The organism is Aliiglaciecola sp. LCG003, from assembly GCF_030316135.1.
Taxonomy (GTDB): Bacteria; Pseudomonadota; Gammaproteobacteria; order Enterobacterales; family Alteromonadaceae; genus Aliiglaciecola.
In genome coordinates this window covers 57672-980417 of sequence record NZ_CP128185.1, presented here as the reverse complement: position 1 = coordinate 980417, position 922746 = coordinate 57672, and the positions used below count along the sequence as shown (strand labels likewise).

Genomic DNA, 922746 nt, shown 5'->3' with positions numbered 1-922746 from the left:
CAATGCTAATGATGCAAGTTGGGCATCCAGTACCAATTGATAGAGCTGCTTCTGAGCCGTACTAAAGTGTCCATTTACTGGAAACGTTCGGGTAATATCTGCTGCGTAACCAAGTAACTCTGCCCCTGCATCAATCAATACCAAATCGCCGTCTTGTAGGAGACAATCATTATTGGTGTAATGCAAAATACAGGCATTGTCGCCGCCGCCAACTATGGTGCTGTAAGCCGGATTTTTCGCTCCGTGCAGGGCAAAACTATAGTGAAGTTGCGCTTCTAAATGAAATTCGTTTTTACCCGGCTCAGACATCAACATAGCTTGCTTATGTGCTTCACAGGAGATACTAGCAACTTGACGCATAAGCGCAATTTCGTCGTCATCTTTGAACAGGCGCATCTCATGTAACAATGCCCTTAGATCAATTTCACATTCTGGAGCCTGCTTACTTTGCTTAGGGGCATCGCGCAATATAGCCAACACGTCGTCGATTAGCGTATCGGTTTGGGCTTGATGACCTCGGGCATAATATAAATGTTGATGGCCGTCGATATAGCTGGTTAACCCTACTTCAATATCATCCAAATTATGGCATTGGCTAAATCCGAATTGATCCACAGCATGCTCAGTGCCTATGCGTCTGCCATGCCATATCTCGGCCAAAGGATCTTTGGCTAAACAAAATAGCGCACTAAATGGGCTACCCCATACCTCACTGTTGCTCATCACCAGCACGGCATCGGGTTCTGGAAATCCAGTCAAATAGTGAAAATCACTGTCTTGACGAAAGGTATATTCGGTATCATTACTTCGGGTAACTAAAGTTGAGGCGGGCACGATACACACGCTGTTAGGTAGCATAGCGGCCAGTAATGCTTGTCGCCGCTGCTCGCAGCGCTCAATATATGCGTTTATCATTAATGCACCGTTTTAGGTGTTTGCTGCGTTTCATCTGCTGATTGTCCCAATTCGTTGAAACATAGCATGCACGAAACCCGCACATATTCGATGACTTCAAATAAGGCTCTTTCAGATTCCTCATCTTCTGGCATAGTTTCATCCATCCGCGCAATATCGGCAAAATCTTCTAAGGCTTCTTTCACATCAGGGGAGCAAGCAGTGAGATCTGCTTGATGAAAGCCAAATCCAAGCATAAATCCATGCACCCAGTTGATCAGCGCTTGGCCGCGTTCATTGATGGGTGCAGATTCATCAGGAAGGCATAGTACCAGGGTAAAATCAGTTTCTAGTAGTTGTTGACAGGTTGCGTTATAGAGTAGCCTAAACTGCTCTTTCACTTCATCTGGCAAGGGATCTCCCTGATTGATTGAGTCAGCGATTGGCTCTGCCCAATCTTGACTTTCCAGCGCCATACCGCCTGATAACATGCCACAAAAAATGCCATGGACCTCGGCTGCATCAGTGAGAATATTGTGCTGTCCTAATAAGGTCGACAACTCGTCATAATTTAACTGTGATGGTTTCAATGTACTATCCCTTAAAACGTTACGCTAATGCTACCATTCTCTGCAGCTGATTTACATCTTAGTAAATAGTGCTTATTAATCCTTTTTCAAGCGCTGACATCGCCACCCCAGTGTGCAATTTCAAGGCAATTAGTGGCGGTTGCGAATAAAAGTCTTGGGGAATTGGTTTTATTTCCTAGCTGCTATGGTAAAATGCAGTTCTCCTGGGGTGTTCGCCAGTTTAGTCATGTCCCTGGCCGATGCTATTTTACCTGGAAATTGATTCCACTACTATTGTGCAAGCTTGGCTCGTATCAAGAAGCCTACGGTAATGATGATATTTCCGCCCTGAACTTTCGGTTCACGGGCGCGCACTGAACAGCGGCATTCTGGGAGACTCTGCATTCAATTACCCTCGGTTATTTTCATTGCTCAAATAGTGTGCGACAAAAACTACTCATCAGCTGTTTAAAAAAAGACTGTTATCGCTTAGGATATGAATAGAAAAGCATCAGAACAGGCTTTTATTACTCAGTTGGTACCGCCTGAAATACATCACGGTACTATCTTTATCTAAAATAATAACTATAAAAAACATAAACGATGAAAGATAGCAGCAGTTTTCAATACCACATAGAACAGGCTTGTGAGCCTTTATTAAATGAATTAGACGACTTAATTACATGGCAATGGGATGAGCACTTGTCCTGCTTGCTTGCTGAGTTTTCAGTCGATCATGCACAATTCGTTTACCTCCATGTGCAAAAACATTTTCCCCATGTGTGGGACAAAAAAAGTATTAAATCAGCGGATCCGCTTCTTAAGCACCGGGCTGGATTTTTTAATGCTTTAAAGAAAAACCAACAGCTATTGACTCAAGACACTACAGGCCAACATGATATTATGGCCTCCTGGTGGCCTTGGGGTCATGGTGCAACGGTATCGGTGCGTTTATTTCAGGTCTCCAATTTACCCTATCAAGCTCCCTCTGGGCTATTCCGGCGTTTAACCGGTTGGGCGAGAACTTAGTACGCCCAAGATAAAGTAGACCAAAAGGTCAACTTTATCTTGGAGGCGGTTCTTTTTGCAGGCAAGTTATGATACAACTCCTGTTGATTTTTCACCGAACCATCTTTTTTACTTTTTTAAGTTAGGTCTTTTATGGCAGTCATTAATTTCGGGTCAATTAACATTGATCACGTATATCAAGTCGATCACTTTGTGCAGCCTGGCGAAACACTATCGTCAAGTCATTATCAGCAACTTTTGGGCGGTAAGGGAGCTAACCAGTCTATTGCTTTGGCAAAAGCCGGGACCGAAGTAAAACATGTGGGTAAAATTCACCAACATGATTCACACTTTAAGCAAGCTATGATCAAACACGAGGTAGATTGCAAATATGTAGAATGTACTGAGACCCCGACGGGCCATGCCATCATCCAAGTTGCCAAGTCAGGAGAAAATGCCATTGTTTTGTTTGGCGGCGCCAACCAAGAAATTGGACCGAAAGATATTTTGCGTGCGCTAGACGATGCTAAACCAACAGATTGGGTATTGACCCAAAACGAAACCAGCGCAATTGATGTTGTACTGCAAGAAGCACGAAACATGGGGCTAAAGGTAGCATTCAATCCAGCCCCAATGACGGATTCTGTCAAACAGTTACCTCATGACTGCATCGACTTACTGATTGTTAACGAAGTTGAAGCGTCAGAAATTGCTGGTGTCACTGAGATTGATAAAATTGAACAGTATTTCCGTCAGGACTGGGCGCATGCCGAAGTATTGATTACATTAGGCAAAGACGGCGTTCGAATGTTGCAAAAAGATCAAACTATCGATGTACCTGCTTTTGTGGTTGATGCAGTTGATACCACAGCCGCAGGGGATACCTTCATCGGTTATTTTTTGTCGGCCTATAGCAACCGCAAACCTGCCAAAGAAGCATTGACACGGGCTTGCGCAGCCTCAGCTATAGCTGTGACTCGACCCGGCGCAGCCCAATCTATACCAAACTCAGAAGAAGTTGATTTATTCGTTAGTCAGCACCAAGCTTAATCAGAACTAATTATTAGCATAGAGAACATAATATGACCCACAAAATTATACTTGATACGGATCCAGGCATCGACGATGCGATGGCAATATTTTTTGCTTTTCAGTCGCCTGATATTGAAGTCTTGGGTTTAACTACAGTATTTGGCAATGTGCCCGTTACCATGTCGGCGCAAAATGCCCTAACACTGTGTGAATTAGCCGGTCAGGATATTCCGGTGACCAAAGGCGTCGGCATGCCTTGGGTGGGTCCTGAATCAAGTTATGCTCATTTTGTGCATGGTGATGATGGTTTTGGCAATATTAATTTTCCCAAGTCAGATAGGACACTTGACCCCCGCAGCTCTGCACAGTTCATTGTCGATATGGCCCGCCAGCACCCCGGTGAGATTACCCTAGTGGCGATTGGCCCTCTTGGCAATCTAGCACTAGCTTTGCGCCTAGAACCTGAGCTTCCGAAACTGGTTAAGGGTGTAGTTATTATGGGCGGCGCCGCCTTTGTGAGAGGCAATGTAACTCCTGTTGCTGAAGCCAATATATGGAATGATGCCTATGCTGCCGAAATTGTATTCGCCGCAGACTGGGATCTGAAAATGTTCGGTTTAGATGTCACCAATGCCGCACCTTTCACTCCAGACTTTCTAGATGGCTTAGAAAGCCGCAATGCTAAATTAGGAAGTTTTGTAAATCAATCAGCGCAATTTTATGTTGAGTTTTACTCACAAAATCGTGATGACCGTGTATGTTTCTTCCATGATGCTATGCCACTTGCATATTTAATTGATCCGAGTCTATTTGAAATGACGACAGGCCATGCGAGAGTATCAACTGACCCGCTAAACATAGGTCAAACTACCATAGCGCCAGTTGGCACTACTACTAGCCCAGACTGGTTAAAAGCCAAACAGATCGATGTGGCAACTAAGGTTGACCATGACAGACTTCGTCAACTGTATTTGGACACTTACGCATTGTAGTGCTAACGTTACCAGATTAGGCCGCAGTCAATAATACCAGCGACACATGTCGCTGGTATTATTTTAAGAGGTAAATCGATGATTTCAGCACCACCACCAGAAAACGAAAAAGAGCGTTTAAAAGCCCTGCTTGAATATGACATTCTGGATACTGAGGCGGAAAGGGTTTTTGATGACTTAACAGCTTTAGCCTCCGAAATCTGTGACACCCCTATTGCCTTGATCAGTTTAGTGGACGTCGAGCGCCAGTGGTTTAAGTCAAAAGTAGGCTTGGATGCACAGGAAACCAGCCGAGACCTAGCATTTTGCGCCCACGCAATCCATCAGCAAGAAATTTTTGAAGTCAAAGATACCTTTAAAGATGAACGCTTCTACGACAACCCTCTAGTGGCATCTGATCCTAATATTCGATTCTACGCAGGTGCACCCTTGATATCTCCCGACGGGTTGGCGCTAGGCACCCTTTGCGTCATTAGCGACAAACCTAAAGCGCTAGACGAACACCAGCGCAAGGCACTTTCAATCTTAAGCCGAGAAGTGATTTCCCAACTTGAGCTTCGGATCAAGATTAAGCAAGTTGAACAAATCAATCAGCGTAAAACTGATTTTTTATCTAATTTAAGTCACGAACTTCGCACTCCACTTAATGCTATCATCAGTTTCAGCCAGTTGATGATAAACGATCAAACGTCTAGCCTACCTGATACATTCAAAACCTATTTAAATCACATTGATTTCAGCGGGAAACGTCTATTAGACTTAGTTGATTCGGTACTTGATTTAAATAAGATTGAGGCAGGAAAATTAGAGCTACAGAATCAGATCATCAGCATCTCCGATTTTTTCACCTCTATTCAAGGCGTTATCCAATCTTTAGCCACCGCAAAAGGTGTTGAGCTAAAATTTTCAGTGAATAAAGATCAACATGAAACCTTTGTGATAGACGAGCCAAGATTGAGCCAAGTGGTATTGAATTTAGCCTCAAACGCGATCAAATTTTCCGAACCTCAATCCATTGTCTCAATCAACGTGTTATTCACTGCCAGCAGCTTAGTGATTGCCATTCAAGATCACGGTGTGGGCATTGCCGAAGAAGATCTGCCACGTTTGTTCGGTAAATTTAATCAGGTGGGGGACACAACGAAAAATAAAGGCTTTGGTTTAGGCCTAATGATCACCAAAAGCTTGGTTGAGTTGATGGGCGGCTCTATCAAATTACGCAGTAAATTGGGTGAAGGAACCTTAGTAAAAGTCGATATTCCGTTACTGAGCCTTGATCAATATGATAAGGCGAGTGTAATAAAACAAACAACTGCAAAATTCGACACCTCAATACGTATCCTGTTGGTGGAAGATAATGAAATTAACCAACAAGTGGCCACCGCGGTGTTTAACACTTTAGGCTTATCCATCGATATTGCCGTCAGTGGAGAACAAGGTGTTGAGATGGCGTTAAAACAGCCCTATCAGATCATATTCATGGATTTGCATTTACCCGGTATTGATGGTTTTGAGGCGAGTAAACAAATCAAACTTAGGTTACCTGAGCAGCTTATCGTCGCCCTATCAGCCGATATTTTTGTTGGACAAGAAAAAGATCTCAAACCAGCCGGGATCGCCAATATTCTGAGTAAACCTATAGATATTAATTTACTCCGTGGATTATTAAATCAGCATTTTCTGGCAGCATGTTAAACAACGCGAATCAGGATGAATTATCGCCTGTGGATGGCAACAAACAAAACTTACGCCAACACTTTCGACAGGCACGACGGGCGTTGTCAGCACAACAGCAAATACTCGCTAGCCAAGCCTTGGCTAAAAATATTGCTGATAATAATCTGCTCAAGGGCAACAAACACATCGCTTTATATTTGTCTAATGATGGTGAATTGAGCTGTCAGGCATTAATTGAATTTTGTTGGACCTATAACCTGAAGGTATATCTCCCTGTTCTCCATCCTTTTTCGAAACAACAACTTTTGTTTGTTTTGTATAATCCGGATACTGTATTAATTCACAACAAGTATGGGATACCAGAGCCAAAATTAGATGTCACCCAAGTCATTCCCGTTAGCCAGATGGATTGTATCTGCTTACCCTTAGTGGCATTTGACAAACAAGGACATCGGTTAGGTATGGGTGGTGGCTATTATGATCGTACACTAGCATGTTTATCAGTAGACGACTCGCGCAAGCAGCTAACCGTAGGCCCGCGTTTATGGGGATTGGCCCATGACTGTCAACAGACACAGCTTTTAGAGCTGGAGCCTTGGGATATCCCGATGGATAAAATCATTACGCCAAGTCGGGTTATTTCAATCCTAGATTGAGTTATAATTAAGCAATGAATTTCTAAATGTATTCCCCCTACTCGCTTCAAAGGAAAATATCATGACGCAAGATGACAAGAAAAAAGCGGCAGCACTAGCTGCTTTAAGATTTGTAGAGCCTGACAGTATTGTGGGTGTAGGAACGGGCTCCACCGTCAATTACTTTATTGAAGCCTTGGCTGGAATTAAACAGCAGATCGAAGGGGCGGTTTCTAGCTCACAAGCATCGACAGAAAAGCTTGAAGCTCTAGGCATTGAAGTATTTGATCTTAACTCTGTGGGCTCCTTTGATATCTATGTAGATGGCGCAGATGAAATCACCGAACATAAGCATATGATTAAAGGCGGTGGCGCAGCGTTGACCCGTGAAAAAATTGTGGCCGCTGTTGCCAAGCAGTTTATCTGTATTATTGATGACAGCAAACAAGTCCCAATATTAGGCAGTTTTCCTCTTCCGATAGAAGTGATTCCGATGGCTCGCTCCTACGTGGCTCGTGAATTGGTCAAACTCGGTGGTGATCCCGAATACCGTCAAGGTGTGATCACAGATAATGGCAATGTAATCCTTGATGTCCACAACTTGAAAATCCTCAACCCTGTAGAGCTGGAGCAAAAAATTAATCAAATAGTTGGAGTGGTCACCAATGGCCTATTTGCTCATCGCGGCGCTGATATCGTGCTGATTGGAACAGACTCGGGTGTGACCGAAATAAAATGATATAAATAATTAGAATTGTAGCTTTCCTAATCAACTCACTTCTGGTATTTTCCACTTTCAAATAGACGTCCAGATGTCTCAATTACAATTAGTTTTTAGTAGGAAAGATAATGAGCAAAGTGTCACTGCCAAAAGATCGTATCAAAATTTTATTGCTAGAAGGTCTACATCAAAGTGCAGTTGAAACTTTAGAAGGCAATGGCTATTGCAATATTGAGTACATCAAAACATCTCTTTCCGAAGAGCAACTGATTGAGAAGATTGCTGATGTACACTTTATAGGTATACGTTCACGGACCCACTTGTCTGCCAATGTAATAGAAGCGGCGCAAAAGCTTGTTGCGGTCGGCTGTTTCTGCATTGGCACTAATCAGGTCGATCTGCAAGCCACTCAAAAGCGTGGCATTCCGGTATTCAATGCCCCCTTTTCTAATACACGCTCAGTGGCGGAGTTGGCATTGGGTCAAATCATATTACTACTTCGGGGGGTTCCTAGTAAGAATGCTAAAGCCCACCGTGGAGTATGGGAAAAAAGTGCACTAGGTTCTTATGAAGCTAGGGGCAAAACCCTGGGTATTATCGGCTATGGTCATATCGGCACACAATTGAGTATTCTAGCCGAGCATTTAGGTATGCGAGTTCAATTTTTCGATATTGAAGATAAGCTAGTTTTAGGCAATTCAACCCAGACAAAAACCTTAAATCAATTGCTAAAAACCTCTGACGTGATCAGTTTGCACGTACCAGAAACCCCACAAACTCAGAACATGATTGGCGAAAAACAACTAGCAATGATGAAAGATGGTGCCATCATTATGAACGCTGCCAGAGGCACTGTTATTGATATTGATGCACTTGCTGCGGCTCTGGAATCAGGCAAATTAAATGGTGCGGCGATCGATGTATTCCCCGTCGAGCCAAAATCTAACGATGAAGAATTTATCTCACCTTTGCGAAAGTTCGACAACGTTATTTTGACGCCTCATGTGGGGGGAAGCACCCAAGAAGCCCAACAAAACATTGGGATTGAAGTAGCCGGAAAATTAGCTAAATACAGTGATAATGGCTCAACCCTATCGGCAGTTAACTTCCCTGAGGTATCACTTCCGGAGCATACTGATCGCTCTCGCTTGTTGCATATCCATGTGAATGCACCAGGAGTACTGACCCAAATCAACCAAGCCTTCGCCGCTCACAACATTAATATTGCTGCACAATATTTACAGACCAATGAAAATATCGGCTATGTGGTTATTGACGTGGAAACAGATGATGCAGAGGCAGCATTTGTGCAATTAGCTAAAATTGAAGGTACTATCAAAACTCGTATATTACATTAATTGCTGCTATTCCTTTTTTCACCAGTGTTCTCAGACATGGACACTGGTGAGATTCTGATTCAGCCAGTCTGATTACTGAAAATAAGAAATTTATTCTGCCAAAAACCGTTCTATTAAGGCTAGTCGTCAACAGCGAATAGGATCTGACCACAGTGTCGTCAGAGTAAGTGAGATTATGTTTAAATGGCTTGGATTAGTGTTCTGTTGTACTGATGTGTTAGCAGCATCGGTGACGATAGACATTATTAGCAAGCAACACAATCCTGTCTTCCAAGCAGTGGTTTATTTAGAGCCAGAAGCTCCCTCAAAAACAGATGTCTCATCTGCCCCCATATCCGTAATGGATCAAATTGATCGACAATTTGTGCCTCATATACTTGCGATTCAAAAAGGTACTAAAGTGGTATTTCCTAATTCTGACTCCATTAAACATCATGTCTATTCTTTCTCTCCGGCTAAAAGCTTTGAATTACAACTATATAAAGATTCACCAGCACAAACGATCGCTTTTGCCGTAAATGGTGAAGTGGAACTAGGCTGTAATGTACATGACTGGATGCTGGCTTATATATGGGTAGTCGACACGCCTTATTTTGCAAAAACTGATCAATTAGGAAGGGTCACTTTGGATGTACCAGTAGGAAAATATACATTGAAAGTTTGGCACCCACGCATTAAAGCCGAACAAGATACGCTAAACCAATATATTGAAGTATTGGACAGCACATCAATCAGTATCCAGTTACAACATGATTTGTTCTCTGATTTAAGTTTGTATGAACAAACTAATGAAGGATTCACGGACTATCAATAAGACAAGGTTGCTTGCCGTCTTTTAGCTAGATAAAACAGTGGATGTCCTTATTAAAAGTGGATGTCCTTATTAAAAGTTCATTAAAGCCGAACAAGATACGCTAAACCAATATATTGAAGTATTGGACAGCACATCAATCAGTATCCAGTTACAACATGATTTGTTCTCTGATTTAAGTTTGTATGAACAAACTAATGAAGGATTCACGGACTATCAATAAGACAAGGTTGCTTGCCGTCTTTTAGCTAGATAAAACAGTGGATGATGAGATGGACGCTCCCCAATACGGCGTCAATGCGCCAAAATAGTAGTTCTTAAACAAGACTATTTACATAGGGAACGTCCAATATGAAGCTTAAAACAATTACCATCGATTTGGCAAAGACTGTATTTCAAGTGTGCGGAGTAAATGAACATATTAAACCGCAATTTAATAAGAAATTAAAACGGACTGAGCTACTTGATTTTATGCGCCAACAACCACCTACGTTGGTGGTGATGGAAGCCTGTTATTCATCGCATTACTGGGGGCGTGAAATTGCTAAATTAGGTCATGATACCAAGCTTATACCAGCCCAACATGTCACGCCTTTTGTGCGAGGCAACAAGAATGACCATAACGATGCTTTTGCCATAGCAGAAGCCAGCCAGCGCTCACATATCCGCTTTGTCCCCGTAAAATCTGAGCAACAGCAAGAAATTAATTGCTTGCATCGAATTCGAGAGCGCTTAATTAGAAACAAAACGGCCCTGAGTAACCAGATACGCGGGTTGTTAAGTGAATTTGGGGTAATATTTCCTTGTGGCCACGTGGCCTTGTGTGCAGGATTAGCCCAAGTAATTGATAGCGAACAACGCAGTAACCAGTTGAGAACCATGATGCGCGCGTTAAAGGCAGAATATGAAGACACACGCTCTCGCATCAAGGCCATTGAGCAGCAATTGCATCACTTTGTTAATAACAGTGAAAGTGGCAAAATATTGCTCAGCATCCCAGGGATTGGTTTCATTAATGCCTCAGCGTTTTTAGCCGCCATTGATAAAGGCCAGGCGTTTAATAATCCCAAAGAATTTGCCGTGTGGTTAGGGCTGACGCCTAAACAACACGCCTCAGGCAATATCAGTAAGATGGGCGGCATTACCAAACGCGGAGACCGTTATTTACGTAAACAACTGGTACATGGTGCGCGGTCTGTCGTGAGTCGTGCCGCGCAAAGAACTGATCCGTTATCACTGTGGGCCACTAAACTTCGCGTTACCAAGCCGTTTAATAAAGTGGCAGTCGCCGTCGCCCATCGTTTAGCACGTTTAATCTGGATATTGCTCACACGTCAGGAGCACTATCGCGTTACGTCCTCACAAGTGAGCGCATAACATGAATCACTTTACGTTATCCCTGTCGAGCTCAATTCCGTGTAGGACAAAGGCACCAAGCCTGTGTGGGTGTTGTGGAAGGCAAGACACGGGATAACACTTACTTTACCTACCCCGCTTAGTCATAAAATGATGAAGAAAACGGTCTACCTACCTCATCAAAGCCAGACTTAGACACGGATAACAATCCGACTGGGTGTTTTTAGGCGATAAGGTTCGGAGTTCATCAGAGGCCAGCGTTGATTAAACCAACGCTAATAAAGAGCCTGAATATATGTCAGAACTAAGCCATTTTAGACTGCCTTCAAGACAACAGACTAGCGGTAATAGAATAGTAAAAACGTAATTCGTGCAGAAAATCAGCACGAAGGGGCAATTAGTACGTTGACATCAGGGGAGCGTCCATATATGTCCTTATTAAAAGTGGATGTCCTTATTAAAAGTTGTTTATCTGGCTGGAATTGGCTGTACTAGTGAACAATGTGTTTATTTCGATATAGCCTTGATAGAGATAAATTAAATCGATGCCAGACATTTTTAAACTTAACATGCAGCCAATAAAAATGAATTTAAACTCTGTTTTCGCTGTTTTTTGTATAGTGGCAATGAATTGTTCTGCCAGTCAGGCCGTTGAGGTAAGTGGACTTATTCAAACTAGTCTATCCCACAATGACAATTGGCAGTCTTACCAGAACCAAGGAACGGGTATTGTTCGCTTTGAGGACAACCAGATAAACCTACAACAGGCAATGCTGCGGGCTCAATGGGATGTCTCTAGCGCATTTTCAGTGGATGTGGTTGCCAACTATTATGAGGACGGCGAACAAAACCTTGGCTTCACTCAAGCCCAAATATTGTATAAACCTATCAGCCAAGCAAAAATTCGCTATAAAGCCAGAGCCGGTTTTTTTTACCCGCGTATTTTCCTAGAAAATATCGATACCGGCTGGCTATCACCATACACTTACACTCAATCAGCCATCAATAGTTGGATTGGCGAAGAATTACGTATCGCTGGAATGGAGTTGTCACTTTTTAGCCCCGGCAGAGTGCGGCGCAGCCCTTGGAGTTGGGAAGTGACCGCAGCCGTATTTAAAGGCAATGACCCCTTGGGTACACTTTTGTCTTGGCGTGGTTTCGCTATGCATGACAGGCAGTCTCTACACAATGACAGAGTAGCATTTGCCCCCTATCCGAGTGTGATTGATGAACAACTCATTTGGCACCCTAATTTCGTAGAGCCGTTTCACGAGCTAGATGGGAAATTAGGCACCTATGTTGGTGTGCATGTAAATTACTTCAATCAAAGTACCCTGCGATACTACTACTATGATAACCGTGCCGATCCCCTGGAAGTCAACGATCTACGTTTGTACGCCTGTCGTACCAAGTTTCACGCTCTGTCATGGCAACATAACCTGTCGAAGCAAACTCGTTTTATTAGCCAGTGGCTCAGTGGTAGCTCTGTGATGGGCAACAGGTTCGTGTTTATCAATTTTGATGCATGGTATCTAATGGTGAGTCATAGCATAGGAGAACATCGCTTAAGTCTGCGCTACGACCGCTTCATCGTTCAAGAAGACGATGATATCCCTGCCGATATGAATAGCAGTGATGGCTTGGGAGTTACCTTAGCGTGGCGCTACGATATTAATGCCAACTGGCAAATAGGCTTGGAGCAACACTTCAATCAAAATAGCGCACAAAATCGAATCCCCCTTGACTTGCCCATAGAGGCCAATCAGCATCAGTCTTTGTTGGTAATGCAGTTTCGTTGGTAGTCCTATGGAGCATTGTTGAAAAACGAAAAAGCCGACAAAAATGTCGGCTTTGAGTAACGTCGACTTACGCTCTAGAAAAAAGTATAAACGATAGTGACACCAGTTTGGGTATCAAGGTTTTCACGGTCATCCGCAACGTCACTGTTGTGCGTCATGGTTACGGCAAATTTCATTGATAAAGAATCGTTCAGCTTAGCTGAAAGGGCAGTCACAGATTTTGACTTAGTATTGTCCGCGCCCACTTCGGTGCTAAGTAACTGCTCGAATTTGGCATTATCAGAAATAGTCCATTTGTAATCTAATGCACCGCGAACAATCATACCTTTAACGGTTTCGCTAGGATCCGTATTGGTTTTAGAATAGGAGTAACCCGGACCGATACTGTATTCAAAAGAACTAGTATCATCAGCCCATAGTTTTTGGTTCCAACCAACCGCTACTGTCGATTGATAATCGTAGCTGCTAAAACGGTTGTCTTCGTATGAACCGAAGATAAACAAACGATGGTCGGGATTTTCCAGCTTGTAGTTGCCCTGACCTGAAACAAACAATTTTTGCTCAGTCGTCTGGCTTTGCTTGGAGCCATCAGTTTGTTCAACTTCATCTTTCTTATACAAAGCTTCGAAAATGAAATCGTTGCTCCATTGCTCAAGCTCATGGTGTGCAGAGAGTTTGCCAACAACAGAAGTCGTCTCTGTATTACCGGTAGTCATAATAAAACCGAACTCGCCATCCATTGTAAACGGCTTAGTCTCTGCGGCAATTGCCCCAGCACTAAGCGAGCACATAATTAGCGAACATAAAGCTGATTTTTTCATTGGGTATCCCATTTCTTTAAAATTAATAGTGTTACAGCTTGTTATTATTATTATGCCGCTGATTATAATATGTTTAGCTACTGCGAACCATCAGGTTTTATGCCAAATAGGCTTAACGTCAGTGTTGCTTAAAAAAACTGATAAACCAAGGTTACCGAAGTTTGCGTATCTAATGGTTCGTCAATCTCTTGTGGAGTGCGATTATGGGTTAGGTTAATTGACAATTTCATTGCCAGTGACCCATTAATCTTAGCGGCAAATGAAGTCTCAGAGACAGAACGAGAAAACTCTTCGTCAGTTTCAGTGCTGATATACTGCCGGAACGTTGCCTTGTCGTTCAACTTCTTTTCATATTCCATTGCCGCGCGCACTATCAATCCCGTTTGATTGAGAGCATCACTCGTTTCTTTCGCGATAGATCGTGCGTAACCTGGTCCAACACTGTAAGTGAGCTCACTGTCACTATCAGACCAAAGCTGTTCAGTCCAGCCAAATGCTAATGCCGCTTGGTATTCATAAGAATTGAATCTATCGTCTTCGTACTCGCCATACATAAAGAGGCGATTGCTGGGCTGGCTTAATTTGTAGTCCGATTGTGCAGAGAAAAATATATTCTGCGCACTTGTCACCAATTGCTGTTGATCATCAACAGTACTTTCATTTTGCTTGTACAGCAGTTTGGCAGCATAACGATTGTGCCATTGGAGAAGATCCTGTTTAGCATTGATTTTGGTGGTGACCGTGGTTCCAGTGGTATTGCCACTAGAATAAATTACACCCATTTCACCATTCATCTCGAAACTGTCTTCGTGCTGCCGACCACTTTCAGCGTGAAAAGGAGCTTCAGACAGGAATAGTGTCCGCATAACATTCGTTCGTCCATGACTGGAAAAGGCAACTAAACATGATAATGTGACGCAAAATAGCTTCATGACAAACAACTAAAACCGATATTTTCTCTAATGCCGCTATTGTATAGAAAGTTCTACTCATTGTGCAGGGGGGAAACGCCTAAAAATCAATCAAATACGTTTTTTTAGCTAACATTTTAGATTTTTAGGCAAAGTGTAGGCTTTAGCAGACTATAATCTGCATACTGCACTATTTCGGCGCGCCACTATTAAAAATAGTCATCATCTTACCTATCTCTTGTTGACTAAATTTGACCGCATCTTGGAGAATTTCGTCGCTTATGGCCGCTGATTTCAAAATATCCGTACTCAAGGATGCCATCAGCTCATTGCCCAAATCGAAAGCTAGACCATAACCTAAGCGTGCCGCACAATATAAGATGGCTATTTCTTTGTTCTTTAGTGCTTTGTCTTCGTGATGAATATCCGCTAGAGGCAGAGAAATTTGTACCGGTAACTGCCACATTTGCAGAATTTGAGAGCTACATTGAGCATACGTAAAACCCAATACTTTTTGTTGTAGCGCCCAAGGGGCTATTCCCGTCTCGGACGGTAAGCATAATAACGCTTTTTCTGGTGATTCTTTGGTGACAACCAATTCAGCTAAATTATGCAACAGCCCAAGCAGGAAAAAACGTTCACTACCTCGCACCCGCAATAACTTGGCAATATGTTTAGCGATCAAGCCGGTGTACAAACTCTGTTTCCAGAATCGATTTAAATCCATATTATCATTACTGAAATGCTGAAAGGCATCTTTTGCTGTTTCTGCCATAACTAAATTATACAGTGCTTCACCACCCAATATATTGACCGCTTTGGCAATATTATCGACCTGAGATCTGAATCGAAATAACGGACTATTGGCCAATTTTAATAATTTAGCAGCTAAGGATGGATCCAAGCTGACCAAGTCAGCTATATCTTCTGCATCTGAATTATGATCGTCAAGCATTTCGCGGATGCGTAAACAAATATCAGGCAAAACAAAAGAAGTGGAGGCCTTAGTAGCATAATCATTAGCTTGCATTGGGGTATGACGTCTCTCAGTGATATAAGCAATGCTGCTAGTATAACCATGCAGCGACTTTTTTGTGGTATTTATTTCGATGCTTAGCCGCAGAAAAGCATATCTGATATGGTTGGAATCGCGGCCTAGCCTAAGTCCAATGGCACAGGTGAAAAATATTGATTGATATTTATCCGTTTATCAGTAACGTAAGTAAACAACATTTTGTTATCAGGTGAGTCATGGAAGCGTTATCCGGTTTAGATGCGTCATTTTTGTTTTTAGAAACAGAAAAAATTCCGATGCATATCGGTGGCGTAGCTATTTTAGAAGGGTCGATGAAATTTCAGGATTTCTTTGACTATATTCAGCAGCGTGTGCACTTGGTCCCAAAACTCCGTCAGAAATTGGTTTACGCGCCCTTAAATTTGGATCAGCCATCATGGGTTGAAGATCCTGAGTTTGATTTACATCACCATATTCGCCATACAAAACTTCCTGCCCCTGGCGGTTGGAAAGAGCTTCGTTATTTAGCCTCGCAACTCTTTTCCAATACGCTCAATAGAGAGCAACCCCTATGGGAATTTATTTTTGTTGAGGGCTTGGATACGGTATCTCAAGTACCCAAGGGTTCTGTTGCACTTATTAGTAAAGTGCATCACGCCGGTTTTGATGGCAAATCCGGTACAGATTTAATGGCTATGCTGTATGACGTTTCCCCCATACCACGGCCCATTCCAGCGCCGCAGCTGAAACATCGAGAAGAAATACCCGGCAAGGTCAATATGATGGTGCGCAGTGCATTTCACCTCGCCAGCAAACCCGGCAAGCTCCCGGGGTTAATCTGGGAGACTGGCAAGGCAACATTCAAAGCAGGATACCTTGCCCAGGTGCACGGTATCAAAATGCCTACTCTGCCCTTTAGTGCGCCTAAAACCCCGTTCAATGACACTGTAGAACAAGAGCGAAAATGGAATTCGGCCATGCTCGACTTAAACAGGGTGAAATCTTTGCGACACATTGTCGCCGGCGCTACCTTAAATGATGTCATTTTAACGATCTGCGCAGGTGCCTTGCGACGTTACTTGTTAGAAAAAGATAAATTGCCAGACAAGCCCTTAGTGGCTATGGTGCCGGTATCCACCCGCACTAAACATGAAAAGAATGCCATGGGCAATCAAGTGTCGGCGATGTATATTCAGTTAGCCACCGATATTGAGAACCCAATAAAGCGCCTAGAAAAAATTCACATAAACACGCTGGTCGGCAAGTTATATCAGGATGCCATTGACGCTAAAAGCCTAATGGGATTTGCTGAAATGATCCCTTTCGGGTTAGCAGGGGTCGCAACTCGATTTTATTCACGAGCGGCTTTAGCCAAACATCACAATCCGTTCTTCAACTTAGTGATCACCAATGTGCCAGGACCGAACGTGCCCTTGTATCTAGGTGGACATAAATTATTGGCAAATATGGGAGCCGCCCCCATATTTGATGGAATGGGACTCATCATACCAGTATTTAGTTATAACGGGACTATTACCATTAGTCCTACAAGTGCGATGAACCTTATGCCAGATTTAGATGTCTTTACTAAGTATCTACTCGAGTCAGCTAATGAAATGGAGAGCGCAGTGCTGGAAAAGCAAACGGCTATGGCCGCATTCAATGCCCTATTGAATGATGATAAACTCCAATGATGTAAACTAAGTGAGCAGTTATGAAAAATCAACTTAGCCAAGTTACTAGTCAACAACCTAAAGTTAGGCACCTGCTCGCCGAGAGCCGTGCAATATTAGAGATGGGTGCCACCAGCATGATGATGCCACTGTTACTGCAAGCTCCGAAAGGAGACAAACATCCGGTAATGGTTATCCCTGGTTTTTTAGCCAGTGACTTTAGCACTAAACCCCTTCGTAGCTTTCTAAAACTCAAGGGTTACAAGTCCTATGGATGGGGGCTGGGTCGTAATCTGGGCACACACATTGTCGGCGGAGAACACATTGTCAGTGATGCATTACTCAATAAAGTTATTGAACTTTGTGTCAGACATGAGCAACAAATTAGCATAGTAGGCTGGAGCCTCGGCGGTATATTAGCCCGTGAAATTGCCAAAGCCATCCCCGACTGTGTTCGACAAGTCATTTCCCTCGGCAGCCCCTTCAATGGACCCCGCGGCTCAGCGCCAGTGGCCTCAAAGATGTTTGAGCTAATTAACGGCGACCTATCCAAACAGCAACCTGATGCGATTAATCGAATTATTCCACCGCCAGCGGTGCCCAGTACCGCTATATTTTCACGTAGCGATGGTATTGCCCATTGGCAAGCGTGTATAAATAGCGAAGAACACAGCCATTCATTATCGGAAAATATTGAAGTAAAAGGCAGCCACTTAGGCCTTGGACATAATGCACAAGTACTATGGATTGTAGCCGACAGATTGGCCCAAAATCAGGCAAACTGGTCGCCTTTTCGCGAAAAGACCTTACACAAACTAATTTACCCTGACCCTAACCGAGCATAGAAAATATGACAGCAGACTTAACTGGCCAAGAACAAATTGCCGAAATTAACGGTATTTCGATATGTTATGAAACCTTTGGTGAGCCCCATCAGCCTGCACTGTTGCTGATAATGGGACTTGCTACCCAAATGATTCATTGGGATGACAATTTCTGTCAATTACTGGCTGAGCAAGGCTTTAGAGTAATTCGATTTGATAATCGAGATATCGGTAAAAGTAGCCATTTAAAAGGCGCTCAAGCACCTAGTCTCACGTCGGTTTTAGCCAATCAGTGGTTCGGTAAAAAACTCAAAGCCCCTTATACCTTAGATACCATGGCTGAAGATGCCATCGCTTTGATGGATCATCTGAAGATTGAAAAATTTCACGTTGTGGGCGTCTCCATGGGCGGGATGATTGCGCAGTGTATAGCGATCAAACAACCGAATCGAACCATGAGTTTAACCTCGATCATGTCCACTACCGGTAATCAATCCCTGCCTAAACCGAAAAAATCAGTGATGCTCAAGGTGATGCAACCACCGCCAAAAGAGCATGATGCTTACATAAAATATGCCCTAGGTTTGTGGAAGTTATTACATGGCCAGCGTTTCCCATTTTACCAAGAACGGATGACCAAACTACTGGAAAGAGCCAAAGAGCGCAGCTTTTATCCCGCAGGTGTGTGGCGTCAAACCTGCGCGATTTTAGCGTCTGAGGACCGCACCAAAGCGTTGCAGAAGTTGCATCTTCCGACCTTAGTTATGCATGGTGATGCCGATCCCTTGGTCCCAGTTGAGTGTGGTAAAGCCACCGCTGAGGCAATAAACAACGCCCATCTACGTGTATTCCCAGGTATGGGCCACACACTGCCCGAAGAACTATGGCAGCAAATGATTAAAGAGATCTTGGACGTAGTAGCTAGAGCAGATGCTATAGCGAGCTAATTACGGGCTAATCTAAATCCGGGAACAGGCTATCTTGCTTGGCTAGTGGAGCTGGATCTTTAATAGTTTTAGCTTTTCTTTGGGCTAGTTTCTTGCGCCTTTGACAGGCTTTAATTATCACTCGCTTAGCATAAGGGGTGGTTTGCAACCAATATAAGCGTTCTTCCCGGCTTCTATAGCAACCAAGGCAATATCCGCTATCTCCTGTTTTGCATACCGCAATACAGGGACTGGGAATGTCGAAGAGTTCTATCTGGTCCATATCAGGGTGCACTCAACCACTAACGAACAGAAACCTGATTCATTTTGTCGGCGGACATTGTCATTTAGATCTCAATTACAGTAAAAGAGCTAAGATTATGGCGATTTATTCGTCAGTCGTACAGCCCAATGGCTATTTTAAGCAATAAAAAAGCCGAGATACAATCCCGGCTTTTACCTACTTAAGCTGAGCTTAATTATTTTTTCTTGGCTTTTGGATTAGGTAAATCAGTAATGCTACCTTCGTACATTTCTGATGCCATACCAATAGATTCATTCAGCGTTGGATGAGCATGGATAGTCAATGCAACATCTTCTGCGTCTGCTCCCATTTCAATGGCCAAACCAATTTCGCCAAGCATTTCACCTGCGTTGATACCGATAATGGCACCACCAATCACGCGGTTGCTATCTTTTTCAAAGATCATTTTAGTCATACCTTCAGTACGACCAGACGCGATAGCTCGACCTGACGCCGCCCAAGGGAAAGAGGCTGTTTCGTATTGAATGCCCTGCTCTTTGGCTTCTTTTTCTGTTACACCAACCCAAGCAACTTCAGGATCTGTATAGGCTACTGAAGGAATGCATTTAGGATCAAAGTAATGCTTCTTACCGGCAATGACTTCAGCTGCAACATGGCCTTCATGTGCCGCTTTGTGGGCCAACATAGGTTGACCAACTAAGTCACCAATTGCATAAATGTTACTTACATTAGTACGCATTTGTTTGTCAACATTGATGAAACCACGTTCATCCACATTTACGCCGGCTTTATCAGCAGCAACCAAGCCACCGTTAGGACGACGGCCTACAGCAACCAAAACCTTGTCATATCTGACGGGTTCTGCAGGGGCTTGTTTACCTTCAAAGGTCACGTACAAACCATCTTTTTTGGCTTCAACTGCGGTGACTTTAGTTTCAAGCATAACGTTGAACTTGTCTTTAACGTACTTTTGATAAATCTTGATTACGTCTTTATCAGCAGCAGGAATAAGCTGGTCCAAAAATTCAACTACATCAATCTTCGAACCAAGAGAACGGTACACGGTGCCCATCTCAAGACCAATAATTCCGCCACCCAAGACTAGCATTTTTTCTGGAATATCTTTCATTTCCAAAGCGCCTGTCGAGTCGATAACACGCTCATCATCTTGAGGGATAAACGGCAAAGAAACTGGCTCAGAGCCTGCTGCTATAATCGCGTTGTCGAAGGTAATAACGGTTTTACCGTCTGCGCCTTCAACTTCCAAAGTATTAGCACCGGTAAATTTACCGTAACCTTGGACGTGTTTCACTTTGCGCATTTTAGACATACCAGACAAACCTTTAGTAAGTTGACTTACTACGCTGTCTTTCCAATCACGGACTTTATCCAGGTCGATTTTTGGCTCGCCAAAAACCACACCATGATGCGCCATATCTTTTGCATCATCGATAACTTTCGCTACGTGAAGTAGTGCTTTAGATGGGATACAACCCACATTCAAACACACGCCGCCTAATGTATCACGGGCATCTACTATCACAGTTTCTATACCTAAATCAGCGGCTCTAAACGCTGCTGAATAACCACCAGGACCTGCACCAAGCACGACCAGTTGAGTTTTAATTTCGCTCATTATGACCTCAAATTTCGATTCTATTCTGCCAGACCGGTAAAATTCTACCTATGCCCGCGTCTGTTAGCAAAGGAAAGCGCGGTTAAACGCCTAAAAACATTAAAATAGTATAAATTGACCTGCTTAGAAAGTGCAGAGCAAAGAACCCTGCACTTTCAACTCAATATTACAGCAACATCTGGCGTAAATCCGCCAGCACACTGCTTAAATGTACCGCAAAACGAGCTGCCACAGCGCCATCAATTACCCTATGGTCATAGGACAATGACAAGGGTAATATCAAACGGGGCTCAAACTCTTTACCATTCCATTTGGGCTTCATTTCACTTTTAGATACTCCTAAGATAGCAACATCAGGAGCATTTACAATAGGAGTGAATGCCGTTCCGCCAATCCCGCCTAAACTAGAAATGGTAAAACAACTACCTTGCATATCCGGTGCTTTAAGCTTGCCATCTCTGGCCTTGACACTGATTTCTGTCAATTCCCGCGACAGTTCTATAATACCTTTCTTGTCAACGTCCCTGACCACAGGAACGACTAAGCCGCCCGGTGTTTCCACCGCAATACCAATATGGTAATACTTTTTCTGGATTAAGCTTTCACCGGATTCAGACAACGAAGTATTAAACACTGGATAGGCTTTAAGTGCATCGGCTACCGCTTTCATCATGAACACCAGCGGCGTAATTTTCACCCCTAGTTTGCGCTTCTCAGCAATGGCATTTTGCTCTTTGCGGAAAGCTTCCAAGTCGGTAATGTCAGCATCTTCAAACTGGGTCACATGGGGAATGGTAACCCAATTGCGATGTAAGTTAGGCCCAGAAAGCTTCTGAATACGAGTTAATGGAACTTCTTCCACTTCACCGAATTTAGCGAAATCCACTTTAGGCGGCGCTAAGACTTGTAAGCCGCCAGAGCCACTGCTTACTGATGAACCAGGAGTCATCTTGGGACGAGACAGCTCATACTTCACAAAAGACTGAACATCTTCTTTTAAAATACGTTGCTTAGGTCCAGACCCTGTTACTTGAGTCAAATCGACCCCAAATTCACGAGCTAACCGACGAACAGATGGCGAAGCATGCACTTTGCCACCTGGCTTTTTATCTCCCGCTGAAGGGTGATGTGGCACAGGAGGCGGCTTAGGTGTGTTTGACACTGCAGCTTGAGCTGGCGCTGGTGCATCAGCTTTCGGGGCCGATGCAGCCGGTGCAGAAACGGTTTCCGTGGTTTCCAAGGTGATCACTAATGAACCTTCCGAAACTTTATCGCCGGTTTTGACTGCGACACTCTTTACCGTACCTGCCTTCGGCGAAGGCACATCCATAGTCGCCTTATCCGTTTCCAAAGTGATCAAGCCTGCTTCGGCTTCGATCTCATCACCCACAGCAACTAATACATCGATAACATCTACGTCAGCATCTCCACCAATATCAGGTACATTTACATCAATAACGGACGTGGTGGTTTGCGCACTGATTGTCTCTTGGCCTGCTTGAGCCTGAGGTTCAGCATCAGTTGGCGCTGCACTGGCCGGTTCCTCAGTCTTTGTGCTAGTTTCAGCAACAGTGCCAGTATCATCTCCTTGCGTCTCAAGTAACAAAATAAGCGTGCCTTCGGACACTTTGTCGCCTGTGCTGATTTTTAACGACTTCACCACACCCGCAGCAGGAGATGGAACATCCATGGTCGCTTTGTCTGTTTCTAGGGTGATCAAACCGGTCTCAGCTTCAACGGTATCGCCTTCAGCCACCAGCACTTCAATCACATCAACATCGGCATCACCACCGATGTCCGGCACTTTAACCTCTATGACTTGAACGGAACTAGACGCTGCCTGGTTACTTGCAGGGGCTTGCTCAACCGCAGGGGCTGCAGGCTTAGACTCAGGTTTAGCGTCAGGCTTATTTTCAGCTTGCGGTTGCGCTGCTGGTGCACCACCTGCTAGTTTCATAATCAAGGTGTTGTGACTGACTTTGTCACCAACTTTGACCAATATATCTTTTACCGTACCTGCAAAAGGAGCTGGAATATCCATGCTTGCCTTATCGCTTTCAACTGTGATGAGTGACGTTTCAGCTTCAACCTCTTCACCCACCGCGACACAGATTTCGATAACTTCAACTTCGTCGCCACCAACATCGGGTACCAATACATCTTGTAAATCTGACATTCTGATTGCTCCCTAATTATGCGTAAAGCGGGTTGAGTTTATCGCCATCAATACCGAAATCTTTGATAGCGTTCACTAGAACGGATTTTTCCACATCACCACTTTTGACCAATTCATATAAAGTAGCAACGGCAATGAACTTGGCATCAACTTCAAAATGATTTCGCAAGTTTGCACGGCTATCAGAACGACCAAATCCATCGGTTCCCAACACTTTATATTGTCCGGGTACAAAGGCTCGCACCTGATCTGCGTAACTTTTCACATAATCAGTTGCAGCAATAGTCGGTCCTGCAAAGCCTTCTTCCAAAATAGTAGTGATATATGGCACTTTTGGCTTCTTGTCTGGATTGAGCATATTGTAACGCTCGCAATCTAAACCATCTCGCGCCAATTCGTTAAACGAAGGCACACTGAATACTTCACTGGCAATTGAGAACTTATCTTTGAGCAACTGCGCCGCTTCTCTGACTTGAAGTAAAATCGTGCCAGAACCAAGCAACTTAACTTTCTTCTTGCTTTTCGCTGTGCCGACTTTTTCAAGTGAGTAAATACCTTTGATAATGCCCTCTTCAGCACCTTTTGGCATTTCTGGTTGAACGTAGTTCTCGTTCATCACTGTAAGATAGTAGAAGACATTTTCATGATTCTCACCCATACGGCGTAAACCATCCTGAACCACAACGGCGACTTCATAGCCATAAGTTGGGTCATAGGTAACACAATTTGGGATCAAAGCTGCCTGAACATGACTGTGACCATCTTGATGCTGCAAGCCTTCACCGTTTAATGTTGTTCTACCGGCTGTACCGCCCACTAGGAAACCACGGGCTTGGCTATCGCCAGCGGCCCAAGCCATATCACCTACACGTTGGAAACCAAACATGGAGTAATAGATATAAACTGGGATCATTGGCAAATTGTTGGTCGAGTAAGACGTGCCTGCGGCTAACCAAGACGCCATGGCACCCAACTCATTGATGCCTTCTTGTAGCACTTGGCCTTTTTCGTCTTCTCGGTAGTAAGCCACTTGGTCAGCATCTTGCGGAACGTATTTTTGTCCCTGACTCGAATAAATACCTACCTGTCTGAACAAACCTTCCATACCAAAGGTACGCGCTTCATCCGGAATAATGGGTACGATACGACTGCCGATTTGCTTATCTTTAAGCATGACGGTTAATACGCGCACAAACGCCATTGTGGTTGAAATTTCGCGCTCACCAGAGCCTTTAGTAATGGCTTCGAATGATTTAAGCGGAATCGCCGGTAAATCTTCGTCACTTTGAGCCAAACGAACAGGCATGTAGCCGAATAGTTTTTCACGGCGTTCACGCAAGTACTTAAGTTCAATACTGTCTTCGTCAAACTTGAAATAGGGTAAATTTTCCAACTCGCCATCGGCAATAGGAATATTGAAACGATCACGGTATTGACGCACTGCGTCAGTATCCATTTTCTTGACGTTGTGGGCGATGTTTTTACCTTCACCCGCAGCCCCCATTCCGTAACCTTTAACAGTTTTTGCCAGAATGACCTGTGGACGGCCTTTAGTTTCAGTCGCGCGCTTATACGCTGCGTAGACTTTAACCGGATCGTGACCGCCACGATTCAAGCGCCAAATGTCTTCGTCAGACATATTTGACACCATTTCTTTTAATTCAGGGTATTTACCAAAGAAATGCTCACGAGTATAAGCGCCGCCTTTGGCTTTGAAATTCTGGTATTCACCATCGACAGTTTCGTTCATTACATCTAGCAACTTGCCTGAGGTATCTCGGGCAAGTAGTGGATCCCAATAACGACCCCAGATAACCTTGAATACTTCCCAGCCAGCGCCACGGAAGGTGCCTTCTAATTCCTGGATGATTTTGCCATTACCACGAACAGGTCCATCTAAGCGCTGCAAGTTACAGTTGATCACGAAAGTCAAATTATCCAAGCCTTCACGAGAAGCTAGCCCTATGGCACCTAAGCTTTCTGGCTCATCAACTTCACCATCACCCATAAAGCACCATACACGCTGCTCAGAGCAATCTTTCAGGCCACGATTAGTCAGGTATTTTAGGAAACGGGCTAGATAAATCGCCTGCATTGGGCCTAAGCCCATAGAAACGGTTGGGAACTGCCAAAAATCAGGCATCAATTTAGGATGAGGATAAGAAGAAAGGCCTTTGCCGTCCGCTTCTTGTCTAAAGCCATCTAGCTGCTCTTCAGATAAACGACCTTCAATGTAGGCACGGGAGTAGATCCCCGGAGAGACATGTCCTTGTACAAACAAGAAGTCGCCACCGTCTTTATCATTCGGTGCGCGGAAAAAATGGTTGAAGCCTACATCGTACAACATAGCTGATGATGCAAAGCTAGAAATATGGCCGCCCAGCTCCAAATCTTTTTTGGAACCTCGCAATACCATCATCATAGCATTCCATCGAATGGCATTACGAATCGTCGCCTCGATGGTTTGGTCACCCGGCATTGTGGGTTCCTGGCCTGCAGGAATGGTATTCAAATATGCAGTAGTCGCGGTGTAGGGCAAATGTGCCCCACTGCGGCGAGCTTTTTCGATCAAACTTTCCAGTAGAAAGTGAGCACGTTCAATGCCCTCTTCTGCTAGAACTGCTTCAAGGGCGTCTATCCATTCCTGAGTTTCTTGTGGATCCACATCCGGATGCATCATATCAGCCATGGTGCTTTCCTTTAGTTAGTTTATTAATGAGTTTACTGAGCAAGTCATTAAGAATAGTGCAGGTACCGCACATTTCCTGATTTTCCAGTAAGTTATTTTTAAATTGATGGTTTTTAATCAGCAATTTGATCACTTTTTCACTTCTATGCTTCTTAGCGCTCGTTGAATACGCGAGTCTTGCCGGTTAATTTCCAGCAAGGTGTCTTCAATAAACGCCAAGTGTTCGTTACTCGCTTGTCGCGCCTTTTCCGGATCTCTGTCCATGATGGCCGCGACAATACCTTCGCGCTGCGAGTGAATCACTTCGGACACTCCCGCAACACTGGCTAACATTTCAAGGTTAGCCCGAATATTTTCCTGCAACATGCCCTGCAAGCTACGCATAACATGAACCAATACCATGTTGTGGGATGCCATCGACATGGTTAAATAGAATTCCACCAAGGCTTTAGCTTCATCGGTTTTGTCACCTTCGCTGGGTAATTGTGAAATACTGGCCAAAGCAGATTCCAATGCCGTGTAATCTTCACGCTGACCACGCAACGCCGCGTAATACGCGGCCATGCCCTCTAGGGCGTGACGAAACTCCAATAAGTCAAATTGGGTTTCAGGACGTTTAGCGATGAGCTCCAATAATGGATCAGTGACTGAGGCGGTTAATTTCTGTTCGATAAAGGTGCCACCACCCTGCTTGCGGTACAACAACCCACGGGCCTCCAAATTTTGAATGGCTTCACGTAATGATGGCCGCGATACCGCAAACTTTTCAGCTAATTCACGCTCTGGTGGGAGTTTTTGTCCTGCAAGTAAACGACCATCAATTATCATCGACTCTAATTGCTCTGTGATAACATCCGATAATTTGCGTGACTGAATTCGTTGCATGTTTACTCTAGCACCCCAAATGATAGCGTTCAGTGCCACCATATTTTGTCAGATTGCCCCGCTCAATTGGGCCGCAATCAAAATTGGTAAGACCATTTAACCCAATAGGTTAGACTAGTTGCCTTTCCGGGTAAACAGCAATCCGTCGCTGCGTCAACCCGTCAAGCTTGAAATAAGGACCAAACGCCTATTCTACAAGGGCAAACGCTAAGCCAGCAATGTGGTCTGACCATTTTGATTTTTGCCAAAATATTTAACGAATCCAGCCTGACAAGGATAAAACTGAGATGAAAACAACCAAAAACAGTACGTTGCGCTTTGCCAAGCGAACCAGAGTACATGGCTCTTCGGTACAGTCATTTTCATCCGGCTCGACGTCTTCCGCCGCTTTAGCAACTTCACACAATACTGTTTTAGCCGGGGTCTGCAATCCAGCAAAGTGATGCAGCCAAATAGGTAGGGCACGAGAGAAATGTCCTACCAGTAAAAAGCCTAAAGCGGTGATCCGGACCGGCAACCAATCCAGCACTGCCATAAGTTTATCCGCAATAGGTAACTGCATATCCTGTTGCTCACTTAACCATTGCTGGGTACTTCTGGCTAATACGTATAGTAATGATCCCGCTGGACCAAGTGCCGCAAACCAGATTATCACAGCGGCATAATGTTGATAATTTAACCATACCAGCATTTGACCAAATGAGCTTGGACTGTCACCACTGTGACCGAGTTGGTCGGCATACATGCTACAGGCTTGAAAATCACCGCGATTAGCTGCTTGTAAGTAACATTTATAGGTCGCACGCAATGATGGGCAGCCAATACACACCATCAAGATGGCTGAATCTATAATCAATCTTAGGAAGTTACTATCAATGGCCTGCAACAAAACAAAAAGTAGCAGAGCCGGAATTAATATAATCGCTAAATACACCAAATCAGATGTATTAGCATCTAATAGGCTACGCTTGTGTATAAATCGATGAAATTTAGTCAAGTAAAAATCCGCCTGCCAATACTGAGATTGGGTTGCGACACGCTCGGCAAACAAAACCACAATCAAACTAATCAGGGTCATACAACTTCCTCTTTATTGGCTATAAATTTAACGTTTGTTAGCAAATGCTTTGACGAAAGCGGCACCAGTCAAAGGCGACACCTGGATCAGTTTTACGCTGTGGTGCAATATCGTTATGACCCACAATTCGGCCTAAAGTGATATCTGGATAATGATGCATAATAGTTTGGCTAACCTTCGCCAGCGCAATATATTGCTCATTGCTATAGGGGCTATTATCAGTCCCTTCGAGTTCAATGCCAATGGAAAAATCGTTACATCTGGTACGACCTTGAAAACTTGACAGGCCAGCATGCCAAGCTCGGTCTAAAAATGAAACAAACTGCACCACTTTTCCATCTCGACGAATTAATAAATGGGACGAAACGCGCATCTGGTAGATATGTTTAAAAAAATCATGCTGCTGTGGATTCAGTTTGCCGGCAAAAAAGTCTAGGATATGGTCAGAGCCGAATTGACCGGGCGGCAGAGAAATATTGTGGATCACGAGTAGATTGATATCATAACTGCCGTTTGTTTTCGGCCGCTGATCAAAATGCTCACAGTCAGAGCGATTGCCATGTTCTAGCCAGCCATGGAGTATTTGCATATAAGTTCCCACAATAACAGATCAATAGTCGCGGCAAGGTTTTCATTAGCATAACAGGGTAGCAAAGCACAATGGAACAAAATCAACACAATCAAGATGACACCGGTAAAATGGGCAAATGGATGTTACTTGCCTTCTGGTTAGTAGGCCTAGTGCTGTTGACTAGTTTATTTAGCGGCATATTAGAAAAACAATATAATCCAAATCAACAGCCACAAAGCAGTGCCGATGGCGGAACCATCGAAGTCAGTCTAAAGCGTAATAAGATGGGCCACTATGTGGCTGGCGGTTATATTAACGATGAGCCCGTTACTTTTCTACTCGACACTGGGGCCACTAATGTATCCGTACCAGCCCACCTTGCCAAGCAATTAGGATTAATCGGTGGTGCTAAATATACTGCGTCAACCGCAAATGGTAATATCACCGTTGCCCAAACTCGAATAAACAAGCTAGATTTAGGTGGTATCCAATTGTTTGATGTCAATGCCAGCATTAATCCGGGTATGCAAGAAGACGAAATACTGTTGGGCATGAGCGTGCTAAAGCAACTAGAGTTTACCCAACGGGGTGACTGGCTAATATTGCGTTACCTGTAACTTGGTTAGTTAGAATTTTATTTAAAGAAGATATCAACATGCAAACCACGATAAAACACAATGTATTAAGTGCCCTTGAGGAAGACCTTAACGGTCTTTCTGCCGATGTTGGCGACATAACCGCCAGCCTGATACAACAAGACACCGACGTCAAAGCCGCTATCATCACCCGTGAAGATTGCATTTTGTGCGGCAGCCAGTGGGCACAAGAAGCGTTTTACCAAGTGAATCCGAGTTTACAGATAAGTTGGCTGAAAAAAGACGGTGAAGCCTGCCAAGCTAACGATGTATTATGTGAAATCAGCGGCTCAGCCAAAGCCATATTGACGGCTGAGCGCACCGCTCTCAATTTTTTACAAACCCTATCCGCTACGGCAACGGTTACTCGTAAATATGTTGACGCACTGCAAGGCTCAGGCATCACCTTGTTAGATACCCGCAAAACTATTCCAGGGTTGCGCATAGCGCAAAAATACGCAGTGACTTGTGGCGGCGGGCAGAATCACCGTATAGGTTTGTTCGACGCCTATTTGATTAAAGAAAATCATATATCGGCCTGTGGCACGATAGCTGCGGCGGTGAGCCAGGCTAAACAAATGCATCCAGGAAAGCCTGTTGAAGTAGAAGCTGAGAACCTGGATGAATTACAACAAGCAATAGATGCCGGCGCTGATATTGTGATGTTGGACAATTTTGACAAAGAACAACTCCGTCAAGGGGTTGAACTGAACAAAAAGCGAGTCAAATTGGAGGTATCAGGTAATATAACCGCCTATAGACTGGAAGAATTATACGCTTCAGGTATAGATTTTATCTCTTCAGGCGCATTAACAAAACATATTCAAGCGATAGATTTATCATTACGAATCATATAGTTAAATGTCTTTTGATTAAAATTTGTGTAACTTCAGAGACTCGGGTATATTTCTACATACTTGTCAGCAGAGAATCTCGTTCTATACTGATTATGAATTCAACGAGGACGCCATATTAAACGCACAGCAAGTTTTGGCTTAAACAACTTAACTTTTAATTTACAGTAACTTAATCGCACCCACAAGTGCAGGAGATAGACACCATGAACATGACTCAAATGAAGAACAACAAAGGTTTCACCCTAATCGAACTAATGATCGTAGTTGCCATTATCGGTATTCTTGCCGCTATCGCATTACCTGCTTATCAGGGCTATACCAACAAAGCTAAATTTACTGAAGTAACTAATGCAACTGCTGCAGCGAAATCTGCTGTAGAAGTCTGTGCTCAAGTAAATGGCGCACTTGCTAGCTGTGACGGTGGTTCTAGCGGTATCCCAGCAAACATAGTTGCAGATGCTGATAACGTTGGCCTAACAACAACAGACGGTACTATTGTTGCAACAGGTAAAACTGGTGGTGACTTAGCTGGTAAGACGTATACCCTTACTGCAGCATTTGCCGGTGGTAAAGTGACTTGGACAGCAACATGTAGTGATACCACTCTTTGTTAATAGCTAGAAATTTGAAAAGCCCAGCTTAGTCTGGGCTTTTTTGTCTGTAACCGGTACACGACTAGGTGAATAAAATTCATGGCAAAGACAGCAGAGCTTTATGTTTGGATTGGCAAAGACAAAAAGGGCCACAGCCGTAAAGGTGAAATCAGCGCCGCATCGATTTCTGAAGCCAAGAATTTACTCCGTCGCCAAGGTGTATCGGCCACCAAAGTTAAGAAGCTAGCAAAACCATTATTCGGTAAAAAAGACAAAGTCACCGCCAATGATATCAGCGTTTTGTCTCGCCAAATCGCCACTATGTTGAGCGCAGGCGTCAGTCTTATCCAAACCATCGACATGATTGCCCAAGGCCATGCCAAAACCAGTATGCGCAAGATGCTCTCAGAAATTTCCGATGAAGTTAAAGCCGGTAATCCGCTGTCAAATTCGCTGCGCAAACATCCCAATCAATTTGAAGATTTATATTGTGATTTGGTTGAAACCGGTGAGCAATCCGGTGCGCTAGAAACTATTTACGATCGTATCGCTACCTATAAAGAAAAAGCCGAAGCGCTTAAATCGAAAATTAAGAAAGCCATGTTTTACCCTATTGCGGTTATTGTGGTGGCGTTTATCGTAACCACCATTTTGTTGGTTTTCGTGGTTCCTCAGTTTGAAGAAATATTTAGTAGTTTTGGCGCAGAATTACCCGCCTTTACCCAATTCGTATTAGGCATTTCTAATTTTGTCCAAGATTATGGCATCTTTATCGGCGCGGGCATGGTAGCTGCTGGTATTGCCTTTGCTAAAGCCCATAGTCGCTCTAAAAACTTACGGGATAAAGTTGATCAGATAACCTTAAAAGTACCGGTGATTGGTGAGATTTTGAAAAAAGCCTCAATCGCTCGCTTTACCCGCACCCTAGCCACCACATTTGCCGCCGGAGTTCCCCTGATTGGCGCCCTCGACTCCGCTGCAGGTGCCTCCGGTAACGCGGTGTTTCGCGATGCCATATTGTTTATCAAACGTGAAGTAGCTGGTGGTCTGCAAATGAATGTCGCTATGCGTGCAACTGGCGTATTTCCGGATATGGTCACCCAGATGATTGCTATTGGTGAAGAATCAGGCGCGGTGGATGACATGCTAAGTAAAATAGCGACCATTTATGAAGCAGAAGTAGATGACATGGTAGATGGCTTAACTAGTTTGTTAGAACCGATGATCATGGCCGTATTGGGCGTTGTCATTGGTGGCTTGATTGTGGCCATGTACCTGCCCATCTTCGAAATGGGTAATGTTGTCTAGGCTTGTTGTTAAACACTAACCACTAGCGTCCGCAAATATTGATTAGATTGACCAGAAAGGTTTCTCCTTAGCCACTTTTCTGGCAATCTATCCGCGTTGCCAGCCTACTTAATAAGATTATCGATTATGCCAGAGATTTTTCAACTACTTGCCGACTCACCACCGTTCTTTCTAGCCTTTGTATTTTTCATTAGTTTACTGGTTGGCAGTTTTTTAAATGTAGTTATTTATCGTCTGCCAGTGATGATGGAAAATGAGTGGAGGGATGAATATCAATCATATTTTCATCCACAACAATTCGAGCAGCAACCTAAAGCTGCTCCCTTTAATCTAATTAAGCCAGATTCAACTTGCCCTAAATGCCAGCACAAAATTCGCGCCTGGGAAAATATTCCAGTAATCAGTTGGTTGTGGTTAAAAGGTAAGTGCAGTGCTTGCCAAAATCCCATTTCGTTTCGTTACCCAGCCATCGAAGCCATTACGGCATTAGCATCTGTTTTCGTTGCTTTTCATTTTGGCTATGGGCTACAAGGCGCAGCGGCAGTGCTGTTAACTTGGTGTTTGATTACACTTATCTTTATTGATATCGATAAAATGCTGCTTCCAGACCAAATTACCCTACCGCTACTGTGGATTGGTTTGCTACTAAGTTTAAACAACGTGTTTATCAATACCGAAGACGCCATTATCGGTGCGCTAGCCGGTTATCTGAGTTTGTGGAGCGTGTATTGGTTGTTCAAGTTATTAACCGGCAAGGAAGGCATGGGCTACGGCGATTTCAAGTTGCTCGCCGCTCTAGGTGCTTGGGTTGGATGGCAGCACTTGCCAATTGTCATTTTGTTATCATCTTTCGTTGGTGCCATCATCGGCATTAGCTATTTGGCAATTAAAGGTAAAGATAAAGGCAGCCATATTCCATTTGGACCATACCTAGCTATCGCCGGGTGGTTAACCCTAATGTATGGCTCTGATATCGCTGATATGTATATTCAATGGGCACTGGCATGAGTAACTTTGTGGTTGGCCTTACCGGCGGGATTGGTAGCGGTAAAACCGCCGTATCAGATTTATTTGCGCAAAAAGGAATATCCGTTGTAGACGCAGACATTATTGCCAGAGAAGTAGTTCAGGCTGGCAGCCCTGCTCTAGGCCAAATTGCACAACGCTTTGGACGACAAGCTATTTTAGCCAGTGGTGAGCTTAATCGCGGGTATCTTCGCGAAGTGGTTTTTGCCCAGCCAGAACACAAACAATGGCTCGACAATCTGCTACATCCGCTAATTCGTGTTGCTATTGTGCAGCAAGTTGCAGCGGCAACCTCGCCTTATTGTATTCTTGCTGTGCCGCTGCTGGTAGAAAATAAAATGGCGGCAATGGTCAATCGAGTTTTAGTCGTAGATGTGGATGAAATCGTGCAACTTAGCCGTGCATCAGCAAGAGATGGTCAGAGTACGGAACAAATTAAAAATATTATGGCAAACCAAGCTACCCGAGCTCAAAGATTGGCACTGGCCGATGATGTCGTTGACAACAATGGTCTGGTAGGATTACTAAATGAACAAGTTGACCATCTTGATGCACTTTATCAGCACCTAGCAGCAGAAAATAACGCCTGCAAAGACAATTAAATTCTCTATCAAAATAATTCGGGGTTGAAATCGAGCTTGAATTGCGTTGTAGTTCACACCTTTGTTGCACCAGAACTTTTTATACGTAAAATTGTCTACTCTGGAATAAGATAAACCTGTTTTGCGAGCCAATGGTGTTAGAGCACCCACTTTGGCATGTCGCCCTTGATATTTTCAACTCTGCTCAGGAAACCCAATGTCACACGCTGTTTACGAATTTCCATTAAACGAAAAAGTCAGGACCTATTTGCGTCTCGAACAGCTGTTCATTCAACTCAGACAAAGTGCAGAAGCCACAGTAGATTGGCAGTTCATGAGTTTTTTTGAAGCGCTATTTACTCTGCTAGATTTGTTAGAACGGTTAGATTTGCGCAATGACATTTTAAAAGACATTGAAGTACATGAAAAAAATTTAGTCTATTGGTCACAGCACCCGAAAATTGATTCCGAAGCGTTACAGGCGGCTCTGCAAAAGATTTTACGTTTGCGTGACCAACTGAAGCACTCTAAGAAAATTGGCGTGGCTTTAAAGGAAGACAAGTTCTTGAGCTCTATACGACAACGTTTTTCAATACCAGGTGGAACTTGCAGTTTTGATTTGCCCAATCTTCACTATTGGATTAAACAGCCTTTGGAATTAGTCAAAAAAGATATTACCTCATGGCTGCAGGAGTTTGATTTAGTCGATGAAGCCATCAATATCACCCTATCTTTTTTAAGAGAACGGGGGCGCTTTGTGGCCATCCAAACCGAGAGTGGTTTTTATCAAGGTGTTGCGGACGACAAGAATGAGCTTATCCGTATTCAAAGTTCCACAGACAAAGGTTATTATCCAATGTTAAGCGGTAACAAATACCGCTATGCAATTCGTTTTATGCTGTTTTCGGCCGACGAAAATGGCAGCACCCAAGTCAATCAACCCATCGAGTTTGATCTGGCAAGTTGTTAATCTAGTTAAATGTTAGAAGAGAATAATGGAAGTTAATTGCCCTACCTGTAAAGAGAAAGTGGTTTGGAATGAACAGAGTAAATTCAGACCCTTTTGTTCTAAACGCTGCCAATTGATTGATCTTGGTGAATGGTCAGACGAAAAAATGTCGATACCAGCTGGTCCTAGCAAAGAATCTGAACAACAGGCCATGCCTGACATTGAAGATATAGAAGCAATGTTGGCGCAGCAAGAACAGGACTTTTTTAAATCCTAATGAAAAATACATTTATATTATTAAGTGGCTTGTTGGTGGCTCCAAATGCTCTATCGCAAACTGATCCAGACAGAACGTTCACTTTTGCTGGTAAAAGCATAGAAGTAACTGCAGAGCATCTACAAATAATTCGCCAGAGAATCGATGCGAAAGATGTGCAGATTATGATCCAGAAACCGATGACAGGCAAAGATGCACGCTGGATTTTGGATTATATTAGTTTTAGCGAAGGCATGTACTCCCCTTCATGCAAAAAGCTAAAACTCATGGAAACTCGCCATTTTGATGTAGAACAAGATACAGATGAGACAAAAAATATCACTGAAGCGGGTCAGTTTGACTTTATTTGGAAAGTACAAGCCTGTGAAAACGTGCATAAATATAGGGTAGTCAATGGCAAGGATATGCCCTCATTTTTGGTCTATCCCATCGAGCTCTAGTCACTTGTCAGTATAAACATGCAGGCTTTACTCAACGTTTTCTAGTTGTGAAGAGCTAACACACAAGAGCGCTATTCATTTAGCGCTTCAAGTTCATCGACCATTAATTGTAAGCTCGTTTTACCACGGAATTCATTAATGTCTAATTTATAGGCCAAGCGGATATGCTTAATTTTCCGATTGGGCCAGAGCTGATTATCAATGTTGAATGCGATAGCATCAATTAATACACCAGAAGGATGTTTAACCATCATTTTCAAGTGTTTATTACCTAATAAACGTTGTTCCAGCACCTCAAACTCACCATCAAAAAGCGGCTCAGTAAAGCCTTGCCCCCAAGGACCCGCATCTTTGAGCTGTTGAGCAAATGCCAAGGAAAAATCTTCTGCAGCCAATTCGCCATCCGTTACCACTTGACCATTTACATCCATATCTTTTAGGGTTTCAGCACAGACTTGTTCAAAAACTTGTTCAAAAGCACTGAGCTTTTCTGCTTGAAGGGATAAACCCGCCGCCATTGCATGCCCACCGAACTTATCAATCATGCCTGGATAACGACTATTAATTTCTTCCAGTACATCTCGAATGTGTACCCCTTGAATGGAACGGGCAGAGCCCTTAAGGAGCGCATCATCTTGGTGGGCGAAAGCGATGGTCGGACGATTGTACTTTTCTTTAATTTTACCAGCTACAATCCCAATTACGCCTTGGTGATAGTCGGCCTGATAGAGCACTATGCCATTTGCCCCTTCTGAGTTGTTAAAAGTCGAACCTTCCAACGACGCCAATGCTTCTTGCTGCATAGACTCTTGAATATTGCGTCTTTCCTGATTCATTGAATCTAATTCGACGGCCATGCGGCGGGCTAAATTAGGATCCTCAGCCAACAAGCATTCAATACCAAGGGACATATCATCGAGTCTACCCGCGGCATTTAATCTAGGCCCTAATACGAACCCTAAGTCTGTTGCGACTAATCGTTTGGCGGATTTACCGGCTACATCAATCAATGCACTAATACCGACACGACATTTTCCACTACGAATCCGTTGCAGCCCTTGGTGCACCAGTACTCGATTATTACGATCCAGTGGTACCACATCCGCAATAGTGCCCAGCGCAACAATATCTAAATAGGCAGCCAAATTCGGTTCTGGCAACCCTTTTTGGGCAAACCAATCCAAGCTTTTTAAATGACTACGCAGTGCTAACATTAAATAAAAGGCGACCCCCACACCCGCTAGATTCTTAGATAAAAAGCCGCAACCTGGTTGATTGGGATTAACAATCGCCTCTGCCGGGGGCAGGGTTTCCGCGGCTAAGTGATGGTCAGTGATAACCACTTGTATACCCAATTTTTGTGCTTTTAACACCCCGGCAAAACAGGCTATGCCATTATCAACAGTAACGATCACCTCGGCACCTTGTTGGTGCGCCACTTCAACAATTTCAGGACTGAGTCCGTAGCCGAAATCGAATCGATTGGGTACCAAATAGCTATGTCCCGATGCGCCCATTTGGCTAAGACATAACATAGTTAACGCGGTACTAGTGGCACCATCCGCATCGAAATCACCAATAATAATAATTTTCTTCTGGTTGTGAAGGGCTTCGGTTAGCACAGCGGTGGCAGCATCGATGCCTACCAATTGGTCATAGTGTAATAGTGACTTTGCCCTGTTATCTAATTCTGCATCTGAGCGAACCCCTCTGGATGCAAAGATTTGTCTGAGCGTGGGATGAGCCACACCGCTAAGGTGATTATCGGGTACAAGGGGGCGACGGACGATCATTGATGACATGGAGAAACCATAGTTGGAATTGAAAACAGCGGAAGGGTCACCTTCCGCTTAGAATGTGTAAGTTATTAAATATTCAACAAGGTCTGCAATAATGCTTCTGGTGGCTGATATCCCGGTACCATCTCGCCGTTGGGCAAAATGATATTCGGTGTACCCGACACGCCGATACTTTGTCCAAACTCGTATTGCTGGGCAACATCATTGGTGCAATTAAGCGAATCCACGTTTTCACCCTGCTTGGCGCTATTCAGCGCTTCTTGGGGATTGGCCGAACACCACACTGACACCATGTCACGATAAGCAGGACTCATTACACCGTTGCGCGGAAAAGCCAAGTAGCGCACTGTGATCCCTTTCGCGTTATAACTATCCATTTCACGGTGAAGCTTACGGCAATATCCACAGGTAATATCGGTAAAAACATTCACTACGTACTTTTCATCTGCCGCTTTATATTCAATCACAGAGTCATTGAATTTAGGCAAACCCTGACGCCGAATAGCAATCAAAGATTCTTCAGTTTCATCTTTCATCCGCTTTTCTACATTGTAGATTTTGCCGCTGACCAAATAAGAGCCTTCGGGATCCGTATAAAATAGTCCTCTATTGGTCGCCACTTGTATCAGGCCAGCAATAGGAGAATCACCAACTGATATCACTTTAAACCCCAATTTTTTTTCTAAATTTTGCTTGGCTGTAGTGAAGTCATTTGCACCTTCAGTGACTTGACCAACTGCCACTACGCTCACGAGACCTACACCCAGTGCAAGTAGTTTAATCCAGACTTTCATATAGTTTCCTATTTACTGATGTGACTACTAAGACCCATAAAAGCACTATTTGATTGCGTCTTTTATCAGCTTATTTATATCCCTAGTGTATAACGATTGCCTGCTCAGTCCAACGTCTTATCTTTGTACTAAGCACGTCTGTGACAATTCCATGCAAGCAATTCTAACCTTAGCCACCGCGAGGATGATGTCGATCGACTAAGCGTTGTAGCCTTTCAGTAGCTACATGGGTATAAATTTGAGTGGTAGACAAATCACTATGGCCCAATAACATCTGCACAACTCTTAAGTCAGCACCATGGTTAAGTAAGTGAGTAGCAAAGGCATGACGCAATGTATGGGGTGACAAGGGAGAGGTTATGCCCGCCACAATCGCATAATACTTAACTCTGTGCCAGAAGGTTTGACGAGTCATCATCACTCCTCGCAAACTTGGGAAAACAATATCTGACTCTGACTTGAGCAATAGACGACGACCTTGGCGGATAAAGCGAGTCAACCAGTCAATAGCGTCTTCGCCTATCGGTACTAAACGTTCTTTGTTTCCCTTGCCTGTCACACGGATCACTCCCTGTTGCAAACCGATCTGGTCCATCCTTAACGACACTAATTCCGTTACTCGCAAGCCAGTTGCGTACAGCAGTTCTAGCATTGCTTTATCCCGTAACTCAATGGGAATGTCAGGATTGGGAGCATTTAGCAAATCATCAACTTGATCTTCGGATAATGTTTTCGGCAGCGGTTGGGCCAGTTTTGGATTACGCATATGACTGATAGGATCATCTTTGCGTTGACCGGTTTGCAGTAAAAATCCGCAAAACATTCTTAAGCTACTTAAAAAGCGCGCCACACTTCGTTCAGAAAAACCGCTGTCATATTTACTTGCGATATATTCCTCAACTTGTTGCTTTTGAAAATTCAACAAAGAAAACCTGGGATTCTCGCTAACATGGAAGAGCACGAATTTGTCAAGATCGGTGCGGTAGGCGCTGAGGGTATTCTCACTTAAGCCCTTTTCTATCCATAAAGAATCGATGAAGGCTTCAAGTATGTTGTGATTAGTTGGGCTAGAAGTCATTTTCAGCTACGCATTTACTTAAGTTCTAGCAGTAATTTTTGCGCTTCTTCTGCCCCATTATCTAACGCTTTTTGTAACCATAGTTTGGCCAACTTAATATCTTTCTTGGTTCCAAAGCCATTGAGATAGGCTCTAGCAGTGGCTAACATCCCCTCGGTTGAACCCCAATGAGCACTTTGCTCATAATAGGTTTTGGCTCGCTGGGGATCATCAAACTCATCACTCCCCAGCGCATAAATTTGGCCCAGTCCATAGGCCGCCTTAGCCGATTGTAATTGAAAGGCCTGTAAATAATAGTGAGATGATTTCTGGTAACTCATAGGTACCACTTCGCCCATGAAGTAAATGCGGCCGAGCTCTAACAAGGCATTAATACTATTGTGTTCGGCGCTTTGATCGAGCAGTTCTAGGCCTCGAGGAATATCTTGTTCTCGACCTTCGCCATAAAGGTAACAAAAACTGACGTCAAATATGGCTGCGGTTGAGCCTAACTTCATCGCTTGCTCATAATAATCGCAAGCTTGTTTAAAATCAGCTTCCCCTAGCTCACCAGAGTAGTACAAATCCCCTAAATTCTTTGCGGCATAGTAATTTCCGCCTTGATAAGCTTGCAAATAGAGTGCTTTGGCAGCCTCAATGTCCTGGTTAACTTCGGTGCCGTAGCGCAAAAATGTCGCGTAGTTATTACGCCCCGTTGCTGAGCCACCGTCAGCGGCAATGCGATAGTATGCAAGGGCACGTTTATTAGATTTGGTCACACCATTACCAATTTCATACAAATAGCCCAAATTAGCCGCAGCTCTGGCGTTGCCTAATTCAATTGCTCGCTGATAATAGTCAATTGCTGCGGGGATATTTTTGTCAATACCATCCCCTTCATTATGAATTAGGCCCAGTTCAAACCAAGCTTCAGCCTCGCCTAAATCCCCGGCTTTAGTCATCAGTTCAATACCCTGAACTGGCTGATGTAATAGATGATAAGTTAAATAACCCAGTCCATAGGTACAGTTGGATATTTCTTTAGGGGAGCTGCTAGTATGGCTAATAACCTGCTCATAAGCTTTGGCTGCTAAACCAAGATCCAAAATAGATGCTTCTTCGCTATACAAATCGCCAATCCGGCAGCCTGCTAGATTGAAACCTTGCTCCCAAGCCTGTTGCATATATTCTGCAGATAAACTCAAATCCTTTTTTACTCCCCTGGCATACCGATAAGCCAGACCTACATTGTACATTGCACTTGAGTTAGATTGGTCCGCTGCCAATTGGTACCACTTAAATGCTGCTTCGGGATCGGCTTTGATACCGTAACGCCCAGCAGAATAAAACAAGCCGTAATCTAATTGAGCAGCGTCATATCCAGATTGGGCTAGCTGTTGAATAAGATTAATACCGCTGATATTGTCTTGCTGGTTATTCCAACGTCCCTCTAACAATAAGTAAGCATAATCCAATTGTGCTCTGGGGTAGTGTTTTCCCAATGCCACTAACAATTGGGTTAACTTACCGTTAATGATCGGAGTTACCAAGCCATATATTTGATTGTAACGATAGATTTTCTCTCGCCAGATGGGGTAAAACTGCTGATCCAATTGAGACATAAAAGGCAAAAAAGTCTGGTCCGGATTAGCTTGACGAAGAAAAGTTTCAAGCCATATTTGCGTGGCCTCACTCTGGCCCAGGTTTTGCGCGTTTACTTTAAATAAATTAGCCGCATCTTGCAGCTCTAGCGGGTCGGCGCTAGAAATTAGATATTGGCCATGAATCGCACTAGCCTCAACAAATCCCAGTTCGGACAGGGTCAGTAAACTATCAATTTGTTGCTCAAAGCCCAGTTGATTACCTTGATGAAAATATCCTTGGGCCAGAATTACGGTGGCAAGCGCCCCTAATTCTTCAGGTTCAGATAATTGCTCAACGACGAGATCTGGCAGATCATTGCGCAATCGAGTGGCAAATTGCCATAGGAACCCTGGCGCCCCCGCAGTTTTGACTAATTTAGTATTGAGGGACGTATTTGCCAACCTAAACTTTTCAACGTAATTAGAGTCTTTGCTGGTGATTTTATCCGTGAAGTAATCGATGTTTTGCGCATACACAACGCGATATTCTCCAGTTTCACCGTCCAATGTGTGCAATTTGTACACAGCCCGATCAATCAAACGGACGAGCTCCACATCCAGAATATTTAAGCCCAGCCATTGAAAGACTAATTGTGCTTCATAGACATTTCGCGTTTTAATTGCCGTCAGAGGGGTTTGACCGTCACCGGATCGTAACAAGAGCTCAGAAATAGTCTCCATTCGTTGCTGTATTTGCAACAGTAACTCGGTGTTTTGCTGTAATTGGGCACAATGAGCTTGGAAAGTGTAAGCTTCGATACTGCTGTTATTAAGTGTCAGTGCGTGCTCTATGAGCTGCATATGCTGAGTATTACAAAACTGTTCTTTGGGCCATTGATGTAATTGTTCGGCTAATTTGGCATAAGGCGCTATGACGCGATCTACATCGGCCAAATAATAATCATTGATTTGTTTCATCCAGTAAACTTGCTCCTTGCTTAGTTCACTGACATTCAAATCCAAAATTTTATCAAAGCGCCGAGGTTGTTCAGGTTCAGTCTGTTGTGTAGTGCTAACACAAGCACTCAAGGTAACGATAGTTAACAGCGCGAACGTTGATGTTCTGATCCCTTGCCACATTTTACTATTTAAATCCTTTTTTTTGCTTTACCAATTCATAGGCAGATTGGATATCCTGTGTTTTGGCTTTGGCGATCTCAATCGCTTGTTTGGGTAATCCCTTAGAAACCAGTTTATCTGGATGATGCTCTGACATCAGCTTACGGTAGGCCTTCTTTATCAGTTTGGGGTCATCGCTTTCCTTCACGCCTAAAATTTTACAGGCATCCGCTAACGATTGCTGATCGGTATAGCCTGTCTGATGGGAGCGCTGACGTCCGTTGCGTTGAGAATGATGTTGCCCTTGTCTAAAGCGTATTTCAGCTTCATACATCGAGAGTAAATAAAGAAATTCATGCTGTTTAAAGCCCAATTGGCGGGCTACATTTTCCAATAGGTTTTGCTCTTGCTGGTCAAGACGCCCATCGGCAAACGCCGCCTGGATAAGGATTTCAAGGAAAACTTGCAATACATCGCGACGACCATGGCATGACAATTTAAATTCACTCAAAATTGCCGTCACCGGAAAATCAGACGCTTTACCTTCGCGAAATGCTTGCTGGGCTTCTTTGCGAGTGTCCCCTTTTAGACCCATCTGATCCATCAGTGCCGATGCTATTTTAATTTCTGCATCAGTGACTTGGCCATCTGCTTTGGCAACATGTCCCATGACCGAAAATAGTGCATGGAAAAATATTGCTTGAGATTTCAACTCGTCTTGGCTAGTAAAAAAGCGGCTGAACCCGCCCATTTGATTAAAATCTTGACTATAACCTTTGTCAAAAAAGTGCCCGACAATGAAACCTATAATGGCGCCAATTGGACCTTTAAACATGAAGCCAAAAATCGTACCTAGTATTTTACCCCAAATCGGCATTATATCTGTTCCATCGCGTTAAGTTGTTGCAATCGTTGTGCGGTACCGACGTCATGCCAATAGCCCTGGTGCCGTTGGCCTGATACACGATTATTAGCAATCTGTTCAAACAAAAGTGCCCGCAGTGGTAATTTCCCAGCAGTAAGGTTTTTAAACATATCCGTATGGTAAATCGCCACTCCACTAAAGGTGTATTGATTTTGCGCTTGTCGATAGATCTGCTGACCACGCAGACAAAAGTCACCGTCTAAGTTATGTGGGGGATTATTCACCATGATCAAGTGGGCCAAGTTTGATGCTGTCAATTCGGGTAATGTAGCGAAATCGATATCCGTAAAAACATCCGCACTGATGACTAAAAATTGCTTTGACCCGGCTAAAGCTTGTTCTATCAGCGGCAGGGCATGCACTATGCCCCCGGCAGTTTCCAATGCTTGCTGTTCTTTCGAATAAACAATCTGCAAGCCAAACTGACTGCCATCCTTGAGGTAATCTACAATTTGCTCGCCAAGCCAAGCATGATTAATTATCACTTGCTCAAATCCTGCCTGGGCTAGACGCTCTAGGTGGTAATCAATCAGCGCTTTATGGTTGATTTTCAGTAAAGGTTTGGGCGTGACGTCAGTCAAGGGGCGCATCCGCTCTCCTCGCCCAGCCGCCAGTAACATAGCAACTTTCACGAAATGCTACTCTCAACTTTAGGTTTAACCACATCGGCTACAAAGTTGCCAAACTCAGTCAATTCTGGATAGCGTCGGCTGACTTCAATGATATACTCCAAGGTACGAGGAATATCTTTCAGATAGCCTTGCTTTCCATCCCTATGATACAAACGGCAAAATATGCCGCTGGCCTTAATATGCCGTTGCACACCGGTAAGATCAAACCAACGGCTAAATTCATTCCACTCATAATGACTGCAATACTCTTGGTGATACCATTGTAATAGCTGTTCAATAGCTTGTTGTGGCCACTTCACGTAACAATCCCGTAATAGCGACACTAAATCATAGGTAAGAGGGCCGCGCACCGCATCTTGAAAATCAATAACACCGATTTGGTTATCAGCATCAATCATCAAATTACGCGAATGATAATCACGATGGACACCCACTTGAGGTTGATGTTCAAAGGTTTTAATTAAACTAGCATAGCTGCTATCGAGCATCTGTTTGGTTTCATCCGTGAGTGCCATCCCCAGATGGATTTCGAGTAACCAATGGGTAAACAAGTAAAACTCTGCGGCCAGCAGATCAGTACCGTAGTGAGGTAAAGACTCGCAATTAATTTCAACACACTGTTGCACCGCTGGCAGTTGTATCAAAGCCTGTTGATACAATTGCTGCATATTGCTGGCGCTCAGCGTATTGGCAAACTGTTGATCACCAAAATCTTGCTGGCAATAGAAGCCTAAATGAGCGCTGTGTGCATAGATAGTCGGCACATTAACCCCACATTGTTGATATGCAAGGGCTACATCTATAAATTTTTGACTGTTTTCAAATTCAGGGGGCGCATCCACACAAATAATGTGTTTTTGCTGTTGTTCATCAAAGAATCGAAAATAGCGTCGAAAACTGGCATCTCCTGAAACCATTTCGAGTGTTTGGCATCTAAACGGGGTATCGGAATTAATCCATTCAACCAATGCCTGCTCTCTTTGCAGTTTTTGTGTCACGTTTTACCTCTTTTTTATGGTATAAATATAACCAATACGGACGCATAATAGAAGAAAGGAAAAGCATAGTGTTGTATTATTTGGGAAGTTTGTTGGTAAAATACCCTCGAACCTTTGAAATCCTCACTTTTAACGTCGATTAACGACCCCTGTAAGGCAACTAAACTTAGACTCTGTATGCAAATTAACCAACTCAGTTTATTGCTGTTCACTTTATCATCAGGGACAGTTTTAGCCCAATCAAGCACTTCATGCCCGACGCCCGTTGCAGGCTACATTGCCGACGAAAAAATTCTTGAAGATCAGATAAGAGTTCGGGCTAACCGAGCTGAAATTCAACAAAATAATCTGGCTACCTTTGACGGTAAAGTAAACATTGTCAGTGATAAAGCACAAATTACCGCCAACAAGGCCGTGATTGATAAAGCCAATACCCAACTGAATGCCACCGGTAACGTCAGCTACCATGATAGCCAGATGCGAGTGCAAAGCACTGATGTACTGCTTAATACCGACTCAGGTAAGCTTGCAATGTCTGATACCGAGTACCAATTGACCCAATTTGGCGGCCGCGGAGCCGCAGATCTAATTGAGATAGACCAAAACAAAGGTGTGGCACTGACAGGAGTGAGTTATACCACTTGTCCAATTGGAGCGGAAGATTGGAAAATCAATGCCAGTAGTATTTCGATTGAACAGGGAAAGCTTTGGGGTGAGGCCATCAATACCGTATTTTATGTTAAAGATGTGCCGGTATTTTACCTGCCCTATTTCATTTTCCCTGTATCAAACCAGCGACAATCTGGCTTTCTATTTCCCGAAATCAATACCTCTAGTGCAACAGGCTTGTCATACGAGCAACCCTTTTATTGGAATATTGCACCTAATTATGACGCGACTTTCACCCCTAGAGTTATGTCGAAAAGAGGCGTTCAACTCAAAACTAACTTTCGCTATTTAAACGAACAAAGTTTGGGGCAAGTCAATATTGAATATCTGCCCAACGATCAAGAAACCATAGATGATCGAGATCGCTATTTTTATCGTTACACACACAACGGTAAGTTAAACGACAACTGGTTGCTGAATATTGACTTCAATGGCCTGAGTGATGATAACTATATCGCTGATTTTGGTTCCGACTTTTATAATCGAGCAGATACCCATCTGTATAAAACCCTATCCCTTAACTATTATAGCGACAATATTGATTTCTCGGTCAACTTCCGAGATTTTGAAGTCATAGGTGATCATCAGGATAACTATCGCGCACTGCCTGAAATGAAGTTTAATTATTTAACTGAGCAATTTGGTAGTTTTGAATTTAGCCTGGCATCAGAGTTAGCTTATTTTGACAATAAATTAGCCGAACAACCTACCGCGACTCGATTCCACTTGGCGCCGACTATTGCATTGCCTTTGCGGTCTCAATGGGGAGAATTCCTAGCGGAAGCGACCTGGTTGAATACCTATTATAATCAAGACAATATTGATGGTACGGGTTTGGCAGAAGAAACCACTCGTTCTTTGGGCCAAAGCCGAGTATTTGGCGCTTTATATTTCGATCGAGACACCAGTTGGCTAGGCAGTCATTTGCGCCAAACCTTAGAGCCCAAAATTCAATATTTATATACCAGTTACAAAGACCAAAATAATATTGGTTTATATGACACTACGCGCCTGTTAAACGACTTCAACGGCTTGTTTCGTGGTCAGGAATTTACCGGCTTAGATCGAATTAGCGACAACAATCAGATCACTGTGGGTTTAACGACCAGAATATTAGATGAAAATAGTCGGGAACAATTCAAGCTAAGCTTGGGTCAAATTTTCTATCTTGAAGATAATAAAGTGCTAGCAGCAAGTAAAGATGATGACCGTTCTGCATTAGCCTCTGAGTTAGATTGGCAAATTGGCAGCAAATGGTTTGCTCATACGGAATTGCAACTTTCAACCAAGACTGACAAGGTAGAACGCAGCAGTATTTCATTGGAATATCAGCTTAGTGAAGATAAGATTGTACAGATCAACCATCGATTTGTGCGCAATCTATCCGGGGAACAAATTGATCAATTTGGTGTCACAGCCAGTTGGCCGATAACAGAAAATTGGCACTGGGTAGGCAGATGGTACAAAGATTTGTCCTCACAAAGAACAATTGAATCATACGCAGGGGTACAATATGAATCCTGTTGCTGGTCAATAAGTTTAGTGTCGCAAAGACACCTTAGTAATCGTTTTGATGTATTTGGACAGCAAAATAGCCAAGAATTTGAATCAAGTATCAACCTGAAATTCAGCTTCAAGTTCTCCGGAACAGAGGCCCGTTCAGGACGAAGAAATATGTTGGAAGACGGTTTGTTCGGTTACAAACAGGCCTATTTAATTAATTAAGTCAGATTGAACAATGACTGCCGGGAACCGTCAGTCATTGTCAGTCGTTAACAAAAAGTAAGGTAACATGAAATCATTAGTAGTCTCAATTGCGTTAGTTGCTACCCTATCCTTTCATAGCATGGCCCAGCAGGTCATGCTAGACAAGGTTGCGGTTATAGTGGATCAAGGTGTCATTTTAGAAAGTGAAATCGAAGCTTTGGTTGCGCAAGTTAAACGTAACGCTTTGGCCAATAACCAAACACTGCCATCTGACCGCGCACTTCGCACCCAGTCAATTGAACGCTTAGTCACTGGTAATCTGCAAATGCAGATGGCCCAGAAGATGGGTATCCAAATAAGCGATCCCCAACTCGATCAAACCATTGCTGGCATAGCAGCCAACAATAAAATTCCTATGGAAGAATTCCGAAGAACCATTGCACAGGACGGCATCCCCTACGAAGTTTATCGTGAAGATATTCGTAAAGAGTTGATCACTCAGGAAGTAAGACGAGCCAATGTTCGTCGCCGTGTTTATATCACCGCTCAAGAAATCGAAAACTTGGTTAAAATGATTGACGAACAAGGTGCCCAGCAGGCCGAATATAATATGGGTCATATTTTAATCGGCTTCCCACCTCAGCCAACCGATGACGATATCAATAACGCTAAGGCAACCGCTGAAAAAGTGCTTTCGATGTTAAAAGAAGGGTCAGACTTCACTCGTATAGCCATTGCTTCATCCTCTGGTGCAAAAGCACTCGATGGTGGCGACTTAGGCTGGATGAACATTAACTCTATGCCGACCCTGTTTGCCGAAGCCGTCCAAGATAAAGAGAAAGACGCTTTAATCGGTCCTATCCGCAGTGGCGCAGGTTTTCACATATTAAAAGTTAAAGACTTACGCGGTATAGAAGTTGTTAAGGTCAACGAAGTTAATGCTAGGCATATATTGATTAAACCTTCAGTGATCCTAAGCGAAGAAAAAGCCAAACAGAAACTAGAACAATTCCGTGAACAGATTTTAGCTGGCGACGCTGAATTTTCTGCCTTAGCAAAAGAGCACTCAGCTGATACAGGGTCAGCCCTGCGCGGTGGTGAACTAGGTTGGAATGACCCAGGAATTTATGTTCCGGCTTTCAAAGATGCGTTAGCAGCCTTGAATGAAGAGAACGAGATGAGCCAACCATTCCGTTCTTCCCATGGCTGGCATTTGGTCCAATTGATTGGAAAACGAGTAGACGATGCCACTGACAAACGTAAAGAAGACAAGGCCTATCAGTTAATTTTCAATCGAAAGTTTGCCGAAGAAACAGAGGCTTGGCTTCGAGAAATGCGTGACACCGCATATATTGAAGTACTAGAAACAGACTCAGATAGTACAGGAAACTAACCTTGCCACTTAAACTTGCGGTTACACCCGGTGAACCAGCGGGCATAGGTCCTGACTTGATCCTGCAGTTGGCCCAGCATCAGTGGGAGGCACAAATAGTGGTATTCGCCAACAGTAATATGTTGGCGCAGCGCGCTAAGATGCTAGATTTGCCCATTGAACTTCTCCCGTACCTAAAGAGCAACAACGAGATTCAGCGCCCTGGGCAGCTTTTTATCGTGGATATCCCAGTTGATGATATAGTGGTGCCTGGCGTATTAAACGCCAAAAACGGACACTATGTAGTTGAAACACTACGCCAAGCCTGCGCTAAAAATATGGCTGGTGAATTTGATGCCGTTGTCACAGGACCGGTGAACAAAGGGATCATCAACGAGGCGGGAATCTCCTTCAGCGGCCATACCGAATATTTCGCTAGTCAATCGAATACCTCTGATGTGGTGATGATGCTGGCAACTGAAGGTTTAAGAGTTGTATTAGCAACCACTCACATACCCCTGGCCTATGTTTCTAAAGCCATTACCCGTGAACGTTTACACAAAGTTTTGCATATAGTAAACACAGATTTAAGATTGAAATTTGGCTTAGTACAGCCGAAAATTTTCGTATGTGGTTTGAATCCCCATGCTGGCGAAGATGGTCATTTAGGCAGAGAAGAGTTAGATATTATCATTCCGGCTCTGGATGAATTGCGAGCAGAAGGCTTAAATCTTACCGGCCCGCTTCCTGCAGATACTATTTTTCAACCTAAGTACATGGAACAAGCCGATGCAATCTTGGCTATGTATCATGACCAAGGCTTACCCGTCTTAAAATATAAAGGATTTGGTGACGCGGTAAATATTACCCTAGGACTGCCCTTTATTCGCACCTCCGTGGATCATGGAACCGCATTAGACCTGGCCGGCACAGGCCAAGCGAATCCCGGCAGTTTCATACATGCGATAAACCAAGCAATAAAATTGGCGAACAAAAAGCAATGACAAAACAACATCTAGGCCATACCGCTCGAAAGCGATTCGGGCAAAACTTTTTACATGACCCCTATATCATTGACCAAATTGTGTCAGCTATCAACCCGGTAAATGGTGAGAATCTAGTGGAGATAGGACCCGGCCTAGCTGCTTTGACTCAGCCTGTTTGTGACATAGTCGACAAGCTAACTGTGGTGGAGCTGGACCGAGATTTGGCAGAGCGGTTACGAACCCACCCATTTTTATCCAGTAAGCTAAATGTTGTTGAAGCCGATGCATTGAAATTCGACTTTACCGAACTATTTAATCCTGAACATCCTCTGCGGGTGTTTGGTAACTTACCCTATAATATTTCAACGCCATTGATGTTCCACCTTTTTTCTTTCGCTCACAAAGTGCAAGACATGCATTTCATGTTGCAAAAGGAAGTGGTAAATCGACTGGCTGCCAAAGCGGGTGAAAAAAATTATGGGCGTTTGTCAGTGATGGCACAATATCATTGCCGCATCATGCCAGTATTGCATGTGCCGCCGGAGGCCTTTAAGCCTGCCCCTAAAGTTGACTCTGCGGTAGTCAGATTGATACCTCATCAACAAAAGCCGGTAACTGTCAGCAGTGAAAAAATGTTGAATCAAGTCTGTGCGCAAGCATTTAACCAACGTCGCAAAACGATTCGCAACAGCTTGGGTAAGCTAATCGATGAAGACAGCCTCCGCCAGTTGGGTATTGAGCCTGAACTCAGAGCAGAAAACCTAACCCTTGCCGACTATGCCCTTATTGCCAATTATTTGGATGGGTTGGACAAGCAATCGTGAACAGCGAAACGAGTATCGCTATCAGCGTACAAACCCAATACATCCAAAATGAAATGCTACCTGAGGGTGAGCAATATGCGTTTGCTTACAAGATCACAATCACCAACAATGGCGATATCAGTGCGCAACTGCTGAATCGATATTGGTTAATAACTGATGGCGACGGCAAACAAACTGAAGTTGCAGGAGAAGGTGTGGTGGGTCAACAGCCACATATCGCTCCTGCCGATACTTTTGAATATACCAGTGGTGCGGTTTTGAAAACGCCAGTGGGCAGCATGCAGGGCTACTATGAGTTTATCGACGTCAACGGACGCCTATTTAAAGCACCGATTGAGGTGTTTAGCCTATCCGTTCCCAATAAATTAAATTAATTTCAGCTATGGCAAATTATATTGTTGGTGATATTCAAGGATGTTTGCACGGTTTGCAGCAATTGCTGCAACAGGTCAGTTTCGACCCGCTAAAAGACAAATTGTGGGGAGTCGGTGATTTGATTGCCAGGGGCCCAGATTCCTTAGATACGTTATTATACTTGCGTTCGCTGGGCGAAGCATTTGATACTGTGTTGGGTAACCACGATCTACATTTCCTCGCTATACAAGCCGGATTAAAAACGCCTAAGAAAAGTGATTTTCTAGATGCTTTATTGCAATCCGACCAAGTCGAAGAAATTGTCTATTGGTTACGCAGTAAACCCTTAGCCAGAAAAATTAATAAACAGACGCTGATATGCCATGCAGGATTGTATCCCTCTTGGTCGTTTAAAAAAGCGCTTAAGTTAAGTGACGAGTTTTCAGCTCAAATTCAAGGTCCGAACTGGGTAAAGGTTCTTCAACAAATGTACGGCAACGAACCCTCTGTTTGGCGCAAAGACTTACAAGGGCCCGATCGCGCGCGCTTTATTGCCAACGCCTTCACGAGAATGCGTTATTTGACGAAGGGGGGAAAGTTGGAGTTTTCCAGTAAAGGCGCGCCATCGAAGGCTGCTTCGTCAATTCAACCTTGGTTTAGCATCCAAAACCATAAATTAAAGACCCAGCAGCGAGTGTTTTTTGGACATTGGGCAACTCTGATGGGGCAAACTCACTCTGAACAATTTATTGGTTTAGATACGGGTTTCATCTGGGGAAATCATATGACCCTTTATTGCCTAGAAACCGACACAAGACACATAGTTAGTAATAAAGAATCCGATAAAACGGTCGATACTAAGATCAAATTGTCTTAACAGCAGACAAAACATTGCGCAAATTTACTGATGTCGGCTTATACTTTTGCACTGACATCTAATACCTGTCTTTTTTTAGTGACCTTTGGGTCGGAATTTGACACACTAGTAATTGGTCTGCCTTGGCGGTTCAACGATTAACAATTCAGATAGTAAGTAGCAATAGGAGTATCTAAATGAAAATAACTGTGGCTGCACGAGTCATTGGTGGCTTTACCTTAATTTCTCTTTTACTACTTATTATTGGCATATCATCGCTAATAAATTTTAGTGCTATCGATAGTGCGACTGAAGAAGTAAATACCTTAGCAATCCCCACTCTAAATGGCAGTAATCAGCTCAAAGTATCTTTCCTCAATATGGGGAGATTGACTGTTGAGGGTTACCATGAGAAAGACCTCGCTCAGTTAGAAAATAAACTAAATAATTTTCAAACTAGCCAAAGTAACTTTACTAGTGAATTCAGCACCATTCGCAGTATCGTCAAAAAAGACCCCGCATTTAGTGGAGCAATGAACAACGTTGACGGTATTTATCAACAATATATTACTAATGTCACTACTATGTTCAACAGCCGCAAGGCTGACTTAGAATATGAAGTCATCCTTGGAAATATCGTCAGCAATGTAGAAGACAATGCAGATGACTCTTCCACATTAATCCTCGACTTCGCTGATATGGGTTCAGTACAAAGAGACAGCAAACTTCGCCAGGCTTCAGAAATGGGTGGTAAATTAGAAACTTCACTGCTTACTCTGCTGACTGTCAGCGCAGATTATATCAAAACGACTAATTTGATACGCGCCAAAACAATTGGTAATGAAGTCGAGTTGGTGATTAACCAAGTATCAGAACAGTTGGCTGAAATGCAATCCTTAGCTGGGGGCCGTGACGATAGTGGCACCCTTGACGAGATATCAGATCTAGTTGGTTCGGTGATAAGCTCGGTAACCGCCTCCGATGGTTTATTACAAACTCAGGTTAATCGTTTAAATAAACATATAGAAGCTAGCAAGGCGCTAGAAGCATCAGAAAACAATATTCGGGAAGCCATAGCAGAGCTGAATGAATTGCTGAAGTTAGCAGAAGCTAAAACCAATATGATGAAAGAACAAGTTGCCGATAAAGTCTCCAGTGGCACTACTATTATTATCATATTTATACTTTTCTCGGCGGTCATTGCCTTTTGGATTGGTTATAAGAGTGTCAGGGCCATTACGGTACCCTTACGTAAAGTTAATGAAGTATTGCACATAGTTTCCTCAGGTGATTTAACTCGTAAGTTAGATGATTCATCAGATGACGAGTTTGGTGAGCTTGCTAAGAGTGTGAATAATTTGATCGAAAGTCTGAAGAGTCTTATTACCGGTATTAGCTCGCGTGCGGCTCAATTAGCAGCAGCCTCTGAAGAGACATCGGCCGTTACCGCCCAGACTACCCATTCAATTAACAATCAAAAATCTCAAGTGGCGCAAGTTGCTGCTGCTACTACTGAAATGCATAGTACGTCTCAGATGGTCACGCAAAGTGCTGAAGATACTTTGAATCAGATCAGACATGCAGATAAAGAAGCTGAGAAAGTGAAATCTATTTCATTAGAGAATAAGCGCACCATCGAAAAGCTTGCTGTAGACGTTGACGATGCCGCTTCGGTAATCAATAAATTACATCAAGATAGTGCCAGTATTGGTGGCATCCTAGATGTTATTCGCGGCGTGGCAGATCAAACAAACTTGCTGGCCCTAAATGCTGCCATTGAGGCTGCACGTGCCGGTGAGCAAGGTCGTGGATTCGCTGTTGTTGCCGATGAAGTTCGTACCCTAGCAAGTCGCACACAACAATCCACTCAAGAAATAAATGCCATGATTGAAGTATTACAAGCCGGCGCGGAGAAAGCCGTGACTGTGATGAATCAAGGTAAAGAACAAACTACTTTATGTGTTGAACAAACTGAGAAAGCAACTCAAGCCTTAGATTTGATTACTGCAGCAGTCCACAAGGCACACGATGTAAGTAGTCAGATAGAACAATCGGCTCGTGAACAGAACTTAGTGTCACAAGAGATCAGTGAGAAACTAGAGAACATTGTTGGCATAGCAGAAGAAACCTCTGTTGGCGCACAGCAAACTGCTGACTCAAGCGAAGAAGTTGCAAAACTAGCAGAAGAGCTACAAGCTTCTATCCAACAGTTTAGAGTGTGATTACTAGCACTATAAAAATGCCGCTGATTAGCGGCATTTTTTTTGGTTTAAGTATAAATGGGCATCACTTTACCCTGCCACATATTTATCCTACGTCTTAGTCTCTATTCAAAAAGACTTCTATGTAGCTCTTTGACTATTTCGGTACTATCATCCTGATGAACTAAGAAAGACATGTTGTGAGGGTTGGCACCATAGCAAATCATGCGTAAATTATAGTCCCTAACCGACCAGAATATCTTACTGGAGACCCCTGCTGCACTATGCATATTATTGCCAACAACGGTGACCAAATCATAATTATTCTCAATCACCACTTCACAAAAATCCCGCAATTCATCGAGAGTTTCACGGTTAAGTTTTTCTGCCACTGAGTTGGCTGGATTATCTAAAGTAAAAGAGACCGCTATTTCAGATGTGGTAACCAAATCAACACTTAAATTATGTTTGGCAATTATAGTGAATACCTGCTGCAAAAAGCCTGGCGCGTGCATCATCTTCGGGGTTTTAACGGTGACCATTACCTGCTCTTTCCTGCGCGTAATAGCACGATAAGGCGGTTCATGCTTGCAATTTCGAACGATCCAGGTGCCGCCCTTTTCAGGCTCTTTACTTGAGCCTACAAATACTTTTATGTCTTGGCGTAAGGCTGGTTCCATAGTAGCGGGATGCAGCACTTTGGCGCCGAAGTTTGCCATCTCAGCTGCTTCTTCAAAACTAAGCTCAGGTAAAGGGCGAGCAGTATCAGTGATCCTAGGGTCGGTTGTATATACGCCCACGACATCAGTCCATATTTCACAACTTTGCGCACCTAACGCTTCTGCCAACAAGGCTGCGGTGAAATCACTACCGCCTCTGCCTAGAGTAGTTGTGCGCCCTATTTCATCTGCTCCTACAAACCCTTGAGTCACTAGCACTTTATCAATTATCTCAGGTTGCATAAGTTGTGATGCCAAACGCTCAATCTCGGCAAGCTGAGGAACCGCTTCACCGAAAGTCGTGTCAGTGCGTAATACTTTTCGAACGTCGAAGTTTTCTGCATTGACGCCTTCTCGCTTGAGTACTTCAGTAAACAATAGCGATGACATTCTTTCACCAAAAGATAGCAAGGTGTCCTTTAAGTCGTCACGGTGTAGCAGTTCTTCGTGCTGTGCGGCGTCGATAAGTGCTTCGAGTAAAGATTCGAGTTTTTCAGATAACTCTGGTGGCTTACCTAAATCTTGCAAAATTGAATATTGAATAGCTTTTATCTTTTCAATGATATCGATAATTTGAGCTTGGGTTAACGGGGTATTAGCCAAACTCACCAGATGGTTAGTCACGCCTGCCGAAGCACTCACAACCACCACTCGTGTAGCAGGTTCAGCCGCTACGATTTTGGCACAGTTACGCATGGCCGACATGGTCGCCACACTAGTACCACCAAATTTTGCAATATTAAGAGAAGAAACAGTCACGCTTTGTCCTTAGGGTTATTAGTGGTTATAGACTAGCAGAATTAACTCAAATCTATACAAAAATCAGTCATCTGACCCCATCAATTGGCATTATTTATGCGAATTTGATGAATTAAAATTCAATGGCTTGACCCGTTATTCTTTACTTTTGTGGGCTAGGCTCGCAGCATTAGCTTCCCAGTTTTGCCCATCAAACGGCACGATATTGATCACTGGAGGTTTTATATCCAAACATCGTACATTGATGTCTACACCGTCGGGATTTGAGCGGGGGTAATAAAATGGTTTGGCACCGCAGGTTGCGCAAAACAAATGCCTGGCCACACCAGTATTAAATCTATATTCAGTAAGATTAGCTAATTCGGTCAACAATCTAAACCGGCTGGCAGGCACTATCAGATGCAAAAATCCAAATTTACTGCAGACCGAACAGTTGCAATCTTCTACTTCAACTTCGGTAAAGCTATCAACTTCAAATTTGACCGCGCCACAATGGCAACTGCCACTAAAGGTGGTTAATTCAGCCTTATCAGTCATGTCTATCCTTTTTTGGCAAATAAACGTTATTCAGCGGCAGTAATAGTAACCTTATCGCCTATTTTGATATCATTGTTGGCAAACCATGTCTGATTCATTTCTAACGCATACTTCACATCATGAGTGGAAGAAATCGAGGTTAAATCATTAGGTTGCATTGGGAAAATATCGACAATAATTCCTTTATCATCAATAAAAGCCACATCAAGTGGTATTAGCGTATTTTTCATCCACATGCTGACACGTCGTGAACGTGAATATTCAAATAGCATCCCGCAAGCATTGCATAACTCTGTACGATGCATCAGTCCTTGCATGCGTTGTTCAAATGTTTGAGCTAACTCTACTTTGAGTGTCATGTCTTTAACGCTAATTTCCGCGCTATCAAAATCAATTGCCCATACTGAAGCACCAGCTATAAGGCTGAAAGCGGCAAAAAAACGTATTAAAACTTTATTTATATTCATAGTGATCATTATAGTTGTTTGCAAGAGCAACCCTCAACACCATCACTGGTGTGCCAGGCTTCATATTGTCCTTGTACACATTGACTTTTCACGGCAAAGCATTGCTTACCATAGCCAATTTTCGTGTTTGCTAGATCTGCAGCGGCATTTCCCAGAAGTTGTTTTCCGGCCATACTAGAACAGGCTGACAGCATGTAGCAAATACTCAAAATGGTAACTCTTTTCATTTTCAGACCCGTTTGTTGAGTACATGACTCAATTAAGATTATCGGCCCAACCTATAGTTCATTTAGTTTGTTTGCTATTTAGCTTAACCCGCCATAAAAGTGGCTATAGCAATCCCTAGCGGTGTACCAACGATATATCCCGCCACACCTACTAACACACCAGGGGTCACTAAACCGGGCCAGCCTCTGGCCATAGCCAAAGCCGGTGCCGTAGTGGCTCCTAATATCGCCGCATTAGAAGCTATAATAAGCTCTGGCAATGACAATGCCAATCCAGAATCTTTATTACCAGTGATTTTGATTGCGCAATAACTGATTAATGCGCCACCTACAAACACTACAAAAGCATGCACCAATAACAAGATGACGACAAAAGCCAGTAGAATCGGAGCCGTACCAATCAACTTACTCACATCGGCACCAGCAGCAATAGCTGCAAAGAATACAAAGGCTAAAACTAAACCTACACTTTGACCGCCATGCATTTTTTGCATTTTTTGAGGCATCAAGGTCGCTGGAATAACGGCAAAAATAGTGATAAATACATAACGTAAACCAGAGAAGCTATCCTGCCCGTTGGCAAACTGATTGAGCAGTGCCACTGCGCCATCAGATAAGGCCACTACAACTAAGGCAAAGGTTATTGATGCTGCAAGACTAAAACCACTGACGTTCTGTTCTTGTTGCGTCAACAAGGCTTCATCGCCTTCGGCATGGTCACGCTTTGCATATTTGGACATTAACCAGGCTGAAGCGGGCATTAATGCCAATGCAGCCAAGAAAATAGCACTCATTAAATTGTCAACGGCAGTAGCGGCGGAAATGATGTTAGCATCATCAAAACCAGTGGATTGTATGACCGCAGCATAATTAACTGAACCACCGGTATAGGTTGCAGTGAAAATGCCGGCTAAATCCCCTTCCTGCGCGCCTAAATCCAATAAGTTGGCGGCCAAAACTGCCCCCAATGCGGTGCCTATACAAGCTAAAATGAAACCAATACCCACCCGGCCGCTTTCACCGACGATACGCCGAACATCTGCGTGCATAAGAAACAGAGGAATGAGTGCTGGCACCAAATATTGAAATACGAAACCATATGCTGGCGCGTCTTTAGGTATTAAGCCTAAATTCGAGGCTAGAATGGCCCCTAATATTGCCCAAACTGCGCCAGTAACCAATTTACCCCAAGATTTTTGTTCGGCCCAAAAGCCAAATAGCGCTATAGCGAACAAAGCCCCTAATACAGCAAAGTGCTGATCTGCGGAAATTAACGACCCGTCAGTTGAAAACATTGAATGGCTTCCTTGATTGTTTTTAATTTACTATGAGATATGCCCTTTTAGGGCGATCAAATTCGGCCATTAGTTTGCATAAAAAAACCGGACTAAGCAAAAGCTAAGTCCGGTTTGTTTGGCATATAATTAAATTAAGTGATATTCAATGTTGGAATAATCTTTTCTTTAGCTTCAGCGGCTGCTTTTTTGAACACATCCATGCGATCGAAGTTCAAGTAACGGAAGACATCACCGCTCATTGATTCGATCTTATTAGCGTATTCCATGTACTCAGCAGTTGTTGGTATTTTACCTACAATCGCACCAACTGCTGCAAGCTCTGCAGAGCAAAGATAAACGTTTGCTCCATCACCTAAGCGGTTAGGGAAGTTACGGGTAGAAGTAGAAAGTACCGTCGCTCCAGCTAATACACGTGCTTGGTTACCCATACACAGCGAACAACCTGGCATTTCAGTTCTTACCCCTGCACGACCATAAATATTGTAATAGCCCTCTTCCATTAACTGGGCTTGATCCATTTTAGTCGGAGGCGAAATCCATAATCGTGTTGGTAAAGTACCGTTAAATTGCTCTAGCAATTTACCCGCTGCACGGAAGTGACCGATATTAGTCATACATGAACCGATAAACACTTCATCAACTTTATCACCAGCCACATCAGATAATGTTTTTGCATCATCAGGGTCGTTCGGGCAACATAAAATCGGTTCTTTGATTTCGTCTAAGTCAATTTCAAGCACTTCTTTGTACTCTGCATCGCTATCGGCTTCCATCAACTCTGGATTTGCAATCCACTCTTCCATCTTACGTGCACGACGTTCAAGAGTACGAACATCACCGTAACCTTCGTTAATCATCCAGCGCAACATGGTAATATTAGAGTTCAAATACTCTGTAATTGATTCTTTCGAAAGCTTGATAGTACAGCCAGCAGCAGAGCGCTCAGCAGACGCATCAGACAATTCAAATGCTTGCTCAACAGTAAGATGCTCTAAACCCTCAATTTCTAGTACACGACCAGAGAATTCGTTGATTTTGCCTTTTTTGGCAACAGTCAACAGACCGTTTTTAATTGCGTAAAGTGGAATAGCATGGACGAGGTCACGAAGGGTAATTCCTGGTTGCATCTTACCTTTAAAGCGCACCAAGACTGACTCAGGCATATCCAATGGCATAACACCAGTAGCAGCGGCGAAGGCCACCAACCCAGAACCGGCAGGGAACGAAATACCCAGCGGGAAACGGGTGTGAGAATCACCACCAGTACCAACAGTATCAGGCAACAACATACGGTTTAACCAGGAGTGAATAATACCGTCACCTGGACGCAAAGACACACCGCCACGATTCATAATGAAGTCAGGTAGAGTATGCTGAGTGTCAATATCTACTGGCTTAGGATAAGCCGCAGTATGACAGAATGATTGCATGGTAAGATCAGCGGTAAAGCCAAGACAAGCCAAGTCTTTGAGCTCATCACGAGTCATAGGACCTGTAGTATCTTGCGAACCAACAGTGGTCATTTTAGGTTCACAGTATGTGCCTGGACGCACACCATCAACACCACAAGCTTTACCTACCATTTTCTGCGCTAAGGTATATCCCTTGTCAGAATCAGCAGGTTGCTCTGGTTTGCGGAACAAATCAGACACACCCAAACCTAAAGATTCGCGTGCCTTGTCAGTTAAACCACGGCCGATTATTAGGTTGATACGTCCACCAGCGCGGACTTCATCTAATAAAACTTTCGACTTATACGAGTACTCAGACAACACTTCACCAGTTTCATGGTTTAGAATTTTGCCTTCCAATGGATAGATATCGATGACATCACCCATTTCCAATTTATCTACATCAGCTTCAAATACTAATGCACCTGCATCTTCCATGGTGTTGAAGAATATAGGTGCAACTTTTCCGCCAATACAGATTCCGCCACCACGTTTATTCGGCACCCCTGGTAAATCTTCACCAAAGAACCATAATACTGAGTTAGTTGCAGATTTTCTCGAAGAGCCTGTTCCAACCACATCACCGACGAAAGCAACGGGATAACCCTTAGCTTTAATCTCATCAATTTGTCCCATCGGGCCAACTTCACCGTGTTTTTCAGGTGTCAGACCGTCACGGGTCATTTTATACATGGCGCGAGCGTGCAATGGAATATCAGGACGAGACCACGCATCTGGTGCAGGTGATAAATCATCTGTATTGGTTTCGCTGGTGACTTTGAATACGCTAACAGTGATTTTCTCAGCCAAGTCAGGACGTGAAGTAAACCACTCTGCATCAGCCCAAGATTGTAATACGTCTTTAGCGTACTCATTACCGGCTTTAGCTTTTTCTTCCACATCATGGAAAGCATCAAACATCAGCAAAGTGTGCTTTAACTCTTCAGCAGCAAGCTCGGCCAAATCGTCATTATCTAAAGCTTCGACCAAAGTAATGATGTTGTAACCACCGTGCATGTTACCCAACAACTGGATAGCAGCATCTTTTGAAATGAGAGGAGAAGTGGCTTCACCATTTACAATGGCTGCCAAAAAGCCCGCTTTAACATAAGCGGCTTCATCAACACCTGGAGGAACTCGTTCAGAAAGTAGCTCCAACAAGTACTCTTCTTCACCAGCAGGGGGATTTTTCAACAACTCAACCAATCCTGCAACTTGTTCTGCATTTAGTGGCTTAGGTGGGATCCCTTCTGCGGCGCGTTCTTCAACGTGTGTACGATAAGCTTCTAACACTATTTAGCCCTCTTAATATATGAATATAGAATTTTGCGTGGCATAAGTATAAAGGTAAACGCAATAAATATAAATTTTTCAATGCTTTTGTTTACTTATAGCCAGCATACAGTGCACTTATAACGTGCTGAATAAGTGAATATTTAGTTTTGTACATCGGCGCTAAATGGCCTCAATCCAATTTGGCGGTTAAACGCAAAATTTTACCGCCGTCTGTTAGCAGATAGATAGAACCATCTGGGTGTACTTTGATGTCTCGCAATCGATAACCTAAATCGGTCAACAATGACTGTTGCTCTACCGCTTTATTACCGCTCATTTTCACCCAGCGCAATTCTTTAGCTTTTAACGTAGTGACCAATAAGTCACCGCGCATTTGTGGAAACTCCTGTCCATTGTAAACTACCATTGCTGATGGTGCGATGGAAGGTGTCCAGTCAACCAGAGGTTGTTCCATTCCCGGATAGGTTGTAAAGGGCGATATGCTCGCCCCAGAATAATCTCGTCCATAGGTGATAACTGGCCAACCATAGTTTTTACCCGGTTTAATCACATTAATTTCATCTCCGCCTGCAGGGCCATGTTCATGAGAATACACTAGCCCCCTGTTCGCATCATAAACTAGTCCTTGTGGATTTCGATGACCTACACTAAAGACACTGTTAGCAAGAGGTTGTTTCGGATCGCCAGCGAAGGGATTGTCTACTGGGATGCTGCCATCATCGTTAATCCTTAATATTTTACCCATTTGATTATTTAGCCGCTGTGCATCTTCACGATAATCAAAGCCGTCGCCGGATGTTATCAACAAGGTATTGTCGCCGAGAAAAGCCATTTTGGCCCCATAGTGTACCGGTGTATCGCGGCTAGGGTTGACCACCAATATCGTTTGCAAATCGACTAATTGATTGTCCTGCAGTTTGGCTCGAATGACCTTTAACGTATTGCTTTTATCATTGCCTGCGGAGTAGGAAAGATAAATCCAACCATTTTCTAGGTAGTCTGGGTGCAATACTATATCCAGTAAACCACCTTGACCGTTAAAATAAATATCATCAGGTAAGCCCTTGACTGGAGCTCCGACTGTTTTATTGACGACGTGACGCAAAAATCCGCTGCGTTGAGTCACTAAGAATTGATTGTCTGAGATGAACGTCATTGACCACGGATAGGCAATTTCAGCAACAACTTCTTCCACCTCAAATGGATCGGTTTGATTACTCAGCCCATCGAATGAAATTCCACCAGCAACGCAAAAAACACATAATAATGAGCTAATTTTTCGCAGCAACATACAAGGCTCCTTTATCTGTATAAGTTTAGAATAATCACTTTATTTACCAATACCAATAGTTGTTTTGCTTTTGTTCAGATCATGGCAGACTAATCAAACACGATAAATTAGCTAGGAGAACCGTCTTGCAGCAAAGTTTTAAACTCGTTATTGATTTTTTACTCGCCGTTATGTGCAGTTACATTCTAGCCAGCTTATTTCATACCCAAATAATACTGTACGAATTGAGCAAAATAGGCGTTGTAATCAATTTTCAAACCCGCTTATCGACTAGCGTAGACGATATGCTTGGCTTATTACCCGCATATGGTAGTGCTATTGCTGTCGCTTTACTGCTGGGCTTTTTGGTAGTTAAGTTAATTTCAGTACTGAGCAAAAGACAAGTTAATTATTTATATCCGATTGCCGGAGCGGTGGCGATTTTAAGTGCTTTGATGATCATGCATCCAATTTTAGATATTACGCTAATCGCCGGCGCAAGAGAGCCCCTAGGTATAGCCTTGCAAGGCCTCGCTGGCTTATTTGGTGGCTGGGCATTTATGCACCAGCGCAACCCTAAGGTTCACAAACACTAAAGGCGTATTGCACTATTGTTGTGGCAGAACCTAGTGTTTTAGTCACTATAGTGGCGCTGGATAGCCCTAAACATAGCGTAATGTTTCGCGCTCCAATTTTTACTTTTATCGTTGTATTGGTGATTGGCAGAGTTTTTAACGATGACGAGCTGCTGATCGGGATCTATATAAATATACTGGTGATAAATCCCTTGTGCGGCAAATTCATCGTCAGCATCCAATGGGATCCACCATTGATAGCCATAGCCGAAAGCTGAACTAGACGCAGGGTTGTTTTCGCCCACCTGAACATGGGCACCATCGGGTGTAACAGAATCAATAATCCACTGTTTAGGTACGATTTGTTTTCCCTGCCATTGTCCGGCGTTGGCGTACAGCCAACCAAATTTAGCATAATCTCGCAACGCGACGTTCAATCCACCTAGCGCTAACTCCATATTGTAGTCGTCTTTGAGCCAATATAGCGGATACTCCATACCCAAAGGTTGCCAAATCTTGGTATCAAGAAATTCCGTCAAACTTACGTCAAGAGCACGAGTTAACACCATGCCTAACACTTGGGTATCAATACTGACATAATGATTATAGGTTCCGGGCTCGCGTTCTCGCTCCAAGGATGCAGCAAACTCATCCAAAGATGTGCCAAACGCCACCGCTCGGGAAAATCGATTAATATCAGAAAAGAAGTCACCATAATCTTCGTTAAATCTTACCCCTGAGGACATTTGCAACACGTCTTTAATTCGCACACCGTCATACCCGCTGCCGATCAACTCGGGGACATATTCGGTTACCTGTTGCTCAATGTTAGCAATGTAGCCTTCCTCAATTGCGATACCAAACAAGGCTGATAAAAAGGACTTTCCCATCGACCAAGAAATATGCAGTTTGTCTTGAGCATGTCCTTGAAAGTAATTTTCATAACGGATTTGACCGTCTTTTATTACCATAAACCCAGTGGTACCGCTTTGTTGCAAAAATTCAGAAACTGAAAAAGTGTTACCCTGCCATTGAAAAGATTCAGGCAAGGGCGATAAAGCTTGCGGAAAGTGAAAAGGTTCAGTGCTAGCTTCAATCTTGTTGGCATTAAAGTTTTTATACAAGGACAAAAAATTAGTCACTATTTTGTCTTCTTCGTACAAGGTAACGGCAGTATAAAGACGCACTAAATTACTACTGAAAATTAAAGAAAGTAATACAGCCAGCACGCAAACAAAAAGTGCTACTAATTTGATATTTTGTCGTGTGTTCATCGTTGAAATCTATCTGAAAAGTCCATTAAACAAACCTTAACCTAGGCATAACTAAATTGATACCAGTTTGCTTGTTTCTGCCCCTCAACAATACGCATGATACAGAACATAACCCGCAATATAGCGAACGGCTTTATGAAACTTTTCAACGCACTAAATACAACTTAAAAATAACCCCAACCCGTTGAAGTTAATGGATACAAAGGATTTAAATGCTATGCTCAAAGCACCAGCATAAATTATTTAAAAATGGAGTGCAGAATATGGCTGTCATTGGGATTAAGGACATCGCTATGCGGGCCAAAGTTTCCCCCGCTACCGTCTCCAGAGTATTTAGTAATCCAGAGTTGGTGTCTAAAAAAACCTTGGCCAGAGTCAAAAAAGTAATTGATGAAACCGGATATCGGCCGAATCGCATTGGTGCTAGTCTGCGCACCCGAAAAACCGGTAACATTGTTGCGATTATTCCTGACATTACCAAACCTGTTAACGCGGGAATTATCCGCGCTATAGAAAACCGAGCGCAAAGTCGCGGCTACTCTGTATTACTTGGCGATACTCAAGGACTGACTGACCGGGAACACCATTACGCTGAACTAGTCTCCATGGGGCAAGCAGATGGGATCTTGCTTTTTAGCGGTAACCTGCCTTTTAACATAGATGAGTCTCGACCGCTTTATGAACAGATACCGCCTTTGGTGAATGGCAATGAAAGGGCTAAACACTCACAGCTTGTGCAAGTTACTGTTGATAATATTCGCGCATCTGCTGATGCTGTTGATCACCTTGCAGCTTTGGGCCACCATCGTATTGCCGCCGTCACTGGACCTAGCTCAACCCCTAGTTCCCAAGAACGATTACAAGGCTATGTAAATGCATTGAAAAATATCGGAATTGGCTATGAACCTCAATGGGTGATTGAGGGTGACTATGATGTACTATGTGGCGAAACTGCCGTTAATCAATTGATGGCTCTGAAAGAGCGACCCACTGCAATATTTTGTTTCAATGATGACATGGCCATTGGCGTTATGGGGGCTTTGCAGAAACGAGGATTTACCATTCCCGAGGATATTTCTGTGATGGGTTTTGATGACATCCGTTATGCTGAATATGTCACCCCTGCACTCACCACCATACATCAACCTTTAGAAGAAATTGGCAATGCTTGTATTGATGCGCTTTTGGATCAATTGAAAAACGGCATACCTAAACCTTCCTGTGAGTTTTTGCCTCATACCTTAATAATCAGGCAAAGCACCGGCCCGGTGAAAAGTTAAACTATTTTCTTTATGGACTGAGTGTTTTTTTAAGAACAAGCTTTACTCTGAATTGGTTTAATTTTCTCAGGAATACACCGGGAAGCCCTGAGAATAAAGACGTGTTGATTAGATGATAATGAGCCCATTTAATAAGCTTTCGAAAAGATAAAACTAAATTTATTAATTGCCTAGATTGAACTAGTCTTGCAGTCTAGGGTCACAGATAGGTATATCGCTAGAGTTTTTTTTGTGTGTGTGGCACCGTAAATGGTGCTTTAGATGGTGGTCGTCAAATTGGCGATCACCATCTCCCTTTTGCATTTTAGATGCAGGAGGTTAATCCAATATCCTAAACAAAAAGTTAATTTCCCTATCCAAGTTGCACAACCTAATTTCCCCCCAAACAAGCTCTGCATGTTAAAATTCAAAACGGTGGAGTTTTACCTTTAAAACATTAATGGCTGTGCGGAATATCAGAATGTGCATTGCGATTAAGGTGCAAGTCTGTTTCCACCAAATGCTTGTCCATGCCCCATTCACGCATTTTATCCACTGCCCATTGAGCCGTTTGTTTAGAATGGCACTCATTGCAAGCGTTGGGCGAATTATTCAGTCCAAGTTTAACCGACAACAAAGGATTTGGAATGGTCCCCATATTGTGACTACGCACAAAATAATCTATTCCAGACACCTGATTAAGTAAATTCTTGGGCATATGACAGTCATAGCAATAGGAGCCTTGGCTGCCGGTTTTGTGTCTTGTATGCGCGGGCAAATTCTGCACTATAGGTTGATGACAACCGACACAAAACTCATTACTGACTTCACTTGCTTCAAGAATGCCTACCTCAGTTGGCCGCTTATTATTGTGAGGATCATGGCAATCATAACAACGCATGTCTGTGTCTTCATAATGCTTAGAATCAGCAAAAGAACGGAACAAGGTACCCAAGCCTTTAGGGCGACCATCTGGCCATATTTGCAAGGTCGGAAAAGTGCGCCCTGGTACAGATTCGGCTTCGGTAAAATACTCCGATAAGTCGTTTAGCTCACCAGCAAGGTTATAACCTGGGAAGAAAGTCCGATACGCATCCATTCGCTTACGCAGGATGTCTGCTCCATGGCAACGTGCGCACACGCTCAATGCCACGCCTTGCGAGTGGTCCGCCGCATTCATAATATATGGAACAGGCTGCTCGAATAATTTGAGATTGACTAATGACATTACCCGATTGACAGGTTTGTCCTGCATGTAATCAACATGAGCACTGCCTGGTCCATGACACACCTCGCACCCTACACCATCTTCAGTCCATTTCACATTTGCAAAAGTATGCGCTCTATTTTTACTGATCTGCTGTAAATTCGTAGTGTGACAACGAGCACAGTACAAATTCCAAGCGGAGTTGAGTGGTTTCATTTGCTCCCATAGATCTTGCACCGTTTCTGGACTTTGCTCTTGTTCATTCCAGTAAGCAAAAAACTCTCCTCGGGCAACTGACCACTGTACTGGCAGTCTGCGCAGCACGCCTCCTTCCTCTTGGGTAAGGTAGGTCTGACGATATTGATAACCAATAACTTTTTCTATCTTGAAAGGCGTGTAATCTTGCGACCGTATATTTTTAAGCGCTAGGTAAAACTCACCGTTTTGTTTAAAGGATTTAACCGCTGGCTGAGATTTTTCTGGATCGGTATTAAGGTAGAACACACCGTCATTAAAGTTACCTACCACAGTGTTGTCACTCGGCTCATTGGTTATATTATGGTGAGGGGACATTTTCCACCCGTCATAATTAATTATATGACAGTCACCGCACACTTCACTGCCAACATATTCAGCGTGAAAAACCTGAGCGTAGTCCTCTTGACCAAACCAAATAAAGGCGATAATAGCTATGCATAAAACGGGGAAAAAAACTAAGAAAATTCGCATTAGAATAGGGCCGACAACTTGGGCAAAGTAATAATAAATGCAATTGTATAGTAAACTTTTAATATTATTTACTTTTGATCACCTACTCTTTTCGACCATTCACAATGTTGCCTGCTGCCATTGAAATAAATTTAAACTGCACGGACAATCAGAACACTAAGATAATAATTAATGGTGAAATAACAGGTTAAATTCGACAGGGTATTTATACTACCCTTTCGACGGCTTGTAGCGGGAACAACATTGTTGTTAATATTGCCCGCGCTTAGTTACAACTCATTAGGTCATAGGAAGTATTATGGAACGCCGCCCTCAACTCGACTGGTTAAGAGTAATACTTGTCTTTGCGGTATTTTTACACCATGGTTTGATGCCATTTAATGGTGATGATTGGCACATAATGAATACCGAGTCGAGCAAACTGCTTGACGATATTATGGTTTTTTTCGAGCAATTACGATTACCTAGTTTGTTTCTAATTGCGGGCGCCGGAAGTACTCTATTATTAGCAAAAAAATCACCATTAAATTTTACAAAAGATAAATTTTTGCGTCTAGCCTTGCCCCTTTTTGTCGGTATCTTGTTTATTGTGCCGCCACAAACTTATATTGAAAACAAGCCAGATTACGAATCTTTTTTTAGTGCTTTCCCGCTACTAATGCTTGAGTTTAAGACTAATCATCTGTGGTTTATTGAATATTTAGTCGTATTTTCATTGCTTGTTATTCCAATGCATTCAATTTTAAATTCCCGCTATGGCAATAGGCTAAATGCTTTGTTAGAAAGATATACGAGCAAGCCCAATGCCTTGTTTAGCTTGGTCTTAGTGCTTATAGCAATTCGTGTACCTCTGAACAACATATTCCATGGTGATGGCCAGTCTTTGGGAAATCCCGCCTCCGTTATTTACTATTGGTTCTTTTTTGTAGCAGGGATGATATTCATTCAATCCAGTGTCTCGTGGAATAATATAAGGCTACACAGAGCCACTAACGCAAAATGGTTTTCACTTAGCTCTTTAGCTTTCTACCTATATTATTTTTCTCCAGATTTAAGTCCTTATTTATCGGAATTCGTTAGGTGGTCGATTTGGTGGTTGATGTGTTGCCTAGTAGCTTGGTCTGGATTACTTACGATATTTGGTTTCGCTCAAGAATACTTAACAAAGCGTCCTGACTGGCTGAAAATGAGTAATCAATTGATCTACCCTTTTTATATATTCCATCAGACAATAATTGTCGTGTTTGGCGCCTATATCATTGACACTGAACTTAGCTTAGCCGCCAAAGCAATTACATTGATAATCGCGTCTTTTTGTCTTACCACAGGCATATGTGTGCTTTTTATCCGTCCCTTTGCCCCGCTACGCTTTTTGTTCGGATTAAAAACGGGTGCGTAGATGAACTTAACATTCAGGATTTTGCCTGAAAAGGGCATTTCCAGCTTTTTCCCACCGTTCTTCCACTGTATTGATAAATTTCAGAGCCATCTCCGTGGGTCGCTAACATCGGATTTTGTGATCCGCTAAACTTTTTATCTCGCCTGCGGATATGGTCTTTGACACTATTGAATTTTCCCTTACGACGAAGTTCCTCAAATTGTGAATGGAGATTGAACACAACCGCAGGATAGTCGAATTGACGGCTTTTCCGGCAACTATTGGGGTTCAAGCCAATGATAAAAAAGGCTGCACCTCCTAAGCTAAAACTGAAGTCGTCTGATAATGGATCTTTGCTCACACTGGGATCCCAGTTGTGGGAACAGGAGTCAACGTCATGTAAATGTTGTAGTTTACGCCATAGTGCCCTCTCAAATTGCCTTTCACTAAGGTTGTCTGACCCTTCGAAAATACATACGAACGATGAGTACATATCACGAGCGATATCAAATGAGTCGATGAAGTTGTAAATATCAAATAGGATGTCGCCTGGGATACCTCAGGGTCAGAGTAACTTGAAGCTATGCTAATATTATCTGGACAGGCATAAAACACTGCAGGGAAGTAACACTAAACAAGCCTCACGACCACGCGGTAAATACATCCCTGTACGCTTAGCGTTTTCATCCGAGAAAACGATATGTCGTGGCACTTATTCAGCATTCCTTCTTGTGAACATCTAAGCATTCGGTTGATATAAGCTTTTCGCTATTTTCGTAAGGCTCTCACATGGGGGTAAGCGAGGATGTTTTAGGAACGAAGTTCCGCCTGAGCGCACGACCGACATGGATGTCGGGCTGGAGATACCACCATGGAAGGTTGACACCTAGCCGTTTGATACGTGGACAGGCATTGCATGACATTTGAGGGGTTAGGTTTGGTGGTGCAAAATTAACGAAACAAAATGCTGAGCGTAGCGAATTCTAATTATTGAGTTATGTTTGCGCAAGGTGAGGCTGGCTATCTGACGGCGCAAAGCGTGATTACTTTACTAGAGAATCGAGAATACTCCACCCCATAAAGGCACTTCGTTAGCTAAATCGCAGGCATAAAAAAAGGCTACCTAAATAGGTAGCCTTTCTTCTAAATGGGAGCCTGGCAGTGTGCTACTCTCACATGGGGAAACCCCACACTACCATCGCCGCTAATACGTTTCACTTCTGAGTTCGGAATGGGATCAGGTGGTACCGTATCGCTATGGCTGCCAGGCATAAACTGGTTGTCTCGTTTAACGTTGTAGTTAAACCAAACATTAACAAATCTGGAAAAGCGATATCGTAATCAAATCGAGTTGCGTACTCTTGCTTGTTTTACCAAGCCTGTTTTGTGTTGTCTTGTCACTCATTCAACACCAATGTCAAAGACATTTGGGCGTTGTATGGTTAAGCCTCACGGGCAATTAGTACAGGTTAGCTTAACGCCTTGCAACGCTTCCACACCCTGCCTATCTACGTCGTAGTCTTCAACAACCCTTTAGGACAGTTAAACTGTCAGGGATGACTCATCTTGGGGCTCGCTTCCCGCTTAGATGCTTTCAGCGGTTATCGATTCCGAACGTAGCTACCGGGCAATGCCTTTGGCAAAACAACCCGAACACCAGCGGTTCGTCCACTCCGGTCCTCTCGTACTAGGAGCAGCTCCCCTCAATCATCCAACGCCCACACCAGATAGGGACCGAACTGTCTCACGACGTTCTAAACCCAGCTCGCGTACCACTTTAAATGGCGAACAGCCATACCCTTGGGACCGACTTCAGCCCCAGGATGTGATGAGCCGACATCGAGGTGCCAAACACCGCCGTCGATATGAACTCTTGGGCGGTATCAGCCTGTTATCCCCGGAGTACCTTTTATCCGTTGAGCGATGGCCCTTCCATACAGAACCACCGGATCACTATGACCTACTTTCGTACCTGCTCGACGTGTCTGTCTCGCAGTTAAGCTAGCTTATGCCATTGCACTAACCTCACGATGTCCGACCGTGATTAGCTAACCTTCGTGCTCCTCCGTTACTCTTTGGGAGGAGACCGCCCCAGTCAAACTACCCACCAGACACTGTCCACAATCCCGATTAGGGACCTATGTTAGAACATCAAATATACAAGGGTGGTATTTCAAAGGTGGCTCCACACAATCTAGCGACTGTGCTTCAAAGCCTCCCACCTATTCTACACATGTAGATTCAATGTTCAGTGCCAAGCTGTAGTAAAGGTTCACGGGGTCTTTCCGTCTAGGTGCGGGTACACAGCATCTTCACTGCGATTTCAATTTCACTGAGTCTCGGGTGGAGACAGCGTGGCCATGGTTACACCATTCGTGCAGGTCGGAACTTACCCGACAAGGAATTTCGCTACCTTAGGACCGTTATAGTTACGGCCGCCGTTTACCGGGGCTTCGATCAAGAGCTTCGCTTACGCTAACCCCATCAATTAACCTTCCGGCACCGGGCAGGTGTCACACCGTATACGTCATCTTGCGATTTAGCACAGTGCTGTGTTTTTAATAAACAGTCCCAGCCACCTGGTCACTGCGACCCCCATTCGCTTACGGAGCAAGTCCTTCACAAACAGGGGCGTACCTTCTCCCGAAGTTACGGTACTATTTTGCCGAGTTCCTTCACCCGAGTTCTCTCAAGCGCCTTAGTATTCTCTACCTGACCACCTGTGTCGGTTTGGGGTACGGTTCGATATATCATAAGTTTAGAGGCTTTTCCTGGAAGCATGGCATCAACAACTTCAACACCGTGGTGTCTCGTCTCGTGTCTCAGGCTAATAGAATTCCGGATTTACCTAAAATTCTACCCTACGCACTTTCACTTGGATAACCAACACCAAGCTTGCCTAGCCTTCTCCGTCCCCCCTTCACTGATATACCAAGTACGGAAATATTAATCCGTTTCCCATCGACTACGCATTTCTGCCTCGCCTTAGGGGCCGACTTACCCTGCCCTGATTAGCATGGGACAGGAAACCTTGGTCTTCCGGCGTGGGGGTTTTTCACCCCCATTATCGTTACTCATGTCAGCATTCGCACTTGTGATATGTCCAGCTCGCCTCACAGCTCACCTTCAACCACTTACACAACGCTCCCCTACCATGTCTACAAAGTAGACATCCGCAGCTTCGGTATATTGCTTAGCCCCGTTACATCTTCCGCGCAGGCCGACTCGACTAGTGAGCTATTACGCTTTCTTTAAAGGGTGGCTGCTTCTAAGCCAACCTCCTAGCTGTCTTAGCCTTCCCACATCGTTTCCCACTTAGCAATATTTTGGGACCTTAGCTGGCGGTCTGGGTTGTTTCCCTCTTCACGACGGACGTTAGCACCCGCCGTGTGTCTCCCGGATATCACTCATTGGTATTCGGAGTTTGCAAAGGGTTGGTAAGTCGGGATGACCCCCTAGCCTTAACAGTGCTCTACCCCCAATGGTGTTCGTCCGAGGCGCTACCTAAATAGCTTTCGGGGAGAACCAGCTATCTCCCGGTTTGATTGGCCTTTCACCCCCAGCCACAGGTCATCCCCTAACTTTTCAACGTTAGTGGGTTCGGTCCTCCAGTTGATGTTACTCAACCTTCAACCTGCCCATGGCTAGATCACCGGGTTTCGGGTCTATACCTTGCAACTAAACGCGCAGTTAACGCTCGCTTTCACTACGGCTCCCCTAATCGGTTAACCTCGCTACAAAATATAAGTCGCTGACCCATTATACAAAAGGTACGCAGTCACAGAACAAGTCTGCTCCCACTGCTTGTACGTATACGGTTTCAGGTTCTATTTCACTCCCCTCACAGGGGTTCTTTTCGCCTTTCCCTCACGGTACTGGTTCACTATCGGTCAGTTAGGAGTATTTAGCCTTGGAGGATGGTCCCCCCATTTTCAGTCAAGATAACACGTGTCCCGACCTACTCGATTTCACTTAAAGTTCGCCTTTGTGTACAGGGCTATCACCTTGTATCGCTGTGCTTTCCAACACATTCCACTGGCTTACAATTAGCTTAAGGGCTAATCCCCGTTCGCTCGCCGCTACTAGGGGAATCTCGGTTGATTTCTTTTCCTAAGGGTACTTAGATGTTTCAGTTCCCCTCGTTTGCCTCATTAACCTATGTATTCAGTTAATGATACCGCCGAAGCGGTGGGTTTCCCCATTCGGATATCTGTGGTTCAAATGCGTTTTGTCAACTCACCACAGCTTTTCGCAGACTTACACGTCCTTCATCGCCTCTAACTGCCTAGGCATCCACCGTATACGCTTAGTCACTTAACCATACAACCCCAAATATCCTACCGCTTTGCTTCCTATGCTGCGTGGCTCTTCAATCTCACTCGGTTACATACAAATACGTATGCGCCCTCATTCGATTTTCGTATCCACTTGCCTAGAAACCAAATCGTTGAATATTCCGTTAAAGACATGAATGATTAACGGTATATTCTTTGGCTTGATTTGCGCCTTTTTATTCACAAATCATAGGTGCTCATTTAAGAGCTTGTGTATGCATGACAAGTACTAATCACAAAATCAGATAGAGTACGCTTGAAGATTACTCTTCAATTATTACTCTTAGTTTTGATTACTTTTATCAGCTTTCCAAATTGTTAAAGAACGTTCGTGCAAAATTATCGAAACAAGAAACGTGAACGTGTGAACACTGATTCTTGAGATAACATTTGCGCAAGGTGACTATCATTACATGACGTCGCTTACACAATGCACTTTTAAGGTTTAAAAAACCCTAATCAATTTATGCTATTACTACACATATTGATTAAGGTGCTTACTTCCTTTTGAGCAAATCATCGCCACTTAAATAAGTGGTGGAGCTAAGCAGGATCGAACTGCTGACCTCCTGCGTGCAAGGCAGGCGCTCTCCCAGCTGAGCTATAGCCCCTTTGTACGCTGCATATCTTATTCAAATATCAGGTAAAAAGGTTGAAGATGATGAATCTTCGGCCAATTCGTATCTAGGCAAGGCGGATATCGAGGACGTTTAGCCTGCTAAACGACGAGGTATCCAACGCAGCATAGGTGCGAAGTGGTAGGCTTGGGCAGACTTGAACTGCCGACCTCACCCTTATCAGGGGTGCGCTCTAACCAGCTGAGCTACAAGCCTTTCTTGCTTCTGCTTTTCGCCCTACTCTTCGCTTTTAGTTTTCGCTCGCTCGGTTATGTACCACTTGTACATGCCCTCGCTCACTCAAACGTCAGCTCGACTAGAACAAAAATCATCGCAATAAACGATGATTACAGCGCTAAGAGTTTGCTTGAATTACCCAAGCACATCTTTTGCTCTTTCTTTATTAACAACAAAACAATCTGTGTGAACACTGCATCACAAAAGTGATACCTATAGTGTAAGGAGGTGATCCAACCCCAGGTTCCCCTAGGGTTACCTTGTTACGACTTCACCCCAGTCATGAAACACAAAGTGGTAATCGTCCTCCCGAAGGTTAGACTAACTACTTCTTTTGCATCCCACTCCCATGGTGTGACGGGCGGTGTGTACAAGGCCCGGGAACGTATTCACCGCAACATTCTGATTTGCGATTACTAGCGATTCCGACTTCATGGAGTCGAGTTGCAGACTCCAATCCGGACTACGACGAGCTTTAAGGGGTCCGCTCCACATCACTGTCTCGCTTCCCTCTGTACTCGCCATTGTAGCACGTGTGTAGCCCTACTCGTAAGGGCCATGATGACTTGACGTCGTCCCCACCTTCCTCCGGTTTGTCACCGGCAGTCTCCTTAGAGTGCCCAACTAAATGCTGGCAACTAAGGACAAGGGTTGCGCTCGTTGCGGGACTTAACCCAACATCTCACGACACGAGCTGACGACAGCCATGCAGCACCTGTCTCAGAATTCCCGAAGGCACTGAGGCATCTCTGCCAAATTTTCTGGATGTCAAGAGTAGGTAAGGTTCTTCGCGTTGCATCGAATTAAACCACATGCTCCACCGCTTGTGCGGGCCCCCGTCAATTCATTTGAGTTTTAACCTTGCGGCCGTACTCCCCAGGCGGTCTACTTATCGCGTTAGCTTCGCTACTCACGGATAAAATCCACAAACAGCTAGTAGACAGCGTTTACGGTGTGGACTACCAGGGTATCTAATCCTGTTCGCTACCCACACTTTCGCACATGAGCGTCAGTCTTTGGCCAGGGAGTCGCCTTCGCCACTGATGTTCCTCCAGATATCTACGCATTTCACCGCTACACCTGGAATTCCACTCCCCTCTCCAAGACTCTAGTCGTACAGTTCTAAATGACCGTCCCAGGTTGAGCCCGGGGCTTTCACATCTAGCTTATACAACCGCCTGCGTGCGCTTTACGCCCAGTAATTCCGATTAACGCTCGCACCCTCCGTATTACCGCGGCTGCTGGCACGGAGTTAGCCGGTGCTTCTTCTGTTGCTAACGTCACAGCTGATGGGTATTAACCATCAACCTTTCCTCACAACTGAAAGTGCTTTACAACCCGAAGGCCTTCTTCACACACGCGGCATGGCTGCATCAGGGTTTCCCCCATTGTGCAATATTCCCCACTGCTGCCTCCCGTAGGAGTCTGGGCCGTGTCTCAGTCCCAGTGTGGCTGATCTTCCTCTCAGAACAGCTAGAGATCGTCGCCTTGGTGGGCTCTTACCCCGCCAACTAGCTAATCTCACCTGGGCTTCTCTTTGCGCGAGAGCTAAAAGCCCCCTTTGGTCCGTAGACGTTATGCGGTATTAGCTATCGTTTCCAATAGTTATCCCCCACACAAAGGCAAATTCCCAGGCATTACTCACCCGTCCGCCACTCGTCAGCAACTAGCAAGCTAGTTCTGCTACCGTTCGACTTGCATGTGTTAGGCCTGCCGCCAGCGTTCAATCTGAGCCATGATCAAACTCTTCAATTAAAGTTTCGAAATATGAATTTTTTTGGTAAACACTCTTATAATGAGTGTCCACACAGATTGTCTTGTTATCAATTGTTAAAGAACGTTTTGAGCTAATCTTGCCAGCAAATATGTAAACATTATCACTTGGCTTTCTTGCTCAAGGTAAGCGTCGCATTTGACGTCACCCGATAAATCTTTTTCCTTGCTGAAGCTTGACCCTAAGGTCTCTCTCAAGCGGGAGGCGTATTCTACACTCTCCGGATTCGGTGTCAACTTAATAATTTAATTTATTTAGTTGCCATCTAACTTTAATTTCTATTCCCCCTCTTGGTGTTCCAAGGTGGTTTGTATGTCCCTCAAAGCTGGGCGGCATTGTAGAGAAATTTGATTTAAGGTCAAGAGAGTTTTTGAAAAAAAGTGAAATTAAATGATATCTTTAAAGTTATTGATTATTTAACCATCAACCAGTAAAAAGGGTGTTATATATGTTAAATAACTGTTACGTTTGAACTCTTTTAAGATAAGGATATCTAAGAATTGTTGTATTGACCTAATTAGGTGTCATAAATTATGAAGTTAGTCCCAGTCGCGATAATTACTTGTGCCATTTTAAGTGCTCAAGCTTATGCCATAAATGTTAATGGTGAAGAGAAAGAGCAAGACTCCCAGTTAACCACAGCATTTGTTCAAAAACAGGTTGAGCAATCGATGTCGATTGGCCGTGCTATAAAAAGCATTATTAGTCATTATCCTCGAGATGCCATTACTGTAGTAAGTACAGCTTTGGATCTTTACCCAGAAAACTATAAAGAAATTATTCATGCAGCTATTTCTGCTGAGCCAGCATTAACTGGTGAAGTAGTTACCTTGGCAATCGAAAAAGGTATTAGTAGCTGTTCAAGCATAGTTGAAACAGCGATAAATGCAGAACCCAGTTATGTAGACTTCATAGTTAGAGCTGCTGCCTACGCTACCCCAGACGAGTTGGGTGAGATCGTAAGAATAGCGGTAGAAACAGAACCAGATTCTGCTGATAACATTGTCCATACTCTGACCAAAGCTCATCCGAATGAGATGGTAGAGATTATAAAGACAGCAATCAGTACAGTGCCCTTTGTCGGAGAGTATGTTGTTGATGCCTTATTAGCAGCCTATCCAGATGAAGCTGAACAAGTTGTTACCACCGCATTAATTGAATCAGCAAGGGAACAAGAGAGCGTCAGACGAATATTAGTGACTGCGATGAATGCGGGAGTAAGTCCAGAAGACCTAATGATATATGCTAAAAATGCTGGTGCGAATGAAGAGCAACTAGCTTTTATCGCAAGCCAATAGTTCAATGTAGAAATAAAGATATAAAAAAGCCGAGCTATTGCTCGGCTTTTTAGTAGGTGCAGTATTACTCCGCTGTTACTTCTTCAGCTTCTTCAACTTCTTCAGTAACTGGGCGATCTACTAATTCAACATAAGCCATAGGTGCGTTATCACCAGAACGGAAACCACATTTTAAAATGCGAATATAACCGCCTGGGCGAGCTTCATAGCGCGGACCAAGTTCATTGAACAACTTACCTACAACCTCTTTATCACCAGTGCGTGCCATAGCCAAACGGCGATTAGCAACACTGTCTTGCTTAGCAAGTGTGATTAGAGGCTCGATTACGCGACGCAATTCTTTAGCCTTAGGCAACGTAGTCTTAATAACTTCGTGCTTAACCAAAGAGCCAGCCATATTTTTGAACATAGCTTGACGATGACTGCTGTTGCGATTTAACTGACGACCACTGTTACGATGGCGCATAGCTCTATCCTTCTTTACAAATCAGTTTATCTTGCGACCTGATTAATCTTTTTCTGCGATACTCTCTGGGGGCCAGTTTTCAAGGCGCATCCCCAAAGATAGACCACGAGATGCCAACACGTCTTTAATCTCAGTAAGAGATTTCTTACCCAAGTTAGGTGTTTTTAACAACTCAACTTCGGTGCGTTGCACCAGGTCACCAATGTACTGGATAGCTTCTGCTTTCAAGCAGTTAGCTGAACGTACCGTAAGCTCTAAATCATCAACTGGACGAAGAAGAATCGGATCAAATTCCGGTTTCTCTTCTTTTTCAACTGGCTCAGAGATATCACGGAGTTCTACGAATGCGTCTAATTGTTCTGCAAGAATAGTAGCAGAACGACGAATCGCTTCTTCCGGATCCAAAGTACCATTTGTTTCCATATCAATAATCAATTTGTCTAAATCTGTGCGTTGTTCAACACGGGCAGATTCGACATTGTAAGCAATACGTTCAACCGGACTATATGAAGCATCCACTAACAAACGACCAATAGGTCGATCATCTTCTTCAGAGGAACGGCGTGTTGATGCAGGAACATAGCCACGACCCATTTCCACTTTCACACGCATGCTAATTTCGGCTTCACCGGTTAGCGTACAGATTAAGTGTTCAGGATTAACTATTTCTACATCACCATCATGCTGAATATCACCAGCAGTAACAGGGCCCGCACCAGACTTAACTAAAGTAAGGGTAGCTTCGGTTTTGCCTTCAAGAATTACCGCCAATCCTTTCAGATTAAGCAAAATCTCGATGACATCTTCTTGTACACCTTCTTTGGTGCTGTACTCATGTAATACACCATCGATTTCAACTTCAGTCACCGCGCAACCAGGCATGGATGACAAAAGAATGCGTCGTAGCGCATTGCCAAGAGTGTGACCAAAACCACGCTCTAATGGTTCAAGTGTGACCTTAGCGCGTGTTGGTGATAAGTTTTCTATTTCCACTAACCTAGGTTTTAGGAATTCAGTTACAGAACCCGGCATTGTTTCCTCTCTTGATTATGCTTTACTTAGAGTAAAGTTCGACGATCAACTGTTCGTTAATTTCAGCAGACAAATCAGTTCTTTCTGGAACACGTTTAAAAACGCCTTCCATTTTCTTACTGTCTACTTCAATCCAAGTTGGTTTCTCACGTTGGTCCGCCAATTCTAAAGCAGCAACGATACGCGCTTGCTTTTTAGACTTCTCACGAACGGAAACAACGTCTTCAGCAGAAACGTTAAAAGAAGGTATATTAACAACCTTACCGTTAACCATTATAGCTTTATGGCTTACTAGCTGACGAGCTTCAGCACGTGTACTAGCAAAACCCATACGGTAAACAACATTGTCAAGACGCTGTTCTAAAAGCTGTAACAAGTTTTCACCTGTGTTGCCTTTAAGACGCGCTGCTTCTTTATAATAATTACGGAACTGCTTTTCCAATACGCCATACATACGACGTACTTTTTGCTTTTCACGTAGCTGAACACCATAGTCAGACAAACGGCCACGACGGGCACCATGCTGACCAGGAGCTGTATCTATCTTACATTTCGATTCAATTGCTCGAACGCCACTTTTAAGGAACAAATCTGTTCCTTCGCGACGACTCAGTTTGAGTTTAGGACCCAAATATCTAGCCATGATCTTTCTCCAACTGTCCGTCGATTAAACGCGACGTTTTTTCGGTGGACGACAACCGTTGTGAGGAATAGGCGTCACATCGGTAATATTAGTGATTTTATAACCCGTTGCGTTCAAGGCACGGATCGCAGATTCACGACCTGGACCTGGACCTTTAACGAAAACTTCAAGGTTTTTCAAACCGTAATCCTGAGCAGCAACACCTGCGCGCTCAGCAGCAACCTGTGCAGCAAATGGGGTTGATTTACGTGAACCACGGAAACCAGAACCACCAGACGTTGCCCAAGCCAAGGCGTTGCCTTGACGGTCAGTGATAGTCACTATTGTGTTGTTGAAAGACGCATGGATATGAGCCATACCGTCTGCAACTTGACGTTTTGCGCGCTTACGCGTGCTCTTAGTAGGTGCTTTAGCCATAACTAACCTCGCTTACTTTTTAATTGGCTTACGAGGACCTTTACGGGTACGCGCATTTGTTTTAGTGCGCTGACCACGTAGAGGTAAGCTACGACGGTGGCGTATACCACGGAAGCAACCTAGGTCCATCAAACGTTTGATGTTCATTGATACTTCACGGCGAAGGTCACCCTCTACCATGAATTTCGCGACTTCGTCACGAAGCTTATCAATCGTTGTTTCATCAAGATCTTTAATCTTGGTTGACTCTGCAACACCAGCAGCTTCACAAATGCTTTTCGCACGTGTAGCGCCTACACCGTAGATTGATTGGATCGCAATCACAGTGTGCTTGTGTTCAGGGATGTTAATGCCAGCGATACGGGCCATTAACAGCACTCCTCTTAAATTATTGTCATCAGCCTAAAAAGCCCGATAGGATACTTACCCGATGACCAAATTGCAAATTAAGCTTGAGTGAACCGGTAGTATGACCGAATTCACCCAAAAACCACTTTGATTAGCCTTGCCTTTGCTTATGCTTAGGGTCAGAACTACAAATGATACGTACTACGCCATTGCGTCTTACGACTTTGCAGTTACGGCAAATCTTTTTAACGGATGCACGAACTTTCATATCACCACTCCGTAACGCTTATCTTAGCGGCCGTAGCCTTTAAGATTCGCTTTCTTAAGAACAGATTCATATTGATGTGACATCAAATGAGTCTGCACCTGTGCCATAAAATCCATGATAACCACTACAATAATAAGTAGCGATGTACCGCCAAAATAGAACTGAACGTTCCAGGCGATCAACATGAACTCGGGCACCAAACAAATAAAGGTTATGTAAAGTGCGCCTGCCAAAGTAAGGCGTGTCATTACTTTATCAATGTAGCGAGAGGTTTGCTCACCAGGACGAATACCAGGTACAAAAGCACCAGACTTCTTCAAGTTATCAGCCGTCTCACGCGGGTTAAAAACCAACGCAGTATAGAAGAAACAGAAGAATATAATCGCCGCGGCGTATAACATCACATACAAAGGCTGTCCTGGGGACAACATCAAAGCCACATCCTGTAACCAGGAGAATGACTCATTTTGACCAAACCAACTTGCGATGGTTCCAGGGAACAAAATAATACTTGAAGCAAAGATTGGCGGTATAACACCTGCCATATTTACCTTTAAAGGTAAATGTGTACTTTGAGCTGCAAAAACCTTACGGCCTTGCTGTTTCTTCGCGTAGTTAACTACGATTCGACGCTGACCACGTTCCACAAACACAACAAAGTATGTAATAGCAACAATGATAACACCAATCAGTAGCAACAACAGTACATTTAAATCACCTTGACGAGCCTGTTCCGCAGTCTGACCTATCGCAGTAGGCAAACCGGCAACAATACCAGTGAAGATCAAAATGGAGATACCGTTACCGATACCTCTTTCGGTAATCTGCTCACCCAACCACATTAAAAACATGGTACCGGTGACCAAACTGACTACCGCGGTAAAGTAAAAACCGAAGCCAGGTGCTATGACCAAACCTGAAATCAAGTTTGGCAAGTTAGTCGCGATTCCAATTGCTTGGAAAGTGGCTAATACCAACGTGAAATAACGTGTGTATTGGCTAATTTTGCGACGTCCCGCTTCGCCTTCTTTTTTCAGTTCAATCATTGGCGGATGCACAACTGTGAGCAACTGCATAATAATCGACGCTGAAATATATGGCATAATACCTAGGGCAAGAACCGATGCGCGCTCAAGCGCACCACCTGAAAACATGTTAAACATTTCCACGATGGTACCCTTTTGCTGCTCAAATAACTGAGCAAGCACATTGGCATCAATACCAGGAATAGGTACGTATGAACCGAGTCTAAATACAATGATCGCACCTAGTACAAATAACAATCTTGATTTAAGCTCGCTCAAGCCGCCTTTAGCGCTTGAATCCTGTCCTGGTTTTGCCATCTAGCTTATTCCTCTACTTTACCGCCAGCGGCTTGAATTGCTTCAAGTGCGCCTTTAGTTACCTTTAAACCTTTTACAGTAACTGCACGTGTAATTTCACCACTTTTCATTACTTTGATATTCAACATTTCTTTTTTGACAAGACCTGCTGCTTTCAAAGTTTCAAGTGAAACTACATCACCTTCTACTTTAGCGATTTCTGCTAATGTAACTTGGTCAGTAACCAAAGAAACACGAGACGTAAAACCGAACTTAGGTAGACGGCGTTGGATCGGCATTTGTCCGCCTTCAAAACCAGGCTTAACAGAACCGCCTGAGCGACTCTTTTGACCTTTGTGGCCACGGCCAGCAGTTTTACCAAGACCAGAACCAATACCGCGACCTACGCGCTTACCCGAATTTTTAGCTCCAGGTGCAGGAGCAAGAGTATTTAAACGCATCTGTTACTCCTCCACTATTTCGACCATGTAAAATACACGGTTGATCATGCCACGAACTGACGGGGTGTCTTCCAACTCACGAACATGCCCGATGCGACGTAAACCTAAACCAGTCAATGTAGCTCTGTGCTTAGGTAGACGACCAATAGAGCTTTTTGTTTGCTTTACTTTAATCATCTTAGCCATGTTCAATTACCCCAAAATCTTATCAACAGGCAATCCACGTTTTGCAGCAATACTTTCTGGAGAGTTCATCTCTACCAGAGCATTAATTGTTGCACGAACAACGTTGATTGGGTTTGTTGAGCCGTAGCATTTTGAAAGTACGTTTTGTACACCCGCAACTTCAAGAACTGCACGCATTGCACCACCGGCAATAATACCAGTACCTTCTGATGCTGGTTGCATGTAAACCTTGGAGCCTGAGTGACGTCCTTTAATTGGATGCTGTAGCGTGTTGCCATTAAGATCAACAGTCACAAGATTGCGACGTGCTTTTTCCATAGCCTTTTGGATAGCGGCAGGAACTTCACGTGCCTTACCATAACCAAAACCTACACGACCATTTCCGTCACCAACTACTGTCAAAGCAGTAAAGCTAAAGATACGACCACCTTTAACTACTTTTGATACACGGTTTACAGCGATTAGCTTTTCTAACAGGTCACCCTGTTGTTGAACTTCTACTTTAGCCATAACTAACTCCTAGAACTGAAGGCCTGCTTCACGAGCAGCGTCAGCTAATGCTTTAACTCGACCGTGATATTTGAAACCGCTGCGATCGAATGCAATCGTATTGATGCCTTTTTCGATAGCTCGTTCTGCAATCGCTTTTCCAACTGCCGCTGCAGCTTCAGCATTTCCCGTAGCTTTAAGGGATTTGCGAAGATCTGCTTCAACAGTAGAAGCCGCCGCTAACACTTCAGACCCATTTGGCGCGATTAATTGCGCGTAAATGTGACGTGGTGTGCGGTTAATAACCAAGCGATGCGCGGCCAGTTCACTAATTTTTTTGCGGGCGCGGGTAGCGCGGCGCAAGCGAGCTGATTTCTTATCCATCGTATCACCTACCTACTTTTTCTTAGCTTCTTTACGACGCACAACTTCATCAGAGTAACGAACACCTTTACCTTTATAAGGCTCTGGCGGACGATATCCACGGATGTTAGCTGCAACCTGACCTACCTGCTGCTTATCGGCGCCTTTAACGACGATTTCAGTTTGGGTAGGAGTCTCAACAGAAATACCAGCAGGCATTTCATATACAACAGGGTGAGAGAAACCTAGCGTCAGGTTAAGTTTGCTACCTTGTGCTTGCGCACGGTAACCAACACCTAGAAGCTGTAGTTTTCTTTCGAACCCTTCAGTTACACCCTTAACCATTGAACTCAATAGTGAGCGAGCAGTACCAGCTTGCGCCCAACCGTTAGCTACACCTTCACGAGGTACGGCTTTAAGTTGGTTGTCTTCTTGTACTACTTCAACTGCATCATTGAATACACGGCTAAGTGAACCATTTTTACCTTTAACTGTGACTTCCTGACCAGCGATAGAAATTTCTACGCCAGATAGGATTTCGACAGGAGCTTTTGCTACACGTGACATAATATTCCCCTTGTTACGCTACATAACCGATGATCTCACCGCCCATGCCAGCTTTACGAGCTGCACGGTCAGTCATCACACCTTTTGAGGTAGACACGATAGCTATGCCCAAACCACCCATCACTTTAGGAAGCTCATCTTTTTTCTTATAGATGCGCAAACCAGGACGGCTGACTCGTTCAATGCTCTCAATTACTTTTTTGCCTTCGAAGTACTTAAGCGCAACTTCGATTACAGGCTTAACGTCACCAGTGACAGCAAAATCGCCAATGTAACCTTCTTCTTTCAAAACTTTAGCGATTGAAACGCGAAGCTTTGAAGAAGGCATAGTTACACTAACTTTGCTAGCCATTTGGCCGTTACGAATGCGGGTAAACATATCCGCGATAGGATCTTGCATGCTCATATTAGGCTACTCCTTACCAGCTGGCTTTTTTAAGGCCAGGCACTTCACCGCGCATAGCTGCTTCACGCAACTTGATACGGCTTAGGCCAAATTTGCGTAGGAAACCATGTGGACGACCAGTTACACGGCAACGATTTTGTTTGCGTGATAAACTAGAGTCACGTGGAAGTTGTTGTAGCTTTAGAACAGCATCCCAACGTTCTTCTTCAGAAACGTTAACATCGCTGATAATAGCTTTAAGCTCGGCACGCTTAGTTGCGTACTTTGCTACAAGCTTGGCGCGTTTTACTTCGCGCGCTTTCATTGATTCTTTTGCCATAACCCTACACCTTATTTTCTAAACGGGAAGTTGAACGCTGTTAACAGCGCGCGAGCTTCCTCATCTGAGTTAGCGCTGGTAGTGATAGTAATATCCATACCGCGAATTTTATCAACTTTATCAAAGTCGATCTCAGGGAAGATAATTTGTTCACGTACACCCATGCTATAGTTACCACGGCCATCGAATGATTTACCATTCAAACCACGGAAGTCACGGATACGAGGAATTGCGATTGAAATCAAACGCTCTAAAAATTCCCACATACGTTCGCCACGTAGGGTTACCTTACAGCCAATCGGATAACCTTCACGGATTTTAAAACCCGCGACGGATTTACGAGCAACAGTAACAATAGGTTTTTGTCCAGCAATCGCAGCCATATCAGCCTGCGCGTTTTCCAAAACTTTCTTGTCCGCTACCGCTTCACCTAAACCCATGTTTAAGGTGATTTTTTCGATCCGAGGGACTTGCATGACGCTTTTGTAGTCGAACTGCTTCGCAAGTTCGCCCACTACTGTTTCTTTATAGAAATCATGCAGTTTCGCCATCGTACACTCCAATTAATTAAACAAGTTCGCCGTTAGATTTAAAGAAACGAACTTTCTTTTCATCTTCAACACGGAAACCAATGCGATCTGCTTTACCCGTCGCCGGGTTAACAACCGCTACATTAGATACGTGAATTGCTGCTTCCTTCTCAATAATGCCACCAGGGACATTAAGTTGAGGATTAGGCTTTTGGTGTTTCTTCACCAAATTCACACCTTCAATTATTAGCTTTTCATCTGACACTAGTACTTTCAGGACTTTGCCTTGTTTACCTTTGTCTTTACCAGCTAATACGACTACTTCATCATCACGACGAATTTTTCTAGCCATTATCGTGACTCCTTATAGTACCTCTGGGGCCAAAGAAATGATCTTCATGAAGCTATCTCCACGAAGTTCACGCGTGACCGGGCCAAAGATACGCGTACCAATAGGTTGCTTGTTTGCATTAAGCAAAACAGCTGCGTTATTATCAAAACGGATGGTAGAACCATCTGCACGACGAACGCCTTTCCTAGTACGCACCACCACTGCATTCAGTACGTCACCTTTTTTTACTTTGCCACGAGGAATTGCTTCCTTGACAGTAACTTTGATGATGTCACCGATATGTGCATAACGGCGATGCGAGCCACCAAGAACCTTAATACACTGAACCCTGCGAGCGCCGGAGTTGTCGGCAACATCCAGGTTAGTTTGCATTTGGATCATGTTAGTGCTCCGCTGTTAAAATTTAAGACCCTTGTGGGCCGTTTAAGCTGCAAAAAGGCAATTTCGTTTGGCTTTTAAATTCCAGAAACTTGCTGCCTTTTTATACATACCCCCTATAAAAAGGGCGCGAAATGATAACAGAAAAGAATCACAGAAGGTAGGGGAATATTAAAAAAACTTACATTCAGAGAAAAACTGCTTTCACCCTGACAATATGGGGGAAGAGTCTGACTTATAAAGGGTTATTGGTAAATAAATAAGCTATTTAGGCTAAAAATACGAAAAAGAAAAAAATAAATAAATGATTCATTCAGTGTTTTTCACGCTCAAATGAGATTTATTAGCTAAAAAAATGCCTATTCAAAAAATAATCAAAAAAAATCGGCTCATGGTGAGCCGATTATTATACTACTAATATTCGCTGAACTATTTAAGCAGCGATATTTTGTAACCAGTTGGTGAATCCAGAGATTCTTCAATAGTAATAATATAGTTTATTTCTTCGTTCAAACCAAGCAACACGGTCCGGTCAAGCAATACCTGAGTATCTTCATTATCATCAAATACAGCCACCAATTCATAAAAGTCACTTGGCAGGGTAACGGTTTTGCTTTCGCCGAAATCGATACTTGAAATAAGATACTGAGCAGATTCTATGGTTTCGTCCTTACGTACGAAATACAAATCCACATCGGTAAAATCAGATACTAAATTAGCTGCAACTACTTGCTTGTCATAAACCTGAGGCTGCGTACTTTCATTAAATGATAACGATGTTAGTGCGTCATTTTCATTTTGGTAAATCAGTATCGCTTTGCTTGCCCCCTGGCTAAGGGTAACTAGTCTATTGTTAAAGTTAAGCGTAGCGTCACTGTTAGATGTGGCCGTCAAACGATAATCACCAAATTGTACTTCGGTGAAGTCAGTTTTACTATTAGCCGCTAAATCAACGCTAGGATTAGTATCGCCATTACCGTTCAAGCTAACCGTAATCCCGTCGTTGTCTAGACTGTTGTAAATTCTGTATTGAGCACTGGCATCAACATCATCATAGTTAGATACCGTTGATGAATTTAGCACCAAGTCAACTTCAACACCGCTTTGCAGCGCACCGCTACTACCACGGATAATCAGCACATATTCTGTGGCGAATTGAAATGTAATGGTGTTACTTTCAAATATCACATCGGTAGAACCCGGTTCAGTAAGATAAATGGTATAGCTACCTTCATTGAAATCATCAACTTCATCAGGCGCCCAATATTCCATTTCTTCGAAGCCTTCGTAATTTACCGTAGCTAACAAGTTAGCCTGTTCGAAAGGTGCACCAGATTCACTCATGTACAAATCGTAGCTGCTTTGATCCGCGACTACAGACATTGCAAACAAACGGAAGTGATCACTTAGCTCTTCACGAGTAAAACGATACTCATTAAACGTTGGGCTGGCGAAGTCACCAGTCATTACTACTAAGGTTTTTTGACCATTTGGAATATCAACGTCACGGGTCTCAAGAATGACTTCCTGATCGTCAGAATCGGTTCTGAAAAACTCTATTTCCGTGAATCCGCCATCAACACCAATCAAACTGGTAGAGTCACCATATGAAGATGAGCCTCTGATTGTAGATTTTTCAGTGCCGCGCATGGTGGTTAATGCGCTGTTGGCTGAACCGTTATAAAACTGAATATAGGCAGACGAGAACTCTTGGTTACCATCGTCTGAGCTACTGCAGGCGGTTAACCCTGTGGCCAACACTATACCCATCAGGGCAAAACTCACTTTACTTCGCATTAAAACACTATCCTTTAATTAACAAGCGCAATAACAAATTGCGGGAATTTTATAACGAAGTTGAGATTCATACACTAAATAAAAGTTCAAACCTTTATAAAATCTTTTCAAAAAACCGCAAACATCGTTTTTTAGGCGCTTATGATAACCAAACCACCTTGTCTTTGTAAGGTGCATTGATCACTTCATGGTACTTTTTCTCTAAAACATGACGTTTTATTTTCAAAGTGGGGGTCAATAGATCATTCTCGATGGTCCATTCTTCTTGCACAACGACCAATCTATCGAGCACTTGGTGGCTTTCTAGCTTGCTGTTAATTTTTTCCAAGGTTATCTCTAGTGAGGATATCACTTGTTGGTTATCCGTTTTTTTAGCATGTTCAGAGATGACCAAAAGCGCTATGGGTTGTTTAAGATCACAACCAGTCACACAGACTTGCTCAACTGCAGGGTTTTCCATTAATTTAGATTCTATCGGCACCGGCGTAACATACTTCCCTTTGGCGGTCTTGAAAATATCTTTCAACCTACCCGTAATTATAACGTAGCCATCACTATCAATCTCACCTTTGTCTCCGGTCCGGAGATAACCATCGGCGGTGAAAACTTCTGCGGTTTTCTCAGGCTCAAGGTAATATTCACGCATGTTACAGGGACCTTTAACTTGAATCTCGCCCTCATCTGATATGCGAATATCTACCCCTTTATACGCCTTGCCGATACAGCCCACTTTATCCATTCTAAAAGGTACACTACTGGTTCCATATGCGCAGTTCTCGGTCATTCCCCATCCTTCTGAGATGTTGATACCTATGCGGCTAAACCATTGTATCACTGCCGGCGAAATGGGAGCAGAACCACTCGCCCATAAACGAGCGTGATCCAGACCAAGGCCCTGTCTGATTTTTTTCGCCACTATTCCTTTAATAATTGGAATGTTGAGCAAAAAGTTGAGCTTTTTTTGCGGCATCTGGGCCAAAATTCCCATCTGGAATCGTGTCCACAACCTTGGAACAGAGATGAAAAGCGTCGGCTGACAACGCTGTATATCGGTTTTAAATGTGTCTAATGACTCAATGAAAAATATTTGCATACCCGCATACAAACTCGCCATCTCAACTAAAATTCTTTCCGTAATGTGTGACAGGGGCAAGTAACTAAGGATGCGGTCTTCTCCCCCTACAGATAATTCTTTCAGTGAATTCATCGCTGTCCAGCTAATCGACGAATACTGATGCAAGACACCTTTAGGAGCCCCCGTACTTCCTGATGTATAGATGATGGTCATGGTATCATCCAAGGATGGAACTGGACTTTCTGTGTAGGGCGCAATATCTGTAAAACTTGACCAATCAATATCGCAATCCGCCCCAGGATAGGGGAACCCGACGCTTTTTACTGCTGCCGGTATTGCTTTAATTTGTTCAGTTGCATGCTCTAACTTGCCGACAAATACCAGTTGGCATTTAGCATGCTCTAATACGTATTTGATGGTCTCCTCCCCCGCTGTCGGGAAAATCGGCACAGAAACATGTCCAGACAGCATAATAGCAAGGTCGGCAATAAACCACTCTGCACAATTTTTTGAAATGAGACCGATATGACTTCCTTTGGGTAACCCTAAAGCCAACAGCCCAGCAGCAGCTTTTCTAACCATTTGATCGCACTCTAGCCATGTATAGGTAGTCACGTCTCCATTCAAAGGTTGAGTTAGAAAAACTTTGTCTGGATGTGATTTGACCTGGCTATAAAATGCTTCTAAAGGCGTATTAATTGTCATCGAATTACCTTACATTGTTATTCGTTTGCTTAAGGTGAATTTACCACCCCAAGAACACAAATGTTTCTAAATTGTGTTCAGATTAATAGTGAAATTCACACAAAGCTAACAAAATTCGCAAATTAGATACATAGTTTCTGCTGATAGATGGATATAAAGAAAAAGCAATGCCCTTTAAGAATGGGACCTGAGAAGTGGATTGTAGATTTAAATTAGTTAAATACAGGGAGCTTGTTTTGGACGTAAAATGCCTTCGTATCTTAGCGAGCTAAAATCAAAGGCATGTTTAAGGCGCTTAACCACGCTGGCGAACGATTTCGAACATACATACGCCAGTGGCCACAGAAACATTCAAACTGGTGACGGTGCCAGCCATGGGCAACTTAATTAGTTCGTCACAGTGTTCTCTGGTTAGTCTGCGCATTCCTTTTCCTTCGGCGCCCATAACTAACGCGATGGGCCCGCTAAGTTTGCAATCATATAAACTTTGTTGGGCTTCTCCAGCGGTACCGATAATCCACACACCCGACTGTTGAAGATCTCTTAAGGTACGGGCTAAATTGGTAACCTGTACTAACGGAATAACATCCGCAGCACCACTTGCAACCTTGCGTACTGTGGGCGTCAAAGTGGCAGAGTTGTCTTTAGGGACAACCACGGCATGAGCTCCAGCAGCCTCAGCAGTTCGTAAACAGGCCCCTAAATTGTGGGGGTCGGTGACGCCGTCTAAGATCAGTAAAAACGGGCTTTCAGCCTGATCCACAATTTGCGCCAAGTCATTTTCATTATATTGTTTGCCTGGTTTAGCTCTGGCGACAACACCTTGATGTTGCTCACCTTGTACCTTGTCATCCAAGGTTTTACGTAAACAAAATTGTACTGCGATACCAAACTTACGGGCTTGATTAATGATAGTAGTCAGTCGTTCATCTTCTCGCCCCTTGAGCACATATAGTTCAATCAAGCGCTCTGGTTCACGCTCTAAAACTGATTCTAGAGCATGAATTCCATATAACCATTCTTGCGGCTGAGCCATCGCTATTTCTTCCTCTTAGTGGCACGTTTGCTAGGCTTCTTAGCAACTGCCTTGCCATTTTCTACCGGCTTTTTGCCTTTTCCCGATGTTGAACCGGCTTTGTCGGTACGGCTGTGGCTGCTGTCTTTTTTAGCTGATTTTTTCTGTCCTGCCACCTTGCGCGCGCCTCGGCCTGCAGGTTCATCCAATAGAAAATCAATTTTGCGATCGTCTAAATTAACTGCAGCGACTTTCACTTTTAACGGATCACCTAGGCGGTATCGCTTACCCATGGCCTCGCCGACTAAACACTGCTTCACTTCATCGAAATGATAGTAATCATTCTCTAATGAAGAGATATGTACCAAGCCATCAATGTGAAACTCCGTCAAGCGCACAAAGAAACCAAAACCCGTTACTGACGCAATAACACCATCAAAAGTATCGCCCACATGATCTAACATGAACTCACATTTCAACCAATCTGCTACATCGCGGGTAGCGTCATCCGCTCGGCGTTCGGTCATAGAGCACTGTTCGCCCAAAGCTTCTACTTCTTCCGTTGTATATGCCTTGCCACCTGAACGGCTTTTGTGCCCAGCTTGTTTATCTAATATCGCCTTTATGGCTCTATGCACCACTAGATCTGGATAACGGCGAATCGGTGATGTGAAATGTGCATAGGCTTCTAAGGCAAGTCCAAAATGGCCAATATTATTACAATCATATACGGCCTGCTTCATCGAGCGCAGTAGCATAGTCTGAATCAATTCTTGGTCAGGTCGACCATTAATCTTGGCCACTAAATCGGTAAAATCTTGGGGCTTAGCTTCGGCACCAATACGATGTTCAATACCGACTTCTTTCAAATAAGACGTGAAACTGGTTAGCCTATCGGGATCAGGCTCGTCGTGAATGCGATATAGTGCCGGCGCCTTATTTTGTTCCAAAAATTGGGCGGCAGATACATTCGCTAAGATCATACACTCTTCGATTAATTTGTGCGCGTCATTGCGCACTACTGGCACTATATGATCAATTTTTCGCTGAGCATTAAACACGAATTTACTTTCTTGAGTTTCAAACTCGATAGCACCACGTTTATTACGACTGCGTTTAAGCGCCTTATACATATCGTGCAAATCACGTAGGTGTGGCACATGCTCTGCGTAGCGTTTGTTTAACTCTGGATCGCCATCTAAAATTGCACCGACTTTAGTGTAAGTTAGGCGAGCCTTAGAATTCATGACCCCTTCATAGAACTGGTATTCGCGCAATTTCCCATCAGCACCAACTATCATGTCACAGACCATACATAGCCTATCGACATCAGGATTTAACGAGCATAAGCCGTTGCTCAGCACTTCAGGCAACATCGGTATCACCTGTTCTGGAAAATACACTGAGTTTCCACGTACCTGAGCTTCATCATCAAGAGCGGTGCCCGTCTTAACATAAGAGCTAACATCGGCAATAGCTACCCACAATTGCCATCCACCTTCATCAAGAGGTTGACAAAATACTGCATCATCAAAATCTCTGGCATCTTCCCCATCAATAGTGACAAGCGGCAAATCGCGCAATTCAACACGGTCTTGTTTGGACGCTTCAGGGACCTGTTCATCCAAGCCGCTAACCTGCTTGATGACGGCTTTGGGCCACTCATTAGGGATATCAAATGTGCGTAATGCCATTTCGATTTCCATCCCAGGCGCCATGTGCTCGCCTAATACTTCGAGTACTTTCCCGATGGGATTGACACGTTTACGAGGACGGTGGGTGATCTCAACCACAACCACGTTACCTTGCCGAGCACCATTGACATGCTCTGCTGGTATCATTATCTCGTGGCTAATTCGACCGTCATCGGGGATCACCAAACTCACCCCTTGCTCGACGTAATAACGACCAACAATTGGCTCACTTCTGGGCTCTATGATCCGCGCGATACGAGCTTCGCGGCGCCCACGGTTATCCGTTCCGCTTTCTTTCACCAGCACTATGTCATCATGCAATAACGCCTGCATTTGTGCCTGGTGGATAAATAAATCTTTTTCACCGTCTTCACGTCTCAGGAATCCGAATCCATCACGATGGCCAATTACTCGACCCTTGATCAGTTCCATTTTCTCAGCAACGCCATATTTTTTCTGGCGATTAAAAACGATTTGTCCTTCTCGTTCCATCGCCCTTAGACGGCGCTGGATACCGATTCGGCTATCTTCATCTGCAGCATTAACTAGATGACAGATGTCAAGAAAGGTAAGAGGTGTTTTTTGTTGTTCCATCACCTGCAACAAATACTCGCGGCTGGCTACGGGATTTTCGTATTTGTCTTGTTCGCGTTGGAAGTGAGGGTCTTGTTTGTTTAAGCTTTGTTTATTTTTTATATTCATGTCGGCATTATAGCCATTGATTGTGACAAAAAATGGCTTATTTAATCAAAAAACTGATAAAAAGGCATTTTAATTACTAAAATGCCGCAAATAACGCATACATATTAGTTTAAATGAACTGGTATGCGTCGCCATAAAGGTTTTCTAACAACAAACCTTTATTGTGAAAATCTTCTCGCGCCACGCCTGCCATCTCAAATCTACCAGCCACATACACCTGGTAAGACTCCAGACTAACAAAATCTTGCATTACCGCCTTGTGAACCCATCCATACTTACCTTTCCAGGTTTCATCTGGTGCATCCACCACTGGATGAAATTTAAAATGGCTATGTTGTTTTTGCAGTTGTTGTAATGCTTCATAAGCATACATATCTTGCAATGTACGGCATCCCCAATATAGAAAAACAGGATCTTTGTTTGGCAACAACAAACGACGTTGGAGGATAGAATAAGCGTAGGAAAAACCGGTACCACCGGCCAGTAATATAGTTGGCTTTATATTATTTTCACGCAAGAAGGCTTGGCCGTGTCCGCCATCAATCTCAATAGTGCCTTGTTGCTGCATCCGCTCAAGCACTTCACTGGCGTAAGCATTATTGACATCCGCGCCAATATGCAACTCTAGTCGATTGTCATCATTGGGAATGTTAGCAATCGAAAAAGGCCGTAAATCTTTAGCCCCCATAACGACTCGCAGGTATTGCCCTGCTTTGAACGCCATTGGCTGTTCACTGGTCAATACGACCTTACTCACCACTGAAGTCAATGGTTCTATTGACTCAACTTTACTACTAATCGGGGTCATGGGTTATTTGGTATCCACTTTCAATTATTTATCAGGGGTTAAATCTAAGCTGTCCCAGATTTCATCAATACGTTGTTTTACGTCTTTATCCATTTCAATGGGTATCCCCCATTCACGATCTGTTTCGCCAGGCATTTTATTGGTTGCATCCAAGCCCATTTTCGAACCCAGTCCTGAGACCGGCGAGGCAAAATCCAAATAATCTATTGGCGTATTTTCAATCAGAGTGGTGTCTCGGGCCGGATCCATTCTAGTGGTAATCGCCCAAATTACATCGTTCCAATCTCTGGCATTGACATCATCGTCACATACTATAACAAATTTGGTATACATAAACTGGCGCAAAAATGACCAGACCCCCATCATTACCCGCTTTGCATGTCCAGGATACTGCTTCTTCATGGTCACTACCGCTAAGCGATAACTGCACCCTTCAGGGGGTAAATAGAAATCAACAATCTCTGGAAACTGCTTTTGTAGTATTGGAACGAAAACTTCATTTAATGCTACCCCTAAGATTGCAGGCTCATCCGGTGGCCGGCCCGTATAGGTAGAGTGGTAAATAGGGTCTTTTCTATGGGTAATGTGAGTGATGGTAAACACCGGGAAATCATCAACTTCGTTATAATAACCGGTGTGATCACCGTAAGGACCTTCCGGCGCCATTTCGCCTGGTGCAATATAGCCTTCTAAGACTATTTCCGCATTGGCTGGTACTTGTAGATCATTACTAATAGATTTAACCACTTCGGTTTTTTCACCTCGCAGTAATCCGGCAAATGCATATTCTGACAAAGTATCTGGCACTGGCGTAACTGCGCCAAGTATGGTCGCCGGGTCTGCACCAAGTGCCACCGAAACCGGATAGTTTTCTCCGGGATTAGTTTGACAAAATTCTTTAAAATCCAGCGCTCCACCGCGGTGCGACAACCAACGCATAATAACTTTATTTTTAGCTATCACCTGCTGGCGATAAATCCCTAAGTTTTGACGCTTCTTGTGTGGTCCGCGGGTTACCGTTAACCCCCAAGTGATTAGTGGTGCAACATCCCCTGGCCAACAGCGCTGAATAGGTAGTTTGGCTAAATCAACTTCGTCACCAGTCAGCACAACCTGCTGACAGACTCCTTTACGGACCTCTTTGGCTGGCATATTTAGCACTTGCTTGAGAACAGGAAGTTTATCCCATAAATCTTTAATCCCTTTGGGCGGCTCTGGTTCTTTTAAATACGCCAACAATTTACCCACTTCACGCAGAGACTCTACTGACTCTTGGCCCATACCCAAGGCAACCCGTTCTGGTGTGCCAAATAAATTAGCTAAAACAGGAATACTATGACCTTTTGGATTCTCAAATAGTATCGCAGGACCGCCTGCACGAAGGGTACGGTCGGCAATTTCAGTCATTTCTAGATCAGTATCTATTTCAAGATTTATTCTTTTCAACTGGCCTATTTTTTCCAGTTGTTCGATAAAATCCCTTAAGTCTTTGTATTTCATATTAAACCGCTATAGCTATTGAGCTGATTAGTATAAACCTGTAAGCGTGCATATACGAGTGCAGGTCAACTTAGGTTTAAAATTTAATTTGTTAATTTTTTGTAATTAAACGAATTCAAGGATAGTCTAGAGCTAGGTGTATTCAACAATAGGACAACTAATGCAACGGAGTTACGACTATATACCAGCGAGCAGCTGTACGTCCTGTGCGTGCAGCTCAACGAGTATGTCAAAGAGCACTCGCGCCATAGAGCATGCCACTGTGACTACAGATCAGGCTAGATTAAAAGCGTCGAGCCAACAATATGTCAAACGAAAATAGACTAATACAACTTGCAAAGAGGAATCTATGCCATTTAATCAACAATTGACAGATGAGCTAAACTTGATTTTAAAATTCCCGAATAAAAGCTTATTGCAGGGACTAAAAATCCATCATGATGCAGATCCCGCTGTAATTGACGCCGCCCAAAGGTTATACGATAAGGGTATTGTCAGCCAACCAGACGGCGGTTACTTAACAGACCTAGGCCACGACTTAGCTGAACATGCACAAGTTATTCAATCCGCACTGACAATAACCTGAAAAATCTAAGTATCTATCTGTGATAGCATCACCTGACAGGTTATAGATTTTTTAATCATTATTTAATGGCGGTTCACAAATAACCTTAAACCGCTGTTTAATTTTCTATTTTGTTGGTTCCTTCAATTTGCCAGTAGGGCTCAATTCATAGATCGCCTTTTTAATCTTGAGTATTTCTAGCGAATGTCGATACACTTAATATCAACCGATTAATTAATATAGTGATGGGATCTTCAACATGAGACTGCTCAAACCTTTTTTTAGCACCCTGTGTATTATCATGTTTACCTCGTTAGCTCAAAGTGCCGAGCAAATTAAAGCTGTTGAGCTATATACCCAAGACCAATTGCTAAGCTTGATTGAACGAAACGAACATCTGACTCAAGTGGTATTGGACCGTTGTCAACTGATCCAAGACATAGAGGCACGTGCCGATACCTTAAAAATTCCAGCCTTTCAGTTTCTATGGGGTGATATGCTGGCTTGGGGAGTGTGCGTAGACGCAGAACCTGTTCGCGGTATCAATTATATGAAAGAAGCAGCAGACCAAGGATTAGCTCCAGCCTTAGAACAGCTTGGCCGCTACTACTCCCAAGGCAAATTGGTCCAGCAAGACCAACAAAGAGCGGTAATATATTTGCGTGAAGCAGCCGCCTTAGGTAATTTGTCGGCGCAAATTCAGTTGGCTGAGTTATTTATTCAGGGATTCGGCAGCCCCTACGATTATGAAGAAGCTTATCACTGGCTATACAACGCTATAACTGCTGACAAAGATACCCATAAGAAAATTGCCCGTCAGATGCAAGGGCTAGAAAAGTTAATGCACCCAAAAGCGGTAAGAAAAGCTAAACGCCCACTAGACAGCTAAGTGCCATATCGTAATGTGAGTGCTTACTCACCACCTTTATTTTGTTGAAAGATTTCAAATTGGTCAGGTAAATATTTGGCTAGCTCACCGGAAAGATTAATATAAGTTTTAAGCGCATCAGGCAAAGAAGCGAAAATGGCCGGTAAATGGTTTAGAAGTTTATGATTATTGACTTTTTTTGCTTGTTTGATTGCAAGAGGTACGTTGCCAAACGTACTAAACATCATTAGACAATGTTTCAAATCACGCTTGAAGATGAATAACTTCTCTGGCATTTCATTAGATACATGCTCCCAACATCCTTGCCAGATTGACTCCAACTGTGCGTGTCCGGCCAGTAAACCAGTCAACCACTGACTTACTTCGATGTTTTCATCGGCATCGACCGGCAATAACTGACCTTTCATCGGAAATTCAATTTGATCCATTCGCATTTGTTGCAGTTGCTCTTGCAATAAGCCCATCAAGATTTGGGCTATTTTCTCCATGTCATCTTCATTGGCGATTTGTCCATGCTTGCGAAATGCCCAAGCTAACCAATCTTCTGGCAGGGGAATTTCGGGAGCCGCGCACACTGCAAAGATTAAGCCGTGGATATGCAATTCAGAATGCAAAATTTGCTTATAATCTTGGGTATAAAGTCCTTTTAATTGTTGTTGGTAATTTGGACTGGCAAATGGCAATTCAGGCTCCTTACTGTTCAATTGAGAGAGTCAATCGTCTATCTTATCTGAGAATTTAGGCCCTTTGGCGCTTTTTTAAGTGGATTAAACTTAAAATGACCTAAATCCATTGACATGCACCGCAAATGAAATGTTATAGTGTATCAACTGTTACAACATAACATTAACTCAACTTTGGACGGAATTAATCGTGTTGACCCTCAAGCACTCAACTATCTTTTCGGCAATTGCCTTGTCTTTTTCTATCCCAATCAATGCCCAAGAGCTAGCCAAGCCTACGCAAAAAGATGAGCACGAAATCGAAAAGCTAATTATCACATCCAACCCATTAAATCGTACCGTATTGCAATCAGCAACGCCGGTATCGATTATCGCCGGGGATGATTTAGAATCGCGCATAGCCCCAACCCTTGGGGAGACCCTTAAAAATGTACCTGGGGTTAATAGCACTTATTTTGGGCCAGTTTCAAGCAGTCCAATCATTAGAGGCTTAGATGGTCCTAGAGTAAAAGTACTACAAAATGGTTTAGATGTATCTGATGCATCAAGAATTGGTCCCGATCATGTAGTATCCAGTGAAGCCGCCAACGCTAGCCAAATTGAAGTACTCAGAGGGCCCGCAACACTTTTGTATGGAAGTGGCGCAATTGGCGGGGTCGTCAATGTGGTAGATAACAGATTACCCACCGAGCAGCGGGATGAAGTTGAAGGTAAAGTCAGCTATTTACACGACAGCGTATCCAGTGAAGATTTACTCAATATCAATATAGATGGTGGTGCAGATCAATGGTTGTGGCACCTTGATGCTTTCGATCGTAAAACAGAAGACTATTCCATACCAGGCTCGGCAGAAATAGGCGAGGATCATGAGGATGGCAAGTTAGATAACACCTTCATTGATGCTCGGGGTTATTCTGCTGGTTTAGGGTGGACGTCAGATGATCTCAATCTCGCCGTGTCAGTTGGCAACCTGCAAAGTGATTATGGTATTCCGGGTCACTCACATGATGAAGAGCTCGCGGATGAAGCGTCCCACGAGGAACAAGCACCTCCATTTGGCCGCTTAAATCAAGATCGTTATCAACTACTTATCGATTGGCAAAATTTGCAAGGCTTGCTGTCAGAAATTCATTTTAGAAGTGCTTACACTGATTATTCTCACAGTGAAATAGAAGGCGGTGAGGTAGGTACGACCTTCACCAACGAGTCGAACGAATACAGATTATGGGGAAATCATCAGGTTTTCCATGGATGGGAAGGCGTAATTGGCTTAAATTACACCAAAGGAGACTTTTCAGCCTTAGGTGACGAGGCCTTCACTCCACCTTCCAAAAGTCACTCGTATGCACTATTTATACTCGAAGAAAAACCCCTAGGTGATGTTCTTTTGCAATTAGGTAGCCGCTATGAAAAGACCGACATTGCCATTGACAATGACTTCTTCAATTTTCAGTCCGAAGACGCTCAACAAGCTGACGACAAAATATATTTCGATAAGCAAAATTTTTCCGCCCTTAGTCTATCGGCGGGCGCCGTTTGGACAATAAGTCCGCAACACACCCTTTCAACTAATTTCGCACACTCTCAGCGCGCTCCAACCGCCTCTGAATTATTTGCCAACGGTTTACATATCGCAACAGGGACTTACGAACTGGGTATGGCATTTGATATAGATGAGCAACATATTGATGATCACGAATCCTTGCATATCGTTCAAACTCAACGTTCGATACAAAAAGAGAAGTCGAATAATGTTGATCTTACTTATCACCTAACCACTGAAGAAATCGAAGCAACAATCAGTCTATTTTACAATCAAATCGATAACTATGTTTTTCAACAAAATAGTGGTTTATATATTGAAGAGCATGTGGAAGAGGAGGCAGAAGAAGGTCATGATGAACATCAATCCCCGATCTATGTTTTTCGCCAGCAAGATGCTGACATTTATGGCTTTGAGGCCGAATTGGACTGGCATTTCAGCAACAACATGCGCCTAGAAACCTACCTCGACAAAACCCTTGCACAGCTCAAAAATGGCCAAAATGTGCCTCGTATTCCGCCGTTTAGATTAGGTGCCGAGCTGCACTGGGAAGATACCAAATGGCATGCAGAGGTCGGCGCCACCTACTACGCCCAACAGGACAATATAGCCGAATTCGAAACTAGCACACAAGGCTACACGTTAGTGAATGCGGCTTTTAATTATTATCTAGACTTAGGCGATAACGAACTGGTTTTGTTTGCCCGTGCAAACAACCTGACTAATCGAGAAGCAAGAGTACATGCCTCTTTTATAAAGGATGTTGCCCCGCTACCAGGACGTTCGGTGGTGCTGGGCGCTAGAATGATGTTTTAGACTAAGTCACGGAAATATCGCTACACTGATTGTGATATCGGTGTGGCGAATGCTACTCCGCTTAAAACTATGCTATGAATTTCCCCGTAAGCTTGCTACCGTTTTAGCCACTTTCTCAAACCAATTGATAAATATGAAAAAATTTGGGCCTGCCTTACTCATCACCGCCGCATTTATCGGTCCTGGCACCGTCACCACGGCGTCTATGGCGGGTGCTAACTTTGGCTATGCACTGGTTTGGGCCTTACTATTTTCAGTTATTGCCACATTCGTATTACAAGAAATGGCTGCACGTCTGGGTCTGGTTACAGGCAGAGGCTTGGCTGAGGCGATTAGGAATCAATTTAGTGGAGTCGGTAAATGGATTGTAATAACCTTAGTGGTAAGTGCTATTGGGGCAGGTAATGCAGCGTATCAGGCAGGCAATTTAACCGGCGCTGCCTTAGGTCTCTCCTCGGTAATGGGGGGCTCGATTGTACAATGGGTTTGCTTGCTAGCGACTATTGCTATAGCGCTGCTTATCAGTGGTAAATTCGTGCTAATAGAAAAGGTGCTTATCGCCTTAGTCTTATTGATGTCGTTGGTATTTTTAATCACAATGCTCATGGCTGGCCCTGATTTCGCAGCAATGTTCACAGGTTTAATGTCTTTTTCTGCGCCAACGGGCAGCGAGTTAATGATTATCGCGTTAATTGGCACCACAGTAGTACCCTACAACCTATTCCTACATGCCAGCATAGTAGCCAGGAAGCCACCCGTCAGGTCCCAACTCAACCAAGCTATCAGTGATAGCAGGATGGATTCCGCCCTATCCATTGGGATAGGCGGCGTTGTCACCTTTGCCGTCTTATCTTGCGCAGCTACCGCTTTTTTTGCGACCCAAACCCAGTTGCAAGCTACCAATATAGCCCTGCAGTTGGAACCTTTACTCGGTACTTACGCCAACTTGTTTTTTGCCACTGGGCTGTTTGCTGCAGGGCTGACCAGTTCCATTACGGCGCCGCTAGCAGCGGCTTATGCGGTGTGTGGAGCGCTTGGTTGGCGTACTGAGCTGACGAATATACGCTTCAAAATAGTTTGGCTGGCCGTCATTGTAATTGGTGTATTGTTCGCAAGCTTAGGCATCAAACCGTTAGCCGCTATTTTGTTTGCCCAAGCGACCAATGGGTTACTGTTACCTATTATTGCGCTGTTTTTAATTTACACAATGAACAACAAAACCCTGCTTGGCGAACACAAAAATGGTGTGCTGGCCAACTTGCTAGGAGGCGTTATAGTATTATTTGTGTCCGCTCTAGGCTTATATAAATTGAGTCAATTGTTTTTATAAGGCCTTCAGTAAGAGCAAAGCGCTTAAGCTTTAAAACGTTTAAAGGCTTCTTCTAGCATACTCTTGGGACAGGCAAAGTTAATTCTGACAAAATTTTTGTCGCCAAAGTCAATTCCCGGAGATGGTCCAACTCCTTTACTCTCAAAATATTGTTGCGGGTCATCCACGCCCAAACCACTAGCATCTATCCAAGCTAAGAAGGTTGCCTCCACATTGAGTAATCTCAAGCCATCAATAGTATCAACCTGCTGTTGAATAAAGGCCAAATTTTCACGCAAATAGTCGAGTAACTGCTGATGCCATTCATCGCATTGGGTGAATGCAACTTCGGTCGCGACTAAACCCATAATATTTGCCCAGGGCACCATGCCCTGCATTCCTGCTTGGAATTTAGTGCGTAAGGCCTTATTCGGGATAATCGCAAATGAGGTGCCTAAACCGGCAATATTGAAGGTTTTACTTGCAGCCATTAAGGTAATAGAGTTTTGCTCCAAACCTGCAATATTACCCGCGGGTAGATGTTTTTTAGTTACATCTAGGATCAAGTCACAATGAATCTCATCAGAACACAATTTTACATCATGCTGAGCGCAAATTTGCGCCACTTTTTGCATTTCTTGTTCATTGAGGACAGAACCAACTGGATTCATCGGATTGCACAATATAAGCAGTTTACATTTAGGGTCTTTAGCTGCGGATTCCAACTGCGCATAATTTAGCGTCCAGCGGCCTTCAACTTCTAAAGTGTCAATCTCCACTCGGTTGAGATTGTGCAGCGCAGGTGCGGCACGCAGTGGTGGATAATTAGGAGTTTGAATTAAGACCGTATCACCTGGGCTACAATATGCTTTACAAGCAACATTGAATGCAGGTACTACACCGGGTGTCCAAACTATCCATTCTTCTTTGATATCCCAATCATGTTTGACCGACAACCAGCGTTTGACTGCTTGATTAGCAGGTGCATAATGCGCTGGTAAGGTATAGCCAAATAGACCATGTTCAACACGTTGACTTAACGCTTGGATAATAGGTTCTGGAGAGGCAAATTCACTATCAGCAACCCACATGGGAAGAATATCCCGCTGCTTATATTTTTCCCATTTAAAAGCATAAGTAGAGGAGCGATCGATGATGTCATCAAACTGCATGAATTGACCCTTAATTAGTGGTTCAGACAAAGCACGTATTACCCAATTCAGTTGAGCAAATTACTTACTTTTTCGGTTAAATCATAGTTTTTGAACGGTATGGCGATGAAATCGGTGGCACCAGCTTTGCGAGCAGAGATAACTAGTTGGCGTGTTGGGTTACCAGTAACCATTAAAAATGGTAGTTGTCTATTTTTTTTACGCAATGCTTTCAATACTTCTAAACCATCATTTTCCGGCATATTCCAATCACAAATTATCAAGCTTAAATGATTTAGGTCATTAGCATTAACGAAGTCTATGGCTTCTGTACCAGAGCTAGCTGCTATAATATGGCCCTCAACACACTCCTCAAGGATCAATTGTAATAACTCTAACGTGATGCGGTCATCATCTACAATTAATACGTTGTGCACAGCAAATTCACCTTTCTTTCATCGTTCAAAAAGCCAATTAAATATACCCTTTGAAATTCAATTTGAACAACCTATTTTCTTCTAATATATGTTTAATCTCCTTCACTAAGCGGTTCATTGATGCAGATCAATACGCCAAAGTTAGGGGATAGCTAGCATACCAACATCACTTCAGGAGATTATTATGAAACAAAATGTTGGTATTTTAGACACAGCAATACGCTCAGTTATCGCTTTAGCGTTACTGGCAGTAGCGGTTGAAGGTATTTACGGATTAACCATAAGTTTAATACTTGGTGCCCTTGGTGCTATTCTCTTTGTAACTAGCAGTTTTGGTGTGTGCTTGCTGTACAAGGCATTAGGAATCGATACTTATGCTGATTTTCGAGACGATTCTTATCACCCCAACTAAGTGAAAATCTCTCAAAACAAGCCTAATTGTGAACTGGTAATTTGTTCGAAAGATTGACCAACAAAGGGCAATATGCCTTCTGCGATGGGCCGTATTTGCTTTTCTATGTAGTGCTCATAATCCAGACGCGAGCTTACATACTCAATAGGTTGAGGGCCATCTAGGGTTATCACATAGCTGATCCAACCTTTGTGTTGATATTGTAGTGGCTTACCAAGTTTTTGATTTTGTTGATCAGCAAGTCTGGCGGCTTTGACATGGGGCGGCACATTCTTGGTATATTTATCAAGTCGCTGTCGAAGACGCTTGCGATAGACTAAGTCTGAATCTCTGTTGGCTTGGCGAATATCATCTATTACGCCTAGCATATATGACGTGATATCTTGACCATCGAATACTCTCTGATACAGCGTCTGCTGAAATATCTTTGCAATGGCTGTCCAATCGGAACGTACCGTTTCCAAGCCTTTAAAAATAAGTTCAGTGTCACCATTACGGGTTCGTTTAACCCCAGCATAGCGCTTCTTACTGCCCAGCTCCGAACCTCGTATAGTTGGCATCAAAAAGGTTTCGAATAAGGTTTCAAACTCTATTTCCAGATGGCAATCTAACTGGTATTCAAGCTTTAATTTCTGCTGCCACTGCTGGTTAATGCTAGTCTCAAGCTGTTGGCCGATACGCTGCGCTTCCTCAGGGCTAGATACGTGCTCCAACCAAACGAATGTAGAATCTGTGTCTCCATATATCACTTTATAGCCGCATTGTTCTATCCAACTTGCGGTGGTTTGCATGATCTCATGCCCTCGCAAGGTGATAGAACTGGCTAAGCGAGTATCATAAAACGGACAACCTCCTGAGCCCAGCACACCGTAAAATGAATTCATCAATATTTTGATTGCTTGGGAACGAGCAGAGTTCTGCTGACGCTTGGCTTCATCTCTTTGCTTCCACAGACTATCTATGATGTCCGGTAAAAAATGTTTGTCTCTTGAAAATAATGCACCCCGAAAACCAGGGATCGCGTCATCGGGTTGTGCCAAACCTTCCACCAGCCCTAAGGGGTCAATTTTGAATGTGCGGATAATAGATGGATATAGACTTTTGAAATCTAGCACCAGAACATTTTTATACAGTCCTGGCTGGGATGTCATTACGTAGCCGCCGGGGCTTGCTAATCCACCGTCAATTGGACGATTTGGCGAAATGAAACCTGCGCGATGTAATTTAGGTAAGTACAAATTGATGAAAGCCGCAACGGAGCCGCCCATCCGGTCTAATTCCAAACCGGTGATTTGACTTCTGAGGATCAAATAGTCGATTAACTTGGTGTGCTGAAAAATCTCCTCGACCAAGATACAGTCTTGCAGGTTGTATCTAGCAAGTTTAATTTTGTCATGCTGGAAATCATGGGTGATTGCCGCCACACGATTATCTACATCTTCTATTTGTTTGCTTTTACCCAGTAACTGTTCAGAGACATGTTGCAATGAGAAACTATCGAAGTGATAAGTTGCCGTTTTGAGGCTATCAATACCATCAATCACCACTCTACCAGCAATGCTGACAAAACCCTGCTGACTATCGCCCTTGGGTTCGCGCCAAAATACCTCACTGTTGTCACGGCCTAATTTGAGCTTAATGTTATTTAATTTTGCACGCTCGACCAACAGCCTAAAATCAAAATTAACCACATTCCAACCAATGATAATATCAGGGTCCTGATGGCCAATAACCAGCATCAATTGTTGTAATAAGTCGGACTCATCCGCTGCCCATGTAATCCAATCATCTTCACCTTGAGGGTTGCCGATCATGATGACTCGTTTGAAATTTAGAGCGCTTAAGCCAACGGAATAGAGCTCACCATTTAGGCTACATTCAATATCTAGTGACAATAGGGTAAATTGCGGAACATATTCAGCCGGTTTTAATTTAGCATTTTCATATTGTGTGTAAGTATTGGGGGCACTGGGGGAGGTAGCGACTTGTCGTCCGACAAAATTTGCACTTGCGCAAATAAAGCGCTCCATCAAATAGCGATCAGTTAACCGAATATCGTTTTCATAGCTTGTAATAGCCGCTACATTCAGCACTTCTCTGGCACGATAAAATTGACTATTGGATTGAAAGTACAACCCCTCCACGCGTTGGTGGGTAAAGGTTTTAAGCGACAACTCCTTAGCTAACACCTTTAATCCAGCTGCGAGCAGTACTTGCTTTGCTCGACTAGCTTCTGATTTAGCGACAAACATAACAGCTTGTTGTGCTTGCGTAATTAATTTAACGGGGCCAGAATCCGTGCTTAACCAGAATTCTAAGTAGGTTTGACCGCTTCGTTCAATTTGATTGCGGGTTAAAACAAAACCTCGATGGGTAGACGCTGCAGACAGGAGTTAACTTCCAATATAAAAACAGTACAGTTTGGAGTATAGCAATTTCAGACTTCCAATTGCAGCAATGTAGAATGATTTTCTCGGTAGGTAACGACTTGGTCTCTCCCCCCACGCTTAGCTTGATAAAGCGCTTTATCACATCTTAACAATAAACTTTCGATTGACTCACCGGCTTGATATAAGGATAGGCCAATTGATATTGATAAGCTCAGACCCGATAAATCGAAGGAATCGGAAAGTTGTTTCACATTCAGTGACAGGCTCTGTAATGTCCTATCTGCATCACCTAATGCCGTATGAGGCAACCCAATCAAAAACTCCTCTCCGCCAATACGACCAATCACATCACTTTGCCTGAAAGTTTGTTCAAACAGACTCCCGATGGCTTTTAGCACTTTATCGCCGCCAGCATGACCGTAGTTGTCATTAATTTTTTTGAAGAAATCTATATCAACAATGGCGACAGACAAGGGAAACTCGTGGCGTCTTGCCAGTTCAATTTGAGTTTGCAATTTTTCCATGACATTACGCCGATTCGCCAATCCAGTTAAGCTGTCGATATTGGCTAGATGTTCAAATCTGGCACGGTTTTGTACTGTTCGATAAACCAAGATAACTAACAATAAGCAGATTAGTAGGGTAGCGCCGAACAGCAATAACAGTTGCAAGTTTCGGGTTTCTACTGACTCTAAATCTGATTGCTGAAGTTGATTCTTTTGTTCTAACAATTTGTTTTCACGGTCTTTCATATCAATTTCGTATTGGGAGCGCAAACTATGTAATTGTTGTGTACTTGTTTGACTCTGCAATCGTTGCTTACGATTCATCGTGGCAAGCAGTAATTCAAATGCTTGCTGATGATGACCACTTAGCGCTAAATACTGTGCTGTTAACTCGTCAAAGGCAATTGCTTGCACCGGCATATTGACTATATCTACATAGCTTTGGGCAGAATGCAGGAATTTTTTGACCGCTAGCAAGTCATTTTCGGCTAGGGCGATCTTTGCCATAGTGAGATATGCATCCAACAACATGTATTGGTTTTGGCTAACTTCAAATATCTCGAAAGCCTGCTGGATGAATTGTTGCGCGACTTGGTAGTTATTTTCCGCCAAAGCAAGCCCTGCAAGCTCTTTTAACGCATAAGCAACACCCTGTTGATCACCTACTTGGGTTGCAATCTGTTTTGATTCAACTAATAACTGGCGACCCAACTCTATATTGCCAATATTTTTGTTGGCGCGGCCCAAGCCATACAAAGCAATACTCAACTCGAGTAAGTTTTGATTTGCTCGGTGGTAACTAGCCGCTTCTTGGAAAAATGGAATGGCCAGTGAGTCTTCCCGGCGATACTCGTACACTAGAGCCAACATACCGGCTATATCACCTCGATTGAGATTTGACGCCTGTGGTGCAATTTCATAAGCCCGTTGAAGATCCCGCAAGGCGCCGCGATAATCCAGCATACTGTTTAATAAGCTACCTCTTACATATAGAGCTAAGACAATTAAATCGGTGTCTTGTTGTAACTCGGCCCACACTAAGGCCGCATTGGCCCCGATAACGCCACTATTTGGTTTACCGGTTAAATCCCAAGCCTGAGCTTCATTGAGTTTTGACATGTGATATAGCCAAGGCTGGGTATCTGGGTCAATATATTCAAGAGCAGTTTGGGCATTCGCGAAGGCTGATTCTGGAAAGCTTAGGGCGTAGTAAACCATACTTAGCGAAGAATAGTGTTGAGCCAGGTTATTGTTATCACTCACTTGACTCAAGTCAGTTTCTAACAACTGCTTTAAAACCTCGTCTGGAGATTTAGGGATTGAACCAATGAGTTCTTTATAGGGAGACCGCCATTCAAGGATTTTTTCAACAGACGCACAGGTGTCCCTGCTCCATCCACAGCACAGAACGACAAGTATAAGACACCATCGCAAAGACCCGTCTCCAATCATCACCAATGTCAAATAAGTGTACAACATTTGTACAATATTTAATTATATCAATTCATACCTTTACAATAGATTTAGATTCTATCGACCTGCGCTATTCAATATGAAAACTATCGGTGTCTACGTGCTGCTCGGAGACGTGGAGAATGAAAACCTCACCATATTGGCTTTCATCAATAGGCTTACTTTGGCCGCCAAGTAAAGATATGAGTTCAGGGGTAGTATTGCTGTGGCCGACTATCAGCGAATTTTGCTGTTTGTGTAAAATCTGCTGAGCAAATTCAGCTAAATTTTTGGGGTCATATGAGGTTACTTGGAGCTCCAGCAGTTTGGCACTTTGGGCCGCACTCTGTTGGGTGCGGCGATAATCTGTGCTGTAAATATACACCACTCCCTTATCCGTCAAAAACTGGGCTAATTTGGCCGCTTGAGCTTGTCCATGCTCGGTTAACGCCGGGTTTGGCTGATCAGGCTGTTTTTCGAAATGCCGAATCAAATACAAATCATAAGCCTTGCAGTGGCTGGACCATAGGCAAATCAAACTACTAATCACAACTGCAAAAATTTTCATATTCATGGCGCTTTTTGTACCGATTAGAATAAACCTCAGTATATGCATAATGAGATTAATAAAACATAGCCTTATAAAATTATGATTTTTTGCAGTTCAGATTTCACAAAGATGCTAGGCGGGTTAACATATAATGCGAAATAGCAATAAAGCGATAATGACAAAAATGACAGTTTACTCCGGTAATATAAGAAAGATGCGCGCCAGTGCTGAGCAAAATGGTGAAGTAGAATATGCCCTGCCTATCGGCGATCAACTCATCAACATGAATCCATTGATTGGTAGCCAAGTCGGTGTTGAATTTAACCAAATGATCAATTGTGTTCATTGCCACAGCAAAACTAAAAAAAGCTTCAATCAAGGATACTGTTACCGCTGCCTGATGACACTTGCTCAATGTGATACCTGCATCATCAAGCCAGAAAAGTGTCATTACGATCAAGGCACGTGCCGCGAGCCTAGTTGGGGTGAAGAAAATTGCTTGAACGATCACTTTGTATATTTGGCAAATACCGGAACAGTTAAAGTAGGGATCACCCGACATGTAACTGAAGGCGTATCCAGTCGCTGGATTGACCAAGGCGCTACTCAGGCTATCGCCATTTTGCGGGTCAAAAACCGTCTGCTTAGTGGTCTGGCTGAAACCGCTTTTAAACAACATATTGCCGACAAGACTAACTGGCGTGCGATGTTAAAAGGTCAGCCTGAGCAAATCGATTTAGTCGCTCTAAGAGAGCAGTTGTTTGGTGCGGTTGAAATGGAGTTAGATAACATCTCATCCCAATATGGTTTACAAGCGATCAATTTAATCGACGTGCCCGCGGTGAATATTCAATACCCGGTAATGCACTACCCGGAAAAAATTAAATCGATTAATTTAGATAAAGAATTACAATTTGAGGGCACTCTCACGGGTATTAAAGGCCAGTACTGGATGCTAGACCAAGACCGGGTGATTAATATGCGAAAGTACAGTGGCTATGACATGAAGATTACCACCAGCGTATAACCAATAGTCTAAATATAGGTGCAGCCAGTATAAGCAATCAAGTGCTGATGCACCTCACCCTGTATAGGGGAACCGATAGTTTGGAGTAACAATCTGATGAGTGATAAAGCCTACGCAGGAGTCGTATTATTAATAAGTGTTGCTGTTGCAAGTTTACTGGTTTTAGCAACTCAGGTTGCGCCATCCTCCCCCGCATTCTCAATTATGGCACAATGCACCTTGCTGGCGTTCACATTTCAATGGCTAGCATTTATACCAGCCTATATTATGCAAACCGAGCGCTATTATGACCTAACGGGCGGCATGAGCTTTATCGTTATTACCTTTTACGGCCTTTACAGCCAAACCCAATTATCCATCACGTCAATTTTGCTGGCGGCCATGGTGCTTGCATGGTCAGCTCGTTTGGGCACCTTTTTATTTAAACGCATTGTTAAGGATGGCAGCGATAATCGCTTTGCTGAAATCAAACCTAATAAGTACCGTTTTTTTTCTGCTTGGACCTTGCAAGGATTATGGGTAGTAGTCACATCTGGCGCGGCGTTAACAGTGATAACCTCCCAGCAACAATCGCACCTTAGTGTTCTAACCCTTGTGGGAGCCCTGCTGTGGCTTATCGGCTTTAGTCTCGAATCAGTGGCCGATTGGCAAAAATTTCAATTCAAACACGACCCAAAAAATAAACAAAAATTTATCCAGCATGGTTTGTGGGCGTATTCGCGCCACCCCAATTATTTTGGCGAAATCATCTTATGGTTTGGTGTCGCATTGGCGGCTTATCCAGCCCTACAAGGGTGGCAGCACGTCACACTGATTTCACCGTTTTTTGTCACTTTATTATTGACTAAAATCAGCGGAATACCCCTATTGGAAGACAAGGCGGACCAGCGCTGGGGAACACAGCAAGACTACCAAGCTTATAAGACTAAGACACCGGTGCTAGTACCAAGGTTTAGGTCTGGCTCTAGTGGAGCCTAACTGCGTACAATCTGCTGACATACACTTAGCTTAGGGTATTTAGCCTGCAACATTTGAAAGGATATCAATGCGCTATTTATATTTCACTACTGCACTATTACTAACAGCCTGCGTTACTCCAGTTGATACTAGTGACAAGCCGGGACAAGTAAGTCTGTTAGATGAACATACTATTCGCTTCATGGGCGATACCTCTGAGGCCAATGTGACAGCGTTTAAAAACCTATTGGCAAAGTCTACGGGGATAAAGAAGCTCATCATTTCCAGTCCTGGTGGTGACGTCAATGCAGGAATCGAACTAGGCAAGATGGTTTACCAGCATCGGCTCAATGTTATTGTGCGCAAAGTCTGTGCATCTTCTTGTGCAAATTACGTAGTGACAGCCAGCAAAGATGCATTTGTTGAAAAAGAGGCCATTCTCGGCTGGCATGGCGGAGCATTCCAGTCCCTTTACACGCCGTTGTCACTGGCTTGGTTTAATCGTATTAAATGGCTTCTATCGGCTAAAAAGCAAACACAACAGCATCAATGGTTGCGTCTTTGGCAAGAGCAAGAAACACAGTTTTTCAAATTTATAGGAGTAGAACAAGCTGTCACCATTTTGGCTATGATGCCAAATCAGGCAACCCAACGGGATGCTGCCCTGTTTAGTTATGATCCAGCAACACTGAAAAGGCTCGGACTAAAAATTAAATTCGAACACCTCCCCCAAGCTGTACATACCCAAACAGGGGAAAAAATGGTCCAGATTTACCACTATTCAGAAGATGAATTGGGGAGGTTATTGGCTAGCCATACCCATAACCTAGCAAACCAAGATTTGATAAGGCAATTTTGATAACTTGCTATGCTCAGACGCTCTCTTCACACAGCTTATTTTTAATATTAATCTAAATGTTTGGCCAAAAATGCATCCAGTGCATCAAATAAAGCACTGCGATTTTTTTGCACTGACAAATTATGATCTCCATGCTCAAGCTCTATGTATTCAAATTCTTTATCTTCGTCCTCTAGTTCGTCAGCCATTTCGCGGCTTTGTGCGACATTCACGACCCGATCATCTTGACCATGGATAAGTAAAATAGGGGTTTTAATTTTTTCAACATTGTAATAGGGAGAACGGTTCTCTAAATCATCATAATCGTCACCGATTTGGTTTTTTACAAATTTAGCGTTAGTGTATTTACGGGCAGAAATAACCAGCTTTTTAAGATTCGAGACGCCAGCAAAACTCACGGCACATTTATATAGGTCAGGGGTTTTTACTATACCCATCATAGCGGCATACCCACCATAACTGCCCCCTACTATGCATACTTTTTCAGGAGTGGCAATTTTCTGGTTAACAAGAAAAGTAACCGCATCGGCCAAATCATCCTGCATTTCCAGCCCCCACCCCTTCATTTGACTTTGTGAAAATTCGTAGCCATAACCGCTAGAGCCTCTGAAATTGGGTCGAAATACCGCATAGCCCTGGTTAGTTAGAAAAGCGGTCCAAGTATCAAAACCATCATACTCCCTTGCCCCAGGCCCTCCATGAGGCATTAGAATCGTTGAAACCGGGCCGTCAAAACCTAAAGGTAAAGTTAGATACCCCTGAATTTCTACACCGTCTCGGGCTTTGTAGGTAATTAGCTTATGTTGAGGAATTTGAATGCCGTTGAGTTCAGGGTATTGTTCAAATAATAGATGTAAGGTTTTTTTGTCACGATTGCCGTAATAATAAGCGCCGGGTATAGAATCACTTTCGGTATATAGAATATAAATATTCTCGTCAGCGCTAAAATCCACAAGATAATTGCTTGTGTCGGGTAAAGCTTTATCAAAGGCTTTCTGTAAGTTGGCCCGGTCTTTATCCCAATATAGTCTTCCACCGGTTACGTGAGCATCCCGTAGACCAATGACTTCTTTAGTCTTTTTAGAATAGATTAGGCTCCCGTCTACATCATGCTGTGGGTCGGCAAAAACCAATTCTTCTTGCTTTGTACGGATATTCATTTTGTACAAGGCTTTTTTATCCCCATTGTATCTTTTGTAATAAAGTACATCTGGGTCTTTAGCAAAACCAATTGGAAAAATCGGCTGCTCAGAAAATCCATCATATTCAAATAGGCTATCCCAACTATCAGGGGTTTCTGGCATGGAAATGATACTACCTTTTTCACCGGTCTTATAATTGGTAAAATAACCAATTCGAAGTCTGCCTTGCTGATCGGTTAACCAATCTCGAACCTGCCTTTTTCCCCTTTCAATCCGAGTTTTTTCGCCTGAATAAATATTTACCTTGTAAACGGAGGGTAAATTGACTGTATCTTGATCTAGCGCGATGAGTATGTGCTCTGGATCATCGGGTAAAAAATCAATCACATTATCTTGAAACTGGGAGATATGCTCTCTGCGACCGATTAGTGGGCGAGCCTCCTCACGCTCATCAGTGGCGTCAATGACAACTAGCCGCGTCTCCATTGTAGCCGTTCTTTTTCTTTTTGAAGCAAATTTTGCACTGACGATTAAGGTCTTGTCATTCGCCCACTCGAACCATTTAATTTTAATTTTCTCATTATCTGTTTTGAGCAAATATAAGGTTTCACCCGTTACCATATCTAAAGTGGTTAACACAGCAAGTTGCTCTTTTTCGAAGTTGCGAATAAAGGCTACTTTGTTTCCAGAAGGGGATAAACCAGGCTTGGCATAAGCAGGTAAACGACTGAAGTAATCAGTGGGAACACTTTGCGCACTGTAGGCTGTAGAATTTGCAGTAGGCACTAGAAGAAGCACACTCAGTGCTAATAGCATCCTTGTTAACATCGGTTCGTCCTAGGTGAGTAAATACGACGTCGGAATGGTAAGTGATTAATCGCTAGATTTCAAAGGCACACGCCATATAGCGACTAATCTAAGCAAATAAACCAATAAGCACCTGCATACAGGAATTCCCTGTCCTGCTGTTATAACGGGCTTTATTAAATCTAAGAAAAATAAAAGCTATGGCTGCTATTACAAAGTGCAGTTGGTATCTAGATCGAGTTCAATTGGACATTAGCGCTCAGTCAGATATGCCTTAATTGCCTCTTTGTAATTGCGACTAACTTTTATTCTGTCGTACTCCCCCAGCTGTAAAAAAAACTCACCTTTGGTATGGGGTATGACTTTCTCGATAAAATTTAGATTGACGATGGTAGAGCGATGCACCCGTTTAAAAATCGTGTCATCGAGCTCTTCCAATAACTCTTTTAGGGTGCTGCGTTTGATATGGGTTTCACCATCGGCATGCAGACAAACGTAATCGCCAGCCGCATCAATCCATTGGATATCAGCTTGTTTTAGCAGAGTAATTTCGTCCCGTTCGCGAATGACAACTTTTCGCTCAATGCTATTGGCAGCAAATTGAGACTGGGCGAAATTTTCGGAGAGATTGTCACCGCTACTTTCTCGCATATTAATAGCATTTATTGCACCAATTATCCGCGGTTTGTTATCTGGTAGGTCACTAACAGCCATGCGTTCAAAGGCTCTTTCGATAGCCCGCTCGATACGTTCTTTATCAATAGGTTTCAATATGTAATCAACGGCGTGGACATCAAAGGCGTCTAACGCATACTGTTCGTATGCGGTGGTAAATACGATTAAGGGTAGTAAATCACTTTGTAAATTTTTCACCACATCGAAGCCATTTAGGCCTGGCATTTGAATATCTAGAAAGACTAAATCTGGAGTGAGGTCCATGATCATATCGATGGCTTGACGACCATTTTTGCACTCTCCCACCACCTTAACGTTTGCAAAAGAATCAAGCTTCGAACGCAGTAATTTTAGTGCGAGGGGTTCGTCATCAACAATAATAGCGGTTAAAGTATTCATGCTAAATGCTCAGTGGCCAAAAAGGTTACGGGATGCTGATCAGTATGATATTCACAGGGTAACGTGATCGTGGTTTTCAATCCACCAGAGGGCAATATATTTATGCCAACGTGGTAATTGTGTTGATATAACGCTTTAAGTCGCTCGTCAGTATTGCGCAAGCCGACGCCTCTGCCATTAGAACTTTGCACCTTACTTTTACCAATTTTATTGCCCGAGCCAGTATCACTTAACTGCAATATCAATTGCCCTTCAAAGACCTTTGCATGCAGGCTAATTGTGCCGCCGGTTTCGCTTTTGGCAATGGCATGTTTCATCGAATTTTCAATGATGGGTTGTAATAACAAACTGGGCACCAGCGCCAATCTGGCTTCAGTTTCAATATTAAAGTCCAGTTTCAGACGATCTTCAAATCGTGTTTTTTCGATCTCTAGATACAGGTTTAGCGCTTTTACCTCGTTTTCCAAGGAAATCTTGGTATCCGGATTATTATCCAAAGAGTGGCGCAAAAACTTACTTAACTGCACCGTCATACTTTGTGCTTTATCAGACTCACGCGCCTCTACCAATGAATTAATGGCATTCAAGGTATTACACAAAAAATGTGGGTTCAATTGATAGCGAAGCATTTTAAGCTGTGCATCTCTGGCAACGCTTTGTGCTTTCATCCGTTTGATTTGTTCTTCTCGGGCGTCGGATTCAGCCTGCAACATAATGATGTGTTCGGTTTGCAGTAAATCATAATAGCGAATGCCGTGAAACAAACCTGTCCAACAAAGAAAAATGAAAATACTGGCGAAATGCCAGCCACCTAATTGCTCCCAGCCGTTGGGGTCTGCGGTTAGCCATAGAAAGATTTGTAGTCGTGACAAAGTCCAAACGAAGGACACTAACATCACGCTAGCTAGTCCAACGAGACTCCGATACAGAATAGACTTGTCCCACATCCCCATAAAAGTGACATAGAGTACTAAAGACAGTACTAGTCCGAAGGTAGCTTGCAGCACAATATGTAAAATATGAGGCCAAGAATAAGGGCCATACCAAAGTGTTAAAGTGAAAAAGCTAGTCATGCTTACAAACAACCAAAAACCAGTCTGCCATAACCAGAACTTGCGGTTCGGGCGCTGCTCGATAAATCGTTTGGTGGCATTGGAAATTCGTTGTTCCATGGCATTCCTTATTATTATCATGCCAGTCTACACCTTGGCGTGACGGCTAACCAGTTGTGATATCCGTTACACCGCACGAGAGAACCGTTCTATCGTAAATTCAATGCGTTACAAGACAAATCAGATAGCGTTAAGACTTACTAATCACTGTATAGAACTCGCCCCATTATGCAAGATACCTTAGCAACATCACAAAACGAGCCCAGTGCTTATTCCAACTCAATATTCTATGTCTGCTATGTATCTTTAATTGTAGCATTAGGCGGATTATTAATGGGCTTTGATGCCTCGGTTATCTCTGGGGTAGTTGGATTCATTGAGAGTGAATTTAATTTAACTAAATTACAGCTCGGTTGGGCGGTGGCGTCTTTGTCTCTCACTGCAACTTTCGCAATGTTAGTGAGTGGACCTCTTTCTGACAAATTTGGCCGCAAAACGGTACTAAAGATTGCAGCTCTGTTGTTTTTATTGTCCGCTGTATTGTCGGCATTAGCACCGAGCTTTACTATTTTAGTCATAGCTAGAATGTTAGGCGGCTTAGGTGTCGGCGCGGCGCTAATCATCGCGCCTATGTATATTGCTGAAATCGCTCCAGCCAAATATCGTGGGCGCTTAGTGTCACTCAATCAACTCAATATCGTTATTGGTATTTCAGTGGCTTTTTTCACTAACTATATGATTTTAACCCTTGGCGAGTCAGCCCAACCTTGGACTCAGCAGCTCAATCTGCAACACTGGAATTGGCGCTGGATGCTAGGACTAGAAGCTTTGCCTGCCCTGCTGTATTTCGTTGCGTTATTTTGGGTCCCTGAAAGTCCACGTTGGTTGGTATTGAAAGGCAAAGTGGCGCAAGCCAAACAGATAATGCTAAAAGTTAGCCATGAACAGCAAGTTGATGAAACCATCAAGCAGATAGTTATCGCATCAACATCAACAGACAAGCAGGCCCGCTTGCCTATCAAAGAATTATTCAAACCGGCAATGCGCTTGGTCATGATAGTCGGAGTGTCGATTGCGATATTGCAGCAGATCACCGGCATCAACGCGGTGTTTTTCTATGCACCGATGATATTCGAACAAAGTGGGTTTGGTACAGACGCTGCTTTTATGCAGGCCATTTTAGTAGGTCTGATCAATATAGTATTCACCGTTATAGCCATAGCACTAATCGACCGTATCGGACGCAAAGTGCTGTTGTTAGCGGGCGTGAGCGGCATTGTATTAAGTATGTTTATGTTGGCCTATCAGTTTAATCTGGCCTCTTATGAGTTGACGACTCAAGTACTTTCTTCGTTACCCAGTCAAATCAATGCGGATAGCATTGGCCCAATGATAGGGGTGAGTTACTCGAATGATCTTGAGTTCAAACACGCTCTAGTGACTAGCCTTGGCAGTCAACTGGCGGTCAATCATGAGTCCTTCTTCATTGCATCGGCAATACAGCTCAACCAAACCGCTGTATTAATTGGATTGTTAGCTTTTGTCGCTTGCTTCGCAGTTTCGTTAGGGCCGGTTATGTGGGTACTGTTCTCAGAACTCTTTCCAAACCGAATTCGAGCGCTGGCAATATCCTTTGTGGGATTGATTAATTCAGCCACCAGCTTTACGGTACAACTAGTGTTTCCGTGGGAACTGGCCAACTTGGGTGCAACATTAACCTTCGCCCTGTATGGCATTTTTGCACTGGTTGGATTGATTATTGTCTTGATCTACTTGCCTAAGACGAAAGGAAAAACACTTGAAGAATTGGAAGCCAGCCTAGCTAAATAAGCTGAGCTGGGGATAAATAAACTAAACTGCTCTAGGCAACATCCATTGCCTAGAGCATATAACGAGATACTGATAGCTACACGAGTCTCATTAAGACTCGTTTTTTTCCTGATATAAAACTGCAGCACTCAACTGACATTCAATACGCACCACCCTGCCATTTCGTTTGAAAATATCTTCACTGAGTTGATGATTTAGCGCTAGGGTTTGTGATCCATTAATTTGGATTTTTTCCATCGTACCATCATTAAGATAAACGCTCACTGAGCTTTGAGTGGAGCCTGCCAACTGATAAACAATTGGCACTTGGCACCAAGTAAAGGCTAAGCCTTGGCTAGGCACCTCAATTGTTTGCCATTGCTCGGCGACATCCAAATAGGTCATCTCACCGGCGCTTTGACAAAACTCTTGGGCACGCAGTAAGGCCGGATTGATTTGCAATTGTCCATTGGCAACATGAATACCCAACTCGGCAAAGCGACTCATGACTTCTTCTTTTACCTGTCCTGTCATGCCGGGTTGTTGAGCACCAGCATGCTTGGGCGTATGAGAATAGGGATCAGTTGGAAAGGCACCATATTGTTGCGGTGTTTTGTTAAAGCCAATCCCTTCTCGAACCTGATAATATAACTCTCCTAAGCGTTGAATGATGGGCTGCTCTAACTTAGTGTCAATGGCATAGAAGTATTGCTCTTTAACCGCTAATAATAATTTGGCCACCATGTGCCAGTAAACACTTCCTAGGCCTTCAAATCCGAACATTCCACCGGATCGACCAGTGAAAGATTTATGCTCAAACACCTGTTCGTATAAGTCCAATATAGCTTGTTGGCTAACATCATTGAGTTGCGCATAATCTGGGCCAATACAATGTAGTTGAGTGGTTAAATCGCCACTGTTTGTTAGCTCTGAATTGAATCGATAGCGACCAGTGCAATCTTGGCTGACAATGCGGTTATCATCCCGATCAAGCATCAATTGCAACAGCGGAATAGCGTTGAATCCATCGGCTGGAATAACGTTCTTGTCTAAAAAACGGGTTTGCTTGCGGTCAGGATACAACATAAAGGTATTGATATCGGCTCTGAAAACATCACTGTTAAACAGTGCCTCAAGTACATTTACCGCATCTTTGCCGGTAATGGCACCGCTACTCAAGGCTGCTACTTGCCCTTCCAGCATCGGATACAAATGACTTACATGGGCGGAGTGTTGCGATAGCTGCAACAAGTTATACGCCTGATATAGGCCATCATCAGCTCGATTAATATTGATAGAATGGTTGATCACATCATTTGCATGCAAAAGACAGCGATTAACCAACTGCACCGACACCTCAACCTGACCCGAGAAACCTTGCTGCTGATAAATGGCCTGACGATAACGACATCCCGCCCGTCCGAGACGCTCAAGTATCTCGAAGCGTTTCGAATCTGTTACCGGGGCATTATCTAACTGCTGCGCAACGTCAGCTAATATCATGCTGATATCGACCAACCACTGATTGACTTCATTTGATAAAGTGAATAATTGATCGGTGTCTTGCAATAAATGCTGCAGAAAAGTCACATAGCGACGCATGTAATACAGGGTTACCATTGATAAACCCTGGCCAACCAAGGCGTTGTTTGCATCATTCCACTCTGGGCGCTGGGTGTTGAGCCAAATACCGCCATCAACCACCAAGTTACTCAACTTACTCAGTAAGGGTACTAAGAGTTTTTCAAGCAGATTAACTTGATAAACCTGCCCACTCCCATCTAACACCAATTTCCCGTCAGCGCCTATGGCAGATACACGTTTTTCAATCACCTCTGCCAGCGCGTCATCGTAGCTGACGGTGCTTTTTGCATTTAGTACAATGTCGTCAAAATCTTTGATTTTGTAGGGTACATTTGCATAACTAAATAGCGGCTGCGAGAGCAACTGTGATAGTTTTTGCGGGTGAAATTGGTTAGATAATTCCAACATCTTAAGCAAGTAGATAATTTGATGGTCGCCCCAATAACCAATATAACTCCAGGGGTCATCCGGCTCTTCTACTTCCCAATCGATACCTTGCTTGGTGATCCGGTATGGATTATACCCATCCATAGTGGAGGCGTTGACAAACTTAGCAATTACGCTCTCGATAAAATCCGGATAGCTAAAGGTAAGGGCTTCCCAATTCTGGAAAATATCCCGCCAGTTCCCTTGATACGATAGTAATGGGTTTCCTTGTTTGTCTTTTAAATTTATAGCGAATTGGTTCCAAGGGCGACTAGGATCACCGTGTCTGCGACCAAAGGTAATGGGTAGATATTCCATGACTAAGCGTTCTAGCTGCCCATCACCATGTTGTGAAACCTTCTGCAATAGCGCCTGGATCTCCATGGTGGCAGGCAGGGCTTGCAAAAACTGGCGATTTTGTGCAAATACCGGCTGATTGAACATCGACACTGTGGAACATAAGTCTTTGGCTGTAATTTGATATTGCTGGTCAAAAATGCCGCCGCGCAACACATTAAACAAGGTGTTTGCATAATGATGTACAGTCACGTTTTCTTCGTTGGTATACTGAAAACCGTCACTGCTGGCCATAATGCGCGCGAGATCATCGCTGCCTTGCTGAACAGATTGTAATAAGGCTTTTTGCAGCACATCCGGTTGACTCAATTGCACAATGCGTTTACTCACCTGAGATTGAGTTTGTTCAAGGTCTGCCACGATGAACCATTGTTTATGGTCTTTTGGCCTCAACTTAAATCTTGTTTGAATTAAATAAGCGCCACGAACGCCACGACAACTGCTTTCAGTGTTAACACTCTGCTGATGAATGAATTGAGCGATCTGCTGCTCAGACAACAAAATGGCTTCAGGCTCTAGCCCTAAGGTAAACACACTGGTTGCATGCAATGACTCAGCGGGTTCAGCCCGGTCGGTGATCCCAGAGTATAAGGTGAACATTGCCAAACCAGTAGCTTCATCTAATTCGTTGAACTTATAAGCATCCACCAAGTTACTAGATTGGGTTTGGGTGAATCGCGGCGTGCCGGCTGGCAAAAGATTGATTAAACCATCAAGTATGTCAATTTCGCAGTGCTGATCGGACAAATTACATAATTCCGCTTGACGACAAAAGCCGAACTCTTCACTTGTGGTCCAGGTGTAGCGAAACATAAGCTGCAATGAGTGATTAATCTCTTCAAAGCAGAGTTTATTACCTAAGGTATTTTTAAATAAATTACGCAGTAATTGGAAGTCATGCTGACGTTGGTAATTAAAAGGTTCCCAGGTGACTGTTTGTTTGCCACGGCTGACATGCAATACCGTTTTACAGCCAGTGTGGGGAGTACTTTCATAGATTTTATCCACGGTGACATAAGGGAACAATGCCGTTTCTGGAGATACTCTACCGGCAGTCAAACCACCATTAGATGATGCAAATAGCCAGTGATCGCTGTTAGACACAACGCTAATGAAGAACGCTGGCATCTGGTCGACGTTAACGATTTTGTAAAATCGTTCGCCATTTAGGGTGACAAACTCACCGCTAATATTCTGTGTTGTATTCATGTGATTTGCCGGTTTTTGTCAAAATAAAAAATATCTGTTTCGGGTTGGTTAGTAGCCAACTGAAATAGCTGAGGATCTTTATTGTTGTTGGTAGATGCGGACATAATCCACTTCCATCTGCAACGGGAATAACGAATCATCTATCGGGCCGCCCGCTCTACCCCAAGCACCACCTATGGCCAAATTCAAAATCAAGTGGTAAGGATGGTCATAGGGCCAAGACTGCCAGCCTTGATGCTCATTGGCGTAATAGAAATAGGGTGTGCCATTGTAAGAGATAAAAATGTAGTCTGGCCCCCACTCCATTGAGTAGGTTTGAAATTCAGTATTAACGCTGGCATCTACTTGCATGCTGCCTTTACGCTGTTGCCAGTTTACCCAATAGTAGGCTTTGTTATGCACTGTGCCGTGGATGGTAGTAGGATCATAGCCGACATACTCCATAATATCGATTTCGCCAGAATTGGGCCAAGCATCACAATTAGCCATGCCTTGCCATTCATCATTGCCCTTACAATTGGTGGCATATTTGAAAGGATCACTGGGAAGCATCCAAATCGCCGACCAACCCCCTTGCCCAGCAGGAATGCGCGCACGAACCTCGGCTTTGCCATACAAAAAATCGCCTTTGCCTTTGCTATGGATCCGGCCTGAGGTGTATTGGGCATTATCGTACTGCTCTTTATGGGCTTGGATAATGAGATGCTGTCCGTCGACCCTGACATTTTTCGAACGCTCAGTATAAGCCTGATCTTCATCATTCACTTTGCGCGCAGGCCATACATCAAAATTCCATTTAGTTGGGTCTGGCGGACCGACGTAATTGAATTCGTCACTCCAAACTAATTGCCAATCTGTCTGTTTAGTATCGACTTTACGTACAACCAAAGCATGCAAAACAGGCTCACCTTTTACACCAGTTAAAACTATATCCAGTTGCCCATCGAGTACTTCCACATCTATCACAGTGCGTTCTAACGCCGACAGCGTTTTACCATCCCGTTCACCGCGTACATCTAAGCTGGGTATATGTAATTCATCTTCTAATCTGACATCAAAAAGGCGCTTGCCAACCGCAGTGTTTTTTGGCTCCGCAAACATAAACTTGACTGCATACTGGCCGTTTTGCATAGGCAATGAAAGGTGCATATCACCTTGGCGATACGTCTGATAAAGCGGGATGTCTTGCGTTCCTTTACTATCCACAGAGCTTGCTTTAACAGCCGAAATCGATAAGTTATCAGCTCGGTAATGGATATTGTCACTGGACACATAATCTTCGCCTCCAACATTTAAGGCATAAACAATAGAAGCAGTATAACTTTCTGGAGTGGATTTAGATGCCACTACTGGTGGCTTCATCCCCCTAAAAATGGATGTAGATTTGTCGGCATAAGTACAGGCATTGCTGAGGAAAATGCAGAACAGGATAACCAATACCCGCAGGTTGCATGTTGCATGGACTATTTTCATTCAAATACTCTTTTGCGATTCAATTAAACGCTGTGACTCACAAACATAATCCATTTGCCTGGTCTAGCAATGCAAACAAGTTAAAACGGACTGCGACTGCGGCAGGAAGTCCTTAATGTTTACCGGCTTCATTTGCAACAAACCATTTACAAGTCATCTTGCTTTGTTCAGTCAAAAAGATAAGCTTTCAGCCTTTTCAGCATGATTTTTAACCTCAGTCCATTCCACCTCTTGAAAGTCCCGCCTTGCCGTATTTGACCTTCTCACTGTTAACCTTTGTGTTACACATTAGAACAGGCAATTAACATCTGGCTAAGAATTTAGTGATTCACTGTGCAGTAATAACACAGAAGCACTGGGACGAACGTCAGGCAAAATCACCTAGATTTTGATTTTTCGGAGAACACAATGAGAATCAAGAGCGTTAAACATATGACGCATAACCTGTCACTATCAGTAGGGGCGGCTTTAGCATTAGGCCTTGCTGGCTGTGGCGGTTCTAACACGGACACAGATTTAAAGGCGATCGACACGTCAGCCCCGGTTTCAGATTGGGTTATGGTGTGGAATGATGAATTTGACGGCAGCGAAATTGACGCTACAAAGTGGTCCCATGAAGTAAACTGCAGCGGCGGCGGGAACCAGGAAAAGCAATGCTATACCGACTCCCCAGAGAATTCTTTTTTAGCCGACGGTAACCTCAATATTGTTGCCAAGCCTGCCGAAGACGGCGCTGAGTTACCTTATACTTCAGCGCGGTTGAGAACCAAATACAAAGGTGACTGGACTTATGGTCGCTTCGAAATGCGAGCTAAATTGCCATCAGGGCAAGGCAGTTGGCCCGCGTTCTGGATGTTACCTACAGATGAAGTCTATGGAGGTTGGCCCAAATCAGGGGAAATCGACATTCTTGAAGCTGTAAACCTGAAAGTTGCAGATGAAGACGGTGTTGTTGAAGCAAATATTCATGGCACCTTACATTACGGTCGTGATTACCCAGGGAACGATTCGTCAGGTAAGGCTCATAAATTGCCTGATGGGGCAAATCCAGCGGATGATTTCCATACTTATGCTATTGAATGGCAAGAAGGCGAGATCCGCTGGTACATGGATGGATATTTGTATGCGACTCAGATGGCATCAGAAGTGCGCTATAACAGTAAAGATGAAGCTGTTGGTTTAAAACACCGAGGTTGGTTTTCTGAATACTTTGACATAGTAAGCGGTGAAAAAGAGTTGCATTGGGATAGCTCGCCCTTTGACCAAGATTTTCACATCCTGCTTAATCTAGCAGTTGGTGGCAATTGGCCTGAAAATGTCAACAACGGTGGCATCGATGCCAGCGCGTTTGAGAATGGTCAAGCCTATCAAATTGATTATGTGCGGGTGTACGAATGTTCAACCAACCCTATGACTGGTAAAGGCTGCGAAACCGTTCGCGCTGGTTATAAAGATGAAGAAGATGCACTGGTTATTGGTAAAGCCCCCGCACCCACTCCTCCTACACCACCGGTAGCAGTGCCTATTACCATTTTTGCCGATGGTGAGAATCCAGGCTGGAAATTATGGGATTGCTGTGGTGGAACAACCCCTGCAATTGTCACCGATGATGCCGAACATGGCGCTGTGGCAGAGTTTCAAATCTTGGATAACAATGGCACGGTATTAGGCTTCAACAGCCGAACAGATGTTTCCGAAGGCGGGGTACCTTTTAACGCATCTGCCATGCTAACCACAGGTAGTGTGTCATTTGATATGAAAGTGGTTACGCCCACTTCTGGTGCCACTACTTGGTTATTGAAGCTCGAAGCTGACAATAATAGTTCTTCTGCGCAGGTAGAATTGGTTGCTAGCAACGAAGGGGTTGAACCTGTAGTTGGGCAATGGCAAACATACACGTTCTCTTTGCAATCTTTGTCTGATGCTGGTTTAGATATCAGCGCTATTGACGTAGTTATGATATTTCCTGCTTGGCAAACAGGTGAAGGCGCGGTTTATCGGGTCGATAATCTGAAAATTGCAGAGCCTGGTAATATCACCTATCCAGAGCTTGTATTGTTTGAAGACCAAGCGAATATGGAATGGGCACTATGGGATTGCTGCGCTGGCACTACCCCTACCGAAGAAATGGATGATGCTGATCACGGCGTAGTAGCTGAATTCAGTATCAATGATAACAACGGTACAGTATTAGGTTTTAAACCTGCAGATGATTCAGGGATTAGCTTTGACGCTTCCGCGCTTTTGACCGAAGGTGTCGTGCAGTTTGATATGAAAGTCACCACTGCACCAACGGATGCAAATGCAGTTTGGACCTTTAAAATTGAGGGTGGCGATGGACCAACTGCCGTTGAATTACCACTCGCTGATGGCAATGGTGGAAATGCACCTGTCACTGGCGAATGGGCAACTTATACTTTCACCATGTCAGACCTATCCGACGCAGGCTTAGACATTAGTGCAATTAACGTTGTAATGATTTTTCCTTCCTGGGGAGCCGGTGCTGGAGCAGTTTATCGCGTCGACAACGCCAAGATTTTCAACCCTAACGCAACCAATGTTCCTAGCGGTCCAAGATTGGCGGTATTTGAAGATGCTAGCAACACAGCTTGGCCTCTATGGGATTGCTGTGGCGGCACCACGCCGACCGTGGAGACAGATGATGCAGATCACGGCGCGGTGGTTGAGTTTAAGATCTTAGATAACGTAGGTACTGTATTAGGATTTAACAGTCGCTTACCTGATGACGGCGCTCCTTTTGACGCATCTGAATTGTTATCTAGTGGCACCATAAGCTTTGATATGAAGCTAGTGACCCCTACGGCCGCGGCAACCACCTGGTTGTTGAAAATTGAAGCTGACGGCAATACCTCTGCAGCAGAAGTTGCGCTATCTGATAGCAATGAGGGCCTTGCACCAGTTGTGGGCCAATGGCAGACATACACCTTTAATCTATCCGATCTATCAGATGCAGGCTTGGATATCAGCGCCATTGACGTGATCATGATATTTCCTACATGGCAAACAGGTGAAGGTGCAACCTACAGAGTCGACAACGTGGTGATCGGCAACCCAAGCGTCGCTGCTCCTGTACCTAACGCCGTTTTAACTTTTTTTGGCGAAGAACAAAATAGCCAGTGGATTTTGTGGGATTGCTGTGGAGGCACCACACCAGCGGTAGTTGCTGATGATGCTGAACATGGCAATGTAGCGGAGTTCACGCTAGGATCAACGCCCTCCGTACTAGGTTTCAATAGCCGTTTACCGGATGATGGTGCCCCCTTTGATGCATCCGCCTATTTAACCACTGGTAAAATCAGCTTTAGTATGAAAATCACTAGCGCACCAAGTGGTGGTGCCACAGATTGGTTATTAAAAGTTGAAGCTGATGGCAATACTTCGGCTGCCGAAGTGAATCTGAATACTAGCATTGAAGGCCAAGATCCTGTGGTAGGTCAATGGCAAACTTACACCTTCGATTTACTAACCCTATCTGACGCCGGACTCGACATCAGCGCCATTGATGTGGTGATGATATTCCCAGCATGGGGTACCGGTGAAGGAGCTATTTATCGCATTGACAATGCGGTGATTACGGCTCAGTAGGAATAGGCGCTCGGTGATACGCATAACGCTTCAAGCGTTAGCCTAGACATATTGATGATGATTCTGGGCTTGCGTATACCGACCAAATTGAAGAACAAAGAAAATAAAAGTAGGGCTACTATGAAACACATGACCTTCAATAAAAAATATATTGCGGCATCCATTTCGCTACTATTGGGCAGCTCCATACTCTCCCCTGCGTTTGCGCAAGAAGAGGCGGAAGCGGCAACAGCAACGGATGACATAGAAACGATTCAAGTAAAAGGCATTAGGGGCTCCCTCGCCCGTGCCATGGATATAAAACGCAATGCCAAAGGCATTGTAGATGCGATTTCAGCCGAAGAGATGGGTAAATTTCCTGACACCAACTTGGCTGAATCATTGCAGCGTATTACCGGGGTTACCATTAGCCGTAAAAACGGCGAAGGTAGCCAAATTACCATACGCGGTTTCGGCCCGGATAAAAACTTAGTGACCCTCAATGGCCGCCAAATGCCGGGAACCGGTAATACCCGTTCTTATGATTTGGAAAACTTGTCATCTGATGGTGTCAGTGCCCTGGAAGTATATAAAACCGGCGTATCACATGTTCCTACTGGTGGTTTGGGCGGAACGGTAAATATTGTTACAGCCAAGCCGCTAGCCTCTCCTGGATTGAAATATGTTATTTCCGGCAAAGGTATTTATGACCAATCGAATGTTGAGGGTGATGATGTTACGCCCGAATTGTCAGCATTGTACAGCGACACTTTTGCTGATAACACCTTTGGTGTAGCAGTATCGGTGTCCTTACAAGAGCGGGATTTCCAGCAACAAAGTGCCAATGTGCCTGGTTGGCAAGCTGATCAAGGCCCGTTTGGTTCAGCCACGAGCTTCGTTGATTTAAGACCCGATGCAGCTAGCGAAGATGATGATATAAAAGACGGCGCCACTGCCGATGGAAAAACCGGTCACACTTATTTTCCTCGTCAAATTTCATACAACATTAACAATGTTGAACGTTCTCGCTTAAACAGCCAACTTACCTTGCAATACGCGCCTAAAGACAACATGACCTTCACTTTGGATTATGTTTATTCTGAGGCGGAAACCGCCACTTCGGGTTTAGGTTTTGGTGTCTGGTTTAACTTTGGTGGTAACGTTAATTCCTATGAATTGGACGAGCGCGGCACCGCCATTCGCTTTACCGAATCAAATAACGATTTTGCTCACTCGGCTAATGTTGAAACCCTATTGGTTGAAAGTGATTCTATCGGCTTCAATTTCGAATGGCAGGCAACCGATGAAATTCATGTAGAGCTGGATTATCACGATTCTAAAACCACCACCGACAACGGTGCTGATGATGGCTTAGGTCATTCAGGCAACGTTATCCTCGCCCCAAATAATATCGTAACTAAAACCTACGATTTCTCGCAAGGCGGGGTCCCACAGTTTGATATGGTGTGGCCAAATGGTGCAAGTGAAGCGTCACCTGCGGATTTCGACCCACTATTTGCCCAATTTAATCGTTCTGAAGGTGAATCCAGCATCGAGCAAATCCAATTGGATGCCGAATGGATAAACCCCAATGATAGTTTCCTAACGAGTGTGCGTTTTGGCCTTGCTAATACCGAGCAAACCTTTGGTGGTTATTCTGCTGATAACGGTAATGTTGGACCCAATGGCTATAATGGGAATGAGGCTATCTTCCCTGATAGCATGTTCACCCGTAACAACACTGGCGATTTTCTGGATGAGTTTTCCAATGGTGGCGGCAACCTAGTCACCGACTATTACTATTCCTTCGATTACGCCGAAGCCATCGCGCGGATGGAATCGTACTTTGGCTTTTCAACTGATCCGTTAGATCCCAACTTCGGTACCTTAAGTGAAGGTTACGTGACAGAAAAAACCCAGAGCGTTTACCTCTCTGGTGATATGTTTTTTGAAATCGCCGATATGCCACTGGATATCAATTTGGGTATCCGCTATGAAAAAACTGATGTCAACAGTGATGTACGGCAAAATGTGGAAGACTTCTTAGTATGGTCCAACCCCACTGAGTGGCAATTACGTTATAAAGAGGGCGGTGATGGATTTCTCAACACCACAGGTGAACATGATGTGACCCTGCCCAATTTGAATATCAAACTTGAAGTAACCGAAGATATAGTGGCGCGCTTTTCGGTGGGTAAAACCATTGCACGGGCACCACTAGGAAACCTATTAGGCGGTCGTTCTTTATCAGGCAGTCCTAAACCTGGTAATCGCACCGGTGGTTCAGGTAATACCAATTTACTGCCCTTTGAATCTTTCAATGTTGATTTGAGTGCTGAGTATTATTACGACGACGCAAGTTACATATCTATCGGTTACTTCCGCAAAGACGTGAAAAACTTTATCTCAACATCTTTTAATACCATTACTGTGGATGGTCTGCGTGACCCCTTCATTGGGCCTCGCGCTATTCAAGCTGAAGCCGATGTAGTGGCACGTGGTGATCAACCTACCGTCACAGCAATCTGGGAGCAGATTATTGCTAACGGCGGCGGCGTAGACGATTCTTGCTGTGAGACCCAGATAGTCAAACAAAACGATAGTGACCCACTGGTAGAATGGTTGGTCAGCCAGCCAGCCAATGGCGAAGATAAAACCGTGGATGGAATCGAGTTTGCCGTGCAGCATATGTTTGGCGACAGTGGTTTTGGCGCAGGCTTCAACGTGACCTTGGTAGATGGCGACGTCAAATACGATACTGAGAATTTCTCGGTGCAGTCTCCTTTAACCGGATTAGGCGATTCGGCTAACTTACAAGTTTTTTACGAAAAAGATGGTTTATCGGCTAAATTGTCTTATGCATGGCGTGATGATTACTTGCTAGGTGTGGGTCAAGCTCAGGGTTCGGCAGAAGCACCGCCGCAATTCTTTAAAGAATTTGCACAAACCGATTTGAGCATCAACTATGACGTGAATGATAATTTGACAGTGTTTTTTGAGGGCTTAAACCTATTCAATGAAACTGAAGAAATTTATGGCCGTTATGAAGAGCAGTTCCTTGCTGCTCGCCAGTACGGTACACGTTATAATTTAGGCGCTCGATACTCGTTTTAAGCGGGGTAAAGTGTGAAAAAAGCCGCTTTGTCAGCGGCTTTTTGTTATGCTTTTTATGGGATATTAATTTGGAGTTTAGCTGATTGACTAATCCAATCCGAAAAATCATTATTGTCGGTGGCGGTACCGCAGGCTGGCTAACCGCTGGGGTGATTGCTGCCGAGCATATGGCTAATTCAGCTCAAGGTATTTCAGTTACGTTAATTGAATCACCTGATGTTAAACCGGTAGGTGTGGGTGAGGGCACCTGGCCGACCATGCGCGGCACCTTGCGTAAGATGGGTATCAGCGAAACGGACTTTATTCGCCAATGTGATGCAACCTTCAAACAAGGGGCTAAATTCGCAAAATGGGTGACCGGCGCAGATGACGATGCTTATTACCATCCTTTAGTCTTGCCCCAAGGGTTCGAGAAAATCAATCTAGCTCCCTTTTGGCAAGCTAACACCGAACATATGCCGTTTGCCGATGCCGTGTCTTTTCAAGGACGTTTATGCGAACAGCATCTGGCGCCGAAACAAAACACTACCCCAGAATATGCTCATGTTGCGAATTATGCTTACCATCTGGATGCAGGCAAATTTTCACAATTTCTCACCCAGCACTGTACGCAAAAGCTGGGGGTTAAGCATGTGTTGGATACTGTGGTGGCAATTAACAGTCACGACAATGGCGATATAAAATCCCTCACTACTAAACAGAACGGTGAAATAGCCGGTGATTTGTTTATCGACTGCAGCGGATTCAGATCGCTACTACTGGGCCAACATTACCAAATACCCTTTGTCGATAAAGAACATATTTTGTTTAATAACAGTGCATTAGCCTGTCATGTTCCCTATTTAGATGAGCAAAGTCCGATTGCGTCCCATACTATTTCGACCGCACAACAAGCGGGCTGGATTTGGGATATTGGTTTACCAAGTCGACGGGGCGTAGGACATGTATATTCCAGCCAGCACAGCAGCGATGAGCAGGCGGAAATAGATTTACGCCACTATATTCGTCAAAGCATTGGTGATAAAGCCGATGATTTAAGCGTGCGTAAAATCCCCATAGTACCGGGACATCGCCAGCTATTTTGGCACAAAAACTGTGTAGCTGTGGGTCTTGCTGCAGGGTTCTTAGAGCCGCTAGAAGCCTCTGCTTTAGTACTGGTAGAATTATCAGCCGCCATGATCAGTGAACAACTTCCGGCCACGCGAAGTGTGATGGATATTGTGGCGAAACGTTTCAATGATAAGTTTTTGTATCGTTGGGACCGTATTATTGATTTTTTGAAACTCCATTACGTACTAACCAAACGCACCGATAGCCAATACTGGATAGATAATTGTGAAGCGCAAAGTATTCCACAAGGCTTGCAAGAATTATTAGAGTTATGGCGATATCATTCGCCATGGCACAACGACTTTAGCCAAATAGATGAAGTGTTTCCATCGGCCAGTTATCAATACGTGCTTTATGGGATGGGCTTTGTAACCCAGCCATCGGCTACCCTCAAGCGATCAGCCGATCCGGCAGTGGCTCAGGCAAGTTTCAATCAAAACCAACAGTTAACAGCAAAGTTATTGAAAGGCCTACCCACCAATCGAGAACTGATCAATAAAATCCATCAATATGGATTGCAACGTATATAAGCGGCCGGTGATAGCAATATTATCCCTGCACCACAAACAATAATAAGTTAGGAATTTGCATGGCAAATCATCAATTACTGGACAATATTACTCATAAAGATCTTCAGGTTAACCCTGAGTTTAAACCCAATTTAGGTGACGATATCAGCTACACCAATGTGTTTGTGTCTGAGTTTCGTCAAGCACAGGCACATTACCCGATATTTTTACGCAAACACACAGAGACAGGTCAGTTTGAAGCTATCGCCATGTTCGGATTTGCTCAGCAGGAAAATCTGTATCTAACGGATAGCGGCTGGCATGCCGACTATATTCCCATGAGCATTCGCAGACGGCCCTTTTTGATTGGTTTCCAAAACGTACAAAGCGAAGGTGTACTAAAGCAGGAGCCGGTTGTATTTATCGATATGGACAGTCCCAGAATTGTCAGCAGTGATGGTCAACCTGTATTTTTAGAAATGGGTGGCCAGAGTGAGTACTTACAAGAAATTAATTCGCTACTGCAGGCCATTCATTTAGGACATGAGCAAACTAATGCATTCATCGCCTTTTTACTTGAGAAGGATTTAATCGAATCGGTCAATATCAAAGTCACACTAAAGGATAATTCTCAGCACGAGTTAGCCAGCCTGTATACGGTCAACGAAGAAAAGGTGGCGGCATTACAAGGGGATGTTTTACAAGAATTGCATCAAAAGGGCTACTTACAAATGATCCATATGATGGAAGCCTCGATGTCGAATCTTTCTAGCTTAATTGATAAGAAAAACGCAACCCTATAGCAAGAAATCCAGAGGCCGGTATGAAAGTGAAAGCTGTTTCAGCCATTCGTGAAATTCATCAGGCCACGCCTGATGATTTGACTCAAGAGTTACTCGCGGCTAATCAACCTGTGGTATTCAGAGGCTTAGTCAAGCACTGGCCTTTGGTGCAAAAGAGCTTGCAATCAGACCAGTCAATCGTGGATTATTTACGTGGTTTCAGCAACCAACAACCGGTGCAATCCTTCAGCAGTGATGCGATTAATAACGGCCGCTACTTCTACAATGCTCAGTTGGATGGCTTTAACTTTGCGCCAAAAACCAGCACCTTAGAGGGTGTCATTGAAGATGTGTTATTGCATTGTACAGATAACTCTGCACCCACAACTTACTTGGGTTCAACGGCTTTAGAGCACATTCTACCCGGTGTTCGTCAACAAAACCCGCTAGCGCCTTTAGAGCATGCACCTTTAGTCAGCCTATGGCTTGGTAATCAATCGCGCATTGCTGCCCACTATGATATCCCCGATAATCTTGCCTGTACGGTGGCTGGCAGGCGCAGGTTTACTCTATTCCCGCCCGATCAAATAGATAATTTGTATGTAGGTCCGATTGATTTTACCCCGGCTGGGCAAAGTGCCAGTTTGGTAGATTTTCAACAACCGGATTTTCAGCGTTTCCCTAAATTTAAGCTGGCGTTGGAGCAGGCCCAAGTTGCAGAGCTTGAGCCTGGCGACGCTATCTTTATTCCAAGTATGTGGTGGCACCATGTCGAGAGCTTAGCGAAGTTTAATTTGTTGGTGAATTACTGGTGGCGCCAAGTGCCTAATTATTTAGGCTCTCCTATGGATGCACTCAATCACGCTTTACTCAGCATTCGAGACCTACCGGAGAGTCAGCGTCATATTTGGCGGGATATTTTCGAGCATTATGTCTTTTCTGCCCGCGAACAGGCACATATTCCTGAGCTACAACAAGGTGTACTTAAACCTTTAGATGAAGCTGCTGCCCGCAGATTACGGGCAACCCTAATCAATAAACTTAACCGTTAGCGATAACCTATCGCCAGGCAAGACTATGCGGCTGTCACTTTGCCTCGTTTGGCTTCGAGCTGTGCCCGAATATCATTGGCTTTTTGCTCGGTGACGGGGTAAAGGTAAATTAGCCAAATGGCGATCACCGAACAGATGATAGGCACAAGCGCATCGAATATACGCAGCAAAAAGATAGTCGACTCAGCCTGATTGCCGTTTAACGCCACATCAAATCCTGTCGCGTTCAATAGAAATCCTCCGGTTGCCAAGGCCGCAGCCATACCAAGTTTCACCACCCACCAATAGATAGAGCCGAACATGCCTTCTCGACGTTTTTCAGTCTTCAGCTCATCAAAGTCACACACATCAGCGATCATGGAGCCCATCAGAGTAAACAAGCCGCCCAATCCGAATGCGATAAAGGGTACTGGTACTAGTAGCATCAGTGGATAGTCAGGATCATAGCAAATCCATTTCAATGCATAGCCTAAGATTGACATGCCAATCGCAAAAAAGAATGCTCGTCGCTTGCCGTACAAAGAGGATAATTTGGATACTATAAATATCACACAAAAGGTAGCAAATGCCGATAAGGTTCCTGCGTAGCCCGCGTATTCAGAACCCAAACTGGTATCGCCACCAAACACATAATAAATAATCACATAGAACTGGAATGACGACACCATCATAAAGCCATTGAAGACTAAAAATGTGGCACCGCATAAATACAAAAAGGGTTTAAATTTAATAGTGGTTGCGAAACCTTGAAAGAAACCTTTGATCCCAGCAGGGAAAGTATCAGTGTCAGTAGGCGCAGCCTGCGTCACGATACGCTGATTCGGTTCTTTCAAAAAGATAGCAGGCAATATACCGACACAAATGGTGAAGGCGCCTATGATAATAGCTAACCAACCAGCGCCTTCGAGCATGTTATCGAACAGCATGTCATTTTGCATAAACCACAGAAACCAGGGCGCAATTAAATAAGCCATTTGGCCCATAAAATTTTGCGTTGCCATCAAGCGTGTCCGCTCATGATAATCCGGTGTCAGCTCATAGCCGAGCGCTACCCAAGGTGTGGCAAAAATCGTGTAGGCTAAATAGAACACCAAGGAGCCCGCCAGAAACAACCAAAAGTAGAAGTTTTCCGACTGACCCACTGGAAGTTGCCATAGCAGCGCGAAGACAATACCCGCTGCGATGGCTCCGACAAAAATATAAGGACGACGTCTGCCCCATTTCGATTTCGTGTTATCCGAGATATAACCCATTAACGGGTCAGTAATCGCATCGGTTAATCTTGGCAACGCACTGACCAATCCGACCAAAGCCGGGTTCATACCCAAACCCAAATTAAGCACGATGACCATGCCACCTATCGCAGCGCCCAACAGATTGTTAACCAAGGCACCTAGTCCATAAATGAATTTCTGGATACCAGAAATTTTATCTTCTGCCGCGGTTTCATGATGTGCACTGGATGACATATTGATAACTTCCGTAGGTAGACAAGGTCAAAATCTAAGTTAGAAATAGACGGTTAACAAAGCGTTAACATAGGACCATACAATGAAAAATCTCCTTCACAATGACAACGCGACCAACGGTCCCATGCCACGGGGTGAAGCGGCTACTGTCGAAGCCTATTGCAACACTTAGAGCGTGGAATAATACTGCCCTTCCTCACTATCTCTTCGCTGGTCCATTTCAGCTTGTTTAATTTGAATCGCTATTCACAGCAGTTAAAGTTATTGCAGCAGAGTTTTTTGTAACTGTGATATGTAACCCCACTGTTTGCCTAGCTGTCAGTAAATTTGGAACTCCACATGCATAGCGAGACATCTTCCGTTACATCGGTTCTTGGAAGGCCTTACTCACCTAGAGTGATGAATTTATTGGCCAAGATGACCATCCAACAGAAAATAGGACAATTGAGTCAGCTTAGTGGCAATGAGGGCAAAATCAGTCAATCACTGGAACAGCGGGTCAAGCAAGGATTAGTGGGTTCAGTTATCAATGAAGTCGACCCCGAAATCGTAAAAGCTTTACAACAATTAGCCATCCAGCACAGTCCCCTTGGGATACCACTACTGATTGGCCGCGATGTGATCCACGGATTTAAAACTATTTTCCCAATACCATTGGGCCAAGCAGCCAGTTGGTCCCCAGAGTGGGTCGAAAAGGCGGCTAAGATTGCCGCCCAAGAAGCGTCAATGGTAGGAATAAATTGGACTTTTGCCCCTATGATAGATATCAGCCGCGATCCACGCTGGGGCAGAATTGCAGAAAGTTTGGGTGAAGATCCCTATCTATGTTCGGTGCTGGGAAACGCTATGGTAAAGGGGTTTCAAGGTGACGATATGTCTGGCGCTGGCGCTATCGCGGCTTGCGCGAAACACTTTGCCGGCTATGGAGCAGTAGAAAGCGGACGAGATTACGCCACCACAAATATTCCAGAGCATGAGCTGAGAAATGTGTATCTACCACCATTTCATGCCGCGGCCAAGACCGGCGTAGCAACGTTTATGGCGTCGTTTTCAGATCTAAATGGTGTTCCTGCTAGCGGCAATGCTTGGCTGATGAAAACGATTTTGCGCGATGAATGGCAGTTTTCTGGTTTTGTCGTCAGTGACTGGGAATCAATTTCACAACTTCAGATCCACGGTATAAGTGCCAATGATCGCGATTCTGCTTGCCAGGCGTTCAACGCAGGAATTGATATGGAGATGGTCAGCAGCACTTATCATGATCATCTACACAATTTACTCGACATCCAACAGGTTTCCCCTGAAGAGCTAGATGCAAGTGTGGCAAAGATCCTCAGTTTAAAAGAACAGTTAGGTTTATTTGACCAACCCTTGCAGCAAATCCAAAAGATCCCCCAATATTACCAGCCAGATCACTTAGCCGTGGCCAAAACGCTGGTGCAAAAAAGTTGTGTGCTATTACAAAACCATCAGCAGCGACTGCCTTTAGCGGCCAAAGAACTGTCGCGAATAGCAGTTATTGGTCCACTCGCAGACGATGGTTACGAACAAATGGGGACTTGGGTGTTTGATGGTGAGGCGCAACAAAGTGTCACATGCTTAGACGCATTACGGGACTATCTGCCAAACGACATACATATTGATTATGCTAGCGCCTTGGAAACCACACGAAGCACATCGACCGCTGGTTTTGCTGAGGCCATCAAGCTTACTCAGCAAGCAGATGTAGCCTTGCTATTTTTAGGTGAAGAATCAATCTTGTCTGGGGAAGCCCATTGTCGAGCGGACATTGGCCTGCCCGGTGCACAACAGCAGTTAATCGAACAGCTCGCATTAACAGGTACCGCACTTGTGCTAATTATAATGGCTGGACGGCCCCTAACCCTTGAGCCTATTATCGACAAGGTCGACAGCATTTTGTACGCCTGGCATCCGGGCACCATGGCAGGCCCGGCGATTACCGAATTGTTATTTGGCGAGCTCAGTCCTAGCGGCAAGCTGCCAGTGACATTTCCTCGTAAAGTGGGCCAAATTCCGATTTTCTATAACCATAAGCACTCGGGCAAGCCTGTCAGCGAAGCACAGTTTGTATACATTGATGACATTGCAATTCGCTCTCCCCAGACCTCATTAGGCATGGCTTCTAATCACTTAGATACCCACTTTACGCCGTTATACGAATTCGGTTTTGGTTTATCCTATTCACTGATCCACTATGACAACTTAAGCTTGAATCGGTCGCAAATAAAGTCAACTGAAGTGCTAATTGTAAGTGTAGAAATACACAACACAGGACGCTACGCAGTGGACGAAATCGCCCAGTTGTATGTGCGAGATTTAGTCGCAAATGTCACTCGCCCCGTGAAAGAATTAAAACAGTTTACTACTATTAGGTTACTTCCAGGTCAAAGCAAGCAAGTGCAGTTTCACTTAACGGCTGATGAATTGGGGTTTTATGGCCGCGATATGCAGTTTATTGTCGAGGCGGGGCAATTTCACCTTTGGGTAGGCGGTAGTTCAGCCACTCAACTACGTACAGAATTCGAGTTGCTCAATGGCTAAAAAGCACTTTAACCATTCCATTTCCAATGCGGTTCAGACGCTTCTGGATAAAATGACTTTGGCGCAAAAAGTAGGCCAAATGACCCAAGCTGAACGCACAACATGTACGCCAGATGATGTTTATCGCTTTCACCTAGGTTCAGTGCTAAGTGCAGCCGGCTCATGCCCGGGCGATAACCTATTGCAAGACTGGATACAAATGGCTGATGCTTATTGGCAGGCTTCAACCACTAAAGATGATCACCACCAAGGTATTCCAATTCTCTATGGTGTAGACGCTATTCATGGCAATAATAATGTTCAAAACGCAGTGATCTTTCCGCACAATATTGGACTAGGAGCGAGCAGAGATTTCAACTTAATTGAGCGTATTGCCCGCACTACTGCGCAAGAGGTGCTCGCTGCGGGTGTAGATTGGGTGTTTGCGCCTAATTTAGCCTTGGCCCAGGATTATCATTGGGGCCGGACGTACGAAAGTTTTTCTCAAGATCCTGAAACCGTTAGTCAATTTGCTCATCATATGGTAACCGGCTTACAAGGCGATCTAAGTGAAACAGGGGTATTGGCGTGTGTTAAACACTGGATTGGCGATGGCGGAACTACCCACGGCATCGATCAGGGTAATACTGAACTCAGTTGGCAACAGCTTAAAAAAACTCATATTCAGCCATACCATGCCGCTATAGAAGCGGGCGCGATGACCATTATGGTTTCTTTTAGTAGTTGGAATGGCGATAAATGTCATGCCCACAGGTATTTGCTGACCGAAGTATTGAAAAACGATATGCAATTTCACGGCTTAGTCATCTCAGATATGCAGGGCATCGACTACTTAGCAGATGATTTTTATATCGCTGTAGCGCAGGGGGTAAACGCCGGTATCGATATGTTTATGGTACCGGATAATTGGCAGCAGTTCATTGAACATTTAGTTAGTCATGTTGAATTAGGTACGGTTCCTATGGCCCGAATAGACGATGCCGTTAGGCGTATCCTATCGGTCAAAATGGCATTTGGCTTGTTTGAAAAACCTTGTCCTTCAAAACGACTATTGTCTGGCTCGCCAAGCTTTGGCTCGAATACCCATCGTCAGCTTGCCCGAGAAGCGGTTAGAAAGTCTTTAGTTTTATTGAAAAATGAAAACGATTTACTTCCTATCAATAAAGGGGCTAGGTTGTTGGTATGCGGTAAAAATGCCGACAACAAAGGCCATCAATGTGGTGGATTTACCGTGACCTGGCAAGGCTTGTCTGGCAACGATGAATTGCCTTCGGCCACATCCATTTGGCAAGGGATAGCATCCTGCGCGACCCAGTCACAACTCGTCGAACAAGCTGATATTCCAGCAATCAATCCTGAGATGTTTGACGCTGCAATTGTCGTAATAGGTGAGACTCCCTATGCAGAAGGCAGGGGCGATATCCGCTATGATGATGATGTAGTGTTCAAGTCAGGCTTTGCAGTGAATGGACAAATACAATTAATTGAATCGGCTAGGAATTCCTTGGAATTACAGTATCTGCATCCCGAAGACCTAGCCTTGATAGCTGCGATTCACGGGAAAAGTATTCCGATGATTGTCATTCTGCTTAGTGGCCGTCCATTGATTGTTGATGAGGAGCTTGCATTGGCGGATAGTTTTATTGCTGCTTGGCTGCCCGGCTCAGAAGGACAAGGGATTGCCGATCTACTTTTCGGTGATCATGCATTTAGTGGAACCTTGGGCTTTGCTTGGCCTCAACACCCGCCACTTAAACAGGCACAAGATGCACCACTGTATGCGACACGATTTCCGGTTGGTTACGGCCTAGGCTACAAAACCACACATTCAAAAAATTAATTAACCTAGAAACTTGATTTAAATCAGGCTACCTCACTTTGCGGTGTACATTGAATGACAACTTCCCCAAGTGAGTCTGTCGCCCCTACTCTGGAAACTAGCCCTGACATTTTTATCAATTATCCTAAATCAGGATCAGATACCCCCCCTGTACAGGTCTATAAAGTTGCATATACTGGTTGCTCTACTTACCCGGGAGAAACAAGTGAAAAAACAGTTTTGGACATCCATTTTGGGGTTGGCGCTCGCCACGCTATCTTTATCATCAAACGCGGTATCTCAAGAGGTGCCAGAGCTTACACTGCAACAAGCAGAGCAACTGCGCGAACAAGCACTTGAAAGTACGCTGGCCTTGGACATTACGGCATCTCTAACAACCGAAGTTGGTGCCAGATTGCCCGGCACCGACGCTGATAAAAAAGCCGTCGAGTGGGGTATGGCCAAGTTACAATCCCTTGGCTTTGATAAAGTATGGAAAGAACCCGTTAGTATTCCCGTTTGGTTAAGATTGCATGAAAGTGCCGAGGTGATTGCTCCCTTCCCACAAAATTTAATTATAAGCGCATTGGGCGGCTCGGTAAGCACACCTAAAAATGGTTTAGAGGCAGAAATTATCCACTTTGATAGCATTGAAGCGCTAGAGTCTTCTGCTGATGGTTCTGCCAACAATAAAATTGTGTATATCTCTAAACGCATGGAAAAACACAGTTCGGGACGTGGTTACGGTGATGCAGGTCCTGCTCGATTTCGCGGCGCAGCTTCCGCAGCAAAAAAGGGCGCTATTGGGTTAGTTATCCGCTCCATCGGCACAGACTCTCAGCGTTCCCCCCACACTGGCGTGACTTCGTATGAAGACGGCGTTACTAAAATTCCTGCTGCGGCCTTATCCAACCCAGATGCAGATCAACTCGATCGAATTTTGGCTCACAATAAAACTACGACTATGCGGCTAAATATTCAAACTGAAGTTTTACCCGATGCCACCACTTACAATGTGATCGGTGAGATAACCGGTAGCGAACGTCCCGATGAGATTGTTGCAATAGGCGGTCACTTAGACAGCTGGGACCAAGGTACGGGAGCAGTAGATGATGCTTCAGGAATAGGTATTACGGTAGCAGCTGCAAAATTAATTGCCCAACAGCAACGTCCTAAACGGACCATCAGGGTGGTAATGTTTGGAGCTGAGGAAATTGGCGTTTTCGGCGGCAAACAGTACGCACTAGATCATGCTGATGAACTAGCCAAGCATATCATCGGAGCAGAATCAGATGGTGGTGCAGGAAAGGTATTGGCTCTGTCCAGTTCGGTCAGCCACGAGTCTTTGCATGTGGTTGACGAAATGCTAAAACTTATGGCGCCTCTTGGTGTTGTGCGCAGTAGCGCCAAGGCCACGGGTTCGGCTGATTTTGGCCCTATGGTGAGAGCCGGAATGCCAGCAGTTGGCTTAGTGCAAGATTTTACGCCCTACTTCGACATTCATCACACCCCAGATGATACCTTTGATAAAATCGTCCCTGAGGAACTAGCCCAAAATGTAGCAGCTTGGGTAATTTTTGTTAAATTAGCAGCCGACTGGCCGGGACGCTTTAACTAAAGCGCAGGAATAACGGGTAAATCTAATAAAACTGTTTTCGCTTCTGTGGATAAAAAATGTAACATCTGTTGCTTATCCACAAAGCAACTAACGTTTGAAAGGAATCAATTAAATGCCTAGCCGAATCATTTTATTATCTTGTTTATGTCTATCGCTGATGCCCTGGCATTTTGCCTTTGGTCAGTTAAACACCGGAGATAGCCCGCCTAATTACCTCGGCAACAATAGTCAAGACCAACAGATCACTTTGGAAAATAATAAAGGGAAAGTGGTCATTATTTCTTTTTGGGCCTCCTGGTGCGCGCCTTGTATAGAGGAACTTCCAGTCTTAGAAGCTATCCAGTCAAAAATTGGCAAGGATAAAATTCATGTGGTTGCGATTAATTATAAAGAAAGCCGCAAGAAATATAGACGGATAAGAAAGCAGCTATCCACTTTATCACTAACCATGACCCATGATGTACGCGGCCAAATTGGTGATGAATTCGGTGTCGAAGGCATTCCCCACCTGTTTATTGTGGGCAAAGACGGTAAATTGATTTTTCAAAATGTCGGCTACGGCGAGTCATCGATTGATAAGATAATCAACGTATTGAATAGTGAACTTTCTAGCTAAACATACTTTCTAAATCAATGAATTGAGTTTATTTACAAAATATCAGCATAGTTTTTAACACTGCTTATCCGTGAATCATTGGTAAGCAGTGCGCATTTGGGTTTTAACCCCACCGGTCAAAAAAAATGACAAAATGTTTCCTGCGACATAAATGCTTACTTAATTTACATATAATAAATTGATTTTACTCCCATTTCACTAGAATCTATTCATCCTATATAAGGCATCCGAAAGCACAGGAAGGCAGTTAATCAGCCGAACCAATCTATCGAGATGGATTCTAAACAGGATTTTTTATGCATATTATTGCAACTATTGGTGCCGTAATCATACTGATATTATCTCATGCCATGCCCCAAGGCACATTCTGGTTCGGCACTTCAGCACAGATGAAAAACGACATTTTTTCTAGTCCAAAATTATCCCCCGACACCAGCGCCAGCGTTAAGGCGGATTCGCCTAGCAACAAAACGGCTTTGCCACATGGTGATAAAACAGTCACCATCGAGGATTGTAATATTACTGCTTGTTCCGCAAACAGAGCGCCAAAACAAATGCAAACTAATGAAGGAGACAGCATTCACCAGACAGCTGAACACCTTGATGATAAGCAACATACAACTGAACTGCGGCTGACGTCCGACCATTAACAACTCTGGATTTACCAGTAGGTAGCCTAGTACGGCAAGTGAATTAGTAGCAATTTGTCAATTCAACCTTCCTCCATCAGTCTTTCCGTTGGGCGAGATTAGCGTTCAAATATTTTGCAATATTCAACAGCCAGCATGGTTCCATGAATGGAAGCAAAAAAAACCCACCCACTTGATAATCATTATCATTTGCATTAAGATTTAAACCAATCGATTTATATCCTGACATTTGAAGGCACTTTGTCCCTTGATAATCCAACTGCGGCGCTAACCAATATCGAATATCTATAAATCAGATTACTTACCCAAAGACCTTTGCAGGTCTATTTAATTACAACCTATTACCCAGAGCTAGCAGTTATGAGAAAACAATTATTTAAAATCCACAGCTATTTAGGCTTGTTTTCGCTGCTACCTTTTTTGGTGATATGCCTAACCGGTAGTTTGTTGGTTTTTAAGCAAGAAATTGATGTTTGGTTAATGCCCGAAAAAGCATCAATAATTGACGCCAGTGGCTCTCGGCAGGACATGGATACTCTACTGGCAGTGATTAATCAAACCCTACCAGATTACGAGTTGGGAAGTTGGGAGTTATTTGATGATCACCACGAAGCTGACCGAATATTCGTCATCAAGCGCGGCACAGATAAATGGTATAAAGCCCACCTAGATCCCTATGCCGGAAAAGTTCTCAGCCAACCGGTTGAAACCACCCACTATATTACTGACTGGCTTTTATCATTGCATTACACCCTACTACTCAATGACATTGATGGTTTAAATGAACATTTGGGTTTGTTGTTCACCAGCCTTTTTGCGATCTTTTTAACTCTATTAGGCATAAGTGGCTTGATAATATACCGTAAATTCTGGCAACGATTTTTGACCCTGCGTTGGGATAAAAAGATGATGGTATTTTTTAGTGACCTACACAAAATGGTGGGTGTAACAGCATCGCCAGTATTGCTTATACTTGGTATCACCGGCGGGTATTTCAATATCAGTATGTTTGTCATGGAAGAGCTGGAACACGCTGAAGGTGCAGAGCACCATATCATGCAGCAACGACTTTACAACGACAACTTGTCTCTTCAAGCATTGTTAGAGGATAGTAGTAAACGTCTTGAGGGGTTTCGAGCCACTTACTTATTAATGCCCTACGAACCCGGTTTGCCCTTTACATTCTTTGGGCGAGTACCGACTAATCCACTTTTAAGTAACTATGCCAGTACTGTTAGCTATGATGCTCAACAAGGTAGCCATACTGTTTCTTATGATATTCGCGAACAAGGATTAGGTACTCAAACTATCGACTCATTCCGCAGGCTACATTTTGGCAATTTTGGTGGGCTGCTGATTAAAACCCTTTGGTGTCTAATGGGATTAATGCCAATAGTATTAGGTGGCACAGGCTTCTATTTGTGGTTTCACCGCCACAGCAAACGAAAAAGTGCCCGACGCAACCGCAGGAAGCAAATCTATCAGACCCAAAATTGTATTCAGAAGTTAAGTTAATAACTATGCGCCAGAATTGAATTATCCATTGCGCTAATCAAAAGGTTGCTAGCTAAAACGTTCAGAGGTCTAACGCCCATATTTGGACCCTTAATCTGCAATTGTGCGGCTATTTTTATAGCTTTAATGGATATTAACTACATTTAAACTTAAACCGCTAAGACCCTCCTGTTTAACAACACATCAAAACCTGAATTGTTCAAAAATTAGTCTACACTTAGTGAGCTATACCCAACCCTGACTACATTGAACATCAAAGGAAAACACCATGTTTCAATTCAATTTTCACAAGGTCATCTCTTGGCGCATGCTGCTCATAATCAGCATGTTTCTGGGGGGCTTTTCACATCAAGCACTGGCAGTAAAGGGCGTGGTTTTTATTCACGGTACAGGTTATCAAACAAATGCAGAAGATGATTATTGGACAAGTGACTTTATCAATTCAATCATGTCTGGTAACAACAATCCTCATTTGGTAATAAACTGTGATTTTGAACAATATATCTGGACAGAGCGGGCTTCGGTGTGTGTTGCCGATCAAATTTATCGCTGGGGATTGGCAAATCAAATCACTGAGCTTTACCTGATCACCCATTCAAATGGCGCCAATGTTGTCAGGTGGATACTGTCAAATCCAACTTGGGACAGTCGTTATCCTATTATTATCACTGCAACACAAAATGTCACCGCCATCGCACCATCCAGCGGCGGTACACCTCTAGCAAATGCCGTTGTTAACGGCAATATATTCGAGCAAAGCCTAGGTTGGTTATTAGGTTACGCAAGCGATGCTGTTCAAATGCAACAAGTAGAATGGATGGAGTACTTCAATGAATTTTGGCTTCTAGGCACCGACGGTAGAAGTTTACCTGTACCTTTTAAAGTGGTTACAGGTACCGATGTAGATTCATCACCTTTTGATGGTGATAGTTATTGTGGTGGCTATTCTAATCAGGTTGCTTTGGAGTTTACCCAAAATTGGCTGGATTCCTGCTCCGATGGATTTCTTGAATGTCGTTCTCAAGAAGCTGCAGGCTCAGTTTGGTTTAGAGACAAGCAAGTGTTAAATGGCTCAGAACCCCTTAGTCATCAGCAATCTCGTCGTGCATGCTTTGGGTTAGACCAAATCATTCGTAACAATATATAGGTGGCTATCATGAAAAATATATTAACGATAAAACTTATTCTAGCCATTACTCTAGTTTTTATTTCTTTGAGTATTCAAGCCTCTGATTTAAATCAATTTAGTCTTCCAATAAAAGATACAGGTAAAGTCTTAGATTTTGACCGAAGTGCGGCGGTTGCAAGTAAAGAATACTGGTTTAAAGTCAGCGGAGCTCAACTTAATAAAGGTGTAGCGCTGAATAACACCAGCCCTAGAATATTAATGTTAGTGTCCCAATCCCGAGACTCAAATTCACAGGACCAAGCTTCTTCAGCTCAGCCTGTCACACAACTTGATGTCAGTCAGATGAAACTATTATCTGAACAAGGTGCAGTGGTGCTAAGCAAGGGGGTATCAGAAGCGCAGTTGGCTCAAACTGGCTTTTTCTCGCGCTCGGCTGCCGTATTTACTGATAAAAATGCACCTGACCAAGGTCCATTAAAGTTACAGACTGACCAACCTTTAAGCCCTCAAGAAAACTTTCTTATTATGGTGAGGGAACCAGATAGTGAATACATATTAAATCTTGAAACCGACAGTCAAAGTGTTAATGCCCAACGTGATATTTTAGCCCGCGTGTCAGTAACACTTCCCAACACACTTAAAAGTGGACCAAGAGCGTTAAGACCGGTGAATTTCACAGGCATATTGATTGGTGTGGATGGCTCCAGAGTTAAACTAAAATCAGAATACAAAAACGGCAACTTGGTCTTCATGCGCCCTAACCTATCAACTATTATCTCCCCTATTGAGGGATTATATGAATTATTGGTCGAAGCCAATGGGAGCCATAAAGGCAAAGTATTTCAGCGCAAAGCGAAATTTGCATTTGCGTTAAGTAAAGCCACTGCGAGAATCGAAAGTAACATACTGCCCGAGACCGAAATAAATGGAGCCCATGTTAGTATTATGGTCAATGAATACAGTCGGTTTGAAGTGAGAGCTGTGCTGTATGGTACTGATGCAAGTGGCGCTCTGGTACCCGTAATGGAAACCCATGTGGCCCAATCACTAAACCCAGGCTTAGCGACCTTGCCTTTGATGTTCAATCCGGACATTATAGCCAATGCCGGTGTCAAAAAGCCCTTTAAAATAGCTAATATTCGACTTTATGATCAGCAACAAATGGCCATGTTAGAGGAACAAAATCCGCTGGCAGTGAACCCACCTAAAATAGTACCGAAATTCAGGCCGTAAATTTAGGTCTGATATAAAAGGGTGTCGGACACACCCTTTTGACCTTCCCACTATCTACCTTAAAACTACGCTTTTCTCTATAAGATATTTTCACCTTTTTCAGGATCACGAGCCTCTTTGGCTTGTTGACGAATATCTTCTGCGTCACTGCTTAAATCCTCACCCTCCCCGTCATCTTCATCGTAATCATCTAGATTTTGTCGAGTGTCATCAAGGATGGCCTCGTCAATTAGCGAACGTCTGATTTGGGCTGGATTGTCTTTGCCTTGCGTTTCAGTCGCTGGAGCAGCTTGATGAACCGTAATACCTTGAGGGAAAATTATCTCTCTAGCGTCATCAGGCATGCTGATACCATTTTTCTCAAGTTCGCGCATAATGGCTCGCATTAAAAATGAAGACACTTTAAGCAAACTGTGTTCATGACTATTGATCCAAAAATACACTTTAAGATTGATGGTTGATGATGCTAATACATCCACCAGCACTTGAGGCTCAGGGTCTGCCAATACAGCTTCGGTACTATTTAGCACTGTTAGGGCAATTTTTTGTGACTCGATAATGCTTGAGTCGTACCCTATTCCAATTACAAACTTCCCTCTGGACTTGGGATTTGCGGTCAAATTACGAATGATATTTTTATACACAGTCGCATTAGGAATTTGAATATGATCGCCGTCGAAATCGACTAAAGTAGTTGCCCGTGCGGTAACTTGCTTAACGACACCTAATCGACCATCCACTTCGATAACATCATCAATTTTAAAAGGTTTTTGGATACTCAGTAGTAAGCTTGAAATAAAATTTTCGGCTATATCTTTAAATGCAAAACCGATGATTAGTCCCATCACTCCGGTGCCTGATAGGATTGCTACGGCAAATTCACTCAAGCCGGCAAAGCGTAAAAATAAATATAGACCGAAGAGTATAATCAAGATGCTAACCAAGCGCCTGACTACAACTTGGATCAATTGACTGCTGCTAACAAAGCGAAGTGGCTTAACCAGCAACTCTGACAAAGGCCTAGCAGCAAGAAATATAATTACGAATAGAACAAAACCTATAACTATCATAGGCAGAGAAGCCAAAAAGGCTTGCCAATATTGCTCTGCTTCGCGCCATATTATACTGGTTTCTTGCTCTAAGGAATGTGGCTCAACAACTGACATTGGCTCAAGATCGTCGTCTTGCGCAGCATTGGGTTGATCAGTTTGAGCAATAGCCATTATTTCAGCTGAATTTGCTTGGCTAACCAGAAGACTTGATTGAACAACTATTGAAGCACCAACAGGACTGGCCATCAAACAACAAATAAATAGAAAACCGCTAATTTTTTTAAACATATTAATGTACTAGCAAATAGAGTGTGCTGAAAGTTTAGCAAAATTAGGGCCAATGGAAGAGCTTATCGAAAATAAGCTAATCTAATGGCTTCAACCTTTAGTTTTTTAAGGGGCTCTAGCGTCTGTCACAATAAAAACTAATCTGACGAGCATAAATAGCACTCCATCAGATATCGGTAAATGAGAAATCTTGTCTGGCAGTTGGTAAAAGTTACATGAGTGTCGGCGGTTGTCTTAACACCCTGTTAGTCGAAACATTATTTTGTGCATAGGCGCAGGCAAGACATGTGCAAAATTCCTTGTATAATTAACCGATGACTTACCCTATTCCTGCAAAATCAGCTGAATCGCTGTATGAAATCAAAAAAAGCAAATTTATTGCAATGGCAACCTATGTAACCAATAGAGAGCAGGCATTACAAGCCCTTTCAGCTATAAAAGCCGCGTTCCCAGATGCCCGCCACCATTGCTGGGCTTATTTATTAGGCAACCCAGACTCCCCCATAAGTGCAGCTATGTCTGATGATGGGGAGCCCAGCGGTACAGCAGGTAAACCTATACTGAACGTACTGCAACATAAAGGCGTAGGCGACATAATATTGGTGGTTACCCGTTATTTTGGTGGTATTAAGCTCGGCGCAGGCGGATTGGTCCGAGCATACTCAACATCTTCGCAACTCGTCATGGAGAAGCTCGTAACTACGACTATGCGGTTATTGATACCTGTCACCGTTGTTGCTCAGTTCAAAGATGAGCAATTTCTTAGGCATTGGACCGAACAACATCAAGGAGTTGTCGAGGACTGCAGCTATACCAATGATGTAATGCTGACCCTGTCGATTGAACCAGCCGACTATGACTCACTTAAATCATTGTGCGCCAGCATGGGAGCGGTATGTAAAAAGGTGGCCTAAAGCCGCAGTCTTATGTACGAACTAAAACACCGTGGGGAAGGCGTCCAGTTTATCTTGGTTAGATGACACAAAACTAGTTTATGCCAAGGCAGTTAACAGAATACATACACACGGTGAATACATCCGTGTACCCTTAGCGGTTTCGTCCCTGAAAAGCATATTTGGTAACAGTTACGCTATCGTCACTTTGAATTAATTAGAATAGATATTGTTTGGCTCAGCCCCTTGCATTTGGCCTATCTCCCCCAATAATTTAAGCATACCCAGAGTAACCAAACTGAATAAAGATACTGAATATGACACCTTTTTCGATTCTTGATCTTGCTCCCATTACCGAAGGTTCGTCCATTTCCCAAGCATTGGAAAACAGCAAGCACTTGGCCATTACTGCCGAAAATTGCGGCTATAGGCGAGTTTGGCTGGCTGAACATCATGGCATGCAAGGCGTCGCCAGCTCCGCAACAGCGGTGGTACTAGCGCATATCGGTGCTGCGACCTCTACTATTCGCATTGGTTCGGGTGGCATAATGCTGCCGAATCATTCGCCTTTAATTGTAGCGGAGCAATTCGGAACCTTAGCAGCGCTATTTCCTGAACGTGTGGATTTGGGATTAGGCCGCGCGCCTGGCACTGATATGGCGACAGCAAGGGCATTGAATCGTGACTTAAATGCTGCGGTAGAAGACTACCCTGCAGCAATACAGCAACTTCAACGCTACTTGGGTACCCGACAAGCCGGGCAAAGTATCATTGCGATTCCGGGCATAGACACCCATATACCACTGTGGTTGTTGGGTTCAAGTCTATACAGTGCGCAGCTAGCCGCTCAGTTAGGCTTACCTTACAGCTTTGCCTCCCATTTCGCGCCAGATCAGTTAATTACGGCGATAAATTTGTATAGAGAACATTTTCGCCCATCGGAACAGTTGCAGACACCTTATGTCATGGCAGGTGTAATGGCGGTAGTAGCTGACACTGATGAAGAAGCTAAATTTCTGTTTACCTCTGTGCAGCAGCAGTTTGTTAACATGCGTCGAGGTTTGAACAAGCCGTTTGCCCGACCGGTAGATGATATGTCCCCATACTGGAGCGCATCTGAGCAAGCTATGGTAGAACACACTCTGCAATATGCTCTAGTAGGCAGCAAACCGACTGTTGAAGCAAAGCTACAGCGCTTTATCGAAGCAACTCAGATTGATGAGCTAATCGTGTCTGTCCCAGTTCACAATATGGCTGCACGGCTAAACACTGTGGAACAAATGGCTGACATAGGATCGTTGCAATCAAACTAATTCGAAGTTGAGATGCGAAGCACAGCATTATCGGTTTTTAAACATGAAGACTATTGAGCAGTTAATACCTGAAGAAGTAGGGTATCGCTATTAATACCAGCCCAACTAAAAGTAACACAGTGACACTGGGCACGAAATAAGGAAATACGCACAAAGCAATTCCGGTTAGTAGAGGCACCGCGGCTTTTTGCTTTTTGCCGTAAAGGAAAAAGCCGATCCCAATGCCGCTAAACAGCACACTCCATACCATAAGGGACGAATCATCCATACAGAACAGCCTCAAATATGCAATTACTCATAAGTAATATCCTAGACTAAATCAGTGTTGTTCACGTCCCTGCGGTTATAAGTCCAGACTATAGGGCCGCTAGATAGTACAAATACGATTACGGCCATTCGCTTTGGCCCGATATAATGCGGTGTCTGCCGCACTCAATAGTCCTTCAGTGTTACTATAAAGTCCCCTTTGCTGGGTTGCAATGCCTAAACTTACGGTTACGCTAGCCTCATCTTTCAAACCAAGATCTAGGAAACATAACTCTTGGATTTGACGCTTTATCCGTATTCCTACCAATTGCGCCACCTGACTTTGACAACGAGGCAACACCACTGCAAATTCTTCACCACCGTAGCGAGCTGCTAGGCATTCTCGTGACGGTAGGCAAGCCTCAATCACCTGAGCGATTTTTTGCAGACACTTGTCACCAATAATGTGCCCGTGCTCATCGTTGAACTGTTTAAAGAAATCTACGTCGATGATCATTAAACTCAAGGGCAAGTCTTCTTGTATTGAGTTCTGCCAATCTGTATTCAAAGACTCTTCAAAACCGTGGCGATTGGCTAGCCCAGTCAGATAATCGACCCGAGCTAGTCGTTTCAATTTGCCAAATTCTGCTTTGTGACTAGTTAAGTCATGAATAATACCGATAATTAAACGCTGTGTATCACAAAACATATCTGGAAGACTGGATAACGATAAGTCAGTGTCCACCATACTGTTGTCTTTTCTGCATAAGGTTAGCTCTTTGGGACCATGATTGAATGCAATATCTTCTTCCCGTTTGGCTGAATCAAGTAAAGACATATATTCACGTACTTGACGGTCAGGCATAAAACTTAATATCGATTGGCCAATCAATGCCTCACGACTTTCACCGAATAGTTTTGCCGCTGCCGGATTAATCATGACTACCACTCCATTGAAGTCCGTAATGAAGATACCTTCCCCAATGCAATTTATCATGGTGGATAGCGCTTGATTGCTTTCATTCTCGACCGATGAATTTGAGCAAGATGAAACAGATGCTCCAATCATATCTAAATTAACCGCACCAGAATTATCTGCCATATTATAACGGTCAAAGTTAGAGTTAGTCTGAAAACTCTGTGTTGTTACCCAGTCATTATCTGAATTTATTTTTGCGTTAAACATATTTTAGACCTGCTACCTATACAAAATTGTGTAGTTGATTTGCTCTGATGGTAGAAAGTCTAAATAAATATTACGGGTTTAACCTTCCGGTAACCTTCTAATTATAAGTTATTGTATTAATTGAATTTAATGCAATATTTATTTACAGGAGGGGCTGAAAAATTCTCGTGCGGGTAACGCTTGGGAAGTGAAAAGTGGAGATGAATGCGGATAACGATTACTTGCCTGAACAAATAAACTGGAATCTCGAACACATCCCCTTTGAAATGTAGACTCAACGAGGATGAATTACTTAGAACCAAGTTAGTGGCGAATGAATTTATTAAATTATTCTGTAGGACGATTCTTTATTTGTGGATCAGGACTAGTGTAATGCTTAGTTGGATCACTTGAAGTCGCGACTACCAAGTACAGATCTATGTCTCCTGAATCTGCATCAGAATCTACCACTGTCAGGACTTGGTTGTTAGGGGATATTCCATAACTCAGGTCGTTGGTTGGACCATGTTTGATGCTAGGATCAACAAATATCAAAGACTCAGTATTAGGTCGTAAAGTATAAATGATTTGTGTGTTGTCGACTGTTACCGTGACTGGCTTAGTCGTGGGCGTGTCATTTTCGTCATAAATCACCCAAGTATTTGTGGAGATATCAACGGAAACACCAAAATTAAACTGTGGAACTCTGCTGTCTGTGGTCATTTTATCAACTCTTATAGGTTAAGGAAAAAAGTTAGCTGGTATATAAAGGTTCATGTTTTGTAGATTTTGTATCAATTTGGAAATTTTAAATTCTTCCTGTCTACATTGATGCGCTTGCAAATAAAGTAGATTAAATTGCGCCTCGAGACTCTTATCAACAATTGGTTGGAGCTGCTTAATCGCCGCCATGCAATGTTGATGCATAGTACTAAGGTCTTGGGCTGCCCATCTTTGCCGAGCAAATAACATCTCTAATTTGGGCAAAACCTGTGGGTTTTGTGCGCCAGCAGGACCATTGGCTAGCTGCAATTTTATGCCTTGCAAAATGTTTTCACTTTTCTGCCAATGCTGTCGGCTCTGATAAAATTCAGCTAAGTCTAATCGTAATGTGGGTAACTCGGTAACTTGCGATTCGATATAGGCAGCAAGTGCTGCCGTATCAACTGTTGAATTCAACTCACCCTCGCTTTGCATCTTTTCAGCCAAGAGTAACTGTGACAACTGAACCAATAACTTATCTTGCTGCCAGAATTTATTTTCTGGGTCTTGTTGCAATAAATTATTGACCAAGCCAAGGGAAGATAAATTATGTTCATAAGCTAGCGTATTTTTACCTAAATATTGCAAAATTTTGGTTTGGTGGGAATGAATATAAATAAGACTTTCAATAGCGTAGGCATCATTTTCACTCGATTGCAGCGCCCTCTCAAGTTCTCTTTGTCCTTGATAATAATATTCCAAGGCCTCATTGAGCTTACCTAAATGTTCAGATGTTTTAGCTAGCCAAGATAGGGCTTCCGCTTTATCTGCTATCAGGGTCAAGTCATCGGGGTTTTGGCCTAGTACTTTGGTTTTCAACTCAAGAGATAGGGAAAATGCTTGTTTAGCCTCATTATATTGTCGTTGTGATATAGCCAGTGAGCCTAGACTATTATGTGCAAAAGAAAGCTCTTGAAGGCTGTCCAAATCCCCTGGGGCAAGTTCCACCATTTGTTGGCTATACGTCAAATATTGCTGAAACGATGTTTGGGCTGAGATAAACTTATCGTCATCATAATCAATTTGACCCAACCAAAATGCATTGGCTCCAAGCATTTTAAGTAATTCTAAATCCTCAGGTTTTTGCAGCAGTAATTGTTCCAAACGCTGCTTAGCGGCCTGAAATCCCTGTTTGGCTTCATCATATTTATGTCTGGAATATGCCACCTCCGCCATGGCATGCAGGGTTTGAGCATGTTGAAAATGGCTGTTAAGGTTGGTGGTTTGAGAACCCAAAAGAGCCTGAAATCCTTTACCCTCAATAGGTTCATCGAGGCTAAAGTATTCAATCGCTTTATTACTAATTCCATCCAGTAAGTCCATCCGCTTTACACTGCGGAGTTTGTCGGCAAATTCACCAACCATAAAACCCAAGAGACTTTCAGCCTCTGCGCGTTTTTGTTGAGCGAGCTGCTCGGCTTGCTGACTGCGGAAACTCATAAAAATAGAGACTAGAGTTAGGATGCAAAGCAACAGGACCACGCTACGTTTAAACCAGCGCTTGTGCTTAACTACAGACTGTGACGCGTCAATTAGCGCGAGTTCATCAGCTTGCAACATCAATTCGCTACTTTGCTTTAGTAACAATGCTTCTTGGAGCGGTTTACCGTCACTGAGCAAGTAAGCGGGGCTATTGTTTTCAGCTAACCAGCGTTGGGCTTGCTCGGTTAAGCGACTTTTTACCGCTAAACTTTCTTTGTGTTTGCCAATCCAATCTTTCACTCTAGACCAGCGCCGCAATAGTGCCTCATGCGCAACACTGAAACAGGGCTCTGCATTACGTAAATGAGAGACAAATAATCGATGATCTACCATGGCTTGTACGAAATTTGTCTGCTGCTCATTCTCAAGTTGTGACCAGCGAGCGGCTCGGCTTGTAAGGTTTTCGCCATCTTGGCTAAGGGTAACTAACAAAGACAAAACATATTCCAATTCGGCTTGATTATCTTGCTGGAAACTGGCGAATACCTCTTCCGCTTTTTTACCTATCGCGCCTTCGATCCCTCCCAAGTCTTGATAGACTTCAACCAGCAACTCTTCATCGCCGCTGCGTTGCAGATACAACTCTTGTAAAGTGTATTGTAATAAAGGTAGTGAATCAGGATGATTAGCCGCTTCAATAACAAGCAATTCATCCAATTGCATGCCACTTTGTGGATCTTTTGACCACTGCAGATTTGCTGCAATGGCCGGCAAACGGATCATTTGGCTTAACTCAGCCGTAGATGGCGCAGTTAAATCAAAATGGGCACCCTGCTCTTTACCTGCCATCAAAGCGGGATAAGTTACCACTAATGGGTAGAAATCATTTCGACAGGCACTGAAAACAATCACCGCACCGCTCACTGCTAAGTGTTCAATGGCATTCAATAACGATTGACGTTCGCCAGGCTCAAACAATGGTGAAGATATCAACACTTCCAAGCGGTCGATGAATAAAAACAAACGTGGGTAAACATATCTATTTGCCAAGACTGAATTTTCTATGGCATTGAGACATTGAGTTGCTATCGATTGAGGATCACTTTGTAATGTTTGTGCGATGTTATCGGCACTCATTCCATCAAAAACAGGCACGTCACCCACGTCCCAATCCAATAATGAGCTGGCTATATCTATCCAGAGTCGACCTTTATTGATGTTTGCGAAATCAATACTGGCATAGCTAAGCACCCCAATACCATTGACGCCTTTGTCACTGAACAGACGCGGCAGAACGCCGGCGTTAACTAGTGAAGACTTACCCGAACCACTAGGACCAAGAATAAGACTAAAAGTACGATTGCGCGCTAGCTGTTCTGTTAAACGAGTGAGTAAATGATTGATTTGTACTTGGCGGCCAAAAAATATTGCAGAGTCGCCAGGCTCATAAGCGTTCAAGCCCATAAAAGGAGAGCTACCCTGCCAGCTACTTTTTTCGGCTCGACTTTGGTCATCATGGGGAAACACAACCTCAGCAATGACCCGATAACCGCGTTTACGAATTGTTTCTATATAAATGGAGTTTGCCGCGCTATCGCCTAGCGCTTTGCGTAGTTGGTTAATAGCTTTGTGAATCGGGTTGTCACCCATTTCACTACTCCCCCAACATTGATTCACAATTTGATCAGCGCTTAGCACTTGGCCAGAATTCTGACAAAGCAGTAACAATACATCCATCGCTTTAGGCTCAACCACATTAACGGTTTTGCCTAAACGCAGACTGTTACTTGCAGGAGAGACTTGCCAGTCACCCAAAAAAAATTGATTGATATCCACTAACTGCTCATCTCAGCCTATGTCTAGTTTGCTCACCAACTCTATGCATCAAAAGACGCGACTCAAAACACTATACTGAATATTCAGCTAGTTATCATTAAATGAGCGTTATCAAACAGATAAAAATCTAAATTGGATAATTTTACACACCAAAAATCAATTTCTTCAAAAATACGGCCGGCTAAAGGGGCCAAGTTAACCTTTTAACTATACTTAAAAGCTGATAATGACCAAATTGCTCAAACTTTGCCACTAGCTGATAAATGAATATCACCTTAGCCATCATCCACTACTGATTTGAGCGAAAAACCAGAATATGTGGTATACCTTAAAGGTCAGTAAATTCACCACAACTGCTCTGTTGTGAGTGAGCAGTGCGGAGAAATGGTTAGGTGTCGTTGAATTCACTATTAAACTTTAAAAAATATTTAGGCAATGGCCGCCATCTATTTAGCACTGCTCTGCTGATAATTGCTTTAATTTTTTCAGTCACCGTCTTCCTATTTGAAACCCAATTAAACCAGTCTGTTATGTCCTCAGTCGAGGCTGATTTAAGTGGCAGTGCGGAACAAATTAATAATCAAATTCAACAGAAGTTGGCTAAATATAGGGACAATTTGCGCTTTCTCCATGCGACCCCACCGATTTCGGGCTTACCCAGAGCTGAAGCCAACGAGGGCATAGATCCACAAGACAAGACGACATACGAACAATGGAAGCACAGACTTGAAACTATTTTTATCGCCTTCATTCAAAATAATTCTGAAGTTGAACAATTGCGTGTTGTTAGTGCTGATGAGCGAGGCATGGAGCTCATCAGAGTAGAGCGCTCTGGTGGGGGAGTTAAAGTAACACACCAAGCCCAGCTTCAGAGTAAAAGCGATCGAGATTATTACTTCGCTAGCACCGCGCTTTCTGATGGTGAAATCTATATGTCGTCGATTTCGCTTAATAGAGAATTTGGTAAAATCGATTTTCCATACCGACCAATGTTACGATTATCCCTACCTATTTTTGATCAGCAAATGAGCCGTTTTGGCTTCATTATTGTTAATGTAAATGTCAATGAGTTACTTCTGTCATTGAATAAAACTGCCGCTTCTCCCTCCTTTTTGATCTTGACTGATAGTGAAGGATTTTTCTTGATCCATCCCAATAGTGAAGTGCTGTTCAGTCGTGACCTTTCGCCAGATAAAACGTGGAACAACTACTACCAAGTCAAAAAACTCCCGAAAAGTTTACTTTCCAGCGTCGCATTGCAAAGCAATGCAGGTCACAAAGCCTACTCTTATAATAAAAAAATCATGCTCAGTGGAGACATTGAAAATGGTTTTTTACTGGCCAACTTATTGACCCCAGAGAGCCATGTACGGCAATTAGCAATGGAAAGACGGAAAAATGTCTATGCTTTTTTGTCGATTGTTTCCATTATATTACTGATCGTGCTGAAAGTATTTGACCGTAGTATGCGCAAAAGCCAGGAATTAGCAGAAGCCCGTGCTCAATCCGACGCCATCGTTGATGGGTCTAATGATGCCATAATTGGACTGACAAAAGATGGTCATATAACTAGCTGGAATAGGGCTGCGCGCAATTTGTTTTGCTATGAAGCAGACTTTGTTCACGGTCAATCCATTGAGCATTTGTCACTTTTCCCAAATGTTGATATCCGAAATCGTATAGATAAGCTGTCCAAAGGCGAGCCTCAGTCTGCAGAAACCACCATTTCAGATGCAAGCCACAGTATTAAATACCTAGCCCTGTCTATGTCCCCAATTCTTGAGGATAACCGTCAATTTAAAGGTGCTGCTATTATTATTAGAGACGTCACTAATGAAAGACTTGCGGATGAAAAAATACGCCAAGCAAATACAGAATTAGAGACTAAAGTCGCGGCTAGGACCGCCGAGTTACAGAAATCAAGCCACGTTAAAAGTGCCTTTATCTCAAATATTAGCCATGAAATGCGCACCCCATTGAACGGTATTATTGGTACCTTAAATTTAATCAAAAAGGAGCCCCTCTCCAAACGCCAATTGAAATATTTAGACATGACCGAAGTTAGCGTCAACTCTTTAGCCGTGTTAATCAATGATGTATTAGACTTATCAAAAATAGAGGCAGGAAAGTTGGACCTCGACATTCAATCCTTCAATCCCTCTGTGCTTATCGAACGATTGTGTGAAAGTATGGCGGTCAAGGCCAATGAAAAAGATTTGGAATTCATATTAGATTTAGTAGATGTTCACTGCACACGGATTACTAGTGATCCCCATCGCTATTCGCAGATCCTGACGAATTTAATTAATAATGCTATTAAGTTCACATCCAAAGGATATGTCAAGGTTACCGCCTGCACTCAAGTCGATGCAGACCAAAAGCTAGTATTGCATTGCTCTGTCAGCGATACGGGAATAGGCATTGCAGAGGAAAATCAGCGCAAATTATTTCAAGCATTTTCTCAGGAAGATAGCAGCGTAGCGGCAAAATATGGCGGCACTGGTTTAGGATTATCGATCTGCAAACAATTAGTCGAGTTGCTTAATGGCAATATCGTTTTCCAATCTGAAAAAGAGCACGGAAGTACTTTCACCTTCAGTATAGCGTTGCCTGTCACTGAAACGACGACTTTCACACCTGTCCCAAAACTGATAGATCAAACCGCAGTTATTTTAACGCCTTTTAGCCAAGTCAGAGAAAATCTGGGTAAAATATTACAAGCCAATGGATGTCTAGTAGTAGATGAAACATCTACTCAAGACTGGCTTTCCAGCGGTAAAGACGCGCCCAGTAATATGCCGGACTTGATTTTTATTGACGCTCAATACCGACACATCAATCAAATAGACAATCTATGCTTGTCCCTTCTAAAAGCTAAGTATAAAATAGCTAAGATAGTTGTTTTACAGCGTAGCGCTGAGCCTAGACGAGTATTTAGAAACATCTCTCCGGTGTTTATTTCCAAGCCAATCATGCTCAATCATCTTCTACAGAAGGTCTCAGAGCAAAATTGGCAAGAGCAAAACGACTTACCCGGCAGTTTGACCCAAACCGAACAACTTGAAACCATCTCAGCTGAAGATATTGCTAAGGTTGCCGGTGCCAGAGTATTAATTGTTGATGACAATGAAATCAATATTGAAGTTGCAATAGGTGTATTGTCAGACCTACCTTTGACCTTTGAGCGAGCGGAAAATGGAAAAGTTGCCATCCATAAACTGATCCAATCATTGCAAGATAATCAACCAATTCAATGTGTGATTATGGACTGCCAAATGCCGATACTAGATGGTTATCAAGCCAGCAATCTTATTCGAGAAGGCAAAGCCGGTGAGCCCTATAAGCTGATTCCCATAATCGCAGTTACTGCCAGCGCAATGAAAGGTGAAAAGGACAAGTGTCTGCAAGCAGGTATGAGTGATTACGTAACTAAACCCATCTCAGTTACCAGCTTAGTCGCAAAAGTTGTTAAGTGGACCTTATCCTTCGATATTGAACTCTAGCCCGCTCAATTTTAAGACTCACAATAATCTAAGAAAAGAAACCGGTTACTAAATTCTTCAACCGATAAAATCTGATTTTTACTACTATATATGACCTATAATATTCGGATTAACTATTTATCAAAAATAAATTGAAACCGGTTACATTAAAAGTTATGGTGAAGATGTTAATAAATTTGTTAATTTGCATCCAAAATTGATCCACTTTACCCCCTAATTTGCATCTAAAACTGATCCACATATTTAATACCTCCTGCCGCCTCTAAGCAGGAGAATGTGGAGTGATAGATGTGTCATTATTAAGTGTTATGCGTCGATGGTATTTTCGTGATGGGCTGTCCCAACGAGAAATTACTAAACGCACTGGATTGTCTCGCAATACAGTACGTCGTTATCTCAAAAAGGACATTGCTGAGCCTGTTTACACTAAGCGGCAGACCTTGGGCAAAGTCGACGAGTTCGAAGAACTGCTTATTAGCTGGCTTAAACGTGAAGCCAGGCGGCGCAGGAAAGAGCGCAAAACCGTTAAAAACCTTTATGAGGACTTATTGCCGCTTGGCTATTCAGGCTCATATGACAGGGTTGCTGCGTTTGCACGCAAGTGGCGTGAAGAGCAGCGACTAGCTGCATCTAATCAGGTTTACGTGCCATTAGAGTTTGCCGCAGGTGAAGCCTTTCAATTCGATTGGGGTGAAAACTATGCCTTCATCGATGGCCGTAAAACCAAGCTGCAAGTCGCTCATTTCAAACTCAGTCACAGCCGAGCCTTTATCCTGCGAGCCTATCTTACCCAAAGCCATGAAATGCTGTTTGATGCCCATAATCATGCGTTTAGGGTGTTCAATGGCGTGCCCGAGCGTGGTATTTACGACAACATGAAAACAGCGGTTGATAAGGTGCAAAGGGGGAAAGAGCGCATTGTTAATCGCCGCTTCCTGACTATGGTCAGTCATTATCTGTTTGAAGCTGACTTCTGCAATCCGGCGGCGGGTTGGGAAAAAGGCCAGGTAGAGAAAAATGTACGTGATGCCCGCTCGGTTATCTGGCAACGCCTGCCGCGTGTTAGCTCACTCACCGAACTCAATGATTGGCTGGAGAATGCGTGTATAAAAGACTGGCAAACACGCAAGCACCCGCAGTTTAGAGATAGCACCATTGAGGATGTGTGGTATCAGGAGCAGCGGCAGCTGATGAAGGTGAATGCCCCCTTTGATGGCTTCATTGAGCACACGAAAAAGGTATCTTCCACCTGCTTAGTCAACTTCGACCGCAATAAATACTCTGTGCCCGCTAGCTTCGCTAACCGGCGTATCAGCCTGCAAGTTTATCCAGGCCGACTTGCCTTCATTGCGCAGGGCCAGAAAATAGCGGAGCACAACCGCGTGTTCATGAGCAGCCATGATATACCGGGGAAAGTCGTGTATGACTGGCAACACTACTTGCTTGTCGCGCAGCGTAAACCGGGCGCACTTCGCAATGGCGCACCGTTCAACACCATGCCCGATAGCTTTAAACACCTGCAATCCATTCTATTGCAACGTGAGCGTGGAGATAAGGAGATGGTTGAGGTGTTATCGCTGATATTACATCACGATGAAGCCGATGTCGTGAAGGCGGTTGAAATGGCCTTAGATGTGGGATGTCCTTCCAAACAACATGTTATGAATTGCCTGAGTCGGCTACTTGCCCCTTCAGCCCCTGCGCCAGTCCCCATTATTAACGGCCTGCAATTAGTCACCGAACCGACCAGCGACACATCACGCTACGACACATTAAGAGGAAAACGTCATGCACACTGAAGCCTTATTACACACTCTTAAAATACTTAAACTACACGGCATGGCAAGCAGTGTTGCCGAGTTAACCTCGCAAGATTCACCCGCCTATAAACAAGCCTTACCCATACTCGATACCCTCGTAAAAGCCGAGGTGGCCGATAGAGAAGTGCGTAGCATCGCCTACCAAATGAAGACGGCCAGATTCCCTGTTTACCGAGATATTTATGGCTTCGACTTCAGCGAAAGTGAAGTCGATGAATACCTCATCAGAGGTTTACATCGTTGCGAGTTCATTGAAGATTGTCAAAATGCGGTGTTCGTTGGTGGCCCTGGCACAGGAAAAACCCATTTGGCGACAGCACTTGGAGTGCAAGCCATTCAGCACCATCAATATCGCGTACGCTTTTTATCCACAATTGAACTGGTCAATACGCTTGAGTTAGAGAAACAAGCGGGCCATGTTGGCCGCATGGCAAATCGTTTAGCGAATTGTGATCTAGTCGTGTTGGATGAATTAGGCTACGTGCCCTTTAGTCAAGCAGGCGGCACCTTACTGTTTCACTTATTAAGTAAACTCTACGAAACAACCAGCGTACTTATCACCACCAATCTGAACTTCACTGAATGGTCAAACGTGTTTGGTGATGCAAAACTGACAACAGCCTTGCTAGACAGGTTAACCCATCATTGCCACATCATCGAAACGGGGAATGACAGCTACAGATTTAAAGAATCGACTAAAAAATCAAAGGAGAAAAAGCGCTAGAAACTAAAACATGATTATGGTCATATAAGACTACTTGGGTGGATCAGTTTTAGATGCAAATCGTGGATCAGTTTTAAGTACAAATTAACAGTCTATCCTTGACTATCAGTTAAAAACGCTATTAAACAATAACTTCAGCCAATTCCAGACAAATCAAATTCGGCCGATAACATTGTAGATACCACTCTAAGGGTACAAAAAATATATGCTAAATAAACTATCTATCCGTCATAGACTCTTCTTGGGTACTATCGTACCTATTTTAATCACTGCTATTGCGCTGTTGTCAGTCACCTTCATAGAAATTGGTAATCTGGTGGAGTCCGAAGTTAAATCTGCTACTACCTTGCTCAAAGATGCAAAAAAAGGGGAACTTAAAAACGTGGTTGATATGGCCTATAAAACTATCAGGCCCATATATGAATCAGGAGGCAGCCGTGAAGATGCAGTCAAACTGATGCAGAGAATGGAATTTGGTTCAGATGGCTATATTTTTGGTTATGATGGTGACTCAGTTCGTGTATTTAGCGGTAGTGGCGATGCCGGGATCGGTAAAAGTTACAAAGAATTTAAAGACGTAAACAATGTATTTTTAATTAATGACCTAGTCAGCGCCGGTCGAAAAAATGGCTTCGGTAGTGGCAATGAGTTCGTTACCTATCACCTTCCGCGTCAAGATGAAAAGATTGCCTCCCCCAAGTTATCCTATGCGATTTATTTGCCCAACTGGGACTTGATGATAGGTGCAGGAATATACATTGATAGTATCGATAAAGAAGTACAGGTTTTTGAGCATAAGATCAAAGAAGTGCGCACTAGCATTATGACCACTACGATTATTATCTCGTTAATCGTAATAGCTCTGATGATAGTGGCCAGTATATATATCGTTGCTTCAATTTTGACGCCGTTAAATACCGTGTCTGAATCAATACAGAAACTAGGCGTAGGTAACGGCGATCTAACCCAAAGAGTCCCTGTTCAAGATAAATTTGAAACCGGTATGTTGGCTGAAAATTTAAACCGGTTTTTAACGTCACTTCAACAAGATATGCTGCGCGTTACCTCGGTGGCGAAGGATGTAAACCAAGCTACTGATTTGCTAGTCACCCAAGCCGATAGTATTAATCAGGTGAGTGAACAGCAACGCGATGCCATTGAATTGGTTGCATCGGCGTCAACCCAAATGTCTTCATCTGCGCAAGAAGTGTCTCATAATGCTGAAAATGCCGCTGAAGCTGCCCGTAAAGCCAATAGTTATGGCGATGTGGCCTTAGAGAAAGTCAACAAAAGTAGCACCGAAATGGGTGTGTTAATGAATGAAATAGGCAAGGCTAGCAAGGTCGTAGAAGACGTCGGCACCGACGTTGAAAATATCAGCGCTATATTGCAAGTGATTGAAAGTATTGCTGGGCAAACTAACCTACTGGCTCTTAACGCAGCCATCGAAGCAGCAAGAGCCGGTGAACAAGGCAGAGGATTTGCGGTAGTTGCGGATGAAGTACGCAACTTGGCTAGCAAAACCCAAGGGAGCACCGAAGAAATACAGCAAATGATCCACAAACTACAAACCGGCTCGCGCTCTGCGGTTGATGCCATGGAGCGGAGTATGAAAAGCAGTGATGCCGCTGAAAAAAGTGTAGTTGAAACATCAAATTCATTAAGCGATATAGCTAATTCCGTAGGCATCATCACCGATATGAACGCTCAGATTGCAACCGCATCCGAAGAGCAGTGTTTAGTAGGCAGCGACATTGGTCGACGGATAGTTGAAATATCCGAGCAAACTTCAGGACTAAGTGAAATTGCACGGCAGAATAATCAAACTTCTGAAACCCTACGCAGCAAAGCAAGTGAACTAGGTGCAATCGTGGCTAAATTTAAGCTATAGGCTGATGAACGCGCCTGGATTGGCTGTTGTAGAAAGACAAGTAGGAGATAACCCTAATTTGTGAAAAATGAACAGTTTTGAAAAGACTACTTGCTACAAATTTGAAGCTCAAAAAAAAACTGACGGAAAATTTTCGTCAGCTTTCACACTAAATATGTCTATGGGAGACTTCAGCCGCATACCTTGTGTTCAAATCAGCACACGGCAGTATATTGAGTCTAGTTAGTTACAAAAATCCCCTAGCTTATCTAACTCTGCAACACTATTTACGAAGCTGTGCTCGTTGTTGTCACTGACAAAATAATACAGCATATTATTCGGCAGTAATACTACACCTATACCACCAAATCCGGACATATAAGGGATGTATAAATCGCCGCTACATCCCAGCGCTGCGTCGGCTTTCCAAATCCAGAAGCCGTTGTCATAGGAATCGACGTTAGTGCCAGCATTCAAGCCGTGATAGCTAGTATTTTGCAGTACTTCATCCACCATGGACACTTTAAGCTTCTGAGTACCACCGATGTTGCCATTGTCGTTATTCAGCAGTTCACCTAATTTAACCAGGTCATCCACGTGATAGGTCAATCCAAACCCTGCCATGGCCTGACTGGCTGCATCAAAGGTTCTAACCGTAGTATAAGTTGATGGACTCAATCCCAAAGGTTTATACAAATAGTCGACCAACCAGTTGTAGGTGTCTTGTCCCAAGTATTGGTCCATCGCTTTGCCAAGCAAATAGGTATCGCTACTGTGATATACCCAACTGGTGCCGGGCGTAGCTTGTCGTGTGTAACTACAACTGAAAGATGTCTTGCCACTGTCGGTGTAATCCAGAAAAAAGCCGTTGGCCATAGCGCTAGAAGCTTCATCTACTTCAAAACCAGCAGAAGTATAATTGCCCGTTGCCATATCCAGCGCATTTTCCAAACTAACATCTGTCCACTGCGAACTGGAGCAGCCTGTCGCATAGCTGGCAACACTGGCGTTTTTCGCTCCGCTATATAGCTGTTCCAGCGCCATCAGGCCATAAGCGCCAAAGGTCGACTTAGCCACTGAATAGGAAGGCAAACTCATCACTTCGCAATAGGGATAGACACCTTGTCTGGTGTCACAATCAGCCACATAGTTCACTCCATTATAGGCAACACCAAAAGCCGATCGATTGGCCGCAGTTTGTTCACTACCAAGGGTCGCTATGCTAAGGCCTGCGCTAGGGTAATCGGTTGCCAAAGCGGAAAGAGGTTTAATCAACATCCGATTAGACACTTCCTGTTCATAGTCGCTTTTGATTTGCCCTGCGTTTGTCACCGCTGCGGGTGTATAACTAGCATCTAACCTACCCCACGAATTGAACTGATAATATTCACAGGTTTCAGAGGCGATTTCGTAGGCTACTTTGGACATAGAGCCGTCTGATTTAAACAGGAAAGTTAATACCCCATTGTGGGTGCAATTAGCACCATACTCTTGCAGGGCAAAAGGAATACTGGCTCGGCTGTAACCATTGTCAGCACTTTCGTCCCAAACGCGACCGGGTTCAAGAATAAGCTGCCACAAGTAATGACTGGTGATCTGCAAACCTCGATCGACTGGAATTAGATGGCTGCCGTGCTGAACAAACTCATAACTAAAATCAGGTAGCTTCTTGATATCAGTAATAGCCGCATAATTGTAACTATCCTTAACACTCCCCCAGCCTCGCACAACCGCTGTAAAATTCAGGTTTCCCTGGAAGTTATTAGTCGGATTAGCTGCGTTACTCGGTAAGGTAAAAGCCGACATGTCAACTAACGTCCCCGTTGCGGCGCTTTGCAAAGTGCTATAACTCAGTTCAGAGCGCGACACCGTGCCTGAACCTGACAAACAATCGTAATCACACGAAGGCGGTGTGGCGCTCGAGGTGCCGCTAACTTCAATGTCATCGAAATAACAGTAATCAGAATTATTATTGCCTTGGGCTTTTAAACGAACAGCCACTTGACTGTTGTTATCTATGCCCGTTGGCGACGCGGAGTTAGTGTACAAAGTGACTCCGTCGTCTTGGCCGTTTACCACAGTATTGATGGCTGTCCAGTTACTACCACCGTCAACTGAAACTTGTGCAACGCATTGTTCCACAGACTCAAGGGATGCTGCAGCAATACTGGTAGTGATTGAAACTGCAGTAAAATTGGCAGTGGAAAAGGTATGTGTGGCGGCTTTATTATTGCGCAGTCTTAAAGAGTAATTGCCGGCATAATTATTTGCATAGGCGGCACTCCCTGAGCCACTGATGACCCATCCGCTGAAGTTACCGTCTTGAAAGTCATCATTGAAGATTATATCGGCGCTACTTTGGCAACTGAGGAGTATCCCCAGAAGTAGTATGAACTGTTTTGTGCTAATCATAAGTATGTACCTGTGCGATTATCGTTGCTGACAGGATTTACAGATTCATCAGCCCAACACATCCTATGATTTAAGCGCTAAATCTTGCTACAAATCCACTCAATCCAGCATAGGTAATTTAACCATCAGAACATAGAACCAGTTGTTTGACCTGCTTTGGTCCAGCCATAAAAGCCCTGCATTACTTGGACTTATCTAACAGCCTAGCAGGCATATATACCATTGCAGCGGCGACAATCAGCACACCAGCAGCGGCGTAGATGACTAGTTGATAATCATCCTCGGTTAACATAAATGCAGCCACCATGGGGCCAGAGGCTAAGCCCATTTTTGAAGCAAACCCGCCTAACGCAGCCAATTGCCCAGCTTTATCAAGCTCAGAACAGATACCAAACATATAGGGCAAGACGAAAGCCCAGGTAATGCCGATAATCACATTCGCTAGCAAGTATACGCTGGCAATTTCACTATATATCAGCGCCCAACTACACAACGCGGTTAATAGAATAGCTACTATCAGTGGAATCGCGCGACCGTACTTTGTGCCTATGAGGATCACCAGTAAAGAACCAAATAACGCTACCCAACTAGCACTTGCCAATGCGGGACTCATAAATTCCATCGTCAATCCTTGCGCTCTGCCCAAACCAATTACATAGGCAAACAAGCCCATATTGGCAGCCTGAAACAAGAATATTGCGGTTAAATTGAGTATCAAAGGTTTGCGCCTAACCGAGGTTTTTACCAATGCCAAAGGGTCCACCGCCGCCACGGGATACTCAGGTAAAAAGGGTAACATCAATAGCGAAACAAAGGTGAAGCTCATCAGCGCCACAAACAGTGCAGAGGTGCCGAACTCAGGCACCATTGCCGGTAGATACATGATGCCTAAACCACCGAGTCCCCATTGAATCAGTAACAAATACCCGAAGGTTTTATCCGCATCTTGGGTACGGGAAATCACCGCGAAGCCAATGCCAACCAGCAGTCCGCCAACCAATCCATGCACACATCTGACTGAGATCATCAGATTCGACGAGCTGATAAAAATACTGGCAAAATCAAGGGCCAGAATCGCTATGAGTAATACATAAGCCCATTTTTTCCAGTTAATGTGTTTAACGAGAAAAACCGCTAGAAGTGCCCCAGCGGCAGCGCCATACAAATTTGCTGAACTGACAAATCCGGCTTGCTGATTGGTAAAGTTCAAACCTTGTTTTAAGCCACTGACCAAAGCAGGCATAATATTGATGTAAAAAATCCCTGCGGTAGTTAAGAAGGCCAAAAAAATACGGGCGAATACTCCATTGGCAGAGACTTTCCATTTGGTTAATTGAGCATGGTGGCCGCTTTTTTCGCTAGTCATTTACTTCTCCATAGCAGTTGGCGACACAGGTGCAGACACCTAATTATCACAAATTAAGTTTAGTTTATTAAGCTCAGGCACGGCTTCAGACCAATCATATTGATGGCTGTCACTTACATAGTAATAACTATTGCCATGGGCCAATAGTGCCAAGGTGATACCTCCAAAGCCCGACATGAACGGCACCCAAGATGGTATTTTGCACCCCGACCTTTTATCGAATTTTTTAGCCCAAAAACTGTGTTGATATCGAATATGGGCATAGTCAGTCGTCAGGCCTCTATTCTCAGGGTTTTGTTGTAACCCTGCTTGCAGATGAACTGAGGATAATAAGCTAGATTGCTGGGACGCATTGGCTTGTAGCCCAATGAAACGAATGAGTCTTACCAAGTCATCGCGGCTGAAAAACAATCCATAACCACTGTAGGGTTGCTGAGTGCTGTCCTGGGTTCTGCGGGTGACGGCGGTTATCTGGCTTAGGCCCAAGGGTTGAAAAATTTGTTTATGTAATACGTCATTAAATATATCCGCATCTTTACCGAGCTTTTCCTTTATATAAGCATTCAAGCCTGCACCCAATAAGTAGGTTTCCGAGGTGTGATACACAAAGGTACTACCGGGCGGTTTTTTACGTGAATAGTGATTGCAGGCAAAATCCAATCTTTGCTGGTTGCTCTTGGCGGTGAAAAATGCCAATTTCTGTTTCGATGCCTCATCCACTGCATAACCTGCAGAGTCGAAATTACCAGAACTCATATCAAGCAAATGAGCAAAGGTTACCCCTTCCCAGTTACTTCCTTGGCACTGTGCTACCCATTTATTAATCGGCTGTTCGAATAGATCACCATATTGCTTTTCTAGGTATAGCATGGCCACTCCGGCGAACAGTGTCTTTGCCGTGGAATAAGACGGTAATACCATTTGCTCGCAAAAAGGGTAAAGACCCGCTCGTGTCTGACAATCTGAAACATAATGGACATCGTCGATTACCAAGCCGAATACGCTCATATCTGTAGCAGCGACGGCCTTAGGCAAACCGAAGTTTTCCACATCCAACTTCGGGTTTTTGTCGGTCAATGCGCGAAGTGGACGGGTGAATAAACGTTGCTGCTTAGCATGATGATATGACGCTATGATCTGCTTACTATCGAGCTCTACCTCAGGGGTTTGAATAGTCGCGCCTATTCCCCAAAAATCGGCTTTAAAATAGGCGCAGGTTTCACTGCTTATTTGATAATAAAAGTGCTGCGCTTTGTTAGCTGCATCGATGTCAAACACCACAACACCATTGTGTACACAATTCTCGTTTTTTTCGACAAGAGCAAAGGGCATGGAAACTCTGCGAACACCATTTTTTTGCTGTGCAGGCCACAACATACCGACACCGACGAAATAGTCCCAATAAGGGTTGTCAGACAAGATAAGGTGCCGTTTATCAGGGATAATTTCGCCCAATTCACTTTGTGCCCAGTTGATAACCATATCAGGCAGAACTTCACGTCCACTGGAGTCTAACTTTCTCGAATTTATTGGGCGTAATCTAGCGGTATGCTTTTGCATCACCAGTGTTACTTTTCCCTGTCTTACCGCAAGTAAATCAGAGTTAGCATGGTCAGGCACCAATTCGGCCATTTGTAGAGGCTGTTTTGGTAGAGATGATTCCCCACCCATTAGCTCATCAAGGGGGGTACTAAATGCCGGGAGCACGCAAAGCAGTAAGACTAAAAGGGCTATTATTTGCACTTTATACCCGCCTGCTCAAATCGTTTTTGCACTGAAGCCAATTGTTCCGTGTAATGTTTCCACTTACCCACTGAGCTGGTGTAAACCGGTTGCCGTACCTGTGCGGCACTGGCGGTAGTGGCCGCTGCCGAGCTCTGTTCAAATGCACAACATTGCGCTTGAAAAGGAAGATCGCAATACGCCAATAAGGCTTTGGTTTGTCCTTCTAAATCTACAACTAATTCTTCATAGCTTAGGGTGTGAATTTTCCCGGGCATGACCTGTTGCCAATGGTCCATAAGCTTGTAGTGAGCGATTTGATAGCGACTTAACTCATCCAAATCATAAGAAAATGGATAACCCTGGGTGAAAATTTGCTTGAAAATGGCCAAACAGGTATCCATTGGATTACGCTGTACATAGACAATTTTAGCATTCGGTAAAGCCAGATGGATCAGCCCAATGTACAACGAATTTAGCGGCAGTTTATCAATAAACCTAGGGCAAACGTCGGTATCTGGGCGGGTACTTTCAATATAGCTCTTGCCCAAAGCCTTGAAATCCAGATGCCGAGTTGCTTCAATCAATTGCAGTTTATTCGAGGGTGGTTTAGACAGAGTCTTTCGAACCTGCTGCATCATCTCGATTGCAAAGTTATTCAGCTCCCCTGCACTGTGCACATCAGTGTGACTGCCAATAATACGTTCGACCAAGGTACTACCTGTACGAGGCAAACCAACAATGAAAATGGGCTCGCGGCTCTGGCACCCTGCGATGGATTGTTCAAAAACACTGGCATCGAATACCTGTGCTATTTTTTCCAGTGATTGCACATCATTGTCGAGTGAATATTGCATATTCCCTCGTCTAACCGACGCACCTTGCTGTAATGCTGTAAAGCTTTCATCAAAACGCTGTAAGTCTTCGAGCTCTTTAGCCTGTGCATAGTAAAGCTGAGCCCGTTCGATAGGTCCCTGTTGTTGTTTTTGCAATGCCTGATTTAATTCACTCAGGTGATTATGCTCTGGCGTTTGCTTGATCAAACTAGACCGTAATAGCCAAGCTTCGCTGTCTCTAGGATTCAGTTTGATTAGCCGGTCTAAACTGCATTGAGCATCAGTTAGTTTTCCCATCACCCGCTGCAATGACGCCAAATTAAATAATAACTGGGCATTTTCTGGTTGAAGAGACACCGCCTGTGCATAGCAATCGAGGGATAATTGGTGCAAACCAAGTTTATTCAGCAATAAGGCCAGCTCTGCACAAAAGGCTGCCGAGGTGTGCGAATTGTTGGATAGAGTAATTGCCAGGTCGCGAGCTTGAGCACGCTGACGATTGATAAATAACAAGCGAGCTTTGTGTAACTGCCAATGTTGATTGTCAGGTAACAAGGTTAGCGCATGGTGGATATGTTGCAAGGCAAGAGCGGGCTTGTCTTGCAGCATCGCAATTACACTCGCAACATGCCAAGCAGGTGCGAAATCTGGCTGTTCTGAACATAGATGAAGACTCAATGAACGGGCACTATCGAGCTGTTTTAGCTGGATAAATCGCTGAATATCTTCAAGTATATCCTCAGCTGTTTGCGCGCTTGTATTTGTCATTAAATGTGCATTGTCACTGGTTGGGTTGTTGCTGTTAAGCATATCAAGCTCCCCCCTTGAAAACGAAGTATTTTGCAGGCCCTATCGAGCCTGCAAAATTGTCTCGCCAATGGCTAGAAACGATAATTAAACGCTACGCCAACCGTTCTGGGTAAGCTGATGTAATCTTTTGAAGAGTTGCCCAAGAAGTTCTCTGCAGGGTCGGTTCCCATATAGGCTTCTGGCAACTGGCCGGTAACACCATCTTCATTAAAGATATTTTTAACGTAAAAGGTCACATCCCACACTTCGCTACTGACTCTGGAGGTCATATTCCACAATGAAAAACCGCCAATTTCAGTTTGCAACGAAGCACTATCACCCAAGTAATTGAGTGAGTCAGACTGATAGTAAGTATTTACTTGGGTTACCCAATATAAATCATTGCTCATCTCATAAGTGTAATCAAGGGCCAAACTCAAAGTATGCTTAGGAGAGGCCGGTAATCTATCACCGTCTAGCGCCTGAACTCGGGTAGGTGCTTCGGCCGTAGCTGATGACGGCACAATGAAATCAGCCGTTAATTCAGCGTTAACATTGGCATAACCCAACACATAATGAATGTTGTCACTCAAATAGCCTTGCAACTCAAGCTCGATACCTTGGGTGCGGGCCGAATCTCCGTTAGCGACAGTAAAAAAGCCCCACGTAGATGCGGTGTTCAATTGTGGATCGCTCCAGTCTAATCTGAAGGCTGATAGGCTATAACTGTGTTTATTGCCATCCAAGTAACCTTTCACCCCGACTTCATAGTTGACCGCACTATCAGAGTCATATTGTTGCCACTCTGGTCGTTCTGCAAGGCTGCCGTTGAGGGGTACTGCATTTGCCCCACCTCGTCGGTAACCCTCTGAAACCGTACCGTAAACCATAGTGTCTTTATCTATATGATAAGACATATTGAATTTAAACAAGGTGTCACTTTCTGAAGTTTCAAAACTTGGCTCTGCCCCTAAAAATGGCCAGATAGGTAATAGTAATTCGGTATTGTTGACAAAGGTATTATCAAATCGGCGCACGCCAATTTTAGTGCGCAGATCATCACTGAAATGATAGGTTAACTCACCAAAAATAGCCTTGTCTTTGAAATTTTCGGTGCGCACATAATGAAAGTCATTGTCAGTATAAACCATGCCGAAATCGGCCATAGTCGGCCACCACGGGAATGCTGCACCAGCCCATTCCTGATAACCCGGCATATAGCTGTCCTGAGTAGCAACAGTATCTTGATCCATGTAGTAAGCACCGATAACCCAATCAATGTTGTTTTGGGTTTCATTCGATACTAGGCGAAGTTCTTGTACAAAAGCTTCTTCATCGTAGCCACGTTCGGCCAGTGCCATTGGTCGAGGAGAGCCATAATAAAGGTCCGCAAACCAATTCTGTTTGGCGTAAAAGCCGGTATTATCACTGACAGAATCGCCACTATGATTGTACTTTGAAGTGCTAGAGGTAAGAGTTGCAAAGCCCAAATCCCACTCAGCTTCTAGCGCAGTTAAGTCAACATCGCGCTCGGATGGTTCCAGCAGCACAGCACCATTTTGGTACTCGCCATATTGCTGTTCAGTACCCTTTACCCAATTGGTTCCGCGAGTAACTTGACGACGGCCGCCGATTTCATCACTTTGTTTTTGATAAGAAAGGTTGAGTCGCAGGTCCTCAGTTGCCTCCCAGAATAACGACACACGTCCGTAATCAATATCAACGGTATCGGCGTCTTCAACACTGCGAAAACTTACACCTCCTGCGGCCAGATCGTTATCTTGCGCGGCGGGTGCATAATTGGCACTGTCGAGTTGATACACATTGGTGTAATCAACAATGCCGTCGTTGTCGATGCGGCCTATATTCGCTCTAAAGGCTAAATTATCGCTAATAGGAACGTTAACCATAACATCCATATTCAGGCTGTTGCCTTCGGAGCCTTTGGTTTGTCCAAAGGACATGCCTGCACTGCCGTAAAACTCATCGGTTTCGGCTTTATTCATACGATATTTGACCGTACCTGCCAATGAACCAGAGCCATACAAGGTGCCTTGTGGTCCTCGTAAAACCTCAACCATTTCAACGTCTTTTAGAATAAAATTAGCATGCAGAGGCGTGTCATCAACATAAGACGCGACTGTTGCAACAGCTGACAAGGCTACATCGCCTTGTGCGCCGCTATCTACGTTAATGCCGCGAATTACGACGCCGCTGATCACACCAGAATTACGATAACCTCGGTCCACCACTGTTGCGCCGGGAATACTGCGCAGCAACTCTGTAGAGTCGAGAATTTTACCATTCTTCAGCTCTTCACCCGACATCGCCGATATGTTGTAGGGTACGTCTTGGATGCTTTGAGTACGTCTATTGGCCGTTACTTCAATGCGCTCGACTATTTTATCATCTTGCGCGCCGGCTTCCTGCGCCGAAGCCTGATATACAGGTGCACCTAGCACCAGAGCACTGGCGATAGCTTTGGCAATGGAATGGTGTTTGAACTTCACAGAATGCATAGTGTTACTCCAGTTATCGTATTATTATTATGTTGTTCCAGATTAGAGCACAGCAAGCCTGACTCGTAGTACCAGATTGGAACCAGTTATTGGTCCAGAACTATTTTGAGTTGTCATCTTTGTCAGGAACGCTCAAAGGGCCCAGTGTGTCTAAAAATTCGCTTGGTGAGTTACTGTCTAGACCTGCAATTATGTGCTGGTTGTCACGGAAACTCTTAAGTGGCTGGCCCAGATTATGTAAACCCCGCTCGCGGTCGCGACGCACCTGGGCAAAATCAATCTCAATCGGTATGACTTCTTGCTGATCCCCTGCAATATAGATTGCATTACCCTGCGGACCTACAAAAATAGATTGGCCATTTCCAAGCTCACCTGCGGTATTAATAGCAATGACATAACATTGGTTTATGGCCGCAGTAGCTTTGGCTAAGTTGAGTTCAATGGCGCGATCAATAGTGCCTGTCATGGTGGGATAGATAAGGACTTCGGCTCCTTCACAGGCCATCTTGCGGGCCAGCTCGGGGAACCATAAATCGTAACAGATAGCCACACCTATGCGGCCTTGAGGTACATCGAAAACCACAATATCGGTGCCGCTATCTACGCCCTTTTCATAGGGACAAAACGGAAATATTTTACGGTAACGACGCACTACTTGCCCTTGGTTATTGATCACAGAGGTAGTATTAAAAATCTGCTCACCATCTTGTTCATAGTGGCTACCCGGTATCAACCAAATGTCTAGCCGCTTGGCCAGATCGCAGTAAAAGGTTTCGGTGGGACCGGGCATGGGCTCTGCGTATTTTTTCTCTGGTCCAAAGCTATTTAGCTCGCCCAACACCAACATATCTAACCAGGGAAAGCGCTTTTTACAGTTTTCAATTTCTTCAGCGATAGACTGCAGATTATTTCCGTATGAAGAGGCCAGTTGTAAACCAGCAATGGCAAAATGACTCATTACATTCCTCGCATTCGGGCAACACTGATTGTTTGCCTTTGATAATAAGAAACTCTAATGGGTCCAGAACAGAAGATATAGGGCCAGTTTTAGTAAAGCTATTGGTCCAGTGTCGCAGGATAACCTTTTAAATCCAATTGACGCACGAAGCTGTAATTTTGATCAAACCATTTCATCTGATCGCCATCCATGATCACATAAAATCCTTTCACCTCGCCGTAGCTCCATAATTTCCATTGTCGCCAGTACATACCGTTCTCAATCCACCAGTGGCCGGTATCTATTTCACTACCGATACCACCCGTATGACCTGACATACTGCCGTCAGGGAGTAAGTCTATGGTACAAGGCACGCCATAAACCATTTGGCATTCTAGCCGTGCGCCTGGTAAGCACTTACGTAGCGCTTCATCATTCAAAAGCTTACCACTGGCATTTCCCAGTTTTTCTTCATGCTCTTCTGTCAACTGATGGATAAGATCAGCTAATTTGCTGACCCCGTCTCGAATTCGATGATTGGGAATACTGGTGATCCCCATTCGAAAACAGTTCTCTGGGTGTTTGCTTTGGGCGAAGTAGCGTTTTACCGGCTCAATTAAAATGCCTAACTCGGCGGCTTTTTCACGCAAGTTTTCACCATCAAGTTGCGGCGGGCCAGTTATCCAATAGGCCGTTCCGCCTTGAATAGGACCCGTATCGATACAGTTGGGTAAATAGGTATTTAGCGCCTCGCGCAGCGTCAACCAGCGTTCAAAAAACACTTTATGCAAATGCAACATAAAGGCATCGTAGTAGCCCAAAGATAGAAAGTAGGCCACTGCCCGTTGATTATTTAACGGCGGATTACGCATGGTCATTTTACGCAGTTTTTTCAGCTCGCTTATCACCCCTGAGTCGGCCACGATAAAACCAATTTGAATGCCTGATGCCAGCACTTTCGATAAGCACGATATGTAAACGACCCGATTCCCTGAATCAAGACTACGCAGTGCAGGATGGGGCTGGCGTAAGAAATTACTTTCAAATTCAAAGTCATCTTCGATTATCAACAAGTCTTGGGCTTTGGCTTTATCCAACAACTCGTGACGTCGCGTCATCGACATGGTGACACTCGTGGGGGTCTGGTGACTGGGCGTAGTGTAAACGATATCGCATCGGTCTAATTGTTCATTGACCTGCATACCGTTGTCATCGACCGGTTGATAAAGCAAATTTGCACCGCTGTATTGCAATAAATCTCGTACTTCTGGGTAGCCGGGCTCTTCCACCGCCACCGTCACCGTATCATCGACAAATAACTGACTGATGAGATGCAAAGCCTGTTGGGTGCCAACGGTGATCAGTATCTCATCACTGCTGGCTTGAATTCCTCGACGGGGGATCACCTTAGTACGAATTTGCTCAATCAGCATGGGGTCATCACCCAGCCCCTGCAATTGCGACCACTGGTTTATTTCCCGGGTTACGTTTGCCTGTTGATTGGCATCACGCCATTCTTTTACCGGATATAAAGAGACATCGAATTTGCCATCAATAAAAGGATAACTATATTTCTGCCAGTCAGCCGGACAGGCAGTGTCATTAGTGACTTGCAATGTACCCTTGAAGCGATGTTGATTGTCACTGGCCTTGGGTTGGTAAGCCATGTGCAATTCATTATCATTCACCCATCCTTGATGAATCTTTTCATTCACATAGATGCCGCTGCGCTCCTTGCTAATGATGTAGCCTTCGTCTTGCAACGTCTGATATACCAACACCACTGTGTTACGTGCCACTCCTAATTGTTCAGCTAATTTACGCGACGAAGGTAAACGACTGCCCAAGGCAAAAGAACCAACCAAAATGCCTTCCACCAGCTTATTACGGATCTGGCTTTGCAGACTTTCATCTAAGGAAGTATCTATGTGGATCAGTCGTTTGAGCATAATTTTATAATTCAGTTACTCTGTTTTTACCTGTTGCAGTTGTATTACATCCTGAAAGAGTTGTTCAAATTTAGCAATACCCTCAGCCAGGATATCTTGCTGTATGGTCAGCGGGGGTAAAAAACGGATCACATTACCGTAAAAACCACAGGCCAGCAAAATAAGGCCGTAATCGGCAGCTTTAGCAATTATCCCCTGAGTTAACAGCGCATTGGGTTTGTTGATATCACCATCACTTATCAACTCAATCGCTATCATTGCGCCAACCTGACGCACATCAGCGATAAAACCGGGATAGTTGCGTTGAAGCTCACCCAATCGCTGGGCAAATTCAGCGCCTATTTGATTAGAGTGTTGCAGCAGATTTTCATTTTCAATTACGTCTAACACCGCTAATGCCGCGGCACACGCCACTGGAGATCCGCCGTAAGTACCACCAAGGCCTCCGGGTAATGGCGCATCCATAATATGGGTTTTGCCAACGACTGCAGCCAAAGGCAGGCCACCGGCTATACCCTTGGCCATGGTGATTAAATCCGGCTCAACGTCTGCATACTCACAACAGAACATCTTGCCGGTACGGGCAAATCCAGTTTGAATTTCGTCGGCAATCAGCACTATGCCATGTTCGTCACACAACGCTCTAAGGGCACGCATAAACTCCGCTGGAGCTTGGTAAAACCCGCCCTCACCTTGAACAGGCTCGATAATAATCGCGGCAATATCTTGTGGGGCTATATCCACCTTAAACAGGATATTTAGTGCTTCTAGCGAATCGGCAACTGAGATACCCCGCAGCGCATTAGGAAAAGGCACATGAAAGATGTCCGCCGGGAAAGGCCCAAAATCTTTCTTGTAAGGCGCGATTTTACCGGTCAACCCCATGGTCATATTAGTGCGGCCATGAAAGCCACCGTTAAAGGCAATGACGCCGCGACGCTTAGTATAAGCTCGTGCGATTTTAATACAGTTTTCCACCGCTTCTGCACCTGTGCTGACAAAAAGCGCTTTTTTATGTGACTCACCCGGCGCTAACATGACGAGTTTTTCGGCTAAGGAAACAGCAACCTCGTAGGGATTAACCATTACGCAAGAATGGCTGAATTTATCCATTTGCTGCTTAACCGCCTCAACCACCGTGGGATGACTATGACCGGTATTGCACACCGCAATACCTGAAGCAAAATCTATGTAGCGATTATTTTCTACATCCCACACTTCGGCATTTTTTGCATGGCTGACAAACACAGGATATACATTGCCCTGACCTCTTGCCATAACGGCGGATTTACGTTGCTGCAAGACCTGATTAGTTTGCCCCTGCTGGTTGATTTGTTTATCTAAGTTCATGATTATTGCTCCATTCCACCCAAGCACAGGTATTTAATTTCCAAGTAATCGTCAAGGCCATAGTGTGAACCTTCACGACCATTACCAGATTGTTTCATCCCACCAAAGGGCGCCGTTGCGTTGGAAATCAGCCCCTCATTTATGCCGATCATGCCGTAGTCCAATGCTTCGGCAACACGAAAGATTCTGCCTATATCCCGACTGTAAAAGTAAGCTGCAAGTCCGTACTGAGTGTCATTGGCCAATTTGATGGCGTGCTGCTCATCAGAAAAACGAATGATAGGTGACACTGGACCAAATATTTCATTGCACGCTATGGGCATATCATTGGTCACATCAGTCATCACTGTGGGTAAATAAAAGTTATCACCTTGCTTGGCGTATGAGCCGCCCAGTACAAGCTTTGCACCTTGTGCAATAGATTGCTGCACCAGAGCATCAACGTCTTGGGCAGCTTTCGCGCTAATCATAGGGCCAATCTGGGTATCTTGATCCAGACCACTACCTAATTTCAGCTCTGCGACTGCTTGAGTATATTTTTCACAAAATTGTGGATAGATGTCCTGATGTACTAAAATTCGATTGGTACACACGCAGGTCTGGCCAGCATTGCGGTATTTTGATACCAGCGCGCCCTGCACCGCTGCATTTAAATCCGCATCCTCAAATACAATAAAAGGCGCATTCCCACCGAGCTCCATCGAGACCTTTTTTACCGTACTGGCACATTGTGCTATGAGTTTTTTACCTACCGCCGTCGACCCAGTAAAGGTGAATTTTGCTACCGCTGGATGCTCGGTTAACACTTTGCCAAGTCCATTGGCATCACTCCCCACCACTACGTTAAATACACCTGCGGGAATACCCGCACGAGCGGCTAGCTCTGCCATTGCCAATGCTGAAAGTGGGGTTTGGGTAGCGGGGCGTACAACGAAGGTACACCCCGCAGCCAGCGCAGCTGCCGCTTTACGAGCAATCATTGCGTTGGGAAAATTCCACGGCGTAATGGCACTCACGACCCCAACGGGCTGCTTGATAACCAGAATACGTTTGTCGATGCCAGGTGCAGGAATAACGTCTCCATAAATACGCTTACCTTCCTCAGCAAACCATTCAATGAAGGACGCCCCATAAGCAATTTCACCTTTGGCCTCCGCTAACGGCTTGCCTTGTTCAAGAGTGAGAATTCGGGCTAAATCATCTTGATGTTTTATCATCAAGTCGTACCATGCTCTGAGCAAGACCGAGCGTTGCTGGGCAGTTTTCCCTGACCACGCAGCCAACGCTTTGCTGGCTGCCAGCACTGCCTCTTCAGCCTGCGCTGGACTGGCGTCACTGATATCAACCAGTACATCGCCCCCAGCAGGATTACACACTGAAAGCTGAGCATCACTTTCGACCCAGCATCCATCAATATAAGAGGCTGTTTTTAATAACTTAGCGTCATTGAGATTTTGCATTTTGTACTCCCACTACATTTTTTAGCTATTGAAGCGCAAATGTATTAGGCTTTAAATATAAAACTTTAAACTATTACGCTTAGGTATATAAAACTTTATGAGTCGTACAAACTTGCTACCAAAACCGGTGACTGAATATGATTTACGTTTATTGCGTATCTATAAGGCGGTGGTTGAAAATGGTGGATTCTCTGCGGCAGAAGCCGAACTAGGTATCACGCGCTCAACTATCAGTGTGCACATGGGCAGTCTTGAGAGTCGCATGAAGCTAAAATTGTGCGTGCGAGGCAGAGGCGGATTTACCCTTACCGAGGCAGGACAAACGGTCTATCACGCCTGTAGCGAATTGTTTGAATCATTAAACGATTTTTCTTTGTTAGTGCGGTCATTGAACAGTGAGCTCAGCGGTGAATTAGTCATCCTGTGTGCCGACCAACTGGATTTAGCCAAGCAAAAAAGGCTCGCTAATGTAATACGACAAATCCACCAGCATGCCCCCAAACTAAATTTGGTATTGGATGGTGATTCTATCCAAAATATCGAAAAATCCTTACTTAAAGACAAAGCCCATGTGGGACTATTTCCCAATTACAAGCAAGTTGATGGTTTAGAGTACAGCGGAGTTTTCAGTGAGCCGATGTATCTTTGCTGTGCCAAAGAACACCCATTGTTCGAAATCGAAGATAAGCAGATTGATGAACAACGCCTTGCTACTTACAGTGCCATTCACCCCGGTTTAGATGTTGACCAAGCCGGCCGAACCCAGTTACATAAATTGAAACTAGAGGCCAGAGCCTATCAGTTCGACACACGTAAAGCGCTCATCTTATCGGGTGTATACATTGGGTATTTGCCATTGAGTCACGTTGAACAAGAAGTAGCGCAAGGCGAGATCCGACTCATTTGCGCACAAAGCTGCCACTATGATTTCACACTTTCCATGGCAAATAAAAAAACGCCCCGTGAGCAGGCAAAAATAGCCTTGATTAAAGATGCCTTTACACATTTTTGAAGGGTACATGACAAATGAGCAATAGAACTAACCCAATAGGTCACTGTTTGTATCTTAGATGTTATTTGATTATATCTTGTTGATTTTAGATAGAGGCTCGCAACCATTAGTTAAACGGCAACGGCCTGTTATCAAAGGGCCAATATCAATCCCTGGAAATATCCCTTACTGAGTCCCGTTCGACTAGCTCTGGAATGAAAAGATGTGTCTGACTACTAGGTGTTTGCTTGGGATCACTGAGTTTAATCGCCAAATCTGCTGCGTAAGCTGACATTTCCTCAATGGGATAGCGCATTGTTGTCAGGCGCGGGCGACACGCACGAGCAACGGGTAAATCATCAAAGCCAAATACCGAAACATCTTCAGGTACCCGCAACCCAGCGGCGAATAAAGCGTGGATTGCGCCAATCGCCATTAAATCATTGTAGGCCATCAGTGCGGTAAACTTGCTGCCACTGGCTAGCAATTCTTTTACCGCCTGCTCGCCACCTTCAATGTTTGCCGTTGACTCTGCAACAGCTTGTTTATCCAGTTTTAGATCATGTTGCTCTAAGGTTTGTTTTATAGTTTGCAGACGAATGTCCGGATCCCGATTTTGGTAAATACTGGTTACCACTGCAAATTCTCTATGCCCATGGGCCAACAAATATTCTGTTGCCCGCTTTGCTCCACTTTGATTATCTAGCCACACACAACGATTGGCAATGGCAGGAATATAGCGATTGACTACGACTAACCCAGGAATGTCTTTTGCCAGTTGTACTAGGGTGTCTTCATCGGAATATTCACTATGCAGAATAATGGCCTGACAGTTGTGGTTACGCAGCGAATTGATGGCATCCAGCTCAGATTGAGTTTCATACAGTGAGTTGGCCATTAGCAACTTGTAGCCCTTTTCTCTGGCGGTATGCTCAACGCCACTGGCCAAAGTACCAAAGAATGACATGGATAATTTTGGTGTTACGACGCCAATGGTGTTGTTAGTTTTACTTACTAATGCTTGAGCATTGGTATTCGGGCTATATTTAAGCTCTTGAATGACTTTTTTAACCCGGGCACGACAAGCATCACCCACCTGTCCACCATTGTGTATAACACGGGAAACCGTAGCTGTAGAAACCCCGGCTACTCGGGCGACGTCTTTTATGGTGACCATAAACCTATTTTTGCTCCTTATCGGCCGGTAAATTCTTGGCAGATAATTTTTTATTATTTAAATCAATACGATAATAGTGTAAACACAGCAAGGACAATACACAAAACAACGCGGTACCGACAGATAAGATTAATCTCATCGATATAATTGTTTGCCCAGACTGCTCTGCGCCTAACCCAGCATCAAAGCCAATGGCATTCAATGCCAGTCCGGAAGCCAACAGTGCGGCAATACTAGCCAATGCGCAAACTCCCTTAAAAACCGCTGCGTACATTCCAGCTTTTGGCTGTTTAGCGGATCGACTATGCTCGTCACTTAAATCAGCATTTAATACCGGAATCAAGGTGGTCATGGCGGTCCAAACACTGGTACATAATAGAGCGTCCAATGCAATCCACCAACCAATACCGGGTACAAACAAAAACCATTTAGCAACCGCCCCAACTACTGATAATACAAGTATCCAAGTCAGTGCATTTAGCTTACCTTTGCGCTTGGCTAACCAACCGACTAGTGGAACACTGGCCAAGCCTGCAGCCGCGTAGGCACTTGATAGTAAGCCTTTCCAAAATGCACCTTCGGCAACATCTCCGGCACTAACATAGTAAACCAACAGGTAGTAATCCATGCTGGCAGCAAACACGCAACCACCTAATAACAACATGCTTATCATCATTAATAAGACAAGTGAGCGATTACCAACTAACTCTCGCGCACTTTGCCAAAAGCTGTCTGTTTTAATGGGGTGATTAACATGGACCTGCTCATTACAATAAATTGCTGGCAGCAATCCCATTAACCCTATAAATAATAATCCAACGGCCCAACCAACCCATTGAATACCAGTTACAATAGATCCAAAAAGGGCTAGACCGGCAATTGGAAATAACCACTGGCACAGCAAGGATGCGGCCTGCATAAAATAGGTGGTTACTGCCATTATCCCCCTTCGCTGGGCCGGTTCACTGCTAAGTTCATAGCTTAAACTAGTGGTTGGGACTGCTACTATAATTGAAGCCAGATGGAACATAAGATAAGTCAGACTAAAATAAAATAGTTGCCAACCTAGCCCCCAATCTTGGGGTACCATCCATATAGCCCCAAACAGTACTGCACTCAATCCAGCACCCAACACGATAAGAGGTCGGCGACGTCCAAATCGGCTTTGCCAGTGGTCACTCAAATAGCCTATCCAAGGTGTAATCACAGCACCAGCAACAATAGGTATTGCTATGGCTAGGCTAAGTAAAAATGGATCCACCCCTAAAGTCATTTGATAAAAGGGAATGGCTAATGTCAAAACCGCCTGACTGGCAAATAACATGGCAAAAAAGCCAGAGCCAAGAGCCAGCTTTTGTACCATCAACCTGTCTTGGTTTGACCGCCTCAATACCGACTCCAATTAACGTTGAGCGAAAGTGCATGGGATTATACCCATGCAAGCTTGTTTCGTAAGCCTCTTTTGGACCTAATATTGGATAAGTGCCATCTCGGCAATCTCCACGCCACGATGCTGTAATTTTCGGTTGCTCGGTAGCGCCGGCATTATCAACTGAAACCCTGTAATTGCCTCTAGTGCCAGTTTCGTTTGACTGTCGTGTGGCCCGACACTAATCGGCATAAAACTCGGGTAAGCATTTGCCATAAGCGTGCCGATAGGACGCAACTCTTTCAATGGAATAACAAGGGTTTTCCATTCATTTGGTACTGGAAAATCAGTGCCGTAGGCCAGACCATCTTGGCCAATCAACCCCAGCTGTACTTTGTCGGCTTTACCTAAAGAACGCACTCGAATGGCTAAACCATTGTAGTCAGATAGATTACGACCACTAAGTTGATTGTCATTGGCCAGCGTCGCACGCAACAAACTTCCTGCAGCGTTTAGGTTGTCACTGAAATAAGCCAATTTAAGCGTTGCCCCCTCTTCTGTTGCAGAAGTAGCAGGCCAGGCAACAGCACTTTTTGGGTTGAACACAGCGGCTCTGTCTGTGGCCGGATCGAATAAACGAATCGGTGTGGCCGCAGGCGTCAATAAAGTATGAAAGAATCCTGAATCTACATAATCCCAATCCGCTGGACTGCCGCTTTGCTTTCCTGGCCAGCTTAACTGTTGTTCCTCATCCTTGATCACAAAGGCATATTCCAATACTCCCGGCTGATCCCACGGGTTACTATTGGGCAAGCTTAATTTGTAGTTGTCAGTTCCGGCCGCTTGCATCGGTATTATTGTGAAATCTCTGTGTCCCTGATAGCGAATAAACAATTGCACATCATAGTGGTTGTTAGGCCCTGCGACCTGCACCTCAAATGTCAGCTTGTCGCCCACATTACGTTGGCGTTGGGGCTGATGTATTAACTCGAGTTCAGGAGAAACGGTGTGGGGCAGGTAGTACTGCTTATCAAGGGAATCAATATCAGTACTGGTGATTACTGCTTGGCTTGCCCCGATAAGATAAACCCCAGGTGACACACTTACCTGACCTTCTTTTGCCTGCGTATGCAAATCGTTCCCATTGTTAATACCTTGCACCACAAACCCTTGGCCCAAATCAGTCAAGTTTAGCTTTAGCTTGCGAGCATGCAGGTAAAGCCGCGAAACTTCCCGCTTTAAACTTGAAGACTGGTGAGGATCCTGCAGGCTCAACACGTCCGGATAGACTTCTAAACGCCATACGCCATCTTGCAGTTTATCCAGAAAATAAGCACCATTTCCTGAATACTCCACTAAAGGTGAGCTCCCTACGCCAGCGATCTGAGTAAGCTGTTGCGGACTCTTCGGGGCTATATCTGTATGATTAGAATAATAATATTGGCTACCATCATCAAAATGACTCAGGTCTTTATCATAGTTTAAGTAAGTGTTACTAAATGTATTACTGGCTGGGTAGTCAGCAGCCTGATAGTCCGAAGGTAATTGGCGAAATTCTTCTCCGGCAATCATCAAGCTTATAGCCTTGGATGGTGTGTACAACAAATTCAAGTAGTGAGTATTGTATTCAGAATTTGTTTGGGCAAGCTCTGCTGGGTCGTAAGCAAATTGTGTTGCCCACTGGAACCCAGCCTCACGGAAGCTTCGAGCCATAGCAGGATACATTACACTGTTATTGATATCTGCAGCGTCAAATTCGTAGACCATTTTGGCCTTATTTTGACAGGCTTCGATAGGCGCAAATGGATTGGTATAATGCGCTACCGAGGGCAACATATTGCTATTCAAGGCGCTATTTTTTACTAATCCTGTGGGATACCATTGATACGCCACACCATCTACTGAGGAATTGCACAAAGCAGTAGCAAAGGCCTGATCATTGCCTTGCTCACTGATATTGTAAAAGAGTGGTTTGGAAACCCCTAAATCACGCACTGTTGCCAGCAAACTTTCTACATAAGCAGCACTTTCTTCTGCTGCCTGCCGATGATTAGGCTCATTAAACAATTCAATGGCAATGACCTCTGGATCTTCTGCTACAGATTTGCCCGTATAACGGTTTTTATAGGCCAATAACTGGCGTAGATAATTATGCGTCGCTGCAATGGCCGCAGGCTCAAGGTTCATCTCTTGCTTGGAATAACCCACAGCAAATCCAGGTTCAACTGGGTCTGGCTCTGGATATCCTGAGCCCCACCATGCAATAGGGGTCACTATGGCTTTGATGTTTTTCTGCTGCAATTTCATCAGTAAATAGTCAAACAGCTCAAGATGTTCGTTATCTAACAGATCGCCCTGTTTATTACTTAGCAAACGATCCCACATATGTACCCGCCAAGCATCCAGCTTAAGACGGTCAATGTGATCTACATCCATATCTATCGAGGCCTTATGATCTAAGCCCAATTTATTGATAGCACGATAGCCGTAGGCAAAGGGCAAACCGTAATTTACCCCAAAGAGTTTCACTGCTGAGCCGTCATTCCATTGCAGCTCTCCGGCGACCACTTTGGTAGGCGTAGGCAATGCAGCCTGTTGCTCGGCACCACTTCTTGCTGAGGCGACTAACAAACCGCCAGCGATCAACAACGTTAAGGTTTTCAACTTTGACATATTTACCACCATGCTGAATATAAACAAATAAGGATCACAATCACTATCACCGCGCTAAGTCGATAACTTCCATCTGTGCTGAAATCTATGTCATCCAAAGAGATAGCATTGGCGTGATCTTTCCCTTTACTTTCCAATAGGGACACCACAACTGCCAATGCCAGACAAGATAGAAATACGTAGCCTACGCGGTCCATGAAGGGTACTTCGGGTAACCACATTTTTGCCGCCAAAGACAAAACTGCAGAGCCAACTGCAGCGATAAGTGCGCCATTAGCGGTAGCTTTTTTCCAGAACATGCCCAATAAAAATAACACTACGATCCCGGGTGTGAAGAAGCCAGTAAATTCCTGAATAAACTGGAAGGCTTGTTCAGAATCTCCCAGCAATGGCTGCGCCGTAACAAGCGCTATTACCAATGCAGAGACGCTAGTGATCCGACCCACTTTTACGTAATGATGTTGAGACTTGTTAGGCCGGGCATGAGCGTATAAGTCCATAGTGAATATAGTAGAAATACTATTAGTCATCGAAGCTAAACTCGACAAGATAGCGGCAACCAAGGCGGCGAAAATCAAACCTTTTAAGCCGACAGGCATCAGGCCCATCAATTGCGGGTAAGCTTGATCGGGTCGATCCAGAGGGGGAAGCAGTAATACAGCAGCAATCCCTGGCAACACCACAAGAACCGGCATCAACAGTTTAAGAAATGCGGCAAAAGCAATACCTTTACGTGCCTCTTTTAAATCTTTGGCCGCGAGGGCCCGCTGAATAATATATTGATTAAAGCCCCAGTAAGATAGGTTAATTACCCACAGACCACCGAGCAATACCGATATTCCTGGTAAGCTCATATAATGCTCATTTTCTGGGGTAAGGATCATATTGAATTTTTCCGGCAACTCAGACGTCAATCGGTCCAAACCGGCAAACATACCGTTGCCATTTCCGAGCAAATCTAGCGAGGCATAAGATAAGAATAATCCCCCCGCTACTAACAGTACCACCTGAATAATATCGGTAAGAGCAACGGCCTTTAGACCACCATAAAGAGAGTAAGCCAACGAAAGTGTGGCAAGCACTACCAAAGAAGCAGTTAAATCTAACCCTGTTAGCGTGTTGATGGCCAGTGCACCTAGCCAAAGTACTGCGGTTAAGTTGACAAAAACATACACAGACAACCAGAACAGCGCCATAGTCAGGCGAACTCTACTATCATAACGTTGCTGCAAGAACTGCGGCATAGTATAAATTTTGCGCTTTAAAAAGATTGGTAGTAACCAGGCACCCACAATAATAAGGGTTATAGCCGCCATCCACTCATAGGACGCAATGGCCAGTCCAATCGCATAGCCGGAACCTGACATGCCTATTATCTGCTCGGCAGAGATATTAGAAGCCACCAGCGAGGCTCCAATTGCCCACCAAGGTAGGCTACTACCCGCTAGGAAATAGTCATTGGTATCTTTTTCGTGACCTGCTTTTTCCCGTGAAACCCACCATGCAATGCTCATCAAAGCGATGACATAAATGGCTAATACAGCTAAATCTAATGGGGCTAACAACATACTTTACTCCTTTGGCCAGGCGCTTATGGCTGAACCACAATTTCAGCACCGGCGGAAGGCCGGCATACAAATACATCGGCTATCAAACCGGTTTTTGCTGGGTAGTGAGTCGCAATAGACGCCTTCACTTCCGCAACTTTTTTATGGGGTACTAGGGCAACGACACAGCCGCCAAAACCGCCGCCGGTCATACGAACTCCACCGCTATCAGTAATAATTGCAGCGACTAATTCAACCAAATAATCTATCTGCGGGACCGTGATCTCAAAATCATCCCGCATTGACACGTGAGACGCTGCCATCAATGCACTGAGGGTCTGCACATCAGCGTTCTGCAAAGCAATAGCGGCGGCTTGGGTACGGGCATTTTCAGTCACCACATGTCGCACGCGCTTGGCCGTAACAGGGTCAAGTTGATCCTCAAAAGTGGCGAACTGCGCTTCGCTTAAATCCCGCAATGACGAAACGTTACATAAATCTGCGCCGGTTTCACACTGCATGCGACGCATATTGTATTCACTATCTACCAGGCCTCGTTTGACATTGGAGTTGATGATCACTACTGATAGCGACTCAGGCATTTCCACTGGTTTACAGGACAGTGAACGGCAATCAATCAACAACGCGTTACCTTGTTGTCCTTGGGCTGAAATCAACTGATCCATAATGCCGCTATTACAGCCGACAAACTCGTTTTCTGCTTGTTGGCCATTCAGAGCGATTTCGGATTTAGATAAGTAGTGCTTACTTAAGGTACTAAATGCCAACCCCAGCGCCACTTCAAGGGCGGCTGAGGAGCTTAGTCCTGCGCCACGAGGTACATTACCGCTGATGGCTAAATCACACCCCAGCAATTCAACTTCCCGCGATTGCAGGCTTTTAGCCACGCCGCGCACATAATTAGCCCACTGAAATTCCTGGTGGTGAGCAATTTCCTGCTCAAGGTCAATACAATCAAGCTGGTACGTGTAATCCGCAGCCAACACCCGTATTTTATTACTGCCGTTGGGCTGTGCAACCACATGGGTTTCAAAATCGATAGCGCAAGGCAATACAAAACCATCATTGTAGTCGGTATGTTCTCCAATCAGGTTGACTCGTCCAGGGGCACGAAAATGATACTCCGGGGCCTGACCAAATTGCTGTTCAAAAGCATGTTTTAATTGTTCGATTGTTAAGCTCATGACAACCCTTGCTTAGTTGTTAGTGTTAGCGGTTTTATAATGAATCGACGCTTGCTGACGCAAACGTTCAGCAGCTTGTTCCGGCGTCATGTCGCGCTGAGTTTCAGCCATCATTTCATAGCCCACCATAAATTTTTTGATCGTGGCTGAACGCAATAACGGCGGATAAAAGTGACAATGTAACTGCCAGTGTTGACGCCCTTCTAGCGCTTCATATTGGCTTGTATAGGGTGCACTGTGCCAGCCCATTGAATAGGGAAAAGCGCATTGGAATAAATTGTCATAGCGAATGGTGATTTGCTGCATGATATCTGCCAACGAAAGCTGTTGGCTGTCACTAAGTTCCTCCATCCGTGTAACCGCAAACTTTGGCAGCACTAGGGTTTCAAAAGGCCAAGAAGCCCAGTAAGGAACCACTACAATCCAATCCGCGTTTTCCACTACAGTACGCTCACCATCAGCCATCTCGCGCTGAGCATAGGTTAATAGCAAATTTTTGTCGTGATGCTGTAAGTACTCCGCTTGCGCTTTATCAGCTCGTGCTGGCAAAGTAGGCACACTAGAACTGGCCCAAATTTGTCCATGGGGGTGAGGGTTCGAGCAACCATTAATCGCCCCTTTATTCTCAAAAACTTGAACCCACTGGTAGGTTGTTGAAAGATCCTGGTATTGGGCAATCCAAGTTTGGATTATTCCTTGGATCTGCGGCTGGCTCAGCTCCGGCATAGTTAAACTATGATTAGGTGAATAGCAGATCACGCGGCTAGTGCCTTCCACTGACGATAGCACAAATAGACCTTCATCATCTCGCTGAGCATCGGGTGTTTGTTGATGCAAAGCGGCAAAGTCATTGGTGAACACAAATGGAGAATCATAGTCCGGATTCACATCTCCACTGATACGAGTATTTGTCGGGCACAAAAAACAGCTCGGATCATAACTCGGTGTATTATCTTCGCCAGCATCTTCTACCTGTCCTTGCCATGGGCGTTTGGCGCGGTGTGGAGACACTAACACCCATTCCCCTGTCAGGAGATTAAAGCGACGATGAGGATGTTCTGTAACATCGAATTCAGACATAGAAAACCTTTAAAAATTAAGAATTTGATTGATTACGCTAACCATTAGGATTACCCGACTGCCAATGCCAGCTATCCGCTACCATTTCTGGCAACCCGCGAGTAGCCTGCCAACCCAATATTTGCTTAGCCTGACTGGCATCCGCGTAACATTGGGCCACATCGCCTGGCCGACGCTCAGCAAAAACATAAGGGATGGGCTGATGGCTGGCATCGGCGTAGGCCGCGACCATTTCCAACACTGAGACACCATTACCCGTACCTAGATTTAATACGTGACAACCTTGTTGATCATGCAATTTTTCCAGTGCCTGAACATGGCCCTCGGCCAGATCACAAACATGGATGTAATCTCGCACACCGGTTCCGTCTCGGGTTGGGTAGTCATTGCCAAAAATAGTCAATTGAGCCCGTTTACCGACTGCCACCTGAGAGATAAATGGCATCAGATTATTTGGAATACCGTTGGGGTCTTCGCCAATTAAGCCACTTTCGTGGGCTCCTACTGGGTTGAAATAGCGCAAAATAATACCATTGAAGCGTTTATCAGCCTGCGCCTGATCCTGCATGATCTGCTCAACCATCAGCTTACTGCGCCCATAAGGGTTGGTAGGTGCCAACGGAAAGTCTTCCAAGATAGGGACTGCGTGAGGGTCGCCATATACAGTAGCAGAAGAGCTAAATACCAACGAACTAACATCAAAGGTAGCCATAACTTCGAGCAACGTCTGACTGGCAGTCACATTATTACGGTAGTAGTAAAGCGGTTTGGCTACAGACTCACCAACGGCTTTCGCCCCAGCAAAGTGGATTACGCCATCAAAATGATTTTCACTGAAGATTTTTTCTAACAACGCTTTGTCGCCCACATCCCCTTGGTAGAACGGAATGCTTTGCTGGCAAATGGTTTCCACTCGCTGCATTGCTTCCGGACAACTGTTACTAAAGTCATCAACTACTACCACCTGATGGCCGGCTTTTAGCAGGGCAACACAGGTGTGAGTACCAATGTAACCGGCACCGCCGGTAACCAAAATATTCACCAGATTTCTCCCTATTGCGCCAGGTTTAAGCTAGCAGAAGTCAATCCAATGCCAGACACTGTGATGCTGGCCCCCGCCAAACTGTCGCCTATACGGATCAGCAAAGCGCCCTGTCCTTGAGATGTCAGTATGGCTTCTTGATTAAGTAACTGGATATCACCGCTTAGCGCGACCTCAAGGGCCACATCGTTGGCTGGTACTTTATTTCCGTTGCTATCAAGCAGATCGGCATATACAAACACCAGATCTTTACTGCCAGCTACCGGTTTGACACCACTGACGTCCAAGCGTAATGCTAGTTGAGTCGCCTCTCCTGGCGTTGCTACTGTATGGCTGGCAACCACTTTGCCATCTATAATTGCATCCGCGCGGAGTGTACCAGGACGAAATTCAGCGACATCAAAATGAATTGGCGGATGGGCAAGATGCTGAGAATATTTATCCCGACTAGCTGACTTTTGTTCAACTAACTCATCGTTTAAATATAACGCCACCTGTTGTGCGTTACTAAAAACACGTATTTTAGTCGCCGAATTTTTAGTCCATTCACTGGCGATGTGTACCATAGGACCACTGGCATAAGCATCGCTGACTTCATCTGCATCACGTTGACTGGCAAAAAAGTAGTAGCTGTATTTAGGTTGACGATACAAGCTGGCAATGCCCGAAGATTCGATGTCATCAGCATAGCCACGGTTGTAATCAAACATCACCCAATACCCATCGGCGAAGGCAGGTACGGTGTGATTGTCATCGTGGGCTTCTTGCAGGTTCATTGACTGTTGCAACAAACGTTTTTCACCGCTGTTAAGCAATTGACGGCTAGTGCGTTCTTCGTCTTTTAAATCGCCCCAATTGTCCTGATTCAAACCGGCATTTTGCGCATAGTATTCCCAATCACCATATTCAGACACAACATAAGGTTGATTCGGAGTTTCGTAGTGTTGCAGTCTATGCTGGCGGGCCTGCAAATATATGTCATAGCCTTTTTCCCAGCCCGCAGAATAGGCTCCTGGGAACTCTTTATGCACGGTGTCATCCAGACGAGCGATAAAGTCATCAGGCATATCTGATTCGTTCAGGGAGCATTCCCAACCCAATACGCTGGCATGATTACGGTCACGCCGAATCAAGTCGGCACAGGATTGAATTATATGTGCCTCAAATGCCGGATCAGGGTTGTAATATTGCCAGCCTAAAACGGCATCAATTAACACCAAGCCAAGCTCATCAGCTGCCTGCATAAAGGCTGTAGAATGTGGATAATGGGACAGTCGTACATAATCAAATCCAGCAGCCTTTATTTTAACCGCATCACGATAATCCGCCTGAGCTGAGGTTGCGTAACCAACATGAGGATAATCCTGATGGCGATTGACACCGCGCAGAAAGGTTTTCTCGCCATTAATCAGCAATTCATGTTGCTGATTAAAGGTAAATTCACGAAAACCAATTTTGCGCGACTGCTGTTCTACCAATCGCTCACCGTCAAATACTTTAGTCTGCAAACTATAAAGATTTGGTGTTTTGGGACTCCATAGTTTTACCTGTTTAGCTTCGATTCGCTGCTCCACGTGCAAAGACTGGTTCTCAAGCAGTTGTGTGCGCTGAACATTGTTGGCTACTGGCGTGGATTGCCACAATAAGGTCTGTTCGACACGCACCGACTTTGCTGCGGCGTAGCGATTTTGTAACTGAGTTTTTACAACTAATACTGAGCTGGACTCACTGACTTTGGGGAAGGTCACAAATATTCCGCCGCCAGCAACTTCGTTGGCTAACATCTCATCGGTGATCATTAGTTTATCTTTGATCAACAAATTGACGTCGCGATACAACCCACCGTAGGTGTTAAAATCGAGCAAATGTAAAGGCTTCGGACCGGTGATTTCGTTGTCACGGTTATCCAAACGAACTTGGATCTGGTTGTCACCGCTTTTCAAGTAAGGGCTAAGATCTAAGGTGAACGGTAAATAGCCGCCAATATGCCCACCAACCTTTTCACCATTTAACCAAATATCAGCCACATTCATCGCCCCTTCAAAACGTATCAGCACCGCTTTGTCTAACCAAGATTCAGGGACTTGAAAAGTTTTTTGATACCAAGCAAATCCTTGCCATTGGTGGTTGACTATTTGCGGCTCTAATCGGGGAGTATGGGGTAAATCTACCGTCTGCCAAGCAGCAGATATTTTGCCTGCAGATTGCTCTGTTTGAGACTTTTTAAATAACCAGTCTTTGTTGAAATTTAACGTCTGACTTACCGGAGTTTCACTGGTAATCGACGCTTGCACACCTGTGTCGTGGTGCGCACTCGGGTTGTCATTCTGACAGGCAGTTAAAACCAGCAGACACAACAAATGAGCAGATAATATTATGGCTTTACGCACGGAATACTGTCCTCTAAAGATAACTAGCGGGGTCCAAGAGACCGAGATATGAGATTGACTAAGCAATAAAATTCCGGCTAAAAAAACTGGCCGGAGCTTTTATTTTATTACTAGATGATGGCCATCACGCATTACATCGAATATTGAAATCCAACCAAGAAACGACGTCCCCATTCCACATAATCTGCTGGACGAGTACGATCATTATCCCAATAGCTAACTGAGGCTTCATCAGTCAGGTTTTGGCCTTGTAAGGTTAGTTTTAGATGCTCATTTACTTCATATGAAATACTGGCATCGACTGTGGCTTGTTCATCTTGCAGGGCTATACGGCTGGGGTTCCAGCTGTTAATAGACGTATATTCGCTGCGATAGTCATAGGACACCCGCGCTTCAAACCCTTGCTTGTAATACCACAAGGTAAAGTTGGCCACATCTTGCGACAAGCCGCCTAAGGTATAAGGATTATTTTGTGGGATGAATTCTTGCACATCAGAATCTGTGTAAGAGTAGTTGGCGTACACTCCTAAACCATCAAATGGTGCAGGTAAATCGGTAAAGGCTTGCTGAAATAACACTTCGAAACCTTTGATTTTGCCACCGTCACCGTTAACAGGCCCGGTAAATTCGTAATCCACGCCATTAAAGTTTAGGTTTTCCTGAGCATTCCCTATGTGATTTTTTAAATCCTTATAGAACAACGAAACCGTCACGGCACCGTCATCGCCAAAGTAATATTCATAGCCTAAATCAGCTTGATTGGCCACGAAAGGATTCAGCGTAGGGTTACCACCAGAAGCGGTATTAGGTTCAACTGTTTCATTAATCGCGAAGCCAGTACGCATTTCAATTAACGGCGGACGGGACATGGTTCTCGCTAATCCAAAGCGTAATTGTGAATCTTCATTTAAGGTCACGATTACATTTAATGAAGGTAAGATTTCACTGTAATCATGGTCAACAGTGACGGGGCTTAATACGCCAGCAATTTGTTGTGTACCACTAGACTGAGATTCAGTTTTTACGTATCTGACCCCAATATTACCAGTATAATCCAGACCACCAATGGTGCCTCTGAGGTTAGCTTGAGCATATAGGTTATAGGTAGTTTCACTCAGCTCCCATGAAGCTAATTTGTCGTCCGCAGATTGGTTGTCATAATCCGCAGTCCCTAAGCCACCAAATACTTTATCTGCGACCAGGTCCCAATCTTTGAAGGTATACAGCATTGGGGCGGTCACATCGCCACCGATTTCATATTGCATGCCGTAGTCGGTTAAACCATTGTCAGCAATAACTGATTTTTGCCAATCATATACTCGGTTTTGCTTGTCACGATCACTGTAACGGGCACCAAATTCAATACTCTGAATATCGTTGATGTCAATATCACGAGAAAAATCTAGCTGCGCGCTCACCATTTCGTCGGTCAAGTCGCGATCATCATCAGCAAACATACCGTAATAGAAGGCTTCCCACACACCAGGAGAGGTTTCAACCCAGGTTTCGACACCGTCGATACTATAGTTCTCAGGGTTGCCAATATCCGTGTAGGTTAAACCTTGGTCTGGATTTGGTTGAATCTCAATGGCCATACGATCATTCTCGGCTGCACTCCAGCCTAAGTCATACGCCGGGCCATTGTAGTTAGAACGAATGTCTACCCATACGGAGTCGATACTCGCTTCTGAATATCCTACGTCAGCTTTAATGGTCCAATCATCAGTAATGTACTCGGCGTTTAACCCTGTGCTGATCAATTCATTTTCTTGAAACCAAGTGGCGTTGTGCACTTCGTGTGAACCGAAAGCCAAACCGCCACCGATTACCTGTTCAGTACCATCCGCTTTAGTAATGATATTGGCTGAGCTGGCTGAATTTTGGTAATTCCAATCTTGTCCACCCTGCCAATTACCCCAGTTAGTGAAGTAATATTGGTCTTCACGTTCTTTAATTTTGAATTTAGAGTAAAACAGATCATATTTAAGGGTGAGGGCATCAGTTGCCTGCCACTCTAGGATAGTCATTGCGCCTAGGCGTTCATTGTTACCAATTTTGGTATCCGCTTGACCACCCCATGGAGCGGCTTCGGTAATGCCATTTTGGTTAATGTCGCCCTGATTTTCTGGTGCGTTATTGTAATCCCATGATTCTATGCCCCGTTGCAACGAAGGCTGATCTTGGTAAGCAATACCAAATGCATAACCAAAGTTAGCTCCAATTTTATCAACATAACTTACACTGAATTTTTTACCGGTTGATTGGCCATCCGGTAAATCATCACCCAATTCATAACGCATAAGGTTGCCACTTACGGTAAAAACGGGCTCATCTTTGCTCAGTGGGTCAACGAAGTCCAAATTCACTAAGCCGGAAATACCGCCTTCAATGTTACTGGCCATAGGACTTTTATAAACTTGCACGCTGCTAACCAATTCTGCTGGAAATTGCTCGTAACGCACATCACGGCTAGGCTCACCAGATACAATTTCGCGCCCATTCATAGTCGCCATATTTAGACGTGGGCCCATGCCGCGAATCGAGATACGACTGGCGTTACCTCTATCTCTGTCAGCCGTGATACCAGGTAATCTGGCTAATGCATCGGTTATGGTCACATCAGGTAAGCTGCCTAAATCGTCGGTAGAAATAATTTCTACAACCTGTGGCGCGTTACGTTTTTCAAATAAAGATTGCTTCAGGGTCGAACCAAATCCGCGTACTTCAATCACCTCAGTGGCAGGCTCTGCTGTATCACTATCAGCGGTACTATTTGTCTCTTGTGCCTGAGCAACAGAAAAATTTAAGCACTGAGCAATGGCCAATGCAGTCAGACTCAGTTTGAAATGTGTTTTCATTATTTACCCCTTTTAGGTAAGCATCTAGTGTTAATTTTATTATGATTTAGGTGAAACTTCGCTGCGAGGTGAAAACCTTGAATAACAGGCAATCAACCTTGAATAACAACTTTATAACATACCAAGGTAAACGTTTACCATAAATAATTAACATTAAATGCATGTAAAACCATACGAGTTTGTTTTTAATAGGTTTTATATAGGCAAACGATTTCTCTACTTGGTTATCAATGAAGCTAAATAGCAAATATCGATGAAGACAGGATTTAACAATACTGCACAATTAGTCTAGTACACCCTAAGTGAATTAGTTAGTGGGGATAGTGGTTCACACAGACCATTAAAATTCACAAATTTCATTCTGTATTTGGTTTATCGAGCTAACGGTTTTCACTAGCGACACTGTACTCTGCTAGTGCCGAAATGTTTCCCTGCTGCGTTGCTAACGGGGTAAAACCTGGCTTCCCAGTGCACCTATCCAGCCGATAGGACCGCAGCACATGGGTGAATGAGGTCTCTGTAGGAACGAAGTTCCACCCGATTGAACGACACGCCATGGATGGCGTGGCTGGGTGAGTCACCATGGATGGGTTCAATCTGAGTTTTGTGATCGGCTCTTGCGAAGAAACTAATTCAACAATAGTCCGGCATGTCAAATTTACTAAGGTCCAGATACAACAAAACCCGCTAAAAAGCAAGTTAAGTTTGGTACCAGAGGGTAAGGCTGGATTCGTTAGCTGCGCAGCAGCGCCCAACCGAACGACCGAACAGGGAGGTTAGGGCTGGGTGAGCCACCATGGATGGGTTCAACCTGAGTTTTGTGATCGGCTCTTGCGAAGAAACGAATTCAACAATAGTCCGGCATGTCAAATTTACTAAGGTCCAGATACAACAAAACCCGCTAAAAAGCAGGTTAAGTTTGGTACCAGAGGCCGGACTTGAACCGGCACACCATTACTGGCGGCGGATTTTGAATCCGCTGCGTCTACCAATTCCGCCACTCTGGCATAGTGTGATTTAATCTTTCGATTAAATCAGTTTGGTAACTCGCTGTGCTAACGAGTGGCTGGCATTATAGCGATGCCGTTAAAGCTTGCAAGCCTTTTGTTTAGAATATTCGTCTGAATGGTTATTTTTTAGGCCTTTTAGGTCAATTAAATTCAACGGCCATTGTTACCATCCTGTTATAGGTTTACTCAACACGGGGCCAGAGGTTTTGAATGCCTTTATTTGTGAAAAAATCATGGGGTTCCCACATTGATGGCACCGGCCGGTCCGCTTTATCTACATCATACTCATGGGCTAGGCTTCCCATTATCTCGGTTAACCTTTCTTGTGTAATCGGAGCTAACTTCTTACGGGTTTCACCAAAGTGCAAATTTTGATGCTTAGCTGCTTGGACATTACTGCCGCCAGAAATAAAAATTTGATTCTTAGAAACGATACGACAATTCGGTTCATACTTGTTGATGGGTTTTAATTGATTGACCACTGCATATTCATAACTTTTATTACCGACTAATCCAGTGGGTAAATAGCACACGCCATAACCTTGCGGGAAATAGCCTACCAAGCCCACAAAGGCGTCAGCTAACTTTTGATTTATATTATTTTTGTGCGCTAGTTGCTCAACTAATACGGCAGCTTTTGGCAAATCATGGCGCTTATATCCAGGTTTAGTAGAAAGCACTATAGAGGTATAAATTTGTGGTACTTTGATAATATCGCCAATGTCTTTTTTAGCTGTATTAGCATCATTTAACAGTGACTTTTGAAATCTCAACCTTTCCTTCTCAACGGCCACAAAGTCGTCGCGATCAGCCTTAGAATTACCTTTGTAATTTTGCCCGCCTAGTCCTTCGGTAAGATACAACAAGGTATAACGATAATTCAGCCGTAACATTTCACTACGTTCATCTATATCCAAAATACGAAATGGATCCTTGTTACCATCACGCATCAACAACGAAACCACTTCTGGGTGTTGCATGCCTATATCTTGAAAAAGTGTAGTGAGCAGAATCGGTAGTACCACCGCTTGATTAAAATCAGCAGACACAAAGTCTTCCAATAAAAAGCGCTGTTCGGCATCCCAATAGGTTAAGATGAACTTGTGACGGATATTTCCTTTGTACATTAACTCTTCAAGAAAGCGCAGACTCAATACCGCTTTATAAGCGTGTTTGAGCTGTTGATGATGCTCGGCTAATTGTTTGCCTTCCCCTGATGAAAGCAGCAACAATGTACCGAGAAATTTGGCACTTCTTAATAAGGTTTCACTGTGGTTTTTGCCCTCGCTTAAACTAAGCAACTGAAGGCAAACCGTGGACACACGATCCATTCTCTTGTGTCGGGCAGCGTCTTGTTGATCGATTAAACGATCACGTTTCTTAGTCAGTGCAAACAATCGATTTTGAGCTTCTTTGCTCGGTTTTCCTGAAGCTATCTCTTGCTCCAATAAATCGATTTGTGTTTTCAGTCTAACAAATTCTTTTTTTTCTTGTTCATAAGTAGAGAAAAACGCTTTTGCATCTGAGTAAAGTGAACCAGAATTAACCTTTTTATCATCTATAGAATTAACTAACGCGATTACAGACTCTGTATATGCGCTATTTAATGTTTCCGGCATAGAACTTCCTAGTGCAAATCAATGTAGGCATAGTATGTATAAAGTGAAAAAAAATCTACCCAGATATTTGAAAATGGGCAAAGGTTTCAGGGCAGTGTTTTCTTCAGAATGTTAAGCTAACATAATGGCTTTAAAACAGTATTAATTCGTAAAAATATTACAGAAAATATAATTAGTTGGAATACGGTGATTTTCAGTCTTTGAAATCATAGACCTTGGGAAGAAAAAAGTCTTCACCAGCTTTGTGCTTTTTCTCCATGACTGCAAAAAAACCTTTGATAGAAATACCATGCACCTTCTGCACGTTGAGTTTTTTGCTTAAGTCATCAATGAAATCTTCCGAGATATTATGAGCATACTTTATTAGCTCAAGATCTGCCTCATCACCCACGTCGAAATAAGATTGAATAAAAGTGTGTAATTGAGCTACGCGAAACAATACTTTCATACTCGCGGGGATCCAGCGTTTAAATTCCATATCAGGATGATTGAGCATGTCACGGTCGATCTCTCGATTTTTCAACCATGGAATACAGTGAATCTCAAAACCTCGATGAGTGAACACCTTATAAATCGACAACCTCGGAGTCTGTTCTAATTTAACCGCACCAAAGGCTTCTTCTTTCCCGCCAAGGGCGACAGGGTTCCAATTATTTTGGTCAATCACTAAATCAAGTGAGTTTTCAAAACCGTAACGAAACATACCTTCGGTTAATCCTAAGGAAGTAGAGACCGCATGGTAAAACGGTGGTACGTTGCCAAAGGTTATTTTTTGCTTCAGTCGATTGATTTCACGTAGTTTGATATCAGCGTTATATGCTTGGCTTTGGTGTTTATTATCATTCATGCTGTTTAGGGTGCGCTCGGTTCGTGTCAATCTGCCAACAGATACTAAAGATTAAATCATTTTACGCCAATACAAAACGATTTGGCGAATTTACTCGAAAGTAGTAGTTTGTTTATACCGTGCTCAAGGGTTAAAACCGATTAATGCTAGAATGGTTTTAACTAATTGCCTTTTCATTCGTCATAGTATGTTTAAGCCTTGCTGGTTTGTTGCTAATATTCCCCAAAAAAAGAGAACACTATGGTTAAAGCGTCAAACACCTTTCCTCGTGCTGGATTTTTCCGGCGGTTAGCAGCCATGATCTATGACCTATTAGTAGCTGTGGCCGTTGGTATGTGTGCAGGTCTTATATTTATGGTAGTACTTCTTATCACCTTTCAAACTGGCGTGATAGACAATCAAGGCTTCACCCATTTCATGGACTTCTTTCAGCACTCATTGCTATTTAATTTGTTGGCACAAATTTGGGTAGGCCTTTGGGTGTTAGCCTTTTTCTTATGGTTCTGGAAAAATGGCGGGCAAACCATTGGCATGCGAGCATGGCGATTGCGATTATTTAGTCTTAATAGTAATCAAATGGGTTATGGTCGCGCCCTGCTCAGGATTATCTTTTCTTTCGGCGGCTTAGGCACTTTACTGGTACTGATTGATTACAAACATAAGCAGTCTCTGCAAGACCGAATAGCAGATACCGAAATGTTGGTCCTTAGCAAAGACGCAAATCATCACAAAGCCTGGGAAAACCTGTAAAGGTTGAAGCAGAACACAGTTAAAGCCACTCAAAATTCACAAAAAAATAAGAGACAGCCTATGACATCGTCCCTGTTAGAACGTTTTTTTAAGCTGTCCGAGAAAGGCACCAATTTTAAAACAGAATGCGTGGCCGGGCTCACTACATTCGCTGCTATGTCATATGTATTGGTGGTGAATCCTAGCATACTCTCCGCGGGCGGCATGCCGATTGAAGGCTTGATAACAGTGACGGCATTGGCTGCATGCATAGGTACCTTACTAATGGCGGTAATGACAAATTATCCTATTGCCATGGCACCGGGTATGGGACTGAATGCCTTTTTTGCTTTCACCATCTGCTTAACCCGCGAGATCCCTTGGGACGCAGCATTAGGTATCGTCTTTTGGAACGGAGTTTTATTTTTACTGTTATCTCTCTTTGGAGTAAGAAAAAAAATAGCTGAGGCGATCCCCGATGCCCTCAAAATTGGTGTGCAATGTGGCATTGGCCTTTTTATCGCATTTATTGGCTTGAAGAATGCCGGCTTGGTAGTAGACAATCCGGCGACCTTTGTGTCACTAGGTGATCTATCACAACCCACTACTTTATTGGCATTGTTTGGCATCATAGTGACCATTGTATTGGTGACAAAAAAGGTGACCGGGGCCATCCTAATTTCTGTCATATTGCTTACTGTACTGGGCGCGTTCATTCCTCATGGTGATGGAACCTTAACTGCCATGCCAAACGGTGTGATTGGCTGGCCAGATTCCATCAGCAAAACCTTTTTCGCCATGGATATTATGTATCCTTTAGAGCATTTCGCGCAGACTTGGGATCTTGTTTTTGCGCTATTGTTCGTCAATATGTTCGATACTATTGGTACGTTAATCGGCGTTTCCCGCAAGGCAAGATTACTGGATAAACAAGGGGATTTGCCTAGAATAGGCAATGCTATGACGGCTGATGCTGCCGCCAGTGTAATAGGTTCTGCCCTTGGAACCTCGCCGGTTACGTCTTACGTAGAATCCGCCGCAGGGGTATCTGCCGGCGGCCGGACAGGCTTAACCGCTGTGGTTGTTGCAATGTGCTTTCTCTTAGCACTATTCTTCACTCCCATCATGAAAATCATTCCATTGATGGCCACCACGCCAGCCCTTATTATGGTTGGTATTTTCATGATGGAGTCGTTTAGACAGCTCGACTTTGATGATATGCCATCCCTGGCCACAGCTACTGTTGCCCTGCTGGCGATGCCACTAACCTTCAGTATCAGTGAAGGTATCGCCTTAGGATTTATCACTTACGTGGGAATTATGTTGGGAACTGGAAAGTTTCGAAAGGTGTCCTTCATCACTTATGCGCTAGGGGTAATATTTTTGCTGCGATACGTATTTGATTTGACTTAACTGGTTGAATATTCTGAAAGGGGTGAGAAATGTAGCCCACCCCATATGTATAAGCGTCAGCGCCGCAGTAATATACCGGCAATACCAGCGAATATCACACTAGGGACTAAGGCGCCTAACACTGGTGGTAACTGAAAGACCAAACTAAAGGTGCCAAAGGTTTCATTACTTATGAAAAATGCAAAACCGGCCAATACGCCCATGATGACGCGCGCCCCCATAGTCACACTGCGCAATGGCCCGAACACGAATGACAAGGCCATCAACAACATCACTCCAATAGATACAGGCTGTAGTATTTTTCTCCACAGGGCTAAATTATAGCGCCCAGAATCTTGACTGTTATTTTCAAGGTACTGAACATAATCGTATAGGCCCCGAATAGATAAGGCTTCCGGCTTCACCGTAACTACACCTAGCTTGTCAGGCGTTAAAGTGGACTGCCAACTGCCTGTTTCTACTTGCTGGCCGCGGATCCGTTGATCACCGATGAAAGTATAATTCACACTTATTAGTGACCACTTACCATCAACAAAGTCTGCGCTATCCGCAGAGGTGATTTGTCTTAAATTCAGGTTTTCATCAAACTCGTAAATATTGATATTAAGCAAACTAGTTTTATCTATCACTTCACCAATGCTGACAAAGTTATCACCGTCTTTGGCCCAAACCAGTCGGTCAGATGAAAACAAACTGCCTCCGGATATAGCTTGAGTGCGAATTTCTTTGGCTTTGGTTTCACTCAAAGGAGCCACCCACTCTCCCACTGCCATGACGAAAATCATCATGACTACAGCAGATTTCATTGCTGAAACGGTAATATTCCAGCGCGATAATCCTGCCGACTGCATGATAACCAATTCGGAATTGCTGGCCAAAATTCCCATTCCAATAAGGCCGCCTAATAAGGTCGCCATTGGGAAGAATTGCTCAAGCTCTCGAGGCAGGCTCAACAACACATAAACCCCAACGGCAGTCATATCGTAACTTCCGGTCCCTACACTTTTCATTTGCTCAATGAATTTAATCAGCGCACTAAGGCCAAGTAATACAGACAAACTAATAGCCGTGGTAGTTAGTAAAGTGCGTGCAATATAGATATCGAGAATTTTAAACATGTTTGCTACCGCCCCATATCGCCCTTAAGCGCACACCAAGAGGTCGGTCTTTCATCACCAGTCCAATACCGATCACAAATATCAAAGCATGCACCCACCACAATCCCAGCTGCGGAGGAATTTTGCCATCCTCTAACACCTTGCGACCAGCCATCAGCAACATAAAATAACCTAGGTAGAGCAATAAGGCGGGGAACATTTTACCGAAGCGTCCCTGTCGAGGGTCAACAGAACTTAGTGGCACCGCAATCAGCACGAGGAAAGGTAAAGACAATGGAATCGCCAATCGCCATTGCAACTCAGCTATGGATTCAATGGTGTCATCCGCTAGTAAATCTACTGTGGGTATGGCGGTCATTTTGCGACGTTTTTGCTCGACTTGTTGTTCTGATATTTGAATCTGATACTCATCAAATTCAACTACCTGATAATCAATTTTACCGCGCTCCCCTTCGTATTGAAGCCCTTTTTGCAAAACTAGCTGCTGAGAGCCGTCCGCGGCCATAGTGACAGTCCCAGATTTGGAATATACGATCTGAACTTCCTGCTCATTTTGCTTGTCATGTTGAGACAGAAAGACTTTGTTGAGTTTGGAATTATCAGAATCAATCTCATGTACGAAAATAACCGCCTTACGGTTAGCGGTTTCCTGAAAACGTCCGGCAAGTAATGCGGTTAATCCGCCCTGGGCGCCGGCTTTTTCTTGAAGCTGATATTCACTTTCTACCGATAGGGGGGCGAGCCATAAGGTCAACACCGCGGTAATAACAGCCATAAAAGCGGATAAAACCAACATCACGCGGGTGATGTACCACTCACTGATCCCGCAGGCTCGCATGACCGTCATTTCACTGTCAACGTAGAGCCTTCCATGGGCTAGCATGATGCCTAAAAATAAACTCAAGGGTAAGATTAATGACGCTAAGTATGGGGTACTTAGGGCCAAAAAACCAAGTACTAAACTTGCAGGTATTTCACCATCGGAGGCGTCAGCAAGCACTCGAACAAAACTGCGAGTGAGGAAAATAGCCATAATTACCAGAAAAACGGCTAGTTGAGATTTAATGGTTTCTTTAAGTAAATAGCGAAATATCAGCACTTTTTGTCCAAAGGAAAAGTCGCTTTTTTAGTGGCATGATGCGAAATTTTAAGTAAACTTAACGTTTTAGCAAGTTTAATGTATGAGCGGCGTTAAATAAAGCCACTCTAGACTTGAATTAGATAGATTATGTCTGGCTTAAGCAGTAGTTGCAACGTTAGATAAAGCCGACAGTTAAAAATCGTCATGATGAGCGCGAGTGAATTTGCCTTGCGACATCACCAAAATCGAGCACAGTAAGGAATTAGCATGGAATTTAGCGTAAAAAGCGGCAGCCCAGAAAAACAGCGTAGCGCGTGTATCGTCGTAGGTGTCTTTGAGCCTCGCAGACTAACAGCAGTGGCTGAGCAACTAGATGAAATAAGTGAAGGCTATATCAGTAACCTTTTACGCCGCGGCGATTTGGAAGGCAAAGCGGGTCAAATGTTATTGCTGCACCATGTTCCAAATATTCTTAGCGAGCGAGTATTGCTGGTCGGTTGTGGTAAAGAGCGTGAACTAGACGAGCGTCAATACAAGCAAATAATCGATAAAACCATTAAAACCCTAAACGAAACGGGCTCTATGGAAGCCGTGTGTTTCCTATCTGAGCTACACGTTAAAGGCCGTGATGTTTATTGGAAAGTTCGCCAAGCGGTGGAAACTACGCAAGACTCTTTGTATACCTTTTTGCAGTTGAAGACCAAAAAAGGCGAACCTAGAAGGCCATTACGTAAAATTGTTTTCAACGTACCCACTCGTCGTGAATTACCTATAGGTGAACGTGCGGTCGAGCATGGTTTAGCTATTTCAACTGGTATGAAAACCACACGTGATGTAGCCAATATGCCACCGAACATTTGTAATCCACGCTATTTGTATGATCAAGCTAAAGGCTTGGCTGCAGAATTTAGCAGCCTGACCATTGACTCAGTCAATGAAAGCCAAATGGCTGATTTAGGAATGAATTCATACCTTGCAGTTGGACGTGGTTCAGTCAATGAATCGCTAATGACTATCATTCACCACAACGGTGGCAAATCAGGTCAGGCACCGATTGTCTTGGTCGGTAAAGGATTAACTTTTGATTCCGGTGGTATCTCAATTAAGGCCGGTGAAGGCATGGATGAGATGAAGTATGACATGGGAGGTGCCGCTGGTGTGCTAGGTACCATGCATGCTATTGCCGCGTTAAATTTACCCTTAAATGTTATTGGCATCTTAGCTGGTTGTGAAAATATGCCAGACGCAAATGCTTATCGCCCAGGTGATATTCTGACCACAATGTCTGGACAAACTGTTGAAGTATTAAACACTGATGCCGAAGGCCGTTTAGTGTTGTGTGATGCTCTAACGTATGTGGAGCGCTATGAGCCAGAGTTGGTAATCGATGTAGCTACCCTAACAGGGGCATGTGTAGTTGCTCTTGGGGCCCATGCTACAGGCGTAATGAGCAACCATAACCCTCTTGCTCACGAGCTATTGAATGCATCTGAGCAAAGTGGTGATAAGGCCTGGCGTTTACCTTTGTGGGATGAATATCAATCTCAGTTAGAAAGCCCCTTCGCTGATATGACCAACTTAGGTGGCCGTGCAGCAGGTACTATTACCGCAGCTTGCTTCTTATCCCGCTTTACCAAGAAATATAACTGGGCACATATGGATATTGCAGGTACGGCTTGGCGCAGTGGCAAGGATAAAGGCGCTACTGGACGGCCGGTTCCCATGTTGTCGCAATTTCTAATGAATCGCGCTGGCTTGGAAACTGAAGATTAATGACAGATGTAACCTTTTACATGCTTGAAGAGCCGGATGCCCAGCATCCGGCTCATTGGTTAATTGCATGTGAGATCGCGGCCCAATGTTTTAGAACCAAGCGTCGCTGTTTGGTATTGTGTGATGACCAAGCTGGGGCGGAAGCTTTTGATGAATTGTTATGGCAACAACCTCTTGATGGCTTTGTACCGCACAATTTAACTGGAGAAGGCCCAAAAGGCGGCGCTCCGGTAGAAATTTGCTGGCAACAACCGCTTCCAGCAGGCCGCCCGGTCCTAATAAACCTGAGTAAGTCATTACCGCAAAATGCCAATCGATTTAAACAAATATTAGATTTCGTGCCTGCCGAAGATACAGCGAAACAACAGGCGCGAGATAGATACAAACATTACCGAGCAGCTGGGTTGACTATGCATACCCAGCCCGCCAGTAACATTTATGAGAAGCAAGATGGATAAAACATTTAGTCCGCAAAATATCGAACAACAACGTTACCAACATTGGGAACAAAAAGGCTACTTCAAAGCGAGCGGTAATGGCGAGCCTTACTGCATTTTGCTTCCTCCGCCGAATGTCACAGGTAATTTGCACATGGGTCATGCATTTCAGCATACCATTATGGACTCATTGATCCGCTACCATCGAATGAAAGGAGACAATACCCTTTGGCAATGCGGTACAGACCATGCTGGCATCGCCACCCAAATGGTGGTTGAGCGACAACTAAATGCGCAAGGCAAAACACGTCATGATTTAGGCCGTGAAGACTTTGTTGAGAAGATCTGGCAATGGAAAGAAGAATCTGGCGGAAACATTACCCAGCAAATGCGGCGCATGGGCACCTCACCCGACTGGGAACGTGAAGCCTTCACCATGGATCCTGCTTTATCCGAAGCCGTACAGGAAGTGTTTGTAAAGCTGCATGAAGAAGGCCTGATTTATCGTGGTAAACGCCTAGTAAACTGGGATCCGGTATTACATACTGCGGTTTCAGATCTTGAAGTCTTGAACGAAGAAGAAGATGGTTTTATGTGGCACATGCGCTATCCTCTCGCCGATGGCAGTGGTGAGCTGACGGTTGCCACCACACGCCCAGAAACCATGTTGGGCGATACGGCTGTTGCAGTGCATCCTGATGATGAGCGCTATCAGGGCTTTATTGGTAAGCAAATTAAATTACCTATTACCGGACGTTTGATCCCGATCATTGCCGATGACTACGTCGATCCTGAATTCGGTACCGGATGTGTGAAAATCACCCCTGCCCACGACTTCAACGACTACGACATGGGTAAACGTCATAAGCTAGAGATGATCAACATCTTAAGCAAAGACGCAGCCCTAAATGAAAATACCCCAGCAGCCTATCAAGGTTTGGACCGATTCGAAGCCCGTAAACAGATTGTGGCTGAATTGGAACGTACCGGCTTGTTGGTTAAGATAGAAAATCACAAATTGAAAGTACCTCGCGGTGATCGCACCGGTGCGGTAATTGAACCCTATCTAACCGACCAGTGGTACGTTGCCGTTGAGTCTTTAGCCAAACCGGCCATCGAAGCGGTGGAAAGTGGTGAAATCAAATTTGTACCTGAAAATTGGAATAAAACGTATTACCAGTGGATGTACAACATTCAAGATTGGTGTATTTCACGCCAACTGTGGTGGGGACACCGCATTCCAGCGTGGTATGACGACAACGATAAGATTTATGTGGGTCGCAGCGAAGCTGAAGTACGTGAAAAGCATTCATTGGCTGACGATGTAAATTTACGTCAAGATGAAGATGTATTGGATACTTGGTTTTCTTCCGCATTATGGCCTTTCGCGACTATGGGTTGGCCTCATGAAACCCCCGAGCTTGAGACCTTTGTACCTAGCTCAGTCATGGTTACTGGCTTCGATATAATTTTCTTTTGGGTAGCCAGAATGATAATGATGACCAAGAAGTTCACCGGCAAAATTCCATTTAAAGAAATCTATATCACCGGCCTTATTCGTGATGAGCAAGGCAACAAGATGTCGAAATCGAAAGGAAATGTGCTTGACCCGATTGATTTGATCGACGGTATCTCGCTGGACGACTTAGTGGCAAAACGGACTGCCGGTATGATGCAGCCTCAACAAGCCGCCGCAATTACAAAGCGCACAACCAAACAGTTCCCAGAAGGCATTAATGCTTATGGTACTGATGCCTTGCGCTTCACATTTGCAGCCATGGCATCCACCAGCCGCGATATCAATTTTGATATGGGACGGGTAGAAGGATATCGCAACTTCTGCAACAAATTGTGGAATGCATCCCGGTTTGTGTTGATGAATACTGAAGAGCAAGACAACGGTGCTAACGGTGGTGAGTTAGAGCTTAGTCTGGCAGACAAGTGGATATGGGCGCGTTTTCAACAAACCCTTAGCGAATTTAACAATGCAATAAAAGATTATAGGTTTGATATTGCCGCACAAAGTGTTTACGAATTCACTTGGAACCAGTTCTGTGATTGGTACTTGGAGCTTAGCAAGCCTGTACTTAACTCTGAGCTTAGCACTGAAGCGCAAAAACGCGGTACTCGTCATACATTGATTAATGTGCTGGAGAGTTTGCTGCGCCTGATGCATCCGATCATGCCTTTCATAACTGATGAGATTTGGTTGCGCGTTGCGCCGCTGTGCAACATCGAAGGCGACAGTATTATGCTGCAACCGTTCCCTGAAGTAGAAGCTGAACGACAAGATGCCACCGTAATTGCAGATCTAGAATGGGTCAAAAGCTTTATCGTTGGTATCCGAAATATTCGTGGCGAGATGGATATCTCTCCAAATAAACCCCTTGGTGTATTACTCAAGAATATTAGCCAGGAAGACCAGCGTCGTCTCACCTTAAGTGAAAGCTTTTTAGCCAAAATGGCCAAGTTGGACAGTGTTACCCAACTTCAAGCTGGCGAGAATGGCCCAGCTTCAGCCACTGCTATGGTAGGCGAAATGGAAATATTAATTCCAATGGCAGGCTTAATAGATAAAGATGCCGAACTGTCCCGTATCGCTAAATCCTTGGATAAGATCGAAAAAGATTTCGCTAGGACCCAAGGCAAGTTAGGCAACGAAAAATTTGTCAGTAATGCTCCAGCAGCAGTGATTGACAAAGAAAAAGCTAAGCTTGAAGAATTCCAAATGCAAATGGAAAAGCTTAAACAGCAGCGCCTAACCATCGAAGCTTTGTAGCAAAGAATACCGTTTTCATGTCGACCATAAAACCCCAACTGATGTTGGGGTTTTTAATTTGGACGAACAATATAATGCCTTGCCCAGAATATATTTGTTAATTGAGTCAGCTTTTTGCTGATATCTAATTTTTCCTTTGTATAATGAATATATTACCTCTCTTTCAACTGGTCATATCTTGCTTAGAATATTGTCCGCTATAGCAATTTTCATATCGTTAAATGGGTTTAGCCAAACTGATAAAAATCGGGTAACCATAATTTTTGCTTCCGATATGCCCCTTATTGGACAGTACAATCAAGGAGGGTATGCTCGACTTGCCACTGCGGTGAAGCACTATCGTGATTTACGTCCCGGCGTTTTCTTTTTGTTTGGCGGTAACAGTTTGGGTCCGAGTCCTCTATCAACCTTTGATAGCGGTTCACACATTATTGATTTGCTGAATAGTATTGAGCCTGATGCTATGGGTGTGACAAAAAGAGAGTACAGTTATTTTGAGGAACAGCTTTCTCTACAGGCATACGAAGCTGCTTTTCCGCTAATCGCTACCAATGTATTCGATCCTATTCAAAATACCCTGCAGGATGGCTTAGCTAAGTCTAAGTTGATTATAAAAAACGGAGTCAAACTGGGTCTTATCGCCGTAGTCGATCCGAATGCAAAAATGCAATATCTGTTACAGCGGGTTGAATTGCAAGATGTGACCTCAAGTATTGTGACCGAAGCGGCGGCATTGCGCCAGCGAGGTGCTGATATCATAGTGGTCATGCACGGTGCTCTTTTTAATGAATTAGATGCGCTACTAGCAGATGGGACAATCGATATAAGCTTGGTCAAAGATCCATTCGCACCTGAATCCTATAGATTGTCCACAGAAGTCATTAAAGGTAAGGTACTAATTAACCAAGAGAATGACATTGCTATAATTGATATCCTCAAACAACCAACTGGTTGGTCTATACAGTGGCAAACTGAATCTTTAAGCCAGTATGCCGAAGATCACAAAATCGCCATTCTGAGAAACGATTATGTGCGCAGGCTGGATCGTCTAATGAAACTTGCCATAGGTAGCGTAGAGTATCCGTTTGACACCCATCGTCAACAGCTTAGATCGGAAGAAAATGCCTTTGCAAATTTGATTGTTGATGCCATGCTTGACTATACCAAAGCTGATATGGGCATCATCAATGGTGGTATGATTCGAGGCGATAAATCATATTTGTCAGGCGATGATTTTACTCGGGAAGATTTAGCCCAAGAACTCCCATACGGTACAAATTTGGTGGTTCTCGCGATGCAAGGAAAAGATATCCGGCAATCCTTAGAGTTGAGCTTAGATGAGTTTGATTTGTTTAAAGGAAAGTTTCCGCAGCTTGGCAAGCTTAAGATGACTTTCGATAGCTCACTTCCCGTAGGTCAGCGGGTTGTGGATATTCAGGTGGATGGGGCTAAATTAGAAGCACTTAAAATATATACCCTTGTCACCACCGAATACTTATTTCAAGGAGGCGACGGTTATACCCTGTTTAAAGATGCAACTCGGGTAACAGATTCAAATAAACCGCCAATCACTATTAAGGATGTGGTGCTCAATTCCATCATTAGAAAAAGAAACTTATCCACCCAAATTCAAAAACGTATTATCAACTTAGCAAATCCCAAAGATAGTCTACAAACCAGTTCTAAAGGTGAGCATCAAGTTGCAAATTGATCAAGATAAAAAGCGCAGATCATTAAGCAGAGTCTTTAGTTCTGCCTTGACAGGCTTATTTGCCGTTTTCATCACACTGGTAGGGATGACCTATTATCAACTTTTAGTTGTCAGCAGCGCATTAGGCACGGTTGCCGAAAAGTCTATTCCGATAATTTTGCAATATGAGCAAGTGGCAAATCACGCGACCTCACTTATTTTTCAAACAGAAAGACTGTCTAATTCTGTCACACCGCCGGCATTGCGAATTGCAGAAAAAGAGATCAACAAAGAAATCGAAATCATCGCTTCCCTATTACTAGAAACTCAGCTTGATGAAGTGTTGATAAAAGAATATCAAGCTATTACTGAAGAATTGGAAGAGTTGCGCGAACTGGTAACACAGCAGTTAATATCCATCAAAGTCGTCAAAGAAAAAGAACAGCAACTCTATCAAATCTATGATAACGCGCGCTTATTTACTGATAATCCGTTTCAAGCAGATCGCTTGGTGATATCAGACTGGATCCTAGGCTATTCCCGTTTATTTATGATCGCGAGTGAGATCTCCAATGCCACCACGCTAAATGATATTCGCCAGAAAAGTCGCTCCATTGATATCGAACAAGCACAACTCAATAATGCTATCGTCGATTTACCTAAAGACTTTCAATCGGAAGCAAAGTCCCTTGCCAGGGACTTTTCCGCTGTTGTACTGGGTGAGCAAGGCTTAGTAGCACTGAGTGTAAATAAACTCACCATGAAAGCACGCACTAACGGGCGGGGTAATTTCACAGAAAAACTGGTCTCCGATTTCACCCGCTCACTGCGTTTTCAAGGGACTTTACTGGGCGAAGAGATCTTGGCTGATGCCAACCGGGCTAAAGAAGATAGTGCCCAGCAAATTCAGATTTTGACTGTGCTATTTGCTATCGCAGTTGCCCTTTTATTGTTGATTACTTGGGTACTTCATCGCCGCGTGATCCGTAGACTCATCATGTTAAAACAAATCGTATCTGGAGAGGCTTCCCTTCGCCCACAAGATATTAAACGCATTGGCAATGACGAAATTTCAGATATTGCGATAACATTCCAGAAATTTTCTGACACCATTGAAGCACAAAAACATGAGTTGACTAACTTAGCTATGCTCGATGGCTTGACTGGCATTGCGAATAGACGTGCATTTGATCTGGCTTTACTGAGTGAATTTAATCAGGCGAAACGATATTCCCACCCTCTATCCATTCTGCTAATTGACGTGGATTACTTCAAGCCGTTTAACGATCTCTACGGCCATAGTGTCGGAGATGACGCGTTAAAACAGATTGCGGCGACGCTGCGCTCAACACTTAAACGTGATATAGATTTTGTTGCTCGATACGGTGGTGAAGAGTTTGTCTGCATTCTCACCAACACAGATTGCCAAGGAGCCTTAATATGCGCGCAAAATCTTCGTGAAGCCGTAGAAAAATTACAGATTGAGCATGCTGAGAGCAAGGCCCTTGGCTATGTTACCGTAAGCATCGGCGGTGCAACGCAAAGCTCCTATGAGTCCGAATCCGATAACCCAGAACGACTGCTAAAATTAGCTGATGATGCGTTATATGATGCGAAAGAGTTTGGCAGGAATCAAGTACGCTTTCCTAACAACCTGATTGACTAAATAAACTAGTCATGGCTTGCACACCAAAGCAAGAATGAATCTGACTGACTCAAAGCAACCAATGTATAAGGTGACAGGTAACCAAACCTAGGTTTTCAAGTTAGATGACAGCCAACTCCATTAGATTTTTGATACTTGACTTTTCTATGTTACAGGCTAAAGTGACATCTAAATGATATCATTAATATATAAAAGGAAATGTAATGGTTAGTGAAAAACAGGGTTTTTCGGTCAATGGTTATATTGCGGCATTGGGGTTAATTGGGGCATTAATAATCGGACTATGGATGTTTGGCAGCATTTCTGCACCACTGAATATCGTAGAATGTTTGATTATCCTTTATATGCTAATCGTAATTGCCGGTTGCGCGGGCTTCTTTATGGTGCAACCTAATCAAGGTAAGGTTTTCACTTTATTTGGAAGTTATGTGGGTACCGAGAAGCGCACAGGTTTGCGCTGGACCATCCCCTTTTTCATGCGTCGTTCTATTTCGTTGCGGATCAGAAATTTTGAAAGCGGCAAGATTAAAGTTAACGACAATCTGGGTAATCCTATCGAAATTGCGACTATTGTGGTCTGGTCTGTTACCGATACCGCAGAAGCGGTATTTGAAGTCGATGACTATGAAAGCTATGTGACGATTCAAAGTGAATCTGCGCTACGCAATTTGGCCAGTAGTTATGCCTATGATCCCCGTGACGAAGAAGACCCAAGCCATTTATCTTTGCGTAGCCATCCGCTAGAAATATCTGAGAATCTCAAGATAGAGATCCAAGAACGCTTAGGAAGCGCCGGTGTTACTGTGCATGAAGCCCGAATAAGTCATCTTGCTTATGCCCAAGAGATTGCTAGTGCGATGTTGCAACGACAACAAGCCACAGCCATCATTGCGGCCCGCAGCAAGATCGTGGAAGGTGCAGTAGGTATGGTGGAAATGGCACTGGATCGGCTAAAAGAAAAAAATGTAGTCGAGCTCGATGAAGAACGTAAAGCCGCCATGGTAAGCAATTTACTGGTAGTCTTATGTGCGGACAAAAGCACTCAGCCTGTAGTGAATACCGGAAGTATCTACTAATAAACATGAACTAATACCGGTCGTTTATCTGAATTATGTGAGAATTACGGTTGGGCTAAATAAGCCACTGATAATATGGCGTTACGAAAACTAAATTGAGGAAATTGTGGCAAAAAAAGCCTACCCATTGCGCATTAACGAAGACGTACTGGCTGCTATGCAACGTTGGTCTGATGACGAATTGCGCAGTCTCAACGCTCAAATTGAATATGTGCTTCGCGATGCGCTAGTTAGATCAGGCAGGGTGAAGCTGACCCAGAAGGTAGTAACCGAAGTGGTCAGTGAGCCTCTCGGCAAACATGACAATAAATAGAGTCAGTTAGCCCTCAGCAAAAAAAGGGAGGCGTGATGCCTCCCCGAAAATCTCACTTTGGCCTTTTAATGTTTGGTGCAGAACATTCTGCGCATTAATAAAGGCACTAACAACAAAGTGAGAAATCCAAAACTACCACCACTTTCGGTCACAACAACCACCGTATCTACTTGTTCGTAACCTGAACTTTCTAAAGGCAACAAGGTCAAGTCCACATCGTTATAGCCATCAAACGTAACCAGGAGTTCATCGCTATAACCGTCATAAAGTTCGATTAGCACTTCATAATCATCGGTGGGAAAACCACTGATTAATTCACTTTCAACCACAAAACTATCTGTACTAGAGTCACCATTTATCAGGAATAACGAGGTGGTGTGGTATTCTTCAAATACTTCACCTCTGGCTAAATATAAACGAGCGTACACTTCAGCTTGCGTATAAATAGTATCGGCATCAAATTCCACCGTGAATCTAGAGTAATAGCCATCATAATCACGATCATAATCTAAGCTGACGAAGGCGTCATAAATCCAAAAGTCGCTGTTGTCTTCAGCTATGCGTAAATCTCTCGCAAAGGGTTTACTCAAAGGTGAAGCAAGTTGCTTGGCTTGATGATTTTCAGATTTACCGGCTTGCTTTGCAAGAGCCTGTTTTTTCAGTACTGTTCTAGCTTGAACAGGCGATCCCTTTTTGTGTATCACCGCCAACTGTTTACCGTGCTGGGATTCTGTGGAGGCCACACTTATTGAAGTATTATCAGCGACGTCAGTTGCTAAAGCAGAAAATGAAAGTTGTGCTGACAACACAAAAAACAAACCGAAAAAAGTAATACGAGGCATAAGCCCTCCAATTCAACCTACCTGTTTAGTATGATTGCATTGTGGACTTATGAAGATGAATAAAAGCTGAAGGAATGCTTAATTGAAGTCGAAATCTAGTTATTGCACTCAAAAGCGTATATAGGTGTAAAGGTAAAACCCCTGTTTCCCCCTTTACCTCAAACACTATCAATCCTTGAAAAACAGGGCGTTTAACGCTAGTTATTCGATGAAATATGTGCCCCACCCGTCATAATGTATTTTATGTTTATCTGCAATGGCAATCAGTGCATCAGTATCTTTGTTAATTAAGTCGACATCCAACATGCGCTCAACCACAGCATCAAAACAAAAGACTGTTCCGCCGTCATCCAACATCAATTCTTCTGCATCCCCAACTTCAAAGCCCGCTTTGAATGCATCTACTGCCGCTTTCTCTAGAATATCAAAATCAGCATGAGCAAAATGATACTCAATGGTATGGGGCACCTCTGCATTACTGCCATCTTCAATTAATGCTTCTATTGTTTCTTGATTAAACTCATACCATTCTTGCTTTTCTTGCTCATTACTCATTGTCATTCCTTAAAAACCATCATTAGCGCTAATCTATTTAACTTTATCCACTAGTGCAACCTGTGCATCAAGTTGTCTTATTTTTTCGCTCATTTTTTGATGAAAAAAGTCCGCCCACTGCTTAGCGTCGCGACTATCGTCTATTTTCACAGGCTCGCATAATTCAATCAATAAGCTACCATTGTTCCAGCGGTTGAGCTTAACCTTTTGGTGTAAGTTACTGGTACATACCATTACAACAGGTTCATTGACTGCTTTTGCAATGCGAAACGCGCCGGTTTTAAATGGTAGCAGGCCACGGCCATAACTTCGCGTTCCCTCGGGGAAAAAAAATACCGACAAACGGCGATGAAGTATAATATCTGCGGTTTGCTTGAGCGTATCATGGGCCTTACCTTTATTTTTTCGATCTATTAAGATATTGCCCGACAACCAATATAACCAGCCAAAAACAGGTATCCAAACCAGACTCTTTTTGCCTACTGTCACCATGCCTTTTTGAGCCGAGGCGCATACCGTAATCAAATCATAGCTGTTCTGGTGGTTAGCGATGAACACATGTGGCCCCTGGTTTTTAACCGACATAGGTACAGTTATTTTTACTTTTATACCAACCAACCCCGCCATTTTACCGTACACGTGACCAATGACATAGACATTGTCTCGATGAAAAGGACGCACAATGCATAGTAAGATCAAGCCTACACTAGCGAGTATGAAGTAAATAAACACAATGATTATTCGAATTACAGCTAACACGTGTACCCTCAAACAAAAAATGGCCGCAGAGTATACAATAGTCGTTCGAAATGCAAAATGTAAACATTGCCAATGTCATAGCAGTGAATGCATTTTTAATCGAATAGCATGATAATATGTAAAGATGGTCTAAAGTTAATTGACTGTAGCCGATACAGATGTGCTAACACATGCCTAGAGTTCTTAAGTTTGAGGTAAACCAGCCAGATGCAAATTTTTACCCCCGAAGATTTAGATGACGATATCCTAACAGATTTATTAGAAGAAATTAACGAGCTGTACGAAGCCAGTGAACAGACTCTAATTGAGCTTGAACTCCGTCCTGAAGACAATGAATTACAACGTTCATTGTTCCGCTCAGTGCACACGATTAAAGGCGATTTGGGATTAGTTAACTTCACCCCCATGATCCCTTTGCTTCAGCATGTAGAAGACTTACTTGACTACCTGCGCAAAGGACAAATCAAATACACCAGCACCATGAGCGACCTGGTGTTATTGACTATGGACAGGGTTAAAGTCTTTGTTGAAGGTTGCTTCAAAACGGGGTCTGCAGAATATGATCCTGAACTATACGAACAGCTCGTAAACCACGTTTCTAAAATTACACCCGAAAATAGTAATCTGCACGAGCAACTTCTATCCGACGCAGTGTTACTGCTTGATCCGAGTCTTGACTTAGGACAAGGAGAAAACGACAACCAATCTTCAAGCGATGTGGGATCATCACGTTCGGTCACCTTAGCGAATACTGGTATTCCTAAGGGTTTAAGCACGGAAAAACAAATGGATATTTTATTTTTCCGTGAGTTGATGAAGCCGATTGAAAGGCGATCAATGTATTGGGAAGGCCGGGGGGATCGGATCGCAAAACTCGCATTTTATATTAATAATGTCGCTGAAAATCCGATCGAAGCAGACCAACTAGCCGTTGCGTGTTATGTGCATGATTTTGGTATGGCTTTCATGCCTTTGAAAATCCTGCATAAACAGTCCAAACTAGACGAAAATGAGTTTAATTTAATGCGCTCTCACGTGTATAAGAGTTCTCGACTATTAGAGCATTTAGATCAGTGGAATGGAGCACGTAAAATCGTTATGCAACATCATGAGCGTGTGGATGGAAGTGGTTATCCATTGGGCATAAAAGATGAGGAGATTTGTGCCGGCGCGAAGTTACTAGCGATCTTAGACACCTTCGATGCATTGACTCACTCCCGAGCCCATACTGGACATGTCAAACATCCTAAGAAAAAAGCTGTCATCGAGATCAACCGTGTGGCTGAAGGGCAATTTTGCAAAACTTGGATGAATCATTTCAACCGGGGAATGGCTTCATTATTGACAAAATAATGGCTTGATCGAGGCGCAACAGAACAGGTTTACGAGCTGGCTTCTTTTCTTACGCCAGCTCGTCGACCAAAAGACATACTTACGCTTTGCTGCTGATAAAGGTATCAATCTGTGTCGCGTTACGTTCTTGGGTAAATTCAACCAAGTTCTTGCCTGAACAAGTGATGGTATCAGCTTCAAGTACACGGTCTAAAACACGTTTTCTAGAAGATCCCAACTCGCCGATAAAACGATTTAAAGACACTTTGAACAATTGGATGTCATTGTTTACTACGGCTTTGCAAAATGATGCGAATTCCATGTCACCAGTATATTTTACGTTTTCTGTTGAAACAGTTGCAGCAGAAGCAGCGAAAGAAAGGGTAGAAGCAAACAAAGTGGCAATAGCTAATTTTTTCATATTAATACCTTTAAATAGTTAATCTACGTTGCGCTGTTTTTTGGTAACCAGCGAGATATATAGTAATAAAATTACAAAATAATGTTGTTTTTTTACTGTTCTAAACAGTTCAAAGATGTGTTAACAACATAAAAAAAGTTGCAACATATGACGCAACAAATTGATTTTAATGGCATTATTCAAATAGACATATAACCAAACAAAAGATAGATATAGCAAGATAGATTAAAAAATACTGTAATTTTATTACTAAAATAGCTCAGCTCTTCGCGGATATCTGAGTTTGTTAATGGATTTAACTAAATAACGGACAAAAAAAGAGGCAACACTTAGGTTACCTCTTTTTTTTTAGATGGTCTGAAATTATAATCGCAGCGCTTTGTCGCCCCTTGCTAAGCCACAAACTCCGCTTCGAGATGACTCTATTACTTCTGTTTGTTGTGCCATAGCTTGCGCAAACGCATCTAATTTGTCACTGGTACCGGTTACCTGAATGGTATAGTTCTTTGCATCAACATCTACGATTTGAGCTCTAAATATATCCACTGTACGATTTACTTCAGAGCGAATAAGATCAGTTTTCGCATTGACCTTTATCAGCATGAGTTCTCGCTCAACATGAGTACCTTCAGTTAAGTCTGTCACTTTAAGAACATCGATTAACTTATTCACTTGCTTGGTGATCTGTTCAATGACTTTATCATCACCATGGGTAACTATGGTTAATCGGGATAAACTTGGATCAGTTGTAGGCGCCACGCACAAAGAATCTACATTGTAACCACGTTGAGAGAACACCCCTACAATACGAGAAAGAGAGCCCGGTTCATTTTCCATCAGGACTGAAATAATTCTTCTCATTATGTACGCTCCGTCTTACTCAATCTCATATCATCCATAGCTCCATATTTGATTTGCATCGGGTATACATGTTCATTCTGATCTATTGCGATATCCATGAATACCAAGCGCGATTTCTCAGCGAAACAACGGGCCATGGCATCATCCAATTCACTGGGGTGGTCTACTTTGATACCCACATGCCCATAAGCTTCAGCTAACTTCACAAAATCAGGCATAGAATCCATGTAAGAATGGGAGTGTCGGCCTTTGTAGATCATATCCTGCCACTGGCGCACCATGCCAAGCGCACGGTTATTCAAGGTAATAATTTTTATTGGCAGGTTATATTGCAAACAGGTTGATAACTCCTGAATATTCATTTGAATACTACCGTCACCAGTCACAACTACAGATACTGCATCTGGATTAGCCATTTGAACGCCCATGGCTGCCGGTAGACCGAAACCCATAGTACCTAGCCCACCTGAGTTAATCCAACGTCTAGGTTTGGCAAACGGATAGTACAAGGCTGCAAACATTTGATGCTGTCCTACGTCGGAGCTCACAAACGCATCGCCATTGGTATGCTTGTACAGGGATTCAATAACCTGTTGAGGTTTTATCAGATTTTCATCTTTTTTATAGGCAAGGCAGTCTCGGGACCGCCACAATGCGATTTGTTGCCACCAGTCGGCTAACTTTTCTTTTTGACCAGAGAGATCTTTATTACTCATTTGTGCCAAAACCTGGCCAACCACTGTATCGACCGAACCCACTACCGGAATATGCACTGCCACGGTTTTAGAGATTGAAGCGGGGTCAATGTCAACGTGAATGATAGTGGCGTGGGGGCAGAATTTTTCGACATTATTAGTGACACGATCATCGAAGCGGGCACCCAATGCAAAAATACAGTCAGCATTATGCATGGTTTTGTTGGCTTCGAGGGTGCCATGCATACCCAACATACCGACAAATTGCTCATGTACACCGGAAAATGCGCCCAACCCCATTAATGTTGATGTGACCGGAGCGTTTAACTTTTCAGCTAATTCGGTCACTATTTTACTTGCTTCAGCCGAAATTGCTCCGCCGCCCACATACAAAACCGGACGTTTGGCTGCCAGCAATGTCTCCACAGTTTTTCGAATTTGTTTACTGTGACCTTTGAGGGTTGGATTATAGGAGCGCATAGTAACATCGTCAGGATACACGTAAGGGTGTTCCTCAAGTACACTCACTATGTCTTTGGGAAGATCCACGACTACCGGCCCGGGTCGACCCGTATTAGCGATATAATAGGCTTTAGCAATTGCCATAGGGATATCAACGGCGCGCTTAACCAAAAAGCTATGTTTCACTATCGGCCGTGAACATCCGACCATATCGGTTTCCTGAAAGGCATCCTCACCGATATGCATAGAAGGAACTTGCCCTGACAACACAACCATAGGAATCGAATCCATGTAGGCTGTAGCAATACCTGTAATCGTATTCGTGGCACCGGGTCCTGATGTCACTAACACCGTCCCTGTCTTGCCTGTCGAGCGCGCATAACCGTCCGCCATATGAGCTGCAGCTTGCTCGTGACGCACTAGAATATGTTGGACGTCATCTTGTGCATATAGTGCATCATAGATATCCAGAACCGCTCCACCTGGGTAGCCGAATACATGGGTTACGCCTGAATCTTTCAGCGCACGCACTACCATGGCCGCACCTGACATCATTTCCACCAAAAATCCTCCTACCTTTGAACAAATTTAACCCTTTAAGGGACTATACGTGACAGATTAGGAAGATTAAACAGTAAAATGGGATAAAGTGAGATGCATATCCCAATATATGACATTTTTAGGATGAACATCCTAAATAGACTGAAATTAGCTAACAAAATAGGATGCAGTTTACATCCTATTTACATTTAATCCACGTCGACATCAACTTCGACTTCCACATCGTCATCTATGCTGTCGTCTTGGCTGTCGTCGTCTTGTATCAGTGTCGGTTTATTTCCGTAAATACTGGCCATTTTAGGTCTGTTAATACGTTTTTGGTATTTCATCCACGCTTTTTCAGAAACCGTTTCGGCTTCTGCTTTGCCAAAGGCAGAGGCAAGAAAATGCTGATCTTCATCAGTTTCCGCTGTGATCACACCATCGACCAAAGCAGCATATAAACAGCCATATTGCGCTAACGCTTTGCTTTCATTAATCGAAAAATCTCCAGAACGAGAAAAACCATAAGGATAATTTTTCACGTCACTGAAGACACGCTTTGTCAAAGAATCTCGTGTAACTTTTGCCATAAAGGACATCCCAAAACAAAAACCAAAAAGTTAAATTTAAAAATTGTGTACAAACGGATAAATAGAACCAAAATTACGCTGTGTCAATTAAAAAATTATGACTTTTTTGTGTGTTGGGAAATTTATTGAATAAAATCGGTAAGTAACCTGTGTCAGCGCCCTGAAATTATTTCTTCGGTACCCAGGCCCAAATCATTTCAGCGACTAAAGGTGTCACTTCCATACCATCGGTAATTTCCACTTTAACGCTAACTTCACCTTTAGCAGCAGTCTGCATTAAAGCAATTTGCTCATCGGTCAAACTCGCTACGGCCGTGATGTCTCCCGTGCAACGTTTAACATAATTTAAATTCATCGTTTTTATCAGTGGCAACTTATCTCCAGGTAAGTTAATACCTACAATAAATCCTGTTGCTGATTCGGCTAGCAGTGCCATAGTCGCTGCGTGAACGGTACCAATGTGGTTACGTACTTTACGACGATTCTTCTGCTTAAACACCACTGTGTGGCCGTCAGTTCTAATAATATCAACTTTCACTGTACCAGCCAGTTTGACCGTATGCCGAAAGACCTGAGTCATTAAAAAAGAGCTCAACCAACTAGGGTAATGATTTACTTTGTCGACAAACTTACGAAGGGGGTTGCTGATGGCTTTAGTCATGTGAATCAATCTCATCTGGTTGGACCACATGAGTGTGCCTTGGTTTAACCCATGACACAAGGATAATTTACCTATTCTAACTGCTTACACGCTGATTGTAGGCTCAGTATACATAGATAATTCTAATGGGGTTTTGTGACGCAGTAGTGGTGTTAATTTAACCATACTATCTAGCGCCCAACGTAGAAGCACTGCTGTGTCAGGTAAAATATAATACTGAACTAATCTTAGACAAGATTTGGAGCGGGAAACGAGACTCGAACTCGCGACCCCGACCTTGGCAAGGTCGTGCTCTACCAACTGAGCTATTCCCGCATATGGTGGTGACTGCGCTCTTTTCCTTTGAGCTTTTTGGTGCGGTTCATCCTAAACCGGGTGCGCATTTTACAAAAATATTGGAGTGAAGCAAGTGTTATTTTAAATTATTTTACTAAGTGCTTAAATTGCGAACACATGTTGTCGATAAAATATCAATTCATCGATGGACTCTCTAATATCATCCAATGCCTGATGGGTTCCTTTTTTGGTAAATCCATCGAGGACTTCTGGTTTCCAGCGTTTTACCAGCTCTTTTATGGTACTCACATCAATACTGCGATAATGAAAGTAGTTTTCCAATTCAGGCATATACTTGACTAAAAATCGACGGTCTTGGCCTATTGTATTTCCACACAATGGCGATTTACCTGCCGCCACATAGTCCGCTAGGAAGGCTATAGTTTGTTTCACCGCCTCGGCTTCACTAATCTCACTGCTGAGACACCTTTGGGTTAAGCCTGACTTACCGTGCACATCTACACACCAAGCATCCATATTATCCAACACTTGTTTAGATTGATGAATAGCTAATACAGGCCCCTCAGCAAGTACTTTCAGATTTTTGTCCGTGACAATAGTGGCAATTTCTAAAATAACGTCTGTTTCTGGCTCTAGTCCGGTCATTTCTAAATCGATCCAAACTAAATTTTCGTTGTCTATATTCATTGTCTGCCCTATCAATGCACCGAGTTATGAAAGATGAAGTGATAAAATGTTATCAAATTTTCTGTAGGGAAGTTAACATGTAAGGGACTTTCGAGCCAACAAAGTAACCAGAAACGTGGCAAAAAAACCAAAACTTACACATCGACAGCGTCGTCAGGTTTCGACCAACAGACAAAAACGTCTAGATACAACTGACACCGTTCAGAATGATGAACAACTAGAAGATAGCCGCACCGGCAAGGTTATCGGCCGTTTCGGCAAACACGCAGATGTCGAAGATGCTGATGGCGTGGTAACTAAGTGTCATATCCGCAGAACAATAGTTAGTGTCGTTTGCGGTGATAATGTCCAATTCAGACCAGGCAAAGATAAATCAGTGACGGTCAACGGCATTATCGAATTAGTCCATGATCGTGAATCTGTGCTGACCCGTCCCGATTTCTACGATGGGGTTAAACCTATTGCTGCCAATATCGACCAAATCATTATTGTTAGCAGTGTGCTCCCTGCTCTATCATTAAATATTATTGACCGCTATTTGGTTGCCTCTGAAGATGTCGCCATCATGCCTATTTTACTGCTCAACAAGATTGAAATGCTGAATGATAACGAACGTAAAAAAGTCATTGACGATCTTAAAATTTATCAAGATATAGGCTATCAGGTTTTGCTTACCAGTTGCGTTACCGGTGAAGGAATTGAGCAGCTCAAAACCGTACTAAAAGATAAAACCAGCGTATTTGTCGGCCAATCCGGAGTGGGTAAATCGAGCATCGTCAACCAATTACTGCCCGACGCCGATGAAGCTATTGGCGATATTTCTGATAATTCAGGCTTAGGTCAACATACAACAACTGCTGCTAAATTGTTGCACTTCCCACAAGGAGGAAACTTAATCGATTCCCCTGGGGTCAGAGAATTCGGTTTATGGCATTTGCCGGTTGAGAAAGTGACCAGTGGCTTTATCGAATTTCGAGACTACTTGGGTGGCTGTAAATTCCGCGATTGTAAACATCAAGATGATCCAGGATGCCTGATCCGAGAGGCTGCTGAGGAGGGCGAAATCAGTCCGCAACGTTACGAAAGCTACCATAAAATATTAGCGGGTTTGACTGATAATAAGCCAACCCGAGCTATCCCCACCTAGGTTAATCTGAGGGAGGTAGAAAACCTCCCGCAGAATTTTAGGCGATACCATCAAAAAGGTATGAGTTAGACCGACTGATTCTCACATAGTGATTAATTTTGCGATATAATTGCCGCGGATTAAATTTGGAGTTCTACCTTTGATTAATTGGTTAAAAATTAAGTTTCAGTATCTTTTGCCTAAACATTTACTTTCTCGTGCCCTTGGAAAATTAGCCGCGGCCGAGGCAGGTTCCGTGACTACTGCTTTGATCAAAATGTTTATTAAGCAATACAATGTTGATATGAGCGAAGCAAAAGAATCGGATCCCAGTTACTACCGAACTTTCAATCATTTTTTTACCCGTGAGCTAAAAGATGGTGCTAGGCCAATCTGCCAAGACCCCCAACATCTTGCCATGTCAGTTGATGGCACAGTAAGTCAACTGGGCGACATCAAGTATGACACCATTTTTCAAGCCAAAGGTCACGACTACAGTTTGACGACTTTACTCGGTGGTAATCCTGATTTAGCTGAACCTTTTAAAGGCGGAAAGTTCGCTACAATTTATTTATCGCCAAAAGACTATCATCGCATTCACATGCCGATGGATGCCATTTTAACCGATATGGTCTACGTACCTGGAGATTTATTTTCGGTTAATCCGTTAACTACAGAAAACGTACCTGGCTTATTTGCTCGCAATGAACGTGTAGCCTGTATGTTCGAGTCAGTGCACGGCAAATTCGCGATAGTATTGGTCGGGGCCACCATAGTAGCAAGTATTGAAACAATTTGGGCTGGAACGGTTACCCCACCAGCAGGTAAAAATGTCCAGCATTGGCGCTATCCTAAGGATAGTGAAGGCACTATCAGCCTGAAAAAAGGCGAAGAAATGGGCTTGTTCAAGCTTGGCTCCACAATTGTAGCCTGCTTCGAACCTGATATGATTGAGTTTAACGGGCAATCCAGTGGTGATGTCACCCGCCTAGGTGAAATTTTTGCGACCCTAAAAGACTGAGTTCCGTGAACCCCGTCAAGAAAAGTCTTTGGTCCTTGCACCTCACAGTCATACTGTTAGGTGCAACGGCGTTAATGTCAAAAGTCATCCCTTTATCGGCAACAGATATCACTTTTGGTCGCTCAATAATAGCCTGCATTGTGCTAGCACTTATTGTCAAGCTCAGTGGCGAGTCGTTGCGTCTTAAGAGACCCAGAGACTATCTAATTGCTTTAGCCCTTGGCCTGTTAATGTCTGCCCATTGGGTAACCTATTTCGCAGCTATGCAATACTCCTCAGTGTCAGTAGGCATGATTGCCCTTTTCACCTTCCCGGTGATTGCTGTGCTGCTAGAGCCTTTGTTTGAGGGCATACGATTAGTATGGCAGGACATTGTTAGCGCAGTTGTGGTATTTATCGGGATTATTTTAATCGTCCCTGAGGTATCTTTAGAAAACGACGTAACATTAGGTATTCTGGTCGGCGTACTTTCAGCGATTTTGTATGCCTTTAGAAACCTATTCCATCGAAAGTTCTTTTCTCATTATGGCGGAGCACACGCCATGACCTACCAAACCTTGGTAATTTTTGTCAGCTTGTTGTTTTTTGTCTCAGAAGACTTGTTTACTGCTAGTTCAGAAACCTACTTATGGCTTGCCGTATTAGGCACCTTTCTGACCGCATTACCCCACGCGATGATTGCCACTAGCCTTAAATATTTACGGGTAAAAACTTTCGCCTTAGTGGCTTGTATGCAACCTTTCTATGGTGTTATCTTGGCCATAGTCATTCTGGATGAACAACCGAATTGGCAAACATTTGTCGGTGGTATACTGGTAATTTCTGCTGCAATCTACGAAACTATCAATGCCCAAAAACTACATCGCAAATAGTCGTTTGCTCGATGTGCGATTAATGGATTGATACGTGTTTATATATGCTCACCGCGGCGCCAGTGCATTGGCGCCAGAAAACACTTTACTCGCGATTCAAACTGCCATAGAACATAAAGTCGACGGCATAGAGTTTGATGTTTATCAGCACCAACAAGAATTTATTCTGATCCACGACCGATGGTTACATCGCACCACCAATGGCATAGGCTCTATTGAATCAATGCTACTGGAACAAATCAGATTACTTGATGCAGGCAAAGGTCAGCATGTACCAACCCTAAGAGAAGCATTGGAGTGTATAGGTGATCACTGTCAGGTTAATATTGAATTGAAGGGCGTGAGCAACATTCCGAACCTACTCAAATATGTAGACGATGCCTGCCTGCAATATGGCATACCCGAAGCGGCCATTTTATTCTCTTCGTTCGATCATCATCTGTTACGCACGTTAAAAAGCTGCAAACCCTCGGCACGAATCGGTGCCCTTACCGCGAGTAAACCCCTTGATTATGCGGCATTCGCCCAAGCCCTAGAGGCTGAATTTATCAATGCTGATGTGACCTTTGTAGACAAAAACTTTGTGTTTGATGCCAAACAACGCGGCTTAAAAATGGGCGTATATACTGTCGATCAACCAGAAGATTTGGTCAAACTAAAAAGTTGGGGGGTGGACGCCGTATTTTGCAATAATCCGATGAATGCGAGATTGGCGCTAAAATAAGTTGATCTTAATAGAGGAGTTAGGCTGTTGAGTTTCGCACAACAGCCTGCTGACAAATGTTTAGCAGCTATGACAACTGTGGCAACTGCGACACAAGCGAATGTTGAGTACATGAGCTGCAACTATTAGTAATGCGCCAAAACCAATTGTGTAAGGTTCATAAGCTTCTCCAAACATATCTTTATTCCAATATATTAAGCCGCCTAACAACAGACTATAAATGGGATACAGTTGACGATGATAGCGATAGAAGCCTGACAGCAGCGCCCAAAATCCCACGATCATAGACAAGGATAAGATAGTTTTTTCAAACCAATCTTGGGCAAAAAAGCTAGCACTGACAAAGGGCAACACAGGGATCAGTATAGGCAATAATAAACAATGCAAAGCACAGAGGCTGGATGCCCATATACCCACTCGATCCATTGCTGATTTTGGTTGTGCCGCAGACATGATACTAAGCCCTTAATTGAATCTAAAATGAAAATATCGCCGTTGCAGTGCAAACGGTACGTTATAGTATAACATCTCTGTTTAAATGCAAGAATTTAATTGCCCTGCTTAATCAAAGTCACTACTTGCTTAGCCAGCGTATTAGGAATTGGAATGGTTAAGTGATACTGAGTTATCTTCCAGCCTGTTGGGGTCAGCACTAGTACACCTGTTCCGCGGCATTCGCCATAACTTTTACTGTCCAATAATTCATCGAACCAAGCCACTTTGTTATCACTGGAAAAGCTAATATGTCTATCTCTAGGCTGATAAGTCCAGCCTTTACCGGCGTCAAAATATGGCTTAGCAAAGCGTTCAAACGCGGCTTTATCCCAACGTTCAGTTGCATCAGTACCGATAAAAACCGCATTATCTGCCAGTAACGAAAAGTACCTCACGGCATCAGCTTCACTGGCTGCCTGATGGAACTGATTTAAAGTAGAGTCCACACCATGCTCCTGAGCCTTTAACAAAGCACTATTCACCAGCAAGCTCAGCACAAGCAATAATTGTAATTTAACGGTCATTTAGGCGATTCCAGGTTAATCTATAAAATCAGTATAATGGAAGCTTATAAATTCCAATGAAGAAAGTAAACTAGACCTAACGAGAAGGGCTTTTGATTGACTTTCAGGTTAAAATTTTGTAATTTCGATAAGTTAGTTTGGTTTCAAAATGTAGTTTGCCAGACCTTAGGAGTACGTAGAAATGGATGTTTTTCTGTCAGAAATTTTTAGTTTCCCTACCCTTATTTTCACTATTCCACTGATTGTACTAATGCTATTTTGGTTATTAGCATTTGCCGGCCTTGTAGATATAGAAATATTCGATATGAGTCCTGATGTTGATGCTGATGCCAGTTCAAACGTCAAAGCCGATGCGACAGGTTCATCTTTTTTGGAATCTTTAGGGTTGGACGGTGTACCGCTGACTGTAGCCTTAACCATCATCGATATCTATGCTTTTGCGTTGGTTTATTTATTGCGAAAATACTTAGCGCCTCTGTTTGATGGCGTTTTATCCGCCACCGCTATTGGCGGAATTTTGGCTCTGGTTTCGCTAGTTATCGCGCTCCCCTTAGCCGCATTAAGTATTAAACCTCTACGTCGATTTTTTGTAACCTATGAAGGGGCCAATAAAGATGAAATGATTGGTTTGATATGCATTCTTACGACTCAAAAGGTTACTAGTAGCTTTGGTCAGGCTGTTACCCCAGACGGGCAAACCTTGAGTGTACGCGCCCAAGAACCAAACGACATGCTGAAAGGCTCGCGTATTGCGCTAATTGATTTTGACAAGATCACTGACACCTACATAGTAGTCAGTGAAACTGAATTGATGGCAATGTCATCATCATCACTACCACTGAATAATTAACTACCTATATCAACCCGTCACAGTTGTATTTTAACCGTGTCAAAACCAGAATTTGTATTAACGGAGTAATCTTATGAGTCCCAACACTGTTTTTTGGATCTCACTCGCGGTAGGCATTTTTGTGCTGTTCATCGGCGTTGTGTTAATGCTTGCCCGCCTATATAAAAAGGTCGAGCAAGGTAAAGCAATGATAGTCAACACCATGAATGCGGAGCCTAAAGTCACATTCACCGGTGGCGTAGTCGTGCCGGTTTTCCATAAAATGGAAATTATGGATATCTCCCTCAAAACGATTGAAGTCGATCGTAGCGGCTCAGACGGTTTGATTTGCAAAGACAATATCCGAGCTGATATCAAAGTTGGTTTCTTTGTTCGAGTCAATAAGAACCGGGATGATGTGCTCAAAGTTGCACAAGCCATAGGGTGTGAACGCGCGTCCAATCCAGCCACACTGGAAGACTTGTTCAATGCTAAATTCTCCGAAGCCCTGAAGACCGTCGGTAAGTCTTTAGAGTTTGAAGAGTTGTACGCCAAACGCGATAACTTTCGCGACATGATTATTGACAATATTGGCACCGATTTGAATGGTTATGTACTTGAAGATGTAGCCATTGATTATCTAGAACAAACCCCGCTAAGCAAACTAGACCCGAATAATATTCTAGATTCTCAAGGTATCCGTAAAATTACTCAACTGACTGCGGAACAACATATACAGACCAACGTGTTTCGTCGTGATGAAGAAATGAAAATAAAGCGCAAAGATGTTGAGACCCGTGAAGCGATCCTTGAGCTTGAGCGTCAACAGGCAGATGCCGAAGCCAAACAAGCCCGAGAAGTGCAGACTGTTGTAGCCCGTGAAAAGGCTGAGACTGAGCGGGTACAGCATGAAGAACACTTAAAAGCTGAGCAAGCGAGAGTGCAAGCCGAACAGGAAATTCAGGTACAGGAACAAAATAAACAACGTGAAATTGAAGTGGCTGAGAACAATCGCTTGCGAGCAGTAGCCATTGAAGAGGAACGAGTAATTCGAGCCAGAGAGCTGGAACAAATTGATCGCCAAAAAGAAGCATCCTTACAACGGATTGCCAACGAAAAACTACTTGAGCATGAAAAGCGAGAAATCGCAGAAGTAATACGCACACGAATTGAAGTAGATAAAACCGTGGCGCAACGTGAAGAAGAAATCAAAGAACTACGAGTCGTTTCTGAAGCTGACCGCAGCAAGAAGTCGCAGGTGATTGCAGCGGAAGCCCAAGCTGAAGAAGCCCTCGTGAAAGATATCAAAGCAGCCGAAGCCGCTGAGAAATCGGCCACGCATTTAGCCAAAGAAAAATCTATCACCGCACAAGCCGATCTAGAGGTTGCCGAGAAGCGCGCCTTAGCCAGCCGCAAAGACGCAGAAGGTAAAGAAGCACTTGAGGCGGCTGCAGGTCTTGCGGAAGCAAGAGTTATGGAAGCAAAAGCGGCCGCTAAAGAGCAAGAAGGTATGGCTGATGTTCGCGTGCAAGAGTCATTGGCCGATGCATTAGAAAAAACCGGTGTGGCAGAAGCAGAAGTACTCGCCAAGAAAGCCGCTGCTGAAGCCGATGGTATGACCAAGAAGTTTGCAGCAATGAGCACCATGTCTGAGCAACAACGTGATCATGAAGAGTTCCGTATGCGTCTTGATAAGCATCATGAAGAAGCCATGGAATCAATTACCACTAATGTAGAGATTGCCAAGCAACAAGCCTTGGTGCTATCTGAAGCCCTCAAAGAAGCCAACATTGATATTGTCGGTGGTGATACTAGCTATTTAGACAGTTTCATCAAGTCATTATCAGTGGGTAAATCCATTGATGGAGCCATTGGTAAGAGTGAAACCTTACGCACGGCATTCAAAGATCATTTCAATGGTGACGCCAGCTTTGTCGAAGATGCCAAACAACTTGTGGCTGGATTTGGTAGCGCCTCAGGCAGTGCTAAAGATACTGCGATTACCGCGCTAGTGGCAAAATTTCTTAAGGAAGGTGGTGACAATCCTCAGTTGATGGAGTTACTTGGACAAGCGATGAGTCAAAAAGGCAATATTGCTAACAAAAGCAATCCTGCCGACTAGTTGATTTTTGCTCTGAATAACTCTAACGGTGCTCACCCGAGCACCGATTGAGAAGGATATAAATATGGCTGATGGAAGCAATCAAGTCGACAAAGCAGTGGCCGAAGGCGGCGCCTATGAAGTAATTCAAGGGCGGCTGCTGTCACAAGCTAAAGACCTGAAGACCCATGTAGACAAGTTAAACTCCAACCGAGTAGAAGAGTTCGGTCAAACACAAATGAATGTGCTTGACCGCGTTAGAGTGCGCACCGAAAACAATTGTATCGCCCGCGACATCGTACCCGTAGGTCGCTCATTGTTATTTGGTTATAACGTCTTTATTGGTTTGAAAAAGGAAACCAAGGTTGAGGATGTATTTAGTCTTTATACACTCGAGCAATCTGATCAGGCCCACGACTGTGGGTTTGAACTAGCGCCCCAATCGATCCAGGGTAGCTTTCTGGACGATAATCAATTCGTAAAGGAGTTTCAAGAGCTCTACGTTTATTACAAGGAAGCTAGACTTAGCCAACTAAAGATTCAGAATCAAACCCTATTCGCGGTGTTTCAAATAGGCCGCAAGCTGGAAGATGTACGGGTATTTCAATGGCGTCTGGAAAAAAACGGACAAGCAAAATATATCGACAACCGTGGTGAACGGGCGGTAAAACATGCTCCTTCCCACGACTTTCAGTGGTTGGCAACATCGCGAGAACAACACGTATCTGGCAGTCATCCACATATTAATATATTGGATGAGGTTTTTGTCGAAACTATCAGTGGCAACCTGACGGTTAAAATTGAAAACAATACGGAAGATGGATTAGGGGTTTTTAGCGAGCCCGTTGAAGATTCCACCCAAAGCTTAGCCGATGCAGATGTGCAATATGCCAAAGTTGGCAGCTTAATCTTATTGAAAATTCAGCCCTACCGAGAAAAGCAGTATCGTTACTTGGTGTTTAATACGCGTAGCAAGACTGTCGAACGTATCGACACCATAGGTTTGGCCTGCGTTTCATTGCCAGAAGACCATGGGATTATTTTCCCAGGCGGCTATTACCTGCAAAATGGCGAGAGTAAATCCTTCCCGGATCAAATCGATGGATTAACCTATAAACGCACCATCCGCTCCCCCAATGGCGAAGATGTAATGTTTGTATTTTATGAACCCGAATCCGGACTATCGGGGTTGTACTCCTATAATTTGATCAACAAATCTTTGCAAAATCCAATTTATGCCCATGGTTATAGTCTGTTTGAAGATGGCACCGCGGTTATATTTAATGCCGAAGATGAAGCCACTCGAATACATCCGATGCAAATTTGGCAAACTCCTTTTTTCAGCGAAGAGCATGCAGCCAAACAACCCTCTTCGGATAATTTTTATAGTCGTATAGGCAATAAAGAGTTAGTCAGGGGTATATCTGAGCTCACCGCAATATATCGCGCGGCCAGCAATAGCAACCCCAACCGAAATCTGTATGAAGATTTAATTAAAAGCTGTCACAGGCTATTTGATAGTTACTTTTGGATGAGTGAAGCCGATTTACAGCAGCTTGCTGACAGCGTCAAACAAATCACTAGCACCGCTGAGCTGGTAATTGATGAATTTGAGAAAGTGGAGCAAATTCGTCAACAGGCGCAGAAAGCCTTATCGCAAGCTCAAATCAAGCAACAAGAAGTATTAAGTAGTGTGAAAATAAGTGATTGGCAGTCGCCCGAACAATACGTTGCCTGCTTAACGGCACTGCGCCAACAACGAGGCCATTTAATCAGCCTCAAAGACCAACGCTATATTAACCTTGACGCCATTGAGCTAATGGACAAACAAGTAGGCGAGCAATTCGATACAGTCAGTACGGCTACGGTAACCTTCCTATCTAGTGACAAAGCGTTACAACCCTATCATGATAAGATTTCGGCTTTAGAGCAGCAGATTGCCGATGTGACTCTGGTAGTGGAAATCACGCCTTTGATAGAAACACTGGAACGCCTCTCTTTGGGACTGGATTTGTTGACCGAGATATTGAATGGTTTGAAGGTTGATGATGCCACCATACGTACCCAAATACTCGACGATATCTCTGAAATTTATGCCAAGCTGAATCAAGTTAAAGCCCAAGGCCGACAAAGATATAAGCAGCTAGGTTCCGGTGAAGCGGTGGCGGAGTTTGCCGCTCAGTTTCGATTATTTACCCAAAGTATCAACAGTGCGCTGGCTATGGCTGATACGCCAGACAAAGCTGATGAACAACTGTCCCGATTGATGATCCAATTACAGGAGCTTGAGTCTAAGTTCAGCGAGTATGACGAGTTCCTTGACGATATTATGGCCAAGCGAGAGGAATTGCACAGTGCGTTTGAAAGTCGTAAGCAAAGCTTATTAGAAGATCAGCAGCGACGGGCGCAGAATATGTTCAGCGCCGCACAGCGCATCATTAAAGGTATCGCTCGAAGGGCAAACTCCTTTAACCAAACAGACGAGCTGAACACCTATTTTGCATCCGACCCTATGGTCCAAAAAGTGGCCGAGCTTGCAGGGCAACTACGTAAAATTAATGATCCTTTGCGTGCCGACGATTTAGAGGCACAATTAAAGTCTGCCAAAGAGCAAGGTATTCGCAGCTTACGGGACAAGCAGGATATCTTTGAAGATGGCGGCGCTGTCATCAAGTTGGGAAAACATAAATTTAGTGTCAATCGACAAGCACTAGATTTAACCTTGCTTCCCAAAGAGGATGGCTTGTATCGCCACCTCGTGGGCACCGACTTTTTCGAACACGTAGAAGATGAGCAACTCAATCAATTAAAGTCCTACTGGCAGCAGAATTTAGTCTCAGAAAATAGTCTGGTTTGCCGTACCGAGTTTTTAACCTCAATTATCATCAACGATGCGCAACAACAACATAATGGGCTGTCATTGAGGTCTTTATACAACGCAGCAGATGATCCGAAAGCGCTAACAGATATCGTTCGTCAATATATGACCCAAGGTTACCAAGAGGGTTACGAAAAAGGTGTGCATGATCACGACGCAGTTAAACTGCTGCAAGCACTGTTACCCATTCATCAACAAGCTGGACTGTTAAGATTTGCGCCCAAGCATCGTGCCTTAGCCATGTTGTTTTGGGCGTTTGATCAACAAGCTACAGACACACACCAGCAAAAAATTTGGAAGAGCCACGCATTTAGTGCACAACTGTTATCCAACGCCATGGGAAGTCGTCAGGGATTTGAGCAATTACTGGAAAATCTACATCTGCGTTTAAGCCAGTTTGTGAAACTGGCCGGTCTAGATTTTAGTGCGAATGATATACAACAAAGTGCCGACTACCTTTCCCTTGAATTGGCCCAAGTTAAATTTGCTTTTGTTTGTAGCAGTGCCGCCAATGATTTGTGCCAGTCGTTGCAACGTCAATTGGATGAATTGGGTCACGACAGAGATTTCCAAACCACCATGGGCCAGTTTGCCGCCCTGCTTGATCAGTCAAAGTCCCAACAGGATTTATCCTTATCGGGGATTAAAGAACAATGGCAATTGGCCACGGCGTGGCTACAAGCAATAACTCATCAACAGCTCCCTGATTCTCAATCAACTGCACAAGCCCATTATATTGCAGAAGCGGCCGCACTGACTATTTGTGCTGATATCATTCCGCTGCTACAAAGCACCGTGGTCCTAGAAGCCAAAGTTGAAGGTTTACTCAGTGAGCACAAACGTATTCATAATGGTGAATTACAGGTATCGCTGGACGAGTTCAACCAACGCTTAAGTCACTATCACTACCATGATGTCGCTAATTTCAAACGCTACCAGACACTGCGTCAACAGTTTATGCAAGCCAGCAAAAAAGAGCTGCAACTTGATGCCTATGCGGCCAAACCGCTGAGCTCTTTCGTGCGAAATAAACTTATTGATGATGTGTATTTACCGCTTATCGGTGACAATCTGGCCAAACAAATGGGCACGGTTGGCGATTCAAAACGCACCGATTTAATGGGTTTGCTTTTACTGATCTCACCGCCGGGCTACGGTAAAACCACCTTAATGGAATATGTGGCTGATCGACTAGGCTTAATTTTCATGAAGATAAATTGCCCTTCACTAGGTCATGATGTGAGCTCACTGGATCCGCAAAATGCGCCCAACGCCACAGCCAAACAAGAATTAGAAAAGCTCAATCTAGGCTTGGAGATGGGCAATAACGTCATGCTGTATCTTGACGATATCCAACATACCCACCCAGAGTTTCTGCAAAAATTCATCTCATTATGTGATGGCACCCGTCGCATAGAGGGCGTTTACAAGGGTCAGAGTAAAACCTATGACATGCGCGGTAAAAAGTTTTGCGTAGTTATGGCGGGGAACCCTTACACCGAATCAGGCGATGTCTTTAAAGTACCTGATATGCTCGCCAACCGAGCAGATATCTATAATTTAGGTGATGTGCTTGGCGGCAAAGAATATCAGTTTGCACTGAGTTATATCGAGAATAGCTTAACCTCTAACGCCGTGCTTGCTCCCCTTGCCTTACGAGATATGCAAGACACCTACAAGTTGATCCAAATGGCGCAGGGCGAGGACGTGGCCGCAACCGACTTGTCTCACCAATATAGTGGCGCTGAAATTAATGAAATTACTAGCGTACTTAAACATCTGTTTGCCATTCAGCAGGTAATTCTTGATGTAAACCTTCAATACATTGAATCAGCCGCGACTGCTGAAGACTATCGCGTTGAGCCCCCGTTCAAATTGCAGGGAAGTTACCGCAATATGAACAAGATGGCAGAAAAGGTCTCTGCGGTGATGAATCATGCTGAATTGATGCAATTGATTGGTGACCATTATACAGGCGAGGCACAAACCCTTACTTCTGGCGCTGAAGAAAATTTACTTAAACTGGCTCAGCTCCGAGGCACGATGAGTGCTGATCAGCAAGCAAGATGGGAGCAAATTTGCAGTACCTTTAGTGGCAAAAAATCGCTAAATATTGAAGGCGATCCTACTCATCAGGCAGTCAAGCAACTCGCACATATGGCCAATTCATTAGAGGCGATTAAACTGGATGTTCAACAGTCTGACACCAGTGATTTGATCAGACCGATAAATAGAGTTGCTGCAGCCATGCATCTCTTGAGTAAAACCTGGGCTGGCGGAGATAACAAGGATAACTCAGATAGCGAATGAGCACCGATGCCAAGTGTTAACTGGGGTTATTACCATAAGGCACTTGGCGGACCTCAAGGTGAATTGGGGCACATTCCAATCCGCAGTTTCAAGTTACTCTGACCCTGAGGTATCCCCACGAAATAAACAGAGAAGTAATTTAAAATAATTTGGAACATTCACGGTACTTGGTGATCAGATCAATCGCCAAACATCACTAAAGACTAATACCATGAATGAAGTTGTTATTTTGAAGAAGTTCCTTAGAGCTGTCACGCCCAAAATGCATAAAGTTAGACGAGCGTCATTAACGAGTTGTGTGAGCAGTTTGCTAAATGGAGCTAAAGCCAGTGTTACCAGCATGGGACGCGGTATTTCATCTTCAGCATATGAAAAACATCGCATTAAACAAGCGGACCGCTTGTTGTCTAATAAACACATTATTAATGAACAATTACCTATCTATCAAGCCATCTATACGCAATATACGAATGCTTCATCACGCCCTATTATTCTGATTGACTGGTCTGACTTAGATACGCATAAAGGCTGTTTTTTGCTAAGGGCTTCGGTAGCTTTTAATGGCCGAGGAGTGGCTATTTATCAAGAAGTTCATGATATGAGCACGAAAGAAAAACGGTGCACGCACAAGGCGTTTTTAGCAAAATTAAAGACGATTATCGATGACGATGCTAAACCGATAATTGTGACAGATGCTGGCTATAAAACCCCTTGGTTTAAAGAGGTCATTGCTCTGGGGTGGGACTTTGCAGGAAGAGTCCGCAAGCCTATGATGTATGTTAATCAAAAAGAAGACTGGGAGCATACCTCTGAGTTATATAAGCGAGCTACCAGTCAACCTATAGGGTTTACTAGCCATATTTGCCGCAGCCAACCTTTAGCATGTACCTTGGTGTTATTTAAAGGAAAAAGCAAAGGCCGACATAGCTTAACGCAACATAACATTGCCCGCCAATCTAAGTGTTCCAAGGTCCATGCAAGAGGTGCTACAGACCCTTGGTTAATTGCCACATCACTTCCTCGCACCAAAAGTTTAGGTAAAAAAATAGTCGCTATTTATCGACTGCGTATGCAAATTGAAGAAGAGTTTAGAGATATCAAAAGCAGTTTATTTGGATTGGGTTTTGAACACCATAAAAGCCGATGTATACACCGCATTGCAGTACTCATCCTTATCGCTACACTTGCCAGTATTCTGGCCAACATTATAGGTCTAGCAATGTTCACGGCTGGTTTACACCGTCGCTATCAAGCGAACACAGTTAAGGTTAGACGAGTATTATCGTTTCACTATTTAGGATTGAGAGGCTTCGTAGATAAGCATTTAAAATTGCTCAGCGAGCAATTTGAAACTGCGGTATTAAATATCAGAACTATGATAGCAGACAATTTTAATGATTGAATATTCGTGGGGATCCCTCAGACTCTGACCCTCTTGATCGCTCTTGATCGATCTGCTTGTTCTATCAGCCACCGAGCATCTCTCGTAGTTTTTTCTCGGCAAGTTCTGTCGGTGTCAGACTTTCGGCATTGTCAGTTAGTTTGGGGGCTAGCTCTTCACCAAATAATGCAGCAAGTTGTGCTTTGGCATCTAACGCTTTTTGATTGGTGACGACATTGAAGTGTTTGCCTGATGGTGAAAAGTAATCACAGAAATTGGCTTTCTCGGTGTCACTGACCTGCTCTGCTCTTGGTTCATTGCAGCCACCCTTGCCATCATACTCTTCACACATCTTGCAGACGTGCTGGTCGGCAGCGCATTGTGGGCACTCTTCACGGCGTGACATGGGTAAAATCACATTGCCTAAACCCGCACCACACTTCCAACAGGTTAAACTATCATTCAAAATCGATTGCTCCTAAAACCACTTTCAAATCCTAGAATTGATCAAACATAATTCGGTTGCCATCAGGATCTTCAAGTACAAAATGTGTAGGCCCCGAGTCACCATTAGTTTCGTTGATAATGGGAAATCCATTTTGCTTAATTTGCGCCTCAATTGCACGCACATCAGTTGGATTGAAAGTCAAAATATTACTGTCGAACATGCCTTCAAATAAACCGATAACTGTGGTGCCTTTTTGCATAATCAACCACTTGTCTTCAATGCCACCACATTCTTTGTGTGCCTCAAAACCGAGTACTTCATAAAATGCTTTTGATTTGGCGATATCTTTTACTGCTAAACTTACTGAAAATTGTCCTAATTCCATTATATAAATCCTTAAGAGCGGTATTAGACTGACTATTAAAAATTGAAAATGTGCGATTTCAGCATTAACCATAGACATTAAATCAACTTTATAAAAGTAAAATACTCATGCAAAAATCAACTCCCTAAATGAGCAGAAATTATAAAAGAACAAAACTGCCGACAAAACAAAAAGGGGACTCTTATGAATCATATCCGTAGCGCTTATCCTAGTGAAGCGCAGTGTTTAACCGAGTTAGCATTTCGCTCTAAAGCGCTTTGGGGCTATACGTCAGATTTTATGGATACTTGTAGGGATGAGCTATCACACACTCCAGCACAAATAGAGGATAAAGAGTCTGTCTATAACGTTGTAGAGATAGGTGGAAAACTTGCAGGCTTTTATAAACTAGAACAGTTTCAACAGCCAAAAATATTGTTAGAAGCGCTATTCGTAGAGCCCTGTTATATTGGTCAGGGAATTGGCCGAGCGTTATTTGAACACGCAAAACACTCGGCTTCCCGTCTGGGAGGATTAGCTCTGGAGGTGCAAAGTGACCCAAATGCGCAAGAGTTTTATCAACATGTGGGTATGACCGTCATCGGTCAACAACAATCTGCAAGCATAGCCGGGAGGTTCTTGCCAACCCTAGCAATGCCGCTGACTAATCAACTATAGCCTTTCATTCTTGTAATGCGACTATGCCGCATAAGTCACTTTCTGAAGTACTATAAACCGTTATGGTATTGGACGTTAGTGGACTCAGGGACCATAGTATTGAGCTTCTCATTCACCATTGAACTCAATTCATTGCCTTTGCTTGCGTCGCTATGCAGTATCTGTTCAAACTGAGCAATGAGTAGTGCCTTGTCGGGACGGTGTTTATCTCCGGCTCCAATATTGGTTAAATCAATCATAAAGTCGTCAAACAAATCCGCTAGATCATCAATGATCTCGGTATTCAAAAACTGATCTTGATTATAGATACTTGGATAACCGGCTTTTTGTTTATCAATGGCAAAAGAATCGCCTTTTAGGTTGGTAATGCTTGTGGATTTGTCACACGAGAGCATGCAGCCATTATCTATCCGCGGCTTTTCACAGCCAACACTTTGTTGAAAGAAGCATTGTCTGCTGGCCATCAATAAAATGGGATGGTAAATGCTGTACAGCATTTTGAAATTATTCGGCCGAGCAATACTTCTGATTTGCTGTCGGTTAATTTCATTTGATATAAAAGCGCCGCTGCAATTAAATTCTTCTTGCATGGCTAGCAATGCATAGGTGTTAGTTGTATTTAAGAACGGACCTGCAATCCACTTTATGCCAAGTTCATAGGCACGGTGAGCAATACCGGTATTGTTAGTGACTATGAGCTCAGGTTTAACCTGTTCTAAAATATTCAACGCAACATCAAAATCTTTGCCAATTAATACCGGTGGAAACCAAGGGATTAAGCGCGGATTGTCGAGTAAGAAACCTACGTATTTAGTGCAGCCACGCTTGTATGCATCAGGCAATTTGAAGTATATATCTGCATCGGTAATATCAGCCAGATGCAGATCCGCTTCATCGCAAATTAATAACGATAAATTGGCCCGAGTATTGGCTTTTTTGGGGGGCAGCTTTACGTATTGCTCTAATTTGGGAAGCAACACTTCTGGCACCGCTTTGTGACCATGGTTTAACACCAAGGCCACTTCATTTTTCATTATCGTCAGTGCTTTAAATGAAATACTGACGTTGTCGGCGAGCTGATCTGTATCTAGCATGGTTAAGTTAAACGCTACGTTATTCAAACTTTTAAAGCGTTTTTCAATATCCGCTAAGCTTAATGGAGCTTTGTCAGTTTTAGTTAGCAAGTCTGTTGATTGCACCACAAAGGTATTCTCAGCTGCTTCAGCTCCCAAAGCTAAGGTGTTTTCGGTTATAACAGTTAACGTGAGAGGTAATCCGTCATCCCCTGAGAAGACCAGTTTCAGACTGGGTTTATCAATACGTAAGTGCTTGATTTTGTCAAACACCGACGCCGCTATCTGGCCTTTTTGTTGATTTAAGTCTTTTTCAACCTGATGAATTTGTACAACCGAAATAGCGTTGCTGGCCTCAATTGCATGCTTCTTAGAATTATCACGGGGATTTTCTATAAACATTGATTGATTTAAATCGCCACGTAAAAACGCGTTGGAGAAATCACGATTAAACACTTTATATAAGCGTTCACCGTCTTGGGTAAGCTCACCTGTTTCTAGGAAGCCATCGATCTGTTTTCTAAAGCTATCGACCACGGTGTGAACATAACTAGCCCCTTTAATCCGACCTTCAATTTTAAACGAATGCACACCGGCATCAATCAACGCAGGTAAATCAAAAAAGGCCGAGTTGTCTTTGATATTCAGTGGAAAGTTATTGCCTGAAGGCGTGGTTTCGTACTCTTCACGACACGCTTGGCTGCATCGACCACGATTACCTGAATTACCGGCACTGGCAGAGGTCGAATAGCACAAGCCTGAAAAAGCTACGCACAATGAGCCGTGCACAAATACTTCAGTTAACACATCATGCTGATGACCCGCCGTGGCCATAGTGGTGATTTCTTTTAGGCTCAATTCACGAGATAGGTTAACCCGTGAAACCCCAAGTTGTTTAAGGAAAGGGATCTGCCCTACATTATGGGTGGTTAACTGGGTTGATGCGTGAATGTCGAGTGTCGGAAAGTACTTCTTTAGAACGTAGAGCATACCGATATCTTGCACAATCACGCCATCCAAGGTGGTATTGGCAAGTTTATTGAGTAGCTTGGTAAGGGATTTAAATTCCCGCTCTAAAATAACGATATTCAGGGTTAAGAATATTTGGCATTGATAATGATGAGCTAAACGAATCACACCAACAAGTTCGTCAAAGGAGATATTTGACGCGCGGTTACGGGCATTAAAGCTATCTAAACCACAATATACCGCATCAGCGCCTGCTATAATTGCCGCTTTAATTGCGTCAACATCACCACCAGGTGCTAACAATTCAATTTTAGGATTCATTTATTCAACTTATTGCTAATGACTTAATCTGTTATCGTTTGAGCGGGCGATTTTACCTGTATATTCAGCGACTGAATACCAATAAACTACCGAAATACGGCTAGATTGCTTATTTTATACTGTTTACTTTAATGACCAAGGCGAATGCAAGCCCATGACGTTACCTGTTTTATACTCTTTAAGGAATTGTCCTTATGCAATGAGAGCACGCTTAGCCATATTCAAATCAAAGCAATCGGTTGAGCTGCGGGATGTTGTACTTAAAGACAAACCAGCCGAAATGCTAGCCGCCTCGCCAAAAGGCACTGTCCCTATATTGGTATTAGCATCATCAAAAGTGATTGATGAAAGTTTGGATATCATGTTGTGGGCACTGACACAAAGTGATCCTAATAACCTGCTTCGCACGGAGGTGAGGAACAGCCCAGAAAGTGTAAGCGGCTTGAAGTCGTCGGCGCAACTAGCTGAAATTCTAAGCCTGATTAATCGATTCGACCACGAATTTAAGACCTGCCTAGAAGCCTACAAATGCGCCAAACGTTATCATGAGAGTAACCTGTTAGATTGCAGACAGGCCTGTGAGGTGTATATTCAAGACTTAGAGCAGCGCCTTAACGGTCATAATTATTTAATTGATGATAAAGAAAGTTTAGCGGATATCGCTCTTTTACCCTTTATTCGACAGTTTGCCAAAGTGGAACGTCAGTGGTACTTGCAGTCTCCTTATCCGCAACTAAAGGCTTGGCTTAATCAATATTTACACAGTCGAATGTTTACCAAAGTAATGGCCAAATATCCTTTATGGTCGTCAGGTCAATCCATCGTAGAGTTTGGTGATATTTAGCTAAGGTGCTTAGCAGGAAATTTTAAATGTCTAATACAAGTCTGCCAACTCAACCTATAGTTGATAACTTTGTCGCGCCAGTGTGCAAGGATTTCGTGACGATTTTATATCAAGACGACGATATATTACTGATCAACAAACCCAGCGGTTTACTCAGTTTGTCGGGCAAAAATCCACTCAATTGGGATTCAGTACACTACCGCTTAGTGCATGGTCAAGATGGAATGAGTCCTGCTTTCCCACAGGCAAAATTACCTCACAGATTAGATTTTGGCACGTCGGGAATTATGCTGGTAAGCCTAAATGCACAGTCATCGAAACATCTCAACAAACAGTTTCAAGCCCGCACGATTCAAAAGCGTTATGTGGCCATGTTGGATGGCTGGGCTACCGACGAGCAAGGTCAGATTAACGCTGCCATAGCCAAAGATGAACAGTATTTTCCACGAGTCAATATTTGCCACGTCATGGGCAAGAGCGCTATCAGTGAATATCGGGTTATAAAGCGTCTAGAGGATCCTCGTCGCACCTTGGTGCAATATACGCCTCTAACAGGACGTACCCACCAGCTGCGCATTCACAGCTTATTTATAGGTCACCCTATTCTTGGCTGCGATCTGTATAACAATGCGCATAGCCAACAAATGGCCGATCGGCTACAACTCCATGCAAGTGACTTGGTTTTTGAACATCCGACCAATGGTGAGTCGACTCATGGCAAGTGTCCTTGCCCATTTTAGTCAATAAGATTTTTGTTGATGGATTTAAAAATTGGCCAGCAAGGATTGCTGGCCAATATGCGAGTAGATTACAGTCCTCAATTGCTTGCAGCCAATGCCATGCATTCAATTTCAATTCTGGCACCTAAGCCTAAACCGCTTCCTGCCACAGCGCTGCGGGCAGGTAACGCGTTTTTAAAATAGTCAATATAGACTTTGTTTACATCGCCCCACTCTTTAATATCAGCCAGAAACAAGGTGCATTTGATTACCTTATCCATCCCTGAACCGAAGCGTTCGAGAGTAGCTTTGATATTGTCTAAAGCCTGACGAGTCTCGGGAACAACGCCACCTTTTACCAGCTCCAACTTACCCGGTATCACACCTAGCTCGCCAGACAGATATAAGATCCCACTAACCTCTACGGCCTGTGAAAAAGGCAGGTTAAGCTGTTTAAATTGTTCCGAGTTGAGTCGCTTTATCGTGCTATCTGTCTGCCCATCAGCGTGACTGGCCATTGACAACAACATTGTTAGCAATGCAATAGAAAACCTTTTCATATTAACTCCTTATGAGTCGAGACTAGTTAAGTAAATAGGTCGTTGTATATTGCAAAAGTAGCCGCTGTGACAACTCATGGGTATTTTTATCCTGGCCCATAATATAACCGTTGGACATACAGGATTGTTTCATTTGACCCAATAACCCTAGGCGAAACTGGTATTTCTGCTCCCGACTGTTCAAAGAAGGAACCGCTATGGTTTGTCCATCAAGCTGCCAATCACCGTTATCCATTAATACCTGCTTACATGGCGCAGGATTCAAGGTTTCGACAAATTGTCTAGGGGTTGCCATCTCCCAGCCGTGACCGGCAGTAGGGAAAATAGTACTGCCCACAGCAGAACCGGCTTCCCGTAAACTATTTTCTAACCTAGCGCAGGTTTCCAGATCATTAGATTTATCTTGTGCTCCGCGCAAACTGAATAGCGCTGCACCTGTGGTTTCCGCCGTTTTCAGATCAAAATGGCAAGGGCCGTAATAATCTAAATGCAGTGCAAAAGGCGCTACATCAGCAGCCAGATTCTGATGAATACGCTCATCCAATGCGGCGCGAGTCGCCATTCCGCCATAGGAAAAGCCCATCACACCGATTTTATTTGGATTAATTGCTGGATGTTGGTTAAGAAATTTCAGCGCGCCGTAGGCATCAGTTGCTTCATCTGCGTCACTAACGATAGCAACTCGTAAACCATAAGGGGTTTGTTCCGTCACACCGCGCGCAGCGTAAGAATTAACCACCAAACCGGCAATACCCTGACTGGCCATCCACTTACCGTAAGCAATTTCACGACTAGGCAGAATACCGCCACTGCCATGGATTATGACCATAGCTGGAACGGGTTGAGTGGCACTTGCTCCGGCTGGTAAAAACAGCTGTGCTTTGACTGTGGTAGCCAAAAGGATCTGATCCGCTAGGATCAGCCACTTGCAATCCCCGGGGGTAACCGAGGAAAAATACACTTCACCACTGCTTGTAGCATTGAGTTCAGTCGGCGCCGGGTAATCCGGAAAATCTGGTAAAGGCGGTGGTGGCCTTCGCTCCTGAGCCAAACTGGTAAATACTGCAAAAAGTAAGCACAACAAAATCCCTCGCATTTACTTCTCCCTAAAAGCTATAAACCACTTCTACGCCATAGGTGCGTGGCTCTTGATAATTACTGGTGACAGTACCGAAAAAGTCTTTGCGATTATCAATAGGATCACGCACATCGGCCAAGTTACGTCCCCACAGGTAGGCTTCCCAACCGTTATTGGTGCCAAGTAATCCAATGCGAGCATTAACCAGAGTAATGCTATCTACGTGACCAAAGTCGACAACGGTGCCGTCGCCCAAAGTTTGACTATAAACATTATCCACAGTGGTGAAAAACCCACTGCTATGGGTAACATCCAATCGCCATGAAAGATCTGCATTTAGTGCGCTAATTTCAGTTATATACTGTACGCCGAGGGCAAAGTTTCTGTCTGGTGCATTGATAAGGTCTTTGCCTTGGGCGTTGCCGCCACCGGTTAAGCCACCTGGAAAACTATCAAATTCCGTATCCAGTAAGCCCATGCTAGCTTGAATTTCCAAGTTGCTGATGGGTCTATAAGTCATCTCAAGCTCTATTCCCTGAGTATTAGCCTTGGCCGCATTACGAATTGAAATAGATGAAGCGCCATTGCCTAAGTCGATAAACTGATTAACCTGATAATTTTTGAATTCAGAACTAAACGCGGCGAAATTCAACACTAAGCTGTTCCGGTAGAAGTTACCTTTTAAACCCAATTCGGCACTACCAACCGTTTCTTTATCAAATTGAATACCAGCGGCTAAATCCGCGTTGGTGATAAAGTCGAGGTTGTAACCACCGCTTTTAAAACCGGTTGAATATTTGGCGTAACCGTTAAGGTTGCTATTGAAGGCATGGTTAAAACTTAAAGCATAAGACAGGTAACTATCACTGCGCGAATCAGTTAAGCGACCTTCTGTGCTGCCGATGCCAAAAATGCCAGACGCGGAACCGTCTAGCAACCAATCTAGTTCTTTCTCTTCATCGGTAAAGCGCAATCCCAGTGCCAGTGAGCTGCTGTCGGTTAAATCGTAACCACTGTTAAAGTAGGCAGCGTAACTATCGGTAGTCACAAAACCACTGTTAGTCACCACTGAGCCAGGTACATTGCCAAACAAGAATGAATGGGCGCCATTGATCGCATCCCGTCGAGTATCAGCATCTTGGCGATATAAATAAATTCCCGCTACGTAATCGAACGCTGAGTCGTCTTGCGGAGAGATCAACTGAAACTCTTGAGACCATTGTTTATATTGATCTGAGTATTCAATCACCAATAAATCAGCCACAGCATAATCCGAATCATTCCGATAGAAGATATCCGTATCCCGATAAGCGGTAATCGATTTTACATCATAACCATTGTCCATATGGCAGGCCAAGTCCAATGAGCCCCCCCAAATGTCTCGTTTCTCAAAAGTATCCAAAGTGGTGGCGACTTCATCTTTTTCTGGCGCGGCAGGGTCTAATACATTGCTCAACGTATCAGATATGGCTTCACCTAAAAACGATAGACGTTCGGTGCTCAGCCCATCGACACTGAAATTCAGTTCTAGCTTGTCAGATAATTGCGAGCGAAACTGGCCTCGATACGCTAATGCGTCGCGCTCATTAAGATCATTGCCAGTGGTGAGATTCTTAATGTAACCGTCTCTATCCAGTTTCGTCACGGAGAATTTAGCGGCGCTGGTATCGGAAATAGGTAGGTTGATTTCGCCCTGAATCTCCCTCGCGCCCATATTACCGATCGATGCACTGATTTGACCTTCCAATACATCAGATGGTTTTTTTGATATTAGATTGATCGCCCCTGCTACCGTGTTTTTACCAAATAGAGTACCTTGGGGTCCGCGCAACACTTCAACCCGTTCTAAATCGAGTAGCTCCTGATTAAGTGCTGGAGATTGTCCCAGATAGACTCCATCCAGATAAACTCCCACTCGAGTATCAAAACCAATATTACGGCTATTGGCTCCCACCCCTCTTATGGTAATGGCCGAAGTGAAGTCGGTTGTGCGAGTGATGGATAAATTAGGTATAAAATCAGCTAGTTCAGTTAATTGAGTGATACCGGTTTGTTGAATACTGGTGGCACTGAAAGACGAAATAGCTATGGGTACTTCAGATAATTTCTGTTCGCGTTTTTGAGCGGTGACAATAACGACGTCATAATCTTCTTCCTCTGTACTTTGTGTTGCTGTTGTCTGCTGAGCGAGACAGGTGGACGAAAGGGTCAGTGCGACAGTGGTGATCAGCCCGTTTTTGTAAACGGTAGTTTTACTAGGTAAACTTGGAAATAATCTAAGCATTGGAGACTCCTTTTTCTCAATTTTATTTAAGCGGACTACTTTAAGTGAACCAAGTTGCTGGCCTAACCCATGTTGATTGTATTTTGCTCACTTAGCAAGACAGTTTGGGTAAAGACTTCTTTAGTTCAGTCTTTAAAATAGAATGTCATAGAATTATAGAGCACGGCATTGATTGCATGAATAACAAGCAATCTGTTTGAATAATTAGCCCCACTGACTGGCTAAATCTCACACAATTAGCTATCTATCGGCACCGAGTCCAATTTAGATTGTTATCAAGACACCCATCGTTAATAAGACAACCACCATACTTTTAATAAGTAGTGTTTTAATCAAATGCCTAAAGAAATCTGACGAGCCGCTGCGCTAAAGTGAATCTTTTCAGTGCCTTGGAGATATAGCTAAAGATGGGTGTCTTGTTAAGTTCTTTTGCTTGTTAAGTTCGTTGTTAAGTTCGTATTCAACGACCAGAAAGCCACAGCCTGCATCATGGCAGAGGTGTTCATCGTTATAACTATTCTGACTTGTCACTTTTCGATATTTTGTTTGGTACCTTTAAGAATCCTAAATATTTTGTCGAGCATACTGGATTTTATGATGGCGCATCGGCACGAATTTCGGAGATGTTGCGGTTTAAAGATGTATCCAAACCGAAATGAAGAAGCTGTGACGCTCATACCAAACAAAATAGAAAGCTAGTTTGAAATCAAGCCGCACGATTGTTTTGGCTATAACAATCGTTACCCAAAAGTTGGTTGTTTTAAAATTGCTTTAAAATAGCCTCGTCGTAATCATCGGCATTGAGAGTTAAATTATACTGGGCTGCTAGGCTATTAAGTTTCGCCTGCTCAATCGCTAAATCATCCATGATGATAGTGTTGTCGTCTAGTCGCCACAATAAACGTGAGCCTGCGTAACTATAATGAATGGCTAACAAGGCATCAGCATTGCCTTTAGCCCCTGCAGCTTTGAGTTTAAGCATTTTTCGATTTATTTTATTTAGCGCCTGTTTCAGTTGCCAAACATAAACAACTTCCGTCATGAAATCATGATTTCGATATTTACTAAGTAACCAACCAATGGTCAAACTGGTAATAATGACGCCCAGTAAATTCCAATAAAAATTATTGGCGCCTTGTTCAGAAAATACAGCGATGAGGATTTGCGCTATCGCTAAACTACCAATAGCCAATACTGCAATGCATACAGCAATTACACGGTTTAAGTGGCGGCGATAACGGTCTTTATCAATTTCAAGAAGTTGCATAGTAGCCTAAAGTAACATTTGTATTATTTGAGAGTGGCAATTATACCCTAACTTATCACGGTAGTTATTAAAGATCTCATTAGCTTGTTAAGCTTACAAAGTGCTAAGTCAATATTACATGTGTTAATACCGTTACTAAACATAAACGCCTCGCACACTCCAGTTTAAAAGGGATACGCACACTATTTACCCCTTGGTAGGGTATTTGCTTTATTAGTACAAAGATTCCTTTCACATTGAAACTATAACGGAGAGCTTTTATGCAACGCACATTAATTATTGGCGCTAGCGGTCAAATAGGAAAACAGGTAACTCAACTGATGCTGGACGGTGGACACTTTGCCACCGCGCTGGTTAGAGACAAAAGCAAGTTATCTGATGTACAGGGAAATACTCTGTCGATTGTCGAAGCCGATTTAACCGAGGACTTCGGCCATGCCTTTGAAGGTTGTACAGAAGTCATCTTTGTAGCGGGCTCTGGCGGCGACACTGGGGCTGATAAGACGCTATTAATCGATTTATGGGCTGCTTGCCGATCAGCAGATTATGCAAAAAAGCACGCCATCCAACACTTTATTATGGTTAGCTCCATCGGTGCTGACGCACCATCTAATGGACCCAACGAAATGCAGCCTTACCTTGTTGCAAAACACATGGCTGATGAACACTTAATCCGAAGTGGCTTACACTACACGATTCTGCGCCCTGGCTCTTTGACCAATGACGATGCCAAAGGCAGCTTTAGCGACGAGCGCCCAAAAGACAAATCTGAGGCTGTTATTACCCGAGCCGACGTTGCTCAAGCACTAGTCTATTTAGCAGGAGATAACCGGCAGGACAGTATGATTAAAGAGCTATTCAACGGAGGGAAAACTCTCACTGAAGTGCTGCGCTAGCCTGTATATACTGGCACTTGAGGTAAACCAAAATCAATAGACTTGGGTTTACGTTAACGACAACTAATCAAAAGGTTGCTTTGCATTGAAATCCAAAGCAACCTTGTCAGTTAGACGAATCAGTCCTTATTGAAAAGCCCCTTGAGCTTATCATTGGCTTTTTCTAGCAGCTTGTCTTTTTGCTTATCGAGTTCTTCATTCACTTTTTTCTTGGCTTCTTCAGCCAATCGTTTTTTAGCTTCAGCTTTTGCTGCTGCTATAACGTTATCGAGCATAGCATTGACCACGGCAACACCCACTTTATCTGCAGGCATACCATTAGGTTGGCCGATAGGGCCTGCATTAAATGTGGGCAAGCTGATCTCATAGGCCTTTTTCTCTATATTCAAATCACCTGTGGGGAGTTTTTCAAAATTGAATTTAAGCCGTACGTTACTCACAGTGACGTCTTCCACAATCACTAATGGATTTGCACCATCTTTAGCAGCAGGCTGATTTGCGGTCTTAGGTAAATTGGCCTCAAGTCTGTTTTTTAGGGTAATTAGATTTCCCTGACCGCTGGCATCAACCTCATACAAAATTTCGGCCGCATCGATGTTTATAGTCTGCACTACATAAGGCTGATTGATAACTTCACCTAAATCTAACGTTATCGAGTCAACACTAAAAGCATCTTCACCACTGAAGCCTTGCGGATTTTTCACGTCCAGATCGCTAATAGTCATTCGCCCGTCGGTCAATGCTAGATCGACTTTGGAAACCAAAACTGTGGTACCAAGATATTTGCTTCCCTGCTGCTCTATTTGCACGCGAATGAAGTCACCCGCCCCAGATAATAAATACCAAACGCCGCCTGCAATAAGCAGAACAATTAAACCGAAAATTACTAATCCTTTTTTCATCATTTTCTCTCTAGCTGTTTGATTAATACAATTATTGTAACAGATTGTCCTAAAAACCAGCTTAAATCTACACTAGAATTCAGCTCCCGTCCTTGTTCAGTGATTAAAACAAATTTGCTAAAGTCTTAAGAAGATTATTTTTTTAATCACCAAGACATAGCTAAGACCGTTTAAAGTGATAAGCTTGTTTTATCTAATCTCAATATGACAACACTTTGCAAACGATTCTAGATGAAATAGCACAGCAAATGGCGCAAACGCTAGATAAGGGTGAGGTGGCAACATATATCCCTCAACTCGCGCAAGTTGATCCCAATCAGTTTGCCATCAGCGTAGCTCTACCAAGCGGTGAAATGTTCAGCGCCGGTTGCGCCGACAAGCACTTTTCTATCCAAAGTATATCCAAAGTTTTCACCCTGACGGTAGCCTTAGGCCGATTGGGGGAATCCATTTGGTCTCGAGTTGGCAAGGAGCCTTCGGGTGACCCGTTTAATTCAATCGTGCAGCTTGAACATGAACAGGGTAAGCCCTGCAATCCCTTTATAAATGCTGGTGCAATTGCTATTGCGGATCTCCTTTTGCAAGGCCATCAGCCCAAAGAAACCTTAGCGGAAATAATCCAATTTATACGTTTTTTAGCCGATGATGATAGCATAGCAATCGATGAGAAAGTGGCACGCTCCGAAATTGAAACAGGCGCAAGAAATGCCTCACTAGCTTATTTCATGGCATCTTTTGGTCATTTTCAAAACCCAGTTGATGCCGTGCTGGGTACCTACTTTCATCATTGTTCCATTGCCATGAATACTCAGCAGTTATCTAGAGCGGGTCTATTTTTAGCGAATAATGGAATAAATCCAGCTTCAGGCTATCCCATTGTTTCCGCCGAACGAGCAAAGCGTATCAATTCACTAATGCTATTATGTGGCCACTACGATGGTTCGGGAGAGTTCGCTTTTCGGGTAGGACTGCCGGGCAAAAGTGGAGTCGGTGGAGGAATATTGGCTATAGCTCCAGGTAAAGCGTCAATTGCCGTTTGGTCGCCTGGTTTAGACGTGATTGGAAACAGTAAACTAGGCACTCAAGCGCTTGAGCTATTTGCGGCTAAAACGGGTTGGTCGGTTTTTGGCGAATAATACCAGTAATGGTAATTATCATTATTGGTATAAACATGTCATATGCTGTTTACAAAGCCCTACAACCAAAAAAGCCCCATTATTTTTGACAATAAGGCTTTGTTAAAAGTGAATTTATATCTAATCGTTCTTTATAGTGTGACGACGTCTAATCGCCATACCTAAGCCTGTGATCCCCGCAAACATAAGCAAGAAACTAGAAGGCTCTGAGCCAGCTGCCGGTACATCACCACAGATGATGTCGATGCTTGTAAACCATTTGCAGAAAAGGCACTCAAGTTGATGGTATACATACCTTCGGTTTGTGGATCTAAACCTGCGGGCTCAAAAAAGCCTAAATTCCACGAGTTTTGCGCTAGATTATTATTTGAAATCAGGTAGCCAACGCTATCACCAAATGCTGCCTCTACACCTGCTCCATTGGCAGTGGCATTGGTTCCTATAGAATGATCAGCATAAGGTACATTAATTGGACCAAATGCAAAAAAATCAGTACCTAACCCTGGATCGTAACCTATCTCTAACAAGTAGGTGAGATCACTAAGGTTATTTGAGGCACCAAATTGATCGACATTGATTGACCACTCAATATTAAAAACTGAGCGAGTCACTGGGGCTACGCCATCCGTCGTAGCAAAAGTGTAGGTTTTGACACCGTCATAATTAAAGGTGTTTTCTGGGCTACCAAGAGTGTTGTATCGAAGTTTCCCTCTTAAACCTAGCTCAATTTCATTTTGACTCTCTCCAGTGAAAGAGCTATTCGTGTTACCAGAGCCAAAAATAACATCTGAAGTTACATTACCCGTACCATCTAATAATGGTAGCAAAGGAAGGCGCACAAACCATCGTGCTCGCCAGTGCAATTGCAATATTTTTCATTCTAGTGTCCTTATGATGTTTATTAACCTAATGTTGAGACCTACGCAGGGTCAACACTGGAAATTTAAGTAATATTCAAACCACTTGAAATATCCTGAAATTTAATATAATTATCAATATTTTATGTATGAAAGTAGAATGATTCTCTATTCATATGTAAAGGATGCTGAAAATATTCAAATCCATAAAAATGTTTTCAAAAAAGAGATAACAATAAAGCAACCTTCTGCAGTATTTTATAATTTAACCATACCCTTACATATTCTTTAGGCCGAACCGTCAATCATTTACCTGCTACAAAGTTCGCTGATGTCAAACACAATGGACCGTCGCTTCTTTAGCCCCAGTATCAAAGATAATACTTTTGAGATATACCGTAATAACTCTGCACCTGCATTGCATTTTGCCAAACATAAAGTGGCTGTCTTAATAACAAACAAAAGGTTATTACTGTTTGAAGCTCAACGGCATTGAGGCCAACGTCTCTGATAGTTCACTAATCTTATCTGATTGTTGAGCCACATTTTCGGCCAACTTCAAATTGGCTTCTGCTTCATTATTAACATTAACAACGTTTCGGCTAATTTCTTGTGACACCAAACTTTGTTCTTCGGCTGCTGTTGATATTTGTGTAGCGAAATCAGCGATAATTGACACGTCCGCATAAACTTTGTTGATGATATCAAGGGTATCTTGAGTGGCAAGCAAGCTTGTCTGTGCCGTATCTTTACCTCGCTGCATTTTTTGCGACCATTTAAGTAAGGTGTCTTGTATTTCGCCCATTGAAGTTTGGATTTGCTCAGTGGCATTATGGGTTCTAGTAGACAACGCTCTAACCTCTTCAGCTACGACAGCAAATCCTCGTCCATGTTCTCCTGCTCTTGCCGCCTCAATGGCAGCATTAAGAGCCAATAAATTAGTTTGGTCTGCAATCCCTTGAATCTCTTGGGTTACTGCACCTATTTGCTCAGCTTCTTTTGCCAGCTCCTGTGAGGACATTGCGGACTCCGCCACCTCGTCGGATAAGGTGGCAACCGACCCCATAGTAGTTTTCATCGCCTCAGTTGCTTCTTTACAATCATTGTGAACTGCATCTACTTTGTCAGACGTTTGCACTGTATTCAAAGCAACATCTTTAATTGTCGACGACATCTCTTCCATGGCCGCAGCAAGCTGATGAAGTTCATGGGTTTGACGCTCAATCCCCGACCGAGTAGCAGTCGATGCCTTTTTCAAATGCACTGCACTTAGAAGCAGTGCATTGGCGCCATCTGTTGTTCTACCTAAAATAGTGCGGGCTCTGCCACTATGAATGGTTTCACGGAAATGAACAATTCCTAGGGGGGATGTTCCGCAAAAGATATATCTAGAAACGCTATCATATTCCGATCGCAATTTATTAAGCTCATTAGGAACTATGAACACTTCATAATAAAGGCAACCCAATGCTATAAATGGGATCAGAAAACTTAACCATGAAATGTACACACTCCCCCAAGCCAATAATAAGGATAAAACCCCAAAAGCAAATAACCGTACATTGAGCCTTGTCAGAATGGGTTCATTGATTGTTTTGCCACTATTGATTTGAGCATATAACTTTTCAGCCTGCTCCCGCACATTCTTTGCCAAGACAGTGCGCACAGACTGATACCCCGTTAGTTTTCCAGATTCGAAAACCGGTGTGACAAACGCGTCAACCCAATAATATCGACCGTCTTTACATCGATTCTTAACAGCACCTCTCCAAGGTAAACCCGATTTAAGTTTTGTCCACATATCGGCAAACGCTTCTTTAGGCATGTCAGGGTGACGCACGATATTATGGTTTTTACCTACCAGCTCCTCAAAACTAAACCCTGCTACGCGGCAAAAAGCATCATTAGCGTATCGAATAACACCACGAGTGTCAGTTAAAGACACCAGTTCTTCTGACTGAGACAATGATACTTCGTCATCTACGATAGTTTGGCTATTTTTGCCCATAGAGATGGCCTCTTATAAAAGTGATAGTCAGTAGCCTTTATCTTAGTATGTAAATCAAACCAACAGTAATGGCCATACAGATTTTTACTGCATAAAATTATAAAATTTTTCGGTGCAGTCTAAACGGGACAAAATCCTACACACTTTTGTAGGTCAAATTTATAGCAACTTCCCCCTTATTCCTGTTACGTAATTATAAGAAGAGAAATCTTTAAAAAGTCAGATTAATCATTATGTGTTACAAAATCACATAGTTAGAAACTTCGTTTAGCCTCGTTATTCTTGCTACTAATCCATACTCACTTTGGTGTCTGCTAAGTTGATAAAAATGAGTCTAATATTCTGAGTAAAATAACTAGCTGGCCAATTCATTGGCCTGGGTGATAGGACCTCACCGCGCGTTTTTCAACATCTTCACGGTAGTAGGCAACAGGTTTGAATTTGCCGTTAATATAAGACTGAATCTGATCATCAAAATGTTTTGATTTTGGATCGCCACTTTGTCCTCCGGCCAGCAAACTTTTGGCGATGACTTTGTCACCAAATTCCACCACTGCAACAAAACTATTACCGCGATACCCGTAAATCCGTTTGGTTTCGGTAGCTTTGGCCCCAAAAGCAGCTAATGCTCCCCAGCGCCCTGAAGCCATACCAACTGGGTAACTCAATTCGTTGTCACTAAATTTCGCATCAATGTCACCACTAACGCGCTGAAATCGATTGATCTGACCCCAAGGTGTTTTCCAACTACCAAAATCTTGTTCCAATTGATTAACTGCCAAATTGAATATAGCTAAACGCTCAGTGACTGGGGTATTTTGACCATACATAAACATTCTTTGCATACGGCTAAATCCATCAGGATTGTCCCCTTCCTTGAAATACGTTGTGGCATAAAAATGCGCCAATGACATGGCCACAGAATCTGAGCTGGTACGATAATCCCATGAGCGTAACACTTCGATAGGTTGCTTAAGCTCTGGCTGATTCTCGGGAGCAGCATCGAAGGCAGCTATTAAACCGGGTATCAATACGGCAAAAGCAGGTAAATAGGGGTCATAGGCCAATTCAATTAAGCCGTCCAAAGTTAGATTCTCGGCTTTTTCAAGCATTTGAACGGCATGAATCGCTCTGAAATTTTCAGGATCCGGTGCCATATACTTCGGATAGTCCTGCGCTTTAGGACTAAATTCCCCGGCAGCACTAAAAGGGGTTGAATTTGTATTTTGAAGCCAACCATTTTGCGGGTTTTCAATACTTATAATTTCTTCGATACTGTGCAGGCCCTGCCAGTCTGTTTTTGGATCAGTTCCATCTACCGGCTTAGAAAAATCAAAATCAGGGCTACGTTTTGGCACAAAGTTACCGTGAAAATAGGCGATATTCCCGTCAGCGTCGGCATAAACCGTATTATTGGAAGAATTACGTCTGATCCGCATCATGTCCTTAAACTCAGCCAAATTAGTCGTTTTCGTGCGAATAAAGGATTGTGATAGCGCATTAGCTGGATCCCAGTTAATCTTGGTGGCTACCCACTGACCATGTAATTTGTGCGTGATAGGCCCATGATGACTATGATACATCGGAAAGGTGCGCTGCTTGAGTAACCCATTTTCAATGTACTTTAAGGTAACCTCAGACTGCTTAAGTGGGCGCAGTTCATCGCCGTAGTGATAAAGCAGTTCGCCGTCTTTTTCAACCACCTCCTCGACAAACTCATCCATAAAATCAACATAAGTCGAGGTATGCATCCAACCATTTTTGTCATTGAAGCCCTGATAAACAAAGAACTGCCCCCAAGTTACTGCACCATAAGCATTAAGGCCTTCCTCGCTGACCACATGGACCTCGGGACGAAAATAAAATGAAGTATGCGGATTGATCAATAACATCGCATTACCGGATTGGGTATGCTTTCCTGCAATACTAAAACCGTTTGAACCTGAAGGTTCTGATTCATTGTCGATTAACATTTGCGGCGCGTCTTGCTGTTGGCCATAGAACGCTTCGATGCCTGCCAGCGGAATTTGCTCTATATCGCCACCAATTGAACCTTCGGAAAAATACATCGGCATCCAAGGTTCGAATTTTTCTAGCAGTGCAGGCTTGATCTCTGGGTGAGTTTGCAGATAAAAATTCAAACCATCCGCAAACGCCATACATAATTCTTTAAGCCACTGAGGCGCCGTTTCATATGCTTGCTTTGCTTCTGCATGAGTCATAAATAATCTGGCTCGTAAGTCGCTATATAGCGCTTTTTCGCCTTGTACTTCGGCCAACCTACCCATTGCCCAAATATAGTTGCGCTCAATGCGGGCAAAATCGTCTTCTGCTTGGGCATATAGAAGACCAAAAACAGCATCGGCATCGGTTTTGGCGTAGATGTGCGGCACACCATAATCATCACGGATAATTTCAACCCGTTGCGCGCGCTGGCTTAATTGTTGAAGCTCGCTGCTGTGCGACGAGCTATCCTTGCTGGCATGTTGATTGGAGCTACAAGAAAACAGCAAAAAGAAACTTGTGAACAAGACTAAAATTGAAATAGGATGGGTAGACATTGCTAGAAACTCAATTTGATAAACCTGTGATAAGTGATGCTAACAACACTAGAGGCTCGGGTCAAAGAGCGACTGAAAAGTCTGCTAGAAAAGGAGCCCTCTTGGCGTAGGATCGGCAAATCATGAAGGTATTTAGCGTTTAACTGAATAAGGATCTTGCGCTAATAAAAAAGCGCGCAAGTCGGATTTTTGAGGGTGAGATTGGAGCCATTCACGCAAGACCTTAACTTTGTCATAATCTTCATCGCCGAATTTAGTGCGGTACAACATATCGAAGGTGTCTTCCGTTCTCTGTTCACGAATCTTAAGCTGCCAATGCTCAGTGAGAATAGTATTTAACGAACCTGCTAAACCACTATTCTTGAGTAATTGCCACTCACCATTATCAAGCCATACACCACCCACTGACGCACTGTAATCAATACGATGAGAGGTTTCTTTAGCAATTTTAAGCTTGCGCATAATTAAACCAGATGAGGGGCACAATAATGCTTTCACTGCGTCATCAAGATCTTCTGTTACATCAACATCGATATAAGCATATTCTGGATGCTGATCTTTCCACTTCACATAATCCTCGATCAATACCCAATTGCCACCACAACCATTACAGGTTTGTACACAGAAAAATAGCTCCAAATAACTAAGCGTCAGGTTTCCTGTTTGGCATTTAGGGCATTCCATTGATCGTCCTTCGATTTATAATTGCGACTACTTGGTGAATAACTTTTTCACGCCATTAAAGATAAACAGCACCAACGCACCTGCAAGCACACCAGTTAACCCCTCAAGCAAAAACGGTGCGACACTATGAGCAACACTGCCCATAACCGATCCAAGCCACTGCACTATTTCATGTACTAGATGATGTAATGGAGGGATGCTATGGACTAAAATACCGCCCCCCACTAAGAACATCGCTATGGTTCCGACAATTGCTAATGTTTTCATTAGGAGCGGCGCGATAATCAAGATCCCCCGCCCCAATGAACGTTGGATACTGTTGAAACTTCCAGAAACTGACTTGCGCAGTAGATACAGGCCCAAATCGTCAAGCTTCACAATACCCGCCACAATACCGTAGACACCTACCGTAAAAAAAGCAGCAAGACTGGAAAGAACCGTCACCTGGGTGGCAAAGTCTTGATCTTGCACCGTACCCAATACAATCACTATAATCTCAGCGGATAGAATAAAATCTGTGCGAATAGCCCCTTTAATTTTATCTTTTTCCAATTCCACCAAATTAACAGTTGGGTCAGCCAAGGCTTTTATTTTTTGCTCATGCTCTGCTTCAAATTCTTCCTTTGAATGAGAGAACTTATGGTATATTTTTTCAAATCCTTCATAACACAAATAGAGCCCGCCAATCACCATTAGAATGGTAATTAAAACAGGCAAAAGGGCACTGATTGCCAGTGCGGCCGGCACTAAAATCAACTTATTAAGAAATGAGCCTTTGGCCACTGCCCACACCACCGGCAGTTCTCTGTCAGCTTTTACCCCCGAGACTTGTTGTGCATTTAGGGCTAAGTCGTCTCCTAATACTCCAGCTGTTTTTTTTGCGGCGACTTTCGACAACACCGCCACATCATCCAAGATGGTGGCTATATCGTCTATCAGGGCAAGTAGATTTGCAGCTGCCATTAGGTATCCTTATTATTCAAGTGCAGTAGTGGTGTCTGATTGCTCAGGATGATTATCAGTTTTCTGTAACGCAATATGTTGTAATTCTAGTAGTTGGCTGACTCGGCTGAGTTGCACGCCTTGCTGTTCAAGATTTTTCAGCGCTTGCTTGAGATACTCGACGGTTTGCGGATAGGGATGGGCAATACCAACTGCAAATCCATATTTTTTAGATAACCGCACTAGGCGTTTAAATTGTGCGTCAATTTGTTCTATTCGACGATCATGATCTAAAAAAACATTACGCTTGAGACTCTGTACCCCATTTTCGCGAGCGATTCGTTCAGCCTTGCTAAACCTGGTGGTGCGACTATCGACAAAAAACAAGTGATGTTCAGTTAAAAAACTCATTGTCACGTTCATCGGCTGGCTTAATTGAGTCAGCTTGCTGCCCATATGGTTATTTAGACCAATAGCGCCAGGCACAGATTGCAACGCCTCAGTTAATGTTTGCCTCATCAATTCTCCCGACATGTTGGCAGTTAATGCACCGGCGCCCAACGCCTTCCCCGCAAGGGACTCCATTGGCATATGCAGCATGACTTCACGTTGTTGAGAGCTGGCCCGACGAGAATACTTTTCGGAAAGATGGGTCATCGGCAATATAGAAAATGCCACTTCGATAGGTAACTCGAATGCTGCGCCATCCTTATGCGTGTTGCCCATATCATCGATGATCAATGCAATCTCAGCGCTAATCGCCGAAGAAGATATGAGTAGCAGTGCACTAAGGCATAATCGTTTGAAAAACACCATTTTGATAATTAGCACAAACCCTGTTTGATTATTGTTATTTTTATCGCAACATTCACATTGCTGCATTTTTGTGGAGTATATCGCCTTCATAAGGCCAGAGAAAGCACTAGAATTGACCCACGGTATAGGTTGGCATAACCAAGTTGATAAAAATCATCCGCTAAGCTAAGGCTTCAGCCATTTTGTTGGGTTGACGGGCGTGCCTTTATGGCGAATTTCAAAATACAGATTGGGTGCGGTTTGACCACCACTTTGCCCTACTAGCGCTATAGTATCTCCAGATTGTACATCGTCACCAACCTGTTTAAGTAAGGCCTGATTATGCCCATAAAGGCTCATATAGCCATCGCCATGATCAACCACGGTGACTAATCCTAACCCTCTCAGCCAATCAGCATATAATACCTTGCCGTCATACACTGCTCGCACTGGTGCACCCGTATTCCCATTGAATAATACGCCTTTCCATTTTATCTGGCCTTGCCTTATGCGGCCAAACATATTGCGCATTTTACCTTGTGTGGGATTAATCAGCTTGCCTTCTAAATTCGCCAATCCATTTAAGCTAACCGGTCTTTGCTGGGCGGCTCGCTCAGCTTCTTCAATAGCTTTGAGCAAGGCTTGCTCATTGATTTGCAATTGCTCAATTTTGACTGCTTCAGTATCAATTCTTTGGGTAATTTTTGCTAAGGTCTTCTTGCGCATGTGCTGTTGTTGGACCAATTGTTCACTTTGCTGCTGTTGAACCAATTGTAAAGATTCCAGTTGTTGCTGCTTGTCGGCCAATGATTCATTGACCTGACGCAGTTGTTCAACAAGTTGGCGAAATTGATCAATTTGCTGCTTTCGTGCTTCGGTCAAGTATTGGTAATAACTAAAGGTACGCTCAAATTTTGATGCATCCTCTAGATTAAATATCATCTTGGCAAAATCATAGTCGCCAGCCATGTACATGCTTTTCAATTGCTTTGCCAAAGCCTGCTGTTGTTGTTGTTGTTTTTTACGCAGCTCGGTTTGCTCTGCTTTAAGCGCAGTTTGCTGTGCAACATTAGCGGCTAAATCCCGTTTGGTTTCATCCAGTGATTTGGCCGTTCTGGCAATATTAAGCTCCGCGGCTTTGAGCTGTTGTTGAAGTTGTTTAGCTTCGGCCAATTGCTGGTCTATTTGTTGCTGCTTATGCTTAATCTCTTGTTGGATCTGTTTTAGTTCATCGGTTTGTTGGGCTACCACCGTCCCACACAAAACTAGCGCTGCGAAACACAACGCTAGTTTTATATATTTAACAAACTGATGCATTAGCACAGGCCCTTTGCCCAAGAGCCTCGACAACTATTTAAGGGTAACAATCGGCTTTCCTGTCATTTCAATTGGTTGTTCCATGCCCATTAAATGTAACATGGTTGGGGCCACATCACTTAAGGTTCCGCCGCTTCGCGTGTCAGCATCACGACCAAAATAGATAAAAGGCACCAATTCACTGGTATGTGCCGTATGGACCTGTCCGGTCTTAGGGTTTACCATTTGTTCGGCGTTGCCGTGATCAGCAGTAATAAGGCACTCTCCACCTACTTTTTGTAATGCATCTATTACTCGACCTAAGCAGGCATCAACCGCTTCTACTGCCTTAATCGCAGCTTCGTATACGCCTGTATGACCGACCATGTCGCCGTTAGGATAATTACAAATGATCGCATCAAATTCACCTGACTCAATTGCGCCAACCAGTTCATCAGTTAACTGTTTTGAGCTCATCTCTGGTTGTAAATCGTAAGTAGCGACCTTTGGTGAGGGGATCAATATACGTTTTTCGCCTTCATATTCATCTTCTCGTCCACCACTATAGAAAAAAGTTACATGAGCATATTTTTCTGTCTCAGAAATACGTAACTGGGTTTTGCCATGTTGGGCTAACCAATCACCCATCACATTTATCAGTGGTGTTGGGGGGTAAGCTGAGGGAGCAGAAATGGAATCAGCATACTGAGTTAGCATTACAAATTCGGCTAAATTGGCTCGATAACTCCGTTCAAAACCACTGAATTCATCTTCAACAAAGGCGCGGGTTATTTCGCGAGCTCGATCAGCCCTGAAATTCATAAATATCAATGAGTCGCCATCTTCAAGTTTGACCGGTTCACCAATTACGGTGGGCTTAACGAATTCGTCATTTTGCTCTCGAGCATAGGATTGCTCTAACCCTGCTAATGCAGAGTCGGCTTGAAAGTCACTTTTGCCCTGTGCGATCAAATCATAGGCTTGTTGAACTCGATCCCATCGCTCGTCACGGTCCATGGCGTAATATCTGCCAATCAAGGAGGCAATTTTACCCACTCCCAACTCAGCAAACAGCTCATCGGCTTTTTCCAAGGAAGCCTTTGCGCTTCTAGGTGGAGTATCCCGTCCGTCTAAAAAGCAGTGTAAATAAATTTTATTAGCACCTTTGTGCGCTGCCATTTTTATCATGGCTAAAATATGGTCTTCATGACTATGCACACCACCGGGCGACATTAATCCCATGATATGTACAGCTTTGTTAGCATCAACTGCCTTCTTAAGCGCAGCCACTAAAACATCATTCGATTCAAACTCATTATCGTCTATAGATTTGCTTATGCGGGTAAAATCTTGATAAACCACACGACCCGCACCTAAGTTGACATGACCGACTTCTGAATTACCCATTTGACCAGGCGGTAATCCTACATCAAGACCTGAACCGGAAATAAAGGTATTGGGGTAATCCCGCGTTAACTTGTCAAGAACCGGTGTATTGGCATTTGCAATTGCGTTGTTGTCAGTATCTTCTCTGTGACCCCAACCATCCAAAATAATCAATGCTAAGGTTTTCTTTGCCTCTGTCATACGTCTCTCCCCTTTGGTTTCTGACAACTTAAAATTGCACAACTTTGTCACAGTTTATCCTCTGCTTATCTTCACTTCTAGGAGATTAATGCAGTTAAACAGTTCAGCTTACAATAACTTATACCAATAATAATGGCTTGGTGTCCTACAGGACTGGTTTCTGTAAAGAATTTATATATACTTTGCACTCTTTTTTGTACGCCAAGGGGCTTTTTTATATGGATCAGATTATTGAGTTTGTCAGCAACAACCTATTTCTAGCTGGTATATGGGCAGCGTTGGTTGTGGTTTTGGTATATGGCACTATTGCAGGCCAGTTGTCACCAATTAAAGAACTCGGTACTCATGAAGCAACATTGCTTATGAATAAAGAGGATGCGTATGTACTGGACATCCGTCCTGCTGCAGAATATAAAAAGGGTCATATTTTAGGCGCTAAACAGCTAAAAGCAGAACAAATCAGCCAGCAAGACTTCAAAAGCCTTGAAAACCACAAAGATAAACCCATTATTGTGGTATGTGCGATGGGCATGACTGCTAAGAAGACTGCAGCAGCTATGCTCAAAGCGGGATTTGAAAAAGTGACCGTTCTTAAAGGTGGTATGAGTGCCTGGCAAGGTGCCAGCCTACCTGTGTCCAAGTAGTTTAATTAAGGTTCACCCATGAGCAAAGTCGAAATATATACCAAGGGCTACTGCCCTTATTGCCGTAGAGCAAAAGCGTTACTAGAAGAAAAAGGCGTTTCATTCGAAGAATACAAGATTGATGAACAGCCTGAACTTCGCGATACCATGATCGCAAGAGCGAACGGTGGTCATACGGTTCCTCAGATATTCATTGATGATAAACACATCGGTGGCTGCGACGATATGCTCGCACTGGAATCAAAAAACGAATTAGATAAATTACTCAGCGCTTAAGCGCAATAAAAGATAGGAAGTAAAAACACATGTCAGATGAAAATCAAGCAAACGAAGCGGCAACTCAAACTCCTCAACAAGCACCACAGTTTGCAATTCAACGTATTTACACTAAAGATCTTTCATTTGAAACAGCTAATTCTCCAGCTATTTTCAAAAAAGAATGGACGCCAGAAATTAAGCTAGACCTTGACACTCGCACTACAGAGCTTGAAACTAATGTTTATGAAGTGGTGTTATCTGTTACTGTTACAGCAAGTATTGGTGAAGAAACCGCATTTTTATGTGAAGTTCAGCAAGCCGGTATTTTCATGGTCGGTGATATGCCTGAAGCGAATAAAGCTCACACTCTAGGTTCATTTTGTCCAAATACATTATTTCCTTATGCCAGAGAAACTATTGCTAGCTTGGTTAACCGTGGTACTTTCCCTCCGTTAAATCTTGCTCCTGTTAATTTTGACGCGATCTTTAATGCCTACGTGCAAAAACGTGCTCAAGAACAGCAAGGCCAAGCGCAGAAACTTGACGCTTAGTAAGCCATAGATGACTCAAGATAACGTATCTAGTGTATCGGTTATAGGGGCGGGGTCATATGGCACCGCTCTGGCCTTTTGTCTGTCTCGCAATGGCGTGCCCACCTACTTGTGGGGGCGCGATGCTAAGCAAATGCAAGACATGGCACAGTCTCGCTGTAATCAACGCTATTTGCCTGACGCTATATTCCCAGAAGAGTTGGTCATCGAGGCAGATTTAGCCAAAGCAATTGCCCATAGCTTTGATATCTTGATAGTGGTTCCTAGTCATGCTTTTGCCCTAACCTTAGCCACAATCAAACCTATGCTAACCCCTCAGCACAGGTTAATTTGGGCAACCAAAGGCCTTGAGCCCCATACAGGCAGATTATTGCAAGAGGTGGCTGTTGAGCAGCTAGGCCCTGATATTCCTTTAGCCGTATTATCTGGACCCACCTTCGCCAAAGAAATGGTAGCCGGATTACCCACTGCGATTTCGTTGTCTTCAACGGATGAAACCCTAGCACAAGAATTCAGCCAAAAATTGCATTGCTCTAAAAGCTTTAGGGTATACAACAACCCAGACATCATCGGTGTTCAATTAGGTGGTGCAGTCAAGAACGTCATTGCCATTGGTGCCGGTTTGGCTGATGGCTTAGGCTTTGGTGCCAATGCTCGGACGGCGTTGATTACCCGAGGTTTAGCAGAGCTAACACGACTTGGCTTGCAGTTAGGTGCCAAGCCGGAAACGTTTATGGGCATGGCCGGTCTTGGCGATTTGGTACTGACCTGCACGGACAATCAATCACGTAATCGTCGTTTCGGTTTAGCACTGGGACAAGGATTAAGTGTTGATGATGCTATTGCCAGTATCGGTCAAGTTGTAGAGGGCTATCGCAATACTGAAGAAGTGAAAATTTTAGCTGAAAAGCTGGATGTCGAAATGCCGATATGTGAGCAAATCTATCAGGTGCTATATCAGCAAAAATCTCCAAAACAAGCGGCATTGACACTTTTAGGCCGAGAGCCTACGGTAGAAGGTTAAACACTAACTAGTTAGTGTTTAAACGACCGATTCAAGCTGAACCTGCGTAATCTAGTTGACGCCATGATTCGTAAACGAATACCGCGACAGCGTTAGAGAGGTTCATACTACGACTTTTTGCTAACATCGGAATTCTTAGCCGTTGGCTTTCTGGTAAGCTTTGAATAACGTCGTCAGGCAATCCTCGTGTTTCTGGCCCAAACAAAAGGGCATCACCAGCCTGATACTTTGCCTCAGAATAATTAGCCGCACCCTTGGTAGTACAAGCGAAAATCCGCTTAGGCTGCTGTGACGCTATGTAGCTGCTAAGATCTTTGTGGCGTTTGACCTCAGCGAATTCATGGTAATCCAAACCCGCTCGCCTGACTTTTTTATCATCCCAATCAAATCCCAGCGGCTCGATCAAATGCAGCTGATAGCCTGTGTTAGCACATAGTCGAATTATATTACCGGTATTCGGTGGGATCTCGGGCTGAAAAAGAACAATACTGAGCATAATTAATCTAAAAAGTAGGTAAGTGATATTATTGTAGCAAAATCCGCTCTCTCGATGAATGGCTTTATCCCTCAAAGGTGAGTAAAACCAAACAGGATAACGCTACAACCTATATAAAATCAGTGCGTATTCATAAACTAAATTTTCTTGAAAACTAATTAGCCCTTTACGGCTTCTTAATTGGAGCTAAAAAGTTGAGGGTTTCGCGTAAACACTTGTCTCGGATCAATTCTTGCTCCATAAACAGCTCATGCTTGCCGTTTTCGATAATTTGAACTTTGGCACTGCGCATACGAAGCAAGAACTTATTTTGCTGATTGTTATCCACAACCTTATCATTTCCTGCTTGGAGGACTAATATAGGGATTTTGATATCAGCCGCATGCTGATAAATGTATGCCATGCAGCGGTACGCTTCCAACAGCCATTTTGCCGTTACCCCCCCCAACTTACATTGACTTTGTTGCTCGTATTGGTCACGAAACACCTTATAGCGGGCTCTACTGCTGGTTAATACATTCTGTTCAAATGGAAGATTTTGGTAATCTGACTGCCCTATGAAATACCAAGGAGTAGGACTGAACCACTGATTAAATATCAAATGGGTATTCAGCAAAATATTCGCAAACCAAGCTGGTAACGCTGGTTTTATACCAAACATGGGGGCTGACAACACGCACTTTTGAAAATCATTTGGATAAGTCAAAATATATTGGGTAGCTATCGCCCCGCCCATTGAATGTCCAATCACCACAGGCTGATGGCTACTATTTTCGGAGATAATGGTATCAAAAAAAGTTTTAAAGTCTTCTACGTAATCTGAAAAACTATCCACATAGCCTTGTTGCGGATTGTCTGTCATTCTGCCTGAAAGCCCTTGCCCACGATGATCATGAATAAACACCGAAAAACCCGCATGGTATAAGTTAAACACCAACTCCTGATATTTCAGTAATGTTTCTATGCGCCCAGATGAGATAGCAATGCTGCCAATCCCGTGAGGGTTAATCACAAACGCATAGGCAATTTGAATGTTGCCCTTACCAGAAAAATAGCCATTGACTACTTTATCTCGCCAAAAGGGCGCAATAAATTGTGTATAACGAGCAGAAAACGCAGCGTCATCGGCGGACCATGGGGTCTCGGATTTTTCTTTTAGCTCGGTAGAATCAGTCATGCTAAGCGTCAAAATAGTCTATCCCATTGGTATTTCAACACGAATAGTCAAACCGTGTTGAAGATTGTTTTGAGCTGTGATTTGGCCGTTATGAGTTTCTATAGCTTGTTTCACTATGGCAAGACCCAAACCTACACCGCCAGTATTTCGGTTTCTTGAGGCAGACAATCGGTAAAATGGTTTAAACATGCTGGACAGTTCACTTTCAGGCACCCCATGACCATCGTCGATTACTGTTAAAATAAGCGTATTTCCATCGAGTAAAAAAGACACTTCAACTTTAGTAGTACAGTACTTAATTCCGTTGTTAATGATATTGCGTACCGCACTGGTTAGCAACTCAGGAAAACAAATCAAATTGATATCTGGAATAGTCTCAACGTAGACTTTTTTGCCAGCATTTTTAGCTTCAAATTTAGCATCATTAAAGGTTTTGCTTAATAAATTCAACAAGCTAACTTTTTGCTTCTGTTCTCCTGGAGCATTAGCTTCTAAACGGGACAATTTGAGCACCTGTTCAATCATATGGTCGATCTCAATCGCCTCTTTTTCTATTCGCAGTAATTGTTTCTGAATATTGTCCGTTAGCTCTTCTGGATGGTTTTGCGCAATACCAATAGCTAATTGCAATCGTGCCAATGGGGAGCGGAGCTCATGGGATATGTCGGCCACTAATCGTTTCTGACTGCCCATTAAGTCGCCTATTTGTTGCGACATAATATTAAAATCTTTCCCAAGCTGACCTAACTCATCACCGCGATGATTGGCAAAGGTCACTCGACTTTCTAGATTGCCCTTAGAAACATTTCGCGCAGTATTTTGTAATTCTCGAATAGGCCGTACCAACGACCAAGCGAACAATGCGCATAAAATACCACTAATGATTAACGCAGTAGCAACCAATATCGCAGGATTTTGCCGCCACAGCTGTCTAAATATGTCTTTTTTAAAGGGCTTACCGACAAATAAATGATAGCCATTACCGTTTATTTGAATAAACTCAGGTCCATGAAATACACCGCCGTTGGTGCGAATAACATATTTTTGTTGTTGATCAATGAGCTCCATAAAGGGTGCTTTGGTTGGACTCCATGCACGGGGAAAGCCATAAACGAACTCACGGTTTTGCTCGTTGATGAGCAATAAGGCTGATTTGTATTTCTGGCCTGCCCGGCTCAATAGCAATGACAGATTAGGCTCCTTATTTTTGTCTGCAATTAGCTCAAAGCGGTTTGCAATGCGCTGTAAACGCTTAGCCGATTCAGCATCAAGGGGACGAATAGAATAACTTGAATTATTATGCTGAACCAGCCATCCGCCCGCTGCCACCATCAACATCGTCACGCACCAAAATCCCAGGAATATTCTGCCAAAGAGGCTATTGACCGGATTCAGTCGTCGTAGAAAATTCAACTAGTTGCCACAAACAAATAGCCTGTGCCTCTTATGGTTCGGATCTTATCTTCATTACTTTGTGCCATTAGCTTACGGCGGATATTGCTGATATGCATATCAATACTGCGGTCAAACGCGGCTAATTTCCGCCCCATCACTTTTTCACTGATATCTTGTTTGCTAACAATTTGACCGCGATTAATCATCAATAGGTGTAAAATTAAAAATTCAGTCGCGGTCATATCTATTTTGTTATTTTGGCAACTAACTGTTTGCGCCGAGGGGCTTAATTCAATCCCATTGATATTAAGGTTTTGCTGTGAACTGGTCGCGGGTAAATAGTCCATTCGGCGAGTAATAGCCTTAATGCGAGCAGATAATTCCCGATGATTAAAGGGCTTAGCCAAATAGTCGTCAGCGCCTAGTTCAAGACCAAATATTCGGTCAAAATCATCCCCCTTGGCGGTTAGCATCAACACGGGAGTGAGATGACTGACTCGCAGTTTTTTAAGCACTTCGAAGCCGTCCATGCCAGGCAACATTACGTCTAACAGAATAAGATCGTAATGCCGTTGGCTAGTGGCTTTATCAAGGCCAATTAAACCATCACAAGCTACATCAATTTCATAGCCTTGGGGCCTAAGGTATTCCTCAAGTAGATCCGTAAGTTGGATATCATCATCAATGATAAGGAGTGATTTTGGCTGCATAAGACCTCTTAGTTTGCTGCGGAGAATTATAAACTGCTGGCGAGGCCAACGACAGCAAGATGATGCTATCTTTACACAAGCTTTACACAGGCCAGACACTTCTTTGCATTGACCATCCTATAATTACTGCATCGTCACAAACAAGATTTATACGAGGTCTTCTCACCTCACTCATCTAAACAAAGAAGGTATAGATTATGCTAACTACCAAATTATTGAAGCAAAACATTATCATATTGTCTGCCGCAGCAACATTAACTCTCAGCACAGGAATACAAGCTCACGAACGCGAATACAACCAAAGAGCCATTTACAAGCAGCTTGATTTAACCGAACAGCAACACCAAGATCTGCGCGAAGTTAAGAAACAAACTAAAGATGACACCCATGTTTATAAGCAAGATTTAAAACAGCTCGAACAGCAGCTTAAAACCCTGATTCAGTCTGAGCGTTGGGATGCCGAAAGCGCTAGAGCCCTGATTGAACGACGTCAGGAATTGAAATCCGAGTTAGCACTTACTCGCGCTTTGAATCATAACTATCTTTGGAATGTTCTCGATGATTCTCAGCAACACAAGTTCACTGAACTAACCGCAAGGAAATTCGATAGAAAAGATATACGACAGGATAAAGACTCGCGCCACCCTCTAAAACGTCTTAACCGTCTAGACCTAACTGAAGCCCAACAACAGCAAATAAGTGCATTGCTTGAGCAGCAAAAACATCAGCAAAGTGATATCAGACAAGCTGTTAAAGCCAAAAAACAAGATATGCTACGACTTGTGCGTAGCACAGAGTTTGATCAAGCACAGTGGCAGGTTATTCAGCAAGAAATGAAAGAAAGTCAGGTTGCCTTAGCCATGTCATTTTCTCAAACTCGTCATCAGATCTGGAATCTACTTGATGAGCAGCAACAAGGTAAAATGGCGAATATGAAGAAACGCCAAGGTCACGGCGATAAGAAACGCAAACATCGTGAGAGCGTTTAATCATCTTCGCATTGCTGTTGCTCGAAGTTTACCCCTTGACTAATAATCAGGTACATCACGTTTATACTCGTCGCTGGCAAACAGCGGCGAGGTAATGATCAAGTCTGCGGTGGAGCGATTACAGGCCACCGGCAAATTCCAAACGGAACAAAGTCGCAGCAACGCTTTCACATCGGGATCATGGGGAGCTGGATTGAGGGGATCCCAGAAAAAAATCAAACAATCTAATTTACGCTCTGCAATCATGGCTCCAATTTGCTGGTCACCTCCCATAGGCCCACTTTTAAAACAATGTACTTTTAAGCCAAGAGTATTAGCGATAAGCCCACCTGTTGTGCCAGTTGCAACTAGCTCATGCTTTTTCAACTGCTCTATATGGTCCTGGGACCACGCAATTAATGCTGACTTCATATGATCGTGAGCGACAAGCGCAATGGTTTGCTTTACAAAATTTGCCATGCAGATTATTCCAAAATAGTTTGTGTAACCGAATTTATTTCTCGTTGATGCTTGGTCATACCTCCGATAGTCAGCAAATGTTTAAAACTTGCAACAAATTGGGGCTTTCCTTTCTAGCGTTAAATAGCTTTTAAAAATAGCCGGCCACAGCCGGTTTAATAAAGCTTATTTTGAGTAACATACGTGTTTTATCATATTGCGCAATAAACTCACGGTCGGGTCGACGTAATCTAAAGATATAAATTCATCAGGTTGATGAGCTTGTTTAATGCTCCCAGGGCCAAGTACTAGAGTGTCGCAGCCCAATTGGTTAATAAACGGTGCTTCAGTAGCATAATTGGCGTTTTCAACTTTAAAACCAGTGAGCTTTTCGGCTAATTCAATAATTTGATGCTCATTTTTACACGCGAATGCCGGTGCAGTTGGATACATTAGTTGCATATCAATACGATCAGGGTAGCTTAATTTCAAGGGTGCTAATGCTTGATCTATTTGGGTAATCACCTCATCGTCCGTTAGACCCGGCACGCATCTAACATCAAAATTTAATTTACAATGACCACAAATTCGATTTTCGCCATCGCCCCCATGGATATGACCGAGATTCATTGTAGCTTGCGGCACAGAAAAGCTGTCGTCACGATAGTTTCTGGCAAGTGAATCACGCAAGGTTAGCAACTTTTCGATCGCCTGAACCATAATCTCTATCGCATTCACGCCTCTATCAGGATCACTCGAGTGACCGGCTTGACCGGTAATTTGCAAACTTTGCGCCATATGGCCCTTGTGTTTTCCAATGGGCTTGAGTTCAGTCGGCTCACCAATTATCGCCATATCAGGTTTGATTAATTGCTGCTCTGCAAAAAAACGGGCGCCCGCCATGGAGGTTTCTTCATCGGCAGTGGCAAGAATATAAAGAGGCTTATTGATTTTATCTAAAGGAATATCCTTTAAGCTTTCCAATATAAAGGCGAAAAACCCTTTCATATCGCAACTGCCTAAACCATACAATAAATTGTCTTTTACTTGTGCCTTGAACGGGTCGAAGTTCCAACGACCTTCGTCGAAGGGGACCGTATCAGAATGCCCCGCTAATAATAGCCCGCCTTGTCCCGAGCCGATTTGGGCCAACATATTGTATTTGTTCCGAGCATGGGGCACTTTTTGAATACTAATTCTAAAACCCATAGATGAGAAAACATTCCCCAACCAATCAATTAAGGCCTTGTTGGATAGGTCTAATGGTTCATCCATGGCACTGATTGTAGGGAAAGAAATGATTTTTTTGTATGCTTCTAAGAAAGTGTAATTTGGCATAAAAACCTTAAAATATATTTATTCACTTTTGTTGCATATTTATACCACCAATGGCACACTAGATCCATTGCATAAATAAGTAGTTACTAACGCGCTTGTTTATGGTTAAAAACTATTAACTTTATCAACACATTAGTCATCCAAAAATAGATGATTTGGAATTAGAAAGATACTCAAATGATGAATAAGATAACAACTGAATTTTCCCTGCCTTGCTATGCCTGTACGTCTAATCGACGAAAATAAATTTTTTGTTTGCGTAGCACGCTCTTTACCTTTGATATAAATTAGTAATTAAAGGTAAAGGGCGCTTTTTTATTTTCAAAATTATCTGTTATTTGTTGGATCAAAATCATGTACAAAGTAAGTGTCATAGGGGCCAGTGGTTATGCTGGCGCTGAGTTAATTAGATTGATCGCAGCACATCCGACGTTTTCCCTAGCTTCCCTGCATGTGTCACAGCAAAGCCAAGACGCGGGAAAGCGGATAAGCCAGATCCATCCCTACCTAACTGGTCTAACTGACCTTGAGTTGCAAGCCCTTGGTCCTGACACGCTGAGTCAGTTAGCTGAGTCTGTCGATGCCATATTTTTGGCCACGCCCCACGAAGCAAGTCACGACTGGATGCCAACCTTGGCGAATGGCAAGGCCAAAATATTTGATTTGTCTGGTGCGTTTAGACTTAAGGATAAGCAGGTATTTCAAAAGTACTATGGGTTTGAGCATTGTCATAGCGAATTGCTCGAACAAGCCGTATATGGTTTGGCTGAATGGAATGCCGATGCAATCGCCAATGCAAAGGTTGTTGCTGTGCCGGGTTGTTATCCTACATCTGCAATTTGTGCTTTGAAGCCATTGATAGATGCACACTTACTCGATTCTGCTCATTTACCCATTATTAACGCAGTCTCTGGCGTAAGTGGTGCAGGTAGAAAAGCGGCATTAGCCAACAGCTTTTGTGAAGTTAGCTTACAGGCATATGGGGTATTGAATCATCGGCATCAGCCAGAGATTTGCCAGATTTTAGCAAGTGAGGTGATTTTCACCCCTCATCTAGGTAATTTTAAGCGCGGTATTTTATCTACCATTACGGTCAAGACCAACGCTGGCGTCACCCAATCCCAACTCGACAGCGCGTATCACAATGCTTATCAAGACACCCATGTTATTCGTTTGTTGGATCACTTCCCTAAAGTTGCTGATGTGGTAAATACTCCCCATTGTGACTTGCATTGGAAACTAGACCCTAATAATGGCTACGCGGTCATTGGTAGCGCTATCGACAACCTGCTCAAAGGAGCTTCATCTCAGGCGATCCAGTGTGCTAATTTAGCATTTGGTTTGGCATCTGAAACAGGCTTACTCAACAGGTATAACGGATGAAGATTAAAGTGATTAAAGTAGGTGGGGCATTTTTGGACGATCCCGCTATCTCGCAACCTTTCTTTCAGACTATGTCCGGATTACTGCAGTCCTGCAAAGTTGTGTTAGTGCATGGTGGTGGGAGTTCGGTAGAGCGTTTGATGTCTGATCTTGGACTTGTCTCGGAGAAAATAGACGGTTTGCGCGTGACACCGGCAGCCCATATTGATTACGTAGTAGGCGCATTAGCCGGCAGCGTGAATAAAAAACTTTGCAGTCTAGCTGCAGCGGCTGGATTGAACCCAGTGGGCATCAGCTTAGCTGACGGAAAACTTGCCCAATGCAGCAAAGTTGACCCTAGATTAGGCTTTGTTGGAAAGGTAATCAGCGGTGATAGCAAATTAGTCCATAACCTGCTGCAAGGGGATTTCATGCCTATTATCAGCTCGATAGGTTTAGACGAAGATTATGCTTTACTCAATGTAAATGCCGACCAAGCGGCTGTAGCGGTTGCTAAGACGTTGAATGCAGAGTTATGTTTGTTGTCTGATGTTAGCGGTGTGTTGGATCAAGACAAACGCCTCATTGCAGATTTGAATGCCGCCCAGATTAATCAACATATCCAGCAAGGCATCATTACCGATGGTATGGCCGTTAAAGTACACGCTGCTCTAGATGCAGCCAATACGATTGGGAAACCTGTGACTATCGCAAGTTGGAAAAATGTACATTTACTAAACGCCGAGATTAATGACACTAATGAGTCTTTTGGCACAACCATATTACCGAATACAGTGGAAGGATCATGAAACAAGACTTACTTACGTTTAAAGATTGGACTAAGCAACAATTGGACGAATTGCTTTCGTTAGCGGCGACAATTAAATCTGCTCCTGATAAATACACAGAGGTATTAAAAGGTAAGTCAGTTGTGGCTCTGTTCGAGAAGCCTTCTTTACGAACACGTGTAAGCTTCGAGATCGGCATTAATAAATTAGGCGGGCACATGGTTTACCTAGATTGCCAAGCCGGCAAACTCGCTGGCCGTGAAGATGCCAAAGATACCGCTGCCAACTTAGCATGTTGGGCTGACGCAATAGTCGCGCGGGTATTTTCACATCAAACTTTGGTTGAATTCAGTCAAGCTTCGAAGGTTCCGGTGGTTAATGCCCTTTGTGATTTGTATCACCCTTGTCAAGCCGCGGCAGATTTTCTGACATTACAGGAAACCTTCGGCTCATTAGACAACCTGACCTTAGCCTACTTAGGTGATGGTAATAACGTGACCCATTCATTACTTCTTGTAGGTGCCATTTTAGGTGTAAATATTACCTCTATCACTCCAGAAGGCTATGAAGTTGATCCCACTATTTTCGAGCTCGCCAAACAACTTTCAGAAAAAAGCGGCGCGATCATCACTCAGAGCCACAAAGTCGAAGACGCAAAAGGCGCAAATGTAATTTATACCGACACTTGGATTTCAATGGGCGATGAAACCCCTCTCGCTGACATTCAACAAATCTTCAATCCATATAAAGTAGATGAGCAATTAATGGCGTTGACGGGAGCTGAATACGTTATGCATTGTCAGCCAGCGCACCGAGATTTGGAAATTAGTGGCAGCTTAATAGACGGTAATCAATCTTTGTTAATGCAGCAAGCCGAAAACCGTATGCATGGACAAAATGCCATACTCGTAACACTTTTAAGCTAACCCAAACAAACATCGCAAACAAACATGACACCCACGAAATAAACATGACACCCATGTTTATTTCGTGACTAAACTAACTATATCGTAACGTGACACCCATCATATGGGAATCAATTGATGTCACTAAGAACTAGGATCAAACATGTCAAAACATTCAGTAAAAAAAGTTGTTCTAGCATACTCAGGCGGTCTAGATACTTCTGCTATCATTCCTTGGTTAAAGGAAAACTATGACTGCGAAGTTATCGCTTTTGCAGCAGATGTTGGTCAAGGTGATGAGGAATTAGAAGGGCTTTACGAAAAAGCTATTAAGACCGGCGCTAGCGAGTGCTATATCGTTGATTTGAAAGAAGAGTTTGTCGAAGACTATATTTACCCCACAGTTAAAACCGGTGCGGTGTATGAAGGTGAATATCTTTTGGGCACCTCAATGGCACGACCGGTTATTGCCAAGGCGCAAGTAGAGATTGCTCGCAAAGTAGGCGCTGATGCACTTTGCCATGGTTGTACCGGAAAAGGAAACGATCAGGTTCGTTTCGAGAGTACTTTTGCCGCATTAGCACCGGATTTGACCGTTATCGCGCCATGGCGGGAATGGGATATGGTCTCAAGAGAAGACCTATTAGATTATTTGGCCGAAAGAGACATTAAAACAAGTGCTTCAGCGACCAAAATCTATAGTCGCGATGCGAATGCGTGGCACATCTCCCACGAAGGCGGTGAACTCGAAGATCCTTGGTGTGAGCCAACTAAAGAAGTTTGGACCATGACGGTCGACCCTGAAGATGCCCCTAATGTAGCAGAAAAAGTGCAGCTTAGTTTTGAGCAAGGTCGTTTAACAAAGGTTAATGGTGCGCAGTTGTCACCTTATCAAGCACTGGTCACTCTAAATAATATAGCAGCAAAGCATGGTGTTGGACGTATCGATATTGTGGAAAACCGTTTAGTCGGTATGAAATCCCGTGGCTGTTATGAAACCCCCGGTGGCACCGTACTTATGGCTGCTTATAAAGCGCTAGAGTGTATGGTTCTAGATAAAGCGGCCCTTAAGCATCGCGAATATCTTGGACTCGAATTCTCACATGTAATGTACGACGGCCGTTGGTTCACAGATTTGTCTGAATCTTTATTAGCTGGCGCAGAAGTTTTTGCCAAGAAAGTTACCGGTGAAATCGTTGTAAAGCTCTATAAAGGCAGAGCCACTGTAACTCAAAGACAATCTCCTAATAGTTTGTACTCAGAAGACTTCGCAACCTTTGGTGAAGATGATGTGTATGACCAAAAGCATGCCGAAGGCTTTATTCGCCTATTTAGTTTATCAAGCCGAATCGCTACGCTAAATGCCAACAAAGGGAAGAAATAACTATGGGGTTGTGGGGAGGCCGATTTCAACAAGGCAGCAGCAATATGTTTCGCCAGGTTAATGATTCATTACCTTTTGACCGGATCTTGGCGAGTCAAGATATTAGAGGGTCGATCATTTGGTCTAAAGCCATCGCCAAAGCTGGGGTAATGTCTGCTCAAGAACAAGAAAAAATCGAAGCGACATTAAATAAATTGCTGATTAAAGCCGAGAACGACGAACTCGACTTCGATGCTAGCAGCGAAGAAGACATTCATAGTTTTGTCGAAGCTGCACTGATTGAAGAGTTAGGTGATCTTGGCCGTAAATTGCACACCGGCCGCAGCCGCAATGACCAAGTTGCAACTGATTTTCGTTTATGGTGCAAAGAGCACTTAGAAAATTTGCTACAAGATTTAGTTAAGGTCAAACATGCATTAACTAAATCCGCTGACGTAAATCGAGAGGTGATCTTACCCGGCTACACTCACCTGCAACGAGCCCAACCAGTGCGCTATCCCCATTGGTGTCTAGCATATATAGAGATGTTTAAGCGTGATATCAGTCGAGTACAAGACTTATTGATTAGAATGGACCAATGTCCTTTGGGGTCCGGTGCCTTAGCTGGGACCGTTTACGCTATTGATCGGCAGGAAATAGCGGAGCAGTTGGGTTTCAAATCTCCGTGTTTGAATAGTTTAGATGCCGTTTCAGATCGTGATTATGTATTAGAGCTGCTGTTTTGTGCTAGCACTAGCATGATGCATTTGTCGCGCATGGCAGAAGATCTGATATTTTTTAATTCAGGGGAAGCGGGCTTTATCACCCTTGGCGATGCGGTTACTTCCGGCTCATCACTCATGCCTCAAAAGAAAAACCCTGATGCCTTGGAGCTAATACGAGGCAAATGCGGTCGAGTATTTGGCAGTTTGCAAGGCTTACTAGTGACCATGAAAGGCCTGCCTTTAGCCTACAATAAAGACATGCAAGAAGATAAAGAAGGAGCCTTTGATGCCGTAAATCAATGGCACATTTGTTTATGCATCGCGAGTGAAGTGATAGATAGCATTCAATTAGACAGCGAAAGATGTGCTCAAGCCGCTCGTCAAGGTTATGCCAACGCCACCGAAATGGCGGATTATTTAGTAGAAAAAGGCATTCCATTTAGAACTGCCCATGATATTTCAGGACAAATTGTATTAGCCGCGATTGAGCAAAACAAGCCTATAGAAGCCCTTAGCTTACCAGAGCTACAACAATATAGTGATAAAATACAAGACGATGTCTACGCGATTCTTGAACTCGATTACCTTGTGGACAAGCGCAGTATTTTAGGCGGTACAGGCGCCCAACCTGTTTTTACTGCACTACAAAATGAACTCGACCAGATGCAACAGGGAAGTTAAGTAATTATCATGGTGATGTCAGATATCGACAGTATTAAACTATTTCGCAACTCTGCTCCTTATATCAATGCGCACAGGGGTAAAACCTTTGTTTTGATGTTCGGGGGTGAAGCCATTGAAGATGGGAATTTCGCTAACATTATTAGCGATATTGCACTGCTCAATAGCTTAGGGGTCAGATTGGTACTTGTACATGGTGCACGCCCACAAATTGATCAGCGTATCGCCTTGCGTGGTGTAGAGAAACGCTTTTGCAATGACATCCGTATCACTGACAAACAAACCCTAGAATCAGTCAAAGATGCAGCGGGTTCGGTAAGGTCGCAGATCGAAGCATTGCTGACAATGGGTCTGGCAAACTCCCCTATGCACGGGGCGCAAATTCGGGTGTGTTCAGGCAACTTAGTGGTTGCAATGCCCATGGGCGTTCGAGACGGTATAGATTATGAACATACCGGATTGGTGCGACGCATTGATGTAAACGGTATCAATGATCACTTACAAGATGGTTCGATAGTTTTGCTCTCACCAATGGGATACTCCCCGACTGGTGAAGTTTTTAATCTCTCTCATGAAGATGTTGCAACCCAAGCGGCTATCGCTTTGTCAGCGGATAAACTAGTTATTTTCACTGAGCAGGAGGGAATTGTTGACCAGCAGAATAAACTTCGTCGCAATATCGATTCCGCTCAATTGACTGACATGCTTAATGAACCTTTGCAGCATAGTCAACACGCGATTTTAACCGGAATTCATCATGCTTTGGAGGCTGGGATCCCCAGATGCCACTGCGTTAGTTATAAAACTGATGGTGCTTTACTACAAGAGTTGTTTACTCGAGATGGTGCAGGCTCGTTAGTTTCAAAACGTCATTATGAGCAGCTACGACAAGCGAAAATAGAAGATGTGGGCGGTATCCTGCAATTAATTAACCCTCTTGAAGAAAAAGGTATTTTGGTAAAACGCTCGCGAGAGTTACTCGAAAGTGAAATTGAACAATTCACCCTTATCGAACGAGATGGAATGGTCGTCGCCTGTGCTGCACTATATCCCTACAGAGACGAGAGAATTGGCGAGCTCGCCTGCGTTGCCACCCATTCAGATTATCGCGGAAAAAATCGAGGTGAACGGATACTTGAAGCGATAAGAGAGCGCGCATTGCAGCAAGGTTTAGATAGCATATTCGTACTAACTACGGTAACCGCACATTGGTTTCAAGAGCAAGGCTTTGTGTTAGCAAACGTAGAGACCTTACCTGAATCTAAAAAACGCTTATACAACTACCAAAGAAACTCCAAAGTATTCAAACTAGATTTGCGCTAATCGCCACATTCACCTTAGCCTTTTGATGTGGATGCCACCTGATAAATGTGGGTGTCATGATATAAACATGGGTGTCATGATATAAACATGGGTGTCATGATATAAACATGGGTGTCATGATATAAACATGGGGATATAAACATGGGTGTCATGATATAAACATGGGTGTCACGATATAAACATGGGTGTCACGATATAAACATGGGTGTCACGATATAAACATGGGTGTCACGATATAAACATGGGTGTCATGATATAAACATGGGTGTCATGATATAAACATGGGTGTCATGATATAAACATGGGTGTCACGATATAAACATGGGTGTCATGATATAAACATGGGTGTCACGATATAAACATGGGTGTCATGATAAAAGGCTCCATGCCTCCTGCGCATAAAACGTTCATAAAAAATGGCCGATAAATCGACCATTTGTAATAAGTGAACTTGTCTTTGATGTATTTAAATACTGACTCGCTTGTATTCACGATATTCAGGTTGCCAAAAATTCGCATCTATACTAGCCAGCAATAGCTCATCACTTGTTTCCAGAGCTAAGCCTTGCCGTTGAGCTACTTTGGCAACTGCAAACGCAATACCTTTGCTCAAATTGGCGATCTCTGTCAATGGTGGCAACAATGCACCTTCACCATTATTCGCAAGAGGTGAAGCATCTGCTAGGGCCTCGCTGGTAGCCATTAACATCTCCTCGCTAATCAATCTTGATTTGCTGGCAATGACACCTAAACCGATACCTGGAAATATATAACTATTGTTACATTGTGCGATGGGATAACTTGTACCATTATATTCCACAGCACTAAATGGGCTACCGGTTGCAATGATAACTTTCCCACCCGTCCATTGTATGACTTGCTCAGGTGTCGCTTCAACTTGTCGTGAAGGGTTGCTCAACGGGAAAATAATTGGCAACTCACAATTTGCCTTCATGCTTCTGACTACTTCCTCAGTGAACAATCCTGGCTGTCCAGAAACACCAATTAAGATATCTGGTTTAGCGTTTTCAACCACTTCATGCAACGATGCCCAGCTTCCTTTCAAAGACCAGCCCTTTAGGTCGCTTTCTGACTGAACTAATTTTTGCTGAAAATCACGCAAACCTTCCATACCATTTGTTAGTAAACCAAAGCGATCTATCATAAAGACTTGTTTGCGCGCTTGGCTATCTTCAATGCCTTCTTGGCACATCCGACTAATGATCATTTCAGCAATCCCACAACCTGCGGAACCTGAACCCACAAATACAACTTTTTGCTCGCTGAGTTTTACATTTTTACTGCGACATGCGGCCAGAATTGAGCCTAACGTAACCGCAGCAGTACCCTGAATATCGTCGTTAAAACAGCAAACCTGATCTCGGTATCGCTCAAGCAGTGGCATCGCATTAGGTTGGGCAAAATCTTCAAATTGAATGATAACCCCTGGCCATCGTCTCTGGGCAGCCTGGACAAATATATCGACGAACTCATTGTATTCATCTTGTCCAATGCGTTTATGTCGGGCGCCCATATACATAGGATCATCTAATAATTTTTGGTTGTTGGTGCCCACATCTAACATAACCGGTAAGGTATACGCAGGACTGATCCCCCCACACGCGGTATACAATGAAAGTTTGCCAATTGGGATACCCATACCGCCGATCCCTTGATCCCCGAGCCCTAATATTCGTTCGCCGTCGGTCACCACTATCACTTTAACTTTGCGCTTAGTGGCATTGCGTAGAATGTCGTCTATTTGAGTGCGCTCTGAGTAGGAGACGAATAAACCTCTAGAACTTCGATAAATATCAGAAAATTGTTCGCAGGCATCTCCGACCGTAGGAGTATAAATAATCGGCATCATTTCTTTGATATGTGACTGTACTAATCGATAAAATAATGTTTCGTTATTATCTTGAATGGCCCGGAGGTAAATATGTTTATTGATTGGCGCCGTAAAACTAGAATATTGCAGGTAAGCTCGTTCAACTTGTTCTTCAATACTTTCGTAACGAGGTGGCAATAACCCCGTCAAGTTAAAGGTTTCTCTTTCGCGGGAAGTGAACGCACTACCTTTGTTAAGCAATGGAGTTTCAAGTAAGGCAGGTCCTGCGTGGGGGATGTACAAATGTTTAGACGAATTACTCATAGTATAAGGTACTTTTCCAACCCTCTGAGACAATAATTGCTCAGAGGTATGTGTAGGTGATCATTATTGTAGCCGCTCAGTTTAGCCGATGTGGCAGTAAACTCAGTATCATTTTATCTGGTCAGATGTCTAGAATATATCTTCAGGAACAACTTCATCATTTTCTTCCGTCTCAAAGGGGTCGATGATAGGCAGTTTTTGAACTGATGATTCAGGTTCAGTGCCGCGAATGAAATACTCAAATATCGATGTATAATCTGTTCTTGTAGTCAGTTTTCCGGTGGCGCGGTCAATCCGAACAGTAACAATACCTTCAGGTATAGGTTTTGCTTCCTCAGGGACGCCTTCAAGCACTATTTGCATAAATCGTATCCACGCTGGCTGACCAGCAGTTGCGCCACTTTCGGTACCAATCATCGCATTTCCTATCCAATTAAATTTTTCAGGATTGTCATTGATGAGATTCTGGTTGCGTGACATCTTACCCAAAGTTCGGCTCATATTATCGAAACCTACCCATGAGGTTGCTACGAGTCCAGGTGCGAAGCCACTAAACCAGGTATCTTTTGAATCATTGGTAGTACCCGTTTTACCCGCCAGATCGGTTCTACCTAGTATATTTCTAGCCCGCCACCCCGTTCCTAACCAGTAAGTATTTTTTGCAGGATCTTTGCTCCACCGACCATTCCCTCTTACCGCGGTTCGCATCATCTCTTTAACTAGAAAAGCGTTTTGAGCTGGTATAACGCGTTCTGCTAGCACCTGTTCGACAGCTTTAGCATCGGGATCGTTAGATAAACCTCCCAACTCTGCCGCCAGCAAAGCTTCTATTTCCCGTCCTGAAAGCTCACCATCTGCAGGGTTACTAATTTCATTTTCACCACTAACTGTAGTTGCAGCAGACTCCTGAAGTTCACACAATTCACAGGCTACAGACGGATTGGATTGCCACAAAACTTGACCGTATTCATCTTCTATTCGATCAATAAAGTGTGGTTGAACAAAATACCCTCCATTGGCGATAACCGCCATTCCAGTCACAACTTCAAGTGGGGTGTGTGAGCCTGAGCCTAGGGATAGTGTTTCATCTCTTGGGATCTCAGCACGGTCAAAACCAAACTTAGTGAGATGGTCGACTGCCGCATCTATACCGATGGCACGTAATAGTCGAACTGACACAACGTTTTTCGACTTTCCTAGTGCTACCCTCATTCTAATAGGGCCGTCGTATACGGCAGGGGAGTTTTGCGGGCGCCATGCCGTTCCGGTACTGGCATCCCATTGATTGATTGGCGCATCATTGATGATACTTGCCAATGTGTAGCCGTGTTCAATTGCCGCTGAATAAATGAAAGGTTTGATGTTTGAACCCACTTGACGCTTCGCTTGCGTCGCGCGATTGAATTGGCTTTGGTAGAAACTGTAGCCACCCACAACTGCCCGAACCGCACCATTATGGGGATCTAGCGCAACAAATGCGCCTGCCACCTGAGGCAGTTGGGACAGCTGCCAGCCACTTTGGTCCGCCTTTTTACGGATCCAGATAAGCTGACCTGACTTCACAATGTCACTTGCAACCTTAGGATCAGGGCCTTGTCTATTATCGTCAATATAAGGACGGGCCCAATGTAAGCCTTGCCAATCGATATTTATGGATTCATTATTCTCGGCTAATACATCGATAGTTTGCTCATTAACCTGCGTCACCACCGCTGGATGTAACTCACCAATTGAATTGTAAGTACCCAACACGTCAAGTAATTGTTCTTGTTGCCAAGGTGTATTATCAACCGTATCTAAGCCACCGGATAAATCTTGAGACTCCTGCTCAGTCCACAAGGTGCGAATAGGTCCACGATAGCCATGTCTCTCATCGTAATCATGAATATTAGCCACTACGGCTTGCTGAGCGGCGAGCTGAATTTTAGCGGGTGCGGTGGCAAACACTTGGTAACCACCGGTCTCCGCCTCTTCCTTTCCATACAATTCGACCATTTCGTTATAAATTAAGTCCGCTAAATAGGGAGCATCAAAAGAAATTTCTGCGCCGTGCAGTTCAGCCTCAACTGGCGCATCAGCGGCCTCGTGAAACTGCTCATTAGTGATGTAACCTTCATCTAACATTCTTAGTAGTACTATTCTTCGACGCTGTTTAGAGCGTTCAGGGGAGCTAATAGGATTTAGCGTAGATGGCGCTTTTGGTAGGCCTGCTATAGTGGCAATTTCATCCAAGGTTAACTCTTGCACAGATTTACCGTAGTAAACTTGTGCGGCTGCGCCAAAACCAAATGCACGATGTCCTAACTCTACTTTGTTGAGATAAAGCTCTAAAATTTCATCTTTAGATAACAATCCTTCCATATGCCATGCAATGTACATTTCTTTAATTTTTCGAATATAGGTTTTTTCCCTCGTGAGGAAAAAACCTCTGGCTAACTGCATGGTTAGGGTACTTCCGCCCTGTCCTCGCTCACCGGTGACAATCAAATTAACTAAAGCTCGCGCCATGCCGATAGGATCTATACCAGGGTGCTCGTAAAATCGACTATCCTCTGTAGCAAGTACGGCGTGGATCAATTGCTGCGGGACGTCTTTTAGCTCTAAGGGAATGCGTCGCTTGACACCAAATTGAGAAATAAGCTGGCCATCTTGCGTATAAATTTTCATCGGCGTCTGTAAACGGACGTCTTTTAAAACTTCTACGCTTGGAAGATCGGGTTTGATATAGTAATACATACCCACAATCGATGCTGTAGCAATGAGAATTCCAGCTATACTCAATATAATTAACAGTTTGATGTACTTCACAAAAATGATTCTACCAAGGTAAATTTAACGAAACGCCCTATATTTTATACCTATGTACCGTTATTAGAACCATATAATTCTAAAAAATAGGTAATAATGGTAAAACTAAGGTAACAAGAATGATTCGGAACTAATTGTGTTTAAAGAACTTTTTAAGAAAAAAGTGTCACAAATGATAGGTCTAGATATCGGAACACGCTTTGTAAAAGCCGTGTTGTTCGAATCAGACGGTGGCCAAATCAAGGTCCAGAGTTTCGCATGCGAGCAGATTATCGGCAATGCTTTTGCTGATCGAGAGATCAAAGACTTCGATGCAGTTGGTAATGCGCTTAAGAAAGTAAAAATGGCAATGAAAACCAAGAATAAGAATGTTGCTGTTGCCATATCTGGCTCTACTGTGTTGACAAAAATAGTTTATATGGACCCAGATCAACAAGATTTTGAACTTGAGGGCCAGATAGAAATTGAAGCCGACAGCTTGATTCCATACCCTTTAGAGGAAGTCTACATTGACTTTGAGCAAATCGGCGAAAGTAAGACCCACACTGGAAAGGTTGATGTTTTACTTAGCGCGGCGCACAAAGACATGGTTGACAGCAGAGTAACCCTGTTAAGAGAAATCCAATTTGAACCCAAAGTGATGGATATTGAAGGTTACGCATTAGGTAATGCTCTTTGCAGCTTTGCCAAGCAGCAAAACGACGAGCCTATTATTTGTTTAAACATCGGAGCATCATTGCTTCAATTATGCGTAGTCAAAGATAACCAAGTCATCTATAGCAAAGAACACTCTTTTGGCATGGACAGTCTGATTCAAGACTTAAGCATTATCCACACCTTAGAAAAGCAGGAAACCGAACGACAATTACTCAACGGTGAATTGCCGGCCACTTGGCGTCAAGATACCTTTCCCATTTTTCTTGCCAACCTGAATCAACACATAAGCAGAGCGATGCAAATGTATATCAGCTCTACTCACTCGGAACGTCCACAAGCCATAATGATATGTGGTGGAGGAGCCAACATCGAGGAAATAGCCACAGATTTAGAACACGAATTGGCAGTATCCGTTAGCGTATTTAATCCTTTTGCTGAGATGCAAATTTCCGAAAAAGCGCTTCAACAAGGAGTAGACAAAGTCGCTCCTCAATTGGCCATAGCGGCCGGTTTAGCGGCGAGGAGCTTTGCACCATGTCACATATAAACCTTTTACCTTGGCGTGAAGCGCTACGCCAACAGCAGAAAAAAGAATTCTTGACCTTGCTTTTCGCTGTAGCGTTGTTTGTGGTGATTGTTATTTGGCTTGTTGGCATGTTAATCGACAGCCAAATTGCCAACCAGAACCAACGAAATTCCTTTCTAGAAGGCCAAATTGCAGTTTTAGACGCTGAAATTACCAAAATAAAAGATATTAAAGAATCTAAAAAAGCCATTGAACAAAAAATGGCATTGATCGAACAATTGCAAACAAGTCGAAATGTCGCCCCTATTGTTTTCGATGAGCTAGCGAGAATCGTCCCTCCAGGGATTTCCTTTAGAACATTTTCTCGTCAAGGAAACATTGTTGAGGTGAGTGGCAAGAGCGAATCAAATAATCGCTTATCATCTTTTATGCGAAACATAGAGGAGTCGAAAATTTTCGGCAATGGCGAGTTATCCTCAATTGTTGCTGACACGTCGGCACTAGATGCAGTGAGTGAATTTAAATTAACCTTTTCTATAAACTCCTCTATCGCACCGAATTTTTCTGAAACCCCGGAGGTTCAGAGATGAAGTTTGATTTCAAAAAACTCAAAGAAATGAACGAGCTCGATTTCGAGCAAGTCGCTAATTGGCCGTTTGAAGTAAAAACCGTAGTAGCAATTTTCGTAGCAGTATTGGTCTCCGTTGGCGGCTATTATGCGCTAATCTCTTCGAAGTTACCGGTGTTAGATACAGTTCAAGCAAAAGAAGCTGAACTCAAATCAACCTTCGCAGCCAAGTATAGAATCGCTGTCAATCTGAAGGCTTATGAGGAGCAATTGCAGCGTATCGAGGACGATTTTTCATCTATGTTGAAATCGTTGCCAACGAGCAACGAAACTCCAGGGCTCATAGACGATATAACCTTTGTGGGCACTACGGCGGGCCTGACCTTCAGATTAATCAACTGGCAACAGGAAATACCAAAAGAATTTTATACTGAGCTGCCTATCCAAATGGAGGTTATTGGCACTTACCATGAATTTGGCCAGTTCGTATCCAATATCGCAGGCTTACCTAGAATTGTTACTTTGCATAATTTTGATATCTCGCAAGAAGCAGGAGAGTTAAGATTGCAACTGCAGGCGAAGACATATCGCACAGCAGTATCGGAGCAGGCACAATGAAGAAAATCTTGATAGTGATAACCACTCTTATAATATCAGCCTGTGACGCTCAAACAGATGACTTGGTTAGTTATGTCGTGCAAGTCAAGCAAAGTACACCCGTCAACATTGAACCCTATCCTGAGTTCAATACAATGCCTGCTTTTGAGTATAAAGCGGCTGATATGAGGAGTCCTTTCGTTAGGCCTCGAAGCGTGGCAATCCAATCCATGGAGACAAAAAAAGATAACTGTTTACAACCTAATTTTAGTCGACAAAAACAACCTCTTGAAGCTTTTGGCTTAGACGCATTATCCGTATCAGGAACCTTTACCAGCAGAGGTAAGCAATGGGCGTTGGTGAGCGCAAATGACGGCTCATTGCATAAAGTGACTTCAGGGGATTATATCGGTTTGTTTTTTGGAAAAATCACATCAATTTCTGAAGGCGAAATTTTCATTACTGAAATGTTGCCCGATGGAGCCGGTTGCTGGCAGGAAAACAAAGCTACACTGAGTATGTCTTCACAGGCAGGAGAAAATGACAATGTCTGAACGTTTTATATTTAACAAGAAGCTGAACAAGCGCAATTCAACTTGGTATTGGCTTACTTTTGGGATAATGGCAGTGTCATTTGTTTCATTGAAATCCTTCGGCCAGGAAACTTCCCAACCGGTATTGGTAGACACAGAAAAAGCCATAGCATCCACCTTACAGTCAGAATTAACCAATGTTGACTTCAAGCGAACATCATCCGGCGGAGCTCGCGTCACTTTGGATTTTTCGACTGCTGATTATCAAATGCAGATTTCGCAAAAGAAAAACCAAATTGTGCTGACGCTACCCTCAGTAAAGTTGGGTAACGAACAACTATTTAAACTAGATGTTGCCGATTTCGCTACCTTGGTAACAAATATAGAAACCTTCCAACAATCGAGTGGAAGCCGGGTGATTTTTGACCTTGTTCAAAAGGCTTCATATACACACAAAAAGACCGAAAAGACCTTGATTTTAGAAATTGAGCAAGCCATTGAATCAGCGGAAACCAAAAGTGAAAATGCTTTTTCTGGTGACCCTATCTCGCTAGACTTCCAGGACGTGCCTGTGCGCCAAGTGTTACAAATCATTGCTCAAGTTAATGGTTTCAATTTGGTTACTACTGATACAGTGACGGGCAACGTAACCATTAGTTTGTCGGGTGTGCCTTGGGACCAAGCACTAGAAATGATCCTGAAAATAAAAGGATTAGATAAGAGATTGGAAGGCAATATTTTGCTTATTGCTCCTGCAGAAGAATTGACCGCAAGAGAAACTCAAGAGCTTCAGTCTAAGCAACAGGTGGCCGATTTAGCACCGTTAAGTTCAGTTAACATACAAATTAACTATGCTAAAGCATCTGAAATGGCCAATATTTTAAAATCTGAAGATGCCAGCATACTTAGCCCCAGAGGCTCGGTCACTATAGACGAGCGAACCAATACTTTATTAGTGCGCGACACACAAACGTCTATTGAAGAAGCACGCACGATGATTACGGCTTTGGACATCCCAATCAAACAAGTTTTAATTGAATCCAGAATGGTCACTGTTCGAGACAATGTTGATGAGCAACTTGGCGTACGATGGGGTTTCAGTGACAGAACCAGTGATGGTGGCATCTCAGGCTCAATTGAAGGTGCGGATACCATTGCGGCGGGAGGATTTCCTTCCCTTACTAATCGTCTAAATGTTAATTTGCCGGCATCAAACCCAGCGGGAAGAATCGGCTTACAAATAGCTCGGTTGGTTGATGGCACCATTATTGATTTAGAGCTTTCAGCGTTGGAATCTGAAAACAAAGGCGAGATAATTGCCAGTCCTAGGATTACCGTTGCTAACCAAAGAGAGGCCTACATCGAACAGGGGACAGAAATACCTTACGTTCAAGCGACTTCTAGTGGCGCAACTTCTGTCGAATTTAAGAAAGCGGTACTAAGTTTAAAAGTAACACCACATATCACCCCAGATAACCGAATTATACTCGACTTGGTAGTCACCCAAGACACCCGAGGGGAAACAGTTTCAACCTCTACCGGACCCGCGGTGGCTATAGATACTCAAGAGATTAGTACGCAAGTATTGGTAGAAAATGGTGAAACAATTGTTTTAGGTGGTATTTTTCAACAAACCTCCGCCGATGATGTAACAAAAATTCCGTTGTTGGGAGACTTACCCTTTGTTGGTAACCTGTTTAAAAACACACAAAAGATCAACGAAAAACGCGAATTACTTATTTTCGTGACACCTAAAATTCTATCTGATTCTTTGTAACCTCAACCTTAAAAAATAAATCCCCAATATATGACACCCATGTTTATAAGATGGGTGTCATATGTTTTGACTGTCGTGTGAATAACCACATGCTCACCATTCAACAGTATGAAACTTAACTTTTAGCTTGGAAAATCATTAAATTATTTTTGGGAAATTGACGGTTTTATAAGATTTGATAAGAAAAATTTGAGAATAGCCTGATTTGCCAACAATATACGACTGGAAGCCCCTTCACATATTAAACAACCGTTTCGCTTGCCCCCTCCCCTTTACTCTTTGTAAGTTACAATTCTTTCGATAACGATCCAGACTCAACGCTGTACCAATGGCATAGCTAAAATGTGATTCTAAGTGCAAATTTAATTCAAGCCATTTCGAGCCGTTTATGGTCAGTTTATCTTGTATTAAAACATCATGAATATCTTTACTTTGCTCGATAATTACTTTGGCTGTGTCTTGGACAATTTTACAATAGTCTGCGTACCGAAAGGGTAATCGAAATTCCATCCCACATAGGCCGATCGTATCCTCAAAAGAAGCTAAGCTATTGTTAAAATGATTATTTGTATTCATTCGCATTTTTATACTTGTAAAATCAGAACGCTTAGGGTGATCTGACATATTAGCTCGTATTGGATTATTATCCACATATGCCATACATGTAAGTAAAGCGGCTTCATCAAGCAATGCTTGGGAATAATATCTTCCTTCCCAAAAGCGGCCGACTCTTTTCTCCTCTTTATTCGCTTTCCTCGCGATATATTCATTGAGTAGCCGCATGAACCAACTAATGTCGCATAAGCGTTTCCTGTAAATTTCAATAACATCTTCGACACTAGCTATCTCCATGCTTGTCATCTTATTCCTGGAGGCCTTACTCAGATACGCACTGGTTAACAGAGTGCCTTTATGTAGTGCATGCCACCTTGTTAACACTTCAAAATTGCTCCATGATGCAGCCTGCTCAGAATCAATATGAAGCACTAAGTGAGTGTGATTACTCATGACAGCATAAGCACACACATTTATACTCATTACTGAGCCGAGCTGCAGTATTCTGTTTTCTAGCCAGTCTCTTCTATGTTCATAGTCTATGCCCGAGCGACTATCGAATCCGCACAAGAAACATTGCCTTACGCATCGTGAAACACAATGATAGTAAGCAGTTGAACTTAGATTTATCTGTGACTTTCGACTTCTAGGCATTATTAAATCTGAAAAGTAAAATGAATTTAACTAGCAAGATATCATGTCGAAATTGGATTGCTACTGTACCCAAGGTCCAGATTTTTAAGGCATTTGAAAAAATGACACCCATGTTAAAAACGTGGATGTCATGCCACAGGGATGACCTAGAAGACGAATAAGTGCAACTAGGTGTTAACAAAACTTGCATATGCATACGCATAACTGAGATAATCCCGCTCTCGAAATTTCGACGAGGTCTGGTTTATTCAAAATTGGGCTACGAAAACCCAATCAACTTAAGTTGTGATAAAAGCAAAAATGGCTGAAAAACGTAATATTTTTCTTGTTGGCCCAATGGGAGCCGGCAAAAGCACTATAGGTAGGCATCTCGCCGACGAACTTCATTTAGAGTTTTTCGACTCAGATCAAGAAATTGAAAGACGTACAGGGGCTGATATAGCCTGGATATTTGATCTTGAAGGTGAAGATGGCTTTAGAGTGAGGGAAGAAGGTGTTATCAATGACCTTACCGACAAGCAAGGCATTGTATTAGCGACCGGTGGCGGCTCTGTAGTTAGCAAGATAGTAAGAAATCGTTTATCTGCTCGCGGAATTGTTGTCTATTTACAGACCACAATTGATAAGCAAGTGGCAAGAACTCAAAGAGATAAACGCAGACCTCTTTTGCAGAACGATGACCCTGAGGCTGTATTAAAGGAACTCGCTGGTTCCAGAAATCCGTTGTACGAAGAAGTGGCTGACTATATCGTCGATACCGATGATCAAAGTGCCCGGGCCGTCGCAAATCAAATTATCGCGAAGATCGGTCTATAGTTTTTAGAATTCAATCTGAGGGGTTGCATGCTCATGTCAACAATTACTGTAAAGTTGGGTGAGCGCAGCTACCCTATAAATGTCGATAGCGGCATACTCTCATCTTCTCAAAGCTTTGCTTCAAGCATTAGCTCCAACAAAGTAGTAGTAGTCACAAATGATGTAGTGAAACCACTCCTTTTGGATAAATTGTTATTGGCTTTATTGGATTATGAAGTTGATGTGGTTTGCATTCCAGACGGTGAACAACACAAAAATCTGCAGCAATTTGATTATGTCATTACTAAGTTACTCGAACTCAAATCCTCTAGAGATACAACTTTGTTAGCATTAGGCGGTGGAGTGGTCGGTGACCTGACTGGTTTTGTTGCGGCTAGTTATCAACGTGGAATGCCATTTATACAAGTTCCGACTACTTTATTATCTCAAGTCGATTCTTCCGTTGGCGGTAAGACAGCAGTGAACCACCCATTGGGTAAAAATATGATCGGCGCTTTCTACCAACCAAAATCGGTAGTAATAGATATAGAGTCACTATCAACACTGCCTGCACGTGAATTCGCAGCCGGTATGGCCGAAGTCATCAAATATGGGATCATTTACGACTACCAATTTTTTTCGTGGTTGGAAAAGCACGCAGATTTACTTAACAATCTTTCTGAAGAGCATCTAAAATATACCATCACTCGATGCTGTGAAATTAAAGCACAAATTGTAGCTGAAGATGAAACAGAGAAAGGTATACGTGCAATTCTAAATTTAGGCCATACCTTTGGACATGCGATAGAAGCAGAACAAGGATATGGAAAGTGGTTGCACGGAGAAGCTGTTGCAGTTGGAATGATCATTGCGTCTAAAGTGGCGGTTCACAAAGGTTGGTTAAGTGAATCTGATCTAATTAGAGTCGAAGCGTTGATAGCAAAATTCAAGCTGCCAATATCTCCCCCAGCTAATATGGACTACTCACATTTTGCTAAGCATATGCAACACGACAAAAAAGTGAAATCAGGTTCAATCAGATTTGTCATTCCTAACCGTCTAGGAGAAGCTTCGGTGACTAGCGATATTGACGTGAGCTTACTTAAAGAAATATTGGGTTAATCATAAGTCTGAGTGCATAAAGTGGCTGAAAACGAACTGCAAAGTCGATTAGAATATCTTGTTTCTTACTCAAGTCAGCTAATTTTTATTAGCAGTGATAGTATTTCAAAGCAAAAAGCGTCTCTTCAGCTCTTTATTTCCCAACAACATGAAAATACCGAGATCGCCTACTTAAATGCAGACAGTAGTTGGAACGATAGCGATTTTAAACGCGAAATATGTCGCCAATTAGGCCTCCAATACTCCGACAGCGCAACATCACTTGGTGAGCTATTACGTTCACAACTTTCCCCACAGTCAGGTCCAATTTTAATTTGTATTTTCCCTGCAGAACATATGTCAGTCAATTGTATCCAAGAACTGTGGGAGCTTGTTCAGAGCAATAAGGTGGAACAACAAAATAGACATATCAATGTATTGCTCTTTGGTGCATCTGACTGGGCGCTTGAGGCAAAATCAGTCCTTTCTAAAAATAACAGCGGTACACCTATTTTATTGAGTTCAGATTTAATCAAGGCAACCCAAACCGACTCTGAGCTAGACACGCTCATAGCAAAAAATAGATTGCTATTTTCTCAGAGGATTGTTGACCGTAAAGCCTTGCAGCCGAGCTACGGGGCACCATTAATAAAATCACGCTGGTTTAAATACTTAGCTGCAACGCTGTTTGTAATACTGTTTTTAAGCATTTTATTTTGGCAATACCCTCGAGAATTTTACGAATTCCTCGACCCAAATTTTAACTATACTGACAGCCAGTCAAGTAATGTCACCGCCAGTGCTAGTATTCCCAACCATAGTCTAAGCCAGGACGCCCCCCCTATTATTAGTAAAAGCCAAAATCAGAATGTACCCCCTATCATGACACCCATGATAAACGGTTTTGCTATCAAAAAGTCAAAAGAGCCCTCGAGTATTTCTCCCTTCCTATCTAAAGCCGAGGAAAAAGTCTCTGCCATTGAAAAAGATAACATGGGTGTCACGATAAATGATAAGCAACAAACGGTAACGGATTGGCAAACAGAGATTAGCAAAATAAGTGAAGCATCGAGAAAGAGGGAACAGCAGCAAGACAACGACAGTCCTGCGGCTCCAATTGAGCCAATCACTGTAAATATGAATGTTGAAGCCCAAATTGAAGTTGCCTCAGCTGTAACTCATCCTTTGATGGAACTGGACAACGAACGATTTGCGCTGCAACTTGCGGCAATGAGTGACTTAGAAGATGCGCAGCGATACATAAGCAATAATAATTTAGCCGACTTAGTCTGGTTGTATACTACAAAGCGCTTTGGTGGTGATTGGCATGTAATAGTTGATCGAAAAACATTTGAAACTTTGCAGCAAGCGCGAGATTATGCGCTTGATCTCCCAGCCGGCATGAATAGCGCTCAACCGTTTGCTAAGTCGATTAAACAGATAAAGGAAGAATTGGCTTTAATCAACGAATGATCGACGAGATTGGCATTCCAGACAAAACCAAATAATTAGAAACCATGAAAAAAAATAAAAACAGAGCGTTTCTCAAATGGGCAGGCGGAAAATATGGGCTGATTGAAGACATTTGTAAAAGATTGCCTGAAGGAAAAAAACTAATAGAGCCTTTCGTCGGCGCCGGTTCAGTGTTTCTTAATACTGATTATGAAAATTATCTTTTAAATGACATTAATCCTGATTTAATCAATTTATACAATGAGTTAAAGAACAATACTGAGTTTTACATAAAAGAGTCTGAAAAACTTTTTTGCGCCAAAAATAATCAGGAAGAACGATTCTATCAATTGAGAAAAGAATTCAACGCTTCTAATGATATTCAATTCAAGTCGTGTTTATTCTTATATCTCAATCGTCACGGCTATAATGGTCTGTGCCGCTACAATTTATCGGGCGGCTTCAATGTTCCTTTTGGCCGTTACAAATCCCCATATTACCCAAAAAAGGAACTCTATTATTTTGCTGAAAAGGCGCAAAAGGCTGTATTCACTTGTGAATCTTATGAAAATACGTTTAAGCGATCTAGAAAACTAGATACTGTATATTGTGATCCGCCTTACGCCCCGATTAGCATGACAGCTAAATTCACTCAATACTCTAAAACGGCATTTACGATAGAAGATCAAAAAAATTTAGCTAAATTAGCCAAAGAACACACCGACAAAAAACAGTGTCATGTTTTGATTAGTAATCACGACACTCCATTTACCCGGGAAATATATTCTCAGGCGGATGTAACTCAGTTAATGGTAAGCAGAACCATTAGCCAAAAAGGCGACAAGAGAGTAAAAGTGAGTGAACTGCTAGCGCTATATAAATAAGGATAGATGAGGAAATATAAGGCGGATAGACATAGCTACGGTAGCCTATATCACGAATTAATTTTATCTATGGTAGTAACATATTAACGAGTAATACCAGTCCCAGTACAAGCGCAGTAACAAAAACAATTCCTACCATTAGGTAAGGAAGGAATGATTTTTGTTCAAAATCATGTTTGTAGTTTTTATCAGACTGAACCCCAAAAACGCTCGCGGCAACGCTCTTGAAAATGTTCCAAAGGTATGCGGCCTTAGTTTGAGATTGATTCAATTAATTGACGTCCAAAGGCTAATTAGCTTTTTCTTCTGTGCTTCTGGAAAGGAGCTCTAGAAGGTCTAAATAATGAAATTGATAACTTGGTGAGCGGCCAGAAAACCAATTTGTCCAACTGACATTTTTAGATTGCCCAGCAGCACATCGGTTAAGCGGATGACTCATAGGTAAGCTCACTTCATATTGTCCACGCTCTATGTTGGCACAAAAATCAGCGGATTGTTCCAATGAGATGTGGGCTGCCACTAGACTAACCAGCAAACAACTTGATGCAATTGATAAACTACATTTTAACGTCCTGTTCATGTAAGTACCCTTTTTCCACGATATATGTGAATAGTATACCTTTGTTCAACAATTGAGCCATCTCTATTTACCGTATGGACTGCAATATTTACCGTAAATTTACAATTGCTAGGCGCTAAAACACAAAAAGCCAGCATTTAGCTGGCTTTTTAGGGTTCCGTAAATACCGATTAAAAAGATGTGCCCCAACTCACTACGAACTTAGTATCATCGCCCTTACCTGAGCCAGCGGCTTCTTCTTCAGCTTTTGAAATACTTAGCGTGAAATCACCTTTAGCTAAGTCAATTTGATAGTGGCTATAATCCGCATCACTGCCCGCATCAAAATCATAGTAACCAAGGGTCAATCCAAGAGTGAATTCTTCTGGTAAATCAAAACCGTAACTTAGGTTGTAGTACATATCCCCAGAATCGAACAATGACCCATCATCTACTTCGCTGTTCACCGTATAAGCGACGCCAAAACCGAATGCTTTATATGAACCATTGAAATATATTTCACCAAAATTTGAGTCTTCGAAACCATCAGCTGGATACGCATAATAAATATAACCAACGTCATAGCCGAACTCTCCTGACTCACCACCGTAACCTAAATAATAGTCATTTTCAGTTCCACTTCCATCACCGAAGTCTATGCTACCAATCCAAGTACCTGCATAAAAACCACTTTCGTGAGAATAATCTATACCACCAGAAACGGAAACATCGTCTGAACTCTGGCTTACACCGCGCCAAAGATAGTTGCTAGTAACACCTACATTTGCTTCCACATCAGCTAAAGCAACTGAGCTGACGCTTGATGCAGATAAGACAGCAATAGCTATGGCCGCTAATTTGATTGATTTCATATGTGTTCTCCAATTATTAAAGTATTTTATATTTTTTAATTATTATTCAGGAAGTTATGTCGTTACCTTTTAAAGGCAATTCTAGTGCCGCTAATATCACTAGCCATCAATTACATGCAACCGTTTGAAAATTAAGGAATTAAAGGTGATTAGTAAGATTGAAGAACTGAAGGAGAAATATCTTAACTAGACTCTTTCGCACCACAATAAATCTTTAGCACCAATATGGTGCGGCGGTTTTTCTTTAGTCATCCAGCCTTTTTCGGTAAAGTTAACCGAATAAACAAATGGAGAAACATATGCAGCCTTTTTTGATCGCCCCTTCAATTCTATCCGCGAATTTTGCTCGACTGGGAGATGAAGTAGATAAGGTAATTGATGCAGGAGCCGATTTAATCCATTTCGACGTTATGGACAATCACTATGTGCCAAACCTCACAATAGGTCCAATGATTTGCCAATCACTCGTCAAGCATGGCGTTTCAAAGCCCATAGACGTGCATTTAATGGTAGAACCGGTTGATACTATGATTGAAGGTTTTGCAGAAGCAGGGGCAAGTCGGATCAGCTTCCATCCCGAAGCAAGTAAACATGTCGATAGAAGTATCCAATTGATACTCGATCATAATTGCGAAGCAGGACTAGTTCTCAACCCTGCGACATCTCTCGATTGTGTAGAGTATGTTTTGGAAAAGTTGGACTTTGTGTTAATTATGTCTGTTAACCCTGGTTTTGGGGGGCAACAGTTTATACCCTCCACATTACATAAAATTAAAAGATTGCGACAATTAATACGGCAATCTGGGAAAGAAATTCGAATTGAAATTGACGGCGGCGTAAAAGTCGATAATATTCGCAGCATCGCGGAGGCCGGAGCCGATACTTTTGTAGCCGGATCAGCCATTTTTAATCAAACTGACTACAAGACTGTCATTGATAATATGCGTAGCGAATTGGCTAAAGTCCATTCAGTCTAATTTTCCAAACACTCAGTATTACAAGAAGATATTTATCATTATGAACAAACCAATCGTACTAAGCGGATGCCAACCTTCTGGCCAACTCACCATCGGTAATTATATGGGTGCGTTGAGACAATGGGTCAATATGCAACAGGATCACGATTGTTTGTATATGTTAGTGGATTTGCATGCGATCACTGTACGCCAAGACCCCAAAGCGCTATACGAAGCTTGTCTCGATGGCCTGTCACTTTACATAGCGTGCGGGATTGATCCTGAACAAAGTACCATCTTCATACAATCTCATGTCCCTGAACATGCACAGTTGGCTTGGATATTGAATTGTTATACACAAATGGGTGAATTGAATCGTATGACTCAGTTCAAAGATAAGTCAGCCAAAAACGTCACCAATATCAATGTCGGCCTTTATAGCTATCCGGTATTACAAGCGGCAGATATCTTGGCCTATCAGGCGAATCATGTTCCTGTAGGTGAAGATCAAAAGCAACATCTGGAATTGACTCGTGATATCGCAACGAGATTTAACAATTTGTATGGCGAAGTCCTCACCATTCCGGATCCGTTTATTCCAGAATTCGGCGCTCGAATAATGAGTCTGCAAGAACCGAATAAGAAAATGTCTAAATCCGATACTAATCCCAATAATTTTGTCGGTTTACTAGAAGATAGTAAAAAAATCAGTAAAAAAATTAAACGAGCGGTTACTGATTCCGATGAAAAAGCGCGCATCTACTATGATGTGGCGGAGAAACCAGGTGTGTCTAACTTACTGACGTTACTATCTTGTGCCACAGGTGAAAGTATAGAAACTCTTGTTCCAGCATATGAGGACAAGATGTACGGTCATTTGAAAGGTGATGTTGCAGATGCTGTTGTAGCGCTGTTGGAGCCTATCCAAACAAGATACCATCAACTTCGTTCGGACCGTGCGCATTTGGACCAAATCATGCGAAGCGGCGCGGAAAAAGCCAGCGAAAGAGCATCAAAGACACTTAAAAAAGTATATGAGGCGGTTGGTTTTATAGCTAAGCCTTAGCTAACACCCTTTTTATGTTGCTACTGATTGATAATTACGATTCATTTACGCACAATCTTGCCCGTTACTTTCGGGAACTCGGAGCGACGGTCAAGGTTGTAAGAAATGATAAGCTAAGCTGTACTGAAATTTCCCGCTTAGCGCCGCAGCAGCTTGTTTTTTCGCCTGGTCCATGTACCCCAAATGACGCAGGTATTACTTTGGAAGCAATCGATAAGTTCGCTGGCAAAATCCCCATGTTGGGAGTGTGTCTCGGACATCAGGCAATCGGCCAAGTGTTTGGTGCTAAAGTTGAAGTCGCGGAAAATATAATGCACGGTAAAACTTCAAATGTAAACCACTCAGGCTCGGCATTATTTGACAATGTGAATAACCCGTTTGAAGCGACCCGATATCATTCTCTAATCTTAGAAAAGAATAGTATTCCTAGCGAGTTTTCAATGACGGCTTGGTGCAATGGAAAGTTCGGAGTTGAACCAATGGCCATTGAACACAAAGAGATGCCCGTGATGGGAGTGCAATTTCACCCAGAATCATTATTAACAAGATCTGGGCATCAGATATTGTCAAACTTTTTGTATTTATCCAACACGTGGGTGATGAGATGGACGCTCCCCAATACGGCGTCAATGCGCCAAAATAGTAGTTCTTAAACAAGACTATTTACATAGGGAACGTCCAATATGAAGCTTAAAACAATTACCATCGATTTGGCAAAGACTGTATTTCAAGTGTGCGGAGTAAATGAACATATTAAACCGCAATTTAATAAGAAATTAAAACGGACTGAGCTACTTGATTTTATGCGCCAACAACCACCTACGTTGGTGGTGATGGAAGCCTGTTATTCATCGCATTACTGGGGGCGTGAAATTGCTAAATTAGGTCATGATACCAAGCTTATACCAGCCCAACATGTCACGCCTTTTGTGCGAGGCAACAAGAATGACCATAACGATGCTTTTGCCATAGCAGAAGCCAGCCAGCGCTCACATATCCGCTTTGTCCCCGTAAAATCTGAGCAACAGCAAGAAATTAATTGCTTGCATCGAATTCGAGAGCGCTTAATTAGAAACAAAACGGCCCTGAGTAACCAGATACGCGGGTTGTTAAGTGAATTTGGGGTAATATTTCCTTGTGGCCACGTGGCCTTGTGTGCAGGATTAGCCCAAGTAATTGATAGCGAACAACGCAGTAACCAGTTGAGAACCATGATGCGCGCGTTAAAGGCAGAATATGAAGACACACGCTCTCGCATCAAGGCCATTGAGCAGCAATTGCATCACTTTGTTAATAACAGTGAAAGTGGCAAAATATTGCTCAGCATCCCAGGGATTGGTTTCATTAATGCCTCAGCGTTTTTAGCCGCCATTGATAAAGGCCAGGCGTTTAATAATCCCAAAGAATTTGCCGTGTGGTTAGGGCTGACGCCTAAACAACACGCCTCAGGCAATATCAGTAAGATGGGCGGCATTACCAAACGCGGAGACCGTTATTTACGTAAACAACTGGTACATGGTGCGCGGTCTGTCGTGAGTCGTGCCGCGCAAAGAACTGATCCGTTATCACTGTGGGCCACTAAACTTCGCGTTACCAAGCCGTTTAATAAAGTGGCAGTCGCCGTCGCCCATCGTTTAGCACGTTTAATCTGGATATTGCTCACACGTCAGGAGCACTATCGCGTTACGTCCTCACAAGTGAGCGCATAACATGAATCACTTTACGTTATCCCTGTCGAGCTCAATTCCGTGTAGGACAAAGGCACCAAGCCTGTGTGGGTGTTGTGGAAGGCAAGACACGGGATAACACTTACTTTACCTACCCCGCTTAGTCATAAAATGATGAAGAAAACGGTCTACCTACCTCATCAAAGCCAGACTTAGACACGGATAACAATCCGACTGGGTGTTTTTAGGCGATAAGGTTCGGAGTTCATCAGAGGCCAGCGTTGATTAAACCAACGCTAATAAAGAGCCTGAATATATGTCAGAACTAAGCCATTTTAGACTGCCTTCAAGACAACAGACTAGCGGTAATAGAATAGTAAAAACGTAATTCGTGCAGAAAATCAGCACGAAGGGGCAATTAGTACGTTGACATCAGGGGAGCGTCCATATATGTCCTGAGATAAACATGAGTTTCACGTTGTAACAGAAAATATCAAGCTAGATGAAACAAGACCTTGTTGCCCAACTTTCATATTCCTAAAGACGCCATGTGTATACTGAAAACCCCGTCTTTGGGTCAGTTATATGTTGAATCTTAGCACTTGCACCTTTTTTTAGGTCATTTGGTTGCATTTATTTCACATAATCATGCAAGCAAGTGATTAAAGGATTCAGCGCTTATTTAAATAGAATACATAGTTTTGTGACACCCATGTTGTTATCAGGACACCCACCTTAAATTCCAACACACTTCGAATTTCATCTAATCTAATGTTCTATATGATTACAGTATTCAGCCCTCTTCTTATGGCTGATGCTCTAAACCTAAGCATTTTATAAGCCTTGGTATCATCGTAATAACATGGGTGTCATGTTATTAACATGGGTGTCAACTTAATAAGATGGGTGTCCTGATATAAACATGGGTGTCACGTTATGAGAAAAAGCATCAAGCTAGATTAAATAGTTATTCACATTTCCTGCAAATTTAGCGGAACCCCTTTATTATTAAGGGATTCCGCCTGTTTTACTAGAGACAATTTGTTTAAAATCTGACACAATGCGCAGTCAAAATTGGTCCCCTAAAGACCATTGATACCCGATAATAGTGATGATGTTGTAGAAACAACCTTCATTGGCAAGTAATTTAAGTGAGGTAACAAATGCAAGTAACTCGTGATACGTTTGATGAAGTAATGGTCCCTAACTACAATCCTGCTGCGTTGGTGCCAGTCAAAGGCGAAGGCTCTCGTGTTTGGGATCAAGATGGCAATGAATATATCGATTTTGCTGGCGGTATTGCGGTTAATGTCTTGGGTCATTGTCATCCTGAGTTAGTTGCGGCGCTTAAAGAGCAAGGCGAAAAACTTTGGCATTTGAGCAATGTATTCACTAATGAGCCAGCCTTGCGTCTAGCTAAAAAGTTAACCAACGCCACGTTTGCTGAACGTGTTTATTTTGCAAACTCAGGCGCAGAAGCGAATGAAGCTGCACTTAAATTAGCTCGTCGGTATGCAATAGAACATTTCGGCGAAGAAAAGAATCAAATTATTTCCTTTAACCAAGGGTTTCACGGTCGTACATTCTTCACCGTAACCGTTGGTGGCCAAGCTGCCTATTCTGATGGGTTCGGTCCTAAGCCTGGAGCAATTCAACACGTTGATTACAACGATTTATCAGCTCTAGAAGCTATCATGTCAGACAAAACCTGTGCTGTTATGATGGAGCCATTGCAAGGTGAAGGCGGTATTATTAGCCCGACTCAAGAATTTGTTGAAGGCGTTCGCGCACTATGTGACAAGCACAATGCCTTATTGATTTTTGACGAAGTCCAATCGGGTGTGGGTCGTACAGGTCATTTATATGCTTATATGGGTTTAGGCGTTACTCCTGACATCCTAACCTCGGCTAAGGCACTAGGCGGCGGATTCCCAATCGGCGCTATGCTTACCACAGCCAAGATTGCTGCAAGTTTAAAACCTGGTACCCACGGCAGTACATATGGAGGCAACCCTTTAGCTTGTGCTGTTGCAGAAAGAGCCCTTGATATTGTTAATCAGCCAGAGGTACTAGAAGGCGTGTTTCGAAAAGAACAGCTTTTCCGTGATGGCTTACAGGCAATTAATGACAAATATCATGTTTTCGATGAAGTGCGCGGCAAAGGCTTGTTATTAGGCTGTGCGCTAAATGAAAAATACAAAGGTCGGGCACGGGATTTTCTTAACGCTGCTACCCAACACAAATTAATGTGTTTGATTGCCGGTGCTAACGTGGTTCGTTTTGCGCCCTCATTAGTTATACCTGATGCAGACATTAAGCAAGGCTTAGAACGATTCGAACTAGCGGTAGCGCAGGTCGTAGGCGAATAACTTCGCAGTTAATTATGAAGAGCATTCAAATATGAAAGTGATCCGTCCTATCGCATCAAAAGACTATTCAGCGCTGCATAGCATCGCTGTTGAGTCCGGTATTGGCTTTACGTCTCTACCGGTAAACGAAGACTTATTACGTAGCAAGATTGAACGCTCAGAAGCGTCGTTCTTGCAGACGGTCACTGAACCAAGTAGCGAGAGCTATCTGTTTGTTATGGAAGACACTGAGACCGGAGAAGTAGTCGGCACCAGTGGTATAGAAGCTACCGTCGGAACCAAAGATGCATTTTACCACTACCATTTAGGTAAAGTTGTGCATGCTTCACGAGAGTTGAACATTCACAATACGGTAGACATATTAACCCTGTGCAATGACTATACTGGCGTGTCAGAAATTTGCACATTATTCCTCAGAGAAAATGCTCGGAAAGGCAGTAATGGTAGATTGTTATCGAAGTTTCGCTTCTTATTCATGGTAGAGCATGAGCAACGTTTCGCTCAAACGGTAATCGCAGAAATGCGCGGGGTGAGTGATGAACATGGCGCCTCCCCTTTCTGGCAATGGCTAGAGGAACATTTTTTCTCGATGGACTTCCCTACAGTGGATTATCTTACCGGTATTGGCGATAAAGTATTTATTGCCGAGCTTATGCCGAAATATCCGATTTATGTCAGTTTGCTCAGCAAAGCTGCTCAAGCGGTCATAGGTCAGGTGCATGAGAAAACCCGTCCAGCACTGCAGTTACTTCAACAAGAAGGTTTTTACTGCCAAGGATACGTCGATATATTTGACGCAGGTCCAACAGTCGAAGCAAATATTAACCATATACGTACCGCGCAAGCTAGCCGTAAAATGGCGATTAAAGTAAATGATGAAAAATCTAAGCAAGGCGAAATGTGTTATGTAATTAACACTTTGGTCAAGGACTTCAAGGCGTTAACCGCCCAATTACAGATAGATAAAGAAGCCCAAATTGCCTACATCGATGCAAATAGTGCAAAGGCACTTGGTGTTGTCGATGGAGATTTTATTCGTTTTGCGCCAACTCAAATTAGCTGTTAAGTAGTTCAAGGAGCTTAGTTATGAATACACAAGCACATTATATTGCAGGTGACTGGCACCTTGGTAAAGGTCACAAAATCCAATCTATCGACCCTGCCAAGAAAGCCGTTATATGGGAAGCCATGTCAGCCTCAGCGGAACAAATAGACAGTGCAGTAAACGCGGCCCGCCAAGCTTTTTTAGCATGGAGTGACTTGAGTTTTGAACAGCGCTTAGCTATCGTAAAAAAATATGCGGAATTACTTGGCGAAAACAAACAAGATCTCGCCTTGACCATTGCTCAAGAGACCGGTAAGCCTTTATGGGAAACGGCAACAGAAGTGGCTGCAATGATCGGCAAAATCGGTATTTCCGAAAAAGCCTACCAAGAGAGAACCGGTACAGTAGAAAACCCTATGCCGGTGGGCAAGGCATTTATTCGCCATAAGCCACATGGTGTAGTGGCAGTGTTTGGCCCGTACAACTTCCCAGGTCATTTACCTAACGGCCACATTGTTCCGGCACTGCTAGCAGGTAACACCATAGTGTTTAAACCTAGCGACCTCACGCCGTTAGTGGCTGAAAAGATGGTTAAAATATGGCAACAGGCCGGCTTACCAAGTGGCGTGCTTAACCTAGTACAAGGTGAAGTTGAAACAGGCAAAGCGTTAGCCGGTCACACTGGCTTAGATGGTTTGTTTTTCACAGGTAGCTCTCGCACTGGTAAAATTTTGCACGAACAATTCTCTGGTCACCCAGGTAAAATCTTGGCCTTGGAAATGGGCGGTAATAACCCTCTAATCGTTAAAGGTGTAAGCGATATTGATGCTGCAGTGCATGATATAGTGCAATCAGCATTCGTCACCTCTGGCCAACGTTGTACCTGTGCTCGTCGTTTATTTATTGAGAACACACCTCAGGGTGATGCAATCCTTGCTCGGCTGATTGAAGTCACCAAAAAAATCACCGTGGGTCAATACGACGCTTCGGAACAACCTTTTATGGGTGCAATGATCTCAGCACAAGCTGCTGCAGGCATGAAGCGGGCTCAACAACAATTACTGGATTTAGGTGCTAAAGCGCTGGTTGAGTTACAACACCTAGATGAGCAATCTGGTTTTGTTACCCCAGGAGTCCTGGAGGTTACTGCCATAGTCGACGCTATGCCTGACGAGGAACATTTTGGGCCTTTGCTCAAAGTGATCCGATTTGACACCTTAGATGAGGCTATCAATCAAGCGAATAATACTAGTTTTGGTTTGAGCGCAGGATTTTTGGGCGATAATGAAAGCGAGTACCAACATTTCTTCAAACGAATTCGTGCCGGTATCGTCAATTGGAATCGTCCCATTACAGGTGCAAGCAGTGCAGCTCCATTCGGTGGAATCGGTGACAGTGGTAACCACCGAGCTAGCGCATATTATGCTGCTGACTACTGTGCATTCCCAGTAGCATCAGTGGAACTAGACAAAGTCACCATGCCTGGCACTTTAAGCCCAGGTTTGGTTTTTTAAAACAACTGGGATGGTGTCCAAAAGGTTGCACCATCCCGAGCTATATTTAAGAGTGATTCGTAGTATGCATACACAAATAGACACCTTGTTTGCTAACCTCTGGCAAGATTATATCTCAATCACACCGTCAGCTCAGAAAGTTCATGCTCTATTGGAAGAATTTGACGGTCAACGTGAAGTGATCAACGACCATGTTGCTTTTCGCACATTTAATATTGAAAAGATCAATATGAACAAACTGGCAGCCCAATTCATCGCATTAGGTTATGAAGAAAAAGGTCAGTATGATTTTGAACAAAAAAAGTTAAAAGCTAAACACTTCGAGCATCCGGATAGCACCAAACCTAAGGTCTTTATCAGTGAGCTTCTGGTTGAACAATTCAGCCCTGAAGTACAGGCGATTATCACTAAAATGGTGGCCAATATTGATGACAGTGCTGCAGCTATGGACGACTTCTTATACTCAGGCACTCACTGGCAAATTTCCAGTGTAGATTATGAGACTCTTTTAGAGGCGTCTGAGTATGCTGCATGGATGGCTGCGTGGGGGTTCAGAGCAAACCACTTCACCGTTTCAGTTAATCATTTACAACACTTCCAAATATTAGCCGACGTAAATGCTCAACTTAAACTAGCCGGATTTGTGTTAAACACCTCTGGCGGCGAGATCAAAGGTGGCCCAGAGGTTCACTTGGCTCAATCATCCACCATGGCAGACCAAATAGAAGTACAATTTAGCGATACCAAAAAGCAAGTTCCAAGCTGTTTCTATGAGTTTGCCCAGCGTTATACACTACCTGACGGTAGCCTGTATCGCGGTTTTGTCGCTGCATCTGCAGATAAAATATTCGAAAGCACTAACGTGAAAAGCTAAATATGTGCTTCACTCGCTAGAACCGCGAGTGGGAAAATATCGCGATAGCGCATAGCTTCATAAAGGCCAAATCCGGCAACGGATTTGGCCTTTATTTTAGTTAAATATGGACTCGTCATACCGGCTAAAAACCGACTGAATAATTCTGGGGTCAATTGAGTCATTAACTTCTTTTCCAGCAACGCTGATAGCTGAGCGTAAATTTGATTGATTCTTTGTTGTTCTGGCACAACCGCATCATTATTTCTGCCGGGCAAAACTATGGGGCCGCTCAAACACACACTGCAATGGCCACAAGGATTCGATAAACTATTGTCATCAAAATAACCTGCCAAACGTTGACTCAAGCACGTTTTTGATTGAAAAAAATCAACTAACTGTTCGATCCTTCCAATTTCAGCAGTTTCTTTTTGTTTAAAATATTGAAAAAGTAGTTCTGCTAAATTAGGTTCGGCTAGCGCCTGCTCATCGACTTGATAGACATCTGTGTGACCTTTGCTGTGCAATTCTATCTGATTTTTTTCATGCAAATAATCAAGCGCTTTAACTAAACGACCACGTTCATGTGGATAAGCCTCATAGAGTCCTTTTTGGTCCAATGTTGCCCAAATTTTCTTACGTGGACTGGATTGAAAAATTGCCGCTAAAAACTGTCTTCTTTCACCTTCGAAAAGCTGCAAAATGGTTTCAGGCTCGGCTTTAAAGCGAAAACGAAACTCTGAAAAATAGCCAAATAATGGGGTTATAACCTTCATCAATTCTAATTGAACAAACAAGGTCTTTAACGGAAGTTGACGAATATTAGTGGTATTAGACAAGGGAATAAGTTGCGTTTCCCAGCGTGAAGATTCGCTTTGCTGTTGAATCAACTGAAGCAAGGTTTGGATTGACGAGAGCTCAGGAGCATCACCATAGACAAAATTCTCTAAGGTAGTCAGATTGTGTAAACTGGCTAAGGTAATACAGTTAGCATGCAGACCATCTCTTCCAGCTCGGCCAATCTCCTGGCTGTAACCTTCTATGGATTTAGGTAGCTCGTAGTGGATCACAAAACGAATATTGCTTTTATCTATCCCCATGCCAAATGCAATAGTTGCCACCACAATATCAACTTCATTTTGCATGAACTGCTGTTGCAGTAATTGCCTTTTCTCGTCAGCCATTCCGGCATGGTACGCCGCTGCATTGAATCCCTGTTGTTGTAGCAGTCTAGCGACATCTTCCGCTTGCTTTTGCAAAGTCACATAGACAATTCCTGCACCGGATTGCGCAGAAACATTGTCGATTAGAAGTGCATCTTTGTGTTGTGCAGTGGCTACAATAGCCTGTAGTTGTAAATTGGCACGGTAGAAGCCAGTTTGTACTATGCTATGTGGGCCTACAGCAAATTTGCTGGCTATATCCTGACTGACTTCACTTGTTGCAGTCGCCGTTAGCAGTAACGCCAAAGGTGCATTTAAGGCCTTTTGATAGACAGGAAGTTTTAAATAGTCTGGTCTGAAGTTGTGGCCCCATTCTGAAATACAATGAGCTTCATCTACCACTAACATTGAAACAGGGACACTCTCTATGAACTGTCTAAAGCGTTCGTTTTTGAAACGCTCAACTGACACCATCAATATTTTTAGCTGTCCCTGTCGAATCTGCCCCATGATCTGCTGATTTTGCTCGTAACTCATACTCGAATCGATACGAGCGGCAGGAATACCTTTTAGCTGCAAAAAATCTAATTGATCTTTCATTAGGGCCAACAAGGGGGATATTACCAGAGTCAAATGTGGTAAATGCAGTGCTGTAAACTGATAGCACAATGACTTTCCTGAGCCGGTTGGAAAAATAGCTAGGGTAGAATGACCATTGAGTAAATTTTCGATGACCTGTTGTTGACCCGTTCTGAATTCATCAAAACCAAAGGTGTGTTGTAACGATGTATGTAGATCGAGTGAGGTCATCGGACGTCATTTCCAAATCAGTAATGTTTAACAAGAGAGTAGAAGGGCTCAGAATTGATATCAAATTTAAACAGCAAATCTGTACTCGTTGGCGGCTAAAACTGTACGATGAGTCAGTTTAAATGTGATCAGACTTGGCGCATAAGATAGACGCTTGCCAGTAAGGTCAATTACCTCATCGATTGCACAGAAAAAGCTGGGCCGCCAAGGGACCCAGCATAGCACTCGATTAGACGTTATTCTGCTATATCAGAATCATCTGACGCAGCAGTAGACTGTTGTTGACTCGCTTGTTCCACTTCAATTGAATCTACCCGTTGCAAGCCTCTTGGAAGTTTATTACCGCGACGGCCACGCTCACCTTGGTAATGGGCCAAATCGCTAGCACTGAGGGTCATAGCCCGTTTACCTGCGACAATTTTAACCTGAGCTCCTTCTGGCACCACACTGAGCATGCTGACGTACTCTTCCCGTGTTTTAGCCTTGGCCGATGGGATATTGATGATCTTGTTACCTTTACCTTTACCTAAACTAGGTAAATCACGTAATGGGAACATTAACATGCGTCCCTCATTAGAAATAGCTAAACACCAATCTGTCTCAATACTATTAACGGTTTGAGGTTTAATCACTTTAGCTCCAGTGGGTAAGGATAAAAAGGCTTTACCCGCTTTATTCTTACTCACCATATCTTCAAATTTGCCTACAAACCCATAACCAGCATCCGAAGCAACTAGATAGCGTTGTTGGTCCGAGCCCATGATCACATGCTGCACCGTTTCGCCACTGACAATATTAAACTTACCTGTAAGCGGCTCGCCTTGGCTTCTCGCTGATGGCAGAGTGTGTGCATCTGCGGCAAAGGTTCGACCTGACGAGTCGAGGAAAACGGCTTGCTGATTGCTACGCCCCTTAGCACTGGATAAATAAACATCGCCGGCCTTATAACTGAGACCTTCAACGTCCACATCATGTCCTTTGGCGCATCGCGCCCAGCCTTTATCCGACAGCACAACGGTCACCGCTTCAGAGGGCACCAATTCTTTTTCTGTTAATGCTTTTGATTCGCCACGCTCGACGATGGGTGAACGGCGGTCATCGCCATACTTTTCGGCATCGGATAAAATTTCTTTCTTAATTAAGGTCTTTAGACGACGCTCAGAGCCCAGTAAGGTTTGCAATTCATCGCGCTCTTTTGCCAGATCTTCCTGCTCACCTTTTATCTTAAACTCTTCCAGCTTGGCTAAATGACGCAGTTTTAGTTCTAGAATTGCCTCTGCTTGTTTATCTGACAAGCTAAAGCGTGCCATTAATTCTTTCTTCGGTTCTTCTTCGTAACGGATGATGCGAATGACTTCATCAATATTTAAGAATGCAACTAATAACCCTTCTAGGATATGTAATCTTGCTAGCACTTTATCTAAACGGTATTGCAAACGTCGCACTACAGTATCTTTTCTGAACACCAACCACTCGGTTAAAATCGTACGTAGATCTTTAACCTTAGGTCGACCGTCCAAACCAATCATATTGATATTGACGCGATAGCTTTTTTCTAAATCTGTAGTAGCAAATAAATGCTGCATCAGCTGTTCAATATCCACTCTATTTGAGCGAGGTGTAATCACCAAACGAGTGGGGTTTTCATGGTCCGATTCATCACGTAAATCACTTACCATGGGCAGCTTTTTGGCCTGCATCTGGGCTGCAATTTGTTCTAAGACTTTACCTCCAGAAGCTTGGTGCGGTAGGGCGGTAATGACAATGTCACCGTTTTCTTCATGAAAAACCGCACGCATCTTGATTGAACCGCGACCCGTTTCATAAATTTTAACGATGTCCGCCTTGGGCGTTATTATTTCCGCTTCGGTGGGGTAATCGGGCCCTTGAACATGTTCAAGAATATCACTTAATTCGGCCCGGCTATTATCCAACAATAGTGCACAAGCATTTGCCAGTTCACGGACGTTGTGTGGCGGAATATCGGTTGCCATACCCACCGCAATACCAGTCACACCATTCAATAAAATGTGCGGTAATCGAGCCGGTAAAACTCGCGGTTCATCCATAGTACCATCAAAGTTAGGCTGCCAATCAACGGTGCCTTGGCCTAATTCACTTAGCAAAACTTCACTAAATTTAGACAATCTCGATTCGGTATAACGCATTGCCGCAAAGGATTTAGGGTCATCCGGTGCACCCCAGTTACCTTGACCATCAACCAACGGGTAGCGATAAGAAAAGGGTTGGGCCATCAATACCATGGCTTCATAACAAGCCGAATCGCCATGAGGGTGAAATTTACCTAACACATCACCGACTGTTCGAGCTGATTTTTTGTATTTTGCCGTGGCACTTAAACCCAACTCAGACATTGCATAAACAATGCGACGCTGCACGGGTTTAAGGCCATCGCCTATGTGAGGTAAAGCCCGGTCCATAATCACGTACATTGAATAATTCAAATACGCATCTTCAGTGAAACGGCTTAACGCTAATTGTTCAATACCGTCTTTATTAATGGTGATTTCTTCACTCATAGTAAATTTTGTAAGCTCATTATTGTTATTATTGAGATCAAATTGAGACCTGTTAAGGACTCGTTATTTGTAGGTTACCCTATAAATTACGTTTGCGAAATCATCAGATATCAACATACTACCATCGGGCAGTGTAAGCATGGCAACCGGTCGTCCCCACGCACTATCATCTGGATTTAAAAATCCTTCAATAAAAGGCGTATATGACTGCACTTTATTGTCTTTTATATTTGCCATCATCACCCGATAACCTGATTTTTTAGTTCGATTCCAAGAGCCATGTTCAGCGACGAATAAATTATTTTTGTAAGACGCAGGGTATTGGCTTCCTTGATAAAACAAAATCCCCAAGGGCGCGACATGAGCATTTAATTTCAGCGCGGGGGCAACATAATCTTGCTTGTTTTTGCCAATAGAAAATTCTGGATCAGGGACATCTCCACCATGGAAATACGGATAGCCAAAATGTTGCCCATCTTCGCTAACACGGTTGATTTCGCAGGGTGGTATATCATCGCCCATCATGTCGCGACCATTATCACTGAACCAAAATTCTTTGCTCTCAGGATGCCAATCAAAGCCAACACTGTTACGAACGCCTTTGGCCACCCAGCGCTTTTCACCTGTTTTGATATTAAACTTCAATATACTGGCATAAACAGGATCATCAAACTTCTCACCGCCAAGTGTTTGACAAATATTGCAGGGTGCGCCAACCGGCACATACAGCCAGTTGTCTGGTCCAAAAGCGATGTTTTTCCAGCCGTGATGTATCTCACTTGGTAAACCATCAATGACCACTTCCAGCGCCGGCTTATTGCCGTAGGTTTTATCAATATTGGCGAACTTTACAATTCTACTTACTTCGGAGACATACAGATCGCCATTTCGATACGCTACTCCCGAGGGCATAGTTAGTCCATCGGCCACTAATACAACTTTATCAGCTGTGCCATCACGGTCTTCATCGATAACCGCATGCACCTTACCTTCGCCACGACTGCCGACGTAAACCACGCCGTTATCTCCTAACGCCATTTGGCGGGCATTAGTCACATCATGTGCATACACAGCGATTGTGAATCCAGCAGGTAAGGTTAATTTGTCCAGGGCTAAACCCCAAGCTGCAGAGCTTAGTAGGAGACTTAATGCTCCCGTTAGGCAAGTAGTTATTTTATTCATACAGGTTTCCGTTGGTGCTGCTGCACAATTTCAATTAACAAGAGGCTACTAATATACCTTTTATTTGGTCTATTTTGGCAATTCAATTTACCTCAATCAGCAATTGCCTGTTGAATTACTGATAAGAGTTTGAAAAAACTGGCTTCTCAGGGTTTAATGGCTTGTCCTGTTCATCAACTTTTGACGTAACCCTCTGCATATTATGACAAAGTCGTTAGCCCATAGTAAAAGGCATAGCATCCACTTAGTGAGTTTAACTTTAGTGTTGTTAAGTCTCTGTCAATTTGCCTTAGCTCAATCGACTCTGCAATTAATCAATAAAAACGAGATCATCCGGCTTTCCCAAAAAGTACAAATTTTGCAAGAGACTAACGAGCAGTTGCACATAGATCAAGTTAGAAAGAAACTCGATGAGTTTAAGTGGCAGTCGTCTTCCAATCCCAATTACGGCATTCAAAACAAAGGAATTTGGCTGCACACTAGTTTTAGCAATGTCAGTGATGCTGAGGAATGGGTCATCGATATCGGCTTCCCCCATATTGAAAAAGTCGATTTTTATCTACTTCACGGTAAAACCCTGATAGCAGCAGATAAACAAGGAAAATTATCACAAAATCAATCCAGCCGATTTCCCTCTATCAGAGTCGATTTACCCTACGCCACCACTATTGATTTGTTCATTCGATTGGAATCCCACAGCACTCAAATCATCGCCCCTATAGATATCCAACCCTTTTCTCAGTATGTCCTGTCTAGCTTCTGGGATAACCTATTATGGGGCCTGTTTTACGGCGGTTTATTAATTTTGGCGGTGTATAATTTAGTCCTATACTTTGGGAGTAAAGAAAAAAGCTTACTGGGCTATGTTGGCTATATTTGTGCCGTATTGTTGTGGCAATTTATCTGGGGCGGCCATGCCACCATGTTACTTCCATATGGATTAACATTGTGGATTAGCCAACATATGGACCTCATTTTTGTGATTATCGGTATTGCATCAGGGCTTTTTACTTATACCTTTTTAGATGCCAAACATACCGCCCCCAAAATTTCTCCCTTTATCAAAATTAATATATTGTTACTTGGAGTGATGGGGTTCTGTTCGTTAATCAATCTATTCCCAGTTTTGTCGCAAAATACCCTAGTCTATCTAATCAGTATGTTTGCTATTCTTTCCTATTTAGCCGCGGGGGTGGAGAGTTATTTAAATAAATTCAGACCCGCACGATATTTCGTCTTAGCCTGGGGCGTGTTGGCACTTTCTGCGGTGATAGGCATGCTTAGCTTAACCGGTATATTTCCCAGCAACACTTTCACTACTTACTGCTTCCAAGTTGGGGTTTTTATCGAAGCGGGGCTTTTCTCTATCGCCATTCTAGATAAAAGCCGTAATCAGTTAGAGCAGGATATCCAACAAGCCACCAATGATTTACGCAACAACATGGAATTCATCGAAGAGCAGAATGTCAGGCTCGATATCGCGCGAAAAGACGCGATAAGTGCTAGTAATATCAAGTCCCAGTTTTTAGCCAATATGAGTCACGAAATACGCACACCACTAAATGCTATTTTAGGTTTCAGCAAAGAGCTGGTTAATACGCCCTTACCCCCAGACAAACAGGAACACGTTCGTATCATCAACTCCGCAGCCGACAGTTTACTGAGTATAGTGAATGATGTACTTGATGTTTCAAAAATAGAAGCTGGCAAGTTGCAGCTTAACCGCCTACCTTTTCTACCCAATGACATTCTTGAAGAATTGGTCAGTGTAATGGCCAGATCAGCCCACCTTAAACAGCTAGAGTTCTATTTTGAGCTTTCACCACTGCCGGAAAAACTGATAGGTGATGCACAGCGTATTAAGCAAATTCTGACTAACTTATTAGGCAACGCGCTAAAATTTACTCCCAAAGGAAGTATCAGTTTAGCCGTCACAGGTAAAGCCTTGGAGCACGACCTGTTTGAGCTCAACTTTAGAATTGAAGATACCGGAATAGGCATAAGCAAACACGATCGCAAAAAGTTATTTAATGCGTTTTCACAAATTGATGATGCGATAAGTCGCTCCTATCAGGGCACAGGACTAGGTCTAGTTATCTGTCAACAATTGGTGCGTTTGATGGGTGGTAGAATTCAGCTAGATAGCCAACCTGGCGAAGGTAGCTGTTTTATTGTCCGCATTATGACAACGGTTTTGAATAAAAATGAATCCTTCTCTCGCAATATCGGCTGGAATAAAAGGCAGGTTTTAGTTTATCAGACCGAGCCTAAATCGACTCTTTCGACCATTCAAATGCTCAACAATGTTGGTGCAGAAGTGACTAAAGTAGAAAAATTTAGTGAGTTAAATCGTTTAAAGCATAAGTTTGATTCGGTGTTTGTCTGTCTCCCACAAAATGGTGATGCCAACCAAGATGAGCTGTATAACGATTTGGCGAAATTGAAAATGCAAGATTTAGTCATCATGTATTCAGGCCCCGAAAGTGATGTTTATTCACACCGCTCTGAATCTATTAGACATTTACGATTGCCATTAACTCTCAGTAAGCTTGCTAGTTTGACCGAACAGCCAATTGAGACCAAACACGATCAGGTACAACAAGATCTATTGAGTTTACCCAAAGCAAAAGTATTAGCTGTGGACGATATGGAAATGAATCTGCGCCTGCTAAGAACATGGCTGAAGCCAACAAGACTCGAACTCACGTTGGCCTTCAGCGGCGAAGAGGCTGTGTCGCTATGTCAGCAAAATGAATACGATTTAATTTTAATGGATGTGCAAATGCCAAATATGGACGGACTACAAGCGTCTCGTCTAATCCGAAAAACGGAGTTGAATTTGGGTACGCCTATTATTGCGTTGACCGCCCATGCGCTAAAAGAGGAACAAGAGCGCTTATTAGCCTCTGGTATGGACGATTATTTACCCAAGCCTCTGGATTTATGTGATCTGGTTACGCTTATCAAGCGTTGGTGTGCTTTATCGGATCCCTCAGCGCAAGAATTGTCATCAATAGATTGGTCTTTAGCCTTGCAGCGAGCAAATCAAAATGCAGAAGCGGCTCAGGACGTGTTGCAAGACTTTATTCAACAGTTACCTGCGCAGGTAGAAGAGATCCGAGTTAGTTGGCACGATTCCGATAGAGAAAGCCTCGCCGCCCTCATACATAAATTGCATGGAGCATGCTGCTACACTGGCGTCCCCCTTTTGTTAGCGCTGTGCAAAGAGTTAGAAACCGCTCTTAAAACTGAAGATTATGATTTAGTGGATCAACGTATGGCTGATTTTTTTGACGAGACTGAGAGTGTTATCGCTGTGGGCATTGATTTTCAATAATGTTGGTATTACTGCTGTTTGATGACCTGTGCTTGGCATTGACGGAGTAATTCAACAAACTCTTCGCTGGAGCGGTCAAGCTCCCCCATTGATATAAATAAATCAAAGCCCAGTGCTGCTCGTAATTTACTCATTCTATTCGCCAACATCGCTGGGATTCCTTTGAGGACTTTGCCGTTGGCTGTTTTGTAGCTGTCATTTTCTATCAAGTCGGTGTTGTAGCAACCACCATTGGCACATTGATTGTTTTGCAGCAGTAACGCCCGTTGCTCCAATAATAAGTTGGTGGCCAAGCGAGGTGATATTACCTGCAGAAGCGGTTCGTAGTCTCTTAATTTAATGCCCACCATTGCTAATGGAAGAACGTCTAGTCCAGTAGTAACTTTAGGTACGTCAATCCGTTGGATGTTGTCCCAAGTGACACTCCATTTGCCATGGCGGTGGTGATAGTGAATGTGGCTTTTGGTAAGTTCGAGGCTATGTTGCGGCTCTCGTATTTTAAACCAGCCAATCAACATAGTGACGATTGATGCACTCAAAGCAAAAATACCAAGCAAATAAATAGATTTCGGTAGCAAGGCCAATAGGAGTATTGACAGCATTAGAGCGAGCAAACCGAATATCAAAGTACTCAATCCATTGCGCTTGGCAACGGCTCTAATTTTGATACTTTGACTTGCTGTATCCTTTTCTATTTCAAGTTGTCGTTCATTGCCAGACATAAAAGTACACTATCAACATGATCACGCACCATAGCAAAATCATTCGCATTCGCTGGCAGTATGGACAATCGGTTTTTAACCAGCGTGTTAGCTTCATTGATTTAGTTTATTCCAATCATTTTACGGTTGAGTAATAAGTTTAGCCCACTTGGGCTTCAAATCTACTACATTCTACCCCATAACAGGTGAAGCGTGCATGGCCTGTTTACCTCTATGGATTGCCAACCTGCCAGCCACTATGGGTGTAAAAACCAATGATAGAATAACCGAAAATCCTACTCCACCGGCTAGAACCACTGCCAACGGCGGCCAAAATGTTCCTTCACTGAATATCAATAGTGGAATAAATCCGCCTACGGTGGTGAAAGTAGTCGATAAAATATGCCGACTACAACTCATAGTTTCTCGTACAATTTGTTCAAGATCCCCCATCCTAGCCTCGGAGTTCGCATTAATCGACGCTATCACCACAATTGAACCATTGATCGCCACACCGATTAATCCGGCACAGCCAAGCAAGGGATTAAATCCGATTGGCAGGCCTGACAACCACAAGCTAAACATCCCCAGACCTACTGATAAAACCGCTACGCTAGCAATAAGCATCGCTAATTTGACGCTTCTAAACGTTAAAATCAAAGTCGTTATCATCAGCACTAGTAGAACAGGCGCATAGGTGGCTAATAATCCCAAGGCTTCTTGCTGCTCGTCGGCGTCTCCTGCCATTTTAATTTTGTAACCTTTAGGTAAATCGAAACCCGACTCACTTAGTTTTCGACTTAAGCCATTACTAACATCCACCGCGGTGGCGTTGGGAAGTAGAAAGCCTTCGACAATATTAACCCGCTCACCATTTTTACGGGTTATTCCTGCAATACTGGAACGCAGTTCAAATTCACCCAATGCCGAAACGGGTAACCAAGACTGTTGATTGATCAATGCAGGAGTGAGTAAAGGCATAGCATTCAGACTATCTAAATTATTCCGAAAAGATGCTGGAACCCTTACGCGAATAGGTATTTCTTCGGTTCCTTCAAGCACCGAACCACCGATTTGCCCATCCAGGGATGCCCGTAATTGACTTGCGATATCGTTTAGAGACAATCCGGAAAGGGATGAGACAGTGCGGGTGACGTTCAAAATGAGTTCAGGCTCACCCATAGTGATCGACGCAATACTGTTGGTTATTCCTGGGAGCTGGGACATAGCTAAACGCACTTGCTGACCTAATTCATCTATTACCGCAAGATCAGGACCATAAATCTCCACTCCAATAGGCGCTGATATTGGCGGTCCTTGGCCAAATGCCCGCACCACTACTTTTGCCTGTGGAAAAGAGTCGTCCAATTCATTTTGTAGTTGTGCAATTAAGCCAGCCGCTGCGCGAACAGATACCGTTTTAACTACAGCATGGGCAAAATGAGCAGTATTGTCTCTCGTCATAACTTGATTGTAATAGATGGAAGGCGCTGAACCGCCCACCAGCCAAGTCACCTGCGCAACCTTATCTGAGGCACGAATATGTTCGTCAACCTGCTCTGCAACTGCTCTAGTTTTGCCGATTGCAGTGCCATCCGGTAGCCACACATAAATCTCAAATTGGTCCCTATCTGCACTGGGAAAAAATACATTACCAAGTTGGCCTGCCAACACAAAACCTGCGATGGGCAAGCTCACGGTAATCAACAGAATTAACAGCGGACGTTGAATCCCTTTGGCAATGGCTGCCTTGTACCACTGGGTTAATATGGGAAACTGAATCCCGCCTTGATACCATTTTTGTTTTTGGTCAAGGGCACTAGGTCGCGGTAAATATCGCGCGGCTAGAGCAGCTATCACCGTCATTGAAATGAATAGCGAGCCAATTAAGGCCATAACTACACTGATGGCGATAGAACCAATGAAATCGCCGATATTTCCTGGCAGCAGAAAAATCGGCATAAAGCCTAAAATAGTAGTTAATGTGGAAGCAAGTAATGGGTTAAAAAGATGTCTGACACTTTTGACTAGGGCGTCCATTCTAGAATTCGCACTGTTGAGCAAGTTCGCTCGAATTTCATCGGTGATAACAATCGCATTATCAATCAGTAAACCTATAGCGATAATAATACCAAAAATAGACATTTGATGGATTTGCTCATCAAAAAAGCTCAGTGAGAAAATGGTAAATGCGGCGCTCAGCGGCAGCGAAATACCTACAATCCAGGCAGAACGAAAGCCCATAAAAAGAAAAACCACAGCCATCACCACCAAAGATCCCATTAACAGATTCTGGGTGAGGTCCAACAATCTTGATTCGGTATAGGTGTTTTGTTCGAATACGATATCTGCAGCTACGGAGCCTTGATACAACTGATTAAACTCAGCGAGCGCTTGTTTTGCGTTTTCAGTCCATTTGTCTACTCGAACGGTTGGCTGCATTCTCGCTGCAACAAATACCATTTGCTCACCGTCCACCAAGGCAATTTCAGTTAGGGGTTGCTGCCAGCCACGGGAAACAGTTGCAACGTCTTGAAGATGAATAAACTGACCATTGGCTGAAACATTTAACGGAATATTACGGATCACATCTAAACTAGCCAATTCTTCGGCAATCTGAATGCGGATATTCTGGGTGTCACTTCTAACCACACCAGCAGGCAACTTAGGATCAGCAGAGGCAATAATTTGGCTCACCTGCGCCACGTTCAAGCCCACACTAGAGAGTTTATGGGGGTCGACTTCTACGCTAATTTCTTGGGTTAATTCACCGTAAGTTCTGACCAACTCAGTGCCTGACACGTTACGTAAACGGTCTGCTACCTCTTCACTCATACGGGTAAGAATTGACATCGGGGTGTGGTAACCTGCAGGCGAATGCAAACCGACCAACAAGGTAAATGAGGTAGCCCCACGTTTTTCGTCTAACTCCGGCTCCCCTGCCCCCTGCGGAAATTGCTGCTTGGCATCTGCCAAACTATCGCGAATTTTAGAGAAAATCTGTTCATTGGTCTGGTTGTCGACCCAAGGCTGCAATTCCACGCTGATCACTGAAATTCCGGCTCGCGAGGTTGATTTAATTTCCTTGATTTCAAAAAGTTGTCGTAGTTCATCCTCAATTACGTCACTGACCAAGGACTCCACACGCTCTGCCGATGCTCCCGGATAAGCGGTCAGCACCAACACATTGCGAGTATCAATCCGAGGATCTTCGAGACGGGGCAAGGAAGAAATCGCCGATAGCCCTGCTACCAGAAAAATCACAATGGTTAAGGCTAACAAGTGACCGTTACTAAAAAATGCGCTGAACCAAGGCCCTTTTTGTACCTTAGGGTGGTGTGCTTGGCTCATGATTATCGCATCCCTTGATTAGATGCCATTAAGCTCATTACCTGAGCATTGGTAGCAGACTCCACCGCTTCCACAACTTGCCCGGGCACCAACCGGTGGGCGCCACTCACCACCATCCAATCATCAGCACTGAGCGCGCCACGCACGAAACTGTGTGTTTGACCTGAATACAGCACTTCCACTGAGCGGGAGGTTACACTTTGTTGACCCTTGCCCGGTACGGTAAATAATGTCCAAAGGCCACGTATTCCGCTACTTAATGCCTCTTTAGGCACCCAAGCACCATATTCACTGACTTGTTTACTATAGGTCAAGCCGACTAGGTCTCCGGGCAGTAAACGAGAGTCTAGGATATCGCCCAAGGAGAAGATCACATCTATGGTCCGTGTGTTCAATTGTCGGGTAGAAGCGATGGATTTCACCACGCCCGAAACCTGCTCAGCATTGACAAGTAAATCATGGGATTGACCAATTTTCAGTGCAAAGGCGCGATCGCTAGACAAGGCAATACGTGCATCATACTGACTTGCCTGCTGCACTTGGAAAACAGGTTGTCCAGCCGATATGACAGTGCCCGGATCTACTGGGCGCGACACCACAGTGCCATCAAATGATGCTAGCAATTGAGACTTTGACAACTCTACTTGTAGGGTATTGATCCGCGCCTGGGTTTCAGCGACCTGTGCACTGGACCTTTGATAAGACTCGTTTACTTCATCCAACCGTTGTGAAGATTCAAGCTTTTTGGCCACTAATTCGGCCACTCGTTGCTGAGATTGTTTGGCTAAACGTGCGTCGGATTTGGCCCTTTGCAGCGCAGCATCTAATTCTTTCATGCTAGCGTCGATACGTTGTGTATCCAGACGAGCAATTAGCTGACCCGCCTGAATAAAGTCTCCTTCATCGACGAGCAACTGTTCGACCTTGCCGGCCAACTCAAACCCGAGATTAGCTATATTCGCTGACTCTATCCGACCGTAAGCCATTTGCTGCTGCTGATAGGACTGTTGGGGAGCAAGTTTGATCACTGCAACTCTATGTACTTTAGCCGTGATTGGCGGTGCAGCGACCTGACCAGAACCTGCTGCAATCATTAACCCAGCAACGCTAATTAGAGGTATAATAATGGCGGTTGCGATTAATAGAGATTTAGATGATGTTGTTTTCACCAAGATTTCCTGATTAATTTAGGTGCTGTTGTCACACTGAATTGAATTCCTGCATAGACTAGTATATAAATACTAGACCGTCCAGTATGATAATAGTTTGATGTCAAATTAATGATTAGCCTGAACTTAGGTTAAGTATGTAAGGTATTGAAGTACATGTCAGAAACCAAAAAATATGGCAATAAAGTAGGAACTAAAGCTGGTCGCCCAAAAAGTGAAGAAAAACGCGAAAGTATCTTACTTGCTGCAAGTGAACTATTTTTAAGCCAAGGTTTTTCCTCGACATCAATGGATTTAGTCGCCAACCGTGCTGGCGTATCAAAACAAACGGTGTATTCGCATTTTAGTAACAAAGATGCGCTTTTTGTCGCTGTCATTGGCTTTAAATGTCGACAGTATCAATTGGACGAAGAATACATGGCGGCGGCGGATGATGATCCTCGCCAATTTATGATCCGCTTTGGCAATCAAACTATGAGCTTGTTACAAGATGAACAAGCCATTGCAATGCATCGTGTTGTCATAGGTGAGCTGACCAACAACCCTCACGTGGCAGAATTATTTTATGCCGCAGGACCCCAGCATGGCCTGCAATTACTCAGTCAATTTATGCAAAGTAATGCAAGCTTGAGATTATCTGAACAACAAGCTCACTACTGGTCCACCGCATTTTTCAACTTACTCAAAGGCGATTTCCATTTTCGCAGTTTACTGGGTTTGCCCTACAGCATGTCAAATGAGCAACAACTGGCGGAAGTGACCCGAGCAACAGATCTTATCTTAAACATGATAAAAACAGATACTCTTGAACAACATCTATTACCCTGATAGGCAGCGGCCTGCAGGTATTGTATGCCGCTATAAGTTGGCGGAAATAACACAGCAATGGAGCCTGAAAATAATTACATTGAGTTTATTCAGTTAGCTTTCAGGTTAAATGATCTAAAATTACCACTATAACGGTAATTATAACCTTGCCCTGGGGCTTATTTGGACAGTATATGAATTTAATTACACGGCTTTGGGCTCCCGCTTTAGTTGCCTTGATGACCTTACACAGCGCCTATGCCATTTCGGCTAACCAAGAAGATTTGCCCCTATGGATAACACAGGCTGCAAAATCTGAAGATGGCAATCAAGTTAGCCGGTCCGTAACTCAAGGCTACCAACTGAAAATCAATCCAGTCGCGTTGCAGGCTATTCAGAAGGATACGACGGCTCAATTTGAGCTCGCCATCCCTATGCCCGATGGTGAACAAAAACTCTATCGACTGAGCCAAGTCAAGGTGATGGCCGCTGCATTGGCAGATAAATACCCTGATATCCGCTCATTTATAGGGGTGGACGTGGCTAACCCCAAAAATCGCGGGCGCTTTAATTTGTCCCCTAGGGGGCTAAGCGGCATGTTTACTTATCAAAATGAATGGGCGTTTCTGACCTACGACAAAATTGCCAACACGCAGCAATACATCAGTTACTTTGGCAAACATGAAGTCATACCCGAGCAGATAAAAATTAACCAACAAGATTATATGCGTATCCCTGAGTCTGCCATTGCTAATACTCAATTTAAACCAGCATCACAACGAGCCGCCAGAGCAAATGGTAATAGTGTTACTACTTATCGTTTAGCCATCAGCGCCAGTGGAGAATATACTCAGGCAAATGGCGGTGAGGCCCAGGCAATGGCCGAACTAGTCACCCTGGTCAATCGGATTAATCAGATATTTCTTACTGATTTGGCTATTCAGTTTGAGCTGGTAGCCAATAACGACCGTATTATTTTCACCGATGCAGCCACCGACCCTTTTGAAAATGATTCAAGTGTTGACTTAGATAAAAATCAACAAACCATAGACAGCTTAATCGGCTCCGCCAATTATGATATCGGCCATTTAGTTAACACTGATTCGGGCGGGCTGGCCACCATTCAGAGTATTTGTATAGATGGCTATAAAGCCCGTGGCCAAACCGGCAGCAGTCGACCTTTTGGTGAAAGTTTTTATATTCAGCTAGCAATACATGAATTTGGTCATCAACTAGCTGCTGAACATACTTTCAACGCGGTCAATTCCAGTTCATGTACTTCAGACCAGCGCTCCAGAAACTCGGCGGTTGAGCCTGGTAGCGGTTCAACGATTATGTCTTACGCAGGTATTTGCGGCAGTCAGAATATTCAAAACGACGCTGATGGCTATTTCCACAGTGCATCCATTGAAGAAATCAGAACCAACTTAGCCCGTAGAAGTTGCGGCAATACATTGTCCAATGGCAATTCCATTCCTGTGATTGCCAGTCAACCCATTGAGCATACTATCCCGGCCAATACCCCTTTCGTGCTGAGCGCTGAAGTCACTGATCCGGATAATGACCTTCTGAGTTATAGCTGGGATCAGATCGACCCTGGCGGCTTTGAAGGCGCAACTGAATCGGTGGGGGAAATGGCCGTCGACAATGGTGCCAATCCACTTTTTCGCTCTTATTCACCTAGGTCATCATCCAGTCGATACTTTCCCCGTCTGATTGATGTCCTTAACGATAGCATTAGCTTTGGTGAAACCTACCCTCAAACCCAACGTCAGTTAAATTTTGAATTAATCGCCCGAGACGGTCGCGGTGGGGTAAATACACTTCAAGCTTCGCTCAGTGTTGAGCCCACAACCACCGACTTTGCAGTTTCTGCGCCCCTTGCCCAAGCCCGCTGGCTAGGTGGAGAGAATCAAACCGTTAGGTGGAATGTGGCAACAACTGATGTGCCGCCAATTTCTTGCCCCGCAGTGGATATCTTACTCGATACAGATGGCAATCGAACCTTTGAGTCAACATTGCTCTCAGGCACCCCAAACGATGGACAACAGCAAGTGTCGGCGCCAAGTACCAGCACTGAAGTAGCTAGGTTAATGATAAAGTGCAGTGACAATGTATTTTATGCAGTGAACCCTGGCAGCTTTACCATCATGCCTAGCGACAACGCAGTCGCACCTTTGATTACTGGCCAGACTGATTTTACTGTGGTCGAGGACAGCACGTTTACGATTGGGTTCGCAGATTTAACGGTAGATGACCCTGATTCAGATTACCCGTCCAATTTCACCCTTACCCTTATACCAGGGGCTAATTACACCATTGAAAACAATATCATTCGGCCTGAACAGGATTTTAACGGTGCCCTGAGCATAAACGTGATAGTCAACGATAGTGTTAGTGATAGTAATATTTATGCTTTTATTGCGCAGGTTTCAGCAGTTAACGATGCCCCGATTGCCGTGAATGAAACAGCATCTGTTGAGCAAAACTCCGGCCCACAGACCTTTACTGTAGTATCAAATGACTTTGATCCCGATGGTGACAACATCAAAATTGTTGAAATACGCTATGGTGGTCAAGGCAGCGCCAGTTTCAACCCAAATGATGGCAGCATAACTTACACCCCAGATCGGGGCTTTTTCGGAACCGAAGTGATTCATTATGATATCGAGGATCCGGATCTGCTAACTGATTCTGCCAGCCTTACCATCACAGTGCAGCAACCCACGGTGACACCTGTGCCTTTACCAGATCCCGAACCAAATTCTGGTGGTGGCGGCAGTGTAGGTTGGTTACTTGCTTTATTAGGCATGCTGCGATTAAGCTGTACTGGACACTCAATTCCTCTGGGTAAATCAGAATGAACAGCAACAGCACTTACACCACTTTGTTGATGCTGGCCTTAGGTATTACGGTCCTGACTGCCTGCGGTAGAAAGTCTAGCACTGCCGAGCAAACAAGCCAGGTAGCTGCGCCATCACAGGAACTGACCGAGGATCCGCGCGTCACTCAAAACCTATATTCAACCTTATCTGAACAGCAAGCTCAGATTGATGCTCATGCTGCTGTATTAAAGCAAGATTTTCGCCTGCTGGCGTTTACCAATAAAACGATTAAATTGGTCGGAATCGATACCACTCGGTACGATCAAAATACCCTTGCAGAGATGTGTGGCATTCGTTATCTAACCGGAACCGGCGATACCTTGAAGGTAGGCCAGGATATGAGTCAACGCCAAGCCCTTTCCCGCTATGCCAAATCCTATAACCCAATAGTACTACAAGGCTGTCTGGCAGAATTTGCCAAAGACAGCGGCTAGCATTATTAGGTTGGCAAAAAGCTAGCGATTTTTCGTTCAACTTACGCTTTTTTTTGCTAGACTCTCGTGCCAGAAAAAGGGCTGAGAGTATCGTCTTTACACTACTTTCATTCGCATTGTTTTACCTTGCTATTACAACTAAGGGTGTACGATGAATTTTACAGGCCAGCACATTCTGTCGGTTAACCAGTTCGACCGCGATTCCATTCAAACCATTTTCAATGTTGCCGATCAGATGACCCCATACGCCATGCGTCAAAAGCGCACTAAAGTGTTGGATGGGGCTATTTTAGGTAACTTATTCTTTGAGGCCAGTACCCGCACGCGAGTCAGTTTTGGCACTGCCTTTAATCTACTCGGAGGGGAAGTCCGTGAAACCACTGGCATGAGTAGTTCTGCTTTAGCTAAAGGGGAATCTCTATTTGATACCGCCAGAGTGTTGAGTGGCTACTCTGATATTATTACTATGCGCCACCCGCAGTCAGGCTCGGTGAGCGAGTTTGCCGAAGGCAGTCGGGTTCCGGTGATCAACGGCGGTGATGGAGCAAATGAGCATCCCACACAAGCACTGCTAGATCTGTACACCATCAGCAAGGAGCAGCAATACCATGGTGGCACTATCGATGGTATTCATATCGCCATGATTGGTGACCTGAAGTACGGTAGAACGGTGCACTCATTGTCTAAGTTGTTGAGTTTGTTCAAAAACGTACGATTTACTCTTATTTCACCGAAAGAACTTGCCATGCCCGATAGCGTGCTTGAGGTTTTGCATAAAGCTGGGCATCAAGTCAATGTCACCGAGCAGTTGGAAGGTAGTTTGGATGTAGATATCTGCTATCAAACTCGGATTCAAGAAGAGCGCTTTGATAGCCAAGAAGAAGCCAACAAATACCGCGGAAAATTCCGTTTAAATCAATCTATCTATACCAAACACTTTCAATCCAAAACCGTTATCATGCATCCATTGCCCCGAGACTCGAGAGCCGACGCTAACGAGCTGGATAATGATCTCAATATGCACCCTAATTTAGCCATATTCAGACAAACTGATAATGGTGTATTAGTCAGAATGGCTCTGTTTGCTTTGACATTAGGGGTAGAAAAGTTGGTCTCTAAATACGATAGAGACGTACATTGGTATAGTTCAAAACGCTAAAGAAGTATTAAATTATTATGCAAACATCTGAAAAACTGTTTAAACAAGCCCAAAAACACATTCCTGGCGGCGTCAATTCTCCTGTGCGAGCATTCAAGGCCGTTGGAGGCACCCCCCCCTTTATCGCTAAGGCCGACGGCCCTTATCTGTATGATGCCGATGGTAAAGAATACATCGATTACGTGCTATCTTGGGGACCTATGGTGCTGGGCCACAACAATCCTAAAATTCGTCAAGCCGTGATTGATGCGGCGCACAATGGATTGAGTTTCGGGGCCCCCACAGAATCAGAAGTGCGCATGGCCGAAATGGTTCATTCGTTGGTCCCCTCGATGGAAATGGTGCGGATGGTCAATTCTGGAACTGAAGCCACCATGAGCGCTATTCGTCTGGCTCGTGGTGCCACAGGCAGAGACAAAATTCTCAAATTCGAAGGCTGTTATCACGGTCATGCCGACGCTTTATTGGTCAAAGCGGGCTCCGGGGCTCTGACCCTTGGCGTACCTAGCTCGCCTGGTATCCCAGAAGATTTTGCCAAGCACACTCTGACCATGGAGTTTAATAATATTGACAGTGTCGCCAAAGCATTCGAGCAATACGGTGACGAAATAGCCTGTATTATTGTCGAGCCTGTAGCAGGAAATATGAATTGCATTCCGCCTATTGATGGTTTTTTACAGGGTTTAAGGGATATCTGCGATAAGTACAAAAGTATCCTGATTTTTGATGAAGTGATGACCGGCTTTCGCGTGGCATTGGGCGGTGCCCAAGCCCATTATAATATCAAACCCGATTTGACTTGCTTAGGTAAAGTGATTGGCGGCGGCATGCCAGTAGGCGCATTTGGTGGTAAGGCTGAGATTATGCGCCAAATTGCCCCTACAGGACCGATTTACCAAGCTGGCACCTTGTCAGGCAATCCTGTCGCTATGGCTGCCGGTCTTGCTGCTCTGGAGCAAATCCAACAACCGGGCTTGTATGAGCAGTTAGCTGAAACGGCTAAAACCCTTGCTGAAGGCATTAAGAAAATTGCTAATGCTCATGGGATCCCGATGACAGTGAATTATGCTGGTAGCATGTTCGGTTTGTTTTTCACTGACATCGAACGGGTTACTAATTATCAACAAGCGATAAATTGTGACACTGATATGTTTAATCGTTTCTACCATGGCATGCTTGATGCGGGTGTATATTTAGCCCCTGCCTCCTATGAAGCCGGTTTTGTCTCTGCTGTGCATACGCCGCAAATTGTTGAGCAAACCCTTGCTATAGCAGAAAAGGTATTGAGCAAGCTTGCCTAATTCTAAATAGAGGAATAGGCTAAAGGTTTAAATAAAACAATAAGTTGCTAAGCTGTATAAAATACAATTAGCAACTTTATGTAACTAGCGAGCGAATGTTGGAACAATTTACTCAACCCATTACTTTGATTCTACTGGCCATTATTGTGGTACTGGTCATTGCTGTGGCGCGTTTAAATCAACGGCTAAAGGCCCAACAATCTGATACTCCGCAAACCGATGATCTGGAAAGTCGAGTACAAAGCACGCAAAGAGCCGATGAAGCTGATTTGCGCTTTTTAAATAAAGCCGACGAAGCCTTGCGTTTAACCCAGACTTTTCAAAAATTTGTTCCTCGACAGTTTGTCGATCATTTTGCTAAGCATGGCTCTGATACCTTAGAGTTAGGCCGAGCAGATGAAGATGAAGTGGCCATTTTATTTTGTGATATCAGGGGCTTTACTGGCTTGTCGGAGAATATGACACCGCAAGAATTAATGAAATTCTTGAACTCATATTTTTTGCGGATGAATGACCCTATCCATCAAAATAGTGGCTTTATCGATAAATTTATCGGTGATGCCATTATGGCACTGTTTGACCACCCCAAGGGCACCAACAAAGACAAAGCTATCGACGCCTTGAACGCTGCGGTTGACTTACGTTATGCCCTGAACGTTTACAATCAACACCGTCACAACAGTGGGTATCCTCCAGTAAATATTGGCGTGGGTGTGCACTTTGGCCCGGTCATTATTGGTACAGTGGGTTCAGACGATAGGATGGACACCACCGTTATTGGCGACAGTGTTAACATTGCCTACCGACTCGAAGCCCTCGCGCCTAAGCTAGGTGCCGATATCATCGCCAGTGCGCAAATACTGGATACCGCGGAGGCCAAAGGAAGGTTCTCTTATCGCATGCTCGATTGGGTTAGAGTTAAAGGTCGAAAGACGCCGGTGGAAGTTTATGAAATCCTCAACCACCTACCTGATGATATATTAAAACAGAAGCTAGCCACTGCAGATCTAATTGAGCAAGGGATAGGGGCCCGGATCAATAGAGATTGGGATAAGGCACTTGATTGCTTTCAACAAGCATTGGTTATCAGTCCTAAAGACGGCTTAATCATTCACCATATGGAACAATGCCACCGAGTGAAAATGGATCAAATGCCTGATGATTGGGATGGCGCCCTAGCCTTGTAAGACCATGGTCTTATTGTCCCTGCATAGGGTTGATGGCAGCATGAATATTATTAAAACCATTTCCACTGCTGGAGCAATTGCCTTGCAACGTCTATTAAAAACCTTAAAAAAACACCCCAATGCAGCCCGTGGGTGCGCAATTGGTGCGTATTTGCTCTCTATGCTCGCCCTTCAGCAAGTTGTCATCATTCCGCTGATTGCATTGATTTTGATTCTAGCTATCTACAAGAGCAAATCGGCACATATCCAATCTCACGCAAAATTTATCCTCAGTGTATATGCAGGTGTGAGTGCAGTGGTGTGGCTGGTTGCTAGTATATTTACCCAGCAACAAAGTGTGCATGCCATCATGTTTGCCGTAGCTATTGGGTTTAGCATGCTAGTGTATGGCGCAGTGCGAGCAGGCATGGCCAGAAAGCCATTTTCAGCTTAAGCGCCATTAGATTAGTTGCTTGAAGGCCAGCATCATCAGAGCGTAAACTAAAGGTCTTTGTTGGCTTTAATAAAGGTTAATGACGGCGCGAAGAAAGCAGCGCCAGTTTCGGCAAAAGTATAATCGAGTAATTTGTCATAATTGCCATTTTGGTCGCCAAATATCATACTGGTCAACATGCTAGTAAATGGTTTGGGACTGTTTGCCAGAGACACAAAAAGCAATCCCTTTGTACTCATATCTCCATAAGGCATAGATTGCTCAAGAAGTTCGATTGGTTTACCACATATATCTTCAGCCGCAGAACGTTTAGTATGCGCATAAGGTGCAATGTCTTCTGCTGACAAGGGCTCGTTATCTTCTTTACTGCGCCCCATAATATCTTCTTGTTGTTTCAGCGGTAGCCTCTGCCAACTGCCAATATTGCTGCGATAACGCTGTACATGAACATAACTGCCGCCACGAAAATCCGGGTCTTCATCTCCGACAATTGCCACATCAAACTTACGCATCCCTTTGGGATTTCCATTTGCATGCACAAAGCCCATCAAATCGCGTCCATCGAGATATCTGAAGCCTTTAATCTCTTCAAATAATTCTACGTGGCCCTTCAACAACTCGCAGACTTCGCAACCGATGGCAAAGCACACATCGGCTCGGTCCGCCCGAATTTGGATAAAAATATCACAGGGTGTAACAGGCGCATTGCGATCTTCACATTGCATATCCGGAAAAGGGGCTAACTCTAATGGCAATAAGCCTGGGTACAGCTCACTCCAATAACTGCTGCCAATAGCGATAACCCCTGACACCATGGCTTCATAATGCTCTTCATCATAATGTTCAAACACATTGAGAATATGCGCAAGCTTGGCACGGATCACCTGAGCGTCGTCATCGATAACGTTGAACATGAGATACTGAGCATGCAGATTTGCTTCTGCGCAGATGCCTTTTTGTGCTTGTGCCATATGGGTTTCTATTTCTACTTAGTTAAGGGCTTAATAACCGGCTGCTTGTCCGTCTTTGCGACTTTCCGAAGCGCCATAATATACACCATTTTTAGCATCATGCAGAATAGCTTGATAACCGCCAAAACTGCCTGACACATCGGTCAGCACATGACCTTTGTGCAATAATTGTCGGCGGACTTTGGCCGAAAAACCGCTTTCAAGACTTATATAGCCACCGTCTAACATGCGCTCCCCGGTGGGTTCACTTGAGCCACTGTGTAATATTCGTGGTGCATCACCAGCTTCTTGTAAGTTCATTCCAAAATCAATCAAATTGACAATGATTTGGGCGTGCATCTGCGGTTGTGTGCCACCGCCCATCACGCCAAAGCTTAACCAAGGCTTAGCATTTTTGGTTACGAATGCCGGTATTATAGTATGAAATGGGCGTTTACCCGGTGCAAACACATTGAAGTGGCCTTCTTCCAGCGAGAACATCTCGCCACGGTCTTGTAAGATAAATCCCAGGCCTGTTGGCGTCATTCCTGAGCCCATGCCGCGATAATTGGATTGGATCAGTGAGACCATATTGCCGTCTTTGTCAGCTGTAGTCAGATAGATAGTATCACCTTGGTTAATTCCAGCATCGATGCGCTTCGCCGCATTGTTTTCATCCATTAACTTTACACGTTGCTGAGCGTATTCCTTGGAAATGAGCCAATCGACAGGTATCTGATTAAACTCTGGGTCGGCATAATATTTGGCGCGATCTTCAAAGGCCAATTTTTTCGCCTCAACAAAGGTATGAATATATTCTGCAGAACCAAAGCCCATACCTTCAATATCAAACTGCTCAAGAATATTAAGAATTTGTAAAGCGGCAATGCCTTGACCATTTGGTGGTAGCTCCCACACATCGTAACCACGGTAGTTAGTTGAAACAGGTTCGACCCAATCAGACGTATGACTGGCTAAATCCTCATAACTTAAAAATCCGCCTTGTTCCTTCATATACGCTGCAATACTTCTGGCAATATCACCTTTATAAAAGGCGTCTCGCCCGCCGGTAGCTATTTTTTCCAAAGTCACTGCCAAATGCGGGTTGGTAAATATTTGACCTTTTTGGGGGGTAGCACCATTTGGCATGTACGTTTCTTTAAAACCATCGAATTTGCTCAAAATCGGTACGCTACGCTGCATGTACCAAGCTATTAGCTCGGTTACCGGAAAACCCTTCTTGGCATAGTCAATGGTCGGTGCAAGTAACGTCGTCATCGGTAATGAACCGAACTTGCCATGCAGTTCAAACCAACCGTCTACTGCTCCCGGTACCGACACCGGTAGCGGCCCATGGGATGGGATTTTATTCATGCCCTGCTCTTTAAAGTATTCAAGGGTCAGCGATTTCGGCGAGCGACCAGAGGCATTTAACCCATAAAGTTGTTGGGTTTTAGCGTCCCATACAATAGCAAATAAATCACCGCCGATACCATTACCAGTAGGCTCCACCAACCCTAGCATCGCATTGGCGGCGATGGCCGCATCTATGGCATTACCGCCTTGTTTTAGCACATCCAACCCCACTTGAGTCGCCAATGGTTGACTCGTGGCGACCATACCATTTGCCGCGATCACCTCAGATCGTGAGGCAAAAGTCTCACCAGTAATACGGTCGTAGGCGCTGACAGAAAGAGAACTGAAGATGGCAAAAGTGGCGATAATTTTGGCGATTGGCATATTTATAACTTACTCACTGAAATCATATAGATACAGCATACGCCTAGGGGCATGAGCAGAAAAGCAAAATCTCCGATTTTGATCCCGCCGCAACACAAAAAGCCCCTTATAGGGGCTTAGTAAATGTAAGAATGATGGGGCTTTGTTATTATTATTCGACGCCCATCTTCTCCCTGACTATAAATGGCTCATGAACGACCACCGGTGAAATCTGGATAAGCTTCCAAACCACACTCGCTCAAATCAACACCTTCAAACTCTTCTTCTTCGCTAACACGGATACCGATAACAGCTTTAAGTGCCATCCATACCACTAAGCTAGTGACAAAGACCCAGACAAAGATAGTCAATGCACCAACTAACTGACCCACGATATCAGCACCATCATTGGTAGCAGGAACTAGCAATAGACCTAGTAAACCCACTACACCGTGAACTGAAATCGCACCCACTGGATCATCTATTTTAAGTTTGTCTAGCGCGATGATACTCCCTACTACTACCAAGCCACCTAAAGCACCAAACAGGGTTGCTTGTAGAGGTGTTGGAGTAGAAGGCTCTGCGGTAATCGCCACTAAACCTGCCAGGGCACCATTTAATGCCATGGTTAAATCAGCTTTACCGAACAACACTCGGGCTAGGATTAAGGCTGCGACTAAACCACCGGCTGCAGCAGCATTGGTGTTCATGAAAACCACGGCAACACTGTTTGCACTTTCAACACTTGCTGTGGCTAATACTGAACCACCATTAAAGCCAAACCATCCCATCCATAATATGAATGTCCCCAAGGTAGCTAATGGCAAGTTTGAACCTGGGATGGCGTTTACTTTACCATCTGCAGAATATTTGCCTTTACGAGCCCCAAGCACCAATACACCAGCTAGAGCAGCGGCTGCGCCTGCCATGTGGACGATACCTGAGCCAGCAAAATCACTCCAATTGAACGAGGTAATACCTGCACACGCGCCTTCTTCTATACCACCAAGTGAATACAAGCCAAACACACCACACTCACCCATACTGCCAGCAACACCGTTACCCCATGTCCAAGCACCTTCCATGGGATAGATGAAGCCTGTTAATACTACGGTAAAGGCTAAAAATGCCCATAACTTCATGCGTTCAGCAACGGCGCCTGAAACGATAGACATGGCGGTAGCAACAAACACTACTTGGAAGTAAAAATCTGCAGATGGAGCGTAGCCAGCAGGCTCAGCGATACCAGTCGCGCCGTCTGCTGTAATACCCTCTAGGAAAAAGCCGCCGCCATACATGATTGCATAGCCGCAAACCATGTACATAATACACGCGATTGCGTACAAGGAGACGTTTTTAGTTAATATCTCGGTGGTGTTTTTAGCGCGGACTAAACCGGCTTCTAACATGGTAAAACCTGCAGCCATCCACATTACAAATGCGCCACAAATTAGAAAGTAAAAGGTATCTAGTGCATACCCTAGTTCGAAAGTGATTTCCATGATGATCTCCTAAACTACTAAATGGCTTCGCCGTCAGTTTCACCAGTACGAATACGCACGGCATGCTCTAAGTCATAAACGAATACTTTTCCGTCACCAATTTTGCCGGTTTTTGCCGCACCAACTATGGCTTCAACTAAGCGTTCAACGTGATCATTCTGTACTGCAATTTCCAGCTTAACCTTTGGCAGGAAATCCACTTGATACTCTGCACCGCGGTACAGTTCAGTATGTCCTTTTTGACGGCCAAAGCCCTTAACTTCAGTAACAGTTAAGCCATCAATGCCAATTTCGGAAATTGCTTCACGGACATCATCAAGCTTGAAAGGCTTCACGATCGCTGTAACTAATTTCATTATGTTGCTCCCAGTGATTATTGTTATTTTTCAAACGTTACCTTCATAGAACAAGTCTTGTGCCATAAATTAAACTCATTATTTTTCATACAGTTAGTTAGAATAGGCGGAATATTTAGACAATTAAATGCACCAATATAGTGCGCAGACTGCTTTTTGCACCAACTTAGTAGACTGCGAAATAATCGCTCGCGCTGCCTGTCAATCAGCACGCCGAGTAACGTCTAAATTGGAGCATCCTTGGGGAACTATTAACCGGCTCGGCACTCTATGCAGAGCACTAATAACTGAAAGTAGCCGAATGGAATTTGCCAGAACTAGGATAGACATCGCTGCAACGACTCGTCCGTCGCTGTATCCAATACTATTAGTTTCACTAGTTATTCATCTGGTTCTCGGTCTGCTTGTGTACAAGCTAAACAGCAAAACCAAGCTTGCGAAGTCGCCTGATGACATTAAGGCGATACAAGCCCAACTGGTCTTTTATCCGCCACCGCCGAAGCTAACCGAGGCTCTCATCATCGATAGTGAAGCCTCTATAGAGGTCACACCCGAGTTACCAATTGAAATTGATGAAGTAGTTGAAATTGTTGAAGACCCGCTCAAAGAGAGCAACATAGATAACATTCCTGAGCCAACTCCAGCGGAACAGGAAGTGGTAGAGACTGAGTTAGACAAAGTGGCAGAGACCAGCGAAACGCAACTCCCAACGCTATCTATGCCACAAGCAGATCAACTAGCAACAGAAGATACACCCTCGATCATGCAAGGTCCGAAATTAACCTCCATGGACCTAGCAAAACAGCATCTAGAAAATTATTCAACTCAAGCCAATCAAGAGTTTGTTCAAAGGCAAGCCCAGCAATATCGAAAATCACGGATATCGCCAAATTTACCGGCGGCTAACGTGGACCCATTTGAAACTGAAGACGAAAAATTCCAAAAAGAGCTAGCCATAAAAGCCGACTGCAGCTCTACTACCAACAAAACACTGGTAACTATATTATCCTTCGCCGGCAGTACAATTAAATGCAACGATAACCCAGGTATAGATAGCTACATTGATAAACATGTGAAGAAACCTATCAAACCCTCATCCCAAACCGAACCTGACTACTAGAGCAATCGACCCCATTAGCAATTCTTATTGATTTTCGTGACCTGGGTGCATTGTTATCGATGCAAAACATGGGTGCAAAACATGGGTGTCACGTTAATGCGTTCTGGGTGTCACGTTAATGCGTTAATGCGAAGTGGCAAGTAGTACCTTGACATCAGGGGAGCGTCCATATATGTCTTATTAACGGGATTCGATGTGGTTAGCCAAACAGTTTTTCCCAGAAGCTTTTGCGTTCTTCGACTTTGGGGTTTTTGGTGCCACACTTTTCCGGACGTTTGGGCAGAGTCTCCAGAATCGCCGGCAAACTCATACTAGACTGGCAACCGGGTTGAGTGGCGTGACCAGTTTCAGAATCAAAATGAGCAATCCCAAGCCCTTTAGGAAAGCGTCGAACCAATGATTTGGGCTCTTGCAATTTCTGATAATCAATAAACAAATTCAAAGCGCCACTGGCACCGGTTAATCCAGTGCTTTGATTATCATCTTTTCCAATCCAACTGGTCGCCAAAATATTCTTGTCGAACCCGGCAAACCAACTATCACGATAATCGTCAGTGGTGCCGGTCTTTCCTGCCATATTGACCGATGGGAAGTGCTGTTTGATTCTTTTTGCCGTGCCTTCCAAGGTCACTTTATGTAAGGCATAATTCATCAAATAGGTCACTTTCTCATCGAATTGGCGTGTTGGAGCCTCAGCAAAAGACCAAATGACCTCGTTGTCTACTGACAGGATCCCATTGACTGCATGCAGCTTAATTTGCAAGCCATTATTGGCGATGGTTTGGTACATCTGATTGACTTGCAGAGGCGACAAATCCAAAGCGCCGAGAGTTAATGCAGGATATCTTGAAATGGGCTCGTCAATGCCTAAGCGTCCAAGCGTGGTCGCAATATTATCTATGCCAATCTCCATTCCTAGTGTCACCGTAGGAACATTGAGTGATTGAGTCAACGCGGTATATAAGGGGACTTGGCCGCGAAATTTCTTATCTGCATTTTGCGGCTTCCACAAACTTCCCGCATCATCAGGTAATTCAATCGGTTTATCCAGCAAAGGGGTTGCAAGGTTATACTCTTGCGGTCGCTCCAACGCTGAGATGTATATAGCCGGTTTAACTAATGAGCCGATTGAGCGTTTGGCATCCAAAGCCCGATTGAAGCCGCTGTAATTAGTATTCCTATCGCCAACAATAGCCCGGATTTCTCCGCTGTCGATATCGCTAATCACCATTGCTGCCTGCAATTTATTTATTTTGCGTGCACCTTCAAGTTTGAGTAGGCGCTCAGTCACCACTTTTTCAGCTTTGCGCTGGGCATTTGAGTCTAAAGAAGTAAACACTTTAACCCCAGAATCGCGAATATCAGGATTGGCTAATACGTTGCGCAATTCCCGCTGCACTTTATCCATAAAGGCAGGATGTTTATTTTTTCGCAAGCTAGCACCGCTTGCAACAAGCACAGGTCTGTCTAACAAAGATTCAAAGGTTGGCTTATCGATTTTGCCATCTTCAAACATCAGTCTTAGCACCAAATTACGTCGTTCGGTTAGTCTATCTGGATAGCGCCGTGGGTTGTAGTAAGACGGGCCTTTGATCATGCCGACCAAGGTAGTGATTTCGAGTAAATTGAGTTCATCCAGGGGCCTATCAAAATAGAAATAGCTGGCTAAACCAAAACCATGCACACCATTCTCACCATTTTGGCCCAAAAAGACTTCATTCAAGTAAGCTTCCAGTATTTGATCTTTGCTATAACGGGCATCTATGAGGATCGACATCAAGGCTTCTTTAGCTTTGCGAGAAATAGACTTTTCGTTGGTCAGGTACATATTTTTGACCAATTGTTGAGTTAAGGTGCTGCCACCCTGTACCGCTCTGCCCGCCGCAATATTAGCAAACAATGCCCGCAAAATAGACAGTGGTGCGATGCCATGATGCTGATAGAAATCATTATCTTCTACAATTATCAACGCTTCTAGAAGTGCCGGAGGAACTTGTCCGAGCGATACTAGCATGCGATCTTCACGACCAGCGCTAACTAGTCGTGTTATCAACCAAGGTTCGAGTCTAAAGCTTTTGACGGAAGTGTTGCTATTGAGGTTAGTGATCTGCGCCACCCGGCCAGATTTAATCACTACTGATAATGCAGTTTGCGCCTGAAATCCATCTGCAAAATGGAATGCTCGGCGATATACCACAAACCGATTATTAGCATATTGATACTCTCCCGTGGCGGCCGCTTTACTGACGCGACGATATCCAAGTAATTCCAGCTCTTCAATGATCTCTTTACTGGTGATTTCTTCTTTAAGGGACAAAGTCAATGGTCGTGCGTATATCTGCGCGGGAACCTGCCATTTGTTGCCGGAAAACTGGTGTGCAATAACTGCATCCAGATACACCATATAAGCTATGAAGATGACCGTCGAAACAAATAGTAGTTTCCAGAAATACTTTCTGAACCAAATGAACGGATTGAGTTTTTGAATAACTGGCATGGATTAATCAATAGAGTGAAAGTGCTGCGGATTGTAACAGTCTGCTAGATGACCCTCAAATCAATGTGTGACTTGCAAATGTGAAACTGTAAAATATCCTCACCAAATCAGAAAAAGTTGCAATATCGATGTAATTTTTACGTTTTATGACTAGGCTTAATAGCTGACGATTCGTTGCATCCTTGGACTGTACTGCTTGTGACCAGCATGGCACCAAAGATGCTTATTTCATTCTCATATCACAATATGGAGATAGTAAATGAGTAATAAGCCAACCCTTACCACGTCCGCCGGAGCACCGGTTCCAAGCAATAAAACCACCAAAACTGCCGGAAAGCGCGGCCCTGCATTGTTAGAAGATTATCAGCTAATTGAAAAACTAGCCCATCAAAACCGTGAGCGAATTCCTGAGCGAGCGGTGCACGCTAAAGGGTGGGGGCTGCAAGGAAAATTTACTGTAACTCACGATATCAGCCAATACACCTGTGCCGATTTGTTCTCACAAGTGGGTAAACAAACCGAAGTATTGAGTCGGTGGTCGACGGTAGCAGGCGAGTCAGGTGCGGCAGATATTGAACGTGATGTGCGCGGCTTTAGTTTAAAGTTCTATACCGAACAAGGAAATTGGGATTTAGTGGGCAATAATACGCCGGTATTTTTTGTCCGCGATGCATTTAAATTTCCTGATTTTATCCGTACTCAAAAACGTCACCCGAAAACCAATTTACGCTCCCCCGAGGCGATGTTTGATTTCTGGGCAGCCCAACCTGAATCAGTCCACCAGGTCACCATTTTGATGTCAGACCGCGGCATCCCTAAAACACCTATGCATATGAATGGATATGGCAGCCATACTTTCAGTATGTGGAACAAAAATGGCGAACGCTTTTGGGTCAAATTCCATTTTAAAACCCATCAAGGCCATGAGCATTACACCAACGAAGAAGCCGAACATCGGATTGGTAAAACCCGAGAGGCCTACCAAGAGGATTTATTTAGCGCCATTGAAAATGGCGACTACCCAAAATGGACTATGTTTATCCAAGTTATGCCTGAAGAAGAGGCTGGGAAACAGGAATATAATCCCTTTGATGTGACCAAAGTATGGCCTCACGATGATTACCCACTGATTGAAGTAGGTGAGCTGGAGATGAATAAAAATCCAGAAAACTATTTTCAAATGGTTGAGAATGCCGCTTATAGTCCATCCAATGTAGTTCCGGGAATCGGCTTTAGTCCGGACAAAATGTTGCAGGCCAGAGTCTGGTCATATGCCGACGCGCACAGATATAGACTAGGTACTCATTACGAAGCCCTACCAGCTAATGCAGCGAAAAATAGCAAGATTAATCATTACCATAAAGACGGTTCGATGCGATTCTTTACCAATGATTTTGACAATCCTGATGCGTATTATGAACCGAATCAACACAATGGCCCGGTCGCCAATGAAAGCGTCGCTGAGCCGCCACTTAAAATAGATGGCGATGCAGCCAGATATGATCAAGTTGAGGAAGCGATTGATTATGTCCAACCTCGCGCACTGTATAATCTGTTTAGTGACGAACAAAAGCAGCGTTTATACAACAATTATGCTGCCGCCATGGGCCCTTGCTCAGATGCCGTCAAAGAGCGTTGGTATGCGGTGCTTGAGAAAGTGCATCCTGACTACGCTAAAGGAGTGCGCTTAGCCAATGAGAAACTTGATAGTGATGTGAACGCCGCGCCCATCACAGACGAGACCCCGGTTATAGATAACTAAACCTGAAATAAACGGCGTGAGCAGCATCTAGATAAAAATTGCTGCCCATGCCGTTAACACTCACAATGCCCCGCTGGCAATTACAGATTCTTGGTTACATATACTTTTTGGTTTTGCTGGTAGGGCGAGCGTTAGCAGGATCATCTGGCCAAAAATGCTTTGGGTAGCGACCTTTCATCTCTTTTTGCACCTCTTTGTAGCTTCCTTGCCAGAAACCAGCCAAATCGCTAGTTTTTTGCAGCTCTGTGCCTGGTGGTGACAATAGCGATAAGGTCACTTTTACACGCCCTTGGGCGATGCTAGGTGAATCCTGCCACCCATACACTTGCTGCATTTTAGTTTGTAATTCTACCTGACCATTTTTGCTATAATGTAACCTACATGATTGCCCGGTCGCGACCTGCATCTGTGTTGGAAAGTGTTGATCTAAAAACTGCTGCTGGCTCCACTCCAACTGGTTTTTGAGGATGCTATGCCAATCTAATTTGATCAACTGCTCCAAACTCGATACCCCGGCCAAATAAGGACTAAGCCATTCACTGAGATCTGCCCGTAAACCCGCTGGTGTAAAATCGGGCCAACTCGAACCAAATACCTCAGCGGCCAAATTTACTCGCAGTAATAATTGCTGGACTGACGTCGACCAATTGAGGATCCCGAACCCTTTTGTCAGCAATGTGTCGATGATAATTTCGCTGTAGTCAGCATTCTTGGTTTTCGCCAGCCTAGTTTCAGAAACTAGAATAGCCCCCAACATTTTCACTTCCCGACTCACAACTCGCTGATTCGTATCATCCCAATAATGCTGAGTTGAATGCTTGATTAAATTATCAGCATGGCCCATCAATTGACTTTCGCTGATAGGCTCCGCTAATTGGATAAGGCCATCGGCGTCACGGCCTAACGTCATTTGGCAAACTATCAGCCATGGGCTGACCATTAAATTGCTGTGCTGTTGTCGGGCATGAAACATCACACCCGTGCCACTGGCCAGTAAAAAACGACCAGCTCCGCGTGACTGCCCTATTTGATCAGGGAAGCCTAGTAACAGTAAATCAACTAAAGTTGGTAGCGCTTTTTTTATTTGCGCGCCTGACCAATTCAGCCTTAGACGAGACGCCCAACGCTTGGCTTCGAGATAAATAGGCTGTTGCGGCGGCGATAATACATAATTGAGGTGCTGACTTAGGCATAATTCATCTCGTAATGCAGATATGGGTTTGCCTTCCAGAACCGCCACCAGCAAACAGGCTAATAATTGTGATGCCGCGCCCAATGCTTCACTTTGGATCAACATACAGGCTAGCCGTGGATGGCAACCTAAGCCATTAAAAGCACGACCTACTGCGGTTAACTTTCCTTGTTCATCTAAGGCACCTAACGACTTCAATAAATCTTCCGCATGTTGAATCTGCGCAGTAGAAGGTATATCCAGTAAACGTAAATCAGCCAGCGGCTCCCCCCAAACTAGTGCCTCCAAATACAGCGAGGAAATATCCATCTGTAATATCTCTGGAGGCCGCTGTGCGATTAACCGCTGTTGAGCATCTTTAGACCATAACCGATAACAGTGCCCAGCCGCTAGACGGCCAGCCCGCCCTGCTCGTTGTGTCGCTGATGCCTTTGATATCTGCATAGTGGTTAAGCTGCTTATTCCCCTTTGCAGATTAAAGCTGGAGACCTTTTCCTGACCAGAGTCCACCACAATTTTAATCCCATCGATGGTCAAACTCGTCTCGGCAATATTGGTTGCTAATACTATCTTGCGTTGCCCTGCGGGGGAGGGCTGTATGGCGGCCTGTTGCTGCTGTTTATTCAGATTTCCGTACAATGGAAAAATATTGACAGTCTGTTGTAACTGAACCTGACACAATTGCTCGACCAATTTAATCTCTCTGGCGCCGGGCAAGAACACCAACATATCACCCTCGTGTTGTTGCAGTGCTTGGATAATAATTGCTGTGCAATGCTGAGCAAGAAAAACACCTGCTTTGGCCGGTGTATAAATTACATCAACATCAAAGCGCTTACCTTCACTTTGCAATAATTTAGCATCGGGTAACAGATTGCCTATCTCTCCCACATCTAAAGTGGCCGACATCACTAGCAATCTTAAATCCGGTCTCAATGCCGCTTGAGTGTCTAAACATAACGCTAAGGAAAAGTCGGCATGTACATTGCGCTCGTGAAATTCATCAAAAATCACTAGGCCAATCCCCGGTAGCTCAGGGTCGTTTTGCAACATGCGGGTAAGCAAACCTTCAGTGACGATTTCTAATCGAGTGGCTGAACTAGTTTTAGCTTCGCCGCGCATGCGATAACCAACCGTTTGTCCAACGTCTTCGCCTAATTGTTGCGCCAAATAGTTAGCAATGGCCCGCACGGCAATTTGACGAGGTTGCAGCATCACTATTTTCAGATTAGTTGACGCAAACAACTCTAATAACTTAAGGGGCAAGTAGGTTGATTTACCGGCGCCCGGTGGAGCGACTAAAATCACGTCCTGCTCAGAGATTGACTCCGACAGCGCTGGCCAACAAGATTCAACTGGTAACACGTATTTAACCAAAACAATAATCCAATAGGTTATTGTACCTTTGCGCTGCAACACATGTGTATTTTTTTAAAATCGGATGTAAGACCAAGTTAGTCATCAGACTAAGCAGGGACCAATTTAACTCCACAGTAAACGGGGTTATTCGGGTTTGACTGGCTAGTATCCATTAGCTGTGGATTGGCCAAGATGATTTCGTCGATACCAAAATGGCTCGCAGTCAAACCTAACTTCACTTCGATATAAACTATCGCGCAAGCCAACATACTGGTTGAAGTCGTTAAAAACCTCGTTCTGATAATGCGACATACTCAATCGACTAGCATCTGTCAGCCAACTATGAATAGCATCAGCGGCTTGCTGGCCATTAAGTAGACTCTTAGTAATGCCTGCTGACGTAATGGGATCAAAGCTGCTGGCAGCATCCCCCACCGCCATCCAGCACTGACCAATCACTGTTGATAAAATGCTCGAAGGTGCCGCTCGCTTAAATAATTTTACCTGTGCTAAATCACTTGGCACTAGTTGTTCGCGCAACAAGGTGGATTTATGCAGTTCTGCTAACCAAACATCTGGACGGTCGAGCCGTTTAGCTTGTAACTGTTGTCTATCACTGCAAAAAGACACGATATATTTATTATCAGGTAACAACGCGCAATACCACCAGCCATCCGCGGTGGCTTCTATTAGGGTATGTCGCAGCTTACCTGCGACATTCTGCGCATCAAAAGTCGCGCAGATAAATATCACTTCATCCAACACGTTTTTAGCCACACCAATTTGTTGGATTAGCGCTCTGCTAATGCCGCTGGCATCCACCGCAAATCGGCTACTAATATGGCGAGTATGATGGTTGTGATTAAATGTAAGATTAACCCTATGTTGATCCGTATCGGCACTACACAGACGATGCTGGTAGAATAGTTTCATGCCCGCCTGTTGCACCTTATCCTGGAGTAATTTTTCAAGTGTTTGACGATTAAGATGATAACCCTGCCCATTTAAATCATAGATAAAATCGTTGTGTCCTGGTTTATTGTCGCCCCAAATAGAGATATTACCCGGACAGGCTTGTTGCAGGTCTAAAAATGGATAAATAGCATCACCGAGCAGGTTAAATAAAATTGGCACAGCTGCAGGTGGGATAGATTCCCCTACTTTGGATTGCGGACCTGTGGCCGCATCGAATAGACAAATTTTGATGCTTGGATTTAGCTTATGCAGCGATAGCGCAGTGGCACAGGCCGCTGGGCCTGCGCCAATTATCGCCACATCTGAGTCATCCAACATCTGGGGAATTAGCCGTTATTCGGTAAGGTTTCATCGGCTGTGGGCCAAGGTTGCACTATATTGCCTTGGGATTTATATAGGCTGGCCACTTCGAGAAACTTGTCACTGCCATAATTGCCGCCGAACTTATCAGCAATTTGTACCCCTTGAATGATAAAACCGGTTTTATGCCAGTTTGGCATAAAATCGATGTATTTCTGGTACTTACCTTCATTTTTGGGCAGGTTTGTGTGGGTTAAATTAGCATCGCCCTGCTTATCGCCGCGAATACTGAACAATTGCCCACCCAGCGACCATGTTTGCTCAGATTGATTGTAACTACACAATTCTGCAGGATGAACCTGAACGGGACGCTGCGCCGGCCATGACCAGTAAAGAGTGTTGTTAGCAGAAGGGTTGGGATCCGGCGTATGTACCGCGCAACTGTTGTAATCAGTGTGCCAGGGTTGCGACATAAATTTGCTCAGATCGCCTGGCTCTGCGCCGTCAGTTCTCAGAGGCACATAACCTTCTTGCAAGAAGGGTTGTGTCGAATCAGCAGAAGCATAATTCAATACTTGCTGGTTGACCCTGAACGGCCCTACTTGACCTTGCCAGTTTTGTTTATACAAATTAACGTCTCGTACAATAAAGGTTAAGTCTATTCCCGGTGAATATCGTCCCCCTAGACAGTTTTCCAGTACCACCTTGTCGAGATTTTCGCCTTCACCTAGCGCCCGCGGACTAGCGGTACTTTTACCCGCGTACCATTGGGTCATCAAAAAATACTGGGTGGGCGTGACCGACAAGAAGCTCTTAGTTGCATCGCCTAGTGACAACGGCATTTTTGTGCGCTCGTTGTCATCCTCGGGAGCGTTCGGGTCCCGGATCAGATCCAGAAAGTTAGGTATTTTCTGACTGGGATCGTCAGAAGGTTTGATCGATGCAACCCAATTGTGACCCTTCACTCCCTTATTGGGTAAATTGGTATTCCAGCGTTGCAAAAATGCACCGTGGAAAACCGGTAAAACATCACTGTAAAATGAAGCCTGGTAGTCGGTTTTATAATTGCCATCAAACATTTGTGGAATTAAATTAAGCTGCTCGACCCACGCGAAAAACATATCATCCCAAGTCGAAACTACATTACGGGTTTGCGGTGCATAGGCTGGGTCTGTGCAGACAACCCAGCCGCCCACCACTTCAGCGGAGCTACCATCATTAAATAAGATCACGGCATTTACCGGACCATCTGAAACATCATCAAACCAACCATCATTGTCAATTGCATCAACCAGACTGGGACTTTTGCCTTGGGCATCTTTAAATGAAAAGGTTCTTCCATAGCCTCCCGTCACCACTAGTCGGCCAGTATTCTTTTCAATCTGTAGTTCACCCAATGTATCGATAGGTCCTAAGTCTGGATGGGTATTGGTATCAAAGTGCATAGCAGGAAAGCTTACCGGATAGTTTTTCACTGCCATGATTTGCCCACTATTATCGGCATAGGTTCGGGCCGTGTCTTTATCAAATTTAACTGTGACTGAGCTTGATGTAGAAGATGTAATCGTTCGAGGACCGGGATCAATGACCAATTTCTTGCGTCTGTCACTGGCGTTTAAATCTGCTCCAAAACTGGGATTGCGTATCGGTGGTGTGCCACCATTTTCATAGGCGATAATCCCTTCTTCGGTGATCTTGCCGTCAACAACACTAGTAATCTTGTAATTGTTATTCTTTTTGTTGGCGACATGAACAGTCCAAACAATATCCTTAATAATTTTACCGCCAACACTGTCACCAATTTGGATCTCTTTGCCAGGGTCTTCAGAGGGGTAAGTCGTCTGCTCAGAATCATACACAAATATTTTAAACCGCGCGGCTTGTCGTAATACATTCTCGTTAGTGTCGCGAAAATCCTTGTCGGTGATCGGTGTATCTTCGGTATCTCTTTTAATGGGCAAACCACCGAATAAGCCACTCTCTTGATCGAGCAGCTCGCCGGAGGCCGTTTCCGGGGCTATGTAGTAATCAGAGCTAGTACCAACCCGAGAAAAATTAATCGTGGGGTGAATGCGAAAAATTGAAGTTGTCATTATTTTTTACCTTTCAAATTTAAACACATCTAGTGCGTGCTGGCTGCTGAAGCCTGAAGTTGAAGCGTTTGCGACCAAAAGTAGATATTCATGAATGCATGGCTGATATTCAAATTCATCGGTTTTAGTGGCGCTAATTTGGTGTCATCTGGGAAACGCTGACTGGTATTGTGGCAGCGGAAACAGTTGTACATGGTGCTTTGTGTTTGGGTAAAGGTCTCAATACTGGCATTGGACAACCGCAGCGAGCCGATTAACAATTGCTGATCACCTTCAAAGTCTGTCGCTATCGCCATGCCAGGCTTTAACCTGTTGGGTCCTTTAAACCAAATGGCACCCACTTCAGCATATTTTGACCACACGCCTGCATCTTTAAATTGACTGGCGACGCTTTTATTCAAATCAGTGACGACCTTGATGTTTGTTGGTACCGACATGGTGGTTTGATTGGCATCATTACCTAATGCATAACGACGACACATCTGAGTTACTGGTGTCAACGTCTGCTTGTCCTGATCGAGTTTTAACACGGGTGAATTGGCGGGGTTTATGTTGCATCCAGAATAAGGCGTATTGGCTTTATAAAAGGTGAAATTATCCTTTGATACAGCTGTGGTTGGATTGCTGAAGTCATAGTCTGCTGGCACATCAGGTGCATTACCTTGATGCTCAAAGGTAGCCCAAATCATTTCGGGGTGACCTTTTACTACGCCTGCAATATGAAATCCAACCAGACCTAAAAGCACCTTCATTGAACTTTTGTCATCCACCACTATTTTGCCGTTTTTATTTGCTAACTTAAATACCGAAGACTCCATAGTATAAAGATTTCGGGTGTCTTCATCAGGCGCAAGTATTTTCCACGAAGCTTTTAATTCAATGGCATTAACTGGGAATGATTTATCCGCTGGGAACTGTTGCACATTCAACGGAATAGTCAGGTTAATTTTGTTGTCTGGATGCTTGCCTTCGATGAAGTTAACAAACTCATCATTAACGTACTGTGAGTAGTAAACCGCTTTACCGTTTTGGTCTATCAGGATCCCTTCAGTACCGGCCTGCAAATATTCATCCATAGAACGAGGATGAGCAGACTTTGTTAAACGGGGCAACATACTTTCACGATCCTCAATGCCAAGCATGTCATATGGGCTTTGCATTTTGAGAAATCGAGGCTTGCCATCCACGGGCTGGGTTAGCCACAAAAACATCTGCCACGACCACCGATGAAATGCACAGTTGGTTTTACCGTTAAATGTGTTGCCATCGGGGAAAGGCGTTTGGCTGTGGGGGAACCAACTAGCTTCGGCCACGCAATTATCATCATTGGCAGGCACATTGGCTTGGGCCGGTTCGCTAGCAAGCATGACCGTTTGCTTTGGTGCAGGGTTTATATCACTGCCACATGCTACGGTAAGACAAGCAAATGTGGCTAAAATCAATCGTTTAAGCATTATCTAAGTCTCCATGAATGAAGAACCTCCTTGACTACTCTGATGACTGCAAATGTTTCCATCTTGCTGGAAATTCTGAACGATATAGAATTATCTTCGGTTAAAAAACAAACCAAGTGGAGTATAGCAGGGAATTAAAATATCAACAGGTAAAGCCCAGTTAGTTCGTTTTTACTTAGGTGTTGCTAGCTAGCCTATTATTGGCAACTAAAGTTTCACTATTACCCTAGATATTGTCTAGTTGACTGTAGGACATACAGTCATACATTTTTAGTCAAAAACTAATATAATCGGCTATTGATCCTTTGGTAGGAGAACTCATGCGTTATTTTCTAGGTTTCGATTTAAGCGCAAAATCTAAATTGGCCATTGAGGCATGGCGTGAAAAAGCCCTGCCCCACTATGACTCGGCCGTGCCTGCCAGAAATTTTCATATCACCAGTGTATTTCTAGGTCAGGTTAACAATCACCAAATGGATGCCTTGTGCAGTAATATCGATAACTATGAAATCCGCCCTTTTTCCCTAACTTTCGATACCTTAGGCTTCTGGTCTAAACCACGCATATTGTGGTTAGGAACTACCCACACAGACTCTGCAGCAATAGCTATCAATAAACAATTAAGCGATTTTAGTAAGCAAGCGGGCATCACTATCCAAACCCGTCCTTATGTACCTCATATAACCTTGATTAGAAAAGCTAAAGATAACCCGCCAGCAGCGTTAATCGAGCCTCAATTTGCAATTAAGGTAGATAAGTTACATTTATTCGAGTCAGTTTCAGGCAAACAGGGCGTTCACTATCCCATTCGCCAAACGTGGACGATGAATCCATTTGGTCGACCGAGTCCACGTTGATATTTTAGTTTCGTGGCATTGGGCATAGTTAATATTAATAAGTGCTTTACCTATGCTGTACTGACAACGCACAATATCAGCACTTAAAATGAACGAATAAGGGATGCGTCCAGATGCAACAAACATTCAGATTGGTTATAGACTGTCCGGATCAAGTCGGATTAGTCGCAGCAGTCAGCCAATTTTTAGCCGATCATCAAGCTACCATTGTGGAAGCGAGTCATCATACTGACAGTCAGTTGGGTCGATTCTTCATGCGTCATGAAATTAAAGCCGACACCCTCAATTTGAGCCTTGATAAATTTAAGCAAGCATTTGCTGAATTAGCGATCCGCTTCTCAATGAATTGGAAGATTTCTGATTCTCATCAAAAACAGCGAGTAGCATTGTTGGCCAGCCATGAATCTCATTGTTTGATCGACATTTTACACCGCTGGCATTCCGGTGAGTTAGAATGTGATATCCCATGCATAATTGCCAACCACCCCCAAATGAAACAATTTGCCCAATGGTATAACGTGCCATTCCATTGGGTAGATTTTTCCAACCAAGATAAAGCTAGCGCTTTCGCTGAAGTAGAAGCTTTGCTGGATGAATATCAAATCGACCTAACGGTACTCGCTCGCTTTATGCAAATAATACCGGATAATTTGTGCAGCAAGCTGGCAGGAAAAGCGATCAATATTCACCACAGCTTCCTTCCCTCTTTTGCTGGCGCCAAACCTTACCAACAGGCCTATGACAGAGGCGTCAAATTGATTGGTGCTACCTGTCACTATGTCACCAAAGACTTGGATGAAGGGCCGATCATCGAACAGGAAGTGATCCGTATCAGTCATAGCGACTCTGCGGCAGATATGGTCCGAAAAGGCAAAAACTGTGAAAAGACAGCCCTCGCCAATGGCGTTCGTTACCATTTGCAAGATCGCGTTATTATTCATCAGAAAAAAACCGTGGTCTTCGCGTAGACGGCTTTACGACATTTAACATCGATTAGATTAACAGGATCGATTATGGCTATATATTTAGTGCGTCATGGGGAAACTAATGGCAATCGCAATCGAATTGTACAAACTCCTGATACACCTCTTTCTGCAGTGGGAATGTCGCAAGCCCAGCAGTTAGCTAGTCACTATTCGACCCTGCCGATTAGCAAAATTTTATGTAGTGACCATATCCGAACTCAGCAAACGGCAGCGCCTTTGCAGCAAGCATTAGGTTGTGAACTTGTTTTGAGTGAACTGCTGCAAGAACGCAGTTTTGGTGAGTTACGAGGAAGATCTTACGATGACATTGGTGATGATTTCTTTGCCCCCGAATACCAACCCATCAATGGTGAAAATCATGCACAATTCGCACGAAGAGTCACACTAGCTTGGCAGCAGGTAATTGACTTGGCCGACAATACATCAGGCAGTTTGTTGGTTATGACCCACGGGCTGGTGTTGCGATGTATTGTTAGTGAGATACTTAAACTAACTGAGCAAAGCCTGCAGCAAGCTAGTTTTGAAAATACCTGTGTAACTGAAATTGATAAGCAGGATAAACGTACTATTATCCGTTTATGTGATACTCGTCATTTACTCTCTGATGCAATTAGCGGTGGCGCGGTCTGAGATTTTACCCGCCACAATAGTCTCAAAAGAATGCCGAATAACTGATATTCATCTTATTATTCACTACCCCACTGTTGAGCCCATTAGTGGTGTCTGCGTTGTTATCCCAGCGATGGCTGCTTAGTTCGATTTCTATCTGATATTTATCTTTAGAATCGTTAAAACGAGTGCTGAGCACAAAAATTTTGCTGGTGGGTAATGCTAGCTCAAGACCCTGCGATGTTTTGAATTCAGGAGCAGATTGTAAGACTAGTCCAGCCGCAATACTCATATTATAATTTAAACGATAACGCGGAACCAAAGAATAGCGCTTCAAACTAATTTTTTGATTACTGACGCCCCAATTTAGCTGCCCCTTTGCATAAGTTAAGCCACCTTCTATGGCGAAATTTTCAGTGACCGGTTGGGTTAATGACAGTTTATATTCGCGGTGCTTGCAACCGTTAAACTTGATTCGAGACTTATTGAATTCGAGTTTTGTTGCTTCAGGTAGACTAGATTTGAGCCAATTAACTCCAGCAGTGAGGTAACTTTCTTGAGCCTCACTAACGCTCATAAAAAATGTCATAAGCAAACACAAATACTTGACCATGACGTTATCTCACCTGCAAATTCAACTTGGTTAAATTATATGCAAACCAGAGCAACCTATAAGTACGCTGGTACATAATAGGTATATTAAAAAATACCTAAAAAATTCACTATTAGAATAACCGTCGTTGGGTTTCAACAGGTTATGAACACGACACTGAAAAACACTGGACGTTTTTTAAAAGGATTAATTTATCAATCAGCGATTATTTCCCAGTGTATTGCCGTTGAATTGAAAATTTCAAATGAAAATCACCCGACTTAAAGCATATATCAAGAAAACAAAATGCAACTATAGGTACAAAATTGCCAGATAGTTTGGGTAGGTTTATCTGTAAATTAGCAAACCTATGCTTATAACATTGGCAGGTTTTACTATGTCGACTGTACACTTAATGAAACGGCCATTGACCGTATGCTTCGATGAATCGACTTGTAGTTTCCGATGCAAGCATTAGTATTGATGGGTTGTGGGCCAATGATGGCTTATAAAATTATAATAATGACAGAACAAATATACCGGATGAATAAATGAAAAAATTTGCCCTGACCCTGACCAGCGCCATGCTGATTGCAACATTAAGTGGCTGCTCTAACAATGAGCAAGCCCAAGAAAATAACCTTTCTGCCGCCAAAACTGCAGCACAAAGCCAAGTTACCAATGATAATCCACTACTAGCTGAATATAGCGGCCCTTACGGTGGTGTTCCCGCATTTGACAAAATGGACTTGGCAGATTTAAAGCCCGCTCTAGAAAAAGGTATGGAGCTTAATTTGGCTGAAGTAGAGGCCATAATTAACAACCCTGCGGCGCCTACTTTTGAGAATACCATTGTTGAATTAGAAAAAGCCGGTGACGATTTAGGTCGTGTATTCAGCTACTGGGGTATTTGGAGTGCGAATAAAAACAGCCCTGAATTCCGCGAAATTCAAGGCGAAATGGTCCCTAAAATTTCGGCTTTTAGCTCTAAAATCAGCCAAAATGAAAAACTTTTCGCCCGCGTAAAAGCTGTTTACGAAAGTGAAGAGTACAATACTTTAACGCAAGAACAACAGCGTATAACTTGGTTGACCTACAATGGTTTCGCCCGTAATGGCGCGACTTTACAAGGTGAAGCGAAACAACGTTACGCTGACATCAATCAAGAAGTTGCCAGTCTACAAACCAAGTTTGCCAACAATGTGTTGGCCGATGAAGAAAACTATGTTCTCTATATATCCAAAGAACAACTCACTGGTTTACCTGAATCCTTTGTTAATGCTGCTGCTTCTGCCGCTAAAGAGCGTGGCGAAGAGGGTAAATATGCAATCACTAACTCCCGCTCGTCTATGGACCCTTTCTTAACCTATTCTGAACAACGTGATCTACGTCAAAAAGTATGGGAAACCTACTACAGCCGTGGCAATAATGGTGATGAATTTGATAATAATGATTTGATCAAACAAATTCTTTCTTTACGTCATGAACGGATTAAATTGTTAGGTTATGACAACTACTCTCAATGGCGTTTAGAAGATCGCATGGCTAAAAACCCAGAGAATGCCATGGAGTTGATGCAAAAAGTGTGGCCTGCCGCCATTGCCCGCGTAGAAGAAGAAGTTAAAGACATGCAAGCGGTAGCTGATGCTGAGGGTGCTGATATCAAAATCATGCCATGGGATTATCGCTACTACGCAGAAAAAGTGCGTAAACAAAAGTACGACCTCGACTCGGACGAAGTTAAGCAATACTTGCAACTAGATAAACTACGCGAAGCCATGTTTTATGTTGCCGGGCGTTTATTCAACTTCAAGTTTACTGCTATTGAAGAAGGTAAAGTACCAGTCTTTCATGAAGAGGTGAAAGTGTGGGAAGTAACAGACCTCACCAGTGGTGAGCATATTGGGCTATGGTATTTAGACCCCTTTGCCCGCAAAGGAAAACGCTCTGGTGCTTGGGCAACTACCTATCGTAACCACACGACCTTTGATGGTAAGAAAACGGTTTTATCCTCCAACAACTCGAACTTCGTAAAAGGCGCCGATGGCGAACCTACATTGATTTCTTGGGATGATGCTGAAACTTACTTCCATGAATTTGGCCATGCATTGCATTTCTTGTCAGCAACTGTGGCTTATCCTACCTCTCATTCTGGCGTACGTGATTACACTGAATTTCAATCCCAATTGCTAGAGCGCTGGTTAACTACCGATGAAGTGATCAATAACTACTTAGTGCACTACAAAACTGGCGAGCCTATTCCAAAAGAATTGGTGGCTAAAATTAACAAAGCATCAACCTTTAATGAAGGCTTCAAAACCACTGAGTATCTGGCTTCAGCGATGATGGATCTGCTTTACCACACCACGGATCCTGCCAAAATTGAGCCTCAGCAATTTGAGAAAGAACAATTAGCTAAATTAGGTATGCCTGCGGAAATGGTCATGCGCCATCGCAGTACTCAGTTTGGTCATATCTTCAGCAGCGAAGGTTATGCGTCTAGTTACTACGGTTACATGTGGGCAGAAGTTTTAACTTCAGATGCTGCCGAAGCATTCGCTGAAGCACCAGGCGGTTTCTATGACGACGAAGTGAGCGACAGATTGGTTAAATATTTGTTCTCTATCCGTAATGCCATGGACCCAGCTGAAGCGTACCGCCTATTCAGAGGTCGTGATGCTAAAGTTGAAGCTCTTATGCGAGACAGAGGATTTCCTGTAAAGTAGGTACTAACTAACCTAGTTATTGAAGTTAGTTATTCTAATGATTTTGAAGGCGCCGGCTAAGGCGCCTTTTTTATGTTTAACGCTAGGCTTTAATTTGCTGTCGACACACCCATTTACTATTCAGTGGTTTAAGCCTGACATAAGTTGCTATAGGATAGCCAGCCAGTTTCTGACGCTACTTCAGGCTGGGCAGATACCGATTAACGATGTAGCTACAATGCAGAGGGTTGCTAAAGATGATCAGAAGGCATATTGGATTTGGCTTAAATATTATTGCTTTGGGGCTATTTATCCCAGGTATAATACTGCCGATGTTTTCATTAAATATGGAAATGGCCGCCACCTTAAGCGGCGCGTCTATCAGTTCTTCCCTCGTCGATAAAGAGCTATCAATCATGGCAACCATAGACGAGCTTTGGCACGACCAGCGACTATTGGTAGCACTACTCATATTTGTGTTTTCGGTGGTCATTCCGCTATTAAAAACTACCTTGGTGAGCATTGCTTACTTTCAACCCGGCAGTAGATTAGAAAGAGTTCTATTTAACATTGTGGCCAGTATTGGTAAATGGTCTATGGCCGATGTCTTTGTGATTGCAGTTTTTCTGGCTATTTTGTCTACCAATCACGCCGAAACCACTAATTCTAATGAGTTTAGTCTGTTTGGCTTTAAATTGGCGTTAGATGTGAGTACCCAGACTTTGTCTAATGCTGGGCAGGGATTCTATTACTTTACTGCTTACTGTTTGGTCTCGTTACTAGGAACCCATTTAGCGTTTTCAGCAATTAAAAACAACACATCGGCCAACCAAACTCAAATTGATTAACGCCTATCGAGTACCCAAACAGTTTGTTTGCTAGGGAAGAAAAGAAGTTATGCACATTTGCACAACTTCTTTTGTTCAAGCGGAGTCTATTCTGGCTTATTCCTGCGCTTCGCTCGCATCGCTAAGCCTAATAACCCAAGCGCGAAGAATCCCAAGGTTTCAGGTTCAGCCACTTGTGAAACAGTTATCCGAGCCACTTCAAAACCATTGGCAGTAAAATCTGCCGCTAATGCATCAATGGTGTAACCTGTTGGTGTCATGCCACCAATAATAGCCAGGCCACCCGGCAATACCTGCAATCCATTGTGGAAGGTAACTACGGCTCCCTCGTCCTGCCTACTTTCTTGGTCAGCCCCGACTAGAAAAGGAGCACCAAAGCCGCGATTTTGTTCTGTCCCGGCATCCCAAACAGATGAACCGAGAACCAGTATGTCTAACCCGACAAAATCCCCCATGTCATTAAACAACGAATATGCTAAGGGATCTTGGTTACCGATAAAGCCGTCATTAGTTGGGATCAACATTGACAAAAAGCTGAAATATCCACTTGTTGCAGCGTCGACCTCAATTAGTCCACTGGTTGCAGATTGTCCGGGTTGAAAAATGGGAGGCATCATTCCAGAGGTCAAAACGTGTTGGACACCGCTAGATTGAGAGCCAGCAAAGTCACTCTCAATCCCCGATGTATCACCGTTCTCAGCTAAATTTTGCAAAGACATAGATGCGCTAATGTTGAGATCAAAGGTATCAAAGGTGCCATCGTGGAAGCCCAACCAAACTGGCGTAATAGCCAAGCCTCCGGGATCAAACAGGTTATTAACCTTTACTTCAATCGTTGTTGCGTTCACCAATTGAGACAGACTAAGCCCCAAGGTGATAATTACCATTCCTGTATTAAATATCTTCATGTTTATGATCTTCCAGCATTCAAACCAACATGCCTTTCAACTAGCAAAGGCACAATGAGTGGCTTAAATCTCTAGTCTGTCAAACCAATATTATTGGATAGTAATCGTTATCTTCGTTAACCCACTTAACGCTCCCTGATAACAGATACTTAATAACTAACAAGAAATAACCGCAAGCCATGCTTAGAATAAGTAGCAAATATCACGAAAGTATCACGCCAGCATAACGATTAAATAAATTATCAATTTCTTTACATGGACACCCACCTCAATTCCCTTTACATAGACATATATGGACGCTCCCCTGATGTCAACGTACTAATTGCCCCTTCGTGCTGATTTTCTGCACGAATTACGTTTTTACTATTCTATTACCGCTAGTCTGTTGTCTTGAAGGCAGTCTAAAATGGCTTAGTTCTGACATATATTCAGGCTCTTTATTAGCGTTGGTTTAATCAACGCTGGCCTCTGATGAACTCCGAACCTTATCGCCTAAAAACACCCAGTCGGATTGTTATCCGTGTCTAAGTCTGGCTTTGATGAGGTAGGTAGACCGTTTTCTTCATCATTTTATGACTAAGCGGGGTAGGTAAAGTAAGTGTTATCCCGTGTCTTGCCTTCCACAACACCCACACAGGCTTGGTGCCTTTGTCCTACACGGAATTGAGCTCGACAGGGATAACGTAAAGTGATTCATGTTATGCGCTCACTTGTGAGGACGTAACGCGATAGTGCTCCTGACGTGTGAGCAATATCCAGATTAAACGTGCTAAACGATGGGCGACGGCGACTGCCACTTTATTAAACGGCTTGGTAACGCGAAGTTTAGTGGCCCACAGTGATAACGGATCAGTTCTTTGCGCGGCACGACTCACGACAGACCGCGCACCATGTACCAGTTGTTTACGTAAATAACGGTCTCCGCGTTTGGTAATGCCGCCCATCTTACTGATATTGCCTGAGGCGTGTTGTTTAGGCGTCAGCCCTAACCACACGGCAAATTCTTTGGGATTATTAAACGCCTGGCCTTTATCAATGGCGGCTAAAAACGCTGAGGCATTAATGAAACCAATCCCTGGGATGCTGAGCAATATTTTGCCACTTTCACTGTTATTAACAAAGTGATGCAATTGCTGCTCAATGGCCTTGATGCGAGAGCGTGTGTCTTCATATTCTGCCTTTAACGCGCGCATCATGGTTCTCAACTGGTTACTGCGTTGTTCGCTATCAATTACTTGGGCTAATCCTGCACACAAGGCCACGTGGCCACAAGGAAATATTACCCCAAATTCACTTAACAACCCGCGTATCTGGTTACTCAGGGCCGTTTTGTTTCTAATTAAGCGCTCTCGAATTCGATGCAAGCAATTAATTTCTTGCTGTTGCTCAGATTTTACGGGGACAAAGCGGATATGTGAGCGCTGGCTGGCTTCTGCTATGGCAAAAGCATCGTTATGGTCATTCTTGTTGCCTCGCACAAAAGGCGTGACATGTTGGGCTGGTATAAGCTTGGTATCATGACCTAATTTAGCAATTTCACGCCCCCAGTAATGCGATGAATAACAGGCTTCCATCACCACCAACGTAGGTGGTTGTTGGCGCATAAAATCAAGTAGCTCAGTCCGTTTTAATTTCTTATTAAATTGCGGTTTAATATGTTCATTTACTCCGCACACTTGAAATACAGTCTTTGCCAAATCGATGGTAATTGTTTTAAGCTTCATATTGGACGTTCCCTATGTAAATAGTCTTGTTTAAGAACTACTATTTTGGCGCATTGACGCCGTATTGGGGAGCGTCCATCTCATCACCCATCGCTACTCCCCTCATCGCTACTCCCTGACTCAGGTTCATAGACAGGCATCACGAAAATGATGGTAGTGCACAGCAAATATAGGATTAGTGGATAAAAATTAAAGGGAGGAAGATGAAAACCCCAGAGCCAATTCAAGCTGCAATGGACAGTTGAATTGGCTAGGTTCTAGTAGCAGAAAAGATTAAAATTAATCAAAATTACCTAGGTCGTATTGTATATTCATCAACTGGGTAAGATTTCCTTCTAAGAGGGAGAAAACGTAAAGTTTATAATCGATGATTGGGAAACTATCAAAATCGTTCCTAATCAAGACTAATACATCATTACTGTTGACCTGTTTAAGTTCTACCTGACTCCGCTCATTTAAGCGAAATACACCAGCATCCCCTATTTGACCTTCTGTCACGCTTTGGCCAAGCAGCATCTGACAATCACCAGACGCTGTATCAAGTCTAACCAAGCCGCCCAACCCATCATCCGAATTTTGGGCAAATATCAGCAAATTGTTGGACGAACTATCCGCTACTTCGCTAATTTCTGCCGCCAAATAGTTATCAGGTCCATCATCGAAGTCACTAAAACAGTTCTGCAACGGAAACATGCTGGGTAACGCAGCGGGTGCATTTTGTAACTCATCAACAAGGACTAAAGCACTACCAGTCTGCAAATTTTGTCCAGCTTGGATCGGTACCGCCAATTGATTTGTTGCTTTAACTAGAGCAGGTTCAACAGCATATAAAATATCATTTCGAATAGTTAACCCCGGCGCAACAAGCGGCCAATCTACCTGATTACTATTCAATTTAATTTGTGAGCTGCCATCGAAATTTTGTGACATGACTCTCCACCACAAGGTATTATCTTGCTTTACATTTAAGGCGATTAAATTATCAAATACGTTGCCTTGCACAATACTCGGTCTTAGCGCTCTTTCCCCTGGCAATAATGGCAGTTGTCCCACAACCTGCACAGGGTCTTGCATCGATAGCAGCCAGCTAACACTGAAAGGAGCTGAAGCAGAGAATTGGCTGCTAAACACGTACCCCATATCTGCATTCACATAGGCACTAGATACACCTTTAAGCGACTGACCTTGAGAGCTCACTATCGTCCACTGTGCAGGATTCTCCAATGGGATACGGACGACTCTATTGCCAATCAGCAGCAGATCTTGGTTCGCATGATCAAATTGCATATCATCAGGCTGAAATAGCCGTTCACCGAAACCGGTTTGCAGTAAGATAGTCTGTACACCGCTCAACTGGGGGGAAATAATCGCTGCACTTGGCTCCGAGAACTCACCGTTCAAAACACTGGCAAGGGTAATACTAAACTCAGTATTCAAGGGTAAGCCCGTTAACCAAGCCTGCCCGCCGCTCACTATAAATTGCTCAAGGATATTGTCTGCCAGATCACTCACCGTTACTTGATACTCATTAATCCCTTCAACCTCTTGCCAGGCCAATTGCAAGGCATCACCTAACGCAACTGCGCTAATATTAGCTGGCGGTAGTAAGTTCATTAACACCGTGAGGGTCACAGTAACAGTAGATTGGCCTGCTTCATTACTGCCGGTAATATCAAATTGATATTGTCCTTCAATTAGCGGAGTTCCTGTCAATACACCCAAGATGTCATTGTATTCCAGCCAGCTTGGCAAATTTGTTACGCTGTAGCTGATGACATCACCGCCTTGGTTTAACACCATATCAGAAACATTGTATGACCAAGATTGACCGGGGGTTAGTGTGGCAATTTGAGCTGATACTAGTATAGGTTGACCAAATATCACCTCTTGCGACTCAGTTTGCGCGCGACTTCCCGAGCCATCAAAAACCTCCAATGTGAATGTGCTTGTTCCTGCAGAGGTTGGAATACCTGAAATAACACCTGTACGACTATCAACCATCAAGCCATCCGGTAAATCACCTTCCGCTAATTTATAACGATAAGGAGAGCAGCCGCCGCTCACGACCGGAGGTTCAGTTTCAATGAAATCACCTAGCTGTAAGTCATCTGGAAAGTCGATGCTAATAGTCAATAAGTCTGCAATCTCAACCGAATATGCCGGTAGAACATGATTGTCACCATTGTGCTCTTCGATGATTGTGACTAGGTTAAAGATGCCTACATCTGTTGGAGTACCAGAAATTATACCGGTTCTGGAGTCCACAGCTAGCCCGCTTGGGAATCCCGATGATTGATGATAGGTAAAAGGCGCACTCCCTCTGATCCCCTTGACGATTGCCGGGCCGAACGGCTGCTCGACCACACTGCATAACGGTGCCACTATAGCCCCACGAAAAGGTAAATCAGTGTCAATTAGCAGATCAATTTGCTGGTGATTATCTTGCTCACTAACAAAGGATCCACACACGCGCTCAGATTCACCAATGAATTCACTCAGACCATCGAGGACAACAAAGGCTCTGGCGCTAAAACAAGTTTGTCCCTCGAATACAAATAAAGTTTTAGGGGTATTTAACGAAACGGTACGAGACGATATAGAGCGCACTGCACTGCTGCTGGCGCGCAGCAACGCATAAGTGGTAAATCCCGCATAACTTTGTGGCGTCACAACCGTAACATCAGCCTTGAAGTTTTTAGGAAGATTAGGGTTATCGCTATCTCCACCGCCAAATAAGTCAATGTTCCACCAGCTAAAGTGCTGAACTTCAGCCTGTAACGCAAGCCCTGTTGTAGAGTGAGGCGACAACACGACCCTGCCAATCCCTTGCTGCTCCCATACTGCAGTTTCTTCGTTCAAGTACCACAATGGGATCTCATCCCCCACTTGCACGCTGCTGCCGTCGGGATATATATCCAGATACAATGGCATCACAATACCGGCTGACTCACCCTGTGCAAGTTGCAGCTCCTGACCATTTTGGGCAAAGAAAAATTCAACTACCCCGAAACTTACCAGTGGAAATTCGCTGGATTCATTTTCGGGTATACCAGCATAAAGACCCGGAAAGCCATTGCCTAACTCATCCACTGATACATCAACTGGCGTCATGAATACTCCAATATTACCGGTGACTCGATTGCCCTGCTGATCAACAAAACCATTGGCTGGGAGCATGACACTGGTGCCATCCATACCAACCAACCAAACCTCTGCGTCTACCGGAGCCTGTTTTGCTAGTTCACGCCGACGCAGCACGATACGTTGAGAAACACTAGATTGTGCTGGCCCGATATCTAAACGCGCCACGCCCTTGGCATAACCATTAGCCCTTACAGACACCACCGACTGACTATTGGCGGCAAAGGCTGCAAGCTCGCCAACACCACTATTATCGGTTGTGGCTTGCTCGCCGTCACTAAGCCGCTCGATTACAGCAAAGGGGATGGGAGTACCAAAGGTATCTACTATAATTAAGGTCGCGCGAGCTAAGGGATTGGGATCCTCGATAGGTGCACAGCGACCTGCTGTACAGTGAAGTACACAGGCTCTTGCATCACCCAAGGTAATGCGGCCGTCAGCATTTTCATCTCGTGGATCATTATCGAAAATCGCATTTTGATTTCTTGCTTGAAAAATATGTCCAATATCAAACCGGTCGACATCATTGTCACTATCCACATCACAGACCTGTGCATGACTTAGCACGGCAAAAAATAGTAGCCCTGCCGTACAGGCAAATATGATACTTTTTCTGAATTGTAAGGTCTTCATACCTGACTCCTCCGCGCCGTTAATCCTATGACAATTAGGCTAATAAACAAGCCCATGTAGTGTGGCGCCGTTACGTGTTGGCTATTGGGTAAAATTGACAGTGACAAGGCAAGCATTTCTGTGTCTTGAGGGATAAAATTTCCATCGAATAAATCGATATAATCTTTAGATATGCTGAACTGACCTTGTTCAATTGCAGTAAAATTAAAACGCATAAGGGATAAATCCATTGACGGATTTTGTATATCTTGCAGCAGTGCTAACGTGTCGTTTCCAAGCAAAGAAAGCTCTGTTACTGACACTTGATTTAACTCAATAGAACTGTCTTGCAAGCTATCACTCGCCCCGCCAAGAAATTGCCCGAACTCTACGGTATTTAAACGAGCCAGTTGGCTATCAAAAAACAGTCTCAAATCTAACGCGCTGATGATGCTGCTATCCCGGTCTTGGACATTCAAAGTAAGCCAAAAGTCTTGTCCGACAGAAATAGGTGAAAGGTTACTTTCAAGTTGAACCAAAGCGGCATTAGCCCCTATTGACGAAAAAAACAGACTACATAAACATAGCCTACTAAGTTGTAGAATCTGCTGAGAAAACCGCGTTATTGTTGTCATATCTATTTCCTTTTAGATGAGTTTTAAGCAATATGCATTGCCGATACCGTGCATCTCAGAAATATCAGTAATTAGAAACAATGTTCTAACAAAAACCTATGGAAAACCTATCAGTAGACTATTGTTAAAGAGGGATAGTTAGGCAGAGTGAGGTGTATAGGGTTAATTACGCCTGCATAGCAGATAACTTGGCACAGCGGACAATTTTATTACTTTGCCTTTACTAGATGGTTAGCACAATAATTTGATTAAAAATTTAGCTGATAGAGACATGTCAAATTCACTACAAATTGCCAACTGTATTGTTGAACCGTCTCTTGGACGTATACAAGGCTCGCTAGCGGAAGCTCATGTTGAGCCAAAATCCATGGACGTATTACTTACGCTGTATGCGGCCAACGGTGAAGTGGTCAGCAGAGAGCAGATCCTGCAGCAAGTTTGGCCCAATCAGATCATCAGCGATGATGTGTTAAATAATGCTATTTCCCGATTGCGCAAGGCCTTTATGCTGGCTGGCGGCAATAACAAGTGTTTGCAGACTCTGCCTCGTAAGGGCTATAGATTAGTTTGGGATGCAGATTCAACTCTACAACGTCCACCAGCCAAGCTCAACAACACCACCTCAATCAGCATTCCCACCGAGGATTCAAGCAAAACCGGTAAAGTCTACTTTCATTCGACAAAACGCTCGATTCGTTCCTCCGCCGCCTTGATGATGATGGCAATTGCCTTGCTTTTATTATTGTTGGCGCTGGCGACAAATTATTGGACTCGCCAACTCAACCTAGAACGAGATATTTTGGCATTACATATACAGCAGGGGATTTCCTATAACGCCTTTAGTGCTCAGGTTAAACGACGTAATGAGTTAGTCGAGATGATCACCCGTCGTTTAGGGGTTCAGCGGGAATTACAATACGAAAAGTTTTTTGCTAAATACTACCCAGCATTGAATGACCAGGAACGTTTCGTGTTTGCTCAGATTCGCGGCATCACCGAAGGAGAGTTGCTCAAGAGTAATCAGGCAATGCTCAAAATAATTCAATCTAATCCTATGGTGACTGAAACTTTTCCCGCGGCAGATGCACTAAGAAAACACCTATCATTTTGGATAAGCAAATATCATAGCGTCTTTGTGAAGCGCGCTGATATGTGTTTACTTTATGCCGGTGTTGAGGATGGAGTGCCCTACCCAGCTGATATAGATCAACAAATTAGCACATGGTTGGAAATGCGTAATATATTGTGAATCAATAAATGTGATACTCCCAATCGAAAAGGCATATTGGATTCTACTCTCTCGAGTGCAGTAAGCTTAACCTAATCATTCAACAAGGAGAAACAGATGAAAATTGATATTGGTATTGATAAGACAGATCGTGAAGCAATAGCTCAGGGCTTAAAGAGCCTACTTGCTGATAGCTATACTTTGTATCTTCAAACCCACAACTTTCACTGGAATGTGACTGGCAAACAATTCCGCGAACTACATTTAATGTTTGAAGAGCATTATACCGAATTAGCTATTGCCGTTGATGATATTGCAGAACGGATCCGAACCTTAGGTGTAGCCGCACCTGGTACTTATAAAGCCTTCGCTGAGCTGAGCTCTATCAATGAAGTCGACGGCGTTCCAGAAGCAAGTGAAATGGTGACGTTGTTGACCAACGGTCATGAGCAAGTTGTCAAAACTTGTCGTAAAGTGCTTAAATTAGCTCAAGATGCAGATGATGAATCTTCAGCAGCACTAGTGTCAGACCGTATGCGGGTCCATGAAAAAACCGCGTGGATGTTACGTGCCACTGTAAGCTAAAGCCATTGCTGAGGCATTAAATCGCTAAGTTTCACAAAGCGTTTGTGCAGACTTTAACCATAGATAAGCCGGTGTATGAATACCGGCTTTTTTGTGGCTTGTGAACTATAGTTAAAGCATCTGGAGGTCTCACATTTTCACTAACAGTCAGGTGAAAATGCCATATTGACCAAAACTTGCTTTGTGTGACTAAATTTACTTTTTTAGTCCGCCCTTTATCCAGCGATAGTCGGACCCAGAGATAAAACTCATTTGATTAGCTATATGATCTCAAACGGCAGTTCTTCGGTATTTATATCAATTAAGCATGACTAGGTATATCGGTTAATCGTGGTATGAAAACAATATTGATAACAGGGGCAACATCAGGCATTGGTGAGAGCTTGGCCAAGACGGCAGCTGAAAATGGGTACCAGGTTATTGCCTGCGGCCGCAACCAGCAAAAACTAGCACAGCTGAGTAGCCATTCAAACGTTCAAAGCTTAGCCTTTGATGTCAGTGATGCACAACAAACCAAGCAGGCCTTGGCAAGCGTGCAGGCAGATATTTATGTGTTCAACGCGGGGGTATGCGAGTACGTAGATGTAAATCAGTTCGAAGCAGCCATGTTTGAACGGGTATTTAGCGCCAATTTTTTTGGTATTGTAAATTGCGTGGAATCGGTTTTGCCGACCTTAAAAGCGGGTAATCAAGTGGTTATGGTAGACAGTCTTGCTCGGCTTCTTCCTTTTACCCGCAGTCAGGCCTACGGAGCAAGTAAAGCAGCGCTGCACTACTTTTGTAAAAGCCTCGAAGTTGACCTTGCAGACAAGCAGATCTTATTGCAAAGCGTTTCTCCTGGATTTATTGAAACGCCATTAACTGATAAAAACGACTTCGAAATGCCAATGAAAATCAGCTCAAAACAGGCGGCACGCGCATTTTTAAAAGGCATCGAAAAGCGCCGAAGCAATATTTACTTCCCCTGGGGATTTAGTCTGATATTGCGCACCCTCAATCTATTGCCCACTAGCTGGCAAGTTGCCATCTGCAAAAAGATGCGCCAATCCTAATAAAAATAATTAAGGAATCCATTTAAATGGGTAAAAAAATTGCAATTATTGGCTCGGGTATTTCAGGGTTAACCTGCGCTCACTTGTTACATCAACAACATGATATAACAGTTTTTGAAGCCAATGATTATATAGGCGGGCATACAGCTACCAAAAATGTAGAGGTTGATGGAAAGCACTATGCAATCGATACAGGATTCATCGTATTCAATGATTGGACTTATCCGAACTTCATTAAATTAATGGACAAAATAGGGGTCAAGTCCCAGCCAACTGAGATGAGTTTTAGCGTTAAGAATATTGCACAAAATTTGGAATACAATGGCAATACTCTAAATAGTTTATTTGCTCAACGCCGAAACATATTGCGGCCCAAGTTCTGGCGGATTGTAAGAGATATTCTGCGATTCAATAAAGTGTGTAAGGAAAACGCCCGTAAGAACCTCGACTACGGTGATTTAAGCTTGTTTGAATTCATTCAGCAGCAAAAGCTTAGCGATGACTTTGCATACAACTATATTCTGCCTATGTGCGCTGCAATTTGGTCCACTAGCTTGGAGGATATCAAAGCCTTCCCATTTCAATTTTTCCTACGATTTTTCAACAACCATGGCCTGTTAAATATTACCGACAGGCCACAGTGGTACAGTATTATCGGTGGCTCACGTAGCTACATCGCGCCGCTTACCAAAGGCTTTGAAAGCGCGATTAAACTTAATAGTCCGGTGCAAAGGGTGGTCGCCAGCCAAAGTGGCTATGCTGTTATGGTGAACAACGTGGAACATCAATTCGATGAAGTGATTTTTGCCTGTCACAGTGACCAAGCACTGGCTATGCTATCCGAACCGAGCCAAACACAACAAGACATTTTGGGCAGTATCAACTACTTGCCTAATGAGGTGGTGTTGCACACAGACACAAGTGTGTTACCCAAACGTAAATTGGCTTGGGCCAGTTGGAATTACCTTTTGAAAGGCGACGCACAAGAGCATCAGGCCCCTGCAGTGCTTAGTTATAATATGAACATATTGCAATGCATTGAGTCATCAACAACATTTTGTGTGACCCTGAACAACTCCAAAGATATTGCAGCCGATAAAATACTGGGCCGCTATAATTATGCCCACCCGCAATTTAATCAAACCACTATCAATGCGCAAGCCCGGCGCAACGAGATATCCGGGCAACAGGGCCTGCATTTTTGTGGTGCCTACTGGTACAACGGTTTCCATGAAGACGGTGTACGCAGTGCACTTGATGTCTGTGCAGAATTTGGAACATCGCTGTAATGGACAGCGCAATTTATAGTGGTGAAGTAAAGCATGCCCGATTCGTGCCCAAGTCGCACAAATTCAGCTATCAGGTAAACATGTTTTGGTTAGAGCTTGACGATGTTGACAATATCGAACAAAAAGTCCGTGGCTTTTCAACAAGCAAGTTTGCCCCTATACAATTTAGGCGATCGGACTTTTTAGGCGACCCATCCCTGCCATTGACAGAATGTGTGATTGATAAAATGTCTGAACTTGCAGGGCAACCTTTAACTGGCAAGGTATTCCTGCTCAGCCCCCTGCGAACACTAGGCTTGTATTTTAGTCCAGTGAATTTCTATTATTTGCGCAACCCAGGTGGTAGCTATAGTCATCTGCTTGCCGAAGTTAGTAACACGCCATGGAATGAACGCCACTGTTACCTAGTTGATTTAGATAGCCAGCATGATAGCCAAAAAGAATTCCATGTATCACCCTTCAATCCTTTGGATATGCAATATAAATGGAACATTTCACAGCCGTTACACAGCTTAACAGTAAGTCTGGCGTGTCATCAGCAAACTAAGCATTTTGTCGCTCAACTGAATTTAACGCGCGGCGAATTGAACTCTTCTAGCCTCAGACGCGTAGTGTTAAGGATTCCAAGTATGGCAATTAAAACTGTAGTCGGAATATATTGGCAAGCCCTCAAGTTATTTATCAAGCGCATGCCGATTTATTCCCATCCAGCACAAGGTAAAAAGTAGTTATGGTAAACGGAGAACAGACCCTGAACGCACCTCGTTCCCTGTCGTGGTCGAATAAATTATGTCGTAGCATCATGCTAAGGATCTTTGCCAGCTTACCCCAAGGTCAGTTAGTGATAAAAGAAAACGGTGTTTTCGTTGATGCATTTGGTGAGCGTGACAGTGATCTGCACGCCGAGATTGATATCCATGATATGTCTACCTATAAAAAATTACTTTTTGGTGGCAGCGTCGCCTCTGGTGAAACCTATACTGATGGAAGTTGGACCACGCCCAATCTAACCAACGTCATTCGTATTTTTGCCCGTAATCTTGACATGCTCGATGCGTGGGAATCCAAAATGGAATGGCTGGCACTGCCAATACGAAAAATTCGTCACTTAGCTAACAAAAATTCCCAAACGGGTGCCAAGAAAAATATTTCGGCTCATTATGATTTGGGTAACAAACTCTACACGCGTTTTTTAGATAACAGCATGATGTATTCATCGGCAATTTATCCCGCAGCAGATGCTAGCCTTGCTGAAGCCCAAGATTATAAGCTCAGAGTAATCTGCGAGAAGTTACAATTAAACGAAAGTGACCATCTACTTGAAATAGGCACTGGATGGGGAGGCTTGGCAATTTATGCCGCCAAGCATTATGGCTGCCGCGTCACCACCACCACCATATCTGATGAACAGCACGCCTATGCCAGTCAGTGGATTGCAAGAGAAGGCTTACAAAACAAAATCACTTTACTCAAAGAGGACTATCGCTTACTAGAAGGCCAATACGACAAACTAGTTTCGATTGAAATGATTGAGGCGGTTGGCAAAGAATACCTGCCTACATTCTTCAAAAAGTGCTCAAGCTTACTGAAAAATCATGGCGTTATGTTGCTCCAAGCCATTACCATTAATGATCAGCGACTTGAGAGCTACAGTAAAAATGTCGACTTCATTCAAAAACACATTTTCCCAGGAGGCTACCTCCCCTCCCATTTATTAATCAATCAGCATCTTAAAAGCCATACCGATATGATGATCCGAGACCTACATGATATTGGTTTAGATTATGCGAAGACACTGCAGGATTGGCATCAACAGTTATTAGAAAACAAAGAGGTGTTAGCCACAGAAGGCTATGATGAACGGTTCATGAAAATGTGGCGTTACTATTTCAGTTACTGTGAAGGGGGCTTTTTGGAGCGCACTATCAGCACCGTGCAACTTGTGCTGAGTAAACCTGCTTACTCTGCCGCTCTAACGCGATAATGTCATGATGATGCCACGCTTAACTAGCCCCTATCTAAAATTCATTGTCCTAAGCTTGTTGCTAGCAACGAGTGGTATGTCTATGTCGAATCCTATCGAAGGCTACAAAAAAGTTGGTGAAGCAAAACTGGAAATTTTCTTTCTAGATATTTATCGCTCTGAACTTTACACCCAAACCGGTGATTACCAGCCAAACGAGTTTCCACAAGCTTTAAAGATTCATTATTTGCGTAATATAAAAGCCATAGATTTGGTCGATAGAACCGAGCAAGAATGGCAAAAGTTGGGTGTCAGTCAGGATGATATTGACAGCTGGATTAGTAAACTCAAACCAATTTGGCCAGATATTCGCAAAAACAATGAGCTGTTATTGGTAGTCAACGAAGTAGGTCAAAGCCACTTTTATTTTGATAACAAGCCTATTGGTAGTATTGCAGATAGTAGTTTCGGACCTAACTTTTTGCGTATCTGGCTGGATGAAAAATCCAGTTACCCTGACTTGAGAAAGCAACTAATTGGAGCCAGCAAATGATTAAAAATGCGTTGATAGTGATTATAAGTAGTGTATTTCTAGTCAGTTGCAGTACCTCACTTGAGGAATACAATGATACCAAACCTAACTTCGAGCTAAGCACATATTTCAATGGCAACGTAACAGCCTGGGGCATAGTGCAAGATTACTCCACCAAACTTAGCCGCCGTTTCTGTGTGGATATCATAGGGACGTGGCAGGGCAACAAGGGCCAGTTGCATGAGACCTTTTACTACAATGACGGTGAACAGCAAATCCGAATATGGTCACTTGAGATGTTAGACAATGGCAAGGTAATTGGCAGCGCCGATGATGTTATCGGTCAGGCCTCTGGACAGTCCAATGGCGCAGCATTTAATTGGAAATATACTTTGCGTGTACCAGTAGGCGACACTGAATACGATTTGGTGGTAGACGACTGGATGTATAAAATGGATGAGAATCGGATGATGAATCGCTCATACATGCAAAAATTCGGTATCACAATAGCCGAAATATCGATCTTCTTTGATAAAACTGAGCCTCTAAGACAATGCCAGCCTATTTAAAAAATAGGATGCTGCGATAAAGATAAACTTTGAAAAATGAAATGGCATATGTAATATAAATTATTAGTTGTCAGATAAGCAGAAATATATGCCAAGGGTTATTCGCCTAGTGTTAGCAACAATCGCCGGTTTAGTGATTGGCAGCATAGTAAACATGTCACTCATAATGGTTAGTGGTAGCATTATTCCGGCACCTGCAGGAGCAGATATTACCACTACCGAAGGGCTCCAAGCCTCGATTCACTTGTTTGAGCCCAAGCATTTTATCTTTCCATTTCTCGCTCACAGTATGGGCACATTCGTTGGCGCATTGGTTGCGGCACTGCTGACACCTAGCAGAACGTCTGGACCAGCCTACACTGTTGGTTTTTTGTTTTTACTCGGTGGGATCGCAAGTGTATATATGTTGCCCGCTCCCCTTTGGTTTAGTTGTTTAGATCTTGTCGCAGCATACCTACCGACAGCCTGGCTTGCTCATAGATTAACGTTGCGTCAGCCAGGCATGACTGCAGAATAAATGAGTCGGAGTTAATATAGCTAAAGCCCGTCTAAGGCCTCTTCGAGCCAGCTCATCCTAGCGCTATACCAGCTTTTCAGATGGTCAACTTCCTGTTGATAAGTGCTATGCACAACTGAGTTTGGCCAAACATAAACCCCCAAGGTTTGCCATTTGTCATCATTCTCCTGCTGCGACCACTGTAATTGTTGTGCGTAACTGTCAATTTTATCCAAGATAAGGTTTTGGTTATTTTTAAAATAATCGAAGCGAGCCTTCACTTTGTTTACAAACACTGGGTCTTGAAATAACCGCGCGAACCAAGGATTATCCTTTACCCAAAATCCTTCGGTGTACTGTGAGTCAGCATAGTCGACATTACCGAAGGATAAATCGAAATCCCATAAGGGTCCCATATTAATTTTCTGACCCGGCTTTACATTAAAGTAAATACTCGAATACCACTGCGAGTCGACGTTCTTGGTAATTTCACTGATCAAGTACCAATCGACAAAGGTGTCTACATCGATGTATTTTGCATAGCCGAAAATCGGATCAGCAAAATCCGAGCTGAATAAGTTAGTTTCAAATTGATTAATAAGGGATGATATATATTCATACTCGGCATCATCCGGGCTTATCTCAGGCTCTTTGACTACCACTAAAAAACGTTCAGTATAGAAATAAACATCATCAGGACCTTGGCGGTCGAGTTGATCAATTTCCAGCAAGAATCCATCATCGCCTAGATCAACTCGGTTACTACCCTCTTCGAGTTTTTCAGTAATGTTGTAAGTGCCATTGTATTGGTTGTTAATAAAAACTTCGGCAAACTGACTTCTAGGGGTCCAATCCAAAACACTTAAATAGCCCATTTCAAATGCTATAGTATTTCTGAGCATGGTTTTATCAGAATATTCGGCCAGAAATAACCATTTCTTTTTATCCGGCATCCCTAATACAGATGCTTTATCCTCAAGTTTCATTTGATAAGGCTTTTTCGGATGGATGAACCAGGTGGAATTTCCTCTGCCACGAATTTTCATATCCGCGATGGCGAAATCATCAAATCCACGTCCACCATCAATAGCGAAAGTCCCGGTGACATAATCCTGTTTAGAATTTATTTGTCCTTCACCGTCAATGTTTAGAGAAATAACCGGCAAGCCGGTAAAGGAAATCACATCTACAGAATAAGATGCTTGTCTGCCATCTTCCATTTCAATGTTGTAAGTCAACACTTGTGTAAAGTCGTTTTCAGTTGAGCCATTTACTTGAACAATGTCATTGACCAAAAGTCGTGCGCCGTTATGTTGAACAGTCGCCACCATCTCATTTAATTTAACCCCAACTGGCACTCGACCGCTTACGTGATTGGCCGAAGTGGTCAACGTTATATCAGAACTCAATGCTGGGTTATCTTCTTTGGTAAAGGAAAATTGCGAGATTGTCGGGGCAGGTTTAGGCTGTTCAGTTGATTTAGGCTCCTCAGCACTGCCTCCTGAACCTCCACAAGCAACAAGTAACAGACTAAAAATCGTTGCCACTGTTATACGATTTACTGCTAAAAATGAGTGACTCACCATTCTTGTGGAATAAACAAACATGGATTTCTCTTATTGTTTTGAAAGATCAGTCCATCATTGTTAAAGCAAAGCCTTTGAAGTTAAAAGCCTTTTCTACGCATACTCGGTGAAGCGTCCCCTAGGATGAGATAAACGCGCATATTATTAGTGGGCTTGTTATATAGCACCTTTAAATCGATGTAAGGAATTGAGCATTAAAAGTAGCCGTTATGCACTAAAACAGACGCAAGAAGAGCTAAAAATCACTCGCCAGGATATGTGCTTATTTACAACACACTATTATGATTTGGGTTGGTTGGAAGATTTACTTACTGCAACTCATTTTTATGTTGCTTAGCCGTTCGCTCTTTTAGTGCTTCTTGCAACGCCTGTGAAACCTCATCTGCCATAAACTGATACTTTTTGATCAGTACGTGGTACAGATTAAACTGATGAAGCTTTACATGTTGAAAATCGGCGGTTTGAATCCGCCATAATTCGTCGCTGGTAGTAGGGTAGATAGCGTAGTCGAAGCGTTTTTCGGTAATAAATTGCGGGATCAATGAAAGATTATTAACCGTGTAAAACTGATTTTTCACCTCTCCTTTATAACCATTTAGAAAGCCATTTTTTGAGGCTACCGTTGATACCAATATTTGCGTTTCATCGAGTAACACAGATTCCGAACAAGGCGAATTCGGCTGACATAATAGAGTGTAAAATGCTGTGGTGACCGGTGGTTCTACGAAGAATATGTTTTCGTAATCGGTTACCTCGCTCAATAGATATCCCACATCCCCATCAATCAAATTATCCTCTAATAGCCGTAAATTCCTATTTGAAGGTTGGGCGATAAAATGAGTTTTTATATCTAATTTTTGGTAAGTCGACTCAATAAGCGGAACTAAATAATTTACCATCGTAGGATGATCAACGTATGAAAAGGTCATTTTTGTTGGACGAAGTGATTCTTCTCCGCACACGCTCAATGTAAGGAATACCAGAAGTACTAGTTTATTCATTTCCCTGTTCCAAAGGCCTAATTGCTCAACTTAGTTACAATTACCATTTTGGCGCAGCAGGCAAATGCATCAGATTATTCCTCAGTGATTGAGTGTAACCTAGTTATAGCAAAAACATAAAACAGTCGTGCGAAAAACGTACGATTAGATGTGAAAAATAGATAGTTGTAGATAAGAACTATTAAAGCTTAAAGCCGGTATAGCAAGTACCGGCTTGCTGTGTGATTGTGCGTTAGTTACCCGAATACAAAATACTATCCTGCCAATCGCTAGATAACTCACTTACATCCATTATCTTAAGACGAGTAATGGTGGGATGCCTGTAGATAAGCAGTTCATCATCGGTGATCACTCCATCCACATTATAATCGCGCCATTGTTGCCAATATTCGACGACAAAAACAGCGTCATCGCTGATTTGATTAATAACCGTTAACTGTTTTAAAGCGATGGTGTCAGGGTCATAATAAACTGGAATAACCAAATCAATTTGGTTATTGATGCTACTCCATGTCAAAGGGCTTAAAGAGTCACCACTTGACGTAACGTCTGCGAAGCCAGTGTAATCTGCAGCGAGATACAATCCGGAAAAATGCAATGGCCGATGACCTTTCCAACCCGCAGCATATCGATTGGCATTGGTGTAATTGAGCATCAATGGGTATTCCAATTGGAGTTGCTCAACCAAACTAGCCGAATCACTTTCAAACTTAGCCATTGAACCTGCAAAGCGTTCAACTAGTTTTCCATCTTTTGAAACACTGACAACTGTTTCTAAGGTTACAGATTTCCTTTTATACGGAGTATATAGCAATGTTTCACTGTCGTTGGACAATTGCAATGTGCCACTACTGATGCTCCAATTATAAGTCGACTGCGTGTATTTTCCCATCGCAGTGCCGTCTGGACTAAAGGTAAAAATATCCACCCCCACATTTCCATAGGTACTATCGTAATCTGGTGCATAACGCACCGGCAGCGCCCAAGTGCCGTGCAAATTTTCTGCATCTGTCAAGCTAACCTGCTGCTGCGAGGCGACGGTCATTTCAACAAATGAGGTTTCAGATTCAGTTTGATAAGGCGTATCGCCCTGCCAACTTAAACCTTCAGGCAGCGCTAATGTACAAGTGCTTTCAGTACGTTTCTGGGCTTGAAAATAATTCTCTGAAACAGATATAGGTTTATAAACGTCCTTATTAGCACATACGTAATCTATATAGCCTGTTGGAAATTTGTCAGGGTTTTGTTGATAAAGCTGGTATATATACGCTCCCACACTAGGTTCAAAGCCATACAAGCTATTTTGCGTTATTGCATAACTGTTTTCGACCAGCTGTGGAAATTGATGCGCTAATGAGCCTGACACCACTGACCAATCCATCGTTAAGGTATCAAATCTGTGCTGATTAACAGTTCCAGCAGATGCCGATACATAATCAATTAGTTTTGGAAATTGTGCACTATAACCAGGCTGAGTGATTTTGCTTTCTACAACTTGGCCGCCAGCAAACATTTCAGGTACAAGTGCCAGTGGTCCAGTCAACAACGCAATCGACTGTTCTTTTGCAGTTGCTAAATCAGCTTCATATTTATTTGAATAATTAAATGCGTTATTTGAGAAACCTAAAGAGATTAGATAGTCATTGACCAGAGCTTGAACTGACTCATCATCTTGAGTTAATAGTGATTCTATAGTTTGCCCGTCTTCAAGAGTGTAATCAGGGTGATCTACCAATAGTTTGATAAAAGCTGCAATTTCTAATACTTCTTCAAAATTCAATTCTGCCTTGGCCGCTTGTAACTCGGCGTTGTTAGTAAGACTAAGGCCTTTGTCCCGTAATAAAAAAGATTCGGCTGTTGAAACATGAGTGATGTTTAATCTAGGTACATCACTGCTGGTCACTATTCTTTGCGCATCGCTGTTTTGCACTAAGAAAGCACCAGTGCCAAGATAACTTTTTAAGGTCACATATTGCTGCCCATTCGCTTCAATGCCTTGCGCAGAAATAACCATCATTGCATTTAAGTCTTCCACTGTGACATTTAAGCTATAAAAGCCTTGGTTATCCGCTGTGGTGTTAAAACTTTGAGTGCCGACACTCAGATTAACCAGAGCCCCAGCAATAGGCGCATCAATAACTTGCCCCTCGATAGTTAGGCTTTGTTCCATCGTAATAGAAACTTGGGCGGTATCTGTATATTCACCATCACTAATGACGTATGTAAAGGTATCGGTGCCGATGTATCCTGTTTGAGGAGTATAAATTATGCTGTTTTGTGAAATCTCAGCCGTACCATTACTTGGCGCTATAGAGACTTCTGAAATTGTTAAGCTATCGCCATCAAGGTCGGTATCATTTAGTAATACCTCAATGGTGGTGACTTGATCATTGCTGATAGTCACCGAATCCGGCTGAGCGCTTGGAGCACGATTGTCCAACATGAATGAAATAGTTACTACGCAGTCCTGGGTTATTGCGCCGGTATTAAAAACATTGTTTTCTAAACTACCGTCGCAGCCAACTGCCTCAGATACCGAATAACCTTCATCAGCAGTTAACTTAAAGGCTGTGGAATCACCTTCTTCAACCATTACTTGTGTTTCTGATACGCTTCCACCATCGGAGGAGGTTACACTGACGGAATACTCTACTTTAGGTGGGTCAACCACCTCTTCATTACTACTGTTTCCACAGCCAGTAAGTGCCGTAATTAGAGAAACTAATAAAAATTTATTTATATTATTGGATACAAAGTTACACATTAAAATTCCTTTATATTTATATGTATTTTAGATTTAGTCTGGTTCTGGGCAACTAAATTGGAGATGGCTCTCGCACAAAGTTAATCTCAAACTAAGACAGAGTAATATTTGTTATATCTGAAAAATCAAAACCTCGACAGTGGCAGTACGTTATCATTTTATACACTGGAATAGGATAATTTTTGGATCGGAAATCCCGAGTTCATTTGTTTCGGTACCACTATCCTTTTAATCCACGCCATCACTAGGCGCCCCTTAAGTCTGTCATTTTTTCACGTTTTGCTTGTAACAATAGCTCACACATTGACTCACTGTTGTAACTAAAAAAATCATTCACTCAATCACTTTGATTATAAAACAAGTTTTATCATGTATTTCAGCTTGTTAGCGTTAGATCAGTTTTATACACAGTGGCGGCACCCAAATTGCTTATTAGCTTATGTATTTAAATAAACAGGAGCTAATATGAGTAACACAGTTACGACAGTGAATCCCTATACTGAAAAGAATCTTTCTGAATATAAATTACTGAGCAAATCCCAAGCAGAACATCAAATCAAGTTATCTGATGATTGTTTCCAAACATGGAAACTGACCTCTTTATCTGAACGGGCAAAACTTATGCACGCCTTGGCAGATGAGATTGAATCTGCTGAAGATGACTTGGTGGAGCTGATGGTATCCGAAATGGGTAAGCTTGCGTCTCAAGGTAAGCAAGAAGTTCAGCTTTGTGCGGCAATTTGTCGCTATACCGCCGATGAAGCTAGCAAAGAGCTAGCGGATGAAGATCGCGACTTTGAACCAGGCAGAGCAATAGTTACCAAACAACCTATCGGGGTTATTTTGGGTATTCAGCCGTGGAATTTCCCTTTATATCAAGTTATCCGTTACAGCGCATGCAATATAATGGCCGGTAACACGACCGTACTTAAACATGCATCTAATGTATTTGGTATGTCTCAGTTAATCCAAAATCTTTATGAAAAAGCCGGTTTCCCGAAATATTGTTACCAGTCACTACTATTGGATGGCAAAACTGTTAACGAGCTTATCTCGAATAAACACATCCGTGGTGTGACTTTTACCGGTAGTAATGAAATAGGTAAAAAAGTAGCTGAAACCGCGGCTATACATTCTAAAAAAACAGTTTTAGAGCTTGGTAGTAATGATGCTTTCATGGTGCTTGATGATGCAGATTTAGCTACAGCGGTTGAAGCTTGTGTTAAAGGCAGAATGATCAACAACGGTGAAACCTGTGTATCGGCGAAACGCTTCATCGTTACAGAGAAAAATTACGACGCCTTTAAACAAAAGTTTGTTGAAGCAATTAAGGCCATGAAAATGGGTGACCCAAATGATAAAGATACAGATTTGGGGCCTATGGCACGGGAAGATTTAAGAGACGAGCTACACGAACAGGTTACAACCTCTATTGAGGCTGGCGCTTCAGCGGTAGTTGGCTGTGAAATACCAGATCGTCAAGGATATTTTTATCCACCATCACTGTTAGAAAATGTCAAACCCGGTATGCCCGCATATGATGATGAATTATTTGGTCCTGTGGCAGCTCTTATTAAAGTAAAAGATGACAAAGAAGCTATGCAAGTTGCCAATGATTCACGCTACGGCTTAGGTGGGGGCATTTTTAGTAAGGATGTTGATAAAGCTATTGAGCTGGCCAAGTTTCATTTTGATACAGGAATGGTCAACATAAATGGTTACGGCTTAGCCCAACCTAACTTACCCTTTGGTGGAGTTAAATCCAGTGGTTATGGACGTGAACATGGTGGGTTCGGAATTACCGAATTCGTCAATGTAAAATCGATAATGATAACTGAAGCTTAAGTAATATCGGGGTCGGAGTGAATATTGCAGAATCTTGAAAATTTACTCCGACCCCTTTAAGACAAAAAAGGCGCTAACCTTGCGGAAAGCGCCTTTTTTAATTGACTTATAAAGCTTACGCGATGGTAGCTTTAGTCACTACGTTAACCAAAGTCCAGTTTTTAGACTTAGACAAAGGGCGACATTCACGTATTGTTACTACGTCACCTTCGTTACATTGGTTAGTTTCGTCATGGGCGTGTAACTTAGTAGTACGCTTGATGAATTTCCCATAAATTGGGTGCTTCACTTTACGCTCTACAGCAATAGTAATGGTTTTATCCATTTTATTGCTAACCACACGACCTTGCACTGTACGAACACTTTGTTCAGTCATTATGCATCAGCCTTTTGTGTTAGAATAGTTTTAACACGCGCGATGTTGCGACGCACTTTACGTAACTGATCAGTTTTTTCTAACTGTCCAGTGCTGTGCTGCATACGTAAGTTAAACTGTTCGCGAAGCAAGTTAATTAGCTCTGCGTTCAATTCTTCTACGTTTTTGTCTTTCAGTTCAGCCGTCTTCATTACATCACCGTCCGAGTTACAAAGGTTGTCTTAAATGGCAATTTAGCCGCTGCCAATTCAAACGCTTCGCGAGCCAATGATTCTGGAACACCTTCCATCTCATATAACACACGACCTGGTTGAATTTGGCAAACCCAGTACTCAACGTTACCTTTACCTTTACCTTGACGCACTTCTAGAGGCTTCTCAGTAATTGGCTTGTCAGGGAAAACTCGAATCCAAATTTTACCTTGACGTTTAACGTGACGAGTCATAGCTCGACGTGCTGCTTCGATTTGACGAGCAGTCATACGACCACGTCCAACCGATTTCAGACCGTAAGTACCGAAGCTAACTTTGCTTCCCGCAACTGCCAGACCACGGTTGCGGCCTTTATGCATTTTACGGAATTTCATACGTTTAGGTTGTAACATAATTAGCCCTCACGCTTAGCAGAACGGCCTTTCTTCTTAGGTGCTGGAGCTGGTTGCTCTTGTGTAAGAGGCAATCCGCCCAATACTTCACCTTTGAAGATCCAAACTTTAACGCCAATGATACCGTAAGTAGTCAAAGCTTCCGAAGTTGCATAGTCGATATCAGCACGGAAAGTGTGTAGTGGTACACGACCTTCACGATACCATTCTGCGCGTGCAATTTCTGCTCCGCCCAAACGACCGCTTACTTGAACCTTGATACCTTTAGCACCTAGACGCATTGCATTTTGTACTGCACGCTTCATAGCACGACGGAACATTACACGACGTTCTAATTGGCTAGAAATACTATCAGCAACAAGTTGGCCATCTAGTTCAGGTTTACGCACTTCAGCAATATTGATCTGAGCTGGCACACCGGCTAGCTTAGATACATGTTTGCGAAGTTTCTCTACATCTTCACCTTTCTTACCGATAACAACACCAGGGCGAGCAGTGTGAATAGTCACACGAATACTTTTCGCTGGGCGCTCGATAACAATTTTAGAAAGAGACGCGTTCTTTAATTCTTTAGTCAGGTATTTACGTACCTGGTGATCATTAAACAGGTTGTCCGCATAATCCGCTGTGTTAGCGTACCAGGTAGACGTCCATGGTTTGCTGATACCCAGGCGTATACCTGTAGGATGTACCTTCTGTCCCATTACTATCTCCTAGTCGGCTACTACAACAGTTATATGACTGCTGCGTTTAAAGATACGATCAGCACGGCCTTTGGCTCTTGGCTTGATACGCTTCATAGTTGGGCCTTCATCAACGAAGATTTTTGCGACAGTCAACTCATCGATGTCTGCGCCTTCATTGTGTTCAGCGTTCGCAATCGCTGACTCTAATACTTTCTTAATTAGAGTGGCACTTTTCTTCGGGCTATAAGCCAGAACTTCAAGTGCTTTTTCAACGTGTAAACCGCGAATTTGATCTGCAACCAAGCGTGCTTTCTGAGCCGAAGAACGGGCAAAACGATGTTTAGCTAAAGCTTCCATAATTTTTTCCTCTTATCTCTTCGCTTTCTTATCCGCGACATGGCCGCGGTAAGTACGCGTTGGAGCAAATTCGCCCAACTTATGGCCAACCATTTCGTCAGAGACGAAAACAGGTACGTGCTGGCGACCGTTATGGACCGCAATGGTCAACCCAATCATATCTGGGATGATCATGGAGCGACGAGACCAAGTTTTAATTGGTTTCTTGTCGCTCTTTTCCACTGCAGCCTCTACCTTCTTCAGCAAGTGCAGGTCAATAAATGGACCTTTCTTGAGAGAACGTGGCATGGTGAATCCTCGCTGTTACTTGTTACGACGACGTACGATAAGCTTATCGGTACGCTTGTTACTTCGGGTTTTCTTACCCTTAGTCGGGACACCCCAAGGTGAAACTGGATGACGGCCACCAGAGGTACGACCTTCACCACCACCATGTGGGTGATCTACTGGGTTCATGGCTACACCACGAACTGTTGGACGCACACCGCGCCAACGTGTTGCACCAGCTTTACCTAGTGAACGAAGCATATGTTCAGCATTACCAACTTCACCAATGGTGGCGCGGCAATCAGTTAGAACTTTGCGAACTTCACCAGAACGCAGACGAAGTGTTACATAACCTTCGGCACGCGCTAAGATTTGTGCATATTGTCCTGCAGAACGAGCAATTTGAGCGCCTTTACCAGGCTTCATCTCAATGGCGTGTACAGTTGTACCCACTGGGATGTTGCGCATAGGCATTGAATTACCCGCTTTGATCGGAGCATCAGAACCAGACTGAATATCTTGTCCAGCTTGAGCGCCTTTCGGTGCAAGAATATAACGACGCTCACCATCAGCATAAAGCACAAGTGCAATATTAGCTGAACGGTTAGGATCGTATTCCAAACGTTCAATTTTGGCTGGAATGCCATCTTTGTCACGTTTGAAGTCAATTAAACGATAATGTTGCTTGTGACCACCACCAATGTGACGCACGGTAATGCGACCATTGTTGTTACGACCACCAGACTTGCTGTTTTTCTCAAGCAATGGTGCGTAAGGTGCGCCTTTATGCAGATCAGGGTTTATAACCTGAACTACGTGACGACGACCAGCAGAAGTCGGCTTAGCTTTCAATAATGGCATGTCTAATCCCCTTCCTACTCTGCGCCACCGACGAAGTCGATGTCTTGACCTTCTTTAAGCATAACATATGCTTTTTTCCAGTCGCTACGCTTACCAAAAGACTGACCGTGACGCTTGGTTTTACCCTTCACGTTCAAGGTACGAACACTGTTAACTTCAACTTCGAACAGTTTTTCAACTGCCGCTTTGATTTCAGCTTTGCTCGCGTCTTTTACGACTTTGAATACAACAGCGTTGTTGCCTTCAGCAGCCATGGTTGATTTTTCAGAAACATGCGGTGCTAAAAGCACCTTGAGTAAACGCTCTTCAGAGATCATGCTAACGACTCCTCTAGCTGTTTAACCGCATCGGCAGTGATTAACACTTTCTCGAATGCGATTAAGCTTACTGGGTCGATGCCTTGAACGTCACGAACGTCAACTTTATACAAGTTGCGAGCAGCTAAGAACAAGTTCTCTTCTACTTCAGCCGTTACGATTAGCACGTCATTAAGCTCAAGTTCATTAAGCTTAGCAACTAGTGCTTTAGTTTTTGGTGCATCAACACCGAATTTTTCTACCACAATCAAGCGATCTTGACGTACCAATTCAGATAGGATGCTACGAATAGCTCCACGGTACATCTTTTTGTTCACTTTTTGACTGTGATCTTGAGGCTTGGCTGCAAATGCGCGGCCACCACCAACCCAAATTGGGCTGCGGATTGTACCAGCACGAGCACGGCCAGTACCTTTTTGACGCCAAGGCTTTTTACCACCGCCGCGAACTTCAGAGCGTGTTTTTTGTGCTTTAGAACCCTGACGGGCGCCTGCACCGAAAGCCACTACTACTTGATGTACTAGGGCTTCGTTAAAATCACGTCCAAAGGTCGCTTCGGAGACTTCAAGAGCGCTGTTGGCGTCTTTCAATACTAATTCCATCACTTAACTCCCAGACGTTACGCTTTAACTGCAGGCTTTACGATTACATCGTTGCCTGGAGCGCCAGGTACAGCACCTTTAACTAGAAGAAGGTTATTCTGTGCATCAACACGTACCACTTCCAAAGATTGAGTAGTCACAGCTTTATTGCCCATTTGGCCAGCCATTTTCTTCCCTTTGAAAACTTTACCAGGTGATTGGTTTTGACCAATCGAACCAGGAGCACGGTGAGACAAAGAGTTACCATGCGTATTACGTTGGTGACTAAAGTTCCAACGTTTAATCGCACCAGCAAAACCTTTACCTTTTGAAGTACCCGCGACATCAACTAATTGAGCATCAGCAAAAATTTCAACAGTGATTTCACTGCCAACTTCTATGCCTTCGCCTTCGTTGTCATCTAAACGGAACTCCCACAAACCACGGCCAGCTTCCACGCCAGCTTTAGCAAAATGACCTGCTGCAGCTTTATTAACGCGGTTCGCTTTTTTATCACCAGCGGTTACTTGTAGCGCACGATACCCATCTGTTTCCTCAGTACGTAACTGAGTTACACGGTTTGGGGTCGCTTCTATAACAGTCACAGGAATTGAAACACCATCTTCAGTGAAGATGCGAGTCATACCTACTTTACGACCGATAAGACCAATCGCCATTGTTAAAACCCTCTCTTGTTAGCCCAGGCTGATTTGAACATCAACACCGGCAGCCAAGTCCAATCTCATCAATGCATCAACTGTTTTATCAGTTGGTTCAATGATATCTACCAAACGCTTATGGGTACGGATTTCATACTGATCACGTGCATCTTTATTTACGTGAGGTGAAGTCAATACCGTGTAGCGTTCTTTGCGAGTAGGTAGTGGAATAGGACCGCTAACCTGAGCACCAGTACGTTTCGCAGTTTCAACGATTTCAGCCGTAGACTGATCGATCAACTTGTGATCAAACGCTTTCAAACGAATACGAATTCTTTGATTTGGCATCGATTAAGCTCCAACCGAAAGAACAAAAAAAACCATCCACACCAACCTATCATAAGGTGGGAGGATGCATGTAAACCGATGACCCCCAATTGGGGTCTTGTTCATATTTTCCGATGTTTGTATTAGCTTTAAAAGTTAATACGCTTTCCGGAAATCACTACCCTCATTAGGGCAAGTGGGCGCGAATTATACATGGGTGGTATCTTTATGCAAGTCTTAAGCGACTAAAAATTGGATAAATCATAATCAATGGGCTTTGCGGCGCGTCAGGGGGTGCTTTGAGCTGACTGACGTGAATTAAACCAAAAAACTGTACCATAGGACAGGTGTTTTTTGACTATTCTCATTCTAACCTTTTGATTATCTTCTATTGAAACTTTTGCATATAGATGATGAAAGTTATCCAACAGTGCGACCAGAGTTTAATAGTAGGTACTAACACTAATGGCTAAACAGCTATTAGCTTTTAAATCTAAATCAAAAGGAATTCGCAAATGCGAGAATTGAATGAAATGCAATTAGAAGAAGTAAATGGTGGGGTGGCACCTTTAGCTGTAGCACTTGGCGTAATAGGTTATGCACAAGCACTTTCAGCGGCCAGTAAAATTGGTCTTGGTATTGGTTATGGTATTTATGATGCAACCCATTAATCTAAAAGGACGCAACTATGCAAGTTATGACAGAAATTGAATTACACCATGTGTCAGGTGGCTTTGAACTAATTGATATTGGCTATGCTGTTGGTTATGGCGTTGGAAGTGTTATCCATGCCATTGGCAGTGCTAGTTATGGTTTCGGAGTTACTATTTACGAATGGACTCATTAAAAATAACTTCAAGGGGCCTTAGCCCCTTGCTTTAAATGGAGAAAGATATGGACCCTAAATTACATACGTTTATAAACTGGATGTTGTATATCCCAATTACCCTTGCCTTAATTCAGGTGCTTGGTAGCTGGATTGTTGATGGTACCGAGATACTCGGTCATCCAGTGTCACATAGTGCGATGTTATTGACCATTCTCGGTTTTTTATTCAACCAAAATGTGAAACCACGTGAGCCGGATGAAACGCAAACTGATTCTTAGGTTTTGTTAATGAATACACTCGGTTATAGTTACTACAATTATAAGTGAAACTGACGTAGTACATGGCAACTGAACTGGTTATTGAAGACACTCTACAGAAAATAGATAGCTTGCTTGAAGCGCACCCTTCTTTATTAGATGCGTATCAACAGCTCGAACCTATGATCTTGAATCTGTTTGAAGCGCAGCGCATGAGTATTTTTCAACGTCGCCGCCAACATCAAGACTTAGTTGCTCGCTTCAAGACCGGTAAAGAAACCCGTCAGATTAAAGTACCTATTAGTCCGCAGTCAATTGCAGGTTACGTGGCGCTGAGTCAAAAGCCTTTGCTTATTAGTGACCCGTATAATGCTCAGGAGCTCGCTGAAATACATCCTCGGCTGAAATTTGCCGACAAATTCGATAAAAACAGTTCTTTCAAAACTGACAACATCATTTGTGTGCCAATATTAAATGCTGGTGTGTTGATGGGCGTGATGCAGATAATCAATAAAAAGGTCGGTTCATTTGGCGATGCTGACCTAAGATTGGCCAATTCACTGGCTGAAATCATTGGCAACAAATTTCGTTATGAATTAGGCGGCACAAGCAATCCCTTTGACTACTTGATCCATCGCAACCTGATGTCAGAAAAGGATCTAAAGCAGTTTACTGAATCGAGTAAAGATTTGCGCCAACTCATTCAGCGGCTGACGTCAGAGGCCCGCATTCCAGAAGATGCCCTAGGCAATGCGTTGTCTGTCCATTATCAGGTACCTTATATAAGTTACTTACCTGAGAAATATCATGTACTACAAAGTGGTAGTAAGCTCAATCTATCCTATTTAAAGCGCAATCACGTTGCTGTGCTAGCTGATGCAAGTGAAAATCCAATTGTGTTAATGGCCGAACCTAATAATGCGGCACTATTAATGGAAATTGAAAGTGCGCTGGGCATTGATAGTTACGAGATTTCTGTGGCGTTGCCCAATCAAGTTCTGCAGTACTTAGGTGCAAGTGGCGGCGGCTCTGCACCAGGTGAAATGGATGAAATTCTAGATGAAATCGGTACCAGCTCAGAAGAGATGGATGATTCCGGAGAAGAGCTTTCAGATGATGCTCCAGCGGTTGTTCGCCTAGTAAGCCGAGTATTGCATGATGCTAAGCGGCTCAATGCGTCAGATATTCATGTTGATCCTGAAAAAAATGGTCCAACTCGGGTACGTATGCGTATTGACGGTGTCTGTCGGGACATCACCCAAGTGCCCGCGTCTCATCACAGTGCGGTGATTGCCCGTATTAAAATCATGTCGAATTTGAACATCGCTGAAAAACGGGTGCCGCAGGATGGTAAATTGGCCTTTCGTATGTCCGGCCAGTTAGTGGAAGTGAGGGTAGCAACGATTCCAACGGTGGCTGGCGAAGGGGTGGTGATGCGTATCCTAGCCTCAGGCGGCGCTCTGCCTATCGAAAAAATGAACATTGCACCACATAATATGGCGATGCTGCGGGAAATGATAAAAAAACCACACGGTATATTATTAGTAGTGGGGCCAACAGGTTCAGGTAAAACCACAACTTTGCATGCTATTTTAGGCTTTTTGAATACGCCAGATAAGAAAATATGGACAGCTGAAGATCCAGTAGAAATTACCCAGCCAGGACTACAACAGGTTCAGGTCGCGCCCAAAATCGGTTTTACCTTTGCCAATGCATTAAGGGCGTTTTTGCGGGCTGACCCAGATATTATTCTGATTGGTGAAATGCGTGACAAAGAAACTGCTCACGCAGGTATCGAAGCGTCGTTGACTGGTCACTTGGTGTTATCTACTTTGCACACCAACTCAGCTCCTGAAACCATTACTCGTTTATTGGATTTAGGCTTAGACCCAGTAAACTTCTCAGATGCCTGTGTCGGCATTATGGCCCAGCGATTGATTAGAACCCTATGTTCAAATTGTAAGGAAGAATATCCGGCCACTGAAACCGATTTAGCGTTTATTAAACGCCAGTATGGTGAAGAATATTTGAGCGAACTGAATTTACCTGAGCCTTTGATGCTTCATCGCCCTAAAGGCTGTGATGATTGTGGTGACACCGGTTATAAAGGTCGAACCGGAGTGCACGAATTGCTTACCATGACGCCTGATTTACGTTCATTAGTCTATAAAGAATCAAGCGTATCACTGATGAAACAACAAGCGATGAAAGATGGTATGCGCACTCTAACGCAAGATGGCATCTTTAAAGTAATCAAAGGAGATACTGATATTGCTCAGGTGCAAATAATTAGTGGGTCTGACTAGCGCAGGTTAATCATTGCGCTTTTTTTAGTTTCTACAAGGAATAATGCGTACGATGGATAGTATCGATATTCCAAAGCCTTCAATTTTACATAGTGGTAGATTTTAGCCGCATTTTTCACCTTTGTATATATTCCCTTACGAGGTTCTTATGGTTTGGCAATATAGCTTTATCCCACTCAATTCCTCTAATATCATCGGTAGTGAAAAAAACGCGCAACCTCATATGCCTGAGCGTTTCTAACAGGCGGGCAATTTTGGAGGGAAACAGGTCCTAATGCGGGCATGGCACTAGTGATAAAGATGCATTTCTTGCAGAACATTGCACAATGAACCTCAAGTAGATGACCGAATTGATAGTTAGACACCTTAAAAAGGTTATGTAACAAAGCTGTATCTTTCTCTGCGGTTTTTGGCTGAACAACACTGTGTTCAGCCTTTTATCAGATCCCAAAAACCCACTTCCATTAATAACAATGTTAGCTATTAAGAAGACTCACCTAAAGCGGGCTCTGCTTGCTTAGGTAAATTAGACAGCAGACGATTATTAAAACTATGGAAGTCGTTAATTGCACTGATCAAATCATCAATACCCAAGTTATCGATATGATTTACCATGCCGTTTACTAACTTCTCGTATTGTTCGCCATCAGCCAGTGTTTGTTTCGATTGCTCAAAAACGTCCAGCATCTTTTGTAAGTAATCACTTACTTTCTCAATAGGTCTCTGTGCTTGGTCAGAAGCCTGTTTATCATTGTTAAAATGAGATACAGATTCATAGGCTTTAACCACTTCAACACGTTCTTGTCGGGCCAATTGCAGCGCGAAGCCCGTTAGTTCCTGCTCGTTGAAACCCAGTTCCAAGGCTTGATTAAAGGCGGTTTCCACATCACCATCGAAAAAAGTCGTGGCTAATGAATTAACATCACTGACTAATTGTCCAATTGCGGCTAGTTCACTTTCATCTAGCTCACCGGTGACTGAGAAACTAACGCTGCTTTTGTCTACAAAAATAGCCTGCTGCGCTTGTGCGCTTTGATTAGCTTTGCTGTCGTTAATATCGACATCTGGTGAACCGGTTACACCTGCCCGTCCTCGGGACTCACCTTGCAGTTCGTTGTCAGAAACTACATCGTCAGTGATGTCACGGGGCAACACATCATTGCGTTCAATACCGCCACCAGTAGCCGAACCAAAATTAGGTGCTTGCTGCTCAACCAAACGCTGGCGATTTAATTCAAATTGTTGAACATCTTCAAAACGTATGGTCACTTCATCACCGTCAGCGGTGCGGATACTCAAGGACCTACTTTGTTGTATAGAAGCTGAAATCGACTCTGATGATTTGTATATACTTGTAGAGCCATCTCGTCCTTCAGCTTGCTGATCTTCATTGCTGCCCTTTAGTAGGGAATCTTGTAGGCGTTGGATACCTTGCTCAATCATATCTGCGCTTCGGCTAATTCCCTTTGATATGTCTTCATTCATAAAGCCGGCGAGATCTTTTTCAGCCATTTTTATGCCTTTAGCTACACCAGAACGTGCTTGCTCAAATAGACTTATCAAAGTGTCTTCGTCTGCACCACTTTTCGCTGCACCGCTGATCACACCGCCGACGAACTTCAACACATTTTTAGCGATCTCTTCAAAATCGAAAAGCCCTTTGGAGGCTTCTTTTGGCACGGGTACGTTGACTGTTTTGCCGTCCAATTGAACATTTTGATTTAAAGAATTACCGAACACCCGTAAAGCTACTGCGCTATGGGAGCTTAATTTGCCTACCGTAGTGTCAGATTGTGTGCGCAAACCTTCAACCGCTTGCTTCAAGCCAGTCTCTCGCAACTGCTGTTGCACCGCTTCATTAGGGTTGGCTTGGGGCTTGTTGCCCATAAACGTTTTTATTTCACCAAAATTCATCTCTGTCACCTCACTGTCCTCGTTATTAGTATCGGCGAAAACTCCAGAATAATTAGCTTTTATTTTGAACAATTACCATTTTGATTTTGCCACAATAATGAATTTGTTGAAAAATTACTGGAATTAATTTGAAATCAATTTGCAAGCTACGGGTAAATCCTTACAATTCGCGATCCCTAGCCATAAATGTCGAATCGAATCATGTCTACCAATCCAGTGCGTCCAACACAAATTGATCCCTTGCAATACGACAGCTTACTGTCGCACAAGAGCAAAGCGTTGCAGCACAGCTTTACTGAATTCGATATGCCTGAGCTAGAAATATTCCCATCGACAAAGCTCAATTATCGGATGCGCGCAGAATTCAGGGTGTGGCATGATGGTGCTGATCTTTTTCATATTATGTTCGACAGCCAGAACAAAGAGAAATATCAAGTATCAGACTTTCCACCAGCAAGTAATCTGATCAATCAGGTAATGCAGGACTTACTTAGCTTGCTAAAGCAAAATGAGGTTGCTAGAAGAAAGCTATTTCAAATTGATTATCTGAGCACTCTTAGTGGTGAGATTGTTGTTTCGCTGCTATATCACAAACCTTTAGATGAAAACTGGCAAGCTCAGATAGAAGCTATTTTGAATGTTCTACGGGAAAAATATGTGATTGATATCGTCGGCAGGGCCCGTAAACAAAAAATGCTGATGGACAAAGATTTTGTCACAGAAAAATTGCTCATCAAGGGCAAAACTTATACCTTCAAACAAATCGAGAACAGCTTTACCCAACCCAATGCCCAAGTCAATATCAACATGATTGAATGGGCATTGGACGTAACTCAGAATAGTCAGGGAGATTTGCTTGAGTTGTATTGTGGCTTAGGTAATTTTAGTATACCCATGGCACAAAACTTCGCTCGGGTGCTAGCTACCGAAATATCTAAAACCTCGGTCGCTGCAGCGCAAGTTAACATCCATGCAAATGGAACCCACAATGTCACCATTTTGCGTATGTCGAGTGAAGAATTCGTAGAAGCTCAACAGGGAAAACGAGAATTCAATCGTTTACAAGGGATAGATTTGTCAGTTTATGACTGCCAAACCGTTTTAGTTGATCCACCCCGAGCAGGCCTCGATGATGAAACCGTCAAAATGGTTCAGCAGTACCAAAATATTGTTTATATCTCTTGTAACCCTGAGACCCTTAATAGCAATCTGCAAGTGCTGAATAAAACCCATAAAGTTCAGCGCTTTGCTTTATTCGATCAATTTCCCTATACCCACCATGTTGAAGCAGGTGTTTATTTAACTAGGCGCTGATAAATGAAACTGTGTGAGCATAATCAAGCTGTCGATTTAGCATATTCAATTGCACCGTTTGATATAAAACGCAGCTGAATTTTGAGTCGTTTTGCCAACAACGCACGTTGTTTTTTGTCTAAATCGAGTGCTTCAGCACCAGTACTGAAAACCAGCTTAACCATAGCTTCGGCTTGCATATTAGCCAATTCTTTATTTAATTCAGTTGTTGCCACTGTGTAATCGGTGAGTTCTTCCGTAAAGTGCTGTATTTCTCTTATGACTGCCGCTCGAAATGCGTTTGAGGTTCCAGTGTGTTCTCTGAGCAGCAATCTAAATACGTTGCTATTGGCGCTAATAAATTCCATGAAAGTATCTATCGAAGTACTAATAACGCCACCACCAGAGGCAATTCTGACCCGCGCTTGGCGCATTAGTTGACGTAACGTTAATCCCGCTTCATCTACCAATGTCAAACCAAGCTCGTCGATGTCTTTGAAGTGCCTGTAAAAAGATGTGGGAGCAATCCCCGCAGCTCTGGCGACTTCTCTGAGGCTCATGCTTGAAAAGCTATGTTGCTCGTCTAGCAGACCAAATGTCGCATCAATAATCGCTCTGCGAGTTTTTAGTTTTTGTTGTTGTCGATTCAAAGACACGAAAAATCCTAGTAAAGCTCTCTGTACAGAGCCTGAATGTTAAAATGGATTACAGCGCAGACCGCGGCTAATTTCAATGAATTTACTTGCTTAAAACCTGCATAAAAGTTAAATTAGCGCACAGATGTAAGCTCAAATTGTTGGACAAATGAAGAAACCACGCCTTATTATTACCAATGTAATGATATTTACCATAACCGGTTTAATAGCCTTAATTGGCATTCCTATTGAAGGTTATTTCAATGGTTTTGATATGCAGGAAATAATTGCCTGTGTATTTTTAATCTATTTTTCAGGTATGTCAATTACCGCAGGATATCACCGCCTGTGGTCGCATAAAACATATGATGCGAATATTTTTGTACGTGTCGTCCTTGCGCTGGGTGGTGCCATGGCACTACAAAATAGTATCCTGCATTGGTGTTCAGATCACCGTGTGCACCATAAATTCGTCGACCAAAACGGCAAGGATCCCTACTCTGCGAAACAGGGATTTTTCTTCTCTCATATCGGCTGGATGCTACGTGAATATCAGTCCCATCGTTATGATAATTACAGCAATTGCAAAGACTTACAAAAAGATTCAGTGGTTATGTGGCAACATCGTCACTACATACCAATTGTACTAGCAATGAATTTCGGTGTTCCAATTTTGTTGGGTTGGTTAAATGGCGATATATTAGGTATGTTGCTATTAGCTGGAGTCTTTAGATTAGTTGCCGTTCACCATGTGACCTTTTTTATCAATTCACTGGCCCATATTTGGGGCAAACAGCCTTACACAGATAAAAATACCGCCAGAGACAATGGCATCTTGGCCTTTTTCACCTTCGGTGAGGGTTACCACAACTACCATCACATTTTTGAATATGATTATCGTAACGGTATTAAATGGTGGCAGTTCGACCCAACTAAGTGGCTAATACGTGGACTGTCTTATTTTGGCTGGACCAAGAACTTGAGACGCTGCCCCGAAGAACGTATTGAGAAAGCTAAGCTAGCTATGATGATGCAGCGTGCTCAGCAGAAAATTGAAGATATGCAAGGTGCAGAAGAAGTCATCAGCAAGCTTCAACGAGAATACGACTTATTGATAGTGAAAATGAGTGAATATTATGCCGCTAAAAAGCGCATATTAGAGATCAAACAGGCCAATCTACGTAAGAGTTATGAGAATCTGGAACTGACTTATAAGTATAAAGAGCTCAAACAGAGTATGTTATTACAGAAACAGAAATGGTTAGAATTAAATCAACTCAGTTTTGCATAATAAATTGTTGAGCACACAAAAAAGCCTGGCAAATGCCAGGCTTTTTATTATGTAACCTTTTTTAATTTTTTACTGCGGCGCTCAAGTTTGAGTCAGATAATGCGTCACGGTGAGCGACGACTTCAATAAGCATATCTTTTGGATAGAATTTGATCGTGGCCATAACGCTATCGCTTTGTAAGCTAGCTCGATTGGCGATATCAATTTGCACATTTTTATAATCAATATTCTGACTGATGCTATTCGCCATACATTGGCTATTGATTTCAAAAGATGCTTTGTCCATACAGTCAAATGCGTTCTGTTGATCGGCCTGAGCATGCGCAACCGTGCCTACGGTCAAGACAAAGAAAAGAGAAAAAAGTTTACGCATTGTGTTGCTCCTAGGGTTATATCGGAAAGCCGACGGCTAAAATATAACACAGTTGTTAATCTGGGCCAACAATTTAGAATCATAGTTTTATGACAATTATGTGACAAACTGAAATATTCATGAAAAATTCAAAAACTGATATTTTTTCCCAAGCACGAACATGTGTGAAATGTGCGGACTTGTTACCTTATCCGCCAAATCCCGTGATCCAAGGTAATGGGAACAGTCAGATATGCGTCATTGGCCATGCTCCTGGATTACGCGCTCATCAAACTAGCATGCCTTTCAATGATGCCTCTGGGGATAGACTAAGAACATGGCTAGGTATCAACAAGGATAAGTTTTACGACGAGGACTTAGTAGCAATCCTGCCCATGAGCTTTTGTTATCCAGGTAAAGGAGTAAGTGGCGATTTGCCCCCCATAAAATGCTGTGCACCAACCTGGCATGATGCCATTTTGCAGCACATGCAACCAAGTATCACACTTTTAGTCGGCAAATTTGCCCAAGACTACTATTTGCAAGAACGCCACACCTTGACCGAGCGGGTAAGAAGATGGCAAGACTTTTTGCCTGTATTCTTGGTATTACCCCACCCATCACCGCGCAATAATATATGGCTGAAGAAGAACACGTGGTTTGAACAGCATGTTTTACCTGACATGCGCCAAGTGTTAAAAACTCAATGTGACGGTTTATAGTTTTGCAAGAAGGTTACCAACTCATCAAAGGGCATGGGTTTAGCGTAAAGGAACCCTTGGGCTTCGTCACAGCCTAATTTCAGCATATAACTGGCCTGTTCACGCTTCTCGATCCCCTCGGCAATAGTCTGAAGCCCTAATCTATTTCCCAATGTTACTATGGTTTCAGCAATAAACGCAGATTGATTCGGTTTGATTTCATTGATAAATGAGCGATCCACTTTTAATCTATCTAATGGTAATTGTTGTAAGTAACTCATTGAAGAAAAGCCGGTTCCAAAATCATCAATAGCGATTTTCACACCAAAATCTTTTAATTCTTTGAGTGACTCGACCACAATTTGAGGTTCATCCATTACCACGCTCTCGGTTATTTCTAACTCCAATTGAGCAGGATTAATTTGATGTTCAATGATCGCCGTTTTCACCATCTGCACGAACTCAGGGTCGCGAAACTGTGGCATTGAAATATTCACAGCGACTCTGATATCGGAGAACCCTTTATTGATGAGCTCTTTTAATCGTTGGCAGGATTCTTCTAGTACCCAAGCGCCAATTTCGATAATCAAACCAGAGTATTCGGCTAGGGGAACAAATACCGCTGGCGAAATATAACCTTCTTTTTCCGAAGGCCAGCGCAACAGCGCTTCCATTCCAACGATTTTTTCACTGACCAGATCAACTTGAGGCTGATACCAGACTTCTAACTTACGGGCAGAGAAGTCCGTGCGTAATTGCCGGATCATGCCTAATCGCCAAGTGGTTTTTTCTTCCATCTGCGGTTCGTAGTAACCAAAATTAGTGTTCAAATCTTTCTTAGCTCGATTTAACGCGATGTTAGTCTGTTTAAGTAGGTTAATTCCGGTGGTTTTATCACTGCTTAGGCGACAAAGACCCATGGTAATATTAATAGGTAGAGTGTGATCACCACCCTTAAATGGGAAAGCAAAAATTTCACTTATACGGACTGGATTCACTAGGCTTTCGCAGCCGATAATACCAAACACGTCAGCACCAATACGGCCTAATTTAGCCTTATCATTATATGAATTCTGGATCCGCTCTGACACAGCTTTGAGTAAGTTATTTCCGGCATCTTGTCCTAGGCCATCATTCACGTCAGAAAAGTGATTGATATCCAACAAAGCCACCACGTTAGGACCGTCTGCACAGTCGGGTAATGTTTCATCAAGCATATTGATAAACTCATTACGATTAGGCAATTTAGTTAGCCAGTCTCTAAAGGCAGCATTACGTAATCGATAAAATAAGTTAACATTTTCATAGCCGACCGATATACTGGATAAAAACACTTCCAATAGTTTCTTATTAACATCATCAATTTTATCTCTTATTTTAAGAAATACCGCTGCCTCATAGCCGGAGCTATTTAAATACAGAACGGTATATTCTTCTTCATAGATATGAGACTGGTTTTTCAGGCAAAGGTTAACCGCATTAACAATAAGATCATCATGCACATTATCGAGGTTTTGATTAATATACTGGGCAAATTCACCAGCAGCTCCGAGAATATAGACTCCGTCATCTTCTTTGTCTAACACCGCCCCGGCGCGGGCACAAACGACACCGCCAGACTCAATGCCAAGTAACGAACTAATTTGCGTGACCACTCCTTCGCAGAAGCCCTTGACCGAATGCTCTTCTAACAAATTAGCCGAAGAATAAATGATTTGCTCCAATCCCCGACGACTTTGATTGATGGTTAAAATCTGCTGGTATGAACGTAAAGAAGCTATGATAGTGGTTACTAGTTTACTGCGGGTTAATTCAGTTTTAGTTTTATAGTCATTGATATCATATTCTTTGATGACACTTTCTTCAGGAGCATAACCCGGTTGTCCCGTCCTGAGGATGATGCGCGGCTCCATCAACTTAAGCTCTTCGCGCATCTTACGTGCCACGACTAGTCCGGCATCATCAGTTTCCATCACCACATCGAGCAATACGATGGCGAGACGGTCACCTAATTGTTCCATCAACTTTAACGCCTGTTCACCAGAATAGGCATGATGAAAATGCAATTTTTTATTGTTTAATTTTAAGTCTGACAGCGCCAATCGAGTAACAGAATGAATTTCTTCATCGTCATCAACAACTAATATATTCCAGCGTCCATAGACTGGCTCATTTTCTGGAGATTCATCTTCTTCAAGAAAAATCAGTTCATCGTTTTCGTAACCCGTTGGACTCATTCAACATTCCGTTTAACTACAACATTAGGTGAAAAAAAGTTTCTATACCGCAAACATATCGTAATATGTATAAAAGAGGAATAACAATTGTAGTAAATTTCAGCACTTCCGCTTGAGCAGATCGATAAATAATAATGTTGAACCTAAATACATATGAAAATAGAAACGAACAGTCCACCTGCCAGCCTGATTAAACCCTCAACATCTGGGACGACGGATGTTAAAAAAACTGTTTCACCTGATCCCAAGGTTAGCGGGGTGGAGGCAAATCCTAAGCCTGTGGCACGGGATAAAATGATCCAATGGTTTACCCGAGCGGGAATATTTCCCACTACGGGTCTTGCTATGGACCAAGACACCAATAAGAAAGTATCTCGACATCAGTACGTGAAAGCACAACGTAAGCTAAAAAATCTCGAAAACGTGCTCAGTTTGGCGATGAATTATAGTTTAGAGCATAGCAGTAGAGACGATTTGGATCCCGACTGGTTTTTTAGCTTTATTGATATGGCTGAAGATATTAACGCCCCAGCGATGCAGGAACTTTGGGGTAAGATTTTTGCGGTTGAAATTGGACAACCTGGTACCTTTTCTTTAAAAACCTTACAAACTCTAAAAAATCTTACTCATAAAGATGCCAAGATCCTCAAAATTGCGGTCAGCTTGGCAAGCCGGAAAAGGGACGAACATGGTCTAAGAGTCCTGTTTGGCTACAATGTTAAGCCAAGTATTTTGTCACTTTTTAGACTACCTCCTAATCATCAGCTTAACTTAGCAAGCTACGGATTAACCTATCCTGATTTGTTGTCCTTGATCGATCTGGGCCTGATTTACAACAGCGAAATCGAAACCAGCGAATTATCCATCAACACGAGAAGTCAGTACCGCTGCAGTGGTGAGGCCTTACATATTGCCCCTAAGCGCAGAGGGTTAAGTTTACAGTATTACAAATTCACCTCTATCGGTGCAGAGCTTTCTAAGCTGATTCACGGCAAGAGTAAAACTAGCTATCTAGATGATCTTAAGAAAATGTTAAGCACTGATTTTGAAGTAAATTAAGAGATAGTGGTTTCACTTATAAACAACACCCGATATGGTAAGTACAAGTTTAAATAAGATCAGATTTGCCCATACGCTTAACGCAAGGAAATAAAATGACAGCAAAAACTTATACACCGCCTAAGGTCTGGACATGGGATAAAGAAAGCGGCGGTCGTTTTGCCAGTATTAATCGCCCCATTGCAGGAGCAACCTTCGAAAAAGATTTGCCCGTTGGCAAACACCCACTGCAGCTGTATTCATTGGGTACGCCTAATGGCGTAAAAGTGACGATTTTACTTGAAGAGCTTTTAGCTAAAGGCCATAAAGGCGCAGAATACGACGCGTTTCTTATTAATATTATGGAAGGTGATCAATTTAGTAGTGGCTTTGTGGATATAAATCCTAACTCAAAAATCCCAGCCTTGGTTGATCTTAGCACAACCCCCGCTACCCGAGTGTTTGAGTCCGGTTCTATCATGCTGTATTTAGCCGAAAAATTTGGCGAATTTATACCCAAGGACCTAACAGGTAGAACTGAGTGTATGTCTTGGCTATTTTGGCAAATGGGCAGCACGCCTATGTTAGGTGGTGGATTTGGTCACTTCTATGCGTATGCCCCTGAAAAATACGAATATCCCATCAACCGTTATACTATGGAAATAAAACGCCAACTGGATGTTTTAGACCGTCAACTTGGCCAACGTGAATACTTAGCCGGCGATCAATATAGCATTGCAGATATGGCTGTTTGGCCATGGTATGGTGCGTTGGTCAAAAACAAAGTGTATGAAGCGGCAGAGTTTATTGAAGCCCACACTTATACCAATGTCTTGCGGTGGACTGACCAAATAGCTGAGCGTCAGCCAGTTAAGCGAGGCCGCATTGTCAACCGGACGTGGGGGGAGCCCGAGTCTCAATTACACGAGCGCCATGATGCCAGTGACTTTGACAATAGAACCCAAGATAAACTAGAAGGCTAGGTTCTAGCTGGCCTTGACGCTATCATCTGAGTTAATCAACTACAAAAAACCTCCACGAGCAGTACTGCAGGGAGGTTTTTTATATTTGCAAAAATATTTAGCACATATGGCTATTAGGTTGGTAGAGCCTAGATACCGTCGCCGAATTCGTGAAGGCCACACTCGCGCTTCATACCAAAGAAACGCGTATCTTGTTCACTCATACCAGCCTCTAATGCTTGAGTGGTATGCCAATCTCCAATAGAAACATAGCCTTTTTCCCACAACGGGTGATAAGGCAGATCATGCTCTTTTAGGTAACCATGCAAGGCTTTGTTGGACTGATCTATTATTGGGTACACTTTGGTTTGCCCTTGCAGCCGCTGCAATACACCAAGATTTTCCCGACTATCTGATTGGGATCTGCGTAATCCTGCAAACCAGGTTTTTCCATCGAGTTCCTGCAATGCTTGCTGCATAGGTAAGACTTTATTCATCTTATTGTATTGCTCTATGCCCTCGACCCCTTGCTCCCACAGCCTGCCATGTCGAGCTTCTTGCCACGCTGGCGATATGGGTGCACGGTAAACCTGAAGGTTAAGCTTTAAACGTTGGCTTAGCTGATCAACAAATTGGTACGTTTCTGGAAACAAATAACCAGTGTCAGTCAAAACAACCGGGATATCAGGGTATTGATGGGATAAAAGATGCAACATCACCGCAGATTGCGCACCGAAACTTGACGACACAATATGCTGACCTGGCAAGTTTTCCAGTGCCCAAGCAACACGTTGTTGCGGTGTTTTGTGCTCTAAATCAGCATTCAATTGAGCAAAATCTTCTTTGCTCAATTGATTCAGCCAATGGCTTTGCTGATTCGAATCAGAGGCACTTTGCAGCACGACTTTAGACATAAAAGTCCTTAGCAGAGTTGATCACCGGAGCAACCACTTTTGCGCGGATCAAAAAATCGCCGAAGCTTTCATTATCTAGTGCTTCGCTAGACCAGCGACCGATTAGTTGGTCGAGATGATCTAAAATTTCTTGTTCGCTAATATTTTCTTTATACATTTTAGGAATGCGAGTACCTTCACGGTCCCCTCCTAAATGTAGATTATATTTGCCCGGCCCTTTGCCCACCAAACCTACTTCTGCCAGCATTGCCCGTCCACAACCATTTGGGCAGCCCGTTACACGGAAAATAATACTTTTATCAGCTATACCGTGCTTAGCAAGTAATGTTTCGATCTCAGTAACCGCATCAGGTAAATAGCGTTCGGCTTCAGCCATGGCGAGTGGGCAAGTTGGCAAAGCCACGCAAGCCATTGAATCTAAACGCTGATTACTTACACCATCAGAAATTAAGCCATGGATTCTTGCTAGCACTTCTATCGCCTCTTTTTGATCAGGGGCCACTCCAGCAACAATCAAATTCTGATTGGCGGTCAAACGAAAATCACCTTTGTGGATCTTGGCAATCTCAGCACAACCGGTTTTTAAGGTTTTCCCTGGGTAATCTAAAATACGCCCATTTTCGATAAACAGAGTTAGATGGTATTTACCATCTACGCCTTCTACCCAACCAAATCTGTCGCCTCTATCGGTAAAGGTGTAAGGACGGCTTGGTCCGAAAGTTATTTCCGCGCGCTTTTCCACTTCGGCTTTAAAGTTTTCAACACCTACGCGCTCTAAAGTGTACTTAGTTTTGGCATTTTTACGATTTACACGATTCCCCCAGTCACGTTGCGTACTAACAACAGCGGCAGCTACGTCCAAGGTTTTATCAAGGGTAATAAAGCCAAAGTCGTCAGCCTTGCGAGGGAAGGTGGATTCATCACCATGGGTCATGGCTAAACCACCGCCCACCAAAACATTGAACCCGACCAGTTCTCCGTCTTCGGAAATGGCCACAAAGTTCAGGTCATTTGCGTGCACGTCAATGTCATTATGTGGAGGGATAACCACGGTAGTTTTAAACTTACGAGGTAAGTAATTGTTACCTAAAATAGGTTCATTTTCAGTGGTTTCAACTTTCTCACCATCTAACCATATCTCGGCGTAAGCGCGAGTTTTTGGCAGTAAATGTTCACTGATTTTTTTAGCCCACTCATAAGCCTGTTGATGCACTGCTGATTCAACTGGATTTGATGTACACAATACATTTCGGTTAACGTCACCGGCAGTTGCGATTGAGTCAATGCCAACCTTATTCAGCATTTGATGCATCTGCTTAATTTTAGGCTTGAGTACACCGTGAAACTGAAACGTTTGACGAGTGGTCAAACGAATACTGCCATATAATGTATGCTCTTTTGCAAATTTGTCGATTGCTAGCCACTGATCAGGAGCGATAATCCCTCCAGGTAAACGGGCTCTAAGCATTACATTATGCAATGGCTCTAGTTTTTGTTTAGCCCGTTCTGCACGAATGTCTCGATCGTCTTGCTGATACATGCCGTGGAAGCGGATCAGTTGGAAATTATCTGCTGTAAAACCACCGGTCAGATCGTCTTGCAAATCTTGTTCGATTGTACCGCGAAGAAAATTGCTTTGGCTTTTTAAGCGCTCGTTATCTGACAATTTTCCTTCAACTGTAAATTTAGTATCTGTTGTCATTAGTAAACGTCCTTCTGATAGCGTTTGGCACGACGTAATTCGGTTAAGTAAGACTCTGCCTGTTCTGCAGTTTTGCCGCCATATTGCTGAAGGATGGCTAAGAGCGCGTCATGGACGTCTTTGGCCATATACGTGGCATCTCCACAAACATAGAAATGTGCGCCATCTTCAAGCCACTGATAAACCTCTTGGCCGTGCTCCAAAAGTTTATGTTGAACATATACTTTTTGCTCTTGATCGCGGGAAAATGCCAAGCTTATTTTGTCAACCACACCATCTTTAACAAAGCGCTGCCACTCGGTTTGATATAGGAAGTCTTGAGTAAAGTTGGGGTTTCCAAAAAACAACCAATTTTTGCCTTGAGCGTCATCCTCAGCACGCTGTTGCATAAAGGCTCTAAATGGCGCAACGCCAGTTCCAGGACCGACCATAATAACCGGTGTATCTGAATTTTCTGGTAAGCGGAAGTTATTATTATGCTCAACGAACACTTTAACTTCTTGCCCTTCATCTAAGCGATCTGCTAAGAATCCAGACGCGCCACCGGTGCGCACACTGCCATCAACATTGTATTCAACTAGCGCTACGGTTAAGTGCACTTCGTCTTCTACTTCAGCCTGACTGGAAGCAATGGAATATAATCTAGGCGTAATCGGACGCAAGGCTCGAGCTAATTGCGCTGCTGTTACTTTCGCTGGGAATTGTCTAATTATATCAACAATTTGCCTGTCTGCTAGATAATCCCTTAGCTTACTTTTATCTTCAAACAGAGCTTGTAAGGCCGCATTATCTGAAGCTTCTAAGTAACTTTTGATAAAAGTTGGGTATGCAAGGGTTAACTCATACTTGTCTGTAAGTGCTTGTCTGATAGTTATAGATTCATCACCCACCTTGACCTGTTCGTCGGCGTCCAGCGCCAATAAAGCGATGATCTCATCCGCTAAAGCTTCATCATTGCGAAACCAAACCCCTAGGGCATCACCGGCCTGATATTGAATACCAGAGTCTTCCAAGGAAATTTCAATGTGGCGGATATCTTTAACAGAATCTCGGCCAGTTATTTTTTGACTCGCTGACAAGGTTGCTTTGAATGGATTCTTTTTGCTAAATTCAGATGCCACAGGCGCGGCAGAAACGCTGGCCGTTCTCGGCAATTGCACAACTTGAGATTGTTTAGCAGTGAGTTCATCTTTTAGCATGGTGGTGACTTGATCAATAAATGCAGTTGCTGCTGCATCATAATCCACATCACAGTCGACCCTATCGATAACGCGCTTAGCTCCTAGCGCTTCTAAGCGTAAATCGAAATCTTTAGCGGTTTGACAAAAAAATTCATAACTACTGTCACCTAAGCCAATTACCGCATATTTTAGACCAGCTAATTTAGGCGCTTTTTTACCGCTAACAAATTCGTGCAATTCGATGGCATCATCAGGCGCGTCCCCTTCACCATGAGTACTAACCACAACAATTAAATGGCTTTCACTTTTCAATTGCTTGGCTTTGTAGTCAGCCATATTGGCTAATTTAACGGTAATACCAGCATTTTCGGCTTTGCTTTTATATTCCTGCGCGATACCTTTGGCATTGCCAGTTTGTGAGCCATAAAGAATAGTAAGTATTTGCTCTGACTCAGCCGCTTCAAGTGGCACTGTGGCTTGGCTTGCGACTTGCTGATTGGCTAACCCCGCCAAGTAACCGCTCATCCATGTGAGCTGATCCTTGTTCAACGGCGCAATAGCGTTGTTAATTTGATTCCACTGGCTCTCATTTAGCACAGCTGCTGGCATTATTGCCTGATTGGTAGATGAAGACATAAATCGCTAACCTCTATTTTGACCAGATAAAGGTTAGCGCTTTTTATAAATAACAGGAAAGACTAAAATAGGATTTTTTATTACTTATTGGACTTACAAAAATTGAAATTATTTTAGAAGTGGACTTCTAAGCCTAGGAACACACCGCTAAATGCTAAATCTGAATAGATATCATCCAGATCATCCAATTCTAAAGTGGTTTCTCGATAGCCCAGTTGAAGAGTCATATCTATGGCTAAATTATCAACAAATTCATAGGCTAAAGCGACTTCGAAGTCGCTTAGGGTATGGTCGTCTATGGACAAATAACTGCCTTCAGCATACACGCCTAAGCCTGTTAATGGCATTCCTAAATACAAGCGTGAATAGACCATAGGTACCACGCCGGAAAACTGCTCACGGGCAAATTTAGTGGCATCTGCACTGTCTTGAACGAAGATTTCACCGTCAATGTATTTACCATTGATACCAAAATCGAAGCTTACTAGGTCATTATCGAATAACTCATAATATAGAATGAAATCGGTATTTGTCAGATCGACTTGACTCATCAACGGTGTATCCACACTAAAAATTTCGCCGTTGAAAGTGAAATTACTGTTCAGTGTTACATCGCCCCCGGTATCGAGCGTGGTACGACGGACTTTAATATTCGGCAGCAGCGGCACCGGATGCTCCAACGCCACAGAGAAGCTACTTTTAGTTTCGGTATCAAAATCAAAATTGGTTAGCGAGGCATCGTTTGCAAACCCACCCTCAGTATCCATATTCCAAGCCTGGGCCCCAACGTATAATCCCAGTAAAGTATCAGCTTGAACGGGTACTGCGATCATTGAAACCGCTAATAATGCTGATTTGAAAGAATGTTTCACAAAGTTATCCTTGATTTAAAAGTTCAGTTAGCTCAATTAAAGCAGCATTTGCACGGGAAATATAGTTCGCCATAACTAACGAGTGATTAGCTAACATACCTAAACCGCTACCATTTAGGATCATCGGACTCCAAATCGTCTGTTGGGTTGATTCAAGTTCGCGAATAATTTGACGCAAACTAACAGTAGCGTTTTTCTTTTCCAATACATCAGCGAAATCCACTTCTATAGCTTTGAGGTAATGGATCAAGGCCCAAGATGCGCCTCGTGCTTCATAGAAATTATCATCGGTTTTCCACCAACTGGTTTTTTCAAACAAATTAGATGGAGTGGGAGTAGATTGTTGCGCCTCAGCATCACCCGCCAAGTCTATATTAACCGAGGAGTGACCAACACTTGCGCTTAGTTTCTGCGATAAGTTCCCCAAACGTTTTTCTACATTTTTCAGCCAATCTCGTAAGTTATCTGCACGGGCATAAAACTGCGCTTCACCTTGGCTTCTATCGGCAAGATCTGCGCGATATAAATAAAGTTCTTTGAGAGAATCTCGATACATAGATTCAGCCGACGGCAACATCCAATTTAGATGGTTCATATTAAGTGCCGGTTGGGCTTTAATTAGTTGTGAATTTTCCCGCGACTGAGACTGCGAACGACTAAAATCTTTGCGCATAGCCAATGCCAAATCCCGCGACATTTCTAATGCCCCAAACTCCCACCTTGGCATATTGTCCATAAATACACTGGGGGGCATCACATCGTTTGAAAGATAACCGCCAGGCTTGTCCATCAAAGATTCGACCACTTTAATCAAAGTATGTGTGGTGGTATAACCCACGACCACTTGCTCGCCATTTTGCTGAGCCTGTTGTTGAGCGGTCAATCTTACATTGAAAAGATCCGGCTCGGAACTCCAGTAAACAGAGAGCAACCAAAATAAAAAGATGATGACCACAAAAGCTGTGGTAATCCATTTGGCAGTAAAGAAGCGTTGCATAATATCATCCTTATATTGGGTTAATTTATTTTAGCAGAACCTTAGTGGTGGTGATGAGAATGCTCTTCGCCAGGTAAAACCACGTTGCCAATCACTTCAATCTGGTGCTTGTCTTTAGTGTAAAGGGTAAAGCTAACTTTTTGTTGTTCTTTTAAAGGTGCTTTTAGGCCAAAGATCATAAGGTGTAACCCTCCCGGCTTGAACATGACTTTTTCACCAGCGGGGATCATAACTTGCTGTTGTTGCTCCATTCGCATCATTTCGCCATCCATGATGTGAGCGTGCAGTTCAGTTGAGGCAGAGAAAGTGGAACTGGCTGAAACCAGATATCTGTCTGTTTCCCCAGTATTTTCAATAGTAAAATATGCTGAGGTATTAGGCACCCCTGGAGGTAATAGTCTGACAGTGGCGTGTTCTACTAGTAAGTCTGCAAAGCTGCAAGTACTAACTAGTAGCGACAAAATTGCACCAATCTTTAAAATTTTTCCCACAATAATTCTCAAATTTTAGCTAATGATCCTTGTGGCAATTATTCTTTATTATAGGCTGTATTGCTATAGCCAGATGCATAAATGCAACTATAATAGCCAAATCAATATTGTGGCTGGCGTTTGTCTCGCACTAACCAAACGATGAAAGCTATGACTAATATCATCGGCCAGAATACACTCAGTCCAGCAACAAACAACGCTAGCACCGCCGCGACCAGACCTATCATCAATGCGCCAAAGATACTCACCGCAACTACCACACCGATCACGGCCATGATTGCTCCTACTATCGTTATACCAGCAATCGATTCCAATGGACCAAACATGTGATCGTCCAAATGGATAGAAAAATCTAACCAATGGTTTGCAATCAAGCCGCAGCTATAGGTAATCAATACGGCAATTAGAATAGCAAGTGCGAAGTTCTTCATGACTGTTCTCCCAAATTACCGAGTAGGTATTAATATGACCGCTAACAGATAAGCAATAGCAACAACAACAGGCATAAAAATAAAAGCTGCAATGGCGGCAATTCTTACTACCCAGGCGTCAACATTGAAATGGCTAGCTAAGCCGGCACAAACCCCTGAAACTTTACCTCTAACGGTGTCACGATATATTTGTTTGCTGTTTATAAAATCTTTCATTGTTCTACTCCTAAAGCATATTGACTGGCTTCACCAGAGGCCGCAATTACGGCCTCAGGAGATAATTACTATTTAAGCGACTTTTTGTTTAATCGCTTGCAACTCTTTCTCGATATTCTCATCTTGTTCAAGCTGCTGAATTTCAGCCGTTAAGCTATTGGTGTTTGAAACCAAGTCGTATGCATCTACTTGAGATTCCAAGTCATCAATGCGTCTTTCGTAGTGTTCAAACTTGGTGATTGCAAAATCAATTTTTTCCACATGCTGGGTCGTTTTCAGTTTAAGACGAGCAGTGGCAGACTGTTGTCTGATATCCAGCGACTTCTGACGACTCTTGGCTTCTTTCAACTTATCCTGTAGACGAGCTGTGTCTTCCTGCAATTTTACAATCGCCTCTTCAATTACGACCATTTCCTTGGCTAATTGTGACAGAGCCTGTTCAGCATTATGTTTTTCGGCCAAAGCCGCTCGGGCAAGATCTTCACGATCTTTTTTCACTGCGATGGTGGCCTTGTATTGCCAATCTTCGATTTGGCCTTCTAACTTATCTTGTTTACGCAGTAATTGTTTCTTATCAGCTAAACTGCGTGCAGCAACTGAACGAACTTCTACCAGCGTCTCTTCCATCTCTTGAATAATTAAACGGATCACTTTGTGTGGATCTTCCGCTTTGTCCAAAATTGCATTAATGTTGGCTTGTACTATGTCGGTCATTCTTGAAAACATACCCATTTATCTATCCTCCACGATGTTTATGAGTAATTAAGAAAGAATTGCAAAGCTGCGATTCTCAAATAGTTAACACTTAACTTAATTAATCTATTACAAGTGTCGTGCCAATCTTACAAAAACACATAAATCACTGATTTTATAGGATTTTATTTAATCTAAAACTAATTATCAGAACTTCATCAAAATCGTTCTACAAACATAATTGGTCAAAAACACTAATCAGTTGGTCAATTTAAAAAGATTAAAGAGGGAGTTGTTGACAGCTTAGGCTAGTGTTCGGATATGTTGGATCTAATGTTTCGATAGATAACGCTAAGTTTAATTGTATAAAGCATCGTCCGCTGCGATCATTAGCTCAAGATAATTGACAATTTAGAGACTTGCTTAATCTTATTCGTGGATTATTTGCTAGGTAGGTAACATTTCTCCAAAGGCTAACAATACTAACCAGTCAGCGCATGGAGTTAGGCTATTCATCGTGGATTGAGGTCGTTGAGGATGTGCAAAATCGAGTCAGTTTGATATTGCCGTAATTCCGGTAATAGTGATTGGCTCGTGGCCTGAAATGTGATCCACGCATTTTCATACAATTCCAATCCAGCTTTGGACAACTTAACCAGGCTAACTCTTGCATCTCTAGGGTTATTTTCTTTTTCGATTAAATGCATCTTCTGCAATGGATTGATCATCCGTGTTATCCCAGACGCTGTCATTACCATGGCTTCGGCCAACGCAATTCGACTTAGACTATGGTTTGGACTGCTATGTAAAATGTGTAGCGCCATGAATTCGCTATAACTGACGCCATGCACACTGAACGCACGGTCTATTTTCTTACTTAATCTGACGGCTGCAAAGTTGAGCGCGGTTATGATCGTCATCTCTTGATTAAATTCTGGCATTTTGATGCTTAAATAATTTACTTGTGCATTCAAGTATTATTCAACAACATATAAACTATAAGTTAATATTTATTGCACAATTATAAATTTGATTGATTGAGAGAGTTAGAATTTTGCAACTAGTGTGACGTTTAGTGACTCGCAGGCGGGTTAGTTTGGAGAAAGGGAGATTGAGTAATCTAAAGTCTTATCCGACTAGATTAATGACGGTCAAAACTACGAAATATGACCGTCATGATAATGAATTTTTTTGGCGTTAACCGGTACTTCATGACTACTGCGACTCTCAATCAGACTAAATATCAGTGCTGCTGCGAGATATGCCATAACCGGTGCAAATAACAGAGTTAAAAGGTGTATATGATTAATCATAACAACGCCCCCCTATTACTCAGCTTTATCATTTTCAGATTTGCTTACAACTTCGGTGCTTTCAAGATCCGTAATAGTCACATTAGTCGCATAGGTTTGAGCTTCTGTTTCAAAACCAATTGTATTATTTGCAGTTAGAACGGCTTCTTGCACGCTGTAACTAATTTCTTGTTGAGTAGCATAAACAGCCTGTGAAACAAAACTACCCACCAATTGCTCAACAGACACTTCGTTTGCTTGAGTATTAGCTGATAAAAATAAACCTGAAAGTACGATAGTAGCAGTAGTCAATTTAGTAAACATGGTATTTTCCTTTGAGTTGGTTTTCCAATTTAGTCACTGATTATTCAGTTACTAGTTAAGTCGCAATTACTATTGCGATAGTTGTGCCAACTACAAATAAAATTTACATATCATTGATTATTAAGGAATTTATAGAAACCCTCGTGATTTGCGAGGGTGTTTGACGCAGGCTATTATTTGCACTAAAGTTACTTTTTAGTATTTTTAACCAATGAGCTTGGTTAATTTAACCAACTCTGTTAATGAACGACTCACTCTGAAATTTTTCGGCTTGCAATTGAGCTTCGTCAAGTACAGCTAGTGCATCACTTAGCAATTCAACCCCGACTCCTTTTTGGGTGCCATTTTGACTAAGATACCTGCGCCAAATCCTCGCGCCAGGTTGGCCCTGAAACAAACCGAGCATATGTCGAGCGATATGCCAAATCCGAGCATAAGGCTCATCGAGCTGAGTCTGAGCATAGGCAATCATGTTGTGCACAATTTGGTGACGACTAGGAATACTGTGGTTATCCTGATAATAACGGCTATCAACTTCAGCGAGGATATAAGGGTTGCTATAAACCTCACGACCAATCATCACACCATCAATATAGTTTAAATGCAGATCCGTATCATCCAGTGTTTTCACTCCGCCATTTATACTGATGTGTAGATCAGGAAACTGCTGCTTGAGGTGATACACCCTATCGTACATTAGCGGCGGTACATCGCGGTTTTCTTTTGGGCTAAGGCCTTTCAGCCAGGCTTTGCGGGCATGCACAATAAAGGTGTCACAGCCGCTGTCAGCAACCACATCAATAAAGCGGGTAAGATCTTCATATTCATCCATCTGGTCAATACCGATCCGGGATTTGACTGTAACGGGAATATCCACTTCAGCTTGCATGGCTTTGATACAGGTAGCCACAGTGTCCGGCTCGGCCATCAGACACGCCCCAAAGCGACCATTTTGTACTCTATCGGAAGGGCAGCCAACATTAATGTTCACTTCATCGTAACCACGTTGTTGGGCTAAAACCGCACAACGAGCCATATCGACAGGATCAGAACCACCTAATTGCAATGCCACGGGATGCTCAGCATCATTAAATGCCAAGTAGTCGCCTTTGCCGAATATGATTGCCCCAGTAGTTACCATTTCTGTATACAACAATGCATGCTGGGATATCTGCCGTAAAAAATAGCGACAATGTTTATCAGTCCAATCCAGCATTGGAGCGACTGAGATGGTGCGATTGAGTGGTTGAGTCGTAGGTTTCAAGTTAGGCCTTTGTTTTATATGGTATATATCTATTTTCCACAGCAAATTCGCAATGCGGGATTTTGCCCTTTCATTCCTTATTTTGACCCTATCGGGAAACGATTTACAACATCAGGAATGCAGCGGTGGCGCATTATAGCACTTCAAAAAGAGTAAGGAAAAATCAAACTGTTTATAGTGTGAGGGGTCTGGCATTAGCTTTCAGCCATAGTCACTTGTATGAAATCTAAAATTCAAATAACAAAACCCAATGGACTAAAATGGGCAATAGTGTTTTTAACTCGCTTTGTGAGTACCATAACGAATAAAGCAACAACCTGTTGGGTAATATGGCAAAGCCAAATAAAAAGGGACCTAAACGCACGGTGCTAATTTCGTGCTTGCAGTGTAAGACGTTGCTGTTTAAATACCGTAAGGGCGGTAAGGGAGCACTATTAAAGTGTTTTTTAGAACGCATTGTAGAAGATCACACAACAACACCCTGTCATTGCCCTGGCTGTAAACAAGAGTTTGCCAGAGAAACTTTGATTCGAGGTACGCCTGCATATAAGATTATTGGCGGTAAAATCCACATGAAATAACACTATGACGCTGATATCTGATTTACTTAAAACCCGCTTTGACGAGCTTCACGCCCACGCTAAAGCTGCTATCCATCGCCATCAACAACTGGACATGGCCGATGAGCTTAAGCTGTTGAGTCAATCTATAACTAGCAACGACAGTCGCGACAGCTATGGTAGAGGCGGGATAATTAGCGATTTTGAGCAACAGTTAAGTCAATTATTCTCAACCCAAAGTTGCCTTTTTCTTCCTACAGGAACCCTCGCTCAGTGTGCGGCACTCAAATGCTATAGCCAACTAACGGGCCGTTCATATGTGGGATTGCACCCAACATCCCATCTTTTGCTGCATGAACATAGGGCGATTGAGCAACTCTGGGGCTTAAACGTGGCTGAAATGGGCACCTATAATCAGGTCTTAACTATAGACGACTTCGGCAAGCTGGATCCTGCGACGACAGCTGCGATTATAATTGAAACACCGATGCGTGAAATAGGTGGTCAGTTACCCAGTTGGAGTGACCTGACCACGATTAAAGCATGGTGTAAGGAGCATGGAATAAAATTGCATTTAGATGGCGCTAGGATATGGCAAACCACAGAATTTTACCAGCGCCCCCTTGCCGAGATCGCCTCACTATTTGATAGTATTTATGTCAGCTTTTATAAAGATCTAGGCGGAATATCCGGTGCAGCACTACTTGGCAGTGACAAGCTCATTGATCAGGCGCGAGTTTGGGCACGAAGAGCTGGAGGAAACCCGATTACACTTTACCCTGAGGTCATCGCCGCCCGCGCTGGGCTTAACAAATACCTATCTGCCATGCCGCAATTTGTCGATTATACACGGCAATTATGTGACGCTTTGCGCTGCGCGCCATTGAGCATAGTGCCAGCTAACCCTCAGGTCGCTATGTTTCACCTGCACTTTGATATGAGCGCCCAAGACTTAGCGGCAAGAATCGTAAGCTACGCACAACACACCGGTATTATTGTGCTTCCGCTACCTCGCTCCGGTAGTAAACAAACTTGTGTATGCGAAATATCGATTGGTGATCGGGCAGTAGTCCACCAGCCAAATTACTGGGCTGAACATATTCAAGCTTGCTTAGCCCAATAAAGCAGAATTGAATTGAACCTGTTGAATAAAACGTTGGTTAAGTGCAAAAGATTCAAAATCGGCTTACGCATGTTTCTACCAGATCAATTCAAACCGACCGTTAGCGTAATCAAGCAAATAGGTCGCTCGCTTGAGGATGTTTTTCTTGATATCTAACCACGTAAGAACACTGGGCAACGGCTTTTTTATTAGCCTTTTTAATTTCTTCTAGCACATCCTCCAGAAGCGTCTTGGCTAGGCCTTTACCAGCCAGATCATCCGGTACTATAGTGTGGGTTAGATGCACCTTATCACCTTGTACATCATAAGTGATGTAAGCAATATGGCCGTCAATATGATACTCATATTTACATTCTTTTTCATTATGTATAAGTGTATTGGACATTATTTTCCCTTATAACTATTAGCAATTATAGCGGTTTGGCGTATTTTGAAAAACCCGCTAGATACATCAAGACAGAATACTTTCTGGCTTAACTATAGTGGTAACTTAATAAGACCCAAAGTTCTAATGCAGCACGCTCCATGAGTTCACCACTTAGGTTCGGTCATTTTTTAACCCAAAGTCAAACGTGGCTTTCATTTTTCTGATACTGATATGCATAAAACACCACTGGAATGACAATTAACGTTAACAAGGTGGATACCAGTAAACCAAATATCAGCGATACGGCTAGCCCACCAAAGATGGGATCATCAATAATAAAGAAGCCCCCCATCATGGCAGCCAGAGCGGTTAGCGCAATAGGGACAGACCGGACAGCTGTTGCTTCTATGGTTGCAGCTTGTAAGTCTTTACCTTCGCGAACCTGTTGCTGAATAAAGTCTACCAGTAGGATGGAATTGCGCACTATGATCCCCGCAAGGGCTATCATACCGATCATTGACGGGGCGGTAAATTGCTGCCCAAGTAAAGCATGGCCAGGCATGATACCAATAATGGTCAGAGGGATCGGTGCCATGATGATTAGCGGTATCGAGTAGGAGCGAAATTGGGCGACGACTAACAAGTAAATCATTAACAGGCCGATAGAGTATGCTATGCCCATATCACGGAAGGTTTCATAGGTAACCTGCCACTCACCATCCCATTTCATACTCCACTTGTATGGATTTTCCGGCTGCTGAATATAGTACTGTTCAATAATCTCGCCTTCCACCCTATGTTCATCTAGGCTTGAGGCGATTTCAGCCAGACCATACAAAGGGCTGTCAGTTTCACCCGCCACGTCACCCGTTACGTACACTACAGGGAGTAAGTCTTTATGATAAATCGTTTGCTCACGCAATTGCTGTTGTAAAATAGTGACCTCAGACAAAGCAATCAATTCACCGGATTGAGCGCGAACCCGCAGATTTTGCAGTGCCAGTAAATCGTTTTTATTTACCACCGGCAAGGTTAAACGAATAGGGATGGCGACTTTCGCTTGCTCTTGATGTAGATAAGAGCTGTCCTCGCCAGCCAACGCGGCGGTCATGTCTGCCACAATACTGGCCTGGCTCACGCCAAGTTTGGCGGCTCTGGCTCGGTCAATGGCTAGGATCCATTTACGCTGAGGGGCTTCAACACTGTCATCTACATCCACCACATCTGTTGCTTTAGTGAATTGCCGTTTCACTTGTTGTGCTACATTCAACTGACGTTGATAATCTAAACCGTATACTTCAGCGACCAGTGGGGCTTGCACTGGCGGGCCCGGTGGCATTTCCACCACTTTAACATTGGCGTTGTGTGCTTTTGCTGTGGCGGCAATTAACTTTCGCGCTTCAAGGGCAATGGTGTGGCTTTTGCGATTGCGCAAATCCTTATGCGCCAGATTGACCTGAACCTCCCCCATATTGGCTTCTCTGCGCAGGTAATATTGTCGCACCAAGCCATTAAAATTGATGGGGGCAGCAGTGCCCGCATAGAGCTGATAGTTGTCCATTTCAGGTAAGGCTTCCAGATCATCCGCCAGCGCCTGCAAGGTGGCAAAGGTCTGTTCAAGGGTGGTGCCTTCTGGCATATCAATTACTAGCTGAAATTCACTTTTATTATCGAAGGGCAACATTTTCATCATCACCCCGCGATTTACTACCAGTAACAATGACAGCGCAATCAACACCAAGATAACTATCAGCAGCCAAATTCGGTTCATCCTTCCTGCGACTTTGTTTAAAAACGGGTTCAGTAGGCGTGTAAACAGATTCAGAAAACGGCTGTTAGTGCTTGTTTCTTCAGTAGCATGATGAGGTTGGTTTTTGAATAGGCGTAAAAATAACCATGGGGTCAGAATGAAAGCAACTGCTAAGCTGATGAGCATACCCGTAGACGCATTGATCGGAATAGGTCGCATGTACGGACCCATCAATCCGCTGACGAACGCCATAGGTAATAACGCTGCGATAACCGTAAAAGTTGCCAGAATTGTAGGGCCGCCCACTTCATCTACAGCAATAGGAATGGCGTCTTTTAACTCTCTGCCACCTAAAGTCATATGCCGGTGAATGTTTTCCACTACCACGATTGCATCATCCACCAGGATGCCGATGGAGAAAATCAATGCGAACAACGAGACTCGGTTTAAGGTAAAACCCCATGCCCATGAGGCGAATAGGGTAATCGCTAGGGTTGCAACGACCGCCGCCCCCACGACAAAGGCTTCCCGCCGACCCAGTGCTATCATCACCAGCACTATTACCGATAAGGTAGCAAATATTAGCTTCTTAATTAGCGTCTGGGCTTTTTCTTCTGCGGTGGCCCCGTAATTGCGAGTAATAGTGGCTTCTACCCCATCGGGAAAGTAAATCCCCTGCATTTGGTCGAAGCGCTCAATCACAGCATTGGCCACATCAACGGCATTCTCGCCCGGCTTTTTCGCGACTGTCATAGTGACAGCGGGATAACGGCCAGTTACATCAAGTGAACTGGCGGCACCGATACCAAAGGCTACATAATGTTCTGGGCTGTCGTGGCTAAGGCTGACATCAGCCACATCGCGCAGAAATACCGGCGCACCTTTAAATACACCCACTACCAGTTCGGCAATGTCTTGAGCAGAGGTTAAAAATGACCCAACCTGGACTTTAATTTGTTCGTTTTGACTGATCAGGTTGCCTGCATCAGCGGAAGCATTCGCAGCGGCTAAACTTTGTCGCAGATCACTTAAAGATAATTGATATGAAGCCAAGCGAACAGGATCGAAATTCACCATGACCACGGATGCGGCCCCGCCAATGGTTTTTATTTCACGTGTACCCGGCACTCGCTGCAATTCGGCCTCCATCGCGCGGGCTATGCTGAGTAAATCCACACTGGTTAAATCTGGATTTTGACTCCATATGGTGCCGCTTACGATAGGTACATCATCAATTCCTTTCGGCTTTATCAGGACAGGCATGATGCCAAGATTAGCCGGAAAGGTATCCTGATTTGAATAAAAGGCATTATATAAGCGCACTATGGCATCCGTTCTGTCTTCGCCTACGGTAAAGCGAACGGTCAATAGAGCCATACCCGGTGAGGAGGCTGAGTAGACATGTTCCACCCCTTGGATTTCCGACACAATCTGTTCTGCTGGGGTAGTAACCAGTGACTCGACTTCTTTAGCGCTGGCGCCAGGAAAAGCCACGTACACGTTGGCAAAGGTCACATTAATTTGCGGCTCTTCCTCACGAGGAGTCACCAAAACAGCAAACAAACCAAGCAACAATCCAACCACAGCCAATAGTGGGGTAATTTCTGATGTCAGAAATTGTTTGGCTATACGCCCGGAAATCCCTAACGGTGTGGCAGCAGACATTCGCAGCTCCTTTAATTTTGGTGATTAAAATGCTGGGATTTATATACGCTGGCAGCAGCAACTGGGTCTAGCGCAACTAGTGTGCCTTGCTCAATACCTGCCTCTACTACCCTATGGTCGCCCGCTAACAGTTTACCGAGACGAACATAACGAAATTCAAGCATTTGATTGGCGTCCAATACATAAACGCCATTGACTTCACCACGTTTTGCTACGGCAACATCGGGCAATGTAACTGATTCTTCACTGCCGGTTGCAAAAGCAACCTTTACTAGAGTACCTGGAAATAATGGCGGCTCCCGTTCAGCTTGAGGCAGTTCCACCAGCGATTTGAAGCTATGACTAGCAGTATCCGCCGAAGGGGGTATGCGCAATGACGCTGCCTCAATAGATTGACCGTCAGGAAGTATCACCCGTGCTTGTTTGTGCTGTCTTAGCGAGCCAATATAATTCTGTGGCACATCAACTTGAACACGCAAATGTGAAAGTGAAACCCCTTCCATCAACGGGCTTCCTGGGGCAACTGTGCTGCCGACATCGGCCAGTCGGCGCACTAATATCCCGCTATAGGGCGCAACAACCTTGGTGTATGACAGTCTTTGCTGGGCATCCGTGATCGCCGCTTTGGCTGATTGAACTCTAGCCGCAGCACTATTTTGTGCGGCTTTGGCTCTATCTAAATCTGCTTTAGACACTGCACCTCGTGAAAAGACATCATTAATCCGTGACAGTTGCTGGTCTGCCTCTGTAAATCTTGCCTGAGCATCGTTTAGTTGTGCATTGGCATTGACTAGTGCGGCCTGTTGCTCACTGTCGGTCAAACGTGCAATCACCTCACCCTGTGCGACAAAGTCCCCCACATCAAAGGGCAATTCTACAATTCGACCACTGGTTTGGGCTGAAACAGTCGAACGATTCACCGCTTCCACGATACCATCAAACTGCACTTCGATGTTGATAGTGCGCTGTTCTGCACTCACAGTTTCTAGTTGTTCCACTCCGCTGCCTGCTTTTTTATCAACAGCTAGTGGCGGTTCATTACAGGCGAACAGAATACAAATCGCAGATGCCGCGGTGATAAGTTTGAGCAGATTCATAGGCTTAACCTTGTTTGGATATGACACCATATTGAAAGCCCCACGAGAAGGTGATGCCACAATTAATAAGCAGACCGATATTGTTTTTAGCCGGTAGCCTAGCTATCGACAGTTCACTCAATTTAAATTAAATCGCGGTTAATGTATACTAAGTCTAGCTTAATCGCGGTGCGGTCTTTTAGGTCTATAAAAACACATTCAAAGGGAACAATGACTCATAGGAGCTGGGCTGTATTGAATCGCGACTGTTCAGAAAGAGGCTTAATGACCTGAGCGACACTAAATACGGCATATATGACATATGGCCATTAAGAGTTTTCATCACTTGATGTTGAACACCTTTACTGTTCATTCGCTGCATTTTCAGGCCTAAAACTTCTAGTCTTGTTGAAGAGCAGCGGATTTAACATGCGTTATCCCTTTGATATTCTGCTAATGCTATTTTTTAAAACCTAACTAGGATTGTGATATGAAAGTCGTTTTCTCGCACGGCAAAGAAAGTGGGCCTTGGGGGAGTAAAATAACCAAGCTCGCCAATTTAAGTAAAGCGTTGGGTTTAGAGGTTGATAGTCTAGATTATACCGCTGTAGTCAATCCAGACGAGCGGGTAACGAAGCTCAATAATTATTTGCAAAGGGAAACTCAGCCATACATTTTAGTCGGCTCAAGTATGGGAGGTTATGTTTCACTCGTCGCGGCACAAGCCAATAAACCGCAGGGTATATTTTTACTAGCTCCTGCGCTGTATATGCCTGACTATCAACACCAATCCTACCCCACTGATTTGAGCAACGTTGAGATTGCTCACGGTTGGTCTGACAACATAATTCCGATAGATAACTCAATCAAATATGCACATCAGGCAAAATGCACCTTGCACCTGATTGATGGCGACCATCGACTTAATGCTTCGATTGAACAAGTTTTGCAACTCTACAGAACATTTTTATTGAGGATTTAAAACTAAAATAATCTGTAACAATATGGGCCAGAAACATATCCGAGTAATTTTTAACGCGAACTCAGTATTATTGTTTAATTAGACCGAACAAAAATACACAGGTATGTATTTATATAACACAATTAAATAATAACCACTTTGTATTTTTAATTGGGCAATAAAGAATATAAATTTAGAAAATATTGACCTGAAAGTTATTTTACTCCGAGTTTAGTTCAGTGATACTTTTTATAAACTCCAACTTAAAAATCAAACACAGCCTGACCAGCGAGATTTAACCACAACCAAAATAAAACCATTATTATCAGTAACATAAAAACAAAAACTTACTAACCTCAATTAGCAAAGGTAATTTAATTTAAAACTAATATGAATTTGATACTACGAAAAAAGCCATAATAATAAAATTAACAATCAAAATATTATCAATTAATAACTCGGGTGTTATTTTTCAATAATTTACTCGAAAAGGCTTCTACTGATTCAATTTATCGCCACTCTTCATACCAAAGTATAGTACTATATAGAATCGATTGCATTAACATAACGCCAATCGATATTAACTGATTTCATTGTATTTAGGATCCTCACTTTATGATTAGTTTAAAAAAGTTACTTTCTACTACACTTCTCACCTGTTTTGCGTTTGGGGTTGCAGCAGCGGGTGATGAACAACACTTTCCAGGTGTTTTTATTGGTATGACTAACGCCGAAAATGAAACTGAACTTACCTACGGTTTCGAGTACGAGTACAAATTTAATACTAACTGGGGTGCAGGTGCAGTATATGAAAAAACCAAAGACGCCCATCACGGTGACGGAATAACCGTTTCTTTGGCTTCACTATATTACCATCCCACTCAGAATGTCCGCTTAGGTATGGGCGTAGGCAGAGAAAAGCTTGGTGGTGATCATCCCCATTCTGAAGATCTTTATCGCCTTAGTGCTAGCTATGATTTCCATCTTGGTGACTTTGGTGTAGCCCCTACGGTAGCAGTTGATTTCATCGATGGTGAAGAAGCATATGTTCTTGGCGTGGCTTTTATTAAACCATTCTAAGACTTCTGTAATCTGGACTGCATTGCTACGAGGGTTTCTATCTTTATTAAGAACTGAAAGCGCCCAAATTTCACCCTGTCTTTATGGTAATTGACAAATTCAACGACGGTATAACCGTCGTTGAAACTTTAACGTAAGCAAGCCTTTCCAAGGCCGTGTTTAAGATAGGAAATAATCCAATGTTTAGCAAGTTTAAGATTGGCACTAAAATACAGATACTGGGGTTTTGCCAACTTTCATTGATGATAGTGATGGGCATCATTGCTATGCTTCAGATGGCAAAGCTAGGTGAAGAAATAAAGTACATTGCAGAAGAAGATATCCCGCTAGCTAACATGCTTACACTTATTTCAGAACATCAAGCAGAACAATCTATCCTATTTGAACGAGCTTTGTTCCACATGGCATTGGCTGAGCAAAATATTGGCAACGGCCTTGGTAAACTCAGTAACACTAAACAGCAATTTAACTCAATTACCACAAAAGTATTAGCTGAAATAGATACAGCTGAAAGTCATGTCAATAAAATGCTGCAACAAAATCATTCTGAGAAAATCAATCAAAAGTCTCAGAGTGTATTGAAAAACTTGAAAAAAATAGAACAACATTACAAAACATTAAATAGCCAAATAGTTACTCTTCTAGCTCAATCCCAATCAATGAACATTTCTGATTTAGCTGAACAAGCTATAGAGGTTGAAGAATTACAAAAGAAGGTGACGGAAGAAATTAGTGCCCAGTTAAATGATATCCAAAACTTCACCCTAGAAGCAGCTATAACAGCCGAGCACGATGAACAACGTGGTATCATTTGGATCATTGTTACTTTTGTCATAGCAACAATAATCGGTATCATTTTACCGATTGTAATTGGTCGTGCAATTGCCCGTCCAGTTAACCAGTTAGCTAAGCGTTTAGCTGAAATTGCTGAAGGCGATGGTGATCTTACCGTTTCCCTAAATGATACCGCCAAGGATGAAATAGGTGATGTAGCACGAGCATTTAATAAATTTACAGCTGTGTTACGGGTACTCATCTCTAACACTAATCTGCAAGCCGATGAGCTTGGAGTATCGTCACAAATTGCTATGCAAACCATGAGCGAAACCGAACACAACGTATCAAAACAACGCCTAGAGACCGAGATGGTGGCGACTGCGGTAACCGAAATGAGCACCACAACCCAAGAAGTTGCAAGAAATGCTGCTCACTCTGCTGAAGTGACACAGCGTGTAAAAGATAATGTTATGCAAGGTAAGAAAGATGCCCTAGATACACAATCAATCATGCAGCAATTGTCTGACGAAGTAAGTGAAGCGTCTAATGTTATTCAAAATCTAGTATCTGAAACAAATAACATCGGTAGTGTACTCGAAGCAATTCAAGGTATTGCCGAGCAAACCAATCTACTGGCTCTAAACGCTGCCATCGAAGCCGCTCGAGCGGGCGAGACAGGTCGAGGATTTGCAGTGGTTGCTGATGAAGTCCGTACTTTAGCCCAACGCACACAGACTTCAACAGTTGATATCCAAGCCCTGCTGGTAAGATTAAAAGCTGAAGCAAGCAATGCCGTAGCAAGCATGAGCAAAGGTAGCGATAGCGCGAGTATCTGTCTGCAAAAAAGCGCCACAACGAGTGAAACTTTTGAAACAACAGCAGTCGCCATTGAAGAAATATCTGATCTGAACCTACAAGTTGCAGCGGCAGTTGAAGAGCAATCCGCGGTTGCCGAAGAGATTAACCGTAATTTAATCAATATCAGTCAACTTGCCGACGTAACAGAAGAAGGTGCAAAGGCAACGATGAATGCGAATAACACCATTAGCCAACGAGTTACTGAGCTTCACGCTAACCTCAAAGTATTTATTGTTTAACCGAATGAATGCTACTGTCGGTTCCATCTCTTCAAGATGAAACCGACAGTTTTTAGTCCTGCACGGCGCATTGCTGCCATCAGCTACATGAGCACATTTGAGCGCTGTTTAATCTATATTTGTTGTTATTCATTGGCTTCCAGAATCAGCTCAATGAAATAGCTTTTATCGGTCACCTTTCTAGTCATTTTGAATCCACATTTATCCACCAACTTATATATGATCTCTAAGCCATAGGTCTTTCTATCTAGCGAATCTCGTGGGTTCTCGACAAAATTGTTTTCAAATAAAATAGAATGCTTGTTAATGACAATGGTTGCCGTCGAATCGGCGTGAGTGTAGATATTGCGAATAATGTTATCGATTAAGATATCAATTAATTTTTTATCCCCCTTGATGACCTCTGGGACACTCTGAATTGATAATTCTATATCAAACTTCTTGCCGACATTAACCTGTTGATTGCGCTCTAGGTTATGTTGGATGACATCGACAAGTGCCACGTTTTTTTGGGACTCAGTGGAGGTCTCTCGACCTAGGGTTAAAAAGGTATCCACTAGACTTTGCAGCTCTAGTGTCGCACTTTCAATTCGACCAATATTACGCTCATATCGCTGCGGATCTTGCTGTGGTAAACGCAACACCGCGATGGCGTTTTTAATTAACGATATGGGTGTGCGTAATTCGTGACTGGCGTAACGGGTAAACTCTTTTTCCCGCTCTAAAAATCCTTGTAAGCGCCCTATCAAGCCACTAAACGCTCGGCTAAGTGCGCCCACTTCATCGTTTCTATCTGCACCGTAAAATGGAGTATTACCACTACGTTGCTTGTTCTCAACATCTTCTGTTAATTTAATTATAGGTTGTGAAATGGCTCGACTAAAAAATAAGCCTATCATCAAGCCAACTACGGTAATCATTGCTCCTACCGATAGAAGAACTAAGAACAGTGTTGATAGGTCGCCTTCAAGGCTAGACAACTCTAGCTCGTTCAATGACAAGTACAAACGCTCGTTAGTACCCGGCACAGTAAACACCCCAACGTGCAACTCTTTATCATGTAATTCGCGCGTACCTAGGGGTTCAGCTTTTAGCCAGTCTGGCAAATCTGCAGAGCTGGACAAATAACTAACAAGACCTTTTGAGGCAGGCAAAAGCGCCTGCAAGGGTTGACTCTTGACCTGGTCGAAATAATATTCAGCTTCTGCTAATAGTCGCCTGTTAAGAATATCATCCTCGGTATATTTCATGGCGTTAAATACCAATAAACCGTACAAACTACTGATCACAAAGGTGGTAATAATAAATGCGCCAGTTAATTTATTTTGAATCGCTTTAGTGTGTTTCAAGGCGGTAACCTTTTCCATGTACAGTGGTGATTAATGGCGTTTTAAAAGGTCTATCTAGCGTATTACGCAGTCGATACATATGGGTGCGAAGGGCGTCACTTTCTGGCAGATCATCGCCCCACACCGCATGCTCTAATGTTTCTCTTGAAACCACATTAGGGCTCGCTTTAATCAGTTGCTTGAGAAGATTGAACTGAGTAGCGTGCAATTGAATAGTTATGCCTTCGCGCTCCACGCTCTGGTGAACATGATTGATGGTTAGCACACCAAATGTCTGCATGCCTATGTCTCGTCTTGGCCCCCTAGCTTCCAAAGCCTTTAAACGGCAGTGTAATTCTTCAGGCGCAAAAGGCTTAACCAAGTAGTCATCACAACCCGTGTTAAATCCAATCAGTTTGTCTTCTAAACTATCTCTGGCGGTTAAGAATAATAAGGGGGTGGCAACTTGCAATCGTTGGCGTATCTCTTCACAAGCCTGTAACCCCGTCATGCCAGGCATGGAAATATCTAACACCAGGGCATCATATTGATTTTGTTCGACTAACTTTACACAGGATTTTGCGTTATACGCATAATCCAACTCACAACCGACACCTTCCAAGTATTCACCCAGAGATTCAGCGAGTTGAACATTATCTTCTAATAGCAAAATTTTCATATTACACAGCATATTCGGAGCACTTTTGATCTACAACTCCTTTTTCGAGTCTCTGATGTGACATTTGGTTCACATATGCACCTATAGACTGCCCGCCTGATACATTAATTGAGTAACATTGTGGAACGCGATCATTACCGTTGGACACTGCCGATTCTAGGATTTTTAGCTTGTGGATTAGTATTTTTAAGTCTTAGCCGAGCCTTACTTGTGGTTTGGCAATTGGACCGTGTAGCTGCGGTTGATGGCGTTTGGTATGTATTATTGCAGGGGGTTCGATTTGATTTGGTGCTATTGGCCCAACTAATTATCATTCCAGTTTTACTGGTCCCCTTGTTGTCGCTCAACCGACTGACTTATGCCGTGACCATGCCGGTTTTACGAATTTATTTTTTGATAGTAGCAGCATTGTTAATATTCGTTGAATGCATCACTCCAAATTTTATTGGTCAATATGATTTTCGACCAAATGTGTTAATGATTGAGTACCTAGCCTATCCCAAAGAAGTCATTTCAATGCTATTAAAAGCCGTACCTTTGCAGCTTTTCCTAGCGATTTCGGTTACCGCAACCTTAACCTGGTATTTCGGCCGACTGCTAAAGTACTTCGAGTCTCAGAGCCGACCCGCCATATTTTGGAGTGCGCCATTATTGACGGTATTAGGGCTAATCCTGTGTGTTAGTGCGGCCAGATCGACAGTGGGTCATAGGCCAGTTAATCCAAGCACTGTGGCGTTCTCATCAGATACCTTAGTCAATTCATTACCGTTGAGCTCAGGCTATTCTGTAGCCTATGCCCTTTACGAAAAACTTCGTCATGAACAAAATGGTATGCCGGAGTACGGAGAATTAGCCAAATCCGAGGTGTTATCTGAAGTATTCAATTCGATGAATTTGAGTCCAAGTGAGTTTTTAGACCCAAATATCCCAACATTACACTCGCAAAGAATTAATAAACCAGCAACTCGTAAAAACTTAGTCATCATATTAGAAGAGAGCCTAGGTGCTGACTTTGTGGGAAGTTTGGGTGGCAGAGATATAACCCCTAATCTAGACCGTTTATCCAATCAGGGCATATGGTTTGAAAATTTATATGCTACTGGCACTCGCTCGGTGCGCGGTATCGAAGCCGTAATAACTGGCTTCTTACCCACCCCCGCTCGTTCTGTGGTTAAATTGGGCGGCAGTCAAAATAACTTTTTCACTATAGCTCAATTATTAGCAGATCAAAATTATCAAACCTCTTTTATATATGGTGGTGAAGCGCATTTCGACAACATGAAGCGTTTCTTTTCCAACAATGGCTTTAATCAGATTATCGAACAGAAAGATTTTGTGAACCCCGAGTTTGTAGGCTCTTGGGGGGTGTCAGATGAGGATTTGCTCAACCAAGCCCATGCAACTTTTGAAGCTATGTCTGGTGACGAACAACCCTTTTTCAGTCTGGTATTTACCTCAACAAATCATTCGCCATTTGAATTTCCTGATGGTCGAATCGACTTGGCTGAACAACCCAAAAATACCGTCGCCAATGCGGTGAAATATGCCGATTACGCCCTTGGGGAATTTATTGAAAAGGCTAAACAATCGGACTATTGGAAAGATACCGTATTTCTTATCATCGCTGATCACAGCGATAGAGTGTACGGCAACGAACTTGTGCCTATTAGTAAATTTAGGATACCAGGATTGATTATGGGCGCAGATATCGACCCTGTGGCAGTTCAACGAGTTACCAGCCAAGTGGACATGCTGCCCACGCTCCTTTCTTTAATTGGGGTGGAATCTAAGCACCCAGCCATTGGCATAGATTTAACTCGTCAGGATATTAATGAAATTCCCGGGCGGGCCATAATGCAGTTTGCCGGCACCCAAGCCTATATGGAAAACGATAAAGTTGTTGTGCTGCAAAAGCAGCAAAAACCCCAACAGTTCACCTATGCCAATAAGACATTATATCCGGTACCTGCGGATCCGGTATTGCAAAAACGCGCACTAGCCCACTCCCTTTGGCCTGTTTATACATATAAGGACAAGGCATATCGTCTGCCTTGAGTTGCCATGAATAGCATTACTTATTCTGTTTTCATCACTTTTTGCGCACTGCTACCTTTTCACAGCACTGCGCAGAGTGATTGTGAAGTACCTAATAGTGATATCAGTCAATCGGCTGCTAACAATACCAAACGAAAAGTGGGTCAATTAAAAATTGTCACTAATCCGATTTTTGATGAATCGGAAAAAGACACTATGGCCATACATTATTTTGCCAACTGGCTGCATGTTAATACTCAGCAAGCTGTTGTTGAAGAGCGCCTACCCTTTCAAGCTGGAGATACAATAGATCACGATGATTTATTGGAAGCCGAGAGAATCATTCGCAACCAGCCTTATATTCGAGATGCCAAAGTATCGTTTAGCCCGCAATGTAACTTTGATGACCCTACCGATGTTGAGGTGACAACATGGGATAATTGGTCATTGATTCCAACGGTCAGCTTTGGGCGTAAAGGAGGAGAAAACAAGTTCTCTTTAGGCATCAAAGAAGACAATGTGTTAGGTACGGGTATAAGAGCTAGAGTAAGATATAGTAGTGATGTGCAGCGCAGTGGTTATCAGTTTACATTAAAATCGCCCATGCCCTTTGCCCCCCACTCTACTATTTTTGTAGATTTAATGGACAATGATGACGGGCAACTTAGCCACCTTGTTTTCGACAAACCATTTTACGACCTGCACGCTAAAAACATGTTTTTTGGCTCCTATTTACATGATGATAAAACTCAGGACATATACCAGGCCGGCCAAACTCGTAATCGGTTTGATTTGCAGAACCATCGCTACGAGGCGGCTATGGGGTGGCAACTAAATGAATATGCCAATAGAACCACTAGGCTAAAAATGGGCGTAGTGGAAGATCAGTCAAAATTCTTAGCTACAGATCTAGACGCTATCAACGATTCCCTATTGCTGCCACAAGATCGACACTATCAATACCCATGGATAGGAATTGAGTACCTTCAACGGGACTACAAGGTCATGTCCGAGATCTACTTAATCAAACAAGCCGAAGACATCAATTTAGGCTGGCATTTTGAGTCCAAACTCGGGGTGGAGCTAAATGATCTGGCGCCTGGTGCCAGCCTTGGTTATCACCTTGAAGTGAATGCATCCAAGGGCTTTAATATTAATGACGGACTGCTATTGCTAGCCCTGTCAGCTAACAGCGACTTCAATACATCTCAGCCTGATCGCTTGATAACCTCAGCCAAAGCAGAGTATTTTTATCGCTATTCGGATTTACTCGGTTTCTATTCTAGGCTATCAGGCACAGCCTCTAAAAATCAGTATCTTGACGATCCTGTTACCCTAGGTGACGAAAATGGGGTACGGGGCTATCCCTTGCAATATCAACATGGTGATAACAGCGTATCAGGCTCTATTGAAGCCCGTTTGTACACTGATTACAATATATACAAAATACTAGATGTTGGTTTTGCAACCTTTGTTGATGTAGGTAAGGCTTGGTCTGGTTCACAAACTGATTTCAACGAAACTAATTCTACATTAGCCAGTATGGGCCTCGGCGCTAGACTATACTCCAATCGTTCTAGTCACAAAAGTGTTATTCATATGGATATCGTAAAGCCATTTTCGACTTCAATTAATGTCGACTCTTGGGAATGGCGTCTGCAAATTAAGCAGTCCTTTTAGATGACTAATATCAATTTTAATCTTTTCACTTTCTATCTTTTTTAGCATGGATACCAATATGCATACAGTAGTCAATAAACCCAACGGTCAAGGTTTTAAGCGGGTTTTAAAAGCCACCACCTGTTCTATAAAAGGATTCAGGGCGGCTTGGATCCATGAATCAGCATTTAGACAAGAATGTACCCTTGCTCTGCTGCTGACTCCGCTGAGCTTTATACTTGCCCAATCGAGAATGCACTGGCTGATGTTAATTGCAAGCATCCTGTTCATGCTATTCGCTGAAATAGTCAACTCTGCCCTCGAAGCATTATCTGACAGTGTGACTTTGGAACACAATGTTTTGATCGGGCGTGCTAAAGACTTAGGTTCATCCGCAGTATTTATTGCATTGAGTTTACTCGCCTTAGTATGGGGTGAAGCCCTTTTCTGTTGGCTGATATAAGCCCAAATATGACCGACAACGAACTCATTAAAATCGAATTGAAGTAGAGTCCATCGCTATGTTAAATCGTTATTTACCCAAGCTCTCAGCACAATTACTATTGTTTATAACTGCACTATTTATATCCATTACCGGCAATCTGACTTTCTTTGCCAAAACCACTGAAGTCTATGCGTGGGATCTGCACAGCGGTTTTCTTATTTCACTATTTCTGGTGTTGTTTTCAATAATTGGTTTATTAGCATTGCTGCTAGATATAATCTTGCCCACCAAAATTGCCATCGCTACCTTATTGATTATTTCAGCGTTATCTGGGTATTTTACTGATCAATTCGGCATTATCATTGGCTCCGATATGCTGCGTAGTATGTTAGAAACAGACTCGGCGGAGGCATTTGATTTAATCTCTTGGACTTTTATTCTACAAGTTTCCTTATTCGGCGTTTTACCATCAGTACTAATTGCTATGTCGTCCATTCGTAAGCAAACTTTCTTCAGCACCCTTAAATTCAATTTGGCCGCTGGATTGGTCTTAATAGGCATTGTAGTAGCCAGTGTATTCTTGTTTAGTGATCAATACGCCAGCTTTATTCGCGAACACAAGTCACTGCGGTTTTATACTAACCCACTACATCCTGTGTATTCTGCAGTAAAAATCACTTCGCAACATATGAAATCGACAGCGCAAAGCGTATATTTAAAAATGACCTCAAGGTCATCTATTCCGCTAACAGATTTACATAGAGAATTAGTCATTGTGGTGGTTGGTGAAACGGCCCGAGCAGATCACTTTTCGCTAAATGGCTACGGGCGTCAAACCAATCCCAATCTTGCCAAAGAGTCACGCTTGATAAACTATTCCCAGATAACCGCTTGCGGCACGTCTACTGCCGTTTCGGTGCCCTGTATGTTTTCTATGTTACCAAGGGATGAGTTTGATATTGATGATGCAAGCAATACTGAAAATGTATTAGATATCTTAGCCAAAGCGGACATTAGCGTGCTGTGGCGAGATAATAATTCTGACTCAAAAGGCGTAGCGGATCGCGTACCATACGAGAGTTATCGAGACCCTGAGGTCAATCCCGTATGTGATACAGAGTGCCGCGATGAAGGGATGCTTGCTGGATTGCAAGAATATATCGATCTGCAAGAGCACGATATTTTAATTGTTTTACATCAGATGGGTAGCCATGGCCCCGCCTATTACAAACGTTATCCCAGACAATTTGAAGTTTTCAAACCCGCCTGTCAAACCAACGAGCTCAGTCAGTGTAGTGATGAAGAGATCGTCAACGCCTATGATAATACAATTCTATATACCGACCATTTCTTGTCTAAAGTCATTGGATTTTTAAAGAAGAATACGCCAAGGTACGAAACGTCCATGCTGTATGTCAGCGACCACGGAGAATCTTTAGGTGAAAACAACATTTATTTGCATGGATTACCCTATATGTTAGCACCCGATTCTCAGCTTAAAGTGCCTGTCATAGCTTGGGTTGGCGAGTCTTCGGATATAGATTTGGCGAAATCCCGTGAACTAAAGGATATACCCAACTCACACGATGCTATTTCCTATGCCATTTTATCTGCATTAGAAATTGAATCAGATGTGCGCCCATCGACTGCACCACCGCTTTTTATACTTGCTGACGAAGACTGAGCCGTTTAAATAACCTGTAGCACAAGTAGCATACGCTCCAAGACACCAGCGCGCTGGCAATATCATGAGATAGAAAGTGAGCGCCGCGCAGCTGCTGAGCGAAACCATATGTAACACCTAACAGTAAACCAGGTGCCAGCCACACTCTCGATGCTAGCGGTGCACCGCTTATGCTTGAGGAATGGCGATACAATGACATGGCGAAAAACACACTAAAAAATGCAAAGCCGCCCGAAGCGTGACCGGAAGGGAAGCAATTGCCTACAGGTAACTGAGATGAAAACATTTGCTCGAAATAAACAAATTCCATGCTACCACCTAGATCTTTCACATCCCACGGGCACGGAAGAGTCGTGCTATGTTTGAGCACAGCCACACTGAGCAAAGACATGATAAAAGCCACACATAGGTAGGAGGAAGCCAGCCGAGTTTGGGCTCTAATACCTGTGCGTAGATTCAACCAAATACAAGCAACTAGCATAGCCAGCAAACTCATTCCCACCAAAATGCGCCCACCGCGATGGATAACTGTCTCTAACAACCAGGATTGCTGCCACATCCAACCTTGGCTGAGCTGGTAATATTTGCTTGACAGCCAAAAATCCAACCCTGAATACTGCGCCACTATCATTAGTAATAAGGCCACTAAGCAAGCTAGGACGGGGCGAAAACCTGTCATAATTTAGGTCTCAAATATAACTCTTCCATTTTTGACAACCGCCACAGCATGGCAAAACTAGTAGAACGAATTAGGACTAGAGTCTGGGTTAATTTCACCAGCTACTTCATCAGGATCCACATCATTTTCCAACAGAACGCCACGCACTATCTCGATGTGATCCAATATATTTTGATAGTTCTCACCATACTCATATTTATTGACTTCGATGGCCTGAGGCATGTAGCTAAAAGCTATTTTCAAGGCTAATAATTCATCTTTGCTCATTTATTGCTCCTTTGGCTAGATTGAAACGTAAGCATTAAGACATGGGCAATCTTAACGGGTTCACATGCAGAACAATTTTATTCCGAGACACTTACTGCCCTGCGTTTTTTATGCAAAGTGCAATCGGTTGATATTTAACTAGGCAGTGAAGTAAAACCAACGAATTGAGGGGCTACTAACAGAGTTGCTCCTCGACCAAATTTATTCCATTGGTAATTGGACAGGCATGTTTAAGTATTTGTTAAATCTAACAGTAAAAATAAAATCGGCAATCATTTTTGTACTTTTATGGATGTTAAATGGCAGCGCATATGGATACTGCATCCAGCAATGGGCATGTTTTTCAGTTGAGGAAAATGGCCAGCACGTTGAGGTTTTCTTAGAAAATAAACAGCCTTTTGTAATTACCTCTACTTTATCCTTGGCCACCAGCAATTTACGCTCAGCAACGGCTCAGCAAAACGCTTACCAACTAACTCGGGTGTTACAGGGATTCGAGAAACAACAGATTTTGTGGCTATACCCCCAAGATGTGACAAAAGCATTTTCCTACCGAGACCTTGAATTCAACTGGACCCCAGGAAACATGTACGCCAAACACGATGACCAACAGCTGTATTTACAGCCTTTCGCTGCCCACAGTAATTATCCTGTTATTCAGGGATACTCTGGCAGTTGGAGTCATTTCGGCCCATCAAAGTATGCCTTAGATTTTGATATGCCAGTAGGCACGCCCGTGCATGCTGCTAGGGGTGGCCTAGTGATTGATTTGACTGAACATCATTCCAAAGGTGGCCCAGAACGTCGATTTTCACGGTTTGCCAATTTTGTTACCCTATTACACAGCGATGAAACCACAGGTGAGTACTACCACTTGCGTCAAAATGGCGTGGTAGTGAAAGTAGGCGACAAAGTTATAGCGGGCCAACTAATCGGCTATTCAGGCAACAGCGGATTTTCATCCATGCCACATTTACATTTTGCGGTTTACATCGCTAAGCGCAATGGGAATTATCAATCTGTACCGGTAAAGTTCACCAAACCTTTGCCGTTAAATCATTAAGCAATTGTGCGCTAATAACTGCCTCAAAGATTTTGAAAAGACTCTTATTGAGCACATTTATCGTACAATATTGAGAACTGCCATCTATTAGCCATTGAGACATAGACTATGCCGACTCTTGAACGACCTATATGGCGCAGCCATTTGCACCATTCATTAGATTCGAATGAGCACCTGCGTGAATCTACGTATTTGCAGTTTACGACTGTGAGCTGCCAAGGTTTGCCAGAGGTTCGAACCGTTGTCTTCCGTGGCTTTGTGCCCAATTCGCATGGTTTAATGGTGCACACCGATGTGCGCAGTGGCAAAATAAGCCAGCTGAGACGTAACTCTAATGCGGCCTTATGTTGGTATTTCGCTAAAACGCGAGAACAATATCGATTATCCGCAAAGGTAGTGGTCGTAGACGCTCAGTATGCCCAGAGCCACCCTTTTAGTGCTCTACGCGACAAACAGTGGCTAACATTATCACCAAGCGCCCAACAGTCATATTGGTGGCCTAAGCCTAGAACGACGATAGGGCTGAATGATGAATACCAAACCCATGGATCAATACCCGCTACCCAAAACCTTGAGCAAGTGAGTCCGCACTTTTGTTTATTGGTGATTGAGCCCAGTCAGATCGACTATCTGCATCTGGCCACAACGCCCCATCTCCGTATAGTTCATAGGGTTAGTCAACAGGGTTGGCACTCTCAAAATGTTAACCCTTAGTGATGAATTGCCCGGTGACTAATGATTCAGCGGGATCCTGCCGGTTTTAACCGCACTTTTACGTATCCCAATATTGGGTGCCAACATGAATAAATCGCCATTTTTACCGGTTAATGTGCGTGGGACTTGGGCTGATTTAGCAATTTGTGCATTACTTAGCATATGCGCGTCTTCACCGTGAGTTGGCACCGCAACCTGCGGACACACCCATTGATACATCTGTTTTAATTCTTCTTGGCAAGGATGACCAGACGCATGGATCGTTAGCTGAGTTTGTTCTGACATCACGGTATCAATTTGTCTGGCGTTTAATGCTTTGACTAAATTTTCGATTGGCTTTTCATTGCCCGGAATAATTATCGAACTAAATATAACTAAGTCCCCCTTATCCAAGGACAAATCTCGATAGCTGTCTCGGGCTAGGTTTGCCAAAGCTGCTCTGGGTTCGCCCTGACTCCCAGTGGCCACCGCCAACACCTCTTCGGGTAACAAGTAGCCAGCATGATGAGCATCGATAATGATTAAATCTTCCGGCCAATGACCGGTGGCCTTAGCTGCACCAACGGTATTCAATAATGAGCGACCTAGTAACGCAAGATACCGTCCCGTCTCTGCTGCGATTTTTGCTAATGTGATTAGGCGAGCGATATTGCTGCTAAAACAACCCACAACCACCCGACCTTGAGCATGAGAAATCAATTGCTTGAGTCCCGAATAACAAGCACTTTCAGAGACAGAATGCCCGGCCCGTAACGCATTGGTCGAATCGCAAACCATCGCCAGTATATTTTGTTCTCCTAACTGTTTAAATTCTCGCTGATTAAAGGGTTGTTCGGTGACAGGTGCACTGTCTATTTTCCAGTCTGCAGTATGGAATATGGTGCCCGCTTCGGTTCGAATTAGTAAAGCATGGGGCTCTGGTAATGAGTGGGTAATCGACATCCACTTGATATTAAAGTGACCAATGTCGGCCATGCCATTGTTGGCAACTTCGATAATGGGAATGTTCGGCTGCTTGCCGTCGCGAGATAACTTTCGGCGTAATATTTCGGCGGTATAAGGCGTGGTATACACCGGACACTTCAGTCGTGACCACAGATAAGGCAGCGCCCCTATATGATCTTCGTGAGCATGAGTAATAACTATTCCAACCAGATTTTCCGGTTGTTGGGTGATAAAAGTGGGATCAGCGCTCACCACATCAAAACGACGGCCCCCAGATGCGGCATCTTTAGGATCCAGGGGTTCGTCAAAGGTTACCCCGCAGTCCACCATTAGCCACTGGCCATTATGACCAAACAAATTCATGTTCATACCGATTTCCCCCGTTCCACCCAATGGGAGAAAGTACAGGTCATCTTTGCTGGGGAGTAAAAGTTGAATAGTTTTGTCCTTTTAGCTGCTGAGTTGTTTGTTGTTTATATGCACGAATGGGAAAAAAGGATTGAAGCGCTTAAAAATTAGGCGTTTTGTACAAAACCTGTCACAGTGGCAGTGTAGTAATTAATCCGTAAACAAACGAAATTATAACAACAATAACACTTTATACTGGGATTATTGGGGAAACTTATGTTCGTATTACGTCTCAACAAGTCAGGTATGCCACAAGCCTGGATAACACCAGAAGATGCCGCTAAGCATTACGCCCAAGGACGAGTACTTTTTGAGCTAGGTGAAAGTAAAAAAATTCTACACGGCGGTTGGAACAATCAAGGGGTGCAAAGTGTACTTGAGCTAAGCTCTATCATCGCTTGCGAGGGAAAAGTCACAGCTATGGGAGGCGAGATATCCTTGTGCAATCGCTACTTGTTCCGTCGTGACAATTATCTATGCATGTACTGCGGGCAGAAGTTCAAACCATCCCAACTGACCAGAGACCATATTATGCCTCGCTCTCGCGGCGGCAAAGATATCTGGACAAACACAGCCACGGCCTGTAGTAGATGTAATTGCCACAAAGCGGCACGTACACCCGAAGAAGCCGGTATGACGTTAATTGCAATTCCCTTTGTTCCCAATGTTTACGAGCGATTCTATTTAATGAATCGGCGGATCTTATCTGACCAAATGGCATTTTTAGGCAATCATTTTTCCCAAAACCGCAGTTGGTGTGCATGATCCTCAGCATATGCGCAGTGAGAAAATATTTAGCACTACAAATAGGTCGTCAAAATAGTTTACACTAGCGCCCAATTCTACTTGGGGAGGGGGTTAGTTTGGGCGCACTACTTCAAAATTTGATTGGTACTGTATCGGTCATTGTTTATTTCGTGAATACTGTCTTTTGGGTTATTCCCATTGTTATCTTTTCATTTTTGAAACTTATTCCAATCAAAGCTTGGCAAACTATGGTCAGCTACCCGTTGGATGGATGTGCAACCTCTTGGATAACGGTAAATTACCTTATTCAACGTTCGACAGGAAACACCAACTGGAAGGTAGAAGGCTTAGAATCACTTACGCGCAAAGATTGGTATTTGGTGGTTTCAAATCATCAATCCTGGGTTGATATTTTGGTTTTACAACGAATCTTCAACCGTAAGATCCCATTTTTAAAATTCTTTTTGAAGAAAGAATTAATATGGGTGCCATTTTTAGGCATCGCCTGGTGGGCTCTCGACTTTCCATTTATGCGCCGCTATAGCAAAACATTCTTAGCCAAACATCCTCATCTTAAAGGCAAAGACATGGAAAGTACTCGCAAAGCTTGTCAAAAGTTTCAGCATAAGCCAGTGAGTATTATGAACTTTGTGGAAGGGACACGCCTCACACCACAGAAATTAGCCCGCCAAAATAGTCCATTTACCCATTTGTTAAAGCCCAAAGCCGGCGGCATGGCGTTTGTACTTAGTGCCATGGGTAACCAACTACACAAATTGTTGGATGTGACCATTTATTACCCCGGAGGTATTCCAACTTTTTGGGATTTTGTTTGTGGCAAAGTCAAGGATATTCACGTAAGCGTTAGAGTGCTATCAATAGAAGACCTCATGAACAGTGATGCCTTTGCTATGGATTACTTTGATAATCCTGAACAGCGGGCTAAATTTCAACGTTGGTTAAACCAATTATGGGCTGAGAAAGACCAAACCCTTAAATCCATGTCTGCAGGTAATTAAACTAAGATGTTGAGCGTGATACCGGCTTTTATATTATTTCCTATTCATTTCATTTTTCAGATAATCAATTTGGCATGCTGCGCCTTGTTAATTACTCTATTAGGGTTAATCAAGCTTTTGTTACCCTTTGGACTTGTAGCCGCTGCCCTCACCCCGGTAATGCATTTTTTGATGTTTGCTTTTGGGGTGGTGAGTGTGAAGATGATTCGCCTGACCAATAAGGTCGATTGGCAATGCGAGATCGATAGTCAATTAAATAAGAATCATTGGTATCTGATGATGGCCAATCATCTAAGTTATTTGGATATCATCTTATTGATCGACTTCGCCGCCAAACGCATCCCAGCGCCGAAGTTCTTCCTCAAAAAAGAGTTGATTTGGCTACCTTTTGTGGGCCTAGGGGCATGGGCACTAGATATGCCATTCATGCGGCGCTACAGCCGTGAATATGTTGAAAAAAATCCGCATTTAAAGGGCAAAGATATCGAGACCACCCGTAAATCTTGTCGCAAATTTCAGCGCACCCCAACCACGGTGATTAATTTTGTCGAAGGAAGTCGCTACACAGCAGAAAAGCATCAGAAAAAGGCCAGTCCATACCGATATCTGCTGCCTCCTCGTGCAGGAGGCGTGGCCTTCACACTGGCTGCTATGGGAGAGCTGTTTACCAATATCTTGAATGTCACTATCTTGTATCCAGACAACACTAAGCACCCCATGATGGACATGCTCAGTGGCAAGTTAACTAAAGTGATTGTACATGTTGATGTTTTGCCGGTATCTGAGCAAGTGGTGGGTGACTACTTTAACGATGAGACGTTTAAAACCAATTTTCAGCTATGGTTGAACGACGTCTGGCTGCAAAAGGACAAATTAATCGCACAATTAGTGGGTAATAAATAATGTTGGAACGAATACAAGTGCAGAATTGGTTATTAGCACAACTCAGCCATATAGATAAAGGCGTCACAGAGCATAGCTGGCTGTATCAATTGAGCTCCTTACTGCTGCTATTTATTATCGCCTACAGCAGTTTTAAGTTAGCCCGAATAGTGGTGAAGAGCCGTATCGGAAAACTAGTAAAAACCAGTCGTAACAATTGGGACGATGAACTGCAAAAACATGGATTCTTTAGGCGCTGTGGGCACACTTTAACTGCTGTCATTGTCTATATTTTATGCCCTCTGTTATTGTCCGAAACAGACTTGTTGTTCTCCATCATTCAAAAGTCGATGCTAATCTATATTGTTGTTTCTATGGTGTGGGCAGGCAGTGCCCTTTTTAATACCGTTGAAGATGTGTATAACGCTTCGGAGTTGGCCAAAAGAGCGCCTATAACGGGCTTTATCCAAGTCGCTAAATTAATTTTAGTAATTGTTGCCACATTAATTGTCATCTCAAGTTTATTGAACAAATCGCCTTTCTTATTGATATCTGGGTTGGGTGCAGTAACTGCCATCTTATTATTAATATTCCGTGACACCATTTTAGGTTTTGTGGCCGGTATTCAAATCGCTGCCAATCGTATGGTGAATACAGGAGACTGGATTGAGTTGCCTAAATATGGTGCCGATGGTGAAGTTTTGCAGGTTGGCTTGACCACCGTTAAAGTGCAAAATTGGGATAAAACCATCTCGACCGTGCCTACCTATACTTTAATAAGCGATTCGGTGAAAAACTGGCGTGGAATGACTGAATCTGGGGGGCGAAGAATCAAACGTTCGGTGTTAATCGATATTGGTTCGATTCGCTTTTGTGACCAAGAAACACTCGCCCAGTATAAGAAAATCCGTTATATCAGCAACTATATAGACTCTAAAATAGCTGAGGTACAGGCATACAATAGCCAGCAACAAATCGATGAACAAGACTTGTTGAATAGCCGCCGTCTCACCAATATAGGCACTTTTAGAGCTTATATGTCTGCCTATTTGCACAATCATCCGAGTATTAACCAAGATATGACTATTATGGTCAGACAATTGCCCCCCACTGAAATTGGTTTACCCTTGGAATTATATTGTTTTTGCGCAGATAAAAATTGGGTTAACTATGAAGGCATTCAAGCCGATATTTTTGATCACTGCTTAGCTATGCTGACAGTATTTAATTTGCGGGCCTACCAAAGAGTGAGTGACAAATAAAAAACCCCTTGAGTTGTATTCAACATCAAGGGGTCGATTGCAAGCTGGGCTATTTATTTAGCCTTATGCCTCAGTGCCACATTAGAGCTAGGGCGAATAAAAACGCCACGGCTAACCCCGACACACCGAAATAACCATATTCTATTTTCTCTTTCAACCCATTTGCAGGTGATGGGATAAATCCCATGATAATACAGCTCATACCCACGACAAATGCAAGTACAGTCATTCCAAATAACACGGCGTCAAACATGCTCTCTCCAAACAAACAAATTTCAATGGCTATATTATGCACCAAAAACTAAACTTTGTGGAATGATCTAAATCAAACCGGCACAGATTATAGCAGCACTGTGATGGTTAAATTGACCATATTTTAGTTCCAACCCTTAATAAAGCGCTTTAACATCCACAAGGTTTATTATAGATTTAACCTAGATTGTTGTTTTTATTATAATTTATAAAATTGGCCCAAGTGTTGCTCTACTCTATTTCATACCGAGTATTTAGCTAAAAATATTCAGTGACTTTATAACGAATAAGGAAAGTGAGCATGAAAAAGACCTTGATAGCGACCAGTTTAGTACTTTGTTCTAGCCTAGCCCTCGCCAATGAATGTAATGTTAACATCGAAGGAAATGTATCGTTAGTCAACGAAGTACTGACCATCACTACTGACGACAATGATGTAATTGCCATCCAAGGTGGAGAGCAATTATATGTAAATGGTAAATCTGTTGAATTGACTAGTCAGCAGTATGAGTGGATGTCGAATTACTATCAGGGTGTTTACCGTGCGGTCCCAGAAGTAGCTAGTATCGCCATAGAAGGTGTAGCTATTGCAAGTACTGCGGTTACAGAAGTGTTTGGTGGCCTGCTTGGTGCTGACTCGAGAGCGATTGATGATATCAATTTGAAACTTGATGAGATTAGCCAAAAGATCAAATATAACTTTTATGCGGCTGATGGTAGCATCCAGTTAGATTCTACGCGCTTTTCCGATGGCGAAATATTTGGCCCTCAATGGGAAGAAGAGTTTTCTGATGCGGTAGAAGAAGTAGTCACCTCGTCAATTGGTCATTTAATGATAGCACTGGGCACTCAGATGCTGTTTAGCGATGACGATTCAGGAGACTTCGAACAGCGCATGGAAACTTTTGCCGATGACATTGAACAAAAAGTGGAAGCGCAAGCTGCGGTATTAGAAAAAAGAGCTGACGCCCTATGCCTGCAATTAGCTGATATCGATTTTGCTGAAAACAACTTGCAAAAATCGGTAGCTGAACTGTCTGGTCTAGATGTTATATCAATGCATGATGGTGCCAAAAGAATGTAATATCGCACCCATATGATGAGAGTTTAATATTGAAAATTTCTATTATTGGCGGTGGTTGGCTGGGACAACCACTTGCCGAAACCTTTAGTCAACTCAATCACAATGTGGTGGTAACCAAACGTTTAGCTCAAGACGCTGCTGACCTCACAAATAAAGGTTTAGCGGCAATCCAGTTTAATCTGGGTACAACCCCGAACTCCAGTGATTCGAAACGCCTATTTAATTGTGGCCTATTAGTGTTAAATATCCCACCTGGTCGTAAGTCATTCCAAGCTGATAGCTTCATACAAAACATGTGTGATTTGATAAATTTAGCCAAATCCTCAGGTACCCAAAGGTTATTATTTATATCCACTACTGCGGTGTATGGTAACGACAGTCGTGTTGTTTATGAGCACAGCGACACTGCCCCCGAAACAGAAAGTGCAAAAGCTCACGTTAAAATAGAACAATACATTCAGCATGTATTTGCCGCGCAAGGAACTATATTGCGCCTATCAGGTTTAGTTGCAGAGGATCGCCATCCTGCCAAATTCATGTCTGGCCGCAAGCAGATTGAAAACGGTCAACAAGTGGTCAACTTGATCCATCGCCATGATGTAATTCAAGCAATTGTAGCTGTAGCGAATAAGCAAGCTTGCGCGCAAACATACCATCTTAGCGCTTTAGACCATCCTTCCAGAGCTGATTATTATTGTGCAGCGGCTAGAAAGTTTGGCATCCCCTTACCGGAATTTTCCATTCCAACCTCTACAGCCCAAGGCAAACAGATACACAGCCAACTCAGTTTAGATGATTTGGCGATGAGTCTCGCCTACCCCAGTCCCTACGATATGCTTTAGGGCTAAGATTGGGTCACTCGAACGTTCTTTTGGTTACGACTTGTGGCACGTTGCAGCGTGGATCTTGTTTCTGCATCGCTTTGATCATGTCTTGAGAAACGGTGATGCCATTTGGCAGTATTATAGGATCGCAACCATGGTTTTGCTCACACAGCATATCCCATTTGGCTTCTGCTTTGATATGGCAGGCAAAACAGTTTCCACCGAACTGATTGACGACTTCAAAGGCCCCGCGAACTTTAATTTTAGAGCCCTGTTGATTGACTTCTAGCTCCAAAAATTCCCAATCCTTAGTTACTTTATTAAAGCCAGCCTCACGTTTTACCATGACTTCTGTGGGGATAAGTTGCACGACAGAACCCACAGGGTATTCGCCGCCATTTTCTGAATTAGCTACGGCCACGGTAGCCTCAACATCACCTAACAAATTATCTACAAAGAAGCCTCTTACAGGGGTCATATCGGTCAAACACCCAAAGTCCTGCGCTTGGGCGATGATTTCCTTTTCAGCTTTGGCTGAGGAGATAAAAACCGCAGCGAACATCAGTATTAATGCACTAACTAAGTGGGGTATTGCAAGTTTCATAAGCTCATCCGTTTCATGTTCATATCGTGATTTCAATCAGTATCGCCAAAAGCTTCACCCTTGCACACTTTACTAGGTTGATAGTGAGGTATTAGTTAAATATATAAAAAAGCCCCTTGCGTTTTGAAACGTCAAGGGGCCCTAAAGAGCTTTTTCAAAAAGCAATTTACTTGGCATTAGCCAATCAGTGCTTGACCAAAGTATTTAAGCGCAATGGTATTAACTAAAACTAAAAATAAGATGACCGGTATGAAGGTTCCAACTGAGAAATCTACATACTTTTCAAATAAACTGTTTTCATAGTTTGGCGAACCTTTGTCCAGTTCTGCGTTGAAATTCTCTTTCTTCCAACGGTAAATAACGAATAGACAAATTAATAAACCATTGAGCGGCAAAATAGTGTCGTAGAACACATCGACTATCACATCAAACAACGATTTATTTTGGCCTGCATAGCTGACAAAGGTGGTCACCTGATCCCAAATACCAAATGACATAGAAGCGATTGCAGAAGTCACCACTAACAATAATCCCATTAGACTTAAGGCCTTTTTACGGGACGCTTTTCTCGATTCCATAAAGGCCGCAACTGGCACTTCAAAAATGGATACTAGGGAGGTTATTGCCGCGAAAAATACCAGTAGGAAAAACAGGCTAGCAACAAAACTTGCTCCCACGTAACCAACAGACGCTTGCAGCGCTAGGAATATTTTTGGTAGGAAAGTGAAAATCATCCCAACTGAAGAGTCACTTAGATCTGCGGTATTCGTATTGGGATTAAATGAGAAGACCGCCGGTAATATCAGTAGACCAGCAATGAACGCTACCGCTGTGTCTGCTAGCGCCACGAACTTGGCTGAACCGGGCACATCGCTTTTACTGTCCAAATAAGAGCCATAGGTGATCATTATCCCCATACCCAAGGATAGCGAAAAGAATGCTTGGGATAGCGCGGCACTGACAACCGACGCGTCAATTTTACTAAAATCAGGCACAATATAATATTCAACACCGGCAAACGCATTGTCCAGCGTAAGCACAAAAATAACCAAGCCGATCAACATCACAAACAATGCCGGCATCATAAATTTAGCGGCTTTTTCGATCCCCTGTTTCACCCCACCTTGAAGAATTAGATACACCACAGCCAGCACCCCGACCATATAGATGAATAACTCATAGGATTGAATAAAATTACCGAAGGTGGCGGGATCAGCCAACTTATCTAAATTACCGGTGGCGGATTGGAACAAATAGCCAAAAATCCACACGGTTATCACTAGGTAAAATACCGCGATCATGAAGGGTGTTATGATTGACAGCCATCCCGCCACACGCCAGTGGGGCTCATTATTAGTTAAGGTTGCATAGGCATTCAGAGGATCTTTGCGACTTCTGCGCCCAACTGACATTTCTGCCAACATCACCGGTAAACAGATCAACACCACAAACACGGCATACATAATCAAAAATGCTCCGCCGCCGTTTTTGGTTGCCGCTACCGGAAACCCTACCATGTTGCCAATACCTACAGCGGAACCTGCTGCGGCTAAAATAAACCCGAGACGAGAACCAAACTGTTCGCGAGCTGCCATGTTGTTTTCCTTTTTTTCTTATTTTAGGAGTCGTTTAACGTTCGATGGTAGCAGGCTAATTTGAAAATGTCTTTGCCTCGAGAACTAAAGCTCGACGAAAAGTGGAACTATTGGTTACCACTTTATTGTTTCATTTTGCCAATCGATATAATGGGGTGCATTTTCAATTTCGAGATTGGCTAAATGGGTAAGCAATTGACTCACGGTAAATTCAACATCAAATAGCTTGCCAGACGGCACATTGGCTTGAAATGGCTCAGAGAGGGCTGTATTTACGGTGCCGGGATGGTAGCTGACCAGTTCAACATTTTTCGCCCTACGAGTATATTCAATCTGGCTAGTTTTAATCAGCATATTGAGGGCTGCCTTGCTCGCTCGGTAGCCGTACCAACCGCCTAAGTTATTTTCACTAATACTGCCAACCCGAGCAGAAAATAACACCACCTGACTTTTGTTGTGACCTTTGACCAATGGCAGTATATGTTTCAACCAAAGCATGGGAATAATAGTATTGATGTGAAAATAGCTGGCCAGTTGTTGGGCAGAAATATCTTCGAGGCGTTTTTCAGGCGCAAGATTGACACCATTTTGCTGGCCGTGAAGCGCGCCAATACAGCTTGTGACCAATGAAAACTGCCCCTGCTGCCTGAGCGAGTCGATGCACCTTTCAATAGCGTTCTCATCTTGGTCTGCCAGTTGATAATAGTTTACCCCTGCAACCTTATCGGTGACTACACAACGAGATACGCCAAAGACAGTTTGATACTGCTCACTTACGAGCAACTGCTTTAACAGCTCTTTACCAATGCCGCCGGAGCAACCGATCACTAGTGCGTTACCTTTACTCATCTGCAGGTGCAACCTTAATCTTGCTTTGAGTGGACGGAATATCTCTGGATTGCACACCGGCGCAAGTCAAAGGAGTACAGTATAGAGCGCGCTTTTTACCGGTAATTAAATAAGATATACGGTGACGGTGTTTTGCAAAAAAATTGTAGCCTCGATCTGCAAACCAACGGACCAATGGCCACCGTAGCGGTGCAAAAATCCAACCTCGTCCAACACGCTTCCATACTTCGAAGTTGGCATCTAGGCCAGTAACAAACTGCCCATTTTCTAGCTGAGCGTGAATTCTGTTGCTCAAAACAACCTTATCTAAACTTGGGTAATCATGGGCAAATTGTTCTGCTTGTATGTCGACAAAGTGAATCTTTAGCTGATGATCCAAGTTTGCAAGCTTGCGTATCTCCAACATACAAAGCGGGCAGAGACCATCATAAAATAATTTGAACTGCACCGGCATATACTCCGTTCTAATAATTTATAAGCTTATACGTAAAACAAATGATGATGGATGACTTGATCTAAATACTTTTCGAACCCATCTTTGATAGATAATTGGTTAACGAGGCATAAAATGGCAAATATTCAGCAAGCAACATTAGCAGGCGGTTGTTTCTGGTGTATCGAATCGGCGTTTAATTCTGTGGCAGGTATAGAGTCGGCCTACGCGGGCTATTCGAATGGACAAACAGATAACCCTAGCTATGAGCAAGTTTGTAGCGGCAATACCGGACATGCAGAGGTTGTGAGGGTCAATTTTGATGCAGATACGTTAAGCTATCGAGACGTGTTGGAAATCTTTTTTGCACTGCACAACCCTACTCAGTTAAATAGACAAGGTAACGATGTGGGCACTCAGTATCGTAGTGCGATCTATTTTCACAACCATGAGCAAAAAGCCCAAGCAGAGCAAATTATAGCCGAAATTGAGCAACAGCAAATTTGGCCTGACCCAGTGGTGACAGAAATTACAGCGGTGGACAATTATTTTCAAGCTGAAGATTACCATCAGGATTATTTTACCAATAATCCGCAAAATCAATATTGCAATATGGTGGTTGCGCCCAAGCTGGCAAAATTCAAAAAGAACTTCGCCAGTCGCTTAAAGTAACATTAGATTTTGCAGTAAATATAGATAGCGGCCAATGGATGTGGCCAGGCTATTCAAACCAAGCAGGATCGGCTGATAATGAAAATAACAATGGGGCCATCTTGCTATATTTAGCCCTGTTGGCTTCACATTGAACATTGTCCATGTAGTGCAGTTTCCACGGGTCGTTAATTGTCCAGATAGTGTTACCAGACACTGCTAAGCCTTCTAACGAAGCGTTGTCCATCACTTCCCATTTTTGACAATTAGGCTCATCATTGCCCGTTGGCGCAAGAAACTGTAAGGGTAGTACTTTGGTAGGTATTTTCTTTTCTAGGTCAATCACCCATAACTGGCTATCATTGCGCGCTCCTGCGATCAAAAACCCTTTGTGCCCCTCTACAGCGAAATAGTCCATGCCATTTATCGGATGATTACCCGATGAAATAGAAGGAAATTCTAATTGGGGATCACTTACCTGAGCAAACTCTTCAGTTTGCCAAAATTGCTCATCAATCTTGATGGAAAATATACGAGCATTGGACTTTTTATCTTTTTCTAATGCAAGGTACAAAGTACCGTCTGGCGCAAATGACAAGCCTTCAATACCATCATTGGGAAAATTCCCCACCGCGAACGATTCAGCAAATTGAATTGGCCGTACATCGGTCATTAATACAGTATTGTCTGCTTGCAGCTCTAGCCTTATCAACACTGTCGGATAATCAGTGGAACCGCTGTTTTTGTAACGCAGGTGGCAGGCTTGTGACATGCCAGAACTGCGGGTGGCGTCTTCCGTTACCAGAACAAATACACGGTCATCGCGGGGGTCAACTGCGATGGCTTCTAAATCAGGTGCATCGGCTAGATAATCTGCAAAACAACTTTTTTCAACTTTGTCAGACATTATCATCTTTAATGGCTGAGCTTGTAAGCTAGCCGATTCAGGATCAATTATATGCAGCTTCTTTCGTTGAGAAACATGGGCGCTGCCATCAGAAACACTGACAAGTTTTCCGCGCCACGCTTTGAGACCAGAAGTTTGAGGATCAAGCATAACTTCGCCATTAGCCTCAACCAGCCATTTGCCTTGTAAATGGAGTTCAGTATTTTTGGGAGGCGTCTCTGCACAGCCCATTAATCCTAAAATAACTAGCAAAAAAGCAATGGGAAATTTGTTCATGGAGGTTCCTAGCGCTCAACAGACCGAATTTATAAAGGTATCGCTCATTAATATCAAGTGTAAGCTAGCAAAAAAGCGATTAAATTTGATCCTAGAAGTATATTTGGTGCAGACTTATGAAATCCCATTTATCTTTACCGTAGTGTCGTTTTGCGAGAAAATTTGCACAAGTCAACTTCACCTTCAGTTTTACCAACTTTTCTGGCTGGTCCCATGGTGAGGAAAGTAACCTCTAAAAGTCTAACATTTTGGATGATGACTAGTTCTGACTGCCCGATACGCTTTAGTTTACAGAACACCCAGCGCCAGAGCATATTGGATACCTGGCTCTTTGATGAGCAAATCCATAGAGTACGAGTTGGAGTTCATGCCTATGTGTGTGTCATCACCCTAGTACCAGAGCAACCACTTAGCGATGGTCAGCGTTACTATTATGATTTTTCAGTCACCAACCCACAACATGAGATCCAAGGGTTAGCCGAGCTAATACCCGATATTTTATACCCAGATCAGCACCTTCCTAGCTTTGTTTTTAATCAACAGCTTAGCCGAGTGTTGCACGGCTCTTGTCGCAAACCTCATCATGCTAGCGATGATGGATTGCTGGCGGTTGACAGTCAATTGCAGCAAGCCTTGAATCAGACAGATGAACAGGTTGACATGCTGATAATGAGTGGCGATCAGGTTTATGTTGATGATGTGGCAGGCCCGACGCTAGTGGCTATTCATCAAGTTGTTGAAATCTTAGGCTTATACGATGAAGACATACTTATAGAAGATATTACCGATGGTAAGCAATTACTTACTAATGAGCAGTGCTATTATCAACGCCCATTGCTATTACCCGATGATGTTGCCCACCAGACGGTAATATCGTATTTTTTCGCGGGTAAGAAAAAACCAATTTTCACCTCGGTAAATGCGAATAATCACCTTGTCACTTTTGCTGAAGTAATGGCGATGTACACGTTGATATGGTCACCTGAGATGTGGCGGCGGCTAAATATGATGGATGAACGTATACCCACACAATTTAAAGATATTTTTCATACTGAATTGCCACTGGTAAAAGATTTTGCAGAGGGTATGAGCAGGGTTCGTCGGGCGTTAGCGCACGTACCTGTGTACATGATTTTTGATGATCACGATGTGACTGACGACTGGAATTTAACCCGGGGCTGGGAAGACGCCGTCTACAATAATCCCTTTGCTCGGCGGATCGTTGGTAACGCTCTGATTGGCTATTGGTTGTGCCAAGGTTGGGCCAATGACACTGCTAAAATGACTCCGTTGGCCCAGCAGTTATGCGATAAATTTTCCACTCAAGGTATCCTTGAGCATGATCGGGTTATTGATATTCTGCTAGATTGGGATCAATGGCATTTTGCCTTAGACACCCAACCTAAAGTGGTTGTGTTGGATACCCGCACCCAACGCTGGCGCTCTGAGTCAAGTTTAGTCAAACCTTCGGGTTTGATGGATTGGGAAGCATTATGTGAATTGCAGCAGGAACTGATTGGTCAAGACGCGGTGATCATGGTGTCTGCCGCGCCGATATTCGGAGTAAAATTGATTGAGACGGTCCAGCGGATCTTCACCTTTTTTGGTAAGTCACTGATGGTAGACGCGGAAAATTGGATGGCCCACAAGGGTACTGCAAGTGTTATTCTGAATATTTTCCGCCACTTTCGCACCCCACCCAACTTTGTGATCTTGTCTGGCGATGTCCACTATTCATTTGTCTACGACATTACTTTAAAATTCCGTCGCAACAGCCCACAGATCACGCAAATTACCTGCAGCGGAATTAAAAACGAGTTTCCCAAAAAGTTACTCACTTGGTTTGACCGACTCAATCGCATTTTGTTTCATCCAAAGTCACCACTGAACTGGCTCACCCAAAGACGCAATATGAAGATTAAACATCGAAAACCCAATAATGACAAAGTGCGCACCTTGCACAATGGTTCTGGAATAGGATTATTAGAGCTGCATGATGGTTGTAAGCAAGTAGACGCATCGGTAATTAGTGCAAAGGGTGAGGAAACTAAGTTTGCTCGCTAGCCTGTATTTTGATCCTTCTTTGCCAAAATTCCCGTTGTTTCCAGCGGGTTTCCGCCCGATAGAACAGGTTTTTGTGTTGTAAGTATGAGTGCCAAATATTATCTAGTTGTTTTTGATAGTGATCGTCAAACATGCCTTTGAGTATCAATATTTCAGCCAACTGCATCGCGCTGGCCATCCCATTGTACATCCCCTGTGATGACAAGGGATCAAAGCTGACCGCCGAGTCTCCAAGTGCTGCCCAATTGCTACCCGCCCCCCTTACCAACCTTGAGGAATTAGCCGTAGTCACGCCATGATATTCGATTGAATCAGCGGCTTTGTCGGCGAGTAAACCGGCAATTTCTGGACAGAAATTGGCGTGCTCCATCAGCGGCGCGAGATCGTGTCGAGTGGCAGGGGGCAGTAAATCAGAGTCGGTCTGAAAGGCAATCACTCGTTTGTTACCGGGGATGGGAGCACTATACCACCAGCCCTTTTCACTCGCGGCAATCACCCCCATACGATATTCAGTTTGATCGGGTACAGTGAGCCAACAGGAAACCAACTTGTCATGTTGTTGGCGCACGATGCCGCGATGGCGCACAAAGGGCGATTGCCGGCCTCCGGCATCAATCACAAATTTGGCCCTAATTGGCGCGGCGACATCAGTGATAAGTTGCCACCCCTGCAAACAAGATTCACTGCCAATAAGCTTGGTCTGCCACATGCAGTTTACACCGCGCGCCAGTGCGGTTTTTCGAAGTAAAACTTCAAATTCAGGGCGGTTTAAATACCAGCCAAACCCGTCAGGGTTGGTTATGTTGTCTGTTATTTGCTTGTAATCACTACCCCAATATGACTCCATCCCCTGACTGACTAAATGGGTCTGTTGGGTGAATGCTTCCTCAATATTCAGTTGTTTAAGAATACGCAGGGCCACGCCGGGTAAGCATTCACCAATACGCGCTGGGGGTTGCGCGTCTTTATCAATGAGCAAGACATTAAAATGTGGCGCTAAAGCAATCGCGGCTATGCAGCCCGCGACCCCAGCGCCAACAATCGCAATGTCTGCAGTAACCTGGATTGGCATACTAAACCCTATTATTTTTTGTTGAATCGATTGACCTTTTCTGTGTGGCGTAAATCAACTTTACTGCGCTGACCCTCACTATGCATAGGGCGTCCATTATCTGTGCTTTTTAACCCTTGATAAGCCCCGTGTTTAACACTCGGCGCGGTGATGCCAATTTGCATCTTTGGCGGAAAATCAATATCCGAGTTGGTCTCCTTAGATTGCTGCACGATCGCTAAACTATCGAAATGTTTGATCATCCCATTGATTTGCTTGGTATAAGTCACTGGCTCTTCAATAGGCAAGTCATTCAACCAAGCTTCACGATAGGCAAATGATTGTTTACGCTCCTGCGCCGATAAGTTGTTATCTAGTACCTTGTTATACATAGCCTCACTCAATATGTTATTCGGTACACGAGCAGGCCAGAATGTGGGCACATAAGGATCATATTTTGATTCATAGCCATCTCGACAACTTGCGGTATCGCAATGCCAAGGAATTGCCATCCAGCGTGTAATACCACCAGCGACTTGCCCTCCCATAAGAGGCCCTTCCGGTAAGCTAATCACATCGCTGCTCATCACAGGGCCATAATAATGCCCGTTGGTCGGCTGCGTTTTTTTAGCGTGCTGCAGGCGGTAAGGTGTCATGTACATGCCTGGGTTTCGCATCGGCCAAGTCATTTCACAACCTGGATGAAACGCATCGGCTAAGCAAAACTCCATTGCAGCCTGAGTTAACATATCCGGTTGCTGTTCTATCGGTAGCTCCTCTACATGAGAAGCTGGGGTTTGCTGTTGAGCATAATCGGCAATAAAGTCCCCATCAGCCCACTGTTCTAAAAAGGCCAACTGCAAATCAGATAAGGTCGCATTTTGCCGTACTGAGCCTGACGCAGGTACACTCATGGCATCGCCATACACCCATGGCCAAAGCTGCGGGGATTGGGCACCGCTAAAATGATAACGGCGAAAACTATTGGAGATGACGTGACGCATCTCAAAATTTGCCGAAGAGGGATCGGCTAACTTTGCAATCCATTCAGCCGTTGTGTAGTCAAACGGCCCCCCCCAACCAAAGGCCGCAGCAAAACCGGCATTTACCCATTGCAGATCCGTCATACGCTGAAAAATGGGTAAAATGTCTTGGCTAAACGACGGTCGTGGTGGACGATTCAGCATACCGCTGTTGATAGCGACATCACGCATCAAATCCCACATGGTACGCACTGACTTTTGCATAGGGGCGAAATCCGGTGGCGCGCAGATAACCCAGGCGGGTAATACCCTAATGCTTATCCCCTCATATTCCACCTCAGCAGTCACAGGGCCATCGGATGTATCGTCATACCAGCCTTCATTATTGGCAAAAGTAATAGCCAAATCACCATTAATATTTTCGGCTTTGCCGTGACCGCCGAGCATAATTAAGCGGCCTAGTTCATCTGTAAACATTTCGCCTAAATACACCGACTCCCCCAGAAATTTACCGTTAAATTTCTCGCTACCCTGCTGTTTACCCGAAATAGATTTTTTGCCGCCATCAATCAGTAATCGACTGCGATCTGCAACATTGCTGTTGCGCAACATCGACGACGGCGCATCGGCGGCTTCTGGTATGTCTAAGGCTAACTGAAACTCATACCAGGAAGACTTCTGGTTGGCTAAGTGGCTATGCCATTTTATCTTGGCATTATCAGCGGTTAATTCTTTAACCGCCTTACCTGCAGCGTTAAAACCATATACGCGAAAGCGCGCAGCTTGACGTTTAATGGCGCCGGTCTTATCCCGATAAGCCTGCATACCGTGCTGTGCTTTTGGCTGGTTAACCTCAGGGCCGATAAAATATTCGTGCTTGCTATTACCTACTCGCATTACTCCAATTGGCGGATAGATACCTGCATAAACAATGCAATCGCTATCGTCCTCTTCATCATCTTTAAAAGCAGGGTTTATCTGCTCAGGCTCTTGCATTGACTGACCATTTGCTTGATGCCTAGCATCTGCGCTAGCTTGGTACACTACCTTGCGGGCTTGGGCAATACTGCCTAAAGGCTCATGCTCAGCAAGTGTCCGGTAAATATTAAATGACAAGTTTTGCCCAAACTCACTCTGACCAATCGCGCATATGTCTTGTTGTGGAAAAATCAAATCGGCGATGCACATAAAAGGGCTGGCTTGGGTACTCCAAACCTTTTGTGCATTATCGATGGGCATGTCGTCACCAGTGCGCAGTTGAATTTCAAAACGAAATTTTGCTTCGCCGTTGCGCAAACGGCTGGCTAAATCTAGCGCCAGATAGTTATCGTCATCAAAGGCAGCGCCTCCAAGGGAGTCCTCTGGTACTAAACGATACTTAACAATGTGCTTATCACCCAGCTTAAATGGCAATATCGCCCAATAACTTGCGGTCAGACAACTGGCTTCGATTTTTTCCATATCAGTCAGGATCTGTGCCACTTCAGGGTGCTCTTCTAGGTACTGAGCATAGTTGTGATCGACTACGCCAGCGGTAGTAAACTCACAGAACTGTTTGGCATCTTTGGCAAAAAATCGGTCAATATTCTGAAAAATAAAGTCGGCGTTATTGCCCTCTCCAAATAGCTTCTTGCCCTTCACACCAAAAAGCTTTAAACCCACCCCCATTGTTGAGCTTAAGTCAGGGCTAGTAGGGCCGGTATCACTGGAAAAGCGCACTGCGCATTCATATTTATCACCGGCAAAAATACCTAATTTGCACTCAGCTTTTATGTCATCTCTGATGTTGAAATGCCCATAAACAATACCATGCTGTTTTCTGAATACCGCTCGTCGGGCAGGTTTGCTGCCACTGGCAATATCGCGTTTTTGCCCCAAATCAACGAACATCTGTTTCAATCGTTCTGTAGGGTCTGCCTGCCCCTCCCAGCATTTGACAGTATTGGCTGATGGCTCTTTATCCACTGATGAGTGTTTATTCGAATTGTGTTTCATAACTCTTCCCTAAAGTTTTGTAATTTAAAAATAAATTGAAGATAACCAAGGAAAGAAAGGGGCTAAATAGACACAGGCAACCTTGCTACAGCATCTTTTGTACAAAAAATAGCCTAATACAGATTGATTGATTGGGCAAATAAATAACCTAATTAAGCACATTGAGTTTGCTTGACCTTTTAGCCAAGTCACTCGACAAAACGGTATATACAAGAGATTTGTGTCGGATTTTTTTACACATATAAAAGCTGAACAGTTGTACTTTTTATAACCAAATGAAATATAAGGGTAATATTTTTTGGCCTGATATGTGCTTGTTTGCCACTGCGATATTACAAGACTTACATTCTTTGGGTTAATTGAATCTATTCTAAGTTGTAAAAAATAAAACTTCGGGAAAACCATGATTAAGAGAATACTATTTTTTGCTTTAATTTTGTCCGCACCACTTGGGTCAAACGCAGCTGTGATTGATTTTGAGGGCGTTGTCCCTGACAATTCATCAATGATACAGGTTTCACCCTATTCAGAAGACGGTTTTATTTTAAACAGTTCAAGAGTACCCGAACCGGTAGACGGGATTTTTGGAGCCAATGCGGTAAATAGCAACGGCAGTGCAGTTTTTGGCTGGTGCCTTAGATGTGGCATCGGTAATATGATTTCCGTTGCAATGAGTAACGCTAAGAACTTCAACCTGTTGTCTTTTGATTTTTCAAATTTAGATTTAACCCCTGCAATGGGTATTATTGAAGTGACGGGCTACCTATCTAGCGGCGGCAGTGTCACTGCCTCTGTCGACACTTCAAATGCATGGGTAACCGAATCATTGAATTGGACTGGCTTAACCAAGGTAGACTTCTTTGGGCGTGTAGGGGCAGATAGCATGAACTTTAATCCAGCCCTTGATAATTTAGTAGTACAAGCTCAAGAGCCTGCTCAAGTACCTACTCCAGCGCCTTTAGCTTTGCTTGGCTTAGGTCTAGTTGCGCTAGCGCTGACCCGTCGCAGAAATATAGTTTCATAGATATAGTATTAGGGCCGTGTTAATTAGTTCTGTTCAGCAACAGAATTTAATTTTCACAGGCCCTTCTGATTACAACAACCTGACTAAAAGCTTAGCGTTGCTTCAACTGCTCAACAAAGGCTTTTGGAGATAATCCCGACTCGTCTTTAAAACAATTGCTAAAGTACGAAGGGGTAGAGAATCCTACATCGTATGCCACGTTAGAAATTTGCCCCCCTGCAATTAACTTTTCTTCGAAAATTAAAGAAATTAAAGGGTCAGAGTAACTTGAAACTCGTTTGCTAAAACTATTGAGTAGACGGGCACAAACCGAGTGTATAGATGTAATGCAACAAACCTCCGAGACAGCCCTTTTTGAGGAAATAGAATCGGCGCTAATACTCGGATAATTTACTAAAATCTCCAAAAAACAGCTGCAACTTAGGGACATTCGAGCCATTTGAACTGAATATCCCTCAAAAACTAACTAAACACTGATTCCATGAATGTAAACTCAGTTTTGCGCAATGCCTGACGTTAATTTAAAAACAATATGCAGATCGTTTGCTTCAAAGCACTATCAGTCTGTTTCCACGACTAGATAGTAAATGCGATGCCTGTTCAACGTAAGTTTCCGATCGTCTAGTGTTTGCCCGCTGCTCTAAATAACTCAGTCAAATCATATAAATCATTCATCGAACGATCCCCATAGACATTTTGCATCGCACAAGCTATCTCAAGAAATATCCAAGTACAGGCGCTGTGACATATATCCAACGTTTTTGGAGTGTATTGAATTTGAACATTCACTTCCATATGTTATTTCTCGTATGCTTGATCACCAAAAGCGTGGAAAATAAAATTCACACGCGTCAAACAGCCAAGCCATAATGTGAACTTTATTACAAGTAACACCATGGTTATATTCGCCTGACTATCTATAAGCTGTTCGACTCGTTCGGACTTTGTACACACCCGAACAGCTTAAATCGTACAAAAAACGTCCATAAATTTTACACTATTTTATGATGAAATAAAAAAAACAATATAAAACAGATGCTTGAATATTGGCATGAAGTTTGAATTATCAGTTTTTTAAACTCTTAATTTCACTCATATAAGGAATGATGCAGCATGAAAAAGATTTTCTCATATTTACTATTTGTGATTTACACAAGTGCGTCACACGCGGCTCCAATTTTTAGCTTTGATGAGCCAGGTAACTCTTTTACAAATGGAAGTTGGGACTTCGCCCTTAACTTTGAAGTTTTGAACCAAGTAACGGTAACGGGGCTAGGCTACTATGCAGATCCCAATACTAATGCTGTCGATGATAATGCTGTTGCGCTTTATGATTCGAACCAGAATTTGCTTGCAAGCGTTGTTGTTACTAATACTTTCGATGTTTTTAACTTTTTCAGATATGTAACAATAACTGAACTCGTGCTTGATCCAGGTATCTATCAAGTTGTGGGAGTAAGTAACGGCGATAATTATACTTGGGACAACGTGAACCACGTTTTCGATTCAAATATTGCATATATTTCTAACTCTTGGGCTTCAGACAGCGACGGTATTGCTAACTATGTTGGAGGGACTCAAACAGATTCAGAATTTGGATTTTCTGGCCCAAACGTCTTCATAGGCGATTCCAGAGAATTTACTGATCCTAATGCGGTGCCTGAACCTTCTGTCCTCGCCATTCTAGGTTTAGGTTTTGCTGGTCTAGCTATTCGACGCAGAAAACAAAAATAACGAGCTCTACTTTTGGTGCGTAATACTCAGTTACGCACCAATATTTCAATTATTTTCTCATAATGTTTTTCAAAACTTCTTAAATCCTTTATTTATCTATCTTATTGGATTGAAACTGACCATTTTTCTTATAGATAATTTTCAGTTTGAATTACTTAATGAGCGCTTGTAGCCTTCGGTGTTCCGTTGAACCTCAGTAATATCATCAAGACCTAACAGGTAAACCCTGATAAGGGCCTTTACTCAATGTCTGAGTAAATATTGTTCCTGCCACTTGTGGTATATACTCCCGTCGCTAATGCATATTCACCTTTTACCCTGACGCCCAATATCTTTGGCGCTTCTGGGCGTTCGACATTTCCAATGCCGTAAAGTGAACATCGATATTGCTGTGGTGGCGTCTTAGCATTTTTTTAGGTTGACAAAATAGATGCATATCTCCGTCCAATGTGTCCACCAATAGCCTCTGGTGGAATTAGGCTGACAGCAATTTCAGCGCTGCGTCTAATTCCCTCATAAGCGTATATTTTCCAATGTATTTGCGGAATTTTGAAATCCAATGGAATATCGTGCAGCACATTTACTATTTTTCACTGACTAGAGTAGAGAAATTTGGGGTAAATTAATTCCGCTCATCAACAGAGTTAAATAAGCTACCTTCGTTGAATACTGCAGCCTAGCGGATGATTTAGTGCTGTTGGATCTGCTCAACAAAAGCCTTAGGTGACAAGCCAAATTCGTCTTTGAAGCAATGACTAAAATATGAAGGAGAAGAAAATCCAACATCGTAGGCCACATTTGAAATTTGGCCTCCTTCGATTAATCTTTGCTTAGCCATGTTTAAACGGTACTTCCTAAGTAAATCAACAAACCCGAAATTGGTTAAAGCATTTAGTTTGCGGCTTAATTGCCTATCGCTTACCGCTAAGAGGTCCGCAGCCTGACATTTGTCGAAAGTTCTGTCTAAATAATTGGTTTCAATCAAATGGACAAATTTTTCAAAAAAGAGCCTATCTCGCTCAGAGTAAAAATCAGTATCACTGATCTCGAAAAGGTTTTTCTCGTTTTCAAATTGACTTGGTTCTGCAAAATGATTTTTCACCTTTTCCCTGATAACTAATAACCGTCGAATTCGAGCTAAAAGTTCTGCTTTATTGAAAGGCTTGAAAATATAGTCATCCACATTATGCGTCCAACCATCCATTTGGCTGTTTAGATCGGCTTTCGCTGTCAATAAAACTATAGGGATATGGCAAGTTAAGTCGTTTTCCCTAATAGCATCAGATAACTCGAAACCATCAATTTTTGGCATCATTACATCCGAGAGAATCAAATCAGGTATTGCTTCAATTGCTTTTTGAATGCCATGTTCACCATTATTAGCAATCATACAGTGGTATTTTTCAGATAGTAAATCACACAAATATGAACTCATTTCCATGTCATCTTCTACAATCAGAACCGTCTCCAGCTGATCGGTATTGGCCTCTTCTAGCTCTTTTTCAAATTCAAATGTCGGGCTGTCCTCCAAAACGTGAGGCGACACTTTAACTTCTTTTAAATCTATTTTACTTTCTGTATTGATGTCAGAAATAGGTAGGTGAACAGTGAAAGTAGCGCCTAATCCTGGCGAGCTTTCAACGGAAATAGTACCGCCATTCGCATGTATTAGTTCCTTCACAACTGCCAGGCCCAAGCCCGTTCCGACTATATTCTGTGCATTGCTTAATCTCGTGAAGCGATCAAAAATAGAAGTGAGATCTTCTTGCTTTATGCCCAGTCCTTGATCGGAAACTTGTATCACAACATAGTCATTTTCGTTGTATGCATATACCTCTATATTCTTATATTTTGGAGTGTATTTATAAGCATTGACTAGCAGATTTGACAGTATTTGCTCTAGTGAATCATTAATTAGGCGGGCATTACCTTCACTTCGATTGTCAAAAATCAAAGTCTGATCTTTAAGACGGGTAGTGGAACGAAATGCTTCAACAATAATTGATATAGACTTGTGTAAATCATAAAGTATTTTTTCATTAGCTCTGCAAGAGTCTATTTGGGAAAGTACAAGGATCTGGTCGATGATGTTTGAAATTCGATGGGCATTCCTGCCAACTATTTCAATATACTTTTTTTGCTCGTTGTTATTGCACAAATCGTTTATTTGCTCTAGCGGCCCAGAAATCAGTGTTAATGGAGTTCTGAGTTCATGGGATGCATTTGCATATAATGCTTCCTTATCCCTTAACATTTTTCCGAGTTTGTTTTGGCTTCTTGCTAGCTCAATTGTTCGACCTAAAACTAAATCTTCTAGTTTCTCTGTAAATTTAACTGATTGTATGGTTCTGTATTTGAAAAATAATAGGAGGCTTAAGCAACAGAAAATAATGTAAAACATATAGGCTGGCCAAGTTTGCCATATTGGGGGTAAGATGGATAGTCGAATTGAACTGATAGGTTGCTCTACGAAACTTTTTGGGTCTTTTACACGAACTTCAAAAGTATAGGTTCCGCTAGGTAAAGTGGAATAAGTGGCTGTGTATTCGGAAGGGGAGCCATCAATCCAAGTTTCATCCAGCCCCTTGAGCCTATATTCAAATCCTAAAATTTTTCGATCTATAAAGTTGTTCGCAGCAAATTTTATCCTAAATAAGTATTCGTCATTAGATATTTCAATTGCCTCATTTTGACTAATTGCTTCATTCAAAGCCTGGCGTTTAGAAATAGTCCCATGCCCTTCTCTATTGAGCACTTCAAAATCGACAAAAACGGCTTCTGTCACCTTATTCACGCGCTCGTTTAGATAAATATTTGCTGTTTTCGTATTTATTAAATAATTTTCGGTGTCCCCAGCAACCAAAATTTGATCGTTTGGTAAATTAAGAGATGCTGTTATCTCAAAATCTACATCATTAATTCCTTCTTCTTTACCAATCCGAATTGAAGTTTTATTTTTGTGATCGTATCGGATCAGGCCTTGATTTGTCATGACCCAAAAATACCCATCGGTGTCTTGCAAAAGTTCTCTGATATGCCGTGAGCCTCCCGTATGTTTAGAATCAATATATTGAACACTTTTAGATTCTAAATCGTAGTAACCAAGGCCTCCTCCGTCAGTACAGATCCAAATCAATCCATCTCGATCTTCAAGAAGACAATTATTGATGAATGCATTTACAAAAACGTTATGAGATAAATCCATACTTTTTAATTCATCTAGGTCTAATTCTAGTATTCCAAATAGCCTGAGCGCTATGAAGACTCTGCCATCTATGGTTTTAAGCAAGAGATCCACCACAACGTCTTCAGCTAATATATTCAGCTGCCCATCAATTTGATACTGATATAAACCTGGCCTATTACCTCCGGATATTCCTAACAAGTATTTGCTATCTGACAAAGGTAAAATTGAAGATATAAATCCTCCGTTAATATCGACTTGGCTAGATGTTGATTCGTATTTACCAAGCTCGTTTTCATGAAGTATCTGGAGACCAAGTTCATCAGATGTAACTATTAAAGTTTCTTTGCCTATTCTGCTTATTGAATTTACAAAGCCGTTATAGTCAGATACTTTTCTAATGGAATTAGACTTTAATTCAAGCATGAACAACTTATCTTCGATAGCTAGTATTACATCATCCGAATCAGATAATGAATATTGTATAGTTTCAATTGTAGAAGGAAGCATATTTAATTTAGTGAGAGAAGATGAAAATTCGCTATAAGAACTTAAACCGATCAGAGGTGCAGAAAAGATGAACCCACCATTTGACAGAACCTCAACATCATATATTTCACTAGAATTGTATGTGGGTAAATGTATGGCAGGAGTTTGACGTGGTGTAGTCAAACCTTCTTTAAAGTCGACTAACTTAAATCCATATTGATAAATCCAAAGTTTACCATTAGAAGTCTCGAATATTTGAGAAATACTGCTTTTAAAAGAAATATCAAAGAATAGTTCATCAGTATTTGTAAACAAATCATACACTATTAACCCCGCAGTAGTGCCTATTAATATAAGATTGTCATTGTTCAAGAATAAAGTATTGATACCTCTATGTTCATCTTTCAAAGAATTCAATTTGACTTCTGAAATTTTCGAGTTTTGTATTTTGAAGAGTCGTGAATAGCTATCAATAACGAATAATATCTCATTAGCATAATAAATTTTTGTAATATCTTTTGTATCAAATATTTTGAAGTCAAGAACTTGTGTCATCTTATGATTGACCATTGAATACTTATATACACTCCCTCCACAACTGACAAATATGAAATGCAAAGCTCCAGTTACATTTCTGCAATAGTTACCTGCAATTTTTTGTTCAGTCTCTATAACTTGTTTTGTAAATGATGTTCCGTCGTATATAAGAATACCGTTACCAAAAGTTGCAATCCAAAGCCGTCCGAGTTCATCTTCATAGAGATCTTCTATATCTGTATTAATATTTGTTACTTCTGGGCCAAAGTAACTTGCATGAGGACCAATTATTGAAAACAACCCATTTTCGCCCCCGAACCAAAGTGCTTTTTGACCTCTATGTACGGCATAGACTGTCCCAATGGGCTTATCTAAAAATACAGTCTCTGAAGTAGCGCTTTGCCCCGAAAAAGAAAACAAAGATGCAATGATAAATATTCCCAATATAAACGAATGTCTGAATTTTATAAGCTTTTGTCTCATACTTTATTACACTACGAATTTTGTATACTACGATTAATATGTATGAAAAGCATACAACATAATAGGGAAAAAAATGACTCATTCATATAAATTAAATAATTTTAAAGGGATAGAAGTATTAAGTTCACAATATACAAGTTTGGTAAGTGGTGGCTTAAATTCCATCGAATTAACTGGTCCACCAGCATTTGTTGATGACCCAAAATTCAACCAACCTACGAACCCCAAACGAAAAAAGAAAAAAGTAATTCCGAATGTGTAGATAGTTTTTAGACTTCAAAATTTATTTGTATAGAAAAACGAATTCCGATTTTAAGATGTTTTTACAGGAGGATATAATTAGATTAGAAAAGGAAAAATGGTGCCGACTGCCGGAATCGAACTGGCGACCTACTGATTACAAGTCAGTTGCTCTACCAACTGAGCTAAGTCGGCACACTGGGGTGCTGCTTTTGATTGGATAACAAGGTTGGTAGAACTTGTCTCAAAAGCGAGGCGCTATTTTAGTTATTCGCACTGGGTTGTCAATAGCTGATTTCAGCTTTTGTGCTGTTTGCTGCATTAGTGTTCAGTAAAAGGGGGAATTTCCCCTTTTTGGTCTGAACGCATCGCAGTTATGAGTTTATCTGCGCCAATTTATCCGCTTCGCTGAGCAATTTCGGGAAATGCTCCATGGGCAGGAATTTGGCTAAGGTGGTCATCACTTCGGCCAAATCAGCGTAGCTGTCTGCGGTTAAGTTAATATGGCCCATTTTGCGCTTAGCGCGCACGCTTTTGCCGTAAAGGTGCAAGTGACAGTGATCAAGCCCTAACAAATCAAGTGAGTAGTCATCACAGCCGATAATATTGATCATGGCGCTGATGGTATTCGCTTGGGTGTTGCCAAGGGGTAAATCGCTTATGGCGCGAATATGGTTTTCAAATTGACTGGTGTCTGCACCTTGCATACTCCAGTGCCCTGAGTTGTGAACCCGTGGCGCGATTTCGTTAACCAGTAAAGTGTTACCTACTTGGAAAAACTCGACAGCCAATACACCGACGTAATCAAAGTGCTCGGCTAACTTTTTAAAAGCGCTTTTAGCCTGTGCTTGCAACTCATCAGTTATGTGCGGGGCCGGTGCAACCGACACATGCAATTGGCCCTGATGATGCAAATTATCGGCCAGCGGATAATAGCGTATATCGCCCTGCTGGCTGCGCACGCCTATCAATGACAACTCACGGTCAAAGGGTACTAACTGCTCGGCTATTAGCGGTACAGCTTGTAAATCTAGCTCGGCTAGTTGCTGCTTTAGGTCAGCTAACTGGGCTTTGCCGGATAGACGCCATTGACCATAGCCATCATAGCCGTCACGGCTGGCTTTAATGATCAAATGCTCACCGAGCTTTGCCACTGAGTCATCTAATTGCGCAATATCCGTGATAATAGCGTGGGCACTGTTAGCGATATTAAGCGATTGTAAAACTTGTTTCTCGCGCACTCTGTCTGCGCCAGTTAATATCGCTTCCATGCCGGGCATTAACTTGCCACTGGCCTGGGCTTGCGCTAACAAATCTTCTGGTACGTGTTCAAATTCAACCGATAGGGTATCCGCCTGCTCAATCGCTTCACTCAACGTAATGTTTAGCACTTGCTTGCTAATGGGATCCACTACACTGTGATTGGCCACATCTACCGCTTTGACTTGGATACCTAGCGGAACAGCAGCCAAATACATCATCTGTGCCAATTGGCCTGACCCATAGATCAGTACGTTCATTCAGGCAACTCCAACTCATCAAGGGCTAACACAGTGTCAGTTTGAGTCTGACGGAAGGTTTTGATTGCATCAGCCACTTTACTATCGTGCAAGGCAATAACCTGAGCTGCCAATAAGCCAGCATTGGCCGCTCCCGCTTCACCAATTGCTAAGGTTCCCACAGCCACACCTTTAGGCATCTGTACTATAGACAACAAAGAGTCCATGCCATTGAGCTGACTTGAACGTACAGGTACGCCGAACACAGGAAGATGGGTATGAGCGGCAATCATGCCAGGTAAATGTGCTGCTCCGCCTGCCCCACCAATGATCACATGGTAGCCTTGGTCGGCCGCCTCTTTGGCGAAGTCTGTAAGCAAATCTGGTGTTCTATGTGCAGACACCACTTTGGCATCATAATCAACACCAAGGTTTTTGAGCATAATTGCAGCTTGCTGCATGGTGGGCCAATCTGATTTCGACCCCATCACTATCGCCACTTTTGGCATAACGGCTCCTGAAAAATAGCCTATTAAGCAACACGGTTAGGTAGTCACTTAGATTGTTAATTAACTAATTGATTATTGAGTCGCGAGAAACATCAGCGATGCCAATGTACAACACATTCGTCCACTCACTCATGAGCCAACCTTGTTCACTTTGGTTCAAAAATACAAAGTACCAAGTTTAGGGGCGAAGATTGTAGCGCAAATTTTCCACAAGCCCAAATTTGCATTGATTTGTTGCTAATATTTTATTCGGTTAACCATTTGTGCATTACATAAAACAACTGCTTTTTGTCGATGGGTTTTGCCACATGGTCATTCATACCCGCGGCTAAACAGCGCTGCCGATCTTCTTTATAGGCATTGGCGGTTAACGCGATTATCGGCGTTTTTGCCCAGCCATTCGCTAATTTTCTAATTTCCATTGTGGCCATATAACCGTCCATTACGGGCATTTGACAGTCCATCAGAACCAAATCAAACTGATGATGAGAGGCGGCTTCATAGGCCATTTTGCCGTTTCTCACTCGGATCACGCGGATATCTTCGGATGAGAGCATATCTAGCACAACTTCAGCATTTATATCGTTGTCTTCCGCCAGTAGAATTTTGCTACCTCTGGGTAATGAGAGTTTTTCGCCAATCTCTCCGATTGGATCTTGAATCGCGACAGCTAAAGGTAAAGATATAAATATTTGAGTGCCTACTCCCTCTTCACTTTCTAACCGTAATTCGCCTCCCATTAAAGAGGCCAACTCTTGACAAATAGGTAAGCCTAAACCGGTACCACCAAATAACCTGGTCGTCGAATCATCTGCCTGAGTAAATTGCTCCAACACCAATTGATGCTTGTGCTTAGGGATGCCGATTCCCGTATCAGAAACCACTATCTGCAATCTTCCATCCGTGTAATCTGCAGCCAGAGTGATCCGTCCCGTTTGGGTAAATTTAAGGGCATTGTTCATTAGGTTGTTGACGATTTGGTTTATCTTGGCGGAATCCCCCATCAGCCAATTGGGCAATTCTGTTGATATCTCATTCACTAATTCTAATTTTTTAATCACCGCCAAGGGTTTATTCAATTCAAGGCTGTTTTCTAGCAGACTATTTGGATTGAAGATGTTTTCATCTAACACCATTTTGCCCGCTTCAATTTTGGACCAATCTAGTACGCTGTTGAGCAAGTCCATTAGATTGAGGGCTGACTGATAAATGGCATCTAGTTTGCGGCGATTTTTATCACTTAAGTCTTTTAGTTGTATATTCTGACATGAACCTATGATGCCATTCATTGGCGTACGTATTTCATGGGACACGTTAGCTAAGAATTGTGATTTGGCCTCATTAGCTGCCTCTGCCAGCAATACGGCCTGTTGCAAAGATTGAGTTTTCTCTTCAACTCTTCGCTCAAGAGAGGAATTGAGTTTTTTCAACTCCACATTTAACTGTCCCTGTTTAAGTTGAGACGAATTAAGTTGTTCAAACAATTGCAGCAATCTTGAGGTCAAGGCTAAAAAGCCTTTGTCCAATTCTTTCACTTCAATTAGGTAAGTTGTATCTATCTTCTGAATGTCGGCTGTGTCTGGGTCACTTGGATCAAAATGGGAAAAGTTATCTAGTAAAATCCGCAAGGGCCTGGAGATTGATGCAGCGACGAAATAACTGGCGATGTTCGCCAAACCACTGAGCAGAACGATAATCACCAAGGCTAAAATAATATATTCCGACATTTGTTGTAGGAATGTAGAGCGCGGATAGAACTTATAAATATACCAGCCATGCAGTTTGCTGGCTTTGCTGGATGAAATCATCGCATTCCCAGCGGTACTTTTCGCTTCACCCAAAATACATTTTAGCTCGGCGCAATCTGTATTGTTAATAACATCAAGGGCTTTAAATCCGATGCCGTGACTGGCATATACCACATTATGCTCAGCATCAGTGATAAGCATTTTTACATTCGAGTCAATCTCGTTTTCGTCATACACTGAAAATGTAGATAAATCTAACGAGCCTTCCAGAATGCCCCTGAAATCACCATTGGGGTAATAGAAAGGTGCCGCGATCGCTACTATCGGCTCACTACCAAAACCGATGCCCTGAAAGGCAGAGGAAACATAAGTATCGCCATATTTTTTAGTCTGAGTAAAGTAGTCCCGTTGACTGATGTCTAACATCGAAGCTTGCTTGGCTTTGCGATAAAGGGAAGTTGGATAAGATTGGGTAATCTGGCCTGTAGAATCAGCAACCGAAAAAGTCAAAAAGTAAGGATAATTACTCGACAAATCATATAGGCGTTTATTGGCCAACTCCACATCGTCTTGTATCGCTAACGCTGATAAGGTCAAAGCACTTTTGTTGGAGTCAATAAACGCATCCAACTGATTGGTTACCACAGTCGTGCGTTGGGACAGATAATTTTGTAGCTCTTGATACTTGGAGTTTTGGTAAAAACTAATAAAGGTATAGGCCAAGACGGTTGTCGAGAAGAAAAACAAACCGGTGAAAAAATACCTTGATAAGTACCCAAGGTTCATCGGTTTAAGAATACGATTAGGCTTGATAATGGAGGTGATTATAAACGCGAAATGACCTGACAAGGTCACGACCATGGCATTGATAATATTAGTCAGTAGAGCGCCTATGTCTTGGCTAGTAAACAGATTTCCGGATAATTGTTTTTCTATATAGATTGCCGCACTGGCGAAAATCAACCAGTAGACCAAGGTCATAGTGACAGGTCGAGTGGCGTCTTTTCCGTGACTGATAAACGCGACCAATGAAACTTGAATGGCCAGTAGCAAAATAACGAGATCAAAGCCGGATTGGAGTGACGCTAGCAATAAAACAAGCGCACTCACCGTCGCATATCTGCCACCGTAGAGAAAACCAACCAGCGCAGAGAATGCAAAGCCAAAGGCAAACACCGCATCACTTTGAAATGGGGCAGGTGTCATATTGACTAACAAGCCTAAACAGGTCAGTAAAAACGTACTCAACAACCGCTTTTTCACTCAACTAGCCTTATTTTGTGTAACTAAGATTTAGCCATGTAATCAAGGGTTAGATTTGTCAAAAGACGCACACCTAACTTCATGCCCTCATCATCAACATAAAAATCTGGTGTATGATGAGCAGGCGCATCTTTAGGTGCAACATCCACAGGCTTGCCACCAATCCATAGGTAAACTCCTGGCACCTTTTGTTGGAAAAACGAAAAGTCTTCAGCACCCGTAACCGGCTTACTGTAAAGCACGTTGTCCTGTCCAGCAGTGTTCACCAATGTAGGCAGCATTTGCGCCATCAATTCATGGTCGTTAAATGTAATCGGGTAACTGTAATCAAGAGGCAAAGTCAGGGTTGCTTGAGCACGCATACTGTCGGCAATTCCGTTAACTTTGCGTGGCAGCGCTTCGTATATATGTTGTCGAGCCGCCTCATTTAGGGTTCTAATTGTCCCTACTAGCTCCACTTCATTAGGGATGATGTTTGAGCGGTTACCACCGTGGATCGAACCAAATGTTATCACGGCCGCGTCATCTAACAATCGAATCTCGCGACTTACTATAGTTTGCACGCTCATAATCATTTGGGCAGCAGTGGTGATGGGATCAACACTTAACCATGGATAGGCACCATGAGCCTGCTTACCTTTAATCACAATCTTGAAGGGGTCTACCGATGCCATTACGCCGCCTTCGCGATATCGCACCTTGCCCACATCAGTATCGGCACTAATGTGTAAACCAAAAATTGCATCGACGTCAGGATTTTTTAGTACACCTTCCTCAACCATTAATTCCGCGCCGCCTCGTTCACCTTCCGGGGCACCTTCTTCTGCGGGTTGGAAAAAAAACTTCACTTTGCCACGTAACTCACTCTTCATCGCCACTAATATTTCAGCTGCTCCCATCAACATAGCAACATGAGTGTCATGACCACATGCATGCATAACGGGTACATCGTTACCGTTAAACATCCCGCGCTGGGTTGACTTCCAAGGTAAATCAACCTGCTCTTCAACCGGTAACCCATCCATATCAGCTCGCAGCGCCACTACAGGACCAGGCTTACCACTATCCAAAATAGCTACTACACCGGTCAGTGCCACACCCGTTTGTACTTCTAATCCCAACTTCTTTAAATGATCTGCAATATAAGCGGCTGTTTTGAATTCCCGATTTGATAGCTCAGGGTTCTGGTGCAAATGATGACGCCATTCGACAACCTTGCTTTCAATAGCTGAGGACATTTCATCAACCGTGTTAGCGATGCATAGAGAAGGGGTGAGTAATAGTATGGCAAGTAGCTTTTTCATATCAGACTTCAACTTTTATTATGTTTTTGGAAGTTTCAGCGCCTTTTATAGCATAATTTTAACAACCAAAATAGCCAAAAAAAACCGCTGAAGCCTAAACGTCTGCGGTTTGTTGTAGATGCTATTTAAATACTAAATATCAGCTTTTTTGACGTTTCATCGCATCGAAAAATTCTTCATTTGTCTTGGTCATGGCTAAACGACCAATTAAGAATTCAATCGCGTCAATTTCAGACATTTCATGTACGATTTTGCGTAAAATCCACATCTTCTGTAATTCATCTTGCGAGGTTAACAATTCTTCTCTACGGGTACCTGAACGATTAAAGTCAATAGCAGGGAAGACACGTTTCTCAGCGATTTTACGATTAAGGTGCAGTTCCATATTACCTGTACCTTTAAATTCTTCGTAAATAACTTCGTCCATTTTAGAGCCGGTATCGATAAGTGCAGTTGCAATAATTGTTAAACTACCGCCTTCTTCAACATTTCGAGCTGCACCGAAGAATCGCTTAGGTTTATGCAATGCGTTAGCATCAACACCACCGGTTAATACCTTACCAGAGGAAGGTATTACTGTGTTGTATGCACGGGCTAAACGGGTAATAGAATCAAGTAAAATTACCACGTCTTTCTTATGTTCTACCAAGCGTTTGGCTTTTTCAATTACCATTTCAGCAACTTGTACGTGGCGGCTAGCGGGTTCGTCAAACGTTGACGCTACCACTTCACCTTGCACCAAACGTTGCATTTCAGTTACTTCTTCAGGTCGCTCATCAATTAGCAACACCATAAGTACACACTCAGGGTGATTGGCTGCAATAGATTGCGCAATGTTCTGTAGTAATAATGTTTTACCCGCTTTTGGCGGTGCAACAATCAAACCACGCTGACCGGCACCTATAGGCGATGCAAGGTCTAGGATTCGAGCAGTTAAATCTTCGGTACTACCGTTACCACGTTGCAAGGTAAAACGTCTATTGGCATGCAGAGCAGTAAGGTTTTCAAAGAGGATTTTGTTACGCGAATTTTCAGGCTTGTCGAAGTTAACTTGGTTTATTTTAAGCAGTGCAAAATATCTTTCACTGTCTTTAGGAGGACGGATTTTACCAGCAATGGTGTCACCCGTGCGCAAATTGAAGCGACGAATTTGACTGGGTGATACATAAATATCATCTGGGCCGGCCAAATACGAAGAATCAGAAGAACGCAAGAAGCCAAAGCCATCTTGGAGTATTTCCAACACACCGTCGCCGAAAATGTCTTCACCGCTTTTTGCGTGTGTTTTTAGAATGGCGAAAATAATATCTTGCTTGCGCGCGCGGGCCATGTTTTCTAAACCCATTTCTTCGGCAAGTGCTACAAGTTCGCTAATCGGTTTGTTCTTTAGTTCTGTTAAATTCATATTGGTGGGTCTTTATGATCTGGAATGCACGAGTAAGCACACATAGTTGATAGATTAATAATTTGGATTGTTTAAAATTCTAAACTCTCTGAATTGAGTATGAAATTTGGGCAGTTCAGGATATGAACAACTAAAAGTTAGCACCAATTAAGGGTGTCGTCCAGCGAAAAAACTGAATAGCTGCTTTTTTTTATAAGTCGGGATTAATTAGCCTAGCCGCTAAAAGCAAAAAGCCCGGGTAACCGGGCCTTCTCAATTCATTAAAAATGAATTATACGTTTTCGTTCAAAAACTCAACTAATTGAGTTTTTGACAATGCACCAACTTTAGTCGCTGCTACGTTTCCGTCTTTAAATAACAACAAAGTAGGAATTCCACGAATACCATACTTAGGGGGTGTTTCATTATTTTCATCGACATTCAACTTAGCAACTGTTAACTTGCCGTCGAAGTCGCCAGCAACTTCTTCTAAAATTGGCGCAATCATTTTACAAGGGCCGCACCATTCCGCCCAGAAATCAACTAGGACAGGACCAGCAGCATTGATAACATCGGCCTCGAAACTATCGTCAGACAACTGGATAATTTTGTCGCTCATACTTTTCTCCGTAATAGGTCTCTCGCTGAGCTCTCTCAGCGCGTCATAAGACGTTATATAGAAACTGTTTTTTAATGCAAGCACTGATAAGCTATAAGCTATGCAAACAACACATTTAACTGAAACACATTTTTCTGATTTGCCCATCCATGAGGATGTTTTAAAAGCATTAACAGAAGCGAATTTCTTACATTGCACTCCTATCCAGGCATTGAGTCTACCTCATTTGTTAGATGGGCAGGATATTGCTGGACAGGCACAAACGGGAACCGGAAAGACTATTGCTTTCTTGGTTGCCACATTTCATCGTCTGTTAACACATCCTAATGAGTCTAAAAAGCAACCCAGAGCCATTATTATGGCACCAACTCGCGAGTTGGCTGTGCAAATTTATAACGATGCTGAATTACTCAGTAAGCACACAGGCATATCGCTTGGTTTAATTTATGGGGGCGAAGGCTACCAAAGTCAACGGGAATCTTTACAATCCGGTGTTGATATCATAATTGGTACCACTGGCCGCATCATTGATTATTACAAACAGAACGTGTTTTCACTAGAAAATATTCAAGTGGCCGTTTTAGATGAAGCCGACCGCATGTTCGATTTGGGCTTTATTAAAGATATCAGATATATGTTTAGACGCATGCCTGAGCCAACGAAAAGATTAAGCATGTTGTTTTCAGCAACCTTGTCGTATCGTGTTCAAGAGCTTGCCTACGAACATATGAACAACCCTACCCACGTAGAAGTTGTCCACGACAAAGTTACCGCCAGTCGAATCCAAGAAGAGCTATTCTATCCGTCAGACGAAGACAAAATGTTACTGTTACTGACGCTCTTAGAAGATGAATGGCCGGAAAAGGCTATCGTGTTTGCGAATACTAAACATGTATGTGAAAAACTCAGCGACTGGTTAGAAGCGGATGGCCACCGTGTTGGTTTACTCAGTGGCGACGTCCCCCAGCGTAAACGTCTGAAAATATTAGAAGATTTTGGTAAAGATAAAATCGATATATTAGTTGCCACCGATGTAGCAGCCCGAGGCTTGCACATCGAAAAAGTGACTCATGTATTTAATTTTGACTTACCCGACGATGCTGAAGATTATGTACACCGTATCGGTCGAACAGGACGCGCTGGTAAAAGCGGTCACGCGATTAGCTTTGCTTGTGAGAAGTATGCACTGAATTTACCCGCTATCGAAACCTATATCGGTCGGACCATTCCGGTTAGCAATTATGATCAATCGTCTTTGCTTGAAGATGTAAAAGTGCCTAAGCCACAGTTTAAAAAACGTCTACAAAGTGGTAAAACATATCAAAAACGTCCAAGCAATCACCAACATAAAAGGCGTTAATGGAAAATACAGCTATATCATCATCATTAAACCAGGATCAACTCTACGCAGCCGTTGATCTTGGTTCCAATAGTTTCCATTTAGTGATTGTCAGAGTGGTCTCTGGCAGTGTTCAAATTATTGGTAAAGTAAAACAGAAGGTCCGCTTAGCTGCCGGGCTAGATGAGAATATGGTGCTCGATGATGTTAGTATGGAGCGGGGTTGGAGTTGTTTAGCAACCTTTGCGGAAAGACTGCAAGACATCCCCCTTTCAAATATCAAAATTGTCGGTACTGCCACTCTGCGCTTAGCTAAAAATGCCGATGTATTCATTCAAAAAGCCCAAACCATATTAAACCACAAATTAGAAGTTATCAGTGGTGAAGAGGAAGCCCGACAAATTTATCTTGGCGTAGCCTATACCTCGGCTAATCAAGGCAATACCTTGGTTATCGACATAGGTGGGGCAAGTACTGAAGTCATTATTGGTAACGACATGCAACCAATTAACTTAGTTAGCCTTGATATGGGATGCGTTACCTTTATGGAAAGGTACTTCCCAAATGGGGAACTTAGTGAACAGCATGTGCAAAAAGCCATCAGCGTTGCCAAGCAGAAGTTACTTCCTGTGATAGACGACTTCGTTTGTTTTGACTGGGAACAATGTTTAGGCGCCTCAGGCACCCCACAAGCGATTGTGGAAATTCTGGTAGAACAAGGGATAAGCGACGCAATTCGATTGGATTATTTGCACAATTTAATGCAGCAATGCATCGATTGCGGCAATATCGAGCAACTTGCCATCGAAGGATTAAGTGAATCTCGGCGAGCTATTTTTCCAAGTGGCCTATGCATTCTAATCGCGTTATTTGAGCAATTGAAGATACGCGAAATGCAAATATCTGGCGGAGCGCTAAGGGAAGGCCTCATTTACGGCATGCTTGAAGACACAGAAAAGAATGACAGACGCCAGCACTCTTTGCAGGAAACCATTAACAAATATCACATCGATGCTGACCAAGCTCAACGAGTATCTTTAGTGGCGGTGGATCTTTATAAACAGTTATGCGCACAATCTAATATTTGTAATTTCGATGCTATGGCGGTTATCGAAGCGGCCGCTTTACTGCACGAATTAGGATTGCACATAGAATATAAGCAATACCATAAGCATGGCGCTTATATCTTGGCCTATCACGCATTGAACGGTTACTCCCACATGCAGCGTAAAAGCATTCGAGACTTGGTATTATCCCACCGTCAGGATTTGGACCTCTCGATATTTGATCAATACCATGCAGAGCTGCAACCATTGTTGTTCGGCTTGGTTAAAATACTGCGCTTGGCTTGTTTACTATCAATCAGACGTAAAGACAATGTGCTTCCTCCAATAGTGCTGAACATTGAGGACAACCATTGGCAACTTGAATTTCCCGATGGTTGGTTGCGTTCACACCCTTTGATAGATGTCGAGTTAGCTAATGAAAAATGGCTACAGCATAAAATTGGCTGGCAATTGAGCTTCAAATAGCCCTGGCAAGTGTATTATTTGCATCGTTAAGCAATTTAAATTCTAAAAAAAGGGCCGCTGGCCCTTTTTCGTATTACCCATTACCCGCGTCTTTTTACAGGCCCAAACTTGGTAAAATCCGATCTTGTCTAGCCCCGACTTAGTAGAGCAAACTATACATTTTTCGTCTAGCTTTGGACTTTAACGGATCCCCATCTGGCATCGCATTGATCATATCTAAGGTAAACTTTTTTGCCTCACCAAAATTGAGATCTTTGGCTAAAACTGAGAACAATAAATCAAGCGCTTCTTCAGGCTGATTAGCTTGTTGAAGTTGTATGGCAAGATCCACCTTCACTTGCATGTTATCAGGCTCTTGCTCCAACTGCTTTTGCAACTGCTTGATTTCAGGGGATTCTGCGGCCTGTTCGGCCAATTCAACCTTACCCTGAACGCTATGATAATAACCATTTTGATCGACTAAAGTGACAGTTTCCAGAAGAATTTTAGCTTGATTTATATTACCCAACTCCACATAGCAGTCTGCTAACAAGACTGCGATATCAGCGCGTTTAGGATCAAGATCATGAGCCTGCTTTGCGTCACTAAAGGCGGCTTGGTAGTCGCCTAAATTGACATTTGCTACAGCTTTCTCATACAAACCATCTTCAGCATTGGGCAAATGCTTCTCAAGCATTTCTTGAATTTGTTCTTCCATTTGTGGGCCCGCGAACCCATCCACCGGCTGGCCATCTTTAACCAAGATTACTGTTGGCAAGCTGCGAATACCGAACTGTGAAGCAATCTGCTGCTCTTGCTCACAATTAACTCTTGCATAAATCAAGTGCTCAGCATGCTGTGAAGCCAATTTTTGCAAAATTGGAGAAAGCTCTTCACACATTTCAAGATTGGGAGCCCAAAAGTCTACTAAAACATGTTTATGCTTTGATTGTTCAATGATAATTTGCTGAAAATTTTCAATATTAAGATTTACGACATTCTGCATTGGCTACTCTTTTGCTGCTAATTAGGTGGCTGAATTAATAAGTGGGGATAGTATACGTGAAAACCAATATCAATTTCAGCTTGCTGTCACCGTGATTTTTTGTTGAACTGTTAACTAAGCGACAATTTACCGTAAACGGTTGTGCTAGGATTTTAATCCTAGTTTATCGAGAGTATCCAAGGCGTTTTATGTCAACTAAACAGTTCGTCAGTTTCGATGAGTTTTACCCCTTTTATCTTCAGGAACATCAAAATTTAACCTGTCGGCGACTACACTTCGTTGGTTCGACTTTGGTATTGGTGACCCTTCTTACTGCTATTTTTACTCAGCAATGGATGTTACTGCTGTTTATTCCCCTGTTAGGGTACGGTTTCGCCTGGGTGGGTCATTTCTTTTTTGAACATAATAAACCCGCAACTTTTCAATATCCCTTCTATAGCCTCGCGGCAGACTGGGTAATGTACAAAGATATTCTCAGCGGTAAACTTAAATTTTAAGCAACCTATCTCTCCAGTGAGTATCAAGCTATAGCTGCCGATTTAACCTCATTCAGGTCGGTGTAATTTTGGTGGGTGCTCAGCATGTCCCAAAACTATATCCTTCATACCCAATTTTACATTTCACCTGCTCGAATTATTCCTTCAAGCTAGATGTTGTCCTATTCCTGCATGTTTTTGCCCGATTCCTACAACGCATAAAATAACCCATGTTTTAGTCTCCAATGGTCATTACGGAAAATGACAGCTTCTCAAACGGACTGAGAAGCAAAAGGAACAACCACGGAAGGTTGTGACTACAAAAAGGTGCGCAAAGTCAATAAAACGCAAGGTCAGGATGGCCAAACCGTCAATGACATTGTCACTGCATGGAAGCAACAAGGATGAAGGATTTAGGTAAGGAGACCTCGCAAGAATGCACAATGTAGACTCAGTCACAGATCGCTTATCTGTGCTTAGTCAAGGATGACAAATATCACGCTGATGGTGATGTCCACATCGTATTTTTTGCACAAGGAGCGGTAAATCCAAGGATGGAGAACTTTACCTTTTCAACTTAACACAATGTGTTGGGGCAACCACCCCAGAAAATGTCAGTTAACAAGCTGTCAGCATTGAGCAGGTTAATTTTATGCAAGAAGGGCTATTTAGACAACGTGCACTGGAGCACCAACAGGATCGATTGCATGGTGAGGTACTGCTGATCCCCAGCACCTCAATAGTGATAGTTACATCCTGTGTATTTATTTGGCTAGTTGCTGTGTTTGTGTGGTTGGTGGGGAGTCAATATGCTCGACAAGAAACAGTCAGTGGCTGGCTGGAGCCGTCAAATGGCGTAGTGAAAATCTTTCCGCAAAGTGCCAATGGCAGAATTAAGCAGGTACTGGTAAGTGAAGGTCAGTCTGTCACCGCAGGTCAAGAGTTGGTAGTCATCCAGGGGGATCGCACCTTAAGTGACGGCTCGAATCTTGAAAAAACCTTGTTGGATGAATATTCAACCCAGCAAAAGCTGGTATATGCACAACTTGAAACTAGCCAGTCTTTACACAATGTAGCTCTGGCCAATGCGAAATTAAAACTAGCCGCAGCGAAAGACGACCTATTCAGTTTATCTGCCCAAATAGATACGTTAACAAAACGCCAAACCCTATTAAAAGCGCGAATAATAAGTTACCGCGGGATCAACGCCAATGGCCACATTGCTAATATTGAATTGGATAAACTCGAAGAGCAACAGCTGGCGTTACAAAGCGAAGAACAGGCTTTACTGCGTGAACAGATTCAGAGAGTTAATCAGCAACAAATACTAGAAAGTCAGTTGGTTACCCTACCCCAATCCCATCAGGATGATGTGAACCAGTTAAAAGCTCACCTCAGTGAACTGTCATTAAAGGTAACTCAACTGAGCAGTCAACAAGGGCATATTATTAAAGCAAGCAGAGCTGGTACGGTGTCAAACTTACAAGCGTACCAAGGACAAAGAATAGACGCCACAGTGCCGCTGCTATCCATAGTACCTGATGATACTGATATTCAAGCAAAACTATTAGTCTCTGTGCGCGCCGCGGGCTTTATTGCGCCGGGTCAGAAATTAGAAATTCGCTATGATGGATTTCCTTATCAAAAATTTGGTTTATATGCAGGTGAAGTTACCCAAGTTTCGGATTCGATAATACTCCCCGGCGAGGTCCACGCTACGCCAGTGAACATTCAAGAGCCGGTTTACTTGGTTCACGCCACTCTCTCATCCCAACAAGTTTCTGCCTACGGCAAAAACATAGATTTGAAATCAGGAATGACACTATCTGCAGATGTACAACTAGACGAGCGCAGTTTGCTGGAGTGGATTTTCGAACCTTTACTTAGCTTACGAGGCAGAATGTAATGGCCGCTATCGAATCAGTCAGCCGCCCAGAATCGCAGCTATATTTTGGCCATTGCAATAAGTTACCCTGTATTTTGCAATCAGAAGCGACCGAGTGCGGTTTGGCATGCTTGGCGATGATCACCAGCTACTATGGTTTTCAGACTGACCTTGCGAGTTTGCGCAGACGATTTTCTATCTCAGCACATGGTTCGACACTTAAGCAACTGATGCAAATCGCCACACAAATGAATTTATCCGCTCGGGCCTTGCGTCTCGAGATGGAGCAACTAGAACAACTCCAAACGCCCTGTATATTACATTGGGAGATGAAGCATTTTGTAGTGTTGAAAAAAGTCACCAAACACAAGATTATCATCCTAGATCCGGCTATGGGGGAGCGCAGTTTGAGCCCGCCTGAAGTTGACAAATTGTTTACCGGTGTAGCGCTTGAATTAACCCCCACCACTGCCTTTGAAAAAGGCCATGAAAAGCAAACCTTAACTATCGGCCAATTTTGGTCGAGTATCGTCGGGTTAAAACGCTCGCTTCTAATCATATTTCTATTGTCTTTATTCTTACAACTTTTTGCCATTGTCCATCCCTATTACATGCAAACGGTAGTAGACGATGTGATTTTGCGTTCAGACATCAATTTATTACTGATCCTTGCGTTAGGATTTGGTTTGATGATGATTTTGGATACGGCCACGTCGGCCCTACGGCAAATTGTGATACTGAAACTGTCCAGCCGCTTAAATATCCAGATGGCCGCTAATGTCTTCAGGCACTTGATACAATTGCCCATGGAATACTTTGCTAAACGCCACATGGGAGATGTCGTCTCTCGTTTTGGTTCTTTGCAGAGCATACGAGATTTACTTACGACAGGTTTAGTGACAGTGATGGTAGATGGGTTAATGGCTCTTCTAACTCTGATAGTGATGTTTTTGTATGACCCGAAACTCACCCTTATCGTTATTGCCGTTGTCATTTTATATGCACTGCTGCGGGTTTTATTTTATCGCCCATTACGCCGACTCAGTGAAGAAAATATTGTCTCAGCCGCCAAAGAGAACAGTCATTTCATGGAGTCGGTACGTGCTATTCAAACCATAAAACTATTTGCTAAGGAGTCTGACCGCCAAAGCCAGTGGCAGAATAAATTGGCCGAATCCATGAACAAAGATATCCGCTTAAGCAAGTGGGGAATAGGCTTTGATACCGCCAACAAATTCCTGTTTGGGGTGGAAAACATCATCGTTATTTACTTTGCCGCACTTGCGGTAACCGACAGCCTCTTTAGTGTTGGCATGCTATACGCTTTTATCAGTTACAAAGGGCGCTTTATCTCGGCAATGGATAGCCTGATTGAAAAGTGGATAGAATTCAGAATGCTGGAACTGCACTTTGATCGACTTGCCGATATCGTTTATACCCCCATAGATCCCCTAATTAATCATCCACAACATGCTAGCAGTCCTGACTTAATTGCCGTGAACAAGTCAATCCAAGGCAATATTCAACTGACAGATTTGAGCTTCAGGTTTAGTCAGTTGGACAGTGATGTATTTTCCAATCTTCATATCGATATTCCTCAGGGTCAGACCATCGCCATAACAGGCCCAAGCGGATGCGGAAAAAGTACATTGTTAAAGTGTATGATGGGCTTGCTTCAGCCATCCAACGGGCTAATACTAGTAGACGAAACACCCTTAACTCAGTTGCCGCAATACCGCCAGCGTATCGCTGGAGTACTGCAAGAAGATCAGTTACTCAACGGCACGATAGCCGACAACATCGCATGCTTCAATTCTGAGATAGACATGCAAAAGGTTGTATTTTGCGCTCACTTAGCCTGTGTCCACGAAGATATTATGGCTGCCAGCATGCAATACAACACGTTGGTAGGAGATATGGGAACCAGTCTCAGTGGTGGTCAAAAGCAACGCATAATACTTGCCAGAGCCTTATACAAAGACCCCGCAATTTTATTTTTAGATGAAGCCACCAGCCATTTAGATGTGCTCAATGAAGCCGCTATCAATAATCATATTAAACAGTTATCGATCACCCGGGTAATCGTCGCTCATCGTCCGCAAACTATCGCCAGTGCTGACCGCATCCTGCGCTTAGATAAAGGACAATTAGTCGACATCACCTGGTCGGTAAAACAGCCCTAATCCATTTCAATTATTTAAGGAAAAATCAGATGGAAAAGACAACAACATCAACTAACAAAAAGCTTTCTAAAAGGGAAGCTCAAGTGGCAGATAAAGTCTGTCAGGGATTAACCAATCGCTCTATAGCAGATCAGCTATTTATTAGTGAGCGAACGGTCAAATTTCACTGTACCAATATTTTCAAGAAGCTCACGGTGAGCAATAGAAAGATGCTAAAGACCCTGTTTCCTGATTTTTACAATCAGGCAATCTGAGCATAATTTCACGGTAGAACTGGACTGGCCTAGACTAACAATTCGAGGAATACAGTCCATACTTAACATGCTATCACATGGTGTGTGGCAATAATTAACCTAGTAATACAAGGAAAATGATATGGAACATCCATTCACTCAGAAAACGGAACTCAACGAATGTACTACTGATTTAATCTCAGGCGCAGGGTCGTTAGGCTCTAAGCTAGTAGAGAGAGATCCTAGATCCCCAACCCCACCAGTAAAGCCGGAGTTAGGCTCGACGCTAGCAATTGGGGAAGAAGGCGGCGGCTTCTGGTATTAAGCTGACCGAATTGTCAGCCCAGATTGGATTTACTGGGCTGACGTCGCCAATCAATTCAACAGGGCAATTTCAAGGAAGAACTATGTCAGTCGCAATTATCCTCGGGGCAAGTAATGACTGCCACGCCTTACACATGCTAAAAGCCTGTCAGCTAAGCGGTATAGAAGCAGATTTGTTTGATACAGCAAAATTCCCTGATAATCACTGCATCAGTTGGGATCCCTATAAGGAAAGTGGCTCGCTTTGTCTGGAAACAGCGGAATATTCATTTGCAGATATACGCAGCGTATTTTGGAGTACAATAAATCAACCACTGCTTGGACAAGGTACTCATACGCCAATTAATCAGATTGCGCAAAATGATAGTAACAGCCTACTGCGAACATTTTTAGAGGATAAGCGCATTCGCTGGGTCAATTCCTGGCAGGTATTTGACGGTCACAAAGTGAAACCTAGGCAACTAAGTATTGCAGCAAAAAGTGGGGCAAGTATTCCGGAAACCTATATAGGAAATCATCCGGAGCGCATTCGAGATTTCTACCAACAATTTTCACAAGTTCTCTTTAAACCCGTCTATGGTGGCGCACACGCTGCGCTAGTTAATAGCGATCTGATTGAACCTGAGAGACTACGAAGAGTGTTGCGCTATGCACCTGTTACACTGCAGCGCTATATTTCAGGCACCAACATCCGTACCTTCGTAATCGATAAACATGTTTATAGCGCGGAAATAATCAGTGAAAAGGTCGACTTCAGGTTAGAGGCAGAAGCACAACACCTGCCGATAAAAACCCCCTCACACATCGCAAAACTCGCTCGAGTCATAACAGAGAGACTAGGTATGGCTTGGTCCGCGATAGATTGGCGTCGTGATTCAACGGGTAGTTACTTCTTCCTTGAAGCAAATCCGAGTCCAATGTTTATCCATTTCGAACGATTAACCGGCTATCCGATAACCGGTGACCTGCTTGCTCTTCTAGATACCTAACGAAAATCTAGATAACGATAAAACCCTGTGCTGTATAGGATTAGGAGGATTTAAAATAGCGGAGAGTTAACAACATACTCGTCGTTAATCAGAATCTCTAAAGCGCTTTACAGCCGAAAGTGTTAACTAAAGTTGCCTTATTAAACAGTTTAAATTTAGCCCAAAAGCATGGCATTCGATCTTCCTCCCGCTTTTTTATCGTATAGTAATGAAAATCCACCAGATTAATTTGCTTATCTATAGAATCGGCAAACTTGTAATCAGCGATACATGTTGAATTAACCCATGTTCGACTACATGTGCTGTAACAACCTTTATTGCTGGCCAAGCTGTTAATCTATTGGATGAATATGTCATATTACAAATAATAAAAATATGGAACATGCAATGAAACAATACTTCGCCACTTTTAAATTCCGTGCGCTGCTGCTCAGCTTTTTTCTAGGCTCGTCATTTTCGGCAATCGGGTTACAATCTGAGACTGAAATCGAAGATGCTGAAATCGAAAAAACCGCAAAAGAAGAGTCCCAAAAATGGGATGTGTTAAATCCCCCATTTGATCTTTCCTCGTTAGATATTGAAACTGATGAAGTCACCTGGGCCAGTTTGGATATTACGCCTGATGGCAAGAATATGGTGTTCGACACCCTAGGGGATTTATTTATTGTGGACGCCAGTGGTGGCAAAGCCAGAGCACTCACGCAAGATTTTGCTTGGAACATTCATCCGGCGGTCAGCCCTAATGGTAAAAAAATCGCATTTAGTTCCGACCGTGGTGGTTTGTCCAATATCTGGCTCATGAATATTGATGGCACAGATTTAAAGCAAGTGACAAAAGAAAAAAACAATATTATGCACTCGCCCAAATGGAGTCCTGACGGACAATATATTTTGGCCACCAAAGGGATCATGTCGAGCCGCAGCATACCTGCTGGCGAAGTATGGATGTACCACCACTCAGGAGGAGAAGGTATTCAAATCAAGGCACGGGTAAACGGCAAGAAAGACCAAAAGAATATTGCTGATCCGGTGTTTTCTCCTGATGGGAAATATGTCTACTTTACTCAAGATATCACCTCAGGATCGAGATTCAGTTACAATCGTGACCCGCTCAAATCCATATTTGCGATTACTCGTTATGATATGGAAAAAGGTGATGAAGAACGATTCATTAGCGGTACAGGAGGTGCCATCGTCCCTACTCCATCACCTGACGGCAAACAATTAGCCTTTATCAAAAGAATCAAAAACAAGACAGCCTTGTTTGTTAAGAACCTGACTGATGGCAGTGAAAAAGCCTTATACATGGACTTAGAACGGGACATGCAAGAAGGCTTTGGTAGCGAAGGGTACTTTGCCTACTTCGATTGGACACCTGATGGCACACACTTAGTTTTCTGGACCGCAGGTAAATTTCATAAACTTGAGGTAAAAAGCGGTGAACTTTCGACAATTCCTGTCTCGCTTAACACCAAAATGCACTATGCCGATGCAGTTAGATTTGATGTCGATGTCGCGCCAGACAAATTTAAAGTAAAGATGATCCGTTGGGCACAAAAATCTCCTAACGGCAAAACCATATTGTTTCAGGCATTGGGCAAACTTTATATCAAAGATGTGAAATCCGGCAAGGTTAAACGCCTAACCAAGCAAAATGAACATGACGAGTACTTTCCTCGTTACTCTAACGACGGAAAGAAGATCATTTACACCACTTGGAATGACCAAGATTTAGGTAGCATTAGAATAGTTTCAGCTAGCGGCGGAAAAGGTAAAGCCATCAATAAAAACCCTGGCCATTTCGTAGAGCCAAGCTTTTCATTAGACGGAGAACTCGTAACCTATCGTAAAATCACTGGCGGCTATCTGCTGTCACCTAAGTGGTCCGTTGAGCCCGGCATCTATGTAGCAAACTTAGATGAGGGTACGCATACTCGAGTATCGCAATCGGGTGTCGCCCCACATTTTGCTGGCAATAATGAACGAGTTTATTTTACCACTGTGGTCGGCGGTACCGCTTATACAGAAACTCAATTAGTTAGTGTTGATATTCACGGTGAAGACAAGCGCGAGCATTTATACGGCGCCGACAAAGTGTCTGAGTACCGTTTATCTCATGACGGAAAATGGATTGCTTTTGTGCATCAATATAATGCTTATGTCGCGCCATTTATGGAAACAGGTAAACGTCAAAATATTGGACCCACCAGTACGTCTGTGCCGGTTAAGCAAGTTTCCAGCCGAGCTGGTGAATACCTGACTTGGCATCCCAATAATAAGACCCTCAGTTGGTATCATGGCCCTTACTACTTTGAACGTGATTTAAAAGATGCTTATGCATTTTTGCCCGATTCACCGGAGACCCTGCCTGAGCCAGTTACTGAGGGAATTGATTTGTCTTTTGAATACCAAGCAGACAAGCCTTCTGGTTATAAAGCATTGGTAGGCGGCAATGTTGTGACCATGCGTGATGCAAATAACCAGCAGGAAGTCATTCAAAATGGTGTCATCATTATTAAAGGCAATCGTATTGAATCTGTTGGTAAGGCGGCTGATGTAGCTATTCCAGAAGGGGCTGAAGTGGTCGATATTAGTGGCAAGACCGTTATTCCCGGCTTGATCGACACCCATGCCCATGGCGCACAAGGTTCAGATGAAATTATTCCTCAACAAAATTGGAGTCAATACTCTAACCTAGCTTTTGGAGTTACCACAATTCATGATCCATCAAATGACACCACAGAGATATTTTCTGCCGCAGAATTGCAAAAAGCCGGCAAGATTGTCGCACCTCGTATTTTTTCTACCGGGACTATTTTGTACGGCGCGGAAGGATTGGGTTACAAAGCCATTATTAAGAGCTTGGATGATGCTAAGTATCACCTCCAACGCATGAAAGATGTGGGTGCGATTTCGGTCAAAAGCTATAACCAGCCTCGTCGTGATCAACGTCAACAAGTTTTGGCGGCTGCCCGCGAGCTAGGCATGATGGTAGTGCCTGAAGGTGGCGGCAAATTACAGCAAAATTTGACCATGTTAGTAGACGGTCATACTGGGTTGGAGCATTCTTTACCAATTGAAAAAGGCTATAATGATTTAACCGCTCTGTGGGCTGCTACTGAGTTTGGTTACACACCTACCTTTGTCGTTTCATATGGTGGCCTGATGGGCGAGGAATATTGGTACGACCGTACCGAAGTGTGGAAAAATGAACGCTTAATGCGTTATACACCTAACTTCATTGTTGACCGTCGTTCTATACGTCGTCCAACTGCTCCAGACAACCAATACAATCATTTTAATGTAGCCAGTTACGCTAAAATATTGCGCGATAAAGGCGTGAGTGTACACATTGGTGCTCACGGGCAACGAGAAGGTTTAGCTGCCCATTGGGAGTTGTGGATAATGGAACAAGGTGGCTTTACACCTTGGGAAGCATTGCGCGGCGGCACAATAGATGGTGCTAAACATCTGGGTATGGATAAACAAATCGGTAGTATTGAAGCCGGCAAAGTTGCAGATTTAGTAGTGATTGATGGCGATGTATTGAGCGATTTGAAACGCAGTGAATATGTGCAATACACTGTGATTAATGGCCGTATATACGATGCCGCAACCATGAATGAAGTTGGCAGTAAAAAGCAACGACAAGCGTTCTTCTTTGAAGAGGATAATCAAGCCTTTATGCCAAAAGAAACGGCAACCAAAATGCATGAAAAAGCTAAACGTCACAAGTGGGTTCACTGATTTAGCTCTCGTTAGTTAGATCAACAAAAAAGGCGCTTTAACAGCGCCTTTTTTATGTTGCAGTTAGTTAGCGATTGCGACCGTAGGCTTCATGGGATGAAACCCAGTCTGATGAAGATATAGCAGAGGCCAAAGAGATTTCTCCTGCCAGCGCGACGGCACCAATAATTTCAGCTAATTTATAGACTCTGTCACGACCATAGCAGTCCATCAACTGCAGGCATTCTTTTTGTGTTCCAATACCTGTGCCGCCTCCGTAGGTCGCCACAATTAATGATGGAATGGTCAGTGATAAATATAGATCGCCCTCGTCCGTCAATTCCGAATACAAAATACCTGCAGAAGACTCAGACACGTTGGCCACGTCCTGTCCGGTAGCAATAAATATTGCAGTAATGCCATTCGGCGAGTGTAAACCAGTATTGTTTACGCCAGACAAAAATGACCCTACCGCTGCCACGCGGCCATGGTAGTCAATCTGTTTCGGTTCGACTCGCATCACACTTAGCAAGTGTTCCCTTTTAATCGTTGCTTCAGCAACCACGCGCTTGCCTCGAGTACGCATAATATTGATCTGCGATGCTTTTTTATCAGTGGCGAAGTTTGATTCAAGATAGAAGTTTTTAATTCCAGGGTAGTGATCTAACATCCATCCACAGGCTGCAAATGTTGCACGCCCAACCATATTTTGACCAGCTGCATCACCGGTTTTGAAATTGAAGCGTAAAAAGGCAAATTTATTGGATAGAAAATTGTCAATATAAGTCAGATTTGCCACATTTGAAGTGGCTTCAGCTTCGTGCTTAATTGTCTCGAAATTTTCCTTCACCCAAGCCACAAAGTCCCGTGCTCCCCGCGCGTTCTCGAATACAAACACAGGTGCACGCTGCATGGCATCATCCACTACAGTTGCGGTAATACCACCACTCATATTAAGTAGCTTCATACCTCGTGTATAAGAGGCCACTAATGTTCCTTCGGTGGTGGCCATTGGTACTAAAAATTCACCCTTGGCATACTCACCGTTGATAAGTACAGGGCCGGCCAAACCTATAGGAACCTGCGCGACCCCAATAAAATTTTCGACATTGCCGTTTAGCGTTTTGGGGTCAATAGAATACTTTGCAATATGTTCAACAGTGCCACCTGCAAAGTTTTCGAACATTTTTTGACGTTGCTTGATAATCTGCTCAGAGAAATCGTCGTGCTCATCTCTAGGTACGTTTTTAGGATCATGCTTTGGCTCGGTAACCACGTCATCGACTTCAAATGCTAGGGTTCCAAACGGGGACGCCTTGAACGAAATACCCAGCGTATACTTTTCGGAATGCATCGACTGATTTATATCAATATGTATAGTGATGACACTCTTTAATGGAAAATCTATCTCTCCCATACCATTAATCTGCGCAAAGGACATCACCTCACCCGTTGCTGTACCAATACGTATTTTGCTAGTTTCAATTTTCTCGCCATCTATGCTTATCCAAAGTAATTGCTTTAGAGTGGCATCTTTGAGTCGATTTTTCAGTTTGAACGATACACCACTTAGGGTTTTATTTAGGCTACCGTGGGTATACAGTTGTTTTAACAAAATACTTGGAATAAACATATTCTCTCCAGCTTAAATTGACGTTATCTAACGAGTGCTTAGGGTGGCTGTTGTTTAATGTTAGTTCACAATCTGGTATCAGGATTTGACGCAGATCATTTTCAAGCCATTAAATTTTTCACATACTCTGCTATGCTTCAGAAAATATGAACGGGAGGTGATGATGTCATCCAAAGATATTGAGTGCTCTTTTGTAACGCTAAAACAAACTATTCCTTTGTTGATTAAACATAATATCTCTGCGATACCAACGAATTACGCCCTTTGGTATACTTATGTGAGTAACGACTCCCCAGAATTAAATAAGAAGCTTGATGCTGCTGTAGAAAACAACTTGCCGTTGTCAGATTTGCATGCCAAAGATCTATACCGCAACTTCATCTCAGACAAAGAAGAAGTGACCGCTTGGGGATTGCGCCAGTCATTAGAAGGGATGATGATTGAGTTATCCCAGTCACTTATTGATACTAAATCAGACACTCAAGCCTACAAGCGTGTCATGGATTCATGCATAGATGACCTCAGTAAAGTGGAAAAAGAAGGCTGGTCTGTAGAGGAAGTACTGGGATTAGTTCGCAATATGGTAAAAGAATCTCAAGTCATTAGGCAAAGTACCATTAGTTTTAACGGCGCCCTTGTCAGCGCAGAAAAAGAAATTGAGTCACTTAAATTAAAACTCCAGCAAAGCCAGCATGAAGCTTTATATGATGCCCTAACCGGGCTTTGCAATAGACGATACTTTGATTCGGAATTGGACAGTAAGCTGGCATTAGACACACTGAGTTTGAGTATTATTGATATTGACCATTTCAAGAAAATCAATGACACCTACGGCCATCAAATGGGAGATTTAGTCCTCAGGGCGGTGGCTAAAAAGCTGCAAGCAAGCTGTCGTGATAATGCCCAGATTTTTCGTTACGGGGGTGAAGAGTTTGCCATTCTAATGCCCGGCTTTGATCTCAAAAAAGCACGCCATCTTACTGATGTTATGCGCCGTGGGATCGAAAAAATATCCGTCAAAGATCGGCGCACCGGCCAAATACTTGGTGACATAACAGTCTCAGCTGGCGTCGCTCAGAAACAGTCATCCGATAAAAAATTAGCCCTAATCGAACGAGCGGACACATTACTTTACGATGCTAAGCGCTTGGGTCGTAATCGAGTCATGCCGATGTCATAGTGAGTAGGACGCTAATTTTTATTGCTTGAATATCAAGATATTACTTATTATAACGACTGCTTGTGAACCATTAACCTCACCACTCTACCGGACCATAAATTTTTGATGGTTTGTGGTCTTATATCCACCAAAGGAATGTATTTTTGAAAATTCTACATGTTATGCAAAGCCGTTACTCACTGCCACCGTTAAAATATGGCGGCACCGAACGTGTAGTTTGGTATCTTGCTCAAGAACAACAGAAAATGGGACATGAGGTTCGTTACTTATGGGGCAACGTACCTAACCTCCCTGACAATGCTATTCGCACTGAGAAACACAAACCAGTCGAGAGCTATATTGATGATTGGGCAGATATTGTGCATTTTCATCGCCCGTACGACGGTCCGCTCCATAAACCCTACGTATGCACCGAACACGGTAACGCGGATAAACCTAAAAGTTATTCTCAAAATTGCATCTTTTTGTCTCGCAGCCATGCCAACAATCACGGTGCTACCTGCTTCGTGTACAACGGACTAGACTGGAAAGATTATGGTGAAGCTAATATTAGTTCTCCTAAAAACTATTTTCATTTTCTGGGCAAAACAAAAGCCCCATTAAAAAATTTGGCGGGTACTGTGCAAATCAGCCGTCAAGCAGGAGTAGACCTGCACGTGCTGGGTGGCAATCGTTTTAATATCCGCAAACTGCCCTACTTTTATCCATCGCCATCAATTAAATTTCATGGCATGGTTGGCGGTGAAAAAAAGATGTCGGTATTACGCCACTCCAAAGGTTTAATCTTCCCAGTTACATGGCATGAACCCTTTGGATTAGCGATCACAGAAAGCCTGTATTTTGGTGCACCGGTAATTGCCACACCTTTTGGCTCTCTACCGGAGATCATTTCCATACCTGAGATTGGTTGTCTATCTGACTCTTACTCTACCCTCACTGACGCGGTGGTAAATGTAGATCGCTATTCACGCCAGATGTGCCACGATATGGCCGTAGAAAAGTTCTCCTCTTATCCTATGGCCGTCGGCTACCAACAATGTTACGAAAAGGTTTTGGCTGGTGAAACACTAAATGCTAGTCGCCCCGAAACCCAAGGTGGCTTGCTAACACCATTAGCCATGAGAGCATAACTAAATAATAATCTGCCGCGTCAATAAAACAGAACAAGATCGCGGCGTTTATTATTCAATCAATATCCATAAAACACTGATACAATCATCAATACGAAGCGTAAGTTTCTTTTATCAGCTAATTTTTGTTCATTATCGACGACAGATCAAAGACTGGTAAATAGCTATAGGCAATTGAATTTATTGAATTTTCAGCATTGAAAAAATATCTTTTCCAAATTGCTGAAATTTAAAGCAAATGAAACAATGTAACCTGCGGATTTTTCTTGTATAATGCCGCGCAATTTTTTATTAGACACAGAGTGGACCAATGTCAGAATTATCTCATTATAGAAACATCGGTATTTTTGCCCACGTTGACGCGGGTAAAACGACCACCACAGAACGTATTTTGAAACTAACTGGTAAAATTCATAAGACCGGTGAAGTGCACGATGGTGAATCAACTACAGATTTCATGGAACAAGAAGCTGAGCGCGGAATTACAATTCAGTCAGCTGCGGTAAGTTGTTTCTGGAAAGATCACCGTTTTAACGTTATCGATACTCCTGGGCACGTTGACTTCACTGTTGAAGTTTATCGTTCACTGAAAGTACTAGATGGCGGCATTGGGGTATTCTGTGGTTCTGGTGGTGTTGAACCGCAATCAGAAACTAACTGGCGTTATGCTAACGAATCAGAAGTAGCTCGTATAATTTTCGTTAACAAACTAGACCGCATGGGTGCTGATTTCTTCCGTGTAGTTAAGCAAGTTAAAACCGTATTGGCTGCTAACCCACTTGTTATGACGTTACCAATTGGTATCGAAGAAGACTTTATCGGTGTAGTTGATGTTTTAACTAAGCAAGCATACGTGTGGGATGACACTGGTTTGCCAGAAAACTATGAAATCAAAGACGTTCCAGCTGATATGGTTGACTTGGTAGACGAGTATCATGAACTACTAGTTGAAACTGCTGTTGAGCAAGACGACGATCTAATGATGGCTTATATGGACGGTGAAGAACCTTCTATTGAAGACCTTAAACGTTGTATCCGTAAAGGTACTCGTGATATGTCGTTCTTCCCGACTTACTGTGGTTCTGCTTTTAAAAACAAAGGTATGCAAAACATCCTTGACGCTGTAGTTGATTACTTGCCAAGCCCAACTGAAGTTGACCCTCAGCCGTTAACTGATGAAGAAGGTAATGAAACTGGCGAAGTAGCAACAGTATCTGTTGACGAACCTTTACGCGCACTAGCGTTTAAAATCATGGATGACCGTTTCGGTGCATTGACCTTCGTTCGTATTTACTCTGGTAAATTGAACAAAGGCGACACCATCCTTAACTCTTTCACTGGTAAAACAGAGCGTGTAGGCCGTATGGTTGAAATGCAAGCCGATGAGCGTAATGAGTTAAGTGGTGCACAAGCCGGTGACATCATCGCTATCGTTGGTATGAAGAACGTACAAACTGGTCACACACTTTGCGATCCAAAACATCCTTGTACACTTGAAGCCATGGTATTCCCAGAACCAGTAATCTCGATTGCTGTAGCACCTAAAGATAAAGGTGGTTCTGAGAAAATGGGTATCGCAATTGGTAAAATGGTTGCTGAAGATCCTTCATTCCGTGTTGAAACTGACGAAGATTCAGGCGAAACCATCCTTAAAGGAATGGGCGAGCTTCACCTAGATATCAAAGTAGATATCTTGAAGCGTACATATGGAGTTGAGCTACAAGTAGGTCAACCTCAAGTAGCTTACCGTGAAACTATCACTCAAGCGGTTGAAGATTCTTATACCCATAAGAAGCAATCTGGTGGTTCTGGTCAATTTGGTAAAATTGACTACCGCATCCGTCCTGGTGAGCCAGGTACAGGCTATACATTTAAGTCTGTGGTTGTTGGTGGTAACGTACCTAAAGAATTCTTCCCTGCGATTGAGAAAGGTTTCAAGAGCATGATGGAGCAAGGTGTGTTAGCTGGTTTCCCAGTATTGGATGTTGAAGTTGAACTTTATGACGGTGGATTCCACGCCGTGGATTCATCTGCAATTGCGTTTGAAATCGCAGCTAAAGGTGCATTCCGTCAATCAATTCCAAAAGCAGGTCCTCAGCTTATTGAACCTATCATGAAAGTTGACGTGTATACGCCTGATGATCACGTTGGTGATGTAATCGGTGACTTGAACCGTCGGCGCGGCATGATCAAAGATCAAGAAGCGGGCGCTACAGGTGTTCGTGTTAAAGCTGACGTACCACTATCTGAAATGTTCGGTTATATCGGTCACTTACGTACAATGACATCTGGTCGTGGTCAGTTCTCTATGGAGTTCAGCCACTATATGCCGTGTCCTGCTAACGTTTCTGAGAAAGTAATCGCAGAAACTAAAGAACGTAACGCTAAGAAGTAATTCAGTTTTACTGATTTGAAAAGCCCCGATTAATATCGGGGCTTTTTTTTTGCTCCGTGTTTTGTTTTTAGGTACAGTTTTAATTTTTATAAGATACCTGCACTTCTAATAAAAACTATCATCGGGTACAATTTATCTCTGAACGGTTTGTATGTTGTACGTTAAGGATGATAGAAAATGAAAACCCTGCTTTGCTTTTGCTTTATCTTGCTCACCTCACTAGTCCACAGCGCAGAAATCCCCTTGAATGATTTCGTCCGCCATGGCGACTATCTGGATATGAAAATATCACCTGACGGCAATCACTTACTTGCCCGAGCAAGGGCCGATGGACTCGTTGGTTTGTTCTTTTTGGATGCCAAAACCATGAAGATTGTCGGTGGCGTGCGGCCGAGAGAGAACGATTCGATACACTCCGCACAGTGGATAAATAATGAACGTGTGGTGTTTCAATATGCTGAAAAACATAGCGATTTTGATACGCCTATGGCTACCGGAGAATTGTATGCCGTCAATATAGATGGCAGTAAATCAGAAATGCTATTTGGTTATCGAGCCGGGCAGAGTAGCGGTGGCTCTCGTATGGAAAAACGCAAATCGACTCGGGCAACACCCTATATAATTAGTTCGCTAGAGGGAGATGACGACAATATTTTGATCATTGAGCACCCTTGGAGCCTTAAGCAAAATGTGTTGTATGATTTACGAGAAAACAAGCCTGTCATCAGTAAGTTAAATATTTACAATGGTCGGAAACGTAAAGTGGAAACATTAAGTCATCCTGACGCCACTGTATTGGCCACTAGTAACGGTAACGTAAACTTTATGAGTTGGAGTGATAATCAGAATAAGGTTTTTTCCGCTTACCGCAAAAATGCTGATTCTGACTGGGTCGATTTAAAAACGGCATTTGGTACAGAACAAACCTTCATTCCTCTGACTATTAACCAGACCTCAGACAAAGTTTACTTAAAAGGTCGTAGTGGTGAACAACGGTTTGCCAATGTTTATGAACTTGATTTAGCTACTGGTAAGTTGACTGAGATATTCAGTGATTTAGATATGGACCTTATTTCCTGGTCATTTGATCCCGTCAGCAATCAGCCAATAATGGCCTATTCACACCCAAACAAAACCAAGTACCACTACCCAAATTCAGATACTCCTAAAATTAAACTACATAAAATGTTGGTTGAAGCTTTCGATAACCAAACCGTAATAGTCACCAGTCAAAGTGAAGATGGCCAATTTTTATTGGTGCATGTCCAAAGTGACATAAACCCCGGTGAATTCTACATATTTGACACTAAAGCAATGAATGCTAGGTTTCTTTGGGCAAATCGTTCTTGGTTAGACCCACGACAAATGCAGCCAAAGCAGCCATTCAAATTCACTACCTCTGATCAGGTTGAGGTCAAGGGTTATCTAACTATGCCTCAGAGCGAAGATAGTAGCAAAAAGCCTCCAATGGTGGTGATGATCCACGGTGGCCCACACGGGCCATTCGACCGGTGGGAGTTTGATTCAGAAGTGCAGCTATTGGCGAATCGCGGGTATGCTGTTTTACAAGTAAATTTTCGCGGCAGTGGTGGCTATGGCAAAGTGTTCGAAGAAATGGGTTACCGCCAGTGGGGCGGCAAGATGATTGCCGACATCAATGAAGCTACCCAATTCATTATTGAGCAAGACAAGGTTGATGGTAACCGCATCTGTGCCTACGGTGCGAGTTACGGCGGTTATGCGGCGCTCATGTCTGTGATACGGGCACCTGATTTATACCAATGTACAATAGGTTACGTGGGAATTTACAATTTGCACTATATGTATTCAGAAAGCGATACCATGCAATACATCGGTGGGGAAGCTGCCATTGAGAAATATATTGGCCGAGATACCGCCCAATTAAATGAGTTTTCACCGATTAACCATGTGGATAAAATCAAGGCCGAGGTAATGTTGATACACGGTGACAAAGATGCAAGAGTCCCGGTTATTAATGCCAACAAAATGCACACAGCCCTTGAGGCCCAAGGCAAAAAGGTGCCGTATTTGAATTTTGGTAAGAGTGGTCACGGCGTATATGATGAAGAAGGACGTAAAGAACTATATCAAGCCTTGCTGGATTTTCTTGACGTGAATATTGGCAATGCTGCGACTAATTAGTTAACAAGCTGCCAAGCTTCAACACGAAAGGCACGGTTTGTTATGTCGTGCCTTTTTTATTATCTATCATCAGTAAGTCATACCAGACTCAAAATGGTGAAGGATAAGTCTGCAGCGTACTATTAATCTCTGCTAATACCTCCTCCGATAATGGTAAATCAAAGGCATCTAAATTCTCAGATAATTGCTCGATAGTAGTTGCGCCTATAATGGTTGAAGTCACCCCATCGATTTGGTCACACCAAGCCAACGCCAATTGACTGGGAGTTATTGCATATTTTTTGGCAATGTTGACGTATTGCTCTATGGCCTGCTGGGACTGAGGGTTGTCGCGGAACAAGCCGTTGCGCTGTTCCAGCGTCCAACGACTGCCTTCTGGGCGCTGACCATTTAAGTATTTGCCACTAAGCGCCCCACCCGCCAAAGGAGACCATGGCAAATAAGCCACATCTTCGTGAAAACAATTCTCGATCAAGTAGGGCCAATCTTTGCTGTGCAGCAAACTGAATTCATTTTGAATCGACACCATTTTGGGCAGTGCATGTTTCTCGGCCAATCTGATGTATTGATTTATGCCCCATGTGGTTTCATCTGACAGTCCGCAATGACGGATCTTTCCGGCATCAACACAGTCTTGCAAGGCTTGCAGGATTTCTAACATAGCGTTACTTTCGGTCTGGGCATTTACCTTTGAAAAACGAATATTATTCGGCAAGTGTTTACCAAAATGAGGGCTGACACGATTCGGCCAATGGAGTTGATACAAGTCGATATAATCAGTGTTTAAACGCTTAAGAGATGCATCAACAGCGGCAATCACCCCTTCTCCATCCATGGGTTTACCACCTCGAATGTAGGAAAATCCTGGACCTGCTATTTTACTGGCAATATATACTTGCTTTCGCTGTTGCTGATGACGTGACAACCAGTTGCCAATGATAGATTCTGTCGCTCCATACGTTTCAGCTCTAGGTGGTACAGAGTACATTTCAGCGGTATCAATGAAGTTAACACCCCGAGATAATGCAAAGTCGATTTGTTGATCTGCGTCAGCTTGATTGTTCTGTTGTCCCCAAGTCATTGACCCAAGGCATACTCTGGAAACTTCAATTCCACTGCTTCCGAGTTTGGAATAGCGCATGTTTATGTCCTGTCAGTTGGTGTTTAATACCAATAGTGAGAAAAACCTGAAATGGTTCAAATACACCATTTATAGATAGCAAATGCTACCAGTTTGAGCGCAAAACACCTACACTAACACCCCTAAATAGTTCGCACCATACAACCTTAGGAATAGCTAAATTAGTTATGAATGCAGTGGAAGGAAAACGCCTTAATAAGTTTATTAGTGAGACAGGCATATGTTCCCGTCGAGAAGCGGACAAACTGATCGAGCAAAACCGAGTCACCATCAACGACAAAATCCCTGAATTGGGTACTAAAGTGTTGCCCTCAGATAAAGTCAAAGTGGATGGCAAACTTATTGGCGCAAGCCCGGACAATAAATCCGACCGTGTCTATATCGCTTACAATAAGCCTGTAGGTATAACCTGCACCACGGAACGACATGTCAAAGGCAATATCATTGACGCGATAAAGCACAAGCAACGGATTTTCCCCATTGGTCGTTTAGACAAACCGTCCGAAGGACTTATTTTGCTCACAAGTGATGGTGACATTGTTAACAAGATTTTGCGGGCTGAGAACGCCCATGACAAAGAATATGAAGTTACGGTTAAACGACCCATCAGTGAACGCTTTATCACGCGCATGAGTGCAGGTGTGCCCATTTTAGGTACAGTAACCAAACCCTGCAAGGTTACTGCTATCGGAAGATACAGGTTCAACATTGTGCTTACCCAGGGACTCAATCGTCAAATCCGAAGGATGTGTGAGTTTTTAGGCTATGAAGTGACCCAATTAAAGCGTACTCGTATCATGCATATTGATTTAACTCGGCTACAGGCTGGTCAATGGCGAAACCTAACTGAAGATGAAATGAGTAAACTCAATCAATCCCTGCTGCACTCGAGCAAAACGGCAAGCTGATACTGAAGGATAGCCCTTATCTGGACAGGCATGTTTATCCGTCAAAATGCAAAGACAGATAACATGATACAAATATCGCTTTGAGGGACTAAAAGGTTAAATTTACAGAGTTACATTCACTGCGTCTTTTAGTGCCTTACTTGCCTAGGAATGATTTAAAGGTGGGTGTCCAGATATAAAGAAGTTGCGCTTTTATTCGGACAGGCATGATTGCTATTTGGACAGGCTGCTACTGTGCTACAAACTATGCTTTTCAGGGATGAAAAGGCTAAACGTACAAGGACGTATTCACACCGTGTTTGTCGCACGGTACTGCCTTGAAATGAAATCAAATTGCTATGCGAATTACTATGCCTGTCCACGTATTGCACTATGCCTGTCCACGTATTGGTCCATCCACGTATTGGTCCACGTATTGATAGCTTGGAGGAAAGCCAAATTATCATGGCTGTCCAAATAACAATTTCGTAACGGTATTTAGAACATCAAAAAGCAGACATAAAAAAAGCTGCACTAGGCAGCTTTTTTGGGACTCGCGTGAACTTAGATTAAGCGATAATCTTAGCTACAACACCAGCACCTACAGTACGACCACCTTCACGGATAGCGAAGCGTAAACCTTCGTCCATCGCGATAGGAGCAATCAACTCAACTACGAATTTCAAGTTGTCACCTGGCATTACCATTTCTACGCCTTCAGGAAGCTCTACAGCACCTGTTACGTCAGTTGTACGGAAGTAGAACTGTGGACGATAGCCTTTGAAGAATGGAGTATGACGACCACCTTCATCTTTAGACAATACATACACTTCTGCTTCGAATTTAGTGTGTGGGTTGATTGAACCAGGCTTAGCCAATACTTGACCACGCTCAACGTCATCACGCTTAGTACCACGTAGTAGTACACCAACGTTCTCGCCTGCACGACCTTCGTCAAGCAATTTACGGAACATCTCAACACCTGTACAAGTAGATTTAGTTGTGTCGCGGATACCTACGATTTCAACTTCTTCACCTACTTTAACGATACCCTGCTCTACACGACCGGTAACTACTGTTCCACGACCTGAGATTGAGAATACGTCTTCGATTGGCAAGATGAATGGCTTATCAATTGCACGCTCTGGATCTGGAATATAAGTATCCAGTGCTTCCGCTAGCTCAATGATTTTACCTTCCCATGCTTCATCGCCTTCCAACGCTTTAAGCGCTGAACCTTGAATTACTGGTAAGTCGTCGCCTGGGAATTCATATTCAGTTAGAAGTTCACGAACTTCCATTTCTACCAATTCCAACAACTCTTCGTCGTCAACCATGTCACATTTGTTCATGAAAACAACCATGTAAGGTACGCCAACCTGACGACCCAACAAGATGTGCTCACGTGTTTGTGGCATAGGACCATCTGTTGCAGCAACTACCAAAATCGCGCCGTCCATCTGTGCAGCACCGGTGATCATGTTTTTCACATAATCCGCGTGTCCTGGGCAGTCAACGTGTGCGTAGTGACGAGCTGGAGTATCATATTCAACGTGAGACGTTGAAATAGTAATACCACGCTCACGCTCTTCTGGAGCGTTATCGATTTGATCGAACGCTGATGCAGAACCACCGTACGTTTTAGCTAGAACAGTGGTGATTGCCGCTGTTAGTGTCGTTTTACCATGGTCAACGTGGCCAATTGTACCGACGTTTACGTGGGTTTTAGTACGTTCAAACTTTGCTTTTGCCATTTTACTATATTCCTAATTTAAAAGTCCGACCCAACAATAGACCGGACCGAACCTTCATTTAGATTAATTTCGTGCTTCAACTATCGCTTTCGTCACATTACTAGATGCTTCGGAATAGTTAAAGAATTCCATAGAGTAGGATGCACGACCCTGAGTTGCACTACGCAATGCAGTAGCATAGCCAAACATTTCTGCTAGCGGAACCTTTGCACGTACAATTTTTATACCTGCAATGCCGTCATCCATACCATCAATTATACCGCGGCGACGATTCAAATCGCCAACCACATCACCCATCCAATCTTCTGGAGTGGTGACTTCAACTTTCATAGTTGGTTCAAGTAGAGCAGGATTAGCTTCGGTCAAACCGTTTCTAAAGCCCATTGAACCCGCTATCTTAAACGCCATTTCAGAAGAGTCAACGTCATGGAACGAACCATCGAATAAAGTGACTTTGACATCAAGAACTGGATAACCGGCTAATACACCATTTTGCATCTGTTCTTGAATGCCTTTATCAACCGCAGGAATATATTCCTTAGGTACTACACCACCTACAACTTCGTTTACGAACTCGTAGCCAGCGCCTTCTTCATTCGGTTCTACGCGCAACCAAACATGACCATATTGACCACGACCACCAGACTGTCGGACGAACTTACCTTCAACTTCCACTTTCTTGCGAATGGTTTCACGATATGCAACCTGAGGTTTACCCACGTTGCAGTCAACACCAAACTCGCGCTTCATGCGGTCAACGATGATATCTAAATGCAATTCTCCCATTCCTGAGATAATTGTTTGTCCAGACTCAGCATCAGTGCCCACACGAAATGATGGATCTTCTGCAGCAAGTTTACCCAGTGCAATAGCCATTTTATCCTGATCAGCTGTAGAGCGAGGCTCAACCGCGATAGATATTACCGGGTCGGGAAACTCCATTCTCTCAAGCGTAATCACATGATTAGGATCGCATAAGGTATCACCAGTGGTGACATCTTTCATTCCAATTGCCGCCGCAATATCGCCGGCGCGCACTTCTTTCAACTCTTCACGGTCTTTGGCATGCATCTGAACGATACGGCCAAAGCGTTCGCGTTTACCTTTAATAGGATTAAATACTGCATCGCCGGTGTTAACCACACCAGAGTAGCAGCGGAAGAATGTTAAGGTGCCCACAAATGGGTCAGTAGCAATTTTAAATGCTAAGGCTGAAAAGGGTTCGGAGTCATCTGCATGACGTTCGATTTCACTTTCATTCTTGTCATTCGCGATGCCCTTAATAGCGGGAACATCATCAGGCGCAGGTAAAAACTCTACGACCGAATCAAGAACTGCTTGTACACCTTTGTTTTTGAAAGCTGAGCCGCAGGTCGCCACCACTATTTCATTATTTAGCGTACGGATGCGCAATCCAGCTTTAATTTCTTCCTCGGAAAGCTCTTCGCCTTCCAAATATTTATTCATTAATTCATCAGATGCTTCCGCTGCCGCTTCAACCATATTCAAACGCATAGCGTTTGCACGCTCGAGAAGGTCAGCGGGAACCTCTTCGTAGGTAAAGGTCATTCCCTGATCAGCATCATTCCAGTTAATGGCTTTCATCTTAATCAGATCTATAACACCTTTGAAGGTTTCTTCAGCACCGATGTTTAATTGAATGGGTACACAAATCGAACCCAATCTATTTTGTATTTGTTTTACTACACGCTCGAAGTCAGCTCCTGCACGGTCCATTTTGTTGACAAATACAATGCGCGGAACACGGTATTTGTCAGCTTGGCGCCATACAGTTTCAGATTGAGGTTCGACACCCGAAGATCCGCAAAACACTACTACCGCACCATCCAACACACGTAAAGAACGCTCTACCTCAATGGTAAAATCTACGTGACCTGGTGTATCGATAATGTTGATTCTGTGCTGTTCATACTGTTTTTGCATGCCAGACCAGAAACACGTTGTCGCCGCTGATGTGATAGTAATACCACGTTCCTGCTCCTGTTCCATCCAGTCCATGGTGGCAGCGCCATCATGGACTTCACCGATCTTGTGAGACAAGCCAGTGTAGAATAAAACACGTTCAGTAGTGGTCGTTTTACCCGCATCAACATGCGCAACGATACCGATGTTGCGATAGCGATCAATTGGATGCTTACGAGCCATCTGTCCCTCTCATTGAAGCTTTTACTACCAACGGTAATGTGCGAACGCTTTGTTCGCTTCAGCCATACGGTGAACGTCTTCACGTTTCTTAACCGCAGAACCTCTATTTTCAGACGCATCTAGCATTTCAGCAGCTAGGCGCTGAGCCATGGATTTTTCACCACGCTTACGAGCAGCATCAACCATCCAACGCATACCCAATGCATTACGACGAATAGGACGAACTTCTACAGGTACTTGGTACGTAGAACCACCAACACGACGAGACTTAACTTCGACTGTAGGGCGGATGTTGTCCAATGCATCTTCAAATACATCTAAGTGTGCTTTGCCGGTTTTTTCAGCAACAATTTCTAGTGCACCGTAAACGATCTTTTCAGCAGTAGATTTTTTGCCGTCTAACATGACAACGTTCATGAATTTAGCAAGCAATTGTGATCCGAACTTAGGATCAGGTAGGATTTTACGTTGACCTACGACTCTTCTTCTTGGCATCTTAATACTCTCCGTGGAATTCAGGAATAACCCAAAACTCTAAATTAAATTAGTTTGGCCTTACTAACGGAGAACCGTTAAGACTTAGGCCTTTTTGCGCCGTACTTAGAACGGGCTTGACGACGATCGTTTACGCCTGCGCAGTCCAAAGTACCGCGAACAGTGTGGTAACGAACACCTGGTAAATCTTTTACACGGCCACCGCGGATAAGAACAACACTGTGCTCTTGAAGGTTATGACCTTCGCCGCCGATGTATGAAGAAACTTCAAAACCGTTGGTTAAACGAACACGGCATACTTTACGTAATGCAGAGTTCGGCTTCTTTGGTGTAGTGGTATACACACGGGTACAAACACCACGTTTTTGTGGGCAAGCCTGTAATGCAGCGACGTTGCTTTTCTCAACGGGCTTCTTACGTGGCGAGCGCACTAACTGGTTAACTGTTGCCATTAACTAGCTCCTGGTTAAAATAACTACTGATTGCCCGAACATCGGGCTCTGAAAGCGAAAAATCCGCGCCTAAAACTTGAATTACCAAATTTCGGGTCGCGGAATTCTATAGATCATAATTCGAACTGTCAAGAGAAGTCTTTACCAGGCACGGCCCGATAAAGACTTATTGCAATTCTATATGCTGCTTATTCGCCTGATGAGCTATTGCCCGTTTCAGCGTTAAGCGCTTCTGTTAGTGCTTGTTCAGCATCAGATGCAGAAACGGAAGGTTCTTCTACTGTCATCTTCGCAGCTCTTAACTTAGCGCGATTTTGATGGTATGAGAAACCGGTACCAGCTGGGATTAGACGCCCAACGATTACATTCTCTTTCAAGCCACGTAATTCATCTTCTTTACCTTGAACAGCGGCTTCAGTAAGAACACGAGTGGTCTCCTGGAACGATGCTGCTGAAATGAAAGACTCTGTAGAAAGCGATGCTTTGGTTATACCTAGCAACTGCGTTTCATACTGGGCAGGGAATTTACCCTGTTTTTCCATCTCACGGTTAGCAATCTTAACGTTAGCAACTTCTACTTGCTCGCCTTCCAAGAATTGAGTATCGCCAGAATGAGTAATCATACACTTACGCAACATTTGGCGAATAACAACCTCAATGTGCTTATCGTTAATTTTTACACCTTGTAGACGGTATACTTCTTGAACTTCATTAACAATGTAGTTAGCCACTGCACTGATACCGCGCAAGCGCAAGATATCATGTGGAGACTCTGGTCCATCGGCAATTACTTCGCCTTTTTCTACAGATTCACCTTCAAACACGTTAAGTTGACGCCACTTAGGAATCATCTCTTCGTAATGATCACCTTCTTTAGGTGTGATCACTAAGCGTTTCTTACCTTTGGTTTCTTTACCAAAGCCAATCGTACCTGATACTTCAGCTAAGATTGCAGGCTCTTTAGGCTTACGTGCTTCGAACAAATCAGCAACACGTGGCAAACCACCGGTAATATCACGAGTCTTCGAACTCTCCTGAGGAATACGCGCTAGCACGTCACCTACCGCAACCATCTTACCGTCTGTTGCTTCAATGGTAGTAAAGCTAGGTAAGCGTATTTCTTGAAGACCGACTTCGTCACTTTCCAAGATAAGTTTTGGCTCTTTGGCGTTCGCTTTAGTCAAATCTTTAACGACGATACGGGTAAGACCAGTTAACTCGTCTTGCTGCATCTCAGTATTTGAGTCATCGATATCGGCAAAAGTGATCTTCGAAGCACGTTCAGTGATAATAGGATGAGAATGCGGGTCCCAGTTAGCGACAACGTCACCAGCTGCAATTGTTGCATTGTCATCTACCGTTAAGATGGCACCGTAAGGAACCTTATAACGTTCTTTCTCACGACCTTGATCATCAATAATGGTGATTTCAGTTGAACGTGAAACTATAACTACTTTGTCGTCTGCGTTGCGAACATACTTGGCGTTATGCAGTTTCAATGTACCGTTAGTTTTAACTTGTACACTATTTTCTGCAGAAGCTCTTGATGCCGCACCACCGATGTGGAAGGTACGCATGGTAAGCTGTGTACCAGGCTCACCGATTGACTGTGCAGCGATAACACCAACAGACTCACCGTAACCAACCATATGTCCACGGGCTAGATCACGACCGTAACATCTTGCACACACACCAAAATCGTTGTCACAAGTGATAACTGAACGTACTAAGATTTGGTCAACAGAATTGGCTTCCAACATATCAACCAATTCTTCGTCTAGTAAAACATTACGCTCGACTAGAATATCGTTTGAACCTGGCTTAACTACATCTTCGGCTACAACACGACCCAATACGCGCTCGCGCAATGGCTCTACAACGTCACCACCTTCGATTAGCGGTGTCATTTTCACACCTTCGAATGTGCCGCAATCTGTATTGTTGATAACCAAATCTTGCGCCACATCAACCAAACGACGGGTTAAGTAACCAGAGTTAGCTGTTTTCAATGCCGTATCGGCCAAACCTTTACGAGCTCCGTGAGTAGAAATAAAGTACTGAAGTACGTTCAAACCTTCACGGAAGTTTGCAGTAATTGGCGTTTCGATGATTGAACCATCTGGTTTCGCCATCAGACCACGCATACCCGCCAACTGACGAATCTGAGCGGCACTACCACGAGCACCAGAGTCGGCCATCATAAACACAGAGTTGAAAGAATCTTGCTCTTCCATTACGCCATCGCGATTTAACACTTGTTCTTTAGACAAGTTGGACATCATCGCCTTAGCTACATCTTCGTTTGCACGAGACCAAATATCGATAACTTTGTTGTATCGCTCACCAGCAGTAACAAGACCTGACTGGAACTGCTCCTGAATTTCGAAAACTTCTTCTTCAGCGGCTTCGATAATATCTTTCTTGGCATCTGGGATAACCATGTCATCGATACCAACAGACGCACCCGCGATCATCGCGTAATGGAAACCGGTATACATGATTTGGTCGGCAGCGATAACGGTGTCTTTCAAACCTAGTACACGGTAACAGGTGTTGAGTAGACGAGAGATCTGCTTTTTGCCCATGGCTTGGTTGATAATTTCAAACGGCAAACCTTTAGGCAGGATCAAAGAGAAAATCGCGCGACCAACAGTAGTATCTGTCAATGTTACTTTTTCTTTCTTGTTTCCGCTTTCATCAACATCATATTCAGTGATACGTACTTTCACACGGGCGTGCAATTCAGCATTACCAGTACGGTATGCTTTTTCAGCTTCGTGCGGGCTGGTAAATACCATACCTTCACCCAAACCATTTACACGGTCACGAGTAAGATAGTACAAACCTAATACAACGTCCTGTGAAGGAACGATGATAGGCTCACCGTTTGCGGGTGACAAAATGTTGTTGGTAGACATCATCAAAGCACGTGCTTCAAGCTGAGCTTCAATAGTCAAAGGTACGTGAACAGCCATTTGGTCACCATCGAAGTCGGCGTTGTATGCCGCACATACTAATGGGTGCAACTGAATCGCTTTACCTTCGATAAGAATAGGTTCAAAAGCTTGAATACCTAATCTGTGAAGTGTTGGTGCTCGGTTTAGTAATACAGGGTGTTCGCGGATAACTTCATCCAAAACATCCCATACTTCCGGAGCTTCTCGCTCTACCAATTTCTTCGCAGCTTTGATAGTTGTTGCTAAACCACGTGCTTCCAATTTTCCATAGATAAATGGTTTGAATAATTCAAGTGCCATTTTCTTCGGTAAACCACATTGATGAAGGCGTAGTGTAGGACCAACAGTGATTACAGAACGACCAGAGTAATCAACACGCTTACCAAGTAAGTTCTGACGGAAACGACCTTGCTTACCTTTGATCATATCAGCCAAAGATTTAAGAGGACGTTTGTTAGAACCAGTAATAGCGCGACCACGACGACCATTATCTAACAACGCATCAACAGCTTCTTGTAACATACGTTTTTCGTTGCGCACGATGATATCAGGTGCAGCAAGATCAAGAAGACGCTTCAAGCGGTTGTTACGGTTGATAACGCGACGGTATAAATCGTTCAAATCTGAAGTAGCAAAACGGCCACCATCTAGCGGTACCAAAGGACGTAAGTCAGGTGGTAATACTGGCAGAACTGTCATAATCATCCACTCTGGCTTATTACCAGATTGCTGGAATGACTCAAGTAACTTCAAACGCTTAGTGATTTTTTTACGTTTAGTTTCAGAATTGATTGAAGGCAACTCTTCGCGCATAGATACCACATCGGCGTCTACGTCGAGTACTTTCAATAATTCGAATACTGCTTCGGCACCCATTTTGGCTTCGAATTCGTCACCGTGCTCTTCCAAAGAATCTAAATATTCTTCTTCCGTAAGCAACTGTGAACGCTCTAATGTTGTCATTCCAGGTTCGGTAACAACATAAGATTCAAAGTACAATACACGCTCGATGTCACGTAATGTCATATCTAGCATTAAGCCAATACGAGACGGTAAAGATTTCAGGAACCAAATGTGTGCAACTGGGCTAGCCAGTTCAATGTGCCCCATACGCTCACGACGAACTTTGGTTAAGGTAACTTCTACGCCACACTTTTCACAAATTACGCCACGATGCTTAAGGCGCTTGTACTTACCGCACAAGCATTCGTAGTCTTTTACCGGACCAAAGATACGGGCACAGAAAAGTCCGTCACGCTCTGGTTTAAATGTACGGTAGTTGATGGTTTCAGGTTTTTTCACCTCACCAAAAGACCACGATCGGACCATGTCCGGAGAAGCAAGACCGATACGAATATTATCGAATTCTTCGGTTTTGTTCTGTTGCTTAAGAAACTTTAATAAGTCTTTCACTTCTTTCTCCCAACGGAGTGGTATTACGCAAACCTGATTGCCGCGTTGAACAGCAATCAGGCTCTCCTGTCAATAGCTCACAAAGAGCAGCTTAGTCGTTCTGCTCTTCTAGTTCGATGTTGATACCTAGCGAGCGAATCTCTTTGAGCAATACATTGAAAGATTCTGGCATGCCAGGTTCCATACGATGATCGCCGTCGACAATGTTTTTGTACATTTTCGTACGACCATTAACGTCATCAGACTTAACAGTAAGCATTTCTTGCAAGGTATAAGCAGCACCGTAAGCTTCAAGTGCCCATACTTCCATCTCACCGAAGCGCTGACCACCGAACTGTGCTTTACCACCCAACGGTTGCTGAGTAACCAAGCTATAAGAACCAGTAGAACGGGCGTGCATCTTGTCATCAACCAAGTGGTTAAGTTTCAACATGTACATATAACCTACTGTTACTGGACGCTCGAAGGCACGACCGGTACGACCATCATACAATGGAATTTGACCGCTTTCAGGAATGTCAGCCAGTGTTAGTAGCGCTTTGATTTCCGCTTCAGTTGCACCATCGAAGACCGGAGTCGCGATAGGTACACCTTTACGTAAGTTTTCAGCTAAACGCGTAACTTCAGCGTCAGTGAAAGTGTCAAGATCTACTACCTGGTGAGATTTGCCCGAATTGTAAACTTCTTGAATGAAGCTACGCAGCTTAGCCATCTCTTCGTGTTCTTTGATCATGCGATCAATTTTCACGCCTAATCCATGTGCAGCCATACCCAAGTGAGTTTCAAGGATCTGACCGATGTTCATCCGCGAAGGTACACCAAGAGGGTTAAGTACGATATCAACAGGGTTACCGTTGCCATCGTAAGGCATATCTTCTACTGGTTGGATAGTCGAGATAACACCTTTGTTACCATGACGACCAGCCATTTTATCACCAGGTTGGATATGACGCTTAACTGCTAGATAAACTTTAACAATCTTAAGAACACCAGGTGCTAAATCATCACCTTGAGTAATCTTACGACGTTTGATTTCAAATTTATTATCGAAATCCAGTTTAATCTCGCTGTGCTGTTCAGCAATCTGGTCAAGCTCGGTTTGTGCATCGTCGTCTTGCAACGTTAGATCAAACCACTTTTCACGAGGCATGCTGTCAAGCTTCGCTTGCTCGATGCCGTTACGAAGAAGCATGTTTGTGGCACGAGCAAAGATACCGTCAGCCAAGATACCGAATTCATCACCCAAGTCTTTTTTGACTTGACGTAACTGCATGTCTTCGATTTCTAGTGCACGTTTATCTTTTTCTACACCATCACGGGTAAAGACTTGAACATCAATAACTGTACCGTGAACACTGTTAGGAACACGTAACGATGTATCTTTAACATCAGATGCTTTTTCACCGAAGATAGCTCGTAAAAGTTTTTCTTCTGGAGTAAGTTGAGTTTCACCTTTAGGCGTAACTTTACCAACTAAGATGTCTCCACCTTTAACTTCAGCACCGATATAAACAACACCAGATTCATCCAGTTTACCCAGAGCAGATTCACCTACATTAGGAATATCGGCGCTGATTTCTTCTGGACCAAGCTTAGTATCACGAGCGATACAGCTTAGTTCTTGAATATGGATTGTAGTGAAACGGTCTTCTTGAGCAACACGCTCAGAAATAAGGATTGAATCCTCAAAGTTGTAACCATTCCACGGCATAAATGCGATACGCATGTTCTGACCTAATGCCAATTCACCTAGGTCTGTTGAAGGACCATCGGCTAGCACATCACCGGTTACAATCGGATCACCAACATTACATGTAGGCTTCTGATTGATACAGGTATTTTGGTTAGAACGGGTGTACTTAGTTAGGTTGTAGATATCAATACCAGCTTCACCAGCTGTCATCTCTTCTTCATTTACCTTGATAACGATACGACTCGCATCAACATAATCAACTGTACCACCACGTTTAGCGATAATGGTAACACCAGAGTCAACCGCAACGGTTTTCTCCATACCAGTTCCAACTAAAGGCTTATCAGCTCTTAGCGTCGGAACAGCTTGACGTTGCATGTTTGCACCCATCAAAGCCCGGTTAGCATCATCGTGTTCTAGGAATGGAATAATACTTGCTGCAACAGAAACGATTTGTTGTGGAGAAACATCCATATATTTGATGTCTTCAATTTGCATCAAAGTAGTTTCACCACGGTAACGACAAGGGATCAAGTCCTCTGTCAATTTACCATTATCATCCAATATTACGTTAGCCTGTGCGATTGCGAACTGGCCTTCTTCTATTGCTGACAAGTAATCGATTTCGTCTGTTACTGTACCGTCAATAATCTTGCGGTACGGTGTTTCTAGGAATCCAAAATCGTTAGTACGGGCAAAGCTCGATAACGAGTTAATCAATCCAATGTTTGGACCTTCAGGAGTCTCGATAGGACAAACACGACCATAGTGAGTCGGGTGTACGTCTCGAACTTCAAAGCCTGCACGTTCACGGGTCAAACCACCTGGGCCTAATGCTGAGATACGACGTTTGTGCGTCACCTCTGACAATGGGTTGTTTTGATCCATAAACTGAGATAATTGGCTTGAACCGAAGAACTCTTTAACCGCTGCTGAAATAGGCTTAGCGTTAATCAAATCTTGCGGCATAATCGCATCAAGATCCCCAAGGCTTAAGCGCTCTTTAACAGCACGTTCTACACGAACTAGACCTACACGGAATTGGTTTTCTGCCATTTCGCCTACAGAACGAATACGACGGTTACCTAAGTGATCGATATCATCCACTTCATCTTTGCCATCACGAATAGTGATTAGCTGTTTCATAACAGAAACAATGTCGGCTTTATCTAGCGTGCCAGAACCTGTAAGCTCTTCACGGCCTAAACGACGGTTGAACTTCATGCGTCCAACAGCAGACAAGTCATAACGGTCTTCTGAGAAGAACAAGTTATTGAACAATGTTTCTGCAGCATCTTTAGTTGGTGGCTCACCAGGACGCATCATACGGTAAATCTCAACCAAAGCTTCAAGACGGTTGGTTGAACTGTCTATACGCAAAGTCGAAGAAATATAAGCACCATGATCAAGTTCGTTAATATAAAGAGTATCAAACGCAGTTAATTCTGAGTTCAATAACGCTTCTAACGTTTCAAGAGTCAACTCGTCGTTGGCGTTAAGAATTACTTCACCAGTCTCTTCATTCACATAGGTTTTCGCAATTACACGACCAACTAGGAAATCTGCAGGAACTTCTAACTGAGTAACATTAGCTTTTTCAAGTGCACGAGTATGACGTGCTGAAATACGACGGTTGGTTTCAACTACAACATTGCCTTCGCCATCCAAAATGTCAAATTGCGCAGTTTCACCACGTAGACGCTCTGGTACGATGTCCATCATGAATTTACCATCAACCATACGGATTTGGTCTTTTTCAAAGAACAATTCCAAAACCTCTTCAGTGCTCATTTCTAAAGCACGTAAGATGATTGTTGCTGGCAATTTACGACGACGGTCTATACGAACATATAAATTGTCTTTGGGGTCAAATTCGAAGTCTAACCAAGAACCACGGTAAGGGATAACTCGCGCGTTATACAATACTTTACCGGAGGAGTGGGTCTTACCTTTGTCATGATCAAAGAACACACCAGGTGAACGGTGTAACTGAGAAACGATTACACGCTCAGTTCCGTTGATCACAAAAGTACCATTTTCCGTCATGAGCGGAATTTCGCCCATGTAAACTTCTTGTTCTTTTATATCTTTAACAGTGCCAGGTGCGGCTTCTTTATCAAACAACACCAAACGCAGTTTAACTCTTAGCGGAGCAGAATAAGTCACACCACGAATTTGACATTCTTTAACGTCAAATACTGGCTCACCTAAACGGTAGCTCACGTACTGTAATTCAGAGTTCCCCGAATAACTTTTAATTGGAAAGACAGATCGAAATGCAGCTTCTAGTCCATACTGACCATCAACATCGCAATCGATAAACTTCTTAAAAGAATCGAGCTGGATTGAAAGAAGATAAGGTATCTCTAATACCTGTGGGCGTTTGCCAAAATCCTTACGGATACGTTTCTTTTCGCTATTGGAGTAAACCATGGGTTCCTCAGCATTCTGATTTTTGACCCAACTTGCTCGGTAAAGCGCTTTTACCAAACAAACTTCAAGCACCCTTTTGGACGCAATTTCTAAGCATACACCAATTTTTTAAATAGTATTAACTAAAATAATACTTAACCCATTGGTTTTATTTTACTTTTCCATTCCGCTTATGCGCTAATCCGAAGGATAGTTTTAAAGGGTATAAATGCCCTATCCTACAGCGCAAAAAGGCTGGTGATTAAATAATCACCAGCCCAAGCCTTTTCAGGCAAGTAATCTGTTAGTTAACAAATTACTTAAGTTCCACTTCTGCGCCAGCTGCTTCAAGTTCAGCTTTAAGTGCTTCAGCTTCGTCTTTAGACACGCCTTCTTTGATAGCTTTAGGAGCTGATTCAACAACTTCTTTAGCTTCTTTAAGACCAAGTCCAGTAGCGCTACGTACTGCTTTGATAACAGCAACTTTGTTAGCGCCGAATGAAGTCATTACAACGTCAAATTCTGTTTGCTCTTCTGCAGCTTCAGCAGCTACAGCAGGGCCGGCAACAGCAACAGCTGCTGCAGCAGAAACGTTAAATTTTTCTTCAGCTGCTTCGATTAACTCTACCAATTCCATAACTGGCATTTCAGCAATCGCGTTTAAGATATCTTCTTTAGTTAGAGCCATTTTCTCTAAACTCCTGGGGTTAGTTGTTAAAAATTTTAATGCCAAAGACGAAAATTATTTTTCGTCTTTGATCGCCGCCAATACACGCACAAACTTGCCTGGAACTTCGTTGATTGTACGAACGAACTTCTCGACAGGTGCTTTGAAGGTAGCAAGAAGTCTTGCCAATGCTTCGTCGCGAGTAGGAAGTGAAGCTACTGCATCCAATTTTTCTGGACCCAATAAACCACTACCAATTGAAAGCGCTGTTACTTTAAGCTTGTCATTTGTTTTGCTGAAATCTTTGAACAGACGTGCTGCACCGCCAGGTGCGTCTATTGAAAAACCATAAATCAAAGGACCAGTTAAAGCTTCTTCTAAATCAGAAAACTTACTGTCTGCTAAACCACGTTTTGCAAGAGTATTACGTACAACTTTAAGGTATACGCCTTGCTCACGCGCTTTAATACGCAGGTCAGTCAGTTCTGAAACTTCCATCCCACGGTATTCAGCGACGGCAACGGATAGAGCTCGAGACGCAACTTCGTTAACTTCCGCTACGATCTCTTTTTTTGCTGCTAAGCCTAGTGCCACTGAGTTCACCTCTTATTAACTGAAAATTTATTCTCTCGAATAGCATTTCAGAGTTCCAGATTGATAAAGCGCCTTTGTTTAAGCAAAAGTACTTTACCGCTCTACGGTGTTCGTTTTCCCAGAGAGTCTGAGTCGAAACCACCGTCTGCGCAGGCATGTTAGTATTAAGTAAAACGTTTAGTGTAAATGCTCTCTTACTTCATTCACCGTTTCACACCTGCGGTCTTGGACGGGAGCTTTGTTTTCAACAATGTTGAAAAAAAGCTCCAACCCATAACCAATAGAGAGATGAGCAACGCTCATAAGTTCACGTTAGACAATTACATGTCTTAGGTGAAAATTTATTTCAAGCCAAGGCTTACTTGATCAAGTGCTACGCCTGCGCCCATAGTGGTGCTTAAGCTAACTTTCTTGAAATAAGTACCTTTAGCTGAAGAAGGCTTAGCTTTCTTCAGGGCATCCAACAATGCATCAAGGTTTTCTTGAATTTGGTTTGCTTCAAAAGCAATTTTACCAATGCTTGCGTGGATGATACCGTTCTTGTCGTTTCTGTAACGAACTTGACCCGCTTTTGCATTTTTAACTGCAGTGGCAACGTCCGGAGTAACCGTACCCGTTTTAGGGTTAGGCATAAGACCACGTGGACCAAGAATCTGACCAAGTTGACCAACAACCCGCATTGCATCTGGAGAAGCAACAACTACGTCAAAGTTCATTTCGCCTTTCTTAACTAATTCAGCTAAGTCTTCCATACCAACGATATCAGCACCGGCTTCTTTAGCCGCTTCAGCATTTGCACCTTGGGTAAATACTGCAACACGAACGTCTTTACCTGTACCGTTTGGTAACACAGTAGCGCCACGAACGTTTTGGTCAGATTTACGTGCATCGATGCCCAAGTTAATGGCTACATCTACGCTTTCAGAGAATTTAGCTGTTGCTAATTCTTTCAACAAAGCAACAGCTTCATTGATTTCATATTCTTTCGTTGCGTCAACTTTTTCACGAGCGGCGCGCAAACGTTTTGTTAATTTAGCCATGTCTTACCCCTCAACTACCAAGCCCATGCTGCGTGCAGAGCCAGCGATGGTACGAACAGCAGCTTCTAAATCAGCTGCAGTAAGGTCTGGTTCTTTTGCTTTTGCAATTTCTTCTAATTGCGCGCGTGTCACCTTACCCACTTTTTCAGTGTTAGGACGACCAGAACCGCTCTTGATTCCAGCAGCTTTTTTCAATAAGAATGAAGCAGGTGGAGTTTTAGTTTCGAAGGTGAAAGAGCGATCTTCATATACTGTAATTTCTACAGGTACAGGAGCGCCTTTTTCTAAGCTTTCTGTTTTTGCGTTAAACGCTTTACAGAATTCCATGATATTTACACCGTGTTGACCTAGAGCAGGACCAACTGGTGGACTTGGGTTAGCAGCGCCAGCCGCAACCTGTAGCTTGATTAAGCCAGTAACTTTTTTAGCCATTATAATTCTCTCAAATTTGGGTCTAGCGCCTCGCAAAACACTGAGTATGATTGCTCGATCGGCTTCCCATTCAATAAAAAGGGCCGCGAATTATAGATTATATATTTAACCTACGCAAGCCTTAATGTCGATAATATGTACTTTAATTTGAGAGGCAACTAAATGTTCTCAGTCATCCAACGGCACATACCATTATGTGAGGAACTGCATTTGAGGAACTGCGCTGTAGGATTTTTCAGAAGGCAGCAAAATCAGCGACTAATTAAGTTAGCAGAGCAATATCGTTATCGCCTGTTTGCTGCTTATCTAAAATGTAAGATTTTCTATTTGTTTAACAATTAAGGCCCGCATTTAAGGGCCTTGAATTATATTCATAATTCTAGTTACTTAAACCCAACGCTATTAAATTGAATTGTCACACTAGACTAGTTGTTATTTGCTTGTTGCTCTGCTTTTAGAAATAACTGCTTAGTCTTGTACATTTCAACCAATTTAGTCTTTAATTCTGGTTTTTTTTGCACTAGCTTTTCAGCATGCTTCATTGCCTTAGCCTTTTCACTTCTTAGGGATGCTTCAACGTCTTTGTTGGATGGAATAGCGCTGCGGCTTTGACGAGCTCGATTAATCATGTCCGTTTTTTTCTCCAAAAAATACATGGGATAACAGGCTTTTTGAGTGATTCGATAAGAATTGTCTCTAGGTTCGTCTTTGCAAACAACCTTGTATCTAGAATTTTTCACATGTTTATTGAACTCATCATAAAACTCAACCTCTGCCGCTTCCATTTGGGTACGGTAAAATGCCAAAGTTTTTTCTCCGACCACTTCTACTCTCTCGATACTATCGCTTTGATTATCTTCTTTGGCTTGGAGATGCCCGACTGAAATGCCAACCAAAATTACTAGTAGTGAAGTTTTTCTTAAAATATGTCTTAGAGAATCCATTTTTCTGTCCTTTAGAATAGTTGATAATTAACCTAACATCTGTGTCGCATAGCTCTAAGGTCAACATGATGGGCAATGATAGTTTCAAGCAGTTACAACCGCAATTCACCAATCGTAACGAAACTTTACATTGCGTCTACAGCGCTCAACAATCATCAAAATAGTTATTTTAAATAACACATTCCTTATATTAATCAATCTGTTAAATAAAACTCAAATATGTTAACAGTGAAATATTTTGAAATATGATGGATGTTTAATAGCTAGGATTTCACAATTAAATACACTGCAAAAGATATATTAAACTTGCTTCCTTCAAGCACTACACCTTAAACACTTAGACCAAAATATTAGCCAATTCTTTATAATATGAAAGTCTAGTTTAGCGTTCAGAAGAAAATTCCTGTGGTAAATAGCTAATCCCATTCTCGTGCAACAAGGCCCTATTCAAATATAATGGAAGAACTACCCTTCGGTCTTGCAAAGTTTACAATATAGATTTTCACATTCGAATTATAACTATAATAATCAAATAGTTAAGTTTTGGCATCATTCTTCCATAGTTTCTATTTCACTATCCAATTCGCAATGTTGTTAGAAAATAAGGAGTGAAAGCATGTACAACGTCTCTATACCCAGCCCCGGATTTGGAACCTTTCGATTTAAAGGTACAAGTCTCCAACAAGCAATACAACACGCCCTAGAAGCTGGATTTCGCCATATTGATACTGCACAAGTATACGGGAATGAGAAAGATGTCGGGCAAGCCATAGCAGATTCAGATGTAAGTAGAAGTGATATATTTCTAACCACCAAAGTGTGGACAGACAACTTTAGCAAAGATAAGTTTTTACCCAGTGTCGAGCAAAGTCTTGAAGACTTACAAACTGATTATGTTGATCTCTTATTGATACATTGGCCTTCCCCAGAGGGTAAAGTACCAATGGAAGAATATTTGAGTGAATTAGTCTCAGCCATGCATAAAGGTTATACCCGAGCAATTGGTGTGTCTAATTTTACTGCACCTTTGCTGGAGCAAGCGTTCGCAGTCATCGGCCAGGAAAACGTAACCTGTAACCAAATCGAAATTCACCCACAGTTCCAGAATTCCGATATGGTTAACTTTTGCCGCAGTAAAGGAATCGAAGTTGTCGGTTATATGCCGTTAGGGAATGGCAATGTAATGCAAGATAAAATTTTGCAGAAAATTGCCAAAGAGCATGATGTTAGTCCGGCTTCAATAGCCATTGCATGGCAGATACAACATGGCATTATTCCCATCCCAGCTTCCACAAGCAAAGAGCATATTCATAGTAATTTCGAGGCTAAAGGCATCCGCCTAACCGCTGAGCAAATGGACAAAATTACTAAACTAGATACCAATAAGCGCTTAATCGACCCGGATTTTGCCCCACACTGGTAAATGTCGAGATATAATCCAGCAAATCTTAATGTGTTCTAGGCATAAAAAAAGACGTCAATTATGACGTCTTTTTTGTAATCTGTTGCTTTGCAAAATCTACGTTTACGTAGAAAGATTAACCTTTTTCGACCTGACCGAATTCCAACTCTACTGGAGTTGAACGACCGAATATCAATACTGAAACCTTTAAGCGACTTTTCTCGTAATCCACTTCTTCGACAACACCGTTGAAGTCTGCAAAAGGACCATCGGTAACACGTACCACTTCGCCTGGCTCGAACAAAGTTTTTGGTTTTGGCTTATCAACTGACTCTTCAAGACGATTAAGAATTGCTTCCGCTTCTTTTTTGCTGATTGGCATAGGGCGATCAGAGGTACCACCAATGAAGCCTAATACCCGCGGAACACTCTTCACTAGGTGCCAAGAGTCTTCGTTCATTTCCATTTCAACCAGCACATAGCCTGGGAAAAATTTACGTTCACTCTTGCGCTTTTGACCCGCTCGCATCTCTACCACTTCTTCAGTAGGAACTAAGATTTCACCAAAGAATTCTTCCATCTGGTGCATCTTGATATGCTCAAGCAAGGTTTTTTGTACACGGCCTTCATAACCAGAGAATGCTTGTACCACGTACCAATTTTTAGCAGACATGTTTTACACTCCTAATCCAGTGATGAATGAAACCAACTTAACGATAATGCCATCAAGTCCCCACAATAATAATGACATCACAGCGGTTGCAGCTAACACAATCATGGTAGTCGTTGTAGTTTCCTGTCTAGTAGGCCAAACAACTTTACGGACTTCCATTCTAGATTCTTTTGCAAAGGTCAAAAACGTACTGCCTTTCACTGTGCTGCTTGCAATAAAGCCAGCAATCACTACTAACAAAACAGCGCCCAATGCACGGTAAAGAACGGAAACTTCTTGATAATAGGTGTTTGCGGCAATCACGCCACCAAGTAGTACTACGACTACTAACCACTTGAGCATATCCAGTGAATTGGATGGGTTTTCTACTTTTTCGCTCATACTTTTACTTCCGTATTGAATGCCGGTATTGCATGACATAACCGACATGTTCTAATTCAAATTATCGTTACTACATGTTGTTTGGCAGGGGTGGAGGGATTCGAACCCCCAACCATCGGTTTTGGAGACCGCTGTTCTACCAATTGGAACTACACCCCTAACGCATACCATCAAAAGCTGATCGTCTTATAGTTACACCAACCTTGTGAATTCGAGAGATTCTTTACAGAGAAACATTGAGTCACACAAGGAGGGACGCGTATTATACTCATTGATGGGGTCTATACAAGAAAAACAAAAGGCTGATTTGCTATTTTGTGCACAAAAGCACATTCGGAGTCTCAGCCAAACCAAATTATTACCCTTGGGAGTTAGCAAAGCTAAAAAATATACACCTAGATTTCAGAGCTTAACAGCCATTACATAAAGAGGCGGATTACTCCTGCTGCACTTAACCTGCATGGGGCACCCGCCCTAGTGCTAACGAATCTTAAAACTATTCTACGCCTATGAATCCACCAGTTTGGTGGGCCCATAACTTGGCATAAATACCATTCAAGGCAAGTAATTCAGCATGGCTACCCGACTCAACGATTCGGCCTTCGTCGAGTACCAATAACCTATCCATTTGCGCGATAGTGGATAGACGATGGGCAATTGCCAATACAGTCTTGTTTTCCATCACTTTGTTCAAACATTGCTGGATAGCCACTTCTACTTCAGAATCTAATGCTGAGGTTGCTTCATCCAAGATAAGTATTGGAGCATCTTTAAGCATTACCCGAGCAATTGCGATTCGTTGTCGTTGACCACCTGACAATTTCACTCCCCGTTCTCCCACCTGAGCATCGTAGCCAACATTGCCATTTAGATCAGACAAGTTATGAATAAACTCATCGGCTTCAGCCTGTTTGGCCGCCTGAATCATCTGTTCTTCAGTGGCATCTAGTTTGCCGTAGACAATATTCTCTCGTACTGAACGATGTAACAAAGAGGTATCTTGCGTCACCATGCTGATATTGGCCCGCAAACTTTCCTGCGCTACCTCTTTGATGTCTTTGCCATCAATCAGAATTTTACCGCTTTGAATGTCGTAAAAACGCAATAGTAAGTTAACCAAAGTTGACTTACCGGCACCGGATCGCCCAACCAAGCCCACCTTTTCGCCAGGTTTTATCGATAGATTTAACTTGTTGAACACCTCAATTGGCACTCCTTCTGGACCGGCATAACCAAAGTCTACGTGTTGAAACTCTATCGCGCCGCCCTTGACGTCTAAAGCTGGTGCTTGCGATTGGTCCTGAACGGAAACTTCATTAGATAAGGTATTGATGCCATCTTGAACAGTGCCGATATTTTCAAATAGTGAGGATACTTCCCACATGATCCACTGTGACATGCCGTTTAGTCGTAAACACAATGTGATAGCAACGGCCAAGTCGCCAGGACTAACAATATTATGCAACCAAAGATAAATAGACAGTGCGCTCATACTAAAAACTAACAGGGCGTTGGAAAACCACACACAACCGTACAACAGTGTTACCAGACGCATTTGCGGGTAAACCGTATTTAAGAAGCCGGACATACCTTCTTTAGCGTATTCCGACTCTCGGCTGCTATGAGAGAACAACTTCACCGTCATGATATTGGTGTAACTATCCACGATGCGTCCGGTCATTATTGAACGTGCATCTGCTTGTTTCTGAGATGCTTTTTTCAACCTTGGTACAACTGATCTGAGGATAATGAAATACACGCACAGCCAAATCAGCAAGGGCACACTTAAGCGCCAATCAATGGAAAAGACCATCACCACGATACTGACAAAGTAGACGCTGACATACACCAGAATATCTAATAGCTTCATTACCGCTTCGCGCACAGCTAAAGCGGTTTGCATGACTTTAGTGGCGACCCGACCCGCAAATTCGTTTTGAAAAAAACCGATACTTTGGCCGATTAAATAACGGTGTGCCTGCCAGCGAATTTTCATTGGGTAATTACCCAGTAACGTTTGGTGAGTCAGTAACGATTGTAAAATAACCAAACACGGCAAAATAATCAGTATTACCGCAGCCATCCAAAATAGGCTATTAGTTTCCTCGGCGAGGAAGGTTTGTCGGTCTTTCTGAGACATCCAATCGACCAATTGGCCAACATAGCCAAAAAGTGACACTTCTAGTGCTGCAACCAATGCGGCAAGGACTGACACGGTAAATATGGCTGGCCACATGCCTTTTGTATAATAGCGGCAAAATGCAACGATAGACTTTGGAGGCTGAGTCGGATGCTCAACTGGGAACGGTGCGACTAACCGTTCAAAAAACTTAAACATGAAAATTCCATTGTGAGTTTATTTTAAATCAGAGATTAATTTTTCGATATTGTGTTTATGACTGTCTTGCCATTGCTGTAACGTCGTAGCAGCATCTTTGTCCGTGCGCGCTTTGGCAACTTGGTATACTGACGGGATTTGATCTTGAGGTACCACGGCTATGCCTTCTTCATCAGCTATAACTAGATCGCCAGGATTGACAGATACCCCACCACAAACAATGGGTTGATTCAGGGCCGAATATTTCTTTTTTGCTCCAGGCTTGGGGATCACCCCTCTAGCAAAAACAGGAAATTGTAAATCCCGTACTTCGGCAAGGTCTCGGATCACGCCATCAATCACAAATCCGGCAATGCCTCGACTTTGCGCAATAGCACATACATTGCCCCCGGCCACAGCAAAGTTCGGATCGGCTTGTACAACTATTATGTCACCTGCATTGGCCTGATAGATTGCTGCGTGCAACATTAGATGATCTCCAGGTTCACACAAAACCGTGAAAGCGGGTCCTGCGATCCGCGGGGGTTGAGGCCATAAGCTGTGAATTTGGTAGTCGACAAATTGCTCTCTTGGCAATCCGTCTGCGTACTCGCAAGGTGAAATCTGTTTGTATTTATCGAAATCTGTCATAAAAAAGCTAACCTGTGAATTTAGTAAACAGCATAAACAACCAATAGGCACTTATCGCGACTTGGATCAAAAAGAATATAAAACGTAACAGGACAGCTAACACTGATGTAGATATCAAGTGGGTAATAGATTGGCTAAGCCTTGCAGCCAAGAGAAAATAAGCCAAGCCATCGGTAATAATCGTTGATGATGTAGCCAACGCCAACAGCAACACCCCCCCTGTAAAAACAAAACTTTCAGCACAGTTAGTTTGGGCTCGAGTGAGTCGACGTCCGAAAATAGGTGAGCTTGCCCCATCCGGGCTAAACTCGTTCGCTAAGTGCTCTTTGCTAAGTACCAATTTGGTCCGATAAACGCCAATTGCAATCAATAAAAGAAGCGTCCAACTGATATAACCTATCAACGCAATAATTGTGGCATTCAAAATAATTTTCTCCATGTTATGAATAGCAAATAAAGTACCTTAAATAGAGATTAAAAAGAAACCCGAATTGTTCTGTTACAGTTTTTAATGCAAATTTGCTGGAGTTAACGTTATGCTAGGCATTGTAATTAAATTCACAGTCGCTGTACCATGAAACTATCTACATATTTCAAGGCCTTGTTGCCTTTAATTTTGGCAAGCCAAATAGTAAATGCTGATCAAGCCAATACAATAGTCCCGAGTCGTTCTATATTATCTGCGCAACAATTAACTGCATTGCTGGCATCACCAACCCGTCCCAACGAAGATAGCCAAAGAGATAAAGCCCGAAAACCGGCACAAATACTAGGTTTTAGCGGTGTGGCATCCGGTGACACCGTATTAGATTTGTTCAGTGGAGATGGCTGGTATACCGAATTGTTCTCTATGGCGGTTGGTCCTGATGGAAAAGTATATGCTCAAAACGATGAAGTGATTTGGCGATTTGCAGAACAAGGTATAAAGCAAAGAACCAAAGATAACCGTCTGCCCAACGTCGTCCGTTTGGACAACATCGCTATTGATAAAATCACTATTCCAGATGATTCTGTTGATATCGCCTTTATGGCGCTCAATTACCATGATTTATTTTTTACCGAGATGACCCAAAACGGTAAACTGATCCAACTACGGCAAGAATACGTCGACCACAAGAGTGTACTGGCTCTGTTAAAACTGAAGCTCAAGCCCGATGGTATCGTTATTATAATCGATCATGCTGCTAGCACGGGATCGGGTTATGAAGCAGCTAATCAGTTGCATCGTATCGACCCCGAAATTGTTAAAGCGCATTTTACTGAGGCCGGGTTTACATTACGCGAAGAGGCCTATTACCTGCGTAACAAAAATGATACCCATCAAAATTCTGTGTTTGACCCGTCCATTCGGGGCAATACCGACAGATTTATATTTAAGTTCGGTAAGTAATTTTTGCTTACCTGTTTGATGTCATCCGTACTTGCGCATGGAAGCAAGACCATAACTAATGAGGTGTATTAATGAAAAAATACTTACTATCTATCGCTGTAGCCGTTGCCCTTGGCGGTTGTTCGAAATCAGAAAACTCCCAGATTCAGTCCAAAACAGGCGCAGAGCAGACTGAACAATCCGTTACTAAAGTTAGTCAAAAGATTGACCGTGCTAGCATGGCATCTGGCATTTCCCTTGAACAAATAGACAATAGCATCAAACCTGGCGATAACTTTTTCAAATACGCCAATGGCAAGTGGTTAGATAGCGTAGAAATTCCAGAAGATAAAGCCAGTTACGGATCATTTCAAATCCTCAGAGACGAAGCCCAAGAAGATGTAATGACTATAATCAAAACATCTGCAGATGGTGATTTTAGCGCAGGATCAGATGAGCAGAAAGTCGGCGGCTTGTACAATTCTTTCTTGAATATGGAACAACGTGATGAAATCGGTATCGCACCGCTCAAACCTGAATTTGCCAAAATAGATGCGATTGGAGATTACCAACAACTAGCTCAGTATTTTGCATACGCAAACAAGCACAGTTTTGGTGCGCCTTTTTCGGTGGGTCAATATGTTGATTTCAAAGATCCAAATGCATACATGATTCTAACCTGGCAAAGTGGAATTGGCTTGCCTGAGCGGGAATACTATTTCAAGGAAGACGAGACTTCTGCGAGTATCCGTGCACAGTACATAGATCATATTGCTCGCATGTTTGAACTAGCTGGTTTAGAAAATGGTAAAGAGCGCGCTAAAGTGATTATGGCGCTAGAAACTCGCATCGCCGAGCAGCATATGAAAAAAGAACAGACCCGTGATATGGTTGGGCTTTACAATAAAGTCCCCGTGGCTGAACTTGCTGAATTGATGCCAAAGTTCCCGTGGCCAACTATGTTGGACGCTGCTGAGTTGAGTGATGTTGATTACCTCGTCGTCACTCAATTAGATTTCATGCGCAGTATGGACAACATTATTGCCGATACGGATTTGGAAACCTGGAAAGTGTTTTTAAAGTGGGGAGTGATAAACAATACCGCTACTTACCTCACCAGCGAGTTCGATCAAGCTAATTTCGAATTTTATAATAAGACTCTTTATGGTGTTCAAGAGCCGCGCCCAATGTGGCGTCGTGGAGTTAACTTAGTTAACCAACATCTTGGCGAAGTGGTCGGTAAAGTCTATGTGAAAGAGCACTTTTCACCTGAGGCAAAAGAACACATGATGGGCCTAGTTAGCAATCTCTTAAAAGCATACGAAGTCAGTATCAAAGAATTAGATTGGATGTCGGAAGATACCAAAGCTGAAGCCTTAGATAAATTGTCCAAGTTCACTCCCAAGATTGGTTACCCTGATAAATGGAAAGACTATAGTGCATTAACCATTGCAGAGAATGATCTGTTGGGCAATGTAAAACGCTCTAACGAAGTACAATACGCACAAATGTTAGAAAAACAGAAAGGCCCTGTGCAAAAACATGAGTGGGCGATGAATCCACAAACGGTTAATGCCTACTACAACCCCCCTATGAATGAAATCGTGTTCCCAGCGGCTATATTGCAACCTCCGTTTTTTAATATGGAAGCTGAAGACGCCGTTAACTACGGTGGAATTGGTGCGGTAATTGGTCATGAAATTGGTCACGGATTTGATGATGCAGGAAGTACCTTCGATGGCGACGGAGTGCTGCGTAATTGGTGGTCTGAAAATGATAAAACTGAGTTTACCACCCGTACTAAACAACTCATTAGCCAGTATAACGAGTTCGAAGCACTCGAAGGTGTTCACGTAAATGGTGAATTTACCCTCGGCGAAAATATTGGTGACTTGGGCGGTATATCTATTGCACTTAAGGCTTATCAGATGTCTCTAGCAGGTGAAGAATCACCCGTTATAGATGGTTTCACTGGTACTCAACGAGTTTTCTTAGGTTTTGGGCAAATATGGGCTAACAAATATCGTCCAGAAACCCTAAGAAATCAGATTGATACCGATCCACATTCTCCTAGTGAGTTCAGAGCCAATGGCGCAGTTCGCAATGTTCCTGAATTCTATGATGCCTTCGATATTAAGCAAACTGACGCTTTGTATTTGGAACCAGAACAACGTGTGAAAATTTGGTAATCGCACATTATCAAAACTAAAGAGCGCTAAGGCGCTCTTTTTTTACCTCTATTTTTAGCATCCCACTATTTGGACAGGCATGATTATTGTGATTATTGACTGTGTATTTAGCACTATTTGGACAGTCAAAATCCTTCACCCGCGCTTTCTTGACTGTGCCACTATTTGGACAGGCATGATTATTGTGCCACTATTTGGACAGGCATGATTATTGTGATTATTGACTGTGTATTTAGCACTATTTGGACAGTCAAAATCCTTCACCCGCGCTTTCTTGACTGTGGATATACTTTGCAGAGCTGCAACTAATTGATAGTTTATTCGCAACAATAAAGTGCACTAGGGGACTTTCGATTGAGGTATTAAGTTTACGGCCGCAAAGGTAACTTGCGGCTAGAGGGAGGAAGTAGTATTGAATCAGGCTAATTTACGGGCCCTAAATTTACGCCCTTTCATTGAGCCTTCATTAAATTGTTTAAGACTACGTTTTACGCTTCTCAGTTTAACGGCCACATAGCTATGGGTTGCTGTTACATTGATTTTACCCACATCCTCGCTCGGCACTTCCGCATCTTTGGTTAGAGCGCCAAGGATATCGCCTGGTCGAAGCTTGGCTTTTTTACCGCCGTCTATACAAATTGTCTGGAATTCAGGTTGGACAATTCGATTAGCATGAAAACGCATTGCTTGAATACCTTTCCATTCTAATTTCTGTTGTTGATAATCTTCAACAGCATTGGCTCTGCCAATCTCATTGGGGTTGCACAGCGTTAAGGCTAGACCTTCTGCATCTGCCCGCCCCGTCCGGCCAATTCTATGCACGTGAACTTCTGGATCCGGCGTGATTTGATAATTTATAACTGCGCCCACCCCTTTGACATCGAGCCCCCTGGAGGCTACATCTGTGGCAATGAGCACTGAAACACTTCTATTCGCAAATCTAACCAAGACTTGATTACGGTCTCTTTGTTCTAAGTCTCCATGCAATGCCATTACAGAGAAGCCCAAAGCAGTCAACTCATCATCTAATGTTTGACAGGCAATTTTCGTATTGCAAAATATAATTGCCGATTCAGGCTGATATTCGCTTAACAGTGCAGCCGTTGCTTTGACCCGATGGTTTTCATCAACTTCGAAAAACAACTGTTTGATTTTATTTGTATCGTGGGTTGACTCTACCGTGACTTCAATTGGGTTACGCTGAACCTTGAGGCTGATTTGTTTAATCTGATCGGGATATGTTGCAGAAAAAAGCAGGGTTTGACGATCATTTGGAGAGGCCTTGATTACAGCTTCCATTTCATCTTCAAAACCCATGTCTAACATCCGATCCGCTTCATCCAAGATCAAGGTTTTAACGTCATGTAGCTTTAAGCGTCGCTTAGATAAATGATCCATGATGCGACCTGGCGTACCAACAATGATATGAGCGCCATGGGACAGGGAACCGATTTGCGGTCCCATAGGCGTCCCACCACACAATGTCAGGACTTTCATATTTTCGATCATACGGCCAACGCGACGGATCTCTTCTGCCACTTGTTCAGCCAGCTCTCGAGTTGGGCACATAACCAATGCCTGAATACGAAAGCGTTCAACTTCCAAGCTATTTAGCAACCCCAAAGCAAAAGCCACGGTTTTACCGCTGCCCGTTTTAGCTTTTGCGACAACATCTTTACCTGCCAGAATCTTTGGTAGACTTTGCGCTTGAATTTCAGTCATTTGTGTAAAGCCAAGGGTTTCAAGGTTGGCCAATAATTCTGCTTTGAGCGGTAGGGTATTAAACTGTGTTGTCACATTATTCTCTTGCTTAGTTAAGGGATATTATCATTCGAACTTACAGTGAACCTGAGCGGTCTTTTTCGATACACTGGTCCAATAGCGCTAAAAAGTCAGCACGGGCTTTTAATTTCGTTTGGCGATGGGCTTTCATGTCTAATGAGCTCATAGCAGCAGCAACTTTGCGAATTGTTTTCGCGAACTTTTTAGGCTTAACCACTAAGTCTAAGAAACCAGCATCGAGAGCATACTCTGGATTAAATATTTCTGCGTTCAAAACCGAACGACTAAAATACACTGGGTTGAGGCGCTCACGAGCAAGTTCTATACCGGTATAATGCATAGTCATACCTATAGCAACTTCGTTTAATCCTATTTTAAAATCACCATCGACGCCGATTCGATAATCCGCAGACAGCAGTAAAAAAGCACCTTTAGCCACCGCATGACCAGAACAAGCCACAATTACTGGAGTTGGGAACGACAATAAGCGTTTAGATAATGTTGAGCCTTTTTCGACTAAAGACATAGCCGACTCCATGCTTTCTTTCATTACACTCAAATCATAACCCGCTGAAAACATGCCTTCTTTACCCGTTAACACAACCACTAGATTATGTTGTTCGGCTTTATCCAAGCTAGCATTCAGTTGTTCAATAACATCATGTGAAATGGCATTCGCTTTGCCGTTATCTATAGCAATAAGAGCAAAATTATCGTGTTTTTCGTAGTTAACAAGTTTTGTCATTTTTGGTTCCGCTTATTGATCCCATAGATTCAACACACCATTTTCTATGTGCATAGGAATGCGTATAGGTTGAGATTCATATTGTTTTAACCACTGCTGACTTAGCTCAGCAAATTCGGTTGTATTTTTATATTGCTCCGCAGCAATCATGAGTTTCTGCACCAATTTTTTGTTGCTCTCCACTTTAGACAAAACCAAGTAGCTACGCATTGTTTGGTACATAAACACGCGAGTTAATGCATTGCAATCATTTCCTTTAGTAGCACAGAAATATTGCATTCCTGGGTCAGAGAAAAAAATAGCCGCATTAGAGCCATCTAAAACAGCGTCTATCGCAAGCTGCCAATTGGCATACTCATGGATATTGTTGAGACCTTTATGGCTTAATATTTTGTGTCGAAAGTCGTCTTTTAATACCGCAATAGAGGATAATGCAGATAACTGCTCAACCTCAGTGTACTGGTTCTTATCACCCTGTGCAGAAAACACTGCAAATACAGTACTATCAGTGAATTCATCTTGACTGTAAGACTGGTATTGCCCTCGTTATCTACATTTTTCTATCTAAAAATAGCAATTAGAAGCTATCGGGTCCAATCTATGTTAGCCGCTTTTTAGCATAGCGACAAACTGTACCTAAACAGCCCAGCTTGCCACAGCGAAATGCAAGAGGGCGTCCGCCGACTGAATGCAATCAACCAATCAACTTCCAATCCAACTGCTGACCCGCAAAGAAGGGCACTATCGGATTTCCGTTAGGTAAAATAATTTGCTCTGGCACATGCCAGCTTTGCTTCGCTAGCGTGATCGTTTTGGTATTTCTTGGCAAACCATAAAAATCGGCACCGTGGAAGCTAGCAAATCCTTCCAATTTGTCCAAGGCTCCAATTTGCTCAAATACCTGTGCGTATAGCTCTAACGCACTCCAAGCACTATAACAACCGGCGCAACCACAGGCAGACTCTTTTCGATGCTTTTCATGGGGAGCCGAATCTGTACCTAGGAAAAACTTACTTGAACCTGACGCAACTGCTTGTTGTAGCGCCTGTTGATGGGTACTGCGTTTTAGGACTGGCAAGCAAAAATTATGGGGGCGGATACCGCCAACTAATAAATCATTACGGTTCATCAGCAAGTGCTGAGGGGTAATGGTTGCTGCCACATTGTCCGAGCTATAGTTGACGAATTCGACAGCATCGGCTGTTGTGATATGTTCAAACACAACTTTTAGATTTGGGTATGTACTAACGATGTTACGCAAGTACCTATCGATGAAGGCCTTTTCTCGGTCGAATATATCTACGTGAGACTCAGTAACTTCACCATGTACTAACAATAGTAACCCCTGCTTTTCCATTTCCTCGAAAATGGGAAACAGTGCTTGGATACCTTCTACGGCTGCTGCAGAATTGGTGGTAGCCCCAGCGGGATACAACTTAGCGGCCACCAGCCCTGCCGCTTTTGCATCTAAAATATCTTGTTTGGTGGTGTTATTAGTCAGATATAAAACCATCAATGGCTCAAAGTCACTGTTATCAGGTTTGGCAGCGAGAATTCTAACTTTATAGTCTAAGGCCATTTCGGCGCTGGTGATAGGTGGCATCAAGTTTGGCATGACAATCGCGCGGCTAAAGCAACGGGCGGTGGCCGCTACCGTCTCAGTGAGCATATCCCCGTCGCGGAAATGCAAATGCCAATCATCAGGAGCAATTATGGTTATTTTTTCCATTTTTTACCTTCAACTATTTTGGTAATTAAAACGATTCATTCACGGTCTAACTCTATTATGCCCGAAAAACGGTTGGAAGAATCTTTTGCGTTACAATAATAGCATTTGATATAAGTGTTGAAGTAATCATTGTTTACATCTATTGAATTATTACTGGGCCCTATCCATGTCAGCATCTATTAGTCTTAGCAATTTATTGCCGGCAGAAAAGTCCAGCTTATCTCTACGTGTCGCACTTAGCTTATTGGATCGCATCATCGGCATAAAAAAGATGGACCGTATCTATAAGCAGCATCAAATGCAGAACATGAGCAAAGAGGATTTTGCCCGAAAACTGCTTGATGTAATGGATATATCCGTTCAAGGTGGGCTAAAACTGCAACAGTCTATCCCAAAAACGGGACCTCTAGTGATCGCCAGTAATCACCCATTTGGCGGTATTGAAGGAGTGATATTGTGCTTATTAATAGGAGAAATAAGACCCGACCTTAAGGTGCTTGCCAATCTAGGTTTAAAGTTGTTTGCGGAGCTCAAAGACTATTTTATATTCACCAATCCTTTATCTGAAAAAGATCCTAAAAATACGCCTTCAATCAGAACAAGCTTAACGCATGTGCAGCAAGGAGGTGCGCTACTCATATTTCCCGCCGGACGGGTTTCGTATTATCAAGCAGCAAAGAAGCGGATCAGTGAGCACGATTGGAATCGGGTTGTTGGCAAACTTGTTAGCGCAAGCAATGCCCAATATCTGCCCATTTTCATAGAAGGTCAAAACAGCCCTTGGTTTTACCGTTTAGGAAGAGTGTATTTTCGGGTACGGATGCTTATGTTAGCTCGAGAGTTTCTAAACAAACAAAATTCAGTGGTTAACATTAGCTGCGGAAACCCAGTAAAGTCATCGGTATATTCACCTCAAAATACCATTCACCACGCGGCCTTGTGCCGCGTACAAAGCTATTGCCAAGATCCGAATTGGCGACTTGATTGGCCAGCCAATCACATATTGAAGCAGCAGACTATTGGCCAACCTGTGGAATGGCGAAAAATACAACATGAACTAGAAGTGCTGCCACCAGAACAATGCCTGCTGACTCATAATGACTTCAGTGTTTATTATGCTATGCATGGGCAAATTCCAGCGACGTTAAATGAAATTGCCCGTCTTCTTGAACTGGTGTTTAGATTGCACAACGAGGGCTCAGGAGAACCGATAGAGAGCGACGATTTTGATCAGACCTACACACATTTGTTTGTGGTAAACCACAGCAAACAGCATGTTGTGGGAGCTTATAGAATGGGCAGAACTGATGTTTTACTGCAAGATAATGATTTAACGCAGTTATATTTAGCCCGAATGTTTAATTTTTCCAGTGAGTTTGTCAATCGACGAGCTCCTTGTTTGGAGCTGGGACGTTCTTTCTTAATTCCCGAATACCAACGCAGTTTTCAGGGCTTATTGCTGCTATGGCGCGGAATAGGTACCTTTGTATGTAAATTTCCTCACTATCGGACATTATACGGAACTGTATCCCTAAGCAAACTATACGACACCCGAAGTGTAGCAATAATGAAGCACGCATTGGTTACGCCAACAGACAAAGTAAGTGCCCAGGTAGAATTTGAATTTCCATTGCATCCAGAGTTGCACGACTACGCTAATACTTACAGTCTTAAAGATGATTTAGCCGCACTGCTTGCCTGTATAGAAGAGGATGGAAAGGACATTCCTGTGTTAGCCAAACACTATCAAAAATTAGGCGCCCAGTTTCATTCCCTTGGCATAGACAAAAACTTCAATGATACACCCGGACTACTGTTAAGTGTTGATTTGGCAAAGGCACCAGAAAAGCTATTGAAATTGTACATGGGAAAGGGTTGGCAAGCTTATAGGAACGGCCCATTGTAACCGGGCTAATTTCTCTATGTTCGATATAGATTCAACGGCTGGCAAGAATTGCTATTGCCCGGTTCCAATTAGAACCAGGCTTGAGACACATTGATTATTATGACTTTTTGGTAAACGCGCTAATAATGACGATTCGCTGCCCGTTGATTTTACCTTCAATATGTTCTGGATTACTGTTTAAACCTATCCCTCGAACAGCAGTACCTCTTTTGGCTGTAAAATTAGCACCTTTCACATTCAGATCTTTTACCAATGTTACCGTATCACCTGCCTGCAATATTGTGCCATTACAATCAAGTGTTGGTTCGTCGCTGTGCTCAACAAGGCCAGCTTCAGCCCATTTGAGCATCTCTTCATCTAAATACATCATGTCCAAAAGATCTTGTGCCCATCCCTCAGAAGATAGTTTTTTTAGCATTCGCCACGCGACAACTTGAACCGCTGGTACTGTGCTCCACATACTGTCATTTAGGCATCGCCAATGATTCATATCAATATCAGCCTCCCCATTTAGCTGAGCGGCGCAGGTTGCACAAACCATAATGCATTTGTCAGCGTGTGCCTCAGCAGGCGGGACGTCATAAACACTGAGTGAATCAGAAGATGTGCACAATTCACAGGTTTGATTACTGCGAGAAAGAAGAGATTGTTGGATAGACATAGCGTGTGGCCTGCAAGTTGGATTTAAGCGCCGCTATTATGCATAAAATCCATACTTTTTCTATGGTTAATACGTATTTCTAGGCAAGCTTGCGGTCAAATGTTGCTGTTGCAGGAGCAATACCGAATGAATTAGGGGAGCTTTTACCCTGCAATGAGCGCAGTACAGCCAGCAAAAAGAAGTGGTGAATTGCATGGTTAGCAACAAATACCAGTTCTCTGCCCAAGGTTGAGGTCACTTGGACACTCTTGGCTTGAGTTATACTGATTTCGCTAATCACTTGGAGCTCATGCTGCAACGACACCTCACTATGCTGTAAAAACCAGTGTTCTATATCATCCCATTTCGTTTTAGCCAGAACTGGGCAGGTTTCGAGGTTAGATAATCTGTCACGTTTGTTGTAATCAATAATGCCAGATTCAACCCCGCTTATTAAGGCCGTATAATGGTCGATGATGTGGCGCATGTGGGCACCCGCACTGCCCGATGAATGTGGATTGGAAGTACAAATATAATCGTGTTGTGTAACGTCCTGCAAAAACTGTTTGGCTTGTTGGACAATTTCAAGTTGGCTATCGAGCATGACTTACCTTTGTTGTTATTTTGGCAACTGAGCACAGAATATGTTGAGCTTCAAAATCTAAATATCTAGAGATTAGTTATCATTATGACAAAAAAACAGCGTTCGAATTCAGCATGCAAATAATTATAGTGCTCAGAAACTTAAGACCTTTATAACAATCCGATTATTTCACTATCTAGGCACATCAATGGGGATGTTGCAGATAAATTAACTGCTCTGTAGGAAAACCAGAGTCTTTTGCCGTTTTGATAAGTTGTTGCATGATAGGGTCAGGGAGTGATTTCTGCCGACTAAGTAGCCAAAAGTAGTCTCTGTCGGGACCTGTTACCAAAGCATATTGATAATCTTGTTGATCCATCTCAAAGATGACATAGCTGGCATAAAAAGGCCCAAAAAAAGAAACTTTAAGGTGGCCTATTGACGGCTCACCGACGAAATAGGCTTTACCATTAGCCTCATCCCATTTTCCAGACTCGGGGTCAAAACCTCGGTTTATGACATCTATCCCACCATCTTCTCGCAACACGTATTCTGCTGTTACTTGTTCTAAGCCCCGTTCAAAACTGTGATCCAGTCGGGCGAGCTCGTACCAGGTTCCCAAATATTTCGACATATTGAAATTATCAATTGGTTTAATGCCTTCAGGAAGCGAAGTACAACTAGGTAAAATCAAAACAACTAGTAAAAAAGCTAATTTACGCATAACAATCTCCTTAATATATACAATACGCAAATAATGCACATTTGTATCGGTTCTTAGCTGGCTGGCAAACAAATATATTGATCTATTTAAGCAAACCTTTATAATTTTCAGAAATTACTGAAACTTCAGAAAGAGGCTTTGATGAAAATGACTCCGATGATTGAAACCTTTGTTATGCATTTTGGTGAAATGGGTAGTAGATGGGGTTTCAATCGCACCGTAGGGCAAATGTATGCATTGCTAGTTGTCAATGAACAGCCGCTCAGTGCTAACGACATAGCAGAAGCCTTAAGTATTTCTCGCGGAAACGTGAGCATGGGATTAAAGGAATTGCAGTCTTGGCGTCTAGTGCAAATACAGCATGTTGCAGGTGACAGAAAAGACTATTTCAAAGCCTTAGGCAGTATTTGGGACATGGCAAACAAAGTCTTTGAAGAGCGACGCAAACGAGAAATGGATCCGACTTTGAGTGTGTTACGTGACATTTTGTTGGATCAACCTGCGAATCAACAGGAAGAATATGCCCAACATCGATTGCAGGAAATACATGAGTTACTGGAAAACATGACCAAATGGAGCGAAGAGCTGCAGAGGTTGAGCCCTGAAAAGCTCACCACCCTGATGAAACTTGGTTCAGGAGTTGGAAAAGTACTCGACATGAAAGATAAATTTCTTAAAAACAGTTGAATTAATCCTATGTCATTAATGTTGTTCACACTCGTCATCCGGAGCACCTCATGGCCGACGTAATGTTACTTTCACGCATCCAATTTGCTGCGAATATCAGTTTTCATATTTTATTTCCAACCATTACTATCGCAATGTGTTGGTTGTTATTCTATTTCAAAGTCCGCTTCCATATTTCAAAGCATCCAGTTTGGATGCGAATCTATCGTTTCTGGGTAAAAGTATTTGCCCTGACCTTCGCATTGGGTGTAGTCAGTGGCATTACTATGTCATTTCAATTTGGCACAAATTGGCCAGGTTTTATGAAAACTGTCGGCAATATAGCTGGCCCGCTTTTAGCCTATGAAGTGCTGACAGCATTTTTTCTAGAAGCGACCTTTTTGGGTATAGTCCTGTTTGGTATCAATCGAGTACCGCCATGGGTTCATACCCTCGCTACATTAATCGTCGCTATAGGTACTTCCTTATCAGCCTTTTGGATATTGTCACTCAATTCTTGGATGCACACTCCTGCAGGTTTTGAAATGCGCGATGGCGTTGCTCATGCTGTTGACTGGTTCGCTATTGTATTCAATCCGTCTTTCCCATACAGATTAGGACATATGCTGCTCGCCTCAGGTTTAACAGCATGTTTCTTGGTGGCAGGGTTATCTGCCTATAGAATCCATCGTGGTGACAATAAAAAGGCTCCGAACGTAGCGCTACGAACTGGGGTATTTCTAGCAGCAATATTAATGCCGTTGCAAATATTCATGGGGGATCTTCACGGCTTAAATACTTTCGAACATCAACCTCAAAAAGTCGCCGCTATGGAAGGGGTTTGGGACACAACTGATGGTGCCCCTCTATTATTGTTTGCTGTTCCTGATGAAAACTTGCGCACCAATCATTATGAAATTGGGATACCTAATTTAGCTAGCTTCATACTGACTCATGATCCTAATGGCACGATCAAAGGGTTGAATGAGTTTGAACAAAATCATCCTCCTGTAAAACCGGTTTTTTACGCGTTTCGGATAATGGTGGGCCTTGGCATGCTGATGTTAGCAAGCTCTTGGTTAGCCAGCTTTTTGTTGTGGCGCAATAATAAGCTGCCCAAATTTATGTTGAGACTGCTAATTGGTATGACTTTTTCTGGTTGGGTTGCTACCTTGGCAGGATGGTACGTTACAGAAATAGGCCGTCAACCTTACTTAGTGAGCGGGATACTAACCACCAGTCAGGCAGTCACCGATATTGCACCTGGTAATGTCGCCACTAGTCTCGCGATGTATTTATTAGTGTATGGCTTATTGCTAGTAGCTTATATCAAGACCTTATTTTTTATGGCACGTAAGTCTGTACTTATTGAGGAGTATAGTTTGTCTGAGCTATCTGCAAGAACATCTTCAAAACCGGAGAAAACCGCATGATCATCGACAGTCAACTACCTATTATTTTCGCTGGTTTAATGGCCTTCTCGGTCTTGGTATATGCAATTTTGGATGGGTATGATTTGGGTGTTGGCTTGTTATTGCCAATGGATAACCCTACTCACCGAGACAAAATGATTGCTTCGATTGGCCCTTTCTGGGATGCCAATGAAACCTGGCTAGTGCTCGCTATTGGGTTACTGTTGGTTGCGTTTCCTAGTGCCCACAATGTGATATTGAAGGCCCTATATATGCCTGCTGCGATTTTGCTAATTGGGCTCATTATGCGTGGAGTATCTTTCGATTTTCGCGCCAAAGTTATAGAGCAGCATAAAGATAAATGGGATATAACCTTCAAACTTGGATCACTTATCTCAGCAATGTCTCAAGGCTATATGCTTGGCATGTTCGTGATGGGCTTTGAAAATACCTTTAGTGCTATTGCTTTTAGTGTCCTCAGTGCAGTTGGCGTTACCATGGCTTACGCCTTAATTGGTGCATGTTGGTTAATCATGAAGACTGAAGATGAGTTACAGCTTAAAGCCATAGGTTGGGCGCGTAAGGCAGGTTACATAACCTTTGTGGGTATTTTGGCAGTGTGCGTTATCAATCCGTTAATTAATGATTTTGTATTGCAGCGTTGGACACAATTGCCATGGGCCTATTTAATTGTCATGGTCCCAGCACTGTGCTTTGGTTTTTTTGCTATTGGCTTTCAAGTATTGCAACGTTTACCAATGAAAAATGATGAAGGCTGTTGGTTACCCTTTGTTTTGTGTGCTTGTATTTTTACGTTCAGCTTTGCTGGCTTTGCCTTAAGTTTTTATCCCTATGTAGTGCCCGGCAAAATGACGGTATGGCAAGCAGCCAGTGCACCTGAATCCTTGCGGGTGATTTTTTACGGTGCGATTATCGTCATCCCCTGCATTTTCGCATATACGCTTTTTTCATATCGCGTTTTTTGGGGCAAAGTACGCGATTTAGAATACTATTGATGTCAAATAAAAAATCCTGTTGGCTGCCTATGATATTAACTGCGCCATGGGTTTAAGCGCAGTTTAGAGAGTCGATTATTTTAAAAACTGAATACAGGCCAACTCCCTTGGCCTAAATTCAGTTTTTTGCTTTCAATATAATCGGCGCACCTCCTTATTTGGACAGGCACCTCCTTATTTGGACAGGCACCTCCTTATTTGGACAGGCACATTTACCTGTTTAATTGGACACCCAACTTTTCCCCCTATTTGGACATCCACTTTTTTCATGTTGCATTCAGGTTATCCACTCCCCTTTACGCTGGCTAATTTGGACAGGCATGTTTTTACCCTGGTTAATTTGAACAGGTATGTTCTTATACTCATACAAGTACATGCCACTTACGATCAATTCACATACGTGCTCCAAATACTAATTAATCCTTTAGCATACGTATTCACTGTATTCTTTTTTGAAAATCACTAGAATAAATTATCTTGCTGTTCAATAAGAATCAAAATGACAAAGTTACCACTTCATAACTACTTTCCAGGTGCTCGACCCATCGCTTATGGATGCATGGGGCTTGGCGGTGGATGGGATCAATCTCCATATCAACCTGAACATGTAGCACAGGCGCACAATATTGTAGATGCTGCACTAGATGCTGGCATTAACTTCTTCGACCATGCTGATATCTATACCTTGGGCAAGGCTGAACAAGTGTTTGGTCAAGTATTAAAAGATAGACAAGGACTTAGAGAACAAATTATTTTACAGTCGAAATGTGGAATTAGACTTGAAGATCAATTCGGGCCTAAACGATTTGATCATTCTAAACAGCATATTTTAAACTCTGTAGACGATATTTTGCAGCGCTTAAATACAGATTTTATCGATATATTGTTACTGCATCGGCCTGATCCGTTAATGGAGCCTGAGGAAGTTGCAGATGCCTTCTCACGCCTAAAAGACAGCGGCAAGGTGAAGCATTTCGGTTTGTCAAACACCAATCAACAACAAATGCACTTTTTACAACACTACCTGGACATGCCACTTGTGGTTAACCAAATTGAGATGCATTTAACTCACCTCAATTATTTAGATGATGTTGTTTTGGTTAATAATTCATCAGGAAAGGATTTAAATTTTGGTTCAGGAACGGTCGAATATTGTCGTATGAATAACGTACAGATTCAGGCTTGGGGTAGCTTATGCCAAGGAATGCTTTCAGGTAGACAACTGAGCGGACAAGCAGAGCTCGTAAAACAAACCGCTGTTTTAGTGAGCAAACTTGCAGCCGAATATCAAACCAGCAGAGAAGCTATTCTGTTGGCTTTCTTGATGCGCCATCCGGCGGGAATTCAACCTGTTATAGGCTCCACCAATATTCAGCGAATAGCCGATAGTGTTAAGGCGTTGAATGTAAACCTTACCCGCGAACATTGGTATTCACTTTATGTTACCGCTCGCGGCCAAGAGCTTCCCTAAGGCATAAAAGGTAAACTTTAGATGATAAAATTTATAAAGCTCTTCTTACTGCTTTCGACCTCCGTATTGTTGTTAGGATGTGTAGATAAACCCGTTGTTGACGATGTTCCGGAGACAACCCCAAAAACTTCTGCATTAATATTTCCTCCGATATATGACGACTATCTCAATCGTAATGTACAAGATGATATTTTTTATTTTGTTATGCCAGATAGATTTAATAATGGTAATCCCGCCAATGACAACGGTTCCTCTTCAGTTGAAATTTCACGAGGTGGATTTATTGCTGACAGTCCGTTCGGATTTCACGGTGGCGATATTCAAGGATTGGAGCAAAAGCTCGATTATCTGAAAAATTTAGGTGTCAGTGCAATATGGATGACCCCAATTCTGCGTAATAAGGCTATTCAGGCTGGAGGCTATGCTCATCATGGATATTGGATAATAGACTTCACTCAAATTGATCCGCATTTTGGTAGCAATGATGACTTAAAAAGTTTAATTAATGCTGCACACAGAAAAGGGATAAAAGTCTTTTTTGATATTATTACCAACCATACCGCTGATGTTATCAAATATGAGGAATGTCATGACCCAGAGGGCAACTTTCAAAATGAAAATACCTGCCCATATAAAACAAAACAACAAGTTGCCAATAATAATAAGTACACCCCTTTCCTACCCGTTGGCACTAAAAATTTAAAAGTCCCTAATTGGCTAAATGACCCTAAATTTTATAACAATCAAGGGGATAGCTTCTGGCAAGGTGAAAGCGCTGTAAATGGCGATTTTGTTGGACTTGATGATTTAAACACTCGTCTCCCAGAAGTTATCTCAGGGATGACCGAGATTTATCAAAACCTAATCACTGAATTTAAACCAGATGGGTTTCGCATTGATACCGTCAAACATGTTGATATGATTTTTTGGTCGCAATTTAGCCCAACAATAGTTGAGCATGCCAAATCTCAAGGCATCCCTAATTTTCATATTTTTGGGGAAGTGTACAGTGGCGACCCGCGAGTTCTCAGCAGCTACACCACATTGGGGAAAATGCCCTCGGTACTTGATTTTGGCTTTCAAAGTGCCGCGGCTGATGTATTTTACCGTGGTAAGTCTTCTAGTGTAATTGCACAACTTTTTGAAAACGATGATTACTATAGCGATCAAGATAGTCACGCTAACCTATTAATGAATTTCTTAGGCAACCACGATATGGGCCGTGCTGGTTTTTTCATTGAAGATGCTGGTCTGGCGCAAAGCGATAGCGAAAAATTAAAACGAAGTATCTTATCCCATGCTTTTATGTACCTTTCCCGCGGCGTACCAGTAATTTATTACGGAGACGAGCAAGGGTTTACAGGGGATGGAGGTGATATAGCATCACGGGAAGATATGTTCCCATCCCAGGTAGATGAATATAACGACAATAATCTGATTGGAACACATAGCACCACTGCTGAAAACAACTTCGATCAAACCCATCCAATCTATATTGCATTACGTGAATTAGCGCAACTTCGGATGCAACACAAGGCACTAAGACGCGGAACTACCTTCAATCGCTATTTTAACTCTTCGAGCAATGCTTTCGCTATATCTCGGGTAGATAAATCTGCTCCCTTTGAATATCTCCTTGCATTTAACCCCAGTCCAGAAACACAGACTTTTACAATAGGCGCAACTGCTGATGATTATCAGTGGTTAGCCGGAGACAAAAAGTTACGAGTGCATGATGGAATGATAACAATATCATTGCCTCCACTGAGCTATTCAGTTCACAAAGCTAAAACCGCAATGCGCCAAAGTCAGAGTTCAACAATACTTTTCTCAGGGTTTGAGCGTCAAAGTGGACGAATACGTTTTGACTACTCACTAGCAGATGCCAGTAGTTTAATAATTCCTTTGTTTGAAATAAGAACCGAAATAAAGAATCAAAAAGGTCAATATTATTTAGTAGCAACTGATTCTGCTCCTCCATACAGCGCAGTTGTAACAGAAGAATTAATTGATTTATATAGTCCACCATCTATTCGCGTGACCCTTGAAGATCCGCAGGGTAACACCAAGACTACTGAATTTGTGCTGCCAACAGATCAGCAAGCTGTTCAAAATGAAAAAAATATAAGTTATCCATAATATATCCAAGGAGTCCGGACATGTCCCAACTTAAAGGTTTTCATCATGTGGCAATAATTTGTTCAGATTACCTGCGTTCAAAAACATTCTATGTTGATATTCTGGGTTTTTCAGTGCTTGCAGAACACTACCGAGAAGAGCGAGAGTCTTACAAGCTAGATTTGGCTCTTTCAGATGGTAGTCAAATTGAACTTTTTTCTTTTCCTTCGCCTCCGCCGAGACCTTCTAATCCAGAGGCTAGAGGTCTGCGTCATTTGGCGTTTAAAGTTGAGTCGGTGGAAGATTTCTGTAAGTTCCTAGAACAAGAAGGAGTGCCAACCGAAAAGATTAGGATAGATGCATATACTGGCAAGGCATTTAACTTTTTTACGGATCCTGATGGGCTCCCCTTAGAAGTGTATGAGGCGTAGTCTTCTATAGCAAGGACAGGTATCATATCAGGCATCATATCAAATTTGGACAGGCATCATACTGAGGTCGCAAATTTGGACAGGCATAACTCTAGCTCGTTCTTCTTTCTAAAGATCTATGGACGAAGATTGGAAAACAATACTATGGAAAAGAATCCTGACTGTCTTGGTATTCCTCGGAATATCTACTTTGCAAATAAGAGCGTAGTGGGGTAATACCTGATCCCGCAGCCACCAATAAAATCGAGAGATCCCCAACTCTACTTAAAAATTCACCCCGCGCTTGGCTTACATGCAAGAAGTCCCCTTTGAGCAAATGGGTTAAGTGAGGAGTGAGCTGCCCATCGCTATTAATTTTGCAACTTATCTGAATCTGGCGCTTGTTTGTCCATAACGGCAAACCAGAACTTATACTAAATGGTCGTCGAATATACCGCCCGTCTTTTTGCAATGTGACTTGAACATATTGCCCCGGTGTAAATCCTTTCCAACGACAGGACATTTTCAGATTTAAAGTCAGCATTTGATTACCGCTTGGTGTGACGGAAATAACTCTGCAGGTTGTTAATCCCCCATGGTAAGAGGGTGATATCACTTTAATGATCGGCTCGAAGTATTGCGCCAACTTAGGTTGATTACCTACCATCATACAAAAATATTGCCACAATGAATTCAAATTAAAACTCTTTACACGCATATACTCAACCAACTGAAATTTCAGAGCACACTTGCACACCAAAATAAAAATAAATAAAGTCATTTTATAAATAAATAGTGCAAGATACTGTAATAATTATAAAAAAATTATAATTAAAAAACACAAATGTATATAATTTCAAATTAAATAAAAAATTTTGTAATTCAAAATACTAGCTTCCTATTTAAAGTTGGGATTACTATTTGGACAGACACAAATGCTTTCTAGTTGTCTTTAGCTATCTTTTCGGGCAGACATGCGAACTTTAAAACTAGACCCTTAAATTTTTATAAGCGGCTAATATGTAATAACGTCAATATTAAAGAACAATCAATGCCCATCGCCAGAAAACGACAGATAAGCTTAGCTGACACACCCTATTACCACTGTGTATCAAGATGTGTAAGACGCGCATTTTTGTGCGGAGAAGACAAACTTAGTGGAAAATCATTTGATCATCGAAGGCAGTGGGTTGAGGATCGCCTATTGCTACTAGCTGACATTTTTTCAATTGATGTTTGTGCTTATGCCATCATGCATAACCATACTCATGTTGTGCTTAGGGTGGATCTTGAGAAAGCAACGAATTGGACAGATGAAGAGGTTGCAATACGTTGGCTTAAACTTCACAAAGGAACCTTGCTATGCCAACGGGCGATTTGGGAAACCTCTCTTCAATTGACGGAAATCGAACAACGTTCACTTGCATCTACGATAAATATCTACCGGAAACGTCTTTTTGATATAAGTTGGTTTATGAAAGAACTAAACGAACCTATTGCTAGACGAGCAAATTTAGAAGACGAGTGTACTGGCCATTTTTGGGAGGGTCGTTTTAAATCTCAAGCACTGCTAGATGAACGTGCCTTGACTGCTTGCATGGTATATGTAGACCTAAACCCGATTAGAGCAAAAATTGCCAACACCTTAGAAACATCTGATCATACTAGTATTAAACAAAGAATTAGTTCTTTGAACTATAATGAACAACCCAAATCGTTATTGCCTTTTCGTAACACATCAAATTCAAGCCAATCGCATGTACCCAATATAGAGCTTTTAGATTATATAGAGCTTGCCAAAATGACTGCGCGATATATAAGTCAGAAGCAAGGTGATAAATTTCAAGTATATGAAAATTCCATCCTTAGGGAATGGGGAGTAGATAAAGACGCATGGCTATCCCTAAGTTGCCAGTTTGAAATAAATGTATATGTAGCCGGTGGTCACAAAAAGGCACTATCAAAATTTAAAATCAACACAGAACGACAGCGAATCTGGCAACCAAAATTCAATTTTGGTTAATAAAAATAGGTTTAAAAAAATTAGAATCCTAACTATGCCGCAACTGTGTGAATGCTTTTATCTTATTATAATATGTAGTTGTTGATTTAAAATCTAGGTATTGGCATAAGCTTAACTATATCCTTATGCCAACCCTAACGGTCAGCACCTTCGAGATACTTGACAAATCTGATCCCCATAATAGTCATTCATGTAGTTACACTCATGTAAATTTTGACAATATTTGTGTTGACGAACAATTGTTAGTAAGTTTTTTAAAATCTGCATAGTTTCTCCTTGTTTGTAGGCGTAGATAATAATTGATATTTGAAATTTAAATGAGCAACATTAATCGATTTAATCAATCGACAAATACGATGAACATTCCTGAACACATAAATCTATTTTCAACAACATGTAAATCCTAGGTCTTAGTCTTAATTTCCCTTAGCACTTAATAAACATATGCATTGACAGCTATTTTTGACTCTTTTATTACAGCCAATCTAAAGATGCCTGTCCAAGTAACGAGTGTTTATGATGCCTGTCCAAGTTAACGCCTGCCTGTCCAAGTAACGAGGAGATTTAGTCGTCGGCGTTATTACGTTGGCTAGGTAAATCAGAAGTATATTCTACGAATTCAACCTCAAACTCATCTGGATCCCGATAATAAAAATTGTGGCGGTGTTATTTTTTGGCCCCGTCGTGATGAGGTGCAACCCCCGCATTTTTTAAACGCGCCACCGTAGCCGCTAAATCCTTAACTTCGAAAGCAAAATGTGCCAAACCGATTTGATTGCTACTTAACTCGCGATTATGTCCCCTGCCTTGACCATTCAAGTTCAAGAAGTTGAAGTCATCTCTCAAATGAATTCAAGCCCTTGAGATACCACACCAAGACGCTGTACCTCGCTGCCTCACAGTTCAGTGAGGAAAAGCTGCCTGATAGAACCTCAGGCTTGTTTTAATATCTTTCACGGCCAAATTAAAATGCTCTAATCTAATCACAACGGCCCCTTATTTTGCATAGCTTGATTAAACAAAATGAAAAAGTGCTGCTATTCTGCTTAATGTAACTTGTGAACAAATGGCGGCAGTTTAAATTGGCTTGCAAGGGGTATAGCGCTTTTATTTTTTGTGTTTCTCATTTCATTCTCCTGATTGGTGTAGCAAACAGCAGGATAAAACCTCAAGTTAGGTTGAGGTAAAGTGTTTTTGCTATTATTGAAAAGGCTTAATTCAGAGCCAACGAAACGCTGGAAACCAAAGGCAATACAAAGCTGAAGTGCTAAGACATGTGTCTGTTATAAAAGCAGCTCAAAAAATCGGTATCAGTTTAGATGCAATCAGACAGGCCTTTATGTCTCTACCTAATGCTAAAACACCTGACAAAGATGACTTGGCTGCTTTATCGAATGCATGGAAGATCGGACTTGACAGCAAAATCCATTACTTGCAAAAATTACGTGACTCACTGACAGGCTGCATAGGATGCGGCTGTTTATCAATGAATAAATGTCCAATTTATAATCCCGAAGATATCTTGGCTGACGATGCTCCTGGCGCTGTCTTATTAGAGCAAAGAACTGATAGTGATTAAATCCCAGCAACAGCCCTCGTCATGACAGTACTATTCCTGAAGCACTAGAGCCAGCGCACCAAACAGCCCCGAGTTTTCGCCCAAACCTGGCATGCTCATCAGATCTTCAAGGCGAACTCCTTCGGGCAAGGCCAGATAATCAGCCAAAGAAACTTCTGTGTAGTCTCTAACTTTTTCTAATAAGTTTGGCTTGTTCATAACTCCGCCGCCCAAGATAATACGCTCGGGGCTGAAGTTGACGAAGAGGTTGTGGCACAACTTTGCGATCACTTGAGCCTGAATATCCCAAGCTATGTGATCATCTGCCAGTGTCTCAGCTGGTTGCTGCCAGATTTTACTCATCGCTGTTCCCGAGGCTAGGCCTTCAACACAATTTCCATGAAAAGGGCAGACCCCCTCAATTCCCTCTGGAGGCGGTATTAGTGTGTGTCCTATTTCGGGATGGATTAACCCATGCAATGGTTTGCCGTTTATTATTACACCTCCACCTAAACCAGTGCCAATCGTAATATAAATGCTGACACTGGTGTTTTGTGAGGCGCCCCAGCGATATTCTGCCAAAGCAGCTGCGTTTACGTCTGTTTCCAGCTCAACATGACAGTTCAACTCGGTTTTTATATGTTCAACTATAAAATAATGAGACCAATTAGGCTTTGGGGTTGCTGTTATGCAGCCAAAAGTTTTTGATCCTCGATTCAGATCCAGAGGGCCAAAACAGGCTAAACCCAGTTTTTCAAAGGTAAAGCCTAAATCACGTTGCTGGATAAAAAAATCACATACAAGTGCAATAGTTTCCTGTGGCGTGGTTGTTGAAATACGGTGGCTAACATGAATATTTCGTTGTTCATCGACAATGGCACAATTAAATTTGGTCCCACCGCCTTCTACAACTGCATAATAAATAGGATTATTCATAATTAGCTCTCTTTCATACCATATTCTGATAGTTCAGTCTCAGCCAAGCGCTTTTCTGTTGGATTGAACAAATAGTTAAAAAATAGACCCGCAAACAACACCGTAGTAAACCCTGTTGCCACAATAAAACCATACTTGGCATCACCACCATAGGCATCACTTACTAGCCCCATAAGTAAAGGTCCAGTGGCAGCGCCAGCGGCAGTAAAAAACAAAATTACTCCAGCCACGGTGCCATGTTCCTGTTTAGGGAAACAACTGATTCCTTTGGAATTAAAGGTCGGATATATAACTGACATGAAAATGCCGGTTAGCGGAAACAGATAAAGTGCAACATCTTTCCCACCGATCAATCCACCGATAAAGCACAACATGATAGCAAAGCTAAACAGAACCAAAACAAGAGCCCAATTAAAATGTTGCATCATCCAAATTCCGAAGAATCGTCCAAGGGCTCTTAGGGAGAAAAACACAGAAACCGCATACATAGCCAAGGTTTTATCAAAGTCATTTGAATAACAACTAAAACTTTCTTCTATTGAGGTAGCACCACACACCAAGTAACTGGGCATCCACACATAGATGGCGCTTTCTGCAGCAACATACAAAAATGCGCCAATGGAAAACCCCATTGCATAAGGGTTGCCCAATAATTTTAGACTAGATGTAAAACTCACAGGCTTAGTAACAGCAGCAGCCCGCTTAGTGTGATCAGGATAGTTTGCAAACCATGCCATGCCAATCAAGACAGTACATAAAGCTCCAGCCAGCACATAAAGTAATTTCCAGTCAACCCCCTCACGGATCATCCACGCAACAATTAAGGGGCCGATAATGGCACCCACACCGAAAAATGCTTCCGCGCCATTCATGGTACCCGTATGCTCCTTAGTCGACCTGGATATATCACCAATCAGGGCTAATGCTGCGGTTTTGAAGACCCCTACGGCTAAACCTGACAAGGTTATCAAGCCAAGAATAAATTCAAAGGTCTCTCCTACTAAAAATAAATAGCAGGATGCTGCAAATAAGCTTAAACCGATGATGATAGTGCGTTTTCGCCCGAATTTGTCAGCCAAAAAGCCAAGAAATAACCCTGAGAATGCAATACCGACCATAAACAAAGAATGCATCAAACTGGCTTCAGCATTACTGACTTCATATACACGTTTAACTTCTTTGATTATTTCACCGACAGAGTCAGAGGTCATAGCGAACATCATAAACATCAAGTAGGTTAACCAACGGATTAAATGTACGTTTGAAGTCCCCTGACTAATTTGGTTACTCATAGCTATTCCTACCTAGACCCTAAAATTTCACTGTTGAAAATAGTTGGCGAAGCACACTGACCAATGCTTGGCAAAATTCGACTTCTTTAACTCTGCGTATTATTACAACATCAAACCTCTGACAGTAATGCCAAATAGTTAATCTTGTTCATTATTCATCAGCAAACAAAAAATCAACTCGGTCGCTGTGAAAAAATTTAGTTAGATAATGTTGTTTGAAAAACTATCTTAATCGTTTAAGATAAGTTATCAAACAATGTGAATTGTGTAAATACATTGTTATATTTAATTATAATTTAAAATCGCTTAGCTGATTTATATCGAGTCAGTCATGAACTTAAACGTGATAGATTTTGTTTATTTAGAGTAGCAATATGAACCTTCAAATAGAAAGTCAGCGCTCACTAAAGCGCATCATTAAAAGTCTTGATTTATCAGGCCTTTCAAAAGCTAACAAGGCGTTATTTGTGCAACGTTTAGAAGCACACTTCCCAGACCTTTTTGCGCTATTATTCGATATTTACGGTCACCGCTATGATTTCTATTTTCATCTGCAATCTTTAGCCCAAACCTTGTTACAAGGTTTTGAGCAACGTTCTGCAAGTCTCAAACAAAAAGATAAACAGCGTGTTAACAAACCGGACTGGTATATACAAGAGAATATGCTTGGAATGGCCTGCTATGTTGATTTATTTGCCGGTGACTTATCCAACCTTATTCAACGGATTCCTTACTTAAAATCACTAGGAATTAATTATGTTCATCTCATGCCTTTATACGACTGTCCCAATGGCGACAGCGATGGCGGATATGCCGTATCAGATTACCGCAAAGTCAATCCTTCCTTAGGCAATGTCAAAGATCTAGCGCGTTTGGCCAAAGCCATGGCAGATGAGAATATTAGTTTGGTATTGGATTTTGTATTCAACCACACTTCCGATGAACACCAGTGGGCAATGTCCGCTAAACAGGGCGATAGTGAATTTCAAGAATACTATTACATGTTTGATGACAAAAATATTCCTGATATGTACGAGCACAATCTAAGGGAGATATTTCCGCAGGTTCGTAGAGGCAATTTTAGTTGGAATGAAGAGTCGAAAAAATGGGTCTGGACAACCTTTAACAACTTTCAATGGGATCTGAATTATTCCAACCCTGGAGTGTTTAATGCCATTACCAGCGAAATGTTGTTTCTAGCCAATCTAGGTTGTGAAGCTTTACGTCTTGATGCATTAGCATTTATTTGGAAAGACATGGGCACGGATTGTGAGAATCAACCCAAGGCGCATACTTTAATTAAAGCATTTAATGCCTGTCTTAGAATTTCGGCACCCGCTGTAATCTTTAAGTCCGAAGCGATAGTCCATCCAGACGAAGTGGTAAAATACATTGACAAAGATGAATGTCAGCTTTCCTACAACCCTTTACTCATGGCACTCATCTGGAACAGTTTGGCTACTCGAAAGACAAGGTTACTAACGGATTCACTGCGCAAAAGCTTCAATATTTCTAGCGATTGTTCTTGGGTCAACTATGTTCGCTGCCACGACGATATAGGCTGGACATTTGATGATGACGTCGCTAGGAATCTGGGCATAGATGGTAATGATCATCGCCGATTCCTAAATCAATTTTATACCGGACGTTTTGAAGGATCATTTGCAACAGGGGTCGCATTTGGTGAAAATCCCAGCAATGGAGACTGCCGAGTATGCGGATCTTTAGCATCCCTTGCTGGATTAGAACAAGGTTTACAGCAGAACAATCCTCAACTGATTGACAATGCGATAAAACGCATCTTAATGGTACACAGTATTATTTTGAGTATTGGCGGCATTCCACTGCTGTACTCAGGCGATGAATTGGGTTTACTCAACGACTACAGCTACAAGAACGATGTCAGCAAACAGCATGATGAGCGTTGGGTTCACCGCATCGCAATCACTGATGAGAAAATTCAACTCGCACAACAAGCTGGCAATCCCCAACAGAAAATTTTAGATGGGCTTGTTCAACTTATTAGTATCCGTCAACAACATCCCATTTTTGGCCAATCTGATAGTCAAATATTAGAGTCAAATAACCACCACCTCTTCACTTATGCTAGGCACAGCGATGAGGGTGAGGTGTTATTGGCCATCGTTAACTTTAGCGAACACCCGCAAACCCTAGATAGTAAAATTATAGAGCATTTGGGCAGTCTCAACGCTCGAGACCTTATATCAGGACAGGCATATTGTGCAGGACAAAAAAATATTACGCTCGGTGGCTACCAAGTCTTGTGGCTAGTGCAGGGATAAGGCTATACCTGTAACTATGGGACAGCCCAATGCTCAGCATGGCTGTCATCTTTGGAGCAGTTACCATGGGAGTATCGCCCGTGCTGGGCAGAGAATCTGTGCTCACAGTAAAAAATGTCAAATACTGCTTAGCATAATATATGCGTAGACAGCTAGACCGGCGTTATGCATGATCCATGCTATGGCACTTTTACTGGCGTATTGTCGCTTCATGGATAGCTTCAAACTAAATTGCAGTCAAATATATTCTTCAGCCTATTGTGCCGCCACTTCTCAAATTACGTTTAGGAAATATCATGCAAGAGATCATCGTTGTAGGTGGCGGAGCGGGCGGCTTAGAACTCGTCAGTAAATTAAGTAGAACCTTGGGTAAGGCCGGTGAGGCTAGGATCACCCTGGTAGATCTTAGTCGCACCCATGTCTGGAAGCCCCTTCTGCACGAAGTGGCTGCTGGCGTCATTGACAAGAATTCTGATGGGGTCGACTACGGGATCCATGCTGTTCGACTAGGTTATCAATTTCAGTTAGGCACCATGAACCATATTGATCATCTACAAAAAACCATTCATCTAGATGCCATTCTTGATGACGACAATGAAGTGCTCTTAAAAGAGCGCACATTAAAGTATGATTATTTAGTCCTAGCGGTAGGCAGCGTGAGCAACGACTTTGGCACACCGGGCATTGCCCAGCATAGTTATTTCTTAGATTCGTTACTTCAAGCTGAACGCTTCCATAAATCATTGTTAAATCAATTATTAAAACTGAATCAGCAAGCAGACAACAGCTCGCAACTGAAAATTGCAATTGTAGGAGGGGGCGCCACTGGAACCGAGCTGGCTGCGGAGCTTCATCACGTGGCAAACCTTGCAAAGAGTTATGGAATGCCCGACATGTCATCCGCGCGCCTTAGTATATCTATTTTAGAGGCTGGCCCTTCAATCTTGCCCGCCTTGCCGCAGCGTATAGCACATTCAGCCCGCAGCGCTTTAGCCAAACTAGGGGTTGAAGTTTTGGAGAACACCCGAGTATCTAGTGCAGAAAAAGGGGTGTTTATCACAACCGAGCAAAAACGAATTGAAGCAGACCTACTCGTTTGGGCGGCAGGCGTAAAAGCGCCTGATTTCATTCAAAAAATGGGGATTTTCGAAACCAATAGAGCACAACAGGTTTTGGTTAATGAGTTCCTGCAAAGTACATTGAGCCCAGATATTTATGTAATTGGTGATTGTTGCGGCTTCAAGCAAGCAGACGGCAGTTGGGTTCCTCCAAGAGCTCAATCCGCCCACCAAATGGCAAGTACCGCGGCCAACAACCTCATCAACTCATTTAAAAACAAGCCTTTGAAAGGCTATCACTATGTAGATTACGGTTCCTTAGTGCATTTGAGTAAATACAGTACTGTCGGCAGCCTAATGGGCAGCTTAATGAATAGCAGTATGTTTATTGAAGGCCGATTAGCTAGGCTAGTTTATGTGTCTTTATATAATATGCACCAATTTAGTGTGCATGGCTGGTTTAAAGGGTTTTTAGTGCTACTGAGTAGGAAGGTTAGCAATATTGTTGGCAGTAAACTTAAGTTGCACTAGTAAAATATTCAACTGCCGGGTCTCAGCGCTGCATGATTAGTTAACAAGTGCTCAGCCCTATTAGTGAGCACTTTTCCTACTTACTAGCGTCACTGTTTAAAGTTTATGACCATTTGCTTGTCAGTTCATCAATCCCAATAAAACAGCCAAGACCCAGTAAAATAGAAGCCGACAGGCGATCTTGCCATTCTACAAACATCGGATGGCCTGCAATCCACTTGCCTAATTGATTCGACAATGCGACTACAAAAAGATCACTGCAAAATGCAATTACTGCGTAAATACAACCCAATATAGTCAGTTGTAGGGCGACTGAACCTTGCTGGTGATCGACAAATTGGGGTAAAAAAGCCAAGAAGAATAACGCCGTTTTTGGGTTGGTCAGTTCCACCACTATACTTTGCTTGAATACTTTAGTAACTGAGACGACCTTTACTTTTTGTTCTGTCATTTTGCTGGGACTGGCTTGGCGAAACGTCTTATAAGCGAGGTAAATCAGGTAGCCTGCGCCGACTAGTTTTAGTGCCGTAAACGCATCTGGCGAGTACTTAAAAACTACCGCCAAGCCCAGTGCTGTTGCAGCCACATAGGCGAGAGAACCCAAGGCCATCCCACTAGCTGCTGCAACCCCTGATAAATGCCCGCAAGAGAAAGTACGCGCCATAATATATAAATTTGATGGGCCAGGAGACAAACTCAGCAACGCAGCTGCTAAGGAAAATGTAAATATCGTTTCTAAGCTAACAATCATAATTCCGCTCTTTGATTTACCAGACTTCGATTGTAAGCCCTAGTGTGGGAAAACTATAATTCATTTCTCTGGAGGTAACTAAATTTACCGTGTATTATGTTTTTAGGTATTATTGCATACAAAAGCTTGCATCAATTTCCCATCAATACAAAATAACCTTCAACTCTAAAATATAATTGGGTTTAGAGTAGGATGTCAAACACCAAAGAGATAAGGATATTTCATGCAAGACCGTCGGAAGCGTTTAGAGTGCCTTTGCCCACACTGTAAGTCAGCGAATACTCTGCCCAAAGAACTATGCCATCAGCTCAACAAACCGGAATCTATACGCTGCCAACATTGCCTATTAGCAATTGAAATAATACTTGCCAATGGGGTCGATGGGAGCAAAAATGTAATTGTGCTAGGTGACGATTAAGAACCAGTAGAGCAGCCAATGATATATGTTTTTCATGCTACACCTAAATTACAGCAAAAATTGCAAGCAGTTGAAAATGAACGTTTGTTAGTTTCAACCGTGATTAAACATATAGATTCATATTATTTTGCTACCCAAGTTAAACATTCTGAGTTAGATATAGCCTTTGCAGCAAGCGGTGGTCCAAGTCAATGGGTCAACACAGATAACATGGCGGTAGATTGTGCTCCTCTACCTCAAAGAGCGTCTCAGTTTGGAGATGTATTGGTTGAAAAAGCCAATGGTTTTGTGAGTTTATCTACCCCGGCAGGCTTCATTCCATTAGTTGATATAATTGAGCAACTTGGAAGCCTGCACAAAAAACAGCTCAATTAAGCTCAAGTACTATAATACTTATTGCAGGCAATTCCCTACCAGTATCTTTCCATACTAATTTGGCCTGGCGAGCGGCGCAGGTGCTTTTTGAACCCTCGCGCTTCCAACTCACTAATGGTTTGTTGGATCATGTCAGGGTTACCACATAACATCACCTGACAGTTGCTCGGGTCAAATTCCTGCCCACAGAGTGTAGAAATGGCATCGTCATTGATGAGTTGAGGGATGCGTCCCTGCAATGTATCAGCTACTGTTTGGCGACTGACAATTGGCACGAACTTAAATTGCAGTGGGTGTTCTGACAGCCATTTTTCTATTTTGGTCAAATAGGCTAAATCTTCAAATTGGCGAACCCCATACACCAGCACGATATTGTTGTAGGTATCCCAAGGTTGCGAGCTAGCCAAAATCGATAGAAATGGTCCCACGCCAGTACCAGTAGCAAGCAAGAACAGCGTTTCACTAGGAGGAACCTCATCGAGAACCAAGAATCCAGTAGGAGGAGACATTACCTTTAGCCTGTCGCCAACTTGGACTTCATGCAAACGGGGTGACAAACTTCCTTCAGCCACAGGTACAGCTATAATTTCAAGGCAACTTTCATCTGGGCCATTAACCAATGAATAGGGCCGAGACAACACCTTACCATCTGCCTGCTCAATGCCTATTTTGGTGAACTGCCCGGCGGTGAATTTAGGAAATTGCTCACAGCTAAACCGTAAACTAAACAAATGATCATTCCAATCAATTCGTTCAACTACTTTCGCATCATGCCACTTTGCCATTATATGCCCTCTTACTTATTTCCCCTACGCTATCATGTCTGTTTAAAAAGTGTAATAGCTGACAAATTATCCAATAAAATCTAGCTTATTATTTGTGAGCGGTTAATGGGAAGGTTAGTATTCTCCACCGAAATGAGTTCAGAGCGAGGACGTTACTATGGACAACCCCATCATTATTACCGGCGGAGCCCAACGAATAGGTTTGGCTGTTGCGGAAGAATTGTTGACGCTAGGACACGCGGTAGTAATTACCTACCGTACTGAACGAGCAAACTTAGCCGAGCTTCGTGACAAGGGAATTAGAACCATACAAGCTGATTTTAGCACAACTGGTGGCACCGCAGCCTTTATTCAATTTATTCGTCAAGAATACACAACCATCAGAGCCATTATTCATAACGCTTCAGATTGGGCAGCGGAAAGTCCGCAGTTGGATAGTGCTGAATTATTCTCGCGTATGATGCAAATACACGCCAGCACACCCTATCAAATCAATTTGGCTTTACAAGACAAACTCATACAACAGGGTACCACCACTGACATTATCCACATGACCGATTATGTGCAGGACAAAGGTAGCAAAAAGCATATTGCCTATGCTGCCAGTAAAGCGGCATTGCATAATCTAACCTTGTCATTTGCAGCTTCACTTGCGCCCCATGTTAAAGTTAACTCTATTGCGCCAGCACTTGTACTATTCAATCAAAATGATAGCCAAGAATACAAACAGCAAGCACTGAAAAAGTCGTTATTACAGACTAGTCCGGGCGCACAAGAGGTAGTAAAAACAATAAGTTATTTGCTAAATAGTGACTTTGTCACTGGCCGAACTATGCATCTAGATGGTGGCCGTCATTTAAAATAACCATTAAAATATCGCACTATTATCAATAGTGCGAAGTAGAAGTGTTCCGGTTTAGCATTTTATCCGTATAATCTTCCATTGATTTTTTTGTGCTATTGGAGTGCCTTTTGATACCTCGTCACCTAAGCGTGTTTCTGACCATTTTGCTTTGTATACTGAGTCAATTTTCAAGGGCTGATAGTATCGAAAAAATTACTGTTACGGCCAGCAGAGATGATTCTTCCTTATCTCAATTAAGCTCTAACTTAAGTGTTATAGGCAGCCAACAAATAGACGGCATTCAGGCTGAACATATCAATCAAGTCATGGCGCGTGTGCCCGGTGCATGGATCAGTCGAGGCAATGGACAAGAACATCTCACCGCCATCCGCTCTCCTGTTTTGACCGGCGCGGGCGGCTGCGGCGCTTTTTTTATCGCTCAAGATGGGATTTCAGCTCGAGCGAGCGGATTTTGCAACACCAATCAACTATTTGACCTCAACTCGGAACAAGCAGCCAGCATTGAGGTCCTCAGAGGCCCCGCCAGTGTATTATTTGGTAGCAATGCCGTACATGGCGTGGTTAATCTTGTTACACCAGAGATCGAACAACTAGCGCCTTTTTCAGTTGCACTAGAAAGTGGACCTCACGATTATTTGCGGACTAAAATCAGTACGGCTAAGCAATATCAATTCCATGGGTATGCGCTGCAATTCAATGGCACTCACGATGGCGGCTACCTTGACGACAGTGGCTATGAACAACAAAAGTTAACCTTAATTCATCAGTATCAGCATGATACCTTAAAGATCAAAAATGTATTTTCCGCTAGCAACCTTAATCAAGAAACAGCTGGCTTTATTCAAGGGTTTCAGGCCTATAGAGATCCGGCCCTGAAGCGGCAAAATCCTAACCCAGAGGCGTTTAGAGATAGCAAAAGTGCTCGAGCTTACAGCAAGATAAAATTGCGCACCGAACAGGGTAATACCCTAACCCTAACGCCCTATGTACGCTGGGCACAGATGGAATTTTTACAGCACTTTGTTCCTTGGCAACCGAATGAGAATAATAGCCAACGCAGTATTGGTGTGCAGGCACAATATAGCCAAAATTTAGCCCAACTAGCGTTGCTAACTGGGGTCGATGTTGACTTTACTCGCGGCGAATTACAGGAATACCAAGCCCAAAGCTTTTCGCCGGCCATACCGGCTGGACAGCACTATGATTATCAAGTTGATGCCCAAGTCCTTTCGCCTTTTGCGATCTTGAGGTGGCAAGCAAATGAACAACTGCGTCTCAGCAGTGGAATTCGTTTTGAAGACACTCGCTATAAATACGATAATCGCTTAGGGGACGGTGACGCCTGTGAAAGCGACGTCAGTGGCTGTCGTTTTACCCGTCCAGTTGATCAAGTTGTAAGCTTTGCAGAGTGGTCCATGCAACTTGGTTTTAACTATGCTGTAGCTGCACAACAGCATTTTTATGGGCAATGGTCGAACGGTTATCGTGCCCCCCAGACCACAGAGTTGTTCCGACTACAAGCGGGTCAGCAAAGCGCTGAATTAAGCCCAGAAACCATGGTAGGCATAGAATTGGGCTTGCGCGGCGCCACAAACATACTTTCCTATGATATTAGTCTTTTTAAGATGCAAAAAGACCATTTTATTTTTCAGGATACTAATAGGCAAAATATCAGTAATGGCCGCACCTCTCATCAAGGAATCGAGCTTCAAGTTAACGCACAACTGACAGAACATTGGTATGCTAGATTTAGCGGGAGTTTGGCGAAACACCGCTATGAAAATGATTTAAACATCAGCAGCATATCTATCTTAGATAACGAAATTGATACTGCCCCTGAGCATCTCGCCAGCGCTCAAATAGGCTGGAAAAATGCAAGCGGTCATAGTGTTGAGCTTGATTGGGCGCATACAGGTAACTATTTTCTAAATCCAGAGAATAGCGCTTCCTACTCAGGACATAATTTATTAAGTTTGCGCAGCTCTGTTCGTCTCTCAGAGCAAATCAACATCAGTTTACGGGTGATAAACCTGACCAACACTGATTATGCTGAACGGGCAGATTTTGCTTTTGGTAATTACCGATATTTCGTAGGTGAGCCCAGAAGTGTATATTTGAATATCAATTTATTGATGGAATAAATGACGATTTATCTTCAATTAGCGCATATAATTTGATGCATTATTAAAGGCAGTCCAATATCTATGAAACAAACACATACTCTGCTACCAGAATGGGCAGAACAAGAAGCTATTATATTGGCTTGGCCAGATGATAGAACTGACTGGAAGCCTTGGCTAGCCTCTGTTCGCCAAACTTATAAGCAATTAATTAGCGCCATCAGCGCCAATAACACAGCCGTAATATTATTAATCCGCGACGGCCAAATCGAATCTGCCAAACAGTTATTAGCGGGCATAGCTAAAGTACTTTTGATCAGAGCAGATTATAACGACACTTGGTGTCGCGACTACGCATTTCTAACTTGCAATGGGGAAGATGGGCTGCATCCAATTGAATTTCAGTTCAATGGATGGGGTCAAAAATTTGATGCCAACACTGATAACCAAGTCAATCAAACCGTTCTAGCGCCTTTATGCCGAAATCCGTTAACATCATTTTCGTTGGTAGCAGAAGGCGGCGCATTAGAAATCGACCAAAACGGACATTTATTGTCCACTGAACTGTGCCTGACTAATCCACTTAGAAACGGAACCTTAAGCCTCTCCGGTTATGAAGAGCAGTTTAAACAAATTCTGGGAGCAACTCAGGTAAGTATCTTGGGCAAGGGCCACCTTGAAGGTGATGACACCGATGGACACATTGATACCTTGGCACGTTACACTCCTACACAAGGTTTGGTGATCCAATCATGCTTTAATCGACCAGATGATAGCCATTTCGTCGGACTGTCTGATTTAGTGGCTGAGTGTCGTCACGCACTACCGAATCACACCATTTTTGAGTTACCCTTGCCGCATATAGTCAGCGAAGACGGTGAGCGGCTACCTGCATCCTACGCTAACTATTTAATTAATAACCAACAGATACTGTGCCCTATTTACCAGCAACCAGAAGACGATTTGGCATTGACCATTATACAGCAGGCCTATCCAGACTATACTATTGTAGCCATCGATAGCCTCCCTTTGGTTCAACAGTTCGGCAGTGTTCATTGCATCAGTATGCAAGTACCAAAAGGAACTTTGTTGCCTGAAGTCTTAAGCCAAGTTGCTCAACATCCAGTTATTTTTGCCTAAAGGGAAAATATGAAAGCTAAAACACTTAAAGTGGGACTGGTGCAACAATCCGTCTCCAGCAATGATAAAACACAAAATTGGCAAAAAAGTGCTAGTCAAGTAGCCAAGTTAGCCGCAGATGGTTGTGAGCTGATTATGTTGCAAGAACTGCACAGCACTTTGTATTTTTGCCAACAAGAAAATACCGATTACTTTGACTTGGCTGAAACCATTCCTGGCCCAGCAACGGATTTTTTCAGTGAGCTGGCCGCTAAACACAATATAGTGCTGATTACCTCGTTGTTCGAAAAACGCGGTTCGGGTTTATATCACAATACTGCTGTGGTATTTGACCGAAAACAAGGCATGGTCGGCAAATATAGAAAAATGCATATCCCGGATGACCCAGGTTTCTACGAGAAGTTTTATTTCACTCCAGGTGATTTAGGTTTCAATCCAATTGATACCAGTGTGGGCCGTCTAGGTGTGTTAGTTTGTTGGGACCAATGGTACCCGGAGGCGGCTAGATTGATGGCTATGGCAGGCGCAGATATGCTGTTTTATCCAACCGCTATTGGTTGGGATAAGAACGATACGCTAGAAGAGCAATCTCGCCAATTTAACGCATGGCAAACTATTCAGCGCTCTCATGCTGTAGCAAATTCTGTTCCGGTGATAGTGGCAAATCGAACGGGGTTTGAACCCTCTCCGGTTAGAGGAGACAGTGGCATTGAGTTTTGGGGACAAAGTTTCATTACCGGCCCGCAAGGTGAAGTTCTGGCTCAAGCCTCGAGTGATAAAGAGGAAACCTTAGCGGTTACATTGGATTTAACCCGCACAGAGCAAGTCAAGCGCATCTGGCCGTATTTTCGAGATCGCCGAATCGATGATTATCAAGACCTGACTAAACGCTGGCGTGATTAATAAGCTATGCAATCCTTTAAATTGCGCTATGCTTATTGCTTGCAATTGAGCAATCCACATAGAGATGGTAATTAATTTGATAAAGTTGACCAAATAATAGTGTTTATTAGAACATTAACATTCGCACTAGTATGCCTGAGTCATTTGGTAATGGCTCAACCGATTAGATATCTGAATAACACAGATACTGTTGACAAACATGGTGGTTATTTCGTTGAGTTGCTGGAGCTTGCCTTAGAGAAGTCAAGAATCAAGTACGGTGATTATGAATTGATCCCTGTCAAAGTCTTAATGCGTCAGGAACGCCAGTTTAAAAGTTTGAATACCGACGTAATAGATTTAATGTGGACGGTGACGACCAAGGAAAGGGAGCAGAACGCCTTACCGATCCGCATACCTTTGTTGAAAGGTCTGATTGGTTATCGAGTGTTAGTGATAGATGAAAATAAACTCTCAACCTTTGAGAAAATAAAAACCTTACCGCAGCTTGCCAAGCTAACTGGGGTGCAGGGCCACGATTGGCCAGATACGTTAATTTTGGAACAGGCAGGTCTTCAAATAGAGCGCGTTGTATGGCATGCCTCTATGTACAAGCTTGTTAGTGGCGACATAGTAGATTACTTTCCTCGTTCAGTTTTAGAAGTACTTGAAGAACTAGACCGGGCTAAAGATAAAACTCTAGTGATAGATCCCTACCACCTAATTGTGTATCCCAGTGCAATTTATTTTTTTACTCAACGTGAAAACAAAGTGTTAGCCGAGCGCATTGAATTTGGGTTGCGTCAAGCCGTTGAAGATGGCTCTTTTGATAAGTTATTTTTATCCTTTCCTGGTCACAAAAGGGCATTAGAAGAGATCCCGCTAAAAGACCGTGAGATTTACCGCATCGATAATCCCTTTATGCCAGAAGGTACGCCGACAGATGAGAAAGGTCTGTGGATGCCGCTAGATTCATAAATTAAGCCAGTGACTAGTATTTTACTAGTCACTAATAATAACCTTATTTTAAGCTGAAGCGCTCGGGCGTTGGCTGATTTGTTGATACCAGCGGGCTAAATTTATTTGATCTTGTTTGATTTTAACCTTCACCACGCGACCAAAATCAATCGCACATAAGGTGGTAATGTCGGCAATTGAAAAGGTTTTGCCAGCGACAAATTCAGACTCCCCTAATCGTCTTTCTAGCACTTTCAAATATCGATTAGCAATGTCTCCAGCAACGGCTCCGTATTCAGCAACAGGAGTCATTCGGTCTTTAAAATAACCGGTGGAATGTTGAAAGCACATGCCAATTTGCATAAATAAACTAAATTCAACTTGGCGCTGCCACATTTCGATTTGAGCCTGCTCCAAAGGCGTCGTGCCCATTAGTCTAGGCTCAGGTTGTAAGGCTTCAAAATAGCGACATATTGCCACCGATTCACTGATGCAAGTACCATCATCAAGCTCTAATACCGGCACTTTACCAATCGGATTTTTTAGGCGCATTTCGGCGGTTATATTTTCGCCTTTTTGCAGATCTAACTGCACATATTCCATCGGTATATTTTTTTCGGCAAGGAATATTCTTACTCGACGAGGAGTTGGTGCGGTATGAGTGTCGTATATTTTCATGGCGGCAACTTTATCAGTTTGACTAGGATACAATTGAGCATAGCGCTGCCCAGCTATATTCGGCAAATCATCTTTACCGTTAAAGAAGTATCAGCTGAGTTTATATATTGCTCAAGGCTAGTGCATAGACAATAATGATTAGATATTCCCATGAGGAGCAATAACAATGGCAAATGCACTTAACGTGTTGGATAAACCACTACAACTTTGCTGCGGTAACGGCGGGTATACCCGCGAAGGATTTTGCTATGTGCCTGCAAGTGATGCAGGTAACCATAGCGTTTGCGTCATTGCATCAGAAGAGTTTTTAGTGTTTTCCAAGCAGGTCGGCAATGATTTATCCACTCCTGTGCCAGAGTTCGCCTTTGCAGGTTTGAAACCAGGAGACAGATGGTGTTTATGCGCAATTAGGTGGGAGCAAGCAAGGCTTGCTGGTTTCGCCCCTAAGGTAATTTTAGAAGCCACCAATAAAGCATGTTTGAGTGTAGTAAAACTTTCTGACTTACAACAAAATGCTAAGTGAACTTGGGGTTAATCTCATAACGGAATTATTCAGGGTCCAGTTGCCAGCTATCTAGATGTAGCTGGGTCTGCTGATCCAACTGCTGTTTATTTTGATCCAACCACCAACGCTCCATTAATCGCACATTGGCTCGATTAGACTTATAAAAGATATCGGCAATATCACCCAAGAATGGGATTAAACCTATCAGAAAGTCAATAAAGGTATTACGCATCATGGCAAACAACAGCCGTTTTGGCATACCCATAGCTTTACCCATAATGATCAAAGTGGCGGCCACACACAACATGATAAAATCGCCGACGACCGGGATTAAACCAATGATGAAATCCAGCCCTAGGGTTATCCGTGTAAAAGGGATTTTAATCGCTGTATCAGAAAGGTTGGCAATTTTTTGCGCCATCAACAGCGACTTAGGAACATTCAGCCCGGTTAGTGGTTTATCAGTACTCATTTCAAAGCTCCTATCGCCATTGCACGCTGCTGACGAGTATCATTGTCTAAATGAACATCCCAGCCCTGCAAATTGTCGTTAATCAATGCTTGTAAGAATTCAATATGAGCCTCATCACTGTTTAGTGATGGGATATACTCATATCGCTTGCCTCCAGCTTCGAGAAAATAATCACGATTTTCGATGCCAATTTCCTCTATGGTTTCTAAACAATCTGAAGAGAAGCCAGGACAGACAATTTGGACCGATTCAACTCCCTGAGCCGGCAACCCTTGAAGGGTATGATCAGTATAGGGTTTGAGCCACTCTTCGCGACCAAACCTCGACTGAAAGGTAGTCATATATTCCGTGCTCGACAAGCCCAAGTTCTCTGCAATTAATCGCGAGGTCTTATAACATTGACAGTGGTACGGATCACCGTTGTCCAAATAACGCTTGGGTATACCATGATAAGAAAAAATTAATTTAGCAGCTTTATCATGTTGCTGCCAGTGAGCACGTATTTTATCCGCAACTGCTTTTATGTACCTAGGATCATCACAATATTGAGAAACAAAGCGAAAATCCGGCAGCCATCGTCTAGCCTTAAAATCTGCGGCGATGGCATCAAATGTAGAGCCTGAAGTCGAACCACTATATTGAGGATAGAGCGGCAGCACCAAAAGCTTGCGTACGCCCTGCTTGAGCATTTTGTCTACAGTGGTCGCAATTGCCGGGTTGCCATAGCGCATGGCATGCTCTACCACAACTCCTTCGCCCCACTGAACTTGGAGCTTATTGCGCAAGGCGTTCGCTTGATTCACTGTGTGCACCATCAAAGGTGATCCATCCTCTCCCCAAACAGTTTTATAAGCTTTGGCGGAGCGTTTAGGACGAATATTTAATATCACCAGATTCAGAATTAACCACCACAACAGGCGCGGGATTTCGACCACTCTAGGGTCGGATAAAAACTCCTTCAAATACGGTTTTAACGCTTGTTTTGTTGGAGCTTCTGGCGTTCCAAGATTAGTAATGATAACGCCAACTTTATCAGCTTGTTTGTGAGTAAAATCAGGACTGCCGGTATATTTCATATGTGTTTAGTCTGCTTGTGAACGAATTAGGTTACTCGGATGGTTACGGTCTAAACTGCTTTTTGGATGTCAACGATGATTCAATAGTGGCAAATCACCGTTGACAGGGTTAGCTTATTTTACCTTTGACTATGGCGTATACATAGTCGCAGCGCCGGGGCCAACGGGGAAGCCAAACAAAAAGACCCAAACATAAAATAACAGCGTCCAACCGACGATAAAGGTGAGGGAGTAAGGTAGCATAGTCGCTATGAGCGTCCCCATTCCTAAATCTTTTTTGTATTTCACCGCCATCGCTAAAATCAAACCAAAATAACTCATCATTGGAGATATGACGTTAGTCACCGAATCGCCAATTCTATAAGCTGCCTGAATCACTTCAGGCGCAAAGCCCACAAGCATTAACATTGGAACGAATATTGGCGCAGTCACAGCCCATTGGGCTGAGGCACTGCCGAGCGACAAATTCACCACTCCACACATCAGGATAAACAGAATAAAGACTTCAGGACCATCTAATCCCATAGAGGTCAGCATAGAAGCACCTTTTACCGCCAGTACAGTGCCTAGGTTAGTCCATTTAAAAAAGGCGACAAATTGCGCAGCAAAAAAGACCAAGGTAATGTAAAGGCCCATAGAGCCCATACTTTTTGTCATCGCACTGATGATGTCTTTATCATTTTTCATGGTCCCAGCTACGCGACCGTAGACAAAACCAGGTATTGCAAAGGTAATAAAAATGAAAGCTACGATACCTTTTAAAAATGGCGAACCGGCTACCGCGCCAGTCTCAGGATGACGTAAAATACCGTTCTCTGGTACTATCGTTAGCGCCAATAAGACACATACAGCCAAGAATGCTAAACCAGCCATTTTGAGTGCCTTTTTCTCTTGTGCACTGGGTGCGCTCATCGTTTGATGTTCTAGTTCAACTGAGGCTTCTGATTCATCATAAACCCCTAGTCTAGGTTCAACTATCTTCTCAGTGACAAACGCCCCCATAGCCGCAACTAAGAAGGTACTGACAAACATAAAGTACCAATTTACTTCGGGCCCGACGACATATTCGGGTTCAATCATATGAGCCGCTGCTTCAGTAATGCCCGATAATAAGGGGTCAACTGTGCCAAGTAACAGGTTGGCACTGTAACCGCCGGACACCCCGGCAAAAGCGGCAGCTAATCCGGCTAGGGGGTGACGGCCCAATGAATGGAAAATCATCGCAGCTAAGGGAATAAGTACAACATAACCCAGTTCAGACGCTGTATTAGACAAAATCCCCGCTAGCACTATGGTCACTGTGACCATACGCTTAGATGCATTCATCACCATGGCGCGCATGGCGGTCGATAGCAAACCCGAGTGCTCTGCAACTGAAACACCTAACAATGCCACCAGCACCGTGCCCAAAGGCGCAAAGCCGGTAAAGTTGGTAACGAGCCCAGTGACGATTCGTTGCAAGCCCTCTGCATTAAATAGGGAAATAACTTCAATCATGCCATCAGGATCACGACCTTTGGCACCTAATGGCCTAGGGTCGGCAACGGCAATATCGAAATAGCCTAAAATGCCACTTAGCAGCACAATAAAAAGGGCTAAAATTGCGAAAAGTGTGACGGGATGGGGAAGTAGATTACCTAGCCATTCTACCGTTGCTAGAAAACGGTTAAACCATCCGGAGCTGTTATTCCCTGACGGCTGCTTGCCTGTTTGATTTACCACCAAAACGGATCCTCTGTCGTATCATTATTATTTTTTTGTATGATACCGAATTTACTCATCAATGGGCAGCAAAGGGTGAAAATAGTAAGGAAAAACCCAGCGAAATCATTACACCTCGACACTCATGCATAGAGCAGCTTAACGTCAGCATTTTTGGAGACGCTATTGCTGGATAGGAAAAATCAGCGTGAAGCAGGCTCCGCCTAACTTATTTGACCTAGTGATAGTGACATGGCCTTGGTGCCAATGCATAACGCGACTGACAATAGCCAATCCTAATCCAAAGCTATTAGTTTGCCGATTGCGACTGGACTCAACAGTGACAAAAGGAGTAAAAATAGTGTCCCATTTATCAAAAGGCACCCCAGGACCATTATCATGTATGGCTATCGCGAGTTGCTGATTGGTGCAATTACAATGTACCAAAATCTGATCTTCTGCATAACTCAAAGCATTACTAAGCAGGTTGGTCACTGCACGATGTACCCAGTGACCATCGAGTTTTAATTTTTTAGTCTTAAATTCAATATCGTATTCTAACTGAATGCTTTTTTGCAGTGCTAATGGTGCGATTTCATTGACACTTTGACGAACCAGTTGGCCTATTTCGACTTCTTCTAATTGTAAGTTCTGGGCTTTTCGTTCCATGCTGGCATAGGACAAAAAAGCCTCAAGCATAGATTCAAGCCTGGTTAGTTCATCCTCAACACGCAGGATATATTGCTCTCGCTTGCTTTGATCATTGGTATCCAAGGCGGCCTCAATGCCAAATCGCAAGCAGGCAACGGGAGTTCGTAAATCATGGGATAGACTCTCCGCTAGTAATTTATTATCGGCTACTAGGGTTTCTATCTGTGCCGCCATACGATTAAAATTCAGCTCCAAGTCTCGAATATAAGACCATTTACTTGGAGAGATCCGCTCTTCCAACCGACCTTCACCAAATTTTGCCGCGGTATTGGTTAATAATGACAGCCTAGATGTCAGCGGCACTAACCAAAGTGCAAGAGATATCCCAACCCCCACGTAGAGTGCCAAGGTGAGCATAAAATCCAAGTTTTGCCTTTCGGCACCAAGTTGCTCAACCGTCAATCGAAGTAAATAACGGGGATGTTTTGGAATACTAACGAATAGGAAGGAGCTGTCATTCGATTGCAGCATCAGTTTACCTGATTGTGTTAACTCTTTATCAAGCTCTTGGGGTAAGGCCAAATTCGCCAGTGGTTCTAAACGAAACTGTAAAGCAAATTGATCGGCCAAAGTCGCCACCGATAAGGACAATTCTGGCTCATCCACACTAGCCAATTGGGACGCCGCGCCGCGCACTATCTTTTCATAAAGCTCGAGTTCTATTAGTGGCTGGGCATTATAGCTCTTGTCTGCGATGAGGTCTAAAATCCAGCCGATCAAAATCAGGCTTCCCACTACAGTGAATAGAACGCTTAGGTAAATTCGTTTCATGAGAGCCTACGGGGGTCGCTGAAAGATATTTTATTCATCCCAGGCATCTGCGATAAATAGGTAGCCCTTTCCCCATATGGTTTTAAATTTTTTAGGCTCCTGAGGATTATCATTGAATTTTTTGCGTAAGTTAGACACGAGTACATCCATGCGCCGATCAAGTCCATCGTACTCCCGGCCAATCAGAGCTTTGAAAACCGCATCTCGGTCCAAGACTGTTCCTGCATTGCTTGCCAGCAACCACAACAAAGAGAAAAGGCTGGTTGATAATTCAATATTTTGTCCCTGATAAGTAACCCGTTTTGAGTCTCCGTTGATGTGTAACTTGCCAAACATTAATTCGTTAAGGTTGCGCACCGGATTGGTCTCTTGCATCCGCAAAATTGCCTTGATGCGCGCAAGTAAAGCTCTGGGCCTGACCGGTTTAATCACATAGTCGTTGGCACCAACTTCTAAACCAACCACTTCATCGAATTCATCGGCTCGTGCGGTCATCATGATGATAGGTACATTTGATATTTTTCGTAACGCTTTGCAGACATCAATTCCGTCCATTCCAGGCAACATAATGTCGAGTAACACAAGATCGGCTTCATGCTGTTTGATGTGTTCAACGACTTCATCGCCGCGGGCAATATGGGCAACATTAAATCCATGTTCTTGAAGATATTCACGCACCCATTGGGCCAATGATGCATCATCTTCAACTAATAATATGTTGGCGTATTCGATCATCACTCTTGCTCTTATTAGTAAATGTATCCTTCAGGTCAGCGCAATGAGAACATGCGCTGCCCCTTCCCTTTAAAATAAACGCCAACGGCGCTTTCTAGCGTTAGACTCGTATAACCAACTCACTTTTATGACTGTCCTAGCAAGGGGTTCTGGTTTACCGTTACTCGTCTCTTGGGGAGGGACGACCAAATGTAATAAGACATCTTCTTTGGATTCCATCTCATAGATAAATTCCCCTTTAACCTGCCCTTTCCAACACTGTAAAATTCTGCTGGACTGACTATCCGCTAGGCACAAGGATTGCGATGCGTTCGCTGTCCAGTTGATTCTTACTTGAGCATAACAGACTCGGCCTTGGGTTAAGGCTACACATTGATTAGGCTGAGCGACCATTTTGACCTGCGCATCGCCTAAGGTTTGTGCGTACAAACCTTGATGAAATAGAATCATTAAACACGCTACCGCAATCCCTTTGCAGTTAGAATACATAGCTGACACTCATCTTGAATCGCACAACATTTTGTCGCGCTACTAAGGGACTATTCTTAATAGTGTTCGAGTAATGACTGACGGTGGTGCCGACGGTAAATAGCCAACTTGCGGACAAGGGGTACCGTGCTATGGCTTCTACTTCTGCGCGAAGGCCTCTACTGGGTTGATAGTAGGGGCGATTAACTGCAACTTCAGCGGCGTCGACTCCAAAGTAGTAATCAGTCATATTTTGTGAAAACAAAGTTAGTCCTGCGCCGACAGAAATATCCCAATTCCGATTCTCAATCACATGACTATAAAAAGTGTCTATCACCCAGCCTTTATGGCGCCGGGTTAGTAAGTCAGCTGATAAGTCGACCCAAGCCACCGCATTATCCAAATATCTTAGGTAGCGAATGCCTTGGCTAGGTGAATACTTGCGTGTATTAATTCCGGCTAACTGCTGATTAAACTGATTATCTATCAATCCCACGCTTGTTTGATTGTATCCCGCCACATAATTTTTGTTGATCAGGGCGACTTCATAGTCCTCATCTAAATGCAGTTCATAACCTAGCTCCGTTGCCCCGATATAACCGGATGAGCGATAGCGATTCGACTGAATAAAGAAACCTTTGTAATACAAATCAAGCCAAATATCGACGGTAGTAAAATCGGCAAATTCATGTTGCTCGCCACCTTTAATCAAAGTTGGGTCGCTGACCAGACCCATTTCAACGGTGACATTCCAACTTAGACCATTATTGGGCTCATCAGCCATAGCTGGGGCCATAATAATGCTACTGGGTGCAATAGCTAAAAACAAAAACTGAAGGATAGTGCGAATCAAATCCGTGACCTACAAAAATACGACTGTGGCTATCATAGCAAAAGCGAAAATGAAGTTTCATAAAAGGGATTAGATTAAGTGTTTAAAATTTGTAATTTTTTGTACGTTGAAGGCAATATTGTGCTGTCACTAGATAAGAAAGCCCGATAAATTAACCTCTCTAAGCTAGATTAAATTGAAAACGTTTTAGATTTCAAGCCTTTCCTATGCCACATTTAGTTTTTTTGAGTTATGCTTGATGAATAAAGCATCATTATAGGGATGACGATATGGCGACAAAAAAATCACAACCGCAGACAAACGACACGGCTCAAGCCTCAGATCAACAAGGCGCTAGCTCGGAGTTGGATACCCTTCGCCAGATTGTATTTGGTGCTGCAAAAGCCGACTTGGAACATCGTTTGACGCTGATTGAACAGCATATGCAAGCAAACTTCCAGCAAGTCGAACAAGCCATGCTAGAAAACGTAAAAGAGTTGCAAACCTCCTTGTCGGAAAGCTTCGATCGCTTAACCACTCACATCAGCAGTGTGGATAAACATTTTGAAGACAAAACCGCAGAGCTGCAATCCAGTACTGAAAAGTTGTCATCCGAGTTAGAGATGTCTGATACCAATGGTCGCCAAGAAACCGATGAACTCCATACTCGGCTAGATAAAGAAGTCGCTATGTTAACCGCCAAGTATGATGCCCGGTTCACCGAAGCCTTAGCTCGATTAGATCAAGTCACCAAAGAACTAAGTTCCACTAAAACAGATCGGAAAACCCTAGCTAAGCTGCTGGCCACTATGGCTATCAATCTAGAAACTGACGAAGAGTAGCTCGATTTTTTATGCCAGATGAACCTCACAGCATGGCAGCAGGAACAGATAGCGCAGATTTGATTAAGTTGCGTAGCATTATTCTTGGCGAAGACCATGAGCACATCAAACAGGTATTGAATGACAATGCCCGTGAAATGGTGTCGGAGGTTGTCATTGAAGCCTTGCGTGATCGGCAAAAACAGGATGACGGTCTAAGTCAGGTACTAACGCCTATCGTAGAAAAGTCGGTGCAGCATTCAGTTAATACCCACAGTGAGCAATTTGTTGGCTATTTATACCCTCTGGTGGGGCGCTTAGTACGCAAATCGGTAACGGCATTTCTCGGCGAGTTTTTAGCCAAAACCAATGAGCTTATAGAAAACAGTTTAACCCCAAAGGGTTTATTGTGGAGACTAAAAGCTTGGCAGGCCGGGGTGAGTTTTTCACAATATGTAGCCACTCAAACCTTTATATTTCGGGTTGAACAGGTTTTATTGATCCATAGGAAAACTGGCATTTTGCTTCATTCGGTTGCCCGCTCAAAGCAAGAATCTAGCGACGCAGATTTAGTTTCCAGCATGCTTACCGCTATCAATGACTTTGTTGCTGACTCCTTCTCGCCTCAAAAAATTGAGCATGAGCAGAATTTACAGGTCATTAAAACCGATGATTTTTCGTTAGTGATAAAACGCGGCCCAAGGTTACTATTAGTCGCTGCAGTGGCAGGCAACATCCCGCAAGACATTTCAACCAAGTTCCAAAAGACCAACGAAAACATTCATAAACTCTATGCCCGAGAAATCGCCGAATTCGATGGTGATACCTTGCCCTTCGAGTCAACTGAGCAACAACTGCAAGAATGTTTATTAGTTGAGATGCGCCCCGGCATGGACAAGAAACGCAAAAAGCCGTGGCTGGCAATAACACTGGTTAGCCTGATTCTCATTGCGTGTGGTTATCTAGGCTGGCTAAGTTACCAACAAAGTAAGTTATTAGATAAGGTTCACAGGTTAGACAAAGAACCAGGAATTATTGTCACCCGCATCAATCCTTCAGGATGGTTTAATATTCAATTGGCGGTGTTACGAGACCCAGAAACCATCAGTATTCAAGATTGGTTACAACAGCAAAACATTGCCACACAAAGGGTGTTGGTCACTGAAAAGCATTATCTATCCCTTGAACATAGTATGCTGGCTAAGCGACTGGGTTCACTAATAGAACAGTACCCCGATATCAGCTTAACATGGCAAGGCTCGGTACCTCAGCTCCAAGGAAAATTAGCTATTGCTGATCGTCAGAGGTTAGCGGCGAAATTGGCTGCACTAAGCGGTCTAGCTAACCCATCAGAGCTAGTCGAAAAGATTGAAATCTCCGAGCTTAATACAGTTTCAGAAGATAACCCCGAGATCCTGCGAACCCTATTCGACATTAACATGGCTAGAATCGAGCGCACTCAAGTTGAATTTGAGCAAGGTAAAAGTGATTTGGATGCTTTGGGTAAAGAAAACTTACGCACCGTGGCGAGTTATTTGAGGCGTGCCATGGATTTAGCTAAAAAGCTGGAGTTAAACGTGGGATTGATTATTATGGGAGCTAGCGATTCTTCCGGTTCTCCTCAGTATAATCAGGCGCTAAGTCGAAAAAGAGCCCTAAGTGCACAAGCATTTTTAATCGAGCAAGGCATTGAAGCAGGATATTTAAGTGCCATTGGATTAGGAGTGGTGGAAATTGAAGCAAGCCGTTCCGACGTGCGGAAGGTGATATTTAAAGTCGTCAATTTTTCAACTGAACAGTAAAGTTATGGCAGTATAGAAACCATGATCCAAAAGAAAATTTGCTTACTTGGCCCATCAGGAGTAGGCAAAACCAGTTTAGTCAGACAGTTCGTAGAAGGTATTTTCTCGGATAAATACCTGACGACTATTGGCGTTAAAATTGATAAAAAGCTAATTGACCTTGCCATCGAGCAAGTGCAGCTTATGGTCTGGGATTTAGAAGGCATAGACAGATACTGTGGGTTTCAAGCTAGGTACCTGCGTGGTGCATCAGCTTACGTTATCGTTACCGATCATACACGTTCACAAAGTTTGGTTGAGGCACTTGAAATTCATCACATGGCAAGAGCGGTTTCCAATGTTCCGGCTATTCTGGTGGTTAATAAATGTGATCTCGATGTAGCCTGGCATTGGACAGAAGATGAGTTAAACGGATACAGCAAAGAATTTGTCGCATCTTTCAACACTAGCGCTAAAACGGGCCAGCAAGTGGAAGAGATGTTCAAGTTTGTTGCCCAGCTCACACTAAAATGAGGTGCATATGCAACAGTCTCTAATCCAGGCTTTGGGCATAGTAAATTGTGCAATATTGAAACGGCTTGACGAGGACCACTTTCAAGTCGTACACAATAACCAAGATTGGTTTTACGCCCTTGCACCGGAAGCTGAACACAAGTCATCTTTTGTTTTCTCCAAAAACTCTGCCTTCCTTGAGTACTTTTTTGTAGATGCTGAAAATTTCTGGAAAATTGGCAATGACGGGCAAATTCAATCAGGTATTTGGAGTGAACAAACGGCGAATGCCTTACTTCGCCTAGAAGCGATAGCGGCAGTATCTAAGGGCGAGTCATATCTAGTCATCAATAATTTAGAAGCTGACTACAATAAGCAACAAAAAACCCTGCAAATTGCCCGAGAGCTCCTTATTTCCAATGACCAAATGCAGGCACAGCATGACTATTTGCACGCCAGATTAGACGAAGTGTTACATCAGAAACATGACCTGCAATCGTTGCAAAAGCCAATTGACGAAGTTATTCAAAAAGCCGAAATAGGCGTGATCATTACTGACGCTAACTTTCAGCTCATTAGTCAGAATCCCTATGCATTTGAATTATTTGAATTGGCTAATCAACAAACCAACACTAGCCCGTTGGAAATAGTACAGGGTTTATTCAACAAGCAATTTCCCGAATTTGACCGTATAGTCCATACCTCAAGTCGCTGGCATGGAGAATTGTTTTGGCACAAAGCGCCCTATACTAGCAAATGGCTGCAACTGGCCTTATATCCTGTGAAGGATATTAATCAAAATACGCAAAATTGGGTGTTTATTCTCAGTGATGTATCACGACTTAAATACCTAACCCAAAAGAATGAAAAACTGAGTTTGTATGACACCGTGACTAATTTGCCAAATCGACAATTATTTTGGCAGACTCTGGAACATAACATTGAAACCTCTAAACATTGTTTTGTGTTGTATATGGATGTAAAACATTTCAAGCGGGTTAACGAGATATATGGCCATCAAACAGGCGATCATCTGCTGGTCAATATAGCGGAACGAGTCAGCTCTTTACTGGGTGAAAATGATCTTTGCGCAAGGATAGGAGGCAATGAATTTGGTCTATTACTGCAAGAATATAAAGATCAGCAACAATGTCTAGAGTTTTCCCAGCGCCTGATAGAGCTGATAGAGCAGCCTTTTTACACTGATGGTGATGACAAACTGCAAATTGCGATCAATATTGGCGCAGCTCACTTCCCCTCTGATGCCAATGATTCAGAAGAATTAATGAAGTTTGCTGATTTAGCCATGTTCGCCGCCAAAAAATCCAACAAAAGTAAATTGAGTTTCTATTCCAAAGCACTCAAGGAAGCGTCAACCAAGCGATTAGAGTTAGAAAAGTCGCTACGTATCGCGATTGAAGAAGGCCAGTTTGAACTATACCTGCAACCCATTGTGGACCTTCACAGCAACCAAATTATTAAAGCTGAAGCACTTATTCGCTGGCGCCTGCCGGATGGCAGTTTAACGAGTCCAGATGAATTTATTCCGCTGGCCGAGCAGACAGGTCTGATCATTCCAATCGGTAACTGGGTCATGACCCGCGCAGCTGAAATGCTTAAGACCTTGTTACAGCATAAACCAGGCTTGAGAATTTCAGTTAATTTATCTCCCCGACAAGTGGCCGATCGTAACATTTTTGACTTCATCAAATCGGTCCTTAAACACGCGGGCATCCCTGCCAGTAATCTGGAACTTGAACTGACAGAAGGGGTATTGATAGAAAGTTTTGAAAAGGTTCAAAAGCTACTACATGATGTGCGCAGTTTAGGTATCTCTGTCTCCATCGATGATTTTGGGACAGGTTACAGCTCTTTGGCTTATTTACAAAAATTGCCAATTGATCATTTGAAAATTGACCGCTCTTTCGTGCGTGATCTAGAAACAAATGAGAGTGACAAAGCCATAGTGTTAGCTGTCATAGCGCTGGCCCATAGTTTGAAGTTAAGTGTTATTGCTGAGGGCGTTGAGAACATCGCTCAAATGCAATTTTTGGTTAAGCACCAGTGTGATAAAGCCCAAGGGTATCTGTTCAGCAGGCCAATACCCTTTGACGACTTTTGTCAGTTACTAGTGATGGAGAAAAAAAATAACAGCCTGTGAACTTCATAAGCTTTGTTCAGCAAGAGCCACTTGCAACTGTATATACTATTGCTTAATCAGCGCCACTGCCATATCGATAATCTGTTGCTTACTCGGTAATACTTCATACGATGCATTACCTAATGGAATGAAACAGTCTTGAGCGGTTAATCGTCTACTTGTGATTCTCTCATTATGCTCATATATCAAGGTCATTAGGGCTTCACTGATAGAGCCTGTTTTGCGGCATTCATCGACAATTAAAATCTTTTCACAAGCCTTTACCTGCTCGATGATGGCCGTTTCATTCAGAGGCGCCAACCAGCGCAGATCAACCACTCGAACTTCAAAACCTTGCTCTTGCAGCTCTTTTTGTGCTTGGCAAGATAGGTAAAAGCCATTTCCATAGGAAATAATACACAGCTGTTTTCCGTCTCCTTTGACACCAATATCCCCTACCCCCATGACTCGATTTTGTTGCGGCGGAACATATTCGAACGACCATAATTGGTCCCCGTCCTCATGCAAATCTTTCTTCATATACAATGCAATGGGTTCAATAAAAATAACCACTCGTTGCTCTATTTGCGCTGTTGCCACACAAGTTCTAAACATATCCACCGCGTCAGCCCCGTTTGAGGGACAGGCAATTATGACGCCTGGAATGTCACGAAAAACAGCAAAGGAGTTATCATTGTGAAAATGACCACCAAATCCTCGTTGGTAAGCCAATCCGGCAATGCGGATCACCATAGGATTGGTAAATTGACCGTTTGAGAAGAACGACAAGGTTGCTGCTTCACCACGGATTTGATCTTCTGCGTTATGCACATAGGCGAGAAATTGGATTTCAGGGATAGGCAAGTAGCCATTGTGGGCCAAACCGATAGCCGCACCTAAAATAGATTGCTCATCGAGTAAGGTGTTAACTACCCGACTGGGACCGAACTTATCACTTAACTTAGCGGTGACATTATACACCCCACCTTTTTTGCCAACGTCTTCACCAAAGATCAACGCGTTACTATAGCTGGCCAGCACATCCAATAGCGCCCAATTGAGCAGCTTCGCCATATGCTGTTTCTTATTGAGGTTATGCTTTTCGTGACTGAACAAGTCAGCTCGTTGCTGTGAATTTAGTTGCACAAAACTATCTTTCACTGTCTGTGAGGGTATTAAGCTCGCTTGTATTTGCTGCGCTGACGTCAGCCGTGGCCGAGCGGCAGCCTTTTCGCTAAGCTCTTCCACCAGCTTATCAATATTTTGGTATAAATCGATAATACCTTGAGTATCTAGAATGTGGTTATCTAATATAAGCTTAGCACTGTGTAACAAGGGATCCTGCGCTTCATTTTCTTCTATACATTGCTGGGTTCGGTAGGCGAACTCAGAATCCGATCCGGCATGGCCCAAGAGTCTCACCGTGCGCACGTGCAGAAATACCGGTTTATGTAATTGCCGTGCAATACGCGCCGCTTGTTTAGCATTTCGATAGGTATCGAGCAAATTTAGGCCATCACATTCTAGATAATGAATGCCGGGTCTATTTTCAAAGTTAGCTTTGATCCAGCCCTTTGGCGTGGCGGTGGAAATACCAATATTATTGTCCTCACAGACAAACACTATGGGCAGAGGAACCGATTGAAATGCGGCCCAAGCTGCAGTATTAAATGCTCCTTGCGCAGTAGAATGGTTCGCTGAAGCATCACCAAAGCTACATATAATGACGCTATCATCAGGCAAAACTGTTTTAATTTTAGCTTGTTCAGAGCTTTGCTTGCGATGGGCTAAGGCTAAACTAAACGCAGTCCCTACTGCTTTGGGTAGGTGAGACGCAATAGTGCTGGTTTGTGGAGGAATAAAAAGCGACTTGCTACCTAGTACTTTATGACGTCCCCCTGAAACAGGATCTTCACTTGACGCACAAAAGCTCAATAACATGTCATACAAGGGCTGCTGATTGGGCTCGTGTTTGGCCCGTTGAATCACGAAGGCTGCGCTGCGATAATGCAAAAAAGCCATATCTGTGGTTCTAAATGCCATTGAAATGGCTGCATTGCCTTCATGGCCAGCACTACCAATGGTATAAAAACTCTGTCCTGCTTTTTGCAGCTCTCGGGATCTGAGATCCAAATGGCGGCTCATTATTTGGCTTTCAAATAAATCCAGCAACTGAGCTGCGTCTAAGTTGGCAGCTTGCAAAGACAATTTAATATTGGACGGGGGGAATTCGCCTCCACGAACTTTGTCGATGAACACTTGCTTGAACAATTGATTGCGATCCTGCATCTGGCTCTCCGCGATTATGCTTATTTTAATTGGGACTGTTTTAACCTGCTACCAAGAAAAATCCAGATGTTAACTGGTGAAAGCCTGCAAGCCAGTTTGCGCCCGACCTAAAATCAAGGCATGGATATCATGTGTCCCTTCATAGGTATTCACCGCCTCTAAATTCATCACGTGCCTAATTACATGAAATTCATCAGAAATCCCATTCCCACCGTGCATATCACGGGCGACTCGAGCGATATCTAATGCCTTCCCGCAAGAGTTGCGTTTGATAAGTGAAATTACTTCAGGGGCTAGTGCATTTTGATCCATCAGGCGGCCCGCTTGTAAACACCCTAACAAACCTAAAGCAATTTCAGTTTGCATATCGGCCAATTTCTTTTGAATCAATTGGTTAGCTGCCAATGGCCGACCGAACTGACTGCGGTCGAGGCAATACTGACGTGCAGCGTGCCAGCAAAACTCAGCCGCGCCAAGAGCGCCCCAAGCAATGCCATAGCGGGCTTTATTCAGACAGCCAAATGGTCCTTTCAACCCCGTTACATTTGGCAATATATTTTCCTCTGGCACAAAAACGTTATCCATTACAATTTCACCGGTAATTGAGGCACGCAACGAGAACTTACCCTCAATTTTGGGGGCCGTTAACCCACCCATGCCTTTTTCGAGAATAAAGCCGCGGATCACGCCATTTAGTTTAGCCCAAACAACAAACACATCTGCAATGGGTGAATTAGTAATCCACATCTTGTTTCCCGTCAGCACATAGCCCCCATCTGCAGGCTTAGCATGAGTAGTCATGCTAGCCGGATCCGACCCTGAATTAGGTTCTGTCAGCCCAAAACAGCCTACCCATTCGCCACTGGCCAATTTAGGTAAATACTTAAGTCGTTGCTGTTCGCTGCCGTAAGTATAAATAGGATGCATCACTAGGGATGATTGCACACTCATGGCGCTGCGATATCCGCTGTCTACTCGCTCAACTTCTCGAGCAATTAATCCATAGGCGACATAGCTGACCCCAGCACAACCATACTCCGTAGGCAACGTAGCCCCGAGTAGGCCTAGTTCCCCCATCTCGGTCATGATGTCACGATCAAAATATTCTTCACGATTAGCTTTCAACACTCTGGTCATAAGGCGTTGTTGGCAAAATTGATGAGCGGTGTCTTTCAACATGCGCTCTTCCTCTGACAACATAGCATTTAAATGAAACGGGTCTTGCCAATCGAATTGTGCCAATCCAGACATAAATACTCCACGTAGCGGTTATTCAATATTTAATAAAGCTAAACTAGCATGTTAAAAAAAAGTTAACTATGACTGAAAAAAAATATTTGCCGGTCTAACTGTAAGCTCGACTATACAAATTTAGCTGGATTAACTCTCAATTTCTATAAGCTAAACCCTTAGGTTGTGCAGATTCAGCTCCGCCAATTAACCTTGTATTTTATGGATATTTCGCCACGTTGCTGGCCAACATTCGGCGATTTCAAATAGCTTGAATCATCAACTGGGTGACGAAAGTCATTGATTAGATTATTTATTAGCCAGTTGGTATTTATTGCAGGGATTCAGTCTGTCACTGCAAGTGTGAACAATGTTACATTTGTCCACTGCGTTCTTGGATACACTCAACTGACCTACAGGAAGTACCATGTCGACAAAAATCACTTCTGACCCGAAATGGGATGCCATTACCCTGTGTCCCTTAGATATTACCTTTGCTCTGAAGCTAGGTAGCGACCAAAGTTCAGCAAACAGTATTGAAGTGTTAGAGCAACTTAGGGATATTAATCCTTCAATCCAAATTGAAATCCGTGATGACACAAGTCACAAGCAGGCTCTAGAAGGGGCAGAGTACCTATCGACGCAAGACGACGTTAGCACCTTGCGATTGTTCAAATGGTATTTTAATCAACAAAACTGTGAAGTGGTTTACCATGTTTTTCCGAATCAGTTGGCCATCTGTGAAGTCCGCTTGTCAGGTATACATGCTGAAAACGCAGCAGACTTAGATAATCTAGTTTTACAACGTACCGATGAGGCTATCCATCTTTCCCAAGGCATATTTGAGCAACAGATCACACAAAGCCTGCGCCAATTGGATAGTAATTTGGTTGTTTTCGAGAACCAAGCCCATAAGGGCAAAATTTATTGGCCCTCTCGAACCTTGTTACTCAATCAACAGCAGTTAGACGATACAAAGACCCAAGCTGTAGTAACACAGTGGTTAAGTGATACCCATCGACCTCAGGATGCCGAAAAAATATTTGCCGGCCAATTAAACGCCTCAATGACTTGGTTGAAGTATGTGGTAGTGGATTGTGCAAAGAATAATGATTACCGCTTGGAAACCATGATCCTCGCGCAATACTGCTATACCGCTCAAGAAAAATGCAACCAGCAAGTAAAAAAGGCCATTGAACTGGCCTTTTCTGGGCATCACAAAAAACTCGAAAAAGATCTCACCCAAGCAAGAAACGCCCTTGAGCAAAGCCGTGTTTCTGCAAAGTTGCATCAAGTTGCCGTCAACGAGACATTACGTCATTTAACTCGCAGAAAACGTCGTTTAATTGACGATATTTTTCAAGCGTGGGAGTACGACAGATTAGTCGACAATGGCCAGTTAATGTTGGATTTATGCTCAGATAAAATCCAAGAAGCTAACAACCGCCAAACAAAGATTAGTGCTTCAAAAACGGAGTACATTCTAATTGGCATCAGCTTATTTACGGTATTGGATTTCTTCTTCTTTATCACCCAGTTCAGTCGAGAGGCCATGTCGCGGCCGACCTTAGATCACAACGATGGTGGTCCTTCCACGTTGCTGACAATGATCGCCACCATCCCCGCAGACACCATGTTCTTTGCCGGCATCGTTTTCGCAGGTCTCATTTTCTACGCTTACAAAAAAGTCAAAGGATAAACCATGCAACGGACCTTATATTTATTTTTGTGTCTTGCTCTTGCCATAACCGCAGGCTCATCAACGGCTCAACAGCCAATTCAGACGTCACTAAAAGTTACCGTATTGGTGGATGAATTTGCCCCCTATATAAATCAAGAGCATAGCGCCTTGGGCAGCGCAGCAAAAACCCTAAGAACGTTATCTGAATATGCTGGAATCGAGCTGGAGTGGCATTATATACCCTATGCGGATGCCACAAAGATTCTAGTTCAACGCAGTGAATATATCTCTTTCCCATATTTTTATACCGAGCAACGTAGCAATCAGTTTTTGTATTCAAAACCAGTCGCCCAAATTAACAACCGCGTTTTCTATAATCGACGTTATCTATCCTCGCTCAATAGCGATGAGGTATCCGAATTGCGAGCTGGTATTGTCGAAGGTAATAGTTATGGTGAAACCATTGATGGGTTGATGGACCAGCCACAACTATTTAACAGCGAAGTGAGTGCTCTTACCGCCTTAATGTTAAATGAAATTGACGTGTTACCTATGGCTGAAGGTGTCATGAACGTCACTTTGGCCCGTTATTTCCCCGATCAAAGTGAACTAATTAAGTCGGTAGATTCAATCAACGGTAATGAAAAACTGCATATTATTGCTCCTCGAAGTGAGTTTGGTGAGCACATAATCGCTCTCTTTGATCGAGCTATAGAGGCTAAATTTCAGGGTCAAGCGCCTATTGACAGAAGCACTGCAAAGCCGCCACCAGTGGACGTTGCAGAGCTAATACCCGCAGAGGGATTCCCTGCTATTCTTGGCTTGGACACCAAGACAAATTCCACTTACACTTTGCCCATAGGAACACGTGTTATTGTGATTGATTGGAGCGAAGCTATTCGTCAACCAACCGTGGATACGAGAGTCAACCGCAACATGATGTTTACTAGTAAGGTAGTGGTTCTCAATGGCCCCCATGTGGGAAAAGAGTTGATGATCCGAAATATGCACATTAAATTAAGATGAGTGTGATAAGCCTAATTGGTTGGTTTGGAACTTTAGTTTATCTGCTAAACCATGCCTACATCACCCTGAACCAGCGGTGGCGAAAAACAGTCTACTTTACCGCAAATTTCGTAGCTGCAAGTGCTCTTGTTTATCAATCTGTCTGTTTGAGTTCGTGGCAAGCTGTCATTATCAATGGATTTTGGGCGATTGTAAGTGCTTGCTTACTTTTAGATTGTTCGCTGCAAAGAATCCCAGTTAAAACTCAGCACTTTTATACCTCATGGGTTATTTTGATTGGCTTATTAGGGTTTTCGGCATTTCAGACCAGCGAACTTCTATTCAGTGCATTCGCTTGGTCGTCTGCCTGGTTTTTCTGTTTTAGCTATTTTTTATTTTCTGCCAAGCGCATCAGTGAGCGCTTTTATTTTCTGTGTAATATATACGCCGCCATCGCGCTTTTGCCACAGATGTGGATGACAGAAAATTGGCCAGTGTTCACTTTGGAATTCATATGGGCGGGAATTTCGTTGATGGGTGCTATTCGTAGCACCGCCACAGTCCACCTAATCGATTAATGTCAGTCGAGTCTAACCATTTGTAATGAGACTACTTTATCAGAGTTCCGTGAACTAATTTGTCCTCCAGGTTGAAAACCAAAAGACTGATGAAAGCGCTCTGACGCTCTGTTCTCTGGCACTAAATTATACTCACAACAAATAGCTGCGATATGCTGCTGACGGGCAAACTGAAATAGTTCCTCGTACAGCTTGTGCCCCAACCCACTGCTTTGTTCCTGCGAACGAATGACTATCCGATCTACGTATATAAAGTCGTTATACCGACGATTAAACCATTGATAGTTTTCACTGTCGTACTGACAAGCCCCAGGCATAGCCAACAAAAAGCCTAAAAGCTTTGACTCGTCCCTAGCCAAAGGTTTTCTCTCGACTACTTTGTGATAGCAGGCCCATTGGTCCAACTGACTGATCCTTGCTATGTCCATTGGACTGGTGAAATGCACAAATTCATCATTCAGTTGTTTGATTTGCGCATAATCAGCTTTATTTACATTGCGTATTATCATTGATTCAATACTCTGCCATTGGGTCACTAAGTTCATCAAGTAGTAGCCATAAAAAAAGCGCCCCAAGGGCGCTTTTTTATAAGAGTCCGACTACTTTCGTTTGCCGTCGCTGTCTTTCATATATTTGAAGAAATCACTATCAGGCTCAACAATTAACACATCTTGTTTGCTGTCAAAGGCGGCTTTATAAGCATCCATACTACGAAGAAAGGAGTAAAACTCTGGGCTCTTCGAATAGGTCTCTGCATAAATTTGGGCGGCCTGTGCGTCACCTTCACCTTTCAGTTTACGAAGGTTACGTTCGGCATCAGCAAGCATAACGGTAACTTTAGCGTCTATCTCTGCCTTGATGACTTCAGCCTGTTCACGACCTTCCGAACGGTGTTCACGAGCAACAGCTTCACGCTCGGCACGCATACGTTGGAAAATGGAACTGCTGACTTCATCTGGCAAGTTGATTTGCTTAACACGCACGTCAACAATTTCGATCCCGAGTTCGTCTGAACTGCTTGAAGCCTGTTTCATTGCTTCGTCCATTAACTCAGAGCGCTCACCTGAGACTATCTGTGAAATAGTACGGGTACCAAATTCAGAGCGCAGACCGTTATTAACTTTTTGCTTCAATAACGCTTCAGCTTGCAACTTGTTTCCACCTGTTGAAAGGTAGTAAGTAGCAAAGTCTTTGATACGCCATTTCACATAAGAATCAACGATTAAGTCTTTTTTCTCGGATGTAACAAAACGCCCAGCAGGATCATCCAATGTCTGAATACGCGCGTCTAAAGGCACGACACGATCAATCAGAGGTATTTTGAAGTGTAAACCAGGGGAAAACACTCTAGTGTCACCTTGGCTGTCACGCTCTACTTTACCGAATTGGATAACAATGGCTTTATTCCCCTCTGATACAACAAACAAAGAACCGAAGCCTACGAGTAGAAGAACAACGATGAGTATTAATCCTAAATTTTTCATCTATTAATTTCTCCCCGATCTGGTGCTATTACCACGCAAGGTGGTGCTAGGTGTCGAATTAGAGCTTTGCGGCGTGGTCATTTTGTTTTCCTGCAGCCCTTCTAAGGTACTGCGTGAATTTGACCGTGACGTTGCGGCACCTTGATTTTCGAGTATTTTATCTAGCGGCAAATACATCATGTTGCCAGAGCCTTTGTTGTCCACCATGATTTTGCTGGTATTTTGATATACCTGCTCCATGGTTTCCAAATAGATGCGCTGACGGGTAACAACGGGTGCAGCAACATACTGTGGCAACAACTCTTGGAACCTTGCAACTTCACCCTGTGCTTCCAAAGTAACACGTTGCTTATAGGCTTGTGCTTCTTCAGCCATACGATTCACTTGACCACGAGCACGAGGTTCAATTTCACGGGCGTAAGCCTCAGCTTCACGAATGAAGCGTTGTTCATCTTCTTGTGCCGCAATGGCGTCATCAAAGGCTTCACGAACCGCATTTGGTGGCCGCGCATCTTTGAAGTTGATATCGACTATAGAGATACCCATGTCGTAGGGACCAATAATCGCTTCGAGTTCTTGCCACACTTGTTGACGAATGACTTCACGACCGCTGGTTAATGTATCATTCATATTAGAATGACCGACCACATAACGAATGGCACTATTCAACGCCTGATTCAGACTTTGAGTAGGATCAGTCACCGCGAAAGTATATTTGTATGGCTCAACAATACGGTACTGCACTTCCATCTCAACCCCAACTACGTTCTCGTCTTGGGTCAGCATGCTACCTTCTGAGGACATAGATTTGATCGACTGAACGTTGACCGGCTCAACAGTATCGACAAACGTCGGTTTCCATTTTAGGCCTGGCTCGACGAATTGATGAAATTCACCAAATCTTAATACCACACCACGCTCAGCTTCACGGATTGTGTAAAAACCGCTAATTACCCAAACGACTACTAAAATGGTTACTATCAGTGTGATACCAACACCACCCAAGCTTTTTCCGCCTGAGCCGCCATCACCACCTTTCTTACTGAATTTACCAAACAAATTTTTGAATATATCATCCAAATCAGGTGGCCCTTGATCACGCCCACCCTTGTTTTTCCAAGGGTCGTTGTTCTTACCACCAGGCTCATTCCAAGCCATCATCACTCTCCGTTAAGGTTAAGTCTAAAACTTTGCCAAACTGCTGGTTAAAACATAAATTGGCTTAAAAATTGTGTCAGTGTGTTACCACTAGACTCGATAAATCCGTATCCGAACGCTTTTCTAAACGGTGCCAATCGGCGACAGGCATGCGCACTTCCACCAACCAATCCCCATCTTCTGTATACGACTCTGAAGCAATACAGTTCAAACGAAATAGCTCTCCACGAAGTTTACCCTCTTTCGGGGGAATTCGTAATGTGTATTCCACAATGCTTTTCGATAAACAATCAGTGAGGGCATTAAATAATAAATCAATCCCTTGGCCCTGTTGAGCAGAAATCCACACACGAGTGGGTGTTCCTTCATCATCCCTATCTATCTTTGGCTCAACGCCTTCTAATCGATCGATTTTGTTACAAACCATTAATTGCGGTATTTCGTCTGCACCGATTTCAGCCAATACCGCATTAACTTGGTCGATATTGTCCATATACTGTTCATCGGCATGATCCACCACATGTAACAATAAATCAGCTTCTTGTGTTTCTTGCAAGGTCGCTTTGAATGCTGCGACTAAGTCATGGGGTAAGTGTCGGATAAACCCAACGGTGTCAGCTAGAATAGTGGGTCCCACATCTTGTACCTGAATCTTCCGTAAGGTGGGATCCAGTGTCGCAAATAATTGATCAGCTGCGTAAACACCGGCATCCGTTATAGTATTAAATAAGGTAGATTTACCAGCGTTGGTATAACCCACCAGAGAAACCGTTGGCATTTCAGCACGTTTACGGGCACGACGTCCCTGCTCACGTTGCTTCTGCACCTTTTCAAGACGTCGTAGAATACTTTTAATACGTACCCGCAGCAATCTTCGATCGGTTTCTAACTGGGTTTCCCCTGGTCCCCGCAAACCGATTCCACCTTTTTGTCGCTCCAAGTGGGTCCAGCCACGGATTAAACGGGTTGAAATATGTTTAAGCTGAGCTAACTCTACTTGCAACTTACCCTCGTGAGTTCTCGCTCGTTGAGCGAATATATCAAGGATTAAGCCAGTCCGATCCAGTACCCGGCATTTGCAAAGCGCCTCTAAGTTACGCTCTTGTGAGGGGGAAAGAGGATGATTAAATATCACCACATCAGCTTCGTTAGCTCTTACGGCATTGGCAATTTCTTCGGCTTTACCACTACCAACGAAATATTTGGGATGAGGGGCCTGACGAGATCCAGTAATAACATCTACAGCATTCACGCCAGCCGATGAGACAAGCATCTGTAGTTCATCAAGATCTTCTTTACTAGATTCGTCGGAAAATTCTATATGTACTAAAACAGCCTGCTCGCCTGCTTCATAACGGTCAAACAAGCTTTTCTCCTATTGAGATTTATTCACCGTTTTCACCATCTGGTTGCGTACCCGTTGAAATATTGATAGCGCGTGAAGGCACGACTGTTGATATCGCGTGCTTATAAACCATTTGGCTGACGGTATTTTTTAACAGAATTACAAACTGATCAAATGATTCCACTTGACCTTGAAGTTTGATCCCGTTGACAAGATAAATTGAAACCGGAATACGTTCTTTTCGAAGTGCGTTTAAAAATGGGTCTTGTAAAGATTGCCCCTTAGCCATCACTTTTCCTTATCCTTTTCTTTTTATTATGGTTTTCACCCGGTAGACAAATTATACAGTAAAACTCGGGGCTGTATAGTTGTGCTTTAGGTATCCGTATTACTAAGCTTGATTATGGTAGTCAAATTGTGTTTTTCAACTCCATCTAGCAAATTTAAATTTTTCCAGCTTCTTAACCAGGTCAATTGTCGCTTCGCTAATTGGCGTGTTGCCGCTACACCTTTGAAAATCATATCATCAAACTTGTCATTTCCCTGCAAATAATGCCACATTTGTCGGTAACCGACACAACGCATTGATGGCATATCTAAATGTAAATCTCCTCGAGCCATTAAGGATTCTACTTCCTGCTCAAAGCCGTTAGCAATCATCAGCTGAAATCTTGACTCAATTCGCTGATGTAGTATAGCCCGATCAGGCGGCACAATGGCAAATTTATTTACCTTGTATGGAATCTGATCAGATATCTGCTGTGTTAACTCAGTAAGAGTTTTACCAGTAATTTCATAAACTTCCAATGCTCTTAACAGCCGCTGCGGATCATTTTGATGAATTCTCTTGGCCGAGACCGGATCAATCTGCATTAACCGCTGGTGCATAAATGCCCAGCCCTGCAACTCCACCTGTTCCAGCAATCCTTGTCGAATCATCTCATCAGCGGCGGGTAATGGCGATAAACCATCAACCAAACTCTTAAAGTACATCATGGTTCCGCCCACTAACAGCGGAATTTTTCCCTTAGCGCTAATTTCTTTCATTGCCGCTAATGCATCTTGTCTAAAATTAGCCACCGAATACGACTCGGCAGGGTCGAGTATATCGATCAGTCGATGAGGAGCAGCCGCTAATTCGGCAGCAGTTGGCTTAGCCGTACCTATATCCATACCGCGATAAATCAAAGCGGAATCTACACTGATAATTTCACAGGGCAACTGTTGACATAACTCTATCGCCAGTTGTGTTTTGCCAGACGCGGTGGGCCCCATCAAAAATATAGCAGGCGGCAAATTAGGCGATTTATTCATCTAAATTATTAATCCATTCTTGCAGTGCAATGATCTTACCATTTTGACTGACGATATGTTGCCAATCATCCATGCTGAATAGCCAATGAATTAGTGATTTGCAATCCCCCTCTTGACTGAAAATAGCGCTCAGTTGTATTTGTGCGATACTACCTATAAATTGCGTCACAATATCTAACTCTGTATCTTGCTGACTTATCGGCTCATTAAATAGATTAGTTATCACTCCTGACCAATTAAGCTGACGCAATCCTGCCGGCACCTGTTTAAGCAAGATCCGTTGATTGATATAACTAAATTCGAAGCCCATTTCAGCTAGTTTGTCTAAACGTGCCTCGATTCGTTGCCATTGTACATAGCTGACATCCATTGAAACAGGCATCAGTAAAGGCTGTTTAACCTGCGCTTTGCTGGCAAAAAATTCTTTTAACCGACAACAGTTCAGCGCAACAGCTTCACAACATAGGTACTTGCCCTGCAAATTAAAGATGACATGTTTATCTCCTAAAGCCAGCCATTGGTGCTGCGCAACATTGCTATCAATTGGCACACTAGATTGCATTAACCTTTGGTAGTTTTGAGCGGCATTGTCTTGTCGAGCAGATAAAGTCATAGGCCGATTGAATTGCCCGGCTGCTGATTTTGATGACCCCCCTAAACTGCTAGGGCGAATACCGGTGGATGCTCCAACCGTTGTTGGATTCAAATGGGATTGATGATCGAGGGGCCGAATATAATCATGGGCAGGCTCTGCTGTAGCTAATTCCACAGGTACCATTAGTGCAGCGGAATCGGCTGGGTTAAGGCCTTTGTCATCCTCTGTGTCCTGGTCTGAAGCATTAACAGAGGTTTGAAAAGATTGATTTAAAGTTTCTGACAAACAACGAAAAATGAAATCGTGCACAAGCCGAGATTGATGGAAGCGTACTTCATGCTTAGCAGGATGCACGTTTACATCTACTTGGTGAGGATCGATATCAAGATATAACACAAATGCAGCATGACTATTTGGGTCAATTAACCCTTCATAGGCTTGCCTTATTGCATGATTGATCAACTTATCGCGCATGACGCGCCCGTTAACATAAAAATATTGTAGGTCGTTTTGAGGTCTATCAAACCCGGGTGTAGATAACCAACCGGTTAACTTCATACCTTCATATTGGCTGTTGGTTTGTACTGAGTTTTCAGCGAAAACATTGCCGCACACTGCAGATATACGTTTTATCGGCGCACTGTGATTGCCTATAGCAGGGAACTTACGCACCACTTTACCGTTGTGTTTCAATGTTATTCCAACATCAAATCGACTCAATGCTATTCGCTTGATAATTTCTTCGATGTGATTGAATTCAGTTTTCTCAGCACGTAAAAACTTGCGCCTGGCCGGCGTATTAAAAAACAAATCCACCACCTCAATGCTGGTGCCATCTGGATGCGCAGCAGGATTTATTGTTACTTGCATGTCGCGACCTTCTGCACAAGCCTGCCATGCCTCTTGCTGATTGGCGGGCTTGGAGGTAAGGGTAAGCCTGGACACCGAGCTGATACTGGCTAATGCCTCACCGCGAAAGCCAAGACTCTGAATATTTTCTAAGTCATCCAACTGACTAATTTTGCTGGTTGCGTGGCGACTCAAAGCTAATTGCAATTCGGTCTTTTCAATTCCGCTACCATTGTCACGGATACAAATTCGCTTGTGCCCCCCCTTATCTATTTCAACATCTATATGCTTGGCACCCGCATCAATGCTGTTCTCTACCAATTCTTTAACCACTGACGCAGGTCGCTCTACCACTTCACCTGCAGCAATCTGATTGGCCAATTGTGTAGAAAGAATTTGAATTGCCAAACGAAAACCTTTGTTGATGAAGTTAAATGATAAGGATGAAAGTTAAATGCTAGGAATAGTTAAAAGCTGTCCAATACGGACCGTATCTCCACGTAGATTGTTCGCCTCCTTTATAGCGCTCACTCTTACATTATATCGTTGGGCCAATAATGATAGAGATTCGCCACGGCTTACCCGATGAGTGCGCTTTTCCGCTTTAGCATTACTCGCCCATAAGGTGCCATCAGGTGGCATGGTGTGGAAATATTGTTTAATCGCCGAAAAAATTGAATCCGCTAGTTTTTGACGATGCTTTGACCAATTTAAATTTTTCTCTTCAGTGGGATTAGAAATAAAGCCGATTTCGACTAAAATTGACGGAATGTCTGGCGATGTTAACACTGCGAGGCTTGCAGCTTGCGGCTTTTTCTTATGTAATTTAGTCACTTGGCGAAGTTGCTTGATCACTTTTTCGCTAATGTTGTAACTGGTTGTCAAAGAATGGTCCATCGACATATCTAACAATGCTTGGGTTAAATAGAGTTCACTGGCGGTATCTTGGATCACTTCTGCGGCGCCACCCAATAATTCAGAATGACGTTCGGTACGCTCCATCCAGCGACCCAATTCAGAGTTGGCTCTACCCATGGAAAGCACCCAAACTGAAGCGCCACTGGGTTGTGGTGTTGTGAATGCATCCGCGTGAATAGAGATCAATAGGTCAGCCTTACTGCGCCGGGCAATTTCAGGACGTTTATTTGGCGATATATAATAGTCGCCGGTCCGGGTCATGACAGCCCTTAAACCGGACTCACGCTCCACCAAAGCAGCCAACTGCTTACTGACACTCAAGGTTATATTCTTTTCATAACTACCTGAACGACCAATTGAGCCAGGGTCTTCCCCACCGTGCCCGGCGTCGATTGCGATGATGATATCTCTATCGCGGGTAGAGTTGTCACTGGATAGCATCACCGTTTGCGATTGACTATCCGGTTCGCTTAAATCAATTACCAAGCGGTTTTTATAGGGAGCAGTGGGAGGTAATGCAAAAATTTCAGTGCTGGCTTTTTTGCTAAGCTCTAGCACGACCCGGATGGATTTTTTGTCTTTAGGGGTGCTATAGCGAATTTTCTTAATCAAATCACTATTGTTGACTAAATTTGATAAGGCGAGATCACCCACTGTATTGGAAAGGTCTATGACTAACCGTTCTGGATTAGATAGGCTAAAATAAGAGTATTCGGGTTGCTCGGTTAAATCTAACACCACACGGGTATTGGATGGCGAGGGCCAAATCCGTAATCCTTCAATACTATTTGCGCCCACAGCGATGCAACTGGCAAACATCAAGTAGATGCCAATCGCTATGTGATTTAAACCCGTGCGCAGTGTCATTTTCATTATTATTTTAGCTTGCTGACAATCATTCGACCGTAATCGTTATTTGCGAGTATATTAATCTGCCGTCCTTCGGACTCAAATCCTATACTAATCTCTAAATCAGCCGATGCCAATAGGTCAGCACCTTTATCGGGCCACTCGATCAAACACAAACAATCGTCTTCAAAATAATCCCGTATGCCCATAAACTCCAGTTCTTCTGGGTCAGACAAACGATAAAGATCAAAATGAAACACGCGCCACCCTGCGACTTCGTAGGGCTCGACAAGAGTATAGGTGGGACTTTTTACAATACCTTCAAAGCCTAAACCGTGCAAAAACCCTCTACTAAAGGTTGTTTTTCCCGCGCCTAAATCACCTGATAAATAGATGACAGTGCGTTGCATGCAAAGCTTAGCCACGACTCCGGCCAAGGCATAAGTCGCCTGCTCATCTTGTAAAAACTGTGTATATTTCATCTTCAATTAACCAGCGGCCTCAGCTGCGCAATGACATCACTGGCTATCATACCACGCTGCCCGCATTTGTTGGCAGCCAAATCAGCTGCCGCAGAATGCAAACAGGTTCCATACAGGCTTGCCAATGACGAAGTCATGCCTTGAGCCATCAAACTCCCTAAAACCCCTGACAAAACATCACCCATGCCACCAGTAGCCATACCAGGATTACCGTTGCCACAAACAAATAAGCCTTGGTTATTTTGAATAAGCGTTCCCGCCCCTTTCAAAACAGAATGCGCTTGGTAACGACTATGCAGTGCCTGAACCGTGCCATACCTGTCATTATCTACATCCCCAACTGCCATATTTAACATGCGCGCGGCCTCTGCTGCATGAGGGGTAACGATAAGGTTAGTCAGGTGGAACTTGTGTAAGTGCTTACTCAGCAAATTGAGCCCATCCGCATCTATAATTATCGGCTTATCTTCGTGAATCAAATAACTCAGTAGTTGACTAAAAATTTGTTGACTCCAAGAGTCTTGTCCCAGCCCGGGTCCAAACACGATACAATCAGCCCAATGCAGCGCTTGATGTAAGTTTTCACTGGTGAGCATTATCTCAGGTCGCCCCTGACTCACTTGAATTTGGCTAGCATCATGACAGAACACCTTAACTAAACCGGCCCCACAGCGCAGTGCAGCCTCGGCACTTAGACGCATGGCTCCAGCCATACCTTTGTTACCGCCAATGCACAGTAAACGCCCGTGATTGCCCTTATGACTATCTGCTTTGCGTTGTTTTAACGACGAAAAATTGTCAAAGTTAACTTTACTGGCAAAGGGTTGTTGTAAGGCCGGAAACGCACTGCCTATGGCAAGGGGGGCAACGGTCAATTGACCACAGCTACTTTTGCCTTGCCCAGTTATCAAGCCTGGCTTAATTGCGACAAATGTTTGAGTAAAATCAGCATCAACACTCGACCCAAGCGATACTCCAGTATCGGCATGCACACCAGATGGAATATCTACTGCCAATACCTTGGCGGGAGACGCATTAATACGCGCAATGATGCTGTCAAACGGCGCCCGCACCTCACCGGTTAACCCCGTTCCCAGTAATGCATCTACAATTAAATCAACAGTAGTGAAATCAACATCGTCGATGCCTTCTACCGAAAAGCCCTGCTGTTCATAAAGTTGTCTGGCACTATGAGCATCACCACTTAATATTTTCGCTGGGTCACTACTGCATAGCGTCACTGAATAGCCTTTAATGCGCAGTTGAGTGGCAGCAATATAACCGTCACCACCATTATTACCCGTTCCAACTACAACTAGGATTTTGTGCTCAAGAGTATACTTAGCACTGATCCAATCGAACAAGCTCTGACCTGCCTGTTGCATAATTTCAAACATACTGAATCCCAGATTTTCAGCCGCTTGAGGTTCTAACAGCCTGACTTGTTCAGCGCGATATACATTTTGTGATAGGCTCTCACCTGATAACTCGGTATCTAAGGACCTGAATGACACAATTTTCTCCTCAATTTCTCGATGATCTTATAAAAAGTATCAAGGAGTGGGCAAAAGCGCTAGGCTTTCAGCAAATAGGTATCAGTGATACTGATCTTAGCCAACAACAACAATATCTGCAGAAATGGCTAGATAATGGCTATCACGGCAACATGTCTTTTTTTGAACGCAATCAAGAAAAGCGACTAGATCCTAAGCTACTGGTGCCCGGTACAGTCCGCATTATCAGCGTGCGGCTGGATTATCTTCCCCCCGACGCAGGCTTTGCTAAGAGCCTAAAGAACAAACAGCAAGGTTACATCAGCCGTTATGCATTGGGTCGAGACTATCACAAATTATTACGTAAAAGACTGAAACAACTGGGCGAAAAAATTGAACTGCAAGCAACTACCGCCGAGTTTCGTCCTTTTGTCGACTCCGCCCCAGTCTTGGAACACGCTATAGCGCAAAAAGCCGGTATTGGTTGGACTGGTAAGCATAGTCTGACATTAAACAAAACGGCGGGCTCTTGGTTTTTTCTAGGAGAATTGTTTGTCAATATTCCCTTACCTGTTGATCAACCCGCATCTGATGGCTGTGGTGGATGCAATGCCTGTATTACAATCTGTCCAACTCAGGCGATTGTCGAGCCCTATGTAGTGGATGCTCGGCGGTGTATCTCATACCTCACCATAGAACATAACGGGGCAATTCCTGAAAAGCTGCGCCCCTTGATAGGCAATAGAATTTACGGTTGTGATGACTGCCAGTTAATTTGCCCGTGGAACAGGTATGCTCAACTTACCAGCGAAGATGATTTCCATCCTCGACAACAGCTATCCAATCAAGACTTAGTGACCTTGTTTAATTGGGACGAGCAGCGCTTCTTAACGAATACCGAAGGCTCTCCGATCAGACGAATAGGCCATCAAAAGTGGCAACGTAATATTGCTGTAGCGATGGGAAATGCAGATTTTGATCCAACCATTCTCAGTACGTTAAACCAAGCTTTGGAGCATGCTTGCGAGCTAGTAAAAGAGCATATCAGGTGGGCTATCGAGCAACAAACTAAGCGGCAATCACAACATATTGAAGGGCCAACCTTTAGAGTAACCCAACGATTGATTCGTAGTGTTGAAAAAGGCTTAAAGCGCGATGCTTAGCTGCCAGCATATGCAACTGACAAGGGACTATTTTTCGAGGAACATGGTAAAGTAGGTTACACCGTCTTTACTACTTGAAGAACTTGAGGTGCCATTATATTTCCACCAATCGCTGTGTTTCATTCCTTCCACCACTTTGTCCCAGTCTTTATGATGTCCCTCAAACTGGCCGATTAATTGACAGTGTGCTTCATTGCAATCAATTTTATACACGGAGATGAGATTTGCGTGCTCGTGTAAATTCAAGTAATCAGTTACTGCAAACTGGGCATCATAATCCCGCGTATCTTCGCTAAATTGTTGTTGAAATGTATCTTGCGCCAACTGGTTTTGTTGACGTTGAATGCCAGCTTCACTAAAGCTATGGCCTAATGCCCTAAGCTGAGAGCCCCGCTTCATTTCCTCAACTGCGCTCGTTGATAGACTGCTATCTACCTTGTGCACGTTATCATCTGCAATCGGATCTTGAGCTACACTAGTGACATTTTCACGGTTCAAATTTAATTCATTAAGCGCTGCCATAGTAGAAGATTGTGAGGCGGGCGATAGTGCATTGGGGTCTTGAGTATTTTCTATCAACAACTGAGTTTTTGACTGGGACGTTTGTCCCAGCCAAAAACCACTGCTAAATGCCACGGCGAAGGTGGCTAATACCAGTATCAGTATTTTCATTTATTCGGTTTCAACATGATATGGCTGACTATATTTATGCACAGCTTCAACAAATATTCCGGCATTTTCTGGCGGAACATCAAGATGGATGCCATGGCCAAGATTAAATACATGTCCATTGCCTTCCCCAAAGCCGGCTAGGATGTCTTTTACTTCTTGTTCAATACGTTCTTTACTACCGTAAAGAATCGACGGATCCATATTGCCCTGCAATGCCACTTTATCTCCAACTCGGCGTTTAGCATCAGCAATATCAATAGTCCAATCTAGGCCCACTCCATCACAACCGGTAGCGGCAATCGACTCTAGCCACATACCACCATTTTTAGTAAATAGCGTAACTGGGACTATCTGTCCGTCGTATTCTCGTGTCAATCCATCGACAATTTTGTGCATGTATTGTAACGAAAATAACTTATAGTCTCTTGGCGTTAATACGCCTCCCCAGGTATCAAAAATCATAACTGACTGCGCGCCAGCGGCGATCTGAGCATTGAGATACAAAATAACTGAGTCGGCCAACTTATCGAGTAATAAATGTAAAGCTTGGGGATCACTAAAAGCCATCTTTTTAATTTTAGTAAATGCTTTACTAGAGCCCCCTTCAATCATGTAAGTTGCGAGGGTCCATGGGCTACCTGAAAAACCGATTAGCGGCACTTCTCCCTTGAGATTCTTTCTGATGGTACGGACCGCGTTCATTACATAGCCGAGCTCATCTTCTGGGTCTAGCACGGGTAAGGCTTTTACATCACTGATTGAGGTAATAGGTTTACTAAATTTCGGCCCTTCGCCGGTTTCAAAATACAAACCTAAGCCCATGGCGTCTGGTATGGTTAAAATATCAGAAAATAAAATAGCCGCATCTAACTTAAACCGACGCAAAGGTTGCAAAGTTACTTCACAGGCCAACTCTGCATTTTTGCATAACGACATAAAATCACCAGCTTCTGCTCGGGTCGCTTTGTATTCAGGTAAATAGCGCCCGGCTTGGCGCATCATCCAGACCGGAGTTACGTCTACAGGTTGGCGAAGGAGAGCACGAAGATAACGATCATTTTTTAACTGCATTAAATGCCTCTAAATTTGAAGTACACCAAAGATAAATACCAAACCCTTAAAAAGATCACAAATGCGTTATTCAGCATGACTTTTTAGATTTTGTAGGTTGGCTATTGTAGTAAAAAATGGAAGCAAAAGAATACGTTTATTGCCCTAAAGGTAGATAAATAACAATATTTGCGATTTTTTCTTGCCTCTAGTTACACTATTTTGCTATAACGTGTCTGCTTTACAAAATTATATCAATTAAGAAGCCTGTTCAACGGGCCCTCCACGCTAACAAATTCATGCCCTGCTTTTGCAGGGCGTTTTTATTTATGGCCTTTAATTTCCTGGATGGTGTGATCTATAAGCTTGCCTGCAATAGACATGCTAGGCGGCACTATTGGCAAGGCATTCACATCATACCAATGGGCCTCGAGTATTTCATGACCGTCCACTTCGATATCCCCTTCATCATGTTCTGCTAAAAAGCCCATCATTAATGAATGAGGGAAAGGCCAAGGTTGACTAGAGAAGTATTGTAAATTCTTAATTTTTATACCGACTTCTTCAAAAACCTCTCGATGAACCGCCTGTTCGAGGCTTTCTCCGCTTTCTACAAACCCAGCCAAGGTGGAAAACATTTTACGCTCTCGTTGCGCTTTGCCTTGAGCTAGTAATATTTTATCGCCTTTGCGAATAGAGACAATAATGCAAGGAGACACTCGAGGATAACAGCGATGGTGGCAAGAATGGCAATGCATCGCCATTTCCCAATCAACCTGTTGCATGGCACTACCGCATTTACCACAATAACGATGAGTTCGCCTAAATAATATCAACTGCCAGGCGCGGGCAACCGTGGAAAAAACCGACTCATTCTGACTCATAAATAGTGAGCGTAAGCTAACGGTTTCGTACTCATCCTCAGGCAAGGCTTCGAGGCCGAGATCGACAGAATAACACGGTGCATCATCAAGCTCTCCAATGTGCACAACCTGGTCACTATAGTGGTGAATGAAACGTAAATATCGCCAGGATGATTTAAGCAACGCTTGCTGTTGCTTTTTTGCTACAATGCGATCACCACTGAATATTATCCAGTAAGCGGTTTGTTCTGCGTCAGCGCGTTCAATATCTATTATCATAATATCTCAAACTGTTACTTTTTAGAGACCCTAAAAAAGGTCATCACATCATCATTTGCGACAAAAAGCCGACAAACTGCACTTGCCAAAAAAAATACTCTGACATAAGGTTGAAAATACTTTAAATTAGTAATTCTAAATGAATTTTTAGTATTTTAGGGTGTTTTCACTACTTAAGTGTGTAAAAGATAGCAATTTCAGACAAGAGTAGCCTAATTCTAGTGTTTTGTTACCGCTAAGCCGATGATATACTATGGGGATTGCTCTAGCATGACTGTGTCCTAATAAGGAAAAAAATGTTAAGCCAATTTGAACAATCGAAGAAGAAATGGGTCGGGAGCCACAACGCAATAGATGTTTGGTTGCATGAAAGGCAAGATTTATTAGTGAAATACTGCGAATTAGCCGGGATTCCTCCCTATCAAAGAAAAGTTGATGGGCTACCTGATTTAGATTCTATCCGATTGTTCTGCGAAATTTTGATGGATTATATTTCGGCAGGCCACTTTGAAGTCTATGACAAGATCATTGCTGAAACCTCAGACACAACATCGAGTAAATCACTAGCTGATAGAATCTATCCGCAAATTGCTCTGTTGACTGAGGAAGCGTTAGCGTTTAATGACGAATTTGCCGAGGCTAATACCGACAGGTCACTGGAAACCTTTGACATAAATTTGTCAAAGTTGGGACAGAATCTGATGGAGAGGTTCGAATTAGAAGATGAACTAATCCATTCACTACACAGTGAAGCGTTGTTGGGATAACAATTGAAATGAAACACGACTCTCAGCTTTCCAAAGCACGAGAATATTGCGAAGCCAAAGGTGCACGTTTTACGCACCTTAGAGAAAAAGTATACGAACTGCTTCTAAGTAAACAAGGTGCTGTAGGTGCGTACGAGCTGCTTGATGAATTGAAGTTAACCGAAGCAGGCGCTAAGCCTGCTACTGTATATCGTACGTTAGACTTTTTATTAGAATTTGGTCTGATACATCGATTGGAATCGACCAATGCATTTGTAGCTTGTCATCATTTTGACTGTAATCATCCAGTCCAATTTTTGATATGCGATCTTTGCGGACAGGTCAAAGAAATCCAGTCAGAAGGATTAAAGGATAAATTGGACAGTCAGGCTGACAGTGTAGGATTCAAAGTTACCAAGCAAACCATCGAGGCTCATGGTACCTGTGCACACTGCCAATAAAAGAGCTAACATAATAATAGCGTTATTTTTTTCACATTTGGTTGCATAATTAGTGCAGTCTGAAAAGGAACTATAGTCGGAATGAATGTACAATTCATAAATCCATTTATAATAGCTTTAGTCAATGTTTTAAAAACTATGGCTCAAACTGAGCTGAAACCAGGTAAGCCACAGAAGAAGTCGGACCCCAAAGCGTTTGGTGATGTGTCTGGACTTATCGGTATGGTGGGGACAGATTTAAAAGGTTCTCTTTCGATCACATTTGATGAATCCCTAGCATTAGAAATTATGCATAGAATGTTGGGTGAAAAACCAGATAAAATTAATGAAGAAGTAGCTGACATGGTCGGCGAGATAGCTAACATGGTTTGCGGTGGTGCTAAAATGACACTCAGTGAACAAGGCTACGATTTTGGTATGGCGACTCCTGTTGTAGTAACAGGTAAAAACCATACTATAAATCATCAAGTAGACGGGCCGAGAATGATATTGCCCTTTATTAGCGATGCTGGTAAGGCTTATCTAGAAATATGTTTCGATAAGTAGTGTCGCAATGTGGCAACAGAAACAATTACGGCTCACTGCAAGACCTCGTGGATTTCATTTAGTAACCAACGAAATTACTAAACAGTTACCCGAGATAAGAGAGGTTTCTGTTGGAATACTGCATTTATTTATCCAACATACCAGTGCAAGTTTAACAATTAATGAAAATGCCGATCCAACAGTGCGTCAGGACATGGAATCATATGTTAATATACTTGCACCGGAAAATGCGGAATACTATTTGCATACTCTTGAAGGTAGTGACGATCTGCCGGCTCACCTTAAAGCGAGCTTGATAGGTAACAATTTAACGATACCGATTAGCTCCGGACGCTTGGCACTTGGTACCTGGCAAGGTATTTATTTAGGTGAGCATAGAAACAGCGCAGGGTCGCGAACAATAATCGCGACAGTAAACGGAAATGAATAAAAAGAAGTAGAGATTAACCGCCAGCCGGTAAAACTTACTCAATTTAATTGTAATAACTATAAACGCTTAGGATGGAAACATGAAAAAATCACTTATCGCTGTCAGCTTGCTAGCTGCACTTTCAACCAATGCTTTCGCAGCGGAAGAGCCTGAATATAAAAAATGGATCGCTGGATTTGTAGAAATCTACAAGCCAGATGAAGAAAAGTCGTTTAACTTTACATCTTATGACCCAGGATATGGCTACGGCGTAGAATACGGTTTCAGAGGCGATGGCCAATGGGGTGGACGTATTGAGTATGCAAAAATCAATTTGGAAAGCGACACAGCTTTAGCTGATGACACTGCTAACCGCATTGGTGCTGATGCGATGTATTTCCTAGAAGATGATTTACTGTATATCTTCGGTGGTATCAAGCATATCAACATGGAACAAGGCGGCAACATGGCAAGCCTTGGTCTTGGTAAGCACTTCGAACTTGCTGAAAACTTTAAACTAATTACTGAAGCAGCTGCTTACCACGATTTTGGTGAGTCTTGGCATGACGTTAGTCTAAAAGTAGGCTTGGCATATGCTTTTGGTGCTAAGAGTGGTCCTAAGCCAGTTGGCGATTCTGACCAAGACGGCGTAAACGATACTCTTGATCAGTGCCCTAACACACCAATTGGTGCTCGTGTTGACAGCAAAGGTTGTAGCATAGATTCAGATGGTGATGGCGTATTAAACGACATCGACCAATGCCCTAACACGCCTGCTGGCACCCCTGTTGGCGTGAAAGGCTGTAGTTTAGAGCTTGATATGGACCAAGACGGTGTGCTTGATAATGTTGATAAGTGTGCTAATACACCTATGACAGATAAAGTAGACAGCGATGGTTGTAGTGTTTTTGAAGAAGTTGAAGTACGCGAAACACTTAAAGTGTTATTTGGTAACAACAGCGACAAAATCGAAAACCCTGATGACGCTAAATTCCAAGAATTTGCTGATTTCATGAACCGTTTCCCTAACACTTCAACGGTAATTGAAGGCCATGCATCTGCTCCAGGTAAAGCTGACTACAACATGTCTCTTTCACTAAGCCGTGCAAAAGCTGTTAGACAATTGCTAATCAGCAAATACGGTATCAATGCTGCTAGAATCACTGCTGAAGGTTTCGGTGAAACTCAGTTGTTAGATACAAGCAACACAGTTGCAGCGAACAAAATCAATCGTCGTATTGAAGCTGTCGTTACTGCTACTAAAAAAGAAAAAGTTAAACGTAACTAAGAGCTTAGATAAGTTACAAAAAAAGCGGCTGAAAAGCCGCTTTTTTATTGCCTGAAATTCATCGTGAAACAGAAATTACCTGGAAAATTACCTGGACACCCATCAGAAATTACGTGGACACCCATCATAGAAATCAGAAATTACGTGGGCACTCCCCATACAAATTCATCTAACTAACAATATTAAGAGTGCAAAGGTAAAGAGGTTGGTAGTAACGTTAACGGGATTAGGTGCCCTTAGGGTTCAACTACTTAATTATGGCTTTGTATAGTGTATAGGAAGGAAAGTATCGACTTAGAACTCAATCACTGCTCATGGGATATTTACGAAGAGTGTCCGGTGTTTAATCGGCTGAGCTTACTCATCTGAGTAAGCAGGACCTGCATAGTTATCAAAACGCGAAAACTGACCTTGGAAGGTTAATCTTACTGTACCAATTGGTCCATTCCGTTGTTTACCCAGAATGATTTCTGAAACGCCTTTTAGCTCAGTATTTTCGTTATACACTTCGTCACGATATATAAACATGATCAAATCGGCATCTTGCTCTATTGAACCTGATTCTCGCAAATCAGAGTTGATCGGGCGTTTATCTGCCCTTTGCTCCAAACTACGATTGAGCTGAGACAGCGCTACGACGGGAACTTCTAGCTCTTTAGCCAAGGCTTTTAACGAACGTGAAATTTCTGCAATCTCTAAAGTACGGTTATCACTTAATGAAGGCACTCGCATAAGCTGCAAATAATCGATCATTATCAGACTAATACCGCCGCGATCCCGAGCCAATTTTCGCGCCCGGGTGCGAACATCCATTGGAGTCAGACCTGAAGAATCATCTACAAAAAGATTGTCTTTGTCTTTGAGCATAGCCATAGTATTTGACATGCGAGCCCAATCTTCATCATCCAGTTGCGCCGTACGGATCTTAGTTTGGTCTACTCGGCTTAGCGAAGCCAGCATCCTCATCATAATCTGCTCTGCAGGCATCTCTAAGGAGAATACCAAAACAGGTTTAGTTTCCAATAGCATCGCATTTTCACACAGGTTCATCGCAAAGGTGGTTTTTCCCATCGATGGACGAGCTGCAACAATGATGAGATCTGAAGATTGCAAGCCACTGGTTTTTTTGTCCAAATCAGTATATCCGGTGGATACACCGGTGACTTCTTTGTTATTTTTAATCAGTGCTTCGAGTCGATCAATGGTCTTCCCTAACACCGACTCAACATCTTTCGGGCCTTCATTAGCACCGGTACGTTTTTCGGCGATATCAAATATTTGAGTTTCCGCCAAATCAAGTATTTGGCTACTATCGCGACCTTCTGGATTATACCCAATATCGGCAATATTATGAGCCACGCCGATTAGTTCACGGGTGATAGCTCGCTCTTTGATTATTTCTGCATAAGCCACAACATTGGCAGCACTTGGGGTATTTTGCGCTAACTCACCTAAGTAAGTAAAACCACCCGCTTCTTCTAATTCATCATGCTTTTCAAGTTCTTCAGACACGGTGATGATATCAACGGGTTGATTGCCTGATAAAAGTCTGAGAATAGATCGGAAAATAGTTCTGTGAGAACGATTGTAGAAATCCTCCTCAACCACAACTTCAGCGACTTTATCCCAGGAATCCGGGGCAATTAGCATACTTCCCAATACCGACTGCTCGGCTTCCATCGAGTGCGGTGGGATTTTAAGTTTTTCAACTTTGTCGTCTGAGTTTTTGTTGGCAACCACTTTCATGAAATGCGTCTTTATCGCTATCGACTATCGGTCGACTATTATGCGTGATTTTTAGCAATCTATAAAGAGAAGACGTGCTTTGACAGAAACAAAAAACTCCCAAGTTAGTGCTGCCAATGAATACGCATTCACGACCCATGTATTCGCACAGTTGATTGCAACACTTGTAGCAGTTTTGATAAAGATATTAGACTTACATATTATTCTCAGATTATTTCTTGGGATAATAAAAATAGCGTGCGTTAAGAGCTTTGAAATGATTTACTGCGGTTTGATTTCCCAATAGATTCAAGTTATGTGGCATCTATTTTATAAAGTGAGAATACGAAAATGCATAAATTTACCAAAATCAGTATTTATACTTTGCTCTCGTTAAGCGTTATTTTTATTTTACAAAACTTGCATAATGTACCTGTTTCATTCTTATTTTGGACTGCAGATTTGCCTGTCGCTACCTTGATAGGTGTAATGTTGGTAGTCGGTTTTATTATCGGTTTTCTGATAAGCAGAGGCCGAAGAATGTTGTTTAAAGAGCATTAAAATTATTAAAGAATAAAATCTAACTGCAGTTTCGGTTTGTATTCTACCGATCCCCTCACAATAAATGTCGGTGTGAGGGGAAAGGTAGCAGTTCAGTCAACATATTTTCATCGCCACAGTCAGGCCATTGCTGAGCTATTATTAATGGTTAATGTTTATCGATTTTGATCCGCCCGCTAACGGTGGAAACATTCACTCGACCATTGCCTCCATTGTGAGAAAACTCTAGCCAACGACTGGGCCCATATTTCGCTTTTTGCTCTTTATCTTGAGATAGCTTATTCACGATTCGCCCACCTGCATGACCCTGTAAGTCGAAACGCGCAGATACGTCAGGCTTGAAATACAAATTGATATCACCACCAACACTGCTAGCGCGCACATCACCCTGCTTGGCCAATTCCATCTTTATGGTCATAGTGCCATTGACCGTATCTAAATTTAACTGATTAACTTTATCCAAAACCAGTTCGATATCGCCATTGACGGTTTCAGCTTTTACTTCAAGACTGGCAACTCGCACATCGATATCGCCATTTACCGAAGAATAACCGGCTTCACTGGCGGTTGAGTCTTTGTCTTCAATATCACCATTGACGGTCTCGATTTTTATATCACCTTGCAATTGACGTGCATGGATATCACCATTAACAGCCTCAATGATTATTCTCCCGGACAAATCCGACACATCTATATTTCCATTCACTGTGTCAATATCAGTGCTGCCTCGAATATCCGAAGCTTCCACATTAGCGTTGGTAGAGGTGTACTTTACATGACTATCAAAAGGAACATAGATCCGCAAATTATCGCCATCTCCATCCTTCCAATTTCCGCCCCATCGCTGATGTTTGACTTTTACCCTGATAAGCACTTCATTACCATCACGCTCAAAAATGAATTTCTCAGTGCGATCGCCTAACTCGCCCATTACCTTCACTTCATTTTTTGACCACCCTTTTATGTCCGCAAATCCACCTAGATGTTCGATTTGTACGTAGCCATCTTTATCTGCTTCAGTAGTTTGTTCTATTTTTTCGCCTGACCAGGCTAAAGCGCTAAAAATATATAAACTTGTCGCTAATGTAAGCCTTCTCAATACCTGAGTTTTTACTATCATATTCAAAGGGATATGTGCCATTAAATCTGTCTCCACTTAGGTGAATGCACGCGCTCAATCAGGTTAATTTGCTGCTGATGCACATTTTGTAGCATCTTCAATAATGCTATATTGTCTGGATCTTGTTTAAGAGCTGCTTTAATTGCGATAGCTGCATCGTCCAGCTCGGTTAATTGAGTTTGCCAATTTTCCGTCAAGGCAGGTTGGTCTTGAAACTTAACCAACAGCGCCTGTTTTTGCTGTTGGTGCTGGTTACTCAACAGTGATACCAAATCTTGTTGCGCTAACCCAGTTGGCTTTTGCATCACTACAAACCAGCTAATCAGACCAACAACCAATATCGAAGCAGCGTAGGCATATATTTTAGGACGGTTAGTAATAATGTGAGCCGTCGATTGTGAAGTAGGTAAATCATTTGCCAACGCAATCTCAATTCCAGGCCATAGATCCCGCTCTGGCAACTTCGACTTTTCCAGCTTACTGACCTTGTCCCGTAAGTCTGTCTCAAACTGTTTATTCTGCATAACCCATCCACTCCTTCAATAACTGCTTAGCACGATGAAACTGTGCTTTACTGGAGCCCACTGCCATATTCATCATTTGGGCAATATCTTCATGGCGATATCCTTCAATTGCATGTAAAACGAATACAATTCTTGCTCTTTCTGGCAATCTTGCTACGTATCCTTCCAAGTCAGATAAATCCATTTGCTCTTCTGCTGAATGATGCATGGCCTCTGACTCTTCAATATTAAACATACGTTGCAACCACCCCCTTTGTTTACGCAAATACGAAATTGTTATATTCGATGTTACTGTATGTAACCAAGTTGAAAATTTACTTTCCCCTTTGTAATTTCCTATTTTGCGCCACAATTGAATAAACACCTCTTGGGCTGCATCCTCTGCCAGGGTCTTGTCACTGGTTAAACGCAAGCACAAACCATACACTTGACCAATATAATATTGATAAAGAGCTTGGTAGGCTTTTCTATCACCTTGTTGCACGGCACTGATCAAATCTCGTTCCGATTTATCCGTAAACGTATCTTGTGCGGCAATAACATTTCCTTGTGTATTCAATATTTTTATCGTTTATTTCATTGTGTTAAAGGATTAGTCGCAGGGTAGACTATAAAGGTTTAAACAAGCAAAAAATCTTTTTTAACCATCCACAACTACCAGCTTTGAATGAGTAGACTTCGATGCCTGTCCAGATAACAGTCGCCAATGATAAGACCGATGCTAAGAGGCGAACTCTCGTTTTCAGAGACGAAAACGCTAAGGGTATTGGGATGTATTTACCGCGTGTTTGTATTGCAGTTATAGTCTTGGAATAATTCGAAATATCATGCCTATCCAAATAACGTTGTCAAATAACGTTGCGCAAAATATCATGCCTGTCCAAATAACAGTTTTGATAAAATGCCTGTCCAAACTGCAGTGCGAATTTTTTATTTTTGGCATAAAAAAACCTCGCAATGCGAGGTTTTTATTTATAACCCAAAGAGCTTACGCTTCTTGAATGATTACCAATTTAATAGTAGTCATAACATCAGAATGTAACTGCAAGTCAATTTCAAACTCGCCAGTATCACGTAATGTACCCGTAGGTAGTTTAACTTCAGCTTTGGCCACTTCAACGCCAGCTGCAGTAATTGCATCAGCGATGTCACGTGTACCAATTGAACCAAACAACTTACCTTCATCACCAGCTGGAGCAGCGATAGTTACTTCGCCTAATTCAGTGATTTTAGTTGCACGAGCTTCAGCAGCTTCTAATTGCTTAGCAATATTAGCTTCTAATTCAGCGCGTTGCTGTTCAAATTTTTCAACATTTACTTTGGTTGCAGGAACTGCTTTTTTCTGAGGAAAAAGGAAGTTACGTGCATAACCTGATTTTACTGTGACAGTGTCACCCAAGCCGCCTAGGTTGGCGATCTTGTCTAGTAGAATGATTTCCATCTTTGCTACCTCTTAATTACGCCAACGATTACTTGTGAGAATCAGTATATGGAAGCAATGCTAGGAAGCGCGCGCGCTTGATAGCAGTTGACAACTGACGCTGATACTTAGCGCTAGTTCCAGTGATACGGCTAGGAACGATTTTACCACTTTCAGTGATATAGTTTTTCAGCAAAGCAATATCTTTGTAGTCAATTTGAACTACGCCTTCAGCTGAGAAACGGCAAAATTTACGACGTCTAAAAAAACGAGCCATTGTCTGTCTCCTTATTCTTGATCTTCAGAATCAGTAGCGTTTTCTGCTACTGGCGCTGATGCTGCATCTTCACGCTTTTCAGAACGCTCTGGACGACGGTCGTCACGACGCTCTTCTTTTGCCATTGGAGACTGTTCAGTAACAGCACCTTTGGTGCGCATAACAAGATTGCGAAGCACAATATCGTTAAAACGGAAAGCAGTTTCAAGCTCTTCAATTGCTTCAGCAGTCGCTTCAGCATTGATAAGTACGTAGTGTGCTTTATGTAGCTTTTCGATTGGATAAGCCAATTGACGGCGGCCCCAATCTTCTAGACGATGGATAGTTCCGCCGTCGTTTGTGATAATTCCAGTATAACGCTCGATCATACCAGGAACTTGCTCACTCTGGTCAGGGTGGACCATGAACACGATTTCGTAATGACGCATTGCAGCTCCTTACGGTTGTAGCCTCGTACAGTACAGCCGGACTGTTTGAGACAAGGAACAAAGGGTGTTGGCTGTTTTAAGGGCGCGAATTGTATACAAAGGAGGCAATAAGTTCAAGATCTATTTGTGCAGGGTTGTGGTTAGCCAGGCCTGGCTAAAAAATGTGCTCGTTGGTAGTGAACAAAGTGGGCAACGAGGCGGTTTCGCGCCGCCACTTTGCTCAGGTTTTACCCATGGAAATTAGTTTTCGGCTTCCGAACGCAACTGCTTTCTAATGATGGGGCGCAATAATTCCATATCTCCGTTTAGCCACATTTCCTGAGGGACTCTGTCCCACAAAATTTGTAACTCATCAATTTTTTCATGGATAGAAACATATTCTATGTAAGCGACTAATTCTGCGGGATCGATACTTTGAGTGTCCGCTACTGCCTGCCAATCGGTTTGCTGTTTTGTTAAATTAGCTAATCTAATTTTCCATGTTTTCGCAGCAGCATGAGTCGCATTCTCAATGCTATAGCCAGAGGCATTAAATGCGGCCATATTGTTCTGTTCTAGGTGCGAACGTGCGATCCAATATTGTCTTTCAAAAAAAGCGTCCGCCCACAATGGAGCAGCAATTTGTTGATCATTATCGAACTCTTGTAAGCTTTGATGAAAATAGTTTTTTGCTCTTTCGGTGTCGCCACGTTGCAAAGCTACTTGCCCTAAGCGGCCCAAACTGAAAGCCCTTAGGTAACTTACCTGATAATCGTCTTCGGCAAGCTTTTGAGTGCTTTCATAAAGCATAGTGAGGGTTTCGAAAGCTTGATTATATTGGCCCATCATCAATTGCTTAGTGGACAAATTCCAACTAGCTATGGCCGCTTCTATACGGTTACGGTTATTCGGGCTGCGCTTGGAAATTGAAGCTCGAAGTCTTTTTTCCCCCATACGCATTTCCAATGCTTCAGCCACTTTTAAGTCATTATGATACTTATCAGCCAACCAGCGATATGCATTCGCTGTGGCTATGAGTCCATCAATGTCCGCAGCAGATTTACCTTTCTCGGCAAATTTTACCGATTCAAAAAACAACTGAGTGGCACTTTCCAATTGGCCCTTGTCGATCGCAATAAGACCCATATTATAATATGCTTTTGAAAGCTCCATGCGTGCTGCTGCGCTATCCGGCTGCAGCTCTACCAATCCGAATGCACTAGCTTGGTAATGTTGGAAATATTCAAGGGCTTTTTCAGTTTTCCCAGCCGTTAGATAGGTCTTCGCAATCCAATATTGAGCTTGCGCCAGCTCGAGCCAATAGCTAAACCCATTAGGGTGTATCTCTACTAACTCATTATCCAGTGCCAAGCTGGCCTCAAACGCTTGTAAAGCATCGTCATAATGCTTATTTTCTAAATACACTTGTGCAATTCGCATAAATGTTTGACTGCGACTTAATTTAGCCGCTGTTGAGTCATCGCGAGGCTCTACCTTACTTAGGTACTCAAAGGATTTTTCAGAACCCTGCTGCATAAGATCTAATCTGCCAATCGTTTGCAATTGCTGGCTTTCATCGGCAATCAAGAATTCGATCAGCTCTTGGCTATCTGATAGTTTCTGTTTAGCAATATTTGCTTGAACTTTCGCCTGATAGGCGTTGTTGAGTGCAAAGGCAAAAAGACCTAACACTATTAAACCGGCAGTGACCCAAAGCCGATACTTCAACTTTTGGCGCTTAATCGATGCGTTAATTAATTTGCGCAAGTCTGAGCTAAGAGAGGCTCGGCCTTGTTTCAAAAGTAGCTTGCCTTCATCTAAGGCTCTGCCGGAACTAAGTAAATATGCGCTAGAGCGAGTCGCACCTTTCCATTGCTTTGCCTGGGCTTCCAAAATATTTTTAAGGGTGAGGATAGCCTGGTGGCTCTCCAAGGTCTCTGATAGTCTTGGCCAGTGCTCAAATAAGCAGTCATGGGCCAGCGCAATGAATACTTCATTTTTACAGTTTTTCTGTTTGGTTAAGATGCCAATTGCATAAAAAGCATCAACCAATTGTCTACTGCGGTCATTGTTGTATAAGTCAGACTCATGTACCCACAACCTTTCATAGCGTCCACGTTCGCTGCGCTCAACCAAATGATTCATGATCCGGGAAAAATATTTTTTCACCGATCGATCCAATCCTTGGTAGGTATTTTCAGTAACCTTCGCGATAACCCGTTCTATTCCACCTAAGTTACGATAACTCGAAAAATTCATTAAACCATTTTGAGAGCGGTGCTCGAAAAGATTCTTTAGGATGAATTGTAATAGCGGCAAACTATTAGGAAACTCTGCTGCTCGCTTTGCTAAATAGACGTCTAGAGATGGATGTTGCTCCTTACCCTCTTCAAAGCGTAAATCAAATTCGCTATTAGGAAGCCGGATCATCTCAACAAGTTGCTCAACAGTAGGTGGCAGAACGTCTAGCTGACCACCATTTTGTTTTAGCCAAAGTAGCGCTGGGAAATCGGATAGGCTTTGATAAAAATCGCTGCGCAAAGATGCGACGACGAACACTTGGCATTGGCTAACCAAACCTACAATTAACTCAATAAAGAGACGAAGTTCAGCCAGAGTCACTTGCTTGCTGAAAAACAGGCGCTCAAATTGCGCAATCGACAGCAAGGCATTCTCGCTTTTAGGTAATTGGGCTTTTCGTTGATTGATAAAACTAAAAAACTGCTCAGGGCTATTTCGGCACAAGTGAATAACTGAATCTATTTCTGTGGTTTGAATAAGCGGATATTCGTTCAGTTGAGCTAACCCATATACCAGACCTTTGACCGGATCGATAGACAAATCAGCAGTAAGTATCTCGCCGCAATGGAACCGTGGTGTGTCAGGAAATAAATAACAACCCTGTATATGAGTGAGTATACCTGCTTGCAACAAACTGGACTTTCCAGCACCATCTTTACCTAGTAGTAATAGAAATGGTCGGGAAGATTGCGCTTTGCTCTTTAACTTCTGCAGACCCAACTGGATAAGGGCATCTCGACCTTTGAAAAGGTCTGCATGACGTGTTTCAAAAGCTTGTAACCCAACATAAGGGTTAGCAGAGTTACTTCTAAGTGGCTCCAAAATCGACATTCCTAATTTAGCAAATGGTTAAATCCATCTTTCGCTAAAAACTACCACTATACTGATACAGTCGCGGCTCCTTTAACCCCTACTTCGAGATCCAACTCTTACCTTGCCAAACAGGAATTTGCAAACAGGCTGCTCAAAACGTTAACCAGCCGGGCCAGATTTAAATGTAAAATATCTACGAAGTATTGCTAAGTTAGCACTAAATTGAGCAAACCGCATCAATAAAATACGCCTCCCAAATGGAGTGCTAATTCAACCAAGCATAGCTAAATTTCATGAAGATGGATTGCTCTGACAGTCGATGGATACTGACATCATCATCTTGAAATCCGCTATCGGTGTAGCCCACAAAAAACTTCGTTAACGGGTTTATTTTGTATGAATAAAGTAATTGAGTGCTCAACACTTTGCTGCGCTTTAGGTAGTCATCCGTAGCAATGATATAGTTGTCTAAATTTCGCTTGATATCAGAGTGCACCACGATTAATCGAATGTATTGCCGTGGGTCGAACTGATAGGTCAACCTGGCATCGGTTAGGTTTGCAGTGAATAAATTAGCATCATTTACCTTTAACTGGCGGTAGGTATGACGAATATTCAATTGTAGATGCTTACCTAAGCTAAGATTCATTTTGGGGTTGATATTAATTTGTTTACCTAGGCGGTTGTTATCATAGTCAATGTTATCTCCATAGCGGGTGTACACGCCAAAGTAAACGGAAGGGCTAGGTCTGATATCAAAATAGAGACTAGCTTGGTCCTCATGAAACAAGGTTGCGTTGTTATCTACACGCAACGACTCGGCTTGTTGTCTTACACCCACTTTGTCTCGAGACTGCACGCCCAATTCTAAGTAAGACTGCCATTTTCCTCTAATACTGGTATAAATCTCTGCTTCTTTTTCCAATAACTCGCCATCATCATTGTGCGCAATATCCCAATCACCCCATACTTCGATACGATTCCACCAGCTGTGCTCGCTAAACCAGCGATATGCGCCACCAATCACTGAGGTATTACGATCTACATTACGCTCAAAACCTAGATCAGCACGAAAATCTTTACCATTGCGATAATGATCGGCTCGAAAATTCCAATTTCGTTCATTGTGACGATAATTGACTCTTAGGGCTTGGCCGTTAAACTCCCCATCATTTTTTAACCTCAACTGGGTTTCGTCACTGTAGTCTTGATATAACAAACTCGGATATTGGGTTTGGGAGCGAGCCCACTGAATTCTCAATGTATCTTGATCACTAAGCTGATACTTGCTGTCTAGCGCGGTGACATAGTTGTGATAACTGTCAGCTTCTCTGGCGGTTCCCACCACCCCTAGTGACAAGTCAGAAGAAAAATCATAACGGTAGCGCAGGGCCATATTCTTAGACCCCTCGCTTAGCTCAGCAACATCAGAGCTGAGATTTCCGGGGATCAAGAATGTCGTGGTTTGGTCATTCGCCACAAACACACCCAAAGAGTGTTGATCCATTCGTCCAGATACTTTCAGGCCATAATCAGGGGCGTTGACATTACGGGTATGCACCAAATTGTAGTTACTCGAAAAGTAATCTGCGTTTTCAAGAAAAAAGGTTCGCCGTTCGGCAAAAAATAGCGCGTTGGTATTGTTGATGCTCAGTTGCGCAATATCGGACTCTACCTGAGAGAAATCTGGGTTTAGGGTTGCCTGCAGTGAGACTTCTGGAGTGATACCCCAGGAAATATCCATTCCCACTTCTTGGTTGTTTTGGCGATCCCACTCTAATGTTTCTGCTGGTTCGCGGCTGCGCTGCTTGGCCATCACTAGGGTCGGCACTAAAGCCAAATTTTGTCCTTGTTTGGCTTGTTTAAATCCTTTAACGCTGCCCAACTGACATAAATTACAGGCATTGTTTCTATCGGTAGGAAGATTGGAGATGCGTAAGCGTTCTTCTCGAGGATAAAAACGCACAAATTCAGCCCCCCAGATTTTATCTTGCTCTCCTTCTTTGAAATTTAGAATACGCAACGGGATGGCAATTTCAACTTGGTAGCCGTCAGCGGTTATCTTTCCTACCGAATCCCAAATAGCATTCCAGCTATCACTCTCTTTACCGGTCATTTCATTCTGGATAGAATCACTTTGTATACCCAAAGGATTTACAAAGAATTGGTAGGCTAAGCGGCTATCGTAAAAGGTATCCAGCTTGAAACCGACTAAATCTTCACTCCAGACTTTATCTCTGTCACGATAAAACGCACTGATATCACTTGGATTAGGGTCTTGCGCGGTGAAACCGATATAAAGGGTTTTATCGTCTTCAAATATTCTCACCTTAGTCGTCACTGGAGGTTGAGTATTTTCATGGGGGCGGACTACATAATCAAGACTAATGAGTTTGGCACTGGCCCATTGCGGTTCATCAAAGTCTCCATCTAAGGTCACTTCACCTTTGATATTAGGGATCACAATGGCGGAATGCTGATGAGATTGAGCTATGGCAAGTTGGCTGGCAATGGCTGCAAAGCTATATATGACGACTGCAATAAATTTAGACATTAAACTTCCATAACCATTTAAACTCTGAACACCTACTGGATAAACCAAAAAGCATAATTCAGTCTTCGCCACAGAGACAGCTTAAAAAGTTAAATCAACAGGTTATCAAGTTAGAATTAAGGCTTTTGAACAGCAATCGCTCAGGACTAGCAAGCTAGCACTTTATTTGTCTAATTGTTACTCGCTTTTGGGTCATCATGGGTATTCTTTGTATTAAGTTTCAGATTTGGAATTTTTGCCCTTGGCAAACACTTTACGCACTAGTGCACCTACCCCTATTAAAATGAACACCCCAAATTTTTTCAAGAATATCAAAGCAGCGGCAAAGAGTCCGGTTTTAGCAACAACTTTTCCTGCCACCAAGGCCCCAATTCCATAGGCAGCTACATCATCTATATCAGGATCAAAATCTGCATAGCGGGAACCTTCTTTAAAGTCAGCCATATCTAATACCGCAGCAATTCGCTGATCGATGATGTCTAATTGCTCCATGCCTGCGACAAAATTAAGAACTAAAACACCTTGTCTACCCAACACTCTTATATTGTAGTTCAAGGTGTGAGCTGAACTCTCACCGAAGCGGATTTCCTTTGCCCAGTGGAGCTTTTTATTCTGATCATCATAATAGGGTTTAGCTGCCCAACCGACTAACTCAATGGGTTCAAATCCATTCTCTACCCGATATTGGCTGTCCTGTTTGAAGTCGGCTTGCATTTCACTCAGCAAGTTATCGTAATCAATGTCCGCCGCGTTTTCGTCACTGACATAGCCATCTTCTTCATATTTAACAGTCACGCCCCATGAATCACTATCAAAAGGAGTATATTCACTAGGAAATAGCATCCCAAGTATGCCTTGGCTAGAGCCTTCTGGATTTCCCCAAACCTGTTCGAGAACTTTTTCGGCATCTTGAGCATCTAAGAAATAGTAACCTTGAGGTACATCTAATTTGGCCACATTGCCGGGCAACTCTATGATGCCTTGTTTCCTATCCAATGATCCGAGCATAGTGGTAGCCCATTCATAATAAGCTATCTCCTCGGCGCTCAATGTTTCACTTTGGCTAGCTGTCCCGAATTCAGAGTCAGGATTATTTTGAGACATGGCCGAGCAAGTGAAAAATAACACTAAACACACACTCAAAATCGCCTTTATATTTCCGTATATTGCCACAGTAATTCCTTCAACATAATTGATGCTATTAGAGCTAAATAGTCCAACATTTGAACCTTATCAGCAAGCATAAATATAATTTAACCCCGATCTGGTTTTTGTCACGTTACTCAAATAACTGCAGTAAAAACTATAACCCTAAAATAGATCGGAGATAACAATGGATAATATAATGTTAGCGCCCCAGCCTAGAATGAGCTTCAAGTTACCCAGTTTTATTTTGATAGCTGCGTTTATTACCTTCGCGCTATTTGTAATGATGGACAAATTGACCTCGCAAGAGGGGCAATATGCCGAAGCAGTTGAAAACACAGTGTTTATTGATCCTGTATTAGACATAGAGGAATCTGGGCCAATCGAACAGCAAAAGATCAAACCACTGGAGCCACCAAAGCAAATTCCAGAACCCCTTAAACCCTTAATCGAAGAAGTGCCTAGTGATTCAGCATTAGGGTTGCAAGTGAAAGTAGAGATCCCACAGCAGCAATACAATAAAGCTGACATATCTTTGGGCAGTGGCGGTGAAGATTCTCGCCCACTGATCCGAATCGCGCCAAGATATCCTACTGATGCAGCCCGCGACGGTATTGAGGGTTGGGTTGAACTGCAGTTTACAATCGATGCTTCTGGAAGGGTCAAAGATATTCAAGTTGTGGATTCTCATCCCAAGCGTACTTTCGATAGAGAAGCTCGAAAAGCATTACAAAAATGGAAATACAAGCCACAATATGTTGATGGCAGAGCAGTGGATAAACCCGGTATGCAAGTTGTGTTAGACTTTAAGCTAGATGCTTAAAGTTCAGTAGCAGTCGAGCTAGCTAAGCTATTCCAAGGTTGAATTAAGGATTCATGTGAGTATCACCTTAGCCTTAAAGTCGTTATTCAGCGCCAACCAAACAGATGAATGGTTGGTGCTACGCTATGCCCAAAGCGGTGATAAAAAGTTACTAGAGCAACTTTATGATAATTGCGCTGACGACTTGTATCACTTCTTGCTGACACAATCGGATCCTGAATTAGCCAAAGATATCTGTCAAAAGACATGGCTAAAAGTGATTGAGAAACCTCATTTGTACAATGAAACAGGACGCTTTATTGCCTGGTTGTTTACTTTAGGCAGGAACGCGTTAATAGATGAATTTCGCAAAAGCAACCGAGTGGAGTTGCGGGAACAGCAGGACCTACCAAACCAGAGCTGTGAATTTGATGAAAATGATTCATTGTCTGACGTATTTGATAAAGCCTTGCTCTGTTTGCCTTTCGAGCAGCGGGAAGCGTTTTGCTTGCAGCAAGAAGGCTTTGGTCTGCAAGAAATAGCAGATATAACTCATTGTCCGGTGGAAACAGCTAAAAGCCGTATTCGCTATGCCAAGCAAACCATGCGTTCACAGTTAGAGAAATACTATGACTAAGTTACATGAAGCAGATAAACATCAGCATATTGAACAACAGTTTAGTGACTTATACCAAGGGCGCAAAAACAAAATTCAATCACCCAGTAGCGTGAAGCGAAGAGTGTTACAGGACGCAAACAAAGGCTCTAATTGGTATAGCATGCTTAACCGTTTTCAACATGTTGCCATAGCCGCGGGTACCTTATTGTTGATTAGCTTGGTAGCTTTACAATTTCACCAATTGCAAAATCCAATTGAAGAGCTAAGTTATACAACCGTGGAGCTGCATAGTTTGGACGGGGAAAAGGGAGCTGATTTTGGCCAAATTCGTCGACTCTACTCGCAGCATTATAATGATTACTTACAACAAAAAGCATTTTTGGCTTTGCATCACCAAAAATCAGCTATCTTGCAACAGCTGGACGACGGCTGGGAGTTAAAAACCTGCAATCAAGAACTAGTTAAAATATCCAAACAAGTGGTCGAGACACTGCAAAAAATGAACCTGGTAGGTATGTCTTTAAAAAGTGGCGACAGCGTACAAATTGCCTTCAATGCTTCAGGCCTGATAGTTGGTCTTCATCCAAGCAAAATCCCATTAGTATGCTCTTAATTATGCAAACCAGTGTAATAGGCACTTTGATTGCGGGCCACCAAATCGCTTCTGGGACTAATTCCAACTCTCCATACCCTGCGGGCAGCATTGCCATGCAATTACCTAAATTTAAAGCCTTAGGGCTAGATTTAAGCGACTGCTTTGCTGGGACATTAAACTTGCAGTTTGCGGTTAACTCAGTGGAAATCATCAAGCCCGATTTTACCTTTGAAGATGTGTTGTGGGCGGAAGGGTTTATGGCTGAAACATTTTCATTTATAGGCTGTGAAATTGCACTTAACAACAGAGTTTACAAAGCCTGGGTGTACTATCCTCATCCTGAAACTAAACTACGGCATTTTCAGCAAACCAATGTACTGGAGATTTTAACTCTACCCATACAACCGATTCGATATGGTGAGCAACTCGAATTTCACTTTGATGCTGACAAGATAGCATTTCATAATTGATTAAATCATATCAGCGTCAATAACATTGAACAACTAAGCGTAGATAGACGCTTCCATCATAAAGTGACCTTCAGTGAGGTCAAAACCCTAAAAACCAAAGCCTTGTTGTGGCGGAACCTCTGGCAGAATTTCTCTAATCAGATCCGTTCCTTGATTATGCACGTTATTGACTCGGTTGGACACAGGATAAAAACGGTAATCCTCTGAATAGGGCTGCCAGGCTAAATTTTCACTCTCATCTACATTGCCGTGCATCCATAGTTTAGCCTGAGACGCCTCAAACATTAGCGGCATAGCATGATGAAGGGGCTCAAGCAGTCCTTCTGCTGGACGGGTAATAATCGTAAAAGATCCCGGAGTATCAAGCCGTGGGCATTCAAATAAACCGCCAAATAGGATCGGATTGCAGTCTTTGCGGGTGACAAAATAAGCCTGCTTAGTATTGCTTTGCTGTTGCCACTCGTAATAACCAAGGGCGGGTACAATACAGCGCCGGCCCCTTGTCCATGCATCACGAAAAGAGGGTTTTTCGGCTAGGGTTGCAAGCCTGGCATTGAAGGTTGAAAAGGCGGTTTGCTGGGTATCGACCCACGCTGGTAGCAGTCCCCATCGGAACACCGCACAGCCTTGCGACGTCACTATGGGTGCCATCTGACTGGGAGCAATATTAAAGCTAAGTTCAGCCTGTGCAGGCCAATCCGCTAAAACATCCGTCCATCCCAACATTGCACCTATATGATTTGCATATCGACCACACATATAGAAACTCCTCAACATAGGCAACTCGGCTCAATTGATTATGCCAGATGTTTGGCCTTGGCTAAACATCGTTTCAGTGGCCTCTGTTAACCAGATTTATAAACAACTATAACAATTGAAATGTTGCGCTTGTTAACATTTGGCGCAACATTAGGACTAAACTGTCAATTATCTACCTTCATCAACAACATAACTGGACGATTTATGCTTAAACTCTATGGCTTTGATGTCAGCAACTACTACAACATGCTAAAACTGGCGATGGCCCTAAAGGGCATTGACTACAAAAGCATAACAACTTACCCCAATCAGACGCCTGAGTACCTAGCGATTTGTCCTACAGGGAAAGTGCCAGCGTTATTGACTGAGCAAGGCGTATTGATAGAAACCAATGTGATCATGGAATATTTGGATGAAAACTATGCCGGTACGCAGCTTTACCCGCAAGATGCATACAGCAAGGCGCGAGTGAAAGAATTGGTTAAAATGATAGAACTGTATATCGAACTGCCCGCGCGAAGATGCCACACAGAAGCGTTTTGGGGAGTGCCAGTGCATGACACCACCAAAAAAGAAGTTAAACGTGCACTGTTAAATGGTATGCAGTCCATCGCACGGGTTGCATCATTTTCGCCTTATCTTGCGGGGAAAGAGTTCAGTGCCGCGGACATATTTTTCTTATATTCGGCAGATCTCGCCAGCTCCGTCGCCACCAAGTTGTTCGGTATAGATTTGCTAGCCGAAGCGCCAGGTGCAAAAGCCTTGATGGACAAACTTAACGCTCTGCCAGAGGTGAAATTAATTGCTCAACAGCGACGGGAAGCAACCCCAGCATTCAATGAGTACTTGTCGAAGGCTTTTAGCAAAAACTAAACAATTATCAATAGTGAGAACAGAAAATGAATCTGACTAAAGTTAGCGTCTATCTATTGGCATTGCTCTGCATCGGCTACGTTTTAGTCAGATTGATTGCACCACCCATGCTAGAAAAAGGCATGAATAAGGTTGAGCCTTTGGAAGCCATGCCTGTTAACCAAGCAGCCAAAAAACTGCATCAGAGGTTAATTGTTGGAGATTGGCATGCCGACAGTACCTTGTGGAGCAGGAATTTAGCCAGCCATGAAACATATGGCCACGTTGATCTTCCTCGCTTACAGCAAGGAAACGTTGCCATGCAAATGTTCACCACAGTGACAAAATCCCCAGATGGGCTCAATTATGATGAAAACCAAACTGATGCCGCAGATAACATTACCAAAGCGGCAATAGTGCAGGGCTGGCCTTTTGCCACTTTGACGAGCTTGACGGCAAGAGCTTTGTTTCAAGCAGAAAAAATACACACAATCGCAAACGAACATCCGGATGACTTTGTGCTGGTCACCTCCAAAGACAGCTTGGCTGAATTTATGCTAAAACGTCAATCCAACCCAAAATTAGTTGCAGGCTTGCTGGGGACTGAAGGGTCCCATGCATTGGATGGAAAACTTGCAAATATTGAAGTGCTGTACAACAAGGGCTTCAGAATGATGAGCTTACAGCACTTTTTTGACAACAAGTTAGGGGGATCTTTACACGGCACCAGTCAGGCAGGACTAACCGACTTTGGGCGAGACGCCCTAAAGAAAATGCAACAAATGGGCATTATCGTTGACTTGTCACATTCATCTGCGCAAACGGTTAAAGATGTTCTAACTGTCAGTACCGCTCCTCTTGTGATTAGCCATACGGGCTTCAAAGGTGATTGTGATACCAAGCGTAATATTGATGATGCCCTCATGCGTCAAGTGGCTCAAACGGGCGGCTTAATCGCAGTAGGTTATTGGGACGGGGCCGTTTGCGGTATCAGTCCAAACGATGTTGCCGATTCAATAATCTATGGTATTGACTTAGTCGGCGAAGATCACGTAGCACTTGGATCGGACTTTGATGGGGCAGTCACTACTGCATTTGACAGCAGTCAATTAGTTTTTATCACCCAAGCATTACTCGATAAAAATGTGGATGAAAGCGTGATTGCCAAGGTGATGGGCGGCAACATGCTAGCGTTTTTACAAAAAAATCTGCCTGATGAATAATTTGTTGGAGTATCGCTACCGACGAAATACTCCGCAGTGCAAGACCAAGCACTGCGGTTAATTGCCCACTTACCCATTCCAACCTAAATAAATCCGCACATTGGAAGCCATGAATAGGATTGGGTTGATGCTTAGGTAGGCAAATGTGATCGTTTTATCACACTAGTGACTATACTTAAGCCAAGTTACCGGAAATAGCGCTAATAGTGCACCTTATACTTTTAGCCAATAGACATTAGTTATGTAGGCTGTATGTTTGTTTTGGATATGTATCTGAAATGATAAGAAAATATATACGATTGAATTTATGCTGAAACAGGAACCATTGGAGAGAGTATTATGAAATCACAAGTCAGACCCTGGGTTGGCAATGCAAACACGTTATTCACTTACACCCTGCCAATATTATTGATCATCAGTCTGTGCTTAGCGCCCATTTATGGCACTTGGTTAGAAGCACTGTTGATTGGTATCCCCGCAACCTTAGTGCCGATCTTACTATTTAGAACGCAAGGTCAGTCCGAACTAACTCAACACGCCGTTGCCATCAGTCTAATGATTTTCTCCGCATTACATATTCAACAAATGCATGGCTTAGTAGAAATGCATTTTGGCATTTTCGTTCTCATGTCATTTCTGGCTTATTATCAAAATTGGCGGGTTTTCGTAACCGCAGTAGCAGTGGTTGCCGTTCATCACCTCGGTTTTTTCTTTTTGCAGCAATCTGGCGCCCCGGTTTATGTAATGCAAGATGGTAGTCTGCTGTTTGGACTGTTAATGGTGCACGCAGCCTATGCGATCGTTCAAGGGTTTATGATGGGCCGAATGTCCAGCAACAGTGAGCGCAACGCAACCTCCGCCTACGAATTACAGCGCTGTGTTACCTTGATTACCGCGCAAGAAGGTAAGTTTGATTTAACTATTCGCTCCAATCCGGAGCATGCGAGTGAAAGTCTATCTGCATTTGATAAGTTGATTGACTCATTTCAAGCCATCATTAGCGAGGTTGAGCAGTTGGGTAATAACATCGACAAAAACACTAGCTCTACTTTGAACGTAGCGACTGATTTGAGAAACAGTAAACAACGCAGTCTTGACGAAGTGCGCTCCATTGCCAGTTCATCTGAGCAATTGTCAATGTCCGCTAACAATATGTCGGCTCAGGCCAGTGCCACTTATCATGGCGCGAGTAATGCAAAAGCAGATACAAGTTTAGCCCAGCGGGCTGTGCAAGAAGCCAGTACAGATGTGAGCAAATTAGTCCAACGTATAGAATCCACTAACCAAACCATTGATGACTTAGCTAAAGAATGCGATAGCATTTCCACTGTATTAGCCACAATACAATCCATCGCCGACCAAACCAATTTACTCGCATTGAACGCGGCCATTGAAGCAGCTAGAGCTGGAGAACAAGGCCGTGGCTTTGCGGTTGTTGCAGATGAAGTAAGGCAATTAGCATCGAGAACCAAAAGTAGTACCGAGGAAGTCAATGACATTATGGCTCGCCTTTTATCCTCTTCCAAATTGTCGAGTAAATCGATGAAAGATTGTATGGAGCTAGGTAGCACTACCAGTGAACAAGCAGAATCCGCTTATGGGTTGATGCAAAAAGTGCAAGAAAACATTGATCATGTTGATGATGTTACCCATGGCTTAAAATTGGCTATAGATGAGCAGTCACAGGCGATTAATATGATTTCATCTGCTGTGGGTCAGCTCAATGAAATTAGTAATGAAGAGTCAGTGATGACTAAGAGCATCACCTCTGAAACAGAAATCTTGGATAAGATGTCTCAGCAATTATTGCGCAGTCTACAAAAGTTCCAGTGATATGTTTAGGAAACCCACTTTTACTGTAACCTTGTTATTTGTTTGGGTTTCCGCAACTTTTGTATTATTTTTTGTTTTAGCTACTCGCAACCTAGTGCCCTTTGACCCTGCTCAATCTCTGCTCCTTTCATCCATGGATGCAGGGTTTGACCAGCGTGTAAAAGCAGTATTTGAAAACAGCGGTCAGCCGGTAAATAGCAGTGTCTTTCATATTCAGGCCCAAGGCTGTGCTTGCAACAATGTAAGCCAATCTCATATTCGCTCATTAAATCAAAACTTACAGCGCAATGACTATCAAATTCGAAATGTCAGCCCAGACAATGTGGCACAATTATCTGCAATCATCCCATCCGCACCAGCAATCGTCGTTTTCGATCAGCAAGGCAAACTAAGTTATTTAGGCCCGTACTCATCCGGCTTACTATGTGGCAGTCGCAACAGCTTGATCGATTCAATCATCGACAAAATCGTTACTAATAAGCACCTAGGTGCCACTATCATCTCGCAAAGCGAGGGCTGCTATTGCGCGCTTAAGGCGTAGGCCAATCTTTAATATCAAATTCAATTCAAAACTCCCGTCAATAGCCTAGGTTTAAGATATTTGTCGATATACAAATGCTTGGTGTTACACAGTGGTAGAGGGCAAAAAATGCTCTTCGGACAATATCTATGTGTGTCAGGACGGCGAAAATAGACGTCCATTTAAATTCCTTTAGAGCTAATATCGCAAACCAATTTCAGCCGGATAATTGATGGAGTAGTAATTTAGTGCGATCATACTTACCCGATGACGCATTATAGATGCATCGTAAAGTGTTCAAAACAGTTCATTCAGGCCCTTTATAGGAAATTTTATGCTGAGAAATTTGTTTTCCTATTTAACAATAGTGTTTTCGTTTAGTTCATTTTCCGCAGATTCATTTATTAAAGTGAACCAATACACAATTTCCGACAACTATATTTCTGAGTACGCTGTAACTAGTTTTGATAAAAAGTATTTATTTGATGTCAATCATCGCCGAGAAGGTGCCCAAAGCAGTGCAACTACATTCAAAGTCTTTACTAAAGAAGGTGATGATACATATCGACAAAGCCAAGAATTAGCCTTATCCCCTGAGCTATCAGCCTCATTTAATGACATAAGCATTGTTATCTACACCGAACAATACTTAACAGTGATTGTCGAGGATATTAACAACCGGCGAGCTTTTCATCGATTTTCTGTTGGCGAACAAGGAAGCCTAACCTATATTGATAAAACATCGCTTGACGGTGGATATTATAGTCAATCGACTAAAGTCATGTTATCTGAGGGAAAATTCTACGAGTTCTATGAGAATACAATCACTTTCTGGAGAGCAGCAAATGATGGAATATTGATACATTTGTTTGATTACCAACACCAATCAGACGAATCTACAGGAGATAATATTTTCACTGTAGTCAATGATTCGCAACTTATACATGTCGGCATGATTAGGGAGGTCACCGAGGAAAACTTCTTCTTTGAAGTAACTCAATATGACATAGATTGGAACAACAACTTAGTAGATCTCAGGTATTTAGAGAAAATATATTTGAATGAATACTTTGACCTTGCTTATAACAAAATAGTTAATGTTTTAGCTAATGACGATTCCAGTTCAATCTTTCTTAAGACTTTTAAGCATGAATTTATTTTCAAAGGCTTAGGTACCGAAAACGTTACATTGGAATATGTTAATGAGGAAGATTCTAATTTTTTAGCGGTGGACCCGAATACCCAGCAGATACTTGAAACTGGTGAAGTATTAAAATCTGTCAGAATCAATTGGCAAAACCATAGTGTTGTTCGCAGTAATATGAACGCTGCCTATGTATACGGGACCATTAAATTCTTGGCCGCAGGCTTATTTTTAAAAACTGACATCTATGGCCAAGAGGGGCAATTGTGGCGAAATCCCACTGAACTAAATGTTAGCCAAATGTCTATTTTAGCAGTCAATGATGGTGATCTACCGCTAGATTTAAACCGAAAGTTATACTTCGACGAGCTATCTAAGCAACTACTAGTAACTGGAGATGCGAATGACTCTCCTGAAGAAATCAACTTTAAACTCTATGTCTGGGATTATGATGTTACTGAAAATCGCCTTACTTACATGGGCTCATCCAGTTGCTGCGACAACGAGCAGATTTCAAACGGTGTCATTGAATATCCACTAGGGATTTTTAATGACAATTACTATGTCTCAGTCAAACTTGGCGCCAATAAATTTATTGCAAGATTAACTAAAACTTTAAATGGAATAGAGTTTGCCGAAGCTTATGCGTTAAATGATTTCGATGGAGAAGGACTGTTAGTTGATGACGTTTTTTTTGCCGACAACAATACTATAGTAGCTGAATTATACGGCGATTCCCTTGCCGAACCGGAAATAAACATATGTAGCCTTAATGATACTGGTCAAATAATAGGATGTAATAGACAGAAACTTTTTACAGAATTTGAGTTTGGAAGAAATTTAACTGCATATAAATTTCATAAACTTTCAGCTGTAAACCAATTCTTATTTGCACCTACGGATAATGAATCAAAATTGTCTAATATGCTGTTTGTTGAATTTAATGGAAGCCAGTTTGTTATAAACCAGCAATATCCTCTAAAAAGTAACGGCAGCACTTACTCGCCAGTGATTTCTACAACCATAGTTAATCAAGGAAATGATTTATTTATTTACAACGACGGGATTGCGTATTTTGAACGTGAAAATGGCCAATGGAATCTGACACCAAGTGATGAGGAATATTCCAAAGGTGAACTCACTGGTAGCCACAATTATTACTTAAATAGAATAGGGCAATCAACAGTTTATGATGCACAAAGAAAAACGTTTTGGTCGGTTCCCGGACAGGATAGAAATTTATCAGGATGGTTTCAATTAACCGAAGACGGTAAAGGTATTTCCGTTGATATAACTAATACAGATCGTGTAATAACAACTTTTGAATTGAGTAACCCAAATCCTACGATCTATATAGGAGGATTGAATAATAACTCTAATTATTATGCAACACAGGATGAGTTATTGAAAATTGATTTTTCTCAATTTTTTTACAACTTAGGGAGTTCTGTTGAGGTTGATGCACCTGAAAAATTTAGTTTTGAGGACGGGATGCTATTTGGGACTTTATCTAACGATGATATTGTAGAAGGGAATTATGCTGAAGGCACCCAAATCAAAGTTGAAGTAAGCAATGAATCTTCATACGTTGGCTTTTTTAATATTGTTCCGGTGAACGTAAATGACGCGCCTAAACTTAAGGATAATATTAGTAGGGAATACCTACAGGTAAATGAATCATATTATGTGGATTTAAATGAATATGTTAGCGATCCAGATAGAGACTTTTTGACTTTCCAAGCTACCGGTTTACCAGATGGTTATATCCTTGAAGATTCGATTATTCAAGGTTCAACATCAAATAATGGAGATTATACCCTGAATATTATTGCCGACGATGGCAATGGCAAACAGCTAGCATTTAATATACCGATTACAGTTAACAACTCTGGCCAACAGGAGGCGACAAGTGACAATAGCTTAAGCGCAGCCGGCGGGACCTATGGTTGGTCGCTTCTATTACTCTTTATTGTAGCCTTGGTTCGCACGTCAAATATCAGCTATAAAACTATGTTGCACTGAATCAATAGCCGTGCAGGGGCGAGCAATTCAAGTTGAATAGAAAATTTTATAATGAGCGCCAAACAATAATACAACTGTAAAATATAAGAACAGGTAACCTAAATTGCAGACTAATAGTGCCAATTGGTTAAAACAAAGTCTTGTACAAACTCATCCTAGTTTAAGGCTGTTTTGTATCCCTTTTGCTGGCGCTGGAGCTTCAGCTTTTAATCAATGGCAACACCTCCTATCGGCCGATGTCCAGTTAAACGCGATTCAGTTACCAGGCCGAGAAAATCGCTTTGCAGAGCCTCCTATCAACAATATGCAAGAGCTAATTTCACAACTTGAACAGATAGTTATGCCGTACACTGATGAGCCATGGGCGGTTTTTGGGCATAGCATGGGAGCAGCAATAGGGTATGAATTAATCCGCAGCTTAGAAGCACGTGGCTGCAATCCACCAGCGAAATTTATTACGTCCGCCAAAACACCACCCAATATAGCCCTGAATCATGAGCCCATTGCAAACTTACCTGATGAATTATTGATTCAAGTCTTGGCCGAACGCTATGGTGCAGATATATCTGCGGGTCAACGTGAATTGCTGGAGTTGATGCTAAATACATTACGCGCTGACTTTCAGCTTATCGAGAATTATAACGTTGATGAGCGCGGATCCCTTACAACGGATATTTTAGCCTTGTGTGGCAGTCAGGATAATTCAGTTAGCTATCAACAAATGCTGGGTTGGTCCGAGTACACAAAAGGACAGTTTCAAATCGAAGTTATAGAAGGACCGCATTTTTACCTGCAAAGTGCCCGACAGCAACTGACGTCTTTACTCAATCAACATCTTTAAATGGTAAGCTAAATTTTGAATTATGTAGTGCCAAGACCGCCTCAGGGGCAAAAAAGGTTTATCGACATCTGGCACATAGAGCTTGATGGAATTGATAGTTCAGGCTACTTGAAAAGCACGTTTTTAGCTGAAGATGAACTCTACCGCGCTAGCCTTTTTAGATTTGAGCGGGATAAACAACGATTTTTAGCTCGTAGAATCGCATTGCGACGAATATTGAGTGAGTATTCAGGCATAGCTCCTGACCAACAGATAGTGTTGCGAAGTAATCAACAAAAGCCCTATATCAGCAACAGTTGGGTTCAATTCAATACCTCACATTCGGCAAATATTGCACTTGTTGGCGTAAGCAGTGAACCAATTGGAATTGATATTGAACAGCATAAAGAAGACGCGAATGAGTTACGCAAGCTAGCTAAGAGCATTTTAACTCCTGTGGAGTTGAATCAATTTAACGCACTTAGTAAGTCGCAAACGGCTAAGAGCTTTTATCAATACTGGACATTGAAAGAGGCCTATTTGAAGGCGATTGGATTGGGGTTGTCGATAGATCCTAGGCAACTTGAAATCAATTTAGCGTCATTGACAGTGACAAGTGTTCCTTGCATGCAAACTGCCGCTAAGTGGCACTTAATGCTGGTGAAATTACAGCAAAACTTTTCAGTTGCCATCGCCACTCCAGATGCCACACTGACGCCTAATTTACTCTTGTTCGCTGACCTGATTGACTAAAATGACTCAGGTCTTGATTCAAATTTATGCTGGACCCAGTCGCTCACAACCTGAATAAACTGATGTTGATGAGACAGGTTGGTAAATAAATGATCAGCACCGTCAACCACCTGAAAGTCCATTAAACTATTTTGCCTATAAGCATCAAGTTTATCGCCGATTAATACTGATAAAAATTGCTGACTGATATCTAATCCCGACATCAACATCAATACCGAGGTGTTGCGAGACAATAGAATATCTAACTCCTGACTAAAACTAGGGGTAGATTTCTCACTGGCATTTTTGCTGGATAATGGGTCCTTTGATGTTTCAAATGGACGAGTAAGTGTAGAAATAAGACGTCGATAATTAACTTTACCACTGATCAAATTCTTCCAAGCTCCGATTCGAAACACAGAATCAGTCCAATAGCGTTTTGCCCAAGCCTGACTAGCCAGTTCGTCATTCGCGGTATCATCCTGATAGTTAACTAATCCGATTCCCACAACTCGCTCATCGACTAAAGCAGTCTTAAACGCACAATATGCGCCCGAACAAATACCGACTAGAATAAAGCGTTCAAACCCTCTTTTTTGCAGATAATCCATCACTTCGGCAGGTTCTTGGGTGGCAATTTGGTAAATAGATAAGTTGTCTTGACGAGCAACGCTATCACCTATGCCAGATAAATCAAAACGGATGACGGAGCTTCCCTGTTGAGCTAAGTTCCTTGCCAGTTGCGTGTATATCCGTCCGGGTCCGGCATGATGTATCAGTCCAGAATTAAGTAACAGTACTGCAGTTTTTTGCTTGCTGATTAACCGATTTTCCCTTTGAGATGGTGTGAAAACCGCAACCAAACTATTGGTTGGTCCTACCAATAACGCTTCCTCATTCATCCCGCTACTCCTTCCAGCCATTGCGTCATGCTTTTTAATAATGACATGGGTACACGTGCCTGCATCGCTTGCTGGCGCCAAATATTACTGCTGTGAGCTGAAATCAGCGTCATAGATGACGTAGTTGCATCGGTTTGTTGCCATAGTTGATTGAGTTCAGTTACCACACATATTGGCTTGTGATATCCATCTACAATTTTTTGTGGCGTCAAGTTTAACTGCTCTAAATCGGCTGTAAAATGCTCAGATATAGGGAACCCCATCACTTCTAACAATTTATCAGGGCTGTTGGTGTATCCCAATGTCTGGGTATGCTGTTGCTGAATATCTTGCCATTCCTGTAATAGTTCTGCGCCACTCAAGCATGGACTCCATAGACATAAGCCATTTATGTCTTGCCGCTCAACTGCCGCATTAAAGAGTAAGCTAGCCCCTAAGCGTAAACCAGCGAGTGCAACATTTTGTACGCCTAAATGCTGTTTAAAGAAGTCAATTGCCCGGTTAATATCCTGCTGCCATAGTGCAAAATGCCCTTGCTGAAAATCTCCGGCTGAGTCTCCGCTGCCGCGATAGTCAAATCGCAGTACATCAAAACCGATTTTCGCCAGCATTGAAGCAAATTGTTTAAGTCCCCGATGGCAGCGTTCATATTCATGACCTAAAGGTTGACAGATTACTACCGCGCCCTTGTAGGCTAAATGATTGTTGGCCAGATGATGGCATGCAAAAATCCCATTATCATTCAGACCGATAAACATAGGCTTGATCTGTTCTGTATAGGGCTGTTGTGGGGCATTAGTTTGTCTATTCACATTACTGCCCCTTGTCATTAATCAAACTATCTTGATACATGGCTGCAATTTGCCCAACACTTTGTTGAAACAGCTCCCCTGGATGAATTCTCACTCCAGATTGTTGCTCAATTTGGTCTACTACTTTCATCGACAGTAACGAATGCCCGCCTAAATCAAAGAAATTATCGAGTCTGTCAACCTGCGGAACATTTAATACTCGGGCAAAAACGTTAGCTACTAATTGCTCGGCGTCTGTCAGCATTTTGTGCTCTTGACTACTATTAATCTGCTCAAAAACAGGCTCTATCAGTGCTTTACGATCGACTTTATTATTAGGTGTCATGGCAAATTCGTCTACCCAAGCAAATACAGCTGGAAGCATGTAATCTGGTAGCTTTAGTTGCAGAAATGCACGCAAGGAAGCGTTACTTGGAAGTGAATTATCATTCCCCTTCAACCATGCCACTAACCGTATATTTTCTGCTTCACCCCGCAGCGCCACCACCGCATCTTTGACATCTTCATGTTGACGTAAGCGAGTCTCAATTTCACCCAACTCAATACGATAACCCCGTAGTTTCACTTGATTATCAATGCGTCCTTTGATAATCACTCGACCGTCAGTTAGCCACTGGGCTGAATCTCCTGTTCGATATACTTTACCCGTTTCAATAGACTTTATTGGATTGAAGACAAATTGCTGTGCGTTTAAATCCTCTCGCTTGAAGTAATCCCTTACCACACCAGCTCCACCAATTAATAGTTCACCGGAAATCCCAGCGGGTAGTAAATTCATGCTTTTATCAACTATATAAAACTGTGTATTTGCAATAGGTCGGCCAACCGTAATCAGCTCGTCACTATCAACAATTTTCTCAACTGATGACCACACACAGGTTTCTGTCGGCCCATACATATTCCACACTGAATCGGTCAGCGACATCAGCTTGTTACACAATGCTTCGGTCAGTGGCTCGCCACCACATAGCGCTTTAATATGGAGTGGGTGTTGCCATCCACATTGCAGTAACAAATGCCATGTTGCTGGTGTCGCCTGCATCGCCGTGGCATGGCTATTTTTAAGTAAAGCTAGCAAGGCATGTCCATCCGACGCTTGCTGTGAATTGGCAATAACCAAACGAGCGCCTACCATAAGCGGCAGCCACAACTCCAGAACATGAATATCGAAACTAATAGTGGTGACGGCCACAAAGGTATCTTTGCTGTCTAAACCTGGCTGTTGAGCCATACTAAGTAAAAAATTGATCACGTTTCGACGCTCAATTCGCACCCCTTTCGGTAGCCCGGTCGAACCCGAGGTATAAATCACGTATGCCAGATTTTCAGGTTTGGCATGACAGACAATATCATCTTGATGCTGCACAAATTTGGGCCAACGTTCTTTAATCAACAACTGGCAATTATTGTCAGGCAGAGAGCTTTGCAACGATCCTGTAGTAAGTACTAACTTGGACTCTGAGTCTTTCAACATATAGTCGATGCGATCGGCAGGAAAGCTTGGATCTAATGGGACATAGCATCCCCCTGCCCGTAAAACTGCGAGCATCGCGACTAGCATGTCGGTGCTACGTTGGATAAAGATGGCTACCGGCACCTCTGGACCAACGCCCATGGTTTGGAGTTGGCGAGCCAAACTTTTAGAGTCGAGATCAAGTTGTTGGTAAGTCAGTATGTCGTCACCACAACGAAGCGCTTCTGCGGTTCCCTGAGTAATAAAGCTCGCGCACAGTAATTGCTCCAATTGCAGTTCTAATTTGTGAACATCAGTCAATTCAACTGACTTACCTTTCCAATCCCTTACCTGCTGTTCGATCTGAAGAGGCGACATCAACTGCAAATTGTCGATTGCAACGTTCGCATCGTCTAACACCTGATCTAACAAATGAATGTAATGGTCCGCCATTAGGGAGATGCGCTCATGATTGAATAACGCGGTATTAAATTCAAACCAAGCCGTCAAAGATTGATGTTTTGCGTCTTGACTGGCACCTTCTTCATAAACATATAGGCTCAAATCAAATTCAGAAATCCTATTATGAATTTCCTCTGGCTGCATGTTTACACCGTGACTTGTCTGAACACCGGCTTTACCTTGTGGCGCGTTCATAAAGACCATCATTACTTGAAATAGCGGAGACTGACTCCTATCACGCTCCGGATTAAGCGCTTGAACGACTTTCTCAAATGGCACGTTTGCATGTTCATTGGCATCTAGCACATCGGAACGTACCTGATGCAATAGCTGGCTGAATTTTGGATTAGCAGACAAATCACTGCGCAATACCAGGTTATTCACCAGTAGCCCAATAATGCTTTCAAACGCTCGTTGTGGACGGTTTGCTACCGGAGTGCCAACCACAATATCAGTTTGGCCACTGTATTTGGCCAGCAGAATATTAAAGACTGTCAACATTGCCATATAAACCGAAACGCCTTGGGATGCACAGAACCTGCGCAGCTTTGCTGCCATATCCAAAGATAATGAGATATCTACTTTGTCTCCAACAAAGGTTTGCAATGCAGGACGAACACGGTCCGTGGGCAACTCTATGCGGGTTGGTAGGCCATGCAGTTTTTGTCGCCAGAATGCCAAGCTCTCAACAATAGGCTTGGAATCAATGCCGTCACGCTGCCAATTAACAAACTCTGAATACTGCTTTGGCTTCTCAATGGCATGAGTTGATTCATCTAGGCTAAATACATGGTACAAACGTTCTAATTGATTAAAAAACAATTGCATAGACCACGCATCGATAATGATGTGATGAAGGGTGATAAGTAAAAAATGTTTGTCTGGACTAATCTCCACCAGCCGAAGGCGAATTAACGGACCACGCTCTAAGTCGAAAGGTTGATTGAGTTCCGTTTCAGATAGCAATTTCAGCTTATCTTCTACACTACCTTTCTCATCACTGCTGATGATAACTTTGGGCATCACTATTTCAACGTTTGGATGGACACATTGCCGTGGTTCGCCATCTACCTTATTGAAAGTCGTTCGCAGGCTTTGATGTTGTTTTGTGAGCTCGGATATTGCTTGATGAAGATACTCTGTTTTCACAGGACCGTTTATTTTTAATACCGAATGTTTGTTATGCAAGGTTGATTGGCTTTCAATCTGCTCCAGAAACCACACTCTTTCCTGGGCGAATGACAAAGGAAACTGCAGGCATGAGTTGTTTGAGGCTACGGTTTTACTCACTAAAACATCTGAACTAGTCACCTCTTTCGAGCTTAAGCCTTGTTCTAACATGAGCGTATCGACCAAGTGGAGGCAAATTCTCTCGAAGCACGCTAGCACACCTTTAATGGTTTGAGCTTCGTGACGTTGATGACTGAAGCCCACATTGATATGGGCCTGTCCCTGCTCAATCCAGATGTTAAATTCTAACAAGTGTGTTCGAATTTGCTGCGCATAGCGACTAGCCTGACATGGCTTTAATGGCGTAAATTCGCCCTTGGTTTCGTCATGTAAAACATTTCCCTGATAGAGAAAGACCACTTGAGGGGCGCTAGCATTTGAAGTTGTTTGTTGGGCATTAAATTGCTGCTTGTGTAATCCATAGCTCAAGCCTACCTCGCTTGCCTGCTCAGCCATTTTTTGCACGCTGGAAACACATGCCATTGGGTGGTTGAATGCTGGTACTGTGAAGTGCACTGGGTAGGCTTTGGTAAACCATCCCACCGTTCGGCTTACATCATAATCATCCTGCAGCACATCTCTACCGTGCTCCTCCAACTCGATAAGAATACGCGACTGCCCTGTAAATTCGGCTAAGGTGAGTACTAGGGTACTCAACAGGACGTCTTTTGCCTGTATGCCCAATTTACTTAGGCCTTTAGTCATACGGGCTGTTGTCGCACTATCCAATATTAACGTTTGCTGGCTGGCGGATGACACTGCATTATCACCATGTTGCGAATCGACCGGCAATCCTAACAATGTGAGATTTTCATACTCCCGCCAGTATTGATAATCTTGCTGACACTGCTGGCTAGTTGAATACTGCTGTAAGCCTGCTGCAAAGTCCTGAAATGAAATGGTTTTTGCTGGTAACTTAACCGGCCGACCAGCTTTAACAGCTAGCCATGCACTTCGCATGTCATCAAGAATAATATTAAATGATACGATATCCACTAATAAATGATGGATCACTATGAGCAAGGTAACATCGTTATTTAATGGGTTATCAAGCATTACAAAACGGTATAAATTCCCGCCATTCAAATTTAACGATGCGCTTTGTTGCTCGATGAGTGCAGCAAGCTCTGTATCCAAATCCTGCTGATTTTGACTTTTAAGGGCAATCCGCTCGAACTCCAATTTGTGTTCGTCCCCCTGCACTCTCTGCGTCCAGCCATCACTCACTTTTATAAATTGACTACGCAAGACATCATGCTGCAACACAATGGACTGCAATACTAGGCGAAGCTGCTCGGCGCTGATGAGTGTGGGCAAAGATAATTGATGGTATAAATTCCAATGTTCAGGGTGGGCAAATTCATTGGCAAAGAACCAGGACTGTATTGGCGTCAATGGCGTTTCACCGGTTATTAGCTGTTGCGGCTGGTGCTCGCAAGTGTGATCGTCACTGTCTGCGGTTTGGAGCGAACCATGCGCTTGAACTTGATCTTCCACTAATTTGGCAAGTGCTTCGATAGTTTGATTTTCAAACACCTGTCTAGCGGTAATCTTCAGGCCCTTTTGTGCGGCCCGGGAGGTCATTTGTAAGCTGACGATAGAGTCACCGCCCAATTCAAAAAAATTGTCGCTGATCGACAAATCATCAACGCCAAGCAGGTCTTGCCATATTGCGCTTAAAATTTGTTGTGCTGGGGTAAGGCTGGGATCAAAAACCTGTTGGTCAGATTGAAGCAGATGCTCTTTAACTTCAATACTACTAGCCGAACCTTGTATCGACTCTTGAGGCTGTTCGATACTATTAGGTGGACACAAGTTGCGGGTCGATACAATTACCTGCGGCCATCCACTTTGCAGGCTACGCAGTAATGCTTCTACTCCCTCGTCAGATTCAATGCGCTCTTGCGCACTTTCAGCGCCAGCAGTCTGACTCATACTACTACCAGACCAGGCATCCCAATTGATGCTCAACACAGGTGTCTGAGTGAACTGATTTGCTGAGTTAGCGAAGCCATCCAAATAGTAATTCGCTGCGCTGTATTCCCCTCTTCCTGGACGGTCAATAAATGAGGTTAACGATGAACATAACAGCATAAAGTCCATCTTAATATCTGCAAATGTGTGATTTAGATTCCAGGTTCCGATCACCTTTGAAGAAAACACCTGTTGTATTGTCTGCTGTTGCATAGTCGCAATAATGCCACCACCGGGCACGCCTGCGGCGTGAATCAATCCATTTATCTCACCGAAGCGTTCTAGCACCTGTTTCTTCACATTCTCTAAGCCGACAGAATCGGCGACGTCAACTGCTACCGACATGACATTTGCAGCCACTTCTTGTAACTCTTTAACCGCTCGAATTTTGCTTGAAACCCCATCGCTTTCGGGATGCTGCGCTAACCATGCATCCCACTCATTTTGTTGCGGTAAGGCTTCTCTGCTAAGTAAAATCAAATTTGCTTGGTACTGTTGTGCCAAATGTTTAGCAAAAGCCAAACCCATGGCGCCCAGACCACCGGTAATAAGATAGGTACCTCCTACTCTAAGTCGGCTGATGGCGGTATTACTCGGTGGTAATTCAACATTCTGCAACTGTTGAGTCCAGCGTTGGCCAAATTGGTAATTTATTAACAGCGGCCCATCCTCTGCTAAGCACTCTGCTATCAGTCCAGTCGCTTGGATCATTGCTGGTTCATTAACATTGATAAACCTCGCCTTTAAACCTACGTATTCAGCTTGCAGGCTACGCAGCAACCCTAGTGGCATGAGGCGTTGCGGCATACATTCAGTTTGAGGATTAACCGAACAGGCATTGCGGCTCACATAGTTGAATTGCAGTTGGCTAAAATCCAATACACTGAGCAGACTTTGCAACAAGGCGAGTAAATTGTAGAACGGCGCTGAATCAGGCGGCTGTTCAGCACAAGAGCGGATTTCCCGAGTATTGATTACCACAATATGGTTTGGGACAAAATCCCCCAGCGTCTTGGCCAAATTAGCCAATGAAGCCGAACTGCTATATTCAGCGATACTTATAACATCTATCTTTTGAGCCGCTAATTCGATTTTAATTTGCTGCAGAAACTCTGCATCCTCTGATAATACTAACCAGCGTTGTTGAGGATCAGTGATTGGTGTTTTGAAGTTCAATTTTTGCGATTGCCAAGTCGGCGCATAAAACCATTGATGCAGTGGCATTTTTTGCTCAACGTTAACTTTTTGAGTATTAAAATTGGCCGCAGGACTATGCTGCTGAGGCTCGACCCAACATAGCTTTCGTTGAAACGGGTAGGTTGGCAAGGGCACGCGCCGACCCGAAGTAGGCATTAATGGTTCAGCTAATTCAACTCCATAAGTCCATAACTTCGCATGAGCAGCATTGAAAAACACATCATCGCCAACCTCTTCCAACGAATGTCGAAATGAGTTAATACAACTCACCTCAGCAGGCTTGTCGGCACAAGCTCGCAACAATGAGCTCAATGTATTACCAGGACCACACTCGATAAACACTTGGCCTGATTGCGCGAGTAGCGTTTGTGCTGCTGCGGCAAAATCAACCGGCTGACGAATATTGTCGAGCCAATATTGCTTAGTTGTCACCACCTCTGGGGCAACGAGTTTGCCGGTAACTGTCGAGATCATCTCAATGTTTGGAGAATTTAGCTGACAAGTAGACAACAGGTTTTCAAATTCGGATAACATCGGCTCCATCATGGCAGAATGGAAACCATGGGAGGTTTGCAGTAGTTTACAGGTTACGCCTTGGCGCTCTAAAGATTCGGCAACGGCAGTAATGTCGTTTGCCGGGCCAGACACTACGCAGAGCTCAGGGGAGTTAATTGCAGCAATAGAAAGTGCCTCAGATAAATATGGGCGGGTTTGTGCAGCAGACAAACGCACTGATAACATATCACCTGCGGGTAATGACTGCATCATTGCCCCTCGCTTGGCGACTAACAATAATGCATCTTCCAGACTAAACACACCCGCTACACAGGCTGCAGCATATTCGCCGATGCTATGACCTAGCACAACCGCAGGCTGGATACCTTTAGATTGCCACAACTTAGCTAAGGCATAGCCCATCACGAACAGCGCTGGTTGCGTAAATGCGGTCTGGGTTAAAGTATCAGTTGCATGGTCCACTTGTCCGCCAAGCTCTGGATACAATATATGCCTAATATCCACCTCCATATGGGCCAGTAGCATACTGGCACATAGGTCTACCTGTTGGGCAAACACAGGTTCATTCTGATATAGGCCACGTCCCATGTTGACATACTGGGAACCTTGCCCAGGAAACATAAAACCAATACTGGAAGATTCACCAAAGCTTTGTGCGGTCACTAAACTCGGTGAGCTCGGTGAGCTAAGAATGTCAATTGCCTGCTGAGTGTTTTGACAAATCATTGCCCGTCGATGGGAGAATCGCTCTCGTCCAATATTCAGCGTAAAGGCTATATTCCTGATGCTGGGGCAATCTGTTGATAAAAGAGCCTCAAGTAAAAGTTGCTTATAATCATCTAACGCAGCCTTACTTTGAGCCGACCAACCGAGTAGATAACTAGCTTCCGGATCAGCTTCGAGCGGTATTAATAAGTCCTCTGGTGTTTCTTCCAATATGATGTGCGCGTTAGTGCCACCAATACCGAATGAGCTGACTCCACCTCTTCTTGGAAAAGGCCCTGCTTGCCACGGCTTGCAACTGTGATTTACATAAAAGGGAGTTTGTTCAAAATTAATAACTGGATTGGGATGACTAAAGTTCAAACTTGGCGGTAAGGTTTTATGCTTTAGAGCTAGGACGGTTTTGATTAAACCCGCAACCCCTGCACCTGCGTCTAAGTGTCCAATATTTGTTTTTACCGAACCCACAGCACAAACATTCTTGTCTACATCAGGCCCAAATGCTTTGGTCAGCGCCGCAATTTCTATAGGATCACCCATAGGGGTGCCGGTACCATGACATTCAATGTTTGAGATTGACTTCGCTTCTACGTCCGCCATTAATAATGCTGTTTGAATAACATCAACCTGACCATCCAATCCAGGCGCGGTGAAACCAACTTTAGCTTGGGCATCATTGTTTGAGGCAGACCCTAGAATAATAGCTTCAATATGATCGCCATCCTCTATCGCGTCTGCCAATCGTTTTAATACAACAATACCGCCTCCATCTCCTTTTAATGTGCCACTGGCTTTTTCATCAAATGCACGGCAATGACCGTCTGGCGAATAGATCATGCCTTCTTGATATTGATATCCCCAATTTCGCGGTAATGTTATAGACACGCCACCAGCTAATGCTAGATCACAAGATCCTGAAATTAACTGCTGGCAAGCCACATGGGTGGCGACCAATGATGTCGAACACGCAGATTGAATGGTAAAACTGGAACCGCTCAGACCAAGTTTATAGCTTGCTCTGGTTGCCAAGAAATCACTTTGATTTAAAACATTGGCTTGAAAATCTGATATGGCGGCAAGCACTTGCTGATTTTTACGTACATTGGCTTCGAGATAAGTATTAGTGCTGGTGCCAGCAAAAATACCGACCGGAACTTGCATTGATTTAGGCGCATAACCTGCGTTTTCCAAGGCCTCCCAAGCTAATTCGAGAAACAGTCGTTGCTGTGGATCCATCACCCCCGCTTCTCGAGGGGTGTAACCGAAAAACCTAGCATCAAAGGTGTTGTAATGGTTTACTGCGCCATGGGCAGGAATGAAATTGGATTGCCTGACCACTTCGGGGTCATGGCCTAAATCAATTAACTCTTGCTGACTGAAGCGTTGAATAGATTCCACGCCGTTGCTGAGATTTCGCCAAAATGCGTCAACATTATCGGCCCCTGGAAAGCGACATGACATACCCACAACGGCAATTTCAAAGCCATTAAACCTGTCTTCATTATCCGACATTTTATCTTCCTTGGCGTTTTTTCAATGCAGCCATTTTTGCTAATCGTTGTTGTCCGCTTACTTTACTTTTTTGCTGCGTAAGTTGTGCAGAGGTTGCCTTCACAGGTGAACCATTTTGCAATTCATCAAGATAGGCAGCGAGACTTTTTATGGTGGTGTATTGAAACAAATCAACTAAGGAAATATTCTGCTTGAGCGATTCGGATAAAAGGGTCTGCACCTGAGCCATTTTGAGAGAATGGCCGCCAATATCGAAGAAATTTTGCTGCACATCGATGGCATCAATTGACAATACGCTCTTCCATATATCACTGATTAAGGTCTCCATATTAGACTTAGCAGTTGTAACAACACGTTCGGTACTAGCCCGCAAAGACTCAGGAGTAGGCAAGGCTTTTCTGTCCACCTTTCCGTTCAAACTAAGGGGTAAACTGGGTAATACGAAAATTTGCGCTGGCACCATATAGTCAGTTAAAGATTGTTTTAAAAACTCACGAATACTTTGCGGATCAAGCGTCGCTGGATCCAATGCACTAACATAACCAATTAGCTGAATATCACTATCCAAGGTTTGATGCGTCACTACAACAGCTTCCGTTACGCCGTTGAATTTCCGCAATAATGACTCGATTTCACCCAGTTCTATTCTGAATCCACGCACTTTGACCTGATGGTCGATTCGCCCAAGAAATTCAATCGCACCATCGGTTCGGTAACGGACTAAATCGCCGCTACGATACATCCGAGCATTGGCAGTTTTTGAATAAGGATTCGGTACAAATCGTTCGGCGTTTAATTGCGGTCTAGATAAATACTCTCGCGCCAACCCTACTCCGGCTATACAAAGCTCGCCAGGCATACCGGCTGGAAGCAGATTTAACTGTGAATCAACAATATACAGTTGTGTATTTGCCACAGGGCGACCAATTACAGGCACACCACCATCAGTAGCAAAACACTCCGCGTAACTTGCCCAAATAGTGGTTTCGGTTGGGCCATAGAGATTGAAGAAACGGCGTTGCGAGTTCGCCCATCGCTTAACTAATGACTCAGGGCAAGCTTCCCCAGCGACTGTCACAACCTGCAAATTTGGTAATGACACATCAGGCAATGCGTTTAAAGCAGTCGGAGGTAAAGTAACCACTTCTATTTGATGTTTCTCAAGGAAATGAGCCAATGCTGGGCCGGGTAAAATATCTTCTTTTGCGCCCATGAATAACGTACCACCGGATCCCCACGCCATCGCCAACTCAAAAGCTGAGGCATCAAAGCTCATTGAGGCAAACTGCAGTACTTTCATACCTTGGCGCAAACCAAATGTATCGATTTGGGCCTGAGCAATATTGCACCAACCTCGATGCTCAATCAGGACTCCCTTTGGTGTTCCTGTGGAGCCTGATGTATATATGACATAAGCCAAGTCATGGGGCGAAACTCCATGCTTAAGATTATGTGTAGGAAATTCACTAACGGACAGTGCATCATCAAAATGCACTATATTGATATCATGCTCAATAAAACGTTCGGACAAGGCACTGCGAGTTAGCAAGATATTGGCCTTTGAATCATCAAGCATGAACGCCAAACGATTTTGCGGATAAGAGGGATCTAGAGCGAGATAAGCCGCTCCCGATTTGAGAATCGCAAGCACACAGATAATGGTATCTAGTGATCGCTCAATGCATATTGCGACGATGCTATTACTAGTTGCCCCACTTGCCATTAATTTACGCGCTAACTGATTAGCTTTAGCATTCAGTTGTTGATAAGACATAGACTGCCCTGCATAAACTACAGCAGCCTGCTCAGGGTGCCGCAACACCATGGACTCAAACAATTGATGCATGCATTTGTCATCTAAAAATTTAGCGTCTGTCTGATTGCGGCGCTTTAATAAAGCTATTTCGCGGGGAGATAATATATCTATGCTATCGACAAGTTGGTGAGGGCGACTAACAATACTTTCGAGTATACGTTGATAATTCTCCCCCATTAATTCAATACTCTGAGCGGTAAACAAGTCTGTATTAAACTCCCAATAGGCTATAATTTCTGAGGTTGTAGCCTCGAGGGTTAGATGCAGATCATATTTGGATGTGCCAAGGTCTGCTTCCATTACTGAAAATGCCAAATCAGCAGATTGACTGGTGGTTAAATTCGGGTCTCTGAAATCAAATGCAATTTGAAATAGCGGTGAGCGACTGGTATCCCGCGGAGGCTGGAGTTTATCGGTAAGATATTCAAATGGAATATTATGATTGGCCACAGCATCTAAGGTGGTCTGTTTAACATTCTGCAGTAAGTGTTCGAAGCTGATGCCTTGTTCAACGACAGTCCTTAACACTACTGGATTGACAAAAAAGCCAATCAAATTTTCGATTTCCGCATAGTCCCGGTTGGCCACGACCGTGCCTATCAGCACATCACGCTGCTGAGAGTAACGATATAGCAAAACGTTAAACGCGCTTAACATCATGACAAAATGAGTGACATTTTGTTGTGTAGAAAATTGCTGAATTTGACCACTCAACAGAGTCGGGATTCGCTGTACCAGTCGTTTACCCGAATACGTCTGCACTTGGGGTCGTGGATAGTCTGTTGGGATAGTAAAACCCGACAACCCACCTTTGAGTGTGCTTTGCCAAAACTGTAGTTGAGAAGCATAGTCTCCAGATTCAAGGCGGCTTTGTTGCCAGGCCGCGTAATCTGCATATTGAACGGGGTTGATTGGAAGTGTCAAAGGGGACGGACTGCAATAAAGTTGTTCAAATTGCTTAAACAACACACTCATTGACCAGCCGTCACTAATAATGTGATGTAAGGTCAACGCCAAATAAAATTTGCCGCTGTGATCAATCAGTGTTGCGTGCATTAAAGGTCCAGAGGTCAAATCAAAATGATGACTGCCAAGTTGGATCAATGCCGCTTCAAATTGGCTCGCACTATTCACAGACAGTTGACCAATATTGATATCCAATTTTTCTAAAACAGTTAGCTGAGGTACACCCTGATGAGATGGGAAAACGCTTCTTAAGCTCTCCTGACTAGCAACAATTTCATTCAGGCAGGCTCTAATTTTGGCCACTTCAGGGGTTGAATTGAAACCAATATAGGCCGTTACATTATACCCGCTGGTCGAAATATCGAGTTGTTCAATAAACCACAATCTCTTTTGGGCAGAGGACAATGGTATTGGTTTGGAGCGTTCTAACATTGGAATATCGACATGTTGAGACTGGCTGTTTTGCAAAGCCTGGTCGATAGCCTGGGCTTGCAATTGGCATGTTGGCGCGCCAAAGATATTTTTTAGCGTCCATTGCACGGCAAATTGATTACTTATCGCGGCAATTAATTTCGTCGCCGTGATAGACTGCCCACCTACATCGAAAAAGTTCCAATGAATACTCACAGTGTCAATAGCCAACACTTTTTTCCATATATCCACTAAGGCTTTCTGTGTTGGGGTCTGCGCAGCAATAATTTCAGAGTTTCCTTGGCAAGCGACAACCTCCAAAGCGGCGTAATCTACATCCCCGTTTTCCAGTCGAGGAATATGCTCTACATAAAATACCGCAGCTGGTAGTTTATGAGCAAAATCGTCTTGAAATTCAACCTGTAGATTATCACTATCCTGCTCACCCGCGACAAAGACCGCTGGCAAAAGCCTGTTTTCGACTTGCTGATTTAATAGACCAATTACCTCGTTATCGGGGTCTAATCCTACAATAAATTGACCTGGATCGGGCTGATTCAAGATTAATCGAAGACTATTTAGCGCCGCTTCAATATCTAATTCCAGAATCCCTCTGGATCGTAAGGCATCGATGGCAAGATTACCTTCACTCATTCCAGTAGAACGCCAAGAGGACCAGTTGATATCAAAGCACCTCACGCCTTTTGCGCGCAATTTATGCGAGACTGCATCAAGCATGCAACTTGCTACAGCGTAGGAGCCTATCAATGCACCACCAAACACCCCGGCGGTTGATGAAAAGTTCACCATATACGCATTACTATATTTCGCCACAATCTGACTTAAGGATAAGGCTCCCATTAACTTAACTGATTCAAGTTGGCGAAAGCCTTGAGCAGTTTCATTTTTTAGGTCTACTTCATGATAATTACCCGCTAAATGAAATACCCCTTTTAATTCAATCGGCTGGCTGTTTAACCAGTCTTCTATAACGGAAGCCGTGGCGACCGAGTCGGTCAAATCAACACTGGCATACTTCAAGTGATGGTGGTTCTTTAATAGAGAGTTAAATGCTTGATGTTTAAAGGCGAGTTGCTCTTGTGTGGTGCTGCCTAACACTAGAACCTGGGCATAGGTTGAGCGCAGCAGGACTTTTGTTAATATTTGACCAATCCCTCCTGTCCCGCCAGAGATAACGAAGCCTGAGGGCTTTTCGGCAAATAATGGGTCTTGCTGGATTTTGGTCAAAACACAAGGGCTTAATCCAGACCTAAAACGCAAACCATCGCGCCATGCGATATCTCGCCCATCGCGACTAGCTGTTAATTCCGAGCAAATTATGTCAGCCAAATTTGCTTGGCTAAAATCAAGGTCGACAAGGTGGTAGTTTAGCTGCGGAATTTCTTGTCTGAGGGTTTTGATTAGCGCCGGCAATCCTGAATGAGCCAGATTAATTGCGCTACCACTCAGTGGCTGGGCTGCGTCACTGATAATAGCTAACTGCTTCTTGCTAGCAAGGCCCCCTAGGCTGGAGAGCCCGTTAGCGCATGCTGATATGGCACAATGCAAATGTGCTGAGGCACTGTGTGCGTTTGATTGAAACTGCTCTATTTGTGGCCATAGACACAAGATCTGTTGAATACTCTTTCCACCTGCCTCCAAGACGTCAAATAACTCAGCGTAATCCGTCGCACAATCCGGGCGAATTTGATAATGCGATACGTCATGTAAATTTAACTGATCACCCGCATTGACTAAAATTGGTCTTGCACCGAGAGCCGCAAGTCCTTTGCTGATCTCTAGACATAGATGAGATTCATCCCCTAATATAACTACCTGCTGCATAGCCAAATCATAAGCATTATGGGGATTGCTGCGCTGCCATTCCAATTGATAGAACCACGCAGGTAAACAATGATTGCCCAACAAAATATCTGCCGATTTTATCTGTTGGTGGTATTCACCAGCTTCAAATGCAGCTTTTAATTTAGTACGCTGAATTTTGCCGATAGAGGTTTTAGGGATATCTGTACTTTCAAGTGGCACTATATAATGAGGGCTTACACCAGCTTTACTGGTGATTTGGCCTTTAATATTGCGGATTAATTTTGCACTTAAAGCCCCTTCACAGACAAAGAAAACTGCTAGGCGTTCAGCGCCATTCAAACGGGGATCGGCAACAGCACAAGCGGCTGTATATGACCGTGTGACACCTTCAATGTCCTCAACAATATTCTCAATCCCCGGACCAGAATAATTCACGCCATTCACGATGATGACGTCTTTTTCGCGACCCGTTATGGTTAGCTTTCCATCGATTAATTTGCCTAAATCACCGGTGTTAAACCACCCATCGTCGGTGAATGCTTCTTCATTTTCGGCTTCGTTTTGATAGTAACCTGCAAATACCGTGTGACCTTTCACTTGTAACCGCCCTATCTCTCCTTCTTTAAGTACACACCCTTGGGTATCAGTGATCCGCATAGTGTCACCTGGGATCGGGGGGCCAACTGACACGTGGGTATCAGTATCACTGGTACTGTGTAATTCGAAATCTCGGGCGTAGGTTATGCCAGATGAGGTTTCAGACATTCCCCATGCTGGACACATGGCATGCTTCGACAATCCAGAGGCTTGCAGTAGTTGTAAGAACTGCCTAGCGGTTGCTGCAACTACTGCTTCACCTCCATTTAACACCAACTTAAGGGCAGATAAATCCCATTTTCGTTGTTCGATTTCATCGCTCAAACCGGCTATTAAACCAAACGCAAAGTTAGGAGCAAAGGTCACGGTAGCCTGATAGCGCTCTAGCAAATCCAACCATTTTAGTGGCGCTTGCAAAATGTCTGGGGCAGCCACATGAATTTGAGTGCAACCTAAATAAACATCACGGATATGAAAATAAATAATACCCGCCACATGATCCAGTGGCATCCAGTTCAAAGAGCGACTTTGCTGGCTAAACCCATTAACTTGAATACTTCCAATCGAACGACAAATTAGATTTTTATGGGTTAGGGGGACTCCTTTAGGGGCGCCTGTTGACCCCGAAGTCAACATGATGAGGGTTACATCATCAGCCGAAGCTTGATGATAATTATGTGCGGCAGTGCAATTTAGCAAATCAGTGTAGTTTATGACCTTCAGACTTGCCCTGCCCTCAGGCCAAGGCATGCTAGTTATTTCATTGAACAGATCGGCACTGGTTATAATAGCAGCCTCGCCTAGCATTAAACTGACTCGCTGCAGATTCTCAATGCCCGCTTCATCAACCTGATAATCGGCAGGAACGGCCATGGGCACAGGCACAAAACCTCCTAACAAACATCCCCAAAATGCAACCAAAAATTGAGCATTATCGCGGAACTGGAAAATGATCGGCTCACCTGGCTCAAAGCCGTTTTGACGAAGGCCATTTAACACACGGCTTGCCTGAGCGAGCAGTTGCTTATAATCGTAAGACGTTTCTTCTAAGTTGCTGTATGAAATTATCTGCTTTGGAATGCTTTCTGCTGCTGACCGCACTAGACAATCGATTAAAACCTCTGGGGAATTGGCGGGAATAGTTAAACTGCCTCCATCACTAATAGCTAACTTCTGGCCATCACTGATAGCTTCAGAGCGAATCGTTTTGTTGTGTAAATTGGTACCAATTTGGGAGACTGGATATTGAATTAAATCGTCCAGATACAAAGGTGGGGTGTGCTTGCTTGCTGAAGCCAGAATCGCCACAACATCTTGTTGTTCGAATTGCTCTTGGCACTTGGCCAAATTATGCTCTAAGCCCTGCTGGTCGAAAACACTTAACGTTTCAAGTGCGAAAACATCAACGTCGCCGTCTAGATTATAAGGCAAGGTATTAATCGGCACCCAAAAATCTGGCCTATCTTGCTCGGCAAGCAGCTTTATAACTGTGGATTGTAACTCAGCTAAATTATGAGACTCTTCAGCGACAAAATATAAAATTGATTGTAATTGACCAGCAGTATTTTTTATCTTGTGAAGATAACAGTCGGATATACCTAAAATACCACGAATCGTTCGTTCAACTTGACTACCCTGCATGGAAATTATGTCCTTTAATTTGCCCATCAAACTCTATTGGGGTGCGATTTCCATCAATCTAGAAATCCAAGAGCGAAGAGTTCGTCCTTGGCCCAATTTCTTTCTCTTTCAGCACCTTAAATTGATTTTTGTGCGTTTTTTACGCACTATTGTTATAAATTCTAGTATATTGTATAAAATAACATCAGCAAGACATTTAGTGTCTATTTTGTGAGCTTATTGAAAGACGGAGTTTTAAAATGAGCCTTTCCCCCCTTCTCCATAAGGTTGTCAGCCCACTGTTATATAGCTTAGGGTTTTATCAACGAGATTGGCAAAGTCGCAGTAAAGAAACTGCTCAGATTGCGATTTTGTGTTACCACCGTGTAGTGAAGGATTCAAAGGTCAACAACGGATTGCTTGCGGATGAAATTGGAATGCCCGCCGATATTTTCGAGAAACAAATTAGATTTATGTTGAAGCATTTCACGCCGATTAAACCATCTCAGGTTAGTAGCATGATGGATAAACCTGGACTTTACTTTGCGGTAACCTTTGACGATGGGTTTGAAGATAATTACACAGTGGCGGCCCCAATTCTGAAAGAGTTAGGTGTGTCTGCTGGATTTTATGTAGTAAGTGACTACGTGGGCACAAATAAATTATTTTGGTGGGAACAATTAGCAATTTTGGTCCGTTCCAGCAATAAGAAGAGTGTTGACCTGAGCACAGTATATCCACGGTGGATAACAGAAAATACAGTACCAAACTTCATTTCAATTGACACTCTTGAGCATAAGAAGAAAGCACAACTTCAGCTTGCTGCCGCACTTCGGCAAACAAAGCATCTAGACATTCCTCGCGTCATGGAAAAATTAGCACTCGAACTAGAAGTTGAACTCAAATATGAAGGGCGAAGTCACCCTTTAATGACATGGCAGCAACTAGTGGACTTAAACCAGCAGGGATTTGAAATTGGCGGTCATACGGCAAGTCACGTGAACCTAGGCCGGGCAGAAAAATCAAATTTTCAAACGGAAATCATTGACCCCAAAGCTCGGCTTATCGAACAATTTCAACATCCAGCCGTCTCTTTTGCCTACCCATATGGTTCACATAGCAATTACACTGAAGCGGCCACTTCTGCTGTTGAAGAGGCCGGTTATACATGTGCATTCACCACCAATCACGGCATGGCAACTGCGCAAAGTCACCTATTTAGACTCCCCCGTTTTACACTAAATAAAGGCTTGCCGTTTGCTTGTGCATACAATGTCGCGAACGCTTTCAACAATAAATAACCCTCAAATTGATTATGAGATTAATTCCTTTTAAATATAACCATACCAAGCTAATAGCAAGAGAGATTAAACACATCAATTGGCCAAAATTATAATAATAGTCAATAGGTTGGTTTAATACCCTAGCAGTCAAATAATAAACACAATGATTGATATTTGAGCAATAACTGTCGATTTTAATAGCAAATATAGGTTAGGATAGGTTAAGCACTGTGTTAATAAAATGTGCATAAATGTTACTTTGAAAGCTTAGGGATGATTAGTTGTATGCTAAAAACTATCGCACTTTTGATGCCTTCATTAAATGAAGAAAGTTCGGCGGCGACAACACTTGATTCTATATTTCGATCCACTCGACTACCGGACGAGATAATAGTAGCCGATGGCGGGAGTACCGATCGGACCCTAGAAATTGTCTCTCAATACCAGAATCGAGGGGTTGACTTAATAGTTGTCAACAATCCCGAAGTATTTGCCGGCGCAGGCCGAAATTTGGCGTTCAGTTACAGTAAAAGCGACATTTTGATGCTGATGGATTTTGGCAATGTTGTGGAACCTGATTGGATCGAGAAAATGGCGAAACCATTCGAGCTAGAATCCACAATGGATTTCGTCAGCGGGGCTTTCTTACCTAAGTCAGAATCAGACTTTGAGCATGCAGTAGCATGTATCCTATATCACAATAATGCCCTGATCGATAAAATTCCATTGGCAGAGTTAATGGAAAAATTACCTTCAGATCAGTCTCCAGGTGCTCTGAGTCTAGCCATAAGCCGAGATATGTGGATAAAACTAGATGGAATGCCTGCTTGGTTAAGGGCCGCAGAGGACAAATTGTTTGGCCGTAAAATGATGACCTTTCAGCCAACTTACAAACTACTTCCCAACGTTAGAATTGGCCATCATATGCGCAGCAACATGATGCAAGTATTCAAGCAAATGCAGACCTATTACCGGGGTAACGGCAGAACATGCTTATTGCATAAACATGTTATCAAGTTACTTTTGCTGTACCTCATTTCATTTGCATTACTACCTTTAGCATATGTGAATCCGTCAGTACTGGCCGCAATGCTGATTTTGTGGGGTGCTTACAACTGGAAATCGGGAGTGAGCAAAATAATAAAGGTCGATTCCGGCCTAACCAATAAGCGTTATATTTGGTATGCGACGAAAATCGTTATGGCGCGAGATTTGGGCATTCTATCAGGCACTATTTTGGGTTGGTTAGATTGGTTTTTTACTCCCATATTTAAACGTAAGTATGCTGAATATGTTGCCAATACTCCCCTGGCTAAACAAACATTAACGATTCTATGAACAATATTTTAAGAAACGGTAGGAAATAGTGAGTCATAATATGAGTGGCATGTTACGCCCACACATGACCAAGATATCAGCCATATTTAAACTCGCTGATGCACTATTAATCTGCTCCGGATATTGGTTTGCTTATTGGTACAGCGGCTATGAATGGCATCCAAGGCACACTTTGATTGTATTAATCACTTGTGCTGTGTTTTTTATTGTTGCACGGAAACAGGATTTATATAGGTCATGGCGAATATCTTCTGTCGTAACAGAAGTATTCAAAATATGTTATGCCTGGCTTGTAACTCTTTTGGTATTGATATTTTTAGCCTTTTTGTTTAAACAATTAGACAATTATCATCGGCAAGTAACTATGCTCTGGCTAGCAATTACTCCCGTGATGTTGTGTATTTGGCATGTTTTTGCCCGTAACGTTTCTCACATGTTACGCACTAAAAATTTCAATTCTAGAAACGTAGCTATCGTTGGTTATTCAAAGCTAGGTAAAGAACTCGCCGCAACAGTAAATAATGCTCATTGGATGGGCCTTAATTTTTCAGGCTATTATGAAGATAGATGCGGAAAGGATAAACGCTACGTGCAAGACCAATTAAGCCACGAATATATAAAAGGCAATATCGATGAACTGGTCGTTATGATCAACAAGGGCATGATCGATATTGTTTACATTACATTTCCTCTCTACGCTGAAAAGCGCATTCAGCAAGTGATTAAGGCCTTAGCCGATACAACGGCAAATGTATATTTAGCTCAAAATTTCGAAGCCTACAGCTTGCTAAATGGTCGGTGGGACATGTTAGGTGATGTACCCATGCTGAGTATTCACGAGAGCCCTTTTAACGGGGTCGATGGCTGGACGAAACGAGCAGAAGATATATTATTGTGTATACCTATTTTATTGGTTATTTTTATTCCCTGTTTAATTATATCCATTTTGATAAAAATCGACTCTCCTGGCCCAATTATTTTTAAACAAAAACGTTACGGCTTAAACGGAAAAGAGTTCGTTATCTGGAAATTCCGCAGCATGAGATGTAATTATCAAGAATCTAGCGTTCCTCAAGCTACTCAGAATGACCCAAGAACCACAAAAATTGGTCGATTTATCCGTAAAACCTCCATTGATGAATTACCTCAATTTTTTAATGTATTAGGCGGTTCAATGTCAATTGTTGGACCACGCCCTCATGCCGTTGTGCACAATACCAAATATAGAAAAATAGTTGATTGCTATATGTTACGTCACACCGTCAAACCTGGGATTACAGGATGGGCGCAAGTCAATGGCTTTAGAGGTGAAACCGAAACCGTTGACAAAATGCAAAAAAGAGTGGAATTTGACTTATATTATATCCGCAATTGGTCAGTTTTGTTCGACCTCAAAATAATCCTACTAACCATCAAGAGTTGTCTTTCCAATAAAAACGTCTACTAAGATCTTTGTGCCACTGATATTCTTTCAAAATTGTCTGAGTGAAATTCCATTGAAGGCTATTGTGACATGCAACCTGTAATTATAAACTTTGTTAAGTAAGCCAAGAGCCCTAGGAAAGCCCAATTTACCCAGCCCCTCTCATAGCAGATGATATGAGCAGACTTTCGATATGATTAATGCCCAAAGTAAAAGGTACCCTTAGTGAACTTCTGATTAGTTAAACTGACTATATGGATTAGTCCACAGACTAAAACCTGACTGAGTTGCTATCCATAATTGTGAATTTGTTTATTGCTTGAGGCACAAAAAAACCCGAGTCTCTGACTCGGGTTTCAAAAAAATAGAACAGATATGTTAGTTCACACGCTTACGCGAAACTCTTAGCGCCATAAGGCCAAATAAAAACAAAGCGTACATTGCTGGCTCTGGGATAACTTGACTATTGTGTTCTACGACTAAATCCACAATTACAAAGCTTCCAGGATTAATTACCAAGTCGACGATATTAAACGCGATATTTGTTGGGTCAAATAATACATTGCTATTGGTGAATCCCGCGATGTTAGTTTGCAGATTTTCAAAACCAACTAAAGTACCCGGGTTATCTATTCCCCAACTAAGATTAGCGAACAGCAGACCTATGAATGTTTGTGGACCCAATCCTAAAGCATCATTCAACGACATAGCATCTCCATTTACGACAACACCACCGGGGAAAAGTACACCCAGCACATCATCTTCGATGTCTACATTCATGAAGCCATCCATAAACCCGGCGCCTTCTACAACCCCTTCAACAACAGTTACAGTTAGAGGATTGGTCAGCGTGTCTTCAGCAATGAATACAGGAGTCGAAGATGGAGTTGCTACAGAAATAAGTGCCAGATCCACATTTTGTCCAATCAAAGAGGCTTGTGCAGGAAACCAACATACAACTAGAGCCGCTAAACCTAATAGCTTAAAACCCTTTATTGTGGTTTTCATGATTATATCCTTAAAAATAAGTATTCTAATTAACGGCATTTCAACCAGTATAGCAATGTAGGAGCAAAAACTATGCAAATGTGTATTTTTTATTCGGTAAATATCATACTCAATTGTTTTCTATAGATTTATTTAAGCTAGTAAATCTCAACGGAATAGCTCAAATTTTGCACAGTGTAAAAATAAATGACACTTTTGCATAGTTAACTGAGATATTGTTTGCCGAGTGTTGTTTGATGTCTTTTTTCCGACAAAGGAGAACATGCAATTCCTACCATAGAAAATACGAAAAACATTAAGAACCAGAATTTGCCAGTGTCGACAAAAAAGCCATTGCAAATCCAGTTAAACAAGATTACGAACCCATATATGGCAAATAAACGCTGATTATTTGTCAATGCAATGTCTTTACTGATATTTTTCATATGCCGGAAACAGCCAGACAAGATAGTCACGAACAAACAGAATCCAATAAACCCGCTCAAAGAAAGAATATGAATAAATTCATTATGTGGAACTCCTACACCAATTGCCCAAAAAGCAGAAATCCCGCCAATATCAATTGCGTATGCAGGATGAGCAGTCTGGAAGCCATCAGCTCCAAAACCAACCCCTAAAAATGGATTTTGCAACCCCATGTTGATTCCTGTCACCCAAAGTGAAAGTCGATTATAGATAGGTGCCAATGAAGAAAATCTTTCCTGGAGTGCGCTAAAATCATAGAATATAGGTAAAATAATGGCCGCGATAAGCCCACCTAATAAACCGCTGAAGACAATCATTTGCCGCACTTTTGGATCTTTCATTGCAATAAGTGCAATTGATATGGCAGCAGCTAACCAGGGAGCTCTAGTTTTACTCAATACAATTGCAATGCATATCAGCCCTAACAACCCAAGCAAGAAGCCTTTTTGCATGGCGTCTTCAGTGACCGAGTAACGAAAGATACCAAGTATCAATATACTAGTTGCCACTGCACCATACTCAGAAGAGTTCCCAAAAGATCCAGTGACTCTACCCTCTATTGCATGCTGAACCTCCATGTAAGTTGGTACAAACATATCACTTCCCAAGAAGTACTGGACGATTGCTTGGCCCGTCATAAATATACCAACCAACAAAAGCGCATCGACCATAAACATCAGTTGTTTGTGGTTCCACATTATTCTTCGAGCAATCATGAAACCGGAAAATCCCATAATGTACTGCATGATAAAGTAAGTATCTTGTATTGGATCTGCTTTATAAGCACCACTTAGTAAAGCGTAACCATATGAAATAATGATAATTAACAGAAATCCTAAGGCTATTTTTTCTAATTTGATCAGCGGGTAATTTAATGAACGTCGGTGAATCACGCCCATGGCCATTAATGTAACGATGCAAGCAAACAAAAACCGTTCAGTATTAACTACTGGCAGGACTTGTATAATGTTGTTTGGAAAAACAAAGACCGTCGGCACGCCCATTAAAAGAAGAAAGAAAATAATTCGAACACCCGCTAAAAGCATTAGTAAAATAACAATGAATGCGATCATTGCTATCATCGGCATTAATGAACCTGTTCCTGCGAAGAAAGCGAATAATGTACATGCAAAGAGTGTAGGGAGTATCCACAATTTATTTTTGAAATTGAAAGTACTAATCAGAGTCTGCATTGAGCATCAGTCCTTCAAAATTCAAAATGAAACTACAATTTCTCGATTGCACCAAGTTCTGCAACGCCGAGAATATCTTCGGCAATTTGAGCACTGGTTATTCTGCGATCAAAATATTCGAAAATGAATGCGATTCCTAACGAGAAAATTAAGGCTCCTATTACTGCAATAGCGATGTAAAATAAACGGGAGTGGTCCGGACGTTTAGCTGCAACACCGTACTCCACAACCCTTACATTAATTAAATCAGCATTGGCTAACTGTTTAAATCTTTCTTCATCATAGCGGCGTTTGTAGACCTGAAACAGAGACTCCTCTGTTTCTATATTGAGCCTCAATTGCATGGTTTCAGATTGACCAATTTCAACAGATTTCAACTGATTTTGTAGCTCTGCAACAGCGGCCTGATAATTCGCTAATTGAGATTTGATACTTTTTACTTTTTCGTGACCAGGTTTATACCTGAGCAATAATTCGGAGAGTTCATTTTCACTAGCAGAAATTCTTTCCAATAAAAAAGAACGCTGCTGCAATATACCCTTTCGCTGATCCGATGCAGATGATAAATCGCCAGATTGACTATATTTTTCCAGTTCCAAACGATGCTCAATCAACTGCGATTGCAATTGGTCCATTTGCTTCTTGAAAACTTCTGCAGAGCCTGTCGAACGATACAATGTGAGGTGATGATCAATATAGCTTGAAACTATTGCGTTGGTGATTTCACTTGCCCATTCAGGTTTTTCATCTGTGTATTCAACATGAATAATACTAGAGCTTACTAACGCCTTAACTTTAACGTCATCCGCCAAACTTCGAATCCAATTATCACGTTTATCAGCCTTGTCTGCTAAACCAATACTCTCCAGGAATCCTCGCACTCCTTTTTTCACATCTTTAACTATGCTCGGTTTTGAAGGTCTTTTGTGAGGCTTAACCATATCTACCGCATTGGCTATAACGGTATGTGAAAGAATAATATCCACTTGCGTATTTAGCACATCGATTGTTTCTAACCCAAGGGAAATATCAGAGCGCATCATGGGCGCTCGATTATGTTCTACCAGAATGACGGCTTTAGAGGAAAAGGGTTGTGGTGCAAGGTATTGTATCAAAATCGCCAAAAAGACAATAAATAAAAACATGGCAATAATACGGCGATGCCACTTAAATAGAAAAATAAAGATATCGCGCTTAGTCACAAATAAATCTCTCAGTAATCGATCAGGAAATCATTTTATAAATAAATGTAGGTACCGGTTTTTCATGTTTATTCATCACAAAACCATTTAATTTAATACCACAGCGATCTACGGTCTTTTTAAAGTGCGCTAACATTTCACGTGTAGTTGTATTACCGTCGATTACAAGTATTAAACTATCGATTTGTTCGATCCATCCCAGTGGGGATTCAGTATCCCAAGAGCCAATATCGATAATAATATTGTCATACTGATTTTTCAGCGATTGCAAGAGCATATTAAATTGTGTGTGTGAACAGGTTTGACTATTGCCTTGGGCACAAAGTGACAGTAACTTCACTTCATCCCCTACGATATAATTGGCGATATCTACCTCTTCCCTATCGATAGAATTAGGATCTAATTCTAGGGATTCATATTCCAGTACATTAGCCAGTCTATTTCCCAAGGGATTGGCATCAATCAGCAAAACAGACTTGGGGGAACGGGAATTAATCGCCATTGCTAAACCTGCACTAGTGGTACTTACCCCCTCCCCTTTGGTGCGAGACATGAGGCCAATTACCTTAGCGTCACCGCTTTTGTTAAGTATATTTTCAGATAACAACTTAAGGCGCATATGTTGATAAGCGGGTATCTTTTTTAATAAATTTGAATCAATCGATTTTTTGTTCATTAGTTATTTTCATTTAGCTGATATGAAAGACCAAAACCGAGTTGAACCGGTAGCATATTGCGGATGTACTGCTCTACTACTTGGTTTGCTTCAGCGATTCCCGATTTAGGAACATAAAGTACGTCACTTGGAAGCAATTCAAACTGGTCACTGGATGAACTTCCTTTATCTAATCGTCCAGCTATGTCGATAGACCAGTTTTCATAGGTATTGTCATCTTTACGTCTAAACAAACGAACATCTTCAGCTTCTGCAGTTGGCATTAATCCTCCTGCCGCAGCGACAGCCATCAAAGGGCTGGTAGGCCGAGAGAAAGGTACTGGACCGGGACGAGTGACCTCACCTATTACATAAATAACTGGAGCTGTTGATTTTTGCAGTTGCACCATTACATACAAACGGTCACCAAATAATTTTTGATATTTAGCTTTTATTTCTGAACGTAAGTCCGACAGTGTCGAATTTATAGATACGGAACCAATAAAGGGTAAGTCAATAAACGGGGAATGGCCGATGATAACCTGCAGGGGTTCGTATTGTCCTTGGCTATTTACAAGTCGCAACAAGGGTGTCAGTGGGTCTCGACTTTGCTCAATAGATACTACAACTTTTGGAGCCGCTATATTATTCTCAACATAAAGTGATGTTAATCTTTGCCCAAGTGCTTCCACACCTTGGCCAGCTACTTTAACGCGGCCAATGAGTGGTAATGAAACATGACCATCAGGTAATACAGTTGAAATATCTTTGGATAGCAAAGGATGCTCCAACACGTCGACTTTTATGACATCACCGGGTGAGATGACATAGGGAGTGTCTGTAATGTAGTTCGCACTGAAAAAGCCAACCGCTACAACATCTCCTAAAGCAACAAGGGGTTCAACCCTAGTTACATTTTGCAAAACAGCTGAATTTGCAACAGGTAGTGGGACCCTATTCGTGCACCCGCTGAGCACCATCAAAATAAATAACCAAGTGAAAGAAAGTCTCATACTGTTCATTCTTACCTTCAAAAATGGGTTAAATTCTGGATTTGAATTGGGCTTTTACAATTATCTAGCATGCAGGCATCACTTATTTCCATGTGTAGTCACCGAATGATTAAAAAACGAACACCTCTAGTGTTATCTGCTAAGTAACGAATGTCTAGTGGTTTTTTGCTCAATATGTGCATAATACAACTCAGTATTGAATATATAATCTACAATTGTAAAGCTAGACTTGTGATTTAACTTAAAGTTAACTGGATAATAATAATATTAGCGGGTCTTTAAGTGCTCTTTTTCTGTTCAATTTTTTTAAAAATTTACTTCTCAACCAATTAATTATCAGACAGGACATTTATAGTCAGCTGTTGATTGAATGAGCTAATTTAGATAGGTATGACTTAATTAGAGATACAGGATGAAATGACTAACCGAACGGAAGCAGAATTTCAAAAGCCAACATCATTGGGTAAGCGACAGCTCAGGATCCTACATTTAATCCATAATTTGGATAGAGAAGGTGCCCAAGTTGTCCTCAAAAACATAGTCACCAGCACTGAATCAAATAGGTCCAACCATGTTGTTTGCGCTTGGAAGCGTGGCGGTCCAATTCAAGACGACCTTGAAAAATTGGGTGTAAAGGTTTTTGTAGCAAGTCAAATAGCAAAGACAACTCGTAAGAAAGCCATACTGTCGGCTATTCGACAAATCATTATTAGCCAGCACATCGATGTTATTCATGCTCACATGTCTGACTCATTGTTTTTGGCAGCGATGCTTACAAATCCGATAATTAATGGGTCGTTCAGACTTACAGGTGGCAGACTTAACACACCGGTAGTTGCGACTCATCATAGTAATAAATTAACGCCATCCACAGGGCTTGAAGCATTTTTCTGGTATATATTATTATTCTGGAGTGCGCGAGCGGCGTCTAAGCATGTTGCAATTTCTGTGTCTGTCTACCAACAATTGAAGTCGAAATTACTGTTGGTCGATAACAAAATGTCGGTGGTTAATAATGGCGTTCCTATCCCATCAGCCGAAGATATTGAAATGGCCGAGGTTGCAGCTCAAAACAACTCGAAAGTAAATATAGATGGTTCACCGATATTAGTCTTAGTAGGGCGGTTAGTGGCTTTAAAGGGCATCAAGCAATTAATTTCCGCAAGCGCATTATTATTAGAATCTTTCCCAAAATTAAATATTTATATAGTTGGGGAGGGGCCACTAAGGGCAGAACTTGAAGGTCAAATTAATAACTTGGGTTTGTTGGATCACGTCCATCTTGTAGGCGCATCTGACAATATTCCGATGTGGTTATCTACAGCAGACTTGTTTGTCAGTACTTCTCACTACGAAGGGATCCCAATGGGAATTTTAGAAGCAATGGCATGGAAAGTTCCAGTCGTAGCATCCAATGTGCCTGGCAGCAGAGATATAGTGCAAGAGCAGTCCACTGGTTTGCTCTATCCTTTGCATGACGTTAATGGATTGGTCGAAAAAATAATTTGGGGGCTGAATAACCGACACCAACTCCGTCAGTATGCAGAAACTGCTTTTGATATAGCGTCAAATAAATTCAGCACACTAACTATGAACAATAGTTATCAAGATGTTTACATTGAAGTATTAAATCATGAGTGAGATGCAAACTATTGCTAAATTTGGGCAAATATACACCCTAGGTAATTTAGTAAATCGTTCAGCAGGTTTTTTACTCATTCCCCTTTATACCTATACCCTGACGCTAGAAGAGTATGGTTTATTAGCCATTCTTCTGGCCTTAACAGACATTTTAAGTTTGCTATTTGGTTTTGGTTTTACCGCAGGCATAGGGCGTTTCTATTTTGATGTTGACAGCAACAGTGAAACAGCGACACAAGATAGACAGGTCATTGTCTCTACTGTGTTTATTGGTGTCCTGCTTACATCGATATTTATTGGCGTGGCTGCATATCCACTGTCACTCGCCCTGACCTACATTATTTTTAACAGCACTGAACATTCCACGTTATTCATGGTGGCGATTTGGGGGTTAATTTTCACCATCTTATTTGAAGTGTTGATTGGCTACATTACGGTACAAAAGAAGGCATGGCTATTTTTTAGCGTGTCTATGTGTAAAGCGGTTCTATTTATCTCACTAAACATCGGGTTAGTTTATTTTTTAGAACTGGGTGTACTAGGTATCGTCTATGCGAGCTTTATTTCTATGGCAAGCATATCGATTGTCGGTTTAGTGGGGGTCTTCAAACAAGTCGGTTTCCAATTTTCCTATCCAATCTTTATCGATATATTGAAATATAGCCTTCCCTTAGTGCCTTCCGCTGTTAGCAATGCTGGTATGACTTTGGCTGAGAGGTTTTTTCTCAACTTACTAGCAGGCCCCGCTGCCGTTGGCGCTTATGCATTAGCTTGTAAACTAGCGTCTTTGCTGCGCATGTTTATTGCGACGCCTTTTTCACAAATATTTTTTGTACGCCGATTCGAATCTTTAGCTGCTAATGAAAATCAGCAAGAGTTCCATAAAATATTCCTTATATTTGTTGGCATCATGGCTAGCTCATCCCTTTTTTTATCACTATTTAGCATTGAAATAATCGATATTATTGCGCCTAAAAATTATAGTAGCGTGTCGATAATGCTCCCATTAATAGGTCTAAGTTTGGTAGTAGCTTCTATTAATCAGAATATTGAACTTGGGATTTTATTCACCAAAAAAACATGGGCAATCGCCAGCATCGGTATAGTGTCTTTTATTCTCTGCTTACCATCAAACTGGTTATTTATTGGTGAGTTTGGGGTATTAGGAGCGGTATATTCGTTAGTTTTTATCAACCTTGCTAGATTACTGCTGACAGTGTGGGCAAATCATAAAATAGGCACACAGTTGATTCAACTTGACTGGGGCCGAACAGCGGTAATTTTGCTCTTTTCGTCACTCTTAGGGATGTATTTTGTGCAGCCTAAATTTGAAAGTTTTGACTTTCAGACAGTGTTATTGAAACTCATAGTTGGGCTTGCATTTGTATTTATCTTATTGTTTTCTAATATTTTAGACCATAGGATTAAATACAAGATAACGGCATTGTTTAGTCGAAGCTAACCAACTCAAGTTTCATTCTGGCAATGAATTCTAATTTTAAGGTCTTACTGTGGCAACAAAAACAACAAGCTCAACCATTTTAGTTGCATCTCGAGGTGGCCACTGGGTACAGTTAATGCTCGCAGAAGAACTGTTGGGCAATGCAGTCATCAAGGTTTCGACTCACGGCAATAGTGAAGCTGATTTTACCATTGCAGATTTCAGTAGAACCAACATATATAAAGCGCCAATTTCTGCATGGCAATCATATAAAATATTGCGTGATGTGCGGCCTCGTTGGGTTGTTTCAACTGGCGCTGCACCTGGCCTACTATTCTTATTCATCGCTAAGCTAACAGGCAAAAACACCATTTGGATAGACAGTATGGCCAACACTAAGAAAATTTCTTTGTCCGGCAGACTCGCTAGCTATTTTTGCAATATTTGCTTAACTCAATGGGAAGAACTAGCAAATCAAAAAGTGCAATATCATGGGAGACTATTGTGATTTTTGCTACCTTTGGCGTGCAACTAGAGTTTGATAGGCTAGTCGTATCGGTGCTTAGAATGGCACAAGAAGATCCATCTGAATCCTTCGTTATTCAAGGATCATATTCATTTGACCAGTCATTACCTGAAAATGTACAGTTTGTTGGGAAGTTAACTGAAAGTCAGTTCGAACAATACGTGCTCTTAGCTGAAATAGTCATTTCTCATGCCGGTATGGGCACATTGATCACATGCCTAAAGCATCGGCGAAAAGTCATAATGGTGCCAAGAGACGCAGCTAAAAAAGAGCACCGAAACAATCATCAAATGGATACCTTGCACAGCTTCCAATCTCTTTCTGGTGTTTACCCTTGCTACAATACTGAAGACCTACGCAGTGATCTAGAATTAGCCAGAATGGATAGTCCACCAATGCAATTTCAAGTTGGCGACGAGCCGAAGAAACTCGCCGCCTTTTTACAACATACTTTGTTTACGGGTTAATCATCAACTCATCTATGAATACCCAGTTTTCAGTTTCAATACTAGGGTCTCTATACATGCCAAGCTTTAGATAATGCTGGTAGTCGTTATGCATATTGGGGCCTTTTTTTACAACTACTGGGTCAGCCGAGCCATTTACAAAGACTTTCAACCAGCCATCACCTTTTTGTGACCACTTTATCTGCATATCTATTGTGGTCCATTGATCTCTCTTCAATTCAATCAGATCGTAGGGTGAGGGTTTTAGTCCTTTGTAATGCACAGACAATACATCTTTGCCCCGAAAAACACCGTAATATAAAGCAACGGGCGGTGATAAAGATGCGTGGTTCTTCCATGTCTCTTTCTTTATCCGGTTGGGTTGATCATGCCATTGAGCCATAGACCACCACCTGTTTCTCGGCGCGTCACTTTTGAAATCTGCCGGTATCTTCATTTTCCAATGATAAGTAACGGTTTCGCCTTCTTCGAAAGGGTAGTCAAGAGAAAGCTCCGCACGTACGCCATTATTGAGTTTGCTATTGTTTTTCGCCAGATAAAGACCAATGTGAGGATTATCACCGTCGATGACTCGAACATTTTCCACCGAGTTAATCTCAAATTTAAGAATGTCTTTAACTTTTTGTTGAGGCGCGACGGCTTCAATCAAACTTCTTTCTAAACTATTGCTGGCCTTGGCACAGCCAGACAGTTGCATTAAAAAACACATTAAAGCTAGGTACAGGCATTGATGAATCTTACTTTTTGTAACCTTACGGGTTTGGATAGTCATATTAAATTCCTCGATATGCCTTCCGTTGCTTTACATTATTTCGCTCAAATTATGTACATATGATACATTAAAGTCAGGGACGGGTAACGTCTATAAATGCACACCCAAGTATGATGTCTACATAAAAGGAAGGTTGTAGTTGAATAAGCTTGTTATTTTTTATCCTAGTGATCCATTTGGTGGAAAAGTCGGTGGTATCAACAGTTTTATCAAGGGTCTAATTAAGTGCGCTCCACAAGACTTTGAAATTGAATGGGTTGGTATCACCTCAGATCCAAATACTCGGCCAATATTACATCGTCAAGAACAACAAATTGACGGCCGTTTATTCATCTTCACTCCCGTTTTACATGAAGATGATCAAAACATTCGCAAAACAATACCCTTGTCACTTAGGTATGCATTGAGTATTCGCAAGTTGCAACGGGACTGGTCGGATAGCATCCTGTTTTTCCATAGAATCGAACCTGTGGTGTTTTTTAAGCGAAAACAAGGGGTCAAAGTAGCATTGGTCCACAATGATATTATGAAACAAATCTATTCACCTGATAGCGAGGTTATCTGGAGTAAAATTCCTAAGTTATACAGAGCTTTCGAAAAAGCCATACTGTCCCATTACAAGCGCGTGTTCTCCGTTAGTGAAACTACGGTTAACTATTATCAGGAACATTATTCCCATCTACCCATAAAATTTTCTTTTTTACCCACTTGGGTGGATCCAACCGTATTTTTGCCCAGCGAACAAAACAAACAAAACTTGAAGGCCGATATTGTAGCTAGGCATACAGTAGTCGGTGGTGAAAATGAGCCATGGTTTTTATTTGTTGGCAGGTTACAAACGCAAAAGAATCCAGAGTTGTTAGTTAAATCCTTCGCGGCTTATCGGGACAAGCACAAAAACGGACGCTTATTAATAGTTGGTGATGGCAACTTGCGAGAGTCGTTGCAGGAGCTGGTCAATTCTTTGCAGATTAATAACCAGGTTCACTTTTTAGGTACACAAAATCGAGAAACCTTAAAGCAACTTTATCAGGCAAGCGATATGTTACTGCTCACAAGCCATTTTGAAGGGATGCCAGTTTGCGTTTTAGAATCTCTCGCATCAGGATTACCCGTTATTAGTGCCCGTGTCGGCGAGGTAGCGCGAGTGGTCTCAAATGGTTTTTCTGGTGAAATAATAGAATCTTATAAAGCTCAGGATTACCTGATGGCGATGGAAAAGATTATCGCTAATCCTATTCAGTATAGCGCTTCACACTGCGTCGAATCCATTTCGCCTTATACTCCAGCCAAAGTGGCGGCTCCTCTTTTTGCAGAATTCAGGACCATTAAGCTCCCAGATTGAAGTTGTAACTTTCAGACCCAAGACCTTTGGCTAAATTTAAAAAAACTTACGTTTAATCTTACGAGAAAAATCCGCACTTTTGATTTTTATATTATCTATAAATGGATGGCTACCCTGCTGACTTGGCGTGATACCAAATTTTCTGAGTTTACGGTTAAGCTTATGTAGCAACAAAGTTTGCTCGACATCTTCAGTTACCAAAGAGATTGTATATGACAATCCATAGCCTTCAGACCCTGTTTTAACCCAGTGGGGTGACATAGGGGGGTGGTAAATAAAATCGCCTTCAGAGAGCTTTAGAATAGTGGCTCTGTCTTCAAATTTTGCTTGATAAGTTTTGAGGATTGAAACTTTCTCTGCAGCTAATGCTTCTCGTGCGTCCGTCGGGAATGTTTCAAAATCCCTTGGAGGGAAGCTATGCATCGTTTTGTCTCCGCTAACTTGGAGCAAAAAATTATGTTCTGGGTCGGCGTGAAAAGGAGCTGTTGCCCCGGGAGTTGATATAAAAAGACCAACACTACTACTGATCAATTTGGAATGGTTAAACTCCGGAACTGCTTGGGCTACTTTTTCTATAAATGCAGTTTTGAACGCAGCATAAACATCTAAATATTCATCTAATTGTATTGCTTGGAGATGTATAGTTCCTTCGCCTTTCTCAAGTACTTCGACTAAATTTGGTACTTCCTCAAGGGCCAAGCGTTGGATATTCGAGTCGGCTAGATCAGGTGAGGTTATCCTGACAAACACTCGGCTAGATGGCATTTGTCGAAGTAACTTTTCAATTTCAGTCAAATTTGTAGGGAGCAATGATAAATCCATCCAATCCCGGGAAAAAGTAACTGGCTTACTACCCCAGCCTTCGGCAAGATTGTTTTGAGTTTGAGACATGACTTCTCCGACTTCTACTGCAACTTGGACTGCTGCTTAAAACACTACGGCATTTAGACCTTTTCAGATCATAAGACTATTTCATATACAGCGCGTAACCTAGAGTTAGGATATAACATATCAATGATAAACACGACTTGGAATTTTATACCCCAAGGATACGCAGAATAATGGTGCCTCGACCCGAGATCGATACGCCCGCGCAGCAGCGGGAGCACGGCGCGTGTCCTTGGTTCGGCTCTTTTTTTTTCTCACATACGAGAAAGGCTCGCAATAATGCGAGCCTTTGGAATAATGGTGCCTCGACCCGGGATCGATACGCCCGCGCAGCAGCAGGGCACGGCGCGTGTCCTTGGTTCGGCTCTTTTTTTCTTTCTCACATACGAGAAAGGCTCGCAAAAATGCGAGCCTTTGGAATAATGGTGCCTCGACCCGGGATCGATACGCCCGCGCAGCAGCAGGGCACGGCGCGTGTCCTTGGTTCGGCTCTTTTTTTCTTTCTCACATACGAGAAAGGCTCGCAAAAATGCGAGCCTTTGGAATAATGGTGCCTCGACCCGGGATCGAACCAGGGACACGCGGATTTTCAATCCGCTGCTCTACCAACTGAGCTATCGAGGCACTGACTGTTAAGTCTTTCAACAGCGTTTTAAATTGCTTCAGCGCGCTGTGGGTGCGTATTAAACGGATTCTTGGCTTTCAAGTCAACCGATTTTTCGCATATTTTTATAGTTTGCGGTCTGTTTGTTCGAAAAGCCAGCAAAAAAGTTAAACTTCGAGCATTTACTGGCAATTTTCAGAGGAAAACCTATTTACTCGGCGGCACGTAGCCTTCGATATCGGGCTCCTTGCCTTGAAACAAATATCCGACCATTTGCTCTTCCAAAAACTTTCGGGCTTCTGGTTGCATCATGTTCAGTTTGTTTTCATTGATTAACATGGTTTGTTTCTTTTGCCATTCGGCCCAAGCTTCTTTGCCAATATTATCAAAGATACGTTTTCCCAGCTCGCCTGGGTATAATTGAAAATCTAATCCGTCGGCGTCTTTTTGCATTTTCTGACAAAAAACAGTTCTGCTCATGTATTTTTCCAACTTGTCTAATTATAAGGTTTTACTTAGTGTACTAAAAAGTTTCGCCGTTGGCGCTGCCAATCCGACATTAGCCGGTGACTTCAAGTCATACCAGAGTGTTTGCGATTCCCCTATCTGTCCTTTAGGCGGATTTTGCAAGTGCATCACTACCGGTTGTATATCCAAATGAAAATGACTGAAGGTATGACGAAAACCGGTTAATTGCTGAATTTGTACCTCTTCTAAACCTAATAAGACTGCCATTTTTTCAACTTGCTCAAGATTGTCGGTTTCATAAAAACCATACAGTCCTCCCCAAATCCCGCTTGGCGGACGTTTATAAATTAATACCTGATCTTGCCACATGGGTAATAGCATCACAGTAGACTTAGTCGGAATGTTTTTAGTAGGCTTTTTGGTGGGCAATTCGACTTGAGACCCTTGGGCGAAAGCCAAACAAGATTGCTGCACCGGACATGCATCACAATTTGGTTTAGAACGGGTGCATAAGGTTGCGCCCAAGTCCATCATCGCCTGAGTATATAATCCTGCGTCTTTGTCAGGCGTTAGGTCATCCGCAAACTGCCACAGCTGTTGTTCAATCGGTTTACTGCCCGGCCATCCATGAATGGCAAAATAGCGGGCTAACACGCGCTTTACATTACCATCGAGAATACTGACCGATTGACCACAAGCGATAGACAAAATCGCACCAGCGGTTGAGCGCCCTATTCCGGGCAACGCGATGACTTCCTCTAAGGATTGGGGAAATTCTCCGCCATGGTGATCACGAATAGCAACAGCCGCCTTATGCAGATTACGCGCCCGAGCGTAATAACCTAATCCCGTCCATAGATGTAGGACTTCATCAATATTTGCATCGGCTAAATCCAATACACTGGGGAAGCGGAGCATGAATCGCTGATAAAAAGGGATCACGGTTTTAACTTGTGTTTGTTGAAGCATGATTTCAGATATCCATACATTGTATGGACTTTTATTTTGCTGCCAGGGTAGGTCTTTTCGACCGTAAAGATGGAACCAATTGAGCACCTGTCGGCTAAAAGAGTTATCACTTGAAAGTTGTTGCATGTGACCTTTTTAGTAATTTTCATGTTAAACATGGCTTTTTGATGAGATCATACAGAAAATATCAGTGGATAGACCAAAATAATGACTGAAATAACTGCGCCAACAATTTTCTTACCCGGCACTTTATGCGATGAACGAATCTGGATGCCAGTTTGGCGACAGCTCACGCTATCGCAGCGCAGTTATGTGCCTTTGCAGTGGGCAGAATCAATGGAGCATATGATGGCGCTGACCCAAGACCGCATCGATATGTTTGAGGAAAAAGTGCATTTGATTGGATTTTCTATGGGTGGCTATGTTGCTGCATTGGCTGCGCTGGACAATATAGACAGGGTGGCATCACTTACTCTGATTGGCTATGACCCAGCAGGGTTAAGCCAGCAAGAAGTGCAGCAGCGACAGTTGTTGGTTAAATCAATCGAGGGTAAAAAACCAGTGGGCATGAACACTGCTCGATTAAGACAGTATTTAACCGCAGATGAATTAAATAATAATGCACTGCTGCAACCCATTTTAGACATGGAAGCGGATCTGGGTAACTCTGTCCTCAAAGCGCATATACAATCAACCACACCGCGCAAAGATCTGAGCCAAGCGCTACAAAAAATTGCCGTCCCTGTGCACTTTATATGTGCAGAGCAGGATAAAATTGCCGACCCGCTAGCCATCGAAAAGCTGGCTCAACCAATCAAGCACGCCAGCTGCACCTGTTTGTCCGACACCGCACACATGATGCTGCTGTCTGAACCTAAAAAAGTTGCACTCACATTGGAAAGAATAATTTGTCATGGGACACCGATACTCTAGATTTTGCTAAAGTTTCATACCAGCACTAGTAAACTTGGGTCCATATATTAAATAGATTTTGCCATGTTAAACAGAGCTATAATATTGATTTTATTTCATATTATGACAATCTCGTTTTTTAATTTTTTCAAATATTTCTTGTCTTTATTTCTGTTCAGTAATGTTTTGCTGAATTTCTATTTTATGTGAATCGAGCGAAGCGGACATTCGTAATTTCTTTAAGCATTCATGCAGTGTTAATTTGATCTATATCAACAATTAGCATTCTGCTGGCTGTATATTTCATTTAAAAGTGAAAGGGACAACAGAGGCTAAGTGGTATGAGAAAAATAATATGCTTGATGGTTTTACTTGGGGTAGCAAATCCTGCTTCGGCCAGTTTGATACCGTATCGGTTTGACTGGACAGGAATGCAGCTCGGTTACATGGTTTCAGGCGTTATTGTGGTTGACGACACCTATGCTATAGCTTCGACAGATAGATTTCCCTACACCAATGGCATTCATTTCCTACAAATGACTTTATTCAGCCCTGACAACGAATTCATAGCTAGGGACACCAACGTCATCAATGGTATAAGTCAATTACGCACGCTATCTGTCCTCTTCGATACCCTGAAGGGAGAATTTATCTCATTTGATATGGGTGCCGAATCCCGTTACTTCATAAATAGTAGCGATATTTGCTATAACGACCAGCCATGTTTAACCTACACAGGTCCAGAAGTTTATGACTACGGAGGAGAACTGGTCATAAATCGCATTCCCGCGCCAGGTACGTTCGCGCTATTGAGTTTGGGCTTGCTGGGACTTATTGCAAGCCGGAAGCGTACCTCAGTGCCTCGTATAAAATAAAGAGGGTCAGAGTCTGAGGTATCCCCACGAAATAAACAGAGAAGTAATTTAAAATAATTTGGAACATTCACGGTACTTGGTGATCAGATCAATCGCCAAACATCACTAAAGACTAATACCATGAATGAAGTTGTTATTTTGAAGAAGTTCCTTAGAGCTGTCACGCCCAAAATGCATAAAGTTAGACGAGCGTCATTCACGAGTTGTGTGAGCAGTTTGCTAAATGGAGCTAAAGCCAGTGTTACCAGCATGGGACGCGGTATTTCATCTTCAGCATATGAAAAACATCGCATTAAACAAGCGGACCGCTTGTTGTCTAATAAACACATTATTAATGAACAATTACCTATCTATCAAGCCATCTATACGCAATATACGAATGCTTCATCACGCCCTATTATTCTGATTGACTGGTCTGACTTAGATACGCATAAAGGCTGTTTTTTGCTAAGGGCTTCGGTAGCTTTTAATGGCCGAGGAGTGGCTATTTATCAAGAAGTTCATGATATGAGCACGAAAGAAAAACGGTGCACGCACAAGGCGTTTTTAGCAAAATTAAAGACGATTATCGATGACGATGCTAAACCGATAATTGTGACAGATGCTGGCTATAAAACCCCTTGGTTTAAAGAGGTCATTGCTCTGGGGTGGGACTTTGCAGGAAGAGTCCGCAAGCCTATGATGTATGTTAATCAAAAAGAAGACTGGGAGCATACCTCTGAGTTATATAAGCGAGCTACCAGTCAACCTATAGGGTTTACTAGCCATATTTGCCGCAGCCAACCTTTAGCATGTACCTTGGTGTTATTTAAAGGAAAAAGCAAAGGCCGACATAGCTTAACGCAACATAACATTGCCCGCCAATCTAAGTGTTCCAAGGTCCATGCAAGAGGTGCTACAGACCCTTGGTTAATTGCCACATCACTTCCTCGCACCAAAAGTTTAGGTAAAAAAATAGTCGCTATTTATCGACTGCGTATGCAAATTGAAGAAGAGTTTAGAGATATCAAAAGCAGTTTATTTGGATTGGGTTTTGAACACCATAAAAGCCGATATATACACCGCATTGCAGTACTCATCCTTATCGCTACACTTGCCAGTATTCTGGCCAACATTATAGGTCTAGCAATGTTCACGGCTGGTTTACACCGTCGCTATCAAGCGAACACAGTTAAGGTTAGACGAGTATTATCGTTTCACTATTTAGGATTGAGAGGCTTCGTAGATAAGCATTTCAAATTGCTCAGCGAGCAATTTGAAACTGCTGTATTAAATATCAGAACTATGATAGCAGACAATTTTAATGATTGAATATTCGTGGGGATCCCTCAGGGTCAGAGTAAAATAAACTGATTCAATTAACCTAAAATGTGGCCGGCCATTAAGTCTGTAGGCAGTTACCAACGAACCAGTGCTTTTCGCTCGAAACCGACCCCAAACCCTAGAATTCAAATAACCTTAAATCTGTAATCTATTGGCCCCCATCATTTTTAATCCTTACAAGTACTGCATAAACAAATAGTGATATCCGTTATATAGAGGAAGCAATTACTTGCTACACGTTAGCGCCAACTTATCTTTTCTTTATCCCTACTCGGTTGTGCACTAAACTAGGCACAGATTAGTGATTTAACGCCCCTTAGCATTGCAATAAATTGACACAGGGGCATAATGCCCAGCCTAGAAATTACGCAACCTATGGCGTACTTATACCTCGTATCAGCAAGAGACATATTTACTATGAGTCAGTTTAAAACCCAGCAAGAAGCAGAAGCCGCTGGAGTCTATGTACAAAAAATTCGCAGCTTTGTTAAGCGTGAAGGTCGTCTAACCAAAGGCCAAGCCAAGGCTATTGAAGAGTTTTGGCCGACAATGGGCTTGGAGCATCGACAGGGTAAGTTGGATATCGCTGAGGTATTCGGCCGCCAAGCCCCTGTGGTTATCGAAATCGGTTTCGGTATGGGTAAGTCCTTGGTAGAAATGGCGCTTAATGAAAGTGACAAAAACTTTATTGGCATTGAGGTTCATCGCCCTGGCGTCGGCACCTGCCTTGCTGAAGCGGCTGAGAAAGGTGTTATCAACTTGCGAATATATGAACATGATGCAATTGAAGTATTTGCAGATTGTTTGGACGACCAAAGCATTGACAGATTACAGTTATTTTTCCCAGACCCTTGGCACAAAAAGCGCCACCATAAAAGACGTATTGTGCAGCCGGAATTTGTCCAGAAACTGCGTTCAAAATTAACCATCGGCGGGGTATTTCATATGGCAACCGACTGGGAAAATTACGCCGAGCATATGCTTGAAGTAATGAATCAGGCGGATGGGTTTATCAATCAATCAGCAACCAATGATTACGTTCCTCGCCCCGACAACCGACCGTTAACCAAGTTCGAACAACGTGGTCATCGTTTAGGCCATGGGGTTTGGGATTTAATGTTTGAGCGAGTTAATTAATGTTATCAGCTACAAGTCAGGTCGTTATTCGCAATAAAGAGCAATTCGAGGATGGAAAATGGCTGTTGGTTAATCCTCCAGAAGCCGCTATCTTTGAACAGTTGGACAACGCAAACTTATATGGTTTTCATCAATACTATGATGTCTATCAGCAATGTATTAGCCAGCTAAGTCCAAAAAAACATCTATTTTCAGTTAGCTACTCCACTGACGACACCTTCGACGGTGCAATAATCTACATGCCAAAGTCGAAAGAACAAGCCTCGATGCTAATTGCTAATGTCGCCGCCTGTGTCAAGCCAAGTGGTAATATTTTTGTGGTGGGTGAGAACAAATCAGGTATCAAAACTGCTGAAAAACTCTGTGCTAAAATCGCAATTCAAGTGAACAAAATTGATTCCGCTCGCCATTGTGCCCTGTACTGTGCTCAGCTAAAAGAACAGGGTAAATTTGAATTGGCAGATTGGATTCAATACCACGACGTCAATGTCAACGATGTGAGCTGCTCGATGGCGGCTATTCCGGGGGTGTTCAACTCAGGCGCCCTTGATGCCGGAAGTCGTTTATTAATAGAGAATCTTCCCTCTAAGGTAGAAGGTAATATTTTGGATTTTGCCTGTGGCAATGGTGTGATTGGTTGCTTTATTAGCAAGCTTAATCCAACGGTAAATATGACCTTAAGTGATGTCAGTGCTATCGCTTTGCATTGCACTGAACTTAGTTTGCAACGAAATAACTTAACCGCTACGGTTACTCCGTCGGATGGTTTACAACACATTCAGCAGACTTTTGACCATGTATTTACTAATCCCCCCTTTCATAGTGGCGTTAAGACTGACTACAGTATTACTGAAGCCTTTTTAGCGAGTATTAAGAAAGTGTTAAAGCCCAAAGCAAAGTTAACCTTAGTTGCTAATCGATTTTTACCTTATCCAGACTTAATCAAACAAGCTTTGGGCAAGGTCATTACCATTGCACAAACTACCAAGTTTAGTGTGTACCGGAACGGCTAGCCGATCAGGTAGTACCTCAAGATAAACGAAAGTGTGTTAAACAATTAATATTGCTGCATCTTCAGATATGTTAGTAATAGGCGAGAAAGTGTAGCCTGCTATTTGAGCGTAAATTTGCCTAGGCACATTAAACTAATAAAGTTGGAGTGATTAGATTTGAAAATCTTATTTGTCGTTTCTGAAGTTGAAGGCTTGGCGAAAACGGGAGGCTTAGCAGATGTGGCGAAAGCCTTACCAATGGAATTAAAAAAACTCGGTCATGAAGTCATTATCGTAATGCCATACTACAAAGCTTTAGCAGACAAGTTTGATGCTCCTACTGCTGCGCCAGAACAGCTTTTATATGCTTTTGATAAGCCATACCACTTCAATATTCGTCAGTTGCAGATTGAAGATGTAGCGGTTTTCGCCATAGACCATGGTGAATATTTTCAGCGCAGTGGTTTCTACACAGATGGCTACCATGCCTACCCTGATAATGCAGAGCGATTTGCATTTTTTGCTGATGCGGCATTAACTGCCAGCAAAGCCTTGAATTTCCAACCAGATATCGTCCATTGCAATGACTGGCACACGGCGTTAACACCTTATTTCATGCGCACTGATAAGAGTGGCTTCTTTAATCGCAGTAAGAGCGTGTTGACTATTCACAATGGCGCGTTTCAAGGCACGCACCGACTGGATGAAATTCCATACTTAAAGCCTCATACTGCTTTACATAGTCAACTTGATGGCGATGCGGTTAACTTTTTAAGGATCGGGCTACGCTACGCTAATAAAATTAATACCGTCAGCCCAAATTATGCCAACGAGTTGCTTACTACTCTTGGCAGCCACATGTTGTACAACGAATTCCAAGCCCGTAAACAAGACGTTTCTGGAATTTTAAATGGCTGTGATTATTCTCAATGGGATCCGGCAACAGATGCCCTAATTCCGCAAAATTTTGACGTAGAAAATCCCCAAGGTAAGACGATATGTAAAAACGCTCTGCAAGAGCGTGCCGGATTCGAACAAAATAGTCAGGTGCCACTTATCGGCATGGTCTGTCGATTGACTGAACAAAAAGGCTTTGGCTATATTTTGCCGATTATTGAAGATTTAATGCAGCACAATGTGCAATTGTTGATTATTGGTACGGGTGACCCTTCGATTTGTGAAGTGTTACATCGCCATGCTGCGATACACCCTGGCAAGTTTGTGTTTATAGAAACCTTTAGTGATCAGCTCGCCCACTTGTTAGAGGCTGGTAGCGATTTCTTTCTGATGCCTTCACTTTTTGAGCCCTGTGGGTTAAACCAAATGTATAGTTTAGCTTATGGCACCTTACCTATAGTGCGCGCCGTTGGAGGCTTGAAAGACACCGTAATAGACCTGCATAATCACCCCGATCAGGCAACTGGATTTGTCTTTGAACAAGCCGACAGCAGTGCATTACTAAGTTGTATTTTGCGGGCCTTACTACATTACTATGAATACCCACAAGACTTCGCGGCCATGAAGCACCGAGCCATGCAGACTCGCTTTACTTGGCAGCAGGCTGCCATAGAATATCAACAACTTTATCAATCATGTTTATGACTATGCAAAGAATTGTTCGTTTTGGCTTTGGTGCGATGGTTTTGGCCACGCACCTAACGGTATCCACCACCCTGGCACAGCAGTTACCGCAACAATGTGTGCAATTGCCGCAACGCACAAAAGTGTGCCCTAACTTACTTTACAAGCGAGCGCCAATAGATGTTCCAGCGTTGAATGTTACAACCGGTGAGATTTTATGCATCTGTATGGCTGATTTTCAGTCTTTGCGGATCAAAGCACAATCAGACTTAGCGAAAGTTGAGCAAATGGTTGAATTGAGCCACGTAGCGGTAAAATTGAATATAGGTGAAGACGAACTGATTCAATTGATCCGCAACTAGTCGTCATTCCAATCACTAGTTAACAATGGATGTTTAGGGCTTTTATTTTGGCCAAAAACATCTTTGAACTGCTCTTTAGTAAATTAGTTGGTCAAAAAGTTTCCTTTTTGAAATTTTTATATCACTATTAGTACAATTAACTCGCAATATTAATCATTTAACTGAAAAGTGGTAATGACGCCAAATACTAAGTACCTATCAATCAAAACCCTCATTGTCTGGGTTGTTATGGCTATTACAACGCTCGCGCTAGTTGTAACTTCTAGTATTTCGCTGATCAATCAAATCTCAAACTATAAAAATGAATTGATTGGGCAGGTTAATGTCTATGCTGAGTTAATCAGTAATATCGCGATCCCCAGTTTACAATTTGATGACAGCACGGTTGAAGAAGACAATCTAAAACGCTTGGATGCGGCAACCTTTATTGAAGTGGTGCATATATATCGTCATGTAGATGGTAAGCAGCCTACTTTTTTTACCAGCTACAATCGGAAAGGCAATGCCCCTTTGCCCGAAAAGTGGCAGCTCATAGACAAGCTCAAAACCCCGGTGTTAAGCGGCAATGCCTTTGAGGTGATCAAACCGGTTAGTTACGATGGGCAACTGCTTGGCTATGTGTACCTGAAAGCCTCCGCAGAAGCACTAAATAGACTCACTTACAGCTCAATCGTAACTACCCTAGTAGCATTGGCGATTATCTTAATTATTTGTTACCTGCTGACACTCAAATTACAAAAGTCTCTGGCAGATCCCATAGTCAACATGGTTACTCTGGTACAACGTATCTCCAGACAACGGAATTATCATGAACGTGCAATAGACACCAATATCAAAGAATTAGATATTTTGGGTAAGGCGTTCAATGATATGTTAGACCGTACCCAGCATTATTTATCTGAACGAGAAAAGGCCGAACAAGAGCAACATAAACTCCAGGCTAGTTTGGAAGAAAAAGTAGAGCACCGCACTCTTGCTTTGAAAAAAGCCAATCAGGAATTGATCCAGACATTAGAAAAACTCCATCAATTTCAACGTCAAATGGTCCAGAACGAGAAGATGGCGTCATTGGGGGATATGGTTGCCGGCGTGGCTCATGAAGTTAATACGCCAATTGGGCTTGGCGTAACAGCCTCCACTATGATGCTTGACCGCTTAGGCTATATCGAAAAAGAATTTGAAGCCAAAACATTAAAAGCTAGCAGCTTATCTAAATTTATTTCTGAAGGTCAAGAAAATCTAAATATCATCTATCGAAACCTAAATCGAGCTGCAGAGCTTATCTCCAGCTTCAAGCAGGTTGCGGTAGATCAAACCAGTGAAAGCAATCGGATTTTCTCTTTTGCACAGTTGATGGATGAAATATTATTATCCATGCGACCTAAGTTAAAAAAATATAAGCATGATATAAAGCTGCATTGTGCAGCTGACTTGTTCATTGAAACTAAGGCCGGGCCAATCAATCAGATTGTGATGAACTTAATAATGAATTCTATCATCCACGGATTTGAGTTTATCGATCATGGTCAAATCGATATCTATATAGAATTAATCTCAGGTAATAAGATAAATATGCGTTATGTAGATAATGGACGGGGAATTCCGGAACATTTACGCAAGCGTATTTTTGACCCCTTTGTTACCACCAAACGAGGACAAGGTGGCAGTGGTCTTGGGATGCATCTGGTGTATAACTTAGTTACTCAAGCATTAAATGGCTCCATCACCATAACAAGCGAAGAGCACCAAGGGGTAGAATTCAACATTCTATTTCCCGTAAGAAAAATAGATACAGCAACGATGGCGAAAAGTTCATAATGAAAAGTGCGCTGCTGATTTTGATTGTGTCGATATGCATACAAAATACAGTATATGCAAATCAGCCAGTGTTAGAACAGCAAGAGACGACCAAAATTCGTTCTACGTTTATGATGCATATAGTCAACTATTCTCGCTGGGATGCAATTGGGACACCCAATAAATTAAATTTTTGTTTATTAGAAAAAAAACCAAACAAATATTTTAGCCTATTAACCAGTCCTAATTTTGGAGCTAGAACCAAGTTTGATTTAAACTTCAGGTTGCTAAAAGACTTCTCTGAGACTGAGACTTTACACTGTCACTATTTGTTTGTGGATAGAAGCAGTGAATCAGCAGCGTTATATGCTCAACTCAATGCGCTGAAACGCAATATGGTTACAATAGGCGAAAGCTCTGAATTTATTGATCATGGCGGCCTGATGAGCCTCATCGAAGAGTTCGATAAGATAAAAATTTATATTAATCGTGAGCGCTACAAAGCGATATCCGTGAAATTAAGCTCTATACTTCTCAAGTTTGCAAATTTCACTGGATAATACCCTGATTTAACGATATTTTCTGTTAAACTATATTAATTGCAATTGAGATGGTAACCAGTCTATGACCCCCAACATACTAATAGTTGAAGATGAAGTTGTAACTCGAACTACGCTGAAGAGCCTGTTCGAAGCCGAAGGCTACAATGTTTTTGAAGCAGAAGACGGCAGTGAGATGCACGACTTTTTCGAAAACAACAACATTAATCTTGTAATTATGGACATTAATCTGCCCGGTAAAAACGGGTTGATATTAGCAAGAGAAGTCCGAGACCGTAAAAATGTTGGTTTGATTTTCTTGACCGGTAGAGACAATGATGTTGACCGTATTTTGGGTCTAGAGATTGGCGCGGATGACTATTTGACCAAACCTTTTAATCCACGTGAATTGACCATCAGAGCGCGGAATTTGTTAAACCGAACGTTGAGCAATAATGACGATGACGATTTGCCAAGTCGCGTAAGCTTTAATGGTTGGATCTTAGATGGCGATAGCCGCAGTTTGATTTCTCCCAGTAAAAATGAATTTCGTCTACCGCGAAGTGAATTCAGAGCATTGCATTTATTTTTAAGTAATCCTGGAAAAATCCTGACTCGTGAGCAATTGATTATGGAAATGACCGGCCGTGAATTGCGTCCGAATGACCGTACTGTCGACGTTACTATTCGCCGTATTCGTAAGCACTTTGAGTCTGAAGTAAACTCCGAAGACCTAATCGTAACCATCCACGGTGAAGGCTATCGTTTCTGTGGTTCGGTCGACGTTTAACTCACCTTTACACTACAAAAAAAGGGCTGATAATTCAGCCCTTTTTTGTGGGTTCTTTCAACACTACTCGCCAGCTATTTGCATTTCAGAAACTAGTATTGAGCCCGTTTGAATACTGCCTCGGGTTTCGGCCACAGCGCCAACCGCGGCAATATTCATCAACATATCTTTTAAGTTACCGGCGATAGTAATTTCATGCACCGGATATTGGATTTTGCCGTTCTCAACCCAATAGCCCGCGGCACCACGAGAATAGTCACCCGTTACTATATTCACTCCCTGGCCCATTAATTCAGTCACTAAAAGTCCTGTGCCCATTTCCGTTAGCAATTGATCATCACTTTGGCCGGTATGCTTCACTAACCAATTATGGATGCCACCTGCATGGCCGTTGTTTTCCATTTTCATTTTTCGCGCAGAGTAACTAGTCAGTAAGTAATGATTTAACATGCCCTGGCTAACGATCTCCATGTCTTGGGTTTTTACCCCTTCATTATCAAAAGGAGAACTAGCTAAGCCAGAAAGGATGTGGGGTTTTTCTTGTATCTCAAACCAGTTTGGTAAAACCTGTGTACCCAAGCGATCGAGTAAAAAAGAGGAATTCCGAAATAGACTGCCACCGCTTATCGCACTGACAAAGTGTCCGAGTAATCCCGAGGCGATTTCGCGATGAAATATCACAGGCGCTTTGCAGGTTTTGACCTTACGCGCGCCTAGTCGTCCCAGAGTAAACTCTGCGGCTTCTATGCCTACTTGTTCAGGAGCAGCAAGTAAATTAGCCTTACGATTGAGAGTATAGGCGTAGTCTCGCTGCATATCACCGTCTTGCTCCCCAATGACCACGCAACTGAGACTGTAACGACTGCTAGGATATCCGCCAATAAAACCATGACTATTGCCATAGACTTTCATACCGATATTAGCATTATAAGAGGCACCGTCTGAATTGGTTATACGCGGGTCAACTTGCAAGGCAGCTTCTTCAGCTCTTATTGCTTGTTGGATGCCAAGTTGGGTATCCAACTCAATGGGATGGTAAAGATCCAAATCTGGAAAATCATATGCCATTAACGATTCATCCGCTGGACCTGCGAAAGGGTCTTCACTAGTATATTTTGCAATTTCACAGGCCTTTTCGACCGTTAAAGCTAATGCGGCTTTACTAAGATCGGCTGTCGATGCACTGCCTTTTCTTTGGCCGTTATATACGGTAATGCCTAAGCCACCGTCATTGGTAAATTCGACTGTCTCAACTTCTTTCAACCGGGTTGATACGGCAATGCCTTGAACTTTTGACATGCTGGCTTCTGCATGACTGACACCTTTTTGTTTGGCAAGCGCAAGGACATCTTCCACAACTTGTTTAATTTGCGCGAGTTGTTGCTCCATTTGCATAAATTTTGACTCACTTTTAACGAATACTGTGCTGTTATATACCTTTTCTAGGAACAAAGGTATTAGCTGGGTTACAATTACCACAGTGTAACATTAAAGACATGGCCATGAGCGATACGAATTCAACAGATCCAGAAAACCAAATCAAGAGCAAAACCCAACTAAAGCAAGAATCGAACGAGTTGCAAAAGTTGGGTGAAGCCTTAGTAGACTTGGGCCAAGCTGCCCTTGCGAAAATTCCTTTAGATGATGAATTATCTGATGCGGTGAATTTAGCCCGTAAAATAAATCGCAAAAAGGAGGGATTTCGACGCCAATTACAACTAATTGGTAAGCTAATGCGTCACCGTGATACGCAGCCAATTCAGTTTGCGTTAGACCAGTTGCAGCTATCTCATCGGCAACAGACGCAAAAATTTCATCATTTTGAAACGGCCCGAGACCAGGTATTGCAACAGGGAGATGTGGGAATAAATGCGTTATTAAATGTATATCCTGATTTGGATAGACAAAAATTAAGGCAGTTTGCTCGTCAAGCTGACAAGCAACAACAGGAAAACAAACCACCTAAGGCGGCTAGAGAATTATTTCAATATTTGAAAGATAATATGTCTTAGATGCCTGATTGGGCCCTGTTCTTTTGCGCGAAGGGCCCGCTCTCAGATTATTAGCTTTGCGGATTACAACGGCGACTAAGCCGTTCCACCGACTGTCAGCTCATCTATTTTAAGGGTTGGTTGACCGACTCCAACGGGGACACTTTGACCGTCTTTGCCGCACACCCCTACACCGCTATCCAAGCTCAAATTATTGCCTATCATGGAGATTTTTTGCATCACTTGTGGACCATTGCCGATCAGCGTAGCGCCCTTTATAGGTGTGGTAATTTTGCCGTTTTCAATCATATACGCTTCTGATGTAGAAAACACAAATTTACCCGATGTGATATCCACCTGGCCACCACCAAAGTTAGGTGCATAAACTCCTTTTTTGATGCTACTGATTATTTCTTCAGGACTATACTGTCCTTCAAGCATAAAGGTATTGGTCATTCTGGGCATGGGTAAGTGAGCATAAGACTCTCTACGACCATTCCCAGTAGCAGGCACCCCCATTAAACGGGCATTTAATTTATCTTGCATGTAGCCGGTTAGTATTCCGTCTTCAATCAATACATTACGCTGACTCTTAGTGCCCTCATCATCGATAGACAGGGAGCCTCTGCGGTCCACTAAGGTACCATCATCTACCACAGTGACGCCTTTTGCAGCCACTTGTTGTCCCATGCGGTCACTGAAGGTCGATGCGCCTTTACGATTGAAGTCGCCTTCTAATCCGTGCCCTACCGCCTCATGCAGCAGAACACCAGGCCAACCATTACCTAACACGACCGGCATTAAGCCAGCGGGAGCATCAACGGCTTGCATATTCACACGCGCCATATGAATAGCTTCATCGGCTAATTTTTTATAGCGCTCTTGTTGTTCGTCCAGCTGTAAAAAATATTGGTAGCTGTAACGGCCACCCATACCAGCACTGCCACGCTCTCGACGGCCGTCTTTTTCTATCAGAATCGAACAATTAAGCCGGATCAATGGGCGAATATCGGTGGCAAATGTACCATCAGTTGCAGCCACTAAAATTTCTTCATATACCCCGCTCAAACTCACCACAACTTGTGTTGCTAAGGGCTCTTGATCTCGAATATATTTATCTACATCTTGCAGCAAGGTGATTTTTTGATGTTCTTGCATGCCTAAAATTGGGTTTTCAGGGTAATAACGCTGAATGGTCCTTACCGGATTTAGCCCGTCAATTTGAAATTTACCACCATTGCTCGAAATACTACGAGCAGCCTTAGCGGCTTTGGTCAATGCTTCAGGATTAATGTCATCTGAGTAGGCAAAACCGGTTTTTTCGCCGCTAACCGCGCGCACACCTACGCCTCGTTCGATATTGTAGCTACCATCTTTGATAATACCGTCTTCTAGCACCCAACTTTCATGTTGACTAGATTGAAAATAAATATCGGCAAAATCATTTTGGTGCTGACAAATCAAACCCAGTGCGGATTCGACTTTAGCGGCAGATAAATCTGCAGCGTCTAATAAATTATTCTCTACCTGATTTGACAAGATAACTCCTGAATTGATTGTGCTCATGTACTGGCATGCTATTGCGAATTTTTTTCAGCTCCTCGAGATCTAACACTGCACTAACTGCCCCTTCACCAGACTCTATCTCGGCTAGGGTTTGACCCCAAGGAGAAGCAACCAGTGAATGACCGTAAGTTTCTCGACCATTGGCGTGCAAACCACCTTGATTAGCCGCCACCAGGTAACATTGGTTTTCAATGGCACGAGCCGAGATCAACGAGTGCCAATGGGCGGCCCCTGTGACTCGAGTGAATGCAGATGGCAATGCTAATACATCGAGTTGTCCCATCGCTTGGAACATGCCTGCAAAGCGCACATCATAACACACCGCTATGCCAAGTTTGCCAAAAGGTGTATCTAGCACCACTATTTGGTCTCCAGCTTCAGTGAATTTGGATTCTTGATAATGGCGGGTAGAATCTTCTATCTGCACATCAAACAGGTGGATCTTTTGATATTCGGCAATACATTTGCCCGTATCGTCGAAAACCAAACTAGATGCCGTATACTTATTGGCATCCTTGGCTTTTATCGGCACAGTACCGGCGACAAGCCATACGCCATATTCCTTGGCTAACTGCGACAGTTTATCTTGGATTTTGCCACGTCCTTTCACTTCGCTCATCGCCAGTAACGCCGCATCTCCTGCCCCAAAGCTTGCGAAGCATTCAGGTAAAACCACCAAAGAGCCCCTAGCTTGCTGAGCAATCAGCTGTTCCGCTATAGCTAAGTTTTTGTCTGGGTCAACCTCAGAAACCATCTGACACGCCACTAATTTAGCCATTATTTTCCTTTATCTCAATATTAAGCCGCTCATCCTGCAGTAAGGGTGGCATAGGGCCTTGCTCATCGTTTGATTTGGGCATATGTCTGGCTGGCAACGCCACTTCTTTACTCTTTCTGTCTAGCTCCGTCATAATAGGCTCATCTAGTGTGCCTGTAACCGAATATTTAACGTTGGAGATAACCTTAGCCTCGGTCAGCACTTGGTCTATTGCCAAAGCCGCAATAGCAGTAGCCGGATTTACCATCCAGTAGACTAGCAAGGGTAAACTCGAGGTAACATTTGGGGTAAACTCAATTTGATAATTCAATTCTTTCGAGGTCAGATTGGTATAGCCAACAATTAGCATTTCTCCAGCAGCGCCATCTATGACGGTATCACGAGTGTCTGCTTGGCCGTCAACAACTTGAAAGGAGCCATACATTTTGTCGTAGAAAAAGCCTTTAGCAAAAACATCTCGAAAATCTAAGCTCAGCTTACGCACCAATGACTGCAGACTCAGAAAGCTGAAAATTCGCGAGCCTTTATCGCTCACGTCAGACAAATACCCATCGGTTAACCGCCAATCTATAGCGCCATTTAGACTATCCAAAGAGAATTTGTGTGGTGCGTCTTGCCAATTCAAATCAAAGGTAAACTGAGCTTTTGAGTCTTTAATCCCCGAATCCAAACCCAGTCCTTTAAGCATGCCGCCAAAATCTGTACTATTGAGCTCGCCTTTCAAAAAGGTGCTGGAACCATTACCGTTCATCACCCAGTCACCGCTAGCATACAGAATACCCTGGTCATTATTAACTCGCAGACTATCTATTTGCATTCCATGGGGAGCTCTGGACAATGAAAAATCTACTCGCCCCAAATTTTTGCCTAAAATTTGACAGCTCTTACATTCGAAATTAATCGGTGGGAGTTCCTTCAAAGCGATTGGTTGTGACTGTGCTGAGTCATCAGTCTGCCATTCAAGCAAATCAATAAAATCGGCCTTGATATCGATACCACGATTTAACCAATCATCGTATAGAGTGACCTTTGCGCGGATTTGTTGTGCATTGAAATCCAGCAGCCAATCGTCGGTGGAGTGTTTTACAACCAACTCCAATTGATTAATGCTTTGTCCGGAAATACGCATTACATCGGCGTTGACATAAATACGCTGAGGTTCAGACAAGATAGGTTTATCCGTTGAGGGCAAGCCATCATGTAGTTTGGAAATAGCTTGCATCCAGCTATCTAAATCCACCTCTTTAACGTTCGCAAAGATACTAAAGCCCAAGCCCATACTGACAGTTTTATCGTCACCTATCGCTAGGTGTGCACGAGAAAATTGCATGCTATCGTGAGGCAGCACCCCTTCAAATGAAATATCATTACCTAAGGTTAAGGCAAAATTAGAAGCCTGGTCTTCCCCATTACCCTTGATAATAAAAGGTAGGGGTTGCTCAGCTAGTTTTGAAAAAGGTGCCGGTAGCACAGACTCTACCCCGACTAAATCGCTTTTTAAAATAAAGTTATAGTTGTAACTGTCGGCATTAATAGCCACGTACGTTTTAGCATGCCAGTTCGCGCGTCCCTTTGCATACTCGGCCATACTAGGTCTAAATGTCTCAAGCAATGGTGATAGTTGCCAATCACCTTGCATATCAATATTGACAGCGTAGGCCTTTTTGTTATCAATGCCCCCCCTGAAATCCAGTTTCACCGGCTGTTCAAACAGCTGTGCCTGCATGGCCGAAAAGGTGACCTTATCGTTGATGAACGCCACTTCACCCAGCATGTCCTCAAAGGTGATTGCCAAGCTAGGAACAAACAATGAATTTCCGTTTAGCTTAACCTTTCCCTTAGCCACGACATCATCGCCAGTTAGGGGTATGTTCAAATCAAGGTTAACCTGCAAAGGACCAGCAATTACTACCCCCTCAGTTAACGCCACTCCCAAAGAGTCAGCCAAATTGCTGGCAACCATAAGGGTGCTTACTTGCGACCCTTGAGCTTGAGCTTGGGCATTAATTTGTAACACAGGCGCATTGCCTAAATTGGCAATTGATGCTGACAATTGTTTGAGTATTACATCTTGTAATTTACCTTGCTTAGCTTGCATGCTTAGCCCAGCATTTTCGAACATCAGGTCGATATCTAAATCAGTTAGAGCTGGCCAGCCAGGATCGAATTTTAAAGTACTATCCCGCAATTTAACTTGTGCTTGAAAACCTCCTTGCTGTTGCTCAAAAGGAAATTGTTGCAGTTCACCCTGCCAGAAAATATGAGCGGATTCGAGTTCTCCTTTTAATAGGCTGCGATCCAAGTAAGATTTGGTCGTCACTCCCATATGTTGTTTTGGAAATAGCTTTTTCACATTAGCCAGCGACAGTGGATCTATTTGCGCTTTTAATGATAGTTGATTGCTTTGGGTATCAAAGTTGAGTTGTTGCGTAATATTTACGCTGTCGCTATTAAATCGTAACTGAGGTACAAAAAATGACGTACCTCGCTCATTCCATTGTATAAACGAATCTAACTGCAGCGTCTGATAACCGATATTGCTATCCAATATATTATCGATTTTTAATTCGCTATCCTGCCCATTAATTTGCAGCCTTGCCGTATCATTAACCAAGGTAAACTGCCCATTTAAATCAGTAAGTCCCGGAATATCATCAACTTGATTCCATGATACCTTCGAGAATGCTACCTCTGCTAACATATCCTGACCGATTACCATGGCAAAGCGGTCGAGTCGAACTTGGGGTGATAACTTAGTGATAAAATCGATGGTGGTTTTATCAAAAGCTAGTGGCAGTATAGGTAAAACGGCTTGCATATTAACTGGGTTAATATTGTTAAAGCGGCTGTTGCCATCGCGACCAATATGCCCTGCCCAACTTGAGACTAAACTTTGCTGTCCAGATTCAAGGGTCAAGTCTTCAATATTGATGGTCCAACCATTTTCATCAGGTATGGCTCTTACATCTCCAGCCACAATAGACGCATCAACCTGAGCATCTGGCGTGGTCCAGGTGAATTCGCTTTTAGCCAATTGAATTTGCACACTTTCAACCTGGCTTTTGTCTAATTTCGCCCAAAATGTAAAGTTAGCACGGCTTTGGGTTAATTGATTTTGGGTACGGATAAGCTGATTTAACCAAGGGGAAAGATCGATCTCTTCTCCCTTAGCATAGAAGTTACCACTCAAATCGTCTTTGTTGCCATACAAATCCAACACGAAAGTCGCCGAATTATTGGCTAATTCTACCACTCTGAGCTGACCTACACCTTGGTGGTGTTGGTCTTTGTTGACCCAACTCAACTGTTGAATTTGAATCAACTGCTGGTCGTAACGGGTGTTTATATCGACCACACTGTTTGAAATATCAAAACGGTGTAATTGCTCTAGAAAAAGACTTTCTAGGGCTTTAACAATCGGGAACTCGCTTTCAGATGTTTGAATTCGGGCCAGGTTTACTGACAACGCCATACCATTAAGATCGAAACGTTTTGATCGCACCTGACGCGCTAACACCGAGCCCCAAAAATCGATTTCAATTTGAGTTTCAGTGATTTCTAGTCCAATGGGAGACTGTTCATCTTGTTTGAGGTATACATCTTTGAGAACTAATGATGGACCACTTTTGTTCCAATCAGCGCTGAGCTCACCGATATTTAATTTCACCCCATATTGGCTACTTAGCCAGCTCTCTACTCGCGCTTTTTGGCCGTCCATATAAGGCAACGAAAAGCGCAAGATACTAATAAGCAACGCCACAACCACCAGCAAAATCGCTGCTAGTGTCCATAGTTTTTTGACTAGGTAAGCGGCATAAAAAGAGGTGGATTTCACATCATTACCACGTCGAATTTATCTTGATTGTATAACAATTCAGTTTGTATCTTGATTTGTTTGGATACGAAGACTTCTAATTCTGCCAACATATGAGACTCTTCGCCCATTAGTGCTTCGGCTACCGCAGCGGAAGCATAAACGACAAATTTGTCTGCATCATAGGCTCGATTTACGCGTACAATTTCGCGCATAATCTCAAAACAGATGGTTTCCACTGTTTTAATTGAACCTCGGCCCTTACATACTGGACATTCCCCGCACAGAATATGTTCCAAACTTTCTCGAGTTCTCTTGCGAGTCATCTCAATTAAACCTAACGCCGTGAAGCCGTGAATATTGGACTTAGCTCTGTCCTTACTGGTTGCCACTTCCAAACTATGCATAACTCTGCGTTTGTGGTCAGCGTCAGTCATGTCAATAAAATCAATCAGGATCATACCGCCTAAGTTACGCAAGCGAAGCTGTCTAGCAATCGCTTGGGTGGCCTCGGTATTGGTGTTAAAAATGGTTTCCTCCAGATTACGATGACCAACAAATGCACCTGTATTGATATCGATAGTGGTCATGGCTTCGGTTTGATCAATAATTAGATAGCCACCGGACTTGAGATCTACACGTCGCTCAAGGGAGCGCTGCGCTTCGTTTTCAACATCATACAGATCGAATATTGGCCGCTCACCTTGGTAATATTCCAATAATTTATTCAGTTCAGGCACGTACTCTCGGGTAAAATGCTGCAACTCCTGAAAGGATAACTTTGAGTCAATACGGATCCGGTCCAGCTCGGTTCCAACAAAATCACGTAAAACTCGCCGTGCTAGGGGTAAATCTTCATATAAAACATTACCTTTGCGGCTTTTCATGCGCTGCTGTATTTTTGACCACAAACGTTTCAAAAACTCTGCATCAGAGATAAGTTCTTGTTCTCGCACGCCTTCTGCTGCGGTACGTAGAATAAAGCCGCCATCTTCACTGCAAAATTGTTGGACTAACTCTTTTAGACGTTCACGCTCTTCTTCATCTTCAATGCGTTGAGAAACGCCAACATGAGAAACACTGGGCATAAAAACTAGATAACGAGATGGGATAGTAATATCTGTGGTTAGTCGAGCGCCTTTGGTGCCTATGGGGTCTTTTACTACTTGGACGACGATGTCCTGTCCATCACGAAGTAAGGCGCGAATGTCCTGCTTCTCTATATGAGATGTAGAAACTTCTTCAACCACTTCGTTATGAATAGCGATATCAGATGCGTGTAAAAAGGCCGCTTTTTCTAGGCCAATGTCGATAAATGCCGCTTGCATTCCAGGCAACACTCGACTGACTTTTCCCCGATAGATGTTACCCACCAAGCCTCGCTTAGTATGGCGCTCAATATGGATTTCCTGCAAGATGCCGCTTTCTATTAAAGCCACTCTTGATTCTGAGGGTGTTACATTAATTAATAACTCTGCACTCATACTACTTAATATCCATTTGGTTAATCAACTGCTTGGTCTCGAACAACGGCAAACCGACCACCGCGCTGTAGCTACCATTTATTTTAGACACAAACTGTCCCGCTAACCCCTGAATACCGTAAGCTCCGGCTTTGTCCTGGGGCTCGCCACTGTGCCAATACCATAGCATTTCCTGTTCGGTAAGGGCTTTAAACCAAACGTCGGTGACTACCACACAATGTATTATAGAATCTGCACAAGCTAGGGCTACAGCAGTCATAACCTGATGCTGTTGACCACCGAGCAGCTTCCACATAACAACGGCATGCGCATAATCATCGGGCTTTCCAAGCAATACTTCGCCATCAGAGGTATTGGCAACCACTACTGTATCTGCTCCCATCACAGCTTCTGCATTGGGTTGCAGTGCTAAGCCAGCTTGAGCTTTCTCAACCGCCAAACGCAGCACATAGTCCTCAGACCTCTCATTGGCTAAAGGAGTTTCATTTATATCAACATTAAGTGTAGTAAATTTAACGCCAAGCTGAGAAAGCAACTCTTTACGACGGGGAGATTTCGATGCAAGTAGCAACATGATTTAAATCCAAAGGTTCGTCAGGTAATTCTGAACTGCCGCCTGAGTTTTCTTAACAATGCAAAAATCCATGGCCACATCAGCATTGAAGTTAACACCGGCCAAAGATAGGTAAACAGAAAATTGACATCAGTCAGTAGGTGCTGCATCCAAAAGATAACTAAGTGATATAGAGCCGACAAGGTTCCGATAATGAAAGATTGCTGCCATAGAGAATAGTTGCGGATACGCTGATAATTAGCGACTAAAACAAATACCGTTAAACACAGTGAAAAGCTGTGTATGCCTAAATTAGTACCTAGCAATACATCCAGTACCAAGCCAACAAAAAAGGCGACTCCCACGTTCACTCTATTAGGCAGGGCAATAGCCCAGTAGGATAACACCAGCAACACCCAACTCGGTCGAAATTGATCCACCGTCAATGGCATGGGAACAATTTGTAAAATTAAGGCTGCTATAATACTTAGGGTAATAATCCAATTACGTAGTTTCACAGATCATCACCACCGCGTTGGGAGTCATTTTGAAAAATGGGTTTGGTCGGGGCGTTTTCTGGCCATAATAATAATAGGTAACGTAAGCGGTCTAATTGTGCAATGGGTGTAGCTGTCACTTGGGCAAAAGGACGGCTTTCGTCACGCACAATAGAGGTGATGGTGGCCGTAGGGTAGCCTTCAGGAAAAACGTCTCCTAAGCCGGATGAAACCAAGACATCACCCACTTGCAAATCTGTACTGTGGGGAACGTGTTCCAATAAAAGTTCATCGATTTGGCCCGAACCATTGGCAATCAATCTGACATTATTGCGCGCAATTCTAACCGGAATAGCATGAGTAATATCAGCCAACAATAGTACGCGGCTATTAGTAGTACCCACTTCCATGATTTGGCCAACGACCCCCATTTCATCCAGCACCGTTTGTCCCTCAAATACGCCGTGAATGGCGCCCTTATCGATAACTATTTGTAGACTAAAGGGATTATTTTCTACCGCCATCAGTTCTGTAACCATTTTCCGGGTAGGGGCGGCAATAGGGGAGCCTAGCAGGGTACGCAGGCGGTCATTTTCAGCTTTCAACAATTCAAAGCGCTGCAACTTTTCTGACATATTGACGGATTGCAGAGTCAATCTAGCGTTTTCTTCTAATAGGTCTTGGTGCGAAATAAATCGTTCGGCACTGTTACTGAGAATCTGACTAGGCAGCCCAGCGATATATTGAAGGGGACTCACCAAGGAGTTGAGATAGACTTTAATAGAGGCGAAGCCATCGAACTTATGATCAACAAAAATCAATCCAAGTGAAATCACTAAGGCCATCAGCAATCGACTGAATAATGATGGCCCACGTGCGAACATAACATTCATTTAAACCGCATACCTGTTGCATTCATTAGCATTTATACCTGACATAACATACTCGATTAAAGCCAGATTATTCGTAGCTAAACAGGTCACCACCATGAATATCGATCATTTCGAAGGCTTTACCGCCTCCTCTGGCGACACAAGTAAGAGGATCATCCGCTATCACTACTGGAATACCTGTTTCTTCCATTAATAAACGGTCTAAATCTTTTAATAATGCACCACCGCCGGTGAGAACCATACCCCGTTCAGAGATATCAGATGCAAGCTCTGGTGGCGATTGTTCTAGGGCAACCATCACTGCGGAAACAATTCCGGTAAGGGGCTCTTGCAGCGCTTCAAGGATTTCGTTGCTGTTAAGCATAAAGCCTCTTGGAACACCTTCAGCCAAATTACGCCCACGAACTTCGATTTCACGCACTTCTTGTCCGGGATAGGCTGCACCAATTTCATGCTTGATCCGCTCGGCTGTCGCCTCACCAATCAAAGAGCCGAAATTACGACGAATGTAATTGATAATGGCTTCATCAAATTTGTCACCACCAATACGTACAGAGGAGGAATACACCACACCATTTAACGAGATAATAGCAACTTCAGTGGTACCACCACCTATATCGACTACCATCGAACCTGTAGCCTCAGAGACTGGCAAGCCTGAGCCTATAGCAGCTGCCATTGGCTCATCAATCAAATACACGTCCCGGGCTCCCGCGCCCATGGCAGATTCACGAATAGCGCGGCGTTCTACTTGCGTGGAGCCGCAAGGAACACACACCAGTACCCGCGGACTAGGTTTTAAGAAGTTGTTGTCATGCACTTGCTTAATAAAATGCTGAAGCATTTTTTCAGTGACGTAAAAATCAGCAATTACACCGTCTTTCATCGGTCTGATAGCTTTAATGTTACCAGGTGTTCTACCTAGCATTTGTTTAGCTGCACTACCTACTGCCGCGACACTTTTAGGACCGCCTGCCCGCTCTTGGCGGATAGCTACAACGGAGGGCTCATTCAGAACAATGCCCTGACCCTTAACGTAAATAAGTGTATTTGCAGTGCCGAGGTCGATTGATAAATCGTTGGAAAACATGCCCCGAAGCTTTTTAAACATGAACAGACCGCACCCTGTGAGAAATTACTAAAATATGATCCGCTAACTTTACCAATGCGCCTGTTATTCAGCAAGCACGCAGATCGATTCGGGCCATAAAAAGCTAATAAAAACGTGATTTTAACGAAAAATATAGTTTAAACCCTTTCAAATAGGCAAAAGTGTCTCTTATAAGAGACTCTATTTATATGGCTGGCTAACTAAACCTCAGCCTTGGTACTAATTTTTATAGTTTAACCACTGGAATGAGTTAGTTTGTCACTTCTCGCCAGTGGATAACTTTGTCATTACCGCGGTATTGGCCAAAGGTTATCAGCGCGCCAGGATTGCCTACCCCAGCATCTGGGCCATTCCAGTCAAACTGTAAATAGTCATCCCAGGTTATAGTGTTGTCGTTTCTGGGCAGTAGCTCAATGCGATACTCCCCCATTAAACTGCTGTCTACATTGGTTACCTTTATTCCCTCGAAACCTAGGGTTTTACCACTGGTCATGCCAAAACTACTGGTTAATACAGCGATACTTCCTGTCGCTGCGCCATTTTTATCAAACAGGTTGAAATCATTGGGCTCTAGACTTTGAATCGTACAACTATCATCAAGATTGCGCACAAAGCTGCTACCATTGAAATACTCCACCGACACTGGCAATAAAAGATTTCGATTTTCTGGACCGAAGCCATTGTCGATTTTCAATCTTCCCCAGCGGTATTTGCTTCCCGCTATATTGTTGATAGCGAACACGTTATTGGTATCATCCAACCCAGCCAAAGTGTTCTGGGTGTCACAATCATCTGGCGAGGCTTTATCGTACTGTTGGTGATAACAAATAGCGGCGCTACCATAGCTATTGTCAGTTAGAAAAGCAGGCAGAAAACTAATATCAAGTGCACTATCAAAGGGACCGTACTGACTGTCAGACTTAGAATACAATATACGGCTATTAAACAGGGTTAATCTGCGGCTACCTTTCACTCCGTTAGTTGATATTTGCATACTTGGCGATGAGAACTGGCTAATAGTGCCATCAAGTCCGCCGTCATCGTAGACCATATCACTAGCCGATGCGCCGGCTAACCATGTCCAGAGACTGTCATCATCGAAGTTTTGCATGATTTGTTGATCGGCATTCATCGCAGAGACGCTAAGCTCTACATCTTGCTCAAAGCCCTGAGGTTGGCCTAAATAGGTGAAGCCTGTAGACACCTCGCAGGTATTAGACAGTTTAGGCGTATTCGGCGCAACTGCATAATAAGCAGGAATAAACACACCCAAAACAGCAGGTACTGAGGCGCCACTTGGACCGCTGGTGATGGTTCGATTGAAATAATCGGTATCACGCAAATCTAATGATAATTGACCGAACTCCGAATATTTGGCGATGAAGCTATAAACTCCATTAGTATTGGTTATGCCGCTGCCAGTGGCCGTAATTACGCTACTTGAGAATACCGAAGAGGGAGAAGCCGCAATGGTGGTGCTCTGGGCATAAGTGAAATTGCCATTGACTGTTTCATCACCTAACGGGCCAAGGCGATTGAGCGCAATTTGGATATTACCCGGTTGATAATTGGGAAGTGCACGTTCACCAATGCTTCCCCGCGCACTGACTTCAATTACAAAATCGGCTGCGGCTCGAACAAAAGTGCTCGGCTGGGGAGTTGTTACCAAAATCCGTTCAGGCATAACCACAAATTGGGTTGAGCCTGTTGCTGGGATATTACCATTAAGGGTGGCCAACACCGACATTGATATTTGGCCGGCATCGGCATAGGAAAAACCGGTCAAGGGCGCAATGCCATTGTCATCAAAGTTGAGGGTTATCTGGCTAACGCCGTCAGAAGTAATATTACCCGTTGGAGTTTGAATAGGTGTTAGGCAAGCATCAGGGTTATCACAGGACATTAAAAAACCTATATCTTGCTCACCAGTTAGCGCGGCAACACAGACGTTATCAGCAGAGTCAGAATCTGTCTTCACGGCCCGCAATTGACCGGCAATAAAGTCACTTTCAGCAATTTGATCAGAAAATCCTTCAGCGCTAGAGGCCCCGATAAATTGAAAACCTGCGTCACTAAAGGTCATACTACAACTGTTGTTTGGCGTACCACTACATTGACTGGTTTGGTCTAGAACATCTAAATTGACTGTAACAGGTTCAAGCTGACTTAATGTAACGGTCGCCGGCGTATTGGCTAAAATTGTCACCTGTCCGCCATCGGGCCAGCCCGCGGTAGGATTCATATTAACCGTTACATCTTGATCATACAGCTGCGAACAACTCTCGTTGGCACAGGCGTAAATCGTAATGGGTTCGGCCTCACAGGTTAAGCCGCTACCGTCATGTTCAATTAAGTATTTGTGCACAAAAGAACAGGTGGCTAGAGCGTCTTTATCATCCTGTACCGCATCTTGGTCCTGCATAAAGTTATAGATGCGCACATCATCAAACTCACCATTGCCTGAGTTTTGCGTACTGGTCACCACTATGTAGTCAGAGCGATTGTCACCAATATAGAGTGTATCTAATTCGCCGAGCTCTCCGGTTAAATTCCTATCGCTGTTGCTGGTAAGTGTTTGCGCGGAGCCATCGAGGTAAATCGCTAGCTGTTGGCCGGGTAAATTCCAAGTTACCGCAACATGAACCCATTGCTCGGCAGGATAAGTAAGATTTAACGCCGTGGATGCACCAAAATTTCTATCTTGAGCATCCTCCATATTAAAGTCCAGTTTGCCATCGGCATTGATGGCCAAATAAAAATATTTAGACCTATCGTAATCACCAAGATCGGTGGAGGCATCGAATAGCTGGCGAGGATTACCCGAATCCCAGCGTTCATTGCTGCGATACCAAAAAGAGATAGAGCCACTATTGCCCAAAGCGTTTATATCAACATTGCTGTCTATGCCTTGGCTATCTCCGGTTCGATTGTCACTGGCAGGCACTTCCATTGCACGACAGGCTTTTTGCACCGATGGATTAATCGGTAAGGCATTACCCAACGGCGTGGCATGATTAGCATATCCGGAATTGTCCAGCACTGAACCGGCCCCAAGCCATTGAGTTTGTTCAAATTGATATTGCGCCACTAATTGATCGTTATCACAGGTAGTACAGGTATAGCTTTGTTGTTGGAAAAGCTCAGTGACACTCACCGTATCGATTTGATTACTAAAGAACTTAATCTCGTCGATTTGGCCTTTGAAGAAGTCACGCAGATCATCTGGCTCTGAGCTATTGTTGCCGCTGCGCGCAGCATTAGCGCCAAAAATTAACGGCTCTGTATTACCTCGGGTACCTTGAATGTAACTGCGGTTCTGGCCCACTAACTCGCCGTTAATATACAAACGCATGCCATTAGCCCCCCAAGTGTATGCTAGGTGGTACCAGTTATTGGCAGAAAGTATTTCACCGGTTTCAATTTCATGGTTGGTTCGCGTATCTTGATGACGCACCGCAATGCGTCCGGTTGCTTGTATCCTGAGGGTTAAATGACCACCATTATCAAAACCATTGGAGTCTCTGGAGAATAATGTCTGGCCCCCTTGATCTGGAAGATAAGTGTGACCTAAATTGACAGAATTAAACCAGAATGATAAAGCCCCTTCATCGGTCTCAAATGCGCTCACACTGGGTATATTGAAATGTTCGCCTTGTCCGTTAAAGTCGCCCGATTGGCAAAATTTACCATTTTGTGAAATATTGCCACCATCCACAGCCGCACCGTTATAGCCATTAATTACATCAACCAACTCGTCGCTGGCACCACTTAAGCTACAAACGTCCAAGGGCCAATGTGCCTCCAGCACGTCATTGCTTGGACAGGCAACACAATCCACTTCTTGTTCATCAAATAGATTATTCACCTGAGCTTGGTCTAATTGTCCCTGATAGAGCCTGACGTCATCTATTTTCCCAATGAAATGATCGGTTAATTTTTCAGGCTCTGAAATATTGTCACCGGTACGCCAAGCCCCCGAACCCAATATTATTGGCTCAGGGTTACCAGACAAGCCACCTCTGTAATTTTTCCTCGCCACTTGGACTTTATCCAAATATACCTTCATGCCCTGCTGGCCAAAGGTATAAACCAAATGGTGCCACTGCTTTTCTTTGACCACGTTAGCGCCGGAAAAAGCATAGAAACTGGAACGATTAGATTGGTGCAGCGCATTGATACTGCCGTTTTGGCTAACATATATGGTCAGATGGTCGCCGCCATCGTTGGTGCCAGAAGAGTCTTTGGAGAAAAGTACCAGTGCATCTCGGGTTGAATCATTTTGATGACTTAGATCATCAACTTGAAACCACATTGAAAGACTACCGTCATCCATGGCAAAGGCGCTGTTGTGAGGGATATTAATGTGTTCTCCCTCACCTGCGTATTCACTGGATTGACACAACTTACCGCCTTGTGAAATGTTAGCTCCATCGATGGCAGTGCCGTTGGCACCGGCAATCACATCGATCACTTCATTGGCATCACCATTGAGTGAGCACATGTTCATGGGCCAATGGGCTACCAACTGAGGATCAAGATCATCACAGGAAGGCTCACTGCCTGCAAAGTCCTGAACCTCATTTTGGCTCAGCACATAATTATGCATACGTAGATCTTCAAATTGGCCGTTGGCAGAGTTGCCGCTTCCATCATTAACAAAGTAATTACTGCGACTATCGCCAATGTACAGGGTATCCATATCACCGAGTTGATCCTGCAAAGACGGATTTGAAACACTACTAACGGTGCCACTGCCATCGCGCAGCACGTAAAGTTGCAGCAAATTATTTGGTAGATCCCAGACGGCTGTAATATGCACCCACTGGTTAGCTGCATAGTTAAGATCACTGCGGGTCACCGAAATATCGGTATCTTGGGAATCTTCAACGGCAAAGGTTAACGCGCCGGATTTCAAAGACATATAAAAATATTTATCCGGTGACGGGGCTTGATTCGAGGCATCAATGAGCTGACGCGCGGTATTGTCGGCCCAGCTTTGGTCACTTCTATACCAAAACGAGATACTGCCCTGATTGCCCACATCGTTCAAATCAATGCCAGCATCTATTGCATCGGTGACCGATGAGCTGATATTGCCGGGAATATCCAACACCTTGCAACTTCCAGCCGAATAAGAAAGAGGTACCGCACCGCCTAATGCATTACCGTTGAAACCGTTACCTGAGCTATCCGGCACAGCGCCGGTGCCGCTCCAGCCTGTTTGATTAAATTGATAAAAAGCCCGTAAACTCGGCGCGGTATCATTACTACAGGTGTCTGAAAAATCATATTGGTCAAACAAGTCATCGATATAATTTACACTGGCAGCGTTGTTTAAAGTGACATTTTTAGCTGAAATAACTCCACTGAATTTCGCGCCGTTTTCAAGTGTGACATCACCTAGCGCATATATCATCCCTTCACCTTGGGAATCTCGCTCAAAGGTAATGTTGCGATAGCTACCTAAATTCAGCGCTGCTGAGTTACTTAAACCATTTATGCTACGGTTATTTTCAACTATCACGTTATCGGCGTAGAGATACACAGTGCCTGAGCCAACCACATTAATTGCTATATCATTTCGCTGGTTAGATGACAAAAGTGATAGGTTTTTTATCCAATACACCCCAGGTTTAAAATTGAGAGTGGCGCCGGCAGAGATATTTAAGTTGTTAATATAATAAGCAGAATAATTGTCTGAAAAGCTGTTAGAGCCTGAGCCTACGTTGATTTGATTGAACACATTAGTATTAAGATTACCTTGGCCTATCACAGCACCATTTGCTTGACCGTTTGTGCCTGAAAAGCCTGGAAACTCGCTGTTAATGTCAAGGGCTGCAGATGCAACGCCACTTACTGAGCAGGCGACACTGCCACAACGGCTATTGTTATGCATACTGCCCGACGTAAAAGGTAATATCGCTGACGGCGCATCATTCACAGTGCTACGGTTAGCTAAAGTGAGTCTACCTTCATTGGCGTGGCTTTGAATCACATTCGGAAATACCGCGTCGCACTGAGCGGCAACACTTGGCAGAGAGCATAAAATAACACAGAACAAAATGAAAATACGCATAGCTACTCCACAATGCCATCAACGGCGACGGTGCGACTAGCGGTGACTTTACCCGCCGTACAAACACCTAGGCTTTTAAAGTTATATTGCTCTACGTCCGAATCAATAAAACCTGAAACCTTAGTGCAACTAGCTATAGTGATGCATTTCTCCAACCCTTTAACATTTTGGAATACCTTGGTGGTGGTGCGACAAATAGGCGTGCCATCCTGAGTCAACGGAAAGGCATTTTTGATAGTCAACTCCAAAGAAGATTGGGCTGCCTGCATAGCGCGTACCCCATATACCTCATGGATCATTGCATCTGCGGATGAGCTCAACAGCCGGATCATTGTTATCCCCAGCACAGCCATTACAACGATAACGAATAAAGCAATCACCAGCATACTGCCTGATTGTTTTTGCAAAGATAGATTAAGGCGCATTAGGAATATGTACCTCGTTGTTGAAAACCACCTGCTCTTGATTCAATTCAAACCTTAGCAAGGTCAAAACAAATGCATTTCGACTTAAGGTCGCCTCTGCTATACGAAAGGGCTTGTCTTGTTCCCCGCCGGATATGCTATTTACTAGGTTTTCGGCCATTAGCACGCCATTGGTTAAATCCAGTTGTTGATTGCTGGTAAAGGCATAATCTGCAAATCGCCATACTTTGCTTTCCGATGCACAATAGCTCACCGGTCCGCCAATGGCATAGGCCCTTGAACTGGGTGAGTCTGCAACAAAATGAACCGGTTCTGATAGGGTGATTAACAGCTTTTTGTCATCTGCAGGGTCTAGTACCGGCGCTTGTTTAATGAGATGACGACGACCCGTCGAGCCATACACATCAGCATTAGAGGTAGGGTACACAATAATAGAATGGTGACTCTGAAAGTTATACTTCGAGGTGTTTTGCTCAGATTTAATGACTTTTATTTGATCAGTTTGCGGCTCGGGAGCCACAGGAATATCAAAGTAGTAACTGCTAAACAGCACGGGCACAAATTCTAAACATTGTACGCTGGCGTTACTGCTTACTCGCAAACTATTGGGCAGCGCATTACGAATTTCTCGATTGAGCCTTTGCACCACAAAACGTCCTTCGCTAAGCACTTGATCGCGCTCAGCTACATCCACATAAATATCCGTACCGGTACGAATAAAGCCAGCAATACCAACCGACAGCACAGCTAACACCACTATCACAGCAATGAGCTCGATGAGGGTAAAACCCTCTTGCCTAGTGCGAAGCATTAGTAATTGCTCCGGTATGTGGAGAATACTAACGTCTCTAAACTGGGAGTGCCCACTGTCACCGTTATAAGTTTTGCGCTTTGGTTAGAATCAGTCACACCATCTAAATTGCCGTCATACACCACTGTTACTTGAAAGTTAAATCCTGCATAAAGGTTTTGACCATCGATTTCGATGCTTTCACCCAATGAGTTAAGAATAATTGGATCATCTTGACCCCGACCTTGGCTGAGGCCGTGGTAATCATCCACATCGTCAAAGTTCGACTCAATAGCGTTACGGGTCTCACCCTCTGGGCCAAAATTAGCAGCGGCGGTGCAAGCTGCTTCGTTATCGTCACTGTCAAATTCACCATCTTGGTTTAGGTCATCGTTGCAGCGAATTCCAGTGGTGCTGGTTTCATCAAAAGCTTTGGCACTTATTTCACGCAGTAGCGAGTTGGCTAACTCAGTGGCCCGCACCTGCATGATAGGGTCAACACTGCGTCCGGCCTGAGGGAATATTAGACTGGTCATCAAGGCAAATACAATAGCCAATACCAGCATACCTATGACCATTTCGATTAAGGTAAACCCCTTAGACTGACCGAGTCGATAGAGATGCTTAGTCACATGCATGAATATACCCTTGGGACTCAACACAAACAGACAGGGTATTTACCCCTTGAATGGTAATTTTGACCGGGTTATTACAAAAGCCCGCGCCATTGTTCGGGCAGCCTAAGCTGTTAAAGTTTATGGTGCCTGCACCGCTGGTAATAATGACCTTATCACTGACGAACTCATCAATGTCCGCTGTCACGTAATCAGCTGCTTCACTACTGTCTATGGTATTGGCGCAGGTTGCTGCTGCTCCGCCAGTGCGATAATTTAATGTTGGAGGTCCAAAAGAAGAGTTGCTGCCGGTAAATACGTTGACCTGGAAACAATAGCCTGCGCGGGTGTCATTCATAGCACGTTGCTGCATGGTACGCAGCGCAGAAATTAATCGTGATTGGTAGGTATATTCCACCACGCTTCCTTTGGATTGAAAACGTGGTGCAACTAAAACAGTAAGGATCCCTAAAAGCAAGATGACCACAATCAGCTCCACTAGTGTGAAGCCAAGTGTATGCTTAGCTTGCAGAGAATTCCTCACCGTAACTCATTATGAAACCAGTTGTGACATGGTTTCGTCTGCTTAACAGTCGTCATCTACTACAGTAACAACAGGGGCGCTAGTATCTGTTGCATCGGCATACAGCACATAACATCTGCCTGTTGTAGCTCCCGATGTAAAATCAACTGCGCCACCAGCTGGAGAGATGGCAAAGGTACCTTCTGCTGGATTGGTTGCAGAAACAGGATCGGCACCAGGAGTAAAGGAAAAGTCACCATCTGTGCTGACATCAAGTTGTACCCAACCTGCTAGCATCGCTGCATTCATTGAATCAGCGTCTGGATAACCAAAGTCGGTATCGACATCTACAGTACCAATAGTGACTCTGCTGGTATCATCACCTGCATTGGCGTTAGTTTGTTCACCGGCAATAGATGATTTAGCATAAACCAATTGGGCGCCGCCTTGTAGCGCGGCTTTTACGCCTTTAAGGGTAGATGCCTTAGCATCACTGCTTAAGTCGATGAAGCGTGGCGCTGCGGTTACCGCTAAAATGCCCAGAATCACAATGACAATGATCAGTTCGATTAATGTAAAACCTCGTTGTTGCATGCTACTTTCCTCAGTTATCTAATTGTATAATATCTATAAGTTGAATTATCTTAAGCCGTTAAGCAATATTTTTAACTATAAAATCTATTTAGTTAGACCTATCAGGCCCAACCGCTTCTTGTTTAGTTGTTACTAAACACTATGACCTGACCTATTCTAGGGTCGTAAACAAAACCATTGCCTACATCCTGATTGGTCGGTTCTACCGTTCTATTCTTTATGGTTTGGGTTAGATAGTAATAACAGAGATCATTGCCACCTGAACCCGTACCTTCACTTGAATTGGTAAAGTAACGAAACTTTTCAAAGGGGCGTTGATTCCACTGAGACGAAATAGTCGGCGCACTTTGCATAATTAAATTGAAGGTGCTTTCGCAATCCAAATCATTGATGCTGTCATCTTCACTGCTACTGTCATTACTGAGTTGTCCAGTAGGATAACCGGTATCTTTGTCTATACCCACTTGCACGCCATCAATGATCACCGAAGTACTATTGGTGCCAAAATTTTCTTCGGCACGACCTTCCAGCTCCCACGCCGCTCTGACCAAACTCACGCCAGTGGCAAACCCACCCGCAACCCCTTCAACGGTAGCATCTTCTGCATCCTTAGTGATATCCAACATACGTGGCAGAGCGACGGCTGCTAACAAACCAAGCACAATAACTACCACAACCAGTTCAATCAGGGTAAAACCTTGTTGTCTATTTTTCATAATTTATTCACCATCACTCTGTTCAATCGCTGTATTGGTAAAACCTGCTGTTGCCAATAATACCTGTTCCATTTTAACTAACCCGTCACATTACTCACTCGGCCATTGGTGATTTGATAATCAAATCTTGGACCAACAGATAAGCGGAATCTACATATTTGCTGTGTTGATTGCTCAGTCTGACCAGTATCCGAAAAGTATTCCGCAAATACTTTGAATCCATCAACTGACAGGGGGATATTCAACACACCTTTCCACAATTTTTCACACCCTTCAGAGCTTGCCTCAACCCGAGGAAAACCATCAGTATTCATTTGCAGTGGACTACGACCACTTTCGATGGGCTCCCCCTTAGAGCCCGGGCGTGGGCTGTAGTGCACTAACACTATCATGTTAGGACTGCCTTCAGCGACCCATTGCCAATGCGCCAATTCAACACTGCGGGCAAAACGTTGCTGTAAACCTTCCATAGTCACGTACTTCATGTCTTTTTCAGAATCATTAAAATAATAAATGAAACTGCCCATTAACAGTACAAACACCATTAACGTCACTATGTTACTGAAAAGCTTACTAGTACTTTCTTGCCCTGCTTGTTGTTTATCCACCGTCTGTTAACACCTTTTCAGATCAATTATTGCCTTTGTAAGCGCCCATCATTTCCCACATCGGGGTGAATATACCCAGTGCTAGGATTAATACCATTACTGCAACGATCACAATTAAAATCGGTTCTATTTTCGAAGTTAAACTTTTTAAATCATAGTCTACTTCACGTTCATAGTAATCTGCGACCTCTGCAAGTAACTCATCAACCCGGCCAGTTTCCTCACCCACAGTGATCATTTGCATCACCAAAGGAGTGAACAATTGGCTGGCATGGGCCACCCGAGAGAGGCTTTCACCTTTTTCGATACTGCGGCGCATGGTCAAAATGCGCTCCGCCATAAAGCGGTTATCAACGGCGTCTGATACCAAAGTCAGAGCTGAAGTCAATGGCACACCAGAGGTTAACATCATCGAAAAACTGCGGGCGAAACGCCCTAACAAGGTGCGCTCCAAAATTGAGCCTATAATCGGCAAACGCGTTTTCCTGCGATCCCATTTATAGCGCCCCACATCGGTAGCGAGATAACGTCTGATAGCTATTGCCCCTAATATTAACGCTAGCAACATAAAGGGCCATTTAGTTACAAACAAATCCGACATACCTAGCAAAAATCGCGTCATGATGGGCAGTTCGGCATCAAATTTTTGGAACATATCAGCAAAAACCGGGATAACCCAAATATTCATGATCACTATGGCGACCACCAAGGCTATCACCACAAAGATAGGGTAACGGGTCGCGGCTTTTATCTGTTTACGGGTTTCTTGCTCCCGAACCAAATAATCAGAAAGTTGTAAAAAGGCTTGGTCCAACTTACCGGTATTCTCACCAACGTGCACCACAGAGACAAACAATTGGCTGAAAATATATGGGTGTAAGTTCATCGCCGATGACAATGAACGACCTCTTTCTAATTGGTCTCCCACATCGCGCAGTGCGGCTGCCATACGTTTGGAGTTAGTGGTTTCGGCTAACCCATTTATTGAACGCAAGATGGGGATACCAGATTTACTCAATGAATACATTTGTCGGGCAAAAATCACCAGATCTTCTAGGCTGACTCTAGGGGTGAAAAAGTTGATTTGCTGGTCTTTGTTAACACTCATTTGGTCTTTATCAGATTCAGCAATATCCAACGGAGTCACATTTCGGCCCAGCAATGTCTTCGCAGCCGTCGAAGCATCCGCCGCTTCAATGAAGCCACTAGTTAGCTCGCCCGTTGCATTGCGCCCGGTATAACTAAACTGGGCCATCGTAAACACCCTCGACATCTACTGATTGTAGATTGTCTTTGCCTTCGGTTACGCGGCTATCTGCCACCATTTCCACTAACCTCAATACTTCTTCTACTGTAGTAATGCCCATCTTTGCATAGGTTAAGGCTAGGCTGGCTAAAGGGGCATAATTTGGACTTGCCTCGGCGGCTTTGCTAAAGGCAACGGTATCTGAGTCCTTTAGCGCATCCATCATGGCATCACTCATTTCTAATAACTCAAATACCCCGACGCGCCCACGATAGCCTTTTTGATTACAATTCTGACAGCCCAAGCCACGCTTGAACCCGGCTGTTTTTGCGCTAGCATCAATATTACCCAGCCAAAACAATTCCTCGTCGTTGGGGGTATAATCGACTTTACAATTTTCGCATATTCTTCGCACCAAGCGCTGAGCGATGATAGCCCGCAACGAACTGGCAACCAGATAGCCTGGCGCCCCCATGTCCAACAGGCGTATAGCACTGCTGATGGCATCATTGGTATGCAGGGTTGATAACACCAAGTGACCGGTTAAAGCCCCACGCAAACCGATTTCAACGGTTTCTTTGTCGCGCATCTCACCGACCATAATAATGTCGGGGTCTTGGCGCAACGTTGTCCGCAGCACGTTTGAAAAGCTTAAACCTATTTTATTGTTAATCTGGACTTGGTTAATCCGTGGTAAGCGATACTCCACCGGATCTTCAACAGTGATCACCTTAGTATCGGCAGTATTAAGTTCGCTTAAAGCCCCATACAAGGTGGTAGTTTTACCTGAGCCCGTTGGGCCGGTAACTAAGATCATTCCGTGGGGCCGTTTGAGCAAGGTGCGCAAACGTCGCAACAATGTGGGCGGCATGCCGGTTTGCTCTAAGGTTAACAGGCCAGCCGATTGATCTAACAAACGCATGACCACTGACTCACCATTTTGTACTGGCATGGTGGACAGTCGTACGTCGATGACATGACCTTTGATACGTATCTGGGTACGGCCGTCCTGGGGCAAACGCTTCTCGGAAATATCCAGACCTGACATTAATTTCAAACGTAATACCAAGGCCGATGCAATATTCTTTTCTTTAATGATGTTTTCTTGCAACACCCCGTCTACTCGCTGGCGGATGCGTAATATGCCCTCATCGGGCTCAATATGAATATCCGACGCTTTGGCCTGCACGGCATCTTCGAATATAGATTGCAGTAGACGCGCAACCGCGGTGTCTTGTTCATCATCAATGCCACGACTGAAATCAAATTCGTCTTCGCTTTGATACTCTTCCGCCAGTTCTTGTGCAAATGAAGCTATCTCTTCTGTGCGTCGATAAAAATTATCATACGCTTCGAATAATTGAGTTTCTGCTACAACGGCCAGTTCAATGGGTTTAGGTAATAATGCCGCTAATGCATCAATAGCGTTGATATCACCGGGATCACTCATGCCCACCAATAGCTTGTCACCTTTGTCATCCAACACTATGGCGCGATAACGGCGGGCTTGCACTTCAGGCAGCAACTTGACATAGGCTTGCTGAACCGGATATTCGGGAATGTTGATCAATGGCAAATTTAAATGCTGAGACAATAAGGTTAGCAAATCATGTTCGGAGACAAACTCTTGCTCAATCAGTACCGCACCAAGTTTGCGGCCGGACTCACGCTGTGCCACTAGGGCCTGCTTCAGTTGTATGTCTGAAATTATATTGTTTTGAACCAGCAAATCACCTAAACGGATTTTTGTTTTTGCTTGCATTACTTCCCCCCCGCTAGGTACTGAATTCTTTGTTCGACGAACTTGCTCACTTCACTAGACAATTGGTTTAACTCTTTTGCGTGTTGATAAGCTTCTAAGGCTGGCTGACGATGGTCTAAACGCTCTTCTGCAACAGCCAAGCCTAACCACCATTTGGCATTAGCTGGCTGGCTTTGCGTCAGGGCTAAATAGTCCAAGCGAGCTTGCGCAAAACGCTCGACTTTTTGCGCTAAAGAGGCACGATAAGATATGTAATCCGGCGCTTGAACGGCATTTAAGTTGTATTGAGCTAATAAATCATGGGCCTTAATTGGATTTTTCATTTGTACATAAAGACGGGCCCGCATCAAGCGTAAGTCATAGTTATCAGGTTGCCTGCTCATTCCCTCAATCAATACATGATCAGCCTGTAATTGATTGCCGTTGGCAAACTGCATGGAAGCAAGGCGTTTTCGCGCAGCGTCGTTATCCGGTGCTACCTGCAATAGTTTTTTCAGTAACTCAATGGCACTATCATCGTCACCTCGCGCGAGGGCGATTTGAACTTGCTGGCGTAAATCAGACTCACTGTTCGCCGCTTGACTGGGCTTCACTTTCATTTCAGCCGAAGCCTTTTCAACCTTCGCAGGCCAAGCGTCAATTGGTTCGGCAACGGAAGTCAGATATTCATCTTGGGCAGTAATTTGGGACGTCACATCAACAGGGGTTTCAGTCTTGGCTTGTGGTTGCAACTGGACTTCCAGCGCTTGCTCATCTGGCAATTGCGCAGCATTTTCCCCGCTTTGGCTACTGCTACTCGACTGAACTTCGGGGGCTTGGTTGAAGCGGTGGCCCGACAAGGCATTTTGTGTCTGCTCGGTAATGTTTTCGACTAAAGCAGGTCTAGCTGACGAATTCGAAGAAGGCTCAGTTGGGGCGCTTGAAGTGCCAGCCGCTGCAAGCGGCGCGGCGACGGGAATAATGGTTGTTTGCGCTGATTCAGTATCCAAAAAACTGGGTTGCAATTGCCAAATGATAATACCACCCACTACTAGCAATAACACCATGATTATCCACGTTCTAGAGGATGCGCTGTGACTAGGCGGATGGTAATCCGCATTGGCATTAACCGGCTGATCTTTACGGGCCTCTAAGTCTTGCAGCATTTTATTTACCACGCTCATAATGTCCACCCTTGATAGTGCACATAAGCGGCTAATAACACAGCCACAACTAAACAACTGAACAACACTGCCAATCTAGTGTGGCTAGCAGGTAATTCAGCCGCCTCTGTGTCGCGAATAGCCAGTGTTACATGGCGGGGCTCGACAACCTGTTTACCTTCTCCAAACGCGAGCATCAAAGACTTATGACATAACACATTGACAATGCGTGGCGTACCATTGCTGGCTTTAAATAATTTCTGACAGCATTGCCGGTTAAAGATTTCGGCTCCTTGGTAGCCAGCTACACTCATACGGTGACGCACGTATTGATAAACCTGATCAACGTCCATCATTCTCAAGGTATAAGAAAAGGTAATTCGTTGTTTAAGCTGCCTTAGCTCAGGCAAAGCAAGCTTTTCATCCAACTCTGGCTGACCAAACAGCACCACTTGAAGTAATTTACGCGACTCGGTTTCTAGATTCGTCATCAGCCGTAACGCCTCTATGCTTTCCATCGGTAAAGCCTGCGCTTCATCAATGATTAGCACCACACCTTTGTTTTGTTGATGTATATGAATAAGGCGCTGTTGAATACGTTGTGTGAATTCCTGCTGGTCTGAATGATCAGTCAAACTAACATTGAGTTCACTGGCCACTGCTCGTCTTAGCTCAACCGGACTTAAATAGGGATTAGGGATGTATGCCGTGACAAAATCTTGCGGCAATTCATTGAGCAGTTTACGACAGATTAAGGTTTTACCCGTACCTACTTCACCGGTGACCTTGATAAAGCCTTCACCGGTTTTTAACGCCGTTAACAATACCGCAATCGCTTCTTTATGACTCGGTAAGCCAAAGAAGTAATTAGTATTCGGGGTCAGAGTAAACGGTAATTCCTTTATGCCGTAATGGTAAAGGTACATAGTGTTATTCCACGTATAACCAATCTGCCATCTGATCACGACTCTGCTTGAGCTGTTGACGCCAGGTGTTTGCATCTACAACTGTAGGCTTTAACAAAATCACCAATTCCTTCTTGGTTTCAACGTCATTTTTACTCTTAAACAAATTGCCGAGGATTGGAATGTCACCTAAAAATGGCGTTTTAGAATCCCGTTCGGAGACCATGGATTGCATCAAACCGCCGATGACCACAATCTCACCGGAGTTGGCGTGGATCACAGTATCAGACTCTCGAATATTGCTTTGCGCTAAAGGTAAAACAAAGCGCTCTTCATTTAAGGTAATCACTTTCTCTTGTTCATCTGTTTCAATGACTGATGGATGAACATGTAATAAGACGCCGCCTTTATCATCTATTTGCGGGGTGACGTCTAAGGCAATACCGGAGAAAAAAGGCGTCAGTTCAATATTCGGCGTAACCGTAGTGGTACCTGAAGTAATAGTGTTTTGGTTTGACACGTCGGTAACAAAATATTCATCATCACCCACCTTTATCACTGCTTTTTGATTATTGGTTGCGGTCACTCGAGGACTCGACAAGACCTGCACATTGCCTTGGGTTTGAAGTAAATTTAGTACACCAGAGAAGTCTTCATTTAGGAATGACAAACTGGTGATCCCACCTAACGCGGCTGTTATACCATTGCCAAACGTACCCGCTGTAGTAGAAAAAGACAATTCTGTGCTACCGCTACGATCGGCGATTTGATTCCAGTTTATCCCCTGTTGATATTCATCGCTTAGGGATACTTCAATAATACGTGCTTCTAGCACCACTTGACGTTTAACAATTTCTTCAGATACTTTGAGGTAGTCTCGAACATTGCGTATTTCCGTGGGCATGGCTTTTACCGTGACCAAGCCGGCTTGCGGTGTAACCATAACCATGCGGCCATCTTCGCTGCCGATCATAGATTGCAAGGTCGCTTGTAGGTCTTTCCAAAAGTCAGTATCGGTGCGAGTGCTAATATTGGTGCCATTAATATTATTGCTGCTCAAACCACCGACATTATTGCCACTTGAAGAATTACCACTGAAATTATTGACGCTGTTGCTGTTACTTCCGTTATTGTTATTGCCTTGATTTTGCGACACGCCTCCTGATGTAATACTGGTTTGGGTCATACCGTCTCTTTGCATCAACAAATAGTTAACAGCAAAGGTTTCGGTGCGCATGCCGGATGGGAAAACACGAAATATTTGATCAAGCTGCTGAACATCGTACCCATACAAATCAGAGACCAAACTGAACACCTGGGCCAAAGAAACCTGCTTTAGCGTTAACGAAATTTTACCGCTAACTTCGGGATGAATAGCCACACTGTATGGCGTATCAGCTACTAAACCGGCGAAGAAGCTGACTGCATCAACGCCTTGCGCATTGATATCATACTTTTCTTCGCTAAATAAAGGTCCTTGTGCGGCCGACTGATCGGGAAGAAGCGCCTGACTGACTACATCAGGTAGGCTATCCAACGGCTTGGTAGCTTCATCTTGCATGGCGGAAACTTGTTGTTCCAATGCATTGTCCATAGACTGTTGTGCAGGGCCGGTTTCAGAAGTAGTTTTACAGCCTAACAATGTAAGCGCCAAACCGATAATTAGTATTTGCTTAGAAGTCATTCGATGCATCTTTTTTAATAGAGAATTGATTAATAAATAATTCAGTTTCACGGCCTTGGGCTGAAAGTACTACACCCTTATCGTGTACTTTTTCCACAATATAGCCATGCCAGCGCTGGCCTTCAGCAACAGTATCACCATTAAGAACCGCATGATTACCAGTACTTTTGATAATCACTGCAGAAACGGCAATAATGGATGAACTGCCGCTTTCTTTACCCGCAGCGCTGTTGCCAGCAATAAATCCTTTTGGTTGTGTGGGGTCGCTCAACTGTTGCCCACCGGCTTGGCTAAGGCCAAGATAGAGCAGCACAAAAAACACTTTACGCATCCGTCCATACTCCAATAAAAGCTCGGCTGGTACTTAGAGTATAAATCTCAATTTGCACCTTAGCACTGGGATATTCGCCAACCTGATAATTGAATTTTTTCCAATAGAACTGATAAGGTAAGGCTTCGACTCGCTGTAAATATTGCTGAATTTCAAAATATTTACCTTCCAGCGTGAGCGTTACCCCATGCTGATATAGATTCACATCAGTTAGTTTTTTTTCATCCTCAAGGGCGAGTAACTTAGTCGGCGCAATAGAGCGCATTTCTAACAATTTCAAGGTTTCGAACTGAGCGAAAACACTGTCTAGTAATTGTGGCATTTTATTGGCGGGGACCAAATTTTCAGTTTGCCTCGCTAACGATTGATCTGCCGCGCTGATTTGAAGCTGAAGATTAGCTAGACGGGCTTTTATTGGCGCATTGGGATCTTGTTGTAAGCTTTGTTGAAGTGCTGCAATTTGGATTTCTAAACGGGCAACCTCAGCGCTCTGGCGCTGAATTTCCATTTTGTTACTTTCCCATTGCACCAGCAAAGGCTCAACAAATAAAACGGTTCCACCGAGCAAAATTAAAATAACAGTGGCAATGGCCGTCAGCACACGTTCTCTTAAGGAAAGAGCGTAAAACTGATTTTGGATACGCTGATATTGTTCCCCTAAGGTGCGACTCATTCAGCCCCCTTTTTGACGTCATCTAATTCAGAGCTCAACACAAAACGTAATTGGTCGTTGTCAATTCGGTTGATGCGAGCGCCAGCAAACTCTTTACCGTAAAAGTACTCGGCTTGATTTAACATGCCTATCCACTTTGGTAGTGCAGTAGAATCTGTTGCTGTCCCTTCTAAAAACAACTTCCGCTCGTCCAATAAAATCTGGGTTAACCACAAATTGCTTGGGTGATTGGCGGCAAGATCGAGCATAAGCTTTGAAAAACCATTAATCTTTTGAGTTTCTCGATGACTCAACTGATCCAAGATAGTTAATTTAACATCTAATTCCTGCTGATGCTTTTCAACTGACGCCACAATAGTGTGGTCTTGACTCCGAGAATCTTTCGCTTCAATCAAAGAATCAACCAAGAATTTTTTTCGCTCAACATCTGCCAGCAAGTAATCAATTTCTTGCGTTGCCTGTTGTATTTGGCTATTTGACCAGAACCACATGCCCATTATGAAGGCAAAACTTAGCATTGCTAAGAGCATCACAAAGTTCAAATTGATCAGGACGATCTTGGGTCTGAGATCATCTCGGAAGAAATCTATTCTAGTTTTCATGGTCCGGTCCATTATTTTGCATGCAGGCAGCTCCCAGACTGCCAATTAATCCGCTGCGATATTGCAAGTCATCTATCTTTGCAATTTTAGGTTGCAGTACTTCTACTGTCATAAAAGTCATCTGGTGTAATATCTCGATTAATTTTTCCAAATGACTGGATTCAATACTAATCAATAAATTCTTCACTGGCGCCTGACGCAGCTGACTTTCAAAGTAGTCTAACGAGCGCTGTATCTCAACACTCAGATTGTCGCCCACACCCATTTCTAATTCTTTTTCACTAAAGGTGGATAAGTTTTCGTAACCTCGAAGACGCCTTGAAAAATACACTTGCCCAGCTTTAATAATATTAAGGCAGATTTCTTGCCCCGCTTCTTGTACTAACGTCATTACGGCTTCGTCTGTTTGCTCAACAAGATCAGCCACCACCAACTCTAATACACCGATAGTTCTTATATCTAACCCGCAATCGTTTAAGCCATCAGTGATATTTTTTAATTCTGACTTCGACATTGCTACAACATTAACTTTATTTGCACCGGCACTTTGCGCAGGTAAATCAAAGTAATCAATGACAACATCATCTTGGATTGGCAGTAGGTCTTTAACACTCCAAACAAGAGCTTGCGCTACTTCTTCTGACTTAACCAGAGGTTTATCGACTTGTAGTACTTGATACTTGCTTGCGGCAAGCACAACGTGGCAGGCTGTATTGGTAAGTGACTGCTGGGATACATAATCGGCAAGTCTTTTCTGCCAATTATTGGTGGATAACAGTTGCTGTTTAACCCAGCGCACTCCTTGCTTGTCTTTCAGCAGTACGGACACCTGAATGGCATCTATTCCAAATTCAATACCAATGGAAAAATACTTAGACGGTTTCTTGAAGTGTTGCTTAAGATACTCTCGCCAACCTGCATACATAGATTAAGCTTTATTTTATTTAATTATTATCAGCACATTACAACAAACTTTGATTACAAGCGCTACAAAAAACGCCAAAAGAGTAGCCTAATAGCAGCACGAAACAATAGACTCAATCAAGAACTACGATACAAATACTGCATTGCAGCGGGCACAATGAAGGTAAAAGGGTGACAAATATGGAGATCTGCTTAACCGGCTAGGTCAAAACTGGCCTGAATAAAAATTATGCTCTGGTGTAGATCAACAGGGAAAATTCATAGATGTCTGCATAGACGGGCATACTATTCAACTTCTAGCTTCACCTGAAGCTCATGGCTTTTTATGGGTTTACCTGCATCAGATAGTGCCGGCAGATATAGCCATTTAAACAATGTTCTTACTGCATCTTCAGTGAAGCCTCCTTCCTGACTCACTTCAATCACAGTAATGTCTTGGGTTCTACCATTCTCACTAACTGCATAGGATAAGTGCACCCAGCCAGGTATTCTAGCCTTGGGGGCAAGGGTTAAAATGGCTTAGGGTTTAGATGCATCCTTTTGCTGAGAACGATATAAGTCAGCGAGTTTACTATATCCGTTATTTTCCCATTGCAAGAAAAACTCATTAGCGGCTGTAGTGGATTCAAATGCTAGATCGAATGGTGTGCGGATAAAAATCATTACCCACCCTGTTATTCTTGGCCTAAAAGCCTCGATGCAGCTTATCATTCGCGTCATTTTGCCAGTACTGCATGGTTTGAAGCATGGAATTGTATCGAGAGGCCAGGACTGCATTATTGAAGATTAATCCGCTTTGTTGGCTAAATTCATATTTTTCTCTATTTTCAAATAAGAAATCTGCCCTTTTGGCCTCATTTTCTGCAGATTGGCGGATAACGTAGATTTGCGGTCTGAAAGAGGTGATGTGCTCAGATAATAAACGACTCAGCGCAGGCCAAAGCATTTTTCGCCTTTCCTCGGATAAATCTGTTGAAAGCATTTTTTGGCGTACTTCTGTTTTGTGCTCCTTCAAAATACTGATAAATTCTTCCATCATTGCATGCAACTCAGACAAAGTACGCTGGTGGTAGGCATAATATTCTGGATCTTTTAGTTTATTGAGTTTTTCATCTCCTTCTTTCCATATCGGAGCAGAAAGGGCGAAAATTTGCTGATTTCTTACAAATAATCTCGACAGGGCGAAATCTACAGTAGTGATGACGGCTTGAAGTTCGCTGAACGTAGGATATTTCTGAAATCCAGCTTTAACCTTGGCTAAATTATCTAATGAGACACCCTGCTGGAGTTCGTAATCCGCCAAAGTTTTAGCATTATTAATACCGTTACTATGAGCCTGCAGGACTCTTTGAATATTGCTTATATAACCATTAATTAACTTACTTTCTTCACGATATTGGTCGTTAGAATCACAGGCAATTAGGAGGATTAAACATAAGACAGTACAAATAAACGAACGAGCAGTTTTCAATGTCTTCTTCCTTGAATAGCTTGAATCTCAGATAAACTGAGCTTTCATCAAATAAATCAGATTAAATTGCTTAAAGGTAAACTTTAAAAATACCAAATCAGGTTAACAAACAATATGCAGCTAATACAACTTGATATAAATATCATAACCCATTGATAAGATAATAAAAACGAGCCTAGACTAAGTAAACTAGACTCTGGGACCTGTAGAATCTGACAGGTTACACTGACAGGTGCCTGACGACCCATTCCCTACTTTGCTGCTGTGTACACCACTCACTAAAGTCCCTAGGCTCAATCAGTTTTGTTAAATCGCCATAAAACAGCAAGGCATTATCTGCATACAATTGACGTAACCCTTCGACAAACAAGCGCCGAAACAGACGAGACAGCACCCGTACAGGTAAAAAGAATCCTGTTTTACATGCCTGCCACTGTTGCTTGTCTGTACTTATCCCACCGCTAGGCACAATACAATGCACATGCGGATGATGAGTCATGGCGGAGCCCCAGGTATGCAATACCATGGTCATGCGCAATCTGCGCGCCTAAGCGTTTAGGGTCTTTGGCAATCGTGAGTAAGGTTTGCGATGCGGCTTTGAACGACAAGTGATACATCTGAGACTTATTGTAAAAGGCTAACTGACTGATGGCTGCGGGCAAGGTAAACACCACATGGTAATACTCTGTAGGTAATAATTGGGTTTGTCTCGCCTCAAGCCAGCGCTTAGCGGAGGATGATTGGCACTTAGGGCAGTGTCGATTGCGACAGGAATTATAAGCCATTAATTGCGTATCACATTGTGGGCAATGTAATAGATGACCACCCAATTGTCCGCTTCTACAGGGCTGGATGGCCGACATGACTTTGAGTTGATTGAGACTAAAATGTCCTTGCTGTGCTGCCTTGTACTGCGCGCCATAAATACGCAAGATATCTGCCACCTCAAGTGAGTTGCGTGGCATGTCATGTCACTCAATGTGTGAGCTTCAGCGTATCAAGTGGACTGACGACCTCATGCAATAATTTGGTTGCAACTTGTGCATACAAGGCCGTGGTTTCCAAATTACTCTGTCCCAGTAAGGTCTGTATAACGCGAATATCGACTTTGGCTTCCAGCAGGTGCGTCGCGAAGCTGTGCCGTAAGGTGTGCATGGACACCCGTTTTTCAATCTCAGCATCGTGTGCAGCCGCTTTACAGGCACGACTTAACTGGCGTGTCGAGAGGGGACGAATGGGTTGCGACCTGGGAACAACCAGCCTCCATTGAGCATCAAGTGCTGCGCATGGGCGTAATGCCTCCAAGCTCGTGTTCAGCTATGCTGAATGGTGCTCAAACCTTCACAAACGGGAGGCTATTATGTCATTTTATTCGGGCACTGACTTACATTCAAAAAATCACGTCGTGGTTGTCATAGATGAAGTGGATAACAAAGTTGTGGATAAGCGTATCGACAACAATTTACACGCCACACGTGAGTTACTTGCCTCTTGCAAGGAGTAAATAAAAATGGTGGCCATTGAATCTACCTTTAACTGGTATTGGCTCGTTGATGGCCTGATGGATTGTGAGCTTACGGCAGTGAAGCCGGGATCAATGTGTTTGAATATTCTACGCTGCTGCAACAGGCAAAATACCAAAGTAAAAGTAACCCCAGAAAATTACCTGCCCTGGAATTATCCACAAGCCAGCTACAATAGGCTGACTTAGGTTTTCTTGCCGAAGTCACGCTATGCTGCCGTAAGCTCAGTCATAAACACCTATTTATGATCTACATCAACGCTGAATAAAAGCGGTGGCGCATATGCCCTCACTTTATCTTCAGTAGACAAAATATTAAAAAAATGTAAATATCTTTCCATATGATTGAAAATGATTGTTAATGGAATAATTGTGAAGAATCAATACACGTTAGTTTTTGATATCGGGAAAACCCATATAAAGCTACAGGTAGTGGATGCTTGCTTTAATACCCTTGTTGAGGCAAAAAACAAAAATCAGGTAAAGCAAACTGAATTGTATCCACAGGCAGATGTAGACGCCATATGGACGTGGTTGATTACGACCTTACAGTCCTGGTCAATCACTCAAGATATTTCAGCCATAATTGTGACGACTCACGGCGCAACGGCTGCCCTGATCAATCCTGCCACAAAAAATGAAAATGGTTTAGTGTTACCTATTTTAGATTATGAGTACAACGAGATACAAGATTTTGACGAAGAATATACCCAACTAAGGCCTGCATTTACGGAGACTGCTTCACCTGCGTTGCCCGCCGGTTTAAACCTGGGACGACAGCTTTATTGGTTAAATCGTTCATTTCCTGCTGAATTTTCACAAGTAACTCATATCCTGATGTACCCCCAGTATTGGGCTTGGCGATTCACCGGCCTTTGCACAACAGAGGTGACGTCACTGGGGTGTCATACGGATCTGTGGGCACCACAAACAGGCAATTATTCATCCTTGGTGGATAGGTTATCTTGGCGGACATTGTTAGGTAAGCCAGTTCCTGCATGGACTGAAATAGCGAATGTGCAAACTAAAGTGCTTAAGCAAACTGGGCTCAAATATGACTGTAAGGTATTTGTAGGTGTACATGATAGCAATGCCAGTTATTTGCGCTATTTACGTAATCAACAGCAACATGCTAGTCGCCTTGATAATAGTGAATTTACCGTTATATCGAGTGGCACCTGGACTATTCTAATGTCTTCAGGTTCTTTGGCTAGATTAGATGAGCATAAGGATATGTTAGCCAACGTGGATGTCTTGGGTAATCCTGTTCCTTGCGCACGATTTATGGGGGGCCGGGAATATGAAACCATTTGTACTCAACTGGGGGGGGGCCATGAGCAAGTATGTTCCGCCTCGGTATTACAATTTGTATTAGACCAAAAGTTTATGGTGACCCCTGATTTTAGTGGCGGAAATGGTCCTTTTGGAGGTATGAGTCCCATTATAAAAGCGCCTAATAAGAGTCAATATGCCCAAACGATTGCCACTTTATATTGTGTTTTAATGATTGACTACCAACTCAATCAATTGTCCTCTTCAGGTGCCATATACATCGAGGGCGCATTTTTGCAAAACTCATTGATGTGCCAACTTATCGCCCAACTCCGTCAGACCCAAACGGTGTTTTTATCCACAGACGACAGTGGCACAGTGCAGGGCGCTGCGCTATTAAGTCAATGGCAACAAGGAAAAGTTAAAGTGGAGCATGGCGTTTGTTTAGGAAGTTCATTTACTGGATTGGCAGAATATAAACAACATTGGCTAGATTTAATAAATAAAACAAGTTAATTCAATCACGTTTTTCATTATTTGATTGATTATGAGTGTTTTTATGGTTAACTTAGTCCATTAGTAGAATAGGTAGTCTAGCAAACTTTACCGTTATGGTATTTGCATGGATTGTAAGGGAGCCGTTTAGCCTTTCACTACTTGACTTATTTTTAAGTACAAGTACCTATACATAACTATATGTAGCGACCATTTTATTATTGAGGAAGAGTGTTTATGTTAGAAAAACAGCGTCAACAACTAATTATTGAGCTGCTTGAAGAAAATACTTTTGCCAGTGTAAAAATGTTATGCGATCAATTAAATGCGTCGGAAGCCACTATCCGTCGAGACCTGTTAAAATTAGCGGGTGACAAAAAAATAAAGAAAATAAGAGGCGGCTGTGAAGCGCTGTTGGCTAAGGACAAACCGGCTCGAAAAATATCAGGGAGTGCATTTTTAGCAGCTAAAGAACGTCACCCCAATACCAAACGATTAATTGCACAAAAGGCGGTTGAGCTATGTGAAGAAGACGAATCCATTATTATTAATGGCGGTAGTTCTACCTATATGATGGCCGAGTTTTTACGCACTAGAAACATGAATATCCTCACTAACTCGTTTGTGTTAGCACAAGAATTATTAGAAAACAGTGATAATCAAATTACCTTGCCCGGTGGCGAAATCTATCGCAAACAAAGTATTATTTTAAGTGCTTTTGAGAATGATACTATTCAAAATTATCACGGCAGCAAAATGTTTATGGGGACACCTGGTATCAGCGAGTTCGGAGTCATGGAGACAGATCCTTTGCTCATTCGCGCGGAACAAAAGCTACGTAAACGGGCAGAGAAACTCATTGTATTAGCCGACAGTTCAAAAATTGGCGTAAAAGGAAATCTTATATTTAGCACCTTGTCTGACGTCGATATGGTGATAACAGACAGCCATGCTGATCCAAAAGTATTAGATATCTTCAGACAAGCAGGTATTGAGGTCATTATCATAAACGCTGCAGATTAACACAAGCCCTCCTATTTTTTGCATCTCCGAATGACGTATTCACTTAGTTAAGCCAAAAAACAAACTTCGACGCTACAAACCTAGATAAAAATACTACTGTGTTGTGCATCTTCACGGATTTCAGTCTTTTTTAAATGCTAATTTGACTATATTTGATTGAATATGATTGACATGATTCGGAATGAATGTATATTGTTTGTTAACGCGTTGTGCTTTTTATGCAACTTTGTTTGAACTCATTGAACAGGAATCACCAATGGCATACCGTCCAATCGAATATAAACATGTCAACTATCTGTGGGAAGATGAAATCGCAGACGCATTAGGACCAGTAGATAATTTAGTTTATCGCTCCAACAAGCTTGGTGAAGATCAACGCATTACCAACACAGGTGGCGGCAATACCTCTGCAAAATTAATGGAAACCGACCCGTTAACCGGTGAAGAGGTTGAAGTGTTGTGGGTTAAAGGCTCAGGTGGTGATCTGCGAACGTCAAAAAAAGAAAACTTTTCTTCTTTATATGAAGGGAAATTACAAGACCTAGACAAGCTGTATCAAAAGCAAGTGGTTAAAGGTTATAAGTCAGCAGCTGAAGATGCCATGGTCGGCATGTTTAAACATTGCAATTTTTGTTTAAATCCCAGAGCGTCGTCCATCGATACCCCACTGCATTCCATGATCAACGAAAAACACATCGACCATTTGCATCCCAATGCAGTCATTGCCATTGCCTCGTGTAAAGATCAAGAAGCCCTAACCGCAAAAGTGTGGGGCGGTAAATTAGCCTATGTACCTTGGATGCGCCCTGGTTGGGAAGCCGCTAAGGTATGCGAAGACGCCTTTGCCGCTAAACCTGAAATAGAAGGTATTTTATTAGGACAGCATGGCCACACGAACTGGGCCAGTGAAAGCAAAAGCTGCTATGAAACTTCGTTATGGGTTATAGAAACTGCAGCTCGCTATATTGAACAACACGACAAGGGAGAACATACCTTTGGCGGCCAAAAATACCAAAGTTTGAGTGAAACCCAGCGCAATGCGTTACTGGTTGAGTTTTTACCGGTTGCCCGTGGATTATTATCTGACAAAGTTAAGTTTATTGGTACGGTGCAAACTGACGATACGACCTTACGTTTTGTCAATAGTCATGATGCTTCTCGTTTAGCGGCACTCGGCACCTCTTGTCCCGATCATTTTTTACGTACCAAAATTAAACCTTTGTTGGTCGACTTTGATCCACAAAATGACAGCTTTGATACTCTGGTTGCCAATTTTAAATCGAGTCTTGCACAATATCGTGACGATTACGCCAAATATTACCAGCAATGTAAACGTGATGATTCACCGGCCATGCGCGACCCAAGCCCTACCGTGGTATTGATCCCCGGTATCGGTTTGATTGCCTGGGGTAAAAACAAGAGCGAGTCCCGTGTTACTGCTGAATTCTATAATTGCGCCATTGAAGTCATGCGTGGAGCCGAAGCGATCAGTGAATACACGGCCTTGCCTGTACAAGAAGCGTTCGATATCGAATATTGGGCCCTGGAAGAGGCTAAATTACAACGTATGCCAGCAGAGCAAACGCTCGCACGTAATGTGGTAGTAGTGATTGGTGCCGGTGACGGTATAGGTAAAGCCACTGCTCACCGCGTTGCTGGCGAAGGTGCCCACGTGGTTTGTGCTGACTTACGTTTTGCAGCGGCAGAGGTCACGGCGGCGGAACTGACTGCCCAATACGGCCAGGGTATCGGTGTATCAGGTAGCGGTATTTCAAGTTGTGGGCCAGCTATTGCGCTGTGCGTAGACATTACTCAGCGTGACAGTGTTAAGGCGATGTTTGAACAAGTTTTGTTAGCCTACGGCGGCATCGATAATGTGATAGTCACCGCTGGCGTATTTGTCGCTGAAGGTGAAGATTATCAGCGCAACGATACTATTTTTGATACCAGCTTTGCCGTCAATGTGAAGGGGGGTTACATAGTTGGGACTGAGGCTAATTCTATTTGGCAAAGGCAAAATCTCAAAGGCGCTATGGTACTGACTACCAGTGTGAATGCCGCCGTCTCCAAAAAAGGCTCTTTAGCCTACGATACCAGCAAAGCAGCGGCCAATCATTTAGTCAGAGAGCTAGCGGTTAGTTTCGCGCCGTTAATTAATGTAAATGCACTGGCACCCGCTACCGTCGTACAAGGCAGCACTATGTTTCCCAGGGAGCGGGTGATTTCATCCTTAAGTAAATACGCTATCGCCTTCGATGAAACGGAAGAAACCGATTCGTTGCGCACCAAGTTAGCGGGATTTTATGCCCAGCGCACCCTAACCAAACAACCTATTACGCCAGAAGACCAAGCTGAAGCAGCCTATTTATTGATTTCTGGTCAACTAAGCAAAACCACCGGACAGGTCATCAGTGTTGATGGTGGTTTGCATGAAGCGTTTTTGCGCTAGTAGAGGAATGAGACCATGAATAGAATTGAAAAAAGTTTTATCAGCGATGTAAACCAGCAGTACATTGCTGACTTGCAAAAAGATTATGATTATTTAGGGGAAAAGCTATCCCGCACCGGTCAGGATATTGAAACGCTCACAGGTGCAGCACAAGCTTTTCAGATCGCCGTTCCTTCCTGGGGAACAGGTACCGGTGGTACACGCTTTGCTCGTTTTCCGGGCATAGGTGAGCCAAAAAACATCTTCGATAAACTGGAAGATTGCGCGGCGATAAACGACCTGTCACAAAGCACAAACTGCGTTTCACCGCACTTCCCGTGGGATAAAGTGGACGACTTTGCTGACCTAAAACAACGTTCGGATGCACTGGGATTATCCTGGATTGCGGTTAATTCCAATACCTTTCAAGATCAGGTAGATCAAAAACATTCCTATAAATATGGCAGTTTAAGTCATACCAATGCCGATGTTCGCCAACAAGCCATTGAGCATAATCTCGATGTGATCAAGTGGGGGCAAGCCTTGGATGCTAAAAGCCTTACCGTGTGGGTTGGCGATGGCTCAAATCATCCGGGTCAACAGCATTTCCAGCGCAGTTTTGAGCGTTATCTTGAAAGTATGCAGACGATTTATGCACAATTGCCATCTGACTGGGAAATGCATATCGAACATAAAATGTTTGAGCCTGCTTTCTATTCCACCGTTATTCAGGATTGGGGTAGCAACATCTTGGCCGCCATGGAGCTTGGACCAAAATGTAAATCTTTAGTGGATTTAGGTCACCATGCGCCGAACGTTAATATTGAAATGATCGTATCCCGCTTGATCCAATTTAAGAAATTGGGTGGTTTTCACTTTAACGACAGTAAATACGGTGATGATGATCTTGATAGCGGCTCTTTGCATCCTTACCAACAGTTCTTGATTTTTAACGAATTAGTGGATGCCCAAGCCCGTGGACAAGAAGGGTTCGCTCCGGCTTATATGTTAGATCAATCCCACAATGTCACCGACCCCATAGAAAGCTTGATTAATTCGGCGGCAGAAGTTCAACGATCATACATCAAAGCGTTATTGATTGACCGGCGCGCTTTGTACGCTTATCAAACAGCCAATGACGCCATGATGGCCAGTAGCGAATTGAAAAAAGCCTTTAACCTAGATGTATCGCCTATTTTAGCCATGGCCAGATACCGTGATGGTGGCGCTATTGAACCTGTCACCACTTATCGTCAATCAGGCTACCGCCAGCAAGTGGCAAAATTGCGTCCTGCGACGACGGGTAACACGTCAGGGATCGTATAAACCATTCTACCTTTGATGCTTAAAACCAAGAGGTAAACCGCAAACCATGCGGTTTACGTCGTTTATTAGCCAACCATATTGAGGCAGTAGCTGTGATCCCTGCAAATATAGACGACTATCGAATACTCGCTAAAAAACGTTTACCAAAGTATTTATTTGAATACATAGATGGTGGCGCTTTTGGTGAAACAACCTTGCGCAACAATACAGCGGACTTACAGAAAATCGCGCTACGGCAACGGGTACTGAGGGATATTTCTACGGTAGATACATCACTTTCGTTGTTTAGTAAAAAGTGGAATTTACCGGTTATTTTAGCCCCTGTTGGTATCGCCGGTTTAAACGCAAGGCGTGGCGAGGTGCTCGCGGCCCAAGCCGCAGAAGAAAAAGGTGTGCCTTTTTGCCTCTCAACCGTGTCAGCGTGTTCAATCGAAGAAGTGCGTAAAGGTACCACCCATCCTTTTTGGTTTCAACTTTACATGATCAAAGATCGTGGATTTATGGATGCCATGTTAGAACGTGCCGTACAAGCAGGCACTGATACTTTAATGTTTACGGTGGATATGCCCGTGCCTTCCACCCGTTATCGTGACATTCGTTCTGGCCTCTCAGGGGGCAGCGTGTTGCGCCGTCTAAGTGCAAGGTTTATGCAATCGGCACTTAGACCTGCCTGGGCGTGGGATGTTGGCGTAATGGGGCGACCCCATACTCTGGGGAATATTGCTCCGGTATTAGGTGATAACGCCGGGATCGATGATTTTTGGGCTTGGCTTAACCAAAACTTCGATGCCAGTGTCACCTGGAAAACGCTGGAGAGGATCCGTGCCAAATGGCCTGGGAAACTGATTATCAAAGGCATACTGGATCCCCAGGATGCCCAAGAGGCAGCTAAATTGGGTGCAGATGCCTTGATTGTCTCTAATCACGGTGGTCGCCAACTCGATGGCGCACTGTCTTCTATTCGCGCCCTTCCAGCTATTGCCGATGCGGTGCAAGGCGACATAAAAATCCTCATGGACAGTGGTATTCGCAGTGGTTTGGATGTGGTGCGTTCACTTGCCTTAGGGGCTGATGCGGTCATGATTGGCCGCCCGTGGGTTTACGGCTTAGCGGCGGCGAAAAAGAAAGGTGTGCGCGATGTGCTCGATATGCTTGAAAACGAAATGCGCGTATCGATGGCGTTAGCAGGTTGCACTAAATTGACTGACATCAATAGCAGTACCCTGGCTTAAATGTAGCACCCAAATATTTCATTAAACATTAACCTCAGTCTGTTACCAGGCAGTAGAAAATAAGGATAAACACAGTGGTACAAAATCCGTTGTTAGGTGTGGTATTTCATTGGTTGGGGGGGCTTTTTTCCGCCAGTTTTTATGTGCCTTACAAACAAATTAAATTCTGGTCATGGGAAGTGTTTTGGCTAACAGGGGGCATTTTTAGCTGGTTAGTTTGCCCCTGGTTTTTCGCCTCCATCCAAACTGAAGATTTGATGGGGGTGCTATCCCAAACCTCAATATCGACACTACAGCAGTGTTATTTGTGGGGCGTAGGATGGGGTTTTGGAGGATTAACCTTTGGTTTGGCCGTGCGTTACATGGGCATATCATCCGGTATGGCCATAGTGTTGGGCCTGACGACCGTCATTGGTACCTTGGGGCCACCTATTCTTGGTGGCACTATCGGTGAAGTATTGACGACCATAAGTGGGCAAATTGCTTTTGTAGGGGTTTTTATGACCCTGGGCGGGGTGGTATTAGTCTCTAAGGCCACAGCCGAGAAAAACAAATCGCAGCCAGCCACAGCCAAAAACGACAACATAGATATCAAAAAAGGCATAGGTATAGCCCTATTCTCAGGCGTGATGTCCAGTTGTTTTGCCTTTGGCATTGCGTCAGGCAAACCCATTCGCGAACTCACCTTACAAGCAGGCACCGATCACTTATGGCAGGGATTGCCCGTGCTTTGTGTGGTACTTGCCGGGGGCCTCACCACCAACCTGATTTGGTGCCTTTATCTGATCATAAAAAACCGCTCAGGCAGAGAGTTCATCGGTAGAGTTGACGGAGGCAAGTCAACACTGGCGTCAAAGACCATGCTGCGCAATTACCTGTTAGCGGCCTTTGGTGGGGCACTTTGGTATTTTCAATTTTTTATGTACACCATGGGTGAGAGCCACATGGGCAAATATGAATTTTCCAGCTGGACGCTGCATATGGCCAGCATCATCATTTTCTCTACCATTTGGGGCATAGCCTTACTGGAATGGAAAGGCAGCAGCAGTAAAAGTCGAATCTTATTATTTAGTGGGATCAGCGTATTAGTGCTCTCTACGGTTGCCATAGGTATAGGCAACGCCCTGCAATAGAGCTGAATATCAAAACGAATTGGTATCCCAACAATCAGTATGCTGATTTAATTTTTGGCAAGGAATTTTGCTTTATATCCAACAATAAGGTCTAACTATGCAACCCTGGTTTAAATATAGCGCCATCGCGCTAGCAGTAATGACAGTCGCAGCCTGTGGCTCTCAAATAAAACAAACAGCTTCATTAGATCCAAGTCTTGGTTCGTCTTTTCAAGATTTAAACGGCAATGGCAAAAAGGATATCTATGAAGATACAAGTGCGCCAGTTAACGCACGTGTGCATGATATTATTTCTCGCCTTAGCTTGGAGCAAAAAGTGAGTTTGGTGACCGGAACCGGATTTAAAGTCGATACTATTGGTGGCTCTACAAAGGTACCTGGTGCGGCAGGTTCTACTTTTGCAATTCCACAGCTGGGCATTCCCGCCATGGTATTGGCGGATGGACCCGCTGGCTTACGAATTGAGCCGGTACGACAAGCTGATGAGAGCCGCTACTATGCCACGGCATTTCCAATTGCTACTGCGCTGGCCTCAACCTGGGATACCCAACTGGTTGAACAAGTCGGGAATGCCATGGGGGAAGAAGTAAAAGACTACGGAGTTGATTTATTTTTAGCACCGGGCATGAACTTACAGTACAACCCCCTGGGTGGCCGAAATTTTGAGTACTATTCAGAAGATCCGTTGTTAAGTGGCAACTTGGCTGCTGCTATAGTCAATGGGGTGGAGTCCCATGGCGTCGGTGCGACCATTAAACACTTTGTTGCCAACAGTGCAGAAACCAGCAGAATGTGGTTGGACGCCCATATGAATGAACGTGCATTACGGGAAATGTATTTGCGCGGTTTTGAAATTGCGGTTAAACAAGCTCAGCCTTGGGCAATTATGACCTCGTACAATAAAGTCAACGGTGTCTACACTCCCCAAGATGAAAAATTACTTACTGAGGTATTACGTAACGAGTGGGGCTTTGAAGGGCTGGTCATGACGGATTGGTTTGCGGGCGATGATCCAGTTGCTCAAATGATAGCAGGCAATGATTTAATTATGCCTGGCATGCCCGACCAGCGTGCTACCATTAAAAAAGCCGTAGAAAATGGCACATTAGATGAAGTCATATTAGATCGCAACCTCAGTCGTATACTCACAGTGATGTTAAAATCACCTTCCTTTAATCACTACGAATATAGCGACAAACCTGATTTAACTGCTCATGCCCAGATTGCCAGACAAGCGGCAGCCGAAGGGGTGGTCTTGCTGAAAAACACCCAAAACGCCTTGCCGTTAAAGGATGCACAAAGGGTTGCTGCTTTTGGTAACTCATCCTATGACTTTTTGTCTGGGGGGACCGGCAGTGGAGACGTGAACGAAGCCTATACCGTGTCTTTGGTGGAAGGCATTGAGAAGAGTCATTTGGTTGTTAGTGAGCAATTGAAAACTGAATATTCGGCTTACCTTGAAAGTGAAAAAGCGAAACGTCCACCCAAGAAAAATTTCTTCGATTTACTACCGCAGTTGCCTGAATATAGTCCAAGCGATAAAACGATTGCCGAACAAGCAGAACAGGCCCAAGTAGCCATTATTACTATTGGTCGCAATTCGGGGGAATTTTACGATCGCAAGGTCGAAAATGATTTTGATTTGAACGCCCAGGAATTGAGTTTGATTGAGCGTGTCTCAACCGCTTTCCACGGCAAAAACAAAAACGTGGTGGTGATCCTCAACATTGGTAACGTGATTGAAACAGTGAGCTGGCGCGATATGGTCGATGCCATAGTATTGCCTTGGCAAGGTGGACAGGAAGCGGGTAATGCCATAGTTGACGTGCTCAGTGGCAGGGTAAATCCTTCAGGCAAGTTAGCCACAACTTTTCCCATTGTCTATAAAGATATTTCCTCTGCGGCTAACTTTCCTGGCTTTGCAACGTCAGAAGAAGAAGTAAAAGACCCCTATATAGGGTTATTTGTAGGGAAAAAATCGCAGCTAGATTATACCGACGGGATCTACGTTGGTTATCGTTACTATGACACCTTTAATGTGGATACTGCCTATGAGTTCGGTTTTGGACTGTCTTATACTACCTTTACTTACAGTGAGCCTAAGATTGTGGAAGGCGAAAAACCGGGGGACTACAAGGTTTCTGCTACTATCACCAATACCGGTAATATCCCGGGTAAAGAGGTGGTGCAATTGTACTTATCGGCCCCTTCTGAGCACTTAGACAAACCGGTAAAAGAGTTAAAAGGGTTTAGTAAGACTCAGCTACTCAATGGCGGGGAACATGCCCAAGTGGAGTTTACCCTGATCGCAAGTGACCTTGCTTCTTTTGACCCCAAACAAGCTGCCTGGGTTGCTGAGGCGGGTCACTATCAGGTCAAGATTGCTTCATCTTCTAACGCCATAAATTTGCAAGGTAGTTTTGATCTGGAAGAGGGGATTTTGGTGAGTAAAACGAAAACGACTTTTACGTCACCAACGACTATCAATGAGATAAAACCTCACTAAATTATTAATAGGTAAGGTGGGCAAACAGCACCCAGAGCACTTCGACAAAAGGCCAGTTTTTACCGGCCTTTTGTTTAGCTGACGCCTCGTCAAAATTAAAGCAGCCATACTTGCCGATTATTCCATAGCAGCTACCTATCTTTAACTCATATTGGCTCATCTCCTACAAGGACTTATAGTTATAAGAGGACAATGGAGGACAAAGATTTTAGTCGTAGCAGTGATGACTATTGTATGGCAGATTCTGATCTGTCGCGGCGTTTTTCTTATTCAGGCAGTGTATCAGTTGCTTGACGTCACCCAATATTCCCCCTCCCTGTGTTATCCATGCCGTCATCGACATAAAGGTAACCGTAGTGGCGCTTCGAGCACAATCAAAGCACCATGACACAGGGAAATTATGTACTGGTGAGAAAACCTATGGCTTTTATCCAGGCATAAAATTCGTCAAGCCACAGATTGCTTGTCTTGTCCTGCGTGGTCATAGCGGAGCCGTGACCTTTTGTTTACGACAAACCAATACTCAAAGCCGTCATCACACACCAGCCGAAAAGCCAACAAAACCCACAGGTTCAAGAGCAATGCTCCAGTTTATTGTGCCCGTTCACGGAGCAGGCTTAAAGCGGCTTGGCATCGGCGGGTGCTTCATGTGGGGGTTGTCGGTATCTTTGTGGGTTTGCCGTCCGTGCTGTTCGCTATCACTTGTGCTGCTTATTGAAAATGCTTGGGATGGCGGCTGCGCAATACCCCAGTCGGCGCGACAAACAAAAGGCTAAACAGGTCAAAGGGCATTAGGTTTTTTATAACTCAGTCTCGTATGTCATAACGTTATTAAACTGACACACTCATAGGTGGCGTAGTTAATTTTATTACCTCATATAAAATTTTGGCGTATAAACAAAAAATCTGCAAGTATCGGATTTATATGAATACTTGCAGATGAATTGTGTTGGGCAGTGACTCACACCACCGCCCATTTTTTATTACAAATTTACTTTTAGGCCAACATAAAATACCCGGCCCAATACTGAGCCACCAGCAAAGCCATTGGCATCGTTAAAATATGGTGCGTCTTCATCTAAGGCGTTGTCAACGTTGACGGTTAACAAGGTTTCGTCAACATAATCATTGCCGCCTAGGTTATAACTACCAAACAGGTTAACTGTGGTGAGTGAATCCAATTTTGCCGACGCATTTTCCCAGCCATCGCTATGTAATACACGAACAGTGCCGCTAAATTTGTCGACAGTCGTACCTAGATATGCCACAAAGTTGTAGTCACCAAATTCGCCGTCTTGAAGCTCGTCAATGCTCTTAGCGCCACTTACCGGCTGTGACTCACGTTTAAGGGTATAGCTGCCATTTAACCCGGCATTGATGCTACCAAAGTTGGTTTTCCATTTTTGACTAATATCAAAATCGAGGCCAGACAGCTTGGTTGCGGCCAGGTTGTAGCGGCGCGCATCGGCAATCATGTAGGGGGTATTACCATTTTCATACAAGGATTCAACAGGCGCGCCGTCAATTCTAAATCCTTCGGTGGCATCCAGCGCCTGTTCTAACGTGGGATTGATGGTGTAAAAGCTGGCATAGCCAGGCGTGGTGAAATACACACTTGGGGTATAGAAAGGAGCTAAACTAATTGCACTTGAATAGTCCACATTATAATAAGTCATGCTGACTTTTAGTCCGTCAACAAATTCTGGTGTCCAGTCAAAACCCGCACTATAAGATTCTGATTCTTCGGGTTCAAGTCCGTCACTTCCACCAGCTAACAGTATAGTACCGCGACCAAAATCACTGGCTGGGCTGCTATCGTCGCGCCATGGGCTGATAGGAAGTACAATCGCTCGTGTATCCACCGCAGCGCCTGTATCAGCTAAACTGGGTGCCTGGAACGAGGTTCCCCACTGCGCACGCAATCTGAGATCTTCATAGGGAGAAAAGTCGATCCCCAATTTTGGATTAAAGGTATCGCCAACATCATTGTATTTATCATAGCGTCCTGATGCAGTGACACTAATGACGCCGTGTTCAGAGTCCATGAGTGGCACAACAACTTCACCAAAAGCAGATTTAACGTTACGAGAAGTTGAGGTTTCTATCAGATTAAGGGCATCGACCGGGCCACCACCAAAGGCGACTTCGTAATCTTGTTTAAAGTACTCTGCACCCACTGCGAGCATGACATCGCCGGCCGGTACGCTAAAGGCGGTGCCATCAACCGTCATTCGCAACTGGTGATGGCTCTGCGTTGCATCACCATAGGTGCCGTAATAGGCAAGTATGTTGTCAGTAACTGCAGCGTTGCTTTGGGTAACATCGTAAGGATTTAGGGCTGTTGACGTATCGGTACCCGCCAATGCCGTTGTCAAAGCACCACTGTTAATTCCTCGTTCAACGCCTTGAGTATTAGCCCTTCCATAACCATAGGCCGCTCTTAGTCGCCAGTCATTGGGTAATTCTACGGTTAACTCAGGCATAAAGGCCAAAGCGTCAAAGTCACTGCCATTTTTCGCGCCTGCTCCAGCAATATCTGACATATCAAACTCTACGAGTTGTGACGTTTCGTTGCCAACCGGTTGATAATAAGGGTTTGAAGAAGTGATTGTGCCAGATGCGCCAATATCAGTCAGGGCATTGGTGGCATCGCCAGTAATATCAACAGACCACTCACTATAATAAGTCAGTACATTGAGCAGTACGCGGTCTGATAATTCCTGTTCAAGTGAAAGATAAATAGTAGATTTATCTTCCTTAGGCACATAAGAAATGCCGTCGTTAGGATCACACAAGTTGGCCCCTTGAGTTAACGATTGCATTTGGTAACTTGTGCCATCCACTGTGATGTTACCAGGAGAGCACAACCGACTGCGAAAATCCCCCCCCCCTTGAGCGCTATTATCAGCTGTGATGAAGTCACGATCTTTGCCCATCACCGCATCATTTTGCGTATGGTATAGCGACACCATGCCCGAGCCTGAACCCCAACTGGTACCGCTGGTTAAATTAAAGCTTGAGGAGCCGAAGCTGTCACCAAATCCGCCTTCAATACTGATTTCAGTGCCTTCATAATCTTTCTTAGTAATAAAGTTGATAACACCCGCTATCGCATCAGAGCCATAGATAGATGATCCGCCATCAAGCACTATCTCAAGATTACTTATCGCACCTGGCGGAATGGCTGCAGCATTGGGTACCGTTTGGATAATGCCAGAACCAGGCATACGCATTCCGTTTAATAACACCAGTGTTGTACTTGCTCCGCTAACACCAATGTTTCTTAATTTTGGCATGGGCATACCTCGACCAATATCGGTAGCCATAGTGGGGCGACTATTAAAAGTGCTTGAAACTTGTGGGATCTGCGCCAGTAGCTCATTGCTATCTGATACGCCAATCACATCGATGTCATCTTTGCTAAAGCCAATGACGTTGGTCCCTACAGGTGTGGTGCCTCTAAGGAGAGTACCTGTTGTTACGCCTGTCACTTCAATGACTTCAACATCTTGCTGAGAATTATTTACTTCTTCCTGAGCAAATGCATTGGTGTTGCACAGTGTTGACAGGGTAATTGCCAATAAAGAAAGGTTGAATTTTTTATGCAAATTACTGCTTTGGCCTGTGTGTGACATCATGTGTTATTCCTCAAGTGGATTAAGTGTTACTAGCAAATCACTTCAGTTAATATTCGTTGCATGGCAGCAAACCAGCATTGAGCTTTTAACTTGTTGTTATATATGATAAAAAATAAAAACAGTAAGATATGGATAATCCTAACAACCTGTTCCGGGCACCATCCAAATTGACTATTATCTTTTTATTTACATAGCTAAGTTGGAAAGCACTGATGGTCAAAACATGTCAAATTCAATCATTTATGTTAAGTCGTGTCAACAAAAAATATTTATCTCATTAACAATCGAAAGTACATAGAAGTAATAAACATACGACGAATGTGTGTATCTTCTTGTGGGAATATACTTATAAATCAAGTAAATGAAAAATAAAAAGCTGATTTTCAATGGCTGATTGGTGTAAATAAAAGTCCAGTTTTATTGCCCATAGCCCTGATTTTTAATTCAATTAAAACTGAGCAGTATAAGTCATACCCTTAAATTCAGTAAACTGCCCGTGGGCAGTATATCTGCGTAAAGGTGCGCAGTTGGAGAGCAAAAAATGGTGGGAAAGGGGGGCTAATACGTTGTTCACCCTGACTTGAGTACAAAAAACCAATTCTAAGTTGATAAAGATGGAGCTCTTTATTTCAGTACTCACTCTTATTGTTTAATGCAATGCTCATATAAATAATCTTAATCAATCATTATATTGCATTTTCAATCAGTTGTTATATAGTTAACCTTTTATTAACTTATTTCCTTTAACCCATTTTGATGAGCGTATTATGACTTACACATCTATGACTCCAACGCAGGCTCACATCACTCGCTTGTTTGACCATGTCATTAAAAAACGACTCCAGCGTATATTTTTTAGCAGGTTTTCCTTTGTTTTAATATTGTTTGTTAGTGCTTATAGTGAAGCACAATCAGAGAAAGTGGTTGGGCATTATGGCAATACGTCACCCACTAGTCTCGAAGTGGAATATCGCCAGACGCCTATGGGAATTGACGTTGTACTGCCTCGTTTCAGCTGGCAAATGGCTACTCAACATCAGGCCCGGGGTCAAAAACAACAAGCCTATCGGGTTGTTGTTGAGGATGAACGAGGCGACATCGCATGGGATAGCAGTAAGATTACTGATGCCAGTTCATTACACATCACCTATGCAGGTAAGCCGCTAAAACCGAGCACCAAATATCGTTGGTCTGTATCCGTTTGGGATCAAAATGAGAACGTATCACAAGCAAGCTCTTGGTTTGAAACCGGCTTGATGAATAGTGACATCGGTGCCTGGGACACCGCGGAGTGGATTGGCGGTGGTAATGACTCACTGCCGTTATATGCGGACTATTTACCCTTGTATGATCTAGCCGTTGAAATGAGTATTGCAACAGGAAGCGAGCGCGCTGCAATCATCTTAGCCGCCAATGATCCACGCTTTTTAGATAAATATAAAAATATCTATCAAGTTCAAAACGAGCTGAATGAAAGCTATTTTAAAGTAGAGATTGACATAACAGGCTTAGAAAACGCCGATGGTCACGCGCTGTTAAATTTCTACCGCGCAGGTTACACCCTAAGTGATACTGCCAATAAACCTGTTGCCCAGTTCAAAATCAACACGTCGGTTATTAATAACAGCAACAAACATGATTTTCATCATCTGCTCATTCATAATGAATACGGCACACTCACTGTTCAGCTTGATCATAACAGCGACTTTTATCTCGATGCCACCAAATCATCAGGGTTAGACGTGATGTTTCCACCTTTAGTTAGAGGCGCTAAAGTAACGCTCAATCCAGCTGGCGTAAATCATGATGTTCTGACCTATGGCATGCTTAATCAGATTGGCTTTTCAGTCAATGCTCGTCAAGTTGCCAATTTTAAAAATCTGCAAATTAACAATATTCACCAGCCTAAAGCGTCCTTGTTTAGCGAGGACCTCGCTGCACCTTATACAGGCATATTTATTGAGCATTTAGATGAAAAATATTTCAGCATAAAAAACGGAAGTTATGTATTAGCGGGTGAAACATCAGGGGCTTTTATAGTGGCCGATCCGAGTCAACATGCTATGCCCATGTTGCGCTCTGAATTTAAATTGGCAGATAAAAACATTGCCAAAGCCAGGCTTTATGTCACGGCCAGAGGCATTTACGAGTTTTACATTAACGGTCAACGGATCAGCAATGATTATTATAATCCCGGACTAACCCAATATAACTTGACCCATCTGTATCAAACCTATGACGTGTCATCATCAATAAAATCTGGCGAAAATGCCATGGGAGCTTTGTTAGCCGAGGGGTGGTGGAGTGGTTTGATGAGCTTTGGCAATACCTGGAACAGTTTTGGTGACAGACAATCCTTACTGGCCAAACTGGTGGTGAGTTACCAGGATGGAACCCAGGAAGTATTTACGACAGATGATAAACACTGGCAGTTTTTCAACGACGGGCCAACATCCTATGGCAGTTTGGCAATGGGGGAGGTGTATGATGCCAGAAAGGAGCAATCGTTGAGCGGTTGGAGTGAAGCAGGTTTTGTCGCTACAGGTTGGCAACAAGCTGAGGTAGTAACACTGAAAGGTTCAGCCACACAAGGCGCTAAGCCTAATATGAGTCGCAAAGCGCAACATCTGAACTATGACGATATGCAACTCGTGGGGCAGATCGGCCAGCCAGCATCGGTATTTAAAGTCTTAACTGCGCAAAGTGTGCAAGAAGTTCGACCCGGTGTATTTGTTTATGACTTAGGGCAAAATATTGTTGGTGTGCCTCGTATTGACTTCGCTCAAGGTAAAGAAGGGCAAGTTATTACCTTACGTTTTGCTGAAATGTTATATCCGGATTTACCTGATTCTGGCCCTAATGTTGGCATGATCATGACAGAAAACTATCGTGCCGCATTAAGCCAAGATATTTACATCATGAAAGAAGGGAAACAACAATATCAGCCGCGTTTTACCTCCCATGGATTTCAATATATTGAGATAACAGGCATAAATAAGGCCTTACCTTTAGAAGCTGTCGAAGGCATAGCGATTAGCTCCATAACGGAGTTAACCGCCGGCTATGAGACATCAAACAGCAAAGTGAATAAGCTGTGGTCAAATTTGGTTTGGTCAAACGTCGATAACTTTTTATCTGTACCCACCGATTGTCCGCAACGTAATGAGCGTATGGGATGGTCCGGCGATATTAATGTTTTTGGTCGCACAGCCACCTATGTGAGTGATTCTTCACAGTTCTTGCGCAGACATCTACAAGCCATGCGAGACACTCAGGCGACTAATGGTCGCTTTGCCGATATCGCCCCGGTCGGTGGTGGATTCGGTGGGATTTTATGGGGCAGTGCAGGCATAACCCTACCCTGGGAAGCGTATTGGCAGTTTGGTGATCTTGGTCTACTTAAAGAGCATTACTCAGCTATGGCGGCATACATGGCGTATTTGGATACGACTATTGATCCCAAAACAGGTATAACCAATGACGCTGGGTTAGGTGACTGGTTAGGGCCACAGAATCAGCAGCTCGGTTCCGCTTTCTTGGCCACGGCTTACCATATTTATACCCTAGATATTATGGCGAAGGTAGCCGATATTCTGGGTGAAATCGAAGACGCGGCTGGTTACAAAATTCGCTATAAAGAGCGCAAAGCATTTTTCAATAATACCTTTGTCTCCCAGGACGGCAAGACCATTGGTCTGGTGACCTACGGCAGTGTGTTTGCCCCCTCTGAGAAAGCCCCCGAGTATAAGGTGGCCGATACACAAACGTCATATGCTGTAGGTTTAGCCCTAGGTGCTTTTGACCAAAAATATAAAACACAGATGGCCAACAATTTAAAAACCACCGTTGCGCGGACAAACCTAGATGATAGTGGCACTAAGCTCAACGAATATTCATTGATGACAGGTTTTATTGGTACAGCTTGGATCGCCGATGCGTTAAGCGAAAATAGTTTTAGTGCTACGGCTTACAAGTTAATTCAGAATGAAAGCTATCCGTCATGGTTGTACTCAGTTACGCAAGGGGCTACCACCATATGGGAGCGGTTAAATGGGTATACTGAGGAAAATGGCTTTGGCGGAAACAACGGTATGAATTCGTTTAATCATTATTCGTTTGGCGCCGTTGGGCAATGGATGATGGGCTATTCAGCCGGTATTCAACGTGATGCGCCTGGCTATAAAACCTTTTTTCTTAAGCCACAAATTGATGGTGACGGTGGTATTGATAACGTAAAAGCATTTTACGACTCTGCCTACGGTAAAATTGAAAGTCACTGGTCAATTGCAGGCAACAAATTGCACTATGAGGCCACTGTGCCCGCTAACACCAGTGCAACCTTGTATTTACCTGCTGCTAATGCCAGCACTATCACTGAAGGTGGAGACAGCTTAGCTGACAGCAAAGGGGTGTCCGAGATAGCCGAAAAAGCTGGTGTGGTCAGCATGCAGTTGCAATCTGGCCACTACCGGTTCATCAGTGATTTGCCTCATTAATTAACATGCGCGACAAAATATGTCGCGATTTAATGTTTTAGGCAACTATCAAATAGTAAAAACAAGTAAATCACCATGAATGGGCAGTTGCGGTGTCGACCTGCAGCGACCGGCATTGACTGCGCTGCTAAATATAGATTGGTTACCACAAAAATTCCGTTCTCTGTGTTAGGAGTTAGGTACGCAAAATCACTTGAGAGACACCACCAGGTGAGTACCACTTTTATTGATTGACATGGTCTAAAACAAAACTGCAGACTAAAAACACACTTTTTGAAAACGACATTCAGGTCGAGAAGAATAAGACATCAGTGGTGTCAAACCAGATGCAAATTTTTGTCTTTTAAAAAAGTTTAACAATGGGAAATTCATGAAATTAGCAGCTTTAGATATTGCGGTATTTGCAGTGTACGTAGCAGGTTTGATTGCGCTTGCGTTATGGGTTTCCCGTCATGATAAAAAAGAAGGCCAAAACACTAAAGACTACTTTTTGGCAGGCAAGTCGCTTCCCTGGTGGGCAATTGGTGCTTCACTGATCGCAGCCAATATTTCGGCGGAACAAATTATAGGTATGTCGGGGTCGGGTTATGCGATCGGAATGGCAATTGCCTCCTATGAATGGATGGCAGCTATTACGCTGATTATCGTTGGTAAGTACATGCTGCCTATTTTTTTGAAAAATGAAATATATACCATGCCCCAATACTTGGAGCAGCGATTTAACACGAGTGTTAAAATCACACTTGCCCTATTTTGGATTGCGGTCTACATTTTTGTCAACCTGACTGCGGTGTTATGGTTAGGGAGTCTGGCCATTCAGACCGTGTCGGGAGTTGACCTGTTCACTGGCATGATATTTTTGGCCTTATTCTCTGTTGCGTATTCGCTTTATGGCGGTCTTAAAGCGGTAGCCCTTACGGATATTATTCAGGTGGTTTTGCTTATTTTGGGCGGACTGTTACTTAGTTATATGGGGCTTGATGCGGTATCAAATGGTGAAGGTGCAATTGCTGGCTTCTTTGTTTTGACCACAGAATTACCTGATAAATTTGATATGATCCTGTCACCAGATAACAAACATTACGCCAGTCTGCCCGGCATATCAGTATTGGTAGGCGGTATGTGGATCATGAACATCAGTTACTGGGGTTTTAATCAGTATATAATTCAACGAGCGCTCGCTGCTAAGAATTTAAATGAAGCACAAAAAGGTATTGCGTTTGCTGCTTATATCAAGCTGTTGATGCCTATAATAGTGGTGCTGCCAGGCATATGCGCAATTGCGTTGTTCCCCTCTTTGAGTGCGCCGGATCAGGCTTACCCTTCAATGATGTCACTGATGCCGGTAGGCATTAAAGGCCTGGTGTTTGCAGCTTTAGTTGCTGCAATTGTTTCATCACTGGCATCAATGACCAATAGTATCTCGACGATTTTTACCATGGATTTGTACAGCAAGTTCAAGCCCGCTAAAACTCAACAACATTATGTGTTTGTAGGCCGAATTGTCGCAGTCACCTCATTAATAGTAGCGATTGTGGTTGCCGAACCTCTGCTGGGCAAATTTGACCAGGCTTTCCAATACATTCAGGAATTTACAGGGTTCTTTACACCCGGTATTGTAGTGATTTTTCTGGCAGGAATGTTTTGGCCCAAAGCTAGTTCGCCTGGTGCGCTAGCCAGTGCGATGGGATCTGCAATATTTTCACTTATATTGAAACTGTATTGGCCAGAACTACCTTTTATTGATCGCGTAGGCTTGGTATTTCTAATGTGTCTTGTACTTTGCGTAGCGGTGTCGCTGGTAAAACCTGATATTAAAGAAAACAACAAAAGCGTTGAGCTTAATGACGTAAGCTTTAAAACCCCAAGCAATTTTAACATTGCAACAGTGGGCGTGATTATCATTGTGGTCGCGCTATACGCTACCTGGTGGTAGTACCGAAACGATAAAGAATTGGTAAAAAACCGCTCGAAAGTTTTGGGGCCAAATAAGGGAGAGCGGAGTGTAATTTGGTGATGATTTTGTTTCTTTTATGGGGAGTTATTAAAATCAATCATGTTCGTTGATATTCAACGTTCCAATAATTACTTCGTCCAGGCTTCAAGCTGAAGAGTTGGGACTCGTTTAAATTCTTTGGTGTTGTTAGTCACCAACACACAAGCATTAGAAAATGCATGACCTACTATTGCTTTATCAATTGCGGCAATGGGTGTTCCTCTGTCGCTTAAGGTTTTATTAATAGCAGTGAATTAGCCCGCCAAACTAGCATAGACTCATGAATACTATTCATAAATAGAGATAACTTGTCATTATGGCGAGAGAAAAATTAAACGATTTACACGCTTTTATTATCGTTGCCCGGGAAGGCAGTTTCACCAAAGCTGCATCACAATTAGGGATGTCATAATCTGCCTTAAGTCATTCAATTAAAGGTCTGGATGGACGTTTTTGGGTAAGATTTTTAGCCCGCAGCACCCACAGTGTTTCACCAACAGAAGTGGGGGAGCGTTTATTATTGAGCCTTGCTCCAAGGTTTGAAGAAATTGAGCAACAGTTGATGAACCTGAGCAGCAGTAAGGATAAGCCTTCGAGTACCATCAGAATTAGCACGTCAGAATATGCCGTGTCAAATTTGCTGTGGCCAAAATTGCTACCGTTGCTTAAACAGTACCCATAATTCAATACGGAAAGTGCTAAGCGGAAATAATAAAGTTGTTGTTAGAGCAAATGCGAGCATTATTCTTTATTGAAACAGAATTTGTTACAGGGTCAATTTTTTCAACATACTTGGCCCTAAAATCGCGCTGCCTATCTGATGCAGGACGTTTTTAGCACCCAAATTTATCACAGGGTGCTAATTTCCGCTTTTCTCACAAATTTATAGTTTACTGACTGTTTGATTGGGTCAAGGTACTGGAGGTCTGTTACTCGCATTTTTTTAAAATTCCATCCCAAACCCAGCGACTGTCTGCCTCAGTAACTATGCCGTTCAAACTGATAAGGTATTTAGTCTGCTTTGGGCGTATAGCCGAAGTAACAATCAAAGGTGCCCAATGACCGCAATTGGCACAAAGAGGTAATACAACTAGCCTAAATCCAACCACTACCATTAGTTTTGAGTATAGAAAAAGTAGGCCTGTTACAACCTTAGAATGCAATTAGCCTAAATTAGTAATGTATCTTTAAAGTAGCTATGTCATTACTAATTCTTTTCGGGGGAAAACTTTACAAAATTGTTTTGGTTTATTTTTGTTATTGGATTACAAGGAGATTATTTAAATTTTACAGAAAAAAAACATAAAACTCCTTATTTAACAAGGAGCTTTATGTTATTTTCTTTACATTCTAAAGGTTGGAAAACTAGAATGGAATGTCGTCGTCAAAGTCGAAATCTGGCTCTGCCATTGGTGGCTGTGGTGATTGAGTCGGTTTACCACCTTGATGTCCGCCGCCCTGTTGAGGCGCGTTACTATATTGCTGACCAGAACTTTGTGGAGCTTGACTATAGTTTTGCTGAGGCGCTTGAGCGGGACGTTGCTGATTTTGATTTGGGGTAAATCCACCTGCATTGTCAGCTTGTCCACTACGTCCACCTAACATCTGCATCTGGTCTACAATAATTTCAGTAGTATATTTATCTTGCCCGCTTTGGTCCTGCCATTTACGGGTTTGCAACTTGCCTTCCACGTATATTTGCGAGCCTTTACGCAGGTATTCGCCAGCAATTTCAGCAAGACGACGGTACATAGTCAACCGATGCCATTCTGTGCGCTCTTGCATTTGACCACTTTGATCTTTCCAACTTTCACTAGTGGCAAGACTAAGGTTTGCGACAGCATTGCCATTTGGCATATATCTTACTTCTGGGTCCTGTCCAATATTACCCACTAAAATTACTTTGTTTACACCTTTAGATGCCATGTTAACTCCTATGAAAATTCGGTTCTGACGATCTGCTGCGCTTGGCGCAAATCAAATAGCTTAGTATCTACTTTTAAATAAACAGCCTGCTGTTCAGGCACAATTGTAATATCATGCACTCCTTGCAACTTAGCAAGCTTGTGCTTGAGTTCAGGGTGTTGCTGGATTGTAACTTTGGCGCTAAGTGTATAACGTTTTAACTGGTCATTGCCATTCAAACCCACCAATAAAACCAACCAAGCTAAACAAATTAATATTGCTACTACAAAGACTAAGTGTGGCAGAAAATATTGATTGAGTAGTCCAGAAATCAACCCACCAGCAAAAGCACCAAAAAATTGGAAACTGGCATACATTCCCATAGCGGAGCCTTTCTTACCTGCAGGGGCAATATTGGACACCATGGCGGGGAAATTAGCTTCCAGATAATTAAAACCAGTAAAGAATATCACTGCGCAAATCGCTAGCGTCCAAAGTCCATTAAACGACGCAAATCCAGAGAAGGCCGCAACCAGCAGTAAAACCGCAACTATTAAAACTAGGTTTCCACTGTGCTTGCGATTAATCGACATCAAGCCAGCAAGACCGATTATTGATAATAAAAGAATCGGTAGATAGAGCTGCCAATGCTTGTCTAAATCCATACCGGCGGTTACAAACATTGAAGGCAATTGCACGAATAACAATGTAATCATCAAATGAAGTAAGCATACACTTACATTTAAACGCAGCAATTGAGGGTTTTTAATCATTGCCGTTAAGTCAGTTAACTTTGGTAAGGTATCACCACTGGGGGCGTAATTATTCGCATTCGGAACCACCCACCAGAGTAACGGCATGCAGATTACAGCGAAAACAGCGGTTACAGCAAAAATGCCCGATAAGCCGAAGTTATTGCCAATAATAGGCCCAAGCAAGAGCGCTAGGTAGAAAGAGAAACCTATCGCGATGCCGATGATTGCCATCACCTTAGCTCGTTGATTCTCCCGGCTCACATCAGCGGCCAGCGCCATTATGGCGCCTGCGATGGCCCCTGCTCCTTGCAACACTCGACCTATTATTAACCACCACATATCGTCGGCTAATGCGGCTACTATACTACCGGCGCAGAACATCAGCAGACCTAGCATGATAATGGGTTTGCGCCCAAACTTGTCGGATAACATACCCATAGGGATCTGCAGAAAAGCTTGGGTTAAGCCATATCCACCAATCGCCAAGCCTACCAAAAATATTGAGTAGTTTTCATAATCAGTTGCCATTACCGCAATGACTGGCATAACCATGAATAGCCCAAGCATGCGAAAGACATAGATAAAAGCAAGGGAGATAGCTGCACGTAATTCTGTAGCGTTCAAAATAGAAGTCTGTTCTTTATTAGCAAATTAGGTTAACGGAGCGATTCGGGCGCGAAGTTTAACACAGCAACTTTTTCTGTGATAGCGAGCGATTAGCCTTGATTGATCTTTTCTGGTTAGCTACAGGTATGTGTTGATAACCTTTAATACAATTATTTAGGCGTATAATGACGTTGGTAATAGAGCAATTTTTGCAAATATGTAATACTGGATGTTTTCGTCAGGTAGCATTCTGAATCCATGGATAAAATCGAAGTTAGGGGTGCCCGCACCCACAATCTGAAGAACATCAATATCACCCTGCCACGGGATAAATTGATTGTTATCACTGGACTGTCAGGATCCGGCAAGTCCTCTTTGGCCTTTGACACACTCTACGCTGAGGGCCAGCGTCGGTATGTTGAGTCACTTTCCGCTTATGCCAGACAATTTTTGTCGATGATGGAAAAGCCTGATGTTGATCATATTGAAGGGCTATCGCCTGCTATTTCCATTGAGCAAAAGTCTACCTCGCATAATCCACGCTCAACAGTGGGCACAATAACTGAAATCTATGATTACCTGCGTTTATTGTATGCCCGTGTGGGTGAGCCCCGCTGCCCAACTCATCATGTAGCACTAGCCGCTCAAACCATCAGCCAGATGGTTGATCGTGTACTCGATATGGAAGAAGGCGCCAAGTTAATGTTGATGGCTCCTGTCGTTCAAGAACGCAAGGGCGAACATATTAAAACCCTTGAAGGTTTAGCTGCTCAAGGGTTTATTCGCGCACGTATCGATGGTGAAGTCTGTGATTTGTCTGATCCCCCTGAATTAGATTTACATAAGAAACATACCATCGAAGTGGTAGTCGACCGGTTTAAAGTCCGTGATGACTTAGCAACGCGCTTGGCCGAGTCTTTTGAAACCGCATTGCAACTTTCAGGTGGCACGGCCAAAGTCGCCTTTATGGATGACAATAGTAAAGAAGAGTTAGTCTTCTCGGCCAACTTTGCTTGCCCACATTGCGGCTACAGCATGGCCGAATTAGAGCCCAGACTGTTTTCCTTTAATAACCCTGCAGGGGCCTGCCCGACCTGTGATGGACTAGGTACCAAACAATTTTTTGACCCCTCTAGAATTATTACTAACAATGAGCTGAGTTTATCCGGTGGTGCCATTCGTGGATGGGACAAACGTAGTTACTATTATTTCCAAATGCTCCAAGCGGTTGCTGAGCACTATGAGTTTAGTTTAGCTGACCCTTATGCTGAGCTTGATCAGAAAGCCAAAGACATTGTGTTGTTTGGTAGTAAAGGCACCGCAATTAAATTTAAATATATCAACGATCGTGGCGACATCATGGAACGCAAGCATCCCTTTGAAGGGATAATTCCAAATATGGAGCGCCGTTATCGTGAAACCGAATCAAATGCTGTTCGAGAAGAATTGGCTAAATATTTAAGCCAACAACACTGTAATAGCTGTGGCGGTACGCGTTTAAGATTAGAAGCCCGTAATGTCTTTATTGAAGAGACACCACTGCCGTTTATTACCGAAATGTCTATTGCAGAAGCCTTAACCTTCTTTGACCGCATGGACTTGACCGGGCAACGAGCTCAAATCGCTGAAAAAATACTAAAAGAAATTAATGACCGTCTGACATTTTTGGTCAATGTGGGTCTGAACTATCTTTCCCTGTCTAGAAGTGCTGATACCTTGTCTGGTGGTGAAGCGCAACGGATTCGCTTAGCGAGTCAAATTGGTGCTGGCTTAGTTGGGGTCATGTATGTACTGGATGAACCTTCTATCGGTTTGCACCAACGTGACAATGAAAGATTGCTTAAAACCCTGCGTCACCTGCGTGATTTGGGTAACACAGTGATCGTGGTAGAGCATGATGAAGATGCCATCCGAGAAGCAGATTACGTAGTAGATATTGGCCCTGGCGCAGGTGTGCACGGTGGTCATATTGTTGCCGAAGGGTCATTGCAGGATATACTAGATAGTGAAGACTCACTTACCGGTAAATACTTGTCTGGACGTGAAAAAATTGAGATCCCCAGTGAACGTCACATTAACAAAGATGACAAATGGGTGAAGTTGAAGGGAGCCTCCGGGAATAATCTTCAAAACGTGGATTTGCATGTCCCCATTGGTTTGATGACCTGTGTCACAGGGGTATCAGGGTCAGGCAAATCTACCTTAGTCAATGATACCTTTTACCGCCTTGCTCACCATGCCCTCAATGGCGCAACGACCGGGGAAGCAGCTCCGTATAAGAGCATTGAAGGACTAGAGCAATTAGACAAGGTTGTGGATATCGACCAAAGTCCGATTGGACGCACCCCGCGCTCAAACCCTGCCACTTATGCCGGAATATTTACGCCTATCAGAGAGATGTTTGCTGGGACCCAAGAGTCACGCTCACGGGGCTACAAGCCCGGCCGTTTCAGCTTTAATGTCAAGGGCGGACGCTGCGAAGCTTGTCAGGGTGATGGCTTAATAAAAGTCGAAATGCACTTCTTACCTGATGTGTATGTACCTTGTGATGTGTGTGCCAGTAAACGCTACAACCGGGAAACCTTAGAAATAACCTACAAAGGTAAGAACATCAACCAAGTTTTAAATATGACAGTGGAAGATGCTAGAGAGTTTTTTGACGCTATACCGGCAATTTCTCGCAAGCTGCAAACCTTAATGGACGTGGGCTTATCCTATATTCGACTCGGCCAATCCGCCACCACCTTATCCGGTGGTGAAGCCCAACGAGTAAAATTAGCCAAAGAGCTATCTAAACGTGATACCGGGCAAACCTTGTATATTTTGGATGAACCCACTACTGGTCTGCATTTCCACGACATTAAGCAACTTCTGCAGGTACTGCACCGACTGCGTGATCATGGTAATACTGTGGTAGTTATCGAGCATAACCTTGATGTGGTTAAAACTGCCGATTGGATAATAGATTTGGGACCTGAAGGCGGTTCTGGCGGTGGACAAATTATCGCTCAAGGTACGCCTGAAGCAGTCTGCCAAGAAGATAAATCTCATACCGCTCACTTCTTGAAGGCCATATTGGATAAAGGCTAAAGGCCTTTATCCAGAAAAGAGTTAGCTTACACTAAATAGTAATACCAGCGTGGATCGAAAGATGTTAACAGAGAATTTTAAAGTTAGGTTCTACGAAACAGATGGATTGGCTCATGTGAGTAATACCGTTGTTGTGGGTTGGTTTGAAGCGGGTCGTGAACCGATATTCAAGATGTTTACGCCTGAGCTCGATTTGACTAACTGGCCTTTGATCCTTGCCAGCTATAAAGTGGATTTTGTTAGCCAAATTTTTTATGGACAAGAGGTGGAAATCCGTACCTATGTGAGTCGCATCGGCAACAGTTCTTTTGAAACCTATCAACAAGTCTGGCAACAGAACAAATTGTGTGCCGAAGGCACGGCAACTTTGGTTAGATTTGATTATGGTTCACAAAAAGCAGTTGCCATCGAGCCTGCAATACGAGAGCAGTTAATGAGTCACTATATTGACCTGAGTAAAAAATAGGATTTGGCATGAAAACGGATTTTATTGAAGTTATCGATAATGTATTGCCTAGTGAATTATGCAAGCGCTTTATTACCCAATTCGAAGCGAGTAAAAACACCGCCACGGGCCAAACTGGTGGTGGCGTAGATACTGACAAAAAACGCAGTTTAGATGTTTCTGTAGTAAGAAATATTGAGTTCCAAGCTGAGTATCATGCTTTATTACCCTTACTCTCAAATCAATTGATTAGTTATTTCGAAAAATACTTCTTCGCATTAATTGGACCTATTGGACTTACAGTAGCTGACCCGAGCACCGGCAAGCCAGTTAAATTAACCCAAGATAATTTTGCCTCTGTGGGCAAGGCCAACTTACCTAACTTAGTACAGTATTTATTTCGCATTGGTGATATAAATGCGCAAAAATATAATGCCCAACAGGGCGGCTATCCTTATTGGCACTCAGAGGTCTACCCGCAAGCCGGTCACAATGATGCCTTGCACCGCATGCTGCTATTTATGTTTTATCTGAATGATGTTGAAGAAGGGGGAGAAACGGATTTTTATTATCAAGACAGAGCAATACAACCCAAAGCAGGTTCGATGGTCATAGCGCCAGCTTATTTCACTCACACCCATCGCGGTAATGTTCCGGTCTCCAATGATAAGTATATTTTAACCTCTTGGGTGTTGTTCAATCCCGCTGATAAAATCTACACCGGTTAGCAAACTGCAAAATTGGCTAGCTATTTGACGGAAGTGCAGCCTACCGTCAATCACTTTACACTTTAAACTGCTTGGTGATGGCTTCTAAATGCTGGGCTAACTGAGCCAACTCCGAGCTTACTGACGCTAGCTTACTTGAACTGGAAGATGTCTCTTGTGTGCGACGATGAATCTCATCTACATTGGAAGAGATCATATCAGCCACTCTCTGTTGCTCACCTGTAGATGCCGCTATTTGGTCATTCATAGCGGTGATTTTACTGATTGTTTCGGTAATCACTCCTAAGCTCGCACCTGCTTTATAAGCCGTTTCGACACTCTCATCTGCTTGCTCTGTACCTTTAGCCATAACACTTACCGCTGAACGTGCTGCGCCTTGTAGCTGTTCGATCGTGGCTTGAATTTCTTCTGTGGACTGCTGAGTTCTTGACGCCAAAGTACGAACTTCATCAGCAACAACTGCGAAACCACGGCCTTGTTCACCCGCTCGAGCTGCTTCAATGGCTGCATTAAGTGCTAGCAAATTAGTTTGCTCTGCGATGCCTTTAATTACATCCAATACAACACCTATCTGATTAGAATCAGATTCCAGCTTTCTAATCACTTCCGCAGTTTCCTGCACGTTAGCAGCAAGTTGCTGGATACTATTAACCGTATGGTTTACTACTAACTGGCCATCACTCGCTGCGCCTGAGGCATCACCAGCAGCATTGGCGGCTTCTGCAGCATTAGTAGCAACAGCATTAACACTGTGTGTCATGTTATCTACTGCGTTCTTAGCTTGAGCGGCGGCGGATTGCTGAACTTCAATCGTTTTATTGGTGTCATCTGTTAACTGGTTCAGGTTTTGAGCCAGCTCAGATAGAGGTAGAGACGCGTTCACGATATCCTTGACCACCCCTTGCAGTTTTTGCATGAACATATTAAACCAGTGTACTAGGTCACCGATTTCATCATTGCTATTTTTCTCAATCCGGACCGTTAAATCACCATCTTCCTGGGCAATATCTCTAAGGGAGTCAACCACTTTAACAATACTGCCTTTGATACCGTTAACAATAGGGATTGCAGTAGCAAACAGCAGGATTGTAGTGACCAGGGCCATAATCACGCCTACCCAAATAAGCAGGTTGGCCTGTGTATTCGCCTCTGAAATTGCTCGCTTAAACTCTTCTAAACGGGCATTCTCAAAGGCTACTAATGATTGTTGCGCCTGATCATAGTTGTTATTCATCTGAGTAGAAATTTCACCCATTTTGGCTACATCTAGGGTGTTGTCTATCATAGATTTAACAAACCCATAGGCCACATTATTATAAGCGTTAAAGTTGTTCAAAATACCATTGGCTTCGGAGCTTAGAGAGGGAACAGTGGATTTTAATTGGTTAAGTAGCTTTCTGGTTTCTTCTGCATAATCAGCTGCTGCAAGTAATTCTTCTTCATCACCGGTGGTCACTGCACTACTTAACTTGTCTCGGACTTTTTCCATGTTAACCAAAGCTCGACTAGATGCACGTAATGCGGGAAATTGAATGTCACTGGCATTTTCCAATAATTCAACATTATTTAGTGCAACTATGGTGGTGATAGCTAAGTATAAAGCGAAGCTTAAAGTGCCTAATATTGGGATCAGGAACATTTTTTGTGCAATAGACATTTTGGACAGGATATTCATAAACTCACCTTGTTGTGTCTAAAAGTTTAAATTTATTGAAATATAAGAAGTTTTTATTAGATATCTACGCGCAGTATAGCTAATAATGGACACATGAAAAGCACCTAAGAGCAATTTGATATAATAGGCTTTAAAAAATCTATGCTTATCCATCATAGGGTAAAACTTCCTGACCTTGTAAGGTATATCCAACCGTCGCTAATTCGGTACTTAAACTTTTGCTAGATAGTATTCCTACCACCCAAACCACGTCTGATAGGTTAACTATCGGCACTCCTTGGGGAATCTTCACATAAATTATCTGGTTAGGCGGAGGCGGCGGTACATGAATACAGGCACCAAAAAATGGCACCAACAAAAATTCAGTCACTTTTTCTGCATCACCTTCTAAAGGCACTACGAAACCAGGGATCTTAACCAATTGATTATCATATTTGTCTACTACCGGAGCATTCAACTGTTGTTGCGACATGTTTGCAGTATGATCGAGGTCGATAGGAGGTGCCACATAGCCCTCTGGCACGAGATCTTCCCAAAAAAGCTCCAATGGCTGGGCTGCCACGCTGCAACAACTAAAGCATAAGAGTAGACTTAACCAATTAAACACGTTTTACCTCTTTCAGATCAGATGGTTGAATTGAGTGATGATTTTTTATTAGCCCAAGCAAAAGGGTTCAATCTAACTTCATTACCCTGTGCTGCCAATGTGGGAATATTACAGGCCAATATCAGCGAACAGACTGCGAAGCCTGCACCAATATAGAATACTAGCTGGGGCGATGTTATCCACACAACCCCTAACAATGCAGGGATTACCACAGCAGCAATATGATTAATGGTAAAACTTACCCCAGCCGTCGCTGCTATGTCTTTCGGGTCAGCGATTTTTTGAAAGTAGGTTTTCATCGCGATGGCCATGGCAAAAAACAAGTGATCTACCACATATAAACTTGCCGCCCAGAATGGATCACTGACCACTGCATAACAGGCGAACACGCATATTAGGCCTATATACTCGACTGTCAAAGCGGTTCTTTCACCCACTTTAGCGATCCAGCCACCTATCTTAGTTGCAAAGAACAGGTTAAATACATAGTTGATGATAAATAACAGGCTAATTTCACCGACAGAATAGCCAAATTTTTCCACCATCATAAAAGAGGCAAACACCATAAATATTTGTCGTCTGGCACCACTTAAAAAAGTGAGTCCATAGTACAGCCAATAACGCTTGCGCAAAAACATGTGCTTATGTTGAACCGATGGCTGTTGAAAATTAGCAAAGAACAACCAAATACTCACAACTACCACCAGTCCGAGTCCTCCAGCCAGCAAATACATGGTGTGGTATTCAATTCCGACATAATCCATCAATAACCAAATAGCCCCATAAGCAAACAGAGATGCAAAACTCTTTACTGCTAGTTGCTGACCCATAAATTTGGCGGCCTTGTCTTTCGCCAACCACTGCAAAGTGAGTGATTGATTCACTGTCTCAAAGTAGTGAAAACCAATAGACATGATAACAGTAGTGCAATACAGTCCAATTTCAAACGGAAACAAGCCCGTTATTGCAACACCTATAGAGGTCACAGCCAGCGCCAGTAGCGCCAATGTTTGTTCTTTAATCACCAACAGTAAAAATACCGCCGTGAAGGCTAAAAACCCCGGGATCTCGCGAAAACTCTGCAATAAACCAATTTCTACTCCGGTAAACTGAGCCTTCTCAACTACAAAATTATTTAATAAAGCGACCCACACGGCAAAAACCAGTGGCATGACAAACGCCATGGCCAAAAGTAGAAATTCGGGTTTGTGTCGAATTGAGCAGCTGAACAATGATCGGACCTTAGTTAATTTGATGTCGCTAGAGATAGATAGGTGTTAACACATTCTCAGAAATAAAGTCTTTGTCAAATACTACACTTACTCTGGTGAAAAAAAAAAGGGCTAACTTATAGTCAACCCTTAATCGTCATCAGCATAAGCAGTTTAAAACGCAGGTTTGTCTGCTGTTTCTTCGTAACGGGTTACGCTTTCAGTGATTTCTTTCTTAGCATCTTCACTACCGCTCCAGCCTTCGATTTTGACCCATTTGTTTGGCTCAAGATCTTTATAGTGGGCAAAGAAATGCTCGATTTGATTCTTAGTCAATTCTGGAATCTGATCAATTTCAGTGATACCACGATAAATAGTCGACAACTTATCCGCAGGGACAGCTAATATTTTCGCATCTTCACCAGATTCGTCAGTCATTTTCAACACGCCAACCGGACGACAACGAATTACGCAGCCGGCTAACAACGGAAATGGTGTCACTACAAGCACATCTACTGGGTCACCATCAAGTGACAAGGTATGCGGCACATAACCGTAGTTAGTAGGATAGTGCATGCAAGTTGCCATGAAACGGTCAACGAAAATTGCGCCAGAATCTTTATCTACTTCGTACTTAACTGGATCAGCGTGGGCGGGGATTTCAATGATAACATTGACTTCATCAGGCAAATTCTTACCTGCGGGAACGGCGTTTAAGCTCATAGTGATACCTATCGTTTAGATTTTACGGAATGAGTAGAATTATAAAGGCTTCGTGGTCAATATGAAATCGTTACATCAACAAGATGGTGGTGTTTTTCAACAATATGTCGAATTAATCAGCAAAAGCTTGAAATATTATGCCGAAGCTCGCTATAGTCGTCGCTAGATGTGAAGAATATGTTAACAAAACAATGAAGTATCACTTTCCTAACACAGCACTATGAAAGTTAAGATACATAACAAAAACATCGCAAAGCGTGTTTCAGGCCGAAAAAAATTGATAAAAAAGGTCCGAAAGTCGTCGCTCTTTGTGTCATAGCAACTCTATTTGGAGACATTATGACCGAATTATTTTACATTCCACCAGCGCTAGGCGTACTAGGCTTAGTTTTTGCTCTAATCATTTACTTTATCGTTAAAAAATATCCCGTAACCAATCCGGCTATCGCCAAAATCGCCGCCATGATCCATGACGGGGCATTGGTCTTTATGCATCGTGAATATAAAATGTTGTTTATATTTGCCCTAGTAGTTGCCGTCGCACTGTACTTTTCGTTGGGAACTAATACCACAATCGCATTTGTTGCTGGAGCTGCGTGTTCTGCATTAGCAGGCTATATTGGCATGTTTACCGCTACTCAAGCGAATGTTCGTACCACTCAAGCTGCCCATGATAAAGGCGCCGCGGAAGCACTTTCTGTGGCCTTCCTTGGCGGCTCGATCATGGGTTTATGTGTTGCTTCAATGGGATTGCTTGGATTAGGCAGTTTATATTGGTTTTTTGGTGGTGACCCTGAGACCGCTCACGCGATTCATGGGTTTGGGATGGGCGCATCCATAGTCGCATTATTTTCCCGTGTTGGCGGTGGTATTTTTACCAAAAGCGCCGATGTTGGAGCCGATTTAGTCGGTAAAATAGAGGCGGGTATTCCAGAGGATGATCCTCGCAATCCTGGGGTGATCGCAGACAATGTGGGAGATAACGTGGGCGATGTGGCTGGCATGGGCTCGGATATTTTTGAATCTTATTGCGGTTCAATGATAGCCACTATCGCCATTGCTTCAACCATGGCAGTCAGTATTTTAGGCAGTAAAGAGGCGTTAATGTTCTTACCTTTAGCGTTGGCTTCAACGGGATTGCTGTGTTCCATCGCTGGCATCTTTTTGGTGAAAATGATGTCCGCTTCAAAACCCGAAGTGGCACTTCGAGCCGGAACTATGGGGGCAGCGGCTATCTTCATTTTGGCTGCTTTCTTTGTTATTCAATATCTCGGCATAAACAGTCACGTGTGGTGGTCGGTATTATCCGGAGCAGTTGGCGGCATAATAATTGGTTTGGTGACTGAATATTACACAGCTTCTACCCCGGTACGTAAAATTGCTAAGTCAGGTGAGACTGGCCCAGCAACGGTAATGATCACAGGCTTGTCTGTTGGCATGCAATCCGTAGTGATCCCAGTATTGACCATTTGTGCAATTATCTATGTATCCACACAATTGTCCGGTTTATATGGTGTAGGTATTGCAGCGGTAGGCATGTTAGCTACTGTTGGTATTACCATGGCAATTGATGCTTATGGGCCGGTCGCTGATAACGCAGGTGGCATAGCAGAAATGGGTGGCCTTGGTAAGGAGACTCGTGAGATAACCGACTCTCTTGACGAATTGGGCAATACTACAGCAGCTATAGGTAAGGGGTTTGCTATCGGTGCGGCGGCTTTGGCAGCCCTAGCAATTATTGCAGCATTCGTAGAAACCCTGTCTTTGAAGTTTGACAATTTCACCCTCCATCTTGGGGATCCAATGGTATTGATTGGGTTGTTTATCGGCGGTCTTTTACCCTTCTTGATTGCATCTATCACTATGACCGCAGTAGGCGATGCTGCCTTTGAAATGATCCAAGAAATCCGTCGTCAATTCCGCGAAATAAAAGGTCTCATGGAAGGTGAAGCCGACCCTGATACTGGTCGTTGTATCGATATAGCAACCTCAGCAGCCTTGAAGAAGATGATTCTTCCTGGGGTAATAGCCGTGGCCGTGCCACCGATTGTTGGTTTTGGCTTGGGTGCTCACGCACTTGGCGGTATGTTAGGCGGGGCTTTGCTAGGATGTGTATTGTTGGCGCTTATGATGGCCAACGCCGGTGGCGCTTGGGACAATGCCAAGAAGTATGTTGAAAAAGGCAATCACGGTGGTAAAGGATCTGCCGTTCATGCAGCAGTTGTCGTTGGCGACACTGTTGGTGATCCGTTTAAAGACACCTCAGGTCCAGCAATGAATATCCTAATTAATGTAATGGCCATCGTTAGCTTGGTGATAGCTCCATTACTAAGTACTTACTAACTAGAAAGTATAAAAGTAAAACCGCTTAAATATCATTAAGCGGTTTTTTTTATTTCGTAAAGCTTTGCTCACTAAACTGAGTACCTTAATAAGTCCCTCTAATAGGATAATCATTTTCACGTGCGTAGGTTAAGCCTTGCAACAATTGGTCTAAATTTGGACGTGAGAAGGGCCCGCTTGCAATATCCACCAGTTGAATTTCATTGCGCTCATTCAATACAAACAGTGCGGGTTCATTAAACAGATGATCTGTTTCACTGTCAGAAACAGGCTCAGAAATATACAAGCCCAGGTTCTTCATCTCTGCTAACTGCAAGCTGTGATAAATGGGAAATGATACGTCTAAATCATCTTCTATATTTTTTTCCAACTGCTGCTTCGAATCTCCGGACACCGCCACTATATCAACATTAATTCCTTGAAAACCGCCTGCCAGCGAATCAAGGGCGTTTAAAAAGTTTCGGCAAATTGGGCAATGTTGACCGCGGTAAAAGACCACCATAGTCCAGTTTCCTTTTTTGCTGCTTTGTTCACTCGGATCATATACAACGTCGACTAATAGGGTTTCAGTGTCTTCTAAGGTTTTCACCAAAATAGGGGGGAATTTACTGCCTGCTACTGGTTTGCTATTCATGCTTCGCTCCTTCATTTTATTTAGCTAAACTCGGAATGACCTGAATTAAGCTTGAGTAGATAAAGTAAGCGAACTTCATGCCATATGCATAGATGACAATCAATCCATTGATTAATATAAATATTTATAAAGATACTTGGCGATGAGACAGAGTGTGAAGGTAAGATTTACACAGTGCAAATGTATGATTTGCGTGGTTTTAAATTCGGGCTATAACCTAAAGCATTAGCGGGGCGAGAGCCCCGCTAATTAAGGTGTTTACTTGTAGTATCCCAGACAGGCTTCAACTTCTTCCTTGGAACCCATAATTACCGGAATGCGCTGATGGATTTCACTGGGCATCACCTCTAATATCCGTCCTTCACCTGTGCTGGCTGAACCGCCTGCTTGTTCAATTAAAAATGACATTGGATTGGCTTCATATAATAAACGCAACTTGCCTGGAATCTTGGGGTTACGTTTATCAAATGGATAAGCAAATATACCGCCACGTGAAAGTACTCGATGAATATCACCAACCATAGCTCCGACCCAGCGCATATTGAAGTTCTTGCCACGAGGCCCTTCATCGCCAAGCAATAAATCAGTAACGTAACTTTGCATCGGCTCTTCCCAATGTCGTTGGTTAGAACTATTAATGGCGAACTCTTTAGTGTGCTCTGGAATACTAATGTTTGCTTCAGTAACCAAGAATCCACCATGGGTTTTATCCAAGGTATATAGATGTGTACCTCTACCTGTGGTCATGGCTAGCATTGTTGATGGACCGTAAAGAACATAACCTGCCGCCACGATTTGCGTACCCGGCTGCAGAAAAGCTGAAGGATCGTCTGGCTGCATCCATTGTGGAGCATGAGTAATGGAAAATATGGTGCCTATTAAACTATTAATATCTGTATTCGAAGAGCCGTCAAGGGGATCGAAACTAACTAGGTATTTACCATCAGGGTGACAACCTACAACATCGTCTTCTTCTTCGGAGGAAATCGCTTTAACGTAACCTGATTCTTTCAGAATATCTTTGAGGATTTGATTAGAAATCACGTCTAACTTCTTTTGCGTTTCTCCTTGTACGTTTTCACTCAAAAGTGAACCTAATACGCCGGCTAATGCCCCTTGGCTAACCCGGAAAGATATTTCTTTGCAACCAGCTAACAACGTGCGAATTAACAAAATCAGCTCCATTGGAGCCCCATCTTCTTGCAACTGTGAATTGAGTCGTTTCATTCTAATGAAAACCTATTTTAGTAGTGTGTAAGGGTAGCCTGTTTAGCTGACTTTTATTGTTGCTCTTAGTAAGTCTGACGATATTGTACCTTTGTTGTACAAAAATCTCAGCTAAAACAAACAGATTAAATAGAGTTGTATTTTAACGGGGTTAAATTGTCTGATACTCTAGCGCAAGTTTTTTATTGATAATCGATGTTATGCATATTCATATTTTAGGTATTTGCGGCACCTTTATGGGTGGTATTGCTGCTATAGCCAAGTCCATGGGCCATAAAGTGACTGGCTCTGATGCCAATGTTTATCCACCGATGAGCGAACAACTTGAAGCGCTTGGTATAGAATTAACTCAGGGATTTGACCCTGCACAGCTTGATCCAGAACCTGATATTGTGATCATTGGCAATGCTATGTCACGAGGCAACCCCTGTGTCGAATATATTCTGGACCGCAACCTCAACTACATCAGCGGTCCACAGTGGTTGTCTGAAAACGTGTTAAAACATCGTTGGGTCATCGCTGCATCCGGTACTCATGGTAAAACGTCCACTTCTAGTATGATTGCCTGGATATTAGAATTCGCTGGTTTTAAGCCGGGTTTTCTAATTGGTGGCATCCCCGAGAATTTCGGCTTGTCTGCCAGATTAGGTGAAGCCCCGTTTTTCGTAATAGAAGCCGATGAATATGACTGCGCCTTCTTCGACAAACGTTCTAAGTTTGTACACTATTGCCCTCGAACCTTAGTTATCAATAATCTAGAGTTTGACCACGCTGATATCTTTGCCGACCTTGATGCAATCCAAAAACAATTTCATCACTTAATACGAATCGTCCCCAGCACGGGGTTAGTTTTATCTCCTGAAAATGACCAGAACGTGCAAGATATGTTAAAGATGGGCTGTTGGAGCGACACTCAATACCTGGGCAAAGAATGGTTAAGTAGCAACCAAACCCCAGACGGTAGCGAATTCGACGTGCTGTTTGAAGGTAAAAAGTGCGGACGGGTCGAATGGAATCTTATCGGCCAACACAACGTTAATAATGCGTTGATGGCTATTGCGGCGGCTCGCCATACAGGTATCAAACCTGAGCTTGCGATCGAGGCTTTGAGCACATTTGTGAATGCCAAACGACGCATGGAGCTGCGTGGTGTTATTAAGGATGTAAGCGTTTATGATGACTTTGCCCACCACCCAACTGCGATTGCTACCACTATAGAAGGTTTGCGCCACAAAGTGGGCAAGCAAAGGATCATTGCTATACTTGAGCCACGCTCAGCAACAATGAAGATGGGGGTCCATCAGCATAGTTTGTCTCAATCTTGGGCCAAGGCCGATGAGGTAATGTTATTCCAACCTGATAATCTCAACTGGTCGATGAATGAACTTTGCCAACAAAGTAACGTACCCACTCACATCTATGCCGACATTGATAGTTTGGTGGAGATGATTATGACAATAATTCAGCCCGAAGATCATTTACTTATAATGAGTAATGGCGGATTTGGCGGAATACATAACAAAATATTGGAGCGGTTAGCTGATCATGAGTTTTGAGCAAAAAATAACCTTAGCCTTTACTGGTGCATCTGGCGCGCCCTATGGACTGCGCCTCTTGGAGTGTTTGCTGGCAGCTAATTATCAAGTCTATGTGCTGATTTCTTCGGCGGCTAAAGTCGTCTTTGCTACCGAAGAAAACTTAAAACTGCCCTCCCATCCACAAGCCTGCGCCGATTTTTTTATTGAAAAATATGCAGCCAAAACAGAACAAGTCAAAGTATTTGGCAAGGATGAATGGTTTTCTCCTGTTGCATCAGGCTCGGCAGCACCCAAACAAATGGTTATATGCCCCTGTTCTACTGGCACCTTGTCGGCTATCGCTACAGGTAAAAGTGATAATTTGATTGAACGGGGCGCCGATGTGGTTATTAAGGAACGTGGGCAGTTAATAGTAGTACCAAGGGAGATGCCGCTATCGACAATACATTTAGAAAACATGCTCAAATTGTCACAACTAGGTGTCACTATTATGCCTGCTGCCCCTGGTTTTTATCATAACCCACAGCAAATCCAAGATTTAGTCGATTTTGTGGTGGCACGTATACTCGACCACTTAAATATTGATCAGAAAATAATGCCTCGTTGGGGCTATCAAAAATAACACATTCACACTTCTATTTTTAGAGATTAATACTATGTTTTTGAACAGTAAAATAAGTTCTACCCTGCGCAGCTTAAAGCCCCTACTTGCCGCAACAGTACTACTGACCTATGGCTCTGAGGCATTGGCTTGGGGCCAAATTGGACACCGAGTTACCGGCGAGATTGCTGAACAATACCTTTCAGCTGACGCCAAGGCTAAAATCGCTGCGCTTTATCCTGACAAATCTTTGGCTGAAATTTCCACTCATGCTGACGAAATGCGTTCCGACCCAGCCCCTTTTTGGCAGAAAACCTCTCCGCCTTGGCACTACGTCAGCATCCCTGAGGGCACTAGCTATTTAGTTGACAAGCATGCTCCACCTCAAGGCGATGCATACACTGCGCTGCAAGCGTTCACACAAACCTTAAAAAGTCCGCAGGCCAGCGCCGATGAGAAACGTCTAGCACTACATTTCATTGTGCATATTATTGGTGATTTACATCAACCCCTTCATGTTGGCAATGGCACGGATAAAGGGGGCAATGATGTAAAATTGGTGTTCTTTTGGGAGGACAGCAATTTACACAGAGTATGGGATAGCGGTTTGATCGATAAACAACAATTGTCCTATACCGAATGGACCAAGTGGTTAAGTCAAAAGATCACGCCAGAACAGGCAAAGCAATGGCGCATCACGGATCCCAAAGTCTGGATGACTGAAAGTGCCATATTGCGTAGCAGCATCTATCCTGAAGGCGATAAACTCTCTTGGAGCTACCAATACGAGCATTTACCCCAGGTAAAACGAAGACTGCAAATGGCTGGTGTGCGAATTGCGGCTTACCTAAACCAAGCCCTTTAACTAAGTTTAGTCTGCTCACCTTTACCGTTGAGGGTATCGGTGAGCGAAGGCTGCGTGACTAGCAGGCATTATGCATGGTGAGATGCTTAGTTAAGCTATTCGATATCCAAAGGCTCAGGTGACAATATAATGCCTGTACTGTCTGCGTAAATATGATCTTCTGGCAAGAAGGTGGCACCGCCAAAGTTGACCGCAATATCAACCTCTCCCACTTCCTCAAATGCTGCATTCACAGGTATTGAAGCAATCGCATGAATTCCAATATCTAATTCTTCCAATTGGTCAATTTCACGGACACTACCGTAGCAAACAATGCCTTCCCAATCATGTTCGATAGCAATTTGAGCGGTATTCACATCAATTAATGCCCGCCGCGTTGAGCCTCCCCCATCAATGAGTAACACTTTACCTTTTCCTGATTGGGATAAGACTTTATCAATCAGACCTTTATCTTCATGGCACTTTATCGTTGTGATCTCCCCTCCATAAGAAAGTCTTCCACCATAATTGATGAACATCGGATCAACGACATCCACATTGTCAGCGAATAAATCGCACAATTCAGACGTGTTATATTCCATAAAATACCTAAGGCTGTTGAGTGAATTTTAAGATTAGTGCTTAGCAAGTCTTTTGTAAATAGGATTAGTGTTACAACTGTCCCTTGTATTCCATTCAGTTATCAACCCTGCATCGACTGTCATAAAACTATTGTGTTGTTGTCACAAAGAGTTCGTCATTTTGTCAACAATTGTTCATACCTTCCCGCTAACCTTTGTATGTGATGAGAGCAAAAAGCAGAGATAACTCCATGAACGTTTTTGACCGAGCAGATACGAGACTATTCCACATTGTATTTAGTCTCACCTCCAGACGAGGCTGTTGGTTAATTAAAACCATTTCTAAAAGCGGTGATGGGCATATTTACTTACTCATCGGGCTAACGTTATGGGCCTTCGAACCTCAAGATGGAACCATTTTCCTATATACAGCAATGCTTGCCTATAGCCTAGAGCTACCAATTTACATAGTGCTAAAGAAGTCCTTCAAACGTCAGCGCCCTTGTAACTTTTTGTATAACTTTCGTTCACACATTATCCCATCTGATAAATTTAGCTTGCCATCCGGTCATACCGCAGCAGCATTTTTAATGGCCGCCTTAGTGGCGAATTTTTACCCCAGTTGTACCCTGCTGGTGTATATCTGGGCTGGATTGATTGGACTTTCTCGCGTTATGTTAGGTGTGCATTACCCTAGCGATATTGTAGCCGGGGCTATATTAGGATTGAGCATTTCAACGCTAAGTTTGTATATTTTACTATAAGTGAGCGTTATGAAAATACTTTACGGTGTGCAAGGAACCGGTAACGGCCATATTGCCAGAGCAAGGGTCATGGCAAAAGCAATGGCCAAAAGAGAAGAAATAGAGGTCGATTTCATTTTTAGTGGACGGGCCCCTGAAGATTATTTTGATATGCAAGTCTTTGGCAATTACCGAGCGTTATCCGGGTTAACATTCGTAACCGAAAATGGCTGCGTGAATCGATGGAAAACCCTGCAACAGGCTAAGCTGAAGCAACTGGTCAAAGACGTCCGCAGTTTGGATTTATGCCACTATGATGTATTGCTTAATGACTTTGACCCCGTGACCGCATGGGCTGCTAAAATCAGTGATCTGGCATCTATTTCTGTGAGTCATCAAGCGGCTTTTAAGCATAAAATTCCAAAACAAGGACAAACCTTGACGGATAGAATTCTTACGCGGCTATTCGCCCCTTGTGATATCCACCTTGGGGTACATTGGTATCACTTTGGTTTTCCAATCATGCCACCGTTTATCGAAGAAACAGTCGATGCCGCTATAGCAGAAGAGAAAATTTTGGTGTACTTACCCTTTGAGAATATCAATGACATCCAACAACTATTCGCGCAATTTCCGCAATTGAGTTTTGAGTGTTATCACCCAGAGATAAAGCAAGCTCGTCGTAACGCAAATATCCAATGGAAAGCTTTATCAAAAGCAGCTTTTCAACAGTCTTTATTTCGTTGTTGCGGGGTCATTGCCAACGGCGGATTTGAGCTTGCCAGTGAATGCCTTCAATTAGGAAAAAAGATCCTGATAAAACCCCTGCAAAATCAATATGAGCAGAGCTCTAATGTACTCACGCTGGAGCGCATGCAACGGTGTCTGAGTATGCCAACACTGGATCCTAAAATAGTGGATACCTGGCTAACACAACCATCTCCACAGCCTATTCGTTATCCCAATAACCCTGATATATTCATTGATTGGTTGCTTGATGAGAGCTGGGAAGATACTAAAGAACTATGCGACCAGCTATGGAGCCAAACTCATTTCCCGGATGATGTGACCCAAGGGCTTGTTAAGCTAACTTCCCCTTTCTCACGTTCATTTTCATAGGTGAATCACGCAGTTAAATTAGTTCGTTATAGTCCATCACATAATGATCTAGCCCAATTAAAAATACAGCCTCTGTGGTGATGAAAAACGTACACAAGCCGTCGTGGCCATAATTTGTAAATTTTAGCAGAGAGTCAAAACCCCGTATTTCATAGCCTGCAAATGGTATTCACCGTTAAAAGAACCGCCTTCTTTCACCACTATAATGTCGAAGAAAATGGCAATCTTGTTATTTTAAACACCTCGTTGGGAGTACTTTCGCGATAAAATTTATTGCACGCTGAAAATACAACTGTTTTCGGCTTGTTTTTTCTGCTTTTGGTGAGATGATACGGCTATCAAATTAGTTCTATAGGTCGTCTGTGAAAAAGCTAAAACGTATTCAATTTAAAGTGCTTACACTGATTGTAAGTTTTGTTCTGGGAGGCTGCGGCGTAAGTGGTGAGCTTTACCTGCCTGAACAACAAAATACACAACCAGTTGAGCAGGCTACCCCATCCAATCCATTAGAGGAGCAATCTTAGTTGGATTTCTTTCAATATCACAATACCAGCCTGCATGCCGAAGAGGTAGCAATCGCAGACATTGCTAAGCAATTTGGCACACCTTGCTACATATATTCTCGGGCAACAATAGAACGTCATTGGCATGCGTTTAATAATGCCGCAGGTTCGCACAATCATCTAATCTGCTATGCAGTGAAAGCAAATTCTAACTTAGGTGTGCTGTCAGTTATGGCTGCTCTTGGCTCAGGCTTTGATATTGTCTCAGGCGGCGAGCTCGCTCGAGTAATCGAAGCTGGAGGTGATCCAAGTAAAGTGGTGTTTTCGGGAGTCGGTAAAACAGAGCAAGAAATTGCCTTCGCCTTAGAACACAAAATCAAATGTTTTAATGTCGAATCTGTGCCTGAACTAGCGCGTATCAATCAAGTAGCCGCTTCTTTGCAAGTTAAAGCCCCGATCTCAATTCGCATCAATCCAGATGTTGATGCCAAAACTCACCCGTATATTTCCACTGGCCTAAAAGCGAATAAATTTGGCATAGCAAAAGAAAATGCCATCGAAATATACCAATTGGCAAACAGCTATAGTCATTTGGATATTGTCGGTATGGATTGTCATATAGGTTCGCAACTTACCGATTTAGCCCCATTTGTTGACGCATTAGACCGATTGCTGGTTTTGATTGACGAACTAGCCGCAAAAGGTATTGCTATTCAGCACCTAGACGTGGGTGGTGGACTTGGTGTTGCATATAAAGATGAAACACCGCCGCATCCAGATAAATATGTTGAAGCATTAATGACCAGAATGCATAGCCGCCCGGAATTAATGCTCATTTTTGAACCCGGTCGTGCCATCATGGCAAATGCAGGGGTGTTAGTCACCAAAGTAGAGTTTATTAAACAAACCGAACAGAAGAATTTCGCCATTGTTGATGCTGCTATGAATGATTTGATTCGTCCCGCACTTTACTCAGCTTGGCAAGATATTATCCCGGCAGAACGCTCAGATGACAAAAAAGCTGCTATTTACGATGTTGTAGGACCAATTTGTGAGACCGGAGATTTTATTGGTAAAGAGCGTGAATTGGCTATCGAACCGAATGACCTACTCGTAGTTAGAAGTGCTGGTGCATATGGCTTTGTGATGTCATCGAACTACAATAGTCGCTGTCGACCGGCTGAAATTATGATTGATAAAAAGCAACTAATTTTAGTCCGTGAACGAGAAAAGTTAAAAGACCTCTGGAAAGGTGAGTACAAAGTTACGTAATATAGCTGTAATAAAACTTTAAGTAGTACTAATGCAAATTCAATTTTCTAAAATGCATGGCTTGGGCAATGACTTTATCGTCATTGATAATGTGACGCAGAATGTATTTTTTTCCAAAGAAAAAATACAACAATTGGCTGACCGTAACTTTGGCATTGGTTTTGACCAACTATTAATGGTTGAACCGCCCTATGACCCTGAACAAGACTTCCATTATCGGATTTTTAATGCTGATGGAACTGAGGTATCGCAATGTGGCAATGGCGCGCGCTGTTTTGCCAAATTCGTCAAACTTAAAGGCTTAATCAATCGCAATAAGGTCGTGGTCAGTACCAAGGCCGGTAAAATGGTGTTGTATTTAGAAAAAGATGGCTTAGTTACGGTCAACATGGGCAGACCTGTGTTTGAACCGTCGAAGATTCCATTGAAGGCCAATAAGGAAGAAGGCATTTATTTGATCCGCGCCCAAGAACAAACCTTTATGTTAGGGGCGGTTTCCATGGGTAACCCTCATTGTGTTTTGGAAGTGGATGATATCCAACAAGCAGATGTCTCTGGTATTGGCCCAGTCTTGGAAAAACATGAAAGGTTTCCCGAAGGTGTCAATGTAGGCTTTATGCAAGTTGTTGATTCCGGTCATATAAAATTAAGAGTTTACGAACGCGGAGCCGGTGAAACACTGGCCTGTGGCAGTGGTGCTTGCGCCGCAGTAGCAATTGGACAAATTCAAGGTAAACTTGGTAAAGAAGTTCAGGTAGACTTACCTGGTGGATCATTGAAAATACGCTGGCAGGGTAAAGACAACGTACTTAAGATGACAGGACCTGCAGAGCATATATTTGATGGAACCCTCTTTCTATGAGTGATACAGCAGCAAAACAACAGGCAACAACGGATATGTTGACTGATTTTGAGCAAGTAGCCGATATCAATAGCCTTGATGTCGCTCGATATATTGAGCAACATCCCGATTTTTTTATTGATTTCCCCGAGCTGACGGAAAAACTCAAACTTCCCCATCAGCAAAAGGGCAGCATTTCATTATTTGAATTGCAAAGTGAGCAGCTACGTAAAAAGAACCGAATGCTGTCCCACAAACTTAGTCAGCTAATCGCTATCGCTAAGAAGAACGAAGAGATATACCGCATTTATGCCGACCTGAACCTACAGCTTATCACCTGTCGTTTTTTCAGTGAAGTTCAAGACAAACTAGAAGATATTATGCTCGACCGATTGAGGCTTTCTGCAGTTACACTAAAGTCTTTTAGCGGTGCCCATGCGCTACCTGAAATTCAGCGTAAGCTATTCATTGAAAAGAGGTTTAAACAAGAATTCTTCTTCTTTGGTAGGATTAGTTCCCACGAAAAGCAATTGCTCTTTGCAGATCAATCAGTAGAGTCGGTGGCGCTGATGTTACTCGGCGATAGAGGTGAGTTAGGCATTCTTGCCATTGCCAGCCACGACCCCGGCCATTTCAACCCAGATATGGATACTTTATTGATAACCCAACTTCAACAGTTTTTAAATGTGTTGTTGCCAAACCTTGCTGGATACTAGTGGTTACCACTGCTGCCGTAGCAAATAACCCATAATTATGGCTGATTTATCAGGACACCCTCTCAATACCTGGCTCGAAAAGTTTCTTCAATTTATAAAATATGAACGTAATTTATCCGCCAAAACGATAGAAAATTATCGCCGTCAACTGCACGTAATCGCTTTGCAAATTCAATTAGAGGATTGGTCACAACTAAATACTGACCACGTCAAAAAAGTACTTGGCCACTGCCGCAGACAGAACCTTGCTCCCCGCTCCATTGCACTTCGTTTGTCGGCATTGAGAAGTTTCTGTGATTATTTAATCGCTGAAAAGGTTTTAGATTGCAACCCAGCCAAAGTGATACATTCCCCCAAATTAGGCAAGCCACTACCTAAGCACCTGAATGTCGATGAGATTAACTCACTATTAGAAATCGATCCCGATTCTCCTCTAGCAATCCGTGACCGCGCTATGATGGAATTAACCTACGGATGCGGATTGCGACTAGCCGAGTTGGCTGGATTGGATATAACCGATATAAACTCTGACAGACAAATAACGGTATGGGGAAAAGGAAATAAACAACGGATATTACCCATGGGTCGGACCGCTGCCTTGTGGCTGAAGAATTGGTTAAAAGTGCGCTCACAACTCAACCCACCGCAGGATGAACCAGCGTTATTCGTGAGCATGCATCGCAGACGTATAAGCCATCGTCAAATTGCTAAGCGAATGAAGCTCTGGGCCAAGCAGAAGCAATTAGACCAGACAGTTTACCCCCATAAACTGCGGCATTCTTTCGCCACCCATATGCTAGAATCCAGTGGTGACTTGCGCGCAGTTCAAGAATTATTAGGCCATGCAAATCTATCAACCACACAAGTTTATACTCATCTAGATTTTCAACATTTGGCTAAAGTATATGATGGGGCTCATCCCCGCGCGAAAAGAAACAAATAGGACGTTAAAAAACCCACTCGGCCATATGAAGACTATAACAGTCTATATATTTATATAAGGAATAGGTATTCTTTAATGATTTTTTATCGAAAGATGACTCCCGTCAAAGCCCTAAGTTTCGATTTGGATGATACCCTGTACGATAATTATCCTCTGATAGTCAAAGCCGAGCAAAATTTACACGAATATATACGCACTAACTATCCCAATATATCTCAATTGTCGACTGCTGATTGGCGACAGATTAAGAACATGCATTTAAACAACAATCCTAACCTAGCATCCGATATGGGGGAGTTAAGGCGCAGAACGCTGTCCACCGCACTAGAATCTTGTGGATACCTCGACGACGAACTTAAAAATGCAGTAAATGACTGTTTTGAATACTTTTATTACCACAGAAGTAATTTCAAGGTGGACAAGACTATTTGTTCTTTATTATCTGATTTGGCGCAGAGGCTACCACTGGTAGCGATAACCAACGGCAATGTAAATCTTGAGCAAATTGGTATAGCTGACTTTTTTAGCCATAGTTTCAAATCGAATTTGAGGCATCCCATGAAGCCCCATCCAACCATGTTTAATTTAGCTAGCGAAGCCCTCTCAATACCAATAAACACTATACTACACGTGGGCGATAATTTAGAAAAAGACGTAAAGGGCTCAATTGCTGCAGGCATGCAAAGCGCTTGGTATGCGCACAATCGACCGATGCAAATAGAGCAGGAACGAACTACGATTCTTCCTCACGTGCATCTTCATCAATTAGCCGAATTACGTGACTTAATCATCTAGTACATTCTGATTCATGGTTTCACATGGGTTAGCACAACAAGGTATACCTACTATTTTTGCCGGCACGCCTGCGACAGTTACATGTTCAGGCACGTTCTTGAGCACGACACTACCTGCGCCTACTTTAGAGCCGCGGCCAATCTCAATATTACCTAATATCTTAGCCCCCGCTCCAACCATAACCCCTTCCCTGACTTTGGGATGACGGTTACCGCTCTCATTGCCTGTTCCCCCAAGGGTCACGGACTGTAATAGTGACACATTGTTCTCCACCACTGCCGTTTCTCCAATTACAATACCAGTAGCATGGTCGAACATGACGCCATTGCCTATTACTGCTCCTGGATGAATATCCACACCAAAGGCTTCGGAGTTACGACTTTGAACAAATAAGGCTAAATCTTTTCTATTTTTATGCCATAGGTAATGGGCTAAACGATGGGTTTGGATCGCCTGAAAGCCTTTAAAAAACATCAATACTTTCAATGCAGAATCAACCGCCGGATCGCGTTTCAAAACAGCTTGTATATCAAGAGCTGCAGATTCTACGATTGCAGGACAAAGTAAGTAGGCTTGATCAAAGACCTCTCGAATAGCTAATGCCGGCATCACTTCATCTTTAATTTTATTAGACAGAATAAAGCTCAATGAGGTTTCGAAATTATGATGAGCTAAAATACAAGCATGGACATAACTGGCCAGAAGAGGCTCATTTTTAACCAATTGCTGAGCATCTGCTTTTAAACTGTTCCAAAAATTATCAATTGGCATAACTAACCCTAGACGATTAATCTCATACTGTAATTAGAACAGACATGCGGACAAAAACCTTCAACACAAGCCCAATATTTTAAAACAACAAAAACACGACCAATCAAATGTATAAAAACACAGTATAACTGATATACTGTAAACATCTTTTTGCTGGAATGTTTTGCCCTATGGATGTATCTAGACTGCTCGACCAACTTAATGATAAACAACGAGAAGCCGTTGCTGCACCGGCGTCAGATATGTTGGTTCTGGCTGGGGCTGGCAGTGGCAAAACCCGTGTATTGGTTCATCGCATGGCGTGGTTAATGGAAGTCGAGCAACTCGCTCCTTTTAGTATCTTAGCCGTGACCTTTACTAATAAGGCAGCCCGTGAAATGCGCGGTCGTGTTGAGCGGTTAATGGGTTCAGCTTTACATAATATGTGGATTGGTACTTTTCACGGCTTAGCTCATCGCCTGTTACGCACCCATTACAAAGAAGCCCGTTTGCCAGAAAACTTCCAAATTTTAGACTCAGATGATCAATATAGACTCGTCAGGCGGGTGATAAAGTCGTTGAATTTAGATGAAAAAAATTGGCAGCCAAAATCTATTCAATGGTACATCAATGGCAATAAAGATGAGGGCTTGCGAGCAGAGCATATTGATACCCAAGGTGATCCCACCAAACAAACCATGAAAGATATTTATCAGGCCTATCAACAAACCTGTGATCGCTCCGGGCTAGTCGATTTTGCTGAGCTATTATTGCGGGCGCACGAGTTATGGCTGAAAAATCCTGATGTGTTAAAACACTACCAACGCCGTTTTCGGACTATTTTGGTAGATGAGTTCCAAGATACTAATAATATTCAATATGCATGGTTGAAGTTATTAAGCTGCAAAGACAACAATATGATAATAGTCGGTGACGATGACCAATCCATATATGGTTGGCGCGGTGCTAACGTCGAAAATATCCAACATTTCTTGCGTGACTTCCCCAGCGCATCGACTATTCGCTTAGAGCAAAACTATCGTTCTACAGGTAACATATTAAAAGCCGCCAATGCGGTAATAGATAACAACAGTGGCCGCTTAGGTAAGAACCTATGGACCGAAGATGCCGAAGGCGAAGCCATCTCCTTATATGCCGGTTTTAACGAACTGGATGAAGCGCGCTTTATTGTTGCACGGATCAAAGAGTGGTCTGATAAAGGCGACGCCTTATCTGATTGTGCCATTTTATATCGAAACAATGCCCAATCTCGGGTACTTGAAGAAGCCTTATTGCAAGAGTCTATTGCTTATCGCATATATGGCGGCCTACGCTTTTTCGAACGACAGGAAATTAAAGACGCATTGGCTTATTTACGTATTGTGAACCAGCCTATTGACGACGCCGCGTATGAGCGTATCGTCAACACTCCGACGCGGGGCATTGGCGAAAAAACACTGGGTTTGATCAGGGAATCAGCTCGTAATAATGAACAATCCATGTGGCAAGCAACTCAGACAATGTTAGCCGAGAAACGCTTGTCTGGCCGAGCCGCCTCTGCACTACAGAGCTTCGTCGAATTAGTTTTAAAATTACAAAGTGCTATACGTGACTTAGAACTAGACCAACAAGCCGACCATGTAATTAAGCATTCAGGTTTATTTGCTATGTATCAGGCTGAAAAGGGTGAGAAAGCCCAAGCGCGGATTGAAAACTTAGAAGAATTGGTCAGTGCTTGTAAACAATTTGAAATGCCATTGGAAGCCGATAACATGACACCACTATCAGCTTTCTTAGCCCATGCTTCATTAGAAGCAGGCGAAGCTCAAGCTGACGCTCATCAAGACGCCGTGCAAATGATGACGATTCACTCTGCGAAAGGACTAGAGTTCCCACTGGTTTTCCTGGCGGGCGTTGAAGAGGGTATGTTCCCAAGTCAGATGAGTAACGAAGAGCCTGGTAGATTAGAAGAAGAGCGTCGTCTTTGCTATGTAGGCATGACGCGAGCTATGCAAAAGCTGTATATGACCTACGCAGAAAGCCGTCGATTATATGGCCAAGACAAATATCATACCCCTTCTCGATTTATTAAAGAGATCCCTTCTGATTGTATTGAGGAAGTTAGACTGCGTACTACTATCAGTAGGCCTACCAAAAATCGATTCCAAACTGCCACGTCACATATGGCGTTTGAATCCACTGGCTTTCAATTGGGTCAACGTGTTAGTCATCCAAAATTTTCCGAAGGCACAGTGTTGAACTATGAAGGAAGCGGAGAACATGCCCGGGTAGAAGTTAACTTTGATAATTTCGGTACAAAATGGCTAATGTTAGCCTATGCTAGACTAGATAAAATATAGCGAGTTGGCTGTGCACCCAGTTAGTCATTAAAGTAGGTTTTGATGAAATTTAAAGTTTTATTAATCGAAGATAATGAATCCAGTATGCGGGTGCTAAAACGGGTTATTGGGAAGGCGAATCTAGATGTTGTCTATGCTTCATCGCTAACCCAAGCAAAAGTCATTTTCGAAAGTACCGCACCGGAAACTTATTTATGTGCGGTTGTTGACTATACCTTACCCGATGCGCCCGAGGGTCAAGCCATAGATTATGCAATTGAGTCCTTTATCCCTGTAATTGTTATTACCGACCGCTCAGATGAATACGTCCGCGAGCATATTCTAAGTAAAAATGTCATTGATTATATCCCCAAGCAAAATACGCAAATATTCGAGTATCTTAGTCGCTTGCTTGCTAGGCTCGAAAAAAACAAAACCATCGGCGTATTAGTAGTAGATGACTCAACACAAAGTCGCAATAGTATGGTGTCCTTACTGAGTAGACACAATTTCATTACCTATAGCGCGACAACCGCCCAGCAGGGTTTAATTATGCTCAGAGAGCATCCGGAAATAAAACTCATGATAACCAATGAGTACATGCCCGATATGTCGGGCGTAGCCTTAACCGTAGAAGCTAGGAAGTTGTATGGCAAAGATGAGCTGAGTATCATCGGTATTTCTGCATCTCGCAGCTCAAGCTTGTTAGCAAAATTTATCAAAAGTGGTGCCAACGATTACCTGAACAAACCCTATTGTCATGAAGAATTTTTCTGCCGCATCGTACAAAATGTTGAATACATAGAACAGATAGATACGATTCGTAAAGCGGCGAATACTGATTATTTAACCGGTCTGCCCAATCGACGACACTTTTTCAATAAGGCTGAAAGTAGTATCAGGCGCGGACTAGACTGCATGACAATGGCGCTGATCGATCTCGATCACTTCAAATCCATCAACGATAACTTTGGCCACGATTATGGTGACCTGGTATTAAAAGAGGTTGCCCGATTAATTAACCGTCATTTTGCAAAATTTCATGTATCTCGCTTTGGTGGTGAAGAATTCTGTATATTTTTACCTAATGTTAACCATGATGACGCCCTTGAGTTCGTTGAATCATTCAGGCTAGCCGTGAGTAAAAAGGTGATTAAAAGTGCCGATATCAGGCACTCATGCACCGTTAGTATTGGCGTCACTTCTCAGCTAACTGGCAAAATAGAGACTATGCTCACCCTAGCAGATGAGCACCTCTACGCAGCTAAAGCAAAGGGTCGTAATCAAACCGTGGGGGATAACTAGCCTGCAATCAGCCGCTTTTGCGAGCGGTAACCTCGATAAGAATCAAAACTAAACAATGCTAGCGCCGCCCAAACAAAGCCAAAGGTGATCAGGCGAGCTTCATGCAATGGCTCAGCGTAGATATAGACCGCTAAAATGAACATAATTGTAGGCCCTATATATTGGAAAAAACCCAGTGTGGAGTAACGGATCCTGCGGGCCGCAGCGGTAAAGCACAGCAGTGGCGCAGTAGTCACCAAGCCCAAACCTATAATCAAAAGGTTTAATGATGTGGGATTCGCAAATAGGTTGCTATGTTCAGTGGCAAAAAATATCCAGTAGCCAATAGCAAAAGGTAACATCATCATGGTTTCGATCAGTAGACCAGGCAAGGAGTCCACCGCAACTTGTTTTCTTAACAATCCATAAACGCCAAAACTAGCCGCCAAGATTAGGGCTATCCACGGAAACTCTCCAAAGGATATGATCATTATGGAAACGCCCACCACCGCTAGTCCAACCGCGATTTTCTGCATCCTTCTTAAGCGTTCGCCTAAAAATACCCGTCCTAAAAATACATTCAAAAGTGGGTTAATGTAATAGCCTAAACTTGCATCCAGAATATGATCACTATTCACCGCCCAGATAAACAGCAACCAATTGCCTGCGAGCAGGACTCCAGATAGCAGCAGAACTTGAATCACGCGTTTATTTTTTAACGCGATTGCTACTTTTGCACTTTGCCCAGTAGCCCATACCAGTAAAACCAGCACTAAGGCTGACCACACCACTCTATGCACCAACACATCAGTCGCGGGTAGCGCTTTTAAAAATTTAAAATATATTGGTGCGAAACCCCACATCGAATATGCGGCTAAAGCAAATAGCACACCGGAGCGGATTGTTTTATCTGACATAGTTTACAGGTCCAAGAAATTGAGCGCGGATTATCAGCGCCAAGTGAAGGGCTTACAGTGATTAACAATAGTATCAAAACCGTAGCATACAAACCCAGCATCTGAGGCGAGTTAACCTAATCTCGCCTCGAGTAGTTACGCCATCTGCCAGTTGCCTAGCTAGTTAATCAATTTTGGGTTCTGGCAGACCATGTTTATCCAACATTATTTGTGCATAAGCTGTATTGAAAGCGTCTTCTTGAAACATTTTCAAGCCGGTCTCAGAGAATTGCACTGGGATAGGGTTGCGTTTAATAATCTCTTTCATAACTGAAGGAGTGATCACTTTAACCTTGAGGTCTTCGATGAGTTGAATAGCCGCTTCGAGTTTAAACCCGGCCGAACTGCCGGCGAATTTTCCTTTTGTTGGACGATCACGGATAACCACGTAGTCTATTTTGTAGTCTTCCATCAGCTTTTTAAAGGTAAATTGAAATTCGCGGATATCTTCAGTGGAGTTCTGCTTAGAATATGCCAATTTGCGTACTCGACAATCAGGCAAAAGAAACACATCATTGTCCAATGAAAGCAGGCAAATATTTGCTTCACTACCTTTTAAATCTACACCACAAATTTTCATTTTTAATCTCCTAATCTAATTGGCAGCGAGTATAACGTATTGTGTAAAAATTGGGATAGCATCATGGCAAATGAGTAGAATAAAATTAACGTAATAAAATCCCCTTAGGTGAGGATTAAATATCCCGGTTTACCCTCGGCGCCAGCACTGAATATTATTCTGGCAAAGCGAATATTCAGGCCTGTCATACCGGTTTTTTTATATTTGCTGACAAGGGATTAATATTAGGTCACGGAGCACTTTTGCGCTAAATTCAATTTGCAAGCGTACCTATCACTACAACATTTCTAGTTGCACAAGGATATATGATGCGTCGAGTAATATTCGATCACCTGAGCACAGCAGTTAATGGTTAAAAAATTCAGCTCACAGGAAGCAAAGATCCCTAAGGGAAGAATTTCACGATTCACCAAATTGGGTAGTATGGCAAGCAGGATAGCCGGTAATATGATTTCCGAAGGCATATCAGAACTCAGTAAAGGTAATCGCCCCAAGGTCAAAGACCTTTTGCTGACTCCCGGTAATATCATGCGGGTAGCCGAGCAGTTAGCGCAAATGCGCGGTGCGGCAATGAAAATTGGACAACTAATTTCTATGGATGCTGGAGATGTGCTGCCCCCTGAATTATCAGAAATTTTGAGCCGTCTTCGCTCTGAAGCCAAATCGATGCCACAAAGCGAATTATTAGAATTGTTGAATGCACAATGGGGCGAGAAGTGGCAACAGCAGTTTATTCAGTTCCCCATGCAACCCATTGCCGCCGCTTCAATTGGCCAAGTGCATAAAGTCATCAGCACGGAATTGCAGCGCTTGGCGATCAAAATTCAATACCCTGGGATCAAGCAAAGCATAGATAGTGATGTGGATAATGTTGCATCTTTGATTAAATTGTCAGGCATGTTACCCAAGGACATAGACATTAAGCCGTTGCTAAAAGAAGCAAAGGCGCAGTTACACGATGAGGCCGACTATTTACTCGAAGGTAAGCGCTTAGAGCAATACGCCGAAATTGTAGTGGATGACCCTGCGTTCTCCATTCCCACTTATGTGGCTAAATACAGCAATGAAGTTATCTTGGCAATGACCTATATGGACGGTCAGCCCATCGAATCTCTAATAAATGCAGAGCAAGGGCTGCGAGATCAAGTGGTTAGCGATTTGCTTCGACTCTTGTTCAAAGAACTATTTGATTATCAATTGGTGCAAACCGATCCGAATTTCGCTAATTATCAGTATGATGCTGAATCTCATAAGATAGTACTGTTAGATTTTGGCGCGACCCGCGAATTTCCTCTCAACATAGCGCAAGGTTATTTGAACTTAATGCGAGGAGGATTTAAAAGCGATTTAGATGCCGTTGCTGATGCTGCTGATAAATTGGGATTACTCAAACAATCATTACCCCCGTCAGTTAAAAACATTATTTACACTATGTGTTATCAAGCCTGTGAACCCCTGTATACCCACGGACCGTTTAATTTTGGGGACACCGACTTAATAGAACGCTTACGAGTCGAAGGAATGCGCTTAGGATTTGACAAAGAATATGCCCATACTCCACCAATTGATGCCATATTTTTACACCGAAAATTAGCTGGGTTATTTTTATTAGCCACTAAATTGAAAGCCAATGTCGATGTGCGGTCGTTATTTGTTGCCTATATTGATAAAGTAATAGTCTCTCAACCATAACCTTTGTCCTCAGGATGCGTCACGTGCCAACGACAGAAGCTATGCTCAATGGTTTTTACAGCTTTCTACCCTTCATTATAATTTTGTGTTTAGTGAGCGGCGCTCTGGCTCTAGCTCACTTTTTAATTATTAAAAAATATCAAGATCAAGGTAACGAAAAACTATTTTCCCGCCAACTTATCATGCTTGGATTAACTTTAGTTGGAGTTCTGCTGGTTGTTTTATCACTGCCGGTAAGTGAGAGTTCACGCAATCAAATTATCGGTTTAATAGGTTTAGTTATATCCGGTATCTTTGCCTTCTCTTCTAGCACCATTTTCGCCAACTTATTAGCCGGTATCATGCTGCGGATCACCAAGCCATTCAACACAGGTGAATTTATCCAAATTGGTGACTACTTTGGCCGGGTGGTAGAAAGAGGTTTGCTTGATACAGAAATTCAAACCGAAATTAGAGATTTAGTCTCATTGCCCAATACATACATGATCACACACCCCGTGTCGGTAACCCACAGCTCTGGCACCATCATCTCCACGACCTTGTCATTGGGATATGATGTGCATCATTCAATCATAACTAATTTGCTTAATCAGGCCGCAGAAAAATGCGGATTAACTGATTCCTTTGTGCACATTATTGAGTTGGGCGACTTTGCGGTTACCTATAAGATCAGTGGCAAATTAGAAGAAGTAAATAGCATGATCAGTTCTCGCAGTTTACTTAATCGTGAAGTATTGGATGTGTTACACAACAGTCAAATTGAAATTATGTCTCCTAGTTATATGAATCAACGCAAAATTTCTGATGATGCTAAAGTCATTCCTAAAGTGCAAAATAACAAAGTGGATGATAGCGCTGCAAGCGCCGAGGAGGTGATGTTCGATAAAGCGGAGCAGGCAGAATTGCGCGAAAGCCAAATTGAACAGATAACCGAGAAAATTAACCAAACTGAAGTACAGCTAGGCGACGCAACAACCTCACAAAAAGATATATTGCAAAACACCCTAGAACAGTTGAAAATTTCATTAAAAGAACTAAATCAATCAGAAGCGAAAAATAGCAATTAGTTGAAATCCAGCTAATTGCCCTTAAATAGGGATTTAAGGGCAATATAAATAATTCTCTTTTCGTTTTGATCCACATTGTAGCAAAATAGATATAAACTGTAGCAAATACGTAATGCGGGTATTCACCTTTAATTTATGTAACTAAGTTGAGTTTGCTTGGTAAGCTTTGCTACTCCAAAACATGCTAAAAAAAGGAAATGCAGTGTTAAGAGTTTTGCTAGTCGATGACGATACCGAATTTACAGATGTTGCTTGTCAAATAATCGAATTTCTAGGCCATGAGGTCAGTTTAGCAGCAAGCTTGAAAGAAGCCCATGAATGGGTTGATGCGAGCACCTTCGATCATATTTTTTTAGACTTTATGCTTCCTGATGGCAGTGGTCTGCATTTTATCGATTATTTGGAAAAATTAGATTCACCACCATTTGTCACTATGATTACCGGCCATCCTTCAGTGAAGGGGATGTTGGCAGGCTTGTGTGGTCCTAAAGTTGGTTATTTGCTCAAACCATTGCAGCGCGAAGATATCGAGAGCGCACTGAACAGAAAAGCAAGTAAAAAGAAATCGACTAAGAACAGTACAGTAAAACGCCATTTCGACAGCCTAATAGGTGAGTCAGAAGTAATGCAAGGTCTTTACACCATGATTGAACGGGTTGCGCGTTCTTCCGCCAATGTTATGTTAATGGGTGAAAGTGGTGTGGGTAAAGAAGTTGTGGCCCATGCAATTCATGTTGCCAGTAAAACTGAAGGTCCATTGGTAGCGACTAACTGCGGTGCCTTGTCTAGAGAGTTAATTGGTAGCGAATTGTTCGGTCATGAAAAAGGCGCGTTTACCGGTGCTGTAGGTAAGAAAGAAGGCGTATTCGAAAGAGCGCACCATGGTACTTTATTTTTGGATGAAGTGACTGAGATGCCAATCGAAATGCAGCCTAACTTGTTACGGGTGCTGGAAAACAAAAAAGTTACACGCTTAGGCGGCACCAAAGACATCGAGGTAAACTGCCGAGTGGTGTCGGCCACTAACCGCACCATTGAGGAATTAGCAGAAAGCAAAGTGTTGCGAGAAGACATTTACTTTCGACTAGCGGTGTTCCCGATTAATATTCCGGCTTTGCGAGAACGAGCAAGTGATATCCCGTTATTGGCTGAAGCGTTCTTAAACGAATTAAATGATGAAAATGGTACAAATTATCGCTGGAGCAATGAGCAGTTGCAGCGCCTAACCAATCATGATTGGCCAGGTAATGTGCGGGAGTTACGCCATGCAATTCATCGTGCCTACATAATGTCAGATCCTCAGGGCAGCGCGGTAGAATTACCCGTTAGCTTTGCATCACCGTTTTCGATTGGTACCAAAAGTAGCAGTTCTATCTCTGCAGGCAAAACCATTGAAGACGTGGAAAAAGAACTAATAACAGCCACTTTGAATGAAGTGCAAGGCAATAAGACATTGGCCGCAGAAATGCTTGGTATCAGTACCAAGACCCTTTATAACCGACTCCATGCTTATGGTGAATTCGATGAGTAGTAATTACGATAATTTGGCAAAATTGATACACGACGCCAGAGGACCGTTAAATAAAATTTCTATGAATGCAGAACTGGTTAAATTAGTTGTGCAAAATGACATGCCAAAAGAAAAGGCCTTAGCGGCGCTAGATAAAATTATCGCCGCTTGCCAAGATTGCAGCACTAGCCTGCAATCTATTTCTGAAAGCGTTAAAGACCAAACATAACCAGATATTTAGCGCGAGTCTCTAGGTTAATCATTATTTATCAGTTAACGGTACAATGGAATTTATGCCTACTTTGAAGTCATCCGACAATTCGCAGTATACTTGGCTACTCATATCTATGATTGTGGTGGGTGTAATAATCGGCAATGCTTTTTTAGCCATCAGAACCATTGATGATTTATCCTCCAGTCAATCAAGTTTATCCAATACTGGCGATGTGATTGTTGCATTAGATGAGTTGCATATTATGGTGCTGTCTGCTGAGACAGGGCAGCGCGGTTATTTGCTTACCGAGGTAGAGAGCTATCTACTACCCTATCAAGACTCGCTAAGCAAAGTCACCCAGCAAATGGACAAAGTCCGCAATATGAAATCGGAAATTCCTGGACAGAACCAGAAAATTTTAGATTTATTAGATCTTATTGCTGTCAAGCTAAAGGAGTTAGAGTTAACCGTAGATTTAGCCCTATCTAACCGCGAAAAAAGTGCATTGAAAATTGTTATGACTGGCAGAGGTCGTAATTTAACTAGCGAAATTCGCCAACTTTTTGTTGAGGTCGAGACAGCCGAGATTAATTTTCGCTCTGAGCAGCACCGCAAACTCGCGACGGTTAGAAATGAGGCGCAGGTTACCTTTGTTATTTCAGCCATCACCAGCTTTCTATTGCTGATTGGGATGGTATTTCTAGCGCGTTTAAACTCAAAAAATGAGCGGCGTCACCTAGCAACATTAGAGACACAAAACCGTGAACTAGCGGAAAAGGTTGAAGAGCGTACGGCAGAATTATATTTATATTCCGAAGAGTTGGAGCGCAGTAACAGAGAGCTTGAGGATTTTGCCTTTGTCGCCTCGCACGATTTACAAGAGCCCTTGCGCAAAATCAGAGCCTTTGGCGACCGCTTACAAACCAGTTTCGCGGATTCTTTGGGTGAAAAGGGCAGTGATTATGTTGATAGAATGCGCAATGCAGCAGAACGGATGTCTAATTTAATCAATGATTTACTTGAATTTTCCAGGATTACAACTCGAGGCAAAGACTTTGTTGATGTAGACCTCAACAAAATTATGGCTTTGATCAACGACGATTTAGAAATTACTATCAGCGAATCTAATGCTCAGATCAATGTATGTGAATTGCCGATAGTCGAAGCTGATGCCAGTCAGATGCACCAACTGTTCTTAAATTTAACCACTAACGCGATTAAATTTAGAAAAGAAAATGTCGAACCGAAAATTACCTTTACCTATGCATTCGAAGAGCGGACAATTAGCATTCAAAAAGAAGCTATCCCTTGTCATGTAATTACCATTACAGACAATGGTATTGGTTTTGACCAAGAGTATTCAGATAAAATATTCTCACCGTTCAAGCGATTGCATTCACGCACAGAGTATTCCGGTACAGGTATCGGTTTAGCTGTATGTAGACGAATTGTCGAACGGCATAGAGGCTGTATTACTGCCGTTAGTGAGATTGGCTTGGGAAGCACATTTACCATTATATTACCGCAAGAAATCATTCCAATAGGATTTGACGGAGAAAATTGATATGCCCTTTAGTAAAGCGAAACCCATTACCATATTAATGGCCGATGATGATGAAGACGATCGTTTGTTGGCGCAAGATGCACTGAATGAAAGCAGAGTATTAAACAGACTCTATTGTGTAGAAGATGGGGTCGAATTGCTGCAATACTTGCGCCGAGAAGGAAAATTTAGTGATATACAAAACAGTCCTCGCCCGGGCTTAATATTATTAGATTTGAATATGCCTCGCATGGATGGTCGCGAAGCACTAAAAGAAATCAAATCAGATGATAATTTGAAAGGTATTCCGGTTGTCATCTTAACCACATCTCAACAAGAAGAAGATATGGTTAAAGGCTACGGCTTAGGTGCAGCCTCATACATTACCAAGCCAGTCAATTTTGAAGGATTGGTTGAACTTATGAAAACTCTGGGCAAATACTGGGTTGAATTTGTTGAGCTACCTTACAACACTGATATCTGAGTAAATTTGAGATTGGAAGCGTCATGAGCAAGTATGCCCGCGTATTATTGGTTGAAGATGATGAAGATGATTACTTATTAACCAGCGATTATTTGCAGCAGCTCGAATCCCATAGTTTCGATATAAAATGGGTGACCTCACCAAGTAAAGCCCTTGAGTTACTGATCGGTGGTGGCTTCGACATCTGCTTGCTGGATTATCAACTCGGCGCCCAAAGCGGTTTGGAGGTACTTCAAGCCGCCGCAGAGAACGGCTGCAATACCCCAATAATTATGTTGACCGGGCAGACGGACGACGAACTCGATCAATCAGCCCTTGATGCTGGTGCAGTAGATTATCTCAACAAAGCCGAAATCAGTACCCGCCGATTTGCTCGTTCTATTCGTTACGCCCTAGCCCGCCATGATTTCACTAAGGAGAGATTTGAACGTATCAAAGCAGAGACCAAGAACCGTTCAAAGGACCGTTTTTTAGCCCATTTAAGCCATGAATTACGTACACCATTGACTTCTATTCTTGGTTATACCGAATTACTACTAAACAATAATAATAAGCAACTGGGCGCTAGTGATGAACTGAATATTATTCTAAGTAATGGCAAGCACCTTCTAAGTTTATTAAATGATGTATTAGATCTTTCCAAAATTGCAGCCAACAAATTAGAACTAAATAGAAGCAAAATTGATTTAGGCCGATTCATTACCGATGTTTTTTTCTTGCTTAGAATCAATGCACAAGACAAAGGTTTAAGCTTGGAAATAGAAGCTAAATCTGCTTTACCACAACATATTTTTGTTGACTCGACTCGTTTACGTCAGATTTTAATCAACCTCACCTACAATGCGATTAAGTTTACCACGCAAGGTAAAATAACCATTCGAATTTGGAGTGGCCTCAAGAAGGGTCGTGAGTTTATCTTCTTCGAGGTAACAGATACCGGTATAGGTATCCCGGATGACAAACTTAGCGCTATTTTCAAACCCTTTGAACAAATTGAAGATATTGTGTCTAGGCAGAAAGAAGGTGCCGGCCTAGGATTAGCGATTTGCACTGAGTTGGTTAAACGAATGGGAGGAGAAATTAAAGTCCATTCTGAACCCAATGTAGGCAGCCAATTTACCTTCAGTATTTCTCCTGGTGATATTATTAACGAACCTAGGCAGATCCTAAATTTTCAGAAGTCATTTGCGCCTGAGCTAGCCAAACCGATGAATGGTCTTTGTGGACGTATTTTAGTTGTCGATGACATAAAAGATATCCGCCAATTAACCAGCCAAATTTGTGGTTCTTTCGGCCTAGACGTCGAGACGTCACAAGATGGAGCCGACGCAATTGAGAAATGTAAAGCAGCTCTACTGGCAGCAACCCCCTATGACTTGGTATTGATGGACATCCATATGCCTGTGCTAGATGGTAGGCAGTCGGTGGTCAAAATTCGCCAAAATGAATTTAAAAATCCAGTCATTGCTCTGACTGCAGCGGCCCTTAAGGGTGTTAGAGAGTCGTTAATTGAAACAGGCTTTACTGATGTGGTTCACAAGCCAATTAATAAAGGTCAGCTTTATGAGGTATTGAAAAAATATTTACTTTGTAATCCGGATCCGCAAGTGGCTGTCAATGTCGATTCAAATCCATTACCCATCGAGAAGATTAATATTTTGTTAGTCGAAGATGATGGGGATACCGCCCAACTGACAAAAATATTATTAGAAAACCTCGGGGCTACAGTACAAGTAGCATCTACCGGAGCAGCGTGTATAGAGCTATTGCAGCGAGAATGTTGGCATAAAGTGCTGTTGGATATGCACTTACCTGATATTACAGGCTCAGATTTGGCTTTGCAGATCCGCCAAAAACAACCGTTAGCGGAAATCATCGTTGTCAGCGGCTTAGAGCTTGATCCTAAGGGTTTGCAAAAAATCGGCGCCAGCCGTTCTTTGCTCAAACCTGTCAATATGGAAAAGCTCGCGACGCTATTTGAATAACCCTTCTTTTAATCCTTGGATTGCCCTTTCCCTTGGAAAAATATTCTCATTTTCTGTAAATATTGCTATCAGCACAGATGGTTTGCTAATCTATTTCACCTTATTCCATTCAAGAATTAGAATTTATTCTCGCTAAATCAATAGTATAAGAAGCTTATAGGAGTCTGGCATGTTATTCGCTTCTGTATAGTTAATCTAATCTCAAACTTACAGGAGAACCACATGGAAATTTTCACAGCGATCCGCAAAGACCATGAGAAGCAACGGTTATTAATGAAGATATTGGTTGAAACAACCGGTAACAGCGAAAGTCGTCAAAAGTATTTCACAGAATTAAAAGCAGAGCTAGCCCATCATGCCATTGCTGAGGAACGTCATTTCTACTCTCCATTGATGGAGTCGGACAATACAATTGAACCCTCTAGGCATGCTATCGCCGAGCATCATGAAATTGATGAGTTGGTTGAAAAGCTAGAAAACACTGACATGAGCTCGTCTGCGTGGTTAATTCATATGAAGTCATTACAAGAGCTTGTTTTACATCATCTTGATGAGGAAGAGCATGAGTTCTTTCAACAAGCTGGTAAAGTTTTGACTGCGGCTCAAAAGCAAAAGTTGGCCGATGAATATAGACATGAGATGGAAATTCAAGAATCGTAACTACCCGCTTGCTAGGTGTCGTGTCTTTAATCTCATTAGACACGACATGCTTTCGGTTCATTGTGGCGGTGAAACCCCGCAGAACCGTCTAACCTTTAGTAATCTGAAAATTAGATTTTTGCGGTGATTCAACGAGGATTCATATGTTCATTACCAAATATTATGTTGGCGGTGCCATCTTAGCGTTTTTATTAGCCTATTACAGTTCACACTGGTATTTCTTTGCTATGTTTGCTTGGATTGGCTTATCTTTAAGTTTTGTCAGCGCAGCCTATATCCTTAAGACTCCGCGTATTTTCCGCAAAAAGCAGAATGGCTCTATTCCCATATATATTCGTTGGGTATTCATACCCTTTCTCCTTGCCATTGATTTATATAATGCTTGGGTCCGTAAACACGATAAAGTTCCTGCTATTCAGCAAATCGAAGATAATCTATTCTTATCCTGTAGGCTGTTCCCCTCTGATATTGATGAACTACAACATTTGGGGGTTAAAGGGATTTTAGATGTTACTGCAGAATTTGATGGCCTTGATTGGACAGCAGAATCAAACGATTTAGCTTACCTGAATGTGCCGGTGTTAGATCACCAAAGCCCCACCGAAGAAGATTTGGTTAACGCCGTAAACTGGATTGAAAACCACAGACGAGCGAATCGCGGCGTGGCTGTGCACTGCGCCCTGGGGCGCGGCAGATCTGTACTGGTAGTAGCAGCTTATTTGCTGTGCAAATATCCTCAGATGAGTGTTGAACAAGCTCTCGAAAAAATTCAGGGAGTCCGCTCCACTGCACGGCTAAATAATTTACAGATGAGGTCGTTACGCAAAATTCATAATAACGGCAAACTCAGTTTACAGGAAAGAGCGTGGATAATCGCCAACCCTGTCTCTGGTGGCGGGAAGTGGGTCGAAAATAAGCAAGAAATCACCGAACGACTTTCTGCTTATTTGCAAATAAAGGTTGTAGAAACAACGGAGCAAACTTCAGCCCGAGAGTTGGCTAAGCAAGCAATAGAACAAGGTGCTTCAACTCTAATTGCCTGTGGAGGTGATGGAACCCTGACCGAAGTTGCATCGCAAGTGGTGGGTACGGATAAGACTTTGGGTATTATTCCACTTGGTACCGCTAATGCCCTGGCCCATGCTCTGTTCGGGACGAGATCTAAAATAGTCCCAATTGAGGATGCCTGTGAACACATTACCTCTGGCAATGTAATCAAAATTGATACCGCACAATGCAACGACAAACTGACGCTGTTAGTCGTAGGTCTAGGTTTCGAACAAAAAATGATTGAAAGCGCCGACAGAAATCAAAAAAACGACTCGGGACAGTTAGCTTATTTGAAGGGGTTGTGGCAAGCCATTGACCTCAACCAAACTATGACGCTAAACATTGAGATTGATGATCAGCCCGAACAAGAATTACACACTAGTAGTTTGATTATTGCCAATGCCGCCCCTTTCACAACGGTTCTAGCCCAAGGCGGTGGCCAACCAGACTTTCGCGATGGCTTATTGGACCTTACATGGTTACCTGTAGTGGAATCCACCAGCGAGCATATAATCAGTTTATCAGAACTGGCTCTTTCGGGTTTGTCCGAAGACTTTACACCTGAGTCGGTCAAGCACTGCACTGCACGTCGTATTCGGATCAGGTCAACAAGTAGCATTAGCTATGTCATCGATGGCGAAAACTACTCTGATGATCAATTGGAAATCCACGTCAATCCATCTTCGCTAAATATACTTGCGCCGAATTTGGATCCACAAGTAGAACAGGAATCCACCGAATGAAACTAGAAGCACTCGACAATTTTTGGGGCCTAATCAACGAAAAGCTGCAAGTATGGCTAGAAGCTAGTATTAAGCATCTACCCAACTTTATTGTGGCCATTGCCATCGCAATCTTTTTTGCTATCGCAGCCCGGTACTCAAGTAAAATGCTACGCAACGTGCTTGGTAAAACCATGGAATCCAAGCAAATTGCTGATCTTTTGGCGTCCATATTTAAAATTATCATTCTGGTAATTGGGCTCTTTATCGCACTGGATTTTTTAGGTTTATCTGGCACAGTTAAGTCGTTACTTGCAGGCGCAGGGATTGTTGGTTTAGCCATTGGATTTGCATTTCAAGATATGACTGAAAACCTGATTGCCGGGATTGCAATGGGGGTTAGAAAACCCTTTATGATTGGTGATGTGATCAAAGCGGAAGGCGTATTCGGCACAGTTAAAACCATTAACCTGAGAAATACGTTAGTAGAGACCTTTTTCGGCCAAGAAGAGGTAATACCAAATAAGATTTTATTCAGAAATATTTTAACCAATTATTCAGTTAATCGAATTCGTCGCCTAGAAATTCCTTTTGGCATCTCTTACGCTGATGACCCTCAGAAAGCCGCAGATGTGGTAGTTGAGAAAATTAACGAGTGTGACTTCGTGATAAAAAAAGATGAAACCGCGGTATTTGCAGAAAGTTTTGGTGATAGTAGTGTCAACCTATTGTTGTGGTTTTGGATTGACTATCCTGGCGGAACGGGTTTCATGCAAGCTCGCCATGAAGCCGTAACTCTGGTAAAAAAAGCCCTTGAAGAAGCGGATATTCTTATACCTTTCCCCATACGGACTTTGGATTTTGGTGCCAAAGGAGGCGAAAAATTGAATACCATGCTGTCGCAGAAAAAGGCAGAAAGTGCTTCAGACAAAACTGAATCTAAACAAAAGCCACAGGCTGACTCTGTTGATAATGCTGATGACCAAGACGATGGTGAGGCATAACCCCTGGTATATTCCTAGCCACAAGCACTGAAAAATTCGGCTTGTGGTCTAGGTGACTGGTTAATCTGCAGCGTCACGACAAGATTCACTGGGCAATTCAAATTCAATAGTAGTGTGAGCCAATTGAAAGGGCTGAAGAGAAATTAACACCTCATGTTTGAGCGCTATCAATTGTGCCCCATCCAACAAATCATTCAAAACCAAATGGGCTGTTAGTACATGGTTCTGACCATCTAATGACCAGAAATGCACATGGTGGACATCCACCACCTTGTCCAGCTTCAATAGCGCATCCAACAGTGTCTGTTGAGTTTGGCGATCAGGCGAAGCTTGTAAAAATAGCGTGACCGTTTGTTTCAGACTGCGCATAACATTAAATAGAATAAAAAGTGTGAAACCGATAGATAACAATGGATCAAGAATAGGCCAATCCGCAAACATCAATACCACTGATACGATGAATACTGCCGCCCAACCTAGGACATCTTCGAATAAGTGCCAATTTAGTACTCGTTCATTTAACGTTTCCCCACCACTGAGTTTATAGGCGGCAAAACCATTCACCGCCATGCCGAAAATAGCCATTAGCAGCATGCCCTCGGTATGTGGCATTTGCGGCTCAGCCAAACGGGGCACTGCTTCAAATAATACCCAAGCAGAGCCGAAGATTAACACTACGCTATTTATCAAGGCACCTAACAAGGAAAGCCGTTTATAGCCATAGGTGAAATTAGAACTTACTTGCTTTTGACCTAACTTATTTAAAACCCAAGCCATACCTATAGAAAGACTATCACCGAGATCATGAACCGCGTCAGCCATAATTGCGGTGCTGTTGGTTAACCAGCCACCGATAAACTCGATAATAGTGAAAGATACATTGAGAAAAAATGCCCAACCGATCCGCTTAGATGACGTATTGTGAGCGTGATGATGGTGGCTGTGCTCATGCTGATTATTGTGGTTGTGCATCTATCGATTTCCTTTATAACAACGGCGAAGCCTGGCGACATTCCAATTAATAATATGCCTAAGAATTCGTTGGTACACGATTTTTCTTAGTCCCCCCACATTAGTACCTTGTTGAGCATAAAACACATCTGGGGCATCAAATACACCAAAATCATCCGCGATGCCTTCTTTTTGAATAAAAGTATCCTGCCCATTCCAATTCACAGGGGGAGACGATAAATTTAGCGTTGCTATCCCAAACCCACAGAACCTGCCAGATTGACGGGCAAACTTTTGCTGAATCGCAGTCAAATAATTTATATCTAAGATAAATCCTTCCAAGTTAACCCAACGGTCTTTAAACCAGACTTCTACCCAACTATGCAAAATTTTGGTTGGCGCAAAAGGCAATATCCACGCTGGTATAGCGCCCTTTTGTAAGTTCTGATGGATGGTAAAGCCATGAAACCTACAGGGAATACCTAAACTTCGCAATAGAGCCATGAGCAGGGCACCTTTAGTGTTGCATTGACCGTATCCGTCTAGCATTACTTGACTGGCAGGAATATCATCATTTTCATTGTAACCAAATTGAATTTCATCTTTTACATATTGATATGCGGCACCAATTTGTTCAAATTGATTTAACCCCCGCCAATTTCTAGAGGACACTAGCTTGGTAAAAAGTGGGTGATGAAAATCCAAAATAGGTGTTGTTTGTATGTATCTAGCCTGATCCATATTTGTACTCCTTGTAGATGAGTGATTCTAAAGAATATTGAATATGGTCAATGTAAACCCTATAGTAACTATAGGGTCAAACATTAAAAGTGCATTATGAAAATTGGTCAACTGGCTAGAAAGACGGGTTTCTCAGTGCAAACCATCCGTTATTACGAGCAGCAAGGTTTGCTGAGCCCGGCAGCGCGTTCCGAGAGTAATTACCGCTTATACGGACCACAAGCGCTGCAACAATTGGACTTTATCAAGCATTGTCGCAGCCTGAATATTTCCCTTCATGACATCAAGAAAATGCTCGAAATACGTCAATTTCCGGAAAGAAGCTGCGAAGCTATTGATCATATGATGGCAAATCATTTGCACAAAGTCAGGGTCAGAATTAGAGAGCTAAACAGTTTAAAATCTTCCCTCGCGAATATGCTAAAGACCTGCCAAGGTGAAAATGCAGTGGGTGAATGCGGGATTTTGAGAACCCTTGATCGTTAGATAATAATTATATTAATTAGTGATTCAATCATTTTAGTTACCTAGTAAAGCCTTGACTCTCGGCCAGATGCCGGACCAATATTAAAACGTAGGATTATATCAGCACAAGCAAAAACACCCACTAAAGGGTGGGTGTTTTCATTACTGAATAATAAGCTAGTAATTAGCTTTCGATTTTCAGTTTATCAATGACGTTAATTACGTCGTCTGTATTTTTAGCAATGGTTATCGCAAGGTCACGCTCTGCGTCTGACTCAACTTCGCCGCTAAGTGTGACGGTACCGGCATCGACTTCAACCTCGATGTCTAGCCCACTCACTTCAGACTCGAATAATAAACGTGTTTTTACTACGGTTTCAACCTTAGAATCCTTCAGCGCCTGCATACTGGACTCATCCATATCCTCCTCGGCCACTACGGTAAGTTGATTGTTTACGTCCTTAACACCATCAAGTGACATGATCAGCTCTGTTGCCAGTGCCTTGTCAACTTCGCGGTCGACCTTACCGGTAAGTGTTACAGTTCCGTTTTTCACATCAGTATCAATATCAAATGAATCTAAGTTGCCGTTGATTAACAAGGTCGATTCAGCTTTGCCATCAATCCAAGCGTCCTTGGCAGTATCTGTCCAAGAGTTCTCTGCGCTAGCTGATGATGTACCTAATACTACTGCTACTAAAAGTGATGTAATTGAGCGTTTCATAATAATCTCCTTTTTTACGTTCACAATAATACAAGCCAAATTAATGCCAACTCACAAACCTTTGATTTCTAACGAAATTTAAAAACTCCCACCAAGACAATACAAACCAAGCTCGAAATTATTACTAAGTAAATTGTAAATAGTGCAGACTCATCAACCCCATAATCAGCGTCTAACAGCGGGCCTGGGTCTCCCCTAAAAGCGCATAAAGCAGATAGGCAGATAGCTAATTTCGTTGGTAGAAATGAAGTACATTGCGATGCCTGTCCATGTAACGCTTTCTTAAATGAATGGAAAGGTCGTTGCCGAGATACAAAATATCGCTCTCAGGGTGAGAGCGCTAAGCATACATGGATGTATTCACTGCGATTTGTAGATTGGTGATGACCTTGAAATGAAGTAATTAGCGATGCCTGTGCATTCAGCGGAACTTGTGTGGTGCGAAAACAGTTTTGCAAAACCAGCAACCAGACTTAAAAATCACTGGCTAGATTAGCTAAAATCGCGTTTTGCTTTTAAATCATCTATTCGCTTTTGCAGATCTTCACGATCACCTTGGGACAATGATTGTTTATTTTGAATTTCCTCAATCATTGATAATTGCTGGTAAACGAAATTTTCAATTTCTGTCTGCTGAGCTACATGCTGTATGTTGCGCAAGCTTTCAATCAACCTGATAGTGACAGCCACACTTTTAACCCCATACTGCCTAATCTGGTCAAACGCAGGTTCTGCAAGTTGTTGATAAACTGTAGGCTTAGTTACTACCCGTAGATTTTTATGCTCATCGAAATGGCATGATTGGGGAAAGGTTTTAAGTGACAAACTACAAAGCACCGCAGACAATTTATCCACACAAGTTATCGCCGTGTAGGGATCGTTAATACCAGGGGAAAGGCTTCTAACTGCAATTTCAACTAGTTGGTGTATTGCATATTCAGGGTCTTGAACCGGAGTACGATTCGAGCCGAATAAAATTCCCTTTAGTAGAGCCGTTGGATCAAATGAAAGTTCAGCTAGTTTTTGGTGTATCGATAACACTGCAATACCGGGAACCACAAAATCCCCTGGTGAATGATGTATTTCAACCACGATATCGTGCTCACAACTTAATTCTGTCAAAAAGTGAGTATTTAACGCCTGAATATAACCACTTTTATCAGCGACCACTTCAAAACGATGTGGATAATCTTTTTCTACTTGAACAATTGAAATACGCTCTGGCTGTGTTTCACTTGAATCAGGAAATAAACGATCTATGTTGTTTTGCAAGCTCTCATATACTTGATCAACCACATTGTCAGCTTGAATAGACCGCGCAACATGATGGATGAAATAAATTAGAAAGGCAGTCCCCACAAAGGCAAAAAACACAGCAACATAAGTTGATGCACCGGGTATAAAACCACTTTGCAGTTGATCTCCTGAGCCTTGTAAAATCAACAAACAGTATATAAATGTTGATATGAATACCCCTAGAACCACTTGAGTACCCTTATCCATCATAAAATTACGGATAAGTCTGGGGCCAAATTGAGATGATGCTAAGGTAAGGGCAACCACAGTAATTGAAAATGCCACTGTAGTGGCGGTAATCATTGCGCTAGCGATGGTAGTCAGTAAAGCCTCTACTGATTCGGCGGACACCTCGTATAAAAACGCGAGATACTTAGGCGATTTTTCAGCGCCCCAATGGTCAAAGGCTAGTAATATTTTTGCAGACAGTGTTGCTGCACAAACCATAAGACTTGGCAAAAACCAAAAACTGGACTGCAACGAATCCCATATTTTCAACAATCGTGTGTTCAACGAGGATCCTCACAGAATAAAAAGGTTTGATTGAGTATAGTCTGAATAGTTTAACAGCAAATATACTGGTAAAAACAACTTACCAGTATACACACTCTGACAAGCGCTACTTCTCTCGCTTATTGATTTTTTTGGCTGCAAAAAGCATTGCCAAAAATCCAATGATAACAATCAAACCAAATGAGACTAAGAAAGTTGTAATCAGACCTCCATCGCCAAGACTGGTCCTAGATATGATAAATCCAATGGTCACAATAACAACAATAAAAATAATAGGTAATTTCATCGCCGCGACTCCCCACGATTAAACGTGATCTATTCAATTGGCAGTTACAGACCTAACCTCTTGTCGTTAATTGCCATTTTAGTAAGCAAAAAAGGGGGCGAACCCCCTTAACAATTAGATAACTAACAATATTAGCAATCTGTGTCTTCAGCTTTAACGCCTTCTTTCACATCTTCACAAGCATCTTCGATTGCGTTGCCAGTGTCAGTCATTACTTCGTCAATTTTTTCACCAGCGTTTTCAGCTCCATCGTCACATGCAGTAACAAGTGTTAGTGAACCCAAAATCATCGAAAGTAAAGTAAGTTTTTTTAAATTATTCATGGTATTTCTCCGTTACATGGTGGTAGTTAAGTTTTAATAAAATAATATCTTTCTAGCTAAACCTTTGGACCTTTGCCCCGCAGTGCATTACTGATAAGCGATATCACTAACAACACAACGAAAACGAAAAAGATTATTTTAGCAATTCCGGCTGCCGTACCTGCTAGCCCGCCAAATCCAAAAACTGCTGCAATTATTGCGATAATTAAAAATGTTAATGCCCAGCTCAACATAGCCATTCTCCTTAAGTGTTTAAACGTTAAAATTTGTTTCGTGACTTTACTTATGCAGAGTTCAGGCCAACTCACCAACCACGATTAAGCCATTGTTTTAAAAGGTATAATAACCACAACAAGTTGAGAGGGTGATAAGAGAAGGGATCATTGCAATGCAATTATTACAGGATGCAGTGTATTTGTTGCTTACCTGTACTAACGCCAATTCTGACGAACGAATGTGTATCAGGCTAGATGGCTGTTTTGCCACCTATTGCAACTCAAACTCCTAACCAATCATATAGGTTGCGGTGCCAAAGGCGATATGGGTTCCAGCTTCATTATGTAATTCCATACGACAGACAGCGACTTTTTTACCTTTGCGAATTACTTGGGCAGTGGCGATGAATTCTTTGCCTTTGCCTGGTCGAAGGTAGTCGACACGCATGTCGATGGTCCCGACATTAGGCAACGCACGTTGAAAAGCCTCGATGGACGCATGTTCAATCCCTTTAATTGCATAGAGAATCGCCATCAACCCGCCCACTGTATCTAAAATCGCAGCGGTAACACCACCATGCAGAATTTTTTGAATGGGATTACCCATTAATTTGTCGTCCCATGGCAACCGGATCTCCACTTCATCAACATCTAGTTTATTTATTTCCAAACCAAGCAGTTGATTAAACGGCATATGCTGACTAAATAACTGAGTAACATGTTCCGATAATGCGTCCGCACTTAAAGGAGTATCGGTAGAGTTGTGTGACATATTATTTTTCATTTCCAGTTTGCTAGGTACAGATTGTGCTGAGATACCCGTTGTAATCGTATACCAGCACGTCGATTTTTAGTAACATAACGCGCTTTTGAAGATTCAGCAATGAGGCCCTCTTGAACAACCCTAAAGACCTATCCCAATACCCAGAGAAATCAGCCCAGGACATCCTGCAGCAGGTATTCGGTTATGATCATTTCCGGTTGGGCCAAGAGGCTGTAATTGAGCAAACACTAGCAGGCAAAGATACCTTAGTCTTGATGCCAACAGGTGGCGGAAAGTCCTTATGCTACCAAATACCTGCATTAGTGTTACCTGGTATCACTGTCGTGGTATCACCGCTAATATCATTGATGAAAGACCAAGTGGACGCACTAGTTACCTCTGGTGTATCGGCGACTTATATCAATTCTTCGATACCCCGTGAGAACTTATTAGATATTTATCGGCAATTACAAGATGGCAAATTTAAGCTGCTCTACGTAGCTCCTGAGCGATTGATGCAAATCGATTTTATCAACCGACTGCACAGTTTGCAGTTGAGCTTGATCGCTGTGGATGAAGCTCACTGCGTATCTCACTGGGGTCATGATTTTCGTCAAGACTATCGATTGCTAGGTCAACTAAAGCAGCATTTCCCAATGGTTCCAGTTATGGGCTTGACCGCAACGGCAGATGTTGCCACTCGTGCAGACATTCAACAACAGCTCAATTTACATGAGCCATTTATTTTTCAAAGTAGCTTCGACCGACCGAATATTCGCTACAACCTATTAGCAAAATATAAGGCTGTCGATCAACTTGTCCAGTATGTGAAATCCCAAGAAGGCAGCGGCATTGTATATTGCAATAGCCGAGCTAAGGTGGATGAATTAAGCACCAAACTAGCGCGACAAGGCTTAAGCTGTGCCGGCTATCACGCAGGATTGGAAACTGAGATCCGTGACAAAATTCAACGAGACTTTATACAGGACAACATCGACATCATTGTTGCCACTGTCGCTTTCGGCATGGGTATCAATAAATCAAACGTGCGATTTGTAGTGCACTTTGATTTGCCACGCAGCATAGAGTCTTATTATCAGGAAACTGGACGAGCTGGTCGAGATGGCATGCCAGCAGAAGCCTTGTTATTGTTTGATGAAAAAGACGCAGCTCGGATCAGGCAATGGATCAGCATGGGCGAGAATACCGAGCGCCAAGATATTGAATTGCAAAAGTTTGCAGCGATGGAAGCCTTTGCGGATGCCCAAACATGTCGTCGGCAGGTTCTGCTAAACTATTTTTCTGAATACAGCGGTGATCATTGCGGCAACTGCGATATTTGTGTCGACCCGCCAAAGCGCTTTGATGGCACAACAGACGCCCAAAAGGTATTGTCTTGTGTATACCGCCTAGGCCAGAACGTGGCTACCCAGTACGTAATTGACGTACTTAAGGGTAAAGCCCTCAAACGTATAATTGAACAACAGCATGAGCAAATCAGCACCTATGGCATTGGTAAAGCTCAATCAGATGCTTACTGGCATAACTTGATTGGCCAAGTGATTCACCAAGGACTCTTACGTATTGATATAACTCAGAACGCCACTCTCAAGTTAACTGAGGCGGCAAGGGCCGTACTCAAAGGCGAAAAAGCCATATCATTAGCAGTACCTAGATTGGCGCTCGATACTGCTAAAGCGAGTAAAAATGATAAACGCTATTACGACAGAGCATTATTTGCTAAATTGAAACATCTTAGAAAATCTATAGCAGAACAAGATGACGTTCCACCATTTGTAGTATTCAGTGATGCCAGTTTAGCGGATATGGCCGAACAGCTCCCGCAAAATTCCGGCCAGTTCTTACAGATTAGTGGTGTAGGCAACACTAAGCTAGAGCGCTATGGCGAGCGTTTCCTAACACTTATTAATGATTACGTTAGCCAACCCAGCTACTAAGCATAATCATAGTCACCGCCCTTACTCAGCGCTCGTTTATAGGCCTCACGTTCATGAACTTGTTTAACAAAGCGCTCAATTGCTGGAAAATCTTTACCTACCCCTCTAGCGACACTTGCTTCTAGAGGAAAACTCATTTGAAAGTCAGCACCACTTAACTGCTCACCGGCAAACCAAGAGTTATTCTCTAAGTGTGAATTTACAAAAGACATATTATTTTGAATGATCGGGGAATAATAACTTTGCATTACTTTGTCGACTATTTTCCCGGCCACAATTTTGATAAAAAACGGACTAGCTTTCGCTCGTACTTTATCTAATACCAACTTGGCCACCATTGGCGGCATCAGTGAACCTTCCGCAAAGTGAAGCCAATAAGTATATTGGCGACGGGACTCACTATTAGCTGCAGGTTTCAGTTGCTCGCCATAGGTTTCAATCAAGTACTCTATTATCGCGCCCGATTCTGCCACCGTAATATCACCATCAGTAATCACCGGCGATTTACCAAGTGGGTGAACCAATTTCAGGGTATTAGGGGCAAGATTGGTTTGCGGATCTCGTTGATAATGCTTTATTTCATACTCTAAATTTAGCTCTTCGAGCAGCCATAGCACCCGTTGCGAGCGGGAATTGTTAAGATGATGAACGACTATCATGTATCACTCCTGTGAGCAGTTTAATTGGTATATTGATAACTACGCTAAGGATGTGGAAAAAGATTGAAAGCTAAAATGATCAAAGCGATAAATCAGGTCACAAGGAGCAGGCATGTGACCTTAACTTGGGACAGCAAATCAGCCCGCAGGATTCAAACCGGCATAATAGGCGGCCAAATTATCAATATCATCGTCACTCAAACTGGATGCCATGGGACCCATTTGCATATTTTTACGCTGACCATCGCGAAACGCTTTTAATTGTAGAACCAAATACTGCTCCTTCTGTCCAGCCAAATTAGGATACATAGGGATCATCGAAATACCTTTTGCACCATGACATGCAGCGCAGGTAGCTGATTTCGCTTTACCCTTTTCTGCATCCCCTGCAGCCATTGCAGAACTAGAAAATCCGAAGCTTATCGACAACACAATCATAATAGCTTGTTTGAATTTCATGTTTTAGACCTCTAAAAATGTAAAAATGACTAACAAGGCATAGTGCTTATTAGATTAAGTAAAAAATAGTATGCTCTGATTGCGACCGTTTCAGTCACAACTTACTGAATCAGAATAAACCATAGACTAGTCATTTACTATACAGGCCAAACCGTGCATTTTGATCACTCATACGCAAAAAATTTAACAGCTTTGGTAACACCAATGACGGTGTCACCATTATCTGAACCCCAATTGCAATTGTATAATCAGCCCTTAGCTGAGCAACTCGAATTGGACCCAAGCTTCAGTGAGCAGAGCCATCTATTTACTCAATTATTTAGCTCCCAAGGCGCACTCAATCAACACGCAGTGGCCCAGAAATATGGTGGACATCAATTTGGCGGCTGGAATCCAGAGTTAGGTGACGGTCGCGGCTTATTATTGGCCGAGGTGGTGACGCACGCAGGACAGAGATGGGACCTGCATCTTAAAGGTGCAGGTAAAACCCCCTATTCCCGATTTGGTGACGGCAGAGCCGTGCTGCGCTCAACTATCCGGGAATATTTAGCCAGTGAAGCGTTACATCATCTAGGTATTCCCACCTCTAGAGCCCTGTGTTTAGTGTCCAGTTCGGAGCCAGTCTATCGGGAGAAACAAGAGACAGGTGCGATGCTGATCCGTGCTTGTCAAAGCCATCTGCGTTTCGGCCATTTTGAATATTTTTATCACAGTAAGCAGTTAGACAAATTAGACGCATTATTTGAATATGCATTGCAGTATCACTTTAGCGCCTGCCGTGAGCATGCGAATCCACACCAAGAAATGCTTCGACAGGTGGTACTTTCAACCGCAGATATGATTGCGAAATGGCAATCATTCGGCTTTTGTCATGGTGTTATGAATTCTGACAACATGTCTATTCATGGAATTACTTTTGACTTTGGCCCGTACGCATTTTTGGACAACTTTGACTCACAGTATATTTGTAATCATTCCGACCATGGGGGTCGCTATGCCTATGACCAACAACCCGGTGTCGCGTTATGGAACTTAAATGCGTTAGCCCACAGCTTTACGCCATACTTAAGCATCGATGAAATCAAACACGTTTTAGCCGAATATGAACCAAGGTTACTCGACCAGTATGCGTCGCTGATGCGTTTAAAACTAGGCCTTCATCAACCTCAAGAAGATGACCTAGAATTGGTGAATGGCTGGTTGTCGATGTTGGAACAAGACAAACGAGATTTTAGTCAAAGCTTCCGCCTATTGTGCAATCAAGCAATTAGCGAGAACCAATTCGTTGACCACTTCATAGACCGTCAACGGGCAAAAGATTGGTTCGTCCAATACCGCAGCAGACTCGCCATCGAAACCTTATCAGCTGAGTCGCGCCAGCTGCAAATGCAGCAGGTTAATCCGAAATACATCTTACGTAATTACTTAGCCCAAATTGCGATTGATCGTGCCGAAGAGGGCGATTTTTCTGAATGTGAGCAACTGCTTAAAGTATTGGCTAATCCGTTTGACGAACAAAATAATTTTCAAAGCTATGCTGCGACGCCGCCAAGCTGGGGACAAGATATGGAGATTTCATGCAGCAGCTAAATTCTGCTAGATGGCAGTTAGAAGGGGAAAATTTAGTCTCATCAATAGCCCCTTTCCCCGCTCAGGAAGTGACTATAGAATGGGCATTATTGCTTATAAAATCAACAAATTGCATCATTCAGGAGGTGAGTCACGGAGCTGACCGGGCACAAATTCAATTTATCTACGAAGAAGGGTCATTTATGCTTTGTTATGACGCCACTTGTGAGGCAATATGGATAGAATCTTTAAGTAATGTTAGCAAAACATCATTGCTAAACTTGCTAGTAGATCTGCAATCTCACAATATTTAGCGTGGATCTAGCACTACAATATGGATGGTCAGTTAGATTGGATTTAGTTAGAGTTTTTTCCTTAGCAGTATGTATTGCCTTCGCAGCACTGTCGTCACACGCCTGGGCGGACGTGGCTGATAAAAAGCCAATCAGGCTAGAGCAGTCTACCCAGCATCTTGAATTGCACTCCTATTCTGAGGTTTTGCTGACCAACAAACGCAGTCAACTTTCACAAGTACAGGCGATGCAAGGTTGGACCACTAATTGGAACACCGCTCCGATGGGTGAAAATCAAGCAATGTGGGTGCGCTTTTCCTTTGAACATATCGACAATAAAAGAAATAACTATTTTGTAGTAGTGGGTAATCCTTCAATTAATTTTCTAGATGCTTATATTTTGGATGAAAAAAATAGAATTCTAGAATCCTATTTAGTGGGAGCCAAACGGGAAATTACCCAACGCCCGTTCAGTCATCGCAATTTTGTATTACCGTTAACCCTTGATGAAAATCAACTGGTCTCAGTTTACTTAAGAATTAGAGACGATGGACCCAGCACAGTGGCATTGGATCTCTGGAGCGAAAACGCACTTATTGCTGAAGAGCAATTTCGATTAGCTTTTATCGGCGTAATTAGCGGCGCATTAGCAATACTTTTTTTCTATTTTTTAATTACTTACGTAATTCTACGAAGCCCCACTCGCTTCTGGTTTGCAATTGCCAACGCCAGTTTATTGATGCTTTTTTTAAACATAAACGGGGTTGTGACTCAACTAACTGGCCTAGGGGCTTATTCCGCCCACATCAGCAGTTTATTAATTGCGATTACCATTTTTACCGCTGCAAAGGTATCCCATAACCTACTTGTGGCTGTCCCCATTTATTGGCGTTTTATATCTTATATGATGGCAATAGCTCTGGTGGTGGTTGCACCCACTTTAAATAGCTACTGGCAGATTATAGTCGCCTCGGCGTTAACGGCCGCCGCGGTTCTGTTGCACTTATTGTTAGCATTAATTTATCACCATCGTGAACACCCATTGGCCAACCGACTTTATATATTTGGATGGCTAATTATCAGTGCAATCAGTATGTTAAATGTAAGCCTTTATTTATCTGGCGCCGTCCTTCCCGTCGACTATGATCTGATCAGTTCTTTCCTTGTGATGACTGGCGTGCTGTTAATTGCAGTTGCAATTGAGAGCCATGAACAGAACATCATTCGCGTGCAACACACGCACCAGCAGACAGCCTTAGCAGATTTACGTCAATTTTATGATCTGTTTAAAAACTCCGCTGAAGGACTCTACACCTCCACCATAGACGGTAAGTTAGTCACCACTAATCCTGCCATGTGTCAGCTGTTTGGCTTCGAAAATGAAGCGCAAATGTTGGCTGAAGTGCAGGATACGTCGCAGCTCTATGCCAATCCACAGCAGCGCGATGGATTACTTAATGAAATATTTGATAAAGGAATGGTGCTTGGTCGAGAGATAAAAGGTATCCGCAGGGATGCCAGCGAATTTTGGTTTTGCATTTCCGTGCAACTAACCCGTAATGGCGACGATGAATTTTTCTTCGGATCGATTTTCGATGTTACAGAGAAAAAGCAATCCAGTATCAGCCTAGAGTATTTAGCCACCCATGATTCACTCACCGGTGTTTATAACCGCCGTGAGTTTGAGCAAAAATTGCGGGACGGTATTCGACGAGCAAAGCAATTGAAGCAAGATTTAACCTTACTCTACATGGACCTTGATCAATTTAAAGTGGTTAATGATACCTGTGGTCATAAAGCCGGCGATGTATTGATAAAGCAACTATCACAAATACTCAGCGATGTGGTAGCAGGTAAGGGCGTTCTAGCACGTTTAGGTGGAGACGAATTTGGTGTAATCCTTGAGGCTGAGAATACAAAGTCGGCCCATCTCCTGGCCAGCCAAGTGCTAAATGTTGTAAAAGAGTTTCGTTTTGTGTGGGAAAATCGCATGTTTACCACAGGTATCAGCATAGGTTTAGTTGATTGGCATGATGGCGCTGAGACCCCAGAGCAACTCATGAGCATGGCAGATGGAGCCTGTTATGTAGCGAAGGAGCAAGGTCGAAACCGACTCCATGTCTACTCTGCTAGCGACCATAAAATGCAACGTTATGAATCCGAATTGAAATGGGTCTCGCAAATTAACCAAGCATTAGAGAACGATCATTTCGTACTTTACTATCAACATTATTATCCCCTATCCAAAGTGAACGACGGATATCATTATGAGATTTTACTGCGCATGGTTGGCCCGGATGGTGAAATAGTCCCTCCTGCCGCATTTTTGCCCTCAGCAGAGCGCTATGGGCTGACGGCGCAAATCGACAAATGGGTGATACAAAACACATTTAAGTGGCTGTCTTCCAAGCCGGCCCATTTGGCCAAATTGGAGCGATGTAACATCAACCTTAGCGGCCACTCTTTAGCTGACAACGATCTTAAGATGCATTTACTTAGTGGTTTTGAGAAATACAATATTCCACACCACAAAATTTGTTTTGAGATCACCGAAAGTATGGCCATCGTTAAAATGGAAGAAACTCTGCGGTTCATTAATACCTTTCGCAAGCTAGGTTGCACTTTCGCCTTGGATGATTTTGGCAGCGGCTTCTCCTCTTATAGTTATTTGAAGAATCTACCGGTTAACTGTGTCAAAATTGACGGCAGTTTTGTGCGTGATTTACTCATTGACCCAGTAGACATGGCCATGGTTTGCTCCATCAAAGATGTTGCGAAAGCTATGTCCATGACCACAGTTGCTGAATTTGTCGAGTCTAAAGAAATTATGGTAGAGCTAGGTAAGATTGGCGTAGACTTCGCCCAAGGTTATGGCGTGGCTAAACCTGCACCCTTAGAAAATTTTGTCCCTTGCAAAACCATAAACTAAAGCTTGTAAAAAGGGTAATCGTGCCCATATTGTCTTTCTAAGTAGTCTGTTATTGAAATTTAAGGCCAGTACGCGTGAACAGTGATCCTTCAAATAAATTTGAGTATGTAAGTTCTGCTAAGTTGCCCACCCGCTTTGGCAAATTTACCATCCATGGATTTGTTGAAGTGGATTCGCAGCAAGAGCATGTAGCCTTGTCATATGGTGAATGGCAAAATAATGAAGTGATCCCCGTCAGGATCCACTCCGAGTGCCTTACTGGTGATGCCTTATTTAGCACCCGTTGTGATTGTGGCTTCCAATTGGAAAAAGCAATGCAGAACATGGTCGAAAACAAAAAAGGCGTACTGCTGTATTTGCGCCAAGAAGGTCGAGGCATAGGCTTATTGAATAAAATCCGTGCTTACAAGTTGCAAGACAGTGGTATGGATACGGTTGAAGCAAACGAGCACTTAGGGTTTGACGCAGATATGCGCGATTATGCCATTTGTAAATTGATGCTAGATACCTTGCAGGTAAATAAGGTGTCATTGATGACCAACAATCCTAAGAAGCGAGCCGCGCTGGAAGAAATGGGCATTAATGTGGTTAGTCGTACCCCAATCGATCACGGCATGACCGACGACAATCGTGACTATTTGCGCACCAAAACGGAAAAATTAGGACATCAATTCGATCCCCACCTGTTTAAAAAATAATCCACCAACAGCCACACCAATAAGCCAAACAAGATGTTTGGCTTTTTTGTGCTTGTCTACCCATTAATCTGCTGGGGTCACACCATTTTATTGGCCCTAACAACCCTCCCGTTTCCAGCCGCCTAAAATCTAGTTGCCGACGAAATGCGCTTTTATGGTATTTTTCATAGCAAAACTGAAAAACAAAATATTTTCCCCAGTCAAGATTGGTTCAGCTAAGGTTAAGGCCAAGTCCTTTATAAGTACGTTATGTAATGAGGAGATTGCCATGCAAAGCAAAAAGTTATTAATGTACTTATGTGTGATGGGACTGACGGGTCCATTGGCTGCAAACTTGGCCCAAGCTAAACAAGCGAACAATGTGATATCCGTTGAACCAGTTTCTGACCAGCAAAATCGTGCCACAGAAGAAACGCAGACACCTTATAGTCTAAATCAAGCAGAGCTTGATCAGCTATTAGCACCCATCGCATTGTATCCAGACTCGGTTTTATCGCACATCTTGGTAGCCTCCACTTATCCTTTGGAAGTGATTCAGGCAGCGCGATGGCGCGCAGACAACCTCGATTTAGATGAGGAAAGTGCCTTACAAGCAGTGGAAGAACAAGATTGGGATCCAAGTGTAAAAGCACTAGTGCCATTTAACGACTTGTTACAGCAAATCACTGATGATTTAAATTGGCTACAGGATCTTGGGGATGCTTTTTTAGTCAATGAAGAACAAGTATTAGCCAGTATTCAAACCTTGCGACAAAAGGCTTATGCCCAGGGAACATTGAGCAACAGTAAATATATTGAAGTGGTCGAACAGGATGACGATATCATTATCGAGCCGGTAAATAGAGAAGTCATCTATATTCCATACTATGACACCCGGGTCGTATATGGTAACTGGGGGTGGCATGACTATCCTCCCTACTACTGGCATAGACCAACTCATTATTATTGGCATGCAGGCCTATATTGGAGCCCCCGTGTTTATGTTCGGCATAGCGTATTTTATGGCGGTTTTCAGTGGCGTAACCGATATACCGTAGTAAGTCATTATTATCCGCGACGTCCTGGGCGCATTGAAGATGGCATAAAGCGGGTTAAAAGTCATGAATACCAACGCTGGCAACATGATCCACAACATAGACGAGGGGTGCGTTACAACCAGCACACTCCTAAGACTGTATATAGACGAGAAGGCTTCCGTGATAGCCAAAACGTGCGTAACAAAGTGCAAACGGACAAGGTGGTAAGCAGAACTCGCAATCTAAAAGCGCAAAACAGCCAACTAGACGCCAAAAGAACCAAGCAACGCCTTGGTGAACACAGAGTCCAGCAGCGCACTGATGCAGCATCAAAGCAACGCTTCAGCGAGCAAAGAGTCAAGCATCAGCGTGCAGAGGTAACAGCGAAGCAACGTGAGTCGAGACAAACAGATACAAATATTCAGCAAATTGATAAGCGCCGTCAGGTAAGTGCAGAAAGTCGCAATAATGTTATTTCGCCCCCTAAAGCGCATGCCGTGCAACCGATAAAGCAAAAAACCACCGCCGTCCAGACCGATAATCAACCAAAAACTTACATGAGGCAGCAAAAAACGACTGCCCCGACTCAGCAAATTCGTCCACCATCGCGAGTACGCTCAACCATTAGCCATAGCAAATCCTCTTCGCCCCAACGCAGTCCGGCGAACAACCAACGGCATACACCCAGGCAGCAAAAGGAGAGATAAACCAGTTTACTCCAAGGAAGGAGCTTGAAAATATTGTCATCTTGGGCAATGATATCGCTGGCAGACGGTTCCAGAGTAACAACCTTTATTTATTCGTCATCTGCCAGCTACCAACCATAATGGAATATATTTCGTGTTAGCAATCCCACCGCAAGCGTCTCGAGACGAACTCAATGTACTTGTTATCGATGGACAAACCTTAGTCCATGACACCATTCAATCAGCCTTAGTCGATTTGGGAGTGCGCAAGTTTAAAAGCGCCGAAAACGCCTATTATGCGCTGACGTTGTGTGAACAAACCAAGTTTGACGTTGTTTTGATTTCTTTTGATATACGTAGCGATAAAGACGGCTTTAACTTACTGGAGGAGATGAAACTTAAAGGCTATATCTCTAAAACAACTTTAGTTATCTTTCTAAGTGCTGACACGTCCATGACGTTGGTGAACTGTGTTGTTGAATTGCAGCCAAGCGACTTTTGGGTGAAACCTTTAGATCGTAAACGAATTGAAAAACGCTTTAATTACCTGTTCAATATAAAACAAAAACTATACAAACTGAGCTATTGTATGGATCAAGGTGAATATACAACTGCTATCTATTACGCAGAACGTCAGTTAAAAGGCCAAGAATTGAGTGCTTATCATCCGCAAATTAATCGCATGATTGGTAATTGTTTAATGCTATTAATGGAATATTCACAAGCCGAGACATTCTACAAAAACCTCGCAACCCAATATAACTATGGCTGGGTAAAAGTCAGTATCGCGCGCGCCCTGCTCAAGCAGGAAAAATTAGCTGAAGCCGAAGAGCTCACAGCAGAGTTACTCGACCGTGACGATACCCGCTTTACTACATTCGATATTTTAGCAGAATATTATATTGCCAAAGAAGATTACGCCAAAGGCTACGAAATTATCCAACAAGCCACCCAACTTGCTCCTCGTAATATCGACCGAAATAAGAAATCATGGAATCTAGCCAGACTTAATCATGATAAAAAAGGCCAATATACGGCGACCATGAATATGGCCAAATTTGCCAAAAATTCTATCCACGACTCCCCCGATCTAACCCTGAATGTTATTCGTTCGGCTATCGACTTGGCGGCCTCTTTAAATGGTGAAGAAGCCAACAAACTTATTTTGAAGACTGAGCGAGACATTAATTTATTTGTCAATGAACACGGGGCTAACAAAGACTTTAAAGACAAACTAGTGGTTATTTCAGCCCGCATGTTCAATTTGAAAAATGACAAGAAATCGGCTGAAACTTTACTCAAAGAAAATATAAATTTAACTCCCACAGCTTCAATCGAAGACAACTTAGATAAAGTTAAAGCATTTCACGAAATGGGCTACTGGGAAGATGCACTGAAACTGCTGGATACGATTAAGCAGCAGATAGAAGGAGACTCATTTTTAGGACAAGTAATCAATGAGTATCTTGAGCAGGAATCGCAAGAGCGAAAAGACATTCATTACTCACCCAAAGAGCTAGGTGAAATGGCATCAAATCATTATAAAAGTAAACGCTACGATGCCGCATTCAACCTGTTGATTCAAACATTCACCTTGTCACCCAACAATCCGAATATTGCCCTAAGCATCTTAAAAGTGCTGGCCAAATTGGTCGATGAAACCCAGCTCAGTGAAGAACACATTCTGTACTTAGACAAAAGCAAAGGCTTGCTTGAATCTCTTCCCTTGACCAGTCGCCAACAAGGCAGAATGGATGAATATATGACTAATATTGACGCACAATACACTACGGTTAACCATTAATTCAGCGCTAACCGAATGCTTGCGCTACAACCGCCATATCTTGTTCGCTGTTATATATATGAAAAGATAGCCGAATAGTTTGACCACGCTGATCATAAAAGCACTGCATATGATCTAGATTTTGACACACTTGCTGCAGCTTTTTGTCTGACAATTGGGCACACAGAGTTCCACCGATGTTAGCCAAATTAATTGCTGATATTAGGTGCGGTTGAATGACTTCGACTAGTCCTGATAACAACTGACGGTTATGGGCATATACCTGCTCTACGCCAATATCCAAAATTGTTTTCACTCCGCCTAACGCCAATGCATAGGGTGCAATACTTGGTGTGCCTCCCCAGAAGCGACTAGCATTATCAGCATACTGTAAATGCTCGATATCCATCTCAAATGGGTTTTGGTGGGAGAACCAACCCACATCTACTGGATTAAGCTGCCCAATTAAATCAGGATTGATCCACATAAATCCCGCGCCCGGACCACCGCATAACCATTTAACACATGAACCAAACACAACATCGGCAGACCATTGAGTAAGATCAATATTTATCACACCAGCGGACTGCGCTATATCCACTGCAGCCAGCACGTCAAACTGGCGACACAATTTAACAATATCCTCCACCGGAGACACTATGCCAGTATTAGAGTGCACATGGGTTACCAGCGCACATAGTATCTGACTGTCGATATGCTGCTCCCAGCTTTTAATATCATCGGCACTGTATTTGGAATCGATCAATAGCAACTCTAAACCCATAGCCTGCAGTCCTTTGACCACAAACCCCATAGACGGAAAGGCATCATGATGCATTAATACTTTGTTGCGTTTGGGTGAGGGTGCGGGCATTGACAGTAAAAACTTGCTGAAGCCACTAGAGAGATTGGTCTGAGGACAAAAGTCAGCAGCCTTAGCATTAAATAATAGTGCTAAGGCCTCATTGAAGTCTTTGATAACCGTCATCCAAGGATGCCAGGCTTCCCCTCCTGACTTTTTCCATGGATTTAGAAAGTTTTCCGCCAAACTACACTGCGAAGCTTTGCTCAGACAGCCCACAGAATGACTCAAAAAGTAAGGCTTGTCTGGCATATCAAAGCGGTCGTTATAACTCATTTAGCTTCAGCCTGCTTATCATCAAGTAGCGAATCTCGAACTTTCCCATAGGATTGCCCCCACGTATCTGTCATTTGATTCCTGATTTGCCATAGCTCAGGGAAAAATTGATGTTTTGCACCCGACTTGAGCATCTCTACAGGTCTACCTTTGAGAGAACGCGAGTCCATACCGATGGAGCGTTGAATGAGCAACATATGTTGCAAGCGGAATTTTTGTAACAGCTCGTCAAATTCGACCAAAGATTCAGCTATAACATAGCTGTCATCATGTTTATATTGGCTATCATAAATCGCTTCGATTGAGCTATCTCTACCTTGCACATAATGCTGACTAAATACGCTCCACAAATCGCTCGGAATTTTCAATAAGATCCTAAAACCGGGAGATTCTTGCCCACTTCCATTGCCTAATTGTAGACGTATTTGCTGATACTCTTTGGGCGACATTGTCTCTAACAAATCCATTTGTTCGATCATCATTTTTTGCAGCATATGCACACGCTTCATCAAGGTTATTACCCGATGACTCTGTTCCTGTTGCATATACTCAAGCACATCAATCAAAGTATAAACCATCAGCTTCATCCAGAGTTCTTCTACCTGATGGACAATTTGAAACTGAAGTTCATCACCATTACACAAGGTATCCAGGGGTTTTTGACACTTTAACAACGAATCACATTGAAGATAGGCGCCATAATCCAGTATTTCTGGGTTTTCTAATAGGCTAGAGTATTTGCTGCGGTACATAAGCTTTCCAAAGAAATAATCGGGCTGCCAGTGTAACTAAAGCGGACTTGAACATTGTCCTTTTTACTGTTGATATTCGGAACAAAAAGGTACATTGTTTTGCCAGTCAACAAATAATAAGAACGTTAGTGAAAATGGACGATAAAGATAAGCACATCATTTCCAAACTCGAGCAAGATGCACGCCTTTCGTATGCCGCGCTGGGAGAGTCCATTGGACTCAGCAAAACGCCCTGTTGGAACCGGGTAAAGCATTTACAACAGGCCAATATTATTACAGGCTTTGCCGCACAAATTGATCCCTGCGCATTGGGTTTAAGTGTGAGGGCTTTAGTGCATGTGGTGATTGATTTTGAGCAGTACCAAAAATTTGAGCAAGCGATAATCGCCCATAATTTTGTGCGCTCTTGCCATGCGGTTACCGGCGAGTTCGATTATGTTTTGGAAATATTGGCCAAAGACATTAACGATTTTGATAAATTACTCAGAGTGGAATTAAGTCGTATACCAGGCGTGCTGCGTTTCAATACATCGATTTCAACCCGCATGGTAAAACAAAACGGCCTATATACTAGTATGCTTTCGAACCAAGGTTAGCCTTTTCCGTATCGATTGATAAAAGCATTGGCGAAACGGTTAGCAGACTCATCATCCATATTGAAATATAGCGAAGGCTCAATGAGTTCGGCTTCCATTAAAACATATCGTCCCTGAAAAGCGACCAAATCGATTCGAGCGTACAAAGGCTGCTCAGGCAAAGCCAACATTATAGCTTGTCCAGCGGCCAATAACTCCTCTGAAGCCTCGATACTGCGCATTTGTCCACCGTGCTCCTCTTGAACGCGGAAGTCATTACGTTTGGGGATTTTTAAAATGCTATGGCTGTATTCACCAGCAAAGTAAAATAACGAATACTCCCCCTCGCGGACTACATTTCTCAAGAATGGTTGCAGCATATATTCTCGCTCACCAAATACTTGTTCCAACCCTTCCAGCTGTTCTTCAACATCTTGCGGTGTCAATCTGAAAGTATGGTCGGCATTGGCACTTACCCAAGGTTTAATTACTATCTCAGCACAATTAAAATGGGCAAATGCACTTTTGATTTGAGGGTAATCAAAAGATTGGCACCATAGGGTGGGGACTATATCAATTCCCTTCTGCTCTAGCTCCAACAAGTAGTTTTTACTGATATTCCATTTGACTAGATTTAGGCTGTTCTCCAGTTTGGCACTGCCAGCATTAATTTTTTCAAGAACCGCGACAAATTCACTGCAATAGGATTGATAATCCCAAGTGCTGCGGATCACCACGACTTCAAATTGCTCCCAGTCAACATCTTTAGCGTGCCATGACACCTCTTCAACTTCCCAACCAGCTTGTTTGAGTGGTTCATAAGCTAAGTGGTCATAAACAAAGAAGTCTTCCAAATCGTCGGTGGATAGGATGGCTAACTTACGCATAGTGCTTCCCCAAAAAATTTAATTACCTAGGTTAAACAAATTTATCCCGCATCGCCAGTTACATGGGTACCTTTAACAACTGGTAGCTCATCACAAAGTGGCCATTGAGTCGCACCGTCTGGGAGTTTTTCATATAGATCCATATCTTCGAACAACACAAAGAAGTTCTCGTCTGGATTTGTTTGGATAAAAATATCCAGTAGCAATTCATCTTGAGGAAGTGATCTTGCTATGCAACTGTTTTCTACTCCCACGCCAAAGCGCCCCTGTCCCCGCTGATTTTACGCCTGATGTTGTGATACTAGCTTCTGCACGTTACGCATTTGTTGCGCATCATCGGAGCTCAGATTTAACAGCGTAATTTTCTCATTTTGTTGCAGCCCAGCGAATAAAGCTTTACTCAACACTGGGTTCTGACTTACTTCTACCAGATAGATATCTGCAATGATCAGACTGTCATCATCGGCTTGGTAGCCAAGCTCCATTTTGACATCACCCTTGTTGATTACCACCCCTTCATGGGTGCGGATGGCAATACGAATGTGCTCGGGGTTGGCCGTCAAAGGATCAAGTTTGGCCAACTTATACATGCTATAAATAGGCACACTTGTGCATGCGCTGATCAAAACTGACATTAAGGTAAAAACGAGTAGTTTGACGAGTGGCATATTTCTGTCTCTAACACACCGAGCTTTGATGTATTTTAGCTAAGCAGTTTACTACAGACCTATGCTAGCGCCTTAAGTTCAGCATGTTACTAGCACCAACAATTACTGTTTGGTGGAATACATCAACAACATAGGTTTTTCAAAATTAAGATCCCTGTAAAATCTCAATTATGGCGCTAAGTATCGAACTGCCCACCCAAGAAAGCGTCGGAATAAGCAACAAAAAACAAAAACGAATTGTCAGATGTAAATTTTCCGACCATTGGTCAGCTTTAACAATTTCTCCACCCAAAGCGGATAATTTTATCCGATTGGGACTCGGGGCGGTAAAGTTCGCCATGAAAGACGAACTATCTAGCCACTGCTGTGAATAACTACTGCCACTGTGTCGATAGTCGCGCACTACCTCCATTTTCTTTTTTTTGATGATATGTCTAACTCTTAGCAGCGGATAGAATATCAAATTAATCATTAGAAATAGTAAGGTCATAGCGATAATAAAATCTTTGAATCCAGGGGTTCCACCCAGCCAAAATAAAGGAGCCAAGGCCACGGCAAAAGAAAAGAATAGCGCATTCCAAAACACCGTATTGGCAATAGGGAATAATTCGTCGGCACGAAATAGCTCAACTTTAAGATGATGTTCTACAAAGCTATCGATGAGTCGTGTAATTTTATATATGCAAATTAAACTGAGTATGATTGAAGTCCACATAAATAACGCTTGGACGACCAGTGGAAAACGTATCACATTGAGCTCAAAGCCCAACTCATCCACATAAAACAGTCCTTCTGTATAGAAATAACAAAACATCATCATTGATGCTAATCCAAAACTTACCAGCAGATACTTTTTCGGCAGAGCGGCGGCTTCACGTGAGTACTGTATCGCTATGTCTTGACAGGACCGGGTTTCCAGGGCCGTTTGGAGAAATGCCAGACGTGCTTTATCGACAACCAAGGGCAAAACAACAAAGCAAAATGCACCAATTGTAGGAAGCGCCAGTGCTGCGCCAATATCTCGGTATTGAATCTCATGAAGATGACTATGAGGTACGACAATGACACCTAGAATCAGGTTTAAAAAAAGGAAAAATAATGCTGTCAAAATGGCTTGAATCTGCCATTTATGTTTACTAATAAAATCGCTCACGCAGGTACTACTTTACTAAAATGAAATATTAAAATGCTGGTGACATAGTGAAGCCGCTTCGAGCCGCCATTATATGCTATTTTGAGCAAAGGAAATAGCAAAGCTTAAAATGGATTATGAGTATAGCCTTGCTGACTAAGCAGCGCATTGGCTGTCATAGCAGATAAAGCCATTTGCACCTCAGTGATCAATTGTTCGTTTGCAATTCCTTGGTAGGCCGCAGATTGACCACACAGAAATATTTTCACTCTATTGGCTAACAATTTTTCAATTAGATCCCCATTTGGGTTTTGTTGACCAAAGCGAGCCTTATATGCAGCATGATTCAATAAATCTACACCAGCCTTACCGTGTACTACTAATGCTAAATCTATATTTTCTAGTGGAACACCGTTGGCCACATGCATATTAATGAATCGAGCGAGACTATCAAAGCGACGATTGATGACGTTTTCACCGCTGATTTCAGCCACATCGAAAACAACTTTAAAGTGGCTGTCTTTATTTACTAGCGGGTTAGTGTGAACCTTTACATGTTTGCCATATTGGCTAAACACAGGGCCATATTCAAATTTTTGTTGGGCATTACAGTTAAAGCTCAGTAAAAAAACCGCAAATAAACTAAAAATTTTCACCTTGAACTCTCTCCTGATGTTAAATATTGCTTATGTACCTGACTGCGGGAGCGCAAGTCTGTATGGTCTAGGGTGACAGAATTTTGTCAATTGGCCCACTTTGTAGCATCTAACTTAACCTTTATTTGCCTCAAGTTCCTAGCGATTTAGGATTTTAATCTTATTTCTGTCCACATAAACCATTAAAAAATCACGTGAAAACAGAGGTTTAATTCTTCATTTAAATGACGATTCAAGGTAGCATTGCACAATATTTGTTATTGGTACGTAAACTGCTTATTAATAAATTGAAACGTGCCTCGATGCTTAAAAGACTTCAGACACATATGCGCAAACATATATTGTTTTAAACTAAGTCACCTTGAGATGTTCCCGCTGGTAAACGTTACATTTAGAAGATAATGATTAGTTACAATTTGCTAGGATCGCTTAATCGCTAAAATTAGGTATCCTAGCGCAGGAAAATGGAAGACAAGTGAATCACTATGAATAACCCTTGGATAAAAGCTCTACTTTTTTTTGTTGTCATTGGCCTAGGCTTCGGTGGCATGTTTCTAGTTAAAGCGACGGCAGAAGAAGATAAGGATAAGCAGGTAGTCGACACGCGGCCTGTAGTTACGGTTGAAACGGCCGAGTCAATGGATTACCAGGTGTTAATTCATAGCTTTGGTGAGGTTGCACCATTAGAAACGACCAATCTATCCGCTCAGGTATCAGGTCAAGTCACCCATTGGAACGAAAAATTTGTCGCTGGGGGTTTGGTTCAACGAGGAGATGTACTTTTCAGTATTGAAAAAGATGCTTACGAAGCGGCTTTGCTGCAAGCGGAAGCAGAATTATCCCAAGCCAAAGCAGCGTTAATTGAAGAACAAGCACGTGGCGAAGTGGCTAAACGTGAAGCAAGTAACCTCTCTGCCAATCAGGTAAGCGATCTTTACCTGAGAAAACCACAAATGCTTAGCGCTTCCGCTTCGGTTAAATCGGCAGAATCCAAACTAAAAATTGCCCAGCGGGATCTGCGTAATTGCGAAGTCAAAGCACCTTATGATGCGTTAGTCATTGCTAGAGACATCGGCTTGGGAGAATACGTCAATCGCGGCACTGCTGTCGGCGTAATCAATAATATCGAAACGGCGGAAATACTCTTCCCTATAGCCGGTTTTGACAGTGCCTTCTTACCCGCATCGTTACAAAAGCAAGAAGCCATTGTTATTAATAAAGGGGTTAAAACCTTTAGTCGCGTAGGTTATATTTCTAGAGACATTGGCATCATTGATAAAAGCACCAGAATGAGCCAACTAGTTGTTCGGGTAGACGACCCTTATGGTCTCAATAGCAATTTGCCTGCGCTCAAATACGGTAGTTATGTTGAAGTTAATATCTCCGGTCAAACCCTGCAGAATGTCTATCGCCTGCCACAGCAACTAGTCACCAATCGTAAAGTATGGGTGGTTGACCAAGACAATAAATTACAAGCTAAACCGGTAGAAATCATCCGTGAAGAAGGTGCTTTTTTCATTGTTAGTAGTGGATTAAACAATAGTGACAGAGTAGTTTTAACTGTTCCTGAATATCCGCAAAAAGGCATGGAAGTAAGACTTTCTTCAGATGCCAAAGACAATGATCTAGTTGCCCAGCAACCTGAATCTTAGGCAGACACAGTATGACTAATGAAGAAAAACAAACTGGCCTGATTGCCTATTTTGCCAATAATTCAGTGGCGGCTAATTTATTGATGGTTTTCATTATCATCATGGGCGTAATTAGCTACTTCACCATCCAGCGTCAAATGTTCCCCAATATTGAGATTAACTATATCAATATTGAAGCCAGCTACCGGGGTGCTTCGCCACAAGAAATCGAAGAAGGCATTTTAATCAAGGTGGAAGAGGCCCTAAAAGATGTCACCGAAATCAAGAAAAGTTGGTCTCGTGCATACCGCAATAGTGGCCGTGTCACCCTTGAAATTAAAACCGATGAAAACCTAACTGACGTATTAGACAAAATTAAGTTAAGAGTTGACAGTATAGCCACCTTCCCTGCTGAAATGGAGCCAGTTACAATTTCACAAGTTGAGTTTAATCAAGACGTTATCGAAATGTCCTTGGTAGGCGATGTGCCATTGTCAGAATTGAAAACCTTAGCTAAAAAAATCGAAGATGAATTATTGCACATGAACAATGTATCTTTGGTTGGTTTGGATGCACCTGACGATGAAATTGCGATTGAAATACAACCCGGTGAGCTGCGTAAATATAATCTAACCTTGAGTGACGTTACCACGGCGATTCGCCGTCATTCCGCAAACTTTTCAGCGGGTCAGTTACGAACTGAGTCAGGCATAATTTCAGTCAGAGTTGAAAATCAATCCTATAGTGGCGACGAATTTCGCCGAATTCCTATAAAGATTGGTGACAACGGAGCAAAAGTGCTGCTTGAAGATGTAGCCATTATTAAAGATGGTTTAACTGAAGGTGAGCGTTATTTCAAATATAGCGGTAAAAATGCAATCTTTATGTCGGTTAATGCCACCAAAGATCAAAATATGGTGCCGGTCGCAGAATCCGTAAAAGCCTTTATTGAAGCACGCAACAAAACCTTGCCTGAAGGCTTAGAGTTGAAGATATTAATCGATATGACTTTCTATCTGAATGCGCGCTTAGATATGATGTTGAAGAACCTATTTCAAGGGTCGATTCTAGTTGCCTTCATGTTGTCATTGTTTTTGCGCTTCCGATTAGCGCTATGGGTAATGGTCGGCCTGCCAGTGTGTTTCTTAGGTGCGGTTATGACCATGAGCATGTTTGGTATCAGCATTAATATCCTGTCACTGTTTGCATTCATTATGGTGCTAGGGATAGTGGTGGATGATGCAATTGTTATAGGAGAAAGCGCCTATACCGAAGTGGAAAAATACGGCGGCGGTGTCGAAAACGTGGTCAGGGGTGCAAAACGCGTCGCGATACCTGCCACCTTCGGGGTATTAACGACCATTGCGGTATTTGCCCCCTTCACCCAATCCAGTGGACCCGACGGGGCATTTTTCTATAATATCGCCACAGTGGTGATATTGTGTCTTATATTCAGTTTAGTTGAATCAAAACTCATCCTTCCTGCCCATTTAGCACATACAAACTTTAAACCAGTGAAACCAGGTAGTTGGCGAGACCGCTTTAATACTCGCTTCTTTGGATTTGTGAACGGTCCATATCGGAACTTTATCGACAAATGCACTAATTTCCGCTGGTTAGTGTTAGCAGGCTTTATCGCCATGTTAATGATCAGCATAGGTTTGATCATGGCTAATCATGTGCGTATGGTGCCAGCGCCTAAAGTGCCCCACGACTTCCCAGACATTCGTATTGAGATGAATGAAAATGTCTCTGATACGGCCACCATTACTGCGCTGCAAACCATCGAAAGTACCGTCAATCGTGTTGAGCAACAAATCATCGATGAATACGGCACTGGCATGATTAAAGATATGTTGGTCTTTAATCAGGGACGCACACAAGGTCGCTTGGTTATTCCTCTCGTTGACGAAGAAGATCGACCTTTTGATACCTTCGAACTAGCCCGGCGCTGGCGCAAAGCCATTCCTGAAATTCCTGGAATGAAGTCATTTACCGTAAGGGATGACGTTAATGGCGGCGGCGACGACGGAGATTTCGGATTCTTATTGTTTGGGCCTGATATTGAAACCTTAAACGCGGCAGGCAGACAGTTTATTGAAATGCTGCAATATGAAAAGGGCTTATACGACGTCAGCTCAACTATTGACCCAGCCAGCAAAGAAATTCAGATGACCTTACTGCCAGTGGCTTACGATTTAGGTCTAGATTTAGCCACTATCGCCAATCAGGTTGGTGCTAGTTTCTATGGCGGCGAAGCCCAGCGGGTTATTCGTAACGGCGAAGAAGTCCGGGTAATGGTTCGCTACCCTAAACTTACCAGAGAGCGTTTTGCCGAATTAAAATATGCTGTCGTGACCACACCTGCCGGCAAAGAAGTATTGTTAGGTGATGTGGTGTCACTGGAAGAAAAACCAGGCATCAGCTACATACGCCGGGAAGGCGGTTACAGAAGCGTATATGTTTGGGGTGCAATCGATCAGGAAGTGGTAGAGCCCAATGAAGTGGTAAACACCATTGAAGAGACACTTCTGCCCAAACTTAAAGAGCTGTTCCCTGCTGTGAAAACGGAATTGGGTGGTGCGATAGAAGAGCAACAATCGCAACAGAATGAACAGATGATGTTTTTCGTTGCAGGCTTGATCATGATGTATATCTTGTTAGCTGTACCACTGAAGAGTTATATGCAACCCTTCATGATTTTGTTAGTTATTCCCTTTAGTTTCACCGGTGCAATCTGGGGCCATTTCTTTTTTAATGTCGATATCAGCATGATGTCAACATTTGGATTAATTGCCGCAGCAGGGGTAGTCATAAATGACTCCTTGTTGATGACCGACTACGTCAATCAACAGCGAAAAATGGGCATGCCAATTAAGCAGGCTGTACTAGATGCAGGCTGTGCCCGCTTTAGGGCGATTACCTTAACCTCGATAACGACCTTTGCCGGTGTGCTACCGATCATGTTCGAAACCAGCCTTCAAGCTCGTTTCGTAATTCCAATGGCTATTGCCCTTGGTTTTGCCGTGCTGTATGCCACCTTGGTCACTTTGATTTTAATCCCGAGCATGTATCTGATTCTAGATGACCTTAAAATACCATTTAGAGCAATTGGAAGATGGAACCGTAACCGACAAGGAAATCGCCTCGTCGACACTATATCAACGAGTACAAGTACAGAGCTCTAGTTACTAGTTAAACAGTACTAAGCCCGCAGGAATCAAAATCTCGCGGGCTTTTTTGTGAACGATTCCTTTCAAATTTAACCCTTTTTATCAACTGCTTCGTTATGAGTATTTGTTGATCTTTTCGCCGCTACTGGCACACTGATATCTAACCGCTCACAAGGACCTACTGTGGCAATGAAAAAATCCATCCTGATCCCATTATTACTGCTTGCTACAAGCCTAAATAGCCTAGCCGAGACTGCCATTCCCGCAGAATTAAAGTCGTGGATACCTTGGGTACTTGAAGGCTATGAAAAAAGCCAATGTCCAGCCATTAATCAAACTGACTATAATAACCAGGATAATCATATCTGCGCCTGGAGCAGCGCGTTGCAATTAGATATTGCCAGTCAAAACGCAACCTTTAGTCAAAAATGGCAAGTCCTGGATCCGACCTTTGTGCCCTTACCTGGCGACAGTATAAATTGGCCGCAAAATGTCAAAGTGAACAAGCAGCTCTATGCAGTGATTGACTTCAACGGTTACCCCGCCATTGAGTTAAAAGTTGGCAATTACACTCTAACGGGCGAATTTAACTGGAAATCACTGCCAGACAGTATCTCAGTTCCGGCACAAACAGCATTGGTGAATTTAACCGTTGAACAACAAAAAGTGGCCTTCCCTAAAATAGAGAATAGGGAGCTGTGGTTTCAAAACATTGAAATGGATAAACAGCAACAAGATGCTGTTGAGTTGTCCGTGGCCCGTAAACTGACAGACGGTGCTTTCCTTAAATTAGAAACCTATTTGGATTTGTCAGTATCGGGAAAAATGCGCGAAGTAATTCTAGGTAAGGTGTTACCTGAGGGCTTTGAGCTTATTGAGATCAATGCTGAATTTCCGGTTTATATTGATTCGCAGGGCTTACTACATGCCAAATTAAAGCCTGGTGATTGGCAGTTAATGGTTGTTGCCTATGCCAGCGCAACCCATTTGCAGTGGCAGCGGCCAGCAGTAAGTCATCATTGGCCGCCTCAAGAGATTTGGCTATTCCAAGCCGATGAGAAAATTCGATTAGGTAAACTTAGTGGCGCAACCATGATTGATAGCGAGCAAGCAACTCTCCCCGCTCAGTGGTATCAGCTTCCAAGTTACCTGATGAATGTAGGTGACACACTCAGCTACGATATCCAACATCGAGGCATGCCATTGCAATTGGAAAACAAACTCAGTCTGGAGCGGGATTTATGGTTGTCATTTGACAATCAAAGCTTCAACTTTGTCGACCAACTCAGTGGTAGCATGATCAAGGATTGGCGCTTAAGTATGAGTTCGCCTTTTCAACTTGAATCGGCACAGGATAATGATGGTGCGATTCTGATCACGACCACCGCCACCAATGAGTCAGGAATTGAAACCCGTTATCCCGAAGTGGATATCGAGGCGCGAGGCATGCTTGCTGCCCAAAGCAGCTTGCCCATTAGCGGGTGGTCACAAGATTTTGATAAGGTTTCCATTCGCCTTAACCTTCCCCCTGGCCATGAGTTATTTGCCGTAATGGGCGCAGACAGAGTATCTCAAAGCTGGCTGAGCAATTGGTCCATTTGGAGTAGCTTCATTGTATTGCTCGCCAGCATAGTGGCAGGACGCTTAGTCAGCATTCAAGCCGGCATTCTTACCGCTCTAACCCTGATCCTTATCTATCAACAACCTAGTGCGCCTATCGTTGCTATGTTAAACCTGCTACTAGCCCATGGGATGCGCAAACACCTTAATTTCGCTGCGATAAAAAGTATCGTTCTGTTCTACTGGCGCTTGAGCGTAGCCATCGCGTTGGGATGTATATTGTTTTTTGTGGCCAGTCAATTGCGCAATGTTTTACATCCGCAACTAGAGCGAAATAACAGCGCTACACTGATAGAAAATTTTAACGCCAGGCCGGACGTTTTTAACATGCTACCAGACGATGAAGCCTACAAATCAAGCTCTCCAGTCGAAAAAATTGTGGTAACAGGTAGCCGACTTCGTGACAAAGACTTACTTATGGAACGCTATCAATCTGATGCGCTGATGCAAGCCGGTTCTGGGATACCTAATTGGCAATGGAAGCAATATTTTATCAACTGGTCCAGCCCAGTAGCCAGCGAGCAACAGTTTGAAATAATCATTCTGGATAAGAACACTAACCGCGTGCTGAAGAGTATTGGCATAGTGCTGCTCATCGCTTGGCTATACCTGTTAGTTAAACAAAGCTTACATGCTGTGGCTAGTCGCTTACCTATGCGTACCGCGGCGATGGTAATTGGGCTAGTATTTTTATTCCCAGGATACGTGCCAGAAAGCAGCGCTAGTGACTTGCCTAATCAAGAGCTACTTAATGAGTTACGCAACCGCGTCTTGCAGCCACCACCATGTGCTCCCCAGTGTTCATCAATTAATCAATTGACTGTTATCACCTCTGGTAAAACCTTAAACTTGGATTTCGAAGTGCATGCCAGTGTAGACGCTATCATCGCTTTGCCGCGCTCTGAGTTTTGGCGGCCGGAAAAGTTAACCCTCGAGCAAAAAGAGTTATCCAGCATGTACAAAAAAGATGGCTGGATTTATGTGGCCATCCCAAAGGGGATATCTAACTTAAACGTCATCGGTCAACTTGCCAGCATTGATGAGTTGCAACTGCAATTTAACCAGATACCTAAGCGAATCGAACTCTCTGCGAGTAAAGATTGGCAAATTATCGGCGTGCAGCAACATCGCCTTACAGGCAACTCTTTAGCGTTTATCGCCACTGAGCCGCAAGCTTCTGAGGATAATCAACAAGTTTCTCGCTACTTGGCTAAACCCATAGTCAAAGTTACCCGGCGCATTTCAATCGACCAGATTTGGCGTATAGACACGCAAGTTGAACGTATTGCACCTGCCAATGGATCTATTACCGTGCAAATACCCATTTTGCCAGGGGAATTCGTTACAACCTCTAATATGTCGGTTACGGATAATCGAGTTTCAGTAACCATTGCCGCAGGGGAACAGAAAACCAATTGGCGTTCAACTTTGCAACGGCAGCCGGAAATAACCTTGACCGCAGACACAGATCCATCCGTCATAGAAGAATGGGCCGTTATGGTTAGTCCTGCTTGGCATAGTGAATTGAGTGGCGTGCCTATTATCCTGCAACAACAGGATCCAGTGGATTATTATTCTTATCATTTCACACCTTATCCTGGTGAAACCTTGATAATGAATAGTATTCGCCCTGCTGCAGTAAAAGGACAAGTATTAGCTATTGACGCAGCAGACCTAACGGTTGAACAAGGCACCCGTACCGCGACATTAGAACTGGAGATGCAATATCGCAGTACCCGTGGTGGAGAACACAGTATAGATTTGCCGGCCAATTATCAGCTCAAACAAGTCAAAGTGGATAACCAAATAGTCAATCTACAACCCGCTAATAATGCTCTTACCTTGCCCATATCACCTGGTGAACATAGTGTGATCATTTCGATGCGCTCGGATCAAACTCCCGGACTGATGTTTTCCTCACCGCAATTTAATCTTAATGCGCCGGTGAGCAATATCAATACGGTCGTTAAGATGAATAAGCAGCGTTGGATACTCTGGGCTGATGGCCCAACACTTGGCCCAGCTATTTTATATTGGGGTGAACTTTTGGTGTTTATCCTCATTGCAGTGCTGTTATCCCGTTTATCTTTCTCGCCATTATCATGGTTAAGCTGGATTATTCTGGGCTTAGGCTTAAGTTTAAACAACTGGGCGATTTTGATGCTGGTTGCGGCTTGGTTTGCCGCCATCACTGCCAGCACATATCGTTCTAATAAGATGAAGACCTCTAGCTATAATGCGGCTCAAATGGGCTTATATTTCCTATCCGTGATCACCATACTGTCTCTTATTGCAGTTGTTCCCATTAGCTTACTGGGCACTCCAAGCATGGGTATTGAAGGCAATATGTCTTCAAGCTATCAGTTAATCTGGTTTGCGGATAAAAGCACAGGACTGTTGCCAGAGGTATCCATCTTTACCGCGCCGATTTGGTTCTATAAAGGCCTAATGTTGGCATGGGTGATTTGGTTGAGTTTCGCCTTAGTTAGCTGGACTAAGTGGGCTTGGACCAAGTTAGGTAGTCAAGGTTATTGGCAGAAAGCACCTGTAATCGTCTCATCTAAAGAATAAGCATTCTAATCATATTCTGGTGCTAGCCCTATCGGGGCCAGCATCAGAATGAAGATTCTCGAATGACAATCCTTAATAGTTAAACAAACCTCTAAGCTGCGCCTTGCGCCACAGTAAATACACAACCGGCACCACGATTAAGGATAAAATCAATGCACTGGCCATACCCCCAACCATAGGGGCGGCAATTCGGCTCATGACCTCTGAGCCAGTACCTGAGCCGTATAAAACCGGTAATAGCCCTATCATGACAGTCGCAACTGTCATGATCACAGGGCGAACCCGTAAACCAGCTCCTTGCATAACGGCATGGCGTAGCTCATCAATCGACGGACGAGTATTGTGCGTGCGGTGTTCATCTATTAATTGCTGGTAGGCTTGATTGAGATAGACCAACATGATCACACCTATCTCAACTGCCACCCCTGCTAAGGCGATGAAGCCGACCCCGACCGCTACAGACAAGTTAAAACCTTGCAGGTACAACAACCAGATGCCGCCAATCATAGCTAATGGCAAGGTGCCCATAATAATAGCAACCTCAGCTAAGCTGCGGAAATTGAGATACAGCAGCAGTAAAATAATCGCTAAGGTTAGCGGTATCACGTAGCTAAGCTTGGCTTTTGCCCGTTGCATATATTCATATTGCCCAGCCCATTTCAGGCTATAGCCCGCCGGTAGCGCTAGTTGCTGATTCAATAGACTATTGGCTTTGTCGATATAATTGCCTATATCAATATCTTCTATATCAATATAAGTCCAACCGTTGACCCGCGCATTTTCACTTTTTATCCCTGCCGGCCCCTCCTCAATATAGATATTGGCAACATCGGCAAGGGCTATTTGTTGACCGCTTGGCGTCACTATCGGTAAGACCTGCAATGATTCTGGTGAGTCTCGATAGGATTGAGGGTAACGCAGGTTGACCGGATAACGCTCAAGACCTTCAACGGTTTCGGTAATATTCATGCCGCCCACTGCACTGGCGACAATTTGCTGTACATCATCAATATTCAAGCCGTAGCGAGAAGCTTTTTGTCGGTCGATATCAACTTTGATATAGCGACCTGCGGCAGAGCGTTCCGAATAAACGGATGCTGTGCCTTGCATGTCCGACAAAATGGTCTCGATATCTTGGCCGATACGCTGAATGACCTTCAAATCTGTACCTGCCACCTTAATACCTACCGGCGTTTTAATGCCCGTGGCCAGCATATCTATACGGGTTTTAATCGGCATGACCCAGGCGTTCGTGAGGCCGGGGAAATTCACGGCTTTATCAAGCTCTTGGCGCAATTTTTCGCTGGTCATGCCTTCACGCCACTGATCCCGTGGTTTGAAATGAATGAAGGTTTCAATCATGGTTAAAGGCGCAGGATCGGTGGCGGTATCTGCTCGCCCTATCTTGCCAAAAACCGTCTCAACCTCGGGAATGCTGGCAATCAACTTATCAGTTTGCTGTAGCAACTGCCTTGCCTTACCAACAGATAGACCGGCATAAGTGGTAGGCATATACATCAAGTCTCCCTCGTCAAGAGGAGGAATAAACTCGGTTCCCAGCTTGGGTAACGGATAGAACCCAATCGCACCTACCACCAATGCTAGCAATAAGGTCAATTTTGGAAAGTGTAAGACCTTATTTAGTAATGGTCGGTACGCGGCAATGAGTAGGCGATTAAGCGGGTTTTTCTGCTCGCTGATAATCTTGCCACGGATGAAATAGCCCATTAATACCGGAATAAGCGTAATGGCCAACCCCGCTGACGCCGCCATCGCGTAGGTTTTTGTATAGGCCAAAGGGGCAAACATACGCCCTTCTTGTGCCTCTAAAATAAAGACAGGCATAAAGCTGACAGTAATAATCATTAAACTAAAAAATAACGCCGGTCCCACCTCTGCTGCGGCTTTGCCAACAATTTGCCAGCGATTATCATCGGTTAGCGGGGTTTTCTCCATATGCTTATGCAGGTTTTCAATCATTACGATGGCCCCATCGGTCATGGCACCAATAGCAATGGCTATGCCGCCTAAGGACATAATATTCGCGTTAATCCCTTGCCAATGCATGATAATAAACGAGATAAGAATACCGATAGGCAAACTGACTAATGCAACCACCGCTGAGCGCAAATGAAACAAAAACAAGGCGCAAACAAGGGCCACTATGACAAGCTCTTCGAACAACTTTGACCATAAGTTTTGCACCGCATTATCGATCAACTCAGAGCGATCATAAACCGTCACTACCTCCACGCCTGCAGGTAAGCTCGCCTGCAAGCTTGCTAACTTGGCTTTAATTCCTTCAATAGTCTGCTGGGCATTTTCGCCAGATCGCATTACCGCAATACCGCCCACAACCTCGCCTTCGCCGTTCAATTCAGCGATACCACGGCGTAATTGGGGACCGAATCGAATATCTGCTACATCACTTAATTTAAGGGTATTTCCCTTACTATTCACACCCAGTGGTATCGCAGCTAAGTCAGCTAAACTGCGTAAATAGCCGCTACTGGTGACCATATATTCCGCTTCTGCCATCTCAACCACAGAGGCTCCCACCTCCTGATTGCCTCGGCGAATAGCAGTTTGCACATGGCTCAAGGGAATGTCATAGGCCCGCAACTTATTAGGATCCACCGTCACCTGATACTGTTTCACCATACCGCCTAATGAAGCAATCTCAGCGATTCCGGGCACGGTTTGTAATTCGAATTTTAAGAACCAGTCTTGAATAGAGCGTAATTGGCTGATGTCATGTTGACCGGTGCGATCCACTAAGGCATAAAGGTAAACCCAACCCACACCAGTTGCATCCGGCCCCAGCTGAGGTTTAGCGGCACTGGGCAGGCGCGGACCGACTTGTGACAAATATTCGAGCACTCGACTGCGGGCCCAATATAGATCCGTATTGTCTTCAAAAATAATGTAGACATAGGAATCTCCAAAAAAGGAAAAGCCCCTGACTGTTTTAGCCCCAGGCACCGATAGCATAGCGGTGGTTATTGGGAAGGTGACTTGATCCTGAACGACCTGAGGCGACTGACCCGCATAACTAGTTTTAACTATCACCTGCACATCGGACAAATCAGGAATAGCATCAACCGGCGTGTTACGGATTGAAAATATTCCCAGCGCGACTAAGAACAAGCTAGAGAACAGCACCAAAAAGCGATTCCCCACCGACCAATATATTATTTTGGCAATCATGCTTACATCACCTTCAATTCAGTGATGACAAAGTCACCATTGTGGATCTCGAAGGTGAAGAAAATCTCATCACCAGCAGTAAGTTTGCTTAAATCGATGCCGTCTAACACAGTAAAGTCTAAGGTTGCGGGTCCACGTCCCCACTTTTCTATCGCACTGCGACTAATATTGAGGATTTTATTGGCTGGATCAATATTATTAATCACCCCATTAACAGATGCTGACTGAACGTCTTCCATCGCCATGTCCATCTCTGGTGCTGGTTCGCCATAGGCTGTCATTCTAGAAAAATCTGAACTTATACTGCTCTCTGAATCAATCAAAAACTGGGCGGATAGCACCACTTCATCACCCTCTTGTATTCCAGATGTGATTTGTGCCAGCCCACCAGACACCAGACCTAATCCAACTTCGACAGATTTGTATCGGCCATTACCCAAGGCCAATACCACACGATTTTGCTCGCCTAAGCGGATCACTGCCTGCATCGGCACCAACAAAACGGCTTGTTCAGATGAAGCCTGTATTTTAATCTGTGCAAACATATTGGGCTTAAATAAACGCTGGCTATTATCGAAGCGTAACCGCACTCTCAAGGTGCGTGTCTGTTCACTTAACGCAGGATAGATGAAATCTACCTGACCTTGCCACTGCTGACCCGGCAGGTAGTCCAACTGCATAGTAACAGGCAAACCTAACCGAACCTGCCCAGCAAGACGCTCAAAGACTTCAGCTTCCACCCACACATCATCTAATGCACCAATCGACATCAGAGTTTTGTCCGGTTTGACATAAAAACCTTGGCTGACATTAAGGTTGTCGATGACCCCCCCTTGTGGGGCTCGAAAAGTAACAGACTGCATCACTTGCCGAGTAGACTTTAGTTGTTCAATCGCCTGACGGGGCATTTGTAAGGCGACTAGGCGGGCCAACGCAGCGTTGGTTAAACCGCTATTTTTACGATTTACCGCGAGTAAATATTCTTCTTGCGCATTTACTAATTGGGGCGAATACAAATCGTATAAAGGCTGATCCTTCACCACAGTAATGCCGGCCGCTTTCACATGTAACTTGTCTATCCAGCCTTCAACTCTGGCATGGATATGCACCATATTATCTTGGTTATACTGTATGTAACCTACCGTAGAGATAGGCGTTTCCATTACCTGTGAGGCGACTGTAACTGTTCTCACCCCTAAATTATTGACCACGTTCGGTGCAATGGTTACGGTACCCGGTGAGTCTGTTTGTGCTTCAGTTTGATATACGGGGACCAAATCCATGCCCATAGGCGACTGACCAGGTTGATCTCGTCGATAGTTAGGATCCATGGGGGCGACCCAATATAAGGGTTGTTTGGCCGTATCTTTGTCTGTGCTGTTGGGTTCGCTCGTAGCGGTTTCGTGGCGCAAAAACAGGCCAGTCGCAACACTGCTTAACAGCACGCCAACCAGTGTCCAAATTGCTATTTTTTTATTGTTTTGCTTTGCAGATAAATTCATTTTAAAGCTCCTTGTACAACAGCATCATGCTTAGCTTTGGTGTAGAAGTATTGAATATGCACTAAGGTTTTGAGTAGCTGATTTTCGACCTCAAGGGCCTGCATACGACCATTTAACTCGGCAATTCTGGCACGCATAACCTCGGAAAAAGAACCATCATCACTGGTATAAGCGGTTAATAGTGCTTCAGCATGCTCATGTAATTGGGGCAGAATAGACTGATTAAATCCATCCAGACGTTGCTTTAGTCGGTGTTGTTGAGCCACCAAACTTTCCCACTGGGATAACATTTGACGCAGTAATAAACGCTTTTCAGTGTGCAAGTTTTCAGCATTGTATTTGGCTACCTTAACCCCTTCATCTTGAGCCGTGTGTCCAAACAAGGGAAGTTCGACACTTAACCCAACCGAGAAAAAATCTGCTCTACTATTACCCATAGGATCATCTTGGCGTAATGCATAGCTGGCATTGACCCCCCACTGGGGCTCGAACTTTTGCTCAGCTAAATCAATCGATGTGCGACTCGCCTTTATTTTTTGCTCTATCACTAATACAGCTGGGTGAGCGGCAAGAAATTCGGCACGCTGCTGCCTGCTTAGTAAAGCTGGTTTATTCCCGGTGGTTTTTTGCAGCGCTGGGTCTAGCTGCAATTTCGGCTTTTGCCCAAAGCTTACATCCAAACCAGCATAGTGATCAGCGCTATCGGCAAGCCACTCAGACAAGTTAGCTAAAGCTTTATCTCGGCTATGTTGCAGTCCCATTAGACGATCATCCAATCGGGATATTTCTAATTTGGCACGCACTACATCATCTTGGCGGGTGCGTCCCTGAGCGGAGGCATATTGAGACTCGACAGTTTGCGCCAACTGTTCAAACAGGTGACGCTCCTGATTTAATAGCGCGATACTGCGCTGTGCATTGAAGCCATCCAGCCATAGTTGCGCAACTGTCACTCGAATTGTCGCTTGCCTCTGTTGACTTAAATATGGAAACTGCCCAGCAAGTTGCTCAAATTGCAGGGCTTCGATTTGGCGGCTTTGGCCACGAGGAAAGCGCTGAGCAATCCCTACTTTCATTTGCGTCATGGCTTCTTGATCAAAGGCAAATCCGTTGCTGGGTAAATTCAATAATGCCATGTTCATAACTGGGTCTGGCAAGGTGTCCACAGCTCGACTGCGAGACATATATGCCATTTGTTGCGACAGATTTCCTTGTTGCCATGGATCATTGGCAATTGCCTGCTCAATCGCATTTTGGAAGGTGAGTATGCTGGCTTGTGCAAGGCTAAATGAACTAAACAGAACCAACAAAAGGCCAATATTTATTCGGTGAAATAACATAATTTTCTCAGCTAACAGATTGTAAAAGCGGGCTGTGTTCCATTTCAGAGGAATGAAATACAGCCGACGAATCGCCACAAATAGGATGGAACTCAGACTACGCCCTACATGAAGATGTAAAGCTGCAGACGGATCTATCCCGTGTTAGCTAATAATTGGGGGTCTAATTGAAGATGAAGGGTGCGCTTCTAACGCCAAAAAATGTTGAGAAAACTGCCCTTTTGAATAAGCAGAATAATTGAACAGAAAACTTTGGGCGACCAAACCATTGGCAAAACCAGTGCCGTCGGGACAATTGCAATTGCCATCGCAACAATCTGCCATCAGCATAGAGCTCGACACTGGGTCGTTTTCAAGATGCATGCTGTCGTGGTCCATTTCACCATGGTCCATAGCTGGCATAGACACAGTCATACTATCCATATCACAACGCATCATCGGGTTCGCAAACACCTGTCCACACAATAAAAGTGCGCACAAGATGCCTGTAAAGATGCGTTGCTGAATATTAGTCATTATATTTCCATTGCTGATTAGCTACATCATAAGCCAATTTCGTTACACTGCCAATAAACAAGGGATAAATCCATTGATTATAGGGGCTAGGAAAGTGTTGAGTCGGTCGTGACCCAAGAGGTATTGGGTCACTTATTTTGTAACAACCAGACTTTATGCTTTGTTCTCAAACGACACGTCTTGATACCAATCATCCATATTGTCGTACATTTCACCTTTGACGATGTAATACGGAGATTTGTGATAGATTTTAATGTCGTGGAAGGGATCAGTTAATATTTTGCAGAACCAGACTAAACCAGATTGAATACCCATAAGTTTAAACAAATGGACTGTTCTAAATATCACGGCGCCTAAACCAATAAACAACCATAGAATGGCCATATTATTGATGAATCCTACAAAATCGCTGGCACCTTCAAACAAACCGAATAAGTCAGGTTGAAAATAGAGCACCACTGGCGCAATGGCCCAGATAGATAACAACACGACTTTACGTTGCAAGTTGTAACCTACTTTGACACTTTCTTTGAATTCATGCGTCGCCTTATTTACTTCATCATAAGACTTAGGCTCAAAGAAAAAATGTCCTGTTTGGCGTAATACCATAGCCAGCAACCAACCCACCAACGCTGCGGCAGCAGGGTAGTAAAACACCAATACATAACTGGCCAAAAAGCAGCTAGCACTCAGCAGATGCAAAAATTGATTGATACGATTATGGTGGTAGTAACGATGGTCATCCCAACGTTGTTTCTGGAGTTCTTGGAAGAATGTCATGGTGTCACCTGTAGTTATTTAAGTTATTAAAATTACGGCTTGAAAGGCCCATTAACTAGCGGCTTACGAGTCAATAGCGCTTGGCCCATTTGGATCGGTGCTCCGCTTTGAATCCCGTCGCATAGGGTGTGATTTGAGGTCGCGAATAAAATGATTGTAGAGCCGTGCTGGAAGTAACCCATCTCATCTCCTTTGCTGAAACTTGCATCACAATTCACCTGATTTGGCCCTTTGTATTTCAGATCAAATGTATGCGGCAAAAAATTAAACTTCATGCTGGCAACCAGAATAGCAGCCACCGGTACCAGGGTGATGCTGCCGCAAGATTTTTCCATTTGCAGTTCAATAACCGCCCGTTCATTTTTACAAAAAAGCTTTTCGATTTTTTTTAGCGCAACAGGATTAACATTCCAAGTGTCACCTGAAATGTACGACAGCTTGTTCACCCGGCAAGCAACAGGGGCATGAAAGCGATGATACATACTGGACTTCAAACGTAAGGTTACGAAGATGCCATCGCGGTATTGGTGACTGATGTGGAAGTTGGGAATAAGATCACTGATGTCATAAGGAAAGCCTTTAGCCTGAAATACATTTCCCGCTGCAACGCTGCCACATTCCCCAATAATGGCATCACAAGGACTAGTGATGATATCAACATGTGGATTGATTGGGCGTAGTCCTTCTTTTAATTGACGGGTAAAGCAATCCTGCAAGCTAATGAAATGCTGTTTTTTAGCATCTTCTAAGCGGAGGTCTTCAGCAAATAATGACCATATCTTAATCGAAATTTTGGTTAACAGCGGACTCTGTATTTGGCTGTACCAACCCATAAATAAGGTCAACCAGCGCCGAGGAATCCGGTTAGTTAACAAAAAATTCAGCCTTTCTTGGGCGCTTAACGCCGCTATTGTTTTTCCCTGTGCCATTATGCGACCGTTTTCTGCAGTCCGTAATGATGCGGGATATCCAGCCCCATATCCGTCATAAATTGCCGCATTATGGGTTCTGCCTTATATTCAGCCGCTCGCTGCATCGCCCTATGTCCCATTGACTCAGCCGTTTTGGGCTGTTCAAAAAATTCGATAATTTTTGTACTCATGGCTTCAATATCATCCACCAAGTACCCATTTACGTTATGTTGAATAATATCTTTGGGACCTTTACAGTTGAATGCAACCGTTGGCATACCGTGCACAAAAGCTTCAAGGATCACATTGCCAAAGGTGTCAAAACGAGATGGGAAGACAAATAAATCTAAACTCAAATAAAGCGCCGCCAACTGTTTCTTACTCTGCCAGCCCACATAAGTTGCTTCTGGCAAATGATCTTTAAGGACTTTTTCCGCAGGGCCAGAGCCTGCCACTACAATCTCCAAATCTGGTATGCTCCTTTTAGCCTTTGCCACTATACGGGGCAAATCTAAAATGCCTTTTTCTTTACTAAGGCGACAAGCGATAAATAAAATCGGGGTGTTTTGGCAGGCACCTTTCACTATGTCTGACTTGTTCAGCCGTTTAACTGTCATATCTCTGGGCTGAGTATGATGTGCGGTTAACAGAACTTTTTCTTTCCCAAGTTGCATCTCATAGCCCATTAACCAGTCACGGTGTTCGGTGTTAAGCACAAATACGCCGTCATAACGGTTATACAGTGCACGCATCAAGCGACGCACCCGGTCACGCTCGTATTGATTCAGATCAGTTGTGTGCTGGATAAAATCAATCCAGTCCGTATGCATAAAGAAATAACTAGGTACGTTAAACATTTGCTGAATAAACAAAGAAACCAATGCCATTGGTCCCTCAGTTGAGCAAATAATTCTGTCGTACCCTCCTTCATAGAAAATACGGGCGATTTCCATCAGATCAGGGATGCGAATTTCTTGCTCCCCATATCGCTGAACTTCAAAGGTGGTAATGGGGCGTACCACATGTAAATGCTCTTCCGATTCTGCATCGCTATGACAAATTAAAAAATCTATCGGCAAATCAAACTTTTGAATCTCTTTAAGCTTGCCCGATAGCGAATTGGATACGCCGTTTTTATCGCTTAGGGTATCGGTTAAATATAACGCACGTTTGGTATGCTGGTTTTTACCTAAATGGGAAGCAAAATCGTTCAAGAATGAACGGTTTTGATACAACACTCGGGTAGAAGCCAAGGTTGAGCCCGCCAAAACAAGACTAATTAAAATCGGGAATGACAAATTATCCAATAACTTCTCAATGCTCACATTACTGATATTTTCTTGGCGTTTACCATCGCCAAAAAATAGTGCGGTTAACTGACTAGGAATTTCAAACTTGCGAGTGATTTCTTCGGTAGAAAAGCTATCAAGTCGTACACCCTGACTTTTATCCAATGCACATTTGATCCGTTTTACAATCAACTTATTCAGGTGATTAAACAATTCATTAATTGAATGATTCACTGTATCAACAAATTCTTGCGGTGAAGCTTTTTTACTATCCGCAATATGAACAAGATGTTGAACACAAAATTTGTAATCTTTTGAGATCTGCCAAGTTATTAGTTTATTTGGCTTTTTTCCCTGCAATGCATCATGCACAAAGCCAAAAAACTTCATCGTTTTCTTGTGCTTTTGCATCTCCAGCATCAAGTTGCTTACAGCGAAACACCCAATCTTGTCCCAAGCGGAACCACGATGTAGCAAGATCCTGAATAAACCGGGATCTTTTATCTTCGTAGCGACCTGAGCAAAGTAGTCTAATAATGCAATATTTAACTTTTGGTTCTCACCAATTTGACCGTAGGGTGCCACATTGCCGTTACGTAGACCCTCTAGTACTAATTCCGATGCCTTGGTGGTTTTAAGCCGCTGGGCAAGATTAGGAATATATATTCTTGTACCACATTGACCAGCGAATAGACCAGTATGGTCATCAGAACCCCCTGTCAAAATCTTCGGTTGATGGGGGTCTACCCCAAAATCAGCTGGCTCTAAATCATGTTTACGGGCATAAGATAATATTTTTTCTGCGGTTAAACTATCCACCCAATTTAACGTCAAAACACTTTGCCACAAATCCCGCTGACCATTTAACACCTCAAAGCGTGAAAACATCACTGCCAACTTCTCAAACAAAGACAAGTCGATATTGTCATTACGTGTATAAAAATACAGCGGATGAGGCATGATAACTGGTATGTCATGTTTCGCGCTGTAGCGCAGAAAATCATAAATATTTTGCCGTTTTTGATTCAGTTCGACTTCCTGTTGTTTGCTAAAACCATAGGCCAAGATGTGGATAAACAAATCATATTCGGGAAAGAAACAGGTGAACTCAGCCGCTACCAATACATCTATACCTTGGTCAATTAGATCCCAACACGAACGAGCATTATTGTGATTAGTAACGGTATAGACGTTGCTACCATTTTGTTGTAAAACTTTCACCAGCTTTTTGGTTTTTAACCATGTTTCGGGCAGGCGTAATATACGTCCCCAGAGTTCGTCTGGAATATCACTGTTGTGGTCATGACAATGAAAGTCAATATTCAAACAATCCGCAGGGTCAAATCGTGCTTGTTGTTGCTCTACATACTGGTTGAACTCATCCTCGAGTGAACGTCTAAATGCACCCACAGCTTCGTACTTATTCCGTTGCAACATAACTAACCTCCCTTTTCGACATTATCTTTTCGTGGTAATGGTGTACTGGGAGGGCGCTTGATATTTGCTTTCTCGCAGAGTGGATGAGGCAATATGGGCGATAATATTGGAAACTTGGCCGTTAGCATGTCAATTAAAAACTGGCGCTTTATGGCCTTGTTCGTCAGTCGGGAGGATTGCCACCACCAACCGTCTTGCTGCATTTGTTTAGCCGCAATGATAAAGACTTCAATCATTTGGTCGAACTGCCCATCGGTAAAATTAAAACTCATAATCAACCTACCAGTGCCAGTCCAACTCAGTTCAATACCTGCATTACGTAAATAGAACTGGAACATCCAGTTGTAGCGGCTTGGGGCGGTATAGAGCACAGACAGAATAGACTGCATATTAGTAATTTTTAGCGGTAGATTTTGGGCCGCAAGACGCTGATTAAAACGCTCTACCCGCGCATTCCAAAGGCCCTCCGCCATTTGATATTGTTGTTGTATGTCTGCTTGTTGAATGCGCTTAAGAAACTCATTCATCGCGCCTAGCACGTAAGGATGAGAATTAAAGGTACCGCGAGCGAAAGACACGCTGACAGGTTTGTCGTCTTTGAAGCGCTTCATTAGGTCGGCCCGTCCACACACGACACCTACCGGCAGGCCGCCTCCCAGAGTCTTGCCATAAGTAACCATATCGGCTTGAATACCAAAGTAACCTTGGGCGCCGCGATGGCTTAAACGAAACCCAGAAAACACCTCATCAAATATTAAAACGATGTTGCGTTGTGAACAAATTTGTCGAATTTTCCGTAGCCATTTGATGTAATTTTGCTTGTCGAAGGCTGTTGTTCGATCACTGGCAATCAAGGTGGAGTCTGAGGCCGAGTCAGCATTGGGGTGAAACGCCTGCAAAGGATTGATCAACACGCAGGCAATATCCTTTCTAGTGGCAAGTACATGTAGGCTAGCATCACTTAAATCAGCCAATGTATACACGTCATTGGTTTTACGCCGGTTACCGATACCTGGCTGCACACCATCCCACCAGCCATGATAAGCACCACAAAAACGCACCAAGTGGGTTTTCTCCGTATGGTAGCGAGCCAACCTGACTGCTTGCATCACCGCTTCCGTGCCAGACATGTGAAAGGACACTTCATCTAACCCTGATATTTGCTTAATCATCTGAACATTTTCAGTAATTAACGGATGATAGGATCCCAGCGCAGGTCCTAGCGCTTTGACTTTTTCAAAACCGACATCCATACAAGATTTATAAAAATCATAGCCAAATACGTTAACACCATAGGAGCCTGATAGGTCAAAACGCCAGTTGCCATCTTTGTCTTTTATTCGTGGCCCATCGCTTTGTTCTACGATTGAGCCTAATTTAAAGGCCTTGCCCAAATGCTGACTGTAGGGAAAGGGTATGCGATAACGACTAGTAAAGCGCACATCCGACACGCTCTGCTCCAATGACTCGGAAATCGCCAGTGAAGATTTATTGGCTGCAAGCAGGCTTTGCTCCAAACTAGCAAACCCCATGCGTCTTTTCTGTGCCACATCCTGCGGCGCACCATCTGAGCAGAAATACAGATTGTCAGTATATTCAAAATAAGGGATAAAATTGGCAATGCGCCGGGACCATTTACTGTGACCTCGAAGCGACGGATGCTTTGCCCTAGAAAGCCTCAGACGAATGAATATCTTTTTAGACAGATAGACAATTACCACCAGCGCTACCGCGATTAAAAGATATGTTTGGTTCATACAAGTCGCTTTACCATTCTGTTTTTGCAAAGCTAGCATGCCAATTTGAAAATTTTGTTTCAGTTTTAGAGCAGTTTCGTGACAACTGCACTAGGGACTATCTAATGGCGATCAGAGTCAACTCATAAGATTATGATGTAAGGCGTAAATGTGGCTAAACGAAATTGATTTGCGACACAGCGCAATGGCGTTTAATAGCATGATGCTTAAACAGGGTTAGACGTGATTGGCTGCTCCGTGCTGCTCTATCATGTCGAGAATATACTGTTTGCAGAAGCGAGAGGCTTGGTCAAACTTCTGCGCAGTAGATTCACTTAAAACACTACGCAACCAAAATCCGTCGATTAGCGCCGCGCTATATTGAGCAATTTGTTCAGCTTTTTCACGCTCCATTAACGCTTTTAAACTGAAGCGTAAGTTACTCACCAAACGCCGACTATTCACATTCTGCAGACGGCGTAGTTCATTATCGTGCATAGCTTGCGCCCAAAAACACAACCAGGTTTTTGTGGCTGAGTCACTGCGCTGAAAAGGTGAAAAATTACTATCTATAATTGCCATTAATCTGTCTGTGGGAGACACATTACCATGGGAAACCTGACTTAAAAGGCTGTCTTTGAGTTGGTCCAGTAGGTGGCGCACTGATGCTTCTATCAAGCCTTGTTTACCACCGAAATAGTGACTAATAATCCCCGACGAAAGCCCAGCTTTACCGCTGATTAAATTAATAGTGGCGCCTTGCAAACCTACCTCTGCCACCACATCTATGGTCGCTTGGATAAGTTGTTGCCGCCGTAAGGGCTCCATACCAATTTTCGGCATCTATTCCGCTACTCCTTTGCGCTGTTATGCAACTCTAGCAATTAATTTTATCAAGTCTTACTTGGCAGTCGAATAGGCTCTTGGGTATGTTTTTAATTGTTTTTAATAAGGACGGATACTCGACAACAGAATTTGCTGGCGCATGACAAAATCACCTTGCGCATTTTTCAAGCCAAATTCTATGCTTGGATCCGGTTGTTGCCAGTCAATATTCAATATGCCGTAATTGACGCTGTGGGTGAAATCCCCTACTCGATGCTGGTTTGGACTGACTGCCTTCCATTCCTCTGTTAATCCTGAGCTGGTGACTTCCCAAATAGGATAATCCATACCCTGCTCCAACTTAGAAATTTCTCCCCAGTGCGTATCACCGCTGACAATGATCACTCCATTGATTTTATTCTGCTGAATAAAGTCCAGCAGTCGTTTGCGATCCTGAGGGAAGTTCGCCCAGGCTTCCCAACCGGTAAAGTCTGCCAACAATTGCAAGCTGGAGGCAATTATTTTAATTTTTGCGGGCTTTTTAAGCTCTGCTTCTAGCCATTGCCACTGAGCCTCGCCGAGCATACTGGCATTCTTTTTGTCACTTGGCTTATACGGCCCCATGTTCTGCGGCAACCGCTTGGTGCTATTTTCAAACCAACCGACTGAGTTTAGCTCGTCACGATTCCAACGTAAATCAGGCATAATAACCTGCACTGACTGGTCATCAGCCCCATATATATAAGATGTGTAAATACCATCTGGACGGGTGCGCCGTGGGCTCTCCTCGGGCTCTTGCCAGAAATCTAGCATCAGCTGACGAGAGGCTTCTTTGTGCGGATACTCCTTACCCGCATCATTCTCACCAAAATCATGGTCATCCCAAATTGCAATCAATGGCGTCTGTTTTTTAAGTTTACTAAACCGAGGGTTCTGGTCTAGTTTCCGATATTTGCTGGCGAGTAATTGCATGTCGCGGGTATCTGCATAAATATTGTCACCGAGGAACACGAACAAATCGGCCTGTTCAGCATTTATCCTATCCAAGATTGGCATATCTTTATCTTGATGGGCACAGGAGCCGAATAGGATTTTTTGCGTAGTTGCATTGGCATTTAGCGTCAACAAGAGCAGCGCACACAGTAAGGACTTTTTCATTTTTCGATCACCTGTTTAATCATGTTTGCGGCTTTGGGGTTAAAACTGACGGGATCTTCACCTAACAAGGTTAACGCTGTGGCGGCTATTTGCTGCTGTTCAATTTCCACTAAGGTAGTGACTTGCCCCTTGGCTGAAATTTGTGGTCCTATGGCCGCCAACCAGATATGTTCAGATCCAACAATCCCATCTGGGAATTCAGCCAAATTTTTCATATAACCCTCAATTGCACTACGTGAAGCATGATGTTGCCACTGCTTGGCATCGCTTCCACGACCATGATCTGTGGTGATCAATAAGGTCGTGTTATTGCGGTATTTGGGCATACTTTGCAGGGTTTCCCACAGATCTTGAATAAAAGCGTCTGTTCTATTGGCGGCTTTAAGGTATTGATCGTAGCTGCCATCGTGAGCAAAATCGTCAGTTTCAGCGAATGCGATTGCCAGCACACTGGGTTGTTCCGTTAGCAAGTATTCTTTAGCAAACCTATAGGTAAATGCATCTAACCTGACATTATGCCAAGGGCTTGGTATTTCTTGCTGAAGCGCATTGAGTAGCTTGGTATTTTCAGTTAATGGAGCAGGTGCAGGCATAAAACCAGCATTGACGTATAACTTACTGCGCTGCGTATTAAAAATGGCAGGAAAGACATCCCAACCGGCAAAAACGGCAATGTTACTTCCATATCCGGGCTGGTTATTCAGATACTCTAAAAAGCTAATATTAGGATTGGGGATTTTTTGGTTGCTGTTGAGACTTTCGTCCACCCTACCGGTAAAAATTTCACTGTAGCCGGGATACGAAAAAAGCCACGGATTTGCCGCCGACATATTTGAGCCAATATCACGATTGCCAATCGCAATTCCCTGCTTTACCAACGTTTCCCAAAAAAAAGGCATTAGTTTTGCTCGGCGCACTGCGGGCTCAGGATCCCAGAATACTTGCTTCAATACCTCAGGGTGTTGCACAAAGTCAGCATGCTTAATCAGATTCTCATCAGCGCCGCGAAATACTTCCTGCCAACGCAGGCCATCAATGGTAATAACAATCAGGTTCGACTTGGCTACAGCTGAAAAACTTGCTAGCAATATGAACATCAACATGAACGTACGCATACTTTTTCCTTAATATTCGAACTAGGTAATAGGGCGGACACAAACTGTCCGCCGACTTGACTGATAGCGTTTAGAAAGCAGCTTTCAAGTTTAGCGCTGCCGTACGAGGCGCACCTATCCATGCAGCGCCAGGAGCGATAGTGCCTAGATAGCTCTCATCGAAAAGATTATTGACAGTAAAGCGGATTTCAATGGATTCTACCGACTCACCCAAATCATCAAACAATGCGCCAACATATAAGTCGCTGACAATATAGGAATCCACCTCAGAATTGACCAACACTGTCGAATTAGCATTTTCACCAACCAGCACGGTTTCATTCTCAAATACGTTTAACGTACGTTCACCAACATACTTGGTGCTCAAGCCAGCAGTGTAGTTGTCTTTTTGCCAATCCACACTGATGACCGCCATCTGATCAGCAACACCAATCACGCTATTTCCTTTTACCGCTAGCAATCCAAAACTAGCATTGTCCACATTCTGATCATATGCCGCTTGAGGGCTAGCATAAGCAATACCGTCGTTGCCAATGGTATCTGTGTATTCAGAATCATTGTCTGTGAAAGACATGAAAAGACTAAAATTATTCGAAAATTGATAGGTTAAAGAAGCTTCAAAGCCGGTCGATTCGATACCACCAACGTTGTTGTAGCCACCAGCTGCTGATTCCAGAAAATCGATACCACTGCTGGTTTCGTTGCTTACAAAGTTAATACGGTCATCAAACTTTATCGAATAGAACGTTAAACTAGCACTCAGATCACTAGATGAGTAGCGTAATCCTAAATCGATATTGTCAGCAGTTTCAGGTTCAACAAAACGTAAGTCAGCATCGTCTCGCTCAAGCACTGAATCTTTAATTGCGGCGAAGTTTTCTGAATAACCACCAAATATTTCCAACCCCTCAATTGGCATCGGAGCAATGAATCCAGCGGTTAACAAAGTATCAGAATCAGACGATAACTTCTGGCTATTGCTGCCTACGAAGCGGTCTTGTTTTTCTACATCCACGTTGAATTTTTTGGCACCGAGACGAATCGATGCAAAGCCCAAATCCAATTCATCTTCAATATAAAACATCATAGTATCGACTGGGAACTCACGATCGTATTGAACCCAGTAAGGCTTGTGGTAGAAGCGATAGCTAGTGGCTGAGTCGATGATTTTGTGCCAGTCGCGACTCTCTTCACGATTGTAATTTTCATACCAAAAACCACCTCTGAGAGTATTAGCCATACCAGCAATTTCTGTATCCCAAATGAAATCTGCATTTACGCCTGTACGTGTTTTGCTGTAATGGGTGTGGCGGTAGGAACCAACAGGAATGGCGCCTTGTTCATAACAACCACCGTCATATTGTGGACCCGCACCGCCATAAGGGAATGCGATCGAACTTTGACAGCCATCGATCGGGCTCAATTGCACACCATTATTATCTACGAAGAAGATTTGTCCTAGAAATGCTCCACCATAAACGGTGTTGCCAGATACCAATTCAGAATGGCTATTTCCTTCACCATTGTCAGTCACGTTCACTATGTAGGGTGGTACCCAGTCACCACGGCCTTCGTTGTCGTGGTAATAGACATTGGTTTGAAATGCCACAGGGCCCACGTTAAAATCTGCTTGTAAGTAAGTGAAAAAGTTTTCACGTAAAGTCGACCAGCCTTTCCGGTAAACTTGATCTTGGTATGGGTTACCGGTCCAATCACTAGTCAAGCCATCCCAATTTGGATTTTGTTCAAACTGTGCAACGCTATAGACACGTTGATAGTTGTCTTCATGAGTATCGTCATAAGACATATAAGCGGTAAACTCTACATCAGAAATGCTTGAAATTACTTTAGCGGCGAAATGGTCGCGGGTATTTTCGGCCACCTGATCGATCCAATCACTATTTTCTTGGGTAGACATACTAAACCAAGCATAAGTGTCTTTGGCTATTTCACCGGTTTCATAACGAACAAAAAACTTTTGCGCATCAAACTCACCAAATGTTGAACTAACCACAAAGCGCTCTTCCGTGCCAGGATCTACAGTCGTAAAGTTAATGGTCCCTCCAAGCGCTTCATTCGAACGAGATGAAATGTCAGCGGTACCTTGTGATACTTCAACCAAGCCTAAATTTTCGGTATCAATATAACGGTTTGCTTTGGCCCCGCCACCATAATTGGAATTACCATTAGCAATACCGTCAACTGTTATACCAATTTGTTGCTGACCAAGATCCACCTGAAAACCTCGAATAGAAATGCTGGTAGACCAATCATCTGAGCCAAAGGTGTCACCTTCATTTACCAACACACCAGGCAAATTATCAATAGCTGCAAGTACGCTGGTCATGCTGGTCTGCTGCTTAACCATTTGCTCCGAAGTAGCATTGTTAGCATAAGAAACGCTTCTGCCCACCACGGTAATTTCTTCAATTGCGTCGGCTTCAGAATCAGGCATCTCTGGTTCTTGGGCCATTACGTTTAACGAAAGTGCTGACAGAACGGCCAGAGCTATAGGGCTTTTTCGGCCATGTTTGAAAAGTGTCATTTGTGTTCCTCTAGAGTTTTAGTGTTATTTTTCAGCAAAAGTCTAGAGAGGGTTTATGACGTAACCGTTAAGCTTAATTGAACGTTCAATTAATAAAAAAGTGAAGTTTTATGACAATCTACACCAATAGGCAGATAACTAGCGATGTTGGGGACTCAGGTTATCTATAATAAGGGTTAAATGCGTGAGCTTTCACTTTCAAGTTACTCTGACCCTGTTGATCCGACCCTGTTGATCGCTGTTGATTCTTAGTCTGGTGAAGTGAACCTGTCAGGTGCCATCTACGTAATAACAAGAAAACTGAAGTAGAGCCGATGTTAATCAATTCAATTTTATTTAATGCAGCCTGGCTTGGCTGCATACTGCTGGGCAATAACTTTAGTTATCTGGTTTTGCTTTGGGCAGCTGTGCATCTATTCTATAGCGCATCATTAAAATCAGAGCTTTTTTTGCTCAGCGCAGTCACTGTTTTGGGCGTAATTATCGACACGGTATTCATGCACCTGGGCGTTTTTCAATTTGATAATGCCGTCAACATTATTCCTTTTTGGTTGGCGATGATTTGGCTCGCCTTCGCAATGACAGTGAACGGTTACTTGAAACCCATGCAAGAGTATAAAATTTTACAGTACTTAGTAGGCGCGATATTTCCACCCCTAAGCTATTTTGCTGGAATGAAGTTTGGTGTCGTCAGTTTTGGATACTCGTCTGAGCAGACATTGCTTATATTGAGCATTACATGGGCTTGTTTGCTGCCATCACTTTTCTACATAAATCGCTTAATCCAGCACAAGTTAAGAGTGCAACAGCTCGCATGAATATGATTTTAGTGGTTTTTAATCGATATCTACTAAGGTGATTTTAATACCTATTCTACGCAAACCGTCTAGGTAATCTTTAGGAATATTACTGTCTGTGACGATTTGGCTAACACCCATAGGCTCTAGAATTTTATGTAGGCACACATGGCCGAATTTGGATGAGTCTGTCACCACGATTATTTCACTGGCGACTTTACACATTAATTGATTTAGCAACGATTCAGCTTCGAAATGAGTGGAAATCCCCTTATCCATATGGAATCCATCAACGCCAAGAAACAACTTGTCTACATGCAAGTCTTTTAACGTTGCTAATGCGCTGCTACCAAAAAATGACTGACTCTTACGTCTTAATGTGCCACCCAGTAGCATTACATCTATCTGTTCATTATGTTTCAATTCATTGACAATATTTAAGCTATTGGTCACGACAGTGACGTTTTCTTTACCTCCCAAATGCGAGGCCAGCTTTAACGTTGTAGACCCTGAGTCCAGAATAATTGAATCGCCATCATTAACCAGCTCTGCTGCAATTTTACCTATGCTGGATTTTTCTTCTGCATGTAATGCTTGTTTCCGATCAAAGGTAGTTTCAGTTTCAAACACACCGTTATCGTTAAGCATGGCACCGCCGTAAGAACGGGTAGCAATTCCTTGTTCTTCAAGAAAACTCAAATCTTTACGAATTGTGACACCAGAAACTTTAAATTGATCAACAAGCTTTACTACTTGAACGCTGCCATTTTCCTTGAGCATTCGAGCTATCTGCTCCCGTCTGTGGCTAGTGTCCCGCATATAACTTCCTATTCATTTAAGTTTCATTTGAGCAAAAAATCATTCTAATCTGAATGAAACATTTACACAATGTAACTTTCATTTCCTAGCAGTTTGCTCTTGAGATGGCTGTTACTCTATTTTTTCAGCGAGTAACTTTTCAACATGAGCGATTAAAAATGCCTCATGCCGGGGCGAAAAACCAAGGTGAACCAAGCGAATTTTGCCTGTTTCATCTAGCAAAAAACCAGTCGGTAGTGCATTCACCTGATACTCTTTCGCCCAGCGCCCTGATTGATCCCACCCAACGGCGTAGTTCAAAGGGTATTTTTCTAAAAAACTTAAAGCATCCTGCTTTACTGAGTCGGTATTAACTGCAACAATTTCAAAGCCCTGCTCAGCATATTCAGCTTGGAGCTTATTTAAAAATGGAAATGATAAGCGACAGGCGAAGCAGGATGAAGCCCAGAAATCCACATACACGACTTTGCCTCGGTAATCCTGCAAATTAATGCTAGCTTCACTGTTTAAGTCAGCCAAATCAAACACCGGTGCTGCAGTATTATTGATATCGGAGCGCAAATTTGCCGCAGCCGACATTACAGCAAAAATACAGCATATGAGTAAGCAGTAGCGCAACATTCAGACCTACTCCACAGGAGTTAATTCAATCAGTAAAAACTGTTCAAATTGGGTTGTTAGCCTGCTAACACCATTGGTCATGTCGACCGTACCCAAATCTTTACCATGGACATAATCCACAACTTTATATTGCTTAGCAGTTAGGCCACGTAATTCAACACTTCCTGCAAAGTTATCGGCATAGAATGCAAAATACAATTTACCGTCCTTGGCCACCACATGAGTTTCAGGTTTATCAAAGCCGATATCATAAAGCTCACCTAAATAGGTACCTTTGGGTAGCATTTTACGGTTGTATAAATCAAACCATAGTTGCCACACTTTTTCTTTTTCTGGGTCGAGTAAAAACTGCTTAGCGACTTCATTGTCCGATGGTAATGTGAATTTAGTCCCCAATACCGCTCCAATGCCAAATGATGAAGCAAAATCACTGGCATTGTCGCTTAGTTCAACATGATCACCATAGTAAGGCGCTGACTCGCCCATTAGGCCTTTCAAGGTTTTGCCTTTCAATCTAACCTGCCACGAGGTCAATGGATCTGAGCTAACGGCTTGGTTCATATAAGGTAAGTTGTGAAACGCGTAGGAGTCTCCACAAGGACAAATTTCGACAACCGCTTCGGGGTTGATTTCCATTGCAGTGTCGTAGATGAGCTTCCAGTATTCGGCTAGCGCCTCTACTGATGCTTCAGGAGTCGCATGGTTATGCGCTGGATTGTAGCAAGGTGGCACGCCATTTAAGTGTTGACCATCTATTTTCAAGCCATCATAGCCCCATTCACCTAATATCTTTTTAACCAGATCGACACTGTGTTGGCGCACATTTTCATCCGCTGGGCACAAATAGTAGCTGTCCCACCAAGTTATGTCGCGAGTACTGCCATCTTCATTCAATAACAACATTTCGGGGTGTTGCTTTATCATATCGGTACCCGGATCAACTGCCAGTGGCGCCCACCATAACTTGGCTTTGAGACCGGCATTGTTAATATCTTTTACGAAGGCTTTCATATCCTCGTCACCATTAGGAAATTTATCCGGGTTGAGATACCAATCACCTTCTGCGGTCTGCCAACCATCGTCCAGCACGGCCCATTCCAATCCAAGCTGTTTAGCTTTTGGCAAGGTTTGTAAAATTTCTTCAAAGCTGAAATCACGTTCATAACCCCAAGCACACCAAATAGGCTCGTAGGCAGAATCTGGAACTTCTGCCATTTTCAGGCCTTTTTTAGCCATTACCTGACGATAGGTTTTCAAAGTATGGTAGTAGTCTTTTTGATGCACAGACACAAATGTATCTAAGGTTTGCATGTCTTCGCCCGGCATTAACTTAACCGTTTTTTCAAGTTCAATATGTAACTTGGCCCCTTTAGGTGCGCTACCAACATTGGCTGGATAGCTAACTGGAAACGACACAAGTTTTGGATTGATATCAATATGGCCAATCGCTAGCCCTATATCTTTACGCCAAATATCTGCGATGGCGGTTCCGCTGCCATAATCTGACGCATTCATGCCCATGTAATTTTGTTGCTCGTAGCCTGGCGTGAGTGGCATTACCCAGTCTCTTCTATCCTCAAAAGAAGCTCCTTGATACGACCAAAAATCTACATTGTCAGCGTCGGCCACTTCATTTTTGTTGGCGAGTAACTGATAGGCGTTTTGCACCCATTTAGTCACAATCACATTCTGCTGGCCTTCATTTTTATAGGAAACTTGGATAAAAAGGCTATTTGGGAACTCTGCATAGGCTTGGATTTGCACTCGTTTTAGTAAGCCATTTGCCGCTCGTCCAGTGATGATAGTTTGTTGGCCCTCGCCTATCTCAGTTTGCACCTGTTGTTGCTGAGCATCGATAAACTCGAAGTCAGTGATAAACCCTGCACTTTTATCCGCAATATACTCGCTAGGTTGGTAGTCTCCCAGAACCTGATGTTGACCATCCATTGTCGCAACCACGCGGCTATACAACTGGCTGTTAAACTCAAGGGTTATACCCTTATGTTTAATCTCATAAACCACTTCCGATGAGGTAGTTTGGTTTTGGCATGCAGTTAAAATTATCAAACTTATCAGCAAGCTAGTTAACCGAGTGCTAAGTGTGGAAAGCATAATTATCTCCAGATACATCTTTGCTTGGAAAGAAATCCGGTTGGATTCTTTCTATGGCCGATTATTAAATTTATTTAAGGGTAAAAATACGTTGCGCGTTATGGTAATAAATCTTGCCGATCGCGGCTTTCGGCAGTGCTAAGCCTGTGACAGTGCCATCTACCTCAGGCACCGTCAATGTGGTATCAGTATTTAGGTAGCGCCAGTCCTGTAACCACTTTTGGTGGGCGGTGGTTTTAAACGTTTGCGCATCTTCATCAGGTGCATAAGTAAGGTCTGTGGCATAGACAATACGGTCCTGATATTGAATCAAAAATGCTCGTACCTTTTGTCGATTTTTTACCGATTGTGCCTGCACTTGTCCCATCCGTGCAGCTAAATCTAACGAAGCATTAGGATAGCGATCTAAAAAAACGGCCATCTCATCTACACTCCATTCTAAACTCGCAAGGTGAGCACCGATAAATTGCATGCTCTGGTGCTTGTCCAGCATGTTATTACGTGCGGCCATTTGTGCCTCATAACTAGGCATTTCCGGATGTAAATACATATGGTATTGGGGGTGTGCTGCAAAATATTGCTTATCGTTGTTAACACTCATTTGCTCAATGGGAAGCCAGCAATTATGTGGCTCGCCCTGATGCCCAATGACTGGAACTTGATGCTGGGTAAGATGGGAAAAAATAGGATCTAAGCCAGGGTTGTCAATCATCACCAGTTGTTGATTTTCATCTCGGTATGACATGCCGATATTTTTCCAAACCTTTACCGCCTTTGCACCGTTTTTAACAGCAGCGTTAAGTCGTGTTGTAACCAATGACTGCCAATTATCTTCATCCCAGCCATCCATAGAAAAGGTAGCTGCAAAATATAGGGTTTCTGGAAACTGCTTGCTCAACGATAAAGCAATATCCTGTTGTATATCGATGTCTGGGAAATCGGGATAGTCCACATTAATGCTCAGCAACGCAAAGTTGTCAGCTTGAGCTTGTTCAATAAACGCTGAATCGCCATTATTTGCGTGTACATGGGCATCGATTTTTTTGACAGTAGCAAAATCCGCCATGCTGTAGTGGGTAGCTGTATCTTGCTTAGTATCTTTAGCTGAACTACATGCAGACAAGATAAAAACCGCTAGTGATAGGCTAATCGTTGCAATTCTATTATAAGTTTGACTAATCACTGGCCCCCCTCCTTTAACGCTTTAGTTGACGGCTTTTCTTCCGGCTCTAGAGCCAAAATAAGCGCAGCCACTGCGGCGATTATAATGCCCACAATTTTGACATTATTGGGGATCACATCCAGTAGAATGATGGTCAGCACAGTAGAGATAAGCGGCGCGCCTGCATTCGTTAAGGGCGACACAACAATAGCTTTGCCATATCTGAACGCATACACCAAACACAGTGCACCTATGGCATTCAAGATTTGTACTGATGCAGTTTCAAATATTACCGGAAAACTAAAATCAATTGGCGCATTGGCGTCAGTCATCAGATAGGCAACTGGAATCAATGCTATTGCGGTAACAGTCATATAAAAGAAAATACTCTCTGCACTCATATGATTGTTGGAAAATTTCATGCAAAAAGCCTGAACACCCCATGCAGCCATAACGCCTAACGCCAACAAGAACCATAAAATGCCATAGCTGTGTTCTTCTCCTGCTGGAGAATACTCAAACAAAGGTAAGGCTAACATTGCCAGCACAATACCAATTGTGCCCAACACGCCTGTACGTTCTTTAAGAAGTCCTAAAGATAAAGCGATGGTGATCACTGGGGATAAAGACACGATCGGAAAAATCAGGTAACCGGGGCCGACACTCACTGCGTAAAACAGCAGCATCTGTCCGCCGCTGCCAAGAAAACCAATCCAGCAACCTAACCAAATAGAGCGCTTGTCGGTTTCTAACTTCCAGCCAATTAGCTTCAGTGCAATCACACAGGGGATAATCATGGTAAGTGCCCAAATGCTGTAGACCACAGTAGAAGGCATAGCGTCGTTGGCTAACACCGCAGTAAGTGCTCCCCAAAGCCCCCATGACAAAGTGGTTATAACTGCAAAAATCAACCATCTTTTTGAATGCATTTTTTATTCCTGATTTCTTCTTGTTTTTATGAAATATAACTTTATTTTCAATACCTTAATTACAATCAACCCAAAGCAAAAAGAGTCTGAGATACTATTTCTCAGACTCTTTTCGACTTAATGGTTAGAAATCGTATCTCAAGCCAGCCTTGATTGTTCTGCCATAAAGCTGAATAGAGGCTGGCAAGTCTGGGCGACCCTGAAAGCTTCTATTCGACTCATCCAAAAGGTTTTGACCTTCAAAGGAGATTTGTAAGTCGTCTGTCACATCGTACTTCACTGACAATGACATAATTTTACTTTCTTCCATTACCGTTTGATAGTCATCACCTAACGGACTAAACGCATCAACCACCAAATCACCGGTATAATCTAAAGCGAGTTGAGCACTCAATCGGTCTTTTTCATAAATCACTGAAACTGAATATGACGTGTCCGCAACTCCAGGCAATGAACCTGCATCTTCACCATTTACCACGGTACTGGTATCGGTGTAAGCGTAACTGGCGGTAAAACCAAATCCATTGTCAAAAAACTTCTGAACACCTAGCTCCAAACCAACCACTTCGGCAGAGTCACCATTAATAGGTTGGGTGACCAAAAAGCTTTCACCGGCAATTTCTACTCTTGTTGTGTTGGAAGTGATAAAGCCATCAAGTTCTTTCCAGAACACAGCGGCACTTAGCAAACCACCTTCTTCAAAGTACCATTCTAAGGCGACATCAGCCTGATCCGAAAAGACCGGTTCAATATTCGGATTACCACTTATATCCATGGTAAATAAACCAGATTGGGCGTTGTCCGTAGTCAAAGGGGCAAGCTGATCAAGAGTTGGCCTAGAAAGCGATTGGGCGGCCGCTGCTCTGAATAACAGCTCGTCAGTCAAACGAACACCGACGTTAATTGCTGGTAATAATTTGCTATAGCTACCTTCTGCTGTTTGCGCAGCACTGTCGGAATACTCAACATCCCAAGAAGGATTAGGTGAATCAGGGTTCACAATTTGAATCGATTCAATACTGTTGTATGAATACATTGCGGTTACATCAGTTTTAACCCAACGCAAACCAGCATTAGCAAACCAGTTATCACCTTCGAAGTTGGCCTGCAAATATAGCGCAGTGGTATCTTCTTCAATGTCATATGAGTTAACCGGATTATAAATTGGCTCCCATAAAGCTGATTCATTGGGGCCAAAGGTGCGTTCATTGCCAAGATAATCGGTCAATGTCATGCCATCAGAAGCAGCAAGGCCTGCGGCATAATCTGGGATGCTAAAAATAGGAAAAGAACGCGGGATATTAGCACTTTCACCATCAAACAAATTGTCATAAGGGAAAGCTCGGACAACATCAGCGCCGACATCACCAAATGTAAAGGGGTATCCACAATAATTACAGGCCCCTAACTCGTAGTTGTCATAGGCAGTATTGGTTTTATTACGACTGGTGTAAGCCGTACCAAATTCCAGTGAGGTAAAAACCTCATAAGCAAAAGTCAGTTCACCATCTAAAGTGAAACCTGTCACCGTATCTTTAATATCACTGCCATCTCTGGCTGCCCAATGGGGTGAAAAGTCATTATTTCCGAAATCATTAGAAGAGCGGCCTTCAGTCCAAGTAGGGATATAGTCAGGCAATCCACCATTATTGAGTTCGTAGTGTCCGGAATGGGCACCGGGAGCACCCGCTACTACGAAAGTGTTCTTCCCCCCTGAGTCCCGCTCAGATTGAGAACGATACACGTCGGCTTCAATGGTTAATTCGTCAGTTAATTGATACTTGGCGTTTAGTCCAAATAAAGACGTATCCACAGTCCGATGCTCATCCAAAGTAACTACTTCCATGGATACATCTGAAACGTCCATAGCCGTTACGACGTTACCGTCCAGCACTATGTTAGATAAGCGGTTTTGCGCTTCGCTTTCATCTACCATATAGAAGGACTGGGTATAACCGGTAGAATCGGCTCTCAATTTAGTCAACATCACGTCTGCGGTAACCTGAAAGGTATTCGAAGGACGCCATTGCAAACTGGAAGTCACACCAGTACGTTTAAAATCAGTAGCATAAGAACCCAATGCATAGGACCCAGGAATAACTAGGTTTTCTTCACCAGGGCCAATATTTCCGTCTCCATTGACGTCATAAGCCATTTCATCTTGAACGCCAAATACGAAGTTATCAATCATATCATCAGCACGCTCTGTGCCTAACGCATGGGTTATACCAAGAATAAAACCGAACTCTTCATTATCGGATGTTGTGCTGAAAATCCCATTGATTTTCTTACCAATTTCTTCAGACAAATCATTGTAATCAGCTGTCGCTGAAACCACACCATGCTGACCTGGATTATCTAGGGCTTTGGCAGATTTTAGGTTTACGGCACCACCAATACTACCTTCAATCCCTTTGGCTTCTACGGTTTTCCAGACGTCTGCACCATTGATCATTTCAGAAGGGATAACATCAAAAGCAAAATTTCGCCCGCCGTCATCGGTTGCAAGAATTCGGTTATTCAGAGTAACAATACTGAACTCTGGTCCTAGCCCGCGAATATTTACATATTGGGCTTCACCACCACGAGTACGGCTAACTGTTATGCCTGATATGTGTGAAAGTGAATCAGCAACATTGTCATCAGGAAATCGGCCGAGCTCTTCCGCTGCGATTGAATCTACCAAGGATTTGGCATTTTGTTTGATCGATAGTGATTTCTCTAAACTGCCCCGAACCGCAGTCACTACAATTACTTCAGTATCTTCTTCGCTTTGCTGAGCACTAACAGTGGGAGCTGCTAACGCAAGCATGACAGCACAAGCCAGTGCTGATTTACCAAAAATGTTGCCTTTATGTGTTTCCATTAGTTTCACCTTGTCACTTTGAAATATGTGAGATCGACGTTTTTTGATTTTTGTTTTAGTAGGGCAGCTAATGCCACCACGTCTGCAGTAATACTGGCGACCAACGAAACATTTGTCAACACATAATGAAAGAAAATGAAGCAATTAAGATCTAAACCTTTGCTTTCCCGCTATATAATTCGTTCAAAACGGCATGCAAAGAAACACCAATAGAGTAAAAACAACCAACAAACGAAATATAATGCAACTTTACTGTTTACATAATTATATTTCTAACCCATAATTTCCTCCAATATAGAGTGAATCATACTATCTAGGAGGTAAAATGAAAGTATTACTAGACATGGTAGATCAACAAAAGAAAGGCTATGCCGTTGGAATCTACTCAGTCTGCACCTCTAATGCGTTGGTGATAGAAGCAGCAATGCAACACGTTTTATTACATAATGAAACTTTATTGTTAGAAGCGACATCGAATCAAGTTAATCAGGACGGCGGCTACACTGGAATGACTCCTAAAACGTTTCGTCAAATGGTCTTGACCATGGCTGAACGAGTTGGATTACCTCAAGAGCGTGTTATTTTAGGTGGAGATCATTTAGGTCCAAACTGCTGGCAGCATTTAACGGCTGAGCAAGCAATGGCGAAATCAGACGTTCTGATTGAACAATACGTCAGTGCAGGATTTCGAAAAATTCATTTGGATTGCTCAATGTCATGCTGCGACGACCCGGTGCCATTGGGTGATGAAACCGTTGCTAACCGTGCCGCTCGATTATGTCAGGTAGCTGAAAATGCCTGGAAAGCAAGTGGAGGTGAAGCACCTGTTTACGTTATTGGCACTGAAGTACCTGTACCCGGAGGGACTCAGGATGACTCAGAAGAGTTAGAGCTGACATCGGTAGAAGATGCAAAGACCACAATAGAAATTCATCAGAAAACTTTTTCTGAAGCGGGGCTTTCTCATGTTTGGTCAAGAATAATAGGCTTGGTCGTGCAACCTGGCGTAGAGTTTGGATTGCATAAGATTGACGCATTCGTACCAGAAAAAGCCCACGACTTAAGCGCTATGATTAATAAACACCCGAACATGGTATTTGAAGCCCATTCGACCGATTATCAGAGCCAGCAGCACTTGGCCGATTTGGTGAAGGCACATTTTGGCATACTGAAAGTTGGCCCTTGGTTAACCTTCGCGTTCAGAGAAGCGTGTTTTGCGTTGGAATGTATTGAACAAGAATGGATTGACAGTACCATTTGTAGCCAGTTAAGAAATACCCTTTTGCAAGCCATGCAGGACAACAGCAGTTACTGGAAGAAGTACTATTCTGAGGATAGCCGTTTACAATTGCTGGATTGCAAGTACAGTTTGAGTGACAGAATTCGCTATTACTGGCCAGATAAAAATGTCGAAGACGCATTGGCGAAACTAATAGAAAATTTGCAACAAAACCCGCCTCCGCTAACTCTCATTAGCCAGTATATGCCGGAACAGTATCACGCTCTACAAGCGGGTGAGATAGCCCTTTCGGTTAATGCACTTATTTTTCACAAAATATCTCTTGTACTTAAGCAGTACTCAGCAGCCTGTTACCCGCAGCCGGCTAATTGATCAAGGAATGCAGCAAATTATGAATTACCTTAACTTTTCCGCCGAAAAACTAGTGCAAATGGACGGTTACTGGACAGCCAAAGAAATTTCACAACAACCTGAATGTTGGTTAGCAACATTAAAGCTGCTTGAACAACAGCAACAGCAGATCGAAGCATTTTTGCAACCTCTGTTAAGCAAACCCGATATCCGCATTATTTTTACCGGTGCTGGTACATCTGCATTCATTGGTCAATGTGTCGCACCTATTGCCATGCATGAACTTGGAAAGCGTATAGAAGCCATTCCCACTACTGATTTGGTGTCTAATCCATCGGAATATTTCCAAGCGAATGTTCCCACCCTGTTAGTATCCTTTGCACGTTCAGGAAACAGCCCCGAGAGTGTGGCGGCTATGGACTATGGCGATCAATTGGTTGATGAGTGTTACCAGCTTGCCATCACTTGTAATGGACAAGGTGAATTAGCCAAGCGCTGTAACGGTGAAAATAAACTCGCCATTCTTATGCCAGAACATACCAATGATCGCAGCTTTGCCATGACCTCTAGTTTCAGTTCAATGCTGCTCAGCGCGATCTATCTATTTTGCCCTACACAGAATTTTCAAGCCGGCTTGAGTGAAGCCGTTGTCGCTACGACGAAATTATTGGAAAACCAAATCGGACCTTTATCTACATTAGCGGAAAAGAAATTCAATCGCGTGGTGTATTTAGGCAGTGGTACTTTTAAAGGCTTAGCACAGGAAAGTGCATTAAAATTACTGGAGCTAACCGATGGCAAGATAATGGCGACCTTTGACTCACCATTAGGTTTTCGCCATGGTCCTAAGGCTATGATTAATTCAGAGACCTTGATAATAGTCTATATTTCCAACAATCCTTTGACCCGACAATATGATTTGGATTTAGTGAATGAAATACAATCGGATAACGAAGCAGGACATGTACTTACCTTGCGAGCAGATTCAATCCCGATGATCCCGCAACAAAATGAAATAGTGTTGGATAACATGGCGAACCAACAAGATCGTTTCTTATTGTTTCCTTTTATTGCTTGCGCGCAACTATTTGGCTTCTTTAGCGCACTGAGTTTAAATAATAAACCTGACAACCCAAGTGCCTCAGGTACGGTAAACCGAGTTGTTAAAGGTGTAAATATTCACGCGCTGTAAACGGCGATTGTTCATCAGGAGGTAACCATGTTTATAGGTGTTGATGGTGGTGGAACAAAAACCGCATTCATACTGATTGATTTAGACGGCCATGTTTTGGCACAGCACCAAGAGTCGACTTGTTATCATGTTCAGGTTGGACTTGATGGCGCTAAAACTGTGCTACACAACGGAGTGCTAGCGCTACTTAACAAAGCAGGCAAAGACATTGCTGATGTAGACTATGCTTTTTTTGGACTGCCAGCCTTTGGTGAAGATAGCGAGCTTGATCCTGAATTATCAAAGCTACCAAGTGAGATAATTCCCATACAAAAATATCAGTGTGACAATGACATGGTTAATGGCTGGGCAGCAGCTTTTGGAGCTAAAGACGGTATCAATATGATTGCTGGAACCGGCTCGATCGCTTATGGCATGCACAATGGTAAAAGCGCCAGATGTGGTGGCTGGGGAGAGCTTTTCAGTGATGAAGGATCCGCCTATTGGATTGGCTGCAAAGGGCTGATGCTGTTCTCTCGTATGAGTGATGGACGAGACCTAAGAGGTCCGCTTTATTATAACCTCAAGCGAACTTTCGGTATTACAAACGACTTGGATATGTCCGCATTAGTGTTAACTAAATGGCAAGGTGAAAGAGGCAAGGTCGCGCAAATTTCAACTCTGGTCTATGAGGCTGCGTTGGAAGGTGATGAATTAGCTAAAAGAATTTTTGCCGAGGCTGGCAAAGAGCTTGCGGAAATTGTCGAAGGCACTCGTAAATCATTGGAATACCAAGCAGATGAAATTGTTAATGTTGGGTTTTCTGGTGGCGTATTTAGTTCTGGCGACATCATTTCCTCCCCTTTTATTGAAGCGTTAGAGCTGTTTCCTAGCAATTATGTGGTGCAAAAACCTCTTTTCTCGCCCGATGTAGGCGCAGCACTTTATGCCGCCAAATTGGCTGGAAGTCCCTTGTCTGATATAGCCTTAAGCCGTTTGAAAAGACAATAAAAGCAACGAGATTGTATCGGCTAGTAGGTGTAATATTGCTGCATAAAATGGTAATCAGTCAGATAAAAACTGGGTAGACCAATATACGTAAGGCTACCCTGTTTCCCCTCTGGATTAACACTAGCTAATAGCTTTATTGATTAGGTTAACTTCAATAGATTTTTCATCACTTTGCCCGCACCATTACGGGGTAAAGAATCGGCAAAAACAATATGTTTGGGCAGTTTGTAGCGAGCTAAATGCTGCCCCAAAAAGTCAGTAAACCCTTGTTTATCTTTCATTTGGTGATTTTCCTTAATGACCAAAAATAAGCAACCAACTTCTCCCCAATGTTGATCCGGTACACCGATTACTGCGCATTCTTGAATCGCTTCATGTTTTAGCGCTATCGATTCAATTTCTGTCGGATAGACATTTTCACCACCGGAGATAAACATGTCTTTTTTACGATCAACGATTCGGAAGTAACCATCTGAGTCTTCAATCGCAATATCACCGGTTCTAAACCAGCCGTCTGTAGTCATTGTGGCGGCAAATTCACTTTCTCGTCGCCAATAGCCGATAGCAATATTATTGCCTTTAATTTGTACTTCTCCTGGGGAGCCTTTTGCAATTGGATTGTCATTATCATCCACTAAACGGGTTTTGATTCGATGCGTAGGGAACCCCACACAACCTGCTTTTTTATCAATCAAATCAATATCTACAGGCATACCAAATACTGTACCCGCCTCGCTCATGCCATAGCCATCCACAATAGGAATATTATCGTTAAGCCAACTCCGTATTTGCACCTCTGGATGAGGCGCGCCACCGGTAAATATTGCAGTGAGATGTTGAAGCTTATCCGCTGAAAATGAAGCTTCTTGACGCAATGCATTAGCCATTTGTGGGACGCAAAAATAATGGCTAATAGCTAATGCTTTGTCCATTAATCGAGCCAATGTACGCTGGGGAATAAAGCCATCAGAAATGACTATTTTTGCACCAAAATATAAGGCTGGGCGAATTGAGCTTATAAGGCCAATGATATGAAACATCGGTGATTCACACAAAAAGCTACTGCGGCTATCAACTTGGCCTAGTAACGCAAAATTAATCGCGGTTTCTGCCAAATTTCCCTCACTTAACATCACGCCTTTAGGTTTACCTGTAGTACCAGAAGTATATAGAATCAAAGAAGGCAGTTGTTGATCTATGGTAGCAATGTGCTGTGGAGCTAGCCCGTCAGCTTCAGCTAATAGTTGGCTAATATCCTGGTACTCAAACTGATGCTTTTCACCTAGCTCGTCGGCATACAGCAGACTAGGTTCGCAGTCGAATAAGATATTTTGCAACTCTTCTTTGGTCAAACGCCAATTAAGCGGCACAAAGATTGCCCCTAAACGGGCGCAAGCTAAATGGAGGGCTATGATTTCCGCTCTGTTTTTTGCCAAACAGGCAACCCGCTCACTTTTACTTACGCCTTGATGTTTAAGGGCAGCCGTCACTTTAGCCACACATAAGTCGAACTCAGCATAAGTCCATTGCCGATTTGAGCTGAGATCAGTAACGGCTAAACTATTAGGTCTCAAGTGAGCGTGAAGAGATAAAAAATCCATAGTTTAGCTAAGCCCCACTTATACTGACTTTGATTTATCGTAGGCACTTAAGCCAGGCTTATAGGTTTTGTCATCGATAAACTGTTTGATCCCTTCCTTGCGCCCATCATTGTCATAGCTGTTGGCGGCTTCCTGAGCGCGTACTAGATAATCTTCGGCATTGTCGTAGGTCATCTCTTTAACACGGCGTACTGCATCTTTAGTCGCTTTTAGGGCAACGGGGTTTTTCTCCAGTAACACCTTAGCAACCTCGGTCACCCGCGCTTTTAATTCAGTTTCAGGTAACGCTTCATTAATTAAGCCCCACTCTACCGCCGTTTTACCATCAATATTTTCCCCCATCATGGCATGATACATTGCTTTACGCAGCGGCATTAGGTCGGCAACCACTTTGGCAGCTCCGCCACCCGGTAGGATCCCCCAATTGATTTCACTTAAACCAAATTGCGCTTCTTCAGCAGCAAAGGCCAAATCACAAGCGAACAGTGGGCCATAGCCGCCACCAAAACACCAACCATTTACCATAGCAACAGTTGGTTTTTGAAACCAACGCAATCGACGCCACCAGCCATAAGCCTCACGCTGCGCCTGGCGAGTACCGCCCAGACCAAGAGCTTCCATTTCACGAAAATACTCTTTTAAATCCATTCCAGCAGACCATGCTGTGCCTTCACCGGTAAGCACTAATACGCCCACATCTTCCCGATACTCTAGATCATCCAATACACGCATCATTTGACGGTTGAGTTTTGGACTCATGCAGTTACGTTTTTCTGGACGATTAAAGTTCACCCAGGCAATGTTATTTTCGACCTTGACAGCTACAGTGTCTTCTTCGCGCTCTATACTCATATTTGCACTCTCTTAACGTTTATTAATTAAATAGGGAAATGGCCAGCTTCGGTTTCCATGGTTATCCAGCGCAACTCGGTAAATTGATCTATACCGGCTTTGCCACCAAATCGTCCGTAACCGGATGCGCCCACCCCACCAAAAGGCATTTGTGCTTCGTCATGCACTGTTGAGCCGTTAACGTGACAGATACCTGATTTTACTTTACGTGCTACTTTTAAACCCCGCGCAGTGTCTTTAGTAAATACTGCTGCACTGAGACCATATTCACTATCATTGGCAATACCCAGCGCATCGGCTTCATTTTGTGCACGAATAATTGCGACAATAGGACCAAAGCTTTCTTCTCGATATATTTTCATGTCAGCGGTGACGTTATCCAGCACAGTGGCTGGCATAAGTACTGAATCCCCTTTCCCTCCAGCAATCAGACGAGCACCTTTGCTCAAAGCATCTTCAATTAGGCTGTTTACTTTGGTAACAGTTTTTTGATCAACTACAGCCCCTAAAGGGGTGTTACCTTCACGGGGATCGCCGGTTGTCATTGTCTTCACTTTGGCTGCAAATTTACTAGCAAATGCATCGGCCACGGATAGGTCAACAATCAGGCGCTCTGTGGACATACAAATTTGGCCCTGATTCATAAAGGCGCCAAAGGCAGCGGCTTTCACTGCCTCATCAAGATCAGCATCATCAAGAACTAACATAGGTGCTTTACCACCGAGTTCGAGTAATACCGGTTTAAGATGTTCTGCCGCCCGTTTTGCGATAATGCGCCCAACGTCGGTTGAGCCAGTGAAGTTAATGCGCTTGACTAGAGGATGGTCGATCAAGGCACCCACAACTTCGCCCGCATCAGCAGGGGCATTGGTCACTATATTTACCGTGCCTTCAGGAAACCCAGCTTCTATGCAGGCTTCGATTATCAAACTATGGGTTCGGGGACATAATTCAGACGCTTTTAATATGACTGAATTGCCACAGGCTAAGGCAGTGGAGATTGCACGAACACCTAAAATAATAGGGGCATTCCATGGAGCGATGCCAAGAATAACTCCAACAGGCTCTCTTAGGGCCATCGCTAAACAACCCGGCTTATCGGAGGGGATTGTCTCGCCGCCAATTTGGGTGGTCAGGGAGGCAGCCTCACGTAACATCGACGCAGCTAGCCCTAAATTAAACATGGCCCAATTTGCCGTTGCACCAACTTCATTCATCATTGCATCGACAAATTCAGCATGACGGGCCTCTAGAGCAATCGCAGCTTTATTCAGCACGGTCCGTCGAGCGTTAGGCCCGAAGGTTGACCATACTGCGAAACCTGCTTGGGCCTGTTGCGCAATTGCCTCCATATCGCCGGCTTTCATAGCGGTTGAAGTACTGGCAAGCTCACCAGTGAGTGGATTTTTACGTTCGAAATTCATTACGCTCCCCCATAACAACATATCATGAAATAATTCATGTACCCAAAGGTGAAAACCCAAGTGCCGTGCCAGCAATTACAAGCTCTAAAGCAGCGTCGCCGAGGCCGACACCATTTAGCTCCATTACAAATAGCCGATAGCAGCCAGAACATTAATTATCAATTGTGAGAGAGATGTTAACGAAAGGTTTAGCCTGCCTGAATAGCAGAAAGTGACTAAATACTTGATATTAAGTGACAGTGATGATTTTTTTGCATATTACTGGCTTATTTTACTGTTTTTAGCCCGATATTGAGATGGACTTTCCCCCATCCAATTAAGAAAAGCCCGTGTAAAAACGGCCGGTTCAGAGAAACCAACATTTTCAGAAATTTGGCTTATGGGCAGACTGTATTTAGTTAAAAGGGACACTGCCTTATCACGTCTCACGACATCTTTTAATTGTTGATATGAGGTACCCTCTGCTTGCAGTCTTCTCATCAAGGTGCGTTTTGTCATATGCATCATTTCTGCCGCTTTTTCTATTGACGGTACGCCACCTTTAAGGTTTTTTCTTACTAATCTTTTTATTTCACTTGTGAGACTGTAGTCAGCCTCATAGCGTTGAAAGATCTCTTGCGGGCAACGCTGCATGAACAATTTTAATGAAGCATCATTTTGTTGCACAATGCGTTGCAAATATTTTGCTGGAAAGGCAAAGCCAAGTTGATTGCTCTCAAAAATGTGTATGCCTGGGAAGAGGTATGAATACTCTGAAATATGTGCAGGCGGAGAATAGTTAAAATGAGTTTCGATTAAAGGCAAGCTATCAGCGATAAGCCAGGAAGCATAGCGATGTATCGCCAATAATAGGATTTCCGCAAACATGTGCTGGGGATCCAACTTAGGTTCCTTTAGTTCAAAACGTAAAACAGCGATGTCATTGTCGGCCGTTAAACTCACTTTGAACGCTTGGGTAACCATACTATAAAATCTGCATCCTAGTTCTAGGGCTTTTCTCAAAGTGGGTTGATTAACAGTTAAACGTCCCATCATAAAATATGAACCAGCAGGCACAGGAAACGCCGCAAGTCGCATACTTTCGTCTTGCAACTCTTGCCAGATAAAATTTTGCATAGCGGTTAACTTTTCTGTAGGTACCCTATATTCGGGTTTATCCATCAGCTCTGCACTAAGATCGAGCTTATTAAATATAGCCTCAATATCAAGCCCATTTTTGATAGCTTCGTGATAAAGCTGACTGATATAGTGGTTAGCCGCAGTCCCAACTTCATAATTATCTGACATTTGATTCACTCCAGCGGAAATATGGCTATTTTTAATGCATATTTCGGCCCAGGCATCACCTAAATACTCAATAAAATCAATACCTAAATTGCATCCACAGCTAAAAAAGAAATGGCTAAAAGCTATTTAAAGTAACTGTCTTTTTGAGGATGCACAGTTTCATCATGCACCAGCTAACAACATCATGCAAAAAGTTTTTCATTGACATTTATTGTCAATTTTTTAGTCACTTTTGGCAATGTCCACCAGTATCAGCGTTGTTAAAATAAGGTAAATAAATAAACAATATTTAAACATAAATGCAGCATTTATTGCAGGGATATTGACAGTGGGCTTATTAAGCGTCGAGTGAAGTGCCGCCTTGATTGATTAAGCTAGCAGTAAATTTTTTATATTTTACTACCTAAAATAGTTTCAAGGAGATTGTAATGCATAATGTTCTAGCAAAAAAATTACTACCATTGGCAGCTATCACCGTCATCGTCATCGTAAATATTAGCGGATGTAATGACTCCAACTCAGATAATGAAGTTGAACTCAAATCGGCGATGGATCGCTGTGCAGATATACTCAATACGGATTTGTCTGACACCAGCATTCAAATGGCACAGTTTAATGAGGCAACCGAGAACGCGCCTGAATACTGTGAAATCATAGGCTCGATAAATGAACGCGTTAGCCCAGTAGACGAGCAAAATTACGCAATAAAATTCCATCTACGCTTACCAACAACCTGGAACGGCAGATTTTACTATTCCGGAGGGGGTGGCACTGATGGTAATTTGGGTGCCGCCAATATACCAGTAATAGCCGAAGGTTATGCCCTGGTTAGCACCGATAGCGGACACGACAGTGCAACAAACTTTACTGAGCTGGCAGGGAGTTATCAATTTGGCTTTGACCCACAAGCCAGAAGTGATTATGGCTACAATGGACCGGCTCAAGTTACTGAAAAAGCTAAATCAATAACTGAGTCATTTTACCAAAACCCGATTGATTACTCCTATTTTGTGGGCTGCTCCGAAGGCGGGCGGGAAGGGTTGATGCTGTCACAACGATATCCTGACTATTTTGACGGTATTGTTGCGGGTAATCCAGGTATGGACTTACCCAAGGCCGCTATCGCTCAAGCATGGGATTCACAAGCGTTTGCCGAAGCCGCTCGCACTACCACACCATTTGGTAATCCTGACTTAGCAAGTGCTTTTACTGAGTCTGAGTTAACTATTGTTGGAAATGCCATCATCGCGGCATGTGATGCAGATGACGGCTTAGAAGATGGCATGTTATTTAATCCTGCCGAATGTGAATTTAACCCTGAATCGCTGGGGCCAGCAGGTACAGATGAACTTTCGTTACAACAAGTCAACAGTTTGCAAAAAGTGTTTTCAGGTGCTCAAAATTCAGCGGGTGACAATTTATATAGTGGCTGGTTTTGGGATCCAGGCATTGCGGCAGGAGGTTGGCGTGCATGGAAGGTGGGGCCTATTGCCCCCATCCCTGGAAATAGTGGCCTCAACGTAACACTTGGCGGTGGAGCTTTGCCTTTCATTTTTACAACTGAACCTAATTCTATGACCAACGGTACCCCAATAGCTGCGGGTACGAGAATTGTTACTGCGAATCCACTTGGGCAAGAATCTACCGTTGGTTTTGGTGATGCTTTTGTGCCTTGGATATTAAGCTTTAATATGGATAGCGACGCACCGAAAATATTTACCACAGACGCTACTTACACCGAGTCTGCAATGGACTTTATGTTTAGTAGTGGGACTGATTATACCAATTTTAAAGACAATGGTTACAAGCTGATTGTTTATAGTGGCCAAGCGGATCCGGTGTTCTCAAGCAAATATCATCTGCAGTGGTACAATGAACTGATCACCAAAAATGGAGGCTTGGATGCAACTCGAGCATTTGCGCGCTTGTTTTTAGTACCTGGGATGAATCATTGTGGTGGTGGCCCTTCTACCTCTAGTTTTGATGCGTTGTCAGCACTGAAATCATGGGTTGAAGAGGATACTGTGCCCGCATATATAATGGCAACAGCGCCAGAAGATACCCCGTGGCCCGGTCGCACACGCCCTTTATGTGCATATCCTGAACAAGCCCGTTACAACGGTAGCGGTGATATAGAAGATCACGCTAACTTTAGTTGTGGCTTAAGATAATCGGAAAAAATCTTCGTGAAGAGTGTTTTAAACACTTTTCACGGGGTTACTCGTAAACCTCAATATAAAACAACTGAATTAATCTGCAGAGATACTAGTTAACTATGGTTTTTCTTTTATTTTCCTCTGAGTAGCAATTTCGCCTCTTTGTGAGATCCAAATCATTTTTTAAGTTACCGAAAAACAAGTGACTATAAGTCTCAAACTGACCGAATTAGCTGACTTATACCTTTAGTCTATCTTACTAGGCAAAAAGTTTTTTTTGGCATTTATTATCAATTTTTTAGTCACTTTTGGCAATGTCCACCAGTATCAGCATTGTTAAAATGAGGTAAATAAATAAACAATAATTAAACATTATAAAAACAAACTGGCGCATCAGTTGGCATTTAACCCATTCGTTAATATTTAATTTCCTGTCATTCAGGCTGCTAAAAACGAAGGTTTAACTTAAATAATTTGGAGCATGCAATGAACCGATTACCACCATTTTTATCTATCAAATCCACGGATCATCTACCTAGACTTTCGGAAAGATCAAATACGGGTTACTTTTTTGCAAAAACCTTAATTGCTACGTCAATAGGTTTATCGTTTATTGCTAGTAACATTTTTGCTCAAGAAGTTGAACAAGCTTCACAAGCACAAGTTGATAGACAATTAGAAGTCATTACGGTAAATGCCAGACGCAGAGAAGAAAGTTTGCAAGAAACACCTATTGCGGTTTCTGCATTTTCAGCTAAGGAATTAGAAAGAAGAGGGATAGAAAGCACTCAAGATTTGGATAGAGTTACGCCTAGCTTGCAGTTTGCAACCAGTGGGCAATTGTCAGGCAATAATTCTGCAGCAGTGGTATTTATACGCGGCGTAGGGCAACTCGATCCCACGTCATCAGTTGATCCCGGTGTAGGAATTTATGTAGACGATGTATATATGGGTCGCTCGGCCGGTGGTGCCATGGATTTTAAAGATATAGCCAGTGTGGAAGTATTACGTGGCCCTCAAGGGACTCTTTTTGGTCGCAATACCATTGGTGGTGCGGTGTTGGTGCGAAGCGCCGAGCCTTCAGAAGATTTTGGCGGTAAAGCTCGCGTGCGTATTGGAGAAGATAACTTAAGAGAAGGCTTTGTAGCGGTTGATTTACCGATTAGTGAGGAGTTATTAACCCGTTTCTCGGCAGGGATGCGCAAACGTGATGGTTATGTGATCCGTGAGTTTGATGGCCAAGACTTAGGTAACGATAATACCTATACCTTAAACGGCACTATTCAGTATCAACCCAGTGAAACCTTCAAAATGACCCTCAGAGGTGATTTCACTGATGAAGACGAAAATGGCTCACCTTTTGTGTTTGCCGGTGTCAATGAATCGGCTCCTGTTGCCGCCATTGTTAGTGTCGCTGCCGGTTGTCCAGGAGCGACTATACCTTTTGCTCCTATAGCACCAGGCGACCCACGTTTTGGTGCTCCTAATGTGCCAAATATTGACGACCCTCGTTGTGCCAATGACTTTCAAAATAAAGGCGATTATACCAATGGCGGCGTTGCTCCCGTTGAGAGTACCCTGACTGCATGGGGCCTGTCGGCCGCCTTGGAGTGGGAAGTTAACAATGAATTTATGCTTAAATCTATTTCCGCTTATCGTTCAACCCAGTGGACTGGAATTCGAGATGCCGACAATACGCCTCTTGAATTGATAACCACCGATGTGGCCAGTGATTCAGAGCAATTTTCACAAGAATTCCAAGTTTTGTACGAAAATGACAATCTCTCTGGTATTGCAGGCTTATATTATTTCGATGAAAGCAGTGACGACAGATTGTCTATTTTTCTAGGATTTCCACCATCACCACCTGTTATTTCATCACTATTAAGTGGTGGACCGGGAACACGTGACTTACAAGTTATTCATTTGGAAACAGAAAGTTATGCGCTTTTTTCTGAGTGGGCATACACCTTTAGTGATGACTTAAGCGTTTCAGCTGGATTGCGTTATACAGAAGATGACAAACGCTTTCAGGGCACCATCATGAATCTATTCCCTTCTAGTGAGCCCGACCCGTCGCCACTGCCAACCTTGGCGACCAGCGAAGGTGGACCTTTATTTATCTTTAATAAACTGTTTTCCGATACCTATTCGGCAACCACTGGCTCAGCATCAATTAGATACAAACTAGACGATAATATTAATACCTATTTAAGCTATAGCAGTAGCTTTAAATCCGGTGGTTTCAATAGTCGATACAATGCTCCGACTGCCGACAATTTACCCATCTCCTTTGGTGAGGAAGAAGTCACTTCGTGGGAAGTTGGAGTTAAGGCTGACGTGACCAACAATTTACGCATCAACGCGGCCGCCTTTATGTCTGAATACAAAGACATCCAACTGATATTTAGACAAGGGGTAGTACCATTATTGTTCAATGCCGGCTCGGCTTCCATTGATGGCTTTGAGCTTGAGTTTACCTACATTCCAACCAGTAATTTAATGCTTGAAGGGGGCTTTAGTTACTTAAAAGATAAAATTGATAGCGTGACCGATATCGATGGTGCCGCAGCTACTATCACGCCAGATAATTCATTGCCGCTCACCCCAGAATGGCAAGGTAATGTAGGAGCGTCTTATTCAATGGAAGTGGGTAATAATTATGAGCTCACCACCAGAGTGGATGTTTCTTATACTGACAGCCAGTACTTTGACTCAAGTAATACCGAACTTGTCGCACAAAATGATGCGGTTACCTATGTTACAGCTTCAGTAAAGCTTGATAATTTGGTCAGCTATTGGGATGTAACTTTTGGCATTAATAACCTAACCAATGAGCGCTTTCTAGAGCAAGGTAACGCTTCGTTAGCAACATTAGGCTATGCAGAAGCGATATACGCTAGACCGCGGAATTGGTTTTTATCCTTCTCAACCGAGTTTTGATTTTTTAAATCAACATGAAGTCTTACTAAAATATTAACACAACGTGATTAGCATGGAGGCTGATCACTAAACATACTGCCCTGCCACCCAGGCGCTGCTCCACGCCCACTGGAAGTTGTAGCCCCCTAGCCAGCCGGTTACGTCCATGACTTCACCGATGAAGAATAGACCCTCGACGTTTTTTGCCATCATGGTTTTGGATGAAAGCTCATCAGTATCGACTCCACCTAAGGTAACTTCTGCTGTGCGATAACCTTCGGTGCCATTGGGTTTAAGTTGCCATTGATGAAAAGCTTCGGCAATTTTTTCAAGCTGTTTGCCCTGATATTGCTTTAAAGGTTTGTTGTCGATGTGCAAATAGGGCAAAACCATTTGTACATAGCGCTTGGGGTAGAATTTAGCGAGTGCGGTAGCTAATTGACTGTCGGGGGAGCTTTGTTGTGCCGCGAGTAATTCCCTGTGCAAATCGCCATTGGGATATAAGTCAAACTCTACTGCCTGACCAGGATGCCAAAAAGAGGATATTTGCAGTACCGCCGGGCCACTTAAGCCTCGGTGAGTGAACAAAATATTTTCGTTAAAGCTAGTATTGTTGCAACTGGCTCTGGCATCGAGTGAGATGCCACTTAGCTCTGCTAATACGTTTTTGTCTTGCTCATGCAAGGTAAAGGGCACCAAGCCCGCTCGGGTTGGTTTAACCTTTAGTCCAAATTGCTCGGCTATTTTGTAGCCATAAGGAGAAGCGCCTAATTTAGGCATCGACAAACCACCTGAGGCTACCACCAAAGATTCACACTGATATTGACCTTTACTGGTTGTTAAAATGAAACCTTCTGAGGTTTTATCGATACTGAGTATTTCACACTGGGTAGTGATCTTAGCGTTCACTTTTTCACATTCTTTTAGCAGCATATTCAGAATGTCTTTCGCGCTGTCATCACAAAATAACTGGCCTAAAGTTTTTTCGTGATAGGCGATGCCGTATTCTGCCACCAGCCCGATAAAATCCCACTGGGTGTAGCGACTTAGTGCAGATTTACAAAAATGTGGATTGTCGGACAAGAAGTTTTCATGGGACGCGTACATGTTGGTGAAGTTGCAGCGTCCGCCCCCGGACATCAAGATTTTACCGCCAATACGTTTAGCATGATCAAGCACTGTCACACTGCGCCCGCGCTGCCCTGCCTGAGCGGCACAAAATAAACCAGCAGCACCTGCGCCTATGACTATTACATCTTGTTTGATCAAGCTACACCTCACCTATGTTAAGGGCGGCATTATACCTGTTAGTAGCAGATAATGAAGTGTGTCGTACCTTTTACCAAAACGGTGACCACGACTTAGATAATGCTCATGCAGATAAAGGGTAATAGCTCGGCACAGCGATAAACTCGCAGTCTGAAAAGCCCAGTTCCCTGAGCCTAAGGGTGCTCTACAAGTGTTTAATATGGCGGGAATTGAATGATGATGATGATAATGCGGCACTCAGTGGAGGCCGCATTATCAGACTTTACAGTAATTTCAACATGGTTTCTGCATCACTGACTTCAAAACGACCGGGGTCTTCCACATTAATTTTTTGTACTACGCCATCAACAATCAACATACTATAACGTAAAGAACGTAGGCCACCGAATGTATCAGTGTCCATGTCTAGGCCGATTTTTTGGGTAAACTCGCCATTTCCATCAGACAACATTAAAATCTCTTCAGCGTTACTTTGCTTGCTCCAAGCATCCATAACAAACGCATCATTGACTGAAAGGCAGATAATAGTATCTACGCCTTTAGCCTTAATCTTATCCGCGAGCGCAACGAAACCGGGTAGATGTGCATGGGAGCAAGTCGGTGTAAAGGCACCGGGAACCGCAAACAACACGACCTTTTTGCCATCAAACAGTTGGGTAGTATGAAAAGTGGTCATTTCGCCATTCACTAACGAACTGAGTGTTGCTTCGGGTAAAGTGGCACCTTGTGTAATCATCTGTCTCTCCTAAACTAATTTATAAATTTGTCATATATACATCGAATCGATGTTTCTTGCCGGTTATGGCCATACTCGGTTGCTGGTTGCTGAGGAAAGGCGCACTATCAGGGCGCTTTACCACAACACGCTTAGCCGCCAGCTTTAATGCTGGCGCTAACAACAAATCTGCATCTTCGTCAGGTCCCAATAACTGCTGGAATAGACGCATTTCTTTTTTAACTAAGGCAGATTTTTTTCGATGTGGAAACATCGGGTCTAGGTACACTACATCAGGTATGGTCCCTTGCCAATTGTTTAATAGCTCCACGGCTATACCATGGTGTAACGTCATTTGATTGGGTAGCCAGTCCATCAAGTCCGGCTGTTGTGAGGCGCGGATTAAGCCATCTGCTAACAAAGCAGCGACTACTGGGGAGCGTTCTATCAAATCCACCTGACAGCCTAAACTTGCGAGCACGAAAGCATCTCGACCTAAGCCAGCAGTGGCATCAAGCACCCTTGGAATCTGCGTTCCTTTAAGTCCAATTGCTTTGGCAATGGCTTCTTTTTTGCCGCCTCCATGCAAGCGGCGGAAGGTTAGAGCGTCTGAGGAAAAATCCACATAAACCTCACCTAACTTAGGATCATCCAATTGTTTAAGACCAAGAAGATGCTCACTTAACTCCAATGCCAAGCCTTGTTGGGTAGGAGTAAAATTAAACCCCCATTTTTCGGCCAAAGCTTTGGCCTGCTCGACCAATTGGGGATTGAATGGATCGGTGACAATCAAATTAAGCATGGCCGTAGCGCTCTTTATGGGCTAACCAACGATTGATAATAGCCTGAGATTGGGCAGGATAAGCGTCCCACATATGATTAGCAATATCTTGTACCTGAGGAATAAGTTCGGCGTCTCTAACTAAATCGGCAATTTTCAAATCTGCTAAACCGGTTTGTTTAGTACCAAGCAATTCTCCAGGACCGCGTATTTCCAAGTCCATTTGGGCAATGTAAAATCCATCATGGGATTCCCGCAATACCCCTAAACGCTTGGTTGCGGTTTTAGACAGTGGGCTTTGGTACATTAATACACAGTGACTCTCTACCGAACCTCGGCCTACTCTTCCGCGTAGTTGATGTAACTGTGCCAAACCTAGCCGTTCCGGGTTTTCTATGATCATTAAACTGGCATTGGGCACATCGACACCCACTTCTATAACAGTCGTGGCCACCAGCAAGTCCAGCTCGCCTTGTTTGAAAGCGTCCATAATGAGCTGTTTTTCAGCTGACTTAAGACGTCCATGAACTAAGCCCACTTTCAGTTCTGGCAATGCGGTGGTTAACGCTATAGCTGTGTCCTCGGCGGCCTGACATTGCAATACTTCCGACTCGTCGATTAAGGTACATACCCAATATGTCTGTCGTTTGTCTTCAATGGCTGCACGGCGAACCCGCTCTACCACCTCGCCCCGTCTTGTGTCGGGCAGCACTACAGTAGTAATTGGGGTACGCCCTGGTGGCAACTCATCAATGATAGAGGTATCCAAGTCAGCATAAGCGGTCATGGCAAGGGTTCTGGGTATGGGCGTTGCTGTCATAATCAATTGGTGTGGAAACGCGCCTTGCTGCTCGCCTTTTTCCCGTAAGGCTAAGCGTTGATGAACACCAAATCGATGCTGTTCATCAACGATAACCAAGGCTAACTTATGATATTCGACGGCATCTTGAAATACTGCGTGAGTGCCCACTAACAAGTCAATCTGTCCACCCTTCAATTGCTCTAATACCGTTTGTCGCGCCTTACCCTTTAATTTCCCTGCTAACCAACCAATGCGCACACCTAAGTCTGAAAACCACTGACTAAAATTACTCGCGTGTTGCTCGGCCAAGAGTTCAGTCGGCGCCATCATAACAACCTGATATCCAGCTCCTACCGCCGATAAGGCAGCAAGTGCCGCGACTAAAGTCTTTCCTGAACCCACGTCCCCCTGAACCAGCCGCATCATGGGTGCGCTTTGTTGCATGTCATTTTGTATTTCTTTGACAACCCGACGCTGCGCGCCTGTTGGAGTAAAGGGTAAGGTTGCTAAAAAATGTTTAATTAGACCGTTATCTGGATTTATAGGAAAAGTTTGCTGGCGCTTACTTTGTTGACGAACCTTTAATACACTCAAGTGATGAGCTAATAACTCTTCAATAATTAATCTATGTTGAGCAGGATGTTTGCCCTCTTCCAACAGTGACAGCGCAACATCTGGCGGCGGTCGATGGACTAGCATTAAAGCATTCGTTAGGCTAATTTGCTGGGGATAAAGGTTTTGCGGCATTAACTCTGCCAAACCTCCTCTTTGCAAGCATCGGAGCGCTTGATCAGACAAGTTCCTTAAGGTGAGTTGTTTCACTCCCTCTGTGGTGGGATATACCGGTGTGAGAGTTTCGGCCAATTCAGACTCGCCTTCCTCCTTTATAACCTTGTATTCTGGATGCATCATTTCTAAGCCGAACTTACCCGCTCTAACTTCACCAAAACAGCGGATCCAAGTGCCTTTTTCCAAACTGTTTTTTTGCGCTGCGGAAAAATGGAAAAAGCGCAGTGTTAGGGTGCTTGTTTGATCGCTGATACGCACGACTAACATGCGCTTACGACCGAACTGTACATCATTGGACATAACCTCACCTTCCACACTCGCGTGTAAGAAGGGTTGTAAATCGCGTATAGGATAAATGCGGGTGCGGTCTTCGTAGCGTAAGGGAAGATGAAATAACAAATCCTGTACTGTGACCAAACCTAGCTTTGTGAGCTTTTCGGCAACCTTGCTGCCAACTCCTTTTAGCTCAGTCAATTTTGTGATTGCCAGAGATTGCATCTAAGCCTTTAAATTATTATAAATAAAACAATTCGTTATTTTGCCTTACAGTGAGCAGATTACAACTATTCTAAGATTTATTAGTTTTAGCTGAACTTTGCGTCATACTAGTTTCAATCTAAAACGGCTAGGCGAAGGGAGCTTAATGCTTCATAGTAACTCTAGTCATTCAACATACATGTTTTAATATGAACTTCGAACCTGTTTTAAATCAACTTAATGAATGGTGGACAATCATTCTTGTGGCCATGAGCGATCCCAGCACCTATGCACAGGTAGGCGTTGGTTTAGTGGTCTATTTGCTGGCCTTCTGGTTGTCTCGCAAAATTCGTAACGCAATTGGCCTAACGCACCATGAGCCGCAGCTAGGTGCACACCCCATGCGTAAACTAGCCTACCGAATCGGTTATTTAGTGTATCCCCTTTTGGCATTACTGATGCTCAAGATCATCATTGAAGCCTTTGCAAATGCGGGAGTATCTGTATGGCTACTCGATACCGCTTTGACCATTGCTGTATTGCTATTCTATTACTCAATGATCCGAGTTCTAGTGGTCAATACCATGGCAGCGAAGCTTTTCAGATGGGTTGGCTTACCTATTTTGCTATTGCATTTACTTGGATTCTTAACTCCCGTGATAGCGGCGCTTGAAGACGTATCGTTAAACTTAGGCAATGTAAACATATCTGCCTATGGCGTGGTTCGGGTGTTGATATTTGGTGCGGTGCTGTTTTGGTTGGGCCGCGCTTCCAATAGCTTTGGTAAAGATATCATTCGCAAACAAGAGTCTATAGATATTCGCACCAGAGAAGTGTTCTCCAAGCTTTTTGAAGTGGCAGTATTTTGTATTATTGCGTTACTTCTGCTTAATGTGATGGGTATTAACCTCACTGCCCTAGCGGTATTTGGTGGTGCGGTAGGTGTTGGCTTAGGTCTAGGCTTGCAGTCCATCGCTTCCAATTTCATCTCTGGCATTATTATCTTGCTAGACCGTTCGTTGACCGTTGGCGACTTCGTTGAAATGGATGATGGTAGCAAGGGCTTCGTGCGGGAATTTAGAATGCGCTATACCGTGCTTGAGACCTATGATGGCAAAGACATTTTAGTTCCAAACGAAAAATTTATTTCGAATTTGATGATCAATTGGACTCACAAGGATCCTAAACAACGTTATCGAGTAGACTTCTCTGTACCTTATGCAACCGATGTTCGCGCGATGGTTGAATTTATTAAGGTAGCAGTTGCGGAACATCCCAAGGTAATCAGCGGTGAAGACGTCCCCTTCGAAGAGCGCCCTGATTGTGAAATTGATAGTTTTGGCGATTCTGGGGTTAACATGTTCGTCGAATTTTGGATGGAAGGCATTGATGATGGTAAGAATCGAGTCGGAGGAGACTTGATGCTGACAATTTTCGAAACACTGCGTGCCAATGGCATCGAAATTCCATTCCCACAAAGAGAAGTGCGTATTCTCAACGAACAGGCTGTTAGTGTTAAACCGGCCAATTAATTAGTCAAAATCTTATCTGCAGCGCCCTAGGTGCTGCAGATACGAGTCATCTTTTCTGCCAGCGGCATAGTTCTGTTGACTAAAGACTAAGCTTTGCAGCTTGTAATATCAGCTCAGCCGACGGCCTGACTTTAAAATTAGGGTTAACGTAATTAAACTTAATTAAACCCTTTTTATCTACAATAAATATGGCGGGGGCAGGCAATACAGCACGATCGCTTCCAACCTCATCAGTCAGTTGGATATCCCATTTAGATTTATATTTATCTTTGGTTTCTGCAGCAACGTAATAGCCAATTCCAAAACCTTTTATAGCCTGCAAACTTTCATCGGATAGTAAGGTGACGGCAAATTCTGTTTGCAGTTTTTGCTCTTGCAGGCGTTTTGGCGATTCAGGTGATATAGCTAGTACTTGATAACCCAATTCTACTAAGTCTTGTTCTATATCCTTTATCTCTGCCAGTTGACGATTGCAATAAGGACACCATCCGCCACGGTAGAAAAGTAAAATACTGGGTTTTTGCATAGTAATTGCTTGCAAACTTACCGGTGCACCCTCAGCGGTTTTTAATGTAGCACTTGGAATCGATTGCCCATTTAAAAGTGGCGTAACATCTTCGGCTGATGGTGCTATTACAGCACGATCCAGTGCCATCGATTGAAAAGGAAACATGATTAAGAAAAGGCTGATGATGTTGAAATAGCGCATAGGTGCTCCAGATTTTTAAAGGTGTGGCAATCTAGACCTTCAGTGCCAGCGTTATCTTTCAGCCAAATAAAAGTTCGCCTAATTACAGTGGCAGGTTTGTATGCAGATAGTTACTTTGTGCCAGTAAACTTTATATCAAAATGCTTTGGGGTTAACCAAATTGAATGGCCTGCCACCATCCGTCGTCGGCGACAATCTCACCAGCTTCGTTGATAAACGGATAAGGTAGTTTCTTGGCATCACAAACATGCCTCAGCTTAGGATAACCGCCTTCGAACAACATGCGTTGGCAAGTTTCATTATCTAATTCTTGGGTGTCGTACATGCCAGCCAATTGCCTTTGCCGTTGTGCCTCATACAATACCAATGCAGCGGCTACACTTACATTCAAAGATTGCACCATGCCTACCATAGGTATCACTATATCTTGATCCGATAAGGCAATAGCTTGTTCCGTGGCGCCGAACTTCTCTTGGCCTAAAATTATCGCTGTTGGCTTGGTATAATCGATCTCGCGAAAATCCACTGCGGTATCCGAAAGGTGAGTAACTAGCACTTGCATATTTTGCTGCTTAAGTGTGGTGATTGCTTCACCGATGGTGTCATGGCTTTGCATAAACACCCAGTTTTGACTACCCATAGCGGTGCCACCGCGACCTCGACTTCGCAATTTTTTGGTGTCTTCATCCCACACCGCGTGCACTCGGTGGATCCCAACTGCGTCACAACTACGGATCACTGCAGCTACGTTGTGAGGTTTATGTACTTGTTCCATACACACCGTTAAACTGGTCTGCCGCTGGCGCAAAATAGTGCGGATTTTCTGATTACGTTCTGGGGTCAATTGCTATCCTCGTAGCCAGCATCTTGAACTCTGGCTACGCGATGTTCTGTGCTGAAAATAAATCATTAATGCTTTTGATAACATTGGTTGAATGTTATCTGGCAGCTAAGTCATCTCAAACTTATATACTGCCCTGTTATAGTTGGTATCTTAAGCTCTGCTGATTGATTTACTCTGGCAACTCCATAACACCATCTATTTCGATTTGTGCCCCCTTGGGTAATGCCTTGACTCCAATAGCGGCACGAGCGGGGTAAGGCTGCTTAAAATACTGACTCATGATCTCGTTGACCGTAGCGAAATTATCCAGGTCAGTAAGAAAAATATTCACTTTAACTAAATCATTGGTAGTGCCACCAGAGGCCTTACACACAGCAGTGATATTTTCAAAAACTTGAACCGCTTGCTTGGTAAAATCTTCAGATACCATTTCCATCGTTGCAGGTACCAAAGGGATTTGACCTGACAAATAAACGGTTGTACCTGATTTAACGGCTTGGCTATAGGTGCCAATAGCTTTAGGGGCCTGGTCGGTATGGATAACGGACTTGGACATGTTTTAATTACCTTGTAATAAATTAACTGATTCGGTTTTTGCTGTGTCGAGATACTTTCTGTACTTCAGGCATAGAGCGGATTTTTCGCATAATATTAGCGAGGTGAACACGATTTTTAGTGGTCAGCTCTATATCAATATAGTAGACATTGCTCTCTTTTTCTTCTGTTTGCAGGCCAATGATGTTGGAGTCGCAGTCGGCGACAGCGTTGGTTAATGTTGCAAGTGTACCTTGATGATTAATCAATTCAATCCGTACAGACGCTTTGTATTCAGCTTTTGCATCACTGTCCCATTTCATGGGCAGTACTCGCTGGGGCTCTTCTTTACTAAGCTTGCGAATATTACTACAACCAACCTGATGGATCACCATACCCCTTCCAGGACTTAGAATCGCAATAATTTGATCATCGGGTATGGGATAACAACAGCGTGGATAAGTGACAAGTAAACCTTCGGTTCCTTTGATCGCGACATTGCGGCTCTTGTCAGGAAGCTCCTCAGATTCGCCTAACAATCGACGAGCGACTATGGCACTTAATTCATTCCCCAAGCCAATGTCAGACAACAAGTCGTCGAAATTTTTGTGTTTTGTCTCAAGCACCACCCGGTCACGGTCATGTTGAGGGATATCATCCAGTCTTGTTGCACCTAGGGCATGTCTTAGCAGGCGGTTACCCATAGTAATGGCTTCTTCAGAACGTTGGCGCTTTAGATATTGACGAATGTAGGCCCTGGCCCTCGCGCTAACTACAAAGTTTAGCCAATTAGCATTAGGCTTGGCACGGGGTGAGGTGATGATTTCAACGGTTTGACCATTTTCTAACGGTTTATTAAGTGAGTAGTTACGTCGCTCAACTCGCACTCCTACACAAGAGTCACCCACATCAGAATGTACCGCATAGGCAAAATCTACAGGAGTAGCGCCCATGGGCAATTCAATGATCCGACCATCAGGGGTGAACACATAGATCTCATCTGGAAATAGGTCTGTTTTGACATTTTCAATAAATTCAAAGGAAGAACTAGCACTTTGCTGCAATTCCAGTAGAGATTGCATCCATTTACGCGCTCTAACCTGCGCAGTAGTGCCTTGAGGGGTATCGCCATCTTCCTTATACAGCCAATGAGCAGCCACCCCTTTGTCGGCCATTTGATCCATTTCATGGGTACGGATCTGAATCTCGACCGGTATGCCATGAGGGCCAATCAAAGAAGTATGCAAAGATTGATAACCATTGGTTCTGGGGATGGCAACGTAATCTTTAAAACGTCCTTCGATCGGTTTATAGAGTCCATGCATCGCACCTAATGCGCGATAACAATTATCGACCGATTGAACAATCACCCTAAACGCATAAATGTCCATGACTTCGTTGAACATCAACTCTTTGTTTTTCATCTTACGGTAAATTGAATAGAGATGTTTCTCTCGGCCCACCACCAGCGCATGAATACTATTTGCTTCGAGCCGGGTTTCTACTTCTTTGCGGGTATTCTCGATTATCTCTTTACGATTACCGCGAGCCTGTTTCACCGCACCTTTGAGCGCCCTATAACGCATAGGGTACATGGCTAAGAAACCTAAATCTTCTAATTCGTTTTTGATATCGTGAATACCCAATCGATGAGCAATAGGTGCATAGATTTCGAGGGTTTCGCGGGCAATGCGGCGGCGCTTCTCTGGTCGCAAGGCCCCTAACGTTCGCATATTATGGGTACGATCGGCCAGCTTAATCAGGATCACCCGAATATCCTGCACCATCGCCATCATCATTTTACGAAAATTTTCGGCCTGCGCTTCTTGTTTACTACTGAATTGAATTTTATCTAGCTTAGACACGCCCTCAACCAATTCAGCCACGGTGTCGCCAAATTCTCTAGACAAATCATCTTTGTCGTAATGGGTATCTTCGATCACATCATGCAACAGCGCTGCCATGATAGTTTCCCGATCTAATCGCATGTCAGCTAGAATGCCAGCAACTGCAACAGGATGGGTAATGTAGGGATCGCCACTAGAGCGTAATTGGCCGTCGTGAGCGTCATGGGCCAAAACGTAAGCACGCTGAATATCCACAACCATTTTACTGGGCAGATAGTTACTGAGCTTATTTTTTAGACCTTCAAATAAATACACTAAGAAAACGTTCTAATTCAACAGATAGTGTAACAATACTGGGATTTTTGAAGCTTGTCAGCCGATATGTTGATCCTGAGCCAATTCAACTCAAGATCAACCGAAAGATTACTCAGACAATATGTTTGCTACAGAAGCAAATTCTGCTTCATTTTGCATTTGCTGATCTTGGATAGCATCGGCTTCAAGAGTTGAAGCGTTAACGAAACCTTCTTCGATTTCACGTAATGCAATTACGGTAGCTTTATCATTTCCCATAGGAACGTAAGCTTGTTTGCCTTCGATAGCAATTTGACGAGCGCGCTTAGCGGCAACTAAAACCAAATCAAAGCGGTTGCCAATTTTGTCTACGGCATCTTCTACTGTTACGCGAGCCATATATTTCTCCGTGGTGGTCGGTGTATCAAAAGGTGTTCAAAAAAAGGTCGAGCATTGTACGTTTTTATCGAGCTGATGGAAAGATCTTTAATGATCTGCCGGCAAATAAACCGCTTTCTTATCTACTCAATAAATTGCTGAACAATTCTGTATGACGAATCACCTGCTTTTCTTTTCTCAGTCTGCGAGCGCTCACTATCGAATCAAGCTCGCTTAAAGCATACTCAAAATTATCGTTCACTACAATAAAATCAAACTCATGGTAGTGCGAAATCTCGGCAACTGCCTTCTCCATACGCTCATCGATTACCTGCTCACTGTCCTGATTGCGCTTGGTGAGGCGACGACGAAGCTCTTGTTTAGACGGTGGTGCGACAAAGATAGTCGCAGTATCAGGGATTTGCGCTTTGACTTGTCGTGCGCCCTGCCAATCTATATCTAGAAAGACATCAACGCCTTGTTGCAAAGTTTGCTCGATCACTACCCGGGATGTGCCGTAATAATTACCAAATACCTCTGCCCATTCAAAAAACACACCTTGGGCAATTAACGCTTCGAATGTCTGATGACTGACAAAGTGATAATGTTGCCCATCTATTTCCCCTGGGCGCGGAGCTCTGGTGGTATGCGACACAGAAACTTGCATTTCATTACTGTGCATATTGGACTCACTATGGCGCTCAAGTAGAGCTTTAATGAGGCTAGATTTGCCCGCGCCCGAGGGAGCGGCAAGAATAAAAAGGTTACCGGGTGCATGTGCCATAAAATAATTTCAAAAAATACTGTCGCTTCGATTGTGCAATGTTAGCATATTCTTTGATTTTACCATTAGGTTAAGGCAAATATTGTTATGAATGACAGCCAATTCCATCAACTCGTTGACGATGTGTTTATTCGACTTGAAGAAGCACTTGATGAATGCGAAGTTGATATCGATTATGAATCAGCTGAGGGGATCCTGACGTTGATCTTCCTCAATAACACAAAAATCATCTTAAATAAGCAAGCGCCTTTGCATCAGCTCTGGGTTGCGACCAAGTTCAATGGTCATCATTTTAATTATCAGCAAGGCAAATGGATCGATGAACGAACCGATGTCGAGTTCTGGGCATTTATTGATGACGCGGCTAGCAAGCAAGCCGGCCAAGCAGTTACTTTATCTTAGTTAGCGGACAGGAAATCCACCTATGAGCGAAAATATATTACCCTTTGTTGAGGTTAACCCTAAGCGTCCACACGATGCCGTCGTTATTTGGTTACACGGTTTAGGTGATTCAGGCAATGGCTTTGCACCAATAGTTCCGGAATTAAAGCTGCCTGACAGTTTAGCCATCCGATTCGTCTTTCCCCACGCTCCTATGCGGGCGATTACCATCAATAACGGCATGTCGATGCGTGCTTGGTATGATATTAAGACCCTGGATTTCAATCATCGAGCAGATGTTGAAGGTGTCAAGGACTCGGCGAAGCAAGTAGTAGAGCTGATTGAGCACGAAATAGCCAAAGGCATTCCTAGTGAACGCATAGTGCTGGCAGGATTCTCTCAAGGCGGAGTAATCGCTTTGGATATCGCAGCACGCTATACCAAAAAATTAGCTGGTGTCTTGGCACTATCCACTTATATGAGCGAGCCAGAGAAACTTGCTAAAGAAGCTGTCGACATCAATAAAGACACGCCTTTTTTATGTGCTCATGGTCAACAAGATGAAATGGTACCGATGTTTTTAGGCCATGCCGCATACAAAGTGTTAGAGCAAAACGGTTTTGCGGTGGAATGGAAGGACTATCTTATGCAGCACAATGTGTGCGCGCAGGAGCTACAGGATATTTCAGCCTGGCTGCAAAAGACACTGAAATAAAATCGATCTGATTTAGCTCGCCTGTTTAACGCGGCTTGATTTAGAGTCGCGAATTATTCGTGCTTACTTTTGAGCCTAAGTAGACCGGATCAGTATTTGTACGAGACATACAGCACGCAAACCCCTAAAATACAGCTAAACAACCAAGCGGATGTAACATGAGTCAGCGTGTCATTAGAATCGCGACCCGCAAAAGTGCATTAGCACTGTGGCAAGCAGAATATGTAAAAAGTGAGCTAGAAAAAGCTCATGCCAATCTAAAAGTGGAATTAGTTCCCATGACCACCAAAGGTGATGTGATCCTAGATACCCCACTGGCAAAAGTTGGCGGTAAAGGGCTCTTTATTAAAGAGCTAGAAATTGCCATGCAAAATGGTGAGGCAGATATCGCAGTCCATTCAATGAAAGATGTACCGGTAGAATTTCCGACTGGCTTTGGGCTACATGCAATTTGCCCACGTGAAAATCCCTATGATGCATTTGTATCCAACCAATACAATAGTATCGAGCAGTTGCCGCAAGGCGCCATTGTAGGTACCTCTAGCTTGCGACGCCAAGTGCAGATTAAAGCATTACGTCCCGATTTAATTATTCGCGACCTGCGAGGCAACGTGAATACCCGTCTCGCTAAATTAGATGAGGGCCAATACGATGCCATCATTTTGGCCGCGGCTGGGCTCATTCGCTTAGGAATGCCAGAACGGATTAAGCAACAAATTGATAGTGAGTTATCACTTCCAGCTGTAGGGCAAGGTGCAGTGGGCATTGAATGCCGCAATGATGATGCTGAACTGATCGCGTTATTGCAGCCGTTAAACCATCCAGACACAGCGGTTTGCGTTATTGCCGAGCGGGCGCTTAATGCTAAATTGCAAGGTGGTTGTCAGGTTCCCATCGGCAGTTTTTGTGAACTGCGAGATGGTCAATTACATTTACGTGGATTGGTTGGCTCAGTGCATGGAAATGGCATAATTTCGGCTCAGCAAAGTGGTCAAAAGACGACTCCAGAAATCTTGGGTGAAGCTGTTGCTGATAGCTTGCTAGCCCAAGGTGCAGACGATTTTCTAAAAGAAGCATATGTGTAATTGATATGGTTGCATTGGTGTTACGAACTGAAGAGAAAATATGGACAAGTTGCGACTATCTTGCTGCTAATGGTATTGAATGCGTTGGAGTTGGAATAATTCGAACAAATCCAATTAACGACAATATCGCCGAATTTGTCAACAAACTTGCCCAGCAAACCGGTACAAAAAAATCGCCTGCTTTGGCCGTTTTTGTCAGTACGACTGCGGTAAATATTGTGCTGGAAAAGCAACTAATTTGGCCGCAAAATGTCGAGGTTATTGCCGTGGGTAAAAGTACCGCAGCGGAATTAGCTAAAGGTGGCATTCAAGCTCATGTGCCAGACAGTCAAAATACTGAAGGCTTACTGGCTATGCCCCAACTACAAGATTTAGCGGCAAAATCAGTATTTTTAATTAAAGGGCAAGGCGGACGAGCCTTGCTATTAGACACCCTGTTGCAGCGTGGCGCTGATGTAAACTGTTTTGATCTGTATGAACGCAGCCAATGCAACCCCTATACTGAAACCCGCTCATGGCACAAGCATGAGATTACTAGTATTGTTGCTACCAGTGGTGAGATTATGCAAGCGGCATGGAATAGCTTCAATCATGATTGGCTCAAAAGCCTACCTTGGATTGTTGTTAGTCAACGCTTAGGCGAATTAGCAGCTAAACTGGGAATAGAACAGGTTGTTCAAAGTGCGGGTGCCAGTAACGAACAATTGCAGATGGCAATTAGCCACTTTTGGAGTAATAAATGACGGACAAAGATAAAAGCCCATCTAATCAGGATGAGATGAAAGCATTAGAAATCGAAAATGCGTCCTATATCGAAGTGGAAGAAACGGTAAATAAAGGTCGCGAGCGCTCCTTTGAAGCCAATAAAAAGGCTTCGAAATCAACTGCACCTGCGCCCCCGAAAGCGACCAGAGTTGGCGGACTATGGTTTATTACCTTAATAAATTTAATTTTGTTAATCGGCCTTGCTGCAGCGGGATATTGGTTTTGGCAACAGTGGCAAGATGACCTTAACAGCGAGAATAGTGCTATTCAATCTCAGCAACAGCAGTTAGCTGAGCAAACAGGCGTCATTCAAAGTACCCGTAATGAATTAAGCACGCAGAATCAAAAGCTGACGCAGCAATTGGAAGATTTAGAGAAACAAATTAACATAGCTTCTGAGCAAAGTGCCGCAAACGCAAAAAATCTAGCCGATGTTTCTGGTCGTCGACCTGCGGATTGGCTGCTTGCCGAAGCCGATTATTTGGTCCGTATGGCGGGACGTAAACTGTGGCTAGAAAATGATGTTAAAACCTCTATTGCAATGTTGCAGGCAGCGGATACGCGCTTGCAGGATTTAGCCGACCCCTCACTCTTGCCAATTAGACAATTTATCGCCAGTGATATTCAGACGCTTGAGCAAATAAATTCTGTATCTCTTACCTCAGTTGCACTTGCTGTCTCAGGCATGGTTCAACAAGTAAACAACTTACCTTTGGCCTTACCTGAAGTAGAAGTTGAGGGGCCTGCCCCAGAAGAGTTGACTGGCATGGAACGGGTACTTAGATATATTAGCGATAACTTCAAATACCAGCCAAACAGCCAGCCAATCAAACCGCTACTTTCACAGCAACAACAATGGCTGGCCCGAGAACAACTGCGCTTTGCTTTGCTGCAAGCTCAGTCGGCAATTTTGAAAGAGCAAGGCACTTTATTTAAACAAAGTGTACAGCAGGCAATTGGATTATTGGTTCAGCACTACGATTTACAATCTAGCCAAGTTGGGCAATTCGTTGATGCATTACGCAATCTTGAGAATACTGATGTAGAGCGCAACTACCCTACCCAATTAGATGCAGCTATACCCCTTCAAGACAAGGTTGAAACACGAATGAACAATCAATTCTCAAACGGGAAGTTTGAGCTATGAAGAAAATAATATTACTCCTGCTACTCATTGGTATTATTGTGTTCGGTCTGGCCGCAGGGCCTGCGCTGATTAATTATAAAGGATACTTTTTAATAGCGCTAGAAAGCGGCACTTATCAGCTGTCCATTTTCGGCATGGTATTCGTTTTAGTTACTCTGTTCATTGTTGGTTGGTTAACCATTCTTTTAGTCAAAAAGTTAATAGATATACTGGCAGGCTCCCAAGACTGGTTGTTTGGCTTTAGTAGCCGACGCAAACAGAAGGCTTTTACTCAGGGATTAATTTCCTTGGCAGAAGGCAATTACCTTGACGCACGTAAAAGCCTAGACAAAATTCAAAATGAAGATTTTGATGGGATCAATCTTCTCGCACTAGCAGAAGCTGAAGTGCAGTTGGATAACAAATCCCGAGCCAGAGAACTTTGGCTCACCGCCTCCAACATAGAAAAAACCCGATTGGCAGCGAATCTTTGTATTATTAGAGACTGCATCATCGAGAATAATTGCGAGCAAGCACTAACTAACATAAACAATTTACCTGAAAAACAACAGAATTCGGTAAATGTTATTAAACTTTGGGCCCGTTGTTTAGAACAAACACAGAAATTTTCGTTGCTCAAAGACAAGCTACCTAAGTGGAAAAAACCACTTGGGAAGGAATATGATTATTGGTTATTACAAGCTGCAAAAGGTGAGTTTGCTGAAATTGCCAGTAAAGAAGGCGCACACAAACTTAAAGAAAAATGGTTAGAACTGCCCCGCTCGGCCCGTAAAGAGCCTGGCCAGATCGCAGCATATGCGCAACAGCTTATCGAGCAATCCATGTATGAGGATGCGCAAAGTATACTGGTATCTAATCAAAAATCCGGTCCAGTGTCAGTGCTGTTTCCGCTGTACAGACAGCTTAAAAACCTGCAAACCAATGCAGCAATTAAGCAGCTAGAAGGCTGGCTAAAGTCGGATGATAAAAATGTCGAATTATTGTCTACTTTAGGTCAATTAGCCCTTAATATGAACGACGTTTTATTAGCTGAAAAGGCATTAACTAAAGCAATAAAATTAGACAATAATCGAAGAGATGTTTTGTTGCTGGCACAAATAAAAGAAGCGCAAAAAGATAACATTCATGCATTGGAGCTTTACAAGAAAAGTATTTTAGAACAGTAAAATATCAATTTGATAGTGATCGCTACATATATGCATTATAATTCCAATAAATTTATGTAGCGATTAATACTTTAATTTTACCCAGCAGATTTTTTGCCCCTAAATGAATATTTAATATAATTAGATTAGTTGAAGCAAAGTCATATTTATAATGCTTTTGTAGTTCATGATATATTAATACACCCCGAGCTCAGTAGATTATTATAGTGACCAATACAAATAAGAAAACTGCACGTGGAAGACCACGCAAGTTAGACCCAGATATAGGCCTGAACACTGCATTAAAACTATTTCAACAACAGGGTTTTGAGAATGTCTCTGTTGCACAGTTATGCAACGAACTAGATATCCCGCCCACAAGTTTGTATGCGACTTTTGGCAATAAAGAACAACTTTTCTTACAGGTTTTACAGCGTTACTGTGACGGCTATTTCGATGTGCTGGAGCAAAGCCTGCGAGACTCCGAGAATCCCGCACAAGTGTTCCGAAATACGCTAGAAAAATCACTAGATTTCTATCTCAATACTAACCAAAAAACAGGTTGTTTATTGTTACTGGGAAATACGTTTTGTAAACAGCCGAACATCATTCAAGAAATATCTGCCAGCCAACATTCGTTGCAAAATAAATTAAACCAGCGACTAAATGAACTCGGCTCTGAAAATGGCAATGAGTTAACAGACGTACTGATCACTTTGCTGTGTGGCTTTGCGCAAAATGTAAGATCAGATATAAATGAAGAGCAACTCTATACGTCGTTAGAATTTTTCTGCGCTGCCTTTGATTGCTAAAAATCTTCCCACCGTAAAGACCTTTTTAGTGGTCAAAATCGTCCTATCACAAAACTAGCCAATGTGAGTGAGTGCCCACATTGAAATTTAGGGGTGAGCGGTTAAAATTCGAACGCTTGATTGATAGAATTATTCCTCTCAAAATAATAATCGATAAAGAAAAAGCAGATCCGTTAAATAACAGTGGAAAAAAAACCGTATTACATTAGAATCGTCCATCCACAAGTGCACCCGTAGCTCAGCTGGATAGAGCGCTGCCCTCCGGAGGCAGAGGTCACAGGTTCGAATCCTGTCGGGTGCGCCATTTTTAAAGGCCTTTTGATTGTAGTATCCACTAACTAAAAAAATCTGTGACCACACCGTGACCAAACTAAACAATTCCGATAATTGGGAATATTAAAGCTCCCATTCATTTTCTTCTCGAATCCAATTAGCAAACCATAGTCGTTATTAGCTTTCCCCGTAATTAACGCCATCTTCAACTTCTGGCCACCAGATTGAATTATGTAATGGATAATTAGAATTCAACTTTTGCTTATACAAACTAAAAGGCCTGAACTTATTTAACTGATGAGAAGTTATCGTATTAAGAATTGTTTTTGTATCTGATAAGTTTGTAGTAAAAACATGAATTCTTCCAAATGCCAACGCTGGTATTTTTGGATCTAATTGAGTTTGTACTTCAAATCTATTCACAACAGAATATTTTCCAATATTATCTCTATAATAGCCATCTGTTTTTGTAATAGAGCCCACTAAGCAGTCAGGTGTTAATTTGCATCCAAAACTGATCCACTTTACCCCCTAATTTGCATCTAAAACTGATCCACATATTTAATACCTCCTGCCGCCTCTAAGCAGGAGAATGTGGAGTGATAGATGTGTCATTATTAAGTGTTATGCGTCGATGGTATTTTCGTGATGGGCTGTCCCAACGAGAAATTACTAAACGCACTGGATTGTCTCGCAATACAGTACGTCGTTATCTCAAAAAGGACATTGCTGAGCCTGTTTACACTAAGCGGCAGACCTTGGGCAAAGTCGACGAGTTCGAAGAACTGCTTATTAGCTGGCTTAAACGTGAAGCCAGGCGACGCAGGAAATAGCGCAAAACCGTTAAAAACCTTTATGAGGACTTATCACCACCAATCTGAACTTCACTGAATGGTCAAACGTGTTTGGTGATGCAAAACTGACAACAGCCTTGCTAGACAGATTAACCCATCATTGCCACATCATCGAAACGGGTAATGACAGCTATAGATTTAAAGAATCTACGAAAAAATCAAAGGAGAAAAAGCGCTAGAAACTAAAACATGATTATGGTCATATAAGACTACTTGGGTGGATCAGTTTTAGATGCAAATCGTGGATCAGTTTTAAGTACAAATTAACAGCTGGGTGCCCAATTAGAAGTGAAATCCGTTAGCAGCGATGTTTGGGAAATTGCTGATGCAGTCTTATTTCCAAAGCATTTTAAAAAGCAAAAGCCAGATGGATTTTACATCGCAAATTTTTTATCTATGTTTGCAGACTCCATAGAAGTGATTGAGCCAACTTTTTTAAGGGATGAAATGACTCGCCGCAGTCGAGCGCTTAATCAGCTTTATAACCATGCTGAAGAAGACGGAAAACAAATATCTATAATTAAGCAAAGTCCCGATGCTATTGCCAACCTATGAAAAGCAGTCGGCAATTTTAATCACACTAAATTAAGTTTCCTGACACTGATCAACACGACTGTTTATTACCACGACCCATGCAGTTGTCACTCTATTTTCTACAGTGATGAATCCACCAATTTATAGGAACCATTGACATCAAATTGTTCTGCGTAACTCAAGGTTGAGTTCGCATGCTCGCGCATTATCGATTCTGAGCGAGCACTTTGGCGCTTCATTAAAGCTTCAAATACCGCATGATGTTGCATGTGTGCATAGTTAAAGCGACGGAATTCACGATCAAGTTGTGATGGATTAAATGCCAGTGCCGAGACTGACGCGAAAGGCAGATGCTCGTTAAGCTGCAAAGCCGATTGAATCGCTGGATTTCCACTGGCTTGCAAAATCAGGCTGTGAAAGCGTTTATTCAACACATTGTACGCCTCAATATCTTGTTGATTTATATATCCTTTCTCAAATAATTTATCACCTTCTAGCAAGCATTTTTTCAAGCCTTCGATGGTGAGTTCATCCAATCCCTTTTCGGCCGCTTGTCGGGCTGCTAAGCCCTCGAGCACCCCTCGGACTTCAATTGAACCTGATATTTCACTATGAGTGACTTTCCTTACCATGTATCCCCGTCTTGGCAACTTGGTCAGTAAGCCTTCTTGCTCAAGTGCGCGAAAAGCTATCCTTATTGGGGTTCTCGAAATGCCCAGCAACTCAGCAGTCGGAATTTCCGCTAAACGTTCACCGGCGGTAAACTCGCCAGACACTATCTTGTCTCGCAAGATACTCACGACTCCTTGCCCATCATGTGTCATTTATCATTCCAATTACGTGGATTTTGCTGAAAGAGTTACCCTAGTATAAGCTCATTTTTAGGTTTTTTGGATCCAATTCATCATTTTGGCCAAAATTAAAAATATTCTCATAAAATCATTTAGTTAATCTATTTTTGTGGCTTTAACGAGCAAATACTAGAGGCAGTAATCGTGATAAAATTGATAATTTGGATCCAATAACAGCCAAAAATAGTTGTTTATTTGCTCATCTATGACTAGACTGGATCCAAAGTTAATGAAAGGTAAAGTTTATGTCATTGCAAAATCACCCTATGAATACTTGGTATGTCGCTTTTACACCTGACGAGATTACTGATAAACCTTTTGCTCGTCAGATATGCGGAATACGCCTTGTTTTTTTCCGCAACGAGCAAGGGAAAGTTGTTGCCTTGGAAGATTTTTGCCCTCATCGAGGCGCTCCTTTATCGTTGGGAACAGTTGAAAATGGTCAACTCGTATGTGGCTATCATGGTTTGCGCATGGGTGATGATGGCGAAACGAAAAGTATGCCGAATCAACGGGTGCAGGGTTTTCCTTGTATCAAGAGTTATGCCGTGGTTGAACGCTATGGCTTTATTTGGTTGTGGCCCGGTGATAAAGCCTTAGCTAAAGAAGAATTACTACCTGTACTGGAATGGGCAGAAAATCCTAATTGGGGCTATGGTGGTGGCTTGTACCACATCAATTGCGATTACCGCTTAATGATTGATAATTTAATGGATTTAACCCATGAGACCTATGTTCATGCCAGTAGCATAGGTCAAAAGGAAATTGATGAGTCTCCAGTTTCTACTAAGATGGAAGGTCAAAGTGTTGTCACCAGCCGTTTTATGGAAAATGTTATGGCCCCCCCGTTTTGGGCTGCTGCGTTGCGTGCTAACGAACTTGCCGATGATGTGCCTGTAGACCGCTGGCAAATTTGTCGCTTTAATTTGCCAAGTCACATAATGATTGAAGTTGGCGTTGCCCACGCTGGAAAAGGCGGATATAACGCAGACAAAGCGCATAAAGCCAGCAGTATAGTAGTTGATTTCATCACCCCTGAAAGCGACACGTCCATCTGGTACTTCTGGGGTATGGCTAGAGACTTCAAACCGCAAGACACTGCGCTTACAGATACAATCAGAACCGGACAAGGTGAGATATTTGCTGAAGATTTAGAGGTTTTGGAGCAACAGCAACAAAACTTATTGCGCTATCCTGACAAAAAAATTCTTAAGCTAGATATTGATGCCGGTGGTGTTCAGGCACGTAGGATGATCGAACGAGCAATCAAACAAGAGCAGGCTGCAAATCGACCTAATGGTGAATAGCGATGATTGATGTCACGGTAATAAATAGAGAACAGTTAACTGAACAAGTAGTAAGACTGCAATTAGCTGCCAAGAATGCCGAGTCGTTACCTAAATACCAAGCGGGTGCGCACATTGATGTGCACCTCCCAAATGGCTTGATCAGGCAATACTCATTGTGCACGCCAATTGGCTCGGACTATTACGAAATTGCTGTGCTGAATGATGCAAATAGTCGTGGTGGCTCTAAAGCCATGCATAAACTGATCAAACTTGGCGATACGTTAACTATCAGCGAACCTAATAATCATTTCCCGCTGGTATCAGGGGCGAGAAAAACCTTGCTGTTTGCGGCAGGTATAGGCATTACTCCTATCTTAGCCATGGCTGAGCAATTAGCAGCAACCCAACAAGACTTTGAATTGTATTTCTGCAGTCGTAGCCAGGCACTAACCCCCTATTTAGCGCGTATTGAACAATCTTCATGGGCTGACAAAGCTCATTTTCACTTCACTAACGGTGACAGTGCCAATAGGCTAAATGTTGAACCACTATTGGTAAATGCTCAATCTGACAATCATCTGTATGTATGTGGTCCAGTGTCTTTCATAGAAGACATCTTAAGCAAGGCGCTGCAGGCAGGTTGGGCAAATGAACAATTACATCGCGAATACTTCTCTGCTGCGCCGATTGACCATACTGATGATCAAAGTTTTGAAATACTGATCAACAGCAGTGGACAAGTACTTAATGTTCCGGCAGATTGCTCAATACTTAATGTATTGGAAGACAACGGAATTTTCATTCCGGTTGCTTGCGAAGAAGGAGTCTGCGGTACTTGTGTGACGGGTTTGTTAGAAGGTCAAGCCGATCACAAAGATGTATTTCTAACCGATGAAGAAAAGCAGCAGATGCAAAAAATAACCCCCTGCTGCTCACGCTCTAAAAGCCCAAGATTGGTATTAGATTTGTAAATACCCTAAGTTCAGATTAAATAAGTTGGGTTGGACGGCCCAATCTTATTTTCGAAACTGAAGCGTATTAGCAGTTTGTGAGTGACTGATTTTACAAACTGCTTTATGGCTTTTTTAGCACAGAAAATCACACCAAAGGATTCTGTCGAACAATTTTAACCGACTAATTTTTTAGCATGTCCATTTTTGATGTCCATTTTTGATGGTTGCAGCTATGCTATTAAAACAACCACTTTGACAATCAAAAGTCAGCATCTAAAGAACTTTGAAGCACAGGTAAAATGGGACTTCGGGTATTATATTGATTCACTTCTTCAAAATAGCAGGTCGATGCAATCTAATGGATAATGTTTAACTCAACTTACTTTTTGTAAGTACCGGTTAACAACGTAAATTAAAAGTAATGGATTTGTTACCTTTTATGATTGGTGGCGAAAGTCAAAGATGATTAATGTACAAATTGAGATAGTTTCGGAACTATCAATCTCTACACCGCAGGGACGGAGTGGGTAACAACTTTAAACGAGCGTAACTAGACGCCAACCAAGCAGCATCGGCACAGTGAATACTTGTCCCTCTGGCGATTACTTTGACCTAAGATAAGTGTCATAAAATGCATAAGTAAAGCTTGATTGGTAAATTTGAATTAAGAAAATTCAATTGGTTATATATTTAAACTCTGTTTCTAAAAATAGCCACTGAGGCAAATAAAAAAATGATCAACGATCCAAGACCTATGATCGAACAATCGCCAATGCATCGATTCCAAATTTTTGCAGTGGTCATGTGTATATTACTCAATGCTTTAGATGGTTTTGATGTACTCGCAATCAGCTTTGCTTCTCCCGGAATTGCTTCGGAATGGAATATTGACCGTGCTGCGTTAGGTATAGTCTTAGCAATGGAGCTTATCGGTATGGCCATCGGCTCTATTACATTGGGTAATTTAGCCGACCGCTTTGGCCGTCGCCCAACTATATTAGGCTGCTTGACAGTAATGACCATAGGTATGACCGCCAGCGCTTTTGCTGATTCGTTGGATCACCTGTTGATATTCCGCTTTCTAACCGGCTTAGGTGTAGGCGGCATGCTGGCTTCTACTAACGCACTAGTAGCAGAGTATGCGAATGCCAAATATCGTAATCTAGCGGTCATATTAATGGCGGCGGGATATCCCATAGGTGCAATATTGGGCGGGTCAGTAGCAACCGTATTACTAGATTACTATTCGTGGCACGCTATTTTTGTGTTCGGCGGCATAGTGACTGGACTTTTCCTGATTGTAAGTTTCTTTTATTTACCTGAATCAATCAATTTTCTGGTAACCAAACAACCACAAAATGCGCTGTCGAAAATTAACCATTATCTGCAAAAGATGGCACATACTCCAATAGCACAATTACCTGAAAAAAGTGTTAGCCATAATGCCTCCAGTTTTAAACTGTTGATAAGTGGTCAATATCGCAGCATTACCATTCTTCTCGTAGCGGCTTACTTTACTCATATTATGACATTTTACTACATTCTAAAATGGATCCCTAAAATTGTGGTTGATATCGGTTTCGAGCCATCATCTGCCGGTTCGGTATTGGTATGGGCAAATGTTGGTGGTGCCATTGGTGCTATTTTGCTTGGGCTTTTTGCAAGTCGTTTTCAACTTCGTCCGTTACTAATTGGGATCTTGGTATTGTCTTTTTGCATGGTCGTTATCTTTGGTTTAGGACCACAATCGCTATTTAATTTGTCGCTAATATCTGCCGCAACGGGTTTCTTTACTAATGCTGGTGTAGTCGGATTGTATGCATTGATGGCGGAAGCATTTCCGGCTGAAGTCAGAGGAAGCGGTACGGGTTTAGTCATTGGTATAGGCCGTGGCGGTGCAGCACTAGGGCCAGTTATTGCTGGTTACCTATTTGTATCCGGCTTTGACTTGATGGATGTATCTATTGCAATGGGGCTAGGAGCATTATTTTCAGCGGCGGCACTGTTCTATTTAGGTCGGGTTATGCAAGCACGGCTATCGAATAGTCCTGCTTAACTAAATGAGTTAATTAATATCCAGTTGTTAAAGGGGAATGTTATGAATTTCGAACGTAAAAATCCACTGACAGGTGAGTTGGCAAGCACTTCTGTTGCAATGCAAGGTAGTGATATGGCTGCCATTGCTGAAAAAGCACAGGCAGGATTCGAGAAATGGTCATTGCTTGGGCCAAATGCCCGCCGCGCAATACTCAACAAAGCCGCTGTAGCGTTAGAAGCTCGCCATGCCGAATTTGTTGAAGCGATGATGAATGAAGTGGGCGCGACCGCCGGTTGGGCTATGTTTAACCTAGGTTTAGCAGCCTCCATGTTACGTGAAGCCGCTTCGCTGACGACTCAAATCGGTGGTGAGACTATTCCTTCAGATAAACCCGGCTGTTTAGCGTTAGCATTGAGAGAGCCGGTCGGGGTGATTCTCGGTATCGCACCGTGGAATGCACCGATTATTTTGGGTGTACGGGCCATTTCAACCGCATTGGCCTGTGGCAATGCTGTGATATTGAAAGCCTCTGAGCTGTGCCCAAGAACCCATAGTTTAATTATTGAAGCCTGCACTGAGGCCGGATTCCCACAAGACACGGTTAACATTGTAACTAATGCACCTGCTGATGCGGGTGATGTTGTCGGAGCGCTGATAGATCATCCTCTAGTAAAACGGATAAATTTCACTGGCTCGACCGCAGTAGGTCGCATCATTGCGAAACGTGCCGCTGAACATCTTAAGCCGGTTTTACTAGAGCTAGGAGGAAAAGCACCTATGCTAATCCTTGATGATGCTGATTTAGATGAAGCTGTTAAAGCGGCTGCATTTGGGGCCTTTATGAATCAGGGGCAAATTTGTATGTCCACCGAGCGCCTTGTAGTTGATGACTCGGTGGCCGATGATTTTGTAGCTAAGTTTGCTGAAAAAGTCAAAACCATGCCCACCGGTGACCCTCGAGAAGGAAACACACCTTTAGGTGCGGTGGTGGATGAAAAAACCGTTACTAAAGTGAACATGTTAATAGATGACGCCTTAAGCAAAGGTGCACAGTTGGTTGTCGGCGGAAAAGCTGATTCTGTGCTGATGCCAGCAACGGTGCTAGATAAAGTAACCGCTGACATGAAGATATATTCTGAAGAAAGTTTTGGCCCGATAGTCGCAATTATTCGAGCCCAAGATGAAGCTGATGCGTTACGTATTGCCAATGATAGTGAGTATGGACTCAGTGCTGCTGTGTTCACTAAAGACAGTGCTCGAGGTTTGAAGGTAGCGCGCAAAATAAAATCGGGGATCTGCCACGTTAACGGATCGACTGTGCATGATGAAGCGCAAATGCCTTTCGGTGGTGTAGGTGCTTCTGGCTATGGCCGCTTTGGCGGTAAAGCCGGGATCGATCAATTCACCGAGTTGCGCTGGATAACCATAGAAACGGAAGCGGGACATTTCCCGATTTAACCCAAGCGCCCCGCTCCATTAATGCTAGTTGTGACTACTTAATAGACCATAGTGCCGGATTAAATCCATTCTATTGCGATTTAAACCTGCTATATGGTCTTTTTCACGTTTAGTCACTTATCCCACACTAGCATCAGGCCTTTGTCTTCGCAGTGTTAAGAAATAAATAATCGCACTGATTAACCCCGCACTGCCCAATAAAAAGCATAAAGGTGTGATGCTCTGATTGTATAGCAACGCAGCTATAGCACTAACAATAGCACCGGCTGTGGTTTGCGCGGTTCCCAACATCGATGCGGCGAAACCGGCAGTGTTAGGCAGAGGTTGTAAAATCAAACTAGTAGTGGTGGGGAACATAAACCCGAAACCCAGCATATACATAGCGATCGCACTCCACAGCATCACGAAGGGCGCATGCCCAAACCAAACCATGGGGATAAACATCAAAGCTGCGAAGGTAAAACATACCATGCCTACCCCTAAAATAGCCTTTGCAGAATAGTGGGCGGTGAGCTTGCGGGTGATCAAGGTAGCAACAACATATGGAATAATACTCAGTGCGATTAAAAACCCCACCTGTTCTAGATTGAACCCATAAATATCTTGCAACACTGCGCCCGTACTACCAAGTAAAGATGCATAGCCTCCAAATGAGCAGCCAATAATTACCGTCGCCCATATGCATTGTTTGTTGGCATAAAAACTCTTCCAACTTAGGATTAATTGCTGGCTAAAATGCTGTAGTTGATTTTGCCTAGGTCTGGTTTCCTTTAACGTCAGCATCAAGCCGATAGCGGTAAATAAGATGACCAATGGCAGCGCCACTAGTGTTGCTCGCCACCCCCAAAAACTTGCTAGGATACTACCTACAAGCGGTGCGATTAGGGTAGATATGGCCAGCACAACACTTAATATCGCCATTAACCGCAAGGTCGTTTGTCCTTCGCTTATATCACGCACTATAGTGCGGCTCAGCACTGGGCCTACCGCTCCGCCAAGCCCTTGAATAAAGCGCATTACCAGCAGCACCATTAAATTGTCGCTGAACGCACCAATCAGGCCGGATAGGATAAAAATGGCACACCCTAGATAAACAACAGGTAACCTGCCCCATCTATCAGCCAAAAATCCCGCTGGAATTTGTCCAATGGCGTAGCCAAAAAAGTAACTGGAAACCACCAAAGTTGCAGAACTCAAATCTGCATTTAGGCCTATCGCAATTTGCGGTAATACGGGGATGCTAATACCAATCGTTAGCGATGAAGTACTAATTAAAATCGCCAACAATGAAATTAATCTATAGTTTAATAGTATTGTTGCAGGCGGTGATTGAGCGGCAGACATACAAAGACTCAATTATCATTATGGATGTTCAGGCTAACCCATTTTTGAAAACAGACAAGGTGTGTTTATCGTTTCTCATACACAGTTGAACCGATTACATGCATAACTTCACCTGAAAACACAACATCAGTTGCCTTACTTTGCATGCTCAACTCAAGCTGGTATTTTTCGCGGAATACTTGACTGAATATTATAACTAGGTTTTGCCAATTGTTTGACTTGCTCAGCCACGATACGCAACTGATCTAAACAAAGTTTAGCCGCAGGCGAGGGCTGCGATGCTTTACGCAAAGTAACGCCAATTGGTCGATAGGTATCTGGGAGTTCAACAGGCAGCACATCCAACAAACCACATTTTTTTTCGTAATAAATTTGATGCTCTGACAACAGTGCAACTCTATCACTGTCGATTAATAATCCACGTACCATTGATAACGAACTAGTGTGAATTGCATGTTCTGGATGAATCATATTATAACTCTCCAGAGTTTCATTGAATAAGTGCCATGCTGGGGAGCCTTTAGCCGGCAACACCCAAGGCAAACCCTGCAACAATTGAAGATTAATCTGCTTTTGTAACATCAAAGGATGATCGGCACGGGCAATCACGGCCAATTTATCCTCAAATAAAATTTCCGTGGTGATATCTGAACCGGGTTCATGTTCACGTACGGCGCCAACAATAAAGTCGATGTCACCGCTACGTAAGGCTGCCTCCATTACACCATAAGAGCCTTCCTGAGTAGTAACATCTAGTTCGGGATGCTCTAATAACACCTGGTTTATGGCCTTAGGAGTGATATAGGTTCGGGTGTAAGGCAAAGTACCTATATTGACTGAGCCCTGAGTAACACCGTCGATACTGACCAAATCCTCTAGGCACCTGCGTATTTCAGCGAAGGCCATTTTCACGTGCATGGCCAATATTTTGCCAAAAGCCGTTGGTGAGACACCATCAGGTTCGGTTTCGAACAACTTTAAACCCAACCACTCTTCCATCTGACGAACAGAGCTATATATTGAGGCTTTAGTATTGCCTAGAGAATCAGCCGCGCACTGAAAATTTTTCTTTTCAAACAAGGCGATAAATGCAGCCAAACGCTTGTAACTTACATCCATCGAGAATATTGGGATAACGTGGTAAGGCCGACTATCTTTCATAAAGCTGGCGTAGACCACACCGGCTTTTTGCAATTCATCAAGGGCTAATTGGGCACGTTTTGCCACAGCTTTGCCATAAACCGTTGGCATCATGCCAGTGGACGAGCGATCAAATAATTGGCGATTTAGACGTAATTCCAAATCATTTATCGCTTTAGTGATAGCGGTTTGTGAGCGATTAAGTTCATTCGCTGCTTTAGTGACATTTTTGCATTTATTCACATAGACGACTGCTTTTAGCTGGCGCAAGCTAAGGTCAGGCACATCATTTTTGCTAATACAGATCATCATAACCTCGCACTTTCAGCATGAATAAATATTTTTTAAGATATAATACGACGGTGAAAATTTCATCTTAAAATATTAATGTACACCGCAATTATAAACACTATCCTGAGTTTTTCCATAAACAGATTCGCCATGAAAACGGCTAACAGGCAAAACTTTAACATAAGTTTGACAAAAGATAATTTTTATCTTTTCAGAGAACCTTGTATTAGAAATTTCGACGGTGACTTCTAGCTAAGCACGTCCTTCCCGAGCCAATTATTGCTTTTTTGACTGCTGTATAAATAACGGTCAATGGAGAACTATTGATTAGTTTCATAGCGTAAATATTTCAACTTAGTCATGTTAAACAAAAGTAATGGCTTTGTTACTTTTTATGATTGGTGTAAAAACCTAAAGGTGGCTAATGTTTAAGCAATACTACCCTAGCCGTAAGTCATGCAGACAAACACAAGAGAGAATAATAATGAGAGCAACCAGCTTACCTATGCTTAAAAATTTAAGACCACTAACAGCATCAAGACGTCCCCTATGCACTGCGATTGGGTTAATTCTGGCCAGTCAGGGTGTGTTTGCACAAGATCAGTCCGAAGATAAGAAAGTTGAATCATTGGAGACCATAATCGTTACCGCACAAAAACGCTCTGAGTCGATTCAGGAAGTGCCTATTTCCATGCAAGCTGTTTACGGCGACCAACTCAAGAAATTAGGTATCCAAAAAGCCTCAGATATTACTCGCATTACGCCCAATGTGAATATCTCCGGGCAAAACGCTGCTAACCAACAGATTAATATCCGCGGAGTTGGGACTTCTGACTTCTTTGGCACCGCAACCGGTGCGGTGGGAATATATATGGATGAAGTAACCATGAGTGCCCCATACTTATCCGGTGTAGGATTATTTGATATGGAACGCATTGAAATTTTGCGTGGACCACAGAATTCTTTATTTGGCCGAAATACCACTGGCGGCGCAGTCAACTATATTTCCAATCAGCCCAACTTAGATGGTGATACAGATGGCTATATTAGTGTCAATCTGGGTAATTTCGGTCTAGTTGATCTTGAAGCTGCGGGCACAATAGGCCTGTCGGATAAAACAGCATTACGCTTAGCGGCAAAATCATACAAGCGAGATGGGATCTGGAATGACTTATCATCTGGGGACAATGAGTTTGGCGACAAGGAAAGTCAGTCCTTGCGCGCAACTTTGCTTTTTCAACCTACTGATAAAACCCAAATTACCGCCAACATCCATGTTGCTAATGAAGATAGTCAATTAGATCCGGTAAGGACCGTAGGGACTCGTATTGAAAATGGTATCCCCGAAAATGGCCCCCTTCCTACATCTCGATTTGCGCCAGGTGAGCAAATCGATTTCGAACGCTACTATGCAAATACTTATAACAATCAAGGCGACAACCCATCAACAGGTGATTGGCATGACGTTTATGTAAATCACTCACAACCCTTTGAAATGGATAATATCGGCGGCTATCTCAAAATTGTACATGATATGGATTGGGCGGCTTTTTCCTCGATTACCTCTTATGATTCCACTGAAGTGCGTTGGGGTTATGATGTGGGCGGCAACGCCAATGCTGGAAATGTGTCGTCTTTAAGCGTTTTCATAAACGAACAATTAGGTGGTCCCGCACCTGCTCCACAAGCCATTCAAGCGATAAATCAAGACCAAGAATATGAACAGTGGAGTCAGGAATTCCGCTTAATTTCAGGGGAAGATTCTTCGTTTAAATGGATCGCCGGTTTATATTTGTTTGGAGAGGACTCTACCTTAAGTCAAAATGTCGGCTTTGGTATTTCAGCCCTTCCCTATGGTGGCCCCCCTGCAGGTGGTGGTTTAGTTATTCTAGCCTTTGGCGGTAACCCTGCAAGTAACCAGACTTCTTTTTCGATAGCTGAAGTAGAGAACTTTGTCTGGTCTCCTTATGTGCATACCGAATTTGAATTAACCGACAAACTGGGCCTAACCTTTGGCTTACGCTATACCCATGATAAGAAAAAATTACCGAGTTTAATTGTAGGTAATTTAGATAACACCTTACGCCCTAATGGCTTCTTCTGGGACAAGTCGACAACACTAAGTGTATCGGAAGCTTATCCATTATGTGATTTTGATGGTGATGGAAACTTATTTAGCGGCAGCACTGCGGATAACCGAGGAACTTTATGTCGTCAGGATATCGGTGGCCCCCAAGAAGACCTGAGCTTCAGTGAAATTGGCGGTAAAATTGGACTGGATTACAAATTCAATAAAGATTTATTTGGTTATGCGAGTTTTTCTCGAGGTTTCCGCTCGGGTAAGAGTGATGTGGAATTTATCCATGGTCCGCACACTGGGATCCCTCGCCAAAACGTGGATGTGGAAATACTAGATGCAGTGGAAGCGGGCTTTAAATCAACCTTGTTAGATGGCACCTTACAACTCAATGGTGCTGCCTTTTACTATATCTGGGAAGATCAGCAGCAGTTTTTCGTTGGTCCCAATGGACCTGATTTTGTCAACATTGACGAATCAGAGCTAAAAGGTCTGGAGCTAGAGTTCCGCTGGGCATTACCCGGTGACATGCGATTGCAAGGTGGTATTGGTTTGCAAGATACCGAGATAACCAAATCGTCCGATGAATCTGCCGCGCAGACTGGCCATGAACTGCCTTTCGCAGCCGATAGATCAGCAAATCTAATGCTAACCAAGAGTTTTGAGGTTAATAACAACCTAGTCGATATGCAGCTTGATTATCAATATCGCAGCGCACCGAAAGCTTACGCAATGGAGAGAGCTTTGGTGAATGAGTTGGAACCCACCAAACAGTTGAATGCCCGTGTAGTGTGGACCTTTGGAGAAGACGAACAGTATGAGATGACCCTTTATGGTAATAACATAACCGGTGACAAACGCTGTACCTATAAGTGGGAGTTAACCGCAGTTGGGGGCGTAGCATATTGTATCGCTAATGAAGGCGAACCTATGTATGGCTTGATCGGTAAATGGTCGTTCTAAACCCGATAAATTAAGGTCTACTAAAAAAAGATCAGGCTGTGCTTTACAGCCTGATCTTTTTACATAATCCGTTGGCTAAACGGTTTTAATGGTCAACAAACTAATTCTTGCGAATACATATTTGGAGTACATCATGGATGGCAGTGTTAATTCGGTTTCTCCCAACAAAATCGTTTTAGTCGGTTTACTGAGTATCTTTTGGGTATTAGCGTTAACCTTTTCATTAGTCTATTTTGCTAACCAGTATTTCGGGCAAGATTTCTTTGTGGGTTGGGTAAGTTTAGCCTTTATGTGTGCCACGCCCTTTCAGATTGTACAAGCCATTGTTTGGCATAACAGCATACCCAAAGTTGTCACCACTGTTGGGCAACCGCTTAAAGGCTTAATCATGACGGCGATGTTCTGTGTTGCCAGTTTGATAGTCACGACCATTCTCTATTTTACTATAGGTCAAGGGATATTGAGCCCGATCCTTATTCACTTTGTCATTCAGTCAGTGGTTGTCAGTTTGTTTGTGGTGATTGCCTTTGGCTGCTGGCCGATGACACAATTTTTTACTCATCCAATCGCGCTAGGTATTGCAACGCTTGTCTATTGTTATGTCTTAAATTTAGCGCTTTTCATGATCTTTTATGACTATCACTTTTTTGCAGAGTTACCGTTTTATCCCCACTCGCTAGACCCAGGCGGTCTTTTTAACGGTATCACGGCACTGACATTCGCCGTCACTTGCGCTTCGGTATTGATGGTTGTCACTATGTTTGACCTATGGCCCGCGGCGCTGTTAGTTAACAGCGATAAACAGCCCCAGTTGGGATTAGTCGTTACCATCCAAATACTGATTTTAACCTTTTTAGTTTACTACCTGTTTGTCAATATCTTAGCTATGGATCCTATGGACTTCATGGTTAAGGGGCCTGTGTGTATCATCTTTGGGACTTTTTTGGTGCAGAACATGATGCAGTTTCAGTTATTTTCCAACCTACAACAGCCCTTAAAAGGCGTTCTTAAGTCCGGAATTTGTTTTGTGGGTGCATTTATTATGTACCAACTGTATCAGTTTATATTGCCGTTAATGGTTGGAGAGACACTTATAGCTGGACCCGAGCGAGGCTATGCTAAAGAAATATGGATTGCCACCGCCATGCTGGGAATCACATTTCCAGTGATTAATTTTGTATCTGGGGGTTTTGATTTCTGGCCCGTAAAGCGTAAAAGTTAATGGGCACTGACCAACTCAAAATCACCAAGCATGTCGTGTTGATCTCGGGACTAATGTGCAATGCAAAATTTTGGGCAGAGCAAATTCCCGCGCTTAGTGAAAATTTTTTAATATATTGCCCTAACTTAGCCAACTTTGATCGTTTTGATGCAATGGCCAAATCCATTTTAGATCAACAACCTGCAAGCTTTCATCTAATTGGTCACTCAATGGGCGCCCGTGTAGCCTTGGAAGTCATGCGTTTAGCGCCTGACAGAGTCCTGTCTTTGGCATTATTTGACACCGGAGTGCATGGCGTGGCAGATAATGAGCCACAGAAACGGCAAATATTGCTAGATATTGCCAATACAAGCGGGATGCAAGCGGTTGCTGGAACTTGGATACCTCAAATGCTGCATCCTAATCGGCGCGATGATAAAGCATTACTAAAACGCATAGAGGCTATGGTACTGGATTATTCACCACAGCAGTTTCACAATCAGGTGGCTGCATTATTACATCGTCAGCCCGCTTATGATGTGCTCAAGACTTTATCCTGTCCTACCCTAGTTGGGTGTGGTCGGCAAGATCAGTGGTCGACCCTGGCTCAACATCAGGCATTTTGCCAATATATTCACAACCCCCAGTTTAGCGTCATTGAAGACTGCGGCCATATGGTGGCAATGGAGCAACCAAAGGTATTCCTGACAATATTACTTAACTGGCTCGAAGTGCAAAACCAATAATTAATCTGCACTATATACTCCTAACCGCGCCCATAAAAAAAGGATGACCTCAGTCATCCTTTTTTAGTGAATGTCACTGTTTAGAAATTATAATTCACACTCAAGTGATACTCTTTGCCTCTTGCATAAGCAATCTCAGCATAGCCACTACCTGTGCTCAAAGATGAGTTACCTGCTACCGGGTATAGCTCGTCAGTCAGATTACTTACTGACAAGGCGACCCGCCATTGCTTGTCATCAGCTTCTACAGCCACAGATGCGTTAATCAAGGTCACACTATCATTTTGCGCAATTTCTACCGTGTTACTGGTATCAAAGAATTGCTCAGAGTTATATGAGCTATCTAAACGCGGCAAAATGCTAATACCATTGCCCAACGAAGCAATATAACCTACGCCCAGATTCCACTGAACTTCAGGGGTATAGGGCAAAGTTTTAGTGATATCCACACCGGTTGAAGTACCCGGGATCTCAGCGACTTCATCCAAAGAATCATCTAAATAGCCGATACCACCTTGGATAATCCATTCATCAGTAGGTACCCAAGTTAATTCCAACTCTCCGCCCGACATTGAAGCTTTACCAGCATTAGCTAAGAATGGAGCAACACCCACTCGATAAACAAATTGTAAGTCGTCATAGTCAGTGTCAAAAATTGCACCGTTTAACCGCAAGCTATCATCTAACAGATCAAGCTTAAAACCAAATTCATAGGAGGTAGCATTCTCTTCATCAAATGAATGTAGCGCTTCCAATATTTCTGGATCATTTTGCGGTACATTGAAATGGCTATTCCAACCGCCGCCTTTAAAGCCTTCAGAATAACTTAGATAGGTCATGACCTTCTCATTCCATCGATAGTTGACAGAAAATGAAGTGGTGAATGAATCGAAAGTCGTTTCATAAAGCTTAACCGGCAGATATTTAGCCGAAGGATCCGCATAGTCATATTGATCAGGAGTCGAACCTTTAGTGTCTTCAGTATAACGAGCACCAAGGGTCATTGATAAAGCATCATTTACTTTATACGTCCACTGCGTAAAGGCCGCCCAGTTATCATTTGCGGTAAGGTTGTTATCGCTGTCTAAAGAATCACGAATACCCAAAGCAACGGTGACGATGTCATCTATTTCTTCTTCAAAATAATAAAGACCCGCTACACCAGTAAAAGATTCACCTGTGTATATTAGTTGGAATTCTTGGCTAAATTGCTCGCCATTACTGACGTAATCAGTATGCAAAATAGTGAATGGAGTATTATCCGCATCACGCTTTCCAGTCCAATCTAGTTGGCGGTGTGAGGTGATGGATTTCAAATTTATTTCTTCAGAAAATTCGTATTCAGCAATAAAAGCGATACCAAAGTTTTTCAGGGTACTCTCTAACTCGTAAGTCCCATTATTAGAATAAGGACCTGCATTCCACACATCGTTGGCACAACGAAGATCATTGTTCACATCTTCGGCTTGAGGAATAAACGGAGGTGGGAAAGTTGCACCAGGACAACCGGCTATGACACTTTGTCTAGCCGCAAAGGCTGCATTTTCATTGATCTCGGCGAATACTAAAGGCGAGCCGTTTTCATCTGCTTCAGTATAGTCAAATTGAAGTTTCAATTTGAGTTTTTCCATGGTGTCATAGACTATTTTGCCGGTGAAGGTGTAGGTATTGGTATCACCTAAATCGACGCCATCATAGAGGCGAGTAACATAACCATCTTGAGTTTTCTTACCAAAGGTAAAGCGCGTAAGTAAGTCATCTGACACTGGCAGGTCTAGTGCCACAAAGACTTCACGCAAATTATCGCTACCGATACCCGCTCGCACAGAACCTCCACGTTCAAAGCCTGGTTCGTTAGTGCTTAGTAATACCGCTCCGCCAATGGTATTGCGTCCAAACAAGGTACCTTGCGGACCACGTAAAACCTGTACTCTATCGATATCACGAAATTCCATTGAGCCACCTAAAGATTGGCCCATGTAGACATCATCTATATATAAACCTACGCCGGGATCGACAGTTGCAGTAGGATCTAGTTGACCAATACCACGAATAAATATTTGCGACGACGAATTATTTCCGGCCAGCACGGCGTTATTGTTAAATTGTAAATTTGGCGTAACTTTATCTAAATCTGTCGTGCCGACAATGCCGCGTTGCGCTAAGCTGTCACCGGTAAAAGCGGTAATTGAAACGGGCGCATCTTGAATGCTTTCTTTCACCTTACGAGCGGTCACTTCAATTCGCTCTACGGAGAAGCCAGACTTTTTATTCTCCTCAACAGCGCTTTCAGTTTCATTATTGTTTTGAACTGATTTATCACTCATTTCCTGTTGAGCAAAACCTTGCATTGGTAGACTCAATATGAGCCCCATGGCGAGACTTAGTTTTGTGAATTTAGTTGTTATCATTGTTTACACCTTCGTCGTTCCCGGAATTTGATAGCGTCATCCGTTATCAAGCTCAATTTACTCAGTTGTGAGTCAATAAATATGAGTGACGCAGAGCACAGTTTCTTTACACTGCGCTAACATTTCATTAATCACCATAGTGAACCTTTTCTTAGCTTTTTAGGCATGAGTTTTAGATAACTTTCTATGACAATTAATCTAAAATCCATATACAGCAAAGGTTTAAATCAATTTTGCTATGAAAAAAACTAACTAAGGGTTTAAAACACCACTCCCCGAATCCACTCGACAAGTATTTACTGTTCAAATAAGCTCAGCGTGAAATAGATAAGAATATTCATTCCACTGATTAGAGGATAGGAAAAAAATACAAGATTAGTTAACTCAGGCAGGTCAAATTTGGTTTTTTCTAAAATTCTTCGGTGTCAATTTCTAATTGGGTGGCTGCAGGATAACGTGGTCCGCTAATTTGCTTGTGCTCAAACACTTTGTCCAATAATGATAATTGACTCGCATTTAAACGTACTTGGCTAGCCGCGATATTATCTCTTAGATGAGCAACTTGAGTGGTGCCAGGAATGGGCACAACGTGATCGCCCTGGTGCAGTAACCAAGCCAAGCTTAATTGCGCTAAGCTACAATTCAATTGCTTACTTAACGAGACCAATGTGGTTAGTAAACCTCGGTTCTGGTTAGCATGTTGTGGCTGAAAGCGCGGCATCCCTTTACGAATATCGCCAGCCACTAAGGATGTGACGTCTATTGCTTGTCCGCATAAAAACCCTCTACCTAAGGGAGAAAATGCCACAAGCGCAGCCCCAATATTTTGGCAGGCTTTGGATACTGCTATTTCTGGGTTACGAGTCCACAATGAATACTCGGTTTGCACTGCAGCAATCGGATGCACTTGGTGGGCTTTTTTTAGGGTGGCAGCAGACACTTCAGACAAACCAATAGCATTGATTTTTCCTTCTTTCACCATACAGGATAACTCACCTACACTGTCTTCAATGGGCACGTTCTTGTCCCACCTATGTAAGTAGTAGAGATCAATGACCTCTGTTTGTAAGTTCTGCAAAGATTGCTCGATGGTAGCCCGCAATGTGCTTGGGCGACCATCGATCACCCGCTTACCATCGACGCCTGTCATGCCGCATTTACTGGCCAAAAATAGTTGTTGGCGATAGGGCTTAAGTATTTTCCCCAACAACTTTTCGTTATTACCAAAGCCATACAGAGCGGCAGTATCGAAGTGATCTACGCCCATATCAATAGCAGCCATTAGTACCTCTGCAGCTTGCTGCTCTGAAGGGGGTTGTCCATAGGCATGACTTAAATTCATGCAGCCTAGGCCAATGGCTTCTATTGATTTACCGGCAATGGTGCGTCCAGACATGGCTAACTCCTAGCTAATCAGTTGTTGTTCAAGATCATGTAAGACCTTATAGCAACCCAAGACTTGAGCAACACTTGAGTTTGGCTCTCGACCTTCTTTAATCGCCGCAAAAAATTCACGATCTTGTAGTTCAATGCCGTTCATAGAAACGGCGACTTGAGATACATCAATAGCCGTTTCTTTGCCGTCTACCAAGTCATCATAACGGGCAATATAAGTGCCGTTGTCGCAGATATAGCGGAAGAAAGTACCAATGGGCCCATCGTTGTTAAAGGACAATGATAAGGTACAGATTGCACCATTTTCAGCTTGTAGCTGAATTGACATATCAAGTGCAATACCAAGCTCTGGGTGGATAGGGCCTTGTACCGCATTGGCTTTAACCACTTTACAGCCTGCCTGATACGCGAACAAATCAACAGTATGAGCAGCATGGTGCCACAATAAGTGATCTGTCCATGAACGCGGTTCACCTTTAGCATTAATATTTTTACGGCGGAAAAAGTAGGTCTGCACATCCATTTGCTGAATGTTGAGCTCTCCCGCTTTTATACGTTGATTAACCCATTGGTGAGAGGGATTGAAACGGCGGGTATGTCCTACCATACAAATCAAGCCTGTCTCTTGTTGAGTTTTTAATACGGCTTCTGAATCAGCCCAACTATCTGCTAATGGAATCTCCACTTGCACGTTTTTACCGGCCCGCATACATTGTATCGATTGCTCGGCGTGTTGTTGGGTAGGCGTACACAGGATCACTGCATCGGCATCGATTTTCAGGGCCTGTGTAAGATCCGTAAAAACTTGTGGAATGCCATATTCATCAGCCACTTTTTGAGTTTTTTCTACTGAACGGCCAACTAATGCCACAACCTCTACACCATCGATATTCTTTATGCCATCAAGATGTTTAATCCCAAAAGCTCCAGGGCCTACAACGATAACTTTCATATTTAACTCCTAATCATTCTCTAATATAAGATGTCCAACGGCGGTATTGGATGCGGGAACATGATAGAAACGTTTTTTAACATTCACCTTATCGTTTAAGGCTCCGCGCATAATCAACCACATTACCAGTTCAACCCCTTCAGAGCCGGCTTGATTGAGATAGTCAAAATGGGGCATTTCAGCTAAGCCTTCAGCGTCATCAACAATACGATCTAAAAAGTCGTTGTCGAATTCTTTATTAATTAATCCTGCTCTGGGCCCCTGTAACTGATGACTCATGCCGCCAGTACCCCAAATTTGAACATTTAAATCTTCATCAAAGCTCTCAACCGCTTTGCGAATGGCTTTGCCCAAATTGTAACAACGTTTACCCGAAGGTGCAGGGTATAGCACCACATTGACCGCCAGTGGGATAACCTTACACGGCCAAGCTTCAGGCTGACCGAACATTAAAGACATGGGTACGGTAAGTCCGTGATCAACATCCATTTTATTGATAATAGTTAAATCGAAGTCTTGTTGAATCACCGACTGCGCAATGTGTGACGCCAACTCTGGATAACCCATAACGTCAGGCACGGGACGTGGCCCCCAACCTTCATCGGCGGGGGAGAAAGATGGTGCGCAACCTAAAGCGAAGGTGGGGATTATATTCATGTCAAAAGCCGAAGCGTGATCGTTATAAACTAAAATCACCACATCAGGCTTTTCTTGCTTTATCCATTCCTTAGCAAAATCGTAACCAGCAAACAATGGCTGCCAATAAGGGTCTTGGGTTTTGCCATTATCGATGGCAGCACCAATAGCGGGTACATGTGAGGTAGCAACACCTGCAGTAATTTTTGCCATTATTTGTCTCCTTCATATGTGTTGCCATTTGGCGTACGGCCACCTTGCAACATCATTTGTGCATATTCTGGTAACGTCATACCTGTCATGGTCGAGGCAGCGTCTTGAAAACTAATGCCATCACTTGAAAATATTTTGGCCAGAAAATAGATATTGCCTCCTGTGGCCATCATGCGGTTGTAGTCGCGCGTCAGCACTGCTTGCTTCTGCTCTTCAGTCATTGGCCATTCATCTAAGTAAGCACGTTCATCGGCTTTAAAACGTGCACGCTGCTCTGCCTTCATGAGAGACATACAAAACTGATTTAAGTGGTAACCAAGACGAGCCATTTCTGCATCAAAAATAGTCGTACCCGGAATATTTTTATAAGGTTTATCTAAAGACATTGTCTTTCCTTTTAATTTTTCAACACTGCTCTGGTGATTATTATTTCGACCATTTTGTTGTGACCGTTCTCTTATGACTGTTTTATTATGACCAATACAGCCGCATCGGATTGTCCACTAGCAATTTATGTTGTAATTCGGCGGTCGGGGCAATCAATGGGATCATATCAACCAATTGACCATCATCTGGCATATGCGTTTTCATGTTAGGGTGGGGCCAATCCGTACCCCACAATACGCGCTCAGAAAACTGCTCGACTACAGTGCGTGCAAAAGGCACTACATCAACATAATGTTTGGAGGGTCCTAACAGTGACAAACGTTCTGGACAGCTAACCTTCGACCAAAAATTCTCATTATCGCTCATCAATTTCAAAAACAAGCCAAATTCAGGACCATCAATAGATTTAGAGACATCAGGGCGGCCCATATGATCCACCACAACAGTAGTAGGCAAACTGATAAAAAAGTCGTATAACTCGGGCAGCTCCTGACCCTCAAAATAAATGACTATATGCCAATCCAGCTCTTTAATTCGACTCGCAATGCGCTTGAGTGAGTCAAAAGGTAAGGCATCAACTAGTCGTTTTACAAAGTTAAAACGTACACCGCGCACACCTGCTTGATGCAATGCTTCTAGTTCTGCGTCTGTAATCTTTTCATTTACCGTGGCAACGCCGCGGGCCAAACCTCTAGATGCCTGAAGTGCATCAACTAGCGCACTGTTGTCGGCACCATGACAGGTAGCCTGTACCACCACGTTCCGGCTAAAACCGAGGTAATCTCGTAAGGCCCATAACTGCGCTTTTGAGGCATCACAAGGGGTATATTTACGTTCAGGGGCAAAAGGAAATTCGTTACCTGGTCCAAATACATGGCAATGGGCATCTACAGCCCCTTGTGGAACAACAAATTTCGGCTTAGAGGGAGAAGGATGCCAATCTAACCAGTCGGCATCTTTGCTAAATTGTGTCATAGGCCCATTCCTATTAATTTTTTGTCCAGCCCCGGATAAACTCTACGGGCATTACCTGAATAAATTTTAGTACGGTCACTATCGGATAAATTAAGTGCATCGACATAACGCTTGGTATCATCGAAATAGTTACCGGTTTCGGGGTCTATGCCGCGCACCGCACCTATCATTTCTGAACCAAACAGGATATTTTCAATATCGATCACTTTAAATAGCAAATCAATGCCTGGTTGGTGGTACACACAGGTATCGAAATAGACGTTTTTCATCACATGTTCACGCAATGGCGGTTGTTTGAGCATATCCGCCAAACCACGATAACGGCCCCAGTGATATGGCACTGCACCGCCGCCATGCGGAATAATAAAACGTAAGTCTGGAAAATCTTTAAACAGGTTACCTTCCAAGAACTGCATAAAAGCAGTGGTATCGGCGTTCATATAGTGTGCGCCAGTAGCATGGAAATTGGGGTTACACGAACCAGAAACGTGGATCATCGCCGGAACATCCAATTCAACCATTTTTTCGTAAAATGGATACCAGCTTGGATCGGTTAAGGGTGCTGAATTCCAATGACCGCCAGAGGGATCAGGATTCAGGTTACACCCCACAAAGCCTTTTTCAGTGACACAACGCTCTAACTCTTCAATAGAGTTCTTAATGGGTACACCTACCGACTGGGGTAACTGACACACTCCGATAAAACGCTGTGGGTACAGTTCCACTACACGAGCAATTAAATCATTACAGGCGGAAGTCCATTGTTTGGACACCGCTTCATTACCCACATGATGGGCCATAGCAGACGCGCGGGGCGAGAAAATGGTCATATCTAAACCACGTTCATCCAACAGTTTTATCTGGTTCTTATCGATACTCTCGCGAATTTGCTCGTCACTAATATGTGGCACTTCAGGTAAGGCCTTACCTTCTTTATAAGCTTTAATTTGTGCTTCACGAAACAACTGTAAAGGTTCAGGTGCTGTGGTGTAATGTCCGTGGCAATCAATGATCATGGGGTGTTCCTCCTAATTGGGGATGCATGTCTAATGTTAGCATTTAACATAAACTATTGGCTGCCATTGCCTCACCGCGCATCAATAAACGGGCGGTACGCAACAAAGCGGCTCGATGAACTCGAAAGCTGGCAATATCGCTACTGCCACTCACTTCCATTTCTACATTAAATTGGCCTGTGGGATGCTCAACTACAATTTCAACACTACCGTCAGCATAATCTTGCTGGAGTAAGTCGTGAGCCACAGTGCCTTTTAATAAACAAGCAGTAGCGACACTCACTGAGCCCAATACCCCTATGGCGTCATGCACTCGGTGGGGAATAAAACTGCGAGTATTTAGCTGGCCGCCTTGTAATGGTTTAGAAATCAAGGTCATTTTGGGGACAGTTTTTTTGCTGACATCGCCCAAGTTCATTAACTTACCTGCAGCTAAACGTATAGCTTCAATTTGAGATTTTAGAGCGAAATTAGCTTCTAATTCGGCCGGGGATTCAGCACCCGTCAAACCAAAGTCGCTAGCCTGCATTAAGACAACTGGCATGCCATTATCAATGCAGGTAACAGCAAGGTTATTAATTACTTCTTGGCTATTTCCTGTTGGGAATAAGCTACCACAACTGGAACCCGCAATATCTAAAAAGTCGATCAGTACAGGCGCACTGCAACCTGGAACACCGTCAATTTTGGCGTCACCACAGTAATTTACTATGCCTTGTGGGGTTTGCACTCTAGCCACTGCGTTTGAGCCGGTATTGAGCATATGAATGCGCACATCAGTTACATCTTGGTTAGCAGTCACCAAACCTTGTTCAATGGCAAAGGGGCCGACGCCTGCGAGTATGTTGCCACAGTTCTGAGCATCACTCACCTGAGCTTTATCAACCACCACTTGTAAAAACAAATAGTCTATATCTGCGTCTGGCCGCTTCGATTTGCTCACGATTGCAACCTTGCTGGTCAATGGATGAGCACCACCTAATCCATCAATTTGCCGCTCGTCAGGTGAACCCATAAGGTTAAGCAACAGTTGATCACGCAAAGCGGGCTCCGAAGGCAAGTCGTCAGCTATAAAATACAAGCCTTTGGAGGTTCCGCCTCGCATAATGGAACAGGGAATAGGGCGTTGCATCTAGCCTTCCTCGCCCTGCTTAACATAGCGTAAGCCTTTTTCGGCTAAGCGCTCGCGCATTTTATATAGATCTAAACCCAAGACACCGCTGGCTAATATTTCGCGCTTATGTTCTTCATTAGCCACGCGCTTTTGTACACTTTCATCCACCGCATCAGCTTCTTCACGTTTGACTACCACAACGCCATCATCATCAGCGACAATAATATCACCGGGTCGGATATAAGCCCCAGCACACACAACGGGAACATTGACATTACCGACCGTTTCTTTCACTGCTCCTTGAGCAAAGATAGCTTTTGACCAGACTGGAAATTCCATCTCGGTTAAGGTGGCAACATCTCGTACGCCGCCATCAATGATCAAACCGAGAACGCCGCGCGCTTTTAATGAAGTCGCTAATAAGTCACCAAAAAAGCCATCTAAGCTGGGACTGGTAGGCGCAACGACAAGAATATCACCGGCTTGACATTGTTCGACCGCCACATGAATCATCCAGTTATCGCCCGGAGCAACCTCACAGGTAACCGCCGTTCCAGCAATACGTGCTGGGCGATATATTGGCCGCATGTAATCAGCCAACAAACCTTTTCGCCCTTGAGCTTCATGCACTGTAGCGACTTCAGCATCTTTAAATTTAGCCACCGTTTGGGGGCTCGGACGAGCAATATCAGTAATACATACAGCCATAATTCACCTCAATGTGTGTTTTCATAAATAGAGTATGCGCCAGCTCAAAGCATAAATATCTTTAGAAAGCTGTCATAGACTATTAATTTTTTCTATAATCAAAAAAATTAACTAGTTTCATTCTATACGAGATTGATAAATGCATATTAATACTCGCCACTTACTTTGTGCACTTAAAATCAAGGATTTTGGCACTTTAAGTCAAGCGGCAAGTCAAATCCACTTGACCCAGTCAGCTCTTACACAGGGTATTAATAAATTGGAGAGTGAACTCGGCTATTCTTTGTTTAGTCGTTCTCATGCTGGCATGCAGGCGACGGAAGTAGGCGAACTATTTTTAGCACGAATAAGCCGGGCCTTCGCTCACTTGTACGAGTTCGCTGCCATTTTGTTCACCAACGACAAAATTAAGCGGCAAAACTTTATTCGTTCCATCACCAGTCGCCAACTCACAGCGCTTATCAATATTGTTGAATTACAAAGCTATACCGCAGCAGCACTACATTTAGGTTTAACCCAGCCGACCCTGCACCGCACTATTAAGGATCTCGAGCAATTCTGTGAGCAGGTGCTATTGCAACGCTCACCTAGCGGCGTTGAACCTACTTGGCGCGCCAAGCAACTGCGCCGCTATGCCAGTTTATTTTTTGCCGAGTTGCAACAAGGCATAGAAGAGATGCAAGAATTTAATGGTAAGCGCAATGGCTCATTGCGGGTCGGCAGCTTGCCGTTAGCTCGAACTGAAATCGTACCTCTATCTGTATTGCAGTTAAATGATGAATTCCCAGATGCGAGTATTTCTATCGTTGATGGTCCTTACGGGGAGCAGTTCAATAGTCTGCTGCATGGCCAACTCGATCTTATCGTTGGCGCCCTTCGTCCACCATTGCCTAGCCAGGATATAGTTCAACGCCCTCTGTTTCAGGATCAGTTGAATATTGTGGTTAAGGCCAATCACGCACTGGCGACACGTCAAACTATTTCAGCTGCTGAATTACAAGAACTCAATTGGGTGGCGCCAGCTAAAGGCACACCTGCGCGGAATGTATTTAGCCAAATCTTTGCTAGTCACGGTCTAGCGCCACCTTCACACGTGATTGAATGCAGCTCGTTGGTTGCGGTGCGAGGAATACTGCTGAACAGCGAGCGAGCCGCCCTTTTAACTGCCAGACAAGTAGAAATTGAAGTACGGGCTGGCTTATTGGCGGTTTGCCCTATGACCTTGCCAGACACCTATCGGCAGATAGGGTTGACTATGCGTAGAACGTGGCACCCAACTCAAATGCAAAGCCGTTTTTTGACGATTATTGAACAATTAGCACAAACTAAATAATCGAAAGTTGATTTAATTAATATTCCCTTGTTGACGAAATGCTCCCGCAGTTACACCAACCATTTGTTTAAAAAAACGACTGAAATAAGCCGGATCACTAAATCCCAGAACTTCTGAAATTTCCTCCACGCTTTGTTGGGTATAAATCAAACGTCGCTTGGCTTCAATCACCAACCGTTGATGAATAATGGCTTTGGGAGAGTTATTCAACAAGGTTTGGCACAGCCGATTGAGTTTAGAAATCGATATATGCAGTTGTTGGGCGTAATCTTTAACCGCTAAATGCTGTTGATAGTGTTGTTCGATTAAGGCGCGAAATTTCAGTAGCACAGATGACTCTCGACTGGCACTACTGAGTGTCATGGCTTGTAAACGTTGTTGCCGCAATACCGTGACCAAAATCAATTGAACCAAATGATCTACCGCCAAATTTTGCGCCAGCTCGTCGGCACTTAGTTCATGCTTTAACAGCCGAATATAGTGACAAAAACGCTCAATTTGTTGGCTGTCTTTGAATTCCAGAGCTTGCGGTTTCCAAACCAACTCTGCTAATCCCCTTGCCGAATAGCTCTCATCATTACTACCTAGCAAGGAGTCATTTAGTGACAATACAAAACCTTGAGTATTTGACGCAAAGTGAAAGCCATGTACCACGCCAGCTGGGATCAACACTAACCAGTTGCCATTTAATCTATAGTGTTGATCGTCTAACTCAACCGTCCACTGGCCATCAAATACCGCGATGATCTGCGATAACCGATTATGCCGATGAGGGGCAATTTCCCAGCCAAGGCCACGACTTCTGGTGGCGATATCTTCCACGTGGGCCACATTTGGCTCTTGGCGAATAAAGGCTTCACCATAGAGATCGTAAAATGGAATGGCGTTCTCTGTCATCCATTACTCCCAGCTATTTATATTTAACCATTCGTTAACATGACGCAAAAGTACAATAATATAACGCGGATGTGAATTCATAAATCCATTTAAATTGAGCATTATTAGACCATAAACTAAAGTAACAGGGGTTAAAAATGCAATCACTCAAAACCAAGGTCGCCATTATCGGCGCGGGCCCATCGGGTTTGTTACTCGGTCAACTGCTCGCCAAACAGGGCATCGACAATATCATCATCGAACGTGTATCGGCCGATTATGTAGCCAGTCGCATCCGCGCTGGCATCTTAGAGCAAGGCACAGTGGACTTATTAGAGGAAGCTGGTGTATCAGAACGCATGCATGCCGAAGGTCATGTGCATACGGGCTTTGAAATTGCCCATTTTGGTAAACGCTACCGAATTGATTTGGACAAATACACAGGTGGTAAAAGTGTAATGTGTTATGGCCAAACAGAGATCACCCAAGATTTAATGGCGGCCAGAAGTGAAAAAGCTTTGGTAACCTATTACGAATCATCCAATGTGGTGCTCAATGACGCCAAAACCGATAACCCCTTTGTTACCTTTGAGCAAGATGGCCAACAATACAAATTAGAATGCGACTATATAGCGGGTTGTGACGGATTTCATGGCGTCTCCCGTCAAACTATCCCTAAAGAGCAGCGAACTGAATTTGAACGTGTCTATCCCTTTGGCTGGTTGGGCGTTTTGAGCGATACCCCTCCGGTCCACGATGAGTTAATTTACGCCAAACATGAGCGAGGCTTCGCTTTAGCAAGTATGCGCTCACCAACTCGTTCCCGTTATTATATACAGGTACCAACCACCGAGAAAGTTGAAAACTGGAGTGACGATGCCTTTTGGGATGAGCTGAAAAAACGTTTACCTGGCGAGGTTGCAGAGCGGCTAGTGACTGGTCCCAGCATTGAAAAAAGCATCGCACCTCTGCGCAGTTTTGTCTGTGAACCCATGCAATACGGTCGCCTGTATTTGGTTGGCGATGCGGCGCATATCGTGCCTCCAACAGGAGCGAAAGGGTTAAACTTAGCAGCCTCAGATGTAGGTCTACTGTATAAACTGTTGTGCAAATGTTATCAGCAAAATCAGCCACAGGCGATGCAAAGCTATTCTGAACTCGCTCTTAAGCGGGTTTGGCAAACCGAGCGATTCTCTTGGTGGATGTCAAATATGTTACACGACTACCGTGATGATAAAACCTCTGCAACTGACGGGCTCACCTTTGAACGCTTTATGAACGCAGAACTAGAATTTTATATGTCCAGAGATGATGGACTGCGAATTATCGCCGAACAATATGTTGGTTTACCCCATCCACTAGTTTGATCTAGCTTTACCTGTGTACTAACTATGTTCGACCTTTACGACAAAGGCGAACATAGTTTATTTCCTGTCATTTTTTTAAAGCGACATTGCTTTAACAATAGATTATTCAATTACCAGTTATAGAGCGTACCGTCCTCTAAGCGATTAACCGGTAAATAGGCCCGTTGATAAGGGTATTTTGCTGCCAGCGTCTCATCTATATCAACACCATGCCCTGGCTTTTCACCGGCTAACATAAAACCCTTATCAAATCGGTGATCATGTGGGAAAACCTCATTGGTTTGATCGGTCTGACGCATGTATTCTTGTATCCCAAAATTGGGCACCCAAGTGTCAAAATGCACCGCAGCCCCCATAGTTACTGGGCTCAAGTCGGTAGCGCCATGAAAGCCGGTGCGTACATGATACAGCTCAGCTAAATGCGCAATACGACGCAAATGGGAAATGCCACCAGCATGCACTATGGTTGTGCGAATGTAATCTATCAACTGCTCACTTATTAGCTGATGACAGTCATGAATTGAGGAAAACACTTCGCCCACAGCAATTGGCGTGGTGGTGTGTTGACGAAACAGTCTGATGTAACTCCGCAGGCACTGCATCTTCCAACCAAAACAGTTTATAGGGCTCTAATGATTTGCCTAATTGTGCCGCTTCAATGGGCGTACAACGATGGTGCGCATCATGCAATAGGTGGTGATCATAGCCATAGGTGGTGATCATAGCCATAGGTATCGCGCAGCGTTTCAAATAACTTGGGAATGCTGTTCAAATACTTGCTTGTCGACCAAACATTCTCAGTAGGTAAGTTTCCATCGGCTGGCTCATAGAACATTTTGTCTTTAGAAACCCCGTAGGTACTAGCCAGGCCAGGCACACCAGTTTGCGCCCGTATAGCCTTGTAACCCATATCGATAAAACGCCCAACCTCATCTACTGTCTCTTCAACCGTGGCTCCATTAGCGTGACCGTAAACCATAACACCGTCACGACTTCGCCCACCTAGCAGTTGATACAGTGGCATGTTGGCCGCTTTCGCTTTAATATCCCAAAGTGCCACGTCTACGGCAGCAATAGCAGTCATTCCAACCGGACCACGACGCCAATACGCACCACGATAGAAAAACTGCCACAAGTCTTCGATGCGACTCGCATCCTTGCCTATTAAACACGGAACCAAGTGATCCTCTAAGTAACTGGCCACTGCTAACTCGCGACCGTTTAGCGTGGCATCACCTATCCCATAAATCCCCTCATCTGTGGTGATTTTTAGGGTCACAAAGTTGCGGCTTGGACAAGTTACAATAACCTTAGCATCGACTATTTTCATTTAAATTACCTTATTGACGTTACCTGCGCCTTCTGCGACAACAGCAACGGGAACCCATGATCACAAAAACCTACATAGCAGCAGGTTTTTAATATCCTTACATTTAACCTACTGTGAAAGCTTTCGTTCAAATGGAATAGCAGGTAAACCTGCACCATTGTAGAGATTGGCGGCTATTGGATTGTCTTCCCAAGCATAACGGACATAAACCGCGTCGCTATCGAGGGGATTACTTAGCAGCACCTTATTGCCGATGATTTTCGCATCGGCCCAAACAAACTTTCTGTCATGTAAGGCAACTGAAAAGCCCTTCAAGACTGATGATGAGTGCAAGCCACCAGCAGTATGCTTGAATATTAATTCTATCTGAGTAGCATTTTGCTTAACGTGAGAAAGCTCAGGCCCGGAATACGTTATGTCTTGTGCATAAGCATACTTTTGCGCCAACAGGGCGAGTCGCTGACCCACCGTTTGTTTATCCAACGGATGGATGTCATTCCATTCTCCCACATCATAGGTGAGGGCCAAACCGACCCTGTTTAGCCGCTTGGAAGCTTGATATTGCTCATAGCGCAATTCTGCCCAGTTACTCTCAACCGGCACATCTGATGGCGGCATAAAGTTAGCCAATTGCACAATCAAAAAGGGTAAATCTGTTTGCTCCCATCTTGCTCGCCAATCCTTGATCATGCTGACTAACTTGTCAGCATAGCCATTAGGTTCGCCAGTATTAGATTCACCTTGGTACCAGATAACACCCGCTATTGAATGATTGGTGGCTGGTGCAATCATCGCATTGAACAATCCTGTGGGTTTATAATGAATAAAATCCCAGCCCTTATCTGCTGTGCTTTGAAAACCTACGCGGAAACGCCATTGGCCGTTTAATTCATGTCTTTTTTGACTGGTTTGCAAGTAATAGGGTTTGTCAGGCACCAAGCCGATTTTATTCAGATGGCTGGTTAAACGAATAGTAATGGTGTTTTCACCCGCTTTTAATAGACCCGCTGGAACAGTATAGATCCGCGGCGGGTACTGATAACCCGTAGTGCCCACTTGTACGCCATTTATAAAGGTGGTGTCAGCGTCTACCATAGCACCGAGTCGTAACTTGGCATCTTCGTTCAATTCTTGTGGCCCAAGCGTTATGGTCTTCCTAAACCACATAGAACCATTAAATGAACTACTATTCCCATCGGCCACTAATCTGGGTAATTGAATGCTTTGCCAGCCGTTTATATCGAGATTGTCTGCATACCAAGTGGGAGTTTCATTCAGGCCTGGATCATTAAGATTCAATTCGGCGAACCACTTATCTAGCCTTTTTTTATCCGTATTCTGAATTTGCTCGATAAAAGCATCATCTTTAAATTGATTAGCATATTGCAAAATATCTGGGTAGTCCTGCAATATCCTTGAGCTCATCCAAGCTTCAATTGGAGATCCACCCACGCTGGCATTGATTATCCCGATAGGCACCTTGGTTTTATGGTAAAGGTCTTGTGCAAAGAACCAGGCTACAGCGGAAAAATCAGCCAGCGTATTAGCACTGGCAATTGACCACTGGCCTTGTGGATACTGATTCAATTCCTGATTAAAATCATAGGCTCGTTGCACTTTAAATTGTCTGACGTTGGCGAATGATTGGGCTTTCAAAATATCAGGATATTTTTCTAATACCCGTCTAATAGGCAATTCCATATTAGATTGCCCTGATGCTAACCATAGATCACCAAAGGCCACTCCCGTTAAGGTGATTAGGTTTTCACCTTTAAAATGAATAGATTGGTTACTAGCGGCAGCTTGGGCGGGAAACGTCACCGACCAATGACCTTTACTATCAGCGACTGTGTGACGTTCTAGTTGAGCAATGCGCACTGTTACAGCTTCCCCAGAAGCGGCGTTACCGGATAGACTAAAAGGGCGGTTACGTTGAATTAGAAGATTGTTTGAATAGTAAGGCGACAAACTAATATCGGCATAAGCCCGCTCCAATACTGTCAACTGCAGCAATGCGCTCAACAATACAAAAAGTAACACCTTGTACATCGCCTACTTCCTTAATCATTTTTAGACTTATGTTACTCACTATAACGGCACTACAAAGTGGGTAAATGTATAAAATTGATTTAAGTATCACTTTTTTTAGTTTTTTGGATGAAGCTAACTTTTTTGCAGAAACGGTTAATTACGAGCCCGCACTATTCTCAATAACAGATAGGCGCTCGATTAACTGTGGCTCAAAAACATGTTGTATGTCAGCGCAAGATTCTTTGTAGATATTTTTAATGATCCACTTAGCTGCCATTTGTCCCATCTCTAACACAGGGTTATCGATTGTGGTCAATTTAGGAAACATATGTTTGGCAAATAACACGTCATCAAAGCCAATCACCGACAGATCATCTGGCAGGATTAACCCCTCTTCCCTGGCATAACTCATTGCTCCCGATGCCATTTCATCGTTTGAACAGGCCAGTGCTGAAAAATGCCGACCCGTACTCAGTAAATAACTCATGCCATCCCGGCCACTATTTTCCAAATAATCACCGCGATAAAACAATTCTTCGTCGAATGGCACGGCGTATTCTTGCAACGCTCGTTTGTGACCCTGTAAGCGTTGCCTGGCATCTTTTTTGAATTCTGGCCCACTGATATAGGCTATTTCTTTATGACCTTTATCGAGCAGCGTTTTAGCCGCTAAATACCCACCTACCTCGTTATTGACGATAAAGCACTGATCTTCCATGCCTTCGACAATGCGGTTGATCAGCAAAATTGGCAGTTTTTTATTATTTAATTGCAAAATATATTCATCAGATACTGCTTCTGAGTGAATAATCAAGGCGTCACACTGGCGACTGATCAAGAAATCTATACCGGCTTTTTCAGTGGACTCCTCATCATGACCAGCGGAGATGATGACTTGTTTTCCAGCAGCACGTAGCTCAGTTTCGACACCACTCATCATCTCACCAAAGAAAGCACTGTCCAAATTGGATACTAACAGACCAACACTATTGGCTTTGCTAGATGCCAAAGAACGGGCAAAATTATTTGGCACATAACCAAGCTCAAGCATGGCTTGTTCGACTTTATGCCGCGTGTTGTCTTTTACTTTTGCCTGCCCATTCATCACTCTAGACACTGTGGCAAGTGACACCCCGGCGAGTTTGGCAACCTCATAAATGGTGGTCATAAAAACTTACTGCTAGTTACTTTTCGTTAATGGTATCAAGCTTTTGCCCTTCTTAGCATTAATTCATCGGTCATACGTTGCTGTTGTTTATCCGTAATAGGGTAGAACAACATTAAAACCGCCGCTGCGATACCAAAGGCTGCGGGTATCCAACTCATGAGTAACTTGATGCCAGGCAATGTATCGGCCACCGAAGAAGGATCCATACCGTCATAGCCGTAGCTTGCCAACACTATCAAAACTAACGCGCCGGCAAAACCACCCCCGGTTTTTTGAACGAATGTGCCCGCTGAATAAACTAATCCTGTCGCCCTACGACCGTTCTTCCACTCTGAATAGTCAGCAGAATCGCCAAGTAGGGAGAAAAATAATGTTGGGAAAATAGCGGCAAAGAACTCAGCTCCACATCCCAACACAAAGACCATAGTTACATTGCCTTGAGGCACCCAATACATACAAATCGTCAGCGCACTACCGATAATCAGCGAGCCAATAAATAACCATCGTCTGCCAAATATACGGGCTAAATAAGAAGTGCTTAGCGCGCCGAAAATTGACACTACCAGCAAGGCAATAAAGAATTGCCCGGTCATCAATTCATCACCCACAATATATTTAAAGTAATAGGCAATGACGCCGTATTTAATCCCGTTGAACATCATGGTTAAGAAACCCATGCCCAGCAAAATCAACCAAGGTTTGTTGGTGATTAAATCAATCATGTCTTGCTGTGTCGCGCTAATTTTATCTCTTGGGCGTTTAAGTAAGTATTGTATTGCGTACCACATTGCCGTCATAACTAGCACGAAAATTATCGCGGTAGTTAGATTACGGAAATAGAAAAATAAGGTAATTGCCATTAACGGCAACAGGATAAAGGGTAGGTTTTTGGTCAGATCCCACAGGTCGGCTTTTAATCCAGCAGAGTTGCTGACCACAGGCTTGAGCCGTTCTTTAGTGGTGGTGAAGGTGATCACCATGAGCACCACCAACACAGCGGCAAATAAATACATGGTATATTGGTAGCCCATGGCGTTATCGCCTTGACCAAATAAATTCACAAAGTATGGCAAGAAACCCATCACCAATAAGCCACCCATAAAGGCCCCAGCGAAGCGAAATGCAGACAGGCTAGTGCGTTCTACATCAGACTCCGTCATAACCCCCATCAAGGCCGAATAAGGCACATTATTTAAGGTGTAACATAAAGTCAGGCCAATGTAGGTGATATAGGCATATATCAGTTTATTCTGTGCGGACCAATCTGGTGTGGTGAAGCACAGGATCATAAACAGGCCCAATAGAGGCGTTGAGAATAAGATCCAAGGTCTAAACTTACCCCAGCGTGATTCAGTCCGGTCGGCAATCATGCCCATAATAATATCGGTGATACCATCAGAAAGCCTAACAACTAGAAACAGCAATGCTGCCGCTGCGGCAGTAAGACCAAACACGTCGGTGTAGAATACCGCTAAATAAGCAAGCGCCCCGCGCCAAACTAAATTCGCGGCGGCATCGCCCATGGCATAACCGATTTTTTCGTAAAGGGGCAGCTTGAGAGTTTGAGTTGACATAATAATGCTATCTAACGTTGAGTGATCAAGTTTTTATACGCCAAGCCACTTAGCTTAACCGTCCTTTTTTGAGTGGCATAATCTACGTAAACTATACCAAAGCGCTTTTCATAGCCTTCTGCCCATTCAAAATTATCCATCAGACTCCACGCGAAATAACCGACTAGGTTTACTCCTTGTATCTTAGCTTGATGCAAGGCATTTAAATGATCATTGTAATACTTTACGCGGTCTTCATCGTTAACTTGATTATCGGCCAACTTGTCATCCATGGCCGCACCATTTTCAGTAATATAGATTGGCGGCAAGGAGTAGCGTTTATCCAAAGACACTAATAATTCCGTTAATGCTTGCGGATAAATCTCCCAACCCATCTCAGTGGTGGCGACATTGGTAGGTTGGATTTCATCAAACCAGCCTTTGCCATCTGCACGATAGCGTAATCTGGTATAGAAATTCACGCCTAAATAATCGAGTGGCTGACTGATCACAGCCATGTCTCCAGGCAAAATGTCAGGTCGATTGTTAATATCTAATTGTTCAATCACATCTGGATAAGTGCCTTCCATTACCGGCTGCATATACCACTGATTGATATATTCATCGGCTTGGCGGGTTGCGGTTTTATCCGCCGCTGAATCTGACTCAGGGTAACAGGGGGTGAAGTTTAAAACGATACCATACAAGCTATCAGGCGTGACCTTTCGCATCGCCTGCATGGCCAATCCATGTCCGAGTAACAGATGATGAGCAGCTTTTCTACCATTAGCCTGTCCAGTTAAGCCCGGCGCGTGGACACCGATTTCATAACCTAGGTAAGCAGAGCAAAAGGGCTCGTTTAACGTTGCATAAGCATGCACTTTATTGCCCAGCGCCCGACACACCATTTCTGCGTAATCACGGAAATGATAAGCCGTATCTCTGTTTAGCCATCCACCATTATCTTCTAGATATTGAGGCAAATCCCAATGATAGAGAGTCACAAACGGCTTAATTCCACGACCATTTAATTCATCAACCAAATCCACATAAAACTGCATACCTTCCTTATTTAAGGAACCATCTTTATGTACAACACGGGGCCAAGAAATCGAAAAACGATACGCATCCACGCCAAGGGAGTCGATTAGAGCAATATCATCTCGCCAACGTTTAACATGTTCGCAAGCGATTAAGCCATTTGAATTGTCTGCGATCTTTCCGGGGGTTTCACAAAACGTATCCCATATAGATTTAAGGCGTCCTTGTGGGGCTCCTTCAATTTGGAAGGACGATGTCGCCACGCCGTAAACAAATTCTTTGCTTAGTATGGGGGATTTAGTGGGTAAGGTTAAAATATTCATTATGTGGATTTATGACTACTTTTTTAAAGGGTTGATGATTTAATGCAGCGTGATAACACGCGACAAATCAGTAGCACCCACCAAATGTAAGCGCTTACATAATGAGATTAGTTGGAATAGCGGCAAAAATCAATTCCTACTGTTAAAAAATTGTAAAGTTATTACCTTGCAGGCCAAAAATGGCTGAAAGGATTCTATTGCGCACAATATTTGGCGATAAATTGACTATGGCTCGGAAGTTGTTCTAGGCCTTTGCTGATTGAATTTTCAATGCCTTGTAAGAATCGCTGTAATTCCCCCACAGGCATTGCTGTAACACTGGGATGAAATTGCTTCGGCATGATCCCTTGACCTAGCATAACCTGGGTCCAAGAATCGACTCTAAATAATTCCCCATCGGCCTGAAAAGCATGAGCATGTTCGCTGAACAGTTTGATCCTATGGGCCAAACTCGCGGGAATATCCATGTTCTTACAATATTGCCAAAAGGGACTGTCTTGCCTTTGGGTGACATGATAATGCAGGATAATAAAGTCGCGAATTTTTTCAATCTCGTCTTTCGCCTGTTGGTTGTATTCATCAATAACTGAGTCGGAGATTTCACCGTTGGGGAACAGTCGTAAAAAACGCACTATTCCCATCATGATCAAATGAATACTGGTGGATTCCAGTGGCTCAACAAAGCCGCTTGATAAGCCTAATGCTAAACAGTTTTTATTCCAGTGCTTACGACGTTGTCCAGTGCGAAATTTGATCACTCTAGGCTCAGTTAACATTTTACCTTCAATGTTGTTTAGCAAGGTGTTCTTAGCCTCTTCATCAGTCAGATATTGACTACAATACACTAAGCCGTTGCCAACACGATGCTGCAACGGGATCCGCCATTGCCAGCCACTATCATGAGCAATCGAACGGGTAATGGGTCTAGGCTCGGCTACCGATTCAGTTTGCACAGCAATCGCCCGGTCACAAGGTAGCCAGTGAGACCAATCTTCATAGCCGGTATTTAAGCTTTGTTCAATTAGCAAGCCTCTGAAGCCAGTGCAATCAATGAAAAAATCCCCTTCAACCAGCTCACCAGATTCCAGTTCTAAACTGCTAATGTGACCACTAGTGGGATCTTTATTCACTTGGGAGATTTTGCCTTCAATACGCTTAACACCCCGCGACTCACTGTAATCGCGCAGAAAAGTCGCGTAACGACTGGAATCTAGATGATAAGCATAATTCACATTCGCATTGTCTGATGTGGCAAATTTATCAACTTTGGCTGCTTCTAGTTCGAAGCAATATTTACCAAACTCTTTGGCTATGCCCTGCTCTTTTGCGTATAGCCAAAAATGATGAAAAGGCGCAATGAAGCTTTCTTTACCGGTCATACCGAAGGAATGAATATAGCTATCGTTACGCTGGCCCCAATTTTCAAATTGAATGCCTAATTTGAAAGTTGCAGAGGTGGCACGCATAAACTCACGCTCGTCAATACCCAACAACTTATGAAAAACCCGCATGGGTGGGATTGTGGCTTCGCCCACGCCCACAGTGCCAATCTCTTCAGATTCCACTAGCGTGACTTTGACCACTGAGCCCATTTGCTTTGCCAGCGCGGCTGCGGCAATCCAACCTGCACTGCCCCCTCCGGCGATAACAATATTTTTAATGGTTTTATTCACAAATAAGTTCCGTCTATCGATTGAGTTTATTAATTAGCATCGCTCTAAGTTGCCGAGACTTTGCTTCATTCATAGTGGCAAGAAAACCTTGCGCTTCAGCGGGCAAATGGGTGATTGGCACACTTGTATCACCAAAAATATAGTAGTCGAATACATGCTTCCAAGCGGCCTTTTCATGGGCAGGCTTATCGCGCAAACTCAACATGGCGTGATACAACACGTTCATTGCCGCTCCCATGTATTTCTCAGCATCACTCCACCAGTAATTTATTAATATATTAAACTTACTGAGCCCTTCAACTTGATGCCACCACATGCTTGGAATATAGATAGCATCACCGGCTTCTAGCTCTGCAACCTGCCCATGCTTGAATGCCTCAGCCAAACGTGGAAAGCGTTCAAAATCAGGTTTATTTAGGTCTGTCATAGTAATTGCCTGGCCGCCTGGTGTGGGTGCAAGGGGGCCTGGATACAGATTGGCAATTTGCTCTGGCGGAAAAGTAGTGAATCGGCGTTTGCCGACCACTACGCAGGCCAGATTATCAGACGCATCATAATGGCACTTAGCCACAGACTTATTGCCAATCCAAATGCTGGGTACTGGTGGCTCGGTAGCTGACGCTTTAGCCTGTACGGGTATATGCAAATCATTTTCAGCTCTAAGGCCTGGGAAATTCATATCGATCACATTGGATGCAATGTAATAGCCTGGTGGCTGTTGGTCATCTAAATGCTCGATGATTAAATCAAGCACTTCGTCTAACTTGGCCCGCTTAGATTCGTAATTAAGGGCTGTGGCTTGTGCATTGTAGCCATAGTTACCTCCTACCTCAGGCTGAGAAAAGTAACTAAAAGTCGGTGCACCATTATAGAAAGACTTAAGATAATCGACAGTGGCTTGGCTTGAGGCTTGCCCTAAGCTTACCAGTTTCCAATGCTTAACTAGCCCTTTTAACACCACAGGCTCTTTGCAATCGTGCAAATCCAGCGGAATGCTTCCCGGCTTACTTACATCAATTGTCTGGGTGGTCTTTTCAATTTGAGCCATTAGTTGCCGTTTATGTCTAATTACTTTGATGATTTTTTATAGCAATAAGTTTACGAATATTGCTCATTGAGGATATAACCGCATAAGCAAGGTGCAAACAGCCAGAACGATTTAGTTTGACCAACTGGTCTCCGTCTAGCGCCATTAGTTTTTCTTCATTAATAGTAAAATTGCCGAGCAAACGGCATTTTTCACCGTTGGCTAATTCAAATTCAATGTTTACCGACTCCAATAAGTCTAGCTGCTTAAACAACTCAAACATGTCGTCTTGTGCTGCCATACCGTCATGGATCAATTTCAACCGAGCGGCTATATAGTTCAGGTAAGGACTATTGCCACCATGTTCTAAAAAGACTTGATGGCCTTCTTGTTCGTTTACTTTGGGATGATCTAAATCAATGTGGATCATGGGTTCCGGATCTGGCTGAGCATCTTGCTGTTGAAAACCAATCAAAAATGGACCTTTTTCAACCATCGCTGGAATATAATCTGCTCTCCAACCGGAAGGAAATGCATCGTCTAGAAATAGATTTTCACCTTTGTGCAATCCCAATAATACGACACTCTGGTAGTTGCCAGAGGCTTCATCCAGCCTAAACAAGATTGGATATTCTTTTTGTAACTCCATGAACTCATTGGGAAATACTAGAACACTAGCTACATTGTCGGCATATTGTTCAGCGTAGCGTGAAATCACGCGAGTTTTATCATGGTGGATATTGTTCAGTAGTACATGGTTGGCCATTTTTTATAATTCCTATAGGTTCCAAACCAAAAACGAGGGTATAAAATTCAATCTGTTAATTGCAGTTTGCTATATCTTGAGTCCCTATTCAAACACTAACAAAAACACAAGCCGCTTGTTACAGCGGCTTGCTTTTATTTAAGACTGGCGTACTGCTTTCTCACCAGTGGTTAAGTTCGGTTTAGAACTTATAACGCGCACCCAATTGATAACGTGCACCTAAATCGGTTAAATACCAAAGTTGAGTGGTATTACGCCCGTGCTCACGGATATCTTCTTCGGTAATATTTAGACCTTCGAAAAACACTGTGAAATCTTCATTAATGTCATAACTCACATTAACATCAAGCTGCGTATAGGCTTCGACGTATCTAGGGTTGTTTGAGCTACCTTTATTGACTTCAGCTAGATACTCATCACGCCAGTTCAAGGCAATCCTTGCTTGGAAACCATCTTTTTCATACATGGCAACTATGTTGGCGGTATCACTCAATCCAACTAGCGCAAACTGAGATTGATTAGGATCTGCTTCATTGTCAAAGCCCACATCCCCCCTTACCAAGGTATAGTTGGCTTGTACGCCAAAGCCTGTATCGCCGAAGAAGTGCTGTACAGCAAATTCTGCACCATATATCTTCGCGGCGCGATTGTTGTCAGGCGTACTGGTTCTAAATACCATTTCAGGGTCATCATCTTGTGCCAACAAATCCCAACCAGCCGTTTCAGCAAGTTGTTGAATTTGCTCAGGAGTGCCTGTGTAGTCATCGGCACCACCAGGGAAAGTACCAGGTTGGCTGAGTAAAACCATCATTGCGTAAAGCGAAGTATCATCCAGTGCAATATCACGGTCAGCCAAGGCTTGTGCCGCAGCTTGTGCACGGGGACCACCGGTCACATCACGTATACCCAATAATGGTTGGTCGACCTGACGACTACCCAAAAAGTTGATTACATTTTTCTGGAAGAATCCAACAGATGCATAACTGGTTGGGTCATAATACCATTCAAGGGATAGGTCAAAGTTAGAGGACTCTAACGGCAACAAACCTGGGTTAGAGGCATTCGCGGTAGGTTGTGCGCCTAGCAAGGTCGAGCCGCCACCGCCAGCAAAGTTGTTTGCAGATACACCGAGACTACCAAACCCAGCACGGGCTATGGTTTTGCTATAAGAGAAACGTCCTTTCAAGTCTTCGTTAATATCCAAGCTAATATCTAGGCTAGGCAATAAAAAATCATAGCTGCTATCAGCACTGACGAGACCGCTTTGTGAACCGTCAACATAAGATACTACATCGTTATTATCTTCCCATTGGAAATAGATTCTGCTGACTAGTGAGGTTGACGTCACGTCAGTCTCTTCATAGCGCAAACCCGTTAACACATCAAAGGGCATGCCGCCAAGCTCACCTTCGAATGCTACTTGCACGTAAGCAGCTAAGGTATCTTCTTGAATGGTATCATCAAAAGACAATGCATCTTCTGTTGCAGATGGAATGCCAGGATATAGCGCTTCAGCTGCTGTATACAATTCACGGGCATCGGCGATAAAGCCATATCCACCTGGATTGGTTGAATAGTCGTCAAAATCACCTGGCAAATCAAATGGTTGAATTAAGTCACCGAATTCCCCTGGATTGGCCACCCCCCAGTTACCCAAGGCAATGTTGTTGCCTGCAGTTTGATATGAGCGTGATTCCATTTCACGAGCTTCTACACCGAAATCAAAGCGGCCATCGTCTAGAAAGTAGCTACCATCTAATTTGTATTGAGTAATTTTAGATTTCTGACTGGCGTTTCTGATCCGGGCAATAGATGAGCCTACATCGCCTGCGTCAACCACACCATTATTGTTCGCACCGCGAATACTATCGTCATACACATTAGTGTAAGTTGGTAGTTCACGATCCCAGAACCATTCTCGAGATACCACTGTGGGTGCACCTAACCCCACCGCAATTTCACCAGACCCTCTTGGCCCTGTCCCACGACTGTGCATAGTGGAATCATGGGCATCAAATACTAAAGTAAAATTATCGTTTACCATGTATTCGAAATTAACCCCGATGGAATCGAGTGTATTAGTTTGCTCACGCCACTGTTGCTCGTAACCTTCATCAACACCGCCGGCATAGCTTTCTGACACATAGATAGGCGTTTTAACCGCAGAGTTATCGAACTCAACCGTACCTGTGTTGGTACCGGTTTGCAGCCAGTTGGTAATTTCCCCACGCTGTTCAATGATTTCATTTTCAGCGAAGGTGTAATCTACCGTCCCTTTAAAAGTGTCAGAAGGGGCGAATTGCAGGGTTAATTGCAAATTATCGCGGGTACGCTGAGTGTTTGAAAATGCATAACGAATATCGTTAGGTCTGGCATACAACTGGCCTTGCTCAGGGGCATTGACATAGTTAGCATCAGCGTTGTTCCACATTCTATCTGGATCAGCGATGTCATCCCAATAATCGATATTCCAGTTATTGACGGTCGCACCGGTATAACCAGAATCGCGCTCTTGGTGAATGGCTGCAACACTAACACCAAAGGTAGAATCATCATTGGCGTAACTGACGATAGCTGATAACTCTGGGGTCAAATCACTACCGGTACGGTTGGTTGTATCATGGACGGCTTTAACGCCTGCAGTCGCTACCAACCCTTCATTGTCTAGGGGCTTCGCAGTGATGATATTAATCGTTGCACCAATCCCACCAGTAGCAATATTGGCTTTACCGGTTTTGTAAACCTCTACAGCGCTGATAGATTCCGACGCCAAATTGGCAAAATCGAAAGAGCGGGTGTTACCACCACGTGATGTGCCATCGGCGCCAGATCCTGCTGCATAAGTTATTGCCGCAGGCATGGTACGACCATTTAACGTAATCATGTTATTGCCACCGGCGAAACCACGGACAGTAACTTCAGAGCCCTCACCGTTAGTACGGCTAATCGATACACCGGTAATACGTTGCAATGATTCTGCTAAATTAGTGTCGGGAAACTTACCAATATCTTCTGCGGAAATAGCATCAACCACACCTGATGCTTCACGTTTGATAGAAGCCGCTTCCTGAAGGCTTCCTCTTAGTCCTGTTACCTGAATAACTTCAAGGTCATCAGCTGCAGCTTCTTGAGCCGCCAAGGGTGCACAAAGTGATGCCCCGAGGATGATAGATAAACTTGTAGCCAAATGGGTTTTTAAAAACCTTTTATTCGTCATGTGTTTTCTCCAAAAACTTACTTAAATGTGTCCAGTAGTGCATTTTTGATAGCGCATTTTCTGTTTGCCCGAACCAAGCGCATAAAAATCTTTAGTATTTGTTAGTGATAATGTAAGCGCTTACATTAAATTAGAAGATCAATTCATAAGAGTCAACTAAAGTTCAAAAAAAACCAACATTTTATTAACCAAAGGTTTACAGATGTCATTATCTAGCTCTTTTTTGCAAACAGAAAAAATCGGTCTAGCGCTTTATTCAAAGCGTATTGAATGTATGTCAGGCGTTTTTAATGGTCAATCGAATGACTATTACTTAAATTGTTATTCCGTTAACTAAATATTAACAAAGGTGTTAACTGACACCTTGTTCGGCAATGTGAGGTCAAGCTGATTGCGTTATAAAAGCATTTAGGGGCCAACAACGGATGCTAAGCCCCTAATCTGTTTTTAATCGCCGAGGATGGCAAATCAGCGAATATGTTATTAGATTAAATAACGAAAGCTATTTTTTTACTTCCGCTAAAAATTGGCTTTCTGGCGGCCCAAGGTAACTGGGTTTTAACCCCCCTGTGTCTAACATTAGTTTTTGCACAACGATACCGGGATCTAATCCGTAAATACGCAATTTATGCTCTCCTGGCTGGGCAACACTTAAACTGGTTTTTGCCACACGAACGCCATCCTCAACCGCCTGTTGCCAATCTTCATGATTATTATCTTTGAGTACATCCACTATTACTGGAGCATTGTCATCCAGCGCCACTGCAAATCTCAAGCCCCCACCATCGGTAAAGTTCAAGCTCGGCGCTAACAATGTGGTCAAGCTCATCTCTCCCCTTGAGAACAGATACAAATCGTATTCAAGATAAGGAGCATTCTCGATTGCCTCACCGAAACTGGTATCAGGTGACATAAAGACAGACATAGAAGATTGGCTGCGACCATGCAATGGGATTTCTTGCCAACTAGCGTTTTCGGTATTTTTAACTTTTTGCACATTAGCCGCTTCAATTGACACATAGCCATCTGCTTCGACAAACCCTGATATGGCCTCACCGTTTGATTTAAACGCCGTAACGTTAATCTCAGCCGTTCCCCAAGCAGCACCTTTGATAGTGATGTTGCCCTGATGATGTCCTGCTTTCAGTTTGGCCCAGTCAACGGATATTTTTAGGCGTTTTTCGATTGCCACCTCAGCGCTTTGTTCGGAAATTTGAATCCATGAGGCGGAAGGTTTAGCTTCAAACCTATAGGGTTTGGTGCCTTTATTAAACACATCAATATAGCGTTGAGTCTGCCCATACTGATGAAAATCAAGCTGCATACTGCTGCTATGGGGCCAGCTGTTAGAGCTAGTCTGTGGCCAAGCATAGGCGCTCCCCTCAATGGCAACCCCCATATCTGCAACGTCATTGGGTTGATTAATGTGCACCACAGGCATGCTGTCTTGTGGCGGATTATTCCAGTTTGTGTAGCCAATATGAGGCTGTGACATGAAATGGTTCCATTTACCATTATTCAGACTGTGATATTGCTTTTCCAGCTCAGCGTCCTTGTTAAACCAATCTCGTGCAGCCTGTGCATGCTGATTAGCCGACGCTCGCTGTTGAGCTGCATATAAATGATTTTTCGCCAAACTGTTATTCAATTCAAATACAATGCGACTAGCTTGAATTGGATGGAGAACCAGTTGGAAAAATGCCGCGCGGCTATGGCTTGGTAATTGTTGCGAGATTTTCTCGGCCTGTGCTTCTAACTGAGCTAATTCCACCGATACCCGCGCGGCCTCTTGGTATACGATTTGGCTGTAGGTATTAGGTCCCACCAGCTCAGGCTTACGACGACCGTTATGCTTGGCGTAACCATGCACTAAGGTGGCAATCTCAGCAGCATGTTGCTCGCCGAATTGCTGTTTCGACCATGACACTAGGTAATCAGGTAACGACTGCGCGGTGAATTGTTCTGGGTCCCAGGCCATCTGCAAAAAGAAGTCTATGGGTAATTCCATAGGTTTAAGATCACCCACATTGGTTATCCAGATTTTTCTGGCATTGTATTGATAGGCCAGATTCATCTGTTCCCAAATTTTGGGGATGGGTGTGGAGTTGATCCAACGATAGGAGCGCGGACCACCGACGTAGTCGAAATGATAGTACACCCCCGCACCTCCACTTCTATTGCGCTCTACTGCAGTGGGTAATCGACGAATGTTACCCCAATTATCATCGGACCAAAGTAAGGTAACGTCGTCTGGTACTCGCATACCATTTTCATAATAGCCCTGAACTTCTTTGTATAACGTCCAGACTTGAGGCACATGACTAATATCTTGCTGCTGGAAAACGTCTTGTAGAATACTCCGTTGATCAGCAACGATACGCTCTAACAGAGCAATATTCTGGCCCTCACTCATGGGCTCATCTTGCTGCCCCCGCATCCCCAAAGTGAATATGCTGTCGAAGGACTTATGGCGCTCAGCCCCTTGCTGCCAGAACTGATAGAGATTCTGTTGATTAACCGAATAATCCCATTTTCCCTCTCCGGTCCAGTTCCACTCTTTGTCTGCTCGCATCATAGGTTCGTGATGGGAGGTGCCCATAACAATACCCATTTCGTGGGCTAGTTGAGGATTGTTAGGATCATCTAAGTTAAACGCATTGTTCCACATTGCTGGCCACAAGTAATTCGCTTTGAGCCGCAACATAAGCTCAAAGACCTGCTGATAAAACTCACTATTATAATTACCATATTTCTCTTGCACCCAACCTGTTAGTGCCGGCGCTTCGTCATTAAGAAAGATGCCTCTGTATTGCACTTTAGGCCAGTCTATTAGACGTGTTCCGGTTTTCACGTACAATTTTTGATGTTGAGCGATGGGCACATCAGCCCACCAATACCAGGGCGACACACCGATAGACTCTGCCAGTTGGTATACGCCAAAAATGGCGCCGCGCATATCACTACCTAGGATCACTAAAGCCTGCTCGACGCCATCAAAGGGCTTGAGAACAGTTTGAATTTGATAGGCTTCCCATTGCCCAGTAATTGCAGTTGTATCGAGTTTCCCTGCTTGCGATAAGGCTTGCAAAGTCGCGCTATTTTCAAGGGTGCCAACAATAATGGTATAGGGCGTTTTTTTCAGTTGATTAATTATTTCAGGGGCTTCACCGGTAACTTTTTCAAGATCTAGGCGCAGGTTATCCACCGCCATCCGCAGCCCTTTGCGCTCGGCCGAATCAATTAAAATAGGGCTTGCTTGATCAGCCTGATTTATCACAAAGTCTTGGCCAGATGAGCTGAATAAGACTAAATCATTGGCCCAAGCAAGACTGCTAACACAACATAGAAATAAGCTTAAAAATGTTAGCTGAATTTTTTGCATACACTTCATTTATCCTTCTCCAAACGGCTATGAATGCCCAACATAGTGCCGACAAAACCCTGTGCCACTTGAGTACTCAATATTTTGCCATCCCAGGTTTGGCCAATATCAACGCTATTTTTATCATCCAGTTGGTAAGCGAAGCGGATGTCACCCTTGTCGCCCTCAATGGTAAAGGTAATTGATTTAGCCAAAGACTGGCTCAAGACTTGTTCATATACCACCTTGGCTTCACTGCCTTTCGCTTGCTCTAGAAAAACCTTAAGTCCTGCGCCGCTGCGCTTTATTCCTAGGTAATAAAGGTACTGTTCGTTTTGCATTGCGACTAATCCCGCTGAAAAGCCCGGTGACGCAGGTACTTGCAGTGTTGTAGATGCAGAATACCTCATATGCTGCTGCCTTTTCACCAACAACGCGGGTTGCTGCAACTGCATCAATGTAACGCCTTTGGGCGTCATACTCACAGCGCCCTGTTCGATGTTATACCAACTAGTGTCAAAGCCTCGCAGGGTCAACCACTGCAAGTCTCGTTGGGGCTGGTCAAACTCATCTAGCCAGACAAAATTTCCGGTGAGGGGTTGGCTGACTAGGGTGGTTGGTAAGCCTGCCGGTTTATCTAAGCGATAGGGAATAGCGCTATCCTCTGGCCAAATATGCGGCCAACCATCCTTCCAGCTAACGGGTAACAGAAAGGTTTCCCGCCCTGTATTGTAAAACGATTTGTCATAGGTTCTGGTGGCTAAAAACACTGCCCACCATTCGCCGGACGAGGTTTGAATCAGATCAGCATGACCAGCGGTGGTGATGGGATTAATCCTATTTTCATCTAATGTACGCTGAGTCAATATGGGGTTATTTTGGTAGGGAATAAATGGCTCAGACAAATCTCGGCTGCGAAATACCACCTCAGAATGCTGGTCGGCCGTGCCGCCTTCTGCACATAGCAAATAATACCAGCCATCGATCTTGTAGATATGGGGTGCTTCTATCCAAATTGGCTGTTTAGACAAATCGACACCACCGTTGATAATCATTCTGCCACTATCTGCCACCACCTTTTTAGCCGCCAAATCAAACTCCCATAACCAGATTGCCCGATGCCCTTCATACAGAACCTCGCCTTGTGGCGCATCATTGTGAGTGATGTAAACCTTACCGTCATCATCGAAAAAGATATCCGGATCTATTCCGTTTATCTCCGGTAACCAGATTGGATCAGACCAAGTACCAGCAGGGTCTTTGGCAGTTACAATAAAGTTACCGCCACCATCAATCCGCGTGGTTATCATATAAAATAGGCCATCGTGGTAGCGAATGGTCGGGGCAAAAATGCCTCTAGACACTTGTTGCCCTTCCAGATCTAACTGAGACTCTTGGGATAACGCATGTCCAATTAGTTGCCAGTTGATCAAATCTGTACTGTGTAAAATTGGGACCCCCGGCGCATAGGAAAAGGTTGAATGGACCATATAAAAGTCATCCCCTTTGCGGGTGATACTAGGGTCAGGGAAAAAACCGGCAACAATGGGGTTTTGAAATTGATTGGGCGCAAGCTCAGCTTCGAAAATCTGATCTTTACCCTCATACCGAAAGCGTTCAAATACGGCTTTGCCAGCAACCTGAGTAGTAACCCTTGGGGTTAGTTTCTGTGGATCATTGGCTTTACTGCAGGCACTGAGCAGTAAAAGCATAGATATAGACAACAAATGGGTAATCGCAATTCTTAGCTGCATTAACAGGTTCCTTGATGTTTTAATCGGCAGTTTTTGATGTCCACTTTGGCCGTGATTTTATCTGGGACTATGACCAAATGGCGTGACAAAACAACAAGTAAACCACGCACATCAAAATTGGCTATTACATAATGTTATTTTATTGTTATGGAATTCAAGTGTAGTGCTTATTTGATAATTGATGCGCGGGTTTATCGTTATAACCATAGCAACAGCTTTAACATGCCAATAGCTTAGATGCAGAAATTAATTATACCGATAGAGCTTAACCTTCTGGATGCCAAATTGCCCTGGCTCTATTCGCACATGCCGTCCTTGATGGGTTTGATCTCCGTTGTTCCAAAGTAAATTTTGCCACTTACCCTGTTCAAAGCGGCCACTTTGAGCAGACACTATACCCGCTTGTTGATTCGCCATAAGCGAATCAAAGGTAATAGTGATACCAATACCGGCAAAAATAAATTCATTCTCAGATAACTGAATGACAAGTCCCCCAGAAGGCATCTTCGGACCTCGTGATATATCTCCACTTTCATTTATTACACCATTGGCTAAAGACGGCGGCGGCGCATATTCAAATTTGACCTGCATTTCATACTTGCCTAAACGAATCTGTTGGGGTGCTTTTTGCTGATCGCTAATTTGTAAAAAACCGCGCATAGTGGGTTTACCTTGATGGGCCAAGATCAAGGGCTCTAGTTGCGCGAGCAAATCATAACTTTGACTGAGTAGTGCACCTGCTACCTCTTCAATCGATTCAATCCCAAAGGGACTAAAACCCATCGCACTGTGCTCGGCTATTGCGTATAACGCATTGACCGACGCATCATTGTTGCGTAACGCCTCAGGTATAAAAAGGGGATTGCCGCTTTGGGTATAACGCTCGGTCCAATAGGTGAAATTTGGGAAATATATATCCGGTGCAATAAAATCTATCGCTGGTCCGGCTGCCCGCCAAATATCAATCAGGTGCGGCAGAGGGCCAGCACTAATATATTGTCCAGGTTGATAGCCAGGCCGGATTAAGGCCGCATTAACAAACATCGGCAGAGGATATTCTTGCTTGCCTGCTTGAGCTACGTGGTGAGTGTACTGGGCAAAGTACCACGCCATAAAAAACTCTTCGGTTTGTGGCGAATCAGCAAATATTTCGACCCAGTTTCCGCTCGTTCTAAAATTCGAAAGTGCCCAAGCATTGCGTAGCTTTGGAGTCAGATGAGACTTATTTTCCAGTAAGTAGCTGATGAATTTTTGCGGTACCTGCGAGTGGTACAATTCAGTGGCTTTGTCACTGTAATCCCGTGCATGCTCGACCATACCAACCTCATTTTCAGGTTGCAGCATAATCACCACTTGGTGTTTATCTACTTTTTTAATGTGAGCCCTTAATGATGCAAAAGCGCGAGCATCCGCTTGATAGTTTTCAGGGTGAAATGGCGATAGTATTTCAAAGGCTTGGCCGTTACGATCTCTCGAACGAGGGAATCGTTTTGTATCTATTTTGACCCACTCAGGACAATAAGACGACATACTGTTTTTCCAACTAGCAAACCACAGTAGCACCAATTTCATATCGTGCTTTTGCGCATCTTTAATCAGTCCATCAACCAATGAAAAGTCAAATTTACCTTCTTCTGGCTCGACTAAGTCCCAATACACTGGCGCCACCACAGTGTTCATATTGAGAGCTTTAAACTTACTCCAATACTGGCCTAGATACTGCAAATTTGATGCGCTGGAGTTACCCAATTCACCGCCACGCACCAGCATAGGCTTGCCATCAACCATCAGTTGGAAGGTGCTACCCTGTTGTTTAAGGTGAGGAATATCTTTAGCATCAACAAGGGAGAAAAATAACAGAGCGAAACAAAAGGTTAGAATTTGAGATAGTTGGAAGGAGTTTTTGATCCAGTTCATAACCTGTCCTGATACTAGAATGGAAGCTACAAGTTCTAGTAAACAATCTATCATTAGTGTTTGATAACGCCCCCAAAGCAACAAAAATTATCAGTAACAAACCAAAATTCGTAAATCACTCTCCTGCATTAATCAATACCCTGAATTCAATATAACCTGAGTGAATAACCGCCAACCTACTTTAAATGACTACTTCGCCAACACGTTGAAGCTACAAATATCACTGCAAGGAAAGAGGCTTGCAATGACTTGGGCTCACGCCCACCATTTGCTTAAAGCAGCGGCTAAAATGACTGACGTTCATAAAGCCCATTTCGTAAGCAACATGGGTAACCGAATAGCCTTGTTTAAGCATATCTTCGGCCCGCTTAATCCGCATCTGCTGTTGGAACATGGAGGGACTACAGCCCATTAGTTGTTTAAAACGTGTATAGAACTTTGTCCGACTCATAAAGGCGACTTTGCACAACTGTTCCACATCAAGAGGCTTATCCAGCGTCTGTTCAATATGCTGTATGGCCCGGTTCATACCATCGCTATCTGGCTCTGAACGACTAAAGGCAAGCATCATTTCCCGAGTCTGATGACGGAGTAATCTGGCGGTTAATTCCGATACGGCCAAGTCACTTAAGAATCGACGATCAGGATCATTCTCTGAAAATATATGCACTATCCGGCTTAATAATGCTTGGGTTTCAGAATTATGCGCAGTGTGAACCATTTGGTTGCCATAGTGCCATTCTCCTATGTGAGCGGGGAGCGGTTCGATGTAATTGAGCTGATCCGCTACCTGATTGATTTTACCCTTGGATATTTCGATGGCTAGGCAGGTTGTGGGCTGGTGATGCTGGGCTACTGGAAAGTCGATTTCAACACCTTGATTCGGAGCCAAGATGAAAGATTCATGGGGTAAAAATGCTTTATGATAATTCTCATTATCTAAGTGCATTACTTTTTTGCCACTTATCATCCCGCAATACAACAGTTGATCAGATTTGAGCTTAACCCGTTTGGCCTGCTCGAAGGTATCATAAATACTTAATTCGGCGTCTCTGGCAGCAAAGCTTGTCTTGTTCTCGACAAGGGCCAATGGATGACTACGTTGCTTTTGGATCGATTCACTAATCATAGTTTTATCCTCAGATAAAAAGTACTGCCAGACAAATGGTTGGAACTGTCAGATAAGCAGACTAGCGCATTAACAATTATGTTTCATCTACCTTACAAAAAAACAACGAAAGAGGTCAAAGATGATTTATGCTAATCCGGGTTCAGAAGGAGCCTTAATAAACTTTAAAGCACAATACGAAAATTTCATTGGCGGAAAATGGGTTGCGCCTGTCAGTGGCGAATATTTTGACAACATAAGCCCAGTCAACGGCAAAGCTTTTTGTAAAATCCCCCGCTCTGCTGCGGCCGATATCAATTTGGCTTTAGATGCAGCCCATAAAGTCAGGGACAGTTGGGGCAAAACCTCAGTAACAGAGCGATCTAATATATTGCTGAAAATCGCCGATCGGATTGAGCAAAATTTAGAAATGCTTGCCGTTGCTGAAACCTGGGACAATGGCAAAGCGGTAAGGGAAACCCTAGCGGCGGACATTCCCCTTGCAGCTGATCATTTCCGCTACTTTGCCGGCTGCCTGCGGGCCCAAGAGGGCTCGGCGGCTGAGCTGGATGAGCATACTCTTTCCTACCATATTCATGAGCCATTGGGTGTGGTCGGACAGATCATACCTTGGAACTTCCCAATTTTAATGGCCGCGTGGAAACTTGCTCCTGCACTAGCGGCGGGCAATTGCGTGATACTAAAACCTGCTGAGCAGACTCCTGTATCTATTTTAATTCTCTTAGAATTAATTGCTGATTTATTGCCCGCAGGAGCACTCAACGTGGTCAATGGTTATGGTAAAGAAGCCGGTGAAGCCCTCGCCACCAGCACCCGCATTGCTAAAATCGCCTTTACCGGCTCAACCCCAGTGGGTTCACACATTCTCAAGTGCGCAGCAGAAAACATTATCCCGTCTACGGTAGAATTAGGCGGCAAGTCACCTAATATTTACTTTGAAGATGTGTTTAATCACGAAGATGATTATCTAAGTAAATGTGTTGAAGGCGCAGTACTTGCCTATTTTAATCAAGGGGAAGTTTGCACCTGCCCATCTCGATTACTGATTCAAGAAAGCATTTACCCCAAATTCATCGAGATGGTGATGGAGCGCTCCCAAGCAATTGTGCGAGGCAATCCATTGGATACCGAGACAATGGTTGGCGCACAAGCCTCTAAACAGCAATACGACAAAATCCTCAGTTACATGAAGATTGGTCGAGATGAAGGCGCGGAAATTTTGATGGGCGGAGAAGCGGAAAATGTAACTGGCGAATTATCCAATGGTTACTACATCCAGCCAACGCTAATCAAGGGCAACAATTCTATGCGGGTGTTCCAAGAAGAAATTTTTGGTCCCGTGATCTCCACCTGCACCTTTAAAGATGAAGCCGAAGCATTAGCCATGGCCAATGATACTCAATTTGGTTTAGGTGCAGGTCTGTGGACTCGTGATGTAAACCGCGCTTACCGAATGGGTCGCAATATTCAAGCCGGACGGGTGTGGACCAACTGTTACCACATGTATCCTGCCCACGCCGCTTTTGGCGGCTACAAAAAATCAGGTGTCGGCCGCGAAACCCATAAGATGGCACTAGAACATTATCAGCAAACCAAAAACTTGCTGGTTAGTTACGATACCAATCCAATGGGATTCTTCTAAATCTAACCAAGGGGGCAGGCACCTGCCCCCATTTTAGGTATCTTACGACTCAACTAAATGAGCATCCCCTTTGCTGACAGCTCTAGGGTAAAGCTTGCTATATACTCTTAGCCGAAATCTCCTGCAAACCTGAGCCAGATCAATAGCGCTGAAGCTGAACACTGCTATGGTTCTTTGATCACTCACCCTTAAGTTCTAGGTTTTATAAATGAAGGACAAACAGATTATTCGACTCTTGAAGGTTGTTATGTCAGTTGGCATCTTGCTGATATTACTCGGTATCTATTTTCATTTATTTGATCCACGCATCGCCGAGATGGGGGTGAATGGTATATTGATTAGTTCCGCTTGCGTTGCCATAGGCACAGCACTGTCACTTCCAACCAAAATGTTCATCACTTTTCTATTGATGAAACACGAACAAGAGCAAGATGCCAAGCAGCATTGTAGGCCAAATAAAAAACTTGATTAGTTTTCATACGATATTATACTGTATATATAAACAGTGGTAAATCGGAGAACAACATGACTGATGAATTACTTTTAATGCGCAACAGTATTTGCATGCTGAATCATCAAGCCTGTCAGCAACAGCGGCAAAAAAGTGCTGAAGCTGAACAGGCCCAACGAGATCAGCAATTCAATCAGTTTTTAAATCGCCTAGATAAACTGCGCTCCTTAGCTAAAGCCCGCGGTGTTAAAGCAGCCAACACTAAGCGTTTGCAGAAGAGTTTTACTTTTTAGGCAAAATTGCAGGTATTACATTTATCCATTATCTCCTGCACGTAATGCAGCTATGCGTTTTTCCAATGGAGGGTGACTTGAAAAAAGCTTCTGAATTTTTCCAGCATTAATAGCAAATGCAGCCATTTCGTCTGGCATATCTGGTGTCCCTTGAAAACTCTTCAGTCTTGCCAAGGCAGCAATCATATTCTGTCGTCCGGCTAATCGGGCGCCACCTTGGTCAGCGCGAAATTCGCGGTAACGTGAAAACCACATGACTAACATCATGGCCAAAAAGCCGAGTATGACTTCAGCGATAATAGACACAATCCAAAAAGCCGGCCCATGTCCGCGCTCAACTTTGAATACCACTCGGTCTACCACATGACCAATTATCCGTGACAGAAAAACCACAAAGGTATTCACCACCCCTTGAACCAGTGTCATGGTCACCATATCACCATTGGCAACATGGCTGATTTCGTGAGCCAATACAGCCTCAACTTCATTTTGGGTCATCTGGTCTAGCAGGCCGGTACTGACTGCAACTAAGGCGTTATTGCGGTTCCACCCTGTGGCAAAAGCATTAGGCGAAGCACTGTTAAACAATCCAACTTCAGGCATGCCTATACCCACTTGCTCGGCTTGCCTTTTGACCGTTTCGACCAACCACCGCTGAGTTTTATCCGCAGGCTGCTCAATGATAAATACGCCCATCGCACGCTTGGCCATAAATTTAGATAAAAACAATGAAATAAATGCGCCGCTAAAACCTATGATAACCGCATATATCAGCAGAGCTTGTAAGTCTAAATCGACGCCATTGTCAGCCAGTAAACCTTGAAAGCCGAACAAACTAAATGTCAAACTAAGCAATGCGATGATCGCAATATTTGTGCCCAAAAAAAGCATTACCCGCAACATAAATCACTCCAAATGTTATGAATTTCTATTAATATGGTATTGTTTAGCCTTTGTGCAAGAGATCACGATAAAGAATTAGTGCGATAGTTACCCACAAGCCTAGTTAATCTAGCGATTTACCTTGTTTTTTATTTAATCAAAAGTAAATTGTTGTTCACTATCAATAACTCGCTATAATTTGATATCTTTGATATTACCAAATTTAATTTAAGACCTTTGGAGATAGTTGTGAAATTAAAAGCATTGTTGAGCGTATTCGCTGGAAGTCTGTTGATGTTTGCCGTACAAGCGCAAGATATGTCTGAAGACGCAATTGCAAATCGAATCAAAGCAGTTGGTTCAGTACATGTAGCAGGCGCACAGGCAGCAACTTCTTCTGCTGGTCCACGTTCTGGAGATGAGGTCTATAAATCTAGTTGCGCTGCTTGTCACGGATCTGGGGTTTTAGGCGCACCAAAATTTCAAGTGGCAGCAGATTGGGCCCCTCGTTTAGAAAAGGGATTTGATGCCGTTTGGCAAAATGCTATACATGGTATCAACGCAATGCCACCAAAAGGTACCTGTGGTTCATGCTCGGATGACGAAATTAAGTTAGCCATTGAACATATGATTGAAGGTATCTAAACAAGTTGATCAAGTTCACTTATCAATCTAAGTGGGTGTCATAGTATGGACCTAAACTTTTGATAGACAACTCTAGCGCTGGCCAACTTTCACTTGAAGAACTCAGGGAGATGATCCCTGAGTTACAGCAATTGACGGAAAAATATAAACGCTCCGAGCAAATTCAGCGGGCCTTGTTTGATATTTCCGAGTTAGCCGGTTCAATCAGTGAACTGTCGCGATTGTATGGTGCTATTCACCAAATCGTCGGCCAATTTATGAATGCCCAGAACTTCTTTGTGGCACTGTTTGAGAACGACGATGAGTTTGTCGAGTTTCCGTACTTTATTGATGAATTTGATCAAGGAATTTTAAGTCAAATTCCGGCTAAAGATCTGATTGATGGTATTACCGGATACATATTACGTAGTGGTGAGCATCTAGTTCTTACCGAAGAAACCTTTCAGGAACAATCAAAAGCTTTAAAGTTTAAAGCTTTTGGCAAAGCCCCAGTCGATCTCATTGGCGTGCCGCTCAAGCGGGGCAGTCGAGTGATCGGCGCTATGGTCGTTCAAAGCTATGACGATGAAGTACGCTATGAAGAAGATGATTTAGACCTGTTATTATTCGTTTCACAGCATATCGTGAACGCTTTGGATCGAGTTAAAAGCCGAGAGTTAACCGAACAAACTATTCGTGAAAGAACCAAGCAGCTAAGAGAGATTAATGACGAGCTGCAAGACGAAATTTTAGAGCGTCAAAAAGTAGAATCATTGCAACAGGCGCTGTTCGAGATATCAGAAATAGCTGCGGCAATAGAAGGCGAGATGGCTGACTTCTATGCTAGCTTACATGACATACTCGCGCGTTTATTGAGTGCGCCAAACTGTTATGTTTGCATTCTCAACGATCGAAAAGATTACCTGCAATTTCCTTATTATAGCGATGAGATTGAGAGTGATATAGAGTCCCGTCCCCTGGGACATGGCCTGACTGAGTTTGTTTTACGCACCGGTAAAGCTGAATTAATTGATGCAAATCGGGTGCTGAAGTTGGCCGAACAGAACGAGTTGGACCGCGCAACTGCTGACAATATGATCAAGCATGAGAATTCATGGATAGGTTCACCACTGATCGTAGAAGGTGAAATATCAGGTGTAATCGCTGTTCAGACATACGGGAAAGACGCCAAATACACCTTTAAAGACCTTGAGTTATTAAAGTTTGTATCTCACCACATCGCTGTTGCGATTGAACGTAAACGCGCTGCTGAATCTATTCAGAAATACAACTTACAGCTTAGTCAGAAAGTACGTGAACGCACTGATGAATTACACAAAACCAATTTGTATCTTAAAAAACAAATTGAAGAGCGAAAGGAAATTGAATTAAAGTTAATTCATGATGCCCATCATGATGCTTTGACAAACCTCCCCAATAGAGTCATGTTCAACAGCCGTCTCGAGCTTGCAGTGGCGAATAAAAATCGTTACCCAGAGCACAACTTCGCGGTGCTATTCATCGACTTGGACCGCTTTAAACAGATCAATGACAGTCTTGGTCATCATGCGGGCGACATGTTTTTAGTCGAGGTGGCCACTAGAATAGGCCAATGTGTTCGTGCCCATGACTTACTCGCCAGATTAGGTGGCGACGAATTTGTCATTTTATTAGATAGCTTTGATAATTTTAATGACGTTGAAGAAGTGGCAAATCGTATTATCCAATCGATCTCTGCTCCTTTTACGCTGGAAGGTAAAGAAATGTATTCGGGCGCAAGTATCGGCATTGCGAACGTTGAAAGTGGTTACCAAAACGCCGATGAACTGATTCGTGATGCTGATGCAGCTATGTATCAAGCCAAAGCTATGGGCCGTGGACGCTATATATTGTTTGATACCAGTATGCGCAAAAAGTTACTTGAAGAACTTGCTTTGGAAAATGAGCTACGCAAAACCCTCAGAGCAGGTGAGTTTGACTGTCAGGTGCAATCGGTAGTCAATCTTGTCGACAACTCCTACTTGTACCACGAGTTTTTTGTCAAATGGCAGCATCCAACACTTGGCAGGATCAAGCGCGAACAATTTTGGAAAGTTGCACAAAACAGTGGGCTGACCCTAGAGATTGATAATTACACCATATCTCAAGCGCTTGAGGTGCTGCAGCACTGGCAAAGTTTAGGCTCACCTAGCAACCAACAAAAAATAGCGATTAATCTATCCATCAATCATTTGTCACAAAATAAGTTTGTAAATCAAATTATAGAGCAAGTCCAAAGCGCACGAGTAGAGCCATCGAGCCTAGTGTTAGAATTTGATGAAAATGAACTGAATAAACGCGCACAGTTCATGTTGCCAGCAATTAAAAAGCTTAAAAGAGCGGGCGTCTTACTAGTGTTGGATAATTTTGGTAGTGGTCTGGCTTCATTGAGTTATCTATATACCTACCCCTTTGATTACGTGAAAATTGACCATCGCTTTGTAAAATCAATTATTCGCTCAAAACGAAATTACAATCTGATTCGCTCGGTATTGGCTATTTCAGGACAACTGGATTTCAAGTTGATCGCCGAAGGCATCGAAAATAAAGAACAGTATGATGCACTAGTGGCGGCCGGCTGTATTTTCGGCCAGGGTCATTACCTTGAATCGCCTGTCAGCAAAGCAGATATTCTGAGTAACCAATCACTGCCCACCAGAGAGCATATTTCGTAAATTGGCGATACTGGTTTGGCCTTTTTGCTGGCGCGCTTCTGCACTGTCTTTTACTTTTTTATGCTCCCAAATGACATCATCTTGTGGGAGTTCATACAGAAAACGACTAGGCTCTGGCTGGATAACTTCGCCATATTGACGCCGCTCTTTGGTCAAAGTAAAAAATAGTTCTTTTTGCGCTCGGGTAATTCCCACGTAGGTTAAACGACGCTCTTCTTCAATATTATCTTCATCAATACTACTTTGATGAGGTAGTAATCCTTCTTCCATTCCTACCATAAACACATAGGGAAACTCTAATCCCTTCGATGCATGCAAGGTCATAAGCTGCACTTGGTCCGCATCTTCTTCTTCTTGACCACGCTCCATCATATCTCGCAGTATGAGCCGATTTACTACCTCTTGTAAGGTCATGGGTGGATCTAATTCGTTACCTTCTAGCATATCACTCACCCATTTAAATAAGGTGCTGATATTTGCCATGCCCATTTCGGCCGCTTTAGGGCTAGTACTGGACTCATAAAGCCATTCTTCATATTGCATGGTTTTGATCATTTCACGTATCGCCGCAATACCATCACCTCGGACTGCATTATCAGATAACTCGACAATCCAGCGGCTAAATTGCTCAATATTGTGCAGTGCTTTACCCGACAACACACTGTGTAGTTGCGGATGGCAAGCCGCAGCGAAAATAGAAACACCCAGATGATTTGCAAAACTACCTAGTTTTTCTAATGTGGCTCTACCAATCCCTCTAGTGGGTGTATTGATCACGCGCAGTAAGGCATTATCATCGTCTTGATTTACCATTAAGCGCAGGTAGGCCATGATGTCTTTGACTTCAGTACGACCAAAGAAAGACATTCCGCCATTGATTTTGTAAGGAATACGATTACTCATCAATATTTTCTCAAATAAGCGAGATTGATGATTACCTCGATATAAGATTGCATATTCTTTAAACTGAGAACTGCCCATGAACTTATGCGCTAGTAGCTCTGCCACCACGCGTTCTGCTTCATGTTCTTCGTTTTTGGCAATGATCACTTTAAGTTCTGAACCATAGCCCAATTCCGAAAAGAGCTTTTTCTCAAACACATGAGGATTATTTTGAATGAGTATATTGGCGCAATGCAAGATTCGTCCTGAAGAACGATAGTTCTGCTCCAATTTAACCAGCTTTAAGCTAGGGAAATCTTGCTTTAATAACTCAAGATTCTGCGGTCTAGCGCCGCGCCAGGAGTATATAGACTGGTCATCATCACCTACTACGGTAAATCTTGCTCGCTGCCCGACCAGCATCCGCACCAACTCATATTGACTGGTGTTAGTATCTTGATATTCATCTACCAATAAGTACTTAATCTTGTCCTGCCACTTCAAACGGACCTTCTCATTGGTTTGTAATAAAATGGTTGGCAATAAAATTAGATCATCAAAATCTAAGGCATTATAAGCACGCAAGTGGGTTTGATATTCTAGGTAAATTTTAGCAAACTCGACTTCGCCAGGAGATAGCGCCTGCTTCTGTAATTGATCTGGCAAAATCAGATCATTTTTCCAATTAGAAATACTCGATTGTAATAAGTTTATTTGTTCTTTATCGCCATCTAATGTTTCTTGGGTGAGATCCTTAAGTAACGCGAAGCTATCTTTGTCATCGAAAAGTGAAAAGCCAGCTTTAATACCAATACTGCGAAATTCAGATTTGATAATATTTAGGCCCATTGTATGAAAGGTCGATACTTTTAGGCCACGGGCTTCTTTTTTACCTAAGGTTTGGCCAACCCGTTCTTTCATTTCCCGGGCAGCTTTGTTGGTAAAAGTTACCGCAGCAATTTGCCTCGCAGGGATATTGCACTGCTGAACCAAATAGGCAATCTTATTAGTGATAACCCGAGTCTTACCACTACCCGCTCCCGCTAGCACTAGGCAGGGCCCCGAGATATATTTAACTGCTTGATTTTGGCCGTCGTTTAATTTCATGATTACTTTCTGATGGAATGGATCGGGATTGTAAGAAATAATGGACGTAATTACTATTGTCTTTGCGCTACAATATAGCCAAGCCACCAAATTGGAAGAACATCATGCTTGATCCTCGTAAACTAGAAGAAATTGCTAAACAAATATCTGACGCTGTCCCTCCTGGGGTTAAAAATATGGCAGAAGGTGCAGAAGCAAAAGTGAAGCAGGTTTTGCAATCTCAATTGAGCCGTCTGAATTTTGTTAGTCGTGAAGAATTTGATATACAAAGCCAAGTGCTGATCAGAACACGAGAAAAGCTAGAAGCCTTAGAAGCACGATTAGCCCAGTTGGAAAATCAGGCTGCAGCATCTGAATAAAGCATTCTATTGTGAGAAAAATAACGGTTACTTTTTGTTTGCCACCGAGTCCATGGCCCACAGAGTGAACTCAGGGAGAGACTACCTCCCTCTTTGCAACTTTTTGTGTTATATCAAGTAATGGACGAGTAAACCTATAGCGACAAGCATTCCGCCGTAATGATTATTCAGAAAGGCCTTAAAACAGGCTGATCTTTCTCGATGTCTAATTATCCAATACTGGTATAAAAACAGTCCTGCCATGCCAACCAACGACATATAGAAAGGCCATGTAAAGTTCAGCAACACTCCCAGCCCCACCAGCAGGCCCAAAGCCACCAGTTGAAAGATGGCCACTGCCACCTTGTCCATATTCCCAAATAAGATCGCGGTGGATTTTACCCCTATGCGTATGTCATCGTCTCGGTCAACCATAGCGTATTGGGTGTCATAAGCCACGGTCCAACTTAGGTTAGCAAAATACAATAACCAAGCCCACCAAGGCACCTGCTGTTGTATTGCCATAAATGCCATGGGTATGGCCCAACTAAAAGCAGCACCCAACACCACTTGTGGCAGGTGAGTATAACGCTTCATAAATGGGTAAACCATCGCCAACGCCAGTGCCCCAACAGATAGAATAATTGTTTCTATGTTGAGGGTTAAAACTAAAATAAAAGCGATTGTTATCAGTGCTATAAATAACAACAGTGCTTCTTTTTCTGACACTTCCCCGGTCACTAACGGCCTATTTGAGGTGCGCTCTACAGCTCCATCTACTTTTCGGTCCGCATAGTCGTTAATAACACAACCGGCTGAGCGCATTACGAACACACCTAATACAAACACAATGAGTATGTGCAGATTAGGCATACCTTGGGCTGCGATTAACAACGCCCATATGGTTGGCCAAAGTAATAAATAGGTTCCGATTGGTTTGTCTGCTCGCATTAAGCGGATGTAGGCATTGAGTTTAGTGTTAGTCATGCTAAAGAGGCACCATTTGAGCATACGCCGGGCATTGAGGTAAAAAAACCTCAGCCACCATCAATTGAGTGGCATTGAAATTGAACACTGAACGGCGTCCCCACAGCGGCTGCACTTTGTTAATATTCAGTTTTTGCAGAAAAGTAGATTGCTCAGGAAGCTGCAAAAGTTGAAAGGGTTGCCGAATAAAGCGTGGGTCGTTAAAGATAATCATCCCTAAGGGCTTATCTCCTAACTCGGCCAAATCCGCTTTACATAGTGCATTGGGTAACACGGAACGGGCAAATACCCAAGGTTGTCCATTGCCCCACAAAATGACTTCACGGATCTGCCAAGGTTGCCCGTAATGCTCATCAGTTAGATTATAAAGTTTAGACATTTCCTCAAGCTCTGGCTGCATTTGCCGTTGACCTACTATAGTCAATTCGAAATGATTACAGTGGGATTGTAAGCGCTCCGTGAGAGAGCCTGTATCTAATAACCAGTTGCGCAAGTGCGGATCAGGAATGCAAACCTTAGGGATTTCTTTCCATTGATTAGGAATGGTGACTGGAAATTGTATCTGATGAGTCAAAATAGTAATAAGTCATGTTGAGTTATCCTTTATCATACCAATAGCTAAGCACAGACTAAAGACACAAGACTAAAGTTAAAGTGAAATCTGTTAAGCTGACAGGATATAATTGCTAAACTATAGAAATTAAATTAACTAGAGCAACAGGATTAAGAAATGAGATTAGGGCTAGTTGCGGTGTTTTTCAGTATTATGTTGGGCCAGGTCATGCCCAGTGCTCACGCTCAATCAAACTTTGCTTATTACGGCCTAGAGCCCGATATTGTGACTAATTTTTTGGGCCCGAATGCAGTTAAGCTTGGGTTTGTGCGGGCAACAGTTGAGTTGATGTTAGAGGATGCCGACTATATCGAAGCGATAGAACATCACTCTCCTTTGTTGCGTGCGACTATAATTGAGATAATTGGCCGCCAGCCCAAAGATAAGGTCAAATCCCTAACTGGCCGAGAAGATATTCGCCGAGTAACGCTAGAAACGTTGCGCACGCTGATGGAGAAAGAAACCGGTAAGCCGATGATAAAAGATATTCTTATCACTAAATTTATCGTTCAGGGTGGTCAGTAGTTATTTTTTAGTGAAATGCGCATAGCACAGTGATAATGCGCAACCACTAACCAAACCTAGCGTATGAGCCGCATTTGCCATTTGTACCCACAGTAAATCTGCGTAGCCCAATACTAACCAAAATAGCAAAAAGGCCACTAGCATTTTGGGTAAGCCCAATCCCCACTGCGGACGCAGCCAACCACACCACCATACAAAACCAATGATGGCGTAAACCACACCGGACAGCCCACCAAAATCTGGACCTGTGACCAGCAATTGGCCAACATTTGATATTAAAGCAGATACTACGAATAAGATAACTAAGGTGCTAGTGCCAAAGCGCTTTTCAATATCCCGGCCCAGAGACCACCACCAAAGTAAGTTAAAAATAATATGTAACTCTGAAAAATGAATGAATGCGGGAGTAAATAACCGCCACCATTGCGCCGTGTCTACCAGTTGTTGAAGTTCGAGTATTTTTAGGTATTTATCAACCCAGGCATATCCACCAAACAGAGATAATCCATAAACCAAAATGCAAATTACAAAAACCGCCCACATGAATGGCGCTTGAGTGATGGTTTGAAGATTGAATTTGGGTAAGCCGCTGTGCTTGTTCGTCAAAGAGACCTGCTCTTCCTGCTGCCACGCTATCTGTTGATATTTAGGATCATCAGGATTATCTACAAACTCTTTTACCAAAAATGCTGCATCGTGGACATAGGAAGGATCAAGCAATACCACTTGATGGCTAAACTCACCGGCATGATACTCGTAGCGAGTCTCTATATTGTGGCTTTTAAGGAAACTGATAAGGAGTCTCGCGGCACTCTCATGGGCAAATGCCACAAGCTCGATAGTATCCATACAGGTCTTGCTATTCCGATTCGGTTACAAAAGGTTGCGAACTCCGCCACGCTTCAAAACCGCCATCCATGCTATACACCTGTTCAAAACCTTGGTGCAATAGAAACTGGGCCGCTTGCTGGCTGCTGATGCCGTGATAACAACAGACAATTACAGGAACATCGAAATCCGTATCGCTCATAAAACCCTGTAGCGAGCCATTGGTCAAATGCACTGCACCGGCCACATGACCTGATGTAAAAGATTGCTCGTCACGAATATCTACCATGCGCGCTTTGTTGTCTGCCAACAATAGCTGAGCCTGCTCAACAGAAATATGTTCAAATTGTTCCAATGGTCTTCCTATCAATTATTTAGTGGAGGATATTACCAGTTTAAAATGACTTTACCTGATTGGCCTGAGCCCATTACATCAAAACCTTGTTGAAAATCATCCACACTAAACTGATGTGTAATGATAGGGCTAAGATCTAATCCAGATTGCAATAGGCTCGCCATTTTGTACCAGGTTTCAAACATTTCACGACCGTAAATCCCTTTAATAGTCAAACCTTTAAAAATCACCTGATTCCAATCTACTGCCACATCTTTGGGTGGAATGCCCAACATGGCAACTTTACCACCGTTGTTCATTTTATCTAACATATCGCGAAATGCCGATGGCACACCTGACATTTCCAGACCAACGTCAAATCCTTCGGTCATACCTAATTGCTTCATCACGTCGGTCAAATTTTTGTTGCTGATATTGACCGCTTGAGTTGCCCCCATTTTACGGGCTAGATCTAGACGATACTCATTTACATCGGTGATTACAACATAACGTGCTCCGGCATGTTTAGCTACCGCTGCAGCCATAATTCCTATCGGGCCCGCGCCAGTTATCAACACATCTTCGCCAACCAAGTCAAAAGACAACGCCGTATGCACAGCATTACCAAAAGGGTCGAATATAGATGCCAAATCATCACTTATATTATCTGGAATTTTGAATGCGTTGAAAGCAGGTATAACTAAATATTCGGCAAATGCACCTTGGCGATTTACGCCAACACCCTCAGTATTGCGACAAAGGTGACGTCGACCAGCCCTACAATTACGGCAGTGACCGCAGGTAATGTGTCCTTCACCAGAGACTCTGTCTCCTTGCTTGAAGCCACGAACTTCCTGTCCCATATCCACTACAGTACCAACATATTCATGGCCGACAATCATAGGCACTGGAATGGTTTTCTGGGACCAGTCATCCCATTGATAGATATGCATATCTGTGCCGCAAATCGCAGTTTTGTTTATTTTGATCAATAAATCATTGTGACCAACCTCTGGGATACTTGCTTCATTCAGCCAAATACCTTTTTCTGGATATAATTTAGCTAGAGATTTCATCCAATCACCTTTAATTCACGTCCCACTTCGATAAATGCATCCACCGCAAGGTCCACTTGCTCAATTGAATGTGCCGCAGACATTTGCGTGCGGATCCGCGCTTGGCCTTTAGGCACCACGGGAAAAGAAAATCCAACCACGTAAATGCCCTTTTGTAGCATTTTTTCTGCCATCTGACTGGCTAACTTAGCATCACCTAACATGACCGGAATAATCGCATGGTCTTTACCTGACAAGGTAAATCCAGCTTCTTCCATACGGCGGCGAAAATGTGCTGAGTTCTGATTCAACTGTTCCCGCAATGCCTTTCCATTTTCAAGCATCTCAAATACTTTGATGGAGGCTGCCACTATAGGTGGTGCAACTGAATTAGAAAAAAGATAAGGACGTGAGCGTTGGCGTAACCAGTCAACGGCTGACTTCTTGCCTGCGGTGTATCCACCGGATGCTCCACCCAGCGCCTTACCCAAGGTACCAGTAATAATATCTACCCGACCCATCACATCATTGTATTCATGACTGCCGCGACCATTTTTACCCACAAAACCAGTCGCGTGACAATCATCAACCATCACCATAGCGTTATATTTTTCTGCCAAATCGCAAATGCTTTTCAGATCAGCAATCACACCATCCATTGAAAACACGCCGTCGGTTGCAATCAATTTAAACCGAGCGCCATCGGCATCCGCTTGCTGCAATTGCTTTTCAAGTTCTTGCATATTGTTGTTTGCATATCTATAACGCTTGGCTTTACACAAGCGAATTCCATCAATAATACTAGCGTGGTTGAGTGCGTCCGAAATAATGGCATCTTCTGGACCCATTAAGGTTTCAAATAGTCCACCGTTAGCATCAAAACATGAGGGATATAGAATAGTATCTTCGGTGCCAAGGAATTGACTAATTTGTTGTTCTAACTGCTTATGAATGTCTTGAGTACCGCAGATAAAGCGAACAGAAGCCATACCAAAACCATGTTCATCGAGTCCGTTTTTAGCGGCTTCTATTAAGGCTTGGTCGTTTGCTAAGCCAAGGTAGTTGTTGGCGCAAAAATTTAATACGTGACCGCCATTTTCGACATCAATATCAGCCTTTTGTGCTGAAGTAATAATACGTTCCGACTTATACAGTCCATCTTGCTTCACTTGTTCTAATTGCGCATCAAGATGTTGATAAAATGATTGAGTCATGGTTTGCCCTTTCGCGATGATTTATGCATAGTTTAAAAGAATTTAGCCTTAGGGAATACGCTAGAGTGTCAGCTAGCCGAAATTAAAAATGCTCCCTTTGTTGTAAGGGTTAATTTACAGTGTAAATTATGACTGATTTAGCCCAGCGTGATGCGCGGGCCCGTAGTGCCAATTTCCATCAATATAATGCTCACTCAGTTCGGCAAATAAATCTTGCTGAAATATGGGTCTGGCAATGAAATAACCCTGAGCCATATCGCAATCAAAATCCAATAACATATCTATTTGGGTCTGCTCTTCAATACCTTCAGCAATCACCTGCATATTCAGTTTTTGCACCATGGTCACTGTCGAAGCGACAATTTCTTTGTCAGCATTACTAGACAACATGCCATCAACAAAAGCTCGATCAATTTTAATGTAATGAGCTGGCATATTTTTTAAATAGCTCAAAGAAGAATACCCAGTCCCAAAATCATCGATGGAAATTATGAATCCTAGCTTGACCAGTTGGTGCATTATTTCAGTGGTTCTTTGCACATCAGACACTAAGGTTCGCTCGGTGAGCTCCAACTCTATCAAATCTGCAGACAATCCCGTTTCTCGCACCTTTTCTTGAAGGTACGGAATTAACTCAGGATCGAGGAATTGAATAGCAGCTAGGTTGATGGCTATTTTGAGATCCGGATAACCGCGAGAGCGAAATTCATCTAATAATTTAAATGCGTTTTCAATACACCAAAAGCCGAGGGAAAGCATGAACTCAGTGTTTTCTAAGATGGGGATAAAGTAACCCGGCGACACCGCTCCTCGAACCGGATGATTCCAGCGCAGCAAAGCCTCAAAACCAACCAACTTGCCAGTTTTGAGTTCAATTTGCGGTTGTAGAGCAAAACTAAAGTGATCATTAATCAGTGCACTTCTGGCTTCATCCTCAAGGGCAACCTTATCAATAGCCAATTTGGACATGGCTTCGTTGTAAAGCTTATAGCCATTGCCACCACTGCTTTTTGCATCATACATAGCAATATCTGCGTAGCGGATTATTTCAGCCACATCAGTGTCACATGAATTGGTGAAGGCAATCCCAATACTGGTGGAGACATAGAAGCGTGAATTGTCTACATTGATAGGTGAGCGGAAACGTTCCAGTAGTTTTTCAGCGACGATAATCGCTCCACTAATATCGTCAATATGCTGTAGCAAAATAGCAAATTCATCACCGCCCAATCGACAGGCAATATCCGTTTCCCGAACTACACTTTGAAATCTAGCAGCGGCTTCTTGAAGCAGATGGTCGCCGGTTGTGTGACCATGGCTATCATTAACCTTTTTAAAATCATCTAGATCGAATATCAGCACCACCGCATAACCGGGCTCACGTTTGAGATTGAGTACGGCTTGCTTTAACTGGAATAATAGCATGTTGCGGTTTGGCAAATGGGTGAGCTGATCATACATCGCAATGTTTTCCAACTCTGTGGTCTTTGCCAACACATCCTTATCCAGTTGCTCAAGCCGTTCTGCTAATTCATAAGCTGAGTCACTCAGAGTATCTAGTTCATCACGAAATAGGTGCTTGGATATTCTAACCTGCTGCCTAAAGCCGTCAAAATCCCGTTGCGCTAACAGCGGTAACCTAGCAGCCAATGACACCAATCGACGCCTGACACTGTTGGTTAAAATATAAAAAACAAACAGGGCAATGATAAATACCGTCGAAGCGGTAATCAGAATATTTCGCTGATACGAGCGCAGGGTTTGGATCATGTCAGTAATATTATGAGCCGATAGAACATAGTCTAACTTAGCATTCTCCGTTACTATCGGAATTAGTACGATAAAGTAGCTTTGCCCATTTAAGTCCACCCTAGTGCCATATTCAGCTAGGGATTCGAAGGACAATTCATCTGGCATTGTATTGATGACCGTTCGCACAAATTCAATATTCTTTTTGGAAAGTGGCCCTCTTATCGTTAAGCTGTTAGCCGAAATGGAGCCTGTGTCCTCAGGCAAATGCACCAGCGCTAATGTAGCCTTAGTCGATTGATTTAAAAATGCCAGAGTATCAACTAGGCCGACACTCAAGGTGACAACATTTAGCTGGCCGGTATTATCTAAAATCGGTATGGATAAAATTTTGCTACAATACTGCTCACAATAGGTCGTCGCATTCGAGCGCTGTTCAATATAAACCTGCTCGGTATTAGCTAAAATGTGCGGCGCTAGATTAGGCTCAGTGCTGTAAAGCAAAGCGGCCTTGGGGTCGAATAACCAAATGCCCTCTACTTGCCAATTTAACTGTAAAAAATCGAAACGAGCGGCAAATGAGTCTGCTAAGGCCTGTATTTGATCAGGCTCATTTTGGTACAGTTGCCCAAACAGCTCCACCCAAGACTCTAAGCGACTAAGAAGCATTTCATTGAGTAGATTGTACTGACTTTGAGTTTGTTGTTTTATGTCATTTTGCTCAACTAAGAAGTCATTATTGATCTTCTTTAAAGACAGTAAGGTCATGGCGGTGCTTAACGTGAGAAGCAGAACTAACAACAACACAACCATTTTTTTGGGGAGACTGAAAAATGTCTTCACAATTAGAACCAGTACATCAACTGAATACCCCAGATATTCCAATATTTTCTATCATTCAACAGAGTATTAGGTTGCAGCACAGGCGCAAGTCGCCCCGCGCCTTTAACCCGATGAAATTCGGCCAGAATGCGCCAATCTTCGGCCAAATTAAAACTGGCCCCCAAGGTAACTTGATCTTGATAGCCGAAATAAGCAGGCACTAGTCCCCCTGACAGCATCTGACGTTTCTTGCCATCTCGGTCTTTGCGGTTCAGATCGAACATATCTAGGCGCGCGGTCAACATGATGTCTTTATTCACCGAGTATCTAGCTTGTGCATACCCGCCCTCTGAGGTGCTGTTTTCGAAAAAACCAGGGAAAACTAGGTTTTGGTAAATGAGGCGTTCTCTAAATAACTCTCCAGCAAATTGCCAATTTTGTGTTTCATAACTTCCTTGCAGCATCAAACGCTGCACTTGAGCATTCCCATCAAACAACGGATCTTGCGGTCCTTTATTGTATTTAAATTTTGAATCCAACAGGCCCACACCTAATCGTAAGCTTTGATTTTGCCAGACGGCATTTAGTTGATGGACGAAATCTTGCTCTGTGTCTCCTGTGGAGGCATCACCAACCAAATTTTTGGTCTGCTCATTACTAATGGTGGATTTCCCATAACTCCAGTTTATATCCCAATCGCCATACCGATTGGACGTAGCGGCAGCAATGGCAACGCCATCCACTCCCAAGGCAATATCTCTAAATGCATCAAAATAGACTGATTGAGGTAAAATAATGGTGGGTCTGGTGTGGGGCACATCACGAGTGGCGGAGTAATACCAGTGATAATTTTTTACTCTACCAAGATATAAATCCAGCTGCCAATCCAAGCTATTTACCACCTTCCAATCTAGAAAGAGATAATCAATACGGGCACCTTCTGGATAACGATTACCGCCACTTAAGTACACCGCTTGGCCTGCGACCCGTAATCTAGAACTTATATTGTAAGAAGCATTTAATCCCAGCTCAGATAATTTCAGTGACACATCGCCATCGTCTTCAATGTAATTCGTATGTTTAGCCTGGATCACACCTTGGGCTATAAAACCGTGCCAGTTAAAATCACCACTTTCTTTTTCTGCGCTGCAAGAAACAGATAAAAAATAAGAAATAAAGGCAAGGTAGGCGAATAATTTTTTCATCACTAATCTCCTATCACTGTCACGTGTTTTAATCCGTCAGCCTGATGGGCTTCTAGTGCATAGCCTATAGCGCCTGGTGTGCTACTAAGTTTATTGAGCATTTCGCTCTCACTTTCGACTTCTGTTGGTTTATCTCCTAATCCTGAGTAGGCTAGCTTATTCCAGATGCGCTCTACTTGATAAGGAAACATTTTTAAAACCTCTTTACATAAAATTGAATGGGCAGGAGTTTGAGGGCCGCGCACGAATACGACTATGGGGGTACCATTGGGCCATACAGTTTGGCGCATAGAGAAAATTTTGCGTAATTGAGCATCGGTCAACTGCACAGTCGACACACTCGGATGAACTAAAACTGTGACGTTTTGCTCATCAGCAAAGCTGGTAGTGGTTAAAAAAGTCATCCAAATTAGAACGACTTTAGCCAGTCTAGCAATCAATCCTTTCACCTTTCACTATTTTGGAATTTTCCAAATACTAAGACTAGTTTAACTTTTTAAAACCTGCGCCATCATTTTTAGTTTATTATTGGCCTAAATGAATGAGTTAGCGTAATTTATTGGGTTATGTGGTTATTTATAGCAGCGGATTTTTTTAAGCATAGAAACAGAGTATATTAATTACCAAAATGTCTCAATCAACTTTACACTCAGCCCCTATCATTCTGTCATTTAGGCAACGCTTAGCTTTGTTGCTGTACTCTTTTTTACTGGCATGCCTAGTGCCATTTTTATTTCTTCACTGGTTTGCCAATCGGTTATTGTCGAAACCTCAATTTGACTGCCAAAGACTATCGAGATTCAGTTATTTCAGCTCTGAAATTGGCCCCACAGATTTACTCATACATTGCGTTTCCGTTGGCGAAGTGACAGTCGCGGCGAGTCTAATCAAAACGTGCTTAGCACGCAACCCCAAATTAAAAGTGTGTGTCACCACTACCACGCCCACAGGCGCGAAACATCTAAAGTCATTGCTTGGTGAACGGGTGCAACATCTTTATTTGCCGATAGATTTGGGCTGGATGATGAGAAGACTGTTAAAGGGCCTACAACCTAAGCACGTATTGGTGATAGAGGTTGAGTTGTGGCCTAACATGTTGCGAGAGTGCCATAAGTTAAAGATACCCGTTACCTTAGTTAACGGTCGAATGACTGACAAATCAGCGCGCAGCTATGCCAAGTTTCCAGCCATTGTAGAGCCGATGCTGCAAAGCTTGCAGCATGTTTGCGCCCAATCTGAACGAGACTTTAAAAATTATAAATCATTAGGCGTATGCAAAGATCGACTGACTATGACGGGCAACATTAAGTTCGATATGAGCACCACGCAATCAACGGTTTCAGACGAATTAATAGCAAAGTTAGGCATTCAGCAGCGTCCACTTATTATCGCAGGCAGCACTCACGAACCAGAAGAGTCAATTCTTTTAGAAGCTTTCGGACTAATACTTGCGCGCTTTAGCGACGCGATATTGATGATTGTGCCCCGTCACCCACAGCGCTTTGAAAAAGTGTATGAGCTTTGCCAACAATCCTCTATTGGTGCCCTGCGCTCTTCCGAATCTCGCCAGATGACAAATCAAGAACATATAGTCTTAATTGATCAGATGGGCATCCTCAGTGATTTATATCGACACGCATCTATTGCTTTTGTGGGAGGGAGTATTGCTTCACGAGGGGGGCACAATGCCTTAGAGCCTGCAGCCGTGGGTGTTCCCGTTATTATGGGTAGCAGTGTGTTTAATAATCCGCTAATTTGTCAAACCTTGGCTGCAGAAGGAAACCTAGTTAGGGTGGCAACGTCAGAGCAAATTGCGCAAAGATGTATAACCTGGCTAACTGATGAGCCAAGCCGCCGGTTGGCAGGCAATGCTGGCAAAGCTGTAGTAACACAAAATCGCGGCGCCATAGTCAATACATTAGCTATCATTACCAAAACACAGCCTTCATTAAATCTTTAAAGCTGCACAAATAATCGCAAGGTTAGTCAATCTTTTTATCAGCTATAGTCAGCAATAGCTTGTCAATTTTTGCGCATACAGCCTCAACTGTGATTCCCGCCATTAAGTTTGCGCCTTTAGCCCTTGCGCCCCAAGGTAAGTCTTGCCATTTCTTTCCCCGTTGCTTCTGGATAGCCTCATCATAGACTGACACCACGTATTCTAGACTGTTGTATGGGCCTGTGCGTCTTGGGTTACTATGTGCGTATAAGCCTATAACCGGAGTGCCGACAGTAGTGGCCATGTGTGCCGGCCCGGTGTCTGGTGCGATAACCAAGTCAGCATATTTCAACAAGGCTAACATTTGTTTTAGGCTAGTTTTGCCAATGTAGCTGGCTGTAATGTGCTGACTTTGTTGTTGAATATCAGCACCCAATTGTTTATCAATTTCAGCAGGCCCACCACAAAGCACGACCTTTATGCCTTTGGCATGCAAGTAATCAGCGGCTTGTGCATAGCGCTCGGCCAACCAGTTTCGATCCGAGTTGCTAGCGGCGGGGCTTATTACCGCATATCGTCCAAGGGCTTGTAGTTGTTGCTTAGCCCAAAGATCGTCCTCTTCGGCTAACGGCATATTCCAACTGACGGGGTGCATAGATGGCACTCCCAGTGCATCAGCGAAGCCCATAAACCCGTCTAGTACATGGGCCTGCTGCTGAGCTGCGATGCGTTGATTAGCAAATAACCAATGCAGTTCTTTACTGCGCGCCCAGTCAAAACCTATTTTACGTTTAGCTTTGATTAACCTTGCAGCCCAGTTGGCTCGAAACGCAACTTGCATAACGAAGAGGGCATCAAAACATTGTCCATCTAATGACTGCTGCAATTGCTGATAAGCTTGTTTTCCTAATTTCTTATCGAATACGATAAAGCGTACATTAGACATGTCCTTTAACAGTTGGTATTCAACTTTGCCAATGATCCACGTGATCTCAATGTTAGGCGCATATCGCACAATGCGATTTACCATGGCTGCTGCGTGACACACATCGCCAATTGCTGAAAGGCGTAAAATACACAGTTTTTCGATTTTCAAAATAAAGGAATTCATCAGATGCTGTAAAGTGTGCGTAATTTCATTACACTTTAGCCTAATTAACAAGAGCCAAAGTGAGATTAGATGACATCGGCACAACCCACAGGTACTAAATACGAAACGATTTGGTTCGATCCTGTCTACTTGCCTGAGGTTTCATCCAGCACCTTTGATGCCTCTTATTGGCGAGAGAAACAGGCATTAATCGGGAGTTCCGTGGGCAGAGGGACAACTTATTTTTTTAAAGAACATCAGCATGAGTTTGTCCTGCGTCACTATCTGCGTGGAGGGTTAGTCGGCAAAATCCTCAATGACCAATACCTGTTTACCGGAATTGCGAATACTAGAGCATGGCAAGAGAAAGCCTTGCTGAGCCATATCCGTAAACTCGGTCTCCCAGCTCCTACTCCCGCGGCGGCCAGAGTTACTAAGCATTGGGGTTACTATCGAGCGGATTTGATAACTGTAAAAATCCCGAATGCGCAAGATGTCCATCATCACCTCCTCAAGCATACTCTAAGCAATGAAGTATGGACAAGCATTGGCAAAACCATTGCCCAATTCCACCAGCATCAGATTTACCATCATGATCTCAATATTCATAACATCATGCTCGACAAAGACAATAAGGTTTGGTTGATTGATTTTGACAAATGTACAGTAAAGCCCGGCGATCATTGGAAGCAGGATAATTTGGACAGACTGCATCGCTCTTTACAAAAAGAGTCCGCAATGAATGTAAAATATTTTTTTGAAGAACATGCTTGGAATTATATTATCGAAGGATATAAAGCTTCCAATTCCAAAATATTTACCTCACTAAATTAAAATTAGTACTGAATATTGACATTCTCACCACACCATTACAGGGTAAAAAAACACCCGATAGGGAGTGCTTTTTTAAACAAGGAAAATGGAATATGATAAAGATAGTAACGTTTAAAACTCTATTAGCTGGGGTAGTGATACTCTCTAATTCAGCATTAGCCGTAGAATTTGGAGACTATGTCAGGTTGAGCGCGTTAGACATGGATGGTGAATATTTTCCTTCCTACTATAATGCAATGCAAGTGAATGCTTCTGAACAAGGGCAACTTAAAACATCATATCTATGCACAGACACGACTGATAGAAAAGTGCCCGGAAAAATTATTGATAGAAGATGCTGGGTGGAATGGAAAGGAGATCGATATGGAAACGCTGACTTCTATGTTTTGAAACAAGATAATTATAGTTGGTTACCGATAACAAATCAAAACGCAGCCCAGGACAATTCAACTATTGCTGCTTATGGTGTTACTAATGGTGGTTGGGATGAAGATAACTACGTTTTTCACTGCAAAATAATTACTCAATCAGGTAATACCACCATTGAGACCCACGGCAAATACCTACCTTCAAGGGAAGGGTGTTATTATGATTATTATGGAGGAAAATATGCTCCAATTTCTCAGCCAGACTACGGGTTATATGAACCATTTAAAGACATGTACGTTTTAATCAAGAATAATGGTAGCGGTACTGGGGGGACTGGCGGATCAGGTGCAGGAACAGGGAATCCTGGTGCCGGAAGTCAAGAGCGTTAGGCCTGATATTGTCTGACATCTTTTAGCCCTCTGTTCTATTAGTTGAAGAGGGCTTTATCTATTTAGCTTGTTTATTGGATCGACGACTCTTTACTCAACTCAGACAAAGTGAACATGGTCTTTTTCAAGGCAAATGCTTGTAACTCGTTTTGAGCTTTATAATAGTTAAAGATTCTGTCAGCTTGCAATATTACTGGAGTTTGAAAGTCGATGAATTTTCTTGCTGCAGACTGATTAATTGCATAAGCATGTGTTCCGAGTACTTTTCCAATTTCAAACAAATCCTCCGAGTAGTCAGAAAGACAAATTTCGTCTATCCATTTCATCGGCACTTTATGCCAATTAAATAGATGGACGTGATGAAAAAGTTTATAAACTGCTTGCTGGAAGCGATACTTGATAGTTGGCGGTTTTTCACCGTAATAACCCATCATGAGCACTTCCCAATTATCAGGAAGTTGCTGTATTATTTTATTAAAATTTGTTAAAGAATCATATTCAGGCAGTACGTCGTCTTCAAGAATCAAAATTCTTTTATAATTTTTGTCCAACATATCTTGATACATTCTTACATGAGATAGAGAACAGGCCACTTCACCGGTCTTCATCGAACGCGTTGTGCGCTTAGTACTTTTATGACGAACATCGTCATATATATTATTCTCTTCAAACTTTTCGGGTTCGAGGTTTCTCTTGTCTGTAGCTTTGAAAAAAGACCAATTGAGCCCTTCTAATACTTTTTTGACATTTTCTTGTCGATCTACTGCATCGTCCAAAGTCAAAACATAAACGTGATCAAAAAAACTGTTTAAAGGTGCAAAAACTTGAGAATTATTATTCGTCATTAGATTGTCTTATCTTATTTGGGCTACTTTTGGCCGTCAAAGTCCACAACGCAGCATATTTGTGAAAAGCATATTGGCTAAGGATAACAGCCATTAGTAGCCCGCGTTGACCGTCGAGGAAACCTAGACGTAGAATATATTGCTGGAAAAAATCCACGAAAGATCTGAAAAAAGCGTAAACGATTGTGCCTTTTTTACCATTTAGTGCCTTATCTTTTGCACCTAAAACACCGTATTTCAGATGCTTATCCATTACGTGTTGATAATCTCGCCACGAATAATGCAATAACGGTCCTTTCAGAGTAATTGTTTTGAATTCAGGCATTAAAAGAGTTTCATGCACGCTTCTATCTTTGAATTTCGCGCCTGTTTTTAAAAATAATTTACCTTGGGGAGTAGAATAACGACCATGTTTTAAGGGCTTGCCGAATAAATAAGTATGCCACGGAAATTTAATAAAATTAGCTGTCAAATCGGGGTCTGACAATGCTCTGTCTACATCACCTTTTAGTTCTTCGGTAACGACCTCATCTGCATCTAGGGATAATACCCAATCATGCTCACAATAGCTTAAAGCACGGTTACGCTGCGGGCCATAACCTGGCCAATCAGTTTGGTAGACTTTATCAGCGTATTTTTCAGCAATTTCAACTGTACCGTCTGTACTACCAGAGTCGAGAACAATTAACTGATCTACCCAGCCGGCGAGGGGTTTCAAACTAGCCTCAATGCGATCAGCTTCGTTACAGACAATCAAAAAACAAGATATTTTACGCCTTTGCATCAGTTTGGTTCGCTTATAACAGACTATATTTAAGTTCGGAAAATACCATCAGGTCATGGTCCGTGCCTTGTTGATTAACCTTGCTAGAATCAAGTACTGCACCTACTTTCAATTGCCAATCACCCCATACAGTTTGGTAATAACCGCTGACTTGGGTGATTTTTTCAGTGATACCTTTCAAGCTCGTTAAGTTTCGTGAAAAAATTTCTGCGTCATCGATTCGGATATGCCGGATGGACGCTTCTATCACATCGCCATCGACGAAGTGTTTGAGTACCCCTAAACTTAGCATATCAGCGTCAGATTCGCGGTTATCACCTAACTCCCGCGAATAATATCGATACCCTGAAGAATAGGTACCACTTTCATAAAAGCAACTCGTTACATCTATCACAGCGTTGTCACAGGAGACATTAGTATCACTTTTTTCCAAATAAACTTTGGCGCCATACCAATATGTCGAGATACCAAAACTATTGGCACTGTTGGCAACATTAAATTCTCCAGAGTCGCCTTCATCTATGTATTGGGCATAAAGGTTAAACGGCTGCTGAGCAATATTGAAAGTGTATTTGAAATCAATTCCTAGTAAATGACTGCCTACATGGGTTTTTTGGTCATCGGTGCATTCTATGATGTCTTGGGCACAACGTTTATGAAACGTCAGTACCTTAAAAATATCTTGGAAACGATCAGGTTGACCGTCGCCGCCCCAAACAGCTATCCACGATAATCCCAATTCCAAGCCGTTAACGGGTTTACTGACAAAGCGACTGGCCCAAATTTTCGCATCAGGCACATCTCGGCTATCTTCCAACTGACCAACTTGAGCAGTTGCATACCAAGGACCTAAAAAGCCAAGCCAAGGGGATTCAGAGGGCTCAGATGTAGATCGTGATAAGGCTAAGGTAGGAATGGGGCGTGCATTGTTTGAGAATAACAGGCTATTTGAGTGGGCGGGCCCCCACCATTGATCAATAGATCCCACACGTAAATTCCAGTCTCCTAATTGCACCGCTAGGAAGCTCTGGTCATAGTTTTTTTCGCCGTTAGGCTCTAAATTTACTGATATTTTTGTAGCCAGTCTTTTGTAGCGAGTTTCAGTACTGAATTTCATCCGCGCCTTTTCACCTTGTTGACCGTCAAAGCTCGCAAAGCGGCTACGTTCAGTTGCACCATAAGCGGTGACAGAGGAAAAGGTAGTATTGCGCTTTTGTAAAATCAGGTAATGGATCAGTCTTTTAGCTGACACCTTTGCAGTGTCTGGCATGCCACTTAAGTTCAACCTTTCGAGTTGTTTGGCTATCCCTTTCCACGGTAACGGAAAGGTGGTGGCTGTGGTATCTAAATAGCCAAATTCTGTTAGCACTTGCACATCATAGTGCAGTTGTGGGTCGATAGTGCCTACCCAGGGTGATGCTTTGAGTGTGTTGCTGTAAAAAAATACTGCAAAGATAACTAACAGCAAGGTAATTCGGGGCACTAGGCAACACTCCTTTGATAGATGTATTTTTCCAATTTCATATCCAATGTGAACAACTGATGTCAAATGCCACAGTTTTGCAGAACTTCCAATCAACTTTGGATTTATTTGCGCGGTTATTATAAGCTGTTGGATTACAATATTGAACCGTACTGAGTTGTTAGATGCATAAAAAAGCTATTTACCCGGGCACTTTTGATCCTATCACTAATGGTCACGCTGACCTAATTGAACGCGCGGCCAACATGTTTTCTTCTGTAACCGTGTGTATTGCATCAAATCCAAGTAAAAAGCCGCTATTTAGCCTAGAAGAACGAGTGGAGTTGATCGAGAAAGTAACTGCGCATTTAGATAACGTGGATGTAATTGGCTTTACTGGATTATTAGCGGATTTTGCTGACACCCTAGAAGCAACTATTCTGATCCGTGGGCTGCGAGCGGTATCAGACTTTGAGTATGAATTTCAGTTGGCCAATATGAATCGCCGTTTGAATCCCAAGTTGGAAAGTGTATTTTTAACCCCTGCCGAGGAAAATTCATTCATCTCATCTACTTTGGTCAAAGAAGTGGCTATGCATCGTGGTCAGGTTGATGGGTTTTGTCATCCAGTTGTGCAACAAGCTCTGTACGAAAAATTTCATAAGTACCCCAAAAGTTAACCAACCTAGCTGGGTGATTGTTGCTGCCAGACTGCGCCCCAAACTGGCTAAGTTTAAGCAAGCTGACTTGGTTCAGCCGTCTGGCGCATACTTTGGGTATGTCGCTCTTCACTACGCTGAGGGATTATTTCTGGCAGTTCGAGCAGAAAAAAGTGTTTCGCTGGCCAATCACGACTGATTCAATAGGTTTTTCACAAGTAACACAAGGTTGCTTGGCTCGCCCATACACCATCAGTTGTTGAGCAAAATAACCTGGATTTCCATCCGCCTGAACGAAGTCTTTCAAAGTTGTTCCACCCTGCTCGATGGCTTTAGCTAATACATCCTTAATAATCGGCACCAAGGCTTGATAATGTTTTTTACTTACCTTACCCGCCGCTCTTCTTGGATCGATTCCAGCAATAAACAAAGACTCATTCGCATAGATATTTCCCACTCCCACCACGACTTTATTGTCCATGATAAAATTCTTTACCGCCACCTGCTTGCTTTTAGACAGGGTGATTAATCGCTGGGCATCAAAATCATCAGTCAAGGGCTCTGGGCCAAGGGTGGCAAACAAGGCATGTTGTTCTTCGCTGCTGTCAAGCCACAAACAGGCACCAAAACGCCTAGCGTCATTAAAACGTAGACATTGCCCATTAGTAAGTTGCACATCTACGTGATCATGTTTTTGTAGTGGTGTATTAGTAGGATTGACTCTGAGACGACCTGACATGCCCAAATGAAGAATAATGCTTCCTGCATCGGTATCAATCATTAAGTATTTGGCTCTACGACGAATACTATTGATCACCAACCCCTGGGCTAAATGCACCTCGTCGGGAACTGGCCATCTTAACTGCCAATTACGAACCACCACTTTATCAATGGTTTGCCCCACCATATGAGGCGTGATCCCAAGACGACTGACTTCGACTTCTGGTAACTCTGGCATTATCTGCTCTCTGATAGAATGAGTTGTTCGAGACTAGTATCTGTTATTTGATACATTTTTTGCTGATACAAGACTAAGGTATCTTGGCCGTTTGGGTAGAGCTGAAACACCCTGCCACTATTTTCACTGGCTAACCACGCAATCACTACCACCGGCATTTCTGCGGGCAAAGCACCGCTGTAATCAACCATTTGACTACTCTGCCACTTTTGCGCCAAAGCCTGTAACTGGGTTTCATCAAACGCTTTAGTCGGCACTGTACGCCATCCTTGTCCGATGCGCTCAATATTCACCTCTGGCATTTGCAAGGTCATTAGCATTGAGTGTTCTGGCAGCAGGTGTAATTGAGACTCTTCTCTGCTCCCGGTCAAGATATTGTTAGTGGTATTAAATAGCAGGATCATTAATATCATGGCGAAAATAATGACATTGTTCCACGCCTTTCTAGATAGTCTAATCATAGTTTTTGAGTATTCACTAATTAAGAGGAGCTATGCTAACAATAAAGTGCAGGGATTATAGTGTTTTTAGAAACGGCTGTCATGGAATCGGAGGGTAACGCAAAAAACCCGGCAAAAACCGGGTTTTTCGGGAGACAAAACAAGCAGATATTTACTTGATTTTGGCTTCTTTGAACATAACGTGTTGGCGAACTTTAGGATCAAACTTTTTGATCTCCATTTTGCCAGGCATATTACGCTTATTCTTGTCAGTGGTGTAGTAGTAGCCAGTACCCGCTGATGAAACTAATTTGATTTTATCACGCATGATAGAGCTCCTTAGATTTTCTCGCCACGAGCACGGATATCAGCCAAAACTGTATCAATACCTTTCTTATCTATAATACGCATGCCTTTCGGCGTAAGGCGCAATTTAACGAAACAATTTTCACTTTCAACCCAAAAACGGTGGGTTTGAAGGTTTGGCAAAAAGCGACGACGGGTCGCGTTTCTCGCGTGAGAGCGGTTGTTACCTACCGCTGGACGCTTACCAGTAACTTGACATACTCTGGACATCGTATTTGTCTCCAAAACAACTTTTAACAATCTGCCTATTAACGGCAATAAATCACACTATCCGCTTCACGGTAGTGACAAGAGGGCGCACTTTATACAGTAAATAGCTTATAGGATCAAGGTTTTTATCAGAAAAGATCTGTTAATTAATCCTCGATCTGGCGGGCTATTTGTTTGGTTAACGCCCTAGATTAGACCCCGCTCGGCAAAGGATACGCATATTCCATCACCTACTACTATATGATCTAAAACGGTTACATCAATTAATTCTAATGCCTGGCAAATCCGCTGGGTGATATGTTTATCTGCCTGGCTAGGCTCAGCAACTCCGCTAGGATGATTGTGGGTTAATATCAATGCAGCAGCATTAAATTTAAGGGCGTTTTGCAACACTACTCTAGGATATACGCTCGCCGCGTTGATAGTACCATGAAATAGTTTTTTAAACGCTATCAGACGATGCTGGCTATCTAAAAATAAAACCGCAAATATTTCATTGGGCTCATCTCTTAACTGGCTGAGTAAATAGTGTTTAGTATTGGTGACGCTGTCAAACACATGCTCTCGTTGCAGAGACTCTGCGAAATATCGTTTAGATATCTCAAGGACGGCTTGCAACTGAACATACTTTGCTCTGCCAAGTCCTTTGCTCGCGCAAAAGTCAATCTGATTAGCGGCAAAAAGCCCTCGCAAAGAACCAAATTGCTGCAACAAGCCACGGGCAAGATCCACGGCACTCAATCCGGGTAGCCCTGTGCGTAAAAAAATAGCTAATAGTTCTGCATCGCTCAATGCTGAACAACCTAAAGATAGGAGTTTTTCCCGTGGCCGTTCCATTTCTGGCCATTGTGATAATTTCATGCTTCCCTGCCTGAATAAAGTAATTAATTTTCTGGTCAATTATTCCCAACTGACTAATTAAACCTAGCAAATGATCGCTGAACAGGCCAATATTATGTCAGGATACAAATCTTAGGGGTTAAGTATGGATAGTATAAACCATATTAGCCAAGCGACTAGCTGTACAAAATTTCACACGATATGACCATTAAAAAACTCAATATATTACTAGGGGTAAGTGGCGGTATAGCTGCCTATAAGGCTCCTGATTTAGTCCGTAAGCTTACTGCTACAGGGGCTCAGGTTAGAGTAGTATTAACCGAGTCTGCGACGCAATTTGTTAGCCCACTTTCTTTGCAGGCGGTGTCTGGCAATCCTGTATCGACTGATTTACTCGACCCCGCCGCAGAAGCGGCCATGGGTCATATAGAATTAGCCAAATGGGCTGATATTTTATTGATCGCACCAGCAACGGCCAATTGTATAGCCAAGCTTGCTCATGGTTTGGCCGACGACCTTTTATCAACCCTTTATTTAGCCACCAGCGCAAAAGTATATCTTGCTCCGGCGATGAATCAGCAAATGTGGTTCGCTGCGGCTACTCAGGCGAATCTTGCAACCTTAACCCAGCGTGGCATTCAGATAATCGAGCCAGACTCCGGTGAGCAGGCATGCGGTGATACAGGGCCTGGTAGAATGCCAGAGCCACAATACTTAGCCAGCTTAGTGACACAGCCGGAAGCCGCCCAAGTGTTAAAGGGTAAACGTATAGTTATTACTGCCGGCCCGACTCGCGAGGCCATCGACCCCGTTCGATACATTAGCAATCATAGCTCGGGAAAAATGGGCTATGCGCTGGCTAGCGCAGCCAAAGCTTTAGGTGCAGAGGTCACACTCATTAGCGGTCCTGTAGCACTTGACACTCCAGCTTGGGTAAATTTAGTCAAAGTGGAAAGCGCTCAGCAGATGCATCAAGCCGTTATGCTAGCGGTGGCAGAAACAGATATATTTATTGGCTGTGCCGCGGTAGCCGATTATCGCCCAGTGGAATGCGTTGGACAGAAGATTAAAAAACACAACCAAGAGTTAACGCTTACTTTTATTAAAAACCCTGATATTCTAGCTGATGTTGCCAATTTAAAAGGTGCACCTTTTACTGTCGGTTTCGCGGCTGAAACCCAAGATGTTAGCCACTACGCTAAAGATAAGCTACAGCGTAAAAATCTTGATATGATCGCCGCAAATGATGTCTCCGACCGAACCATCGGATTCAACAGTGACCAAAATGCCTTAAGTGTTTTTTGGAAAGATGGTGAAAAATCTTTGGCCGTTGCCGATAAAGGTCAACTGGCCATGCAGTTAATGCTTTTAATTTCACAGAATTATAATGAAAAACATGCTTAGAACCGAATATACAAATATGATGGTCTTAATGACAGGGAGACATCAATAATGCCTGCCACAAAACGCCCCAATCGCCGAGCCCAGATTCTTCAATGCCTCGCCAGCATGTTAGAAAGTAATCCAGGACAACGGATCACCACGGCCAAACTTGCAGCTGAAGTTGGTGTATCTGAAGCTGCGCTTTACCGTCATTTCCCCAGTAAAGCTCGCATGTTTGAAGGACTGATTGAGTTTATTGAAGAAACCCTGTTCTCACGGATCAACAAAATAATGGCCGAAGAGAAAGACAGTGCCATTCGGATCCAGCTTATCTTGCATTTAATTCTTGGTTTTTCAGAAAAAAACCCCGGTATTACGCGGATTTTAAACGGCGACGCCTTGATGGGTGAGCAGGAAAGATTACGCGGTCGAATTGCTCAAATCTTTGAGCGATTAGAAACCCAGTTAAAACAGATATTGCGTGAACGCAAACTTCGAGAAGGTAAAACGTTGCCGACTGATGAAGGTATAGTGGCAAACATGCTAATTTGTTATACGGACGGCCGGATTAATTTATTTATCCGCAGTGGATTTAAGCGTCGCCCTACCGAAAACTTCAAAGAAACGTGGCAATTTATCAGTAAACAATTTTTTTCATAAACTGAGCGTTCCTCTAAATCAATCTCAGCA

The 922746-nt window shown here is 43.2% G+C and carries 761 protein-coding genes, 8 tRNA genes, 3 rRNA genes, 1 other RNA gene and 4 pseudogenes (1 of these 777 cut by a window edge); 340 read left to right on the top strand and 437 right to left on the bottom strand.

Annotated features, from left to right (window positions below; translation table 11 throughout):
- Both pepP and QR722_RS04115 read right to left on the bottom strand, forming a co-directional pair.
- Positions 1-915 carry the 5' portion of a Xaa-Pro aminopeptidase gene (gene pepP, locus QR722_RS04120; protein WP_286285518.1) on the bottom strand. Its footprint begins 405 nt before the window's first position, so 915 of the gene's 1320 nt are visible here — the first part of the coding sequence; it begins with the start codon at positions 913-915; the stop codon falls past the left edge of the window.
- Positions 915-1484 carry a UPF0149 family protein gene (locus QR722_RS04115; RefSeq protein WP_286285515.1) on the bottom strand — a complete coding sequence of 190 codons (570 nt, stop codon included), beginning with the start codon at positions 1482-1484 and terminating at the stop codon, positions 915-917. The genes pepP and QR722_RS04115 overlap by 1 nt, the downstream gene beginning before the upstream one ends.
- A gap of 197 nt (positions 1485-1681) precedes the next feature.
- Between QR722_RS04115 and ssrS the strand changes: the two genes are divergently transcribed.
- The 11 genes from ssrS (at position 1682) to QR722_RS04060 (ending at position 12855) form a co-directional block, all read left to right on the top strand.
- Positions 1682-1863, top strand: a non-coding RNA gene (gene ssrS / locus QR722_RS04110) — 6S RNA.
- Positions 1864-2066: 203 nt separating this feature from the next.
- Positions 2067-2492 (top strand): hypothetical protein, encoded by a 426-nt coding sequence (locus tag QR722_RS04105; protein WP_286285512.1) that lies wholly within the window; start codon positions 2067-2069, stop codon positions 2490-2492.
- Between the two features lie 132 nt (positions 2493-2624).
- Positions 2625-3521, top strand: a complete 897-nt coding sequence (locus QR722_RS04100) for a ribokinase (protein WP_286285510.1) — start codon at positions 2625-2627, stop codon at positions 3519-3521.
- A 32-nt stretch (positions 3522-3553) separates the two neighbouring features.
- Positions 3554-4495 (top strand): nucleoside hydrolase, encoded by a 942-nt coding sequence (locus QR722_RS04095; RefSeq protein WP_286285508.1) that lies wholly within the window; start codon positions 3554-3556, stop codon positions 4493-4495.
- 78 nt (positions 4496-4573) lie between these two features.
- Positions 4574-6190, top strand: a complete 1617-nt coding sequence (locus QR722_RS04090; protein WP_286285506.1) for a hybrid sensor histidine kinase/response regulator — start codon at positions 4574-4576, stop codon at positions 6188-6190.
- Complete coding sequence (locus QR722_RS04085) at positions 6184-6828, top strand: 5-formyltetrahydrofolate cyclo-ligase (protein ID WP_286285504.1); 645 nt, start codon at positions 6184-6186, stop codon at positions 6826-6828. Before QR722_RS04090 ends, QR722_RS04085 begins: the two co-directional genes overlap by 7 nt.
- A 61-nt stretch (positions 6829-6889) precedes the next feature.
- Entirely contained in the window at positions 6890-7546 is a 657-nt protein-coding gene (gene rpiA / locus QR722_RS04080; RefSeq protein ID WP_286285502.1) for a ribose-5-phosphate isomerase RpiA, read from the top strand.
- A 110-nt stretch (positions 7547-7656) separates the two neighbouring features.
- A complete protein-coding gene (gene serA / locus QR722_RS04075) occupies positions 7657-8886 on the top strand; it encodes a phosphoglycerate dehydrogenase (protein WP_286285500.1) in 1230 nt (409 codons plus the stop codon).
- A gap of 175 nt (positions 8887-9061) precedes the next feature.
- Positions 9062-9700, top strand: coding sequence for a methylamine utilization protein (locus QR722_RS04070; protein WP_286285498.1), 639 nt, complete (start codon positions 9062-9064; stop codon positions 9698-9700).
- Positions 9701-10048: 348 nt separating this feature from the next.
- Positions 10049-11074 (top strand): IS110 family RNA-guided transposase, encoded by a 1026-nt coding sequence (locus QR722_RS04065; RefSeq protein ID WP_286283064.1) that lies wholly within the window; start codon positions 10049-10051, stop codon positions 11072-11074.
- 563 nt (positions 11075-11637) lie between these two features.
- Positions 11638-12855, top strand: a complete 1218-nt coding sequence (locus QR722_RS04060; protein WP_286285495.1) for a hypothetical protein — start codon at positions 11638-11640, stop codon at positions 12853-12855.
- A 71-nt stretch (positions 12856-12926) separates the two neighbouring features.
- Here the strand turns inward: QR722_RS04060 and QR722_RS04055 are convergent, their stop codons facing one another.
- The 3 genes from QR722_RS04055 to QR722_RS04045 all read right to left on the bottom strand — a co-directional run bounded on the left by QR722_RS04055 (position 12927) and on the right by QR722_RS04045 (position 15614).
- Positions 12927-13673 (bottom strand): DUF481 domain-containing protein, encoded by a 747-nt coding sequence (locus tag QR722_RS04055; protein ID WP_286285493.1) that lies wholly within the window; start codon positions 13671-13673, stop codon positions 12927-12929.
- Positions 13674-13801: 128 nt separating this feature from the next.
- Complete coding sequence (locus QR722_RS04050) at positions 13802-14539, bottom strand: DUF481 domain-containing protein (RefSeq protein ID WP_286285491.1); 738 nt, start codon at positions 14537-14539, stop codon at positions 13802-13804.
- Between the two features lie 235 nt (positions 14540-14774).
- Positions 14775-15614: an HDOD domain-containing protein gene (locus tag QR722_RS04045; protein WP_286285489.1), complete on the bottom strand. Its 840-nt coding sequence runs from the start codon at positions 15612-15614 to the stop codon at positions 14775-14777.
- A gap of 221 nt (positions 15615-15835) precedes the next feature.
- Between QR722_RS04045 and QR722_RS04040 the strand changes: the two genes are divergently transcribed.
- Genes QR722_RS04040 through QR722_RS04030 form a run of 3 tightly spaced genes read left to right on the top strand, consistent with a single transcriptional unit; the run spans position 15836 to position 19043 of the window.
- Entirely contained in the window at positions 15836-17293 is a 1458-nt protein-coding gene (locus QR722_RS04040; RefSeq protein WP_286285487.1) for a WS/DGAT/MGAT family O-acyltransferase, read from the top strand.
- A gap of 20 nt (positions 17294-17313) precedes the next feature.
- Positions 17314-18117, top strand: coding sequence for a hypothetical protein (locus QR722_RS04035; RefSeq protein WP_286285485.1), 804 nt, complete (start codon positions 17314-17316; stop codon positions 18115-18117).
- A 5-nt stretch (positions 18118-18122) separates the two neighbouring features.
- The gene (locus QR722_RS04030) at positions 18123-19043 is read left to right on the top strand and encodes an alpha/beta fold hydrolase (protein WP_286285484.1); all 921 of its coding nucleotides are present in this window, start codon (positions 18123-18125) and stop codon (positions 19041-19043) included.
- A 7-nt stretch (positions 19044-19050) separates the two neighbouring features.
- On the opposite strand, the gene QR722_RS04025 is transcribed toward QR722_RS04030, so the two are convergent.
- The 7 genes from QR722_RS04025 to ampD form a co-directional block, all read right to left on the bottom strand.
- Entirely contained in the window at positions 19051-19305 is a 255-nt protein-coding gene (locus QR722_RS04025) for a DUF1289 domain-containing protein (protein WP_286285483.1), read from the bottom strand.
- A gap of 196 nt (positions 19306-19501) precedes the next feature.
- Complete coding sequence (gene lpdA, locus QR722_RS04020) at positions 19502-20923, bottom strand: dihydrolipoyl dehydrogenase (protein WP_286285481.1); 1422 nt, start codon at positions 20921-20923, stop codon at positions 19502-19504.
- Positions 20924-21089: 166 nt separating this feature from the next.
- Positions 21090-23099, bottom strand: coding sequence for a dihydrolipoyllysine-residue acetyltransferase (gene aceF / locus QR722_RS04015; protein WP_286285480.1), 2010 nt, complete (start codon positions 23097-23099; stop codon positions 21090-21092).
- Positions 23100-23115: 16 nt separating this feature from the next.
- Positions 23116-25788, bottom strand: coding sequence for a pyruvate dehydrogenase (acetyl-transferring), homodimeric type (gene aceE / locus QR722_RS04010; protein ID WP_286285478.1), 2673 nt, complete (start codon positions 25786-25788; stop codon positions 23116-23118).
- Positions 25789-25917: 129 nt separating this feature from the next.
- Positions 25918-26673: a pyruvate dehydrogenase complex transcriptional repressor PdhR gene (gene pdhR, locus QR722_RS04005; protein ID WP_286285477.1), complete on the bottom strand. Its 756-nt coding sequence runs from the start codon at positions 26671-26673 to the stop codon at positions 25918-25920.
- A gap of 253 nt (positions 26674-26926) precedes the next feature.
- On the bottom strand, positions 26927-27751 hold the full coding sequence (gene ampE, locus QR722_RS04000) for a beta-lactamase regulator AmpE (protein ID WP_286285475.1): 825 nt from the start codon (positions 27749-27751) through the stop codon (positions 26927-26929).
- Between the two features lie 37 nt (positions 27752-27788).
- Complete coding sequence (gene ampD, locus QR722_RS03995) at positions 27789-28340, bottom strand: 1,6-anhydro-N-acetylmuramyl-L-alanine amidase AmpD (RefSeq protein ID WP_286285473.1); 552 nt, start codon at positions 28338-28340, stop codon at positions 27789-27791.
- Positions 28341-28411: 71 nt separating this feature from the next.
- Between ampD and QR722_RS03990 the strand changes: the two genes are divergently transcribed.
- The 9 genes from QR722_RS03990 (at position 28412) to QR722_RS03950 (ending at position 34988) form a co-directional block, all read left to right on the top strand.
- Positions 28412-28939 (top strand): retropepsin-like aspartic protease family protein, encoded by a 528-nt coding sequence (locus QR722_RS03990; RefSeq protein ID WP_286285471.1) that lies wholly within the window; start codon positions 28412-28414, stop codon positions 28937-28939.
- Positions 28940-28977: 38 nt separating this feature from the next.
- The gene (gene nadC, locus QR722_RS03985) at positions 28978-29814 is read left to right on the top strand and encodes a carboxylating nicotinate-nucleotide diphosphorylase (protein ID WP_286285468.1); all 837 of its coding nucleotides are present in this window, start codon (positions 28978-28980) and stop codon (positions 29812-29814) included.
- Between the two features lie 203 nt (positions 29815-30017).
- Positions 30018-30428 carry a pilin gene (locus QR722_RS03980; RefSeq protein WP_286285466.1) on the top strand — a complete coding sequence of 137 codons (411 nt, stop codon included), beginning with the start codon at positions 30018-30020 and terminating at the stop codon, positions 30426-30428.
- Positions 30429-30506: 78 nt separating this feature from the next.
- Positions 30507-31715 carry a type II secretion system F family protein gene (locus QR722_RS03975; RefSeq protein ID WP_286285464.1) on the top strand — a complete coding sequence of 403 codons (1209 nt, stop codon included), beginning with the start codon at positions 30507-30509 and terminating at the stop codon, positions 31713-31715.
- Between the two features lie 126 nt (positions 31716-31841).
- The gene (locus QR722_RS03970) at positions 31842-32723 is read left to right on the top strand and encodes a prepilin peptidase (protein ID WP_286285462.1); all 882 of its coding nucleotides are present in this window, start codon (positions 31842-31844) and stop codon (positions 32721-32723) included.
- Complete coding sequence (coaE, locus tag QR722_RS03965) at positions 32720-33343, top strand: dephospho-CoA kinase (RefSeq protein WP_286285460.1); 624 nt, start codon at positions 32720-32722, stop codon at positions 33341-33343. The genes QR722_RS03970 and coaE overlap by 4 nt, the downstream gene beginning before the upstream one ends.
- Before the next feature lie 196 nt (positions 33344-33539).
- Positions 33540-34292, top strand: a complete 753-nt coding sequence (gene zapD / locus QR722_RS03960; protein ID WP_286285456.1) for a cell division protein ZapD — start codon at positions 33540-33542, stop codon at positions 34290-34292.
- Between the two features lie 25 nt (positions 34293-34317).
- A complete protein-coding gene (gene yacG / locus QR722_RS03955; RefSeq protein ID WP_286285454.1) occupies positions 34318-34548 on the top strand; it encodes a DNA gyrase inhibitor YacG in 231 nt (76 codons plus the stop codon).
- Positions 34548-34988 (top strand): hypothetical protein, encoded by a 441-nt coding sequence (locus QR722_RS03950; protein WP_286285453.1) that lies wholly within the window; start codon positions 34548-34550, stop codon positions 34986-34988. Before yacG ends, QR722_RS03950 begins: the two co-directional genes overlap by 1 nt.
- Before the next feature lie 71 nt (positions 34989-35059).
- Here the strand turns inward: QR722_RS03950 and recJ are convergent, their stop codons facing one another.
- The 7 genes from recJ to QR722_RS03915 all read right to left on the bottom strand — a co-directional run bounded on the left by recJ (position 35060) and on the right by QR722_RS03915 (position 43895).
- Positions 35060-36790 carry a single-stranded-DNA-specific exonuclease RecJ gene (recJ, locus tag QR722_RS03945; RefSeq protein ID WP_286285451.1) on the bottom strand — a complete coding sequence of 577 codons (1731 nt, stop codon included), beginning with the start codon at positions 36788-36790 and terminating at the stop codon, positions 35060-35062.
- 65 nt (positions 36791-36855) lie between these two features.
- Entirely contained in the window at positions 36856-37581 is a 726-nt protein-coding gene (gene dsbC, locus QR722_RS03940) for a bifunctional protein-disulfide isomerase/oxidoreductase DsbC (protein ID WP_286285449.1), read from the bottom strand.
- A gap of 169 nt (positions 37582-37750) precedes the next feature.
- A complete protein-coding gene (gene xerD / locus QR722_RS03935; protein WP_286285446.1) occupies positions 37751-38659 on the bottom strand; it encodes a site-specific tyrosine recombinase XerD in 909 nt (302 codons plus the stop codon).
- A 14-nt stretch (positions 38660-38673) separates the two neighbouring features.
- Complete coding sequence (locus tag QR722_RS03930) at positions 38674-41361, bottom strand: SEL1-like repeat protein (protein ID WP_286285443.1); 2688 nt, start codon at positions 41359-41361, stop codon at positions 38674-38676.
- Between the two features lie 4 nt (positions 41362-41365).
- The gene (gene djlA / locus QR722_RS03925; protein ID WP_286285439.1) at positions 41366-42217 is read right to left on the bottom strand and encodes a co-chaperone DjlA; all 852 of its coding nucleotides are present in this window, start codon (positions 42215-42217) and stop codon (positions 41366-41368) included.
- Positions 42217-42885: an N-acetylmuramate alpha-1-phosphate uridylyltransferase MurU gene (gene murU / locus QR722_RS03920; RefSeq protein WP_286287558.1), complete on the bottom strand. Its 669-nt coding sequence runs from the start codon at positions 42883-42885 to the stop codon at positions 42217-42219. The genes djlA and murU overlap by 1 nt, the downstream gene beginning before the upstream one ends.
- Before the next feature lie 8 nt (positions 42886-42893).
- Positions 42894-43895 carry an aminoglycoside phosphotransferase family protein gene (locus QR722_RS03915; RefSeq protein ID WP_286285436.1) on the bottom strand — a complete coding sequence of 334 codons (1002 nt, stop codon included), beginning with the start codon at positions 43893-43895 and terminating at the stop codon, positions 42894-42896.
- Between the two features lie 177 nt (positions 43896-44072).
- Between QR722_RS03915 and QR722_RS03910 the strand changes: the two genes are divergently transcribed.
- The 7 genes from QR722_RS03910 to QR722_RS03880 all read left to right on the top strand — a co-directional run bounded on the left by QR722_RS03910 (position 44073) and on the right by QR722_RS03880 (position 52885).
- Positions 44073-46289 carry an LPS-assembly protein LptD gene (locus QR722_RS03910; RefSeq protein ID WP_286285434.1) on the top strand — a complete coding sequence of 739 codons (2217 nt, stop codon included), beginning with the start codon at positions 44073-44075 and terminating at the stop codon, positions 46287-46289.
- A gap of 67 nt (positions 46290-46356) precedes the next feature.
- On the top strand, positions 46357-47664 hold the full coding sequence (gene surA, locus QR722_RS03905; RefSeq protein WP_286285433.1) for a peptidylprolyl isomerase SurA: 1308 nt from the start codon (positions 46357-46359) through the stop codon (positions 47662-47664).
- Between the two features lie 2 nt (positions 47665-47666).
- Positions 47667-48647, top strand: coding sequence for a 4-hydroxythreonine-4-phosphate dehydrogenase PdxA (pdxA, locus tag QR722_RS03900; protein WP_286285432.1), 981 nt, complete (start codon positions 47667-47669; stop codon positions 48645-48647).
- Positions 48644-49453, top strand: coding sequence for a 16S rRNA (adenine(1518)-N(6)/adenine(1519)-N(6))-dimethyltransferase RsmA (gene rsmA / locus QR722_RS03895; RefSeq protein ID WP_286285431.1), 810 nt, complete (start codon positions 48644-48646; stop codon positions 49451-49453). The genes pdxA and rsmA overlap by 4 nt, the downstream gene beginning before the upstream one ends.
- Positions 49450-49827, top strand: coding sequence for a Co2+/Mg2+ efflux facilitator ApaG/CorD (gene apaG, locus QR722_RS03890; RefSeq protein WP_286285430.1), 378 nt, complete (start codon positions 49450-49452; stop codon positions 49825-49827). The genes rsmA and apaG overlap by 4 nt, the downstream gene beginning before the upstream one ends.
- 8 nt (positions 49828-49835) lie before the next feature.
- A complete protein-coding gene (locus QR722_RS03885) occupies positions 49836-50684 on the top strand; it encodes a symmetrical bis(5'-nucleosyl)-tetraphosphatase (RefSeq protein WP_286285429.1) in 849 nt (282 codons plus the stop codon).
- Between the two features lie 176 nt (positions 50685-50860).
- Positions 50861-52885, top strand: a complete 2025-nt coding sequence (locus QR722_RS03880; RefSeq protein ID WP_286285428.1) for a methyl-accepting chemotaxis protein — start codon at positions 50861-50863, stop codon at positions 52883-52885.
- 104 nt (positions 52886-52989) lie between these two features.
- Here QR722_RS03880 and lysC read toward each other — a convergent pair whose 3' ends face one another.
- The 7 genes from lysC to QR722_RS03845 all read right to left on the bottom strand — a co-directional run bounded on the left by lysC (position 52990) and on the right by QR722_RS03845 (position 60909).
- Positions 52990-54342 (bottom strand): lysine-sensitive aspartokinase 3, encoded by a 1353-nt coding sequence (lysC, locus tag QR722_RS03875; RefSeq protein ID WP_286285427.1) that lies wholly within the window; start codon positions 54340-54342, stop codon positions 52990-52992.
- 135 nt (positions 54343-54477) lie between these two features.
- On the bottom strand, positions 54478-54879 hold the full coding sequence (locus tag QR722_RS03870; protein WP_286285426.1) for a GFA family protein: 402 nt from the start codon (positions 54877-54879) through the stop codon (positions 54478-54480).
- 26 nt (positions 54880-54905) lie between these two features.
- Positions 54906-55346 (bottom strand): DUF192 domain-containing protein, encoded by a 441-nt coding sequence (locus QR722_RS03865; RefSeq protein WP_286285425.1) that lies wholly within the window; start codon positions 55344-55346, stop codon positions 54906-54908.
- Positions 55347-55354: 8 nt separating this feature from the next.
- Complete coding sequence (locus QR722_RS03860) at positions 55355-55573, bottom strand: hypothetical protein (RefSeq protein WP_286285424.1); 219 nt, start codon at positions 55571-55573, stop codon at positions 55355-55357.
- Positions 55574-55656: 83 nt separating this feature from the next.
- Positions 55657-56868, bottom strand: coding sequence for a DUF819 family protein (locus QR722_RS03855; RefSeq protein WP_286285423.1), 1212 nt, complete (start codon positions 56866-56868; stop codon positions 55657-55659).
- Between the two features lie 134 nt (positions 56869-57002).
- Complete coding sequence (gene acnB, locus QR722_RS03850) at positions 57003-59615, bottom strand: bifunctional aconitate hydratase 2/2-methylisocitrate dehydratase (RefSeq protein ID WP_286285422.1); 2613 nt, start codon at positions 59613-59615, stop codon at positions 57003-57005.
- 172 nt (positions 59616-59787) lie between these two features.
- Positions 59788-60909 carry a PQQ-dependent sugar dehydrogenase gene (locus QR722_RS03845; RefSeq protein WP_286285421.1) on the bottom strand — a complete coding sequence of 374 codons (1122 nt, stop codon included), beginning with the start codon at positions 60907-60909 and terminating at the stop codon, positions 59788-59790.
- Positions 60910-61034: 125 nt separating this feature from the next.
- On the opposite strand from QR722_RS03845, the gene QR722_RS03840 reads away from it, so the two are divergent.
- The gene (locus QR722_RS03840; RefSeq protein ID WP_286285420.1) at positions 61035-61484 is read left to right on the top strand and encodes a hypothetical protein; all 450 of its coding nucleotides are present in this window, start codon (positions 61035-61037) and stop codon (positions 61482-61484) included.
- 38 nt (positions 61485-61522) lie between these two features.
- Here QR722_RS03840 and QR722_RS03835 read toward each other — a convergent pair whose 3' ends face one another.
- Positions 61523-62737, bottom strand: coding sequence for a serine hydrolase domain-containing protein (locus QR722_RS03835; RefSeq protein WP_286285419.1), 1215 nt, complete (start codon positions 62735-62737; stop codon positions 61523-61525).
- Between the two features lie 263 nt (positions 62738-63000).
- Between QR722_RS03835 and QR722_RS03830 the strand changes: the two genes are divergently transcribed.
- Positions 63001-64017 (top strand): LacI family DNA-binding transcriptional regulator, encoded by a 1017-nt coding sequence (locus QR722_RS03830; RefSeq protein ID WP_286285418.1) that lies wholly within the window; start codon positions 63001-63003, stop codon positions 64015-64017.
- 436 nt (positions 64018-64453) lie between these two features.
- On the opposite strand, the gene QR722_RS03825 is transcribed toward QR722_RS03830, so the two are convergent.
- A complete protein-coding gene (locus QR722_RS03825; protein WP_286285417.1) occupies positions 64454-65932 on the bottom strand; it encodes a multiheme c-type cytochrome in 1479 nt (492 codons plus the stop codon).
- A 298-nt stretch (positions 65933-66230) separates the two neighbouring features.
- On the opposite strand from QR722_RS03825, the gene QR722_RS03820 reads away from it, so the two are divergent.
- Complete coding sequence (locus tag QR722_RS03820; protein WP_286285416.1) at positions 66231-67331, top strand: acyltransferase family protein; 1101 nt, start codon at positions 66231-66233, stop codon at positions 67329-67331.
- A gap of 13 nt (positions 67332-67344) precedes the next feature.
- Here QR722_RS03820 and gntA read toward each other — a convergent pair whose 3' ends face one another.
- The 6 genes from gntA to QR722_RS03790 all read right to left on the bottom strand — a co-directional run bounded on the left by gntA (position 67345) and on the right by QR722_RS03790 (position 74253).
- Positions 67345-67842 (bottom strand): guanitoxin biosynthesis heme-dependent pre-guanitoxin N-hydroxylase GntA, encoded by a 498-nt coding sequence (gene gntA, locus QR722_RS03815; protein ID WP_286287556.1) that lies wholly within the window; start codon positions 67840-67842, stop codon positions 67345-67347.
- 621 nt (positions 67843-68463) lie between these two features.
- A 5S ribosomal RNA gene (gene rrf / locus QR722_RS03810) occupies positions 68464-68579 on the bottom strand.
- 169 nt (positions 68580-68748) lie between these two features.
- Positions 68749-71630, bottom strand: a 23S ribosomal RNA gene (locus QR722_RS03805).
- 549 nt (positions 71631-72179) lie between these two features.
- Positions 72180-72255: transfer RNA gene (locus QR722_RS03800), tRNA-Ala, on the bottom strand.
- Positions 72256-72400: 145 nt separating this feature from the next.
- Positions 72401-72477 (bottom strand) — tRNA-Ile (locus QR722_RS03795).
- A gap of 242 nt (positions 72478-72719) precedes the next feature.
- Positions 72720-74253 (bottom strand): 16S ribosomal RNA (locus tag QR722_RS03790).
- Together the 16S, 23S and 5S rRNA genes with 2 tRNA genes alongside form the textbook arrangement of a ribosomal RNA operon.
- A 552-nt stretch (positions 74254-74805) precedes the next feature.
- Here QR722_RS03790 and QR722_RS03785 point away from each other — a divergent pair.
- On the top strand, positions 74806-75570 hold the full coding sequence (locus QR722_RS03785) for a hypothetical protein (protein ID WP_286285415.1): 765 nt from the start codon (positions 74806-74808) through the stop codon (positions 75568-75570).
- A gap of 64 nt (positions 75571-75634) precedes the next feature.
- Here QR722_RS03785 and rplQ read toward each other — a convergent pair whose 3' ends face one another.
- The 23 genes from rplQ to ubiD all read right to left on the bottom strand — a co-directional run bounded on the left by rplQ (position 75635) and on the right by ubiD (position 93413).
- Positions 75635-76036 (bottom strand): 50S ribosomal protein L17, encoded by a 402-nt coding sequence (gene rplQ / locus QR722_RS03780; RefSeq protein WP_286285414.1) that lies wholly within the window; start codon positions 76034-76036, stop codon positions 75635-75637.
- 42 nt (positions 76037-76078) lie between these two features.
- Entirely contained in the window at positions 76079-77068 is a 990-nt protein-coding gene (locus QR722_RS03775) for a DNA-directed RNA polymerase subunit alpha (protein WP_286285413.1), read from the bottom strand.
- A 22-nt stretch (positions 77069-77090) separates the two neighbouring features.
- Positions 77091-77711 (bottom strand): 30S ribosomal protein S4, encoded by a 621-nt coding sequence (gene rpsD / locus QR722_RS03770; protein WP_286285412.1) that lies wholly within the window; start codon positions 77709-77711, stop codon positions 77091-77093.
- A 24-nt stretch (positions 77712-77735) separates the two neighbouring features.
- Positions 77736-78128, bottom strand: coding sequence for a 30S ribosomal protein S11 (gene rpsK / locus QR722_RS03765; protein WP_008846191.1), 393 nt, complete (start codon positions 78126-78128; stop codon positions 77736-77738).
- 12 nt (positions 78129-78140) lie between these two features.
- Positions 78141-78497 carry a 30S ribosomal protein S13 gene (gene rpsM / locus QR722_RS03760; protein WP_286285411.1) on the bottom strand — a complete coding sequence of 119 codons (357 nt, stop codon included), beginning with the start codon at positions 78495-78497 and terminating at the stop codon, positions 78141-78143.
- A 130-nt stretch (positions 78498-78627) separates the two neighbouring features.
- A complete protein-coding gene (gene rpmJ / locus QR722_RS03755) occupies positions 78628-78744 on the bottom strand; it encodes a 50S ribosomal protein L36 (protein WP_286285410.1) in 117 nt (38 codons plus the stop codon).
- A 23-nt stretch (positions 78745-78767) separates the two neighbouring features.
- Positions 78768-80087, bottom strand: a complete 1320-nt coding sequence (secY, locus tag QR722_RS03750) for a preprotein translocase subunit SecY (RefSeq protein ID WP_286285409.1) — start codon at positions 80085-80087, stop codon at positions 78768-78770.
- A 5-nt stretch (positions 80088-80092) separates the two neighbouring features.
- The gene (gene rplO, locus QR722_RS03745) at positions 80093-80527 is read right to left on the bottom strand and encodes a 50S ribosomal protein L15 (protein WP_286285408.1); all 435 of its coding nucleotides are present in this window, start codon (positions 80525-80527) and stop codon (positions 80093-80095) included.
- Between the two features lie 3 nt (positions 80528-80530).
- Positions 80531-80713, bottom strand: coding sequence for a 50S ribosomal protein L30 (rpmD, locus tag QR722_RS03740; protein WP_286285407.1), 183 nt, complete (start codon positions 80711-80713; stop codon positions 80531-80533).
- Positions 80714-80719: 6 nt separating this feature from the next.
- Positions 80720-81223 carry a 30S ribosomal protein S5 gene (gene rpsE, locus QR722_RS03735; RefSeq protein ID WP_286285406.1) on the bottom strand — a complete coding sequence of 168 codons (504 nt, stop codon included), beginning with the start codon at positions 81221-81223 and terminating at the stop codon, positions 80720-80722.
- 9 nt (positions 81224-81232) lie between these two features.
- A complete protein-coding gene (gene rplR / locus QR722_RS03730) occupies positions 81233-81586 on the bottom strand; it encodes a 50S ribosomal protein L18 (protein ID WP_286285405.1) in 354 nt (117 codons plus the stop codon).
- 12 nt (positions 81587-81598) lie between these two features.
- Complete coding sequence (gene rplF / locus QR722_RS03725) at positions 81599-82132, bottom strand: 50S ribosomal protein L6 (protein ID WP_286285404.1); 534 nt, start codon at positions 82130-82132, stop codon at positions 81599-81601.
- Between the two features lie 13 nt (positions 82133-82145).
- Positions 82146-82538: a 30S ribosomal protein S8 gene (gene rpsH / locus QR722_RS03720; RefSeq protein ID WP_286285403.1), complete on the bottom strand. Its 393-nt coding sequence runs from the start codon at positions 82536-82538 to the stop codon at positions 82146-82148.
- Positions 82539-82551: 13 nt separating this feature from the next.
- On the bottom strand, positions 82552-82857 hold the full coding sequence (gene rpsN, locus QR722_RS03715; RefSeq protein WP_286285402.1) for a 30S ribosomal protein S14: 306 nt from the start codon (positions 82855-82857) through the stop codon (positions 82552-82554).
- 11 nt (positions 82858-82868) lie between these two features.
- A complete protein-coding gene (gene rplE / locus QR722_RS03710; protein ID WP_286285401.1) occupies positions 82869-83408 on the bottom strand; it encodes a 50S ribosomal protein L5 in 540 nt (179 codons plus the stop codon).
- Positions 83409-83424: 16 nt separating this feature from the next.
- Positions 83425-83739, bottom strand: coding sequence for a 50S ribosomal protein L24 (gene rplX, locus QR722_RS03705; RefSeq protein ID WP_286285400.1), 315 nt, complete (start codon positions 83737-83739; stop codon positions 83425-83427).
- A gap of 12 nt (positions 83740-83751) precedes the next feature.
- Entirely contained in the window at positions 83752-84120 is a 369-nt protein-coding gene (gene rplN / locus QR722_RS03700; RefSeq protein WP_008846203.1) for a 50S ribosomal protein L14, read from the bottom strand.
- A 426-nt stretch (positions 84121-84546) separates the two neighbouring features.
- Entirely contained in the window at positions 84547-85914 is a 1368-nt protein-coding gene (locus tag QR722_RS03695) for a DUF4397 domain-containing protein (RefSeq protein WP_286285399.1), read from the bottom strand.
- 139 nt (positions 85915-86053) lie between these two features.
- Positions 86054-87694, bottom strand: a complete 1641-nt coding sequence (locus QR722_RS03690) for an AMP-binding protein (protein WP_286285398.1) — start codon at positions 87692-87694, stop codon at positions 86054-86056.
- A gap of 295 nt (positions 87695-87989) precedes the next feature.
- Complete coding sequence (gene rlmB, locus QR722_RS03685; RefSeq protein WP_286285397.1) at positions 87990-88730, bottom strand: 23S rRNA (guanosine(2251)-2'-O)-methyltransferase RlmB; 741 nt, start codon at positions 88728-88730, stop codon at positions 87990-87992.
- A gap of 2 nt (positions 88731-88732) precedes the next feature.
- Positions 88733-91105 (bottom strand): ribonuclease R, encoded by a 2373-nt coding sequence (rnr, locus tag QR722_RS03680; RefSeq protein ID WP_286285396.1) that lies wholly within the window; start codon positions 91103-91105, stop codon positions 88733-88735.
- A gap of 109 nt (positions 91106-91214) precedes the next feature.
- A complete protein-coding gene (gene fre, locus QR722_RS03675) occupies positions 91215-91913 on the bottom strand; it encodes an NAD(P)H-flavin reductase (RefSeq protein WP_286285395.1) in 699 nt (232 codons plus the stop codon).
- Between the two features lie 24 nt (positions 91914-91937).
- Positions 91938-93413 (bottom strand): 4-hydroxy-3-polyprenylbenzoate decarboxylase, encoded by a 1476-nt coding sequence (ubiD, locus tag QR722_RS03670; RefSeq protein WP_286285394.1) that lies wholly within the window; start codon positions 93411-93413, stop codon positions 91938-91940.
- Positions 93414-93762: 349 nt separating this feature from the next.
- Here ubiD and QR722_RS03665 point away from each other — a divergent pair, with 349 nt between their 5' ends.
- The gene (locus QR722_RS03665; protein ID WP_286285393.1) at positions 93763-93999 is read left to right on the top strand and encodes a TIGR02647 family protein; all 237 of its coding nucleotides are present in this window, start codon (positions 93763-93765) and stop codon (positions 93997-93999) included.
- Between the two features lie 280 nt (positions 94000-94279).
- Complete coding sequence (locus tag QR722_RS03660; RefSeq protein WP_286287554.1) at positions 94280-94867, top strand: tetratricopeptide repeat protein; 588 nt, start codon at positions 94280-94282, stop codon at positions 94865-94867.
- 23 nt (positions 94868-94890) lie between these two features.
- Here the strand turns inward: QR722_RS03660 and QR722_RS03655 are convergent, their stop codons facing one another.
- A complete protein-coding gene (locus QR722_RS03655; protein WP_286285392.1) occupies positions 94891-95550 on the bottom strand; it encodes a UPF0149 family protein in 660 nt (219 codons plus the stop codon).
- A 190-nt stretch (positions 95551-95740) separates the two neighbouring features.
- Between QR722_RS03655 and QR722_RS03650 the strand changes: the two genes are divergently transcribed.
- Both QR722_RS03650 and QR722_RS03645 read left to right on the top strand, forming a co-directional pair.
- Positions 95741-97909, top strand: coding sequence for a TonB-dependent receptor (locus QR722_RS03650; RefSeq protein WP_286285391.1), 2169 nt, complete (start codon positions 95741-95743; stop codon positions 97907-97909).
- 133 nt (positions 97910-98042) lie between these two features.
- Complete coding sequence (locus tag QR722_RS03645; protein WP_286285390.1) at positions 98043-99239, top strand: Nramp family divalent metal transporter; 1197 nt, start codon at positions 98043-98045, stop codon at positions 99237-99239.
- A gap of 23 nt (positions 99240-99262) precedes the next feature.
- On the opposite strand, the gene QR722_RS03640 is transcribed toward QR722_RS03645, so the two are convergent.
- Positions 99263-100390, bottom strand: coding sequence for a MalY/PatB family protein (locus QR722_RS03640; RefSeq protein WP_286285389.1), 1128 nt, complete (start codon positions 100388-100390; stop codon positions 99263-99265).
- Positions 100391-100437: 47 nt separating this feature from the next.
- Complete coding sequence (locus QR722_RS03635) at positions 100438-100806, bottom strand: response regulator (RefSeq protein WP_286285388.1); 369 nt, start codon at positions 100804-100806, stop codon at positions 100438-100440.
- A 184-nt stretch (positions 100807-100990) separates the two neighbouring features.
- On the opposite strand from QR722_RS03635, the gene QR722_RS03630 reads away from it, so the two are divergent.
- Positions 100991-101218, top strand: a complete 228-nt coding sequence (locus QR722_RS03630; RefSeq protein WP_286285387.1) for a YgaP family membrane protein — start codon at positions 100991-100993, stop codon at positions 101216-101218.
- Positions 101219-101229: 11 nt separating this feature from the next.
- On the opposite strand, the gene QR722_RS03625 is transcribed toward QR722_RS03630, so the two are convergent.
- From QR722_RS03625 to QR722_RS03615, 3 genes are all read right to left on the bottom strand, one after another.
- On the bottom strand, positions 101230-103608 hold the full coding sequence (locus tag QR722_RS03625; protein ID WP_286287553.1) for a DNA polymerase II: 2379 nt from the start codon (positions 103606-103608) through the stop codon (positions 101230-101232).
- 47 nt (positions 103609-103655) lie between these two features.
- Positions 103656-105377 carry a GGDEF domain-containing protein gene (locus tag QR722_RS03620; protein ID WP_286287550.1) on the bottom strand — a complete coding sequence of 574 codons (1722 nt, stop codon included), beginning with the start codon at positions 105375-105377 and terminating at the stop codon, positions 103656-103658.
- 280 nt (positions 105378-105657) lie between these two features.
- On the bottom strand, positions 105658-106134 hold the full coding sequence (locus tag QR722_RS03615; RefSeq protein WP_286285386.1) for a SixA phosphatase family protein: 477 nt from the start codon (positions 106132-106134) through the stop codon (positions 105658-105660).
- Positions 106135-106300: 166 nt separating this feature from the next.
- Here QR722_RS03615 and QR722_RS03610 point away from each other — a divergent pair, with 166 nt between their 5' ends.
- The 3 genes from QR722_RS03610 to QR722_RS03600 all read left to right on the top strand — a co-directional run bounded on the left by QR722_RS03610 (position 106301) and on the right by QR722_RS03600 (position 108959).
- Positions 106301-107143, top strand: a complete 843-nt coding sequence (locus tag QR722_RS03610; RefSeq protein ID WP_286287548.1) for a DUF2797 domain-containing protein — start codon at positions 106301-106303, stop codon at positions 107141-107143.
- A 96-nt stretch (positions 107144-107239) separates the two neighbouring features.
- Positions 107240-108121, top strand: a complete 882-nt coding sequence (locus tag QR722_RS03605) for a DUF1295 domain-containing protein (protein WP_286285385.1) — start codon at positions 107240-107242, stop codon at positions 108119-108121.
- Between the two features lie 67 nt (positions 108122-108188).
- Complete coding sequence (locus QR722_RS03600; RefSeq protein WP_286285384.1) at positions 108189-108959, top strand: hypothetical protein; 771 nt, start codon at positions 108189-108191, stop codon at positions 108957-108959.
- A gap of 47 nt (positions 108960-109006) precedes the next feature.
- On the opposite strand, the gene QR722_RS03595 is transcribed toward QR722_RS03600, so the two are convergent.
- The 3 genes from QR722_RS03595 to QR722_RS03585 all read right to left on the bottom strand — a co-directional run bounded on the left by QR722_RS03595 (position 109007) and on the right by QR722_RS03585 (position 113154).
- On the bottom strand, positions 109007-110929 hold the full coding sequence (locus QR722_RS03595) for an alpha/beta hydrolase family protein (protein ID WP_286285383.1): 1923 nt from the start codon (positions 110927-110929) through the stop codon (positions 109007-109009).
- A 231-nt stretch (positions 110930-111160) separates the two neighbouring features.
- Positions 111161-111982: a LytR/AlgR family response regulator transcription factor gene (locus QR722_RS03590; protein WP_286285382.1), complete on the bottom strand. Its 822-nt coding sequence runs from the start codon at positions 111980-111982 to the stop codon at positions 111161-111163.
- A complete protein-coding gene (locus tag QR722_RS03585) occupies positions 111979-113154 on the bottom strand; it encodes a sensor histidine kinase (RefSeq protein ID WP_286285381.1) in 1176 nt (391 codons plus the stop codon). Before QR722_RS03585 ends, QR722_RS03590 begins: the two co-directional genes overlap by 4 nt.
- Positions 113155-113322: 168 nt before the next feature.
- Here QR722_RS03585 and QR722_RS03580 point away from each other — a divergent pair, with 168 nt between their 5' ends.
- A complete protein-coding gene (locus QR722_RS03580; protein WP_286285380.1) occupies positions 113323-114924 on the top strand; it encodes a sugar porter family MFS transporter in 1602 nt (533 codons plus the stop codon).
- A gap of 90 nt (positions 114925-115014) precedes the next feature.
- Here QR722_RS03580 and QR722_RS03575 read toward each other — a convergent pair whose 3' ends face one another.
- Both QR722_RS03575 and QR722_RS03570 read right to left on the bottom strand, forming a co-directional pair.
- Positions 115015-118479: a 1,3-beta-D-glucan phosphorylase, GH149 family gene (locus QR722_RS03575; RefSeq protein ID WP_286285379.1), complete on the bottom strand. Its 3465-nt coding sequence runs from the start codon at positions 118477-118479 to the stop codon at positions 115015-115017.
- Between the two features lie 78 nt (positions 118480-118557).
- Positions 118558-119952 carry a malectin domain-containing carbohydrate-binding protein gene (locus QR722_RS03570; protein WP_286285378.1) on the bottom strand — a complete coding sequence of 465 codons (1395 nt, stop codon included), beginning with the start codon at positions 119950-119952 and terminating at the stop codon, positions 118558-118560.
- 432 nt (positions 119953-120384) lie between these two features.
- Between QR722_RS03570 and QR722_RS03565 the strand changes: the two are divergent.
- From QR722_RS03565 to QR722_RS03545, 5 genes and pseudogenes are all read left to right on the top strand, one after another.
- A pseudogene (locus QR722_RS03565) lies at positions 120385-123027 on the top strand (family 16 glycosylhydrolase); the annotation flags it as partial.
- Between the two features lie 651 nt (positions 123028-123678).
- Positions 123679-126651: a TonB-dependent receptor gene (locus tag QR722_RS03560; protein WP_286285377.1), complete on the top strand. Its 2973-nt coding sequence runs from the start codon at positions 123679-123681 to the stop codon at positions 126649-126651.
- An 83-nt stretch (positions 126652-126734) separates the two neighbouring features.
- Positions 126735-128291 carry a tryptophan halogenase family protein gene (locus QR722_RS03555; protein WP_286285376.1) on the top strand — a complete coding sequence of 519 codons (1557 nt, stop codon included), beginning with the start codon at positions 126735-126737 and terminating at the stop codon, positions 128289-128291.
- A gap of 59 nt (positions 128292-128350) precedes the next feature.
- Complete coding sequence (locus QR722_RS03550) at positions 128351-129073, top strand: SapC family protein (protein WP_286285375.1); 723 nt, start codon at positions 128351-128353, stop codon at positions 129071-129073.
- A 20-nt stretch (positions 129074-129093) separates the two neighbouring features.
- On the top strand, positions 129094-130104 hold the full coding sequence (locus QR722_RS03545; protein WP_286285374.1) for a cupin-like domain-containing protein: 1011 nt from the start codon (positions 129094-129096) through the stop codon (positions 130102-130104).
- A 23-nt stretch (positions 130105-130127) separates the two neighbouring features.
- Here the strand turns inward: QR722_RS03545 and QR722_RS03540 are convergent, their stop codons facing one another.
- Positions 130128-131573 carry an MFS transporter gene (locus tag QR722_RS03540; protein ID WP_286285373.1) on the bottom strand — a complete coding sequence of 482 codons (1446 nt, stop codon included), beginning with the start codon at positions 131571-131573 and terminating at the stop codon, positions 130128-130130.
- 339 nt (positions 131574-131912) lie between these two features.
- Between QR722_RS03540 and QR722_RS03535 the strand changes: the two genes are divergently transcribed.
- The 8 genes from QR722_RS03535 (at position 131913) to QR722_RS03500 (ending at position 142715) form a co-directional block, all read left to right on the top strand.
- On the top strand, positions 131913-134135 hold the full coding sequence (locus QR722_RS03535) for a glycoside hydrolase family 3 N-terminal domain-containing protein (protein WP_286285372.1): 2223 nt from the start codon (positions 131913-131915) through the stop codon (positions 134133-134135).
- Positions 134128-135975: a glycoside hydrolase family 3 protein gene (locus QR722_RS03530; protein WP_286285371.1), complete on the top strand. Its 1848-nt coding sequence runs from the start codon at positions 134128-134130 to the stop codon at positions 135973-135975. The genes QR722_RS03535 and QR722_RS03530 overlap by 8 nt, the downstream gene beginning before the upstream one ends.
- A gap of 205 nt (positions 135976-136180) precedes the next feature.
- A complete protein-coding gene (locus QR722_RS03525; protein WP_286285370.1) occupies positions 136181-137572 on the top strand; it encodes a M20/M25/M40 family metallo-hydrolase in 1392 nt (463 codons plus the stop codon).
- A gap of 112 nt (positions 137573-137684) precedes the next feature.
- Positions 137685-138188: a TlpA family protein disulfide reductase gene (locus QR722_RS03520; RefSeq protein ID WP_286285369.1), complete on the top strand. Its 504-nt coding sequence runs from the start codon at positions 137685-137687 to the stop codon at positions 138186-138188.
- Positions 138189-138484: 296 nt separating this feature from the next.
- Positions 138485-138838 carry a hypothetical protein gene (locus QR722_RS03515; protein WP_286285368.1) on the top strand — a complete coding sequence of 118 codons (354 nt, stop codon included), beginning with the start codon at positions 138485-138487 and terminating at the stop codon, positions 138836-138838.
- Positions 138839-139198: 360 nt separating this feature from the next.
- Complete coding sequence (locus tag QR722_RS03510) at positions 139199-140353, top strand: PepSY-associated TM helix domain-containing protein (protein WP_286285367.1); 1155 nt, start codon at positions 139199-139201, stop codon at positions 140351-140353.
- A 268-nt stretch (positions 140354-140621) separates the two neighbouring features.
- Positions 140622-141500 (top strand): hypothetical protein, encoded by an 879-nt coding sequence (locus tag QR722_RS03505; RefSeq protein ID WP_502872454.1) that lies wholly within the window; start codon positions 140622-140624, stop codon positions 141498-141500.
- Positions 141501-141509: 9 nt separating this feature from the next.
- Positions 141510-142715, top strand: coding sequence for a DUF4785 domain-containing protein (locus QR722_RS03500; RefSeq protein WP_286285366.1), 1206 nt, complete (start codon positions 141510-141512; stop codon positions 142713-142715).
- A 77-nt stretch (positions 142716-142792) separates the two neighbouring features.
- Here the strand turns inward: QR722_RS03500 and QR722_RS03495 are convergent, their stop codons facing one another.
- Positions 142793-143938, bottom strand: coding sequence for a mechanosensitive ion channel family protein (locus QR722_RS03495; RefSeq protein ID WP_502872463.1), 1146 nt, complete (start codon positions 143936-143938; stop codon positions 142793-142795).
- 431 nt (positions 143939-144369) lie between these two features.
- Between QR722_RS03495 and QR722_RS03490 the strand changes: the two genes are divergently transcribed.
- Together QR722_RS03490 and QR722_RS03485 are read left to right on the top strand one after the other, a co-directional pair.
- Positions 144370-144969, top strand: coding sequence for a YigZ family protein (locus tag QR722_RS03490; protein ID WP_286285364.1), 600 nt, complete (start codon positions 144370-144372; stop codon positions 144967-144969).
- Between the two features lie 296 nt (positions 144970-145265).
- The gene (locus QR722_RS03485) at positions 145266-146261 is read left to right on the top strand and encodes an LLM class flavin-dependent oxidoreductase (RefSeq protein WP_286285363.1); all 996 of its coding nucleotides are present in this window, start codon (positions 145266-145268) and stop codon (positions 146259-146261) included.
- Between the two features lie 61 nt (positions 146262-146322).
- Here QR722_RS03485 and QR722_RS03480 read toward each other — a convergent pair whose 3' ends face one another.
- The 4 genes from QR722_RS03480 to QR722_RS03465 form a co-directional block, all read right to left on the bottom strand.
- Entirely contained in the window at positions 146323-146529 is a 207-nt protein-coding gene (locus tag QR722_RS03480) for a hypothetical protein (protein WP_286285362.1), read from the bottom strand.
- A gap of 99 nt (positions 146530-146628) precedes the next feature.
- On the bottom strand, positions 146629-147693 hold the full coding sequence (locus QR722_RS03475; RefSeq protein ID WP_286285361.1) for a GGDEF domain-containing protein: 1065 nt from the start codon (positions 147691-147693) through the stop codon (positions 146629-146631).
- Between the two features lie 327 nt (positions 147694-148020).
- Positions 148021-148395: a DP-EP family protein gene (locus QR722_RS03470; RefSeq protein WP_286285360.1), complete on the bottom strand. Its 375-nt coding sequence runs from the start codon at positions 148393-148395 to the stop codon at positions 148021-148023.
- An 18-nt stretch (positions 148396-148413) separates the two neighbouring features.
- Positions 148414-151692 carry an nSTAND1 domain-containing NTPase gene (locus tag QR722_RS03465; RefSeq protein ID WP_286285359.1) on the bottom strand — a complete coding sequence of 1093 codons (3279 nt, stop codon included), beginning with the start codon at positions 151690-151692 and terminating at the stop codon, positions 148414-148416.
- A gap of 398 nt (positions 151693-152090) precedes the next feature.
- On the opposite strand from QR722_RS03465, the gene QR722_RS03460 reads away from it, so the two are divergent.
- The 4 genes from QR722_RS03460 (at position 152091) to QR722_RS03445 (ending at position 159630) form a co-directional block, all read left to right on the top strand.
- Positions 152091-155195, top strand: a complete 3105-nt coding sequence (locus QR722_RS03460) for an ATP-binding protein (RefSeq protein WP_286285358.1) — start codon at positions 152091-152093, stop codon at positions 155193-155195.
- A gap of 281 nt (positions 155196-155476) precedes the next feature.
- Positions 155477-156994: an IS21 family transposase gene (gene istA, locus QR722_RS03455; RefSeq protein ID WP_286285357.1), complete on the top strand. Its 1518-nt coding sequence runs from the start codon at positions 155477-155479 to the stop codon at positions 156992-156994.
- Positions 156984-157739, top strand: coding sequence for an IS21-like element helper ATPase IstB (gene istB / locus QR722_RS03450; protein WP_286285356.1), 756 nt, complete (start codon positions 156984-156986; stop codon positions 157737-157739). Before istA ends, istB begins: the two co-directional genes overlap by 11 nt.
- 205 nt (positions 157740-157944) lie before the next feature.
- The gene (locus tag QR722_RS03445; RefSeq protein WP_286285355.1) at positions 157945-159630 is read left to right on the top strand and encodes a methyl-accepting chemotaxis protein; all 1686 of its coding nucleotides are present in this window, start codon (positions 157945-157947) and stop codon (positions 159628-159630) included.
- 222 nt (positions 159631-159852) lie between these two features.
- On the opposite strand, the gene QR722_RS03440 is transcribed toward QR722_RS03445, so the two are convergent.
- The 9 genes from QR722_RS03440 to QR722_RS03400 form a co-directional block, all read right to left on the bottom strand.
- The gene (locus QR722_RS03440) at positions 159853-162021 is read right to left on the bottom strand and encodes a serine hydrolase domain-containing protein (RefSeq protein WP_286285354.1); all 2169 of its coding nucleotides are present in this window, start codon (positions 162019-162021) and stop codon (positions 159853-159855) included.
- Between the two features lie 181 nt (positions 162022-162202).
- Positions 162203-163387, bottom strand: coding sequence for an MFS transporter (locus tag QR722_RS03435; protein WP_286285353.1), 1185 nt, complete (start codon positions 163385-163387; stop codon positions 162203-162205).
- A 39-nt stretch (positions 163388-163426) separates the two neighbouring features.
- Positions 163427-165130 carry a serine hydrolase gene (locus QR722_RS03430; RefSeq protein WP_286285352.1) on the bottom strand — a complete coding sequence of 568 codons (1704 nt, stop codon included), beginning with the start codon at positions 165128-165130 and terminating at the stop codon, positions 163427-163429.
- Positions 165121-166755 carry a tetratricopeptide repeat-containing sulfotransferase family protein gene (locus tag QR722_RS03425; RefSeq protein WP_286285351.1) on the bottom strand — a complete coding sequence of 545 codons (1635 nt, stop codon included), beginning with the start codon at positions 166753-166755 and terminating at the stop codon, positions 165121-165123. Before QR722_RS03425 ends, QR722_RS03430 begins: the two co-directional genes overlap by 10 nt.
- Positions 166756-166826: 71 nt before the next feature.
- Positions 166827-169253 (bottom strand): TonB-dependent receptor, encoded by a 2427-nt coding sequence (locus QR722_RS03420; protein WP_286285350.1) that lies wholly within the window; start codon positions 169251-169253, stop codon positions 166827-166829.
- 100 nt (positions 169254-169353) lie between these two features.
- On the bottom strand, positions 169354-170211 hold the full coding sequence (locus tag QR722_RS03415; protein WP_286285349.1) for a carbon-nitrogen hydrolase family protein: 858 nt from the start codon (positions 170209-170211) through the stop codon (positions 169354-169356).
- A gap of 98 nt (positions 170212-170309) precedes the next feature.
- Positions 170310-172139: a MocR-like pyridoxine biosynthesis transcription factor PdxR gene (gene pdxR / locus QR722_RS03410; protein ID WP_286285348.1), complete on the bottom strand. Its 1830-nt coding sequence runs from the start codon at positions 172137-172139 to the stop codon at positions 170310-170312.
- A 15-nt stretch (positions 172140-172154) separates the two neighbouring features.
- On the bottom strand, positions 172155-173489 hold the full coding sequence (gabT, locus tag QR722_RS03405) for a 4-aminobutyrate--2-oxoglutarate transaminase (RefSeq protein WP_286285347.1): 1335 nt from the start codon (positions 173487-173489) through the stop codon (positions 172155-172157).
- 2 nt (positions 173490-173491) lie between these two features.
- Positions 173492-174949: an NAD-dependent succinate-semialdehyde dehydrogenase gene (locus tag QR722_RS03400; protein ID WP_286285346.1), complete on the bottom strand. Its 1458-nt coding sequence runs from the start codon at positions 174947-174949 to the stop codon at positions 173492-173494.
- A 97-nt stretch (positions 174950-175046) separates the two neighbouring features.
- Between QR722_RS03400 and QR722_RS03395 the strand changes: the two genes are divergently transcribed.
- Positions 175047-175961: a LysR family transcriptional regulator gene (locus tag QR722_RS03395; RefSeq protein WP_286285345.1), complete on the top strand. Its 915-nt coding sequence runs from the start codon at positions 175047-175049 to the stop codon at positions 175959-175961.
- A gap of 145 nt (positions 175962-176106) precedes the next feature.
- Here the strand turns inward: QR722_RS03395 and QR722_RS03390 are convergent, their stop codons facing one another.
- The 12 genes from QR722_RS03390 to QR722_RS03335 all read right to left on the bottom strand — a co-directional run bounded on the left by QR722_RS03390 (position 176107) and on the right by QR722_RS03335 (position 194757).
- Positions 176107-177117, bottom strand: coding sequence for a LacI family DNA-binding transcriptional regulator (locus QR722_RS03390; protein ID WP_286285344.1), 1011 nt, complete (start codon positions 177115-177117; stop codon positions 176107-176109).
- Between the two features lie 4 nt (positions 177118-177121).
- Complete coding sequence (locus QR722_RS03385) at positions 177122-178480, bottom strand: MFS transporter (protein ID WP_286285343.1); 1359 nt, start codon at positions 178478-178480, stop codon at positions 177122-177124.
- A gap of 105 nt (positions 178481-178585) precedes the next feature.
- Positions 178586-181159 (bottom strand): CIA30 family protein, encoded by a 2574-nt coding sequence (locus QR722_RS03380; RefSeq protein WP_286285342.1) that lies wholly within the window; start codon positions 181157-181159, stop codon positions 178586-178588.
- 2 nt (positions 181160-181161) lie between these two features.
- Entirely contained in the window at positions 181162-182727 is a 1566-nt protein-coding gene (locus QR722_RS03375) for a sodium/sugar symporter (protein WP_286285341.1), read from the bottom strand.
- Between the two features lie 23 nt (positions 182728-182750).
- Positions 182751-183911: a galactokinase gene (gene galK, locus QR722_RS03370; RefSeq protein WP_286285340.1), complete on the bottom strand. Its 1161-nt coding sequence runs from the start codon at positions 183909-183911 to the stop codon at positions 182751-182753.
- Between the two features lie 12 nt (positions 183912-183923).
- Positions 183924-184991: a UDP-glucose--hexose-1-phosphate uridylyltransferase gene (locus tag QR722_RS03365; protein ID WP_286285339.1), complete on the bottom strand. Its 1068-nt coding sequence runs from the start codon at positions 184989-184991 to the stop codon at positions 183924-183926.
- Between the two features lie 37 nt (positions 184992-185028).
- The gene (gene galE / locus QR722_RS03360; protein WP_286285338.1) at positions 185029-186033 is read right to left on the bottom strand and encodes a UDP-glucose 4-epimerase GalE; all 1005 of its coding nucleotides are present in this window, start codon (positions 186031-186033) and stop codon (positions 185029-185031) included.
- Between the two features lie 11 nt (positions 186034-186044).
- Positions 186045-188423, bottom strand: a complete 2379-nt coding sequence (locus QR722_RS03355; RefSeq protein WP_286285337.1) for a glycoside hydrolase family 2 protein — start codon at positions 188421-188423, stop codon at positions 186045-186047.
- 131 nt (positions 188424-188554) lie between these two features.
- Complete coding sequence (locus QR722_RS03350; protein WP_286285336.1) at positions 188555-191281, bottom strand: TonB-dependent receptor; 2727 nt, start codon at positions 191279-191281, stop codon at positions 188555-188557.
- A gap of 920 nt (positions 191282-192201) precedes the next feature.
- A tRNA-Leu gene (locus QR722_RS03345) sits at positions 192202-192288 on the bottom strand.
- A 185-nt stretch (positions 192289-192473) separates the two neighbouring features.
- Positions 192474-193910 (bottom strand): hypothetical protein, encoded by a 1437-nt coding sequence (locus tag QR722_RS03340; RefSeq protein ID WP_286285335.1) that lies wholly within the window; start codon positions 193908-193910, stop codon positions 192474-192476.
- Between the two features lie 193 nt (positions 193911-194103).
- Complete coding sequence (locus QR722_RS03335; RefSeq protein ID WP_286285334.1) at positions 194104-194757, bottom strand: hypothetical protein; 654 nt, start codon at positions 194755-194757, stop codon at positions 194104-194106.
- 240 nt (positions 194758-194997) lie between these two features.
- Between QR722_RS03335 and QR722_RS03330 the strand changes: the two genes are divergently transcribed.
- Together QR722_RS03330 and QR722_RS03325 are read left to right on the top strand one after the other, a co-directional pair.
- Positions 194998-195507, top strand: coding sequence for an RDD family protein (locus QR722_RS03330; RefSeq protein WP_286285333.1), 510 nt, complete (start codon positions 194998-195000; stop codon positions 195505-195507).
- 60 nt (positions 195508-195567) lie between these two features.
- On the top strand, positions 195568-196899 hold the full coding sequence (locus QR722_RS03325) for an NCS2 family permease (protein ID WP_286285332.1): 1332 nt from the start codon (positions 195568-195570) through the stop codon (positions 196897-196899).
- Between the two features lie 56 nt (positions 196900-196955).
- Here the strand turns inward: QR722_RS03325 and lptG are convergent, their stop codons facing one another.
- Together lptG and lptF are read right to left on the bottom strand one after the other, a co-directional pair.
- Complete coding sequence (gene lptG / locus QR722_RS03320; protein WP_286285331.1) at positions 196956-198017, bottom strand: LPS export ABC transporter permease LptG; 1062 nt, start codon at positions 198015-198017, stop codon at positions 196956-196958.
- On the bottom strand, positions 198010-199116 hold the full coding sequence (gene lptF / locus QR722_RS03315; RefSeq protein WP_286285330.1) for an LPS export ABC transporter permease LptF: 1107 nt from the start codon (positions 199114-199116) through the stop codon (positions 198010-198012). Before lptF ends, lptG begins: the two co-directional genes overlap by 8 nt.
- A 249-nt stretch (positions 199117-199365) precedes the next feature.
- On the opposite strand from lptF, the gene pepA reads away from it, so the two are divergent.
- From pepA to QR722_RS03280, 7 genes are all read left to right on the top strand, one after another.
- A complete protein-coding gene (gene pepA / locus QR722_RS03310) occupies positions 199366-200871 on the top strand; it encodes a leucyl aminopeptidase (protein ID WP_286285329.1) in 1506 nt (501 codons plus the stop codon).
- Entirely contained in the window at positions 200871-201329 is a 459-nt protein-coding gene (locus QR722_RS03305) for a DNA polymerase III subunit chi (RefSeq protein ID WP_286285328.1), read from the top strand. Before pepA ends, QR722_RS03305 begins: the two co-directional genes overlap by 1 nt.
- Positions 201322-204087 (top strand): valine--tRNA ligase, encoded by a 2766-nt coding sequence (locus tag QR722_RS03300; RefSeq protein WP_286285327.1) that lies wholly within the window; start codon positions 201322-201324, stop codon positions 204085-204087. The genes QR722_RS03305 and QR722_RS03300 overlap by 8 nt, the downstream gene beginning before the upstream one ends.
- A gap of 178 nt (positions 204088-204265) precedes the next feature.
- On the top strand, positions 204266-205798 hold the full coding sequence (locus QR722_RS03295; RefSeq protein ID WP_286285326.1) for a bifunctional metallophosphatase/5'-nucleotidase: 1533 nt from the start codon (positions 204266-204268) through the stop codon (positions 205796-205798).
- Positions 205788-207443 (top strand): GGDEF domain-containing protein, encoded by a 1656-nt coding sequence (locus tag QR722_RS03290; protein WP_286285325.1) that lies wholly within the window; start codon positions 205788-205790, stop codon positions 207441-207443. The genes QR722_RS03295 and QR722_RS03290 overlap by 11 nt, the downstream gene beginning before the upstream one ends.
- 203 nt (positions 207444-207646) lie before the next feature.
- The gene (locus QR722_RS03285; RefSeq protein WP_286285324.1) at positions 207647-208519 is read left to right on the top strand and encodes an SPFH domain-containing protein; all 873 of its coding nucleotides are present in this window, start codon (positions 207647-207649) and stop codon (positions 208517-208519) included.
- 103 nt (positions 208520-208622) lie between these two features.
- Complete coding sequence (locus QR722_RS03280; protein ID WP_286287543.1) at positions 208623-208832, top strand: type II toxin-antitoxin system antitoxin; 210 nt, start codon at positions 208623-208625, stop codon at positions 208830-208832.
- A gap of 65 nt (positions 208833-208897) precedes the next feature.
- Here QR722_RS03280 and QR722_RS03275 read toward each other — a convergent pair whose 3' ends face one another.
- The 3 genes from QR722_RS03275 to QR722_RS03265 form a co-directional block, all read right to left on the bottom strand.
- Positions 208898-209674 carry a choice-of-anchor H family protein gene (locus QR722_RS03275; RefSeq protein WP_286285323.1) on the bottom strand — a complete coding sequence of 259 codons (777 nt, stop codon included), beginning with the start codon at positions 209672-209674 and terminating at the stop codon, positions 208898-208900.
- Positions 209675-209875: 201 nt separating this feature from the next.
- A complete protein-coding gene (gene rraB, locus QR722_RS03270; protein ID WP_286285322.1) occupies positions 209876-210229 on the bottom strand; it encodes a ribonuclease E inhibitor RraB in 354 nt (117 codons plus the stop codon).
- Between the two features lie 33 nt (positions 210230-210262).
- Complete coding sequence (locus tag QR722_RS03265) at positions 210263-210988, bottom strand: 1-acylglycerol-3-phosphate O-acyltransferase (RefSeq protein WP_286285321.1); 726 nt, start codon at positions 210986-210988, stop codon at positions 210263-210265.
- Between the two features lie 207 nt (positions 210989-211195).
- Between QR722_RS03265 and QR722_RS03260 the strand changes: the two genes are divergently transcribed.
- Positions 211196-212341, top strand: a complete 1146-nt coding sequence (locus QR722_RS03260; protein WP_286285320.1) for an HD-GYP domain-containing protein — start codon at positions 211196-211198, stop codon at positions 212339-212341.
- A gap of 79 nt (positions 212342-212420) precedes the next feature.
- On the opposite strand, the gene QR722_RS03255 is transcribed toward QR722_RS03260, so the two are convergent.
- The 7 genes from QR722_RS03255 to orn all read right to left on the bottom strand — a co-directional run bounded on the left by QR722_RS03255 (position 212421) and on the right by orn (position 217537).
- Complete coding sequence (locus QR722_RS03255; RefSeq protein ID WP_286285319.1) at positions 212421-212741, bottom strand: hypothetical protein; 321 nt, start codon at positions 212739-212741, stop codon at positions 212421-212423.
- 363 nt (positions 212742-213104) lie between these two features.
- A complete protein-coding gene (gene ilvN, locus QR722_RS03250; protein WP_286285318.1) occupies positions 213105-213602 on the bottom strand; it encodes an acetolactate synthase small subunit in 498 nt (165 codons plus the stop codon).
- A complete protein-coding gene (locus tag QR722_RS03245) occupies positions 213602-215320 on the bottom strand; it encodes an acetolactate synthase 3 large subunit (RefSeq protein ID WP_286285317.1) in 1719 nt (572 codons plus the stop codon). Before QR722_RS03245 ends, ilvN begins: the two co-directional genes overlap by 1 nt.
- Positions 215321-215508: 188 nt before the next feature.
- Positions 215509-215892: a MaoP family protein gene (locus QR722_RS03240; RefSeq protein WP_286285316.1), complete on the bottom strand. Its 384-nt coding sequence runs from the start codon at positions 215890-215892 to the stop codon at positions 215509-215511.
- 166 nt (positions 215893-216058) lie between these two features.
- A complete protein-coding gene (locus QR722_RS03235; protein ID WP_286285315.1) occupies positions 216059-216568 on the bottom strand; it encodes a DUF4442 domain-containing protein in 510 nt (169 codons plus the stop codon).
- Positions 216569-216792: 224 nt separating this feature from the next.
- Positions 216793-216868: transfer RNA gene (locus tag QR722_RS03230), tRNA-Gly, on the bottom strand.
- 123 nt (positions 216869-216991) lie between these two features.
- Positions 216992-217537: an oligoribonuclease gene (gene orn, locus QR722_RS03225; RefSeq protein ID WP_286285314.1), complete on the bottom strand. Its 546-nt coding sequence runs from the start codon at positions 217535-217537 to the stop codon at positions 216992-216994.
- A gap of 115 nt (positions 217538-217652) precedes the next feature.
- Between orn and rsgA the strand changes: the two genes are divergently transcribed.
- The 4 genes from rsgA to QR722_RS03205 all read left to right on the top strand — a co-directional run bounded on the left by rsgA (position 217653) and on the right by QR722_RS03205 (position 221280).
- Complete coding sequence (gene rsgA, locus QR722_RS03220; RefSeq protein ID WP_286285313.1) at positions 217653-218684, top strand: small ribosomal subunit biogenesis GTPase RsgA; 1032 nt, start codon at positions 217653-217655, stop codon at positions 218682-218684.
- A gap of 139 nt (positions 218685-218823) precedes the next feature.
- Positions 218824-219684, top strand: a complete 861-nt coding sequence (gene asd, locus QR722_RS03215; RefSeq protein ID WP_286285312.1) for an archaetidylserine decarboxylase — start codon at positions 218824-218826, stop codon at positions 219682-219684.
- Positions 219685-219689: 5 nt separating this feature from the next.
- Entirely contained in the window at positions 219690-220556 is an 867-nt protein-coding gene (locus QR722_RS03210; RefSeq protein ID WP_286285311.1) for a DMT family transporter, read from the top strand.
- Positions 220557-220590: 34 nt separating this feature from the next.
- Positions 220591-221280 (top strand): glycerophosphodiester phosphodiesterase, encoded by a 690-nt coding sequence (locus QR722_RS03205; RefSeq protein WP_286285310.1) that lies wholly within the window; start codon positions 220591-220593, stop codon positions 221278-221280.
- Positions 221281-221340: 60 nt separating this feature from the next.
- Here the strand turns inward: QR722_RS03205 and QR722_RS03200 are convergent, their stop codons facing one another.
- Positions 221341-221733 carry a MerC domain-containing protein gene (locus QR722_RS03200; RefSeq protein WP_286285309.1) on the bottom strand — a complete coding sequence of 131 codons (393 nt, stop codon included), beginning with the start codon at positions 221731-221733 and terminating at the stop codon, positions 221341-221343.
- Between the two features lie 95 nt (positions 221734-221828).
- The gene (locus QR722_RS03195; RefSeq protein ID WP_286285308.1) at positions 221829-222299 is read right to left on the bottom strand and encodes a nuclear transport factor 2 family protein; all 471 of its coding nucleotides are present in this window, start codon (positions 222297-222299) and stop codon (positions 221829-221831) included.
- 181 nt (positions 222300-222480) lie between these two features.
- Between QR722_RS03195 and QR722_RS03190 the strand changes: the two genes are divergently transcribed.
- From QR722_RS03190 to QR722_RS03175, 4 genes are all read left to right on the top strand, one after another.
- The gene (locus tag QR722_RS03190) at positions 222481-223149 is read left to right on the top strand and encodes an OB-fold-containig protein (protein WP_286285307.1); all 669 of its coding nucleotides are present in this window, start codon (positions 222481-222483) and stop codon (positions 223147-223149) included.
- A gap of 73 nt (positions 223150-223222) precedes the next feature.
- Complete coding sequence (locus QR722_RS03185; protein ID WP_286285306.1) at positions 223223-225250, top strand: flotillin family protein; 2028 nt, start codon at positions 223223-223225, stop codon at positions 225248-225250.
- A gap of 64 nt (positions 225251-225314) precedes the next feature.
- Positions 225315-230417, top strand: coding sequence for a DNA repair ATPase (locus QR722_RS03180; RefSeq protein ID WP_286285305.1), 5103 nt, complete (start codon positions 225315-225317; stop codon positions 230415-230417).
- A gap of 211 nt (positions 230418-230628) precedes the next feature.
- Positions 230629-231819 (top strand): IS4 family transposase, encoded by a 1191-nt coding sequence (locus tag QR722_RS03175; RefSeq protein ID WP_286283031.1) that lies wholly within the window; start codon positions 230629-230631, stop codon positions 231817-231819.
- Positions 231820-231883: 64 nt separating this feature from the next.
- Here the strand turns inward: QR722_RS03175 and QR722_RS03170 are convergent, their stop codons facing one another.
- Positions 231884-232264, bottom strand: coding sequence for a hypothetical protein (locus QR722_RS03170; RefSeq protein WP_286285304.1), 381 nt, complete (start codon positions 232262-232264; stop codon positions 231884-231886).
- 31 nt (positions 232265-232295) lie between these two features.
- Positions 232296-232631, bottom strand: coding sequence for a VOC family protein (locus QR722_RS03165; protein WP_286285303.1), 336 nt, complete (start codon positions 232629-232631; stop codon positions 232296-232298).
- Positions 232632-232814: 183 nt separating this feature from the next.
- Between QR722_RS03165 and QR722_RS03160 the strand changes: the two genes are divergently transcribed.
- Positions 232815-233288 carry a GNAT family N-acetyltransferase gene (locus QR722_RS03160; RefSeq protein WP_286285302.1) on the top strand — a complete coding sequence of 158 codons (474 nt, stop codon included), beginning with the start codon at positions 232815-232817 and terminating at the stop codon, positions 233286-233288.
- A 50-nt stretch (positions 233289-233338) separates the two neighbouring features.
- Here the strand turns inward: QR722_RS03160 and QR722_RS03155 are convergent, their stop codons facing one another.
- Positions 233339-235651 carry a peptidase U32 family protein gene (locus tag QR722_RS03155; RefSeq protein WP_286285301.1) on the bottom strand — a complete coding sequence of 771 codons (2313 nt, stop codon included), beginning with the start codon at positions 235649-235651 and terminating at the stop codon, positions 233339-233341.
- A 154-nt stretch (positions 235652-235805) separates the two neighbouring features.
- Here QR722_RS03155 and QR722_RS03150 point away from each other — a divergent pair, with 154 nt between their 5' ends.
- Positions 235806-236495, top strand: coding sequence for a glutathione S-transferase (locus tag QR722_RS03150; RefSeq protein WP_286285300.1), 690 nt, complete (start codon positions 235806-235808; stop codon positions 236493-236495).
- Positions 236496-236521: 26 nt separating this feature from the next.
- Positions 236522-237235, top strand: coding sequence for an RluA family pseudouridine synthase (locus QR722_RS03145; protein ID WP_286285299.1), 714 nt, complete (start codon positions 236522-236524; stop codon positions 237233-237235).
- Between the two features lie 77 nt (positions 237236-237312).
- On the opposite strand, the gene QR722_RS03140 is transcribed toward QR722_RS03145, so the two are convergent.
- From QR722_RS03140 to QR722_RS03125, 4 genes are all read right to left on the bottom strand, one after another.
- On the bottom strand, positions 237313-237774 hold the full coding sequence (locus QR722_RS03140) for a Rid family hydrolase (protein WP_286285298.1): 462 nt from the start codon (positions 237772-237774) through the stop codon (positions 237313-237315).
- A 22-nt stretch (positions 237775-237796) separates the two neighbouring features.
- The gene (locus tag QR722_RS03135; RefSeq protein ID WP_286285297.1) at positions 237797-238870 is read right to left on the bottom strand and encodes a dienelactone hydrolase family protein; all 1074 of its coding nucleotides are present in this window, start codon (positions 238868-238870) and stop codon (positions 237797-237799) included.
- 10 nt (positions 238871-238880) lie between these two features.
- Positions 238881-241136 (bottom strand): TonB-dependent receptor, encoded by a 2256-nt coding sequence (locus tag QR722_RS03130; protein WP_286285296.1) that lies wholly within the window; start codon positions 241134-241136, stop codon positions 238881-238883.
- A gap of 760 nt (positions 241137-241896) precedes the next feature.
- On the bottom strand, positions 241897-242403 hold the full coding sequence (locus tag QR722_RS03125; protein ID WP_286285295.1) for a DUF3087 domain-containing protein: 507 nt from the start codon (positions 242401-242403) through the stop codon (positions 241897-241899).
- A 260-nt stretch (positions 242404-242663) separates the two neighbouring features.
- Here QR722_RS03125 and QR722_RS03120 point away from each other — a divergent pair, with 260 nt between their 5' ends.
- Positions 242664-243299 carry an SDR family oxidoreductase gene (locus tag QR722_RS03120; RefSeq protein WP_286285294.1) on the top strand — a complete coding sequence of 212 codons (636 nt, stop codon included), beginning with the start codon at positions 242664-242666 and terminating at the stop codon, positions 243297-243299.
- A 119-nt stretch (positions 243300-243418) separates the two neighbouring features.
- Here QR722_RS03120 and QR722_RS03115 read toward each other — a convergent pair whose 3' ends face one another.
- Entirely contained in the window at positions 243419-244201 is a 783-nt protein-coding gene (locus tag QR722_RS03115) for an AsmA family protein (protein WP_286285293.1), read from the bottom strand.
- Between the two features lie 215 nt (positions 244202-244416).
- Here QR722_RS03115 and QR722_RS03110 point away from each other — a divergent pair, with 215 nt between their 5' ends.
- On the top strand, positions 244417-245337 hold the full coding sequence (locus QR722_RS03110; RefSeq protein ID WP_286285292.1) for a glutaminase: 921 nt from the start codon (positions 244417-244419) through the stop codon (positions 245335-245337).
- A gap of 120 nt (positions 245338-245457) precedes the next feature.
- Here QR722_RS03110 and QR722_RS19375 read toward each other — a convergent pair whose 3' ends face one another.
- From QR722_RS19375 to gpmM, 9 genes are all read right to left on the bottom strand, one after another.
- The gene (locus QR722_RS19375; protein WP_353506906.1) at positions 245458-245523 is read right to left on the bottom strand and encodes a hypothetical protein; all 66 of its coding nucleotides are present in this window, start codon (positions 245521-245523) and stop codon (positions 245458-245460) included.
- Entirely contained in the window at positions 245499-246206 is a 708-nt protein-coding gene (locus QR722_RS03105) for a PEP-CTERM sorting domain-containing protein (protein WP_286285291.1), read from the bottom strand. The genes QR722_RS19375 and QR722_RS03105 overlap by 25 nt, the downstream gene beginning before the upstream one ends.
- A 457-nt stretch (positions 246207-246663) precedes the next feature.
- Entirely contained in the window at positions 246664-248202 is a 1539-nt protein-coding gene (locus QR722_RS03100; RefSeq protein ID WP_286285290.1) for a methyl-accepting chemotaxis protein, read from the bottom strand.
- Positions 248203-248570: 368 nt separating this feature from the next.
- The gene (locus QR722_RS03095) at positions 248571-250763 is read right to left on the bottom strand and encodes an acylase (protein WP_286285289.1); all 2193 of its coding nucleotides are present in this window, start codon (positions 250761-250763) and stop codon (positions 248571-248573) included.
- A 132-nt stretch (positions 250764-250895) separates the two neighbouring features.
- Positions 250896-251447 carry a TFIIB-type zinc ribbon-containing protein gene (locus tag QR722_RS03090; RefSeq protein ID WP_286285288.1) on the bottom strand — a complete coding sequence of 184 codons (552 nt, stop codon included), beginning with the start codon at positions 251445-251447 and terminating at the stop codon, positions 250896-250898.
- Positions 251448-251474: 27 nt separating this feature from the next.
- The gene (locus tag QR722_RS03085) at positions 251475-252410 is read right to left on the bottom strand and encodes a DUF808 domain-containing protein (RefSeq protein ID WP_286285287.1); all 936 of its coding nucleotides are present in this window, start codon (positions 252408-252410) and stop codon (positions 251475-251477) included.
- A gap of 12 nt (positions 252411-252422) precedes the next feature.
- Positions 252423-253220 (bottom strand): divergent polysaccharide deacetylase family protein, encoded by a 798-nt coding sequence (locus tag QR722_RS03080; RefSeq protein WP_286285286.1) that lies wholly within the window; start codon positions 253218-253220, stop codon positions 252423-252425.
- Positions 253221-253370: 150 nt separating this feature from the next.
- Complete coding sequence (locus QR722_RS03075; RefSeq protein WP_286285285.1) at positions 253371-254501, bottom strand: murein hydrolase activator EnvC family protein; 1131 nt, start codon at positions 254499-254501, stop codon at positions 253371-253373.
- Between the two features lie 33 nt (positions 254502-254534).
- Positions 254535-256067, bottom strand: a complete 1533-nt coding sequence (gpmM, locus tag QR722_RS03070) for a 2,3-bisphosphoglycerate-independent phosphoglycerate mutase (RefSeq protein WP_286285284.1) — start codon at positions 256065-256067, stop codon at positions 254535-254537.
- Positions 256068-256285: 218 nt separating this feature from the next.
- Between gpmM and QR722_RS03065 the strand changes: the two genes are divergently transcribed.
- From QR722_RS03065 to gpsA, 4 genes are read left to right on the top strand one after another with little or no spacing between them, the layout of a single operon-like run.
- A complete protein-coding gene (locus QR722_RS03065; RefSeq protein WP_286285283.1) occupies positions 256286-256711 on the top strand; it encodes a rhodanese-like domain-containing protein in 426 nt (141 codons plus the stop codon).
- An 18-nt stretch (positions 256712-256729) separates the two neighbouring features.
- The gene (gene grxC / locus QR722_RS03060; RefSeq protein WP_286285282.1) at positions 256730-256987 is read left to right on the top strand and encodes a glutaredoxin 3; all 258 of its coding nucleotides are present in this window, start codon (positions 256730-256732) and stop codon (positions 256985-256987) included.
- A gap of 29 nt (positions 256988-257016) precedes the next feature.
- On the top strand, positions 257017-257520 hold the full coding sequence (gene secB, locus QR722_RS03055) for a protein-export chaperone SecB (RefSeq protein ID WP_286285281.1): 504 nt from the start codon (positions 257017-257019) through the stop codon (positions 257518-257520).
- A gap of 10 nt (positions 257521-257530) precedes the next feature.
- Positions 257531-258544: an NAD(P)H-dependent glycerol-3-phosphate dehydrogenase gene (gene gpsA, locus QR722_RS03050; protein WP_286285280.1), complete on the top strand. Its 1014-nt coding sequence runs from the start codon at positions 257531-257533 to the stop codon at positions 258542-258544.
- Between the two features lie 31 nt (positions 258545-258575).
- Here gpsA and trmL read toward each other — a convergent pair whose 3' ends face one another.
- From trmL to QR722_RS03030, 4 genes are all read right to left on the bottom strand, one after another.
- A complete protein-coding gene (gene trmL, locus QR722_RS03045; RefSeq protein ID WP_286285279.1) occupies positions 258576-259040 on the bottom strand; it encodes a tRNA (uridine(34)/cytosine(34)/5-carboxymethylaminomethyluridine(34)-2'-O)-methyltransferase TrmL in 465 nt (154 codons plus the stop codon).
- Between the two features lie 166 nt (positions 259041-259206).
- Positions 259207-260217 (bottom strand): alpha/beta fold hydrolase, encoded by a 1011-nt coding sequence (locus QR722_RS03040; protein WP_286285278.1) that lies wholly within the window; start codon positions 260215-260217, stop codon positions 259207-259209.
- Positions 260218-260235: 18 nt separating this feature from the next.
- Positions 260236-261555, bottom strand: a complete 1320-nt coding sequence (locus QR722_RS03035) for an ATP-binding protein (protein ID WP_286287541.1) — start codon at positions 261553-261555, stop codon at positions 260236-260238.
- A gap of 71 nt (positions 261556-261626) precedes the next feature.
- Positions 261627-262322, bottom strand: coding sequence for a response regulator transcription factor (locus QR722_RS03030; RefSeq protein WP_286285277.1), 696 nt, complete (start codon positions 262320-262322; stop codon positions 261627-261629).
- Between the two features lie 197 nt (positions 262323-262519).
- Between QR722_RS03030 and QR722_RS03025 the strand changes: the two genes are divergently transcribed.
- Positions 262520-263311, top strand: coding sequence for a Spy/CpxP family protein refolding chaperone (locus QR722_RS03025; RefSeq protein WP_286285276.1), 792 nt, complete (start codon positions 262520-262522; stop codon positions 263309-263311).
- A 39-nt stretch (positions 263312-263350) separates the two neighbouring features.
- Here the strand turns inward: QR722_RS03025 and QR722_RS03020 are convergent, their stop codons facing one another.
- Positions 263351-263770 (bottom strand): methylglyoxal synthase, encoded by a 420-nt coding sequence (locus QR722_RS03020; protein ID WP_286285275.1) that lies wholly within the window; start codon positions 263768-263770, stop codon positions 263351-263353.
- Positions 263771-263935: 165 nt separating this feature from the next.
- A complete protein-coding gene (argE, locus tag QR722_RS03015) occupies positions 263936-265087 on the bottom strand; it encodes an acetylornithine deacetylase (RefSeq protein WP_286285274.1) in 1152 nt (383 codons plus the stop codon).
- Between the two features lie 354 nt (positions 265088-265441).
- Here argE and argC point away from each other — a divergent pair, with 354 nt between their 5' ends.
- From argC to argA, 6 genes are all read left to right on the top strand, one after another.
- Positions 265442-266470 carry an N-acetyl-gamma-glutamyl-phosphate reductase gene (gene argC / locus QR722_RS03010; RefSeq protein ID WP_286285273.1) on the top strand — a complete coding sequence of 343 codons (1029 nt, stop codon included), beginning with the start codon at positions 265442-265444 and terminating at the stop codon, positions 266468-266470.
- Complete coding sequence (argB, locus tag QR722_RS03005; RefSeq protein ID WP_286285272.1) at positions 266467-267258, top strand: acetylglutamate kinase; 792 nt, start codon at positions 266467-266469, stop codon at positions 267256-267258. Before argC ends, argB begins: the two co-directional genes overlap by 4 nt.
- Positions 267255-268163 (top strand): ornithine carbamoyltransferase, encoded by a 909-nt coding sequence (locus QR722_RS03000; RefSeq protein WP_286285271.1) that lies wholly within the window; start codon positions 267255-267257, stop codon positions 268161-268163. The genes argB and QR722_RS03000 overlap by 4 nt, the downstream gene beginning before the upstream one ends.
- Before the next feature lie 142 nt (positions 268164-268305).
- On the top strand, positions 268306-269526 hold the full coding sequence (locus QR722_RS02995) for an argininosuccinate synthase (protein WP_286285270.1): 1221 nt from the start codon (positions 268306-268308) through the stop codon (positions 269524-269526).
- A 2-nt stretch (positions 269527-269528) separates the two neighbouring features.
- Positions 269529-270911, top strand: coding sequence for an argininosuccinate lyase (argH, locus tag QR722_RS02990; protein WP_286285269.1), 1383 nt, complete (start codon positions 269529-269531; stop codon positions 270909-270911).
- A gap of 9 nt (positions 270912-270920) precedes the next feature.
- Positions 270921-272234 carry an amino-acid N-acetyltransferase gene (argA, locus tag QR722_RS02985; RefSeq protein ID WP_286285268.1) on the top strand — a complete coding sequence of 438 codons (1314 nt, stop codon included), beginning with the start codon at positions 270921-270923 and terminating at the stop codon, positions 272232-272234.
- A gap of 466 nt (positions 272235-272700) precedes the next feature.
- Here argA and QR722_RS02980 read toward each other — a convergent pair whose 3' ends face one another.
- Positions 272701-274389 (bottom strand): NAD-dependent malic enzyme, encoded by a 1689-nt coding sequence (locus tag QR722_RS02980; RefSeq protein WP_286285267.1) that lies wholly within the window; start codon positions 274387-274389, stop codon positions 272701-272703.
- Positions 274390-274518: 129 nt separating this feature from the next.
- Positions 274519-277197: a penicillin-binding protein 1A gene (locus QR722_RS02975; RefSeq protein ID WP_286285266.1), complete on the bottom strand. Its 2679-nt coding sequence runs from the start codon at positions 277195-277197 to the stop codon at positions 274519-274521.
- A 172-nt stretch (positions 277198-277369) separates the two neighbouring features.
- Here QR722_RS02975 and pilM point away from each other — a divergent pair, with 172 nt between their 5' ends.
- The 5 genes from pilM to QR722_RS02950 are packed head-to-tail and all read left to right on the top strand — an operon-like array spanning position 277370 to position 281855.
- Positions 277370-278401, top strand: a complete 1032-nt coding sequence (pilM, locus tag QR722_RS02970) for a type IV pilus assembly protein PilM (protein WP_286287539.1) — start codon at positions 277370-277372, stop codon at positions 278399-278401.
- Positions 278389-278970: a PilN domain-containing protein gene (locus tag QR722_RS02965; protein ID WP_286285265.1), complete on the top strand. Its 582-nt coding sequence runs from the start codon at positions 278389-278391 to the stop codon at positions 278968-278970. Before pilM ends, QR722_RS02965 begins: the two co-directional genes overlap by 13 nt.
- Positions 278967-279566, top strand: coding sequence for a type IV pilus inner membrane component PilO (locus tag QR722_RS02960; RefSeq protein WP_286285264.1), 600 nt, complete (start codon positions 278967-278969; stop codon positions 279564-279566). The genes QR722_RS02965 and QR722_RS02960 overlap by 4 nt, the downstream gene beginning before the upstream one ends.
- Positions 279563-280099, top strand: coding sequence for a pilus assembly protein PilP (locus tag QR722_RS02955; RefSeq protein WP_286285263.1), 537 nt, complete (start codon positions 279563-279565; stop codon positions 280097-280099). Before QR722_RS02960 ends, QR722_RS02955 begins: the two co-directional genes overlap by 4 nt.
- Positions 280092-281855, top strand: coding sequence for a type IV pilus secretin PilQ (locus QR722_RS02950; RefSeq protein WP_286285262.1), 1764 nt, complete (start codon positions 280092-280094; stop codon positions 281853-281855). The genes QR722_RS02955 and QR722_RS02950 overlap by 8 nt, the downstream gene beginning before the upstream one ends.
- A gap of 234 nt (positions 281856-282089) precedes the next feature.
- On the opposite strand, the gene QR722_RS02945 is transcribed toward QR722_RS02950, so the two are convergent.
- Positions 282090-282893 carry a transposase gene (locus tag QR722_RS02945; RefSeq protein ID WP_286285261.1) on the bottom strand — a complete coding sequence of 268 codons (804 nt, stop codon included), beginning with the start codon at positions 282891-282893 and terminating at the stop codon, positions 282090-282092.
- A 471-nt stretch (positions 282894-283364) separates the two neighbouring features.
- Between QR722_RS02945 and aroK the strand changes: the two genes are divergently transcribed.
- The 4 genes from aroK to QR722_RS02925 are packed head-to-tail and all read left to right on the top strand — an operon-like array spanning position 283365 to position 287296.
- Positions 283365-283880, top strand: a complete 516-nt coding sequence (gene aroK / locus QR722_RS02940) for a shikimate kinase AroK (protein WP_286285260.1) — start codon at positions 283365-283367, stop codon at positions 283878-283880.
- 33 nt (positions 283881-283913) lie between these two features.
- Positions 283914-284981: a 3-dehydroquinate synthase gene (gene aroB / locus QR722_RS02935; protein ID WP_286285259.1), complete on the top strand. Its 1068-nt coding sequence runs from the start codon at positions 283914-283916 to the stop codon at positions 284979-284981.
- Between the two features lie 21 nt (positions 284982-285002).
- The gene (locus QR722_RS02930; RefSeq protein WP_286285258.1) at positions 285003-286433 is read left to right on the top strand and encodes a hypothetical protein; all 1431 of its coding nucleotides are present in this window, start codon (positions 285003-285005) and stop codon (positions 286431-286433) included.
- A gap of 44 nt (positions 286434-286477) precedes the next feature.
- On the top strand, positions 286478-287296 hold the full coding sequence (locus tag QR722_RS02925; RefSeq protein ID WP_286285257.1) for a Dam family site-specific DNA-(adenine-N6)-methyltransferase: 819 nt from the start codon (positions 286478-286480) through the stop codon (positions 287294-287296).
- Between the two features lie 67 nt (positions 287297-287363).
- On the opposite strand, the gene QR722_RS02920 is transcribed toward QR722_RS02925, so the two are convergent.
- The 3 genes from QR722_RS02920 to QR722_RS02910 form a co-directional block, all read right to left on the bottom strand.
- Positions 287364-287567, bottom strand: coding sequence for a DUF2970 domain-containing protein (locus QR722_RS02920; protein ID WP_286285256.1), 204 nt, complete (start codon positions 287565-287567; stop codon positions 287364-287366).
- A gap of 18 nt (positions 287568-287585) precedes the next feature.
- Positions 287586-287876, bottom strand: a complete 291-nt coding sequence (locus QR722_RS02915) for a hypothetical protein (protein ID WP_286285255.1) — start codon at positions 287874-287876, stop codon at positions 287586-287588.
- A 170-nt stretch (positions 287877-288046) separates the two neighbouring features.
- A complete protein-coding gene (locus QR722_RS02910; RefSeq protein WP_286285254.1) occupies positions 288047-288727 on the bottom strand; it encodes a TorF family putative porin in 681 nt (226 codons plus the stop codon).
- A 299-nt stretch (positions 288728-289026) separates the two neighbouring features.
- On the opposite strand from QR722_RS02910, the gene rpe reads away from it, so the two are divergent.
- The 8 genes from rpe to QR722_RS02870 all read left to right on the top strand — a co-directional run bounded on the left by rpe (position 289027) and on the right by QR722_RS02870 (position 298218).
- Complete coding sequence (gene rpe / locus QR722_RS02905; RefSeq protein WP_286285253.1) at positions 289027-289704, top strand: ribulose-phosphate 3-epimerase; 678 nt, start codon at positions 289027-289029, stop codon at positions 289702-289704.
- 40 nt (positions 289705-289744) lie between these two features.
- Positions 289745-290749, top strand: a complete 1005-nt coding sequence (trpS, locus tag QR722_RS02900; protein ID WP_286285252.1) for a tryptophan--tRNA ligase — start codon at positions 289745-289747, stop codon at positions 290747-290749.
- A gap of 14 nt (positions 290750-290763) precedes the next feature.
- Complete coding sequence (locus QR722_RS02895; protein ID WP_286285251.1) at positions 290764-291402, top strand: anthranilate synthase component II; 639 nt, start codon at positions 290764-290766, stop codon at positions 291400-291402.
- A gap of 30 nt (positions 291403-291432) precedes the next feature.
- Positions 291433-292458: an IS110 family RNA-guided transposase gene (locus QR722_RS02890; protein ID WP_286283064.1), complete on the top strand. Its 1026-nt coding sequence runs from the start codon at positions 291433-291435 to the stop codon at positions 292456-292458.
- A gap of 1121 nt (positions 292459-293579) precedes the next feature.
- Positions 293580-294785, top strand: a complete 1206-nt coding sequence (locus QR722_RS02885) for an aspartate aminotransferase family protein (RefSeq protein ID WP_286285250.1) — start codon at positions 293580-293582, stop codon at positions 294783-294785.
- 31 nt (positions 294786-294816) lie between these two features.
- Positions 294817-295851: an arginine N-succinyltransferase gene (astA, locus tag QR722_RS02880; protein WP_286285249.1), complete on the top strand. Its 1035-nt coding sequence runs from the start codon at positions 294817-294819 to the stop codon at positions 295849-295851.
- Positions 295852-295871: 20 nt separating this feature from the next.
- Positions 295872-297344, top strand: coding sequence for a succinylglutamate-semialdehyde dehydrogenase (astD, locus tag QR722_RS02875; RefSeq protein WP_286285248.1), 1473 nt, complete (start codon positions 295872-295874; stop codon positions 297342-297344).
- Between the two features lie 64 nt (positions 297345-297408).
- The gene (locus QR722_RS02870) at positions 297409-298218 is read left to right on the top strand and encodes a DUF1338 domain-containing protein (RefSeq protein WP_286285247.1); all 810 of its coding nucleotides are present in this window, start codon (positions 297409-297411) and stop codon (positions 298216-298218) included.
- Here the strand turns inward: QR722_RS02870 and QR722_RS02865 are convergent.
- The 3 genes from QR722_RS02865 to QR722_RS02855 all read right to left on the bottom strand — a co-directional run bounded on the left by QR722_RS02865 (position 298215) and on the right by QR722_RS02855 (position 303892).
- The gene (locus tag QR722_RS02865; protein WP_286285246.1) at positions 298215-300170 is read right to left on the bottom strand and encodes a RecQ family ATP-dependent DNA helicase; all 1956 of its coding nucleotides are present in this window, start codon (positions 300168-300170) and stop codon (positions 298215-298217) included. The two genes, QR722_RS02870 and QR722_RS02865, sit on opposite strands and share 4 nt — an antisense overlap.
- A gap of 236 nt (positions 300171-300406) precedes the next feature.
- On the bottom strand, positions 300407-302710 hold the full coding sequence (gene parC, locus QR722_RS02860; protein ID WP_286285245.1) for a DNA topoisomerase IV subunit A: 2304 nt from the start codon (positions 302708-302710) through the stop codon (positions 300407-300409).
- Positions 302711-302773: 63 nt separating this feature from the next.
- Positions 302774-303892, bottom strand: coding sequence for a PQQ-dependent sugar dehydrogenase (locus QR722_RS02855; RefSeq protein WP_286285244.1), 1119 nt, complete (start codon positions 303890-303892; stop codon positions 302774-302776).
- Positions 303893-304139: 247 nt separating this feature from the next.
- On the opposite strand from QR722_RS02855, the gene QR722_RS02850 reads away from it, so the two are divergent.
- Positions 304140-307229 (top strand): hybrid sensor histidine kinase/response regulator, encoded by a 3090-nt coding sequence (locus QR722_RS02850; RefSeq protein ID WP_286285243.1) that lies wholly within the window; start codon positions 304140-304142, stop codon positions 307227-307229.
- Positions 307230-307237: 8 nt separating this feature from the next.
- Here the strand turns inward: QR722_RS02850 and QR722_RS02845 are convergent, their stop codons facing one another.
- The 3 genes from QR722_RS02845 to QR722_RS02835 all read right to left on the bottom strand — a co-directional run bounded on the left by QR722_RS02845 (position 307238) and on the right by QR722_RS02835 (position 312450).
- A complete protein-coding gene (locus tag QR722_RS02845; RefSeq protein WP_286285242.1) occupies positions 307238-307951 on the bottom strand; it encodes a DUF2982 domain-containing protein in 714 nt (237 codons plus the stop codon).
- A 171-nt stretch (positions 307952-308122) separates the two neighbouring features.
- Positions 308123-311281 (bottom strand): efflux RND transporter permease subunit, encoded by a 3159-nt coding sequence (locus tag QR722_RS02840; RefSeq protein WP_286285241.1) that lies wholly within the window; start codon positions 311279-311281, stop codon positions 308123-308125.
- A 2-nt stretch (positions 311282-311283) separates the two neighbouring features.
- Positions 311284-312450, bottom strand: coding sequence for an efflux RND transporter periplasmic adaptor subunit (locus tag QR722_RS02835; RefSeq protein ID WP_286285240.1), 1167 nt, complete (start codon positions 312448-312450; stop codon positions 311284-311286).
- Between the two features lie 156 nt (positions 312451-312606).
- On the opposite strand from QR722_RS02835, the gene QR722_RS02830 reads away from it, so the two are divergent.
- The 7 genes from QR722_RS02830 to QR722_RS02800 all read left to right on the top strand — a co-directional run bounded on the left by QR722_RS02830 (position 312607) and on the right by QR722_RS02800 (position 320656).
- Positions 312607-313278, top strand: coding sequence for a TetR/AcrR family transcriptional regulator (locus tag QR722_RS02830; RefSeq protein ID WP_286285239.1), 672 nt, complete (start codon positions 312607-312609; stop codon positions 313276-313278).
- Positions 313279-313451: 173 nt separating this feature from the next.
- Complete coding sequence (locus QR722_RS02825; protein ID WP_286285238.1) at positions 313452-316121, top strand: reprolysin-like metallopeptidase; 2670 nt, start codon at positions 313452-313454, stop codon at positions 316119-316121.
- On the top strand, positions 316118-316576 hold the full coding sequence (locus QR722_RS02820; protein ID WP_286285237.1) for a hypothetical protein: 459 nt from the start codon (positions 316118-316120) through the stop codon (positions 316574-316576). Before QR722_RS02825 ends, QR722_RS02820 begins: the two co-directional genes overlap by 4 nt.
- Positions 316577-316727: 151 nt before the next feature.
- Positions 316728-317735 (top strand): aspartate carbamoyltransferase, encoded by a 1008-nt coding sequence (locus tag QR722_RS02815; RefSeq protein WP_286285236.1) that lies wholly within the window; start codon positions 316728-316730, stop codon positions 317733-317735.
- 17 nt (positions 317736-317752) lie between these two features.
- Positions 317753-319036, top strand: a complete 1284-nt coding sequence (gene hemL / locus QR722_RS02810; RefSeq protein WP_286285235.1) for a glutamate-1-semialdehyde 2,1-aminomutase — start codon at positions 317753-317755, stop codon at positions 319034-319036.
- A 95-nt stretch (positions 319037-319131) separates the two neighbouring features.
- The gene (locus QR722_RS02805; protein ID WP_286285234.1) at positions 319132-320223 is read left to right on the top strand and encodes an adenylate/guanylate cyclase domain-containing protein; all 1092 of its coding nucleotides are present in this window, start codon (positions 319132-319134) and stop codon (positions 320221-320223) included.
- Between the two features lie 40 nt (positions 320224-320263).
- Positions 320264-320656 (top strand): hypothetical protein, encoded by a 393-nt coding sequence (locus QR722_RS02800; RefSeq protein ID WP_286285233.1) that lies wholly within the window; start codon positions 320264-320266, stop codon positions 320654-320656.
- Between the two features lie 47 nt (positions 320657-320703).
- Here QR722_RS02800 and QR722_RS02795 read toward each other — a convergent pair whose 3' ends face one another.
- From QR722_RS02795 to QR722_RS02780, 4 genes are all read right to left on the bottom strand, one after another.
- A complete protein-coding gene (locus tag QR722_RS02795) occupies positions 320704-321627 on the bottom strand; it encodes a Dyp-type peroxidase (RefSeq protein ID WP_286285232.1) in 924 nt (307 codons plus the stop codon).
- A gap of 30 nt (positions 321628-321657) precedes the next feature.
- A complete protein-coding gene (gene ggt / locus QR722_RS02790) occupies positions 321658-323346 on the bottom strand; it encodes a gamma-glutamyltransferase (protein ID WP_286285231.1) in 1689 nt (562 codons plus the stop codon).
- A gap of 188 nt (positions 323347-323534) precedes the next feature.
- Positions 323535-324827: an ammonium transporter AmtB gene (locus QR722_RS02785; protein ID WP_286285230.1), complete on the bottom strand. Its 1293-nt coding sequence runs from the start codon at positions 324825-324827 to the stop codon at positions 323535-323537.
- Between the two features lie 17 nt (positions 324828-324844).
- Positions 324845-325183, bottom strand: a complete 339-nt coding sequence (locus QR722_RS02780) for a P-II family nitrogen regulator (protein ID WP_286285229.1) — start codon at positions 325181-325183, stop codon at positions 324845-324847.
- Positions 325184-325484: 301 nt separating this feature from the next.
- Between QR722_RS02780 and QR722_RS02775 the strand changes: the two genes are divergently transcribed.
- On the top strand, positions 325485-326303 hold the full coding sequence (locus QR722_RS02775) for a hypothetical protein (protein WP_286285228.1): 819 nt from the start codon (positions 325485-325487) through the stop codon (positions 326301-326303).
- A gap of 199 nt (positions 326304-326502) precedes the next feature.
- On the opposite strand, the gene mrcB is transcribed toward QR722_RS02775, so the two are convergent.
- A complete protein-coding gene (gene mrcB, locus QR722_RS02770) occupies positions 326503-328800 on the bottom strand; it encodes a penicillin-binding protein 1B (protein ID WP_286285227.1) in 2298 nt (765 codons plus the stop codon).
- Between the two features lie 259 nt (positions 328801-329059).
- Here mrcB and QR722_RS02765 point away from each other — a divergent pair, with 259 nt between their 5' ends.
- Positions 329060-330562 (top strand): catalase, encoded by a 1503-nt coding sequence (locus QR722_RS02765; RefSeq protein ID WP_286285226.1) that lies wholly within the window; start codon positions 329060-329062, stop codon positions 330560-330562.
- Positions 330563-330656: 94 nt separating this feature from the next.
- Here the strand turns inward: QR722_RS02765 and hrpB are convergent, their stop codons facing one another.
- The 4 genes from hrpB to QR722_RS02745 all read right to left on the bottom strand — a co-directional run bounded on the left by hrpB (position 330657) and on the right by QR722_RS02745 (position 337935).
- Positions 330657-333131, bottom strand: a complete 2475-nt coding sequence (gene hrpB / locus QR722_RS02760) for an ATP-dependent helicase HrpB (protein ID WP_286285225.1) — start codon at positions 333129-333131, stop codon at positions 330657-330659.
- A 144-nt stretch (positions 333132-333275) separates the two neighbouring features.
- Positions 333276-334406 carry an NAD(P)/FAD-dependent oxidoreductase gene (locus QR722_RS02755; protein WP_286285224.1) on the bottom strand — a complete coding sequence of 377 codons (1131 nt, stop codon included), beginning with the start codon at positions 334404-334406 and terminating at the stop codon, positions 333276-333278.
- Positions 334407-334414: 8 nt separating this feature from the next.
- Positions 334415-336481, bottom strand: a complete 2067-nt coding sequence (locus tag QR722_RS02750) for a LodA/GoxA family CTQ-dependent oxidase (protein WP_286285223.1) — start codon at positions 336479-336481, stop codon at positions 334415-334417.
- A gap of 29 nt (positions 336482-336510) precedes the next feature.
- Positions 336511-337935, bottom strand: coding sequence for a hypothetical protein (locus tag QR722_RS02745; RefSeq protein ID WP_286285222.1), 1425 nt, complete (start codon positions 337933-337935; stop codon positions 336511-336513).
- Positions 337936-338255: 320 nt separating this feature from the next.
- Between QR722_RS02745 and thpR the strand changes: the two genes are divergently transcribed.
- The 3 genes from thpR (at position 338256) to QR722_RS02730 (ending at position 340408) form a co-directional block, all read left to right on the top strand.
- A complete protein-coding gene (gene thpR, locus QR722_RS02740; protein ID WP_286285221.1) occupies positions 338256-338792 on the top strand; it encodes an RNA 2',3'-cyclic phosphodiesterase in 537 nt (178 codons plus the stop codon).
- A gap of 113 nt (positions 338793-338905) precedes the next feature.
- The gene (gene purU, locus QR722_RS02735; protein WP_286285220.1) at positions 338906-339760 is read left to right on the top strand and encodes a formyltetrahydrofolate deformylase; all 855 of its coding nucleotides are present in this window, start codon (positions 338906-338908) and stop codon (positions 339758-339760) included.
- Between the two features lie 45 nt (positions 339761-339805).
- Entirely contained in the window at positions 339806-340408 is a 603-nt protein-coding gene (locus QR722_RS02730; protein WP_286285219.1) for a histidine phosphatase family protein, read from the top strand.
- A gap of 22 nt (positions 340409-340430) precedes the next feature.
- Here QR722_RS02730 and QR722_RS02725 read toward each other — a convergent pair whose 3' ends face one another.
- The gene (locus QR722_RS02725; RefSeq protein WP_286285218.1) at positions 340431-340964 is read right to left on the bottom strand and encodes a hypothetical protein; all 534 of its coding nucleotides are present in this window, start codon (positions 340962-340964) and stop codon (positions 340431-340433) included.
- Between the two features lie 566 nt (positions 340965-341530).
- On the opposite strand from QR722_RS02725, the gene QR722_RS02720 reads away from it, so the two are divergent.
- Complete coding sequence (locus tag QR722_RS02720; RefSeq protein WP_286285217.1) at positions 341531-343705, top strand: M3 family metallopeptidase; 2175 nt, start codon at positions 341531-341533, stop codon at positions 343703-343705.
- A 236-nt stretch (positions 343706-343941) separates the two neighbouring features.
- A complete protein-coding gene (locus QR722_RS02715) occupies positions 343942-344532 on the top strand; it encodes a paraquat-inducible protein A (protein ID WP_286285216.1) in 591 nt (196 codons plus the stop codon).
- Positions 344533-344618: 86 nt separating this feature from the next.
- Here the strand turns inward: QR722_RS02715 and QR722_RS02710 are convergent, their stop codons facing one another.
- The 4 genes from QR722_RS02710 to QR722_RS02695 all read right to left on the bottom strand — a co-directional run bounded on the left by QR722_RS02710 (position 344619) and on the right by QR722_RS02695 (position 351552).
- The gene (locus QR722_RS02710) at positions 344619-345440 is read right to left on the bottom strand and encodes a spondin domain-containing protein (RefSeq protein ID WP_286285215.1); all 822 of its coding nucleotides are present in this window, start codon (positions 345438-345440) and stop codon (positions 344619-344621) included.
- A 698-nt stretch (positions 345441-346138) separates the two neighbouring features.
- Positions 346139-347164, bottom strand: a complete 1026-nt coding sequence (locus QR722_RS02705; protein ID WP_286283064.1) for an IS110 family RNA-guided transposase — start codon at positions 347162-347164, stop codon at positions 346139-346141.
- 279 nt (positions 347165-347443) lie between these two features.
- Entirely contained in the window at positions 347444-350938 is a 3495-nt protein-coding gene (locus QR722_RS02700; protein WP_286285214.1) for an Ig domain-containing protein, read from the bottom strand.
- Positions 350935-351552, bottom strand: a complete 618-nt coding sequence (locus QR722_RS02695) for a hypothetical protein (RefSeq protein ID WP_286285213.1) — start codon at positions 351550-351552, stop codon at positions 350935-350937. The genes QR722_RS02700 and QR722_RS02695 overlap by 4 nt, the downstream gene beginning before the upstream one ends.
- Positions 351553-351823: 271 nt before the next feature.
- Here QR722_RS02695 and QR722_RS02690 point away from each other — a divergent pair, with 271 nt between their 5' ends.
- From QR722_RS02690 to QR722_RS02650, 9 genes are all read left to right on the top strand, one after another.
- Positions 351824-352801: a winged helix-turn-helix domain-containing protein gene (locus QR722_RS02690; protein ID WP_286285212.1), complete on the top strand. Its 978-nt coding sequence runs from the start codon at positions 351824-351826 to the stop codon at positions 352799-352801.
- Positions 352802-352897: 96 nt separating this feature from the next.
- Positions 352898-353365, top strand: a complete 468-nt coding sequence (locus QR722_RS02685; RefSeq protein ID WP_286285211.1) for a Dps family protein — start codon at positions 352898-352900, stop codon at positions 353363-353365.
- A gap of 335 nt (positions 353366-353700) precedes the next feature.
- A complete protein-coding gene (locus QR722_RS02680) occupies positions 353701-354417 on the top strand; it encodes an SDR family NAD(P)-dependent oxidoreductase (RefSeq protein WP_286285210.1) in 717 nt (238 codons plus the stop codon).
- Positions 354418-354443: 26 nt separating this feature from the next.
- Positions 354444-355706, top strand: a complete 1263-nt coding sequence (locus QR722_RS02675) for an NAD(P)/FAD-dependent oxidoreductase (protein ID WP_286285209.1) — start codon at positions 354444-354446, stop codon at positions 355704-355706.
- The gene (locus QR722_RS02670) at positions 355706-356434 is read left to right on the top strand and encodes a DUF1365 domain-containing protein (protein WP_286285208.1); all 729 of its coding nucleotides are present in this window, start codon (positions 355706-355708) and stop codon (positions 356432-356434) included. The genes QR722_RS02675 and QR722_RS02670 overlap by 1 nt, the downstream gene beginning before the upstream one ends.
- Positions 356435-356436: 2 nt before the next feature.
- Entirely contained in the window at positions 356437-357690 is a 1254-nt protein-coding gene (locus QR722_RS02665) for an SAM-dependent methyltransferase (protein WP_286285207.1), read from the top strand.
- 82 nt (positions 357691-357772) lie between these two features.
- Positions 357773-358222: a chalcone isomerase family protein gene (locus QR722_RS02660; protein ID WP_286285206.1), complete on the top strand. Its 450-nt coding sequence runs from the start codon at positions 357773-357775 to the stop codon at positions 358220-358222.
- A complete protein-coding gene (locus QR722_RS02655) occupies positions 358219-358770 on the top strand; it encodes a DUF3833 domain-containing protein (RefSeq protein ID WP_286285205.1) in 552 nt (183 codons plus the stop codon). Before QR722_RS02660 ends, QR722_RS02655 begins: the two co-directional genes overlap by 4 nt.
- Before the next feature lie 109 nt (positions 358771-358879).
- Complete coding sequence (locus QR722_RS02650; RefSeq protein ID WP_286285204.1) at positions 358880-359287, top strand: hypothetical protein; 408 nt, start codon at positions 358880-358882, stop codon at positions 359285-359287.
- A 20-nt stretch (positions 359288-359307) separates the two neighbouring features.
- Here QR722_RS02650 and QR722_RS02645 read toward each other — a convergent pair whose 3' ends face one another.
- The 3 genes from QR722_RS02645 to QR722_RS02635 form a co-directional block, all read right to left on the bottom strand.
- The gene (locus tag QR722_RS02645) at positions 359308-360873 is read right to left on the bottom strand and encodes a CotH kinase family protein (protein ID WP_286285203.1); all 1566 of its coding nucleotides are present in this window, start codon (positions 360871-360873) and stop codon (positions 359308-359310) included.
- Between the two features lie 287 nt (positions 360874-361160).
- The gene (locus tag QR722_RS02640; RefSeq protein ID WP_286285202.1) at positions 361161-361853 is read right to left on the bottom strand and encodes a hypothetical protein; all 693 of its coding nucleotides are present in this window, start codon (positions 361851-361853) and stop codon (positions 361161-361163) included.
- A gap of 232 nt (positions 361854-362085) precedes the next feature.
- A complete protein-coding gene (locus tag QR722_RS02635; protein ID WP_286285201.1) occupies positions 362086-364617 on the bottom strand; it encodes an Ig-like domain-containing protein in 2532 nt (843 codons plus the stop codon).
- Positions 364618-365082: 465 nt separating this feature from the next.
- On the opposite strand from QR722_RS02635, the gene QR722_RS02630 reads away from it, so the two are divergent.
- Positions 365083-366462, top strand: a complete 1380-nt coding sequence (locus QR722_RS02630) for an NAD-dependent succinate-semialdehyde dehydrogenase (RefSeq protein ID WP_286285200.1) — start codon at positions 365083-365085, stop codon at positions 366460-366462.
- Positions 366463-366577: 115 nt separating this feature from the next.
- Here the strand turns inward: QR722_RS02630 and rpsQ are convergent, their stop codons facing one another.
- Genes rpsQ through rpsJ form a run of 11 tightly spaced genes read right to left on the bottom strand, consistent with a single transcriptional unit; the run spans position 366578 to position 371518 of the window.
- Positions 366578-366838 (bottom strand): 30S ribosomal protein S17, encoded by a 261-nt coding sequence (gene rpsQ / locus QR722_RS02625; protein WP_286285199.1) that lies wholly within the window; start codon positions 366836-366838, stop codon positions 366578-366580.
- The gene (rpmC, locus tag QR722_RS02620; protein ID WP_286285198.1) at positions 366838-367029 is read right to left on the bottom strand and encodes a 50S ribosomal protein L29; all 192 of its coding nucleotides are present in this window, start codon (positions 367027-367029) and stop codon (positions 366838-366840) included. The genes rpsQ and rpmC overlap by 1 nt, the downstream gene beginning before the upstream one ends.
- Entirely contained in the window at positions 367029-367442 is a 414-nt protein-coding gene (gene rplP / locus QR722_RS02615; protein ID WP_286285197.1) for a 50S ribosomal protein L16, read from the bottom strand. The genes rpmC and rplP overlap by 1 nt, the downstream gene beginning before the upstream one ends.
- 2 nt (positions 367443-367444) lie before the next feature.
- The gene (rpsC, locus tag QR722_RS02610) at positions 367445-368146 is read right to left on the bottom strand and encodes a 30S ribosomal protein S3 (protein ID WP_286285196.1); all 702 of its coding nucleotides are present in this window, start codon (positions 368144-368146) and stop codon (positions 367445-367447) included.
- A 9-nt stretch (positions 368147-368155) separates the two neighbouring features.
- Positions 368156-368485, bottom strand: a complete 330-nt coding sequence (gene rplV / locus QR722_RS02605) for a 50S ribosomal protein L22 (protein ID WP_286285195.1) — start codon at positions 368483-368485, stop codon at positions 368156-368158.
- Between the two features lie 12 nt (positions 368486-368497).
- A complete protein-coding gene (gene rpsS, locus QR722_RS02600) occupies positions 368498-368773 on the bottom strand; it encodes a 30S ribosomal protein S19 (RefSeq protein ID WP_010179506.1) in 276 nt (91 codons plus the stop codon).
- A gap of 15 nt (positions 368774-368788) precedes the next feature.
- Positions 368789-369613 carry a 50S ribosomal protein L2 gene (gene rplB, locus QR722_RS02595; RefSeq protein WP_286285194.1) on the bottom strand — a complete coding sequence of 275 codons (825 nt, stop codon included), beginning with the start codon at positions 369611-369613 and terminating at the stop codon, positions 368789-368791.
- Between the two features lie 14 nt (positions 369614-369627).
- On the bottom strand, positions 369628-369930 hold the full coding sequence (rplW, locus tag QR722_RS02590) for a 50S ribosomal protein L23 (protein ID WP_286285193.1): 303 nt from the start codon (positions 369928-369930) through the stop codon (positions 369628-369630).
- Positions 369927-370532, bottom strand: coding sequence for a 50S ribosomal protein L4 (gene rplD, locus QR722_RS02585; RefSeq protein ID WP_286285192.1), 606 nt, complete (start codon positions 370530-370532; stop codon positions 369927-369929). The genes rplW and rplD overlap by 4 nt, the downstream gene beginning before the upstream one ends.
- Positions 370533-370549: 17 nt before the next feature.
- Positions 370550-371188 (bottom strand): 50S ribosomal protein L3, encoded by a 639-nt coding sequence (gene rplC, locus QR722_RS02580; protein WP_286285191.1) that lies wholly within the window; start codon positions 371186-371188, stop codon positions 370550-370552.
- An 18-nt stretch (positions 371189-371206) separates the two neighbouring features.
- Positions 371207-371518: a 30S ribosomal protein S10 gene (gene rpsJ, locus QR722_RS02575; protein ID WP_006012796.1), complete on the bottom strand. Its 312-nt coding sequence runs from the start codon at positions 371516-371518 to the stop codon at positions 371207-371209.
- A gap of 494 nt (positions 371519-372012) precedes the next feature.
- Between rpsJ and QR722_RS02570 the strand changes: the two genes are divergently transcribed.
- From QR722_RS02570 to QR722_RS02555, 4 genes are all read left to right on the top strand, one after another.
- Positions 372013-372168 carry a class IIb bacteriocin, lactobin A/cerein 7B family gene (locus tag QR722_RS02570; protein ID WP_286285190.1) on the top strand — a complete coding sequence of 52 codons (156 nt, stop codon included), beginning with the start codon at positions 372013-372015 and terminating at the stop codon, positions 372166-372168.
- A gap of 17 nt (positions 372169-372185) precedes the next feature.
- On the top strand, positions 372186-372344 hold the full coding sequence (locus tag QR722_RS02565) for a hypothetical protein (RefSeq protein WP_286285189.1): 159 nt from the start codon (positions 372186-372188) through the stop codon (positions 372342-372344).
- 47 nt (positions 372345-372391) lie between these two features.
- Complete coding sequence (locus QR722_RS02560) at positions 372392-372604, top strand: hypothetical protein (protein WP_286285188.1); 213 nt, start codon at positions 372392-372394, stop codon at positions 372602-372604.
- Positions 372605-372666: 62 nt separating this feature from the next.
- The gene (locus tag QR722_RS02555) at positions 372667-374889 is read left to right on the top strand and encodes a GspE/PulE family protein (RefSeq protein ID WP_286285187.1); all 2223 of its coding nucleotides are present in this window, start codon (positions 372667-372669) and stop codon (positions 374887-374889) included.
- Between the two features lie 483 nt (positions 374890-375372).
- Here QR722_RS02555 and QR722_RS02550 read toward each other — a convergent pair whose 3' ends face one another.
- Positions 375373-376803, bottom strand: a complete 1431-nt coding sequence (locus tag QR722_RS02550) for a DUF5610 domain-containing protein (RefSeq protein ID WP_286287537.1) — start codon at positions 376801-376803, stop codon at positions 375373-375375.
- A gap of 216 nt (positions 376804-377019) precedes the next feature.
- On the opposite strand from QR722_RS02550, the gene trmA reads away from it, so the two are divergent.
- A complete protein-coding gene (gene trmA, locus QR722_RS02545) occupies positions 377020-378117 on the top strand; it encodes a tRNA (uridine(54)-C5)-methyltransferase TrmA (RefSeq protein ID WP_286287535.1) in 1098 nt (365 codons plus the stop codon).
- Between the two features lie 23 nt (positions 378118-378140).
- On the opposite strand, the gene fabR is transcribed toward trmA, so the two are convergent.
- On the bottom strand, positions 378141-378746 hold the full coding sequence (gene fabR / locus QR722_RS02540; RefSeq protein ID WP_286287533.1) for an HTH-type transcriptional repressor FabR: 606 nt from the start codon (positions 378744-378746) through the stop codon (positions 378141-378143).
- A 154-nt stretch (positions 378747-378900) separates the two neighbouring features.
- On the opposite strand from fabR, the gene QR722_RS02535 reads away from it, so the two are divergent.
- On the top strand, positions 378901-380022 hold the full coding sequence (locus tag QR722_RS02535; protein ID WP_286285186.1) for an acyl-CoA desaturase: 1122 nt from the start codon (positions 378901-378903) through the stop codon (positions 380020-380022).
- A gap of 61 nt (positions 380023-380083) precedes the next feature.
- On the opposite strand, the gene QR722_RS02530 is transcribed toward QR722_RS02535, so the two are convergent.
- Positions 380084-380395 (bottom strand): hypothetical protein, encoded by a 312-nt coding sequence (locus QR722_RS02530; protein WP_286285185.1) that lies wholly within the window; start codon positions 380393-380395, stop codon positions 380084-380086.
- A gap of 119 nt (positions 380396-380514) precedes the next feature.
- Here QR722_RS02530 and QR722_RS02525 point away from each other — a divergent pair, with 119 nt between their 5' ends.
- Complete coding sequence (locus QR722_RS02525) at positions 380515-381096, top strand: uracil-DNA glycosylase family protein (RefSeq protein ID WP_286285184.1); 582 nt, start codon at positions 380515-380517, stop codon at positions 381094-381096.
- Here QR722_RS02525 and QR722_RS02520 read toward each other — a convergent pair.
- Entirely contained in the window at positions 381078-383312 is a 2235-nt protein-coding gene (locus tag QR722_RS02520) for a bifunctional diguanylate cyclase/phosphodiesterase (RefSeq protein WP_286285183.1), read from the bottom strand. The two genes, QR722_RS02525 and QR722_RS02520, sit on opposite strands and share 19 nt — an antisense overlap.
- Before the next feature lie 153 nt (positions 383313-383465).
- Between QR722_RS02520 and QR722_RS02515 the strand changes: the two genes are divergently transcribed.
- Positions 383466-384371: a TIGR03899 family protein gene (locus QR722_RS02515; RefSeq protein ID WP_286285182.1), complete on the top strand. Its 906-nt coding sequence runs from the start codon at positions 383466-383468 to the stop codon at positions 384369-384371.
- 95 nt (positions 384372-384466) lie between these two features.
- The gene (yghU, locus tag QR722_RS02510; protein ID WP_286285181.1) at positions 384467-385333 is read left to right on the top strand and encodes a glutathione-dependent disulfide-bond oxidoreductase; all 867 of its coding nucleotides are present in this window, start codon (positions 384467-384469) and stop codon (positions 385331-385333) included.
- Between the two features lie 128 nt (positions 385334-385461).
- Here yghU and QR722_RS02505 read toward each other — a convergent pair whose 3' ends face one another.
- From QR722_RS02505 to dusA, 13 genes are all read right to left on the bottom strand, one after another.
- Positions 385462-386226: a phosphoadenylyl-sulfate reductase gene (locus tag QR722_RS02505; protein ID WP_286285180.1), complete on the bottom strand. Its 765-nt coding sequence runs from the start codon at positions 386224-386226 to the stop codon at positions 385462-385464.
- Positions 386219-387928, bottom strand: coding sequence for an assimilatory sulfite reductase (NADPH) hemoprotein subunit (cysI, locus tag QR722_RS02500; protein ID WP_286285179.1), 1710 nt, complete (start codon positions 387926-387928; stop codon positions 386219-386221). The genes QR722_RS02505 and cysI overlap by 8 nt, the downstream gene beginning before the upstream one ends.
- Positions 387928-389745: an assimilatory sulfite reductase (NADPH) flavoprotein subunit gene (locus tag QR722_RS02495; protein ID WP_286285178.1), complete on the bottom strand. Its 1818-nt coding sequence runs from the start codon at positions 389743-389745 to the stop codon at positions 387928-387930. The genes cysI and QR722_RS02495 overlap by 1 nt, the downstream gene beginning before the upstream one ends.
- Positions 389746-389858: 113 nt before the next feature.
- Positions 389859-390617 (bottom strand): TIGR04219 family outer membrane beta-barrel protein, encoded by a 759-nt coding sequence (locus tag QR722_RS02490; protein WP_286285177.1) that lies wholly within the window; start codon positions 390615-390617, stop codon positions 389859-389861.
- A 4-nt stretch (positions 390618-390621) separates the two neighbouring features.
- Positions 390622-391614, bottom strand: coding sequence for a DUF2333 family protein (locus QR722_RS02485; protein ID WP_286285176.1), 993 nt, complete (start codon positions 391612-391614; stop codon positions 390622-390624).
- Between the two features lie 41 nt (positions 391615-391655).
- Positions 391656-392105 carry a copper chaperone PCu(A)C gene (locus QR722_RS02480; RefSeq protein ID WP_286285175.1) on the bottom strand — a complete coding sequence of 150 codons (450 nt, stop codon included), beginning with the start codon at positions 392103-392105 and terminating at the stop codon, positions 391656-391658.
- A gap of 101 nt (positions 392106-392206) precedes the next feature.
- On the bottom strand, positions 392207-392536 hold the full coding sequence (locus tag QR722_RS02475; RefSeq protein WP_286285174.1) for a hypothetical protein: 330 nt from the start codon (positions 392534-392536) through the stop codon (positions 392207-392209).
- A gap of 15 nt (positions 392537-392551) precedes the next feature.
- Positions 392552-392752: a PspC domain-containing protein gene (locus tag QR722_RS02470; protein WP_286285173.1), complete on the bottom strand. Its 201-nt coding sequence runs from the start codon at positions 392750-392752 to the stop codon at positions 392552-392554.
- A gap of 72 nt (positions 392753-392824) precedes the next feature.
- Entirely contained in the window at positions 392825-393484 is a 660-nt protein-coding gene (gene pspA, locus QR722_RS02465; protein ID WP_286285172.1) for a phage shock protein PspA, read from the bottom strand.
- A gap of 473 nt (positions 393485-393957) precedes the next feature.
- Complete coding sequence (locus QR722_RS02460) at positions 393958-394386, bottom strand: MarR family winged helix-turn-helix transcriptional regulator (RefSeq protein ID WP_286285171.1); 429 nt, start codon at positions 394384-394386, stop codon at positions 393958-393960.
- A gap of 216 nt (positions 394387-394602) precedes the next feature.
- On the bottom strand, positions 394603-394758 hold the full coding sequence (locus QR722_RS02455; protein WP_286285170.1) for a hypothetical protein: 156 nt from the start codon (positions 394756-394758) through the stop codon (positions 394603-394605).
- A gap of 15 nt (positions 394759-394773) precedes the next feature.
- Positions 394774-395061 carry a hypothetical protein gene (locus tag QR722_RS02450; protein ID WP_286285169.1) on the bottom strand — a complete coding sequence of 96 codons (288 nt, stop codon included), beginning with the start codon at positions 395059-395061 and terminating at the stop codon, positions 394774-394776.
- A gap of 226 nt (positions 395062-395287) precedes the next feature.
- The gene (dusA, locus tag QR722_RS02445) at positions 395288-396277 is read right to left on the bottom strand and encodes a tRNA dihydrouridine(20/20a) synthase DusA (protein ID WP_502872462.1); all 990 of its coding nucleotides are present in this window, start codon (positions 396275-396277) and stop codon (positions 395288-395290) included.
- A gap of 377 nt (positions 396278-396654) precedes the next feature.
- Between dusA and QR722_RS02440 the strand changes: the two genes are divergently transcribed.
- Both QR722_RS02440 and QR722_RS02435 read left to right on the top strand, forming a co-directional pair.
- A complete protein-coding gene (locus QR722_RS02440; protein ID WP_286285167.1) occupies positions 396655-396906 on the top strand; it encodes a hypothetical protein in 252 nt (83 codons plus the stop codon).
- A gap of 4 nt (positions 396907-396910) precedes the next feature.
- Positions 396911-398008 (top strand): threonine aldolase family protein, encoded by a 1098-nt coding sequence (locus QR722_RS02435; RefSeq protein WP_286285166.1) that lies wholly within the window; start codon positions 396911-396913, stop codon positions 398006-398008.
- 109 nt (positions 398009-398117) lie between these two features.
- Here QR722_RS02435 and QR722_RS02430 read toward each other — a convergent pair whose 3' ends face one another.
- From QR722_RS02430 to QR722_RS02420, 3 genes are all read right to left on the bottom strand, one after another.
- Positions 398118-398393: a GNAT family N-acetyltransferase gene (locus tag QR722_RS02430; RefSeq protein WP_286285165.1), complete on the bottom strand. Its 276-nt coding sequence runs from the start codon at positions 398391-398393 to the stop codon at positions 398118-398120.
- A 181-nt stretch (positions 398394-398574) separates the two neighbouring features.
- Complete coding sequence (locus QR722_RS02425) at positions 398575-401790, bottom strand: efflux RND transporter permease subunit (protein ID WP_286285164.1); 3216 nt, start codon at positions 401788-401790, stop codon at positions 398575-398577.
- Between the two features lie 11 nt (positions 401791-401801).
- A complete protein-coding gene (locus QR722_RS02420; protein WP_286285163.1) occupies positions 401802-402887 on the bottom strand; it encodes an efflux RND transporter periplasmic adaptor subunit in 1086 nt (361 codons plus the stop codon).
- Between the two features lie 469 nt (positions 402888-403356).
- On the opposite strand from QR722_RS02420, the gene QR722_RS02415 reads away from it, so the two are divergent.
- The 3 genes from QR722_RS02415 to QR722_RS02405 all read left to right on the top strand — a co-directional run bounded on the left by QR722_RS02415 (position 403357) and on the right by QR722_RS02405 (position 406781).
- Positions 403357-403848, top strand: a complete 492-nt coding sequence (locus QR722_RS02415) for a YqiA/YcfP family alpha/beta fold hydrolase (protein ID WP_286285162.1) — start codon at positions 403357-403359, stop codon at positions 403846-403848.
- A gap of 594 nt (positions 403849-404442) precedes the next feature.
- Positions 404443-404907, top strand: coding sequence for a hypothetical protein (locus tag QR722_RS02410; protein WP_286285161.1), 465 nt, complete (start codon positions 404443-404445; stop codon positions 404905-404907).
- Between the two features lie 179 nt (positions 404908-405086).
- Entirely contained in the window at positions 405087-406781 is a 1695-nt protein-coding gene (locus tag QR722_RS02405) for a methyl-accepting chemotaxis protein (RefSeq protein WP_286285160.1), read from the top strand.
- A 125-nt stretch (positions 406782-406906) separates the two neighbouring features.
- Here the strand turns inward: QR722_RS02405 and QR722_RS02400 are convergent, their stop codons facing one another.
- A complete protein-coding gene (locus QR722_RS02400; protein ID WP_286285159.1) occupies positions 406907-408130 on the bottom strand; it encodes a sensor histidine kinase in 1224 nt (407 codons plus the stop codon).
- The gene (locus tag QR722_RS02395) at positions 408117-408788 is read right to left on the bottom strand and encodes a response regulator transcription factor (RefSeq protein WP_286285158.1); all 672 of its coding nucleotides are present in this window, start codon (positions 408786-408788) and stop codon (positions 408117-408119) included. The genes QR722_RS02400 and QR722_RS02395 overlap by 14 nt, the downstream gene beginning before the upstream one ends.
- A gap of 120 nt (positions 408789-408908) precedes the next feature.
- Between QR722_RS02395 and QR722_RS02390 the strand changes: the two genes are divergently transcribed.
- Genes QR722_RS02390 through QR722_RS02375 form a run of 4 tightly spaced genes read left to right on the top strand, consistent with a single transcriptional unit; the run spans position 408909 to position 414610 of the window.
- Positions 408909-410843, top strand: coding sequence for an LTA synthase family protein (locus QR722_RS02390; RefSeq protein WP_286285157.1), 1935 nt, complete (start codon positions 408909-408911; stop codon positions 410841-410843).
- 6 nt (positions 410844-410849) lie between these two features.
- A complete protein-coding gene (locus QR722_RS02385; protein WP_286285156.1) occupies positions 410850-412502 on the top strand; it encodes a ShlB/FhaC/HecB family hemolysin secretion/activation protein in 1653 nt (550 codons plus the stop codon).
- Between the two features lie 58 nt (positions 412503-412560).
- Positions 412561-412944 (top strand): diacylglycerol kinase, encoded by a 384-nt coding sequence (locus tag QR722_RS02380; RefSeq protein ID WP_286285155.1) that lies wholly within the window; start codon positions 412561-412563, stop codon positions 412942-412944.
- 58 nt (positions 412945-413002) lie between these two features.
- The gene (locus QR722_RS02375) at positions 413003-414610 is read left to right on the top strand and encodes a phosphoethanolamine transferase (RefSeq protein ID WP_286285154.1); all 1608 of its coding nucleotides are present in this window, start codon (positions 413003-413005) and stop codon (positions 414608-414610) included.
- Here QR722_RS02375 and QR722_RS02370 read toward each other — a convergent pair.
- Both QR722_RS02370 and QR722_RS02365 read right to left on the bottom strand, forming a co-directional pair.
- Complete coding sequence (locus tag QR722_RS02370) at positions 414588-415289, bottom strand: phosphatase PAP2 family protein (protein WP_286285153.1); 702 nt, start codon at positions 415287-415289, stop codon at positions 414588-414590. The two genes, QR722_RS02375 and QR722_RS02370, sit on opposite strands and share 23 nt — an antisense overlap.
- 57 nt (positions 415290-415346) lie before the next feature.
- Positions 415347-415556 carry a penicillin-binding protein gene (locus tag QR722_RS02365; protein ID WP_286285152.1) on the bottom strand — a complete coding sequence of 70 codons (210 nt, stop codon included), beginning with the start codon at positions 415554-415556 and terminating at the stop codon, positions 415347-415349.
- Positions 415557-415782: 226 nt separating this feature from the next.
- Here QR722_RS02365 and QR722_RS02360 point away from each other — a divergent pair, with 226 nt between their 5' ends.
- Together QR722_RS02360 and QR722_RS02355 are read left to right on the top strand one after the other, a co-directional pair.
- Entirely contained in the window at positions 415783-416619 is an 837-nt protein-coding gene (locus QR722_RS02360; protein ID WP_286285151.1) for a M23 family metallopeptidase, read from the top strand.
- Between the two features lie 108 nt (positions 416620-416727).
- Complete coding sequence (locus QR722_RS02355; RefSeq protein ID WP_286285150.1) at positions 416728-417333, top strand: pyridoxamine 5'-phosphate oxidase family protein; 606 nt, start codon at positions 416728-416730, stop codon at positions 417331-417333.
- A gap of 18 nt (positions 417334-417351) precedes the next feature.
- On the opposite strand, the gene QR722_RS02350 is transcribed toward QR722_RS02355, so the two are convergent.
- Positions 417352-418641 (bottom strand): ribonuclease J, encoded by a 1290-nt coding sequence (locus QR722_RS02350; protein ID WP_286287530.1) that lies wholly within the window; start codon positions 418639-418641, stop codon positions 417352-417354.
- Positions 418642-418902: 261 nt separating this feature from the next.
- Here QR722_RS02350 and QR722_RS02345 point away from each other — a divergent pair, with 261 nt between their 5' ends.
- The 4 genes from QR722_RS02345 to QR722_RS02330 all read left to right on the top strand — a co-directional run bounded on the left by QR722_RS02345 (position 418903) and on the right by QR722_RS02330 (position 422596).
- On the top strand, positions 418903-419451 hold the full coding sequence (locus QR722_RS02345; RefSeq protein ID WP_286285149.1) for an HNH endonuclease: 549 nt from the start codon (positions 418903-418905) through the stop codon (positions 419449-419451).
- Positions 419452-419549: 98 nt separating this feature from the next.
- Complete coding sequence (yihG, locus tag QR722_RS02340; RefSeq protein WP_286285148.1) at positions 419550-420452, top strand: 1-acylglycerol-3-phosphate O-acyltransferase, YihG family; 903 nt, start codon at positions 419550-419552, stop codon at positions 420450-420452.
- 6 nt (positions 420453-420458) lie between these two features.
- Positions 420459-421355: a 1-acylglycerol-3-phosphate O-acyltransferase, YihG family gene (yihG, locus tag QR722_RS02335; RefSeq protein ID WP_286285147.1), complete on the top strand. Its 897-nt coding sequence runs from the start codon at positions 420459-420461 to the stop codon at positions 421353-421355.
- On the top strand, positions 421355-422596 hold the full coding sequence (locus tag QR722_RS02330; RefSeq protein ID WP_286285146.1) for a mechanosensitive ion channel family protein: 1242 nt from the start codon (positions 421355-421357) through the stop codon (positions 422594-422596). The genes yihG (QR722_RS02335) and QR722_RS02330 overlap by 1 nt, the downstream gene beginning before the upstream one ends.
- A gap of 70 nt (positions 422597-422666) precedes the next feature.
- Here the strand turns inward: QR722_RS02330 and QR722_RS02325 are convergent, their stop codons facing one another.
- On the bottom strand, positions 422667-422849 hold the full coding sequence (locus QR722_RS02325; protein ID WP_286285145.1) for a hypothetical protein: 183 nt from the start codon (positions 422847-422849) through the stop codon (positions 422667-422669).
- Between the two features lie 300 nt (positions 422850-423149).
- On the opposite strand from QR722_RS02325, the gene QR722_RS02320 reads away from it, so the two are divergent.
- Both QR722_RS02320 and QR722_RS02315 read left to right on the top strand, forming a co-directional pair.
- Entirely contained in the window at positions 423150-423932 is a 783-nt protein-coding gene (locus QR722_RS02320; protein ID WP_286285144.1) for a YggN family protein, read from the top strand.
- A gap of 29 nt (positions 423933-423961) precedes the next feature.
- Positions 423962-424774 carry an NAD-dependent epimerase/dehydratase family protein gene (locus tag QR722_RS02315; protein ID WP_286285143.1) on the top strand — a complete coding sequence of 271 codons (813 nt, stop codon included), beginning with the start codon at positions 423962-423964 and terminating at the stop codon, positions 424772-424774.
- A gap of 13 nt (positions 424775-424787) precedes the next feature.
- Here QR722_RS02315 and QR722_RS02310 read toward each other — a convergent pair whose 3' ends face one another.
- The 4 genes from QR722_RS02310 to QR722_RS02295 form a co-directional block, all read right to left on the bottom strand.
- Positions 424788-425360: a hypothetical protein gene (locus tag QR722_RS02310; RefSeq protein ID WP_286285142.1), complete on the bottom strand. Its 573-nt coding sequence runs from the start codon at positions 425358-425360 to the stop codon at positions 424788-424790.
- A 176-nt stretch (positions 425361-425536) separates the two neighbouring features.
- Positions 425537-426955 (bottom strand): sodium-dependent transporter, encoded by a 1419-nt coding sequence (locus QR722_RS02305; protein WP_286285141.1) that lies wholly within the window; start codon positions 426953-426955, stop codon positions 425537-425539.
- Positions 426956-427069: 114 nt separating this feature from the next.
- The gene (locus QR722_RS02300) at positions 427070-427804 is read right to left on the bottom strand and encodes an SDR family NAD(P)-dependent oxidoreductase (RefSeq protein WP_286285140.1); all 735 of its coding nucleotides are present in this window, start codon (positions 427802-427804) and stop codon (positions 427070-427072) included.
- A complete protein-coding gene (locus tag QR722_RS02295; RefSeq protein WP_353506898.1) occupies positions 427797-428252 on the bottom strand; it encodes a thiol-disulfide oxidoreductase DCC family protein in 456 nt (151 codons plus the stop codon). The genes QR722_RS02300 and QR722_RS02295 overlap by 8 nt, the downstream gene beginning before the upstream one ends.
- Positions 428253-428372: 120 nt before the next feature.
- Here QR722_RS02295 and msrA point away from each other — a divergent pair, with 120 nt between their 5' ends.
- Complete coding sequence (gene msrA, locus QR722_RS02290; protein ID WP_286285138.1) at positions 428373-428909, top strand: peptide-methionine (S)-S-oxide reductase MsrA; 537 nt, start codon at positions 428373-428375, stop codon at positions 428907-428909.
- Positions 428910-428958: 49 nt separating this feature from the next.
- Here the strand turns inward: msrA and QR722_RS02285 are convergent, their stop codons facing one another.
- Positions 428959-430071, bottom strand: coding sequence for an esterase-like activity of phytase family protein (locus QR722_RS02285; RefSeq protein ID WP_286285137.1), 1113 nt, complete (start codon positions 430069-430071; stop codon positions 428959-428961).
- 252 nt (positions 430072-430323) lie between these two features.
- On the opposite strand from QR722_RS02285, the gene QR722_RS02280 reads away from it, so the two are divergent.
- Complete coding sequence (locus QR722_RS02280; protein ID WP_286285136.1) at positions 430324-432135, top strand: metallophosphoesterase family protein; 1812 nt, start codon at positions 430324-430326, stop codon at positions 432133-432135.
- Here the strand turns inward: QR722_RS02280 and QR722_RS02275 are convergent.
- Positions 432119-433207: an NAD(P)/FAD-dependent oxidoreductase gene (locus QR722_RS02275; RefSeq protein ID WP_286285135.1), complete on the bottom strand. Its 1089-nt coding sequence runs from the start codon at positions 433205-433207 to the stop codon at positions 432119-432121. The genes QR722_RS02280 and QR722_RS02275 overlap by 17 nt on opposite strands.
- An 11-nt stretch (positions 433208-433218) precedes the next feature.
- A complete protein-coding gene (locus QR722_RS02270; RefSeq protein WP_286285134.1) occupies positions 433219-436164 on the bottom strand; it encodes a LodA/GoxA family CTQ-dependent oxidase in 2946 nt (981 codons plus the stop codon).
- Positions 436165-436567: 403 nt separating this feature from the next.
- Between QR722_RS02270 and QR722_RS02265 the strand changes: the two genes are divergently transcribed.
- Positions 436568-437188: a hypothetical protein gene (locus QR722_RS02265; RefSeq protein ID WP_286285133.1), complete on the top strand. Its 621-nt coding sequence runs from the start codon at positions 436568-436570 to the stop codon at positions 437186-437188.
- Between the two features lie 621 nt (positions 437189-437809).
- On the opposite strand, the gene QR722_RS19370 is transcribed toward QR722_RS02265, so the two are convergent.
- Positions 437810-437983 (bottom strand): hypothetical protein, encoded by a 174-nt coding sequence (locus QR722_RS19370; RefSeq protein WP_353506914.1) that lies wholly within the window; start codon positions 437981-437983, stop codon positions 437810-437812.
- A 318-nt stretch (positions 437984-438301) separates the two neighbouring features.
- On the opposite strand from QR722_RS19370, the gene QR722_RS02255 reads away from it, so the two are divergent.
- Positions 438302-438922: a PEP-CTERM sorting domain-containing protein gene (locus tag QR722_RS02255; protein WP_286285132.1), complete on the top strand. Its 621-nt coding sequence runs from the start codon at positions 438302-438304 to the stop codon at positions 438920-438922.
- 688 nt (positions 438923-439610) lie between these two features.
- On the opposite strand, the gene QR722_RS02250 is transcribed toward QR722_RS02255, so the two are convergent.
- Positions 439611-443615, bottom strand: coding sequence for a hybrid sensor histidine kinase/response regulator transcription factor (locus QR722_RS02250; RefSeq protein WP_286285131.1), 4005 nt, complete (start codon positions 443613-443615; stop codon positions 439611-439613).
- Positions 443616-443688: 73 nt separating this feature from the next.
- On the opposite strand from QR722_RS02250, the gene QR722_RS02245 reads away from it, so the two are divergent.
- Positions 443689-443877 (top strand): hypothetical protein, encoded by a 189-nt coding sequence (locus QR722_RS02245; protein ID WP_286285130.1) that lies wholly within the window; start codon positions 443689-443691, stop codon positions 443875-443877.
- A gap of 97 nt (positions 443878-443974) precedes the next feature.
- On the opposite strand, the gene QR722_RS02240 is transcribed toward QR722_RS02245, so the two are convergent.
- From QR722_RS02240 to trxA, 7 genes are all read right to left on the bottom strand, one after another.
- Positions 443975-444050 (bottom strand) — tRNA-Thr (locus QR722_RS02240).
- A gap of 179 nt (positions 444051-444229) precedes the next feature.
- Positions 444230-445375, bottom strand: a complete 1146-nt coding sequence (locus tag QR722_RS02235; protein WP_286285129.1) for a 5-(carboxyamino)imidazole ribonucleotide synthase — start codon at positions 445373-445375, stop codon at positions 444230-444232.
- Positions 445372-445863 carry a 5-(carboxyamino)imidazole ribonucleotide mutase gene (gene purE, locus QR722_RS02230; RefSeq protein ID WP_286285128.1) on the bottom strand — a complete coding sequence of 164 codons (492 nt, stop codon included), beginning with the start codon at positions 445861-445863 and terminating at the stop codon, positions 445372-445374. Before purE ends, QR722_RS02235 begins: the two co-directional genes overlap by 4 nt.
- A 245-nt stretch (positions 445864-446108) precedes the next feature.
- Entirely contained in the window at positions 446109-448874 is a 2766-nt protein-coding gene (locus QR722_RS02225; protein WP_286285127.1) for an ATP-binding protein, read from the bottom strand.
- 23 nt (positions 448875-448897) lie between these two features.
- A complete protein-coding gene (locus QR722_RS02220) occupies positions 448898-450112 on the bottom strand; it encodes an amidohydrolase (protein WP_502872461.1) in 1215 nt (404 codons plus the stop codon).
- A gap of 205 nt (positions 450113-450317) precedes the next feature.
- The gene (gene rho, locus QR722_RS02215) at positions 450318-451583 is read right to left on the bottom strand and encodes a transcription termination factor Rho (protein ID WP_286285125.1); all 1266 of its coding nucleotides are present in this window, start codon (positions 451581-451583) and stop codon (positions 450318-450320) included.
- Positions 451584-451854: 271 nt separating this feature from the next.
- On the bottom strand, positions 451855-452181 hold the full coding sequence (gene trxA / locus QR722_RS02210; RefSeq protein WP_286285124.1) for a thioredoxin TrxA: 327 nt from the start codon (positions 452179-452181) through the stop codon (positions 451855-451857).
- Between the two features lie 100 nt (positions 452182-452281).
- On the opposite strand from trxA, the gene rhlB reads away from it, so the two are divergent.
- Together rhlB and QR722_RS02200 are read left to right on the top strand one after the other, a co-directional pair.
- Positions 452282-453541, top strand: a complete 1260-nt coding sequence (rhlB, locus tag QR722_RS02205) for an ATP-dependent RNA helicase RhlB (protein ID WP_286285123.1) — start codon at positions 452282-452284, stop codon at positions 453539-453541.
- Positions 453541-455052, top strand: coding sequence for a Ppx/GppA phosphatase family protein (locus tag QR722_RS02200; RefSeq protein ID WP_286285122.1), 1512 nt, complete (start codon positions 453541-453543; stop codon positions 455050-455052). The genes rhlB and QR722_RS02200 overlap by 1 nt, the downstream gene beginning before the upstream one ends.
- A gap of 139 nt (positions 455053-455191) precedes the next feature.
- Here the strand turns inward: QR722_RS02200 and QR722_RS02195 are convergent, their stop codons facing one another.
- A complete protein-coding gene (locus QR722_RS02195) occupies positions 455192-456037 on the bottom strand; it encodes a thioredoxin family protein (protein ID WP_286285121.1) in 846 nt (281 codons plus the stop codon).
- A 188-nt stretch (positions 456038-456225) separates the two neighbouring features.
- Between QR722_RS02195 and QR722_RS02190 the strand changes: the two genes are divergently transcribed.
- The 7 genes from QR722_RS02190 (at position 456226) to QR722_RS02160 (ending at position 465874) form a co-directional block, all read left to right on the top strand.
- Complete coding sequence (locus tag QR722_RS02190; protein ID WP_286285120.1) at positions 456226-456534, top strand: Mpo1-like protein; 309 nt, start codon at positions 456226-456228, stop codon at positions 456532-456534.
- 631 nt (positions 456535-457165) lie between these two features.
- Positions 457166-458419, top strand: coding sequence for an HlyD family secretion protein (locus QR722_RS02185; protein WP_286285119.1), 1254 nt, complete (start codon positions 457166-457168; stop codon positions 458417-458419).
- A complete protein-coding gene (locus QR722_RS02180; protein WP_286285118.1) occupies positions 458419-460581 on the top strand; it encodes a peptidase domain-containing ABC transporter in 2163 nt (720 codons plus the stop codon). Before QR722_RS02185 ends, QR722_RS02180 begins: the two co-directional genes overlap by 1 nt.
- Before the next feature lie 29 nt (positions 460582-460610).
- Positions 460611-460835, top strand: a complete 225-nt coding sequence (locus tag QR722_RS02175) for a helix-turn-helix domain-containing protein (protein ID WP_286285117.1) — start codon at positions 460611-460613, stop codon at positions 460833-460835.
- 121 nt (positions 460836-460956) lie between these two features.
- Positions 460957-461139 carry a hypothetical protein gene (locus QR722_RS02170; protein ID WP_286285116.1) on the top strand — a complete coding sequence of 61 codons (183 nt, stop codon included), beginning with the start codon at positions 460957-460959 and terminating at the stop codon, positions 461137-461139.
- Positions 461140-461221: 82 nt separating this feature from the next.
- Positions 461222-462127, top strand: a complete 906-nt coding sequence (locus tag QR722_RS02165; protein WP_286285115.1) for an ATP-grasp domain-containing protein — start codon at positions 461222-461224, stop codon at positions 462125-462127.
- Positions 462128-462514: 387 nt separating this feature from the next.
- Complete coding sequence (locus QR722_RS02160) at positions 462515-465874, top strand: amidohydrolase family protein (protein ID WP_286285114.1); 3360 nt, start codon at positions 462515-462517, stop codon at positions 465872-465874.
- A gap of 67 nt (positions 465875-465941) precedes the next feature.
- Here QR722_RS02160 and QR722_RS02155 read toward each other — a convergent pair whose 3' ends face one another.
- A complete protein-coding gene (locus tag QR722_RS02155; RefSeq protein ID WP_286285113.1) occupies positions 465942-467486 on the bottom strand; it encodes a hydroxymethylglutaryl-CoA reductase in 1545 nt (514 codons plus the stop codon).
- Positions 467487-467649: 163 nt separating this feature from the next.
- Here QR722_RS02155 and QR722_RS02150 point away from each other — a divergent pair, with 163 nt between their 5' ends.
- From QR722_RS02150 to QR722_RS02135, 4 genes are all read left to right on the top strand, one after another.
- Complete coding sequence (locus tag QR722_RS02150; RefSeq protein WP_286285112.1) at positions 467650-468666, top strand: GGDEF domain-containing protein; 1017 nt, start codon at positions 467650-467652, stop codon at positions 468664-468666.
- Positions 468667-468809: 143 nt separating this feature from the next.
- Positions 468810-469796 (top strand): glycosyltransferase family 4 protein, encoded by a 987-nt coding sequence (locus QR722_RS02145; protein ID WP_286285111.1) that lies wholly within the window; start codon positions 468810-468812, stop codon positions 469794-469796.
- A gap of 310 nt (positions 469797-470106) precedes the next feature.
- Positions 470107-472191 carry an elongation factor G gene (gene fusA, locus QR722_RS02140; protein WP_286285110.1) on the top strand — a complete coding sequence of 695 codons (2085 nt, stop codon included), beginning with the start codon at positions 470107-470109 and terminating at the stop codon, positions 472189-472191.
- A gap of 177 nt (positions 472192-472368) precedes the next feature.
- On the top strand, positions 472369-474354 hold the full coding sequence (locus QR722_RS02135; protein ID WP_286285109.1) for an alpha/beta hydrolase family protein: 1986 nt from the start codon (positions 472369-472371) through the stop codon (positions 474352-474354).
- An 88-nt stretch (positions 474355-474442) separates the two neighbouring features.
- Here the strand turns inward: QR722_RS02135 and QR722_RS02130 are convergent, their stop codons facing one another.
- Entirely contained in the window at positions 474443-475495 is a 1053-nt protein-coding gene (locus QR722_RS02130; protein WP_286285108.1) for an aldo/keto reductase, read from the bottom strand.
- A gap of 167 nt (positions 475496-475662) precedes the next feature.
- Between QR722_RS02130 and rluF the strand changes: the two genes are divergently transcribed.
- Positions 475663-476403: a 23S rRNA pseudouridine(2604) synthase RluF gene (gene rluF, locus QR722_RS02125; protein WP_286285107.1), complete on the top strand. Its 741-nt coding sequence runs from the start codon at positions 475663-475665 to the stop codon at positions 476401-476403.
- A gap of 548 nt (positions 476404-476951) precedes the next feature.
- Here the strand turns inward: rluF and tuf are convergent.
- The 11 genes from tuf to QR722_RS02070 form a co-directional block, all read right to left on the bottom strand.
- The gene (gene tuf, locus QR722_RS02120) at positions 476952-478136 is read right to left on the bottom strand and encodes an elongation factor Tu (protein WP_286283955.1); all 1185 of its coding nucleotides are present in this window, start codon (positions 478134-478136) and stop codon (positions 476952-476954) included.
- A 63-nt stretch (positions 478137-478199) separates the two neighbouring features.
- Positions 478200-480302 carry an elongation factor G gene (gene fusA, locus QR722_RS02115; protein WP_286285106.1) on the bottom strand — a complete coding sequence of 701 codons (2103 nt, stop codon included), beginning with the start codon at positions 480300-480302 and terminating at the stop codon, positions 478200-478202.
- A gap of 24 nt (positions 480303-480326) precedes the next feature.
- Positions 480327-480797: a 30S ribosomal protein S7 gene (gene rpsG, locus QR722_RS02110; protein ID WP_286285105.1), complete on the bottom strand. Its 471-nt coding sequence runs from the start codon at positions 480795-480797 to the stop codon at positions 480327-480329.
- Between the two features lie 77 nt (positions 480798-480874).
- The gene (gene rpsL, locus QR722_RS02105; RefSeq protein WP_008845957.1) at positions 480875-481249 is read right to left on the bottom strand and encodes a 30S ribosomal protein S12; all 375 of its coding nucleotides are present in this window, start codon (positions 481247-481249) and stop codon (positions 480875-480877) included.
- Positions 481250-481437: 188 nt separating this feature from the next.
- Positions 481438-485619 (bottom strand): DNA-directed RNA polymerase subunit beta', encoded by a 4182-nt coding sequence (gene rpoC / locus QR722_RS02100; RefSeq protein ID WP_286285104.1) that lies wholly within the window; start codon positions 485617-485619, stop codon positions 481438-481440.
- A gap of 91 nt (positions 485620-485710) precedes the next feature.
- A complete protein-coding gene (gene rpoB, locus QR722_RS02095; protein WP_286287528.1) occupies positions 485711-489745 on the bottom strand; it encodes a DNA-directed RNA polymerase subunit beta in 4035 nt (1344 codons plus the stop codon).
- Between the two features lie 295 nt (positions 489746-490040).
- Positions 490041-490412: a 50S ribosomal protein L7/L12 gene (gene rplL, locus QR722_RS02090; protein WP_286285103.1), complete on the bottom strand. Its 372-nt coding sequence runs from the start codon at positions 490410-490412 to the stop codon at positions 490041-490043.
- Between the two features lie 54 nt (positions 490413-490466).
- Entirely contained in the window at positions 490467-490985 is a 519-nt protein-coding gene (gene rplJ / locus QR722_RS02085; RefSeq protein WP_286285102.1) for a 50S ribosomal protein L10, read from the bottom strand.
- 341 nt (positions 490986-491326) lie between these two features.
- Entirely contained in the window at positions 491327-492025 is a 699-nt protein-coding gene (gene rplA, locus QR722_RS02080) for a 50S ribosomal protein L1 (RefSeq protein ID WP_286285101.1), read from the bottom strand.
- 3 nt (positions 492026-492028) lie between these two features.
- Positions 492029-492457, bottom strand: a complete 429-nt coding sequence (gene rplK / locus QR722_RS02075) for a 50S ribosomal protein L11 (RefSeq protein WP_286285100.1) — start codon at positions 492455-492457, stop codon at positions 492029-492031.
- 425 nt (positions 492458-492882) lie between these two features.
- Positions 492883-493401 carry a hypothetical protein gene (locus QR722_RS02070; protein WP_286285099.1) on the bottom strand — a complete coding sequence of 173 codons (519 nt, stop codon included), beginning with the start codon at positions 493399-493401 and terminating at the stop codon, positions 492883-492885.
- 616 nt (positions 493402-494017) lie between these two features.
- Between QR722_RS02070 and dkgB the strand changes: the two genes are divergently transcribed.
- Positions 494018-494824, top strand: coding sequence for a 2,5-didehydrogluconate reductase DkgB (dkgB, locus tag QR722_RS02065; protein ID WP_286285098.1), 807 nt, complete (start codon positions 494018-494020; stop codon positions 494822-494824).
- A 115-nt stretch (positions 494825-494939) separates the two neighbouring features.
- Here the strand turns inward: dkgB and nusG are convergent, their stop codons facing one another.
- The 6 genes from nusG to QR722_RS02035 form a co-directional block, all read right to left on the bottom strand.
- Entirely contained in the window at positions 494940-495476 is a 537-nt protein-coding gene (gene nusG / locus QR722_RS02060) for a transcription termination/antitermination protein NusG (protein WP_286285097.1), read from the bottom strand.
- A gap of 3 nt (positions 495477-495479) precedes the next feature.
- On the bottom strand, positions 495480-495857 hold the full coding sequence (secE, locus tag QR722_RS02055; protein WP_286285096.1) for a preprotein translocase subunit SecE: 378 nt from the start codon (positions 495855-495857) through the stop codon (positions 495480-495482).
- 82 nt (positions 495858-495939) lie between these two features.
- Positions 495940-496016: transfer RNA gene (locus QR722_RS02050), tRNA-Trp, on the bottom strand.
- A gap of 337 nt (positions 496017-496353) precedes the next feature.
- Positions 496354-498195, bottom strand: coding sequence for an ABC transporter ATP-binding protein (locus tag QR722_RS02045; protein ID WP_286285095.1), 1842 nt, complete (start codon positions 498193-498195; stop codon positions 496354-496356).
- Between the two features lie 18 nt (positions 498196-498213).
- Positions 498214-498825: an RraA family protein gene (locus QR722_RS02040; RefSeq protein ID WP_286285094.1), complete on the bottom strand. Its 612-nt coding sequence runs from the start codon at positions 498823-498825 to the stop codon at positions 498214-498216.
- Between the two features lie 7 nt (positions 498826-498832).
- Entirely contained in the window at positions 498833-499249 is a 417-nt protein-coding gene (locus QR722_RS02035; RefSeq protein WP_286285093.1) for an MAPEG family protein, read from the bottom strand.
- A 150-nt stretch (positions 499250-499399) separates the two neighbouring features.
- Between QR722_RS02035 and QR722_RS02030 the strand changes: the two genes are divergently transcribed.
- Positions 499400-500215, top strand: a complete 816-nt coding sequence (locus tag QR722_RS02030) for a class I SAM-dependent methyltransferase (protein ID WP_286285092.1) — start codon at positions 499400-499402, stop codon at positions 500213-500215.
- A gap of 71 nt (positions 500216-500286) precedes the next feature.
- Positions 500287-502383: a M13 family metallopeptidase gene (locus tag QR722_RS02025; protein ID WP_286285091.1), complete on the top strand. Its 2097-nt coding sequence runs from the start codon at positions 500287-500289 to the stop codon at positions 502381-502383.
- A gap of 417 nt (positions 502384-502800) precedes the next feature.
- Here QR722_RS02025 and dbpA read toward each other — a convergent pair whose 3' ends face one another.
- From dbpA to pyrC, 4 genes are all read right to left on the bottom strand, one after another.
- Positions 502801-504180, bottom strand: coding sequence for an ATP-dependent RNA helicase DbpA (gene dbpA / locus QR722_RS02020; protein WP_286285090.1), 1380 nt, complete (start codon positions 504178-504180; stop codon positions 502801-502803).
- 40 nt (positions 504181-504220) lie between these two features.
- The gene (locus QR722_RS02015; protein ID WP_286285089.1) at positions 504221-504910 is read right to left on the bottom strand and encodes a crotonase/enoyl-CoA hydratase family protein; all 690 of its coding nucleotides are present in this window, start codon (positions 504908-504910) and stop codon (positions 504221-504223) included.
- A 12-nt stretch (positions 504911-504922) separates the two neighbouring features.
- Complete coding sequence (locus QR722_RS02010) at positions 504923-505399, bottom strand: type 2 periplasmic-binding domain-containing protein (protein ID WP_353506897.1); 477 nt, start codon at positions 505397-505399, stop codon at positions 504923-504925.
- Positions 505400-505604: 205 nt separating this feature from the next.
- Positions 505605-506639, bottom strand: coding sequence for a dihydroorotase (pyrC, locus tag QR722_RS02005; protein ID WP_286285088.1), 1035 nt, complete (start codon positions 506637-506639; stop codon positions 505605-505607).
- A gap of 166 nt (positions 506640-506805) precedes the next feature.
- Here pyrC and QR722_RS02000 point away from each other — a divergent pair, with 166 nt between their 5' ends.
- On the top strand, positions 506806-508545 hold the full coding sequence (locus QR722_RS02000; RefSeq protein ID WP_286285087.1) for a bifunctional lysophospholipid acyltransferase family protein/GNAT family N-acetyltransferase: 1740 nt from the start codon (positions 506806-506808) through the stop codon (positions 508543-508545).
- A 97-nt stretch (positions 508546-508642) separates the two neighbouring features.
- Here QR722_RS02000 and QR722_RS01995 read toward each other — a convergent pair whose 3' ends face one another.
- The 3 genes from QR722_RS01995 to QR722_RS01985 form a co-directional block, all read right to left on the bottom strand.
- The gene (locus QR722_RS01995; protein ID WP_286285086.1) at positions 508643-509206 is read right to left on the bottom strand and encodes a PhnA domain-containing protein; all 564 of its coding nucleotides are present in this window, start codon (positions 509204-509206) and stop codon (positions 508643-508645) included.
- 79 nt (positions 509207-509285) lie between these two features.
- Positions 509286-509789, bottom strand: a complete 504-nt coding sequence (locus tag QR722_RS01990) for a hypothetical protein (protein ID WP_286285085.1) — start codon at positions 509787-509789, stop codon at positions 509286-509288.
- 184 nt (positions 509790-509973) lie between these two features.
- Positions 509974-510492, bottom strand: a complete 519-nt coding sequence (locus tag QR722_RS01985; RefSeq protein WP_286285084.1) for a lipocalin family protein — start codon at positions 510490-510492, stop codon at positions 509974-509976.
- 141 nt (positions 510493-510633) lie between these two features.
- Here QR722_RS01985 and QR722_RS01980 point away from each other — a divergent pair, with 141 nt between their 5' ends.
- From QR722_RS01980 to gloA2, 6 genes are all read left to right on the top strand, one after another.
- Entirely contained in the window at positions 510634-511179 is a 546-nt protein-coding gene (locus QR722_RS01980; protein ID WP_286285083.1) for a GbsR/MarR family transcriptional regulator, read from the top strand.
- Between the two features lie 50 nt (positions 511180-511229).
- The gene (locus tag QR722_RS01975) at positions 511230-512591 is read left to right on the top strand and encodes a cytochrome ubiquinol oxidase subunit I (protein ID WP_286285082.1); all 1362 of its coding nucleotides are present in this window, start codon (positions 511230-511232) and stop codon (positions 512589-512591) included.
- Positions 512588-513586, top strand: coding sequence for a cytochrome d ubiquinol oxidase subunit II (gene cydB / locus QR722_RS01970; protein ID WP_286285081.1), 999 nt, complete (start codon positions 512588-512590; stop codon positions 513584-513586). The genes QR722_RS01975 and cydB overlap by 4 nt, the downstream gene beginning before the upstream one ends.
- Before the next feature lie 499 nt (positions 513587-514085).
- Positions 514086-515057 carry an aldo/keto reductase gene (locus QR722_RS01965; protein ID WP_286285080.1) on the top strand — a complete coding sequence of 324 codons (972 nt, stop codon included), beginning with the start codon at positions 514086-514088 and terminating at the stop codon, positions 515055-515057.
- Between the two features lie 21 nt (positions 515058-515078).
- Positions 515079-517196, top strand: a complete 2118-nt coding sequence (locus QR722_RS01960) for an alpha-amylase family glycosyl hydrolase (RefSeq protein ID WP_286285079.1) — start codon at positions 515079-515081, stop codon at positions 517194-517196.
- A 20-nt stretch (positions 517197-517216) separates the two neighbouring features.
- On the top strand, positions 517217-517606 hold the full coding sequence (gloA2, locus tag QR722_RS01955; protein WP_286285078.1) for an SMU1112c/YaeR family gloxylase I-like metalloprotein: 390 nt from the start codon (positions 517217-517219) through the stop codon (positions 517604-517606).
- Positions 517607-517748: 142 nt separating this feature from the next.
- Here gloA2 and QR722_RS01950 read toward each other — a convergent pair whose 3' ends face one another.
- A complete protein-coding gene (locus tag QR722_RS01950) occupies positions 517749-518282 on the bottom strand; it encodes an FAD-binding oxidoreductase (protein ID WP_286285077.1) in 534 nt (177 codons plus the stop codon).
- A gap of 354 nt (positions 518283-518636) precedes the next feature.
- On the opposite strand from QR722_RS01950, the gene QR722_RS01945 reads away from it, so the two are divergent.
- The gene (locus tag QR722_RS01945) at positions 518637-519608 is read left to right on the top strand and encodes a transposase (protein ID WP_286287526.1); all 972 of its coding nucleotides are present in this window, start codon (positions 518637-518639) and stop codon (positions 519606-519608) included.
- Between the two features lie 564 nt (positions 519609-520172).
- Here QR722_RS01945 and QR722_RS01940 read toward each other — a convergent pair.
- Positions 520173-520595: pseudogene (locus QR722_RS01940) on the bottom strand (VOC family protein).
- Positions 520596-520824: 229 nt separating this feature from the next.
- On the opposite strand from QR722_RS01940, the gene soxR reads away from it, so the two are divergent.
- Entirely contained in the window at positions 520825-521187 is a 363-nt protein-coding gene (gene soxR / locus QR722_RS01935; RefSeq protein ID WP_286287523.1) for a redox-sensitive transcriptional activator SoxR, read from the top strand.
- A gap of 30 nt (positions 521188-521217) precedes the next feature.
- Here soxR and QR722_RS01930 read toward each other — a convergent pair whose 3' ends face one another.
- Both QR722_RS01930 and QR722_RS01925 read right to left on the bottom strand, forming a co-directional pair.
- Complete coding sequence (locus QR722_RS01930; RefSeq protein WP_286285076.1) at positions 521218-522102, bottom strand: ROK family protein; 885 nt, start codon at positions 522100-522102, stop codon at positions 521218-521220.
- Between the two features lie 2 nt (positions 522103-522104).
- Entirely contained in the window at positions 522105-523331 is a 1227-nt protein-coding gene (locus tag QR722_RS01925; protein WP_286287521.1) for an MFS transporter, read from the bottom strand.
- A gap of 437 nt (positions 523332-523768) precedes the next feature.
- On the opposite strand from QR722_RS01925, the gene QR722_RS01920 reads away from it, so the two are divergent.
- Positions 523769-525697 (top strand): alpha-amylase family glycosyl hydrolase, encoded by a 1929-nt coding sequence (locus QR722_RS01920; protein WP_286285075.1) that lies wholly within the window; start codon positions 523769-523771, stop codon positions 525695-525697.
- Between the two features lie 296 nt (positions 525698-525993).
- Positions 525994-527286: an NAD(P)/FAD-dependent oxidoreductase gene (locus tag QR722_RS01915; protein ID WP_286285074.1), complete on the top strand. Its 1293-nt coding sequence runs from the start codon at positions 525994-525996 to the stop codon at positions 527284-527286.
- A 103-nt stretch (positions 527287-527389) separates the two neighbouring features.
- Here the strand turns inward: QR722_RS01915 and QR722_RS01910 are convergent, their stop codons facing one another.
- A complete protein-coding gene (locus tag QR722_RS01910) occupies positions 527390-528037 on the bottom strand; it encodes a LysE family translocator (protein WP_286285073.1) in 648 nt (215 codons plus the stop codon).
- Positions 528038-528473: 436 nt separating this feature from the next.
- Here QR722_RS01910 and QR722_RS01905 point away from each other — a divergent pair, with 436 nt between their 5' ends.
- On the top strand, positions 528474-528830 hold the full coding sequence (locus tag QR722_RS01905) for a hypothetical protein (RefSeq protein WP_286285072.1): 357 nt from the start codon (positions 528474-528476) through the stop codon (positions 528828-528830).
- A 35-nt stretch (positions 528831-528865) separates the two neighbouring features.
- On the opposite strand, the gene QR722_RS01900 is transcribed toward QR722_RS01905, so the two are convergent.
- Complete coding sequence (locus QR722_RS01900) at positions 528866-529615, bottom strand: ferredoxin--NADP reductase (protein WP_286285071.1); 750 nt, start codon at positions 529613-529615, stop codon at positions 528866-528868.
- 157 nt (positions 529616-529772) lie between these two features.
- On the opposite strand from QR722_RS01900, the gene folM reads away from it, so the two are divergent.
- The 5 genes from folM (at position 529773) to QR722_RS01875 (ending at position 535600) form a co-directional block, all read left to right on the top strand.
- Positions 529773-530480: a dihydromonapterin reductase gene (folM, locus tag QR722_RS01895; RefSeq protein WP_286285070.1), complete on the top strand. Its 708-nt coding sequence runs from the start codon at positions 529773-529775 to the stop codon at positions 530478-530480.
- Positions 530481-530587: 107 nt separating this feature from the next.
- Positions 530588-532621, top strand: coding sequence for a TonB-dependent receptor (locus tag QR722_RS01890; RefSeq protein WP_286285069.1), 2034 nt, complete (start codon positions 530588-530590; stop codon positions 532619-532621).
- Positions 532622-532684: 63 nt separating this feature from the next.
- A complete protein-coding gene (locus tag QR722_RS01885; RefSeq protein ID WP_286285068.1) occupies positions 532685-533740 on the top strand; it encodes an agmatine deiminase family protein in 1056 nt (351 codons plus the stop codon).
- 9 nt (positions 533741-533749) lie between these two features.
- Complete coding sequence (locus tag QR722_RS01880; RefSeq protein ID WP_286285067.1) at positions 533750-534643, top strand: carbon-nitrogen hydrolase; 894 nt, start codon at positions 533750-533752, stop codon at positions 534641-534643.
- A 150-nt stretch (positions 534644-534793) separates the two neighbouring features.
- Entirely contained in the window at positions 534794-535600 is an 807-nt protein-coding gene (locus tag QR722_RS01875; protein WP_286285066.1) for a transporter substrate-binding domain-containing protein, read from the top strand.
- Positions 535601-535648: 48 nt separating this feature from the next.
- Here QR722_RS01875 and QR722_RS01870 read toward each other — a convergent pair whose 3' ends face one another.
- On the bottom strand, positions 535649-536257 hold the full coding sequence (locus QR722_RS01870) for a glutathione S-transferase family protein (protein ID WP_286287519.1): 609 nt from the start codon (positions 536255-536257) through the stop codon (positions 535649-535651).
- Positions 536258-536423: 166 nt separating this feature from the next.
- Between QR722_RS01870 and QR722_RS01865 the strand changes: the two genes are divergently transcribed.
- The gene (locus QR722_RS01865; RefSeq protein WP_286285065.1) at positions 536424-536780 is read left to right on the top strand and encodes a DUF2237 family protein; all 357 of its coding nucleotides are present in this window, start codon (positions 536424-536426) and stop codon (positions 536778-536780) included.
- Positions 536781-536805: 25 nt separating this feature from the next.
- Here the strand turns inward: QR722_RS01865 and QR722_RS01860 are convergent, their stop codons facing one another.
- From QR722_RS01860 to QR722_RS01830, 7 genes are all read right to left on the bottom strand, one after another.
- Complete coding sequence (locus QR722_RS01860; RefSeq protein WP_286285064.1) at positions 536806-537234, bottom strand: DUF4112 domain-containing protein; 429 nt, start codon at positions 537232-537234, stop codon at positions 536806-536808.
- Complete coding sequence (hemH, locus tag QR722_RS01855) at positions 537231-538310, bottom strand: ferrochelatase (RefSeq protein WP_286285063.1); 1080 nt, start codon at positions 538308-538310, stop codon at positions 537231-537233. The genes QR722_RS01860 and hemH overlap by 4 nt, the downstream gene beginning before the upstream one ends.
- A 129-nt stretch (positions 538311-538439) precedes the next feature.
- A complete protein-coding gene (locus QR722_RS01850) occupies positions 538440-540035 on the bottom strand; it encodes an AbgT family transporter (protein ID WP_502872453.1) in 1596 nt (531 codons plus the stop codon).
- A 159-nt stretch (positions 540036-540194) separates the two neighbouring features.
- Positions 540195-541493, bottom strand: a complete 1299-nt coding sequence (locus QR722_RS01845; protein ID WP_286285061.1) for an ATP-binding protein — start codon at positions 541491-541493, stop codon at positions 540195-540197.
- Between the two features lie 30 nt (positions 541494-541523).
- Entirely contained in the window at positions 541524-542228 is a 705-nt protein-coding gene (locus QR722_RS01840) for a response regulator (protein ID WP_286285060.1), read from the bottom strand.
- Between the two features lie 69 nt (positions 542229-542297).
- Positions 542298-542717: a DUF3019 domain-containing protein gene (locus tag QR722_RS01835; protein WP_286285059.1), complete on the bottom strand. Its 420-nt coding sequence runs from the start codon at positions 542715-542717 to the stop codon at positions 542298-542300.
- Positions 542707-543549, bottom strand: a complete 843-nt coding sequence (locus QR722_RS01830) for a MipA/OmpV family protein (RefSeq protein WP_286285058.1) — start codon at positions 543547-543549, stop codon at positions 542707-542709. The genes QR722_RS01835 and QR722_RS01830 overlap by 11 nt, the downstream gene beginning before the upstream one ends.
- Positions 543550-543818: 269 nt before the next feature.
- Between QR722_RS01830 and QR722_RS01825 the strand changes: the two genes are divergently transcribed.
- The 4 genes from QR722_RS01825 to QR722_RS01810 are packed head-to-tail and all read left to right on the top strand — an operon-like array spanning position 543819 to position 548804.
- The gene (locus tag QR722_RS01825; RefSeq protein WP_286285057.1) at positions 543819-544370 is read left to right on the top strand and encodes a hypothetical protein; all 552 of its coding nucleotides are present in this window, start codon (positions 543819-543821) and stop codon (positions 544368-544370) included.
- An 11-nt stretch (positions 544371-544381) separates the two neighbouring features.
- Positions 544382-546151 carry an OmpA family protein gene (locus tag QR722_RS01820; RefSeq protein WP_286285056.1) on the top strand — a complete coding sequence of 590 codons (1770 nt, stop codon included), beginning with the start codon at positions 544382-544384 and terminating at the stop codon, positions 546149-546151.
- 21 nt (positions 546152-546172) lie between these two features.
- On the top strand, positions 546173-546664 hold the full coding sequence (locus tag QR722_RS01815; protein ID WP_286285055.1) for a Rab family GTPase: 492 nt from the start codon (positions 546173-546175) through the stop codon (positions 546662-546664).
- A 7-nt stretch (positions 546665-546671) separates the two neighbouring features.
- Entirely contained in the window at positions 546672-548804 is a 2133-nt protein-coding gene (locus QR722_RS01810) for a putative bifunctional diguanylate cyclase/phosphodiesterase (protein WP_286285054.1), read from the top strand.
- Between the two features lie 45 nt (positions 548805-548849).
- On the opposite strand, the gene QR722_RS01805 is transcribed toward QR722_RS01810, so the two are convergent.
- Both QR722_RS01805 and QR722_RS01800 read right to left on the bottom strand, forming a co-directional pair.
- On the bottom strand, positions 548850-551072 hold the full coding sequence (locus QR722_RS01805; protein ID WP_286285053.1) for a dehydrogenase E1 component subunit alpha/beta: 2223 nt from the start codon (positions 551070-551072) through the stop codon (positions 548850-548852).
- 69 nt (positions 551073-551141) lie between these two features.
- Positions 551142-552323 (bottom strand): acyl-CoA dehydrogenase, encoded by a 1182-nt coding sequence (locus tag QR722_RS01800; RefSeq protein WP_286285052.1) that lies wholly within the window; start codon positions 552321-552323, stop codon positions 551142-551144.
- Positions 552324-552729: 406 nt separating this feature from the next.
- Between QR722_RS01800 and QR722_RS01795 the strand changes: the two genes are divergently transcribed.
- The 3 genes from QR722_RS01795 to QR722_RS19415 are packed head-to-tail and all read left to right on the top strand — an operon-like array spanning position 552730 to position 555566.
- Complete coding sequence (locus QR722_RS01795) at positions 552730-554001, top strand: hypothetical protein (RefSeq protein WP_286285051.1); 1272 nt, start codon at positions 552730-552732, stop codon at positions 553999-554001.
- A gap of 3 nt (positions 554002-554004) precedes the next feature.
- Positions 554005-555009, top strand: a complete 1005-nt coding sequence (locus QR722_RS01790) for a substrate-binding periplasmic protein (RefSeq protein WP_286285050.1) — start codon at positions 554005-554007, stop codon at positions 555007-555009.
- Positions 555006-555566 (top strand): CBU_0592 family membrane protein, encoded by a 561-nt coding sequence (locus tag QR722_RS19415; RefSeq protein WP_502872452.1) that lies wholly within the window; start codon positions 555006-555008, stop codon positions 555564-555566. The genes QR722_RS01790 and QR722_RS19415 overlap by 4 nt, the downstream gene beginning before the upstream one ends.
- Positions 555567-555568: 2 nt before the next feature.
- On the opposite strand, the gene QR722_RS01785 is transcribed toward QR722_RS19415, so the two are convergent.
- From QR722_RS01785 to QR722_RS01740, 10 genes are all read right to left on the bottom strand, one after another.
- Positions 555569-556111: a GNAT family N-acetyltransferase gene (locus tag QR722_RS01785; RefSeq protein WP_286285049.1), complete on the bottom strand. Its 543-nt coding sequence runs from the start codon at positions 556109-556111 to the stop codon at positions 555569-555571.
- Positions 556112-556165: 54 nt separating this feature from the next.
- A complete protein-coding gene (gene hflC / locus QR722_RS01780; protein WP_286285048.1) occupies positions 556166-557050 on the bottom strand; it encodes a protease modulator HflC in 885 nt (294 codons plus the stop codon).
- Positions 557051-557053: 3 nt separating this feature from the next.
- Positions 557054-558208 (bottom strand): FtsH protease activity modulator HflK, encoded by a 1155-nt coding sequence (hflK, locus tag QR722_RS01775; protein WP_286287512.1) that lies wholly within the window; start codon positions 558206-558208, stop codon positions 557054-557056.
- A 76-nt stretch (positions 558209-558284) separates the two neighbouring features.
- Positions 558285-559574 carry a ribosome rescue GTPase HflX gene (gene hflX, locus QR722_RS01770; protein ID WP_286285047.1) on the bottom strand — a complete coding sequence of 430 codons (1290 nt, stop codon included), beginning with the start codon at positions 559572-559574 and terminating at the stop codon, positions 558285-558287.
- 19 nt (positions 559575-559593) lie between these two features.
- Positions 559594-559842: an RNA chaperone Hfq gene (gene hfq, locus QR722_RS01765; protein WP_286285046.1), complete on the bottom strand. Its 249-nt coding sequence runs from the start codon at positions 559840-559842 to the stop codon at positions 559594-559596.
- 86 nt (positions 559843-559928) lie between these two features.
- Positions 559929-560867: a tRNA (adenosine(37)-N6)-dimethylallyltransferase MiaA gene (miaA, locus tag QR722_RS01760; RefSeq protein WP_286285045.1), complete on the bottom strand. Its 939-nt coding sequence runs from the start codon at positions 560865-560867 to the stop codon at positions 559929-559931.
- Positions 560860-562719 (bottom strand): DNA mismatch repair endonuclease MutL, encoded by a 1860-nt coding sequence (gene mutL / locus QR722_RS01755; protein WP_286285044.1) that lies wholly within the window; start codon positions 562717-562719, stop codon positions 560860-560862. The genes miaA and mutL overlap by 8 nt, the downstream gene beginning before the upstream one ends.
- A 42-nt stretch (positions 562720-562761) precedes the next feature.
- Positions 562762-564096, bottom strand: coding sequence for an N-acetylmuramoyl-L-alanine amidase (locus tag QR722_RS01750; RefSeq protein WP_502872460.1), 1335 nt, complete (start codon positions 564094-564096; stop codon positions 562762-562764).
- 8 nt (positions 564097-564104) lie between these two features.
- On the bottom strand, positions 564105-564560 hold the full coding sequence (gene tsaE / locus QR722_RS01745) for a tRNA (adenosine(37)-N6)-threonylcarbamoyltransferase complex ATPase subunit type 1 TsaE (protein ID WP_286285043.1): 456 nt from the start codon (positions 564558-564560) through the stop codon (positions 564105-564107).
- A 2-nt stretch (positions 564561-564562) separates the two neighbouring features.
- Positions 564563-566074, bottom strand: a complete 1512-nt coding sequence (locus QR722_RS01740) for an NAD(P)H-hydrate dehydratase (protein WP_286285042.1) — start codon at positions 566072-566074, stop codon at positions 564563-564565.
- Between QR722_RS01740 and queG the strand changes: the two genes are divergently transcribed.
- Positions 566068-567216: a tRNA epoxyqueuosine(34) reductase QueG gene (gene queG / locus QR722_RS01735; RefSeq protein ID WP_286285041.1), complete on the top strand. Its 1149-nt coding sequence runs from the start codon at positions 566068-566070 to the stop codon at positions 567214-567216. The two genes, QR722_RS01740 and queG, sit on opposite strands and share 7 nt — an antisense overlap.
- A gap of 27 nt (positions 567217-567243) precedes the next feature.
- On the opposite strand, the gene QR722_RS01730 is transcribed toward queG, so the two are convergent.
- The 3 genes from QR722_RS01730 to nudC all read right to left on the bottom strand — a co-directional run bounded on the left by QR722_RS01730 (position 567244) and on the right by nudC (position 570080).
- A complete protein-coding gene (locus QR722_RS01730) occupies positions 567244-567888 on the bottom strand; it encodes a hypothetical protein (RefSeq protein WP_286285040.1) in 645 nt (214 codons plus the stop codon).
- Positions 567889-568959, bottom strand: coding sequence for a uroporphyrinogen decarboxylase (hemE, locus tag QR722_RS01725; protein WP_286285039.1), 1071 nt, complete (start codon positions 568957-568959; stop codon positions 567889-567891).
- A gap of 302 nt (positions 568960-569261) precedes the next feature.
- Complete coding sequence (gene nudC, locus QR722_RS01720) at positions 569262-570080, bottom strand: NAD(+) diphosphatase (RefSeq protein ID WP_286285038.1); 819 nt, start codon at positions 570078-570080, stop codon at positions 569262-569264.
- A gap of 296 nt (positions 570081-570376) precedes the next feature.
- Between nudC and rsd the strand changes: the two genes are divergently transcribed.
- The 5 genes from rsd (at position 570377) to QR722_RS01695 (ending at position 573530) form a co-directional block, all read left to right on the top strand.
- Positions 570377-570847, top strand: a complete 471-nt coding sequence (rsd, locus tag QR722_RS01715) for a sigma D regulator (protein ID WP_286285037.1) — start codon at positions 570377-570379, stop codon at positions 570845-570847.
- A gap of 8 nt (positions 570848-570855) precedes the next feature.
- Complete coding sequence (locus QR722_RS01710) at positions 570856-571287, top strand: transcriptional repressor (protein WP_286285036.1); 432 nt, start codon at positions 570856-570858, stop codon at positions 571285-571287.
- An 81-nt stretch (positions 571288-571368) separates the two neighbouring features.
- Complete coding sequence (locus tag QR722_RS01705) at positions 571369-571833, top strand: chemotaxis protein CheX (protein WP_286285035.1); 465 nt, start codon at positions 571369-571371, stop codon at positions 571831-571833.
- Positions 571834-571840: 7 nt separating this feature from the next.
- Positions 571841-572263 carry a secondary thiamine-phosphate synthase enzyme YjbQ gene (locus QR722_RS01700; protein ID WP_286285034.1) on the top strand — a complete coding sequence of 141 codons (423 nt, stop codon included), beginning with the start codon at positions 571841-571843 and terminating at the stop codon, positions 572261-572263.
- 79 nt (positions 572264-572342) lie between these two features.
- The gene (locus QR722_RS01695; protein WP_286285033.1) at positions 572343-573530 is read left to right on the top strand and encodes an OmpA family protein; all 1188 of its coding nucleotides are present in this window, start codon (positions 572343-572345) and stop codon (positions 573528-573530) included.
- A 357-nt stretch (positions 573531-573887) separates the two neighbouring features.
- Here QR722_RS01695 and dnaB read toward each other — a convergent pair whose 3' ends face one another.
- A complete protein-coding gene (gene dnaB / locus QR722_RS01690) occupies positions 573888-575276 on the bottom strand; it encodes a replicative DNA helicase (RefSeq protein ID WP_286285032.1) in 1389 nt (462 codons plus the stop codon).
- A 330-nt stretch (positions 575277-575606) separates the two neighbouring features.
- On the opposite strand from dnaB, the gene QR722_RS01685 reads away from it, so the two are divergent.
- The gene (locus QR722_RS01685) at positions 575607-575816 is read left to right on the top strand and encodes a lipopolysaccharide assembly protein LapA domain-containing protein (RefSeq protein ID WP_286285031.1); all 210 of its coding nucleotides are present in this window, start codon (positions 575607-575609) and stop codon (positions 575814-575816) included.
- A 148-nt stretch (positions 575817-575964) separates the two neighbouring features.
- On the opposite strand, the gene QR722_RS01680 is transcribed toward QR722_RS01685, so the two are convergent.
- From QR722_RS01680 to QR722_RS01640, 9 genes are all read right to left on the bottom strand, one after another.
- The gene (locus QR722_RS01680) at positions 575965-576957 is read right to left on the bottom strand and encodes a DUF4097 family beta strand repeat-containing protein (RefSeq protein ID WP_286285030.1); all 993 of its coding nucleotides are present in this window, start codon (positions 576955-576957) and stop codon (positions 575965-575967) included.
- On the bottom strand, positions 576957-577460 hold the full coding sequence (locus QR722_RS01675) for a hypothetical protein (RefSeq protein WP_286285029.1): 504 nt from the start codon (positions 577458-577460) through the stop codon (positions 576957-576959). The genes QR722_RS01680 and QR722_RS01675 overlap by 1 nt, the downstream gene beginning before the upstream one ends.
- Entirely contained in the window at positions 577450-578022 is a 573-nt protein-coding gene (locus tag QR722_RS01670) for an RNA polymerase sigma factor (protein ID WP_286287507.1), read from the bottom strand. The genes QR722_RS01675 and QR722_RS01670 overlap by 11 nt, the downstream gene beginning before the upstream one ends.
- Before the next feature lie 426 nt (positions 578023-578448).
- Positions 578449-578901, bottom strand: coding sequence for a 50S ribosomal protein L9 (gene rplI, locus QR722_RS01665; protein ID WP_286285028.1), 453 nt, complete (start codon positions 578899-578901; stop codon positions 578449-578451).
- Positions 578902-578929: 28 nt separating this feature from the next.
- Positions 578930-579157, bottom strand: coding sequence for a 30S ribosomal protein S18 (rpsR, locus tag QR722_RS01660; RefSeq protein ID WP_008843478.1), 228 nt, complete (start codon positions 579155-579157; stop codon positions 578930-578932).
- A gap of 11 nt (positions 579158-579168) precedes the next feature.
- A complete protein-coding gene (rpsF, locus tag QR722_RS01655; RefSeq protein ID WP_286285027.1) occupies positions 579169-579585 on the bottom strand; it encodes a 30S ribosomal protein S6 in 417 nt (138 codons plus the stop codon).
- 240 nt (positions 579586-579825) lie between these two features.
- Positions 579826-582687: an nSTAND1 domain-containing NTPase gene (locus QR722_RS01650; RefSeq protein WP_286285026.1), complete on the bottom strand. Its 2862-nt coding sequence runs from the start codon at positions 582685-582687 to the stop codon at positions 579826-579828.
- Positions 582688-582943: 256 nt separating this feature from the next.
- Positions 582944-585232: a carbohydrate binding family 9 domain-containing protein gene (locus QR722_RS01645; RefSeq protein ID WP_286285025.1), complete on the bottom strand. Its 2289-nt coding sequence runs from the start codon at positions 585230-585232 to the stop codon at positions 582944-582946.
- A 213-nt stretch (positions 585233-585445) separates the two neighbouring features.
- The gene (locus tag QR722_RS01640; protein WP_286285024.1) at positions 585446-586405 is read right to left on the bottom strand and encodes a DUF2167 domain-containing protein; all 960 of its coding nucleotides are present in this window, start codon (positions 586403-586405) and stop codon (positions 585446-585448) included.
- 160 nt (positions 586406-586565) lie between these two features.
- Here QR722_RS01640 and QR722_RS01635 point away from each other — a divergent pair, with 160 nt between their 5' ends.
- From QR722_RS01635 to QR722_RS01620, 4 genes are read left to right on the top strand one after another with little or no spacing between them, the layout of a single operon-like run.
- Positions 586566-587201, top strand: coding sequence for an energy transducer TonB (locus tag QR722_RS01635; RefSeq protein WP_286285023.1), 636 nt, complete (start codon positions 586566-586568; stop codon positions 587199-587201).
- 55 nt (positions 587202-587256) lie between these two features.
- Positions 587257-587817 (top strand): sigma-70 family RNA polymerase sigma factor, encoded by a 561-nt coding sequence (locus QR722_RS01630; protein ID WP_353506896.1) that lies wholly within the window; start codon positions 587257-587259, stop codon positions 587815-587817.
- A complete protein-coding gene (locus tag QR722_RS01625) occupies positions 587810-588412 on the top strand; it encodes a hypothetical protein (protein WP_286285022.1) in 603 nt (200 codons plus the stop codon). Before QR722_RS01630 ends, QR722_RS01625 begins: the two co-directional genes overlap by 8 nt.
- 2 nt (positions 588413-588414) lie before the next feature.
- Complete coding sequence (locus QR722_RS01620) at positions 588415-588864, top strand: hypothetical protein (RefSeq protein WP_286285021.1); 450 nt, start codon at positions 588415-588417, stop codon at positions 588862-588864.
- An 87-nt stretch (positions 588865-588951) separates the two neighbouring features.
- On the opposite strand, the gene QR722_RS01615 is transcribed toward QR722_RS01620, so the two are convergent.
- Positions 588952-589623 carry an SOS response-associated peptidase gene (locus QR722_RS01615; RefSeq protein ID WP_286285020.1) on the bottom strand — a complete coding sequence of 224 codons (672 nt, stop codon included), beginning with the start codon at positions 589621-589623 and terminating at the stop codon, positions 588952-588954.
- Positions 589624-589827: 204 nt separating this feature from the next.
- Here QR722_RS01615 and QR722_RS01610 point away from each other — a divergent pair, with 204 nt between their 5' ends.
- The 7 genes from QR722_RS01610 (at position 589828) to QR722_RS01580 (ending at position 598790) form a co-directional block, all read left to right on the top strand.
- On the top strand, positions 589828-590496 hold the full coding sequence (locus tag QR722_RS01610) for a glutathione S-transferase family protein (RefSeq protein ID WP_286285019.1): 669 nt from the start codon (positions 589828-589830) through the stop codon (positions 590494-590496).
- Positions 590497-590522: 26 nt separating this feature from the next.
- Complete coding sequence (locus QR722_RS01605) at positions 590523-591698, top strand: dipeptidase (protein WP_286285018.1); 1176 nt, start codon at positions 590523-590525, stop codon at positions 591696-591698.
- Positions 591699-592037: 339 nt separating this feature from the next.
- Positions 592038-593531 (top strand): methyl-accepting chemotaxis protein, encoded by a 1494-nt coding sequence (locus tag QR722_RS01600; protein WP_286285017.1) that lies wholly within the window; start codon positions 592038-592040, stop codon positions 593529-593531.
- Position 593532: 1 nt separating this feature from the next.
- The gene (locus QR722_RS01595) at positions 593533-594072 is read left to right on the top strand and encodes a DUF6436 domain-containing protein (RefSeq protein ID WP_286285016.1); all 540 of its coding nucleotides are present in this window, start codon (positions 593533-593535) and stop codon (positions 594070-594072) included.
- Between the two features lie 313 nt (positions 594073-594385).
- Complete coding sequence (locus tag QR722_RS01590; protein WP_286285015.1) at positions 594386-597217, top strand: hypothetical protein; 2832 nt, start codon at positions 594386-594388, stop codon at positions 597215-597217.
- Positions 597218-597320: 103 nt separating this feature from the next.
- Positions 597321-598058, top strand: a complete 738-nt coding sequence (locus QR722_RS01585; RefSeq protein ID WP_286285014.1) for a thioesterase II family protein — start codon at positions 597321-597323, stop codon at positions 598056-598058.
- Between the two features lie 15 nt (positions 598059-598073).
- Positions 598074-598790 (top strand): 4'-phosphopantetheinyl transferase family protein, encoded by a 717-nt coding sequence (locus QR722_RS01580; protein ID WP_286285013.1) that lies wholly within the window; start codon positions 598074-598076, stop codon positions 598788-598790.
- On the opposite strand, the gene QR722_RS01575 is transcribed toward QR722_RS01580, so the two are convergent.
- The 4 genes from QR722_RS01575 to QR722_RS01560 are packed head-to-tail and all read right to left on the bottom strand — an operon-like array spanning position 598787 to position 616808.
- Positions 598787-599671, bottom strand: a complete 885-nt coding sequence (locus QR722_RS01575) for an alpha/beta fold hydrolase (RefSeq protein WP_286285012.1) — start codon at positions 599669-599671, stop codon at positions 598787-598789. The two genes, QR722_RS01580 and QR722_RS01575, sit on opposite strands and share 4 nt — an antisense overlap.
- The gene (locus tag QR722_RS01570) at positions 599668-600483 is read right to left on the bottom strand and encodes an alpha/beta fold hydrolase (RefSeq protein WP_286285011.1); all 816 of its coding nucleotides are present in this window, start codon (positions 600481-600483) and stop codon (positions 599668-599670) included. The genes QR722_RS01575 and QR722_RS01570 overlap by 4 nt, the downstream gene beginning before the upstream one ends.
- Before the next feature lies 1 nt (position 600484).
- A complete protein-coding gene (locus QR722_RS01565) occupies positions 600485-609550 on the bottom strand; it encodes a non-ribosomal peptide synthetase/type I polyketide synthase (RefSeq protein WP_286285010.1) in 9066 nt (3021 codons plus the stop codon).
- Between the two features lies 1 nt (position 609551).
- Positions 609552-616808: a non-ribosomal peptide synthetase gene (locus QR722_RS01560; RefSeq protein WP_286285009.1), complete on the bottom strand. Its 7257-nt coding sequence runs from the start codon at positions 616806-616808 to the stop codon at positions 609552-609554.
- Between the two features lie 239 nt (positions 616809-617047).
- On the opposite strand from QR722_RS01560, the gene QR722_RS01555 reads away from it, so the two are divergent.
- The 3 genes from QR722_RS01555 (at position 617048) to QR722_RS01545 (ending at position 620855) form a co-directional block, all read left to right on the top strand.
- Positions 617048-618088, top strand: a complete 1041-nt coding sequence (locus QR722_RS01555; protein WP_286285008.1) for a polysaccharide deacetylase family protein — start codon at positions 617048-617050, stop codon at positions 618086-618088.
- A gap of 267 nt (positions 618089-618355) precedes the next feature.
- Entirely contained in the window at positions 618356-619408 is a 1053-nt protein-coding gene (locus tag QR722_RS01550; RefSeq protein WP_286285007.1) for a glycosyltransferase, read from the top strand.
- A gap of 28 nt (positions 619409-619436) precedes the next feature.
- The gene (locus tag QR722_RS01545; RefSeq protein WP_286285006.1) at positions 619437-620855 is read left to right on the top strand and encodes an undecaprenyl-phosphate glucose phosphotransferase; all 1419 of its coding nucleotides are present in this window, start codon (positions 619437-619439) and stop codon (positions 620853-620855) included.
- A 354-nt stretch (positions 620856-621209) separates the two neighbouring features.
- On the opposite strand, the gene QR722_RS01540 is transcribed toward QR722_RS01545, so the two are convergent.
- The 5 genes from QR722_RS01540 to QR722_RS01520 all read right to left on the bottom strand — a co-directional run bounded on the left by QR722_RS01540 (position 621210) and on the right by QR722_RS01520 (position 626376).
- Positions 621210-621839 (bottom strand): PEP-CTERM sorting domain-containing protein, encoded by a 630-nt coding sequence (locus QR722_RS01540; protein ID WP_286285005.1) that lies wholly within the window; start codon positions 621837-621839, stop codon positions 621210-621212.
- Positions 621840-622042: 203 nt separating this feature from the next.
- Positions 622043-623497, bottom strand: coding sequence for an O-antigen ligase family protein (locus QR722_RS01535; RefSeq protein WP_286285004.1), 1455 nt, complete (start codon positions 623495-623497; stop codon positions 622043-622045).
- A 32-nt stretch (positions 623498-623529) separates the two neighbouring features.
- Positions 623530-624699, bottom strand: coding sequence for a GumC family protein (locus QR722_RS01530; protein WP_286285003.1), 1170 nt, complete (start codon positions 624697-624699; stop codon positions 623530-623532).
- A gap of 22 nt (positions 624700-624721) precedes the next feature.
- On the bottom strand, positions 624722-625375 hold the full coding sequence (locus QR722_RS01525) for a P-loop NTPase family protein (RefSeq protein ID WP_286285002.1): 654 nt from the start codon (positions 625373-625375) through the stop codon (positions 624722-624724).
- Entirely contained in the window at positions 625375-626376 is a 1002-nt protein-coding gene (locus QR722_RS01520) for a polysaccharide biosynthesis/export family protein (protein WP_286285001.1), read from the bottom strand. The genes QR722_RS01525 and QR722_RS01520 overlap by 1 nt, the downstream gene beginning before the upstream one ends.
- A 408-nt stretch (positions 626377-626784) precedes the next feature.
- On the opposite strand from QR722_RS01520, the gene QR722_RS01515 reads away from it, so the two are divergent.
- The 4 genes from QR722_RS01515 to QR722_RS01500 are packed head-to-tail and all read left to right on the top strand — an operon-like array spanning position 626785 to position 630442.
- Positions 626785-628008 carry a glycosyltransferase gene (locus QR722_RS01515; RefSeq protein WP_286285000.1) on the top strand — a complete coding sequence of 408 codons (1224 nt, stop codon included), beginning with the start codon at positions 626785-626787 and terminating at the stop codon, positions 628006-628008.
- Positions 628001-629470 (top strand): lipopolysaccharide biosynthesis protein, encoded by a 1470-nt coding sequence (locus QR722_RS01510; protein WP_286284999.1) that lies wholly within the window; start codon positions 628001-628003, stop codon positions 629468-629470. Before QR722_RS01515 ends, QR722_RS01510 begins: the two co-directional genes overlap by 8 nt.
- Before the next feature lie 49 nt (positions 629471-629519).
- The gene (locus QR722_RS01505; RefSeq protein ID WP_286284998.1) at positions 629520-629957 is read left to right on the top strand and encodes a glycosyltransferase family protein; all 438 of its coding nucleotides are present in this window, start codon (positions 629520-629522) and stop codon (positions 629955-629957) included.
- On the top strand, positions 629954-630442 hold the full coding sequence (locus tag QR722_RS01500) for a glycosyltransferase (protein WP_286284997.1): 489 nt from the start codon (positions 629954-629956) through the stop codon (positions 630440-630442). Before QR722_RS01505 ends, QR722_RS01500 begins: the two co-directional genes overlap by 4 nt.
- Here the strand turns inward: QR722_RS01500 and QR722_RS01495 are convergent.
- On the bottom strand, positions 630432-631214 hold the full coding sequence (locus QR722_RS01495; RefSeq protein ID WP_286284996.1) for a polysaccharide lyase family 20 protein: 783 nt from the start codon (positions 631212-631214) through the stop codon (positions 630432-630434). The genes QR722_RS01500 and QR722_RS01495 overlap by 11 nt on opposite strands.
- A gap of 139 nt (positions 631215-631353) precedes the next feature.
- Between QR722_RS01495 and QR722_RS01490 the strand changes: the two genes are divergently transcribed.
- Complete coding sequence (locus QR722_RS01490; protein ID WP_286284995.1) at positions 631354-632559, top strand: glycosyltransferase family 4 protein; 1206 nt, start codon at positions 631354-631356, stop codon at positions 632557-632559.
- Between the two features lie 36 nt (positions 632560-632595).
- Here QR722_RS01490 and QR722_RS01485 read toward each other — a convergent pair whose 3' ends face one another.
- The 4 genes from QR722_RS01485 to mutY form a co-directional block, all read right to left on the bottom strand.
- Positions 632596-633450, bottom strand: coding sequence for a cupin-like domain-containing protein (locus tag QR722_RS01485; RefSeq protein ID WP_286284994.1), 855 nt, complete (start codon positions 633448-633450; stop codon positions 632596-632598).
- Between the two features lie 545 nt (positions 633451-633995).
- Positions 633996-634071 (bottom strand) — tRNA-Phe (locus QR722_RS01480).
- 187 nt (positions 634072-634258) lie between these two features.
- Positions 634259-634531: an oxidative damage protection protein gene (locus tag QR722_RS01475; protein WP_286284993.1), complete on the bottom strand. Its 273-nt coding sequence runs from the start codon at positions 634529-634531 to the stop codon at positions 634259-634261.
- Between the two features lie 21 nt (positions 634532-634552).
- Positions 634553-635614, bottom strand: coding sequence for an A/G-specific adenine glycosylase (gene mutY, locus QR722_RS01470; RefSeq protein WP_286284992.1), 1062 nt, complete (start codon positions 635612-635614; stop codon positions 634553-634555).
- Positions 635615-635695: 81 nt separating this feature from the next.
- On the opposite strand from mutY, the gene QR722_RS01465 reads away from it, so the two are divergent.
- From QR722_RS01465 to arcA, 10 genes are all read left to right on the top strand, one after another.
- Positions 635696-636421: an alpha/beta fold hydrolase gene (locus tag QR722_RS01465; protein WP_286284991.1), complete on the top strand. Its 726-nt coding sequence runs from the start codon at positions 635696-635698 to the stop codon at positions 636419-636421.
- Positions 636422-636741: 320 nt separating this feature from the next.
- Positions 636742-637275: a PEP-CTERM sorting domain-containing protein gene (locus QR722_RS01460; protein WP_286284990.1), complete on the top strand. Its 534-nt coding sequence runs from the start codon at positions 636742-636744 to the stop codon at positions 637273-637275.
- A 120-nt stretch (positions 637276-637395) separates the two neighbouring features.
- Positions 637396-638586 carry an IS4 family transposase gene (locus QR722_RS01455; protein WP_286284989.1) on the top strand — a complete coding sequence of 397 codons (1191 nt, stop codon included), beginning with the start codon at positions 637396-637398 and terminating at the stop codon, positions 638584-638586.
- 429 nt (positions 638587-639015) lie between these two features.
- Positions 639016-639735, top strand: coding sequence for a tRNA (guanosine(46)-N7)-methyltransferase TrmB (gene trmB / locus QR722_RS01450; RefSeq protein ID WP_286284988.1), 720 nt, complete (start codon positions 639016-639018; stop codon positions 639733-639735).
- Positions 639735-640748, top strand: a complete 1014-nt coding sequence (locus tag QR722_RS01445; protein WP_286284987.1) for a methyltransferase — start codon at positions 639735-639737, stop codon at positions 640746-640748. The genes trmB and QR722_RS01445 overlap by 1 nt, the downstream gene beginning before the upstream one ends.
- 156 nt (positions 640749-640904) lie before the next feature.
- Positions 640905-642329, top strand: a complete 1425-nt coding sequence (glgA, locus tag QR722_RS01440; protein WP_286284986.1) for a glycogen synthase GlgA — start codon at positions 640905-640907, stop codon at positions 642327-642329.
- A gap of 2 nt (positions 642330-642331) precedes the next feature.
- Positions 642332-642670 carry a hypothetical protein gene (locus QR722_RS01435; protein WP_286284985.1) on the top strand — a complete coding sequence of 113 codons (339 nt, stop codon included), beginning with the start codon at positions 642332-642334 and terminating at the stop codon, positions 642668-642670.
- Positions 642671-642844: 174 nt separating this feature from the next.
- Positions 642845-644488, top strand: coding sequence for an ATP-binding protein (locus QR722_RS01430; protein WP_286284984.1), 1644 nt, complete (start codon positions 642845-642847; stop codon positions 644486-644488).
- Positions 644489-644556: 68 nt separating this feature from the next.
- Positions 644557-645027 (top strand): YfiR family protein, encoded by a 471-nt coding sequence (locus QR722_RS01425; RefSeq protein ID WP_286284983.1) that lies wholly within the window; start codon positions 644557-644559, stop codon positions 645025-645027.
- A 64-nt stretch (positions 645028-645091) separates the two neighbouring features.
- A complete protein-coding gene (arcA, locus tag QR722_RS01420; RefSeq protein ID WP_286284982.1) occupies positions 645092-645796 on the top strand; it encodes a two-component system response regulator ArcA in 705 nt (234 codons plus the stop codon).
- A gap of 63 nt (positions 645797-645859) precedes the next feature.
- Here the strand turns inward: arcA and pmbA are convergent, their stop codons facing one another.
- Positions 645860-647191 carry a metalloprotease PmbA gene (pmbA, locus tag QR722_RS01415; RefSeq protein WP_286284981.1) on the bottom strand — a complete coding sequence of 444 codons (1332 nt, stop codon included), beginning with the start codon at positions 647189-647191 and terminating at the stop codon, positions 645860-645862.
- Between the two features lie 101 nt (positions 647192-647292).
- On the opposite strand from pmbA, the gene yjgA reads away from it, so the two are divergent.
- Positions 647293-647808 carry a ribosome biogenesis factor YjgA gene (yjgA, locus tag QR722_RS01410; protein ID WP_502872451.1) on the top strand — a complete coding sequence of 172 codons (516 nt, stop codon included), beginning with the start codon at positions 647293-647295 and terminating at the stop codon, positions 647806-647808.
- A gap of 75 nt (positions 647809-647883) precedes the next feature.
- Here yjgA and tldD read toward each other — a convergent pair whose 3' ends face one another.
- From tldD to QR722_RS01255, 30 genes and pseudogenes are all read right to left on the bottom strand, one after another.
- On the bottom strand, positions 647884-649326 hold the full coding sequence (gene tldD, locus QR722_RS01405) for a metalloprotease TldD (RefSeq protein WP_286284979.1): 1443 nt from the start codon (positions 649324-649326) through the stop codon (positions 647884-647886).
- Positions 649304-650131, bottom strand: coding sequence for a carbon-nitrogen hydrolase family protein (locus tag QR722_RS01400; protein ID WP_286284978.1), 828 nt, complete (start codon positions 650129-650131; stop codon positions 649304-649306). The genes tldD and QR722_RS01400 overlap by 23 nt, the downstream gene beginning before the upstream one ends.
- Entirely contained in the window at positions 650124-653966 is a 3843-nt protein-coding gene (locus tag QR722_RS01395; protein ID WP_286284977.1) for a YhdP family protein, read from the bottom strand. Before QR722_RS01395 ends, QR722_RS01400 begins: the two co-directional genes overlap by 8 nt.
- Positions 653963-655429 (bottom strand): ribonuclease G, encoded by a 1467-nt coding sequence (gene rng / locus QR722_RS01390; protein WP_286284976.1) that lies wholly within the window; start codon positions 655427-655429, stop codon positions 653963-653965. Before rng ends, QR722_RS01395 begins: the two co-directional genes overlap by 4 nt.
- A 1-nt stretch (position 655430) precedes the next feature.
- The gene (locus QR722_RS01385; protein WP_286284975.1) at positions 655431-656003 is read right to left on the bottom strand and encodes a Maf family protein; all 573 of its coding nucleotides are present in this window, start codon (positions 656001-656003) and stop codon (positions 655431-655433) included.
- Positions 656004-656023: 20 nt separating this feature from the next.
- Positions 656024-656500, bottom strand: coding sequence for a rod shape-determining protein MreD (mreD, locus tag QR722_RS01380; RefSeq protein ID WP_286284974.1), 477 nt, complete (start codon positions 656498-656500; stop codon positions 656024-656026).
- Positions 656497-657372, bottom strand: a complete 876-nt coding sequence (mreC, locus tag QR722_RS01375) for a rod shape-determining protein MreC (RefSeq protein ID WP_286284973.1) — start codon at positions 657370-657372, stop codon at positions 656497-656499. Before mreC ends, mreD begins: the two co-directional genes overlap by 4 nt.
- Positions 657373-657439: 67 nt before the next feature.
- On the bottom strand, positions 657440-658483 hold the full coding sequence (locus QR722_RS01370) for a rod shape-determining protein (RefSeq protein WP_286284972.1): 1044 nt from the start codon (positions 658481-658483) through the stop codon (positions 657440-657442).
- 250 nt (positions 658484-658733) lie between these two features.
- Positions 658734-664559 (bottom strand): LamG-like jellyroll fold domain-containing protein, encoded by a 5826-nt coding sequence (locus tag QR722_RS01365; protein WP_286284971.1) that lies wholly within the window; start codon positions 664557-664559, stop codon positions 658734-658736.
- Between the two features lie 2 nt (positions 664560-664561).
- Complete coding sequence (locus QR722_RS01360) at positions 664562-664984, bottom strand: pilus assembly PilX family protein (RefSeq protein ID WP_286284970.1); 423 nt, start codon at positions 664982-664984, stop codon at positions 664562-664564.
- A complete protein-coding gene (locus QR722_RS01355) occupies positions 664974-665795 on the bottom strand; it encodes a PulJ/GspJ family protein (protein ID WP_286284969.1) in 822 nt (273 codons plus the stop codon). Before QR722_RS01355 ends, QR722_RS01360 begins: the two co-directional genes overlap by 11 nt.
- Positions 665795-666412 (bottom strand): type IV pilus modification PilV family protein, encoded by a 618-nt coding sequence (locus QR722_RS01350; RefSeq protein WP_286284968.1) that lies wholly within the window; start codon positions 666410-666412, stop codon positions 665795-665797. The genes QR722_RS01355 and QR722_RS01350 overlap by 1 nt, the downstream gene beginning before the upstream one ends.
- On the bottom strand, positions 666399-666932 hold the full coding sequence (locus tag QR722_RS01345; RefSeq protein ID WP_286284967.1) for a prepilin-type N-terminal cleavage/methylation domain-containing protein: 534 nt from the start codon (positions 666930-666932) through the stop codon (positions 666399-666401). The genes QR722_RS01350 and QR722_RS01345 overlap by 14 nt, the downstream gene beginning before the upstream one ends.
- 42 nt (positions 666933-666974) lie before the next feature.
- The gene (locus tag QR722_RS01340; protein ID WP_286284966.1) at positions 666975-667505 is read right to left on the bottom strand and encodes a prepilin-type N-terminal cleavage/methylation domain-containing protein; all 531 of its coding nucleotides are present in this window, start codon (positions 667503-667505) and stop codon (positions 666975-666977) included.
- A gap of 122 nt (positions 667506-667627) precedes the next feature.
- The gene (locus QR722_RS01335; RefSeq protein WP_286284965.1) at positions 667628-668221 is read right to left on the bottom strand and encodes a prepilin-type N-terminal cleavage/methylation domain-containing protein; all 594 of its coding nucleotides are present in this window, start codon (positions 668219-668221) and stop codon (positions 667628-667630) included.
- Positions 668222-668298: 77 nt separating this feature from the next.
- Positions 668299-668829 (bottom strand): hypothetical protein, encoded by a 531-nt coding sequence (locus QR722_RS01330; RefSeq protein ID WP_286284964.1) that lies wholly within the window; start codon positions 668827-668829, stop codon positions 668299-668301.
- 22 nt (positions 668830-668851) lie between these two features.
- Positions 668852-670084 carry a type II secretion system F family protein gene (locus QR722_RS01325; protein ID WP_286284963.1) on the bottom strand — a complete coding sequence of 411 codons (1233 nt, stop codon included), beginning with the start codon at positions 670082-670084 and terminating at the stop codon, positions 668852-668854.
- Positions 670071-671837 (bottom strand): GspE/PulE family protein, encoded by a 1767-nt coding sequence (locus tag QR722_RS01320; protein WP_286284962.1) that lies wholly within the window; start codon positions 671835-671837, stop codon positions 670071-670073. The genes QR722_RS01325 and QR722_RS01320 overlap by 14 nt, the downstream gene beginning before the upstream one ends.
- Entirely contained in the window at positions 671837-673000 is a 1164-nt protein-coding gene (locus QR722_RS01315; protein WP_286284961.1) for a tetratricopeptide repeat protein, read from the bottom strand. Before QR722_RS01315 ends, QR722_RS01320 begins: the two co-directional genes overlap by 1 nt.
- On the bottom strand, positions 672997-673905 hold the full coding sequence (locus QR722_RS01310; protein WP_286284960.1) for an ExeA family protein: 909 nt from the start codon (positions 673903-673905) through the stop codon (positions 672997-672999). Before QR722_RS01310 ends, QR722_RS01315 begins: the two co-directional genes overlap by 4 nt.
- Before the next feature lie 4 nt (positions 673906-673909).
- Positions 673910-675568 (bottom strand): pilus (MSHA type) biogenesis protein MshL, encoded by a 1659-nt coding sequence (gene mshL, locus QR722_RS01305; RefSeq protein ID WP_286284959.1) that lies wholly within the window; start codon positions 675566-675568, stop codon positions 673910-673912.
- Positions 675558-675899: a hypothetical protein gene (locus QR722_RS01300; RefSeq protein WP_286284958.1), complete on the bottom strand. Its 342-nt coding sequence runs from the start codon at positions 675897-675899 to the stop codon at positions 675558-675560. The genes mshL and QR722_RS01300 overlap by 11 nt, the downstream gene beginning before the upstream one ends.
- Entirely contained in the window at positions 675892-676572 is a 681-nt protein-coding gene (locus tag QR722_RS01295; RefSeq protein ID WP_286284957.1) for an MSHA biogenesis protein MshJ, read from the bottom strand. The genes QR722_RS01300 and QR722_RS01295 overlap by 8 nt, the downstream gene beginning before the upstream one ends.
- Positions 676569-677174 carry a PilN domain-containing protein gene (locus QR722_RS01290; protein WP_286284956.1) on the bottom strand — a complete coding sequence of 202 codons (606 nt, stop codon included), beginning with the start codon at positions 677172-677174 and terminating at the stop codon, positions 676569-676571. The genes QR722_RS01295 and QR722_RS01290 overlap by 4 nt, the downstream gene beginning before the upstream one ends.
- The gene (locus QR722_RS01285) at positions 677164-678099 is read right to left on the bottom strand and encodes an MSHA biogenesis protein MshI (protein ID WP_286284955.1); all 936 of its coding nucleotides are present in this window, start codon (positions 678097-678099) and stop codon (positions 677164-677166) included. Before QR722_RS01285 ends, QR722_RS01290 begins: the two co-directional genes overlap by 11 nt.
- Before the next feature lie 284 nt (positions 678100-678383).
- Complete coding sequence (locus tag QR722_RS01280; protein WP_286287502.1) at positions 678384-678614, bottom strand: energy transducer TonB; 231 nt, start codon at positions 678612-678614, stop codon at positions 678384-678386.
- A gap of 3 nt (positions 678615-678617) precedes the next feature.
- Entirely contained in the window at positions 678618-678761 is a 144-nt protein-coding gene (locus QR722_RS01275) for a hypothetical protein (protein ID WP_286284954.1), read from the bottom strand.
- 22 nt (positions 678762-678783) lie between these two features.
- Positions 678784-679569, bottom strand: a complete 786-nt coding sequence (locus QR722_RS01270) for a DUF3053 family protein (RefSeq protein WP_286284953.1) — start codon at positions 679567-679569, stop codon at positions 678784-678786.
- Between the two features lie 238 nt (positions 679570-679807).
- Positions 679808-680534 (bottom strand): annotated as a pseudogene (locus QR722_RS01260) (IS91 family transposase); the annotation flags it as partial.
- Positions 680535-680544: 10 nt separating this feature from the next.
- The gene (locus tag QR722_RS01255) at positions 680545-680874 is read right to left on the bottom strand and encodes a tyrosine-type recombinase/integrase (RefSeq protein ID WP_286284950.1); all 330 of its coding nucleotides are present in this window, start codon (positions 680872-680874) and stop codon (positions 680545-680547) included.
- A gap of 55 nt (positions 680875-680929) precedes the next feature.
- On the opposite strand from QR722_RS01255, the gene QR722_RS01250 reads away from it, so the two are divergent.
- From QR722_RS01250 to QR722_RS01210, 9 genes are all read left to right on the top strand, one after another.
- Positions 680930-681073, top strand: a complete 144-nt coding sequence (locus QR722_RS01250) for a hypothetical protein (protein ID WP_286284949.1) — start codon at positions 680930-680932, stop codon at positions 681071-681073.
- Between the two features lie 390 nt (positions 681074-681463).
- Complete coding sequence (locus QR722_RS01245) at positions 681464-682879, top strand: FGGY-family carbohydrate kinase (RefSeq protein ID WP_286284948.1); 1416 nt, start codon at positions 681464-681466, stop codon at positions 682877-682879.
- Positions 682880-683095: 216 nt separating this feature from the next.
- Positions 683096-683881, top strand: coding sequence for a DeoR/GlpR family DNA-binding transcription regulator (locus tag QR722_RS01240; protein WP_286284947.1), 786 nt, complete (start codon positions 683096-683098; stop codon positions 683879-683881).
- 256 nt (positions 683882-684137) lie between these two features.
- A complete protein-coding gene (locus QR722_RS01235) occupies positions 684138-686330 on the top strand; it encodes a bifunctional rhamnulose-1-phosphate aldolase/short-chain dehydrogenase (protein WP_286284946.1) in 2193 nt (730 codons plus the stop codon).
- Between the two features lie 15 nt (positions 686331-686345).
- Positions 686346-687635, top strand: a complete 1290-nt coding sequence (rhaI, locus tag QR722_RS01230) for an L-rhamnose catabolism isomerase (RefSeq protein ID WP_286284945.1) — start codon at positions 686346-686348, stop codon at positions 687633-687635.
- Between the two features lie 92 nt (positions 687636-687727).
- On the top strand, positions 687728-688867 hold the full coding sequence (gene lldD / locus QR722_RS01225) for an FMN-dependent L-lactate dehydrogenase LldD (RefSeq protein ID WP_286284944.1): 1140 nt from the start codon (positions 687728-687730) through the stop codon (positions 688865-688867).
- Positions 688868-688941: 74 nt separating this feature from the next.
- Positions 688942-690000, top strand: coding sequence for an L-rhamnose/proton symporter RhaT (locus QR722_RS01220; RefSeq protein WP_286284943.1), 1059 nt, complete (start codon positions 688942-688944; stop codon positions 689998-690000).
- 97 nt (positions 690001-690097) lie between these two features.
- Entirely contained in the window at positions 690098-692506 is a 2409-nt protein-coding gene (locus tag QR722_RS01215) for a glycoside hydrolase family 3 C-terminal domain-containing protein (protein WP_286284942.1), read from the top strand.
- Positions 692507-692862: 356 nt separating this feature from the next.
- Positions 692863-693282, top strand: a complete 420-nt coding sequence (locus QR722_RS01210) for a hypothetical protein (protein WP_286284941.1) — start codon at positions 692863-692865, stop codon at positions 693280-693282.
- 207 nt (positions 693283-693489) lie between these two features.
- Here the strand turns inward: QR722_RS01210 and QR722_RS01205 are convergent, their stop codons facing one another.
- Positions 693490-696144 (bottom strand): TonB-dependent receptor plug domain-containing protein, encoded by a 2655-nt coding sequence (locus tag QR722_RS01205; RefSeq protein ID WP_286284940.1) that lies wholly within the window; start codon positions 696142-696144, stop codon positions 693490-693492.
- A gap of 767 nt (positions 696145-696911) precedes the next feature.
- On the opposite strand from QR722_RS01205, the gene QR722_RS01200 reads away from it, so the two are divergent.
- From QR722_RS01200 to QR722_RS19365, 3 genes are all read left to right on the top strand, one after another.
- Positions 696912-700640, top strand: coding sequence for a family 78 glycoside hydrolase catalytic domain (locus QR722_RS01200; RefSeq protein ID WP_286284939.1), 3729 nt, complete (start codon positions 696912-696914; stop codon positions 700638-700640).
- Between the two features lie 370 nt (positions 700641-701010).
- Positions 701011-702576: a sodium/sugar symporter gene (locus tag QR722_RS01195; RefSeq protein ID WP_286284938.1), complete on the top strand. Its 1566-nt coding sequence runs from the start codon at positions 701011-701013 to the stop codon at positions 702574-702576.
- A 376-nt stretch (positions 702577-702952) separates the two neighbouring features.
- Positions 702953-703048, top strand: coding sequence for a helix-turn-helix domain-containing protein (locus QR722_RS19365; RefSeq protein ID WP_353506895.1), 96 nt, complete (start codon positions 702953-702955; stop codon positions 703046-703048).
- A gap of 953 nt (positions 703049-704001) precedes the next feature.
- Here QR722_RS19365 and ssb read toward each other — a convergent pair.
- Both ssb and QR722_RS01185 read right to left on the bottom strand, forming a co-directional pair.
- Positions 704002-704562 (bottom strand): single-stranded DNA-binding protein, encoded by a 561-nt coding sequence (gene ssb, locus QR722_RS01190; protein ID WP_286284937.1) that lies wholly within the window; start codon positions 704560-704562, stop codon positions 704002-704004.
- Between the two features lie 8 nt (positions 704563-704570).
- Positions 704571-705920, bottom strand: a complete 1350-nt coding sequence (locus QR722_RS01185) for an MFS transporter (RefSeq protein WP_286284936.1) — start codon at positions 705918-705920, stop codon at positions 704571-704573.
- A gap of 240 nt (positions 705921-706160) precedes the next feature.
- Here QR722_RS01185 and uvrA point away from each other — a divergent pair, with 240 nt between their 5' ends.
- From uvrA to QR722_RS01170, 3 genes are all read left to right on the top strand, one after another.
- Positions 706161-708992 carry an excinuclease ABC subunit UvrA gene (uvrA, locus tag QR722_RS01180; RefSeq protein WP_286284935.1) on the top strand — a complete coding sequence of 944 codons (2832 nt, stop codon included), beginning with the start codon at positions 706161-706163 and terminating at the stop codon, positions 708990-708992.
- Positions 708993-709053: 61 nt separating this feature from the next.
- On the top strand, positions 709054-709458 hold the full coding sequence (locus tag QR722_RS01175) for an acyl-CoA thioesterase (protein ID WP_286284934.1): 405 nt from the start codon (positions 709054-709056) through the stop codon (positions 709456-709458).
- Between the two features lie 8 nt (positions 709459-709466).
- Positions 709467-710165, top strand: a complete 699-nt coding sequence (locus QR722_RS01170) for a 2OG-Fe(II) oxygenase (RefSeq protein WP_286284933.1) — start codon at positions 709467-709469, stop codon at positions 710163-710165.
- A gap of 55 nt (positions 710166-710220) precedes the next feature.
- On the opposite strand, the gene QR722_RS01165 is transcribed toward QR722_RS01170, so the two are convergent.
- From QR722_RS01165 to ppa, 4 genes are all read right to left on the bottom strand, one after another.
- Complete coding sequence (locus QR722_RS01165) at positions 710221-711840, bottom strand: methyl-accepting chemotaxis protein (RefSeq protein WP_286284932.1); 1620 nt, start codon at positions 711838-711840, stop codon at positions 710221-710223.
- Positions 711841-711985: 145 nt separating this feature from the next.
- The gene (locus tag QR722_RS01160) at positions 711986-712447 is read right to left on the bottom strand and encodes a DUF3299 domain-containing protein (protein WP_286284931.1); all 462 of its coding nucleotides are present in this window, start codon (positions 712445-712447) and stop codon (positions 711986-711988) included.
- Positions 712448-712464: 17 nt separating this feature from the next.
- On the bottom strand, positions 712465-713631 hold the full coding sequence (locus tag QR722_RS01155) for an MFS transporter (protein WP_353506905.1): 1167 nt from the start codon (positions 713629-713631) through the stop codon (positions 712465-712467).
- A 201-nt stretch (positions 713632-713832) separates the two neighbouring features.
- Positions 713833-714381, bottom strand: a complete 549-nt coding sequence (gene ppa, locus QR722_RS01150; RefSeq protein ID WP_286284929.1) for an inorganic diphosphatase — start codon at positions 714379-714381, stop codon at positions 713833-713835.
- Between the two features lie 339 nt (positions 714382-714720).
- Here ppa and QR722_RS01145 point away from each other — a divergent pair, with 339 nt between their 5' ends.
- Entirely contained in the window at positions 714721-716724 is a 2004-nt protein-coding gene (locus QR722_RS01145) for a sodium-translocating pyrophosphatase (RefSeq protein WP_286284928.1), read from the top strand.
- A gap of 85 nt (positions 716725-716809) precedes the next feature.
- On the opposite strand, the gene QR722_RS01140 is transcribed toward QR722_RS01145, so the two are convergent.
- Together QR722_RS01140 and QR722_RS01135 are read right to left on the bottom strand one after the other, a co-directional pair.
- Positions 716810-717358, bottom strand: a complete 549-nt coding sequence (locus QR722_RS01140; protein ID WP_286284927.1) for a redoxin domain-containing protein — start codon at positions 717356-717358, stop codon at positions 716810-716812.
- Between the two features lie 258 nt (positions 717359-717616).
- The gene (locus QR722_RS01135; RefSeq protein WP_286284926.1) at positions 717617-718585 is read right to left on the bottom strand and encodes a class 1 fructose-bisphosphatase; all 969 of its coding nucleotides are present in this window, start codon (positions 718583-718585) and stop codon (positions 717617-717619) included.
- Between the two features lie 200 nt (positions 718586-718785).
- Here QR722_RS01135 and mpl point away from each other — a divergent pair, with 200 nt between their 5' ends.
- From mpl to QR722_RS01120, 3 genes are read left to right on the top strand one after another with little or no spacing between them, the layout of a single operon-like run.
- Positions 718786-720141, top strand: a complete 1356-nt coding sequence (mpl, locus tag QR722_RS01130; protein ID WP_286287499.1) for a UDP-N-acetylmuramate:L-alanyl-gamma-D-glutamyl-meso-diaminopimelate ligase — start codon at positions 718786-718788, stop codon at positions 720139-720141.
- A complete protein-coding gene (locus QR722_RS01125) occupies positions 720131-720745 on the top strand; it encodes a flavin prenyltransferase UbiX (protein ID WP_286284925.1) in 615 nt (204 codons plus the stop codon). The genes mpl and QR722_RS01125 overlap by 11 nt, the downstream gene beginning before the upstream one ends.
- A 34-nt stretch (positions 720746-720779) precedes the next feature.
- Positions 720780-721589, top strand: a complete 810-nt coding sequence (locus QR722_RS01120) for a S1/P1 nuclease (protein ID WP_286284924.1) — start codon at positions 720780-720782, stop codon at positions 721587-721589.
- Positions 721590-721684: 95 nt separating this feature from the next.
- On the opposite strand, the gene rraA is transcribed toward QR722_RS01120, so the two are convergent.
- A complete protein-coding gene (gene rraA / locus QR722_RS01115; protein WP_286284923.1) occupies positions 721685-722170 on the bottom strand; it encodes a ribonuclease E activity regulator RraA in 486 nt (161 codons plus the stop codon).
- Between the two features lie 230 nt (positions 722171-722400).
- On the opposite strand from rraA, the gene QR722_RS01110 reads away from it, so the two are divergent.
- From QR722_RS01110 to QR722_RS01075, 8 genes are all read left to right on the top strand, one after another.
- Entirely contained in the window at positions 722401-722913 is a 513-nt protein-coding gene (locus QR722_RS01110) for a phosphatase PAP2 family protein (protein ID WP_286284922.1), read from the top strand.
- Between the two features lie 9 nt (positions 722914-722922).
- Positions 722923-724011 carry an MJ1255/VC2487 family glycosyltransferase gene (locus QR722_RS01105; RefSeq protein WP_286284921.1) on the top strand — a complete coding sequence of 363 codons (1089 nt, stop codon included), beginning with the start codon at positions 722923-722925 and terminating at the stop codon, positions 724009-724011.
- A 362-nt stretch (positions 724012-724373) separates the two neighbouring features.
- Positions 724374-724535, top strand: a complete 162-nt coding sequence (gene lptM, locus QR722_RS01100) for an LPS translocon maturation chaperone LptM (RefSeq protein ID WP_286284920.1) — start codon at positions 724374-724376, stop codon at positions 724533-724535.
- Positions 724536-725786 (top strand): diaminopimelate decarboxylase, encoded by a 1251-nt coding sequence (lysA, locus tag QR722_RS01095; RefSeq protein WP_286284919.1) that lies wholly within the window; start codon positions 724536-724538, stop codon positions 725784-725786.
- 31 nt (positions 725787-725817) lie between these two features.
- On the top strand, positions 725818-726648 hold the full coding sequence (gene dapF, locus QR722_RS01090; protein WP_286284918.1) for a diaminopimelate epimerase: 831 nt from the start codon (positions 725818-725820) through the stop codon (positions 726646-726648).
- Entirely contained in the window at positions 726645-727343 is a 699-nt protein-coding gene (locus QR722_RS01085) for a DUF484 family protein (protein ID WP_286284917.1), read from the top strand. Before dapF ends, QR722_RS01085 begins: the two co-directional genes overlap by 4 nt.
- A 37-nt stretch (positions 727344-727380) precedes the next feature.
- Positions 727381-728286, top strand: coding sequence for a tyrosine recombinase XerC (locus QR722_RS01080; protein ID WP_286284916.1), 906 nt, complete (start codon positions 727381-727383; stop codon positions 728284-728286).
- A gap of 75 nt (positions 728287-728361) precedes the next feature.
- Positions 728362-729081, top strand: coding sequence for an HAD-IA family hydrolase (locus tag QR722_RS01075; protein ID WP_286284915.1), 720 nt, complete (start codon positions 728362-728364; stop codon positions 729079-729081).
- Here the strand turns inward: QR722_RS01075 and cysE are convergent.
- Positions 729070-729852, bottom strand: coding sequence for a serine O-acetyltransferase (cysE, locus tag QR722_RS01070; protein WP_286284914.1), 783 nt, complete (start codon positions 729850-729852; stop codon positions 729070-729072). The two genes, QR722_RS01075 and cysE, sit on opposite strands and share 12 nt — an antisense overlap.
- 170 nt (positions 729853-730022) lie before the next feature.
- Here cysE and uvrD point away from each other — a divergent pair, with 170 nt between their 5' ends.
- Positions 730023-732191: a DNA helicase II gene (uvrD, locus tag QR722_RS01065; protein ID WP_286284913.1), complete on the top strand. Its 2169-nt coding sequence runs from the start codon at positions 730023-730025 to the stop codon at positions 732189-732191.
- 42 nt (positions 732192-732233) lie between these two features.
- A complete protein-coding gene (locus QR722_RS01060; RefSeq protein ID WP_286284912.1) occupies positions 732234-733475 on the top strand; it encodes a response regulator in 1242 nt (413 codons plus the stop codon).
- Here QR722_RS01060 and rarD read toward each other — a convergent pair.
- Together rarD and QR722_RS01050 are read right to left on the bottom strand one after the other, a co-directional pair.
- Entirely contained in the window at positions 733472-734371 is a 900-nt protein-coding gene (gene rarD / locus QR722_RS01055; protein WP_286284911.1) for an EamA family transporter RarD, read from the bottom strand. The genes QR722_RS01060 and rarD overlap by 4 nt on opposite strands.
- 163 nt (positions 734372-734534) lie before the next feature.
- Positions 734535-734990 (bottom strand): DUF3010 family protein, encoded by a 456-nt coding sequence (locus QR722_RS01050; protein ID WP_286284910.1) that lies wholly within the window; start codon positions 734988-734990, stop codon positions 734535-734537.
- 348 nt (positions 734991-735338) lie between these two features.
- Here QR722_RS01050 and QR722_RS01045 point away from each other — a divergent pair, with 348 nt between their 5' ends.
- From QR722_RS01045 to QR722_RS01000, 10 genes are all read left to right on the top strand, one after another.
- Positions 735339-736682, top strand: a complete 1344-nt coding sequence (locus tag QR722_RS01045; protein WP_286284909.1) for an ABC1 kinase family protein — start codon at positions 735339-735341, stop codon at positions 736680-736682.
- Positions 736683-736705: 23 nt separating this feature from the next.
- Complete coding sequence (locus tag QR722_RS01040) at positions 736706-737749, top strand: mechanosensitive ion channel domain-containing protein (protein WP_286284908.1); 1044 nt, start codon at positions 736706-736708, stop codon at positions 737747-737749.
- A gap of 202 nt (positions 737750-737951) precedes the next feature.
- Positions 737952-739280 (top strand): sigma-54-dependent transcriptional regulator, encoded by a 1329-nt coding sequence (locus tag QR722_RS01035; protein ID WP_286284907.1) that lies wholly within the window; start codon positions 737952-737954, stop codon positions 739278-739280.
- Positions 739273-739488 (top strand): histidine kinase, encoded by a 216-nt coding sequence (locus tag QR722_RS01030; protein ID WP_286284906.1) that lies wholly within the window; start codon positions 739273-739275, stop codon positions 739486-739488. The genes QR722_RS01035 and QR722_RS01030 overlap by 8 nt, the downstream gene beginning before the upstream one ends.
- 64 nt (positions 739489-739552) lie before the next feature.
- Positions 739553-741037 (top strand): sensor histidine kinase, encoded by a 1485-nt coding sequence (locus QR722_RS01025; RefSeq protein WP_286284905.1) that lies wholly within the window; start codon positions 739553-739555, stop codon positions 741035-741037.
- A 1-nt stretch (position 741038) separates the two neighbouring features.
- Positions 741039-741500 carry a response regulator gene (locus QR722_RS01020; RefSeq protein WP_286284904.1) on the top strand — a complete coding sequence of 154 codons (462 nt, stop codon included), beginning with the start codon at positions 741039-741041 and terminating at the stop codon, positions 741498-741500.
- A gap of 23 nt (positions 741501-741523) precedes the next feature.
- On the top strand, positions 741524-743485 hold the full coding sequence (locus QR722_RS01015) for a response regulator (protein WP_286284903.1): 1962 nt from the start codon (positions 741524-741526) through the stop codon (positions 743483-743485).
- A 222-nt stretch (positions 743486-743707) separates the two neighbouring features.
- Positions 743708-744145, top strand: a complete 438-nt coding sequence (locus QR722_RS01010; RefSeq protein WP_286284902.1) for a hemerythrin domain-containing protein — start codon at positions 743708-743710, stop codon at positions 744143-744145.
- A gap of 143 nt (positions 744146-744288) precedes the next feature.
- Positions 744289-745938: a diacylglycerol kinase family protein gene (locus tag QR722_RS01005; protein WP_286284901.1), complete on the top strand. Its 1650-nt coding sequence runs from the start codon at positions 744289-744291 to the stop codon at positions 745936-745938.
- Positions 745935-746921, top strand: coding sequence for a mechanosensitive ion channel family protein (locus QR722_RS01000; protein WP_286284900.1), 987 nt, complete (start codon positions 745935-745937; stop codon positions 746919-746921). The genes QR722_RS01005 and QR722_RS01000 overlap by 4 nt, the downstream gene beginning before the upstream one ends.
- 60 nt (positions 746922-746981) lie before the next feature.
- On the opposite strand, the gene QR722_RS00995 is transcribed toward QR722_RS01000, so the two are convergent.
- Both QR722_RS00995 and QR722_RS00990 read right to left on the bottom strand, forming a co-directional pair.
- Positions 746982-747893: a cation diffusion facilitator family transporter gene (locus tag QR722_RS00995; protein WP_286284899.1), complete on the bottom strand. Its 912-nt coding sequence runs from the start codon at positions 747891-747893 to the stop codon at positions 746982-746984.
- Complete coding sequence (locus QR722_RS00990) at positions 747894-748613, bottom strand: transglutaminase-like domain-containing protein (RefSeq protein ID WP_286284898.1); 720 nt, start codon at positions 748611-748613, stop codon at positions 747894-747896.
- Between the two features lie 96 nt (positions 748614-748709).
- Here QR722_RS00990 and QR722_RS00985 point away from each other — a divergent pair, with 96 nt between their 5' ends.
- Complete coding sequence (locus QR722_RS00985) at positions 748710-749099, top strand: Cd(II)/Pb(II)-responsive transcriptional regulator (protein ID WP_286284897.1); 390 nt, start codon at positions 748710-748712, stop codon at positions 749097-749099.
- 163 nt (positions 749100-749262) lie between these two features.
- Here the strand turns inward: QR722_RS00985 and QR722_RS00980 are convergent, their stop codons facing one another.
- From QR722_RS00980 to QR722_RS00955, 6 genes are all read right to left on the bottom strand, one after another.
- Positions 749263-749802 carry a BON domain-containing protein gene (locus QR722_RS00980; RefSeq protein ID WP_286284896.1) on the bottom strand — a complete coding sequence of 180 codons (540 nt, stop codon included), beginning with the start codon at positions 749800-749802 and terminating at the stop codon, positions 749263-749265.
- 492 nt (positions 749803-750294) lie between these two features.
- Positions 750295-751611: a DUF2254 domain-containing protein gene (locus QR722_RS00975; protein WP_286284895.1), complete on the bottom strand. Its 1317-nt coding sequence runs from the start codon at positions 751609-751611 to the stop codon at positions 750295-750297.
- A gap of 106 nt (positions 751612-751717) precedes the next feature.
- The gene (locus tag QR722_RS00970) at positions 751718-751897 is read right to left on the bottom strand and encodes a hypothetical protein (protein ID WP_286284894.1); all 180 of its coding nucleotides are present in this window, start codon (positions 751895-751897) and stop codon (positions 751718-751720) included.
- Between the two features lie 131 nt (positions 751898-752028).
- The gene (locus QR722_RS00965) at positions 752029-752220 is read right to left on the bottom strand and encodes a hypothetical protein (protein WP_286287754.1); all 192 of its coding nucleotides are present in this window, start codon (positions 752218-752220) and stop codon (positions 752029-752031) included.
- A 56-nt stretch (positions 752221-752276) separates the two neighbouring features.
- The gene (locus tag QR722_RS00960; RefSeq protein WP_286284893.1) at positions 752277-752453 is read right to left on the bottom strand and encodes a DUF1328 domain-containing protein; all 177 of its coding nucleotides are present in this window, start codon (positions 752451-752453) and stop codon (positions 752277-752279) included.
- Between the two features lie 271 nt (positions 752454-752724).
- Positions 752725-753207, bottom strand: a complete 483-nt coding sequence (locus tag QR722_RS00955) for a thioesterase family protein (RefSeq protein ID WP_286287497.1) — start codon at positions 753205-753207, stop codon at positions 752725-752727.
- Between the two features lie 122 nt (positions 753208-753329).
- Between QR722_RS00955 and recQ the strand changes: the two genes are divergently transcribed.
- The gene (gene recQ / locus QR722_RS00950; RefSeq protein WP_286284892.1) at positions 753330-755156 is read left to right on the top strand and encodes a DNA helicase RecQ; all 1827 of its coding nucleotides are present in this window, start codon (positions 753330-753332) and stop codon (positions 755154-755156) included.
- Here recQ and QR722_RS00945 read toward each other — a convergent pair.
- Together QR722_RS00945 and QR722_RS00940 are read right to left on the bottom strand one after the other, a co-directional pair.
- Positions 755153-755815: a glutathione S-transferase gene (locus QR722_RS00945; RefSeq protein WP_286284891.1), complete on the bottom strand. Its 663-nt coding sequence runs from the start codon at positions 755813-755815 to the stop codon at positions 755153-755155. The genes recQ and QR722_RS00945 overlap by 4 nt on opposite strands.
- A gap of 138 nt (positions 755816-755953) precedes the next feature.
- Positions 755954-756253, bottom strand: coding sequence for a c-type cytochrome (locus tag QR722_RS00940; protein ID WP_502872459.1), 300 nt, complete (start codon positions 756251-756253; stop codon positions 755954-755956).
- A 174-nt stretch (positions 756254-756427) separates the two neighbouring features.
- Here QR722_RS00940 and QR722_RS00935 point away from each other — a divergent pair, with 174 nt between their 5' ends.
- From QR722_RS00935 to QR722_RS00910, 6 genes are all read left to right on the top strand, one after another.
- The gene (locus QR722_RS00935; RefSeq protein ID WP_286284890.1) at positions 756428-757864 is read left to right on the top strand and encodes a protein adenylyltransferase SelO; all 1437 of its coding nucleotides are present in this window, start codon (positions 756428-756430) and stop codon (positions 757862-757864) included.
- Positions 757852-758157 (top strand): DUF3630 family protein, encoded by a 306-nt coding sequence (locus QR722_RS00930; protein WP_286284889.1) that lies wholly within the window; start codon positions 757852-757854, stop codon positions 758155-758157. The genes QR722_RS00935 and QR722_RS00930 overlap by 13 nt, the downstream gene beginning before the upstream one ends.
- Before the next feature lie 37 nt (positions 758158-758194).
- Entirely contained in the window at positions 758195-761065 is a 2871-nt protein-coding gene (locus QR722_RS00925; protein ID WP_286284888.1) for an EAL domain-containing protein, read from the top strand.
- 74 nt (positions 761066-761139) lie between these two features.
- Positions 761140-761763: a GTP cyclohydrolase II gene (ribA, locus tag QR722_RS00920; protein WP_286284887.1), complete on the top strand. Its 624-nt coding sequence runs from the start codon at positions 761140-761142 to the stop codon at positions 761761-761763.
- Positions 761764-762031: 268 nt separating this feature from the next.
- Complete coding sequence (locus QR722_RS00915; RefSeq protein WP_286284886.1) at positions 762032-763486, top strand: DUF3300 domain-containing protein; 1455 nt, start codon at positions 762032-762034, stop codon at positions 763484-763486.
- 133 nt (positions 763487-763619) lie between these two features.
- A complete protein-coding gene (locus QR722_RS00910; protein ID WP_286284885.1) occupies positions 763620-765269 on the top strand; it encodes a response regulator in 1650 nt (549 codons plus the stop codon).
- Positions 765270-765276: 7 nt separating this feature from the next.
- Here QR722_RS00910 and QR722_RS00905 read toward each other — a convergent pair whose 3' ends face one another.
- Together QR722_RS00905 and QR722_RS00900 are read right to left on the bottom strand one after the other, a co-directional pair.
- The gene (locus tag QR722_RS00905; RefSeq protein WP_286284884.1) at positions 765277-766386 is read right to left on the bottom strand and encodes an aminotransferase class V-fold PLP-dependent enzyme; all 1110 of its coding nucleotides are present in this window, start codon (positions 766384-766386) and stop codon (positions 765277-765279) included.
- Positions 766383-767138 (bottom strand): tryptophan 2,3-dioxygenase family protein, encoded by a 756-nt coding sequence (locus tag QR722_RS00900; RefSeq protein WP_286284883.1) that lies wholly within the window; start codon positions 767136-767138, stop codon positions 766383-766385. Before QR722_RS00900 ends, QR722_RS00905 begins: the two co-directional genes overlap by 4 nt.
- Before the next feature lie 134 nt (positions 767139-767272).
- Here QR722_RS00900 and QR722_RS00895 point away from each other — a divergent pair, with 134 nt between their 5' ends.
- Positions 767273-767734, top strand: a complete 462-nt coding sequence (locus tag QR722_RS00895) for an Lrp/AsnC family transcriptional regulator (protein ID WP_286284882.1) — start codon at positions 767273-767275, stop codon at positions 767732-767734.
- Here QR722_RS00895 and QR722_RS00890 read toward each other — a convergent pair.
- The 5 genes from QR722_RS00890 to QR722_RS00870 all read right to left on the bottom strand — a co-directional run bounded on the left by QR722_RS00890 (position 767731) and on the right by QR722_RS00870 (position 771056).
- Complete coding sequence (locus QR722_RS00890; RefSeq protein ID WP_286284881.1) at positions 767731-768600, bottom strand: ATP-grasp domain-containing protein; 870 nt, start codon at positions 768598-768600, stop codon at positions 767731-767733. The genes QR722_RS00895 and QR722_RS00890 overlap by 4 nt on opposite strands.
- Before the next feature lie 41 nt (positions 768601-768641).
- Positions 768642-768854, bottom strand: a complete 213-nt coding sequence (locus QR722_RS00885; RefSeq protein WP_286284880.1) for a hypothetical protein — start codon at positions 768852-768854, stop codon at positions 768642-768644.
- 27 nt (positions 768855-768881) lie between these two features.
- Positions 768882-769268, bottom strand: coding sequence for a hypothetical protein (locus QR722_RS00880; protein WP_286284879.1), 387 nt, complete (start codon positions 769266-769268; stop codon positions 768882-768884).
- 145 nt (positions 769269-769413) lie between these two features.
- Positions 769414-770421, bottom strand: a complete 1008-nt coding sequence (locus QR722_RS00875) for a hypothetical protein (protein WP_286284878.1) — start codon at positions 770419-770421, stop codon at positions 769414-769416.
- A 104-nt stretch (positions 770422-770525) separates the two neighbouring features.
- Positions 770526-771056, bottom strand: a complete 531-nt coding sequence (locus tag QR722_RS00870) for a DsrE family protein (protein WP_286284877.1) — start codon at positions 771054-771056, stop codon at positions 770526-770528.
- A gap of 485 nt (positions 771057-771541) precedes the next feature.
- Here QR722_RS00870 and QR722_RS00865 point away from each other — a divergent pair, with 485 nt between their 5' ends.
- The 3 genes from QR722_RS00865 to QR722_RS00855 all read left to right on the top strand — a co-directional run bounded on the left by QR722_RS00865 (position 771542) and on the right by QR722_RS00855 (position 780051).
- Positions 771542-772708 carry an efflux RND transporter periplasmic adaptor subunit gene (locus QR722_RS00865; RefSeq protein WP_286284876.1) on the top strand — a complete coding sequence of 389 codons (1167 nt, stop codon included), beginning with the start codon at positions 771542-771544 and terminating at the stop codon, positions 772706-772708.
- 11 nt (positions 772709-772719) lie between these two features.
- The gene (locus tag QR722_RS00860; protein ID WP_286284875.1) at positions 772720-775875 is read left to right on the top strand and encodes an efflux RND transporter permease subunit; all 3156 of its coding nucleotides are present in this window, start codon (positions 772720-772722) and stop codon (positions 775873-775875) included.
- A 174-nt stretch (positions 775876-776049) separates the two neighbouring features.
- Complete coding sequence (locus QR722_RS00855) at positions 776050-780051, top strand: hypothetical protein (protein ID WP_286284874.1); 4002 nt, start codon at positions 776050-776052, stop codon at positions 780049-780051.
- 72 nt (positions 780052-780123) lie between these two features.
- Here QR722_RS00855 and QR722_RS00850 read toward each other — a convergent pair whose 3' ends face one another.
- The 12 genes from QR722_RS00850 to QR722_RS00795 form a co-directional block, all read right to left on the bottom strand.
- Positions 780124-783258, bottom strand: a complete 3135-nt coding sequence (locus QR722_RS00850; protein WP_286284873.1) for an efflux RND transporter permease subunit — start codon at positions 783256-783258, stop codon at positions 780124-780126.
- A gap of 2 nt (positions 783259-783260) precedes the next feature.
- A complete protein-coding gene (locus QR722_RS00845; RefSeq protein ID WP_286284872.1) occupies positions 783261-784760 on the bottom strand; it encodes an efflux RND transporter periplasmic adaptor subunit in 1500 nt (499 codons plus the stop codon).
- Entirely contained in the window at positions 784757-786100 is a 1344-nt protein-coding gene (locus QR722_RS00840; protein WP_286284871.1) for a TolC family protein, read from the bottom strand. The genes QR722_RS00845 and QR722_RS00840 overlap by 4 nt, the downstream gene beginning before the upstream one ends.
- 144 nt (positions 786101-786244) lie before the next feature.
- Positions 786245-786616: a hypothetical protein gene (locus tag QR722_RS00835; protein WP_286284870.1), complete on the bottom strand. Its 372-nt coding sequence runs from the start codon at positions 786614-786616 to the stop codon at positions 786245-786247.
- A 153-nt stretch (positions 786617-786769) separates the two neighbouring features.
- Complete coding sequence (locus QR722_RS00830) at positions 786770-787396, bottom strand: DUF962 domain-containing protein (protein WP_286284869.1); 627 nt, start codon at positions 787394-787396, stop codon at positions 786770-786772.
- A gap of 32 nt (positions 787397-787428) precedes the next feature.
- Complete coding sequence (gene asd, locus QR722_RS00825) at positions 787429-788325, bottom strand: archaetidylserine decarboxylase (RefSeq protein ID WP_286284868.1); 897 nt, start codon at positions 788323-788325, stop codon at positions 787429-787431.
- A complete protein-coding gene (locus QR722_RS00820; protein WP_286284866.1) occupies positions 788325-791033 on the bottom strand; it encodes a glycosyltransferase in 2709 nt (902 codons plus the stop codon). The genes asd (QR722_RS00825) and QR722_RS00820 overlap by 1 nt, the downstream gene beginning before the upstream one ends.
- Before the next feature lie 2 nt (positions 791034-791035).
- Positions 791036-792790 (bottom strand): aminotransferase class III-fold pyridoxal phosphate-dependent enzyme, encoded by a 1755-nt coding sequence (locus QR722_RS00815; protein WP_286284864.1) that lies wholly within the window; start codon positions 792788-792790, stop codon positions 791036-791038.
- A gap of 216 nt (positions 792791-793006) precedes the next feature.
- Positions 793007-793612 (bottom strand): transcriptional regulator BetI, encoded by a 606-nt coding sequence (betI, locus tag QR722_RS00810; RefSeq protein WP_286284862.1) that lies wholly within the window; start codon positions 793610-793612, stop codon positions 793007-793009.
- Between the two features lie 102 nt (positions 793613-793714).
- Positions 793715-794752: an alkaline phosphatase D family protein gene (locus QR722_RS00805; protein WP_286284861.1), complete on the bottom strand. Its 1038-nt coding sequence runs from the start codon at positions 794750-794752 to the stop codon at positions 793715-793717.
- Positions 794749-795867: an alkaline phosphatase family protein gene (locus QR722_RS00800; RefSeq protein WP_286284860.1), complete on the bottom strand. Its 1119-nt coding sequence runs from the start codon at positions 795865-795867 to the stop codon at positions 794749-794751. Before QR722_RS00800 ends, QR722_RS00805 begins: the two co-directional genes overlap by 4 nt.
- Positions 795868-795937: 70 nt before the next feature.
- Positions 795938-798412, bottom strand: coding sequence for a TonB-dependent receptor domain-containing protein (locus QR722_RS00795; protein ID WP_502872450.1), 2475 nt, complete (start codon positions 798410-798412; stop codon positions 795938-795940).
- 314 nt (positions 798413-798726) lie between these two features.
- Here QR722_RS00795 and QR722_RS00790 point away from each other — a divergent pair, with 314 nt between their 5' ends.
- A complete protein-coding gene (locus tag QR722_RS00790; protein WP_286284859.1) occupies positions 798727-799230 on the top strand; it encodes a DUF2878 domain-containing protein in 504 nt (167 codons plus the stop codon).
- Positions 799231-799248: 18 nt separating this feature from the next.
- On the opposite strand, the gene agaR is transcribed toward QR722_RS00790, so the two are convergent.
- From agaR to QR722_RS00760, 6 genes are all read right to left on the bottom strand, one after another.
- Positions 799249-800028 carry a transcriptional repressor AgaR gene (gene agaR / locus QR722_RS00785; protein WP_286284858.1) on the bottom strand — a complete coding sequence of 260 codons (780 nt, stop codon included), beginning with the start codon at positions 800026-800028 and terminating at the stop codon, positions 799249-799251.
- A 111-nt stretch (positions 800029-800139) separates the two neighbouring features.
- Positions 800140-800649 (bottom strand): TlpA family protein disulfide reductase, encoded by a 510-nt coding sequence (locus QR722_RS00780; protein ID WP_286284857.1) that lies wholly within the window; start codon positions 800647-800649, stop codon positions 800140-800142.
- Between the two features lie 6 nt (positions 800650-800655).
- The gene (locus tag QR722_RS00775) at positions 800656-802761 is read right to left on the bottom strand and encodes a glycoside hydrolase family 36 protein (RefSeq protein WP_286284856.1); all 2106 of its coding nucleotides are present in this window, start codon (positions 802759-802761) and stop codon (positions 800656-800658) included.
- Positions 802762-802831: 70 nt separating this feature from the next.
- Positions 802832-803944 (bottom strand): amidohydrolase family protein, encoded by a 1113-nt coding sequence (locus QR722_RS00770; RefSeq protein WP_286284855.1) that lies wholly within the window; start codon positions 803942-803944, stop codon positions 802832-802834.
- Positions 803941-804852 carry a DMT family transporter gene (locus QR722_RS00765; RefSeq protein WP_286284854.1) on the bottom strand — a complete coding sequence of 304 codons (912 nt, stop codon included), beginning with the start codon at positions 804850-804852 and terminating at the stop codon, positions 803941-803943. The genes QR722_RS00770 and QR722_RS00765 overlap by 4 nt, the downstream gene beginning before the upstream one ends.
- Positions 804853-804976: 124 nt before the next feature.
- Positions 804977-807718, bottom strand: coding sequence for a TonB-dependent receptor (locus tag QR722_RS00760; RefSeq protein ID WP_286284853.1), 2742 nt, complete (start codon positions 807716-807718; stop codon positions 804977-804979).
- Positions 807719-808043: 325 nt separating this feature from the next.
- On the opposite strand from QR722_RS00760, the gene QR722_RS00755 reads away from it, so the two are divergent.
- The 3 genes from QR722_RS00755 to QR722_RS00745 are packed head-to-tail and all read left to right on the top strand — an operon-like array spanning position 808044 to position 811491.
- Positions 808044-809330 (top strand): D-tagatose-bisphosphate aldolase, class II, non-catalytic subunit, encoded by a 1287-nt coding sequence (locus tag QR722_RS00755; protein WP_286284852.1) that lies wholly within the window; start codon positions 808044-808046, stop codon positions 809328-809330.
- A 19-nt stretch (positions 809331-809349) separates the two neighbouring features.
- Entirely contained in the window at positions 809350-810501 is a 1152-nt protein-coding gene (locus QR722_RS00750) for an SIS domain-containing protein (protein ID WP_286284851.1), read from the top strand.
- Positions 810502-810528: 27 nt separating this feature from the next.
- On the top strand, positions 810529-811491 hold the full coding sequence (locus QR722_RS00745; protein ID WP_286284850.1) for an N-acetylglucosamine kinase: 963 nt from the start codon (positions 810529-810531) through the stop codon (positions 811489-811491).
- 140 nt (positions 811492-811631) lie between these two features.
- Here the strand turns inward: QR722_RS00745 and QR722_RS00740 are convergent, their stop codons facing one another.
- The 4 genes from QR722_RS00740 to QR722_RS00725 form a co-directional block, all read right to left on the bottom strand.
- The gene (locus QR722_RS00740) at positions 811632-813092 is read right to left on the bottom strand and encodes an AMP-binding protein (protein ID WP_286284849.1); all 1461 of its coding nucleotides are present in this window, start codon (positions 813090-813092) and stop codon (positions 811632-811634) included.
- 18 nt (positions 813093-813110) lie between these two features.
- Positions 813111-813944 (bottom strand): p-hydroxycinnamoyl CoA hydratase/lyase, encoded by an 834-nt coding sequence (locus QR722_RS00735; protein WP_286284848.1) that lies wholly within the window; start codon positions 813942-813944, stop codon positions 813111-813113.
- Between the two features lie 26 nt (positions 813945-813970).
- On the bottom strand, positions 813971-815368 hold the full coding sequence (locus tag QR722_RS00730) for an aldehyde dehydrogenase (protein ID WP_286284847.1): 1398 nt from the start codon (positions 815366-815368) through the stop codon (positions 813971-813973).
- 258 nt (positions 815369-815626) lie between these two features.
- Positions 815627-816655, bottom strand: a complete 1029-nt coding sequence (locus QR722_RS00725) for an AraC family transcriptional regulator (protein WP_286284846.1) — start codon at positions 816653-816655, stop codon at positions 815627-815629.
- Positions 816656-817083: 428 nt separating this feature from the next.
- Here QR722_RS00725 and QR722_RS00720 point away from each other — a divergent pair, with 428 nt between their 5' ends.
- Both QR722_RS00720 and QR722_RS00715 read left to right on the top strand, forming a co-directional pair.
- Positions 817084-818826: a tannase/feruloyl esterase family alpha/beta hydrolase gene (locus QR722_RS00720; RefSeq protein ID WP_286284845.1), complete on the top strand. Its 1743-nt coding sequence runs from the start codon at positions 817084-817086 to the stop codon at positions 818824-818826.
- Between the two features lie 471 nt (positions 818827-819297).
- Complete coding sequence (locus QR722_RS00715) at positions 819298-821754, top strand: TonB-dependent receptor (RefSeq protein ID WP_286284844.1); 2457 nt, start codon at positions 819298-819300, stop codon at positions 821752-821754.
- A gap of 66 nt (positions 821755-821820) precedes the next feature.
- On the opposite strand, the gene QR722_RS00710 is transcribed toward QR722_RS00715, so the two are convergent.
- The 4 genes from QR722_RS00710 to recG form a co-directional block, all read right to left on the bottom strand.
- Positions 821821-823002 carry a BaiN/RdsA family NAD(P)/FAD-dependent oxidoreductase gene (locus QR722_RS00710; RefSeq protein WP_286284842.1) on the bottom strand — a complete coding sequence of 394 codons (1182 nt, stop codon included), beginning with the start codon at positions 823000-823002 and terminating at the stop codon, positions 821821-821823.
- A gap of 262 nt (positions 823003-823264) precedes the next feature.
- Positions 823265-823738 carry a peroxiredoxin gene (locus QR722_RS00705; protein WP_286284841.1) on the bottom strand — a complete coding sequence of 158 codons (474 nt, stop codon included), beginning with the start codon at positions 823736-823738 and terminating at the stop codon, positions 823265-823267.
- 19 nt (positions 823739-823757) lie between these two features.
- Positions 823758-824519, bottom strand: coding sequence for a class I SAM-dependent methyltransferase (locus tag QR722_RS00700; protein WP_286284839.1), 762 nt, complete (start codon positions 824517-824519; stop codon positions 823758-823760).
- Positions 824512-826587 carry an ATP-dependent DNA helicase RecG gene (gene recG, locus QR722_RS00695; RefSeq protein WP_286284837.1) on the bottom strand — a complete coding sequence of 692 codons (2076 nt, stop codon included), beginning with the start codon at positions 826585-826587 and terminating at the stop codon, positions 824512-824514. Before recG ends, QR722_RS00700 begins: the two co-directional genes overlap by 8 nt.
- 188 nt (positions 826588-826775) lie before the next feature.
- Between recG and QR722_RS00690 the strand changes: the two genes are divergently transcribed.
- Positions 826776-828098 carry a mechanosensitive ion channel family protein gene (locus tag QR722_RS00690; RefSeq protein WP_286284836.1) on the top strand — a complete coding sequence of 441 codons (1323 nt, stop codon included), beginning with the start codon at positions 826776-826778 and terminating at the stop codon, positions 828096-828098.
- Between the two features lie 79 nt (positions 828099-828177).
- On the opposite strand, the gene QR722_RS00685 is transcribed toward QR722_RS00690, so the two are convergent.
- From QR722_RS00685 to gmk, 6 genes are all read right to left on the bottom strand, one after another.
- Positions 828178-828807: a peroxiredoxin-like family protein gene (locus tag QR722_RS00685; protein ID WP_286284835.1), complete on the bottom strand. Its 630-nt coding sequence runs from the start codon at positions 828805-828807 to the stop codon at positions 828178-828180.
- A 151-nt stretch (positions 828808-828958) separates the two neighbouring features.
- On the bottom strand, positions 828959-829651 hold the full coding sequence (gene trmH / locus QR722_RS00680) for a tRNA (guanosine(18)-2'-O)-methyltransferase TrmH (RefSeq protein ID WP_286284834.1): 693 nt from the start codon (positions 829649-829651) through the stop codon (positions 828959-828961).
- A gap of 169 nt (positions 829652-829820) precedes the next feature.
- Positions 829821-830207, bottom strand: a complete 387-nt coding sequence (ridA, locus tag QR722_RS00675; RefSeq protein ID WP_286284832.1) for a deaminase RidA — start codon at positions 830205-830207, stop codon at positions 829821-829823.
- Between the two features lie 22 nt (positions 830208-830229).
- Positions 830230-832347: a bifunctional GTP diphosphokinase/guanosine-3',5'-bis pyrophosphate 3'-pyrophosphohydrolase gene (gene spoT / locus QR722_RS00670; protein WP_286284831.1), complete on the bottom strand. Its 2118-nt coding sequence runs from the start codon at positions 832345-832347 to the stop codon at positions 830230-830232.
- A 108-nt stretch (positions 832348-832455) separates the two neighbouring features.
- Positions 832456-832725 (bottom strand): DNA-directed RNA polymerase subunit omega, encoded by a 270-nt coding sequence (rpoZ, locus tag QR722_RS00665; RefSeq protein WP_286284830.1) that lies wholly within the window; start codon positions 832723-832725, stop codon positions 832456-832458.
- A 118-nt stretch (positions 832726-832843) separates the two neighbouring features.
- Positions 832844-833488, bottom strand: coding sequence for a guanylate kinase (gene gmk / locus QR722_RS00660; RefSeq protein WP_286284829.1), 645 nt, complete (start codon positions 833486-833488; stop codon positions 832844-832846).
- An 87-nt stretch (positions 833489-833575) separates the two neighbouring features.
- Here gmk and cyaY point away from each other — a divergent pair, with 87 nt between their 5' ends.
- The 8 genes from cyaY (at position 833576) to QR722_RS00620 (ending at position 839842) form a co-directional block, all read left to right on the top strand.
- Positions 833576-833890 (top strand): iron donor protein CyaY, encoded by a 315-nt coding sequence (gene cyaY / locus QR722_RS00655; RefSeq protein WP_286284828.1) that lies wholly within the window; start codon positions 833576-833578, stop codon positions 833888-833890.
- Between the two features lie 22 nt (positions 833891-833912).
- Entirely contained in the window at positions 833913-834584 is a 672-nt protein-coding gene (locus tag QR722_RS00650; protein ID WP_286284827.1) for an alpha/beta hydrolase, read from the top strand.
- A 158-nt stretch (positions 834585-834742) separates the two neighbouring features.
- The gene (hemC, locus tag QR722_RS00645; RefSeq protein WP_286284826.1) at positions 834743-835669 is read left to right on the top strand and encodes a hydroxymethylbilane synthase; all 927 of its coding nucleotides are present in this window, start codon (positions 834743-834745) and stop codon (positions 835667-835669) included.
- A 17-nt stretch (positions 835670-835686) separates the two neighbouring features.
- Complete coding sequence (locus QR722_RS00640) at positions 835687-836412, top strand: uroporphyrinogen-III synthase (protein WP_286284825.1); 726 nt, start codon at positions 835687-835689, stop codon at positions 836410-836412.
- Positions 836409-837581, top strand: coding sequence for a uroporphyrinogen-III C-methyltransferase (locus QR722_RS00635; protein WP_286284823.1), 1173 nt, complete (start codon positions 836409-836411; stop codon positions 837579-837581). Before QR722_RS00640 ends, QR722_RS00635 begins: the two co-directional genes overlap by 4 nt.
- Positions 837578-838747: a heme biosynthesis HemY N-terminal domain-containing protein gene (locus QR722_RS00630; protein WP_286284822.1), complete on the top strand. Its 1170-nt coding sequence runs from the start codon at positions 837578-837580 to the stop codon at positions 838745-838747. The genes QR722_RS00635 and QR722_RS00630 overlap by 4 nt, the downstream gene beginning before the upstream one ends.
- Positions 838748-838953: 206 nt before the next feature.
- Positions 838954-839538 carry a TetR/AcrR family transcriptional regulator gene (locus QR722_RS00625; RefSeq protein ID WP_286284820.1) on the top strand — a complete coding sequence of 195 codons (585 nt, stop codon included), beginning with the start codon at positions 838954-838956 and terminating at the stop codon, positions 839536-839538.
- Between the two features lie 227 nt (positions 839539-839765).
- Positions 839766-839842 (top strand) — tRNA-Arg (locus QR722_RS00620).
- Between the two features lie 146 nt (positions 839843-839988).
- On the opposite strand, the gene QR722_RS00615 is transcribed toward QR722_RS00620, so the two are convergent.
- Positions 839989-840294, bottom strand: a complete 306-nt coding sequence (locus tag QR722_RS00615) for a hypothetical protein (protein WP_286284818.1) — start codon at positions 840292-840294, stop codon at positions 839989-839991.
- 116 nt (positions 840295-840410) lie between these two features.
- On the opposite strand from QR722_RS00615, the gene QR722_RS00610 reads away from it, so the two are divergent.
- The 3 genes and pseudogenes from QR722_RS00610 to QR722_RS00600 all read left to right on the top strand — a co-directional run bounded on the left by QR722_RS00610 (position 840411) and on the right by QR722_RS00600 (position 841220).
- The gene (locus QR722_RS00610) at positions 840411-840644 is read left to right on the top strand and encodes a winged helix-turn-helix transcriptional regulator (protein WP_286284816.1); all 234 of its coding nucleotides are present in this window, start codon (positions 840411-840413) and stop codon (positions 840642-840644) included.
- Between the two features lie 29 nt (positions 840645-840673).
- Positions 840674-840844, top strand: a pseudogene (locus tag QR722_RS00605) (ATP-binding protein); the annotation flags it as partial.
- Positions 840845-840953: 109 nt separating this feature from the next.
- The gene (locus QR722_RS00600) at positions 840954-841220 is read left to right on the top strand and encodes a hypothetical protein (RefSeq protein ID WP_286284814.1); all 267 of its coding nucleotides are present in this window, start codon (positions 840954-840956) and stop codon (positions 841218-841220) included.
- A gap of 98 nt (positions 841221-841318) precedes the next feature.
- Here the strand turns inward: QR722_RS00600 and QR722_RS00595 are convergent, their stop codons facing one another.
- Positions 841319-842023, bottom strand: coding sequence for a GntR family transcriptional regulator (locus tag QR722_RS00595; protein ID WP_286284813.1), 705 nt, complete (start codon positions 842021-842023; stop codon positions 841319-841321).
- Between the two features lie 272 nt (positions 842024-842295).
- On the opposite strand from QR722_RS00595, the gene QR722_RS00590 reads away from it, so the two are divergent.
- The 4 genes from QR722_RS00590 to QR722_RS00575 all read left to right on the top strand — a co-directional run bounded on the left by QR722_RS00590 (position 842296) and on the right by QR722_RS00575 (position 847788).
- Positions 842296-843357, top strand: coding sequence for an aromatic ring-hydroxylating dioxygenase subunit alpha (locus QR722_RS00590; RefSeq protein ID WP_286284812.1), 1062 nt, complete (start codon positions 842296-842298; stop codon positions 843355-843357).
- 2 nt (positions 843358-843359) lie between these two features.
- On the top strand, positions 843360-844310 hold the full coding sequence (locus QR722_RS00585) for a PDR/VanB family oxidoreductase (RefSeq protein WP_286284810.1): 951 nt from the start codon (positions 843360-843362) through the stop codon (positions 844308-844310).
- Between the two features lie 715 nt (positions 844311-845025).
- A complete protein-coding gene (locus tag QR722_RS00580; protein ID WP_286284809.1) occupies positions 845026-846348 on the top strand; it encodes an MFS transporter in 1323 nt (440 codons plus the stop codon).
- Between the two features lie 42 nt (positions 846349-846390).
- A complete protein-coding gene (locus QR722_RS00575) occupies positions 846391-847788 on the top strand; it encodes an aldehyde dehydrogenase (protein WP_286284808.1) in 1398 nt (465 codons plus the stop codon).
- A gap of 117 nt (positions 847789-847905) precedes the next feature.
- Here the strand turns inward: QR722_RS00575 and QR722_RS00570 are convergent, their stop codons facing one another.
- Together QR722_RS00570 and QR722_RS00565 are read right to left on the bottom strand one after the other, a co-directional pair.
- Complete coding sequence (locus QR722_RS00570) at positions 847906-849132, bottom strand: multidrug effflux MFS transporter (RefSeq protein ID WP_286284807.1); 1227 nt, start codon at positions 849130-849132, stop codon at positions 847906-847908.
- A 153-nt stretch (positions 849133-849285) separates the two neighbouring features.
- Positions 849286-850584 carry a LysR family transcriptional regulator gene (locus QR722_RS00565; protein ID WP_286284806.1) on the bottom strand — a complete coding sequence of 433 codons (1299 nt, stop codon included), beginning with the start codon at positions 850582-850584 and terminating at the stop codon, positions 849286-849288.
- Positions 850585-851047: 463 nt separating this feature from the next.
- Between QR722_RS00565 and QR722_RS00560 the strand changes: the two genes are divergently transcribed.
- The 3 genes from QR722_RS00560 (at position 851048) to QR722_RS00550 (ending at position 855550) form a co-directional block, all read left to right on the top strand.
- A complete protein-coding gene (locus QR722_RS00560) occupies positions 851048-853603 on the top strand; it encodes a TonB-dependent receptor (protein WP_286284804.1) in 2556 nt (851 codons plus the stop codon).
- Between the two features lie 133 nt (positions 853604-853736).
- Positions 853737-854825 (top strand): hypothetical protein, encoded by a 1089-nt coding sequence (locus QR722_RS00555; protein WP_286284801.1) that lies wholly within the window; start codon positions 853737-853739, stop codon positions 854823-854825.
- Positions 854825-855550, top strand: a complete 726-nt coding sequence (locus tag QR722_RS00550; RefSeq protein ID WP_286284799.1) for an alpha/beta fold hydrolase — start codon at positions 854825-854827, stop codon at positions 855548-855550. Before QR722_RS00555 ends, QR722_RS00550 begins: the two co-directional genes overlap by 1 nt.
- An 80-nt stretch (positions 855551-855630) precedes the next feature.
- Here the strand turns inward: QR722_RS00550 and QR722_RS00545 are convergent, their stop codons facing one another.
- The 9 genes from QR722_RS00545 to QR722_RS00505 all read right to left on the bottom strand — a co-directional run bounded on the left by QR722_RS00545 (position 855631) and on the right by QR722_RS00505 (position 865357).
- Positions 855631-857961: a TonB-dependent receptor gene (locus QR722_RS00545; protein ID WP_286284798.1), complete on the bottom strand. Its 2331-nt coding sequence runs from the start codon at positions 857959-857961 to the stop codon at positions 855631-855633.
- A gap of 409 nt (positions 857962-858370) precedes the next feature.
- Positions 858371-859357 carry an aldo/keto reductase gene (locus QR722_RS00540; RefSeq protein ID WP_286284797.1) on the bottom strand — a complete coding sequence of 329 codons (987 nt, stop codon included), beginning with the start codon at positions 859355-859357 and terminating at the stop codon, positions 858371-858373.
- A gap of 9 nt (positions 859358-859366) precedes the next feature.
- Entirely contained in the window at positions 859367-860308 is a 942-nt protein-coding gene (locus QR722_RS00535; protein ID WP_286284796.1) for a Gfo/Idh/MocA family oxidoreductase, read from the bottom strand.
- A gap of 9 nt (positions 860309-860317) precedes the next feature.
- Positions 860318-861157, bottom strand: a complete 840-nt coding sequence (locus QR722_RS00530) for a class III extradiol dioxygenase subunit beta (protein WP_286284795.1) — start codon at positions 861155-861157, stop codon at positions 860318-860320.
- Positions 861157-861543, bottom strand: coding sequence for a protocatechuate 4,5-dioxygenase subunit alpha (ligA, locus tag QR722_RS00525; protein WP_286284793.1), 387 nt, complete (start codon positions 861541-861543; stop codon positions 861157-861159). Before ligA ends, QR722_RS00530 begins: the two co-directional genes overlap by 1 nt.
- Positions 861544-861628: 85 nt before the next feature.
- Positions 861629-862519: an amidohydrolase family protein gene (locus QR722_RS00520; protein WP_286284792.1), complete on the bottom strand. Its 891-nt coding sequence runs from the start codon at positions 862517-862519 to the stop codon at positions 861629-861631.
- Entirely contained in the window at positions 862516-863535 is a 1020-nt protein-coding gene (locus tag QR722_RS00515) for an amidohydrolase family protein (protein WP_286284791.1), read from the bottom strand. The genes QR722_RS00520 and QR722_RS00515 overlap by 4 nt, the downstream gene beginning before the upstream one ends.
- Before the next feature lie 43 nt (positions 863536-863578).
- The gene (locus QR722_RS00510) at positions 863579-864667 is read right to left on the bottom strand and encodes a 4-oxalomesaconate tautomerase (protein ID WP_286284790.1); all 1089 of its coding nucleotides are present in this window, start codon (positions 864665-864667) and stop codon (positions 863579-863581) included.
- On the bottom strand, positions 864668-865357 hold the full coding sequence (locus tag QR722_RS00505; protein ID WP_286284789.1) for a 4-carboxy-4-hydroxy-2-oxoadipate aldolase/oxaloacetate decarboxylase: 690 nt from the start codon (positions 865355-865357) through the stop codon (positions 864668-864670).
- Positions 865358-865496: 139 nt separating this feature from the next.
- On the opposite strand from QR722_RS00505, the gene QR722_RS00500 reads away from it, so the two are divergent.
- Positions 865497-866690, top strand: a complete 1194-nt coding sequence (locus tag QR722_RS00500; protein WP_286284788.1) for a LysR family transcriptional regulator — start codon at positions 865497-865499, stop codon at positions 866688-866690.
- A 12-nt stretch (positions 866691-866702) separates the two neighbouring features.
- Here the strand turns inward: QR722_RS00500 and QR722_RS00495 are convergent, their stop codons facing one another.
- A complete protein-coding gene (locus QR722_RS00495; protein WP_286284787.1) occupies positions 866703-867587 on the bottom strand; it encodes a helix-turn-helix domain-containing protein in 885 nt (294 codons plus the stop codon).
- A gap of 137 nt (positions 867588-867724) precedes the next feature.
- On the opposite strand from QR722_RS00495, the gene pobA reads away from it, so the two are divergent.
- Positions 867725-868933, top strand: a complete 1209-nt coding sequence (pobA, locus tag QR722_RS00490) for a 4-hydroxybenzoate 3-monooxygenase (RefSeq protein WP_286284786.1) — start codon at positions 867725-867727, stop codon at positions 868931-868933.
- 110 nt (positions 868934-869043) lie between these two features.
- Here the strand turns inward: pobA and QR722_RS00485 are convergent, their stop codons facing one another.
- From QR722_RS00485 to QR722_RS00420, 15 genes are all read right to left on the bottom strand, one after another.
- Complete coding sequence (locus tag QR722_RS00485) at positions 869044-869535, bottom strand: enolase C-terminal domain-like protein (RefSeq protein WP_286284785.1); 492 nt, start codon at positions 869533-869535, stop codon at positions 869044-869046.
- Positions 869447-869656 (bottom strand): enolase C-terminal domain-like protein, encoded by a 210-nt coding sequence (locus tag QR722_RS19360; protein WP_353506904.1) that lies wholly within the window; start codon positions 869654-869656, stop codon positions 869447-869449. Before QR722_RS19360 ends, QR722_RS00485 begins: the two co-directional genes overlap by 89 nt.
- Positions 869634-870263: an enolase-like domain-containing protein gene (locus QR722_RS00480; protein ID WP_286284784.1), complete on the bottom strand. Its 630-nt coding sequence runs from the start codon at positions 870261-870263 to the stop codon at positions 869634-869636. Before QR722_RS00480 ends, QR722_RS19360 begins: the two co-directional genes overlap by 23 nt.
- A gap of 108 nt (positions 870264-870371) precedes the next feature.
- Positions 870372-872312: a sialate O-acetylesterase gene (locus tag QR722_RS00475; RefSeq protein ID WP_286284783.1), complete on the bottom strand. Its 1941-nt coding sequence runs from the start codon at positions 872310-872312 to the stop codon at positions 870372-870374.
- Between the two features lie 139 nt (positions 872313-872451).
- Positions 872452-873462, bottom strand: a complete 1011-nt coding sequence (locus QR722_RS00470) for a LacI family DNA-binding transcriptional regulator (protein ID WP_286284782.1) — start codon at positions 873460-873462, stop codon at positions 872452-872454.
- A 35-nt stretch (positions 873463-873497) separates the two neighbouring features.
- Positions 873498-875036, bottom strand: a complete 1539-nt coding sequence (locus QR722_RS00465; RefSeq protein ID WP_286284780.1) for an MFS transporter — start codon at positions 875034-875036, stop codon at positions 873498-873500.
- A gap of 11 nt (positions 875037-875047) precedes the next feature.
- Positions 875048-876379 (bottom strand): GH1 family beta-glucosidase, encoded by a 1332-nt coding sequence (locus tag QR722_RS00460; protein WP_286284779.1) that lies wholly within the window; start codon positions 876377-876379, stop codon positions 875048-875050.
- 194 nt (positions 876380-876573) lie between these two features.
- The gene (locus QR722_RS00455; protein ID WP_286284778.1) at positions 876574-878052 is read right to left on the bottom strand and encodes a tryptophan halogenase family protein; all 1479 of its coding nucleotides are present in this window, start codon (positions 878050-878052) and stop codon (positions 876574-876576) included.
- Positions 878053-878065: 13 nt separating this feature from the next.
- Positions 878066-879100, bottom strand: coding sequence for a cupin-like domain-containing protein (locus QR722_RS00450; protein ID WP_286284777.1), 1035 nt, complete (start codon positions 879098-879100; stop codon positions 878066-878068).
- A 16-nt stretch (positions 879101-879116) separates the two neighbouring features.
- Entirely contained in the window at positions 879117-879845 is a 729-nt protein-coding gene (locus QR722_RS00445) for a SapC family protein (protein ID WP_286284776.1), read from the bottom strand.
- Between the two features lie 181 nt (positions 879846-880026).
- Entirely contained in the window at positions 880027-883062 is a 3036-nt protein-coding gene (locus QR722_RS00440; RefSeq protein ID WP_286284775.1) for a TonB-dependent receptor, read from the bottom strand.
- A 502-nt stretch (positions 883063-883564) separates the two neighbouring features.
- Positions 883565-886444, bottom strand: a complete 2880-nt coding sequence (locus QR722_RS00435) for a glycosyl hydrolase 115 family protein (RefSeq protein WP_286284774.1) — start codon at positions 886442-886444, stop codon at positions 883565-883567.
- Positions 886445-886449: 5 nt separating this feature from the next.
- Positions 886450-888177 carry a glycoside hydrolase family 43 protein gene (locus tag QR722_RS00430; protein ID WP_286284773.1) on the bottom strand — a complete coding sequence of 576 codons (1728 nt, stop codon included), beginning with the start codon at positions 888175-888177 and terminating at the stop codon, positions 886450-886452.
- Positions 888178-888423: 246 nt separating this feature from the next.
- On the bottom strand, positions 888424-890094 hold the full coding sequence (locus tag QR722_RS00425) for a GH35 family beta-galactosidase (protein ID WP_286284772.1): 1671 nt from the start codon (positions 890092-890094) through the stop codon (positions 888424-888426).
- 220 nt (positions 890095-890314) lie between these two features.
- Positions 890315-891223: an AraC family transcriptional regulator gene (locus QR722_RS00420; RefSeq protein ID WP_286284771.1), complete on the bottom strand. Its 909-nt coding sequence runs from the start codon at positions 891221-891223 to the stop codon at positions 890315-890317.
- A 121-nt stretch (positions 891224-891344) separates the two neighbouring features.
- On the opposite strand from QR722_RS00420, the gene exaC reads away from it, so the two are divergent.
- The 3 genes from exaC to QR722_RS00405 all read left to right on the top strand — a co-directional run bounded on the left by exaC (position 891345) and on the right by QR722_RS00405 (position 893609).
- Positions 891345-892865, top strand: a complete 1521-nt coding sequence (gene exaC / locus QR722_RS00415; protein ID WP_286284770.1) for an acetaldehyde dehydrogenase ExaC — start codon at positions 891345-891347, stop codon at positions 892863-892865.
- 208 nt (positions 892866-893073) lie between these two features.
- Positions 893074-893337: a hypothetical protein gene (locus QR722_RS00410; protein WP_286284769.1), complete on the top strand. Its 264-nt coding sequence runs from the start codon at positions 893074-893076 to the stop codon at positions 893335-893337.
- Positions 893338-893390: 53 nt separating this feature from the next.
- Positions 893391-893609 carry a hypothetical protein gene (locus QR722_RS00405; protein WP_286284767.1) on the top strand — a complete coding sequence of 73 codons (219 nt, stop codon included), beginning with the start codon at positions 893391-893393 and terminating at the stop codon, positions 893607-893609.
- Between the two features lie 21 nt (positions 893610-893630).
- Here QR722_RS00405 and htpX read toward each other — a convergent pair whose 3' ends face one another.
- The gene (htpX, locus tag QR722_RS00400) at positions 893631-894512 is read right to left on the bottom strand and encodes a protease HtpX (protein ID WP_286284766.1); all 882 of its coding nucleotides are present in this window, start codon (positions 894510-894512) and stop codon (positions 893631-893633) included.
- A 228-nt stretch (positions 894513-894740) separates the two neighbouring features.
- On the opposite strand from htpX, the gene QR722_RS00395 reads away from it, so the two are divergent.
- Together QR722_RS00395 and QR722_RS00390 are read left to right on the top strand one after the other, a co-directional pair.
- Positions 894741-895136: a c-type cytochrome gene (locus tag QR722_RS00395; protein ID WP_286284765.1), complete on the top strand. Its 396-nt coding sequence runs from the start codon at positions 894741-894743 to the stop codon at positions 895134-895136.
- 59 nt (positions 895137-895195) lie between these two features.
- Positions 895196-897829, top strand: coding sequence for a sensor domain-containing diguanylate cyclase (locus tag QR722_RS00390; protein ID WP_286284764.1), 2634 nt, complete (start codon positions 895196-895198; stop codon positions 897827-897829).
- Here the strand turns inward: QR722_RS00390 and rep are convergent.
- On the bottom strand, positions 897800-899818 hold the full coding sequence (rep, locus tag QR722_RS00385) for a DNA helicase Rep (RefSeq protein ID WP_286284763.1): 2019 nt from the start codon (positions 899816-899818) through the stop codon (positions 897800-897802). The two genes, QR722_RS00390 and rep, sit on opposite strands and share 30 nt — an antisense overlap.
- 104 nt (positions 899819-899922) lie before the next feature.
- Between rep and ubiK the strand changes: the two genes are divergently transcribed.
- A complete protein-coding gene (gene ubiK, locus QR722_RS00380; RefSeq protein ID WP_286284762.1) occupies positions 899923-900177 on the top strand; it encodes a ubiquinone biosynthesis accessory factor UbiK in 255 nt (84 codons plus the stop codon).
- 108 nt (positions 900178-900285) lie between these two features.
- On the opposite strand, the gene ubiA is transcribed toward ubiK, so the two are convergent.
- A complete protein-coding gene (gene ubiA / locus QR722_RS00375) occupies positions 900286-901143 on the bottom strand; it encodes a 4-hydroxybenzoate octaprenyltransferase (RefSeq protein ID WP_286284761.1) in 858 nt (285 codons plus the stop codon).
- Position 901144: 1 nt separating this feature from the next.
- Positions 901145-901717 (bottom strand): chorismate--pyruvate lyase family protein, encoded by a 573-nt coding sequence (locus QR722_RS00370; protein WP_286284760.1) that lies wholly within the window; start codon positions 901715-901717, stop codon positions 901145-901147.
- A gap of 156 nt (positions 901718-901873) precedes the next feature.
- Between QR722_RS00370 and QR722_RS00365 the strand changes: the two genes are divergently transcribed.
- Positions 901874-902281, top strand: a complete 408-nt coding sequence (locus QR722_RS00365; protein WP_502872449.1) for a flagellar basal body-associated protein FliL — start codon at positions 901874-901876, stop codon at positions 902279-902281.
- Here QR722_RS00365 and glpG read toward each other — a convergent pair whose 3' ends face one another.
- The 7 genes from glpG to QR722_RS00330 all read right to left on the bottom strand — a co-directional run bounded on the left by glpG (position 902282) and on the right by QR722_RS00330 (position 909937).
- Complete coding sequence (gene glpG, locus QR722_RS00360) at positions 902282-903130, bottom strand: rhomboid family intramembrane serine protease GlpG (RefSeq protein WP_286284758.1); 849 nt, start codon at positions 903128-903130, stop codon at positions 902282-902284.
- A 10-nt stretch (positions 903131-903140) separates the two neighbouring features.
- On the bottom strand, positions 903141-903464 hold the full coding sequence (glpE, locus tag QR722_RS00355; RefSeq protein WP_286284757.1) for a thiosulfate sulfurtransferase GlpE: 324 nt from the start codon (positions 903462-903464) through the stop codon (positions 903141-903143).
- 32 nt (positions 903465-903496) lie between these two features.
- Complete coding sequence (gene tdh / locus QR722_RS00350; protein ID WP_286284756.1) at positions 903497-904519, bottom strand: L-threonine 3-dehydrogenase; 1023 nt, start codon at positions 904517-904519, stop codon at positions 903497-903499.
- Entirely contained in the window at positions 904516-905712 is a 1197-nt protein-coding gene (locus QR722_RS00345; RefSeq protein WP_286284755.1) for a glycine C-acetyltransferase, read from the bottom strand. The genes tdh and QR722_RS00345 overlap by 4 nt, the downstream gene beginning before the upstream one ends.
- Positions 905713-905838: 126 nt before the next feature.
- Positions 905839-908229 carry a putative bifunctional diguanylate cyclase/phosphodiesterase gene (locus QR722_RS00340; RefSeq protein WP_286284754.1) on the bottom strand — a complete coding sequence of 797 codons (2391 nt, stop codon included), beginning with the start codon at positions 908227-908229 and terminating at the stop codon, positions 905839-905841.
- A 77-nt stretch (positions 908230-908306) separates the two neighbouring features.
- Positions 908307-909488: a TonB-dependent receptor gene (locus tag QR722_RS00335; RefSeq protein WP_286284753.1), complete on the bottom strand. Its 1182-nt coding sequence runs from the start codon at positions 909486-909488 to the stop codon at positions 908307-908309.
- A gap of 2 nt (positions 909489-909490) precedes the next feature.
- Positions 909491-909937, bottom strand: a complete 447-nt coding sequence (locus tag QR722_RS00330; protein ID WP_286284752.1) for a substrate-binding domain-containing protein — start codon at positions 909935-909937, stop codon at positions 909491-909493.
- A gap of 272 nt (positions 909938-910209) precedes the next feature.
- Between QR722_RS00330 and QR722_RS00325 the strand changes: the two genes are divergently transcribed.
- A complete protein-coding gene (locus tag QR722_RS00325; protein WP_286284751.1) occupies positions 910210-911448 on the top strand; it encodes a 3-deoxy-D-manno-octulosonic acid transferase in 1239 nt (412 codons plus the stop codon).
- Between the two features lie 22 nt (positions 911449-911470).
- Here QR722_RS00325 and QR722_RS00320 read toward each other — a convergent pair whose 3' ends face one another.
- Positions 911471-912538, bottom strand: a complete 1068-nt coding sequence (locus QR722_RS00320; protein ID WP_286284750.1) for a glycosyltransferase family 9 protein — start codon at positions 912536-912538, stop codon at positions 911471-911473.
- A 69-nt stretch (positions 912539-912607) separates the two neighbouring features.
- Here QR722_RS00320 and QR722_RS00315 point away from each other — a divergent pair, with 69 nt between their 5' ends.
- Positions 912608-913351 (top strand): 3-deoxy-D-manno-octulosonic acid kinase, encoded by a 744-nt coding sequence (locus QR722_RS00315; protein ID WP_286284749.1) that lies wholly within the window; start codon positions 912608-912610, stop codon positions 913349-913351.
- Between the two features lie 92 nt (positions 913352-913443).
- A complete protein-coding gene (locus tag QR722_RS00310; protein ID WP_286284748.1) occupies positions 913444-914109 on the top strand; it encodes a DM9 repeat-containing protein in 666 nt (221 codons plus the stop codon).
- A gap of 71 nt (positions 914110-914180) precedes the next feature.
- Here QR722_RS00310 and QR722_RS00305 read toward each other — a convergent pair whose 3' ends face one another.
- The 3 genes from QR722_RS00305 to QR722_RS00295 are packed head-to-tail and all read right to left on the bottom strand — an operon-like array spanning position 914181 to position 917221.
- Positions 914181-914954, bottom strand: coding sequence for a glycosyltransferase family 25 protein (locus tag QR722_RS00305; RefSeq protein WP_286284747.1), 774 nt, complete (start codon positions 914952-914954; stop codon positions 914181-914183).
- Positions 914944-915738 (bottom strand): glycosyltransferase family 2 protein, encoded by a 795-nt coding sequence (locus QR722_RS00300; RefSeq protein WP_286284746.1) that lies wholly within the window; start codon positions 915736-915738, stop codon positions 914944-914946. Before QR722_RS00300 ends, QR722_RS00305 begins: the two co-directional genes overlap by 11 nt.
- Before the next feature lie 13 nt (positions 915739-915751).
- On the bottom strand, positions 915752-917221 hold the full coding sequence (locus tag QR722_RS00295; RefSeq protein WP_286284745.1) for a capsule assembly Wzi family protein: 1470 nt from the start codon (positions 917219-917221) through the stop codon (positions 915752-915754).
- Positions 917222-917385: 164 nt separating this feature from the next.
- On the opposite strand from QR722_RS00295, the gene coaD reads away from it, so the two are divergent.
- On the top strand, positions 917386-917880 hold the full coding sequence (coaD, locus tag QR722_RS00290; protein WP_286284744.1) for a pantetheine-phosphate adenylyltransferase: 495 nt from the start codon (positions 917386-917388) through the stop codon (positions 917878-917880).
- Between the two features lie 124 nt (positions 917881-918004).
- Here coaD and mutM read toward each other — a convergent pair whose 3' ends face one another.
- From mutM to radC, 5 genes are all read right to left on the bottom strand, one after another.
- A complete protein-coding gene (gene mutM / locus QR722_RS00285) occupies positions 918005-918817 on the bottom strand; it encodes a bifunctional DNA-formamidopyrimidine glycosylase/DNA-(apurinic or apyrimidinic site) lyase (protein WP_286284743.1) in 813 nt (270 codons plus the stop codon).
- On the bottom strand, positions 918817-919278 hold the full coding sequence (locus tag QR722_RS00280) for a hypothetical protein (protein ID WP_286284742.1): 462 nt from the start codon (positions 919276-919278) through the stop codon (positions 918817-918819). The genes mutM and QR722_RS00280 overlap by 1 nt, the downstream gene beginning before the upstream one ends.
- Positions 919279-919429: 151 nt before the next feature.
- The gene (rpmG, locus tag QR722_RS00275; RefSeq protein ID WP_235310800.1) at positions 919430-919585 is read right to left on the bottom strand and encodes a 50S ribosomal protein L33; all 156 of its coding nucleotides are present in this window, start codon (positions 919583-919585) and stop codon (positions 919430-919432) included.
- An 11-nt stretch (positions 919586-919596) separates the two neighbouring features.
- Positions 919597-919833, bottom strand: coding sequence for a 50S ribosomal protein L28 (rpmB, locus tag QR722_RS00270; RefSeq protein ID WP_286284741.1), 237 nt, complete (start codon positions 919831-919833; stop codon positions 919597-919599).
- A gap of 186 nt (positions 919834-920019) precedes the next feature.
- Complete coding sequence (gene radC / locus QR722_RS00265; RefSeq protein ID WP_286284740.1) at positions 920020-920694, bottom strand: RadC family protein; 675 nt, start codon at positions 920692-920694, stop codon at positions 920020-920022.
- A 180-nt stretch (positions 920695-920874) separates the two neighbouring features.
- Here radC and coaBC point away from each other — a divergent pair, with 180 nt between their 5' ends.
- Together coaBC and slmA are read left to right on the top strand one after the other, a co-directional pair.
- The gene (gene coaBC / locus QR722_RS00260; RefSeq protein WP_286284739.1) at positions 920875-922077 is read left to right on the top strand and encodes a bifunctional phosphopantothenoylcysteine decarboxylase/phosphopantothenate--cysteine ligase CoaBC; all 1203 of its coding nucleotides are present in this window, start codon (positions 920875-920877) and stop codon (positions 922075-922077) included.
- A gap of 48 nt (positions 922078-922125) precedes the next feature.
- A complete protein-coding gene (gene slmA, locus QR722_RS00255; protein ID WP_286284738.1) occupies positions 922126-922716 on the top strand; it encodes a nucleoid occlusion factor SlmA in 591 nt (196 codons plus the stop codon).
- Positions 922717-922746: the final 30 nt, after the last annotated feature.

Bases quoted from the DNA above. Each gene is read 5' to 3' on its own strand.
- QR722_RS04105 (WP_286285512.1), top strand. From the start codon at position 2,067: ATGAAAGATAGCAGCAGTTTTCAATACCACATAGAACAGGCTTGTGAG.
- QR722_RS04100 (WP_286285510.1), top strand. From the start codon at position 2,625: ATGGCAGTCATTAATTTCGGGTCAATTAACATTGATCACGTATATCAA.
- QR722_RS04095 (WP_286285508.1), top strand. From the start codon at position 3,554: ATGACCCACAAAATTATACTTGATACGGATCCAGGCATCGACGATGCG.
- QR722_RS04090 (WP_286285506.1), top strand. From the start codon at position 4,574: ATGATTTCAGCACCACCACCAGAAAACGAAAAAGAGCGTTTAAAAGCC.
- QR722_RS04085 (WP_286285504.1), top strand. From the start codon at position 6,184: ATGTTAAACAACGCGAATCAGGATGAATTATCGCCTGTGGATGGCAAC.
- rpiA (WP_286285502.1), top strand. From the start codon at position 6,890: ATGACGCAAGATGACAAGAAAAAAGCGGCAGCACTAGCTGCTTTAAGA.
- serA (WP_286285500.1), top strand. From the start codon at position 7,657: ATGAGCAAAGTGTCACTGCCAAAAGATCGTATCAAAATTTTATTGCTA.
- QR722_RS04070 (WP_286285498.1), top strand. From the start codon at position 9,062: ATGTTTAAATGGCTTGGATTAGTGTTCTGTTGTACTGATGTGTTAGCA.
- QR722_RS04065 (WP_286283064.1), top strand. From the start codon at position 10,049: ATGAAGCTTAAAACAATTACCATCGATTTGGCAAAGACTGTATTTCAA.
- QR722_RS04060 (WP_286285495.1), top strand. From the start codon at position 11,638: ATGAATTTAAACTCTGTTTTCGCTGTTTTTTGTATAGTGGCAATGAAT.
- QR722_RS04055 (WP_286285493.1), bottom strand. From the start codon at position 13,673: ATGAAAAAATCAGCTTTATGTTCGCTAATTATGTGCTCGCTTAGTGCT.
- QR722_RS04050 (WP_286285491.1), bottom strand. From the start codon at position 14,539: ATGCGGACACTATTCCTGTCTGAAGCTCCTTTTCACGCTGAAAGTGGT.
- QR722_RS04045 (WP_286285489.1), bottom strand. From the start codon at position 15,614: ATGCAAGCTAATGATTATGCTACTAAGGCCTCCACTTCTTTTGTTTTG.
- QR722_RS04040 (WP_286285487.1), top strand. From the start codon at position 15,836: ATGGAAGCGTTATCCGGTTTAGATGCGTCATTTTTGTTTTTAGAAACA.
- QR722_RS04035 (WP_286285485.1), top strand. From the start codon at position 17,314: ATGAAAAATCAACTTAGCCAAGTTACTAGTCAACAACCTAAAGTTAGG.
- QR722_RS04030 (WP_286285484.1), top strand. From the start codon at position 18,123: ATGACAGCAGACTTAACTGGCCAAGAACAAATTGCCGAAATTAACGGT.
- QR722_RS04025 (WP_286285483.1), bottom strand. From the start codon at position 19,305: ATGGACCAGATAGAACTCTTCGACATTCCCAGTCCCTGTATTGCGGTA.
- lpdA (WP_286285481.1), bottom strand. From the start codon at position 20,923: ATGAGCGAAATTAAAACTCAACTGGTCGTGCTTGGTGCAGGTCCTGGT.
- aceF (WP_286285480.1), bottom strand. From the start codon at position 23,099: ATGTCAGATTTACAAGATGTATTGGTACCCGATGTTGGTGGCGACGAA.
- aceE (WP_286285478.1), bottom strand. From the start codon at position 25,788: ATGGCTGATATGATGCATCCGGATGTGGATCCACAAGAAACTCAGGAA.
- pdhR (WP_286285477.1), bottom strand. From the start codon at position 26,673: ATGCAACGAATTCAGTCACGCAAATTATCGGATGTTATCACAGAGCAA.
- ampE (WP_286285475.1), bottom strand. From the start codon at position 27,751: ATGACCCTGATTAGTTTGATTGTGGTTTTGTTTGCCGAGCGTGTCGCA.
- ampD (WP_286285473.1), bottom strand. From the start codon at position 28,340: ATGCAAATACTCCATGGCTGGCTAGAACATGGCAATCGCTCTGACTGT.
- QR722_RS03990 (WP_286285471.1), top strand. From the start codon at position 28,412: ATGGAACAAAATCAACACAATCAAGATGACACCGGTAAAATGGGCAAA.
- nadC (WP_286285468.1), top strand. From the start codon at position 28,978: ATGCAAACCACGATAAAACACAATGTATTAAGTGCCCTTGAGGAAGAC.
- QR722_RS03980 (WP_286285466.1), top strand. From the start codon at position 30,018: ATGAACATGACTCAAATGAAGAACAACAAAGGTTTCACCCTAATCGAA.
- QR722_RS03975 (WP_286285464.1), top strand. From the start codon at position 30,507: ATGGCAAAGACAGCAGAGCTTTATGTTTGGATTGGCAAAGACAAAAAG.
- QR722_RS03970 (WP_286285462.1), top strand. From the start codon at position 31,842: ATGCCAGAGATTTTTCAACTACTTGCCGACTCACCACCGTTCTTTCTA.
- coaE (WP_286285460.1), top strand. From the start codon at position 32,720: ATGAGTAACTTTGTGGTTGGCCTTACCGGCGGGATTGGTAGCGGTAAA.
- zapD (WP_286285456.1), top strand. From the start codon at position 33,540: ATGTCACACGCTGTTTACGAATTTCCATTAAACGAAAAAGTCAGGACC.
- yacG (WP_286285454.1), top strand. From the start codon at position 34,318: ATGGAAGTTAATTGCCCTACCTGTAAAGAGAAAGTGGTTTGGAATGAA.
- QR722_RS03950 (WP_286285453.1), top strand. From the start codon at position 34,548: ATGAAAAATACATTTATATTATTAAGTGGCTTGTTGGTGGCTCCAAAT.
- recJ (WP_286285451.1), bottom strand. From the start codon at position 36,790: ATGTCATCAATGATCGTCCGTCGCCCCCTTGTACCCGATAATCACCTT.
- dsbC (WP_286285449.1), bottom strand. From the start codon at position 37,581: ATGAAAGTCTGGATTAAACTACTTGCACTGGGTGTAGGTCTCGTGAGC.
- xerD (WP_286285446.1), bottom strand. From the start codon at position 38,659: ATGACTTCTAGCCCAACTAATCACAACATACTTGAAGCCTTCATCGAT.
- QR722_RS03930 (WP_286285443.1), bottom strand. From the start codon at position 41,361: ATGTGGCAAGGGATCAGAACATCAACGTTCGCGCTGTTAACTATCGTT.
- djlA (WP_286285439.1), bottom strand. From the start codon at position 42,217: ATGCCGATTTGGGGTAAAATACTAGGTACGATTTTTGGCTTCATGTTT.
- murU (WP_286287558.1), bottom strand. From the start codon at position 42,885: ATGTTACTGGCGGCTGGGCGAGGAGAGCGGATGCGCCCCTTGACTGAC.
- QR722_RS03910 (WP_286285434.1), top strand. From the start codon at position 44,073: ATGCAAATTAACCAACTCAGTTTATTGCTGTTCACTTTATCATCAGGG.
- surA (WP_286285433.1), top strand. From the start codon at position 46,357: ATGAAATCATTAGTAGTCTCAATTGCGTTAGTTGCTACCCTATCCTTT.
- rsmA (WP_286285431.1), top strand. From the start codon at position 48,644: ATGACAAAACAACATCTAGGCCATACCGCTCGAAAGCGATTCGGGCAA.
- QR722_RS03885 (WP_286285429.1), top strand. From the start codon at position 49,836: ATGGCAAATTATATTGTTGGTGATATTCAAGGATGTTTGCACGGTTTG.
- QR722_RS03880 (WP_286285428.1), top strand. From the start codon at position 50,861: ATGAAAATAACTGTGGCTGCACGAGTCATTGGTGGCTTTACCTTAATT.
- QR722_RS03870 (WP_286285426.1), bottom strand. From the start codon at position 54,879: ATGACTGATAAGGCTGAATTAACCACCTTTAGTGGCAGTTGCCATTGT.
- QR722_RS03865 (WP_286285425.1), bottom strand. From the start codon at position 55,346: ATGAATATAAATAAAGTTTTAATACGTTTTTTTGCCGCTTTCAGCCTT.
- QR722_RS03860 (WP_286285424.1), bottom strand. From the start codon at position 55,573: ATGAAAAGAGTTACCATTTTGAGTATTTGCTACATGCTGTCAGCCTGT.
- QR722_RS03855 (WP_286285423.1), bottom strand. From the start codon at position 56,868: ATGTTTTCAACTGACGGGTCGTTAATTTCCGCAGATCAGCACTTTGCT.
- QR722_RS03845 (WP_286285421.1), bottom strand. From the start codon at position 60,909: ATGTTGCTGCGAAAAATTAGCTCATTATTATGTGTTTTTTGCGTTGCT.
- QR722_RS03835 (WP_286285419.1), bottom strand. From the start codon at position 62,737: ATGAACACACGACAAAATATCAAATTAGTAGCACTTTTTGTTTGCGTG.
- QR722_RS03830 (WP_286285418.1), top strand. From the start codon at position 63,001: ATGGCTGTCATTGGGATTAAGGACATCGCTATGCGGGCCAAAGTTTCC.
- QR722_RS03825 (WP_286285417.1), bottom strand. From the start codon at position 65,932: ATGCGAATTTTCTTAGTTTTTTTCCCCGTTTTATGCATAGCTATTATC.
- QR722_RS03820 (WP_286285416.1), top strand. From the start codon at position 66,231: ATGGAACGCCGCCCTCAACTCGACTGGTTAAGAGTAATACTTGTCTTT.
- QR722_RS03785 (WP_286285415.1), top strand. From the start codon at position 74,806: ATGAAGTTAGTCCCAGTCGCGATAATTACTTGTGCCATTTTAAGTGCT.
- rplQ (WP_286285414.1), bottom strand. From the start codon at position 76,036: ATGCGCCATCGTAACAGTGGTCGTCAGTTAAATCGCAACAGCAGTCAT.
- QR722_RS03775 (WP_286285413.1), bottom strand. From the start codon at position 77,068: ATGCCGGGTTCTGTAACTGAATTCCTAAAACCTAGGTTAGTGGAAATA.
- rpsD (WP_286285412.1), bottom strand. From the start codon at position 77,711: ATGGCTAGATATTTGGGTCCTAAACTCAAACTGAGTCGTCGCGAAGGA.
- rpsK (WP_008846191.1), bottom strand. From the start codon at position 78,128: ATGGCTAAAGCACCTACTAAGAGCACGCGTAAGCGCGCAAAACGTCAA.
- rpsM (WP_286285411.1), bottom strand. From the start codon at position 78,497: ATGGCCCGTATCGCTGGCATTAACATCCCTGAACACAAGCACACTGTG.
- rpmJ (WP_286285410.1), bottom strand. From the start codon at position 78,744: ATGAAAGTTCGTGCATCCGTTAAAAAGATTTGCCGTAACTGCAAAGTC.
- secY (WP_286285409.1), bottom strand. From the start codon at position 80,087: ATGGCAAAACCAGGACAGGATTCAAGCGCTAAAGGCGGCTTGAGCGAG.
- rplO (WP_286285408.1), bottom strand. From the start codon at position 80,527: ATGCGTTTAAATACTCTTGCTCCTGCACCTGGAGCTAAAAATTCGGGT.
- rpmD (WP_286285407.1), bottom strand. From the start codon at position 80,713: ATGGCTAAGATGATTAAAGTAAAGCAAACAAAAAGCTCTATTGGTCGT.
- rpsE (WP_286285406.1), bottom strand. From the start codon at position 81,223: ATGGCTAAAGTAGAAGTTCAACAACAGGGTGACCTGTTAGAAAAGCTA.
- rplR (WP_286285405.1), bottom strand. From the start codon at position 81,586: ATGGATAAGAAATCAGCTCGCTTGCGCCGCGCTACCCGCGCCCGCAAA.
- rplF (WP_286285404.1), bottom strand. From the start codon at position 82,132: ATGTCACGTGTAGCAAAAGCTCCTGTCGAAATCCTATCTGGCGTAGAA.
- rpsH (WP_286285403.1), bottom strand. From the start codon at position 82,538: ATGAGCATGCAAGATCCTATCGCGGATATGTTTACCCGCATTCGTAAC.
- rpsN (WP_286285402.1), bottom strand. From the start codon at position 82,857: ATGGCAAAAGAATCAATGAAAGCGCGCGAAGTAAAACGCGCCAAGCTT.
- rplE (WP_286285401.1), bottom strand. From the start codon at position 83,408: ATGGCGAAACTGCATGATTTCTATAAAGAAACAGTAGTGGGCGAACTT.
- rplX (WP_286285400.1), bottom strand. From the start codon at position 83,739: ATGGCTAGAAAAATTCGTCGTGATGATGAAGTAGTCGTATTAGCTGGT.
- rplN (WP_008846203.1), bottom strand. From the start codon at position 84,120: ATGATCCAAATGCAAACTAACCTGGATGTTGCCGACAACTCCGGCGCT.
- QR722_RS03695 (WP_286285399.1), bottom strand. From the start codon at position 85,914: ATGCGAAGTAAAGTGAGTTTTGCCCTGATGGGTATAGTGTTGGCCACA.
- QR722_RS03690 (WP_286285398.1), bottom strand. From the start codon at position 87,694: ATGACAATTAATACGCCTTTAGAAGCATTTTATAGCCAGGTCAAATCA.
- rlmB (WP_286285397.1), bottom strand. From the start codon at position 88,730: ATGGCTCAGCCGCAAGAATGGTTATATGGAATTCATGCTCTAGAATCA.
- rnr (WP_286285396.1), bottom strand. From the start codon at position 91,105: ATGAATATAAAAAATAAACAAAGCTTAAACAAACAAGACCCTCACTTC.
- fre (WP_286285395.1), bottom strand. From the start codon at position 91,913: ATGACCCCGATTAGTAGTAAAGTTGAGTCAATAGAACCATTGACTTCA.
- ubiD (WP_286285394.1), bottom strand. From the start codon at position 93,413: ATGAAATACAAAGACTTAAGGGATTTTATCGAACAACTGGAAAAAATA.
- QR722_RS03665 (WP_286285393.1), top strand. From the start codon at position 93,763: ATGCCATTTAATCAACAATTGACAGATGAGCTAAACTTGATTTTAAAA.
- QR722_RS03660 (WP_286287554.1), top strand. From the start codon at position 94,280: ATGTTTACCTCGTTAGCTCAAAGTGCCGAGCAAATTAAAGCTGTTGAG.
- QR722_RS03645 (WP_286285390.1), top strand. From the start codon at position 98,043: ATGAAAAAATTTGGGCCTGCCTTACTCATCACCGCCGCATTTATCGGT.
- QR722_RS03640 (WP_286285389.1), bottom strand. From the start codon at position 100,390: ATGCAGTTTGATGACATCATCGATCGCTCCTCTACTTATGCTTTTAAA.
- QR722_RS03630 (WP_286285387.1), top strand. From the start codon at position 100,991: ATGAAACAAAATGTTGGTATTTTAGACACAGCAATACGCTCAGTTATC.
- QR722_RS03615 (WP_286285386.1), bottom strand. From the start codon at position 106,134: ATGAAAATTTTTGCAGTTGTGATTAGTAGTTTGATTTGCCTATGGTCC.
- QR722_RS03610 (WP_286287548.1), top strand. From the start codon at position 106,301: ATGACAGTTTACTCCGGTAATATAAGAAAGATGCGCGCCAGTGCTGAG.
- QR722_RS03605 (WP_286285385.1), top strand. From the start codon at position 107,240: ATGAGTGATAAAGCCTACGCAGGAGTCGTATTATTAATAAGTGTTGCT.
- QR722_RS03600 (WP_286285384.1), top strand. From the start codon at position 108,189: ATGCGCTATTTATATTTCACTACTGCACTATTACTAACAGCCTGCGTT.
- QR722_RS03595 (WP_286285383.1), bottom strand. From the start codon at position 110,929: ATGTTAACAAGGATGCTATTAGCACTGAGTGTGCTTCTTCTAGTGCCT.
- QR722_RS03590 (WP_286285382.1), bottom strand. From the start codon at position 111,982: ATGAATACTTTAACCGCTATTATTGTTGATGACGAACCCCTCGCACTA.
- QR722_RS03585 (WP_286285381.1), bottom strand. From the start codon at position 113,154: ATGGAACAACGAATTTCCAATGCCACCAAACGATTTATCGAGCAGCGC.
- QR722_RS03580 (WP_286285380.1), top strand. From the start codon at position 113,323: ATGCAAGATACCTTAGCAACATCACAAAACGAGCCCAGTGCTTATTCC.
- QR722_RS03575 (WP_286285379.1), bottom strand. From the start codon at position 118,479: ATGAATACAACACAGAATATTAGCGGTGAGTTTGTCACCCTAAATGGC.
- QR722_RS03570 (WP_286285378.1), bottom strand. From the start codon at position 119,952: ATGAAAATAGTCCATGCAACATGCAACCTGCGGGTATTGGTTATCCTG.
- QR722_RS03560 (WP_286285377.1), top strand. From the start codon at position 123,679: ATGAAACACATGACCTTCAATAAAAAATATATTGCGGCATCCATTTCG.
- QR722_RS03550 (WP_286285375.1), top strand. From the start codon at position 128,351: ATGGCAAATCATCAATTACTGGACAATATTACTCATAAAGATCTTCAG.
- QR722_RS03545 (WP_286285374.1), top strand. From the start codon at position 129,094: ATGAAAGTGAAAGCTGTTTCAGCCATTCGTGAAATTCATCAGGCCACG.
- QR722_RS03540 (WP_286285373.1), bottom strand. From the start codon at position 131,573: ATGTCATCCAGTGCACATCATGAAACCGCGGCAGAAGATAAAATTTCT.
- QR722_RS03535 (WP_286285372.1), top strand. From the start codon at position 131,913: ATGCATAGCGAGACATCTTCCGTTACATCGGTTCTTGGAAGGCCTTAC.
- QR722_RS03530 (WP_286285371.1), top strand. From the start codon at position 134,128: ATGGCTAAAAAGCACTTTAACCATTCCATTTCCAATGCGGTTCAGACG.
- QR722_RS03520 (WP_286285369.1), top strand. From the start codon at position 137,685: ATGCCTAGCCGAATCATTTTATTATCTTGTTTATGTCTATCGCTGATG.
- QR722_RS03515 (WP_286285368.1), top strand. From the start codon at position 138,485: ATGCATATTATTGCAACTATTGGTGCCGTAATCATACTGATATTATCT.
- QR722_RS03510 (WP_286285367.1), top strand. From the start codon at position 139,199: ATGAGAAAACAATTATTTAAAATCCACAGCTATTTAGGCTTGTTTTCG.
- QR722_RS03505 (WP_502872454.1), top strand. From the start codon at position 140,622: ATGTTTCAATTCAATTTTCACAAGGTCATCTCTTGGCGCATGCTGCTC.
- QR722_RS03500 (WP_286285366.1), top strand. From the start codon at position 141,510: ATGAAAAATATATTAACGATAAAACTTATTCTAGCCATTACTCTAGTT.
- QR722_RS03495 (WP_502872463.1), bottom strand. From the start codon at position 143,938: ATGGCTATTGCTCAAACTGATCAACCCAATGCTGCGCAAGACGACGAT.
- QR722_RS03490 (WP_286285364.1), top strand. From the start codon at position 144,370: ATGACTTACCCTATTCCTGCAAAATCAGCTGAATCGCTGTATGAAATC.
- QR722_RS03485 (WP_286285363.1), top strand. From the start codon at position 145,266: ATGACACCTTTTTCGATTCTTGATCTTGCTCCCATTACCGAAGGTTCG.
- QR722_RS03480 (WP_286285362.1), bottom strand. From the start codon at position 146,529: ATGGATGATTCGTCCCTTATGGTATGGAGTGTGCTGTTTAGCGGCATT.
- QR722_RS03475 (WP_286285361.1), bottom strand. From the start codon at position 147,693: ATGTTTAACGCAAAAATAAATTCAGATAATGACTGGGTAACAACACAG.
- QR722_RS03470 (WP_286285360.1), bottom strand. From the start codon at position 148,395: ATGACCACAGACAGCAGAGTTCCACAGTTTAATTTTGGTGTTTCCGTT.
- istB (WP_286285356.1), top strand. From the start codon at position 156,984: ATGCACACTGAAGCCTTATTACACACTCTTAAAATACTTAAACTACAC.
- QR722_RS03445 (WP_286285355.1), top strand. From the start codon at position 157,945: ATGCTAAATAAACTATCTATCCGTCATAGACTCTTCTTGGGTACTATC.
- QR722_RS03440 (WP_286285354.1), bottom strand. From the start codon at position 162,021: ATGATTAGCACAAAACAGTTCATACTACTTCTGGGGATACTCCTCAGT.
- QR722_RS03435 (WP_286285353.1), bottom strand. From the start codon at position 163,387: ATGACTAGCGAAAAAAGCGGCCACCATGCTCAATTAACCAAATGGAAA.
- QR722_RS03425 (WP_286285351.1), bottom strand. From the start codon at position 166,755: ATGCTTAACAGCAACAACCCAACCAGTGACAATGCACATTTAATGACA.
- QR722_RS03420 (WP_286285350.1), bottom strand. From the start codon at position 169,253: ATGCATTCTGTGAAGTTCAAACACCATTCCATTGCCAAAGCTATCGCC.
- QR722_RS03415 (WP_286285349.1), bottom strand. From the start codon at position 170,211: ATGAGTCATTTTGCCATTGCTGGTTTACAACTGGCCTCTTCATACGGA.
- pdxR (WP_286285348.1), bottom strand. From the start codon at position 172,139: ATGCTCAAACGACTGATCCACATAGATACTTCCTTAGATGAAAGTCTG.
- gabT (WP_286285347.1), bottom strand. From the start codon at position 173,489: ATGAACTTAGATAAACAAATCAACCAGCAGGGGCAAACTAATCAGGTC.
- QR722_RS03400 (WP_286285346.1), bottom strand. From the start codon at position 174,949: ATGCAAAATCTCAATGACGCTAAGTTATTAAAAACAGCCTCTTATATT.
- QR722_RS03395 (WP_286285345.1), top strand. From the start codon at position 175,047: ATGAGTCGTACAAACTTGCTACCAAAACCGGTGACTGAATATGATTTA.
- QR722_RS03390 (WP_286285344.1), bottom strand. From the start codon at position 177,117: ATGGTCACCATAAAAGACGTCGCCCGAGTAGCCGGGGTTTCTACAGCT.
- QR722_RS03385 (WP_286285343.1), bottom strand. From the start codon at position 178,480: ATGGTACAAAAGCTGGCTCTTGGCTCTGGCTTTTTTGCCATGTTATTT.
- QR722_RS03380 (WP_286285342.1), bottom strand. From the start codon at position 181,159: ATGTCAAAGTTGAAAACCTTAACGTTGTTGATCGCTGGCGGTTTGTTA.
- QR722_RS03375 (WP_286285341.1), bottom strand. From the start codon at position 182,727: ATGTTGTTAGCCCCATTAGATTTAGCTGTATTAGCCATTTATGTCATC.
- galK (WP_286285340.1), bottom strand. From the start codon at position 183,911: ATGAGCTTAACAATCGAACAATTAAAACATGCTTTTGAACAGCAATTT.
- QR722_RS03365 (WP_286285339.1), bottom strand. From the start codon at position 184,991: ATGTCTGAATTCGATGTTACAGAACATCCTCATCGTCGCTTTAATCTC.
- QR722_RS03350 (WP_286285336.1), bottom strand. From the start codon at position 191,281: ATGAAAACACATTTCAAACTGAGTCTGACTGCATTGGCCATTGCTCAG.
- QR722_RS03340 (WP_286285335.1), bottom strand. From the start codon at position 193,910: ATGCCGGAAACATTAAATAGCGCATATACAGAGTCTGTAATCGCGTTA.
- QR722_RS03335 (WP_286285334.1), bottom strand. From the start codon at position 194,757: ATGAATGATAATAAACACCAAAGCCAAGCATATAACGCTGATATCAAA.
- QR722_RS03330 (WP_286285333.1), top strand. From the start codon at position 194,998: ATGGTTAAAGCGTCAAACACCTTTCCTCGTGCTGGATTTTTCCGGCGG.
- QR722_RS03325 (WP_286285332.1), top strand. From the start codon at position 195,568: ATGACATCGTCCCTGTTAGAACGTTTTTTTAAGCTGTCCGAGAAAGGC.
- lptG (WP_286285331.1), bottom strand. From the start codon at position 198,017: ATGTTTAAAATTCTCGATATCTATATTGCACGCACTTTACTAACTACC.
- pepA (WP_286285329.1), top strand. From the start codon at position 199,366: ATGGAATTTAGCGTAAAAAGCGGCAGCCCAGAAAAACAGCGTAGCGCG.
- QR722_RS03305 (WP_286285328.1), top strand. From the start codon at position 200,871: ATGACAGATGTAACCTTTTACATGCTTGAAGAGCCGGATGCCCAGCAT.
- QR722_RS03300 (WP_286285327.1), top strand. From the start codon at position 201,322: ATGGATAAAACATTTAGTCCGCAAAATATCGAACAACAACGTTACCAA.
- QR722_RS03285 (WP_286285324.1), top strand. From the start codon at position 207,647: ATGGTTAGTGAAAAACAGGGTTTTTCGGTCAATGGTTATATTGCGGCA.
- QR722_RS03275 (WP_286285323.1), bottom strand. From the start codon at position 209,674: ATGCCTCGTATTACTTTTTTCGGTTTGTTTTTTGTGTTGTCAGCACAA.
- rraB (WP_286285322.1), bottom strand. From the start codon at position 210,229: ATGAGTAATGAGCAAGAAAAGCAAGAATGGTATGAGTTTAATCAAGAA.
- QR722_RS03260 (WP_286285320.1), top strand. From the start codon at position 211,196: ATGCAAATTTTTACCCCCGAAGATTTAGATGACGATATCCTAACAGAT.
- QR722_RS03255 (WP_286285319.1), bottom strand. From the start codon at position 212,741: ATGAAAAAATTAGCTATTGCCACTTTGTTTGCTTCTACCCTTTCTTTC.
- ilvN (WP_286285318.1), bottom strand. From the start codon at position 213,602: ATGAGAAGAATTATTTCAGTCCTGATGGAAAATGAACCGGGCTCTCTT.
- QR722_RS03240 (WP_286285316.1), bottom strand. From the start codon at position 215,892: ATGGCAAAAGTTACACGAGATTCTTTGACAAAGCGTGTCTTCAGTGAC.
- QR722_RS03235 (WP_286285315.1), bottom strand. From the start codon at position 216,568: ATGAGATTGATTCACATGACTAAAGCCATCAGCAACCCCCTTCGTAAG.
- orn (WP_286285314.1), bottom strand. From the start codon at position 217,537: ATGAATATAGACAACGAAAATTTAGTTTGGATCGATTTAGAAATGACC.
- QR722_RS03200 (WP_286285309.1), bottom strand. From the start codon at position 221,733: ATGTCTGCGGCACAACCAAAATCAGCAATGGATCGAGTGGGTATATGG.
- QR722_RS03195 (WP_286285308.1), bottom strand. From the start codon at position 222,299: ATGACCGTTAAATTACAATTATTGCTTGTGCTGAGCTTGCTGGTGAAT.
- QR722_RS03190 (WP_286285307.1), top strand. From the start codon at position 222,481: ATGGATGTTTTTCTGTCAGAAATTTTTAGTTTCCCTACCCTTATTTTC.
- QR722_RS03185 (WP_286285306.1), top strand. From the start codon at position 223,223: ATGAGTCCCAACACTGTTTTTTGGATCTCACTCGCGGTAGGCATTTTT.
- QR722_RS03180 (WP_286285305.1), top strand. From the start codon at position 225,315: ATGGCTGATGGAAGCAATCAAGTCGACAAAGCAGTGGCCGAAGGCGGC.
- QR722_RS03175 (WP_286283031.1), top strand. From the start codon at position 230,629: ATGAATGAAGTTGTTATTTTGAAGAAGTTCCTTAGAGCTGTCACGCCC.
- QR722_RS03165 (WP_286285303.1), bottom strand. From the start codon at position 232,631: ATGGAATTAGGACAATTTTCAGTAAGTTTAGCAGTAAAAGATATCGCC.
- QR722_RS03160 (WP_286285302.1), top strand. From the start codon at position 232,815: ATGAATCATATCCGTAGCGCTTATCCTAGTGAAGCGCAGTGTTTAACC.
- QR722_RS03155 (WP_286285301.1), bottom strand. From the start codon at position 235,651: ATGAATCCTAAAATTGAATTGTTAGCACCTGGTGGTGATGTTGACGCA.
- QR722_RS03150 (WP_286285300.1), top strand. From the start codon at position 235,806: ATGACGTTACCTGTTTTATACTCTTTAAGGAATTGTCCTTATGCAATG.
- QR722_RS03145 (WP_286285299.1), top strand. From the start codon at position 236,522: ATGTCTAATACAAGTCTGCCAACTCAACCTATAGTTGATAACTTTGTC.
- QR722_RS03140 (WP_286285298.1), bottom strand. From the start codon at position 237,774: ATGAAAAGGTTTTCTATTGCATTGCTAACAATGTTGTTGTCAATGGCC.
- QR722_RS03135 (WP_286285297.1), bottom strand. From the start codon at position 238,870: ATGCGAGGGATTTTGTTGTGCTTACTTTTTGCAGTATTTACCAGTTTG.
- QR722_RS03130 (WP_286285296.1), bottom strand. From the start codon at position 241,136: ATGCTTAGATTATTTCCAAGTTTACCTAGTAAAACTACCGTTTACAAA.
- QR722_RS03125 (WP_286285295.1), bottom strand. From the start codon at position 242,403: ATGCAACTTCTTGAAATTGATAAAGACCGTTATCGCCGCCACTTAAAC.
- QR722_RS03120 (WP_286285294.1), top strand. From the start codon at position 242,664: ATGCAACGCACATTAATTATTGGCGCTAGCGGTCAAATAGGAAAACAG.
- QR722_RS03115 (WP_286285293.1), bottom strand. From the start codon at position 244,201: ATGAAAAAAGGATTAGTAATTTTCGGTTTAATTGTTCTGCTTATTGCA.
- QR722_RS03100 (WP_286285290.1), bottom strand. From the start codon at position 248,202: ATGGGCAAAAATAGCCAAACTATCGTAGATGACGAAGTATCATTGTCT.
- QR722_RS03095 (WP_286285289.1), bottom strand. From the start codon at position 250,763: ATGTCTACCCATCCTATTTCAATTTTAGTCTTGTTCACAAGTTTCTTT.
- QR722_RS03090 (WP_286285288.1), bottom strand. From the start codon at position 251,447: ATGGAATGCCCTAAATGCCAAACAGGAAACCTGACGCTTAGTTATTTG.
- QR722_RS03085 (WP_286285287.1), bottom strand. From the start codon at position 252,410: ATGGCAGCTGCAAATCTACTTGCCCTGATAGACGATATAGCCACCATC.
- QR722_RS03075 (WP_286285285.1), bottom strand. From the start codon at position 254,501: ATGCATCAGTTTGTTAAATATATAAAACTAGCGTTGTGTTTCGCAGCG.
- gpmM (WP_286285284.1), bottom strand. From the start codon at position 256,067: ATGACAGAGGCAAAGAAAACCTTAGCATTGATTATTTTGGATGGTTGG.
- QR722_RS03065 (WP_286285283.1), top strand. From the start codon at position 256,286: ATGGATCAGATTATTGAGTTTGTCAGCAACAACCTATTTCTAGCTGGT.
- grxC (WP_286285282.1), top strand. From the start codon at position 256,730: ATGAGCAAAGTCGAAATATATACCAAGGGCTACTGCCCTTATTGCCGT.
- secB (WP_286285281.1), top strand. From the start codon at position 257,017: ATGTCAGATGAAAATCAAGCAAACGAAGCGGCAACTCAAACTCCTCAA.
- gpsA (WP_286285280.1), top strand. From the start codon at position 257,531: ATGACTCAAGATAACGTATCTAGTGTATCGGTTATAGGGGCGGGGTCA.
- trmL (WP_286285279.1), bottom strand. From the start codon at position 259,040: ATGCTCAGTATTGTTCTTTTTCAGCCCGAGATCCCACCGAATACCGGT.
- QR722_RS03040 (WP_286285278.1), bottom strand. From the start codon at position 260,217: ATGACTGATTCTACCGAGCTAAAAGAAAAATCCGAGACCCCATGGTCC.
- QR722_RS03035 (WP_286287541.1), bottom strand. From the start codon at position 261,555: ATGTTGATGGTGGCAGCGGGCGGATGGCTGGTTCAGCATAATAATTCA.
- QR722_RS03030 (WP_286285277.1), bottom strand. From the start codon at position 262,322: ATGCAGCCAAAATCACTCCTTATCATTGATGATGATATCCAACTTACG.
- QR722_RS03025 (WP_286285276.1), top strand. From the start codon at position 262,520: ATGCTAACTACCAAATTATTGAAGCAAAACATTATCATATTGTCTGCC.
- QR722_RS03020 (WP_286285275.1), bottom strand. From the start codon at position 263,770: ATGGCAAATTTTGTAAAGCAAACCATTGCGCTTGTCGCTCACGATCAT.
- argE (WP_286285274.1), bottom strand. From the start codon at position 265,087: ATGCCAAATTACACTTTCTTAGAAGCATACAAAAAAATCATTTCTTTC.
- argC (WP_286285273.1), top strand. From the start codon at position 265,442: ATGTACAAAGTAAGTGTCATAGGGGCCAGTGGTTATGCTGGCGCTGAG.
- argB (WP_286285272.1), top strand. From the start codon at position 266,467: ATGAAGATTAAAGTGATTAAAGTAGGTGGGGCATTTTTGGACGATCCC.
- QR722_RS03000 (WP_286285271.1), top strand. From the start codon at position 267,255: ATGAAACAAGACTTACTTACGTTTAAAGATTGGACTAAGCAACAATTG.
- QR722_RS02995 (WP_286285270.1), top strand. From the start codon at position 268,306: ATGTCAAAACATTCAGTAAAAAAAGTTGTTCTAGCATACTCAGGCGGT.
- argH (WP_286285269.1), top strand. From the start codon at position 269,529: ATGGGGTTGTGGGGAGGCCGATTTCAACAAGGCAGCAGCAATATGTTT.
- argA (WP_286285268.1), top strand. From the start codon at position 270,921: ATGGTGATGTCAGATATCGACAGTATTAAACTATTTCGCAACTCTGCT.
- QR722_RS02980 (WP_286285267.1), bottom strand. From the start codon at position 274,389: ATGAGTAATTCGTCTAAACATTTGTACATCCCCCACGCAGGACCTGCC.
- pilM (WP_286287539.1), top strand. From the start codon at position 277,370: ATGATAGGTCTAGATATCGGAACACGCTTTGTAAAAGCCGTGTTGTTC.
- QR722_RS02965 (WP_286285265.1), top strand. From the start codon at position 278,389: ATGTCACATATAAACCTTTTACCTTGGCGTGAAGCGCTACGCCAACAG.
- QR722_RS02960 (WP_286285264.1), top strand. From the start codon at position 278,967: ATGAAGTTTGATTTCAAAAAACTCAAAGAAATGAACGAGCTCGATTTC.
- QR722_RS02955 (WP_286285263.1), top strand. From the start codon at position 279,563: ATGAAGAAAATCTTGATAGTGATAACCACTCTTATAATATCAGCCTGT.
- QR722_RS02950 (WP_286285262.1), top strand. From the start codon at position 280,092: ATGTCTGAACGTTTTATATTTAACAAGAAGCTGAACAAGCGCAATTCA.
- QR722_RS02945 (WP_286285261.1), bottom strand. From the start codon at position 282,893: ATGAGTATAAATGTGTGTGCTTATGCTGTCATGAGTAATCACACTCAC.
- aroK (WP_286285260.1), top strand. From the start codon at position 283,365: ATGGCTGAAAAACGTAATATTTTTCTTGTTGGCCCAATGGGAGCCGGC.
- aroB (WP_286285259.1), top strand. From the start codon at position 283,914: ATGTCAACAATTACTGTAAAGTTGGGTGAGCGCAGCTACCCTATAAAT.
- QR722_RS02925 (WP_286285257.1), top strand. From the start codon at position 286,478: ATGAAAAAAAATAAAAACAGAGCGTTTCTCAAATGGGCAGGCGGAAAA.
- QR722_RS02915 (WP_286285255.1), bottom strand. From the start codon at position 287,876: ATGAACAGGACGTTAAAATGTAGTTTATCAATTGCATCAAGTTGTTTG.
- QR722_RS02910 (WP_286285254.1), bottom strand. From the start codon at position 288,727: ATGAAATCAATCAAATTAGCGGCCATAGCTATTGCTGTCTTATCTGCA.
- rpe (WP_286285253.1), top strand. From the start codon at position 289,027: ATGCAGCCTTTTTTGATCGCCCCTTCAATTCTATCCGCGAATTTTGCT.
- trpS (WP_286285252.1), top strand. From the start codon at position 289,745: ATGAACAAACCAATCGTACTAAGCGGATGCCAACCTTCTGGCCAACTC.
- QR722_RS02895 (WP_286285251.1), top strand. From the start codon at position 290,764: ATGTTGCTACTGATTGATAATTACGATTCATTTACGCACAATCTTGCC.
- QR722_RS02890 (WP_286283064.1), top strand. From the start codon at position 291,433: ATGAAGCTTAAAACAATTACCATCGATTTGGCAAAGACTGTATTTCAA.
- QR722_RS02885 (WP_286285250.1), top strand. From the start codon at position 293,580: ATGCAAGTAACTCGTGATACGTTTGATGAAGTAATGGTCCCTAACTAC.
- astA (WP_286285249.1), top strand. From the start codon at position 294,817: ATGAAAGTGATCCGTCCTATCGCATCAAAAGACTATTCAGCGCTGCAT.
- astD (WP_286285248.1), top strand. From the start codon at position 295,872: ATGAATACACAAGCACATTATATTGCAGGTGACTGGCACCTTGGTAAA.
- QR722_RS02870 (WP_286285247.1), top strand. From the start codon at position 297,409: ATGCATACACAAATAGACACCTTGTTTGCTAACCTCTGGCAAGATTAT.
- QR722_RS02865 (WP_286285246.1), bottom strand. From the start codon at position 300,170: ATGACCTCACTCGATCTACATACATCGTTACAACACACCTTTGGTTTT.
- parC (WP_286285245.1), bottom strand. From the start codon at position 302,710: ATGAGTGAAGAAATCACCATTAATAAAGACGGTATTGAACAATTAGCG.
- QR722_RS02855 (WP_286285244.1), bottom strand. From the start codon at position 303,892: ATGAATAAAATAACTACTTGCCTAACGGGAGCATTAAGTCTCCTACTA.
- QR722_RS02845 (WP_286285242.1), bottom strand. From the start codon at position 307,951: ATGTCTGGCAATGAACGACAACTTGAAATAGAAAAGGATACAGCAAGT.
- QR722_RS02840 (WP_286285241.1), bottom strand. From the start codon at position 311,281: ATGAGCCAAGCACACCACCCTAAGGTACAAAAAGGGCCTTGGTTCAGC.
- QR722_RS02830 (WP_286285239.1), top strand. From the start codon at position 312,607: ATGTCAGAAACCAAAAAATATGGCAATAAAGTAGGAACTAAAGCTGGT.
- QR722_RS02825 (WP_286285238.1), top strand. From the start codon at position 313,452: ATGAATTTAATTACACGGCTTTGGGCTCCCGCTTTAGTTGCCTTGATG.
- QR722_RS02820 (WP_286285237.1), top strand. From the start codon at position 316,118: ATGAACAGCAACAGCACTTACACCACTTTGTTGATGCTGGCCTTAGGT.
- QR722_RS02815 (WP_286285236.1), top strand. From the start codon at position 316,728: ATGAATTTTACAGGCCAGCACATTCTGTCGGTTAACCAGTTCGACCGC.
- hemL (WP_286285235.1), top strand. From the start codon at position 317,753: ATGCAAACATCTGAAAAACTGTTTAAACAAGCCCAAAAACACATTCCT.
- QR722_RS02805 (WP_286285234.1), top strand. From the start codon at position 319,132: ATGTTGGAACAATTTACTCAACCCATTACTTTGATTCTACTGGCCATT.
- QR722_RS02800 (WP_286285233.1), top strand. From the start codon at position 320,264: ATGAATATTATTAAAACCATTTCCACTGCTGGAGCAATTGCCTTGCAA.
- QR722_RS02795 (WP_286285232.1), bottom strand. From the start codon at position 321,627: ATGGCACAAGCACAAAAAGGCATCTGCGCAGAAGCAAATCTGCATGCT.
- ggt (WP_286285231.1), bottom strand. From the start codon at position 323,346: ATGCCAATCGCCAAAATTATCGCCACTTTTGCCATCTTCAGTTCTCTT.
- QR722_RS02785 (WP_286285230.1), bottom strand. From the start codon at position 324,827: ATGGAAATCACTTTCGAACTAGGGTATGCACTAGATACCTTTTACTTT.
- QR722_RS02780 (WP_286285229.1), bottom strand. From the start codon at position 325,183: ATGAAATTAGTTACAGCGATCGTGAAGCCTTTCAAGCTTGATGATGTC.
- QR722_RS02775 (WP_286285228.1), top strand. From the start codon at position 325,485: ATGGAATTTGCCAGAACTAGGATAGACATCGCTGCAACGACTCGTCCG.
- mrcB (WP_286285227.1), bottom strand. From the start codon at position 328,800: ATGCCAGTTATTCAAAAACTCAATCCGTTCATTTGGTTCAGAAAGTAT.
- QR722_RS02765 (WP_286285226.1), top strand. From the start codon at position 329,060: ATGAGTAATAAGCCAACCCTTACCACGTCCGCCGGAGCACCGGTTCCA.
- QR722_RS02755 (WP_286285224.1), bottom strand. From the start codon at position 334,406: ATGTTGGATGACTCAGATGTGGCGATAATTGGCGCAGGCCCAGCGGCC.
- QR722_RS02750 (WP_286285223.1), bottom strand. From the start codon at position 336,481: ATGACAACTTCAATTTTTCGCATTCACCCCACGATTAATTTTTCTCGG.
- QR722_RS02745 (WP_286285222.1), bottom strand. From the start codon at position 337,935: ATGCTTAAACGATTGATTTTAGCCACATTTGCTTGTCTTACCGTAGCA.
- thpR (WP_286285221.1), top strand. From the start codon at position 338,256: ATGCGTTATTTTCTAGGTTTCGATTTAAGCGCAAAATCTAAATTGGCC.
- purU (WP_286285220.1), top strand. From the start codon at position 338,906: ATGCAACAAACATTCAGATTGGTTATAGACTGTCCGGATCAAGTCGGA.
- QR722_RS02730 (WP_286285219.1), top strand. From the start codon at position 339,806: ATGGCTATATATTTAGTGCGTCATGGGGAAACTAATGGCAATCGCAAT.
- QR722_RS02725 (WP_286285218.1), bottom strand. From the start codon at position 340,964: ATGAGCGTTAGTGAGGCTCAAGAAAGTTACCTCACTGCTGGAGTTAAT.
- QR722_RS02720 (WP_286285217.1), top strand. From the start codon at position 341,531: ATGAAAAAATTTGCCCTGACCCTGACCAGCGCCATGCTGATTGCAACA.
- QR722_RS02715 (WP_286285216.1), top strand. From the start codon at position 343,942: ATGATCAGAAGGCATATTGGATTTGGCTTAAATATTATTGCTTTGGGG.
- QR722_RS02710 (WP_286285215.1), bottom strand. From the start codon at position 345,440: ATGAAGATATTTAATACAGGAATGGTAATTATCACCTTGGGGCTTAGT.
- QR722_RS02705 (WP_286283064.1), bottom strand. From the start codon at position 347,164: ATGAAGCTTAAAACAATTACCATCGATTTGGCAAAGACTGTATTTCAA.
- QR722_RS02700 (WP_286285214.1), bottom strand. From the start codon at position 350,938: ATGAAGACCTTACAATTCAGAAAAAGTATCATATTTGCCTGTACGGCA.
- QR722_RS02695 (WP_286285213.1), bottom strand. From the start codon at position 351,552: ATGACAACAATAACGCGGTTTTCTCAGCAGATTCTACAACTTAGTAGG.
- QR722_RS02690 (WP_286285212.1), top strand. From the start codon at position 351,824: ATGTCAAATTCACTACAAATTGCCAACTGTATTGTTGAACCGTCTCTT.
- QR722_RS02685 (WP_286285211.1), top strand. From the start codon at position 352,898: ATGAAAATTGATATTGGTATTGATAAGACAGATCGTGAAGCAATAGCT.
- QR722_RS02680 (WP_286285210.1), top strand. From the start codon at position 353,701: ATGAAAACAATATTGATAACAGGGGCAACATCAGGCATTGGTGAGAGC.
- QR722_RS02675 (WP_286285209.1), top strand. From the start codon at position 354,444: ATGGGTAAAAAAATTGCAATTATTGGCTCGGGTATTTCAGGGTTAACC.
- QR722_RS02670 (WP_286285208.1), top strand. From the start codon at position 355,706: ATGGACAGCGCAATTTATAGTGGTGAAGTAAAGCATGCCCGATTCGTG.
- QR722_RS02665 (WP_286285207.1), top strand. From the start codon at position 356,437: ATGGTAAACGGAGAACAGACCCTGAACGCACCTCGTTCCCTGTCGTGG.
- QR722_RS02660 (WP_286285206.1), top strand. From the start codon at position 357,773: ATGTCGAATCCTATCGAAGGCTACAAAAAAGTTGGTGAAGCAAAACTG.
- QR722_RS02655 (WP_286285205.1), top strand. From the start codon at position 358,219: ATGATTAAAAATGCGTTGATAGTGATTATAAGTAGTGTATTTCTAGTC.
- QR722_RS02645 (WP_286285203.1), bottom strand. From the start codon at position 360,873: ATGTTTGTTTATTCCACAAGAATGGTGAGTCACTCATTTTTAGCAGTA.
- QR722_RS02640 (WP_286285202.1), bottom strand. From the start codon at position 361,853: ATGAATAAACTAGTACTTCTGGTATTCCTTACATTGAGCGTGTGCGGA.
- QR722_RS02635 (WP_286285201.1), bottom strand. From the start codon at position 364,617: ATGTGTAACTTTGTATCCAATAATATAAATAAATTTTTATTAGTTTCT.
- QR722_RS02630 (WP_286285200.1), top strand. From the start codon at position 365,083: ATGAGTAACACAGTTACGACAGTGAATCCCTATACTGAAAAGAATCTT.
- rpsQ (WP_286285199.1), bottom strand. From the start codon at position 366,838: ATGACTGAACAAAGTGTTCGTACAGTGCAAGGTCGTGTGGTTAGCAAT.
- rpmC (WP_286285198.1), bottom strand. From the start codon at position 367,029: ATGAAGACGGCTGAACTGAAAGACAAAAACGTAGAAGAATTGAACGCA.
- rplP (WP_286285197.1), bottom strand. From the start codon at position 367,442: ATGTTACAACCTAAACGTATGAAATTCCGTAAAATGCATAAAGGCCGC.
- rpsC (WP_286285196.1), bottom strand. From the start codon at position 368,146: ATGGGACAGAAGGTACATCCTACAGGTATACGCCTGGGTATCAGCAAA.
- rplV (WP_286285195.1), bottom strand. From the start codon at position 368,485: ATGGAAGCTTTAGCTAAACATCGTTTTGCCCGTTCTTCGGCTCAGAAA.
- rpsS (WP_010179506.1), bottom strand. From the start codon at position 368,773: ATGCCACGTTCTCTCAAGAAAGGTCCATTTATTGACCTGCACTTGCTG.
- rplB (WP_286285194.1), bottom strand. From the start codon at position 369,613: ATGCCATTATTGAAAGCTAAGCCGACTTCTGCTGGTCGTCGTCACGTA.
- rplW (WP_286285193.1), bottom strand. From the start codon at position 369,930: ATGATCTCTGAAGAGCGTTTACTCAAGGTGCTTTTAGCACCGCATGTT.
- rplD (WP_286285192.1), bottom strand. From the start codon at position 370,532: ATGGAATTAGTATTGAAAGACGCCAACAGCGCTCTTGAAGTCTCCGAA.
- rplC (WP_286285191.1), bottom strand. From the start codon at position 371,188: ATGGCGATTGGTCTTATCGGTCGTAAAGTAGGTATGACTCGCATCTTC.
- rpsJ (WP_006012796.1), bottom strand. From the start codon at position 371,518: ATGCCAAATCAAAGAATTCGTATTCGTTTGAAAGCGTTTGATCACAAG.
- QR722_RS02570 (WP_286285190.1), top strand. From the start codon at position 372,013: ATGCGAGAATTGAATGAAATGCAATTAGAAGAAGTAAATGGTGGGGTG.
- QR722_RS02565 (WP_286285189.1), top strand. From the start codon at position 372,186: ATGCAAGTTATGACAGAAATTGAATTACACCATGTGTCAGGTGGCTTT.
- QR722_RS02560 (WP_286285188.1), top strand. From the start codon at position 372,392: ATGGACCCTAAATTACATACGTTTATAAACTGGATGTTGTATATCCCA.
- QR722_RS02555 (WP_286285187.1), top strand. From the start codon at position 372,667: ATGGCAACTGAACTGGTTATTGAAGACACTCTACAGAAAATAGATAGC.
- QR722_RS02550 (WP_286287537.1), bottom strand. From the start codon at position 376,803: ATGAATTTTGGTGAAATAAAAACGTTTATGGGCAACAAGCCCCAAGCC.
- QR722_RS02535 (WP_286285186.1), top strand. From the start codon at position 378,901: ATGAAGAAACCACGCCTTATTATTACCAATGTAATGATATTTACCATA.
- QR722_RS02530 (WP_286285185.1), bottom strand. From the start codon at position 380,395: ATGCGTAAACTTTTTTCTCTTTTCTTTGTCTTGACCGTAGGCACGGTT.
- QR722_RS02525 (WP_286285184.1), top strand. From the start codon at position 380,515: ATGAAAAATTCAAAAACTGATATTTTTTCCCAAGCACGAACATGTGTG.
- QR722_RS02520 (WP_286285183.1), bottom strand. From the start codon at position 383,312: ATGAGTCCAACGGGTTACGAAAACGATGAACTGATTTTTCTTGAAGAA.
- QR722_RS02515 (WP_286285182.1), top strand. From the start codon at position 383,466: ATGAAAATAGAAACGAACAGTCCACCTGCCAGCCTGATTAAACCCTCA.
- yghU (WP_286285181.1), top strand. From the start codon at position 384,467: ATGACAGCAAAAACTTATACACCGCCTAAGGTCTGGACATGGGATAAA.
- QR722_RS02505 (WP_286285180.1), bottom strand. From the start codon at position 386,226: ATGTCTAAAGTCGTGCTGCAAAGTGCCTCTGATTCGAATCAGCAAAGC.
- cysI (WP_286285179.1), bottom strand. From the start codon at position 387,928: ATGACAACAGATACTAAATTTACAGTTGAAGGAAAATTGTCAGATAAC.
- QR722_RS02495 (WP_286285178.1), bottom strand. From the start codon at position 389,745: ATGTCTTCATCTACCAATCAGGCAATAATGCCAGCAGCTGTGCTAAAT.
- QR722_RS02485 (WP_286285176.1), bottom strand. From the start codon at position 391,614: ATGCAACGCTTCTTTACTGCCAAATGGATTACCACAGCTTTTGTGGTC.
- QR722_RS02475 (WP_286285174.1), bottom strand. From the start codon at position 392,536: ATGAAGAACTTCGCACTTGCTATTCTAATTGCCGTATTGATTACCTAT.
- QR722_RS02470 (WP_286285173.1), bottom strand. From the start codon at position 392,752: ATGAAAGATTTTATAAACAGCAAACAAATATATCGTGACACCGTTAGA.
- pspA (WP_286285172.1), bottom strand. From the start codon at position 393,484: ATGGGTATGTTTTCAAGAATGACCGACATAGTACAAGCCAACATTAAT.
- QR722_RS02460 (WP_286285171.1), bottom strand. From the start codon at position 394,386: ATGCCAGAATTTAATCAAGAGATGACGATCATAACCGCGCTCAACTTT.
- QR722_RS02455 (WP_286285170.1), bottom strand. From the start codon at position 394,758: ATGATTAATCATATACACCTTTTAACTCTGTTATTTGCACCGGTTATG.
- QR722_RS02450 (WP_286285169.1), bottom strand. From the start codon at position 395,061: ATGTTTACTAAATTGACTACTGCTACTATCGTACTTTCAGGTTTATTT.
- dusA (WP_502872462.1), bottom strand. From the start codon at position 396,277: ATGCTGGATTGGACTGATAAACATTGTCGCTATTTTTTACGGCAGATA.
- QR722_RS02440 (WP_286285167.1), top strand. From the start codon at position 396,655: ATGGCAAAGCCAAATAAAAAGGGACCTAAACGCACGGTGCTAATTTCG.
- QR722_RS02435 (WP_286285166.1), top strand. From the start codon at position 396,911: ATGACGCTGATATCTGATTTACTTAAAACCCGCTTTGACGAGCTTCAC.
- QR722_RS02430 (WP_286285165.1), bottom strand. From the start codon at position 398,393: ATGTCCAATACACTTATACATAATGAAAAAGAATGTAAATATGAGTAT.
- QR722_RS02425 (WP_286285164.1), bottom strand. From the start codon at position 401,790: ATGTCTGCTGCCACACCGTTAGGGATTTCCGGGCGTATAGCCAAACAA.
- QR722_RS02420 (WP_286285163.1), bottom strand. From the start codon at position 402,887: ATGAATCTGCTCAAACTTATCACCGCGGCATCTGCGATTTGTATTCTG.
- QR722_RS02415 (WP_286285162.1), top strand. From the start codon at position 403,357: ATGAAAGTCGTTTTCTCGCACGGCAAAGAAAGTGGGCCTTGGGGGAGT.
- QR722_RS02410 (WP_286285161.1), top strand. From the start codon at position 404,443: ATGATTAGTTTAAAAAAGTTACTTTCTACTACACTTCTCACCTGTTTT.
- QR722_RS02405 (WP_286285160.1), top strand. From the start codon at position 405,087: ATGTTTAGCAAGTTTAAGATTGGCACTAAAATACAGATACTGGGGTTT.
- QR722_RS02395 (WP_286285158.1), bottom strand. From the start codon at position 408,788: ATGAAAATTTTGCTATTAGAAGATAATGTTCAACTCGCTGAATCTCTG.
- QR722_RS02385 (WP_286285156.1), top strand. From the start codon at position 410,850: ATGAATAGCATTACTTATTCTGTTTTCATCACTTTTTGCGCACTGCTA.
- QR722_RS02380 (WP_286285155.1), top strand. From the start codon at position 412,561: ATGCATACAGTAGTCAATAAACCCAACGGTCAAGGTTTTAAGCGGGTT.
- QR722_RS02375 (WP_286285154.1), top strand. From the start codon at position 413,003: ATGTTAAATCGTTATTTACCCAAGCTCTCAGCACAATTACTATTGTTT.
- QR722_RS02370 (WP_286285153.1), bottom strand. From the start codon at position 415,289: ATGACAGGTTTTCGCCCCGTCCTAGCTTGCTTAGTGGCCTTATTACTA.
- QR722_RS02365 (WP_286285152.1), bottom strand. From the start codon at position 415,556: ATGAGCAAAGATGAATTATTAGCCTTGAAAATAGCTTTTAGCTACATG.
- QR722_RS02360 (WP_286285151.1), top strand. From the start codon at position 415,783: ATGTTTAAGTATTTGTTAAATCTAACAGTAAAAATAAAATCGGCAATC.
- QR722_RS02355 (WP_286285150.1), top strand. From the start codon at position 416,728: ATGCCGACTCTTGAACGACCTATATGGCGCAGCCATTTGCACCATTCA.
- QR722_RS02350 (WP_286287530.1), bottom strand. From the start codon at position 418,641: ATGAATTTGTTTGGTCATAATGGCCAGTGGCTAATGGTGGACTGCGGG.
- QR722_RS02345 (WP_286285149.1), top strand. From the start codon at position 418,903: ATGTTCGTATTACGTCTCAACAAGTCAGGTATGCCACAAGCCTGGATA.
- yihG (WP_286285147.1), top strand. From the start codon at position 420,459: ATGTTGAGCGTGATACCGGCTTTTATATTATTTCCTATTCATTTCATT.
- QR722_RS02330 (WP_286285146.1), top strand. From the start codon at position 421,355: ATGTTGGAACGAATACAAGTGCAGAATTGGTTATTAGCACAACTCAGC.
- QR722_RS02325 (WP_286285145.1), bottom strand. From the start codon at position 422,849: ATGTTTGACGCCGTGTTATTTGGAATGACTGTACTTGCATTTGTCGTG.
- QR722_RS02320 (WP_286285144.1), top strand. From the start codon at position 423,150: ATGAAAAAGACCTTGATAGCGACCAGTTTAGTACTTTGTTCTAGCCTA.
- QR722_RS02310 (WP_286285142.1), bottom strand. From the start codon at position 425,360: ATGAAACTTGCAATACCCCACTTAGTTAGTGCATTAATACTGATGTTC.
- QR722_RS02305 (WP_286285141.1), bottom strand. From the start codon at position 426,955: ATGGCAGCTCGCGAACAGTTTGGTTCTCGTCTCGGGTTTATTTTAGCC.
- QR722_RS02300 (WP_286285140.1), bottom strand. From the start codon at position 427,804: ATGAGTAAAGGTAACGCACTAGTGATCGGTTGCTCCGGCGGCATTGGT.
- msrA (WP_286285138.1), top strand. From the start codon at position 428,373: ATGGCAAATATTCAGCAAGCAACATTAGCAGGCGGTTGTTTCTGGTGT.
- QR722_RS02285 (WP_286285137.1), bottom strand. From the start codon at position 430,071: ATGAACAAATTTCCCATTGCTTTTTTGCTAGTTATTTTAGGATTAATG.
- QR722_RS02280 (WP_286285136.1), top strand. From the start codon at position 430,324: ATGATGACTAGTTCTGACTGCCCGATACGCTTTAGTTTACAGAACACC.
- QR722_RS02275 (WP_286285135.1), bottom strand. From the start codon at position 433,207: ATGCCAATCCAGGTTACTGCAGACATTGCGATTGTTGGCGCTGGGGTC.
- QR722_RS02270 (WP_286285134.1), bottom strand. From the start codon at position 436,164: ATGAAACACAATTCGAATAAACACTCATCAGTGGATAAAGAGCCATCA.
- QR722_RS02265 (WP_286285133.1), top strand. From the start codon at position 436,568: ATGATTAAGAGAATACTATTTTTTGCTTTAATTTTGTCCGCACCACTT.
- QR722_RS19370 (WP_353506914.1), bottom strand. From the start codon at position 437,983: ATGGAAGTGAATGTTCAAATTCAATACACTCCAAAAACGTTGGATATA.
- QR722_RS02255 (WP_286285132.1), top strand. From the start codon at position 438,302: ATGAAAAAGATTTTCTCATATTTACTATTTGTGATTTACACAAGTGCG.
- QR722_RS02250 (WP_286285131.1), bottom strand. From the start codon at position 443,615: ATGAGACAAAAGCTTATAAAATTCAGACATTCGTTTATATTGGGAATA.
- QR722_RS02245 (WP_286285130.1), top strand. From the start codon at position 443,689: ATGACTCATTCATATAAATTAAATAATTTTAAAGGGATAGAAGTATTA.
- QR722_RS02235 (WP_286285129.1), bottom strand. From the start codon at position 445,375: ATGAACGTACTGATCTATGGGTCAGGCCAATTGGCACAGATGATGTAT.
- purE (WP_286285128.1), bottom strand. From the start codon at position 445,863: ATGCCAAAAGTGGCGATAGTGATGGGGTCGAAATCAGATTGGCCCACC.
- QR722_RS02220 (WP_502872461.1), bottom strand. From the start codon at position 450,112: ATGTCCTCAGCTATTGAAAGCAAGGTTGTCGAATGGCGTCATCATTTG.
- rho (WP_286285125.1), bottom strand. From the start codon at position 451,583: ATGAATTTAACAGAACTAAAGAACAAACCGATTAGCGAACTTGTAGCA.
- trxA (WP_286285124.1), bottom strand. From the start codon at position 452,181: ATGAGCGACAAAATTATCCAGTTGTCTGACGATAGTTTCGAGGCCGAT.
- rhlB (WP_286285123.1), top strand. From the start codon at position 452,282: ATGCAAACAACACATTTAACTGAAACACATTTTTCTGATTTGCCCATC.
- QR722_RS02200 (WP_286285122.1), top strand. From the start codon at position 453,541: ATGGAAAATACAGCTATATCATCATCATTAAACCAGGATCAACTCTAC.
- QR722_RS02195 (WP_286285121.1), bottom strand. From the start codon at position 456,037: ATGCAGAATGTCGTAAATCTTAATATTGAAAATTTTCAGCAAATTATC.
- QR722_RS02190 (WP_286285120.1), top strand. From the start codon at position 456,226: ATGTCAACTAAACAGTTCGTCAGTTTCGATGAGTTTTACCCCTTTTAT.
- QR722_RS02185 (WP_286285119.1), top strand. From the start codon at position 457,166: ATGCAAGAAGGGCTATTTAGACAACGTGCACTGGAGCACCAACAGGAT.
- QR722_RS02180 (WP_286285118.1), top strand. From the start codon at position 458,419: ATGGCCGCTATCGAATCAGTCAGCCGCCCAGAATCGCAGCTATATTTT.
- QR722_RS02175 (WP_286285117.1), top strand. From the start codon at position 460,611: ATGGAAAAGACAACAACATCAACTAACAAAAAGCTTTCTAAAAGGGAA.
- QR722_RS02170 (WP_286285116.1), top strand. From the start codon at position 460,957: ATGGAACATCCATTCACTCAGAAAACGGAACTCAACGAATGTACTACT.
- QR722_RS02165 (WP_286285115.1), top strand. From the start codon at position 461,222: ATGTCAGTCGCAATTATCCTCGGGGCAAGTAATGACTGCCACGCCTTA.
- QR722_RS02160 (WP_286285114.1), top strand. From the start codon at position 462,515: ATGAAACAATACTTCGCCACTTTTAAATTCCGTGCGCTGCTGCTCAGC.
- QR722_RS02155 (WP_286285113.1), bottom strand. From the start codon at position 467,486: ATGTTTATTCCAAGTATTTTGTTAAAACAACTGTATACCCACGGTAGC.
- QR722_RS02150 (WP_286285112.1), top strand. From the start codon at position 467,650: ATGTCATCCAAAGATATTGAGTGCTCTTTTGTAACGCTAAAACAAACT.
- fusA (WP_286285110.1), top strand. From the start codon at position 470,107: ATGTCAGAATTATCTCATTATAGAAACATCGGTATTTTTGCCCACGTT.
- QR722_RS02135 (WP_286285109.1), top strand. From the start codon at position 472,369: ATGAAAACCCTGCTTTGCTTTTGCTTTATCTTGCTCACCTCACTAGTC.
- QR722_RS02130 (WP_286285108.1), bottom strand. From the start codon at position 475,495: ATGCGCTATTCCAAACTCGGAAGCAGTGGAATTGAAGTTTCCAGAGTA.
- rluF (WP_286285107.1), top strand. From the start codon at position 475,663: ATGAATGCAGTGGAAGGAAAACGCCTTAATAAGTTTATTAGTGAGACA.
- tuf (WP_286283955.1), bottom strand. From the start codon at position 478,136: ATGGCAAAAGCAAAGTTTGAACGTACTAAAACCCACGTAAACGTCGGT.
- fusA (WP_286285106.1), bottom strand. From the start codon at position 480,302: ATGGCTCGTAAGCATCCAATTGATCGCTATCGCAACATCGGTATCGTT.
- rpsG (WP_286285105.1), bottom strand. From the start codon at position 480,797: ATGCCAAGAAGAAGAGTCGTAGGTCAACGTAAAATCCTACCTGATCCT.
- rpsL (WP_008845957.1), bottom strand. From the start codon at position 481,249: ATGGCAACAGTTAACCAGTTAGTGCGCTCGCCACGTAAGAAGCCCGTT.
- rpoB (WP_286287528.1), bottom strand. From the start codon at position 489,745: ATGGTTTACTCCAATAGCGAAAAGAAACGTATCCGTAAGGATTTTGGC.
- rplL (WP_286285103.1), bottom strand. From the start codon at position 490,412: ATGGCTCTAACTAAAGAAGATATCTTAAACGCGATTGCTGAAATGCCA.
- rplA (WP_286285101.1), bottom strand. From the start codon at position 492,025: ATGGCTAAATTAACAAAACGTTTGCGCGCCGCTCGTGAAAAAGTTGAC.
- rplK (WP_286285100.1), bottom strand. From the start codon at position 492,457: ATGGCTAAAAAAGTTACTGGCTTAATCAAGCTACAGGTTGCGGCTGGC.
- QR722_RS02070 (WP_286285099.1), bottom strand. From the start codon at position 493,401: ATGGATTCTCTAAGACATATTTTAAGAAAAACTTCACTACTAGTAATT.
- dkgB (WP_286285098.1), top strand. From the start codon at position 494,018: ATGTACAACGTCTCTATACCCAGCCCCGGATTTGGAACCTTTCGATTT.
- nusG (WP_286285097.1), bottom strand. From the start codon at position 495,476: ATGTCTGCTAAAAATTGGTACGTGGTACAAGCATTCTCTGGTTATGAA.
- secE (WP_286285096.1), bottom strand. From the start codon at position 495,857: ATGAGCGAAAAAGTAGAAAACCCATCCAATTCACTGGATATGCTCAAG.
- QR722_RS02045 (WP_286285095.1), bottom strand. From the start codon at position 498,195: ATGTTTAAGTTTTTTGAACGGTTAGTCGCACCGTTCCCAGTTGAGCAT.
- QR722_RS02040 (WP_286285094.1), bottom strand. From the start codon at position 498,825: ATGACAGATTTCGATAAATACAAACAGATTTCACCTTGCGAGTACGCA.
- QR722_RS02030 (WP_286285092.1), top strand. From the start codon at position 499,400: ATGAAACTATCTACATATTTCAAGGCCTTGTTGCCTTTAATTTTGGCA.
- QR722_RS02025 (WP_286285091.1), top strand. From the start codon at position 500,287: ATGAAAAAATACTTACTATCTATCGCTGTAGCCGTTGCCCTTGGCGGT.
- QR722_RS02015 (WP_286285089.1), bottom strand. From the start codon at position 504,910: ATGACAAAACTTGTTAACTACGAAAAACACGATAATTTTGCTCTTATT.
- pyrC (WP_286285088.1), bottom strand. From the start codon at position 506,639: ATGGAAAAAATAACCATAATTGCTCCTGATGATTGGCATTTGCATTTC.
- QR722_RS02000 (WP_286285087.1), top strand. From the start codon at position 506,806: ATGTCAGCATCTATTAGTCTTAGCAATTTATTGCCGGCAGAAAAGTCC.
- QR722_RS01995 (WP_286285086.1), bottom strand. From the start codon at position 509,206: ATGTCTATCCAACAATCTCTTCTTTCTCGCAGTAATCAAACCTGTGAA.
- QR722_RS01990 (WP_286285085.1), bottom strand. From the start codon at position 509,789: ATGCTCGATAGCCAACTTGAAATTGTCCAACAAGCCAAACAGTTTTTG.
- QR722_RS01985 (WP_286285084.1), bottom strand. From the start codon at position 510,492: ATGCGTAAATTAGCTTTTTTACTAGTTGTTTTGATTTTACCTAGTTGT.
- QR722_RS01980 (WP_286285083.1), top strand. From the start codon at position 510,634: ATGAAAATGACTCCGATGATTGAAACCTTTGTTATGCATTTTGGTGAA.
- QR722_RS01975 (WP_286285082.1), top strand. From the start codon at position 511,230: ATGGCCGACGTAATGTTACTTTCACGCATCCAATTTGCTGCGAATATC.
- cydB (WP_286285081.1), top strand. From the start codon at position 512,588: ATGATCATCGACAGTCAACTACCTATTATTTTCGCTGGTTTAATGGCC.
- QR722_RS01965 (WP_286285080.1), top strand. From the start codon at position 514,086: ATGACAAAGTTACCACTTCATAACTACTTTCCAGGTGCTCGACCCATC.
- QR722_RS01960 (WP_286285079.1), top strand. From the start codon at position 515,079: ATGATAAAATTTATAAAGCTCTTCTTACTGCTTTCGACCTCCGTATTG.
- gloA2 (WP_286285078.1), top strand. From the start codon at position 517,217: ATGTCCCAACTTAAAGGTTTTCATCATGTGGCAATAATTTGTTCAGAT.
- QR722_RS01945 (WP_286287526.1), top strand. From the start codon at position 518,637: ATGCCCATCGCCAGAAAACGACAGATAAGCTTAGCTGACACACCCTAT.
- QR722_RS01930 (WP_286285076.1), bottom strand. From the start codon at position 522,102: ATGAATAATCCTATTTATTATGCAGTTGTAGAAGGCGGTGGGACCAAA.
- QR722_RS01925 (WP_286287521.1), bottom strand. From the start codon at position 523,331: ATGTTTATGATGTTCGCTATGACCTCTGACTCTGTCGGTGAAATAATC.
- QR722_RS01920 (WP_286285075.1), top strand. From the start codon at position 523,769: ATGAACCTTCAAATAGAAAGTCAGCGCTCACTAAAGCGCATCATTAAA.
- QR722_RS01915 (WP_286285074.1), top strand. From the start codon at position 525,994: ATGCAAGAGATCATCGTTGTAGGTGGCGGAGCGGGCGGCTTAGAACTC.
- QR722_RS01910 (WP_286285073.1), bottom strand. From the start codon at position 528,037: ATGATTGTTAGCTTAGAAACGATATTTACATTTTCCTTAGCAGCTGCG.
- QR722_RS01905 (WP_286285072.1), top strand. From the start codon at position 528,474: ATGATATATGTTTTTCATGCTACACCTAAATTACAGCAAAAATTGCAA.
- QR722_RS01900 (WP_286285071.1), bottom strand. From the start codon at position 529,615: ATGGCAAAGTGGCATGATGCGAAAGTAGTTGAACGAATTGATTGGAAT.
- folM (WP_286285070.1), top strand. From the start codon at position 529,773: ATGGACAACCCCATCATTATTACCGGCGGAGCCCAACGAATAGGTTTG.
- QR722_RS01885 (WP_286285068.1), top strand. From the start codon at position 532,685: ATGAAACAAACACATACTCTGCTACCAGAATGGGCAGAACAAGAAGCT.
- QR722_RS01880 (WP_286285067.1), top strand. From the start codon at position 533,750: ATGAAAGCTAAAACACTTAAAGTGGGACTGGTGCAACAATCCGTCTCC.
- QR722_RS01875 (WP_286285066.1), top strand. From the start codon at position 534,794: ATGGCTCAACCGATTAGATATCTGAATAACACAGATACTGTTGACAAA.
- QR722_RS01870 (WP_286287519.1), bottom strand. From the start codon at position 536,257: ATGAAAATATACGACACTCATACCGCACCAACTCCTCGTCGAGTAAGA.
- QR722_RS01865 (WP_286285065.1), top strand. From the start codon at position 536,424: ATGGCAAATGCACTTAACGTGTTGGATAAACCACTACAACTTTGCTGC.
- QR722_RS01860 (WP_286285064.1), bottom strand. From the start codon at position 537,234: ATGAGTACTGATAAACCACTAACCGGGCTGAATGTTCCTAAGTCGCTG.
- hemH (WP_286285063.1), bottom strand. From the start codon at position 538,310: ATGAAATATACCGGCAGTCCTGATTTTACTCACAAACAAGCTGATAAA.
- QR722_RS01845 (WP_286285061.1), bottom strand. From the start codon at position 541,493: ATGAAACGAATTTACCTAAGCGTTCTATTCACTGTAGTGGGAAGCCTG.
- QR722_RS01840 (WP_286285060.1), bottom strand. From the start codon at position 542,228: ATGATCGAATACGCCAACATATTATTAGTTGAAGATGATGCATCATTG.
- QR722_RS01835 (WP_286285059.1), bottom strand. From the start codon at position 542,717: ATGTATTCTAACTGCAAAGGGATTGCGGTAGCGTGTTTAATGATTCTA.
- QR722_RS01825 (WP_286285057.1), top strand. From the start codon at position 543,819: ATGGCGACAAAAAAATCACAACCGCAGACAAACGACACGGCTCAAGCC.
- QR722_RS01820 (WP_286285056.1), top strand. From the start codon at position 544,382: ATGCCAGATGAACCTCACAGCATGGCAGCAGGAACAGATAGCGCAGAT.
- QR722_RS01815 (WP_286285055.1), top strand. From the start codon at position 546,173: ATGATCCAAAAGAAAATTTGCTTACTTGGCCCATCAGGAGTAGGCAAA.
- QR722_RS01810 (WP_286285054.1), top strand. From the start codon at position 546,672: ATGCAACAGTCTCTAATCCAGGCTTTGGGCATAGTAAATTGTGCAATA.
- QR722_RS01805 (WP_286285053.1), bottom strand. From the start codon at position 551,072: ATGCAGGATCGCAATCAATTGTTCAAGCAAGTGTTCATCGACAAAGTT.
- QR722_RS01800 (WP_286285052.1), bottom strand. From the start codon at position 552,323: ATGTCTGGATTGGCACAATTCGATTGGCAAGACCCGTTTCATTTAAAT.
- QR722_RS01795 (WP_286285051.1), top strand. From the start codon at position 552,730: ATGTCGACAAAAATCACTTCTGACCCGAAATGGGATGCCATTACCCTG.
- QR722_RS01790 (WP_286285050.1), top strand. From the start codon at position 554,005: ATGCAACGGACCTTATATTTATTTTTGTGTCTTGCTCTTGCCATAACC.
- QR722_RS19415 (WP_502872452.1), top strand. From the start codon at position 555,006: ATGAGTGTGATAAGCCTAATTGGTTGGTTTGGAACTTTAGTTTATCTG.
- QR722_RS01785 (WP_286285049.1), bottom strand. From the start codon at position 556,111: ATGAACTTAGTGACCCAATGGCAGAGTATTGAATCAATGATAATACGC.
- hflC (WP_286285048.1), bottom strand. From the start codon at position 557,050: ATGAAAAATTTAGGATTAATACTCATCGTTGTTCTTCTACTCGTAGGC.
- hflK (WP_286287512.1), bottom strand. From the start codon at position 558,208: ATGGCTTGGAATGAGCCTGGTGGTAAGAACAACGACCCTTGGAAAAAC.
- hfq (WP_286285046.1), bottom strand. From the start codon at position 559,842: ATGGCTAAGGGGCAATCTTTACAAGACCCATTTTTAAACGCACTTCGA.
- miaA (WP_286285045.1), bottom strand. From the start codon at position 560,867: ATGAATAAATCGCCTAATTTGCCGCCTGCTATATTTTTGATGGGGCCC.
- QR722_RS01750 (WP_502872460.1), bottom strand. From the start codon at position 564,096: ATGACACTGCGCACGGGTTTAAATCACATAGCGATTGGCATCTACTTG.
- tsaE (WP_286285043.1), bottom strand. From the start codon at position 564,560: ATGAAATATACACAGTTTTTACAAGATGAGCAGGCGACTTATGCCTTG.
- queG (WP_286285041.1), top strand. From the start codon at position 566,068: ATGACACAATTTTCTCCTCAATTTCTCGATGATCTTATAAAAAGTATC.
- QR722_RS01730 (WP_286285040.1), bottom strand. From the start codon at position 567,888: ATGAAAATACTGATACTGGTATTAGCCACCTTCGCCGTGGCATTTAGC.
- hemE (WP_286285039.1), bottom strand. From the start codon at position 568,959: ATGCAGTTAAAAAATGATCGTTATCTTCGTGCTCTCCTTCGCCAACCT.
- nudC (WP_286285038.1), bottom strand. From the start codon at position 570,080: ATGATAATAGATATTGAACGCGCTGACGCAGAACAAACCGCTTACTGG.
- rsd (WP_286285037.1), top strand. From the start codon at position 570,377: ATGTTAAGCCAATTTGAACAATCGAAGAAGAAATGGGTCGGGAGCCAC.
- QR722_RS01710 (WP_286285036.1), top strand. From the start codon at position 570,856: ATGAAACACGACTCTCAGCTTTCCAAAGCACGAGAATATTGCGAAGCC.
- QR722_RS01705 (WP_286285035.1), top strand. From the start codon at position 571,369: ATGAATGTACAATTCATAAATCCATTTATAATAGCTTTAGTCAATGTT.
- QR722_RS01700 (WP_286285034.1), top strand. From the start codon at position 571,841: ATGTGGCAACAGAAACAATTACGGCTCACTGCAAGACCTCGTGGATTT.
- QR722_RS01695 (WP_286285033.1), top strand. From the start codon at position 572,343: ATGAAAAAATCACTTATCGCTGTCAGCTTGCTAGCTGCACTTTCAACC.
- dnaB (WP_286285032.1), bottom strand. From the start codon at position 575,276: ATGAAAGTGGTTGCCAACAAAAACTCAGACGACAAAGTTGAAAAACTT.
- QR722_RS01685 (WP_286285031.1), top strand. From the start codon at position 575,607: ATGCATAAATTTACCAAAATCAGTATTTATACTTTGCTCTCGTTAAGC.
- QR722_RS01680 (WP_286285030.1), bottom strand. From the start codon at position 576,957: ATGGCACATATCCCTTTGAATATGATAGTAAAAACTCAGGTATTGAGA.
- QR722_RS01675 (WP_286285029.1), bottom strand. From the start codon at position 577,460: ATGCAGAATAAACAGTTTGAGACAGACTTACGGGACAAGGTCAGTAAG.
- rplI (WP_286285028.1), bottom strand. From the start codon at position 578,901: ATGGAAATCATTCTACTAGACAAGATCGCCAACCTAGGCGGCTTGGGT.
- rpsR (WP_008843478.1), bottom strand. From the start codon at position 579,157: ATGGCTCGTTTTTTTAGACGTCGTAAATTTTGCCGTTTCTCAGCTGAA.
- rpsF (WP_286285027.1), bottom strand. From the start codon at position 579,585: ATGCGTCATTACGAAATCGTGTTCATGGTCCACCCTGACCAGAGTGAG.
- QR722_RS01645 (WP_286285025.1), bottom strand. From the start codon at position 585,232: ATGTCTAAATTTATTGCAGTCGTCATATATAGCTTTGCAGCCATTGCC.
- QR722_RS01635 (WP_286285023.1), top strand. From the start codon at position 586,566: ATGGATAATATAATGTTAGCGCCCCAGCCTAGAATGAGCTTCAAGTTA.
- QR722_RS01625 (WP_286285022.1), top strand. From the start codon at position 587,810: ATGACTAAGTTACATGAAGCAGATAAACATCAGCATATTGAACAACAG.
- QR722_RS01620 (WP_286285021.1), top strand. From the start codon at position 588,415: ATGCAAACCAGTGTAATAGGCACTTTGATTGCGGGCCACCAAATCGCT.
- QR722_RS01615 (WP_286285020.1), bottom strand. From the start codon at position 589,623: ATGTGTGGTCGATATGCAAATCATATAGGTGCAATGTTGGGATGGACG.
- QR722_RS01610 (WP_286285019.1), top strand. From the start codon at position 589,828: ATGCTTAAACTCTATGGCTTTGATGTCAGCAACTACTACAACATGCTA.
- QR722_RS01605 (WP_286285018.1), top strand. From the start codon at position 590,523: ATGAATCTGACTAAAGTTAGCGTCTATCTATTGGCATTGCTCTGCATC.
- QR722_RS01600 (WP_286285017.1), top strand. From the start codon at position 592,038: ATGAAATCACAAGTCAGACCCTGGGTTGGCAATGCAAACACGTTATTC.
- QR722_RS01595 (WP_286285016.1), top strand. From the start codon at position 593,533: ATGTTTAGGAAACCCACTTTTACTGTAACCTTGTTATTTGTTTGGGTT.
- QR722_RS01590 (WP_286285015.1), top strand. From the start codon at position 594,386: ATGCTGAGAAATTTGTTTTCCTATTTAACAATAGTGTTTTCGTTTAGT.
- QR722_RS01575 (WP_286285012.1), bottom strand. From the start codon at position 599,671: ATGAATGAGGAAGCGTTATTGGTAGGACCAACCAATAGTTTGGTTGCG.
- QR722_RS01565 (WP_286285010.1), bottom strand. From the start codon at position 609,550: ATGTCGGATAATGAAGACAGGTTTAATGGCTTTGAAATTGCCGTTGTG.
- QR722_RS01560 (WP_286285009.1), bottom strand. From the start codon at position 616,808: ATGCAGGGTAGTCAAGTTGAACGAACGATTCGTGGTATTTTAGGTATA.
- QR722_RS01555 (WP_286285008.1), top strand. From the start codon at position 617,048: ATGAGCCTTTCCCCCCTTCTCCATAAGGTTGTCAGCCCACTGTTATAT.
- QR722_RS01550 (WP_286285007.1), top strand. From the start codon at position 618,356: ATGCTAAAAACTATCGCACTTTTGATGCCTTCATTAAATGAAGAAAGT.
- QR722_RS01540 (WP_286285005.1), bottom strand. From the start codon at position 621,839: ATGAAAACCACAATAAAGGGTTTTAAGCTATTAGGTTTAGCGGCTCTA.
- QR722_RS01535 (WP_286285004.1), bottom strand. From the start codon at position 623,497: ATGCAGACTCTGATTAGTACTTTCAATTTCAAAAATAAATTGTGGATA.
- QR722_RS01525 (WP_286285002.1), bottom strand. From the start codon at position 625,375: ATGAACAAAAAATCGATTGATTCAAATTTATTAAAAAAGATACCCGCT.
- QR722_RS01520 (WP_286285001.1), bottom strand. From the start codon at position 626,376: ATGAACAGTATGAGACTTTCTTTCACTTGGTTATTTATTTTGATGGTG.
- QR722_RS01515 (WP_286285000.1), top strand. From the start codon at position 626,785: ATGACTAACCGAACGGAAGCAGAATTTCAAAAGCCAACATCATTGGGT.
- QR722_RS01510 (WP_286284999.1), top strand. From the start codon at position 628,001: ATGAGTGAGATGCAAACTATTGCTAAATTTGGGCAAATATACACCCTA.
- QR722_RS01495 (WP_286284996.1), bottom strand. From the start codon at position 631,214: ATGACTATCCAAACCCGTAAGGTTACAAAAAGTAAGATTCATCAATGC.
- QR722_RS01485 (WP_286284994.1), bottom strand. From the start codon at position 633,450: ATGTCTCAAACTCAAAACAATCTTGCCGAAGGCTGGGGTAGTAAGCCA.
- QR722_RS01475 (WP_286284993.1), bottom strand. From the start codon at position 634,531: ATGAGCAGAACTGTTTTTTGTCAGAAAATGCAAAAAGACGCCGACGGA.
- mutY (WP_286284992.1), bottom strand. From the start codon at position 635,614: ATGCAACAACTTTCAAGTGATAACTCTTTTAGCCGACAGGTGCTCAAT.
- QR722_RS01465 (WP_286284991.1), top strand. From the start codon at position 635,696: ATGACTGAAATAACTGCGCCAACAATTTTCTTACCCGGCACTTTATGC.
- QR722_RS01460 (WP_286284990.1), top strand. From the start codon at position 636,742: ATGAGAAAAATAATATGCTTGATGGTTTTACTTGGGGTAGCAAATCCT.
- QR722_RS01455 (WP_286284989.1), top strand. From the start codon at position 637,396: ATGAATGAAGTTGTTATTTTGAAGAAGTTCCTTAGAGCTGTCACGCCC.
- trmB (WP_286284988.1), top strand. From the start codon at position 639,016: ATGAGTCAGTTTAAAACCCAGCAAGAAGCAGAAGCCGCTGGAGTCTAT.
- QR722_RS01445 (WP_286284987.1), top strand. From the start codon at position 639,735: ATGTTATCAGCTACAAGTCAGGTCGTTATTCGCAATAAAGAGCAATTC.
- QR722_RS01435 (WP_286284985.1), top strand. From the start codon at position 642,332: ATGCAAAGAATTGTTCGTTTTGGCTTTGGTGCGATGGTTTTGGCCACG.
- QR722_RS01430 (WP_286284984.1), top strand. From the start codon at position 642,845: ATGACGCCAAATACTAAGTACCTATCAATCAAAACCCTCATTGTCTGG.
- arcA (WP_286284982.1), top strand. From the start codon at position 645,092: ATGACCCCCAACATACTAATAGTTGAAGATGAAGTTGTAACTCGAACT.
- pmbA (WP_286284981.1), bottom strand. From the start codon at position 647,191: ATGCAAATGGAGCAACAACTCGCGCAAATTAAACAAGTTGTGGAAGAT.
- yjgA (WP_502872451.1), top strand. From the start codon at position 647,293: ATGGCCATGAGCGATACGAATTCAACAGATCCAGAAAACCAAATCAAG.
- QR722_RS01400 (WP_286284978.1), bottom strand. From the start codon at position 650,131: ATGGCTAAATTAGTGGCGTGTCAGATGGTTTCTGAGGTTGACCCAGAC.
- rng (WP_286284976.1), bottom strand. From the start codon at position 655,429: ATGAGTGCAGAGTTATTAATTAATGTAACACCCTCAGAATCAAGAGTG.
- QR722_RS01385 (WP_286284975.1), bottom strand. From the start codon at position 656,003: ATGTTGCTACTTGCATCGAAATCTCCCCGTCGTAAAGAGTTGCTTTCT.
- mreC (WP_286284973.1), bottom strand. From the start codon at position 657,372: ATGAATGTTATGTTCGCACGTGGGCCATCATTATTCAGTCGATTGCTG.
- QR722_RS01370 (WP_286284972.1), bottom strand. From the start codon at position 658,483: ATGTTTAAAAAGCTTCGGGGCATGTTTTCCAACGATTTATCAATCGAC.
- QR722_RS01365 (WP_286284971.1), bottom strand. From the start codon at position 664,559: ATGCGTATTTTCATTTTGTTCTGTGTTATTTTATGCTCTCTGCCAAGT.
- QR722_RS01360 (WP_286284970.1), bottom strand. From the start codon at position 664,984: ATGCGCCTTAATCTATCTTTGCAAAAACAATCAGGCAGTATGCTGGTG.
- QR722_RS01355 (WP_286284969.1), bottom strand. From the start codon at position 665,795: ATGCTTCGCACTAGGCAAGAGGGTTTTACCCTCATCGAGCTCATTGCT.
- QR722_RS01350 (WP_286284968.1), bottom strand. From the start codon at position 666,412: ATGCATGTGACTAAGCATCTCTATCGACTCGGTCAGTCTAAGGGGTTT.
- QR722_RS01340 (WP_286284966.1), bottom strand. From the start codon at position 667,505: ATGCAACAACGAGGTTTTACATTAATCGAACTGATCATTGTCATTGTG.
- QR722_RS01335 (WP_286284965.1), bottom strand. From the start codon at position 668,221: ATGAAAAATAGACAACAAGGTTTTACCCTGATTGAACTGGTTGTGGTA.
- QR722_RS01325 (WP_286284963.1), bottom strand. From the start codon at position 670,084: ATGGCCCAGTTTAGTTATACCGGGCGCAATGCAACGGGCGAGCTAACT.
- QR722_RS01320 (WP_286284962.1), bottom strand. From the start codon at position 671,837: ATGCAAGCAAAAACAAAAATCCGTTTAGGTGATTTGCTGGTTCAAAAC.
- QR722_RS01315 (WP_286284961.1), bottom strand. From the start codon at position 673,000: ATGAGCGTGGTAAATAAAATGCTGCAAGACTTAGAGGCCCGTAAAGAT.
- QR722_RS01310 (WP_286284960.1), bottom strand. From the start codon at position 673,905: ATGTACCTTTACCATTACGGCATAAAGGAATTACCGTTTACTCTGACC.
- mshL (WP_286284959.1), bottom strand. From the start codon at position 675,568: ATGACTTCTAAGCAAATACTAATTATCGGTTTGGCGCTTACATTGTTA.
- QR722_RS01300 (WP_286284958.1), bottom strand. From the start codon at position 675,899: ATGCGTAAAGTGTTTTTTGTGCTGCTCTATCTTGGCCTTAGCCAAGCC.
- QR722_RS01295 (WP_286284957.1), bottom strand. From the start codon at position 676,572: ATGAGTCGCACCTTAGGGGAACAATATCAGCGTATCCAAAATCAGTTT.
- QR722_RS01290 (WP_286284956.1), bottom strand. From the start codon at position 677,174: ATGAAAACTAGAATAGATTTCTTCCGAGATGATCTCAGACCCAAGATC.
- QR722_RS01285 (WP_286284955.1), bottom strand. From the start codon at position 678,099: ATGTATGCAGGTTGGCGAGAGTATCTTAAGCAACACTTCAAGAAACCG.
- QR722_RS01275 (WP_286284954.1), bottom strand. From the start codon at position 678,761: ATGATTTTTATCCGCACACCATTCGATCTAGCATTTGAATCCACTACA.
- QR722_RS01250 (WP_286284949.1), top strand. From the start codon at position 680,930: ATGTCATTTTATTCGGGCACTGACTTACATTCAAAAAATCACGTCGTG.
- QR722_RS01240 (WP_286284947.1), top strand. From the start codon at position 683,096: ATGTTAGAAAAACAGCGTCAACAACTAATTATTGAGCTGCTTGAAGAA.
- QR722_RS01235 (WP_286284946.1), top strand. From the start codon at position 684,138: ATGGCATACCGTCCAATCGAATATAAACATGTCAACTATCTGTGGGAA.
- rhaI (WP_286284945.1), top strand. From the start codon at position 686,346: ATGAATAGAATTGAAAAAAGTTTTATCAGCGATGTAAACCAGCAGTAC.
- QR722_RS01215 (WP_286284942.1), top strand. From the start codon at position 690,098: ATGCAACCCTGGTTTAAATATAGCGCCATCGCGCTAGCAGTAATGACA.
- QR722_RS01205 (WP_286284940.1), bottom strand. From the start codon at position 696,144: ATGATGTCACACACAGGCCAAAGCAGTAATTTGCATAAAAAATTCAAC.
- QR722_RS01200 (WP_286284939.1), top strand. From the start codon at position 696,912: ATGACTTACACATCTATGACTCCAACGCAGGCTCACATCACTCGCTTG.
- QR722_RS01195 (WP_286284938.1), top strand. From the start codon at position 701,011: ATGAAATTAGCAGCTTTAGATATTGCGGTATTTGCAGTGTACGTAGCA.
- QR722_RS19365 (WP_353506895.1), top strand. From the start codon at position 702,953: ATGGCGAGAGAAAAATTAAACGATTTACACGCTTTTATTATCGTTGCC.
- ssb (WP_286284937.1), bottom strand. From the start codon at position 704,562: ATGGCATCTAAAGGTGTAAACAAAGTAATTTTAGTGGGTAATATTGGA.
- uvrA (WP_286284935.1), top strand. From the start codon at position 706,161: ATGGATAAAATCGAAGTTAGGGGTGCCCGCACCCACAATCTGAAGAAC.
- QR722_RS01175 (WP_286284934.1), top strand. From the start codon at position 709,054: ATGTTAACAGAGAATTTTAAAGTTAGGTTCTACGAAACAGATGGATTG.
- QR722_RS01170 (WP_286284933.1), top strand. From the start codon at position 709,467: ATGAAAACGGATTTTATTGAAGTTATCGATAATGTATTGCCTAGTGAA.
- QR722_RS01165 (WP_286284932.1), bottom strand. From the start codon at position 711,840: ATGAATATCCTGTCCAAAATGTCTATTGCACAAAAAATGTTCCTGATC.
- QR722_RS01155 (WP_353506905.1), bottom strand. From the start codon at position 713,631: ATGGCGTTTGTCATGCCACTGGTTTTTGCCGTGTGGGTCGCTTTATTA.
- ppa (WP_286284929.1), bottom strand. From the start codon at position 714,381: ATGAGCTTAAACGCCGTTCCCGCAGGTAAGAATTTGCCTGATGAAGTC.
- QR722_RS01145 (WP_286284928.1), top strand. From the start codon at position 714,721: ATGACCGAATTATTTTACATTCCACCAGCGCTAGGCGTACTAGGCTTA.
- QR722_RS01140 (WP_286284927.1), bottom strand. From the start codon at position 717,358: ATGAATAGCAAACCAGTAGCAGGCAGTAAATTCCCCCCTATTTTGGTG.
- QR722_RS01135 (WP_286284926.1), bottom strand. From the start codon at position 718,585: ATGAAACGACTCAATTCACAGTTGCAAGAAGATGGGGCTCCAATGGAG.
- mpl (WP_286287499.1), top strand. From the start codon at position 718,786: ATGCATATTCATATTTTAGGTATTTGCGGCACCTTTATGGGTGGTATT.
- QR722_RS01125 (WP_286284925.1), top strand. From the start codon at position 720,131: ATGAGTTTTGAGCAAAAAATAACCTTAGCCTTTACTGGTGCATCTGGC.
- QR722_RS01120 (WP_286284924.1), top strand. From the start codon at position 720,780: ATGTTTTTGAACAGTAAAATAAGTTCTACCCTGCGCAGCTTAAAGCCC.
- rraA (WP_286284923.1), bottom strand. From the start codon at position 722,170: ATGGAATATAACACGTCTGAATTGTGCGATTTATTCGCTGACAATGTG.
- QR722_RS01110 (WP_286284922.1), top strand. From the start codon at position 722,401: ATGAACGTTTTTGACCGAGCAGATACGAGACTATTCCACATTGTATTT.
- QR722_RS01105 (WP_286284921.1), top strand. From the start codon at position 722,923: ATGAAAATACTTTACGGTGTGCAAGGAACCGGTAACGGCCATATTGCC.
- dapF (WP_286284918.1), top strand. From the start codon at position 725,818: ATGCAAATTCAATTTTCTAAAATGCATGGCTTGGGCAATGACTTTATC.
- QR722_RS01085 (WP_286284917.1), top strand. From the start codon at position 726,645: ATGAGTGATACAGCAGCAAAACAACAGGCAACAACGGATATGTTGACT.
- QR722_RS01080 (WP_286284916.1), top strand. From the start codon at position 727,381: ATGGCTGATTTATCAGGACACCCTCTCAATACCTGGCTCGAAAAGTTT.
- QR722_RS01075 (WP_286284915.1), top strand. From the start codon at position 728,362: ATGATTTTTTATCGAAAGATGACTCCCGTCAAAGCCCTAAGTTTCGAT.
- cysE (WP_286284914.1), bottom strand. From the start codon at position 729,852: ATGCCAATTGATAATTTTTGGAACAGTTTAAAAGCAGATGCTCAGCAA.
- uvrD (WP_286284913.1), top strand. From the start codon at position 730,023: ATGGATGTATCTAGACTGCTCGACCAACTTAATGATAAACAACGAGAA.
- QR722_RS01060 (WP_286284912.1), top strand. From the start codon at position 732,234: ATGAAATTTAAAGTTTTATTAATCGAAGATAATGAATCCAGTATGCGG.
- rarD (WP_286284911.1), bottom strand. From the start codon at position 734,371: ATGTCAGATAAAACAATCCGCTCCGGTGTGCTATTTGCTTTAGCCGCA.
- QR722_RS01050 (WP_286284910.1), bottom strand. From the start codon at position 734,990: ATGAAAATTTGTGGTGTAGATTTAAAAGGTAGTGAAGCAAATATTTGC.
- QR722_RS01045 (WP_286284909.1), top strand. From the start codon at position 735,339: ATGGTTAAAAAATTCAGCTCACAGGAAGCAAAGATCCCTAAGGGAAGA.
- QR722_RS01030 (WP_286284906.1), top strand. From the start codon at position 739,273: ATGAGTAGTAATTACGATAATTTGGCAAAATTGATACACGACGCCAGA.
- QR722_RS01025 (WP_286284905.1), top strand. From the start codon at position 739,553: ATGCCTACTTTGAAGTCATCCGACAATTCGCAGTATACTTGGCTACTC.
- QR722_RS01020 (WP_286284904.1), top strand. From the start codon at position 741,039: ATGCCCTTTAGTAAAGCGAAACCCATTACCATATTAATGGCCGATGAT.
- QR722_RS01015 (WP_286284903.1), top strand. From the start codon at position 741,524: ATGAGCAAGTATGCCCGCGTATTATTGGTTGAAGATGATGAAGATGAT.
- QR722_RS01010 (WP_286284902.1), top strand. From the start codon at position 743,708: ATGGAAATTTTCACAGCGATCCGCAAAGACCATGAGAAGCAACGGTTA.
- QR722_RS01005 (WP_286284901.1), top strand. From the start codon at position 744,289: ATGTTCATTACCAAATATTATGTTGGCGGTGCCATCTTAGCGTTTTTA.
- QR722_RS01000 (WP_286284900.1), top strand. From the start codon at position 745,935: ATGAAACTAGAAGCACTCGACAATTTTTGGGGCCTAATCAACGAAAAG.
- QR722_RS00995 (WP_286284899.1), bottom strand. From the start codon at position 747,893: ATGCACAACCACAATAATCAGCATGAGCACAGCCACCATCATCACGCT.
- QR722_RS00990 (WP_286284898.1), bottom strand. From the start codon at position 748,613: ATGGATCAGGCTAGATACATACAAACAACACCTATTTTGGATTTTCAT.
- QR722_RS00985 (WP_286284897.1), top strand. From the start codon at position 748,710: ATGAAAATTGGTCAACTGGCTAGAAAGACGGGTTTCTCAGTGCAAACC.
- QR722_RS00980 (WP_286284896.1), bottom strand. From the start codon at position 749,802: ATGAAACGCTCAATTACATCACTTTTAGTAGCAGTAGTATTAGGTACA.
- QR722_RS00970 (WP_286284894.1), bottom strand. From the start codon at position 751,897: ATGAAATTACCTATTATTTTTATTGTTGTTATTGTGACCATTGGATTT.
- QR722_RS00965 (WP_286287754.1), bottom strand. From the start codon at position 752,220: ATGAATAATTTAAAAAAACTTACTTTACTTTCGATGATTTTGGGTTCA.
- QR722_RS00960 (WP_286284893.1), bottom strand. From the start codon at position 752,453: ATGTTGAGCTGGGCATTAACATTTTTAATTATCGCAATAATTGCAGCA.
- QR722_RS00955 (WP_286287497.1), bottom strand. From the start codon at position 753,207: ATGTCACACAACTCTACCGATACTCCTTTAAGTGCGGACGCATTATCG.
- QR722_RS00945 (WP_286284891.1), bottom strand. From the start codon at position 755,815: ATGATAGTCGTTCATCATCTTAACAATTCCCGCTCGCAACGGGTGCTA.
- QR722_RS00940 (WP_502872459.1), bottom strand. From the start codon at position 756,253: ATGATTGTGTTGTCGATAAGCTTCGGATTTTCTAGTTCTGCAATGGCT.
- QR722_RS00930 (WP_286284889.1), top strand. From the start codon at position 757,852: ATGCAGCAGCTAAATTCTGCTAGATGGCAGTTAGAAGGGGAAAATTTA.
- QR722_RS00915 (WP_286284886.1), top strand. From the start codon at position 762,032: ATGCAAAGCAAAAAGTTATTAATGTACTTATGTGTGATGGGACTGACG.
- QR722_RS00905 (WP_286284884.1), bottom strand. From the start codon at position 766,386: ATGAGTTATAACGACCGCTTTGATATGCCAGACAAGCCTTACTTTTTG.
- QR722_RS00900 (WP_286284883.1), bottom strand. From the start codon at position 767,138: ATGTACCGCAGCAAATACTCTAGCCTATTAGAAAACCCAGAAATACTG.
- QR722_RS00895 (WP_286284882.1), top strand. From the start codon at position 767,273: ATGGACGATAAAGATAAGCACATCATTTCCAAACTCGAGCAAGATGCA.
- QR722_RS00890 (WP_286284881.1), bottom strand. From the start codon at position 768,600: ATGCGTAAGTTAGCCATCCTATCCACCGACGATTTGGAAGACTTCTTT.
- QR722_RS00880 (WP_286284879.1), bottom strand. From the start codon at position 769,268: ATGCCACTCGTCAAACTACTCGTTTTTACCTTAATGTCAGTTTTGATC.
- QR722_RS00865 (WP_286284876.1), top strand. From the start codon at position 771,542: ATGAATAACCCTTGGATAAAAGCTCTACTTTTTTTTGTTGTCATTGGC.
- QR722_RS00860 (WP_286284875.1), top strand. From the start codon at position 772,720: ATGACTAATGAAGAAAAACAAACTGGCCTGATTGCCTATTTTGCCAAT.
- QR722_RS00855 (WP_286284874.1), top strand. From the start codon at position 776,050: ATGAAAAAATCCATCCTGATCCCATTATTACTGCTTGCTACAAGCCTA.
- QR722_RS00850 (WP_286284873.1), bottom strand. From the start codon at position 783,258: ATGATTGCCAAAATAATATATTGGTCGGTGGGGAATCGCTTTTTGGTG.
- QR722_RS00845 (WP_286284872.1), bottom strand. From the start codon at position 784,760: ATGAATTTATCTGCAAAGCAAAACAATAAAAAAATAGCAATTTGGACA.
- QR722_RS00840 (WP_286284871.1), bottom strand. From the start codon at position 786,100: ATGTTATTTCACCGAATAAATATTGGCCTTTTGTTGGTTCTGTTTAGT.
- QR722_RS00835 (WP_286284870.1), bottom strand. From the start codon at position 786,616: ATGACTAATATTCAGCAACGCATCTTTACAGGCATCTTGTGCGCACTT.
- QR722_RS00830 (WP_286284869.1), bottom strand. From the start codon at position 787,396: ATGACATTCTTCCAAGAACTCCAGAAACAACGTTGGGATGACCATCGT.
- asd (WP_286284868.1), bottom strand. From the start codon at position 788,325: ATGGCACAGGGAAAAACAATAGCGGCGTTAAGCGCCCAAGAAAGGCTG.
- QR722_RS00820 (WP_286284866.1), bottom strand. From the start codon at position 791,033: ATGTTGCAACGGAATAAGTACGAAGCTGTGGGTGCATTTAGACGTTCA.
- QR722_RS00815 (WP_286284864.1), bottom strand. From the start codon at position 792,790: ATGAACCAAACATATCTTTTAATCGCGGTAGCGCTGGTGGTAATTGTC.
- betI (WP_286284862.1), bottom strand. From the start codon at position 793,612: ATGCCGAAAATTGGTATGGAGCCCTTACGGCGGCAACAACTTATCCAA.
- QR722_RS00805 (WP_286284861.1), bottom strand. From the start codon at position 794,752: ATGAAAAAGTCCTTACTGTGTGCGCTGCTCTTGTTGACGCTAAATGCC.
- QR722_RS00800 (WP_286284860.1), bottom strand. From the start codon at position 795,867: ATGCGTACGTTCATGTTGATGTTCATATTGCTAGCAAGTTTTTCAGCT.
- QR722_RS00795 (WP_502872450.1), bottom strand. From the start codon at position 798,412: ATGACACTTTTCAAACATGGCCGAAAAAGCCCTATAGCTCTGGCCGTT.
- QR722_RS00790 (WP_286284859.1), top strand. From the start codon at position 798,727: ATGTTAATCAATTCAATTTTATTTAATGCAGCCTGGCTTGGCTGCATA.
- agaR (WP_286284858.1), bottom strand. From the start codon at position 800,028: ATGCGGGACACTAGCCACAGACGGGAGCAGATAGCTCGAATGCTCAAG.
- QR722_RS00780 (WP_286284857.1), bottom strand. From the start codon at position 800,649: ATGTTGCGCTACTGCTTACTCATATGCTGTATTTTTGCTGTAATGTCG.
- QR722_RS00775 (WP_286284856.1), bottom strand. From the start codon at position 802,761: ATGCTTTCCACACTTAGCACTCGGTTAACTAGCTTGCTGATAAGTTTG.
- QR722_RS00765 (WP_286284854.1), bottom strand. From the start codon at position 804,852: ATGCATTCAAAAAGATGGTTGATTTTTGCAGTTATAACCACTTTGTCA.
- QR722_RS00760 (WP_286284853.1), bottom strand. From the start codon at position 807,718: ATGGAAACACATAAAGGCAACATTTTTGGTAAATCAGCACTGGCTTGT.
- QR722_RS00755 (WP_286284852.1), top strand. From the start codon at position 808,044: ATGAAAGTATTACTAGACATGGTAGATCAACAAAAGAAAGGCTATGCC.
- QR722_RS00750 (WP_286284851.1), top strand. From the start codon at position 809,350: ATGAATTACCTTAACTTTTCCGCCGAAAAACTAGTGCAAATGGACGGT.
- QR722_RS00745 (WP_286284850.1), top strand. From the start codon at position 810,529: ATGTTTATAGGTGTTGATGGTGGTGGAACAAAAACCGCATTCATACTG.
- QR722_RS00740 (WP_286284849.1), bottom strand. From the start codon at position 813,092: ATGGATTTTTTATCTCTTCACGCTCACTTGAGACCTAATAGTTTAGCC.
- QR722_RS00735 (WP_286284848.1), bottom strand. From the start codon at position 813,944: ATGAGTATAGAGCGCGAAGAAGACACTGTAGCTGTCAAGGTCGAAAAT.
- QR722_RS00730 (WP_286284847.1), bottom strand. From the start codon at position 815,368: ATGAATTTCGAACGTAAAAATCCACTCACTGGTGAGCTTGCCAGTACT.
- QR722_RS00725 (WP_286284846.1), bottom strand. From the start codon at position 816,655: ATGTCAGATAATTATGAAGTTGGGACTGCGGCTAACCACTATATCAGT.
- QR722_RS00720 (WP_286284845.1), top strand. From the start codon at position 817,084: ATGCATAATGTTCTAGCAAAAAAATTACTACCATTGGCAGCTATCACC.
- QR722_RS00715 (WP_286284844.1), top strand. From the start codon at position 819,298: ATGAACCGATTACCACCATTTTTATCTATCAAATCCACGGATCATCTA.
- QR722_RS00705 (WP_286284841.1), bottom strand. From the start codon at position 823,738: ATGATTACACAAGGTGCCACTTTACCCGAAGCAACACTCAGTTCGTTA.
- QR722_RS00700 (WP_286284839.1), bottom strand. From the start codon at position 824,519: ATGCTTAATTTGATTGTCACCGATCCATTCAATCCCCAATTGGTCGAG.
- recG (WP_286284837.1), bottom strand. From the start codon at position 826,587: ATGCAATCTCTGGCAATCACAAAATTGACTGAGCTAAAAGGAGTTGGC.
- QR722_RS00690 (WP_286284836.1), top strand. From the start codon at position 826,776: ATGAACTTCGAACCTGTTTTAAATCAACTTAATGAATGGTGGACAATC.
- QR722_RS00685 (WP_286284835.1), bottom strand. From the start codon at position 828,807: ATGCGCTATTTCAACATCATCAGCCTTTTCTTAATCATGTTTCCTTTT.
- ridA (WP_286284832.1), bottom strand. From the start codon at position 830,207: ATGTCCAAGTCCGTTATCCATACCGACCAGGCCCCTAAAGCTATTGGC.
- rpoZ (WP_286284830.1), bottom strand. From the start codon at position 832,725: ATGGCTCGCGTAACAGTAGAAGATGCCGTAGACAAAATTGGCAACCGC.
- gmk (WP_286284829.1), bottom strand. From the start codon at position 833,488: ATGGCACATGCACCCGGTAACCTTTTTATTCTTGCCGCTCCCTCGGGC.
- cyaY (WP_286284828.1), top strand. From the start codon at position 833,576: ATGAATGACAGCCAATTCCATCAACTCGTTGACGATGTGTTTATTCGA.
- QR722_RS00650 (WP_286284827.1), top strand. From the start codon at position 833,913: ATGAGCGAAAATATATTACCCTTTGTTGAGGTTAACCCTAAGCGTCCA.
- hemC (WP_286284826.1), top strand. From the start codon at position 834,743: ATGAGTCAGCGTGTCATTAGAATCGCGACCCGCAAAAGTGCATTAGCA.
- QR722_RS00635 (WP_286284823.1), top strand. From the start codon at position 836,409: ATGACGGACAAAGATAAAAGCCCATCTAATCAGGATGAGATGAAAGCA.
- QR722_RS00630 (WP_286284822.1), top strand. From the start codon at position 837,578: ATGAAGAAAATAATATTACTCCTGCTACTCATTGGTATTATTGTGTTC.
- QR722_RS00595 (WP_286284813.1), bottom strand. From the start codon at position 842,023: ATGACACATGATGGGCAAGGAGTCGTGAGTATCTTGCGAGACAAGATA.
- QR722_RS00590 (WP_286284812.1), top strand. From the start codon at position 842,296: ATGTCATTGCAAAATCACCCTATGAATACTTGGTATGTCGCTTTTACA.
- QR722_RS00585 (WP_286284810.1), top strand. From the start codon at position 843,360: ATGATTGATGTCACGGTAATAAATAGAGAACAGTTAACTGAACAAGTA.
- QR722_RS00580 (WP_286284809.1), top strand. From the start codon at position 845,026: ATGATCAACGATCCAAGACCTATGATCGAACAATCGCCAATGCATCGA.
- QR722_RS00575 (WP_286284808.1), top strand. From the start codon at position 846,391: ATGAATTTCGAACGTAAAAATCCACTGACAGGTGAGTTGGCAAGCACT.
- QR722_RS00570 (WP_286284807.1), bottom strand. From the start codon at position 849,132: ATGTCTGCCGCTCAATCACCGCCTGCAACAATACTATTAAACTATAGA.
- QR722_RS00565 (WP_286284806.1), bottom strand. From the start codon at position 850,584: ATGATGATCTGTATTAGCAAAAATGATGTGCCTGACCTTAGCTTGCGC.
- QR722_RS00560 (WP_286284804.1), top strand. From the start codon at position 851,048: ATGAGAGCAACCAGCTTACCTATGCTTAAAAATTTAAGACCACTAACA.
- QR722_RS00555 (WP_286284801.1), top strand. From the start codon at position 853,737: ATGGATGGCAGTGTTAATTCGGTTTCTCCCAACAAAATCGTTTTAGTC.
- QR722_RS00550 (WP_286284799.1), top strand. From the start codon at position 854,825: ATGGGCACTGACCAACTCAAAATCACCAAGCATGTCGTGTTGATCTCG.
- QR722_RS00545 (WP_286284798.1), bottom strand. From the start codon at position 857,961: ATGATAACAACTAAATTCACAAAACTAAGTCTCGCCATGGGGCTCATA.
- QR722_RS00540 (WP_286284797.1), bottom strand. From the start codon at position 859,357: ATGTCTGGACGCACCATTGCCGGTAAATCAATAGAAGCCATTGGCCTA.
- QR722_RS00535 (WP_286284796.1), bottom strand. From the start codon at position 860,308: ATGAAAGTTATCGTTGTAGGCCCTGGAGCTTTTGGGATTAAACATCTT.
- QR722_RS00530 (WP_286284795.1), bottom strand. From the start codon at position 861,157: ATGGCAAAAATTACTGCAGGTGTTGCTACCTCACATGTACCCGCTATT.
- ligA (WP_286284793.1), bottom strand. From the start codon at position 861,543: ATGTCTTTAGATAAACCTTATAAAAATATTCCGGGTACGACTATTTTT.
- QR722_RS00520 (WP_286284792.1), bottom strand. From the start codon at position 862,519: ATGACACAATTTAGCAAAGATGCCGACTGGTTAGATTGGCATCCTTCT.
- QR722_RS00515 (WP_286284791.1), bottom strand. From the start codon at position 863,535: ATGATCATTGATTGCCACGGACATTACACCACAGCACCTGAACCTTTA.
- QR722_RS00510 (WP_286284790.1), bottom strand. From the start codon at position 864,667: ATGCAACGCCCTATTCCCTGTTCCATTATGCGAGGCGGAACCTCCAAA.
- QR722_RS00505 (WP_286284789.1), bottom strand. From the start codon at position 865,357: ATGGCTGTATGTATTACTGATATTGCTCGTCCGAGCCCCCAAACGGTG.
- QR722_RS00500 (WP_286284788.1), top strand. From the start codon at position 865,497: ATGCATATTAATACTCGCCACTTACTTTGTGCACTTAAAATCAAGGAT.
- QR722_RS00495 (WP_286284787.1), bottom strand. From the start codon at position 867,587: ATGACAGAGAACGCCATTCCATTTTACGATCTCTATGGTGAAGCCTTT.
- pobA (WP_286284786.1), top strand. From the start codon at position 867,725: ATGCAATCACTCAAAACCAAGGTCGCCATTATCGGCGCGGGCCCATCG.
- QR722_RS00485 (WP_286284785.1), bottom strand. From the start codon at position 869,535: ATGCAGTGCCTGCGGAGTTACATCAGACTGTTTCGTCAACACACCACC.
- QR722_RS19360 (WP_353506904.1), bottom strand. From the start codon at position 869,656: ATGATCACCACCTATGGCTATGATCACCACCTATTGCATGATGCGCAC.
- QR722_RS00480 (WP_286284784.1), bottom strand. From the start codon at position 870,263: ATGAAAATAGTCGATGCTAAGGTTATTGTAACTTGTCCAAGCCGCAAC.
- QR722_RS00475 (WP_286284783.1), bottom strand. From the start codon at position 872,312: ATGTACAAGGTGTTACTTTTTGTATTGTTGAGCGCATTGCTGCAGTTG.
- QR722_RS00470 (WP_286284782.1), bottom strand. From the start codon at position 873,462: ATGACCACCATTTATGAGGTTGCCAAACTCGCCGGGGTGTCACTTGCC.
- QR722_RS00465 (WP_286284780.1), bottom strand. From the start codon at position 875,036: ATGTCAACTCAAACTCTCAAGCTGCCCCTTTACGAAAAAATCGGTTAT.
- QR722_RS00460 (WP_286284779.1), bottom strand. From the start codon at position 876,379: ATGAATATTTTAACCTTACCCACTAAATCCCCCATACTAAGCAAAGAA.
- QR722_RS00450 (WP_286284777.1), bottom strand. From the start codon at position 879,100: ATGGCTCAAATTGAAAAGACCACCCAGACAATTGATGTAAGTAAGCCG.
- QR722_RS00445 (WP_286284776.1), bottom strand. From the start codon at position 879,845: ATGGCCAACCATGTACTACTGAACAATATCCACCATGATAAAACTCGC.
- QR722_RS00440 (WP_286284775.1), bottom strand. From the start codon at position 883,062: ATGACGAATAAAAGGTTTTTAAAAACCCATTTGGCTACAAGTTTATCT.
- QR722_RS00435 (WP_286284774.1), bottom strand. From the start codon at position 886,444: ATGCAAAAAATTCAGCTAACATTTTTAAGCTTATTTCTATGTTGTGTT.
- QR722_RS00430 (WP_286284773.1), bottom strand. From the start codon at position 888,177: ATGCAGCTAAGAATTGCGATTACCCATTTGTTGTCTATATCTATGCTT.
- QR722_RS00425 (WP_286284772.1), bottom strand. From the start codon at position 890,094: ATGAACTGGATCAAAAACTCCTTCCAACTATCTCAAATTCTAACCTTT.
- QR722_RS00420 (WP_286284771.1), bottom strand. From the start codon at position 891,223: ATGATTAGTGAATCGATCCAAAAGCAACGTAGTCATCCATTGGCCCTT.
- exaC (WP_286284770.1), top strand. From the start codon at position 891,345: ATGATTTATGCTAATCCGGGTTCAGAAGGAGCCTTAATAAACTTTAAA.
- QR722_RS00410 (WP_286284769.1), top strand. From the start codon at position 893,074: ATGAAGGACAAACAGATTATTCGACTCTTGAAGGTTGTTATGTCAGTT.
- QR722_RS00405 (WP_286284767.1), top strand. From the start codon at position 893,391: ATGACTGATGAATTACTTTTAATGCGCAACAGTATTTGCATGCTGAAT.
- htpX (WP_286284766.1), bottom strand. From the start codon at position 894,512: ATGTTGCGGGTAATGCTTTTTTTGGGCACAAATATTGCGATCATCGCA.
- rep (WP_286284763.1), bottom strand. From the start codon at position 899,818: ATGAAATTAAACGACGGCCAAAATCAAGCAGTTAAATATATCTCGGGG.
- ubiK (WP_286284762.1), top strand. From the start codon at position 899,923: ATGCTTGATCCTCGTAAACTAGAAGAAATTGCTAAACAAATATCTGAC.
- ubiA (WP_286284761.1), bottom strand. From the start codon at position 901,143: ATGACTAACACTAAACTCAATGCCTACATCCGCTTAATGCGAGCAGAC.
- QR722_RS00365 (WP_502872449.1), top strand. From the start codon at position 901,874: ATGAGATTAGGGCTAGTTGCGGTGTTTTTCAGTATTATGTTGGGCCAG.
- glpG (WP_286284758.1), bottom strand. From the start codon at position 903,130: ATGGATACTATCGAGCTTGTGGCATTTGCCCATGAGAGTGCCGCGAGA.
- tdh (WP_286284756.1), bottom strand. From the start codon at position 904,519: ATGAAATCTCTAGCTAAATTATATCCAGAAAAAGGTATTTGGCTGAAT.
- QR722_RS00345 (WP_286284755.1), bottom strand. From the start codon at position 905,712: ATGACTCAATCATTTTATCAACATCTTGATGCGCAATTAGAACAAGTG.
- QR722_RS00340 (WP_286284754.1), bottom strand. From the start codon at position 908,229: ATGACCTTACTGTCTTTAAAGAAGATCAATAATGACTTCTTAGTTGAG.
- QR722_RS00335 (WP_286284753.1), bottom strand. From the start codon at position 909,488: ATGAAAAAATTATTCGCCTACCTTGCCTTTATTTCTTATTTTTTATCT.
- QR722_RS00320 (WP_286284750.1), bottom strand. From the start codon at position 912,538: ATGAATTCCTTTATTTTGAAAATCGAAAAACTGTGTATTTTACGCCTT.
- QR722_RS00315 (WP_286284749.1), top strand. From the start codon at position 912,608: ATGACATCGGCACAACCCACAGGTACTAAATACGAAACGATTTGGTTC.
- QR722_RS00310 (WP_286284748.1), top strand. From the start codon at position 913,444: ATGATAAAGATAGTAACGTTTAAAACTCTATTAGCTGGGGTAGTGATA.
- QR722_RS00305 (WP_286284747.1), bottom strand. From the start codon at position 914,954: ATGACGAATAATAATTCTCAAGTTTTTGCACCTTTAAACAGTTTTTTT.
- QR722_RS00300 (WP_286284746.1), bottom strand. From the start codon at position 915,738: ATGCAAAGGCGTAAAATATCTTGTTTTTTGATTGTCTGTAACGAAGCT.
- coaD (WP_286284744.1), top strand. From the start codon at position 917,386: ATGCATAAAAAAGCTATTTACCCGGGCACTTTTGATCCTATCACTAAT.
- mutM (WP_286284743.1), bottom strand. From the start codon at position 918,817: ATGCCAGAGTTACCAGAAGTCGAAGTCAGTCGTCTTGGGATCACGCCT.
- QR722_RS00280 (WP_286284742.1), bottom strand. From the start codon at position 919,278: ATGATTAGACTATCTAGAAAGGCGTGGAACAATGTCATTATTTTCGCC.
- rpmG (WP_235310800.1), bottom strand. From the start codon at position 919,585: ATGCGTGATAAAATCAAATTAGTTTCATCAGCGGGTACTGGCTACTAC.
- rpmB (WP_286284741.1), bottom strand. From the start codon at position 919,833: ATGTCCAGAGTATGTCAAGTTACTGGTAAGCGTCCAGCGGTAGGTAAC.
- radC (WP_286284740.1), bottom strand. From the start codon at position 920,694: ATGAAATTATCACAATGGCCAGAAATGGAACGGCCACGGGAAAAACTC.
- coaBC (WP_286284739.1), top strand. From the start codon at position 920,875: ATGACCATTAAAAAACTCAATATATTACTAGGGGTAAGTGGCGGTATA.
- slmA (WP_286284738.1), top strand. From the start codon at position 922,126: ATGCCTGCCACAAAACGCCCCAATCGCCGAGCCCAGATTCTTCAATGC.